This is a genomic window from Ochrobactrum quorumnocens (assembly GCF_002278035.1).
In the GTDB taxonomy this organism is placed as follows: domain Bacteria; phylum Pseudomonadota; class Alphaproteobacteria; order Rhizobiales; family Rhizobiaceae; genus Brucella; species Brucella quorumnocens.
The window spans coordinates 1,110,461-1,792,500 of the sequence record NZ_CP022603.1 but is presented as its reverse complement, the minus strand read 5'-3'; the positions used below and the strand labels follow the sequence as shown (position 1 = coordinate 1,792,500).

Sequence of the window (682,040 nt, the reverse complement as noted above, 5' to 3'; positions counted from 1 at the left end):
CAGGGATGCCATGCTAACCAAAAAAGGCAAATACGGCCTGAAAGCCATGGTGCACCTGGCCGGCATATCGGACGGTCAACTGGCTTCAGCAAGCGAGATCGCGGAAAGGCATCATATCCCGCGTAAGTTTCTCGATAATATTTTCATCGAATTGCGAAACGCAGGCTTTGTATTGAGCCGCAAAGGCAAAGGCGGCGGATTTTGTCTGGCCCGCCCTGCGAGTGAAATCCATATCGGCAATATTATTCGAGCACTGGACGGAGCGCTTGCGCCTATCGCCTGCGCCAGCAAAACTGACTATCAGCCTTGCGACGATTGCGATGAAACCGAATGCGAAGTGCGACACATGATGCTGGACGTGCGCGAAGCGATCGCCAACGTGCTCGATCACCGCACCCTCGCCGACAGCAGGATATCTGAAATTACCGCGCTGTCGGCTGAATAGTACCAATATCCGATGAGGGGACTCATCGGATATTGGTTAAGCGCATGTGTCGACTGAATATTCTCAAGATGTGATGCGTCAGCATCTTAGCCCTTGGTATAAGGCATTCGTTAAGCTGCCACTGACCAGTTTGGAAACGGATCATCCAGTTTTCGCCAGTTTTGCGGCATGAAGCATTGCTCAGGCACCAGACAGGCATCAAGTTCGGCAATCATATTAGCCTTATCCATCGGACTAACACCGATAAATACAATTTCCTGCCGCCGGTCTCCCCATTCAGCATCAAGATAAGGCTGCATCGCCTGATGCCATTCCGGATCTGCAGGCCAATAACTGCGGGGGACAGCCGTCCACCAGCGACCGCGCTTGTTGGTGCGGACCAAAGCACCCGCCTGGCTCAGCTCCCCCACATAATCAGGACGCGTTGCCAACCAGAAAAATCCCTTTGCGCGAACCACACCCGGCCAGCTTCGATCAATAAAACTTTGGAACCGGGCTGGATCGAACGGGCGGCGGGCACGATACACAAATGAATGCACACCATATTCTTCTGTTTCCGGCACGTGCTCGTGGAAACCATGGAGTTCTTTATACCAAAGCGGATGTTCGTGGGCGCGGTTGAAATCGAACAGGCGCGTGTTGAGAATCGAATCTAGCGAGACCTGCCCGAAATCGGCTTCTTCTATTCTTGCGTCTGGATTGAGTGATTTGATCACTTTGCGCGCTAGATCGCGTTCTTCCGCGCTTGAAGTGGAAACCTTGTTGAGCACCACAACATCCGCAAACTCAATTTGCTCGACCAACAGATCAACCAGTGTCCGCTCATCCTCGTCTCCGAGAGACTCACCACGGTCGCGCAGAAAGTCGCTGGATGAATAGTCTTTCAAAAGATTGGCGGCATCCACGACCGTAACCATGGTGTCGAGACGAGCAAGATCGGAGAGGCTTTCCCCGTTCTCGTCGCGAAACTCGAATGTAGCTGCAACAGGCAGAGGCTCTGAAATGCCGGTTGATTCTATAAGGAGGTAATCGAAGCGATCCTGCGACGCCAATTGCGCCACTTCCTTCAGAAGATCATCGCGCAGCGTGCAGCAGATGCAGCCATTGGTCATTTCAACGAGCTGCTCTTCGGTACGCGACAGATCGGCACCGCCCTCTCGCACTAAGGCAGCATCAATATTGATTTCGCTCATATCGTTGACGATAACCGCGACACGCCGATTTTCGCGATTGTTGAGCACGTGATTGAGGAGCGTGGTTTTTCCTGCTCCGAGAAAGCCCGAAAGAACGGTGACTGGAAGCCTTTTCATGGCATCTCCTTTGCTGGCAGTTGAACAAAAGCTGCTAGCGCAGCATCGCTGGCTATTAATGTTATATCATTACATTCATTTGGCTAAAAAGAGGCGGCAAAGCCACCTTTGACGATTCTTCACTGAACTAACGAGCCGGAACCTGAACTGGTGTCGTGCAATAACCACACTGCAAAAACCTGGCCCAGCGCTTCATTTGGATACGCATATAAACATAGGAGTAATATGCCCGGTGTTTGTCGAATGTACCGGAGCGTTTATGAAAGCCCGACACCACAACTGATCGCTTCTAGAGCATGTCTCCCAAAAGTGGGAACCGGTTTTGAGGTAAAGACATGCTTACAAATAAACAGATAGAGCATTCTCTACGGTTCATCTTAAACAGGAAATACTCTAGTGGTCTAATTCGGACATTTGCCTGGCTCAGTTACAGCCGACACGCAAATATCGGAATTTCAAAGACCACCGATACCCTATGAATCGAGTGGACTTTCGAATTTGGTGTTTGAAACAGCCTGTGCATCAATCAAGATACAAACACCAAATTCAATCCACTCGGTGGGGTCCCAGAACAGGGGAGCGACCAGTGCTACTTCGACAGACAGTTCTTTAGCGAATCGGCGAGGTTCTGGATGAGCTGAGGATAAAGGTCTGGACCGTCCTTCAATTCCGAACCGAGTGGATCAAGCACACCCGTTTTGGCCTCAGTTCCGTCGATAACCGTATTGACCAGCTTGGGTTCAAATTGCGGTTCGGAGAACACGCATACCGCACCGAGCGATTTGATCTTCTCGTGGATGTCCTTGATACGGCCCGCCCCCGGCGCTTTCTCAGGGCTGACGGTGATGGAACCTGCGGCCTTCACGTCGAAGCGGTTTTCAAAATACTGATAAGCATCGTGGAAAACGATGAAAGGCTTGCCTTTTACCGGCTGAAGTTCACCCTCGATATCCTTGGTGAGCGCATCCAGCTTTTCGGCATAATCAGCAGCGTTTTTTTCGTACTGCGCTGCATTTTCGGGGTCGTTTTCGCTCAAGACCTTGGCGATGTCTCCAACGAGAACCTTGCCATTCTGCGGGTCGAGCCAGAAATGCAGGTCGAATTCTGCATGATGGGGGTGTTCTTCGGCCTTTTCAGCGGCTTCGTTTGCGTGGCCATGGGCATCGTGGGAGCCAGCTTTGGTACTATGGTCGTGACCCGCCTCACCATGCTTTTCGTGCTCATGACCTTCATCGCCATGATCATGCGCCTCGAAGGGACCACCTTCGCGGAACTTGAGCTTCGTCAATCCGTCGGCTTCGCCCAACGCGACAACTTTCGCACCCTCACCAAGGGTATCGAACGGTTTGTCGAGAAAGGTTTCCATCGAAGGCCCGGCCCAGAAAATGACCTTGGCGTTCTCAATAGCTTGGGCATCAGATGGCTTTAGGCTGTAAGAATGTTCCGACCCTGCACCTTGCACAATCAGCTTTGGCTCGCCGACACCCTGCATCACAGCAGCCACCAGGGAATGCAGGGGTTTGATCGAAACGACAACGCCGCTGCGCTCGGCGGAGGAAGCCGCCCCACCCAAAACAGCCATAAATGCGGATGCCAACAGCAGGGATCGTAAGTGTTTCATGGGTCTCTCTTGAACGTAAGCAAAAGCGAACAACATATACAAGTGATATGTTATTCTATTACATCATTTGCGTTATGCTATAACGTCTGCGATAAGGAGACACAACCTCTTTTTGGAGAATTGTTCACAGTGCTTATCCGGGCAACGCAAATGAACACGAATCGGCATATCGTTCACACATCTTGAGACAAGAATTTCGAGAGCGCCGTTTATCCTTTGAGATAAAGCGCTGACGCTCTCACAAAGGCAGCGAAAGCTCATTTTATATGGCCCGTAAGACCGCCCTCCCCGCACACTCAAAGCGGGAACCACTGATCGACTTAAAAGGTGCCGGCGTTTATCGCGACGGGCGGTGGCTTGTGCGCAATGTTGACCTGACGATCCACCGCGGCGAGATCGTCACACTGATCGGCCCCAACGGCGCGGGAAAAAGCACGACGGCCAAAATGGCACTGCATATTCTCAAGCCCGATGAGGGTGAAATCCGTCATCTGAAGGGCTTGCGGATCGGATATGTGCCGCAAAAAATCAATATTGACCGTACCATGCCGCTCTCTGTTGAGCGCTTGATGACACTGACCGGCCCCCTACCCAAAGCTGATATTGTGCGTGCGCTGGATGCCGTCGGAATCACGCATCTTCTCAAGGCAGAGATTACCAATCTGTCGGGTGGCGAGTTTCAGCGAGCGTTGATGGCGCGTGCACTCGCACGCAAGCCCGATATTATGGTGCTAGATGAGCCAGTCCAGGGTGTCGATTTTTCCGGTGAAGCAGCCCTTTACGAGCTGATTGCCAAATTACGTGATGACACGGGCTGTGGTGTGCTGCTGATCTCCCACGATCTGCATCTTGTTATGGCGGCAACCGACCGGGTCATCTGCCTCAATGGTCATGTCTGCTGCAGCGGAACGCCGCGCGATGTGACTGCCAGTCCGGAATATTTGCGCCTGTTCGGGAGCCGCGCAGTTGGGCCTCTCGCCGTTTATGAACATCATCACGATCACACCCATCTGCCTGACGGTCGTGTCATGCACGCTGATGGCACAGTAACAGATCACTGCCACGCCGAAGATGGTCATCATCATGACGGTGAACATCATCACCATCATGAGGAAGGCAAACCCCATGTTTGACGATTTTTTCACCCGCGCGTTGATTGCCGGGGTAGGTCTGGCACTGACCACGGGCCCGCTTGGTTGCTTCATCGTGTGGAGGCGGATGGCCTATTTCGGTGACACTATGGCCCATTCGGCATTGCTGGGTGTAGCCTTAGCGCTGATACTCGATATCAATCTGATGATCGGTGTTTTTGCCGTATCCGTCGCTATTTCAGCCATCCTTTTGCTGCTGCAAAAAAGGCATTCGCTTTCGGCCGATTCGCTGTTGGGTATCCTTTCGCACGCAACATTGTCACTCGGACTGGTCATCGTCGCGTTTATGACATGGGTGCGTGTCGACCTACTGTCATTCCTGTTTGGCGATCTGCTCGCAGTTTCGCGTCTCGACATCGCTTTTATCTATGGCGGCGGAATTCTGGTGCTCGCCGTGCTTGCATGGTTGTGGCGTCCACTGCTTGCAGCTACCGTCAGCGAAGATATCGCTCGTGCTGAAGGCTTGAATCCTGCCTTGTCGCGCATCATCTTCATGTTGTTGCTGGCAATTGTTATTGCCATTTCGATGAAAATCGTCGGTATTCTGCTGATAACGTCGCTTCTCATTATTCCTGCCGCGACAGCCCGCCGGTTTGCTTCAACGCCTGAGCAAATGGCTGTCATGGCATCTGCCATCGGCGCAATTGGCGTTATTGGCGGACTATATGGTTCCGTTGAATTCGACACGCCATCGGGCCCATCAATCGTCGTTGCCGCACTGGCTATTTTCATTTTAAGCCTCCTGCCATTAAATAGGAGAGAGGCTTCACCGAAACGGACCGCTGGACAATGAGCAATCATCACGACCATCATCACGCACACACTCAACCATCGCATGATCTGACCCGCAATCAGACACTGGTTTTTGATGTGTTGTCCAAGGCGGATGGGCCACTGAGTGCCTATACGATTCTCGACCAGCTCCGCGACGATGGCTTTCGCGCTCCGTTGCAGGTTTATCGCGCATTGGAAAAGCTTCTTGATTACGGGATGGTGCACCGCCTCGAAAGCCTGAATGCCTTCGTAGCCTGCGCGCACCCGCAATGCCACCAGCACGGCCTTATTGCTTTTGCCATTTGCGAACAATGCGGACAGGTGACGGAGTTTTCTGATCCGGCCATCGAAAGTCTTGTCAGCGCCTGGAGCGTCCAAAGTGGCTTCAAATCACGCAAAACAACGCTGGAATTGCGTGGCCGTTGTGAAAAATGCGGTGAGCATTGAAGTTAGGTAACGCTTACTAAAGCCAAGCCTGCTATATTTGCCTTCAAGGGGAAATATAGCAGGCAAAATTTTATGGTGCGCAACAAGCCATCTCACGAGCGACGTAGGGAAGAGCGACAGCGCACGCGGCTGCGATCAGGAAAGATTATCGATCTTGACGGGCGCTTCATCATCGAATGCCAGTTCAGCGACATAGCTCCGCATGGCGCGAGACTAAGGATAACTGACGTTCCAAGCCTCCCCGAACGCTTCTGGTTGTTTGACGACTTCTATGCGCGCGCACTTCTGGCCCAAATGGTCTGGCGCGAAAAGCGCGAACTCGGCGTCCAGTTTATCACCGACGCGTCCATCCCAACACTTGATGAAGAACGTTTGAGCCAGCTGGCCGGAAAATACTATTCGCTATGAGATGACGCAGCGGCAGCCTGCTTGCCTGCGATTTCCGCCAAAGCGCCACCGCGCATATTCATGGCTCGAATCTCTTCCGCCGAAATGTAATTGAACTGCTCGACCAGCAAATCCTTGATCACCGGTTCTGGAAAGCGCGCGTTCAAATCGGTGATGACCGATGCCCGCACGGCTTCGAAGTTTACTTTCTCAACTTCTTTGGTATCCGAATAACTGCCGTAGAACTTACGGAAAATCTCGTCGCTGATGAAATATTCAAGCGGCACGGTGAGCTTTTTGCGAATGTTCGAATCGACCGTATAGACCAGCTGGGCCACGACATAGCCTGCAACGCTGCCATTGGAGATGATCGGCACACTCATCACGTCGGTCTTGACGTAATCGAGACCGCCAAACGCACCTCCATTCGCTTGCACCTCACCCGAAGGTGCATCGTTCTGGCGCACGGCAAAGAACAGCGAACCGAGTGCTACCGCACATATCCAGAGGCCGATTGCGATTATGCGGATCATCTGGCGTGACCGAGCCTCGCGCTTTGCATGCTGTAGGTGCCGTCTGCGTCCTGCGTTTCCAGCGCGCCACGGATAAGATCTGCGAGTTCACCAACCGCCCGCAGGTGCAATTGCAGCGCTTCGCAATTTTTCTCCAGCTTCTGCTTGAGACTATCAAGCAATGGCTGCAATCCCTTCATCGTGGCAGGTTCGGCAAGGCTTGCAGCCTTTTTGATTGCCTTGTTGAAGTCATAAAGACCGCGGCTCTTGCGCGAGTTGATGTCTGCAAGGTCTGGATGTCCGCCTTCAAGCAAAAGACGCGTTTCCGTATCGATGACGTCCTCAAGACGCTGAATAGCCCGCACAACTGGCTTAAGTACCGGCTGCTGCTCCAGTTCCTGTGCTGGATTTACATCCAGTGTTGCTTCCGGAGCTTGCGGGAGCAGGCTGATTTCGGAGCTTGTGTCAGTCATGTTCGGGTTTCCTCAATTGTATGTATCAGCGGGTCGCGTTCTCATTCGCTGGCTAGATCGACTTCAGCAAAAGCCTAGTCACCTAACCGCTCCATCTGTGGTCCGTCGCATTATGCTCCGCAAAACCGCGAGGGCAGTTTTGCAGTAGATGCTCTGGATCAGCCTTGAGCGCTTTCTCCACTTTCATTGTTTTCCAGTTGCTTCTGAATGAGCTGACGTTCAAATCCGTGAACGATATCCTTCGACACCGTATCCGTGCTCATTCCCTGTCCCAGATCGTTAACGACGTCTCCCAAAGCCAAAGTTGCCGAATTCTCCGCTCGCTGCTTCATCGCCGCTTGCACTTCAAGCATACGGGCGATGCCTACGCCGCCCGTATCTGCCATTTTATTGGCCATGGCCTCAGCCATCATCGATTTCCAATATTCACCTGCAATACCCTTGCCAAAAGTGGCCGTTGTATCGCTGGTAAACATCGACTGGACGAAAGACTGCAGCATGAATGCTTCAAACTTTCGATAGGCCGAATTGGTCGTATTCTGGCTGTCGGGATGGATCCTGACCCCTGAGCCGAGACTTTCAGAAAAGCTCACAAAATTCCGCGGCAACCCCGTATCAGCATCAGCGCCCATTGGGCCTGCGCTTGTCGATATCGATTTCAGACGCTCCGCCGCCAGGCGATAGGCTTGCGGATCAGCCGCCCGCGCCACGTCCATCACCAGATCTGACGGCGGATTAATCGCCATACAACTCGTCCTTCTTCATCTCTTGATTGCACCATAGTTGGCCAAACTTGACTGAAGCTTGCGGTACGAATCAGCTTCAGTTTTATGACAGGCATAAGGTCAATGTCGTGCAGATAAGCTCACCAGATCACTTGTAAGCATTTGTTATAATTATATATTAATCACCACTAACGAAGATTCTATTGATCATCGTGTGGATGTTTTTCGGCTGATAAACTCTTCAATGAGGCTTGCTAGCTCGCGTCTTTCGGTATCATTTCGTACCGTTTCCAGCCGATCTTCCAAAAGTTCTACCCGACGTTGTTCTTTTAAGAGGCCACTGCGTTGTGATTCGAGCTGCTGTTCAATGCTCTCGCTTTCTGAGGCATTCCCGCCCAGGCGCTTGATAAGAAGTGCTGGATCGACCGTGAATGAACTACCATCGTATCGCCGATCCTGTATGGCGATAAGCGCTTCCCGCTCTTCATCAAGTGCTGTCTTGCGATTGTTCGTTACGGCAAGAGATGCTTCGAGCCGGGCAGCACCCAACTTTTGCAATGCAATCAGTTTTTTTAGATTATGGGCATTGGTTCGAGCCATGAAATCCTCAGAACAGATTGCGCATCTGCGTTGATGTTTCGCCGATAAAAAAGCGCAGCAGTTCCGGCAAAATGAAATAGACGACCAGCAATCCACCACCGAGCACAAATGGCATCGACACAAAATAGATAGGAATCGTCGGCGTCAGCTTGTTGATCAGTCCAATGGCGAAATTGACCAGAATCGCGAAGACAATAAACGGCGCTGCGATGCGCAAGGTTGCCAAAAATGCACCCGAAAGTGCATCGCTGATATCGATCATCGCGGCATCGGGTCTGAAATGACCTTCAACGGGTATCGCTGTGTAGGAACTCAGCAGCGCCCGCAAAATCTCAAGATGCATGTCTGTGACGAAAAACAGAAACAGTGCACTGAAAGTAACAATGGTTGCGAGCGTTGCCTGCGGCTCCGGTTCAGTAATCGCATCCGCTGGTGAACCGGAGTAGCCCACTGCCATCGCCATCATATTGGCCATGAATTGCAGGGCCCAGAAATAAATATGCGCCAGAATCCCAATCACCGCCCCAATAAACATCTCGCTCAGCATGAGGCGAAACATCGCCAGCGGATGCGTGCCATCAAGGCTGGGTGTGATGGTCTCAATCACCAATGGCAGCACCGCGAATGAACAGGCGAGCGCAATGAACAACCGCACCTGCAACGGTATCCGCCCGCTCGAAATGCCCGGCATCAGCATCAAACACGCGCCGACACGGCAGAATGCAAGCATGGCTGCGAAGACGAGCTCGTTAATCGGCAGTTGTGTGATGGGCAACGGGTCCCCTCCCCGTCAGGAAATCGCGCCGAGCGATTTCACTTCGACACCACGTGCGATCTCGACATGCGACAGAACAGGCAAGGTCGCGAAAAGGCGCTCGATAATCATGCGGATATATGGGCGCGCTTCGGGAGATGAAACCACCACAAAACGTTCGCCGCTATCGAAATGCTTGCGTATGGCTGCCGTGGCTTCGGTACCAAACTGTTCTAGCTGACGCGGGTCGATATCGAACTCGACGATTTCGCCCTTGTTGTCTCGCTTGAGGCTCTGATGGAAGACCAGATCCCAGCGGTTGCCAAGGCGCAGGACATTGAGCACGCCATTATCTGATAGATCACCGCATATCTGCTGCGCCATTCGCATGCGAACATGTTCGACAATCATTTCAGGGCGGCGGACCAGAGGTGCGATCTCGGCAATTGATTCAAGAATCAAATGCAGGTTGCGGATTGAAACACGTTCCGCGAGCAGCAGCTTCAAAACAGCCTGAAGCCCTGAATAGGAGATATTTGCCGGGCAGATATCCTCAAGAAGCTTGCGATATTCCGGCCCGAGACGATCAAGCAGAATCCGCATGTCTTTGTAGGACAGGAGCTGTGCCAGATTGTTGCGCACAATCTCGCTCAAATGTGTCAGCAACACCGACAGATTATCGACGGTCATATATCCATCGCGACGCAGGTCAGACGTAAATGTTTCCGGCACCGAATAGGCGCGCATACCAAAGGCTGGCTCGCGAACTTCTTCACCGGGAATAGACGGAATGGGACGTTCACCCAATACGACGAGAATTTCACCGACCCGCAGTTCATGGCTTGCAACCGCAGTACCGTGAATTTTGATACGATAGCTCTTTGGCGGCAGGGAAATATCGTCTGTTACCTTGATCTCGGGGATGACGAAACCGTACTCCTGGGCGAACTTCTTGCGCATCTTGGCCACGCGATGTGCCAGCTCCTGCTGCGATGCGATGAGACGCGCCGAGAGCTGCTTGCCAAGGCAAAGCTCGATCTGTGTGGTTTCAAGCGAGGCCTTGACGGAATTGCGTTCCTGCTCATCGGCATCCCGCTGCTTTGACTCCGCTTCCGCAGCTTGCGCATTACGTTCCTTGGCTTGCTTGCGTGGAACCGCAATCCCCACAAATGCCATTGCGCTGCCCAACAGGAAGAATGGAAATGCCGGAAGCCCAGGCATGATGCCCAAAACAAACATCAGGAAAGATGCAATCAGCAATGCTTTTGGATAAGCGCCGAGCTGTCCGAAAATTGCCTGATCGGCGGAGCCGCGCGTGCCGCCCTTGGAAACCAGAAGACCGGCTGCAAGCGATACGATCAGCGCTGGGATCTGTGTGACCAGACCATCACCAACCGAGAGCTTGGTGAAAACGTCAGCGGCTTCGGAAATATCCATTCCGTGGCGGGTTACACCAATGATAATACCGCCGAAGATATTGACCGCCGTGATGATCAGACCGGCAATCGCATCACCGCGTACGAATTTTGACGCACCGTCCATCGAACCGAAGAATGAGCTTTCTTCTTCCAGTTCACGACGACGATGCTGTGCCTGTTTTTCATCAATCAGACCAGACGAGAGGTCGGCATCGATTGCCATCTGCTTGCCGGGAATGGCGTCGAGCGTGAAGCGTGCGCCCACTTCCGCGATACGCGTCGCACCCTTTGTAATGACAAGGAAGTTGACGATGATGAGGATCGAGAAAACGACAAGGCCGATGACGAAGTCGCCACCCATCACGAACTGCGAGAAGCCGTGAATCACATGACCTGCTGCCAGATAGCCTTCATTGCCGTGCGTGAGAATCACGCGCGTCGTCGCAATATTGAGAGACAGACGCATCATGGTTGCGATCAGCAACACGGTCGGGAAAGCCGAGAAATCAAGCGGACGCTGAATCCACAGCGAAACCATGAGGATAAGGACGGAAAAGGCAATCGAGAAAGCGAGACCAATATCCAGAACGACTGCTGGCACAGGCAGGAAAAGCACGGTGAGAATAATGATAATGCCGGCAGCAAGACCCAAGTCGCTACCTGTCAGAATTCCACTCTTTTTTAATGGCTTAGCCGCTACCTGCTGCACGTCCGTCTCCTATTGTCCGACGGAACATAAACGGCGAAGCTTGCGCGAGGGCTACGTCAGGGAAACAGCAGCCTCCTCTGGAACATGGTTCTAAAACCCTTTTTCGATGCGCGAATAGGCAAGCAGCGTAAAAGAGTTGATCTGCGCTCCGACAAACGGCGCGGTAAAAGCAAGTACCACAAAAATGACGATGATTTTCGGCACGAAAGTCAGCGTCATTTCCTGAATCTGTGTCAAAGCCTGAAACAGCGCAATACCGATGCCCGCAAGCATAGCTGCAAGCACAGCCGGACCGCTGGCCATAAGCACGGTCCAAACCGCCGAATTGACGATATCGAGCGCATCAGCTTCGTTCAAAACCGTTTTCCTTATACCAAGGCGCTAAGATGCTGGCGCATCACGCCTTGAAAATGTTCAGTCGTCACAAAGGCTTAACCAATATCCAATGAGTTGTACTCATCGGATATTGGTGTTAGCTGATCTTGACGCCTTGGCCGATCAGCATCGTCTTGCCGTCTTCCAGTTCGGCAAGCATGCCCGATGACTGAATAGTCACGGATTTGACAACGCCGGAGACTGTGCCGTCAGCGCTTGTCAATGTGCGGCCGATCCAGCCTTCAGCTTGCGACAAAGATGAATTGGCAATCAGCGTTTCAAGCTTGCTGTTCATCTGCACTGCCTGCTCCACATTGGAGAAGGTGGCCAGCTGCGAGACATATTGCGTTGCATCCATAGGCTGCGTCGGGTCTTGATTCTGCATCTGTGTCACCAAAAGCTTCAGGAAGGAATTGTAATCGACGCTGGCCTTGGCAGCTGCGGCATTGCCACTCGATGAATTGGCTGTGTTGGCCGTATTGTTCGCACCGACTGTCGATGTGGTGGTCATAGACTTGCCTCCGTAGGCTGTTCGGATTGTTTTGCAGGCACGGGCGGGACAGCTTCGCCCATCAGCTCGGCCTCGCGCTGATATTGCGCACGAATCGTCTTCAGTGCTTCAAAAACACGTCCGTTATGCACCAACTCATCAACAAGCTTGAGCGCGTTGAGGATTTCCGCGTCCTTGAATGCCGCAAACATGCCTTTCAGCATCTGCGCAAATGTATCGCGAGCCTGTTCTCTCAGAGCTGGCTCGATCAGGATCATCTGTGCCGCAAAATAGAGCTGGCGCAGTGGCGTTGTCGTCTCATCAGGCTGCAAAACATGGTTTTCCAGTAGAAAAGTCGCATCGTTCAACAGCTCAAGCGATACTTTCCTATCCGTTTTCAGCACCGCGCCGTTGATATAGATCTTCTCACCCGCACGTAGCGAAAGACGGATTGCCGACTTGTCATTGGTCGACTTGTTATTATTCGTCATGTCACAGACCATCCCGGATGGACTGGGTGATTTCGATCAAGGTATCGTAATCACTGCTTTCGCCCTGCCGAATGCGTTCCATCTCTTTGAGAATGAATATCCCCACCGAAATAATGGCCGCCTTGAGTTCCTTTGGAAGCACATTCTCTTCCGATCCAAGATCATCAATGATCGTGGTCCAGAGCTTGGTCGTGAAATAGGCAGCGTCTATGCCATCGCGCGATCCGGCCCCATTGGCCTTGGCAGCGGCAAGCATTTCTATCGAACGGTCGAAAAGCATCCGCTCGCGTTCCTTGGCGCTCGCCATATCATCATTCATGACGTCTTCGTAGCGCAGCTGGTACATGTAGTCTCCGTTCTCCGGCACCACGCATACAGGCCGCCTCATGCTGCCCGGTGCGTGATGTTCAACTTCGGGGCGGGTAAGCGCCCCACAGCATCGGCCCAAAATCGAAATCGTTTTTTGGGAAGCGCGATGCGTCGATTCAATTGTTTAGAGTGTCCTTATGTAGCGCCAAAAGAGGCAAGACGCTCTAATAGTCTAACTATTTCAAATAGTTAAGCAGGCTCATATTCTGCAGCTGAACTGTCAGCGCATAGGATGTTTCAATCTGTGTCATCAATGCAGTGACGCGGGTCGCCGCTTCGTAAGGATCGACTTCCTCAAGATCGAGAACCGATTCATTGAGGATTTTCTGCTGAGCTGCGATGCGTGTTGTCGCTGCATTTGTCCGTTGCTGCGCAAGACCAAGCGTCGTCTGCTCTGAAGTGGTTTGAGTGACCGCCTGCGTCGTGGTTTGCATGGCCTGTGTCGTGAGCGCCTGGAACGCAGAATTGTTAAGACCAATCGCCGCAAATTCAGAAACCATCACCGCCGACATGATGGTCTTGCGGAAACCGTCTGCATTGGCTGAAATCGATGTTGAGGCCGTTTCACTTGGTGAAATACGGCTCTTGATGACTGTGTCAGACGCATTCGACCAGTTGGCGTCCCAGTTGGCATCATTGAACTGCTCGGCAAAATCGCCTTCCAGAAAGGCTTTCATTTCATCGCCGGTAATATTGGCAACCTGCGGATCGTTCATGCTGAAACCGAAATGGTCTTCGAACGCCTGGCGCACCGCTGTCTGAGCGGCACTGCCTTCGGTGTAGTCGGCAATCGGCTTCACATCGGTGTTCACACCGGAGAAAATATACTCGCCATTGTAACTCGTATTGAGCAGGCCAGTGACGGAATCCAACAGAGACTTTGCAGATTTTGCGGCCGTCTCAGCGCTTTCAACGGTGCTGTTTGCACCTGTCAGGTCGCCAAGAAAATCCTGCGTGTTCTCGATAATGGTGCTGGTGGCGGTTTGCGTCGTCGTCATCCGCTGCTGCAGCAGCTTATTCATATCTGTCAGAACAGTCAGACGATCATATTCCTTGCGCAAGGATATAGTCTGGCCAGACTTGGAGCCGAGCGACAGGCCGACATCGAACACCATCCCGGTGGTCGCTTCCTGCTGTGCTTTGCCAAGCTCAGCCTTGGTTTTTGCCACGAGGACCTTGAGAGCTGAAGCTGCACCATAAGTCGAAATCGATTGCGCTTTCATAAGCCTCACACCGCTCTGATAAGTTCGTCAAGCATGGCGTTGACCGTCGTCAACACCCGGCTCGATGCCTGATAGGAATGTTCAAGATCAAGCAGCAGCGCCATTTCAGTGTTGATATCGACACCATTGGCATTGGAAAGAGCCTGATCGGCCTGCACGGCAACTGTCTGATTATAGGAGAAATTGGCGTTTGCCGTCTTTCGCTTGCCTTCCAGCCAGCTGATCGAGGAAGCGCTATAATCAATAAGGCTTGCACTGGAGTTGACCCCAGCAGACGAGGCGAAAGTCAGCGGCTCCGAGAAGGCCTGATTCAAATCGCGCAGACGATCACTAAAACCAGCCGCACCAGTCGTATTATATTTGTAATTGGCACCGTTCGCACCGCCATCACGCAAGAGAAGCGAACTGCCGCCTTCTGATGCTACAAATGCTGACGACACTTTGAGCGTGCCAGCAATGCCCGCTGAAACACCTGCACCCGGCACCGCTGGAGAGCCTTCCCAGCTGAACAGGCCGGTCTGATCTGGTCCTGCACCTGTCTGATCGCTTTCGGCAAACATTGTCACCAGACCGCGTGCGATCTCATCAAGCTGCATCTGGTATTGCGGCGCAATCTGGTCGCGCAACTGCAGGAGGCCGCTCAGGCGGCCTGTACCGTAAGGCTGATCGAATGTGTCGTGCGTAAGCGGCACACCATCGACCAGAACAGCGTTGCCAGCCACGCCGGCAGCCAGACCGCTCGACGACTGGAAGCTGATCTTACGTGCCGAGGTTTCAAACAGTGTCACGCCGTTTTCTGCGAAAATGACCATGTCATTGTCGCCACGCACCATCGTTGTGATGCCGATTTCGCCGGAAAGCTGCTTGAGAAGTGAATCTCGCTGATCGAGGAAATCGGAGACATCACTGCCTGCGCGCGTACCGCTGACGATCTGCTGATTGACCTTTTCGAACTTCGTCAGCACATCGTTGATATTGGCGACTGAATCCGTGATTTCATTATCTGCATCGGTACGCAGCGACTGAACCTGTTTTGTGCCGCTGTTCAATGCATTGGCCAACGCTTGCGCAGTCGATACGACGCTATCGCCAAGTGCCGAATTGGAAGGCGATGCAGCAAAGGTCTGAAGCGCATCGCGCAGATCGCCTATCAAGGCAGAAGCAGAACCGGAATAATTGTCCGCAGAATAAAGCGATGAAAGGCGGTCAAGCCCGCCTGCAAGGATAGAAGAAGAGGATGCCGTGCTGTTGGATTGAATAAAGCGGTTGAACAGCGCCTCATCGGCGGACCGGCTGATATTCACATAAAGCGAGCCATAGGGGCCCGACGCCAGCGAAGCGGTACGCCGCGAATAATCGGGATCATTGACCCCCGCGATATTGCGAGAGACGACTGACGTCTGCTTGGACGTTGCCGCAAGCGAACTTTTGGCCGTCAGAAGAGCAGAACTAAGCGACATCTTATCCCCATCCTACTTGAAACCGTTTTTGTTGCGAAAACGGTCCAGTTACTTAGAGCGCAATTCGAACTGATTGGATCAAATCGGCGCATCTCAACATTTTGTTTTAACGCGCCCCCCCGAATACCGTTTCACACTATTTGGGATGCGCTCTAAAATCGAAATTCCGGGGAAGGAGGTCCCCACCATCCCCGGAATTGTTTCAGTTTATCTTTTCAGGTTCACCAGCACGTCCATCAATTCGGAGCCGGTTTGGAAGACCTTCGAATTGGCGGTGTAGCTGCGCTGAGCTTCGATCATGTCGGTCAGCTCCTGCGCAATATCAGCGTTGGATTCTTCCAGCGCACCGGACGAAATCTTGCCCATGCCGCCGCCCTCAGGGAAGCCAAGCTGGATGTTGCCGGATTCAGCACTTGGTGAAAACACGTTGCCACTGATAACCGACATGCGATCGGGGCTGGCAACTGTTCCAAGCGGAACACGATAAAGCAGCTTCTGCGCGCCGTTCTCATAAAGCGCTACGACCGAGCCGTCTTTGCCAATATCAACGCCCTTGATCGACGAAGGTGCCTGACCGTTGATAACGGCTTCGCTGATCGTATAGTCCTTGGCGAGCTGCTTGGACGAACCGAGGTTAAGATCCAATGACTGGCCGTTATAGGCCGTGAGGTCGACAGCAACGTCGCCGCCGGAAAGCAGCTTACCGTTCGTGCCTTCAAAATTCAAAGTGGTCGTTCCCACTTCAACGCCGTCCGCAGCATTTTTAATCGAAACATCCCAGGTGTTGTCGCCAGTCTTTGTGAAGTAGACATCCAGCGTAATCTTGCCGCCGAGATTGTCATAAGCAATCAGCGATGTTTTGTGATTGAACTCGCCGGTAGCCGGCACTTGATCAGTCGATGGCAGGTTGACGGTAAAATTGCCCGATGTACTAGGCGTCGCAACCAGATCGGACTGCTTGACGTTCACACGTTCCAAACCGTCGAAGCTATTGGCGACCGTATTAACCTGGCCGTTCGCGTCCGCTGGATAACCCATCAGATAGTAGCCAGATGTATTGACGAGATTACCATACTGATCCGGCACAAATGAGCCTGCGCGCGTAAGGTAAGGTGTGCCGTCAGCATCGCTGACTACAAAATAGCCGTTGCCGTCGATAGCAAGGTCGGTAGCTGAGGAAGTCGGACGAATGCCGCCCTGATCGGAAATGCCGTAGCGGATATTGGTTTCTACGCTGCCAGAATTATATTGGCCTGCGGTGTTTGGCAGAACGAGGGAAGAGAACTGCGCATCAGCGCGCTTGTAACCGACCGTGCTCGCATTTGCGATGTTATCCGCGACCGCAGACAAGCGGTTAGCCTGCGCGTTCATACCCGAAACGCCGGTCCGCATCATACCGTAGAGGCTCATTGGCAACTCCTGAGAATTTGAGAATCCGCAGACAAGCTATCGAGCCACGCTTGCGTGAAACTGTAGCCGTTAGGATTTTTACGCTTTTACTGAGGACTCAATCAGTTTCAGGGGCGCCCGGAACGAACCACCTTTAAAAACCGCGAATTACTGGATTTGAGCTTTTGAAGGCTTCGTAGACAGGACACGAATCTCAATCGATATTGATTGAGTATCCAAGAAAACGTTTTGAATCAACAGGATCAAAACCAAGCTTTTCACGCAATTTCTTGCGGAGCTTGCTAATATGGCTTTCGACCACATTCTCTTCGACTTCGCTGTCGAAAATGCCGTAAATCGCGCTGAAAATCTGCGCCTTGTTAAGGCGACGACCACGGTTTGCAATTAGATATTCAAGAATACGGCGCTCACGACGAGGCAGTGGGAAATCCACACCATTTATCTGTGGATCACGACCATCGGAGAAAACGCGGATCGGACCGAGCGCTGTTCCATCATCGCCGGACAAACCAGCTGCGCCGGTACGGCGACGAATAGCATTAATTCGGGCAAGTATCTCGCGGACATGGACCGGTTTGCGGACCACGTCATCAACCCCGGATTGAAAAAGCTCCAGAGTGTGTTCAAGTGAGGGGCGGTCATTCACAGCAATAACCGGTGCCTTGCAGCGTTCACGAATTCGGGCTGGAAGACCGTTTTGAGCTTCACATTCGCCGATCAGGAAAGCTTCGACCGCCATAATATCCTGACGGGGTACGCTCTCGACCCACTCATTGAAATCATCTGGTGTGAAGCCGGTTGTCGTGATGCCTTCCCGGCTGAACCAAGAGGAGTACCCCTCAGTCACAATATTCCGCTCATCTATGACTACGATCATCGGCCCGCCTTCCGAATCAATATGTTAACCCAAGCAAGACAGAAGTAACGGGCAGGAGGAGTCAGCGGCAATGACAAAAAGTTGCCCGCAATAAATTGGGAGGCGTTTTAGCATTATCTAATTTGTATGGAATCGCGATGATTGCATCGAATGGACACTCTGCGTCTGAAAACCTTAACGATTGGTTAACAAGCTCACGAAGTTTTACGATTCTTTACAAGCACTTAAAAATTTATCCTCTTAAATAGCTAATATATAGCTGAACAACCACAGATTGTACGGCAGGAAGATGCGTGTATAGCAGCCACCGCTACAACCAGCATTTTTCGTGGATTCACAATCAGCCAGCGCAAAAGCTTTTTGCCTGTGGCGTCCAATTTCCGAAGCCCGAAGCGATCATGTTTGTCATTACGCGACACACATATCGCTTCTGTGCAGGGTCATTATTTGGGCCTGCATGATAGCGTGCAACTGCCATCGTCCAGTTGCCTTCGCGCTCCCGGAGACGCTTCAAAAAACGTGCAGCGTAATCGACATTGAGGCTGGGCTGCAGCATCGCGCCGACGGACGGAAATTCGCGCGAATGATAGTAGTGATTAATCTGCATGCAGCCCAGATCAATCAGCTTTGCACCTTCGGCGTGTACTTGGGTGAAACGCTTTAATGCGGCGGCTTGAGATGGAAAAAACTCAGCTCGTCCTTCAATGTTCATCGCATAGGGCTGAAGCGAGTTTTTCCGCCCGGTCTCTGTCAAACCGACGGCATAGAGAATACCGAGCGGCACGTCATAACGGGCAGATGCACGGTGCATTTCCCGTTCACAAGTATTCTCCGCTTTAGCTGTTGCTAAACTAAACGACCAGGCCCCGATTACGGCCGCCAGGACTGCCAGAAACTTCACGCTCACTGGCTTCACCAGAAACACCAGTGCCCATTTGGCTGCGCTCTGCCTGACCGGATTCGCCATTCTGTCTGCCCTCTCCGCCCATGAACTGCGCCTGCGACTGTCCCTGCGCATTGCCTCGGCCATCCGAGCCGTTCTGCATGTCGGGAGATTGCTGCCCTTGCTGCTGAGTGCCTTGCTGCTGAGTGCCTGCCTGCTGATGCCCCGCGCTCTGGCTTGCAGCACTATGCTGATCTGCACTGACTGCTCCGCGTTCTGTAACCGTCACCGCGATTTTCGCATCGTCTGCAATCCCTGCAGCTTTCAGCGCTTTTTCAATCATCGAACGATCCGCTGCCAGTGCTTCCGCCCCATGGGCTTTGTCAGCGACGAGATGCACTTCGACACTATTATCGGCGACCAGACGAATTCGCGCAGTCACAGCACCAAGCTCCACGGGATCAAGCCTGATCTGCAAAGTCTTAACCGCACCGAAGCTGCGCTCGGACACAATCTGAATATCCGCAATGCGTGCGGCTGCCGTTGAAGCAGTCGGCATAGGAGACTTAACGTCAACAGCGGAAGACGACCTCCCAGCGTGTTGCTGCGGCTGCACATTGGGACGGTCTGGTTCTGCAGCTTGGTTCGACTGTGCTGATAGATCGGGCTTAGGCAATGCAGAAGAACCTTCCGCTCCACTCTCAGCCTGCTTCCCTGTTGTTGCAGTAGCCGGATTGTGACTGACAACATTTTCAGCTTTTGCAGCGTTCTTGGGATCAACAGAAGCCGGGTTGTTCTTGCTTGCCTGAATGCTGTCCTTCTGATCCCTCTTTGGCTGATCCTTCTTTGGCTCCATTTCAGGCATTTGCACATCGCCGACGTTAGCGACAGCCGTTGCCGGGTCAGCCTCCGCCACATCTGCCAGTGCCGACATATTTGCATCAAGCCTGGCAGGATCGTTGCCTGCCGCAGCTTGTTTGTCTCCTGTCGTGGTAGTCAACCCTGCCGCCAGAGCAAGCAAGGTCTGCGATGCGCCATAGACTGAAGACTGGGCCGGGGATTGAGCCGAAGTTTCACGGTCCGTCTTATCGCTATCATCAGACTGCGTATCGTCTTCCTGCTGTTCATCGTCTGGCAACAGCTTGCTCTGAGGCTTTTCGAGAAGCGCGCCGAACAATTTTGCGGTCTCGGATTGTTCCTGATTTTCGCCATTCAGTTTCGCCACAGCGCCCTGTTGCGCACCGGTTCCCTTGGCGAGCGACCCTAATCTTCCAGCCGTATTGAGCAAAACATCTACGCTCATTGAATGGTCTTTCCTAGCAAGGCATCAATTTCTGCAAGCTTGCGCCGCGCATCATCCATGGTCTTCTGCAAATCATCGTCGGGCTTTGCGGGCTGGGATGGCTTCCATCCAACCGCCGGCGCAACTTCCTGATCTGCTACAATTGGCGCTGGATCTCCGTCGGCATCCGCAATTGGCATTGCCGGGATGTCAGTCTCAGTTTTGACCAGCTTTGCCTTATCCGCTGTGCTGGCAGGGGTGCGCGTCACGACTGAACCGACAGCCTCGGCGGCTTGCAAAAGCTGCCTGTCGCGCTCCTGCAGTCGATCCGGTGAAATCTGTGACAGTTCCCGCAAGGCGTCTCCGGCGGAATCCGATGCAACATCGCTTGCAGCCGCGTAAAGATTGGCGCGGCTTGGATCAGTCTTCAGATGATCAGCAAGTTTACGTGCCTCACCCGACATGAAACGGGCGCGTTCAGTCTGGCCATTCACCAATGCACCGCGCGCAATCTGCAAATATAGCGAATATTGCATAACGGGATCGGCGGTGCCGATCAACTTCACCAGTTCGGCATTGCCAATCCGGTCATTGAGCTTCAATGCGGCATCCACAAACTGCTTCATGAAATCGCGCATATAGGGCGAACGGGGAAAGCGTTGCAGATAATTGCGTGACAGCATGCGTATTTTGTCAGCATCGCCCAGTTTGGCTGCAATTGGCATTGAACGGCGGATTGCAGCCTCTTCAAAAAGCGTCCCTGGGCTCTCAAGCCGAACCTGATCAAGCCGCAGCAGTGCGGTGGCAGGATCAAAGGCTGTCATCTGGCTTGCGGTAACCAGAATGATGGAAGATCGCAGCTCGGCCGGAAGCTGTTGCGACAGGGGAACTGAAAACAACTTTACGACTTCGATGTTTTGTCCCGAAGCGTAAGCCAATGCGCCTTTGACCAGCTCTTGCGGCACCGTCCCGCCATCCAGGCCAGCCAGCACCTTGCGCACAGCTTCCGGATTGCCGCCGTTGAACAGATAGATAATCGCCGCGTAAATATTCTCAGGCTTTTCCCACAGTTCCTTAGGAGCACGCTCCATATCGGAACTAACGAAAATGAGAAGCCTGTTGAGCATGACCACTGCTTCGGGTTTTCCCGAGACCAGCTGGTCCTGCAACATGCGCAGCGAACGAACGAGCTTGTACGGCTCGAGAACCGGCAGACTGCGTGGCGCGTCCGCTACTGGTGTCTGAGCATAGGAAACCGCTCCCCCGCTTGCCAGCGGCAGGCTCGCAACAAGTGCCAGCAAAGAGCGCGTTACCAGTTTCTTCATGGGTTGGACTTGAGGAAGATGTCGATGCGACGGTTTTCAGCCGCATTCGGATCGGTGGCGTTCTTCGGCTGACGCTCGGCATAGCCTTCAACGCGCAACACGCGCTTCTCATCCAGCCCGCCACGGACCAGCATGTAATAGGCCATTTGCGCGCGCGCCGAAGATAGACGCCAGTTGTCATAGGTCGCGCTCTTGAATGGACGCGCGTCGGTATGGCCGCTGATGATGACTTCGCCCGGCTGGCGCGAGATAACCTGCGCGATGCGCTCGAGCATCTGCACAACACGTGCGTCAGGCTTGGCAGAGCCGATTGTGAACATGCCGAAATCAACCTTGTCGGTCAGCTGGATCATCACGCCGCCATCAACGGGGACAACCGTCACATCTGGCATCGGCTCTGCTTTCGCAGCCTTTCCGCCATCGCTCGCAGTGCCACCGTCTGCAGCTTTCTTCAGATCCGAAATAAGCTGTTCCTGGCTCTCAGCAGGTTTTTCAGCCTCTTTTGGCTTTGCCTCGGTCTTCGCGTCTGCGGTCTGCTGTGGCGGTGTGGCAGGCGCGGCTTCCGGTGGCGTCAGCTCTTCTGCAGCCTTGCTCGACCAGTAGTCCGGGCTGAAAGGATCACGATAAGCATCACCACCATCAGCACCGGTCTGCGTACCAGCCTGAGAACTGCCGCCATCGCCTTTCGTGGACTGGTTTTGCAGGACGCCTGTCTCATGCGCGAGTTCTGACAGAACCGCATAAGGCTCACGGAACATGCGGCTTTCTTCCTGCTCAATAGGCGGAGAGGCCGCGTTGTCATTGATGACCTTGGTGCTGTTCTCTATCTGCTGGTCGCTCTCGAAGCGAACCTTACCGTTCCGTTCGTCGATATCCTGCACACCCTTGGGGCTCGAATGCCGGTCCATCAGCTTGACAGGATTGAAGTAACTGACAACAGCAGCCTTACTTTCCTCATTTGCGGCATTGATGAGCCACATGACGAGAAAAAACGCCATCATTGCAGTCATGAAGTCGGCATAAGCGATCTTCCAGACGCCACCATGATGGCCGTCATCATCATCGCGCCTACCGCGACGAACAATAATGATTTCGCGTTTGGTTTCCGGATCGATGCTCATCTGGCGGCAGCCCTTAATTCTTCCAGAACCGGTACAACGCGTGTTTCAAGCACGCGTTCACCAAAAGAAAATGAAAGTTCGCCGGATGCAGTTTCGGTAAACCGGCATCCAGCTGGCAGGAGATCGGCATGCTCCCGTAATGGCTCAAGAAGATGCAGCGGCCCTGCGATCTCCGGTGCTTCCCCTTCAAGGGCAAGCGTGCTGATACGCTGCGCGAAACTGGAAACTGCGTCCCGTTCCAGCTTGGCGGCAAGAAGGGGTGCCAGAACATCGGCAATCTGCGCGGAAAGGTTCCGCTCCAGTCCACTCAAAGCCTCCGTCAGTGCGCCCGCCAGCAAAATTGCCTGTTCGCGGGAGAAACTGGCGCGCAACGCTTCAATTTCGGCTTCGTGTTCACGCAAAAGCCTAGCTTTCTCGGCCTCATATAGAGCCTCGGCTTCCTTGTGACCGTCTTCGCGACCGGCCTCGAATGCTATCCGCTTCTCTTCCTCAACAGCGATAATGCGGGCAACTTCTGCCTGCTCAGCAAATGCCGCCTTTTCTGCAGCTGACGCGTCTTGCGCATCTACCCGTTTAGGATGTTCAGCGAGCGGCAGGGGATGTGCGGGCGCCGCAATGATCTCAACTGCATCATCAGGAATTGGATGCGTTGAAAAATCGGGAAGATAACGGCTGAGGGCGAGCGTGCTCATAATCAGGCTGCCTCAAGCTCCGGCATGACAGACCGCTGCGTCGATGCCGCTTCTTGCTTGACGGCGGTTTCATGGATCCATTGCTTAAGAACGGCGGCCACACGCTCCTCATCCATCTCGATCATCTGTTCGAGACGCAGCTTGGCTGGCATGCGCATGCGCTGGCGCAAATCGCTGAGGCTCGTCTTCATCTGGTCAGCATAGGCTTCCGGCCCACCAATCACGGCCTTAGCACCCTCACCTGCGATTGCCTGCTGCCTATCGCCAACAAAGTTTGGCACACCAACTTCACCAGCCTCACGCAGTGCAACTTCAGTTCCTGCTGATTTTACATTCTGGTCGCGCAGCAGCGGACGCACGCCGAACCAGATCAGGAGTGCAACGGCACCAAGAATTGCCAGCGCATTCACATAGGAACCGCTCTGACGCATCAGCTGCTCAGACCATGGCGTCGAAACCGGGTCCATATCTGCACCCGCTGGATTGAGGAAATTGACAGCAGTCACATTGATAACATCGCCACGATCCGCGTTGAGACCAGCGGCAGTTGCAACGAGATCTCGAATCTTCAGAATTTGCTGGTCGACAAAATCGGCGGGCGGCGGGGTCGTACCGGCGGTTTCGAGCAAACGTGCCTGATCAATGACCACAGCAATCGACAAGCGCTTGACAGCATAGCCGTCGCTGACCGTCGATACCGTCTTGGTGTTCATTTCGTAGTTGGTCAGCTCTTCGCGACGGTCGGTCTTTTCCGTGGAGCTATCGCCATTACGGCTCTGAATTTCTTCCTGCGGAATATTCTGCTCAACACCCGTCGCGTTGTCATTGCGGGAATTGCGGGAATCGCCGCTTTCCCGAACCACGCGCACGGAACGCTCGACGCGCGATTCAGGATCAAAGCTTGTCTCGTTGGTCTGGCGGCGGGCTGTATCGAGTGACGCCTGAACGCTGCTCTGGAAATGACCGATCCCAAGATAAGGCGCAAGCGCCTTACGGATACTTTCATCCACATTCGCAGCCACCTGCTGCTCAAGCGAAGCGGTCATGAGTGCCGCGCCATTGGCGGCTTCTCCAGCGGATGCCAACAGACGGCCATTGGTATCGAGAACGGTCACAGAAGACGCATCGAGCGAAGGAACAGCGGCTGCAACCAACTGGCGGATCGACTGCGCAGATTCAGCTGCAAAGCCACCTTCCGCACGGATGACAACGGAAGCCGACGGCTTCTGATCGCCACGACGGAAAGAGCCTTTTTCTGCCAGAACGATATGAACACGCGCTGCCTTCACGCCGCGAATTGCCTGAATGGTACGGGCAATTTCGCCTTCAAGTGCGCGAACGTGGGTGATTTCCTGCATGAATGACGTCAGGCCGAGCGAACCCATATTGTCGAACAGCTCGTAACCGGCATTGTTCGAGGTCGGCAAACCTTTTTCAGCCAAGTACATGCGTGCTTGCTCGGCCTTGCCGATAGGGACCAGGATCGACGAGCCATCGGATTTAACGTCGAAAGCAATACCAGCTTCGCCAAGCGCCAGCCCCATTCGATTTACGTCATCGCGTGAAAGGCCGACATAGAGCGTTTCATAGGAGGGGCGGCTCAGATAAACGCTTGTGTAAAGGATCGCGCCCATCAATGCTGCTCCAACAAGTCCGAGCGCTATAAGTTTTCGCGCGCCAAGCTTGCCGAGCGTTGCCTTAAGCTGTTCGAGTAATTGCTGGAAATTCTGCTGCATCGATACCACCGCCATCCTGATGCGAGCAAAATAGATCGCGAAGCTTGCGCGAAAGTGTCGGCATGAATGACGGGGCGTTTTTAAAAAGAAGAAGGGCGCGGAATGAATCCCGCACCCTTCGTATGTAAGCCGTATCAGCTAAGCTATTAGCCGCGGAACAGCGACAGGATCGACTGGCTCGACGAGTTAGCGATCGAGAGAGCCTGCACACCGAGCTGCTGCTGAACCTGCAGAGCCGACAGACGGGCCGATTCCTTGTTCATGTCGGCGTCAACGAGCGTACCAACGCCCTTTTCAACCGAGTCAGTCAGCTTGGAGATGAAGCTCTTCTGGGTATCGATGCGCGACTTAGCAGCACCGAGCGAAGCTGCACCAGTGGTGAGCTTGTCGAGAGCAGTTTCAACAGTTTCCAGAGCAGTCTTGATTGCAGCGTCGTCAAGCTTTGCAGCCGACGGGTCGAAGAAAGCAGCAGCAACGAGATCGCCAGCGATACCACCGGTACCGGCTGCATCTGCGAAGACCTGTACGTCAGCAGCAGCAACGTCAACAGTGTCGATCGTTACAGTGGTGCCAGTACGGTTGTAAGATGCAACAACCTTAAGGTCCGAAGTTGCAGTAGCATCGTTTACGAGCAGGTTCGAACCAGCGTAGTTCGCGTTGCTTGCCGACGACTTGATCTGCGACTGGATTGCCTTAAGTTCAGTAGCGACCTTCTGCTGGTCTTCCTGGCTGGCACCCTGAGCGCTAACCAGAAGCGACTTCATCTTGTCAACCTGGTCTTTGATGTCGTTGATTGCAGTGTATGCAGTGTCAACCTTGCCGGCGCCGAGGCCGAGAGCGTCCTGAACAGCCGAGTTGGCCTTGTTGTCGGACTTCATCGAGGTCGCAATCGACCAATACGATGCATTGTCAGCAGCTTCACCGATGCGCAGGCCGGTTGAAATACGGTTCTGCGTGGTTTCCAGCGACTTGTTGGTCGAGGAAAGGGTCTGAAGAGCGGTGAGAGCTGAAGAGTTGGTAAGAATGCTAGCCATTGTATTGCCCCTTGGGAAAACAAACTGAGGGACAGGCCGGGTTGAATATTACCGGCATAGGAGAACGGCATCATGCCTATCACCACGAAACGTCGTGGGACCCCGCTATGAGTGCTAGCACTATAACCCAATTGTTAAGAATATATTAATATAATGCGATCGTTTTTAATGAACGGCGCTTTTTGGAGGTCGCACCTCATCAGGATGCTTAACAACCTCTTGATTTGAAGACCCCGAAACGTTCCATTGCCTCGGGGGCATCATTCACGAGAATGATCGTATCAGGCTGCCCACGAGGATATTCCAGCCATCAATCAGCACGAAGAACAATATCTTGAACGGCAAGGATATGACCGTCGGTGGCAGCATCATCATGCCCATCGACATGGTGAGTGTGGCAACCACAAGATCGATCACCAGAAATGGCAGAACAATCAGAAAGCCAATTTCAAAACCGCGACGCAATTCCGAGATCATAAAGGCTGGGACCAGTACGCGGAAATCGACAATGCCGTCTTCGCCTGTGCGGAAAGCCGGGTCCGCGAGGTCTTCAAACAGGCGCAAATCTTTGTCGCGCACTTCGCGCATCATAAATTGGCGGAAAGGCGTGGAGATTTCGCGGAAAGCCACCTCTTGCGTAATCTCGTTGCGCATCAAAGGCTGAACGCCATTGTTCCACGCGCGATCAAACACCGGTGCCATGACGTAAAACGTCATGAATAGTGCCAGCGAAATCATGACCATGCTGGCAGGAGCAGTCTGCAAACCCAATCCCGAACGCAAAAGCGAGAACGCGATTGCAAAGCGCGTGAAGCTTGTAACCATGATCAACAAGCCCGGCGCTACCGACAGTACGGTCAAAAGACCAAACAGCTGAACGATCTGTCCGCTGGCAGCCCCACTACCGGCAGGCAGAAGATTATCCAGCGACAACGCCTGTGAATGGGCGGCAGAAATAAATGCCAGCGTCAGCAGGCCCGTAAGTGCAAAAATCTTTTTCATTCTACTACCAGCGTCGAAATGAAAACGCGGTCCACCGCGCCTTCCGAACGCATCCGCGCCCTCTCTTCAAGATCGGCACGCAAATAAGCGAGCCCTGCCGCGCCCTGCAATTGCATGAGATTGACGCTGCGCAGGAAGCTCATGAAATCATCGCCCACACTTGCGGCCATATCTGCTGGAATCTCGCGGCCCGGCTTCGCAACAAGCGAAGCTTCAAGCCGGACCCATGTGGTCTGTGGGATGCCGAGATTGGTAACGATCGGCTGCAACGGAACAATTGTACCGATAGAGCGGGATTCAAAGTCGCCCTGCTTTGGCTTGTCATCTTTCGTGGTCGGTTTGGCCGCGACTTGCTGCTCGGCGGAAATTACCCCGCCAAGATACCAGCCGCCACCGCCAGCAATTGCGGTCAGCACAGCGACGGCAGCCAGCAGTCCCACTATGGAGGTCTTTGCTTTGCCGTCTTTATCGATTGCTGTATCGCTCATGCCTGCTCAACTTTAGAACGGAGAAATCTGATCGAGAATCTGCTGGCCATATGGCGGCTGCTGAACCTCGCTCAGGCGCCCGCGTCCACCGTATGAAATGCGCGCTTCCGCAATTTTGTCATAGGAAATTGTATTGTTTCCAGAAATGTCGCGCGGACGCACAACACCCACGACATTCAATACGCGCAACTCATAGTTTACGCGGACTTCCTGTGAGCCTCGAATGATCATATTGCCGTTGGGCAATGTGTCAGTGACGATGGCAGCAACCTGCAAACGAATGTCTTCGCTGCGTTCGATTTTGCCCTTGCCTTTGGATGTACTGTTGGAACGGGTATTGACCGATGCATCAATATCACCGCCGCCAGCTGCGCCAGAAAGACTGCTGGTATCGAACGACGCGCCGCCACCATAAAGGCCTTTTGACACACGCTCACGGTCGGTCTTGTTATCCATATTTGCCCGATCATTGATCGAGATGATAACAGTCAGCACATCACCAGGTTCAGCCGCACGCGGATCCTTGAAGAAGTTGGTCGAGCGCTGATCCCACAGCGAGTATGACGCCTTGCTCGGACGGATCGGATAACCGCTATATTGCGGATTGTTGTTCATGCCGAGATTTGCAGCCACTGGCGACAAGTCTGGCGCACGGCCGATTTCTTCGGGCTTCGTGGCACAACCTGCCAGCAGAGCCAGCATCGCTGTTGCTAGGATCGCTTTGTTCATGCTTCTCGTCATTGCACCGTATTCCCGGTTTCAGCCTGAGCGCTCTGAGCCCTGTTGGATTGGGGTGTTGCAGCTGTGCGCTGCGAACCAACAATGACCCGTGCAAGCTTGGCCGCCTTTTCAGGCGGCATTTCATTGAGAATGATACTCGAGACCCGTGGGTTGAGTTTGAGGATCAAGGCGGCGGCGGCCTCGTCACCGATAAGCGACATCTGAGCTGCCGCAGCATCTGGTTTCATCTTGGAGATGATATCAACAAGTGAATCCTGCGCCTTGCTGACAAACTCGTCGCGACGCTTCAACCACATCTCATATTCCTTGCGCTTGTCCTCCAGCGCACGCATACGAGCTTCAACATCGGCCTTGAGGTCGTTGAGCTGCTTGGTCTGAAGTGCAAACCGCGCATCTGCCGCCTGATCGTCGATATTCCCGCAAAACTTGCGGATCTCGTCGAGATTTCCAATCGGCGCAGAAGCCGCAAGCTGCTGCGCGGCGGTTGCAGGCGCTGCTGCCTGTGCAGACGTCGGGACAGGCGGAAGTGGCTGCTGTGCGAAAGCCGAGAGGCTTGCACCAACGAGCATCGCAACAGCTGAACCATAACGGATGATGTTTCTAGCCATGGTCATTGGACCACCAGTTCTGCATGAAGTGCACCGGACGTCTTGATCGCCTGCAAGATAGCAATGATGCCGTTTGGCTTAACGCCAATCTGGTTCAAGCCTTTCACGAGGTTTTCGAGATTAGCCCCAGTCAGAATACCAATCTTGGAATCGGCCTGATTAACGGTGATATCGGTATTCGGTTCGACTTCCGTCTCGCCATAACTGAAAGGATCAGGCTGAACGACCATCGGCGTTTCCGTCACTCTTACAGTCAGGCTGCCATGGCTAATCGCCACTTTGGAAATACGCACCTTCTCACCAATAACGACCGTTCCGGTACGCTCATCCACCACCACGCGCGCCACTTCGTCGGTTGTGATTGGCAAGCCTTCAAGTTCTGCAAGGAAGCGTGCAGCGGGAATATTCTTAGGGCGTTGCAGGCGAATGGTCTTGGCGTCACGTGCAATCGCCACCCCACGTCCGTAACGACGCTTAGCGAACACATTGATCGTATCGGCAGCACGTACAGCCGTCGTGAAATCGGGATCGCGCAGTTCGACAACCATTTCGCTGTCTTTACCGAAATTGCCTGCAACCTCGCGCTCGACCAGCGCGCCATTCGGGATACGGCCAGATGTCGGAACGCCTTGGGTTATGCTTGCTGCGTCGCCCTCGGCCGAAAAGCCCGAAACGATCATATTGCCCTGCGCCACTGCATAAATCTGATTATCGGCCCCCATCAGGGGCGTCATAACCAGCGTACCGCCTTGCAGCGACGTCGCATCGCCAAGCGAGGAGACAGTTACATCGATACGCGAACCAGTGCCCGAAAATGCGGGCAGATTGGCAGTTACGATAACGGCTGCGGTATTTTTGGAGCGGGTCGAATTGCGCGGCGCACTGATGCCAAGATTATCAAGCATGGCACGCATGGACTGCTCGGTAAAAGGCGAATTGCGCAGACTATCGCCGCTGCCTTTCAAACCAATCACAAGACCATATCCGACGAGCTGGTTTTCACGCACGCCCTGAATGGTCGCAATGTCTTTGAGACGTGCAACCGCACTGCCCCTGCCAAGTTCGGCATAAGCCATTTTCGACGGATCACCGCCAGAGCCGAGCCAGTCTGCATCCGCTTCCACGGCGTTGCCAAACTCACGCGCGTTTTTCGAAGACTCGTCGGCAAATCCGGCGATGGGCTGGAGTGCTAAGGCCAAAAGGGCGATGAGGGCTGCGCGCGTTCTTCTCACTGCATCCCCACCTGAATGCGACCATCGGCAAGCACTGTGCCAGACACGATGATGCCGCTGTCTATATTGCGAATTTTGATGAAGTCGCCTGCCGCACCCGATTCAAGTGGCGTGCCCATTGCGGTTATCACCAAGGTACCTGAAGTGAACACCAGCGGCGCAGGAACGCCACGCTTCACCAGCGATGGTTCGCCAAGTGCGGAAACGAGAATGGGCTTCCCCGGAAGCAGCGTCTTACGTGCGACTTTGCCCGTAGTCTGATCTTGTGAAAGGACATATTGGCTCGCAGCCGATGCACTGATGAAAAACTGCTTTTCAAGAAGCGCGGTTTCGCTCACGATCTGGCCTGGATAGACGGTTGCCGAAGGCACGACGAAGGCGATGCGGTCGGCAGCACTTGCGCCCGTTACTGCGAACAGCAGAAGGCCGGCTGTGATTGCCAGCCTTTTTTTCCGGGAAATTGCCTTCGTATAACTCATCGCCATCACCGTTGGAGCACATCCCGAAAAGTGGGAATTGGTTTTCGGACCAGGATGTGCGTAAAAACAAAAAAATAGAGAATTTCTAATGCTTTAGCGCAGGTTTTTCGATACGGTCGCAGCCATTTCATCGGCAGCCTGAATGACCTTGGAGTTCATCTCATAGGCACGCTGTGCCGTGATCAGATCGGTGATTTCTTTCACCGGATCGACATTGGAAGCTTCGAGATAGCCCTGCTTGATCGCGCCATAACCGGGATCACCGGGAACACCGACAAGTGGTCCGCCAGACGCTTCTGTTTCGCGGTAAAGATTGCCACCCAATGGCTCAAGGCCAGCTTCATTGGTGAAGTTTGCAAGCGTCAACTGGCCAAGATCGACCTGATTGACCTGATCCTGCAACTTGGCAAAGACCTGTCCGGTTTCTGTTACCGTCACCTCAATAGCGTCAGGCGGAATAGTGATAGCTGGCTCTACAGCATTACCATCAAGCGTTACCAGCTGGCCGTCGGCATTCTTGTTGAATGCGCCAGCGCGTGTGTAAAGCGTTTCACCCGTCGGGCTCTGAATCTGGAACCAACCGCGTCCGGTCAATGCTACGTCATATGGATTGCCAGTCTGGTTGAAGCTTCCCTGCATATGAAGATTGCGCACAGCCGCAGTCTGCACGCCGAGGCCGACCAACGCGCCTTCGGGTACAATGGCCTGATTGGCCTGATTGGGTACGCCTGCGGTGCGTTCCGATTGATACAGAAGATCAGAAAATTCAGCGCGTGCACGCTTAAAGCCCGTCGTGTTGATGTTGGCGATATTGTTCGCAATCACTTCCAGATTGAGCTGCTGGGCGTTCATGCCTGTGGCGGCTATCGTCAGGGCTTTCATGGCAGGTCCTTATTCAGTGAGAGCACTCAGACCGGCATCCGGCTGATTTCGAGATAGGCCTGCACGATCTTGTCGCGGATCGCGATTGCCGTCTGAAGTGACTGCTCGGCTTCCATGACAGAGCTGACCACATCACGCAGCGGAGCATCACCCTTGATGCCCTGGATAGAATTGGCTTCAGCGGCCTGCAGCTTTTGACCAACCGAATCCGTCATTTGCGACAGGACTTCACCAAAGGACGCGCCCGGAGTGGTCGGGATGGCTTGCGGGGCCGACGTGGAGCCAACGCTCTTGTCGGCAACTGTTTCAGAAAGGCGCGACAGGGCATTGCGCGCCGAAACGCTCATAATTGAGTCGTACATTAAGTGCTCCTCAGGAGGTCGATGGTCATCGAGATCAGCTCACGCGCTTGTTTGACGACCTGCAAATTGGCTTCATAAGAACGGTTGGCTTCACGCATGTCCGCCATTTCGACGACCATGTTGACGTTGGGATATTTCACATATCCACGCGCATCCGCTGCGGGATGGCTTGGATCATATTCTTCGATAAAGGCAGAGGTATCCTTGCCGACTTCTGCAACCCGAACCTCGGCCGCGCCTGTGCTCTGCTCGACTTCCGTGCGGAAGGAGACAGTCTTGCGACGATAAGGATCGGCATCTGCCGTCTTAGCTGTCGCCTGTGCATTGGCAAGATTTTCCGATACGACGCGCAAACGGGTCGACTGTGCCGACAGGCCCGATGCTGCAATCTTCAAGCTGTTCTGCAAAGCGTCTGACATAGCTTACCCCTTCGCCACAGACAGCATCATGCGGTGAAACGCTTTGACGATGCTCGTGTTGAGCGAATATTCGCGGGCAATCTCGCCCGCCTTCATCATTTCGCGTTCAACATCGACCGTATTGCCCGAATGGGTTTGCTCAGTGATGTCTTGAGGACGCAGCCGCGCGCCTGCAATGCCATTCGCTTCTACTTCCAGATGCTGCGGACTGGTTGCAGCCATGGTGAGCTGGGTCTTGTCCAGCACATCAGCGAAAGGCTGAACGTCGCGCGCCCGAAAATCCGGCGTATTCGCATTGGCGACATTGCCTGCAACGGTGGCCTGTCGTACCGACAACCACTGCGCCTGCCTCGAAGCCAGATCGAAAAGATGAATGGAGCTCATGGAGTTTCCCGCCTTTATAGTTTGTTAACTTAAAGGTCGGAACTTGCGTCAAGCTTGCGTGGATTAAGCCATAAGGCGTAGCCTGAAAAAGAAAATACCGCTTTTCATAGGGCGAGCGCAGCAAACAGCCTATCGGGCGGTTTACTTACGCAACTCAATCACATCGCCCGCCGATGTCGTGAGTTTCCACGTGCCAGCCTGATTACCGCGTCCGATTGAAACGAGGTGACTGCCATCAGGCAGCAGCGAGCCTTTCTCGACGAACCAATAGCCTGACGTATCTTCGATCATCGCCATACCGCCAACCACTTCGCGAAGAGCAAATACCGGCTTTGGAAGCGATTGACCTTCGCCATTCCCATCACCACCGTTGCCAGCTCCTGTTCCGGGCAATCCCTTGCCATTGGACATAACCGAACCGGTTGTGGTGGTATCGATGCTCTCATTCGGCGCGACCTGATCGTTGGGACGGAACGAAGGAAAGCTCTTCACCGTCTTTTGTTCCGAACGGTCGAGCGGGTCGACAATCTTGCTATCAGCCTTCTTGTCAGGGCTGAGATCAACACGTTGCAGATAGGTGATGAAAGGAAGCATCGCACAGCCAACAGCCAGCGTGATCGCCGCGATCTTGAGATAGCGGTCAACCTGACTTTGCGGCTTTTTAGTTTCGCTTGCAGTAGCGGCTTCGACCTCCGCTGCGAGATCGGCGAGAATGACCTCTTCCCGTCTGTTGCGAGAACGCTTTGTCATGTTCTTCATGGCTGTTTTTCTCCGCGTAACGCTGCGGCAAGGTCGTGATAAGGGTCTTCCGACAGACCTGTTTCGGGCGATTGTTGCAGCGCATCATAAATACGCGGAACAAGATCGACCGACTGATCCAACAATCCGTCATTGCCCTTTTGATAAGCACCAATCGCGCGCAGATCGCGCGTTTCTTCAAAACGTGCAACCATGCTGCGCAATTGACCTGCAAGTTTGCGCTGTTCCGGCGTCCAGTTGTGCTTGGCCAGGCGCGATACTGACGCAGGAATATCCACTGCCGGAAAACGCCCCTGAGCAGCAATGGCCCGGTCGAGAACAATATGGCCATCCAATGTACCGCGAATTGTATCCGAAACTGGATCATTGTGATCGTCACCATCGACCAGCACCGAATAGATGCCAGTGATGCTACCACCTGCCTCGGTGATGCCCGGCCCCGCCCGCTCCAGAAGACGTGGCAGTTGGCTGAAAACACTTGGCGGATAACCGCGCGAAACAGGCGGTTCTTCTGCGGCAATCGCCACTTCGCGCGCCGCATGTGCAAAACGTGTAACGGAATCCACAATCAACAGCACGTTCTGGCCAAGATCGCGAAAATATTCGGCTATCGCTGTCGCCGTATTGGGTGCGAGGCGGCGCATCATCGGGCTTTCATCGCCAGTGGCGACCACCGTCACAGTCTTGTTGAGATGCCCGGCCATGGTCTCTTCAAGCATCTCGCGCACCTCACGACCACGCTCGCCGGTCAGGGCCAGAACCACAGTGTCAAAATCGCCCGCACGGGTCATCATGGCCAGCAATGTGGATTTACCCACACCAGAGCCCGCAAAAATACCGATACGTTGTCCAAAACAAAGCGGCGTGAAAATATCAATCACATTGACGCCGGTGCGAAGCCCCCGATCAACGCGGGCGCGGCGCAATGCAGCTGGAGCCAGGTTCTCGGAAGCCATTGGCCGTGTGCCGGGCTGAAGAGCGCCTTTTCCGTCAACTGCTTCGCCAAGCGCATTGATCACCCGGCCACGCCATTCCGGCGCCGGGCGAATGCGCAGCGGACCTTCCTCGAAAACAGCCGCGCCAAGAGACGGAATAATGCGGTCGTCGAAAGGCTTCACCAGCACCTGACGGTCTGCCACGCGGATGATTTCCGCCAGACTTTGCCCACCATCAGCACGAATAGCCACTGCATCACCCAAACGCGCATTACGCGACAACCCGCGCACAGCAATTGCCGAACGCGACACATCACTCACCGTGCCACCAATGCCGGTTAGTGGCTTTAGCGCTATCGATTGCTGACGTGCAAAGGCGGCAAGCCGCGCGAGCGGGAGGTCAGAGATCATCCGTTTTTGGAGCCTAGCGTCCTGATGGCTTCAGCGACTGTGTTTTCCTGCTGGCCAAGCAGATTATTGACCTGCTCGAAAGCACGGCTAACGCTGATCAGACGTGTCATTTCCGTCATGCCATCAACATTGGAGCCTTCAATCATGCCCTGCACAACGCCTGCGCTCATATCGTCAACGACGGGCTGTGCCGGCTTGTTCGGTACGACGCCAGAATTACCAGCATAGCTGAGATCAGCATCAGCAGGAATTGAGAACAGGCCGATGGCACCAATCTGCGCACCGTTCTGATAGACTGCACCATCGCTTGATATTTTAGGTGCGCCGCCATCAGGGTTCAGCACAATCGGCGCGCCGCCCACATCAAGAATGGAGTTTCCCGTTACAGACACCAGCTCACCTGTCGGCATCATTTTCATGCGCCCGTCGCGTGTGTAAACCAGACCTTGCGGCGTGTTCACCGACATCCAGACGTTGCCTTTGACGGCGACATCAAATGGATTGCCGGTTTCAAGCATCGAGCCTGCTTCAGTTCGGATATAACTCTTGCCAGCGGTTGCGAAATTTATGTCTTCGCTGGCCTTGTTCGAAACAATTGTATCGAATTTGGTGCCTTCGCCACGAAAGCCGGGCGTCGAAATATTAGCCACATTATGGGCGATGGCGTTCATCCGCCGCTCGAGCGTTACGAGCGAAGAAAGACCGACATAGATGGAATTATTCTGCATCGATCAACGTCCGCCCGGCTTGAAGTTTTGCAATGTGGTCAGGATGTTGGCCGATATGCCAACTGACGATGTTCCGCCCAACAACAGCGACGCAATTGAAGCTGGGCTGCTCGCGGTTGGATTGTTCATTTCATGCATGGCCGTGAAGCGCGAAATCAGCTTCGACACATAGTCGGGATCAGACATCTTCGAGAAATCGACCTTGGCTTCGATCATCTTGGCTTGCTTGTCGATGTCGGCGTTCGACATGGCAGAAGGCCAGCCGAAAGTCGTCTGCATCATCGTAAGCAACGCTTTGTCGCCGAGGATTTCATACGCATTGGTGATGGTAGATGCCTTGCGCTCAAAATAGAGTGCCAGACGGACGCCTTCATTCTGACTGCCTGCTTCCGTTTCAAGTGTCTGACGGACATACTTGTCCATCACCCCTTGCTGTGCAGCAGTGCCTTCTGTCGCCTTGTCGCCCTTGCCTTGAAAATCAAAGGTTGTTGCGAATTCTTTGTAGCGCTTGTCAGTCAGCTTGTTCGCCATGGCGTCATCGCTTTTGACACCTTCGGTGAGGATCTTGCGCACGAAAGCTTTCGCATAGGCCATGTCTTCAAGGCCAAATGCCTTCATCGCGTAATTGAAAAGCCGGGTGTCGGACATGAAATCGTCAATGGATTTAACCTTGCCGATATTCTCTTTGTAGTAAGCGGTTTCCCGCTCAACCACAGGCTCCTTCGAGACGCGCTGCAACGACCGCGTCATATCGGACGCAATCAGCCGATAACTCATCATCGTGTTGACCATGCGAGAACCCCCTGCAATTTTTCATGACCGTTATGCTCGATCAAGCTTGTCCGAAGCTGATGCATTTCCGCGTCAATTGGTCGGTCTCAAATGGCAAGCTTCGCACAAGGCGCAATCCTTAAGGTGCAAAAATATAGCATTTCCAGCAAAAAGTGCGAAGCGGTTTTGCGTAGGATAATGCGTAAAAACAAATAGTTACAGCGGCTTCAACGATTCGGTCTTAACTGGAACCGCTGTAACTTCGAACCAACGGGAGTCATGCGCTTTGGGTATTCTCATCGGCCTCGCCATCACACTGGGCTGCATGCTCGGCGGTTTCATCGCCATGGGCGGGCACGTCAGCGTGCTCATCCAGCCGTGGGAATTCGTCATTATTCTGGGCGCAGCACTCGGTACATTCTTTGTCGCCAACCCCCTCTCGCTTGTGAAGGATACGGGCAAGGCCTGCATGGAAGCCTTCGCAAATGCTGTACCAAAGCAACGTGATTATCTCGACGTTCTGGGCCTGCTTTACAGCCTGATGCGGGAATTGCGCGCAAAGTCGCGCAATGAAGTGGAAGTCCATATCGACAATCCAAAAGAGTCCGCGATCTTCCAGGCCTATCCGAGCGTTCTGAAAAACGACGACCTCGTGCATTTCATCTGCGACTATTGTCGACTTATCATTGTCGGGAATGTACGTCCGCATGAAATTGAAGCACTTATGGATGAAGAAATTCACACGCTCTCGCGTGACAAGCTCAAGCCGTATCAGGCGATGGTTTCGATTTCGGAAGCGTTGCCCGCGCTGGGCATCGTTGCGGCAGTTCTGGGTGTTATCAAGGCCATGGGCGCGCTCAATCAGTCGCCGGAAGTGCTTGGTCACCTGATCGGTGCAGCACTTGTCGGAACATTTGCCGGTATCTTCTTCTCTTACGGTGTCGTCGGTCCGATCGCCACCAAGATCAAGTCAACCCGAGACAAGCAAAACCGTCTCTATACCGTCGTGAAGCAGACGCTGCTTGCGTACATGAATGGTTCGCTGCCGCAGATCGCGCTCGAATATGGCCGCAAGACCATTTCGGCCTATGAGCGTCCAAGCATCGACGTGGTTGAGCAGGAAACCATGGCGACCACGCCGATCCAGCAGGCGGCCTGATATGACTTCTCCTGACCAAAACCGCAAAAACGACGTACTCGCTGAAAACCTTTTACGTGCGGCCGGACTTTCCGGTGACGATCTCAAATCGCTTGCGCATGTCTTCAAGGATGCATCGTCTCATTTTTGTGGCCGTCTCAAGCAGGGAAGCGCTGCTGCGTTTGATGCCGAAACTGGTCAGTTAGAAACGGCTGATGACGCCGCGATCAATGCCATTCTCGATCAGGCTGCAATCATCGCGCCACTCAAATCCGATCGCTGGGGCTGCAAGCTTTATCTGACTGCCGACGCAACCCTGGTGTTTTCAGTCATCGAAACCATGTTCGGTGCGCAGGGCAACCTCGGTAGTTTTGACCTTGAACGCCCCTTTGGCATGCTCGAACGCAAGGTATCCAACCAACTGACATCGCATATGTCGGCGGCACTGGATCAGGTGTTTATGGGCGGCGGACAATCGCTTTTTGCGCCCGGCGAATGCATGGACACAGCCGAATTCAATAGTGACGACCTAGAGCGCTCACGCCTCTTTATCTGCCGTATCGATGTTGTTGCTGCGGGCAAGACCGGCACGCTGCATCTTCTTCTGCCCAGAGCCACGCATAAGCCAATGCAGGATGCCGTTGCTGCTTTCCTGCGCCGTCCCATGAACCAGGCAGACCCTGCCTGGTCCAAGAGGATGCGCAATGAAGTCAGCCGCGCCCGCATTGAGCTTGAGACATTCATTCAACAGGGCAGCATGACGCTGGATGCCCTCTCAAAGCTTGAAATCGGGCAGGTGCTGAAACTCCCTGTCGATGCGATGGAGCAGGTACGGCTCCGCGCTGGTGATCAGCAGCTTTTCAAATGCACGCTCGGCAAGTCCGGCATTCACTTTACAGTCAAGGTTGGCGATCCGGTCAATCAGGAAGAGGATCTCATCGATGAGCTTGTTGCTGGCTAATCTTCTATCGACGCTTCTGGCGCTCGGCTCACTTGGTGCACTCATCATCGTGGGTCGCAAGGCCAACGAAACCATCAAGCTTGGTAAACTGCTGACGCTGCGCGTGGCTGCTGCCTCCAATGGTTTGGAGCGCGTGGCCAAGTCGTTGCAGAACCAGCGCACCGACTTGTCAGACGAGACACTAAAGCTCGAAGCCCGTCTAACAGAGACAAGCCGTGCGCGCCGCGAGATGGACGAAGCAATCGAAGAGCTGAACCGGCTGCGTAAAGCACTCACGCGCGATATGCGTCAGGCACGCACCGTCACGGAAACTGCAGCACGTATCGATGAGAAGGTGTTTTCGCCCGCAAGCGAACCTGCACCAAAAGAAAAAAGCGCCTTGCCGGTCTTCGTGCGCCGTGCGGTCAAGAAGGCAACCGTTGAAATTGCGGGGCAGGCATGAGCACCGAGAACAGGGACGAAAACATGCAGCATGAGCTGGAAGAGGCGATTGAAGAATTGCGCGAAGAAAAGCCGCGCAGCGCCAAAGCTGGTGCCTCAAAGCCCAATCTCGAGCTTATCATGGGTATCCCGGTCGATGTTCAGGTGGTACTCGGCGGCACGACCATGCCAGTCGCAAACCTCATGAAGCTCGGTCGTGGTGCTGTCATCACGCTCGACAAGCAAATCGGTGATCCAGTCGATATCGTCGTCAATGGACGTGTGATTGCGCGCGGTGAAGTCATCGTGCTCGAAGACGATTCCTCGCGGTTCGGCGTCAGCCTGACCGAAATCATCGGTAAGTAACGGATCGACCATGGCCGACAATGAAACGCAAAAGCCTTCCGACGACAGCGTAAGCGGATTGATCGATACACTCTCCGGTCCGCAAAAAGCGGCTGCTATCCTTGTCGCCATTGGCCGTCCATCCGCATCACGTCTCCTCAAGCATTTCAATGCGGACGATTTGCGCAAGCTCGCCGGTCATGCCCGAACGCTTGAACCCATTTCGCCGCTTGATTTCGAACATCTTGTAAAGCAGTTCGAAGACTCCTTTGCCGAAGGTGCGCCTGTCTCTGAAGCAGCCCAGCGTTTTGAAGGTCTGTTGCGCGAAGCACTGCCACAGGACGAAGCAGACGCGGTGTTTGAAGAGCGCGTTCAACCGCAGCTTGTTCAGGAATCCGTCTGGGCAGGACTTGCAAGATTGCCGATAGAGGGGCTGCAAGCCTATCTCACTGATCAGCACCCGCAGATCATCGCCTATATCGTTTCCAAGCTTCCGTCGGATCTCGCAGCACGTATTTTTGTAGGCCTGCCTCCACAGTTGCGCAGCGCTGTGGTGCAGCGTTCCTTGCACATCGGCAATGTCGCCCCTGCTGCAGCTGATCTTTTGGAAGATGTGCTTCGTCGTGATCTTCTCGGACGCAATGACGCTGGTCCGGTTAAGGCCCATCACGGCCAGATCGCCAACATCTTCAACCAGCTCGACCGGCAGGAAATGGAAGAGCTTATGGCGAGCCTCAAAGATCTCAGCCAGGACGACATTTCCCGCATCAAGGCCAAGCTCTTCAACTTTGAGGATATCGAACGCCTGTCGCAGCGTGCCCGTCTTCTGCTTTTCGATGAAGTACAGACCGAGCAGATCGCAACGGCTTTGCGTGGCGCCGACGCAGCCCTCCAGGAAACAGTGCTTTCGTCGCTTTCCACGCGCGGACGTCGCATGGTCGAGAGCGAGCTGGCCGCCGAACAGGGCAACATCACCAGCCAGAACATCGCAGACGCACGGCGAGCTGTCGCTCGTATTGCGATTGATCTGTCGGAGCGCGGCATCATCACGCTCGAGCCAGGCGAAGACACGGATTAATGCACATCTCCCAAAAGTGGGAACTGGTTTTGGATAAAGACATGCGTAAAAACAAATATATAGAGCATTTCCAACCCGTCCCTTCTGCTGGAAATGCTCTAGAGAGTGTCGCACTTGATCGCACCCACGGCGCTCGCTCTAGATTCTTTTGACTGTCGCATGTTCGCGAACGCTAAATGAATCCATTTGAGCGCGACATGCTCTAAGAACGCTGGTGACACATGTCCGATGATACCGACAAAGAGAGCAAAACAGAGGACGCCAGCGAGAAGAAAATCCGCGACGCGCTGGATAAGGGCAATATGCCCTTTTCCCGCGAAGCACCTATTCTTGCCGGCATCGCATCCTTTCTTGTCATCGCTGTCTTTGTTGCAGCTCCGGCGACGACAAAACTCGCTGTTTTTTTGCGTGAGTTGATGGACCGCCCGGAGGATTGGACCCTCAACAGTGCAGAGGATGCAAGCCACCTGTTTGGTATTCTGGGACTGTCAGTGGGTATGGCACTCGTTCCGATCTTCATCATTATTCCACTGGCGGGCATCGCGGCTTCGGCTTTTCAGAACGCGCCACGCATGGTCGGAGAGCGTATCCGTCCCCAGGCTTCCCGCATATCGCTGATCAAAGGCTGGCAGCGTATTTTCGGGCGTTCCGGTCAGGTGGAATTCCTGAAATCTCTTGCGAAATTTCTTGCCGCCAGCATCATCGTTTTCTTCGTCTTCTTCAAGAGCAACCATCTTTTCACCGACGCCCTTGCGACCGATCCGAGCGCGTTACCAGAATTCCTGCGTGAAAATCTGGTCAGGCTTCTTGTTGCCAATGTGCTGGCAATCACTGCAATTGCCGGTTTCGACCTTGCATGGTCACGCATTCACTGGAAACAGGAATTGCGCATGACCAAGCAGGAAGTAAAAGATGAGCATAAGCAATCGGAAGGCGATCCGCTTGTAAAAGCGCGCCAGCGCTCTCTGGGGCGTGATCGCGCGCGCCGCCGCATGATCAACGCTGTACCAACCGCAACGCTTATTGTCGCAAATCCGACCCATTTCTCTGTAGCACTACGCTATCGACCCAATGAGGATGCGGCCCCAATTGTTGTTGCGAAGGGACAAGATTTGATCGCTCTCAAAATAAGAGAAGTTGCTGCAGCCAATTCCATCCCTATTTTCGAGGATGTACAATTGGCACGTGCGCTCTATAAACAGGTGAATGTCGACCAGATGATTGCACCTGAATTCTATAAGGCCGTCGCTGAACTCGTCCGTGTCATCAATGCTCGACATGCATTACATTGATAGGCTTGAGATGACTTATGGATATTCTAATATATTATATCCCTGTTCTTCCAGATCGGCGGTGGCAAGATGAAGAGCCTACAATTCTCAAACGAACGCGAGGCAATCATTGCCGAAAACATTCGCGAAGTCGTCGCTGAACTTCGGCTGGTTGATCCGGCCGACTATATTGCTTTCATCCGCTGCGAGTTGTTCGCCAACATTGCAGATATCGTCCACTCGGCAACTGAGCTGCATTTTTTCCCCGGCACGCTCGAGCTTGGGCATGGCGGTGAGTTTCATTGTGACTGGTTCACAAATCCCTTCATTGTTCTCGACATGGAGTTTCGCAATAAGGGCGTCTATGCTTATTTCCGCCTGACACTGTCGGGGAAAACGGCAAGCGTTGAACTGAGCCACATTGTATTTGAGAACCCTGATGACGATCCGGCACAGAATACGACCCGCCTGATTGATGCGATCGACAATGCACGTCTGCCTATGCGGAAGACGGCTTAGAGCTTCTTTCAAAAAATACACCGGAAGCTTCAAGCATCCGGTGTAATATTAGTTCCGTGTAAACGTGACATCACATCAAATGCTGCACTTCCGGCATTTCAATGATGCCCAGAGAGAGCGCTGTCGCCACTGCAGATGTACGATTCGAACAATTGAGTTTGATCTTCGCGTTCTGAAGATAGGTTACGACCGTCCAGCGAGCGATGCTGAGAATTTCAGCGATTTCCCCGTCCGTCTTGCCATTGGCCGCCCACCGCAAGCAATCAACTTCACGTGGTGTCAGAAGGGATGCTGCTGATTTCGTATTATCACAACCGCACAACGTATTATGAATAATACCAGAAACGCTCAACAGACGCGGACGCATCTTAAGAAGAAATTCTTCCTGCGTAGCTTGGTCGCCAAGCTCAAAGCAGAAAAGTGTACAGCCAACAGCCCCCTTCGGATTGCGTGCCGAGACCGCTATAAATGTATTTCCCAGCCCATGCTTCTCAGCATCCTGCAGCATGTCGGCGATATCGGGGCATGCTGCCGCATCTTCCTTGAGATCACGCACGATCCCGCGGGAATCATTTCGATAATAGGGAGCGTCATCCTGAAAGACAGGATCAATTATGAAGTAATTCTTCGCTGAATATCGGGTCGCCCAGCTCGAAGGATAAGTCATCACCACAGTAAGATCGGAAGAATTTGCCTTTGTACAATCTCCCATACGCCCGCGATATGTGTGCATAATATACTTGCATCCAATCTCGTCACGGATACGCGTCAGAAGCGCAAGTGTGTCGCCCTGGAACGAGGTGCCAAAGAAGGTCTTCTTAAAATTCGGAAAATGAATCAAGTCGAGAATCATTGCATAATATCCTTGGTAATAAAGGAAAAAAGGGCTTCATCTGATGCCACTAAAAAATGGGTGGCGAATCGACTCCTTCGGGCCTTCAATCACTTATAAGTCACATAAAAAATGGGTCGCGTTGCAACCCGCAATAAATTGATTGCTATGTATTACACACAAGAACGGTGCCTAAATATGGCTCCCGCAAATGAAAACTACGTTACCGACAGGTGAATGTGTGTTTAGCCCTTCGCTCAAAAGGCGGATGAACTATTTTGAAACATCCAGGCTTCGTTTGCCATAAGCTCTAAAGAAAAAGTCGAGAGCAGACTCGACATTTTTAACAATTGTCTGCCTCGAAGGAGGCTCGCTCAACACGCCAAAAAGGCGGGGCCGATAGAGGCCGGAAAGAAAAAGATCCGAAAGCTGATAGGCTTTTTCCAATGGATCAAACGGTTCCAGTTCGCCTGACTGGATCATTTTGGAAAGATAATCTGCCATGATTAAGTGGCTGCGTTTAGGACCACGTTCATAAAAGCGTGCCGACAATTCAGGCTTACGTTCACTGACACCCAGAATAATGCGTTGCGCACGAATTGCAGTCGTCGACGTTATGAGCGTAACCAGGGTAACACCAAAATCAGCGAGTTCTTCGCGGGTCGAAAACCCCTGGTCGATCTTGTCGACAAGCTTACTGAAAGTCGTCATGCGATAGTGTTCACACAGGGAGACGAACAGATCTTCTTTGCTGTTGAAGTAAACATAAATCGTTCCCTTGGAAACCCCCGCTTCCCGCGTAATGTCGTTCATGCTTGCAGCATCAAATCCCATACGCAGAAATACATTTTGCGCACCTTCAAGAATCTGCTGGCGTTTTATTGGATCTTGACCTGCGGCCAGACGCGTACGTCCGCCCTCCACATCGGGCTCAACCGCAAATGCGCTGGCCTCATTGCCATCCCCAGCCTCAATGCTATCGAAGGCAGCTGCAGCGCTCTGTTCTATGCGGTGTTCACGATTCATTGTACAAAACTCATAATTTTCTCGAACCAAACGGTTCGATGTCACTTGATATGGTCAACTTATTGCTCTAAGTCAACATCGAACCAAGCGGTTCGTTGAAGCGGTTATAAAGAAAGTTTCCAAATGTCCGCCCATAAGTCTGTTGATACGGCTGAAATCCGTCCATTCCCGACCCCTACGGCTCAGGAAGAACAGTCCAGAGTGAATGCAGAACCCATGGGCGAACGGCCAGCACCGCAAACAGCCCCGGACACTGCTGCTCCTGGCGCAGCACCTGATACCGCAAAAGGCGGCAAGAAAAAGGGCATTGGTAAGCGCGTTGTGCTGCCGGTCGTTATTATTGCTGCCGTCGCAGGTGGGCTCTGGTATGGTTATAACTGGTGGACAGTTGGCCGCTTCATGGTTTCAACGGATGACGCTTACGTGCAGGGTGACATTGCGTCTATCGCACCAAAAGTCACCGGCTATATTGAAAGCATCCCAGTCGTGGCCAACCAGCATATCAAAGCTGGTGATGTGATCTTCCAGCTTGATGCCGGAGATTACCAGATTGCGCTCGACGATGCGGAAGCCAAGCTTAATACACAAAAGCAGACGCTCGCACGGATCAACGCACAAATTGATGCGTCCAAGGCAAGCCTGCAACAGGCTCAGGCAGATCAACAGGCATCTCAGGCCGTTCTGAAGAACGCTGAGAGCACAATGGTCCGCGTCCAGAAACTCCACGATACACGGTTCTCGGCACAGTCAGAACTCGACAATGCGCAGTCTTCACTCGATCAGGCCAAGGCAAAACTTGCCGGTTCCAAAGCACAGATTGCTTCGGCAAATGCCAATATCGAAGTGTTGAATGCGCAGTACAAGGAATCAGAAAGCACCATGCGCTCTCTGGAACTTGCACGTGACAAGGCTGCTCGCGATCTCAATTTCACCACCCTGCGCGCACCTTTTGATGGTGTTGTCGGTAATCTTTCCGGCAAGAAGGGCGATCTCGTTTCTGCCGGTCAGAAGATTGCAGCGCTTGTTCCGGTGAACGCGCTCTATATTGATGCCAACTTCAAGGAAACGCAGCTCGGCCACATCAAAACTGGCGAAACAGCACGTATCTATGTCGATGCCATCGACGGCCCTTACTTTGAAGGCAAGGTCGCATCGGTAGCCCCAGCATCGGGTGCCGTGTTCTCGCTGTTGCCACCTGAAAATGCCACCGGCAACTTCACCAAGATCGTTCAACGTGTTCCGGTTCGTATCACGATCCCTCAGGACGCGCTCGATTCTGGCAAGATCCGCGCTGGTCTCAGCGTAACGGTTGACGTGGACACACGCACCGCACCTGAAGACAAGGCCAACTGACACGCGCGACAACGCTTTTGGGAGCGTATTCCAAAAGAGCGTGAAAACTGATCATTAGAACATGCGGCGGCGCGGCTGACAGCTTTCGCGCCGCCTTCCCCTTCCCTTTCGGAGTGCGCCGTCATGGCTGCAAACACCACAATGGGGCCCATGGCTCCTGCAGATGATCGCATCGATCCCAAGAAGGCGATTGCCTTTCTTGCGATGGTGTTCGGCATGTTCATGGCAATTCTGGATATTCAGATTGTGTCTGCGTCGCTGTCTGAGATTCAGGCGGGCCTCAGTGCCAGCTCCGATGAAATTTCCTGGGTTCAGACATCTTATCTGATCGCGGAAGTTATCATGATCCCGCTGTCCGGTTTTCTTGGGCGTCTTGTATCTACACGCGTTTTGTTCACCGTTTCAGCCGCAGGCTTTACACTGGCTTCGATGCTTTGTGCGACAGCGACCAACATCGACCAGATGATCGTTTACCGCGCCATTCAGGGCTTTATCGGCGGCGGCATGATCCCAAGCGTGTTTGCAGCCGCCTTCACGATCTTCCCGCCGTCCAAGCGTTCAATCGTTTCGCCAATGATCGGCCTTGTCGCAACGCTTGCGCCAACCATTGGACCAACCGTTGGTGGATATCTAAGTCATGCTTTCTCTTGGCACTGGCTGTTTCTTGTCAATGTTGGGCCCGGCATCCTTGTCACGATCGCTGCATGGAACCTCATCGATTTCGATGAAGGCGATAGCTCGCTCCTGAGCAAATTCGACTGGTGGGGCCTCGCAGGCATGGCGGCATTCCTTGGTTCGATGGAGTATGTTCTCGAAGAAGGCCCACGCAACGACTGGCTTCAGGATGATGCGATCTTCATCCTGTCAGGCGTCATGACGATTGGTGGCATTATCTTCTTCTATCGAGCTTTTACGGCCGAAGAACCCATCGTTGACTTACGAGCCTTCAAGAACGTCAACTTCGCGTTTGGTTCTCTGTTTTCCTTTGTGATGGGTGTCGGCCTCTATGGTCTTACTTATCTTTATCCGCTCTATCTCAGCAGCATACGTGGCTATGATGCGCTGATGATCGGTGAGGCGCTATTTGTAAGCGGTCTTGCCATGTTCTTCACGGCCCCCCTTGCCGGTTTCCTGTCCACGCGCATGGACCCGCGCCTGATGATGATGATCGGCTTCCTTGGCTTTGCGGCTGGGACGTGGATGGTGACAGGCCTGACGGCAGATTGGGATTTCTACGAACTACTGCTGCCGCAGATCCTTCGTGGTTGTTCGCTAATGCTCTGTATGGTGCCGATCAACAATCTTGCGCTGGGCACATTGCCGCCTTCTCTCATGAAGAACGCCTCCGGCCTGTTCAATCTTACGCGAAATCTTGGCGGCGCTGTCGGTCTGGCTGTCATCAACACGATCCTGATGCGTCGCAACGATATGCATTATGAACGGCTGGCTGAACACGTGCGCTGGGGCAATGCGGAAGCCGAACAGATGCTCGCCAACTTGACTGCCAAGTACAATGCGGCTGGCATGGATGGTGCAACTGTCGCCATTGCCAAAATGTCAGGCATGGTGCGCCAACAATCGACACTGATGTCCTTCATCGATGTATTTTACATCCTGACGATGATGTTCTGCACGCTCGCAATCTGCGCAATCTTGCTGCGCAAACCAAAGCAGGCAGCAGGAGGTGGCGGCGGCGGCCACTAGGTCGTGGTGATGATTTAACTTTTGAGCGGTATGCGGGGAAATCAGTCCACCGGACTGATTTCTGATCCAGCTACGATGGAATAAAATGCGACACGCTTCAGCATCCGGGCGCCCTGTTGGGTGTACAAAGGTCGCTCCGGCAGTTTAAATCTGCTGCATACTCCTTAAACTGACAAAAGATTGCGGGACTATGCAGTAAAAACCGCAACCATCTCCCCCATAATTGGGTTTCATACGAAACTAATTATGCTTCGTCCGTATTTCACAAATTTTCGTTTGCCGTACACTTACACGCATCATGCCGCGCGCAGGCAAACCGCTGTCGTTTTGAGAAACGCGTCTTTTTAAAATGTGACAACAGCGAAACCTTTGTCATATTTATTGTCATAAAAGTGCAGTTAACCCTTATGGATCAATTGCTAAGTCCCTGAAAACGTGTTTCACTTTCTGTCGTTGACATTTTGTGACAATCCACGAACTGTCATCCAACCGTCATCTAGGACGGCTATCGGGAGTGCGCGAACACTGGAATCGACCGGAAGCGTTCGCCCGACTTTAACAGGGGAGTCAAACAATGCTTGCATTTACTGCGCGTCTGCTGTCGCTTTCGACGGCGATCGCCGTTGGCGGGGTTTCTATTGCAGCTGCAGAACCATCGGCCGAACTGATCGCTGCGGCGAAGGCCGAAGGTGAACTGACCACCATCGCTCTTCCGCATGATTGGTGCGGTTACGGCGAAATCATCAAGAGCTTCAAAGACAAGTATGGCCTCAAGGTCAACGAACTGAATCCAGATGCGGGTTCGGGCGACGAAATCGAAGCCATCAAGGCCAACAAGGACAATAAGGGCCCACAGGCTCCTGACGTTATCGACGTCGGTTTTGCCTTCGGCACCACCGCCAAGAAAGACGGCCTGATCCAGCCATACAAGGTTGCAACCTGGGACGAAATTCCAGATAGCGCCAAGGATGCTGAAGGCTATTGGTATGGTGATTATTACGGCGTTCTCGCTTTCGAAGTGAACAAGGACATCGTCAAAGACGTCCCACAGGATTGGGAAGATCTGCTCAAGAGCGATTATGCCAATTCGGTTGCTCTCGCCGGTGATCCACGCGTTTCCGCACAGGCCATTCTCGGCGTTCACGCTGCCGGTATCGCACGCGGCGCGGAGCCGGGTGTAGAAGCTGGCAAGAAGGGCCTTGAATTCTACAAGGAACTCAATGCCAACGGTAACTTCGTTCCTGTTATCGGCAAGGCTGCGTCGCTCGCACAGGGCTCGACCCCAATCGTTATCCGTTGGGATTATAACGCTCTCGCAGACCGCGATACGCTCAAGGGCAACCCGGAAATCCAAACCGTGATTCCTAAGACGGGCGTCATTGCCGGCGTTTACGTACAGGCGATCAGCGCTTACGCACCGCATCCAAATGCTGCAAAGCTCTGGATGGAGCACATCTATTCGGATGAAGGTCAGCTCGGCTATCTGAAGGGCTACTGCCACCCGATCCGCTTCAACGCGATGGCTAAGGCTGGCAAGATCCCGCAGGATCTGCTCGACAAGCTGCCACCGGCAGATTCCTATGAAAAGGCTATCTTCCCAACCTTGGAACAGATTGAAGCCGCTCAGGAAGAAATCACCAAGAACTGGGATAGCGTTGTCGGCGCCAACGTCCAGTAAGCGATTTCATCTCGCCCTGTTGATGCCTGCGACGACCAGAAATGGTCGTCGCAGTGTTTCCTGAACAGTCAGGCATTATGCAGCGATTTTAAGCTGTTAGAGCAACCTTCCTATGCCCGTTAGGGTTCGCCGTGCTCTGACAGAATCTTAGCCGACAGAGATACTTCGTCTTTTAATTTCACGCGTAGTCTCATCCGAAAACCTGTATGTTTTCGGGATTATGCTCTAAAGAAAGAACGCATGAGTTCATCAGCCGAAACAACCGCTCCAATCAGCGGGGTGCGTAAGCGTCAATTGCCACTATCGTGGATTGGCGTCGCGCCTTTCTTTCTGTTTGCCATTCTCTTCCTGTTATGGCCGACGATGTATCTGATCATCGGCGCCTTTCAGGACCCAAATGGCCATTTCACACTGCAGAATGTCCGTGATCTCTTCCAGCCTCAGATTCTGAGTGCTTATTGGATTTCGATCAAAGTAAGCCTCGCCTCCGCCCTTGGCGGTGCGCTGATTGGCTTCTTTCTGGCTTGGGCCGTAGTGCTGGGCAATCTGCCGCGCTGGCTACGTCCCACCGTACTGACCTTCTCAGGCGTTGCATCCAATTTCGCTGGCGTTCCGCTGGCCTTTGCCTTTCTGGCAACGCTCGGACGCACCGGCTTTGTGACTATCCTGCTGCGCGAATGGTTTGGCTTCAATCTTTATTCGACAGGCTTTAATCTCCTAAGCTTCTTCGGCCTGACAATCACCTATCTGTTCTTCCAGATCCCGTTGATGGTGCTGATTCTGACACCAGCACTCGATGGTCTTAAAAAGGAATGGCGCGAGGCATCTTCGATCCTGGGTGCCACCAATCTACAATATTGGCGCATGGTTGCATTCCCGATTCTCTGGCCGAGCCTGCTCGGCACAACTCTGCTTTTGTTCGCCAATGCCTTCGGTGCGATTGCGACCGCCTATGCACTGACCGGTTCTTCGCTCAACATCGTGCCGATCCTGCTCTATGCACAGATCCGAGGCGATGTTCTGCATAATCAGAATCTTGGTTACGCGCTAGCGCTCGGCATGATCGTTATAACCGGACTTTCCAACCTCCTTTACATCTGGCTGCGTATGCGCGCCGAAAGGTGGCAGCGATGAAAAAGGCATTTAACGCTCAGAAGATCGGGGCATGGATCGCTTTCCTCATCGGCGCGATCTACTTCCTGGTCCCACTGATTGGCACCTTCGAGTTTTCTCTGCGCATGCGTCGCGGCGAGTATTCATTTGATGCCTACCGGGTTGTTTTCAGCGATCCGAATTTCCAGGCAACCTTCGGGTATTCGATCCTGCTCGGTGTTCTGACGATCATATTCGGTGTGCTGCTGGTGGTGCCGACAGCCTATTGGGTACGTTTGCGTCTGCCGCACTTACGGCCAGTGATTGAATTCATCACCCTGATGCCGCTTGTCATTCCGGCCATCGTCATCGTGTTCGGTTACTTGCGCATCTATAATTCATCGTCATGGTTGCCGTTCACCTCGTCGACGCGTGCAACTGATCTGTTGCTTATGTTCGGCTATATGACCTTGTCGCTACCTTACATGTATCGCGCTGTTGATACTGCCATGCGCACGATTGATGTCCGCACACTCACCGAAGCAGCACAGAGCCTTGGCGCTGGCTGGGCGCGGATCATGTTCAAGGTGATTTTCCCGAATGTGATGTCGGGGGTTATGAGCGGTGCGTTCATTACCTTTGCCATTGTCATTGGCGAATTCACGCTTGCATCGCTGCTCAATCGTCCAGCTTTCGGCCCATATCTACAGCTTGTGGGCGCCAATCGCGCTTATGAGCCGTCCGCGCTGGCGATCATTTCGTTTGGCATTACGTGGGTCAGCATCATCATGCTGCAGCTCGTATCGCGCCTCAACAAATTCAAGACAACCGCCGGGTAACATTCATGGCTTTTCTTAATCTCAAGCACCTGAAAAAGAGCTTCGGCGCCAATACCGTCGTCCACGATTTCAATCTTGCCGTCGAAAAAGGTGAATTCGTTTCCTTTCTCGGGCCTTCGGGCTGTGGCAAGACAACCGTTCTGCGTATGATCGCAGGCTTTGAAACAACGGATAGCGGTGCTATTGAAATCGACGGCAAGGATGTTGTCGACCTCAAGCCCAATCAGCGCAATATCGGCATGGTTTTTCAGGCCTATGCCCTATTCCCGAATATGACGGTTGCACAGAACGTTGCCTTCGGTCTTCGTGTATCTGGCAAATCAAAAGCCGAAATCGATACCACAGTTCAGGAAATGCTGAGCCTCATCCGGCTTGAGCATCTTGCAGACCGTTATCCCTATCAGATGTCTGGTGGTCAGCAACAGCGTGTGGCACTGGCGCGTGCGCTCGCAACCAAGCCGCAAGTGCTTCTGCTCGATGAGCCGCTTTCAGCGCTCGACGCGAAAATCCGTATTTCACTGCGTCAGGAAATCCGTGCGATCCAGCAGAAGCTGGGCATCACGACTGTCTTCGTGACACATGATCAGGAAGAAGCACTGTCGATCTCCGACCGTATCGTCGTCATGCATGAAGGTCGGGCAGATCAGATCGGCACTCCGTTTGATATCTATAACCGTCCTGCCTCGCGCTTTGTTGCGTCCTTCGTCGGCACACTCAACATGCTCGAAGCATCTGTCAACGAACCGGGACAAAACAGCATCGATCTTGATGGCCGCACGATCAAGGTGGCCGAAGAACTCGGTCATCATGCAAAGGGCAAGGCAATCACACTGGCTCTCCGTCCGGAAGCTGTCAGTCTGGAAGCGCGCAAGAGCCACGACACGTCGCTCGATGCAACCATCGAAGATGTGCATTTTCTTGGCTCGGTTATTCGTACGCGCGTAGCACTTGGCAAGAACCAGCTATCATTCGACACATTCAACGATCCAACACAGCCACCGCCGCAGCGCGGCGACAAAGTTACCGTGCATTTTGCATCGCACGATCTGCTCGTGCTGGCTGATTAATCGACAAACCTAGCAAAAAAGCCGCCCAACCGGGCGGCTTTTTTGTAAAAATCGTGCTCATAGCGTGTCAAGATTATGGCACTGATGTGACTTCCCATCAATCAGAGCCAAAACTTGTCAGGACTTAATCACCCCAAGGGCCGTGAAAATCACCCTCTTTATCCACACGCTTGAAGCCGTGCGAACCGAAGAAATCGCGCTGCCCCTGAATAACATTGGCCGTGCCTCGCGACTGCGTGAAGCTGTCGAAGTAGCTCAATGCCGAACCAAGTGCTGGAAGTGGTAGACCCGCAAGGGCTGCCTGCGCCACGATCTTGCGAAGACCCTTTGACGCCTTGCCCATACGTTCAACGAAAGCAGGAACCAGCAGCAGATTTTCGATTTCCTGACCTTCAAAGGCCTGTGCAATGTCGTCAAGGAACAGCGAACGAATGATGCAGCCTTCGCGCCAGATACGGGCAGTGGTAGCCAGTGGAATTTCCCAGCCATATTCTTTCGACGCTGCCGACATGACGGCAAAGCCCTGAGCATAGGCTGCAATTTTGCCAGCCAAGAGACCCTGTTCAAGATCGGCAAGGAACTGTGCCTGATCGGCAATATCGAGCGCGCGCGAAGCCGGATTATAAACCTTTTCCGCAGCCTGACGCTCGGTCTTGAGCGACGACAAAGAGCGCGCGTCAACTGCAGCCTCGATACCAGTTGCCGGAACACCGAGCATCTGCGCTTCGATAGCCGACCAACGACCCGTACCCTTCTGTCCAGCTTCGTCGAGGATCACATCGACCATCGCTTTACCGGTTTCTGGATCGGTTGCCTTCAAGACTTTCGCAGTGATTTCAATGAGGTAGGAATTGAGCGGGCCTGCATTCCACTTCTCGAACACATCACCGATAGCCGGAGCCGAAAGGCCAAGGCCATCACGCAGAATGCCGTAAATTTCGGCAATCATCTGCATGTCGGCATACTCGATACCGTTGTGAATGGTCTTCACGAAATGGCCTGCGCCATCCGGACCAACGAGCGCACAGCAAGGCTCGCCCTTATATTTTGCAGCCGCAGCCAGGAGGATTGGCGCGATGCGCTCATAGGCTTCCTCTGTGCCGCCAACCATCATCGAAGGACCATGACGTGCACCTTCCGCGCCGCCCGATACACCCATCCCGACAAAGGTCGGATCGTTTGGACCCAGCGCCTTCAAACGACGTACTGTGTCGCGGTAGTCAGAGTTGCCAGCATCGATCATGATGTCACCCTTCTCAAGAAAAGCCTTGAGGCGGGTGGTTTCGGCGTCAACTGGTGCGCCTGCCTTGATGAGGAAGATGATTGGACGTGGCTTGCGGATATTGTCAGCCAGCTCTTCAAAGGTGGCGCAAGGGATGATCTTGTCGCGCAACGCGCCAGCTTTTTCGATGAATGCTTTCAGGACGGGCTCGTCGCGGTCATAGACGGCTACCGTGTAGCCCTTCTCGGCGATGTTCAGCGCAAGGTTCGAACCCATGACGCCGAGACCGACCATTCCGATATCTGCTTTTTCCATTTTTTGCCCTTTTGAAACACAGCCAACTGGCTTGTCATACAGAATTAGAGAGCCGACAGACTGGACTGTCGTAGCTGTCGCTGTCGCATTATGTAGCGCCAGCAGAGCCAGTCTGTATCCTATTGTTGGATGATCTAGGGCATATGACGCAAATTTGATAGGCCTTTTTCTAGAAAACTAACCGATTTAAATGCTCAGACGCGTTCCAATTTCTCGTGCGGCAGTGGCGGCAGCTCGACCTCGATATTGTCACCAGCTTGCACATAGCCGCCCGCAATAACGATCGACATGATACCCGCTTTACGTACCAGTTCGCCGTCGTCGGTTTTATCGAGAACAGCGCCGAGAAGGCCTTTTTCGAAGTTTTCAATCTGCGAACATGGATTGCGCAGGCCTGTGATTTGGAGAACTACTTCATTGCCAATTTTGAGAATGGCCGACTTTGGAAGTGCGAGCAGATCGACCCCGCGTGTGGTGATGTTTTCACCCAGTTGCGCCGGCGCAATGTCGAACCCTTTCGCAGTCAGCTCGTCGAAGAGTTCTGCTGGAATAAGATGAACCTGACGCAGGTTTGGCTGAGTCGGATCAGCCTTCACGCGCGAACGATGCTTGACCGTCACACCTTTATGCGCATCGCCTTCAACGCCCTGCCCTGCAATGATGCTGATCTCAGAAACCAGCTGTTTCGAGAAACGATGCTCGGCATCTCGCGCAACGGCTACAACAATTCCACTCATATTTTTACCTTGATCACATGAAGAGGGAACCAGCAGGCAAAGCCGGTCGTAATCCCGCATATCATGCGATATACAACAGACAAATGACAAGGGTATCGCGAAGGGGTTGGCGGTAAAACCATGACGAACACGCAGCGCGACGGCAAAAATTTTCGCTGGGGCATTTGGGGAACGGGCACGATTGCCAGCGCCTTTGCAGCCGATATTCAGGCAAGCCAAGCTATGCGCGTGACCGCCATTTGCTCTCGCTCGCTCGATAGTGCTGAAAGCTTTAAGAACCGGGTCGGTGCAGACAAGGCGTTTGACGACCCATCAGCATTTCTAAATAGCGCTGATATCGATGCCGTTTACATTGCCACGCCCAATGCCATGCATGTCCCGCAGACATTACAGGCAATCGCCGCTGGCAAAGCCTGCCTGACTGAAAAGCCGCTGACGCTTGATGCTGATGGTGCAAACCAGATTGCAGCCGCAAGCCAAGCGCATAACGTGTTTGCCATGGAGGCTATGTGGAGCCGCTTTCTCCCAGCATTTCATGCCGCGCGCGAGCACATCAAGGCCGGAACAATTGGAACAGTAAAGCGTATTGAAGCCGATCTTTCCTATTTTCGCGAGGAGAACCCGGAAAGCCGCTTTTTCAATCCGGAATTAGGCGGCGGTGCCGCATTCGATCTTGGTGTTTATCCGGTTTCGCTCACGCTGAGCATCGTGGGCTTGCCCAATGCAGTGAGCGGACGCTGGACGCGTGCCAAGAGTGGCGTCGATATGCGTACGGAAATCGAACTGACATATGCAAACGCCAAAGCACATCTTTCGTGCGGTTTTGACCATGACGGTAAAAATCAGATGCTGATTGAGGGCACAGGCGGAGCAATTCTGCTGCACGCACCGTTCCTCAAAGCACAGCGCCTCACAATCTTTTCTGCAAAAGCAATGAGCTCAGCCATCGGCCCCAAAGGTCCAGGCGGATTGATCGGCAAGGTTCTCAATCGCTTGCCACTGCCGGGAAGAACGGTCGAACATCACCGCTTTGCAGGCAACGGGCTTCAGTTTCAGGCGCAAGCCGTGCGCGATGCCGTATCACGTGGCGAGATTTCCAGTCCAATCATGCCGCTTGAACACAGTGCTGCCGTCGCAAACATCGTCAGCACTGTGCTTGCAAAGAAACCCGATTAGAAGCTGCTCTGCACCTTATAAGGCGCAGCATTCTCGCCAGCATTGTTAAGTGCAAGAGCCACTTCGGTAATGTGCAATGCCACAGCGCCTGAGAAAAAGGCCGTCTTACCGGTTTCGATGGCGCGCGCCTGATCGGCAACGCCACGCATGAAATCAATCTGCGATGGGAATGACGGCAGGCTCACCGTATCGCCTTTTGGATAAGTAAGCTTGCTGCCAACAGCCGGTTTCCATGCGAGTGTCTTACCAAGTTTGGCTTCAAGACGTCCAAACACCCGCGACAGAAAGGAACGTTTTCTGGTCGTCGATTCAAGCCGAACCGCAGAACGGTTATCCCAGAGATCATCGACCGTAATCGAGCCTTTATCGGCCACAATCGTCAGGCTGCGATCTTTTGGCATTGCGAGGCCCGAAGTCAGACGCGCAACGAGGCCAGATTTAAAGCGCAGGCACCCCACGGAAAAATCCGGTGCCATGTGCAGATGTTCGGTGCCCGGCCCCTTATTCTGGAAGGTGATCGAAGAGAAAGCAGTCACACTTTCTACCGGACCAAACAGAGACACCAGCCACGAAAGCGCATAGCCTGCATGTTCCAGCGTGCAGCCAATCTCAAACTCATGCAGACCCGGCCATGGCGCGCCCGATTGTGAGCGCCATGTCGCCCACTTGTCGCGAAAAACCGGACCATCTTCCATTTCAGCATAAACCAGACGCGGCGTGCCAATCTCGCTCATCGAACTTGAAACAAGTTTCTGCGCGTCACTGAGACCATTGGCGGGTGCCGCAGCAAGCGTCAGACCATTGGCGGCAGCAAAATCGACCAGCGCTTTGGCATCGTTGAAATCCATTGCCAAAGGCTTCTCGGAATAGACATGCTTGCCAGCTGCGAGCGCTGCGCGCGAAACGGCAGAATGGCTTTCCGGTGTGGTGAGGTTCAAGACAATCTGCACGTCTTTATCAGCCAGCACGGCCTCAAAGCTCTCATAAGCACGCACATTATAATGTGCGGCAAACACCTTGATCCGTTCCGGCGATCGATCGAAGGCACCGAGCAGCTTGAGTTGCGGGTAATTGCGCAGCGTGGTCATGTAGTAATCGGCGACAAAGCCCGTGCCAATGATAGCGATATTCATGGTAACTCCGGCTAAAGCATGTCGCGGAAAAGTGGAAACCGGTTTTCCGACAACGACATGCGTGAAAACAAGAAGATAGAGTCAGCGCAGCGGGTACGATCAAGCGCGACACGCTCTAGATAGCCCGCTTGGGAATGGTGACTTTGGCCGTCATGCGCAAGCCAAAGATCGCAAAGATAAGCATGAGCCACACTGGATCCATGCGACGAAAAAAGAAGCTTTCCAGCATCGCATTGAGCGTGCCGAAAAACACAAACATCAGGAAGAAATCAGCAAGAAGCAGGTTCTCGCGGGTTGGTCTGCATCGCATATAGTTGACCAGCGGCATGATGATGATCACGACTATTGCGCAGATAAGACCGATAAGCCCCATCGAAAGCGTGATATCGAGATAGCCGTTATGGCCATGCACGATGCCGCGCACATCCCAATCGAGATAATAAGGATTGGCGGCTTCCTTGACCCGCTCAGCCCCCCAGAAGCTCTCATAACCAAATCCGATCCATGGACGGTTGTGCAACGCATCAATCGCAAAGGCCCAGATCGAGGTGCGTCCTGTAAAAGTCGGATCGACCGAGAATTGCAAAACAATCTGATGCAACGGCTCAAATAGCACTGCGCCAATGGTGAAAAGCGCAAACACAACCTGAATGGCAAAGATCATCAGAGGTGCCAGTCCGCGCATACCAAACATGCCGGGACCGATGACCAGAAGCATGGCGAATGGAACCAATGCGGCAGTGGTTTTCGAACCTGTATGCGCCACAAAGAACAATGCAAATAACGCAATCAGCGCACCGCTGAACCGCCAGCCGCGCCGCCAAAGATAAATACCCGCAAAAGCGAAAATCGCCATGACAGGCCCGGCAATGTTCTTGTGGGTGAAGACACCCCGCCAAAGAAATGAATTCTGCGGCTCGCCAGCATCTACACCGTGGGTGCCAAGATTAGGCAAAAGCACCACACCGGCATAGGAGATAAAAATAACGATAGACGCCACAACAAGCAGCATCCACGAATAACCATCGGCATCTTGCGGCAGGGCAAGGACGGCAACAATTGCGAGCACACCGATCAGCGTCAGCATGATGCCACGAATGGCGGTCGAAGGATCGGGACTAACGAAAGCTGAAGCCAACAAAAGGCCGAACATCAGCAGCCAACCAAGGCTGACAAGCCGCAAAACCTTGCCAGGTTCGGCGAACATTGCAAGCGACGCCAATGCTATGGCCCCGACGAGGCCAAAGCCAAGCTGATTGACGGCATCACCCGCCTGCTGACCATCGGCAGGAACAGCCGGCGAAAACGGGCGAAAAGAAATCAACAGAATGCAGAATATAACCGTCGCGGTGACGAGCGCTATCTGGCGCACCGTCACCCGCATCGGATCGGACGAACTTGGATTAGTTCTTGTCCGGGTTACGGTACTGCTCATTCAAATATCCAAAATGCGCCATCACCCGGCCCAAACCGATATGGATGAAGTAGGTACCAACAGGTGCAAAACCAGCGGCAACACCTCTTCTCACAGCCTTGATCGGCGAATAAGCCAGAAGCGCGAGGCTCTTGAGGAACACGCGCACCTGACCGAGTGGCTCGTCCTTGCGCTTGCGCTGTTCAATCAAGGTCGAAAGAACGCCGTTGCGCAAGCCGCGTGATCTGATCCAGTCGTTTTCGAGACGACGTGCCGGAATGGTTTCGCGCACGATACCTTCCGCACACCAGGCAACTTTGAAGCCCTTAGCGATTGAGCGGGACAAGAAGTCAGAATCGCCGCCGCCGGTGAAGTTGAACTTCAGATCCATAAACGGATAACCATGCGCTTCAAGCACAGGGCGCGCAATCAGCAGATTGCCCGACGAATAGATAATCGGAACCGGGCCTGTCTTAGTATAATGCGGTAGGAAGACCGGATGCTTTGCCCACTGTTCCGAATTCGGCTTTTCAAAAATCGGATACTGCGGACCGCCAACCAGGCTAACGTTATAACGCTCAGCGGTCGAAACCATGTTTTCGATCCAGTCAGGATCAGCCAGCTCGTCATCGTCGATCACGATGACGTATTTAAAGTTCGGGAAAAACTTAGTCGCGGTCAGCCAGCCAGCATTATAGGCGTTGCAGTTGCCGCGATGGGATTCACCGATCAGCATACCCCGATATTTGCCGGCTTCGAAAAGCGGGGCAGCAACGGTTGCGCCTTCCTTCTTTTCGGTTTCGTTCTCGATCACAACGACAGCCCATTTACGCTTGGTGGTCTGCGCATTCAGCGTGTCGAGCGTGCGTATCAGATGCTCGGGCCGCATAAATGTCGGGAGCGAAACGACGATGTCGATCTCGTCATAGCCGAGACCAGGTGTTTTAGCGATTACTTCAATATGATCCGGTAAATCTGGCATCTCAGCTTCCGATTATTTCAGAGAATTATGATTTTATGTTTATCTTGCCACTATTGATAAACGCTTAAAGAAAAGTTCACCGCATGGCTGTAGACACTAACTTCAATAAACATTCATTAAGAGCCGTCAGGAGTTGAATTGCAACCGTTTCGTCTTGTCTTCGTGACGTCACTTGTTCCGCATGCCGTCGCCTCAACCGGATATGAAGTTGCCAACGCAGCCGTCATTGATGGCCTTCGTCGCGCAGGCGCGCATGTGACCGTGTTGGGTTTTACGTGGCCGGGGCATAAAGCTGCTGAAAGTGCAGACACAATCGTCCTTGGCGAAGTGGAAGTACGCACGGAAGGTGCAGGCATCAAGCGCAAGATCGGATGGGTGCTAAAATCCTTCCTCACCGGGCTGACTGTTTCCTCAGCAAAACTGCGCGTGATCCCTGCTATCGAGCTGCATAATGCAATCACCGAGCTTGGCGACTTCGACGCCTACGTGCTCAACGGTGTCACGCTGCCGGGTGCCTTCGAAGAAATTTTCAAGAACAAGCCCTCGCTGTTCGTTGCGCATAACGTCGAATATCGCTCTGCGGAAGAAAATGCCGCAGACGCCAAAGGTAAAGTACAGAAATTCCTGTTCGGCCGCGAAGCACGCATTCTGAAAAAGTTGGAAAACAGACTTTGCAAACAGGCAAGTTTCGTTTTCACATTTGCGGAAGACGACGGTCCAGCACTGGGCCTCTGCAGCGAAAAGTTTGCAACATTACCGCTTGTCATGCCGGGGAATGCTGCAGCTACAAAGGCGCCTTCAGCGAAATACGATCTGGCGCTGATCGGGACATGGACATGGCACCCGAACCGCATCGGGCTTGAATGGTTTCTGCGCGAAGTAAAACCACTGCTGCCGAAAGACATTTCAATAGCTATCGCTGGTAATACACCGGCTGATTTGATTGCGGCATGGCCGGGCGTCAATTTCGTCGGCAAAGTGCCGGATGCAACCGAGTTTGTAGAAAGTGGAAAGCTTGTGCCGCTGATCAGCCGGGCCGGCACTGGCGTTCAGCTCAAATCCATCGAGACGTTTGAACTTGGCATGCCAAGTGTCGCGACTGCACATTCGGTTCGTGGAATCGGTAATATTCCCGCAAATTGCACGATTGCTGATAAGCCTGCGGAATTCGCGGCAGCTGTTGCTGAGCGTCTAAAAGCAATAAACGACGGGCACCGTCAAAAACTGGATGGCAAAGCCTTCAAACAGGCACAAATCAAAGGCATGGACAGCGCGATCGCCCGAGGCTTAAAGAAACTTCAGGACGTGACAGGAAAAGCAAACTGACATGACGAATAGTGCACCCGCAAAACTCGAATATCGAAATATTCTCGGCATCAAGGTTGTATGTTTCGACTGGAACAGTTCGTTCGCCTATTTTGAAAAACGGATCGAGAGCCGTGAATTCATGAAGCAAGGCTGGCTCAATGCCAACAATGCCAATATTGCACATGAAGACCCAGCCTACATGGCCGCGTTGAAAGATTTCCTGATTCTGCCTGATGGTATTGGCGTCGATATTGCCAGCAAAGCAGCCTATGGCGCGAAATTCCCGGCCAATCTCAACGGCACAGATTTTATTCCGGGCCTGATGCAGCACATCAAGCGTCCAATGAAGGTCGCTCTGTTGGGCGGTGGTCCGGGTGTTGCTGCTGAAGCCGCAGAACTTTTCAAACAGCAAATACCGCAGCATGAGTTTCGCGTTATTTCAGACGGTTATTTCAAACCAGCCGATCTTGATGGCATTCTCGGTCAACTGGCCGATTATCATCCGGATATTCTGCTCGTCGCTATGGGCGTCCCGCGGCAGGAACTGTTCATCGATAAATACATCAAAGCCGAACATTGCACGATTGCAAGCGCTGTCGGTGCTCTGTTCGATCTGCACACCGGCCGCGTACAACGCGCACCACATTGGGTCCGCACACTCAAGATGGAGTGGATACACCGCCTGTTGCAAGAACCGCGCCGTCTGGCAAAGCGCTATCTCGTCGGCAATCCGGTCTTTCTCTGGCGTGTGGCCAAGGAAAAGCTGTCAGGGGGTAAACCTTGAAGACAGCTATCGTTACCGCAAGCTGGGATCAGGACTTTGAGCGTTGCAAGCTCCTGTGTGAAACCATGGACAAACATGTCACCGGTTTCACCAAGCATTACATACTTGTCGACAGCAAAGATGTGGCACTGTTCCGGCAGATAGAAAGCGCCAATCGCATCGTTATTGATGAACGCGATCTGCTGCCCTCATGGCTGCGCGCATTTCCCGATCCGACCTATCTCGGACGTCGTCGCGTCTGGTTGTCGTTCAAAACCAAGCCATTGCGCGGATGGCATGTGCAGCAATTGCGCCGTATTGCACTGGCGAGCAAGGTGGAAGAAGACGGTCTTCTCTACACCGATTCCGACACTGCTTTCGTGCGCGCATTTGATTGCAGCACGCTCTGGCAAGGTGACAAACTGCGCCTGTTCTACCGGCCCAATGCACTTGCCAATCCCGAATGGCCGGAACACCCTGTTTGGGCTGAAAATGCAGGAAAGCTTCTTGGTGTCCCGAACGGTAAAAGCGCACTGAATGATTATATCGGCCAGCTCGTTTCATGGCGCAGAGATTCGGTCGTCGGCATGTGTGAGCGTATCGAGAAACATACCGGCCAGCATTGGGTAGCGGCTATCGGCAACGTCCGCCGCTTCTCCGAATGTTTCATCTACGGCCATTATGTCGATGATGTTCTGGAAGGTGCGGGCCACTTTCACGATACACACGATCTCTGCCGCATGCAGTGGTTTGCACCACCGCCAACGGAAGAAGAATTCAGAACTTTCATTGCCGAAATGGAACCGCATCAGGTCGCCATCGGCATGCAGTCCTTCCTCAGCCTGTCGGTCAATGATATTCGCCGCATCATAGGTGGTTGAGATCGTCAAAACCCAGAGCGCCGAATTGCGGCGCTCTGGGTTTTAGACCCGCTTCGCGGGCCGCTTGATGCTCGTATAGGTGAAAACCAGCGACAGGATATAAATTCCCGCAAATACGAAATTGAGGCCGGCAATCCAGTCATTGCTGTTTCCATAATAAATCAGCAGAAGCCACACGAACAAAGCCTTGGCTGCAGTCATCAGCACCATGTTCAATGTACGCAGACCAGACTGACCACGCGCGTAGAGAATCTCGGTCTGATACTCGATCAGGTTGCGGAAACCCGGCACCAGCAACACCAACGGCAACAGCCCGACAATTGGTGCGACGCTTGGGCCAAGTGCCTTGGGGAAGAATTGCAGGAAGATCACCATTGCGCCCAAACCTGCTACCGATATGGCAAAGACCGCAAACTCCAGCCCAGCCCTGATACGCAGCGACGCCAGCATATCGGGCGTACGCATAAGCTTCTGTACGAGCATCATATTAAAGGAACGGATCGGCAGTGCCGTCAAATCGACCAGGCGCATGATGATCGCATAGATGCCTGCCGTTGTTGGTCCGCCGATGCTCAGCACCAAGAGCTTATCAAGCTCGCTCTGAATATAGAACAGAAGTTCAGCACCCATCACAGCGATGGAATCAGATATGCGCCGGGCATAAAGGCGCGGCTCAAAGCGCAATTTCACCCGTGGATAGAATCGAAGCGCCACAATCAGTGCCGCGGCATTTGCAGCCAAATACCACCATGCCCAATGCGTGACATCGTGCGTAGCTGCCAGAAACATGAACAAGACTGCAGCAACCGCACGCGTTACGGTTCCCAAAATCACCAGCAAAGCTGAAATGCCGAACCGCCGCAGCCCATTATTGACGATGATGATCATCTCCGTCGAGCGCCACAGAAGCGCTTCGGCAATGACCACAATGGCAAACGGCAAAAATGAAATGTCGCGGCTGAAGAAGACGAAGTAAACCAACCACGAACAGATCGCAAAAAGCGGTAGGGAGACAAGAACCGCCGCCAAATAGCCGGCTGTATATGTGCCAAGCAAAAGCGGTTTCACGGTAGAAATACGATAAAGTGGCGAGCTGAACCCCAGCGAAACGAGCCGCGACAGCACCACACCGGTACCCGACGCTGTGGCAAAAATACCGAAGTCTCCCGTCGGCAATGTGTTCGCAAGCGCGATAAAATAAAGAAGCGAAACAACCAGTCTTCCGGCAGAACCAGAGAAGAGCGATAAATAGTCCCGCACCACGGCACCACGGCTACCCGATAATTTCTTGAATGCTTTCGCGATCACCCAAGGGCCTCGTCTTTATATTACCTGTTGCTTGTTAAGCCGTGTATGTCGACCCTAGACCGATACTTAGCGAAAAAGGCTTAATTAAAAAGCACTAACGCAATTATCGATACGCATTTTAACCATTTGTTCTCCATAAAAAACCTATAGTCGGAAGCATGAAGACTATTCTGGGGTACGGACATCTTTGACGATGAGCGGTGACGACAAGCGCAATAAGGGAAGGGAAGAAAAGCCTCTTCTTGCATTTTCAGACGCGCCTGAGACGAGCCGCGAAGAATCTGACGCGTCCAAACGTGAGCCTCAATCTATTCCCCCGCCCATAACTCCACCGTGGACCCCACCTGCCACTCCTGAGGAACGCGCAGAACTTTTCCGCTCGCAACAGGAAAATAAGGCCGCCAAGGAAGAAGAGGTCTCCGAGCTTCGCAGCCGCATGGCTTCGATCAAGGCAGAGCTTGAACGGAAGATTGCAGAGCGCGAACACAGCGCAAATTCGTCCAAGGATGAGGTGGCCAAAGTCAGCACATCGGAACCGAAAGCAATTGTCACGGACGATACATGGCCCGCTAGGCGCGAAGCGTCGAACACCGAATGGAAGCCACTTATTGATCCGCGCATAGCGATTGAAGTCGTCAAAGGTTCGCGCAAATTGCTGATCGCAACAACGCTAATCGGCGGCATTGCAGCAGCTCTCTACGCCATGACGATTCCACAAATGTATGTGGCATCGACAGACATTCTGGTTGATCCGCGCAGCATCAAGACCGTGGGCACCGAACTGACCCCGGGACAATTACCAACCGATGCATCGCTGGCGATTGCTGAAAGTCAGGCGCGATTGCTCGATTCCAGCAGTGTTTTGCTCAAGGTCATTCATCAGGCCGATTTGACCAAAGATCCGGAATTCAACGGCAGTTTTGTACCCACAGGCATTGCTGGCTTTTTCGCGCAGCTTAAAAGCATGATGAAGCCAAATACCGCGAGCGAGGGTCAGGCACTTGAAACCCGCGTTCTATATAATCTCTACGACAGCCTTACGATCGGGCGCGACGCCAAGACCTTCATCTATTCGATTTCGGTCAAAACACGCAGCCCTGAGAAATCAGCCGAGATTGCCAATCTCGTCGGTTCCGTGTTTCAGACAGAGCTGGACTCTCTTCAGTCGGACGCCGCCCGCCGCAATGCAGAAGAACTTTCGAAACGCCTCGCCGATATGCGTGCAAGCGTTGAGAAAGCCGAACAGGCTACAGCAGATTTCCGCGCGTCGCGTGATCTTGTCGATGTTGATGGCAAGTTGATCAGCGATAATGATCTCACACGCCTGAATGACCAGCTTACCAATCAGCGCGCTGAAACCATGCGTCTTCAGGCGCGTGTGCAGGTTCTCAGCGATGCGACAACGGGCAGCGTTATTTCCGGTACCTTACCGGAAGATTTGCGTTCCAACACGTTGACGGCACTGCGTGCACAATTTGCGCTGGCCAGCCAGAATGCGAACGGGGCTTCCACTCAGCTTGGGCCACGCCATCCGCAACTCATTCAGTTACAGTCGCAAAAGCAGACTGTCCTGAACGATATCGAAGCCGAACTGCGCCGCATCCGCGCTTCCTTGCAAGTTGAAGTGCAGCGCTCTGCCCAGCAGGAGCGTGATCTCAGCACACGCCTGGCACAACTCAAGTCGCAACAGGCCAACAGCAATGATGATCGGGTGAAATTGCGGGAACTGGACCGCGAAGCTTCAACGCTGCGCTCCGTATATGAAGCGTTCCTGCTACGCTCGCGCGAAACCACCGAGCAGCAAGGCATTACGACCACCAATGTCCGTGTAATTTCTGAGGCACGCCCGCCGCTCGATCCTGCCGGATCGTCGCGCAAGCTGATTGTGATTGCAGGACTGATCGCAGGTTTTCTGGCAGGCCTTGCTATTACAGCCGTCCGCAACTTCGGACGACTGGTGCGTTTGTCCTAAAGCATGTCGCCACTCAAATGGACTCATTTAGCGTTCGCGAACATGCGGCAATTTAAAGAAACTAGAGCGAGCGTTATGGGTGCCATCAAGCGCGACACGCTTTAGAGTAGATCTAACGATTATGCGTCAGGCTGTCTGACGCGTAGTCGTTTCAACACGCGGCAGTTTGCGGCCGCTGGCGCGCAAAATTCCCTGTGCTCCATCGAGATGGCCAGACTTCAACTCAATTGCCAGAAAGCGACGCTTTTCGAACGGCCCGGGCATAGCAAGTTCGCCGGTCTTTTCCGCTGAAAAGCCGAAGCGTTCATAATATTCCGGATCACCGACAAGCAGAATAGCACCGTGACCGAGCCGTTTGGCTTCGGCAATCGCGTGTTGCATCAATGCCGAACCGATACCGCAACCTGCAGTCGACGGATCAACCGCGAGCGGGCCAAGCAGCAAAGCTGAAACCGGAAAACCGAAACCATCAAGCCCGGCATGGACATTCCATAGCCGCACCGTGCCCGCGAGCGATCCGTCCGCACCTGTGGCAGCAAACGCAAGACCTTCGGCGGGCTGACGACCGCGACGCAGCTTTTCTGACGATTTTCTGCGACGTCCTTCGCCCATTGCGCGGTCGAGCAGTGCTTCACGCGCAACAACGTGCTCGCCAGTTTCGCCGACGACAGCGAAAGCAGTCTGAAAGCGCTGCGAGAGGCCGGTTACGATATTTTCCTGAGTTTCCAGATTTGCATTCATGACATCTCACCCTAGGCATGGGCACCAGCACATCCCGTCCGATGTCTTGCGACACCAGACGGATTGAGAGGATCAACCGGGAAGAACCCGATTAATCAGATGACGTAAGATCGGAGCGGTTCGAAGCCGTTGAACGCCACCGCCGAATAGGTGGTGGTGTAAGCCCCTGTGCCTTCGATGAGAACTTCATCACCGATGGTCAGCGAAACCGGCAGCGGATACGGCGTCTTTTCATAAAGAACGTCCGCACTGTCGCAGGTTGGGCCAGCCAACACGCAAGGTTCGGTTTCGCCACCATCGTGTGGAGTCACGATCTGGTAGCGGATCGCCTCGTCCATGGTTTCGGCCAGACCACCGAATTTACCAATGTCGAGATAAACCCAACGCACATTGTCGTTGTCCGACTTACGCGAAACCAGAACCACTTCGGTCTTGATCACGCCTGCATTGCCAACCATGCCGCGACCCGGTTCAATAATGGTTTCCGGAATGCGGTTGCCGAAATGCTTTGAAAGCGCATCGAAAATCGCCATGCCGTAAGCCTGAGCGGTCGGTACGTCCTTGAGGTAACGTGTCGGGAACCCGCCGCCCATGTTGACCATGCGCAGAACGATACCTTCGTCAGCCAGTGTGCGGAATACCGATGCTGCATCTCCAAGTGCACGATCCCATGCGGTGAGGTCCGTCTGCTGCGAGCCGACGTGGAACGATACACCGTAGGAATCGAGACCGAGCGACTTTGCATGACGCAGCACGTCGATAGCCATGGCAGGCACGCAACCGAACTTGCGCGACAGCGGCCATTCAGCGCCTTCACCGTCGGTCAGAACGCGGCAGAACACGCGGCTACCTGGAGCAGCACGCGCAACCTTTTCGACTTCTTCAACGCAATCAACAGCATAGAGGCGAATGCCCAGCTCGAAAGCGCGCGCAACATCGCGCTCCTTCTTGATGGTGTTGCCATAAGAGATGCGGTTTGGCGTTGCACCGGCTTCCAATGCCATTTCGATTTCGGCAACCGATGCCGTATCGAAGCACGAGCCAAGCGATGCAAGAAGACGCAGCACTTCAGGGGCAGGATTTGCCTTCACAGCATAGAAAATGCGCGAATAAGGCAATGCCTTTTCAAAATTCTGATAGTTTTCGCGCACGACATCGGTGTCGACGACGAGGCAAGGGCCATCGGGACGGCGGGTGTTGAGGAAGTCAATGATACGTTGCGTTGCCATGGTCGTTCTCCCGCGCGGCTTGATCTGCCGCATCTAGAGCGCAATCCCGAAAAAGACTGCGCAGAAAAAACACTTAGGGAATCTGACCGAGCCCACCATGGGCCACGAAATTCTCTAAGAGACAAAGTATGCATAAGCGCATCCGCGGTGAGGCCAGCCTTTGGAGATGCTGAGGTCACGCGAAAACTCATGCGGCGGTGGAACAACGCTAAACCCGCGTTACTCCGCTTTGTCTGCCTTGGATTGGAATTGGAGAACCGCATCCGCACTTTTGGCAATGAAGGTGTGCCTCTTCAGTAATTCCGGCTTTTGGACAGCCGAAAGACACTAGAAAGGCCCGCACCGTCGTTGCTTCAAGATGTCCTTGATCTGGCGGTTGGCCTACAGATCAACTGGAGCGGTTAGGTCCAGGTACCGTACCGAATTCCTCACCATTCGAGGATCGGCGGACACCCACAGGCACGTGCGACTTTGGGCAAGGGCGATATAAGCTCAAACATGTGTCCATTCAATGACAAATATCGGCTGGGCCAAAATTATTTTTTACCCCTGACTTGCCGCTCTGTGCGCTTGCCATTGTTCAACATTAGTGAAACAATCTACCGCGTTAATTTCTCTTTCTTTAACCATAAATGCTGATTTCGGCAGCAAGTCGTGAACAATGACCCGCCTCGATTCCTTCAACGCCATCATTGCAAAAGCTGAAAATGCGCTTGCTCACGCAGCTGATGGCGCGCTTCAAGGCGCAACTCTTGCGGTCAAAGACATCTATGATGTGGCCGGAATGAAAACAGGCTGCGGAAACCCGCAGATTTTAGCCGAATCACCTGTCGCCGACAAATCTGCCCCCACGGTTGAAAAACTGCTTGAAGCAGGTGCGGCCTTCATCGGCAAAACCCAGACCGACGAGCTGGCTTTTTCACTGATGGGACAGAACTCCCACTACCCCTACCCCATCAATCCGTCTGCCCCTGATAGGGTTACAGGTGGTTCATCATCTGGCTCGGCGGCAGCTGTTGCAAGTGGATTGGCAGATATAGCACTTGGCTCCGATACGGGTGGCTCAATCCGCGCACCAGCCAGCTTCTGCGGTCTTATTGGTCTGCGCACCACTCATGGCCGTATTCCTCTTAAAGGCATCATGCCGCTTGCGCCGTCTCTCGATACGATCGGTTGGTTTGCACGCGATATCGCTCTTTATGAAAGCGTCGGCAAAGTCCTCCTCGGCGAGGACGAGCAGGCATTTGCCTTCTCGCAACTTCTTTATATGCCGCTGCTGGAGCATCTGCTGCTCGACCATCCAGAAACCGACGCATACAGAGCTATGTTCGCTGAAGTGCGTCCGCATTTTGCAAGCCTCAAAGCGGCGAGCCAACCGACACTTTCAATAGATGAGCTGTATCTCACTTTCCGCCAGATACAGGGCGCAGAAGCCTGGGCAACTCATGGCGCATGGATTTCGTCAGGCGATCGCCAGCTTGGACCCGGCGTCGCCGACCGTTTTGCTTATGGGTCAGAAATCACAAAAGACGCGTTAGAACACCATCGCATCCGCCGCACGCGTTTCACCCAGGAATTGGAAACAATCATCGGTGACAATGCGGTCTTGGCGCTACCAACCGTACCAGGTGCCGCGCCTTTTGCCAAAGAGCCATTTGAGACACTGCAAGCCTATCGCGAACAGGCGCTACGCCTGCTCTGCATCTCGGTTCTTTCAGGCTTACCGCAGATCACGGTGCCACTGTGCACAGTTCACGGCGCGCCGATGGGCATTTCTTTCATCGGGCCCCGCGGCAGTGATCGCGGGCTGATTACACTCGCGAAAAACATTCTTATTCAGACACAAGGCTGAGCCATGGACACCCTCACACGTATGCGTGCATTTATCGACGTGGTCGAAGCGGAAGGCTTTTCTGCTGCTGCGCGAAAAATTGGACGTTCAAAGGCGCTGCTTTCCAAATATGTGCGCGAACTGGAAGACGAACTTGGTGCACGCCTTCTCAACCGCACGACGCGCCAGTTTTCGCTCACCGAAGCCGGTCACACCTATTATCACCGCGCCATCGAGATCATTCGCGAGATTGACGCGCTTCAGGATGCCGTCAGCGAAACCAGCTCCGATGCACGCGGACGCATAAAGCTTTCTGCCCCCCGCACCTTTGCTGACGCGGTTATCGGGCAATCGCTGATTGATTTCTGTCTCGCACACCCGGACATTGTTCTCGATGTGCGGCTCGATGATCGCTTTGTCGATCTGGTGGAAGAAGGTTTTGACCTCGCAATTCGCATCACGCGCCTGCAGGACTCCTCTCTGATTGCGAAAAGACTGTCGCCATTCCATTCAGTGTTATGTGGCGCTCCTGAGTTGATCGCGCGCGTGGGCAAGCCGGAGCGTCCCGAAGATCTTGCGGATAAGCCGTGCATCATCGACACCAATGCACGCTCACGCAACAATTGGCATTTCCGCAATACGGACGGCTCAATGATGACCGTAAACGTGCATGGCCCGATTGAAGTGAATAGCCCCGTCGCCACCAAAACAGCCGCTATTGCCGGGCTCGGTTTCTGCTCTTTGCCAGCCTTCATCGCCGAGGAAGAGATCGAACGCGGCCGGCTCATCCCATGTTTGGACGAATTTACCGTCAAGGACGGTGGCATTTATGCGGTTTACCCGCATCGTCGCTATCTGCCAGCCAAAATCCGTGCTCTTGTCGACTTCCTGACCCAATGGTTCAAGGAACGCGAAATGCGCGAAAATACAAAACTATAAGCAAGTCGAAATAAATGATGGGTTTGGTCCCACTTTCGCCGCCTTCACCCTTATGCCTTGCCCTTGAGCTTTTGTTTTCGCGCGCATCTATCCGAAAACCGCTTCACACTTTTGGGATGCACTATCATTCACGGAAACTCGTTCATGCCTGATTTGCGCACATGGCTGAAAAGCCCTCTAGGCCTTGCCGTAACACTGACGGCAGTGTTCGCGCCCGTGGCTGCTCAGGCTCATCCACATGTCTTTGCCGACGCAAGGCTGGAGCTGACGATTACGCCGGATGGCACGGTAGAAAAGCTCGCCCATATCTGGCGTTTCGATGATGTATTTTCCTCGACCGTTCTGATGGAGTTTGACAAGAACGGTGACTTACAGCTCGACAAGAATGAACTGATTGATCTGGGCCATGTCATCAACAGCTCCATAGCCGAGTTCAAATATTTCCAGACTGTGCTTGCCGATGGCAAAGACGTCAGAATGGCTCGCCCGCAGGATTTGGCGGCAGATTTTACAGACAACCACCTCCTGATTGTGTTCACGAGTAAGCCTGAAAAACCATTGAAGCTTGAACCCGGTCATACGGTGAGCTTCGGGGTTTACGATCCGACATTTTACACGGCTATCGATTATGTGAATGATAGTGAACTGGTCATCAAAGGGTTGCCGGAGGGATGCACTTCCAAAGTCATCCGCCCCAATCCGGACGAAGCCCTCGCCCAGAACCAGGCAACATTGACAGATGCCTTCTTCAACGATCCGGCTGGCACAGATATGTCAAAGATTTTTGCCACCCGTCTTGAAGTGACCTGCGCGCCAAAAGGATAGACAGCCTTATGAAGAGAACGGTCCGTTTCATTCTTACCGCTACCCTTGTGATGATCGCCGCCAATGCGCTGGCACAATCGTCTCTGGGCATCGGTGCCAATGAAGTTGCCATGAAACCGACCGGCCCATTCGCACATATCATCCTTTGGATGAACGAACAGCAGCGCACATTTTATCTCGCCATGACAACCGCGCTTAAAGCAATGCGCGATGATCCATGGCAGGCATCAGTGCTTATCGGATTGTCATTCGTTTACGGCATTTTCCATGCGGCAGGCCCCGGCCACGGCAAGGCGGTGATTTCGTCTTATATGATCGCCAATGAAACAGCGCTTCGACGCGGCATTTTCCTGTCGTTCATTTCATCGCTTCTGCAGGCACTCATGGCAGTCTTCGTTGTCGGGCTGGCATGGCTGTTTTTGCGCGGCACCGGAATTTCCATGAACCAGACCGCACGCTATATGGAGATTGTGAGCTTCGCGCTCGTACTGTTCTTCGGTCTGTGGCTGTTGGCGCGCAAACTGCCGCTTTTGTTCAAGAAGCGAGACAGTGCCGAACCGTCACCGACAGGCGCTCTTTTTGCAGCAGCGCCTCAAACGGCAATGGCCAGCGGTCGTGCATCCAGTGGACTGGCCTGGCAAGGCAGCGTTTCGCAAAGCACCCGCGCGCTCGCATCAAGCAGCACGGTCAAGCTCAACTACAAGCCCACGAACGCCACAGCGGATCACGTCTTTATCGGCCAAGGCGATATCTGCGCTGACTGCGGCAACGCCCATATTGCCGATCCATCGACACTTGCCGACGATTTCAACTGGAAAACTGCTTGGTCAGCGATCTTCTCGGTCGGCCTGCGTCCTTGCTCGGGCGCACTGATCGTGCTTACCTTCGCACTTCTCAATGGTTTGTTGGTTGGCGGCTTGCTCTCGGTCTTTGCGATGGCTTTCGGTACATTCCTTACCGTCGCATTTCTCGCCACACTTGCCGTGACCGCCAAGAACACGGCATTACGTTTCGCAGGCAGCAGCGCCATGTCAGGCCGCTTGAAGGCGGTGATTGAAGTGGGTGCCGCCTTGTTTATTGCGCTGACTGGCGCGTTGCTGCTCAGCGCCGCCTTAGTTGGTTAATCCCTATTCTGGCGGCGAGAACGCAGCCAGAATATTCCAAAGAAACCAAGCACGAAGAGTATCGCGAAAATGGCCGCCGCGACGTGTGAGCGTTTGCCAAGCGCGATCATGATGCTTGGCACGAAATAGGCGAGCAGGCCAAAGCTTATCAGGATGATCGCTGCGGCAATTGCCGGATTGCTCTTCTTCGGTTCAGCCACCAATACGAAAATCCTCTAATTTTCTAATCTGCTGCCCCTCACTATCAAAGTTTTCCGGCGCAAGCCATGCCTGATAGGCTTGTCTGAGCGCAGGCCATTCGCTGTCGATGATGGAAAACCAGGATGTGTCACGATTGTTACCCTTCGTCACCATATGCTGACGGAAAGTGCCTTCAAATTTAAAGCCGAAACGCTCCGCTGCACGCTTGGAAGGCGCGTTGTTATCGTTGCACTTCCACTCATAGCGCCGATAGCCAAGCTCATCGAAAATATACTGCATGAACAGGAACTGCGCTTCGGTTGCAGCCGGTTTACGCGAAATGAGCGGCCCCCAATAGATGTTCCCGATCTCGATTGCGCCATGAACAGGGTCGATACGCATCAGCGCTTGACGGCCCGCGACCTTGCCGCTTGCCTTATCGATGACTGCAAAGAACAGCGGATCTTCACTTGTTGAAACTTTTTCAAGCCAGGGTTCAAACGCCTCGCGTGTTGCAGGCGGGACTTCGAACAACCACGTAAATCGCTGATCTGCATCCGTTACGGAAGAGGCTGCAAAAAGCTCATCGCCGTGTTTGCTCGCATCCAGCGGTTCAAGCCGGACATAGCGGCCTTCGAGCGTTTTACGTTCAGGCCTCGGTCGAGGGGTCCAGTTCTGCAAATCAGTCATTTCAATGCTCCCATTTATCAACACAAGGAGCATAAAAGGCGCGTGACTAAAACCGGATTATTGTCTCTGCGTCATTTTTCTCTTATTGCGGCGCGGTCCACTGAAACAGCCTTGACCAACGCGAAGACCTGATCGCCTACCGCCAAGCCCAGATCGTCGACCGAACGCCGCGTCAGTCGCGCACCAAGACGCCTTCCCTGAAAATCGAGTGCTAAATGGGCATTCGGGCCCTCTCCCGCTTCAATCGCCACAATGGAAACCGGCAGCACATTACGGATGCTGATCGCATCCGGCGCATTACGTGCAATGGAAACGTCTCGCGCGCGGACCCGAAGACGCACATGCATGTTCTGTTTAAGCCCCGCGTCGCTTAGCTGGAATGTCGTTCCGCCAAGATCAATCTCAGCGAGTTTGTAACGGTCATCATATGCTGCAACCGTACCCTCAAGCAGCACGCCAGCGCCCTCGCCGTCACCATCAATCAGCGGGAAAATTTCAGCGGCTTCGCCACTTGCTTGCACTTTGCCGCCAGCCAACAGGACGATTTCGTCTGCAAGCCGCGCAACTTCATCAATCTCGTGGCTGACATAAACAATCGGCACGTGGCTTTCATCGCGAAGACGTTCAATGAAAGGCAATATTTCCTGCCTGCGCGCGTGGTCAAGCGACGAAAGCGGCTCATCAAGCAACAGCAATGCGGGATCGGACAGAAGCGCACGACCAATGGCCACGCGCTGCCGTTCGCCGCCTGAAAGGGTGGCCGGGCGACGATCCAGAAGATGATCAATGCCAAGCAACGCCACCACTTCATCGAAGCTGCGGACCCTTTGCCGTTTTCCAGCCCAACGCGCATAGGTCAGATTGCGCTTCACGCTCATATGCAGGAAAAGACGCGCTTCCTGAAAAACATAGCCGATCCGGCGTTTTTCAGGTGGCAGATTGATACGTTTCTCTGCATCAAACAGCGTGAAATCACCGACAGCGATGCGGCCACTTTCGGGGCGCAACGTTCCGGCAATCATCTTAAGAAGCGTTGTTTTCCCGGCACCTGAATGACCAAACAGGGCTGTTACACCCCATCGGGCGGAGAAATCGGCTTCGACGTCGAACTTGCCATTGCGGCCAGCGACGGAAACTTCAAGACCGCTCATTTCGCTTCTCCCGCAAGCCTGCGCTGCAACCACTCGGACAAGATCACGGCTGTAATGGAAATGGCTGCCGAAATTGCTATCAGACGGAAAGCCTCCGCATCCCCTGTTGGCGTTTGCATCAAGGCATAAATCGCCAGCGACAGTGTTTGTGTTTCGCCGGGAATATTGGAAACAAAGGTAATAGTCGCGCCAAACTCGCCCAGCGCTTTGGCGAAGCCCAATACAGCACCCGCCAGAATACCCGGCAATAACGGCGGCAGAATAACCGTACAGAAAGCAACGAGCCGGTTGGCGCCAAGCGTGCGTGCCGCTTCTTCAAGCCCGCGATCAAGCCCCTCAATCGAAAGGCGTATCGGACGGACGAGCAGCGGAAACGCCATGACACCGGCAGCAAGTGCTGCGCCTGTCCATCGAAAAGAAAAGGAAAGGCCGAACCATTCCTGCAAGGGTGCACCAAGTGCGCCGCGTGATCCAAACAGAACCAGCAAAAGATAGCCCGTCACCACCGGCGGCAGAACCAGCGGCATGGTGACGATGGCCTGCACAAACGACTTGCCGGGAAAATTGAACCGGGCAAGTATCCACGCAACGAAAAAGGCGACTGGCAGAGCGACAATAATGGCTATTCCGGCAACCCGGAGCGACAGAGCAACAATCTGCCAGACATTACTTTCCATTGTTATTAGCCATCATTCCTGGGCAGCCTCCGCAGCCCCAACAAAGCCCTTATCCTTGATGATAGCCTGTCCGGCATCGCTTTCAAGGAAAGCCAGGAATGCCTTCGCAGCATCGCTTTCGTTCTTTGCAATCAATGCAGCAGGGTAAAGGATTGGCGCATGGCTCGAAGCCGGGAAACGATAGGCTTCAACGAGTTCAGGTGCAGCAACACGATCAGACGCATAGACAATCGCTGCCTTCACTTCAGCGCGGCTCACATATTGCAGTGCGACGCGGACATTTTCTGTGAAAACACCATTCTTTTCGACGTCTTTCCAGATGTCGAGCTTTTCAAGAGCTGCTTTACCGTACTTTCCTGCTGGCACATTTGATGGATCGCCCATTGCAAAACGACCAGCGCTCAACAGTTCCTTGGCCTCGCCCTTTGGCGTTTCCTTCTGCGTCGCAATCACCAGCGCGTTGCCGGCAATCACTTTGCGCGAAGCCTTGTCGATCTGATCGGCTTTCTCGACATAATCCATCCAATCAAGATCAGCAGAAATGAAAATCTGTGCCGGAGCGCCTTGCTCAATCTGCTTCGCCAGAACCGAAGACGAAGCAAAGGAAGCAACGACTTCCGTGCCATCCTTGGCCTTGATCTGTTTGGCGGCTTCCTCGATCACATCCTTCATGCTGGCCGCGGCAAACACCGTAACCTTCTCGGCGGCATGAGCAACCGAGGCAGCACCGGCTGCAACCGTAATAAGAAACGCGGCGATAAGTTTTTTCATTGTTGGCCTCCATAGTGCCCGCAATTTCGGGCAAACATCATCACACGCCGAAGAAATCCGACGCTGTTTTACTCGAGCATCAGTTTTCGTTTGATGCTCTAACTTGCGATGATGGGTATGATGGAGGCAAACGCGACCCGGATGCCGTCAGACCCTTTTCACACGGGCGTCCATGCAAAAGCCGCCCAAATTTCCATAACGAATTCATATCGTTCTGGAAACGAGGCCATCTTAAAGAGGTGTTTGATCTTTGGCTAGTCCTGATAGGAACGATGCGGCAAAAAGGGCCGCATCATCTGATATTATTAGCGGCCGATATGCTTGTGGCTTGAGCCACGCAGTTTGGCGAGCTTGACCTGCTTTTCACGTTCGGCAAATCGCGCGCGATCTTCCGGTGTGCGTTCGTCATAACAACCAGCGCAAGAAATTCCTTCCTCGAAGAACTTGGAAAGCTTGTCTTCAGCCGTGATCGGGCGGCGGCAGGCGCGGCAAAGTTCTATGTCGCTTTCGGTCAGACCATGACCAATTGCTACGCGCTCATCGAACACGAAGCACTCACCGTTCCACATGCTTTCTTCGCTCGGTACTTCCTCGAGATATTTCAGAATGCCGCCCTTAAGGTGGAACACATCGTCGAAGCCCAGACCTTTGACGAAAGCGGTCGCCTTTTCACAACGAATGCCGCCGGTGCAGAACATGGCGATTTTCTTACCTTCAAGCTTGTCGCGGTTCTGCTCAACCCATTCCGGAAATTCGCGGAATGTCTTGGTGTTCGGGTCAAGTGCACCTTCAAACGTGCCGATAGCATATTCGTAATCGTTGCGCGTATCAACGACGACAGTGTCTTCATCGGCAATCAACGCATTCCAGTCCTTGGGCGCGATATAGGTGCCAACGCTCTTCAGCGGATCAATCCCGTCGACACCCATGGTAACGATCTCGCGCTTCAGCCGCACTTTCATGCGATAGAACGGCATCTCGCTGGCATGTGAATATTTGAGTTCCGGATTGGCAAGCTCAGGGATCGCAGTGATGTAAGCGACAAGCTTCTCAATCGCAGGCTTTGTTCCTGCGACCGTACCGTTGATGCCTTCACCTGCGAGCAGTAGTGTCCCCTTGATCCCGTTCGCGCAGCAAAGTTCGGCCAGCGGCTCGCGCAGGCTCTCGTATTGCGGCAAACGCGCAAAGCAATAAAGGGCAGCAACAGTAAAAGGCAGATTGCTCATCGTTCGATCTCTTCCAAATTCCTTTCGAACTAGTCCTCGAACGCGGCAAATTCAAGTTATTTATCCCCCTCCTCTCAAGACGAGCGAAAATCCGGCCTCGATAAACACGAATTGCAAGAGGAGAAACCCGATGTCCGACGCCGAGACTTTCGCAGCAATCATTTCATTGCCCGGTGAAATGGAGATTGAACCGGCTGCCCTTCTGGCTGTCGCAGAAGTGGAAAGCGGTGGCCGTGCACTTTTTGATATCAATGGCAAAAAATACCGGCTATCCGCTTCGAAGGGCATTATTTTGACCGCAGGCTTTCAGGCCGTATTCGCGATCAGGCTCATCAAGCAGGGCTATCAGCTTATGAGGCGGTGCGCGTTCGCAATCCCAAGACAGAGCGGGAGCGCGCAGCGGCGTTAGGGGGCCAAATTCAGTTGATGCTGCGTTTTATTGAAAAGGCCGGGTTGAAAGAGGCACTTCAAAAACGTGACTGGCGCAATTTTGCCCGTCGCTACAATGGACCAGCATTTGCGCGCAACCAGTATGACTGTCGTATGGCCGCAGCGTTTGGACGATGGAACCGAAGTTTAAGCCACATGCTGAAAGCCGCCTGAGCATCCCCCATGCATCGGTTTTGATGCGCATCATTCTAGAGCGTATCGCGCTTAATCGCACTCAGGGCGCTCGCTCTAGATTCTTTTAATTGTCGCATGTTCGCGGGAGCTCAAATGATTCCCATTTAACGTCGACATGCTTTAGCAGCTACGGTAGACAAACAACCCGGTGCACTTTAAATCGATTTTAGCCATTTAATTTCAAGCAGAAGGGCAAGCCCATGCCGCAGAAAACCGATCTTCTCGTCCCCGTCCTGCAAGGCCAGCCAGTTATTCCGGTGTTGCTGATCGAGCACGTCGAGCACGCCGTTCCTTTGGCGCGCGCACTTGCTAAAGGTGGATTGCCTGCAATCGAGATCACGCTGCGCACTGCGGCTGCATTGGATGCGATCCGCGCCGTTGCATCAGAAGTGCCAGAGGCCATCGTCGGCGCTGGCACCATTCTCAATGCAAAGCATTATGAAGATGCGGCCAAGGCAGGTTCACGCTTTATCGTCAGCCCAGGCGCCACGAAATATATTCTTGCCGCAGCAAACGACAGCGACGTACCACTGTTGCCAGCGGCAATCACGCCAAGCGAAATGCTAGCGTTGCGCGAAGAAGGATACACGCATCTGAAATTCTTCCCCGCTGAACAGGCAGGTGGCGCATCTTTCCTGAAAGCAATGTCATCTCCGTTGGCTGGCACCTTCTTTTGCCCCACAGGCGGCATTAGCCTTGCCAACGCCAAATCCTATCTCTCGCTGCCAAATGTGATCTGTGTTGGCGGCTCATGGGTCGCGCCAAAGGAATTGGTTGAAGCTGGCGATTGGGACGGCATCACGAAACTTGCAAGCGAAGCTTCTGGCCTTAAAGGCTAACAACGCATCCCGAAAACTGTGAAAGGGTTGTCGGATAAGATATGCGTGAAAACAAACCCAGAAACGAAAAGGGGCCTCAAAGGCCCCTTTTTTTTAACTCTTAACCGATCAATTCGTTTCGGTGAACTTTGCGACTGTCAGGAAGGTGACGGCATTGCCGCTGAACTGATTGGCGCGCTCGCTTGGTAGATCTCCACGCTGGAAGCCAGCGGTATAAACCACTGCAGGTGCTTCGCGCATCGCATCATTACGCAGGACCGGATTGGTCGTTGGCGCTGTCTGCGAAACGGAATCAGATGACATGGCGACAGCAGAAGTTGGCATCGCAGCAGGCTGAACGACCGGGTTTGGACGCGCACTTGCCTTGGCTACATGGCGATCACCTTTACCTGAAGAGCGAGCGCTGTTTTTGCTTCCATGACCACTAGCCGCCACGCGCTGACGCGCTGGAGCAGGTACAGCTCTCGCAACCGAAGCCGTCTTAACAGGCTCAATCTTTGCAGGTTCACGTTTTGCAGAGGCGACAGGCTGCCTGTCGAAATCGTCTTCCGGCGGCGCAATCAGTTCACCGATTTCATCCTTTTTGGAGACCATGGCCAGTTGCGTATTGGCGCGCGGGGCCTCCTTTGGCACAGGATAAGCTGCGGCTGCACCCTGCTGAATTGCATTTCCAGCATCGGCAACAGTCGTTGCGCTATCAGGAGCGTTATTCACAATCTGCGCAATTGCATCCTGCGGGTTCAGCTGGTCACGTTCAGGACGGGCACCCGGGACTGCGGCCGCAGCCATCTGCGTCGCTGCTTCCTGCTGCGGACGCATGGACGGGATTGGAACGAAACCGGTCATGAGTGGGTTAGGAGCAGCATCGGCGACTTCTTGCACAGCCGCATTGGCAGGCTGGGCGGCGGCTAATGCAATCGCGTCTTGAGCAGCATTTGCCGGTTTACGAGCAGGGATCGGAACATTGAGGGCAGCAACAGGCACTTGCTCACCTTGCTGTGGCACTTCAACGGTTGCTTCAGGACGCGGAGCCTGCATTGGCACCGGTGCCTCACGGGTCGGCAAGGACGCAACCATGGCTTCCGGCTGCTGAACAGGAGCAGGCGGTATGACTGCTGGAGCCTGTTGAGCAGGAGCGGCGCGGGCAGGACGAACCGTCGCCGGAGCTGGCGCGGAATCATTGCCGTTATCTTCTTCTTCGTCAGCACCACCGCCACCGAACAGCGCGCCAAAAAGCGTCTTGCTCTTACGAGGGGCTGAATTGCTGGCCATCATGACGGAACCGCCGCCTGCTTTGCGCTTTTCGATCATGGCAAGTGCCTGCTCATAGCCGGGCAATGGCTTGCCGTCAGCTGGAAGGTGGGCAGTCTTACCGTCTGGGAAAAGCGCAAGCAATTCGCGGCGGCTCATGCGTGGCCACGAGCGCACATTACCAACGTCCATATGCACGAATGGCGAACCGGAACGCGGATAATAGCCAACGCCGCCGGTCTGATAGCGCATGCCGATGCCGCGCAGTTTTGCAAGCGGTACACCGGGAATGAAAAAGTCCATAGCGCGACCCAGCGTATGCTGGCTCTTCTTGGCAACACCACTAGTCTTCGAGCGCAACATGTTGTTGGTCGCAGGCGAACGATAGGCGGAAACGACAGTGATATACTGACTGGAACCCGACGAACGATAAACCTGCCAGACCAAATCGAATAAGCGCGGGTCCATCTTGGTTGGCTCATTACGACGCCAGTCGCGCAGGAACACGTTCAGCTTCTTCAATCCATCGGGAAGAAAACGGCCGTTCCTCTTGAAGGTGATTTCTGCTTTTTCGCCAGTGTGGACATAATAAAGTTTGAGCGAACGCGTTTCGGCTGAGGCCTGCGAGGGCGCGAGCGCCGTCACGACAGCGGCTGCAACCAAAGATACGGAAACAGAAGAACGAACTCGACATACACAAGCGGACAATCCAGTCCAGACTTTCGTCAAGCGCGCTTTAATGGTCGATATCCTGCTCATTGAATTATATCGCCTTACCGTGTTGTCCGCCCTAGGGGCCGTATCAGAGATCGTAGAAACGAATATGCGTGAGCCCTGATTGTCGGATTTAATGGTTAATGGACGCTTAGTGAACAACAAATGAGGAAACACCATGGCAAAAAAGACACACAGGCGCATCTATTTTCGTCATGGTAAAAAAACTATTAACAATCTTCGTGATGCTTACATTCTGGCAACACCGACAGGCAATGTTCGGTAAATTACTAAATTTCAATAAGTTAAGGGTATTCTACCCGTTCACAACACGGTCCTGACGGGCATCATTATCGTCATCTGCTTCGTAGCGACCCTTGGCCGCTGTAGATGCCACATCGATGCCATATTCCTTCAATTTTCGATAAAGCGTGGTTCTTCCGATGCCCAAACGACGCGCGACCTCACTGATTTGGCCGTCGTAATGCGCGATTGCAAAGCGGATCATTTCCTCTTCGGTAGCCGCAAGCGTGCGAACTTCCCCTTCAAGCGTGATGCCGCTGATCGTTCCGACACCAGAATTTTCTTTGATCTGAACCGGGAGGCCGTCACCTGACATCGGATTTAAGGCCGTATTCCTGCCAGAAACGGCAGCTCTTCCTTCACCCATATGACGGAAGTCGCGGACGGTCAGCGCATGTTCATCGCACAAAAGGACTGCATGATAGATCGCGTTCTTCAGTTCCCGCACATTGCCAGGCCATTCGTAGCTCTTGAGGCTCTCCAAAGCATAGGGCGTAATGCCCGTGATATGTCCAAGCCGCTCTTCGCCCGCAAAATGCATCAGAAACTGGTGCGCCAGAATTGGAATGTCTTCGAGACGATTTCTCAGCGGCGGCATTTCAATCGAAAACGACGAAAACAGATGATACAGCCCGGGATGAAACCGGCCCATATGCACAAGCTCGGCCAAGGCATTGCTATTCGATGCAAAGATACGAGTATCGGAAAGCGGTACATCGGCCTCTGGAGTGATCGCATATTGCGATGCCTGCATAAGCTCGAAAAGGCGAAGCTGGGTCCGATAAGGCAAAGCACTCACCTCATCAAAAAACAATGTTCCGCCTTGCGCTTCCACAACCTTTCCTGCGATCTGGATCGGTGCGTTGTCTGATTTCAGAGAACTTTGACTGGCAAGCTGTCCAAACAAGACGTGATCGGCATTGCCCTTCGCAAGAGAGCGGCAATCGATAGCCACAAACTGGCCCTGCCAGCGCGTACCGCCGCTGCTGATGGCACGAGCCAGCGTTTCCTTACCCGTTCCGACCTCTCCTTCGATAAGTAACGGCGTATCGAGCGGCGTCACGCGGCGCGCAAGGGCCGCCACCTTCTCCATTTCCGGGCTTTTTGTCACCATCTCCGAAAGCAGGATATGGGATTTGTGAGAAGAGCGGGTCCGCTTGAGTTCCTGCGTTAGCGAATCAAGCTTGAAAGCATTGGCAACGGAAACCTGCATACGTTCCAAGACGACAGGCTTGGTCATGAAATCAACCGCGCCGAGCCTGATGGCCTGCATGGCCTTTTCCATGTCATCGTTCTGCACAAGAGCAATGGCAGGAATATTGATACCTGCTTCCCGCATTTTCGCGAGCACAGCACAGCCATCCATATCCGGCATTGTCAGATCGAGAAGAACGAGAGCGATATCCTTGCGATTACCCATAAAGCTAAGCGCGCTTATGCCACCATCTGCAAGGATGGTTCGATGCCCCATACGTAAAACTGCCGCTTCGAGGCTCCGGCGCTGGATCGGATCATCATCCGCTATAAGAATACGCGTACTCATGGGTGCTTCACTACCAGTGGTGTATGTGCGGGAACATCCCAATATTGAGGCTCAGGACCTGTTAATTTGGCGAAAATGTCGTGAGACCATTCGTTTGGATACAAGGAGAAAAGGCAACGGAAATGTGGTTCATTTTCCAGCCTTTTCGACGAAGTAGCCGGACGGATGGGCAACATCGTCCGGACACCGATATGACTGGCTATCTGCTGTGTCGAACCGCTCAGCCGGGGCAACCACCGCGTTTTTCGCGTTTCTCCTTGCAGCTTTTGTCATTTTTGGTGCCATTTCCATCAAATTATCAGGTCCTGAGCCTAGTATGTGTCATATTTCAGGCGCGTCATTTGGAGCATCGTTCCAGATTAATGCAAGCCCGATGCACGGACATTCAAGCATCATCCTCAGAATAGTCGGACCTTTGAGCTCATGCGCGCCCTCTTGGCGTCACGAAAAAGACATGCGAGAAGGGGGCAACAGGAGAATGCCAATGACCAATGCGATGAACCGTTTTTCAAAGCCAGCCATGTTTGACGCTGCTCTTCATCTGCCAGCCGGTGACACCGGTGCCGCCAAAAAGCCGGATCTCGGCAAATTGCCGGAATGGAATCTGGCCGACCTTTATCCTTCTGCCGATAGCGCCGAGCTTAAAGCCGATCTCGAAAAAGCAGCAAAAGATGCTGCAAGTTTTGAAACCCGCTGGAAAGGCAAACTCGGAATTGAGGCTGCGAAATCCGATGGCGGCACCTTCGCCGTTGCAATCAAGGAATACGAAGCGCTAAGCGAACTGATGGGCCGCATCGCATCTTTCGCGGGCCTTTATTATTACGGCGACACGACCGATCCAAAGCGCATGAAGCTTTTCGGTGATGTGCAACAGAAACTGACAGACGCCAACACACCGCTCATTTTCTTCAGTCTCGAAATCAATCGTATTGACGATGCGGTGTTAGAAAAGGCGATGGCCGCCAATCCGGCAATCGGTCATTACCGTCCATGGCTGGAAGATCTGCGTCTTGATAAGCCGTATGAGCTGGAAGACAAGCTCGAGCAGCTGTTCCATGAAAAGTCGATCACCGGTTACAGCGCCTGGAACCGTCTGTTCGATGAAACCATGTCGAGCCTGCGTTTTGATATTGATGGCGAAGAACTGGCGATTGAGCAAACGCTTAATCTGCTTCAGGACGCCGATGGTGCTGTCCGCAAAAAGGCGTCGGAGGCCCTTGCCAAGACCTTTGGCGAAAACCTGCGCATCTTCACGCTGATCACCAATACACTTGCCAAGGACAAGGAAATTTCCGACCGCTGGCGTGGTTTTGCAGATATTGCCGACAGCCGCCATCTTGCCAACCGCGTTGAGCGCGAGGTGGTGGATGCCTTGGCCAAGGCGGTCGAAGACGCCTATCCGCGCCTTTCACATCGCTATTATGCCTTGAAAGCCAAGTGGCTCGGCCTCGAAAAGCTCGAAAACTGGGATCGCAATGCACCCCTGCCAGAGACGCCGCAGGCATTAATCTCATGGGACGAGGCTCGCCAAACAGTGCTTTCAGCTTATGGAAACTTTGCACCTGAAATGGCCGATATTGCTCGAGATTTCTTCGACAAAAACTGGATCGATGCGCCGGTTCGTCCCGGTAAAGCGCCAGGTGCGTTTGCACATCCAACCGTTCCTTCTGCTCATCCTTATGTGCTTCTCAACTATATGGGCAAGCCGCGTGACGTCATGACCCTCGCTCATGAGCTTGGCCATGGCGTGCATCAAGTGCTGGCTGGTGGACAGGGCGCGCTTATGGCGTCAACGCCGCTGACGCTCGCGGAAACCGCATCGGTGTTCGGCGAAATGCTGACCTTCCGCTCATTGCTTGAGCGCACCAATGACAAGCGCGAGCGCAAGGCTATGCTGGCACAGAAGGCCGAGGACATGATCAATACGGTCGTGCGCCAGATAGCCTTTTATCAGTTCGAGCGCCGCGTTCACACTGAGCGTCGCGAAGGCGAACTGACGTCAGAGCGTATCGGTGAAATCTGGATGGATGTGCAGCGCGAAAGCCTCGGCGAGGCCGTCCACATCAATCCGGGCTATGAAACCTTCTGGACCTATATCCCGCACTTCATCCATTCGCCGTTCTACGTCTATGCTTATGCATTCGGCGATTGTCTGGTAAACTCGCTCTATGCCGTCTATCAGAATTCGGAAAAGGGCTTCCAGCAGAAATATTTCGATCTGCTCAAAGCCGGTGGCACCAAGCATCACAAGGAATTGCTGGCACCATTCGGCCTGGATGCAACTGATCCGGATTTCTGGAGCAAGGGCCTCTCGGTGATCGAAGGTATCATCGATGAACTCGAAGCCATGGAAGACTGAGCACTGACGTGACACTGTCGGTTTCAGACAAGCCGTTTATTCTCTTTCGAGATGACAAAGCGGGTCGTGAAGTTTTCTTCACGACCCCTTCTGCAATCATCCGCGCCGATGGCCGGGAAGAATTCGACGCGGCCTGGGAAGCCATGCAACGCGCCCATGAAGACGGAAAATGGCTTGCAGGCTATCTCTCATATGAGGCCGGATATCTGCTTGAAGCAAAACTGAAACCGCTGCTGCCCGAAGGCAGGAAAGCACCGCTCCTCTGTTTTGGTGTCTTTGATGGTCCGGCAGATACGGGCTTGCATCATCGTGGCGACGACAACATCACTTATCTCCGTGGGCCGGTCGCCCAATGGTCATTTGAGGACTATGCGCCAAAGTTTGATCGGCTCCACCAGCATTTACGAGAAGGCGATTGTTATCAGGGCAATCTGACTTTCCCGGTTCATGCTGAATGGGACGGCGACCCGCTCGTGCTGTTCAACGCGCTCGCAAAACGGCAGCCTGTCCGCTATGCGACCTATTGCGATCTGGGCGGTCCGATTGTTTTATCGCGCTCGCCGGAACTGTTCTTTGAAATCGATGATGACGGCTGGATAGAAACCCACCCCATGAAGGGCACGATGCCACGCGGTGCAACCTCTGAAGAAGATGAGGCCAACCGCCAGTTTCTGATGCATGATCCGAAAAATCAGGCGGAAAACCGCATGATTGTCGATCTATTGCGCAATGACATTTCGCTGGTGAGCGAAGTCGGGTCGCTTGACGTGCCTGAGCTTTTCAGGGTGGAAACCTATCCAACCGTTCATCAGATGATCAGCCGTGTGCGGGCAAAGTTGAAGTCCAATGTTTCACTACGCTCGCTCTTTACAGCGCTGTTTCCATGTGGCTCCATCACTGGAGCGCCCAAAATCAGCGCCATGGAAATTCTGCGCAAACTGGAAACCAGTCCGCGCGACATTTACTGCGGTTCACTGGGCTGGATTGAACCGAGCGGACGGATGCGATTCAATGTCGCCATCCGAACGCTCTCGCTTCACAGCCAAAATCGTGCAATTTTCAATGTCGGGGGCGGCGTGGTCTTCGATTCCACAGCGCAAGCGGAGTATGAGGAATGTCTTCTGAAAGCGCGGTTCGCGACGGGGCAAGTACCAGCAAAGCGCAACCCGATTATCAACTGATCGAAACAATGCGCTGGGAGCCGTTATCTGGCATCCTGCGATGCGATCTGCATATGGCGCGACTTGAGAACTCAGCGCGTGAACTCGGTTTCCATTACAAAATGGAGACCGTGCAACAGAAAATCGCAGAAATCGGTGCAGGCGAAAACCCACTCAAACTGCGGCTTACGCTGGCGCCTGATGGGATGGTTACGATTGCATCTCTCCCGTACGTGCCGCTGCCGCCTCAGAGTGTCTGGCGCATTGCGGTTGCACGTACACGCCTCAACCACGATGATCCGTTACTTCGCCACAAGACGACACGACGTCAGGCCTATATCGCGGCCCGGGAAGAATATTCGACAGCGGAAGTCGATGAAGTGATCCTCCTCAATGATCGTGATGAAGTTTGCGAAGGCACAATCACCTCCATTTTTCTCGATATCGGGGGCACCACATGCGTCACCCCTGCACTTTCGGGCGGACTTCTTGATGGTGTCCTGCGACGCGAACTTCTGAACAATGGAGTTGTTCAGGAAGGTACAATCAAGCCCGATGAACTCGCCAATGCCCGCAACATTCTTATTGGCAACTCCTTGCGTGGAATGATACGCGCGCAACTGGTCACGATGTAAATTCGTTAAACACGTATTCATGTCATAGGCTTGTGACGTTTCTTTCTTTCTATGAACCTGTGCTATCGTGGCAAATTAGCATTGTCCAACTCGTGACAATGCCAAGCGCTGCACCCTTGCAGCAGGAGAGAGAAAGAAAATGGCGAAAGCGAAATGGCCAGTCTATGGCGAAATTACCGGCCCTCTTATCATGATCGGCTTTGGCTCGATCGGGCGCGGTACCCTGCCGCTGATTGAACGCCACTTCAAATTCGACAAATCCCGTATGGTCGTTATCGACCCATCCGAGAAAAACCGTAAAATTCTCGACGAGAAGAAGATCCGCTTCATCAACGAAGCGATCACACCTGAAAATTACAAGGACGTCCTCGACCCGCTTTTGAAGGACGGAGGTGGTCAGCCATTCATCGTCAATCTGTCGATTGATACTGGCTCGCTTGATTTGCTGCGCTTTAGCCGCGAACAGGGTGCGCTTTACATTGATACGGTCGTCGAACCTTGGCTGGGCTTTTATTTCGACGCAGAGGCCGACAATGCCTCGCGCACGAACTATGCATTGCGCGAAACCGTCCGTGCCGAAAAGCGTAAACATCCGGGCGGCCCGACAGCCGTTTCCTGCTGTGGCGCAAATCCCGGCATGGTGTCCTGGTTTGTAAAGAAAGCGCTGATCGATCTCGCAACCGAACTCAAGCTCGACTTTGAAGAACCGGCAACTGATGACCGTCAGGGCTGGGCGAAGCTAATGAAAAAGGCTGGTGTGAAGGGCATTCACATTGCCGAACGCGATACTCAGCGCGCTAAAGAACCAAAGCCGTTCGATACATTTTGGAACACCTGGTCCGTCGAAGGCTTCATAGCGGAAGGGTTGCAGCCTGCCGAACTTGGCTGGGGCAGCCATGAAAACTGGAAGCCGAAGAATGCCCGCAAGCAGAAGAAGGGCAACAAGGCAGCTATCTTCCTTGAGCAACCGGGCGGCAGCACTCGCATTCGCACATGGTGCCCAACCCATGGTGCGCAATTTGGTTTGCTCGTAACGCACAATGAAGCAATTTCAATTGCGGATTTTTTCACTGTTCGCAACAAAAAGGGCAAGCTCGAATACCGCCCAACCTGCAATTATGCTTATCATCCTTGCAACGACGCCATCCTGTCGCTGGATGAAATGTTCGGCGCTAACGGCAAAGCACAACCAGCACAGCATGTGTTGGATGAATCTGAAATTCTCGACGGCTCGGATGAGCTTGGCGTGCTGCTCTATGGTCACGACAAGAACGCCTATTGGTTTGGCTCGCAGCTTAGCGTCGAAGAAGCGCGCAAACTTGCCCCCTACCAGAATGCAACAGGGCTGCAGGTATCATCCTCGGTTCTAGCCGGCATGGTCTGGGCACTGGAAAATCCTGAGAGCGGTATCGTTGAAACCGACGAAATCGATTACCGTCGCTGCCTCGAAGTTCAGTTGCCATATCTTGGTCCGGTCAAGGGCTATTATACGGATTGGACGCCGCTTGAAGGTCGCGGCAAACTGTTTGAAGAAGATATCGACACAAAGGACCCCTGGCAGTTCCGAAACATTCTGGTACGCTGATTAAGATAGATTGCCCGACGTAAAACATGTCTCTCAAAAGTAGAAACCGATTTTGGGAGACATGCTTAAAAACCAAGAATAAAGCGTGTCAGATAAAAACACGACACGCTTTATGTCGGGCAGTATCGAATGCGGCAGTTTCGCAACATTCCTGGTATCCTCTTCAAAGGGGCTTGTATTCGTATAAATTTCCATACATCACACGATAAACACTCTAACGGAGAAGATGGACATGAAACGCTTCCGCATCATTGGCTCTACGGCAATCGTATCGCTCGCGCTTGCAGGATGTGTTGCGACCGGCCCTGGCGGTGGTGGCAATGTCCCTGTCGTTAATCGTGCGCCAGCTGGCATCGATGGCAAATGGGCTGATCCGAACGGTATCGTTTCCTCCTTCAACGGCGGCATTTTCGAAACCCGTTCAACCGACACCAACGAAAAGTTGGCAGAGGGTAACTATCGCTACCAGTCGCCTCAGCTGGTTGAGATCGATATGCGTTCGATCGTGCGCGGCACCTCTTCGCGGGTGAACTGTGCACTCGTTTCGCAGAACCAGCTCAACTGCACTTCATCGGCAGGCTCGCGTTTCTCGCTGAGCCGCCGCGCTTAAGACGCACCGGAGTAACAACAATAACGGCATGCGCCTTTAGCGTGTGCCGTTTTTTTATGGGTTGTTTTATCGATTACCCGACAATTCAGCTGCCGTGGCTATTGTTAGGATTGTAATTTGCCTGTTTTTGTCTAGTTTTCCGGCAAAGCAGGAGTCGGAATATGAGTGAGACAGATAAAGTGACCGCCAATCTGAGCACCAGCGGTACGAAACAACCTAAAGTGGGCGTTCTGCTTGTCAATCTTGGCACGCCCGATGGCACGAGCTACGCCCCGATGCGGCGTTATTTGGCCGAATTCCTTTCCGACCGTCGCGTCATCGAATGGCCGCGCCTTTTCTGGTATCCGATTCTTTACGGCATCGTTCTCAATACCCGCCCGAAGCGCTCCGGCGCGCTCTATGATCGTATCTGGAACCGCGAGAAGAATGAATCGCCCTTGCGTACCTATACGCGTGCGCAAGGCGAAAAACTCGCTGTTGCGCTCAAAGACCATCCAAATGTCATTGTTGAATGGGCCATGCGCTATGGTCAGCCTTCGATTGAAGAAGTAACGGATCGTCTGTTGAAGCAGGGCTGCGAACGCATCGTGATGTTCCCGCTCTATCCGCAATATTCGGCGACAACAACCGCCACTGTGAATGACAAGTTCTTTGAAGTGCTGATGAAAAAGCGCTTCATGCCAGCCGTTCGCACCATCCCTTCGTATGAAGTGGAGCCCGTCTATATCGAGGCGCTCGCACAATCGATTGAGAAGCATCTGGCAACGCTCGATTTCAAACCGGAAGTGATCCTCGCATCTTATCACGGCATTCCGAAAAGCTATTCTGACAAGGGCGATCCATATCGCGCACAATGCCTTGAAACATCACGGCTTTTGCGCGCGCGCCTTGGCATGGATGACAAGCAGTTCCGATCGACCTTCCAGTCCCGTTTCGGGCCCGAAGAATGGCTCCAGCCCTATACCGATGAGACGCTGGAAGAATTGGCCAAGCAGGGCGTCAAATCAGTTGCCGTACTCAATCCTGGCTTTGTGGTAGATTGTCTGGAAACCGTCGATGAAATCGGCCACGAAGCTGCCGAAGCGTTCCATGAGGCAGGCGGCGAAAATTTCAGCCACATTCCATGCCTTAACGATAGCGTTGAGGGTATGAAAGTTATCGAAACGCTCGTACGACGCGAATTGCAGGGCTGGGTTTGATTTAAGGCAATAGGGCAATAGGTGAATAAGGCAGCATGTTCGCTTATGCCTTTACTGAGGGGACTACATAATGACTGGTTTTGATATCACGCTATTGATTTTGGCCGCACTTGTTCTCGCAACGCTTTTTGCCGGGATCAAGACTGTGCCGCAGGGTTACAATTACACGGTGGAACGCTTTGGCCGTTATACGCGCACGCTTATGCCGGGCCTTAACCTGATCGTTCCGTTTTTCGACCGGATCGGTGCCCGTCTTAACATGATGGAGCAGGTGCTTGATGTGCAGACACAGGAAGTCATCACGCGCGACAACGCCATTGTCGGTGTTGATGGCGTGGCCTTTTATCAGGTGCTCAATGCGGCTCAAGCCGCCTATCAGGTATCAGATCTGCAGTATGCAATTCTCAACCTCACCATGACCAATATTCGTAGTGTTATGGGTTCTATGGATTTGGACGAACTGCTTTCTAACCGTGATGCAATCAATGATCGCTTGCTGCGTGTTGTCGATGACGCAGCGCACCCATGGGGTCTGAAAATGACCCGCGTCGAAATCAAAGACATCAATCCACCTGCCGATATTATCAGTTCGATGGGCCGCCAGATGAAGGCCGAACGTGACAAGCGTGCACAGGTTCTTGAAGCAGAAGGCGACCGCAATGCGCAGATTTTGCGCGCTGAAGGTCAGAAACAGTCGCAGATTTTGGAAGCAGAAGGCAAGCTTGAGGCCGCAAAGCGCGAAGCTGAAGCTCGTGAACGTCTGGCCGAGGCGGAAGCCAAGGCGACCACAATGGTTTCCGAAGCGGTTGCAAATGGCAATGTTCAGGCGCTCAATTACTTTGTGGCACAGAAATACACAGAGGCACTTAGCAATATCGCGAGCGCCAAGAACCAGAAAGTCATTCTGATGCCGCTTGAGGCGAGTGCACTTATTGGCTCTCTGGGCGGTATCGGAGCAATCGCCAAGGAGGTCTTTGGCCCCAGCAACAATCCGGTTGATCCAACGCCTGCTGCATCTGCTCCGCGCTCGCGCAGCGTTCCAACCACCAATCGCAGTTAGTCAGGCAGGGCGTCATGATTATTCATTTCCTGTCACAGCTTGGGCTTTGGGGCTGGTTCGTTTTAGGACTTGTCCTGCTCATTCTGGAAATTATGGCGCCCGGCTTTTTCTTCATCTGGTTCGGCCTTGCCGCCCTTGTCACAGGTGGGCTCGCCTTCCTGCTCGGCTCAATAATCGGCTTTGGCTGGCAAGTGCAGACTGTGCTGTTTCTCATTCTCGCCATTTCGTTCGTGCTGGCAGGCCGACGCTTTTTCGGCTTCAATGATCAGCAGGAAGAGCCGCTGCTCAACCGTCGTGGCGACCAGCTTGTCGGTCAGCGTGCGACTTTGAATGAACCTATCGTCAATGGACGCGGGCGTATCCATATCAACGACACGACATGGCGCGTCAGAGGCCCTGACCTCCCCGCAGGCACAGAAGTGCGGGTCGTGTCATTTGATCCAATTACTCTCGAAGTTGAAGTGGCGATTTAAGGCAGTAAGGATAAGAATCCAGCCTGTGGTTTAATGCACGGGATGTGATCGCATCCACAGTAAAACATACTGGCCTCTTCCCTTACTGCCCTATTCCCCCAACCTTCAAGCCACCCCAATGCGCAGCAGATCATGGAAGTGCACGAGGCCAATCGGTCGATTGTCTTCAACCACAATCAGTGCACCAATATGGTGCTCGTTGAGTATGCTTAAGGCAGCGCTAGCAAGCAGATTCTGATCTACCGTTCGGGGCTTGCGTGTCATGATATCATTGACAGAAAGTTCCGAGAGATTGCGGCTCAGATTGCGCGAAATATCACCATCGGTGACAATTCCAGCCAACGTACCGTCGTCGTTGACGACAATCACGCAGCCAAAGCTCTTTTGAGCCTGAACCTTCATGGCATCTGGCATCAATGTGCCCACTGTGACCAGCGGCAGACGTTCGCCCTTATGCATGATCTCGCGAACATGGGTAAGACTCGCACCAAGCGAACCGCCCGGATGGAAAGTCTTGAAATCTGTCGGGCTGAAACCGCGTGCTTCAAGAAGTGCTATGGCCAATGCATCACCAATGGCAAGCTGCATCATTGTCGATGTCGTCGGAGCCAAACCATGCGGACAGGCTTCCTGTGCCTTTGGTAAAATCAAAGCAACATTTGCAGCTCTTCCAAGCGCCGATTCTTCGCCCGCCGTAATGGCGATCAGCGGAATGCGGAAGCGTTGCGAATAATTGACAATGCCTTTGAGTTCAGCCGTTTCGCCCGACCATGAAAGGGCGAGGATCACATCATCACGGCCAACCATCCCAAGATCACCGTGGTTGGCTTCTGCCGAATGCACAAAGAAGGCCGATGTCCCGGTGGAGGCAAACGTGGCAGCAAGCTTGGTGCCGATATGGCCGCTTTTGCCAACGCCAGTAACAACCAGACGGCCCTTTGAGGCAACAATCGTCCTGACTGCTTCCGCGAACGGGGCAGAGAGGCCATTGTTCAGCGCTTCTTCGAGCGCCACAAGGCCTGCATTTTCGGTCCGGATCGTACGCAGAGCCGAGGCAATCAAATCCTCCGCAGGCGCGGCTTCTTGTGTCGTGTCGAGCTTTGTCATGACGCAAACGGTTAGCGCCTTCATTGCTGCTTGTCCAAGCTTTTGTTGCCGCACATTACCAACACTCAAGAGGCAATTATCAATAAAGAATTAACCATGTCCGTTTACCGTTCACTTACCACGTTGCAACGGTTTGAAGACAATATGCTTTTTGCCAATTCCCCATCCGGCGGATCATCGCCTTTTGCCCGCAGGTTGCGATGCCTGCTGCTGGCTGGGTGTGCTTTGGCAATCAGCAATTCGACGGCCTTTTCTCAGGATACCCAACTGCGTGGCAGCATGGACGAAGACAACCTCTCCGTTTCTTCACCCGACCAGACCGCAAATCACGATATTGACCCAGTCGACCCGAACGCGCCCGCATCAGCTGATTTCGCGGATAGTTCCTATACGCCACCTGCCGACAGCACTGCCCAGCCACAGTCCACCGAACCAGCACAGGCAGCACCAGTTGAAGACGAGGAAACTCAGCCCTTCCTTTCGACGGACAATATGCGCGTCGGTGCTGTTACAACGGAAGAACAGAATGACACCGGTCGCGCACGCCGCGAAAACCTGCCCGCCATTCCAGAGCAAGGTCGCCGTGCAACACCTGAAGCTGATCCCTTTGCACCCTTAGGTGTTCGAGTAGGCACATTCGTGCTGCGCCCGACAATTGAACAGGGCATTCGCGCCACAACAAATGGCGATAACAGCTCAACTGGTTCGAGCGCCATCCTCTCAGAAACAACGTTGCGCCTCAATGCAGAATCCGATTGGGGGCGTCATCAGGCAACGCTGAATGCTTCGGGTACTTTGAGCAAGTCGATCTCTGGTCAGGACGTGTCCGAGCCCCGCGTCGATGTTCAGGGCAATCTTCGCTTTGATCTTAGTGACCAGACAACAGTCAATGCGGGCGCAGGCTACAAACTGCGCCGCGAAAGTGCATCAAGCCCGAACGGTGTAACCGATGCTCTCAAACGTCCGCTTGTTCACACCATCAATGGTAGCATTGGTATCGAACGCGACACCGGCTTGCTTTTTGGTCGCGCAACGGGACGCGTCGAGCATGAAATGTATGGCGATGCAGAACTATCTTCGGGTGGCACCGTCAATCAGAAAGATCGCGACAACACCTATGCCAGCATAACGCTGCGCGGTGGCTTTGCCATTTCCCCCGCACTCAAGCCCTTTGCCGAAGTTGAGCTGGGCAAGCGCATGTTCGATGAACGCCAGGACAGCAACGGCTATGAACGCAGTGGCTCACAATATGCGGTGCGCGGCGGATTGATGTTCGACCGGGGTGAAAAGTTCAACGGTGAATTTTCCGCTGGCTTCATGCGCGCCAATAGCGATGATTCCCGACTGAGCGATGTCAGTGGCCCATCGCTTGCAGCTTCGATCAACTGGTCGCCTTTACGCGGAACTGATGTGCAGCTTTATGCGCAAACCACGGTCGATACCTCTACGACACCTGGCGTTTCCGGTGCGCTTCTGCACTTTGCGAGCCTCGAAGTCACGCGGAAGGTGCGTTCAGACCTGAGCTTCAACGGTAAGCTCGATCTTAATGTCCGCGACAACAAGGATGGCACCGGTACCGACTATACAATCGGCGCTCAAGTCGGCGCGACTTACTGGATCAATCGTTTTGTCGGCTTTGATGCGCGACTGCGTCATGAGTTCCAGACCAGCCAGGTCTCGTATCGTGAATATCATGCCAACAGCATTTATCTCGGCATGAAAGTGCAGCGCTAAACCCGAACAAGAAAAAGGACGGCTTTCGCCGTCCTTACTGTATTTAGTCCCACTGAGGGGCGAGCCCGTCCGGGCTGACAATGCGTCCATCGGGCTTGGCAAGCGCGTGGATCGCCTGCATTTCCGGCTCAGTTAATGCAAAGTCGAAAATGGCTAGATTTTCCCGAATTCGTGCCTCGCTAACCGTCTTGGACAGCGATATCACATTATCCTGCTGGACCAGCCAGCGAAGAACCACCTGCGCGACCGATTTTCCGTGCGCTGCAGCGATGTCCTTGAGGACTGCATCGCTAAACACTTTGCCGTCGGCCATCGCATAATAGCCGGTGATCGACATTCCGGCAGCATGAGCCGCTTCAATCACGGCACGCTGGCTCAAATACGGGTGATATTCGATCTGGTTCGTCACCAGCGGCAGATCGGACAGCGCCTTTGCTTCTGCCATCAGTACAGTGTTGAAGTTCGACACCCCGATGTGACGGACCTTGCCAGCCTTTGCGACTTCGTTGAGCGCACCGATCTGCTCGGCGAGCGACACAGCCTTATTAGGCCAATGCAGAAGCAGCAGATCAACATAATCGGTCTTGAGCTTGGCAAGGCTTTCATCAACAGACGCGATGAAAGCATCGTGCTTGTAATTATCGACCCAGACTTTTGTGGTCAGGAAAATTTCACCGCGCTGGATGCCGGACGTCGCAATTGCTTCACCGACTTCGGCTTCATTGCCATAAATCTGCGCGGTATCGACATGCCGGAAGCCAGCCTTGAGCGCGTCTGGGACGATGCGAAGTACATCCTCGCCAGGCATACGGAAAGTGCCTAGGCCGAGGGCGGGGATGGTGGCACCATTTGTTGTTACGTTATGCATTTATTTGTTTTTCCTTTGATTTTTATGCGGTCGCAATACGGGGTTCGCAACGGCGATCAAGCACGCCGCTTAGGATGGTAAGAACCAAAGCACCGCCAACCAGAATTGCACCAACCCATGGGGTGGCTATGAGGCCAAGCTGGCTTTCCACCACGAGACCTCCGAGCCAGGCGCCAAGCGCGATGCCCAGATTGAAGGCAGCAATATTAAGTGCAGAAGCGACGTCGACAGCACCGGGACGGTGTTCCTTGGCGAGCTGCACGACATAGAGCTGCAGGCCAGGAACATTCGCGAATTGCAGGAAGCCGAGAGCGGCAAGTGTAATCAGCGTGAAGTGTGGCGAAACCGCGCTGAAACTGAACAGCACCAGCACAATCGCCTGCAACACAAACAGTACGGTCAGTGCACGAACCGGATTGTCATTTGAAATGCGGCCGCCGACGATGTTGCCGATAGCAATCGCAATGCCATAGAACATTAGAATGTAACTGACCGAGCCTTCCGAGAAGCCGGTAATGTCTTGCAGGATCGGCGTCAGGTAGGTGAATGTCACAAAAGTGCCGCCATAACCGAGCGCGGTCATGCCGTAGACGATCAGCAGGCGTCCTGAGCCAAGCACACGCAGCTGATCCAAGAGCGATGCGGGTTCAGCCTTTTGAAGGGTGCGCGGCAAAAGTGCCGCAATCCCGACAAGTGCGACGAGACCGATTGCCGAAACAGCCCAGAAGGTTGCACGCCAGCCGAAATTCTGGCCGATCCAGGTGCCAAGCGGCACACCGGTTACAATTGCAACCGTCAGACCCATGAACATCATGGCGATGGCAGAACCGCGTTTGTTTTCAGGCACGAGATCGGCGGCAATGGTTGCTCCGACGGAGAAGAAGACGCCATGAGCAAACGCCGAAAGCACGCGTCCAATCATGAGGATTTCATAGCTTGGTGCCGAGGCTGCAACCATGTTGCCCGCAATGAACAGCGCCATGAGGCCAAGCAACAGTGGCTTGCGTTCAAGACGACCAGTCAGAGCGGTCAGGATCGGAGCGCCGAAGGTAACGCCAAGCGCATAAACGCTGACGATCAATCCGGCGAGTGGAAGAGTGATATGTAAATCCGAAGCGACCGTCGGCAGAAGACCGACAATCACAAATTCGGTTGTCCCGATCGCATAGGCCGCGATCGTAAGCGCGATAAGAGCAACAGGCATGGGAGGAGTTCCTGAAATTGTTGTTGTCCTCATATCGCTCTCTGGATATCAAATGATAAGGCTGATAATATTGAATACAGCTGTTCATTAGATTCACAGGTGATCGTTTGGATAATCGCTTCGGTGAAATGGAGGTCTTCGCGCGTGCTGTAGCGACGGGTAGTTTTTCCGCTGCAGCCCGCCAGCTCAACATGACGCCATCCGCAGTAAGCCGTCTGGTCTCGCGGCTGGAAGATCGCTTGCAGGTGCGATTGCTGGTGCGCTCCACAAGAAGCCTGACCCCCACACCGGAAGGAGAGGTCTATCTGGCAGAAGCGCGCGGCCTGCTGGACAAACTCACGGAGATGGAAGCTCGGATTACCGATGGTGCGCAGGCGGCAGTGCGCGGTCCATTGCGGATAAGTTCAACAGTTGGTTTCGGGGCAACAGTGATCATGCCGCTGGTACCGGAGTTTCTGAAGCTTTATCCAGAGGTCGAACTCGACATAACGCTCAACGACAGCATTATCGATCTCTGGCAGGAGCGCACCGATCTGGCGATCCGCTCAGGTACATTGAAGGATTCGGCTTTGAAAGCCCGTCCCATCACACTGATGCGACGGCTAGTGGTGGCCTCCCCGGGCTATCTGGAAAAACACGGCACGCCTCAAAGGCCAGAAGACCTCAAAGCGCATAATTGCCTACGCTATAATTTCCAGCCAAGTGAATGGGAGTTTGCTGCTCCCCAAACCGGCCAGATCGTTCGACAGGTGGTTTCTGGAAATTTTCTCGGCAGCGACGGCACTATTCTTAGACGCATTTGCATCGAAGACGGTGGACTGATGAAAACCGGTGAACATACCGTCTCGGATGATCTTGCATCGGGGCAGCTGGTGGAGGTGCTTGCGGCATGGGCGCCCGCCGAGCCTGAGAAAATCCATGCGGTTTTTCCCGGACACCCTCACCTTGCCGCCCGCATCCGCGCCTTTATCGATTTCCTAGCGGCAAAACTTTGATTTCGGATCGCATCGGGCGAGCCATTCGCGAAAGAATACCATTGGCAGGATATTGATGCCCCACTGCTCGCGTCCCTTGCCGCTGCCATAAGCGCGAAACAGCGCAAGCGCTAGAATGGCAAACAACAGAAGATAGAATACACTGTGTGCGACACGCGCCAATTTACCCATGGGGCCTGCTGCATGCGCAGGACGTTGATTGCGATTGATAAAAGCCCAGACGGCCCGCACGACAATCAACACAATCGTCAGAAACCCGACAGTCCCACGCCCCGGACCCCATCAAGCACAGGCGATGGACCAATCAGTTTTCCACGACAGGATCATCACGAACTGCCAGAGCAGAATATAGGCCCTGATCCAATGCAGAGCACAGCTCACAAGTCCGTAGCGCTCTGATAAATCCATCCAGAGCGGCGTTTTCGTGCTCATCAGTCTATCCCTTTCGGCCTAATGCCCAGGCCAAATAGGGCGCACCGACCAAAGCTGCGAAAAGGCCAAGAGGCAATTCATAGGGGAAGGTCGCATTGCGCGAACCAAGATCGGCAATCACCATCAATAGCGCACCAAGTACCGCCGAGGCGATCACATGCGACCGGGCCTGATCAAAGCCCATACGACGTGTCATATGCGGCGCCATCAGACCTACAAAGCTCAAAGGGCCGACCAGTAATGATGCAGCCGCACTTGCAATACAGGCCAGCAAAATTGTGAGCATTCGCGCCCCGCGCACGGGTAAACCGAGCGAGATCGGAATGGTCTGTCCCAACGGCAGGATCGTCAGCCAACGGGAAGCAAGCAATGCCAGCCCAATCACACCAAACGTCAACACAACGAGAAAGATCGCATTTTGAGGCGTTGCCGTGGCCGATGAGCCGCTAAGCCATGAAAGGATTTGCCAAGAGCGCTGATCGCCGACGGAAAGGAAGATGCTCAGAATGGCTGAAGCGAGCGAACCAACCGAAATACCAGCGAGCAACAAGCGTGCGGAAGACAACCTTCTGCGGCTCGCAAAGCTCAAGACCACAAGCATGGCAATCAATGCGCCGATACCCGCGCAAAGCAGCAATTGCGCATTGTTCGGTGCTGCAAAAATTGTGAGCGCTATGGCAAAGCCAATGCCTGCACCACCACTGACGCCGATCACTTCAGGGCTTGCAAGCGAATTACCGGTCAGGCGCTGCAGAACTGCGCCTGCCATGGCGAGCAGGCTTCCGGCAGCGGCGGCGGCCAGAAGACGGGGCCAGCGTAAAGGTAAAATCTCACGGAAGTCTTCGCCCGTCAGAAGCAACCAGCCCTGCGGTGTCCGCGCCAGCGCGAGAGCAAGAAAGGCAGCAACCAGCAGTGCCGCGAGCAGCACAACAAGTTTCACATTGGATGCACGCTTGACGATTTGCGAAGGCGAAGACTGTTGCGGCGAGGCCGTCCGCACACGCGGAATAAGCCACAATAGCAAAGGCCCCCCGATGAGCGCGGTAACCGCCCCTGTCGGGAAAGTTTCGCCAAGATTAGCTCCGAAAAGCTGCACCGCTCCATCGCAAATCCAGAGGAGACACGCGCCTGCAAAGGGCGAGGCCAGTAGAATGGAACCTGGCTTCCTGACGCCGAAGCCACGCACAATTGCTGGCGCCGCAAGACCGATGAAACTGACAAGTCCAACATTGGCAGCAACACTCGCGCTAAGGATCACAGCAACCGCAACAACTGCCACGCGAAGCCATGCCAGCGGAACGCCCAGCGAGCGAGCGCTGCTATCGCCAAGGCCTGCGAGTGTCAGCGGACGGCTCAGCATGATTGCAGCAATGAGGCAGACAAAGAATTGCAGCGCAAGCGCAATGGTCGATGACCAATCCTGTTGGCTCAGCGAACCGCCATTCCATGTCACCAGCGACATGAGATACTGGCCCTGTGATAGCGTCATTGCAGCGGAGATTGCGCTGCACGTGACGCCGATCAGAAGGCCGGAAACGACCATCGTGACCGGCTCAAGCCGATTGCGCCAGCCTAGCAGAAAGACGATTGCAGTAGCCACGCCTGCACCGCAAAGCGCCACCACCCACCGAAACTGATCAAGAACGGTTGGGAAGAAAAGCGTTGCAGTAACGATCGCCAGTTGCGCACCCGACGACACACCCAGGGTCGAGGGGTCTGCAATTGGATTGTTCAAAAGCCGCTGTAACAAGGCACCAGCCAACCCCAGAGCTGCACCGGCAAAAATCGCCACCGATGCGCGTGGTAACAATGCGTAGGCCAGAATGACCTGCTCGGTGCTCATACTTTGCGGATCAAATGGAAGCGCAGGCCACTCGCCAAATGGAAGAAAGGCGTTGGCATTCCAGAGAAACAATCCAAGAGCAATAGCAACGCCGATTACGGCGCTCAAAATGAGTTTGCCCATGGTCACAGGGATGTCTCCCCACCTGCCCGCAAGGCTTCTTTCAGAAGCCGGGCAAACCGTAATCCCGCAGTTATGCCGCCATAGGGATTGACGTTATCAAGCATATAAACACGGCCTTCTCGGACCGGCTTAAGCGACTGCCATATCACGCTGTTGCGCAGGCTATTACGCGATTCAATCGGAATTTCGGAGATAATGACGATGCGAGCATCGGGTTTTGCAGCCAGATTTTCCAAAGGAACTGGTGCCGCAAACGTATAGCGCGAGCGATCGGTCCAGGCATTCGGCAGCCCGAGCCTTTCGAGGATATCACCGAACATACTGTCATTTCCAAAAGCGCGGAAATGACGCGCATCGCCTATATTGATGAGATAGGTCGGGCGTGAAGAGAACTGTTTTAGCACTTCATTTGTATCGAACAGGAAGTTGGCTTGATCATTCAGGACTTCGTCCGCTTTGGCATTCAGGTCCAGCTTGCGCCCTAGCTCCGATATAGCCTCGAGCGACTTTGCATAAGGCCTTTCACCGCGCACATAAAACGGCATGGACATGACCGGCGCTATCGATTTCAACGCATCCTCATGCCGCGTGTAAAAAGGGGAGCTCAGGATCAAATCTGGCTTGAGCAGATAGAGAAGCTCGAAATTGGGTGAGCCGCGCAGTCCGAGATCGACAACAGAACCGGGCACGGGCGGCTCAACTGCATCTTCGCGAAACCTAATAAGCTCGGTGGCTGCAGTTGGTGTAACGCCAAGCGCCATCAGGCATTCCAGCATGGCCCAATCAATAGCCGCAATGCGTGCATATGGGTTGGCCCGCGCCACATTTGGCAAAGCCAAAGCCGCCAGAAGGCCAAGAGCTTTCCGGCGGCTTAGTTTCAAATCAGAGAATATCGATCCGCGCTGCGGGTCTGTTACCATGTAAATGTCAGCTTGCTCATATAGGTTCTGCCGTCACCATAGTTACATCCGAATGAACTGCAACTTGCGACATACTTCTTGTCCGCAATATTCTTGATATTCAGCGACGCTTTGATGCCATCCTTCTGATAGTGGATCGCAGCATCAGTCAAAGTGAGCGCATCCAGATCATAGGTGTTTGCGGTATCTCCATAACGCTGGCCGATATAACGCACACCGCCACCAACACCAAAACCTTCAAGCGCTGAACCTTCCTGGAAGGCATAATCCAGCCAGACGCTTGCCGCATGTTCCGGCACGTTTGCGGGGCGATTTCCGTCATCCTTGACGCCAACAATTTCCGCTTTCATGTACGTATAAGCTGTGCGCAGGTCGAGGCCCTGGGCTAGACTGGCCACACCTTCAAGTTCCAGCCCCTTAACCTGTACTTCACCGATCTGTTCGGTCGTGGTTGTACCGTTGGGCAGAGCGACGGTATTTGGAACATTTTGCTGACGCAGGTCATAAACGGCCGCTGAAAAATAACCATCCCAGTCATTTGGCTGGTACTTTACGCCCGCTTCCCATTGCTTCCCGGTGGTCGGCTGCAGCACGCCAGCAGTCGCCGACACAGCAACAGGTTCGAACGAGGTTGCGTAGCTGACATAGGGCGCAATGCCATTGTCAAACACATAACCGAGGCCTGCGCGACCGCTCAGCTTCTGATCATCCTGATCGAGTGGTCGCGATATATTGGTGTTGCGGTTGGCCGAGGTCCCGCGTGTCGATGCCCAATCCTGACGCAACCCAACAGTCGCGCGCCAGTTTTCATAGACAAGTTCGTCCTGTGCATAGATGCCGACTTGCGTCATACGAGAATCGACAAGCGTATTCACGGTTGGCTTTGCCGTCAGATACTTGATCGGGCCGCCATAAACAGGGTTGAAGGCGTCGAGTGGCGTCGCGCTCCAGAACTGGGTGCCGGCATTGTTGTCAAAGTAGCGGTAGTCGACGCCAACAAGGAATTTGTGTTCCACCGGACCTGTATCGAACTCGGCGACAAGATTGTTATCGATGTTGAACGTGTTCAAACGCTCGTTCTGAACTGTTGCAGTCCTGTTGATGGTACGACCGTCCTTGGCAAGCCCAGTCGACGCCATACCAAGCGCAGTATAATCCCAGCGCTGATTGGTGTAGCGCGTGTTCTGTCGGAAGGTCCACGTTTCATTGAGACGATGCTCGAGCTCATAACCGAGATTGACGACGTTACGGCTTGAATCATCATAGCTCGGATCGCCAACAGAGAAGTCTCGCGGCAGACTGTAGCTGGTTGCGTTCAGCGTAAGCTGTGGCGGCAGCCCCGATGGTGAGCTTGGGTTGTCATGCTGAAAGCTGGTGAGGATCGTGAGCTTGGTGTCTTCATCGGGCTTCCACGTGAATGCAGGCGCGATAAAATAACGATCATTGTCGAGGTCGTCCGTCTGCGTGCCAGCTTTGCGCACCATGCCTGTGAAGCGATAGGCGAACTGGTCACTTTCCATAACCGGGCCACCCACATCGAAGAAAGTGCCGTAGGTGTTATAGCTGCCAGCCTGCACACCGATCTCGCCGAATTTCTCAAAGGTCGGGCGCTTGCTGATCATATTGATGAGACCGCCGGGATTGCCCTGACCGAACATTACCGAAGCCGGGCCACGCACAACTTCGATGCGCTCAAGCATATAAGGATCAATCGCTGAAGCACCCGCCGTGCGCATCAGGCGGAGACCATTGAGAAACTGCACCTGACGACCATCGAAACCACGGATCAGCGGCGAGTCAAACCGCGGATCAGAACCATAGGGCTCTGAAACCACGCCCGGGGTGTAGCCAAGTGCCTGTCCGAGGGTCTGTGCGTCCTGCGCCTTCAGCTGATCCGCCGTAATAACCGAAATCGACTGCGGGGTCTCGACCAACGAAGTGCCGGTCTTGGTCGCGCTGATGCTGGTTTTGGCGACATAACCTTTGACGGCAGCTGTGGGATCTTCCGAACCGCTGTTCACGACAATCGGCGCCAGCACGGTGGAGCTCGTGGTATCCTGCGCGTGTGCTGCAACAATGGTGGCAACCGTCGCGCCGCAAAGCATGACAACCGATAATGCGTGGCGGTTTCGGGCCAGAATTTTCACTTTGATCCCCTCAAAATTTAAACTGGACCCTAATAATCATCTTTTCTCAGTCTATCCAATAATTCAAGAGCGCATTTTTCATAAGTATGAATTATAATAATCAAAGCCGCCATTGTTTTGAATTATTCAAAGAACCAGCCATGCCCGATCCACGCAGCAAGCTTCTACCGCCAAAATCCTTTGAACTGCGTCATTTGCGCTATTTCTGTGCGCTTGTTGAGGAGAAAAACTTCGAACGCGCGGCTACAAAACTCGGCATCGCACAGCCGGGCTTGAGCCAGCAAATCATGGCCCTGGAGACAATTTTGGGGGCTCAGCTTCTGGATCGTTCTCGCCGCGCCGTTCAACTCACACAATCGGGCGAAGTGCTTTACCGTGAGGCCCTCAAAATCCTCATGCAAGTGGATGCGACGATGACCGCGGTCAATCGAGCCGGACGGGGTGAAATCGGCCAGATTTCCATCGGCTATGTGGCTTCTGCTGCGTATTCCGGCGTGGTGTTCGAGACCATTCGCAAATTCAAGGAGGATTATCCCGGCGTTTCTGTCAATCTGGTCGAGATGGAGCTGCGGATGCAACTAACGCGCATTTCCGAGGGCCTTCTAGACATGGGCTTTGTTCGCTGGCCCGCGCTTCTTCTGCCGGGTCTGACCAGCCTTGTGGTGCGTCAGGAGCCGCTGGTTGCGGTACTCAGCGAAACGCATCAGCTTGCGCACCAATCCACCATCGAACTGCCATCTTTAAAAGACGAGATTTTCATCACCCCGCGCCAGCCTGCTGATATAGGCTTTCATGGCACGACAATCGAAGCCTGCCATAGTGCCGGTTTTGAGCCCAATATCAGTGCGCAGGCACTCGATTTTACCGAAATTGCAAGCCGCGCTTCCATTGGGATGGGAGTTGCCTTGGCACCAAAATCGCTCAGTGCAGTAGGATTGCCCGGCATCCGATATATTGATGTGACAGGCATTCCAACCACATCTGATGTGGCGCTTGCTTTCCGCAAAAGTGAAGCATCGCAAGCCGTTAAAAGTTTCATCGCCATGTGTCGACGCATGGCATTCTAAAGATTACCGTTTTCTATGATGAAATCCACGACCTCCTGCACGCCTTTGCCGCGATGAAGGTCCGTAAATCCGTAAGGACGTTTGCCGCGCATCCGCGCTGCGTCCCCCTCCATGACATCAAGGTCCACATGGACATAAGGTGCGAGATCGCTCTTGTTGATGACGAGAAAGTCAGACCGCGTAATGCCGGGTCCGCCTTTGCGAGGTATTTCCTCACCCTGACAGACTGAAATCACATAAAGCGTCAGATCAGCCAGATCGGGCGAGAATGTTGCTGCAAGGTTGTCGCCACCGGATTCGATGAAAACGATATCAAGGTCGGGAAACCGCTTGTTCATCTCAGCAATCGCCTGAAGATTGATCGAGGCATCTTCGCGGATTGCCGTATGCGGACAACCACCGGTTTCCACACCCATGATGCGGTCTTCCGACAAGGCCTGATGCTTGGCAAGAATGAGCGCATCCTCACGCGTATAAATATCGTTCGTGATGACGGCGATCGAATATTTATCGCGCAGCGCCTTGCAGAGTTTTTCCGTCAACGTCGTCTTGCCTGAGCCGACAGGGCCGCCAATACCAACGCGCAAAGGTCCGTTTTTCTGTGTCATGAGCGGAAAAGCCTCGAATACTGTGTTTCATGTTTCATGGCCGTGACATCGGCAAGGAAAGTCGCCGAACCGAGGTCATCAAGTGTGGACTGGGCCGCGCGCGCAGCCGTTGTTATGAGAATTGGTTCCAATGCGGCCATCAAGGTGGTTACGCCCTTCTGCCCGGTGACAGACAGTCGAATGGATGCCTGCAAAAGATTGATGCAGTAAGCCTGAAGATAGGCGCTCAAGGCTGACGCCAAGGGAATGCCATGCGCACCGGAAACAGCGCCCACTGCCACCGGGTAAGCACAATCAGACGGTAAACGCTCGAAAATCGCATGATCCCACCTTTTTGCCGCCACCAGAAATGCTGCACCTTGCAGCATGGTTTCCATATGCCGTTCGTGTGAACCAGCCAGCGCCTCGGTAAGTTCTGCCACTTCTTGAAGATCACCATCTGAAGCGGCCTCTCGCCAGCTTTCGGCAAATAACACCGCGTCATTCCAGCCGGGGCCATAGGTGACGAGCGATTGCAACCATGCCTGCAGGCTTTGAACATCCGTGACCAGATCATCATGAACCGCACGTTCCAGCCCATTGCTATAGCTGAACGAGCCGACCGGAAAAACCGGCGATAGCCAGGCCATCAGACGCAGCAATGCTATGTTATGATCAGTCGTGATCGTGGTGGTGATGGTCATGATGATGATCGTGGTGTTCATGATCATGCGACGAATGCCCGCTGGAATAGGCACCCCGCAATGGGCTGAAGATATCGTTCGTATCTTTGACTTTGGCACCAAGGCCTTCGAGCATCGCCTTGATTACATGGTCGCGCAGAATGAAGATGCGATCAGGTTCAATCTGTGCCGCCAAGTGCCGATTTCCAATGTGCCATGCAAGTTTAGCTATATGCAGCGCATCCCGTCCGCGAATTTCATAAAGCGCCTCGCGGGCCGCGCGAATTTCGATTTCGCGCCCATCTTCCAGCACCAATCGGTCGCCATGATCAAGAACCACGGATTGGGCGAAATCGACGAATATCTTCTCGCCATCCTCAAGCGCAATGGCTTTGCGGCGCAGATGACGCTCATCGCGTTCGAGAATTGCATGACCTGCCGGCACGACATCGATCACTTCATGCGCGCGGATTATCGATTTTACTTTTATCATTTCGAACCCTCGAAGCATTTGAGCCAAAACTGCGCAGCGGTTTTGCGTTGGATAATGCGTAAAAAATAATTAGAGCGGTTTCGACGATTCAGCCTTAACGGGAACCGCTCTAAAACAAGAAGTAGCGTTGCGCCATCGGAACGACATCTACCGGTTCGCAGGTTAAAAGCTCGCCATTTGCACGCACTTCATAGGTTTCTGGGTCGACTTCCATTTGTGGCATCGCATCGTTCAAAATCATTGAGTGTTTGCCAATGCCGTCACGCGTATTCTTCACCGCAACCATGTGCTTGTCGACACCGATCGTCTCACGCAGTCCCGCACTCATTGCAGCTTCTGAAACGAATGTAATCGAGCTATTGGTACGCGCCTTACCGAACGAGCCGAACATCGGCCGGTAATGCATGGGTTGTGGCGTGGGGATAGATGCATTCGGGTCGCCCATCGGTGCGGTCGCAATCCACCCACCAAGCAACACAAAATCCGGCTTTACGCCAAAGAATGCCGGGTTCCACAAGACGAGATCGGCGCGTTTGCCAACTTCCACCGATCCGATCTCACGCGACATGCCATGGGCGATTGCCGGATTGATCGTATATTTTGCCACATAACGGCGAGCACGATAATTATCATTACCCGGTGCGTCCTCGGAAAGGGAGCCACGCTGCCGTTTCATCTTGTCGGCAGTTTGCCAGCAACGGATAACCATTTCACCGACACGCCCCATCGCCTGACTGTCGGACGAGATGATCGAGAAAGCGCCCATGTCATGCAGAATATCTTCCGCGGCGATTGTTTCTTTACGGATACGACTTTCAGCAAAGGCGATGTCTTCAGGAATGGACGGCGACAAGTGGTGGCAGACCATAAGCATGTCGAGATGTTCAGCCACGGTGTTTACCGTATAAGGCCGCGTCGGATTGGTCGAAGCGGGCAACACGTTCGGATATTGGCAGACACGGATGATATCTGGTGCGTGCCCGCCACCTGCGCCTTCTGTGTGGAATGAGTGGATTGTACGCCCTTTGAACGCCGCAAGCGTGTCTTCGACAAAGCCCGATTCATTGAGCGTATCGGTGTGGATTGCCACCTGCACATCAAAACGATCTGCAACCGCAAGGCAATTGTCGATAGATGCCGGTGTGGTCCCCCAGTCCTCATGCAATTTCAATCCGCAAGCACCGGCAAGCACCATTTCTTCGAGAGCGCCCGGCAGCGAAGCATTGCCTTTGCCAAACACGCCGAAATTCATCGCCATACCATCAAAGGACTGGATGAGACGGGCAATGTTCCAGGGTCCGGGCGTGCAGGTGGTTGCAAGCGTGCCATGCGCAGGACCAGTGCCGCCGCCAACCATACAGGTGACGCCGGAAGTGAGTGCTTCTTCCACTTGCTGCGGTGAAATGAAGTGAATGTGCGAATCGATTGCGCCTGCTGTGAGAATACGGCCTTCGCCTGCGATAATCTCCGTACCCGGCCCGATGATAATCGTCACGCCCGGCTGGGTATCGGGATTGCCGGCTTTACCGATGCCCGCTATGCGCCCATTCAGCAACCCGACGTCGGCCTTGTAGATGCCAGTATAATCGAGGATCAGCGCATTGGTGATGACGGTATCCATCGCGCCTTGAGCGCGTGACAACTGGCTTTGCCCCATGCCGTCACGGATAACCTTACCGCCGCCGAATTTAACTTCCTCACCATAAACGGTCAGGTCCTTCTCAACTTCAATGAACAACTCCGTATCGGCAAGCCGAACCTTGTCGCCGGTCGTTGGCCCGAACATCTGCGCATAGGTTGCGCGACTAATTCTGGCTGGCATGAAATTCCCCTTTTCCGAGGTTAGAGCGGCTCCGGTTGCGACTGAATAGTTATAACCGCTCTAACCGTTTGTTTTTACGCTTTATCTTACGCAAAACTGCTTCGCACTTTTGGCTCAAATGCTTTAAAGCTTGCCCATGACAAGCTGACGGAAACCATAAATTTCGCGCTTCCCGCTGATGGTCACCAGCGTGACGTCACGCTCCTGCCCCGGCTCAAAACGAACAGCGGTTCCCGCTGCAATATCGAGCCTAAAACCCCGCGCTTGTTCGCGATCGAAAGACAGCGCCGCATTAACCTCATAGAAATGATAATGGCTACCAACCTGAATGGGGCGATCACCCGTATTGGCAACCTTGAGAGTGATCGTCGGCTGGCCCTGATTGAGCTCTATCTCGCCATCAACTGTAATGATTTCTCCGGGTATCATCGCTCGCCTCACCCAGCCATCAGCACGAGACCGCCAAGCGCTGTCGCACCACCTGCAACGCGCAATGCAAGGCGTCCGTTTTGTCCGTTCATCAAACGTCCCGCTGCAAGGCCTACGCCAATGCCTGCGGCATGAAGCAGGATCGTCGCGAGAGCAAATCCAGCCCCATAGGAGAGGAAAGCCGCTCCACCGATTTCACCACCATGCGCATGGCCGTGGAAGAATGCGAAGAAGCCAACAATCATGGCACCAGCAACAGCCGAAACCGGAAGTGCTAAAGCAACCAAAAGACCAATCACAACCACCGAAGCGAGAATAACCGGCTCAACGAACGGGACCGGAAGACCAGCGAGTGCCGCAACGAAACCGAGCAGCATCACGCCGACAAAAGCAGCAGGTACAGCGAACAGCGCGCGCGCGCCAAGCATCGCCGCCCAAAGGCCGACGGCCACCATTGCCAGAATATGATCAGCACCCGAAAAGGGATGCGTGAAGCCTGCAGCAATTGAGCCATGCTCAGCAGGGTTCAGATGCGCAAAAGCCGGATTTGCCGTGAGCGCCATTGCTGCTGCAAGAAGTATCGATTTCTTCATGTTCATTCCCTCTTTTATGCTCTTCTCGCTCTAGTATGGCGAACCCGAAATTCGGTTTCCAAGCCATACAAGTAGAATATTGAATCTCATGTGGTTTACGGATTTGAAGTTCCTAAACGTGGATGCAACACGAATGACAGGAGCTTCAAATCCACCACACTAGCGAATTGGTTCGTGCACGGTGACTAGCTTGGTGCCATCAGGAAAAGTCGCTTCGACCTGAACGTCGTGGATCATCTCGGGCACACCTTCCATCACCTGCTCACGCGCAATCACATGCGCTCCAGCTTCCATGAGATCGGAGACCGAGCGCCCATCTCTCGCACCCTCAACGACAAAATCACAGATGAGTGCAATTGCTTCGGGATGGTTGAGTTTTACACCTCGCTCCAGACGACGACGTGCGACCATGGCGGCCATCGCGATCAAAAGCTTGTCTTTTTCTCTCGGCGTCAAATTCATAACTTTGTTCCAAATCGTCTTTCATGAAAGGCGGCACAGCCACACCCAGCTTAAATTGACCAAACTTTAGGCAGCCCTGCCTTTCCATTAAGCAGCACCAACAACGGCACCAACCGTTTGCGCAGTTCATAGCTATCGCGCGCAATGATCCGAACAATCAGCTTGGATGCCTGATTTGCGTCCACGATGCTGCAACCGCCATTCTCACCTGCAATCATCCGCGCCTCATCAAGATGCCGACCCGCGCTGTCCGAAACCATCAAAACCGTGGCAATTGCCAACGCCTGATTTGCTACCGCGCGCGCCTGCAATTGCTCTGCAACGTCAGGCCCAAGGCGCAATTCTTCTGCATGAACCAATCGCCCTTCCTGCCGCACACGCCAGCGATCATGAAACAAGGCGCGCTCAACCGTTTCGCCCATGGCGAGACGTCCGAACACATTTGCTTCCACGACCAGAAGCTCAGCACTTTTCTCCATCTCGATATCAAGCCTGCGCGTGATTGCAGACTGGTTGAACAGAATGGTTTCCTGGGGGAGCCATGCAAGACGCGTGCCTTTTGCGAGTTTGAGACTTGTTGCAATGCGAGCCTCACCGCCGCCTGAACGATAGATCCGTTCGCAAGCTTGTGTGGTGACGACAGCAGATGCGTTTTCGCTCAGTTCCACATCCCATCTCAGGCGGTCTCCCCCGGTCAGCCCACCGGACGTATTGATGAGGATTGCCTCGAGCGGATCAGCCGCCGTTCGCGGCATGCGAATCTTGGCTGCCCCCTCCTGATAAAGCTTTGCAATCCGCGTACGGCCATCCTTGAACTGAAGCGACAATTGCCCCAGCCCATTAACGCGCTGCGTCGAAAGCGCTTTCAGATGATCATTAGCTATTGTCATTCACGTCCCGATGTTGCTCTCGCCTTGTCGTTTTAAGGAAGCGAATTTCATGCCAAAGGAGCTGCCGTCTATATTGAACAAAAAACCCCGCCTTCATTTCTGAAAGCGGGGTTCATTGAGTTATGAATAACGGCTCAGCCTATTCTGGCTTGATCGTCTTCAAAAGATCGGCAATCGACACCTCGACCGTTGGGCGAATATCTTTGCGCCACAGGGCAAAAGCCACATTGGCTTCAATGAAGCCGGACTTTGAACCGCAGTCGAATGTGCGGCCATGATAATCGAAGCCAAAGAACTTCTGCGCATCGGCAAGCTTCAGCATTGCATCGGTCAGCTGGATTTCATTGCCTGCACCCTTTTCCTGCTTGCTCAGCAGTTCAAAGATTTCCGGTTGAAGAATATAGCGGCCATTGATGTAAAGATTGGAAGGTGCAGTGCCTTTGGCAGGCTTTTCAACCATCTGGTTGATTTCAAAGCCGTTGCCGATCGCACTGCCCTTGCCGACGATGCCGTATTTATGAGCTTCCTCGGGATCGCATTCCTGCACGGCAATGACATTGCCTCCGGTCTGCTCATAAAGCTCGACCATTTCCTTAAGGCAACCCTTCTTCGACTGCATCACCATATCTGGCAAAAGCAGAGCGAAGGGTTCATCACCAACCAGTTCACGCGCACACCAGACAGCATGACCAAGACCGAGTGGAACCTGCTGACGGGTAAAGCTGGTGGTGCCTGGCTGCGGCTGCAATTCCTGCAGATGTGCAAGCTCCGCCGTCTTGCCGCGTTCAGCCAGGGTCGAATAGAGCTCGACCTGTGCATCGAAATAATCCTCGATGACAGCCTTGTTGCGTCCGGTGACGAAAATCAGATGTTCGATACCCGCTTCGCGCGCCTCGTCCACCACATATTGGATGACAGGCTTGTCGACAACGGTGAGCATTTCCTTGGGGATGGACTTGGTCGCTGGAAGAAAGCGGGTCCCAAGACCGGCGACGGGGAAAACTGCCTTACGGATTTTGCGGATCGAACTCATTCGTCTCCTCGATTTTTTCACTAACGCGGTTGTGCTATCAAAGCATTGAAACCATTGCATTTCAAATAGGGCGTTTTCATTAAGGAATGACGAAGTTCCGCCTTTTCCCTCATCACATTCGATGACCTTACCTTAATCTTACTTGATTCAAAAATTCCGCAAAACTTTCTGCATTTTTTTCGACGATTTCGGCATGGTAAACCAAATGCTAACCTGAAGCCTCTAATGTGAAGCTGAAAAGGGTCGGCCCCAAATTCAACACTAGATAGTATTAACAACTTGATGCAATCTGATTGAAGCAGGCCCGGCATGACAGGCAACTCGCCGTTCGACACGGCAGAAACATGATTGCAGAAGGGAAACACAGAATGCTGCGATTTCCATTCACTCTGGGACGAGGAATGCGCGCCAAGATTACAGCGACCGTTGCGGTGGCAATGCTCGTGTCCGGCCTGACGACAGGCAGCGCTTTTGCTGATGCTAATTTCCGAAAATGGGTCTCCAGTTTCCGCACCACAGCTATCCAGAATGGCGTATCACCATCGACGTTCGATCGCGCATTCAGGGGCGTCGATTCGCCAGATCCTGAAGTGCTGCGCAAGGCGCGCTTTCAGCCAGAGTTCAACGAGCCCGTCTGGAACTATATCGACAATCGCGTGAATGAGCATTCCGTGGCCGTCGGCCAAAGCATGGCTAAAAAATGGGGTCCATGGCTCCAGCGCATCGAACAGCGCTTCTCTGTAGACCGCAATATCCTGCTGGCCATCTGGTCGATGGAAAGCAATTACGGCGAGATCCTCAAGCGTGACGATGTCATGATGGACACGATCCGTTCGCTCGCCACACTGGCCTATGCCGATCAGCGTCGTGCCAAGTTTGGCCGATCACAGCTCATTGCCGCGATGAAAATTCTCCAGACCGGCGATATTGACCGTGGACACCTGACCGGTTCGTGGGCGGGTGCGATGGGACATACCCAGTTCATCCCGACGAGCTATCAGGCCTATGCAGTCGACATGGACGGTAACGGCAAGCGCGATATCTGGAATTCGGTCCCCGATGCGCTTGGTACTGCCGCAAATCTTCTGCATCGCAATGGTTGGCAGCCGGGCCGCACCTGGGGCTATGAAGTTGTGCTTCCTGCCGGTCGCAAGTTCCCATCCGGCTCGCTTTCAGCCGCCGAATGGCAGAGACTGGGTGTCGTTCGTGCCAATGGCCGTCCTTTCCCGGATGCCAATGAGAAAGTTACACTGAAAGTCCTCGACGGACGTCAGGGACCAGCTTTCCTGATGGCCAAGAACTTCTCGGTCATCAAGCGCTATAACAATGCCGATAAATATGCTCTTGCTGTTGGACTGCTTGCAGATCGTATCGGTGGTTATCAGGGTCTGCGTCAGGACTGGAACCGTCCTTTCACGCCTATCACGATGAATGAGCGCGAAGAACTGCAGACGCATCTCAAAGCGCTCGGCTATTACGATGGCAAGATCGACGGCAAGATTGGCTCGACATCACGCAAAGCCATTGAAGCTTTCCAGCAGCGAAATGGCCTGCAGCCAGACGGACATCCGAGCGCGGAAGTGCTTTCGGTTCTCCGCCGCCGTTAAAAGCCGCTTTAAAGCAAAGGAGCGTACATTGGATGTACGCTCCTTTTTGTTTTTGGCGAAGGGCGTTACAATCCTCAACGCAGGAAGGTGAAACCAATGCAGGCAAGGCAGTTCAAAATCTCAGCAGGCAGCGTTGTAATGACGGCGCTCGTTGCCTTCGCAATGATACTGACCGCCTTGTCTTCCGCATGGGCACAAGAACGGCCCCGCACCATTTTTGATCTTCTGTTCGGACCAAAGCAAGTCCAGCCTCAACGCCAATATAAACAGCCACGTCCACAACGCGTGCGCCCCGCAAAGCCCAAACGTGCGCCCAAGCCTGCCACTCCGGCTGCGCGATCTGCGAATGCTCCCGCTCCGACGCCAGAAGTGAATTTCGTTGAGAAGAATCCCGATGCCAAAAAGGTTCTGATTGTCGGCGACTTCATTGGCAATGGCCTCGCGGAAGGGCTGGACATCGCCTTTGCGTCCAGCGCCGACATACGGATCGTGAGCCGCATCAATGGTTCATCTGGCTTTGTGCGCGATGACCATTTTGACTGGCCTGCAAGTATCGGTAAAATTCTCGAAGAGGAAAAGCCTGCAGCCGTGGTCGTGATGATTGGGTCAAACGACCGCCAAGCGATTACCGTCAAAGGGCGGAGTTTGGCCGCTCGTTCGCCAGAATGGGCTGCAGAATATCAAAGTCGCGTCTCCAAATTCATGATGGAAATCACGGATAAGAACTATCCGTTGATCTGGGTTGGACAGCCACCATTCCGTCCTCGCGGCATGTCGCAGGATATGCTGGCGCTTAATGAAATCTACCGCACCACATCCGAAAAGGCTGGCGCCAAATTTATCGATGTTTGGGATGGCTTTGTCGATGAGGAAGGTAATTTCAGCCAAACCGGGTTTGATATCAACGGCCAGACCGCGCGTTTGCGCGGCAATGACGGTATCAACACCACATCTGCTGGCAAACGCAAGCTTGCCTTCTACGCAGAGAAGCCTTTGAAAGCTTTGTTCGGCGGCAGTAAGGATAGCGAACAATTGCTTCCGGCAGCAGGAACACAGGATCCTTCAAAGCCTGTAGACCGCATTGCGCCGGTGAGTCTGCGTGACATTGATCGAGACAATAGCGGTGTTTTGTTGGGTGGGGCGCTGGGTTCTCGCAAGAAGAACGATAAAAAGCCGTTCAGCGAGCACAAAACTGCCCCTGGTCGCGCTGATGATTTTTCCTGGCCACAAAAAAGCGTAAACCCCTGAATAATTAGATTATTCGCGACCAAGTTCTCAGGCCTTGACAGAAAATTCCGTGAAATATGCGGTATTTCTCAGCCTAAATGCTATATTTCTCGAGGTTCACATTTCAAATCTCCTCGTCTATCAGAAGGTCGCGCAGTCCAATCTGGCCGTAAAGCGTTTCCAGCAAAAGTGCGAAGCGGTTGTGCGTTGGATAATGCGTAAAAATAAATAATGAGACGCGGTTCCAAAGATTCAGTCTTAACTGGAATTGCTCCAAGCGCGTCGCTGCATTGCATAAGAGGCATCTGAATGAATATTGCATCGAAGCCTCCCGTTGAGAACAACCGGGAGGAGGAACCCCATCTTGCACGCAATCTGTCCAATCGACACCTCCAGCTGATCGCCATTGGCGGCGCTATCGGTACCGGCCTTTTCATGGGCTCAGGCAAGACCATCTCGCTCGCCGGACCATCCATTCTGCTGGTCTATGCGATCATCGGCTTCATGCTGTTTTTCGTGATGCGCGCGTTGGGTGAAATCCTTCTGTCCAATCTCGAATATCGCTCCTTTGCCGATTTCGCAGGCGATTATCTCGGCCCTTGGGCGCAATTCTTCACCGGCTGGACATACTGGCTCTGCTGGATTGTGACCGGCATCGCCGATGTGGTGGCCGTTTCAGGCTATGTTTCCTTCTGGTATCCGGAATTGGCACTTTGGGTTCCCGCACTCGGCCTGATTGGAGTGCTACTGCTGCTGAACCTGCCAAATGTGCGCAATTTCGGTGAAATTGAATTCTGGTTCGCGCTCATCAAGATCATCGCCATCGTCGCCCTGATCATCGCAGGCGTTTACATGCTTTCGACCAGCTTCATGCTGCCAAATGGTACCAAGTCATCAGTTGAACATCTATGGGCACATGGCGGGTTCTTCCCCAACGGCTTCTTCGGTTTTGTGGCAGGTTTCCAGATAGCTGTTTTCGCATTCGTCGGTATTGAGCTGGTCGGCACAGCTGCCGCTGAAACCGAAAATCCGATGCGCAATCTGCCAAAGGCGATCAACTCGATCCCGATCCGTGTTGTGCTTTTCTATGTTGGCGCATTGTTCGTCATCATCACGGTCATTCCATGGAATCAGGTTGATCCGAACTCCAGCCCGTTCGTAGCAATGTTCTCACTTGCGGGTCTCGGCATCGCGGCGCATGTCGTGAATTTCGTGGTGCTGACCTCGGCAACCTCGAGCGCCAATTCCGGCATTTATTCGACTTCGCGTATGATCTACGGTTTGGCGACGTCGCGTCTGGCTCCGAGCCTGCTCGGCAAGCTTAACAGCCGCAAAGTACCAGTGAATGCGCTGTTCTTCTCGTGCATCTTTCTGCTTGCGGGCGTTGATCTGCTTTATGCAGGCAAGAGCATCATTGAAGCTTTCACGATCGTTACGACGATTTCAGCGCTTCTCTTCATCTTCATCTGGTCGATCATTCTGGCATCTTACATACAATATCGCCGCAAGCGTCCTGACCTGCATGAAAAGTCGACCTTCAAGCTACCTGGCGGTCGAGCTTCCGTTGTGATGGTCTTTGCCTTCTTCGCCTTCATCCTTTGGGCACTGGCACAAGAACCTGATACCGCTGTTGCTCTGAAAGTAACGCCTGTTTGGTTCGTATTCCTTGGCGTCGTCTATCTGATAATTCGCAAGAAACGCCAACAAAACTAAGACGCAAAAAAGCCCGGCTTCGAGCCGGGCTTTTTTATCACGTAATCATTGCAATCAGCGTGGCAATACAGACGATCCCATCAGATCTGCGTCGATCGCATGCGCGGCCTGACGGCCTTCACGGATCGCCCAGACAACCAGCGACTGGCCGCGACGGACGTCGCCTGCTGCATAGAGCTTGTCGACATTGGTGCGGTAATCACGCTCATTGGCCTTCACTGAAGTTCCGCCACGACGATCCGTTGCGATTTCCAGTTTCTCGCCCAATTCCTTGAGCACGCTGTTTTCTGTCGGACCGAAGAAGCCGATAGCGATGAATGCGAGATCAGCTTTGATGAAGAATTCAGAGCCTGCAATCGGCTTGCGCTTGTCATCGACCTGACAGCACTTCACATGGGTAAGCTTGCCGTCTTCACCGATGAATTCAAGTGTCGCGACCTGAAATTCGCGGTTTGCACCTTCTGCCTGACTGGAAGAAGTCCGCATTTTGGTGGCCCAATAAGGCCAGACGCTGAGCTTGTCTTCTCTTTCAGGCGGCTGCGGACGAATGTCCAGCTGCGTAACGTTTACAGCGCCCTGACGGAAAGCCGTGCCAACGCAGTCAGATGCCGTATCACCACCGCCAACAACCACGATATGCTTACCACCGGCGAGAATTGGCGCTTCGTGCCAAGCGACCGATTCAATATTCTCGCGGCCAACGCGACGGTTCTGCTGAACCAAATATGGCATAGCATCATGCACGCCTTCAAGGTCTGCACCCGGAATGCCTGCAGGACGCGGCTTTTCCGAACCACCCGAATAAAGCACGGCATCATACGTATCGAGCAGGCCGCGCAACGGCTTGTCCAGGCCGATATTCACGCCGCAAAGGAAGCGAACGCCTTCACCTTCCATTTGCGTGACGCGGCGGTCGATCAGATGTTTTTCCATCTTGAAGTCAGGAATACCATAACGCAGCAGACCGCCGGGGCGGCTTTCACGTTCATAGACATCGACCATGTGACCAGCGCGTGCAAGTTGCTGTGCGGCAGCAAGACCTGCAGGGCCTGAACCAATGATCGCGACCGACTTGCCTGTCTTCTGTGCTGCTGGCTGCGGCACGATATGGCCAAGCTCATAGGCCTTATCGCCCAGTGCCTGTTCAACAGTCTTGATCGCAACCGGCGTATCTTCGAGGTTCAGCGTGCAGGCTTCCTCGCAAGGAGCCGGGCAAACGCGGCCGGTGAATTCCGGGAAGTTGTTGGTCAGATGCAGGTTGCGGATCGCCTGATCCCAATTGTTGTTGTAGACGAGATCGTTCCAGTCCGGGATCTGATTGTGCACAGGGCAGCCCGTTGGACCATGACAAAACGGAATGCCGCAATCCATGCAACGCGCCGCCTGCTTCTGCACTTCACCATCCGTCATCGGCAGAGTGAATTCGCGGAAGTGACGAATACGATCCGATGCTGGCTGGTACTTTGCTACCTGCCGATCGATCTCAAGAAAACCAGTTACCTTACCCATTTTATGCTCCTCTCACAGCGTGAGATTCAGGGGGCTATTCGCCATTTCAGGCGCACGAGCACCGCTTTTAATAATAATTACTCAGCTGCAACGCCGATCTGCATGCGCTCCATCTCTTCCAGAGCGCGGCGATATTCGACCGGCATGACTTTCACGAATTTCGGGCGATAGCTCTCCCAATTATCGAGAATGTCCTTGGCACGCGTGGAGCCCGTGTAATGCAGATGATTGGCAATCAACTGCACCAGACGTTCTTCGTCATGGCGCGTCATGTTTGCCGAGACATCCACACGGCCCTTGTGCATCAGGTCGCCGCCGTGATGGTGCAGCTTTTCGAGGATATCATCCTCTTCCGGCACCGGCTCCAGCTCGACCATCGCCATATTGCAGCGCTGCGCAAAGTCACCAACTTCATCAAGCACATAGGCAACGCCGCCCGACATGCCTGCTGCGAAGTTGCGACCTGTCTGGCCGATAACCACGACGACACCACCGGTCATATATTCGCATCCGTGGTCGCCCACGCCTTCGACAACCGTAACGGCACCGGAGTTACGCACTGCGAAACGCTCGCCTGCCACACCGCGGAAATAGCACTCGCCTTCCAGCGCGCCGTAAAGCACGGTATTGCCTGCAATGATCGAGTCTTCGGCTACAATACGCGTATCTTCTGGCGGACGTATGACAATGCGGCCACCCGAAAGGCCCTTACCGACATAGTCGTTACCATCACCGATCAGCTCGAACGAAATACCGCGGGCAAGGAATGCACCGAAGGACTGACCAGCCGTGCCGCGCAGGGTAACGGCAATCGTATCTTCCGGCAAACCCTTGTGACGGAAACGCTTGGCCACCTCGCCCGAAAGCATTGCACCTGCCGAACGATCGACGTTCTTAATGTCGACGTCGATCTTGACCGGTGTCTTGTCTTCCAGCGCAGGCATGGCCTGAGCAATCAGCGTGCGATCGAGAACGTCGTCAATCGGATGATGCTGACGTTCGGTCCAGTAGATTTCGTGCTTCTCGGCTTCCGGCTTGTAGAAGATTCGGCTGAAGTCGAGACCCTTGGCCTTCCAATGATCGATCATGTCCTGCTTTTCCAGAAGATCGGTTTCACCGATAATCTGTTCAAGCTTGGTAAAGCCCATTTCAGCCAGCAATGCGCGCACTTCTTCCGCCAGATAGAAGAAGAAGTTGATCACATGCTCTGGTGTACCCTTGAAGCGCTTGCGCAGAACAGGGTCTTGTGTGGCAACGCCGACAGGGCAAGTGTTGAGATGGCACTTGCGCATCATGATGCAGCCGGCTGCAATCAGCGGAGCAGTCGAGAAACCGAACTCGTCGGCACCAAGCAGCGCACCGATGATCACGTCGCGACCCGTACGAAGACCGCCATCGACCTGAAGCGCGATGCGCGAACGAAGGCCGTTGAGCACCAGTGTCTGGTGGGTTTCGGCAAGGCCGATTTCCCATGGCGAACCGGCATGCTTGAGCGAGGTCAGCGGAGACGCACCCGTACCGCCATCATAACCCGAAACGGTGATGTGGTCGGCGCGCGCCTTAGCAACACCGGCGGCAACGGTACCAACGCCCACTTCCGACACCAACTTGACCGAAATATCGGCAACCGGATTGACGTTCTTCAGATCGTAGATGAGCTGCGCCAGATCTTCGATCGAATAGATGTCGTGGTGTGGAGGAGGTGAAATAAGACCAACGCCAGGTGTCGAGTGACGCGTCTTTGCAATCGTCGCATCGACCTTATGGCCCGGCAGCTGACCACCTTCACCGGGCTTTGCACCCTGCGCAACCTTGATCTGGATCATGTCGGAATTAACGAGATATTCTGCCGTCACACCGAAACGGCCCGATGCTACCTGCTTGATCGCAGAGCGTTCAGGGTTTGGCGTACCATCCGGCAACGGATAGAACCGATCCGGCTCCTCGCCGCCTTCACCCGTGTTCGACTTGCCGCCAATGCTGTTCATGGCACGCGCAAGCGTAGTGTGTGCTTCGCGCGAGATGGAACCGAAAGACATGGCACCGGTCGAGAACCGCTTGACGATATCGACCGCCGATTCAACCTCGTCAATGGACACTGGCTCTTTGCCACGACCCTTTGCAAAGCGAATATCGAACAGGCCACGAATGGTCTTTGCCTGTGCCGACTTGGAGTCGAGCATGGAAGTATATTCGGTGAACGTTTCCGGGTTTGACGTGCGAACGGCATGCTGTAGCTTTGCAACCGCATCGGGCGACCACAGATGCGCTTCACCGCGCATACGGTAGGCATATTCGCCACCCACTTCGAGTGCTGTCAGCAGAACGGGATCATTGCCAAACGCGTCGGTATGACGACGAACGGTTTCTTCCGCGATTTCTTCCAGACCAACGCCTTCGATACTCGTTGCCGTGCCGAAGAAGAACTGATCGACAAAGCGTGTCTGCAAGCCGACAGCATCAAAAATCTGCGCGCCGCAATAGGACTGGTAGGTCGAAATGCCCATCTTGGACATGACCTTGAGAATGCCCTTGCCGATCGACTTGATGTAGCGTTTGACCACTTCATATTCATCGACTTCCGGCGGGAACTCGCGGCGGCGATGCATGTCGAGCAGGGTGTCGAAAGCGAGATAAGGGTTGATCGCTTCCGCACCATAGCCTGCGAGACAAGCAAAGTGATGCACTTCGCGTGGTTCACCTGATTCAACAACCAGACCAACCGATGTACGCAGCCCCTTGCGGATGAGGTGATGGTGGACGGCAGCCGTTGCCAGCAGAGCCGGGATCGGAATGCGATCTGGACCAACCTGACGATCCGACAGGATAACAATGTTATAGCCGCCATGCACGGCAGCTTCTGCGCGGTCGCAAAGGCGCTCAATCGCACCATGCATACCGGCAGCACCTTCACCTGTGTTATAGGTGATGTCGAGCGTCTTGGTATCGAAGCGATCTTCCGTATGACCGATGGAGCGGATTTTCTCGAGATCGCCATTGGTCAGGATTGGCTGACGCACTTCCAGACGCTTGCGGCGCGAGGTGCCAACCAGATCGAAGATGTTCGGGCGCGGACCGATGAACGAGACAAGGCTCATCACAAGCTCTTCGCGGATCGGATCAATCGGTGGGTTCGTGACCTGTGCAAAGTTCTGCTTGAAATAGGTGTAAAGCAGCTTTGACTTATCGGACATCGCCGAAATCGGCGTATCCGTGCCCATCGAACCGATGGCTTCCTGACCGGTAGTAGCCATGGGGGACATCAGAAGCTTGGTGTCTTCCTGGCTGTAACCGAATGACTGCTGACGATCAAGCAGGCTCACATCCTTGCGCAGAGCGCGCGGCTCGACCGGGTTCAGATCTTCCAGAATGAGCTGTGTGTTAGCCAGCCACTGCTTGTAAGGATGCTTCTGCGCGATCTGGGACTTGATTTCCTCGTCCGAGACAATGCGGCCTTCTTCCATATCGATAAGCAGCATGCGGCCCGGCTGCAGACGCCACTTCTTGACGACCTTCTTTTCGTCGACTGGCAGAACACCTGCTTCGGAAGCCAGAATGACAAAATCATCATCCGTCACAAGATAACGGGCGGGACGCAGACCATTGCGATCAAGCGTAGCGCCAATCTGGCGGCCATCGGTAAAGGCGACAGCGGCAGGACCATCCCACGGCTCCATGAGCGCTGCATGATATTCGTAGAACGCACGGCGTTCATCTGACATGAGCTTGTTGCCCGACCATGCTTCCGGGATCAGCATCATCATAGCATGCGCAAGGCTATAGCCACCCTGATGCAGGAATTCGAGCGCATTGTCGAAGCAAGCCGTATCCGACTGGCCTTCGTAAGAAATAGGCCAGAGCTTGGAAATGTCGTTGCCGAACAATTCCGAGTCTACCGATGCCTGCCGTGCAGCCATCCAGTTGACGTTACCGCGCAGCGTGTTGATTTCACCGTTATGCGCAACCATGCGATATGGATGCGCCAGACGCCACGAGGGGAAGGTGTTGGTCGAGAAGCGCTGGTGAACCAGCGCCACAGCGCTTTCAAAGCGCGGATCCTTCAGATCGTTATAATAGCTGCCGACCTGATAGGCCAAGAACATGCCCTTATAGACAACCGTGCGCGCCGACATGGAAACGATATAGAAACCTTTATCGTCGCCATCGTTTTCCTGATAGATGCGGTTGGAAATGACCTTGCGCAGCACGAACAGGCGACGCTCAAAATCATCATCGGATTCAATCGTTGGGCTGCGTCCGATGAAAACCTGAACGTGGAATGGCTCGGTCGCGGCAATATCGGGTGCCTTTGACAGCGAAGAGTTATCGACCGGCACCTGACGGAAACCGATAAAGGTCTGGCCTTCAGCGGTGATGACTTCCTTGACGATCTCTTCGATATGCGAGCGAAGTTCAGCATCGCGCGGCATGAAGATATAACCGACGGCATAATGGCCCGGCTGCGGCAGGTCGATGCCCTGACGCGCCATTTCTTCGCGGAAGAAACGATCCGGAATCTGGACAAGCATACCCGCACCGTCGCCCATCAAAGGGTCGGCGCCAACCGCACCACGATGGGTGAGGTTTTCAAGCATCTTGAGACCGTTTTCAACAATCTGATGAGACTTCTGGCCTTTCATATGCGCGATGAAGCCGACGCCACAGGCGTCATGTTCATTACGCGGGTTATAAAGGCCTTGGGCGGGCGGCGTGCCCGCCGAAGTTCGCGCCGTTTTTCGGGTTGCGTTGGTGGAATTGGTCGCAGCTTTGACCGTTCCGTTCTGACCGTTGTGTAAATCCACATGCGATACAGATGGCGTCAAATGCGGCATCGTCATTCCCTCCTGTGAGCGCGCAACCATGCGCGATACGATAATGAACCGGAACGGCTATTCGTTCCGAACTGTTTTAGTCGCGCATCTCATCCGAAAACCGCTTCGCACTTTTCGGGATGCGCTTTGAGTTCTGTGTATGGAAAGCCTTCTCGAAAAGGCGTTGGACGACGTTCCGGGGCCGATGGCTGAACCATCGAGAGGAATATTGCTTTGGCGCCTTAGTCTTTCAGGCTCGGACAAGCGACCTCAGCCCGCCATATGGCGCACCAAACTCCCCTGCCTCAATTGAATGCCGCCTATTGCCGGGTTGTCCCGATCCGCACGACACTCTCTTTCTGCAACTGGTGGAAGTTCTGACCAGAAACCCAATCAATCGCAGTGATGAATTGGACAGCAATGATGAATTAGTCAGCAATGCTGTCCTAATAACGTATGACAGAATTCAAATTCGCTCACAAGATGGAAACATGATTTTTTCGAGCCTATTGCGAAACAAAGTGTCGCAGATATTCATATTACCGTTATTTAATTGCGTTAGCAGCTTGTTGCGTCAGTTTGGCGCGGCCAAACACGGGCGTCGAATGCTCCAAAAAGTGACATTGGCTTCGCTCTTTTTACCATCCGCAGGCCTTACACCTGTAACCGAGTCCGGTTATAGACCTCTCCTATAAGGTCCCACTGCCAGCGGAGAACAACGTGCATTTTGCTTCAGACAACTGGGCAGGCGCCCACCCGAAAATCGCTGAAAGTCTTGCACTTCACGCCAACGGCTTTGCAGCCGCCTATGGTGCCAGCGAAATCGACAAGCGTGTAGAGCAGCGTTTCAACGAGCTGTTCGAGCGAGAAGTCGCGGTCTTCTTCGTTGGCACAGGCACAGCAGCCAACTCGCTGGCGCTTGCCAGCGTCAATCGTCCGGGCGGCGTTTCACTCGTGCATCGCGAAGCGCATGTGATCGAAGACGAATGCGGCGCGCCAGAATATTTCACCGGCGGCGCCCGTTTGCACCCGATTGACGGCGCAATGGGTCGTATCGATCCTGAATTGCTCAAGCGCGAACTCAAGCGCTTCAATCCTGCTTTCGTTCATGCCGGTCAGCCGATGGCTGTCAGCATCACACAGGCAACGGAAGTTGGCACGCTTTATCAGCCGGAGCATATTTCCACGATTTCCGAAATCTGTCGTGGTGCGGGTCTGCCGCTGCATATGGACGGTGCGCGCTTTGCAAACGCACTTGTATCACTGGACATGACACCTGCAGAAATGACCTGGAAGCAGGGCGTCGATATCGTTTCCTTTGGCGGCACCAAGAACGGCTGTTGGTGTGCAGAAGCGCTCGTATTTATGGACCCTGCCCGCGCTAAGGATTTGCCTTTCATTCGCAAGCGTGCCGCACAGCTTTTCTCGAAAACACGTTTTATTGCGGCCCAGTTCGATGCCTATCTCACAGATGGTCTGTGGATTGAACTGGCGAAGCATTCCAATGCGCTTTCTGCGCGCCTTGCCCGACATATTGATGCATCGAGCCAGATGCGACTGGCATGGAAGCCGGAAGCCAACGAGGTTTTCGCGATCATGAAGCAATCCGTTTATGATCGCCTGCGTGATGCAGGCGCAATCTTTTACGACTGGAACCCACCACATTCCGAAGTCAATCGCATCAGCGAAGGCGAGATTTTCGCACGTTTCGTGACAAGCTTTGCCAACACGGAAGAAGAAGTCGACCAATTCGGCAAGCTGATCGCGTAGCATCCGTTCCAAAAACCGCATCACACTTTTTTGGAATGCACTTAACAAAAAAGCGGCGCAAAATGCGCCGCTTTCTTTTTATAGGCCTCTAAGCAGTTAGTGGGCGGTCTTCGCTTCAATCTGCTGGGCATCAGCCGTCGATGCCTGACTTACTTCGATCTTGCGCGGCTTCATCTGTTCAGGGATTTCGCGCTTGAGATCGATATGGAGCAAGCCATTTTTAAGGCTGGCACCGGCAACTTCAACAAAGTCTGCAAGCTGGAAGCGACGCTCAAAAGCACGCGAAGCAATGCCGCGATAGAGCACTTCACCGGCTTCCGAAGCATCGTCTTCGGCCTTCTGGCCCTTGACGGTCAACTGATTGCGGTGTGCTTCTATCTCGAGTTCACTTTCCGAGAAGCCTGCAACGGCCATGGTGATGCGATAGGTGTTCTCACCGGTCCGCTCGATATTATATGGCGGATAGGAAGACTGCGAACCTTCAGGAGATGCGAGCGTATCAAGCATCGAGGAGAAGAGACGGTCGAAACCAACGGTGGAACGATAGAGCGGCGAAAAATCAACGTGACGCATATGTAAGCCCTCCTTAAGAGCGACAAGAATGCATTATATTGGCGGCAGAATTCCCGTTTTGGCGAATTCTCAGGTGCCGGCGGCCCCGTTATCGGCAACCGCAAAACTCATTTGGGAATGCTGCTTTTTCATTTCAAGACTGATTTGGATGTCCTTTGCAGAAAACGCCGTCGGCCTTGCTCATATGACCGGAGAATATACTTACACGGCTTATCACCTACCGTAACAACTCCTGATCGTTTGGGGGCCGCAAACTGGGGGATTCGCCACGCAATGAACCCAAAATGAACATCATCTTCGGCGAGCGTTCAGGTGCTTGGGGCTACACATCGGACCAGAAATCGAAAGCGTATTCTGGAAAGTTCGATGTGTAGTTTCAAACGTCAGAGGGTCCTTTGTGCGCCTGGAAGGACGCACGCCGCTCTGATGTACCACTATGCCTGCTGAGAGGCGGGTTCATCAAAGGATTACGGTTATGAAAAAAGCTTTTCTTGCTTTTGCCGCACTTGCCACCGTCGCGACAGGGATCGCGACGACATCCCACGCAGCCGATAACGGGTTGCGCGTTCAGGTTCAATATTACGACGATGATGGCTATCGTCCGCCTATGCCCCCACGTGGTGGACCACGTCCGGATTGGGACGGTCCAGATCGTGGATATGATCGTGGACCAGGTCGCGGACCCGGCTGGGGTGGCGATTATGGACGCCGCGACACGCTCGGTCCCCGCCAGGTTGCCCGTTCGCTGCAGCGACGTGGCTATGATGTTGGCGATATTCGCCGTGACCGCGGCGCCTATTTCGTCAAGGCTACGCGTCCGAATGGTCGTCGTGTGGTCGTGGTGGTTGATGCTTTCAGCGGTCGTATCATTGATGAACGCCGTGCTGGTCGCGGCTGGTAATTCCAGCCAGAACGGACAGATCAACCTGTGCAACGTCCCTTGCACAGGTTGTTTCCTGAACCGGAAGTTTGCTCGCAAACTTCCGGTTACTTTTTATCATCCTTTGCCCCATTATATTGCTGTGCGAAATTTAACCTGGGACAACCGCCTGAATGCCAGATTTTCTTTTTGAGACCAATGCGAATCCCATACCGCCCGGAACGCAATCTGGCATGCTTGAAACCCGGGACGGCAAGAGCTTGCGCTATGCGCTCGTCAAGTCACAAACCAAGCCATCACGCGGCACGATCATACTGCTGCAAGGTCGCAACGAGTTCATCGAGAAATATTTCGAGACCATGTCAGACCTTTCAAATCGTGGCTTCACCGTCGCCACACTTGATTGGCGCGGACAAGGTGGGTCGCACAGACTGCTTAAGGATCGTTTGCGCGGCTATGTGGGTCGTTTTAGCGATTATACCAATGATCTCGACCAGTTTCTGACAGATGTCGTCTTGCCCGATTGCCCCCCGCCATTTTATGTATTTGCGCATTCTGCGGGGGCATTGATTGCCTATTCGTCAATACAGAAGCTTGCTTCGCGAATTACTCGTATGGTGCTTTGTGCACCATTGATGGGGCTTGGGGGATCAAAGTCCAGCGATGACAAGATGCGCCGCATCACGACTGGCCTGCGCTGGTTCGGCTTCGGCAGGCTCTATGCTGCGGCTGGGCGCAAGATGATTGACCGGCCATTTGCAAACAATCCATTGACCAGCGATCCCGCGCGCTTCACGCGCAACATGGAAGTTGTTCGTAACAATCCTGATCTGGCGCTTGGTGGTCCCACGGTGCGTTGGCTTGCCGGTGCACTCGAAACCGCGTCGTTCATCAGCCGACCGGATTTTTATCAAGGACCGGCCATCCCAGTATTGATAATCGCAGCGGGTGCCGATCAGGTCGTTTCCACACCGGCAATCGAGCGCTTTGCTGCAAGCACACGCAATATCTCGCTCGTCGTCGTTGATGGCGCACGCCATGAATTGTTGCAGGAAGCCGATTTCTATCGGGAGCAAGTTCTGGCGGCCTTTGATGCTTTCATTCCCGGAACCTCGGAAATTGAAAGACCACCAGAAACCACAGAACCTGCAAGTCCCGATCAGATGTAATTACCCGTTAATGAGTTCAAGCGCTGCCTGATGCAAGGCGGGAGATGCGGCAGCGACAATATCGCCACCCTTTTCCGCCGGACCACCATCGCGCTGCGTAACAATACCACCTGCCTGCTCGATGATCGGGATCAGTGCCACGATGTCATAGGGCTGGAGGCCTGCTTCTACCACAATATCGGCAAAGCCACCTGCAAGCATCGCGAAAGCGTAGCAATCGACACCATAACGCGACAGACGCACCGAGCTTTCCAGCCGATCAAAACCTTTGCGCAGATCACCCTTGAAGAGTGCCGGTGTTGTCGTGAACATCGTTGCGTCTTCAAGCTTGGCCTGAGAACGCGCTGTCAGTCGACGTTGCTCTCCACCATCGCGCACCAGATAGGAACCGTCACCGTCGCTGTAGAACAGCTCCCCCGTGAAAGGTTGCGACATCATCCCTGCCTTGGCATCACCATCGACTGTGAGGCCAACAAGTGTTCCCCACACCGGCAGGCCGGATATGAAGGCACGCGTGCCGTCAACCGGGTCGATGACCCATACATGACTGCGATCGATGTTTTCCGGGCCATATTCTTCGCCAAGAATGCCGTGGTCGGGAAACTCGCGTCCAATCACAGCACGAATCGCCCGCTCCGCTGCGCGATCAGCTTCCGTCACCGGATCAAAGCCAGAGGTGTATTTATTGTCGATCGCCGTGAACTGGCGGAATCGCGGCAAGGTTTCAGCTGCAGCCACCGAAGCGACTTCGGAAAAAAATGCCCTATCGATCAGCAATCCCAATCTCCCGTTTCCATAAGATGATGCATTCATATGCAACCTGTACTAATATTGCCCATAATTTGAGCTGCCTTTTTTTAGCTCAAAAATTATGCGTAATTCCTTGACGCATAAGGCTTTGCAGCGTAGCTTAAAGGTCAGACAGGCTATCCTGTCGATGCCTTTCGGGGCATTTCCTCCCTAGTCTTTGGCCGCGCTTTCTTCATTGGAGCGCGGCTCTTTTTATCTTTAGTTGATTATAGATTTTCGCATTTAGCTGAAGATGAAAAGTGCGAGGCGGCTATTCAGCCGCAAGCGGCGGCACGACCAGAAGCTCGTCTGGCAGCGACGTCAGATCGCTCAGGAACTGATAAAGGTCCGCACAAAGCGCATTGAAGCCAGCCAGCTTCTGCAAGCTCTGTTCATTCATATAGAGACTGCGATTGATCTCGATCTGCAAGGCATAGCAAGCTGTTGCAGGCCTGCCATAGTGCTCGGTGATGAAGCCGCCTGCATATGGCTTATTGTGCGCAACCGTATAGCCGAGCCCCTGAAGCAGCTCGATAGCCGCTTGCGTCAACTGTTCACTGCAAGAGCGGCCAAAACGATCGCCAATGATGAAATCAGGCCGACCACCAATATCGCCCGATCGTGTGCCACCCGGCATGGAATGGCAATCGATAAGAACGGAATAGCCAAAACGATCATGGGTCGTCTGCAACAGAGCGTCGAGCGTATTGTGATATGGCTTATAAAGGTCTTCGATCCGATAGAATGCTTCCTGCAGCGATATGCGCCCCGAATAAATAAGCTGACCTTCGCCAACCAGCCTCGGAATGGTCCCCAGACCGCCCGCCACGCGTGCAGACTGGCTATTTACGAAAGGTGGCAGCGGCTCCACGAACATACGTGGATCAAGTTCAAAAGGCTCGCGATTCACATCGAGAAAAGCGCGTGGAAAATGCGCTTTGAGCAAAGGTGCGCCTAGACGCGGCGCGTCTGCAAAAAGCTCGTCAACATAGCAATCTTCCGAGTATCGGATAGCCAGTGAGTCGAGCCGTGATTCTTCAAGAAACGATTTTGGATAGGCGCGTCCGCTATGAGGTGAATTAAAAACGAAGGGAATTCGCTGCTGCGCAGGCGCGCAGACCTCGTAAGGGGGCATCAGATGAAAATCACGTTCCAGACTCATACTTCAACCCGTCTCGACTGTCTTTTTTTAACCGGCCATATGGTAGTTCTGCTTTAAAAGCAGGGTCTTATGTCAGTCCGGCCAGACACAATATCCGAAATTGCAGAGCCCGCCACTCCCTCTATGGACCAGCCCGCAAAACTGTGAAAAGCTGTAACACATAACAGCTTGTTGCCAAACAGTGGCCATAACAATTAACATTTGCGAGAGCATTCATTTCATATTTACCAAAAACGCGTTTTCTAGTGCGAGAGCTGAGTCGTTACCTGTGCCGAAATGCGCGAACGAACGACATGAAATTCGGACGGACCAATGAAAAGAATTCTGCTAGCTGAAGACGACAACGATATGCGTCGCTTCCTCGTGAAAGCACTGGAAAAAGCGGGCTATCACGTCACCCATTTCGACAATGGCGCCAGCGCCTATGAAAGGCTGCGCGAAGAACCTTTTTCGCTGCTGCTGACCGATATTGTCATGCCGGAGATGGATGGCATCGAGCTGGCGCGTCGTGCGACCGAGATCGATCCAGACCTCAAGATCATGTTCATTACCGGCTTTGCAGCTGTCGCGCTGAACCCCGATTCGGACGCGCCGCGCGATGCAAAAGTGCTTTCGAAGCCATTCCACCTGCGTGATTTGGTGAATGAAATCGAAAAAATGCTGATCGCCGCGTAAGGCGACCAGCAGCTTTCCCGGTACTCGATAAGCTATTCAACAGCAAAGACGAATAAACTTTAAAAAAGGGCATTGACGGGCGCAACGCGATATGGTGTATGCGCCACATCGAATGGGCGTATAGCTCAGCGGGAGAGCACTACATTGACATTGTAGGGGTCACAGGTTCAATCCCTGTTACGCCCACCATTCGAACCCACGGTAATCATTGTATAATTCGGCCTGACCTACAGATGGCCTACTGCCCAACATACACCCTATGGGGCGTCATATGGGGCGCACATCGCGCGCACCCATTTTAGCCGAACATACTCCCGATACTGCCGAACAGGGCCTGACGCCGGATCTGTTCGGCGGCCTGTTCTTCCTTGCGTTGCTCCTGACGTTGCTGCTGGTTTTGCACAAACATCGAAGCGATATCCCCTAGTAACATCGATGAAGGATCGGCAGCCGGAGCGCCTGGAGTAAGCGATCCTGCCGCGCCACCTGGCATGACGGCAGACGCTGCGGGCATTTGCTGCGCGACCATCATATCGGCCAAACCGCCCGGTGCGCCTGCCGGCGTGGCCGGTGCGGTCGGGGCCGATCCGCTAGGATTGTACTTTGCAAACGCTGGATCGTTCTGCAGCTTGCGCCAGTTAGCCCCTTGCATCTGGAAGTGCGGCTTATCGACAAACTTCCAGTTACCGCCCCACTCCAAACCGTGCTTCGCCCCAAGCTGGCCGAGCTGCGACCACCGCGCGTCTTCCGGTGACCAGTTCTTAGTGCCGAGCAATGCGCCAGGCACAACGTCAAAGGCCACACCGTAGTTATGGTTGGACTGGCCGCCACGGGCTTTCGTGACGATAGCGCCCGGTGCTGTTCGGCCTTGTGCATAAAGCTGGTTCTGGCGATCAATTGAGCGGTAGCCTTCCTGGACGCGCGGGTCTAGTCCGGCAGCGTATGCTTCCGCAAGGAAGGCCGACGCAACGTCACGAATGTTCGGGTGGAGCGAACTAGTGTAGCGGCTGAAATCGGCCATTATTTATCCTCCCGCATAACCGCGTCGTTATCCTCGTCGCTGTCATCAGCGCTCAAGGCGTTCAGGATCGAGCTGGCCTCTGCGCCGTACCAACCCTTAGCCTTTTTCGCCAGCGCCTGACGATTTGCCGGGTTATTGGCTTTCATCATCAAGGCCGCAGTGTCAGCGTTCGTCAGAATGTCGTCCATCATACGTTGATAGCCTTGCTCCTGCGCCTTACGGACGCCCCGACGAACAAGCACCGACGCGATAGAAGTCACAAGGAACGTACCGCTGATACGACCGCTCATGTACGCGTAGGCGCGGCTCTGGAGCGCTTCTGGCGTGAGCAACTGACTGGACATGCCCTGCGCCGTACCGGACGAATTTGGCGCTTTGGCTGCGTTGCGGGTATCAACGCCTTTCAACGCGTCGGAAATTTCCCGAATGCGTGTCAGATGCTCTGGATTTTCGCGGTACAGGCGTTCTGCCACAGCAGCATTGGTCGGATTATCGAGGAAGTCAGACAGCGCTTGAGGCGACCAGGGCTGCGCGCCATTGATGTCCGCGGTCGTTCGGCCTCCTGCACGGCTCTTACCCTGCATGATATCCCAAAAGACCTTTCGCGCGCCTTCTACCGCTTTGGGCGCATCGCCGACAAACGTAATCAGCTCATCGATCGATGCTGCCGGATCGCGGGAGGCCAGAACACCCTTCATGGCCTGCTCGGCTTTTTCGTCGCCGTATGTCAGATAGTTCGCAACGCTTGACTGGTTCTGCTGCGTCAGCATCTTCCGAAGCTGCTGTTCGTCGCGTACCGCTTCATCCAAGATATTAGACCGGCAACAGCCGAGAACCTTCGTGCTGAAATGCTCAGCGGATGGAAAGCATGGGCTGAAGATCGTGAAGAATTAGACAGGCTGCGCAATAAACCATCCCTCGCTGAAGAACCTATCGGCTATTTGTTTCAGCATGAAGAAACCGGGCTGACACAGGTTGTTGAGGTGCAGCAAGTCGAGTGGGGATTTGAAAAGAACAACCCTCGCTGGCAAAAAATCAGCCCTGTCTATGCCGCTCCGGTTTCGGAACCATCCCCGCGTGCGCAGGCTTTGGAGGAAGCGGCGAAGATTGCCTTCGATGTTTCCGAGAATGGTCACTACTACGGCGAAGCATCTGTAGACAGCACAAGCTCAATCTATCAGCAGGGCGCATTTGAGGTTTACGAGGCTCTCCGCGCCCTGTCGTCTCAGCCTATAGCGGACCATATTGCCGACGCCGGTAAAATGGTTGCGGATGGGTGCAAGGCTTATGTTGGTGAAATGAAAACTTCTTCCGGCACTGACTATTTTGTCATGATCAAGTCTGGCGGCCGGGAATTGTCTATCCGTAAACACCAGTGGAAGCACCACGCCGATTACGAAGCGGCGGAATACAACTGGCTTTTTAACGGCGGTGAGAAGCCGGACATTCTGGAATATCGGGAAGCTCCAGGAGCCTCAAAATGAGAAACCCAAATCACCCAAGTTTTGAGACGGTTTGTGAAGTTCAATATTCCGTCAACCCCAGACCCACAGATTGGTCAATGGCTGGCCTCGGATGCGGGGTCACAGGTGGCCATTGCGTACCCGGCGAACAGTGCACGACAATCAGATCGCTACACGCACAAATGAAAGCCCCCCGCCCGAATGGAGGCAGCGATGCAGACGATTGATTACGTCATGCGTTATGGCGGTCACTGCCGTGACTGCGCTGACGAGGATGGCATTTGTCCTCGTGATGGTACGCCATGCGAGCCAGCACCGAAAAGGGCAGTCATTGAACACACCTTGAAGGCACTAGAATACGGTATGTCGCGAGGCTTCATTCAAAGCCCCTTCACCCGCCCCGTCGCGCCGGTCGAAGGGTTGGAGACGGTTGGCCGCGCCGGGATTTTGCGCGGTGTGAAAGGCAGAACTGCGGCTGAGTTCTCAGAGAAGGACGTGCCTGATTTTACCGAAGTCGTCACCCGACCGCAGGCCGAGGACATCATTGCGGCGAAGGTCGAGCAAGAGCGTCTTCGGTTTGAAGGCGAACTTGATAAGTGGATGAAGATAATCGGAGCGGGTATCACTGGGTATCAGCCGGAAGCATATGCCCTGATGGATTTGGCGTGTCAGGAGCTTGTTAAGCTGCGAGCCGACAACGCGGCGCTGACTGCGCGGGTTAAGGAGCTGGAGGTTAGTCGTAACGAGATGGACAACATCGCCTACGCCGCTGGCTTTTACCAAGCTGAGTGTAACCTGCCAGAGCATACGAATGCGCAAGAGGCGTTAAAAGAATATCGACATCTCAAAACCCTCGAAACCCAACTCGCGGCGGCAAGAAAGGCGTTGGCTCGTGCCGCTTACGGCTTCGATCAAATTCACAAGTCACTGATGAGTAACAGGCCAAAACAAGCTTCCGGCGAAGTGACTGCATTCTTTCTCGCAGATCCAAGCTCGCAATCTAATTGATCGTTTCCAAACAATGATCCGAATGAAGGCCAAGACAGAACTCGACCCGTGGATCGCTGATGCACGCGACAGTCTGTTTGCCCCCTTCGCCAACGGGATACTGAAAGACAAGGCAGCGGTGTCCGCCGCCATCACCGAACCTTGGTCGAACGGCCAGGTCGAAGGGCAGATCAACAAGCTGAAGCTCGTTAAAAGGCAAATGTATGGGCGTGCCAAGCTGGATCTTCTTCAGGCACGGTTGATCGGCGCAATGTGAAAGAAATCGTCATCAAAAATGCGTCAGACCCAATATTCCGTTCCGATTGACACCCAGAACTAAAAAGGGACCTTTTGCTGTTAAGTAAAAAGCGTGGTGCAGCCCACGATAAACCCGGTGACGAGTAGCCCTCGACTCCCGGCTACGCTCACCACCGACAAATAACCTCCTGCCCTAATTGTCCGGGCATTTTAGCTTTTGCAAGAGTGGTGCAGTACGACTTCATCCGACCTTGATCACCGCAAGATCGGACGGGATTATTTCACCATTTCAGCAAGATAGAATTCTGCGCCGCTGATTTAAAATCATGGGTAAAGGCAGCAAAATCAGTTGGTTACTGATTTGGCCACGTCGATTTTTGCACAGCGTTTCCAGTGTGATTTCCACAGGTTATCCACGGTTGCCCGCTTCAAAAAGTGGCTTCGCCCCCTCGATCTTCAATCGGCATCCGTAATATAAGTATCACGTCGTGATACAATCCCCTTGACTTCCATTTGTATCACCGTATGATACGGGCAATAGGAGTTGCGATGATACGGTCTTACAAAGATGCCATGACAGAGACCGTTGCCAGCGGTAAGGCACCTAAAGGGTTTCCGGCTGATTTGTTAAAGTCGACAATTCGCAAGCTCACAATGATTGAAAGCGCTGTTATTTTAGATGATCTTCGGTCTCCTCCCGGCAATCGGCTTGAGGCACTCAAAGGGGATCGTCAGGGACAGCATTCAATCAGAATTAACGACCAGTGGCGCGTTTGCTTCGTTTGGACAGACGCAGGCGCTGAACAGGTCGAGATTGTTGATTATCACTGATCCTCGGTTGGACACCTATAGGAGGTTCCTATGACACTCAGTATTTTACCCCCGGTTCATCCTGGTGAAATCCTTCGTGAAGAATATCTCGTGCCGCTTAATATGAGTGCCGGAGCACTCGCCAAAGAACTGAATGTTCCGCGCACTCGTATCGAGCGTTTGGCTAAAGAATACACCTCTTTGACGCCTGATACTGCATTGCGCCTTGCCAAATTCTTTCGTACTACGCCGGAGTTTTGGATGAACATGCAAGCAAGCTATGACCTTAAGACGGAAGCTGCCGCGATTAAGGATGAACTTGCAGAAATACATGAGCTTGAAGCTGCTTGATGACTGCCCCGCTCCGGCGGGGCCTTTCATGCCGCCCACCCTCTAATCTTAGCGTTTGAATACCCCCACCGGACAGCCAGCACCTCTAAACATCCTCGAAGGCTGTCAGTGGCATGATCTCGGCGTCGGCGCTCTTTGCCCGCTATGTCTTCAATAGTCATTCCCATACCTGCGGTGCGAACTACCAACTCGTAACCGAGAATGCCCAGAAGATCGGAGCATTTTTTCAATTCCACGCCTGCCTGCAACTGCTTGTCTGAAATATCTTGCGCGTTCTTACCTCCGTCGTAACCGGTGTTTTAGCACCACGTTGTACTCCGCGGTTTGAACTGCGAAGGGCTTTCCATGGATGGATGAAGGAGTTTCCCCATGGGGCCTACGGTGGAGTTTCTCACCCCCGAGAAGAGTAACAGCGGGGGCAGCAATAAATGGACGCCGGAATTCAAGGCCCGGCTTGTTTCGGAAACTCTGCGACCCGGTGCTCGAGTTGTTGATGTTGCGCAGCGTTATGGTGTTCGGGCAAACCGTTTATCTATGTGGCGAACCTTGGCCAAGCGCGGCCGACTGGTTTTGCCCGCGCCTGAAGATGGAATAGAATTCGCAGGATTGGTGATCAGCGAGCCAGTGACGGAACAACCTTGCTCTGATCAGGGGCGCACCGAGATATGCGTCGGGCCAGTGACGGTTCGTCTTGAAGCGGGTGCATCGGTTGCCCGTATTGTTGCAGTGGCGCGTGGGTTGGCGGCTCCATCATGATCTTTCCTTCCAATCGGGTGCGAATCATGGTGGCAACAAAGCCTGTCGATTTCCGTAAAGGCCATGACGGCCTTGCCGCCATCGTTAAGAATGAACTACGAAAGGACCCGTTCACTGGAACTGTATTCGTGTTCCGCTCGCGAAAAGCGGATCGGTTAAAACTGATCTATTGGGATGGGACAGGTATGGTGCTGGCTTATAAGCGTTTGGAAGCCCATACATTCAGTTGGCCGGAGATCCGGGATGGGCTGATGTCATTGAACCATGCGCAGTTTGAGGCGTTGTTTGCAGGGCTCGACTGGCGACGTGTCCGTGCAGTGGAAGCACGAGCGCCTATGACTGTTTAAATGCTGCGACACGGTGACTCTGCCGCCATATTCATCAGACAAGTCAAGGCGGGGTTTGGTAAGTTTTGCCCATGTTGGATGCTGCCGATCTGCCTGACGATATTGCTGAACTTAAAGCGATGCTGATCGCAGCAACAGCGCTCGGTCTTCGTAAAGATGATCGGATTGCGCGGCTAGAGAAACTGGTTGCAGCCTTCAAACAGGCCGCTTTTGGGCGCAAGTCAGAGAAGATTAATCCTGAGCAGTTTGATCTGGCACTGGAAGATCTGGAAACAGCTATAGCGGCGATCCATGCAGAAGATGAAGCTGATACATCTTCAGATAAACGAGCATCCAAGCCACGTGTCGTTAATCGAGGTTCTCTTCCAAAACACCTGCCGCGTATTGACGAAGTGATTGAGCCGGAAAGCCTGATCTGCGCCTGCGGTGGTTGCCTGCATTGTATTGGCGAAGATGTTTCTGAACGACTGGATATGATCCCTGCGCAGTTCCGTGTCATTGTTACCCATCGTCCTAAATATGCATGTCGCGCCTGCACTGATGGTGTTGTGCAAGCGCCAGCTCCAGCCCGATTGATACCAGCAGGTTTGCCGACAGAAGCCACAGTCGCGCATGTGCTGGTTTCCAAATATGCCGACCATCTGCCGCTTTATCGCCAGGCCCAGATTATGGGCCGTCAGGGCATCGACATAGATCGCTCCACGCTCGCAGACTGGGTGGGACGGACGGCCTTCGAATTGCGCCCTGTCTTTGATGCGCTGATTGCTAACCTCAAACGTTCTCACAAACTCTTCATGGATGAGACACGTGCCCCTGTGCTTGATCCGGGATCAGGAAAGACCAAAACAGGTTACTTCTGGGCTTTGGCGCGTGATGACCGACCATGGGGCGGCAATGCCCCGCCTGGCGTTGCTTTCACTTATACGCCGGGGCGGTCTGGCCAATATGCGGAACAAATATTGCAAGGCTTCACCGGCATCCTGCAAGTGGATGGCTATGCAGGCTACAATCGGCTTATCGCGCCAGATCGCATCGGTCCAGATATACGACTGGCTTACTGCTGGGCTCATGCGCGTCGCAAGCTTATTGAGATTACCCGCACGGTCTCGTCCCCAGTTGCCGAAGAAGGGGTAAAACGGATTGGTGAACTCTATAAGATCGAAACTGAGCTTCGCGGTCTCACCCCAGAAGATCGGCTCGCAGTACGCGAGGCCCAGTCAAGACCACTGATCCTCGATATGGAAACATGGCTTGCTCATCACCGCGCACACGTGTCGGCAAAGGCGCCATTAGGCGAAGCGTTGAAATACATCGCCAAATACTGGAATGGCCTCTGCCTGTTCCTGTCTGACGGCCGTGTCGAGTTAGATAACAACAGTGTCGAAAGAACGATCCGGCCAATTGCATTGAGCAGAAAAAATGCATTATTTGCAGGTCATGAAGCAGGCGCTCATAACTGGGCTACGATCGCCTCACTGATCGAAACGTGCAAAATCAATTCAGTCGATCCGCAAAAGTGGTTGACCAGCACACTCACAGCAATCGTCAATGGACATAAACAGAGCGAAATTGAACAACTGTTGCCATGGAATTATCTCGACAAGGTGTGATTGCAATACCGCACAATATACCGGGATGGCTGGTAAAACGAAACGAAGGACATACCAGAGGCAAAAGTAATGACCAGAGAAGAAATCCTTAGCTACTCTCAAGCAGTTTGCGATGGGCTTCGCGAGGATGAAGACGGGGTGAGACGTGAGGTTCTGACCCACGCAGGAAATAGGTGGTCGCTTGGCGTCATTCACACCCTGGGCGTTTACGGCAGGCTTCGGCACGCAGATATTGGAAGACGAATGCATGGCGTCACCCAACGGATGCTAACTCGCACTCTGCGCCAACTCGAAAGAGACGGCCTCGTCACGCGCTACGATCTCGTAGAGATGCCGCCGCGGGTAGAATACGAACTAACAGAATTGGGAATGGGTCTTCTCGTTCGTATGATTCCGCTGTGGACATGGGTCGTCGAAAACTCGGAGGAGTTTCGAAAGTCCCGCGAGGGCTTTGATTCCCGTCTGCCAGAAAAGCCGTCCTGGCAGACGCCTTGGAAATCCTGACACAGACGCCGCCGCTCCGTGATTGCCATAGAAATTGGTACGCCCTGCTGAAGATGGAGTCTCTGACAACGCTTGACGGGGGAAAGCGAGATTATAGCGCTCCCCCATCGCACCTTTAAGTCCCGTTACTTGGCCGTCAGGTTCGCGTTGATCCAATCGGAAACATCAGTAACTTTGATGCCTTCACGCACGTTGAAAGTGTCGGCCTTGTCCCATGCCATGCCACGCCCGATGCCAAAGGCTGCACGATACTTGCGCATCATGTTTTGGGGATCGTTTGCCAGTTCTTCCATAAGGACCGGAACAGTCCATTCGGACCGGTTGAAGGGCCGGTTTAATCCCGCCTCCAGCTTGTCAGCAAGCTCGCCATAGGTGACGGTATCGCCCGCCAGGAAGACGATCTCGTTGCTGATAGTTGGCTCGTAGAACACGACTTCAGCAGTGAGCACGCCGATGTCGTCAGGTGTCGTCAATGTAACGGCGGTGTCAAAGCTGCCGAGGGCTTTGACCGCGCTCTTTTCCAGATCAACGACACCGAACTCCGGCTCGAACAGATAGCTCATGAACATGCCGGTGGAGATAATGACCCATTCGGTATTGTCCTGCGAGCGTAAGAGTTCACGGACATCAAGTTGCGCGTCGAAAATGTCTTGTGGGCCACCTCGACCGATTGCTTCGAAATCAACACCGAACTGCCACGGAAAATAACGCGGAATTCCTGACTGCAAAGCGGCCCTTGCCAGCTTCATCGGGGTGTTGATCCCAGCCGCATAACCCGTGCAGCCAATTACGGTGTCATACTGCGAGAACAGAGATGCCAACTCGTCAACCGAGCTCTTCACCAAATCGCCCACGACTATCTCAATCCCCAAATCGCGAATTTCAGCGATGTCGCGCTGCTTGGCTGGTGAGTCAGACTCTACGGCGCTGGCGCGCAACAAGACGCTTATCGTTGCGCCGTCAATGTCCTTTGCGCGACGGGCCAGATTGCGCAGGACCGGCATGCCGAGTTCTCCAGCGCCCAGCACGAGGATATTCCGGGACTTCACGTTGGAAGCTGTTTGATTCATAGTTTTCAATCCTTCAAAAATTCAATGTCGCCACTACTTGGCAAGGTGCGAGCACGAAGAAAAGAAGGCACACGGATGATACTGCAGCAAAACTGAGGGCGGGTAAGGACGAAACGGCTCGGCGGATGTGATGTCCGCTGTTGGCGCTTTTAAGCGATCAAACTCACGGTGGCAGTTATCGGAACAGCCTGTCGCGCTTAGTTAATGTGATAGGGAAACACCGCTTTCCCTCCGTCTACCTTGGCTCGCGAATAATCGATAGCCTTGGCTCCTGCGTCACCAATGGCCTCCCATAGTGAACAGAATGTCTTCGCTGCTCGGATCTGGGCAACGCTCAGATGACCACGCGCCGCCATGCTGGAAATTGCACTTTCCTTCGCATTCATAGCTGCAGTGATCTTTTTCGGGTTATCCGTACTTACCTTGTGCGCACGACTTTAGAACGGATTGTCGGCATTGATGAATACGATTTCCTCTTTCGGTTGCCACTGTTTGGCTTTTGCCTGAGCTTGTTCCAGCAACTTCAACTTCCGACGCTCTGTTTTGGTCTTCGCCGCCATGCCTGTTTCCTCATCGCCTGGGGTTATGCTTAGATGCGCTTTACGTTCACAACGAAGTTGCCAACCTCGTCGCCACAGGTAGTCACGCCGTGAAGTTCGATTTCGGCGCGATCTCCCACTTGCAGGTTTGAATGCAGAGCGCAGCACAGGGAGATTGATGCAATGGTCATCGGGGTTGACTTCTCATCCTTCTGAGACGCTATCTCGACAAGCTTATCGTTTACGTCACTGATAAAGCAGGACATGCAATCATCGTCACGATGAAACATACTTGGAAGGCTTTGAAGGACCGCTTCGGGGATCGTGATGGCGAAAGCATCACAAAGGAAGATTGCAGAGCGCACACTGCCGAGCGTCACAAAAAAGGAATCGCAGACGGCACAATTCACACTGAGCCGGGCCATCTGCGAATGGTGCTTGTCTGGGGAGAAAAGAATGGGCTGATCGCCAAAGCCCCGCCTGTTGAGCGCCCGAAGAAGCCAGAGCCAAAAAACAGGTATATGACGCGGGAAGAAGCACGGAAGATGCTGGCGGAGGCAAGAACCCCTCACCTGCGCTTAGCGTTTCACCTCATGCTTGCGACTGCTGCGCGCGTCACAGCGATTCTCGAATTGACGTGGGATCGTGTGGATTTGGAACGGAAGCTGATCTATCTGCGCGATCCAAGCGACGCGGCCCGTCGCAAAGGTCGAGCAATTGTGCCAATAAACACAACGTTGCTGGCCGTTCTAAAAGAAGCCAGAACGGGCGCGATGACTGACTATGTGGTCGACTGGGCCGGACAGCCGGTAAAGAGCCTAAAGAAAGGAATTGCCACAGCCGCAGACAAGGCCGGGTTAGATGGAATATCAGCGCATGTTTTCCGACACACCGCCGCTGTCTGGATGATTGAAGCAGGCGTCCCGATGGAAGAAGTGTCTCAGTACCTGGGCCACAAAAACTCTGCTATAACCAGTCGAGTGTACGCCCGATATTCGCCTACCCATTTGCGTAAAGCTGCCGAGGCTTTGGATATGGGAATATACGTAGTTCCCTCCGGTTCAAGTGAACCTGCCAAGGAGAACACAAAATGAACATGGGTGCGGAGAGGGCTAATATTTAGCTCTCCCTTACCCGTATTCCCTGCTTTTCCGGTAGGGGATATATATTGACATTGTAGGGGTCACAGGTTCAATCCCTGTTACGCCCACCATTCGATCACCTGATACATAAGACTTTTTTACATGGTCGGCATCGGGACAATTCTGCTAAATTTCCTCGCTTGGGTGCGCCTTGGGTGCAAATAGCGGTTTCAGTGTGTGTTTTTGAAGTTTTTCAATGACTGAATCAGTCGCCCGCATTGCGTCAGCGAGATACTCAGGATCAAACGCTTCATAGGCATCTGCGGTTCTGGCTTCGTCATGACCAAGCCAAACATCGCGTTGTTCCTTATCCACGCGTGGCTTTTCGCGGCGAACCATTGTAGCCATGAAATGACGAATTGTGGCTTGAGTAAACTGTTGTAGCTCGCAATATTCAGCGTGACGTTTGAACGTCCGTTTCATCGTCGTGACAGGCCGACCATTCCACATCATTGGTGCGCCGATAGCGTCAGGTGATCTTTTCTCCGGCTCCGTATCCTCTTCGGCTTTCCATTTATCAAGCCACCCATGCAGGTTCTCTGTTAGCCGTATCTTCGGCCGATATTTATTGGTTTGTCGGCGCACAAGCGGATTAAGTTCAACAACCCCAAACCGCCTATTGACCCCCTCTGGCGTATCCCGGAAATCAATATTGGTTTCAGGGCGAGCCCATGTGTTGAGCGATAAGATCACGAATCGGAAGAGGTTCTCTTGCGGCTTTCCAATCTTATTGATGAAGCGGCCAAACTCTTCAAAGGTTGGAATCCAGTCAAGAGGGCGAGGTTCGGGTAGATTGAGAAACTCGGCCACCATCTTCGCTTGTGTCACAACGTCAGGCGCGTTATCAAGCAGCTGCACTTCATGCTCGTTGCCGAACTTATCTTTTACCACCAGAAGTTTTTTGCCAATCTGAAATGCAGCCGATGCCACCGACAAATTCCGAGCAATATATGCTGGGCTGTGTCCGAACTTTTCACGGCTCCACTGCATAAACTCTCGCTGCCTTATTGGACCAAAAGACGCAACATTGGCAGTCGGAAGCATTTTTTCAGACAAAAACTCTCTCAAGAGCGAGATGGCATGAAAAACCTGTTCCCCTGATGGCTTGGCCTTAGCGCTGTTCTCGTAATAATGATCAAGAGCAGCGAGTATCATCACGCGTTCGGGCGAACGTCCAGTTTCTGCCTGGAGTGTTCCGACGAGTTCGATAAGCTCGGTTCAATCAAAGGTAGATTCATCGTATCGTTGAATGATCGTCCGGAAGTTCGCGAAGTATTCTCAAGTTTCCGGATTTGTGAAGTGCCGCTGACCTACACGATTGCTGGTGGAGAAGGAAAATCCGTATCGGAAGTGATTATTATGGATCACAAAGAGCCATCGGTTATAAACTTACCGTAACGGAAATGTACCCAGACAAGCCAGTCGGGATACGGCGCAATCGATGTTTTTGCTTTGCTGATAGCTAATTTTGTTCTTGTAATTTATTTAGCTTATTGCTAATATCTATTCATGAAACAGATCAGCTATTCCCGCGAAGCAACTACGACCTTGATAAAGATGCCACCCAACACGGCGAAGCTGATCCGGTCGAAAATCGAACAGTACTCCAACGATCCTACTAGCCTGACTAATAACCTTAAAACGCTTAAGGGCGGGGAAGGCTTGATGCGCCTGCGGGTCGGTGACTGGCGCATCATCTTCACGGAAGATGGCTACATTCTAGAGATTATAAAGATAGCGCCGCGTGGCGGCGCTTACGAATAAGGGAGAACGGAAATGAACGTTCAAATCATCAATACACCACAGGGGGAGGAAATGGCAGTCCTTCCCAAGGCCGACTATGACAAGCTGCTCGAAGCTTTTGAAGATCGCGAAGACATTGAAGCTGGTCGCAAGTTCCGCGCAAAACTGTCCGCTGGCGACGAAGAATTGATCCCGTCCGAGTACGTCAACCGCATGATCGACGGCGAGAACAAAATTAAGGTTTGGCGTGACTTTCGCGGAATGAGCGCTAAAGCACTCGCCGACGCTGCCGGTATGAGCGCGCCCTACCTCTCGCAAATTGAAAGCGGCGCTCGCGAAGGCTCGCTCGATGCTTTGAAAAAGCTTGCAGAAGCGCTCAGGGTCACAATAGACGAGCTAGTCTGACTGGGGTAATCACCAGATTGAGAGCTCTTGTCGGTTCAGAATAGCAACTTCAAATTATAGAAGGGCAGAGCTTTACGCTCTGCCCTCGCCAAACGACGACGGACTGGAGGTCAGATCATCCAGAGTGAACATCGCATCAATGCCGGAAAGCTTCCTGATCTCACCAAATCCGATCATGAAACAGATTTTTACTTCATTCCTGCCGACACGCCGGATGCAGCCATAGCGCGATTGGTGGAAATCGTAAAAGAACGTATCCCCCGCCGGTTCGGCGTCGATCCAATGCGCGATATTCAGGTGCTCTGCCCAATGAACCGGGGTGGCGTCGGTGCTCGTTCGCTCAACATCGAACTTCAAAAGACCTTAAACCCGCATGGCGAGCCACGTGTGGAAAAATTCGGTATGACCTTCGCCGTAGGTGACAAGGTGATGCAAATTGAAAACGATTATGACAAGGAGGTCTATAACGGCGACATCGGCTATGTCGAAGGCATCGACATTGACGCAGGCGAAATGATCATAGGGTTCGACGAGCGCTCTATCTCCTACCTGTTCGGTGAGCTTGATCAGATTGTTTTGGCCTACGCGACGACGATCCACAAATCACAGGGATCGGAATATCCAGTCGTCGTGATCCCGGTTCTCACCCAACACTACGCCATGCTCCAACGAAACCTGATTTATACTGGTGTCACGCGTGGAAAACGTCTCGTTATCCTGCTCGGACAGAAAAAGGCCATTGCCATGGCTGTGAGGAATACAGCCGGAAGGCGGCGTTGGTCAAAGCTGAGAGAATGGCTCACGTGAGCGGTCTGGTTAGACGACTGCCTTACGTTGACTTTCGTCATTAGTCCGTCACCAACAGGGTACTGCTTTTTCAACCCTGTTTCACAATCGTCCAAAAGCCGGACTTACGGCCATGAAGCTTTTGCAAGTCAGCACGGTAATCAGAATGTGAAATAACGCCGTTGATAGCCGTGGCTTCTGTATCCGACTTTGGTGCCAAACCATCAAGCTTCTTGAGGTAACGTGCCGCATGTGGATAAGCTTTCGAACGGGCCCGTGCGAGAATATCGTCAAGAAGTGCGCGGTAAAGGATCGCAGCCGCTAATGGATAATCGTGCTGTAAAGAATCCGCTACCGGCGGCAGCATATAATATTGGTGGCCGTCCCATTCATCCTGATGCTCGATGATCAACTGTGCAGCAAGGTCAAGCCTTGGCCATTCCATTAAAAACGACAGCGCATTGTAGATGTGCTTTGATGACACCGCATGTGAAAAGGCGCGGTCGAGGACGGAAAATTCCTCGAAATCAGGCAACACAGCCACATATTCCTTCAATATTGCTGTATCGAGCGACGTCTTGAACGCAGACCACCGCAAAGACTGCGCGGCTTCCTTGTCGTCGAGAGCTTCCAATATTTTCGCCTCAAGGCTCGTTCTCTGAGAGGCTGTTGGATCTCGTGGCAGCCAGCCGTCGGCCAAATCGGCAGCATCCATATACCTTACGCCCGGATTATTCGGACGCCTGATCCAGTTGAGCGCCTCCTTTGCCCTGCCAGCTTCGAGAAGGCGTCCAGCGATGCCGACCGTATCCTGCGAATTCGGATGCTTCTTTTCCTCAAGAGCAATCAATCCGTCGAGATCGCCAAGTCCGTCGGCCACAAGTTGCCTGACATCGCGATATTGAGAAGCATTGGAAAAGATGTACCGGTCTGTTGATTTGGCATCTTTCGCTTCCTGCTCCCGCTGCATCACCGCCAAATCGGCATCCCATTTTCGTAACGTTACTTCCGGCAGGTGTTCAACCACCTGTTGCGCCACGTTGACCAGATAGCCATGGCTGCTTTTGCCCAGCGCCAACATGATTCTGCCCGGCAAAAGAGATGCTTCGTCCTCATTTAGCTTTTTCGTAAGTTCACCAAGCGCCGCAATGGACAGATAATAGACATTCTGAATATGTCCGGAAGAGTCGTCCACCCGCTCGAATACCTGTTCATGTGTGGCGATGAAACGTAACAGGCGGTCAATAGCCATGTGAGGAGCGGCTTCGCCCAGTTCGCCTGAAATTGTTGCTACTGTCGCTGTCAGGTCATCACGAAATGGCCGTACCTTTTCCCATTCAATGAAACTGCGCGCCTTTTCTAGCGCACCAAGCCGCCTGTCAACGATTTTGGCGACGGCCTCCGGGCCTTTCTGCCCTGCAAGCGCGGCAGACACCAATTTGCGAAATGCGCTGTTACCCAGGGCTTCGTCCAACACCAGTCGCGCAAGCTTCTCAGTCCCAAGTTCGGCTAATGTCTCCACCGAAAGTGCGGGTTTGCGTGCCATGACAATACTTCCAGCTGAAAATGAATGTGATCCGATCCACTTTTGCCAGAAGCTAACTGGTCAAGACAAGTCATTTTGACCGGACGATTGAAAGCCAGCGGCTACAGCGCCAAACGTTCCCTGATTTTGCGAGCCAATAGAGGTCTCAGAAGTGTGCTCGTGCTACTGGAAGTGCTTCTTTTCAATAGTTTAGGTTAGGTAGTTCCCCTTTACTGGGAGGAACCCCTTTAAACAAATAACTTCGCCGATTATCTGGGGTGCTGCGCCCCGCAGGCTACGCAAGACATATACGGTCCCTTAACGTTTCTCGATGCATCGCATTTGCCCTAGCTGTGGAGCGTCAACAGGTTGTCTGGATTAAGCCCGAGGCGACTGATTGGTGTTTTTGACTTTAGCCCACCATGAGGTCGATGCCAATTGTACATATGGGTCCAGTTTGGCAGAGATGCTTTGCGGATATCTGAGGATGAATATGCGCGAGCATATGCCCACTCCCGTAATGCGGTCTGAATGAAACGCTCGGCCTTACCGTTGGTTTTTGGGGTATAGAGTTTTGTGCGGATGTGCTTGAGGTTGAGTGCCTTGCACGCTTTTGCAAAATCCTTGGCTTTGTAGCAGGAGCCGTAGCACCTACGGAAGGAAGAACTGGAGCCACCGAGGAAACGATGCGAGCAGCACGTAAGGATGAAAGGAGCTTGCTCAATGGCTAAACGTTGGCCGAGTTTCATAACCAAAGATCTAGGTGACACGCTTGAAGACGAAGCAGAACTGCATCGCCGCTGGGAGACGTACGATCAGGAAATGAAAGCCCTTATCACAGCCGGTGGCGTGCATCAGGATGTTGATGGCTGGTGGGTAGATGATGCCACTGGAAAACTGATTGGGCCTGATCCTGAAATGGAGCGTCCGCTTACAACGGAGGAGCTTTCTCAGGCAAAGCCATTCAAAGAAGTTTTTCCAGAAATGGCTGAAAAAATCGAGCGTGAGATTGCCGCTCGCGGTAGGCCTCGCTTGGAACGAACCAAGACGCCAGTTACGATCCGTCTTGATCCAGATGTTGTCGAGCGTTTCAAGGCCACTGGTAAAGGCTGGCAGGGGCGTATGAATGATGCTCTGCGGAAGGCAGTCGGGCTCTAGGCAGGACACTTATCGGGTAGGGGGAAGCATGAACATTGATATAGGACATACCACATCTGGCAACATGATTTCCTTGCCGCTTAAACTTGCCAACCGTCATGGCCTAATTGCTGGGGCCACCGGCACCGGTCAGACCGTGACGATGCAGGCGATGAATGAACAATTCTCGCGTGCTGGCGTGCCAGTGTTTGCAGCCGATATCAAAGGCGATCTTTCTGGAATCGCGGCTGAAGGCCAGCCAGGCGCTATTGCTGATCGCTATGCCGAAATGGCTGGGACATTTAACCCCGACGCCTGCCCGGTTCAATTCTGGGATATCTACGGCAATCAGGGCGCACCGATCCGCACATCTGTGCAGGAAATGGGCACTCAGCTGCTGGCGACAATGCTGCAATTGAACCAGACATAGGCTGGAGCTCTTGAAATAGCCTTCCGGATGTTGATTGCCGCTGAGAACTGATGGAGGGGGTGCGGACGAAAACTTGGACTATCAAGGAGGTCGTTCATGTATGCCTACGAAGATCGGATGCGAGCAGTTGCGCCTTCCACAACCTTGCCCCACGTACTGCCGCCACGAGCGTCATCCATAAGCTTTTGGGCAAGCCAGTCTCGCAACGACGAGTTATATGCCCGCAGTTCGTCCATGATGTACGTTTCAAAAAGAAAAAACCGCCCGTAGGCGGCTGTACTGAATATTGATCGGATTTTCGGTTATCGTAAAATCGGGGGAGGACGCTAGTTCCAGCGCCACAAGAACGCATCGTCTTAGACAGCCTAGGCGGGTCGATGAAGGCTGCTTTAATCGGCCCTGTAGCTGATAACTGTCCGCTCAATGTTCCGAGACACCCTGATGCCCCATAAGGTAGTGAGCCTACGCCGGGTTTTCCGTACAAAGCGCAATGATTCTCGTTTAATGCGCGCCATAGCTCCCACTTTCTTGCTTTTCGCAATCGAAGCTACTTTCCGTCCATTTTCCATGCCACTCGCTAAATACCCAGCTTGTGGAGTAGCTCCATTAATCAGAATTATGTCTTGTATAGCGATTGCTGGCTGTATCTGCCAAAGCGAGAAATCATTGACTGTAGGGTCAAACAGATAATCATCAATAGGTGTCAAACCGGCCACGTAGTTTTGTAGCGCTTTACGTGCGGCAGCTTTGCTGATCACATAAGCACCTGAGCCCCAATGCTTGAAGGCGAGTCGGGCCAGCTTCCGATCGTTGTCTAGATTAAACGCCTTTGTCGCAACGATAGTAGGCTCATTCACTGTTTCCAACTTGATAATATCAGCCCCTGTGGGAATCCACGCTGTTGAATTTATGAAAATGCCAGCATCGCTGGATAAATGTAAGTCATCCTCCATCACGACTGCGTATTCGTCCGCGCTTTCAACAATTCTCCTAAAAATTGCTATGTGCGACTCCGCGCAAGCAATCTCACCCACGGTCATGGGCTTGCCCTGCTCGCGTTGAGCTCGATACTTTTCAATCTGATCATCAGTAAATAAGCGGCCGTCAATAGCGCCAAGACGTTCAAAATCAATGGATTGCAGTTTTAAAATTCTCGCCATGCGCTCCATACGTTCTGGCGCGCGATCAAGATTGACAATATAGCATTTCATAATGCTTTGACCTTTTATACCTTCTCCGTTCATTGTCACGTATCAAGTTTTAGTGCAATTGAGGTTTCATGTCCGTCCCTGTTCTTCTTTATCATCAGATAGCAGCATTGCCTCAGAGAAAGGCCCCTTATCAGGGTCTATTCGTCCACCCAGATAGCTTTCGGCGGCAAATGTTATGCCTCAAATATCTTGGTTATAAGGGGCTATCCGTTCGTGATGCTTGGCCGTACTTGCGCGGCGAGGAGCAAGGCAAAGTTGTGGTTATCACATTTGATGACGGCTTCGTGAACACACTCGATAACGCCGCTCCGGTTCTCGCGGATTGCGGATTCACTGCGACAAACTATTTTGTGGCCAATCAGATAGGTGGTAGCAATATTTGGGATCGCAAGGAAAGGATACCGGACACGCCTTGCATGAACGTATCGCAACTGCGGGACTGGAACGCGTTAGGCCATGAAGTCGGGGCTCATACGCTCGACCATGTTCTTTTGCCTGAAACGGATAATCACGAAGCGCGGCGACAGATCACGGAATCCAAGCTCAAATTAGAGGACATACTTGGAGAGCCCGTAACGAATTTTTGTTATCCATATGGTGGCAACAACTCCATCCATCGTGAAATGGTGCGGGATGCTGGTTATAAAAGTGCGGTGACAACAGTAAGCAGGAGCTCCAAGCCCGATGATGACCTATACGGAATCCCAAGGCTGTATATCAGATATAGGCATTCAATTGCTGAGGCGTTGTTGCGAATAATTCTGAAATAAGAAAGGCCCCCATGGGGGCCTCTTTATAGCTTGGATGCAGCGCGCCAGAAGTCGTCTTTTTGTTCGTCCGACAATGACCCGTTCCATAAAGAAACCAGTCAAGTCGACGATCCGGATTGCATCTTCATTTATGATATGGCTCGCAACGTACTCGAAGAACAGATGAAGCCTCACCGGGAGGGGCAAGCCGTGGTCTATTTCGGCCAAAGACGGCAGGCCTTTAACCTTTGCCGGGTGGTTCAACACCTGGAAAGACAGAGCGACAGGCGACGAAATTCAAAGTTGCACAATCATCACCTGCGGCGCTAATGGCTTTATGGAGCGCATTCACAAGCGCATGCCTGTCATTTTCGACGAAAAGGATTGGAAGCCTTGGCTTATTGAGCCGCGCGTCGACCTATTGAAGCCCGCGAACGATGACGTTTTGCAGGCGTGGCGTGTGTCGTCCGACGTGAATTCGAGCCGATTTTATGGTGAAGACACCATGAAGGCGATTGACGACTGAATGACCTAACTGTCGCGCTTTGTCGACGGCGGCTTAAAACCGAAAGCCTTCACTGCTTTGCGCTAATTCGGCTGGCGCGCAGTTTAGGTCTTTCACTGCGCTTTTCCCTGCCTCCGCAAGCTCCACAAAACTAAACATTCCCGTTGTTGCAAGCTTAAAAGGTACTAACGCGGCGGCTGGCGTTGGAATGCGTTTTGGCTTCGGATTTCAGTTCATGCACCATCGTTCGGGCTTGCCCCACCAAAGGCGGGCAAGCTGTTCGTCCATCAAAATCAAGCCGACATCAACCACTTCGACTAAAATGCCTCAAGCGTTCGCCCGTACCTATCCGTGACCATACTGCCCTAGGATTACCCCCGCTCCATCTCAAAGCCGGACGATGAAAGCAATTCAGGCAATCGCCTCTTTGCTACCTCGCCAAACTGACGCTTTTCATCTCCGGTGCATGCCCATCTCATTGATCGGCTTCATCGTGCGCGCAATCTCGTGGTACGCCGTGGCCAACACATACGCCATCTGGTTTCGTAATAGTCCATGCTCTCGACCTGCCTCAATCAAGAGGCGGGTATCGCCAAGGTGCATATTCAGTGTGTTTTCCTGAAATTAGATACGACTAAGCGCCACCGAATGATGGGCAGTGACAGTGTGTTTTCCTGAGATTGTGAGATGATTTACCTGCGCATCATCCCGAGCCCCTCAGCTTGCAAACCCTGGTGCGCATACCCCGGTCGGCCCTCGCTTGCCGGGGTTTTTAAATTGTCTTGCATTATGATTGTGAGATGATCACTTTGCGCATCGTCCGTCTTCTGATCTCCACCGGTGCGCCACCCGGTTCGGTCTAACAACCTGTCGGGGCTTTTGTTTGCCTGGTTAAAGGTGTAGGGCAAATGGGCGTAAAGCCAACAATCTAACGCGACTGGAGGCCAGCGTAGCCCAGACTTTCTGAGAGGTCAGTCGAGGTTTCTTAGAGAGCCAGCAACTCAGCGGCCCGCAACGCTAGGAATTGCTTACAAGTTCTGACGGCATTCAAACACCGGCAACCTTCGGTCTCCTCCCGGCAATCGGCTTGAGGCACTCAAAGGGGATCGTCAGGGACAGCATTCAATCAGAATTAACGACCAGTGGCGCGTTTGCTTCGTTTGGACAGACGCAGGCGCTGAACAGGTCGAGATTGTTGATTATCACTGATCCTCGGTTGGACACCTATAGGAGGTTCCTATGACACTCAGTATTTTACCCCCGGTTCATCCTGGTGAAATCCTTCGTGAAGAATATCTCGTGCCGCTTAATATGAGTGCCGGAGCACTCGCCAAAGAACTGAATGTTCCGCGCACTCGTATCGAGCGTTTGGCTAAAGAATACACCTCTTTGACGCCTGATACTGCATTGCGCCTTGCCAAATTCTTTCGTACTACGCCGGAGTTTTGGATGAACATGCAAGCAAGCTATGACCTTAAGACGGAAGCTGCCGCGATTAAGGATGAACTTGCAGAAATACATGAGCTTGAAGCTGCTTGAGGACTGCCCCGCTCCGGTAGGGACTTTCATGCCGCCCAACCTCTTATCTTGGCTTCCTTCATTGAGCAGTCGCTTTTGCAATTTGCGTACTGCGTAAAGCGGCTTTATTTTCAGCTATCTCTTAAATTAATTGGAACAAAGAGCCGCCCACTGCGTTATTGCGCGCGGAGACATGCGCCTGAATATTGCTCAAGCATATGATCCTTTCTGAGGCGGAGTGAATTTCCTTAATGTTCCAAAAAACGATGTCAGGACGGTATTGGCGATTGAAGTCGGCAACCGCTCCTCACCATAATCGGATTGATTTATTGTGCAGCGATCTGGCCATGCTCGGATCGGAAGCTTCATACAAAAGCTATTTGCAAGCCACTCTCGCAAGCTGTTTGCTTCTGGAATCGATGCTGGAAACAAGCCATATCGAAGCGCTGGTACCAGATTGGAATGAACGCAAGCTCGAACCAACCTTAGCCTGTGACATTGACGATCTCGGCGGCGACCTCATTTCAGATGTACTGCGCTTCAAGCGGACAACCGAGCCCGTCGATTTGCCGTCTATTATCGGAACGTTTTATGCGCTGGAGGCTTCCGCCATCCGCGCTCAGGAACGTGCGGATCAAGTGATAAAACTCGGCTTTAACGGAGAGTTCGGTGCACGGCATCTTGCCAGACAAATCAACAATTTACGATCATGGCATCAGACACTTAAGCTAATCGACATCACGCCTTTCGATGACGACGATGAAGAGCGTTGCACTTTTGCAGCCATCGCCGCATTCGGTGCCTTTGAGTACAATTATCAGAAGGTTTTCAACCATGTCGCTAGACAGCCCGCTTGATCAGACTGCCTGCGACCGCGAACCAATACACATACCCGGATCTATTCAACCTCATGGCATGCTACTGGTTGCGAAACTGACCAGTGGCCAGATCGTCGGCGGTGCCGGACATCTCGAAAACTATTTCGGCGAGGCTTGGCCCGGTCAGCACATCGATTATCTGTTGCAGTTTGACGTGCTGGCTATGGCTGCAGAAGCTCCAAGAGCTGATGAAATCATTCTTGGCAAACTCATCATTGGTGATGAAGCCTTTGATCTGCTCGGCCATATTCTGAATGAATATCTGCTCGTTGAAATCGAACCGGCATTGCGGTCGTTCGTGACACCCGAGCAATCGCTTTCAGGCCTTGAAACGGTCGCCCATCAGTTTGAGGCGGCACCGGATGTCCGGACCCTCCTTCAGAAATCTGTCGTGGCTTTCAGCAAACTGACAGGCTTTGACCGTGTTATGATCTATCAATTTCTTGAAGATGGCTCGGGCGTGGTCTTGGCTGAAGACGGCAATGACAACTATCCGACATTTCTCAATCATCATTTTCCAGCAAGCGATATACCCAAACAGGCACGCGCGCTTTATTTGCGCAATCGTGTGCGTGTCATACCGGATTCCTCATACATATCTGCCCCGCTAAGATGGTATGAGGACGAGCCACAACAGCCGCTTGATCTGAGCGATGTCGCATTGCGCAGCGTCTCTCCCATTCACCTGCAATATCTTCAGAATATGGGAGTGGCTGCGAGTGCATCGGTTTCGATCATCAAGGATGGGGTTCTTTGGGGGCTGATTGCCTGCCACAACGCAACGCCACTCGCCATGCCCTTTGCGACCCGCGCTGCTGCACGTGCACTGGCTGCAAGCCTTGCCCGACAGATCAAGTCGAAAGACGAGGCTGAGAACGCTCGTGAGCGTCTCAGACTTCGCTCGCATGAAGACCGGCTGGTCGAAGCGCTGCTAATAAAAGCACCATTGGAGGAACGCTTCACCGAAACCGCTGAGATCCTGCGCCAGACGATGCTCGCAGATGGCTTTGCTGTTGTTTCAAACGACAAGCTGATCGCAAAATCTGGAACGTCGCCGAACATTTCCGATCTTCGTACCATCCTCGGCATAATGCAGAACAAGTTCAAGGATGGGCTTTTCCATTCTCATGAATTTGGTCGTCAGAAAGAACTTCCCGCGCATATCATACCGCTTGCCAGCGGCATTGCAGTGCTCAAGCTGCATCTGGATGAGGATGTGTTTCTCGTCTGGTCGCGCGCTGAAAAAGTGCAGATCGTTGAATGGGCCGGAAACCCGCATAAGGATATATCCAGTTCCGCCTCTGCACCATTGACGCCACGCGCATCATTTGAAGCATGGTCAGAAGAGGTGCGCGGTCGGTCGCGCTACTGGAACTTCAACAAGGTTGACGCGATGCAGCGGATCGGCCGCGTCATTCATGAAGCCTATCAACGCCGCCGGATCGACAGACTGAACCGCGAATTGCAGAGAACTCTGGAGCGACAGGACAAACTTCTGGAACAGAAAGATTTTCTGATGAAGGAAATCAATCATCGGGTGCAGAACAGCCTTCAGCTTGTCTCGACATTTCTCGGCATGCAGATGCGCGAAACCGACGACCCGTTGATCGTGCAGTATCTCACCGATGCACGCAGCCGTATCGCTGCCGTGGCGCTCGTGCACCGCCGTCTTTATTCCGACAGCTATGTCGGATCGGTCGATCTTGCCCGTTATCTCGATGAACTATCCCACGAACTCTTTCTGTCGATGGGCGAGGAATGGCGCAGCCACCATACCAGCAAGCTTTCACATGTCCTGATCAATGCCGACCGAGCGATCAATATCGGACTGGTCTATTCGGAGCTCGTCACCAATGCCAATAAATATGCTTATGATGGCGCTCCCGGACCAACAAGTGTAACGCTCGATCAGCATTTCAATCAAGTCCGTCTGGTGGTGGCAGATAATGGTTCGGGCAAAACACGCAACAGGACTGGCTTTGGCAGCAAAATGCTCAATGCCATTGTGCTGGGGCTTGGTGGAGAGATGGAAGAACGCGACAACAATCCGGGCCTGAAGATCGTGGTGACAGTACCTATCGAGCTTTAGATTCAAATTGCTGGAATGATCCAGCCATTTTATGTGTTGATTGCCGCGGGGACCCAATGGGCCTCTCATCCCAGAAATTCATGAGAGTGCGCCTCATGCGAAACGTCGCTCGCAAAGGTGAGATCAACGCATGGGATAATCCCGATTTTGTTGCCGCAGTAAAAGCAAAGGGCGTCAAACACTTATTATTGTCGGGACGATCACCAGTGTTAGCATGGCATTTCCCGCCATCAGTGCAGTCCATGAAAGTACAAGGTTTTCGCAGTCGTGGATGCCTCGGATACCTATTCATAGATGGCCCAGGAAATCACGTTTGCGCGAGTTGTTAAGGCGGGTGTCATCCCGATGTACACGGGGGCGGTTGCGTCTGAAATCCAAAAACTTGGCATCGGGAGGATGCTCTGGAATGGGCTAATATCTACACGTTGATATTCCCGCCCTATCAACTCCTCGTCGAAAGCTATCAGAAGGCAAAGGATGTGGCAGAGACACAGGAACCGTTGAATCCCGCGCGTGTCTAACGGGAAGGCACTTTTACAGCCACATCTCAAACGTTACTCGCGAAGGGGTCTGCATCTTTTGGGGGCGATGTTCGAGATTCCTATAACATAGCTTTCACGACTGGTGGGATGGTGCAGAAAACTGGAAATGCTGATCTATCAATAATGACTGCGTTTGGGGAAATGGCGGCGCTTATCGATGGCGCCCGGATACTGGTGTTTGGTGCTGAAGATTTTGTAGATCCTACTATTCGCATTAAACTGAAAGCTCTCGGAGCCATCAATCTAGGTCCCGTTACCAGCCCTACCAGCCACGCTTATGATGCTACGCCTATTGCATGGCGCTATTCGACCCGTCACGACTAGATTGATGGCCACGTCATTCGTCGTATGATCGCGAGTCTCACGGTCGTTTCCAACTCCCGATTATTTGCATTGTTAGATGCTTTGCTGAGCTCGAGCCATTTCCCTGTCGCCAAAAGTAATACGTTTTTTCAAACACGCCCACACCTGAGAAACAGATAAGCAATACGAACAATCCCAGCGCTGGAAATGACAATTTGCCAATAAGCTTGAAGAGTGTGCGAAATCTCGGGGTTGGAAGCTACAGCCGACTTTCTGATGATGTACGATGGCCCGTGTAAGATGGACACCGCTTACTGAAAAGCCTACTTCAAGTGTGGACGAAATCCTCTTCGGGAGGTAGATTGCATCCTGGACTTTTTCAATAAAAGCAATAACCGTCGGCCTATTCTGTGACGGGTGGGGGAAATGCAAAATGCAGACCTCAGTGTCGCCGCCGGTTGAGCGGGCGGAGCGCCCCTGTCCGACCCAAGATGAGGTCAGGGCACAGCTTGAGCGAATTCTTTCCAGCCGGGAGTTTCCCAGCGGAGGACGCGGCGCAGCCTTCCTAAAATATATCACCGAGGAAGCACTCGCTGGCCGGGCGCACCGTCTCAAAGCCTATTCTGTCGCCATCGAAGTGTTCGGCAGAAACGCGGGGTTTTCTCAGGACGATCCAGTCGTGCGGATCGAAGCCGGACGGTTGCGCCGGCACATCGAACGTTACTATCTCGTTGCCGGGCAGAACGATCCGATCCGCATTGATATCCCCAAAGGCGGCTACGTGCCGAGCTTCACCTGGAATGATGCGCCGACGGAAGTGGCCGAAAACGAGCCGAACGAAGCCCGGAATGCAGGCCGAACTTTCGCATGGCGGCGGCTCGGCTGGTCCGTGCTGGCCTTTTTCGTGGCGTTCCTCTGCGCGGGGCTTGGATATTACGCGGGCGTTCTGAGGGGGCCCGACACCGGTCGGTCCGTGGGGCAGTTTCCGCACGAGCCGATGCTGGTGATCGCCCCATTCGCGAATATGGGAGATAGCCTGCCGGCTGCACGCTATGCGGCCGGGCTGACTGAGGAGCTTCTCACCGCCCTTCCCCGCTTCAAAGAGATCACGGTCTTCGGTCGCGAGACGTCGAAGGCATTGTCTCCCGGCGTCGCAGCATCGCAGGTGCGCGACGGACTGGGCGCGCATTACCTTCTCGCAGGAGGGGTCCGCATTGCAGGGAACAAGGTCCGCGTGACGGTGCGCCTCGTCGATACCTCCAACGGATCCATCCTGTGGTCGCAGAACTACGACGACGATCTGGACACACATGAATCCTTCGCCATCCAGTCCGACGTTGCCAGCAAAGTAGCGACCGCGATCGCCCAACCATACGGCATCATCGCGAAATCATTGGCGGCCAACCCGCCACCAGACGATGTTGGCGTCCATGACTGCACGCTGCGCTTCTACGCATACCGCGAGGAGCTGAACCCGGAAGCGCATCTGGCGGCCCGCGACTGCTTGGAACGCGCGGTCACCCGTTTCCCTGCCTACGCGACGGCGTGGTCAATGCTCTCGATCATCCAACTCGATGAAGGCCGGTTCGAGTTCAATCCCCAGGGTGACAAGGGGTCCGCGATGGAGCGCGCGCTCGGTTCGGCACGCCGGGCAGTCTCGCTTGAGCCGGGTAACACGCGCGCCCTTCAGGCGCTCATGGCGGCCCTGTTCTTCAACAACGAGACGAAGGAGGCATTCGAGGTTGGCGAGGAGGCGCTCGCCACCAATCCAAACGACACGGAGTTTCTCGGCGAGCTCGGAACGCGCGTCGCGTTCTCGGGGCAATGGGAGCGTGGCGCGGAACTGCTGGATCGTGCGATCAAACTCAACCCCGGCGGAGCGGGATATTACTTCGGCACGCGTGCCCTGATCGCCTGCATGCTTGAGGATCATGACAAAGCGGTGCGGCTGATCCGCAAAGCCGACCTAAAGAAGTTTCCACTCTTCCACGGCGTGGCGGCGGTCATCTACTCTGAGGCGGGGCTGTTGGCAGAGGCGAAGCGCGAGGGCGAGGTATTCATGAAAATGCGCCCTGACTATCTGCCCAACATCGTGGCCGAAAACCGGAAGAGAAACCTGCCACCGAAGGACAGTATCCGTATAATTGAAGCGCTTCGACGCGCCGGACTGCCAGTACCAAGCGTGACGGACGTCGAAGCTGAGTTCAGGACTTCCAACGCCTCAGACGGCCTTTGAAGGCCGTATGCTACAGTAACATACGTTTATTTCCCGGCGGTTTCCGTCATTCTCCGGCGCATGAGGTGATGCCCAGACTGGTTCACCGTCAACCTCGACATCAGACGGAGCATAGTGGAATTGGCCACAACCGCATCTTCCCGCATCCGGCACCGAAAGGCAGCTCTGACGCTCGCCGTCGCAGCGACGCTTGGCATGGGATCGACAGCCTACGGTCAGGATTCCAGCGCTGATCTCGCCAAGAAGCTTTCGAACCCGATCGCGTCGCTGATCAGCGTTCCGTTCCAGTTGAACCATGATCACGGCTATGGCCCGCTTGATGGTAACAAGACAACGCTGAACATCCAACCCGTGATTCCGATCTCACTGAACGCCGACTGGAACCTGATCTCCCGCACCGTCCTGCCCTTGACCTACCAGAACGATATCGCCGGGCCATCCGGATCGCAGTTCGGTCTCGGCGACGTTGTGCAAAGTTTGTTTCTGTCGCCGTCCAAACCAACCGAGGGCGGTCTCATCTGGGGCGCAGGTCCCGTCTTCCTGATCCCGACCGCAACCGACGATCTGCTTGGTGGCGAGAAATGGGGCGCTGGGCCGACAGTTGTCGCGCTAAAGCAGGACGGCCCTTGGACCTATGGCGCACTGGCAAACCATATCTGGTCGTTCGCGGGCAACGAGGATCGCAACGATATAAGTAACACGTTCGTGCAGCCCTTTCTTTCTTACACAACGCCAACCGCATGGACGTTCGCGCTGAACACCGAATCCACATTCGACTGGAAGGCGAAGGAATGGTCGGTACCCATCAATCTGACAGTTTCCAAGCTGGTGAGGGTGAACAAGCAGCCAATCAGTGTAACCGCGGGGCTTCGATACTGGGCAGCCGCTCCAGACAACGGTCCCGAAGGGCTCGGCTTCCGTCTCGGGTTGACGTTCCTGTTTCCAAAATAGGCGCTAACGACCGCGCATCTACATCGAGAGCGATCATATCCGGCACTTGGGTCCAGTACAATCATTGTGGACCGCCGCCTGACTTATCCTGCTAACTGCGCATGCTAGCGCACTGTGAACCGAAAGGACATTCAATTGCTTACAAAACGCGATCTGCTTCGCTCAGCCGCGATGGCCGCACTCTTCGCGACGATGGCGAAGTCCACCACGGCTGTCGCACAGGACAATGCCGAATGGCCCAGACTACTGGAGGCCAGGAATATCGCCGAAGAAGGCTTCATCTACGGCCTGCCGCTCGTGATGAACTATGCGGTCATGCATGAGTTCGCCGTGGACAGGAATTCCGGGCAGTTCAAGGCGCCCTTTAACGAGATTTATAACATGCATACGGTCGCCAGTCCCGATGATACGGCGATCATCACGCCGAACAGCGACACGCCATACTCGTTCCTCTGGCTGGATTTGCGCACTGAACCAATGGTCATCTCGGTCCCCGCAGTCGAAAAGGACCGCTACTACTCGGTTCAATTGGTTGACGGCAACACCTATAACTTTGGCTATATCGGCTCGCGTGCCACGGGTAACGAACCGGGGTCCTATCTCGTGGTCGCCCCTGACTGGAAGGGAGAGAAGCCGGAGCGCATCAAACAGGTCTTCCGATCGTCCACCCCGTTCGTATTCGCCAACTTTCGGACACAGCTTATCAACGCTGAAGATATGCCGAATGTGAAGAAGGTGCAGTCCGGCTACAAGGCGCAACCGCTTTCGGCCTTCCTTGAACAAAAGGCTCCGTCTGCCGCTCCGACAATCGACTTCGCACCCGCCACAACTGCCGGTATCAAGGAGAACTTCTTCAAATATCTCGACGTGGCACTGCAGTTCGTCCCGGAGACACCAAGGGACGAAGCAATCCGTACCAAGCTTGCAAAGATCGGCATCGGTCCTGGCAAGACACTCGCGTTCAAGGATCTGTCGCTCGAACACAAAGCCGAATTGCTGATAGGCATGAAGCAGGGTGACGATAAAATTAATAAATGGCTGGCCAGTGGCAACAAGCCGATCAACGGCTGGAACGTCAGCGCGCTTCTTGGTGACGAGGCCTTCTACAATGGCGATTGGCTGATGCGGGCGGGGGCTGCCAAGGCCGGCCTCTATGGCAACGATGCCGCGGAAGCAATGTATCCCTTCACCAGAACGGATGTAAGCGGGGAACCGCTGGATGGTAGCAAGCACAAGTATACCATCACCTTCGCACCCGGCCAGTTGCCGCCGGTGCATTCGTTTTGGTCCGTGACCATGTACGACGGTAAAAGCCAGCTCCTCGTCAAGAATCCGATCAACCGCTACCTCATCAACTCTCCGATGGTTTCGGCGATGAAGAAGGACGTGGACGGCTCGCTGACGCTGTACGTCCAGAAAGACAGCCCCGGTGCAGACAAGGAGGCAAATTGGCTTCCTGCCCCGGATGGTAAAATCTATCTCGTGATGCGGCTGTATTGGCCGAAGACTACGCCACCGTCCATCTTGCCGGCGGGTGGAGGGACATGGCAGCCGCCCGGTGTAAAGCGGGTTTCATAGAAGACGCGGATTAGGCCCCTCCCTCCGTCTCAAGGACATGGATATCACGGTACGACGGTCGACGTGATCTCTACAACTTAGTGAAGGAAAGCGAAGTTCGCTCGTCGTGCTGCGTGCTCGGTCTTAAACCGGCTGCCGCGGAAAGCCTGATAAGTCGACCCTCTGCCACCAGCCGCCAGCCAGTCCGCGAAAGGAGCTGCATGCAGTGCAGGGTAGCCCCCAAGCGGGCAGCGGAGGTCCGCAACTAGGCTTCGACGTTGTTGTGAACACTGTTTGCCGATCAATCCGCTGCTCGAGGGCAAGGGCAAACAACGTGCAGACGACTGTCGTCGACAGGCGCATCACGTCCTTTGATTCGGCGTCCAGGTGATGGTCTGGGAGGCGGTTACGGACAAGACTGCCGATGATCAGCGATCATTCGGAACATGCAGATGCAGACGAGCGGGCCAAGGATGATAGAACTCATGCTGGCGCCTCCTGCTATCGCTGCTTCCTGCATGCCGGGTCGGTCGGCGTTGCTGCGCAGTTCTTGACCGCAATCTTTTGTCTTCCGCTGCCTTGTCCGGTCAGGCCGCCAACATGATCGGCGTAATTCCCCCGCGTATCTGCGTCAAGCACGGCGACTGGAGCCGTAAGAACCAGCCCCGCTGCACTGCCGGCGGCGGCCGCCACACCAGTTGTTCCGGCCAGGATGGTGTCGCCAAGACCAACCCGGCTGTCGGTGAGCGTCTGCCCTTGGGATAGCCGTGCGCCGATGAGCTGGACGACTTCCGGGGATTCGGCGAACTTGCTGTGATTGAGATTGTCGCTGACCTTGATCCTCGTCAGATCGATGACAGAAATCTTGTAGTCGGCAAGTTCAGCCTTGTAGGGCGCGCTTTCGGGATCGATAGACCCCAATCGCGGGATATCGCCCCAAACCCGCCGTGAGAATGCGAGCGCCTTATCGTCACTCGAGACGAACAGGGTGAACTTCGGATGCGGGTCGCCCATATCGTCGATCTGCGAGCGGAAGACATCGATGTCGACATCGGGAGCGGCGAGCATGACGTTCTTGAACTTCGCCGGAAGACCGTCATTGCGAATTGCCATCTGGCGGAGCGCCTCTAGTGCCAGCCAGTTGCCCATTGAGTGGGCCAGCACGTTGACTTCCTTTACCTCTTTGTCTTTAGCGAGATACTGGAAGAGCGTTTCAAGGGCGTTGCGGGTGTAGTTGGTGCTCTCGCGGTCATAACCGTAGGCGAGCAGGCTGCCGCGCGATGGCCATGTCACAAGGATCGGCGTGCTGCGGACATTGGAATCGTAGACGATCTGGGCGAACCGGTAGACGCTGTCTTCGAAGCGGTTGTTGAAGCCGTGGATGAAGACCAGGACGCTTTGGTCGGGGTTTCTTCTAACCGAGGCGTTCAGCCAGCCTTTCGCGCCATCAAGGCTGAGTTCGTCGGCCTTCAGGGTGGCGAAGTCGGTTTCCGGATTTGAAGGCAGCTTCTTTGGCCAGGCGACGTCGCCTTCCTTGCGGACTTTGGGCAGTGAGACTCTCATCTGTGCGAAGGAGGGCGTTCGGGCGCGTTCACCCGTGAACATCTCGCCGGGGACGGTCGATCGGGCGCGCGTCGTCGCGATCAGCATGTCGACGCGGCTGGACTCTGGCACGGTGTCCGCAACGGGGCTCAGTACGTCTTTCGGGTGTCCGCCGCAAGCAGCGAGTACGACAAGCACAAGGCATGGAAGAAGTCGCCGGATATGTCCGGCAGTCGACGCGTTACACAAGCAAGTCATCCCCATTAGCATTCTCACATCGATGCGCAATCAAGCGTTCCGAATGAAGACCGTAGCTATCAATGCGACAGACAGTTATGCTGTTCGCGTGTTATCGCGGACAGACGTCCCAGAAACCCGTCTTTTTGGTGCTGTCGGTATAATACCAACACATGCCAGACTGAGGCGGTGTCCCAGCAACCGATGCCGCCGCCGCGCCTGCTATGAAGCCGATGGCAGCTCCCGCCGCAATCGCACCACCCGCAGGCCAATAACGGCGAGGGTTGACGATGACGACGCCGCTCATGACGGGCGGGCGACGGACTACGGCAGCGCCGCGACTGCCAACGGCCGCACATCCTCTGGCTCCGCAGCCAGCCACCCCACGACGGGTTTCGGCCTGGGCCGGAGCGAGCATTGGTGCGGCCACCATCGTCAGTAGGACCGTGGCCGTCGCGAGTTTCTGAAAATGCTGAATGAGCTTGTAGAGGTTCATGAGTTCCGTCCCTGGCTGAGGGCGTGGTGAAACTGCTCCTCGCGGATTTCTGACAAGGCGCACTTTACCTCGACCAACGCCATTTCCTCCGTATGTTACTGTAGGTTACGGCATAGCGGCATCGACGTGTCGATGGCTTCCCACGATCAGTCGAACGTGGAGATGAGAATGGTCGCCATCAGTCGAGCCATGTAATTTCTTTCTAGAGGCCGCCGCAGTGCCGCGATGATGCGGAGATCGCGCGTTCATCTCGCGGGAGGGAATGGCACGACCCTGGCGAGGTCAAGCATGATGTGGATCTCCTTGCCGAGGCCATCCATGAGTTCGAGCGCCTCGGCATGGCGTTCGTCTCGCTCCGGAGCCGTCGACGACTCCCATTCCCGTACGAGCTGGTCGGCGATGGAAAAGTCGTTGCACAGTTCTCGGAAGCTTTCATTTCTCGAGGCAAGCGCTTCGATTTCAAGGGCCTGCTCGGGAAACTTGCGCTTGGCGAACTCCGTGTAGTTTTCCATTCCATCGGCTCCCGGCCCGGCGACGTGAGGGCTCTCGCACATCCGCGTAGTCATCATGAAGATGACACAAAATCCGGCCGACACCATGTAGGATACAGTAACATACGACGGGTTTCTTGCGGTCGGCAGCGTACGTGTGATCCATTCGGCTATCGGTCCTTTGGCGGGCCAGCCATGCGAGGACGTAGCTATGAAATCCATACTGATCTCTATCACCGCGCTTTTGATGTCGACCGGACTTGCGAGCGCAGCCGAGCCGATTGTCGGAAACTGGAAGACGACGCTTGGTGACACCGCCGCGATCCAGCCGTGCGGCAGCGGATTTTGTATAACGCTCAAGAGCGGCAAGCATGCGGGCGAGAAGATCGGCGCGTTCGAAGGAGGCGGTGGCAGCTATTCCGGCAAGATTACTGATCCCCATGCGAAGAAGACCTACAACGGAACCATCAGTGTCTCCGGCGACACGGTCACCCTCAAGGGCTGCGTGATGAAGGTGGTCTGCGAGTCGCAGAAGTGGTCGCGCCAATAGTCCGAGGGGACCGATGATACGGTAACATACGGAAGTTTTCGGTTTTATCGGATAGGGTGATGGCGGGAATAACTCTGGCAATTGTCGGAGCCTGTGAGACGGGGAGACGGCTCGGATGATTGAAATGAAAATTGCCTATTGCGGGCTGGCATTGGCTCTCGCTGTGGCACGTGCGGGCGCAGCCGACGTTTCGGAGCCGGTATCGGCTGTCGTCAATACCGGCTGGAAATACCAGATCACGCTCGACGGCTGGCTGGCGGGGTTGAATGGCAACATCGGTTTGCGTGACCTTCCCGCCGCAGCTGTCGACGTCTCGCCTCTGGACGTGTTTGAGGACCTCGACGGCGTGTTCGCCGGATCGTTTCAAGCGGTCGGTGACAGCTGGCTTCTCTACACGGATGCCATGTGGGCCAAGATTTCAACCGAAGCCGATGTCGGTCCATTGGGTGGAACCGCTCACTTCGAGCAGAAACAGATCGTCGCGACGGCCCTTGTTGGTTACGAGCTGCCTCTTACCGTCGAGAATATGCAGCTCTACGCGACCGGCGGCCTTCGGTACCAGCACAATGAGGTGAAACTCAGCATCGATCCCGCGTTCTTCCCGGCGGTCGACCGCAGTGGTTCGCAAAGCTGGGTCGATCCGATTGTCGGTTTTACTATGCACTATGACATCAACAACAAATGGTTCATGGACGTCATGGCAGATGTCGGCGGCTTCGGCGTCTCCTCGGATATCACGCTTCAGGGTACCACGACGGTCGGCTACAACTGGACGGACACGATCGCTTCGTCTTTCGGCTACAAGGCGCTCTACACCGACTACACGGACGGCGGCTTCCGCTATGAAGCCACCCAACACGGCACCTTCACGCGACTGGCGGTGAAGTTCTAGCCGAAACTCGGCAGCGCTGCTTTAACGCCGCATCCTACAGCTCGTGCAACTGTAACATACTTCTCTTCGCGCACCGGAAGCGCCACGAATATTCACAACGTACGTTACCGCCCTCGCAAAATCGGACCTTAGTGAAGGAACCACATGATGATTTTATCTACGAAAACCCTGCTTGGAGTGGCCCCGGCGTTAGCGCTTCTTGCCGGAGCCGCGTACGGGCAAACTGCACCCAGGACGAAGATGACGACGCCTATACCAGCGTCGATCGTCACACCGGAGCGTGTAGACACCAGGATTGGCAAACTAAACTTCTTCGACGGCTTCCCGGACGACGCCACCTCGGAGAAGATTTACGACAATCTCGATTTCATGCGCGGCGTCGATGTCTTTCTTAATGCCATGCCCGGCGCTTCCGTCGAAGCCATGCGGGTGGGATTGGCAAGCCAGGGAGCCGACAACAATCAGACCATCCTGATCTTTGAAAGCCTCATGGACTCACATTCGCTGTTCCTTACCGGAAACACCGAGAGCATCTACAATCTGATGTGGCTGGACACGAAGGCTGGTCCGCTGGTCATCGAGACGCCGCCCAACATCCTGGGCATGATCGACAACCACTGGTTCGAATACGTCGGCGATGTCGGCAATGCCGGTCCGGACAAGGGCAAGGGTGGAAAGTACCTGCTTTTGCCACCAGGCTATGAAGGCGAGATTCCCGAAGGCTATTTTGTGTTGCGGACGTCGACCTACGGAAATCTCTTCTTCTGGCGCGGCTTCCTCGACAATGGCAGCACCGCGACCGCGGTCGGAAACACCAGGAAGTTCGCCAAGGTCTATCCCCTGTCGGAGGCCAGCAATCCGCCGCCGATGAAAATCGTCAATGTCTCGGGCAAGGAGTTCAACACCATCCATGCCAATGATTTTCACTTCTATGAGGAAGTGAACAACATCGTCCAATACGAGCCAAACGGGGCCTACCACCCGGAAGTGCTGGGGCAGCTCGCCGCCATCGGCATTGCAAAAGGCAAACCTTTCGCACCGGACGAACGGATGAAGAATATCCTGACTGAAGCCGTGGCAGTCGGCAATGCTACGGCGCGCACAATCACCTTCAAGTCCCGCATGAAGGACGCCTATTATTATCCCGACAGTGCCTGGTTCACCGGCTTTGTCGGCGGCAACTACGAGTTTCTTCTCCAGCCCGGCGTCCGTTATCTGGATGCCCGCGTCCTGTTCCACTACTACGCGACGGGTGTCACACCCGCGATGGCGATAAAGCGCGTCGGTATCGGTTCGCAATACGCCGGCGCCACGACTGACAAGCACGGCAAGCCGTTCGATGGCGGCAAGACCTACAAGATACACCTGCCGCCGAACATTCCGGCAAAGGAATTCTGGTCGTTCGTTGTGTACGACAACCAGACACGGTCGATGCTGCAGACGGACCAACAATTTCCGAGCATCGGCAGCGACAAGAAAGACATTGTCATCAACGCCGACTCTTCAGTCGATGTCTGGTTCGGACCGACAGCACCAAAAGATCATGAGGCCAACTGGGTTCAGACAGTTCCAGGCAAGGGCTGGAACGTCCTTCTTCGCCTCTACGGCCCGCTGGAGCCATGGTTCGACAAGACCTGGAAGCCGGGGGAGTTTGAACCCGTCGAGTGACTAGCGAAAATGGGATGAACCAATCACGACACAGCGTTCGCCGCAGCCTCTTTTTCAACTGCAGGCTGATCCGACAAACGGGACTTCCCCTTCAAAGGTGGGGCTTCTGTTAGATAAAACTGACAGGAGACTTAGAGTTGAAGCAGCGAGAATTTACAGAAGATTTCAAAAGGGAAGCTGTTCGTATTTTAACAACGAGTGGTCGAAGCATTTCATCGGTTGCGGAAGACCTTGGTATTGGCAAATCAACGCTTGACCGTTGGCGGCGTAATTTTGCTGAGAAATATCTGCTTTCTGGTCCGCATGAGGACATGAGCCAGGAGCTTGCCCGTCTTCGTAAAGAAAACGAACTTTTGCGTCAGGAACGTGATCTACTAAAAAACGATCACGGGCCTTGGTTCGCCTGTGCGCGGTAGAAACAGACTGTGCTATTTTGATATCCGGAGGGGAGATGCCGATAGCTTATCCGCAACGACTATTGCAGTCGCAGACTGACAATTTTCAAAGGTAAAGATTTGCAACGATAACAATCGTTGCGAATAATCCAGCATAGGCTACCCAGAACCCGTCTCCTTCGACAAAACGATGGAGCGCCGACTTCTGACTATCTTTGTTATACATGACCTTACTCGCCGTCCGGGATTTTCCCCGCCGCAACTTCTATTTAACATGATAATTTTAGTCAAGTTAAATTATCATGTTAAATATTCTTCGCTATTTGAGATAGCAAAGCATTGAAATATTCGGCCTCAACGGGCCACAAATAATAGCCTACTTTGTCAAAATTCATTGCGGCCCACACCCCACTTATGAAATGAGTGAGAAGCGCATCCCGAAAAGGGTGAACCAGGCTTCGGACAAGAGGTGTGTTAAAAAAGACGTGGGAATTGATGCTTTGCAGCATCCTCTCACAAGGATATCCTGCCGCATGTCGCGACTGTTAAGGGCCAGTGAATGAACGAGAATTTCGTGTCTGTCGATGAAGAACAGGAACGCGCACGCGTGGCCTGGCTTTATTTCATCGGTGGACAGACTCAGCAGGAAATCGCACAGCGCCTCAACATTACCCGGCTCAAGGTCAATAAGATTATCGGACAGGTACGCGAATCTGGTCAGATCCAGATCAGCGTCAGCCTGCCGCTGTCGGATTGTGTCGAGCTGGCAGAAAAAGTTGCGACACGCTATGGCCTTGCAGATGCAGTGGTCGTTCCTGATCTTGACGATTTTCTGGAGCAGAAACGCGTTATCGGTGAAGCTGCCGGAACCATGGCTGGCGAACTGATTGACGGGCGCGACATGGGTGTGGGCATAGCATCAGGGCGAACGCTGAGTTTTGCGGTGCGCAGTTTGCGCGCGAAGCCAAAGCCCGAAAGCTGGGTGGTCGGACTGACTGGCGGTGTCACCAGCGGTTCATCGACCAATACATTTGAAGTCGCGACGGATTTTGCACGAGCACTAGGTGTCGAGTGTCACTATCTAACCGCACCGATTTATTGCGCCAATCGCGAAAGCCGCAATGCGATCCTGTTGAGCGATGAGCTGACAGACGTACTGGCAAGAACAGAAATCGCCGATATCGGCCTCGTATCCTGCGGGCCGCTGACGTCAGAAACCTCGCTCACGCATATTCGCGTCGTCAAAGACAATCTCGACGCGGTGCTGAAACTTGGGGCTGTTGGAGAGTTTCTGGGATATTTTCTCGATGCTCAGGGACGTCCGATTGATCATTTTCTCAATGATTCAATCATTGCTCTGCCACCGGACAAGCTGAAGCTCAAACCAGCATCGGTTCTGGTTTCAGGTGGGTTGAACAAAATCCCGATTATCCGGGCCATTCTGCGCGGTGGCTATGTCAATCGCCTTGTCACCAATGAAGGTGTGGCGCGCGCATTGCTACAGGGGCCGCGTTAGACACGGCCCCTGCGATTAGATTATTTCTGTGCTTGAAGGGCTTCTGCCATGGCGCGCAGCGTCAAGAATGTCGAGGCCGCACCTGGATCGATATGGCCGATGGAGCGCTCACCAAGCTTCGCTGAACGTCCGCGACGAGATTCCATTGCGGCTGTCGCCTTCATGCCAGCTTCTGCACCATCACGCGCTGCAATCAGCACTTCCAGTGTCGACTTGCCGTTTTCGGCAGCTGCAGTTGCAGCTTCAACCGCAGGCACCCATGCGTCGATCATGGTCTTGTCACCCGGATCCGCTCGGCCACGATCGCGAATCCCCTGCGAAGCAGCCGCCAGCCAATCGGCCATGCCAGTGCTGTCGAGATTAAGGCGATTGCCGACTGCAGTTCCTGCACGCAAGAAGGCTGTCGCATAAAGCGGACCAGAAGACGCACCAACTGCATCGAGAAACGCCTTGGCCATACGCTTGCAGATGGCCTCGATTGTCTCGTCGCCCTGTTCATCTTCAAGTGCATGCTGAACGGCTTTCCAGCCGATTTCCATGGTCACGCCATGGTCGCCGTCCCCAATCACGCCATCAAGTTCAGACAGCCAGTCTTTTTCGGCGATAATCTGATTGCCGACATTCATCATCATTGCCTTGAAAAGTGCAGGCGTGACATCCCCATCGGTGATGAGCTTGCGCGGCGCTTCCTGCGCGGCTTCCCTGTGCTCTGTTGCCTTGACTGCTTTGCGCTGCGTCGCTGGCTCCCTGTCGCCAGCCTTTACTGCGCCAACTGTCAGCGCCGGTGTGCGGCAAGGATGGTCGAGCAAGGTCTGCAACGTATCATCAAGCTTCATAAGCGTGATGGAAGCGCCGGCCATTTCGAGCGAGGTGGCATATTCGCCAACCCATGAAGCGTGAATGAGAACGCCCTTCGCATCCAGCAATTGCTTCGCACGGCGGAACACCAGATAAAGCTCAATCTGCGAGGTCGCGCCAAGCCCGTTGACGAGAACTGCTACGCGATCTCCGGCCTTGAGCGACAATTCGCCAATAAGCGCGTCCATCAGCTCATCGGTAACTTCGTCGGCGGGCGCAAGCTTCTGGCGACGGATGCCCGGCTCGCCATGCAGACCCATGCCGATTTCCATTTCATCGTCACCGATAGTGAAATTCGGCTTGCCGGTCTGTGGCAGCGAGCATGGGCTCAATGCCACGCCCATCGAACGGGTCGCTTCATTGGCCGCCTGTGCCAGCGCTTCAACGCGCGCAAGGGACTCGCCCAGATCAGCCGCCGCGCCCGCTACCTTGAAAACGAAGAAGTCACCTGCAATACCGCGACGTTCCGACTTGCGATCAAGCGGAGCAGAGGCCACATCGTCGGCTACGGCGACATGACGCACATCCATGCCGTCCTGGGCGAGTTCTTCTGCAGCCATGGTGAAGTTGAGGACGTCGCCAGTATAATTGCCATAAAGCATCAGCACGCCAGCGCCACCGTCCGCAGCCCGTGCTGCTTCCGCAATATGCGCCGGTGATGGCGAGGCGAACACATTGCCCACAGCTGCAGCATCCGCAAGACCGCGTCCAACATAGCCTGCAAAAGCAGGTTCGTGACCTGAACCACCGCCCACCACGATACCGACCTTACCCTCACGTGGACCATCAACTGCCACAACTGCACGACCAGTTTCGCCTTCAACGCGCAGCATATCGGGATGCGCGCCGACCATGCCCTCAATCATTTCTGCGATGATGTTTTCAGGCGAATTAATCAGCTTCTTGGTTTTGACTTGTTCATTCATATTTCTGGCTTTCCAAAATGTGTCAGGTCGTCAGATCAGTGGGCATCCCGGCGCAGATAACGACGCGATATGGCATCGAACGAGATAGCCAGCACGACGATTGCACCTGAAACAATGCCCTGCCAATAGGGGGAGACACCAAACAGAACGATAATGTTTTCAATAATAGCGATGATACCTGCACCGAGGATCGCACCAATCGGGCTACCGATACCGCCTGTTGTGGCAACGCCGCCGATGACGGAAGCAGCAATCGGAGCCAGCACCCAGCTGTCGCCAATGGAAGGCTGTGCCGTTCCAAGACGGGCAACCATCAGCACACCTGCAAGACCTGCAATTGCACCGGCTACACCGAACACCATAAGACGCACACGATCAACGCGAATGCCCAGCATACGTGCGCCATCACGATTGTTGCCGATGGCATACATGTAACGGCCGAACGGTGTTTTCAGCATCACGAAAGTGGCAACCAGCAGTGCAACAAACATGATGATGAAAGGCACCGGCACACCGAAGAGATCGCCGCGACCAAGATACTGCACATCACGTGGAATACCGGTGATCGCAACACCTCGCGTGAGTACGAGATTGGCACCGCCGAAGATCCCCGCCGTACCGATGGTCAGCACCAGCGAATGCAGGCGCAGGAAAGTAACAAGGAAACCATTGAAAAGACCGAGGCAAAGCCCCAGCAGAATGGCAAGCAACATCGCAGAATAAGGCTCGAAACCCATCCGCACCATCAGAATGCCGGAAACGACACCGCTGAGACCGCCAATCACACCAAGCGACAGATCAAGCTCGCCCAGTACCATCAGCATGGACTGTGCAATTGTGATGAGGCCAACAAAGGCCAGACCGCGCGCAACAACCGACAGGTTGTACGGCGTGAGAAAATAGGGCGACAGGATCGCTGAAAGGGAAAATATCACCAGCAGCGCTACGAAAACGCCTGCTAGCGGTGTGCGAATGAGATTGGAAAGGGGGTTAGTTTGCATCGGCTTTTACCTCTGTTCCAAAGATCGCGCCCACGAGTGTTTCATTGTTGGTATCGGTGGTGGAGAACTCACCGGTGATATGGCCATTGTGCATGGTGATGATCCGGCTCGCGCATTTCTGCAATTCGTTGAGTTCTGAAGAGACGAGGATGACGCCCACGCCTTCTTCAGCGAGATTTTTCATGATGCGATAGATCTCGGATTTGGTTCGGATATCGATGCCCTTGGTCGGCTCATCAAAAATGAGCACCCGCGGGCGGGTAGCCATGGCACGCCCTATAATCGCCTTCTGCTGATTGCCACCCGAGAGCTGCGAGATTCGCTTGCCCATGCCGGATGTGCGAATGCCGTAATCGTCGATGATCTTCTGAACGATACTGCGCTCACGATTATCGCTGATACCGAGCTTGCCGCTGGTCAAAGACAAGACGGAAATGCCGATATTTTCGCGCAAAGACAGAAGCGGGAAAATTCCGTGATGCTTTCTTTCTTCCGAAAGATAAAGCATACCGCCCGCAACTGAGCGCGACGTATCGTTGAGTGTCCAGCTTTCGCCTTCAACCTTCACTTCGCCCGCTTTGGCTTTAAGAAAACCGAAGATCGTCTGCATAACCTCAGAGCGCCCTGCCCCAACCAGACCGGCAAAGCCAAGAATCTCACCCTTGCGCAGATCGAAACTGATATCTTCAAAGCGAGAGCCGGAAAGCCCGCGCACTTCCATGATGGTTTCAGTTGTTGGTGCGGCTGGACGGAAATGCTCATCAAAAGAAAGATCGCGGCCAGACATGGCACGGATGAGATCGGCTTCCGTCACGTCCTTGATGTGACCGCTTTCGATCTTGGTCCCATTACGAAGAACGGTATAATCATCACCAATCTGGAAGACTTCTTCCATCTTGTGGCTGATGAAAACAATGGCATGATCGCGATCAAGCAGACCACGGATAACCTTGAAGACACGCTCCACCTCCACACGCGTCAAGGATGAAGTCGGCTCATCAAGAATAAGCACCTTCATCTGCTCATTGGTACAGGCGCGCGCGATCTGCAAAAGCTGCTGATCGGACACAGAAATATTGGCGACCAGATCATCTGCCCGCGCTTCTATGCCAAAGCGGGTCAGATAGGATTTAGCCTCTTCCATCAACGCCTTGCGGTTGACGAGAAAGCCGCCATGGCCGGTTCGGCTGAAAGGCATGAACAGGTTTTCAGCCACACTCATCTGCGGGAAAAGAGTCAGCTCCTGCGGAACATAGGCAACGTTTTTATAAAGAGCAGGATCGGTCGTCGGGTCGTGACCATCGATCAACACCTGACCGCGCGAAGCGCTATCGGTTCCGGTCAGAATTTTAACGAGTGTCGATTTACCGGCACCGTTTTCGCCAGCAAGAATATGCGTGCGACCCAACTCAATTTTCAGGTCAACGCCGTCCAGCGCGGTTACGCCCGGAAAGTCCCGGCCTAATCCGCTTGTTTCAAGATAAGCCATGATGGACACCTTGTGCAGCCGTCGAAGCAGTTCCGGTTAAAGCGATACCCGAACGCGTTTCGACAGAACAAGAAAGAATGGAGCACGGGAAAACCCGTGCTCCTGCAACATAATCGGAACGGATCAGTTGCCTACGTTTTCTTTGGTGAGGAATGCATTGCCGGTATCGATATAGCCTGGAACCGGTGCGCCGGTTGCCTGTGCCCATAGTGTCATCACCGACCAGTAGCCCTGAAGTTCGGGCTGCGAGGCAGACGAGCTGTCAGCCACGCCATTGCGGATCATGTCGAGCATTTCCGGCAGGTTATCGAGACCGACCAGAGTGACCTTGCCCTGCTTGCCAGCTTCTACGATTGCCTGACCGATGCCGATTGGGCCAGCCGCATCTGATGCAACCCAGCCCTTGAGGTTTGGATTGGCCTGCATGATTGCTGCAGCCTGCTGCTGAGCAATTTCGATGCTGTCATTGTCGATGCCTTCTGCAACGACCTTGATGCCCGGATGTTCTTTGAACACTTCACGATGACAATCAGCACGGATCGAATGGTTTGGTGCGGTTGGCACACCCATCATGATTGCGACTTCGCCTTCACCGCCCAAAACTTCCACCAGACGACGAGCTGCAATCTTCGCCTGCTCGCAGAAATCGGAACCGATATGGGTGATGGTCATGCCTTCAGGCGGCACGGAATCGAACAGAACCAGCGGAATTTTCTGTCCCTGCGCTTCTTCAAGCGATGCGCGGTTGCCCGACGGGTCGAGCAAATCGAGCGCAAGACCATCCGGGCGCGTAGAAAGTGCGCTGTCGATGATCTGGTTTTGCTGAACAACGTCTGCGCTCTGTGGTGCGGAGTAGACGATTTCAACGTTCGCGCCGGTCTGAGCCTTCAGTGCGGCAGCTGCCTGCTGGGCACCGTCATTCACCTTGTCAAACCAGGGATGGACGACCTTTGGAACGATCACGAAGCGATAGCTGTCCTTCTTCACCGTACCTGGCGCATCCTGCGCCATAGCGGAAATAGGCAGCGAAAAGGCAGCAAGAGCCGCCAGCGTAGCAAGCTTTTTCATAAATTCCTCCCTTGGAAATCAGACGAAACATCCTCCCGCCTGACTGCTTGAAAGATCACCCGGGAAGGCTCCTCTGCCTCCAGCCCATAGCGAACTCGACTCTTAAATACATATGTATAATTAAAATTACAAGAGTAATTATCCACGTAATAGGGAGGTGTGGACAGCGGACTGCGCAGCACTTTGGACAAAGCACCGGAGTATCCGTTCACTCACGAAAGGAGGCATAAAGCACAAGGACGTGCAAAATCAGCGGCTGGCTTGCGCCTGCCGCCGATTGAACTTTATCGATTTCTTATGGGATTAGCTTGTAAAAGCGCCGGTCTTTGGGGCCACAATCTTTGCAGCAACACCGGAATCGCTTGATCTAATGACAAGGTTCGCACCGACCAGGATTTTGACTGGCGGTTGCGCTTCAGCCGTGTTGATCAGATCATCCAGAACGGTCACCGCAAGATTGCCGATCTTGCGTTTAGAGACTTCAACCGTTGTAAGCCCCGGCTCCATAGTCGCACTTTGCGGCAAATTATCGAAGCCAATGACAGAAACGTCGTCTGGAATGCGAATGCCCTTACCCTTCAGCGCCCGGATGAGGCCATAGGCTATGATATCGTTGGTGCAGAAATAGCATTCAGCCAGATCTAGCCCCGAATGCAACATCGCACAAGTATCGCGATGCGCACCCTCATAAGTTGATTCAACCGAGAGAATGTCACGCTCCTGAACGTTTAGGTCCAGTCGCTGCATATTCTTGAAAAACGCATCGCGGCGAAGACGGAAATTCGTGGTTTCGGTATGACTGGCGACGAATCCAATGCGCGAAAAACCGAGCTGTTTAAAGCGCGACAGAACTTTGAACACCGCATCTTCATTGTTCATGTCGACAAAGTTGGCTTCAATGACCTCATAAAATGTATCAATGAAAACAGTGGGCAGGCCGAGCCCCTGAATCATGTGGATATCTGCCGCTGACAACTCGGTTCCAAGCGCAATCACGCCCCGGATCGGCGCACCGGCCAGCGATTCAGCAACCGCACTGATCGGCTGCCCTTCAAAGCTCACCACTTCAAGCGTGTAATTGCGGCGCGTCGCTTCCGACGACATGCCATCGATATAATCGGAAACGAAAACACTGTGATCGCGGTTGACCGTTTCGCCATGCTTGGCAATTTTAAGAAAACGGATCGTCTCCCCGCCGCCCGACCCGGTTTTGGCTGCGCGCGGCACGTAATTGAGACGGGACACCGACTCAAGAACCCGCGCACGCGTCTCCCCTGAAATCTCGCCTTTGCCATTCAGAACAAGCGACACGGTCGCGGGTGAAACACCCGCGTTCTCGGCAATATCTCTGATCGTAAAGGACTTTTTCTTTTTCATATTTTCCGAGCGGCACTTCGATATTAAGGGCGAATTGAACAGTCGTTTAGTAAACAGAAACGCTGTGATTTAAAACGATTAGGGTAATTCCCTGTGTTAGGCAACCATAATTCCCCGATAATACGCTTGACAACCCCCAAGCTTGTGTTCATTTATTTAGTGAATAACAGTTTTGTTTACTAAACATGGTAGGAGGAGACCATGCAGAAGACAAGCAATCAGCTTGCTATGCTTGTTGTCATCAATCTGGGATTGCTCGCGCTTGGCGCGTATATTTCGGGGGGATCTTTCCTTTCGCTGTTCAACCTGCAATCGATGGCGGGTCAGGTGCCTGAAATTGGGCTTCTGGCAATCGGCGTCATGCTTGCTATGTGCGCTGGCAATGGCGGGATTGATCTTTCAGGCATTGCACTGGCCAACCTTTCCGGCGTGCTTTCCGCAGTCATTGTTTCGATGTTCATCTCAAGTGCCGAGAACCAGCTTGGCTTCAGCCTCGCCTTCATGGGGCTGGCGTTGGCGATCGGCCTTGCTGGCGGGATTATCAATGGCATCCTGATTGCCCGCTTCAACATCACCCCAATCCTCTGCACACTTGGCACGCAGATGGCTTTCACGGGCCTGGCTGTTGTCGTTTCAAGCGGTCGCGCTGTCATGGTTGGCAGCCCCGATCTGTTGTCGCGTATCGGCAATGACATGTTCCTCGCCGTGCCGATCAGCTTCCTGATCTTCATAGCGGTTGCTTTACTGATCGCAGCGGTGGTGCGCTTGACCCCTTATGGCTACTGGCTGATGCTGATGGGCACCAATCCAAAAGCCGCGATTTTTGCGGGCTTTCCCCGCAATGGCGTGTTGATTGCGACCTATGCGACCAGTGGGCTACTGGCAGGCATTGCAGGCATCATCATTGCTGCGCGCAACGTTAACGTGAAGTTCGACTATGGCAGCTCATATCTGCTGGTCGCCATTCTCATTGCGGTGATGGCCGGCGTTAAGCCTGAAGGTGGCTATGGCCGTGTGATCTGCGTGGTGCTGAGCGCCATTGCGTTGCAGCTCATGTCGAGCCTGCTCAACTTCGGTGGCCTTTCCAATTTCGTCCGCGACTTTGCATGGGGCTTGCTGCTGCTCGCTTTCCTCGCAGTCGGCAAGTACGACATCGCGGGCTTCTTTACCCTCGGCAATCGCCAAAAGGGAAATATCGGTGCTCAACCCTCAGGCACCCGAACATAGACATTGGGGGAAAGTTAGCGTGGAGGAAATCATGAAATCAGTAACGAAAAAACTGCTCGCTGGAACTGTCATTGGCGCAGCGATTGTAGCAGGCAGTGCAAGTGCGCTCGTCGCGCAGGAAAAGCCGGTCATCGCAACGGTCGTCAAGATCAGCGGTATTCCTTGGTTCGACCGCATGAACACCGGCGTTGAAGCCTATCAGAAGGCCAATCCTGATGTGGTCGCGACACAGAGCGGACCGGCAACCGCAGACGCAGCGCAGCAGCTTCAGATCGTACAGGATCTCGTTGCCAAGGGCGTTAATGCACTTGCAGTCGTCCCAATGGACCCTGCTGTTCTCGAAGGCACTTTTAAGCGCGCCATCGAACGCGGCATCGTTGTTGTGACCCATGAGGCCGACAACCAGGTCAACACCATGGCCGACGTTGAAGCCTTCGACAATGCGGATTACGGCACAGCACTCAATGAGCGCCTCGCAGAATGCATGGGCAAGAGCGGCAAGTGGACGACTTTCGTCGGCTCGCTCGGCAGCCGCACCCACATGCAGTGGGTTGGTTCGGCTGAAGAAAATGCGAAGAAATACGCTGACATGCAGCTCGTTGATCCAAACAATGAATCCTTCGACGACGCCAATGGCACGTATGAAAAGGCCAAGGAAATCCTGCGCAAGCATCCTGATCTGAAGGGCTTTCAGACTTCCGCTGGCAACGACGTTCTCGGTGTTGGCCGTGCGATCGATGAAGCTGGTCTGAGCGGCAAGGTTTGCCTCGTCGGCACAGGTCTGCCGAACCCGTCTGCTGATCTTCTTGAATCAGGCGCTATCACCGCAATCGGCTTCTGGGACCCACAGAAGGCCGGCATGGCGATGAATGCGGTTGCCAAGCTTCTGCTCGAAAAGAAGGAAGTCAAGGAAGGCACCGATCTCGGCGTTGAGGGCTATAACAAGGTCAGCGTTAAAAAGGGTGCCGGTGAAGGCCTTCTCGTCATCGGTAACGGCATGGTTATCGCTGACAAGAGCACTTACAAGGAACACCTGTTCTAGGCGTTTCTGCACAGGCTGACTGACTATCGTGCGGGGAATTCGTTCAGCCTCGCACAATAGTGTCAAAAGCCCGGATGCGCTCTGACTGGAGCCGCATCCGGGTGGCTGAACCCGGCTGATTGTCGATTAATTTATCACGGCACATCATTTGCTTAGAGCGCACCTCAAAGAGTTAGCGCTGCAAGCCAAAGCCGACCGATCCTACAGCTGTAGCGCCAATCGTAACCTCGCGCGACGGTGCAGCGATAAAGGAATTTAACGTGTCAACTACGATGAACAATGCGATGGGCCCTACAACGGGCAATGACCGGTCTCAGGATCGGTTTCTCGAATTGCGCAACATCCATAAGCGGTTTGGGGGTGTCCACGCGCTGCGCGGTATTGACCTGACCATTGATCTTGGCCAAGCCTATCACCTTCTGGGCGAGAATGGCTGTGGTAAGAGCACGGTCATCAAGATCATGTCTGGCGCCCACGCACCCAGCGAGGGCGAGATCATTCTTGATGGAAAAACCTATGCGTCGCTGAACCCTATCCAGTCGCTCGCTGCTGGTATTGAGACTGTCTATCAGGATCTGTCGCTCATCCCCAATCTGACCGTCGCCGAAAACGTAGCGCTAAATGAGCAGCTTGTTGAAGGCAATGGCCGGCTGTTTCGTAGCGTCAAGCTTTCGCAGCTTCGTGAGACCGCAGAACGTGCACTGAGTACCGTTGGCCTCCCGACAAACAAGGCTTTTCTCAACACAATTGTATCCGAGTTGCCGCTTGCAATGCGCCAACTGGTTGCCATCTCGCGCGCCATCGCAACCCGCGCCAAGCTCGTCATCATGGACGAGCCAACCACATCGCTGACCCGTCGTGAAGTGGACAACCTGATTGAAGTGGTTGAGCGTCTGCGTGGTGAGCGCGTTGCCGTGCTTTTCGTCACACATAAGCTTGATGAATGCTATCGCATCGGCGGCAACGCTGTCGTCTTCCGCGATGGACAGTGTGTGGCGCAGGGACCAATCGAAAACTACACCAAAAAGCAGCTTTCTGAACTAATGATCGGCAGAGAAATCGATGCCGAACGCTACCGCACTGGCCAACCGGGTGAAGCAGAACTGCTGAAGCTCGATAAGCTGACGGCCTCTGGCTTCAAGGATATCGGGCTTAGCCTTCGCAATGGCGAAATCCTCGGCATCACCGGCCTTGCCGATTCAGGGCGCAATGAGCTTGCAATGGCAATCACCGGTGTCGCACCGGCAAACTCCGGCACGATCCGCCTCGAAGGCCAGGCGGCTCAGGTTAAAAGCCCGGCAGAAGCGATTGAGCGTGGCATTGGCTACGTGCCGGAGGACCGGCTTGCGGAAGGCTTGTTCCTCGACAAATCGATCTTTGAAAATGAGATCGCGCTGATCTTTAGAAAGCTCTGCAACACTCTCGGCATTGTTGATCAGAAAAAGGGCCGGAATATCGCCGCTTCGCTCATGCAGGAAATGCGGCTCAACACCACCAATCTTGACCTGCCGGTTGGCGCACTTTCAGGCGGTAATCAGCAGCGTGTGTTGATCGGTCGCTGGCTCAGCATCGGGCCCAAGCTTCTGGTCCTTCATGGCCCGACTGTTGGCGTCGATGTGGGGTCGAAAGATACAATTTACCGCGCAATTCAGGCACTGGCCGAAGCTGGCATGGGTCTCATCATCGTCAGCGATGATCTGCCGGAGCTGCTGCAAAATGCTGACCGTATTCTCGTCATGAATGCCGGAAGTCTCGTTGCGGAGTTCGATGCAGCACAGGCAACCGAAGATCAGCTCTATCAAGCCATGATGTCGTCGCAGAAGGAATATGCCCAATGAGCGCGTCGCAATATGATCCAGATTTGGGCCGTGCCCAATCCTTCAAGCTGGGTGAATTCATTCGCAGACGCCCGGAATCGATTACCTTCTTTCTTCTGGTCGCGATCTGCACAATCGTATCCATCGTCAACCCAGCCTTTCTGCAGCCATCGACGCTGATCGATATTGGCCGTGCCAGTGTCGTGATGGGACTGTTTGCGCTTGGTGTTTTCATCATCCTTGCGGCAGGTGGCATCGACGTTTCCTTCACCGCGATTGCTGCCTGCACAGTCTATTCTCTGACGCTATTGGTGCAGGCCTACATGCCGGAAATGCCGATCATCTTCATCATTCTGATGGCGATTGCTGGCGGTATTTTTCTGGGCATTCTCAACGGTCTTCTGGTGCATTACCTCAATGTGCCGTCACTTATTGTCACTATCGGCACGCAATATCTGTTCCGTGGCTTCCTGCTGGCTTTCGTCGGCACGGTCTGGATCATGTCACTGCCTCCGACAATGGGCGCTTTTGGTCGCCTGCCGTTGTTCCAGCTTGAATCGGCAACGGGTGCAACCATCACCATGCCATTCTATTTTCTGGTGCTGCCTGCGGCTGCAATCCTGACGTGGTGGATATTGAACCGCACATTGATGGGGCGCGCGATTTTCGCCATGGGAGGCAACAGCCAGATCGCCAGTCGTCTCGGCTATAATCTGCGCACCATTCATATCTTCCTGTTTGGTTACGCAGGTGGTCTGGCGGGACTTGCAGGCATCATCCATGTTTGCGCCAATCGTCAGTCCAGCCCCTTCGATTTTGTCGGAACTGAAATCAGTGTCATCGCAGCTGTGGTTCTCGGTGGTGCACGCATCACAGGTGGCACCGGCACAGTATTTGGCACCATTCTCGGCGTGCTTCTCATCGTCGTCATCAACAGTGTTCTGGTGCTCGTAGGCATCCCCAGCACTTGGCAGCGTCTGGTCGTCGGCTGCTTCATTCTGCTGGCTGCTGCCTTCTTCGTCACCCGCCAACGCAAGAAATAACCCGATACTCTCAAGAGGAAATCATGAAGAAATTCCTGAACGATCCCGTCAATTTCGTGGATGAGATGCTCGAAGGCATCTATCGGGCGCATCCCGAGCTTGCTTATGTCGATAACGACAAGCGCTGCATGGTCACAGCCAACATCAAGTCCGGCAAGGTAGGCATCGCAACGGGTGGCGGCTCCGGCCATCTGCCATTGTTCCTGGGCTATATCGGCGAAGGCATGATCGATGGCGCAGCCGTCGGCGGTGTCTTCCAGTCGCCTAGCTCCGAGCAGATGTATCAGGTGACGAAGGCTATCGATCAAGGCGCTGGCGTTCTTTACATCTACGGCAATTACAGCGGCGACATCATCAACTTCGATATGGCTGCAGAGCTTGCCGATCTCGATGGCATCGCCGTCAAGCAGGTTGTCGGCAATGATGACGTGGCTTCCTCAGTCGTCGGCGAAGAACATAAGCGTCGCGGCGTTGCAGGCATCTTCTTTGTTTACAAGGCAGCCGGTGCAGCCGCCGCCAATGGCCTATCGCTTGATGAAGTGACGCGACTCGCTGACAAAGCACGCCTGCGCACCCGCACCATGGGTGTTGCGCTTTCGAGCTGCGTTGTGCCTGAAATTGGTCATGCCACCTTCTCCATTGGCGAAGACGAAATGGAAATCGGCATGGGCATCCATGGCGAACCAGGCATCAGCCGCAAGAAGCTTGCAAGTGCTGATGCCGTTATCGACGAGCTGATGGAGCGTATTTTCGCTGAGCAGACCTATGCAAAGGGCGATGAAGTTGCCGTTCTGGTCAATGGTCTTGGCGGCACGCCGCTAGAAGAACTTTACATCATGTTCCGTCGCGTTTCGCAGCTCTTTGACGAGCGTGGCGTCAAGGTCAAGCATGTCTGGATCGGGGAATTCGCCACTTCGATGGAAATGGCTGGCGCTTCGGTTTCCGTTCTGCATCTCGATGAAGAACTTGAGCCTCTCGTGGCAGCCTCCGCAAATACGCCATTCTTCAAGCACTTTGCCGGTTGAGGTCAGACTATGAACGTCATTACAGCATCTGATCTGATCGATCTTTTCGACAGCTGGAAGCAGCTTTTTGCGGAACAGCGCGAATTCCTCATCGCGCTTGACGGCAAGGTTGGCGACAGCGATCTCGGCATCACCATGAGCAAGGCATTTGCGAGCGCCTCAGAAGCGGCACATGCTGAGGGCGAAGCTGCTGGCATCGCCAAGCTCCTGCGTGTCGCTGGCACCACCATGGCGCGCGTTGCGCCATCGACCATGGGGACGCTCACCGCAACCGGCTTTTTGCGGGCAAGCAAGGCCTGCGACGGCATCGATGCGCTGGGAACCGCAGAAATCGCCGCTTTCTGGCGCGCTTATCGCGATGGAATTGCCGAACGCGGCAAAGCCAAGGTTGGCGACAAGACGCTTCTCGATGTGCTTGATCCGATTGCTCTGACGCTGGAAGCACAGCCCGCAGTGGGTACGTCCCTTGCAGAAGCGCTTGCCGCAGCAGCAAAGGCCGCCGAAGATGCGCTTGAAGCGACAAAGACCATGGTCGCCCAGCACGGCAAGGCAGCCGCTTTCCAGGAAAAAACCATCGGTCTTCAGGACGCAGGTGCAACCGTTGGAATGTTGCTGATTACCAGCATGTCGGCTTTCGTTTCGGCGCACTAAAAGCCGAGAGTATTTGAAACAGAATATGGCCCCGAGCTTACGAGATCGGGGCTTCTTTCATTGCGTTACGGATACGCTTGACGACGGTGAGGATCAGAAGCGCACAAAGCACCGGCTGCACCCAGAACATCCATTGAGGCAGTATACCGTCAATGGCGATCCAAGCACCAAGCACACCGAAGACCACAGCGCGGTCGCTCTTGCCCATGGGGCCATCATAGCGACGGCTTGATCCGAGCGAAGCCGCAGTCACACCGACGAATTCGGTCAAAGTGGCGATAAAGATAATCGCGAAAATCCAAGCCGCAGAAAACGGCGCGATGATAGCAAAAGGCGCATAAAGCGCTGCATCTGAAATCACGTCACCGATCTCATTGAGGTAAGCGCCCAGCACCGACTTTTGACCATGCTCGCGCGCCAGCATTCCATCAACCGCATTCAGTGCCATGCGCAGGAAAAGCCAGATCGGCACCAGCACAAACCAGATCGCATTTCCGCTCCAGCCAAGAAAAGCACCCAGAACGATGGAAACCAGTGCAGCTGCAATCGTGACCTGATTGGCCGTCACACCTTTTGCTGCAAGCTGCACGACAAGAGGTCTCAGCAAGTTCTGGAAGTGGGACTTAAGTTGATAAACTGACATAAGAAACTTTCGCGAAACTCTTGGAAATGACGATTATGTAGAAATCAGCTATTTGCGACCGGCCTTAGCTCGTTTATTCAAACATTCTATTCTACTCAATAGTAATTGGGTCGAATAACTTGGAGTGCATCCCGAAAAGCGGGAGAAGGCCTTTTGAGAGGAGAACTGATGAACCAGCGTGCAGAAATGCCGGGGCATGAAACGGCTTCACATCGTGAGCCGGTAGAATCCCAATTCATCACCCATGACGGTACATCGCTGTTCTATCGCTTCTGGCCTGCTCGGTCGCAAACGCCAAAAGGCGTGATTGTTCTCCTGCATCGAGGACATGAACATAGCGGTCGCGTGGCTCATCTCGTCGATGAACTCGACCTTGACGATTATGCTTTCTATGCCTGGGACGCACGTGGCCATGGTCGATCGCCCGGCGAGCGTGGCTTTTCGCCAAGTTTTGGCGCATCAATCCGTGATCTCGATAGTTTCGTCGCGCATATCCGTGCTGAAACAGGTGTCCGTATTGAAGACATCGCCGTGATTGCACAAAGCGTTGGCGCGGTTCTCGCGAGCGCTTGGGTCCATGATTATGCGCCCAATATCCGCGCACTGGTGATGGCGTCACCTGCTTTCGACATCAAGCTCTATGTTCCCTTTGCCAAGGAGGGTATTGCGCTGTGGCAAAAGCTAAAGGGCACGTTCTACGTCAATTCCTATGTCAAACCGCAGTTTCTGACCCACGATCCAGAGCGCATTGAATCTTATCGCACCGATCCGCTGATCACACGGCCCATCGCCTCGCATATTTTGCTGCAGCTTTACGAGGCTGCAAAACGCGTGGTGGACGATGCAAGGGCTATTACCGTTCCGACACAGCTACTCATTTCCGGTAGCGATTTTGTCGTGCGGCCAACGCCACAGCATCGCTTCTTTGAAAATCTTGGCAGCCATATCAAAGAACGCCACGTCCTCAAGGGATTTTATCACGATACGCTCGGCGAGCGAGATCGCAAACCGGCTATCGCGTTGATTCATGATTTCATCGAAGCTCGTTTTGCTGAAGAGCCCCAGCGCGCCGATCTGACGGATGCGCATATTGCGGGATACACGCGTGACGAGGCTGACAAATTGTCGAGCCCCCTGCCGTTTCTCACAGCACGCGGTCTCTATTGGGCTTCAACGCGCGCATCAATCGGCTTTGGGTCACTTTTGTCCGAAGGCTTGAAGGTCGGTCGTCGCACCGGTTTCGATTCTGGTTCCACACTTGATTATGTCTACGAGAACGAAGCGCGTGGTTTAGGCCCCGGCGGCAAGCTCATCGACAAGCAGTTTCTTGAGGCTATTGGCTGGCGCGGTATTCGCCAGCGTAAGGTGCATCTGGAAGAACTGATCGGGCAGGTCATCAGACGGCTTAAGAGTGAAGGGCGTTCGACCAATATCCTCGATATTGCCTGCGGTCATGGTCGCTATGTGATTGATGCCGTGGCCCGCGCTGGCGATATGCCGGACAGCATTCATTTGCGTGATTATTCGCCGATCAATGTGTTGGCCGGACGCAAACTGATCAAGGATCGCGGTCTTGAGGTAATCGCCCATATGGAAGAGGGTGATGCGTTTGACGAGGAAAATCTCGCGGCAGTCACACCGCAACCCGATCTCGCAATCGTCTCCGGACTTTACGAACTGTTTCCTGACAACGCGCTGATCGCTCGTTCCTTGTCCGGTCTTGCCCGCGTTCAAAAGCCGGGATCGCTGCTGATCTATACCAACCAGCCGTGGCATCCTCAGCTTGAAATGATTGCGCGTGCGCTGACGTCACATCGCGGCGGACAGGCGTGGGTGATGCGTCGCCGTACGCAAGGCGAAATGGATCAGCTTGTTCAAAAGGCAGGTTATCGCAAGATCGAGCAGCGCATCGATCAATGGGGCATCTTCACTGTCTCCATCGCCGAACGGGTCGGAGACGATCAAGCGTGACAGCGACCGTTGACAGGATCGATGGAGCATCGCGGCGGCTAGTAGTCCGCCGCGCGTTCTTGTGGTTGCTGTTTCTCGGCCCATTTTTCTATCTCACATATGGTACAGCAAACTGGTTGGCCTCGCTGCGCGATGATGTTCCCAATCTTGTCTTTGACTGGGAAAATCACGTTCCCTTTATCGCGTGGAGCATCGTACCTTATTGGTCTGTCAATCTGTTTTATGCGATTGCGCTTTTCATAAATGACAGTCCTGAGCAGGTCGACCGTCTGGCAAAGCGCTATCTCACGGCGCAGATTATCGCTGTTCTTTGCTTTGTCGCTTTTCCTCTGACTGCAACATTTTTGAAGCCGGAAACCTCAGGTCTGCCGGGCTTCATGTTTGAAGTGCTGGGGGGCTTCGATAAGCCGTTCAATCAAGCACCGTCACTGCATATCGCGCTGCTCATTATCATCTGGGATCAGATGCGTCGTATGATGGGCGATGGATTGCGAATTGTCTGGCATATCTGGTGCCTGTTGATCGGATTGTCGGTGCTGACCACCTACCAGCATCACGCAGTCGATATTCCTGCAGGCGCTTTGCTCGGTTTGTTTGCCTTGTGGCTTTTCCCACGTAACGGATCGTCACCATTTGCCGGTTTTCAATTGACGTCAAACCCAAAGGCGCGCCGACTGGGTCTATATTATCTGGCAGGCGCTGTGCTTTTTCTCGCACTCGGCATCCATGGTCTTGGCATGACTGGCTATGCGATTTTTTGGTTCTGGCCTGCAACCGCATTGACGATTGTTGCGCTCGGTTATCTTGGTGCCGGCGTTGCGATATTCCAGAAATACACAGATGGAACCGTCAGCCTCGCAAGTCGCTGGCTTCTGGCTCCCTATCGCCTCTTTGCGCGATTGAACATCAGATTCTGGACGCGAAAACTGTCGCCACATGTCGAGCTGGCCGACGGTGTGTTTCTCGGGCGTTTGCCGAAAGCTTCAGAGCTTAATCATTTTACGACTATCATCGACCTCGCGGCTGAAATGGTGGCAGCGCACAATGCTGTCGAATGGAAAAGCTTCAGCACAATGGATCTTATTGCCCCTGGACGTGAAACCGTGCATCTGGCGTCCAATGCAGTTGAAGCTGCACGACATCACGGTCCGGTTCTTATTTGCTGTGCGCTCGGTTTTCAGCGCAGCGCAACGGTTGCCGTGGACTGGTTAATCGAGACCGGACGCGTTGCAAACACGCGGGAAGCCGAAGCGCTTATTCGCTCGAAAGGCTGGCCGGTACATCTACACCACATCGAGGTGCTGGCATGAATTCACAAGCACTCGATCAGGCACTCGATCAGGCGTTCGATCTTGCAAGCCGTTTGCGGCGCAATGCGGTTTTCGGCATTGGCGTTGCTGTTGTGATACTCAGTTCCGCACCATTCTTACGCTCGATCCACGATCTCGCATTCTGGCTCATCTGGCCGCTGTTGTTGGTAAGCGTTCTGATTGTTCTGGGCATTGCTGCGCATCTGCTTTTTGATGCCGCACTTTTCCGACTGCTCGCGACCAGTAAGGATGAAAAACAGGGGCTCACCGAACTAGACACCATTCTTGAGCGAATGGGTCTGCGCGCTAAGACTGAGACCTTGCGCCCACTCAACGACCGCATCGCAGGGTCGAAGCGCATTCTTGGTCGTCTGCGCGTCTTTCTGGCAGCCGCAATCGTCTTAACAATCCTGCTGGCAGCACTGCCGCAGGGAGCGGAGCTTTAGCATGCGTGAATTGATCCGCCATCATGTGCAATCGATTTTCGGCTCGCTTCTGGCAATCCTCTCGCGTGGAATAACCGGTGTGCGGCCAATTTGGACCGGCACCGGGCCCTCGCTCAACCAGCGTATCTATTTCGCCAATCACACCAGCCATGGCGACTTCATTTTGCTCTCTTCCTGTCTCAATCAGGAGGAACGTGCGCGCACACGCGCAGTTGCCGGGGCTGATTACTGGCGCGGAAACCGCGTGCGCCAATTCATGGCGGAAGTGTTGCTGCGTACCGTGCTTGTTGAGCGCAACTGGGTGGAACGGACGGAAGATCCAATGGAAGTGATGCTGAATGCATTGGCCGATGGCCATTCCCTCATCATCTTCCCGGAAGGCACCCGCAACATGACCGACGAAGCGCTGCTGCGCTTCCGTTCCGGCATCTATAATCTGGCGCTGGCACGGCCCGATGTTGAACTTGTCCCATGCTGGATAGAAAACATGTCACGCGTGCTGCCCAAAGGCGCAATGCTGCCTGTGCCGCTTCTCTGCCGCGTCATTTTTGGTGCACCAGTTCAGCTCCGCGAGGGCGAGGACCGCAAGGAATTTCTTACGCGCGCGCGACAAAGCCTTCTCGATATTCAGCCTCAAAACGGTAACCATCCATGAGCGAAACGACCCAACTATTCCTTGGCCTCATGGGTGTTCTGGCAACTGCCAGCGCCGTTGCCGGTGTGCTCTCATGGCGCGCGCCGAAACCTTTATCTTCAACGCTTATCAATCTCAACGCCCGCATCAAGGCTTGGTGGATCATGGTGGGTGCCATGTGCATCGCCTTCTTGTTTGGCAAAGGCGGCGTGATCGTGCTGTTTGCGCTCATATCATTCGCATCGTTGCGCGAATACGCCACGCTCACCCAAACCCGTCGCGCCGACCACCGCGTGCTGCTTGGCATGTTCCTGCTGGTCATTCCGGTGCAATATTATTTGATCTGGATCGACTGGTATGGGCTCTATTCGATCTTCATTCCAGTTTACTGCTTCCTCGCCATGCCCGTTCTGACCGCCCTTTCCGGCGATACATCGCGCTTTCTGGAACGCATCAGTGAACAGCAGTGGGGCATCATGCTTTCGGTTTACTGCATCAGCCATGTGCCTGCGCTGATGACACTGGATATTCCCGGCTTCGAAGGCAAAAAGCTGCTGCTGATCGCATTTCTGGTCGCAACAGTGCAGGGCAGCGATGTGCTGCAATATGTTTTTGGCAAACTGTTCGGCAAACATCGCATTGCGCCCAATATATCACCTTCCAAGACCTGGGAAGGTTTTGTCGGCGGCGTTGCGGCTGCATCATTGCTGGGTGCGGGTCTTGCTTGGCTGACACCGTTTTCGCCATTGCAGGCGGGTGCGCTCGCTGCCACTGCCTGTGTCATGGGCTTTTTCGGCGGGCTTGTCGCCTCTGCTATCAAGCGGGATCGCGGCGTCAAGGACTGGGGGCATATGATCGAAGGTCACGGCGGAATGCTCGACCGCGCCGATAGTCTGGTCTTCTCGGCTCCCGTTTTCTTTCATATCGTGCGCTACTTCTGGGCGTAACTCTTCCAACCCCGAATGTGACGAAACAAAGCCTCGGAAACCCCAGGGCCAGTAAAAACTTGTTACCCCGATTAGCAGGTCTTTATTTCGCGATGCCTTTTATGAGCTTTAAGCCTTTCAAAGCGGGTTCCGTTTTTCCAAGCCCGCTCTATCTGTTCGTTCGGGTGGGAAATGCGATATAATAGAAAGGTTGAAACGATGAAAAATGCAGGTATCTGCGCTTTTATTCTTGCATCGGTCACCGCAGGCAGCGCCATGGCGCAAGGCCAGGCCACACAGCAGATGACACCGGAAGCGCTCTATAAAGCAGCACAGAACCAGCTAGGTATCGTCGAATATTGCAAGGACAAAGGCTTCGCTACACAGCAAGACATCGACAGCCAGCAGTCCATTATGAAGATTATGCAGGCTCCTGCCGACAAGTCCGGTCTTGAAGAGGCGCAGGCCGCTGGCAAAAAGGGCGTTGTTCAGTCGATGGGTCAGGAGACCGACGTCGAGGATTACGCCAAGACCTCTGGCAAGAGTGTTGAGCCTTTCTGCCAACAGATCACATCGGCCATCAAGCAGGCCGCAGCTCAGTTGCCAAAGTAAAACTTCGCTCTCGTTCGCAGCGGTGGAGTTCTCTCCATCGTTGCGGCGAAACGGGAGTTGTAAGCAAAATGCAACAGCGCCCACTTAAGATGAGTGTATTGCTCATATATTATTGCGTTTGAATAAGCGCGTGCCTATGGTGCCGCCACAAAATTGTGGTGCGAGCCGTGAACCAATCTGACAAATCCAAGCTGACATCGGCTTTTCCTTTGCAGGAAATTGCGGATATTGATGCTGCCATTACAGATTATTATGATGAGCTGTGTCGCGCAGTTCGTCGACGCGGACACGTGTCTTCAAATGCCAATGAAATTGTCCATGATCTTTATGTGCGGCTCAAGGAACGCAGCACCGACCTTGAAGGAAAGTCATCGCTACGCGCTTTTCTCACACGCGCTGCGATCAATCTTGGCCTCGACCGGTTTCGGCGCGAACACTTTGAAGCGAAGCTTTTTTCCGGCACACAACAAGAAGCCCCAAGCATTGTCAGCAGGGACGCAAACCCCGACTTAGCATTGGATATGCCGCGACGCCTGGCCTGTCTGCGCGATGCTATTATGGAGTTGCCGTTGCGCCAACGCCGCGTGTTCATTGCCAACCGGATTGGCAATCTGTCGCCGGACGAAATAGCCATACGCTTCGGAATCACCCGCAATATGGTGGACAGACATCTCCGGAAAGCGCTTATGCACTGCCTCATTCGGCTCGACGAACTGGATCAGGCATGATGCGCGCTTCGGCAAAGAAACAAGACAAGACCCAGCGCCTCATTCAAGAGCAGGCTGTTGATTGGTTGATGCAGCTTCAGGCTTCACCCAAAAACATGGCAATCGTTGAAGCTTGTGCACTCTGGCGTGCCGGCGATGCGCGGCATGAGCTGGCGTTTGCCAAAGCTTCCCGCGTTTTCAACGATTCGCGCTTTCTACTCTTGCAGGATACAGATTTCGCTCGTACCGCTGCCAGAAAGCCGCGTTATCCGGTGCGCGCGGCTTTAAGTTCCATGCTTTTATTTGGCGTAGTCGCAGGCGGATTTATTGCTTTCGATGGCCCGATGCGGCTGCGCGCAGACGCCATTTCCGCCAGAAGCGAAATGCCGGTCATCGAACTTGAGGACGGCTCGACCGTCCAGCTCAACGCAGGCTCGGCAATCGCTTTCGACATAACGGAAGGCAAACGTCAGGTTCAGCTGCTTCGCGGCGAAGCCTATTTCATCGTTGCGCCAGATCCACAGAGGCCATTCACTGTTCGAGCTGCCAATGGTGAGGTAACCGCACTCGGCACCGAGTTCGACGTGAAGCTGAAAGATGGTGGTGCCGATGTCGTTGTGACTGAACATGCTGTTCAGGTGCAGACAAGCGCCACCTCATCAACACGAAACCCACTGGGCACGCTTCGCCTTGAACAGGGTCACAGGGTTTTCTACGATAATAAGAACGGCATCGGACAGGTGGTCGTGATCGACCCGGAACTCGCCGCATCGTGGCGCAGTGGCCGCTTGATTTTTGAAGATCAACCGCTTGGTCATGTGGTCGAGGACATTGCTAGACATCTCCCGGGTCGGGTGTTGATTGCAAGCAGTAATCTCGCAGAACGTCGGATTACCGGCACCTTCGATTTGTCTGCCCCATCGACAGCGCTTGATGATTTTATCAAGGCTTTCGATTTGAAGGCGGTGCGCGTGGGTTCATTGCTCACAGTGCTGCATAATTAATTTTTCGCCGAATGTCCCAAACACCCAATTTCATTCGTCCAGTTGGTGAAAGGCAATTTGCGCAGCCCGCGCGAAAGCCTCAGCACATAAACGCCCAACGCCCGACACCAACGCCTTGAACGTTGAGACTGGAAACGACATGAAAAGCCCCTCCTCGCGCATTCTCAGTGCCTGCGCGCACCCCTTGTTTGCAGCTTTGCTTTTGAGCGGCACGGTTTTAAGCCCCATCCTGACCACGCCTGCATTTGCACAGGGTGCAGCGCAATCTGTCGCTGTCAACATTCCCGCAGGTGCGCTTTCAACTGCTCTTAATCGCCTTGCTGTGCAAACGGGTCTGCAAATCGCATTTGATGCATCCGTCACCAGTGGGCTCAACACCTCGGGCGTAAGCGGCACAATGGCGCCAGCCGATGCTCTTTCCGCTTTGCTGCGCAATACCGATATCCAGTACCGCTTCACCGGCAACCGCACAGTGCGGCTAGAGCGTGAAACTGGAAACAACGCGGCTTTGCCTGCTATCGAAGGTGCTGTGCAGCTCGATACAATCAGCTTTTCGCAGATTACCGGCGTCAACTTTGATGATCTGGACCCACGTGTGTCGCAGATCACATCGGAACAGTTGCAGCAGGCTCAAGCCTCGACAATACCGGAACTCGTCAAAAGGACGCCAGGCGTCACAATGCTGGGTGGCGTTCGCACCGAAGGGCAGTCGATTTCGATCCGTGGTTTCTCACGTCAGACTGATGTACGCATTTTGCTCGACGGCGCGCCTAAGAATTTTGAAAAATACGACCAAGGCACAATCTTCGTCGAACCTGAACTGCTCAAGCGCATCGAGATCGAAAAGGGAGCCACCTCCGTTCGCTACGGGAATGGCGGCTTTGGCGGTACGATCAAGCTCGAAAGCAAGGACGCAGCCGATATGCTCCGCGACGGCGAAAGCTGGGGCGCTTGGGGTAAAACAGCTTATCAGACCGCAAACAAACAGTTTCTTGAAACCGGTGCTGTCTATGGCCGCTCCAATCTCGGCACCAGCATGACTTTCGACGGCCTCGCAAGCCTGACATGGCGCAAGGGCGATAACATGCGCGTCGGCGGCGGCGAGGTCTATAACTACTCAAGTTCCGAGCTGACATCCTTCTCCGGCAAGCTTTCCGGCGAGTATGGCGGTCACAAGGTGAAGGCTTCGGTTCTTTATGGTGAAAGTGCCAATTGGGGACCGTTGGCAGCCATTCGCGGCCAGCTTCAGCCGACCAGCAACAGTCTCGTTCCGGGAACCCCTGCCTACAAAGAGGCGATGCGACGACTTCTCGCGTGGCGGGAACTGAAAGACTTCACGTCCGTTGTCGAGCATACCTATGATGGCGACAGTGATCTGGTGAACACGCGCATCATGGCGAGCTATTCCTCGACGGATATGCATGCTGAACGCGCAGCCGGTGTGAATGGTACAGCCTCTCTTGGCGGCACCGAAAATGATGCGAAATATTCAGATTTCCATATTGAGGCCGAAAACACCTCCAACTTTGAACTTGGCGGCATCGACCACAGCCTAAACTACGGTGTGCAGTATAACCACCACGTTCGCGATGTGACGATGTTCGACATCACCAAGAAGAAAGACAAGAACTATAATTACGGTTATTACGCGCCGTGGATCATGCCGGGCGGCAAACAAGACGTTACATCTTTCTTCATTCGCGATCGCATGGCTCTTACCGACAAGCTGACTGTCACGCCTGGTGTTCGTTATGATTATGTTCGCTCCGAGGGCGTGCCAAATGCGGCGGCGATCTATAACGATCCGAAAGCTGGCCACGACTATTCGGCGACGTCGCATCATGGTTTCACGCCTGCTCTCAGCGCATCGTATCAGATAACGCCGACCACCCGGCTTTTTGCCGATTGGGCTTATGCCATGCGTGCGCCAAACATCGATGAAATCTATTCGGTGCAGAGCGGACGCACCCAAACGTCGGGAACCAGCCCCGATCTGAAAGTTGAGCGCAACAATACGATTAACATCGGTGCCGACACTTCATTCAGTGGCATATTCACTGGCAGCGACGTCCTGATGGTGCGTGGCTCGTTCTTCAACAATCACGTCACCAATCCGGTGGCGCGGCGTGTGGGCAGCGCAAACAAGGTCGGCCTGAAAGACGGCGAAGTACCGTTTTACTGGAACATGCCTTCCTATTATTCACGCGGCGTGGAACTGGAAGCCCATTATGAGAACGATTTCATGTTCGCAGATGCCAGCCTCACTTACATGATCGGCAGGCGTCAGGGCACGCTCAACAATATCTATGGACCAGACAGCTACATCAATGACATCATGCCGACAACGGTTGTAACGACGCTCGGTTATAAACTTCCCGATCAGGATATCAATTTTGGCTGGACGGGAACCTTTGTCGACAAGCAGGACAGAACCTCATACGTCAAAGGTGACCTGAGCTATAATCGGCCAAAGACCCCCGGCTATGCCGTGCACGACCTGTTCTTCAACTGGACACCAACACAGGGCTTTATGAAGGATTCCGAGCTGCGTCTTGCGCTCGAAAACGTGTTCGACAAGGAATACGAGCCTTATCTTAGCGATGGTATCTCAGCCATGCCGGGCCGCAATCTGAAAGTCTCGTTCAGCCGCAAGTTCTAACAATGAAAATGCGCTGGAAACTTTTCCAGCGCATCTCCTTATCGCCTGCTGAATTTTACTGGTGCCGTAATTGTTTTGTTGACGCCCGGCGGCGGAGCCGGAACCGGAGAGGCACGCTGGACCAGCGAAAGCACCTCATTGTCAAGCTCTGGCCAGCCTGACGAGCGTGCAAGCGAAGCGGACAGCACTTTGCCCGTGTCGTCGATGCGGAAGCGGACATAGACAACGCCTTCTTCCCGGCGAGACTTCGCGCCAGAAGGATATTTCTTGCGACGTTCCAGATGCGCCATCAGACGCGACTGCCAACGCGCCGGCGTCATTGATGAGGCAAACAGACCGGATGCCGATTGCCGTGCTGCATTGCGGTTCGTTTGCACGGCTTGCGCCTGTGCTTTGACTGCTTGTTTGGAAGATGCCTGTTCCTGCTGACGCTGCTTGACCGGCGGCTTCTTCGGTTCTTTCTTCTTGACGATTTCCTTTTTGGGCTCTGGCGGCTTTGGCTTTACCACTGGCAGCGGAACCGCGACCTTGTCGAGTTGGGTCAGTTCTTCCTGCGGTTCCTCTTCAACAGGCTCTGGCTCATCCTGAGCCACTTCCTGCTCGACCTCCGGCTCATCGACCGGTTCTTCAACCTTCTTAGCCTCAGCACTCGCATCCGACATCGCCTCGTCGGGTGTTATCTCGTTTTCTTCAGTCTCAGTTGCTTCCGGTGTTTCAGCCAGTTCAATCATGATAGCGGCTGGTGGTGCATTGTCGGCCGCTATCATTTCCGGCTCACGCAAAAGCCACATCGCGCCCCCCACATGCAAGGAAAGCACGAGAAGGCTTGCGCCCGCCCAAAGTGCGAGTTCACTCACACCCCCGTGCAGAGTGCTGCTATCGATATCGCCATTCATGATATGCTGGCCCAAGCAGGCACATCAGCGTGATCGCTTCTGCGACGCAACTCAGACAGCATCTGCCCGTGATGGATCAGACTGCGCAGATCGCAATCAAGACACGCCAACCGCCCGTCGCGGCTTTCAATCGCAAGATCGGCAATGGTGAAATCATCGAACGCCGCCACAAAGGAGCGCATCGCCGCCTGCAACAACATGCCGAATGCTGAATCTGATCCCGATTGCTTTGTCGACTGCTCGTTGAAGCCCGGCTGCATCAGCCGCAAAACCGTTCCTACATTGATTGTCTTTGCGGGCCGCGCAAGGCGAATGCCGCCCCCGCGCCCGCGTGAGCCAACCAGAAAACCATGATGGATAAGTTCGGATACGATCTGCGCAGCATGATCTTTCGTCGTACCCGTTGCTTCTGCCGCGGTGCGTGTCGTCACAGCACTGCCTGCTGATGCCCGAGCGCAAAGAACGAGAAACTCAATCGATAGCTCAGCCTGTCGGGTAAATCGCATCGCAACAATCTTTATTCTGAAACGTGTTTAAGCTGACGGCTTTGAGGCCCCACAAAGAGCAACAGGCCTGTGCAAAGTATTCCGTTGATCGCAAATTCCAGACACAGCGCTTGGGGGACAAACATGAGCATCGTCAGACAAATCACAGCAAAGATGGCGAGCAGATTGATCCGATATAATCGCGGCCATGCATTGAGCCTGCGCCACGCGCCGATAACGCGGCGCGTGATCCAGTTTGTCTCCAGCCAGCACAATGCTGTGGGCGAAAGCTGTACGAAGCAAAGCAACGCACCAAACACAAACAAGGCAGAGGGCATCAGCCGTACCTGACAACCGACCAAGGCTGCAGCGATCAGCAACAGCCCCAACGCGAGATAACCAGCCCGCTGACGTTCATCGGGATAGGCGCGTGATCGAGAATTCGGGGCAGCCCTGCCTTCCACTGAGTTTATGTCAGAGGCGGTCATGAAAGATTGTCCGCACCAGTGCATGAACGCGGCGAAAGGCTGCTTCCGCAGCTGCAAAAACGCGCTCCTCTTCTGCATCCGACAACTCGATCTCATCGAGAGCTGCGGTGAAAGTGCGCCAGTGGAGACCACGGCCTTCCGGCGCACCAGCAAGATGACGTGCGCCGAGTTCTTCCGACAGACCGAGCTTCAACGCTTCCTTGAGCAGGAAAGCCGCGCCAAGATTGGAACCTTCCGCCACGTAGAGCCAGCCAAGTGCGGTCGCCAGATCAATATCATGACCAGCCGGGAAAGAAGGCTCCCCGTCCGCCGCAGGCAGGTCGAAATCCAGATCAATCAGATCCTGCCCCACTAACCCGAAACGCCGCCGGCCTTGCAAATCGGGCAGCAATGCATCGAGTGCTGCCGCATCGTAAAGAGCGTCGATATCGCGATGGAACTGATACTGAACTTCGACAAACAGAGCATAGCGCTCACGGCTGGCAAAGGGGTCGCTTGCCATAATGCTTTGATCAAGGCGTTCATGCGTTCCAGTCGTGCGTGCCTTCAGGCGCTTAGAGCGAGGAAGAGCAACCGATTGCTTAAGAACAGTGGCGTCAGTCATTTAGTGTATCCCTGTTGGCAGGCGAGGTCTGATCAGTATGAACAAGACGCGAGCCTTTCTCATTCCTAAGACGATTGAGGGAGCTGTTTTTTGCAGTGCAAAGGCAAAAAAATCTGCCTTTGCACAAAATGACGCATCCCGAACGCATTAGAAGTGGAAATTAAGGCCCAACTTGACCGTATGGGTATCGAGTGAATTAGACGCCTTACGACCGTTTACGATATTCGAACTGCCCGTATGATCCGTATATTTGTAGACAGGTGTTTCGGTTGGATCGCAGAAAGTATCTCCCAGAAATTCACACAGGAATGGATCGGGCGGTGTAATTTCCACACCTGTTTGCTCTCTGGTCGTGTAGTTACCACCCGTTCCCGCGCGTGCATTTTCGAAATTGAAGGTGCGATTGCCAAAGCGGCTATAGGTATAGTCGGCATTTACCGACCAGCGGTCGTTGATTGCATATTCCACACCACCGCCAACAGTGATACCCGCACGTGTTCCCGATTGTTTGTCTATTGAAAAAAGACTCGATTGCGGCTTGCCCATGATATCTTCCGCATAACGATACTGGTCGCGGGTCATTTTTTCATGGGCGAAGGCGATACCTGCAGTACCATAGACGAGCCAGCGATTATCCAACGCATAACCGAGGCGACCACGAATAGATCCGGTCCAGTCGATATCGTAGTGCGTATTGGCCTGAATGCCGGCGATGTCCTTCTGTGCTGCAATCCAGTCTTCCTGCATAAAGGCTGCCTGTGCACCCTTCATTCGGGTCTTGCTCACATCGGCTTCAATACCCACCACTACGCGATTGCTGAACTGATAGTTATAGCCAGCCTGCACACCGAAGAGCGCAGAGTTACCAAAGCCACGGTCGGCAGATTCACTGTTTGAAATCGGATCAGCTGTGCCGTCTAACGCGGTCGTGGTGCCCCATGTACGACCCGACGTCATGCCCGCATGAACACCACCATAGAAACCGCTCCAATCGATACCAGGCGCACCGGTTTGCGAGCGCGAGAATGGCGAAAGCTGCGGCAGACGCTGATCACCACCGAAATTGCTTGTGAGCCCGGCATAGAAAGTGCGACCTGGTCCCGGCTGGTTCACCAGACCGAGCGGATCGACATAATATTGGTCCGTCAGATTTTCGATCCGCGCTGTCGCAGTCAAACTGTCAGTGATTTTGTATTCGGCAAAAATATCGACCAGCGTATAAGGCTTCCAACGGGTCAGCGAGATAAACTCACCTGCACCAACCGCTGTAACATCACCATGTCCGATAGCGCGCGGGCCAACATAGGAAACACGCCCGCCGAGCGTCAGTCTGTCTTCCAACATCTTCTGCGAAAGTGTCAGATCAACACTGTATTTTGGCGGTACCTGATTGGTTGCATAGTCGCCGTAAAGCGATTTAGCTCCGCAAGTATCAGACGTACGGCAGAACTCGACATCAAGATAATAGTTGGCTGCGAAATCGGCAGTGAACCCACCAGCCTCGTAGCGGCTTGAGAATTCAAGACCTGAGAAGCGTGCGCGATCAATGTTGTAGACCTGCATACCGCTGTAGACAAATTTCCCGCTGTCATCGTAGAAATCGCGGAATGCCCGTGCAACGTAATCTTTAACGTCCCAGTTGAAATAACCAAACTTGACCATGCCGCGATCATCGTCATTGAGCAAACCGTCCTTGGTAAAATTGGCCCCCACTTCCCAATTGCTGGAACGCTCCGGTTGCAGTCCGGCATTGGGAATGATGGTGAACGCAGAAACAGATTCAAACAGGCTCGGATAACGCAGCGCGTTGGAATAATTAACATAGAGCTGGCTACCGTCGAATGGCTCAACCGTTACGCCGACTGATGGACTGAAGCCGCCCGAATCCCGATTTGGTTCGGGGTTTAGCTGTGCCGAGTCATTGGCTTGTGTGCGTCGGTCATGCGACCAGTAATGGGAATAGCGTAAGCCCGCATTCAGTGTCAGCCAGTCAACCGGCTTGTAGGCAGCTTTGGTGAAGATGCCCATTTCATCACGATAGGCGTCACGCAGATTAAGCCAGCCTTCAAGTTCGTTCGTATAGGCGCTCGGACGGGTATCCTCCCTGAGATAGGAGATGCCATAGTTCAGATCGAGATCACCGTAATCGCCAAACGAAAACTTGGATTTATTGGCAACATCACCACCCCACATGATCGTATTAGACCCCGTGCGGAAGTTGGGCGAAAGGCCAAGTGACTCCGATGTCGGTATCATGTTGCCGCGCCTCGGATTGCGAAGTTCCAGTTTTGTTACCCAGAGATTGGCTTTCAGATCAATCAGCTCGTTGTCGTCGGGATTCCAGTAATAGCGCATAGTGCCGGTATCGAGCTTGGAACCGGATGTCAGCTCCTGTTGCATCGGCTGACTGCGATCCCCTGTGAAGCGGGATGCCAGCAGATCGCCGGCCTCACCCCGGAAGCCGGTATAGCCGAGCTTAAGCGTGTGACCGCCATCAAAGCGGAGCGTCGCTTTTGTCAGGAAGGATTTTGTCTCAAGCTGCGTATTGAGAATCTCTTCGCCAGCACGGTAATTCGTAAGCCCACCGTTTTCGATATATTCTGGCCAGTTCTGGCACCAGGAGCCAGAAGTATTGCAGGTCCTGGCAGGTCCGATATTCACCGGATCAGCCGATGGACCATGCTTACCTGCATGATAATTACCGCGCTTGCGATAGGCATAGCCTGCGAAAATATCATAATTTTCTTCCTTAATCGCAGCAACAACACTTGCTGAACCGTTGGTCGGCGTCAGGAAAGACGGTCGGTCCATGCCGTCCGGCGATCCAACAACTTCCGGGACATCGCTTGGCGAATAAGGCCACGCATATCCACCTTTCGCGCCTGCATGAGGCGAAGAAGAATTCGATCCATACTCGCCTTTCACGCGCATACCCCAATTATCGCCTTCCTTGACGATATCGTCTGCATCAAGGGTTCGAATAGCGACGTTGCCTGCGATACCGCGTGAGGAAGCGTCCGACCCCTTGTTGATATCGATGCCTGCAATCAGATCAGGATCAATATAGGAGCGGTTTGAGAGGCCCTGATAACCCTGATAGACTGTCACACTGTTTTCAGCACCATCGATGGTGGTCGCAACTCGGCCCATGCCTTGCATGCCGCGAATGTTGACGTCCACTGAACCTGCGCCATTGCGCGCCTCGCCGGACATTACACCCGGTGTGCCACGGAAGATATCGGCAGGGCTTGAACCGCGAAAACGCTCGATGGTTTCCGAGGAAATATAAGATGTCGGAGCAGCAGTATAATATGGAGCATCGGCTGCCACCGCACCACTTCCGCCCGTAATGGTGATCGTATCAAGCAAGGTTGTGCCATCAGCTGCCAGAGGGGCTTGCACGGCTGCAGTTGGTTCGGAAAGTGCGACCGTATTGCTTCCGGTGAAACGATAGGAAACACCAGATCCCGAAAGAATGCGCGACAAAGCATCTTGTGGCGACATCGTTCCCGATACAGCTGGGGCCTGCTTGGAAGCGGCAATTTGCGGCTGATAAGTGACCTGCATTCCGGCCTGGCGACCAAAGCTTGCCAGTGCCGAGGCCAGAGAACCTGCGGGAATATTGAATGAAACCTGTCGTTGGGTCTGTGCCTGAGAATTTGTTGCCGCCGAAAGTGACAAGGCATAAATGCATGTCGACCCTAAAAGCGCGGCCGTCAGAACTCGCATTCCCAGCCGCCGCACAACACTATTACCGACACGAAGCCCCATCGCTCAACCACTCCATCAATTTGTGAAAAGGCGGTTGCATGGCAGCAGCTAACTTCCGACCCTGATGCTTAAAACGAATGGAGCGGGGCGATTTTCTCCCCCTCACCAAAAAAATCAGGAAAAAATGTAATTCTCAAATTGAAGAGATGACAGTCAACCAACGCGATATATGGCGGACCTTTCCACCATAGGGTTCGACAACCGCTTGAAGTGCAGAAACGGGATTATTGAGATCAAAAACACCACTGATCCTCTGCGCCCCAAATCCTGGTTGAGCGAGAAGCACACGACCCGACTGCCAGCGCGCAATGCGTGCAACGACAGAGGAAATGGTATCGCGTTCAGCAACGATGATACCCTGACGCCAAGCTGCGATTTGCGATATATCGCGATTGCCACGCTCAAAATCATGGTTTCGCTCATTGAAAGTGAGCCAGTCTCCCTCACCAAGTGGGGTCAGCGTGTCGCGCGCACCGGTGGGCCTGATCGCAACCAGCCCATGATCGACGGAAACTGTGAGATAGCCGGCATCACTGCTGATATCAAAGGCAGTCCCCAAAGCCGTCGCAACCAGATTTCCGGTTTCGACACTGAACGGGCGTGCGGGATCGGGCTTTACGTCGAAAAAAGCCATACCTGCCAACAGCTCGACATGACGGGCATTTGCATTGAATTTCAAGCGAATGGCACTATCAGGACCCAGAGTTACCTTGCTGCCATCTGAGAGTGAAACATCCTGCAATTGAGCGGACGCAGTCATATAATCGGCTTGTGCCTGCAAAATGAGCTGTGGTCCGAAAAGCGCTGTGCCAGCAACAACGGCCAGTCCTGCCGCCCCGCCAGTCAAAATCGAGCGACGCGACATCTTCTGGCCACGGCTCGCACGGCGTTGATCCTTCATGACCTTGCCAGTCATGCCATAGATATCCATAGCCTCACGCCACGCTATTTCATGCTCGGGACTACGCGCACGCCATCGACTGACAAGATCATGCGCGACCGGATTGTCCGGGTCATCCTGAATACGGATGACAATATCCAGAGCTTCCTCGAACAGCTTTTCGCTTTCCGATAGTTTGTCATCCATTCAGTGTCGATCCTCGTTATTCAGCCGTTTCACACAGCCAAACAGCTTCTCATAAAACAAGTCTTATTGATTATAACGAATGAAGAGCGAGAATTTTCTCCCTCATATGCTGGAAGAAACCTCCAGCAAACGCGCTCTCAAATGCACGTAGCCGCGTTTGATCAGCGTCCATGTTCGCGACACGGAAAGCCCCAATTCGTTCGCCACCTCTGCAATCGTCTTTTCTTCGAGACGATGAAGCTCAAAAGCCCGGCGTGTCTGATCAGGCAGCTCAAGCAGCGCTTTTTCTATAATTATAAGGCGCTGCCTGTCATAGACGATTGTCTCTGGCGTCGGGGTCGCATCGGCAACGCGGTGCCATTCCTCGTCGGGCATATTGACATATTCGACAATACGCTCACGCCTATAAAGGTCGATGGAGAGATTGCGCGCGATCTGGTGGAGATAGGCACGAGGATTGTTATCCTTGCCCGATGACCCGGATGAGGTCGCCGACATAACCCGAACGAAGGTGTCCTGCGTCAGATCTGCAGCCGTTTCTGCATTATGACCTCTACGCCGGAAAAAGCGGTTCAATTCCCGCGCATGGTTTTGGAAAAGGCGTTGCACATTCCACATCAATCGAAACTCATTCGAAACGCACAAATTTCATCGCATCGGTCCGGCAGGGGGCCGACTACAAAATCCAATAGCAAGCTTGTTACAGCAGCCTTAATTCTTACTGTTATATATGATTAAAATAGTCAACTTAAAATTGCTGTATCTCGTCGTCAAACGCTCGGGACGACCTGTGGCAAGCCCCAAGCAGGTACTGGGCGACCAAAGAGCCACCCCTGCCCCACCGCCTGTGGATGGAGGGCCAGAACGTAATCTGCCTGCTCCTGTGTTTCCACCCCTTCAACGATCAGCTTAAGCTCTAGTCGCCGTGCTATATTGCAGATGTTCTCAACAATTTCGGAACTAACCGCCTCGGTTCCGATGGCTTGTGTGAACATGCGGTCGATTTTGATACCGCTGATCGGCAGCTTTGCCAAATAGGCAAGATTGGAATATCCGGTTCCAAAATCATCGATGAAGAACTCATAGCCTCTTGCCCGAAATGATTTCATGCTCTCAATGAGGCGTTCATGATGGGCAGTCGAGCGTTCAGTGATTTCCAACACGATTTGACGTGATGAAAGACCGTGTCGCTTGACCTCTTTATCCAAAAACTCGAGCGTGGCCGGATCGATCACATCATCGACCGAAAAATTCAAACTGAGATAAAAGTCCGCCTCTGTCCGCAGGCGTGCCTGCATTTCATCGAGCGCCTTGCGCACAACGATGCGCGTAATATCCTTGATGACGCCGTGTTCCTCTGCAATCATAATGAATACATCAGGCGCTATCGGAGTTCCTTGATCGTCCGACAGACGTGCCAGTACCTCCGCACCATTCACATGCCCGTCATGTAACCGCACCAATGGCTGATAAACGACACTCACCCGTCCTTCCGCAATAGACCGTTTAACCTGTTGCGGAAGCGAAGAATGGCCGCGTCGCCATTGGACTGCTGCTACACCCAACCCGCTGCCCGCGAGGCCACCAAACGCAACAAGCGCCAACAAAACACCCGGTGCCTGCTGCAATATGCTGACGCCTGTAAGCGCTGCGATCACACATATATCGAGATCATTGGAGCATCGTGACGCAAGCCGGTGAGAGCGCAAATCGTACCAGGCGAGCTTTTCCGGCCGCTGTGTCGTTAACTGGCTCGCATCACCAAATGTCCGATAGATATACTGACTGTCCTGACTGATAACATGCGCACTCAGATTGGGCTGCGCATGTTCGTATGAGGCAAAAGCAACCGGCGATGTGAAAACCACTGCTGACCCATGTATAACCATATCGACCGCAGTCAGATGGCTACCGATACCTGTGGCCTGTGCCCACAAACGATGGCCACCGTCCACTTCCCTGTCTGCGGTTGGTAGTTGAGCAGGTGGAGACAATCGTCCCCAAAGCGCAGTGCAGACAATATGATTGTTCCGCACCCGACCGATATCGCGCAGGTAATGTGCCTTGAATGTGAGAAGGCGTAACTCTTTCAGATTGTCATCGGAGCACAAAGTTTGGCTCGTATCGTTCACAACGCTCAGAGTATCGCGGCCAGATTTTGCAACATTCACCGAATGGGACAGAAGATTGTCCCGATAGTCGTTAAGCCGGATATATGATAGCCGGACAAGTTCCATCTGTCCTAAGAGAATGGTTACTGCGACGCCGATACACGCCACGAATGCAACAAACCACCGATCCCCGTTGGTACGCAGCTTTATCATCAGGATGAATGTCCCCAAGCAGCAAATCAACGCCCCCGTTGTTTTAGCAAAGCTACACAAGTCATAGCGCGAAGCCAATGCTTAAGGTGCCGAATTTACCAAGAAAATCAAACCAGTTGGCAAGCCTACCGCACGAATGATATCGTCTTAGTTTCAGGATTTCAGTTTAAATCCACGCCTGAGGTTGACGTTGAATGTCCGGGCCGTAGATTAACTCCCCATGACAAATATTTCGATTGATCAAAATTACCTGCTCGAAAAACTGGGCGCTCTGCTGGCAATCCCAAGCCCAACGGGCTTTACAGATGAAGCGGTGCACTATGTTGCCCGCGAACTCGAAAGGCTCGGCCTTGAAGTAATTCTGACGCGGCGTGGTGCTATTCGTGCCCGCCGCAACGGCAATTCCCGCAAACCAGCACGCGGCATCGTTTCCCACCTAGATACACTGGGCGCGCAGGTCAAGTATCTCAAATCAAACGGGCGGCTCGAGCTTGTTTCCATCGGAAACTGGTCGGCACGCTTTGCCGAGGGTGCCCGCGTTTCGATCTTCTCATCCAAAGGCACTTATCGCGGTTCGATCCTGCCGCTGAAAGCCTCTGGCCATACCTTTAACGACGAAGTGGACACGCTTCCTGTTGGCTGGACCTATATCGAATTACGCGTCGATGCTCTGGCTCGCAACAAGGAAGATCTGATCGAGCTGGGGATTGATGTCGGCGATATCGTTGCCGTCGATCCAATGCCGGAATTCATCGATAACGGTTTCATCGTTTCCCGGCATCTCGATGACAAGGCAGGGGTTGCCATCATGCTGGCTTCACTTGAAGCCATGCAACGCCTCAAGGTCGAAACACCGGTCGATACCTACTGGCTTTTCACCATCGGAGAGGAAGTCGGTGTCGGTGCGTCAGCGGTTGTGGTGCCAGACATAGCCTCACTCGTTGCTATCGACAATGGCACCACCGCGCCCGGGCAGAACTCATCGGAGTTTGGCGTAACTCTTGCCATGGCCGACCAGACCGGCCCCTTCGATTATCACCTGACGAAAAAGCTTTACGAGCTCTGCGGTGAGCATGAAATACCGGTACAAAAGGACGTTTTCCGCTATTACCGCTCCGATGCAGCTTCAGCAGTGGAAGCCGGTCACGATGTTCGCACGGCGCTTTTGACATTCGGCGTTGATGCCTCACATGGCTATGAACGCATTCATTTGAGCGCGCTCACATCCATTGCAAAACTTACTGTTCACTATGCGATGAGCGACGTTGAGATCAAGCGCGACGCTGAGGAAACAGCCAAGGGACTCAAGGGTTTCACGCACCAGAAGTCGACAACCGCCGAGCAGGATTTGAAGCCGCACGATACACCAACTGAATAGTCTTTAAGCAGGTCGCAAACGAAGGCGGGGTTAACTCCGCCTTTTCTGTGCGCTCAAATTAATTATGATAATTTATTGATATACGTCGTTTTCTCCCTATAAATTAAAGTCTGACAGATTTGGCCTCAACGAAAGGAACCGCTGATGAAGAGGTTATTTCGCGCCGTTTTAACAGCGGCCACTCTGGTTCTGGGCACAGCGACTTTTCAAGCTGCCGCGCAGACACCGCCCGATGTACTGATTGTCGGGCAGATTGCCGAACCGCAATCGCTTGATCCGCATACGGTCACGGCGACGAACGATTTCCGCATCCTCGTCAACATTTATGATGGCCTGGTTCGCTACAAGGACGGCACGCTCGAAATTGAGCCCTCGCTTGCTGAAAGTTGGACGATTTCTGACGACGGCAAGACTTATACGTTCAAGCTGAGAGAGGGCGTAAAGTTCCATGACGGTTCCGATTTCAACGCCGAAGCAGTCAAGTTCAACTTCGAGCGCATGTTGAACAAGGATCATCCTTTCTACAATACTGGTCCGTTCCCGCTTTCCTTCAATTTTGAATCCATCGAAAGCGTCAATGCCATTGATGCGAGCACGGTTGAATTCAAGCTGAAAGAGCCATTTGCGCCCTTTCTTTCAAACCTTGCCTATCCGACTGGCCTTATCGTTTCGCCAGCAGCTGTCGAACAATATGGCGCTGAATTTGGCCGCCATCCATCAGGCACCGGCCCATTCAAATTCGCCGAATGGCAGTCAGGACAGCGTGTCGTAGTCGAGCGCAATCCAGACTATTGGGATACACCGCCTATATTAAACGCTGTCGTTTTCCGTCCAATCACCGATGCCAACACGCGGGTTGCTGAAATGATGGCAGGCGGCATCGACATTATGGTCGAAGTGCCGCCCGACAACCTCGCAACTTTTAAACAGGATGCGAACTTCGCCGTTGCGGAACAGGCCGGACCACACGTCTGGTTCAGCATTCTCAATACCAAGAGCGGACCATTCGCGGACAAGAAAGTCCGTCAGGCCGCAAATTATGCAGTCAACAAGCAGGGCTTGGTCGATAATGTCTTGCAAGGTTCAGCCACTGTCGCAGCCGGCCCTGTGCCCCCCGCATTCAATTGGGTTGAGGACAAAACAGAGCCTTACGCTTACGATCCTGAAAAAGCCAAAGCACTTCTGCAGGAGGCCGGCGCCACCAACCCAGAACTCACATTCTATGTGACAGAAGGCGGCTCGGGGATGCTGGACCCGATCAATATGGGTGCTGCCATTCAGGCTGATCTTCAGGCGGTTGGTTTCAAGGTGAAAATTGAAACCTATGAGTGGAACACCTTCCTTGGTCGTGTGAACTCGGGCCTCGATGGCAAAGCCGATATGGCCGAAATGGCCTGGATGACCAATGATCCCGACACTGTTCCGTTTCTGACGCTGCGCACCGAAGCGCTGCCGGATAAAGGCGGTTTCAATTCCGGCTATTACTCCAATCCGAAGGTTGATGATTTGCTGAACAAGGCCCGCACATCAACCGATCAGGCGGAACGAGGCAAGCTGTATGGTGAAATCCAATCGATCGTCCACGAGGATGCGCCTTGGCTCTTCGTTGCCAACTGGAAGCAGAATGCGGTCACAACAGCAGCCGTGCAAGGCTTCAAACTCCAGCCGTCATTCCTGCTGAACCTCAAAGAAGTGTCCAAACAATAAAGCATTGCGCCAGCAGTAAAAGCCGCTGGCGCATATTCCGAAAACTGGGAACCGGTTTTTGGAACAAGATGTGCGCAAAAACAAAAAAGGTTAGAGCGCTGATTTGATTCCGTCAGATCGAAACGCGCTCTAAACGAAGCGGAGGAGGCCAATGCCAGCCTATATCTTCAAGAGGCTCGTCGCAGTTATTCCGGTGCTTTTCGGGCTATCCATTATCGTCTTTCTGGTGATGGCCTCTATCCCTGGGGACACCGCTACGGCCCTGCTCGGTTCTTATGCGACGCCGGAAAATGTCGAACGCATCAACCGCGATCTCGGCCTCGACAAGCCACTGGTGCAACAATATTTCATCTGGATCGGCAATCTATTGCACGGAGATTTCGGCCGTTCCTTCGTGCTCAACCGCCCTGTTCTCGATGAGGTGCTGGAACGCTTTCAGGCCACACTCATTCTGGCAGGCGTTGCCCTCGTGCTTTGCTCGATCTTTGGCCTTTTCGCAGGTATCATTTCGGCCGTTCGTCAGTTCGGCTGGGCAGATCGTACAATTACATTCATCGTATTGGCTGGCATTTCGATCCCATCATTCTGGCTTGGTCTTCTACTGATTTATCTTTTCGCCGTTCATTGGCGTATTCTTCCAGCATCAGGCATGTATGCGGTCTATGGCGGCGGTGATCTTAAAGACCTGATCTGGCATCTGATCCTGCCTGCTTCGACGTTGGCGGTGGTTGCGGCCGGTGTAATTGCCAGACTGACGCGCGGCGCAATGCTTGAAGTGCTGCGTCAGGATTATATCCGCACTGCGCGTGCCAAAGGGCTGAACGAGCGTCGCGTGATTTACGGCCACGCCTTCCGCGCAGCCCTTGTCAGCGTCATTCCGGTGATTGGCATACAGGCAGGCTTCGTTCTGGGTGGGGCGGTCTATATTGAAACCGTGTTTCAGTGGCCCGGCATCGGCGCGATGCTGGTGAAGGCCATTTCTACCCGCGATATCCTGCTTGTGCAGGGCGGCGTGCTTATCGTGGCAGCCAGCTATGTATTGTTCAATCTACTCGCCGATGTTCTTCAAACCATGCTTGATCCGAGGATACGCACATGAGCGCCCTTTCGGAAACCTACACGCCCGCAACGCCTACACGCCTTTCTTCATGGCGCCTACTGATGAGCAATCGTCTTGCAGCTTTCGGCTTTTTTCTGCTCGCTTTGATTTGCGTGCTGATTCTCATCGTGCCTATCCTGCCATTGCCAAACCCTGATGCAACGGCACCTGCAAGCAGGCTGCAACCGGTCTTCTCTGCTGGCCATTTGCTTGGAACCGACCAGCTTGGGCGCGATATTCTGAGCCGCCTTCTCTGGGGCGCACGTGTATCGGTCGCTGTCGGCTTCGCAGCCACTCTGATTGCCGCCGTCATCGGCTCGGCCATTGGTCTCGTCGCGGGCTATGTGGGCGGGCGCACGGATAATCTCATGATGCGCGGCATCGATATGCTGATGGCCTTCCCCTATATTCTGCTGGCACTGGCAATCGTCGCGGCGCTAGGACCGGGGCTGATGAATGCACTTTATGCAATTGCCGTGGTCAATATTCCGTTTTTTGCGCGTAATGTGCGCGGTACAGCGCTCGGCCTTGCCAATCGCGAATTTGTCGATGCCGCACGACTTTCTGGCAAAGGACATATTTCAATCCTACTCAGCGAAGTGTTGCCGAATGTTCTACCGGTGATCGTCATCACCATGTCAACGACTGCTGGCTGGATGATCCTTGAAACAGCGGGTCTGAGTTTTCTGGGCCTTGGCGCGCAGCCGCCGCAGGCCGATCTCGGCTCGATGCTGGGCGAAGGCCGTGCTCAGATGTTCACAGCACCCCATGTTTCCATCGTGCCCGGCCTGATGATCTTTCTCATCGTCATCAGCCTCAATGTACTGGGCGATGGTATCCGCGATGTGCTTGACCCCCGTTTGCGCTCCGGCGCTCTGGCCCGCCCCGGTTCTGTAACAGCAATCGCCAGAAACAGAACCACCCCTAAAACCAAGATGCTGGATGCAGCTTTGGCCGTTGAGAAACTTGAGACCGGGTTCGTCAATAATGGCAGCTATACCCCAGCAGTAAGTAATGTCTCTCTTCATCTTAATCGTGGCGAATGCCTTGGGCTGATTGGCGAGAGCGGCTCTGGCAAAAGCGTGACTGCACTGTCCATCATGGGTCTGGTCGCATCTCCGCCCGGGTTGATCCGCAGCGGCGCCATCTATCTTGACGGTAACGACGTGCTCAATATGACTGAAACCGAATTGACCGCAACGCGCGGCAGCAAAGTAGCTTATGTATTTCAGGACCCGTTGACGACGTTGCACCCGATGTACTCGATCGGCAAACAGGTCGAGGAAGCCATTGCCGCGCATAAAACTGTCAGTGCATCGGAACGCCGGGCCGAAGCCGTCGCATTGTTGGAAAAGGTTGGCATTCCGGACGCAAAAGAACGTGCAGATCACTATCCGCATCAGCTTTCCGGCGGCCAGCGCCAGCGCGTCGGCATTGCTATGGCGCTTGCAAATGATCCCGACATCATCATCGCCGACGAACCAACTACAGCGCTTGATGTGACGGTGCAGGCGCGCATTCTGGAGTTGCTGCGCGATCTGCAGCGCGAGCGTGGCATGGCGCTGCTGTTCATCACCCATGACTTTGGCGTGGTCTCTGAAATCTGTGATCGCGTTGCCGTCATGAAAGACGGAGTGATCGTCGAGACCGGAACAGCTAAAGCCGTGCTCGCTAACCCACAACACAGCTATACCAAGAGGCTGATTGCCTGTGTGCCGGAGCTTGGACAGGGCAAGAGCTTCTATGAGCGCGTGTCAAAACTGTTCAGTCGCAATGAGACGGAGGCCGCAACATGAGCGAAGCTGCAATCAGCGTCCGTAACTTGAGCAAAACCTTCGGCGGCGGGCGCACACTTTTCGGCAAACAGCGCCATACTGTTGAAGCGGTCAAATCCGTATCACTCAACCTCGCACGCGGTGAAACACTGGCCATCGTCGGCGAAAGCGGCTCAGGCAAGAGCACTTTAGCGCGGATGCTGGTCGGTCTGACAGAGCCAAGTGATGGCACGATGGAAATTGCCGGTCAGGATGCAAGCGCCCTTCGCCGCTCTGGCCCGCGCGCTTTTGGCAAAATGATCCAATATGTTTTTCAGGACCCTGTGGCCTCGCTCAACCCGCGCAAGACCATCCGGCAAATACTGGAAACACCACTGAAATTGCTCGGCGAACTTGATCGCAACCAGCGTCAGAAACGAATGGAAGAACTGCTCGATGCGGTGCAGATGCCAAAGGATACCTTATTGCGTTATCCGCACGAGTTTTCAGGCGGTCAGGCCCAACGCATCGCCATTGCGCGCACACTTGCAGCAAATGCCGAAATTATCGTGCTGGATGAGCCCGTGAGCGCGCTTGATGTTTCTGTTCAGGCACAAGTGCTTTTGCTGTTAGATGGGCTCAAACGCCAATTCGGCCTCTCTTATCTGTTCATCAGCCATGATCTTGCAGTGGTGGAAGCGATCAGTGACCGTGTCGCCGTCATGTATTATGGGGAAATTGTCGAAGAAGCCACGGCGGAGGCTCTTTTTGCCAACCCGCAACATGCCTATACACGTCAGCTGATAGACAGCGCACCGCGTATGAAAAGAGAGTAACCAGGCATGGCCCGGAACAGCCGCAGCAAACCAGAACGGGCATCGCTGACCAAAGCGAAGCGACGGCCGGAGATCATTGCTGACCGCATCAGGCAAGTCATTCAGACGGACCATTTGCAACCTGGCGACCGGCTGCCACAAGAAAAAGATCTTATTGACCAGTTCAAGGCAGCCAAAGGCACTGTGCGCGAAGCGATGAAGGCACTCGAAACCCAAGGCTTGCTGTTCACGCGTACCGGACCCGGTGGCGGTGTCTTCGTAGCCGAACCATCTGCGCAACATGCGATGGAGATGCTGGGCAATTACTTCTTTTTCGACCAGCCGGGTCTTCAGGAAATTTATGCCATTCGCAAGCTGCTTGAGCCGGAAGTCGCAGCCTCCCTTGCGGGTAAACTGAGCCAAGACGATCTGGAGAAGTTAGACAACACGATGCGGTTTTATGATCGCCCACCGACCAATCTGGATGATCAGTTTCACCAACGCGTGGCAGAGCTGGACTTTCACACACAGCTCGCACGACTCTGCCCGAACCGGCTTCTCGGTTTCATGAGTGGTCTCACGCACAATCTGCTGCGCAACATGCCGGTTGCTCGCTCGATCTATGCCGATCCGACGCCTGCATCCCGTGAAGAAGGTGTGCTCTTTCAGCATCGGCTTTTGACCGCTTTGATGGAGGACCGAGCCGAAGATGCGCGCAAAATCGCGTTGGAACACATGATTTCCGCCGAAAAATATATGCTTTGCAAAGAAAATGAGCTGAAAAAAGCTACAACCGCATAAAAATCAGAAATTTCGGAACCATCCCGGTGCGCATGCATTAGCAAATATGCAGGCCGCCGCCAAAACTCACGCGACGGCCTTGCTTGTTGTGAATGACAATGGAGGTTTCGACCCTTTTTATGTGTGGTATTTGCGGAGAAGTCAGGTTCGATGGCGGTACGCCGTCGGTTACGGCAATCTCGAAAATGGCGGATATTCTTGCCCCCAGAGGTCCAGATGCGTCTGGCATCGTGGTGCGGGGTAATGTCGGCTTCGGACACCGGCGACTGAGAATCCTGGATCTATCTGAAAAATCCCAGCAGCCCATGATTGATGCCGATCTTGGCATCAGCGTTGTCTTTAACGGCTGCATTTATAATTTCCGCGAATTGCGCGCGGAACTCGAAGCCCAAGGTTATCGGTTCTTTTCTGATGGCGACACGGAAGTCATCATCAAGGCCTGGCACGCCTGGGGTGAGGAATGCGTGTCCCGCTTTTACGGCATGTTCGCCTTTGCCATCCATGAGCGCGATACCGGCAGAGTGATCTTTGCCCGCGACCGTTTTGGTATCAAACCGCTCTATCTGACCGAAGTAAGCGGCGCTCTACGCTTTGCCTCGTCATTGCCTGCACTGGTAAAAGCTGGCGGTGTCGATACCTCAATCGACCGCGCCGCACTGCATAATTATATGAGCTTTCATGCCGTGGTACCACCACCGCGCACCATTTATAATGGCGTACGCAAGCTGCCTGCAGCGACTATTCGCGTCTATCAGGCCAATGGCGAATTCAGTGACCGCATCTACTGGCAACCGCCGCATAGTCGACTGGCTGGCGACAGCACCATGAGCCGCGAAGACTGGCAGGAACAGCTTCTCGACATGCTGCGCGTTGCCGTCAAGCGCCGCATGATCTCTGACGTACCGGTTGGCGTTCTGCTATCGGGCGGTGTGGATTCAAGTCTCATCGTTGGTCTTTTGGCAGAAGCCGGGCAGACCGGCCTTATGAGCTTTTCAGTCGGCTTTGAAGAGGCCAACGGCGAAAAAGGCGATGAATTCGTCTATTCTGACCTGATCGCCAAGCATTTCGGCACCGACCATCACAAGATTTTCGTACCATCTTCCGATCTGATGGATGCGCTGCCCGGCACCATTGCTGCCATGTCTGAGCCAATGGTTTCCTATGATAATGTCGGCTTTTATCTGCTGTCGAAGGAAGTTTCCAAGCATATCAAGGTTGTGCAATCCGGTCAGGGTGCCGACGAGGTCTTTGCCGGTTATCACTGGTATCCACCTCTGGTCGATTCCAACGATGTAGTCAGCGACTATGCAAAAGCATTCTGCGATCGCACGCACGAAGTGCTGGGAACTCAGCTTGCACCCGAATGGATGCCAGAGCGCGACTATAGCCGTGAGTTGCTCGAAGAACATTTGCTGCGTGACGGCGCCGATACGCCAGTCGACCGCGCGCTGCGTCTCGACAGCAACATCATGCTGGTCGATGACCCTGTCAAGCGCGTCGATAACATGACCATGGCATGGGGGCTGGAAGCTCGCGTACCGTTCCTTGATCATGAACTGGTGGAATTGGCAGCTCGCATGCCACCTGAAGAAAAGCTGCGCGATGGCGGTAAAGGTATCTTGAAGGATGTGGCGCGCAAGGTCGTGCCAAGCGCCGTGATCGACCGCAAGAAGGGCTACTTCCCGGTTCCGCAGCTCAAATATATCGCCGGGCCCTATCTCGACATGCTGCGCGATGCGCTGTCATCGCAAAAGGCGCGCGAACGAGGACTATTTCAGCGCAATTATCTCGACCGGTTGTTTGCAAATCCTTCCGATCACATCACGCCTCTGCGCGGTTCAGAACTCTGGCAGGCCGGACTTCTGGAAATGTGGCTTCAGACACAGGAAGCCTGAAGTGGAGACGCCTAAAATGAAAAAGACAGGTGAGGTTGAAATGACCCGGCAGAAAGCAAGGGGAAGAAACGCTTTCTCTCACAGGCTGACGAGGCTGCGTACACCCGAAAGCGCTGGCTTTTACCAAGACCATTTGCATGGGGGTAATCAGGAAGACGGTAGCTCCGCCAACCGCAACGTGGTTCTCGATTGTGGTTGGGGGCGGCTGCTTTTCGCGCAAACCTTTGAAAGCAACGAAGCAATCATCGAAGCTTTGCGCGCGGAAGCCCCGGCCAGCCGTGATATCCTGTTCTATGTCAGCGATCCGCATGTGCTGCTCTCACAAGCACCGCAGGAAATCTTCCTTGATCCGTCGCACACATTTCGTCTTGAACTTTCCAACTATCGCGCCGGTGGCCGCCGCACACGCGGCATCAGCATTCGCCGTGCGGTATCCGAAATAGACGCGGACGGCATCAATGCTGTCTACGCCGCCTGCGGTATGGTGCAACTGCGCGCCGACTTCTTTTCTTGCGAGCGCGACAATCGCGCCGTCACCTATTTTGTGGCGCAGGATGATGCGACGGGCGAAATTGTCGGCACAGTTACAGGCATCAACCACCAGCGACTGTTCAACGATCCCGATCAGGGCGGCTCGCTCTGGTGCCTTGCAGTACACCCGCAGGCACGACAACCCGGTATTGGTGAAAAACTCGTGCGCAAGCTCGCCGAACATTTTCAGGCGCGCGGGCTCAATCACGTCGATCTGTCGGTTCTCTATGACAATGACAATGCGATCAGACTTTATGAGAAGCTGAAGTTTCGTCGCGTTCCTCTTTTTGCGATCAAGCGCAAGAATGCGATCAACGAGAAGTTCTTCGCACTCCCAACAAGCTCCGTCGAGGCGCTCAACCCTTATGCGCGCATTATCGTCGATGAAGCACTACGGCGCGGCGTGCATGTGGACATCACCGATGCTAAGGGTGGTTTCTTTCGTCTGTCTCATGGCGGACGGTCGATCCATTGCCGCGAGAGCCTGTCTGAAATGACTTCTGGTGTTGCCATGTCGATCTGCGATGACAAGGCAGTCACACGCCGCACGGTGGCCAAGGCAGGGCTTGTCGTGCCTGAACAAATCCCTGCTGATGGCTCGGACGAAACGCTCGAGACATTCCTTAAAAAGCACGGAAAGCTGGTTGTGAAGCCTGCACGCGGGGAACAGGGGCGCGGAATCTCGGTTGGTATTTCGACTATGAAAGACCTGCGGGCAGCGATCAGGCAAGCGCGAGAGGTCTGCGAAAATGTTCTGCTCGAAGCCTGTTTCGAAGGCGAAGATTTGCGGCTGGTCATCATTGATTACAAGCTGGTTGCAGCCGCCGTGCGCCGCCCACCGCGCGTGATTGGCGATGGAAAGTCGACCATACGCAAGCTCATCGAAACGCAATCGCGTCGCCGCCTTGCCGCAACGGGCGGTGAAAGCCGTATTCCGATAGATGCTGAAACCAAGCGTTGTCTTGAGCAACAAGGTCTGCTACTAGACGACGTGCTAGCAGACCGACGCGAAATTACCGTTCGTAAAGCGGCAAACCTACACACCGGCGGCACGATCCACGATGTCACGACAACCGTGGACAAGACATTGGTTGATGCTGCGTGCAAGGCAGCGCGCGCAATTGAAATTCCAGTCGTCGGCATCGATTTCATGGTGAAATCACCCGAGACGCCGGAATATGTGTTCATCGAAGCCAATGAGCGGCCGGGCCTTGCCAATCATGAACCGCAGCCGACTGCTGCGCGTTTTGTTGAATGTCTGTTCCCACAATTGGGAACAAATATGCCAGCATAAAAGTTTGTTTGGAGCGCATCCGAAAAGCGAGCAACAGTTTTCGGATAGGATGCGTGCCATAACAGAAAATTAGAGCATGTCTCCCAAAAGCGGGAATCGGTTTTGGAATAAAGACGTACGTTAAAACAAATAGATAAAGCATTTCCGACCATTCATCTTAAACTGGAAATGCTCCAAAATGCCGAAAATACCAATCACAATCCGGTAGCACAATCGTGACATCGGATTGTCGCGGATTCGGTCTATATTGCGACCTTCGCCCAAGATTCATCATTCGTGGAGCAAAATATATGCTGGCAGAAGCCAAAGTAGAACAGCTGGGTATTACGATCGATGTATATCAGCGAGAAGCACGTCACTGGATCGCATCCGGTGTATTTGGTGGAAAACACATTGTTGTAGAAAATGTAACTCAGGGAACTGCAGTCAGCGACTGGAGAGACTGCGCTCTGGCTCTTTCAAACCAGGCGGCATAAATACTAGACTCTTTAATTACTAAGCTAGAGCATTTCCTTTTGAAGATGAAACGTTAGAAATTCTATATCTATTTGTTTTTACGCGCATCTTATCCCGAAAACCGTTTCACATTTTTCGGGATGCGCTCTAGGTTATTGGGCGGCTTCTGCGATGATTGGTATCGCAGGGGCCTTTCTCTCGAGCGTCATGGTTTTGAGATTGCCTGAAAAGAGAATGCCGGTGATAGGCAGAACCGGTTCCTCAGGCAGCGCTTCATGATGGATGCTGTCTTTGGAAACATGGAGTTTGTACTCAGTTCCGTCTTCAGCACCAGACATGACAAGTGACACATTCCCGCGCGCTTCCAGAAGTTTCGCTCCATAAAGAAACTCGAAACTCAGCATCGAAACGAGGAATTTATAGGTTCCATCGCGTACGCCCCCCTTCATCATGGCGGCGCGATGGACATCCTCGCCGATCGCGACATCCAGCGGGGGAATGCGCGGATCGCAGACATAGCCAAGCGCAAGCAATTGCCCGTTATCAACCTCAAAACGCATCCTGTCTGAACCAAGGTCAAGCGCCGAAATTGAAAAGCGGCGATTGCTGTATTGGATCGGTACGCGCCCCAGCCGTTTGCAAAGCTGTTCGCCACTTAGCGCACGCGCATTAGCAAAGTGATCTGGATCGATGGCGAATGGCAGCGCCTTTGGTCGATGAGGAACAGACAAAGCCGGTTCGAGAACATCGGCAATCAAATTCGCAACAATCGTCGTCGAAACAGGGCGCGCATAATGCCCCTGATCAAGATAGAAAGCCGGATTGCTGACAACATCGCGGCCGTATTGCTGCATCAGCATTCGCGAGACATCCGCTGAGATCGTGCCGTACCATTGCGAGATATAATTGATGCCAGCGTCAATCGAGGGAACAGAATTCAGGAACGAACCGTTGCGTGCACCAAACACGAGCGTCGCAATCCGCAAGTTCGGATTACGCTCGAGAGCGTAGCGGATAATTCCTTCATAGAACCGTGCCCAATGGCGGAACGGGCGCCGCTCATCGCCATAAACGAAGGCGTCATTGATGGCATATTCGATCAGCAGCAGCTCACAGTCTTCGAGCTGTTCGAACTGTTTGAGCTGATAAAGGCCGAGAGCACTCGTCGTACCACCCACCGCGAGATCAGCGACAACATCCAGCTCCACGCCACGCCGCGCCATCGTCGATAACAGTGTCGGCAGATAACCGGGCAGCATGACGGTATTGGAACCGCCGATAATTACAGTCTTGAGTTTCATTTTGTCCCCGTTGCAGCTTGGGTTGCGGCTTTCCCGGCAGGCGTTAGCGATCCGCAACGCCACACACCGTAAGTGCTTGCATCCCAATCAAAATAATAAGCCGCAGCAATCTGGCCGCTATCCATCATCTGTCGGAAACGGTCGCGTGCCTTCTCGACCAACTGTTCTCGATTATTGTCGTTAGCCGGACAAGCCTTGGACGTATTGGCAAAGCCCCATTCGGTAATCCAGCATGGCTTGCCATCCGCTCCCCCACAGAAAGAAAGCGCGTTGCCTATATGTTTTGCGCGCGCCGCGCGCGTGCCGCTGCTGCCAGGATAGATATGAATGCCATAGCCGTCGGCAGCACTGTCCAGACCATATTTCTTGAGAAGGTCGGTAAAGATGGCCGGATCAACGCTGTCTATTCCGCGTCGGTCGGCATCGATAAAGGGGATATCCGACAGGCCTGCCGACACGACCTTTGCCTTGGCACTGTGTTTGGTTTTTGCCAGTTCCCCACGCACAGTACGCAAAAGTTCGACGTATTTCTCAGCACCTTTTTCAACGAGCGGAAGGTCTTCCATCTCGCTTAAAGAGCGTGCGGTCTTCATCTTTTCCTTGGGCAGAATGGCAAGATCGCCATTATAAGCGCCCCAGTTAATCTCATTGCCGGGTTCAACAGCAACCAGCGGCACGCCCAGCGCATCGACCTTCTGCAAGGCATCCCCTATCGCGTGCTCAAAACGCTCCGGCGATATGTCGGAAAGCCGATACATGTCCCATATACGCCCGCGACCAGAACGGGGTTTAGTCCCTTCGGGATAAAAGTCCGCATTGTTAAGCGAAATTTCGAGCAGGATGGCGAGACCTTTTTCGTGCGCAAGACGCACGGCATCGATGCTCTGATCAATTGGGCGCGTGAGTGACAGCCGAACTGCTACCACGCCATTCTTGACCATTTGATCGAAGATCTGTTCGCGTTCTGCCGGTTTGAGCCAGGCCATGTTGACCCGGTTGACGCCAAAACGGGTATCGGCAAGAGCACTCTGAGGTTGGACCACTAACAACATGCCGCCTAAAAGCGCCATCGCTGCCACCATTCCACCCCCGATGCTCTTGCCGGTTTTCATCATCGGATACCGATATCCTTGAGTGCGCCGTTGAAATTGGCTTCACATTCCGAATAACGATTGATCGCGGCAGGTACATCAATCTTGGAAAGGAAATCGCGCAGAAAAGCCTTCTTCTGCGGCTCTCTGTTCCAGACACTCGCATCAATATGCGGAAAGCCGACAAAGCCCAGCATTTCGCGCATACGGTCATCGACCGCGATCATCAGGCCCGGAATACCCGACTGCATGCCGATGATCGTGCCGTGGAACCGACGGCTCAGGCCGAAATCCTGACTGGAAATCCAGCTGCGCCATTTATGCGTGTCGAAAAACACCAGCAGCTCATTCTTGCGCTGCCATTTTTCCATATGCTTGTAATCAACGGGTGCCGTGATGCGGCTGGCAGCCTGATCATAGGCTTCGGAGTGATCTTCGCCCGCCATGTTCATATTATAAACGATCACTTCGTCCTGAATGACATAGCTTGCAACACTGTCTTTTTCGAGCAGCGCGTGCGCGTCGACAATCGTATCTGCAACGCTACCGAGATAGCCGCCAAACGAGATTTTCTGCGCATCTGCAAGGCTAGGGTCGGCAAGGCGGCTCAGCGAGAGCTTCATCTGATCGGGTGCATAGTAAAGCGATGGGCAGCCCGTCGGGCGAACATATTTCATGCCCGCGTCCTTGAGGAACTCAGCCGTGAAATGACCCCGCGTAAGGAAGAAGCTTTCCTTGCGGCGCAAAATTTCGAGGAAGCGTCGCGTGCCTTCGGGCAGCTCAGCTTTCAGATTTTCCTTCTTCTGGATGCCAATGCCCATGACCACAATCGGCATGTTCAGCTTTTCGAAGACAAAGGATTCAGTCGTTGCTGCATAGCCGGGACGCAGCAGGTTTGCCGAGGCAAACAGGCAGAGATCGAAGCTTTCATTAAGCTTCGCATACGTATCAGGCGAATTGAGACTATTGGCCAGATGCCAGAACGGCACATAGGTCACATCATGGCCGCGCACGGCATTTGCGGCACCTTCGCCAATGAGATAATTGCCGGTATTGGCGATTTTCTTAACCTGATCGATCACATCTTTCTTGGTGCGAATGGGCTCAAAATATGGGCGGTGTTTGACACTCGCCCCTGAAACGCTTTCGACTGTCCGCATCAAATAGGACGGAATGCCGGTGATCATTATGCGCATGGTGATCCATCTTCGCTGGAGTTAAAGCATGTCTCCCAAAAGTGGGAGCCGTTTTGGGAGACATGCGAACAAATAAAAATCTGCGGCCTGCTTCAGAGCGGCTGTCAGACATGGGAGTTATCCGACGCCAATCTCTGAGAGCACGCTTCGGAAATTGCGTTCGCGTGCGGAATATTTTTCGATCACATCGGGAATGTTCATTGCAGCGATATGATCACTGACGAAGGCGCGACGATCATTGGCTGCATTGAGATCGCGCGCATCGATTTTCGGAAGGCCTGAGAAATTCAGCATCTCACGCATACGATCATCAACCGCGACCATCAGGCTTGGCACACCTGCCTGCATGGAGATGATATTCCCATGGAAACGACGGCCAAACGAGAAGTCCATCGTTGAACACCACGCACGCCATTGATTGGTATCAAGGAAAGCATGAATGCTGAGCTTCTTCTTGAGATCACCCGATCCCTTGTAAGTGAGCGGACCAACGAGCTCGCCGGTTGTGGAATCATAAGCGCGACCGTTTGCGTCCTCTTCGATCTGCATGTCGAAGTGCAGAAGCTCGTCTTGAATGACATAGGCTGAACGCCCATCATCAGAACTCAGCGCATTCATATCGCCAATTGTTTCAAGCTCTGCACCCATATAACCGGTGAAAACAGTGCGTCCCTCGCCAACCTTGACGTCCGGCAGACGATGAATGGCCTTGCGCATATTGTCGGGACGGAAATAGAGCGAAGGGCAACCCACGGGCCGAACATAGGAGAACCCCTGATCGCGCAAATATCCGGCTGCATCTTCACCGCGTGTCAGGAAATAATGTTCGCGGGTTTTCAGCACTTCCAGAAGCTTTTTTGTGCCTTCTGGCAAGCCGTCATCCGCTTCGATATCAGGGCGGTTCTGGATACCGATACCGAGCATCACAACCGGCATATTCAACTTCGACAAGACGAGCGCTTCCGCATCTGCTGACAAGCCCTTGCGCAAGAGATTGGCGCAGGTAAAGACGCAGATATCGAACTCCTTGTTAATCTCCTCCATGCCTGTGCCGTTATTGACGCAATTATACAGGTGCCAGAAGGGGACATGCTTCGCCGATGGCAGAAGCGCAGTCATTGCGCCCTCGCCGATCAGATAATTGCCGGTATTGCTGATATTTTTCAGCTCCTGGATAAACTTATCCTTTGGCTCCGAATTCGGCTGCTTTTCGGAATAGTAAATCTGTGCCTTGTCGGCGCGCTGGATAAAACGCGTCAGATAGCTTGGAATACCGGTGACAAGAATACGCGGGCTCTTGCTCATGTGACGGCCTTTCTGAATTTCGATCAAGTGCAATTAGGCGACTGCGCGACCTGGGAGGATGGCGACAGAGCTTGCACCATTCAATGTTTCCGGCTGGGAGGGCCGGGATTGCGGATAAACCGGGTTGATTTCATTGGCCCAGTCCGTGAATTCGGAAAATGCGGAAGACCATGTGCGATGTGCCGCCGAAGCGAGCGCACCCTCCGCAGTTCGCTTCAGTGCCTCACGATCCTGCGCAAGGATGGTCAGGATGCGGGTCATATCAGCAACGATCTGCGCATCATTGCCATTGCGTATGAGAATACCGTCGCGACCATGATTGATGAGTTCATCGACCGCGCCAACTGCAGTCGCTACCGGCACACAGCCGAGTTGCTGCGCTTCAGCGATCATCAAAGGTGCGCCTTCCCAGCGCGACGGCATCAAAAGAACGTCAGCCCATGCGAGATGATTTGCGATGTCTCTGCCGTCGAAAACCGGAGGTGAAACCTTCACGCCTGCATCTTTGAGACGTGTCATCCATGAGGCACTTGGGTCGTCAGAGAGAATTTCACCACCGATGGCCTGCGCCTCAAACGGGATGCCCTGTTCTTTCAGCTTCACAATCGCATCATGCAGGCGATCAATGCCCTTCTGGCGATCAAGGCGACCCATATAAAGCATGCGTATGGGTTTGCCCTTACGCTCTTCCTTGCGTGCTGAAGTGACTTGCGCGCGCAGCTTCGCATCAATGGAGAAGCTCGCACCATTGGGCACCGAAAACACCTTCTCGAACGGAACACCAAAGCTGTGCAGGTAGATTTTGAGCTGGTCCGAACAGGTCAGAAAAGCGTCATAGGCATGTTCAAAGGCTATTGCCGCATAGGGCTGCCCTGCCTGACGGCGGAAAACCGTCTCGTCAACCACATGGAGATAACACGCAGTGCGCGTGCCTTCCGAACGCAACTTACCCATAAGCGGGTGCGCTGCCATGACGTGGTTGTTCACCACAAGATCAAAGCCTGAAAGCTGGCCGCGCAGAATACCCCAATCAAGCGGATGTTCGTCGGTGATAAAATCCTGCCCTAAGAAGCGATTGGTATCGCCCCATGCCGGAATGCCATCTTTCCAAAAATGAAGGTAGTCGAATGCCTGATCAAATTCGTCCAGCACATCCATGCGTTCATTGCCGAGAACGAAGAGATGAGTCTCAAAACCCTGGTTCTTCAACTCGCGTCCAGCAGCGTAAGCGACTTTCTCAGCGCCCCCGAAAGAGGCATTGGGAACCAGAACGGCCGCTGTCTTTTTCTTTGCACTGTTATGGGCAAGCGGCAGCACTGGCCCGCCTCCAAGCTCATCGCGCAGTACCTGATACATTTCGGAAAGGGCTGGCAGACGACGTGGGCGCCATGTCCAGCGCATCGCCGCACTTTGTTTGAGCGGACTTGTGGCAATCGACGTCACCAGATTGAGCATCGACTGCTCAGGCCGTGATAAAGCGCGGCGCTGACGCACGCGTGGAAACGGGAACCGTACTTTCATGCGCGCGGATGTCGGCCACAATTGCTGCGTACCAAGCGAGGCAAACCAGCTCAAAGCATCGTTTTCGATAATCTCGCGCATGAGCCGCGTTGAAACAAAAATCAGATCGGCAGGTGCCTGCCGCGCACCCGACGGCATGATTTCAGTATCAATCCGCCGCTCGTCCTCGACATTGGTCAGTTCCACAAAAACGATATTGGCCTGCTCGGCCAGCTTCTCTAACCGTGATAAAATATTTGGCAACAGCCTTGACCGCGCCAGAAGCTTCAATGTCTCTGTGTTGGATGAGGCCAAAAACGGCGGAAAGTGAAAATTGTCTGGCTCAGACACGCTGCCCCAGAAGGCTCGAATGACGTCGTCAAATTTGAGATCTTTTGTGCCAAGGCTGAGATCGCTGAAAAGACTGACAGTCCCCTCGCCCGCGCGGATCACGCCATAGCGCGGGCACTCCTCGTGCTCAAAACCCACAAGTGTCGGGCGGCGAAACAAAGCTTTGTGCCGTTTGCGCAGGAAGTTGATTGAGCCTGAACGGTCGCGATTGGCTTCCTTGAAACGGCTCTCAGCGCGCAGTCGATATTCAAATCCGGTATCGTGGCATGGCGCGCCGACAAAACCCGCTTCAATCGCTGAAAGCCAGAATTCCCAATCCTCAAATCCGTTTTGCCGATCATCATCAAAGCGTACGCCGCTTCTAAAAACCTCCGCCGAAATCATCGATCCGGTATCGCAGATATTGTCGGTAATGCAGTGGATCAGCCGTGAGTAACTGTCACCATAATGAGCGCGCCAGTTGACCGAGAACGTGTCGATATTTGTGTAGACCCAACCAGCGCCGCTCGATAAAAGCTTGCGGTAGAGCGCGTCGATTGTGTGCGGATGAACCCGATTGTCGGCATCCACGAAATAGACCGCTTTGACATCGGGCATTTCTTCCAGAATGTATTCAACAGCGCGATTGCGTGCGCCACCGGGCCCGGCATTCTCTCCGAAAATGACGTGGATATTCGGATGCGCTGCTGCATAAAGCGCGAGGCTATCAAAAACCTCGCGGCGCGGATCACCGTCCACCGAAACTACGATCTGCGTACGGAATACCGTTTCCGACGCCAGCAGAGTTTCCAGCGCCTCAAGTGCCAGCGCCGCATGGCCGTAGAGCGGCATTGCGACGACAATCAAATCCTTGGATCTATCGTACATTCGCAACCTCTTTGACTATTGTCTGCGCGGGGCGCGCTTCAACATGTTTCACGAGGCGGAAATTGAAGATTTTCAGCCAGGAGAAATCGACAGAATCTCCTGCAGCCTTACTGAGCACGATCAAATCCATCGTTCGATCAATCGGCTCTTCAAGCATGAAGTTGATATCAATCGGACGATTGGGTGCCACTTCCGACCAACCGCTGAACAAAACCTGCTGGCGACGGCGATCAAGGTTGGAAATCGCGTCGATTTCTTCTTTCACATCGGAAGCAAGGTTGACCAGCAACAGCCCGGCCACACAGGGCTGGCCTTCCGGATGATCAATGACCGCACGTGCGGAAATTCGTACTGTTCCGGGAGCTACAACCCTGCGGATCGCTGCTGCGGTAATACCTTCCTCGAGCGGATGGCAACCAATGGCATCTTCGTGCTCCAGAAACCGTACAGTCGGAAAATCTGGTGTGAGCGGGGTAACGGACACATTGGCCACATTGCGCAACAGCTCAATGGGCATGCGATAATCATCGACCTTGCGACCATTGATAAGGGATGTCGGCACGATGGCGTTGGGCAATGATGCAGGCCGAACGCCCGGAAGGCCCGTAAAAATACGAATTGCCAGCGGACGCATATCAAGATCGCCATGCGGGATGCGGGCACGTGCCGCATAGCGTTCATTGGCAATTACATTGCCCAACGAGAGTTCTGGTGGCACACCGCCTGTCGCCGAAATGCGCAGGCGCAAGGTACGGTGGCTACCGTCGCAAGCCTTAGGCAGCGAGAAGAAATTCCATTCCGCATGCAGCGTGGCGTAAGGTACGAGCCATTCAGCGATGCCTTCGCCATTTTCGAGATAGTCGAGTGTTACGATCAGCTGACCGTTGCGATTGGTGGGCAGGTCGCGGAAATGTAGTGCAAAGCCGGAAACCGCATAGCTCGAAACTGGGAACAACTGCTCAATTTCCGATTCGCGCAGCAACTTGGCAAAGCCTTCATCCTTCGGATCAACCAAAGGCGCATGAGAGAAAAGCTCAGTCGAAGAGTCCCAGTTGCGTGCGTGGAATGCATCTTCGATGGCCCGGTAATTCTCGAACATGGTTTCGCGCTCACGCCGCAACATGGCAAGTTCGGTATGAACTTTGCTGACATGGCTGACCAGGCGATCAAGGCTGCTCTCAAGCAATTGCGAAACCAGCAAAGGAATGTTTTCAGGGGATGCCTCATCAACGCGTACGACAGGCACCTCGGGAATGGTGCGCATACGATAGAGCTGCTGCAGGACGGAATTCAGTTCTTTCGCGCCTTCATCGGAGGCCGCGACAGCAACAAGGGGAAACGTGTTCGCCATCCGCAGAGGCTTGCCGTCGTTTTCGACAAAAATAGTCAAAGCGCCAAGAGCAGTGGTTTCCAGCGCTTCACGATCACGCATCGAAGCAATGGCATAACGGCGGGCTTTCCGCGCCGAGATCGCAGGAAGTGGTGTGCTCAACATAGTCATCCATTGTGTAAGAGCCAACTTGGGAGGTTCGGCCTCTAGGCGCAATCAGAAAATACAGACCATGTATTGTCAACAGTAATATAACGAAGGCTATATGATAATATTACGAATATTTGACGCTGTTTTAATTCAAAATTTGAAACAATCTGAATGTATATTGGATATATGCGATAAACACGCAGAAATACGGGCTTTTATATTATATTATTAGGCCTTGAATGCCCGATTGTCGCCACATACTAATTATCTGCCGTTCAATACTGCATCGATCAAGGTTTTTTGCTGCTGTAAACATTCCGACAACCGAAAGCGATTTTCGACGGTTCGGCGCGCCGCTGCGCGCATCTGAAGGCAAGCATCAGGATCTGTGAGGACATTGAGAATGGTTTGTGCCAGCACATCAGTATCGTAGAAAGGAACAAGCAGACCGTTCTGGCCCGACCTAATGACCTCGCGCACTGGCGGCGTGTCCGAGCCGATGATGAGTGCTCCACAGGCCATGGCTTCCACCACCGACCATGACAGAACAAACGGATATGTCAGATAAATATGTGCGGTGGATATCTGGTAAAGCTTGCGCAATTGCGCATGGGAAATTGTGCCGGGAAACACGATACGATCAGCGCGATCAGGTGGCAAATCCATCTTGCTCAGCAGATGTTTTCGCCATGAACCGCCTCCGGGCGGTGGCGTTCCATAGCTTACGCCATCACCACCAACGAAAACAAAGATCGCATCATCATTTTGCCGGATGACCTTTGCCGCAGCTTCAAGCGCTTGCGGGAATCCTCTGTAGGGTTCGAGATCACGAGCGACAAAGGTGATGACGCGTGAAGAACCTGCCTTCAATGTCCGCCCGTCCGGCAACAGGATTGAGGCATGCTTGTCAGGATAAAACAGCTTTGTATCGACGCCTTCATGCACAACGGCAATCCGGTTTTGAACGGCTTTTGGATAAAGGCTCTTTTGCCAGTGTGTCGGGCTGAAGCCACCGTCCATGCCATCAAGCGTCACCAGCTGAGCCATGTTGCGAAGACGAAGCCGCTTGCGCATTTCCGCATCCGGCTTGTCGTCTGGTGCAAAACCTACATCGGCACCGTGAGCGCGATAGAAGAACTCGCAATAGCCCAGCGCGGGCGTTGTGGGCAGTACATCTTTGACGAACATCATACTGCCCCAACCTATGTGACCGATTACGATGTCAGGTGCCTGACCATGGCGTGCCATGGTTTCAAATGTTTCAGCCACCCGATGCCCGATCCTGGTGTGATGATCGGGCACCTCCAGATATCTGGCCATCACACCCTTGGTGCGAGGAGCAGATTCTACTCGGTGGCGGATGACACGGACCGCTGGGAGGCGACGGTCCACTGTCTCGCAAATCAGGCTGACATCATGCCCGCTGGTAGCCAGATGCTCGGCTAACGCAGCAAACTGACCAAAACCGCGTCTGTGCACAAAAGCTATACGCATGTCACAAAAAGTGTCCGGTTATCGGCCAAAAACCTGCCGTTATGCATCAGATGCCATAACGAGCAGCATTGCCCCACACGAGCTCAAGCCTGTGCAAGGTCTGGTAAGCGATCTCAAGATTTCGAAGATCGTCGTCATCACGGGCCAGTACATGGCTGTAAGTTCTGCTCGCATTTCGCAAGCTTGTGCACAGCCGTTCTCCCTTGTCTGTCAGGCGAATTCGGGCCGATCGTTTGTCCCTCTGAGAGGCGACACGATCGACATATCCGCCGTCCGTAAGTTGTTTAAGATAATAGGAAATGTTGGATCCGACATAATGCCCACGATCCAGTAGTTCACCCACAGTGAGTTCGACATCACCAATAGCCATCAGAACCAATGTCTGAGCAGGCCCGATATCTTCCACGCCCAACTTGGTAAGCTCCGTTTTCAGAAGGCTTACAAAGCGGCGGTTCACTCGCTCTATCATCCGCGCCAGTTCGAAATGCGTAATTACGACAGTATGGACTGGATGTCTGCGTTCCTGTTTTTCGGCGGTAACTTCAGGAAAGTTAACGGAAGTAAATCCATCAACTGATGTTTCGACTTCCACTCCCTCGTGCAGAAGTTTTTGCATCTCTTGCTCTCCATTTTTCAATTTTACTTCAAATTTTGAAGAAATTTGCAGTTATATTTATTTGGCTCCTTTCGCATTTCCCCGCCGCAAGAACTTTTTTCTGTCACATTCTCTGCAGTATTACTTTACTGATCTTGAGAACTAGACCACACTTTTTAGGGATATCCGCCACCTGTGACCATTACAAGGCAGATCGCGTATGAATGATACTCGCGAAAACAATCCAATTGGCAAGAGCCCGGCGGATAAAAAAAGGCCAGACGATTCTGTAGTTACGTCCAAAAGCCTTATTTTCAAGGCCCGGCGCGTTTTCCTGTCAGGTCTTCTTTATGCCGTGCTTTTGAGTGCCTGTATCAATTTGCTACAACTCACTGTACCCCTCTATATGTTGCAGGTTCATGATAGGGTGCTGAACAGCCGAAGCATGGACACACTGACCATGCTGACGATTCTTGCGGTCGGCGCCATGCTGGTGTTTGGTGTGCTGGAGTACATCCGGGCCCTGTCATTTCAGGCTATGGGCAGTGCACTTGTTCGCCGGCTAAACCTCGCAGTTCTCACGGCAGCCGTTCAGGCTTCGGTTAATCAGGGACTGCCAAAGGCGACCCAGACACTGCGCGATCTGACGGAACTGCGCAGCTTTCTGACCTCACCTGCGATCAACGCGCCACTCGATGCTGCCTGGTCGCCAATCTTCCTTGGCGTGCTGTTCATGCTGCATCCACTGCTCGGTCTGATCGGCCTTGTTGCAGTGATCATTCTGGTCGCTTGCGGTGTACTGACCGATCTTCTGACCCGCAATCTCATTCAGGAAGCCAATCAGGCGAATGTCGAATCCATTGCCAAAATTGGCAGCAGCCTTCGTCATGCAGAAGCAATCGAAGCCATGGGCATGCTCCCCGCACTGGCCAGACGCTGGCGCACGATGCAGGTACAGGCGCTTGAAGTGCTTGATCTGGGCGGAACACGTGCACGCGCCATGTCGTCTATCGCACGCACCGCACGTTTCATCGTGCAGATCGGTTCGCTGGGCGCTGGCACACTTCTCGCAATGCAGCAGGAAATCACACCGGGCGCGATGATCGCGACCAGCATTATCATCGGGCGTTTGCTGATGCCTTTCGACCGCATCGTCGAAAACTGGCGTCAGTGGGTGAGCGCGATCGCGAGCTGGAAACGGGTTCAATCGCTGCTTTCTGAAAATCTCGCTGTTCGCCAGACCATGCCGACCCCTCGCCCCAATGGTGATTTGGTTATAGACAAGCTGATTTATGCGGCCCCCGGCGTCGATGTACCGATCATCAAGGGGATTTCCTTCGCCATTTCACCTGGCGAGGTTCTGGGGATCGTTGGGCCTTCTGCCGCAGGCAAATCCACCTTGGCACGACTGCTGATAGGCATCGTCAAACCAACGTCAGGCGGCGTCTTTCTGGATGGCAACAACGTCTATCTCTGGGAACGCGGCTCGTTTGGTGAGATTGCGGGTTATCTTCCGCAATCGGTTTCTCTGCTGGACGGAACGATCAAAGACAATATCGCACGCATGGGCGACAGCGATCCGCAACGGGTTCTCGAAGCAGCGCGCCTTGCCGATGTGCATGAAATGATCGGGCGAATGCCGCTCGGTTATGACACCCCGGTTGGCGATGGCCGGTTGACACTCTCCGGCGGACAACGTCAGCGCATCGGACTGGCACGCTGCCTTTACAATCGCCCCCGACTGATCGTTCTCGATGAGCCGAATTCCAATCTCGATGCGGTCGGTGAACGCGCGTTGATGCGCGCCATTGAACATGCGCGCGACGATGGCGCTATCGTCATCATGATTGCACATCGCCCGTCTATCATGCAGGTGGCAGACAAGCTTCTGGTGCTCGACAATGGGCGTATCACGCAGTTCGGTCCAAGAACGGATGTGGTTTCCTCACTCACACCGGCCAGCAACGGCCCTCAAATGGGAGCGGCAAGCGCATGATAGGCAAGTCCATTATTCCGCGTCGTGTTTCCAGTCTGCTCGCGCCACGTGCAGAATCATCCGATCACAAGTCGCTCACCCGATTTGGCTCCGTAAAGCCTGAATGGGCGCACGACATTGAACAGGAAGACTCAAAATCGCCTCTGCGGGGTCTCATCATTGCAGGCCTTGCCACGATAGGCGTTGCATTTGGTGGCTTCTTCGCCTGGGCATATTCAGCAAATCTGGGCAGTGCTGCAGTAGCGCTTGGCACCGTCATTGTTGATTCCAAACGAAAGACCATCAGTCACCTCGAGGGCGGAATTCTTGATCGACTGCTGGTGCAGGAAGGCGATATCGTCACCGTTAACCAGCCACTTCTCAGACTTGATGCAACCAAAGCACGCTCAGAACTACAATCGCTGGAAAGCCGTCGCATCGGATTAATTGCCAAGCTTGCACGTCTTCGTGCTGAACAGTCAGGTGCCAGAGAAATCACCTTTCCGGAGAAGTTTGCCGAGGGTGGGGAAAATGCGGAAAATGCAATTCGTGCCGAGAACATCTTCTTTCAAAAGCGCCTTGCTCAGAAGCTGAGCAGAATCGACATTCAGCAGAAAACCATTGAACAATATACTGAACAGGAGAAAGCCTCGACCTCGCAGATTACAGCCACCGATCGCCAGATTGAGCTTATCAGCGAACAGCGTCGGGCGATTGCTAGCCTCGTTGAAAAAGGTTTCGCTCAGAAGTCGAAGCTCACCGAAATCGACACGCGCTTGAGCCAGCTTGCAGGGGATCGCGGCGAATATGCTGGTGACAAGGCAAAAGCCGGACAGGCAAAAGCCGGTGCGGAATTTGCACTGACTGGCATCGAGAGCGACCTTCAGTCAGAAATAGCAGGCGAAATCACCTCAAGTCAGGTCGAGCTTTCAGACGTGCAAGAGAGGATCGTTGCGGCCAAGGACGTCATGCGCCGCGTCGAAGTTCGCTCTCCACAGCAGGGCTTTGTCGCCAATATCCGGCTTCGTACACCAGGCGGCGTTGTGGCACCGGGTGAACCCATCATGGATATCGTGCCTGAAAACGAACCGATGGTCGTTGAGATGAAGATAAGCCCACGGGATATCGACAGTATCTCGGTAGGCGCAAGCGCGCAGATCCGTCTGACCGCCTATAACCAGCGTTCAATGCCTCCACTTGATGGCAGACTGACCTATATCGCTGCCGATCAATCGCTCGATGAAAAGACAGATACCGCTTATTTCGTGGCGCGAGCCGAGATTACACCTGAAGCGATGACTGCCAATCCGACGGCGAGGCTTTATCCCGGGATGCCTGCCGAAATCATCATCGTTCACAAAGAGCGCCGGGCAATTGACTACCTCGTTTCGCCGATTACCGACAGCCTCAACAGGGCGTTCCGCGAGGATTAACCCCGACCGGACTACTGGTCTGCGCTTCAGATCAGTAGTCCGATAGGAAGAGTATGTCTCAATATAGATCGTCTTTAGGTTGAAATTCTCCAGTGCATTCATTTTGCGCGAGTTACGATGCATCTGCTGCCATGTTATTGAAATATATTAATTATTATTTCCAATAACTGATATTTCAAATTTGGAAATAATTTACAGAGAAATACAATGTAAATAGAAATTATAATGATGGTAAATATACATTATAATTGTGTTTATAAAACTGTAATATAAATTATTCGTAATAATTTGTTACTTACAGCTGTCAAATTTATACCAACTAATAATGTTGCAATTGTAAATGATGCGGCGCAGACTACTACAAGCATAATGGTCGGACCATTTTCCGGCCTTTTTGTAAACCCATACAGGAACACAAGGAGAAGCAGATGGCCACTTTAGAAGGCGGCGCCTACGACGACGTGTTGTTCGGTTCCCGCTTTGACGATTTCATCCGCGCTCATGGCGGTGATGATCTCGTTTTCGGAGGTGATGGCAATGACACCATCTTCGGCGATAACGGGAATGACATCCTCTTCGGCGGAAACGGTGATGACCTCCTTTTCGGCGGAAACGGTAATGACGTTCTGTTCGGTGATGCAGGAAATGACGTCCTAAGCGGCGGCAATGGGAATGATGTGCTGTTTGGCGGTGCTGGAGACGATGTTCTCCAGGGCGGCAACGGCTCGGACCTCCTCTTTGGCGGCGACGGAAACGATGTCCTGCAAGGTGGAAACGGCGACGACATCCTTGATGGCGGTGCCGGAGATGACATCCTTATCGGCGGCGCCGGTAGTGACGTCTTCTTGTTCAATGGCGGCGGCGGAAACGACGTCATCCTTGATTTCAACCCAGGTGAAGACATCCTCCAGATCCAGCAGGGCATTAACGGCCTTGATGTCAATTCGGCGGATGACCTCGCAGATCGCGTCACACAGGTTGGTGGAAATGTTGTTGTCGACCTCGGCAACGGCGACACCGTTACCCTCGTGAATACCAGTGCAGACGACGTACAGGCTCATCCCGACCAGTACTTCACTGTTCACTGATTAAACGATTGAGTTCGTGCCCGACATCCTCCCGTCGGGCACGTTCCTTCCTCAACTGCCTACTGACCTCAATCTTTGGCCTGCCGCATTCTGCCTTAAAAATGCGTCCGGGTTTGCATTTCCAACAAGAATGAAAGGGCGCTCGCATTGAACCTCGACCATTCGGCGGACACTGAAAGCAAAACTGAGAACCTCTCCATTTGCCGTCTTTGCGCCGATGTGGCTGTGGTCATCTGGGATATTCCCGGCCCGGCTCGCTCAACGACCAAATGCACGCTGGACATGCCTGTCCAGCCCGTTCCCCTACTCAGCATTGGCATTCCGCTCGAAAGTGGTGGTGTGCGCATGTTCTGGGCCATGCGGACTGGCACCGAACCAATCGAATTATCGCTGTCGGCAGGCTCACTCGGGCCCACCGCGCAAGCGATCCTTTATCCGGCGAATGAACTTGCAGCTTTCGACGTGCATCACGTCGTCAGCGATCTCACATTGCCCGGCCATATCAAGCTTCTGACCAATGTTCTTACGACATGGCGCAGCACATTCAGGCTCTCACGTAATCAGACATTTGCATCCCTCGTGCGTGATCTGACCTTCGCGCTAACACCAGAACCGCGTGAAGCGCAATATTGCGGCGAACCTGTTCAAGGGCATCATCTGCTGGAGACCGCTGTTGATCCGATGCTCGGCGAAGTTTCAGCTATTTACGGCGTTACAGCGGGCAGTGTGATGGTGATCCCACCGCGCTTTGTCGCGGGTAAGCAAGCGCGCAACGCGTGGCAACCGTGCCATTTGCTGGTGGAAGCTCCCCAGGATCTGCCGTCTTCACTGTTGCTGATTCTGGCGGGACAAAAAGGTGTCGCCGTGCGCAAATTGGCGGCACGCTCAGCTGAACAGACAAACTTCGTCAAATGGTGGAGCAAATGGCAAGGAAATGGCGATTTACGCGAGTTCCTTGTTCGTCAATTGGGAAAACTCAGTGCTGCGGGCACTGCTGTGGCGATTGATTTGCAGACACGTTCTGCGCTCCCTGTTCGTCAAATCGCACAATCAGCAACACATCCGGCAGCCGAAATCGACCTTGCTCTGGCATTGGATGGCGGGCTGATCGTTGGCGGTTGGATGCACGATCCTGCCAATTTGCTTGCTGATATCGAATATCTGCCTGAAAGTGGCAGCGCAGTTTCCTTGAAGCCGCATTTCCATAAATTCGCGGTCAAGATTGCAAAGCGTGAAGATACGCCACAGCAAGATGTAACGGGCTTTGTTGCTTGGTTGCCATCGGCGAAAAATCTCGGGCCGCTTTTGCAGCCGCGCTTTCAGATGCGTCTCTCATCCGGCGCAACCGCACCTCTGGTCCCTGCGCCGCAACCCTTCGAAGCTTCTGCGCAACGCAACAGAATTCTGCGTTCAGTTCCACCACAGCAAGCGCGACCACATGTGTTTGAGCAGATATTGGCTCCTGCCCTGACCGAAGTTGAGAAAAAGCTTGGCGCGACAGTAAGAATTGCTGAAGTCAAAGAGTTTGGAGAGACGCCCGCTTCTCCGCTCGCTTCCATCGTCATCCCACTTTATCGAAATCTCGATTTTCTGCGGTTTCAGTTCTCATCAATGGCAACCGATCCCTGGCTGATGGAAAATGCCGAATTCATTTTCGTACTCGATTCTCCTGAAATTCAGGACGACACAGAACATATGTTGGGTGGCCTGCATATCCTCCATGATATGCCATTCAAGCTTGCTATCATGAACCGCAATAGTGGCTATGCTCGCGCCTGTAATGCGGGCGCAAGCCTTGCAACTGGCACCACCATCGTCATGCTGAACTCCGATGTGGTGCCGTCCGAACATGGCTGGTTGCAGCAGCTGATCCAGCCCTTGTTCGATGAACCCAAGCTCGGCGCAATCGGCCCGCGCTTGCTGTTCGAAGATGGTTCTTTGCAACATGCCGGGCTCTATTTCGCCCGTGATCGTCAGGGCATTTGGCTCAATCATCACTATCACAAGGGTATGCCTGGTAATTACGCACCTGCGCGCCGTGCGCGCGACGTTCCGGGTATCACCGGCGCATGCCTAATTACCCGGAAGGATATCTTCGATCTCGTGGGCGGCTATAGCGAGGATTATGTCATTGGTGACTACGAAGACAGCGATCTGTGTCTGAAAATCCGCCAGCTTGGCTTCCAGATATTCTACGAACCAGGTGTTGCCCTTTACCATTTCGAGCGCCGCTCCATCCGCCGCAGTGTGGACTACATGCGCGGCCTCGCCAGCCAATATAATTCCTGGCTGCACACGCAGCGCTGGGACGAAGAAATCACAGAACTGATGACGCCACCTCAACATGAGAACCCAATGGCGGTTCCTTCGAATGTGATCGTGGCCAAATCTGAAAGGAGCGCCGCTTGACCGAAGTGGTAATGCTGAAACAGCCAGAACCTGAAGCCAAACCAGCAATACCCGGAGAACAGATTGAGTGGCTGATGCAATCTGTTTTGAAGAACCGTTTTCTGCCTTCGCCCGACCCGAACAGCGTTTTTGTTGGCGATGGAGATTATCGTGCGGTTGGCGCCGAGTTTCTCGGCCATTTCATCCGCAAAGGTGGCTTGAAGCCCAATGCACGGGTGCTTGATATTGGATCGGGCATTGGCCGCATGGCGGTGCCACTGACGCAATATCTCGATATGGCGAAAGCGCGCTATGCCGGTATCGATCCGGTATCAGGCGGCGTCAATTGGTGCCGTCAGAATATCACTTCGCGTTACCCAAACTTCGAGTTCCGTCATATCGATATCGCACATGACCTCTACAACCCGAAAGGCACTGTGAACGGTCTGAGCCTGACACTTCCGTTTGCGGACAGAAGCTTTGACTTTGTTATCATGACGTCTGTGGTCACGCATCTGCCGTCTGATGAAGTGAAGACTTATCTCGAGCAGGTATCACGCGTACTTGCGCCGGGCGGCAAGCTCTTCATGACCGCATTCATCGTTGATGATATCGCCGCACGCGACCGTTTCGGCAAACGCGACAAGCGCCTCGCCTTTGAACGTCATGGAGCGGGCCCATGCTGGTTTGTGCCAGAGCTTCCTCCTCTTGCAGCTGTTGGTTTTGAGAACGGCTTTCTCGACCGCGCTCTTGCAGGTGCCAAGCTGGAACTTGAAACGAAATCCTTCGGGCATTGGCGTGGCATCGATGCCGATCATTATCAGGATGTTTTCATCGCTTCGCGCGGAGGTGCCGCCTGATGGCTCCTCGCGTTCTCATCGCAGCTCACAATCATCCATCGCTTCATCCGGGCGGAACGGAAATTTTCGCCCATGACCTGTTCCGCGCTTATCAGCGTGCAGGATGCGAAGCGATGTTTATGGGTGCCACCAACAAGGTGCATCGTGAAGCACGTCCCGGCACAAGCTTTCAGAGCATCGGCAACGGCGGCGATGAAATTCTGCTGTGGTCGGGGCACTTTGATCGCTTCTACATGAGCCAGATCGATCTTTACGGCATTGTGCCGGATATCGTCGAACTGCTGCGCGATTTCAGGCCGGACGTCGTGCATCTGCATCATTTGTTGCTGCTGGGTGCGGAGTTCCCGCATATCGTGCGCCGCACACTGCCTGATTGCCGCATCGTTCTGACTTTGCATGACTATTATCCCATCTGCCACCATGATGGGTTGATGGTGCGCACCACCGGCAAAGAGCTGTGCCATGGTGCAAGCCCCGACCGTTGCCATGCCTGTTTTAAAGACATTGCGCTCGATAAGTTCGTATTGCGGGAAAGGCACATCAAATCGCTGCTCAGCGCCGTCGATGCCTTCGTCTCACCAAGTGAATTTCTCAAACAGCGCTATGTCGAATGGGGTCTGGCAGAAGATCGCATTGAGGTCATTCCCAATGGCCAGCCCCAACGGCCAGCAGTCGAATTTCGACAGCAGGAACGGACAAAGCCAACCTTCGGCTATTTCGGCAATCTCAATCCATGGAAGGGCACAACAGTCCTGCTGGAGGCAGCTCAACAACTGATTTCCGAAGGCTTTGATTTCGAGCTGCGTGTTCACGGAGCAGCACCCTTCCAGAGCGAAAGCTTTGTCAGCGAAATCGACCAGCTTTTTGCGAAAACATGGCCGGTCGTACAGCGTCGTGGCGCTTATCGCCGCGAAGACATCGCTCAACTCATCCAGTCTGTCGATTGCGCAATCATGCCCTCGATCTGGTGGGAGAATGCGCCGCTCGTCATTCAGGAAGCACAGGGACAGAACCGCCCTGTCATTTGCAGCAATATTGGCGGAATGGCCGAGATGATCACTGATGGCATCAATGGTCTGACAGTCCCGCCCAATGATCCGCTGGCGCTTGCCCAAGCAATGCGACGCATGGCGGAAACCCCGGATCTGCGCCAATCGCTTGGCCAAAATGCGCGGCACCCGGACACCATTGACACCACCGCAACCCGCTATCTCGACATGATCGGGGCATTGCGGGCGGCTCGTGTCGAGGCAGCATGAGAGGTAGATCATGAACATCGCGACCAAAATTCCATCCGAGGGGGCACAAAAGCCGGCTGAAGCACAGAGTGCTTCGCCGACACCTCAAAGGACCGAAGCCATGAAAGGACGCGTTGACGCCATCGAAGAAGGCCGCCTTTACGGCTGGGCGTTCGATCCTTCCTACCCGACCGAGCGGCTCATTATTCGGGTTCTGCTTGATGACAAGCCAATTGCCGAAGCGCCTGCGGACAAGGATAGGCCTGATCTGAAGCGCAATGGCATCGGCGACGGAATGCACGCATTTGAGGTGATGTTGCCTCAGTTTGCAGCAGCCCGTGCAGGTGAACTGGTCGTGATTGCTGCCAATGCAGCAGGCGTAGAACAGAAACTGCGCGTACCAAAGCCCGATGAGCAGGCAGCAGAAGCGCTGATCGCAGCGCCAATGACTCGCATTCTCGACAAGCTCGACATGCTGATGGCAGCCCAGCGCCAGTTGCAAGTGAACCAGCGCTCGCTGCAACGCACAGCCCCCACCATAGACAGCACCGGCAATACTTCGCCCACTGACCTGCTCGACATTGCCGGTTCAGTCGATACCCTGCGTACCGATCTGCACCAGCGCATGACCGAGCTTGATGTGCATATCATGCGCATGGATGGTGTCGTTGCCGGTCTTGAACAGCGTATGGAAGACGTGCGTAAAAGAAGCAGCGGAGACATCAAAGTTCTTTTCGTGCTCGCGGCCGTCTTAACTGGTTTTGTCGCTGGCGCTCTCCTCACACTCGCAGTCATGCCGTGAGGATTGTTGCATGACACAGGATGAAAGGCCGAACATACAATCCGCTGCCAGAAATGGCCGCACGGCCGACCGCCCTCCCATGATGATGGAAGGCGAAATGGTGGTGGGGTGCGTGATTGAGGACACGCTGGTCCTGGTGCTCGGCATTGGAAGTGCGACCACCGATCAGGTTACAGCATTTCTCAATGGCGACCCGGCGATGAGCGTGAAAACGAGCCTCATAACCTGGCCGTTAAAAGAGCCATCGCCCGCCGGAACACATGGCTTTGTCGCAATTGTGCCGACGAATGTGTTGCGTCGCGGTATCCTCAAGACCATCATGTTCCAGCATCGGGCAAAGGTTGCGCGCTATAATTTTGCATCGCGCTCGGCATCTGTTCCAGATTTCGTGGCGATGATCGGAGATTTATCCGGGCAGAACCTTTCAGGCGTCATCGATGAACTCGTTGAGGGATTGATTTCCGGCCCTATCAGCCGAAAAAAATTGTCCGCGATTACCGTTCTACTGCAGGCGGGTGCACGCTCGGACGGATGCATCGAACTGATCGGTGGAAGCGACGAAGGCGATATTTTCGTCCAGGGTTGGGCGCAGGATTTGACACCTGCGGTAACACGCCTTCTGATCAGCGGTAAAAATTCCTCACTCGCCGAATGCTCGATCAGTGTTTTTGCACGCCCTGATCTTGAAGAACAAGCCTCTGGCTTTGCCGGGCTTCTTCTCGCCAATGAGCCAGTGGAAGCCAATGATATCGAGCGTATTTTGTTTCGCGGTCGACGCGGCTGGCGATTTACCGAAGTCTATGATCGCAGACTTCTCTCCGGCTCGCGCGAAACACCGGCACATATCAGAGCCATCCTGCCGCGCGTGCGCAGTTCCACCGACATTCTGTTGCGCCTGCGTTCTGCCGCCAATCGTTTCGATGGTGCAGATACCGTCTCCGGCCTGCCGTTTCCCGTTCGCATGGGCATCGACAATGTCTTTCGGGTTGAAGGAAGTGGCATCCTGATTTCCGGCTGGCTGCTTGATCCCGACAGTCACGTTGAAAGCGTGCGGCTTCGACGTCATCGCGGCGACATCCAGATCGACACGACTTGGACGCGCATCGACCGCTCCGATGTGACACGCGAGTTTGATAATCATCCGCCGTTTAATGCTGGGCTTGACCCAAACCGCCATGCCCATGGTTTTGTGGCCTTTGCACCAGAGCTTGCTGGCGACAGCACGTCCCCCTTCTATCTTGAACTGGCAATCAGCGACGGACGCCGCGCATTCTTTCCGCTGACTCCAACCCGTGTAACGTCGCGCGATGCCATCGTCCGGCAACTGCGTGCCACCGATCCGAATGCATGGGCGTTGCGCCACATCGTCGATCAGCAGCTTGTGCCATTGTTGCGCGGCGTCAACCGTCCTGCCCCGGAAGTCTTTGGCGTGGTTGATCTTGGTCCCTTTGAGGACGCGATCGGGCCAGCAATCATCATTGGTATTGACGAACGCGTCGAAGAAATCGAACCGCTGCTTGCTCTGCTCGCACTTGACCCTGAAACGCGGATCGCACCGATTGTAATTGCAGCTGCGACCGAGATCATCGACCGTATCGGCGTACAGATCAGACGGCTTGCCGATTTTTATCGACTGCGCATCCGATTGGTTTCGGCCAATGGATCAGAAGATCTTTATGATGCGCTTGAAGTCGGCGCGCGAACGGTTTCCACCGATCAGGTCATCTTTCTCGCTGGTTCTTTGTTGCCGCGCCGTTCGGGCTGGCTCAACAAATTGGTCAGTGCCTATGAGACGCATAAGGATTGTGTCCTCTCTCCGACGCTTGCCTATGAGGATGACTCGATCCGCTGGGCGGGAACATGGGTGGCAGGGCCACAGTCAGACCGCGCCCTCATCAGCCGGTATGCCGGCTACCCGATTGACGCCATATCGGGCATGCAATTGACTGAGGTGGCAACAGCAACCTTCGAATGCTGCATCATGCCCCGCGAAGCTTTATTCACCGCTGGTGGTTTTACCCGCGGTTATCTCGGCACCCATGAAAAGGGTCTCGACCTTGGCTTGAAGCTCAAGCAATCCGGTCTGCGTTCCTATTGGCTGCCTTCCGCACAGATGCTCGGCGCGGATGATGTTTCGGTAACGGACAAAGCATCCACCATCGCGCTTATAGAACGTATCGATCGTCAGGTTTTTGATGCTCGCTGGTCTTCAATTCTCGCAGGCAAGCGCAAGGTCGCGATGGAGGAACCCGCATGAGCGAAAAACTCCGTGTTCTCGTCATTTCCCATGCACATCCGTCAATCTCGCTCGGCGGCGGTGAAATCGCGTCCTACAATCTGCACAAGGGATTGAATGCGACACCGGGCGTGCAGTCGGTTTATCTGGCGCGCGCCAGTCACCCAATCCCCCGCCACGGCACCACAGCGCTGATGAGCATGCGACGCGCCAGTGACGAGATTCTGTTTCATGCCGACGAATATGATCACTTTTATCTGTCCAACAAGAATACCGACGAAATCCGCCGCGATCTTTTGCGGTTCGTGCGCGATTTCGATCCCGATATCGTTCACTTTCACCATGTGCTTGGTCTCGGCCTTGAAACGCTTTATGCCATCCGCGAAGCGCTGCCGGATCGCATCATTCTGGTGACGTTCCATGAGTTCCTTTCCATCTGCAACAATGATGGCCAGATGGTGAAGGCTGGCACGTCAAAGCTCTGCAATGAGGCGTCCCCAATTGATTGCCATGCTTGTTTCCCTCAGATCCCGCCTGCCCGTTTTCTGAAACGTGAACGCTTTGTACGCGGCATGCTGGAGCTAGCTGATGCTTTTGTGTCGCCGAGTGAGTTTCTGGCAAATCGCTATCGCGAATGGGGGATCAACCCCGACAAGATGGCGGTTATAGAAAATGGCATCGCGATCACACAAACAACGCCGCCCCGCGAGCTGACGGGACCTGATCCACGCCGCAGCCGCTTTGCCTTCTTCGGACAGATCAATCCATTCAAGGGCATCGATGTGCTTATCGATGCGGTGTCGCGCGTCCCCGAACAGGTCTGGGGCGAGGACTCCCGCCTGATGATCTTTGGCGGCAACCTCGAAAAGCAACCGCCGGCCTTTCAGGAACGCATGCAGAAGCTGATTGAGGAGGCAGGTCCGCGGGTTCGCTTTTATGGCGCTTATCAGAATGCGGAAATGCCACGTCTCATGCAGTCGGTAGATTGGGTAGTCATGCCCTCGATCTGGTGGGAAAACTCCCCCATCGTCATTCAGGAAGCCCTGCACCATCGCCGTCCGGTCATCTGTTCCAACATTGGCGGCATGGCTGAAAAAATCCGTGATGGTGAAGATGGTCTTCATTTTCGTGTTCGAAGCGCAGAAGATCTGGCCGACCGCTTTACAGAAGTGCTGAGCGATCAGAACATCTGGAACCGCTTGCATCAATCCATCCGCAAACCGGTTCACTACATCGACTGTGCGAGCGCACATCTCGATCTTTACAACCAATTGCGCGAGACCAAATCTCGCAGATTGAAACCAGCGGTCACAGAACCCGCACTTTCTCAGGCAAGCTGAGCCTGGCTCGCCTGCATCTGTTTATAAAAGAAGGAATAGCCTATGGCACGCGCCCTCGTCATGATCCCGGCAGGAGAAGTGTACGATCACGACAATGTCCGCTGGTATCGTCATACTGACGTGCAGGGCAGCATCAACCACTATCACAATATTGGCGACGCATTCGTTTTTGAATCTTCTCTGAAACTCATGAATTACGAGAAGGCGTCCGAGCTGCCGATTACCAATTTTTCACCCGAAAAGATCGATCAGCTGCGGGAAGAATATGATTATGTGATCCTGCGCGGCTCTAACTACATCAATAAAGATATGAACTGGCGCGACACGATCCCGGTGCTCCAGCGGTTGAAACTCCCGGTTATTGCATTTGGCGTTGGCGCGCAGGCTCCGATCAGAGGCGAAATCCAGCTTTCTGAAGAAACGAAAGCCGTGTTGCGCATGATCGCCGATTCAACTGTTTCTGTCGGTGTGCGCGGGGCTTATACAGCGCAAGTGCTCAACGATATTGGCATTCAGAATGTGCGTATCATTGGCTGCCCGACAGCGTTTCGCCGCAACAATCAGCATCTGCGCATCAAACTGCCCCCGCTCGAAGAGGTCAAACAAGTGGGCGTTACGGTACGCCGCGAAGTTTCGCCAGCTTATGCGCAGGACATTGAACAATATCTGACCCGCCATCGGGATCTTATCCGCACAATGGCTGGACGTTTCGATGTGACATTGATGGCGCAGGGTGAAATAGAAGAAAAGAAGATGGTGTTCGGCACGCCCGAACAAAAAGAGGAAGCGATAGAAGCTCTCAAAGCACATCGCTGGACGGCTGACTGGTATTTCGATGACGAGATAGAGAACCTTTATCGCCATCGCATGTTCTATTCGGATGTCGTGGCGGATTACGAAAATCTCGTGCGTGAGCAGCAACTAGTCCTTGGCTACCGCCTGCATGGCAACCTGATGGCGCTCGCCAACGGCATTCCATCAATCTATTTTACTTATGACAGCAGAACTGCCGAGTTTGCCGAAACCTACAAAATCCCGAGCTATGATGTCTTCAGTGACAAAGAGTTCCGTTTGGAAGACTATTGGGACCAGTCATTATTCGACAAATATAACCGCGCCTGGTTTGAAACCTATGCCGAAATGAAGCAGTTTCTCGATGAAAACGGTGTCGACAACAAAATGACCGACACCGGCCTGCCAATTGGAGAATTAAAGGTAGCCTGAAGCTTATTGCGGTTTGGCTGGACCACCGGCTTTATGCTCTTCGGGTTCTGGCTTGCTCAGATGCACTTCAAAAGGAGCAATGAGCTTCTTGGGCTTGTCGCTTGTCATATCTGGCGTGAAAGGCGGAAAGGCTGCACCAGCGGTCGGAACTTTCAATGCTGCAGCATCGACGAGATCGTCGCCTGAACTTTCAACGAGCTCGACATCAGAGACGGTTCCATCCGGTGCCAGATAAAAGCTGATCTTCGGTTTGAAAACACCGTCGAGTTCAAGAGGGCGGAGTTCGCGCGACAGAAGAGCCCCATAACGCCGGAGGATGCGGACGACGGCGCTTTGCCATTCAGCCTGATTGGTGATCTGAGGCGCTTCAGCCTCAGATGCTGCGGCTGGCGCCGTAACACGAGGCCCTGTCTGTGCAATAGATGGTAAACTGTAAGATGTCGCGGTCAGCAAAGAACCAAGCATCATGATCAGGCGCAAACTCGTTTGATTTTTCATTCTCATGATCCTCAATGTTTGATCTTTTACCCTAGAGCGCGTTTTTTGATCTGATTGGATCAGATCGGCGCTCTAAGCAGCAATCATTCTTATCCGCTGCGTGATCGGGAAAAACCTTATAACTATCCCTGCAGTCCGAAAACCGCATCAGCAATATCGGATTGGCTCACCTTTTCAAACTTCTCGCCAGCATATTCAGTCAAGAGCACGCCGACTTCTTCGATACCCAGATCATCAAGCTGATCCGGTGTGCCGAAACCATATTCCATATGCCCACGCCCGATGATGCCGACGACGAGCGCTGCTGGCTTTTCTTTGAGATGTGCCGCTATGTTGCAGGCAAAAGCCCGATCCCAGGTTTGCTGCGCACGAACAAAGCGGTCAAACTCGGGTGCGTCGGCAGATTTTCCCTGCATAAACGGCGGCCCGCCATTGGTCAGGCGCAAAAGATGTTCGCGATGCGCAAGGCTCGCAGGACGTGCCGGGGTCAAGCCGTCGCGATCTTCTTCCGCAATTGCTTCCCAGCCTTCTTTGCCGACACGAGTTACAAGGTCACGACGACAATTGAGCGCCAACATTTTGACGTTAAACTCACGGCAGAAATGAAACAGCGGCCAATAGAGATCTGCATCAAAACCCCAGACCTTGCCCCATTCGGCCTTCTCCAAAAACAGCTCGGCCTCAAGTTTGCCTGCCACCCATTCATCAAGCACCGGCTGAATTCTTCGTGGAAACATCTCAAAGCCAACGGCAAGCTCATCGCGAAGAGCAAGAAGCGAGGCAGAAACATTCACCTGCCAACGGTGAATATCGTGTCGATCATGCTGTTCGCCCAAGAGCACCACGCGCTTCTTGGCCATTTCATGCATGACCGATTGATGCGTGCGAGCTTGCGCCGACTTTGGACCAACCCAATGTCCGGCTTGCACCGATAAAGGCTCTATGCTCATCGAAACGCGTCCTTTTTCCCCGACACAACGAGACCCGTTAGCTGACCTGTCCCATTAAGAGCGTGAAAGCGGTATTCGTCTCCTTCTTCAACCTCATGCCACGAAGCGACGTGACCCGCTTTGAGATGCAGATGAAAGTCGGGTTTCATCACATTGATAAAGCCACGGGACAGACGCACCTCCGGCATTTCGCCCGACCATTCCTGCTTGAAGGCTGGCAAATCGAGCGCAATGCGCACCTGTGCCTTATTGCGCTGAGCTGCCGCAAAAGGCTTCAAACCGGGTTCGTCATCACCGACTTCCAGCGCTTCGCCAGTACCGCGATCTTTGTCTTTGGGTGGAAGAGCGGAGAACGCAAAGCCATTCAGAGCCTGATCGAACGGCTCCACACCATCAAAGCCGATCACGCTGCCGATCATACTCTCATCTTCGGCAAGAAGATCAATACGGGGATAGACCTTCTCCTGCATCACACTACTACGATCCGCGATAAGCGACGCAATTGTCGAAAGATCGATGCGCGAATGATGCTCGCTGCTGGAGAAATAAATCCAGCCGTCACGAACCTCAACCTGCTCCACCACACCGATACGCTCGTGTGTCGCGCCGCCACTTTTGGAGTTGATCATAAGCTTGCCCATTGAAGGCAGTGTCTTCAGAATATCAGCCGCATCGGCCAGAAGTTTTACGCGGATTGGTTGTTCGCCCATAATTTCCTCATGCTGTTTGGAGATCAGACATCTCGGACCGCTTTTGCGTAGTGCTAAAAGTTTCAAGGTCGATGACGCTGTCGATGACAAGATTTGCAGGCTCGTGATGAGCCAGAATGACGATGGTTGAAGTGGGCAGTTCTTTCCGCAAAAGCTCCAGCAGCTCGGCCTCGGCAATCTTGTCCAGTGCACTGGTGGCTTCATCGAGAAACAGCCAGTCAGGCTTAATCAGGATTGCACGCGCAAGAGACAGCCTTTGCATCTCACCGCCAGAGAGTGTTCCCGGCGCTATATGTTCGTCTGAACGCGCATGCGGCAACAGTTTCGAAAGCCCGACCTTTGCAAGTGCTGCAGCGATTTGAGTCTGATCAAAATTTTCCGCAAAAAGCGGATAGGCTACAGCATCGTGAAGAGGGGCGTTCGGCATATAGGGCTTTTGTGAAAGCACCAGTATTGTCGCATCAGGCCGGTGGAGCGTTCCGCTCGCAAAATTCCACGCGCCGGCAATGAGCCGAAGCAATGTCGTCTTTCCTAATCCCGAACGACCTCGTAACCAAACAGTTTTGCCGGGTTGGATATCGATATCCGAAATTTTCAGCAGATTCTGCCCATCTGGCGTCTTTAGTTCGACATCACGCAAATGGAGCGATGAATGTGTAGGGTGTGCAACTGATAACTGCCCCTCCCCACCAACAGTTTGAATAGCATTTAAGAATCCAGATAGTCGGGAGACCGCCGACACGAGTTCAGCCAATGTTTTATATTTGAATATGAACCACGAGAGGTTGGTAGAAACATGCGAGAAGGCTTGCCCGAGCTGCATCAGCCCACCAAATGTCACCGTTCCTGCAAAATATGCCGGTAAACCAAGAAAGGTTGGAATTTTGAAAATGCTGTGGCGATAGGGAAATGTGAACACGCCGAGCTGCACCTGACGGAAGACCAATCGGAACCAGTTCTCACGGACAGCAGAAAATTTATCTGCCAGGATCTGCTTCTCGCGCGATTCACCATTCATCACGGCGATATCGCCAGCATGCTGACGCACATGCGCCATAGCAAAGCGAAAGTCTGCTTCTTTTTTCTGTTGCTCAACGAATGTTGCTTTCAGACGCCGCCCAAAGAAATGCGTCATGAATGACGAGATGAACACATACAGGAAGGCTGCCCAGAGCATGTAACGTGGAATGGTGAGATCAATGCCAAAAACACTGAAGCTCAGCGCATAAGTGGAAAGTCCCCAGAGCACGATGATATAGGAAAACAGGGCTATTATTGTCGTGATAAGCCCCACACCTTCCGTCAATGTATGTTTAACAAACAGCTCGCAATCCTCGGCGATACGCTGATCCGGATTATCGGGCTTCTGTCCATCTTTGCGGATCGCCAGATGCCAATAAGCTTTGTTCGCCATCCAAGCAGAAATAACTGTCGCCGTAAGCTTCTCACGCCAGCGGATTTTCAATGTGCCCTGAAGATATTCCCCACTAAGGCCAAGACACGTGTTGATCAGGACGATGAGCCAGAAAACCCCGATTTGATTGATGGCATCTGAAACATTGCGTTGCTCAAGAGCATTATAAAAATCTGCGGTCCATTTGATGAGCCAGAGACCTGTATAGATACCAACCAGTTCCAGGGCGAATATCAAAGCCAGAAGCAGCCAGCCGAGAGCCTTCCCCTCGCCGGAATTGCAATATTTGAGCAACTGCCAAAATTGTTTAAGCACAGTGAGCATAATCAACCGATACTGACATGAGAAAGCCGGAGCAGCTTTAAACCTGCCCCGACATGTTGATCATCAATGGCGATCAGAAACGCATCGTGGCGCCAACCTTGAAGGTGCGGCCCGGCGCAACCTGCATTTCCAGAGGATTGACATTGGCCACCGACGAAGTCTCAGGCGTGTTGGCATAACCTGTCAGCGTATTTGGGAAATAGCGCTTGTCGAAGATGTTCTCGACACCGAAATTCACATCAATATGCTTGGTTGGCGACCATTTCGCATAAGCATCAAACACTGCGTAGCTTGACGGTTTGAAGGCATCTTCGTCAGCACGACGCTTCACACCCGATGCGAAAGTTCCAACAAACTCTGTTTCCAGATTCCAATCGGGGATGATGTAACGCAGGCCCAGAACCGTGGTCAGCGGAACAGCACCATCAAACGGCGTCTTCTCGGAACCGGCGTCGACACGCTGATCACCGCGCATGTAAGAAAGCGCCGCATTGGCGAAAATGTTATTGTAAACTTCGTATTCGCCGCCGAACTCAATACCCCAGACCTTTACGCTCTCGACATTGTCAGAGGTGTATTTATCGGCTTCTCCCGGAACGCGCTGCAGGCCACGGATAAAATCCTTATAATCCGAATAGAATGCGGAAGCGCTGAAATAGCCGCGATTAAATTCGCCACGCAGACCAGCTTCATAGCTACGAACAAATTCCGGCTTCAGGTTCGGGTTTGGAATGACCTCAACCATGCTCGTTGCGCCAATAGAGGTGGACGAAACAAAGAGCTGCTGAGCGGTGGGCATTTTGAAGCCCTCGCCATAGGAGGCGAACACCGAATAGGTATCGTCTAGCTTATAGATTGCACCGAGACGCTTGATCAGACGGGTCTCATCCAACTTTTCAGGCTCAAACCCATCGAGCGAAACATAGCCATCATCCTTGGTCGGATCGATGGAATAGGTTGCCAGACGCAATCCGGGTGTCAGCGTGAGGCGTTCATCCAGCAGCTTGATTTCGTCCTGAACATAAAAGTCCGCTCGGATTGTATCGACTTTGGGGAAATTGAAACCCTGTCGCGGCGTAACCGTCGTTATACCAGTGTTGAGATTGGTGGTGATATTCTCACCATCATAATTGCTTTTGGTGATATCGCCCGCGAAACCATAGATGAATTTATGGCTTGTCTGACCCAGATCAAATGACGATGTCAGCTGAACGTCGGCCTGTAGAAAATCCTCGCTATAATTTCGAATTTGAATGCGCTTTTCGCGTCGCGGCGTTGCCAGAAGCGAGTAATTGCGAATCTGAGTGCTGGTCGTATCGCGCTTTTGCGGTGAATAGGAAATGTTCCATTTCACCTCATCCAGCCATGATGCGCCCACCGTCCAGCGATGATCCAAAGCAAAGCGCGCGCGCTGCATTTTCAGCGAACGATCCCAGCTCTCGTTTTCATAATAGAAACTGTAATAAGCAGGCATGCTTGCATAAAGCGGATTGGCAGCACCGGAATCGTATTTCTGATCGACGTCGGTATTCCGCTCAAACCACTCGCCAGTCAGCTTGAATTCATGATCAGCAGACGGATTCCACTGCAGTTTCATCAAGCCATTATAAGCGTCGGTATCCATTGGAAATGCTTTGTTGCAAGGCCAGATGGCCTCACGCGGACAACCCCAGATGCCACCATCAGCCCGTGCCTTACGCATGTCCGGCTCAGATGAACTCATATGTCCGAAACTGCCAAGGATCTTGAAGTCTCCGGCTTCGGCCGCGCCGGTGATCTGTTTGCGGAACGATTTGTCGAAGCTGTCATAGCTGAACTTGGTTTCGACGGCCCATGGCTTGGTGCCATCCAGAAGATCATCCGCATCAAGCGTCCGGAAAAAAACGACACCGCCCAATGCGTCTGCGCCCCATAGAACGGAGTTCGGCCCGCGCGTGATCTCAACCGATTTCATATTAAACGGATCAACGAAATCACGACTACCATCGGTGGTACGCTCCTGAACGCGCGCACCATCGACCAGAATTTGCACACGGTTGCCGCCAACACCGCGAATATTAAAACTGTTGAGCTGTCCAAAAGGATTGGTGAGCGATGTCTGACGATCAACGCTCACGCCCGGCTCATACCGCACCATATCCTGAATATCGCGCACCTGATGCCGGTCGAGCGTGTCGCGGTCGATCACACTGATCGACATTGGAACATCAAGCACATTCTTGGCAGCGCGCTCGGCAGAAAGTGTAATCGTCTTGAGCTTGATAGGCTCAGAACTTTCGTCTTCTGTGTTCTGGCTTTGCTGAACGGCATTTGTTTTTGGAGCCGTTTGAGCATGGGTCTGCGAAGCGACACAGAGCACCATAGAAGCGGAAAGCATATTCAACCAATGACGATTGACGGATATTTGGAAAGAGGAAGTCCTCAGCATGATGTCCCCGAGATAAGCATTGCATGATCGCTGGCTTGCCTATCGGGACTTGCTGGCTAAAAGTTGAGTAAACCGCTCAATATATTATTTTCAGATTGTTTCAACGATTTCGGCCCGTTGCTAACAAGAGTTGAAATTTTGGAGATGACAGAGAAGCAATTTTGCAACACTTAAAGTAGGCAAACGCCGTGCCGTAAAGGCAAAGCACAAGGGTATTTCTTCCTTTAAAAACGAAAAACACGACCTCGTCTTGTGAGCGCTGTCGTGTTTGAGGCCATGCAATAAGAGGCTAAACTCATCTCTCTACGACACCGGAGTGCACCCCACTGCACTTCACAAGTCGGCTAGTTGGATTTAGCCATTTTAAACTGCGGGGGGAAGCAAATTTAAACGTGGAACGGTGCCGGCCTCATAAAGAATAGCGAAAAATGCTGCCTTAAGTGCTTGTAAAAGCCAACATTGATACGGGCAATCACCATCTCTGCCGCACGACCTGTCTGGGTTACGTTCTTCAGATATCTGGCATCAATGTCGGGAGAAAGGTCTACAGATAGCGTTTTCACAGCAATTTCCCTTTCAGACATTGAAATTATGATGCGATTTTCTCCAAATGTTGGGAACATATTTCTTCGATTTCGGCGATAAGCAGGTTCGTTTGCTGGAGGAGCCAGCGCAAGGCTTCTTCGGTTATATCGAAATGCGGAGAATAGCGGGCCTTCACATAAGCCTCGTTGACGATGTTGAACCAAGCCTTGTAGCGCTGCTGATCCTGCGGCCAGGCCTTGGCGAGCTCATTCCTTTGTCCTTCCGACAATCGCCGCAAGAATTTCAGATTATGCGAGGCTGGCGAGTAATTTGTGGTTACCAGCAGAAAGCTTGAATATGCCTGCTCGATTGCTTGGTGGAGCAGGAACGCAGCTTCTTTTAGGTCTCCCTGATTAATGCCAAACTCTGAGAATCTAGTAAACGCGCGCGCATGCGGCAACCTGTCGTGGAAATACTCTTTCGCAACGCGATAGGCATCCTCCGGATTGAGAGCCCCAGGCTGGGCGAGAGGTTCGGCGTCGAGCTCATAAAGCACAATACCCTCGCGACGAATATCGGTGAAGAAGTACCGTCCTTCCTTAATGCGTGAATTTACCTCCCGCAGCGAATGCACAATGAAGTTCACCGGCGTTTGCACATCGCGCATGCGCATCAGACGATCTTCTGATTTGTGCCAGTAGGTTTCGAAATCCGCGAGTTTACGATTATTGACAATGATCAGCAGATCGAAATCGGAGCGATAACCTTTACCGGTATGCGGCTCATCAACCTGTGTACCGCGAGCGTATGATCCGAACAAAACAATCTTCAAGATACGGCCGCGCTTCTTGAAATCAGCAGAACCTTCCTTCAGCGCATCTTCAAACTCTTCCAGAAGCACCTCTACCACGCGCCGCAGCTCGTGCTGCTTTACATGGGGAAGGTGATCTATACGGTCTTTCATCAGCACGGGCGCACCTGTCAATTTAAAGGAAGGCCGAACAACAGTTCTGTGTTTCGGTCAAGGATGCAAAATTCGAAGCCGGGGATCAACAAAGGCTTTGCAAAGTTTCGGCTAAATTTGCTCCCAAATGAAACCTTCAAAGAAGATACGTGATGAAAGACACCCATTTCCCCGAACATCTTTCAGTGCATTCTTGAAGGAAACTGCAAAGCTCCAAACCTCTCCGAGCCGGTCAAAAAAGCATAGCCGAAGGTTTCGATTCTTGCCACAACTAATTGATTCTGTTAGTTTAGGAGGATCGAATTTGTGACACATGCCAGGGACGAGTTCACAGCCTATGCTGTTTCAAAAGCCACTTGCGGCTTCTCCTAACGTCCGGCTCAAATCAGTTCATCCCCTGCGCCGGACGCAGGAGGAAATGATCGTGTTGCAAATATCGAACGTCAAAGCCGCTCGGGAATTTTTACAAGAAGATGTCATTCTAAAGGGAGCAGATGAAAGTCTGATCGCCGATTCAACGAGACGAATTTATGCCGACACAGCGCCAACCGCTGCGGCACTTTTTGCACTCGACGCGTGGTTTGAGGACGACCAATGGAATTTTCAGTTCTGGACGCGGATTTTTCAACGGCTCATGAACTAGCAATCACGGCCACGGCTCGGCTGATTGATCCAGAGCATACCCCCGTGCGTGAACGGTCCTGATCAGATTAGGGCCATAGTCGGCCAAGGCCCGTCGGAGGTGGCCGATATGAATGTCGACCGTGCGGGGCTCGACGTTGGCCCCGTTTACCCAGACCACGTCGATAAGGTCTTGCCTATTCCAGACAACCTCTGGTTTTTCCATGAGCGTTTCAAGCAGTCGAAATTGCAATGGGGTCAGATCTATATTGTGTCCATTTCGAAAAACCCTGAACTGTGGGCGATGCAGCAAAAGGTCATAATAAGTCAGGATGGTTTGGGTTGATCCAGGTTCATTTTGGGGATTCAAACCTGTGCGCTGCTGCTGGAGAAATCGCAGCAAAACGAGCGGCTCGAATGGCCATTTCAGTATCAGATCAAATCGATCATATATTTCAGTTTCGTTCCTCACGTCTGCTCTCGCCAGAAGGACGCTCGGAATGTCGGGACCGAATTCCTTGAAACGTAGAAATTCTGAAAACCGATCGCCGGCTTTGTCTAACAACAATACGGGCGGTGTTCGCTCACTCTCGGTTTCAGTCGCGATATCCGCATCGATACCTGCCGAAAGCTCTGCTTCAAACCCTTCCACTGCAAGCAAGTGGCGAAGCAGCAGAAACAATTGCGGATCTTCGGTGAATATAAGAACCTTGGGCATCACATTGACCGTCTTTCAGAGCCGTCACAGCGGGACGAATTCCCCCCCATTCACATCGATTGTGGCACCATTGATGAAGCCAGCATCGTCCGACACTAAGAACGCAATCAAATTCGCCACGTCTTCTGGGTTTCCCAATCTTCCGACGGGAATGCGTGAACGCGCATGCTGGTTCACATCAGAATCAATTGGACCAGTCATTCCGGTAACAATATGCCCAGGCGCGACGAGATTAGCCGTCACACCGGTTCCGTTAAGTGTCATGACCAAAGAACGAAGACAGCCCGCCAGCGCCGCCTTCGAGGTTGTGTAAGAAGCTCCTGCCAGTTTCGGTATCGTCCTACCAGCTATAGAGCCGATCAATATAATTCGACCGAACCGCCTTCTCATAAGATCGGGCAACACATACTGACAACAAAGGACCGGTCCCATTAAATTCGTAGAAAGGACCTGATTCCATTCCTTAAGTGGTGTTCCCATAAATGGTGAAGCTTGGCCATCTGCATTTTTTGGCGATATGCCAGCGTTACAGATCAGCGTATCTGGCGACCCCCAGTGGTTCCGCACTGCATCAAAAAAGTCAGCAATTGCTGTCGGCTCGCTTATATCAACACAGCGATGAAAGATCACATCTTTACCAAATTCCGCAGTGAACGTCTCAGCCGCCGCGTCCACGCGGCTAGGAGTTTTTCCAAAGAAAGCTACTCGGTAGCCTTCCATCGCCAGTCGGCGGACCGTCGACAACCCAATTCCTGAACTTCCTCCGGTTACCACTGCTATACGTTGATCGGTTTGAGCAATCATGCCGCCTGGTCCATTGCGGCAAAGAGCGAAAGCGGCGGATGAGCCTCGGGGTCTGTAACGACTTCAATCAAAGATGGAGTGGCGCTTTCAATGCTCAGTCGCAATTGCTCGGCAAAGTCAGCGGCGTTATCTACCGTTGCGGATCGACATCCACATGCCGATGCGATTGCTGAATGCTTTACGGGTGCGAAATGACATGCCGTGGTGTACTGACCGAATTTGACGGTTTCGGCATCTTTTTGGAAGCCAAGGATGCCATTGTTCAGAAGAATGATGGTTACGGGCAGTTGCATGCGCGTCATGGTTTCAAGTTCGGCCCAGCTATGCGCAAACCCGCCATCGCCAACGACCGCTATAACCGGCTTGTCCGGCCGGGCGACTTTTACGCCCATAGCCAGTGGCAGCCCCCAGCCAAGACCGGCCAGCCCGCGTGGTGTGATGAACCTGCTTCCCACTTGTGGGCAGCGCAGCTGGCCAACGACCCACATGGAAGAATAGCTTGCATCCGCCACGACCGTCACGTCGTGATCGAGCCAGGGTTGCAATTCCTTCATGATGCGCTCAGGTCGCATAGCGCCCACACGATCAGCCAGAACCGGCTGGCGTGCCGCATCATATTTCGACCAGAAGCCCGCAATTCTCTCTTCATAGGCCGTGCGCGACGTATTTCGATGCAGGAATTTCTTCTTCGACAAGGCATCGCATAGGGCAGTCAGCGTTTCTCGCGCGTCGCCTTGTAGACGTAACGCCTCGAAATTGCGCCCGATTTCTACAGGATCGATGTCGATATGTATGACCTTCGCTGAGACTGGGATCTGCTGCCAATTGTCGGTCCCGTTTTGATTGGTGCGCGTCCCCACTAGGATAACAAGATCGGCTTCATCCAAGAGCGCGCGGCTGTGGAATCCGAGCGATCGTGGGCCGGTCAATGATCCGAGAACCCCGGCAGATAACGGGTGGAACTCATCAACTGAGCCTTTCCCCATATTGGTCGTGAATACCGGAAGAGAAGCGATTTCCTGTAGTCTAGCCAGTAGTTGAGCGGCACCGCCAGCATGGACACCACCACCGGCCAGCACAACAGGGTTATTTGCCAGCGCGATAGTCTCTGCTGCCGCTTCGATCAATTCATCGGATGGACGAAAGCGGTCAAGTGGCCAGTTGCCAAGACATGATGTTCGTGGGTTGGCGCTCTTTAGAGCCGGACTGCGCAAAAGGTCTGCGGGTAGCAACAGTGCAACCGGACCTGCTCTCCCGCTCGTAGCCGCGGTGAATGCTGCATCAATATAGTCGTCGACCCGCTCCGCAACATTAAGTCTACGGACCCATTTTGTGCAGGATTCAAAAAGCGCTATCTGATCGATATCCTGAAAGGCATTCTTGTCCGTCTGGTTTCGCTCCACATCCTGAACGAGTGCAACCACTGGGATGCTTGCCTTCATGGCCTCGGCTAATGGTGGAACAAGTAATGTTGCAGCAGGGCCGTTCTGCGCCGCCACAACACCGACCTTTCCTGAAACACGTGCATAGCCATCTGCCATCGCCCCGCCCATATTTTCCTGTCGATAGGCGATCTGACGGATGCCTCGCGCTTCGGCGGCGAGAATTACGGCGGACGGCAGACTTTGTGCAAAGATTGCTTCGACGCCGTGTCGGATGAGGGCTTGCGCGATACGATCAGCCACACTTTGTGTAATTAGCGTATGTTTCATGGAAGGTCCTCCCGAACCGGGTTATTTATGAGGAAATCATCGAATAGGGACGCAATAAGATCGACTTCTTTCTCAGTCATTGGGGTCGACAGGCTGGCCGCAGCGCCAAATGGCAACAGCACCCCATTTCTTTCAAAATGCCGCGTTAGTTCCCGCATTCGCAAAGCCTCATCCTTTGACACGATGGCATCGCGGTAAGTGGTTGGCGTCACACGTTTGGGATGAATACGAAAGAGTGAGGCAGCACCTGTCACGCTGTAGGGCGCCTCCCTGGACTGGGCGATCAGTGACAGACGCGCACGCAAGGAAGAACCAAGATTTTCGAGATGCGCGAAGATACTGGGGGTTAATGCACCCATCGCAGCGATACCTGCAGCCATTGAGATTGGATTTGCTGAGAATGTTCCGCCTTGCGGAAGTGCTACATTTCCATCCCGCTTCTGAAAAACAGACATCACTTCGGCGCGCCCGCCGATCGCTCCGATAGGAAAGCCACCACCTATGATCTTGCCCGTGGCTATCAGATCCGGTTTGAACCCGTAACGGTCGGAAGCACCCGCATAACTCTGCCGTATGTTCAAGACTTCATCGGCTATGATCAGAATGCCTTGCTCTTTTGCAAACCCGGTCAGCGTCTCAATAAATCTTTGATCAGGTTCAAAGAAACCAGCTCGGCTGGGCATCGGATCTATCAATATGCCAGCAATCCGCTCTTTGTTTTCTTCAAGACGCGCAACCATGCCCTCAATCTCATTGAATTCAAGCACAATGACGTCGTCGCCGACACTTGCAGGAGCACCATTATAAACAGGGATGGGGACGAACTGACCGGAAGTATTGCTCTTGTAACTACCAGCTTGGCCGACTTCTGCCCAATCGTATGCGCCGTGATAGGCTCCCTCAAAACGCACGATCGCAGGCCGACCAGTAAAGGCTCGCGCCGCCTTGATCGCAAACATTACGGCCTCGGTCCCGCTATTTACGAAGCGTACCATCTCCATCGCCGGAATACGGGAAACAAGTAGTTCAGCAAGAGCAAGCTCGTGCTCGGTCGGATTGGAGAAACATGTTCCGTCCCGCAATAGCTTCGCGACCACTTCAACCACAGGTCGGAAGCCATGTCCGTGAATAAGCGTGGTGAAATTGTTGTTAAGGTCAAGGAGCCTGTTATTGTCCACATCGACCAGATAGGCGCCTTCACCACGCTCGATGTAAATCGGCACTGGATCTATATCAATCGTGGCACGTGACACACCTTGTGGCATGAGATCCAGACCGCGTGCGTAGAGACGCGACGATTGAGCTTTGCGTACTGGATCATCACAACGTTTTACGTGATTGGGTATCATTGTGTGGGCCCTTCAAAAAAGCTTTGGCCAACGCGTTTGCGTCAGCTTTGCATTTTTGTTGCAACAAAATTGCAAAACGTCAAGCCCATACAACAAAATTCTATTTTGAAGCGCTTCGTGCCCGAGCAGCCTGGCGCAATCGGCGATAGCCATCGCGAATGTCGCTTTCAAATGCGGCACGCAACGAAACACCATCCTTTTCCTCTAGGGAATCAATGGCCAACTGATGGTTTCGTACTCCGTATTTTTCCTCCGCAAACTCCGGATAAAGATCATAAAGCGATGGACCGACCCGTAACCAGGCCCCTTCAATCATGGACAAAAGGCGAGGCATTCCGGCCATGTTGTAAATATGAAAATGGAAATCCTTATTATGCCGCAAGACCGTTTCGTAGGCGCGTTCATCAAGTGCATTATTGATTTTATTCTGAATGTTCTTAAGTTTTTCAATATCTTCGTGGGAAACCTTGTTGACTGCCAGCTGCGCAGCCAATCCTTCCAGGGCAAGGCGGATTAAAGTGATCTCCTGCAGATTTTCCTCGCTGAGAACCGGGACAATAACTGTTTTAGGACCTGAATAAACCAATGCCCCCTCGCCAGTAAGCCGGTTTATCGCATCGCGCGCCGGAGTCGAGCTGAATCCAAGATCCTCTGCAACTGCGCGTACGGTGAGCTTTTTACCTGGCTTATAGTCTCCGCGTATTAATCGCTCTTTCATTTCGCGATAGGCGACATCCCCAAGTCCCGAAGCCTGCCCCTCACTGACGGTATCCTGCATTTTTTCTGCACCCATTTAGACCTCTTACACTGTTGACATGCCATTTTTTTGATGCAACAAAATAGCAATGTAAAGTTTTTGCAAAGATTTTGTCGCATCATAACAGATTTTAACAGCGCGCGCTCGTGGAGTCACGCGATGGCTGAGCAAGCATGCATTCGTTTGGGCGAGGCACAGGATATCTGCAATTTAAGCAGACAGCGTGAACGCAGAATTTCGAAGATATCAACTTTGCTTTGGAGGAGGACAGATTGATCGGTCAAAAATTGGTATTAACCGGAATTGAGAAAAGATTTGGGGAAACGTGGGCTGTTCACGATACTTCGATCGACATTCAGGCAGGCGAATTTGTCTCAGTAATTGGGCCGTCAGGATCGGGTAAAACAACTTTGCTCACGATGATCGCAGGGTTTGAACAACCTACGAAAGGTCGCATTATAGTAGGCGGCGAGGACATCACCGCATTACCGCCCAATCGCCGAAATATAGGCATGGTGTTCCAGAAATATGCACTCTTCCCCCATCTGAACGTTCGCCAGAATATTGCCTTTCCTTTGAAAATGCGGCGGCTGGGCTCAAAGATGGAGATCCGCTCTCGCGTTGATGAGATGCTTGAACTGGTTCGCCTCAAAGATTTTGCTGATCGCTATCCAAACCAATTGTCTGGCGGTCAGCAACAACGGGTAGCCGTTGCAAGGGCTCTGGTTTTTTCTCCACCCGTGATCTTGATGGATGAACCCCTTGGCGCCCTCGATAAGAAACTGCGAGAGACGATGCAATTTGAAATCAAACGGATACAGGAGGAACTTGGAGCGACCGTGATCTATGTCACTCACGATCAGGAAGAAGCTCTAACCATGTCTGATCGCATTGTGGTTATGCATGACGGACGCGTGCAGCAGATCGGTACTCCATCTAAACTCTATAAAGAACCAAATGGCACCTTCGTTGCAGATTTTATCGGTTCAATCAATTTCATACCCGCAATCTACCGCGGAAACAAAAGCGGTAAATGCGAACTTGAGATCGCAGAAGGTTTCACCTTGGAAGTAGCTACGCGGTTACATCCGCACTTAACTGAGACAGCCCCCGGCTCCGAAATCCAGCTGGCCACGAGGCCCGAACACGTTCTGATATCACCCAATGTTGAGCAGGGTCAGCTCGCAGGCACGGTGAAAGCGTTTGTTTTCATTGGTTCCAATATGATCGTCTTGATCCGCCTCGACGCTTTCCCAGATATCGAACTGCGTGTTCAATTGCCAGCGCGCGCATCTTCTCCTGACTTCAGCAGAAATAGCCGCGTGGGCGTATCCTTCGACGAAATGTCGCTCCTTACGTTCGGTCGGGAAAAGAGGTGGGCGGCATGAGTTTGGCGATTGCTGATTTCGGCAGGATCCTGCAGGGAAAATCCGCGCACCAATATCCGCCGATAACATCCTGGCTATTGGTGCTTCCATTGCTGCTTTTATTGGCTTTTGGCTTTCTATATCCGATCGGCAGGCTGATCGCTCTAAGCTTTGACGAAGATGCGATTAGTTACTCTCGCATAGTAGAAGGGAGCCTATATCTTGATGTATTGGCTTCTACTGTTGGGGTCGCATTGTCCGTAACCGCTATTGGGTGCGTCCTTGGGTTTCCTGTCGCCCTCGTCATGGCGAGAGCAGGCAAGGTTACAGCTGTCATTGCAGCCATTTGTGTCTTTATTCCCCTCTGGACCTCGGTCCTGGTTCGCTCATATGCTTGGATTGTCCTTCTTCAGCGAAATGGGATCGTGAATGGTCTCCTCAGTTTTGCAGGCATAACCAACGAACCTCTCAAGCTTCTCTACACACAGGGTGCAGTCATTCTGGCGATGGCGCATGTTTTGATGCCATTCGTCGTACTTCCTATATATGCCGCGCTTAAAGCCATACCACGGGACCTTGATCGCGCCGCGCTCAATCTTGGCGCAAGCCCATTGAAAGCCTTTTTTGTCATTACATTTCCCTTGTGCCTGCCGGGAATATTTGCCGGAGCCACATTGTGCTTTGTTCTGGCACTGGGGTTTTATATAACCCCCGCTCTGGTAGGCGGCCCGGATTCCATGTTGATGGCAACGCTTATCGGACAGGAAACCACTGTGACGCTTGACTGGCCATTCGCCGCGGCCCTTTCAACTGTGCTGCTCGCCATGACAATTATCTTTGTCGCCTCGTTTCGACGGGTGCTCGCGCTCAATAGGGGATTTGGCAGTGTTCATTAATCAGCCCTCCACTATCACCCCACATCCGGAGAACTGCACCTCACCAGTTTCCATGAAAGGAGCACGCATGGGTAATCTGACGTTGAAACTTTTCGCGGGATTCCTGGTGAGTGCCATATTGCTGTTTCTCATCCTACCCACTCTGATCATTATGCCAATGTCGTTCAGCCAGACTGAATACCTGCAATTCCCACCTCAAGGATTGTCATTGAAATGGTACGTATCGTATTTCTGTGATCCTGACTGGATGGCTTCAACCTGGTTCAGCCTGAAAATTGCAGTAGCAACGGCGGTAACATCAACCATTATAGGAACGATGGCAGCTCTCGCTATTGTTCGCGGCGACCTGCCCTTCAAGGGGGTATTTCAGGTGCTAACGATCGGACCCATGATCGTCCCGCATATCGTTCTTGGTGTCGCTCTGTATTTGGTTTTTGCGCCGCACCAGCTGACCGGCACTTTTCTGGGATTCCTTGTCGGTCACACGGTCCTGTCTGTTCCATTTGTGATGATTACCGTCGTCGCCGCGTTGCAGCGTTTTGATCCGACATTGGAACTTGCGGCTCTTAATTGTGGCGCCGGACGAGGCAGGGCATTTTTCCACATCACCTTGCCTATCATCACACCCGGCATTGCCTCAGGATTCGTCTTTGCTTTTCTGGCCTCATTTGATGAGGCAACGGTAGCATTCTTCATTTCTGACATAAACGGAAAGACGATCGGTAGAAAAATGTTTGAAGATATAGATTTCAACCTGACCCCAACCATTGCCGCCGCCTCTACCATCATCGTACTGGCGTCGATGTGCCTTATCGCTCTGTCATTCATGCTCTCGCGATCCAGACAACACTAAAAGAAGGCGAAAAACTATGAAAACGAACAATGCCTACAAATCCTTTCGCCGCTCCATGGTTTTTGCAACAGCACTCGGCGCTAGCTTATATGCCGGAACGGCTTGCGCCGAAGAGGTTATCATTGCGTCAACCGGGGGCGCCTACGACCGCGCACTGAAAGAAGCATGGTTCGATCCGTTCACGGAACAGACAGGGATCCGCGTAAAAATTGTCTCCGCAACCAATGCGGAAATGCGCGCTAAGGCTTCCGCCATGGTCAAGGCCGGAAATGTGTCATGGGATTTGTATCTCGATGGAGAAATCCAGTCAGAATCCGATGCGCATCGACAGGTTACCGAGGACTTAAGTGAATTCTGCAAGACATTTGCAAACAGACCCGACCTGACGACGAATGCCTGCTCACGCGGCGGTGCTTTGCTCCAGTCGACAGCAACATTGCTGGTCTATAGAAAGGGCGTTTCGGGCGTGCCGGAACCGCGAACCTGGGCTGACATGTGGGATATCTCCAAATTTCCTGGCGGTCGGGCGTTCCCGAACTTTGACGATCCCTGGCGGGTACTCGCTGCGGCATTACTTGCTGATGGTGTAAAACGCGATGACCTTTTTCCACTTGATGTTGAACGCGCTTTCAAAAAGCTCGACGAAATCCGACCATCTATATCTCTATGGTGGAAAAGCGGAGATCAAAGTGTGCAGGGCTTCCGCAACAACGAATATTCATTGGGGCAGATCTGGCTCACACGCGCGCGCGCCCTGCAGACTGAGGGACTTCCAATCGGCTGGTCTTATGAAGCATCATTTCTTGTCGGTGATCGCATAGCTCTCGTTAAGGGTGCTCCCAATCGCAAAAATGCACTCAAACTGATGGCTTACTGGCTCGACAACCCCAAGGCTCAAGCCAAAGCATGCGATATTCTCGCTTGCACACCACCCAGCACAGATGCGATCGCTATCATGTCCGAAGAAACAAAGCGTTTTATGCCATCAGCTGAGCAAGTACGCGAAAGCGTCGTCGTCCCAGACGCTAAATGGATAAATGAAAATACCCGCATGCTGCTACAAAAATGGAACGTTTGGGTGCGGAGTTGAACTTCATAACAAACCGAAAGATGCCAGAGAATTGCAAGCTTTGGCATCAATACATGTAGCCATCTCGCTCAAGGTGATTGAAAACAGATCTCGTGTTCACGGTATTATCCAGCGCGCGCCCGAATCGGGGTTCTAATCGAGCTCCAACCTTAAAGTATTAATTGTACTTAAATTTAAACTAAAAGATTACGATAATCGCAGCAACAGCGTTTCCAAAGGTATGTATACCCCGTTGTTAGCTGTAGATCGATCAACGCCGTCAGCACCACATTGCGTATAACAACTGAACGTGGAGTTTGAGAAATTTTACGGATACTATTTCAAAATCTCCTTCGTTGGGAACTTGCAGCTCCCTATCCATCCCAAAGCTAATCTCAATAATTTTCTTTGTTGCAACATTATTATGGATTTTTTCTATAATGAAAACATAATATATGAAAAATATTGACGTAATTGAAGTTTTTATTAATATGGCACACGAAAACCTATTATTATGTCGCAACATTATTCCGTGTAGCCGCCACCGGAGAGCTCCGATTGTGAACTGCAGTGTGCCAATATTTACCCAGAATCCTCAAACGTATCTACTTTTAGGTCATATTCTCAGCGTTGCAGGTTATACGCCAAGTCTTATGAAACTGGACAGCCTGACGTGTTCAAAGAATGCGGCCATTCCCTTTGCCGTACTGTTTGACACAGCAGAAGACACGGAGCCGATATTGGAGCTATGCGCTAAGATTAAACACAACCCCGCCACTAAGAATATAATTCTTATAGCATTGCTTCCACCATGTAACACGAGGGATTTTCTACGTTTCCTGCAAGCTGGTATTGATGAATGCTTTGCTAATCCATTCGCGCCGGAGCGAATCTTGTCGTTTCTTCAAAACCGATATCCTCTCAGTATCGATCGTACCTATCCACATCCTCTTCAACGGAATGAAATCCATGTTGGCAACCTCGACATACTCGCCGATAAAAGGATTTTAAGATACGGAGAAGCGGAAATTCAGCTAACGCCTATCGAGTTCAGAATCTTACAGGGACTGATTGATGCTCCAGGTCATGTGTTGAATCGAGAGCAGATCATCAAGGTCGGCTGGCCGCCCCACCATTACGTCCAAAGGCGAACAGTAGATGTCCATGTGGGCAATTTACGAAGGCACTTACGCAAATTAACCGGAAAGAACCTGATAAGAACGGTACACACGACCGGTTATGCATTTGAATATTCTCACTAAAATTGCTCTTTGTTAGATCTTCATATTTATGAAAACATTCTTCTAAAAGAATTCATCGCAGTTTTGTTGATAAGGCGATCGCAAACCGGTGCAATAGCGGCAGCATAATGGAGGACGTGATGCCGCATAATTCATTTGGAAAAACCGAACGCAGATCAACCTTGCGAACACGCAATACCGCAAAGATGATAGCCGCCGCCGACTCGCATTTCGATGCCGCCAACCTTCAGGGGATTATGGCACTGTATGCTACTCCAATGTCAGGTCGCCAAGTCAGGCTATTGACCCAGAATAAGCCAATTGTTGACTTTGTCCGGTGTTCCTATCTCGGATTAGACAACCATCCTAAAATTGTTTCCGGCGCAATCGAAGCTATTCGACAAAACGGTAGCCTACATTGGTCCTGTGCCCGAACCCGGTTGAACTTCGCGCAGCTCGCTGAACTTGAAAAATCCCTTTCCGAACTCTTTGACTCACGCACCATAACCTACACGACAGTTCTTGCGGCGAATATGAGCGCGCTTCCACTGATCGCATCAGGGCATCTGACAAGCGGACTGAAGCCGATTATGGTATTTGACCGTTTCGCTCATGCTACCCTTGCTTATCATAAAGGCAGCGTGGCCAATGAAACGTCCGTCCAGACGATTCCGCACAATGATTTTGAAATGCTTGAGGCCATATGCAAGCAAAACCCATGCGTTGCTTATATCTGCGACGGCGTCTACTCTATGGGCGGCAGCACGCAAATCGATGAACTAAAGAGATTGCAAGAGAAATACGGTCTGTTTCTCTACATCGATGATGCACACGGAGTTTCGATCTTTGGAGACAAAGGACAGGGCTATGCTCGGACACAGTTTCAAGATCTAGGAGACCGTACAATTATCGCTACGTCATTAGGAAAGGGGTTTGGGGCGTCCGGTGGGTTGTTAATGCTGGGAACCGCTACACAGGAAACTCTCTTTCGACGTTTTGCGATTGCACATGCATTCTCGGCATCCATCAATACTGCCGCAATTGGTGCCGTCAAGGCCTCCCTGGAGATTCACAGATCACCAGAACTTTACAACCGGCAGACTTCATTGCGAAGAAACATTGCGCTGTTCGACAGCTTGATGCCGACCGAGCAGCATGGCTCAAAGATGCCAATTCGCACGATCAGGATAGGTAACGAATTGGCGTCCATTTCTTGTGCGCAGCAACTCCTCAAGGACGGGTATTATGCCTCGGCCATATTTTTTCCAACTGTCGCCAAAGGCGAAGCGGGGTTACGGATCTCGCTTACGGCGAGCCATGAAGCTGATCAAATTCGGCGTTTTTGCGAGGCCGTTCAGAACATCGTAAGCCACAATCTCCGGGATGAGATAAGCTAGCAATCACATCGGCAGTTGGTACGGCATAAGTTCCATACGTCGTCATGTGATCGAAAGCACGTTCGCATTCGTGCGCAAAATGAAGCAGTTGTCTGAGCCAACTGCGCGGTTGTCAGTTAGATTTTTGGAAAACACGGTCACTGTCGCAAGCAGTTGAGCTGGCGCAGCGCGTCAAAGCTTTCCGTTCGTTGGAAAACAGGAGGATTTCATTATGACGGATCCAAGATATAAACACGACACCGAAGCGTTCATTCCAATTCCGAATGCTGAGAAAGTCGGCAAGACATTCTGCCTTGAATACCGCGCGTATATTGTATCAGTCGATTTTTCAGGCCATGATAAGCTGATTACATTTGGCGACGGGCGCGCGATCCTCAGTCCTGCTGCAAACGGCCTTCGCCTGCGTGTGGAAGCCTTTGATCTCGCCACGTTCCATGGAATTTGGTCTCTCCTACAAGTAGGGCTCGACCTATGCAAAACAGGGCCTGGAGGCCAACTTGAATGGACCCCGTCGAGAGACGCGTTATTCCCCCCATTCGAAAGAAATACTGGAAGCAAATCGTAGCGTTTTCGCACTATCCTGATCACTGCATGGAGCGTTAAGGCCCTCGATCACAACGCCAGGCGCTTGGCTAAATATCTCGGTAGTGGGCTTCTTAGGCTGGCCGCAATGAGATACTTTCCGTTAATGGCGTTCGCCGTTTTTTCTCCTTAAAACTCAGTGCTGAATACTCTGACCACGTTCCACGACCCGGCGCTGACGCTCTGCTACAATTTGCTCCGTACTTCCCATGCGAACGACCTGTTGCAAAGTTTTAAGTCGCTTTTGCATGGCCTCGAATGCTTGGCGCTGCTGTGGTGGTACGACGTTGACGACCGATTTCTCACCGCGCAAGATCGCATCGCGTCCAAACCTGAGATCGAGCGCCCGGCTTACCCGGGTAAATTCCTGCCAGGTTCTGGCATCGAGTGAGCGTGCGGCAATATCGAGCTTGGTCTCCTTCGTTTTGATCCCCGCTGTAAGCTCACGCAACGCATCTTCAGCCGCTGGCGACATTCCGGGAATTGCAATTCCCATACGCCGACGCTCTTCGACGATGACCTTGAGCTCGCTATCGAGAGCGGTGACATAGGACGCTGCCAGCGATCTGATACGGCTTTCCGCCTCCATAACGGCCTTAACGGCGTTCTTTCGCTCGCGACCGCCTGCCAGTAGTCTGTCGATGATGCGCTCAGAACCGCGCAACGCGCCGTAGGCTTCGGGATGGTTTGCCACAGCCGCAGCGATCCGCTCGCCAGAAATGCCTTTCAGGATCAGACCCTCAATCGTGCTCGCGGCGCCAGCAGGATCACGCCAGATGCTGGACGCTGTTTGGGCCAGGGCTGCGCGATTGTGTCTATAATGGTTTGCTGCGAGCGCCCTCGTTTGAGCCTGGTCTTCAGCGCGCGTTTTGAACTCTGTCACGGCTGCAAGCATCGGAAGACGCAGAGTGCTCTCTTTGCCAGGCTCAACGCTGGCGGCTGCAACCAACTTCCTGTGGTCTTTCCTTTCAGCAATATGCTGTTCGTCTGCAAAGCGGCGCACAGCGCCAAACAGATGTGTCAGTTTCTCTCGACGTTCAGGGGTAAGACCGTCCGGCATGCGCTCAAGCCTATTGCGCTGAACAACCCCATCCACTTTATCCGTAAAAGTGGAGTAGCCGAAGCGCGCCGTCAGCGCCTCATTGACGGCTTTCACTTGCTGAACCAGCAGACGATCCTCGACGGCATAGGCAAAGGCGGTCTTGTAGGCATCAGGCCCGCCGCTCTTGCGGACCGCTTCGATTTCTAAGAGGCGCGCCATTGCCGGTTTCGAAAGCGCCGGGATCGACAATGCCATATGCGCTCGCCGTTGCTTCTCGCGAAGGCCAAAGCCTTCGGCCTGGCGCCGGAATTCTGTCGCATGAGCACGCGCGAGAGGGCTGAGTTCTGACAGTGCAGCGCGTGCTTGTTTATGCTCACCACGGGCAGCACGGCCATCAGCGAGGCGATCCGATCCTAACAGGCGACCAAGACGCTGCGGCGTGGTCGCAAGATCCTCCGCAAGGCGGCGGGGTTCTGTGTGCCTGTTCGACGCAAGCGCATTGAGCCTGGCCAGCGCACGGTCGGGATCGCGATAGATCTTCTCCAATACAGGCCGAAGAATGGCTTCTCGTTCCCTCCAGCGATCCGAGTGAAGCTGAGCACGTCTGGCGTCCTCCTCGAGGCTGCGTGCAAACCGGGTTGTGGGTGCAATAAGATATGGCCCGCCGCCGCCCCGCTCTGATGTTTCAGGTGATCGTGCTGCAAGGTTTTCAAAACGGTCGTCATTATAGGAAACGCTTCTTTCGCGCTCGATCACGATATCAAACGCCACACTGGCCCGCTCCCAGAGTTTCGCCACCTGCCCGCGCTTGTCATCAAGCCACGCCAGCTTTTGTTCGACACGCTGTTTTATTCCCGCCACAGCCCCGGCAAGCGTGTCGATCCCGCGCCTTCTGGCAAAGTCGCGAACATGCGCCTGATAGCCAGCTTCACTCTCAAAATCGAGCGTTGTGGTTTTTGCACCTGAACGGCCAAGACGTTCAACCAGTTGCCCAAACAGTTCCGGACGGTGGCTTTCACGCTCAATCCGCTCACTTCGTATAATGGCAGTTTCGAGCTGTTTTGCCGTCCAAACGTTTCGCTCGACCTCGCGTTCCTCGAAACTCTTCCGTCCGGTTTCCTTATCTATGACAGGGATTTTGACCTTGACGATTTCCACACCATCTTTTTTCAAAAGAACCGTGTCGCCTTTCAACACCCCACCCTCGGACAAGGCCCTGGGCAGACTGACGCCCCACAAACGATGTATAGTCCCCTCATCGGTCTTCACATCGGCATAGGGGCTTTGCTCCGTTTCCTCATCCTGCGGCCGGAACTTTGCCACGCCCGTCTCAACCAGTTCCCCAGTGACACCCATCCTATGGTCGACACGCGATTTCCCGCCCCATTCCGGTTTTGGTTCAAAGTCCTCACGCGCTGCATAAAGATCAGCCCGATCACGATGGCGGGTCATCGACACATAGGTCAGATGCTGATCCATCATGCCGCTGGCAAGTACGAAGGTCCGATCAACGGTCGACCCTTGCGATTTATGGATCGTCGCCGCATAGCCATGGTCAATGTTGCGATAACTGTCCTCACTAAGGACCACATCACTTCCATTGTCGAGACGGATTGAAAGCAGTGGGCCACCGCGCTTGCTACCGGTGGAAACGACCGTGCCGAGCATGCCGTTCTTGACATAGTGTGGACCAGGGCGGGTTGCGCGCTTTTCAACAAACCGAGCATTTTCAAGGAAGATGATCCGATCACCAGAGCCAAATTCGCGGACACCCCGCTCGGTCCGGAATTCTCGAACCTCTGTTAACGCGCCTTCCCTGTTCATCACAGTACGAAGGGAGGAATTGAGCCGCTTTACATCTTCATTGGTATGGGCAAGCACGAGCATCTCATCGCCGCGCAGTCGTCCGCCGTTGCGCGCGGCAACACAGGTCGCAATTGCCTGTTGGCGCGCCTTGCTCCAGTCAGTGACAATACGCTCTATGGCCTCGCTACGCCGCTCAGCTTCGAATATATGCCCGTGTTGCGCATAGGCATCCAACCCCTCCCCGACCTTGCCCTGGGCCAACATTCGTGAGGCATCACGTGCCCATGTTTCTCGCTGACGGCGCACACCGGCAAGCTCAGCGAAGCCAATGCGCTCCGCTATGGCCCGGAAAGCAGCACCCGCCTGGATGGGCTGAAGCTGCATCGCGTCACCGACCAAAACCACCTTCGCACCAGCATTCTCTGCCGCCTTCAACACCCGCGCCATTTGTTGCGAGGACACCATACCGGCTTCATCAACGATCAACACGTCGCCCTGTTTGAGCAGATCACGACCATTTTCCCAGGCAAGTTCGCACGCCGCAAGGGTTCGCGATTTGATACCAGAACTCTCCTCCAGTCCTTCCGCAGCCTTTCCTGCAAGAGCTGCTCCGAAGACACGACGATGCTCATGTTCCCAGGCAACACGGGCAGCGGCAAGAAGCGTCGACTTGCCGGCACCTGCCAGTCCAACAACAGCAGCAATGGCACTGTCACCAGCAATATGACGGACGGCTTCAACCTGTTCACGATCAAGCACCAAAGACTTGTTCGGATCAGCCGTTTCAAAACTCCGGACAGCCCTCGCAATCTTCGCGTCCGCAATCCCAAACCCCTTGCGCTGTGACAAAACTTCCGCCGAGCGCGCCATGTCATATTCGATGCGCAAAATTTCGCGCGTGGTGAATATTGCGGGTTCAGTCACCTTGCCAGTTTGCCAATCCACTTGCTGCGCCTTCAACAAGACAAGATTGTCCGATGCCATTAACCGCGCACGGATATTGGCAAAATCGGATGGATCGTCGACATAGCGGTGCAGCGCTCTCGCCATATCCTTTTCATCAAAGGTCGAGCGCTCGTTGCCAAGTTGTTTCAGCAGCAAGCCGGGATCGGCCAGGAGCCGATCAGCCATCTCCTGTCGATGGGCAAGGGCCGCCGGTGCAAAATACATCTCAATACCCTTGCGTGCCAACGCCGCCTTTTTCGGCCCAAGATGTTTCTGGGCAATTCCATCAAGGCCCTGCTCAGCATAGGAGCGTCCATCAAGACGAATGTCATGGCCAGCAAGCGTCAGATGCCGATTGGCTGTTTGCGCCCAGGCGATCTTCCAGGCTTTCATCGTCTCCTTGTCGCCAGCCCACAGCTTGTAAACGATCTTTCCATTCGGTCGATCCGGCGTGATCACACGGAGCGGCTCACCATCACCCCCAAGCACCGGCACGTTCTTTCCCCCAAACCCCTCTCCAGTCAGCGGCCGCAAGGCCGTCATCAGATGGATGTGAGGATTGCCGTCCTTGTCGTGATAAACCCAGTCAGCAATCATCCCCTTTGAAGTCAGATTGTCCCGAACAAATTCCTGGACAAGGGCTATGTTCTCCCCCCGCGTCAGTTCCTCCGGCAGTGCGATGATGAGTTCACGCGCAAGCTGTGCATCCGCCCGCGTCTCGAACGCGTCGACCGCGTTCCACAAAGCCTCACTTGCTGCAGCGACACTTCTGCCGTCTATTGCGGACCTCAGCCACGCTGGGACCTGGTCCGGAAGCGCCAATTCTTCATGCTTGAGTTCACTGGCGCCACCACGATAGCTGAAAGAGGTCCCAGCCTGTTCGTCCAACATCCGGGCGCGATGACGATAAGCGGCCGCCGAAACGACGCTACGCCCCGCGCTTCTGCTGATTACCTGCGCTCTGATGAACATGATCGCCACGACCGATCTCCTCGCCTTCCAGGAAACGTCGCGCGAGCGACGTATATTGCGCCCTCAAATCATTCGGACCCAAGGGCCGATGCCGCCTTTCCCAAAGATGATCCATGACGAAATAGCCGCAGTGACGTTCAGGAGGCCTATGCAGGCTAGCTTATTTGACTGTCGTTTTCTAGTCAGTTAAGCTTCCAACTACTTTGCCCTACAGAAGGAAGCCGACTGATGGCCGCCAAAGTTTCGATAGCCGATATCGACACACAAATCGAAAAGCTGCGTGAACGTCGAAAACTCTTGATAGTCAAATCGGCTGACCGCTTTGCGCGTGCTGCAACAAAGGCAGGATTAGCAGAAATGGAACTGAGCGATGAGGACATCGATCGCATCGTCGAAGAGATCGCCGCGCGATTTCCTAAAGCGCCAACAAAGAAGACCAATGGGGAAACAGCTTGGCCGCATAAACAGACAAATGGCGAGATTGGAGCGGCGGCGGAGGCTCCTCATGGCAACTGATCGCAAAAAAGTGGCCCGAGAGAAAATCCTGCTCGGTAGTATCGTCATTCGTGCGGGTTTATCAAATGTCGATCGGGCATTCCTGCTGGGCGGACTTCTGGAACTGGCGAGATTGTCACCCGCAACAACAGAATATCAACGCTTGCAGGATTTGGGCGAGATCGCTTTCCGATCCCCTGTGTCTGAGCACGGAGATGCTACAGATGCAGTTTCAGATGCAGCCCAATGACGGCACGAGGAAAACGCTGTTTGAGTGTATTACTCATTCTCGTTCCAATCGTCCTCTCCTGCTTTTTCTTTTATGTTGCAAACTGGCGTTGGTCTGAACTGGCCAATGGCATGTCAGGCAGAGTGCAATACTGGTTCCTGCGCGCGTCCCCCATGCCAGCGCTTGTGTTTGGATCACTCACCGGCCTCTTGATCGTCTGGGTGCTCCCGCTGCACCGACGCAGACCCATTGCCCTGGCAAACGTCCTTTGCTTTTTGCTCGTGGCTGGCTTTTACGCACTGCGCGAGTTCACTCGTCTCTCCCCCTTTGTGAAGAGTGGAGCGGTGAGATGGGAAGAAGCACTATCCTTCCTCGATATGATTGCAGTCATAAGTGCGGCAATGGGCTTTCTCGCAGTCGCGGTATCAGCCCGCATCGCAAACGTGGTACCTGAACCGGTCAGACGCGCAAGGCGTGCAGTCTTTGGGAATGCAGGCTGGCTCACCCTGTCGGCGGCAGCACGGCTTTTTCCCCAAGATGGCGAAATCGTCATCGGTGAACGCTATCGCGTCGACAAGCAACTCGTCCATGGACTGCCGTTTGATCCCAATGACCGCTCCACATGGGGACATGGCGGAAAAGCCCCTCTCCTCACCTACAAGCAGGACTTCGATTCAACGCATATGCTTTTTTTCGCAGGGTCAGGTGGGTACAAAACGACCAGTAACGTCGTGCCGACAGCGCTGCGCTACACCGGACCGGTCATCTGCCTTGACCCCTCAACCGAAGTGGCACCTATCGTCATCAAACATCGCGAGAAAATGCTCCGGCGCCAAGTCATCGTGCTCGATCCGATCAATCCGATCATGGGCTTCAATGTCCTTGACGCAATTGAGACATCAAAGAACAAAGAGGAAGACATTGTTGGCATTGCCCATATGCTGTTGTCGGAAAGCGCGCGCTTTGAAAGTTCAACCGCCTCCTACTTCCAGAACCAGGCACATAATCTTCTAACTGGGCTTCTGGCCCATGTGATGTTGTCACCAGAATTTTCTGGCCAGCGTAATCTGCGCAGCCTGCGTCAGATCGTTTCTCAACCTGAGCCATCGGTGCTTGCCATGCTCCGAGAGGTTCAAGAGCATTCAGGCTCGGCCTTCATTCGCGAAACGCTTGGCGTGTTCGTTAATATGACAGAGCAGACATTCTCAGGCGTCTATTCCACCGCATCCAAGGACACCCAGTGGCTCTCGCTCGACAATTACGCAGCCCTCGTCTGTGGCGACAGCTTCAAATCCAGGGAAATCGCTGAAGGCAAAAAAGATGTCTTCCTCAATATTTCCGCATCCATCCTTCGGTCTTATCCGGGAATTGGACGCGTGATCATCGGTTCACTGATGAATGCAATGATCGAAGCGGATGGGACATTCCAGCGTCGCGCTTTGTTCATGCTCGATGAAGTGGACTTGCTTGGCTATATGCGCGTTCTGGAAGAAGCACGCGATCGCGGTCGCAAATACGGGATCAGCATGATGCTGATGTACCAGTCAGTCGGCCAGCTGGAACGCCACTTCGGCAAGGACGGAGCCGTGTCATGGATCGACGGCTGTGCATTCGTGTCTTATGCCGCGATCAAGGCGCTCGACACCGCGCGCAACGTCTCCGCACAATGCGGGGACATGACGGTCGAAGTAAAGGCAAGCTCGCGTCGTCTTGGCTGGGATACAAACAATGGCGCGTCGCGAAAATCTGAAAACATCAGTTTCCAGCGTCGCCCCTTAATCATGCCACACGAAATCACCCAATCAATGCGCAAAGACGAGCAGATCATCATTGTACAAGGACACAGTCCGATCCGGTGTGGTCGTGCGATCTATTTCCGGCGAAAGGAAATGGACGAGGCCGCAGAAGTCAACCGGTTCGTCAAAGCGGGGAAACATAAGTCATGAAACACCCGGCGCCGATGGGAACGACAACAGCGTGTAGCGAAACCTTCAGCGGTGAGTTGCGCAAATAAACCCAATACCATGAGTAGTTTCCAAATCTGTCCGGCAGATGAGGACAATTTCTTATCGGAATGAACTGCTGGATTGTTATTGTTTCACAATGTCGTCGGATGCTGTTTCCCGATACTGCAATTCAAGACGTCATGCTGAAACAACCCTATCCGCTTTATGTCGAACTCCCCCAACCAGCCAGAGCCCCCACCCAAAGCAAATCATTCAGAAGATGGATAATTCGCATCGCTGCTTCCACCTGTTACGAGAAAAACAGTGCAAGGTCACAAGACTTAACAGAACGAGCCGGCAGGCTCCATCCTCATGGTAGCGTCCATAGTCAATAAAGAGAAAGTAGGTTCGACACCTGCTCTCGCTCCACTGTCAGCGCAGATGCAGCCGGACCTTACATAGAAAAGCCGGCCCCGAAATTCGGGACCGGCTCCATTCGTGGTTCAGTTCTGGTTATTCCAGAGGATGACTTTCCTATCCGGATCACCGCCCGGGGCTTGCGCGAGGTTGCCGAAGAGCACGCCAATTTCCGGGGCTTCCAGCTTTATGGAGACGTACTCTTCACCGGTCTGACGGGCGATACGGTTCCATCCGGCGCCAATCTCGAAACCGCTTAGGCGATGAATAACCAGGAAATCGGGGGCTTCTTCACTGACCTTGGTAGTGTTCGGGACGATGGCGATCGGGGCATTGACCCGGATGGTGGCGAAAACGCCCTCGAAAGTACCGTCAGTCTTCTGCGTCAGGGTTGCGATTGTGGTGGCCATGGTTCTGTTTCCTTCGGTTGCTCGGGACCATTCCCGATGGCGCACGAAGAGACGATGGATCTGCTGCGGTCAGCTCACCCGCATTTTTTGCAAAATTCTATTTGCCATATTTAAGTGATGGCGCACTTTTGCCGCTTGCGGGTGAAAGTGCCTGCCCTCGCATGGAAAAACTAAATCGAATTTTGCAAAAAATGCGGGCGAGTCTTACCCCGTCAGGGGTTGGCCGCAAAAGCTGACCCTCGTCTATACGAGCGACATAAAACGGGAATGGTGTGGAGTAACCGATGAAGCGGCTAATCATTTCTGGCCACCCAATCCGCAACCTCGCGCTTGCCGGGCCACGACTGGGCGCTTTGCCCACATCCGGCCAGCATTTCACCTCCATTCGTTGCAGACAGCGTCAGGCGTATAGCCCTCCTCGATACCCATTGTGCATCGTCGACTCGCAAATGAAGTGCAGTCGTGACGTCATCACTTGCCAACGTGAATGTAGCGCTTAGTAAAGCCGTTCATGTCGCAGGCAGATCGCGATCTTTGCACAATCCGTTCTCCCGGAACTGCGTCCCGATAATAGATTTCAGTCGCTCTGAATGTTCCATCGATGCGTTTGCATTGCACGACGATATCGATGGCAATCCGCAACGACGAAAGCACGTCTGAACGTTCAAGGTCACGTCCTGCTTCCGATTCCTTCACCAGTGTTGCCAGCTGCTCGAATGCCAATTCTGCCGATCCGGCGTGAACGGTGGTTATCGAACCGGGATGCCCGGAATTGACGTTTCGAATGTAGTAAAAGGCGGTTCCGTCACGAAGCTCCTGCAAAAGGATGCGATCTGGTCGCATGCGCAGGCACGATTCCAGAAGTTCGCGCGGCCCGGCGCCCGAAAGACCCTGACCACCCTTGGAATAGTAAAGCCGCACATGATTGGGCTGTGGGATAACCAGTTCCGGCGTATCCTCGATTGAGATTACCCGTTCATTTTGGGGAATATGCTTGATGAGGGCTTTGGAAAGCGTGGTTTTGGCAGAGCCCGTCGCCCCTGAGATAACGATGTTCCTTCGTGCAATGACTGCCTCTCGCAGGAACTGCATGTAGGCGCCGTCATGATATAGCTCAACCAGTTTCATATCCTGTGTGGATAATCTGACGCCTGTGCGCCTCGCGTCACAAAAGAATCCCTTTTCCTCAAGGTCTGTTAGCGCCAGATCCACCGATGATGGTTTACGGATCGTGATACTGACGGTGTTATCGGTGGTGGCTGGAGGTATGACGATCTGAATGCGCTCGTTGTCTGGAAGTGTTGCCGAAAGAATGGGGCGTTTTTCATCAATGGACTGGTTGGAAAAGGTTGCAACGGCCCGCGCAAGGCGCATCAGCTTTTCGAATGTCAGGTCCGGGGCATCATGGACCTGCCACCCATTTGGTCCTTCGGTAAGTATTTCACCGGGCCGATTGATAATCACCTCATAAAGCGATTTGTCTGCAAGGAAGATCGCAAGTGGCGATAACAGTTCGCGAACGACGGCTGCATCGGTTTCCTCCGTCATCAAGCACTCCTACTTCGTCACGATCGTCGAATCCGGGATAAAGTCACCCTGCACCGCCCTGTCGAAGATGCGGTTCCTCGGTTCGGTTACACGCAGACGGTAGACGCTAGAGAAGTCGAGATCACGAGCCACGAAGATCGAGACGAGTTCTCCCTGGTGTTTGTTCAAGGTCGGGGGAATGTTAATCGACTGCTCAACGGCAATTGCCGCCGCCTGCTGGCCAGCACTCGCGGTCTTTTGCGCATCAAATTCACTGTCCTGCAAACGGCTGTTGGTATAGCTCGTTGCATCGCCGACGATGGACAAAAGCAACGCACTTCCAAACCTCTCCCACCAATGCGTGTCGACATGGCCGTCAACGCCGGCACGGCCGAGCAGATCCGTTGCGGGAGAAGCGAGCGTGACAATCACGCCTTTGGGTGTTTTTGCACTGTTCCATAGCACAAACAGCCTCTTTTGGCCGCGCTGAAGGCCGCCACGATATTCCCCAACAACCTGCGTCCCCTTTTCCATCAGAACAACCCGGCCATTGTCGGAAAGAACATCGCGATTGATCACACAGCTCGTAAAACCTGGCTGATCAGAGGCCAGCGCCGTTTCCAGCACGCAAGGAATGGAAGTACCCATCGCGACGATGAAATCACGATTGCCAAGCGTACCGGCACGCGAGCCTTCAAGCTTCGTCGGCCGCAGGAAACTATCGAAGCGTTGCCGATCACTATTTGCCTGGTTCTGACCTGACATGTCGCTGGTAAGAGGCACAAAGTTACTATCCATCGATGCAAGTTGATCACTGGCTGCCTGACGTGACGGCGCACTATTTTGTCCCCGGCTATAGGCAATGACTGGTGCGCGCCGCGCGGAATCAAGCAATTCGTCCTTTTCTGGCGCAACAGGCTGAAGCGCAGGTGTGGGCAATGCCACCTTTGTCTCTGGAACGGGCAGAACCGGCTCCGCTTTTTCCTTTACCGGCTCAAAATCATTGGTCTGGCGAATGACAACACGCTCAGGTCGTGTCTGGTCGTCCTTGTCCTTTTTTTCCGAGGTGGACCAGATGGAAAAGCCCACGAACGCCACAACGGCCAGCGCGACCGCGCCGCGTTTGAGAACCGGATTATTGTCTATGCGCCGACCGACAGTCGTCTCGGCGCGCTCACCGGGAATATGGGTTTCTTCTTCCTGTGCCATGACTATATCCCTCCCCTATTGCGCCGCAGGATCAGTTTTCACGACGCGTTCGACCGACGGCGACGTCGTACTGGTATCGGGATTGATGCCGACGCTGTTATAAGCTTCGTTGAAAACGCAAATGACATCCTTGCCCCGACGCAGAATAAACTTGCGGCTGATCGCGTGGACCATGACCAGATTGCCATCGACAGATTTCGGCACCAGGCTTTCCGAACCATCGGAATTTTCCATATAGATTGCGGGCATTTCCTGATTGCCGACAAAGACAAATGTCGTGATCTTGCCATTGTCATAGACGCTCTGCGGTTCAAGCCACCGAGCGCCTTGCGCTGAATAGTGCCAGTTCCGCGGACCATAAGCCTCATGAAGCGCGAGAACATCGCCGGCGGCCTTCGCCTGCGCTTCGCGGGCGCGAGATTGAGCCTGTAGGCGTCGGGCCTCTGCTTCATCACCGGGATATCGGAACTTCACATAGAAGTAAGTGTTTTGACCAGCTTCGACAGGTCCGTCGCGCACGGTCAGTTCCATCTGATAGCTGCGCGTCGAACCATCACGCCTTGTCGTCACAACGGAAATATTCGTAACCGGCTGCTTTTCACGCGGCTTTAAAAACAGGATATTGCCAGCAGGAGCAACTTCCCACGCCACGCTGTTGCCGAGTGCTACATGCGCGATCTCCTCGTCGGTCGCAAATTCCACCTGCACGGAAGAACGCAGCGAGCCGACAATCTTCGTGATGTTATAGGGCTGGTAATTGACGAAGCGGACGCGGCTATCTTGTGGACCCCCGCGTGGAATATCGAGCGCATGCGCGCTGGAAATGGTTCCGGCAGTGAGAGCTGTGAAAATGAGGATTTTTCGTATCAATTGATTGCCTCCGGATCGGAGCGATATTCGCTGACCACGAAACCAAGCGGATTGACCAGCCGGTCTGTCGAAGACATCGGCGCGTTGGCGTAGGAAAAAGTGAGCGTCGCAACCCAATGGGTCGCACGCACGTCTTCGCCGCGGGTCACGGTGCGCATATAGCGAACGGAAATGACGTTCTGGTTGATTAGCGATATGGAGGCAATGCTGATCCTCGCTGTCGCCGCGCGACCATAGGTGACCTGCGGCGATTCAGGATTGCTGCCGCGATAATGGCCCGCAAAACGATCCTGCTCAGCCTGCACTGACAAAAGTGCAATCGTCCTGAAATTCTCTTGCGCCTCGCTCCAGACATATCCCTCGCGGGCACGAACATATTTTGCAGCAAAATATTTGGTCACCGCTTCATCATAGGTGCCAGCCGTCGATGTCAGTGCGGAAACCACATCAACAATACCGGTTGAATTATCGACCCGGACAACAAAGGGTTCTACGGTCTTGAGCGGTGTCAGTCCGGCAATCGCACAGACCGAAACGACAGCAACAAGGCTTGCAGCTATCGCGATCGACCAGGCAATACGGTTCGATCGCTCAATCTGGATCAACCGGTCCTGGTCGAAACGGCGCGCTTTTTCAAAATAGCTCTTGAGATTATCTGCAGGGACCATGACTTCACTCCGCGCAAGGACCATAGGAGCCGTCAATGTCGAGATGGTCGAAGGCAGATGCTCCCTTCGATTGCTCCATATAAGGCATGACCGGAACCGACGACCCCGCGTTCGATTGCTGCGATTTCAGGTTCCGGTTGCCTTCCCATTGCCACATCGAACTATTGAGCGGACGGCGGGAATAGCCATTACACTTCGGCAAGGGATAGCTCAGCGAAGCGCAGCCACTCAGAATGAGCGCTATCGCAAGCAGCAGGGAAAGCCTGATCATTGGGGAGGACCCTTTCTGATTTTATGAGAGCGTTATCGAGCCAAAAATGTGGAACGGCCTTGCGTCATGCTCCCGTTTCTCTGGAGCCGACCGTTCGTCCGACCAGACGAGCGGTGCGCATAACAAGACGCCCTGTGCTCCTGGTGCCACGCGCAAGCATGCCTTCATGCGCATCACGCGCGGTGCTGTGGCCGTAGGCAAGCGACGCTCCTCCGGAAGCAAGTGCCGATGCAATGCCAGGGAGCTGATAAAAGACGTAAAGTGCAGCAATTCCGATGGCGCAAAGTGCAATCGGGCGCATGAGGACATCGGAATAGCCATCAATTGTCGTGAAGGTTGAATCAATACACGAGATCAGTAGCGAACCCACCGCGACAACAAGGACCTGCAGGATAACGAAATTGGCAAGTTGTCCGATCCAGGCCTCGGTAAAACGTCTGGTCGATTGGAACATGGCAAGTGCGATGAAGATCGGACCAATCGCCAGCACGATGGCAAGCGCAAGGCGCGCATATAGTGAAACCACATAGCCGATGCCGGCGACAAGGAAACTCACCGCAATCACCATCATCCCGGCAACGCCGGTGACGATATCGATCGGCCAGGCGGCGCGTGACCAGATATCTGTTGCTGATGCCTGGCCCTTGTCGAGAAGGCTGTCAAAGGTGCTGGCGCTTGGTGATGCGCCAGAATTCAGCGCCTGCGCGATTTCATGCGGCAGCACATTAAAGAAGATGTTCGTGACATAGGTCTGGTATTCGCCTGCATTTCTGACCAGCATGACGATGATCGCGAGCTTGATGGCCCGGAAGACAAATTCGACGATCGGATCACTAACCGAACCACGCAGCACCAGATAGCCATAAAGCACGATATAGAGGGTTACTGCAGCAGTGAGTGGGCCTGTCACCCATTCGGCTATGTTTGATGTACCATCGGAAACGAACGTCTCCAATGGTCGCTGGAACTGACTGTCGATGAAGTCGAATACCTGATACATGGCATCAGTTCCTGAGCGCTTCGCGCATGTTCTGGAGCCGCAGCTTGCCATCCGCAGCTTCGGCATTCACACAATTACTGGCACCACCAAGATCGCCTGGATTGTTACGGCATTCGGTGAGAATACGGCTCAGCAAACTTTCATCTCGGATGAGCTCTTCGACGGTATAGGTCGGGCCAATATCATCGGAACAACCGGCAAGAAGGCCAAGCACTGTCATGGTAACAAGCGCCCTCATTTAAGCGCCGCCTTCATGCTGTCCATGCGCTGGCGCCAGTCTTCCGCCTTGCGCTGTTCATCGACCTCGGTTTGCGCGCGCTGCACCATTTGCAGTCCCTCCATTCGCAGGACATCCGTCTGGAGAAAAGCCTGTTCCGCCTGAAGCCGGGCTTGCAAGTCAGCGATACCTTTGGCGTCACCTGTCGATGAGATTTTCTCACGCAATTCGTCAATCCCGTCGATACGTTTCGTTGCAGCATCATAGATCTGCTGACCGAGGCTCATCTGACCGGCATTCTTGTTCTGAATACGCGATAGCTCCTTCGCATAAAAATCATCAGCGCCCGTTTGATAGCTCGAATTGCTTTCGAGAAATTTTGATGCGGATTGCCCGATGCTGCCTGATCCGCTGCCTTTGAACAGACCTTCAATGGAAACGAAATCTGAAGGCAGTGCCTTTCGTATCTCCGGATCGTTCAAGACGTTGGCGACATTCGCCATATCAGTCAGCTTGTTGAGCGAGCCATAAAGTTGCTGTGCCTGATCAATCTGCTGATGAAGCGCATCGAGTTGGGATTTCAGCTGGGTGATGCTCTCTATCTGTTTTAGAATAGAGGTCTGGTCAACGACCGGAATGCCCTGCGCACCAGCTGCCTTGAGTGATAAGATCATCGCAGTAGCAACTACTGCTCCACACGGTCTGTTTATCGCCATCAGCTTGCACTCCTTCGTTGCTGGAAAATCGGAAGCCAATCTTCGGGCCTGTCCCCAACCTCCGTGCGGATGCTATCTGCAAGTTCGACACTGGCGGTGCGTCCGGAAAGAATGGCGAGCTCGTCGTCAAAGCCATGGAGGTTTAGCTCCGCCACGACGCTTTTGTGTCCCTGTTTAAGGACAAAACGTCGGCTTTCGACGGAAAGTTCGCGCGCGATCAGTTCATATTCACGCTCTGTCAGTTTAAAGCCGTCGACATAATCCGCATGGCTGCCCCGTGAATTTGGCAAAAAGATTTGCGTGGGGCACTGTTCGATGATGGTGTGGGCGATCGGCGAATTGATTGCGTCACGCGGGCTTTGCGTTGCAAACAGCATGAGGCCATTTTGCTTGCGGATTGTCTTCAGCTTGTTTTGCGCCAGATCCCGAAAATCCTCATCCTGCAACGCTTTCCAGAATTCATCGATGACGATGATGATACGCCGTCCATCGATCAGCTGCTCGACGCGGTGGAACAGATAGGCCATCAAGGGTGTGCGGATTTCCTCATTATCCAGAAAATCGGTCATGTCGTAACCGACCATGATTCCGCCAACACCGAATGTCCCCAATCCGATATTCTCGCTTGGATTGTCGAAGACCCAGCCAAGCGGGCCTCCCCGCTCCCATCGACGCAACCGGGCTGCGATCCCTTCGGGGTTCGTATTGTCAAGAAAAGTTCGAAGCGCACCGATCGTGCGTTGTTCCACGGACAAATCGGCAAGTGCGTCAATTGCAGCGGCGATATCTCGCAATTCGGTGACAGATAATTCCCGCGTCCGCGATCCGACGAGCTTTCCAACCCAGTTCGCCAGGAAGACCTTGTTTTCCGGTGTCAGATCGAGCGCCTTCAGCGGCGCACAGCCGGTCGGCTTGCCATTTCTAAGCGAATGATAGACGCCGCCCGCCGCGCGCACATAAAGTTCCGCGCCACGGTCCTTGTCAAAAAATACGACATGCGGATCATGTTTTTCGAGTTGCGACAGCATGAAATTCAAAAGCACCGTCTTGCCGGCACCAGATGGGCCGCAAATGAACGTGTTGCCAAGATCACTGTCATGGAAATTGAAATAGTAGGGAGAGCCGGATGCAGTTTTCAAAAGGGCTACTGCAGCGCCCCATTCATTGCCGTCTTTCTGACCGACCGGATAAGAATGGAACGGCGAGAGCGCTGCAAAATTGCGTGAGGTAATTGCACCGGACCGAGCTCGATATCTGAAATTGCCTGGAAGCTGCGCCCACCAGGCAGCTTCCAGGCCGAGATCCTCCCGCGCTACGACAGCACCGCCATTGGTCAAACTGGCGCGTGCCTTGGCAAGATGATCAGTCAGGTCTTTCACTGTTGGAGCGAAGACCGCAAGAGACAGATGATGTTCACCAAGAACGAACCGGTTTGATTCCAGATCGTCCATCGCGTCATCGAGTTCTTCGATCTGCGAAGCTGCCTTATCTCCACTGCTCAGCATTTGGTTTTGCTTGCGGCCCATGATGGTACGGGCATCAGCCTTGGAGACAAAGGCAAAGGACTGTGACAGGATCAGTTCAAAAGGACTGGTTAGAACGCCAGCCAGCATTCCGGGCCTTGTGGCGGCGGGATAATCCTTGAAACTCAGCATTCCCGCAAAACGGCTCTCAGCCTCATGCCGAATTTCTATTGTCTCGCGACCGACGATGACGCGGTCGGAATAGATCGCAGATGCAATACGCCCCTCGGTGAGCGGAACCGGTTCCGATCGTCCGCCGACGAGCTGGTGCAAGACTTCGCTCGGCTCAGAAAATAGCAGATCATCCTGTTCGTAGAGCGAGAGGACCCGCGGCTCGAACCGCTTCAGGCCCGCCGTAAGGTCGATAACCTTGTCACGGAGCTGCTTTATTGCCTCCTCGTCGAGTTCGATACCCGCACGACGTGTACGCCGAAGACGTGACAGCAGCTTTGCCGCCTTTTCTGCAGAATCGCGCGGTGGCGACCATACGATGGCGATATACAGATCATTGCGAAACAGATCCTCGCGTATCATGCGCTCGCGATATTTTTCGTTCAGCTGAGCTGAAAACGGCGCTTTAAAGGTTCCGGCGGGATAGCTATTGTCGCGTCGGCGGATCAGATGGGTCCAGAGCGCAAGCCGCTCATCAGCAATGTTCCTGTGAAGCGTATTGAGATCACGGTGCAGAGCGTTGATATCCAGAACATCTGCGGTCTCGAACGAAACGCCGTCGAGTGCAATGATCACCATCAGCGCTCGTGACTCCAGCGCAATCGTATTCTCGTCAACGTGGCGCAGATAGGGGATGAAGGTCTCCGGGCCGAGCTCCCGGGATTTCAACGTTGCAACGCTAGGCAAAACCAAGGTCCCTTTCATCAAACCGACGCGACAGCTTCATCGGAGAGATCGAGCTGCCGCCCCAATAGGACGTGTTTCGGGATCGCCCGCGTGTCTCTACCCATGCAAGCAGGATGCGAAACATATTGTGGTCATGCTTTACTAGCGCGCGGAAGATGAAGTGAAACACGATGCCGACAAGCGCGTAGGCGACTGAACCTGCAGCGAGGTAGAAGATCGTCGTCGCAATGACATTGATCCCCATCGCTTCCATCGTGACGCCTGCAAACATCGCAGGCCGGGTACAGGCAATGAACAACGTGTCCTCTGCAAGCGGAGACCCTACCGTCATCATCCGGTCAGCTCCCGATGATTGTGTTGACGAGTTCGGAGGAGCCGGCAATCACGCCGATCCCGACGATCCAGTAACCGGCGCGCCGCAGGTCCATATAACCAAACATCCAGGCGATCGCGATTATGATCACCGCTATCGTCGCTATCAGCCTGAAAATATTGCCTGTTAGCATATCGACGACATTTTGAAGGATCGATTCAATGCCGGCAGCCTGGGCGAAGGCCGGTTCGGCAAGCGTTGCAACGATGGTGGTTGCCATCACGATGGAAGCTGCAACCGACCGAGTTCGGGAACCGATAGTCATTTCATTTTGCTCCATGATTGTTTGAAAAAACAAGGATCGACGACCTTCGCCGGGAATTGAACACATCCCACAAAGGTGGCGCCTCGTCGGAGGCGTCCTCCTCCTTGGAATTCTCAGCCACAACATTCGCGACGATGTTCGGCGTGACCGCGGTTTGCTTGTGGTCACGACCATCCTGGCGACCGCCAATGGTCAGTTTCGCTATTGTCGACTTCAATCGTTGAATTTCGCGCCGGACCTGGCTGTCATATTTGACCAGCGCACCGATGGAAGGATCGCCACGACCGTAAAACGACTGCAGCATGACCTTCCCAGCCACCGACTTGTCGTCCCCGATCCTGATGGCAAATCGATAATAGCCCTCAAGCAGGGTCGCTGTGGCCTGGAGATTGGCGCATGGATCGAACGCGTCAGAAACTGAGAGCTTGAGTTTCTTCAGATCATCGATACTGATCCCGCCAAGACCAAGCTGGATATCCTGATGTTCGGCGGCCAGTGTTGTGGCTATTTCTATCGCCTCGGCTTTCGATGCCGGCTGCTCCTTTAAGGGAGGGCCATTGTTGATGCGAATATTGAACGGTGCAAAGCCGCTTTCCAGGCTGACAATGCCAGCCAGCGTTTCAGAAGCCATCATCGGTGCGCAGCTCTGGGCGAGATCGACAAAAGGTACCGGCATCATCAAAACCAAACCCGCTGCTTGCCAACGCCGTCAATCGTCACATCGATATAGTTCGGTTGTTCGCGCACAAGCGGGCGCGCCGTTACGTAGCCCGTACATTGCAGCTGTCCGTTTTCTGATTGCCACTGCGTAGACGTGATTTGTTCATAGCTGTTCTTTGGCCAATCGCGATCATGCCTGCACAGACTTTTGTTCACGATCTGCCTGGAAGTGGAAACACAGGATGCTTCACGCGCCCTATCTGAATAGGTAACAGTCAGGCTGTACCCGTCATCGCAATAAAGAGGGTCATAATGCGGGCGCGAACTTTGAAACCCGACGCCGCTACAGGTGGGAAACGACTTGCCTCTGGCCAGCCAACGCCATAGTTTTTGCACCGGCGGGCGACATGCTCCATACTGCATCGGCCCTCCGGGATTGGATAAGCACAGGATAACCTGGCAGCCCCAGTCGCCAGCATGAGCGCTTTGACCAAAACTGAGATATGATGAAACGAACCCGAAAATTGCCACTGCACTGCGAAAGAGAAAGCTGTTCATGTCTCCCATCCTCCGATTAGTTGTTGGGCACGTTATCGGAAGTTGGTGTGCCTCAACTTCATACTATACAAATAATAGATAGTTAAAAGAATGGCAAGCAATTTAAGTGAACGATGGCAAAATCAGGCGCTAGCCCATTTTGGCCTGCGGGAAATTCTGGAAAAGCCACTCGAAGACGAGACCCCGCAATCACGCATTAAGCAGATTGGGTTGCTGAACGTGCTCTACATGATGCATCAGGCTCATGAGCCATTAACCCTCGCATCCGTGATAAGAATTACCGGGATGACACGCGGCGGAGTGATTGAAACCATGGATCTGCTTGTTCAGCGCGGCATTCTCACGGAAACGCTGGGGAAAAATTCAATGGGGCGCGGGACAGCACGGCAATTTGAATTCGCGCGGCACGTTTTTGATCAGATCCGCTCCACAGCCGAATAGCGTTTAACTTATAAGATTTTTACTATCGAAACCTATTCGGCATCCAACCCATCGCTCACATCGCTGCCGATCTGGCTGAAGCCGTTAAAAAGGTCGCAAGCGTTCCATGTGCCGTTGCGCATGGTGCTGCCGACGAGGTTTGTCTGCTGAAGTAGTCAGGACTACAGCCAAACGGTCAGTGGCTATGAGTTAAAAGGGTTTGACACAGCTGAGATGGATTTGTACCGCCCTGCCCGCAATCGGTGCGGGATCTAACCCACAATGAAGGTCTGGGACGCCTGATTCCCAGCCAGATCAAATTCTTCAATGATTTCAATAAATCATTATTCACATTCGCCAAATGTGTCAAAGGTCTGTGCTACAGTTGGCGCACGGCGTCAAGGGGCATGCACAGGCGGAAATTATTTCCGCTCGAACGATAAACCCGGCACCGCCCCTCGAGCGATGCCGCGTATTCCATAACTGTTCGATCACTGATGCGATCAGATTGGTTGCTATTCAACAGTCACCGACTTCGCGAGATTACGCGGCTGATCGACGTCAGTACCCATAAGAATCGCAGTGTGATAAGCCAGCATCTGGATCGGCAGAGCATAAACCAGCGGCGTGATAAATTCTGGCACGTCAGGCAGAACGATCGTTGCCATCGTATCAAGACTTGCTGCCGCAGCGCCCTTCTTATCGGTGATCAGAATAATGCGACCGCCGCGTGCTGCGACTTCCTGCATGTTGGAAACGGTCTTCTCATAAAGACGATCCGACGGCGCAATGACGATTACCGGCATGGTTTCATCGATCAGCGCAATCGGTCCGTGCTTCAGCTCACCAGCTGCATAGCCTTCCGCATGAATATAGGAAATTTCCTTTAGCTTCAGCGCACCTTCCATCGCCAGCGGGAAAGACGTGCCGCGACCGAGGTAAAGCACATGATTGACCTTCGCCAGTTCATGGCAAACCGCAGCAATCTGGTCTTCAAGCTTCAACACCTGATTGATGAAACGCGGTGCTTCGGAAAGCTGACGCACCAGTTCCTGCTCGCGTTTGTCGTCAATCACCCCGCGCGCCTTTGCGGCAGCAATTGCAAGTGACGCCATGGTCGACAGCTGACAGGTGAATGCCTTGGTCGAAGCGACACCGATTTCAGGACCGGCAAGCGTCGGGAATATTGCATCCGATTCACGCGCAATGGTCGAGCCGGTGACATTGACCACGGAAGCAATCTTCAAGCCTTGCTGCTTGCAATACCGCAGCGAAGCCAGAGTATCAGCCGTTTCGCCAGACTGCGAAACAAACATCGCCAGTGAATCCTTCGAAAGCGGCATTTCGCGGTAGCGGAATTCCGAGGCGATATCACTGTCGACCGGCAAACGCGCAATCTGCTCGAACCAGTATTTGCCAACTGAGGCTGCATAAAAGGCAGTGCCGCAGGCAGAAATGGTCAGACGATCAACCTTGCTGAAATCAATGCCGACTGCCTCTTCACGCACTTTTCCGGTGGTGAAATCGAGATAGTTTGCAAGCGTATGGGAAATAACTTCCGGCTGCTCGAACATCTCCTTGTGCATGAAGTGGCGATGATTACCCTTCGACACCAGCATATTTGCAGTCTGTGATTTTTGGATCTCGCGCTCGACCTCGGCATTGGTTTCGTCATAGACGGTTACACCCTTGCGCGTCAGCACAGCCCAATCGCCATCTTCCAGATAAGCAATTGTGTCCGTGAATGGTGACAACGCGATGGCATCGGAACCAAGGAACATTTCACCCTCGCCGTAACCGACAGCCAGTGGCGGTCCCTGACGCGCACCGATCAGAGTTTCTTCATCGCCTTCAAACAGGAAAGCAAGTGCAAAAGCACCCTGCAACAATGGCAGGCTGTCGCGTACAGCTTCAACCGGCGACTTGCCCTTTTCCAGCTCGCGCGTCACGAGATGCGCCACAGCTTCGGTATCAGTCTCGGTCTCGAATTTGCGCCCTTCGGCTTCAAGCATGGTACGCAGTTCAGCAAAGTTTTCGATAATGCCGTTATGTACCACAGCCAAACGGGTGGTGATGTGCGGATGCGCGTTGCGCTCAACCGGCTTGCCGTGCGTTGCCCAGCGCGTATGACCGATGCCGATCACGCCGGGAAGTGGTTCACCAGCAAGGCGATTTTCGAGATTGACGAGCTTGCCTTCAGCACGACGGCGATCAAGTTTGCCATTTTGGAGCGTGGCAATGCCGGCAGAATCATAACCGCGATATTCAAGCCGCTTCAGCGCATCCACCAGACGCGGCGCGACCTCGTTATTTCCGATGATGCCGATAATTCCACACATAGGGTGCTCCGATTAGCTAGTCTTATTTAACAATTGGGATAGTGGAAAACAAAAACCGTTGCAATCAGGGCGTCTTAGGCATCATCGAGTTTTGAGACCCAGGCAGTCCTTTACTAGTGAAGCGACGATGTAGAGCCGATAACCTCGATCTGTCAAAGTTATAGCAGCTTATCGAAATGAGACCGGGACCGAAAACGGACAAATTGGCGTTATGATATTATACTAGTCTAGCCACAACATTCCGCAGTGAGGAGTGCCAATGAGGCGCAGACCAGTTGAACACCTTCTGGAACTTGGCAGTAGACAGGCGTGAGTTGGCAGGGCGGGCAGCCTTGGTCGGATAATCTGCTGTCGCGATATCCGTGACAGTCGCTGTTGGCCCACCAAGCTTGGCGCTTTCACTGAGTATGGCGCGTGCAAAGTCACTCCAGTTCGTATCGCCCGTACCTACCAAATGATAAACACCATAAGCGGAAAAGTCCGGCATTACCCTCAAACGATCCGCCACCTGAATAATCGCGTCAGCAATATCAAGCGCATTCGTTGGATTACCCTGCTGGTCAGAAACGACCGAGAGTGCATCGCGCGTTTCTGCGAGCTTCAGCATCGTCTTGACGAAATTCTTGCCAAAGGGGCTATAGACCCAAGCCGTCCGCAAAATGATGTGCTTTGGATTGGCTTGCGCAACCAGACGTTCGCCTTCTAGCTTAGATTCCCCATAGACGCTGCGAGGTCCGGTGATATCCGTTTCGACATACGGTTCGTTGGTGTCACCCGCGAAAACATAATCCGTCGACATGTGGATAACGGGAACACCGCATGCTTCCGCCGCTTTGGCAACCGCTTGTACGCCAGTTGCATTTACAGCAAGCGCTAACTCAGGCTCATCCTCAGCCAAATCGACCGCAGTATACGCGGCAGCAGAAACGACTAAGTCTGGCTTGATCGCTGTGATCGCGCTACGCACTGTCTCAGGCTTCGCCAAATCCAGTTCCGGACGACCCAGTGCAATTACTTGCAAATCGGGCCGTTGGGATGCTTTTTCGAGAAGACTCTGTACAACCTGTCCTTCCCGCCCCGTGACAACGATTTTCATGCCTTGGCCTCTTTTGCCACCGCACTGCCAAGCCGTTCACCTGCGTAATTGCCACTGCGGATCGGTTCCCACCACCAACCGTTATCGAGATACCATTGAATGGTCTTTTCAAGCCCTGTCTCGAAGGTTTCCTGTGGCTTCCAGCCCAATTCACGCTCGATCTTCGAGGCGTCAATTGCATATCGGCGGTCGTGACCGGGACGATCCGTTACGAAAGTGATCAGATCAGCATAGCTCTTGCCATTAGCGCGAGGCCGTTTCGTGTCGAGAATCGCGCAGATCGTTTCTACCACATTCAGGTTAGTGCGTTCTGCACGTCCGCCAATATTGTAGCTCTCCCCCAGCTTGCCTGTCGTCGCAACTAGAGCCAGCGCTCGCGCATGATCCTCGACATAGAGCCAGTCACGGACATTTGCACCTGCGCCATAAACGGGCAAAGGCTTCTCATCGAGTGCGTTGAGAACGACCAACGGGATCAGTTTTTCCGGGAAATGGAACGGCCCATAATTGTTCGAGCAATTGGACAGCACGACCGGCAGTCCATAGGTCTCATGCCATGCGCGCACCAGATGATCGGATGCGGCTTTCGAGGCAGAATAAGGCGACGACGGCTGATATGGCGTTTCTTCCGTGAAAATGCCGCTATCGAAAGGCAAATCGCCAAACACCTCATCCGTCGAAATATGGTGGAAACGGAAGCTCGATTTGCGCGACTCCGGCAGTTCTCGCCAGTAAGCGAGTGTCGCATTGAGCAGGCGGAACGTTCCGACGATATTCGTCTCGATGAACGCACCAGGACCATCGATTGAACGATCTACGTGGCTTTCCGCCGCCAGATGCATAACCACGTCGATTTCGTGGGTGCGCAAAGCTTCGAGCACGCTCGGGTCGTCGCAAATATCAGCCTGAAGGAAGCTGTAATTCGGGTGATTTTCGATCTGGCGGAGAGACGCCAGATTGCCTGCATAGGTCAGTTTATCGAAGTTGACGACGTTTATCTTGGGGTCAACGGCCAGATGACGGCACACTGCAGAACCTATGAAACCTGCACCACCCGTAACGAGAATGTTCATATTGTTCCTCAATCAAAAACTTCTGCATTGGCAAGCAGCGGGGCTTTCTCATCCTTATCAGACAATTGCACACCAGTTGCCGACATAGGCCAATTGATGCCTATCGCGGGATCATCAAAGCGGATCGAACGATCATGCTCCGGCGCATAATAATCAGACACTTTATAAATGACCTCGGTATCTTGAGTGAGTGTGATGAAGCCGTGAGCAAAGCCTTTGGGGACCAGAATTTGGTTCCATCTCTCAGCTGAAACTTCCAAAGAAATCCACTTACCAAAAGTCAGCGAGCTTTTGCGAATATCAACGGCAACGTCTAAAATTGCACCACGTGTAACACGAACTAGTTTGTCCTGCGCAAAAGGCGGCAGCTGATAATGAAGCCCACGAACAACGCCTTTTGCGGCAGAATAAGAATGGTTGTCCTGAACAAAAATCAGATCAATGCCGGCATCGGCGAACGATTTTTCATTAAAGGTCTCGGAGAAAAAGCCGCGGTCATCGCCGAATTTACGGGGGCTGATTTCGAAAACACCGTCTAAAGCCAGGGAACGAACTAACATCAATCTTTTCCTAACTCAGCAACACGGCGACGAAGATACGCGGCGTATTCAGTTTTACCAAGCTTGCCTGCGCGCTCCAAGACGGCTTCACTACTTAGCCAGCCCTTATCCAGGCCGATTTCCTCTGGACAGGCGATCTTAATACCTTGACGCTTTTCAATGGTTTGAACAAAAGACGAAGCTTCGTGAAGACTATCGTGTGTGCCAGTATCCAGCCAAGCATATCCACGTCCGAAGCGTTGAACGTTTAACTTACCCTGTTCGAGATAGACATTATTGACAGTCGTAATTTCAAGTTCCCCACGAGCAGACGGCTTGATCGAACTTGCAATATCAACGACTTGATTGTCATAAAAATAAAGACCTGTGACAGCCCAATGCGACTTTGGCCTCTCTGGCTTCTCTTCAATCGATATTGCCTGACCTGTCTTATCGTCAAACTCCACGACGCCGTAGCGCTGCGGGTCATCTACGCGATAAGCAAAAACGGTTCCCCCCTTCATGGGCTGAGAAGAGAGCTGGGACAAATTCGAAAGGCCGTCACCAAAGTAAATATTATCGCCGAGTATCATGGCTACGCTATCGTTACCAATAAATTCTCGGCCAATGATGAATGCTTCTGCGAGACCGTTAGGATGCGCCTGTTCAGCATAAGAAAAATTGATGCCGAACTCACTGCCGTCACCGAGCAGCTTTTGGAAAACTGGCAGATCGTGCGGCGTGGAAATGACAAGAATATCGCGAATTCCGGCGAGCATAAGGACGCTCAGCGGATAATAAATCATCGGCTTGTCATAAATTGGCAATATCTGCTTAGAGACCGCTATTGTTAAAGGGTACAGCCTCGTACCACTGCCACCCGCGAGGATAATTCCCTTCATACGAATTCACTTCCTAACATCTTACTTCTCTCGCTTTGTTCATATAAACACACAATATGATCCAGATGATGGCTTCGTTTAGACGACAGTCGAACCTCTAGCGAACCGAGAAATCAAAGAATGGCCTATAGTTTTTCAGCCGCGGACCCTAAAAACAATAAGCAGCCATTGCTAACTATTTCAATCGTTACATTTAAGCCCGACCTTGATGAACTTAAAAAAACGCTGGACAGTCTAAAATTTGCATTGAAGGAGTTCGTGCCCGGAACCTTCTCGATCACCATCGTGGACAATTCCGTGAATAATGATGTGGTGTCATTTCTGAGCCGCGAGTATCAAGATTTACCTCTCATTTTGGTCTACGGACACGGCAATATCGGCTTTGGCCGAGCCCACAATATTGCAATGCAACAGATGGGCGAATTTCATCTCATTCTCAATCCAGACATTCAACTAGATCCGGATGCACTAATCAACGCAGTGGCTTTCATGAGAGCCAATGAAAACTGTGGACTGTTAAGCCCACGTACAGCTTGGCCCAATGGGCAAAGGCAATATCTTTGCAAGCGCTATCCGGCAGTCTTTGATTTAATGCTAAGAGGCTTTGCACCTAAAATAATCCGCTCGCTCTTTTCTGTACGCTTAGCGCAGTATGAGATGCAAGCTGAAACACAAAATGCCGTCTATTGGAATCCTCCAATTGTGAGTGGGTGCTTCATGCTTTTCAGAAGCGCTACTTTAAAAACCACAGGAGGATTCAGTCATAATTTTTTCTTATACTTCGAGGATTTTGATCTTTCCTTAAGGTCGCGTAAAATTGCCGACACCGCTTATGTGCCAACAGTCCGAGTAGTCCACGCAGGCGGGCATGCCTCGAAGAAGGGATTTTGGCATATAAAGGTTTTTATCCAATCCGCGACCACCTTTTATCGATGCTATGGTCTCAAACTCTTCTAATTATTGCAGTGCTCTGCTCCCGAAAACTGGAGGGGAATCGGGTCTCAGGTCACCGCAAGCGCTGGCTTATCGAAGAACATTTCCGCACCCTGAAGTCGGCGGGGTTCAAGATAGAGAATGCCAGGATGAGCGACCCGAAAGCCTTCATGAACTTCTCTGCCTTTACAACCATTGCTGCAGTGACGGTCACCCAGATGCTGCGCGCCCGCGACAATCCTTCCGGTCAGGTACTCGCCGATGCCTTTGATCCTGATGACAGGCCTTTGCTTCTCGCCATCTGCAAGGACCACGAAGGCGAGGCTCCAACCGCGCGCTAGAAGAATCCTCATCCGCCGGACACGTTGGCTTTTGCCACTTGGATCATCGCAAGGCTTGGAGCTTGGACCGGCTACTACGGCAAGCCTGGCCCTGCAACGCTCTCACACGGCATCAGGCGTTACTATGAAATCAAATACGGTGCGCGAATATCGGCAGGAATTGTGTGATTCGCATAGTTAATTCCCGGGAGGATTACCGTTCGGCGTACCGGATATCCGGCGGCTACGTTGTCCCCGCAGCTTCACACCGAGCTGTTACCGACTCCGCATGTCCGGGTAGGGAACGGCTGATGGAACAGCCGGTTTCTTCAGGCTATATCTCCTCCTATGAAACAGAAACTCATGCGATTTGCAGGTCGCACAAATACATTCTTCGCCATATCCAAACCAGTTGTAGTAATCTCTTCCATGACCGCATCCTCCTCAATGGAGCTCGACCCACCCATTCTGACACATGAAGGCCGTCGATGGGGCGTCCATACCATCCAGAGCGTCGTCCTTTAGCCAGAGCAACCATCCCAAGGTAAATAGGTTATCCGCAAAAGTTGGCGAAGACGCATATCAAACGGTTCGTAGTAAGCCTTTACTTCCAATGCGTCAGCGCGCGAAATACGTCCAGGATCAGGGCTCGGCCAAACAACTTCGCTTAGGTAGGGAGACTGCCAAAGGTGATCAACGCCAATAAAACTCAGAACATCAACTATGAGTCTGTCCGGCTTCAATCGGATATCGTCATACCAGAAAACGCGGGATTGATTGTTGAGAGGAAAATAACGCGCGTACTCCTCAATTATGCAAAAATACTCGCCTCGTTGGCGCATATACTGCAAGTTTTGCCGAAAACAATCGATAAAGCTAAGTTCGCGCGGGATATTTCCGAGGTAACGTGCCATTCGCCATTGTGAAAAAGCTCGATCAACCGGGTTTCTAAGAAAGTGCAAAATCTGGACGTTGGGACATTCATCGTGAATCTTTTTCGAGACGTGCCGAAATGCCCCATAATTCGGAGAGATATCACCACAGATCTGATCGGATCGTGCATCTCTAAAATGAGCTGCGTACCAAGCAGTGTCGTATAGCTTATGAAAGTAATTTATCTCTTTCAAACGCATATATATTTGCGGATGTTTTTCCAGTTGTCTGTATAACCACGTCGTGCCCGCCTTTTGTGCACCGACACAGATAAAATTCGGAAGCCGAGCCATTGTTTGGTTCATTCCTGATAAGTTAATAACTTTCACTTATACTCATACATCGCGATCAGCGAAAATTGTTGCATAACCAACGTTAGTTTTATTTAGGCAATATCCCCAATCTCCCTTGCGACTATGTTACGAACACAACATCGTTATGCATTCATGTCATCGGGTAAAAAGGCATCGCTGCTACCACAGGAAATGAAAGGAGGATTAACAAATTTATCCGACTCTAGACCGCCACTCAATCCATACTTCAATGGCAGTCCATCCAAAGTACGCGTATGTCCGCCCGCAGAACGTAAGATGGCATCGCCAGCCGCTGTGTCCCATTGCATTGTTCGACCAAGCCTCGGGTAAACATCAGCGCGTCCTTCAGCGATTAGACAGAATTTTAGAGATGAGCCAATTTGCGTTAATTTGGTAATATTCTCTTTCTTGAGGTAGGCCACTGTTTCATCACACATGTGAGAGCGACTTGCTACTGCTACTGCAATTTCGTCCGGCTTGCGGGCCGCTATAGGTAGCCATTGCGATAGACTAGAAGATTCAATCATCCGCTTCCAAGCTCCCGATTGGTCTCCTCCGTATAGAACACCGAGAGCTGGCGCATACACGACACCGCATACCGGAATTCCGTGCTCGATGAATGCTATATTCACTGTAAAGTCTCCACGGCGGTCGATGAATTCCTTGGTTCCATCTAGTGGATCGACTAGAATGAAACTTCGGTTGATTAGATCAGGTATACGCCCGTCCGCAACGGCTTCTTCGGCGACGATCGGAATCCCGGGCAACTGGTAAGAGAGAGCATCGAATATAACGCGCTCGGCAAACAAATCTGCATCGGTTACTGGACTTCGATCTCTTTTCTGTTGCACGACAGGTCCGGTTTCGTAATATTGCATTATTACTTCACCGGCTGTCATAGCCGCATTTATGAATAATTCGATCATCGTATTTTCACTTAAATCGCTGCAAATAGTCATAAACAATTTGCGCAAGTTGCTGGGGCGAACTGCTTGTTGTATAGAGCCTAATCTCAGGGTTTTCCGGAGCTTCGTATGGTGCATCAATGCCGGTAAAATTCCGGATATCGCCTTTCTGCGCGAGCTTGTAGAGTCCTTTGGGGTCTCGGCTGATACATTCATGAAGGGGAGTATCAACATACACTTCGATGAATTCGCCTTCGCCGATCAATTCGCGGGCCCATTGTCGTTCAGACCTGTACGGTGAGATCATACAAACAACGACGATTAATCCGGCATCAGTCATAAGGCGCGAGACTTCGACGACCCGGCGAATATTTTCCACACGATCTTCTTCCGTGAAACCCAGATCACGATTGAGCCCGTGACGAATGTTGTCACCATCAAGCAGAATCGTATGCCGACCGTCGGTGTGCAAAAGCTTCTCAACCAGATTTGCAATCGTCGATTTTCCTGAGGCCGGTAGCCCGGTAAACCACAATATCCGCGGCTGTTGTTTCATCAGATCAGAACGCGCATCTTTATTTACTTCAAGTGCCTGCCAGTGAAGGTTCAGTGCTCGACTCAGCGCGAAGTCGATCATCCCGGCACCGACCGTGGCGTTAGTCATCCGGTCGATCAGGATAAAGTTACCGGTAATTTTATTTTCACGATAAGGGTCGAAAGAAATGGCACGCTGTAAAGAAACATTGCAGACAGCAAATTCATTGATCTTAACAGTTCGGGCCGCGGTTCTTGCTTGAGTTTCGATATCTATGCAATGCTTAATCTCGGTAATCGTAGCCCCAACACTGTCGCACTCTGTTCTGAGTATGTAGCTTCGGCCAGGCATGAGCGGCTGTCTGTCAAACCAGATTATATGCGCCTGAAACTGGTCTGCGACGACAGGACGCTGGCCAGGAGCCGCAAGTATGTCACCGCGTGAAAGATCAACCTCTTCTTCGAGTTGCAGTGTTATCGCCTGCCCTGCACGCGCTTCTTTGTAGTTTCCGTCCATTGTAACGATGCTTTTGACGCGAGTTTGAATCCCAGAGCTTGAAACTACTACAGCATCCCCAACTGAAACTTTACCCGAGGCGATTTGGCCAGCAAAACCACGAAAATCTTGATTGGGGCGGGACACGTATTGAACTGGAAACCGAAATGGGAGATTCCGAGCATCTTGCTCAACATTCAAGTTCTCTAGATGTTGCAGTAGTGATGCACCTGTGTACCATTTCATTTTCGGTGAATTAGCTATTACGTTATCGCCAAATCGCGCGGACATCGGTATAGCCACCATCGTTTCGAAACCAAGCTGCTCGGCAAAAGCAGAGTATTCCGCGACGATCTCTTTGTAGACTTCCTCGGAATAACCGACCAGGTCGATCTTGTTTACCGCGACCACGACATGTTTTAACCCAAGGAGCGATACTATCAGCGAGTGTCGACGTGTCTGATTCTGAATGCCGTAACGGGCATCAACTAGAAGGACCGCAACATCAGATCCAGAGGCGCCTGTCGCCATGTTACGGGTGAATTGCTCGTGGCCGGGGGTATCGGCAACGACGAATTTCCGACGAGTTGTCGAGAAAAAACGGTAAGCTACATCGATTGTAATGCCCTGTTCGCGCTCCGCTTGGAGGCCGTCGACCAAAAGCGAGAGATCGACCTCCTGCCCAGTTGTTCCAAAGCGTGCGCTCTCTTCCTGAAGATTCACAATCTGATCATCCAGAACCGCATCGGTATCTAGGAGTAGGCGGCCAATGAGAGTGGATTTTCCATCATCAACCGAACCGCAGGTCAGGAACCGTAGAAGAGATCGGCTCTCTCTCATCTGTTCGTCATTGCGAGAATTGGCATTCATCAGAAATATCCTTCTCGCTTTTTTTTCTCCATGGATCCAATTTCATCCTTATCTATCAGTCTACCAGATCGTTCAGAGCAGCGCGCCGTTGAGGTCTCTTCAATGATCTGTTCGACAGTGGTAGCATGCGATTCAATCGCTGCTGTGAGGGGATAGCAGCCTAAAGTCCGGAAGCGTATCATACGCTCTTCGATCTGCTCGCCCGTTCGCAATTTCATGCGATCATCATCCGCCATAATCAACATATCACCGCGCTGAACAACCGGGCGACGCTTGGCGAAGTATAGCGGTACAACAGGGATGTTTTCTCTTAGAATATACTGCCAGATGTCCAGTTCAGTCCAGTTTGACAGCGGGAAAACGCGGATCGATTCACCACTCGCTATTCGGGTATTGTACGTCTTCCACATCTCGGGGCGCTGATTCTTCGGGTCCCATGAATGCTGAGCGTTGCGAAATGAGAATATGCGCTCCTTGGCGCGTGTTTTCTCCTCGTCGCGGCGCGCGCCACCGAAAGCAGCGTCAAACTTCCCATGATCTAATGCCTGCCTTAATGCTATTGTCTTCATCAGATGAGTATGCGCGCTCGACCCTTGCTCAAACGGATCGATGCCTTGGTTCTCACCCTCAAGATTTATATGAACGATGAGATCAAGACCAAGTTCACGCACAATCTGGTCCCGAAACTGGATCATTTCGCGAAATTTCCAGTTTGTATCTACATGCAATAAAGGGAACGGAATTTTCGCTGGATAGAACGCCTTTCGAGCGAGATGCAGCATGACCGAAGAGTCTTTACCTATTGAATACAGTAGAACCGGCTTCTGAAAAGTGGCCGCCACCTCACGAAATATGTGGATCGACTCAGATTCCAACCTTTGGTAGTGGGAAAGATTCATTGTTTTAGTACCATAATTAACGAAGCTTTTTGCAGAGCCAGATGTCGTCAGACAACAAACTCCAGGCCGATCTGATCATCACTGCAACTGTTAACTTGGAAAACCTTTACACTTGGCTGCCAAACTGGGGGCGAATTTGCTGCATGGTTCGAGCTGAGAGTTCTTGCATGCAGCCCCAGAAACAGTCGCCTTCTTTTGGATCTTCATCATATTTATAGTTATCATGGTAAACCGATTATTCTGAATCGGGCTCTTAACGCGTTCAATCATTGTGTGAGCTCAACGCTTCTAACTAACGGCGCCAAATACCCAGTGCTAAGGTTGCACGGGCGGGCGCCGTGATCAAAATAGTCCCCAAGAGATTGATGATATCCGCCACTGGTTTCAAATAGACCGGAAGGAAGTTCAACGATCAACGTACACTGCCAACCGGGATTGTACCCCAGTGCGCTGTGGAGAGGAATGTTCGATACCGTATGAATAAGTTGAGGTTTGCTCAATAGTCTGCCCCGACGTTCATCGTACCTGTAACGTAACGAACGTCACCGAACATTCCGTTTGACTTGAGCCATTTGTACACCAACGATTCCACAAAAATTGATGCGCCCGCCAATAAAAATGGTAACATTGAATTTCTCTCCGCATACAACCGTCAAGAACCCGTTCGAATTTTATTCATAATCGAGAACAACAATGGCAACCAACACTATAGAGGTTCGACGAATGCAAATTTAGCTGTATTTTATAAGATGATCATATTCTGATAAGGCGTAGATGGTTTGGGGGTAATACCGTATGTCCTTCTTAGGCCGTGTGGACGGATTTGATTAAGATGAAAGCAGAAGCGATTGCGACGATGGATCGGAAGTTTCTTGCTGTTTTCTCGCAGCGTAATGCGACACGTTTGAACCGTTTGAGCTTCCCCATCATTTGTTCGATACGTGCGCGACCTCGATAAAGCGCCGTGGCAAAATGCTTCGGAATATTACGCCTGTTTGATCTGTAAGGGATCACAGGGATAGCGCCAGCCTTTCGCGCAATCTCTCGATTAACGTCGCTATCATAGCCTTTGTCAGCAATGATAGCGCGGTGCCTGACTTGAGGGCCCGTGTCCATGAGGCTTTCAAACTGTTTGCTATCGGAGGCTTCGCCTCCGGTCAGTTCAAAGCCAAGGGGCTGACCATTTCGGTCGGTTTTCAGATGGATTTTGGTTCCGAACCCTCCACGAGACCGGCCGAGCGCTTGACCTTCCTGCCCCCTTTAGCGCCTGCTGCAGATACATGGGCGCGAATGACGGTGCTGTCGAACATAGCGATAAGATGAGCGCTTTCATCAAGCCCAGCCAAAATGGAAAAATAGTCCTCGAAAACACCTGCTTTACCTAAACGGTCAAAACGCTTCCATACGCTGTTCCAGTTACCAAACCGCTCAGGCAAAGCCCGCCATGAGATGTTGTGAAGGGTGAAATAATGCAACGCCTCAAGGAATAGGCGGTCATTTTTAGAGCAATTTCCCATCAGAAAGCATCATACCCGGCAGCCTTGAAGTAATTCCGGCATTCGTCAGGTTTGAACTGTTTGATGGCGTCGGCGATGGCCTGCCACAAGTCAGGGACGGTTCTGGCGGCTGCGGCCCGAAGCAAGGCCTTCAGTTTGGAGAATGCCATTTCAATCGGATTGAAGTCGGGTGAATACGGCGGCAGGTAGAACAGGCCTGCCCCTGCCGCTTCGATGGCGTCGCGAACGCCTGCAACCTTGTGGGCGGGAAGATTGTCCATGATGACGATATCGCCAGGCGTCAGTTCGGGAACGAGAACCTGGCTGACATAGGCAAGGAACGCGTCGCCGTTCATCGGGCCGTCCAGCACCATGGGAGCTGCCATGCCGCCCAGTCGAAGGCCGGCGGTGAACGTCGTGGTCTTCCAATGACCATGCGGGACGGATGCCCGGCACCGCTGACCTTTCGGTGCTCGACCATACAGGCGCGCCATCTTCGTTGAAGCAGAGGTTTCGTCGATGAATACCAGACGCTCGGGATCGAGGTCTGGTTGGCTTTCGAACCACTCCTGGCGCTTTTGCATCAAAGCTGGTCGCTCCTGTTCGGCCGCGTGCGCCGTCTTTTTTTACGCGTGATCCCGTGCCGGTCGAAGAACCGCCAGAGCGTGCCGATCCCGGCCCTTATGCCACTCTCAGCCAACCGCACTTTGATTTCGGCAAGGGTGATATCCGGCGTCGTCTCGTAAAGCGCAAGGATCGTGGCGGCATGGGCGTCGATGTGTTTCGAACGACGGTCGCCGCCCTGCTTGTCGGATTGAATGGTTCCGGTGTCGCTGAACTGCTTCTGCCAGCGAATAGCACTGGCGGCGCTCACACCAAACCGCTCAGCCGCTTGTCTGCGGGACATACCGGTGGCAATCGCATTCACAACGCGCTGGCGAAGATCGAGTGAAAGAGCTTTAGCCATCCATGCTGGCCTCCTTCACCAGCAGGGATGTTGAATCAGTTCGACACTGATTTGAAAACCCTGATTGATTCAATCAGACGGGAAATCGCTCTAGCTTTCGCGCCAACGGCTGGCAGACAAGTCCGAAAAACCTCAAGTGCCAGTTCATAGTCATTTTCTGTCATCTTGGTGCACATTACTGACCTCCAAATCACGTCAGCAATATGTGAATCACGTCGAGAGAAAGTCTGGAACCGGAAAACTTATACCTGAGTCAATTCGTCCACACGGCGTAGCAGGGGTGGCTCGCTCTGCACTGGTCTTCCGAGGGGTGCTCGGATAGCCCGATCCGATCCTCATCACAGGAGGACGAGCCCCCTCTGCCTGCTTCAAAACGAATGCGATCTGCGTTTCCGAAAACTTCGATGCTTTCACAGAAATCTCCTTCTCCCGGATAAGGGATCATAAACGGAAAATTCCAGTTCTGAATGGCCTAATTTATCGGGGGCACGCCAGGCGTTCAAACACTCGGCTTTGAACTTGCCATTGAAACTCTCGATGCAGCTGTAAACTGTCTTGCCGGGCCGGGATAATATGCATTCCGATCTGAAGTAACTACTTCCATATCAAGAACCGGTAAATACGTTTAAATACTGTAGAGAGACGGTATGTTTTGCTTTTCAAAATCGCATCTAACGATAGGTTCGCCGCCTCAAGGCGTTCACCAACTTGAATATTACTTGACACTCTCTGAGCCAATTCTCCTCTTAAGTCCATAATCTGTTGGCGAAGAGCGCCAATCGTATGTGTTAAATCATGAACTTCTTCCTCGTGAAGCTCCCGGAGAATTTGTGTCCGTGTATTGCTTTCTGAAACAAAGATCGTGCCGAACGTCCCTGAAAGAGTATCAAACTCAGCGTTGACTCGATCAAGCACCGAGGTCGCGCGTCGGTCGTTCGCATCGACTTCCAGCCTTTTGAATGCGAAATAGGCCTCCTTCACCCAATTAAGAACCGGCACCTCTGACTCCAGATCCTCAATAGCCATCTGATGATGCCTGTAGCGTGGCGATAAAAACTCATCTATTTCGTTGTCGGAACCCTCCGTGAGAACAAACGCAGTATCTTCAACCAGCTTTACAATTTTCTCGATGATTGGCCACTTATCATCCAACATGCCTTCATAAGAGACAAACGTCCTCGAATGCCCACGTGTTGCCCGTTCTGCGTCTAGTTCATGACGTAACCAGATCAACAATGCATATCCGCGAGTTATTTTGTCACGCACGTGAAGTGATGCTGCTACCTCGAGCGGATTTCGGTTGGTCAAAACAAACTTAGGTTCGACACCCCACATCTTAAACGCCGCGATATACAGAGGAACAAACCTAGAGATTCGCGGTTCTTTAAGTACAAATATCGGAGCTGTCTCATATTCCTCCCTCAACAGACGGCTAATTTCGTAAGTAAAGTGAGCTTGTCGATCCGGGGGCATGCGAGTGAATTCAAAACTGCGCCAGTCATCCCACTGGCTGCCACTCTCCTGAAGCATCTGCTCATGTAACCAGATAAGACTGCGCGGTTCCCAATGGCCGGTGGCATTGCTTTCATTGGCACCCAGACAGTTCACAGGAAGTGCAGCGCCTAGAATGTTGATGATTCGCGTGAGCACGCTCGTACCGGAACGATGCATCCCAAGAACGATAATGCCAGTGCGCTTTTTCTCTGGTGATTTAGAAACGTTCACTTCACTTCCATCCCACTGCGTAAGATATATACCAAGGCCATCTATTGCCTGCCTCTACCTATATTAAAACCGCAATAAAAGTTTGACTCTGGACGAGCAACATTTCTCCCCTCTAGAGATCAAACTAATAAGCCTTCCAGCTTCTTCATTTGCGTATGGCAATGAGGTACGTTAGAAATTCCTCACCGGACCATCCAAAATATTGTGACCAATATACAATCTATCGAAGTCCGGCAATTTGACCGCAGGAGTTCCGATGATGATGCATTGCGACGAAGTTGCTTCGATAATCGAAAAACGTGTGCGAGCAAAAGTTCCATTCAGTTTCGTTCGGTTGGGTGATGGAGAAGGCGGCTTACTGGACTTCGGCTCCTCCTCCACATTGGAGGATATTGATTATTTCAAAAGCCATTTCGGCAACGCGACTGATATGTCAGCAATCATAAATATCAGAGACAATCTGCTTTCCAGCATTGAAAGCGCTGATTTGATAGGTGTTCGAGACGATATCTGGTACGCGTCACAAAATGCTGCCACATTAGATGAACATGCACCGGACTTCCTGGAACGATTTCGTTCGGAATTTCCACTTCGGGCCGTAGAACGAGAAATCAATCTTTATTCTGCGAAACGAGTGTTTCGACTGTATAAATGGTCCCTACAACGTCGTCATCGACTTGCCAATGTATGTTCTCAATGGGTTTGTTATGATCTCGCCCTCGAAGGTTTTTGGGAACGATTAATTACTAGTTGCGGCTCTATTGGACTGATACATTGCTCACCGACTTTGCCGCAAAAGATTGAACGCGAACTGGGGGTAAAGGTGGAGTCTATTCTTGTGCCCGAAAAGGCAAACAAGCGAGCGCAGTGGTCACAAAGCTATTCTCCTTCTGATACTGCAGCACACTTTCCAACGCGCTTTGAAGAGGTCTCGGAGCAATTACGTCGTCCCCTAAATGGAAAGATATATTTAGTTGGCGCGGGGCTGGTTGGCAAGAAATATCTCGATATCATCAAGCACCATGGCGGGATCGCGATCGATGTGGGTGCGCTTCTTGATAGCTGGGATGGTAGGGCAACACGGCCTTTAGTTTATGAGGACAAACTTTCTGGCGACCACAGGCGGGAGCAAGCTCTGAAACTGTTTCGACTCGATTACAGCCGGTTGCACCTGAGATAGAATACTGCCTGCGTCATGCTCTGACTTACTCTGTTTTCGAAAGTTTGTGCTCCGCAAGGCTGGAGTCAAAGATAAAGTCGTTTGAAAATCAGTTTACGAACGCCGATCAAGGGTTTTTCAAACGCATGGAAAGACAGAAAGCCAATCATCAGGGAAAATCCTACAGCTGAAATCAGCCCAATCGGAAAGAACCAGTCTTTCGTCCACATGATAAAAGCCCAATGAAATAAGTATACTGAAAAACTGATTTCACCAATTTTTCGCAGAGGAAATGAAGCAAACAAACTATTCCAACGACCGGCGTCGTTGTAGATTCCGTATATCAGGATTGCCCACAACATACCAAAAGTTGTGTGGTGTCGGGCAAGTTCACTCTTGAAATCCCCAAAGTAACCTGTCTTGTTGAACAGGACTAACGCAGCAATTGAAAAGATTGCGACGTAGGCACATATTCTTCCTGTTGCACCATGCGGGCGTGGAGAAAAATGCGTCACCCATGCCGCTGTCACGCCCGCTCCAAAACAGACCAGATAAGGGGCGACGGACAAGTAATTCTCTACAGTTACCGTGGGCCCATAGTACCGAATTGCGATGAGCGACGCCGCCAAAGCAAGGAAAGTAAGATATATGCCTATTGCTTTCGTAAGCTTTTTTAGTGCAATTACTATGAAAGGAAGGAGGAGATAGAACTTCATTTCCACCGGAATGGTCCACAGATGCTTGTAGGGAGCTTGCAACATCAACACACAAAGCATCTGCGAGTTTGTTTCGAAACCGTCAGGATCGATCAATCGGTAAAACCCCACGGCGATGACGAAAGGCGGCACAATCCGCGTTAACCGAGCAATGGTGTAGCGCACGAGGGAAACGAGCGAAACACTCTCTTCTAACAGTCGATGTGTGAGAAGGAAGGCACTAAGTACAAAAAATAGCCAAACACCAATTCTAGGTATTCCCCCCATCAAACCGGGCCAGGACACCCAAGCCCAACTAGATCCAAACGCATGCCCGACAACCACGATCAAACATGCAAGCCCTCTAAGCCCATCGAGTTCGTGATTTCTCATTATACGTTTTCATTGTTGTGATGGTGCAATTTAGAACAGTCCTGAGCTTCTTCGGTATGATAAAGCATTGCTGTTTATGAAAGCAGAGCGCTCATTAGTAAACCGTGGTAAGCCTTAATACCATTAATACGCGATTGGTTTGAATGATTTCAGTGATCATTTCGTATAATAAAAGTCATATTATGATATTCCGCGCCAAATCCCCGCTGTATTGTTGAATTCCTGGTTGCTAAAAGACGGAATACACGTGGTACCGATCTGCTGTTGGCCCGCAATGTATGCACCGAATATGTCCAATCAAACCGAGCAATTGTCCAATTTGAGATAGAAATGCAAAAATCGAACAGCGCCAATGGTGGGGAGATTATAACGGTTCTAGGAATGCATCGAAGTGGAACAAGTTGTCTCACAGGAATCCTTCAAGAGGCTGGTCTTCATTTGGGAGAGGTTGTTACGTGGGCACCTCACAACCTCAAAGGTAACCGCGAGAACATCAGCATAAGAGAGCTAAACGACCAAGTGCTTAAGTTCAATAACGCTGACTGGGACCATCCCCGAATTGTAACAACATGGCCGGACTATTTAGCCCTCCAACGTGATAGGATCATTAATTCTTTTGTTTCGGACGATGTCCAGAAATGGGGATTCAAGGACCCGCGAACAACGTTTACCTACCCATTTTGGCAGCAGGCAGTGCCGTTAAGATTCGTCGGCACGTACCGTCATCCTCAGCTCGTAGCCGCGTCACTGAATGCACGGAACGGCTGGGATATGGGGCGTGGGTTGGAGCTGTGGTTCGATTACAATCGAACCATGCTGGACCTTTGGCATCAGAAAAACTTTCCAATTGTTCGTTTTGATCAACACCCAAGCGAGTATATGTCTGACACGCAAATGGTACTCGAATTGCTTGGGCTTCCGCCGGGGGGCGTTCGCTTCTTCGATAGCGAACTGGTTCATCAGTCAATCGACGAGCAAAATCTCTATGCGCCTCTCCCAGACCACATCGATCAACTTTGGCGGGATATGCTCCTCCACTACTCGGAGACCACCTGAAATGGATATCTCGGTCATTGTAAACTTCCATAATATGCGGAGAGAGGCTCCCCGCACCCTTTTTTCTTTATCTCGCGCCTATCAGCAGGGAGTAGAGAAAATTCAGTACGAAGTTGTTGCGATTGATAACAACTCACTTGAAAAAATACCTGAAGCAGACGTGAGATCTTTCGGCGCCGAGTTCCGATATGCGCCACATTACAGTGATAGTGTTTCGCCAGTTGATGCTATCAATTACTACGCTTCTGGGAGCGAAGCACACATCGTCGTGATCATCATTGATGGCGCGCGGATACTTTCACCGGGCATCCTTGCTCTGATCTATCGTTGTTTTCAGGCGCTAAAGGATCCTTTCGTATATACGCTTGGAATGCATATTGGGCCGGAACTTCAAAACAATTCTATCTTAAAAGGATACAATCAGACCGTTGAGGACGAACTGCTGAACAGCGTAGCGTGGATAGATGACGGCTATCGCTTGTTTGATATATCTTCGTTGGCACACTCGGCGCACAACGGCTTCTTTTCGCAGTTAAATGAGAGTAACTGCTTCGCTCTGACGCGATCTGCGTGGTCCTCCCTTGGTGGTCTGGACCGGCGCTTCCAGACGCCAGGCGGCGGATATGTAAACCTCGATTTTTTTAATCGGGCAGTGGGGACAACAGGACTGATTCCTGTAATGTTGCTTGGCGAAGCGACCTTTCACCAAGTTCACGGCGGCACTGCCACAAACGTGCCTTGGGAGCAACATCCCTACCCCCAGTTTGAAGCCGAGTACCAGCTGCTTGTAGGGAAACCGTATCAGCGGGCAAAACATCATCCATTCTACTTTGGTGCATCCGCTATCAGTTTACAAAGCCAGCGACTGTTTTTTCCCTCTCAGCCCCCCCCAATTTCGGCCGACGAAACCGCGGACCAAATGTTAGTGCCACTGCCTCAAAGGAAGGCCAGTCGCTGGGCAATAAAGAGCGTCCGAAAACTGTACCAATTCCTGAAGTTTAAGCCAACCAACCATTTCGATTGAGTACCCTACTAACTGTGGTTCGTGAGCGTCCGTCGAAGGGATTTTCGCTTGGTCGAGAAGGTAATCCCCCCGTTTTTAACCTATGCGATTCACACAATTCCCGCTGATATTCGTGCACCGTATTTGATCTCATAATAACGCCTGAGGCCGCGTGAGAGCGTTGCGGGGCCAGGCTTGCCGTAGTAGCCGGTCCAAGCTCCAAGCCTTGCGATGATCCAAGTGGCAAAAGCCAACGTGTTCGGCGGATGAGGATTTTTCTGGCGTGCGGTTGGAGCCTCGCCTTCGTAGTCCTTACAGATTGCGAGAAGCAAAGGCCTGTCATCAGGATCAAAGGCATCGACGAGTGCCTGACCGGAAGGATTGTCGCGGGCGCGCAGCATCTGGGTGACCGTCACTGCAGCAATGGCTGCAAGGGCAGCGAAATTCATGAAGACCTTCGGGTCACTCATCCTGGCATTCTCTATCTTGAACCCCGCCGACTTCAGGGTGCGGAAATATTCTTCGATAAGCCAGCGCTTGCGGTAAAAATCCAGCATCAGATGGGCCATGCAAAAGTCTTCAACCTCATGGCTGGTGAGCAAGCGCCAGTGGATGGGCTCTGCACCATTCGGGGGATCAATTTCACAGATATCAACCAGATTAAGTTTGACCATCTCAGGCAAGCATTTGAGGTCAAGGCTTGGCATGCCGCGTTCCGGTCTCTTGATCGTCACGGGGCCGAAGCGCAGCGCCAGACGCACCTCTCGGATTGGCCTGCCAGGACTGGCGGGGATCGTGACATTTATGCGTTCAGCTTCCGGCAAACGGGAAGCATATCCAAACAACTTCTCGCCGTTAACAAGGTTGCGGTTGGCACTGGCTCGGATCAGCACCTGCACATTCTCAGGCTTCAGTGCAAAATCCTCATAAAGATCGCTTTCCCTGTCTGAAACGACCGTGATGCGCAAAGCCTTGGCCAAAACCTCGCTGGCCCGCCTTGCGCCATTGAGCCATTTCTGGGATTCCTTTTGCTCCAGGGGCCTGCGTGCGTGATGCAAGTCATTTCGTTTACCGCGGTTCCACACCGCAATGTCGGCGAGACCCACCAACTCACCACTCATTGCATCGACCGCCAGCACAGGATGCAGCAGAACTCCGCCCAGAAAGCCACCACGACCGACTGGCCCAAAACCCGCCTTCCGCAACTTCGGCCCGCCCAGCACAATCTCGCTAGTGTCCTGGATGGCCAGAATATCGCGGCCCGCGACACGCTCCCTAGTTCTATTGCCTGCGGCTTCGCTCAAAGCTGCAACTGTCACCGAGGGGTTGCGTAAAAATCGCCCAAAGCCAACCTCGCCGCGCCGCTGGCCTTTAGCAAGCTCATGAATACATGAGCCTGGCCGAGCCACCAACGCCTCATGGCACCACGTCCCCTTTTTTCTAGCCGCAGATCGCCAAATCTGCCGACTGAAAACCGCTTCAATTCAATACCGTTGATGCCCATCTCAACCTCCTGAGCAAATCAGCACTCAGTGAATCAGTCTTTTACAAGAAATGCTAGTTGCTCAGAGATGTGTGCATTAGATAGTTAATTGCCGGGGGGATTACCATTCGGCAATCGGATATAACGTACCGATTGCCTTGCATAATCCCGGTGGCGTTATCAGCCAGCCATTGGGGTGAGAGCCGGATAATTCTAATTCTCGGCGGTCCAATGTTGGGGCTCAGTGCAAGGCATGTAGGAACTTTACCGAACCACTTCTTTACCACCCTCCACCGACATTGGCGTTCGCGGCCCAGTCTCCGTCCGCACCGTCGACCTCAATCTCAAGACACGTCTTTAACGACGTCGCTAAAGACGTGTCTTACGTCACGAGGCCTTGCTTCAACAGGTGGTGGCAATCGGGCCATTACGTTCTGAACGCCCTATGCCACTGTAATATGAAAGCTACTCGCCACCGTTTAATAGAGTTGCAATTGTTGTTTTAGCTTATGCAAAATACTCCAGATGCTGTACTAAAAATCATTATTGCTGGGGAAAACTAAGCGCCCCTGCATTCGTTGAAGAACGACGTCCGTGACAATTTCAAGAACGTTGTTCACCAAGAAGTCAGCACCGTGCTCAATATGAAATTCCTTCAGACTGAGGAACCGATAACCGTCTGAGACGATATCATAATGGGTGTGCCACCCGAGATCGTTCACTTCTTGTTGGCTAAATCGCGGCTTTCGATCTTTCAGGACTTTCTTCAACCCGTGCTGCGTCGACCGAATAGGAAAATGGTCAAGAATAAATCTATATGGAAAAACTCGCTTTCCTGGGAACTGCGCGTGATGCCCGCCTGTTGATGAAAGGTCAATCAAATGGCTTCCTTGCAGCCACGCTTTGGTCTGCAGAAAATGGGATGGCTGCTTGGAAAAATAGCAGTGCGTGAAATGCTCAACAGGATCAATTTTACCACAGAAATCGTCATCTAGCGGTGGATACTCGACAACGCCAAATTCAACAGCACTGCTTCCGTATTCTTGGGCGATTGCGAGCCCACGGCTTAATGAGATGTCTGACCATGGTGATGTACGTAACTCGTCACTATCGATATGAATTATCCAGCGCCCCATAAAACCAAAGCCGATTTCAGCTTTACGCGTTAGTATCGCTCTCCAAACGTATTCCGTTGTAGGCTCAGAAGGGAATCTTTCGAGTGTAACTCTGCTGGGATATTCTACTTGTAAGTTTTGAAGTATTTCAAATGTGCCATCATTTGACCAGTTATCGAGAAAATGAAGATCTATTCCGCTGTCCAGGTGCTTTCTAGACAACTGCTCAATGATGTCCGAGTCATTAAAGCATGATACGATTCCTAAAGGACTTATAGAAAGATCTTCGCAATTCCTATTGATCGCACGATCCAATATAATGACGCTGTTGTACTTTTTCCGTTTCATATTATCGCTTATGGAGTAGCCAGCGAATGCGGGCTTCATGCTATGTGCTGCAAATAAAGCGGAGAGCTCAGACAGCGTCCATTCCCGAACATGCGCCGGATTTACAGGTGGACCATCATGCAAATATCCGTGCAGCTTTTCGCGGTCAGGGGTCGATAAAACAATAATGCCACCAGAATCGTATATATGCTTTAAACAATCAATTAGCCCCAACGGAGACCTAAGATGTTCAATCACGTCAGCACAGATAACAACTGACGCTTTCCAATCAATTTTTGGCAATTGATTCCGGTTGGAATTCTCTAGATCTAGGTCAAAAGTTACGCATTCGGGATAATGCTCTTTAAAAAAAGCAACGTTTACGCCGAAGTCAATCGCATATTTTTTCTTTGCTGTGGAACCTATTGAAGCAAGTTTCTTACCGTTACCTGATCCAATATCAACAATTATACTACGTTCAGTTTGACGAAATATGAAATCAGCCGCGTAGTAAATCTCCGGCTGATGAACAACTATCTTACTTAAAAAAGAACGGTCATCAAAATAATCATTTTCAAGCCGTTCTTTATATGAAATCGGCATATGAAATTCGTTGATCTCGACGTTACTCATAGTGGCCTCGTTCAAATAATCTTATCTATAGTATTCATCAAAAAACGTTCTACAGAGATGTCATCTAGACATCTATCTAGATACTCTCGATCAGATAACACGCCCGAATCCTTCACATCCTCTACATTATATTTCACTACATTGAGTGATAGCTCGTTCATATCTACCGTACGAACTAATCTGGAAAAAGGGAAGTCCGTGTCACCGGTCGGATCCGTCAATACGGGTACACCACAAGCAGCAGCTAGATAAACACGAGGTGCTAGTGCTTGGATATCATCCGCATGTATGTTGAGGATGCACCGGGAGCGCTTGAATAATTTTCCTAGTTCACTCCCGCTAACCCCATGTTCAATCCAAAGAAATGACACGTTATGGTTTTTCAAACGGGATAGAATCCTTGACCGTCTCTCCGTCGCCTTACCAAGAAAAAGAATGTCCCACTTTTGCTTGGGCATGCGGCTAGGATTAAAGTAATTAGTGTTTACGGGTATGACAGCATAATCATCAATAGGAAGGCCGTTTTGTTCTATGAAAGATTTCGAGCCCTTATCGTAGTGATAAATTCGATTAAAGCCATCCTTCTGCAGATGAGAAATCATCGAAAGCCTGCGGTCCGTTTCCGAGGATGTTTTTACGGTACCGTCGACTGCAATTTTGGGAAGAGGTTCTGTAGAAAAGCCTATCTTATACCCAGGAATGGCGGTTAGATTCGCAGCTTTATGTAATTCTGGTCGATAAATTAGGGTTATGTCCGGCCTAAACAATCTTATATCGTCATAGACAACATTGGAAAAATGATCGTAGTCAAACCAGGCAACGTCAAAGAAACGTGACTTTAACTCACAGAAGTGGTTTTCGAAGTAAACTCTGTGCCCTAGACAAGCAACGCGCGTCTTCATCGCGTAGCCTCTTCCAGTCTGCGAAAACCGCTAATTCGGCGTAGAAATGGCGCTAATAGCTTCCATGCTCGACTATGTTTGAATAGCAGATCGGCACGTTCAGCAATATAGTGAGACCTTGTAGGCTGCAAAGAGCTAGTCGCTGAATTTGAACCGCGAGTTAATCGATCAAGCATGATTCCACCGTTATACTCGCACATCGATTTGAACAGCGTGGAAAAATAGGCATTGTTCGACAAGTTATCCATCAACTCCCTGATTAACGGCTTTTGTTCTGGTCCCGCGAAAAGAATACCTAAGCCAAACTGGTGAGACATCTCGAACGACGGATAATTATTTTTGACATTATGCCAGTATAATCGCACAGGATCGATCGGATTCGGATGATTGACAGTTGTAATAATAACTATCCCATCAGTCGACATTTTGGGCATCCATCTGTCCATAACTGTGGAGATTTGTTCTCTGTCATGAAGATGGGAAATCGTCAGTAGGTCAACGGAACCATCATCAAATAATTCATGGCTTTTTTCCATTTCGCCAACCGTTACGGTGGATTGCGGATAATTATTGGCAACACTCCTCAAAATATGCTCGATTTGGGAGTTAGCTTCAGTGTTTTTACCATCGAATATTCCATAGCAGGACGTATCTAGTTTGAAATGACGGACTGCCGAACTGACTGCTTCCAGAACAGAGCTATTCGCTACACCAAGATCAACGATGACATTGGGAGTGGAGAGCCGCGTTAAAAGGCTAATCGGCGGTATATGACCGAGCAATGTGTTGGGTGTGTGAGTTGCAGGGAGTGCAAAAAGGCACTCCGTTAATGCCCACCCAAAAATCTCAGAATGATTAACCAAAGGTCTCTCCCTATATCGGTAGGTTTGCATTGTATGGACGATTAATTCGATGGAAACTAACGTGACTTCGATCTCGGGTTAATATTTTATATTGATATCAACAACATTGATTCAGTGTCCGAATCTTCAATCTCACCAAATTTTGGTATGAAAAAGACACCTACCCACACAAGGAAGTGGCTCTGTTTTTCTTTTTTGCACCACATCATTGCAACTCACTTTTAACTCCGTCCGTTTGAATTGCGTTTAACTTTTACAATAGATGTGTTTTTGCAAGCTTCTTCTCTCACTACATTTGGCCTGCGAACGAGACAACGACCTTCCTCTCAAATTGGCTTTGAACAATCGGTGACTACCTAGCAAAAGCAGCGTTAAGATGCGTTAATGGACGTTGTATACTTTTTCTTGAAATGAAAAAAAGGCCTCTCAATAAGAAAAAATGTACACACTGCCAGAGATAGTGAGGCGGGGAAGGCAATAAGGAAAGATGTAACGAGCGCGTCTAATCTTTCCGTATCAGTAATATGTAGACGAGGGATTAATCTGTACGTAAATGATATGGCAACCATATGCATTATATAAATAGAATAGCTAGTCTCACCCAAAAATCTTACCACTTTATCCAACGTATGAGGCATATCTATTGAGCAGCGCATATATGAACAAGCAAAGTATCCCCACATGATTGCTTCAATTGTGGGCCAAACCACCCAGATGCTGAGATGGGGCGTGCCAAAATAACCTCCAGCCAAGTTAAATGTAAACATTATGGCCAATACAATAGCTGCCGACAAAATAAGGTGGAACGGGTTTCGCAGGGCTTCTTTATACCTGCTCATAAAGTGGGCGAAGATCATCCCAATTAAAAATTGATCCAAGCGTCCTACAAGAGTCATGTAAGAGATTTCGCGCACTGTCCCCTTCATAAGAAAGATCCAGAGTTTCAGAAAAACCATTAATGCGAGTAAAAGAAACGCGTAACGTATGCCTCGACGATTGACAGCCATCATAATAAACGGGAAAATTAAATAGAATTGAAACTCAACCGCAATAGTCCAGAGCTGGCCAAACATTGGTATCTTTGACAGTTCAACGAGACTAAAAACTGGAAATGTCAAAAGCAATGTTTGCACAGATGAATACTCTGTATAGTTCATCGATAATGCTATTACTATAGCAAATATATATAGAGGATATATTCTGGTTATACGATTAAAGAGATATTTTCCATATTGTATTTCCCTACCATCTCCGATGCTTCCAAATAAGAACCCACTTAGTACAAGAAAAAGGCCAACACCTGTATGACCCTGCATGAAAAGGCCTTTTATTGGATTCAAACTGACCTCTCCGAAATGACCAATACTTTCTACGAACCCGTGGTATACGACTACAAGTGCTGCTGCATAGAAACGTAAATGGTCCATTCGCCCGATGTAAGCGATATTCTTACTCGAATTGATTATCACAGTCAGATTGCTCCATTTTTGCGCCACGCTTGATTTATCGTTTGTCGGAAGCCCAAATTCCGATTGCTATTGCAGTAAACGCTACAACCGACAAGGCTTTATTGAGAAATAACATTGCCAGTTTCAATTCTAATCGATCTAATCATCTCCCAAATCGATGAATTGGTGAAGCGCAATGAAAGAGCCCAACTTAGGTTATTAAAGGCAGATCCAACAACAACACCCCGCGCATTGCACAGGTAAAAAATGAAAAGACTGGTTCCGAGAATCTTATTTACGCTTTTCTAACCAGTTACTAAATCTTAGATAAACTGATATACTTCAGACAAGAGCCTCATCAATTATTGCAAACCGTGTTTAACCGCATACAACGGGCTCTAGAGAAGCTGCCAATCCCGAACCATCGCTTCAATTTTCCTCTGTGCTTCCGCGATCATTGGAGTGTAGCGCTCGTTTTCGAAGCCCCAAAGAGTCGAGGTCGCGTCCTCCTTATGACCAGCAATAAATGGGAGCGTCACTACAACGCGAAGGCCCGCGCGACGCTCCAAATATCTATCAATAGTATTATTCACAGCATCGGTATTGAGAGGATTCCATTGAGAAATAATTTCCAACGCACTTTTACTATATATATTAAACACTGTGCTGGTCATCTTATCGATGGTGACATAGGTGCGCCCACCTACCTCTTCGACAGCAAGAATTTTTGCTGAAGGATGCACATCCGCCATCAAGCCCGAAAAAATATCCCAACTTGATTTTCTTGCATCGAGATACTCATTAATCTCTTTAAGGACATGATTAAAGTCGTTTGGAAGTTCTACGTCATCTTCAATAACGGTTAGCATACTCAAATTATTTGCAAGAGCAAAGCGTGATAAAGCGCTAAAGCTACCACCACAACCGATCCACCCCAAGCTGTGTCGAATGCCGTCAAACAATTCACAGCCCTCTGGCAGCGACTGCGCTATTGCTCTTCGTCGTTCTATTGTCTCGGGCAGCGAAAGTGCATAAAAGTCACTTTTTTTGACCATGTATATCGGTTGGCCGAGAATGATATTGGCTGGAACTACTCCAATGGCTACTAAAAAGCGATCCATCATAAAATTGAAACGTGCGGCGCTAGCAGTAACCGCGCTTCCAACCGTTAGATCTATCATTGCCAAATTATCCAGCATGTCCGACGCTTGCGTCATCATACTGTCGACACAACCTTGACTGAAAAACTTTACTGCACCTTCAAGTTCAGGATACTCAACTTGATCAGTGGTACCTTCAGAAAGAACCGGTACGCCCAACGAGATACACTCGCATAGGCGGGGCATTTCCAACAAAGCACCTTCATAGTAGTGAATGTTGATAACGATTTTCGCTTTACGAATGAGGGCGTAGAGTTCATCACCAAACAAATCATTACATACTTTTACGCTGTATTTTTCTTGTAGCTTTTTAAGAAAAATTCGCCTTCTTTCACTACTCAAACTATCGCCATAAAAAATAAAGTCATATTGTTTAGGCTCTTTAACATTTAAAGTATCAACGTCCGGCGATGCACCAATCGGTAAATAGTGCACTTTGGGATAGCTTATTCCATTGTTGGCAAGAAATTCGATATTCGTTAGCGAATATTCGAGAATTCCGAATGAATCGTTGAGCACCTTCAAGTACTCTGGCGTAAACCATCGAGAACTTACAGATTGTTCCAGCTGAAAGATCAATCTTTTGTTTGCTGGAGGCAGACGTTTGAACATCTGAGCACATAACACGATATAGAAATCATGATCATAGCTCTTTACCGAACCCGTTACAATTTCGCTTTCAATTCCATGGTGTGCTAAGCGCTCAGCTATTGTTTGCGCGATGAAAAGTGTATGCGGCGTGCAAAGAATTCCCCACACGATGCCATTTCCGTTAGCTAACTTTCGACTTAATTGGATGTGGGAGTATTCCCGTCCGTACCACTTTAAGCGGCTAAAAAACCCGGAAAAGTCTCCTCGCGCCAAATAACGGATCGCGTTTGACAGTTGCCTAAATCTTCTTGAAAGCTCTGACATGATGGAGAAATTCCAATCGCTAGGATTTAAATGGAAAAGGGCTGACCTAGAAACCATTAGTGGCTGACCCCACAAAGGAGCGCAGTTTCTAACTGAATTCCTCGAACTTGGGGGATTTTGAACTAATTGAACGCATTCAAAATATTAGATATTCACCTAACTCGATTTCAACGCTCAACATTTAGACAGAGTTAGCTAATTTCCAAAGTAAGCAGGTAAAACGTCACCAGGAATACCGTCCATTTTGACTCGGCCATGCTCGAGCCAGATAACTCGGTTACAATTCTTTTCCATTAATTCTTTCGAATGGCTGGCGAGGATCAAGATTCGTGTTGAATCCACCAGCTCGCGCATACGTCCATTAGCGCGCTCCTTAAAGTCCTGATCGCCAGTTGAAAGCCACTCATCCATTATTAGGATTTCAGGGCGAACGGCAGTAGATGTAGCAAAAGCCAATCTTAGTTGCATTCCAGACGAATAGGTACGGAACGGAACATCGAGAAACTCTCCTAGGCCCGAAAAATCCGCAATCTGATCAAACTTCTCTGCTATTTCGTTTGGCGACATTCCCATCATAGCTGAGCGAAGACGGATATTCTCCCGTCCCGTTGCATCAGGATCAATACCCAGATTGATATTAATCAATGATACGCAATTACCGTTTATCACTGAGCTACCGTGAGTGGGTGTATAAATACCCGACAAAACGCGAAGAAGAGTAGTTTTTCCAGATCCGTTATGACCGATCAAACCTACGCGATCCCCGTCCCTAAATGTCATGGAAACATCATCAAGACCACGAACAATCACTAAGCGGTCCGTGCGCCTTTCTATTTTACCACCCGTTGCTATGCTAAGGACTCTATTTTTGAGCGAGCGGCTGGTTGAGTTGTAAATCGGGAACTCAATGCTAACATTCTGAAGCTGAATTAAACTCATTTTCTACAACCAATATGCTACGCGCCAACGATACCGCCCGAAAAATACAATTGCGATGGTCCAACCAATTATCGCACATGCAAAGCCGAAGGTCCAATCAAGCAGAGTCGGCGGAAAACCGAACAACGGAGCTCTTACTAGCTCGATAAAGTGATAAAATGGGTTCCATTCGATGAACGCACGCGAAACATGATCGGGCAGTATCTTAACCATCCACATGATAGGAGTAGCATAGAAAAGTACTTGCAGAATATTTGTTACCACTTGGGTCATATCTCGAAATCTGGCACAAAGCGTTGCTAGAATAAGCATCATCCAAGCTAAGTTAACAATCAACAATAAAATACCTGGAATTGCCCAAAGCGCGCTTAAACTAATTACTTTGCCGAAAATGAGAAGTAGAACAGGAAATATGACAATATTATGAGCAAAAATTATTATATTGCGCCAAACCGCACGCATTATATGGGTGAACAATGGCATTCGAACTTGTAAAATTATGCCGTCAGAAGAAGTAAATGTCGTACATCCTTCGTTTAGACAAGTAGAGATAAAGCCCCAAGTAATAACGCCCGCACACAAATATGGCAGGAACTCATGCATCTCGCTTTGAAAAAGCGTTCCAAAAATTAACCCAAGCGCGCCGATAAACACAGCCATGTTCAAGGTAAGCCAGAAAGCACCTACCCTAGAGCGGCGATAGCGCTGAGCAACATCCTGCCAGCCGAAAATCAAAGCCAGTCGATACTTTAACAGGGCCTCACTAATATCGCGAATAGCGACTGCGGCACCTTTTGTCGGCTCGGCGATTACAGCTTCGTGAGGCACAGCTACACTAGAAATGTCTGTGCTCATCATATTGTCCGTCTACTCTTCTATTTTTCACGATTGTCACTTTCTGGAATGAATTTGGATTCAACGCCTTAATAGGTTAATTGAAGAAAAAATCTGCGATGTCAACACTCTGGTCGCCCGTGAATGAGGCGCTTTTGGGGCCTTATTCTGCATTAATGTCAGTCACATTCGCCGCGGGTTGGTAAAATCCAAATCATCCTGATGTAATTTAAATTTTGGTGCTCTTTATTATAGCGCATCATTCTGATGTGTTTAGCGAGCTATTTTATCTCAGTATCGCCGCCAGCAGCGATCAGGTTGTTTGAGACTGAAAGCAAGGTGACGCGCGCCGATATTGCGTCCCAAAAGTGTGGAGGAGACGCGGACGCCATTAGAAAATATTTCCGCGCCGCTGAAGATTCTGAACCTGATGTCTGACTGCCATGTCATATCCGTCATCTGGAGCTGACACGAAACCGCGGTTCATCAGAATCGGCATGTGTCATAGCTCGTTGCCACAGTTAAGTGCACGCCCGGCGAATATGAAAATAATGAGGATTCCCAGCCAGAGGGAAATTTGAACAAAATCAATAGGCCGCTGATGTTGCTCTTAATTCATGGCTGGGGCGCCTGGATTCGAACCAGGGGATGCCGGTACCAAAAACCGGTGCCTTACCGCTTGGCTACGCCCCAACAAATCAGATCAATGCGACTGATTGGGCGGGCTTATAGCCGCTCCCCGCGCCAAGTGCAATCGCCTATCGACGAAATCTGACAAGCTTTACGAGGCCTGGGGATAAAGAATTTCCTCAGAGTATGATGAGTGGCGCAAATCCGACAAGCACAGGATTTGCCTTCGCATCCAAAGCTGGTAATCCGATGACAGAGTCATTTTTTATTGGTTGTTGCAATGATCTTGCTGCTAGTCTCCTTTCTTGCAAGCGCCATTTTTTGCGGCGTCGGTCTTTATGTTTTGTCCGCGCTTCTGCCAGCAAGCTTTCTTGCGGCAAAATTCAATGCGCGCTCCAATCATAGCGTCGCCGCCCGGCAAATCGGCGGCCTTGCGCTCATACCGGCGATTATTGTCTCGCTTTTAATGTTCGGCACAGATCTTGGCCTAACTATTGATCTGGTCCTCAGTCTAAGCGGTGCCTGTTTATTACTCTGGGTTATCGGAGGTATTGATGATCGTTTCGAGCTTTCCGTCACAACACGCTTTGGCTCGCAGTTTGTGGCCGCATGCCTCGTGGTTTATGGGCTCGGCCCCGATTTCCGGCTATTGCCTGAGCTATTGCCCCATTGGGCAGAGATCACGCTGATTGTCATCACGCTTGTTGCCGCAATCAATGTCACAAATTTCATGGATGGCCTGGATTGTATGACCGTTGCAGGCGTTGGCGTGCCGATGGCTGGAATTGCGTTGCTGGCGACATTTCATCTCGCGGGCATCGAAAGCGGCACGATCGCTGCAATCACAGCGGGCGGGCTTCTCGGGTTTGCTTTTTACAACCGCCCACCCGCAAGCGTTTTTTTGGGCGATTCCGGCAGCTTTCCGCTGGGGCTGCTTGCCGGAACCGCGCTTTTGCTTCTGGCACGGGAAACGCATATAGCGGTCGCGCTTATTCTGCCGCTCTATTACGTGCTTGATGCCGGCACGACGATCATCTTACGCGGTCTGGCAGGCGAGAACATTCTGAAAGCACATTCAAAACACGCCTATCAGGTCGCCAAACGGGCCGGATGGAGCGTTTGGAAGGTGGTGAGCCATGTCGCCCTGCTCAATATCATTCTGACAGCATGTGCGGCAGCAATTATGATTTTCGACCATATGCTTTCGCAGATCATCTTCGTGCTTATCGCTGTGGTAGCCGTGCTTTTGCTGCTGCTCGATTTTCGCGGTCGTTTCAGGAAGTTATGACATCAAACAGAACTGTGCGGACAGCGTTGACATCTTCTGTCTCCATCGCAGCACGAAGGCTATCAAGGCTTCTAGGGACATCCACAGCAACCTTCTGACCCTTGGGAGCGCGCATGATTTTGGGGTGGCGCGTCGTCTGAACCTGAGATGGATCGTAGAAAAGCTCTTCATACATCTTCTCGCCTTCGCGAATGCCCGTCACCTCGATCGCAATATCACCATCGGGATTGTCTGCGCTACGCACCGTCAGCCCTGCAAGCAGGATCATATTCTCGGCCAGATCACGAACCTTGACTGGATCACCCATTTCGAGAAGTACGGTATCGCCGGATTTGGCAATTGCACCGGATTGCACGATGAGCTCGGCTGCTTCCTTGATCGACATGAAATAACGCGTCATGTCTTCGTGTGTGAGCGTAATCGGTCCACCATTGGCAATCTGTTCGCGGAAAAGCGGAACCACTGAACCGTTAGAGCCCAGAACATTGCCGAAGCGAACGGAATAGAACGACTTATGTTGGCCCGCCTTTTCAGCGAGTGTTCCGTAGTAATAAACGACAAGTTCCGCCCAGCGCTTTGTCGCGCCCATGACATTCGTTGGCCGTACGGCCTTGTCAGATGAAATCAGCACCATCCGTTCGACATCGGTCGCAAGCGCTGCCGCTGCAACGTTCAGCGTTCCAAACACATTGTTGCTGATACCGACCAGCGGGTTTTGTTCGACAAGCGGCACATGCTTATAGGCCGCGCAATGATAGACCGTATCAACAGCGTGTGTTTGAATTGCTTTTTCAACGCAATGCTGGTTTGCGACTGTGCCAAGCACCGGAATGACAACACAAGGTGCCATCTGACGTAGCTGCCGCTCGATCTGATAAAGTGCAAATTCACTGGATTCAAACAGCACGATACAGCTGGGATTCCACTGTGCAATTGTGCGGCAAAGCTGACTACCTATCGACCCGCCAGCGCCCGTCACCATGATGCGTCGGCCTTCGACAACTTCACGGAGGAGATCGACATCTGGCGGTACAGGCGAGCGCCCAAGCAAATCGTCAATCTCGACATTGCGCAGAGCGCTGACAAGATATTTGCCCGCAGTCAGATCAGCGATTGGGGGCAGAATACGCGTACTGACGGGGAGACGGCCAAGCAGACGCGCAAACTCCTGCCGCTGCTTCTGATCCAGTTCCGGCTCAGAAATGACGACCTGACTAATTCCAAAGTTTTCGATCAGGTTGGGGATCTGAGATACATCATAGACGCGAAGCCCGATAATATCCATTCCACTGAGCTGGCCCGTCGGGTCCACAAAACCGATCACATGTGTATCGCTATGGCTTCTCAGTGCTGTCGCCAGTTGGCGTCCGGGTTCGCCCACGCCAATAATCAGCGCGGTACTTGAATAGACCTTGCTGGTTTCAGCACTGCGTAGAAGCCATTTTGCACCAAAGCGGCTCGCCGAAACAAGGACAGTGCTCAAAAGCCAGTAGAGCAGCGGAACCGAACGCGGCAAACCAGAGCCGCCATAGGATTCCATAAGAAAGACCAGCGCCACCCAGAAGAGCGCCGCGATCGCCGTTGCCTGAAAAATCGGCCAGATGGCCCGTTCGGCGAGATAGCGAATAATCGCTCGATAAAGACCAAAACGAACAAAGACTGGAATAGCCAGAGCCGGAGCGATGGCGATCAGGAAAATCTGCGTCTGCGTTGGGATAAAAACAAAGCCAAGACGCATAACAAAGGCGAGATAGGCACTGAGCAACAACAAAAGGCAGTCGCTCAGCAGAAGTATGATCTGCTTACCGACACGCGGTAACAAAGCCAGTCTTTGCCAGGGATATCTGAAACTCATAGAATATATCCTGCCCCCCTCAAGGCGGAAAACGATCAATCGCCGATGAGGATTCGGCCCAATTCAACTCTTTTTAATCAGTGATATCAGACATCTAAGTTAGATAACTGACAACGAAACCAGCCCAATATTTGCACCGTTAGCACGAGTCACTCATCGGAGCCATATCAATTGAGATTGCACACGCTTACAAAAACTATGCCTACTCCCCTAATTATATGTTGTTATTAGAGTTTTCTTTAATTCTCTATCTAATCTTCCAGTCATCCACCTCCATCTTTAGGCCAATAAAAATCGGCAGCAGGAACTTCAACGTCATAAACATATAAACATTTCTTTATATGATATTGACACAACTCAGAGCTTCCGACAAACTAATGAACGTTATGGTTCTTCCGTCAACCTGTGCGACGGAAGCTAAGAGGGAAACCGGTGCGCGAGCGTTGATCCTCGAAAAGTCTATCGACTTTTCGGATAAGGTCATGCGTGAGGATAAAGATAATCCTGCAAAACCGGTGCTGCCCCCGCAACTGTAAGCGGCGAGCTGAAATCCATCATGCCACTGGAACGAAAGTTTCGGGAAGGCGGATCGAAGCGCTGACCCGCGAGCCAGGAGACCTGCCATGACAAAACAACGTCCACGGGCGGGGTGTCCCGGAGTGTCGCAGGTCTGGTTGCCAAAAGCAGCCTTTTCGCGCACGTCTGTAAACCCGCGCCCCCATCTATATCGGGGTATATATAGCCATGTCACAAACCACCGTCGCTACCGCCACCCTTGGTGTGCCGCGCATCGGCCGTCATCGCGAACTGAAATTTGCACTCGAAGCTTTCTGGGCGGGTAAATCGTCTGAAGCAGAACTGCTCACGATTGCCAGCGCTTTGCGCGCGGCCAATTGGGCCGAACTGCGCGATCACGGCATCACGAAAATTCCATCCAACGACTTCTCCCTTTACGATCATGTGCTCGATACAGCTGTAATGGTCGGCGCCATCCCTGCCCGTTACGGCTGGTCCGGCGGCGACGTATCGCTCCAGACCTATTTCGCCATGGCGCGTGGCAGCGAAGGCAAAACAAGCAACGATTGCGGTTGTGGCAATCAAGAACATGGGCGTGAGAATGGGCACGCACATAGTCATGGTGTGACTGCGCTTGAAATGACCAAGTGGTTCGACACCAATTATCACTACATGGTGCCAGAACTCACCGACGATCAGGAGTTCAGGCTTGTCGCCCGCAAGCCGGTGGAACACTTCCTCGAAGCCAAGGCACTGGGTATCCACACACGTCCAGTTATTCTTGGCCCGGTTACATTCCTGAAGCTGGCTAAATCCACCGCTGAAGGCTTTAATCCTGTAGCCTTGCTGCCAAAGCTGCTGCCGGTTTATGAAGAGTTGCTGCGTGAACTTGCAAATGCCGGTGCCGACTGGGTGCAGATTGACGAACCAGCGCTGGTTCTCGATCTCACCCCAAATGAACAGGCCGCATTTGAACTTGCTTACCAGCGTCTTGCCACAGCTTCCGACGCAAAAATCCTGCTTGCGACCTATTTCGGTGAGCTGGGCCACAATCTCGACACTGCATTGGCTTTGCCGGTCGCAGGTCTTCACGTCGATCTGGTACGCGGCGCAAATCAGCTTAACGACATTGTAGCGAAAGCACGCCCCGATCAGCATCTGTCTCTCGGTGTGATTGACGGCCGCAATATCTGGCGCGCCGATCTCAATGCCATCATCGACCACATTCTGCCCATCGTTGAAAAGCACGGGCTGGAACGCATCGAAATTGCCCCATCCTGCTCGCTCCTGCATGTACCGATTGATCTTGAACTGGAAACCGGACTCGATGCAGAACTTAAAAACTGGCTCGCTTTTGCAGCACAAAAGATCGATGAGATTGCTATCCTCGGACGTGCGCTTTCGTCAGGCAAAAGCACGGTTCTTGCAGAACTGAAAGCCGCAAGTGAGGCCATTGCAGCCCGCCGCACATCGCCAAAGGTCCACAGTCTGGCTGTTGAACAGCGCGTTGCCGCTGTCACGGAAGCTCAAAAGAAGCGCAACAGCGTGTTCACCGAGCGACGCAAAATTCAAAGCGACAAGCTCGGCTTACCCACTTTCCCCACCACGACGATCGGCTCTTTTCCGCAGACCCCTGAAGTGCGCAAAGCACGCGCAGCGGTCAACAAAGGTGAGATCAGCAATGCGCAGTATGAGAGCTTCATCCAGCGCGAAACTGAAGCCGCCATTCGCTGGCAGGAAGAAATCGGCCTCGATGTACTGGTGCATGGCGAGTTCGAGCGTAACGACATGGTTCAGTATTTTGGCGAGCAGCTCTCGGGCTTCGCTTTCACAAAATACGCCTGGGTGCAGAGCTATGGCTCGCGCTATGTCCGCCCTCCGATCATTTTCGGTGACGTTTCCCGTCCTGAGCCGATGACGGTTGACTGGTGGAAATACGCGCAGTCACTGACGGATAAGCCTATGAAGGGCATGTTGACCGGGCCTGTGACGATCCTCAACTGGTCGTTTGTTCGTGATGACATTTCACGCGCCGCAACCTGCCGACAGATCGCGCTCGCCATCCGTGACGAAGTGAGCGATCTGGAAGATGCGGGTGCCACCATGATCCAGATCGACGAGGCCGCCTTGCGCGAAGGCTTGCCGCTGCGTCGCACTGACTGGTCGACCTACCTCGATTGGGCTGTCGAAAGCTTCCGTCTGTGTTCAAGCGGTGTGGCCGACCAAACACAGATCCATACCCACATGTGCTATTCGGAGTTCAATGACATCATCGATGCCATTGCTCATATGGATGCCGACGTGATTTCGATTGAAACTTCACGCTCACGCATGGAGCTGCTCGATGCGTTCAAGTCGTTTAAATACCCGAACGATATCGGGCCGGGCGTTTATGACATCCATTCGCCACGTGTGCCGGAAGTCAGCGAAATGACGGAACTGCTGGCGCTTGCCCGAAAGCAGCTTTCCGATGAACAGCTCTGGGTCAATCCCGATTGCGGTTTGAAAACCCGCAAATGGGACGAGGTGCGCCCTGCCCTCGTCAACATGGTGGCGGCAGCCAAAGCGCTACGCGCCGAACTCACTTAAACACAAAAGCCCATGCCGGATTGCAGGCATGGGCCAGAGCGGTTCCCATTGGGACCCGCTCTATCTTTTTCATAACGCATTACGACGCAAAAGGCTCACGCACTATTGCTGGAAATTCTAGCCTCCATTCACCAACGCCAGAATGAGCTGCTCGACATTGCCGCCGGACCCCATTTCAACACGGTCGAAATCACGGCCTTGCTGGCGCTGAACCTCGACCAGCGCAGTAATGCGATTGATCAGTTCCCGGCGCATTTTCTGGCACTTTGGATCGTTCGGGATCGAAAGCCCAACAGTTGTGCGGACGATTTCGCGTGTCATATCTTTGGCGGTGTCGCCATGAACAAGCTCGTGCTTATAGATGCCATCATAGAAGCGTTCCCAGTTCTCTCTCACCGGTGAGGACAGCTTCTGTGAGGGCTTGGGCAGTGTATAGGTGATTTTCAGCTTGGGCTTGGCCGAAACAATTGTGCAGCCATTGTTGGAATTGTCGAACTTGCGATCCCAGGTCAACACAAAGGTCGTGTGCGCGATCACGCGGGATTTGCCGGCTTTAGGGCCGCGCTCGCCGATGGATTCATAAAGCTCAGGGCCGGAGCGGCCAGTAATTGCATAAGGTTTTATAACTTCGACGGCTTTCCAGTCATCTTCTGCATAAGCCTGACCAGACAATAAAACTCCAAACACAACCCACAAGACCGATATACGCACGACGACTCCAACCCAAAAACAGCAATCCGCCAACGCTACAATATCATTGCTGCAGACAGAAGCGCTTTCACCACCCCTTACAGTTCGAACCGGAAATCGGAATGAAATTTCCTGATATCCGTTTTTTGAGTAAGATTGACTATATCTTCATAGTTTCGTAGGTACGAATGCATGAATAAAGCTCACCCAATCGACCCCGGCGTAAAAACCCATCTTGCGGCCGACGAGGCAAGTGAATTCCTCAAGGCAATCGCCAACAATCACCGGCTCATGATCCTCTGCCGGTTGCATGGTGGTGAGAAGTCAGTGGGGCAGCTTGCCGAACTGATTGGCTTGCGTGCCTCCACTGTCTCGCAGCATTTGGCTTTGCTGCGACGTGATGGCATCATCGCCGGGCGTCGCGATGGGCAAACGATCTGGTATCGCGTTGAAAGCGATATAGCGCGGCAGGTGATGGCGGTGATTTGCACACATTTCCAGGTGCCAGCTGAATAGGCCCGGCACGATTATCAAGGCAACTTTGAAGAAGTGCAGACATGACCGACCAGACAATCGCCAGACGCAATATATTCGTGCTGACTGCGGCACAGGCTCTGGGTGCAGCAAGCCCACCGATCGTCATTTCGCTGGGTGGATTGGTCGGGCAGCAGCTTTCTTCTGATCCGGCGCTGGTCACACTTCCTGTCAGCCTGTTCAATCTTGGTCTGGCGCTGGGAACTTTGCCCGCGGCTTTCGTCATGCGGTCCTTCGGACGCCGCAATGGCTATCTGCTCGGCGCTGGCTTTGGCATGACGGCCGGTCTTGTCGCTGCTTTTGGCATCTTCTCGGCCTCCTTCGTCATTTTCTGCTTCGGCACCTTCATCGCGGGCTTTTATGCCGCTTACGTGCAGAGCTATCGCTTTGCTGCAACTGATGCCGCAACAGGACCGCTCAGGGCCCGCGCCATTTCCTGGGTTATGGTCGGCGGTCTGATCGCAGCCATCATCGGCCCGCAACTTGTCATCTGGACGCGGGATGCTCTGCCCAACACGCCCTATGCTGGCAGCTTTCTGAGTCAGGCGGCTCTCGCGCTGATGGCAATTCCTGTCTTGTTGCTTTTGCGCTCACCCAAAGCCGCAAAATCTGCCAATGCCGGAAGCAATGGACGCCCACTCAAGGAGATCTTGCTAAGCCCGCGTTACATGCTGGCAGTGGCTTCTGGTGTTGTCTCCTATGGGCTGATGACCTTCGTGATGACCGCAGCACCGATTGCCATGGTTGGCCACGGTCATTCCGTCAATCACGCAGCGCTGGGTATTCAGTGGCATGTGCTGGCTATGTTTGGGCCGAGCTTCTTCACCGGCATGCTCATCACCCGTTTCGGAAAAGAGCGTATTACTGCAATCGGCCTTCTGATTATCGCGTTGTCTGCAATCGTCGCTCTGTCCGGCCTTGATCTAACCCACTTCTGGATTTCGCTGATCCTTCTTGGCGTCGGCTGGAATTTTGGCTTCATTGGCGCAACAGCCATGATCGCCGAATGTCATACGCCGGAAGAACGTGGTAAGGCGCAGGGTGCCAATGATTTTCTCGTCTTCGGCACGGTTGCCTGTGCTTCCTTCTTTGCCGGTTCCCTGTTGCATTCATCCGGCTGGGAGACAATCAACTGGCTGATCTTCCCGACTGTTGCGCTCATTCTCGTTCCGCTGGTCTGGCAGTCGGCCCGAAAGCAGAAAGCTCAAAGCATAGCTTAACAAGAAAGCCCGCCCCGATTGCTCGGAGCGGGCTTTTTCTTGTTCGACAGATGATCTTGTACCAAAGTTCATTGAGTGAAGCTCATTGGACTTTGATTAAGCCCGAGTGACGCTTGAACTTTCTCAAGGCGTGATGCGTGAGCATCCTAGAGCAGATCTCCCAAAAATGGGAACCGCCTTCGCGGGGCAATCAGTCCACCGGACTGATTGCTGATCCCGCTACGATGGGATAAAGACATGCTCAAAAACAAGTACTTAGAGCGTTTCCTCTGGTTCAGAAAAAATTGAAAACGCTCTAGCGCCTTGGTATTATTGTTCGATCGTACGGTTCCAGCGGTTGTTTAGCTGCTGACGACCTTCGTTGACGGCATCCCAATCAAGCGTGTTGGCTGTCTTCATGTAACCGTTGAACGCATCGAGCTTGGCCTGCGCGTCTGGCGAACCGGCCTTGGCCTTCTGGTTTGACGGGATCACATTGCCATGATCAAGCGCCTTGCTCTGAGCATCGGCTGAAAGCAGATAATGGGCGAGCTTCTGGCTCAGTTCTGGTTCGTTGTTGCCAGCCAGAACGCATTCGGTGACAGCGAGAACGACTGAGCCTTCCTTCGGCTGGGCGTATTCAACCGGAATGCCCTTGTCCTTGAGGTTATTCACACCGGTTGGTGTCAGCGGGAAGATTGCAGCTTCACCAGTCTGAACCATTTCCGAAATCTTTGCCGATGACGGGATGAATTCCAGAACGTTCTTGCCGATCAGATCCGGGAACTTCTCAAAGCCCGGCTCAAGGTTCTTGTCGTCGCCACCCTGAATACGGTTAAACATCAGGAATGCATGAAGGCCGAAGGTCGAAGCGGACGCAGACTGAAAAACAACAGCCTTGTTGTATTTCTCGTCGGCGAAATCCATCCATGAGGTTGGCGCGGCCCAGCCTTTTTCGTCGAATAGCTTCTTGTTATAAGCGATGCCGGTCATGCCCATATCGACGCCGATTGCCATGTCATCCTTGAGACGTGCCGCTGGCTGAATGTCGGCGAGAACCGGATCATCGGAGATTTTCTGGCAAAGGCCTGCATTGATTGCGCGCACCATTACACCGTCATCGAGCAGCATAACGTGCATCTGCGGATTGTCTTTCTGCGCGGTCGCCTTGGCGAGAATATCGGCAGATGTACCCGGCACGACAACGACCTTTACATCGTTGGCGTTCTCGAATTCCGGCAGCACGTTTTCGGTATAAGCGCGCTCCATATTGCCACCGTTCATGCCAATATAAAGCGTCTTCGTCTGAGCGGACGCGCCCGAAACGAAAGCTGCTGACAGGCCAAGCGCGAGCGCGGACATTGCAGTCATGTGTTGCCTTTTCATGCTAGTTCCCTTTGTGATTTGAGGTTGGATGGTTAAATCGATTGATCGAGAAAGCCTCGATCGGTGTTTCTGTCTCGCCTCTGACGGCCAGATCGCACAGCACAGCGCCGACGGCAGGCCCGGTCTGAAAACCCGCACCGTTAAAGCCGAAGCCATGAAAGAGGTTTTTGACGCGGCCGCTTGGCCCGATAACCGGATTATCATCCGGCATCTCGGCTTCGGTCCCCGACCAGAAGCGGATGACTTGCGCATGCTGAAGATGCGGAAACAGTTCGATGGCTCGCAGCATCACAGATGATGCAGCATTGACAGAAGGACGCGAGAAATCCGGGTTTTCAAGCGGCGTTGCACGCCCGCCACCCATCACATAATTGCCACGCGTGACCTGACGACCATAGAAACCACCGCCCTCTTCGCCGAGACTCATCGGCAAGCGCAAAGGCATCGGCTCGGTCACCACCATCGAGGGATAAATCCGCTTCAATGGAACCGGCTCGCCAAAGGATGCTGCAAAGCGGTCCGACCAGGCACCTGCGCAATTGAAGACCATGCTTGCACGAATTTCGATGCCGTCACCCGCCAGCGCCGCGAAACCATCACCTGTTGTCTGCACTTCGTGGACAGGCGTATTTTCCAGTACCGTTGCACCCAGAGCCTTTGCAGCGCGCGCAAAGGCAGGCGAAACAAGACGCGGATTTGCGTGACCATCTTCCGCACAAAGCGAGGCGCCAGCCACATCACCCGTCAGCCATGGAAAGCGCTCTTTCACGGCGTTGCCACCAATCAGTTCCAGCTCAAGTCCAAGCGGCCTGACCCGTTCCGCATAGGCTTCAAGAGACGCAAAGCTCTCTGGCGTACGTGCAAGTTTCAAATGACCGCTGCGAACATATTCGCCGTCGATGCCAATGAGTTCCGACAGACGCGCCCAGAGATCAAACGAACGCTGCGACAAAGGGATTTGCTCAGGTTCGCGACCCTGCCTGCGCACGCCGCCATAATTGACGCCGCTTGCCTGCGCACCACAGAAGCCTTTGTCGAGAAGGATAACCGACAACCCGGCTTGGCGCATGAAAAGCGCCGCTGAACCGCCAACAATTCCACCGCCGATAATCAAAGCATCAGCCTGAAGGTGCTTTGTCATGACCGCATCTCGTGCGCAGATTTTGCGCCGAAGCCAAGCGGGATCGGCTTGACCGGAGCCTGTGCGCGAATGCGGCCTGCTTCCGATGGAGATTTATCCTGCATTGCTGCCAGAAGTTCGGCCGCAGCAGCCGAGCACATACGGCCCTGACAACGGCCCATACCCACACGGCTCAGCGCTTTCAGTCGATTGATCTCGCTTGTATTGCCGTCACTGATCACCGCGCGGGCTTCGCTGAGCTTAATCTCTTCGCAACGGCAGAGCGTTACGTCCTGACCAACCGTTTCAAACCAATCGCGCGGAAATGGAAAAACCTTCTCCACGATCAGACGTTGACGATAGATCGCATCAAGCTCGCCAAGAAGACGGCGTTCGAGCGTCGTGTCCGCCGTACCCCCAAGATCACGGATCATGGCAATCGCCGCCAATGTCCCACGAATTTCAGCCGCATCTGCGCCTGCAATACCTGCACCATCGCCCGCAACATAAACCCCGGCCTGACTGGTCCGGCCAAGCGGGTCCGCGACAGGAAGCCAGGCACGGTCACGATCTTCAAAGCCAAATTCACAACCGGCAAGATCAGCAAGCTGGGTCTCGGGACGCAATGCAAAACCGTAGGCCAGCGCATCGCATTCGATTTCCCGGCTGCGGCCAGCCTTTTGATACCGAATACCCTCGACGTGGCCCTCGCCCAACACTTGTTCAGGCCGCACATTGTAATGGACCGGCACGCCACCAAGCATCAGGCGGAAGCCATAGTAAGCACCGAGCGCCACAATGCGCGGCGTGTGCAGGGCAAGATGCGCGAGATAAAGTTTCGAACGGAAGGGAGCAGTATCCAGAACTGCCGCAACCTTCGCACCGGCATGGTGGTATTGCCACGCAACGAGATAAAGCAGCGGCCCGGACCCCATGAAGACAACGCGCTCGCCGATTGTGCAGCCTTGTGCTTTCAGCGCCGTTTGCGAGGCACCGAGCGTATAGACACCCGGCTTGGTCCAGCCTGAAAACGGCAAGACACGATCTGTAGCCCCCGTCGCAAGCAACAAATGGCTGAAGGGAAGTTGCGTATGAACCCCGTCCGTCAGGAGATCAAGGCTGTTGCCATTGTCGCGTGAAATGTTCCAGACCAGCGTTTCGGGACGATAATCAACTGCGTCGCGCAAATGATCGAAGGTCGTGTGCAGCGCTTTCGCCTTATGGGCTTCCGAACCATAACGCGCTTTATAGCTGCGACCGTCATCGAAAGGTGGACGACGGTAAATCTGTCCCCCAGCACGCATGCCCTCATCAAGCACAATCGGACGATGACCGGCTTTCACCAGCATTTCTGCGGCGCGAATGCCCGCAGGGCCAGCCCCAACAATGACAGGCGCGAGAGCTACAGTCATAGCGCTGCTCCTGTCACAAATTCCATGCCGTCTTCAAGCAGCGTTGTACAGGCGCGCAGGCGTTTGCCTTCCACCGTCATGACATGACAATCCTGACACGCACCAATGAGGCAGAAGCCTGCACGCGGCTCACCGGTAAATTCTGTATGACGCACTTTACCCTGCACCGAGAGAATAGCTGTTAGCACTGTGTCTCCACGGCGTCCCTCAAAGGGGGCGCCATCGAGCAGGAAGCCAATCGGCTGTTCATTGAGACGATACCGCCTGCGGAACTGAGCCGTTAAAGGCGAAACTGTAACCGCCATGATATGTGCGCCCCTATCAGCCCTTGCCCACGAGGACGCGGTCGAGACCAAACAGGCGGTCGATAATCACCATGGTCACAGTCGCAACCAGGATCATCAGCGCCGACACCGCAGCCATCATCGGATCGATGGATTCGCTTGCATACATATACATGCGCACCGGCAACGTGACGGTTGATGGCGAGGTGACGAAGATCGACATGGTCAGTTCATCGAATGAATTGATGAAGGCAAGCAACCAGCCGCCCGACAACCCCGGCAGCAAAAGTGGCAGCGTAACGCGGCGGAACACTGTCCATTCACCGGCACCCAAAGTGCGGGCTGCATTTTCCGCATTGCGATCCATACCGCTCAGCGATGCCAGAATCAGACGCAGCGCATAAGGTGTGACGACGATCACGTGGGTTGCCACCAGCCATGCGAACGAGCCGGTCAGGCCCATCAGCGAGAACAGGCGCAAAAACGCGACGCCCAGCACCAGATGCGGGATGATCAGCGGCGAGAGAAACAACGCATTGAGCGCATCACGCCCCCGAAACTTGTACTGAGCGATTGCAAGGCCGGAAGGAACAGCAAGCAGTGTTGAAATCGTCGCCGAGAAGAAGGCGAGCTTCAGCGAGTTCGAGAACGAAGTCATGAAATCATTATGCGCAAACACCGCCTTGAACCAGCGCAGCGACAAGCCGTTCCATGGCATGGACAGTGTGTTTTCCGGCGTGAACGCCACAAGGCAGACCACAACCATCGGCGCCAGCATGAAGATGACGACCAGCGTGTGAAAGAAGAGTGCGAAAGGACCGTTCTTTGTCATTGCGGTTACCCCAGCTTCTTTCTCGCTTGCCCTTCGAGCATGCGATTATAGGCAATCATGATGATGAGATTGGCGAGGAGAACGATGATCGCGATGGCGGCACCAAGCGGCCAGTTGAGCTCAATCAGGAACTCGTCATAGACAACCGTTGCCGCCATCTTGAGACGGCGACCACCCAACAGACCGGGGATTGCGAACGAGCTTGCCGAGAGCGCGAAGACGATCAGGCTACCAGACAAAATGCCAAGAACGGCCTGTGGGAACACCACGCGACGAAGTGCTGTAAAACGCGAGGCACCCAGTGTCAGCGCTGCAGCTTCAACCGTCGGATCAAGCTTTTGCAGCACGGTCCAGACCGGGATCACCATGAATGGCAGCATGATATGCACAAGACCAATCACGATTGCGGTTTCGGTATAAAGGATCTGCGCTGCGGGCAGGCCCAGCAGTTCAAGCGTGCTGTTGACGAGACCATTGCGGCCTAAAAGCATACTCCAGCCGAATGTACGCACCACAACCGAAACCAGAAGCGGCCCGATGATGACCAACAGGAAGATCGAGCGCCAAGGCGCGCGCATGTTCGAAAGAATATAGGCTTCCGGCACGCCGATAATGACTGCAATCACCGTGGTAATCAGCGCAAGCCGCAATGTGCGCCAGAAGATGTTGAGGTAATAAGGGTCCTGAAGCACCTGCGTGTAATTGGCGACGGTGAAGACGTCCTGAATGCCCTTGTCATAGCTGTACGAGTTGAACGACAGCATGACGGTCAGCGCCAGGGGCAAAAGCACCAGCGCGAAGAACAACAGGGTGGAAGGTCCGGTCAGGAATAACGGCAAATAATTCCGCCGCTCTTTTGTTTCCCCGGACGTTGTCTGTGAAACGGCGCTCATGATCAGTTCGCTCCTGCATTCAGGATGCGGCAATCTTCATGGTTCCAGGCAAGACCAACCGTTGTACCTTCCGCAGGAGGTGGATTGCCCAGATTTGGCAAAGCCACGGAAAGCTGACCAGCCTTGGTCGATACACCGAGCAGCCACTGGCTGCCCATGAAGTAGCGTGTTGTCACCTCGCCGCTGATCTGGCCTTCGCCTGCATCAACGAGATGGACTTTTTCCGGGCGAATGAATACCGAAACTTCACCCGAAACGCTCTGGTCAGCTGACGGAAAGCGAATATCGGTTTCGGCAACCGAAACAGTCGCACCATCGGCCTGCGCCTTCAGGAAGTTCGACTTGCCAACAAAGTTGGAAATAAAGTGGTTATGCGGGTGCTCATAGAGCTTGTAAGGCGCATCAACCTGCGTAATCACACCCTTTTCCATCACCACGATGCGGTCGCTGATCGACAGCGCTTCGGCCTGATCGTGGGTCACCATGATGGTGGTAATGCCAACGGTGCGCTGGATGCGGCGCAGTTCAAACTGCATTTCTTCGCGCAGCTGCGCATCAAGATTGGACAGAGGTTCATCAAGCAAAAGCACCGGCGGGTTGATGACCAGCGCGCGCGCGATGGCGACGCGCTGACGCTGACCGCCCGACATTTCGCGCGGATAGCGCTCGGCCAATGCGCTCAGGCGAACCAGTTCCAGCACATCGCGTACACGCTTTTCGCGTTCCGCCTTTGGCACTTTGCGCATTTCCAGACCGAAGCTGACATTCTGCGCAACCGTCATATGCGGAAACAGCGCATAGCTCTGGAACACCACACCCAACTCTCGCTTGGCAGGAGCCAGCCGGGTGATATCGCGTCCATCGAGCGTAATCGCACCTGATGATGGTGGCACAAGACCGGCGATCATCTGCAATGTCGTGGTTTTGCCGCAACCCGAGGGACCGAGAAGTGAAATGAACTCTCCCTTTTCAATCTCCAGATTGAAGTTATCAACGGCTGCGAACTTGCCGTAGTAACGGGAAATATTGGAAAGGGTCAAAAAGCTCATTGCGTCTCCCTCTCGGCAAGACTTCCGCCAGTCAAAGTGGGGGAACGGAAGCGCCGCGATATTGGTTCACGTCGCCTCTTCATAGGACTGGCTGAGGGGAGCGGCTTGATCGCGCATTTGAGCGCTTATCGGACCTGATTGTTTGAACGCATGACCGTTCGACCGCTTGTGCAGCCGCAGCGTTCCCCAAGTCTGAAGCAAACACCGCCGATCCGCTCGGCATCCATTCAATGCCTTGCCTGACCTTCCCATTGGCGACGATTTCAAATGGCAGAAAATTTTGAACGATTACAAATTATAATTTTCAATTTCGGAATAAATTATATATTTCTTTCAAAATACAGAATTTGGATGCAACTTTATGGATGATATATCAGAGAATACGAAATCTGGTGCCTCGCTTAACTCAAGTCTGGTGAAGGCAATTCATATTTTAAAAGGTCTGGCGGCCAGCACGGAAGACGGCGTTCGGCTCATCGATCTGGCGCGCGATCTCGAATTGAGCCAGCCATCGGCACATCGATTGTTGAAGACGCTGATTGCCGAGGACCTTGTCGAGCAGCTTCCCGACAAGAAAGCCTATCGCCTGTCGTTGGACTTTTTCGCCATGGCAGCCCAGGCCCGTCAGCGCGATGGCATTCTAAGCCTTGCGCGCCCGTCGCTCCTGCGGCTTTCAACGACGTTCAATGATACCGTCTTTTTGCTGGTGCGCAGCAATTTCGATGCCGTCTGTCTTGATCGCGTGGAAGGCCCGTTTCCGATCCGCTCCTATACCGGCGATATCGGCGGCAAAGTGCCGCTCGGCATCGGTCAGGGCAGTCTCGCCATTCTGTCCTTTCTGCCGGAAGAAGAGCGCGAAGCCATCATTCGCTTCAACATGCCCCGCATTCTGGACAAGGCCACCATTGACGAAGTTGATCTTCGCATCATGATTGCGGAAGTGCGCGAAACCGGTGCATCCACCTTCAACTTCAACATGATCGACGGCATGGCAGGCCTTGGCGTTCCTGTGCTCAATCGCAATGGCGAAGCAGTAGCGGCACTCAGTATCGGCACTTTGGCTTCACGATTAACAGAAAAACGTCAGCACACGATCACCGAGCTTTTACGTAAGGAAGCAGCCATTATTACCGAGAAACTCAATCCTTTTGATCCCACTCTGCGCCACCCAAGCCAGGCGCTCGTGAAATAATCGAAAGCTTTAACAGGTTTCGACGCAATAGCCTTACCTTGTCCACAGCAGCCCCCTAAATTGGAGATTGACTTGCACCATGCGCCGTCGTTTGATCGAGCAAGTGTGGGGGATCTGTAGAAAGAGGCGATAAGCCCAAAGCAGAAATTCCATCTCTATATTGTTATAAAAATGGAGTTCTGTTGTGTTCAAGTCCACCAGACGGGGAATGTTTCATCTTGCTTTTGCGCTCGCCGCTTCCACAGCGATGGGCACTGTTGCCACCACGGCAGCGCAAGCGCAGGACAAGATCCTGCTCATCATCAACGGCGCGCTCGGCGATAAATCCTTCTTCGATTCCGCTGCCAATGGCATGAAGATGATCAAGGACAAATACGGCGACGACGTCGAAACCAAGATTTTGGAAATCGGTGACGATCCGACCAAATGGGAGCCGGTTTTCCTTGATGCGTCCGAACAGGACTGGGACCTGATCATCGGCGGCACCTATCAGATGTCGGAAACCGTAGGCTCAGTCGCGCAGCAGTATCCGGACAAGAAATATGTCCTTTATGATGCAAGCGTGCCTTATGAAGAAGGCGGCTACGACAACGTCTATTCGATCCAGTACAAGCAGAACGAAGGTTCTTACCTGGGCGGTATGCTTGCGGCAGAGCTTCTCAAGCAAGGCAAGCTTGGTGATGTCGGCAAGAATCTCGGCTTCCTCGGCGGCATGGACATTCCGGTCATCAACGACTTCCTCGTCGGCTATGTTGCCGGTGCTCAGGCAATGTCGCCAGACGTGAAAATCGCCATTTCCTATGCAGGCTCCTTCATGGATGCGGCAAAGGGCAAGGAACTCGGCCTCGCACAATATCGCTCCGATGTGGCGCTCGGCTTCGTCGTTGCCTCCCAGACCGGCCTTGGCCAGCTTTCAGCAGCGAAAGAAACCGGCAAATATGTTCTGGGCGTTGATTCCGATCAGGAAGGCATCTTCAAGGACAGCGATCCGGCGATGGCCAAGCAGGTTGTCAGCTCCGTTCTGAAGAACGTCGATGTCAGTCTTTTGCAGGCCTATGACCGCTTCAAGGAGGGCAATCTGCCATTCGGCAAAGCGGAAGCGCTCGGCCTGAAGGAAGGCGCTGTGGGCATCGTACAGGACGGCAATATGGCGTCCATGGCCTCACAGGACATGAAGGATGCCATCAAGAAGGCTTCCGACGAGATTTCCGAAGGCAAGATCACGGTTCCAACCGCGTTTGGCATGAGCACCGAGGATCTCAACGCGATCCGCAACAAGGTTCGTCCCTGATCGTGGAAAAACAAGCTGAAAACAATGAAGGCGGCGATGCAATCGTCGCCTTCCGCCCAATCGTTGCCTTCCGCGATGTGAGCAAGGTCTATCCGAACGGCACGCAGGCTTTACGTGATGTGTCGTTCTCGATCCGCGCCGGGTCTATCCACGCCATTTGCGGCGAAAACGGCGCTGGCAAATCCACACTCATGAAAATCCTCTTCGGCATCGAGAATGCCACTGCAGGCGAAATCGTCATCGACGGCCAGCAGATTGCCTCCTGGTCGCCGGAAGACGCCGCGGCCAAGGGTATCGGCATGGTGCACCAGCATTTCTCGCTTGTGCCGACGCTGACGGTCACGGAGAATATTATCCTCGGCCATGAGCCGGTGAAGAGCGGCTTTATTGACCGTGTAAGCGCACGTAAAATGGTCGAAGAGCTGATGCAGCATTATGATTTGCATGCCGACCCGGACGCGATCACCGGTACATTGTCCGTTGCTGCACAACAGAAGATTGAGATTCTCAAGGCGCTGTCGCGGCGCACGCGCCTGCTGATCCTTGACGAGCCGACCGCTGTTCTCTCGCCACCGGAAATCGAAGAGCTGATGCGCAGGCTGAAAGCGCTGCGCGACGAAGGCATCACCATTGTTTTCATTTCGCACAAGCTCAACGAAGTGCGCGAACTTGCTGAAAGCGTCACCGTGTTGCGCGGGGGCATGGTCACTGGCACCGAAAAGCTCGCCGACGTGCCTGATGATGCCATCATGGAAATGGTGATGGGGCACGCCGTCGATATTCCTAAGCGTGCCCATAAGCAGGGTCCGACGGAAACGGTTCTCGAAATGCAGGGCGTTACCACACTGGCGCTCGACCCCGCCGACCGTATCCGCGATGTAAGCCTGACAATTGGTGCGGGCGAAATCGTTGGCGTTGCCGGTGTCGATGGCAGCGGACAACGCGGACTTGTTTCGGTCCTCTCCGGTCTTATGGAAGCGAGCAGCGGGTCCATTCGTCTGAACGGCGCAGACATGCTTGCTGCCAAAACCGCAAGCTGGCGCAAAAAAGGCTTGGCTTATCTGCCAGCCGATCGCTTTTCGCAGGGCGGCGCACCCGGTCTTTCGCTTGCGGAAAATGCTATTGCCGGAACCGGTCGTAACAACAAGACCGCCGGTGCTCCAATCTATTGGGGTCCTTTCCTGCGCTGGAATGCGATCAAGGCGCGCGTCAGCGGCATGATCAAACAATATTCGGTGCGCGCAGGTGCAATCACCGAACGGCTCGATTCTTTATCGGGCGGCAATGCTCAGAAGCTCATCGCCGCACGTGAACTCGCCACCAATCCAAAATTCCTGATCGCCGACCAGCCCACACGCGGCATCGACGTTTCAGCAGCAGCCTTCCTGCATCGTCGTATTGATGAGGTTGCGCAGGGTGGCTGTGCTGTGCTTCTGGTCAGTGCTGATCTTGATGAATTGCTGCGGCTCAGCGACCGTATCGTCGTGCTTTTCAATGGTCGCATTGTTGCCGTTCTCAAGAATGGACCAGACATCACTCCAGCGGTTCTCGGCCCGTATATGCTTGGCACGAGGAATGTTGCCTGATGCGTAGATTTATATCCTATCTTATTCCCTTCTTTCTGACCGTGCTGGTAATCGGCGTCATCATGGCGGTCCTGCTGGTGCCTCTGGCATTGATGCAGGATAATCCGGCAGGCGTTCTCAGAACCTTCTTCCTCGGCCCCTTTGGCAGCATTCGCCATATGGGCAATGTGGTTGAAGCCGCAACGCCGATCATGCTCACAGGTCTTGCCATCACCATTTTGTTCCGGTCCGGCCTGTTTAACCTCGGCGCTGAAAGCGGCTTTTATCTTGGTGGTCTGGGTGCGGTTGCGGGTGCGGTTCTGCTGCCGTCGCTTGGCTGGTTCTCGCTGCCTGTCGCCATTTTATGCGGTGCGGTTGCGGGTAGCTTTGCCTGCACCATTCCAGCGGCATTGCGCCTGCGCTTTGGCGCATCCGAAATGGTGACATCACTGGTTCTGAACTATGCCTTCCTGTTTTTGGGGCTGTTCGTGCTCAATTACGTGATCCGCGATCCGGCAGCGGGCGGTATGATGTCCATGCGCATTCCGCCTGACGCCAAGCTCGAACGACTTCTGGCAGGCACGCGCCTTAACAGCGGCTCGATTATCGCGATCATCGCCTGTATTGCGGGCGGCATCTGGCTCTACTGGACGCGCTCGGGCCTCAATATCCGTATTGCAGGGTCCAGCCCCGGCCTCGCCAACCATCTTGGCTTGCCGCTCAAAGGCATTGTCATGCGTGCGCAGATCATTGGCGGTCTGGTGGCGGGCATGGCTGGTGCGTTGGAAGTTCTGGGCCTGCACAATCGTTTCGCATGGCTCGATCTGCCCGGTTATGGCTGGACTGGTCTGGTCGTTGCAATTCTCGCACGAGAAAACCCGTTTCTGGTTATTCCGGCAGCATTGTTCTTAGGCTTTGTTCAAGTGGGTGGCGATCTTTTGGCACGGAACATGAATATTCCGACCGAAGTCGTGGGACTTGTGACCGCCGCCATCATGGTGGGTGCAACGGCCAGCGTCATTCACAATCATCCAACTGTGCTACGTCTGATCCGAAACTTGCGCAACCGGGAAGGAGAACAGTCATGAGCGCCGTTCTTGCACAAATTCTCGATCCTTCCTTCATCGCAACAATCCTGCGGGTCGCCACGCCTCTTTTGTTGGCGGCATTGGGCGTGATGATCTCTGACCGCGCAGGCGTGCTCAATATCGGCATGGAAGGCATGATGCTGATTGCAGCATTGATTGCCGTTCTCGCAAGTGCCGCAACGGGAAGTCCTGCCATCGGCCTGCTCGCAGCTCTTATTGTGGGGGCCTTCCTTGGCTGGCTGATGTCATTGTCCGTCAATCGGCTCGGTACTGATCTCATCATGACCGGTATCGCGCTCAACATTGCAGCGGCTGCAGGCACGACGCTGGGGCTTTTTCTTGCTACCGGCGACAAAGGCATGTCAGGCGCGTTGAAAAGCGGCGCACTCCCAAGCTTTGCCATACCTTATATCGGCAATATCCACATACTAAGCTTTGCAGCATTGCTCGCTGTGCCTGCTGTTAGCCTCATGATGATGCGTACACGCTTTGGCCTTCATGTGCGTGCAACGGGTGTTGATCCAAAATCCGCTCGCGCGGCAGGCATTCACGTCAAGCGCGTACAAATGCAGGCGCTGGTGCTTTCGGGCATTTTTGGTGGTGCAGCGGGTGCTTATCTTTCGCTCGGCTATGTCACATGGTTCGGCCAGAACATGACTGCCGGACGCGGCTTCATTGCCATTGCAGCGGAGGTTATGGGACAGGGAACTGCGTGGGGAACACTGGCCGCAAGCCTTGTACTGGCCGCAGCAGAATCTCTTGCCATTACGCTGCAAAGCCTCGGACTTCCGTTCGAGCTGATGCAGATGATCCCCTATCTCGTGCCAGTCGTGGTGCTGACAGTGCATGCCGCCAGAAGACAGCGGCGTGCAAGACAATTGAAAAAATCCTGACATGCATAAGAATGAGAAAAACATGAAAGCCTGGGAGCTTACACGCGATCTGTTGCGCGACACCAAACCTGTTGTGCGCACAGCAGAAGAACAGACATGGGATGCAAGTGCAGTCATGAAGGCGCAGGACGACCTCATGGCAATGTTCTGGAAAAGCAATGTGCCGGGATCGGCAGCGCCTGAATGTCTGATGGCTGGCGCGCTGCAATCGCTGGAGAACAAGGGCTATGTGCTGGCACCATATGCGGAGCTTCTGCGCGATGGGCTTGCAGCGCTGGAGCGCGGCGACTTTGAAACGCTTTATCGCATCGATATGCGTTTGCGCGTGCTGATGCGGGCGGCAAAGCCGGACCCGAACCACCCATCGCAAAAGACTACGCGTTTTGCATCATGGGAAGCCTTTGACGCAACGGTCAAATGGCCGGAAGACGTGGCTTATGATCTTAGCTCCGATGATTTCCGCGCGCGCACCTCGGGCGCGTGGATGGCACAGCTGGTGGGGGCAGCCGCTGGCACGGCCCTTGAAGGCTATACAGCCGAAAACATCGCAGAAGTCTTCGGCCCGATCCGCGATTATGTACGCGAACCCAACACCTATAATGACGATATCACCTTCGAGATCGCCTTTCTTGAAGCCTTTGGCGACAAGGGCTCTGCCGTTACCAGCGCCGACATTGCCGAACGCTGGACGTCGCTCATCCCGCTTGGCTGGTCTGCGGAGGCAATCGCACTTTCCAACATGCGTCGGGGGCTTACAGCGCCTGAAACCGGCACATCTGACAATCCGTTCGACGAATGGATTGGCGCACAGATGCGCGGCACAATCTGCGGGATGGTTGTGCCGGGACGCGCGCGCGAAGCTGCCCGTCTCGCATGGATGGATGCGGAAATCTCCCATGCCGGAAACGGAATTTTGGGCGAAGTTTTCAATGCCGTCATGGCCGCACGCGCCTTTGCAATGAGCGACACACGCGAATTACTCGTCTCCACGGCAGCGCTTTTTTCGACCGAGACCGAATATGGTGCGGTGCTGGCGTTTGCGCTGAATGCCTGCCGCTCTGCCGATAAATGGCAGGATGCATGGGCAAAATGCGATGCGGAATATGCCGAGTATAACTGGATTCACGTCACACCAAACGCCGCAGCACAAGTGGTGGCACTTTGGTTTGGCGAAGGTGATTTCGACCGCATGCTCGAAATCGTCTGCGGCATCGGCCACGATGTCGACTGCAATGCAGCACAGATTCTAAGCATGATCGCCATCCAGCACGGCCCCGGCATCATCGCGGAACGCTGGTCAAAACCGCTTCTAGCCGACGACATTGTCACCTATATGCGCCGTCCGGCGAAAATCTCCTTCAAAGCGCTCGTCGACCAGACCGTTGATGCAGCGCGCAACGCAGTTTAAATCTTTTTCACGCTTTTCCGAACGCAAAACCGCTTCCCACTTTTGCAGGAAAAGCTTTAACGCAGGAACCCTTCATGGCCCGTAAAATCATTATCGACACCGATCCAGGTCAGGACGATGCAGTCGCCATTCTTCTGGCACTCGCAAGCCCGGAACTCGATATTCTTGGCATCACGGCAGTTGCTGGCAATGGCCCGCTGGCGCGTACAGAGATCAACACCCGCACCATTTGCGAAGTGGCAAAAAAGCCAGATACAAAAGTCTTCGCCGGTTCGATCCGTCCACTGGTGCGTCCGCTGGTAACGGCTGAAAACGTCCATGGCAAAACCGGTCTAGATGGCTATGATCTGCCACAGCCAACTATGCCACTTCAGGCGCAACATGGCGTTGATTTCATTATTGAAACGCTGATGAAGGAAGAAGCTGGCACCGTTACGCTCTGCCCGCTTGGCCCTCTTACAAATATCGCATCTGCGCTGATCCGCGAGCCGAAGATCGCTCAACGCGTCAAGGAAATCGTTCTGATGGGCGGCGGCTATTTTGAAGGTGGCAACATCACGCCATCGGCAGAATTCAACATCTATGTTGATCCACATGCTGCTGCGGTTGTCTTCAAATCTGGCATCCAGATCACCATGATGCCGCTCGATGTCACCCATAAGGTACTGACCACCGAAAAGCGCATCGCAGCCATTCGCGGCATCGGCACGCATGTTGGTGAGGTGGTCGCGGCATGGCTCGAATTCTTCGAGCGTTACGATGAAGCGAAATACGGCACCGACGGCGGCCCTCTGCATGATCCGAACGTCATCGCCTATCTGCTGAAGCCAGAACTTTACTCAGGCCGTCATTGTAACGTGGAAATTGAGATCAACTCGGAACTGACGATTGGTGAAACAGTCGTCGACTGGTGGGAAGTGACTGATCGTCCGAAGAACGCGCTCTTCATCAAGGACGTCGATGCGGATGGCTTCTTTGCACTGCTGACCGAGCGTCTCGCAACGCTCTAAACACATAGTCGCCACAAAGTAGCCGCAATTACCATAAAATTGCGGCTACTTAGCCTTTATTTAAAGGGCTTTTTGTGCGATTTTACTGCTGTTTTTGCAGAAGTTCCGCGACTTCTTTTGCTGTCGGTGCAGCCGAACCGGCACCAGCGCGGGTCACAGCAATCGCACCTGCGGCAGACGCAAAACGCACGCAATCATGCAGCGACTGCCCTTGCGAATATGCAACGGCAAAGCCGCCATTGAAACTGTCACCAGCCGCAACCGTATCGACAACCTTCACCTTGAACGGTTCGAAATGCTTGACCTCATCAGCGGTCACAAGCAATGAGCCGCGCCCGCCCAGCTTGACGATGACAATCTTCGGGCCACGTTCGAGAAGCTTGCGCGCAGCAGCTTCCGCAGAGGCAATATCGGTGGGTTCAATGCCGGTAATTTCAGCGGCTTCGGTTTCATTAGGCGAAATGATCTCGCTCAAGGAAATCAAGTCAGCCATGCGGCTTGCATCACCCACAGGTGCGGGGTCGAGCAGCACGGTGCCACCAGCAGTTTTCACAGCCTTTGCAACAGCCAGATTGGCTTCATGCGGGACTTCGCGCTGCAACAGCGTGATCTTTGCCTTGGCGATATCAGACGCATAGGGATTAATATCGGAAGCCGCCCAATTGGCATTGGCACCAGCGCAAACAACAATCGTGTTCTGCCCTGCTTCTTCGACCTGAATGATCGCAATGCCGGTATCGACACCATCAATCATTCGAACCCCGTCGGTATTCAGACCGAACTGCTGCATCTCTTTGACAGCCAGTTCGCCAAAAGCATCTTTGCCGACTGCACCGACAAAGCGAATGTCCCCGCCAAGCTTTGCCACAGCTACCGCCTGATTGGCCCCCTTACCGCCAAGGCCAATGCCATAGCCCGACGCATTGAGTGTCTGGCCGGGACGCGGCAGTGCTGCCATTCTGGCGCTTACATCCACGTTCACACTGCCGAAAATGAATATCTTCAATGGAATTCTCCACGATTGCAATTACCGCCGAACATAGCGTCGGTTGTGGCAAACTTCCATGCCATGGCGCAAGGGTTCCGCTGCAAAAATTAGTTTGGCACAGAACACGGCTTAACTTTGGACGTAGTTATGCTGCGAGCGCTGTAAACTGTTGCTTGAGAGAAAGTGGTGGCGCTGAGGCGAGGACCCATTGTTGCTGGCTGTGTTGCAAACTTTTCGTCAATGAACACGATATAAGTTTCTAGGTTTCAAAACGCTGTGTTGTTTGATGTTCAAAGGCCGCCATTTTGATAAGTCCGTCATCCTTTTGTGTGTTCGATGGTATTTGGCTTACAATCTGAGCCTGCGCAATCTGAATGAAATGATGGCCGAGCGCGAGGCGGCATCCATGCGCGCCAGAAAACGCGGCACCGCGCCGGGCGCTGATAGCAATGTGCCGTCCGACCTGCACATCGCGCTCGCGTAGCGCGCCGAGAATGACCTCGACATCCTCTCCGGTGGTCGGGTCATTCACAAACAACAACTCTTTGGGCAAAAGCGCCGGTGTATCTCCCGAATAACATCTGGATTAGTCGGGGACGCGATAATGCCGCCATCAGCGCGCGCTCGATATCGACCGGATGGGTATTATGCCCCTCGATCAGATTGCTGTAATAGCAGTTCATCGACCGCACGAGATCGGCCAGCTTCCCGCGGTGTTTCGAGCTTTCTGAAACCAGCAGCGGCTCGAATAGTCCTGTTGTTTCGCCATCGTCTCGGATTGGCACAGTAAGGCTGGCTTTCTGGCCGCTTTAATGGCCGCATTCTTATCGTTCAATTCGCTAATGATATCATAGGCGTAATTAAAGTGACAGCGGAAGATATCCCGCAGAAATGGCCGGTTCGATGGCCGGCGGGTCAGCCGCCTCGGACTTAGGGGCGTAGCGTACGCCGCGTCAACTCGCGAGTTAAGAGTTGCTGGCCGCTTGGCGCGGCGCGGCCGCTGGCGTCATCTTTGGGTATGCACGCTGGCGGGCACCGGATGACGCGGCGCAATCTGTCGAGCGTAATCTCACCAAAGCGCGTCGCGAACAAGGTGGTTGTGTCGCAAATTTTTTTACATCTGATGAGTTATCACATGAAACTATGTAGGACTTGAGTGAAGCGGAAGCGGATGGCGGTCGATTTCAAAGGCGCACATTTCCCCAAAAGCGTCATTATGCACGCGGTGTTCTTTTACGTATGATATCCGGTTTCCTATCGTGACCTTCAGGAAATTCTGACCGAACGCGGAGTAGCCGTTGATCATGCAACCTTGAACCGTTGGGTCACTCGTTATGCACCGCAGATCGCGGAGCAAGCTCAATTACGCAAACGCCTCACGGCCAGTTCCTGGCGTGTCGATGAAACTTATCTCAAGGTTCGGGGTAAATGGACCTATCTGTATCGAGCTGTCGACCGCGATGGCCAAACGCTTGATTTCATGCTGTCTGAACGTCGGAATCTGGCCGCGGCGCGGCGTTTCTTCAAGAAAGCCATTGCAACTAACGGCGTTCCCGAGAAGGTTGTCATTGACAAAAGCAGCGCCAATCTGGCTGGCCTTCAAGCTGTTAACACCATCCTGAAATTCGCAGGTACAGGCGATATCATTGAAATCCGCCAGATCAAATACCTCAATAATATCCTTGAGCAAGACCACCGCTTTATCAAACGGACTACCAAACCAATGATGGGCTTCAAGGCATTCCATTCCGCCTCGGCCACCATCGCAGGCATCGAAGTAGCCCACATGAACCGCAAGAACCAATTCGACAACGACAACCGTTCGCCATTTCAGATCTTTGCGGACCTCGCAGCATAAGTGTACCCAAGGATAAGCACGCCTTTAACTGACTGAAAAGTTTGCAACAGATCCGACCGTAACTGAATGGATGAGACAGGTTTACTCTGTCTAAATGACCTGATATATATAAAATAAGATATGGCATATATATAAAAAAGGATATGCGCATGGCTCTTTATATCAAGGATTCTAACGTAGAGAATCTACTTGATCAAATCATGAAACAGGGAGGCGTTAAAACGAAAGTTGATGCCGTTCGCATCGCCCTGCAGCATGAGGTTGAACGCATAAGCCGCAACACTCCATTGCGCGACAAGTTCGCTGCTATCAGAGATAAACGTAGCGACCTCCTTGGTCGTCCTATAGCCGGTGTGGATCAAAAGAAGCTTATGGACAACCTTTGGGAGAACGGTGAATGAGCTTCGTTGATGCATCGGCTATCGTGGCCATTATTAATGAGGAACCCGGCTTTGAAGAGATCGAGAAGCGCCTGAACGATACCAAGGCGCGCTTTTACATAACCTCGCTTGTACGGTTTGAAGCTGTGATGGCCATCTCACGGATGCACATCACAGCGGCTAATGGTAAAATTGATCGCACCAAAGTCATTACTGCGGCGCGAGAAGTCGTTGACGATTTCATACAGGCGCTCGAAGCTAAAGAAATCGCGATCGATGCAGCCATTGGAAACCGCGCACTGGATGCCTTGGCCGAGTATGGCAAGGTTGGCGGTCATCCGGCGGCGTTGAATTTTGGGGACTGTTTTTCTTATGCTGCGGCCAAAGTTCACCGCTTACCGCTTATCTATAAAGGCAATGACTTTGCTGAAACTGATCTCGCTTAGAACACGGGATCGGCAGAACAATCGTAATTGCCGTTTGCCCAATTATATCTGCAATCTCGGAAACGCATGCCGAAAGATTTGAAAACACATTGGGAGATGCTGGCATGGTATCAGACAAGCTGCAAAACATGATTTCGCGTGTTCATCAGGCACTTGAACGAGATATCCAGCCACTCAATGGGCAAACGCCTCCCTTTATTCTTTTCTTTTCTTTCACCGACACGAAATCCCGCGCCCAAACACTGACCGCCACCGCCGGAAGCTTCAAAGACTGCTGGAATGCAGGCCTGGAGAAATTGCAACAGGCCATCGCCAAGTCGAAAATCGATATAAAATGGCTGCGGGTCGATTGGGTGGAAAGCGTTGAAGAGATCGATGGCCAGGAACTGATCAAGCGGCTTCGTCAAGTCAAACGGAATTATTTCCGCTATGGCATCGCACTCGATGCGCGATTTCAGACAGCTTTTCTCGAAACTGAACTGAATGGCAACGCTATGCTTTACGGCGGTCCATCGATCCCGACCGCAATTCTCAATGAAGCAAACTTCAACCGCTATGCAAAGCGCTCGCGGGGATTTGAGAAAATTCCGGTGTCAGAAGTAGAGCAGTTTTATGTTTTCTCCACAAAAGCGCTGTTCACGACTGATGACGACGATACCGTCCAACTGATCCCCGGTTCGGGGCCAAACGCCGGACGCAGAACAGTCGAAATGATGGATATCGCCGATGTCGACGGGCTGATTGAACGCGGCAGTCGGTTTCTCACAAGCCAGGTGGGTGAGGACGGACGCTTTATCTATGGCTGGCATCCGTGCTTCGACAATCAGATCAAGACCTACAACACGCTCCGCCACACGAGCACGCTTTATGCAATGCTTGAATCCTGGGAAGTCACCCGAGACGACGCGCTGAAAGATGCGATTGAGCGCGGGCTTATGCATCTCACCACCAAGCTTATCAAGACAGTCGATAACGATGATAAGGAGCTGGCTTTTCTCACGGAAGACAATGGCGAAATCAAACTTGGCGGCAATGCCGTTTGCCTGCTGGCTCTGGTCAAATACAGCGAGTTGGTGGGAACCGACCGCTATCTGGCATTGCTGGAAAAACTCGCGCTCGGCATTCTGCATATGCAGGATCGGGAGACGGGAAAATTCAACCACGTCCTCAATTATCCATCGCTGAGCGTCAAAGAACCTTTCCGCATCATCTATTACGATGGCGAAGCAGCATTCGGGCTGATGCGACTTTATTCGCTAACCCACGACGCCCGATGGCTGGACGCGGTGGAAAAAGCTTTTCAGCATTTCATCGAAGCCGATCACTGGAAGGCACATGATCACTGGCTTTCCTATGCCGTCAATGAACTGACCCGTTATCGACCGCAACAGAAATATTACGAATTCGGCATCCGTAATTTTGCGGATTATCTGAACTTTGTCAGCAACCGCATCACCACATTCCCGACGCTTCTCGAACTGATGATGGCAGCGCAGCAGATGGTCAAACGGATTGAGGCCGATCCGAAGCTCGCGCCGCTTCTGGCCGAGGTCGATCTCAAGAAGTTTTATTTCGCGCTGGAAAGACGTGCGCACCACTTACTCAATGGCCATTTCTGGCCCGAACTTGCGATGTTTTATGCCAATCCGGCACGGATCAATGGCAGCTTCTTCATTCGTCACCACGCTTTTCGCGTGCGTATTGACGATGTCGAGCACTATCTGTCGGGCTTTGTCGCCTATCGCAAATATCGTCTTGGAATGCAGTCTGCGGAAAGCCAAAAAGCTTCCCGCCAGACCGAATTGCAAGCTGCTCTTTCCTGAACAGATTATTCCGCAACGCCGGAACTGGTCGGATCAGCAACAGGAAAGCTCTTGTCCGTCAGGCAGGTCTTGAGCCAGTCATAGTCGTCGCTATCGTTGACTTCGCCGTCAAGCTTCATATCTGGTTTTGAACTGTAGAGTGCCGACTGCGCTTTTGGCTTCACATTCCAGCTCCGCCCTTCCCCGCTCGACGTGGGGCAGGTGTTATCGTCACCATTGAATGAACAGCTGGCAATCAGCTTTGGCTTTCCATCGACGATATCGGCAATAAAGCGTTTGGTGTAACCGGTATTGGTCGCCCAATATTCCTCGACGCTGCACACACGATCATCATTCTGATAATGACGCGTTGGAAAGCAATTGTAGGTCTGATCAGGCGGCAGCATTTCGCAAGATGTCTCATAGCCCGCGTAGTCACCACCACTGAACTGCTTGAGAAAAGCCTGCTGTTTGCGTGCCACTTCAATGAGGCTCGTTCTGCCCTTTTCCTCAAGCTGCGCTGTGCGTTCGGCAATCATATCGTTGGCGACCTGAGTTGCACTTTTATTATCCGGTGCGCTGTCGGGTTCTTCAATAATGCCTTCGAGTGCCTTGTCGCGGGCTGCAATCCAGCGTTTCTGGCTGGCCACCAGCATAGTGCGGATTTCCTCGTCGGGTGCAGCCTTCAGCGTTGCAGCATAGGTTTTATTCAGCCTGCTATCGGCTTTCTGGAGCGATTTGCTTGAGCAGATCAGCTTTTCGCTTGGCGTTTGTGCCTTGCTGCAATCAATTGCCCATGCCGGTGCGGACAAAGCACACAGAGCAGCCAGAACGGAAAGACGCAGAGCGGTTAGTTTCAAATTCATGTCAAATACCTGAAAGTTATTGATCAACTGACTTCATATCGCAGGTTGTTTCTGCGTTCGAACATATACCCCGAAACCAGGCGCGCCCGGTCAACTGTTCATCGTTGGCAAGATCGGCAAGTTCTTCCCCCGCCATGCGCTTGCGCAGCACCGTGTAATCCAACAGCACCCAATTCTCGTGGCAGGCGAGGATGTTGTTAACCCTGCCCATTTCTGTCAGCCAGTCGCTGCCAATATCAAGCAGCCGCTCGCTTTCAGAATCTGGTTTGAGAAAGCCGCGCGCCGACTGAATGCCAACTCTGGCTTCGTCTGATTTTATCCAGCCTTCGCCCTTGTAGACCTCGCGCGGAACATAATCGTCACTTTCTTCATTATAGGCGTCGCTGGCGTTGGTTATTTTCAGCCAACCGTCTTTCGCTTCAAGCACATCAAAGCTGATGCTGTAGGCATATTCAGCTTGTCCGGCAGCGGAATCTGTCGGTATCTGCCCCACAATTTGAGCGTCGGCAGACGGCGCTGCGCGCACCTCAATCGAGGCCTTGTCATTGTTGGTCCATGCATTGAACGCGCATGATGTTGCGCCTGCAGGAACCTCGGCCAGAGTGCCTGCACCGTTGTGAGTGCCTGCTCCATTGGCCAATGTCGTGGAAAAAAGCGCGATTGAAAGCGCGGGCACCAATGCGAACGGGATCAAAAGAGAACGAGCGCGCATTAAAATCTCCAACTATCAATTCTCCCGCTTGAGCGGCCTGTATCGTCTATCCTCATTCAATGAAAACCTTCACACTTGTAGCCCGTCCGCCTGCATCAACAACGGTCAATGTCGAATAGCCGGTGCCATCCGGCAACCATGTCGCCGTGCGGCGGCGATTTGGTTCGGAAATAGGTTTGCCATTGGCAAGCCAGCGGAACGGTGCGCGTCCGCCCTGTAATTTCAGCACCAGCGGCGATGCATTATCAGTGAGCGCTTTCAGCTCCACATGCGCGCCATCAGGTGGAAACACGATGCGCGGCGCAGGTTCAATCGAGGCTTTGAGAACAGGCAGGGGGTCGCTCACAGACGAAAAGCGTATCTGTGTTACCGGAAGATCGGCGCGTGCTGTGCGAAACGCGCCGGCTGGCGCACGCGGCAATGGCACTTGAGCAACACCGGAACGCACAAAGGCTTCAAAAAGGATGGGAGCCGCTGAAACATAGCCAGCAAGGCCCGGCACAGAACCACCATCTGCGCGACCGACCCAGACACCCAGCACATAGCGACCGTCATAACCGACCGACCATGCGTCGCGATAACCATAGGACGTGCCGGTCTTGTAAGCGAGGCCGAGGCGCTTCGCCCCTTGCGGCGGCACGACACCGGCCAGAATATCGCCGATCTGCCACGAAGCCTGCTCACTTAGAATGGGAGCGGAAGGCTGCACCGGCTCGGAACCTTCGGTGCCGTCTCGCAGTGCCGTACCGCGACCACCATTGGCAAGCCCGGTATAAAGCTGCACCAGATCGCGCAGACTGATGCCTGCACCGCCAAGACCAATGGCAAGGCCCGGCGCTTCGCCTTTTGGAAGTTGCAGATTGACCGCCGCCTGACGAATGCGCGTCGTCAGCCGCGCTGGACCCACAGCATCAAGTAGGCTGATAGTTGGGACATTCAACGACATTTGCAGCGCCTGACGGATGCTGACATCGCCCTGATAGCTCATATCGAAATTGCGTGGACGATAACCCGCAAAATCCTGCGGGCGGTCCTCGATAATGGTTTCCTGTGCAATCAGGCCCTGCTCGAAAGCTAGGCCATAAATAAAGGGTTTGAGCGTCGAGCCGGGCGAACGCACGGCGCGGGTCATATCGATCCAGCCCTGTCGCTTGCCATCGAAATAATCAGCCGAGCCGACTTCACCTAAGACATTGCCGTTGCGACTGTCAGCCAGCACCATGGCGACCGATACTTTTGGCCCAAGCTTCGCAGCAGCTTCGCGTGCCACAACTTCAAGCCCTGCCTGCACCGACTTCTTAAGCGTCAGGTGATGTCGGGCCTCGGTCGGTGCCTGCTTTAAGGCGAGATCAGCAAAGTGGGCAGCCAATGAAGGCAAGGGATGACGCGTAGCGGATATGCGCTCACGCGATGCACGCTCGGCTTCCTCGCTTGTGAAAACATCGGACGAAACCATGCGTTTTAAAACACGATCCCGCGCGGCAACCGCGTTCTCTATCTCGCGATCCGGACGGCGGCGTTCAGGCAGTTGCGGCAGAGCCACAAGCAATGCGGCTTCCGATGTGGTAAGGCGCAGCGGCTCCTTGCCAAAATAGGCTAATGATGCCGAACGCACGCCTTCCAGATTGCCGCCATAGGGTGCAAGTGTCAGATAGCGTTCGAGAATTTCAGGCTTGCTTAGCCGTCGTTCGATCTGGATCGCACGCGCCAGCTGTCGGAATTTGGAACCGAAGCTGCGGCTTTCACGCGGCTCGATCAGTCGGGCAAGCTGCATGGAAAGGGTGGAGCCGCCAGATACAATGCGCCCACTGCCTGCAAGCTGTGTTGCCGCCCGCGCCAATGCCCAGAAATCAATGCCGCCGTGATCGTAAAAACGCTTGTCTTCATAGGCGATCAGCATTTTGACGAATTTCGGATCGACATCTTCAATGCGCGTATTAAGCCGCCAATAACCATCCGGCGTTGCATAGGCGCGCAGCAAAGCGCCATCGCGATCCATGACTTCGGTGGAAATGGTCAGCCGTTCAGGCAAAGGGGGAGGAAAAGCGCGGTCGAGCCAGTCTAGCCCCACCACGCCCAAAGCTGAGATGCCGAGAAACGCGGCACCGCCAATGGCTATTTTCCAACGCCTTTTCATCTTTTTGACCATGATCTTGTCCGAAAATCGGTCCCCACTTTTCGGGATCACGGTTTAGGGAGCTGCCACCTCCATCATGCCCGTTGCCGTGCGCGCTGCAAATTGCGGACGATACATGTCCTCAACGGTTGCTGCCGGATGGGTAAAGAGCCCCGGCGTCACCGCACGCACGACATAGGCCAGCGTGATCGGCTTCTTCTCGCCTGCGGAGCGGTCGAAAGCAGCCACAAAACGGTCGTTGCGGAATTCGAGATGCGCTGCCTGTGTGCTTTCAAGCCATGGGAAATTGCCAAGATCGGCACTCGAAACAAGGCCCGGATTGTCGATCTCGAAACCAGCTGGCAGCAGATCGGTCACAAGCAGACGCGACTGCCATTGCTGCAAATCGTCGATTTTCAGAACAACCACGTAGCGTTCATTCTGATTGACGCCTGTAACATTGGCCGGTTCGCCATCAAGCGTATAGTAAGTGCGCTCGATGTTGAAACCCTCACCACCTGCTGGCAGAGATTGTGCAGGCGGTGCGACCGCCGTCACAACAGCATCGACCGAGCCTTTGCCGGTGTTGGTAACGACCAGAGGCTGTGCTTCAAGCGCTGAACCGTTCAGACGCTCGGAGAACGCGCCTTGATGCGCTGTGCCGTTGATGTCGAGGCTGATTGCGCCATTGTCATCCTGAAGCCCGCGTGCTGCAAGCAGCATCCATGCCTGATCCTGCGTGCTAAGGTAACGTGCCTTTTCACGCTGGAACTCGACCAGCGTGATGAGGGCAGGAAGCACTTTCGGTGCAGGCTTGGTTTCAGAAGCCAAGGCCAGCATGGCCGCACCATCACGCAGAGGCGAACCATAATCGGAGCGATTATAATCGTAGCTGGACTGGCTGGTTGCCAGCTGGAGCGACGAATTGAACACGCGTTCTGAACGTGGCTGGTCACCATAAAGAGCGAGAGCCGCCGCGAGCTGCGCGGTTGCCATCGGGCTTGCGAAGTTTTCAAGCTGGGTGTCGGCGAAATAGCGCAGATCGCCAACTGAAGCCTTCTTGTTGCGTGCCAGAACATAGAGCGCATAGGCGATATCGTTGCCACGTTCCTTGACATCGGTGGTGTAGCCGAGCGCATTCTGCAGATTGGCAAGAGCCGAAAGCATCGCCTGCTGCGGAACGTCATAGCCCTTTTCACGAGCACGCGTGAGGAAGTCGGTCACATAGGCGTCCATCCAGAGATCACCCGATCCCGGCGACCACAGACCAAACGAACCGCTCGAAGACTGGTTGTTGAGCACGCGGAAGATGGAATCCTGAACGCGCTTCTTAAGCTCTTCCTGACTTTCCAGACCCGCAGCAGCTTCGGTGCCTGCCGCCATTTCGCTCAAATAAAGCAGCGGCAATGCGCGGCTGGTGGTCTGCTCGGTGCAACCATAAGGATAACGGTCGAGTGCCATCAACAGAGCTGGCACATCGAATGCCGCGCTGCGCGTGACGCCAACGCTGATAAAGGCACCATCAAGCAGGCTTTCAGACAGAAGACCGCCATCAACCTTGAGGCTTCCGCCATTGGCCGCGAGATTGACGACTTGACGGTTCGTGACCGGCAGATCGACCGGACGTACTGGCAATGCCAAAGCCTGTTCGATCGAGAGGCCCGCATCGTTGGAAAGCCGGATCGTCACACCACCGGCACCCGTGGCCACCGCGTTGAGCGGCACGCTGATCGACTGTCGTTTGCCACCGGCAAGTGCGATTGTTTCAGGATAGGAGCCTACTTCGACACCAAGATTATCGGTGGTCTCGAGGCTCACACGATAATTGCCGTCCGGCGCATCTGTATTGGCGATATCGAAACGGATATTTGCCTGATCGCCGGGAGCCATGAAGCGTGGCAGACCAGCAGTAATGACCACCGGATCGCGAATGATCACATCGGTAACGGCGTGACCGACGGCCTTTTTCGTCCATGCCACCGCCATGACACGCGCGGTGCCGTTGAACTGCGGTATGTCGAAATCTATGATCGCCTTGCCGTCGCTGTCGAGTTCAACCGGACCGGAGAACAGCGCGACCAGCTTCTCGGTGGGCGGGCTGCCTTCGGCTGCCATATTGCCACCGTCGCCACCTGTGCGCAGCTTGCCGGTAACACCGAGCGAACCATCGATCAGGCGACCATACATATCGCGCATTTCAAGGCCGAGCTGACGTTGACCGAAGAACCAGTTTTCGGGGTTCGGCGGCTGGTAACGCGTCAAATTGAGGATGCCAACATCGACCGCTGCTACCATCACATAGGCCTGCTCGCCACCCGCATTTTCGACTGAAACGGGGATGGACAGGGTTCCGCGTGGTGCGATCTTTTCAGGCGGGGTGAGTTTGACCGCAAGCTGCTTGTCGGCCGGGTCAACCTTCAGCCATTTCAGACCGATGGCGCGCGCGGGCATACGGCTTTCGATCGCCTCGCCCGGACGGAACAGGGTGGCCGTGACATAGGCACCAGCACCCCAATCCTCGCCGACCGGAATTTCGATGGTTGTTCCACCTTCCGGCACGCTTGCGGTGATTGTCTTGAGCAGCTTTTCCGCGCCAATGGTGATGAGCAGCTCACCGGCAAAACGCGGAGACACTTTCAGTTCAGCCGTATCGCCGACTGCGTAATGTTCCTTGTCGAGCGCGATTTCGAGCCCGTCAGGTGTTTCGGTCGAGGTCGAGCTAACATACCAGCCAGCATCGAATTCATAGCTGGTGGTCGGCCCCGAAGCATCTGCAGTTTCGATTTCCAGACGATAACGACCCCAATCGACCGGCAGGCTGATTTCAGCCTCGCTATCGGTTTTCAGATCGATCTTGCCGTTGGAGATGGCCTTGGTGAAGGTCACCGGCTCGTAATTCCAGCTGTTGCCGCTGCGATACCACTGATAATTACGCTCGATCTTGACCAGCGACCATTGTGCGCCATCAAGCGCCTTGCGATCACCCTTGCTGTCAGATGCGATCAGGCTGAACTTCGCCGTTCCGCCCTGCGGGACTTCATCGCCGGAAAAATCGGGACGAATGCCGATGAGATCAGTTTCCGGCTGGATAGCGACATCGATTTTGCGCTCGACCGCACGACCGCCGGTTTCACGCATACGAACGGTCACGGCTGCGTTGACGAGACGTGTCGTCGATGGCATCTCATCAACAGCAACCGGGAAAGTCGCTTTGCCGTTTTCGTCGACCTTCGACAGGCCATCGAGCGGAAGGCGCGTGGCTTCGCCCTGTTCCTCGTCGGCCAGACCGAAATAATAGCCCTTGAAGCGGTCCCATTGGCGCTTGGTTGAAAGTGTTACTTCGCCTTCAAGCGCAAGACCGGCAGCAGGCGCACCATAGAGGAAACGACCGTCTACGGTGATATTGGCCGTTTCACCCACGGCGATTTCTGGTTTGTCAGACGTCAGATCGAACTCGATCCGGTCCGGTACAAAATCTTCAACCAGAAACATCTGCGTGGCAATCGCTGGCTGTTTTGGATCGGTATAGATCGAAACATTCCAAGTGCCGCGCATGGCGTTTGTCGGCAATGTCAGATCAATAGCATGACCACCGGCGAGCTTGCTGTCGGAAACAAGACGGCGATCTTCCACACCATCAGGACGCGTGAAGATGAAAGTAAGCGGCAGGTCGTCAATTGCCTCAGCACGATCATCGCGCGCCAGCGCACCCACATGCACAACTTCGCCAGCGCGATAGATGCCACGCTCGGTCCATGCATAAAGATCAAGCGCCTTGGGCACTGCACGGCCCGTCACACCACGATCGGAAAGATCAAAACCAGCGCGCGCCATATCGAGGAATGTGAAATCATCATCATTCTGACTGGCCATCAGCACCGCTGGCATCATGCCGTCCGTGCCGCGGGTCAGACCGGGCGTGAACGTTGCGCGGCCATCGCTGTCGGTGGTCGCTTCGCCCAGCACTTCATTGTTGCGTGCAAGCAGCGTCAGCTTAACGCCTTTAAGCGGTTCTGCACTTTCCAGTGAACGGGCAAACACATTGATGCCGTCCTGTCCGGTATAGGTCGAAAGGCCGATGTCGGAGACGACAAACCACTGCGTTGCCTTGGTGCCGTATTCGTCATCGGACTTCTGGACCAGCGGCTCGGCGGTCAGCACATAAACGCCGGGCTTGCGTTCCGGCAATGCTTCATCGACCGGGAAGCTGGTTGTCGCTTCCTTGTTCAGCTCGTTGCCTGCAACCTCGATCTCGCCTTCCCAGACAGGCGCGCCCATCTGTTCAGAAACCGTGCTGAGGTCGTAGCTGTCGAGCTGGCGCAGGAACTGATAACCGGAAAGAAGCTGTGCGAGCGAACGGTCGCCAACACGGTACAGCTTGACCTTGGCCGCATCGAGATTGACGCTGACCAGCGGAATGCCGCGACGTGCCTTGGCAGGCAGCACGAAGCTGTCGCCGGTAAAGCGCACGGATGGCGCACGATCCTGCACATAGATCGAAAGATTAACCGGGGCTGGCAGCACTTCGCCAACAGCCGATGGCAGGCCCTGACGGAACGTCACTGTGTAATTGCGGCCATGTTCCAGACCCTCAACGCAAATCTGGCGATCCTTGGCCTCAACCGCCTGCGGGGAACCATTGTCGAGCTTGACGAAGCTAGAATAATCGACACCGCTTTTCACCAGCTCTTCCGAGAATTGCGCGCAGATGCGTGGTGCTGCATTGTCATTATCAACCGTGTTGTTGACGATGCGGAAGCCTTTGCGGGCTTTCAGATCTTCATAGGCTGCACGAACGGATGCGGAATTGACGAGATCAAGGCTGGCTTCATAGGCCTGCAATGCCGGGCGCGATGCATCGCGTTTTTCCAGTGCCTGCGCCATGACGGCAAGCGCTTGCGCGCGCTCATCCTTGGTGCGTGAAGTCTGGTAGGCAAACCACGAGGCAGACGTCGCATCGCGCTGGAACTTGGAACGTTCCTGGCCATTGGACGGCTCGGTCGCAAGCGCCGACAGCGCATATCCGGCCCAGATTTCGCTTTCGTCGGGGGACATGCTGGCAGCCAGGCGGAACTTTTCCATTGCCGTGCGCGGATCGCCATTCATGCCAGCAGCGCCTGCCTCATTGCGCAGATCGCGCAGGCTGTCAGAGCTTTCAAGTCCGCTGATTTCGCGCTTCAGACGACGGGCTTCATCAACCAGATTGGCGGCAAAGAACGAGATGGCGGGTGCGGCACCAAGATCTTCGCCCTTGGCAGCCTTTGCTTCGGTCACAACCTTTCCAGCGATAGAGCCGACGGACTGATTGAGCTTGTTGAAATCGGCTTTCAGAAAGCACCATTTGACCTTCGGATTATAGGTGAAGGCCAGACAGGAATTATCGCCAAGACAGATGCTTTTGCACTGATCGAGCGAGACATTCTTTTCGGTTCTCAAATCGAAGCCGAAATAATCGCTATCGGGCGTGGTCTCGATGCGTCGTGTTTCGGCAGCACTAGCCCCAAAGGATAATCCGAATGATGTCGCAAGGCAGAACGCAGTCGTAAAGGCCAGTATCAGCCGATTAAACCGAACAGACATGAATGTCACTCTTCTGTAGTTGTCCCTCATTCCGCACGGATGTCATCGAACCAGACCCGCACGCTCTCCAGAACAGACCTTATCAATTTATCCAGAGCTGGATAGTTGGATTCGTGTCTGAACTTCTGAATAGACTCTGATACAGGACTAACCTGACCAGACAAGGCTTCTTTTAGCTGTAGCTTAATCGGCAGGCCAGAAATTCATGCCAATTTTCAAAATTATTAGAACGATATTCTAATTCTGTTTCCAGCAATGGAATTCCGTTCGTCGTAAAGAGGGTTCTCCTTCCTGTAAATTCGCGCCAGCTTAATCGAAGGAAGTCCCCCATGATCCTCAGCGTCAAAAACCTCACCAAGACCCTCATTGCGGGCTCTCTCATGGCCCTTGCCGCGTCGGGTGCGGCCCATGCAGACGCAACACTGGATCGCATCAAAGCCAAGGGCAAACTGACCGTTGGCATCATCCTTTCAGGCGCACCGTTCGGCTATATTGATTCCAAGACGCAGGAACAGAAGGGCCTTAACATCGATATCGCCAAGGAACTGGCGAAAGGCCTCGGCGTGGAACTTGCAACGCAGACCGTTACGCCGCCAAACCGCGTGCAGTTCCTCCAGCAGGGCAAGGTCGATATTCTGATCGCCAACATGCAATATACGGAAGAACGCGCCAAGTCGCTCGGCTATGTGAAGACGCCTTATGACCGTATGGGTGGGGCAGCGATTGGCCGCAAGGATAGCGGCATCAAGGACTGGAAAGACCTCAAAGGTAAGATCGCCTGCGTTTCGCAGGGCTCCAACTACACCCAGCCGCTGATTGAAGAATATGGCGCAAACGTCAAGGCGCTGCCAAGCCAGCCGGAATCAATGCTGGCGCTCAAGGGCGGCAATTGCGACGTTTCCGTGCATGTCAGCGCTACACTTGGCCTGATGCTTCAGGACCGTGCTGAGGAGTGGAAGGATTATGGCATCCTGATCCCGACCGACCTCATCCCTTCGGATTCAGTCATCTGGCTGAAAAAGGACGAGAACGACACGGAAGCCGCTCTCGACAAGATCGTCCGCGATCTGCACGCATCGGGCAAGATGATCGAGATTGCCAAGGCAAACCGTCTGCCGAACCTGAGCTATCTCGAAGAAGAGCATAACAAGCTCAAGAGCCAGTAAGCCTCAAAACGCTACCTTGTCAGAATATTTGCGGGCGGTTCATCCGTCCGCAATTTCAGAGCGCTGATCTTATGCAAACAGATCAACGCTCTAAAACGCAATCGGATCATTTCAATGAAAGAAGCTCTGATTTCGCGCTTCATCGAGCTCACCAGCGCAATCGGCCTCAATTATGAATTTCTCAATAGTGGCTATGAGCTTGATATGTGGCTCAATGGCATGGTCACGACGCTTGAGCTGGTCGCGATCACCATTCCACTAAGCCTGTTTTTCGGTGTCTTGTTCGCAGGCGCTCTGACGTCCGGCAAGCGCTGGCTGTCGGTGCCGGTACGCGGCTATGTCGAACTCACCCGCAATACGCCTACACTCGTTCAGCTGATGTGCGGCTTTCTCGTGCTCAATATGCTGATTTCCAACGCCATTGGAGGCGCGCAGAACAATCCACTCACACCATTCTTCTGGCTGGTTGCGATCACGGGTCTGCATATTGCAGCCCTGCATGCGGAAGCGCTGCGCGGCGGTATTGAAGCTGTTCCCGGCACAACGATCGAAGCGGCACGCGCCATCGGCTTCAATTCGTTTCAGGTGCTGATCTATGTCGAGCTGCCGCTGGCAATCCGCACGGCACTTCCGGCTGTTGTCAATAACCTCGTCAATCTGGTGAAACTCACGACAGTTGGCTCGGCCATTGCGGTCAGTGAAATCACTTATGCTTCGATCTTGATCTGGACACAGCGCGATAATGTGGTCGAGTTGATGCTGGTCATTCTTCTGTTCTTCAGCACCATCAATCTGATCGTCGCGCGCGTTGGCTACTGGTTTGAAAAGCGCCTTGCAATTCCGGGATATGGCCAATGAACATCGCTATCGAACAAAAGCCCAGCATCTGGCTGTCGCCTGCGACCCTTACATTCACGACCATCATTCTGGCCACTGCACTCTGGTTCTATCTTGATCCGTCGCTTGGTCAGGTCTGGCTCGACTGGCTGCCCTATCTTGGCAAAGGCTTTGCCATGAACGTGCTGATCAGCGTTTTTGCGATCACGCTTGGCACCTTTGCGGGCGTGTTGCTCGGCATCATGGAGCTGGCACCTTACAAGATCATCCGCGCACCGGCTGTGACCTATGTGCAGATTTTCCGCAACGCGCCGCATCTCGTGCTTATCTTTGCTGCGACCTATATTTTCCCGTTCGAGCTGGTGATCTTCGGCAATTACATCGCTTTCCCCGATTGGATCAAAGCGGTTGTCGGCCTTGCCATTCCGGCAAGTGCACATATTGCGGAAATCACCCGCGGCTCCATCCAGTCGATCCCGACCGCGCAGTGGGAAGCGGCGCAGGGCCTTGGCTTTTCTCGCCTTCAATCGCTGCGCTGGATCATCCTGCCGCAATGCGTCAAGCGTTCGCTGCCGCCCTGGATGAACCTTTATACCTCCATCACCATGGGCACGGCGTTGGCCTCGCTCGTGGGTGTGCATGAGCTGTTGCATTCGGCAACCGATGCAAGCACCGCGGTCCAGCGCAATGACTTCACCGTCATCATCTATCTGACCGTGCTGATGGCGTTCTTCCTCTTCTGCTATCCCGTGTCGCGCTTCACGCAGCGGCTCGAAAAGCGGCTCTCCTCCCGCTGACAAGGATCTGAAATTCACATGAGCGACACCACCAAAACTACACTGGTCGAACTGGAGAACGTTCATCTGTCTTTCGGGCAGAATGAAGTGCTCAAGGGCATCGACCTCAAGATCAACAAGGGCGATGCAGTCTCGATCATCGGGCCGTCGGGTTCAGGAAAATCAACGATCCTACGCTGCATCAACGGTTTGCTGATCCCACAATCGGGCAAGATCACCGTGGGCTCAACCCGCGTGGACGAGCTTAAAACCGAACCTGAACGCATTACGCTGCGCAAGCGCATCGGCATTGTGTTCCAGCAGTTCAACTTGTTTCCGCACCTGACGGTTCTGGAAAACATCGCCATTGCACCGGTCAAAATCCTGCGTACGCCTAAAGCCGAAGCCGAGCGCCACGCAAAAGAACTGCTGAAAAAAGTGCGGCTTGAACACAAGACGGATGCCTATCCGGGTGAGCTTTCGGGCGGTCAGCAACAGCGCGTCGCCATTGCCCGCGCGCTCGCCATGCGGCCGGAACTGGTTCTGTTCGATGAAGTCACCTCCGCACTTGATCCAGAAACGGTCGGCGAGGTGCTCTCGGTTATTCGCGATCTCGTCAAAGAAGGCATGACCAGCATTCTCGTAACCCACGAAATGCGCTTTGCCGAAGAAATCAGCGATACGATTGTCTTCACGGAAAACGGTCGCATCATCGAACAAGGCTCGCCAGAGCAGCTTTTCTATAAGTCAACGAACCCACGCATAAGCGCCTTCGTCAACGGGCTTGGTGGCAATGCAAGCCGCGTCAATGAAGGTGGCGAAGGGATCTGACATGACCGATCATGTAACCAAGACCCTAAGTCAGGCTATTATCGGCTCTGAACCATCGCCAGAGGCAATCGCTGTTGCTCGCACGGCAATTGTTGATTTTCTTGCCTGTGCGCTTGGCGGAGCGAATGATCGCAGCACGCTTCTTGTCAGAAAGGTTCTGGGTGCCAGCGGCAATGTCGCGTTGATTGGAACTAGTGGCACAGCCGATCCTTTCACGGCAGCGCTGATCAACGGCCATGCGGCCCATGTGCTTGATTATGACGATGTGCATGGCAGCGTGCGCGGACACCCGACAATTGCCATTGTCCCAGCCCTTCTGGCCGTTGCAGCTGAAAACAACGTCCGTGCAGACGCGTTTGTTGCCGCCTATATTGTCGGGCTTGAAACCATGGCGCGTCTTGGCCTTGCCATGGGCACCAAACATTATGAAACCGGCTTTCACGCAACCGCAACGCTCGGCACCATCGGAGCTGCAGCAGCCATTGCGCATCTTCTCAAATTCGATGCGGCGACCACTGCCGTTGCGCTCGGTCTGGCCGCCACACAATCGGCGGGGCTTCGACTGCAATTTGGTTATGATGCAAAACCGCTTCATGCAGGATTTGCCGCGCGTGCGGGTCTCACTGCCGCCCGACTGGCCGAAGCCGGTTTCCTTGGTGCGCCTGATTTCATTGACAATACAAACGGCTTTTTCAAAGCCTTCGCCTTTGGTGCAGACGAAGTATCGCGCGTGACGCAAGGCTGGGGTGAGCCATGGCAGATCATCGTGCCGGGACTGACACTCAAAGCCTTCCCGTGTTGCACCGCCGCCCATCCGGTTGGCGTTGGCGCTCTGGCACTACGCAATGAGAAAGCTTTGCAGCCCGATCAGATCGCAGCGGTTTCGATTACCTTTCCGCCCGGCGGCGATGCTGCACTTGTGACGACCAGGCCTGTGACGGGCATCGATGCGCGGTTCAGCCCGGAATATATCTTTGCGGCAGCATTGCGCGACGGAAAGCTGGCGATTGCTCATTTCGATGATCGTCCGGTGGATGCCGATCTGGCACAACTTGCGGCGAAGGTAACACGACGCCATGACGAGAATGCGCCGCGGCTCTCGCCCGATCCTAAAACCCGCTTTGTCATCATCGATGTAACGCTCAAGGAGGGCTCGACGCTTTCGCAGCGTGTCGATGGTCTGCCGAGCATCAGCGATCCAATCGAAAAATTCAAGGACGCAACGAAGGATAATCCGCGCTTTGCAGGTATCCCGGACCTCGTCCAATCCATGACCAGCGCAGACGACTTGCAAAAGCTCATCTCGTGGCTCAACCAATCCCCGGAGTAAAAGACATGACCAAGAAACAAATGCATCTCGGCCTCTTCCTGCAAGGCGCAGGCCACCATGTTTCGGGCTGGCGGCACCCGGATGCAGAAGCGGGCAGCGAGAATTTCGATCTGCTGCGCCGCGTGGCGAAAGAAGCGGAAGACGCGAAATTCGACATGATATTTCTGGCTGACGGCCTGACTAGCGGCGTTGACGCTCACCCATCGATGGTTGCGCGTTTTGAACCGCTGACGCTGCTTTCTGCACTTGCGATGGTCACAGACAAGATCGGTCTGGCAGCTACAGCTTCGACCACCTATGGCGAACCCTATCATACGGCGCGCGCCTTTGCGTCTATCGACCATTTGAGCCACGGACGGGCTGCGTGGAACATCGTCACCACGTCGTATGCCCGCACGGCAAACAACTTCTCGAAAAGCCATCCTGAGCATGACGAGCGCTATGCGGTGGCTGAAGAATTCGTCGATGTCGTGCGCGGTCTTTGGGATAGCTGGGATGACGACGCTTTCCCGAAAGACAAGGAAAACGGCGTCTATGCCGATCCAAACAAGGTGCATGTGCTCAACCATGCAGGCAAATACTATTCGGTGCAGGGTCCGCTCAACATTCCGCGTTCCCCACAAGGCCATCCGGTTCTCATTCAGGCAGGTTCATCCGGTCCCGGTCAGGATCTGGCAGCGCGCATTGCTGATATCGTGTTTACTGCACAGCAGAGCCTTGCCGAAGCGCAGGGCTTCTATGCAAGCCTGAAGGAACGCGTGGCGAAGGCCGGTCGCGAACCGGACAGCGTTGCGGTAATGCCCGGTTTCATGCCGGTGATCGGCGATAGTTTCGAAGGTGCTGCGGAGAAGCTCAAGGAGTTGAACCGCTGGACAGATATCAAGAGCGCCATGCCGCTTCTCGAAGAGCGCATCGGCCATAGCCTTGCCGAATATGATCTCGACGGTCCGCTGCCTGATCTGCCAATTTCCGATCAGCTTCGCAGCCGTGCAGAACTTCTGCGCGATCTGGCACGACGTGAGAATCTCACAATCCGTGACCTTGCGCTTCGCGTCGCCGCAGGTCGCGGCCATCACATCGTGCTTGGCACGCCTTTGCAGATCGCCGACCGGATGCAGGAATGGTTTGAGGGGAAAGCTGCAGATGGTTTCAATGTGATGCCACCTTATTTCCCGGGCGGTCTTGAAGACTTCCACAGACAGGTTGTACCGATCCTGCAGGAACGTGGTCTGTTCCGCACTGAATATACGGGCTCGACATTACGTGATCATCTCAATATTGCTCGGCCTGAAATAAAGCATACATAAAGACAGTTGCCGCATCGCCCCCTCCCAAGAATGCGTTGCGGCTACAATACTGAATTCCCCCAAACAAAAGGCCGGAAGCGCTCCCAACGTTTCCGGTTGGCATGATTGATGGCACACCCGAACAGACTGAACTCAGCAGCGCTTGATTTACCGCCCGATACGGCCACGGCGGATGAATTGAAAGCTGCGATGCGACAGCTTGCTGCCGGCATCAGCGTATTGACCGCAGGAGCCGGTGATAGCAAGACCGGCGCAACCGTCACGTCTGCGACCGCTCTTTCGGTCGAACCACCGACAATCATCGTCAATATCAATCTGACTGCATCGGTGTGGCCGACAATTAATGCAGAACGTCATTTCTGCCTCAACATTCTTTCGGGCGAACAGCAGGCCATAGCCGACCGTTTTGCAGGCCGGAATGGCGAAAGAGGTGCGGCGCGTTATGCCGAAGCTGAGTGGTATGAACTCGAAAGCGGCGCCTTGGCACTGAAAGGCGCGCTTGCCTCTATCGATTGCGAGGTTGAAGAGGTCATCGAGCGTCACACCCACGCCATCGTTATTGGCCGTGCGCTCAAGATCGTCACTGGCGAGGGAGAGCCGCTCGTCTATCATCACGGACGCTATCACGCCCTCAAACGCTAAAGCATGTCGCAGTTAAATGGATTCATTTAACGTTCGCGAACATGCGAGAATTAAAAGAATCTAGAGCGAGCGCCATGGGTGCGATTATGCGCAACACGCTCTGGCGTGTCTTTACCCCAAAACCGGTTCCCACTTTTGGGAGACGTGGTCCAAGTTCCGCTTAAACCCACAACTTGCTTGAAACATTTGTTGCCCTGTTGTCATAAATTGCCTAGCTGTTAGACAAGTTGCATAGAAGTGGGAGAGTTCGGCGTCGTGATTGAATGGTTGGCCAATAGCAGTCCGGTAAATCGGAAAAGTGCGGCTGAAATCGTGTTCGAGGATATCCGCTCTGCGATCACGACCGGACGGCTGATCGTTGGAACACGTCTGCCCTCCGAAGCCCAATTGGCCGAAAAATACAGTGTCAGCCGCCCCATCGTGCGCGAGGCGCTACGTTCTTTGCAAACACTTGGCCTCACCCAGACACGCACCGGTAGCGGCACTTATGTACTCAAAACCTCCCCTGGACCGGAACTGAGCTATGGCGGTTATTCCGCGCGCGATCTTATCGAAGCTCGCCCTTTCATCGAAGTGCCGGCAGCTGGCTGGGCAGCCCTACGCCATACGGAAGAGCAACTGGCCAAGCTGATCGATCTTTGCGACCGCATGGACAAGCAGACCGATCCGCATAAATGGGTGCTGCTCGATACCGAGTTTCACAGCATGATTGCTTTGGCGTCAGGCAATGCGATGTTTGGGAAGATCGTTGCAGATGCCCGCGTCGCACTTTCACGCCAATCGGAACTCGTCAATCTGATGGCCGGTCGGCGTGAGGCTTCCAATATCGAGCATCGCCAGATTGCCGAGGCTATCAAGGCTGGTTCTGAGGAACAGGCACGTCTTGCGATGCAGAACCATCTCGGACAAGTGAAGCTGGCCGTCACGACGATCATCGCCAAAGAAAAAGGCTCGCCGGAGTAAAGATCAGGCGAACCTTTCACACGGTTATCAGGTTTCAACCACCAGATTGGCGAGATGTTCAGGCTTGAGTGCCTGCTGCAATTCGTCGGCGGTCATATGCCCCTGCGCAAGCACGACCTCAGGCACGGTCTGCCCGGTAGCAAGCGCTTCCTGCGCAACCTTGGTGGCAGCATAGTAGCCGATCAGCGGATTAAGCGCTGTGGCAAGACCGATGGATTCTTCCACACGGCGCGCCATGATTTCGGGGTTGGCGGTAATGCCATCCACGCAGCGTTCTGCAAGAAGGCGGCAGGCCGCACCAAGATGACTGATGCTTTCAGACAAAGAGCGCACGATGATCGGCTCGAAAGCATTCAACTGCAACTGACCACCTTCGGCTGCCATGGTGATCGTTATATCGCTGCCGATAACCGCAAAAGCTACCTGATTGACCACTTCCGGGATTACCGGATTGACTTTGCCCGGCATAATGCTGGAGCCTGCCTGAACGGCTGGCAAGTTGATTTCGCCAATGCCAGCACGCGGACCAGAGGACAATAGCCGCAAATCATTACAGGTCTTGGAAAGCTTGACTGCAACGCGCTTCAAAACACCCGAAAGATGCACGAAAGCGCCGGGGTCCTGGGTTGCTTCAATAAGATCGCTGGCCGTGACCAGCGGACGGCCGGTCAGATCCGAAAGATGCTCACAGGCAAGCGCAGCATAGCCTTTCGGCGCGTTAAGCCCGGTGCCGATTGCCGTGGCACCAAGATTGATCTCGTGCAGAAGCTTGGCCGATTCCAGAAGCCGCAAGCGATCCTCGCCGAGCATCACCGCGAAGGTACGGAACTCTTGACCGAGCGTCATCGGAACAGCATCCTGAAGCTGCGTGCGCCCGACCTTCAGCATCTTGTCAAACGCGCGCGCCTTGCGCTCAAACGAAGCCTGAAGAATTTCCATGGCATCAGCCAATTCGTCAATCGCTTCGATCAACCCGACATTGATGGCGGTCGGATAGGCATCATTTGTCGACTGGCTGAGATTGACGTGATCGTTTGGATGCAGATGCGCGTAATCGCCCTTCTCATACCCCAGCAATTCCAGCGCACGATTGGCAATCACCTCGTTGGCATTCATGTTGGTGGATGTGCCCGCACCGCCCTGAATGACATCAACGACAAACTGATCATGCAACGCGCCGTCACGAATTTCGCGGCAGGCACTGACAATTGCATCGAAATGCTGGCGGCTCAAAAGGCCCAGCTCGTGATTGGCGAGCGCTGCCGCTTCTTTCACGAAAGTCAGGCCACGGACCAGATAAGGATAACGCCCGATGCTTACACCTGTGATCTGAAAATTATCCACTGCTCGCGCCGTATGGACGCCCCAGTAAGCATCTGCGGGCACCTCCTTTGCACCGAGCAGATCATGTTCAACGCGCGTCCCGACCACGTTTTCCTCCTGAACTCGAAACGGTATTATCTGTCATGCTGTCTGACAGATTTAACTCGGTTACTCCTCCTTACGGTAGCCGTCAACACACTTGTTAACTTGACTAGCCTTTTCCGATATGCGTTAAGACCCCCATTAAATCTGTCATGCAGCCTTACAGAAACTCAACAGGGAACCATTGAGGCATGTTCAGGACCGGCTCGTTTTGCGAGAATTTGGTCGTGTCAGAAAAATATGCGTCAAAGCACAACTGAAGATGCATTGCCGGGTCGCATTTGAGCCCCATGTATTTTGACAGCTTCGGGATTGCTGTTTTCCCTTGTGAGCACTGCATAAAGCGATGACCTCATCAAAACCGAGCTCTCAGGGAGGAGCGATGACAACGGAATTTATCAAGGCCACACCGGCCGAACGCGAAGTCTTCACCGAAGAAGATCGCGGCTATCACAAGGCACTGAAGCCGCGTCAGATCCAGATGATTGCCATCGGGGGAGCAATCGGTACGGGTCTGTTTCTTGGTGCAGGCGGACGTCTGGCACAGGCTGGCCCGTCACTTGTGTTCGTTTATGCCGTGTGTGGCTTTTTCGCGTTTCTGGTGCTGCGTGCGCTTGGCGAGCTGATCATGCATCGCCCAAGCTCCGGCTCCTTCGTCTCTTATGCCCGTGAATTCTACGGCGAGAAGATGGCCTTTGCGGCAGGCTGGATGTACTGGCTCAACTGGGCCATGACATCAATTGCGGATGTGACCGCTGTCGCGCTCTACATGAATTTCTTCAAGCATTATGTTCCATGGCTCGAAGGTATCGACCAGTGGATGTTTGCAATGACCGCACTGGTTCTCGTGCTTTCGATGAACCTGCTTTCGGTCAAGGTTTTCGGTGAGCTGGAATTCTGGTTCAGCCTCGTCAAAGTGCTGTCGCTGGTAATCTTTTTAGCTGTCGGCATTTACTTCGTCGTATCCGGCACACCGATTGACGGCCATCAGCCCGGCTTCCATCTCATTCGTGAGAGTGGCGGCTTCTTCCCCAACGGCATCTTGCCCGCGCTCGTGATCATACAGGGCGTCGTCTTCGCCTATGCCTCGATCGAGCTAATCGGCACGACAGCGGGTGAAACCGAAGACCCGCGCAAGATCATGCCCGGCGCAATCCGCACCGTCGTTTTCCGCCTGATCGTCTTTTATGTCGGCTCGGTTCTGCTTCTCACCATGTTGCTGCCGCATACGCTTTATTCGGGTAGTGAAAGCCCGTTTGTAACCTTCTTCAGCAAGATCGGTGTTCAGGGTGCGGATATCATCATGAACCTCGTCGTGCTGACTGCGGTTCTGTCATCGCTTAATGCCGGACTTTATTCGACCGGACGCATTCTGCACTCGATGGCTGTTTCGGGTTCGGCACCGGCAGCACTTGCCAAGATGAACAAGAATGGCGTGCCTTATGGTGGCATTGCTGTCACCGCTGTCGTCACAGCGATCGGTGTTGCACTCAATGCCGTCGTGCCTGCCGCAGCCTTTGAAATTGCGCTCAATCTTGCTTCGCTCGGCATCATCACTGCCTGGGGTGTGATCATCCTTTGCCAGCTCAAGCTCTGGCATCTGTCACGCAAGGGTGAAATTGCCCGTCCCGATTTCCGGATGTTCGGCGCACCTTACACCGGCATTCTGACGCTTCTGTTCCTCTTCGGCGTTCTGGTTCTGATGGCTGCGGACTATCCTGTCGGCTCCTACACCATCGGTTCGCTGATTATCATTATACCCGCACTGGTTATTGGCTGGTATTGTCTGCGAGACCGAATCTATCGTCTGGCGGAACAACGCGCGGCTGATACAAAGAAAAGCAGCTGAGTGAGGGGAAAGAGTGAATAACAGGCAATTCAAACCATTGGTGGCGGTCATCGCCACCGGTGGAACTATTGCAAGCAAACGCGGGGAAGATGGCGCAAGCACGCCGACGCTGAATGGCGACGATCTGCTTGCAACACTGGGCCATGTCGATGCACGATTGCGCCCCATCGATCTGATGGCGAAGGATTCATCCAGCCTGACGCTGATCGACATGCAGACCATCAGCGATGCTGTTGAAGCGCAGATCGCAGACCCGGAAATCAATGGCGTTGTCGTGTTGCATGGCACTGACGCCATGGAAGAAACGGCGCTGCTCGTGCATCTTCAGCGCCATCTTTCCAAGCCGGTGATCTTCACCGGCGCGCAGTTCACTGCCGATCACCCCAATGCGGATGGTCCATCCAATCTGACGACCGCAATCCATCTGGCTGCAGACACGGCCAATGGGGAAAAAGGCGTGCTTATCGCCTTTGGCGGCCGGATCGTGCCTGCATGGGGTGCATTCAAATATAGCAGCGATCATGCCGATGCTTTCAGGTCGGTTCGCGATCTTGAAGCCCCTGATGCAATCAACCTCCCTGCATCTGTCAGTGCTATACGCATCGATATCGTGGCCATCCATCCGGGCTGTGATGATGTGCATCTTCAGGCGAGCATTCAGGCAGGGTGCGATGGCATAGTGTTGGCAGCTCTCGGCTCCGGCAATGCCAATGCGACAATCGTTGAAGCTGTGAAGCAATGCGCAAAACGCAATATCCCGGTCGTGGTTTCAAGCCGCGTTCCAACCGGCGTGCTGGTGCCAGGTTATGGTGGCGGTGGTGGCGGTCATGATCTGGTTGCAGCCGGTGCTGTGCATTCGCAGACCCTGCGCCCCGGTCAGGCGCGCATTCTTCTGGCAAGCCTTGTTGCCAGCAAAAGCCCAAAAGATGCGCTCACAAAGGCTTTTGACGATCTGAACCCATAAAGCGCATCCGCAACTGGGAGAAAATCTAAAGCGCGCCTTTTTCTGTGGCGCGCTTTTTGTTTTAACGCATCCCGAAAACCGAGTCCGACTTTTCGGGATGCGTTCTGGCCCTCACCCGACGCCAACACATATATGACTTTTTTATTTTTCAGCCTTTTCTCCTCTCTCGAAACCCTATGCGCGTGCGCCACATAATGCCCGCTGTGAAACAGGGAGCCCCATAGGCAATCAAGCCAGGGGCATTCAAAAATGACAATGGATATTGCCGTTCTTGGTATCGGCATCGCATTTTTCGCAATGTTGCTTGGCTATTTGCGCCTTTGCGAGAGGCTTTGAGGAACCCGCCATGCTGATTGAATATATCGCAGGCGCCTTGGTCGCGGCTTTTGTTGCCGCCTACCTTCTTTACGCGCTCATTCGTCCAGAACGGTTCTGAATAAGCAGTCGATTTGAGGCCAGAGCATAATTCCTTAAACTGGGATCAGTTTCAGGAAAAATTATGTTCCAATTTAGTGTTAGAGCGCCCCTTGTGCGCCCGATTGGGCGCACGGTGCTCTAATCAGGGCTTGGGAAAAACCATGACAATCAATGGATGGATACAGATCCTCATCTTTTGCGGGATCATCATCGCGCTCGTAAAGCCGCTTGGCGGCTATATAACGCGCGTTTTCACAGGGGAGCGCACCTTCCTGTCGCCTGTCCTTGTTCCCATCGAACGGGGGCTTTTTCGCTTAGCAGGTACAAGCGAACGCGAAGAGCAGCACTGGACGAGCTATACCGCCGCCATGCTGCTGTTCAATCTTGCAGGCTTTCTGCTTCTTTACTTTCTGCAGCGCTCGCAAGGTTCTCTGCCTTTTAACCCGATGGGTATGAGCAATGTACCGGCGGACCTTGCCTTCAACACAGCAACAAGTTTTGTGACCAACACCAACTGGCAGAACTATGGCGGCGAAAGCACCATGTCCTACCTCACCCAGATGGCAGGCCTTACGGTCCAGAACTTCGTTTCGGCTGCAACGGGTGTGTCCATTGCCATTGCGCTCATTCGCGCTTTCTCGCGCAAATCAATGAAGACGCTCGGCAATTTTTGGGTCGATCTCACACGCTGCATCCTCTACATCCTGCTGCCGTTATGCATCGTCATGACACTGGCTTTTGTAGCGCTTGGTGTGCCGCAGACGCTCGGCTCCTATGTCGAAGCCACCACGCTTGAAGGTGCACGACAGGTCATAGCACTTGGGCCCGTCGCCTCACAGCTTGCCATCAAGATGCTCGGCACCAACGGCGGCGGCTTCTTCAATGTCAACTCCGCGCACCCGTTTGAAAATCCCGATGCCATCTCGAATATGATCCAGATGGTCGCGATCTTTGCCATTGGGGCAAGCCTTACCAATGTGTTTGGTCGCATGGTCGGCAATGAGAAGCAGGGCTGGGCAATCTTCGCCGCCATGGGCGTACTCTTCGTGGCAGGTGTTGCCATTTGCTATTGGGCAGAGGCTGCGGGTAATCCACTTATCCATGCACTTGGCATTGATGGCAGCAACATGGAAGGCAAGGAAACCCGTTTCGGCATAACCATGTCGGCGTTGTTTGCTGTGGTCACCACGGCTGCATCCTGCGGTGCGGTTATCGCCATGCATGACAGTATGATGGCGCTTGGCGGCATGATCCCGATGATCAATATGATGCTGGGCGAAATCATCATCGGCGGCGTGGGCGCAGGTTTCTACGGCATCATTCTGTTTGTGATTGTCGCAATCTTCGTCGCCGGTCTGATGGTCGGACGTACACCGGAATATCTGGGTAAGAAGATCGAGGCCAAAGAAGTGAAGATGGCCATGCTAGCCGTCCTCTGCCTGCCGCTGTCGATCCTTGGCTTTACCGCTATTGCCTCGGTCATTCCGACCGGCCTTGCATCAATTGCCAACCCAGGTCCGCACGGCTTTTCAGAAATCCTATATGCCTATACATCAGGTACGGCCAACAATGGTTCGGCCTTTGGCGGCCTCTCGGGCAACACGCCCTGGTACAACATCACCATCGGTCTTGCGATGCTGATGGGCCGCTTTCTGGTCATTGTTCCTGCTATGGCAATTGCAGGCTCTCTGGTTGCCAAGAAGGCAGCGCCAGAATCTGCCGGCACATTCCCGACGCATGGACCGCTTTTCGTCGGCCTTCTGATTGGCGTCATTCTCGTTGTGGGTGGTCTGATCTTCTTCCCTGCGCTGGCGCTCGGACCTGTGGCCGAACATCTTTCGATGACCAACGGGGCGCTGATCAACGGGCAGACGTTCCAATGATTAGCCCCTCAAACCTCATTCTCCTCATCCTCGCAGCAGTGCTGATGATCGTCTTTGCTGCAGAATTTCTGGGCCCGCTTTTCTGGAGTTCCCTATGAGCAAGTCCCAATCCGCCAAAGTAGTTAAAACCGGCATGCTTGATGCCCGCATCCTTATTCCCGCCATCGGCGATGCGTTTCGCAAACTCAATCCCAGAAGCCTTGCGCGCAATCCGGTCATGTTCGTCGTGGCCGTTGTCTCGCTGCTCACCACCGTTCTTCTGCTGAAGGATGTTGCGACCGGCGGAGCCAATATCGGCTTTTCGTTCCAGATCGTGCTGTGGCTCTGGTTCACGGTGCTGTTTGCCAATTTTGCCGAAGCCGTTGCCGAAGGCCGCGGAAAGGCACAGGCTGAATCCCTGCGCCGCACTCGCACGGAAACGCAGGCCAAGCTGCTCGGCAATGCAGGCAATAGGGATTTTACGACCGTGCCGGGCACAAGCCTTAAGGTCGGCGATCTGGTACTCGTTGAAGCAGGCGACATCATTCCGTCTGACGGCGAAGTCGTCGAAGGTGTCGCTTCCGTCAATGAGGCAGCAATCACCGGCGAATCCGCTCCGGTCATTCGTGAATCCGGTGGCGACCGCTCAGCGGTTACAGGCGGCACGCAGGTTTTGTCTGACTGGATTAAGGTTCGTATCACTGCAGCACAGGGTTCGACATTCATCGACAAGATGATCAGCCTTGTCGAAGGCGCTGAACGTCAGAAGACACCGAACGAAATCGCCCTCAACATCCTGCTTGCAGGGATGACGCTGATCTTCGTTCTGGCGGTCGTAACAATCCCAAGCTTCGCTTCTTATGCTGGCGGCTATATCCCCGTCATCGTGCTGGTGGCTCTTTTCGTGACGCTGATCCCAACCACAATCGGCGCGCTTCTGTCGGCAATCGGCATTGCCGGTATGGACCGTCTGGTGCGCTTCAATGTGCTTGCGATGTCCGGTCGTGCGGTGGAAGCAGCCGGTGACGTTGACACCCTGCTGCTCGACAAAACCGGCACGATCACACTCGGCAATCGTCAAGCAACCGCTTTCATGCCGGTCAGCGGTGTGAATGAACTCGCACTTGCGGACGCAGCACAATTGGCCTCGCTCGCCGATGAAACGCCTGAAGGCCGTTCCATTGTCGTGCTGGCCAAGGAAAAATACGACATGCGCGGCCGCGATATGCAGAGCCTCAATGCCAGTTTCGTGCCTTTCACGGCACAAAGCCGGATGAGCGGTGTCGATATTGATGGATCGTCAATCCGCAAGGGCGCGGTTGATGCAGTGCTGAAAAACGCAACCTCTGATGAAAAAACCGTTCACGAACTCCAAGTCATTGCCGACGCGATCGCCAAATCCGGCGGCACGCCGCTGGCCGTCAGCAAAGACGGTCGTCTGCTCGGTGTTATTCACCTCAAAGATATCGTCAAGGGCGGCATCCGCGAGCGCTTCACTGAACTGCGTCGCATGGGTATCCGCACGGTAATGATCACCGGCGATAATCCGATGACCGCAGCTGCAATTGCCGCAGAAGCTGGTGTCGATGATTTTTTGGCGCAGGCAACGCCTGAAAACAAGCTCGAACTCATCCGTGAGGAACAGGCCAAGGGCAAGCTCGTGGCCATGTGCGGTGACGGCACCAATGACGCGCCTGCCCTCGCACAGGCTGATGTCGGTGTTGCTATGAATACCGGTACGGTTGCCGCGCGAGAGGCCGGTAACATGGTCGATCTCGACAGCGATCCGACCAAGCTCATCGAGATTGTCGAGATTGGCAAGCAATTGCTGATGACACGCGGCGCGCTCACGACCTTCTCGATTGCCAATGATATTGCCAAGTATTTTGCGATCATCCCGGCGATGTTCCTCGCCTTCTATCCGCAGCTTGGCGCACTCAACATCATGGGGCTTGCAACGCCACAAAGCGCGATCCTCTCGGCGATCATCTTCAACGCTCTCATCATCGTAGCGCTGATCCCACTCTCGCTGAAGGGCGTCACATATAAACCCGTTGGGGCAGGCGCACTGCTGTCGCGCAATCTGCTGATCTATGGCCTTGGCGGTGTCATCGTTCCGTTCATCTGCATCAAGGCCATTGATCTCGCAATCGTCGCAATGGGCCTGGTTTAGAGCGGCTCCCGTAAAACAGGATCGTCGGAACCGCTCTATCCCTTTATTTTTACGCATTATCCCACGCAAAACCGCTTCGCACTTTTGCTGGAAATGCTTCTAGGATTAAAAAAATGCTGAAACAACTTCGTCCAGCACTCGTCATGATCGTTGCCCTCACCGTCATAACCGGGTTGATCTATCCGCTTGGCATGACTGGTCTTGCGCAGGCTATCTTTCCGCAACAGGCCAATGGCAGCCTGATCGAGAAAGATGGTAAGGTAATCGGCTCCGAACTGATCGGGCAAAAATTTTCAGGCGACCGCTATTTCCATGGCCGTCCTTCTGCGGCAGGCAAGGAAGGTTATGATGCAGCCAGTTCCAGTGGCTCCAACCTTGGGCCAACCAATCCGGCACTGATCGAACGCATCAAAGCCGATGCGGATGCTCTCAGGCAAGGAAATCCCAACGCTGAGGTACCGGTTGACCTCGTCACAACATCGGCAAGCGGTCTTGATCCGCATATCTCGCCGGAAGCAGCCCTATTTCAGGTAGCGCGTGTTGCCAAAGCGCGCGGCCTTGATGAAGCAGGTCTTCGCGGTATCGTCGAACGGCAGATCGAACAGCGAGAGCTTGGTTTTCTGGGCGAGCCGGTGGTCAATGTGCTCAAGCTCAATCTTGTTCTGGACAGAACGGGCAGTAACTAGAATGGATAAAAGCATTTCCAGCAAAAGTGCGAAGTGGTTTTGCTTAGGATAACGCTAAAAACGAGAAGATAGAGCGGTTCCTACAATTCTGTTAAAACCAGTCTGTTAAAACCGGAACCGCTCTAACGCCGGGCTTTCCCGCCGCCATCTTATTTCGAGGAAACAACGCTTGGTATCGGACGATCTTCGCCTTAGCGATATGAGGCCTTCCCCCGATGCGCTGCTTGAACAGGCGGAGCGCGAAACGCGTGGCCGTCTGAAGATATTTCTGGGAGCAGCTCCCGGCGTCGGTAAAACCTACGAAATGCTGATGTCCGGGCGCGCGCGCAAGGCTGACGACGTTGATGTCGTGATCGGCGTTGTCGAGACCCATGGGCGCAAGGAAACCGAAGCGCTTCTCGATGGGCTTGAAATCATCAACCGCACCGAAATTTCCTATCATGGCCATCGGCTCGATGAGATGGACATCGACGCGATCCTTAAAAGACAGCCGCAACTGGTTCTGGTGGATGAGCTGGCCCACACCAATGCGCCGGGCAGCCGTCACCCCAAGCGCTATCAGGATGTCGAGGAAATTCTGGCACGGGGGATCGATGTTTATACCACGCTCAATATCCAGCATGTCGAAAGCCTCAACGATGTGGTTGCGCAGATCACCCGCATCCGCGTGCGCGAAACCGTGCCAGACAGCATCATTGACCGGGCCGACGATATTGAACTGATTGATCTTACGCCCGATGATCTCATCAAGCGGCTCGATCAGGGCAAAATCTATCTGCCCAAAACCGCTAAACGCGCGATCCGCAACTATTTCTCTGCCGGCAATCTGACTGCCTTGCGAGAGCTGGCACTCCGCCGCACAGCACAGCGGGTTGACGAGCAATTGCTGACCCACATGCGCGCCAATGCCATACAGGGGCCATGGGCTGCCGGTGATAGGGTGCTTGTTGCGGTCGACCAGCGCGCAAACAGCGCTTCACTGGTCCGCTATGCCCGGCGGCTTGCCGACCGGATGCGTGCGCCCTGGGCTGCCATTCATATCGAGACGCCGCGTTCCGCCAGTCTTTCCGATGAAGCCAAGGATCGGCTTGCGGCAACCATGCGACTTGCCGAGCAGCTTGGCGGCGAGACCATCATTATTCCCGGCCAAAGCATTGCTGAGGAACTTGTGCGCTATGCTTCAACGCATAATTTTACGCACATCGTTGCCGGAAAATCGGCCAAGCCGCGCTGGCGTGAGGCAATCGAAGGCTCGGTCGGCCACGCACTAATCCGCCAATCCGGCGCAATCGACGTTCATATCACCGCTGCCGCTGACCGTGACAATGCCGGTTCCGCACGAAGCATTAAAACCGTCAGCCATTCAACCGGATATGACCTCAAGCCGTATCTCGCAGCATCTCTTGTTACAGCTTGCGCGCTTGGTGTTGGGCTTCTGCTCGATCAGTTTCTCGACGTGCGAAGCATCGCACTGGTTTTCGTTGTCGGTGTTCTCGGTGTTGCGGTCACGCTTGGTCTATGGCCAGCGCTGTTTGTCTCGGTTTTAAGCGCATTTGCCTATAATTTCTTCTTCCTATCCCCGCTCTACACGCTATCCATCGCCGATCCCGAAAGCGTGGTGGCGCTGTCATTCTTCCTGCTTGTAAGCTTCGTTGCCAGCAATCTGGCAAGCCGTGTCCAGAGACAGGCCACCGCCGCACGCCAGCGTGCACACATGACGGAGGACCTTTATCTGTTCAGCAAAAAGCTCGCGGGAACCGGATCGCTCGACGATGTGCTTTGGGCCACAGCCTTTCAGATAGCCTCCATGCTCAAGGTACGGGTCGTCATCCTGCTGCCGGAAGGCGAAAGCATCGCCGTTCGCGCGGGCTATCCGCCCGATGACAGTCTTGTCGATGCTGATATTGCTGCGGCACATTGGGCCTGGGAGCATGAACTGCCAGCCGGGCGCGGGGCTGATACCCTACCCGGCGCCAAACGGCTTTATCTTCCGCTCAAAACCGCGCGGACGTCGGTCGGTGTGATCGGCCTCGACAATGATCGGCAGGGGCCGATTCTTACGCCAGAACAGCAACGACTTTTTGAGGCCTTAAGCGATCAGGCAGCCATTGCCATCGAGCGTGTGCAGCTTGTTGGCGATGTCGAACGGGCGAAGCTTGCAGCAGAAGCCGACAAACTCCGCTCTGCCCTTCTCACCTCGATATCGCACGATCTTAAAACCCCGCTTGCGGGCATCATGGGTGCGGCGACCACATTGCGCGACTATTCTGGTTCACTGCCGGATAATGATCGAACTGAATTGCTCTCGACCATTGTCGAACAATCCGAGCGGCTCAATCGCTTCATTGCCAATCTGCTTGACATGACGCGGATTGAATCGGGTGCTATGGAACCCAATCTGTCGCTGTATTATCTCGGTGATATTGTCGGTACAGCGCTTCATCGTGCCACCAAGATTTTGGCGCATCATAAAGTTCAGGTGGCGGTGCCAACCGACCTTCCCATGGTGAGGCTTGATGCGGTTTTGTTCGAGCAGGTGCTGTTCAATCTCCTGGATAATGCCGCAAAATATGCGCCGCAAGGTTCAGAAATCGCTCTTGAAGCGCATGTCGAACAGGGCCATGTGACGCTTGAAATCAGCGATCATGGTCCCGGCATTCCCGAGATCGATCTTGAACGGATTTTCGATACATTCTATCGCGTTCGTAAAGGCGATCACGTGCAGGCAGGAACGGGCCTTGGTCTTTCCATTGCGCGTGGTTTCACCGAAGCAATGGGCGGAACCATTCGGGCTGGAAACAGGGCTGACGGTTCGGGTGCTCGCTTTACAATCGCCGTACCCTTGCCGGTTCAAGAGATAGACAGGATCATATGAACGACCCTAAGCCCAAAATTCTGGTGGTCGATGACGAGCCACCCATTCGCAAATTGCTGCGGGTTGGGCTTACGAGCGAAGGTTACGCTGTCGTTGAAGCGACCAACGCGCGTGAAGCATCGGCACTTCTGGACAGCGAAAAGCCTGATCTTGTGCTGCTTGATCTTGGCCTGCCGGATACGGATGGCCATGAGCTTCTGCGTTTGTGGCGCGAACAGGGGCTGACGCTGCCAATCCTCATTCTTTCAAGTCGCACCGATGAGGTAGGCATCGTGCGGGCGCTCGAAACTGGGGCCGACGATTATGTCACCAAGCCTTTCGGCATGAAGGAACTGACAGCGAGAACGCGTGTTGCTCTGCGCCACAAGTTGCATCAGCAGGGCGAGAAACCGGTGTTTCAAAGCAATGGTCTGTCGGTCGATCTGGTCAGGCGCATCGTCAAACTGGATGAGACAGAGATAAAGCTCTCACCAAAGGAATATGAAATCCTGCGCCTGCTCGTGCAGCACGCAGGCAAGGTGCTGACGCATCAATATATTCTAAGTCATGTCTGGGGACCGGCAGCCGATGTGCAATATCTGCGCATCTATGTCCGCCAGCTGCGTCAGAAGATCGAGAAATCTCCCGATCAACCACATTACATTCTGACGGAAACAGGCGTCGGCTATCGTCTGCGCGAAGCCGACGCAATAGCAGTCTGATTACTGCATAATTCCAATCAGTTTAAAGCATTTCCAGCAAAAAGTGCGTAGCGGTCTTGCGTAGGATAATGCGTAAAAACAATTAATTACAGCGGTTCCAACGATTCAGTCTTAACTGGAACCGCTGTAAGGTAAAATTATTCAGTAAATTTAATCTGTTAGAGCGACCTTTGTGCGCCCAAGAGAGCGCACGGCGCTCTAAGACTGAACTTTGGATTTCTTGAGCGTCTTGCCGTGATTGGCGATCCAGTCCATGGCCGCCAGAAGCACGCCCGAAATCACGAAAACCAGATGAATGATGACCATCCACTTGATGTGATCGGCGGAGTATTTGGCGACGTCCATGAAGACCTTGAGAAGGTGGATACCGGAAATCGCAACGATTGAAGCAACAAGCTTCAGCTTGAGCGCCGAGAAATCCACTTCGCCTTGCCACTCTGGTCGGTCCTTGTGATCGGCCAGATCCATGCGGCTGACGAAATTTTCATAGCCTGCGAAAATCACGATCAAGAGGAGATTGGCCGCAAGGCTGAGATCTATCAGAGCCAGCACACCAAGAACCGCATCATTGACCGTCATTGACGGGATAATCAAAGCTAAATGCCATAGCTCGACCATGAAAACCCACACCAGAATGACCAGCGCCAAAGCGAGGCCAACATACATGGGTGCCATCAGCCAGCGACTGGCGAAAAGGCTGCGTTCGATCAGTCGTTCCATGGCGTGCTCCTAAAGCGTGTCGCATCTCATCATACCCGCATGACACGCTTTAAGTCTTTGTTTTAAAGCATATCTTTATCCCAAAACCGGTTCCCATTTTGGGGTGACATGCTTTAGAATTTGCAGGAGACGCAACTATCACGCGGATGTGACGGCAGCAAGTCGGTTAACGAAGCTGCGGTCACATCAAACCACGGGGTGGCGACTGAACTTCTCACCACTTCACATTCAACTAATGTTGAGTGGCTGTGCGTTGGCTAAGCGCATGAACGGAGGTGCTCCGTCTCTCGTACCCAATGGGGCTTTCAAAACGATAAGAACGTTTGTCAGGAAATGTTTTCTCCCATGTGCTGCGCTGCTATCTGGGAAAATATCCAATCTGAAAAAGCCTGCATGGACGACCTCATTTCACGAGATTGCAGTTTGGTAAGCCAATAGGCACCTAATCTGATGGAAATATCTAAGGGTTGTTCGATCAAGCCCGATGTAAACAAGAGTGAAAACAGCAGCGGAGGTGCTAAAGCAATTCCAGCGCCTTGCAAAGTCGCCTCCATTCCGACAATCGAATAATCAAAGACTACAGCATTATCAACAGATCGGGATTGAGGTGCTTTCGCGCCTCGAACCACCGTCCCCATTCGTCAGGACGATAACTGCGCAACAGTGTGTGAGACGCAACGTCAGTCGGTTCATGAAGGGTAAGTGCGATATCAGCCAAACATAATGCTGAAAACGGGGCCTCAAACAATTTGAAGGCCTGTGTTCCATGCCAGCGCCCGTCACCAAAAGGGATCGCAAAGTCCAGTCCTTCCGCCGCTATGTCGACCCTCCCAGTTCCATCGCATCAGCTGTTCCCCTCTGGAGGTTTTTGACCTTCACACTTCAAGGGCCTCGGTTTTCCGATGGCCTTTTTTTTCGGCCAATCGCCAGCCAAGATGAGGGCACGCTGCCCGCTTGACTTTGAAATCAACGCTGACAGTCAGACATGAGTTGACAAAATGGCGATTCTGTAAAGCATCGGTCGCGCTCGCTTTCAACCTGTGCCCATAATGTCAAACATGAGCAGACAGTCAGAGACAAAGCAAAACAGCTCCTTCAGCAAGTCCCCCCGGTTTCCTGGTGGACATGGGGTGGATGAGACGTCACACGATCTCCCGGCAATCCGTCTCAGGCTACATCAAACAAGGCTGGCTCGAACCTGTCACATCGGGCGTGTACCGCCGCCCTTTCTCATCGGACGCCAATCCAGAAGCCGTCATCGGCTGGAAGATTACCCTGCTCTCGGCCGTATGGCTCATGCAGCACAAACTCCATGTCGGCGGGGCGGGCTCTCTCTCTTTGCGAAGGCATACCCATCGGCACGCCAATGCCAGCGTTTCGTCTCGACCCATGGCCCAATCGCCAATCTCTTCCTTCTTCACAGAAAGCATCTCACCGCAGAGGACCATCGAAAGCTTCGTGCTGACGCCATCACAACCTTGAGAGACATCTCCTTGTTGATCGACGCCTGAAAATTCACGCCGATGGCACTATCGTACCCCTTTTCCCGGGAAGGCGACGCCACCGGCAGCACATTTTCCCTTGCATGTAAGCCGTAGCGGTCTGCAACGGAGGGATGCACCCATGTGCATTAACCCATGAGGCCCGGCAAGAACGTCACCAATTGGGGAAAGGCGATAAGAAGGCAGGCGATCAGCAACGCCGCAATGATGTAGGGCAAGGATGCTCGCACAATGGTTGAAAGCGTAACACCGCGCGGAGCAACGCCTGCCAGCACGAACAGACCGATGCCGAATGGTGGTGTGGCCAAGCTGATCTCCAACATCAGGAGTATCAGGATTGCCAGCCAAATGGCGTCATACCCGAGCCCGGCAGCCAGCGGAAAGAAGATTGGGGCAACCAGCATTATAATCGAAACCGATTCCATGAGCATGCCGAGCACAAATACGATCATCAGCATGCCGGCCAAAACCCACAGTGGATGAAAAGAAAGCGTCGTCACCCAACTGATCAGTCCGCTCGAAGCGCCCGAAAGAGCGAGCATCTGGCTGAAGGTGGACGCACCCACGATGATCAGAAAGACCATGCCGGTGACTCTGACCGTTCCCAGCAGGGATTTGCGTACGCTTTCCCATGTCAATGAACGAAAGAGGAGTGCCAGGATCAAAACGCCGAGGACGCCGAAGGCAGCCGCTTCGGAGGGGGTCGCAATACCATAGATGATTAATCCGACAACCATGAAGATTACGCTCGCCATCGGCAGCACATTTGTCGCTGCAAGGCGCAGCTTGGAAGCAAGTGGCAAGGGCTCAACGGGGTAGCGCGGTGCCGCCTCCGGATCCCGCCATGTGCAATATGCAATGATGGCGACGTAAGCGGAAGCCAACAGCAACCCAGGCACGATCCCGGCGATCAGGAGCTTGCCGATGTCGATTTGGGCGATGCTGCCGAGCAGGACACCAAGCGCTGATGGAGGGATCATGATCGCGAGGCCGCCAGTTGCGATAATTGGCCCCACCGACAAAACTGGTTTGTATCGGCGAGCCTCCATCTGTGGCAACAGTGTCGATCCGAGCATCGCAATGTTGGCTATGCTCGAACCGGACAGTGCCGCAAACAACGTCCCGCCTCCTACCGTCAGATAGGAAAGCCGTCCGGGAATCCGCCCCAATAGGCGGTCGATTGCGTCAAACACACGCAAAGCCACACCGGTATGAAAGAACAACTCCCCCATCAGGAGGAAAAGCGGTACTGGCACAAGCGTGAAGGTGGTTACCGATGTTGTCGCATTTGCGACAAGTTGCATAATTGCGACCTCGCCGCCAATAAAGATGAGGGCTCCGACCAGATTTGCAGTGAGGAATGCCATGGCTACGGGCATCCGCAAGGCCATGAAGATGAGGATAGTCCCGATGAGCAAGCCACCAGCTTCGTACCAGGGCATCACGAACCTCCCTGCGGCAGCGACGATCGGGCGTACATATCTTCGCCGCGGACGATGAATCTGGCAAATTCTGTCGCGCACAAGGTGAAGCCCACCGCGAGCACCGAATAGAGAAACCAGCGCGGCATAATGATCGAGCGGATATCGACCTCTCCACGAATACCGGCGTCGAACGCCATTACTGTAGCGTACCAGGCCATCACCAGCGAGATAGAGATGCATAGCACCAACACCATCAGACCCAGCACCCGTTGGAAGCGCGGCCCTGTGACGGTTGTGATGACCTCAACCCAAACGTGCCCGCGCTCACGGATGACAAGTGGTGCGGCGGCCATAGCGGCCACGAGCATGGCATATTCAGAGAACGCGCTCGTCCAGGCGGGTGTCTTCAGGCCTGCATTACGCAACAAGACGTCAACTATGATCGCCAGAAACGTCCCGCCAATGACTGCACCGGCAAGCCACGCCATCGAATACACCAGCCCGTCATAGACCCTCGTGAAGCTTCGCAAAATTTTGGACATGACAACTTTTCCTCCGCCCTGATGTCGGTCTAGTCTTGATATAGCTTCTCTTTCAGAGCGGCGGCATTGGTCGCGTCTCGTTCCTCCAACCGCTTCCAGACAAGATCATGCGCGATCCTCCGGTGCATAGCCGGGTCAGGCATTTCGACGGTCTGCACACCGGCGTCCTGAAGAATCTTCAGCTCTCTCTTGGCGATGGCCGCGAAGTCCTTCTGTGACTGCTTTTCGTGCTCGATCGCCGCGGTGGAAATAATGTTCCTGGCTTCCTCGGACAGCCCATCCCATTTTGCGGAATTCATCATGATAACGAGGTCAAGCTGCCAGACCGGAGGAGCAACGCGATACTTTAAAAACTTGTGGACGCCGATATCAGTGAAGCTGATCGCAGGCCAGCCAAGGCCTTTTACGACTCCGCGCTCAAGAGCCGTGAACATGTCCGAAGTCTGCAACATGACATTGTTACCTCCCAACACTTCGAACCATTCGCGATATGCCGGCGTCGAACGCATCTGGATGCCGGAAAGGTCGAGAGTGCCATTTTCGGCCAACTTCGGCTTATCCACGAGATAGATGTAGAATGGGACATTGCCACTTTGCCAACCAATGAATTCGGTATTCAATTTTTTGCGCCATATCTGGTTCAACAGATCCGTCGCGCCGTTTCTGCGCGCTTCCACAGGATCGACGGTCGCGCCGAAAAGTGCGTCGGCCTCTGGCACTGTGCCGTTATAGTAGGACGCAGGCCCCATCTGGATATCAAAGACCCCGTTACGCAGCGCCGTATCCTGCTGTTGCGGCGGTATCACTTCGGGGCCGCCCACGAGTTGGATCGAGACCACACCCTTACCGTTCTCGTTCACTCGGTCGATAAATTTTTGAAACTGTTTGGTGAACTCAAGGTTCACTGGAAATGCAGATATAGCGCGCAAGACCACCACTTCCGCCCTCGCAATGACGGAGAGAGACGACAGTATTGCAAGCGCTATTGCAGCGCACAGCAGATGACGCATTGGTTTTCCTCCCTTGTTCGGCCCTATCCTCCGACCGTATGGCGATGAATAGGCCGCCCGCCTCATAAAGAAAAATATATTATTCCTCTTAGACGCATACCCTATGGACTATGGGTCAACATAGAAGCCACAAAATTGGTGAGTAGGTTGGCTGGTCGCATCACAAATGACCCGCACTGGCTGGAGATATTCGACCAGATTCTCCAGCTCCTGAGTGTCTGGATTGAGACAGTAAAATCGGGCACCCCCAGTTGGGCAGAGCAACTACTTCATGAGCTCTGACGAGACCGCTCCTTCGAGACCTGTGGTCCCGTAAAGCCACGCCACTGAATCATACCAGTCATCTGCGGTTTTCGCGCTCATCATCGCATTGCGAAGCCGCGCATGGGCGCCAGATGGATGATAGATGTGTTGACCAATCTCGCGTGATTGAAGCTGAACGCGAGCCGTGCGAAGTGCTCGCTTCGAGTTATAGGCGAGCAGAGCGCTTTCGATGCTCACTTCATTTCCCTCTAGCTCCGCCGAAAGGCAGACGGCGTCCTCCATCGCCATGCACGCTCCCTGGGCAAAATATTGCAGCATCGGATGTGCCGCATCCCCCAGCAGTGCAACTCGCTCATCAACCCAATTCGACACGGGGTCTCGGTCACAAAGAACCCAGAGCTTCCAGTCTTTGCCGCGCTCGATGACCTGACGAGCGACCGGAGCCACATGCGCGAAACCTTTGGCAACCTCTTCCTTCGTGACCGGCAGGCCCGCGACCGGTTCCGCTGCGTCGTTGTGATATGTCACCACCAGATTGAAGGTTTTCCAACCGGAAAGAGGATAGTGCACGATATGGCATTTGGGGCCGGCCCAAAGTGTTGCCGCGTTCCAACGCAGGTCCTCTGGCATCTCCTCGATCGGAATGACGGAGCGATAAGTGGTATGCCCTGAAACACGAGGGGCGCCGTCTCCGACAAGCTTGCGGCGTATGTTCGACCAGAGCCCATCGGCCCCGATCAGAGCCCTGCCGACAACCGTTTCGCCATTGGCCAAGAATGCTGTGACGCTGGAGCCATCCTGATCATAGGTCTTCACCTCGGAGCCGACGCACAACTCAATCAGCGGGTTTTCCTTGCAAGCCCTCAGAAAGACACCGAAGAGTTCGCCACGATGGACGACTGCGTAGGGGTTTCCAAAGCGTGTGCGAAACGTATCGTCGAGCGGGATGCGCGTGACTTCTTCGCCGGTCATGGCATCCATGAAGCGCAGGCTGTCTATGTACACAGCCATGCGCCGCGCCATGTCGCCGACGCCGAGATAATCGAAAGCGTGGAAGGCATTTGGCCCAAGCTGGATACCTGCGCCGATTTCGCCGAGTTGTGGCGCCTTCTCCAGAACGATGGAGCGATACCCTTTGCGGGCGAGGCCTAAGGCCGCTGCAAGGCCGCCAATGCCGCCTCCGGCGATGATTATGGGAAGCTGTTTGGACATGATGTTTCCTCCACAAGCAGTCCGTGCGTTCGCAACGGGTGTAGTTCTCTTCATTCGCTGTCGGGTTGACGGGACGGATGCGCGGACACAAAGGCCGGCAACGCATCGCAGGCATGCCCAATTTCGACGAGCCGCGGCATGGCCGAGAGGTCGACGCCGAAGCGGTTTGCGGAATAAAGTTGCGGGACAAGGCAGATGTCCGCGAGGCTCGGGCGGGCGCCAAAAGCAAAAGACCCGGCTCTATCTGTCTTTGTCAGCAGAGCTTCGCAAGCGGCAAGCCCGTCGCCGATCCACCGGCGACACCAGGCGTCGAGTCCTTCCTGCGGCTGACCGAGTTCTGTCCTCAGGTAATCCAGCACCCGCAGATTCTGCAGCGGATGGATATCGCAGGCGATCGCCAGCGCGAAGGCTCGGACCTGGGCGCGACCAATCGCATCCGCCGGCAGGAGCGGTGGCTCGGGAACAGTTTCATCCAGCCATTCGACAATCGCGAGCGATTGCGTAAGAACTGTGCTGTCGACCTCAAGAGCCGGCACGAGGGCTTGAGGATTGAGTGTGCGGTAAGACGGCGCATTCTGTTCGCCGCCGCCTCGCCGCAGATGGACGGAAACGGCGTCGTATGAAACGCCTTTGAGGTTGCAGGCGATGCGGCAGCGATAGGCTGCTGAGCTGCGGAAGTAGCCGTGCAGAATCATGCTTCGGCCTCCCCGATTGTCAGGGATACAGGGGGAAGACCCTCGATTTCCCCGACGACGACATTGCCCGGCATGACCGCGCCGACGCCTGCAGGCGTACCTGTGAAGATCAGGTCGCCGGCATCAAGATGGTAGAAGCCCGACAGATGCGCGATGATTTCGGGCACGGACCAGACAAGATCGGATAGACGCGCATTCTGGCGAATGGCGCCATCCACCTCAAGACGGATGCGCTGTTTTCCGACAGCACTGAAATCCGCCGCCTTGACGATGTCCGACACCACCGCCGACTGTTCAAAATCCTTGCCGAGATCCCACGGCCGGCCCTTGGCGCGCGCATCAAGCTGCAGATCGCGGCGCGTCATGTCGAGCCCAGCAGCATAGCCGTAGATGACAGGCGCGGTCTCGTCCGTACGGAGACGGAAGGCTGGCCCACCGATGGCGACCACCAGTTCCATCTCATAATGGAAATTTGCGGTACCCGGCGGATAGGGTAGAGTCAGCCCACTTCTCACGACCGAAAGTGGCGACTTCAGGAAGTAGAAGGGCGCCTCGCGGTCGACCTCCACGCCCATTTCTGTGGCATGCTCTGCATAGTTGCGGCCAACACAGAAAATGCGATGAACGGGATAGGTCGCTTCTTCGCCAAGGACCGCGATGGAGGGAAATGCCGGAGACGGAAACAGTTTGCGGGACGTCATTGATGTTCTCCTGTCTGGTCGCCCACGCGACGCCATGGAATTGCTCGCCGAGGCGCGATTAGCTCTGTTGATCGTTCGTACTGATGCTCGCTGGCCGGATCTCGCCCGGGATGTCGCTTAATCGGCCGCCATTCCCAAGGGCCACGGCACTGAGCCAAAGCGTGACGGCTCGTTCGCGAACCGTCTGCCTCGGCGTCACCCGGCGGCCCTTCAGCGAAACGACTGTATGGTCCCATGCCGCATCCGTCAGGTCGCGCCATTCGACATTGAGATGGGCCTGCGCATGCTCGAAGAGATAGCGCAACGCGTGCGCCGGAAGGCAGGTACCGAGGATCTCGTCATCGGGCTCCTGTTCGGGATCGCCAAGACTTTCTTCCCCGTGTCCTTCGCGCGCAGCTTCCGCGATACGCGCCATGGCGCGGGCCTCGTACCCGACACGGGCGACAATCAACCGACGACCAACCCCGTTCAGGGACGAACCGCCGTCGAGCGCTATATCGTCAAGTTCGTTGAGTTTGCGAGCGAAGTAGGCTGCTCCTCGGCGCGCCAACAGAAGCTCGGCAGCCGGTGAAGCGGGTGAATCGTATCGAGCGCCTTTTCCCTGCCGGGCTTGAAGCGCAGCGAGTGCTTCCCGCTCGTCCTGTGGACGTTCCTTCGCGCTCATCTCGGTTCTTCCTCGACGAAGGCGCGGTCGAAATGCAGGCGCTCCATGATAGGCGCGTCCGAAAAGCGGAACAGATCGAACTGCGTTTCGGCCTGCAGCGACCAGGATATCCAGGACGGCACGACAAACAGATCACCGATGTCCAGCCGATGCTCCACGCCACCGAGCAGGACCGACCCGCTACCGTCGAATACCTGGAAGACGGAAGAACCCACCTCACGACGCAGTGCGGTCTGCGCATCCGCCCTCAGCCGGTGAAACTCGGCGCGAATGGTCGGCATGACGTCGCCACCGGTTGTCGGATTGACAAAGCGTATGGCGGCATGGCCTTGGCCGACCGTTGCGGGCTGGCCTTCGTCCTCCAGAAGGAGCTGTTCGGTCAGGGCTCTGTCCGTGTGCTCCCAACGGTAGGCACCGATCGGCGAACTGACGGTATTCTGCAAACCGGACAGCGGACGCAGCCCAGGATGGCACCACAAGCGCTCGCCGCGCGAGAAACGCGGCGTCGCATAGTCCGTCACCCGCTCGGAACCGAATTCGAAGAAGCCGACATCGTTCTGGTAGGAAAAGGGAATATCCAACCCGTCGATCCAGGCCATAGGCTGGTCGGTGTCGTTATGATGCCCATGGAAATGCCATCCCGGCGTCAGCAGGAAATCACCTCGGCTCATGCGGACGGGGTCGCCATTGACCACCGTCCAGACGCCTTCGCCTTCCACCACGAAGCGGAACGCATTCTGGGCATGGCGATGTTCGGGCGCGGTTTCCCTCGGGCCTAGATACTGGATGGCCGCCCAGAGCGTCGGGCTCACATAGGCATTGCCTTTGAGACCAGGATTGGCCAGTCCGAGCGCTCGCCTTTCGCCGCCGCGCCCAACCGGCACGAGATCGCCGGAGCGTTTGGCAAGCGGGTAGAGGTTGGCCCATTTCCACACATGCGGCACTGCCCTGGGCTTGGGATGCATCGGCATGAGATTGCCAAGCTGAGTCCAAAGGGGCTTCAGATGCTCGCGCTCGAAACCGGCATAAAGTTCGCGTAGCTCCGGCGTATCGTCCGGCTGCATAGCGTTCTTGACCGCTGCGTGATCCTTCGTTGTCATGATTTTTCCTCCTCCTGCTCCAGACCCGAGCGCCGGGTACGGGCTTGTTCGACCCAGAGATCCCAAGGCCGATGAACCTGCGCTTCGATGTTCTCGGCTGCCGCGCGGCATTCCCCCTCGGTGAGATAGACGACCTCGCCGAGCCGCGTGGCGTCCATCAGATAGCGGGCATTGAGTTCGGCATAGATCGCTCGGTAGACCGCGCGCTGGACACTGTCGGCAACGACGGTGGAACCATGGCCGCGCATCAGAACGATATCGCTGGCATCAAATTTCTCGGCGAGCGCACGCCCGAGATCATTGTTGCTGACGAGCAGGTCGGTTGCATCGCCACCAGCCTCGCGAATCTCGTAGACGGGCACATCCTGCCCGACAAAACCGGCCATATGAAACACGGCCTTCATGCGGTAATTCTTGACGATGCTTAGCGGCACGATGGCATGGGAATGGCTGTGCACCACCGCCTTGACGTCCGGCCGGCGACGATAGATTTCGCCATGGATGAACCGCTCGAGATAGACCTTGCGGCCGTTTGCATCCACCGCATCGCCATCGAGAGTGAACTCAACGATATCTTCTCGGCTCACACGGCCCGGTGCCATGTTGCGGGCAAGCAGGAACCGGTCCGGCCGCTTGTCATGCCGTACGCTGACATGGCCGAAGCCATCAACCACGCCCTGATCGAAAAGGATATGGTTGGCCGCCACCAGGTCCTCGATCAGTTGTGGGGATGGCGCTGGCCCCGCCTCGGCAGTGTCGGTAATCGCGACGGCGATGGGCTGATGCGGATTGTTAGGCGAACACATGAGCGTAATCCTTGGCAAGGCTGTAAAACAGGTCGGATTCTTTCATGCCCGGCCTATCAGCCGAGCATGATGTTGATGGTCTTCGCCTCGGTGTAGGACAGCATCTCCTCAATGCCCTCCTCACGACCGACGCCGGAATTCTTCATCCCGCCGAAGGGAACACCGAGGAAATGGCTGGAACAGCCGTTGATCCACATGTGGCCAGAGCGCACGCGGCGGGCGACGTTGAGCGCGTTTCTGATGTCGTTGGTCCAGACGGCGCCCGTCAGGCCGTATTCCGTACTGTTGGCGAGGGAGATGGCCTCTTCCGTGGTCTTCCAGCGACCAACCGATAGAACCGGACCGAAGACCTCTTCCTGCCAGAGCCGCATGCCGGGCTTGATGTCGGCATAAACCGTCGGCTCGACCCAGAAGCCCTTTTCGAAGCCTCTGCCGGCAGGCCGCCTGCCTCCGGTCATCAACCGCGAGCCGTCCCCACGGGCCGTTTCGAAGAAGGACAGCACCTTGTCATACTGCACACGAGAGTTCAGCGGCCCCATATCGGAGACCGGATCGGCGGGGTCGCCGACCTTCAGTGCCGCAACGCGATCGACCACGCGCGCCAGCACGGCATCGTGAATATCCTCATGCAACAGAAGGCGGCTGGTCGAACCGCAGGATTGCCCCTGCCAGGTGAAGTTCATACCCCTGACGGCGGCAGCGGCGATCACGTCGGGGTCCATGTCCGGAAATGCGATCAGCGGGTTCTTGCCGCCCAGTTCCAACGTGACGTGCTTGACTGCAACCTCGGCCGCTGCCCGCTGGATCGCGCGCGCCGTCACAGGAGAACCGATAAAGGCGATGCGCTTGATATCGGGATGGCGGACAATCGCGTCTCCAACGGTGGCGCCCGTTCCCGTCAGGATGTTGAACACCCCGGGCGGCAATGCCTCACACGCAACTTCCGCCAGGACGAGGGCAGAGAGAGGGCTGGTTTCCGGCGGTTTGACGATGACAGCATTGCCGGCGGCAAGCGCGGCGGCGGTGCGGGCGACAGCGAACATCAGCGGATGATTGAACGGTGCGATCCGGGCGACGACACCATAGGGCTCGCGCAGCGTGATATGCAGATTCTCGGCGGTCGCCGGAATGGTCTGGCCCTTCAATTCGTGGATGAGCCCCGCATAATAATCCAGGCTCTCCACAGCCATGCCGACATCGCCGCGCATCGGCGTGATCGTGTTGCCGGTATCGGCGACTTCGACATGCAGGATCTCTTCCGCCCGCGCTTTCAGCGCGGTGCCGAAGGCCCGCAGGCGCGCCCCGCGCTCCGCCGGTGTCAACGCCGCCCAGGCGGGCCAGGCGGCTTCCGCCGCCGCAACAGCACGGGCAACGTCCTCGCGTGTGCCGCGTGGAGAGCGACCGATAATTTCTTCGGTCGCGGGATTGATGGAGTCGTCGAACTCCCCGGTCGAGCCGTGCACCAGCTCGCCACCGATCAGCATGCGATCGGATACGGTCACGTAAGCCATGACAATGTTTCCTGTTAATGTGTGGCGCTAGGCGCCATCGGATCGTCAGTGTGTGATCATGCCGCCATCGACATTCAGCAGCTGGCCGGTCACCCAGCGCGCCTGTCGCGAGAGCAGAAATGCAATGGCGTCCGCAATGTCATCCGGCCCGCCGGCCCGTTTGAGGCACTGTTGCTCGATCATCGCTTCCTTCTGTGCCGGAGTGACGGTTGCCCGCTCCACCTCCGTAAACGTCGGGCCCGGCGTCAGTGTGTTGACACGCACGCCGAACGCGCCGAGTTCACGCGCCATTGCCCGGGACAGGCCCATGACGCCGGCTTTTGAAGAGACGTAATGGGCGTAGTTCGGCCGGCCGAAATGAATGGTCGAGGACGCAATATTGACGACCGATCCTTCCCCGGAAGCCACCAGCGCCTCGCGAGCCACACGCGTCATATTGAATACGCCCTTCAGGTTGACGGCCTGCACGCGGTCCCATTCGTCACTCGGAATATCCCAGAAGGGACGCATTTCGAGCGTCGAGAAGATGGAAGCATTATTTACCAGGCCGAAAACCCCGCCAAAGGCCTCAAGGGCCGCCTGAATAGCGCCACGGCAGCTTTCCTCGCTGGCGACATCCGTTCGAACGAAGAGCCGGCGGCCGGTGCCAGGTGTCGCCTCAAGTGCCACGGCCTCGCCCTTATCGACATTCCAATCGGCGATCAGGACGTCGACGCCCTCGGCGACCAAGCTAAGTGCCAGCCGCCGGCCGATACCCTGCGCCGCACCGGTGACGATAACAGCGCCATTGTCAGGATAATGATTCATAACTTTCTCCAAGTCAGGCCGCAGCGTCCGCTTCATCGGCAATGTCGATCAGGCACGTGACGAGTGATGCGTCGCCCTTGCGCACGGTTTCGGTTTCGAGCAGAGAGCCGCAGTCGGGGCAGACGTGTTCGCGCAGTTCCAAATCTGCGTGGGTGCGGATGTGCGGGCCGTACGACGAGGGCTCCACGCAATAACTACGCGCCTTCACCTTCCAGGCTTCGTTGGTTGGGCCGAGATCACAGCCACAGTCACACCGGAATCTTCCGTTCGCGGCCTGCATCTCGCCCGCACTCGCAACCCTTTGCGGTGCGTCGCCGCCAAGCCGTCGGGTCCGGATCGCATGGCGCTTAGCCTCCGTTTCGGCAGCGGCAACCTGATCGTTCACGATGATCACGCCATATTGCTCACGCGCAGCCTCGACGCTGACATGCCCGTTCAGGACATCTGCCAGCACCGCGGCTGGATCACGCTTCAGGGGGTCGCCGTAGCCGCCACCGCCCTGGAAGGCGTATCCGAGCACATCGCGCGGGCTAAGCCCCATGCGACCCGGCTTAGGCCCCAGTTGTTCGACGCCTGCATCCAGAAGCTCCGCGATGTTTCCGGCAAGGCCGGCAATTGTCGCCGGATCACCGGCGTCACGAAGCAGGACATTGCGACCGCACGCGCCCGGCAGGCCACCGAACTGACCGGCCGAATTGGGAACTTCAACGCCGTGGCCAAGCATCATCGCCTGCAATCCGTCCGTGCCATAAGGGACGATGGCAAGGGCCGTGCCCGCACCGCCACGCTGTCGGCCCGGCCCGCCGGTATCGCGAACAAAGGAACGGAACAGGTAGAGAAGCGGTCCGTTGCCTTCGTTCGCCTCGACATTGGCGATAGCGGGACGCGGGACGCAATAGTCGCCAGAACCATCGAGGCCATCGTGGTCCGGAAATGCGCCACCGCCGCCGGCCGTTGAGTCGAGAAGGAATGTCCCGAACAGCGCGCCATCACGGTCTTTGCCTGCGAGCGTCATCACCATCATGTGGCCCTTGGTCACCGCCTGGCCCTCATTCCGGTGCTCCGGCGAGCAGGCGACCATGCGTGACAGGGCCGCCACCACGACGTTTTGCACGATCCACGCCGTCGAGATCGTCCCCGAGGAAATCGGCGCCGGCCATGTCGCGTTGCAAAGAATGCCTTCGGGTGCAACGAAATCTACGGCCCGCATGATACCCTCGTTCCAGCGGATACGCGGCGCGAGAATGGGCAGGAGCCCGGTCAACGCTGCCCCGCGCATGCCTGAGGCGGTGCAGTTGATGAAGCCCGGCGCCTGCGGCGAGGTGCCGGTCATGTCGAGGGTGAGCCGGTCGCCTTTCTTGGTTGCGGTCACGCAAACCTGGTAGAGCACGTTGTCGTGGCCGTCGTGCTCAATGTAATCGCGGGCGCGGAACACGCCGTCGGGCAAGGACGACAGCACCTGCCGCACCTGCCGCTCTGAGCTGGCAATCTCCTCGCGCATGATGGTGTCGACGACATCACCGCCATAGCGGTCCATGAGTTCGACAAGCCGGCGCACTGCGACATTGTTGGCCGCGATCATGGCCTTGAGGTCGAGGCCAAGCACATGAGGCAGGCGCGTCATGCCCATGATCATCTGCCAGAGGTCCTGGCGCAGGATACCGCCTTCGACGATCCTGATACCGGGCAGCAGCATCGCTTCCTGCTGGATCTCGGTAGCGCCGATCGCCCAGGAACCGAAGCTCATGCCACCAACGTCGAGCTGGTGAGCGCAAGAGCCCGCCCAAGCGACATGCTGGCCATTGTGGAAAACCGGCGCGACGATAGAAACGTCGGGCTGGTGGATCGCACCGCGATAGGGGTCGTTGAGGATGAACATATCCCCTTCACGTATCCCGGGATTGTCCGAGAAGTTCTCGTTGATCGAGCGGATCACCGAGGACATCGTTCCGGTATGGAAGAGAACCTGTGGTCCCATCGTCACGATCGAACCGTCGGCAAGGTAGAGCCCGTTGTTGAAGTCCGTCGCCTCCGTGACAACGGGTGAGCCGGAAACAGACTTCAGGGTGATCGCCTGCTCTTCGGTGATCGCCTGAAGCTTGTTGCGCACGACCTCGAAGGTGATCGGATCGATGGTGTTCTCGTCGCTTGCGGCCATGTCAGATCTCCTCCCGCTGCTCGATGGTTATGTTGGAATGGCTGTCGAGCCGGGCGACCTGGCTTGCCGCCACGAAGACCGAGGTTTCTGGATGCTCAATGACGGCTGGTCCCTCCACGGTGAACCCCGTAGGCAGGTCTCGCCAGTTGTAGACGGCGCAATCCATGCGGCGCCCGACCACCGGCTCGAAGATCGAGCGATGACCCGCCTTCGGAGTCTCGGTCGGCGTGCGCAAGGTTATTTCCGGACGGCGTGTCTTGCCGAACGCCTCGATGCGGATATTGGTCAACTCAATCCCAGCTTCACGGAACGCAGAACCCTTGCCGTAGGTCTGTTCGTAGGTCTGTTCGAAGCGGTCAACGAGGCTGGCAATGGCAGCATCGGTGACGGCGCCGTCGTCCAGCGGAATGATAAGGTCATTGGTCTGTCGCCGATAGCGCAGGTCCGCCGTGCGTGCCAAACTTACATCTGATGCTGTGACACCGGCCCGGCCCATGGCTTCGAGGCACTCGATTTCAAGCTCCGCGAGAGTTTCGGCAATACGGTCGGCTTCCAGTCCTTCGCCAAGCGGTCGGGAACCACCGCCGCCGCGCATGAGAAGCGCCCGTTCGGCGGAAAACTGCAGATCGGCAGCCAGCGCCCCATAGGCGGAATGAGCCATCGATGTGACGGGCACCACCATCTTCGGCACGCCAAGCTCCGCGCCATAGCCCGCGCAGTGCACGGGGCCTGCGCCACCATATGCGAAAATCACGAAGTCCCGCGGATCGAACCCGCGGCCTATCGTCACCTCACGCAATGTGTCGGCCATCTGCGAGTCGACGATGCGACGAATGCCGGCGGCCGCTTCTTCGACAGAAAGCCCGAGCGGCTTGGCAACATGTGTCTTGATCGCAGTGACGGCAGCGGCGCGATCGAGCTTCATCTTGCCGCCGAGGAAGGTCTCGGGATCAATGACGCCAAGAACGACATCCGCATCGGTGACGGTCGGCAACGTGCCACCACGCCCATAGCAAGCAGGGCCCGGCCAGGCGTTGGCGCTGTCGGGGCCAACGCGGAGTTGGCTGTCGATGACGCGCGCGATGGAACCACCACCGGCGCCGATGGCCCGTACCTCGATCATCGGCGTCGCGATATGGAACCCGCCAGCCTCATGGTTGGTCGACATTAGCGGCTTGCCGTCAACGACAATGGCGACGTCGAACGAAGTGCCACCCATATCCGTGGTGATGAGATTGCGGTAGCCAAGCTTCTTGGCGAGATGAACCGAGCCCATGACACCGCCGGTCGGTCCTGACGTGACGAGGGTGACCGGTCGCCGGGACGCCTCGGAAACAGGCATGACGCCGCCGGCCGAGTTCAGGATGGAAAAGGCCCCCTTGAAGCCCTTGCCGCGCAGCATCTGCTCGATACCGTCAAGATAGGAGACGACTTTCGGTGCGAGATAGGAATTGAGCGCAGCGGTCGCGGTACGCTCATATTCGCCGAGAACCGGCGCAATCTCGCTCGACAGGCTGACATAGGCCCCTGGCGCCTCCTCGCAAATGATCCTCGCGACCACCCGCTCGTGCTCGGGGTTACGAAACGCCCATAGGAAGGCAACCGCGAATGTCTGTACGCCCTCGGCGACCAGCGAACGCACCGCCGTGCGGACTTCGTCCTCATTCAGCGGCACCAAGACCGTGCCGGCATGATCAACGCGCTCGCGCACCTCTCGCACCAACTGTCGCGGCACAATCGGTTCCGGATAACGCCGCCGCGAGTACCAGCCAAGCCGATCAACCGGAACGCCAGCGGTAAATCCCATCAACCGCTGGATTGCCAGCGTGTCGCCGAAACCGCGCGTGGCAATCAGACCGGTCCGCGCACCATCGCGCTCAATAACGGCATTGGTCGCCTGGGTCGTGCCGTGGCCAAACGCCGTGACCTTGGCCAAGAGCTCCTCACCCGACATGCCCCGCTGCCGGGCGGCATTCTCGACTGCATTGAAGACGCCGACTTCCAACTCGCCCGGCGTCGACAGCGCTTTGGTCGTCACCAGGTCCCCGTTCTCGTCCAGCATGACGAGATCCGTGAACGTCCCTCCGATATCCACTCCCAGAAACATTCCGCTCCTCCCGATTTGACTGCACACCTTGCCAAATCCTCCGCGCCATATGGCGCAGCCTCATCAGTCTTCGGCGAAGGTGTCCGCGGAATCCGTGGAACCGCGGTTGAGAGGAGGGTATCTCTCGCGTTGGAGCCTATCCAATATATAATTATACGAGAACCATAGTTGTTTAAATATGGATTACTGCAGCATAACCGGCTTGGCAGCGATCTACCTGATGGGCGGCTTGACGTCGGAAACCTCAAAACCGACCGGTGGCTGCCCACCCACCGCCGAGTCGCGGACAAAATCCATCAAGCTGGACTGAAAATCGGAGAAGCTTTTGTCCCGTCTGCTCACCAGAAAGACAGGGACAGAAAGATCGACACCCGGCGTCGCGATACGACGAAGGAGACCGCGCTCGCATTCGTCCCGCACCGATGTCTCCATGACGAAGGCAACGCCCGCATGAGCACGGACTGCCTGTTTCATGGCCTCCGGATGCCCAAGTTCGAGAACGACTTGCCGACCAATGATGCCATGGGCGCGCAGTGCATCCTCCTCCAGTTCCCGGCGAACCTGATTGCGCGGAGAAGATACGAAGGGAAGCGCAGCTATTTCCTCCGGCGACACTGTTTCACCGGCCAGGGTACTGCCAGCAGCCGTTACCAGCACGAGACGCTCGATCCATAGTCGTTCGACATTCAGTCCATCCACGTCATGGCGAGGATCGAGAATGCACACACCAAAGTCGCAGCTTCCGTCACGGACAGAGGCGGTGACGAGTTGGGGATTGGAAACAAGCAGTGTAACGCCACCTGTCGGGTGATTTTGGCGAAACACGGAAAAAAGAGGCGGCAACACATAGGATGCGACGGTCATTGATGCAGAAACAATTGCCGTACCCAGTTCGGCCTCACCTGAAATGTTGAGTTCACGCTCCAATTCGCGGGTGCGTGTTATGACCTCATTGGCCCATGTGTGGACACGCCGGCCGGCGGCAGTGAGTACCAGACGCCTGCCACTGCGCTCGAACAACTTGACGCCGAGTTTGTCCTCGAGGAAGCGTAGATGCGCAGTTACGACAGGCTGGGCCACTGACATGCGTTCTGCGGTACGAGTGACGCTCTGCAATTCGCACACTGTGCAAAATATCTCAAGTTTGTGCAGCGTCGTCTGTGACGCAAATATCCGCTTCAATGATCTCTCCCTGACATAGTCTAGTGGCTATTTTTGCAACGAATCATAGCCCGCTTCTGGAAATGCACAAACTTTTCATTGCTTTGTCCTTTCCGGACAGCTTGTCCGATGATTCAGCTCGACTTTCTGATCAATAAGGCCAGGGGTGGTGTCGCCTTAACCGATTTTTGCTAAGCGCGCTGTTATTCAAGGAGCATGACCGAAGCCCATCCTGTTCACTTTAAACGCCATCGTTTTCCTGCTGAGATCATTGCCCATGCGGTGTGGCTTTATTATCGGTTTCCGCTCAGCTTTCGCGACGTTGAAGACCTGCTTGCCGAGCGCGGCATTGAGGTTTTGTTCCAGACTGTGTCGAAATGGGCGGCGAAGTTCGATCTCAAATTCGCCCGTCAACTTCGTCAGCGGTCCCGCAGTTAGTTCTCCGACAAATGGTATCTTGATGAGACGGTGGTTTCCATCAGGGGAAAGAAATACTGGCTCTGGCGGGCTGTCAATGCCAATGGTCACGTCTCGATGCCCTCCTGCAAAACCGGAGAAACAAGCGTGCAGCTCTGCAGCTGATGCGAAGGCTGCTCAAGGGCCAGGGGACCACTCCACGAGTGATGGTCACCGACAAGCTGCGGTCCTACTCGGCGGCGAAGGTCGAATTGATGCCGGGCGTCGAACATCGTTCGCATAAGGGCCTCAGCAACCGCGCTGAGAATTCACACCTTTCCGTCCGACGACGCGAACGACGCAAGATGCGGTTCCAGTCGGCATGCCAATGCCAGCGTTTCGTCTCGACCCATGGCCCAATTGCCAATCTCTTCCTTCTTCACAGAAAGCATCTCACCGCAGAGTACAATCGAAAGCTTCGTGCTGACGCCATCACAACCTGGAGAGACATCTTCTCGTCGATCGATGCCTGAAAACTCACGTCGATGGCACTATCGCCCCCCTTTTCCCGTTAAGGCGACGCCACCATTTCGAGGTGTCCAATAGTTAAACCAAATCCGAGGTGCGTCTATTCAGACGTTACGAAACTTGCATATCCATCGCCGAGCGTTTTGTTGATAAAACTGGAATATTGGCCGTAAGACAGGTCTGCCGGAGTTATTCGACCAAAAACCGGCGTTTCGAACACCTTCATTGGAATAAGCGCCAAAGGAACCGATACAGGCGTCAGTTGTGCTCCCTGCCCCGCCCGCAAGGTTGTCAAAATGCCGTACATTTCGCCCGCAATGCTTGGGCGCGAAAGAACCGCCATCCGATATTGCCCGGATGTATTGGTCACTAGATAAACATGACCCGAAAGATGCGGCACTGAAACACGCCCTTGCTGGGAAAACGACGTATCGGTGCGTTCGCGCTCCTCAAACTTGAGATGCGTATTCTCAGCGTCCCAGTTGATATGAGTGCAATAGGCGAAGATGTCGCTTCTATCGCCGAATGACGGACGCAAGGTGAGAAACGTTCCCTCAAGCCAGGAAACGGCGGCGCGCGAATAAGCGCCAAGTTCTTCCGCCGCATGTCCATGAGGAGCGGCTGGCTTTGGCTTTTCTGTTTCCGCCTGATCGCGCAGTTCAAATCCCATTGCCTGCTCAAGCCGGATGATAGTGGCAAGCGTAAAAGGCCGGTGCCCGGAAAGCGCCTTTTCAAGCGTCGATAGGCTGATACGTGCCTCATCCGCCAGATGCTGGCGCGAAATTCTGCGCCGCGCGATTTCCTCGCGCACACGTTCAGCAACGCGGAGATTCAATTGATCGGGCAAAACCGCATCGTGCTGGGACATGAAAACTTCCTGAATCCGTACTTTCCTTCACAATTCCACACAAAGCCAGAACCGGCAAGGTGGCTTGCGGCAAACTACGGACAAAACTTGGCAAAGCTTACGCTGGAGAGGAAACAGCACTCCGGCGCAAATTGTGTCCAGTTATCCGATAGATACAGGAGCGCACAATGTCGCCTGCCATCAGACACTCCCACAACAACGCAAGGGCAGTCAGCCTCTCGCAGTTCTGCAAACTCATCTGGTTTGTGAATATGACGATACTGCCAGTTCTGGCCGTTGTTCTTTCGCTTCTCAACGTGGCTGCGGCCCGTGCGGAAAAGCCGGCCTATGTAACGCCGAACGCCATGCAAAGCGGCAGCCTTCTGCTTCAGAGCAGTGAAGCAGGCCAATATGTCGAAGCGCCACGACTTGCCACCGATTTCGATATTGATGTCAGTGGCCCCACCGCCCGCGCCCGTCTCAGTCAGGTTTTTGAAAACCCGACCAGCGGCTGGGTCGAAGGGCTTTATGTCTTCCCACTGCCCGAAGACAGTGCGGTCTATTCCCTGAAGATGATTGTCGGCGACAAGGTTATTGTTGCCGATATCAAGGAAAAGCAGGCAGCGCGTGAAATCTATGAGAAGGCAAAAAGTGAAGGCAAGAAGGCAGCTCTCATCGAGCAGCAGCGCCCCAACATTTTCACCAATGCGGTTGCAAATCTCGGCCCGAATGAAAAAGTCGTCATTCAGATTGAATATCAGCAGGCAGTCCGCCTGAGTGACAATCGCTTTTCTCTCCGTGTGCCGCTCGTTGTCGCGCCGCGCTATAATCCCGATAACAGCGACCCGATCATTGAGACCGCAGATATTCAGAGCGGCTGGGGACGGCAGAAAACGGAACCAACCCATGGTCCCGACAATGGAGCGATTGAAACACCTCTCGTGATGCCGGGTGAAGACCGCACCAATCCAGTGACGATTACTGTCAATCTCAAGCCTGGTTTCCCGGCCGCCGATATCAAGAGCCTTTATCACCCTGTCAAAATCGATCGGCAGGACGAAAAGACATCGAAGATTGTTCTGGATGGCAAGGCCACAGCCGATCGCGATTTCGTTCTCGAATGGCAAGCTGCTGAAACCGCTATGCCCAATGTCGGCCTGTTCCGCGAACGTGTTGGAAATGACGATTATGTGCTGGCCTATGTCACGCCGCCGGTTGTCAAAAGCGCTGCAAATCAATCGCGAGAAATCGTGTTTGTCATCGACAATTCAGGTTCGATGGGCGGAACTTCGATCAAGCAGGCCAAAGCCAGTCTCGATTATGCCCTCTCCCGCTTAAAGCCCACCGACCGTTTCAACGTCATTCGTTTCGATGACACTATGACCAAGGTATTTGATGACTCAGTCCCTGCTACGCCACTTAATATCACCGATGCCCGCGAATATGTGGCCACGCTTGACGCGGTCGGCGGAACAGAAATGCTGCCCGCATTGCACGCGGCTCTTGATGACAGCCACCAAAAGGACGGTTTGCGTCAGATCGTGTTTTTGACCGATGGCGAGATTAGCAACGAACAGCAAATGCTTGATGTCATCGCATCGCGCCGGGACCGCTCCCGCCTCTTCATGGTTGGTATTGGCTCAGCGCCCAACACCTATCTGATGAACAAGGCCTCTGAACTTGGTCGTGGGACCTTTACACATATCGGCTCGGTTGAAGAAGTCGACGAGCGTATGCGTGAACTGTTTGCTAAGCTCGAAAACCCAGTTGTAACCAATGTGAAGGCCAGCTTCTCGCAAGAGGGTGTCAATCTGACGCCAGGCCTTCTTCCAGACCTTTATCAGGGCGAACCGTTGGTGATTGCGGCACGTACAAAACAGGCAATTGGCACCATTACAGTTGAGGGTACAGTTGGACGACGCCCATGGACAGTGACCTTACCGCTTGATGCGGCAAGCCCCGCCGAAGGCATTTCCAAGATCTGGGCCCGTCGCAGAATCGATGATGCAGAGGTGGACATGAAGCTTGGCAAGATTACAGGACTGGCAGCCGATACGCGTATCCTCAACCTTGCACTGGAGCATCATCTGGTAACGCGTCTTACAAGCCTTGTGGCAGTGGATCAGACGCCAACCCGCCCGGCGAATACCCCCCTCACCCGCGCAGACATTCCTTTGCAGCTTCCTGCCGGATGGGATTTTGATGCGCTGTTTGGTATCCGTGCAGACCGTAATGTGCTTAATCATGCCGATGCAGGTCAGGAGCAGATACTGGCTCGAAGCAATGATCGTCCTGCATCGCCCGATGTTTCAGCCCCTTCAATGCCTCTGCCGCAAACCGCAACTCCGGCGACGCTTAATATGCTTCAGGGATTGGGCGCTCTGTTGATCGGGTTTCTCATCTTCTGGTTTTCACGCCGCAAGGAGAATGCATGATGAGTGTCATTGTTGCCCATAACTCAAAGGCAAAGGAGCGCGCTTGGTTGCGCTCCCCCCTTGCCCTTCTGTCGATCGCCGTAATGGCCTGCGGCCTCTTTCTTCTCGGTCAAGGCATGTGGATCCATGCCAAGGCATTTGCGGCTCAAATCCTTCTGGAGCGCGCTTTCACCCAGAGCATTTCGACAGGCGGGAAAATCAAACCGTGGAGCTGGGCGGACACATGGCCGGTGGCGCGTATTGAAGCGCCACGACTGGCTGCATCAGCAATCGCTCTTAATGGTGCAAGCGGACAAGCACTGGCTTTTGGTCCCGGCCATCTGCAAAACACACCGCAAGCCGGTGAAACAGGAACTGCGGTCTATGCAGCCCATCGCGACACGCATTTTGCTTTTCTAAAAGATGTTGAGAAAGGCGACCTTATCCGCATTACCCGCAATGACGGCAAAACATATACATATCGCGCTACCCAGATGACTGTCACGCGCTGGGATGAAGCCCGGATCGATGTTCACGCGGCAGGTTCTCATCTGGTTCTTGCAACCTGCTATCCCTTTGATACTGTTACACAAGGACCGCTTCGTTATCTCGTCTATGCAGATCTTGTAGAATAGTTTTTCATTATCAAAATAAATTAAACCTCCAGAGCATATGGGAGCAGTCCCTGCATTATCAGCGATAATGTTATGCGCCGGAGGTTTATGGTTAGCGTTAGCCACCTGGTCGGCAATTCATCTCGGTAAAGGCAGCGAGCTCACTTTTATTCTCGCTAAAGCCGAAAGCTTTGATGGTGAGCTTGCCGATCATCGTATCGTTACACAGCATTATGGAAGTGGGCTTTTTGCCTGAAATATTCATATCGCAAATCGCACCGAAGCTTTCGTGGCCAGATTCGCCCTGACTTCCAATGAGCAGATTGCAGTTCAGCTTTGCTGCAATACCAAGCTGATTGAGATCGCTCTCAAAATCAGCGGCACGTTCTGATATCGCTTGCTTATCGGTGATATCACGGACCTCCAAAGTTTCGGCAGCCACTGGCGCTGTAAAAAAAATCAAGCCTGCGGTCATCAAGCTACCCAATTGGAAATACATATTTTCTTCTCCTAAGCCTTAACCGGATCTGCAATCTCAGAACAGATTATCAATACAATCACATTGCCTATGTCTAGACGTTATTTGGTTCAAAACAATTCCATGGCCGGTGTGCGTATCGGCGTGTTCGTATCGGTCCCTATTCTCGTGGCCACCCCAGTTTGCGAAAGTTAACTCTTTGTTAAGTTTCAACACAGTGATGGAGATAACATTCCCCTCAAATCCTGTTTCCAACCACTATCAGAGCATAGGAGCAAGTATCAATTCATTGCAGTTGTCTTTGTTGAATATGCAGAGCGCTGACCATGAGCGCCTTTACCGAAAACGCGTCTTCAGCAGCCTTTTCCGTGAGAATGCGAAGATAACCACTCACGGAGCGAATATCGTTATAGCGCTGGAGCAGATAGGCAATTGTGATAGCCGTATTCTGCCTTCCAAGCATTTTCAGAGCCATTTCATAGAGTTTGGTATCGATGCCGATAAAGCTTCGTACCTTCTCTGCTGTGGCCGTCAGATGTTCCCACTGACTTATCGGACCTGATGCGTAAGCGCTGATCTCTGGACAGGCTCGCAGAACCATATCGAGAGAAATGCCGGCCTCAATTGCGCAATCGGTTTTGATTTTGATCGCAACTGTGTCTGAATTCGCGACGTTCCTATCAAAATGGGAATCTGGTTTTGATTCATTAAGCTGCCGCTCATTTTGGGATTCATTGTCGCTCAAATTTTGAACTTTTTCATTATTATTCAAAGCTTTATCAACAGAACCACGAATTTCATGCAGTTTTGCGACGAGTGTTGTCAGCTCGAGCATCTCTGCACGACGTGGAATGCTGTCGACAACCGCACGGAACTCGACGTTGAGCTCATCCCACGGACCAACAAGCGATGCTTCTATTGCATAATCGAGGAGCTTTGATATGTCGCGACGCAGCAAAGTCAGCTGTTCCCGGATTTCGCGCAGAGCGATCTTCTCGGATTTGACCTGTTCGGCAGCAGCCTCAAACTCGACTGCACGCGCCAAAAGTGGTGCAAGCGAGAAACCAAAGGCAACCTTTAACTCACCGGATTTGCTTCGACGAGCATAGCGTTTGCCGTTCGGGCTATCCTGACGCGTGATGATACCAGCCTCGACCAGCGCTGCCAGATGACGACGCAATGTTGCATCGGCCATGCCATGCGCGCGCAAGGCCAGCTGCTTGTTGGAGGGAAACACCACCAGAGCGCCGGTTTCGACCAGCGTATTCTCAGGATAAAACGATAGCAAAGCAGACAGAACCGCTAAAGAACGATCACTAATGCCAATGATATTCTTGCCTTCGCACAGCCAACGATGAAGCTGCCACTTATCAGCAGCAGCTCCCTGAGGGATTTCGCGAGCTTTTTGATGCACTGCCAACAAGGCGTGCGTCATCCGCTGACTGCCAAAAGGCGTCAGTCCGAATTGAGACTCCATTTTCTTTCACCTTCCACAAGGCAAAAGAAATCCACCCGCCGAAATGACGCTAATTACACTTGACAGTGATTCGTAGATTTGCGATTCTCTAGCTGCTAAACCAATGAGAAGGGCTTCCACGCGGCGACGTTTGGGGGCCTTTTTCTTTTGCTGCTGTTTCCTCTTCGTTAAATTATGCAGATGACCACCACCTGCACTCTTCCACTTTTATTCGATACGCTGATTAGATGGGGGATAACTGCCCTCACCCGATACGCTTACTCACTTCTCGTCGTCGCTGAATGACGCATAAAGCGTATCCAGATTACGCGAAATCCATTCAGCAAAACGCGGACCATTGGCTGCACTGAGCGCCAGAGTTGCTGTTTTGCCATTCTGTTTGATGGTGGCACTGACGCTTTTGTCTGCTGCAGTCCAGCTCGAACCGGGACGTATTGCCGCCTTCGTAACTGGTTTCTTCTGGTTAGAGCCTTTGAGATGACCATAGAGCTGCTCAAAGCGTGTGCCAGACTGTGCTGCCTTGAAGGCAGCCGTTGCCATCAACTCACGCGCCGCATCAGCTTTACCAGGCATTTCAATCAGCTTGCGCAGTTCAAGCCAGCGGTCACGACCAATACCTTTCGCTGGTCCGATAGCAACGAGCATATCTTCGGAGATTGCGCGCGGAATGGTCAGCATCTTCGACAGGGTCTGGTAATCGATGGAAAGAGCGGCCTGAATAGCTTCACGGCTATACTGCAGTTCCTCAAGGCGTGCTGCAAACAGCACACGCTCGATGAAACTGAGATTGGCACGAGCAGAGTTTTCCTGACCCTGGCTTAGAATATGTTCAAGATCAGCGAGAGGCTTGATGACGGCCTTGACCTTGATCCCAAGCTCACGCGCAACCTTGGCCCGACGATGACCGAATACGATCATGAAACGACCGCTGGTCTCGGGGTGAGGACGCACAAGAATAGGACTATCCTGTCCACGTTCGCGAACAGCTTCCAAAAGCTCAGCATATTCCTGATCATCAGCTTCAGGCAGACGATCGGCTATGAAAGACGCATCGAGAACTTGAGGATCGAGTTCGACGATGGTTTCACCATCAAGCTTCTGGGAAGCCTGCTTGGCAAGTTCATCGATCGACGCAGAGAGAGACTTTGCAGCACCAAAACGACGCGAAACATTTTCGGCCGGAGAAACGGGCTTTTCTTCCGCTTCTTCGGTCTGCATTACGCTCTGAAAAATGTTCTTCCGTGCCATTCTCTTATCCTCAAACCAGTCATAAGCCTGATTTTATTTCATATTTTCCGAATTAGACTGCCGTCTAACGACCCCAGGCTTCATGAATAAGCCCGCGAATTTCCGAATTAACGCCCTCAAGAGCCTCCATAGCGCGATCATAAGTCCCGCGGTTCATGGAAGAACGCTCAACTTCATAGAGTGTCTGCTTTGTAAGACCTGCATCGGATACCGCAGTCGATTTGAGCATCTGGTGCTTGAGCATGTGGGATGCCAGCATGCTCTGCATAAAACCAACCATCTGTGCCTGTGGCACGTCAGTCGGCTCATAGCGGGTGATCAGATAGCGGAACCAATCGAGTTGCACTGCACCGCCAGCCTGACGCACGGTCTTGAGGATATCGCCAAGCATAAGCAGGAACTGCGACATCGACATAAGATCGAGCATCTGCGGATGAACCGTGATGAGAACCGACGTTGCCGCTGAAAGGGCGGTCAGTGTCAGATAACCAAGCTGCGGTGGGCAATCGATGACGACCACATCATATTCCGCGTCCACTTCAGCAAGTGCAGACGCAATACGATTCCAGAAGGTTTTACCTTCGCCGCCATTCTGCATTGCAAGCGGCGTGTCATATTCATATTCCTGTAGCTCAAGCATTGCAGGGATGATATCGAGACCCGGGAAATTGGTCTTGCGAATGACTTCGCGGATGGATTTGCGCTGCTCGTCATAGCGAACGGCTTCGTAGAGCGATGGGAACTCATCAAGCTCCGGCTGAATGCCGTGGAGCGCTGAAAGGGACGCCTGCGGATCAAGGTCGATTGCAAGCACGCGGTGGCCGGTCAACGCCAGATGTTGCGCCAGATGCGCCGCAGTGGTCGTCTTGCCGGAGCCACCCTTGAAGTTCACAACACCGATAACCTGCAATTTATCATTGCCACGGCGATGCGGAACATAGCGCTTCATTTCGGCACGACCGTTTTGGTCGAGCCAATGACGGAGTTCCTGAACCTGCTGGATTGTATAGGCACGGCGTCCGCCGGAAAGGATGATGGGATCAACCCCCTTACCTTCAAGATGCAGTTTCTTCAGATTGCTCGGAGATACACCAAGGAAGTAAGCCGCTTCAGCCATGGAAAACTGGCGCAAGTTTTTACGCGCATCAGGCGGGAAGTTTTCATGACGCAGCAGATTGAGCTTGCGCGAGATCTCTCGCCCTTGCGTCAATATCATGTCGTCAAACGACACTTGCTCTGCTTTATTTGCGATATTCATAGACTTGGGATCCCTAGTGACGGCACTGGAACTAATACCGTCTAAATACCGTCATTATGTCCGATTCTTATTTTGCCGCAAGGGGCGTATATTAACAAACAGTTAGTATCGCTGGTGAGCCGGTCTGGAATCTATCTCCATTGGAATCGAAATAACTCTATCTAACTGAATATAAAGAGAATTAAGGATAATAGACGGCAGTCTATTCAGGAGACTGGTTTAAAATTATGAGATTCTCTCCCGCATTCAAGCGAGATCGGTAGGCTGGGCAACAATACTTGTGGGAGAATCGGTCTGCTATCCCGTTAGCAGTAAAGCAGCCCGTTATGCATAGGACGCGCTGGTCGCGGCAGAGTTGGAAAGGTTCTGCTGTTGACCCAGTCAGGGAGCCCAGAGCGTGTCGCGCACTCGCACCCATCAAGCTTGCACTAGCTTCTTTGAGTTGTTGCATGTTCGCAAACGCTTAATGAACCCTTTTAAGCGCGACATGCTTTAGCGGACAATTATCGTGTAAGCCTCGTTCTCCGATGAGTGGCTTATTGTAAAGGAGTAATTGGAAGCCTCTTGTTTGGATGTCCTTCAATAAGTGCTCTTCAATTTCCCGCAATCAACATTCGTATCGAACAGAGGCCTGCACTGAATAGGCTGGCGGTGGCGCAAAATAGGATTGATGCGAAGCCGGTTGGAGCGCAACACTATTGGATTGAAGTAGATCGATCCTCCAATGTTATATTCGAATTGCGCAGCTTAGTTTCAAAACTGTCTCACATTGCACAGGGCGCACAGATTGACCGCGTCACGAGGCGATATCCCCGGCAAATAACATTATTATTGCGGCAGGATGTTTTGAGCAATTTCCTGAAAAGCGTTCAAAGGGCGGGGCCGTTATTAAGCGACGGTGGAGATACAGCATTAGAACGAGCGAAGGCGGTGCGTGAAGTTATGCATGTTAGACGTAGACATTCTTAACCAAATAGTCCTATAGTACCTATCAATGAAGACGGGCCCCTTCCAAGACCTCGTCACGCTTATTTCGAGAAAAATAAGCCTCCCAGCCACGTGTCGGAGTGGCTAAACAAAAATCTCATTTAGATTGATTAAAGCGCGATAGATTGTTCTTTTTCAAAAAGATAGCTCTATGCACATTGATCCAATGCGCACGCGTAACGGGGTAAGCGGGGCAGATTTGGGCTCTGACTCATATGTGGAACGTATATGGACCTCGCCCGATTGCAACAGGTTGTTGATCTGGATTTGATCACAATTGCTAATTCATTCCGTCGTTATCAGGGCAGTAGGTCATCCGCCGCTCATAACGCTCTTTTTTCGGCTTTTTGGCCTTTTTTGCGATTGGAATCCTGTTTGGTAATCTCAACGCCATGGCGATGCGCCCACTGGGTCAGGTTGCAGGGCTAGGTGCATCCCTAATCGCTTCAGGAACGAGCCTCGTCGCCACGCTTTTCGCCATAGGCTTGGGTGTTGCCGCAATCGTGCTCGGAGAATTGTCGTTTCGCGTCGGCGACGCTCCAGTCGTACCCATTGTAATTAGCGGTGAGAATAGGCACAGCAGATGGCCCGATTACTATTGCATCTCACCGGTCTAGGGACATCGGCTGGTGTCCAGAAATTCATGCGGCTTTATCATGCCACATCACCTGAAATTATCTGACTGATTAGTCTTCTTGTTTTCATTGCAGGAGCGCTCGAAACGACCGAAAATGGGTATTTGTGACGTAACTAGTCAGTAGTTTCGTAAGCGATTTTACCGTTTTCGGCATGTGCATGCCTCATAGCCTCCGGCAAATAATCGGCCAGGTTTCATACCGATGTGAGCAGCAACGTCGAGCAAAGTTGTAACACGCAGCGCTTTGGCCATGGCAATTGAAGCCTCTGCACAAATGGCGGCATCTTCGGCAGCATTATGATGCTTGAAGCTCAATCGCAGATAACTGGCCAGTACATTTAATTTATGTGACGACAGATCGGGCCAGACCTTTTGCGCCATTTTGACCGAGCAAAGATATTGAAGTGCGGGATAGCTCTGTCGGTATTGATCAAGACACGCACGCCAGACACTGAAATCAAAAGAAGCGTTATGCGCAATCATTGTTGCGCCGCAGAAATCATCGGCAAACTCATCCATAACTTCAGGAAATTCAGCCGCATCTTCGACATGTTCCGGTCTAATGCCATGAATGGCGATGTTAAAAGACGAAAAGCGCATCTCTTTGGGGCGGATCAATCGTTCGACGACACGCATAACGCGGCCGTTTTCAATCCATGCCAAGCCCACTGAGCAGGCGCTTCCCCGCTGTTCATTTGCGGTTTCAAAATCAACGGCAATAATTTTCAAGTTGCGCTCCAGCTATTGTTTAAGCTGTTTAAGTCTAAGCTCGACAATTGGCAAACGTGGACGGCCAGCAGAAACTGAGGCGCATCCCCAAATTCCGGCGAAAGGAAAACGGGATTGCTGAACTGCGTCGACTACAGATCAACTCATACGATTAGCCTTGCCGCTTTTCCTGATTTGCGTTCAGCATAATTATAGTAGCGCGCTGCGTGATTGACGGATTTATACTGCGACTGCTGCATAAACTTGGAAAGGGAATGCCGTTGCGGGCGGCTTGTGTGAGATTGCCAAAGCGCCGGCCTCCAAACTTTGAGATTATGCTACTTCTTGCAGAATAGTGCGGATAGGCAGTGGTGCTGTACCAAGATATCCTGCAACCATCCTGGTGATATGCCCCACAGTATCTGCTTTATCGGAAAGTGAGTGGTCGCAGTCATTGAGAACGGTGGCATGGGTCAATGTCTCTATTGGAACGCGTAGCCAGCATCTTGTCGACCATTGTTCCGAACTCTCCCGAGACGCACGTGAATCAAGTATCGTGAGCACCGTTTCGACAAAACTTGTGGCTGCGCTAAAGCCCGGCTAGCATCGGCTCAACTCCTTCCCCGTTCTGCCCCCCGAATCCATGATGGAAGCCACCGTGAACGAACCGACCGCCATTGAAATTTCAGTCGAAGCCGCATCTCATAAGGGCGAATTTTTCCTAGTCGATGCCGGCTTCTTGAGCAACGGCAGGGTCCCCGGCATAGAAATTGCCAACGAAGAGAAGCTGGTCCATCCGGGGATGAATGTTGTCTCGCGTCCCAACGGAATGCCAGATCTGTATCCGGAGCGTCCCCACCTGGTTCATGTACCGGAGAAGGGCGGAATGCCGCGCGATCTGGAAGAACTCTCTGGCATATGGATTGTGTCGGAACCTTTGAAGCGACTGTTTGAGCAGATGGACGCCGAGGCGTTTGCATTTATGGCATGCGACTTCAGCCTTGCTGATGGGAGCCTCGGTCCTCAGTACTACCTAGGCAATGTGCTGCGCAGACTCGATGCCCTGGATGAAGCCTCCTCTCGCGTGAGGATCAAGCTCGACCACAATTATCAGACCGGCGAGGACGAGAAACTTTATAGCCTCGTCGGCGGAGCCAGCTTGGTGTTCAAACCGGATGTTGTGGGAGAAGCCCATATCTTCCGCCAGGATCGCATGGGAGCACCTCCCATCTGCGACCGCGCCATGTTTGATGCATTGAGTGCAGGCAACTTCTCCGGCGTACGGCTGCGCGATGTAGCCAATATATAAGAAGGGCCCCTTTAAACGGATTCTTGAATGAGGTTTGTGCATGGTCGATGCACCGGTTTTTCAGGGGCACCATCTGAGAACGCGGCATCCATGCACTCAGACGGCAAATCCAAGGACTGAGCGTCTGCCTGGATCGGTCTCACCTGGCTGAGCAAGGCCCGAACTATTCGTTCAAAAACCAATGACGACGGCTCTAAATTGTTCATTGACAGCTATCACGTGGTCGGGCCCACGTGCGGATGGTCGCCTCTCAACCCCGATTTCTGACATCTGGGCTGGATTTCAAAGCAACCTTGACGCTCGTCCACTGCGCCGTTTGGCATTGTTGTAATCATCAGAAGCCTGCTGGACGGAGCGATGACGCGATTGTTCCATCGCTTCGGGCAGCCGTATGCCAACGATTGGCCGCTTCGGTGAGATAGCCGGAACGCAGGCCGTGTGCTGAGAATTCGCTTGCATCGAGACCGGCCATTTGTGCGTGTTGCTTGACGATCCCGTTGATGGCGCTCGGTTCCAACGCGCGCGCTGAGACATTGCCCCATCGATCAATCTTGCGGAACACACTGCCCTTGTCGATTTTTGCCGCTTCCAACCAGCGGGTGAGGGCTTCGACGGGGCGGCCGGTCAGATAGACGATCTCGTCCTGATCGGCACCACTGGTTTTGGTCCGTGCGAGATGAATGCCGAGTGAGGGGAGGGGGTGCCATCCTCATCGGTGAGAGGCGCCTGCTTGACGAATTGTTCCGTTCACAGCCTGGCAATTTCGCTGCGCCGACGGTCGCCCGAGGCAAAGGCTACCATCAGAATTGCCGTGTCGCGCAAAGCGGCGAGATCATCACCCGAACATGTTGCCAGCAGTTTGCCCAAAATGTCACCGGTGATGGCACTGGCACTCTTGCGGGCTAGGCCGGTTAACGGCGCGCACCGCAAGCCGGATTGCCGATGTGACAGAAGGCGAGGAAAACGATTCTTCCAGACCCCGCCCGCGGCTGAAGGTCGACCAGTTGGCCAGACGACGCCTGACGGTGGCCGGTGCATGCGGCCTGGATACACGCAGAAAGCCTTGTCGGCGCAATTCTTCTTCTACGCCTACCGGAATGCCGTGATCAGGTTTGATCTCGCCTTGTTGCGGCCGCCACAAATGATGCGCGACGAATTTCAAAAGCAGGGTTTCCGGCACCGGGTAGGGGACGGGATCGCCGGTTGCGGCCATTGACCAGGCTTCGAGATAGGCCAGATCTGAAGTAAGCGCGCGCAGCGTGTTTTCGCCCATGCCTTCATTGACCAGATGGCGCAGGGTCTCGACATCCTGATCCGTTAAAATCTCGGCCAGCATGTCCCGTCGGTTCAACGTCAACACAGAAGCAATCGTATCGAGTTGCTCTGCTCGGCTCAGGATATTTGAAGGCACTTGGGTTGGTTTGGTCATAGAATGATGCTTCCTGACTCAAAAGTCGCGGAAAATTTTGTTATTCCTATATTACGGAAAATAGCGATTACCACAGCATCTGCAGAAACAGCGCTTTCGAAGAATTTTGGTGCTTAACAGAACGCCGCTTTGCGCGAACCGGCCATCCTTACCAAAAAGCGGCATGATGCTTGTTTTCACGGTTCTTCTGCATTACATTGTCATACATGAACAGGAGGTAGTCCAATGGCTGCAAATCAACTGGTACAAACCCGGATCGATGGTGAGGTGAAGGCTCAGGCGGCAGCAGTGCTGGCAACAATGGGCCTCACGGTTTCTGACGCGGTACGTCTGATGCTGACGAAAGTTGCAAAGGAAAAGACTTTGCCTTTCGAAATCTGGCAGCCAAATGCAGAAACCATTGCTGCGATGGAAGAGGCGCGTTCCGGAAGTCTCAAAGCAATGTCTTTGAATGAAGCAAAGGCAGAGATGAGAGCAATTATTAATGCGGACGATTAAACTCACTTCTCGTTTCAAAAAGGATTTGAAGCGAGAGAGAAAAGGGCGGATCGCTCCACGCTCGAAGCTGACCTTTTTGATGTCATGGATATGCTGAGCAGCGATGCGGTGCTGCCTGAAAAATATCGGGATCATGCCCTCACTGGCGTCTGGAAAGATCATCGGGATTGTCACATTAAACCTGACCTCGTTTTGAACTACCAAAAGACAGATGATGACGAACTTCTGATTTTACAGCTTGTTCGGCTTGGTTCCCACTCGGAACTGGGACTATGACCAGAACAGTCTCTGACGGCCCCCCCCGAATGAAGGACAATCTTGCTCGAAAATGCCGGTCTACTGGCAAGTTCGCTCAATAGGGAACGACTGCCATTGCTGCTCTGTGCGCCGAAATCAATAACCATCGATAAGAGATACTTACCGGAGATCATAAACTAACATGGTTAATGTCGCGGTAACCATACTTATGAGCATATTAAGTTTAATAGTGGCGAATTAATAATAAATTTCAATCGTTAAACGGCGCCCAGTTCAGCGTGTAGCGTGTGAACCGCAACTGGCCCTGACGCGTCAGAGCCCCTTTGTCGACCAGATCCTGCAGATCGCGGGTGGCAGTTGCGCGTGAGGTTTTCGTGATGGCGAGATAATTGTCCGCACTCAAACCGCCAACAAAGCCGTCCGGACCGGCTTCAAACAACCGCGCCACGACCTTTTCCTGCCGTGGATTGAAGGCTCCCCGGTAACGGTCATAAAAATGCGCTTTGTCGATATAGAAACGCACCCGTTGCAGGGTGAGTTGCTGCGCTGCCAGCACGGTTTGCCCAAACCATAGCAGCCATTCTGTCACGTCAAGCGTGCGCTGATGCTGTTCCAGTTGCGCATAATAGGCTTTGCGGTTCTGTTCGATGGCAAAACTGAGCAGGATCAGACTGGGTTGGCCCAAGGATTGCGCGAGGGTTTTTTCGGCCAGTGCACGGCCAAGACGTCCATTGCCGTCTTCAAACGGATGAATGCTTTCAAACCATAGATGGCTGAGCGCCCCGCGTGTCAGCGCGGGGAGGGGAGACGTGCCATTGGGTGCCGTCTCATTGAACCAGGCAATGAAATGGTCCATTTCGCCTGGCACCTGTTCTGAAGGCGGCGCTTCAAAATGAATCGTGGGACGGTCCAGATGTCCGGAGACGATCTGCATGGCGTCAGTATGCGTCCGATAAGCACCGATGGTTTCGAGATGTCGGTTGCCAGCCATCAGCATCTGATGCCAGCGTAAAAGGGTCGCGTCGTCAAGCAGCGACGCGTAACTGCCATACACATCGATCATCATTTCTGCGATGCCGTGTTCACGCGGTTGCACCGAACGCCGGTCGGTCGCCAGGCCCAGTTGACGTCGCAGCGATGACTGCACACTGAGCCGGTCCAAAGTCTCGCCCTCAATGGCGCTTGTCTTGACCGCTTCATCGCTGAGCAGTTCGATGCGTAAAAGATTGCGCTGTTCCTGATCGATATGGCGAACGGCACCGATCACCTCGCCGGAGGACAGCAAGAATTGGTGCTCCAGACTGTGCAGCGCCGCAGAATCATAACGGAAATTAGGCCAGTCTGGTTGTACCCAGTTCCAGGTCATGAGCGATAAATCCCTTTTCTATAGCTCATAATAGCATAAATTATGATTAATAGAAGCGTCATCTATTGCTCAAACCATCCCATTAGCAGATAGTGATAATGACCGCTTTCGCCTCCGTTGCGGTCGATTATCGTTATGAATGACTTCCCTGAAAGCGGACACTAAGATAGTGAAAGGCGTCGCGGGTTTTGGAGTCTCGCTTCTGACGAAGGAGCGCTGCCACGAGCCAGGCTCTTGCCCAAGCACTGCTGAATCATCCCAGACGGTGTTTTCAATGACTTGCCGGCGCTGGAAGCTTATGCCGTAACATGGCCATACGCGTCGTGTTCTTCGAGCATTTAATGGAGACGCTTCATGGTTCAAACTGCAAAACTGCTGTGCCTGCTCTTGGCGAGCGCGCCGCTGGCGCCAGGAACCGCAATCGGCATGGACCGCTTAGCGGACTGGCAGGTCGGCGACCTCATTTTTCAGGAATCATCGAGCCCACAGGCAAGCGCTATCCGCGTGGCGACCAACAGCCATTATACGCATATGGGCATAGTCAGAGAGGGCGCTGACGGTCTCTATGTGATCGAGGCGGCGCGAACCGTGATGGAAACTCCGCTTGGCGAATTCATCGCGCGAGGCGTCGGACAGGACTATTCGGTTTATCGCGTGAAGGGCCTGACGGATGACATGGCGCAGGCCGCGATCGCAGAAATGCAGATTTACTACGGTCGGCCATACGACATTTTCTTCCGTATTGATCCAGACGAGATCTATTGCAGCGAGTTGCCCTTCCACGCCTTTTCCGCGATCGGCATAGAGATCGGCCGGGTCGAGCGGCTGGGCGACCTCGCCATCGACACTCCGGAAGGCCGCGCGATCTTCCTGGCCCGTTGGCAAGACCATCCCGACTGTCGGGCGGAAGGGCTCGACCGCGACGGATGCTGGAACCTGCTCCAGGACCAGAAGATCGTCACGCCAATCGGGATCGCGGAGGCCTCCAACGTCGAGCGCGTCTTCACGAGTTTCGACGGCGCGCCGTGAGTGCGGGGCTGGAACTTGGCCAATGGCATGACACCTATCGGGCGCGAAGCCCAAGCCACTATCACCACGTCTGCTTCAATCCGTTTGAACTCTAAAACTGACCGGCAGGAGCCCACCCCATCGTAGCCATTAGCTCTTGCCTCAACTTTGGAGGGCTATAGCGTAGGTGTAGTTCTCGGTTTCGTCGGCTTCGGCCCGCCATCCCGCCGATTGCCCTCTATAGTGCGATATTATCGCCGATCACCGCATTCCACCGGGTGAGATAGCAAGCCGCCGATTTTACGCTATGGCCCGATATTTTGGGAGCAGCGCGCGACAGATTTCGACCCATTGCCGCTATTCAGGATGCTCCTAACACCGGCTGAAATCTGCCGATCATTCAGGTCTGTTGGGCAGCCAAGTCGCGGTCGCTGCTGATCCGGATGCGGGAAGATCGAAAGCTCTCCCGGTATCTTAATGGGCTTAATCCCAGTCGGCGCTGAAACGCGGCACGCATCTGCTCAGGATTGGCAAAGCCGCAATCAAATGCGATTGCCTTGATCGGGCGATCCGAAAGCTCAAGCAAGTTGCGGGTCTGATCGAGCCGCACACTCTCAACTAAGTCGTGCGGTGTCTGGCCTAATTCTTTCACGAACATCCGCGCCACCGTGCGTTCGCTGGTACCCGCGATCTCTGCTAGCCGTTTGACGGAAAACGGTTCCGAGAGATGATTGACGACATAGGCTTGGGCCTTGCCGATTGGCGATTCGTGATCGCGCTGCGGTAGCAACAACGGACTAAACTGTGACTGGCCACCCTGGCGCTGGGCGACGACCACCAGACGTTTGGCGCAGGCCAGCGCCAAGGCCTCGCCATGATCTTCGCCAACCAGAGCGAGCGCAAGGTCGATACCTGCAGTCACTCCGGCAGATGTGACGAGTGCGCCATCACGGGCGTGGATACGATCATGTTCTACCTGGCAGGCGGGAAAGCTTGCCGCCAGCTGGGCGGCGTTCTGCCAGTGCGTCGTCGCGACACGCCCATCAAGCAGGCCAGCGTGGCCGAGCACGAACGCTCCTGTGCAGATAGATCCATGACGTCCAGCCAGTACGCCCCAGTGTCGCAACCAGTCCAGCATAGCTACGTCAGGCTGCTCATTGGGTAAATTTGGTCCCCCTGCAACAAGGGCGATGTCAAAGCGACGGCCCGCCTCAGCGAAGGACAAATGTGGAACCATCATCATTCCGTTCGATGCCCGCATAGCCTCGGTGTCGGTTGCCAGTAGCAGGCATTCATAGGCTTCGTCGGTCGGCAGCAACGCACTCGCTTCGGCGAAGACATCGAGCGGACCTGCAACGTCCAGAGCCTGTACGCCCTCATGGATGACGAGGGCCATGGTCCTTCTGGTCATATGTATGCCTCCACGTTAATCAGGGCCTCTTATCACATATGCTTGGCAGTTTTTCGATGGTCTATGCATTTGCCGCCAACGAGCAGGTCACCGATACTGTCAGCATCCTTCCCCACACAGGAGACACGACATGACCGATTTCTCCACGACAACCGTCAACGGTGTTTCAGTACCCGACTGCAAGCTTGGCCGCGCGATCACGGAATTCATTCGCGACACTGAATCTGAGCTGTTGTTCAATCACTCCAGCCGCGTCTATTTTTTCGGCGCGCTTGCTGGGCAACAGCGCGGCCTCACCTTCAATGCCGAGTTACTTTACGCAGCCACAATGTTCCACGACGTCGGTCTGATGCCGTCGCACAGCAGTCCCGATCTGCGTTTCGAGGTGGATGGGGCCAATGCGGCGCGCGATTTCCTGCAAGGCCATGGGGTTGATGCTTCCGACATTGAAAAAGTCTGGACCGGCATCGCGCTGCACACTACGCCCGGCGTCCCGGAGCATATGCATCCGGTGATCGCGCTCACCACCGCAGGGGTTGAGATGGATGTGCTCGGCTTGACCTATGGCGAGTACGACGATGCAACGCGCGAAGCGATCGTTGCCGCCTTCCCCCGCACGCCTCAATTCAAGGAAGAGATTATCCAAGCCTTTTACGACGGTATCAAACATAAGCCGGACACGACTTTCGGCAACGTCAAGGCAGACGTGATCGCTGACAAGGAACCGCATTTTCACCGCGGTAATTTCTGCTCCGTCATCCGAAATTCGCGCTGGCATGGCTGATCGAAGCTTTCTGCCGCGGACACTTAGGCAGGGCGAGGCATTACGATAGCTTCGCTCACTTGCATTCCCCCTTCCGCCCTCCACCCCATTGTAGCCGTTCGCTCGCATCCTAATTTTGGAGGGCTATAGCGTAAACGTAGTTCTCATCGCTATCCCGCATGTTCCGCCAAACACCGCCGATTGCCCTCTATAGTGCGATATTGCCGCCGATCACCGCAACGTCACCAAGTAGCATACGCACCGTCGATCACCGCCGTTTCTACGATAAAGCCTGATCTCAGCGTCTACAGCCATGAATGATCTTATGGATCACTCGCTATCGTCAGTGTTTTCGGGGACGGACTATCTAGCGAACAATATCGGTGGCGCTTTCTCCACTAAAAGCGGAAAAATACGGCCAAAAACCTTTTGCGGGTGCCTTCCGATGTTGGTGTCGATCGTTATTTAAGGTTGCTTACCTTAGTCTAGTCGCTATTTAAGCCAAAGGCCAATTGCTTAAATAGTGTAGCGCCCGCATAGTGAGGTATGTCCGAATCATCTTCCAATCTCCGGCTAGGCCGTTTTGTCGAGACCCCTGTTGCGGGAGAAATCGTGCGTGCCTTCGTACCGCCCCCGCTGCCACCGCAGCCGCCGATCGATGTGCTGACCCTCCTGGAGCGGTTAAGTCTGGCCGAACGCGCATTGGGGCGTCTGGACGGCATCACCATGCTGCTGCCGCGTCAAGAGCTGTTCCTTTACATGTATGTGAGGAAGGAGGCTGTCCTTTCATCCCAGATTGAGGGCACACAATCGACTCTTTCGGACCTGCTCCGCTTCGAAACCGAAGCGCAGGCCGGCCAGCCGATCGACGACATCCGTGAAGTGTCGAACTATGTCGATGCGATGATGTATGGGCTGGAGCGTCTGGAAGACCTGCCGCTGTCACTACGTCTGATCCGCGAGATGCATGAGCGACTGCTGCAAAGCGGGCGTGGCGGCACGAAAAATCCCGGCGAGTTTCGGCGGTCTCAGAACTGGATCGGTGGTTCACGTCCAGGCAACGCACTGTTCGTGCCGCCACCGCCGACCGAGATGGATGCTTGTCTCGATGCGCTTGAGCGCTTCATGCACGAGGACGGCTCACGCCTGCCCGCCCTCATCAAGGCCGGGCTGCTGCATGTCCAATTCGAGACCATCCACCCGTTCCTGGATGGAAACGGCAGGATCGGTCGCTTGTTGGTGACGCTGTACCTGTGCGTCAACGGTGTGCTGCGCAAGCCGCTGCTCTATCTGAGCCTCTACCTTAAAACGCATCGCGCCGACTATTACCGCCTGCTTCAGGAGGTGCGAGAGCACGGGGCATGGGAAGCCTGGCTCGATTTCTTCCTTGCCGGTGTTGCGGATACGGCCAATCAGGCATTCGAAGCAGCCACCCGGATTGTCGATCTGTTCAAGGAAGACCGCGAGCGGATTACGACAGAGAGCGACCGGGCAGGCTCCGCGCTGCGTATCCACGATCTGTTTCAGCAGAACCCGTTCCTGACGGCCAACCAACTCGTTCTGCAAACAGGTCTCTCAGCCCCCACGGTCAATGCGGCGCTCGCCGATCTGGAACGGTTCGGCATCGTCGAAGAAATCACCGGGCGCAAACGGGGGCGCGTGTTCAGTTACCGGCGATATCTCGCCATCTTGAGCGAGGGAACCGACCCGCTCCCCACGACGGCTTAAAAGGGGGAGTCCGTGCCGATAAAAACTATATCCGCCGCCCAATTCGCGACCGCCTTCGATCTCAGGCCAAATCTCGTGGCATGGTTCCTTGGCGCAGGCGCATCAGCCGCCTCCGGCATTCCGACCGGTTATGCCATGATCCGCGATTTCAAGGCGCAAATCTTTTGCCGCGAAACAAACCTGTCAAAGCGCGAGATTGATACGGCTGATCCGATCTGGATCGACAGGATCGATGCCTTTTTCCGCCAAAACTCGCAGTTGCCGCCTGACGGTGTTCCTACGGAATATGCCAAGGCGTTCGAAGCGGTATCCTGAGGCCCGGCATCGCCGACAGTATATAGACGATGCGATCTCCAAGGGCACTCCCTGTTTTGGACATAAGGTGCTTGGCAGTCTTATGGCTTCCGGCAAGGTCGATTGCGTTTTCACGACCAACTTCGATCCGCTCATCGAGGAGTCGGCGCTTTCGGCAAATGGGATTCTGCCAGTAGACAACCAGAACCGCCCGACTGTGGCGGCGATCGATTCTGCCGACCGTGCCATGCGGTGCCTCAATGAATCGGACTGGCCGTTGGTCGCCAAGCTCCACGGTGATTATCAGTCGATCGCGATTAAGAACACGGGATCGGAACTAGAGGAACAGGACGCCCGGATGCGGCATGTGCTGGTGGAATCCGGCAAGCGCTTCGGAATGATCTTCGTCGGCTATAGCGGACGCGACGCTTCGATCATGGAGGCGCTGAACACGGTTCTCGATGCGCCGTCGCCATTTCCGAACGGAGTGTACTGACTCACTTCTTCAGCTTCGCGTTTACTGCCCGCAGTGATCGGTCTCGCGCACATTGCTTTTAAAATCAACGCAAACCAGTCGGTCCGCGCATCTCGCACGTCCTTGCCCTATCATGTCATCGTCGCTGGCGCGCTGGCATGAGTTTTGACCGGAGTTTTCTCGCCATCGGGAGGCAGCGCAAAACGCCCTGCTCCGTTCAAGAAATCACGGCATGGGCTCGGCACAAGCTTCGTAAACCGCCAATAATGTTGCGTGAATCGTAAAGTGACTTTGCCAGTTTTCCCTATCATATTGTTCCCAACAAAAAACAAAGGGGAGAGATGATGAAAAAGCTCTATCACCTGCTGGTGGCGGGTATTGCAACCCTGTCCGCTGCTCCGGCTTTTGCAGCCGAGGCAGAATCTTGCAAAGCGCCGAGATTTTCTGATGTCGGCTGGACCGACATCACCGCGACCACGGCGCTCGCATCGCTTTTGCTTGAAAAGGCTGGCTACCAGCCCCAGACGACAATTCTCTCAGTGCCGGTGACTTTTCAGTCACTGGAGAATGGCCAGATTGATATTTTCCTTGGAAACTGGATGCCGCTTCAGGAAGAAGTGCGAAAACCATATCTCGAAGGAAAGACAATCGAGCAGGCCGGAATCAATCTCGAAAATGCAAAAATCGGCCTTGCCGCGACGGGCAAGGATCTCGGCATCAAGACCTATGCCGACATAGCAAAGTTCAAGGACCAGCTCGGCGGAAAAATCTACGGTATTGAAGCGGGCAGCAGCGCCAATGCAACGATCCAGTCGATGATCCAGAAGAACAATTTCGAGCTTAAGGATTTTCAGCTGGCGGAATCGAGCGAACAGGCGATGTTGTCACAGGTGCAGAACGCCGTGCGCAAGGATGAGCCGGTAGTGTTCTTCGCTTGGACCCCACATCCGATGAATATTCGCTACAGGCTCACCTATCTGGAAAACGGCGATAATCTCTTTGGCCCCGACGACGGTGCCGCAACCGTCGAGACTCTGACCCGCAAAGGCTATGCAATCGAGTGCCCGAATGTCTCGCATTTTCTGTCTAAGTTGAAGTTCACGACCGAGATGGAAAGCACCATGATGAACATGATCCTCAATGACGGCATGGAAGCCAAGGATGCTGTCACCAAATGGATCAAGGATAACCCGGCACAGCTCGATACGTGGCTCGAGGGTTTCAACACTTTCGACGGCAAGCCAGCGCTCGCCGAAGTCAAGTCCGGCCTCGGCTTGTAATATCTATTAAGCCGCGAAACTATTTTTGCCGTAATTTACTCGGCGCCTGTCCGAAATGCCGCTTGAAAGCGCGGGAGAGCGAACTGATCGACGAAAAGCCGGTCTGTTCCGCCGTATCCGCCATTGAAAGATGCGTATCGAGGATGAGGCGTCGAGCGGCCTTGAGCCGAAGCGACAGATAATAATTGCCCGGCGATTGCCCGATCACATTGGCAAACAGCATTTCGAGACTGCGCGTCGAAAGCCCAAGCCTTCTGGCAATCCGCGTCACTGGTAGAGGCCGGTCGATATGGTTCTCCATAATCTTGATGGCATCGGCCAGTCGCGGCTCCCGGTTCAAAAGCCGCCCCAGCGATACCAGTGGCTGCGCATCTGAAGCCTGTCGCACCTCGTCATAGACATAGAGGCTCGCGACATCGAGCGCGATCGAATAGCCATGCCGCGCGCGAATGAGCGCCAGCATCATATCGAGTGCGGGGGCGGCTCCGCCCGTGGTGAGAAACGTGCCGTCGCGCACCCAGCGATCCGATTGCGTTTCCACATCGGGAAACCGCTGTGAAAACGCTTCCAGATCCTCCCAATGGGTGGTGGCTCTCCTGCCATTGAGTAGCCCGGCCTTTGCCAGCACCCAAGAACCCGCTTCAATACCGATCACCAATTGGGACTGTTTGGCGGCCTGACGCAGCTGCGCAAGAAGTTTTGGGGTCGCGTGTTCCAGCGCATGAAATGCGCTGACGATAATCAGGATATCCTGCGGTACTGCCTCGAATTTTCCATTCACACCGACCTTTAGGCCGCTGGATGTATTGGGGTCAATTCCATCCGGAGACACCACCCGCCAGGAATAGAGCGAACGCCCCGTCACGCGGTTGGCGCCGCGCATCGGGTCGAGCGTCGCCGCGAGCGACATGAGCGAACAATCCGGCAAAACCAGCAGGGTGACAGACAGTTGTTCATCGGATGGTTCAAAGATCACGTGCTTCGCTCTTCGCCAAACTCATTTCGTAAAATGATAATCTCAGCAATCTGCGACCTGTCAAGCTCGACAAAATTGAGGGAGATCATCATGCCTTTGCAGCCCGCTCGCGAAACCTTCATTACAGCCGCTGTTACCGGCGCTGGCGCCACCACACATCGCTCCAACAAAGTGCCGATCACGCCAAGGCAGATTGCCGATGCCGCAATTGAAAGCGCGGAAGCAGGTGCCGCAATCGCCCACATTCATGTGCGCGATCCCGAAACGGGCGAACCATCACGCAAGGTCGAACTGTTCCGCGAAGTGGTCGATCGTATACGGGCATCCGGCGTGGACATTGTGCTTAATCTGACCGCGGGCGTCGGCGGCGATCTTGTCTTCGGTTCTGTTGAAGCGCCTCTGCCACCGGATGCGTCGAAGACCGATATGGCGGGCGCGACCGAGCGCCTTGCACATGTTGCAGCGCTTCTGCCGGAAATCTGCACGCTTGATTGCGGCACCATGAATTTTGGTGAAGGCGACTATGTGATGACCAACACCCCTGCCATGCTGAAAGAAATGGCAGCGCAAATTCAACGTTTGGGCGTGCGCCCGGAAATCGAAATTTTCGACACAGGTCACCTGCCATTGGCCCAATGGCTCCGACAACAAGGCCTGCTTGACGACCCGGTGATGGTGCAATTGTGCATGGGCATTCCATGGGGCGCACCGGATGATCTTGCGACGCTTGTGTCCATCCTCCACAATCTGCCGAATAACTGGATATTCTCAGCATTTTCTATTGGTCGCAACCAGTTGCCTTATGCAGCACTTGCGGTGCTCGCTGGCGGCAATATCCGCGTCGGCCTCGAAGACAATATCTGGCTCGATAAGGGCGTCCTCGCTTCCAATGGCGATCTGGTGGAACGCGCCAGAAACATCGCCGTCAACATGGGGTCAAAGATACTGAAGCCTGGTGAAGTTCGCGAAAAGCTCAAGCTCAAGAAGCTTTGGTGATGCCGATGAACAATCATCCTCCCAAGATCGCCTGCATCGGTAGCGGCGTCATCGGCAGCGGCTGGGTCGCACGCTTTCTGTTCAACGGCTATGATGTTGCCGTCTATGACCCGTCGCCGGATGCGCAGGCGACAACCGAGCATATCCTCGACAATGCCCTGCGTGCTTTATCCGCGCTGACACCGAAGCGCCTGCCAAACAAGGGCAGGCTCTCCTTCGCGCCATCACTGGCCGATGCCGTACGCGATGCCATACTGATTCAGGAAAGCGTGCCTGAAAGGCTCGACCTGAAACTGGCCGTTCTCAAAGAGATCGACGCATCCTGCTCCAGAGACGCGCTGATTGCATCATCCACCTCCGGCTTTCTGCCGAGCAAACTGCAAGCCCCCTTGCAGCACCCGGAACGGCTGATCATCGCGCATCCCTATAATCCGGTCTATCTGCTGCCTCTGGTGGAACTCGTACCGGGTGAAAAGACCGGCAGGCAGGCTATCGAAATGGCCGCCGCGCTTTACCGCCACACGGGCATGGAAGCCGTCATTCTCGAAAAGGAAATCGACGCCTTTGTCGGCGACCGTTTGCTGGAAGCCCTGTGGCGCGAAGCGCTCTGGCTCGTCAACGATGGCATCGCCACAGTTGAGCAGATCGACAACATTATCCGCTATTCGTTCGGTTTGCGTTGGGCGCAGATGGGCTTGTTTCAGACCTATCGCATCGCGGGCGGTCCGGCGGGTATGAAGCACTTTCTGGCGCAGTTTGGTCCCGCCTTGCAATGGCCGTGGACGAAACTGACGGATGTTCCGGAGCTGGACGAGACCCTGATAGGCCGCATCGCCAGCCAGTCCGACGCGCAGAACGAAAACCTGTCGATCCGCGATCTTGAGTCCATTCGCGACGCCAATCTGGTGGCCATCATCCGCGCTCTATCCCAGCAGCAGCAAGGCAAAGGCTGGGGCGCGGGCGCACTTTTGAATGAGTATACGGCCCGGCTCGACACATCGGATGGTGCGGCCACGCCCGGGTCTGGTCCGCTGCGATTGCTCGACGCCCGTGTAATCCCGGAATGGATCGACTATAACGGCCATATGACCGAGCACCGATATCTCGATCTTTTTGGGCAGACCACCGACCAGTTTCTTGCGCATATCGGCGTTGATAAAGCCTATCTGAACGGTGGCCACAGTTATTACACCGTCGAAACCCACATCATGCATCGCGATGAAGCCAAAGTTGGCGACGAACTGCATGTCGACACACAGCTTCTGTCCTTCGATGCAAAGCGCATTCACCTGATTCATTCGTTGAAACGCGGTGAGACGGAACTGGCGAGCGCGGAGCAGATGCTGCTCCATGTCGATACGAAAGCAGGCAAGGCGGTCGCCGCCGATCCTGTTATTCTGCAAACGCTAGAAGACTTCACGCTTTCCCAGAACGGCTTGACCGTTCCGGCTGCTGTCGGACGATATGTGGGGCAGCGCCCATGAGCGTTGCCCGAATTAACGGAGAGCAGCCTATGACGCATCCGTTTCACGTGTTGGCACAAAATGCTTGAACATACCTCCCCATGGTATGAGACGAAATAAAACACCCATCCGGCGCTCACATTAACATCCCAAAAGGCGAAGGTAATGCGCCGGTCAATGCCTATATCGCGGCCCTGCCCGGCAGCAATGTGGAACGTTTGTTTGCGCGAAAAGGCGCTGATCGAGACCGAACGATTCTGACTGGAAATCTGCAATCTCGGCCCGGTATACTGCTGGAAACAAGACACGCATGTCCTCGACTTTGAATCAAAAGCAACCCTACAAGTTTGCCCCGTTAACTATCGAGGCTTGAAATTCGCGCGAACCCAAGGGTCTGATCAGATTTTGCGTCCCTGGTAGGCTGTCTGCCATGGGGTGAGAAGCGGAATGGCGGCTTTTGCCGAGAAAAACTTCCGAACCGAACGTTTGAGTGTCTATGTCGGTCCAAAAAGCGCTCCTGCCATCACCACGCGTTGGGCCCGGGATCCCACCACCTCGAGAATACGTGGCCCGTTGTGCAATAGCCCCAGATCATCTTCGCGCAGCATGGTCTTGAGGCGCCTGTCCACGCGACTCCGCAATCGAGGAAGTTCGATTTCGACCGGGATCTCATCAGGAGATGAGAGCGGGACAAAAACTACAGCATCGAGCATGGCGAGCGCTTTGCTGACATTGGCCAGTTCACGGCCACTCGGAAGCCACTCAAAGCCCTCACCAGCGCTAACCACCTCCAGATAGGCGAGAAAGTCGAGTGGACAGCGGTCGAAGATCACGTCCCGGCCACCAGCATGACCCAAGATCAGCTTACAGCTTTCGGCAAGCTGTTTTTCAAGATCAGCTGTCGTAGTTCCATTGGCAAATGGGACGCCTTGCTGCTCAAGAAGCCAATAGGGCTCGGGCACGCTTTCATAACCGCGATGAACGGCTGTGAAGTCGTCGATAAATGTCGTCTTGCCACTACCATGCGTCCCCGTCACTGCAATATGCATGATGCCTCTCTCCAGGGGCATTTACGACGTCGATCTCACACGAGCAAGAACAGACATATCAGGTCTAGTGAAGGCCCTTATTGCTCGGGCCGGCGACTGCTAGTCCCGTCTTTCATCTCAAAACACTCAGTCAGCTTCTAGCTCCCTTGAACCGCAGCTTCTGGAAACCGGTCCGAATTCCTCGAACGACCACAATGGGGTCGGAAGCGGTCGTTAAAGTCGCCTAGGATTTACGATTGCCCGCGCTCATCAGCCGTTCAAAGTATACTGATCGGAGATTAGTCCCGCGGTTGCTGCACACTATGTCACGCATTTCTGACTCCTGATCAAAAAATCAGGCCCCTTTACCGGATCAATCAGCACGACCAGATGTGCCCCGGTCACGGCGTGACGATCACCAAAAGCCTCATTGGCGAGCTGGCTGCGAGATTCCCGAACACTTACTTCCCGAGCTTCTGATAACGCTTGATGAGACGGTCGCGCTTGAGCTTTGACAGACGCTGTATCCAAAAAATTCCGTCGAGCTGATCAATCTCGTGTTGATGACAGACCGCAAGCAAACCGTCGGATTCTTCCGTGTGCTCATTGCCGTCCAAGTCCTGATAGCGAATACGGATGCGGTCATGTCTTTCCACATCGTCAACGACACCCTGCATGGAAACGCTGCCTTCCTGATGGCGGGTTTTCTCATTGGAAGCCCAAATAATTTCAGGATTAATGTAGGTCTTGGCGCTGCCGGGGCCTGAAAGCTCGAGCACCACCACGCGTGTCAGAACACCAATATGGGAGGCAGTGATACCGATCCCAGGTGCTGCGCGCACCGTATCGAGCAGGTCCTGCGCAAGAATGCGCAGGTCTTCATCAAAAACCGTAACCGGTGCTGCAATCGCTTTCAAACCTGCAGCCGGATATTTGACGATCTCTCTAACGCTCATTCTGCTTCTCTGCTCATTGCTATCTGTCGGCTATGCTATTGAGCAATGTCTTGATTTCGCAGAATGCGCAAGCGGGCACTGCATCTTGCAGTGCCCGTCAGCGATTTCAAAGTTGGGTCAGTTAGACGCGACTACTTGGCATTCAAAAAGTCTGCGACTTCGAGCAGAATGAACTCGTTGTTCGCAGCTTCGCCGATCTGACGACCACCTGAAAATGGCAGGTTGTTATCGTTGGCGACCAGGATATGCGTGTCGTCAACGCGCATTACGTCTTCGATGGTGAAGAACGGGAAGGTGAACTTGCCCTTGAGATCGCGGGCTGCTGCGGTCTTCAGGATTGCCTTATTATCCGGGTCCTGAACGTCCATCAGATTGATATGGCCGATGCGGTGAATATAGCCGTCCGCATCGATCTTGGATGTATCGACGAGAACGATGTTCTTGACCTTGGCAGGCAACGGATAGCAGGCCGAAAGATCGTCGGTCTTGCAATCAAGGCTTGGATCGCCTTCACCATTGTCACGCTCGATGATCAGCGCACGGGTGTCGTCGATGAAGTTGAAGTCACCAATAGCGGTCGCGCCTTCAGCGAGGCGGAAACGGTAGCTGTTGCCGGTCCATTCACCCTTGTCGGTGTCGAAAGTAATCACACGCAGGAAATCGCCTTCCGGCTTGCCGCTTTCGTCAAAGAGTGGCTTTTCGAGCATGGCCCAGAGCTGGTTGGTCTTTGGCTGCAGTGCCATGCCTTCATAGCCGCCCGAACGCTGGACACGGAAATCCTTTCCGGCGACTGCAGGCACAACCACGCCCGGAGTATCCGGGCCCATCAGCTGCTTGCCGTCAAGCATGGTGGGATAGACGGCTTTCACACGGCCATCGAGAGCAGCGCGAATGATGTAAGGACCGAATTCGTCACCAATCCAGATCTCGTCATTGAGATACTGAATGCTTTCCGGGTCAAAATCAGCACCGGTCAGGTAGCGACCATCGGTGCCTTCATAGGCGATGCGGAATGGAACTTTCTTATCGGGGTCGTGCAGGAATACTGATTCTACGCGCTCAACCTTGCCGGTTTCGAAATCTGGCTTCATGCGGTGGAAGAACAAAAGCGCGTCGGGGCTGTTTGCCTTGGTGCCAAAACCATTGTCGGTGAGTGTGAAAATGCTGCCGTCGGCCGCGCGGTTCATTGCAAAGCCTGACATGCCCTGCACAGGCTGGCCGATGAAGGGGAGGGAGATACCGGTGGTGTGGCTGCCATAGGCTTTGCCAACATCACCCATGACACTCATTGGCTTGTCGTTGCGGGTCTTGCCGGTGAACTTGCCCGAAACCCACGCATCACGGGGGGCGTCGGCAGGCGGTGTGATCAGCGTCAGAGCTGGCAGATAAGCGTGCCCTGCCAATTTTGCGTTAAATGTTTCTTCAGCCATCACCGAAGACGTCATAGCGATCGTAGCAATGGAAGCGAGAAGATAACCAAGGCGCATAGGAACCCCCTAAATTGCGAAAACAAACGCAATGGTCCTTAAAGGCACCCTGTGACGTGTGGTTATCATCACGATAAAGGTTTGATGACAGAGCTTAAAATATATCCTGTTGAATTTTATCCTTAATTATCTAACTAAGTTTTTGTTTTAAAGCGCTTTATTGTGAATCCGTTTCGTGTCAGCGCGCCCGACCCTATGGCAGTCTGATTGCCACGAACTGCGTGAACTGGCCAGCATTGAAATTATTGTCGGAGGCAATGATCAATATTTTGGCTCCATCGATATCCGGCCCCCATGTGATGGATTCGATATTGTCGATGTCGAGGCCCAATGTTCCTTCATCCAGACGCAAAAGCAGTTCTTTCTTGAGCGGTGTCGCATTGAGACCTTGTAAGGATGCCTTACCGGCGACATCGCTCGCACCATCGAACGATGCGTGATAGATGCTGATGCGGTTGCCGACACCGTGGGCGTAAGATCTTTCAACCGTGAGAAGATCCGCACCGTCGGTTACAAATTCGCTCAATCCATTGTCGTTCCAAAAGGGTGGCAGTGGAGATTTTGCAAAGATGGGATCGGTTTCATAGACGTATTCCGCAGTCACATCCCCTGATGCTATGTCAAAGGCAATGATGCGCGGCTTGCTGCCACGTTCGAGTGTCGCAATGTCACCGTCCTGAACCAGCGCGTTTTCGGTGCCAGCCAGAAGCCTCTTGCCGTCCGCGGTGATGGTGAGACTTTCAAAAGCCAGATTGTTACGCGTGCCGCGTGTTTTATTGTCATCTGGCAGATAGACTTCCGGAAGTTTGAACTCGCGAACAAAAGTGCCATCGAGTTTCATTTCACGGACAGAAGGCTTACCTTTGCGGTCGCCTTCGCTGGACCAGTAGAGCGTTTGGCTCGCCGGATTAAAGCGGATGCTTTCCGCATCCACATCCTTGATGGTGAAAGGCTTATTCTCGGCATCAAGTAGCGTGGTCGATTCAAGAATATCCAATCCGTGAATGCCAGCTGCGTCGATATCGAGTTTGAGCTTATAGAACCGGGCAGGGGCCTTCTCCGACCGATCATCGGAAATCGCATAATAGACATTCTTTGCCGGATCGTAATCGAGGCCGGAAATGCCGCCAAATTCCACGCCATTGAGTTTCAGACCGGTCGGCAGAACAAACTCCCCAATCAGAGCTGGGGCCTTATCTTGTGCAAAGCCTGGCATAGCTGTGCAGAGCAGAAATGCAGCCAAAGGAATGATCGAGAGTGTAATGCGCATCATGTGTCACCTGTCTGATTGATCCGCAGACAATTAGTCCATGTTTTTTACAAACGGATGAAGCAGGGGCATAAACGCCCATACAAAACAGTCTGCCATTGATAGTAGCCGGCAAACTAAGTTTTATTAATAAATAGGCTGACTGTTATACCAGTGTCATCTAGCTTTCTTATTTGAGCCCCACACGCAATACACAGTGGGGATTTCTGATATGCGCAAACTGCTTCTTGCACTCGCCTCAGCAACCATGCTGACGACTGCGGCTGATGCTGCAACCGTCTATCCGATTGACCGGGCGACAATCCTTGTCAACTCGCCATTCGATTTCAAGGTTGAGTTTGATAAGGTCATCAAGCCGGAAGACGTGAAGGTCACAGTCAATGGTCAGGACTACGAAGCCGTATTTGGCAGCAAGGCCGAGTTTACCGCCGAAGAAAAAGGCGCTGAAGACAAGGTTCTGGGCTCCGCCCTCGTTTTGCGCGGTTTGAAAATCGGCAAGGCTGGCGATTATAAGATTGAAGTCTCTGCAGGCGATGAAACCAAGTCGGTCAACTGGGATGTTTATTCGACCGGCAATGAAGCCAAGGCCAAGAATATCATCTTCCTGATTGCCGATGGTCTTTCGGTCGCTCACCGCACGGGTGCACGCATCATGTCGAAGGGCATGACGGAGGGTAAGGCCAATGGCCGTCTGAACATGGACGATATTCCGCCGGTCGCTTTCATCGGTACTTCGTCGACCCATTCGATAGCAACCGACAGTGCCAACACCATGTCGGCTTACATGACGGGGCATAAGTCGCGTGTGAATGCACTCGGTGTCTATGCCGACCGCACGCCGGATAGCCAGGATGATCCGAAGGTCGAAACCATTGCAGAAGCAATGCGTCGCGAAACAGGCAAATCGATCGGTATCGTTTCGACCTCGGAGCTTCAGGACGCAACTCCTGCAGCGCTAGTCGCACACACGCGCAAGCGCTCCGACAAGGCTGATATCGTAAGCATGATGTATGACGTGAAACCGGACGTGCTTTTGGGTGGTGGTTCGGCTTATTTCCTTGCCAAGGATATTCCGGGTTCCAAGCGCAAGGATGACAAGGATTATATTCAGCTGTTCAAGGATGCAGATTACGCGCTGGTCACAAGCAAGGACGAACTTGCTTCATCAGGTACGTCCAATCAGGACAAGCTGCTTGGTCTTTTCCACACCGGCAATATGGACGTAACGCTTGATCGCGAGTTCCTCAAAAAAGGCACTGTTGACAAGTTCCCGAACCAGCCGGGTCTGGTTGAAATGACCAAGGCGGCACTCGAAAAGCTCTCCAAGAACCCGGAAGGTTTCTTCCTGATGGTTGAAGGTGCATCGGTCGACAAGATGAGCCACCCGCTTGATTGGGATCGTGCGCTGATTGAAACAATCGAGTTCGACAAGGCCGTAGGCGTTGCCCGTGAATTCGCTGAAAAGAACCCGGATACGCTGATCATTGTCACCGGCGATCATACCCATGGTGTTGCGATCATTGGTACAGTTGATGATGAAAAGCCGGGTGATGAAATGCGCGAAAAAGTCGGCACCTATGATGCCGCCGGTTTCCCGAACTATGAAGACACCAATGGTGACGGCTATCCGGATCGCGTTGATGTTTCCCGTCGTCTGTTCCTTTCGGCCAATAACGGCCCGGATCATTACGAAACCTTTCGTCCAAAGATGGATGGTGCTTTTGTTCCTGCCGTTAAGAACGAGAAGGGCGAATATGTAGCCAACGAGGCCTACAAGGACGTTCCGGGTGCGGTCTTCGTTCAGGGCAATATCCCGAAAGAGGATGACACCGGCGTTCACGCTGTCGATGACGTTGTTCTTCAGGCAACCGGTCCGGGTTCCGAAGGCCTGCGCGGTTACATGGAACAGAGCGACGTTTACCGTGTGCTGGCTGATGCCTTCGCACTTGGCAAGGCAAAGTCCGAGTAATCGTCATTTGGACGAGGGCAGGCGGACAATCCGCCTGTCCATTTATTACAGGAGTGTACGATGCGCACAGCACAGGATTTCAATCGCAGGCAACTCATGCTTGGTGCATTGGCAACCGCGCCCTTGATGTGCATCGCAAACAAAGCATATGCCGCAGAGCAGCTTGGTTTCGATAATTTCTATAAGAGCTTTGGCGTTCTGGGGCTGGAGTTTTCCGATCAGGTCAAAAGCGCTTCCGGCAAGGAAGTGGCGATCAGCGGGTTCATGGCGCCGCCATTGAAGGCGGAAGCGAATTTCTTTGTTCTGACCGAAATTCCGATGTCGATCTGCCCGTTCTGCTCGTCAGATTCCGATTGGCCGGATAATATCATGGTCGTTTATCTGGCATCCAAACAGACATTTGTGCAGTTTAACGCGCCGATCCTGACGCGCGGCACGCTGGAATATGGCTCGTGGACTGATCCTGAAACCGGCTTTGTCAGTCAGCTTCGCCTGCGTAACGCTTCTTTCAAAACGGTCTGATGATGATGCTCGCCAAGCCCTCCGGGCTTTCGCTCGATATTGCCAATCTGGAAGTGCGATTTCCGGGGCTTGCGTTGCCTGTCCTTTCCATTGAAAAATTCAACCTGATTGCTGGCGGTCATCTGGCGATCACTGGAGCATCCGGCTCGGGCAAAAGCACGCTGGTCAATGTCATAACCGGCCTTGAGCCTGTGAAGAGCGGGAAAGTCGTCTGGGGCGAAACGGAAATCAGCAGCTTGTCTACCTTCAAGCGCGATGCGTTTCGTGCGCGGAATATCGGGCTGGTGCTGCAGGATTTTTATCTATTTCCCGGCCTGTCAGCACTCGCCAATGTGCTTTTGCCGCTCAAACTAAGCCGTGGCGTGAAAACTGCTGATCGCGAGCGTGCTCTTCAACTGCTTGAGACAGTCGGAATTGCGCGTCCCGCCCAACATAGCGAAACACTGTCGCGTGGCGAGATGCAGCGCGTGGCCATTGCGCGTGCGCTTCTTTCAAAGCCTGGTGTCATCGTGGCCGATGAGCCGACCGCAAGCCTTGATCAGAAAACCGGTGCCGATGTTGCCGAGCTTCTGGTGCGGCTTGCGATCGAGGAAAAGGCGACACTGGTTGTTGTCACGCATGATCCGCAGCTGATGCAATATTTGCAGCGCCGCATTCGTCTCGAAGGTGGAAAGATTGTCAGCGACAGTGCGGAGATGGAATTGTCATGATCGCATTCATTCTTGCCGATCTGCGCCGTTTCTGGAGCGGTGCCGTTGCGATCATCGTGCTGTTGGCGCTGTCGGTTGCTCTAAGCTCGGTCGTTACCTTGCAGGAACGGGCTGTGCGGCTTGGCACGGCGCGCGCGTCAGATAAATTCGATCTGGTGATCGGTGCGGCAGGAAGCGACACGCAGCTCACATTGTCGTCTGTCTTTCTGCAGCCGTCGCCCTTGCCGCTTATGTCTGGCGACATGCTGGGCAAGCTCGCCAATGACAGCCGCGTGGCTTTCGCGGCACCTATCGGCTTTGGCGACAGCGCCATGGGCTTTCCGATTGTCGGCACAACAACCGCGCTCATTTCTGCCTTGTCTCCGCAGCTCGCCGAAGGTGCGCAGTTCGCGCGTTTGGGCGAGGCGGTGATCGGTTCCGCAGTTGATTTGCCTGTTGGTGCCAGGGTCAACCCAATGCACGGCACTGTCGAAACCGGCGGACACGCGCATAGTGAAGTCAGCTATCAAGTAGCTGGAAAAATGGCGCCGACTGGAACGGCGTGGGATCGTGCCATTCTTGTGCCAATTCGCACGGTATGGCAGCTGCATGGCATGGAAGCGCATGAAGAGCACGACCATACTGATCATGTTGAAAAGTCGGGCAACGGATTTGGCGTTCTGGTCAATGAAAAGTTGCATGATCATGATCACGAGATTGACGTCGATGCGCCGCTTGACGAGGCGTTCGATGCCGATAGCCCCGGCGTTCCGGCCATTCTCGTAAAACCCAGAACCATTGCAGATGCTTATCGGCTGCGGCAGGAATATCGCTCTGACCGCACATTGGCGATCTTTCCGGCAGAGGTTCTCACAAGGCTTTATTCGACGCTGGGCGATGCCCGCAGTCTGCTGCTCGGCATAGCTGTCGGCACGCAAGGCATTGTGGTTTTCGCCTTGCTGCTGGTTGCTGTCATGCATATCGGCGTGCGCAAACGCCAGATCGGCGCATTGCGCGCGCTGGGTGCGCCGGTTCGCTCTATCATGGCAATCGTCTGGGGCGAGCTGTTCTTCCTGCTGCTGCTGGGAATCTGCCTGGGACTGGCAATCGGCTATGCTGTTGCTCGCGCTATCACATCATGGCTCACGGCAACCACGGCGGTTAGAATGCCAGTGGAATTCGCGATGAGCGATGTCTGGCTTGCCGTGGGCTTTATCATAGTTGCGGCGGTGGTTTCGCTGGTCCCCGCACTGATGGCGCTCCGCATGAGTGCGGCATCAGCTTTGCGTTCGTGAATTAGAAAAGCGGCTGGGCGATTAGGTACGGTTCGCTGCGGTGCAATCAGTTATTGTGCACCCGGTAGCCCATTTGAATAGGCTTCCATTTCATTTGCAAAAATCCATCCCTGCGGACAGCCGCGATAGTTATTCTGGCTGTCCATCTCGCAGTTACCCATCGTCTTTTGATAGTTTTCAGGAAGTGACCGGGGCTTCTTGCACAGCTCTTCGCCTTTACACTCTGGACCATGGTCCATCGGGAGCGCCATGACGTAATACTCTTTATCTGTGGCGTTCACTTGCGCGGCCGCCTTGATGCAAACCAATTGTTCGGGTGCCAACGCCCCTTCTGTTTTACCTTCCGTACCTGTTGTCGCGACATCTTTCCGCAAAGACACAGGCTTCTCGTTTATCCGACCAAAGTAAGCTGCAATTGCGCAATCGCTATAGATCCGCACGTTGTAATAATCGCCGCTTTCAATATTGCCGGCAGTGCAATCATTATTATTTTTTGCATCGCAACTGATACCGGCGGACTGCTGCAGTTCAGTACGCTCCTTGGCAGATAGATCACCCGAGTTCGATGACGCGGCCAGAGTTTGAGAAAAAAGCAGGGATACCAAGCTTAGACCAAACGCAATTCTGCAAGACAATTTCTTACTGTTGATCACTCTTGAGCTCCAGGGATGCTAGTTGGCGTTAGCGATACATAAATGAATTGCTCCCATAGCGCCATATCGCGGCACTTGAAAAAAATCCAGCTAGAGCACATCCCGAAAAGTGGGGCCGGTTTTCGAAAAAAGTTGTGCGTAAAAACAAAAACATAGCGCATTTCACCTCAGACAAGCGACAGGTTCGATGTGGTTTGCGCAATTGCCTTTCGGACGCCTGCAACCAGCCGTTTGCCTGTATTGGCGCAAAAGAAATGCAATTTATCGGCAGCCGCGGTTAATTGCATATGATCGCTAATCGCGAAGTGAGGCGGGAAGGCTGCAGTTATGCGCTGCTCGCCAACCATGCCATGCACAAGCCGCTGGGCGCCAAGTTCTTCGACATGATCAAGATTGAAGCTGATCGCATTCGCGCCGTCCTGCGCTGGAACAAGATCTTCCGCCCGGATACCGACCGTCACTGGACCAGATGCTGGCAGAGTTCCTGAAAGCTGCAAGACTGCCTCACCGATCATCAGTCGGTCTCCTTCACGATGGGCGTTGAGCAAGTTCATGGCTGGCGAGCCGATAAAGCTTGCGACAAACGTGGATGCCGGATTGTGATAGACCTCAAGCGGGGTTCCAATCTGCTCGATGCTTCCTTTGTTCAACACGACCAGCCGATGCGCGAGTGTCATGGCTTCAAGCTGATCATGCGTCACATAAAGCGAGGTTGTGCCCAGCCGTCTTTGCAGACGTTTGATTTCACCGCGCATTGTTACGCGCAGTTTGGCATCGAGATTGGAAAGCGGCTCGTCAAAGAGAAACACGGAAGGCTTGCGCACAATGGCGCGGCCCATGGCAACACGCTGGCGCTGACCACCGGAAAGAGCTTTCGGCTTACGATCAAGATAGGGTTCGATCTCAAGCATACGCGCTGCTTCTGCAACCCGCCTCTTGATTTCGGCTTTTGGTGTTTTTCGGTTACGCAAGCCATAGGCCATGTTGTTATAGACGCTCATATGCGGGTAAAGCGCATAATTCTGAAACACCATGGCGATGTCGCGATCTGCGGGTTCAACTTCGTTGACCACGCGCCCGCCGATGCTGACTTCTCCGCCTGAAATGGTCTCAAGACCAGCCACCATGCGCAGAAGCGTGGATTTTCCGCAGCCTGACGGCCCGACCAGAACGATGAATTCGCCTGCACGGATATCGATGGAAACGCCTTTTACGGCTTCCACTCCGCCAGCATAGACCTTCTTGAGGTCTTTCATGATGATACCGGCCATTTTTCTCCATTTCCGCAAAGCATTTGAAAGATCACGCGCTTCGCATCTTTAAAATTCGGGGAGCCACTTGGGCTAAAGCGTTGGCTCTCGGTCCCGCAGTTCAAGCCAATCAGCGGTTGCTTTGCTGGCAAAGCTCGCAGCACTCTCAATCGCCATTCCGTCCAGCAATGCGGATACGAGATTTGCGCTGAAATGATCGCCCGCTCCGATTGTGCTTTTGACGACGGCGCGTTTTGTGGGCGATACAATGCGTTCCTGTTTGCCATCATAAATGGTGATGGAACGCGTGCCGTCGGTCATGACGAGATGTTTCAAGCGCGCACCACAGAAATGAAGGGCTTTGCGCCAGAGCGCATCGTCATCAAGCTCTGGAAAATCGCCTTTCGAACCGATCATAAGATCCGCTGGTCGCGGCACGGAAGTGTCGGACAAAGGAAACTGAGACGCGACAAAGCCTGTTGAATCGAGCGCTTTTTGGATCGTCGCATCAGGATTGAAGCAATTGATATAGGCTGCATCGGCGTCGACTTCGCCATCAAGCCGGAACAACCGCATCGGCCCATCGCTCGGCGTTAAAATTGTGCGTTCGCCGGATGGCTCCAGCAGAATTTCGGTGATGTGGGTGCCGCGATCGCGTGTCAGCACATGCTGCATGTCGAAGCCGAGCGCTGAAAGTTCAAGGCGCGCGGTTTCGCCCAGCGCATCATTGCCGAGTGAGCTTACCAGCGCTACCTTGTGCCCGAGCGCAAGAAATGGTGAGCCGGTGAAATACCCGCCGCCGCCGAGCCGTGTCTCACGCTTTCCCCAGGAAACACGGGAGCCGGATTTGAGCGGTCCTGTAAGCTCCCAGATCCGGTCATGGTTGAGATGTGCGATAACCAGAATACGCGCCATTATTTCTCTCCTGTTCCGGCAGAGAATGCTTCAACGATGTAGCGTTGCGCCAGAAGAAACATGCCAAGCACCGGCAATACAGATAGAAGACTGGTCGCCATCAACGGTCCCCATGGTGTTTCTGCGCCATCAACATCGGCAAACATCGCAATACCGGTGGTGAGGGTCTTTCGACCGGTATCTTCCAGAACGAGCTGGCCCCAAAGATAGATGTTCCAGGCGCCCATGAAGGAGATCACTGAAAGGGCTGCAATGGCCGGCAGCACATTGGGGATGGCCACGTCCTTGAATTGCTTCCAGATCCCGCACCCGTCGATGCGCGCCGCTTCAAACATTTCATCGGGTAGCGAACGGAACGACTGCCGGAAATAGAAGACATAAAAGCCGATATAGGGGATCGAAGGGATGATCATGGCCGAATAGGTATCGAAGGCCTGTATCTTAACGATCGCGATATAGGTGGGAATGATTGCGAGAACGGTCGGAAAGGACATGGTGGCAATCACCAGCCAAAACAGGAAATGTTTGCCGCGAAACTCCATTCGGGCAAAGGCATAGCCTGCTGGCAGACTGATGATGAGCTTGCCCAGTGTGATAGTACCCGAGGTGATGACGGAATTAAACAACCACCACCAGATCGGATAGCGATCTGCAGCAAGCTGGAAATTCGAAAAAGTCATCTGTTCAGGCCAGAACCGCAAAGCTTTCTGGGCAATCAGTGCGTTGGGTGTGAACGCAGACGTCACCATCCATAGCAATGGAAATAGCGTGATGAGTGACAGCACAATGAGAAGAATGTGAAGGGTGCCACGCTGCAGTGTGGCGCTGAGAGAATGGGCGGTCATTGGTAATGCACCCGCTTTTCGCCGAAGCGGAACTGCGCCCATGTGATGAAAAGAACCGCAACAATGATGACCATGGCGACGGCACTTGCTCTACCAAACTGGAAGAACTGCAAACCCTGTTGCCAGAGGAAATAGAGAAGATTTGAGCTTCGGCCCGCTGGTCCGCCGCTGGTCAGCACATCAACGACACCGACAATATCGTCGAGCACTGAAAATACGGTCGTAACGGAAATGAAGAACGCGGTTGGCGTGATCAGCGGCAGCTCGATGGTGAAAAAGCGTCGCCATGCGCCAGCACCGTCCAGCCGCGATGCCTCGCGCAACGATTGGGGAACGTTGGCGAGTGCGGCGATCCACAACAGCATGTTGAGGCCAAAGCTTTTCCAGAAGGTGACGACCGATACAGACAGAAGCGCAAGGTTGGGGTCCATGTGCCACATTGAAGTGGGCAGCCCGAACCAGACCAGCACTTCATTGAAGAGACCATTGACCGGATTGAGCAGCCACGACCAAGTCACGCCTGCGACCGAATAGGCCAATATGGTCGGCAGGAAGAAAGCCCCGCGATAGACGCGCTCCAGCTTCGAGTCCTGCACAGCATGGATCATCACCGCGATGATGAGCGGCAAAATGATCTGCGCCGGAACAAGAATGACGCAATAGAGCACGGTGTTCCAGGCCGCAAGCCGGAAATCGGCATCGGCAAATATGCTTTTATAATTGTCGAACCCAACGAAGCTGACATCGGTTGAAAGCAGGTTCCAGTCGACAGCCGACAGAACAGCCGAGGCTACAATCGGGCCATACAGGAAAACAATCACGGAAAGGACGGCTGGCCCCGCGAATATCCAAGGGGCCAGTTTTGTAAACAGCGGTTTCGACATTTGGCGTCAGGCATCCACCAGCACGGTTGCAAGTTCGTCGTGAGCCGATTTGAGGCCGGTTTTGATATCGATCTCTTTCGTCAACATGCGGGAAACCCACTTGCGCCAGATGTTCTGGCCTTCAAGACCGCGCTTGCCCGGCCAGATGGTTTCGGCAGTCAAACCATCCGTCAGCTGACCGGCTGCTGGTTTCATGAAGTCGTTAATCAGCGGAATATCGTGAACGGATGTGTTGAGATAGCCGACTTCTGACCAGATTTTCTGACCTTCCGGCGAGGCGCAGAATTCGAGGAACGCAAGTGAAGCTTTGGCCTGTTCGTCGTTCTTTGCATAAACGGCGAGGAAATTTCCGCCGCTGTTCATATTGCGGGCATGGCCCGGGACGCCAGGGAAGCGCGCGGTGATCGCCTTGGCGTTACCAAACGGGAAGCTGGCAGCGCGTGTCGAGCTTGTGGTGCAGATCGCAAGCGCGCCAGCTTCAAAAGCGGCATCCTGTTCCTTGCTGCTAACGGGTGTCCAGAGACCTTGGTGGGCTGGCTGGCAGAATAGCTCCATGCCTTTTGCGGCCTCATTGCTGTTCAGAGCGAGCTTGCCTGAAGGGTCGATGATGTAACCGCCAGCATTCTGGATGAAGGACTGGCTTGTCCATTCATTGTTGGAAAGGGCGAGTGCTGAACGATAGGTCGCGTGTTTGCCCTTGAGCTTTTCATCGAGCGTGCGCGCGGCGTTATAAAGCCAGTCGGTATCTGGATAATCCGGGAGGTTCGGATCCAGCCCGGCTTCGGCCCACAAGGCGCTGTTGATGAAAGTGATCGGCGTGGACATTGCCCATGGCAGGCCGATCACGGCATCATCGATTGTGACCAGCGGCATCAGCGAAGGAACGAAGTTCGCGATGATTGCGTTTGCTTTTGTCGCATCGATTTCGTTGAGATCGCGTGCGCCCAGAGTGCGGCGTGCGAAATATCCGAACTTCCAGCCCGTCACCATGATTGCTGGTGGCTTGCCCGCAGCAATACCGGCGAGTGCCTTGGCGGTCGCTGTTTCATAATCGCCATCGAAGCGGTTGGTGACTGTAACGCCGGTCTGCAGCGCATTGAAAGCATCAACGACTTTCTGGAACGGCTTGTCTGGTCCCCAGATGCTGGAGATTTCAATCCTGGCGTTGGCAGACAAAGCCGAAGAGATGCCGAAGGTGCTTGTGGCCGCCAGTGCCGCTGAGGCTGTCAGAAAACTACGTCTTGAAAGTTCGACCATGTCCGTCACTCCTGTGTCCGATTTGGACACAAACTATCGGGCATGAATGACACGGGAATTGTCGGTTTCGACCGGTCTTTGCGATAATTGCCCGGTTAATGACCGTTTGCGTGAAACTTTGTCGTATTCCTGTGAGATAAACCCTGTAGGTCACTCGCAGCTTAATAATTACAGGGCCGCTTAATGGCACAAAGACCTATCCGCCCCTCCGACCGGCAGGATCGCATTCGCGATCGTCTCATCAGACTTGGTGATGCAACATGTGCAGAACTGGCCGATATGTTTTCAGTTTCAGAAGAAACGATAAGGCGCGATCTCGCTTCACTGGAGGAGAAGGGTCAGGCGATGCGCGTCCATGGCGGCGCACGGGCGGTCACGGCGAAGGGGCTGCCGCATATCGACCTGCGTATCGGGGCGGATCGGGAAGCCAAAGAGCGGATTGCGCGTCTTGCTCATGTCTTGCTCAAGCCGGGAATGTCAGTGTTCTTCAGCGGCGGTTCCACCGCATTGGCAACCGCTTGGGAAGCGCGCCATGAACCGCCAATCATCGCGACCTCTTTGATGGTCGATATCATGATCGTTCTTGCTATGGGTGGACAGACGGACCTCACACTTTGTGGCGGACAGTTCGACAAGCATTCCCGCGCTTCGTTCGGCTTTGAAGCGATGGAGATTATTTCACGGCGCGTTTTTGATATCGCCTTCATGGGCGCAAGCGGCTTCGATGTGGAGCGCGGTTTGTTGGGGCCGTCAGATCGCCATTTGCAACTGGCGCAGGTTGTGCGGCGTCAAACGAGAAAATTCGTCGTGCTTGCCAGCCATACAGCTCTGCAACGCTCGGACAAGTTTTCCATCCTGCCGACCTCAAGCATTGATCTTGTTATTACAGACCAGCCGCCGCCAAGTGCGGTCTACGCAGCATTAGAGCGGGCAGGCGTAGAGATAATCTACTGATTTTATGAAGACTACCCGGACCATGAAGGTCCGGGTAGATCTGACACTTAAATTTTAGGCAAAACGGAAAACCGGTTCCCACTTTTCCTGCGGTTGCTCTAATGATGGCTCACCGGTTTTACCGCATCTTTGGTTTTTACAAGCGAGACGATGACGCCTGTGCCGAGAATTGCGAAGGTGATGCCCAGTGACCAGGCAGGCGGGAACTTTTCCCATCCCATGATATCGGCGATGAACATCTTCGAGCCGATGAAGATCAGCAGGATCGACAGCGCATATTTAAGATAGGCGAAGCGATGCAGGATGGCTGACAAGGCAAAGAACAGCGCTCTGAGACCAAGAATTGCGAAGATATTCGACGTGTAAACGATGAAGGGATCGGTGGTGATGGTGAACACTGCCGGGACAGAATCGACAGCAAAGATCAGATCCGCAACTTCGATCATGATAAGTGCCAGGAACAACGGCGTTGCAAAGCGCACCATCTTGCCGGTTGAGCTGTCTTTCAATCGAACGAAGAAGGCATTGCCGTGCAGCTCATCTATGACGCGCATGTGTTTGCGGGCAAAGCGCAGCAGCGGATTGCGGCTCATATCGGGCTCATCATCTTCACTTGAAAACAACATCTTGATGCCGGTGATGATGAGGAATACCGCGAAGAGATAGAGAACCCAGTGATAGTTCGCGACGATTGTGGCGCCAAGACCGATCATGATGCCACGCAGCACGATAACGCCAAGAATGCCCCAGAAAAGGACGCGATGCTGGTATTTTCGAGGAATAGCGAAGAAGCTGAAAATCAGCGCGATGACAAAGATATTGTCGAGCGCCAGCGTCTTTTCGACCACGAAGGCGGTAAGGTACTGCGCCGTTGCCTCGCTGCTTAACTGCCACCAGACGAAGCCGGAAAAAGCCAGTCCGAGTGTGATGTAGAAAGCCGACATTTTCAGGCTTTCACCGATCTCGATCTCATGGTCTTCCTTGTTGAAGACGCCAAGATCGAGCACCAGCAAAGCCAGAACAATGCCGATAAACACCAGCCACATCCAGACCGGTGTTCCCATAAAAAGTGATGTAAAGAGTTCCATATCCGACCTCTGTTCAAAATATCACAAGGTCGGCTGGGAATTTCCGGGCTGACCTCGAGCGCGCTCGAAGTGGTCCGACATCACGGTTTGAAAAAACCGCCAGAGGGGCCCGGTCCACTCTCCAACAGTTAGTAAGCGAGATTTGAGTTTCAAGCCGGGCTTGGAATTTTTCTTTTAGCGGGTCAAAACCGAGGTCTGTGTTGGCTGCTGAATAGCTTGGAGCAATTCACTCGGATCAATCGGTTTGTGAAGCAGCATATAACCGCTTGCGGACGCTTCGCGCAGCCGTTCGGGCGAGGTGTCGCCGGTGAGGATAATTACCGGTAGTTTGCGCCCAAGATGTTTGAACAATCTGCTGGCTGCTTCCGTTCCGATCATCCCGCCTTCAAGGCGGTAGTCTACGATGATAATATCCGAAGCAGAGTGTGATGCGGTTTCATCAGTCTGCCATGCGACGAATGTTTCGTCCACATTGCGTCCCGCATAGGCGCGATATCCCCAAACATCCACGAGACCGGACAGAGCATCCAATACGGTGCTTTCGTCATCGACGATGAATATGTTTCCACCAGTTTGAGGGATGTTCTGTATTGTCTTTTCAGATTGGCGCTGGTCGGTGACGAGCGGAACCATGATCGAGAACATCGACCCCTTGCCCGGCTGCGACACCAGGCGAACCGGATGACCAAGCAGCTCTGCGGTTCGCTTCACAATGGACAAGCCAAGACCTAAACCCTTGTCGCGATCCCGTTCAGGATTATGAAGCTGCACGAATTCCTCAAAAACCGTGATGTGTTGGCTTACCGGAATTCCCAGACCGGTATCGAATACCTGTATCTCGACCTTATCGCCTCTGCGGCGGCAGCCAAAAACGATCCGCCCGCTTTCGGTATAGCGAATGGCGTTCGTGATCAAATTGGCCAATATCTGCCGAAGCATCATCGGATCGCTGTCGGTATGATGGGAGCATTTCAGCATCCGCCATTCCAAGCCTTTGCTTTCAGCAAGGCCTGCGAACTCGTTCTTGAGGTTGTCGAACAGATCGTTGATTGAAATGATTTCTCGGTTGGGCGTTACAATCTGAGCGTCGAGACGTGAAACATCGAGTAACGCATTCAGCAGGTAGCTGAGATTGGCAACGACCTTTCTGATCTTTCCGGCAATGTTGCCAGCGTCTGTCGCATTTACATTTCCTCTGCTCGCCAGTGCGGCCAGTGTCGAATTGAAAAGGCCAAGCGCATGGACAGGCTGGCGTAAATCATGACTGGCGGCTGCCAGAAAGCGTGTTTTGGCACGGTCCGCTGCCGCCACCCTGTCTCGTTCACTCTTTAGCTGATCGACAAGCGTTTCGTTTTCAAACCGCAGCCGTATTGTTTCAGCCAGATCCCGGTGGGTTACTCGACCGTGATGGCAGTTGATGATGACGAGGCAGGCAACGAGGAAGAGATAGGCATTGTAGACTTCGCCCTGCGCCAGAATGCAATAGATCGTACTCGGCAGCACTGTGGTAAACAGCGAACCGACAAGGACTGGCAGAAATGCAGATGAGGTGGGCACGGAACCGCATGTTAACCCTGTCATGACGATCATCGCAAAGGTCAACAAATGCGGCTCGTTAGATACGAAACCGATCAACCCGAGTAAGCCCCAGTTCAAGCCCGATAACCACGAAAATCCGGCAGCAGTCCACGCCCATTTTGAATAGGAGTCCGGCGTCTTGGATCGGCGAAAAAAGCTGCGTGTGACGATGACACGGGTGATTGTGAGCAGGTAAACCGAAAGGCACCAGGCAATGAGCCATGCATTGGGAACTTTACCCCAGAAGAGCAAAAGCGAGGGTATTGGTACGAAGATATTGGTCAGCAACACCCCGGCCGAATGATTGTAAAGGATATTGACCAGCGCTTGCCTGATGCGCGCTTCATCGACAGGATTAACGCTCGTAGATTTTTCGTCTTTTTCAGAGAGCGCTAATGCGACCATAATGCTATCCTGTATTCGCTTGTGGTTTTGAGGGGCATCTTTTCGATGAGGGTAAATTACCGGATTATCTTGGCCGACGATCACAGTATCGTCCGCGAAGGACTTAAACTGCTTCTTTCGACTATAAGCGAAACAGTTGTGGTTGGAGAAGTCGGAGATTGTTCTTCTTTACTGGCCGTTCTGGCGCAAACACCTTGCGATATGGTCTTGCTTGATCTTGGAATGCCGGGATTTCATAGTTTCCAGTTTATCGAGCAATTGCGGACAACCTATCCAAAACTGAAGATCGTCATTCTGTCGGCTAACAGCGAGTCTCGGTCCATCAGAGCAGCGCTTGCCTCGGGTGCGGATGCTTATCTCACCAAAGACGGCGATCCGGGCGAATTGCTGACGACTGTTACCAATCTTCAAAACGGAAACGATAATGGTGCCGCACACCAGGCTATCGCGCTCAGTCGACCGAACGGTCACGAGCCGGAACCCAATATCGGCATCCAGTCTCCGGTTCCTCTCACCAGACGAGAACTGCAATTTCTGGCTCTGATTCCGCAAGGCGCTAAAACAAGAGAAATCGCAGAGCGGCTCGGAATAAGTGTTTTTACTGCGCGCAAGCACCGCGAAAACCTTATGCGCAAACTCAATCTTCATAGCAGCGCCGAGTTGACGGCCTATGCAGTGCGCCTCGGATTGCCCTCCGCATAATCATTGATAATTGCGGCTCTGGCAGTAGCCACCCTAACTGCCAGAGCCGCTATTCAAGCGCCTTGTTTGGACGCGCATCTTATCCGAAAACCGTTTCACACTTTTCGGGATGCACGATAGCTCGCTCGAATGGAAGTGTTTTCGCTCCTGATCGAAAGCTATCAAGTGGCCTGATAGGATGAAATACGGCACATGTCGTATTTTAGCAGTTGCATCAGGGGATTATGGTCCCGCTCAATCCGCTGACGGGTCGTCGGCGATGGTGATTGGGGCGGCAACCATGTTTCGCAAACACGCAAATTTTGGTGATTTTAGTCGGTCAGTTCTGATCTTAGTTGCTGCAATGCTGCTTGGATCGTTGTCATTTGGGAGCGGACGGGCTGCGGCAGAGAAGATGGAGCGTTCGGATCGTGTCGATGTTGCAATTGTCTTTGCCGTCGATCGGTCATCCCTCCTGGATTCTGACACTGTGCAGATGGTGCGTGCTGGACACGTCGCAGCATTACGGTCTTTGCACGATGTCATGACCAGCGGTCCGAACCAGTGTGTTGCAGTCACCTATCGCGAATGGTCCAGGACGCAAAAGGAAGATGTCGTTCTGCCATGGTCGCGAATTTGCAGCGAAACGGATGCCGATGCAGCCGCCAGAGCAATTGCACTGAATGATTATGGGCGTTCTGATAGTGATCTCTCTCATGAGAGAAGATCGTTTCCGCTTTCGATAGATGCGGCTTTAGCCGAGTTGAAAGCTGCTCCCTGGGGTTCTAACAGAAGAATAGTGAACATATCTGCTGGCGATATCGTTGATATTATCCGACCGTCCGCAGCGACCACCAATATCATTGCCGTACAAAATGACTTTGTCGGGAGAGGTGGGAACGTTATCGCGACGGCCTCATCTTCGCCGGATTATATCGCGGCGATTGAACGGACCTTGATGTTTGATGTTGGGGGCGACAGGGCGTTTTTCATGAAGCCTGAAGAACAAAGCATACGGACGGCCAAGACGGATATCGTGCCTTAAAGCATTTCCGCAAAAGTGCGAAGCGGGCTAAGAATCGCCGTCGGCAAGCCGTTTGATGCCGGACATATTGATGACTGTGAGCTTTTGACGTCCGCCGCGAACGAAGCCTTTTGTCTCCCAGCTGCTCAGAATGCGGGAGACCGTGTGAAGGGTTGTTCCGGTCATTTCGGCAATATCCTGACGGGTGATCGGAAAATCGATGCGGATGCCGTCTTCTTCCTTCTTACCCGCTTGACGGGCAAGGCGGAGAACAGCATGTGCAACGCGGCGCTCCACTTCCTCGGTCGACATTTCGCGAATGCGGGTGTGCGCTTCTTCAAGCCGCTTACCAATCGTCTGGATCGCATTCATGGCGAGACCGGGGTTCTGCTCGACAAAATAGTCCCAAAGCTCGGTCGGCCAGGCCAGAACAATGCTTTCAGCAACAGCCATTGCGGTGCCGGGATAGTCGCTGCGTTGCAAAGCTTTGGCGAAGCCAAACAGATCACCGGGATGCACCATGCGAACAATGATCTGCTGTCCGTCTGGTGTCACCTGATTGACCTTGAGGCGACCGTGAAGCAGCAAAAAGAACAGGACGGCTTCGTCGCCCTGTTCAAAAATGGTTTCACCTGGAACGACACGCCGCGTTGAGGCGTAAGACACAAGCTTGTCCAGCTCGTCATCGCTCATCTTTGCGAACAACGATAGTTTTCTGACAAGCCCGCGATCTATCGTGGCCATCGCGCATCCCCTACTAAAAATCCCCATCGTCGCTTTAGCACAGCAAGAGGAATAAGGGATAGTCTTGGGGGTATAAAATAGACCATTCAGGCACAAACCGTCATATGGAAAATTCCTTTAGCCGTTTCAGTACGACCGCATACCAGCGACCGTCGCGAACCAGACGAAAGCCAAGATTGTCGGGTGGTACACCGACGCTGCAGCCACCCGTCTTTGGATTGCGAATGAATGAGCTCATGGCGGCGCGATGCTTGCCATTGACCACATAGACACCGCAGACGGGCGTCTCCGCAACGACCTTGCCATAGGCATCGATATTCACCCGACGATGGCAGGTCTGTGTCCATTCCCACACATTGCCCGCAACGTCTGCGATGCCCAGTTCGTTCTCGCCAAATGCACCCGCAGAACGGACTTCGGGACTGCGCTCAAGCTTGCGTGCGCTTTGCTGTTCATAGTCCTTGAGCCAGCGTAAAGCCGGATTGGCTGCATTTTCCTCAATGCCGAGTGCGGTATCGGTGAAGCGGGAGCCGGCAGCAAAAGCCCATTGCTCGTCCGTAGGCAGATGCCAGACTTCGCCGGTCTTTTGCGACAGCCATTTCGCATAGTGTTCGGCATCATCGTAGCTCACACCGACAATCGGCGCGTCTGTGCTTAATCCGTTACGATTATGCGGCAACGTTTCTGCCGGTTGGCAATCGCCATCGGCAACGCAACGCTCATAATCGGATGCGCTGACCTGATATTTCATGATCTCAAAAGACCGCGCGAGTTTGCGTGTCGTCAGCGGCGCATCCACCGGATAATTGTTTTTTTGAAAGTCGCCATCAGCGCGATAGGTCATGCTGCGCGGAGCGACGACAATGGTCTGCGGGTGCTCAAATTGTGTGCCTTGAAACGGGCGATCCAACCGCCCTGCAGCATCGACCACGAACAGGCCAGTAACCACTGCCAGCAAAACGGCAGGTACCGCCACAGCCAATTCGCGCAGGCGCTTTTTCTTGCAACCTTTGGTCATTTGGTATCGAGAGGCCGTGTCCTTTTACAGATACGGCCCCAAGCCTTTCTTCATTCAACAATCACCAAAGAAGTCTTCAGTCTTTTCGTTACATGCCAGATGGTGCCAGGATCGACGTCATCAGATCGTCATTCCATTCGCCGGTGACTTTGAAGTGCGCAGCCGCACCCAGTTCAAAGGCTTCGATCAGATTGTGGTTCACATAGGCGTAGATGCCCGGCTGCTGGAATGTGTAGAAGGCTGCTGCCGCGGCCCCGCCCGGAATGAACCAGGTTTCCTGATCAAGATCTGGCGGCGTGTTGAACTTGCCTGTTGACCAGACATAGTCGCCATGTCCGCCAATAAGATGCGGTCTGGTATCGCGATTGGCCTGCGAGTGAACGATCAGCACCTTCTCACCAACTTTGGCGGTCATTGCCTTATCGCCCGTCAATGCGCCCACAGCACCGTTAAAGACAACGTGTGTCGGGGTCAGGGTACGCATCACCTTCACGGTGTCTTCATAGGCATCGCCCGGTGCATCGTATTTCTTGTACTGACCAACCTCATCGCGCGGCACATAGAAGTCCTGCTCACCGACATAATAGACTTTGTCGTAAGAGAGCTTGTTGCCCTTGCCGTCGTGCAGTCCATCGCGTGGCAATACCATGATCGCCCCATTCATGCCCGAGACAACGTGCCAGGGAACCATTCCGGGAGGTGCGCAGTGATAGACGAAGACGCCGGGCTTGGTAGCCTTGAAGCGCAGTATCGTCTTTTCACCGGGGTTGATCTCGGTGAGCCCACCGCCACCCAATGCACCTGTTGCCGCATGGAAATCGATATTGTGCATGAGCGTGTTGGTATCAGGATTGATGAGCGTTAGCTCAACGTAGTCGTCCTGATGTACCACCATTAGCGGACCGGGAACGCTGCCATTGAAAGCCATTGCGTGAACTTCGGTCCCCGCATCGTCGATAACGATCTTCTTTTCCTCGATCACCATCGTAAATTCGATGACCTTCGGCCCACCTTCTGCGACCTGGCTGTGAGCGTGGACGAATGGCGGGTCCACCAGCTCCACTTTCTGCCGGGGAAGCGCTGCGATTTCCGCTGCACTGGTCTTCTGGATCGCGCCATTGCCCCAGGCGGATGTTGTCGCAAACACTGGCGCAAGCGCACCAGCGAGTGCTGCTCCTGCAAGTATCGTGCGGCGGTTGATCTGCATCTGGTCTACCATCGATTCTCTCCTATACGATAGGACCGAGCGCTCTTTGCTCTGTCGTTTTATGTATAGGAGATCGGCTGTGTTGCTTCATTGACCGCAATCAACATAGATCATAAATTGTGGAATTAATTATCGTTTAATTACAATGAGTTATAGTGTGGTCGCTAAGTTTGCAAACGCTTGTTTGCGATAGCACAAAGGACGATTGCAGCTGACGCGTGTTGTCAAAAGTAAAACCAGCGATTGATTAGTTTCAATCGCTGGTTTTCGTGAGACGATTAGGGGCCATGTCTATTAGGGGCTCTGTTGCAAAAAAATCCAGCTGTCGAGGAAAGCCCCTCGTTCTCTACTGTCAAGCGGTCTGATCTTGTAGATTCTGGGCGAGCAGTTCCACGGCCCCTGTCAACGTGCTCGGCCGATACCAAAAGCGCGTCCAACGATACGCGCTTCCCCACGGATGTCTCGTGTCAGGTTGAAAATAGCAGCCTGGCCCTTGGGCAACGCCAGCATGACTTCGAAGCACTTGATCGTCGCATATGCCGTCTTCAACGTCTTGAACCCTCTGACCGGTTTGATCAGCAAGCTTCAGCTTGCCGTGGTCAGAATTGGGGGGGCGCCCCCTACCGGGACCGACCCTAAGGTGGCGCAGCGGGGCGAACTCAATCTCATAGACGAGCTTAGCGTGCGTGAGGTCACAGGGAGAGGGCGGTATTGTGCGTGGGGGATTTTGTAACGGCGAATTCCCTTTCGCGGGAGGAGCATACCGGCCGGGGGAATGTCCCAAGATTGCGACACATTTCGGACTGGCGAGAGTAGAATGATACATAATCCTGGATTGAACTAAGTACGCGATCATTATCCTATATGACGAAGAGCCGCTTATTTTCGATAGGCCAATCGTCGGCAGCTTCGTTGGGAGATGCTGGATGTTGACCGGCTGGTGGAAGAAGATCATCCTGCTCAGCCGATCTGGGAATTGGTTGGCCAACTTGATCGGTCTGCCTTTACGGCAAGGATTTACTCTTATAGCCGCGGTATAGGATCTGCCCGTGAGGTGGAGCGTCGCTGTGAGCACGATCCGGGCTTTCGCTGGTTGATGGGGCTCCTTGTCATCAATCACCATACCCTGTCCGACTTTCGCCTTGCGGCAGACGACCGTTGAGGATGAGGTAGGCGACGAGACCGATCAGCAGTCCCCAGAACGCCCCGCCGATGCCGAGCAGTTTGATGTTGGCGGCGGACGCGAGAAAGGTGATCAGTGCCGCCTCGCGGGAGGTCGGGTCGGCCATCGCCCCTGCGAGGCTTCCGCCGATGGTGCCGAGGAGCGCCAGACCGGCGAGCGTGGTGATGAACGTCGCGGGAAACGCCATGAAGACGGCGGCCAGTGTCACGCCGAACACGCCGACCACCACATAGAAGCAGCCAGCCGCGATGCCGGCGATCCAGCGCTTTGATGGGTCTTCATGTGCTTCTTTGCCCGTGGCGATCGCTGCTGTGATGGCGGCGACGTTGAAGGCATGGGAGCCGAATGGGGCCATGATGAGCGAGCCGAGGCCCGTCACAGTCACGATGGGATTTGCGCTCGTCTTGAACCCATCGTTCCGCAGAACCAGCATTCCCGGCATATATTGGCCGGTCAGCGTGATCAGGAATAGCGGCAATGCGACCGAGAGCAGCGCGTTCAGCGAGAACGCCGGCATGGTGAAGACCGGAGCCGCGAATTCCAGTTTCAGGTCGGATAGATCGACGCGACCTTGCGCCAAGAGGAATACAAGCCCGAGAACCAGAATGCCGACCACGGCATAGCGGGCGGAGAAACGCTTCAACGCGACGTAGGCGACGATCAGCAAGCCGACCAGAAGCGGATCGACGCTCGCGCCGCCGAAAGCCCCGATGCCGAATTGCAGCAAAATGCCAGCCAACAGGCCCGAGGCGATGCCCGACGGGATCAGGCGGATGACCTTCTCGAAATAGCCGGAGAGCCCAAGCGCGACGAAAGTCGCCGCCGAGATCATGTAGGCGCCGACCGCCTCCGCATAGGGCGTCGTCGCAAGCGCGGTGACCAGAAACGCCGCTGCCGGCGTTGACCATGCCGTGATGATCGGTTCGCGATAGCGCAGGCTCAGGAATAGTCCCGTCAATCCGACGCCGATAGAAACCGACCAGACCCAGGACGCCGTGAGTTCCGGGCTTAGCCCTGCGATCTTCGCCGCCTGAAAGACCAGAATGAACGTGCCGCCATAGTTGACGATGACGGAGATCAGGCCCGCGACGATTGGATGGGTCAGATCGTTGAAGCGGATGGGTGAAGGCGAGGAATGGGACGACATAATCCTGAGGAGGCTCCTGTGGTTAGGGCGCGCGGCGAACAAGGCGCATTGACATTTAGCCTGATAATGGCCTGATAAGCCCATCCACTTTCTCAACTGGGTTCAGACCATTTGTTCAAGCACTCCCAACTCGAATCCGTGAAGGCATGGGTTGCCCATCCGGCCCATGCGGCGATGCCGCTTCACGCACGGATTCAGCGGGCCATCCGCCAACTGATCGTCGATGGCGCCCTTGGGCCGGGCAAGCCGCTGCCCGCCTCACGCCCGCTCGCCAAATCGCTGGGGTTGTCGCGCGATACGATCGAAGCGGCCTACGCCCAGCTTCACGCCGAAGGCTTTATCGACCGGCGCGTAGGTAGCGGCAGCTTCGTCGCGAAGATGACGGAGTTCACACCCGGCCGCCGTCTGTCCCAGCGCGACACGCTGCTGCGCAACCAGGCTCCCAATCTCAGCAGGCGCGGCGCGGCCATGTTCCGCAGCGGCGGTGTTCGCGATGTGCAGTTACCGCGGCCTTTTGCCCATGGCGTACCGGAGACGCGGACCTTTCCGCTTCAACTCTGGGAGCGTCTGGAGCGGCAGGTTCGCAAAGAGATTGGCGCGCAGGCGCTGCATCATGGCGATCCGCAGGGAACGGAGCCACTTCGCCGCGCTATTGCCAACTATGTGAACCTCGAACGCGGCGCACGCGCCACGGCTGACCGGGTATTGGTGCTGACCAGTTCGCAGCAGGCCATGTCGCTCTGCGCGAACATGCTGCTCGATCCCGGCGACAGGATATTCATCGAAGATCCTGCCTATTACGGCGCGCGCAAGGCGTTCGATGCGGCGGGGCTGGAATGCGTTCCGATCCCCGTGGATCGGCAGGGCATCGTCATCGAGCAGATCATGGCTGAGCCGGGCCGGGCCAAGGCGGTCTTTCTGACGCCGTCCCATCAGTTTCCTACCGGCGCGACGCTGGCGCTGGACCGCCGGATGGCGCTGATCGAATGGGCCGCGCGACATCAGGCGTGGATCATCGAAGACGACTATGACAGCGAATTCCACTACGCAGGCAAGCCGACGGCCTGTGTGCAAGGTCTCGATCCGCATGACCGCACCATCTACATCGGCACCTTCACCAAATCACTCTTTCCCGGTTTACGAATTGGCTACGTAGTGCTGCCGTCCCAGCTCGTAAAGCCGATGACCGTCGCGCGTACGCTGCTGGACGGCCATACGGCACCCATGGCGCAACTCACACTGGCCCGGTTTATGGAGGGCGGGCATTTTGGTGCGCACGTTCGGACCATGCGCGGCGTCTATGCCGAACGCCTTGATGTGCTGGCTGGCCTCGTGAGTAAGCACCTGTCGGATTTTGTCGAACCACATATTCCTGTTGGCGGGCTGCAAATGCCCTGCGTGCTGACCTGGGATATTTCCGAACGCACGGTAATCGATGCGGCCCGGAGGGCCGGGATTGAGCTTCTTGGGCTATCTGCGCTGCACACTGCCAATGAAGCGAAGGCCGGCTTCCTGATGGGCTTTGCCGCCTACACACCACTGGAAATCGAGGCGGCCGTCAAGAAGTTGGCGAATGCGTTCCGGGCGGTGACGAAGGCGTAAATTGCTGATTGCCAGGCATTGGAATGATTGGTCGGACTCAACGCGATAGCTAATCCCATAGCGGCAATACCACCGTACCGCCCATAAAATCACGTCACCCTGAAAATGGCGCCAGTAGAAATAGCTCATCGAAAGTCTCGCTGAAAATTGTCAGCATTCTTTCGGACATCGGCAAAGCTTTTGCAACAGAGCCCTATTATGCGCTATTATAAAGGACGGCCCGTGAAACGAGATTGAACTTCCGGCTGTGCCATCTCAGGCACCCATGCTGGTTCATATGTCAGTTCGACATTGGCGCGTGAAACGCCGTCGACAGCTTCCACGCATGTTTGCACGGCTTGCGTAAGAAATCCTGCGGCGGGGCAACCGGGTGTCGTCGTTGTCATCTCTACATTGATCGTTCCGTCGTCTGCGACCTCGATGTGGTAGATCATGCCCAGATCCACCAGATTAACGCCCAGCTCCGGATCTAGTATCAGCCGTAGCGCCTTGAGGATGGCATATTCGAGTTGGACATCATTTTCGCTTTGCATGGCTTTGTCCTCACGCTTGTCGCTCTTGGCCCACGCGGATCATGATACGATAGGCACTGCCGGTTTCATCGAAGTTGCCGACCCATTCATGGCCGCGCCTTTCAAGCTCTGGAAACAGGAAGAGTGGCTCGCGGTGAAGCAGAGCGAACAAGACCTCGCCGCCTAGCATGCGTTCGAGTTCTGCCAGAATATGAACCATCGGTTCGGGTGGTTGCATGTCTGAACAATCGAGATATTGCGAAGGCTCAGGCCAGATATCAGGCGATCCCACATTGTTTGAAAGCTGTATTTGCGGGACCACTTCTTGCGATGGAGAAAAGAGCGTTTGCCAGTCACCCTCGCCAATTGGCTGTGGTTCAGCAAGGAAGCCTTTTCGTTCCATGACCGCAAAGAGCGGTACTGGTTTGAAGGGGGTTACAAGCAAAAGGCTCTGGCCGGGCAGCAGATTTTCCGTGGCATCCATGATTGCCTGAAAGGGTTCCACACCACTTTTGAGCAAGGGGCGCACATCCAGCTCACGATGAGCGATTTCCTGGATGGATAATGTCATTTCGACCTCCTGAGTACGTGCGTACCGGCATGGATAAGGTTGGGTAGCGCCACGCCATTGGGCAGGCGCAAACTGGTCGGTACGTCCAGAAGCCGCCGGGCGCGGATAAAGTGAATGCTCAAAGCCAGAATGGTAATGAGGGTAAGTGAAGATGACAGCCTAAAAATGGTTGGATAGTCGGCGATCAGGGCCAAGGTGCTGAACCCAACGCTCCCATAATAAAGGATGAACCAGTAGCGGGCATGTTGCTCACGCACCATGTCCTGCACACGTGGCGTCTGCACGCGGCCCATGACGGGTCCGTAGCATTCGAGCCAGGTGAGAAACGGAACGATCTTGTAAAGCTGTGCGAGGCTCAGGCCTGAAAGCCAACCGAAGACAAACAGATAAACGAGGGCGGCAACCATCTTCTCGGTCATGCCGGTAAAGAGCATTGTCAGCGCAAGCACCATCGAAATCAGCAATGCTGCAAATGCAGAAATGCTGGCGGCACTGTTCAATTCAATCGTCTTGCGTTTGCGCCGCTGATAAATCGCGCGCACATCGAGAGTATAAAGAAAAATGCAGACGATACCCGGAACGAGCGCGGTCGATAGTGTGATTTCAGGTTGACTGACACTGAAAGCAACAAGTGCGACGCCGAGGCCAAGCATTGTCAATGCAACAAGACCCAACCACCATAAAAGCCTGGTGCGCTTCGTGTTGCTGTCCGGCGAAAGCATGAACATGGTGAGCAACCGATAGCTCACACCCATGGCTGTAAAAGTCATCCAGCCGCCAAGTGCCAGCACCGCATGAATTGATATGGTCGATCCGGCGATATCAAGAGCGATAACCTGCTCGATCACCCCTGAAAGAACTAAGGTATAAAGCCCTCCAAGACAGGCAACGATCAGCAGGCAGCTGATGCCAATGGCGACGAAGCGTGTGGGCAACGTAATGGGTCGCGCTTTCCAGATTGTCACCCCAAGCATCAGAACGATCAGCGAAAAGCCTGCGATTAAAAGCAGACCCGACATGGGAAGCAGCCAAACCGAATTTTCGAGCAGTCCAGACATGCCTGCAAAGCCGAAAAGCAGTCCGGTCAGTCCTGTGAGCAACAGCAAAAGTGCTGGCAGCTGTGCGGAACTTCCCCAAAGGGGCTTTGCAACCAGGACCGGCACGAACTGCAACAATGCGCCACTCATCAGCAATGCCAGCCAGCCGATAGCGATGATATGGACGAGGATGAGAGTTTCCGGTGCCCGAATTCCATGAAACGGATAGCCGAAACCGCCTGCCATCAATCCGACCCCAGCTGTGAGGAAGACGAGAGAGGCTGCAAAATAGGACAGAGTCCAGCGGGAAAGCGCGGCACCGATCATCTCAACCCTTCATGAATAGGTTAGTGATTACCGCAAGTGCACTCATGGTCTGAACCATGAAGCTTGCGCCGTGCAATTTCGACACGCCAGACAGGACCGGTCTCCTTATAGACCCAGGAAAAATCGCCGGGATTGCGGGCCTCGAGCTGGCGGCGCAATGGCACTGGGTCATGATCGTTGACGATCTCCAGCGCATCGCCCGGTTCAAGCGCATCAATCATGGAAAAAATGGTCGCATGTCGTGTGATGGGCGGAATGGTGCGCTCGTCGATGACAGGATTTACCGCAACACGTTCGATTGACATTATAGTTTTCCAAGGCCGTCACTGCCGAAAGATGATGACGACAGCCAGCGTCACCATGACAGCTTTTGTAAACTGATCGATGCGATGCTGCTTTGATGCATCTCAAACAAGACAAAGAATTACAGCGGTTCCAACGATTCAATATTAACTAGAACCGCTGTAACTGGAGCCACTGTAATGGCTTTCTGACAGAGCTGCCTTGTTCTGGATCAATTTCGGCCCCGCTACTAGAGCGCATCCCGAAAAGTGTGAAACGGTTTTCGGATAAAGCTGCGCGTTAAAGCAGATAATTAGAGCGCCGATCTGATCCAATCAGATCGAAACGCGCTCTAAAGCATGCCTTCAAAAAGTGCGAAGCATTTTTGGGATAAAGACATACGTAGAAACAAACAGTGAGATGCATTTCCTATGATTCATCATAAACTAGAAGTGCTTTATTGACCAAAGAACAGGACGACAGCAATCACGATAGATGCTGCAACCGCTGAAAGCGTGCCCGCGCCCTGCAAGGCCCCCATTCGATAGAGAACCAGCGAAAAGGCGATGATTGCAGGCGTGGCAACCATGAGTCCGATCTGTGCATCCGTCATTGAAAGATTCCTTGGTTTGAAAAGGAACGATGCCTCCACGCACATGATTTTTCTTTGTCAAAACGCAAAGAAGATGGGGGATGAGCGGGCTAGGCATGCCCCATGCTTGAAACAGAAGACACAGCCTTCGCGGCAACGATTTCAGACGATGAACCGGAGGATAATCTTCTTCTCTGGATTCTCGTCTGGAGCGAACTTGTCACTTTTGCAATTTTGCTGATCGCCTTCATGGTGATGTCGATCATCAATTCAGACGGTGTGGCGCAATTGCGGGCGCATCTCAGCCCCGGTCTTGCTGCAATCAACACGATCGTGCTGCTGATAAGCGGCTGGCAGGCTGCAATCGCTGTGCGGCAACGACATAATGCAAAGAAAGCAAGACGCCCGCTGTTGGGGGCAGCGGTTTTTGGTCTTGTATTTGTGGCCCTCAAATTCGTCGAATACTCGCACGAAATCCAGTTTGTGGGCGACGAAGCTGTGGGGGCGTTTTTCGAGCTCTACTTTCTCCTCACCGGCTTTCATCTCATGCATGTGCTGTTTGGCTCAATCATTTTGGCGCTGGTCGCGTGGCGTCCATCCGCTTCCAATGTTCTGCTTATCAGCACGCTCTGGCACGCGATTGACCTTGTCTGGCTGGTTATGTTCCCGGTTCTTTATCTTGCGTGAGGTGACGAAATGAGAAACCGAGAGTACAGGGCCCTCAACCGCACACTTCTCATTTTGCTGGCGCTTGCAATGAGTGGTGCGCTGATTGCCAGTTTGAGCGCCAGCATGCTTGCCGCAATCATCGCTGTTCTGATTCTTGCCTTTGCAAAAGGCTGGTTCGTCGTTCTCGATTTCATGGAAATGCGCGCCACCAGAGGCGCGTTGAAGCTTGCCTTGCTGGCTTGGCCGGCTGTGCTGCTTATACTCGCCCTCATGCGCTCTGTAGCAGTCCGCTTCCTTCTTTGAACAACCATACAATCTCATTGTTTTGCGCAGTTTTTGCTTAGAGTGCGTTTCGATCTGATCGGATCAGATTGGCACTCTAATTATCTGTTTTAAAGCGCATCCCGAAAACCGTTTCACACTTTTCGGGATGCGCTCTAAAGCATTTCCAGAAAAAGTGGGAACCGGTTTTGCGTTCGGAAATGCGTGAAAACAAATAGTTACAGCGGTCCCAACGATTCAATATTAGCTGGAACCGCTGTAAATGCTCCAGTCTTTGCCAAAACGCAAAGATGTCTTTTCACCGCTCGATAGAAGGGTGCAGTCCCGTGATGCTGGCGAGGGGATTGACCAGCCGCACCATCGACGGGGGATGAGATGCCGGGGCTCCGCCTTCGGCCAGTGAAAGGACGAAGGGGATGGCAGAACGCCTAACCAAGACCGGCGCCCGAAACGTCTTCTACGGCGGTTCTATTTTCTTTTTCGCGATCTTCGTGGGACTGACGGCGCACAGCCATTACTACATGAAAACCACGTCCACAGATGAATCGACGCTGACCGAAGCGGTCGCACGTGGAAAGCACATCTGGGAGAAAAACTCCTGCATCAATTGCCACACGCTTTTGGGCGAGGGGGCCTATTTCGCACCTGAGCTCGGCAATGTCTGGAAGCGTTACGGCGGCGAGGATGACCCCGAAGGTGCACGCGAGACGATGAAGGCCTGGATGCAAGCGCAGCCCACGGGAATTGAGGGGCGTCGTCAGATGCCACAGTTCAACCTGAGCGAACAGGAACTCAACGATCTGGCGGATTTCCTTGAATGGACAAGCCGCATCAAGACGCAGAACTGGCCGCCCAATGAGGCTGGCTGAGGCGCGGGATGAACGGAGTTTTATGATATGAAATATGAAAGCCAAAAGGTCGCGATGCTCTATTTTTATGGAGCGCTCGTCCTGTTCGTAGCCCAGGTTGCGTTCGGTGTTCTTGCCGGGACGATCTATGTCCTGCCCAATACGCTCTCCGAGCTTCTGCCCTTCAATATTGTTCGCATGATCCATACCAATGCGCTGGTCGTCTGGCTGTTGATGGGTTTCATGGGGTCGACCTATTATCTGCTGCCTGAAGAGACGGAGACCGAACTCTACAGTACCAAGCTTGCCGTCATCCAGTTCTGGCTGTTCTTTGTTGCGGCTGGCATTGCGGTGGTGGGCTATCTCTTCAAGATCCATGAAGGCCGCGAGTTTCTCGAGCAGCCATTCATCATCAAGGTCGGCATACTCGTCGTCTGCCTGATATTCCTATTCAACATCACGCTGACAGCATTGAAGGGCCGAAAGACGACAGTCACCAACATTCTGCTGTTTGGTCTGTGGGGGCTGGCGCTGTTCTTCCTCTTTGCCTTCTATAACCCGGTCAACCTCGCCATCGACAAGCTCTACTGGTGGTATGTGATTCATCTCTGGGTTGAAGGCGTGTGGGAACTTATCATGGCGTCGATCCTCGCCTTCCTGATGATCAAGCTCAACGGTATCGACCGCGAAGTCGTCGAAAAGTGGCTTTATGTCATCGTCGGGCTGGCCCTGTTCTCGGGTATTTTGGGAACAGGTCACCATTATTACTGGATCGGCGCGCCGGGCTACTGGCAGTGGATCGGTTCGCTGTTCTCGACGCTGGAAGTCGCTCCGTTCTTCACTATGGTCATCTTCACTTTCATGATGACATGGAAGGCTGGTCGCAAACATCCAAACCGTGCAGCTCTTCTCTGGTCGATTGGTTGCTCGGTGATGGCTTTCTTTGGCGCAGGCGTATGGGGCTTTCTGCACACGCTGTCGTCGGTCAACTATTACACCCACGGCACACAGCTTACCGCCGCCCACGGGCACCTCGCCTTCTTCGGCGCTTATGTCATGCTAAATCTCGCAGTCATGGCCTATGCGATCCCCGAGCTGCGCGGACGTGCGCCTTACAATCAAATGCTCTCCATGGTGAGCTTTTGGGCCATGTGCACGGCGATGTCTGTCATGACCTTTGCGCTCACTTTTGCAGGCGTGGTGCAGACCCATCTGCAGCGTGTTCTGGGCGAGAGCTTCATGGTCGTGCAGGACCAGCTGGCGCTGTTTTACTGGATGCGTCTTGGCTCTGGCATCGTGGTTGTAATTTCGGCCTTTATGTTCATCTGGGCCGTTCTGGTTCCGGGCAAGGGGCGCCGCGAAAACACCTCTGGTTTCGTGCAGCCTGCTGAATAATCGACGCAAAAGCCCTGCCGGAAGGTGGGGCTTTTTTCGTAGAAAATAGGAAAACTGCCATGAATAGCGTTCTCAAGAATATTGAAACAATCAATGCATCCATCCCCGCTTACAGCCCATCCGGCAATGAATGCGCCTTGTTTGAACTGGCATGGAAGCGCAAGCTGCCATTGCTTCTTAAAGGTCCGACGGGGTGCGGAAAGACACGTTTCGTCAGTCACATGGCAGCAAGGCTCGGCCTGCCACTCTCGACTGTTTCTTGTCATGACGATCTTGCGGCTGCAGATCTGACCGGACGCTATCTGCTTAAAGGCGGAGACACTCATTGGGTGGATGGACCATTAACCCGTGCGGTGCGTGAGGGCGGCATTTGCTATCTCGACGAGATTGTGGAGGCACGCAAGGACGTGGCCGTGGTGCTGCATCCACTAACTGACGATCGCCGCATTCTGCCGCTGGAGCGCACCGGCGAATTGCTTGAAGCGCCGGATCGCTTCATGCTCGTTGTGTCATATAATCCCGGCTATCAGAACCTGCTCAAATCATTGAAACCGAGTACGCGTCAGCGTTTCGTGGCGATCGAATTCGATTTCCTGCCCAAAGAACAGGAAATTGCAGTGGTGAGTGCCGAAAGCGGCCTTGATGCGCATAAGGTCGTGCCGCTTGTGGCGCTTGCCCATCGGTTGCGTGGACTAAAAGGACACGATCTGGAAGAAGGCGTTTCAACGCGTTTGCTGGTTTACTGCGCATCGTTGATTGATGCTGGCATGTCGCAACGCGAGGCCGCGCGTGCGGCGATGATTGAGCCGCTGACCGATGAGCCGGATGTGAAGGCAGCGCTGCTTGAAGTCGCTGATGCGATGTTGAAATAGGCGGGTTATCATGCTGGATTTTCTGGAGCTCGAAGAAACAGTTGGCCGCGCGTGGCACCGACTTATCGGCAAGACCGGTTCATGGCCGCAATATCCCAATCAGGCCGTGAAGCTTGCCGATATTCGCCAGAGGCTTGCGATCTGTTTTCGTGGTTTTGGTGGTGACGTCACTGTGCAGATTGCACCCGCCCGTGCCCGAACCTCCGGGCATCGGCTGGGCTTGCGGCAGCGTATGGCTCTGGGCGAAGAAAAAATAGCCCAGCCCCTGCGCGATGAAGCAACGCTGATGTTGCCGCCGGAGATTGCGCTCTTTCCGGATCGCGTGCTGAATTACGATCTCTATGTCTGGCTTGCAGGCTATATGGCGATCATGCCAACCGAACTGGAAGCCATGCCCGATGATCCGTTACGCCGCGATCTTGCGGCTCTCGATATGGCGGCAGAAATAGTGGCCAAAGCCTGTGAATTGTTTCCCGGGCTGGAAGATCGCTATGCCCGGCTTTGCGACGCCGTATTGGAGGCGCGACCAAATCGGCGGCTCAACCAACTCGAGCAGCTTGTTGAAGAACGTGTTCTTTCGCTATTGAGAGACGGCGCTGGTCTTCCGGATTTCAGTCTTCCTGCCATTTTCCCGCATCGTGCTCCGGCGGGCTATCTGCCGAACCTTCCCGTTCCGCTCTGGCCGGGGCTTATCTGGCGCGATGAAACTGCAGTCCGCCCGGCGGAAGACGAGCCCGTGCGCAACTCTCAGGCTGAAGCTGCCGAAACCTGCCGCCAGATAGCGCAGCGCGAGAAGCAGGACCCGCGGGTTACTGACAGGAGCCCGTTCATTCTCAACCGTTTCGAGAAAATCCTCGCCATGGCCGAGATGGTCAGCGTTGACCGACCTTCGGATGACAGTGACGAACAGAATGCAAAATCCGCTGATGAACTCGATGATCTGACATTGGGCGAGCGTAAGGGCAGGCCCGCTGCTCGCTTCCGCTTCGATCTTGATCTGCCGCCGGAAGCGGTTGATCGCAACCTGCTAATGGCCAAGCTTACCTATCCAGAATGGGATTATCGCAAGGCAACCTATCTTCAGGATCATTGCAGCGTTCTGGTGGCCCCTTTGCAGGAGTGTGAAGAAGCGCTGGCGCTGGATGACGAAGTGCGAAGTCTTGTACGGCGAGTGCGACGCCAGTTTGAAATCCTGCGACCCGGCCGCGAAATGATGCGCGCACAGCTTGATGGTAATGATCTTGATCTCGACGCTGTGGTACGGTCACGTTGCGATTTTGCGGCTGGCGGGCAAGGTAGTGAGCGGGTCCATCTGATGAGCCGTCCGCAGGCCAATGATCTGGCGGTAACGATTCTGGTCGATGTTTCGCTTTCAACCGATGCATGGGTGGATAACCGTCGGGTGCTTGATGTGGAGAAAGAGGCGTTGCTGGTTATCGCCAATGGCATTGCTGCCTGTGGCGATCGCTGTTCTATTCTGACCTTCACGTCGCGACGACGCTCCTGGGTGCGGGTTGAAACTGTGAAGGGCTTTGATGAGGCTTTCAGCCCAACGGTTGAGCATCGCATTGCAGCGCTGAAGCCGGGCTTTTATACCCGCATGGGTGCTGCCACGCGCCATGCAACGGCAAAACTCAGTGAACAGCACAACCGAAAAAAGCTTCTGCTGCTTTTAACCGATGGCAAACCGAATGATGTCGATCATTATGAGGGGCGCTTTGCACTGGAAGATACACGCCGGGCTGTGAGTGAAGCGCGCGCCAAGGGCGTTAACGTCTTTGCAGTGACGGTTGACCGCGAGGCCAATGCTTATCTGCCTGCACTTTTCGGACATGGTGGTTTTGCAATGGTTGCAAAACTTGCGAAATTGCCAGTTGCTTTGCCCGCGATCTATCGAATGCTCGCGGGCTAGTTTTCAGCAAAATCACTATGCCGGAAGCTTCCGGCATCAACTTCTGTTTAATGAGGAAAAAAGCAAATGACCACACAGCCGATCCTCGCGGCAGTTCTTGCCGACAAAGACGTATCCGTTGATTTGCTTTTGGCAGAAGTTGTTGCGCAGGGCGAGGCGTGTGGATTGAAGGTCGCGGGTTTCTTACAGCACCGCGGCTTTGATACAGACGATTGCTGCCGTGAAATTGTCATCGAACGGATCGGCACCGGTATCAGGCAACTTATCTCTCAGCCGCTCGGTTCAGGATCGCGCGGCTGCCGCCTTGATCCGGCAGCACTTGCAGACGTCGCTGGTCCCTTGTTGGCCGAGATCGATGCAGGCGTCGATTTACTTATCCTCAATCGCTTCGGCAAAAGTGAAGCCGAAGGTCATGGCTTTCGCGCGATCATTGAATCAGCTTATTCAAAGCAGATTCCTGTGCTGACCGTTGTGCGTGATGCTTATGTGGGCGACTGGCGCGACTTTGCGAGCGATTGCGGTATGTTGCTGTCGCCCGACGAGGCGGCTCTTGCCGCATGGCTTGAAAGCGTTGTCTCGCTCAAAGTGCTATCAGCTGCCAGCTAACTTTCCTTAGCTATGCATGACAGATGCGGTTTTATGTCGGCTCACCCAGGCTGCGCCAATGCCGCCGTGCAAAAAGCCGTTTGAAAGCGGGACGGCTGGATAGATTGCCTGCAATCGGGCAAGGCCTTCTTCGGTATCGATACGTTCCTGCAGCACATCGTCATGCACTTTTGCGACAGCAACCATATCGCAATCCTGCGGCGACAGCCTGAACCGGGCAACGCCTGCGGCTTTCAGGTCGGGTATGTCTTCAATCAATGCCTGACACGTGTGCGACAGTGTCTGCACCCCATTCAGGGCAAGGAATGACTGGCTATCGAGTGTTTTGACTGGCAGACCGTCCGGCTCCTCGGCACAAACAAACTGACAATTGTCTTTGATGTGTCCTTTAGAGCGTGCATGGGCGCAACGCGCTGAAATGGCGAGTGGTACGCGACCGAAAGTGAAGATTTCGAAGGCAACATCTGGCGCTCCCCTGATGATTTCACGGATTGAAGCCAACGGTAATTCCGGTGGCAGGCAGATGGATTGTGCGCCGCGCTGAGCCAAAACCTTGGCGGTAGCGGCGTTGTAAACATTGATTAGCGGGCCGACCATATGCGGTTTGCCAGCCAGCAGGCCCAAGGCCGACAGATCGTTGGCTTCTACGGGAAAGAGCGATTGTTCAACGGTCTGCCGCACATGCTTTGCCTCGCGTTCAAGCATGACGAGGGCAAGCGAACCAAGGCTGATGGCCTTGCCTGCCTGTTCCAGACGCTCGATTACATCTGCCATGTAGGGATCGATAAAATGGAACCGTTTGGAGCAGACGATTTCACCGAGTGTGACGTGACCGACCGGAGCTTCATCGGCAATGCGGAAATAGAAATCGCGCCATTTCGGGCCATCCCAGAGAAAGAGAACAGGCCCTAGGCTAAGGCTGGGATTAAAGCGTGAATCCGACATGGCTATCTCCAGCGTTTTTCATAGGCGCCCGATGTGGTCTGCTGACCTTCACTTAGTGCGCGCAGTCGTGAAAGCAGAGCGGCCCGCTTTTCGGGTGCGGCGGCAAGCGTTTGACGAAGTGTCGAAACCACTTCCGCGACATAGGCTTTGCCGCGCTGTCGCCCTTCGATTTTCAGAGCCGAAACACCGGCTGCACGGAGTTCGTCTATGTGGTTCATCACATCAAGAGACACCGGGTCTTCAAAGGCATAGCCTTCTTCATCACCGATATTGAAACGCCCTTTGCAAAGGGTCGGATAGCCTGCGGGTTCGCCAGCCGGAAAACGATTGATGGTGTAATCCCCGAGTTCCGAAACGAGCTCGGAACCGTCGTTTCGATAACGCACATGGCTTGCGGGCGAGCAGACACCGTTCATATTCGGTGAGCGGCCGGTGGCGTAGGATGAAAGCGAGCAGCGTCCTTCGGCCATGACGCACAAGCCGCCAAAGACGAAGACTTCCATTTCGCAAGCAATCTTGCGTCCGAGCTTTGCGATATCGGGGATGGTCAGCACGCGCGGCAACACCACGCGTTTGGCTTTGAAGGCATCGATCAGAAAGCTGATCGCATCGGCATTGGAGGCAGACGCCTGCACCGAAACATGAAGCCGCTGTTGCGGATGGCGCTCTGCTGTGTAGGCCATCAAGCCGAAATCGGCGAGGATCACTGCATCGGCACCAAGCGCCGAGGCGTCATCAACGGCCTTGTACCAGAGTTGCTCATCGCCCGCGCGCATGAAGGTGTTGATGGCGACGAAGACCTGCGTGCGCCGCGCATGGGCGAAATTGATCGCTTCCCGCAACTCCTCACGACTGAAATTGAGACCCGGAAAATTGCGTGCGTTGGTTTCATCGCGGAAGCCGCAATAGACCGCATCAGCTCCGGCTTGCACGGCTTCGCGAAATGCGGAGGGTGTTCCAGCAGGACAGATCAGTTCCATGAACGGGCGTCCTCCTTTGTGTCGGCGGCGAGCGCTTTGTCGCGCACAAAACCTGCGATGGCTTCCACCACCGGGGCGAAAGGCCCTGCGCCTTTTCCAAGGTCTGCTGGCAGATCAACGTTGCAATCATCCAGTGCATTGCGCAGGGCAAGCATGGCTTCCATATCGCCAGTCACTGTGATGTCGCGTGAAAAGAACAAGGCATCGCCATCGAGCTTTCCTTCGAGAAGGGCAAGCAGCATGACGAGGGGGCCTTCGATAGCGGCATCGGTCACAAATTCTGCGCTGCTGCGCAACACTGAAATGCGTGGGACGCCGGGTTCAACCAGAAAAGCGAAAGGCAAATCGGATGGCCTGAACCCAAACCGCTTGTTGACGTGCTCGCCGAGCCTTTCAAACAGCCCCGGATGTGCGCGGATAACTTGAAAGAACACACGAGAAATGAGCGGGTTGAGCAAAAATGGCGGAATAAACCGAACCGGGGCAACCACGGCGGGCGGAATTTTCATCATGATTTTGCTCCAGGCATTTCTATGCACACCAGCTTTGCGGGGTCTGCACAAGGACTAGGCGATTCAAGCCCGTAAGAGTTTGATCTGGATCAAAGACGGCAGAAGAATTGCGTATTCAAAGTGAGACATGAAAAATGCCTCCTCACTGCCTTCCTCTTTTAACGATCTACAGAGTTTCGTGTCGGAGCTTGAAAGACGCGGTGATCTTGTCCGCATACAGCGTCCGGTTTCGCTTGTGCATGAGATCACCGAAATTCATAAGCGTGTACTGGCGGCCGACGGCCCGGCCTTGCTATTTGAAAAACCGGTTGATGCCGAGGGCAAAGTGCAGTCCATTCCGCTTCTTGCCAATCTTTTTGGCGCTGAGCGTCGGATTGCCTGGGGGCTTGGCCGCACGCCGGAAGAGCTCCCTGCTTTGGCCAATTTTTTGGCCGAGCTGCGAGCACCAACGCCACCGCGTTCAGCAGGTGAAGTATGGAGCAAGCTGCCTTTGGCAAAAGCAGCCCTGGCAATGCGACCACGTCGTGTCAGCCGTGCGCCGGTGCATGAAATCGTGCGTGAGGGTGGGGCGATTGATCTGGGCGCGTTGCCGATACAATGGTGCTGGCCGGGAGAGCCGGCGCCGCTCGTGACTTGGCCTTTGGTGATCACCTGTGCGCCAGATGATCCTTATGACATCAATGTCGGCATTTACCGAATGCAAAAGCTTGGACCAGACAGGCTGATCATGCGTTGGCTGGCGCATCGCGGGGGTGCGCGACATCATCGTATGTGGCAGAAGGCAGGGATGGATATGCCGGTTGCAGTTGCAATCGGAGCAGACCCCGCAACAATTCTGGCAGCCGTCATGCCTTTACCGGAAGGCATGAGTGAACTAGCTTTTTCGGGCCTTTTTTCGGGGCGAAGGCCTGCAATCGTAGAGGCGCACACCGTCCCTCTCATTGTCCCGGCCAACGCGGAAATTGTGCTTGAAGGTTTTGTATCCGTGAGCGAAACCGCGCCGGAAGGGCCTTATGGCGATCACACCGGCTATTATAACAGCGTCGAAGAATTTCCGGTTATCCGTCTTAGCGCAATCACCATGCGCAAGAATCCGCTCTATCTCTCCACGTATACTGGGCGACCGCCTGACGAGCCTTCAAAACTCGGCGAGGTGATGAACCAGCTGTTTGTGCCGGTAGTGCGCAAGCAGTTTGCCGAGATTACAGATCTCTGGCTGCCACCGGCCGCATGTTCTTATCGTGCAATGGTGGTGGCAATCGACAAGCGATATCCGGGACAGGCGCGGAGGGTCATGATGGGGCTTTGGTCGATATTGCCGCAATTTAGCTACACCAAGCTTATCATCGCCGTCGATCCAGACATCGATGTGCGCAATTGGGATGATGTGCTCTGGGCACTTTCCACACGCTTTGATGCGAGCCGTGATCTGGTGACGCTCGATCATACGCCGGTTGATTATCTCGATTTCGCTTCGCTGCGTTCGGGGCTTGGCGGCAAGCTCGGGCTTGATGCGACCAATAAGATCGGCGCGGAAACTGATCGCGAATGGGGCAATGTTCTTTCCATGAATGAAGAGACGATTGCGCGGGTGGATGCGATGTGGGGCGCGTTGGGAATTGATCTGGAGGCGACGAGGCGATGAAGCGGGTAGTCGTGGGTGTGTCCGGCGCGTCTGGGGTGTTGATTTCGCTGAAGCTACTGGAATGTCTCAACAAGATGCAGGGCATTGAAACGCATCTTGTTATATCGCAGGCGGCAGAGCGAACGCTGCATTACGAGCTTGGTCCAAATGGCAATTCAATGCTGCACCGGCTGGCAGAAAAGACCTATTCGATTGAGGATGTTGGAGCCGCGATTGCGAGTGGATCGGTGCCGACAGCCGGTATGATTGTCGCGCCCTGTTCCATGCGTACACTTGCGTCGATCGCTCACGGTTTCGGCGATAGTCTGCTAACGCGGGCTGCTGATGTGCAACTCAAAGAGCGGCGCAAGCTGTTGCTGATCACACGCGAGACACCTCTGCATCTGGTCCACTTGCGCAATATGTGCACTGTCACCGAAATGGGCGCAATCGTCATGCCGCCGGTACCGGCCTTTTATCTGCATCCGCGAACGGTGGAAGATATTGCCCATCAGATCGCAGCGCGAGCCATTGATCTGATGGGGATTGGTGAGCAACAGGCCGAAAGCTGGAGCGGATCAGCTTAATTTTGGATGCCGGTCAACAAGGGCCTGCCTGCGCAATTGCAGCTCTTCGATCTGCTGTTCCAGCGAGAGGATTTCGTCATCAAGCTTATCGACGCGTTCCTCGATGTGGGAATAAGCTTCTTTGAGCAGCAGTTTGGCTTCCGTCTTGTTGGAGGCGCTTGGTGTGTCACCACGCAACGGTTTGTTGGCCGTTTCGGGCAGGAAGAATGCCGTGATGAGACCCACGACGGCTGCACACATGAGATAATAGGCAGGTAAATAGATATTATCCGTTGCCTCGACGAGCCAAGCGGCAACGGTTGGGGTCAGACCCGCCACGATGATCGAAATATTGAAGGCTGCCGCAAGCGCGCTGTAGCGAATGCGCGCCGGAAACAGAGCAGGCAGTGTTGATGCCATGATGCCGGTCAGGCAGTTGAGCAATATCGCCAGTATCAGCAAGCCTGCAAAAATCGTCGCGATGTGACCGCTGGCCACAAGATGGAAAGCTGGCAAGGCAAAAAACAGCAAGCCGAGGCTGCCGATGATCAGAAATGGCCTGCGACCGAACCGGTCACTGAGAAAACCGACAACGGGCTGCACGAACAGCATCCCGATCATCACCACGATGATGATGAGAACCCCATGATCCTCGGAATAGCCGAGGCTCTGGGAGAGATAGGTCGGCATATAGGTGAGCAGCATGTAATAGGTGACGTTGGTCACCAGAACCATGCCAATGCAGACGCTCAATGCACGCCAATATTTGTTGATGATCTCTTTGAAGGACACCATCGGACGATCTTCGATGGCATCGCGGTCTTCTTTTTCCAGTGCTTCAAGCTGCTGTGTGAAGGCAGGCGTTTCCTCCGCGGCATGGCGAAGATAAAGCCCGATCAAGCCGAGCGGGGCGGCAAGATAGAACGGAATACGCCAGCCCCAATCGAGAAAGTCTTGTTCTCCAACCATTGTGCTGAGGAACACGACGAGACCAGCACCAAGCACAAAGCCCGCAATCGAGCCGAAATCCAGCCAGCTACCGAGAAAGCCGCGACGACGGTCGGGAGCATATTCTGCAACGAAAATCGCAGCGCCCGTATATTCGCCGCCTACGGAAAAACCCTGTGCCAGCTTGCAAAGCAGCAGTAGGATGGGTGCCCAGATACCGATAGTGGCATAGGACGGGATAAGGCCGATACAGAAAGTGCTGGCAGCCATGATGATGATTGTGAGCGACAAAACCTTTTGTCGCCCGAAGCGGTCGCCCATGACGCCAAAGAACAGGCCGCCGAGAGGGCGCACCAGAAATGGCACGGAGAATGTCGCAAGAGCTGCAATGGTTTGAATGCCGGGTGCAGCATTGGGAAAGAATACCTGCCCCAAAGCATAGGCTACGAAGCCATAGACGCCGAAATCGAACCATTCCATTGCATTGCCGAGGGCAGCGGCGGTAATAGCTTTTTTGAGTTTGGTGTTGTCGATGACCTTAATGTCGTGAATTTGTAATGGTGTAGCCTGAGATGAGCTGCTTGCAGCATCGCTTTGCGCCATTCGCCACCGCCTTTATGCGTTTTGTTATCGTATCTCACGCAACAGAACAGCGGCCCTGCATTATAGAACATGCATTGGCCGCTTCTTCGTTCAGTCGATTTGAGCGGGTAACGAGTTGGCGTCTGTTTTGGTTCCGATAAGGCTTATAAATAGTCGGCAAAGAAGGCGGCAGATTGTGTTATGCCGGGCCGAGCATGATGAATGTTTCGCTTTTGCTGACGCCCTGAAGCGAGCGGATTGTCGAAATCACCTCATTAAGTTCGGAAATGGTCGAAACCTCCAGCTCTGCAATCACATCCCAGATGCCATTGGTGTTGAAGACACCGGTCAGGCCCGGGACACGCTTGATTGCGCTGATTGTTGCTTTTAGCGACGAGCCTGACATTTCGATAAGCATGAAGGCACGTATCTGATCCTTGCCGATGTCATCGCGAACGCGGATCGTGAAGCCTTTGATGTCGCCATTGGCAATCAGCCGGTCGAGACGTTTTTGCGCTGTGGCTCGTGCAACGCCTAACAGTTCCGCGAGCTGTGGAACAGAAGCGCGACCGTTGATCCGAAGCTCCGTGACCAGTCTCTTGTCCAGCTCATCCATGGCAGTGACTTTCTTTAAAGTAAGTTCGACTGACGATATCGTCACTATTTTATAAAAATAATCACTTTATATTCTTTTTTGTCAATCTGATTGCAGATAATGATTTTGCCAAGGGGAATGCAACAGCAGCTTCTAATACGAACGAAGTGATAGGAGCGTTGCGCAAATCCCTGTTCAGGCCGGATACAAGGTCGCGAAGATAGCGTTAAAATGTAGCTCCAAAACGGGGCTTTCGTAGGGGAACCTTCAACATGAAATTTGCCAAACTTTTTTCTACCGCCCTTGTGGCGCTAGGCATTTGTGTTTCCTTGAACACAGCAAAAGCCGACGATCTGGAAAAGATTCAGAACAAAGGCAAGATGACGATTGCCCTTTCGGGTGTGTTCCCTCCGTTCAGCTTTGTCGATGAGAGCAATAAGGTTGTCGGCTTTGACGTCGATATAGGCTCGGAAATCGCACGTCGCCTGAAGGCAGAACCTGAAATCGTAACCACGGCCTGGGACGGCATCATTGCAGGTCTCGTGACCGGTCGTTACGACACGATCGTTGGTTCGATGGGCATCACTGAAGAACGCAAGAAGGCAATCAACTTCGTCGGACCTTACTATCGTTCGGGCCTGGCGCTGTTCATTCGCAAGGGTGATACGGTCAAGTCGCTTAGCGAACTGGAAGGCAAGACAATCGGTGTGACGCTGGGCGAAACCTCCGAAAAATGGGTTCGTGAGCAGGGCAAATATGAAGTCCGCACCTATAAGGGCCTGCCTGAAATGCTTCTCGATCTTGGCTCGGGTCGTATCGATGCCGTTGTCGCCGATGACGTTCCTGTGCTTGTCGCCATAGGTAAGAGCAATGCGCCGATTGAACAGGTGAAGGACGATCAGCTGCCGCGTTACGATATCGGTATTGCGGTTCGCAAGAACAATCCGGAGCTTCAGGCTGCCATGCAAAAGGCGCTCGACGATATGATGGCTGATGGCACATATAAGGCCATTTCCGAAAAATGGATTGGTGTGGATATCCGCTAATTCGAACTGTTTCGGGTGAGGGCAGCAAGTGAGCTGCCCCACTTCCGATTAATAGTCCCTAAACTCTGCTTTACAGCTTCTCGCCAGCCCTTTGGCTGAGAGACATATGCGCCATAGGAGATTTCTTCCTGATGGAGCAGAAAGGTTGAAGGATGGATATCGCACTTATCGGGCGGATTTTTCCCTTCATTGTTGAATCGGCCTGGGTCACAGTCCAACTGACTATCGTATCGCTGCTGATTGGCCTCGTTGTTGCCAGCCTTCTCGTCATGGCGCGCTTCTCGCGCTATGCGCCTATTCGCTGGATCGCCATCGGCTATATCAGCATCATGCGCGGTACACCGCTTCTGGTGCAGCTGTTCCTTGTTTTCTTTGGCGGCCCGCAGTTTGGTTTTGAATTTACCCCGTTTGTGGCGGGTGTCATCACGATGGGTTTCAACATCGGCGCCTATATGTCTGAAGGAATGCGCGGAGCAATTCTGGCGGTCGATAAAGGCCAGAACGAAGCGGCGCGTTCGCTGGGCTTTGGCAGGGCCGGAACCATGCGGCTTTTCATTCTGCCGCAGGCGGCTCCGCTCATGATCCGTTCGCTTGGCGTCAATACGGTCATCCTGACCAAGAGCACCGCGCTCGTTTCAACAATTGGCGTGGTGGAACTGACCTACACTGCTCAGCGCTTTGTCACTTCGACATACAAGCCATTTGAGGTTTTTGCGATTGCCGGTGCTGCGTACATCGTCATCATCGCTATCATTTCACTGATCATCCGCGGCTTTGAAATCTTTTTCAATGCTGACAGGAGGGCGGAAGCATGAGTCTGGATTTCACCGTTGTTCCGTCTTATCTGGAATTGATGTTGATTGGTCTGCTCTGGACCGTTTTGATTACCGTACTGGCTGGTGTGATCAGCATTGTGCTCGGTATTCTGATCGCAATCATCACGCTTCATGCGCCTAAAATAATCAGCCTGCCTGTGCGCGGTGTTGTTTTCCTTTTCATGGGAACGCCATTGCTCTTGCAGCTCTATCTGCTCTATTATGGCCTTTCGCAGATCGGGATCATGGTGCCAGCGTTCTGGACCGGCGTGTTTGGCCTTGGCATGCATTATGCAGCCTATAATGCCGATATTTTCCGCGCATCGCTTGAGAGCGTCGACGAAGGACAGATGGAAGCCGCCCGGTCGCTTGGTTTCAGCCACGGATCGTCGCTTCGCTATTTCATCATCCCACAGGCGATCCTCACGGCTCTGCCGCAGGTTGGCAATAACAGCATCATTCTGCTCAAGGACACAGCCGTTCTCTCCGTGCTCGGCATCACAGAACTGGTGCTGAATGCGCAACGCGCCATAAGCGAAACCTATCGCCCCTTTGAGTTCTACTTCGTTGCAGCCGTGCTCTATTACCTCGTCAATCTCTTGATGGAATGGGGTTTGAGCAAAGCGGCCAAGAAAGCGGAAGCTATCCGATGAACACACAGACCCCCATGATCGAATTGCGTCAGATCAGGAAATCCTATGGCGAACATGAGGTGCTGAAAGGCATCGACCTGACTGTCGCACGAGGCAAGATCGTTTCCATTATTGGCCCCAGCGGATCGGGAAAAAGCACACTGCTGCGCTCGATCAATATGCTGGAAGAAACGTCAAGCGGAGAAATCTGGCTTGATGGCAATCAGGTCAATCGCCCGCTCAAAGGGCGCGCTTTTGAAAAGCACATCAACCATATCCGTCAGGAAATGGGGATGGTTTTCCAACAGTTTAACCTGTTTCCGCATTTGACCGTGCTGCAAAACATCATGATTGGCCCAATGCGCCTCAAAGGGCTTTCGCGCAGCGAAGCACTGGAACGCGCCAACAATCTGCTCGCCAAGGTCGGCCTTGTCGATAAGGGTAATGCCTATCCGGCACGTCTTTCGGGTGGTCAGAAACAGCGTGTCGCGATTGCCCGCGCTTTGGCGATGCAGCCCAAGGTCATGCTTTTTGATGAAGCAACCTCTGCGCTCGATCCGGAGCTGGTTGAGGAAGTCAATCAAGTCATGAAGCAGCTCGCAAATGAGCACATGACCATGTTGATCGTGACACACGAAATGCGCTTTGCGGCGGAAGTTTCCGACCATGTGATGTTCATGGACGGTGGTGTGGTGGTTGAACAAGGTCTGCCGCAGCAAGTCCTCTCTACCCCCAAGGAAGAGCGGACGCGGGCATTCCTGCGTAAGCATCTTTCACACTAGTGGATTGAATGTGACGTTTGAATCCCGACTGACATCCACGCCCGTTCAAACGTCAAATTCAGAAAATCGACTAGATTCATATAGTTACCGCCGGTTCGATGAGATCGGCATCTTAAAACTTATATTCTGCAGCGTATTTCTATCGTCTCGGAATATGCTCTAATCGACGGAGACTAGAGTTCATGACTGCGAATGTTTCAAACGGCGCGCAAAACGCCGTAACGACGGCGCACAACCATATTAATGCGCAACACGTCGAAGAGCTGGCCCTGCGCATGGTTGGCTGGGGCAGCGAAACCGGTACGCCCGGCGAGGCCGAGTTTTCCGATCAACTTGTTAGGCTGTTGAAGGAAATTCCATATTTCCAGCAAAACCCGGACAATATTCGTACTGTTGCAAGCCATGGCGATCCGCTGACGCATAATGTGGTTGCGCTGGTCCGCGGTAACGGCAAACGCACGCTCGCACTTGCAGGCCATTTCGATACGGTTGCGACTGATAATTATCACGAGCTCAAGTCGCTTGCTTGCGACAGCCGCAACCTCAAAGACGCGCTCATCAAAGATCTGTCGAAGCGCGCCCGTTCCGCTCAGGAAGAACGCGCGCTTGAAGATTTGCTCAGCGGCGATTTCCTTCCCGGTCGTGGCTTGCTTGATATGAAAAGTGGCCTTGCGGTCGGTATTGCGTGTGCCGAGAAATTCGCAGCCGATCCTGATCGCAGTGGCAATCTGCTGCTGGTTTTTACACCGGACGAAGAGCGTGAAAGCCGCGGCATGCGCTCAATGCGCAATGCGATGCCGACTATTGCCCGGGATTTCGACATTGAGATCTCAGCAGCAATTAATCTCGACGTGACGTCCGACCAGGGCGATGGCAGCGAAGGCCGCGCAGTCTATGCGGGCACCATCGGAAAGCTGTTACCCTTTGCGCTGATCATCGGATTGAGCTCGCATGCAAGCTACCCTTATGAAGGTGTTAGCGCACAGGCGATGGCCGCCAGCATTCTGGCGCGCTTTGAAGGCAATGCAGCGCTCGCTGATCGCGATGAAAATGACATTTCGCCGCCGCCTATCTGCCTTGAGGCAAAAGACCTCCGCGACGGCTATGAAGTAACGACGCCTGAACGCTTCTGGATCGCGCTCAACTGGCTTTATCATGCCATGACTGCTGACGAGCTGTTCAGTCGTTTTAAGAGTGAAGTGCAGGCGGGCGCGACAGAGGCTGTGGAACACTTTGCAGCACAATCAGAAGCTTTCGGCCAGTTGATTGGCAAACGTGCAGGCGCAATTCCAGCAGCACCAAAGCTCATCACATTCGAGCAGCTGCGCGCGATGGCTGCCGATGTTGCCGGTGAGAAATTCGAAGCGCTTTACAGCGCGCAGGAAAAGCGCCTTGCCGATATCGACAATCCGCTATCGGTCAGTCGTCAGTTGACCGAGTGGCTTGTCGGCGTTGCACATCTATCGGGCCCGGCCGTTGTGGTTGGTTTTGCAGGGCTGCATTATCCAGCAAGCCATCTCGACGATGCTCAGGCCAATGATCGCGCTTTCAAACAGGCAATCGACACAACGATGCAGACATTTGCGGCCTTCCCGGATCAGTCGCTTGTGTGGAAGCCGCATTTCCAGGGCATCTCTGACATGAGCTTCTTGGGGCAGGCAACACTTGGTCAGGACATCGTTTCAAACAATACGCCGGTTGCGCGCCTTGTTGATCATCCAGCCGGTGACGCGTTGCGTTTTCCGGTGGTCAATATCGGCCCTTGGGGTCGTGAGTTCCATCAGAAGCTGGAGCGCGTACACGCGCCTTACGCCTTTGAAGTGCTGCCGCAGATCGTTTCGATGATTGCGGAAGAGTTTTTGTCGAAGCGTGTCTGAAGTTCAGCGCGAATTCATCCGATAAAGGATTAGAATCATGACCAATGAAAAGCTGAACATTGTTCCCTTCGTCAGTGTCGATCACATGATGAAGCTTGTGCTTACGGTGGGGGTCGAAACCTTCCTCAAGGAACTTGCTGCGGTGATCGAGGAAGATTTCCGCCGTTGGGAGCAGTTCGACAAGACGCCACGCGTTGCCTCGCATTCTGACGAAGGGGTCATTGAGTTGATGCCAACGAGTGACGGTACGCTTTATGGCTTCAAATACGTGAACGGCCATCCGAAAAACACCAAGGAAGGTCGTCAGACTGTCACTGCTTTTGGTGTGCTGGCTGATGTTGGCAATGGCTATCCGATGCTGCTGACCGAAATGACGATCCTGACGGCATTGCGCACGGCAGCCATGTCGGCAGTTGCCGCAAAACATCTTGCCCGACCAGATTCAAAGACCATGACGATCATCGGCAATGGCGCACAGAGCGAGTTTCAGGCTCTGGCGTTCAAAGCTATTCTCGGGATCGAAAACTTACGTCTTTTCGACATTGATCGCTCTGCCAGCGAGCGTTGCGCACGCAATCTGAGCGATAACGGCCTTTCGATTACGATTCACGCCACCTCGCAGGAAGCCGTTGAAGGTGCCGATATCATCACGACGGTCACAGCTGATAAGCAATATGCGACCATTCTGAGCGACAACATGGTTGGGCCCGGCGTACATATCAACGCAGTTGGCGGCGATTGCCCCGGCAAGACCGAGTTGAACAAGGATATCTTGCTGCGCTCCGACATTTTTGTCGAATACCCGCCGCAGACCCGTATTGAAGGCGAAATCCAGCAGCTTGACGCCGATTATCCGGTCAAAGAACTATGGGAAGTTATCACCGGAGCAATTGCTGGCCGATCGTCAGATCGTGCCATCACGCTGTTTGACAGCGTCGGTTTCGCAATCGAAGACTTTTCTGCGCTGCGTTATGTTCGCAGCAAGTTGCAGGAAACAGGTCTCTATGTCGAGCTCGACATGCTCGCGGATCCCGATGAGCCGCGCGACCTTTACGGAATGCTGCTGCGCTGTGAAAAGGCGATCAAAAAAGCGGCCTAATGGAAATAGTAAAACCGGTGGTGAGAGCCACCGGCTTTTTTTATTATACGCTACTGAGCAGGATGCTGGTTTCGCTGTTCAGCACGCCTTCGATCGTTCGCACTTCGCGCAAGACGCGGTCAAATTCGTGCAGGCTTTCCGCATGGATTTCTGCCACCAGATCCCATGAACCATTGGTCGTATGTAGAGTGCGTATCTGCGGCAATCCCCGCAACAGCTTGATGACTTTTGTCGTTGATCGACCCTGCACTTCGATCAGCATGATCGCGTGTACAACCCCATCATCGTAATCCTGCCGAACCCGGATCGTGAAGCCAAGTGCTGCACCTGTTTCGAGCAGGCGGTCGAGACGCGCCTGAACGGTGCCGCGTGAAACGCCAAGGATTGTCGCCAGTTTCGAAAGCGGCGCGCGTCCGTCCTCTCGCAAAATGGCAATCAGCTTATGATCCAGTTCGTCAAAAATATGCATAGTATTTTTTACAGTTTGACTGTGCAAATTGCTAGAATTTTTACAGTTCACCGAGCGGTTTTACAATTTTAACTGACTTTATGCCCTCCTACTCTGTTTCTCGGAGTGCTGCTGGAGGAGCGTGTGAGAATGTTTGAGAGCTGTCAAAGCGACCTGATCGCGCAACCCATGCTCATTGCGCAGTTCGCGCTGAATTCGGTTCCCTTGGTAATGCGATAAGCGCTTTAAATTTTTGTTTTTACGCATGTCTTTCGCGACGTGCTTCAGCCGTGAGAATAGTCTGAGAATGAGCAGGCCGTCTGTACAGAGCCCAAAATCGGTCGTTATGATCCGACCACACCACTTCACCCCCAATGCGCAGACCGCAAAGGACAATGCGTTTCAATCGGTCGACGAACGCCGTTCCGCTGAGATGGTTGCAAAAGCAGCTTTCGACGAAGTGACGGGCATGGCCGAGGGATTGGCCGATGCAGGCATAACGGTTCATCTCTTTGAAGATGAAACCCATGCCCTGCCCGATTCGGTTTTTCCCAATAACTGGTTTTCCACCCATTCGGGCGGACATGTCGCCATTTATCCGATGTTCTCGGAAAGTCGACAGAAGGAACGCCGTCCCGACGTCATCGAAATGCTGAAGTGCGACTATCGCGTTCAGGATGTCATCGATTATTCGGGTCTCGAACGCGATCACTTCTATCTCGAAGGCACAGGCGCCATGGTGCTCGACCATATTGGACGTGTTGCTTATGCAGCTCGGTCCAACCGCACCAATGAGGTAGCGCTTGAACGCTTTTGCACGCATTTCAATTTCGAACCGATGGTGTTCGATGCGCTCGATTCGTCAGGCAAGCCGATTTATCACACCAATGTTCTGATGTGTATTGGCACTGATTACGCGCTGGTCGGCACCGATATGATTACGGATCCGGCCCGTCGACAGGAGATCGTTGATCGCCTGCAGGAAACAGGCCGCACAGTCATTCATCTCACTGCGGAACAGATCGGTGAATTTGCCGGGAATGCCATCGAACTCGAAGGCCAAGACGGCCGCGTTCTGGCCCTTTCGGCCCGCGCTTTCGCCGCTTTAAGCAAAGCTCAGATCGAGACAATCGAGCAGACTGCAAAGCTTTTGCCTTTCGCTGTGCCAACGATTGAGCTGGCAGGTGGATCGGTACGCTGCATGCTCGCAGGCATTCATCTCTCACGCCGCACAACAAACGGCACACATTTGCTTTACGCAACAACAAGAGCCGGGTAGATAGGCTCCAGCTAAATTGAGGGTAACCTTCCATGTCTTCTAACAGACCCGTTTATGAGTTTAATTCGATCATCGTCCGTGAGCCTTCGCGCTCGGTGGTAAATGGTCTTCGCGCGCTGGATACCGGCAACCCGACCTATGAAGGCGTGAAAGCTGAGCACGATGCTTATATCGCTGCCATGCGCGCCGCAGATGTTGAGGTTACGATCCTTCCTGCACTTGAAGATTTCCCAGATTCCATTTTCGTCGAAGACCCAGCACTTGTCTTCACCGAAGGTGCAATTCTGCTCCGTCCAGGTGCGCTTACGCGCGTTGGTGAAACAGCTGTCATCGAACCGACGCTGCGCCAGATGTTTGATACGGTTGTTGAATTGCCGGAACCAGGTTTTGCTGATGGCGGCGACGTTCTGACGACCCAGAAGACCGTCATGATCGGCCTTTCCGCTCGTACCGACAAAGCAGGCGCAGCAGCCCTGATCGCCAGCCTCGATAAGATTGGTCGCAAGGGTGAGGTTGTCTCGACCCCTGAAGGCGTCCTTCATTTCAAAACCGACTGCTCGCTGGTCGATGAAGAAACTGTTCTTTCGACGAACCGTCTCGCAAAGTCGGGCGTATTCTCTGGTCTTCGCCAGCTGATCGTTCCAGAAGGCGAAGAAGCTGCTGCCAATGCGCTGCGCGTCAATGACGTCGTGATGGTCGGCTCGGATTTCCCACGCACCATCGAGTTGCTGGAGAAGAGCGGCTATAACGTGGTTCCGCTCAAGACCACGGAGATCGGCAAGATCGATGCGGGCCTTTCCTGCATGTCGCTTCGCTGGTATCGCAAGTAATTCTGGCGGCTCAGGGGCGTCCGCTCCTGAGCTGTTTTTGTATGCGCATTCCCCGTGCTTGCTATCGTCACAGGCAAGCCAACAAAAATATAAGGAGAACGGGAACATGGTGGGTTTTAAAGGGAAAATTGCTGGCGCGATCGCGCTTGCTGCCTTGGCCAGCGGTGCTGCTCAGGCTGACGGAAAACTTCGTCTTGGCATGACGCCAGAGCCTTATATGCCTTTCACCCAGGTTAATGCGGCGGGTGAATGGGAAGGGCTGGAAGCAGACCTTTCACGTGCCCTTTGCGAAAAGCTTGCCGACAAGTGCGAGTTCAAGTCGATGGCGTGGGATGGCCTCATTCCATCGCTCACTGAAAACAAGGTCGATTTCATCATCGGTGCGTTCTCCGTGACTGATGAACGCCGCAAGGTCGTCGATTTCAGCACGCCGTACTACACTGAAGGTACGGTCGTCGCTGGCGCCAAGTCTGATGAAGACAAAATCAGCACAGTCGCAGCAAGCGACGGTTCCGGTGAAGTCGTTGATCAGGCAGCCCTCTCAGGCAAGATCGTCGGTGTCCAGACATCAAGCGTCCAGTCGGCCTATATGACGAAATATCTTCCCGACGTTTCGATCAAAAGCTACGACACTGCTGACAATTCGGTTGCCGATCTGGTTGCAGGTCGTGTCGATTATGTTCTGGCACCAGATCTTTTCGTTCAGAACTTCCTGAAGACGTCGCAGGGCGAAGACTACGAGGTCAAGCTTGTGACGCCTAAGAGCGTCGTACTGGGCGAAGGCGTCGCCTATGCCGTTCGTAAGGGCGACACAGCAACGCTTGGAAAAGTCGATGCAGCACTTGCTGAACTTGACAAGGACGGCACTCTCAAGTCGCTGGTCGACAAGTGGATTTTTGAGAAGAAGTAACTCGATCCAATGCGAACGCCGCCAGCGGCGTTCGCTCATCGAGGTGCTGTGACCTCCACATTTCACAAAATGCTTTGCGCTTTTCATAAAGTGGAACGGTAGCAGACCGCAACTCATAAGAGTTGTACCGAGCAGTCGTTCTATAAAGCGCTGAGCTTTTTTGATCGGATTAATCTGCATGGATTCTTATTGGCAACTGTTGGCCTGGGGAAGTGAGGGCTGGGGAGACGAGTTCGCGCATGGGCTTATGATGACCTTGCAGGTCTCGGCCGTAGCATTCGCAGTCTCGTTTCTTTTCGGGCTCACCGGCGCCTCCGGTAAACTTTCGCGTAATCGCTACATAAAAGCGATTGCAGATTTTTATACGACGGTGGTTCGCGCCCTGCCTGAGTTGCTCGTTATTCTGCTGTTGTACTTCTCCGTTGCGACGGGTGCCGAACGCCTTCTGAAAGCAACAGGCCTTGTCGGAAACGATTTCCAGTTCAGCGCCTTCTGGGCTGCGATCATCGCACTGGCTTTCGTCAATGGTGCGTTCATGACGGAAGTGCTACGGGCTTCCTATCTTGCCATTCCACGCGGTCAGATCGAAGCTGCTCTTTCCATCGGAATGCGCAGACGCCAGATATTTACCCGCGTCACCTTTCCGCAAATGATGCGTCATGCAGTGCCCGGCATCGGCAATCTGTGGCTATCGATCACTAAGGAAAGCGCGATCATATCGGTGTTGGGTTCCTTCCATGAACTGCTTTACACCGGCTATCGTGCAGCTGCTTCCACCAAGCAGTACATCTTCTTTTATGGCCTCACGGCATTCCTGTTTTTGGCCATCACACTTGTCTCTGTCATTGTGATTGCGCAGCTTGAAAAGCGCTTGAGCCGGGGGCACGGATAATGGAATCGATTACAAAAATCGTTGAGTTCTTACCGCCTCTCATCAAGGCAATGCCGCTCACTCTGCTTTTGACGGCTACGGCAGGTGTTATTGGTCTCATTTTCGGTACGCTTAGCGCGCTGGCACGGCTTTCAAGCAGCCGCATTCTGAAATGGCCGGCTTTTGTCTACACGTTCATTTTCCGTGGCACGCCGCTTCTGGTTCAGCTTTATCTGATCTATTACGGGCTTGGGCAGATCCTGCCAGGCACATGGGTCAGACACAGCTTCCTCTGGCCATATATGCGTGATGGATTGTGGTATGCCGTGTTTGCGTTGAGCCTCAATCAGGGCGCTTATAATGCCGAGGTTATTCGCGGCGCTATCAAGTCAATTCCGCGTGGTCAGATTGAAGCGGCGCTTTCCATCGGTATGAGCCGGTTCAAGATTTTGCGTCGCATCACCCTGCCGCTGGCCTTCCGTCATTGTATGCCGGTTCTGACCAGCGATCTGATCATCCTGCTTAAATCCACCTCGCTCGCTTCCACAATCACGATCATGGAAGTGATGGGAACCGCACGCGCGTTGCAGCGCAGTTCCTTATCGATCTTTGAGCCGTTGATTGCGGCAGGCATTCTCTATTTCACAGTTGTGTTCATCCTCACCCGGATCATGAATGTGATCGAACGGCGCATGAGTGGCTCACGCGCCTCGATGGTCTGATCTGTTTCAGGAGCAATTCAAAATGACTTCCATGGCACTGGCCGTCAAAAATATTCACAAGAGCTTCGCAGGCGTCGAAGTTCTCAAAGGCATCTCCTTTGAAGCGAAGAAAGGCGATGTCATATCGCTGATAGGCAGCAGCGGCTCCGGTAAGAGCACATTGCTTCGCTGCATCAACTATCTGGAGACGCCCGACCAGGGAGAGATCGCCGTTGCGGGCGAGGTGATCCGCACGAAAGTCGGACGCGATGGAAAATCGCATGCCGCCGATCCGCGTCAGCTTGAACATATCCGCACACGTCTTGGCATGGTCTTCCAGAGCTTCAATCTCTGGTCCCATCGCACCATCGTTGAGAATATCATCGAAGGACCGATCCACGTTCTAGGCATGTCGAAGGCGGAAGCACTGGCCGAGGCTGAGGTGCTGATGGAGAAGGTGGGTATCACGCCCAAGCGCGATCAGTATCCGAGCCAGCTCTCCGGGGGGCAGCAGCAACGTGCCGCGATCGCGCGCGCGCTCGCAATGAAGCCTGAAGTCATGCTGTTCGATGAGCCGACCTCAGCACTCGACCCGGAACTCGTGACGGAAGTGCTGCAGGTTATCAAAAAGCTCGCTAGAGAAGGCCGGACAATGGTGATGGTGACGCATGAAATGGCGCTGGCACGCGAAATTTCGAGCGAAGTCATCTTTCTGCATCAGGGACTGGTTGAAGAGCGCGGTTCGCCTGATATCGTGATGCGCAATCCGCAGTCACCGCGTTTGCGCCAGTTCCTGCATATGAGTTGAGGGGGAGATCATGACGGACAATAAACTGGGTGCATTCGGCGATGAACTGAAAGCTATCCGCAGGCATCTGCACAGCATTCCGGAGCTGGGCCTGGAGGAAGTTGAGACTTCCGACTATATCGCCTCAACGCTCGAAAAATGGGGTTATGAGTTAAGCCGTGGCCTTGCGAAGACTGGCATCGTTGCTTCTCTGCGTCGCGGCAGCTCAAACCGCTCCATCGGTTTCCGCGCTGATTTCGATGCACTGCCAATTCTCGAAGAAACTGAATTGCCTTATGCGAGCAAGAACGCTGGCAAGATGCATGCTTGTGGCCATGATGGCCATACGGCAATGCTGCTGGGCGCGGCTTGGTCGCTTGCGCAGGATACGGACTTTTCTGGAACCGTTCATTTCATCTTCCAGCCCGCCGAAGAAAACTTCGGTGGTGCTCAGATCATGATCGAAGAAGGCCTTTTTGAGCGCTTCCCCTGCGATCAGGTTTTTGCCCTGCATAACTGGCCGGGTCTTCAAGCCGGCAAGTTTGCCTCGAAGGCTGGACCAATTGCGGCGTCCATCGATGCGTTGACGCTCACGGTAAGGGGCAGCGGCGGGCACGGTGCAGAACCGGAAAAAACAGTCGATCCGATCGTTGTGGCCTCAAGCATCGTGATGGCTTTGCAAACAATCGTCGCCCGTAATGTTTCGCCGCATCAGGCAAGTGTCATCACGGTTGGCGCATTTAATTCCGGTGCGGTTTGCAACGTTATTCCCGATGCGGCCACGCTCGAAATTTCGATGCGCGCGACCGATCCGGCCATCCGCAAAACGTTGCGCGATAAGGTCGAGCAGGTGGCAAAGATGCAGGCGGCAAGTTATGGCGCCGATGTCAGCTTTGACTGGATGACCGGTTATCCTGCAACCATCAATGATGCGGGGGCATTCGAGCAGGCAAAAGCCACGGTTTCCCAGCATTATGGCGAAGACGCATTTGAAGAGCTGGATAAGCCGTTCATGGGCAGCGAAGACTTTTCCTTCATGCTGGAAAAGACTGCTGGTGCCTATCTCCTGATCGGAAATGGTGAAAGCTCCGGCCTGCATACGTCGAAGTATAATTTCAACGATGAAATTCTGGAGCGCGGCGTGTCCTTCTTCCATAATCTGGCCAAGGACAGCCTCAAAGTCTAGCATTCAAGAGGCGCGGTATTCCCCGCGCCTCTTTTCCAGAGCGCGGTTCGATCTAATTGGATCAGATCGGCGTTCTAAATATTTGTTTAACGCGCATCCTGAAAACCGTTTCACACTTTTCGGGATGCGCTTTAAAACCGCGCGGGAATGTTGCTCAAGGTCTTCGTGCTGCTGACCACGAGACCTGCAAGAGTGAATTTCAGAGGGAAATGCGCTTCAAAGCCTTGTCGAGAGCAAGAAGCTCAGGCACGGGCGTTCCGGAAGAAAGATTTGGCGCAGCGCGTCCCATCACATCCGCAGGCACAACACAGGCGGCACGGATCGCCTCTTCAAGTGGCACGCCGACTTGTTGAACGAGATTGGCGAGACAGCCGACCATATCGATATGGGCACCAGCAAGTGAACCGGCGGCATTGACGAGGGCGCCGTCGCGCACTTCGATCCGTTCACCGTAAAGTTCGAAATGATCCGGCCCACCAATGGTGGACATGGCGTCAGACACAAGGAACATGCGGTCACGTTTTGGGCGCGCACGCCATGCAATGCCGACCATCTCCCATGTCACATGATGTCCGTCGACAATGATGCCGACGAAAGCATCGCTGCCAATTGCGGTGCCAACCACGCCCGGCTCACGCGAGGTCATTGGCGGCATGGCATTGTAAAGATGGGTGTAGCAGCTGATGCCAGCTTCAAGGCCTGCCTTTGCCTCATCGGTCGTGCCATTGGTATGACCTGCCGAAACCACAACGCCCATATCGACGATCTGTTGAATGGTATCGCTTGGCACCATTTCCGGCGCAAGCGTCAGCATCACCGGCACATCAGCCTTGCGCAGGATTTTCAGCGCTTCAAGCGTGGATGCATCCATAGGGCGGATAAATTCGACACGATGCGTACCCTTGCGGGCAGGGTTCAGATGTGGGCCTTCGATATGCAGGCCGAAGAAGCCGTCCATACCCTTGCATTCGACGGCGGCGTGAGCCGCCTGAATGATGCGCTCCGGCTCGCAGGTGATCAGCGTTGGCAGTACCCATCCGGTGCCGAGTTTGCGAAGTGTGGAAATAATATGCGCGATACCCTTGGCACTGGTATCTGAATTCAGCATGACGCCGCCCGCGCCGTTGACCTGCAAATCAATACAGGCGGGCATCAGGATATGCGGTGTCAGGTCCGGGGTTTCATCTGATTTGCACGGACGCAGGCGGTTGATGCCCGAAGCGCTGATCTCGGCCACAAGACCGGTCTGAAGACGCCCATTGAGGAATACAAAGTCTGGGGCGACAAGACGGCTCATCGGGATTCTCCTGCTTTATTAGAGCGCACCCCCAAACGGGTGAAACGGTTTTCGGATAAGATGCGCTTTAAAACAAATAGTTAGAGTGTATTTGAATGTGACTCAAGCTGATTCAAATGCGCTCGAAGTGCGTAGAGTGCAACGCCGCGCGCGCCGGAACTGTCGCCGAAACGGGCTGTTTTGATCCCTGGTATGCGGGTTGGGCCAAGCTTTTGCTTTTCGAATGCTTTCGATACGCGTTCGGCAACACCTTCCATGTTGGAAAGACCGCCGCCCATCACAATGCAATCGGGGTCGACGACGAGCTGCATCGTCAGTAGCGATTCCGCCATCAGTTCTGCCCAGTCATTGAGCACCTGTTCTGCCGCTACATCACCACTGGATGCGCGTAGTGTGAGTTCCTGATTGGAAATTGTTTCACCAAGCTTGATCTTTGAAATATCGGCAAGACCTGTGCCGGAAACATAGCGCTCCATGCATCCAGTCTTACCACAGCCGCAAGGGATCAAGGGCAGGTTCTGCTGACTTAAAATACGTGCTGGCATGCCCGTATGGCCGATTTCCAGCGCCAGACCATTATAGCGCGGTGGAATATCTCCATTGATCACAAGGCCTGCACCCATGCCGGTGCCTACAATGAGGCCAATCACGACGTCGCCGCCTTCGCCCGCACCGCCGTGAACTTCCGAATAAGCGAAAGCCATACAGTCGTTCATCAGCGGAAAGCTGCGTCCAAAGCGCGCCACGAGTGCTGCACCCACATCACGCCCGGTGATGGGGATGTTGGAGGCAAAGCCGTGGCCGGTGGCGGGGTCAATCCAGCCTGGTAAGCTGATGCCAACGGGCAATTTCGGATTGCCGGATGTTTCGTTCAGCCATTCAATCTGTGCCGCCAGCCCTTCGATGAAATCCTCGAAACTGCTCACAGGAGTTGGAATCCGCCGCGTCAGAACGGTTTCCATATTCGCGTCGAACAGACGACCCTCAATTTTAGTGCCGCCCAGATCAATGGCGCCGCAGATCATGCTGACCTCATGCTTCATGCTTTAAAGGGGTAAATCTTAACCCCGGAAACGACGCGTGTCAGGTTGCCTTGATCGATAAATGGATTGTCGATATTGAGATCGAGTTCCGCAGACCAGCGGGCAGACCAGATTTGCGCCAAAAGCACATAAAGCACAGCATCCCAGCGGCTGTCACCTTGATGATTGGCAGCAGTCAACTGAAGTGCGAGATCACAGCCTTCACCGCCAACGGTTGTGACGGTTGCGAGCGGAAATTGTTGCGCGATTTCGCGGGCGATATCGAGATCATAGCGCTCTGAGTGTTGATCTGAATGGATGAAGACCACGACGCGGGTATCTCCAACGACTGAGGCCTTCGGGCCGTGACGAAAGCCGAGTGTGCTGTCCCAATTGGTCATGACCTGACCTGCGGTTAGCTCGAGCACCTTGAGCGCGCTTTCGCGCGCGACGCCGGTCAATGCGCCGGAACCAAGAAAAATCGCACGTTCAGAATGCGGTGCAGGGGTGGAGTCAAGTTGGGCGATTGCCTTGGCAGCCGCAGCAGAAAGATCGCCAAGTTTTGCCGCCACGTCAGCCGTAGCGTCGATGCAGGCGAGCGCCGACAGAAGCATTGTCGTATAGCTCGAAGTCATGGCAAAGGCGCGATCGTGGGTTGCTTCAGGCAACACAATCACGCGCTGTTCACCCGGACCTTTTGCTGGGCGGACTGCCAATGCGCTTTCACCGTTGCAGGTAATGTTGAGACGATGGACTTTAGGGAAATGCTCATCCAGCAGATCGAGCGTTGCAATGGTTTCCGAGCTGTTGCCGCTGCGGCCAAACTGCACGACAAGGAGTTCTGCGTCATTGATCAGCGTTTCAGACGGATTGGAAACGATATCGGTGGTCGCAATAGCTGCCAGCGAAATTGCGCCAGTCTTTGTCGAGGCAAGGACCTGCCCGATGAAGGCTGACGTACCAGCACCACTGAACACGATACGTTTGATGCCCTTTGCGGCGATCCATTCGCGGATTTCAGCCGATTGCGCGGCAAGCGGCTCGGCCCATGCCTGCCAGATGCCGGGCTGTGCGTGAATTTCCTGCCAGGTGTGGCTCGTTTCCAGCTTAGTCATTAACGCCGTCCTCTTGAGTACTGATGAAACGCACGCCACGTTCGCGGATGCGGTTGGCCATTTCATGGTTTGGCTCAAGATCGGTCACGATTGCTGAAATCCGATCCATTGCGCAAATACGATGCAGCCGTGGTTTGCTGAATTTCGTTTTGTCGGCCAGCACGATGACGCGGCCAGAAGCTTCAATCATCGCGCGGTTCTGATGGGCTTCGTCTTCCAGAAATGTGCTGACGCCGGTTTCCGGGTCAATGCTGTCAGCGCCCATGACGAAGGTGTCGAAGCGCATTTCGGAAAGAGCCGTATCAACCAGTCGTCCGGTCACGGACATGGTTTCACGGCGAATGTTGCCGCCGGTCAGCATCACCTGATGCTGCTTGTGGCTGAGTACGGTCTGCGCCACATCAAGGCTGCGGGTCATGATGACAAGCGGCGCAAGATTGCCAAGATGCGCTGCAAGACGCTCAGTGCTGGAACCATTGTCGAAGAGTACAGCCGTATCACCTTCTAGGAGGTGGACTGCCTTGCGCCCGATTGTATCCTTTGCGTCGAAGTTAACGGCGCGTCGATCAACCGGATTGGATTCAACACCAAGAGGGGTGAGGGCTGGCTTTTGGGCCAGTGATAAAGCAAGATCGATACGAAAATCGGCAAGACCAGTATAACCAAAGCGCTGACAGAAACGGATGAGTGTCGGCTCTGACGTGCCGAGCTGGTTGCACAACTCGCGCGCAGTGGAGCGTATAAAGCCGACCGGATCGCTTTCGATCAACTGACATATGCCGCGTAGCTTCGGAGTAAGCTCCGCCGCCGCTGCCTGCACAGTCTGATAGAGGTCTTCGGTCAGTTGCAACTTAGCCCTTATGTAAAACGGGTTCCCAATTATAGGCGGCATGCTTCAGCGTTTAGTTTTCCTATTCGAAAGTAAATTTTACTTCAACACAAAATTTATGCGCTTAATGTTTATATTAACACAAGTCATATTAGCTTTGCTCAAGTGCGGCGCGCAATTCGGCGACTTTGTTCGCTGCCGTTCGAGTAGCTCCAGGAGCGGCGAAACCGAAATGCAACAGTGTCTGATCGGCGGGTAGCGGCGCGCTACAAGACGCGTGGATTTCGATGATATCTGGTAGGGCCGCAAGGATTGTAGGTAGCGTATCGATATTGACGCCTGAGCCTGGCATGATGACGATCTCGTCCCCGGCTGCTTTGTGCATTGTCGCCAATCTTTCCAGGCCGGACACGGCCTTCTGAGCGCCGCCAGAGGACAGAATTCGGTTGACGCCGAGTTGTTTGGCAATCTCAACAGCTTCCACGACATCAGGTGTCAGATCGATTGAGCGATGCAGTGCTATTTCAAGGCCATCTGCCGCTTTCACCAGTCGTTGGAGCGCGGGTTGGTCGAGCCGGCCATCGGGCAGATTTGCGCCGATCACCACACCGGGGAGGCCAAGGGCCCGTGTTGCTGCAATCTCGGCTTCCATGATCTGCAATTCATCTTCGCTCCAGATGAAGTTCCCCGCGCGCGGGCGTATCATCGCCATGACCGGGATGGGGGCTTTTGCGGAGAGCTGCATGAGACCAATGGACGGTGTCAGTCCGCCAATGGCAAGTGCCGAGCAGAGCTCGATACGATCAGCGCCGCCTTCGATGGCAGCGGCCAAGCCTTCTGCATCATCGACACAGACTTCCAGCAATATTTTGTTCAAGCGCATTCTCACGTTGTCAGTTTCTTTTGTGCTCGACCTTAGGCAGAACCGCTACACCAGCCAAGCCTGCAATCGCACCCCTTTTTCCGCTAAGGCGACGCCACCCTTGCAGCAATTCGGGTGCGATACGCACCAGCCTCGGCCAGTAACAGCAGCGCCGACCGGCGGCGCTCTCTGGCGGTGAAAGAATAGCGACCATTCTTATCGACATTTCGCACAACCAGATTTTGCAGCGGATGATAGCCATCGCTGCGCCGATTGGCCGGCAGTTCTTCAATACCTCACTTGCGATAGGTTTTGCGCACGTTCTTCGGATCGCAATCCAAGTGAGCCATTTTCTTGTCAAAGATCAACAATACTGAAGCGGCATGATATCCCGAGCCTATTATGTTGCTTGAATTACTATGCGGGTTTCAGGAATTGCTGTCCGGGTCGCGATCAGGAAGCCTGCCAGTCCACCCCCTATCTTGCCGAGGAGCAAAGGAAGTATAAGTGTCGGCTGAAAGTTTGCCGAGAATGCCAAATGATCGCCAAACATAAACGCTCCACACACTGCAAAGGATATGACCAGTACCTTGTCGCGCGGTGGCATATCCTTGACTAAGCGAAACATGGCAAGCACGTTCGCGGATGCTGCGAGAAGCCCAGTCGTACCCGCCGAAGACAATCCAAGCCGCGCGCCCATCCACCGCATAGGCCGTTGCAGGAAGTGATTCATGAGATATACCATCGGGAAAGCGCCACACAGCATGATGCCGATATAGCCTGCAACCTCCAAAGCCCTGAACTGGTCCGCTGTGTCAGCGATGATTGGCGCGAAACCCCATCCTCCGAACGCCCAGGTAAAGAATCCGGTAAAGTATTCAACTACCGAGGTGGCCAGTACAAGAGTGATCAACCCGTACATAACGCGACCGAAGACAAGGAAAATCCGTATCATCGCTACCGGAAAGAGCTTCAAGCATCCCGCAAGTGCACCGCAGAATACAACGAGCGGCGCAAGGTTTGTCAGGATGGCTGTGACTGTCAGTGCAAGCTGGTAAGTTGCGTCTCCAGCCGTATTAACATCGGGTCTGACACTGATCTCCATTACGCCTAAAGCAATGCTGGAGATAGCGACCCCTACCGGAACAGAAAGAATACCGCACATGATACCAAGCGCCATGTAAGGGTGGTCTTCCTTTTCTAGCATCGAAAGACCGACGGGAATGGTGAAAATAATCGTTGCACCCGCCATGAAGCCGGTTATCGATGCAATTATCCAGCCCTCATGCGTTTGCGCCAGAGCTTTTGCGAGCTGATAGCCGCCCATATCAACTGCAATGATCGATGTAGCTGCCATCGCAGGATCCGCATTGACCATCTGGAACAGCGGCCCCAAGTAAGCGCTAATGAAGGCAGAAATATACGGAATAGCCGCCATAATGCCTGCGACCGGAATAAAGATGTAACCGATAGAGTGAAGGCCGGCATTAAACTCGCGGCCAAGCGGACTTTCACTATCAATGATCGATGCGACTGCTCCGATCACTGCACACAGCATGATAATATAAATAACATAGGTGCCGATGAGCGCCATTTTTAAGTTCCCTCTGTTTTGGAAGGGTTTCTTTGTCCCTTTCCTGACTAATCAACGAAATAGTTGGCTGAGATGATCGTTGAGGTAATAGCCCTCCGGGTCGAGCTTGCGGCGAAGTTGGCGGAAATCATTGGCGCGGGGATAGATTGAGGTTACATCTTCGCCAGTGAGGAAGTGTAGCTTGCCCCAATGCGGACGCGATCCATAAGAACGCAGGATAGCGTCTACAGCACGCAGATAGTCCCAGTAGTCTTTACCCGGCTCGCCCGAAACTGACACCGTGACGCTGTCCTGTTCGAAGAAGGGGCTCATCCAGGCACCATCCCCTGCGGTGAAACGATATTCGATAGGATAAATCGCATCAGGAAACTCTTCGAGCATCAGCTTGCGAACAGCACGGACGGCATCTTTTCCGTGCGCGATCGGCACCGCATATTCCAACTCATGGAAATTCGGGATGTACTCGATCGGATAAACGTCAGAGCTATAAGCAACCTTTTCAAACTCGCCCGTGAAGGGCGCGCGATCCGTAATGTCCATGATTTTCATTTCGCAGACATCCGTGGTGCGGCCCGACGCAGACGTAGCAGCAGTATCGGGCAGGCAATAGCAGTGGCGACTTTCCTCGTAAGGACACCAAAAGAAACTGAAATGGCGATGCTTTTTCGCTAATTCGTCGTGCATATCCATGGCGCTTTCAAAATCTTCGCGCCAGATACGTTCATAAAGATTGTATTTATCGGTCACCTGAAGCGTCATTTCGGAGATTACACCCAGAACCCCGAGCGAAACCCGACCAGCATGGAGAAGATCTGGCGTTGTTTCGTCCACGACGATGATGTCACCATTCGGCTGGATAAGCTTCATGCCAACGATGGACGAGGCAAGGTTTCCTAAAGTCAGCCCGGTTCCGTGCGTTCCTGTGGTCAGCGCACCGGCAAGCGCCTGACTGTCGATATCGCCTTGGTTGACCATCGACAAGCCTTCGGCTTTGAGAACACCAACCAACTCGTTGATTGTGGTACCAGCCGCCGCAGTGACGCGCCGCATGTCATGATCGATATGGCGCACGCCCTTCATGTTTGAAAGTGTCAGGTGCAGACCGCTTGTCAGCGCAACAGGCGTAAAAGAGTGACCCGATCCTGCCACACGCAAGTTGAGGCCTTTTGCTGTTGCATCACGAACCATGGCGCAAAGCTCGTCCTCGCTCGTCGGTGCTCCCCTCGCTGCGCGGACGCAAGACTGGTTGCCGACCCAGTTGCGCCAATGCGCATGTTCCATACCGAAATCATTGACGTGCATATTGTGTGAAGATGTATTCATTCCACGTTTCCCCTTTTTATTTATTGAAGCGTCCTGTGTTCTTTCTGACGCTGAAAGAACATGCCGACTGATTCACTCCACATAATTTTTTGAGACCGACGCACTAGATTGCTGTGTAACCGTTATCTGCAAAAAGATGCGTTCCATTCACGAAACTTGCATCATCACTGGCGAGAAAAAGTGCTGCCGAGGCTACTTCTGACGGTTTGCACAAACGTCCCTGTGCTGCAGCGATAGCGCTTTCACTAACATCGACACCATATTTTCCGAGTGTCTCAATCTCACGCAATCCGTGGGCGGTGGCGATGAAACCGGGGCATATCGCATTGGAACGAATGCCTCTGTCACGGAATTCAACAGCAATCGCGCGGGCAAACATATGGCAAGCACCTTTGCTAGTGCAGTAGAGCACCTCCATTGGCGTTCCGATAACGGCAGAGATGGACGAAGTGCAGATGATGCTGCCACCACCCGCTGACAACATGCCGGGCAGAACAGCTTTCGTGACGATGAACATGCTCTTCACATTCACCGCCATCACGCGATCCCATTCTTCCTCAGAAGTCTCCAGAAAGGGGACCGCAGCCAGAATGCCCGCATGGTTCATCAGCACCGTGATGGGACCGAATGCGGCTTCGACGGCTTTCACCGCAGAATTGACCTCTTTACTGTCAGAAACATCAGCAGGAGCAAAAATAACCTCATGCCCTGCTTCACGCAGGCGTTCCGCAACAGCACGGCCATCGGTGCCCGGAAGATCGACGATACCGACCTTTGCTCCTTCTGCTGCAAAGAGTTCTGATGCGGCAAGGCCACAGCCTCCCGCGCCGCCCGTGATGAGGGCGACCTTGCCTTTAAGGCGTCCGATCATGTCAATTCTCCAGTAACGAGGCTTGCCCTCGCGGCATATTTTATGTCAGCTTTACGTCTGATCCGGTGTTCCCTTGTCCGGTTATGTTGAACGTGAAAGACTTCAAAAAAAATGGCCATATGCCAAAAGTCATAGGAACTGGACGACGGCCTTGATACAATCAACAGAGGCGAGCTCACTGGCTGAGGCTATTCTCACCTGCGCCACTTCAAATTTTGGGGCCTCACTTGCCCGCTTCGCTGCAACTGCTGCAGACTTCGATATGTCATGCATCTTTGCATTCAGCAGAGATCGTCCGCCTGCTCTCATTCATGATGGATATAGTGAAACGATAGATCGCAAAGCGCTCCAGTCTTATCTTCGGGGTGCGTGTCTTCTGGACCCGTTTTACTCTGCCTGTGTCAACGGACACGCTGAAGGCCTGTGGCGAATGCGCGATCTTGCTCCGGACGCCTTTTACGAATCCGAATTTGCTTGGTCGAGTGAGGTACATCCTTGTATTTCTGACCAGGCCGGAACGCTGATAGAAGAAATTGGCTATATTATTCCACTTGGATTGGAAGAAGCCGCAACATTCTCTCTGATGCGAAACAGAAACAGTTCGCCTTTCACCACAGAGGAATTTCAGAAACTTGAAGCATTGGCGCCGATTGTATCGGCATTTATTCAGCAACATTATAAAGCGATCAATGCGGATCGCGGTGGCGGAAAACATCTCCGGTCTAATGCTGATGCTGTGTTTCTTAAGGCTTTTGGTGATCTGACCCAAGCGCAATACGCTGTAACCAAACTTATTTTGAGTGGTCATAGCAATATTTCCATTGCTAGCATTCTCGGGATTACCGAAGGAACTGTAAAAATGCACAGATATAACATATACAAAAGACTGAATATCTCGAGCCAAGCCGAGTTATTCCAATTATTCATTGAGAAATTAACCGACTGATTAAGTCGGGTGTGTCCAAGAAGTCGCTTAAGGCGAAACCTGGCTTACTGCTAGACGCTACTATGCGGTGAGTTCCGTTATGCAGTGAGTTGCTGCTTGAGCGAGAGCGCTATCGTTTCTGCAAAGATGCCCTGCTTGCTGCTTACGCATCATGTGAAATAGCTTGAGGATGACGGCAAGTTTAATGCCGGCAGCGGCCTCTGACTTGAAGCCGAGCATGGATCGGATGCGCCTTTTGACACGGGCGTTGCGGGTGCCCTATTCCGATAATAGAGCATTAGACTGTATCCCGAAAAGTGCGAAACGATTTTAGTGCTGATGCGCTAGCCGAAGTTGCGCCTGTCTAATGGGTAGCTGTAATGAAGCGGAAATATCAGCCCATAGGGGATGATGGAGATTTCCGTCGCAGGTTCTTGTTCGGGGCCTTTATAGGCCCCGGACCGGCTTTGTTGTCTCGCTTGGCTTTCATTGGACAGGGCAACAATGATCGATCCCCAGACAATGAAGGGAAGCAAGGCTATCGCGATATAAACATAGCTTGTGTAATCCATCCCACCATAATGACCCGGCTGATTTAGCTGAACAAGAAATTCGCTTCTCAAAGGCAGGTCGCTTTTAGCTTTGTTTTCTCAAATCTTCCGATGGCCGCTATTCTGCGGCCACCATGGCAACGCCCTTGTCGATCGTGAAATGGGTTGGACGTAGCGAGACATAGCCATTGCGGATTTCAAGAACATGCGAATAGACGCTTTCGCCATTTTCCAGTGTCGGCAGCTTTTCTTCATGCATGATGCTGATAACAATCGCGTCAGGGCAACGTGTCTTGAGTGCTGTGTGGAAACGCAGCTTGGATGCAGGGTCGAGCGCGCCTGTGGCTTCATCAAGGAAGATGATCGCAGGCTTGTGGAGCAAGATACGCGCCAGCACTAGCTTCTGCTTCTGTCCGCCAGAGAGCACCATGTCCCATGGAGAGCCGTCGGCATCTGGATTGTTCATACGCTCGATAAATTCACCAAGCCCTGCTTCATGAAGAACCGCAGCGATAGACAGATCGTTGAAGTCGCTCGCGTCATCCGGGAGGCAGACAAGCTGCTTGAGCGACACGGACGGGAACTTGGCTTCCTGCGGCGCATAAACCGACTTGGCCTTCTGCGGATAGATGATATCGCCTGTGCCATAAGCCCAAAGCCCGTTGAGCGCTTTGATGAAAGAGGTTTTACCAGAACCCGATTCACCACGCATATAGACCCAGTCGCCACTACGGATATTGATCACACCGGAACGCAGGAAAGGCGCTTCACTTTCAGGCCCCTGCATCAGCGTGAGGTTACGAACAGAAAGACCAAAACGAGGATGCTGCTTGGAGAAGGTGAAGCGGTTGACGCCAGAGCTTGCATAAAACTCGCTCGGTTCCTGAACATTGTCGATAGCTTGCGCCAGGCCCGTAACACGACCGGCGTTGGCCCGCAGATTGGCAATCGCTGGCATGACCTGAATAAACCACGAGCAGTCATTGATCATGGCTGCCACAAGTTCGGCGCCTGTAACATAATTGCGGAAACTGACTGCACCGCTCATATAGGGGACGAGACCCGGAATATAGGCGATGATGCGGTTCGACATGAAGCCATAGGCCTGCGAGAAGGCCAGATACGCAGCATCGAAACGGTTGAGCTTGTTCCAGGTGCCATCAACATCCTTGTAAAGACGCTTGTTGACGGAACGCTGCACGGCTTCGCCTTCTGACGCTGAAATCTGGAAGCTGCGACGCAGAAGTGTCGTCCACTCGCCACGATAGGAGCCTTCAGCTTTCTGCATGCCGAGGTTGAGGCGTTCGAGCTGGCGGCCGATCTTGATCGCGATCAGTGTACCAATCGGCACATAAATAATGATTGCCGCGAAGGCGAGAATGGCACCGCCATAGGAGCCAAGGAATTCCAGTCCGGTGACTTCGGTCGAGATTTCGAGCAGCTTCTGGCCCACGAAAAATGCGGAAAGCACTACGCCGACAACACCCATGACAAGGCCAATGGCCCCGCCCGTCATGCCCTTGATGGATTCTTGCAGGCGCTGGTCGACATTGTCGGGAAGGTTTGCGCCTTTCCCTTGCTGCAGATGAAAATGGGTGTGATTGCTATCAAGCAGGGCGTTGGAAAAGCTGTCATTGAGCCATTTGCGCCACTTGCGATGCAATGTCGTGGACAGGAGGTGGCGAAATCCAACCAGCGTCACATCCTTGGCCAGCATCAGCAGGATCAAGAGGCCGGCATTCATGGCGATTGCCATGAGCGGATTTTGAACTGGTGCGCTTTTAACATTGACGATCGAATTCATCAGCAGGCCGGAAGCTTCAGCCACCCAAACTGTGGTCTTGCTGATAAAGGCCGTGAAGATAAAGATTGCAATCGTTAGGCCCCAGGCTTCCTTCCAGCGCTCGGATACCCAATAGGCGCGCATAAGCCCCCAGAAAGACGTCATCTGAGACACGGCAGAGCTGTTCCTTGGCTGTAAGGACTGCTGATTTATCTGCCGTGTTGTTTCCAATATGCACCTCGTATCGATAGGACCTGCCGTAGCGATTGTAACGCTTTGTAACAGATTGCAACAAACTGTGGTTAACGAAGTGTTAATAGTCAACACAAATGGCGATCACATTTGCGGGCGTGTTTTGAAATACATTGCAAGAAGCTGAAATTATTGCGCTAATGAGAACGACGAATTTGTGTGAAATCCGGGTTTTGCGCTTGGTGTGGCGGACGGGCCACGCTCATTTTGGCGTGCAATCTGACGAATTTGCCGAAGCAGCATTTCACGAAGGAGTACAACTTAGCTGGATTTCGTGAATGGAGGTTGCGCGCTTGTCCGGCCTCTCGCGATATCTGACTGTCATAATCAACTATATTGAATATGTTTGATCCCAATCAAAGAGTTGGAAAGCAAGTCGGGCTAAATCTCCGTTAGCGCGGTTTTTCGGGCACCATCGTGATGCTGCAGAAGCCGGCCTATGGAGATGAGATTAAATGCGTAAGTTTGCAATCCCGTTCGCAGCATTCGGACTATGCTTTGCGATGGCTGCTCCCGCTTTGGCCGAGAATATTGAAGTTCACATGCTCAATAAGGGCGCTGAAGGTGCAATGGTTTTTGAGCCAGCCTATATCAAGGCCAATCCCGGCGACACGATTACCTTCATTCCGGTCGATAAGGGACACAATGTCGAGTCGATCAAGGATATGATCCCTGCAGCTGCAGAAAAGTTCAAAAGCAAAATCAACGAAAACTACGTCCTGTCCGTCACTGAGCCAGGTGCATATTTCGTCAAATGCACGCCGCATTACGCCATGGGCATGGTTGCCCTGATCGTTGTTGGCGACAATCCGGCCAATCTCGAAGAGATCGTTGCTGCCAAGAAGCCAAAGCCCGTTCAGGCGCGCTTGGAAAAGGCAATCGCCAGCGCGAAATGATGGGTTTCAAATATGTAGCCATGCTGCATAACGCTTTACCCCCAGAGCGCAGATAAATTGCGCTTTGGCTGCGGTTTCATGATGAGGATGCCATGACAACACAGGCAGGCCTACGGGCCACTCCCGCAGCAATGCCCTCCGAGCGCCGTGGCGCGATAGCTCGCGGTTTTAAAAAGACTGGCCCGGCAATCTTTAGTTATGGATTTCGCCCATTCTTTCTGGGCGGTGCCATATGGGCCGTTCTGGCCATGCTGCTCTGGATACTCTCCCTCACATTCGGCCTGTCGGTTGGTGGCGCTTATGGCGCGCTCAACTGGCACGCCCATGAGATGGTGTTTGGATTTTCATCAGCAATTCTCGCTGGATTTCTTCTAACCGCCGTCCCGAACTGGACTGGTGGTCTGCCCATTTCAGGAACGCCGCTTGTCATGCTGTTCGGTGTATGGTTGGCCGGGCGACTGGCCTTTCTGGTTCCTGATCTGATTAATCTCTATGTCGCAATCGGCATCGAAAGTCTCTTTCTGCCTTTGCTTCTGTTTATCGCCTCACGCGAAATAATTGCTGGTCATCAGTGGAAGAACCTCAAGGTCCTGATTGGCGTCTCCATCGTCATGCTCGCCAACTTTTGTTTCCATTATCTGGCGATCACCAACGGCGATATTGCCGCTGCCAATCGCGCCGGGGTCAGTGCCTATGTTTTATTGGTGATGCTGATCGGTGGACGGATTATACCGAGTTTCACACGCAATTGGCTTAATCGTATGGGTGCAACGCGCTTTCCTGTTCCGTTCAATCGCTATGATGGCCTTACCATTCTTGTCGGTGCTATCGCATGCGTGAGTTGGATCGCTGCACCTGCACATTCATTGACGGCCATCATCGCAATCATTGCGGCGGTCCTACATCTCGTGCGGCTTTATCGTTGGCGCGGATGGAGCGTGGCAAAAGACAGGCTCGTGTTCATCCTGCACATTGCCTATCTTTTCGTGCCTGCGGGTTTTGTCGCCATAGCGCTGGCAGCACTCGAACAACTCAATCCATTTTCAGCACTGCATGTCATGACAGTTGGGGTCATTGGCTGCATGATGCTGGCAGTCATGACCCGCGCAACCCGTGGCCATACGGGTCGTGAACTGGTGGCTTCACTCACAACCCAGATCGCCTATCTCTGTCTGATCTTGTCAGCTCTGATCCGCCCCTTTGCGGAAATGTTGCCGAATTTCTTCCACACGTTCCTCGCGGCATCAGCACTCTCATGGATGCTGGCTTTCGGGCTGTATGTTCTCGAATATACACCCATGTTGATGACGAAACGTCGCCCGCGCGCCGAATAGAGTATTTGAGCTACAGCATTGCAACGTTCGTTCTTCGCTGGAACTGCTGTAAGGTTCACCGAATGGGCCTCTAAACGGCCCATTCCACATCGGTTGTGAAGGCAATAGTCAGCCAGCGGTTGGGACCTTCGCCACCAAGCGCATCGCCGATCTCATCGCGCAAGGCGTCCCATTCTTCGAGTTTTTTGGCAGGCTGATCTGTTGGCACGATAAAATAAAGCTCAATCTGTTTGCCGCGTCCGACCTTGGCGACATAAGCGCGATAGGATTTGAAACCATAACGCTCCACGACTTGTTTTGCGACTTGATCCACATGTTGTTTGAGATCGATGGGCGTCACCAGCAACATATCGGAAAGTGCCTGTTTGATGGTCCCGAGCGGCATGGGAATGATGACGATACAGACCAGCGCAAGCACTGCAGGATCGATATAGGGCGTTAACCAATCAAGCTCGGTTCCCTGAATCACATAGCCCACCGAAAAAGCGATGAGGAGTGCTGCTGTAATACCGCCAGACATGATCCACGCCTTGGCATCAAGCGCGATAAAATCGGATCTGAGCTTGCGGTTGGCACGCGTTTCGAGCCAGGCCATGCCGAGACACGCGATAAGAGCGACGACCGCATAAAAGATCGCATAGCTGAATTCGAGATCACGCCCGCCATCCATCAGACTGCCGATGGCATTGATGAGCGCATAGATTGCAACACCGGTCAGCATAATACCGTTGAGGCCTAACACCATCGGTTCAAGATGCCAGAAGCCCATGGTGAAACGATCACGGAGCTTTCCGCGCGGCGGTTCCGCCAAAGCTGATAATGCAATAAGCCGAGCAACAACAAGTGCAAGCCCGCTCATTGCAGCGTCAGCCAGCATGTAAACACCGTCAAAGACAATAGAAAATGAACCAGACAAAAGGCCAAATACAACGCCAAAGCCTGCAACAAAAATAGTAACCGCTATGGATATTTGAAGAATAGATTGTTCACTACGCAATTTTTACTCCGAATTGACGCGCAGCACGCGACAATTGACGTGGGGAGGAGAAATGCGATTGTCGGACTGCGGCTGAAATCTATAGTAATATTCAGGTAGAGGCAAATCTGCCTCGGTTTAAATTATTGCGAGCAAAGGCCTCCCGGTAAATTTGGGGGAGGCCTTCGACAGAATTACTGCGATTGCTGGTCCTTGACGAAGGTGCGATCGGTTTCGCCCTTGAAGAAGTCTCGGCCATAAATGAGCAGGCAGAGAACAACGCCGGTGGCAAAGGCCCAGCCTGCACCGCGCGTTGCAAGAACGGCACCTGTAACGCCTGCGATACCGAGATCGCGTTGCGAGCGAGCTTCCATCACGCCGATGCGCACCGAGACGTAGCCTTGGATGAGCAAAGTCAGGGTCAGCGCAACACCGAGAATTGGCTGCACCAATGTAACAATTGGCATCAGGAACAGACCGGTATTGGTGCCCCAGCGGAAAGACCCTGCACCACCGAAGATGGAATGCATGGATTTTTTGCCCTTGGAGAAGCGCTCGCAGATAACGACCTGCATGGCTGCCCAGACCGGGCCACACATGGTGACATCGGGACCAAGCACCGACATGCCGGTGTTGCGCATACCGAAAACAAGATGTGCGCGGTCGGCATTGTAATCGATCTTTTCATCAGGACGCTGAAGCTGCGCTTCACCTAAAATCGACTTGGTTTTCAGCACGTCGCCGAAGAGAACGATGTAAGTCGCGAGAACTGTTGGCAGGGCCGTTAGGAACATCGAAAGCGGCGGCAGGCCAAGTCCGAAGATCGTGTATTCACGCCAGAGCGTGCTGAAATCAGGAGACGAAATCGTCCACTGGAATTCGGGCCATTTGGCTTCACCAAACAGGGGGGCGACGACGACAGCGAGCAGAATGCATGGCAAAACGCCCAGTTTCCCGATCAGGCCGAAAATGCCGCCATTGCGCGAAAGGCGAGCGAACTGCGGAGAGAACATCAGATAGAAGCAAAGGCCGATGGAAATCGCGATCGTGAACGGGAAGATGTCGAAATTGCCGCCGACCTTGAACACGGAAATGACAGCAGCAAAGCCGGCACCGATGATAATGCCGGATTTGATGGCCTGTGGAATTGCCGTGATGACGCGATTGGCTATGCCCGTCGCGCCGATCAATATCGATAGCAGCCCCAAGGTCATCTGGAAGGAGACAAGGGCATGCACACGCTCCGGTCCTTCAGGGAAGGTGGCGCAATAAGCCATGATCAGCGGAACGGCAGGCGTAATCCAGCCCGGAACAACCGGATCACCAAGCAGGTGATGTGTGAGGTAGAAAATGCCGTTAAGAACCACCACGGCAAGGGCAACTTCAAAAGGCATGCCCAGCAGTTCAGCCATCAGCGGGATGGCTGAAAGATCGACAGCACACATCAGAAGGCCCTGACAATAATCAGGCCACTCGAATTTATAATGAACGAAGGGCAGACGGATTTTGAACGGTCCGGCAGGCCAATATGGCTGCTCCTGACCGTCGATGCGTTCAGTGCTCACGATTTTACTCCGAAAGGACGAAACAGAGCTTTGGAAGAGCGGCTAATCAAGCCTGCTCTTCCTGGATGTGCTCTTGAAAATGATTGTTGGCTCAGAATGCTTCGCGATAAAGTGCCAGGGCATCCGCTTCGGTAACATCGACTGGATTGTTACCCAGCAGACGTGTCTGAAGCATCGCATCGCGCGCTAACATTTCGAGGCTTTCTTCTGTCACATCAACATCGCGCAGACGACGCGGTGCACCAGAGCGGTTCATCAGGTCTTCCATGTAATCCACGAAAGCAGCCGAACGCTCTTCTGTCGTGCCTTCCGACTTGCCGAGCAACAGGTCTGCCAGTTCTGCATAGAGATTTGCAGCGCCTGCCATGTTGAAGCGAAGGACGGGGCCGAGCATCAGCGCATTGGAGAGGCCGTGCGGCACGTGGTAATGGCCACCCAGCGGGTAAGCCAGTGCATGAACCGCACCAACCGGCGAGTTGGAGAAAGCCTGACCGGCATAGTTTGCACCAAGCAGCATGGCTTCGCGGGCAGGACGATCTTTGCCATTTTCGCAAGCTGCAACCAGATTGGCGGACAGCAACTTCAGCGCTTCACGCGCAAAGGCATCAGACAGCGGGTTTTTCTTGATACGGCTGGTATAGGCTTCAATGGCGTGAACCATGGCATCGATGCCGGTTGCCGCCGTGTGAAGGGCGGGCAGGCCGCAAGTCAGTTCTGCATCCAGAATGACAAAATCTGCATAAAGCTGACGCGAGACGACACCCATCTTGGTGGTTTCGCCGGTAGTCAGGATCGTGATGTTGGTCACTTCCGAGCCGGTGCCTGCCGTGGTTGGGATCTGAATCAGCGGCAAGCGGCTGCCCTGAACTTTGCCAATACCATAAAGCTCGGACAATTCCTGCTCGGATACAACAAGCACTGCAGCGAGCTTGGCAATGTCCATCGAAGAACCACCACCCAAACCCAAAACAATATCGCACCCAGCGGCTTTGGCCTGGTCGACACAGGCAAACAGAACCGATTCCGGCGGATCTGCCACAACGTCATCAAAGATGCTGATGCCAAAGCCCGCATTTTCCAGCGATGCGAGTGCTTCGTTCAGCACGCCAGCCTTGTGCAGTCCCTTGTCGGTAACAATCAGGATTTTGCGTTCAGAAAACCGTTCGCTCAGAATTTCGCCGAGACGCTTTGCAGCCCCCCACTCAACGAGCATCGAGCCGACCGTGTCGAACGAAAATGGCTTGATCCCTTCAGTCATATTTCCACCCTTATCCAAATTCCCCAGAGCTGAGGTCTCTCATTCCTCGCCGGCACACTGGCGCTGGGTTGATGAGCGGACTGGCTTTCGCACAAGGGAAAGCCAGTCCGACAGTTTCCCGGCGCAGCCGATGCACCGGTCGTTTGAAGAGATGCTTGGGAGGACCTCTTCTTAATTGTTCGATATATTGAACAATGTTCAGGATTATTTAGATCGATACAGGAAAGGACGCCTGACTGTCAATTTATCCCTTCGACCAATGAGGGTAATAACGCTCACGTGAACACATAACTGCTTGCAACAGGCTCTTCTCGGAACGCTGGACGTTACAAGACGGCAACTGTAACTTGGCGTCGTATTTTCATTCAATCGAGCTGGGGCTTGTCATGGAAGTAACAATCATAACAGGAGCATCTGACGGGATTGGAGCTGAGGCTGCGCGTCAGACCGCTATACGCGATGGCAGCAAGGCGGCACTGGTTCTGGCGGCGCGTAATGTCGATAAGTTGCAAGCGCTTGCTGGGGAACTTGATCAGTCGGGCTGCAGGGTTCTGGTGGTGCCGACTGACGTGACTGATCGCAAGGACTGCATTGCTCTGATAGAAAAGACCGCTGCCGTTTTCGGGCAAATTGATACGCTGATCGTCAATGCGGGCATGTCAGCTCACGCCAATTTTGCCGAGATCAAACCGGAAGACTTGCAGTGGATGCATGATCTGATGGAGCTCAATTACTGGGGCAGCATCTGGCCTATCCATGCAGCACTGCCATATCTAGCTAAAACCAAAGGACGCATCGTTGCTGTCTCCTCAGTTGCGGGGCTGATTGGGGTCCCTGGACGCTCAGCCTATAGCGGCACCAAGTTTGCACTTTCCGGGTTTTGTGAGGCGCTGCGATCGGAATTGGAACCGAGCGGCATATCGGTGACAATAATTTATCCCGGTGTGGTGAAAACCGACATCCGCAAGGTTGGTTATGGGGCAAGTGGCTCTGCTCTGGGTGTGAGCGGTGTTCGCGAAGACAATATGATGTCCGTCCAGCAGGCGGTCGAGTTGATGCTCGAGGGAATCAGTCGCCGCAAACGCGAGGTGTTGATGACGCGGCAGATGCGATTTGGTCGGTGGCTGAAGCTGATTGCACCACATCTTGTGGATCGGATGGCGTTGAAGGCTATAAAACCCGAGTTCCGGCCCAAGCCTATCAAACCGAGTGAGTGAAGCCTGATAGATATCCCTGCTATTCACAGGTGCCCCTCATTAAAGCCCATATTTAATTTTTTTGAACCGTCTATCCATTGACGACTTTTTAACTTCGGATACTATATCTTGTGTTCAAGGTTCTTGCGATTCGTGAGAATCAAAAAGCGAAGATGGGAATACGGTGCGTTGCATTCATGATGGATGTGGTTATGCCGTAGCTGCCCCCGCAACTGTAAGCGATGAGCTTTACGTCCATATGCCACTGGTTAAAACCGGGAAGGCGGACCAAAGCGGTGAGTCGTGAGCCAGGAGACCTGCCTTGAACGTGAACGTCCACGGGCGGGGTGTCCGGTTGGTGCGTAATAGAATGTGGCAGCGTTTTGCCATGTCTGTTGCTGCCCCCGAATATCCCCTCCAAAGCTTCGGGGTGACAAGCATGTCGAGTAATTTGAGACCAAACAGTTCCGGTCCGCCCTTTACGGGCTAGTACTTTTGGTTTGCCACTCGGGCGAGCCGCATTTCTCCAGTTTCCGAGTCTTTCTGCACGCATTCGATAATGCGTGAGCGTTATTTTGCGTCTTCATCCCAGTAAGTCGCAACCGATACAACCGATCCCCAGTGAGGAAAAAATGAACGTCACCGTCTATAGCAAGCCCGCCTGCGTCCAGTGCACCGCCACCACTCGCGCACTCGACCGTCAGGGCATTGAATATGATGTCATCGACATTTCCGCCAATGCCGATGCGTACGATCTCGTTCAGGGTCTCGGCTACCGTCAGGTGCCGGTTGTTGTTGTGGGTGAAACCCATTGGGCTGGTTTCCGTCCGGATATGATCAGCTCGCTCGCATAAAGCCCAATCGCTGTCGGGATTTCGCAATGGGCCAGATCGTATATTTTTCCAGTCGTTCAGAGAACACGCATCGTTTTGTGATGCGTCTGGGAATGCGCTCAAAACGCATTCCGCTGGAAAGCTATGAAGACGATGCTGGCTTGTTACGGGTGAATGAGCCGTTTGTGCTCGTAACCCCCACCTATGGCGGCGGCGGTGCGAAAGGCGCTGTTCCCAAGCCGGTCATTCGGTTTCTCAATGATGCCGATAACCGATCCCTCATTCGCGGTGTCATCGCCGCAGGAAACAGCAATTTCGGTGAAGCCTTCGGCCTCGCCGGTAAGATCATTTCTACCAAGTGTCAGGTTCCCTACCTCTATCGTTTCGAGCTTTTGGGAACTGACGAAGACCTTGGCAATGTTAGAGACGGGATGGAACGATTTTGGACACGGCAGACACAACCTTGACCCGTGAGCGCGAGACGGTCGCCTCATCGGAAAAGCAGGAGCCATCGGCGTCGGCAGCAAGCAAGGCAGCAAAGCTGCCTGAAACCGGGCTCGATTATCACGCGCTCAATGCGATGCTGAACCTTTATGACGATGAAGGCAAAATCCAGCTTGAACGCGACCGTCAGGCCGCGCAGCAGTATTTCCTTCAGCACGTCAACCAGAACACGGTGTTCTTTCACAATCTGCGTGAAAAACTCGATTATCTGGTCACCGAAGGCTATTACGAGCGCGAAGTGCTGGACCAGTATTCCTTCAATTTCGTGCGCGATCTCTTCGATCATGCCTATGACAAGAAGTTCCGCTTTCCGACTTTCCTTGGCGCGTTCAAATATTACACCAGCTACACGCTGAAGACCTTTGATGGTCAGCGCTATCTTGAGCGCTATGAAGACCGTGTCTGCATGGTTGCGCTTGCGCTTGCGCGCGGCAATGAACAACATGCGCGTGAAATGGTCGATGAAATCATTGCGGGCCGTTATCAGCCAGCGACGCCGACCTTTCTCAATGCAGGTAAAAAGCAGCGTGGCGAACTCGTCTCGTGCTTCCTTCTGCGTGTTGAAGATAACATGGAATCGATTGGCCGCTCGATCAACTCCGCCTTGCAGCTTTCAAAGCGCGGCGGCGGCGTGGCGCTGAGCCTTACCAATATCCGTGAAGCCGGTGCACCAATCAAGCAGATCCAGAACCAGTCGTCGGGCATCATCCCTGTAATGAAGCTGCTGGAAGACAGTTTCTCTTATGCAAACCAGCTTGGTGCACGTCAGGGTGCAGGCGCCGTTTATCTGAACGCGCATCACCCCGACATCATGCGCTTCCTCGACACCAAGCGCGAAAATGCGGATGAGAAAATCCGCATCAAGACGCTGTCGCTTGGCGTGGTAATCCCGGATATCACCTTTGAACTCGCCAAGAACGATGAGGATATGTATCTCTTCTCGCCGTATGACGTTGAACGCGTCTATGGCGTGCCGATGACGGAAATCTCCGTCACCGAAAAATATCGCGAAATGGTCAATGATGGCCGTATTCGCAAGAAGAAGATCAATGCACGTGACTTCTTCCAAGTTCTGGCGGAAATTCAGTTCGAGTCCGGCTATCCTTACATCATGTTCGAAGACACGGTGAACCGCGCCAACCCGATCGATGGCCGTATCACCATGAGCAATCTTTGCTCGGAAATTCTTCAGGTCAGTGAAGCCAGCGTCTTTAATGATGATCTGTCTTATGAATATCTGGGTAAGGATATTTCCTGCAATCTCGGCTCGCTCAATATCGCAGCAGCCATGGATAGCCCCGATTTTGGCAAGACGATTGAAACATCGATCCGCGCGCTGACGGCTGTTGCCGACATGAGCCACATCGGATCAGTTCCATCTATTGCACGCGGCAATGACGAGAGCCATGCCATTGGCCTTGGTCAGATGAACCTGCACGGCTATCTCGCTCGGGAGCGTATTTATTACGGTTCGGATGAAGGCGTCGATTTCACCAATATCTACTTTTATACGGTGGCTTATCACGCTATCCGAGCTTCTAACCGCCTTGCCATCGAACAGGGCAGCTCGTTCAAGGGCTTTGAGAAGTCAAAATACGCCTCTGGCGAATATTTCGACAAATATACCGATCAGGTCTGGGAGCCTGCGACCGACAAGGTGCGCCAACTCTTTGAAGATGCAGGTATTGCCATCCCGACGCAGGAAGATTGGCAGGAACTGAAGAAGGCCGTCATGGAAGGCGGACTTTATAACCAGAACCTGCAAGCCGTACCGCCGACAGGCTCGATCTCCTACATCAATCATTCGACCTCTTCGATCCATCCGATCGTTTCCAAGATCGAAATTCGTAAGGAAGGCAAGATTGGCCGCGTTTACTACCCGGCTGCTTTCATGACGAATGATAATCTGGAATATTATCAGGACGCATACGAGATCGGACCGGAAAAGATCATCGATACCTATGCTGCGGCTACCCAGCACGTCGATCAGGGCTTGTCGCTGACGCTGTTCTTCCGTGATACCGCCACCACGCGCGATATCAACAAGGCACAGATCTATGCCTGGAAGAAGGGCATCAAGACCATTTATTACATCCGCTTGCGCCAGATGGCGCTAGAAGGGACGCAGGTTGAAGGCTGCGTATCCTGCGCCCTATGACCAAGGTGAAACCAATGAATATGCAATTCAAATCCAACCCTTCCAAAAAGCCTGGTCTCGTGCGCGCTATCAACTGGAACCGCATCGATGACGATAAGGACCTTGAGGTCTGGAACCGTCTGACCGGCAATTTCTGGTTGCCGGAAAAAGTGCCGCTGTCGAACGACATTCAGTCGTGGGAAACGTTGAAGCCGGAAGAGCAGCAGCTCACTATCCGCGTTTTCACCGGCCTGACCCTTCTTGACACGATCCAGAATGCCGTCGGCTCGGTGAAGCTTATGGATGATGCCGCAACGCCACATGAAGAGGCCGTTCTGTCGAACATCTCTTTCATGGAAGCGGTTCATGCGCGTTCCTATTCGTCGATCTTCTCGACACTGTGTCTGACGCCAGACGTTGATGACGCTTATCGCTGGTCGGAAGAAAACGAGTTCCTGCAGAAGAAGTCGCAACTCATTCTCGATAATTATCGCTCTGACGATCCGCTGAAGAAGAAGATCGCCAGCGTGTTTCTGGAAAGCTTCCTGTTTTATTCGGGCTTTTATCTGCCGATGTATTGGTCGAGCCGTGCCAAGCTTACCAATACGGCCGATCTCATCCGTCTCATCATCCGTGATGAGGCCGTGCATGGTTATTATATCGGCTATAAGTTCCAGCGCGCCATTGAGACACTCAGCGAAGAAAAGAAGCAGGAAATCAAGGATTTTTCCTTCGATCTTTTGCTGGAGCTCTACGACAATGAAGTGCGTTACACCGAGGCACTTTATGATGGCGTTGGCCTGACCGAGGACGTGAAAAAGTTCCTGCATTATAATGCGAACAAGGCATTGATGAATCTGGGCTACGAAGCGCTGTTTCCGGCAGAGGCCTGCAAAGTCAATCCGGCGATCCTCTCAGCACTGTCACCAAACGCTGACGAAAACCATGACTTCTTCTCAGGCTCTGGTTCGTCTTACGTCATCGGCAAAGCTGTCGCGACCGAAGACGAAGATTGGAATTTCTAATTTATAAAAAAGCGCGCTGTGAAAACAGCGCGCTCTAATATTTGCGATTTTATTAAGAGATCAGCCCTTTGGGCTTAGATCCATAGAGAACCATTTTTCAGACATTTTCGAGAGCGTGCCGTCGGCTTGCATCTCGCCAAGTGCCTTATTGAGCTTGGCTTTAAGTTCAGGTTCATCCTTACGCAGGCCAATGCAAACATTTGTCGCCTGAATGCCACCGACAAGAAGCGGACCGGTGATCTTGAGCGCGCCATTGCTTTTCTCCGCACGATCCCGCGCAAAGACGACGTTGTCATATTGACCGTCGAGGCGACCGGATTGTAGATCAAGCTTGACCTGTTCGGAGCCTTTGTATGAGCGGACCTGAGCGACATCGCCGAAATTCTGCTCGACAAATTGCAGCTGGCTGGTTGAAAGCGACGCGCCGAGTGTCGTGCCTTTTACCGCTTCCTTGAGGTCCGCGAGGGCTTTTTTGCCTTCTTCGGTATCGGTGTTAAGGCTCTCGCCGGAATGCGGGAGATTGGCAAGTGGACCTTCAGCGGGCACGAGGAATGTATTGGGCGTGATCACATAAGGGTCGGAGAAGTCGATAACCTTACGGCGCTCTGGATTAGGGCCCATTGTCAGGACCACATCGAATTTGCCAGCAAGAAGCGACGGGATTTGGCCGTCCCAGTCTTGTGCCACGATTGTGCAATCGAGTTCGGCGCGCTTGCAGACTTCCTTGATGACATCAAGATCAAGTCCCTGAAGTTCGCCACTGGGTGTGGTGAGGTTGAAGGGCGGAAAAGCACCTTCGACGCCAACGGTCACGGATTTCCATTCCTTAGCAAGTACGCTGCCGCTGTAAAGAACGGACAGTGTGCACAGGCTGATAGCTGCGATTTTTTTGAACATAGTTCCCTCGTTTTTGGCGCGGTTCTTGTTGAGATTGAAACCTTGGAAACCGCGTCCCAATATTTGTTTTTACGCACCATCCGACGCAAAAACGCTCCGCACTTTTGCTGGAAATGCCTTACCCATGTTGGGATGCGCTCTTCTTCTGAGAACTAATTTTCGCACCCGTCTCACCAATCAGTGTGGACCTGCAATCTAGCGATGAAAAGCGGAATTTGGTTCACATATATGAATAACATTCTGATTTTATGAGCGAATTCATGCTGTCAGGCAACACAGAAACACCCGGTCCGAATCCCGGACCAGGTGCAAAACTGTGACAAGAAAATACTATTCTTATCAGCTATTTAGCGTCGCATAACGCGCAATGCCGGCATGGGTTGCGAACCAGATATCCTTGTGCTGGCGAATGTGGCCAATCAACTCTTTGAGTATCCATATGCGGGAACGATGACCGATGATGTCGGGATGCATGGTCAGCTGGAAAATCCCGCCTTCTTCATAGGCTGCATCGAACTCGCGAATGAATATCTGCAGAATATCATGCGGCGCAATTTGCGGACGCAAGCCACCCCAACGATCCATAACCAGATAGGCGGCATCGTCGCGAATCCATTCGACAGGTAGTTCGGTCACGCCACACGGCTCGCCGTTTAGCAATAGCTCGTAGCAATCGACATCGGCCATCAGGGACGAGTCATAAATCAAGCCCATGTCGGCTGTGATTTGCAGCGTGTTATCGCTGAAGTCCCAGGATGGTGTCCGGATGCCTACAGGACGAACGCCGGTAATCTTTTCCAGCGCATCTGCGGAACGGTGCTGAAGATCGCGTTCTGTATCGCCATCAAGCAGAGCATTGCGCTCATGAATCCAGCCGTGAAGCGCAATTTCATGTCCTTCATCGATCAGCGCGCGCTGTTCTTCGGGATAATGTATCGCCGAAACCGCCGGTACAAAGAATGTCGCAGGAATGCTGTTGTTGCGCAGAAGCTCGCGAATGCGTGGAATGCCTTGTCTTGGTCCAAACTGGCCTTGCGAAAGTGCTGAAATGGATTTGCCGCCATCGCGTAATTCAAACGTATCGTGATCAGAATCAAACGACAGGCCCACCGCGCATTTGCCACCTTCTGGCCACGCGGATGGCTTCAGGCTGCGACCAGCGCGGGCGCGATTCATGATGGTTTGCAGCCGTTCTTCTGGCCATGTCCATGTTGGAACGAGTGCTTCGGTTGTCATGATGTTGGTCCTCCACTGACCGACAAAGTCTGGCCGGTGATCCAGCTCGCATAGGGGGAAGCGAGGAACAGCACGGCATTTGAGATATCTTCCGGCAACCCGATCCGGCGCAGCGGAATTTCATTGAGCATGGCGGCCTGACCATCTTCTCCATAAGACGCCCATTGGCGCTCATAATCGGGGCTTGTGCGCAGGAAGCCGGGTGCGACGGCATTCACATTGATGCCAAAAGGTCCGAGTTCATGGCCGAGCTGGCGCGCGAGGCTGATGAGAGCCGCCTTGGCGCTGGCATAGGCCTGAATTCCGGTCAGGCTTACGCCCAGGCCGGCACCACTTGAAATGAAGACCATTTTGCCTGCGCCACGGCTTTTCATCGCTGGAACAATGGCGCGCGCAACGAGAAACGCTCCGCGCACATTGATGTCATAAATACGATCCCAGTCTGCTGCCGGAACGTCTTCCAGCGGGCGTTTTTTCTGACCCAGAACGCCGCCTGCAACATGCACGAAAACGTCGAAACTGCCTTCGGCTTCGGCGTCAGTTGCCAGTTTGGCAATTGCGGCCTCATCGGTGACATCAAGATGAACTGCCCGGATCGATCCGCCGCGTGCAGGACGCGCTTCGCTCACAAGGCTTGCAAGTTCGTCGTCAAGAACATCGGTTGCCGTTACAAATGCGCCATCGGCGGCAAACGCCTCGCATATTGCACGGCCAATTCCCCTTGCGGCCCCAGTGACCAGGACTCTTTTTTCTTTGAAATGAATATCCATTTTACTGCTTGTCTGTTGTGGATGGTTTGTGTCCGAGGCGCGCGCTCAATTCGGCGGCATGTTTGACCACTGCGTCGATCATGCGCTGTCGGCAGGCGGTAAAGCGCGATGAGATCGTTGCCATATTGAGTGTGGCGATAACTTCGCCGCTGGCATCAAAGACGGGCGCAGCAACGCCCGAGCCGCCAATGACTGCCTCTTCATCGCAGATTGCGTAACCAGCTTCACGCGCAGCGTCGATGATGCGGCGGATCTGCACGCGGTCGATAACCGTCTTGTCGGTCAACGGGATAATGCGCTCTTTTGCGAGATAGCTTGCAGTCTTTTCCGGCTGCCAATGTGCGAGAAGAACGCGTCCCATTGCCGTGCAGTAGGCAGGATCAGAGCCAGTAAGGTCGGAATCGAAGCGTACCACCTGATGGCTGGCACTCTTTGCCAGAAGCTTGACCCGGCCATCCTTGCGGCGCGTACCGAGAAACACCGTTTCTCCTTCGCTGTCGCGCATGGCGTCCATGATCGGCTGTGCGGTGGCTATCAGATAGGCGTCGCTGCCGCTGCACCAGCCGGGGCCGTTTCGGAAAGTATCGTGAATTTTATAGGATTCAGTGTCGTCGCGAACGACATAGGCGCGTGCCACTAGAGTTGCGAGCAGATTGAAGGTGCTGCTCTTGGGATAACCCAGCTCCGCAACGATTGCCTTCAGCGTCACCGGTTTATGGGCGCGAGCAAGGAACTCGAGGATTTCGAGAACCCGGACCGCGGATTTCACTTCGCCACTATTTTCAATGTTCATATATGTGAACCAAATTCCTGTTGTGGAATAATGTGACAGACATACCATCACATGGCAACACAAAAGGAGCACGTTTTGAAATGAACACTGAAAACAAGGTTGCCATCGTCACCGGAGGCGCACGAGGCATCGGAAAGGCTTGTGCTCTTGATCTGGCACGTGCCGGATATCACGTCACACTGGTCGATTTGCTGGAGGCGGAACTGGCGGATACGGCCGCCGAAATCGAAAGCCTTGGCGTGCGTGCGCTGCAATGTGTTGCGGATGTCTCAAGCCATAAGCGGGCTGGCGAAGTTGTCGCCGAAACGGTGGCTGCGTTTGGTCGCGTCGATTTCCTTCTCAACAATGCCGGGCGTTCCGCGCCTGTTGGCATTCTTGATATTTCGGAAGACGAGTTCGACCGCGCCATCGCGATCAATCTGAAAAGCTGTTTCAATTACATTCAGCATAGCGCACCACATATGCTGAAGCAGGGCGGTGGCCGGATTGTTTCGATGTCGTCACTGAATGCCTATTCGGGCGGCGTGACGGCTGCAGTCAGCAAATTCGCTTATGCGGCGGCAAAGGCCGGTATCCTTGGCATGACTCGTTCCCTTGCCAAGGAGCTGGGACCAAACATTGCTGTAAATGCTATTTGCCCCGGCGTCATTCGTACCGAGATTGATACGAATGTCACTGAACGTGCAGATGAGGTTATCAGGGGTATTGCGTTGGGACGGCTCGGCTGTGCTGACGATGTTGCCCGTCTTGTAACTTTTCTGGCGACCTCCGAGCCTTGTTTCATCACGGGACAAGCATTCACGGTTGATGGCTTTCAGTTCAATGTTTGAATTTTTGCGCACGAGACATGGATGAAGCTGAGCTCGAAAGCGCTCGCCTACCCATCGGAGGCTGTGCTGGTTCTCACCGGCGCGGCCTCCAGTCGGGGACTTATCGATCTTCCCTTACAAGAGGTTTCGAACTCGTGTTTGCGCAAATGCTTATCAATCCGGCAACTCTTGCTGGCCATAATGTCGATTATAATGAGGCTTTTGAGCAATTTCACTTATATCTGTTGCCACAAGTTTAGAGTACCTCTAGGTACAGCTCGGGAGGAGCGCTCTCTTCTGTGGCAGCAGTCAGATTGGATTGTTTCAGTCATAAAAGCCGATAAAGCAGAAGCCAGAATGCAGGTCTTCTCTATTGTCCTTGATCTGCTTCTTCCGTCCAAAATGTTAAAACCTGAGCCGAGAGCGTGAACCCCAAGTTGAAAAACCACCACGACATCTGGGATATCGTCGACGCGAAAAGCGCCGCCTATTTCGAACTGAGCGATACGGTTTGGGACAACCCGGAAACGAACTACGAAGAATATAAATCCAGCGACGCACATGCAGCCATGTTGCAGGCGGAAGGTTTTCGCGTAGAGCGCGGCATTGCTGGCCTACCAACCGCTGTAATGGGCGAGGCGGGCGACGAGGGGCCGGTCATCGCTATTCTGGGTGAGTTCGATGCGCTTCCAGGGCTGAGCCAGATTGCCGGTGTTGCTGAAGAACGGGCGATTGAAGCCGGCGGTAATGGTCACGGATGTGGTCATAACCTGCTCGGTTCGGGGTCTTTGCTGGCAGCTGCAGCGGTCAAGGATTACCTTGCTGCCAACGGCATCAAGGGCCGCGTGCGCTATTATGGTTGTCCTGCCGAAGAAGGCGGATCGGCCAAGGGTTTCATGGTGCGCGAAGGCCTGTTCGACGATGTCGATATTGCTTTCTGCTGGCACCCGGCACCTTTTGCTGGTGTAAACGATCCGGTTTCACTGGCCTGTAACGAAATCAATTTCCACTTCACGGGTCGCGCCGCCCATGCAGCTGCAGCACCCCATCTTGGACGCAGTGCGCTTGATGCGGTCGAGCTGATGAATGTCGGCGTCAATTATATGCGCGAGCATATGCCGTCTTCGGCACGCATTCATTATGCTGTCACCGTTACGGGTGGTTTTGCGCCCAATGTCGTGCAAGCCAAAGCTAGTGTGCGCTATCTGATCCGCGCGCGAAACCTGCCGGAGATGCAGGTTCTGCTTGAGCGGGTTAAAAAGATCGCCGAAGGCGCTGCCTTGATGACGGAAACTTCGGTCAAGAGCGAGATCGTCAGCGGTGATGCCAATCTCGTTGGCAATGCACCGCTGGAACAACTGATGCAGCGCGAGCTTGATCGCCTTGGACCGCCAATTTTTGATGAGCAGGACCGCGAAACCGCGCAGCGGTTTCAGGCGACACTGTCAAAAGAAGATATTTCCGATGCTTTCCGCCGGTTCGGTGTTGAACCCAAGGCAGAACTTGCGCTTTGCGAAGGCGTCTATGAGCTTTATAAGGGCGATAATTCGCTCGTCGGCTCGACTGATGTGGGAAGTGTAAGCTGGGTTGTTCCGACTGTGCAGATGCGAGGCGCAACTTGTGCAATCGGTACGCCGCTTCATTCATGGCAGATGGTGGCGCAGGGTAAACTGCCTGCGGCGCATAAAGGCATGGCACATGCGGCAAAGATTATGGGAAGTACGGCTATCGAGCTTTTCCTCAATCCGGAGGAGATCGCGAGAGCCAAAAAAGATCATGAGAAAAAGCTCGACGGCGCAGTTTTTGTGAATCCTATCCCTGATAATGTTCAGCCCGCCTTGCCTGTTTCTGCAAAAGTGCGTCCCGAAAAGTGAGAAACGGTTTTAGGACTAAGATGCGTGTTCGATCAAAATATAAAGACGCGCTCTAAATGAAGCACCAGCCTAAAAGAGATTTCCGGAAAACAATATGACGTTCATTTCCTTATGCCCCACAAGGCCTGATGCATCATGAAGGCCTTTCTCGATATCTTAAGCTTCGGGCCGGATGGCTGGGGCCATGTGCTGATGATGGCCGCACTGGTGAGCGTGTCGCTTGCTGTTTTGGGCTTTCTTCTTGGCGCAATCATCGGCGTGTTTGCAGCCTGGGCGAAGATTTCGGGTGGTCTTGCGCTGCGCGGTATTGCCGATGGTTACACCACAATCATCCGCGGCATTCCTGATCTGCTGGTGATCTATCTGTTTTATTTCGGTGGCAGTGCTGCTGTTACTGCGATAGGCCGGATGTTTGGCGCGCAAGGCTTTGTCGGCTTTCCGGCATTTCTCGCGGGTGTGCTGGCAATCGGCATTTCCTGCGGCGCGCATCATACGGAAGTGTTTCGCGGTGCATTCCGGGCGGTTTCCAAAGGTGAGCTTGAAGCAGCCTCCGCGTGTGGCATGGGACAGGCGCTCAAGTTCCGCCGTATCATTGCTCCCTTGGCGTTGCGTCACGCTTTGCCGGGCCTCGGCAATGTCTGGCAGGTGGCACTCAAGGAGTCTGCACTGATCTCTGTTGTCGGTGTGGTTGATATTCTGCGTCAGTCACAGATCGGTGCCGGATCGACCGGTCTGCCGTTCAACTTCTATCTCATTGCCGGTGCGTTGTACCTGCTGATTTCATCGGTTTCAGGCACCATCCTGCAAAGAGCTGAACGCCACTTCTCGCGTGGCGTCAGGAGGGCAAAATGAACCTCGAATTTTATTCTGAAGCCTTCATGCAGATGTTGAGTGGCGTGCCACTCACGTTGCAGCTCGCTGCAAGTTCGATCGTGTTTGGCGCAATTCTGGCACTGCTTTTTGCCATGATGCGTCTGTCGGGTATCGCTGTTCTTGACTGGATTGCCCGTCTCTACGTGTTCGTGTTTCGCGGTACGCCGCTTCTGGTACAAATCTTCATCATCTATTACGGCCTGAGCCAGTTCCCGGTCATCCGCTACTCGTTCCTGTGGCCGATCCTGCGTGAACCTTACTGGTGTGCGATCATTGCGCTGACTTTGAATAACGCGGCTTACGCCAGCGAAATCATTCGTGGCGGCCTTCTGTCAGTACCAAGCGGTCAGATCGAAGCTGCTAAAGCCTGCGGCATGTCGCGTTTCACCTGCTTCCGCCGTATCGTTATGCCACTGGCGATCCGTCAGGCACTGCCCGGTTATGGCAATGAAATGATCTCCATGGTCAAGGCAACCTCGTTGGCCTCCATCATTACACTGATGGAAGTGACCGGCATCGCCGCCAAGCTGATCGCGGAAACCTATCGTGCGATTGAGGTATTCGTCATTGCGGGTGCCATCTATCTCGCCATCAACTTCGTTCTGACGCGCGCACTGATGTTTGCGGAATACAAGCTGACGCCATATCTGCGCCAGCCCGTCGTCAAGATCACCACCGAAGGAAAAACATCGTGAGTAAAGTCGTATCTCCAAATGCCGCGATTAAGACGAATGTGGCTCTGAAAGTCGAAAACCTCCGCAAGAGCTTCGGCGCCAATGAAGTGCTCAAGGGTATTTCACTTGAAGCACGCGAAGGCGAAGTGATCTCGATCCTCGGCTCTTCCGGTTCCGGCAAGTCAACCTTCCTGCGTTGCATCAATCTGTTGGAAATCCCGACATCGGGTACGGTTACCGTGTCGGGCGAGACTATTCGCATGGCGAAGAATTCAAAGGGCGAACCCTATCCGACAGACAAGAAGCAAGTCTCGCGCATTCGATCCGAGCTTGGCATGGTGTTCCAGAGCTTCAATCTCTGGTCCCACAAGACCATTCTCGAAAACATCATCGAAGCGCCGATCTATGTTCAGGGCCGTTCGCGCGCTGAATGCGTGGAAGAAGCGGAAGCACTTTTGGCCAAGGTCGGCATCGCAGACAAGCGTGACTTCTACCCTGCACATCTTTCCGGCGGTCAGCAGCAGCGCGCGGCAATTGCGCGTGCGCTTGCCATGAAGCCGAAAGTCATGCTTTTTGATGAACCAACATCGGCGCTCGATCCGGAACTGGTCGGCGAAGTGTTGCGCGTTATGCGCGGTCTGGCCGAAGAAGGCCGCACCATGCTGGTCGTAACCCATGAAATGGGTTTTGCCCGGGATGTGTCCAATCGTGTGGTGTTTGTGCATCAGGGATTGGTCGAAGAAGACGGCGCGCCTGAAGAAGTGTTCGGAAATTCGAAATCCGAGCGTTTCCGCAAGTTTATCAGCCACGAAAATGCAGCCTGATTATTTCAAACAACGCTGATCTGTGCCACAAGGCGCGTCAGAAAATAACTGCGTAAGGTAATTCAAATGAAGCCCCTGGGATTGTTCAAAGCCCTGTTCGTTTCTGCACTGGTTCTCACCACCGCTTCTGCTCATGCAGAAGAAAAGAAGTGGACCAAAATCACTATCGCAACGGAAGGTGCTTTTCGTCCGTATAACTTCACCAAGCCAGATGGCACGCTGGATGGTTATGAAGTTGATCTCTACAAGGATCTCTGCGCCCGCATGAAGGTCGAGTGCACCATGGTTGCACAGCCATTCGACGGCATTATCCCGGCGCTCAACGCTGGCAAGTTCGATGCGATCATGGCTGGCCTGACCGCGACGCCAAAGCGTGAAGAAACCATCGATTTCACGGTTTCCTACGGCCTGACGCCACAGACCTTCGCAACGCTAAAGGATAGCCCGTTCGCCAAGCTGCCACACACCGGCGACACGCTTTATCTTGCCAAAGATGAAGAGGCGAGCCAGAAGGCAATCGACGAGATCGCTGCCGAAATTAAGGGCCGCACTGTTGGTGTTCAGACCGCTTCGCTCGGCCTTACCCTTCTCGATAAGTATTTCAAGGATTCAACTGACATCCGCGAATACAAGACCACCGACCAGCATGACCTTGACCTCAAGTCGGGTCGCGTCGATCTGATCGTTGCTTCGTTGGCCTATCTTAGCGATGCTGCCAAGAAGCCAGGCAATGAAGACATCGTCATGACCGGTCCTTACTTCAAGGGCGGCATTCTCGGACGTGGTGTTGCTGTTGGTATCCGTAAGAACGAACCTGAACTTCAGAAAATGTTCAACGAAGCCATCGAAGCAGCCAAGGCTGACGGTACGATCAAGAAGCTTTCCGAAAAGTGGTTCGGCTTCGACGTAACGCCGTAATTGCGACAGTTTTAGTCTGATTGAAACGCCGCCCACTAGGCGGCGTTTTTTTATGGCGGATAGCTGATGCCGACGCTAAGCTTTTGAATTGATTTTATGTGTTATCCAACGCACAACCATTCATGGGGTTTTCTACGCCTCTGGGTGTTGAGCAAAGAAAGAAACTGCCGCATTGACCGACGATATTGCCCATACCGAGCTGATCGCTGTTTTGACCGCTGTCACAGGTGAGCAGCCGCGTGTCATGACTGTGCGTCAAGGGCAGGCTTTGCCGTCCGGTCCATTTGAGACGGAACACCGTTCATTGCAGGCTGGGTTGCGGGCCTGGGTGCAGACGGAAACCGCACATCCCGTCGGTTATCTCGAACAGCTTTATACATTTGCCGATCGCGACCGTCACAGGCAGGGAGAACGCACGATTTCGATCAGCTATCTTGGCCTCGTGCGCGAGGACGATGTGGCTGGTCAGCAGGCCAGCTGGCGCGGCTGGTATGACTATCTGCCATGGGAAGACCATCGACAGGGCGTGCCGGAGGTCGTTGGTCATCTGAGCAATGGTCTGCGGGTCTGGTCGCATCAGGCGCTATCTGCTGATCTGACTGCGCAGCGCTTGCGGCGCATTGCATTTTCGTTTGGACTGAATGGCGAGCGTTGGAATGAAGATCTTGTGCTTCAGCGCTATGAACTGCTCTATGAAGCCGGTCTGGTGAGCGAAGCCGGAAAGGGCGACGAAGAAAACGGTCGTCACATGTTTGCCGATCATCGCCGCATTCTTGCGACAGCCATCGCGCGGTTGCGGGCCAAGATCAAATATCGGCCGGTTGTTTTCGAATTGATGCCCGACAGTTTTACCCTTTTGCAGTTGCAGCGCACCGTTGAGGCATTGGCAGGATTGCGGCTGCATAAACAGAATTTCCGCCGTCTGATCGAACAGCAGGATCTCGTTGAAGAAACCGGCGAAAGCGACAGTGAAACCGGTGGTCGCCCGGCGAAACTGTTCCGTTTCCGCTATTCGATTGTTGAGGAACGCGCGCTTTCTGAGCGGCATCTCGCAGGAACAAAGCTCCCCATCTCTCGTGATTGACAATATACTCGAATCGAGTATAACTGCGCATCTATGAAATACTCATACTGAGTATAATTGGATATTCCGCAACAGCGGAATTTTATGCGCTGCTCGGGAGGCCGCCATGAATGAATTCGTTTCCGTATCAAAGCTTTATGATCGTGTGGCGTCGGTGCTGCCCAAAGCCGAATGGATGGGTTTCGAAGACGATGTCGCGGCAATCCTGGAGCTGAAGCGCAAGCGCAACGCGGTTATTCTCGCGCACAATTACCAGACCCCGGAAATCTTTCACTGCGTCGCGGATATTGTTGGAGACAGTCTCGCACTCGCTCGCAAGGCGATTGATGTTGAAGCTGATGTGATTGTGCTAGCCGGCGTCCATTTTATGGCCGAGACGGCCAAGCTGCTAAACCCCAAAAAGACTGTGCTGATCCCCGATATGGCCGCGGGTTGCTCGCTTGCGGATTCGATCACACCGCAAGATGTAGCACTTCTGCGCGAGGCGCATCCGGGCGTGCCAATCATCACCTATGTCAATACCTCGGCTGCGGTTAAGGCAGCGTCTGATATTTGCTGCACATCGGGCAATGCGAAAAAAGTGGTCGAGTCGCTTGGCGTGCCGCGTGTGCTGATGATCCCCGACGAATATCTCGCGCAGAACATTGCGCGTGAAACCCATGTGGAAATTCTCGCTTGGCACGGCCATTGCGAGGTGCATGAGCGCTTCACCCCTGATGATATCCGACAGTTGCGTGAAAACCATCCCGGCGTGATGGTTTTGGCGCATCCTGAATGCCCGCCGGAAGTGGTAGAAGCTGCGGATTTTGCCGGGTCAACGGCTGTCATGTCTGACTTTGTCGGTGAGAAGAAGCCGCAACGTGTGGTTCTGCTTACTGAATGTTCGATGAGCGACAATGTTGCCGTCGATCATCCCGAGGTCGAATTCATCCGGCCTTGCAATCTCTGCCCACACATGAAGCGGATCACGCTTGCCAATATTCGCCAGGCGCTTGAAGAAAATCGCCATGAAGTGACAGTTGATCCTGCTATTGCCGAGCCCGCACGCCGCGCGGTCGAACGGATGCTTGCAGTATGAGCGCCACTCCTGTGATTGTTATCGGCAGTGGTCTCGCAGGATTGATGACGGCGCTGACCCTTGCGCCGCAACCTGTGATGCTGGTGACCGCGGGAACCTTTGCGTTCGATGGCTCAAGCCCTTTGGCGCAAGGCGGTATCGCAGCAAGCCTTGGTGACGATGATAGCGCAGCTCTGCATCTGGCGGATACGCTGGCAGCGGGTGCTGGTCTTTGCGACGCCGCAGTTGCAAAAGACATAATTGACGCTGCTCCCGAAGCGATTGCAGCGCTTGAACATTATGGCGTTCGCTTTGATCGAAAATCGGATGGATCTTATGCGCTTGGCCTTGAGGCAGCGCACAGCCGTCAACGCATCGTCCATGTTGATGGCGATGCGACGGGCGCAGGCATTATGCGCGTGCTTGCCGCTAAAGGGCGCGCCACCCCATCGATAACAATTAAAGAAAACACCCGCGCGCTGCGGCTTATCAAGCAAGATGGGCGCATCGCGGGTGTTGATCTCGAAGGCTTTGGGCCCGTTGCGGGCTGTGCTGTAGTGCTAGCAACAGGCGGTGCCGGTGGGCTTTATGAAGCGACCACCACGCCGCTTGGCAATCTCGGTCAAGGGGCAGCACTAGCCGGGCGTGCTGGTGCCGTGCTTGCCGATATGGAGTTTGTGCAGTTTCATCCGACCGCTTTGGCGGTGTCTGCATCGCGCTTGCCTTTGATCAGTGAGGCTGTGCGTGGTGAAGGGGCGATCCTCGTCAATGATCGCGGCGAGCGCTTCATGCGGGATATTCCGGGACAGGAACTGGCCGCGCGTGATGTGGTTGCGCGGGCAATTGGGCAGCAACTAACGCAAGGTTGCAAAGTGTTTCTCGATGCACGCGCATCATTGGACAAAGGCTTTGCAAAGCGGTTTCCCGGCATTGATGCGCTGTGCAAACAATACGGCATCGATCCGTCTTGCGACGTGATGCCGGTTCGGCCTGCCACCCATTACCATATGGGCGGCGTGGCAACTGATAGCGATGGCCGCACCAGCCTTGCGGGGCTTTGGGCTGTGGGGGAAGCCGCCTGCACCGGACTGCATGGAGCAAATCGTCTGGCGAGCAACTCGCTTTTAGAAGCTGCCGTCATGGGTCTTCGAGCAGGCCGCGCTATTGCAACTATGCCGCATGCTGCCACGCTGCCGCTTGTTTCGAAAGCCAAGTGCCCATCTTCCAGTCTGCCTTATGTGCGATCAATTGCCTCCCGGCATTTGGGTCTGTTGCGCGATGACGACGGCTTGCGTTCGGCGATTACAGCACTTCTGCCACTCGCGCAGACGGATGACGCTGCTGCGGTAGCACTCATTATGAGTGTCGCAGCATTTGAGCGGCGTGAGTCGCGCGGCAGCCATGCCCGAACAGATTATCCTGAGAAAAGCGCGCAACCCGAGCGCAGCTATTACACATTCGAGCAGACTTTTTTGCTTGCACGCGAAATCGCTCTGGCTGAGCCTTTATCGAGGATCGCATGATGGATCTACCACGCCTTTCGCCTTTGCTCATCGAACCGCTGGTGCGGGCCACACTTCTTGAAGACCTCGGACTTGCGGGCGACATCACCAGCAATGCGGTTGTGCCATCAGGTCATCACTCGACCATGGTGTTCAGCCTGCGTCAGCCCGGTGCCATTGCCGGCCTGGACGTTGCCGAAATGGCGTTTCGGCTTGTTGACCCTTCGGTTGCCTTTGAGCGAATGGTCAATGACGGCGATTTTCTGGGAGAGGGCACGACGCTCGCTCGCGTGTCCGGCTCGTCGCGCAGCATTCTTGCAGCCGAACGAACCGCGCTGAATTTCCTCGGCCATATGTCGGGTGTTGCCACTGCAACGGCCAATCTGGTCAAAGCCGCTCAGGGCACGAAGGCTGCAATCGTGTGTACGCGCAAGACCATGCCGGGCCTGCGAGCTTTACAAAAATATGCCGTGCGGGCAGGCGGTGGCATGAACCATCGGTTTGCGCTTTATGATGCGGTGCTTATCAAAGACAATCATATCGCAGTTGCAGGCGGCGTTGGTGAAGCCATCCAGCGCGCCAAAGCGAATGCTGGGCATATGGTCAAAATTGAAGTTGAGGTCGATACACTCGAACAACTGCATGAAGCAGTGGCAATTGGCGTCGATGCGGTCCTGCTCGATAATATGTCACCCGCGCAATTGCGCGAAGCGGTGAAAATCATCGGTGGTCGTGCGATTGCTGAAGCCTCAGGTGGTATCACCCCGGATACGGTTGCAACTGTCGCCGCAAGTGGCGTCGATCTTATCTCGGTTGGCTGGACGACACATAGTGCGCCCAACCTCGATATCGGCCTCGACTTCAGCTTTGCCCGATAGCTATTCGCTCAGGTGGTGAGCGAACGTGTTGCCGGTATAGTCAGATCGCAAAAGCCCCGCTTCGCTCAACCTCGGCATCAACTCGTCAAGTGCCATGTGCATTGACGATGTCGAGCCGCCGGGTGCGGTGATGAAGCCGTCAATCGCTCCAGCTTCAGACCATTGGCGGATTTGCGCAACCGCATCATCTACCGTTCCGATGATCTGCCAATGAGCCGCGCTGATAACTTCCGATCGGCGGAGCAAATCATCAAGGCGGAGCGTCTCTTTTTGCAGAAGGCGCTGCAGCAATCCGGCATGGGTTTTGCTGCGCACTTTTTCTGGTGGCGGTGGTAAATCGGACGGGCGGATCAATCGATCTTCCGGCCAGTCTGTGAGATCAAGACCAGTCATATCCCGAATATAGGCAATCTTGCGGGCGCGGTTGCCACGCGCGTGGGTATAAGAAAACAGCTCTTCAGCTTCCTTGCGTGTAGGAGCGAGATAGAGGCTGAGGCCGGGTAGCAGGCGCACATCGTCCTCATTGCGGCCATGAGATTGCGCAAGGGAACGCAAGTCTTTGCGTAGATTGATGGCCACATCGATGTCCGGCGTTGCGGAAAAGATTGCATCGGCCACCGAGGCCGCGAAGCTGCGACCGGCAGGTGAGGCGCCAGCCTGAACAAGCGGGATTGGCACATTCTCAATCGAAGGAATGTTGAGCGGTCCTTTGACTTTGAAGAAATCGCCCTCGTGATTGATCGGCTGAATACGCGCCGTGTCTGCATAGTTTCCGCTAGCCCGGTCGCGCTTGAGGGCCGAACCGGGAAAGCTTTCCCACAAGGCGCGTACGACTTCGGTAAATTCTGCCGCTTTCGCATAGCGCTCGTCGGATGTCGGCATCTCATCAAGGCCGAAATTTACATTGCCATCAAGTGCGGTGACGATGTTCCAGCCTGCGCGCCCATTGCTTAGATGATGCAACGACGAAACCTGCCGTGCCACCGCATATGGCGCCATGAAGGTGGTCGAAATGGTCGTAAGCAACCCGATCTTTGACGTTTCGCGGGCAAGTGTTCCCATCAGCAAAGTCGCGTCCAGACTGGCAAAGCCGGGCGTTGTCTCCATGATCGGACTGTTGAGAAACAGACTGTCAGGTCGAAACACGAAGTCGAGTTTGGCAGCTTCCGCACGTTTGGCAATATCGATATAAAAGTCTGATCCGAAGACACCTTCAATATCGCTGTTTGTATGTCGCCAGCCGTCACCACTTAGCCAGGTGGGAGCGAGTGACATGCCGATATGGAGCGTTTTGCGAGAAGCCATGATCAATTTCCGTCAGTTTTTAAGCCAAAAACCGCGAGCAAAAAGCCCACGGTTTGATTGATTGAAGTATTTGCGCCAAACGTGCGAAGCGGTTCCAACGATTCAATCTTCACTGGAGCCGCTCTAAAGTAAGAGATCAGAAGCTGCCCTTGATGCCTATGCCGAAAGTGCGTGGCATGGTCATGCTGGCTTGCGTCGTTGCTCCGCTGATGCCGCGCGTTGCTTGCAGAGACGTTGGCGCACGTTCGTTGAAGATGTTCTTCACAAAGCCATAGAGCTGGAACTTCTCAGTGAAATCATAGCTCATGCGGGCATCGGCAATCGTATAGGCCCCGACCCAGTAAGCCTTCGTGTTCGCAACGTCTGAATAATAGCCGTCTGTATGGCGGACATTGCCAGAAACATTGAATTTTTCGGTCACATCCCAGCTCGCGCCGAAGCTCAGCATATAGCCGGGAGACTTTGCGAATTCATTGTCTTCATACGAAGCATTGCTGGAAATCTCATCGATCTTGGTGCGCAAAATGCCCGCACTCGATTTGAGCGTCAGATTGTCGAGCACTCGATAGTCTGCACCAATTTCAAGACCATAGGCGTGCGCTTTTTCGGCATTGATGGTGTAGGACTGGACGATGTTATTCGGCAGGACAACTGGAATGTTATACTGCGCATTTTTCATGTCCATGTAGAACACGTTGGCGTTCAGAACGAGCTTGTTATCCAGCACTTCAGCACGCGTGAATAGCTCATAGTTCCACAAAGTTTCTTCGTCGAATTTGTTCCACTTGCTCGATGCAGGGTTGGTCGTGTTCATATAGAGCGACACGCCACCGGGATTATATCCGCGGCTCACCAGTCCGCCGACTGTCAGATCGGGCGTGATAGCGTAGGCCAGCGAGACTTTTGGCAGGAACGCCGAGAAGGTTTCGTCGAAGTTGACTGGCACATACGAATAGACGGAAACACCATCACGCTGAATGTTATCCTGCTGGTAGCGCATACCCCCGGTCAGGGTCCATTGATCATTCATGCGCCAGCTTAACTCACCGAACAGGCCGAGATTTGTCTTCTTGTCGTCGAATGACGAGAGATAATTATTGGCGGTTTTATTGCTCGCATTCAGCAGATAAAGCGCTTCGTCCGTTTTGGTGTGCGCGTAATAAATACCTGCTACGCCGCTGATGACATCTTCCTGGTCGCCATAGGTAATGCGAGCTTCATTGGAAATATTGGTCTGATCGATATTGGCATCGCCACCGTTTACAATACCTGTCGAGCGTTCGACGCTGGAGTCGGAAAATTGCGTCTGGTTAAAGAACTTAAATCCATTATCGAAATCATAGCTGACGTCCAGAATGCCGGTATTGGTACGCTGATCCCATGTCGGCATACTCTGGCCGTTATAATCCAGCTCATAATAAAGAGGTGTGGCTGCCTCGTAGGTCGGGCGATTGCTCTTGTTGAAAGAGTAGGTGAGCTTTGCTTCAAGGCCGGGGATTTCGGCAGGTTGCCATAGAAGCTTTGAACGGATGTTCAGCGACTGGAAATCGTGATCGGTGCCCGACGAGTAGAAGCCTGGATTGATATAATCGATGAAAGTATCGCGACCGGAATAATCAATCGCGAGACGGCCAGCAATCTCGTCTTTATAAAGCGGGGTATTGAGCATGATAGATGTGCGCTTGGCATTGTAATTGCCAATCTCGACCTGATAAGCGCCTTCCTGCTCGAATGTCGGGTCCTTGGTGTTGATGACAATCGCACCGGCGATTGCATTCGCACCCTGCGATGTGGTTTGCGGGCCACGGAAGACTTCGATGCTGTCGACGTCCCAGATGGGGGCAGAGCCAAAAATGAACTCATTATAGTTCAGATAATGGCCGTCGAGATTGATCGTCGCGCGGGGGACGGTGCCCGAAAAGAAGGCCGTTGCACCATTGTTTGGGCCTTGGCTGTCCTGACCTCGAATAACGGGTGCGCCGACTGTATCGGAGTAAACGACGTTGGGGGTTCCGCGTACCACTTCCGCTACCGAAGAATCGCCGGTTTTTTCCCGAGCAATTTCCTTGGCGGTAATCACGGTGACAGATGATGCGGTGTTTTTGATATCACGCGCGACTTTTTCGCCGGTAATGACCAACGTATCGAGCACCAATGTTTTGGATTCGCCTGACGGCTGAGCATCCTGCGCAAGGGCAGGCGATCCAGTAAGTGCCGCAAGCGTCAACGCGCTGACACTATAGAAAAAGCCACGGGTAGAACGGATATTCATAGGTCGCCCCAAACATGAGTGTGTAAGTCATGTTCTGTTATCGCTATGATTTAGATTCCGCAATAAGGAATGCATACCGCAATACAGTATGAGTGCAAGCTGATTATCGATGTTGCACATTAGCAACGCACGGCCCGCATGGCGCGCGCGAAGCACAGAGTTTTGACGCCCGTTCATGGAAATAGGTTTCATGCCAGACATGACTTTGTGTGAGCTTGACGCTAAACATCGCTCAAAGCGGAACAGAATGATCGAATGGTTTTTATAATCTGGAACCATTCTGACGGGAGGCGGAGCATTTGAAAGAACAGGATGGGTTTCCCGCTGATGAGGCTGAGACTGCGGGAGATAAACGCTCCGGCACGATCCAGTCGGTATCAATTGCAGCACGGTTTCTGAAAATTCTGGCCAATGCCGAAAACGAGCTTCCATTGGGTGAAGTTGCGAAGCGGGCAGGAACAGGGGGATCGACAGCGCATCGCTATATGCAAAGTCTCGTGAAGGAAGGGCTTGCAAAGCAGGACCCTGTCAGCGGATTTTACGATCTTGGGCCGACAGCGCTCAGCATCGGCATAGGTGCGCTGAAGCGTGTCGATGCGGTGGAAATCGCAGCGCAGCATATGAAAGCTCTGGCGCAGCGTCATGCCATGAGCGGCGGCGTGGCGATCTGGACGGATAGAGGTCCAACTTTGGTGCGATGGTATCGCAGCGCCTATTTTTCGGTAAATCCACTGGCGCTTGGCGATACGCTGCCGGTCGATAATACGGCCTGTGGTCTGGTTTTTCAGTCTTTCCTGCCGAAAAGCAGCATTGATGCAGTTCGCAAGGTTCAGCCTGCCAATTTTCGTGGCACGCCGCCGACCAAAGCGCTTCTCGATAAGGTGCGTGGCGACCGCTGGTCGGAGATGACGAGCCATCTTTTGTCGAATGTTACCGGGCAGGCATCGCCTGTACTGGATGCTCAGGGCGAAATCGTCTGCGTCATGACGACGGTCGCTGATCTTGGCCAGCTTCGCACTGATGAAGAACGCAGAGCGCTTTTTCACGAAGCCTGCATGGTCAATCAATCCACAGGCGGCCTGATTGTCGATACGCAGCTTGAAATGCCGGAAAGCTAGTGGTCTGGTTCCGACATTTGCATCCCTCGGATACAGGCATCGGACAAATGTCGGAATCAAGAAGACCACTAGCAAGTTTATGAATCTAGTGGATTTTTCGAATTTGACGTTTGAAGCAGCGTATGTCTCAATTGGGATTCAAACGTCAAATTCAATCCACTAGGCCGCGCTGCTCTTCGGAACGATGAGTGGCGTACCGGAAACCGGGTCTGGGATGATGATGGAGGTAAGGCCAAATACGTCTTCGACCAGTTTTTCCGTGACGATATCGGCAGGTCTGCCCTGGGCAATCAAGGCGCCATCGCGCATTGCGATCAGATGCGAGGCATAGCGGCAGGCATGATTGAGTTCATGCAAAACAGCGACGACTGTTCGTCCCTGCTTGTTAAGCTGTGCTAGAAGATCAAGCAATTCGATTTGATGCGCGATATCGAGATAGGTCGTTGGTTCATCGAGAAGCAGGATCGGCGTGTCTTGCGCCAGCACCAAAGCGATCCAGACGCGCTGGCGCTGTCCGCCTGAAAGTTCATCTACAGGCCGGTCTGCAAGTTCGGTGATCTTGGTCGCTTCCATGGCCTGCGCCACGGCCACTTCATCCGCTTCGGACCATTGCCGCAAGAAGGATTGATGTGGGTAACGGCCACGCGCAACGAGATCGGCAACCGTAATCCCTTCCGGTGCAATCGAGCTTTGTGGCAGCAGACCGAGCCGGCGCGCTGTTTCCTTCGCGGGTAGGCTTGAAATGTCACCACCATCCAGAATGATCTTCCCGGACGTTGGTTTTAACAGCCGCGATAAAGCCCGGAGTAGTGTTGATTTTCCACACGCATTCGGCCCGACAATAACCGTGAAGGATGCATCAGGAATAGCCACGGACAAGTCGGTCGCGACTGTTCTCTCATCATATTTCAACGTCACGGTATCAGCGTGAAGGCGATGCATCATTTGCTTTGGGTCCAGTGGCAAGTCAGTGGAAATCGTCGGTGTGCGGCAAGTGATCTGTATTGCATTGCAGAATGCGTTCTGCAATATGGAGTGGAATAATCATATTTTAGCAGAGTGCTTTCACTTTGCCAGAACCGCAGAAAAACGATCTCAGGTAAGGGTCGACCGTGAAATCCTGGAAAATCCTCTTTTCATTCCTGATTATGCTTGCAGCCTTCGCGTTGTCTTTTAAGGTCGCGCTGGCACAAGATGATCAATGGCCCCGCACGATCAAGCACTATTCTGGCGAGCTGATGCTAAAGTCAAAGCCTGTGCGGATTGTCTCGACCGCTCCAAGCCTCACCGGAATTCTGCTTGCGATCAATGCGCCGGTTATCGCGAGCACAGCGACCACACCCAGCATGTTGACCGACGACAAGGGCTTTTTCTCGCAATGGGCAAAGGTCGCGGATGAACGCGGTGTTGAGGTGCTCTATTCCAACCTCGATTTCGATATTGAAGCAATTATTGCACTGGAGCCAGATCTTGTTGTGGCATCAGCGACGGGTGCCGACAGTGTTCTTCAGCATTATCCTGAGCTGAAAGCGCAGGGCATTCCAACGATGGTCGTGAATTATTCCAATCAAAGCTGGCAGGATATTGCAGCCGAGTTTGGCAAGGCTACCGGCCTGGAAGACGAGGTTGTGGCAGCGGTTGCGCGCTTTAATGATTATGCAGCCAAAGCGGCCGCCACCATAACGCGCTCCGATGCACCCGTCAGCATTGTCGGTTATAATATCGGCAACAGCTATTCGATTGGTAAGGCAACAAGTGCGCAGGGGCAATTGCTTGAAGCGCTTGGTTTCAAGGTCGATGGGGTGCCTGAAGCGCTGGCCAAGCAGGTGACGCGCAGTTCCGATTTTGATTTCATTTCTCATGAGAACCTGTCCGCAGCTATAACCGGCAAAACCGTGTTTTTGCTGCGCGGCGTCGATGCTGATGTAACAGCCTTTTTGAATGATCCGGTTCTGGCCAATCTGCCTGCTGTCAAGGAGAAACAGGTTTACCCATTGGGTGCCACGTCTTTTCGGATTGACTATTATTCAGGGATTCAGCTGATTGATATTGTCGCCGCGCATTTTCGTAAATGACGTCTGATCTGACTTCACTTTCTGATCGAAGCCGGGCTTTGCGCGTCTCGTTGCGCCAGCGGCGAATGTGGGGTCTTTGTGCCGGTTTGTTTGTGCTTGGCATAGCGGTTCTCGCCAGCCTTGCGCTTGGCTCCAGGTCAATACCGCTTGGCGATACATTGGAGGCTTTGTGGTCGCCGGATATCCAAAACGACCAGCACCTGATTATTCGCGAGTTGCGTATCCCGCGCACAATTGTTGCTATCCTAGCGGGCCTTGCCTTGGGTGTCGCTGGCGCGGTGATGCAGGCGGTCACGCGCAATCCTTTGGCAGAACCGGGACTGCTTGGCATTAATGCGGGTGCGGCGGTCGCCGTCATCCTTGGTATTGTTGCCTTCAATCTGACATCGATGGTGCAATATGTCTGGTTTGCGTTTCTTGGCGCAGGTCTTGCAGGCGTTGCCGTGTTTATTCTGGGGCGAAGCAATGGAACCGGCACCAATCCGGTGAGGCTGGTTCTTGCGGGTGCTGGCGTATCCGTAGTGCTCGCATCCATTACCGGGATCATCATTATCAATGCGCCATTGGCCGTTTTTGATCAGTTTCGCCACTGGTCTGCCGGTTCGGTCGAGGGCAGAGGCTATGATGTGATTGCAGTCCTGGCCATTTCCGTTGTGCTTGGATTGATCATTGCCTTTTCCATCGCAGGCAAACTGAACGCCATCGCTTTGGGCAAGGAGCTGGGGGCCGCACTTGGAGTCAATGTCTATTCAACGTTGCTGCTATCCTGCCTGACTGTGATGCTTCTGGCAGGTGCTGCCACTGCTGGAGCCGGGCCGATAGGTTTTGTCGGTCTTGTCGCGCCGCATCTCGCACGTGCAATCGTTGGACCGAACTATCGTTGGATTTTGCCTTACGCGGCGTTGTTTGCAGCCATTCTTCTGCTTGGTGCGGATATCATCGGACGAGTAATAGCAGCCCCTTCAGAAGTGGCGGCGGGCATCGTTTCAATGCTGATCGGGGGACCGTTCTTTATTTTCGTCGTTCGTAGATTCCGGTTGTCCAAGCTATGAGGGACGTGAAGAAATCTGTTTTGCGCATTGGCAGCTTCTCTATTCAGTGGCGGAAGAGGGCACTTATTGTCTGTGGCCTGCTGCTGCTTGCCGCTCTAGTACTTGGCATCCTGCATATTGGCACAGGCACAATGTCTTTCACGCCAGCCGAGATCGTCAAAAGTCTTGTGGGTGAAGGTGCCAGTCCGACAGCCGACCGTATCATCATGCGTGTGCGTCTTCCGCGTCTTGTGACCGCACTTTTTGTAGGTGCATCGTTGGGAATGGCCGGATCGATTTTTCAGTCGATATCGCGCAATGCACTCGGATCACCGGATATCATTGGCTTCACGACTGGGGCTGCGACAGGCGCAATCGTTCAGATCATCCTGTTCAATGCAGGCCCTTTTGAGACGGCCTTGGCCGCAGTTTTGTCGGGCATAGGCACAGCGCTTATTGTGTTTCTGCTGTCAATGAAGGGGCGCACCACGGGCGGCTACAGGCTTATTCTGGTTGGTATCGGGATGGGAGCGGTCCTCTCAGGCATCAATACGGTTTTGTTGGTGGTGGGTGATTTGGATCAGGCGGCTTCCGCACAGCTCTGGCTGGCCGGATCGCTCAATACGAGAACGTGGTCGCATGCGATCCCGGCTATTCTGGGCTTTGTCGTCGTTGTACCGATTGCGATCTACCATGCGCAGCGCATTAACCTGCTTGAAATGGGTGACGACGCTGCGAGCCAGCTCGGCGTTCGGGTCGAAACCACCCGTCTGATTATGGTTCTGGCGGCGGTTGGACTGACATCGGTTGCGACGGCCGCCGCGGGACCAATTGCCTTTATCGCACTTGCTGCTCCGCAACTGGTGCGACGCTTGACCCGCTCATCGGCAGTGCCTTTGCTTGCCAGCGCTTTGATGGGCGCGGTTCTGCTTGTGGGAGCCGATCTCGTCAGCCAGCACTTTCCGTTCAATGTAAAAATGCCGATCGGACTAACAACAGGTTTGTTGGGCGGCGTGTATCTTCTCTGGGTGCTCGCGCGTAATCGCCGGATTTCCTGAGAACATATCTTGCAGCTGAATTGCCACTGATCAGGAATCAATAGAAATGCACTTCACGTGCAGGTTGAACTGCTCGATCATGCTTATCTTTATGATTTTTGGAAAGATCTGATCGGAAAACTGGAGCGGGCGAAGGGATTCGAACCCTCGACCCCAACCTTGGCAAGGTTGTGCTCTACCCCTGAGCTACACCCGCTCGCGCCAGTCATTTCCGTCAGGCAGGCGCTATATGGACTAACGACTTTGAGATTGCAACAGGGAAATTAGCGGAAAATGCTGTTTGTTGCGAATAAACTACCGAATCCTATCTAATTAATTGAAATTATTATATTTATTTTCCTTTGAGGAGTTGTTGATCAAGTGCCGACGGGTAGACGGAGTGCAGCTTATGCGCTTTCTATTGGGCGACATCCACACTGGAGCGCAAGAGATTCTAGATTCTGAGTGATTCACTCATGCGAAGCGAAACCCGCCCTTTCGGCCTTTGAAGATGTCTACGATATTGCGTGTTCAGCTGGGTGCATTATGAGTGTATAAAATCACGAAACAGCGTGAGACAGTCTGACTACTTGGGGAGTAGGGTTAAGCATGCCTCTGACATCGCATGAACTTCACGACTATCTGAAAAGCCTCGATATCGAGGTTACAACAGTCGAGCATCCGCCATTGTTCACGGTTGCTGATTCACAGCATCTGCGTGGGGAAATCGCCGGTGGGCACACCAAGAACCTGTTTCTGAAAGACAAGAAAGACAATTTCTTTCTGGTGACGGTAGACGAGAAAGCGGTTGTCGATCTCAAGTCGATCCACCAAATCATTGGTGCCAGCAGCCGTGTTTCGTTCGGCAAGCCTGAAAAGCTGATGGAATATCTCGGTGTCGTGCCCGGCGGTGTGACGGTGTTTGGTGCGGTGAATGATACCGACCATAATGTTCAGATCATTCTGGACGCTGGGTTGATGGAAAACGGCATCATCAATGGTCATCCTTTGACCAATGAAGCGACGACATCAATCAAACGCGATGATCTGATCCGATTTCTTGCCGCCACGGGGCATGAGGTGCGCATATTGGCTGTATCAGAGGATGCGAAAGCGGCATCATCGGTATAGACTGCGCTTTGACGTCTCGATTGTGAAAGCGACTTGAAATTGGCCGCTGTAAATACGAACTGAAATATCGAAACCAGCTTGGTGCTGTCCTATATGCATGCTGGAAGACATAAGGAATATCAGATGACGAGCCAGAACAATCCTTATTCGAGTGCAAGCGGACAAATGACCGGCAATGTGTCGTTTGGCACCACAACGGCAGCCGTTGGTGGTGGCGATCTTATCAAGGACACCACGACTGCGGGCTTTCAGGCGGATGTTCTGGCGGAATCGCGCAATCAGCCTGTGCTTGTTGATTTTTGGGCGCCATGGTGCGGCCCTTGCAAACAGTTGACGCCAATTATCGAGAATGCCGTGCGCGAAGCTGGCGGTGCGGTCAAGCTGGTGAAGATGAATATTGACGATCATCCGTCAATCGCGGGCCAGCTCGGCATTCAGTCAATTCCAGCGGTCATTGCCTTCGTCAATGGCCAGCCAGCAGATGGCTTTATGGGTGCTTTGCCGGAATCCAAGGTCAAGGAATTCATCGCTAAGATTGGCGGTCCAAGCGATCAGGAAGCGGCGATTACCGAAGCGGTGAATGCGGCCAAGGAATTGGTTGAGGCAGGCGATTTTGTTCAGGCTTCGCAGATATTCTCGTCGATCCTGCAAGTTGCACCTGACAATGTGGATGCAGTAGTCGGCCTGGCGACGTGCTTGCTTGAATCAGGTGATGCAGACAAGGCGCGGGAAATTCTGGCAAGCTTGCCCGAAGACAAGCAGGATGCAGCGCCTGTACGTGCGCTTGAGGCCCGCCTTGCGCTTGCAGATCAGGTGAAGCTCATCGGCGATCCGATTGAACTGGAACGCCGCGTGCAGGCCGATCCAAAAGACTATCAAGCACGGTTTGATCTTGCTCAGGTGCGCAATGCACAAGGGCGTCGTGAAGATGCGGCTGATGAATTGTTGGCAATCATGAAAGCGGATCGCAGCTGGGAGGACGATGGCGCGCGCAAGCAACTTTTGCAGTTCTTCGAGGCGTGGGGCAATACGGATCCGGCAACCTTGGGCGCACGTCGCAAACTTTCGTCGCTCCTGTTCTCATGAACAGGCGCGGTGCAATCATTTATTGAGGCGCTCCCGAAAACCGTTCTACCTTTTCGGAATGCGCTCTAAGGGAGAGTGTAATGCAAGTGGGCAATGCCCGTTACCGGACGGGCGCTGATATACCGGAGCTGGTGTCGATCTTCCCATTGAGAGGCGCGCTGCTTTTGCCTGGTGGACAGCTGCCGCTGAATATTTTCGAGCCTCGCTATCTGGAAATGGTGGAAGATGCGCTGGCCGGAAAGCGGATTATCGCCATGATCCAACCGCGCATTGAAGAGGGCCAAGAGGACGAGGACGACAATGACAGATTTGACGAGACTGCGCGACCGCAGTTGAGCCAGGTCGGCTGCCTCGGGCGTATCACTACATACGCAGAAACCGGAGACGGGCGTGTCCTCATTACGCTACAGGGCATATGCCGGTTCAGGGTGCTGGATGAAATCAACTGCCGCAAGCCTTATCGTCAATGCCGGATTGCACCGTTTTTGACGGATTTGGAAACTGCGCCTGATCTGGGTGAGATCGACCGTGATGCGCTGCTCCGAGCTTTCCGAGATTATCTTGAAGTGCATAGTCTGGAAGCAGATTGGGACAGCATTTCGCGTGCGGGCAACGACACATTAGTCAATGCTTTGTCGATGATGTCGCCTTTCGGACCCGCCGAAAAGCAGGCATTGCTGGAAGCGCCTGATTTGAAAACACGTGCAGCGACGCTAATCGCCATTACAGAAATGGTCCTTGCCAAGGTCAAGGATGATTACGGTTCGCGCCTGCAATGAATGCATGAGTGCTTAGAGCATGTCTCCCAAAAGTGGGAACCGCCTTGGCGCGGAAATCAGCCCACCGGACTGATTTCTTGATTCCGCTACGATGGGATAAGACATGCGTTAAAACAAACAGTGCGACGCATTTCTAACGATTCATCTTAAACAGGAAATGCACTAGGAAAAGCCAATGACTGAAAACGAAAACATCGGCAATATCGACGTCAAGCTGCTTGAATTGCTTGTGTGCCCTCTGACCAAGGGCTCGCTGAAATATGATGCAGAAAACAGTGAGCTGATCTCTGAGAAAGCCAAGCTTGCCTACCAGGTTCGCGGGGGCATTCCGATCATGTTGCCGTCGGAAGCGCGTGCGCTGGAATAGGGTCTAGTCGGTCTCTGATCTCGACTCACAATTGCTGTTATATAATTTCTACATATCCTCTGTTCTTTTTCATAAATTTCACGCTGCTGGTTGTTGCTTGCCACGCGAGGGGGCTCTATAACCCTCGCGGAACTTGAAAGCACGATTTCGGAATCTGATTTCCCTGCCGTTATTGTGCGAGAAAAAACAGAGGCTTGGCATTATGGCATCCAGAAAACTCCTTCTCCTGCCCGGTGATGGCATCGGTCCTGAAGCAATGGCTGAGGTCCGCAAAATTATCGCTTTCCTCAACTCCGGACTTAATCTCGGTTTTGAAACCGATGAAGGCCTGGTTGGCGGATCGGCGTATGATGCGCATGGACAGGCTATTTCTGATGCCGATATGGAAAAGGCGCTTGCTGCAGACGCTGTACTTTTCGGTGCCGTTGGTGGTCCGAAGTGGGACAGCGTGCCTTATGAAGTGCGCCCGGAAGCAGGCCTCCTGCGTCTGCGCAAGGATTTGGCCCTCTATGCCAATCTGCGCCCGGCAATTTGCTATCCAGCGCTCGCACATTCATCTTCGCTGAAGCCGGAAGTGATCGAAGGTCTCGACATTCTGATCCTGCGCGAACTGACTGGCGGCGTTTATTTCGGCGAGCCGAAGGAAATCATCGATCTGGGCAATGGCCAGAAGCGCGGTATCGATACGCAGGTTTACGACACTTACGAAATCGAACGTATTGCCGATGTGGCTTTTGAACTTGCGCGCACCCGTCGCAACAAAGTCACGTCGATGGAAAAGCGCAATGTGATGAAGTCGGGCGTCTTGTGGAATCAGGTCGTCACGGCTCGCCACAAGGAAAAGCATTCCGATGTGGAACTTGAGCATATGCTAGCTGATGCTGGCGGTATGCAGCTCGTTCGCTGGCCCAAGCAGTTCGACGTGATTGTCACCGACAATCTGTTCGGCGATATGCTTTCCGACGTTGCTGCAATGCTGACCGGTTCGCTCGGCATGCTGCCATCTGCTTCGCTCGGTGCTGCCGACGCCAAGACCGGTAAGCGCAAGGCGCTTTATGAGCCGGTACATGGCTCCGCACCCGACATCGCAGGTCAGGGTACCGCCAATCCGATTGCAATGATTGCCTCGCTCGCCATGTGCCTGCGCTATTCGTTCAATCTGATTGATGAAGCTGATCGTCTGGAAGCAGCAATCGCTGGTGTTCTCGATGATGGTCTGCGCACGGCCGACATCTGGTCGGAAGGCAAGACCAAGATCGGCACAGTCGAAATGGGCGATGCGATCCTTGCGAAGTTCAAGGCGCTTTCGGCTTAATTACTAGTCGAATAATTATTGACGAGCCGTCGTGTGAACACCACACGGCGGCTTTTTTGTTTTGCGCTCTAATCCAACTGCAGCGTAAAATCTGCAAAGACGCCAGCAATCAGCAGCGCAATAAAGAAATACTGAAATCCTTTGCGCTTTAAGCGCATGGCAAACAGTATGGCTGCGGTTTCAACCGCAAACAGGGTGAATTCGCCCAGATAGGACTCTTTGTGGTCAATTGAGAATTGCGGACCTGTGCCGTTCAGGAATTGTATCAGGTTGAGAAAGATGAAAAGCGAAAAGAGCCATATCTTTCTCGATAGAAAATAGCTCTCGTAGTCGCCATATTCTTTAATGTCGTCGGGCGTTAGCGTAACGCAGACGAAGAAGAGGCTGAAGACATAGAGCAGGTCGAGCACATAGGTGTAGACGTTGTAGCTCTTTGTTCCGCTTTGAAATAAATACTCCCACCAGAACTGGATGATCCAAAGAAATACAACGACGACCCACCCAATATGCATATAGGATATCTTATGCTTATTGGGATGCTGGACGAATTTGGACGCGAAGATGAGCAGTCGTGACAGGCACAGACTGATGCCCATGCCATTGATAATTCTCATATGAGAAAAAGCATCAGCGGCGCTGATGGTGGTTTCAACTCCAGAAGGCAATTTCCACCTGTATCTATAGTTTCACGACGATGATCAATAACTACCGTTTCTTGATGAATAGCGCGTTGTTTATTGAAAATGAAACGAATTGTTCTGTTGTGGTAAAGCGGTTGTCAGTACATGACAGTTGATTGTGTAATGGAAAATAAACGCCCGATTTCCGGCTGCAATTTCCAGCGCAGACACTAAGAATGGTAAGTATGTTGAACACGCTTCCAAATCCGAGCGTCTTGTATGACGCATTGCTTGCCCGTGACGCCGCTTATGAGGGCAAAGCGTATGTTGGTGTCCTTTCAACTGGCATTTTCTGCCGGTTGACCTGCCCGGCAAGAAAGCCGCTCAAAGAAAATTGCAGGTTCTATGCTTCTATCCCTGAATGCATAGCTGACGGGTTCAGACCGTGCAAAAGATGTCATCCGTTGCAGCCTGCAGCGGAAGCAGACGCATCTGTGGAGCGATTACTGAAGGCACTGGAGGCGCAGCCTCAACGCCGTTGGAGTGAAGATGATGTGGCTGGCATGGGGCTTGACCCATCCACGGTGCGCCGCAGTTTCAGAAGACATTTCGGCATTACGTTTCTGGAGATGGCGCGACAGGAGCGATTGCGGCAAGGGTTTCAGGCTTTGGCACAAGGTGACCGCGTCATTGATGCCCAGGTGGACGCCGGTTTTGAATCGCCCGATGCTTTCCGCAACGCCTTCGCCCGGATTTTGGGGCTGCCGCCTGCGCAGTTGCAAAAAGATGGGTTGCTGCGTGCCGACTGGATCAGAACGCCACTCGGTACGATGATCGCGGTATGTGATCAATCGGCCGTCCATCTTCTCGAATTTGCCGACCGCAAAGCTCTGCCGCAAGAGCTTAAAAAGCTGCACAAGGCCTGTCATGGCGCAATCGGTATCGGGCGCTATCCCGCTCATGATAAGCTTGAGCAGCAGCTTGAGGCGTTTTTCGCAGGTCGATCCGCTACATTTGATATTCCGCTGGTCTATCACGGTAGCGAGTTTACGCGCGATGTCTGGCGCGAATTGCAAAACATCGGGGCAGGCGAGACCCGAAGCTATAGCGAGATCGCAAGGGCGGTAGACAAACCGCTTGCAGTGCGCGCCGTGGCCCGTGCGAACGGTGCCAATCAGATTGCGATCATCATTCCTTGTCATCGCGTAATTGGCGCAGACGGATCATTGACGGGCTATGGCGGCGGGCTTTGGCGCAAGCAAAAGCTGATCGAGATCGAAGCGCAATATCGCTGATAGAGCGCTGCGCACTCTATTCGGCGTTATACAAGGCTGCTCTAACAGATTAAATTATGCAGTCGTCTTCGCAAAAGAAAACGCCGCCCATGAGGCGGCGTTTCCGTGTTTTGAATGCCTTACTGATTAAGCGATCTTGTTGAGATCGACATCTTTAGTTTCCTTAACGAACAGGATGCCAATAACCAGTGTGATCGTTGCAATGATGATCGGATACCAAAGACCATAATAGATATCGCCCTTGGCTGCACTCATCGCAAAGACGGTTGCTGGCAGAAGACCACCGAACCAGCCGTTGCCGATATGATATGGCAAAGACATGCCGGTATAGCGGATACGGGTCGGGAACATCTCAACAAGGATAGCTGCGATCGGACCATAGACCATCGTGACATAGATCACGAGGACCGTAAGAATGGCGATCGTCATGACCCAATTGATCTGCGATGGGTCCGCAACCATCTTGAAAGCACCGGCATTCGGGATGGTGTAGACAGCCTGCTCAGGCTGAGCTGCAGCATCGGCTTCTGCCTGCGTGATGATCTTGTTCTTGACGAGATCAGCACTCGACATGCTTGCCTTTTCGCCCGAACGAATGGCTTCTGCATTCAGCCCCAGCTCCGGATTGGCCGCGATGAATGCATCGAGCTTGGAATCTGCAACTTTTGCCGGGCTACGAACCAACGGCCAACCTGCCTTTTGCAAAGCCAGATTGATGTCATGGGTCAAGCCAGCTTGCTTGGCAGTTGCTTCTGCACCGGCCTGGATCGCATCGAAGGACGTCACTGTTGAGTCGCCGATTTTGATGGTTGCGGGCTGTCCGGCAGGACCGGTTACGACATCATAGGGAACAGCGCTGCGCGACAGGAAGCTCGTTGCGATATCGCAGGAACTGGTAAACTTCGACGTACCGGTTGCATTGAACTGGAAGTTACAGTCGCCTGGTGCCGCAGTAACCGTGGCACGGATCGTCTGTTCAGCCTGTGCAAGTGCAGGATTGGCAGCCTGCGTCAGTGCCTTAAACAGCGGGAAGTAGGTGACTGCTGCAAGCAGCAAGCCCGCCATGATGATCGGCTTGCGGCCAATCTTATCGGAGAGCCAGCCGAAGACAACGAAGAAGCCGGTGCCGAGAATAAGCGCCGCCGCGACCATGATGTTTGCCGACTGGTTTTCGACCTTCAACACGTTCTGGAGGAAAAACAGTGCGTAAAACTGACCGCAATACCAGACAACGGCCTGACCCATTGTAAGACCGAACAGAGCGATAAGGGCAATTTTAGCATTTTTCCACTGACCGAATGCTTCCGTAAGGGGTGCCTTGGATGTTTTTCCTTCTTCCTTCATTTTTTTGAATGCCGGGGATTCGCTCATCTGCAAGCGGATCCAGACCGAAATACCCAAAAGAACAATCGAAACCAGGAAAGGAATACGCCAACCCCAAGCCGCAAAGGACTCTGTGGTCATGACATTCTGAATGCTAAGGATGACCATCAGCGAAAGGAACAGGCCCAGTGTCGCTGTTGTCTGAATCCAGGACGTATAGAAGCCGCGACGGCCATTTGGTGCGTGTTCGGCAACATAAGTTGCAGCGCCGCCATATTCGCCGCCGAGTGCCAGACCCTGCAGCATGCGCAGAATGATCAGGATTGCAGGTGCGACGATACCAAGTGTTGCCGATCCGGGCAGAACACCGACGAGAAACGTCGATGCGCCCATGATAACGATGGTCACGAGGAAGGTATATTTACGACCGACGAGATCGCCGATGCGTCCGAAGACGAGCGCGCCGAACGGGCGCACGAGAAAGCCTGCTGCGAAAGCGAGCAAGACGAAGATATTACGGGTGGTTTCAGGATATTCATTAAAGAACGCCGCGCCAATAAAGGCAGCCAGTGTTCCATAGAGATAAAAGTCGTACCATTCAAATACTGTGCCGAGTGAAGAAGCGAAAATGACCTTCTTTTCTTCACGCGTCATTTTTTGCGCGCCGGCCTTGGCGCTTGATTGAACTGACATAAGGTTCCTCCCAACAGCATTTTTGCTGACGTGCGTGGACGTTCTCCTCCAACTTCCGCGCACTTTTCCACGAGAGCATGATGAACTGAATCGTTTAATCCGTTTATTATCTTTTAGTATGAGAAAGGCGCGACCTTAACTGAAAGCCGAAAGGTCATATGCAGCGGGTCCAAGACAAATTGGACGAGCACGGCTGTTCGCAGTAGCATTTCACTTGGGCATTATTCCAGGAGAGAAAGAAATGAACCGTTTTACAGGTGGTTGTCTGTGTGGCGATGTTCGGTTCGTCGCTTTTGGGAAGCCCTATCGCGTGGGCATTTGTCACTGCCTCGATTGCCGCAAGCAACATGGAGCACTGTTTCATGCCTCGGCGATTTTTCCCGGAGCTGGGGTTACAGTGGATGGAGAGACGCGCGATTATGAAGGGCGGTTTTTCTGCCCGCGCTGTGGCTCGTCTGTTTTTTCCCGTTCAGGAGATGAGGTTGAAATTAACCTCGGCTCGCTGGATGACATTGATCAATTTACCCCGACCTATGAGCTCTGGACTATTCGCCGTGAGTCCTGGTTGCCACCGTTTCCCCTCAAGAGCCGATATGATCGCGACCGCACAACAATGAGTCGCTCTGAAGACTAGGCTGTTGAGCCGGGTTAAGGTGCATTTTGGGCACTTCGCACTGCTCGGTAGCGGACGAATTGGAATGATTATCCAAATACGACGCAAATCGGCCTGTTTTCGTCGAATTGGCTTTTTTCCTTGGGCTTTGGGTGCTAAGTCGCTCTCGCGATAAATGCCGACAAACTTATATGGCGAAATCATCAACATGCCCCAAAATCTCGCGGCGACGACATTTGTGGATTGATCTGGAGCACATCCCGAAAAGTGGGAACCGGTTTTCGGACCAAGATGTGCGTAAAACAAAAGACAGAGCATTTTAATCCAGAAATGATCTATGTCGCTGAGCGAGCACTGTGCCCCTGCCGCATAATCCTTAGATCCGGATCGGTTTAAGGTAGAATTACGCGGCAAATTTAAATTATTAGAGCGTCCTTTGTGCGCCCGGTAGCACACACTGCGTTCTAGGCCTGGAAGCCCCAACTATGACTGCACGTCTTTCATTCGCGCGTGAGCGTATCAATGTTCTTCTTCTTGAAGGCATCAACCAGTCTGCTGTCGATTATTTCAAATCGTCTGGCTATACCAATGTCGTGCATATGCCGAAGGCACTCGACAAGGCCGATCTGATCGATGCGATCTCATCGGCGCATATCGTCGGCATTCGCTCGCGCACACAGCTCACCGATGAAGTGTTTGAAGCAGCGCAGCGCCTGATCGCGGTCGGTTGCTACTCGGTTGGCACCAATCAGGTTGATCTTAAGGCCGCACGCAAGCGCGGCATTCCGGTTTTCAATGCGCCATTCTCCAATACACGCTCTGTGGCTGAGCTGGTGATTGGTGAAATCATCATGCTGATGCGCCGGATTTTCCCGCGTTCCAATGCGGCTCACACAGGTGGCTGGGACAAGAGCGCAACCGGCAGCCGCGAAGTGCGTGGCAAGACGCTGGGCATCGTTGGCTACGGCAATATCGGTTCGCAGGTCGGTAACCTCGCCGAAAGCCTTGGCATGACGGTTCGTTATTTCGACATGACCGACAAGCTGCAATACGGCAACGTAATTCCGACAGAAACACTCGACGAATTGCTCGAAATTTCGGACGTGATCAGCCTGCATGTGCCATCGACCAAGTCGACTGCCAAGATGATTACCGAAGCGAAGCTGCGCAAGATGAAGAAGGGCGCCTTCCTCATCAACAACGCACGCGGTTCGGTGGTTGATCTGGAAGCCTTAGCGAAGGTTCTGAAAGAAGGCCATCTCGCTGGTGCTGCGATTGACGTGTTTCCGGTCGAGCCTGCTTCCAATAAGGACCCATTCGTTTCACCATTGCAGGGGCTGGAGAATGTCATTCTCACCCCCCATATTGGCGGCTCAACCGAGGAAGCGCAGGAACGTATCGGTCTTGAAGTCACCCGCAAGCTGGTGGAATACTCCGATGTGGGCTCGACACTTGGTGCGGTTAATTTCCCACAGGTACAGCTGCCTGCGCGCCCAAGCGGCACGCGTTTCATGCATGTGCACGAAAACCGTCCGGGCATTCTCAACAGCCTCGTGAATATTTTCTCTTCGCATAACATCAACATCGTCAGCCAGTTTTTGCAGACCGATGGCGAAGTTGGTTACGTTGTGATCGAAGGCGACGCGATGGAAGATCATGCAGAAGATGTTCTTCAGGCGATGCGCGAAATTCCGGGCACCGTGCGGACGCGTCTCCTTTATTGATTTTAATCAGCTTTAACCAAAGGCCCGCGCTGCATTCACCGCGCGGGCCTTTGCATTTCAATATCGCAACGTAATAAACGGGATTGATCCTGTATTCTTGAGCAGTTTTGTTGCGCTTCACTTCGAGAAATCATTGACTCTTTTTTCAAAGGGCTTAAAAGCGCAATCGGAAAAGGAGACAAACCCGTGAACGCTTCTCGCGCATCACATAGCCTGTGTGGACTGAATGGCCTCATCGCCATCGGTGCCCTCATGGCGTCCGTTTCCAAAACTACCACGGCCACTTGCATTAAAACGACCACCAAAACGGTCTGACCCCTTGGCCTGCTCGCCCTCTCTCCCCGGGTCCGGCCCAGGGAAAAGGCCCGCTGGTCGCGGGTTTTTATGGAAGCGGAGAGGACAGGAGAAGGTAAATGGGTTTTAAGATTGCAGTCGTCGGCGCTACCGGAAATGTCGGTCGCGAAATGCTCAATATCCTCGAAGAACGTGGCTTTCCGGCTGATGAAGTCGTGGCTCTCGCTTCGCGTCGCAGCCAGGGTTCAGAAGTATCTTATGGTGATAAGACGCTTAAGGCCAAGCCTCTCGACCAATATGACTTCTCCGATACCGACATCTGCCTCATGTCCGCTGGTGGCAATGTTTCCAAGGAATGGTCGCCAAAGATCGCGGCGCAGGGTTGTGTCGTTATCGATAATTCTTCTGCATGGCGCTATGATGCCAATGTGCCACTGATTGTTCCTGAAGTGAACCCGGACGCGATTGAGGGATTCCGCAAGCGCAACATCATAGCAAACCCGAATTGCTCGACGGCGCAGCTTGTGGTGGCATTGAAGCCGCTTCACGATGCAGCCACGATCAAGCGCGTTGTCGTTTCGACTTACCAGTCCGTCTCGGGCGCTGGCAAGGAAGGCATGGATGAGCTGTTCCAGCAATCGCGCGCTGTGTTTGTTGCTGATCCTGTGACGGCACAGAAGTTCACCAAGCGCATCGCGTTTAACGTGATTCCGCATATCGATGTCTTCATGGAAGACGGCTACACCAAAGAAGAATGGAAGATGGTGGCCGAAACCAAGAAGATGCTTGATCCGAAGATCAAGCTCACTGCAACTGCTGTACGTGTTCCTGTCTTTATCGGACACTCCGAGTCGGTCAATATTGAGTTTGAAAACCCGATCAGTGCGGAAGAAGCTCGTGAAATCCTTCGTGATGCGCCGGGTTGTCAGGTTATTGATAAGCACGAGGACGGTGGTTACATCACGCCTTATGAATCGGCAGGCGAAGACGCCACCTATATCAGCCGTATTCGCGAAGATATCACCGTCGAAAACGGTCTCGCCATGTGGATTGTTTCTGACAATCTGCGCAAGGGTGCGGCTCTCAATACAATCCAGATTGCAGAACTTCTGGTTGCTCGCGGCTTGATCACACCAAAGGCGCTGGCTGCTTAATCATTCAATTGTGATTTGAAATCAAAAGCGCCGGGAAACCGGCGCTTTTTTGTTAGCGCGGTACACTATTCGCAAGATTGCCGCGAATTTCGAGCAATCGCGCACGCAAATCTTTCAGTTCGTCCAATGGCTGGCCCAGCGCGCAAAAAATCTGTTCAGGGATATTTTCCGCAGCTTCACGCAAAGCCTGGCCCTCATCTGTCAATGTGATGCGCACCTGACGCTCGTCCTGCGGATCGCGGCGGCGCTTGATGCGGCCCGCCGTTTCAAGGCGCTTGAGGAGGGGCGTCAATGTGCCGGAATCAAGATTAAGCTTACCACCAATTTCCGAGACCGTCTGATCGTCCTTTTCCCAGAGGATCAGCATGACCAGAAATTGTGGATAGGTGAGGTCGAGCTTGCTCAGGATTGGCTGATAGGCACGCGTCAGTGCGTTCGCGGTTGAATAGATAGCGAAGCAGACCATATCTGATAGGTGTAAGCGGGAATCTTTGTGGTCGCTGTCCATGATCCACCTTCCTTATCTCGACTATACGCTATGCACAATTGAATTGCGCGTCACATAATCGTGAAAATATATTTTGCAAAATTAGATTGTGAACAATTTAATTATTTGCAACTCTGCCGGCGGAGATAAGTTCACAAACAGGAGAAGTCATATGTCCATTCTCTATACCACACAGTCTACCGCAACCGGCGGACGGACCGGCAGTGCAAAGACCGCTGACGGACGGCTCAGCGTCGTTCTTGATACGCCAAAGGAACTGGGCGGTTCAGGCGGTGAGGGTACCAATCCGGAACAGCTTTTTGCTTCCGGTTATGCGGCCTGCTTTCTTGGCGCACTGAAATTTGTGGCTTCCAAGGAGAAGGTTTCGATTTCAGCTGACAGCACCGTGACCGCAACTGTTGGCATCGGCCCGCGTGAGGATGGCACGGGCTTTGGCCTTGATGTTGCTCTTGAGGTTGCCCTGCCGGGCGTTGACAAGGCCAAGGCCGAAGAGCTGGTTAATGCCGCGCACATCGTCTGCCCTTATTCGCACGCAACCCGCGGCAACATCGATGTTCGGTTGAGCGTAGCCTGATCTAAAGAAATAAAGGCGCCCGTCGGGGCGCCTTTTACTTTATGGTATCCTGCATATTTTAGTAGGAAGTTATTTCGATGGGTATTCTGCCGGACATTGACGAGCTGCGTTCTACCTGTCGAGAATGGCGCGACGATATCTTTGAACCAAGCAGTCGAAGCCTCCTATCACCGAGTTAGCGAACGTTTTTCTGCCGACCTTGCAGACGACCGAGACATATTACTCAGTCGTTATGCAGCCTCATGGCTATCAAGCTTCTAATCGAAGAAAGAGCGCTCTAACATCAGTATTTCAGCGCTTTGATTTTAGCGAGTGCCGCTTCCACTTGCCCATGTACGTCTACTGCCAATGGCAGAATGGGGCGCGGCGGTTCTATCTTCGCAAGGCCAAGAAGGTCAGCAATCACATACATGACACGGAAGCTGCCGAAAGTTTTAAACAATTCCCAGAGCGGCTCAAACGCCGCATTGATGAGTTCTGCTTCAACCGTGTTACCTGCCTGTGCTGCACGCGTTAGAGCCAAAGCTTCGGCAGGTAGAAGACCGGCGATGACGCTATAAAAGGCATCGCAACCTGCGAGAAGCGCGTCTTTTGTACCCCAGTCACCGCTATAGCCAATTGAAAAGTCGCCTGGCGTTTCAGAGCGCAGTTTTGAAAGCGCCGCACCGTAATCGCCATTCGTAGGCAATGGCATTTTAATCGCCTTGATATTTTTGACATGCGCCAGTTGCACGATCAGTTCATCACTGAACACGAACTTGGTGGTGCCGGGATTGTTATAGATGCAAAGCGGCAGTGCGGTTGTTTCAGCCACTGCATGGAAGTGTTGGAAGACTTCGTCTTGGGTCAGTGGCGTATAGGATACCGGAGCAAGCAAAAGCCCATCAGCGTCAGCATTTTCCGCATCACGTGCCAAGGCCTGTGCTTCATCGGTGCGCAATGCGCCCACGCCAACGATGATCGGTGTCTTCCCGCCAACGCATTTAACGGCCGTCTGAACCGTGCGTTGCCGCTGTTCGCGTGTGAGAAAGGCATATCCGCCGGTGCTTCCGAGAAGTCCGATTGAATCTGCGCCTGCTGCGTGAATGCGCTCAAGGAAACGGCACAGCGTCTCCTCCATGAGATTGCCTTTTGCATCAAATGGCGTGATCGGGAAAGCGGAAAGGCCCTTGAAGAGTTTCATGTAGCGTCTCGTTTCTCAAACAGGTTCAGCGTGACAGAAGCAGACGAATACCGGCAAGTGCAAAGACGGCTGCCAGTACACCTTCGATCCAGCGGCGGGCGTTCCGATATAGGCGCACCATGGGTGCAGTTGAAAACACAATAGCGTAGCCGCAGAAAATGGTGATGCTAAGCACAATGCAACCGCCAAGAAAAGCAGCCAAATGAGACCATGACGAGTTGGTGCCAAGACCGAGTGTCACCAAGGCAATCCAGGACAAAATGGATTTGGGATTGGAGAGATGCATCAGCAATCCACGTCGGTAAAGTTCGCCGCCTGAGAGAAATGCGCCACCATTCGGCGCTCGGGCCGCGATTTTTTCATCGGATGTCATGGCGGCACGTCCGGCCTTGAAGGCCAGATAGAGCAGATAAAGACCGCCGAAGATTTTAAGAACAATCAGTGCTTCCGCGAAGCGTGTGAGGATGGCCGAAACGCCAGTCGCAGCCATCAAGTCCCAGAAGATCGAGCCGGTCACAACACCGGCGGCGAACATAAGTCCCGCCTTTCGACCTTGATTCATGGCGACGCCCATAATGCGCATATTGCTTGGGCCGGGGCTGCCAGCGGCAATGACATACGTCGTGTAAACGAGGAGAAGCTGGTAGATGGCCGGGGACATGCTCATGATCGCTACTCTTATTGCTTTGTGAGAAGCTATATCATTCCGGCCAAGCAATATCTGTATGCGATTGTATCGAAATCTACGGAAAAAACGTCGAAATTGTCACCATTTTGGTCCGATGTGACAAAATGCAGCCATTCATCACGTCCGTGTTGCTCTAATCAGCATGCGCTTCGAGAGCTTCCATATCGTCATCTGAAAGGCCGAAATGGTGGCCAATTTCGTGAATGAGCACGTGGGTGATGATATCGCCGAGCGTTTCTTCGTGCTCAGACCAGTAGTCGAGAATGGCGCGACGGAAAAGTGTGATGCGGTTCGGGCTATCCCCCGTTTGCAGGCTGAAACGCTCACCAATGCCCACACCTTCAAACAGGCCAAGAAGATCGAAAGGCGTTTCCAGACCAAGGTCTTCGATGATCTGTTCTTCAGGGAAATCAGCGATCTGAATGATGATGTCACCGCAAAGCGCGCGGAATTCCTGCGGAAGATGCGCTAACGCTTCGATCGCAATGGATTCGACTTCATCAAGCGAGGGCGAGAGGCGTCCCGCCCAGTCGCCGCTTTGATCTTCTCGGGCCATTTCAGCCAACCGGGTCCTATTCAATGATTCAGGCCGCCGGACTCTCTGGCAATAAGCTTGTAATACTAAAAGCCATTATGCCCAGGGACGCTGTTGGGCGTTCTGTGCCTCGAACGTGTCGATGCTGGTTGCCTTTTCCATGGTCAGACCGATGTCATCGAGACCATTGAGCAGGCAGTGACGCTTGAAGTCGTCGAGGTCGAAGGAAATCGTGCCACCATCGGGGCCGTGAATTTCCTTGGCGTCAAGGTCGATCGTCAGCGTTGCATTGGCACCGCGCGAAGCATCGTCCATCAGCTTGTCGAGATCTTCCTGGCTCACCTTGATCGGCAGAATGCCGTTCTTGAAGCAGTTGTTGTAGAAGATGTCGGCGAAAGAAGTCGAAATTACGCACCGAATGCCGAAATCAAGCAGTGCCCATGGCGCATGTTCACGCGAAGAGCCACAACCAAAATTATCGCCAGCAACCAGAATCTGGGCATTGCGATAGCCAGGCTTGTTCAGCACGAAATCCGGGTTTTCGGTTCCGTCTTCGTTGAAGCGCATTTCAGCAAACAGCCCCTTGCTCAGACCCGTGCGCTTGATCGTCTTCAGATAATCCTTAGGGATAATCATGTCCGTATCGATATTGACGATCGGCAGAGGGGCGGCAACGCCCGTGAGCTTGGTGAACTTATCCATATCTGGAGCCTGTCAGTTTGGTATTTGCAAATTTGAAGACTGGTTTACATCAGCATGACACAGAGTCAATGTTTCTGGCCACAAGTGCCCAATAGGTCGCAACCTAGAGCGTTTCGCGTTTAATTGCACCCATCGCTCGAGATTCTTTAAATTGTCGCATGTTCGCGAACGCTAAATGAGCCATTTAACTGCAACATGCTTTGGCGGCCTCTTCATGGAACAGGCCGCCATTGTGTTTAAAGCTTCAGCGCAATACCACCAGCCTCGACACCTGTGAGGCGGCGCGACTTACCATCAGCACCCATTACAACGGTAAAGCGTCTGCGCAAAATCGACAGGTTCGGTGAAACTGCGACATTGATCGCAGGTTCGAACTGCAGCGTGATGCGCCACAAGTCACGCTTGATTGTTTCTTCCACACCCACGATGCGCGCATGGAAAGGCGTAGTGTGGAACATGCCAGAGACATGTTGTCCAACGCGATATGGTGCTGTGTCGTCCTGAACGGGCATCCCATCTTTGTTTTCGTGGCTTGTGGCAGCCAGCGTATTCCAGTCACGCGTACCCGATTGGCGGGCGACGAGGTCGAGCGCCTTTCCGTGGCTGATGGTGATACCTTCTTCGCCTAAAGCCTGACGTAATCTACGGGCCTGATGCTTGAAGTCAGTCGTCATTTGCCCAGCACTTGCTGTGGTCATTGTTTTCGCTCCTGATTGTGAGCGGCGTTTTCATGAACGGGTGCCCGCATTGCCGTTTCTGCCGTCACCGGAACAAAAACGAAAACCAGAATGCTTTACCATGGCCAAAGGCTGCGGGCGGCAGGTGCATTCCAACCGATGGCTGGAAAATAGGCAGCCATGATGCGGAATTCAAGTCCCATGAATGTGTGGGGATGGCGCTTGCACCTTGGCGTCGTTCAGTGCACAAATTGTGTATGAAAACAATTGCTCGTCCGCGTCGTTCTGTATTGTTCGTGCCTGCTTCCAATAGTCGTGCGCTTGAAAAGTCACTGACGCTTGCAGCTGATTGCGTGATTTACGATCTTGAAGATTCCGTCGCGCCAGAGGCTAAAACAACTGCGCGCGGCGCGCTTGCTGCACATTTTGCAGAGCATCCGAAGGTCGGTTTTGAGCGGGTGGTGCGGGTCAATGCCGCTGATACGGAATGGGGCAAGGCTGACGTAACTGCCGCGGCTAAAATCGGGGCTGGCGCCGTGCTTCTGCCGAAGGTGGAGCGGCCGCAGGATATTATCGATACGGCGAACCGGCTTGATCGCAACGATGCTGATCTCGATGTGCGTGTCTGGGCAATGATCGAAACGCCGCGTGGAATTCTCAATGCAGATGAAATTGCAGTTCTCGGACATCGTTCTGCGGCAAGGCTCGGCTGTTTTGTGGTTGGGCCGAACGATATTGCGCGGGCGACTGGTGTACGCCAGCAAACCGGGCGGCCGTATCTTATTCCATGGCTTATGCAGATCATTCTCGCGGCACGCGCTGGCGGTATTGATGTGCTTGATGGCGTTTATAACGACTTTTGTGACGACGTTGGCTATGAAGCCGAGTGCATGCAGGCAGCTCTGATGGGCTTCGACGGCAAGACGCTCATTCATCCTTCGCAAATTGAAGCGGCCAACCGGGCCTTTTCACCATCAGACGAAGATGTTGCGCATGCCCGCGCAGTGATTACCGCCTTCGCACAACCAGAAAATGCGGATAAGGGCGTTGTGTCGCTGGACGGCCAGATGGTCGAGCGCCTGCATCTCGAAATGGCTGAGCGTTTGCTCGCGAAATCCAATTCATAATCATGACAAAGGAAGAAAGACTATGAAGCTCTATCGTTTCATCACTGGTCCAGACGATTCTGCATTCTGCCACCGCGTTACCGCAGCGCTGAACAAGGGTTGGCAGCTTTACGGCTCCCCGACCTATGCATTCAACGCGGCAACGGGTGTTCTGCATTGCGGTCAGCCAGTGGTGAAAGAAGTCGACGGCGTCGACTACACGCCAGACATCAAGCTCGGCGAATATTGATGGCCGTGCGCCGCATCGTTTCCAATGTAGCCGCTGATAATCTGTCGGCCGCGAAGCGTTTCTATGGAGACGTGCTGGAACTCGATGTGGTGATGGATCACGGCTGGATCGTGACCTATGCCGCTGATGCGGACGCGCGGGTGCAGATCAGTTTTGCCACCGAAGGCGGATCGGGCACGCCAGTGCCTGACCTTTCCATCGAGGTCGATGAGGTTGATGCGGTGCTTGAGCGGATGATCGCTGCTGGCTTTGCCGTCGAATATGGACCGAGCGATGAAGAATGGGGCGTGCGCCGTTTCTTTGTGCGTGATCCTTACGGGCGACTTGTAAATATTCTCAACCACAAGAACTGAAAAAGGCCGGTTTGCCGGCCTTTCCATTGAAAATGCATGCCTTTATCCAAAAATCGGTGCCCACTTTTTGGAAACATGTTCCTAATTCAATCCACGTTTTTCAATCATCGCATCGGGTGTCGGCATCTTGCCGCGGAACGCTTTGTACAGCTCTTCCGGATCGCGACTGCCGCCAGCTGAATAGATATATTGCTTGAGCTTTGCCGCCAGTTCTGGATTGAAAGCGTCTCCGGTTTCCTCAAAAGCCGAGAAAGCATCTGCATCCAGCACTTCCGACCACATGTAGGAATAATAACCGGCTGAGTAGCCGTCGCCAGAGAAAACGTGAGTGAAGTGCGGCGTGCGGTGGCGCATGATGATGGCATCAGGCATCGACAGCTTTTTCAGCGTTGCGGCCTCAAAAGCCAGCGGATCTGCGATCTTTTCCTTCCCTGTGTGGAACGCCATATCGACAAGAGCGGATGAGGTGAACTCGACTGTGTTGAAACCAGCATTGAATGAACGCGCTGCAAGTACCTTGTCGAGCAATGCCTTTGGCATGGCCTCACCCGTGCGATAATGCACGGCATATTTTTCCAATACGGCTGGCACAGTCAGCCAATGCTCATAAAGCTGCGATGGCAGTTCGACGAAGTCGCGCGAAACGGCGGTGCCGGATACTGCAGGCCAGGTCACATCAGACAGGAGCCCATGCAGCGCATGGCCGAACTCATGAAACAGTGTTCGCGCATCATCCAGTGAAAGCAGGGCGGGTTCACCAGCCTTTGGCTTTGCAAAATTCATCACATTGTAGATGAACGGCTTCTGTCCGGCATCAAGTTTATGGCTCGATTGCAATGCGCTCATCCAAGCACCAGAACGCTTGGAGGTACGGGCAAAATAATCGCCAAGGAAAAGACCGCGTTCGCTGCCATCCGCATTCAGGACCTGAAACACCCGTACATCAGGGTGCCAGGTGGCGATGCCTTTCTTCTCTTCAAAGCGAATGCCGAAAAGACGGGTCGCAACATCGAAACTTGCTTCAATGATTTTTTCGAGCTGCAAATATGGCTTGAGTTCCGCTTCATCGAAAGCAAAACGCTCGGCACGAAGCTTTTCGGCATAAAAGCGCCAGTCCCATGGCGCAACCTTGTGGTTGCCACCATCGGCCACAATCAGCCGCTCTAGTTCGATTTCTTCTTCGTGCGCTTTGGCGCGAGCCTTGTCCCAGACAGGTTCCAGCAGCTCCATAACAGCTTTCGGTGTCTTGGCCATGGTGTCATCGAGCTTGTAAGCTGCGAAATTCGAGTAGCCGAGCAGATGCGCCTTGCGCTCGCGTAGTTCCACCATCTCGCGCACGATCTCCCGATTGTCGCTGTCGCCGCCATTTTCGCCGCGTTTTCCCCACGCATTGAAGGCCCGTTCGCGCAGCTCGCGGTTTTCCGAGAATGAAAGGAATGGCTCGACAATCGAGCGTGACAGTGTAACCGCCCATGCGTCGGGCTGACCACGTTCAGCGGCGACACTTTGCATCGCGTTCTTCAGAAAATCCGGAAGCCCTGCGAGGTCGGCTTCATCGGTGATGAAGAGCGCCCAACTTGATTCATCCTTTAACACATTCTGGCCAAAGCGCGCACCAAGCCCGGCAAGCTTTTCATTGATGCCTGCCAGTTCCTTTTTGCCAGCTTCATCAAGCCTGGCACCAGAACGGACAAAACCTTTCCACGTCTTTTCCAGCACGCGCTTGGTTTCAACATCAAGATCAAGGTGGTCGCGATTGTCATAAAGCGCATCGATGCGCGCAAACAGCGCCGGGTCCATCATGATGCGAGAGTAATGACGCGACATTTTCGGAGCGATCTCGCGCTCAAGCGCCTGGATATCGTCGTTGCTATGCGCGCCAGCACGCATCCAGAAAATCGAAGATACGCGGTCGAGAGATTTGCCGGTCAGCTGCAGAGCCTTCAACGCATTTTTAATAGTCGGCTCAGTGGTTTCGTTGGCAATGGCTTCCACCTCGGCAAGATCTTCCGCAAGTGCTGCGTCAAAAGCCGGTGCGAAATCATCATCCTTGAATGCGGCAAAATCCGGCAGCTCCAGAGGTCCATTCCATTCGGTCAGTGCGTGATTGTAGGTGGGCTTGGCGGACATGAGAAAACTCCGGATCAAATGAATTCGATATGCACCAGACTTAGGAGTTCAGTGTCGTTGGGGCAAGGGTATTTCCCAAGCTTTCGGTTCGCGAATGAGCCTTTGCTTGACCGTGCCCCATACAGACAATAGGGATGAAAGATGGCTTGCTCGCATGAAAGTGCGGGCACTTATTTATTCAAATACTAGGCCTCTGGTTGCGGGTTTTCCGCCGATGTCGGGCAGAGAGCGATTGTTGCAATCCATGAATGTGGCGCCTGATCATCGCACAGCCCCAGATGCGAAGCCAGTGATGAGCGAGTTGCGGGTCGGTGTTATTGGTGGTCTTCTGGCCGCGTTAGGCCTGATGTCGATGGCGCTTTATACGCCCGCCATGACTGAAATCGTCCATGCATTCGGTACGACAGAGGCGCTGGTCAAGCTTACCATATCGGTCTATCTCGCGGGCTTCTGCTTTTCGCAGCTTATCTGCGGGCCGTTGTCGGATGGTTTCGGACGCAGGCCGATCACAATTGCCTTTATGGTCATTTATCTGGCTGCGAGCGTTTTGGCGCTGTTCTCGACCACTATCGATATGTTGCTGATCGCACGATTTCTGCAAGGCGTGGGAGCGGCTGTTGGGGTCACGATTTCACGCGCAATCGTACGTGATCTTTTCACCCACGAAGCATCGGCCCGTGTGATGAACCTCATCGGTATTGTCATCGCAGTGGGACCTGCTGTGGCACCGACATTGGGTGGTTTCACCATGGAGCTTTTCGGCTGGCAGGCGATTTTCATCGTGATGGTCTGCTTGGGCATTCTGGTTGTCCTGATGGCGATCTTTATCATCAAGGAAACGGTCACCCGTGATCTTAGCCGGATTCGACCGAACGAATTGCTCCGCTCTTACCGCACGCTGTTGACCAGTCGTCAGTTCATTTATGCAAGCGTTGGGGTCGGTGGCACGACTGGCGGGCTTTACACCGCGGCGACCATTCTGCCCTTCATCCTGATGGGGCGCGTGGGCATGACAGCCACGCAATTTGGCATGGCACTGCTTCTGCAAACGAGCTGCTATTTTGCGGGCAGCCTGCTGTTTCGGCGGTTGATGCGGGTCTATCAGCCGCGCCAGCTTACCGCGGCAGGATATGTAGCTATGGTCATTGCCAGTATTCTTATCGCAACGCTGCTGCGCATTTTCGAGCCGTCCTATTTGCTCGTCATGCTGCCGATGGCGCTCTTTGCTTTTGGCGTTGCACTGGTGATGCCTGTGATGACATCAGCGGGCATGGCACCGTTTCCCAAAATGGCGGGTGCTGCGTCCGCAATGATGGGTTTCTTTCAAATGGGAGGCGGACTCGCGGGCGGCACAATCGCAGCTCTTATGGGTGATCCGGTGATTGCTTTTGCAACGCTGATCCCGGCTCTTGGTTTCATTGCTGCGATTGCTTTCCTGTTGTGGTTGCGTTTGCAGCAGGCAACTTGAAACGAGCATGAAAAAGCTTTCATCATCGCTTGCCGGGGCTTGACTTTGATGGCTGTCGGGGGCACATCACGCTCGCAGCCGCATTTATCTGGCCGCATTTCAACCGGAGCTTTATTCTCTTATGCCCAGCGACAGTCACAGTCGATTGTTTCAGCCGTCAAGGCAGTTCGTGATCTGATCGCTTGAGGTCGGCTTGCACGGTCTGTCTTTGACGGCGGATCGACAGAAAGGCAAGCCCCCATGACCGGCCTTAAGCCCGACAACAACTTCGTCTCTGAAGTGCTCAATGTTGCCGACCTCCCTGCTGCAGCAATTGCCAGCCGCCTCGCTGATATTCGCACGGGCGATGCGGTCGAGATCGTCAATGAACTGGATGCTGATGATGCAATCGCAGTCATCGCTCAGCTCTCCCACGAAGACGCTATCCGCCTTCTCGACCAGCCAGAGCTGGAACGGGCGACTGAAATTTTGGCAACGCTTCCGCCAAATACTGCCAGCCTGTTGCTTGATGGCATGTCCGCTGACCGTGCAACCGACGTCTTTCAGGAACTGGAAGATGCTGACCGCGCACGTCTGTTTCCCATTCTCGCGCCTGAAACCAAGGCCGCGCTGAAAAAGCTCATGGGCTATCCGCCAAACACGGCTGGTAGCTTGATGACCATCGAATTCATCACTGTGCCTTCGAATTGGAATGTCGGGCAGACGCTCGACCATATCCGTAAGGTTGAGCGCACGCGTGAGACTGTTTACGCAATCTACGTTGTCGATCCTGAAACCCGCGTTTTGCTAGGTGTCGTCAGCTTGCGCCGTCTGATTATTCGTGAACTGGACGAGCCGATCTTGTCGCTTGCTCGCGATGATGATCCGATCACGATCTCGCCGCATGCGGATCGCGAGGACGTCGCGCGCCTGTTCCGTAAGCACGACTTGTTGGCTGTTCCTGTCGTTGATGACAGCCGTCACATCATCGGCATCGTAACTGTCGATGATGTGCTGGATGCCATGACAGAAGAAGCGAGCGAAGACGCTTATCGTTTCGGTGGTATGGAAGCGCTCGACAAGCCTTATATGCGTATCGGTTTTGGCGAGATGCTGAAGAAGCGTGCTGGCTGGCTGGGCATCCTGTTCCTGGGCGAAATGCTAACCGCAAGTGCCATGCAGCATTTTGAACTGGAGCTGGAAAAAGCACTCGTATTGACGCTGTTCATTCCGCTGATCATGTCTTCGGGCGGCAATTCCGGCTCGCAGGCAACTTCGCTGATCATCCGCGCGCTTGCGCTTCAGGAAGTCAGGCTGAAAGACTGGTGGCGGGTCGCGATCCGCGAAGTGCCGACTGGTTTGGCGCTGGGCAGTTTTCTGGGCTTGATTGGTATGATGCGTATCGCGCTATGGCAAAAGCTCGGCATTTACGATTACGGCGAGCACTGGATTCTGGTGGGCGCAACTGTCGGCATGGCGCTGGTCTGCATCGTGACATTCGGCTCGGTAACGGGTTCAATGCTGCCATTCATTCTCAAACGACTTGGCTTTGATCCAGCCAGCGCATCGGCCCCCTTTGTTGCCACTTTGGTCGATGTGACTGGCCTCGTGATCTATTTCAGCGTCGCGCTGGTCATTCTTTCCGGAACGCTTTTATGAGTTTGAGGCATGTGGCGAAAAAGTGGCAACCGGTTTTTCGATAACAACATGCCAAAGAAATTCAAAAAACTGTCAGAATGGCAGTGTAAAAAAGCAAATAAATCCGGCCTTTTCGGGTTAATTGAGGGGCAGTTTCGCGCTGCCCCTTTCTAAAACGCAAAAAAACCTGTAAGAGCGCCCCATTGATTTTCCGTGCATCTATCTTGGCGCGGCTCCCAACTCATATAGAAGTGATCTCCATATGGAATTGCGTAATATCGCTATTATCGCACACGTCGATCATGGCAAAACCACACTGGTCGACGAACTGCTGAAGCAGTCCGGCTCTTTCCGTGACAATCAGCGCGTTGCCGAACGCATGATGGACTCCAACGATATCGAGCGCGAGCGCGGGATCACGATTCTTGCAAAAGCGACCTCGGTTGTCTGGAAGAACACCCGTATCAACATCGTCGACACGCCAGGCCACGCCGACTTCGGCGGTGAAGTTGAGCGTATCCTTTCGATGGTGGACGGCGCTATCGTTCTCGTTGACGCTGCTGAAGGCCCAATGCCACAGACGAAGTTCGTTGTTGGCAAGGCGCTCAAGGTTGGCTTGCGTCCGATCGTTGCGATCAACAAGATCGACCGTCCGGATGGTCGTCATGAAGAAGTCATCAACGAAGTGTTCGACCTCTTCGCAAATCTTGATGCGACCGACGAGCAGCTTGACTTCCCGATCCTTTACGGTTCAGGCCGTAACGGCTGGATGGCGCTGAACCCGGAAGGTCCACAGGATCAGGGTCTGGCACCACTGTTCGATTTGGTTCTCAAGCACGTGCCTGCGCCAAAGGTTGCTGAAGGTCAGTTCAGCATGATTGGTACGATCCTCGAAGCTGATCCGTTCCTCGGACGCATCATCACGGGTCGTATTCATTCGGGCTCAGTCAAGTCCAACCAGGCTGTCAAGGTTCTCGGTCAGGACGGTTCGCTTCTGGAAACCGGTCGTATCTCCAAGATCCTCGCGTTCCGTGGTATTGAGCGTCAGGCGATTGATGAAGCCCATGCCGGCGACATCGTTGCTATTGCCGGCCTTTCCAAGGGTACGGTTGCTGACACGTTCTGCGACCCATCGGTAAGCGTACCGCTTGAAGCACAGCCAATCGATCCACCAACAGTGACCATGTCCTTCATCGTCAATGACAGCCCTTATGCTGGCACCGAAGGCGACAAGGTAACGAGCCGCGTTATCCGTGATCGTTTGCTGAAAGAAGCCGAAGGCAATGTTGCGCTCAAGATTGAAGAATCAAGCGAGAAGGATTCCTTCTTCGTTTCCGGTCGTGGCGAATTGCAGCTTGCTGTTCTGATCGAAAACATGCGCCGTGAAGGCTTCGAACTTGGCGTTTCGCGTCCGCGCGTCGTCATGAAAGAAGGCGAAAATGGCGAAATGCTTGAGCCGGTTGAAGAAGTCGTCATCGACGTTGATGAAGAATATTCTGGCACCGTTGTTCAGAAAATGTCCGAGCGCAAGGCCGAAATGGTCGAGCTGCGTCCTTCGGGCGGCAACCGCGTTCGTATGGTCTTCTATGCACCGACCCGTGGTCTTATCGGCTATCAGTCGGAACTTCTGACCGATACACGCGGCACGGCGATCATGAACCGCCTGTTCCACGATTATCAGCCATACAAGGGCGAAATCTCGGGCCGTAACAATGGCGTTCTGATCTCCAACGATCAGGGTGAAGCGGTTGCTTACGCGCTCTTCAACCTTGAAGATCGTGGCCCGATGATCATTGACGCTGGTGTCAAGGTTTATCAGGGCATGCTGATCGGCATCCACAGCCGTGATAACGATCTTGAAGTCAACGTATTGAAGGGCAAGAAGCTCACCAACGTTCGCGCCTCGGGCAAGGACGAAGCCGTGAAGCTGACACCTCCGATCCGTATGACGCTGGAACGCGCTCTGTCGTGGATTCAGGACGACGAACTCGTCGAAGTGACACCAAAGTCGATCCGTCTTCGTAAGCTCTATCTCGATCCAAATGAGCGCAAGCGCTTTGAAAAGAGCGGTAAATCAAGTGTTGCTTGACCTGCTTTAATGTATACTAAATAACGGCGCCTTAGGGTGCCGTTTTTTTTGTTTTAAAATTTAAGTAATTTTTCGGTATAATAAGTGATTAATATTTTAGATACTTCTATTATAAAGACGGTTTTCTAATTTTATTTGCATATTTTTGTTTTTTGTTGCTTTTGATGGGTAAGGCAAAGTATTCCCAATTTACAGGAATGACGATCCATGGGTTTAGCCTGCAATCCTGAACTGATAGCTGTATTTAAGCACATCGCTGCATGACTGCGGCGTAGGAATGATGGCACCGGCGGAGCATCTGGCACTGCTGGATCAGGTCATGTCGCAGAACCTGGCGATCCGATATCGCGGCATGCTGGTCTCAACCGCGATGGACCAGTGGGAGAAATTGAATATCAAGCCGGGATTTGGCAGCGATCTCTATCGTTATGAGGATATCAAGGCCTGGGCGGACGGTTCCAATCAGGCACGCACCGGCTATCAGTGCGAAAACTAACTCGGAACCGATGATCGTGGCGCAATGAATTACACGCCTGAACAGCTAACAGCTGCGATCCGCCGGCGCATCAGGGCGGCTGGCAGGTCGGTATTCACGCCAATGGCGATGCCGCGATCGATGCGATGATTGGGGCCTACGAAACTGTGTTGAAGGAAACGCCACGCGACGATCATCGTCATCGTCATCGTCATCGTCATCGTATTGAGCATTGCAGCAGCTTCCATCAGGAGCAGATGCAAAAGGCAAAAGAGCTGGGACTGCGGCCGTCATTCCTCATCGGACATGTGCGTTGGTGGGGCAAGGCGTTCCGCGATGGAATTCTAGGACCTGATCGCGCAAAATTCTACGATCCTTGCGCAACCGCATTGGCCGAAGGCTTGCGTATCTCTTTCCACTCCGACTGCAACGTGACGCCGATTGAGCCGCTGCGCTATGTCGAGGACGCTGTTGCGGTATCATGAATGATGGTGGTGAAGTGTTCTTTCCGGATGAACGTATCCCGGTCGAGCAGGCGCTGCGCGGCGTAACCATTGATGCAGCCTAACATTGCAGAATGGATGATATCGTCGGAAGTTTCGAAGAAGGCAAATGCGTCGATTTTGCAATTCTTGAGGAAGATCCGACAAAGGTTGACCCGACAAAGAACAGCAAGATTAAAGTCAGTTAAACCTGGATGGATGGTCAGAAGCGCTTTAGCGCATAATATCGACGTCGCAAATCAAAAGGGCGGCTGCAATTTGCAGCCGCCCTTTTGATTATCTTTCACCGCGGCGATAAGGCTGCATCAGCGCCTGTGGTACGCGCGCACGGCGTGCCATCACGATAAGCGCCACGATTGACATGATGTAGGGGATCATCAGGAAGAGCTGATATGGCACGACCTTGCCATAAACGGTCTGTAGGCGCAGCTGGAACGCGTCGAAGAGCGCGAAGAGCAATGCACCCAGAAGGGCGCGCGCTGGCTTCCACGAGGCAAATACGACGAGTGCAATGCATACCCATCCGCGCCCCTGCATCATGGTTGGGAAGAACGAGTTGAATGCAGAGAGTGTGAGGAACGCGCCACCCACGGCCATCAGGGCGCTGCCAAACATGATCGTGAAAATACGAACGCGGATCGGATTGATGCCTTGCGCTTCGGCAGCGTGCGGATTTTCGCCGGTCATGCGGATAGCAAGGCCGAGCGGCGTGCGGAACAGAACATAGCCAAGCAGGAGCGCCAGAGGAATGGCAAGCCAGGTGAGCGCCGTCTGTGTGCCAAACACCTGTCCGATAAACGGAATATCTGCAAGCCAGGACGGATTAACCGGCTGGAATGGCGTAATCGTTGGTGGGGTCGAAGACAGTGGCACCAGAAGACGAAACAAAAAATAGCTGAGGCTCGATGCAAAAAGCGTGATGCCCAAGCCCACCACATGTTGCGACAGACCAAGCGGGACGGTGAGCGCTGCATGAAGCAGGCCGAACAGCGCGCCGGAAGCCGCAGCGGCAAGCACACCTACCCAAAGGTCCGCTCCATTATAGACCGTCAGCCAGCCGATCATAGCGCCAAAGGTCATGATACCTTCGATGCCGAGATTGAGAACGCCAGCGCGTTCGCAATAAAGCGCACCAAGTGTGCCAAAAATCAGGGGCGTGGCAATGCGCAGCACCGAGACCCATAGGCCAGCGGAAAGCAGGATATCCATCAACTCGTTCATCGGGCGATCCTGTATTGGGTGAAGAACAATGCGACCAGCATGGCGAGCAGCGAAAGGGCGACGGTGACATCAGCAATGAAGCTGGGAATGCCGATAGCACGGCTCATCCCATCAGCACCGACGAACATGGCGGCGGCAAAGAGGGCCGAAAAGATGGCGCCGATAGGGTTGAGATTAGCCAGCATGGCGACGATGATGCCGGAATAGCCAAAGCCCGGCGACAGATCGGTCGTCACATAGCCCTTCACACCCATAACCTGTATTGCACCGGCAAGGCCAGCAAGACCGCCGGAGATGCAGGCGACCTTCACCAGTGTTTTTCCAAGTGGCACACCAGCAAACCGCGCCGCACGTGGATTAAGACCAGCTGCCTTGGTTTCCAGGCCAAATACCGTGCGCTTCTGCACATAGGCAATGATGAGTGCGAGCGCGATGGCGATCACGATGCCGATATGTAGGCGCATGCCCGCCATGATTTTCGGCAGCACGGCTGCATCGGGAACCGGTTCTGACTGCGGCCAGCCAAAGGCAAGTGGGTCTTTCATCGGTCCTTCGATCATCATCGAGACGAACAATACGGCGATGAAGTTCAGCAGCAGCGTAGTCACGACTTCATCGACACCGAAACGCAGGCGAAACCCAAGCGGGATCAGCAGAAAGATCATGCCCGCAATCGCGCCAACGATCAGCAAAAGCGGAATGAGCAAGGGGGCTGGAAGCTGCAATTGCGTACCGAACGCGACCACTGCAAGAGCGCCCATATAAAACTGGCCTTCCGCACCGATATTCCAGAGCCTGGATCGGAAAGCGACAGCTGCAGCGAGGCCGGTCAGCATCAAAGGCGTGGCGCGCGTCAATGTTTCAGTGATCGAGAGCTTGTTGCCGAATGCTCCAATGGCGATCTGGCGAAAAGATTCGAACACTGGTGCGCCAGCACAGGCAATCAACAGGCCAGCAAGCACGAAAGCAACCAGAACCGCGATAACCGGAGCGGTTGCCACCAAAGCCACGGGCCGTGTCTCGCGTCGTTCAATACGCATCAGTTGAGCCCCTTTGCTTGATTGAGCATAATCTTATTCGAAAACCGCTTCACACTTTTCGGGATCATGCTTTGCTCCACTCACCGGCCATCATCAGGCCCAGTCTTTGCGCATTGGCTTCTTGCGCATCAATCGGTGGTGAGAGTCGGCCTTTGACGATAGCCTGTACGCGATCGGCAAGTCCGATAATTTCGTCGAGATCTTCCGAGATCAGCAGCACGGCAGCACCCTTGGCGCGGGCTTCCAGAATGCGGGCATGGATGGCTGCGACGGCGCCCTCATCGAGCCCGCGTGTCGGCTGTGCGGCAATGAGGATGCGCGGCGCAGTTTCAAGATTGCGGCCCAGAATGAGCTTCTGCATATTGCCGCCGGAAAGCAGGCGAATGCGACTGTCAGGTGTTCCGCCGCGCACATCGAAATCCTTGATAATGCGGTCGGTAAATTCACGCGCAGCCGTTCGGTTGACCAGAAGCCCACTGGAGAACTGTGGATCACGCACGCGTTCAAGCACGGCATTTTCCCAAAGTGTGAGATCGCCGATTGCGCCTTCCGCATTGCGATCTTCCGGGATGCGGCCCACACCGTCCGCCACAAACTGCCGTGGATCGAACTGTGTGACCGGTTGCCCAAACATCACGAGGGTGCCCTTGGAAGGTTGACTGAGCCCCGAAACCAGACGCCCAAGCGCTGCCTGTCCATTACCCGAAACACCGATGATCCCAAGTGTTTCGCCAGCGCGCAGGTGAAAATCGAGGTCGGTCAGGCGCGTTGCGCCGTCTTCCAAGACGGTAACAGTTTTAGCTTCAAGCAATGTTTCGCCTGGTGTTGCAGCGGCGCGCAAAGGGCGGGAAACACGGCGACCGACCATCAGTTCGGCCAGTTCTTCCTTGGATGTTTCCGTGGCCTTGCGTTCAGCCACGAGCTTGCCGCCGCGCAGCACCACGACGCGGTCAGCGGCTGACATTACTTCATGCAGCTTGTGCGAAATGAAAATCAGTGACAGGCCCTGACGCGCCATCTCTTTAAGCGTCGCAAACAGTCCCTCCGCTTCCTGCGTGGTCAGAACGGCGGTCGGCTCATCGAGGATGAGAATGTCGGCGTCGTTATAAAGCGCTTTGAGAATTTCCACGCGCTGCTGTTCGCCAACCGATAGGTCGCCAAGCCGTGCATCAGGATCGACCTGCAAGCCAAAGCGTTTGGCAATCTGGGCGATCTTGGCATGAGCGGCGCCGTGCGATGATTTCAGTTTCCAGAGGCTTTCGGTGCCGGTGGTGATGTTCTCAAGCACTGTGAGGTTCGGTGCAAGTGTGAAATGCTGGTGTACCATGCCAACGCCCGCATCGATTGCAGCGCGTGGCTTGCCCTGTGGGATTTCGATACCTTTGACGAAAACGCGGCCTTCATCGGGCACATAATGACCGAAGAGGATGTTCATCAGCGTGGTCTTGCCAGCGCCATTTTCGCCGAGGAAAGCGAGGATTTCGCCGCGTTCAAGCTTTAGCGAAATATCGTCATTGGCGGTTAATGCGCCAAAGCGCTTGGTTATGTTTTGCAGTTCAAGAACTGTTGTGTTCATGTGTTTAACCCCGCAACGGGAAATTTGTGCTGCCAGCGTTGGTCCTCTTCCATGACCTCACCAAGGTTCAATAGAAGATTGTCCGCTCCCATTCGTCCAATCAACTGAATTGCAAGTGGCATACCATCCGCATCTGTTCCAAAAGGCATCGAAAGTGCCGGGAAGCCGGAAATATTGGCCAGTGCCGCATAAGGCGCAAAGGCGTTCATCTTGTGCCAATGCGCTTCCACATCATCGTGATCCATTGGATATGAGCTGATTGGCTGCGGCGCACGCGCCAGCATGGGTGTCACGAGCACATCGATATCGTGGAAAATCTGCGAGAACTGATAGGCGGTGATCACGCCACCATTCATGGCGTCGTAGAGTGCGACAGCGCTCATCTTGCGACCGCGTGAAGCCACCGCACGCGTCAGTCTTTCGAGTTTTTCTTCATCAATCGAAAACGCATTGATTGCCGATGCGAGATTGGCCGAGATAATCCGATCAAAGGCTGTTGCGCTGACATTAATGAGCGGCGCAATTGTTTTCGCATGAATGTCGCGGATCACATGGCCTTGTGCTTCGAGTAAACGGGCCGCGTCAGCAACCACTTGCTGGCGCTGAGCCGTCACCGGATATTTTGCAAGATCGCCTGAAATGATGCCGATACGCAATTTTTGAGGCACGGTTCCTGATGTGAGTGCTACATCAGGAAGGAAACTGTCGCAGTTTCCGGCCACGAGCGGGAACAGCGCTTTTGCATCGCGGATTGAGCGGCAAAGGGCGAATTCGCTTGCGATACCTGCAAGATAATTTCCGAAATGCGGACCCGCGGGCATGGCACCACGACTTGGCTTGAGCCCGATAAGTCCGCATGTGGCTGCCGGAACGCGAATCGAGCCACCTGCATCTGTTGCATGGGCTATCGAAACGATGCCTGCAGCAACGGCTGCTGCTGCGCCACCGGAGGAACCAGCGGGGGACAGAGCCTCATCGAAAGGATGACGTGCGACAGGCCCATCTATTGGCTCACTTGAAAGCGCCATGCCAAACTCGGGCACTGTGGTCGTTCCGAAGAAATTGAGCCCGGCTTTGCGCAGTCGTGCTGCCAGTTCTGAATCAAGCTCCGGCGATACATTCATACAGGCGCGTGAGCCGAGACGGATCGGCAAACCGGCGCAAGGTCCGCCCAGATCTTTGAACAGTGATGGCACACCAGCGAAGGAGGCTTTCTCCGGATTGATATCGACGGCGGTCGCATTGCGGCGTCCAAGTTCTGCATCGAGATATGTAATGGCGCCCAGAGGGCGCCATTTTTCTGCGGCTTCAATGGCAGCATTCATGGCCTCTTGCGCAGTCAAAACGCCTTTCGCGATCGCATTGGCGAGCGCCGTTGCATCTTGTTGCTTCATGTCGAGTGCCACTTCTGCTGCCCTGAATGTTTATTACTTAGGCTCAGCCGGATTTGGCTCGATCTTGAAAGTGCCAGCTTTGATCTCGGCGCGGCGCGCTTCCATCTTGGCTTCGACTTCTGCAGGAGCTGCGCCCTTGACGTAAACGATATCGTTGCCGCCTTCCTTCATGAGGCTAAACGGGGTGTAATCCTTGCCGGTTGGCGTTCCTGCCTTCACATCAGCAATGGCCGCGTTGAGGATCGGGCGGAAATACCACATCGCATTGGCGAAAACGGTGTCTGGATAACGGGGCGTGTAGTCGATCAGAGAGCCAATTGCCTTGATGCCACGTTCCTTGGCTGCGTCTGCTGTACCGATTCGTTCGCCAAACAGAATGTCTGCACCCGCGTCGATCTGGGCGAGACCAGCTTCGCGTGCCTTCGGCGGGTCGAAGAATGTGCCGATGAACGAGGCATTGAACTTCGCATCCGGGCGTGTTTCTTTCACGCCATCCTGGAATGCGTTGATGAGCATGTTGACTTCCGGGATAGGCACAGCGCCAACTGAACCGAATGTGCCCGACTTGCTCATGCCGCCTGCCAGCATGCCAGCGAGGTAGGCTGCTTCAAAATTCCACGTGCCAAACACGCCGAAATTATCGCCCTGTGCCTTTCCGGACGAACCCATGATAAAGGTGGTCTGCGGATAATCGCCTGCAACCTGACGCGCCTCGCGTTCAACGGCATAGGATTCACCGACGATCAGCTTGATGCCTTGTTCGGCATATTCGCGCATCGCGCGGGGATAATCGCTGGCCGAAACGCCTTCCGAGAAAACATACTCGATGGCGCCTTCGTCATGAGCCTGCTTGAGCGCTTCGTGAAGACGCGAGTTCCACGCATTTTCGACCGGCGAAGCGTGAATGCCAGCTACTTTGAGCTTCTCGTCTGCAGCAAAAACGCGCGTCGAAATTGCGGTCGCACCGAGAGCCGCAGACATCGCAAGAATGTCGCGGCGAGTGAATTTTGATGTTCTGTTCATGAGAACCCCTCTTGAGTGTTTTCAGCGCGCCGGGAAGTGCAGCCGGTTGCTTCGTTTTGCGTGAGTAGATTGACTGAGCAACGGTTCATATCTTTGCTCAATCTGCCTCGAATTCAAGCGAATTAGCTTGCGGCCTCAAAATTAGGCATAGGTTTTCCGCCGCGACTGTTCCGGTTCTTTTATCCAGCGACATGTCGGATAGGTCGAAACTCTTGATATTGTTAGCCGATGGGCGCGTATTCCGCACCGTCAACCGAAGACGGACGGCCTTCGAGGTTGAGAGTGCTGATCCGTTGTGGGGTCTCGGCGATGATCTTGCCGCGCTTGACGACAGTCAGGCGGTTGGCCTTAAGGCGCAGCGCTTCCAGCGGGTCGCGTGCCTGAAGCACCACGAAATCTGCATTGCAGCCTTTTTCAAGGCCGTAGCCTTCGAGGCCAAGCGCCTTCGCTGAATTGACAGTGAGAGAATTGAAGACCTGCTTCTTGCCTTCAATTGATGTCATCTGCGCCACATGAACGGCCATGTGTCCGACTTCGAGCATGTCACCAGAACCCATTGAATACCAAGGGTCCATAACGCAGTCGTGGCCGAAGGCGACATTCACGCCTGCCGCCATCAGTTCCGGTACACGGGTCATGCCACGACGCTTCGGATAAGTGTCGGCGCGGCCCTGCAACGTGATGTTGATCAGCGGGTTCGGAATAGCGTTCATCTGAGCTTCCGCAATCAGCGGAATGAGCTTGGAGACGTAATAATTGTCCATGGAATGCATGGAAGTGAGGTGCGAGCCGGATACGCGGCCCTGAAGACCGAAACGCATTGTCTGCGCCGCCAGCGTCTCGACATGGCGTGACATTGGATCGTCGGTCTCATCGCAGTGGATATCAACGGGCAGGCCACGTTCGGCAGCAATGCGGCAGAGTTCTTCAAGGGATGCTGCGCCATCGGCCATGGTACGTTCAAAATGCGGAATACCGCCCACAACATCAAGGCCCATATCGAGCGAACGATTGACCAGCTCAACCGCGCCTGGCGAGCGGTAATAACCGTCCTGCGGGAAGGCCACGAGCTGGAGGTCAATATAAGGCTTCACCTTTTCGCGAACTTCGATCATCGCGGCTGCAGTGAGCAGACGCGGATCGCTAACATCGACATGGCTGCGGATGGCAAGCAAACCTTGGCTGACCGCCAGATCGCAATAGCGCAAAGCGCGCTCGACCATGGCTTCAACGGTTAGCATGGGCTTCAATTCGCCCCAAAGCGCGATGCCTTCCAGTAGCGTGCCAGAACGATTGAGGCGTGGCAGGCCGAGCGACAAGGTCGCGTCCATATGGAAATGCGGATCGACGAAAGGCGGTGTCACCAGACGGTTGGAAGCATCAATTTCTCTGGCTGCCTGATGCTCGCCCTTGGAAGGGACGATATCGGCAATCTTGCCGTCCTTGATCAGAATGTCCTGCTTTTCACGTCCGTCGGGAAGATTGGCGTTTCTCACAATCAAATCGAACATCGGCGGACCTTTCATATTTTCGGCAGGGGTGAGCGGCAGGCAGGAAGTGCGGCTCATTTTTCATTGCCTTATACCCAAGTTTGAATGTGTGCAATGCTAACGCGGGCATAAGGGGTCGTCATCCGCAACGTAAAATGCTAGGCCCCCGAAATACCTTTTGCAGGAAAGCCATGTTCACCATCAGCCGCATTGAAACTGTCACGCAGGAGATCAAGAAGAGCCGGTTTCTGGCCATTGCTGCACCCGTGGCGAATGAACAGGCTGCGAAGGATTTTCTGACTGAGCATTCCGATCTTGCCGCGAACCATAATTGCTGGGCGTGGCGCACGGGGCAGAATTATCGCTTCAGCGATGATGGAGAGCCGAGTGGTACGGCGGGTAAACCCATTCTACAAGCGATTGATGGGCAACAGCTTGATAATATTGCTGTGGTCGTAACGCGTTGGTTCGGGGGCATACTGCTAGGCAGTGGCGGTTTGATGCGGGCTTATGGCGGTACGGCTGCGATGTGCCTGCGGCAAGCCGAGAAAACTGAAGTGATCCCGGTGATCGGCTTCGCGCTGGCTTGCGATTTTTCAGATCACTCACTCCTCAAGGCTCGCCTGACCGCAGTCGAGCATGTCACGATTGCGAACGAGAATTTCACAGGCACCGGTGTGGAAATGACGGGCACCATGCCGCTCATTGTTCACGGTGAACTGGCCCAGCTCGTCACCGATCTCACGCGTGGCAAGACGGTCATCAAGTTTGATGATGAGAGCATTTGAGCCAAAAGAGTGAACCGCTCTACAGCGGCAGCTGCGACTTTCGCAGAGCTTCCGCCGAGTAATGCTTGCGCTTGTCCTCATACATCAGAAGATCGGCGCGCTTGGCGACTGTTTCCAGTTTTTCGCCGGGCATGCTGGTGGCAGATCCCATCGAGAGTTCGATTTTCAGCTGTGAATAATACTGATTATTGATATCGACCAGTCGACGAATATCTTCCATGACGGCCTCTGCACCGCGTTCATCGACATACGGCAGCACCACTGCGAACTCGTCGCCGCCAATACGGGCAGCGTGTCCCGGTAGCTTCACGGCCTCATTCAGCACTTCACCGATGCGGCGCAACAAGCCGTCGCCACTCGCATGTCCAAGTTGGTCATTGGCCGCCTTCAAGCCATTGAGATCGATGATGATGATTGAGACAAGTGCGTGTCCCTTGCGCTCAAGACGGTTCAATTCATCAACATAGAAGGCACGATTATGCAGTTTGGTCAGCACATCATGCTTGCCAAGATATTCAAGATAGGCTTCGGCTTTCTTGCGTGCAGTAATGTCAGCAAGTGCGACCTGAACCAGCGACCAGTCTTCTTCATGGCCTGGTAGAACCGAGAACTGCAGGAGCAAATGTCGTTCGGTTCCGTCGAGTGCATAATTGACAACTTCACGGCGCTGAAACAGCACGCCATTCCAGAGATCAATCAGTTGCTCGCGGAAATTGGTTTCCATATCGGCTTTAAAAACATTCGGCAGGTTTTGCAGAAGTGTCTGTTTGTCCGGTGCAAGAAACAGTTCGAGCGTCTCCCGATTGATATCCAAAACACGGATTTCGCTCATGCATTGGCGGACGAATTCCGGATGTACATCGGTGAAAACGCGGAAATCAACAATGCCGCGCTCGCGGATATCGTTCATCAGCTGTTTGATACGGCTGAAGTCTTCCACCCAAAGCGAGACAGGCGAATGCTCAAACAGGCCTTCTGCGTGCTGCTTGTGCTTGTTTTGCTGGCGTCGCGCCTCTTCACGCGCTGTCACGTCTTCGATGGACAAGAGAACGCGATCCCAGCTTTCCTCATGGCCGGGCAAAACCACGCCTTTGAGCTGGATGTCGAGACGCTTGCCGCCTAGGGAATAATTCACTGTATCGCTCATGAAAGCGTTGCCGCCGTTCCAGAGCTGCATCATCTCATCAATGTGCGGATCGAGCATGTCGTCGCGGAATACATGATCGAGATTCTCTATCAGATGATTGACGTCTCGCGCCTCATACAGAGACAAGGTTTTGCGATTGACTTTGATGACACGGATCAGGCTTGTGCAGATGCGCAAGCGGCTCGTGTCTTCTTTCAGGAAGGCTCCAAGGTCAGTAACACCGAGCGCACGCCATTGTTCGAATTGCACACGCAATCCGCTATAGTCTTCAAGCCACAGGGAAATTGGTGCCAGTTCAAAGACATTGGCACCGTCATTCACGGCAGATTCAATATTCATGGTCGGTTCTAAACCTGAGGCGTTCCTGCTGTAAGCGCAGATCAAGCTGGAAAATAATCAACGCCTTATATTACGCGATGAAAAGATAGACCAGCAATTATGTAGGATGGCGCGTTTATTAACCAAAACTCGTAGCGATTGCTTAAAGGGCAGTTTGGTAGAGACAAGCCCATCAATAACAATTATCGATTGTAGCGAAGATTAATCATTGTTCATTTGTACTTTCGTCTTGTGTGTTGCCAAGGGGGCCTGGCCGACGAGAGTTTCCGGGGGCGGGTTTGAGGGTAATGACGAAAAATGGATGAGCGGCTAAAGAGCCAGAAATTGCCTTTGGCCGTGGATCTCGACGGGACGCTCGTCGCTACGGATTTGCTTTGGGAAAGCGCTTTCGTTCTTCTGAAGAAGAACCCGCTTTATCTTTTCCTGATGCCGATCTGGCTCTTGTCCGGCAAGGCCCATCTCAAGCAGCAAATTGCGCGCCGCATCGTCATTGATGCTTCATTGTTGCCCTATCGTCAGGAGTTTCTTGATTATCTTCTTCAGGAACATGCCAATGGGCGCAGACTGGTTCTGGCGACCGCAGCAGCAGAGCCACTGGCGCAAGCGGTTGCTTCGGAGCTCGGTATTTTTGAGGCTGTTTTGGCCACGACTGGCAAAAACAATCTTTCTTCGCATCGTAAAGCGCGGGCTCTTACAGAACATTACGGCCCGAAAGGTTTTGACTATGCGGGTAACGACCGCGCCGATATAGCCGTCTTCGAAGCTGCACGGGACGTTATTGTCGTTGCCCCGGATCGGGCAGCTGCGCATTTTCAGAAAGCCAATGGTAGTCGGCTTTTTGTGAAAAGGGCTGCGGGCATCAAGCCATACTTGAAAATGCTGCGAGTCCATCAATGGCTTAAAAACCTTCTGGTTTTTGTTCCCGCAATCCTCGCTCACACCATCTTCTTTCCCGAGGTGTTTCTGGCTTCTATCCTCGCGTTTATCGCGTTTTCTGCGGCCGCCTCGGCGATCTATATTCTCAATGATATCATTGATCTGCCGCTTGATCGCCAGCATGCCAGAAAGCGTTCGCGCCCCTTCGCAAGTGGTGCATTGAGCATTCCATTCGGGCTCAAGGTGTCAGCGCTGCTTTTGTTGATTGCAGCCGCGACCTGCTTTTTCCTGCCGCCGATTTTTGCGCTTGTTATAGGTCTCTATCTGGTTGCCACGACGGCCTATTCGCTCGTGCTGAAGCGGGCATTGCTGGTTGATGTCATCTGCCTTGCGGCGCTTTATACTTTGCGGCTGCTCGGTGGCACGGCGGCAACCGAAATTCCGCAATCATTCTGGCTGATGGCGTTTGCGATGTTCTTCTTCCTCTCGCTGGCGCTGGTGAAACGCTATGTCGAATTGCAACATTCGACGGTTACAGAAAAGGACCGTATCGCGGGCCGAGGTTATCGTCCCGAAGACAGGGACATTGTCGGCCAGAGCGGTGTGGCTTCCGGCTTTACTGCCGTGGTGGTTCTGGCGCTTTACATCAACAGCGCCGCTGTCCAGCAGCTTTATACCTATCCATGGCTGATCTGGCCGCTGGTACCCATCGTTCTCTACATCATCATCCGCGTATGGATCTTGGCGCATCGCAAGGAAATGGACGACGATCCCGTCGTGTTTCTCGCGAATGACTGGCGCAGTCAGGTAGTGATCGCTATTGGTGCAGTCCTGCTATTCGTATCCGGAATGCGATGATGGACCAGTCGTTTGACAGTTTTGGACGCATTGACCGCCACAGGCGAAGCGCCGTTGCGTTCGATGATGTGTTTTCCAAATTGGAAGGCCCGGAAAGCCTGCTCGCTTTTGGCAATGGTCGTTCTTATGGCGACAGCTGCCATAACGATGCGGGATTGCTCGTATCAATGCGGCCACACAATCGCATCGTAAGCTTTGATGTTCACACTGGTATTCTTGAAGCTGAAAGCGGTGTGTTGTTAAGTGAAATTATCGAGGCAGTTGCTAAACAGGGTTATTTTCTGCCTGTAACCCCAGGCACGCGTTTTGTGACACTGGGCGGCGCGATTGCCAATGATGTGCATGGCAAGAACCATCATTTACGCGGCACTTTCGGCAGCCACGTGGAGAGCCTGGAGCTCCTGCGCTCTGATGGTGTGCACTACATCTGTTCGAGCGCCGAAAATGCCGAACTCTTTGCAGCAACAATTGGTGGCATGGGCCTGACCGGGCTGATCCTCAACGCCCGTATTCGGCTGATGCCGGTTGGCTCTCTCGATGTTGAGGAACGCATCACGCCGTTCCAAAACCTGTCCGAGTATTTCGCGATTGCGGAAGACTGCGACCGCCACAATGAATATGCGGTTGCCTGGGTGGATCAATTGGCGAGTGGTCGATCTGCGGGGCGTGGCGTGCTGTTGACTGGCAATCATGCGATCAATGGCAATCGTGCGGGGCAGAGCGGTGAAGCCAAACTTGGCGTGCCATTTGACTTACCGTTTTCAATGTTGAACGGGCCGAGCCTGACTGCGTTCAATAATCTTTATTACCATGCCAAACGCCGCAAACAGGCGCCACATCTGGTCAGCTTTGCGAGTTTCTTTTATCCGCTCGACGGGGTTCGTAACTGGAACAGACTTTATGGCCCTGCAGGGCTTTATCAGCATCAGAGCGTGATACCGTTTGACCATGCTGAACGTGTTATTCCAGCCCTGCTGGCTGCAAGCCGCGCGGCAGGTCAGGCGTCTTTCCTGACGGTGTTGAAGCGGTTTGGCGATCTGCGTTCGCCGGGGCTCCTGTCATTCCCGAAACCGGGCTATACTCTGACGATGGATTTCCCCAATCGAGGGCAGAAGACGCTTGAACTGCTTGGGCAGCTTGACAGCATGACGATTGAAGCAGGTGGGCGCGTCAATCCCTACAAGGACCAGCGCATGAGTTCTGAAACACTTAAGGCGGGCTTTCCAGAGTGGCAGCAGCTTGAAGACATGCGCGATGAGCGGTTCTGCTCCGATTTCTGGCGGCGTACCGCATTAAAAAATTAAACCACGGGACAGACGATGAAATATATCCCATTCATTCTCTTCACAGTCATGACCAACGCGGCAGCACAGTTGCTGCTCAAATATGGCATGATGTCATTTAGTAATGCCAGCTATACAGCGGATACGCTGATTTATCGGATTTTTCAGATTGTTTTTAATCCGTGGGTTTTCGCTGGTCTGACCATGTTTGTGATTTCCATGGCATCACATATGTATGTGCTCTCAAAAGTCGATCTGTCTTTTGCCTATCCTTTTTTGAGCCTTGCCTATGTTGCCGTGGCAGTTTTCGCTTGGCTGTTGTTCAAGGAAGAACTGGGCGCCTACAAAATTGCGGGCATCGCCTTCATTTGCATTGGAACAGTGCTGATCGCACAGAGCGGCAAGACGCCGAATGCCGAACAAAATGCGGCCGTTCACGACCGCTCGCCAGTTTAGAGCGCGTTTCGATCTGATACGATCAGATCGGCGTTCTAGCTATTTACTTTAACGCGCATCCTATCCGAAAGCTGGCTCACACTTTTCGGGATGCGCTCTAATTTTAAAGTCGGGGCAGGATTATGAGACATATTATTTTTGGTGGCGATGGCTTTGTGGGGCGCTATCTAGCTCCAATGCTTTTCGCCGATGGACATGAAGTCATTGTCGCGGATATCGTGAAAAGCGATCTCGCGCATTATAACGATGTGACATTTGTCCATACCGATGTGACTGACCCGGAGGCGATCCGCAAACTTGGCATTCGCGCCGATGACATGGTCTATAATCTGTCTGCCAAGATGCTGTCGCCGCTTCAGGTGCGTGCCAAGCGTCACGATTTCTTCTTCCCGGTCAACTATTACGGTACGGAAAACATTATCAAGGCGATGGACGAGGCGGGCGCAAAGCGTCTCGTGCATTTCACGACCGATATGGTCTATGGCCACACCTATGTCTGGCCGCAGAAAGAAGATCATCCCTGCAATCCGCTTGGTGAATATGGTTTGTCGAAATTCAAAACCGAGGAGCTGGCCGCTGAATGGCGCACGCGCGGCATGAATATTTCGCTGTTCCGTCCGCGTCTCATTATTGGACCGGGACGCCTTGGCATTCTCGAAAAGCTGTTCAAGCTCATCGATAATAATCTGCCGGTTCCGATGATCGGCTCGGGCAAGAACCCTTATCAGTTTATATCGGTGTTTGATTGCGCGTCGGCGGCTTATGCAGCCTATAAAGCGGGCGTTCCAAATGAGGTTTATAATCTCGGCTCGCTCAACCCGCCGCCGGTGCGTAAACTGCTCGGTGATCTCGTCAAGCACGCAGGATCAAAATCCATTCTGGTGCCGACCCCCGCATGGGCCGTGAAGCGCACGCTGGACTTCCTTGATTGGCTCAACAAGCCATTGATGGACCCGGAGCAATATCTGATTGCCGATGAAATGTGCGTTCTCGATGTTTCAAAAGGCGAACGGGAATTGGGCTGGATACCGCAATATCGTGATGAGGACATGCTGATCGCGGCCTACAGCGAATATCGCAAGAAACTTGCCGATGCATCGAAGGCGGCGTGAGGAGCAAACCATGACAAAGACATTTACGACACATGACACGGTTGCTGTTGCCAATCACACGCCCAAGCCCAAGCTTCTGACCGTAGAAGATGCCAAGGCGCTCGATCTGCCGCGCATGACCGAGCTTTTCACCGGACATCTTAACCCCGGACAGCTGCATTTCATGAAGCTGCTCGGATTTCACAAGGTGAAAATCGAACGTGCCGAAGGCATGTATTACTTCGATCAGAACGGTCGCAAGATACTTGATTTCTTCGGTGGCTTTGGCTCACTCGCTCTTGGGCATAATCACCCGCGCATTCTCGAAGCTCGCCGCAAGTTTCAGGAAGAAATGCGGCACGAAATCGCCATCGCCTTCATGTCGCAATATGCGGCTGCATTGGCTTATGACATTGCGGCCTGTTCGCCAGGCGATCTTGATATGGTCTTCTTAGGCTCGTCCGGTTCGGAAGCCATGGAAGCTGCGATCAAGGTCGCAGAACGTGCCACAGGCCCGAAGAAGCCGAAGATTGTCTATGCTGAAAACTCTTTCCACGGAAAGACCAAGGGCGTGCTATCGATCACCGATGGTGGGCTTTACCGCGGTGATTTCAAGCTGGTCGATAATACGGTTCGCGTGCCGTTCGGCGATATTGATGCCATTGAAAACTCGTTCCGTTCTGATCCGGAAATTGGCGTTATTGTGTTGGAAACCGTTCAGGGCGGCGGCGGAATCATTCAGGCCGATGCTGCCTTCTGGCAGAAGCTGCGCGAGCTTTGCGATCAGTATGGCGTGATCTGGGTGGCGGACGAAGTGCAGTGCGGTTTTGGCCGCACCGGCAAGTTCTATGCATTCGAGCATTATGGTGTCATTCCTGATGTCACTGCCCTTGCCAAGTCGCTTGGTGGTGGCAAGACAGCGATGGCCGCGATGATCGCCAAGCGCGACGTCTATATGAAAGCTTACGGCACGCCTAAAACGGCGATGATCCATGCCATGGCAACCTTTGGTGGTATTGGTGAAGCCTGCATCACCTCGATTGAAACGATCAATGTACTTTACGATGAGCATCTGATCGATAACTCGGCAGAAACCGGCGACTATCTGCTTGATCGTTTGAAAGACCTGCACGGACGGTACCCGACGCTTATCAAGGATGTCCGGGGCAAGGGCATGATGGTGGGACTTGAGTTTCATGATTTCTCTAAGGCCATGCCAATGGTGCTGCGCCCTGTGCTGGCCATGCTGGATGAGAAGCTGAAAGGTTCGCTGCCGGGCTTTATTGGCAGTCATCTCCTGCGCGATCATGGCGTGCTGGTGGCATTCACGGAGTATAATCGCAATGTGATCCGGCTTGAGCCACCATTGATCTGTACGCGGGCGCATGTTGATGAGTTCATCGCAGCGCTTGATGAGATTCTGGGGCGCGGTATCGTCGGTATCGTCAAGGATTTCGTGAAGGCGCAAATCAAGTAAAAAGAAAGGCCGGGTGGTTTCATCCGGCCTTTCCTTTTCTTGCTTTATTTTCGCAAAATTCCGGGACGCAGCAATAAGTCCCAGCATGCATCAAGTGGCAAGACTTCGCGATCTTTGAGCGCGTCTGCGTAAATTTCCTGCAGAGCCAGACGGGTTGTTGTCATCGGACATTTAGGGCGTATAACGCCGTCGGTTGCTTCAATCGCTGCTCTGGTTTCAGGCGTCATCGCGGGAACCGTGCGGAATGGATCAGCGCCGATCTGGATTTTCCGCGTCGCGTCGCGGTTTAACAACCACGGAAATGGATCGGTGAAGTCGAGCGTCATCAGCGTTTTGATATAAACGCCGGTCTTACTCTCGAACTCTTTGAAGGCTTTGACGGCCTCATCGGCCGAGATGATCCAGTACATCTGATAATCAAGCTCTGAATAAAGCCGCCAGCTTGGCAGTTGTCCCTGCGTTGCCAATGCTTCGTAAGGTGCAGAATAATCCGCATAATGCACGGGCAGCAATTTCGCACGATCCATGATGTCCGGTCTGGCGGACACCTGACGCATGTTTTTAAGCTCCGTCACAGGTGGCTGGACATAAGTGGGTGCTACCGCAATTGCGCGCAAAGTCTTGTGTGTGACCTTGCTGAAGGTTGGGATAACGCAGAAGGCTGCCAGCACCAGAAAAGCAATCTTAGACTTGCCTTCAACGTTTTTGACACGGTGGTAGATCATCAACAAAATCGGCCAGATGAAGATGAATTCCTGACTGCCAGTGTTTTGGGTTTCGAGAATAATGCCACCGAGTAAAATGACTGCGAGCCATACGGAGTTGCGGTCAAAAAAATGAAGGGAGGCCGTGTCGCGTGTCATTTCAATCCAGAAAAGCACCAGAACAAGAATTGTGGTTGGCAGAATGACGTCAAGCTTACCCGATACGACCGTCAAAAACCGCGGCAGCAGCGCGCCTTCATTCAAGGCCAGAAGTTGCGCGATATCGGCAAGATAGGCCGATATCATATGGCCGTTTAGTTCGAGCACAGCCAATCCGATCAGTGTTATGGCGGCAGCAATCAGAACTGTTTTAATGGACAAGCGTCCTGCAAGAAGTGCCGTCAGTCCGAACAGACCGCCAACCAGAAAGCCGGTGATCTTTGTGAGAAACAATGCAAGCATTGCAACGGCACAAAAGACTGCGATCTTGCGTCCGTCAGCAATGAACATCAGACCGCATGTCAGTACATACAGAAGCAGCGACACTTGCCGGTTATAGATGCCGAAGCCGTCGAGACCCGGATAGGACGTATAGGTTTGCACATTGGCAGGGAATATGGCGAAGGCCAGAAAAGGAATGAGAAGCGCAAAGGCAATCGTTCGACTTTTGCTTCCTACCTCAGCGAGAACTACTGCCATGAGGGGGGCCGCCACAACAAGCGTGGACCACTGCACAAGCAATAAGGATTGCGCTTGTGGAAATAGCTTCATGCCCCAGGAGAACAGATAATATCCCATCGGGCCTACGGGGGTGAAAAAATCGACCGAGGGAATTTGCCCGGTGTTTATGCGCTGTGCCGCATCAAGATAGAGATACGTATCCCAATACATGGGGCCAATTGGCACGGTCAGCGGGATGCTCAAAAGACCAATTAAAGCGACGATTACAAGCAGCAGCCAGAAGATCGGGCGACCGACAAAGCGGGTTCTTCCGTTTTCTAAATCAGGCGCTGATGAGACTGAAACTTTCAAATTCTGCCCCCGCTCCTTTGAAATGGCCCTGTGTTATACCCTTTCTATCGCGGATATGTTTAAAATCTCCAAAACACGGCTTGCGCTCACAATTTACGGCAATATGGTGCCGCAATCTTTTTAAATCGGAGTTGAATGTTGCAGAGCGTCGATGTTTTGGTGATAGGCGCTGGCGCTGCTGGCATGATGTGCGCGATCGAAGCTGCAAAGCGCGGCCGTTCGGTGTTGGTGCTGGATCACGCGAGAAAGCCCGGTGACAAGATCCGCATTTCTGGGGGCGGCCGCTGTAACTTCACCAATATCCATGCAAGCCCGAAGAACTTTCTGTCGCAAAACCCGCATTTCTGTATTTCGGCGCTAAGTCGTTATACGCAGCGTGATTTCATCAAACTCGTGGAAAAGTACCGCATCGCTTATCACGAGAAGACGCTTGGCCAATTGTTCTGCGATAGTTCTGCAACGCTGATCATCGATATGCTGCTTGATGAAATGGAGCGGCATGGTGCGCGTTTGCTGCTCGAAACATCAGTCGAGAACGTCGAGAAAACCGAGAGAGGTTTTGTTGTCCAGCATTCCGGCGGTACAGTTTCAGCGAAGTCGCTGGTCATTGCCACTGGCGGAAAATCCATTCCGAAGATGGGGGCGACGGGTTTTGGCTATGACGTTGCCACGCGTTTCGGCCTGCGTATCGTCGAAACACGCCCCGGTCTAGTGCCACTGACTTTCGAGCCGAATTTGCTCGAACGTTTGAAGCCGCTTGCGGGTGTTGCCGTCGATGCTGCGGTTTCATGCAAGAAGACGAAATTTGCCGAGGCGATGCTGTTCACGCATCGAGGCATCAGTGGTCCGTCCATTCTGCAGATCTCATCTTACTGGCGTGAAGGCGACGAAATTGTCATTTCCATGCTGCCAAAGAACGATCTGTTTGAATCTCTTAGAGAGCAGCGCTCTAAGAACGGCAAGCAGGCGCTGCAAACGGCTCTGTCGTTCTTCATTCCCAAGAAACTCGCCCAGCTTATCGCTGCAGATTTTCCCGCGACTAATCTTGCCGATCTGTCGGACGCCGTATTGCGGTGCGCTGCAGCTGCGGTCAACGACTGGCACGTGAAGCCAGCCGGTTCGGAAGGTTATCGGACGGCTGAAGTCACATTGGGCGGAGTTGATACGCGCGATCTCGATTCCAAAACCATGGAAGCAAAGAACGTACCGGACCTTTATTTCATCGGCGAAGTGGTTGATGTCACCGGCTGGCTTGGCGGCTATAATTTCCAGTGGGCGTGGTCGTCAGGTTGGTGTGCGGGGCAGGTAGCTTAAGGTTTAACCAAACTGTCGGCGAGCTTCGGCGGATATTCGAGTTCGATTTCATTCTCGCCGTAGATGAAACTGCCGAGGCCGGGTCCTGTGATTATCGGTCGAACACGATACTTGCCCGGCAAAAGGTTCGTCGGGAAGAATAAAGGATAGGCGTCCTGCCCGTCATTATCGTGATAAATCACAAATTGTCCGTCGCGCTTCTCAATCGGATTGTCGTCGAGCATATGGCTTTCGCCGGGCGCGAGCGTCGTATCGGAGACATCGTAGAGCTTGTGGGCTAATCGTGTGCCGTTATCTCCATTGAAGAGAAGAAAAAGCTCAGCATTCGACAATTGGATTTCCGTATCGCTGGTGTTTTGCATCGTCAGCGTGAAGAGGTTGCGATAATAATCGGGGTTTTCCGTTGTATCTTTGTAGTCGGAAAGGCCGAGGGAGGCCGTTTGTGGCTTGGTTGCGTCAGTATCATAACGGGCGACGAGGTCATAGGCTTCTTTAAGCGATACCCAGCCGTCGGGTTGGGTATCGTTGCCTTCGCGGGCGACCTTCATGAAGTCGCCACTGAAAGCAAGGATGCGAACGCTTTCGCCTTTGACAAGATGGCCAGGCGTTCTGCTCTGCAGATTATCTGCACTATATATTTCGAGCTTAGTTACGGGGACTTCCCAGCTATTCTCTGCTTCATCTAGGGCAATGACTGTCTCCAGAGTGATGTTGCCCTGTTGGTCATACGAAACCATGCGGGCGGGACGGTCGAGATAGGGCCAATGCCAGTTTTCTTCCTTCGGGCGCGATTGTTCCAGCAAATTTGCACCGCCGTCGGGGTCTATCTGCACAACATCGATGCGCGCATCTTCGCCCTCCAAACTACAGTTGCTTTTGATCGCTTTCCTGCTTTCGATTAACTTAATATTCCACAGAGCGCCGCAGTTAAGCCGCTCGCTGAAATTGTCCGGGAAATCGAGTGCGGCATAAGATTTTATTGTTGGCTTATAGAGAAAAAGACCAAACCCAATATCGGGACTCTCGCTTGTACTTGCGCCACGCGCCACATCGGGAAATCCATCGAAATTGAAATCTGCAACTATGAAGCTTGGCTCACCGTCGAAATTTGCGGCCGATTCGGCATCAATCATCATGAGTTCCCGCCCACCGGGCTGAACTATGACGTAACCATTCTCGGTTTTAGCAATTTGGGCTGTGACACCCGCCTCCGGCGTCAGTCGCGGCAATGCCTCCGCAGCAAAAGGCGCTGTTGTTAATCCTGCAGTGAAACAAACAAGGGCAAGTCCAAACAGAGAAGATCGGGAAAGCTGTGTCATCTTGAACGCATTGTTATGAAGGGATTAAGCCTGTTTACATGATCCCGCCATAAAGTGGGAGTGACGCTTTGATCATCTGCATGCTGATTTAAATGTTTAAGTGTGTCGTCCGGTCGCGCTTGATGGAAGCTGCTTGTTCCCTGGATGCGATTCGCGTATCGCCTAGAAGAACGGATGAGGATGGAGGTCGTCCGAATGCCGCAAAGAAATTCCCCCCTGGCGCCGTTTCAGTATGGAACTTTTCGCGCCTTATGGTCTGCGACGCTATTTTCAAACCTGGGCGGTCTTGTGCAGACTGTCGGTGCGGGCTGGATGATGGCCACCATCGCGCGTTCGGATGATATGGTCGCACTAGTTCAGGCCTCCACTACTTTGCCGGTGATGATCTTTTCGGTTGCGGCAGGCGCACTTGCGGATAACTTCGACCGCCGTCGCATCATGCTCACCGCTCAGATTCTCCTGCTCGTCATCTCGGTTGCGCTTGCAGCTTTCGCCTATATGGGCATGCTGACACCGTGGATGTTGCTCGGCTTCACCTTTCTCATCGGTTGCGGTGGTGCTTTGCATAATCCATCGTGGCAGGCATCGATGGGCGACATTGTTCCCAGAACAGATTTGCCTGCAGCAGTTGCTCTTAATTCCATGAGTTTCAATCTGATGCGCAGCATCGGTCCGGCAATTGGTGGCGCGATTGTTGCGGCAGCGGGTGCTGCGTTTGCTTTCATCTTCAATGCCTTCAGTTACTGCGCGCTTATTTTAGCGCTTTGGCGCTGGCAACCTCAGACGACGAAATCCACGTTGCCGCGCGAAGCGTTAGGGCCTGCAATGGTCGCCGGGCTGCGCTATGTGGCTATGTCGCCAAATCTTCTAAAAGTCATGTTTCGCGGCTTTCTGTTCGGTCTGTCTGCGATTGTCATTCTTGCACTGTTGCCGCTTGTGGCACGTGACCTCGTTAAAGGCACAGCACTGACATATGGCATCATGCTCGGTTTTTTCGGGATTGGTGCTATAGGTGGCGCTCTTTCAAGCGCCCGACTGCGTGAACTGCTGGGCAATGAATGGCTGGTACGCGGTGCTTTTGTCGCTTTTGCGCTCAGCTGTCTTTTGCTCTCGGTGAGCCGCAGCATCTGGATGAGCTGTATTTTTCTGCTTCCTGCGGGATTGTCGTGGGTTCTCGCGCTTTCCCTGTTTAATGTGACTGTGCAGCTTTCAACCCCGCGATGGGTAGTTGGTCGTGCGTTAGCACTCTACCAGACAGCCACGTTCGGTGGCATGGCGGCGGGCAGTTGGCTATGGGGTTCGGTTGCCGATGAATTCGGCGTTCCGGGAGCCTTGTTGGCGGCGGCCGGCGTTCTGCTCTTCGGTGCGCTCGTCGGGTTTTTGCTGCCGCAGCCGGAATTTGAATCGCTTAATCTCGACCCACTCAACCGCTTCAGCGAACCGCAGTTGCGCTTAGACCTACGGTCGCGCAGTGGCCCGATCATGATCATGGTCGATTATAAAATCGCTCAGGATGATGTGCAGGCATTTCTTGGGGCAATGGCGCTGCGGCGACGCATTCGCATTCGCGACGGCGCACGACAATGGGCCTTGCTGCGCGATCTGGAAAATCCGGAAACATGGACGGAAAGTTATCACGTTCCGACATGGGTGGAATATGTGCGCCACAATCAGCGGCGTACGCAATCTGACGCGGAAGTGTCAGAAAGGCTGCTTGCTCTGCACAAGGGATCAACACCCCCTCTGGTCCATCGCATGATTGAACGGCAGACTGTGTCTATCCATGATGACATGCCGCTAAAGGCGCATCTCGATTTGACGTGATGTGTTCATACCAATGCGCTAAGATAGAGACGCATCATGCCTTGCAAATATTCATTCTCTACAAAGGCTTAACCGACATCCAATAAGTTGCACGCATCGGATGTTGGTATCAGTTTCAGGCCGTTGAAAACTCGGTCTTTGCAATCTGGTTGCGACCGCTCTTTTTGCTCGTGTAAAGCTGATGGTCGGCGTGCTGCAGCCAAAGTGATCCGCCCATATCGGGATGGGTGCGCGCAGATGCAATCCCCATGCTGACGGTTACGTTCGTGCTGACTTCCGAGCCGGTATGGGGAATGTTCAGCGACTGGATTTGAAACTGGATTTCATGTGCTGTGGCCAAAGCGGTTTCGGGGTCCGCACCGGGCAGAACACAGGCAAATTCTTCGCCGCCATAGCGCGCCGTCATACCCGAAACCTTATGCACAGCACGGTTCAGAGCGGCTGCAACCATGGCAATGCATCGATCGCCTTCAGGGTGACCATAGGTGTCGTTGAAGAGCTTGAAGAAATCGATGTCGAGCATGATGACGGAAAGCCATGCGCCCGCAGGCGCAAGACGCGAGATTTCTCCCGCGAGAATGACTTCCAGCTGACGGCGGTTGCTAAGACCCGTCAAAGCATCGGTAACCGCCATCTGGGCCAGCTGATCGCGCAGACGCTTGAGCTCGATATGATTGGACACGCGTGCGCGCAACACGACCGGATTGATCGGCTTTGTTACATAATCGATGGCACCCAGCGAAAGGCCGCGAACCTCTGCTTCCTGATCATCAAGACCTGTCGTGAAGATAACCGGCACGTCAGCCAGCAGACGATCATTCTTCAGTCGCATGCAGACTTCATAACCATCGACACCCGGCATCATGACATCCAGCAAAATCAGATCGGGTAAAACTGAGCGCGCAACTTCCAGCGCCTGTTCACCAGACGTGGCAAAGCAGATTTCATAATGGTCTTCCAGCACCGCGTTCATGATCTCGATATTTGAAACTTCGTCATCGACGATCAGGACGGTTGCACGATCAGGCATTTAATTTACTCCGGTAGTGTTTAGATCGCCGCTTGGTTTTTATGATCTGGGGCGAATTCTAGAACGTCGATCCGATTCAATCAGATCGACGCTCTAACTTTTTATTTTAACGCGCATCTTGTCCGAAAACCGTTTCGAACTTTTGCTGGAAATGCTTTAGTTCGCAGGAGGAAGTTCTTCGGAAAAGGCTTCGTCCAAACTACGCAGGGCCTGCTCATAATCGAGCTTGTCAAGCGCAGCTTTCGCCGTGCGTAAAGCTTCCTCTTTGTTGCCTTGCTCGGCGTCTGAGCCGAGCATTTGGAGCAACGCATCGAAACTGCTGCGCGCGCGCATGCTCCGGCGCGCAAGGTGCTCGCGCAGCATCGTCACTGCGGATACAATATCTGCGGTCTGAGCACTCGTATTTGTCTGCTGTTGCGGCGCGGTCACCTTTTCCTTCAGGCTGGCAGCAGCCTTCAAGGCGGGTTTCATGGCGGAGTTGAGCGCCGAAAGCGTTGGCTCCATTCCGACCAGCTGTTCATTGGCTATTGCCAGTTCCACCTCAGCAGAAATACGCGCAATTTCTGGTAATTCCAGAGATGCTGCAACACCTTTGAGTGTATGGGCAAGGCGTCGTGCCCCGGTCAGGTCCCCCTTGGCTATTTGATCCATCAGAGATTCGATGACATTCGCAAAATCGTCGTGGAAACTTATGATCAGACGACGCAGAAGAGCCTGCTTTCCGTTCACCCGCACGAGCGCTCGTGTGAGGTCGAATGGCGGAAGGCGTTCAGGAAGATCGGTCTGAGTGACCTCGATCAGGCTTTCCTGCGGTTGGGCGACGGTAAGATCCACCCTGCGTGGCTTCATCCAGCGCTCAAGTGTTCCGATAAGTACGCTTGGATCGATTGGCTTGGCCACATGATCGTTCATACCAGCTTCGGCACATCTGCGGCGCTCTTCTTCATAAGCATGTGCGGTCAGAGCGATGATTGGCAGGGCGTCCGGGCTCCAGTCGCGACGAATATGACGCGTGGCTTCCAGACCATCCATTTCGGGCATTTGAACGTCCATCAGCACGGCTGAATAGAGCGATCCAGCTCGCGCAACGCTTTCGCAGGCAATGCGCCCGTTTTCGGCGGTATCAACATCAAGGCCTGCATCACAAAGGAGCTGATAAGCGATTTCACGATTAATCGCATTATCTTCAACGAGCAGAACATGCGCGCCACGCAGTGGCTCTGCGATTAATTCTGAATCCCGTACAGCTTCCTTGGCATCTTTTGATAGCGGGAAAAGCATATTCAGCGTTTGCAATATCTGCTGAGCTTCGATTGGCTTTGGCAGATAGGCCGCGATACCGGCGCGCGAAGCTTTTTCCTTGAATTCGTCGCTGCCATAGGCAGTTATCAGAACGATTTCGGGCAGTTTGGCGAGCTTTGCATTGGCATACAGGCTCCCCACTGTTTCCATGCCATCCATACCGGGCATTTTCCAGTCGAGTAGCAACAGATCATAGGACTGGCCGTGCTGGAATGCGGTTTCCAGTGCGCCAATAACCTCGGTGCCTGATGCGACCAGATCGACCTGAATCGACCAGTCCGCGAATATGCCCTGTAGAATTTCGCGGGAAGCCGGATTGTCGTCTGCTACAAGTATCCGAAGCTTCTGGATATGTGCCTGTGGCTTTTCGACAATCGAATGCGCGCGATCCACATTACTCAGAGTGGTCGTGACGGTGAAGACGCTGCCCTTGCCGGGGGTGCTGAGTACGGTGATGTCACCGCCCATTTGCTCGGCAATCTGCTTGCTGATGACCAGTCCTAGTCCGGTGCCGCCAAAGCGGCGCGTGGTGGAGCTATCGGCTTGCGAGAAGGAGCTGAACAGCTTGGATTGCTGATCAGGCGTCATGCCAATGCCGGTATCCGCAACGGCAATCTGCAGGCTGTAGTCGCCACTATCTGCTGGTTTTCCGCTTACGCGAAGAGTAACGGAGCCATTCTCGCTGAACTTGATAGCATTGCTCATCAGGTTGAGGAGCACTTGCCCAAGACGCATTTCATCGCCGACAAGGCGTTCCGGTACGCCCTGATCGATATGCAAGCTCATTGCCACATTCCTGGCGCGAGCGTCGGCACTTGTAATCTGCAATTTGCGATCAAAGAGGGCGCGCAACTCGAACGGACGGTTTTCCAGCGTGAGTTTGCCAGCATCGTTCTTGGAGAAATCCAAAATGTCATTGATCAGGCGCAGCAGCGAACCACTGGCACCGTTGATCTTGGAAAGGTAATCGCGCTGACGCTCTGTCATGTCGGTGCGGAGCATTAGATGGCAGAAGCCCAAAATGGCATTGAGCGGCGTGCGGATTTCATGGCTCATATTTGCCAGGAACATGCCCTTGGCCTTGTAAGCCTGTTCAACCTGGGCAGAACGCTTCTCGATTTCAGCATTCTTGACCATGATCTCGTCGCGCATTTTGCTGATGCTGTTGACGCAAGCGACAAGCATATCGCTGAACCAGACAAGAACGGCTGCCTGAAAGGCTACAATCACAGCATGAATCATTACTCGGCGAATATCGCTGCCCGTTGGAAAGACGAGGGATGGCAGCAGATAGTCGAGTGTCAGATGGTGCAACGCAACTGCGACGGCTGCAATGATGGTTGCTCTGCGGTCGCACCAGCCAATGGTAAGTGCGAGCATGGCAAAGAAATACATATGCATGTCCATCTGCCAGATGTGCCCGCGAAGCAGATAGAGCAGGATTGCAGGCTCAGCCACGAGGGCTACGGCAGACAAAAAGCGGGTTGCGGGCGCGATATCGGCGCGCCACCACATCAGATTATAGCTTGCGGCAAGGAAAGCTCCTGCAAGCGCCCCGCCGAGGATGGAAGCGCCGGTTCCATAAGCGATGACCGCGAACAGCGGAACATGCAGCCAAAAAAGAATCACCAGAAAGCGCGCAAAGCGTCTGCGAATATCATCAAGCTCAATGATCATGGATTAGGCCCCGGTAACAGCAAGGTCAAAACAGCTGGACAGCTGGGCGGGTTCAAAGACGAGCCACGCGCCTGCACCGTAAAGTGCGTCGATTGCGTCAGGACGTGCGGAATATACAACCACAACGTTCATTCGCTCATTGAAGGAAAGGATCTGTGCATCGGCATTGCTAAGCAGCGTTGCCACTTGTGAGACATTCGCCCATGGCTGCATGAGGACGGCAAACTGACCGTTCTCGCCACGTGGGGAAAGCATCGCATAGATGAGTGCTGTGAGGCCGATCACGAAAAGGACTACGGCTGGCAGCATGTCTAGCATGCGCCATTTTGACTGCGCTAAATGGGAGTTCATGTGTCTGTATCCGCAATTCAACACGCCTTGGACGTACTGCTTCATAGTATATAAAAAAGCGCGTGTCTTGCTGTATGTGCTAATTTAAGATTGTATTATTTGGTGATCGCCGAGGCGTAATCAGCCACTCGTTTCAGAGCGCACCCTGAAAAGTGTGCGTCCGTTTCTGGATAAGATTCGCGTCAGATCAAATGCGCTCTATTGGTCTTGTAACGCGGCAAGGGGCGTTATACATCGAATTTACGGCCTTTCAACATTACGCTTTGCGCTTTGTCTTTTCATTTTTGAGTGACGAGCGGTACGCTGAATATCAGTCCAAATTATGATTTGAGTATACCCCTTTGGTTGAGTGCCTCCAACTGTCGCCTTGCATTCTACGTGAATCGAATAGCTATTAATTGCCAATGATTTTTATGTTGTGCAGAATTTTGCTTTACGTACCTCAAAGCCGACGTTAAGGTTACACAGTGAAGCTTTGGGAGGAGTTCACATGCAATTGGCAATTCAGACAATCAGAAGTCTCGACAGGCGCTCAAGCTTTAGTGCTTGCGCTGGTGCGCGCGTATGAAAGCGAGCCGAAACGAGCTTGGTGCGCCGCTTCTGGAGGCGGTTTCGCTGTCGAAATCGTTCGGACCTGTTCAGGTTCTGAAAAGTATAAATCTCAGCATTTATGGCGGCGAAGTTCACGCAATTATCGGCGAAAACGGTGCTGGTAAATCGACGCTGATGAAGCTGCTTGCCGGTAATGAGCGCCCAACCAGCGGTGAAATTCGCATCGATGGCAAACCGATCTCGTTTTCTGGCCCGGTGGAAGCGGAAGCGCAGGGCATTGTTTTGGTGCATCAGGAAATCCTGCTGGCACCCGACCTGACTGTTGCCCAGAATATTTATCTGGGACGCGAACTTTCCAACGGCCTTGTGGTTGATGACAAATCCATGCGCGAAGGCGCACGCAAAGCTATTCGTGATCTTGGTGCGGATATTAATCCCGATGCCATCGTTGGTAGCCTCTCCATCGCACAGCGCCAGCTTGTGCAGATCGCTCGTGTTTTGCTCGTACCGCATCGTGTGGTGATCTTTGATGAGCCAACGGCATCGCTTACTCCAGTCGAAACGGAGGCGCTTCTGAAAGTCATTTGTGACATTCGCGCCAAAGGCGTCGCGGTTCTCTATATTTCGCATCGGTTGCCTGAAGTGAAAGAAATCTCGGACCGCGTGACGGTCTTGCGCGATGGGACGCTCGTGGCAGCTCATATGGCATCGGAGCTTCAGCCAAACGACATGGCCCGGCTGATGGTTGGGCGCGATGTTGCTAAGCTTTACCCTGATCGCGCAGCACGTCACGGACAGGAGCCAGTGCTCGAGATCGATGATTTCAGTGTTGCGGGCTATGTCAAAACTGCAAGTTTTACCTTGGGCAAGGGTGAAATTCTGGGCTTTGCTGGGTTGGTCGGTGCTGGTCGAACGGAATTGATGGAAGGCATTGTTGGATTGCGTCCCGGCAAAGGCCAGGTCCGTCATAATGGAAAGCCTGTCAATTTCCACAATGCCCACGAAAGTCTTTCCGCTGGTATCGCGTATCTGAGTGAAGATCGGAAGGGCAAGGGTCTGCTGCTTACCAAGGATCTTGGCATCAATTTGACACTCGCGTCGATCAGCAAATTCGTCCGGGGCCTACAGATCGATCGGCGCAAAGAGCGCGCGGCCCTCGACGATGCAATCAAAGAGTTCGATATCCGCACTGGCCGCAAGGATATTCTTGCCGGACAACTTTCTGGTGGCAATCAGCAGAAGCTTCTGTTGGCAAAGATGATGATGCTCAACCCGTCTATCGTCATCATTGACGAGCCGACCCGAGGCATCGACGTGGGCACCAAAGAACAAATCTATCAGTTCATTGCCAATTTAGCCGACGAGGGCAAATCGATCATCGTCGTATCGTCTGAAATGCCGGAACTCATTGGCGTATGCGACCGTATCGTCGTCATGCGCGAGGGCCGGGTTGCAGGCGAGGTGACAGGCGAACGCATGACCGAAAATGACATCGTTGTCTTAGCGACCGGCGTCAGCACCGAAGAAGCGGCTTAAACAAAAAAGGGGAGTAAATGACAGACGTAGTGACCGATAAAAGCAGAGTGCCGAAAACGTCCAAAGATTGGGATCTGAGGGCTGTTGCGCCTTTTATTGCGCTGCTTTTGCTGCTTGTTCTGGGTACAATTGCCAATCCGAATTTCATCAGCATCGACAATCTGTTGAATGTTGCGACGCGTAGCGCGTTCATTGCCATTATCGCGCTTGGTGCCACCTATGTAATCTCATCGGGCGGGTTGGATTTGTCGGTTGGCGCCATGGCGGCTTTTGTCGGCAGCATCATGATCATGTTCATGAACAGCGGTGTTATTGCCGATCCGGTCATGATGCTGATCGCAGCCGTGCTTCTGGCCGTGGTCGTGGGAGCGCTTTGTGGCCTGACAAATGGATTGATCACAACACTCGGCGGCATAGAACCGTTCATCGCCACGCTTGGCACGATGGGCATCTACCGTGGCCTGACGACATGGTTGTCGCAGGGTGGTGCTATCACTTTGCGCAATCCTGATATTCAGGCGCTCTACAGACCCGTCTACTTCGGTTCCGTTTTTGGTGTTCCGATCCCGGTTATTGCGATCTTTGTGACGGCAGCAATAGCGGCTTTCGTACTCTATCGCACACGCTATGGTCGCCATGTGATTGCAGTCGGATCGAGCGAAGATGTGGCACGTTACTCGGGCATCTCCGTAAAGCGGGTCCGCACGATTGCATATATCGTGCAGGGGCTTTGTGTGGCTGTTGCAGTGCTTCTCTATGTACCGCGACTAGGGTCGACATCTGCAACAACCGGCATGTTGTGGGAACTGCAGGCGATTACTGCCGTCGTTGTTGGTGGGACCGCATTGCGGGGTGGCGTGGGGCGTGTCTGGGGCACTATCTGCGGAGCATTCATTCTGGAAATTGTCGGCAATATCATGCTGCTTTCCAACTTCATCAGCGAATATCTGATCGGGGCCATTCAAGGGGCGATCATCATTATCGCCATGCTGGTGCAACGGTCGCTGTCGCGACGATAAAAACCCAAGGCGTGATAGGTAACTTTATCGCGCCTTGGACAACGAGTTTGACGGGATTGAAGGGGCGGTCCGGTCACAGAGGGATAAAGCCCCCTGAACATTTGGGAGGAAATAATGCGAGGAAAACTTTTAGGTGTTGCGTTTGCAACATTGGCCGCCGGTGCGCTAGCCTTTACGGGCATTGCAAGCGCGCAGGACAAGAAGGTCACGATCGGCGTATCTATTCCAGCAGCCGACCATGGCTGGACTGCTGGTGTGGTCTATCATGCCGAACGTGTGGCCAAGCTTCTGATGCAGGAGCATCCGGGCCTCAACGTGATCGTCAAGACGTCGCCGGATGCGGCCAGTCAGGCAAACGCATTGCAGGATCTTGCCGTTCAGGGTCTGGACGGTCTGGTCGTTCTGCCATCCGATCCTGATCCACTGGTAAATGCTATCAAGGAGATCAAAGACAAGGGTACGTTTGTGGCATTGGTCGATCGCGCACCGAGCAATAACGACAACTCCATCCGTGATCTTTATGTGGCGGGTAACAACCCGGCGCTTGGTCAGGTTGCTGGTGAATACATCAAGAAGACCACGCCAGACGCACAGGTCGTCGTCATTCGCGGTCTGCCGATCCCTATCGATCAGCAGCGTCAGGACGGCTTTGACAAGGGTATCGAAGGCTCGAATGTCAAGATTCTTGATCGCCAGTATGGCAACTGGAACCGCGACGATGCCTTCCGTGTGATGCAGGACTTCCTGACGAAATATCCGAAGATCGATGTTGTCTGGTGTCAGGATGATGACATGGCCGTTGGAGTGCTTGAAGCAATCAAGCAGGCTAACCGTGAAGATATCCAGTATGTTATCGGCGGTGCTGGTTCCAAGGATATGATCAAGAAGGTCATGGATGGCGACAAGCTGATGCCTGTCGATGTTCTTTATCCACCTGCGATGGTTTCAACTGCTATGCAGCTTGCTGCCGGTCACTTCTACGACCAGATTCCAGTGAGCGGCAACTATATCCTCGACGCCACGTTGGTGACCAAGGATAACGCCGAGCAGTTCTACTTCCCGGATTCTCCGTTCTAATATTCATATGCGCGTCCGCTTTGGCGGACGCGCAGTCTGTCGCTTGATTTATAGCGCATCCCGAAAAGTGTGAAGCGGTTTTCGGACAAGATGGTTCAAAAACAAATACTTAGCGCGTTTCCTCGGATTCAAAGAAAATTGAAAACGCTCTAAGCCCTTATTCCCGATATCGGGTCGAATTTTCAGTTGGAGGACTTTTGATGAAGACGATCAAAGGGCCGGGGATATTTCTCGGGCAGTTTGCGGGCGATGAAGCGCCGTTTAATACATGGGACGGCATCACCAAATGGGCCGCAGAAAAAGGTTATGCCGGTGTTCAGGTGCCGACATGGGCGAGCCAGCTGATCGATCTGAAGAAGGCCTCGGAATCCAAAGATTATTGCGATGAGTTTGCCGGTGTCGCGCGCGAAAATGGCGTTGAAGTGACAGAGCTTTCGACGCATCTGCAAGGCCAGCTTGTTGCCGTGCATCCGGCCTATAACGAAGCTTTTGACGGATTTGCAGTGCCGGAAGTGCGCGGCAATCCCAAAGCGCGTCAGGCATGGGCGGTTGAGCAGGTGAAGATGGCCATCAAGGCATCTCGCAATTTGGGAATTGGCGCGCATGCGACCTTCTCAGGCGCTTTGGCATGGCCGTTCATCTATCCATGGCCCCAGCGCCCTGCCGGTCTGGTTGAAGCGGCATTCGATGAACTCGCTCGCCGCTGGACGCCGATCCTTGACCATGCCGACGAGCATGGCGTCGATATTTGCTATGAAATCCATCCGGGCGAAGACCTGCATGATGGCGTGACGTTCGAAATGTTTCTGGAGCGGGTCAAAAACCATCCGCGCGCCAATATGCTCTATGATCCGTCGCATTATGTGCTGCAATGTCTGGATTACCTCGACAATATCGACATCTATAAAGACCGGATCAAGATGTTCCACGTCAAAGATGCCGAGTTCAATCCAACCGGACGTCAGGGCGTCTATGGTGGCTATCAGGGCTGGGTCAATCGTGCCGGACGTTTCCGCTCGCTGGGCGATGGACAGGTCGATTTTGGCGCTGTGTTCTCGAAAATGGCTGCCAATGATTTTGATGGTTGGGCTGTGGTTGAGTGGGAATGTGCACTCAAACATCCTGAAGACGGTGCGCGTGAGGGTGCTGAGTTTGTTAAGCACCATATCATTCGCGTGACTGACAAAGCATTCGATGATTTTGCAGCTGGCGGAACCGATGATGCAGCCAATCGGCGCATGCTGGGGCTCTGAGGGAAAACGGACACAATGACCATTGAAGCAAAAACCAAAGAAACCGCAAACCCGCGCATTCGGCTAGGCATGGTTGGCGGTGGTGCGGGGGCATTCATCGGTGGTGTTCATCGTATGGCCTCGCGGCTCGACAATCGCTTTGAGTTGGTGGCGGGGGCGTTGTCTTCGTCGCCTGAAAAAGCGCAAGCCTCGGGTCGCGAGCTTGGCCTTGCGGAGGATCGCACCTATTCGAGCTATAAGGAAATGGCAATTCGCGAAGCGCGCCTCAAGAATGGTATTGAGGCTGTGGCCATCGTGACGCCAAATCATGTGCATTACGATGCGGCCAAGGAATTTTTGCGCCGTGGCATTCATGTGATCTGCGACAAGCCATTGACTTCGACACTCGCTGACGCAAAGAAGCTCAAGAAAGTGGCCGACGAGAGCGGCGCGCTATTTGTGCTAACCCATAACTATACCGGCTATCCGATGGTTCGTCAGGCGCGCGAAATGATCGCCAACGGTGAGTTGGGTGATCTGCGTGTGGTTCAGGTGGAATATGCACAGGACTGGCTCACGGAAGCTGTTGAAGAAACCGGTGCCAAAGGTGCCGTCTGGCGCACCGATCCGGCTCAGTCCGGCCTTGGCGGAGCAACGGGTGACATCGGCACCCATGCCTTCAATCTTGCGTCGTTCGTGACTGGTTTGACGCTCGACAGTCTCGCGGCTGATCTCGATAGCTTTGTTTCTGGGCGTAGACTTGATGACAATGCGCATGTGATGCTGCGTTTTGCTGGCGGTGCCAAGGGTATGCTGTGGTGCAGTCAGGTCGCACCGGGCAATGAGAATGCGCTGCGTCTTCGCGTTTATGGCACCAAGGGCGGCATCGAATGGGCCCAGGAAGACCCGAACCGGCTTTGGTTTACGCCGTTTGGAGAACAGAAGCGGTTGATCACCCGTGGTGGTTCAGGCGTCGGAGATGCCGCAACCCGCGTCACGCGGGTGCCGGGCGGCCATCCGGAAGGCTATCTGGAAGCGTTCGCGACTATCTATGTGGAAGCAGCCAACGCCATTCAGGCCAAGCGCGATAACACAAAGCCTGATGGTGCGGTTCTCTATCCAACTGTCGACGATGGTGTCAAAGGCGTCGCGTTCATCGATGCTTGCGTAAGATCTTCGAACAAAAATGGCGGATGGGTTAGTCTCTGATATAAATTCGAACTCGAGAACGCCGCCAATGATGGCGGCGTTTTTGTTTGTGTGATAAGGCTGAATTCTGTACGGAAACTCGCCCAGTTAAATGACTGCGCTGTTTTGAAGTGGCAGATTTGGTTCACTCGATGGCAGCAGATACGGCGAAATGTCGATCGTCGCGCCAGTGAACTATAACGCCAAAGAACCAAACTTTATATCGAGAGCCAGCGCCACTGCGGGTTACGACCCAACCACCTTCAATGCTGGCTCACCGGAAAAAGCGCCTATTCTGAGGCGAATTTTACGCAAAGATTGATGCTGGGCACACTATCCTTCGGGTTTGGTTGAATTTGTTATGGTATCGCGGTTGTTATAGGCCTTCTCGATGCGCTTCGTCCAAGTTTTGAGCGACCTCTCGAATAGCCTGGAAGCAGCATTTATGGTTGAGCCGTTCGTTGAACAGAACATTTCGGAAAAATTGGCGATAGCGTCCACACAAGCATTTTATTCATGGCTGTGTGCAGAAGAGTGTCAGTAGAGGCGTTTTGATCTATTCTTTGGAAATTTATCAACTCATAACCTCTGCATAAGGCTCTGACAGGTTTAGATGTCGCGAGTATTAGAGCGCCTTCCGAAAACTGTGAAACAGTTTTCGGAAAGAGATGCGCGTTAACACAGATACTTAGAGCGCTTATCTGCTTCAATCAGATTGGAATGTGCTCTTATGGGACAAGGCAACTCTATGAATGACAACGATGCTATTCTGGCTTCAGTCTACACGCGATGGCACCAGCTTGCTGCGCCTTTTGCTCTCATAACAAGTGTCGGATGCTTCCTTTTGGTTACTTTAAATCATGGCCCCTTCATCCTTGCGGGCGTTTTTGCACTGCTTGCATTGGCGTTGTTGCATGGAGGCCAATGAAGGCGGATAGCGTTCTTTGATGTTTGGTTACAGATCTAGAGCTTTCACGCGGACAGAATTAGGGCGTGCAGAATCGCGCATTCGATTAAGAATGCGGCATCCGAGTTTGATTTCGGTTTGCTGATTGGCAAACTTGCGTGAGCGAAGAGAGTTTCCATTGACGGATTTATACCGGCCCATTGTCGTTTCCACATTGGAACGTCTGCCACTTCATCCGTCCATGCTCAGCAATAGTTTGACTGTGCCAGTCACGCTGATCCAGTGGATCATAAATGTTCGCTGGTAATTGTCGTGCTCGCGGCGGTACGATGACGCTGACAACCGGACTGCGGACAGATCTATAGGTTTCATCACTGTCATAGGCCCCATCAGTAATGAAGCTCGCAATGGGCTGCTCAATCTGCCCAAGCAGATCTGTAAGCTGGCTGATGTCACTGCTGTTCTGATCGGTCAGGACTTCAGCGATGATCTCGCCTGTAACAGCATCCACCGCAACGTGCAGTTTGCGCCATTGTCTTTGGGGTTTGCAGCCATGCTTTTCCTCAAGCCACTGGCCTGCACCATAAATCTTCAATCCTGTGCTGTCGACAAGAACATGAATGGTTCATCGGGTGCGGTTGTTTTATGACGGTCCGAAGCCTTCAAAAGCGACAAGCTGGAACAGCGCCTGCTCAATGTCGTATGATCAGGCGCTGGCAGATCAACGCCCATCAACTGCAATAAAGACGTCATCAAGCCTTCGGTTTGGCGCAAGGGTTGATTGAAAACGATCCCGCACATCAGAGATGTTTCAATCGCCAAATCGGAATAGCGCTACTGACCACCCGGTGCCGTACGTCGCGGAGCCGACTACCCCGCAATCGCCGCTTCACTGATCCAGAAGGTAATACTACCGCGGTATCCGATGGCGATGAGCAGCATGATGTTTGAAAGGCATAAACAAGATACTGAGAACGAAAAGCTTAACTGCCAAAGCCTAATTCTGTAAAATCTTTAAACCGCAAATGCCATCCGTGGACCAACGCCCCTGCAGACCATGGCCGGTTGGGCTGGCAAGCCATCACTGGTTATGGCAGACGCGCCAGGGCAGAGACATCAATGGGGCGTTACAAATCCATCATTGGCAACCGGCTGCGCTCCCGTAAGTTTGCCAATCAGCAAAAAGAAGTCGCCCTTGGTTGCAGCGCACTCAATCGTATGCTCGACTGGCACGGCCAAAATCCATCCGCGCCCCAGACAAAGCCTCATAGAGCAACCATTCAAAGACCCAAATCCGCCGACAAACGCATCCGTGCACAAACGCCGGTGCAGGGCATCGTACCGCGTGTCATCGTCACAGATAAGCTTCGCTCTTATGGCGTAGCTGAAAGAGAAATCATTCCATCGGTGGAACGCAGTTCTCACAAAAGTCTGAATACCCGAGCGGAGAATTCGCATCCGCCTTTGCCACGAACAGAGCGGATCTTGCACCGGTTCAAATCCACCCGCCATCAAATGACATCATCTGACTTCCGCGATCTGCGCCACTCAGCCATCTGAATGATGGGTGAGGTCTCGCCTTGGGAAAAGACTGGAATTACTGTTGCATTGAAAATGCGTTGACAGCGGTTTTCGGCGGTAGTCAATTGCAGTAACTTTCAGCGAACTGTGGGAACACCCGCTGGAGAAGCCTTCGGCGTTTCATAAATAACTGGGCGGACCCTTGCCTATGGCACAGTCGATCACACTGACGACGGAGACAATGGAGCGCTGGCAGCGCTCTCTGGGCACGCTTGTCGAGCGTATAGGGGCGGATGCCGTACGCGTTGTTCGCGCATCACCTTTCGGGTTCGAGATTATATTATCCCTTGGCGAACAGGCCGGGAGTTTTTCGGTGGGCAGCGGCTGGGATAGGCTTGCGGCGCCTTTGCTCGAAGCTGTTGCAGGAAATGCGAGGCCCCTTGCAGTCTTGCGGATTTCGCCTCGGGTGGACTATTCCGGGAGTCCGGAATCCGAAGCTGGGTTCGATGCGTATCTGGGCCGGTCTCTATACTGGCCCGACGGATCACTGTTTGCGATCCTTGACGGCCTCAAACGCGATCGCACGCCGTTTCTGGATCAGGACATCAGCTTGCTAGAGCATTTTGCGCGCGGTATGGAAGACCAACTCGCCCTGCTCGTGACAAGCCATGACCATTCCCGCGCAGTGGAGGAACTGCATGCCCAGCAGGAGCGCATATCGCTGGCGGCCGAAGTCGTCGGAATGGGGATATGGGATTATAATATCGACGACGATGTCCTTCGATGCGACGCTACCTGTTACAAAATATACGGCCTTGACCCGGCCGGCGGCCAGATGCGCGGGATCGCCGATTTTAAGGCTCTGGTTCATCCCGGTGACGTCGACCGCATTACGGATGAGCGCATAGCGGAGCTTGCGACGCGAACACAGGATCGCCATGTCGACTTTCGGCTGATCAGACCCTCGGGCGAAACGCGATGGATCACGTCTGCAACCTGTATGCTGCATGCTACTGAGACGACGCCCAACCGGCTTGTAGGGGTCGTTATCGATATTACTGAAGCACGCGATGCTGAAAGGAAGCTTAAAAACAGTTACGATACGCTGAAGCGTGCCGAGAGGGTTGCAAAGGTCGGTAGCTGGTTGCTCACTTTGGAGACCGGCGCGTTTACCTCGTCCGAGATGCTCAACGAGATGAACGGCATGGACCCCGCGGGCCCGCCTCTGACGCCCGGCGATCTCCAGAGGATGCTCTCGCCCGAGAGCTTCGACAGGGTCTCGGCGGCAATTGCACGGTGTGTCGAAACCGGCGAGCCGTATAGCATTGACGCCGTTCATTTTCGCCCGGACGGGTCATCTTTCGCTTGCAATATTCGAGGCGAGGCAATCCGCGACGCGACCGGGCAGATCGTCGCGCTTACCGGCACGGTGCAGGACATATCCGAACGTGAGGATGCGCGCGCCCAGTTGGAAGCCCTCGCGGACAATCTGCCAAGCGGTGGCATCTACCGGATGGAGCGCGATGCTGAACATCCAGGGCGGTTTGTCTATGCGAGCGCCGGCATCGAGATGCTGCTGGGAAGTCCGATCCACGAGATTGTGTCCGAAGACTATATGCTCGGTGCCTCTTTCGATCCATCGGATCGTGGCCTGGCTATCGATGCGGTGGCGGATTCAGAAACAAATCTCAGCGAGTACGATTTCCGGGCTCGACACCGTAAACCGGATGGCAACGAGATATGGCTCCGGTTTCGCGCAGTGCCGCGCCGCGTAGGCGATAAGACGGTCTGGGATGGGCTCATGCTCGACGTCACACGCGACATGCAGATCTCCCGGCAATTGCAGAATGCAAAGGAAGCGGCAGAAGCTGGCGAGCGGGCCAAGGCAGACTTCCTGGCGATGATGAGCCATGAGATACGCACGCCGATGAATACGGTTATCGGCATGACTCGGTTGGTTCAGCAGACCGATCTTTCGCCGAAGCAGCGCAACTATCTCGATAAGATCGACCTGTCAGCGAAAGCGCTGCTCTCGATCATCAACGACGTACTCGACTATTCCAAGATCGAGGCTGGAATGCTTGCGCTCGAGGATACCGAGTTCGAACTGGAAGAAGTGCTGGAGACCATCTCCGCGGTCACCGCAATGCGCGCCGACGAGAAGGGGATCGAAATCGCATTTTCAGTGGCGCCGGATGTTCCGCGTCGCCTTCGAGGCGATCCGTTTCGGCTCGGGCAGGTGCTTACGAATCTTGTTGGCAACGCGATCAAGTTCACCGAAGAGGGAGAAATCGTCGTCAGCGTGAGGTTGAAGAATGCTGGGCCGGCTGTTTCAGGGGCGAGCATTCTGGCATTCTCGGTACGGGATACGGGCATAGGGATCGACCCCGAGCAGATAGCTCAATTGTTCCGGCCGTTCTCTCAGGCGGAATCCAGGACGTCGCGCCGATATGGAGGTACCGGGCTAGGGTTGGCGATCTGCCGGCAACTGGTCGACTTGATGGGCGGTCGCATCGATGTCCGTAGCGAGCCCGGACGAGGAAGCGACTTCCATTTCACAATCTCGATCCGTCCTGCCAGTGGCAAGGAAGAAGACCTTCAGACGGTTCCCAATTCCGTTCTTGCTGGCGGCCGCGTGCTCATTGTCGATGACAACGCCAGCGCTCGTGAGATTCTATCCAACATGGTTGGCGCTTTCGGCATGGACCCCGAAGTGGCGTCCTCCGGTGCGGAGGGTATCGACAAGCTTCGCCACGCCTCACAAACCGGTCAACCATTCGAAATCGTTCTTATGGACTGGCGCATGCCCGAGATGGATGGCCTGGAGGCGGCCCGCAGGATTCGCGAGGAGGAAAACCTTCCTCATTTACCGGCAGTCCTAATGGTAACCGCATACGGCCGTGATGAAGTACTTCAAAAAGTGGAGCAGCTTCATCTGCAGGGACTGCTTATCAAGCCGATCACCGAGTCGGTGAGTTTCAATACACTCACGGAAATACTGGCGCCGTCGAGTATGGTTGTCGAGGCAGGCACGAAGCCTGTCGGCAACAGGCGCCAGAATGACGATCCGCGTATTCTCCTGGCGGGGCGCAAGGTCCTTGTTGTTGATGATAATGCCTTGAATCGCGAGGTCGCCTCCGATTTCCTTGAACTGGTGGGCATTGTCGTTGCGACCGCTACCAATGGACGGGAGGCGATTGAAGCGCTTGAGAACGAAGCATTCGACGCCGTCCTGATGGATGTTCACATGCCGGTGATGGACGGCATCGAGGCGACCAAAGCAATCCGTCGCCGCGCCAAGTGGTCAAGTCTTCCCATTATTGCCCTCACCGCCCAGGCTCGCCCCGAAGACCGCGCTATCGTCGAAGCCGCCGGAATGAGCGAACATCTGAGCAAGCCTATCGACGAAGGCCATCTCTATTCTGTCCTGATCTCGTTGTTGCCGGGTGCTATGGCAAGCCTTGACCGAGCCAATACTCTGGATTTTGGAGTGGGGCCATATCCGGCGCAAACTCAACTTGATATGGGAGCAGTGAGGAAGCGTTTCGGGGGCAATCTCCAGCGAATAGACCGAATGTTGCGCGGGTTCCTGCGCGACTTCAAAAATGCCCCGGAAGATTTCGAGCGTCTTGCTGCTCACCCTTCGGGAACGCAACTTGCGGAACTGGCACACCTTCTGAAAGGTGCCGTCGGTTACCTGGGCGCGGTCAGCATCCAGCAAAATGCAGGTCAGCTTGAACGGGCGGCACGACAAAGGGATGCCGCTGGTGGACGGATCCTGTTGGAAAAGGTTGTGAAGGACCTGCGCCTTCTGCTCGCCGAGGTAGCGAGCGAGGTCGAAAAGCATGCTGCCTCTGAAATCGATCACGCCGCTAACGACTACGACGGGACTGGTCCATTGATTGGACAAGCGAGGGCGCTACTTCTACAGGGTGACTACGACGCGGTGAAAATACTGGAAGAGCTTGCCGTCTGGACGACACAACCGGAGCACAAGGCCATTCTCGAACAAGTGCTGGTGTCCTTCGATGACCTTCGACTTGAGGATGCAGTTACCCGGCTTGACAGGCTTTCAGCATTGCTGATGGCGAATAAGGGCAGTGATGGGCAATGACGGATGAACGACCGACGATACTTGTCGCGGACGATGAACGCATAAATCGTACGGTTCTGGCGGAACTTCTCGGTGCGGATTACCGTGTTCTTCTCGCCGGGAACGGCGAAGACTTGCTGTTTTTCGCAAGGCAGCAAGCGAAAGTTATCGCCCTAATCCTGCTTGATGTTTCCATGCCAGGCATGAACGGCTACGAGGTGCTCTCGGCGCTACGTGCGGACGAACGTACCGCTGAAATAGCGGTCGTTTTCATCACCGGGCAAAATGAGGAGGCCGATGAGGAACTGGGGCTCCGGTTGGGTGCGGCCGATTATATCCACAAGCCCATTCGACCGGCGATAGTGGCAGCAAGGATCAGGAACCTCGTCAAGCTTGCTTTGCAGAAAAGGGAACTGAAACAGCTTGCGCAACAGGATGGGCTGACAGGGATCGCCAATCGGCGACATTTCGATGATGCGCTGGATCGGGCCTGCTGCAATGCGGCGCGTAGCGGTGAACCGATCGGGCTTGCTTTAATAGATATCGACCATTTCAAGAGATTCAACGACTTCTATGGACATGTTGCCGGCGATGACGTTCTGCGGACCGTCGCGCAGTTGCTCGGTCACCACGCGCGGCGTCCTTATGATCTGGCAGCAAGGTATGGAGGCGAGGAGTTTGCATTGCTGGCGCCTCAAGGAGACGGCATCATTGAACTGGTTCAGTGTTTTCGTCAGGCTTTGCGCGACCTCGATATTGTCCACGACGGGTCTCCTGCATTGCAGCAACGCGTGACGGTAAGCTGTGGTGCGGTCGTGATGTCCAAACTCGTATATCCTGAAGGACGACTGCTCCTTGTCGGCAAGGCAGACGAACTGCTTTACCAGGCTAAGCAGCGGGGACGGGATTTGGTAGTTTCAAGCACTGCCTGAAACACCGTCGAGTTCCTTGGGCACAATCTCCTCAACGTCCCACCATTACTGAAGCGAGCTCATGATCTATTGTCATGTCGCCAGTCTGTGGGAAAGGTAGCTGGACATGCAACGCACTGCCGAAAGGAGCCTGAATCTGAGTGAACGCTGAGCAGGCATTGCTATTCACTCCGAAATCTTTTCGGATATGGTCGCATCCCACCGGAAGCGATCCTCACGGAAGATGAAATAAAGTGCGGCTGGCACCTGTCCGACGCGTTGCATGGTGAAAAGGATGGCCATCCGACCGGCCGCAGAGGTCATGCCCCGGACCCAGCGGAATGAAGCAAGGTGCCGCGGAACTTTACGTAAGCTTGGTGTCCATACCTGAAGCTTTCCAATGCACAATCAAGCTCCTGATCAGGAGAGGTCACTGGGCCCCGGCATCCATATTAGCTGCGTCGCGTACCAATGCCTCATCGATCTCCGCCGATGATACCTGAAGGAACTGGCGGCGGGTCATTGCGACCGAGATCGCGGGAAGCTCAAGATGGGTCGCAACTCTCCGATACGCTGTGAAACTCAGACCTTCTATCAACTCCTCGTCAACTACCAGGCGATACGTGCCTGCTTCCAATGGCTCCGAAAGGGATTTTAGATGAAACGGATGCATGAATGTGATTTCGGTTTCCGTGGTTCTTTCGGTCATTTCGCGCGCCGCCTTTCTCGCCGTCCTTGCCTTGGCCTATCGAAACAATCCCTCGCCCAGAATGTAGACAATCATGGCAAGGCTCGCTGCGGATAAGAAGTAACCAGCGATGGTCGCGTATTCAGGTTTCTTCGGATAACGAAATAGGGAAGACATTGTGTCCCCCTCGCTTGGGGCCAGGGTAATCAACCCTCAAACAGCAACGCCCGTAAAATAGCTGCTGGAATAGTTACCGTGAACCTATTTCGCTTCTTTAGCAACTAATTGTTTTGGCGATTTAGAGATGCCGCTCACTGGCACTACGTGAATCCGAGGGCTCGAACCAGGAGTAAAGAGGCATGTGTTGATTGCCGCTAAGAATTGCCCCGGTGGGGGTGCGGATAAAAACTTGGACTGGTTTTACGTCACAATGCCAAGACTGTTTCGATATTCGATTGGGCTTTGAGCGCCAAGTGATATCTTGATCCGCTTCTCGTTGTACCATCGAATGTAGCCATCAACTTCTTTGATAAACTGCTCGAGCGCGGTGTTCTTCCAGTCACGAGGGTAAAAGAGTTCCGTTTTTAGCCTGCCAAAGAAACCTTCGCACGCGGCATTATCTGGGGAACACGCCTTGCGAGACATTGAGCGCACCAGCTTCGCATCACTGATCCTCGATAGCCAACCCGGCCAGCGATAGTGTGCTCCCCGATCAGAATGTACTATTGGCCACTCATCTCTACCTGTGACAGTTTCTATGGCGGCATCAAGCATCGTATTGACCAATTCCGCATCTGGTCTCACTCCGATAGACCAGCTGATGACCAAACCATCGAAGCAGTCGATGATGGGCGAGAGATACACCTTGCCAGCCGGAATATGGAATTCAGTGATATCGGTCAGCCATTTCTCGTTTGGGGCTGTGGCCTGAAAGTCGCGATTAATAAGATTCTCGGGTGCCGGACTGATTTCTCCGAGATAAGAGCGGTATCGCCGCCGCTTTGGCGTGGCAACGATCAGGTTCTCCTGCTTCATCAAGCGCTGCACAACCTTCTCTGAGATTGTAACGCATTGTTTGGCTAATGACGCCTGTAGCCTGCGGTAGCCATAGCATCGACGGTTGGCTTCGAAGATTTCGGTGATGTTTTGACGAATAGTGAGGTACTTGTCGCTCATCCTCATGCGGGTTCGATGGTAAAAATATGAGCTGCGCGCCAGTCCCAACTGAGCAAGCAGATCCGGGAGTTGATAAAGATCTTTTAGGGCGTCAACCAACAGCGTTTTCTCCCGATTATTCAGGAGTTGCAGATCGACGCCCAGGTCTTTTTTTAGAATTTCATTCGCTTTCTTCAAAAGGTCGTGCTCAAGCTGCAGTTTCTGAATATCGTGCTGCAGTGTTTCGAGCTGGCGCTCTAATTCTTTTCGCTCTGGCACTGGCGGTGAGTTGTTCTTGCGTTTCATGATTGCGGGAGCCTCCGGACCAAGTAACTGGTTTTTCCAGTTATACAGTGTCGGTCTGCATACGCCGAGCTTTTCGGCCAGGGCCTGCGCACTTTCTTGCCGATTATAAAGTCCGACGACGCCAGCCTTCTTCAACGTCTCCGGATATCGCGGACGTCCAGTTCTTCCAGTGACAGCTTTGCTAGTTTCGGGAAACGCCTCACGAACCCATGCTGTCAACGTTGCACGACCTGGATAGCCTAAGGCGCGCATCGTTGCAGAAACACAACGACTATGTGTGCGGTAGTGCTCAACAGCCGCTTCCTTCTGCGCCTGTGTGAACTTTGGGGCTCGGGGCGCAAATCCTAAACGCAGATCAAGAAGGTGCTCATATTCCAGGTACCAGCCCTTCAAAGCATTCTTGCTTGGATAGCCCAACTGGCGAATAGTCGCTTTCGGGCGTTTGCCAAGCTTGATGTAGAGCGCAACTGCTCGCATCCGGTCTTCGTAGGAATACATGAACTACCTCCCTGATAGTCCAAGTTTTCGTCCGCACCCCCACCGGGTCAATTCTTAGCGGCAATCAACACATTGACGAGCCAGAAGCGTCGCGCTTTGTTAACAGCCCGCAGATTACTTCAGGAGAAGGCTATTGCCATTGAGAACGATATCCGCGGATTGTTACGCAATTTCGGTCTTAAGGTAGGTGTTATAGGAACCATTGGTTTTGATGATCGCATCCGCGAACTCGTTGACGATAGCGCGGAGTTATTTGAGATCATGGAACCCTTGTTGTCAGCACGGCAAAAGCTGCGCGAAACATTCACGGTACTCCACAGCAAGCTCCTGGCAATCGTGCGTGAGGACAGGGCATGCCAACAGTTAATGACGATCTCTGGCGTCGGCCCTGTTACCGCGCTTGCTTTCATCAGCACCATCGATGTCCCGGCGCGATTCAGTAAATCACGCGCTGTCGGTTCAGCGTTGGGGCTGACACCTGTCCTCAACCAGTCAGGTGAAAGTCATCGTATCGGCCGTGTTTCCTTATGTGGGGATGGCATGATGAGAGCTTTGCTTTATGAAGCAGCTCAGGTCATGTTGAGCCGGGTGAAGAAATGGTCTTGGTTGAAAGCCTGGGCGATGAATATCGCCAAACGACGTGGGAGGCAAAAAGCAATCGTTGCACTCGCTCGCCGGATGGCCGTGATCATGCATCGTATGTGGAAAGATGGCACGGAATTCCATTGGACAAAAGACAGCATGTCGGTAGCCATTTAAAATGAGAGCCAAACAATAAAGTTCCACTTGCCGGTGGAAGAACGTCCTTCGCAGGACGATGGATGAGGTGAGTTCGCTTAGGGTCTTGTGCCGGGCGCACTCTCACGATCAGGACGCGCGTCAGATTGGGCCGCTTCATTCTACTGATCCCATGCTGGGAGGGCCATAGAGCCGATCTCGAAGAGAAGCGAGGACCTGCGAAATACGTCAGATGCGGGCAAAACGGAAGCTTTTAGGCATTGACTTCAACGGGCCGAATAGAGAAGACCCAATATTCCGTTCCGATTGACATGTAGGTCTCTTCGTGCCCTGGCGTGACGGTCCAAGCAACGCGTTTGCCTGATGGGAGCCGTATGAGGCGAGAGTCTCACGTACGGTTCTGAGAGAGCGGAGCCTCAATGAGGTTCCGCGCTGCTCGCCTGCGTGATAATTGGCTGTCATACCGGATTTTTGAAACCTATGACGACATCATCGATCATTGCTGCAAGGCCTGGTGCAAGCTTATCGCCGATCCATGGACAATCATTTCAATTGCATTGCGAGATTGGGCACATCGGTTCTAATCAATGGGCTTCGGTATAACCTTATCAAAGTTCTGCAGCACTGGTGGTTACAGACACGCTATCTATGTCAGCCCCTAGTTTTATATAAACTGATCTTTATTGTTTGATCTGATCAAATAAATACATTTTTTGAGAAATAGTGTTGCAGCTAGTTGCCGCATAGAGAATATCCTCCCGAATAAGTAATTTGTTGTGTGCAATCCGTGTGTCAGTAATAGCTGAGCGCTGCAAGTGTATATTGTGATCATCGACACTGACGGAAGCTTCGTCGGAGGCGTGTCGTGCAGACTTGGTCTACCACTGATATGGCTTATCGCATCGTTAGCGGATATTCGCGTAACTGCAAGCCAGAATCGCCATGCTAAAGCCGGAGAAACTGGTTTTATCGACCCTTTATGGTCACAAAGTGGGCGTGGAAGAGCGGAGCCCACCAGATGGACGGTCCTGGTAACATAGTTCCTCATATAGAGAGCCGATTAAGGGCAAATGCCAAAAAATGGGGCAATATGGTCGCGTTATTCTTTCGCTAGCGTTCTCTGTTCCGGCTGCGGCAGTTTTCGTAAAGTTAGTGGGCAGTGGGCACTGTAATGGCGCGTTCCGGTTGTCTCACTGTCATGAACACATCCCTTAGCGGACTCGTTCGCCACACAATGCAGGAATCCTTGTGGCCGTTTAAGCGCTCGTAGCGCCACGGAGAAGAAAGGTACGTCTGCGAAACAATATGATTCACTTAAAAAGGAAGTGACATGAGAGGTAAGTATCAAAGAAATATAGAAGTAGAGATTAAGCTTAGATGTTCGGCTTATATTGTTTCGTCTTATGCGAAATATAATAGAATCAACCGATTTGAACTTCCCGCAGTGATATGCATAATCAGCGAAGCTTTATTTTTCACATCAGAAAATACGGAGTCCAAATTTTAAAAGATGTCAAAGACAACTCAGGGCCCACCAAATCGCTGAGGTCCTGCTGTCGAGAGCCGTTGCGTCCCAATTGGAAGAGCGTTCAATAAAAGGCACGCCGAAGATAGAGCGGATAGTTTGAAGATTGCCACTCGTTGTTGGGTGGGCGAGAGCTGAACTTCTTTGGTTGGACAGGACTGAAGTCCAACGGTTCACTCGGTTTGGAGAGAGAATAAGATTGGTGTCTTCACGAGGAAGCGGGGAGCCGGAGCGCATTAGTCGCCTCATTAGGCACACTCACAGTGTGGTTCGCCGTGCACAGATCGTTTGACCGCAAAACAAGGGCTTGTTGAGCTTTACGGGAAAGCCCGGCTGGGACGACTGAGAACCTATGACGAAGAAAGAGTGGCGCAACTTCTGCGCACGGTTCTCGACAGTTAGCCGCCGATAGCCCCCACTGGAGTCCGGGCCGTGTGTGTAGTCCGATCGTGTCAAGGGATCGGAAGGTGACTAGGCTCAGGACCCATTGATTTTAGAGTTATGAACTGATTCAGTTTCGCTTGAGCAGACTGATCGATGAGTAATCTTTACTGGCTGAGTGAAGGACAAATGGCACGCCTTCGTCCCTTTTTTCCCTAGAGCCATGGACGCCCACGCGTTGATGATAGGCGTGTCTTGAGTGGAATTATCTTCATTCTTCGCAATGGGTTACGGTGGTGTGATGCTCCTCGGGAATACGGGTCCTGTAAAACGCTCTATAATCGTTGGAACCGTTGGTGTCACAAGAGGATATTTGCTCAGATATTAGAAGGTCTGTCTTCCAAATCGTCGGTTGGAAAGACTGTCATGATGGATGCGACCTATTTGAAAGCTCACCGCACGGCTTCAAGCCTACGGTTAAAAAAGGGGGCGATGGACGACTGATCGGTCGGGCGAAGGGTGGCATGAATACCAAATTGCACGCCGTCACCGATGCACAGGGTCGCCCCATCAGGTTACACATCACGACAGGACAAATCAGCGACTATACCGGAGCTGCAGCCTTAATCGCGACGCTACCAGAGGTCGACTGGCTTCTTGCTGACAGAGGCTATGATGCTGACTGGTTCAGAAAACAGTTAAAAGACAAAGAGATAAAGCCGCATCCCGGGGCGCAAAAACCGCAAGAAGGCTATCAAATATGACAAACGCCGATACAAGCGGCGCAATCGTATCGAAATCATGTTTGGTAGACTGAAAGACTGGCGAAGAATTGCTACCCGTTATGATCGCTGCCCCGTCGTGTTCCGCGCAGCAATAGACCTCGCAGCAGCCGTTATATTCTGGCTCGGAAAGCAATGAGTCCTGAGCCTAAGCACACCTGATTGAACGCGCAAACAATCTGCCGCCGGTTTTTTGTCGGAATCTGACCAATCTGTTGGATTTCGAGCAAAATCATCCGCGTACTTTGTACTCAATATTAGTAATGCTTTTGAGTTTCTGCGCGATAGCATAAGCGATTCATGATCTGCCTATGTACCCTCTATCGTTGATCGTCTTCGACACAGCATGCGATATTCGGTGGTATTTTTCGTAAGGCAGCTTCGAACCGACTTTGGAAAGCTGATTTGTACCATTCCCGTTCCTGTTGGTGGCGTAGACCCGAGTTAAGTCTGGACAATGGACAACAGGTACGAAGATAGGGCACAGGTCGATGCGGTCCAGGTTTTAAGGCCATTGTGCTGTTTTTCTGACAGGTGATGTCAGAATGATTGTCTTTATTGTGCAATGGCAGAGGATATTGTTAGCAAATGAGAGCGGTCTTTCAAGCGGCCGCCTAACGGCAAAGGAGGCCACCTCATGACTGACCACAGCATCAAGGGAAAAACCGTCATCATCGCCGGCGGAGCAAAGAACCTCGGGGGATTGATCGCACGCGATCTCGCGGCTCAGGGTGCCAAGGCGATTGCCATCCATTACAACAGCGCTGCGACCAGGGCGGATGCGGACGCGACCGTGGCTGCGGTCAGGGCGGCAGGCGTGGAAGCGGTTGCCTTCCAGGCGGATATGACCACTGCAGGTGCTGTCGAGAAGTTGTTTGCGGATGCGGTCGCTGCAATTGGCCGTCCTGACATTGCCATCAATACCGTGGGCAAAGTCCTGAAGAAGCCGATGGTTGAGATATCGGAAGCCGAATATGACGAAATGACCGCAGTCAATTCAAAGACGGCCTTCTTCTTCATCAAAGAAGCCGGCAGGCATCTCAACGACAATGGCAAGCTGGTGACGCTTGTCACCTCGCTGCTGGGTGCATACACACCTTTCTACGCGGCCTATGCTGGCACCAAGGCACCGGTCGAGCATTTCACGCGAGCAGCCTCGAAGGAGTTTGGTGCGCGTGGCATCTCGGTGACGGCGATCGGGCCGGGACCAATGGACACGCCGTTTTTCTATCCGGCTGAGGGCGCGGACGCGGTTGCCTATCATAAAACTGCGGCGGCATTGTCCGGCTTCTCCAAAACGGGCCTGACCGACATTGAGGACATCGTCCCCTATATCCGCTTCATGGTCTCTGATGGCTGGTGGATGACCGGCCAGACTATTCTCGTTAATGGTGGCTATACCACAAAGTAAGTGTACCAAGGCGGTCGGGGATATCCCCGACTGCCTTGGTACATTCCTCCAGGAGGTTTCCGTGACCAACCGGTTCCAGCCATTATTCGACACACAGCGCGAGCATTTCCTAAGCGACACGACCAAGAGCTACGACTGGCGCATCGACCAGCTCAACCGCATGGAGCGGATGCTGCGCGACAACAAAGACGCGTTTTGCGCCGCACTCTATCAGGATTTCCACAAGCCACCCTTCGAACAGGTCTTTGAAATCACTGTACCAATCGGGATGATCAAATATTATCGTGAGAACCTTCTTGATTTGATGGCGCCGCAGCCCACTCCGATCCCGGCCGGGCTGGAAGCAACTGGCAATAGCGGCGTAATTTACAAGGAGCCTTATGGCGTCACGCTGGTGATCGGCCCGTTCAATGCACCAATTCTTCTTCTGCTCGACCCTGCGATAGCGGCACTGGCCGCTGGCAACCCAGTCATCCTTAAGCCCGCCAATACCACGCCGGTTACGGCGTCGCTGTTGGCGAGGTTAACGCCGCAGTATTTTGCGCCGGAGAATGTTTCGGTCGTGACTGGTGGGCGCGAGGAAATTGGCGAGCTTCTGCAACTGCCATTCGATTTCATCTTCTTCACAGGTTCGTCGACGGTAGGAAAAGTAGTGATGCGAGCAGCGGCCGAGAACCTGACCCCGATCATCCTTGAACTCGGTGGGCAGAACCCTACTATCGTTGATGCAACTGCCAATCTCGACGTTGCCGCCGATCGTATTGTCTGGGGTCACAACGCAATCTCCGGCCAATGGTGTATTGCGCCCGGCTATGTCTATGTCCATGAAAGCGTTGCTAATGTTTTCACCGTAAAGCTCAAGGCGTCGATCGTTAGGATGTACGGTGAAGACCCAAGCCAGAGTACCGACTTTGCGCGGATGATCAGCGAGCATGACGCGGAACGGGTTGCGAGTTACATCTTGCCCGAAAAGGTCGTGCATGGTGGGCGCTACGATGTAAGTTCACGATATGTCGAGCCAACCGTCCTCTTTCCTTCGACATGGGATGATCCGGCGCTGCAGCAGGAGCTGTTTGGCCCGGTTCTGCCAGTCATGCCCTATACCGATCTCAATGAAATTGTCGGGATCATAAAGCGTAAGCCCACACCACTTGCCGCCTACATTTTTAGCAAAGATCGGACCATGGTAGATTTTGTCCTCTCATCGCTCTCGTTCGGGGGAAGTTGTGTCAATCAAACCAATTTGCATTGCTGGATCGATAGTTTGCCGTTCGGCGGTGTCGGCAATAGTGGCATGGGCAAATATTATGGCAAAGCCGGCTTCGACGCCCTCAGCAATACCAAAGCAATGTTGATGGGCAACCCCGATCTTGAGTTTGATGTTTTTCCGCCTTATGCAGGCAAAGACATTGCTAGGAACTTGAGTGTGTTTTCGTAAAATTCACTGACGTGCCGAGACGGTGTTTGAGAAGGTGAACAAAAAACACATCTTTTTATTCAGGTCACGTCACGAGAAAGCAATACGGATTGTCGCGTAATCAGCGGGAGCTGCGAATGCAGTTTCAAATTCTTGATAGAGTTCGGAATCAATTGGATGGCAATCTTGACCGGCACATCGGCCAATCTTGCGGCTATTCTGGCGAGCAACTGATCACAGGCTGAGCGAACATGTAATACACACCAACCGTGTAATCAAGCAGAGAAAGGCTCAGGCAACTGCTGTCGCAACAGAGGTGAAGGGGTGTGGTTATTGCGCTGCTGTCGGGATGTCCAGCTTGGCCGTTGAAAAAGAGCTTCTTGAGCTGTGGAAACGGACGCAATACTTCAACCGGCTGGAGGGCCGTCGTTTAACGGAGATTTTGCTGCGATAGCAAAATTCACGAGTGCTTCTTTGAAGGTCCACACACGTGGTCGCGCTGAACAAAGCATCGCCATGGGAAGATGAACAATCCAGATTAGACAGCCGAAGAGGCATTCTGCCAATGATGATCACATAGAAACCGAATTACACAGAGGGAATAATAGTTTGCATATGCTGATAGTAATCATAGCCGGAATTATTCAGCTCGGCGTGTTTGCGCTGTTCGGAAAGCTCTGGGGGGGTGATGTCGCTGGGATAACAGTTGCAGCGAAAGCTTTTGTCCCTGTCTGGCTGGCAGTAGCTCTCATGAACATGTGGGTGGGCGTGAGCCGGGCAGGTTACACGGTCGCGCAGGAATTGCCGATTTTGCTCGTTGTCTTCGCGATCCCTGCAACATTCGCCGCCGCCGTGGCGTGGCAATTGGCAAGAGGCTGATGCGATGGCCGCAGAGTCCGTTGCTCATGCTGTGGAGGCCGCTTCTCACAGCAGCTTCAATCTGTTTCCAATTGTTGTACTGCTCGGCGCAGCCGTTGTGGCCGTTCCGCTGTTCAAGCGGCTTGGCCTTGGCTCGGTGCTCGGCTATCTTGCCGCCGGCCTGGCCATTGGCCCGTTCGGCATAGGTTTGTTTTCTGATCCGCAGGCGATACTGCATGTTGCGGAACTCGGCGTCGTCATGTTCCTGTTTATAATAGGTCTCGAAATGCAGCCCTCCCGGCTGTGGTCGATGCGTGGAGAAATATTTGGGCTCGGTTTAATCCAGGTCAGCGTTTGTATCGGTTTACTCACTTGTGTCGGACTGACGTTCGGCTATCCATTGGTGCAGAGTTTTGTCGCGGGCACTGGTTTTGTGCTGACCTCGACGGCCATCGTTATGCAAATGCTCGAAGAGCGACGTTCCATGGGATCGCCGAAGGGCAGACGCATCGTTGCGATCCTGTTATTCGAGGATCTTGCGATCGTCCCGTTGCTGGCGATTGTCGCCTTTCTCGCGTCCGGCAGTGAAAACGCTACCCTTGCGGACCGTATCACCGACGTCGCCATCGGACTTGCTTCCATCATTGCGTTGGTGTTTGCAGGTCGCTATCTGCTTGATCCGCTGTTCCGCCTTCTGGGCAAGGCCAGAGCGCGCGAGGTGATGACGGCAGCCGCACTCTTCGTCGTGCTTGGTGCAGCGCTTGCCATGCAGCTTGGTGGTCTTTCGATGGCGATGGGCGCATTCCTTGCTGGCGTTCTCCTATCGGAATCCTCCTTCCGTCATCAGCTTGAAGCTGATATTGAGCCTTTTCGCGGTATTCTTCTTGGTCTATTCTTCCTCGGCGTGGGTATGACGCTCGATATCACAGTAATCACCACTAATTGGTGGCCCATTGTCGTAGCTGTCATCGCTTACATGGTGCTTAAGACTGTTGGTATCTATGCCATTGCGTGCCTGTTTCGCGCGAGCAATCGTGAAGCAGTCGAACGTGCCGTGCTGATGGCACAGGGGGGGGAGTTCGCTTTCGTGCTCTATGCTGCGTCCGCCTCGGTTGGCATTATCGACAGCGAGGCCCACGCCATCCTGACCGCGACCATTATCGTCTCAATGGCGCTAACGCCGATTATAGCCATCCTGCACGACCGGCTGATGCCAAAGCCCGCGCCATCAATGGTGGGCATCGAGGCGGCAGAGGATCTCGCAGCCAGTGTGCTGCTGATTGGCTTTGGCCGCTTCGGCCAGATTGTCAGCCAGCCTCTATTGGCCAATGGCTGCTCGATCTCCATTATTGAAACCGATACAGACGCCATCCGTGATGCAAAACATTTTGGGTTCAAAGTCTATTTTGGCGACGGCGCACGCCTCGATATTCTTCATGCTGCCGGCGCCCACAATACACGCCTTATCGTTCTTGCTGTCAATGATCGCGAAGCGAGCCTAAAGATCGCCGAGCTTGTGACAACGGAATTTCCACTAGTTCCACTACTGGCACGCTCGTTCGACCGTGAGCATGCCATTGAATTACTCCAGGTGGGCGTCGAGTACCAGATCCGCGAGACCTTTGAATCAGCGCTGACTCTCGGCCAGAAGGCGTTGGAACTGATGAACGTGGAGGAAGAGGAACGTGGTCGTGTGATAGAGGATGTGCGTCGGCGCGACGCCGAGCGCTTCGCCCTAGAGACTGTCGATGGCATATATGCCGGACGCGATCTGATCCATGGTAATGCGCCTCGAGGCGGCTTGCCCGCAGCGCCGGAGGCATCGCCGTGATTGGACGACCATTTTTAAGGGATGTGCACACAAGCCTGCCGGACAGGTCCATTCTCGCGTTCTGGCAGGAGGCGGGCAAGCAAGGACGGTGGTTTGAGAAGAACCCACGATTTGATCGGGTTTTCCGCGAACGGTTTCTCGATCTGCATATGCAGATCGCCGCGCGCGCGCATGATGATTGGATCGCTGGACCCGAGGGTGGATTGGCTCTTCTGATCCTGACTGATCAGTTTCCACGTAATGCGTTTCGAAACACAGCGCACATGTATGCAACCGATCTGCTGGCTCGCCACTACGCGCGACAAGCTCTAGACGCCAGACATATGGAACGAATTGATCCCGAATTGCGATTATTCTTTTGCCTCCCCTTTGCGCATTCGGAAGATATTTCTGACCAGGACATCTCGGTCGTCTTGAACAGAAAGCTCGGCGAGCCGTGGCTCGGTCATGCTGTGGGACACAGAGAGATTATCCGGCGCTTCGGTCGGTTTCCACATCGTAATCACTTGTTTGGCCGCACCACGACGCCAGAAGAAGAACACTATCTCAAGGAAGGTGGCTTCGGAGGATAGTTGCGAAGAACATTGATTGTGCCCACGGAGATGAACGCGGGCCAACTGCAGAGCCAAACCGTCCCGTGAGCATTGTAGATAATCGCCGTATTATAAAAACATGATCATATTCTTAATGGTTGACGCTCTTAGGCCGTGTGGACGAATTGACTCAGGTATAAGTTTTCGGGTTCCAGATTATCACTTGAGGTGATTCATATGTTGTCGACGTGTTTGGAGGTCGGCAATGTGCACCAAGATGACAGAGAGTGACTATGAACTGGCACTGGAGGTTTTCCGCGCTTGTCTGCCAGCCGTTGGCGCGAAAGCCAAAAATGACCGTCTATTCCTTGAAGCGCTACATTATTTCACCCTCCACAACATCTCGTGGCGAGCACTGCCGGAACGGTATGGTAATTGGAACAGCATATGGAAGCGTTTTGACCGCTTGGGGAAAGCAGGTATTTTCGAAGACTATTTCTCCATTTTAGCTGGGCTTGATGAAAGCGCTCATCTGATTGCTATGTTCGACAGCACCGTAATTCGCGCCCATGTTTCTGCAGCCGGTGCAAAAGGGGGCAGGAAGGCCAAGCGCTCGGGTATTCGCGTGGAGGGTTTGGAACCAAAATCCATCTGAAAACCGACCGAAATGGTCAGCCCCTTGGGTTTGAACTGACCGGTGGTGAAGCTTCCGATAGCAAACAGTTTAAAAGCCTCATGGAAACAGGTCCTCAAATCACGCACCGCGCTATCATTGCTGATAAGGGCTATGATAGCGATGACAATCGAAAGACTGCGCGAATGGCTGGCGCTATTCCAGTGATCCCTTACAGATCAAACAGGCGGAATATTCCAAAACATTTTGCCGTAGCACTTTATCGAGGCCGCGCACGTATCGAACAAATGATGGGGAAGCTCAAACGGTTCAAACGTGTCGCTTTACGTTGCGAGAAAACAGCAAGAAACTTCCGATCAATCGTCGCAATCGCAGCGGTTTTCATCTTAATCAAATCCGTCCACACGGCCTAGTCATTGGTTTGAAGACGGCAACTATATTGATAGTCAAGGAAACTCAGAAAGCAGTCTCTGTTCTCGACGCGGGAACGTTCAAATTCAAGAGGAACAAAAAGTCGATGATCAAGTTCACTCCCAGCTCAGTAACCAGTTTAATCTGCGCAACTTCCATGGGGCTGCTTCTAGCGTTTGGCGCTGCCGCTAAGTCAAAGATTGATCCAATGCCGACTGAAAATACCCGCTCTTATTCTGCCCTGTCCGATGGAACCTCCTCGACCTTGGGGAATACGATGAAGCTCAGTCGCACGTCAGCAAGCTTCACAAAACTAAAGGGGGAGTTGAAGCTACAGTACTCCGATGTTTGGAAGGGCGGAACCGATACGGAGTTTGATGGAGACGTATACAAGGTACTCAACGCGGACGCATTCTTCTCACAGAACAAGGGGAAAAACGGATTCTGCGACGAACCGGTTTTATGGCTCACCGTCAAGGATATTAGCAGTCAGATCGGTAGCGGAGCTGTTCGCATCGGGATGCTCAGCATCGACGACTGGCGCAAATATAAGGCGGATTCTTCGGGGGCGTGCAGTGCTGACACGTTCACGCTGAAATAATGTTGGCACCGAAGTCTTGGAGTGGGGTTACAGCCGCAGAGGACGCAAAGCTACCAACGTTGGAAAGCGTGAAGGTTGGAACCCAACATGAGCTAGGCATTTTAATAAATCAAAATCCTCAGAGGAACTCAAGATGCTTGTATCCGATCTTAAAGTTGAAACCCGCATCGGCATAAAGCGCAAGCCGCGCCGCGTTTTGTTGATCGTCTCCAACACGACCGAACTGAAAGGATTTCCCGTTGGCTTTTTTGCTGAGGAGATGACACGCGCTTTCCTGATGTTCATCGAAGCAGGACATCATGTGAAGCTCGCCTCGTCAAAAGGCGGCGAGGTAATGATTGACACTCATAGCGATCCGCGCACACCTGACGGTGCTTATGCAGACGATCTCATCAGTCTCGGCTTTGTCCAGCATGCGAAGTTCGGATCGATGTTGAAGAATACGATTCCCATCAGTGCGATCTCGGTGGACGACTATGACGCGGTCTGGGTTGCCGGCGGCGGTGGGCCGTTGCTCACCTTCAGGGACGACACCGCACTGCATGCGCTGATCGCGGATTTCTACGATAAGGGCAAGATAGTCACGCTGATTTGCCACGGGTCCTGCCTTTTGTTGTGGACCCGCCTGTCCAACGGGAAGCTGCTGGCTGAGGGCAAGAAATGGACCGGCTTCACCGATGAAGAAGAAGAAAAGGTGAATGTCGCCTTCGGTATGAAGCTGAATGAATACACCATTCAGAGTGCTGCGATGGATATCGCTGGCACCACTTTCCTGTGCCAAGCCGCCAATGAGCCCTTCGCAATTCGCGATGGACGACTCATCACGGGGCAGCAGCAGTATAGCAGTGGAATTACAGCCGAACTCATGTTAGAAGCTCTCGACGAATAATCATAGACACGGGCCGGGATTCAATCAACCAAGGTTAGCAAAGGGCGCTATCCATGGAGTGTTTCCCCTTAACTTTTTCGCAAGCAAACTCTGCTCGAGATATGGGGCCTTTTAAGCCAAGTGTTTTGCAGCTAGAGGAGCACAACTTTTTATTGTTATATTCGTATCGGTTATCAAAATATTGCTCTTTTGATAGAGGAGATGAATTTGCAATACCGGAATTTTTTTTGAATGAGGTCGTCGAATGTTAGAAAGAGGAAAACGTTGGTTGTGTGTAAGCTGCAGTAAAGAAGGTATCGGAGAACACCCCTCATATTGTCAGGAATGTGGAATAGTCGCGTCCTGGTTTGTGGTTATAGATAATGGGAATGACAACCGTTCAATGACGGAAATTATGCTAGATCGTCTGATGGGCTATGACGGTCTAGATGAGCTGCAAAATCAAGAATAATCGATTATACCGGAGTCAATGTCTCGCAATATTCCGGGGCGTTGCTCGCAACAAATACCGGAATTTGATTTCTTGTTTGTACCGAAAAGTCTGGCAGCCTTGTGAGCGCCCCAGCTTATGAATTTTTTAAAGCTGTGTGATCAATAGCGGTTGCTGTGGGAGTGTTGGCTAGCATTCTGCGTTTACACGATGATTTCCGGGTGAAGCATCATACGTGCCTGATCAAATTTAATATACAAGGCATTTTCCTCTTCCTATCCACAGCAGGTTATCGATTATTATTTGCCGTATTTCAGGTGATCAGTATTAATACTCCGTCGCCCACAGCTTACATGGCCGATATTTGCCACCACGAGCTGGGCGTTTTCTTTCACCTTATAGGATTTTTTTCAATCCCACATCCTTGCTGTGCCACTGCACACTGACGTCTTTCTCCTGCTTGACGAGCCCGACGCCAATTTGTCAACGGTTCTGATGACGGTCACTGACAAATGTGCCATCAGTGACCTTCAAGGTAACAGCGACGATACTCCTATATAGAGAGCATAGCGTTTTGGTGGTAACGCAACACGAAGCATTCAAAGTCAAAGTAACGGTGATCAATTTCGTACGGTTTTCCCCTTAGCTCGACTTTGCACATTATGCAGCGAAGCAAAGCGCCTCGGCCATACGTTTGATGCGCCCTGGCGGTATTTTAGGTATGTCCGGGTGAAACGCGGACTGTCGATAAATATCCTGCTCCCATAAAACCATACGAACTGCACCGATGGCGTCGGAGAAAGTGCAGCTTGTTTTTTGTACCAGGCAGCGGTGTACGGAAGACTGTTTTGGCCGAGCAGATCACAAGCCCACAGTGTTAAGAGGCTGTAGAGTGCCATCAAAGACGGCGTCGTGTCCTTGTTGGAAAAGATCGTGGCTCAGTTTCATTGTCACAATCAACAGCATCATGCGAATTTACATGCCAGCAATTTTGTCATGCGTCCCATGCCAGGCACTGCATTGAATATGGCGGTGTCTTGACCTCCATCTTGTCTTTACAATCTCTATGTGAATTGCGTATTAAGTCTGGCTCACTGCACGCAACCAACATCAAGCCCGGCGGTTCAAGTCTTAATTTTATGATCAGGCTACTCTTTCTCCTTCTAGGCGCACGGGCATTAAAACCCCTGTGGCGCGTGCTTATGTTGGCTGGTATCGTATGGACGTTACTGGGGTTTCTGCTGCTGTTCGATCTGAGTGATGGGCGGCTATCAGTCGTCCTGGATACATTGGCACTGTTCCTCATTATTGAAGGAAGCGTGGAGATCGCCGCCGCCGTATCGCTCGGTTTACGTCGCCATTGGATCGACGTAATACGGGGTGGTTCATTTCTATTTGCGGCTTTTTTAGTATTTAATGTGCCGTGGGACAACAATATTGGTGCTGCGATTGTCTTCGGCACTGCGTTCCTTATCGACGGACTGTTCCGGATCGCCTCGGCCCATATTTTACGTAGTGTGCGCTGGCGTATGGGCGTGGCGGCGGGGTTGATTGAAGTATGTCTTGCGTTGATGATACTTTTCGCTTGGCCGGTTCCGCATCTGTTGACAGTCCCATTTTGCTTCGCGTTGCTTTTGTTGACCTCCGGATATGGGCTCATTCGTTTAGCGTTGCCGTTACGAGAGTTGCCTCAGGGGGCATCAATCACGTCTCTTCCATTGTATGCAGCCCGCAATTGGCAGGGAGGCCAAGTTCACCCGGTCGCTAGTTATGGCGCTATTGCGGAAAGCGGTTCTAACCTGAACGTTTATGTTTGGACCGCGCTAGGTTCGATAAAAGATCCAGAGCGCCGACTGTTGATTGACCGTTACGTGGCAGCAGTGGACAAGAAGGGGGTTATTTCTACCGGCCACGCGGCCCTAGAGATGCCGCCGGATTTATATGTCAGCCATTATCCCGCAAACGATATTGATCACAGCCCAGACGATTTTCGTGCCCTGCTCTCCGCTGGTCATGAGAATGATGTGTCAGGTCGTTTTAACAAATCACTGGCCGATGAAGCTGCTGCTTGGTGTATGCCTGATCAGAAGGTTGTATTTCGCAGATTCAACGCCCATGCGCTGCGGGCGTTCTGGGAAGTCTATAGCAAGAATAATACTTACAACCTCACAGCACGCAATTGTTCCACGACGGTAATCCAGGCATTAGACGCGGCAATCGAAGGGGCAAGCGATACAGGAAAACCGTTGCGAGATTTGTTCCGCATCATCAGTGATCCCCATTTTTGGCTGATGCGTATTGTGCGTGGCAGAGCCGAAGCCATGACATGGACTCCTGGGCTGGTGCTCGATTACTTCATCAGGTTGTTGAACATAGCGACAGACGTTGGAGAAATCGGATTTTTCGCGCCATCCAATCCCGTAGGCAGTTTGCTCGCACCAACGAACGCTCTGTGACGGAAAGGGCGGTCTCTTGCACCAATCGATGAGAACAATGGTTGTCGTAATCCTTACGGCGGCTACATTTGGCCTGACTTACGGACTCAGCGCGCCTTTGATCGCGCTGGAACTGTCCGTTCGGGATATTCGGAGTTCCTGATTGGCGCGAACGGTGCGATGTATGCGATAGGTGTGCTGATAGTCGCTCCGTTTTTACCCCGGCTTTTGTCTCGATTTGGCTTTGGTCGACTAACGAAAGGCGCACTAGTACCACGCCACAGAGATTATGACTCTTTGACGAGGTAAGCTTTTCGGAGCTTTTGGCGGGCTTTTTCGGTTGTGAACATCCATTGGATCTGGGCGCCATTAGCGTTGCGTTGCTGCTCCCATGCTGCGACTTCGGCGATGATAGTGTCTTTGTTGTCGATACGACGGTGGAGGCATTGGCTGCGCAGGACACCGATCTCGATCTCGACCATGTTGAGCCAACTGGCGTGCTTGGGCGTGTGGTGGAACTCCAGTCGCTTCAGGACCCTTTGAGCCTCCGGCGCGGGGAAGGCGTCGTAAAGCGCCCCGGCGGAATGGGTGGAGAGGTTGTCCATCACCACGCGGATGATCGGGGCGTCGGGATAATCGACATCGACCAGTTCGCGCATGCACTCGGCGAAGTCTTGGTTGGTTCGCCGATCGGTGACCTTCACCCTGCGTCAGGGCCGGTGGGCGTCCATGAAGACAAACAGATTGACCGTGCCGTTTCGGCGATACTCGCAGTCGTAGCGTTCAAACTGGCCAGGCTTGGCCGCAATGGGCTCGCGCACTTCGCCGATGAGTTGGGTCGGGCTCTCGTCGAAGCAGACCCACGGGCCTTTGTGGATCAGGCGTCTCTGCGTAGAGGTCGAGAACATCCTCCATGCGCGCGACGTATTCCCCATCGAGCTTTGGGATGCACCACATGTCTTTGCGCCAAGGCTTGAGATGGTTCTCAGCCAGCCGGCGACGTACGGTCTCCGAGGACAATTCGTCGTGATCGGTGAGCCGGACCATCTCATCGGCCAGAAGCTCAAGCGTCCAGCGGGCTCGCCCGGGCGGCGGCTTTGAGCAGGCGGTCGCCACCAACAGCGCCTCCTCCTTGGCTGATAGCTTGCGCCCAACGCCCGGGCGCGGTTCTTCACTGAGCGCGCCCTCCAGATTGGCTTCCACAAACCGGCGCTTGGTCCGGTAAATCGTCGATCCGCTGACGTTCAAGGTTGCCGCGATCAACTCGTCGCTGAAGCCTTCGTCCGCCGCGACCAGGATCTGGGCGCGCTTGATCTTGCGCGACGCATGACGGCCCCCGCTCAACAAAGCAGCCAGTTGATCACGTTCCGATTGGCTAAGCTCTACGTAAAACTTTATATTCATCGACACCTCCTTCAGCGCGGAGACGCAGATGAAACCGAAAATGAGTCCCTCACTTGACCCGCAAGCCGCAACGGCAAGACATGGCCTTACGCAAGTCCAAGGCCAGTACCTGGCCTTTATCTACGCCTATAGCCGCATCTTCAAACAGCCTCCGGCCGAAGCCGACATGCGTCGCCACTTCGCCGTTACCGCTCCGTCTGTTCACCAGATGGTGCTGACCCTCGAGAAGGCAGGATTTATATCCCGCGTGCCGGGCGCAGCACGCAGCATCCAACTCCTGATCCCACCAGAAGACCTCCCTATTCTACGATAAGCCAACCCGTCATAATCTCTGTGGCGCGGTACTAGTTGTCGCAGGAGCACTGTTCGCGCTCTTTCCTGCTGCACCTATGTTCTGGATTTGGTTTCCACTACGTGCAGCTCTGGGGCCCGCATCTGAAACAATGTTTGTAGTTTCTGAAGCATGGCTAAATTAGATTGCCAGCGAAGCTAGCCGGGGAAAAATAATTGCTATTTATGTGACCGCTCTCTCAGCGGGAACAGCCCTGGGGCCGGCAATACTTGCGCTTGTTGGACGCGAGCAGGCTCTCGCCTTTATCATTGGTGCAGCACTCACATTCTTTGCTTGTCTTGTTCTGCAGGTCGGCCGACCTGGCGAATTGCAATCAATAGAGGAGAGCAATGGCAATTTGTTTCGCCTTGTAAAAGCGGTGCCGTTGGCAATCGCAGCTGCGGGGCTGAATGCGGCATTGGAGGCGGCCAGCCTGACTTTACTGCCAATTTACGCAATCCAGCTTGGCTGGTCCGAGCGATCGGCCACACTTTTGCTGACAGTGCTACTCATTGGTTCTATACTGTTACAACTTCCTGTAGGATGGTTTGGAGACAGGGTGAAGCGCCAAAAACTCGTAGTTGTTCTGGCGGTAGTTTCGGCTATCGGAGCGCTCGTCTGGCCCATTGCACTATCGAATGTTTGGATCGCTTATCCGTTGCTAATTATCTGGGGGGAGCATTCGTTGGTATCTACACGACTATTATTGCCATGTTGGGGGACCGTTTTAGGGGGAGTGAGTTGGTAAGTGTTTACGCGCTCATGTCCATATCGTGGGGAGTGGGAGCGCTCAGTGGCCCATTGATAGGCGGCTTATCGATGGAGTTTTCACCGCACGGCCTTCCGATTTTTGCGGCAGCGTCATGCGCATTTTTTACTGCTTTCGCTATTTTTAGTACTAGCCAATCCAGCAGTGTCTGACAAAAAGGATCGTATGCTACTTGCTCTGCGCTTTCAGCTTAGAATGCCGGCCGAGGAGTTTTGCGGTGCTTCAAAACGTACGCACCAACACAGAGCCAGATGCCCGACATTAAAGGGCGATGTCTTGCGAGACGAAGCCGCGTCTCCCGCCAACCGGGATACTGACATGATAAGAACAGGTGTGTCTGATGATAAACTTTCTCGAGCGCGATTAGCCTACGAAGGTATAGCTCTTTTTCCATTCACTCAGTCACCCAATTTAACGCGATAAGGACCAAAACACTGAGTAAATAGATTCTATTGCATCCGGAATATCTCTTCTTTGTGTTGGATTACGAGCAAGGAAGGCGGCAAGAACGTCGGCAGTATATTTCATGCATATCGCATTATCGATAAAGCGACGCTCATCTATCTTATATTGGGGCGACACAACGTAGTCCTATACAATGCTATTTATCAGCCTATCGCTTCAGAACGAGAGTTTCTCCTACATTAGAATGCTTCTAATGCCAGCCTTCCTGGCCATCAAAACTGGCCACCAGTTTACGTTTGTACAATACAGCGCGAACCTGTTTTTCGAACTTAAGAATATTTCGCTTGAGCCCTATTTTCGTGCAGCCAAACCCGCTCCGCATGTATGCGTCGTGCCTGTCATGAACTATTCTCGAGTTTGCGAGTCGCCTGCTTTCTTCGAAAAGAAGATATGCAGCAGACGACCATACCTTGAGACCAAATTCCCATGGATGAGCAAAATCCTCGTCTACTGGTCTGAATATTTTTTTTCGCTTTAATAGAAGCTTTGCAGCGTGTGGGTTGATCAGGTACCCAACTGCCCCTTTGGGTTGGTGTTTGTGGCTCACGAGTTCTGAAGCGCCAACAAATCTGGATGCCAGAGTCTTTGTACTGTTAAAGGTAGATAATTTTATGATGCTCCAGCTTTTGTAGTCCAATTTAAAAAGAACGTCATGGAGAAACGTCTCCAGCTCTATACAATTTACGATCTGCGCGTCGTCTTCCAAAACCAGCCCGGCGTAAACTCCATCGTCTATAATCTTTTCCCAGATTTTACGATGGCCCATATACACTGCAATTTCGCGTGATGTTAACGCACGTTTATACCGCATGAAATTCTTCAGATTAGAGCAATTTCCCATCAGAAAGCATCATACCCGGCAGCCTTGAAGTAATTCCGGCATTCGTCAGGTTTGAACTGTTTGATGGCGTCGGCGATGGCCTGCCACAAGTCAGGGACGGTTCTGGCGGCTGCGGCCCGAAGCAAGGCCTTCAGTTTGGAGAATGCCATTTCAATCGGATTGAAGTCGGGTGAATACGGCGGCAGGTAGAACAGGCCTGCCCCTGCCGCTTCGATGGCGTCGCGAACGCCTGCAACCTTGTGGGCGGGAAGATTGTCCATGATGACGATATCGCCAGGCGTCAGTTCGGGAACGAGAACCTGGCTGACATAGGCAAGGAACGCGTCGCCGTTCATCGGGCCGTCCAGCACCATGGGAGCTGCCATGCCGCCCAGTCGAAGGCCGGCGGTGAACGTCGTGGTCTTCCAATGACCATGCGGGACGGATGCCCGGCACCGCTGACCTTTCGGTGCTCGACCATACAGGCGCGCCATCTTCGTTGAAGCAGAGGTTTCGTCGATGAATACCAGACGCTCGGGATCGAGGTCTGGTTGGCTTTCGAACCACTCCTGGCGCTTTTGCATCAAAGCTGGTCGCTCCTGTTCGGCCGCGTGCGCCGTCTTTTTTTACGCGTGATCCCGTGCCGGTCGAAGAACCGCCAGAGCGTGCCGATCCCGGCCCTTATGCCACTCTCAGCCAACCGCACTTTGATTTCGGCAAGGGTGATATCCGGCGTCGTCTCGTAAAGCGCAAGGATCGTGGCGGCATGGGCGTCGATGTGTTTCGAACGACGGTCGCCGCCCTGCTTGTCGGATTGAATGGTTCCGGTGTCGCTGAACTGCTTCTGCCAGCGAATAGCACTGGCGGCGCTCACACCAAACCGCTCAGCCGCTTGTCTGCGGGACATACCGGTGGCAATCGCATTCACAACGCGCTGGCGAAGATCGAGTGAAAGAGCTTTAGCCATCCATGCTGGCCTCCTTCACCAGCAGGGATGTTGAATCAGTTCGACACTGATTTGAAAACCCTGATTGATTCAATCAGACGGGAAATCGTTCTAGAGTAGCCCGTCGATAAATCATCATCAACAGTAAAGCCTGAAACAAACTGATATGTGAGATCGGTAGAAGCCCAAATATTGTCCGCATTTTCACGGCGAAGCCCCCCTGGAACGTCGATTGTCAAAATGTAAGCTTGTATCGCCCGATCATTACTGAGTGATGATTGCAAGTTACCCCCAGCAACTTTAATGTGAATCAATGTACGGTATAAGACGGCAGAGCGACTATCACTATAGTGTAGTCAAAAATCGACGCAGAAATCTGATAGAATGATCATATTATAACATCGCGAACGATCAGCCTTTATTGCCTGAGAGAATGAGTCACTCTGTTTTTTGCGCGGCAAAATTGGAAAGTTTAGCGAATGAGAAATGACGACGCCCTCAGCTCGACTTTGCACATTATGCAGCGAAGCAAAGCGCCTCTGCCATTCGTTTGATCCGCCCTGGCGGTATTTTAGGTATGTCCGGGTGAAACGCGGACTGTCGATAAATATCCTGGTGCCATAAAACCATACGAACTGCACCGATGGCGTCGGAGAAAGTGCAGCTTGTTTTTTTGTACCAGGCAGCGGTGTACGGAAGACTGTTTTGGCCGAGCAGATCACAAGCCCACAGTGTTACGAGGCTGTAGAGTGCCATCAAAGACGGCGTCGTGCGCAGAATGGCCTTATCGTTCCACTGTCTTTGCGTTTCCACACCAAGATGCGCACGGGTCTCGGCAAAAGTGACCTCGATCTGCCAACGCCGAACGTAGTAGGAGATGATTTCCACAGGATCAAGATCCGTATTCGTACTCATGAAGGCCTGCGGTTCGCGGCGAGATGTTGGATCGCGAACGATGACCCAGCGAATGTGTTTGGGTGGTGTTCCACGTCGATACCAAAGAGCTGTTCCCGACGTGATGTCGAGAACTTTGTTGGTCTGTCTGGCATACCACGACGATACTGCAATCTGCTGCCACGAGGTATTTGTGTCCTTGAGCACAGCTTTTAGTTTTGGCAAGGGTTGCCCCTTTTGCGCGGGTCGTCCGAGCGTGTGTTCATGCCTTTGAGACGGTGCTGCAAAAAGATTAGCATCGAGGCGCAACCGAGTGATGAGCGTAGCCCTGTCTGGAAGTGCTGCGGCCAGTGTATGAACCGCAAAGCTGCTATCGCCGACAAAGATGATCTGGCGACCTGGTAGCCAACGACATATCTGCAGCAGGCCCTGCCTTGCCCAATCGGTCAGCATCTTGTGTCTTCGGAGCATCTTCTGGCTATATCGTTCTGAGGGAGACAGGATTGTCAGCACAGGCATTGCTTTGAGGCATTTGGCCCAGGGGACCGGTGAAAGAACCATAAAACTCAGCCACCGCAATCCACTGGCCTTGACGAAATGACCATGGCTGGAACGTATCGGGTCTCGGTATATACCTCGAGCAGCAATACGCTGACCCCATCGCCGTTCTATTGTATCGTCCATTCCAATGACAACGGGGCCTTCGGGTACAAGCCGTGTCACAACAATGGATAATAAGTGTCTTGCCAACAAGCGTGGGTTCCAGCGAGCCCGATTGAGAAACTGGTGATAAGTGGCAAAGCTGGTCACATCGGCGCGACCCGTAATTCGCAGACACGATGTCACTGTTCGCTTCCCCGGTGCAAGGAGAGCTCCCATGACAAGGACGAGCAGATGACTCCATGTGGGCGCTGTGAACCCGCAACGAAAAGGCTCTAGCCATTGGTGAAGACGATGAGGAACCGCATCCCCGGTCTCATTATTGCATTCATCTGCTTTGGTCATTCAACAGTTCGAATCCGATCAGACGAATGACGCAAGGTCACAAGCTGCGGCGAATTGATTCACCAAAGACGCTCAGTGCGGCACTCAAAATCGATGCCAATTTTGTGCAAAGTCGAGCTCAACAAGGGTACTCTAAAAACGCATTGATGAGGCAAGTCCTAAACGCTGTTGCAATAATTTGCGCTTTACCCTTACACTCATGATCGGTCTCCGATTGGATAGGCTAGCTGTTTGGTCCCGGCATGTGATGGTGCGGTTTAACGATAAAGGCCTCTGGCTTTGACTTCCAGAGTTCCTTAATCGCTTCATAGGGCGTTTTGAACTTCAAGGCTTTGAGTTGTTTGGCAAAGTTGTATGCAGTCAGCCAATCACACACATGCCGGCGCATTTCATTGATCGAGCTGTAGTGAAAGGATTTGACGGTCGCTTCCTTGATCGTCCGCACCATCCGCTCCGCCTGACCATTGGTCCACGGATGATATGGTTTTGTCAGCCGGTGCTCGATGTCGTTTTCAAGTGCGACCCGCCCGAAGATGTGCGGTAAAGTGAGGCTTGTACCTTGCTCGCGCTGAACAAATTGTACGCCATTATCAGTCAGAATTGTATGGATCCTGTAGAGCACGGTTCTAATCAATGACTTGAGGAAACCGGCTGCCGCCAATTTTGTGGCCTTACGATATATCCGGGCAAACACCAGCTTGCTGGTCCGATCAACCGCGACAAAGAGAAAGCCTTTGCCGTCTTCATAGCGGAGCTCGGCAATGCAATGTGGAAGTAGCCAATCTCGTAGTCTTTGAACTTCTTGGGCTTTTCCCGGTCGCCTTTCGGCAGACGAGATATGCCGTGGCGTTGCAGGCACCGGTGCAGCGAAGAACGGGTCAAATGCGGAATGACATCCTTGAGCGCAATATAGACATCGTCCAACGGTAACCGTGCCTGGACCCGCAGCGCTACGATCGCGGCCTCTTCAACAGGCGTCAAAACCGTACTGCGGCGCTCCTTCGGACCCATTGGCATATCTTCGACGGAACGCCTCTTGCGCCACTTCAAGACCGTTTTCTCGTTCATCCCGAACCGCGCGGCGAGCTGCGCGGCCGAAGCTTTCGATCGCTGTAGTTCTGCTCGATTGGCGTGCGTGGTCTTGGCGCTGCCGTGGAGAATTTGGCCCATAGCTCCCTCCGCTGTGTCGGTGACAATTCTGCACCATCACATGCTGGGACCAAACAGCTACACCAAATTAACTTCAAACAGGTTTCCTATGGCACACAAGTTCGAAATTTACCAAGACAAAGCAGGCGAATATCGTGTTCGCTTCAAGTACAATAATGAAATTATGGTTTCTACCGAAGGGTATAATAAGGCCGGTGCTCCCGGTCGAAGCGGGGAGATCGGCTGAAAATCCTGGTATGGGATGGCACCGGACTGGTTCTGACATATAGAATTCTTGATAACGGCAGTTTTGCCTGGCCCAAAGTGCAGGAGGGGATCATGCGTCTTTAAAGGCTCAATATGAGGCTTTATTTGAAGGTCTCGATTGGCGTCGCGTGACGCCGCCCTTTGCTGCGGGGTGATCTCGCTGGCATTTTGTCATTGTTTTATTGGGCTTTTATGCTGTGACATGCTATGATAACGCATATCGAAACCCATTGATCTCGGCCAGCTCCCAGAGCTTCCGCCAGAGGTGGTGAAGGCGTTTGCGGACATGCAATTTAAGCTGTCGGTCGAGCGGGCGGCGCGTCAGCATGAGCAGGCGGTGGTGGCCGAAAAGGATGTGTTCATCACCGACCTGCAAGAACTGATCGAGAAGCTGGAAGGCCAGGTTCAGGAGTACCGGCGCACGAAGTTCGGGCCGAAATCGGAAAAGCTCGTTCCTGCGCAGATGGAACTGACGCTGGAAGATTTGGAGGGGGCGATTGCCGAAACGCAGGCGCGGATTACGGCTGTTGAAGAGAAGATGGCGGCCAGCACTCTCAGTCCCGACGAGGCGGCATCTCCACGCAAGGAACGAAAAGCCGGTGCGCTGCCGGCAGGCCTGCGGCGTGTCGAGCGTGTGATTGAGCCTTTAAGCATTGCCTGTGGCTGTGGCGATATGGTTCGCATCGGTTGACCTGAGGCCCGATTTACCTCCAGTTTTCGGGAGCAGAGCCGGAACAATAAAAACTTCTCACGTTATTTTATTGGCTGCTTTGCACCTTATTCAAGTCCGTTACAATTTCTCGGATGAAGTCACTGCGAAAGTGACGATTGCGTAAGTCTGCTTCGAACATATGTGAAAAGTCTGGGCTCAGATCGTCCAATGACTTTAGTGCCGCTATTGCTGTGGTCAGGTCGCCGAGGCGACAAGCGACTGAGGCCAACAGGACCCAGTATAATTTACTGTCGGGAACCCGTTGGCCCTGTAAAAGCAGCCTAGCTTTATTCATCTCCCCGCGCCGGTAAAGATCAGCTGCCAGAAACAAGTGATCTGAGGGTTGAGGATATGTGATCCATGGGATGGTTTCCTGGATTACATCCTGCGCCTGTTGGTAATCTCCGAGTGCAAAAAGCCGACTGCCTATAACGAGCCGCTCTCGTGCATTTTTTGGCAGAATGAGCAGTGCTTGAGATGCCAAAGCTTCAAAGCTTTCGAAATTCTCCATTTGAAATTCGACCACTATTCTCGCATGCAGGGTAAACCAAGATGCAGGTGCGAGCTTTTGAGCATTCAGATAGCTTCTTCTGGCATCGTCCAACATCGCTTTGCTGATATCAATCTCACCCCTGTCTGCGGCCGCGATGCTATCCTCTACCCGAACGCGCGCAAGCAATGCCCAAGCCTGAGCGTAGTCCGGCTGCTCAGCAACAGTGTCAGCCAGACACCTCGACATCCACGCGCGATCGGCATCGGTGATTGTCGTGAGTTTATTGAGTGTATGTGTCACACACACATAGCCGGTAATCGGCTTGGTTGGAAGCTTCCGCCGTTCAAAGAAGCGTATCAGCGCGTCTTCCCCCACAAGCTCATGGATTAGAATGTCTAAGGAACGACTGTCACCCTTCTCGGGTATCGTTGACGACCAAAGCACCGCCCCCGTACGGGCATCAACAAGCTGCCAGTATATGACGAGACCGAATTCATCTGCGGCCACTTCGCTAGTGATTACATAGATACTCTGGTATGGTGGAAATTTGACGGCGCCTGTGTGAGCCTCGTCCGAATTTAATGCTCTCGTGACACTGTTTATATCATAGTGAGACAGCGCACCCGACAACCGCACGGGCAGGCTCCGGGCAAATAGTTTCGATGGTTCGTCGTCTGTAAGCGCCGTTGTTGCTTGTATGATAAGGATGGGAGGCAGCCATCGTGTTTGATCACGCAGATATGGTAGCACAGTACCAGCTATGATCATAATCACTGTTAAAAAACAGACTGCGGCCATCCATAACCGGATCTTCCGATGCAGAACAACGGAGCGGCTACTGACAGCGTTAACATCAGCTACTGATACTGCAGTCTCGCTGACATCGAAAAAGTCTTCATTGCCAGGTGCTATAGTTTCTAAATGGACCGGTTTTTCGACGAAGCTCGGAACATAGCGTCCTTTAGGTAGAGAAATGACCACCGGGTCATTAATCCCTTCCAGTCGGTAGTATTTTTCTAATGCGGATCTCAACCTGTTAGCGGTTGTTCGTACAATTCCGTCCTGGGAGGTGTCAAAATCGGTGTGACGGTGAAATACCTCAATCGCTATCGAGTATGATTTAATTCGGTCCCCACGACCTTCGATAGTTTCTATGACCACATAGCTCAAAAATTTTCTCAATTTATCTGAGCTGCTAAAAGCGCTTGATCGTAAGATTCGATCAAGCTGAGCGCTCACCTTCTGTTTGTCGCCCATTCAGTCCCCCTAAGTGACATGCCTCTTTGTGCATTCCCACCATCATGATTCAGTGTTGCGGTATAACTTGTTCTCAGAAGCGCACTTGACGCTACTGCACAACAGTTGCGCAACAGCTCGCCCGACGGTTGTAACCGTTTGTTGCGTCACACGCTGATCTGCAGGACCGTTTGTAACCTTCTCGAGACTGCGAAAATTCGTCAAACTGTATTTCTAGCCAATCTAAGATCAGCTTAATCTAAGATCAGCTTGTAGACATACCGGTACCACAGTTTGGGTGAGGCAACTGAGATTGATTGTCGAGGGCACAGGGCAAGAAACTTAGTACCTGATGCACTCTGTTGTGGCGGACGGCAAATGTAGTCAAGCAACTTCACTCGATGGCGAGGCTACAGCCCCACGGACGGTGGTTCGTCCAGATGGAGTGTGGAGGGGGAGTGATTGTCGAGAGTTTCGATGAGGAATGTAGAGTTCGTTCTTTAGGCTCGGGACAGACATCCAAAATGATAGTGGGATTGAAGGACGTGCAGTTTTGTAAGGCACATTTGTCTGTGGGTGTTCGATACGATCAAACTTCCCTGTTCATGGAGGATTAAATGTTTGATCATCTTGATATCGTCGATACCAGATATGTTGACGTTGTTCAGGCGGCAATTACTGAAGGGCGAGTGCTCTGTAAGGTTCAGGGCATTCACTCAGCAATCGATGTGGACTCTATATTGTATGGAGAATGCTTTGCCGCGCTGCGGGGGCGAGATGGTCGTGTTTACGGTGCGTGTGATTTTATTCCTGCACTTGAGACGATGCATGAAGCCCCGCTGATCGACCAGTACATGCTTGATCAGGTTCTTGATCGACTCGAGCACGACGGTAATGCTGTCCTCGGCTGCAATTTATCAGCAGACAACTTTAGCAATCAGGATATGTGGGCTGGAGTTCTCTCGCAAATTCAGACCCGACCTCAACTGGCAGAGCGCTTGGTCCTTGAAATTACCGAAACGCAGGCTTTTGAATGTCTGACATTCTCTGCGCATGCGATAACGAACATTCGCAGTTTTGGCTGCCGTGTGGCTCTGGATGACTTTGGAGCGGGTTTTGCCTCTCCGAGGCTTCTGCAGTTGATCAACTTCGATATCGTGAAGATCGACAAGGCATTTATTCGTGACATCCGTTCGTCGGCGAGCGGCTCCGACAGTTTGAGCCACCTGGTGGGACTTGCTTCTAGCTTTGCTCCTATCATTGTTGTCGAAGGCGTTGAGACGAAACAGCAGGCCGAAACTGCATTGGTTGCCGGTGCAACCCATATCCAGGGCCATTACCTTTCGATGCCTATCGCCTATGACGCGGTTGTTCGCAACGATGTGAGGATAGCATGACTCTTCACGAAGATCGCCACACAGCTGAATTTCTTTTGGATGGTGAAAGCGCTGCTCAAAGCGGGGAGTCGACAGCACCTGCCTTGGTGCTTTCTGGCGCGTCGGCGATTTCAGGCGCAGTCATGGGGTTTCTGCTTGCAGGTGATTTCTATGCCTGTGCGGGCTCTTTGGTATCTGCCCTCCTGTCTGGGTCCTATGGCCTACGCAATAAAAACACCCAAGCAGTCGCCTGTGGAATCGCGGTGCAGATCTCTGGAATAGACATGCAACAGTGTGAGGATGTTTCGCACCAGCAAGCGCGGCTCTCTTTTCTGCGTTCGGAGCTGGTTGTTTTGTATGATGACCAGGCCTGCCCCTATGACCTTCTGCCATTCGTGCTTGATATTGACGGAGAGACGCCCAAGCTGCTTATCGGAGAGAGTGCAGTTGTGACTATCAATAATAAGGCGGGGCACTTTGTGTTCACGGAACTTGCCCCGCATACCGGTGTTATCGTCATAACTGCCAGCGAAGGGCGGCTTATAGATCATGTCGTGTACCATCTTACGGCAAGCGAGAGCATGTCTGGGGAGGAAACGACCAACAAAGCAGCCCGGTTGCCGGTCGGCGAAACGCTTGCTGAGGTAGAGCGGCGCGTCATCCTGCAGACATTGCGATATTATAACAGCAACAGGAAGAGAGCCGCCCAGCTACTTAGTATTTCGTTAGGCACTGTTGGAAACAGGCTCCGCAGTTACTGGCGGAGTGTCGAGCAGGAAGGAGGGTTGACGTGAACGCGGCCATCCTTTCATCTGAAAACATGAGTTCGATCAGTCTGCTCATTCCCAAGACACTTGGTGCCTGGAATGCGCTTGAAGCAAGGTACGCATCTCAGTTATCACCTGATGAACTGGACCATTTGTTTGCGCTATACGTGTTAGGATTGACTTTTCCTTTCTACAAGGAGGAGAAACCGGCGGTACATCTTGATGCTTGCCGAAATCTACTGGCGCTTAAGCTTGCCAAAGATCGTGTTGAGCGCGCGCTGTGTACGGTGCCGCCGATAACGCAAAGCTGGGTCGAAAGGGCCTTAATGTCCATCGAACAGCTGGGTGCCAAAGATGGGCAACGGTTGTTCGAACAGCGGCAAAAATCAAATCAAATTTTGAATTCAATAGAATTGACGCCTGCGGGGGATTCCAACGGCGCAGGGAGAGAACATGACTGAAATAATTTCTGCTGCAAGCTCTATAACCTCAAAGGGTCGCCGGGAATTCATCCGCAATTGGGTGGCCGGGGAGCCGGACACCCGTTCTATTCGACGGCGTTTGATGGCGACGCTGCGTCTATCGTCCATGTCGCTGGGCGTGGGTCGAAAGCGCCTTGGTCTCGGAACGCTGGGTATCGGAGGAACTCTGGCGCTCACCTTGGCGTCCGTTAACCCTGCGCTGGCAGATATCGCTGTGACCCCAAGCGGACTTTGTTCAAGACCGGGGTTGGGGGGATCTGGTTCGTGGACCTGTGACATTCCGAAGGTTGGCGGCGGGATTGCAATTATCAGCGGCGTCCCTTCCGATGGCGGACCGGGCGTTAATTTGACGGCGTTAAACGCCTGGACCGCGGCAAATCTGGGGGCTGGGGCTGTTGCAATTGGAAACATGGCCACTTCGGCAGGCGGTGAGAGCGCTGTCGCAATCGGGGCGGGCGCAGAAGCGGATGCCGGTAGCACAACGGCCATCGGGGCCAATGCGGGAGCCGGTGTGATCGGCGGTACGAGCAGCACGTATGTCGGCATTTCTGCTGGTATCGGATCCAACGGGAGTTCGAACGCCTATATCGGGGCCTCGGCTGGTGGCGGAGCACAGGGCGACCAGAATGTGGCGCTGGGTGCTTTAGCCGGATTGTCGAATGGTAATGACAACGCAGCCATCGGCAATTTAGCCGGTCTTGGTATCGAGGGAAACAGTAACTATTCCCTCGGTGCTTATTCCGGGGGGCAAATGGCAGGTGATCGCAATACTGCCATTGGTCGGTATTCCGCCATCGGCGTTCAGGGCAGCGACAACTTCATTTCTGGCAGCTCTGCGGGGGTTGCGATAGAAGGCAGCAACAACGTCGTTATCGGTAAGTCGGCGGGCACGGGGTATTATGTCACCGAGAATGGCTTCACCGATCGGGACGGAAACGAAGTCACCCCTGTAATGACCACTTTGAATGAAGTGGTTGCAATCGGTGACAGTAGTTACGTTACGACCAACGGTTCGGTCGCTCTCGGCGCGAAAAGTGAAGTTACGGCTGAAAACAGTGTGGCGCTTGGCGCTGGCAGCGTCGCGGATGGCAGTACGCTGGCCAATACCGCGTTCTCGCCCACCGGTGACATTGCAGACATTGCCGGTACTGCCCCAGCGGGAGAAGTATCGATCGGCTCGGTTGGTTCGGAACGTCGCATCACGAATGTCGCGGCTGGCTCGTCTGGCACCGACGCCGTGAATGTCTCACAGCTCGGCGCGCTGGCTGGCGTGGTGGAAGAGAGCAAGACACATTATTTCAGCGTTAATTCCACGGCAACCGGCGCGGGTAGTAACTACAACAACGACGGCGCAACGGGTGTGAATGCGCTGGCCGCAGGAAACTTTGCTGCCGCCTCAGGTGCTGGGAGCGTCGCAGTTGGTGTTAATGCGAAGGCTAACGGAAATAGTCAGGTATCAGTTGGGGCGCTGGCGGGATTTCAAACTGCTGGCAGTACAAATGTAACGAACTACGCGACGAACCTCGGATATTATGCTGGGTCATATTCGAACGGTTCGCACAATGTTGCCGTTGGCTATGATGCCGGTGCATCGGTTAACGGAACGGGGAATGTTGCCTCTGGATATCGTGCCGGCCGTAACACAGTTGGCGACTATAACGTTGCTACAGGCTATAATAGCGGAATTGAGGTTACCGGACAGCAGAACGTAGCTTCGGGCTTTGAATCGGGCGCTAGAGTTAATGGCTCAAGCAACACGGCATCCGGCGCTTGGTCTGGAGGCGATGTTACTGGCTCCTATAATATAGCCTCTGGATTTGATGCAGGATCCGACATTACGGGCTCTTACAACGTAGCATCTGGATATGGCGCTGGAGCCGACGTCAATGGTTCCAATAACCTCGCTATTGGCCACGATGCGGGCCATTACGTAACGGGAAACCGCAATATTGCCTTAGGGCAGAATGCGGGCCTCGGTATTAACGCCAGCGATACTATTTCCTTAGGTGCGAGTTCCAAGGCAGACGCTGAAAACGCTGTTGCCATAGGCACGGCCTCTAGCGTGGCTATCGATAGTGGTGTGGCGCTCGGTTCTTACTCTGTCGCAGATACTGCGGCGGGCATTGCGGGCTATGTATTGATCGGCGCAGATCCAACGGCGGTCAACGCTACGACCAGCACGCTAGCAGCCGTATCGGTCGGCGACGTCGCCAACGGTCAATATCGTCAGATCACAGGCGTTGCGGCTGGCACTATTGATACTGATGCGGTAAATGTAGCTCAGCTCAAGGCGCTTGGTAACGTGGTCGATGCGTCAGCAACGCATTACTATAGCGTCAACGACGGCGGTACGTCCGGTGGCAATTACAACAATGACGGCGCGACGGGGAGCCAGTCGCTGGCGGCTGGTCTCGATGCCCAGGCAAACGGTGATGTCTCGACAGCGGTTGGTACGCGCTCCGTTGCTAACAATTGGGGCAGTACGGCCTTAGGGGCGGATGCGGCTGCATGGGAAGTTGCAGCAACCGCTATCGGGCGGGGTGCGCAGGCAGCAGGATTTGCGTCGACAGCGATCGGCGAAGCCTCAGCCGTCTATGGCGAACTGGGTACGGCTATTGGTTCGGCTAGCTCGGCTGGCTGGCACGACACGGCCGTAGGGCAATTTAGCCGTGCGCAAGGTGGAGAGTCGACTGCTCTAGGACAAGGTTCACTGGCCCAAAGCTACCGGGACACTGCGCTGGGGCAACAAGCTAGTGCCACCGGTGGGGCTTCTACAGCAGTGGGCCAGTTCAGCGAAGCCACGGGATCGTATACTACTGCCTTGGGCCAGGATAGCCATGCGACCGGCGAGTATGCTACTGCGCTTGGCCAATTTAGCCAAGCCACGCAACAGTTTTCCACTGCGGTGGGCGAGGGATCGCTCGCCAGTAACTACAATACCACGGCGGTGGGTCAGGCAGCCCAGGCCACAGGGGTTTATTCGACGGCGGTTGGTCAATTCAGTCAATCAATTGGTGACCGTTCGACTGCGGTGGGCATGGCTGCGCGATCTGATGGCTTTGCGGCGACTGCGCTCGGACAGGAGGCCCAGTCCACAGGAGACCTCTCGGTTGCGGTAGGCATGGGCACCGTCGCAAGTGGCCTTGCTTCGACTGCCCTTGGGCAGGTCGCGTTGGCGTCTGGGGATCATTCCACAGCACTGGGGCAACACAGCTTGGCATCGGGCATTTGGTCAACAGCGGTCGGCGAAGGTGCAATAGCGGCCGACGAAAATACAACGGCGGTTGGTCAGCTTGCTCGTGCAGAAGGCACCTACAGCACTGCAATTGGTCAGTATAGCTTGGCAACAGGTTCGTATTCCTCGGCATTCGGCCAGGCTGCCCAAGCGACGGGTGGTAATTCAACCGCCATCGGTCAGGTTGCTGAGGCGGCAGGAGTCAACTCGACTGCTGTTGGTCACTTTACAAGTGCGATCGGTGCGTATTCCTCGGCGTTTGGCCAGTTTTCATTGGCCAGCGCGGATTTTGCAACGGCTGTGGGACAGGGCTCGCAGGCCCTGATCGGAGATAGCGTGGCATTAGGCCATGGTTCCATCGCGAACATGCTAGTTGCAACTTCCGGAGTGACAATCAACGGAACGGCGTACACTTTTGCCGGTTCTAACCCCGTCTCAACCGTGAGCGTCGGATCAGAAGGTGCCGAGCGTACGATTACCAACCTGGGCGCCGGCAGAATTGCAGCAGACAGTACCGATGGCATCAATGGTTCACAGCTGTTTGCCACTAACCAAGCGATCGAGGATATAGATGACACTGTCGGAGAGCTGGATGATCGCGCCGTCAAATATGACGGAATTAAAGACGATCCAAAGAATTTGATCACCCTCGAAGGAACCGTGGGCACCAAAATCGCTAATCTTGCAGCAGGGGACGTGAACGCGACCTCAACTGATGCTATAAACGGGTCCCAGCTTTTTGGCGCTTCGCAAAGCATTGCTAACCATCTAGGCCAAGGCGCTGTGGTTAACTTAGACGGGACGATAACTGGCCCTACCTACACAATGCAGGGCGGTTCATACACGACCGTTTATGATACCTTCGAAGCGGTTGACGGCAGTCTGACCACGATCAACAACACAATCAACGACATCAACAATGGTGCGGGTATCAAATACTTCCATGCCAACTCCTCTGCTGCGGATAGCCAGGCTTTGGGCCAGGAAAGTGTCGCGGTTGGTCCTCAGGCAATGGCCAATGCCGACGGCGGGATTGCTATGGGTAATGGAGCGATCGTGGGTATTGGCGCGGATGGGGGTGTTGCAATCGGTCAGGGAGCTCAAGCCAACCATACTAACGACGTGGCGCTTGGAGCGGGATCGGTGACTCAGGAAGCAGTCGGAACAGCCGGGACCACGATCAACGGCAAAGACTATGCATTTGCGGGTACCGATCCAACAGGTACGGTCAGCGTAGGTGACGTTGCCGCTGAACGCACTATTACCAATGTTGCGGCAGGTCGGCTTTCCGAAGACTCCACCGATGCAGTTAACGGCTCGCAGCTTCATGCGACCAACCAGGCGATTGAGGACCTCGATTCTGGTATAGGTGAACTGGATGAATTCACAGTAAAATACGACAAGAACACCGACGGCACAAAGTCCAACACCGTTACGCTTGAGGGCGGTGATCCAAATGCACCAGTGTTGATTTCTAACGTTGCAACCGGCGTCAAGACGACAGACGCCGTCAATGTCGGACAGCTAAAGGATGGCATGCAGACGACTCTGAACCAATCCAAGTCATACACTGACAATCGCGTAAACTACGCGGTAGAGACTTCGAATGCTTATACAGACAAGGTGGCTGTTACGACTCTCAATCAAGCCAACAACTATACTGACTACAAGTACGGACAGCTGAACCAGGAGATCGGTGAAGTTCGTACTGAAGCTCGCCAGGCGGCCGCGATTGGACTTGCAGCAGCGTCACTTCGCTATGATGATCGTCCGGGAAAAGCCAGCGTTGCTGTGGGCGGCGGCTTCTGGAGAAGCGAGGGAGCACTTGCATTTGGTACCGGTTACACCAGTGAGGACGGTCGCCTCCGTAGCAACCTCTCTGCCACCACTGCTGGCGGTCACTGGGGTGTTGGCGCTGGTCTGAGCTTCACGCTGAACTGAGGTCGGCATGTTCAAGCAGGCCGCGTCTGCCACCCTCATGGTGGTTTTCTTTCACCTGTCCGGGAGCTTTCCTGTTGCCGGACAGGAAGCTTCGCAATCTGTTTCAATCAGCTACCGGATCAAACCCTCTGAGGTAATCGTACCGCCAGAAGTTCCGTTGGGCCAATATCGGCGGAGCATCCGGCCATTCGGAAATTGGACCTTAATTTGCGATGAAAACCTGCACGCCAAAAAAATGGTATGCAACGTAAGTCAGGTTATCGTCGATCAAACCGATGCTTTGGTTTTCAGTTGGTCTCTTGCTGCCACGCGGGATGGGAAGCCCTTCATGGTCTTGCGTACGGCCCCGAACGCGCGACCAGACGGAAAGATATCTCTGAGATTTCCCGGCCGGGTTAAGCCGGTCGATATAGCACTCGAGGGCTGCAATACTGTTGTTTGTGTTGGTAAGGTCGCTGTCGGTCCGATCTTTCGTGAGCAAATATCTAAAGAATCCACACCTCAGATTTCCTATTCGATGACGTCGGGACAGAGCATCTCAGTTACTGCATCACTGAAGGGACTGGGAAAAGCCTTGTCCGTAATCAACTGAATCGAGCACCAACGTGACCCAGCTATCTATTCAGGACAGGATAATGTCGAGGGACGCCGCACCCGTAAGCAACTCGGGAACTGCCGAACTGCCCGTCACTCCCAAGAGAACCTGGGGACGGTTAGCACTTGCCAGCGCATTTGGGATCATGGCGGTCGGAGCTATTGGGCTCGCTACCTTCCAATTTCCGGCGGTGGTGAACGTTTTCGCACAAGGTATGTCTGCAGACAGAAAGGCCAATCCCGGATTGCCTGCCACTCCTTTTCTTGAGCACGTCAAGCAAGCTGGCATTAAAAGCTGCGGCACCGTGTACCCGATACTCGGTCAGCTACTTGCAAATGGAACGGAATATAATGTTCAGTCGCAATGGCATAACACTGAGCCTGACAAGCACACGGTGCAAGCGTTTGTTGGTATGAAATATGCTACTTCGATATATTCTGGCCCTGCTGCAGGCTTGGTCTTTGCATCGCCGAACGGAGCAGCTTGCGAGGGTTCGATGGTCCGGGTCGCGCCTTTTCCACGGAAGTGTGCAGAGATACCTGCAACCCTGCCACCTGGAAGCACGCTTGCTAACACCTTGGGGCCGATCCCCGTCTATAATATCGCGAACAATGGCGGACAGGTCCTTCTGCTGCCGTCAGACCAGTCATGCATCGTGATTTCAGTCGCGCAGGCAGCCGGTTAAAACAATGAATATTCTTCCTGAAGCAAGTTAGGTAGCAACGTCAAGTTGGTTACCGACGGCTGCGTTGAACCTCTCGATGCTTCGGAGGTTACCGTGGCAGCGCTCGTTCGGTGCACGCAAACGAACGGGCCATCAAACATCCAGTAAAGGGAGCCTAGACTATGAATGCAGTAACGATGATAGTCTTTGTCGGCACGATGATGCTGAGCGGGTCAAACGGATTTTCTGCGGATTCTCTTACCGTCCCTTCAGATATTCCTATGCCGCCGATAACTGGAAAAAGTGCGGACCAAAAGGGAATATGGGCGGCTATCGCTTATTCAGAGAGTGATACCAAGCATGGTTTTTTTGGGGGCGCCGACAAGCGTCCAGAGGCCGAACAAGCAGCGCTTCGACATTGCGGGAAGGCGGGCGGAAAATCCTGTATAGTGGTCACGGTATTTCGCAACTACAGACACTGGAACGATGATGGCGATACCAGTTTTCCATACAATCATTGTGCGGCGTTAGCAGTTTCCAATCGATCCACCGGTAGGTCCATCTGGGCGGCGAAATCGGCCACGAACAGGAAAGAGGCAGAGGACCTTTCATTAAAAGCGTGCGCGGCGAAAGGTGCTAAATGCAACATCCGGGAATGGGTTTGCACATAACCTCATCGTGTTTCCCATGACAGTGGATAGTTCATGGGTCGAACAGGTCGATTAGACATGGTACAGTGTAAATGCGACACGTTCAAGCTCGTGGGAACTATTTGAGCGGTAGATCTTCCCGATCTTGCATCCGACGAAATCTTATCGCAGCGCGGCGGTTAAGGTTGAGCGAGCACGCAAAAGATTGTTCCGGGTAAGGCACCTCGGACGTGTGCTCCGCAGGTATTGACCAAGACCAACAGAAACACTGGCCCCAGTGGAACGTCCAGTAAGGCGTCAAATACCAGGAGGGGTGCCCAATTCGCGTTGGAGCCGTCTGTCACCGGGTTGCCCCAACTCGCCAACGAAACGGGCTGGAACTGTGACCAAGTGGTTTATGCAGGCTCTCAATAGCCCCACCACATATCCCTGACCATTCATTTCTGAAAGACGGTTCACATTCCAAAGAGACGCCAGTACTTTGCGTGCTTGACCGACAAGAAACAACTCTGTCCTCAGAAGCAAACTCGAATTGCTGGACCCGAGACAGGGGTGTGCGCCGTTGGCATTTTGGACGTTGTCATTACACATGTCATCACTGTTACAGTGATGACATGTGTGTATTTGGGAACAGCCCTGCATGGGCAGTTGGTCGGTAAAATCGCAGTGGCCAGTGCGTTCACATCTTCGCAAAATGGGAAAGGCAACACAAGAATTGACTAGAAGCGCGTCCGAGCTGGATCTGAATGCTGCTAGCATTCTTCTCGAACACCCGGCAGCGATTGTAACAGTCTATGTCTGTTTCAACGATGTTGCGCAATCAGAGTTGCCCATCCTCATCAGTAGGATACCCCAGTGTCTTATCATCATAGCAAAGACAGAGAACCAAGCAGCACCTGCTTTAGTTCCGGCCGTTTCTCCGGCCAAATCTGTAACGGCCGAGTACATCATATGCCTCGAATGGCAAGCGGTTCAGATCGTTAAAGCGTCATTTGAGGACGAGCTACAATCTTACGCCGGAAGAATACAGGGAGAAATGGAGTCTGGCCCCCTCTTATCCGATGGTTGCACCTGTCTATTCAATAATACGCTCAAATATGGCTAAGGCATGGGGACTGGGCCACAACAGAACTAAGTAATTCTGTAGCGGTAGATCAGGCACCACGAAGGGGAACGGCATTTTCCAATTCTTCGATCTTTGCTGGTATTATTGCACCTGTATCAACTCAAGCCGCGTTTATTCCATCAATCTGCCGGCGAGGGGCGGGTCTAACGACATTAAAATAATGCGATGTTAGCGATGCGATTCTAAATTTGTAGGTACGTTACTCGGTTTTATGTACGGGCGTGGAATGATGGTTTCTGCCCGGCCCAATGCTTCGTTGAGAAGTGGATTCAATTCGTTATAACGCCAAACATTCTCAAGTTCTCGTAGAGTACAGGATTTCAATTTGAATGGAGGTGTGACGACCTTGCCTCACTATGCGTGTCTTCTATCAGACAGGTCTACAAATAAGGCAAAGCTGATATGGCCATGCGGGACATCTGCTGACTACCGCAGATGGTCTTGATACGGCAAACGCGATCTTCTGATGGCTCTGCTTACAAAGCCGACGCCAAACTGAGCAGAGAACTTACAACTGGGGCCTTGCATAGCGAACGACATTTTCGATTATGTTGATCGTCGTTTTGCAAACCATCAATTGTAATTTTCTGAAGGTTGTTACACCTTGAGCATCAATTCGGACGATTTTGATCCAAGGAATATGCCATGAATCTCTCAGCAGAACTGCCATTCATGATGCATTCGCTTTACCTGATTGCGATTGTCGCCGAAGCAATGACAGCCGCACTCGCTGCGGGCAGGCGCAGCATGGATTGGGTCGGAGTCTGCCTGCTGGGCTGCGTGACGGCCCTTGGCGGTGGTTCCGCACGTGACGTCCTTCTCGGGCACCATCCATTGTCTTGGGTCGAACACCCGTCGTATCTGCTGATTACAGGAGGTGCGGCACTTGCAACGATCGCTATTGCGCATTTCGTCCATCATCTGCGGCGGTTGTTCCTGTTGCTCGACGCTATTGGTCTTGTCGTTTTTACCGTGATTGGTTGCAATATTGCCCTGGCGCTCGATCTTTCTGTACTGATCGTTATTGCCTCCGGTATGATCACCGGTTGTGTGGGAGGCGTGCTTCGCGACATACTTTGCGCCGATATTCCACTGCTTTTCCGCAGTGAACTTTATGCCACCGTTTCGGTAGCCACTGGCGGTATCTACGTCGCAGGGCTGTTGGTCGGATGCAATCATGATCTTGTTGTGCTTGTCGCAATGGCTGTTGGACTGACGCTGCGCCTGCTTGCGTTGCGGTTTAACTGGAGCATGCCTAAATTCGTCTACACTCGTGATCTGCATTGAGCCAAGTGAGGAATGAAGAGGAATTAACAGATCCCGCCTGTTTCCATCTCGCAGGCAATGCTAATGTTTGATCTCTCATTACAGCAGGGTCCATCGACATCTGCTCGTAAATGTTAAAATTCAGCCGCAATCGTGCACGCCCACCGCTGGTGAGTGGGTATAGCGTTACCGTTGGCCGCTGCGGTGTCGTCGATTGCTGGGACAAAGTTGTTGTTGTGACCGTTTTGGACGATCGGGTTGACTGGCAGTACGAAAGCCGGACCTTCAATTTTCCCTCGAAGAATACATATGCAAAGTCAGGGACGCCGCCAACGACTATTTGAGCTGGGCTGTTTTGAGCGAAGGCAAAGGATTTCGATGGGCGATCACCAGAATATCACGAGGATAGGTGAAGTTGTCTTTTGAGAGGCCCTCCGGCCAAAACCTTGATAAGCATTGGCTGGGATGGAAGCGACCCGCAAACTGCTTTGATTTCCGCGAAAGCCATTAAACTGCATAGGGATTTATGATTATCTAAGGTCTTTAAGATTTTGCGAGCAAGCTGCAGGCCGCGCGACGAGATCTCGATCTTGAAGGTGCAATAGCAAAGCTCGACAGATATCATCTGCTCGTACTCGATGACATGGCCTATGTGAGCAAGGATCAGGCCGAAACCACTGTGCTCTTTGAACCCATCAGTGCACGATGCGAGGGACGATCAATACTGATCACGGCAAATCAACCTTTTGGGGAATGGGACAAGGTCTTTCCCGACAAAGGCATGATGCTGGCTGCAATTGACAGCCTAGTTCATCACGCAACCATCTTCTAGATGAATGTGGAGAGCTACAGGCGCAAAACCGCTATCGCACGTGTAACACAGGATGAAAATGAAGCACCCGGCGTGCCGACGGCATATCTCCGGCTTTCGTTCCAGCTTAGATGTTTGATCCCGGATTTTGATGGTGCAATCTTATTCACGGAATGGAGGGAGGCATTATGGGCCAGATTTTGCATGGGAGCGCCACGACGACAGAGGCAGTCCGTCGCGCCACACGCGGGATCGCCTTGCGCCTGCGCGACGAAACCTGCAAAGGTCTGAAAGAAAAAAACAAGCGCCGGATTCCATGCTCGTCGTTCGGGTGAAGGATAAAAAGTAAAGTGCGATCTAAAAAGCCCCTTGTGCTTTGACGAAGTGTTCCATTATGAAACGTTTCGTGGACGCGCATGGTTGGGGGGAGCTATGAGCCATCGCCTTGACGTGAATGAAGAATACTTAAAATTGGACAAACCCTACGAATTCGCGAAACTATGTTCGCTATTGGCCGATGGAAACAGAGCCCGACTAGTTCTTGAAATTGTTGACCGAGAGAGAACCGTGGGAGCTCTCGCCAAATTGGTAGGTCTGTCGCAATCCGCAACATCGCAACACTTAAAGATACTGCGATCGGCTTCGGTTGTTAAGGTTCGCGGGGATGCTTAGAATATCTACTGCTCGATCTCATGAGAGTCATTAAAAAGACTAATGATGTATGCTCAGAGTGAACCTGAATAATTCACAAACGGCACAGCGCTGCGGATAAAATGCCGTGCAGAATATACTACAGCTCAGCAAACGCGATGAACCTAGCGGTTTGTAAGAATGTTGATCGTTTTGAGTTTGCCCTGGGAAGGAGCGCGATGGCGGCACATCGGTACGAATGAGGAGCAATGAGGTTCGCGCCATGTGTAACACATTCTTCGAATATATTTGAAGCTATTGAGAAGACCCGGCCTAGCAGGGTGTGTAACGCAGGCCGGGGCTCGCGCACCGTTGGATCCGTATCCCTGACGTTGCGCAAACGGGATTATATCAGATCAAACAGTGAAGCAAAAAGCCCCGTCTCCCAATGTCTCGAGGCTACTTTCCGGAAGGAAACAGGGTCTTTTTCTTAGGTAAATATTTTTTCGAGAAATCTGAAAGCAAGTCGACTTGATGGCCGAGTAGTTTGATTTCTCCTGGTAATCCCCGCGTTTGATAAAGCCCTCAGGCCCCAAAATCTTTGAAACGCGTCCAATTTTATGCGAGGTCTTGCCAGTTGCAGAGCTTGCCAGAAGAGCCCTTCTCCGAAGGCTTGCGCGTTGGCCGGTGGTAAGAAGGCGACTATGCGCGAGAAGAACTATGCACCAAGCAGCAGCACAACCCAAAAGACCATACGATTTAGTTTTTTGTGGCACTATTACCAGAGGGCCACCAAGAATGTCGCGGGACATTTTCACTTCAGCCAGCGCGAATCGTTGCAGTAGGAGTGCTGCGGGCGCTGTGCTGGGTTGTTTCGTGCGACAGCACTCGGCGTTGGGCGAACCATGTATATCGTGCCGGGCGTTTGCAAAGGATGCAACGCGCGTTTTGTGTTCCGGTGGATCCTAATCGCGTAGTTGTTTGGGTGTGACACCCCAATGTTTCTTCACTAGGACAGTCATATGACTGTGGCTCGAGAATCCACATGCTTTTGCGACTTCATTAAGTTGAAGCTGGTTCTCCCGGATTAGTTGAACTGCGCGCTCTAAGCGACATTGTATTACGAATTGATGAGGAGACTGTCCGGTTGCCAATTGAAATGATCTCAGAAAATGGCTTCCCGATAACCCGGCTGCTTCTGCCATCTTAATTATCGTGACATCAGATAGATTATCGCGCACATAGCTCAACACCGTTTTCAATGTTCGCGGTGAGAGGCCCCCTTTATGTTTCGCAAATGGCGGGGATTTTAACGTGGAATACTGCCGTAACAGATGCACCCAGAACAGAATCTGTAGTGCCTCGAGTGCCATCGTGCTCGGGTAAGGTTGACTATTCTCTTCAATCAGCAGCTTGGAGAGAAGCAAAATTTTCTTATCAATAATACCGATTTTTGGCACGCAGAAATTGAAGTTTTCGTCGTCGAACGTCTCCCCGGCTATTGTTCTTAAGCGCTCGGGAGGCATCGCCGAACCAATTGCGTTACAGTTTCCGTTCCATCGGGACCTATAATGGATGCCACTGGATGCGAGGCGAAATGAGCCGGCTAGATCCCGTACAGATATGAACCTATCCGATTCTATAGCTAATTCTTTATCGACCGGAATGATCGTTACGAGTGCCATGTAATCAGATGAACTGAAGTCTGTTCCATCTGGACCGGATACAACCCTCATTACTGTGCCATTCTCGGTTGGTCGAACGCTCCCCCATCTATCTTTAATGACGTATTTCCAAGATGAATTCATCGAGTCTGCCTCGCAAAACATGGTTGAGTTGTATTACTCGGTACGCCTCGCTCTCTCCGAGAGTGGGCTGATTTTAAATAGATAGTGTTATGATAGATGGGTTCAATTCCTTACATTTTCACGTCTCAAAGAAAAAGGCAGCTATAATTTGAAATAATGAGTATATTTTGACATAGAGAGCGCGGTGAGTTAGTGCCGTGGAGGATAATAACCATTAGGCTGGCGGTAATGTCCCGTTATTAACCGTGGCTTGTGCTCTGCCCCCTTAAAACTGGACCGTTTATGATTAGAGTTTTCCGCGGTATTTTCCTGGCTGGGAGAAGGAGTGGAAAGCATGAAAGCATCGAAGTTTTCGGATGCCCAGAAGGTGTTTATTCTCAAGCAGGGGGATGATGGGGTGCCGGTAAGAGAGATCTGTCGCAAGAGCGGGATCAGCCAAGCGACGTATTTCAATTGGAAGAAGAAATACGCAGGTCTTCTGCCTGATGAGATGCGGCGGCTGCGTGTTTTGGAAGACGAGAACAGCCGTCTGAAGAAGATTGTTGCAGATCTAACGCTTGACCGCGAGATGTTGCAGGACGTCATACGCCGAAAACTTTAAGGCCTGCTCGGAAACGTGATCTGGTGGCGGGAATGCTTGTTGACTGGGGAATATCGATCCGGCGTACTTGCTTGGCGCTCAGCCTCGACAGATCAACCATCAATTACAAGTCCCGCCGCCTGATGCAATAAACTGTGCAGGCCGCTGTTGAAAAGCGGATCAAAGAGATTTGTGAGACCCGTGTGCGTTACGGTTACCGGCGCGTACACGTCCTGCTTCGTCGCGAAGGCTGGGTTATCAATATGAAGAAAACGCGCAGAATATATAGTGAGTTAGGTCTTCAACTCAGGAACAAGAATCCGACGCGTCGCGTCAAAGCGAAACTGCGTGAAGACCGACAAAAAGCCACTGGTCCGAACGATGTCTGGGCGATGGATTTTGTGCATGATCAACTGGCAACAGGAAGGAAACTCCGGATTCTGACTATTGTCGACACGCATTCGCGCTATTCACCGGCAACCGTTCCGCGCTTCAGCTATCGCGGCGAAGATGTCGTTCAGGCACTCGAGAAAGTATGCCGTCGCGCTGGATATCCGAAGACAATCAGGGTGGATAACGGAAGTGAGTTTGTTTCGCGTGACCTAGATCTGTGGGCTTATGCCAACAAAGTCACACTAGACTTCTCCAGACCCGGGAAGCCGACGAATAACGGATTTATCGAGGCCTTCAACAGCAAGCTTCGTGCGGAATGTTTGAACGCACACTGGTTCTTAACGCTTGAAGATGCGCGCGAAAAGTTAGAGAATTGGCTTAGACACTACAACGAGGATCGTCCTCATTCGGCAATCGGATATAACGTACCGATTGCCTTGCATAATCCCGGTGGCGTTATCAGCCAGCCATTGGGGTGAGAGCCGGATAATTCTAATTCCCGGCGGTCCAATGTTGGGGCTCAGTGCAAGAAAACCCCAGACTCTCCTGAAAACTGGAGGGAAGATGGGTCTCAGGTCATGACCGTTCATAACAACCTCTCCGTTAAAGACACTACTATCTTGGCATATTGCGATGCCGGTAGGAGTTGTCCACACCATCGGACATTTTCAGGATTGAGCATTTCGGCTCAGGAACTCTCGTGGAGATTGATATCCTAAAGCCTTGTGCGGGTGAAGATTGTTATAATGCTCGAACCATAATGGCAGTTGAGCCATGACAGTTTCGGCGTCCGGCTTCGGGTTGATCCGGACATAATCGCGCTTGAATGTTTTGACGAAAGCCTCAGCCATTCCATTTGACTGCGGGCTGCGCACTGGTGTTCTGCACTGCTCCATACCGATATCCCGGAGCAGGGACGCGGTGTTTTTCGCAATGAAGCATGAACCATTGTCGGTAAGCCACTGGATGGGCTCTGCCAGCATATTGATGCGCCCGAAGCGGTTTTCTACCGCCGTGATGACAAGATCCTGCACATCTTCGCTCTTGATGCCTTCTGTCGTGGACACATGAGCGATTGCTTCCCGGTTACAGCAGTCGAGCGCAAAAGCAACGCGGACCTTTTCTTTGTTGTCGCACGTGATTTCGAAGCCATCGGAGCGCCATCTGGTATTGGAGCGCTCGACGGCGATTTGCCCGTCGTGTCTGCGTTCACCGGCAGCTCCGGTATGGCGCTGAAGGAGCAGATCATGCTGCTTCATCACGCGATAAACCCGCTTGGCATTTGGCCATGAACAGCCCTGTTCACGGGCCTTGCGCCGCAGAGTGGCATGAACGCGCCGATAGCCATAGGTCGACATTTCTTCAATGATCGCCTTGATCTGAGCAACCAGATCAGCGTCGGGAAGCGGAGCTCTCCCTAGGGCTTTGGAAAGGGTGCCTGTGGCTCGCGCCGCGATATTCGACCGGGCAACACCTAGCGTCTCGCATACCGCTTTCATCGCAAAACGTCCTTCGGCAGCGAGATTGAGTGCAGCATGGGTTTTTTGGGCCGTTGGCGATTTCGAGGGCTTCCTTGAGAATTTCCCCCTCCATCGTTTTCTTGCCCAGAAGGCGTTGCAATTCCTTCACCTGAGCCTGAAGCGCCCGATATTCCGAGGCAGGGACAATCTCCTCTTCGGCTGCCGTTGCGACCAATGCACCCTGTGACGCAAGCTTGTGCCAGGTGAACAGCTGGTTAGGCGCAATGCCATGACGAACAGTGGTCCTATCACTTATTTAAATGTGAGAAACTGTCCGGGCAATTAGGGGGGGCTATTGTAAATCTTCTGGGCGGACTTAATGACAATGTCTTCCAATAACGGATAACGCGCTAGCCGACGATGGTATACTCGACGAAAGTAGCTAGATAACTGGATACGCCGCAACCTAACACGCTCAATTTGATCGTTTTCCGATAGTTGATGGGTTTCTGATAGAATGTTCTAAAAAAAGCACTTTCTAAACTACCGGAATTTCCCTTAGATGGAATCTTAAGTTCATATTGGTATTTGATTAGTGCAGTTCCAACGAGAAAACTGAAGAGCAATATGATTTGATAGGTCGGCCGTGTGGTGAGAAAACAATGAAATAAGCAGACAGACGTCCTCTTGTAACTGCTGAAAATCGCTTGTGGTAGAAGTGTGAGACCTGAGGTCAAGACAATGCGCAACTTTCTTAATGGCATTCCCGATGAATGGGGCCCCAAGTTCGCTGGGGAATCTGGTGTGGTTACACATACCCAGACCGGTCCAAACGAGATTAGCTTCCGTGCGCCTTGCCATATGGCACTTGTAATGTTATCGCCACAACCGGTTCGGGAGGTCTCCCTTAATACTGATCGCAAATCTGTTTTTCGGGCTCCGGTTGGCGCTATCGAAATAGTACCCGAAAATGCAGAACTATTTGCGCGATGGACAACATCCAAAAAGAATATTCTTGTAGGATTGGGGCCGGATAAACTTAATACTTTAGCTGGGATTGAGTTCGGAGAGGTTTCTTTCGAATTTTGTTCACCTGCATCTGGACAGGTGGATGATAAGGCTCTGCTCTTGGCTAGCCTCATTCAGGACGAACTGACAAAGGGGGAAGAAAGTAACGAAATTTATCTCGATTCCCTGATTACGGTCTTTTCAACCTATCTTTTGCGCAGCTACTCGACGTTGCGAAACCGAGAATTGGTTCTACATAAAGGTGGTCTTTCAGACAGATCGTTACGCGATGTACGCGACTACATTCGCGCTAATATTTCCGATAGGCTGTCTATCGAACGGCTCGCACAAGTTGCTAGACTGTCTCCAAGCCATTTTTTGAGAGCTTTTCGACATACGGTTGGACAGTCGCCCCACCAATACGTCTTGGCTACACGCCTCGAGATGGCAGAAGATTTGATTGTTACGACTGATATGTCGCTCAGCATTATCGCCAAGCTTACGGGGTTTTCCACTCACAGTCATATGTCCGCGTCAATGCGGCGCTATAAATTCACGACTCCGCGTGCTTTACGCCGTTTGGGGTGAATGGCTGAGCGTGTTTGTCTGACCTTTTCGTGGGCAGATCACACCAGGCATCATTTTCGATAGGGTGGGGGGCGTTCGTTTTGCTTGCACGCGGATGAGGTGATGCGCGCAGCAATCAGTGCATCCATTGAACGCATCAGCATGCTGAGCGCTGCGGTCCCATGGGAGGCCCTACGATCTGAACAAACTCGTTTTGAGAGGACGGTGCGCACCCTAAATAAAAAGCGGATTCCAGTTTCTGAATTTTCGTGTTTCTGGGATGTAATGGACAAAGCAGGAGCCATATCGTTCTCGCTTTGGTACCAAATCCGGTAATATATACAGAACATTAGCGTTGCTGCGACCCGCAAGGATCACTTCGCTTCCAAAATGGAAGCGATAACGCTTGGCTATCACTAGCCGCGTGTTAATTACTTGTATCCCGGCACTAGAGATCGGAGATGATATATGGCTGGGCTGCTTATTGGTCAATTCTCGGTCCGTAATTTACGGCCGACGTGCAACTCTAAGATGCTATGTGCAATGGTTTTATTCATTGCTGCCTATCTAGGAGTGGTACTCGTTTCGACTGGTGGGGCGCTTGCGGCAGAAGAACATCCATATAGCGTTGATGCCACCTTGGGTCGCTATGTAAGCCAGTCCGTGCATTTGCCTGCTCCTTCGACAACGAACTGGTATCTCCAAGTTGCGCAAAGCAGCGAGTATCTCCCTGGGGTGGGTTTGCGGTGCGGCGGCAGCGATCCCTATGGTCTTTGCGGGGGCGGCTCCAACATAATGTACATCACCGGTACGCCGACAAAGGCGGGAGTGTATAGATATGTATACGATACAGATAATTTCTTTGGGACAACAATAAAGAAAGCATATATTACGATCCGAGTTCCGCCAGTTTCCGTAACCTCACAGTCGTTGCCGGATGGAAGGGTTGGCTCAGCTTATGTGATGTCAGCGCTAAGTGCGTCCGGCGGTACAGGTCCATATAATTTTTCAGCGACAGGCCTGCCTGCCGGTCTATCAATTTCCGGAGATAAGATTTCTGGTGTACCAACTGTACCAGGAAGCTTCGCTGTATCCGTAACGGCGACAGATGCCAATCATTATTTTAGCTCTGCTAAGACTTATTTGATCACCATTATACCTGCGCCGTCCATCGTGATCAATCCGGTCTCGCTGCCTTCGGGCAAGGTGGGCCTGAGCTATGTCTCGCAGCAATTGAGCGCGACGGGAGGCACTGCCCCGTACTCCTTTAAAACCAGTGGAACACTGCCGCCAGGCCTGACGCTAAATGCATCCACCGGTGTTTTTTCCGGCACGCCGAGCGCTGCCGGAACGTACTCATTCTGGTTAGGTGCGACCGATGCGGAAGGTTTTGGCGGCGAAGCAACCGGTACAAATGGTTGGCGGCAATACACTGTAACTATTGCTGCGAAGCCGGTGATAACCATTTCTCCTGCAAACTTTCCGTCGGGGATGGTCGGGGAAGTCTATGCGGAACAGACACTCACTGCTTCGGGAGGAACAGGGCCATACACATTTACGGTCGCTGGCCTGCCTGCTGGCTTGTCGTTGTCAGGCAACAAGATCTCCGGAACGCCGACGAATGTATTTGATTTTGATTTCACAGTCACAACAACGGACAGTGAAGGCTATAGGGAGTTAAAGACCTATCATATAAAGATACATCAAAAGATAACAATCAGCCCTGACAGCCTGCCTTCTGGCAAGGTTGGCCTTGCTTATGCCGAGCAGACGCTCACGGCATCGGGCGGCACCGGTCCCTACAGTTTCGAGGTGACGGGTCTTCCTGCCGGTCTTGCATTCTCCAATGGCAAGATCAGCGGCACGCCGACTGTGTCCGGCAGCTTCACGGTCAGCGCATCGGTCACCGATGCGGAAGGCTTTGAGGCAAGCAAAGACTATACGGTCAATATTGAGGTAAATCTACCTGAGGCTCAGGCGCATGCAATGAGTGTAGTTGCCGGTACAACCAACTCAGTCGACTTGACAAAGGGTGCCATCGGTGGCCCGATCAGATCTGCAAGGATCATTACTGCACCAGATGCTGCAGCAGGCAATGCCTGGATCGTGCGGGAGGGCAATGGATATATGCTGCACTTTGGGGCATCCGCAACATTTGCCGGTGCAACGCAGCTTGTCTATTCGCTTTCCAACGCTCACGGCACATCAACGCCGGCTATTGTGACAATCAATGTTATTGCGAGGCCAGATCCTTCCAAGGACGAAGAAGTAATCGGTCTGGTGCATGCGCAAACCGAAGCCACTAACCAGCTGGCAAAGACGCAGATAAGAAACTTCAATCAACGTTTGGAACAGTTGCACAACGAAGGCGAATGCCGTGCGAACTCGATCAACGTTCATCTCGGTCTCGAAGGTGCACAGCTTCGTCCAAGTCTCGATGCTCTGGGCAAACTCAGTCCGGATACGGATGCTCGGGAATGCAACGATTTGCAACGAAAGCTCTCAATGTGGACGACAGGAGAAATCAGCGTCGGAGATACTCAGGACAGTTTTGATAACAAACAGAAGCACACAGGTGTGGGGATAAGCGGCGGTATCGACTACCGTTTCTCGCCATCATTTGTTGGCGGTCTTGGCTTCGGATACGGCCGGGATGTTACCGATATTGGCAATCATGGCACACGGAACCGAGCCAGCATGCTTAGCGTAGCAGCCTATGGCAGCTACCATCCGGCTCAGAACATTTTCCTTGATGGTGTAATCGGACACGGCTGGCTGCAATTTGACAGCAGCCGCTATGTCACGGCAACGGGTGAAATGGCGGACGGCGAGCGCGACGGACGTCAGATCTTCGGGTCACTAACAATGGGGTATGAGCACCTCGAGGACCAATGGCTGTTGTCGCCTTATGCGCGTCTCGATGCAGCTCGCACTACTTTAAACAGCTTTAGCGAGACAGGGGGTGGAATTCACAGTCTTACCTTTGGAGAGCAGTCCATCGACTACCTTGCAACCACGCTTGGCGTCCGGGGACAGTATACTATTCCTATGGACTGGGGCGCGCTGAAACCACGCGCTCGTGTTGAGTATACCCACGACTTCTCCGGCACGAGCCAGGCGAGAATTGGCTATGCGGATATGGGCGCGCTATTGCCCTATGTTGTCGAGGCAAAATCCACCTCTCAAGACCTGTTCAGAATTGAAGCCGGGTTTGACGCCGAGATTCATGAGAGCTGGTCAATGGGCTTCGATTACAGCACGGAAATCGCATCGTCCGGCGGCAGTCTCCGCCATGGATTTCGCTGGAAACTCTCAACGCAATTCAGGTGACCGGATAAAGGGTTCATGTTCCATGAGGGGTGGCCGGCTTGCCGGCCACCCCGTTTTCATTAAAGCGCATTTTGTCTTTGCACGTTCTGCCTCGGGCAAATACCGATACTGATGATCCTCCCGTTCTAGTATTCTCGCTGTACTGCAATCTTGAAGTCGAGCTCAGTTGCTCGAATTTGGCGGCTTCTAGCAGTTTGGTTGCGGAACATCATTGGGATGAGGTAGGATGGGCTATTGCTGAAAAATGCGTGGCGTTTCAAAACCATCAACCCTTCCGACCAAAGGACAGGGCCGCTTTCGCGAATATGATCTGGGCTACATCCATATCGACGTCAAACATTTACCGAAGCTGCGGACCGCAGATGGAGAGATACGCAAGCGTTATCTCTACGTAGCAATTGATCGCTGTTCCCGCTTCGTGCATCTGGCTGTTTACGATGCTGAAAATGCAGCCAACGCGGTTGCCTTCCTGAGCCAGACACGAAAAGCATTTCCCTTCCGGATAACGCATGTGCTGACTGATCGCGGATCATGCTTTACAGCTGACAGCTTTGAAGAAGCCTGCGCAAAACTCAAAGTCATCCGCCGCACGACAAAGCCATATACGCCGCAGACTAACGGCATGGTGGAACGCTTTAACGGTCGGGTCGCGAGCGAGGTTCTCGGTATCAATGTCGCCGGCCATGCAGACCTCGAAACACTACTCATCGGCTTCAACCATGCCTATAATCAACGAAGACAGCGGGTTCTTTCAGGAAAGTCGCCCGTCAACAAAGTAAAGCAACATCTTGAGCTGAATGCTCGCCTCGCCAACCCTCTTTACAAACCCGCAATTGACGGCGAACTCATGGCCAAAGTAGATGACGTGCTTTATTATGCCAATGAGGTCTCACAACCAGACAGCTAGTTTCGTTGTATTCACGTATCGTGGATGGCTGACTGACGTAAGCGGACTTGTATTGTTCATTGGTTTCCTGCAGTAGTTCAAGGACCGTGAGACCCGTTACCGCTGGATCATCTGTCAGGTAAAGTATGGATCGTCTTCGTAAAACTGATCGACGGACTATGCGCTTTTATTGGCTAGCATCAGTCATCGTCGTTTTAATTGCATCGGTTGGTGCGGGAACTATGATTCAACGCGATTATAATCGACGAATGAACGTTGCTGCCCAACAAGCGATGTCTCTTGCCCAAGCGCTTGCTGAGCACACTACGCAAGTGTTTACGAAGCTTGAAGTGTTGAGCTGGGCACTCATCGAAGATCAATCGGATCGAATAGTAGATGATAGTTTGCTTTCCGAAGTCATGCGACGGCGTGCCGCCGCTGAGCCAGCGGTTCTGGGTATTGCTATTGTCAGTAAACGGGGTCGCATAGTCGCGAGTGGCTTGGAAAAATATGCGATTAATAGCGACGTTGGCGGCCAAGCTGACTATCTCGTTCTTAGTCGAAACGATGCACCTCCCGTTTACATAAGCAAGCCTTACCGATGGAACACCGGTCTGCCCGCAGCGCCCAGTAAATGGGTAATGAGCTATGCCCGCCGGATAAATGACCAAAGCGGTAACTTTGATGGATACGTCCTGATTATTATAAACGAGGCGTACCTTTATGGCTTTTATAGCCGTTTAGGCGAGCTACCCGATCTGGTCCTAGGGCTAGTTGGAACTGACGGCATCGTACGGGCATCCAATGATGAATCTGCGATTGGACGAGAGATCCCGCGATTCATAGAAGACTATGTGGAGAAGGGAAACGGCATTCAAACAAACGTTGCCGACCAAGCTGGCATTAGGCGGGTCTTCGCGAACTATCAGTCGGCTGTGACGCCGTTAGTTGCTTATGTTGGCTTACCGTCAACACCTCTTTACAGGGCATGGATCGCATCTTCGTCGATAATCGTTAGCGCACTCATTGCTCTTTTTACAGCTCTTGTTGCGCTAGGTTTTGTCCTCAGCAAGTACGTCAAGAATCGGGGCTCTCTTATGTCGGCCGTTCTCGACGCCTTGGATCAGCGACGAGAACGAGAGTTTCTTGAAACAATTGTTAACACTGGCGCTGTGCTTATGATCGTGACGGATTCCATCGGGCAGGTGATCGTCACCAATCACGCAATACGCGCACTTTTCCCCGAACTCAATGACGCTCAAAGCAAAACGGATTTTTTCCCGGATGTGTTGGGGAAGCCGCTTGTTACAGTGCTGGATAATTTACCTTGGCAGGGCGTAAATAACATCGTTCTCAACGACGGGCGCAAACGAGCCCTCTCTTGGTCTGTCTCCCCGATCCTTACACATGATGGAACAATAAAGAATCTCATAGCAGTGGGACTTGATATTACAGAGCGGCGCGAAGCAGAATTGGCGATTTATCAATCAGGTAAATTGATTACTCTCGGAGAGGTTGCAACCGGAATTGCTCATGAGATCAACCAGCCTCTTGCTACACTTTCGATGGCTATTTTTAATCTTCAGACGAGAGACACACAAGGGACACTAGATGAAACGACCATCCGTGAAGGTCTTGCGCTGGCTGCAAGTCAGATTGATCGTGCCGCAAAAATAGTAAGGCATATGCGTGTTTATGGACACCGGAGCGACGGCAAACTTCAGCCGTTGGATCCTGTCGATGCAATAGAAGGTGTGCTAACGATAATCGGCGCACAGATTGAAAAGCAAGGTATCGCCGTCAGACGGCGGTACAATCAAAACGAGTACCTCGTAGCAGCGGAACTTGTTTTGCTTGAACAAATACTTCTCAACTTGATACTAAACGCCCGAGATGCCGTACTGGACAAAACGGGCGACCAGAAAACAACCGATGAATTCATCGAAATAAGCGTCAGTGAGTGGTCGGAAGAGACAATATGTATCAACGTGAAAGATTCAGGTCCCGGAATTTCGGCGGCTATTATTGACCGAGTATTCGAGCCTTTCTTTACAACAAAACAAGTTGGGCAAGGAACTGGTCTGGGGCTTTCTCTCAGTTATGGCATGGCACGAGAGATGGGCGGCCAACTACGAGTACGAAATAGCGAAGCTGGTGCGGAGTTTCGCCTGATACTGAACAGAGCTTCGTGACTTTAGGAGACAGGTTGTGAATATTGAAGCAGGTATTAGTTCCACCATCCTTTTAATCGACGATGAAGAGCCACTACTGGACGTTCTCTCCACAGCTCTGCGCAATGCAGGTTACGATTCTTTACGCGCTTCCAACGCTCACGGTGCATTAAAGCTACTCGAGCGAACCCCGGAAATTGACGTTGTGGTCAGCGATATCCGTATGCCTGGCATGGACGGCATAGAATTAATCCGCACTGTCCGCGAGCGATACCCGGACAGAGTTTGGCTGCAGATTATTTTCATCACCGGTCATGCAACACTGGATGTCTCTATTGAAGCGTTGCGCCTCTCTGCAGCAGATTTTCTTCATAAGCCTGTTCAGGGATTTGAATTTATTACAGCGATAAATACTGCAGCTAAGAAAGCTCAGGAACTGCGTACAGAGTTGAACTGGAGACAAGAAGGGAATGATCGGCTGTCACGACTAATAGAAGAAGTTCAAAAACTTGGAGCCGTGTTAAATCAAGCGTCGCCTGACCTAAATGCTGCGAAACTCTCAGCATCGGTGGCAGATAGCCGTGCCTTTTCCAAACCAAGCGAATTGCCAGACACCGAACGTCTAAAAGAACTGCTACGCATACGAGACGTCCGAGCACAATTTTTCCCAGGTAAGCTGTTTATCGACCCGGCTTGGCATATAATGCTGGAGCTCATGGAGAGTTATTTGGCAGGAACAAATATAACGGCATTTTCACTGTTTGTGGTGTCCGGCGTTCCAACCGCTACTGCTTCCCGCCGACTTGAAGAAATGGAAAGCACGGGTCTTGTCCGACGTTGGGTTGACCCTTCAGATGGTCGACGGCAACTCGTTGCTCTGACCGACGCGGCTGTAGAGTTGATGTATTCTTATCTCACCGCGCTCGATCACCAGATGAGGAAAGTCTGATCAACTTATATGCTTCGTAGTCAATGAGCGCACATACCAAAAAAAGCCGACCTTCGTCTATTTCCGCCGGAATTTATGCTCCCTGTCGAGACAGGTTTTATTGATCCATTGCATTGAGCAGCGAACCAGTTTGGCACACTTTGTGACACTCATTGATTCCGCCACATTGATCGTTGCTTCTTCCGTGCCAGGCTATGCAGTGATGGCAAGGACGGGTCGCGGAATTTTAAAAAGCTATCAATTTTTTCGTCTGGAACATCGGTGAAGGCGGGGTCATTGCCGGGTTTCTTTCACGCTCCCCAATCGACATAGCTGCACGAACTCTCCGAAGCATTAAATTTAAAGCAATTACTATCATTTTGGAAACGATAGTACAGGCAGGAGACCAAATTTCAATTTTCATTCAGGCTGCGGAAGTAACTATGTGATAGCGTCGCTGCATCTGGTTTCAGCTATAGTTTGATTATGGCTTTATTGAGCGCGTACAACAGAGAGGTTCGCATATGGCAAGGCTATTGGGGCCTTCAAGACGTTGGCGCGTAATCGCAGTGGGCATCTTGACAGCGCTTATTGGCGCGGCCCTCCCTATTACTGCAATGACCTGGGTGTCTGCTGAAGCAGCACTTTCTAAGGAACGAACACGGCTTAATGTAACAGCAGATCGAGTTATTGCCCGCGCGATAGCAACCTTCGATGAAGTTCGTATTTCGTTGAGCTATCTACAGGGCACCGCGGTTGTTCCTTGCTCACAGTCTCATATAGCGCTAATGCGCGATCAAACACTGAATACGTTACCGGTCACAGAGATTGGATACTTTGATAAGGACCTTTTGAAATGCTCTTCGTGGGGCAAGGTTGATCCCGAGATCAGAAAAACAAAACCAGATTTCAAAACAATGAGCGGTTTAAGCGTCAGCCTCGGCATCAGACCTAACGCGAGTTTAGGGAGACGTATGATAGCCGTCAGCTTCGGAGATTATAACGCACTCGTCTTGCCGTCCAGTCTTGTCGACGTAGCCGTTGATGACCAAATGGCTGTGTTTTTATCCAGCGGCGACAGGCAAATCATCGCTACGAAAGACGGCTCTCAATTATTCGATACCATCGAGTCTATGGCTGACACTTCTAGACTATTGAACGATTTCTTTCTCCTCGCCATTTCTGAAAAAGAAGGGCTGCGCGCGACAGTAGTGATTCCTCGCTCAACTCTCACCTTGGTCATGTGGAACGAACTAGCGTTCTTTCTTCCTGTTGGTGGCCTCATCGCGCTTGCCTTTGTTGCTGCTATTTATTGGCTTTCAAAGCAACGGTTATCTCCGCACGCCGAGCTCGAGATCGCCGTCAAAAAGCGAGAATTCGTTGTGGAGTATCAACCTATCATTGAACTTAGTACAGGTGTGTGTGTGGGCGCCGAGGCATTGGTAAGATGGAAAATGAGGGATGGGACATTTGTGCGCCCAGATTACTTTATACCGTTAGCGGAAGAAACAGGTCTAATTGCACCGATTACAGACCAGATTATCGATAACATAATTGCTGATCTTGGAACTGCTCTTATCAAAGATCGGACATTGCATATTGCAATCAACGTATCGTCCCGTGATATCGTATCAGGGCGAATTGCTGATCTCCTGGATTGCAAGTTGCGTGGCACAAATATACGCAACGAGCAGATTTGGCTCGAAGCAACAGAAAGGGGATTCCTAGACGTCGCCACGGCGGGAAGAACACTCGAGCGCGTCAGAGAGGCGGGCCATTCAGTCGCGATTGATGACTTCGGTACGGGTTATTCCAATTTGCAATATCTGCAAGGCTTGCCGCTCGACGCCATTAAGATTGATAAGTCTTTCGTTAGCATGATCGGTAAGCAGACGGCGACAAGTTCTGTAGTTGAGCTCATTATAGACCTGACTAAGAAACTCGATCTATTCTCGGTCGCAGAAGGTGTGGAGACCCAGCAGCAGGCAGTATTCCTCAAAGAACGTGGTGTTACATTTGCGCAAGGCTGGCTTTTTGCGAAATCGCTGCCGGCAAAGGATTTCATTTCCTACCAATTACAAAGCAAAGATACCTGCGGGTCGGCCGACGAAATTATTCAGAATCCGAAGAACAGATGGGCATCGTAGTCAAGCTGCCAGCCAAGCGCGTTATTCGGATCGATCTCTGCATTAGACCGGCACTCATAAATAGACGAAATATTTGAATGGATTAGCGATTCAAAGGCCTTGGATTTGGAGGTCTTTGATGTCACGTCGCCGCTATGAACTCACAGATTGGGGTAGTCGATTATTGCACCGCTGTTTCCGAGAAAACCTCGCGGCGTTCCACGGGTTGATGATCGCATGGTTCTCAACGGGATCCTGTGCGCTTCCGCACCGGGTCATCATGGTCCGACATCCCTGAACGCTATTGTATTGCAACGACCTGCTACAACCGTTTCGCTCGCTGGCATCGTACCGGTGTCTGGGCTCGACAGCACCTGTGTTCGCGTTCACCGTAGCGGCCCGATTGCTGCCGCCTGTTGAAGCAAGGCCTCATGATGTAAGGAACGTCTTTAGCGACGTCGCTAATGACGTGTCTTGAGATTGAGGTAGACGATGCTGATGGAGATGCTGGGCCACGAACGCCGACGTCGGTGGCGGGCCGAAGAGAAGCTTGCGATAGTCAATTCGGTTGGGGTTGATGGCGCGACAGTAACAGAAGTTGCGCTACGTCACGATGTATCGCGGCAGCAGATTTATATGTGGCGTAGCGAGTTGAAGAGTAAGGGGCTTCTGCCTCCCTCGCCGGAGCCCTTGTTTCTTCCCGTTGACATGACTGCCGCTCCGCTCGGTTCTGAGGCGAACAGTTCCGTCGATGCTTCATCCTCAATGGTTGAATTGCAATTGCGCTGCGGCCGTCGACTTTGTTTTGGCAGCCAAGTGGAAGGCGCAGTGCTGACGCGGCTCATCCGGGCGGTGGAACAGGCATGATTGGACTGGGCACGGCGTACGGGTTTACCTGGCCAGCGGCGTCACAGATATGAGGAAGGGTATTGAGGGTCTTTCAATGTTGGCGCAGCATGTCTTGCGTCAGAAGCCGACAGGTGGAGCTGTCTTCGCCTTTCGCGGGCGGCGTGGCGATCGGGTGAAGCTCTTTTATTTTGATGGCCAGGGATTTTGCCTTTACTATAAAATCCTGCAGAAAGGCCGTTTCTCCTGGCCGTGGGCGGCCAATTGGACAGCTCGCGGTACCTGATTGAAAGACGGGACATACGCATGCCCCGACTTAAAATTACTGCATTTCTGACTGACCCGGCTCTGGAATATCGTCAGACGTCTGGGGGGCTTCCATGTTGATTTGACCCGGCTCTGGTGGGGCATCAGTAGTTCTTTGCCGTTGGAAAGTTGTTTCGCCTGGCTCAAGGGGAGCATCCCCATTTGGTCGATGCCGGTCATCTGAGCTTTGACATCCTGCAATAATGACAAATAGGATGGATGTCATAGCGAGAAGCAGCTTTTTCATATGCGCGCCTGTTAGTTCGATTTTCTGGTTTCGTTACATCTAGCAACAGAGTTGACTTTCTGCCTCTGCGCTATGTGCCATCATGTTACGGACCGGCCAGAGGAAAGGGCCTTCAGCAGCCGTCCAACGACGACGGACCGAGTTGATTTCAGTTCCCAAACGACAATGACGGTTCCCGGATGCTTAAGCTTGTATTCGGCAACGACCTCGACGTACCGGTTCAAATTGCGGGGCTCAATTATTATATATCGAGAGTGAATTCTATCTAGTTGTCGTCTCCCGGATCATCAACAAGGCAACCAGTTCCGTGACAGCCGATGTAGCCCCCATGGGTATCAAAGTTCGGCTCACCTTCTTTATCGAACTGGGGAGTAGGGTCGATGTCATCTTGCCGATCTGGATTATCGACAGTGCAACCGATACCATGACACCCATTATAGCCGTCATCGTCCCTATAATTAGATGTGGTATGACGATGCTTGTTCTTGCCACTTTCCGCCATCCCTTCAATAAGGGCTCCTATCACCGCTCCGGTAACAACTCCGCCAACATCGTTTCCGCGTTTGTTGTACATCCGCGCACCCGGATCAAATCCGTCACCTCGACCATAATGATAACCGCCAACGTCCGCGAATACGCCAGCACAACCTTCGGCGACCCAAAGATACTTGCTCTTGGGATTGTATCCCCATGTGCGATTCAAGATACATGGACTACCGGATGTCTGATGGACCAGTTGTGGCTTCGAAAGGGGCCCCGCATAACACTCATCATACTGGTAGTTTCGTGAGCGGCATTCCACTGTCGTTTGTGCATGAGCTTGTTGAACAAAGTTGGGAGAAAACTGCAGTCCGATAACTATGATGCTTGATCCAACGATGTACCTGAACACTTTACCTCTCCGCAATCGGTTTATCGCTCCGTCGAGCCCTGCGGATCTCTGTTGTCTATTCCCTCCTAGATAGCTTGAGCAATTTTCAGGAATGTCAGCTGGAGTTCGGATTGTTCTGCTCAATCCAATTCGCTTTGCCCATACTGATTCATATTTTTGGTTCATCATCAAAATCCCGTGGTTTGTGTATAGTGTGACGAACGCATCCCCAGCGCGCCCTGTACCAACCCCACAGCACCTCCCAAAGCCGATACAAAAGATACAAGCCCCTCAGCTCCCCGCAGAGGAACGAGGCTCGTTACAGCCACACACTTTAAAAACCGCCCGGCAATCTTCCACGGTAGATTCTTCAAAGTTCCACGCGGATCGCTACTATAACGGGCCATGTATTCGGTTATATTATGATCCCGACTTCGCCTGAAATGGTAGGAAAACGTAAGACGCGCATGGGGGACCGTCTCGTAAACAATAGCATCAACAGCCCAACCGCTCTTTGCGCCAACCGCCTTTGCCTTAGACCAAAGATGCCAATCTTCGCCGCCCGTCAGCCCAAGATTGGAATCAAATCGCAAACCGGTATTGCGAAAAAACTCAACCCGCCCAATCCAGCTACCGGTGGCGACTTTGATCGTATGACCCCGGCCAGCAGCACATCTGCGCCTCGATCTCTTCTCAGACTTGAATCCTCCATGCCGGATTCCAGACCAAACCAGTTGTTGTTCCAGTGTCAGGCGACCTTCAACGGGTGTAGGGCGCACGGGAGATCCAACAATATCGAGATCACGTCGGTCCCTGGCAGCTAACAGGTTCACAAGCCAATCGCGCTCAACAAACTCATCATCATCGACGAAAACCAAAAAATCAAAATGACGTTCCAATGCATATTCAAGTGCATGGTTTCGGGCCGATGATATGCCTAGAACGGTTTCATTTCGATAGATGATCTGATCGGATGGCATTGCCGTTCGGAAATCTTCTATTTCTTCCATCAGATTTTGGGCAAGATCATTTTCGACAATAAGAAAAGAAATCCGTTCGCCAAGAGGCCGGTGCATGTTCTGGAGTGATTGAAACAGCTTTCTAAGCATTATAGGCCTGTTACGTGTCACAACAGAGATACAAATATGTCGAACCATAAATTTATAAGACCTTTGGAATTTGAAGTTAGGTTGCAACTGATATAAATTAATACAAACTTACTACGTACTTTTGAATAGTATCAATAATAATTTCTTATCTCGAACGGAAAGGTTATCTTACGAACTTTTCCCATATATAAGGATATAACTCTTTCATGATGTGATCGCATCAGTCAAACTTGTTTACAAACCATCCAATCTATAAAAATGATTTAAAGTATCAGCTATAGTTCTATATTTTATAAACATATTTTGACGCTCTTATACACGTCAACAACACAGAATACGATGAATTTTCATAAATTTAGCATTATTCTGATATTTTTTGTGCGAGTATAGCACGTCCGCAGAGTATCCGAGATTGGACACCTCGAAATACCTGGAATCTGCGGAGATCAGTGTAGCGATGGGTTTCTGATGGTTTTGCGAGAGGTCCAGGTCAGATTTTTTGTCGTTACGACCCCTTTGGGGCTTGGCGCTTCATGCAGTTGCGCGTCGACGCTCTTGATAGATATATCGGAGCATGTCGTAAGCGATAGTTGCGATGCCAATTTTCCCCTTGGCTCTGTTAATGCCGATCGTCTTGATGAAGAGCTTCATCTTGTCCTTCTGCCTGGCAAAGACATGCTCGACGGCGGACCTGATTTTTGACCGCCGCCCGTTTGCCCGCGACATAGCTTCCGGCATGGGCTTACCCTTCGGCTTTCGCTGATGAATATCCGACTTCAGGCCGTTCTTTTCCGGCTGTTCCTCGTTGCTCTTTGAGCGGTAGGCACTCTCGACCCAGACTGTAGATGCGGTGTAAGCGTTCGCTGCGTTGCACCTGTTTCTTAGCTCGACTTTGCACATTAAGCAGCGAAGCAAAGTGCCTCTGCCATTCGTTTGATGCGGCCTGGCGGTATTTTAGGTATGTCCGGGTGAAACGCGGACTGTCGATAAATATCCTGGTGCCATAAAACCATACGAACTGCACCGATGGCGTCGGAGAAAGTGCAGCTTGTTTTTTTGTACCAGGCAGCGGTGTACGGAAGACTGTTTTGGCCGAGCAGATCACAAGCCCACAGTGTTACGAGGCTGTAGAGTGCCATCAAAGACGGCGTCGTGCGCAGAATGGCCTTATCGTTCCACTGTCTTTGCGTTTCCACACCAAGATGCGCACGGGTCTCGGCAAAAGTGACCTCGATCTGCCAACGCCGAACGTAGTAGGAGATGATTTCCACAGGATCAAGATCCGTATTCGTACTCATGAAGGCCTGCGGTTCGCGGCGAGATGTTGGATCGCGAACGATGACCCAGCGAATGTGTTTGGGTGGTGTTCCACGTCGATACCAAAGAGCTGTTCCCGACGTGATGTCGAGAACTTTGTTGGTCTGTCTGGCATACCACGACGATACTGCAATCTGCTGCCACGAGGTATTTGTGTCCTTGAGCACAGCTTTTAGTTTTGGCAAGGGTTGCCCCTTTTGCGCGGGTCGTCCGAGCGTGTGTTCATGCCTTTGAGACGGTGCTGCAAAAAGATTAGCATCGAGGCGCAACCGAGTGATGAGCGTAGCCCTGTCTGGAAGTGCTGCGGCCAGTGTATGAACCGCAAAGCTGCTATCGCCGACAAAGATGATCTGGCGACCTGGTAGCCAACGACATATCTGCAGCAGGCCCTGCCTTGCCCAATCGGTCAGCATCTTGTGTCTTCGGAGCATCTTCTGGCTATATCGTTCTGAGGGAGACAGGATTGTCAGCACAGGCATTGCTTTGAGGCATTTGGCCCAGGGGACCGGTGAAAGAACCATAAAACTCAGCCACCGCAATCCACTGGCCTTGACGAAATGACCATGGCTGGAACGTATCGGGTCTCGGTATATACCTCGAGCAGCAATACGCTGACCCCATCGCCGTTCTATTGTATCGTCCATTCCAATGACAACGGGGCCTTCGGGTACAAGCCGTGTCACAACAATGGATAATAAGTGTCTTGCCAACAAGCGTGGGTTCCAGCGAGCCCGATTGAGAAACTGGTGATAAGTGGCAAAGCTGGTCACATCGGCGCGACCCGTAATTCGCAGACACGATGTCACTGTTCGCTTCCCCGGTGCAAGGAGAGCTCCCATGACAAGGACGAGCAGATGACTCCATGTGGGCGCTGTGAACCCGCAACGAAAAGGCTCTAGCCATTGGTGAAGACGATGAGGAACCGCATCCCCGGTCTCATTATTGCATTCATCTGCTTTGGTCATTCAACAGTTCGAATCCGATCAGACGAATGACGCAAGGTCACAAGCTGCGGCGAATTGATTCACCAAAGACGCTCAGTGCGGCACTCAAAATCGATGCCAATTTTGTGCAAAGTCGAGCTTAGCTTGACGTATTAAAGTTCCATATGTGGACGGCTCCAACTTGCAAGTGGTTTTTACAGATATTTTTGATCGGATCGCTTGTTTCCATATGTGCGGCCTTTGTGTGTGGTCGCACATGACCACTGGCCAAGATGGTTTCCGCAACGCGTGTTCCTAACATGGAAACGACCTTAAATGGCCAATGGAACTGACGGATTGTCACGCGTCTTGGATCGATCGATCGCACCATCTGCTTTTCTCTTGCAAGTTCACAGCATCAGCTCAACACGTTAGCATTATCGTGCTCATCGTGATGGCCAATCTCTTACGTTGCAGCATTTTGTCCTTCTGTCCGCCGATACGTTTCGCCGCTCACCATGAGCTTCCAGGCGATACGGGCGATCTTGTTGGCAAACGCCACGGCAACCAGCTTAGGCTTTTTTCGTTGCAGGAGTTCGGTAACCCATCGGGAAGCATACCTGCTTCGGCCTGCTCTGACGTGTTGAAGAAGAGCAGTCGCGCCAATCACCAATACACTCCTCAGCATTTCATCGCCGGCACGGGTGATCACCCCAAGCCTGACCTTGCCTGCGGTCGAATGGTCTTTCGGTGTGAGCCCTATCCAGGCGGCAAAATCTCGTCCACACTTAAACATTCGAGGATCTGGGGCCTTCATCATCAAGAGCGATGCGCCGACGGGTCCGACACCCGGGATTTCTGCAAGGCGCCTGCTGCATTCATCTGAGCAATGCAAAGCAATCAATTTTTCCTCTACGGTCTTCGTTTCGCTAAGCAAGTCACGATACTCAACGCCATGCGCCGTGGAAGGCATGGAAAACCGCGCCTAACAGCCCAATTGCGACCCCTTACGCACAAGCCATATGCGGCCTAACAAAATGCACGTCATGGGCGCAGGCTTTAAACTCGACAGGCTCCGACATTTTTGCTTTGATCACTTGCGGATTTGGGGAAGTTGTAATTGTCGAAAGCCAAAAACTGGATCATGGCGCTGCAGCCATCTTTATCATAATAAAGGTATTTTGGCGAAGGCTCGCCAAAGCCTGCGTTGCCGCCTGCTTCGGTTCCCTCCTCCAATGAAATGCAAAAGCTGTTTGCTGCGGAAGAACAAGGTGTGGCACTTGGCTTTTTGCAAGCGACATCGCCGCGAAACTCAGACGAGCCAGCAAGAGTGGCCGATCAACATCCTTTCGTAGGGAAGTGGCTTTATGCGAGCAGTCGGGTCAACATGAGAGCGGGGCCGTCAACTTCGACAAAAGTCATTACGGCAATAAGCCGGGGAGCCACTGTGAAAATTCTAAACTACAGAAGTGGCTGGTTTAGCGTCTCCTACGCCAATCACGTGGGCTGGGTGTCAGAAAAATATATATCCCAACAGCGCCCCCTCACCGAAACAAGACCGGTGAGGGCACTAAAGATGATAGTGCCAACAGCACCAGCACACAGTGCACCCGTAAGCCGTTCGGGACAACCTGTACGATCTCCCTATGTTGGGACGTGTGACTGCCCATACGATCTGATGCGAAATGGACATCAGTGCGGTGGTCGAAGGGCTTATCGTAAGCCTGGTGGCGGAAATCCAATCTGTTATGATTGATAAGCGTTTATAAATCGGTCATAGAATCTAGCTGTTTGGTTGCAGAACATCATTGGGATGAGGTAGGATGGGCTATTGCTGAAAATGCATGCCAGGCGAGGAGGTCTGGCTCGTCGGCGAACGCCGGTCGACTGGCGAACAAAAATACTATGTGTCCAACTTACCATCCGATACGAGCCTCAAGATACTTGCCGCCACGATTAAGGCCAGATGGATCTGTGAACAGGCACATCAGCAATTGAAGGAAGAGCTCGGTCTCGACCGCTTCGAAGGTCGATCATGGACTGGATTACATAGACACGCCTTGATGACCATGATCGCCTACGCCTTCCTACAATCCCGCCGCCTCAAAGCTGCGGGACGGAAATAGAGTCGGAGGACCACCTCCTCAACCGAGCATGCCAGCTGTTAGGCAAGCGCTGCTGCGAGATCTATTGCTGCGCGGAACACGATCGGGCAGCGATCATAACGGGTGGCAATTCTTCGCCAGTCTTTCAGTCTGCCAAACATGATTTCGATACGATTGCGCCGCTTGTATCGACGTTTGTCATACTTGATATCCTTCTTGCGGTTTTTGCGCCCCGGGATGCGGCTTTATCTCTTTGTCTTTTAACTGTTTTCTGAACCAGTCAGCATCATAGCCTCTGTCAGCAAGAAGCCAGTCGACCTCTGGTAGCGTCGCGATTAAGGCTGCAGCTCCGGTATAGTCGCTGATTTGTCCTGTCGTGATGTGTAACCTGATGGGGCGACCCTGTGCATCGGTGACGGCGTGCAATTTGGTATTCATGCCACCCTTCGCCCGACCGATCAGGCGTCCATCGCCCCCTTTTTTAAGCGTAGGCTTGAAGCCGTACGGTGGGCTTTCAAATAGATCGCATCCATCATCACGGTCCTGCCGACCGACGACTTGGAAGACAGGCCTTCCAATATATGAGCAAATATCCCCTTGTGACACCAACGGTTCCAACGATTATAGAGCGTTTTACAGGACCCGTATTCCCGAGGAGCATCACACCACCGTAACCCATTGCGAAGAATGAAGATAATTCCACTCAAGACACGCCTATCATCAACGCGTGGACGTCCATGGCTCTTGGGAAAAAAGGGACGAAGGCGTGCCATTTGTCCTTCCCTCAGCCAGTAAAGATTACTCATCGATCAGTCTCCTCAAGCGAAACTGAATCAGTTCATAACTCTAAAATCAATGGGTCCTGAGCCTAGCCAATTAATGTAACCTTCTGCATGGATGCATCTCTTGATGTGAGTTCGACAACCCACATCTTAGCACAGTGCGATGCCGGAGTGGAGGATAACATCAGGACATCTGTACCGTTCGCATTCTGTCTTCGTAGGAAGGTCGGAACCACCTAATTGATAGTCCAGGTTCTCGTCCGCCCCAATTCATAGCCCATCCATTGACATTTATAGGTTATCGGGACTAATTATAATATTCCAAGCTATTTCTTGTTAAATGTTTCGAGTATTATTGCAAGCACCTGAACGGCGGCCGACATGACAAACACAGTATTTCAAACACCTCGAAATCCTGCGAACTGGCCCGCCACCTTTCTGATAGCCACCACATTTCGGCTCGCGTCCTACGAATGTCGAACAGTCATTATTTTCGGACTGACGGCTTATGCAAGGAGTTACCTTATCGATGGCGCCAAGAAACTGGGTTATCCGGTCAGATTGCTGCCACGTCCCCTACAGACGTTTATCTCGGCTGGTCCGGATTCGGCGTGGGTACATTAAGCGGCAGTTGGCGTACCGCCTTTGGCCCTGACGACATCTCGAATGATTTGCGGATAGCAAGGTGCTGATATGCCAGTAGTAGTACAATCAATCTGGCTTTCGGGACCGTTGAAGGCAGCGGAAACGCGCGGGACGTATAATGCCATAGTTTCCGTTCTCGGTGATAATTCGCGGCCAATGCCGCGCCGTTGGTTTGGTAAACAACAACCCTGGCTCAACCGGAATTTGCCAGCTCCGGCGCAGAACCACCCCGATATCGCGTTTGGTGAACTCGGCTATGCTGCAGGGGCCTATCACGCCTTTCGTCTTTTCAAAGCGGTTCGTGATACGGGAGAAGTCGCGGACTTCGTCCAGTTCCAAGGTTCACTTCCCAGCCGTGTCTCTGTGGCAAGGAAATCCATGCCAACGGCAATGAATACCGATGAATTGCCCGAGGTAGAAGCCGCATTGCTGCCGGATTTGGGCCGATTCTTTGTTGAAGTTTCATCGAGGGACCTCGCGATCCAGTTGACTGTTACTGTCGAACTCTTAACCTTAGATAAGAGGCTGGTCAGCATACAAAGAGCAATTAGGTTGTGTCGTGCTAGACCTGACGCGGCTTGGTGATGCCGTCCTGATCGAACTGGGTTATCGGTTCGGGTTCGGCAATATTCTTCAAACGCATCTCGTCCATAAGTCGAATGGCGACCGGATATACGCTCTTGCTAACTGCATTCGCGGCAAAGATGGCCGGAGAAGCGACCGGCGACAAACTAGTATCCCGTCCGACTGGCATGATGCTGACAATTTTGTTCCGCTTGCGGCGCTCAGGCGCTTAGCAGGCATGCTGATATTCAACGGTGATGCCCCCTTGATGAAGCCTTCCGGCCCGCATGCAATCGTCTCACGGCCGCATTGCACATCTGCCAGACGTCGGCATTGCCACAGCCGAGGCTCTCGGTCTCCGATCGTCACAGCGAATGCAAGAAATCTTAGCATCATATCGATTACTCCAAGAGGTTTTACCATGAAAAAACTGCGCTTGATTCTAGAAAGTCGTATCGCTTCCGGCAGTGAGACAGCGCTTGCGCACTTTACGCTCGGCAAATTGTGTCTTGATGAAGGTTGCCACGAGACGGCCGCGCATCATCTGAGCCGTGCTGTAGAGTTGGACGCACTCTACTCAGCAGCCTGGAGCTTATTGGGCAAATCGCAGGCAGCGTTAGAACGGCGTGCCGCCGCCAAGGAGGCCTATCAAAGCGGTATATTCGCTGCAGAACAGAAAGGAGAATTGCAGGCGGCGCGTCAGATGCGTGGCTTCATTGCGCGCCTCGAAAAACAATCAGGGGGCAAATCATAGACCGCCCGGTTCTCACAGGATCCGCCGTCACAACCACTGCCCATGATCGGCGCTCTTCTCGTTCTCTTACGCCCACATATGGCAAATGCATGCAGATTATCTCCGACTTTGACCTGACCTCTCACAACACGTTCGGGCTTATCTCAAAAGCGCGTTACGTCGCCAACGTAAGAAAGGTCGATGATCTCGACGAAGTTTCAGCCTTCGCCGCAGCGAAATGTCTGCGGCTGCGTGTCGTCGGTGGTGGAAGCAACGTACTACTGCGTGAACGAATTGAAGGTGTGATTGCCATCATGGCAACTAAAGGTCGGTCGATCATCGCGCAGGAGGACGGGCGGGTCCTTGTCCGTGCCATGGCGGGTGAAGACTGGCAGGATTTTGTCGCATGGACCATTGAGCAGGGACTTGGTGGTCTTGAAAATCTTGCCGGTATCCCTGGGACGGTCGGAGCCGCCCCGGTTCAGAACATAGGTGCTTACGGCCTGGAACTGAGCGACCGTTTCGTCTCACTCACGGCTTACGACGTTTTATACCGAAAATTGGTTACATTCGATCGAGAGGAATGCCGCTTCAGCTACAGGCAATCGGTCTTCAAGACAACGAATAGATACGTCATTGTGGACATTACACTTGCTTTGCCAAGACCGTGGCGTCCTGTTCTCGGTTATAAGGGACTAGAAAGCTCTTTCGCCGACGCCCAAGCAATCATGGCAGAGGTTATCAATATGCGTAGACAAAAATTGCCTGATTTGAAGATACTCGGAAATGCAGGTTCGTTCTTTCACAATCCGGTTGTTTCTCCATCCGTGCTCGACCAAATTGCCAAGGCTCCTCGTTACCACCAAGCTGATGGTACATGCAAACTGTCAGCCGCCTGGCTAATTGAGACCTGTGGGCTAAAAGGCGCGCGAGAGGGTCAAGCCGGTGTTTACGATAATCATGCGCTGATCATCGTAAACCATGGCGGAGCTACGTTTGGGGACGTATCGCGAATTGCCTCACGCGTGATAGAGAGTGTTCGTGCTCGCTTTAACATCAATCTTGCTATGGAGCCCATTATAGTCTGAACATTTAACGTCCAATAGCTATGATTTCTGATAGGGCTATTCGGGCAAGTGATCTTCTCTTTCTAAAGGCTTCAGATGCATTAACTCATCGCCACGGTGCATGCGGATATTGAGGCGAAATGAATTGCCTACCCGCTCCGAACGTTCGATGAATAAAGCCGCGATATCAGGCGGGCACAGATCGCAAGCCGTGAAGCGGAAAAGGGCTAGCCAGCGCCGGAAGTGCGCATCGGTTATTTCGGAAAGCGCCAGATGCTTCGGCATCGGTCGGCCCTTGTAGCGTCCGCTGCCTAGCAACATGGAACTCCAGAAGTCGACAATCGTGTCAAGGTGAGCCTGCCAAAGGTCATCGGCTACGGCACGCCTGAAGACAGGACCGAGGACATCATCTTCCCTGACTAGCGCGTAGAAGTGATTGACAACAGTGTGGATCATAGCCTCGTCAAGAGCATAACGTGCCGGCGATCCTGCAGCGCTAAGCAAGGCCGGTGTTTTAGGCTGAACAGATGTGCTCATACATTAACCTCGCGAATGACATAAGTGCAGCGGCGTGCACCGCTGAGAATGTGCTCTTTGCGCTCGACGTGCACTTTTAGCCCGAGCACGGCCTTAAATACCTGTAGCTCTGCCCGACAGAAACCCTGACAGGCGGTTGCCGCCGCGCAGATTGGACAGTGATTTTCGTTGAGTATGATCGAGCCGTCTTCCACTTCCTCCCAGTCAGCCATGTAGCCTTCGGCCGTCCGGAGTTCGGCAAGCACGGCAACTCGTTCAGAAAGACTGGTGCGCCCTGCCATCGCCGCCACATATGCAGAACGAGTGTCGTCCTCTCTCTTTGTGATGATACTGTTTAACGCGCTTTCGCCAAGACTGTTGCGGATGATGTCGAGCAACTGAACCGTGAGTGCCGCGTGGGTGTCAGGAAAACGCGCCTGCGCAACCGCAGTCAAATCCCAATTCTGCACTGGACGTCCAACTCCCGAAGGTGTGCTGCTGACCGATACAAGCCCCTCGTCGGCTAGTCGAATAAGCTGCTGACGCGCTGCCTCCCCAGACGTGCGAAGGTGCTGGCCGAGCGAAGAGGATGTCTGTGCTCCATGCATCTTGAGCAACATTAGAATCCTGTCAGCAGGGTTGCGTGGTGCCGAAATTGTATTTTCCAAGAATGTGCTTGACATATTCCCCACAATGTTTTTCAAAGAACATACTTGGAAAATAGACGCCACGTGCCAAAAATGCAAGGGCGTTCCGATCAAGGAGTAAACTTATGGCTTTCGAACTGCCCGCTTTGCCCTATGTCCATTCCGCTCTTGCCGAGAGAGGTATGAGTCCGGAAACGCTGGAATTTCATCACGACAAGCACCATCTGGCCTATGTAACGGCTCTTAATGGTTTCGTCGAAAAAAACACCGATCTTCAGCATAAATCGCTCGAAGAGATCATCGCCTTCAGCAAAGGTAAAGACGACCTTGCAGGGGTCTTCAACAACGCAGGCCAACACTGGAATCATACGCACTTCTGGAACGCGCTTTCTCCTGTCGGCGGCAAGTTCCCCGGCAAGCTGGAAGCGAAGATCATAGAGGATTTTGGCTCGATTGGTGCCTACAAAGACGACTTCAAGGCTGCCGCGACCACACAGTTCGGGTCGGGTTGGGCCTGGCTCATCCTGAGCCCCGACGGCAGATTGAAGACCACAAAGACGCCTAACGGTTCCAATCCTCTCGCAACTGGCGAGGGTAAACCGCTGCTAGGCCTCGATGTTTGGGAGCACAGCTATTATGTGGACTTTCGCAACCGGCGCCCGGATTACGTAACGAACTTCCTCGATAAACTGGCTAATTATGAATTCGCCGAAGCCAATCTCGGTTGATCTTTAACCGCCACCGGTTGTACCGCCTAGCATGGTCCAGCCGGTGCTGCGTTTTGCCTTAAGTCGACCCCGGATCCCTAAATGACGTACGTTGTCACTGAAGACTGCATTGCCTGTAAACATATGGACTGCGTTGAAGTCTGTCCCGTCGATTGTTTTTATGAGGGCGAGAACTTCCTCGTCATCCATCCTGACGAGTGCATTGATTGCGGTGTATGCGAACCGGAATGTCCAATCGATGCTATTAAACCTGATATCGAGCCAGGCCTTGATAGCTGGCTCGAACTGAATACCCGCTTTGCCAATCTGTGGCCCAACATTGTCGAAAAGGGAGTATCCCTTGCCAATGCCAAGGAGATGGAAGGCGTGCCTAACAAATTCCGCGATCTGTTCTCTGAATTGCCGGGAACAGGATCTTGACAAGAGAACCGAGCGACTTCCAGATGACCGACGCACTTCGACTTGAACCCGCGCTTCGCCCTTATGTGGATACAAGAACCTTCCGTGACACCATGGCGTCTATGGGCACCACCGCATCGCTGGTAACGACCCAGTTCGGTGTGGAGTGTCTTGGACGCACTGTGACTTCGGTGTTTTCCCTGTCGGTGGAACCACCAGCAATTCTGCTATCAATCGATATAACAAGCAGGCTCGCTGATCATATTGTCAAAACGGGCGGCTTCTCCTTTGCATTGCTTGCCCAGGGCCAGCAAACAATTGCTGATGCCTTCGCCGGGCGCGGCGATCCCGAGCGCAGGTTTGACACCGGCAGGTGGCTCAAATGGAAATCCGGGCACCCAAGGTTGATTGGAGCAGTCGCCGCAATGGATTGCACGGTGCTCGGCGCGGTGGAAACGGGAACGCATGTTTTGTTTGTCGGGGGCGTCGTCGATATTGATTTAGTGACCGACCGATCACCACTGATATGGCAAAAGCGGCAATACAAGGCACTAGCAGAAGAGCCAAATTCATTGTCCAAGGTCTTCCCTCTTTCTGGCTTTCCAAAAATGGAGAACGGCCTATGACCGCAACCTCAGCGATTGCTACTTCAGATCTATTCCCCATCCCGTCAGGTGTGCATGCCGAACGCATCGTCTCTGTCCGCCATTACACAGACCGACTGTTTTCTTTCCGCACTACACGGCCTCAATCCTTTCGTTTCCGATCGGGTGAATTCGTAATGATCGGTCTGCCAAATGCCCAAAAGCCCGTATTTCGGGCATACTCCATCGCAAGTCCCGCATGGGATGATGAACTTGAGTTTTTCTCGATCAAGGTCGAAGACGGCCCTCTAACGCAGCATCTTCAGAATATTCGGGAAGGCGACAAAATCCTGCTGCGTCCTAAGACGACCGGAACGTTAGTCGTGGATGCTCTTCTTCCTGGACGAAGGCTTTGGATGCTATCCACGGGCACTGGTATCGCGCCATTCGCCAGCATTATACGCGATCCGGCGACCTACGAGAAGTTCGAGCATATCATTCTGACCCATACGTGCCGCAAGGTCGCGGAACTCACTTATGGATTCGATCTGGCGCGCGGACTGCTCTCCAATCCACTCACTGCAGAATTCGCTGGTGACCAATTCAGCCATTATACCACGACAACTCGAGAACCATACGAGCGCATGGGGCGCATCACAGAGCGTATTTGGAATGAGAGTCTATTCACTGATCTTGCTATAAAACCATTCGATCCGACAAATGACAGGATCATGATCTGCGGCTCAATCGAGATGACACGTGAGCTTGGGGCTTTTGCAGAGCTCCTTGGTTTCAGAGAAGGCTCGAACAATAAACCTGGTGAGTTCGTAGTGGAGCGTGCCTTTGTCGGATAGCGAGACGGCGTAGCCAAAACCCAAACCCGTATGCCCCGCATGCATGACGGGTTTGGGTGACATGCGCATCTGCCGGTGGAACGGAATATCACACTCATCGTCCTTGCATGAAGTGCTTAAACCGATGAGTGTGACAAGTTCCGCAAAGCGAGCAAATTATTAGGTCTTATTATATTTATATTAGATAATCCGAACGGAGGCGTCGCCTTAATCTAGGACCGGGCGCACTTCTTCCCGTAGGCCGTCTTTCATGTGTTGATCGACAGGGCGATGTCTTGCCATGTTGCGATGGCGTGGGAGCGAAGTTTTCGATGATCTGCGGCAGAGAGTTGTTTGCGATGAAGTAGAAAAAGATTGGCGATCTGGCCATGGACTGAGACGAAACGCTGGCATTGCCGGGCCGAGTTGAAACGCATCATACGCCGCTCCCGTCGGCGCACGGGAAGATGTGAATTCTCTGCTCGATTGTTGATGCCCTTGTGAGATCGATGCTCGACGCCCGGCATCAGTTCCGTCTTCGCTGCAGCGTAGGATCGCAGCGTGTCGGTGACCATGACCCGTGGGGAGATGCCCTGTCCTTTGAGTAGCTTGCGCATCAACCGCAGGGCTGCACGTTTGTTTCTCCTGGTCTGCAACAACGCATCGAGGACGTGGCCATTGGCGTCAACGGCGCGCCACAGCCAGTATTTCATTCCCTTGATCGTCACCACCATTTCATCAAACTGCCATTTGTCAGCAAAGTGGCCTCGCGAGCGGTGACGGAGTTGGTGGGCGAGTTTAAGGCCAAACTTTGCAGCCCATTCCGAGACGGTCTAGAACGAAACCTCATACCGCGCTCGGCCAGCAGATCTTCGATGTCCCGAAAGCTGAGCGGAAACCGGTAATAGAGCCAGACCGCATAGGCGATAATCTCGGCGGGGAAGCGGTGACGTCGAAAATGAGCAGGCTGGAGTTCGGTCATAACCATCGAATATCAAATCGATCCAGACTATTCCGTTAACCCGACGCTACCGTGCCGACTGTAGCCATAAACCGTCGCATCAGGTTTCTGCTTGATGCGCGCACCAACAAGTCCAAGTGACTTGGCTCGCCATTCCTTTAAAGGCCGTGCAAATAAAATGTCGGCACCCCGTATCGCCAGTCGATGGCTCATTTTGTTCAACGGGCCCAACGAGAGGAACGGTAGCAATGGGCTTGAGAATGCGCTGCGTCTTCGCGTTTATGGCACCAAGGGCGGCATCGAATGGGCCCAGGAAGACCCGAACCGGCTTTGGTTTACGCCGTTTGGAGAACAGAAGCGGTTGATCACCCGTGGTGGTTCAGGCGTCGGAGATGCCGCAACCCGCGTCACGCGGGTGCCGGGCGGCCATCCGGAAGGCTATCTGGAAGCGTTCGCGACTATCTATGTGGAAGCAGCCAACGCCATTCAGGCCAAGCGCGATAACACAAAGCCTGATGGTGCGGTTCTCTATCCAACTGTCGACGATGGTGTCAAAGGCGTCGCGTTCATCGATGCTTGCGTAAGATCTTCGAACAAAAATGGCGGATGGGTTAGTCTCTGATATAAATTCGAACTCGAGAACGCCGCCAATGACGGCGGCGTTCTTGTTTGTGCGATACGGCATGGCCAGCGGTACAATTCGTTCGCCGTAGAAAAGCCATCAAGATTTCATGTTTGACTGAGACGTGCCTGATATAGCTGACTCATTACATCAGCCGGCCCTGTAAGGCGCGCGAATTCAAAGCGTTCGAAAGCGTGTGTCATGCAGAAATTTCGTCCCACAATTGCCAGCGGGCCGCTGTGCCTTTTCACCGTTCTCTACATTCTCATTTTCACAAACAGGTCCTTCTGGCACGCGATCAGCACCTATTATGCTGATGCACCGATGAGACTCGCGGGCATAGTAGCCACGCTTTTGCTGCTGCATGTGGCGCTGTTTGTCCTGTTCTCGGCAAAATACATCATCAAGCCGATGCTTATCTTGTTCGTGATAATTGCTGCGGGCGGCTCTTATTTCACGGACACATTTGGCACGATTATCGACAAGAATGTCGTTGAAGCTGCGCTCACAACCACACAGGCCGAGTCTGGTGCATTGCTGACGTCGAGCTTCCTTTGGCATATGCTGTTTTACGGTATGCCCCCCTCGCTCTTGATTGTTTGGGTACGTGTAAAACACCGCCCGCTGCTTAGAAAGCTGATGGTGAACACAGGCGTCATTCTCACCTGTCTGATTGCAGCTATCACCATACTCGGCACCAACTACGCCGCCTATTCATCCATGTTCCGCGAGCATGGAGCCGATATCATGCAAAAGCTGATGCCTAGCACCCCGATCACCAGCACGATCCAATATGTTTCGCACATCGTCAAAAATCGAGACATTCCGATGGAGCCGCTTGGGCTGGATGCCAAGCAAGCGCTGACGCAATTGCCAGCAGGCAAGAAGCTGGTGACGGTTGTCGTTGTGGGTGAAACGGCGCGCGCGCAAAATTTCAGCCTTAATGGATATGCGCGGGAAACCAATCCTGACTTGAAGAAGCGCGACGTTGTTGCCTTTACCGATACAACGAGCTGTGGCACGGAGACATCCGTTTCTGTGCCGTGCATGTTTTCCCCTTTCACGCGCGAAGATTACTCCAATACGAAATTCCGCGGCTCTGAAAACCTGATGGACGTGCTCAAACATGCAGGCGTTGAGGTTAGCTGGTACGAGAATAATACGGGCAGCAAAGGCGTTGCCGAGCGGATCAAGCTGATTGATCTGCAGGGTGCTCAGGACAAACGCTATTGCGAAGGTGGTGAGTGTCTCGATCAGATATTGGTGGATAGTCTCTCAAAAGAGCTGAACGAAGTCGCCGGCAATGCGACCATTGTTTTGCACATGACGGGCAGTCACGGACCGGCCTATTATCGTCGCTATCCGGCAAAATATGCCGGTTTCAAACCGGATTGCCGCTCTAACGATTTCGCCAAGTGTTCGCAGGAAGAAATCGTCAATGCCTATGACAATTCGATCCTTTACACGGATTATATTTTGTCCGAAGTGATTGACCTCCTCAAAGCACGTGAGGACAAGTTTGCATCGGCTATGATTTATATGTCCGACCATGGCGAGTCGCTTGGTGAAGATGGTCTGTATCTTCACGCGGCACCCTATTTCATCGCGCCATCGCAGCAGACCCATATACCGTTTATCACCTGGTTTGCACCGGAATATGCAGCGGATACGGGTCTTAATCTCGATTGCTTGCGCAAGGCGACGGCAGAACCGTCATCGCATGACAATCTGTTCCACACAGTGCTTGGTATGATGGCGGTTAAAACTTCCGCTTATGATCAGACGCTTGATCGTTTTGCCGCCTGTCGGATGTCGCATAACGTGGCGTCTAACTAAAACCCAAACTTCGCTCAATGAGCGGGGTTTTGTATTTTGAAAACAGTTGCAGCGGTTCCGGTTCAGACTGAATCGTTGGAACCGCTGTAACTGTTTGTCTTATCGCATTCGCCTCACGCAAAACCACTTCGCGCGTTTAGCTCAAATGCTTTAAACGTAGCGATTGACCAGGTTTTCCAGATATTCCTGACGACCGGATCGTGGCTGCGGATTGATGTCTTTTGTTTCAACTTCTGACGCAATCTGTTCCAGCGATAGGCCGGTCGCAACTCTCTTACCGAAATCACCAGACCAGCCTGCATAGCGTTCATCAAGCGGTTTCGTTAGAGCACCGTCATTCAACATGTGGGCGGCGGCCTTAAGACCACGCGCACAGCAATCCATGCCGCCTATATGGCCAATCAGCAGGTCTTGCGGGTCGAGCGACTGGCGACGCAGCTTGGCATCGAAGTTGGTGCCGCCATTCCTGAAGCCGCCGTCGAGCAGCACCTGATAATAGGCGAGCGCCATTTCAGGCACATTGTTCGGAAACTGATCTGTATCCCAACCCGACTGATAGTCGTTACGGTTCATGTCAATGGAACCGAGAATGCCGAGGCTGCGCGCGAGAGCCAGCTCGTGTTCGAACGAATGACCGGCAAGAATTGCATGGCCCTGTTCGATGTTGAGCTTTACTTCGTTTTCCAGACCATAGCGCTTGAGGAAGCCATAAACCGTTGCGACATCGTAATCATACTGATGCTTGGTTGGTTCCTGTGGCTTTGGCTCGATCAGGATCGTACCCTTAAAGCCAATCTTGTGCTTGTACTCCACCACGAGATTGAGGAAGCGACCCATATTGTCGAGCTCACGGCTCAGATCGGTGTTGAGCAAGGTTTCATAACCTTCGCGACCACCCCAAAGCACATAATTGTCACCCCCGAGGCGCTTGGTTGCGTCGAGGCAGGTTTTGACCGTGGCAGCTGCAAAAGCAAACACTTCCGGATCAGGATTGGTCGCAGCACCCGACATGTAGCGGCGATGCGAGAAGAGATTGGCTGTGCCCCACAGAAGCTTGATGCCGGTTTCGGCCTGCTTCTGCGCAAAAACGTCGACGATAGCTTCGAGATTCCTGGTGTTCTCCACGAAATTATTGCCTTCCGGGCGCACGTCGGCGTCATGGAAGCAATAGAAAGGCGCGCCGAGCAGTGAGAAGAATTCAAACGCCACATCGGCCTTCAGCTTTGCAGCTTCGAGGCTGTCCTTATACCAAGGACGGTCGAAGGTGCGGCCGCCAAAAGGATCGCCGCCTTCCCATGCAAATGTATGCCAATAGGCGACCGCAAAGCGCAGGTGATCTTCCATACGCTTGCCAAGAACGATTTCGTCCGGGTTGTAGTGACGAAAAGCCAGCGGATTGTCGCTGTCAGGTCCTTCGTAACGTATTTTCTGGATGTCGCCGAAAAATCCGGTGCTCATCATGCTCCTCCAATGTTGATGCTGGTGACGCTGTCGCTTCACTTTTTAGGCGAGTGGGCGCAGCGCCGGATAAAGTGCGTGATAGCGCTCATAGGCCTCGTCGTAAGACGAGATCAGCGCTTGTTCAGGTTCGATGGTGCGGGCTGTGCCAGGTGGTGTGCAGATCGCAAATGGATCAGCGCCGCTGGCGGCGATCAGCCCGAGGCGCGCGGCACCGAATGCAGCACCGAAATCGCCTTCTTCAGGCAGCGAGATTGGCACATTCAATGCGGTCGCGATCGATTTCAGCCAATAGGCTGAGCGCGAGCCACCCCCCACAGCAATGAGCGATTTGATCTCTGTGCCGGTCGATTGCAGCGCCACGAGATTGTCACGGATGGCAAAAGCCACGCCTTCAAGCACGGCTTGAGTCATCGCGTTGCGGTCGGTTTCATGCTCAAGGCCGCTGAAGACACCGCGGATTTTCGCGTCATTGTAAGGCGTGCGTTCGCCAGAAAGATAAGGCAGGAATGTCACGCTGCGGGGTGCTTTGAGTGTGCCGCCAAGTTCCGTGTCGAGCGCATGTGGAGTTGCGCCAACGATGTGGGAAAACCAGTCAAGTGCGCTTGCTGCAGACAGGATAACGCCCATCTGATGCCACGTACCGGGAAGTGCGTGACAGAAGGCGTGAACCGCACTCTCAGGCTTTGGCTGGTAGGCACCATTGGCTGCAAATAATACACCTGACGTGCCGAGCGAAACGAAAGCATGACCGGGCTGGACTGTCCCCATGCCACAGGCGGAAGCCGCGTTATCGCCCGCACCACCCGCAACGACGGGAGCATTCGTAAGCCCCCAACGCGCGATAAGTTCAGCACGCAAAGTCCCGGTTGCATCGCTGCCTTCAGCGAGCTTAGGCATATGGTTTTCGGTCAGGCTGGTCTTTGAGAGAAGCTCAGGTGACCATTTGCGCGCGCCAGTATCGAGCCAGCTCGTGCCAGCCGAGTCCGACATATCGGACACATATTCACCGGTCAGCCAGAGGCGCAGATAATCTTTCGGCAAAAGCACCTTGCGGGTACGTGCAAAGACATCTGGTTCATTACGCGCAATCCAAACGAGTTTAGGCGCTGTGAAACCTGGAAAAACGATATTGCCGGTGATCGCGCGGAAGGCCGGATCAGCATCAAGTTCTGCCGCTTCCTTGTAACTGCGCGTGTCATTCCACAGGATGCAGGGGCGAAGCACCTGATCGTGTTCATCAAGCAACGTGGCGCCATGCATCTGGCCGGAGAGGCCAATGCCCGCAGTGGCTGCAAATTCTTTTGGATGGGCCGCGCGCAGACCATCAATAGCTGTTTCGCATGCAATGATCCACTGTGCGGGGTTCTGTTCGCTCCAGCCAGGGTGAAGGCGCGAAACATCGAGCTCACCATGGGCAGAGCCAACCAACTTCTGTTCGCTGTCGATCAGAAGCGCCTTTACGCCGGATGTTCCAAGATCAAGGCCGAGATACATAATCGCTCCTGTGGAATTGTCGTTTCGCCTGCGCCTCAGTCAAGCTGTGGCAGGTTGTCTTTGAGAAAGATTTCGATGCGGATATGTTCCTGTCCCGGCACAATGGCCAGGCGATCCGCCGTTGCTTTGAGAACACGGATTGCACTGCGGATTTCATGGCCCGCATCTTGTGCAAGGACTGCATGAACGAGACCGTCTTTCAGAGCGTGCGACGTGATATCGTCACGTTCATGGACGATGACGAGTGGCTGGTTGTCATGTCGGGAGGCTGCAAGTGCTCGTACAAGCCCGCTGTTGCCTGCACCTAAACTATAAATTCCTGCGAGGTCTTTGCGCTTTTCAAGCAATTCTATAACGAGCTTTTCAACGCGCGCACCTTCATCGAAACCTTCCAGAACCGGCAGAATCTCGCGCCCGGAAAAATCGGTTTCCATGGCGTTTTTGAAACCTTCGAAACGTTCCTGATGGTCGTGCACTTTCAGCGAGCCAGCGATAACCGCAATGGCTCCATTGGTGCCGCTTGCAAAAAGGCCCAGCAAGCGCGCAGCGGTCCGACCGGCAGCACCGTTATCGATGCCGACATAATGCGCGCGGGATGAATTGCCGAGGTCTGAAACGAGGGTAATTGCATGAATACCTTGTTCTGCAAGCCGCAAGCAGGCGTTGCGCACTGGATCGGTATCGACCGCAACAAACGCGACACCATCAGGTTTGCGTTCCGCACTTGCGTCTAGTGCCCTAACAAGAGCTGCTTCATCAAATGCCGGAACCAGCACGAGATTGATCAGAACGCGCTCGGAAAGTCCGCGCTCTGTTGCTGCTTCCAGCTCTGCCCGAAGGCTCTGCATGAAGGTATTTTCATTATCCGGTAAAATGAAATCGAACTGATAAAGCCTGCCCCGTGCAAGATTGGCCGCACCGACGTCGCGCACATAGCCGAGCGTGTTCATCGCGTCCGTCACACGGTCGCGCGTCTTAGCTCTCACACCGGGGCGATCGTTCAGCACACGGTCTACCGTGGCGAGGCTGACGCCCGCAGTTCTGGCTATATCATGCACGGTGGGTTTCATTCTCACTCCTCGGAGCGGAACATAGGATCAAAAATGAGGTACGTAAATCAAAAAATGCTTGCTATTCATTTTTGTTCACGTATCAATTGCATCCGAGGATGAGATCTTGCACCTTTATGCGCAAGACTCACTGGAGTGATCTTGGTGCATTGCACCACAGGGAGGATCAGCCAGATATGAAATCAAGCAGCTTCGTTAGGGGCTGCTTTGTCGTGCCAGACTCCGGGGGCGGGTTCGTTCGGGGCGAGGATTTATATCAACCGGCATAACGCCGGCGGTGATTGGAGGAACAGTGCATGAAACGTCGTAATTTTCTAACTGGCGCGCTGGTTGCAGCAGCTCTCGGCATTGGGGCAATGGGCGCAACACCAGCTTTTGCATCGCCGGAAAATCCGGTTATCGGCTTTTCCATCGACGATCTGCGCGTTGAGCGCTGGGCGCGCGACCGCGATTATTTCATCGCGGCAGCACAAAAGCTGGGTGCCAAGGTCAACGTTCAGTCGGCTGACGGCAACGAAGAAAAGCAGGTCAAGCAGGTCGAAAACCTGATCTCGCAGGGCGTCGATGCCATCGTGATCGTGCCAATGAATTCAAAGGTTTTTGACGCGGTGGTTGCCGACGCAAAGGCTTCCGGCATCAAGGTTCTTTCCTATGACCGCCTGATCCTCAATGCCGATATCGACGCTTACATTTCGTTCGATAATGAGCGTGTTGGTTTCATGCAGGCTGAGGCTGTGCTGAAGGCAAAGCCAGAAGGCAATTATTACCTGCTCGGCGGTTCGCCAACTGACAACAATGCGAAGCTGCTTCGCGCAGGTCAGGAACGGGCGCTGAAAGAAGCTGTTGATTCAGGTAAGGTCAAAATCGTTGGCTCGCAGTGGGTCAAGGAATGGAGCCCGACTGAAGCGCTTTCGATCATGGAAAACGCACTGACTGCTGCGCAGAACAAGATCGATGCAGTGGTTGCTTCCAATGACGGCACCGCTGGTGGTGCAATTCAGGCACTTGCAGCACAGGGCCTTGCAGGCAAGACTGCTGTTTCGGGGCAGGATAGCGATCTGGCCGCCGTTAAGCGTTTGGTTGATGGCACACAGACCGTTACGGTTTACAAGCCACTCAAGCTGATCGCTGAAGAAGCTGCCAAGCTTACCGTACAAATGGTCAAGGGCGAAAAGCCTGAGTTCAACGGCAAGATCGACAATGGTTCCAAGGAAGTTGATACGCTTCTGCTCACGCCTACGGCCGTGACCAAGGACAATATCGATATCTATGTAACTGATGGCTTCTACACCAAGGAGCAGATAGAGGGAAAATAAAACCCTTCGGTGATGCAGACTTGAGTATAAATTGCGAGGCGGATGCTGGAAACTTATGCTTCCAGCATCCGGCCTCACATAAGGCAAGGCAGGTCTGCTTCTGACAGCGTTGTCGGATAAAATTCTCCAGATGAGTGGCTTTCAGGAGTCGCTTCAGGGTTTAGCCCAAAGCTAGTTTCCTATGTAAATACTGCAAGGTCATTGTTGATGTCCGAATATCTTTTGGAAATGCGAAACATCGGTAAAGAGTTCAACGGCGTGAAGGCGCTGGATGGCATTTACCTGAAAGTGCGCGCGGGAGAATGTGTCGGGCTCTGCGGTGAAAATGGTGCGGGCAAGTCAACGCTGATGAAGGTGCTTTCTGGGGTGTATCCCCATGGCACCTGGACCGGCGAGATATTCTGGGAAGGCGAGGCGCTGAAGGCTGCTGGAATTCGCGACACGGAAGCTGCCGGCATCGTAATTATACATCAGGAACTGATGATGGTTCCGCATCTGTCAGTGGCTGAGAACATCTTTCTGGGTTCCGAGCCAACCAATGGTGGCTTCATCGATTACGATCAGATGAATGCGCGGGCGACGGAGTTGCTCGCACGTCTTAAGATCCACGATATCAATGTTGCGCTCCCCGTTTATCATTATTCCGGCGGTAAGCAGCAATTGATTGAGATCGCAAAAGCGATCAACAAGAACGCCAAGCTTCTGATCCTTGACGAGCCAACCTCGGCACTGACTGCATCCGAAACGCGGGTTCTGCTTGATCTGATTAAAGACTTTAAAGCGCAAGGCATGGCTTGCGTATATATCTCGCACAAGCTTGATGAAGTGGCGGAGATTTCCGACACTGTGACAGTCATTCGTGACGGCGCGCATATCGCGACGAGGCCAATGGCTGAATTGACCACGCCTGATATCATCACCATGATGGTGGGACGTGAGATGAAGAACCTTTTCCCGCGTGAGCCGCATGATATTGGCGAGGTGATGTTTGAAGCTCGAAACGTGAGCTGTTGGGATGTCACCAATCCCGACCGCAAGGTAGTCGACAATGTTTCGTTTGCGTTGAGACGCGGCGAGATTTTGGGCATCGCGGGTCTTGTAGGTGCGGGGCGCACCGAACTCGTATCAAGCTTGTTTGGTGTGTGGCCTGGTGCTTATGCAGGTCAGATCTTTCTTGACGGCAAAGAAATCAAAATCCGCACGCCGCGTGATGCCGTGCGACAGGGCATTTGCATGGTGCCGGAAGATCGCAAACGTGACGGCATCCTTCCAATCATGCCGGTTGGTCATAATATGACGATCTCTGTACTGGATCGCTTTTCACTGCGCGGCCTGATCGATAAGGAATCGGAACTTGCCACCATTCAGCGCGAGATTCTGCGGCTCAAAGTGAAAACCGCAGATCCAATGCTGGCAATTGCATCGCTGTCTGGCGGTAATCAGCAGAAGGCGGTGCTTTCAAAAATGATGTTGCCAGACCCCAAGGTTCTCATACTTGATGAGCCGACGCGTGGCGTCGATGTTGGTGCGAAATACGAAATTTATAAGCTGATTTTCGCGCTCGCCAAACAAGGCGTGGCAATTTTGATGGTTTCGTCGGAAATGCCGGAAGTGCTTGGCATCAGCGACCGTGTTCTCGTGATTGGCGAGGGCAAATTACGTGGCGATTTCGCGAATGAAAATCTCACCCAGGAGAAGGTTCTTGCCGCCGCTATCGGCAAGCCTGCAACCAATGCGGCCTAATATTCTAAATCCTGGGGTGGCTCCAATTATTTGTTTTTACGCATTGTCCAAAGCAAAACCGCTTCGCACTATTGCTGGAAATGCTCAATCCGCAGCTAATCTGAACTGGTGCATGACATGACGTTGACAGGCAAAAGCCTCAGAAAATTCCTTGCAGAATATAAGATCGTGGCGCTGCTGATTGTGGTGGCCCTCATCTGGGCATTCTTTGCCGTGATGACTTATGATCCGGAAATGGGGCGCTCGCAGTTTCTGACGGCGCGCAATTTCTCTAATCTTCTGCGTCAGATGGCGATTACGGGCATGTTGGCCTCGGCGATGGTGTTTGTCATTGTCGCAGGTGAAATCGACCTGTCTGTGGGGGCGCTGCTCGGGCTTCTTGGTGGGGTCGCCGCAGTTTTGGACGTGGTTTATGGTTGGCCGCTATGGGCCACAGTGAGCACGGTTCTGGTTCTCGGCGTGATCTTGGGCGGCTTTAACGGTTGGCTGACAGCCTATCTCGGTATTCCCTCGTTTATTGTCACGCTTGGTGGACAATTGGTATTTCGCGGCATTGTGCTGGGCATCATGGGCGGCGTCACCATTGCGCCGATTTCGCCGGAGTTCAAATATATCGGACAGGGTTATCTGCCTGGCTGGTTGGGCAATGTCTGCGCCATGGTCCTCTTCACTGTGCTCATTCTGATCACACTGCGAACGCGCTCCAGCAAGCGCAAGCACAGTCTGCAAACGCTGTCACCGGCGATGGAAACAGCACGTCTTCTTGGTACGGGCATCCTGATCCTCGGCTTTATTTTGATCCTTAACAGCTATCAAGGCGTTCCGGTTCCGGTTCTGGTGTTGCTGGTCATTCTCGGTGTTTTCACTGTCATTTCGCGCCAGACGGTCTTTGGGCGACACATTTATGCGGTCGGTTCCAATCTGGAAGCCACGCGCTTTTCAGGCGTTAATGTGAACTTCGTAAAAATGGCGGTGTTTGCGCTAATGGGCTTGATGGCTGCGGTTGCCGGTCTGACAACGACGGCGCGTCTTGCAGCAGGAACGCCGTCAGCGGGCTTTGGCGGTGAGCTTGATGCGATCGCGTCCTGCTTTATCGGCGGCACATCGATGCGTGGTGGTGTGGGATCGGTCATTGGCGCGCTTGTTGGAGCGCTGATCATGTCGAGCCTCGACAATGGTATGTCGATGTTGGGCGTCGATACTTTCTGGCAGCAGATCATTAAGGGCAGCATTCTGGTGCTGGCCGTTTATCTCGATATCGTTTCTTCAGGTACGCGTCGCGCTTGATAAGAACGGGGCGCTTGATGCTGGGCGGGGGAGTGTCGCGCAGAGCCTTAAAGGTTCTGCGCGACACTATTATTTAGCTTTTCTCATCGCTGCTTGGGCGACCAATGCTAAGCAGCTGATAAATGATCAGCGCTGCAAAGGTGGACGTACCAATTCCGCCCAGTGCAAAATCTCCGACATTGACGGTGAAATCACCGGCACCAAAAATCAGTGCTACGCCCACTGTGAAGAGATTGCGCGGATCGGCGAAATTGACCTTGTTCACCACCCAGATGCGCGCCATCGCGGAGGCAATCAGTCCGAAGACCGATACTGCAAGACCTGCGAGAACAGGTGCTGGAATGGTCTGCAAGATCGCACCGAACTTTGGCGACATGCCGAGCGCAATTGCGACCACGGCAGCGATTACGAAGATTAGGGTCGAGTAAACCTTGGTCATGGCCATGACACCGATATTTTCAGCATAGGTGGTAACACCGGTACCACCGCCAGAACCGGAAATCATCGTCGCAAGGCCATCGCCCAGAAAGCCGCGACCGATATAGCGGTCCATATTCTGACCTGTGATCGAGCCAAGCGCTTTAATGTGCCCGAGGTTTTCAGCGACAAGAACAATCGCAACAGGCGCGATCAGTGTGACAGCGGGCCAGGTGAAAACAGGTTTTGCAAAAGCGGGCAGACCGAACCATGGGGCTGCACTCACAGCCGTAAAATTTATGCCAGGGACCATGCCCAAGCCATTGCCGAAAATCAACACAAGGCAATAGCCAAACAAAAGTGCCAGCAACACAGCGACACGCTTGGTGGCGAGTGGACCATAGGCCGAAATCATCGCCATGCAGAGGACCGTAAGCATTGCGATGCTCATATGCGCGCCTGTGCCCTTGAGCTGACCAACTGCCACAGGGGCGAGGTTCAGGCCAATTGCAACACCGATTGCACCCGTGACGGCTGGTGGCATGAGTTTTTCAACCCAGCCTGTGCCGATCGTCATAACCACCAGTCCGATGACGGCATAAAGCGCGCCACAGGCAATAATACCGCCAAGTGCCAGGCCAATATTGGGATTTGGGCCGCTTCCGGAATAGCCGGTGACGGCAATGACGACCGCAATGAAGGCAAAGGAAGAGCCGAGATAGCTCGGAACGCGGCCGCCGGTCATCAGGAAGAACAATAATGTTCCGATACCTGAGAAGAATACCGCAACATTCGGATCAAACCCCATAAGCAGGGGGGCGACGATCGTCGAGCCGGACATTGCTAAGAGATGCTGGATGCCCATCGGCACAGCCGCAGCGCTCGGAAGCCTCTCATCAGGCAATACTACGCTGTTGTTAGTAAGACGCCATTTCGGGAAGTAAGACATAGACCCCTCATACTCATATTTATCAAAGTGCATTTATCCGCATTCCTTGCAGATCGCCAGTGTCTATGAGCATGCGAGAATATGACCGTTGTGTTCACACGATATTTTCTTTGGAAAACGGATTTGGGAGGAGATCTTAAGATCGTCTCCCAAATTGGTCTGTTTAAACACCTATCATCTGTCTGAGCTCCCGGTTCTCTCCAATTTTGAAACCGAAATTATCAGACATCTGACTCCGAATGACGAAGTAGATGTAATGGAAAGCATCAGCTCTTCCGCCAATCAGGCAGATGTCCTGACGGCTCCACTCCCATTCCAAGATGTCGAGTGTTTTTTCAAATTCTGATGATGCCGTTGCAGACCAGAAACTCGCTATACCATTGGATGTGAGAGCACTTTCGACTACAGTCAGACCGTGGTCCGCGTAAATTGCGTCATTGGTGCTTCGGACCAGAAAATCCGGGCCATTATCCGTATCCATCAAGATCAGATCATATGTGGCCGGGTTCTGATTTAACGTATCCATTACATCGCCGATGCGAATTTTCACGCGGTGGTCTTGAAGTGGGAAATCCGCCAAGTGACCAATACGAGAGTGATTCCACTCAACAATTTCAGGCACGAGTTCACAGACGGTGACTTCGGTATCAATTGGAAGGTAATCCAGAGCGGCCCGGAGCGTGAAGCCCATGCCCAGTCCGCCAATCAATACTCTCTTCGGCGAACGGCCGAGCAGTCTCAATGAGCGCTCCGCTAGAACGGTCTCAGATTGGAAATTGATGTTGGACATCAGTTCCAGTCCATTATATCGAATCTCGAAAATATCGTCTCTTTGACGCAAGAGAATTTCGTCGCCAGCATCATTGCTGGCACGCGCCAATTCAGTCCAGATAGCCATAATAAATCCCAAACGTTGGAACTACCGGTTGCCCGGCAGGACTTTTCGCATTCAGTGTGACTGGAATTTGAGGGTCGCTGCGGGTTTAAGCGCGCAGCAACCCAATGGCATCGTCCGATTTGGCATCCATCATCAGGGGGAAGGCCGACTGGTTATTCGAGATAACGAGTGAAAGCAGCGTATTTCGAAAGTTATTCGTCATATCCCCAGACTGAATTGCGCACCACGATGGTATGGTTCTGGCCCAAGTCTAGGAAATAGCCCGATCTTTTGCAAGTTTGTTGGCCGCAACCTCTCACGGCCAGATATTGATACCGTTTAAGGTCTGCAGCGGCGGACCAAAGATCTAGTTTTTCTGCTACGCTTCTTAATTATTCCGAGCTCTCCAAGCCGACCGCTGCCATACCCGCGATTGCTCGCTACCTCCGGCAGGTGCGTGCGGCCAGAAGCATTATTAACCGCTTTGGATTATGGGAATGTTGGCTGTTGCGGGCGTCGAGACACGCATAGTTTTGGGGCAAAGAAATCGATTAGGCCAAGGGCCAGGGGGACGTTCGAAATGGCGTCTGCATCAAATTGTGCCGACACTAAGATACTTTTTTGCCAAAGCCGGCGCCATAGTATCGGTGTCTAAAGGCGTTGCTAAAGATGTGTTTGAAACTCTTCGAATTCCCGACGATCGTCTTCATGCCCTTTACGACGCGGTTTTTAATCAGACTTTCGTGGAACAGTCGTTTGAAGCAGTCGAACATTCTTGGTTTTCAAATAGTGATATTCCTGTAATTCTGGCGGACGGTAATTTAAAGCCTCAGAAAGATTACGGAACATTATTGAAAGCCTCAACGAAAGTGCGAGTGCATAAAGAAGTGTGCTTTAGTTATATTGAGCCACGGGCCAATGCTTGCGGATCTCAAATCACGCGCACAAGAACTCAATATTGCTGATGGTATATCGTTTTGGGGGGTGTTCAAAACCCTTTCAAGTTCATGCGGCAAGCAGATTTGTTTGTGTTGTCATCGCGCTACGAAGGCTTGCCTGGAGTACTTATACAAGCACTCGTGTGGTGTCCCGTGGTGAGTACGAATTGCCCCAGCGGCCCCAGCGAAATTCTAATACCGAACAATACGGAATTCTTGTGCCGGTGGCAGATGTGGCCGCTTTAGCCAACGCTATACTGGCGCAACTTGATACACAACATGATCGCTTTTTGTTGGAACAAAGGGGAAGGTCTTTATCCGAAGAAGAAGCGGTAAAAAATTACAGAAATGTCCTCTTGTCCACTTAAGTACATGAGAATTTTGTTTTGCGGACGTTATATTCAGGTGAAGCAGCAGCTGGAGCGATGCCGACAAACATACTGAGCGGATCAATGATATGTTTGAGCACAGGATGGTGCACACGATGAGCGCAATCTTTAATTCGATCTGGGGATAGTCTCTGCACATCTATGCGCTATCTAACTCCTTGCATAGGTTTGGTTTCAAGGAGGAAGCGACAATGCAGCACAGAATCCACGAGAACATGGAAGTAATCGGAGCGGATGGCGTTCACGTTGGAACGGTTGATCGCCTTGAAGGTAATCGCATCAAGCTGAAGAAAACCGACAACTCGGAAGCCCACCGAAATCATCATCATTATATCGAACTTGGGTTCGTCGCTGATATAGAGAGCGACGATAAGGTCCGGCTATCAGCCAATGCAGATGTAGCGGTGACTCTCGAAGAAGAAGACTCCGGAAAACCGGTCGATCTTTGACAGTATGGGCCTCTCGAAAAAGGGAAGCGTTGTTTCCTTCGTAGGAACCGCGCTGCGTTTATCATGCGGGGCTCCGGTAAGGAGATGAAATTTCGACACTTTCGTTGTGATCTCGGACAATAACATACACATTGAATTTCGTGACTTGCTCTCGTTATTTAGAAAGCAGATTGTAATTGTCGAACATTCGATAAAGAAGGTAGGAAATTCATGATCAAGTTCAAAGCATTTACGTCTATGGGCGTGATAGCCTTGCTGTCATTTGCTCTGTCTGGGTGCGTGAGTGAATCGTATTCCTACGATGGCTATCGTGACTATGGTCCGACATATGGCGGTCTCTATTCTGGGCCTGAAATTATTTACCGCAGCGGACCAAGATACAATTCAAGGTATTATCGAGATAATCGTTATTATCGCGACCGATCATACCGAGATAGATCGTACCGAGACCGAAATCGCTCAAGACCGGAGCGGCGCACAGATTATTCGAGGCCGACCAATCGCTCCGACAAACGATTGATCGTTGTGCCGAGCGGCAACCAACCAAGCGGAACTGCCGAAAGCCAAGGAAGAATGCGTCTCTTCAAAAGAGAGTCTCACAATTAAAACCGGATTGAGTGCGCTCTTTTCCGATCAAATCTACATCGGAAACTAGCCCGGTGGACGAATTTTCCGCTACCGGGCTCCACACTTTTCGGAATGCTCCTTAGAGTTTGATCGTCGTTTCGCGCAACTTGATTGTCGGTGTGAGTAAAATCGAACGTTGTGGCACATCGGTTCCTAAAAGTGCGATGACTGCGTTCTCGGCTATTGCCTTAACAGGCTGCACAATCGTCGATAGGCGTGGTGTGGTAAGGCGAGCCAACGGAATGTCGTCAAAGCCAATGATGGAAATATCGCGGGGAATGGAGATGCCGTAATCGGAAGCCCCTCGCATAATACCAATCGCCTGCTGATCACTCGAGGCCGCAATTGCAGTCGGCAGCTCCTCCCGCTTTCGCATAAAGAGTTGCGCGGCCAGCGCCTCGCCGGAATTATAGTCGAAACCAGCTTCCAGTAATTCAGGCATAGGCATCTCTACCTCGCCAGATTGAATGGCGCGCTGGCAGTAATCCAGAAACCCCTTCCGTCGCTCAGCGGAAATTGTGAGGTTGGACGGACCAGAAATATAGGCAATCTTTCGGTGTCCTAGTCCAAGCAGGTGACGCGCTGCCAACTCTCCGCCTGCGTAATGATCGACCGCAACGAGCGGGTGATTGCCATAGGGGCGGTCAAGGGCAATTGTTCGAATTGAACCAGTCAAAGAGCTCGGAGAATGTGCATTGACAGGAATTATAAGAAAGCCTGCAGGCAGGTGAGCTCGTAGCCCGAGTATCTGTTGTTCTTCACGCGCCCGGTCGCCATGCGTATCCGCCAGCACCACAAGATGTCCATAGCTATAGGCGGCAGCTTCAATACGCTGGGCAAGCTCCGAGAAATATGGATTGGTTATATCTGGCAAGACAAGAGCGATCATGTTGGTGCGGTGCCGCCGCAAACCGCGTGCTAGGTTGTTGGGTCGGTATCCAAGCGCTGCGACGGCTTCGCCGACAGCTTCGCGCATCTTGGGTGTGACGGAAGGATTGTTGCTCAATACGCGCGAAACTGTGCCGACCGATACGCCAGCCCGTTTCGCAACATCCTTTATCGTTGCCATTAATGCCTGCCCCACAAATTGCATTTGCCTCCCGGCAAATCCCGAGAGGCAAGAGAATAAAGCACTTCCAGCAAAAATACGAAGCGGTTTTGCGTTGGATAATGCGTAAAAAACAAATAGATAGGACGAGCCCAGCGATGCAATCTTAACCGGAGCCGCCTTTAGTTTTATTTGTCGAACTTGATTGGCACCGGACGCTGCATTAAATCCACGTAGAGATCAAAGAAGCGCTTGTTGTCGAACTCTTTAACTACTTTCATCTTTTGCAATAGTGCTGTTGGCTGCTTCTGCCAATAACCAAGAGTGCGCCCGTAGCCCGGGCCAAAAGCGATATCGACGTCCATATAGAGATCGTCCACTTTCGTTGCGTAACTTGGGTCGATTGCATAGGCCAGGGCGAGGGTATCAAAGACGCTTGCGCCGGCTTTTGGATCTTTTGCAAAGATCTCGGCCATCCAGCTATCTGCAAAGAGTTTTTGAACTGGGCCGTCACCGGCGATCACTCGGTCAAACGTCTCTTTATCAAGTTGTGTAATATCGGTCACATCCAACGGAATCATAGCTTGTTCAATTGGCGCGCGCATGACGATACGTGCGGCTTCAGGATCGACCCAGACATTCATTTCTGCTGCAGGTGTCGTGTTGCCTTTGACATCGACAGCACCCGCCATGTAGACGATACGCTTGATAAGCGGCACGATTTCTGGGTTCTTGCGGATGGCGAGAGCGACATTCGTGACAGGTCCAATAACCAGAAGCGTTACTTCATTCGGGTTGGCCTTAACCGTATTGACTATAAAATCGACAGCGTCTTCTTTCTCGAGCTTTGCCTTCTTTGCAAAGCCATCGGGTGGGGCGATCAAGTCTTTTTCGGTTGGTTCAGGGCGATGAAAAGCTGTCTTGTAGCTTTCACCAAAACCGAACAGCGCTCGCTCGCTTTCAAAGCTGCGGGGATCATGAACCAACGGTAAGTTGGCTCCCGCATAGACGCCAACTTTGTCCTCAATGCCCAAGCGCTCCACGGCACGAAGCGCATCGGTAACTTCCTGCTTCAGCCAGTTATTGCCAGTGACAACAGTGACACCAAGGAGATCAATGGTGCCTTGTTTGTAAAGCTGTGCGGCCATGATCAAGACCTGACCATCGTCACCAATTGTGCTGAAATCGGTATCAATGATCATTTTTTCAGTGTCAGCCTGCGCCGGTAACGCGAGTAAAGTGCTCGCTGCGATACAAACAGCGGCTAAAATTCGTTTCATCGAAAACTCCTCCTTTTCTCCCAAAGGTCGAACTGCTCGTTCAGAAAAATGTTACATTATCCAAATGAAACGGTTCATTTGACAAACGTAACAATTGAAAATTCTCTTGTCCAGTCGTTCCGATAGCCTGTCATGAAAGGAAAATTGGTTCAGTATTTCAGTTAAATCGCCGAAATTGGGAGGTAGTTTGATGAAATCACGATTGCAAACAATGAACCGTTTCATATTGACTCGAAAATTCTATTCTGTTTTTGATTGAGCCTATGGTGGTCATGTTACAAGCACGGCTACTATTGGGTAGGAGACATGTTTCCCGGGCAAGCCGCTCGCGGGACAATTTTTGGGCCAATCGTCAAAATCGTCGCTGGTCTTGCCTAAGACGAAGAGCGACGGACGGGGAGGAAAGAATGCGCTTTAAAGCTTTTGTTGCCGCAGCAGCTGTGGCGAGTGGATTGATCGTAACTCCGGTAGCGAGTTTCGCTGCCGACAAACCGGTCGTCGGTCTTGTGATGAAGTCACTCGCCAACGAATTCTTCAAGAATATGCTCGAAGGTGCCCAGGCCCACAACAAGGAAAAGGGCACTTATAAGCTGAAGGCGGTGGGTATGCAGTCTGAAACGGACATCGAAACCCAGATCAACGCAGTCGAGAATTTCATCACTCAGGGTGTGAATGCGATCGTTATCGCCCCTGCAGATTCACGTGCATTGGTTCCCCCGCTGAAACGCGCAGTTGATGCGGGCATTGTGGTTGTAAACATCGACGTGGAACTTGATGCACAGGCCAAGAAAGACGCGGGCCTTGAGTTGGCATTTGTCGGCCCAGACAACCGTGCTGGTGCAAAAATGTCTGGTGACGAACTGGCCAGGGCGATCGGTAAAGGTGGCAAGGTCGTGATGCTTGAGGGAAATCCTGGTGCGGATAATGCCGTGCAGCGCAAACTTGGTTTTGACGATGCCGCAAAAGAGGGCGGTCTGGACGTGCTCGACTCTCGTACGGCTCACTGGGAAACCGAGGAAGCCAATTCGGTATTTACGAATATGCTAACCGCCCATCCCGATATCCAGGGCGTAATGGCAGCAAATGACTCGATGGCACTTGGTGTTGTTAAGGCACTTGATGCAGCCAAACGCAACGATATCAAGGTCGTAGGCTTTGACAATTTGCCAGCGATCCAGCCTGAAATCAAAGCTGGAAAGGTTCTGGCAACCGTTGACCAGTTTGGATCACAGATGGCTGCCATGGGTATCGACAAGGCGCTCGAAGTGGTTGCCGGTGGCGCACCACTTACAGGTTGGGTGAAAACCGATCTGGAGCTGATCACGGCTGATAAGCTGAAGTAATCTCAGTCGAGTGGTGGTTCCATATAAGTGGGACCACCATCATTCAACCGGAGAAAAGCCATGGGCGAGACCAGCGCTGACGCGCAATCTGCCCCGATCCTTTCACTCAAAGGAATTCGGAAACGCTTCGGTGGCGTTATTGCCCTCGACGGTGTTGATATTGAACTAAAGCCCGGTGAAATTCACGGACTTGTGGGTGAAAACGGTGCCGGTAAATCAACGCTGATCAAGATAATGAGCGGGATTATCAAGCGCGATGACGGCACCATGATGTTGGATGGCCAAGCCTATGCGCCAGCTTCGCCACGCGAGGCAAAACACGCAGGCGTTCAGGTGGTTCATCAGGAATTCAGTCAGCTTCCATATATGTCTGTCGCAGAGAACATCTGCTTCGAAAATCTGCCAAGAAATGCCTTTGGAATCCTTGATCGCTCGACCTTAAAGCAAAAGGCACGTGCTGCCCTCGATACTATCGGCCTTAGTGAAGTGGATGTAGCTATACCGGTTGAGCGTCTGGGTATTGCACATCGTCAGCTCGTTGAAATTGCTCGGGCATTGATGAGCGACAGCCGTATCCTGATCCTTGATGAACCAACAGCGGCTCTGACTGCACATGAAGCACGCCGACTTTTTGAACTCCTCGACCTTCTAAAAGCCCGCGGTGTGGCTATCGTCTTCGTTTCGCATCATCTGGATGAAATATTTGATCATTGTCAGCAAGTAACCGTCATGCGCAATGGCAAGACCGTGTTTACGAAGCCGATTAGTGAAACCAACAGCGACGATCTCATCCAAGGTATGGTTGGGCGCAATCTGGTCGACCCAATGCACGCGAAAGTTCCCTCCGCCGCGACTAAAGACATACTGCTGCGCGTGGAGAAGCTAAGACATTCAAGGTCTCCCAATCCAACGGGCGTGAGCTTCACCCTGCATAAGGGAGAAATTCTCGGTATCGGCGGACTGATCGGTGCCGGCCGTACTGAATTGCTGCGCGCGATCTTTGGCATTGATAAAGCTCTTTCAGGCGATGTGTTCATCGAAAGTGCAAAGACCCAGCTCCGCTCTCCAGCCGACGCAATTGAAGCGGGAATAGCCCTCGTAACTGAGGATCGCAAAGACGAGGGGCTGATTCTCGAGATGCCGATTGCTGCGAATATCAGTCTTGCGAACATGAAAGCTGTTTCGCGGTTCGGCCTTCTGGATCGCCAGTCGGAGTTGCAACTAGCAAAAGAAAAAGCTTCTGATCTGAAATTGAAGTTCGGTGCTCTTGGCGACCGGGTCGCCACATTGTCGGGCGGTAATCAGCAGAAAGTCGTTTTGGCCAAATGGCTCGCGCGCTCACCTTCGATCCTCTTGCTTGATGAACCCACGCGGGGCGTCGATGTAGGCGCCAAAGCAGAAATATATGCGTTGCTTCGTTCGTTCGCCGCTGAGGGAAGGGGACTGCTTGTTGTGTCTTCTGAGTTGCCGGAGCTTATGGCTCTGTCAGATCGTATCCTCGTGATGGCCAACCAAACGATTACTGGTGAACTGACACGCGAAGAATTCTCGGAAGAGCGAATTCTCAATCTCGCTTACAAAACTCTAAAATCTCAGCAGCATGCCTCAGAACAAGGAATGGCAGCCCATGGCTAATGTCGCTCCGAACCGCTCTTCTTCAATTCGGTTCGCAAATCTTTTGCGCGATTCTGGCATAGCCCTCGCGCTTGTGTTGCTTATCGTGGTGTTCTCACTCACCACGCAGCATTTTCTGTCCTTCAATAACATCACCAACATTCTCACCCAAGTGACTATCAATCTTATTCTGGCGATAGGTATGACCTTCGTTATACTGATAGGCGGTATTGATCTGTCGGTGGGGTCGCTTCTGGCTCTTTGTGCCGTGGTCGGTGGCACTGTAATGAATTTACCCGGACTTGGCGTTGTCGAAGCCGTTGCTCTTGCCACGCTCGCGTCGATTGCTGTGGGTATTGCTTGCGGATTTGTGAATGGCTTTATAAGCGCCTACTGGGGGCTGCCATCCTTCATCGTGACATTGGGTATGCTCAACATAGCGCGCGGTGCAGCACTACAGGTGACTGATGCGCGTGCGATCTATTCCTTTCCGCCCGCGTTCAATGCGTTTGGTTCGCAGACGCTACTCGGCATACCGCTGGCGTTTCTCGTCGCTTTGGCCATGGTGGCAATCGGTTGGTTCGTGCTTAATCGAACCGTTTTCGGACGTCTTCTGTATGGCATTGGCAACAATGAGGAAGCTGTGCGGCTGGCCGGGCATCCAGTATTCTGGTATAAAATTGCCGCTTTCACGATTGCAGGTGCAGCCGTGGGGATTGGTGCAATTATCTATATGGCGCGCCTGAACGTCGCGAGCCCAATCATTGGCATCGGTTTTGAATTGAACGCCATCGCTGCAGTCATCATCGGCGGTGTCAGCCTGACCGGCGGCAGAGGCTCCATTCTGGGTACACTTCTTGGAGCAGTGATTATCGGTGTGCTCGCCAATGGTCTCGTTTTGCTCGGCCTTAGCGACTTCATGCGTCAGATGATTACGGGATTTGTCATTATTCTCGCAGTCATTGTCGATAAATATCGCGAGCGTCTGTCGACTATTGGTTAGTTTTAAAACACCAGATTGCAATGTCTTCTAATAGGATTCTCTGGCCCCATATGTGGCCAGAGCGTTGATTGATACGGCATATCACGCCCTCAATATCGGGCGTCTTTCGGCTTTTTGCCGTTAGGCCAGTCTTTTATCTTTCCGGCGAAATCTGGCCTTGGCATGTGGGTGAAATACTCCGATACATCGATGGCTTCTTGATCGGTTAGAACACCACCCTGCCCTATGGGCAGGTTGTAGTTTTGCGCAGGTGGCATTGCATATTTTACGAACTGCGCTGCTTTATAGGTACGAGCGAGCCCTGCACCGATATTGAAACTTTCGTCACCCCAAAGTGGCGGAAAAATGTAATCGCCAGCCGCGTCCTTCATACCCTCTCCGTCAGCGCCGTGGCAGGTCGAACATTGCGCGGCGTAGATTTTTGCTCCGTCGGACGGATTTGGGACAAGACTTTCATCGATAAGACCCGCATTTCGGATCGCAACTCTTGTTCCCTTGGTCACACCTTGCCGGAGCCAATCCATATAGGCGACCATCGCAGACATATCGGGTCCCTCAGATGCCAGAGGTTTGCCGTTCATTGAACGTTGGAAGCAGCCATTGATG

The 682,040-nt window shown here is 53.3% G+C and carries 594 protein-coding genes, 3 tRNA genes, 35 pseudogenes and 2 riboswitches (1 of these 634 cut by a window edge); of the genes and pseudogenes, 325 read left to right on the top strand and 307 right to left on the bottom strand.

Annotation, left to right across the window (positions count from 1 at the left end; all coding sequences use genetic code 11):
- Nucleotides 1-10 precede the first annotated feature (10 nt).
- Nucleotides 11-445: an RrF2 family transcriptional regulator gene (locus CES85_RS08450; protein WP_095445464.1), complete on the top strand. Its 435-nt coding sequence runs from the start codon at nt 11-13 to the stop codon at nt 443-445.
- A gap of 110 nt (nt 446-555) precedes the next feature.
- Here CES85_RS08450 and zigA read toward each other — a convergent pair whose 3' ends face one another.
- Together zigA and znuA are read right to left on the bottom strand one after the other, a co-directional pair.
- Entirely contained in the window at nt 556-1,755 is a 1,200-nt protein-coding gene (gene zigA, locus CES85_RS08445; protein ID WP_095445463.1) for a zinc metallochaperone GTPase ZigA, read from the bottom strand.
- A gap of 589 nt (nt 1,756-2,344) precedes the next feature.
- Nucleotides 2,345-3,376 (bottom strand): zinc ABC transporter substrate-binding protein ZnuA, encoded by a 1,032-nt coding sequence (gene znuA, locus CES85_RS08440; protein WP_095445462.1) that lies wholly within the window; start codon nt 3,374-3,376, stop codon nt 2,345-2,347.
- Nucleotides 3,377-3,642: 266 nt separating this feature from the next.
- Between znuA and CES85_RS08435 the strand changes: the two genes are divergently transcribed.
- The 4 genes from CES85_RS08435 to CES85_RS08420 all read left to right on the top strand — a co-directional run bounded on the left by CES85_RS08435 (nt 3,643) and on the right by CES85_RS08420 (nt 6,156).
- Nucleotides 3,643-4,509: an ATP-binding cassette domain-containing protein gene (locus CES85_RS08435; protein ID WP_095445461.1), complete on the top strand. Its 867-nt coding sequence runs from the start codon at nt 3,643-3,645 to the stop codon at nt 4,507-4,509.
- The gene (znuB, locus tag CES85_RS08430) at nt 4,460-5,320 is read left to right on the top strand and encodes a zinc ABC transporter permease subunit ZnuB (RefSeq protein ID WP_434063349.1); all 861 of its coding nucleotides are present in this window, start codon (nt 4,460-4,462) and stop codon (nt 5,318-5,320) included. Before CES85_RS08435 ends, znuB begins: the two co-directional genes overlap by 50 nt.
- The gene (locus tag CES85_RS08425) at nt 5,317-5,748 is read left to right on the top strand and encodes a Fur family transcriptional regulator (protein WP_095445459.1); all 432 of its coding nucleotides are present in this window, start codon (nt 5,317-5,319) and stop codon (nt 5,746-5,748) included. The genes znuB and CES85_RS08425 overlap by 4 nt, the downstream gene beginning before the upstream one ends.
- Before the next feature lie 72 nt (nt 5,749-5,820).
- On the top strand, nt 5,821-6,156 hold the full coding sequence (locus tag CES85_RS08420; protein ID WP_095445458.1) for a PilZ domain-containing protein: 336 nt from the start codon (nt 5,821-5,823) through the stop codon (nt 6,154-6,156).
- Here the strand turns inward: CES85_RS08420 and CES85_RS08415 are convergent.
- From CES85_RS08415 to CES85_RS08245, 35 genes are all read right to left on the bottom strand, one after another.
- Complete coding sequence (locus CES85_RS08415; RefSeq protein WP_095445457.1) at nt 6,144-6,668, bottom strand: hypothetical protein; 525 nt, start codon at nt 6,666-6,668, stop codon at nt 6,144-6,146. The two genes, CES85_RS08420 and CES85_RS08415, sit on opposite strands and share 13 nt — an antisense overlap.
- On the bottom strand, nt 6,665-7,120 hold the full coding sequence (locus tag CES85_RS08410; protein ID WP_095445456.1) for a flagellar protein FlgN: 456 nt from the start codon (nt 7,118-7,120) through the stop codon (nt 6,665-6,667). The genes CES85_RS08415 and CES85_RS08410 overlap by 4 nt, the downstream gene beginning before the upstream one ends.
- 158 nt (nt 7,121-7,278) lie before the next feature.
- Nucleotides 7,279-7,866, bottom strand: a complete 588-nt coding sequence (locus CES85_RS08405; RefSeq protein ID WP_095445455.1) for a rod-binding protein — start codon at nt 7,864-7,866, stop codon at nt 7,279-7,281.
- Between the two features lie 186 nt (nt 7,867-8,052).
- Entirely contained in the window at nt 8,053-8,445 is a 393-nt protein-coding gene (locus tag CES85_RS08400; RefSeq protein WP_095445454.1) for a hypothetical protein, read from the bottom strand.
- A 7-nt stretch (nt 8,446-8,452) separates the two neighbouring features.
- Nucleotides 8,453-9,220 carry a flagellar biosynthetic protein FliR gene (fliR, locus tag CES85_RS08395; protein WP_095445453.1) on the bottom strand — a complete coding sequence of 256 codons (768 nt, stop codon included), beginning with the start codon at nt 9,218-9,220 and terminating at the stop codon, nt 8,453-8,455.
- Between the two features lie 15 nt (nt 9,221-9,235).
- Nucleotides 9,236-11,326 carry a flagellar biosynthesis protein FlhA gene (gene flhA / locus CES85_RS08390; protein ID WP_095445452.1) on the bottom strand — a complete coding sequence of 697 codons (2,091 nt, stop codon included), beginning with the start codon at nt 11,324-11,326 and terminating at the stop codon, nt 9,236-9,238.
- 90 nt (nt 11,327-11,416) lie between these two features.
- Complete coding sequence (gene fliQ / locus CES85_RS08385) at nt 11,417-11,683, bottom strand: flagellar biosynthesis protein FliQ (protein WP_024895881.1); 267 nt, start codon at nt 11,681-11,683, stop codon at nt 11,417-11,419.
- A 115-nt stretch (nt 11,684-11,798) separates the two neighbouring features.
- Nucleotides 11,799-12,212, bottom strand: a complete 414-nt coding sequence (flgD, locus tag CES85_RS08380; protein ID WP_095445451.1) for a flagellar hook assembly protein FlgD — start codon at nt 12,210-12,212, stop codon at nt 11,799-11,801.
- Nucleotides 12,209-12,682 (bottom strand): flagellar biosynthesis repressor FlbT, encoded by a 474-nt coding sequence (flbT, locus tag CES85_RS08375; protein ID WP_095445450.1) that lies wholly within the window; start codon nt 12,680-12,682, stop codon nt 12,209-12,211. The genes flgD and flbT overlap by 4 nt, the downstream gene beginning before the upstream one ends.
- Before the next feature lies 1 nt (nt 12,683).
- Nucleotides 12,684-13,028, bottom strand: a complete 345-nt coding sequence (gene flaF, locus CES85_RS08370; RefSeq protein WP_095445449.1) for a flagellar biosynthesis regulator FlaF — start codon at nt 13,026-13,028, stop codon at nt 12,684-12,686.
- 199 nt (nt 13,029-13,227) lie between these two features.
- Nucleotides 13,228-14,274, bottom strand: a complete 1,047-nt coding sequence (locus CES85_RS08365) for a flagellar hook-associated family protein (RefSeq protein WP_095445448.1) — start codon at nt 14,272-14,274, stop codon at nt 13,228-13,230.
- A 5-nt stretch (nt 14,275-14,279) separates the two neighbouring features.
- Nucleotides 14,280-15,734: a flagellar hook-associated protein FlgK gene (flgK, locus tag CES85_RS08360; RefSeq protein ID WP_095445447.1), complete on the bottom strand. Its 1,455-nt coding sequence runs from the start codon at nt 15,732-15,734 to the stop codon at nt 14,280-14,282.
- Nucleotides 15,735-15,941: 207 nt separating this feature from the next.
- Nucleotides 15,942-17,144 carry a flagellar hook protein FlgE gene (locus tag CES85_RS08355; protein WP_095445446.1) on the bottom strand — a complete coding sequence of 401 codons (1,203 nt, stop codon included), beginning with the start codon at nt 17,142-17,144 and terminating at the stop codon, nt 15,942-15,944.
- Between the two features lie 193 nt (nt 17,145-17,337).
- Nucleotides 17,338-18,021, bottom strand: coding sequence for a flagellar transcriptional regulator FtcR (ftcR, locus tag CES85_RS08350; RefSeq protein WP_095445445.1), 684 nt, complete (start codon nt 18,019-18,021; stop codon nt 17,338-17,340).
- A 340-nt stretch (nt 18,022-18,361) separates the two neighbouring features.
- The gene (locus tag CES85_RS08345; RefSeq protein ID WP_244923253.1) at nt 18,362-18,832 is read right to left on the bottom strand and encodes a transglycosylase SLT domain-containing protein; all 471 of its coding nucleotides are present in this window, start codon (nt 18,830-18,832) and stop codon (nt 18,362-18,364) included.
- A 40-nt stretch (nt 18,833-18,872) separates the two neighbouring features.
- A complete protein-coding gene (gene fliK, locus CES85_RS27765) occupies nt 18,873-20,207 on the bottom strand; it encodes a flagellar hook-length control protein FliK (protein ID WP_244923180.1) in 1,335 nt (444 codons plus the stop codon).
- Nucleotides 20,204-21,511 carry a chemotaxis protein gene (locus tag CES85_RS08335; RefSeq protein WP_095445444.1) on the bottom strand — a complete coding sequence of 436 codons (1,308 nt, stop codon included), beginning with the start codon at nt 21,509-21,511 and terminating at the stop codon, nt 20,204-20,206. Before CES85_RS08335 ends, fliK begins: the two co-directional genes overlap by 4 nt.
- The gene (locus tag CES85_RS08330) at nt 21,508-22,632 is read right to left on the bottom strand and encodes a flagellar motor protein MotB (RefSeq protein ID WP_095445443.1); all 1,125 of its coding nucleotides are present in this window, start codon (nt 22,630-22,632) and stop codon (nt 21,508-21,510) included. The genes CES85_RS08335 and CES85_RS08330 overlap by 4 nt, the downstream gene beginning before the upstream one ends.
- Entirely contained in the window at nt 22,629-23,324 is a 696-nt protein-coding gene (locus tag CES85_RS08325; protein WP_095445442.1) for a hypothetical protein, read from the bottom strand. Before CES85_RS08325 ends, CES85_RS08330 begins: the two co-directional genes overlap by 4 nt.
- A 2-nt stretch (nt 23,325-23,326) precedes the next feature.
- Complete coding sequence (fliF, locus tag CES85_RS08320) at nt 23,327-25,075, bottom strand: flagellar basal-body MS-ring/collar protein FliF (RefSeq protein ID WP_095445441.1); 1,749 nt, start codon at nt 25,073-25,075, stop codon at nt 23,327-23,329.
- A gap of 131 nt (nt 25,076-25,206) precedes the next feature.
- Nucleotides 25,207-26,094 carry a flagellin N-terminal helical domain-containing protein gene (locus CES85_RS08315; RefSeq protein ID WP_095445440.1) on the bottom strand — a complete coding sequence of 296 codons (888 nt, stop codon included), beginning with the start codon at nt 26,092-26,094 and terminating at the stop codon, nt 25,207-25,209.
- Nucleotides 26,095-26,358: 264 nt separating this feature from the next.
- Nucleotides 26,359-27,096, bottom strand: a complete 738-nt coding sequence (gene fliP / locus CES85_RS08310; RefSeq protein ID WP_095445439.1) for a flagellar type III secretion system pore protein FliP — start codon at nt 27,094-27,096, stop codon at nt 26,359-26,361.
- Entirely contained in the window at nt 27,093-27,584 is a 492-nt protein-coding gene (locus tag CES85_RS08305) for a flagellar basal body-associated FliL family protein (protein WP_095445438.1), read from the bottom strand. Before CES85_RS08305 ends, fliP begins: the two co-directional genes overlap by 4 nt.
- A 12-nt stretch (nt 27,585-27,596) precedes the next feature.
- A complete protein-coding gene (gene flgH, locus CES85_RS08300) occupies nt 27,597-28,325 on the bottom strand; it encodes a flagellar basal body L-ring protein FlgH (RefSeq protein WP_095445437.1) in 729 nt (242 codons plus the stop codon).
- A complete protein-coding gene (locus CES85_RS08295; RefSeq protein ID WP_095445436.1) occupies nt 28,322-28,939 on the bottom strand; it encodes a MotE family protein in 618 nt (205 codons plus the stop codon). The genes flgH and CES85_RS08295 overlap by 4 nt, the downstream gene beginning before the upstream one ends.
- Complete coding sequence (locus CES85_RS08290; RefSeq protein ID WP_434063354.1) at nt 28,936-30,267, bottom strand: flagellar basal body P-ring protein FlgI; 1,332 nt, start codon at nt 30,265-30,267, stop codon at nt 28,936-28,938. The genes CES85_RS08295 and CES85_RS08290 overlap by 4 nt, the downstream gene beginning before the upstream one ends.
- Complete coding sequence (gene flgA, locus CES85_RS08285; protein ID WP_095445764.1) at nt 30,162-30,644, bottom strand: flagellar basal body P-ring formation chaperone FlgA; 483 nt, start codon at nt 30,642-30,644, stop codon at nt 30,162-30,164. The genes CES85_RS08290 and flgA overlap by 106 nt, the downstream gene beginning before the upstream one ends.
- Before the next feature lie 93 nt (nt 30,645-30,737).
- Nucleotides 30,738-31,526 carry a flagellar basal-body rod protein FlgG gene (flgG, locus tag CES85_RS08280; RefSeq protein ID WP_095445434.1) on the bottom strand — a complete coding sequence of 263 codons (789 nt, stop codon included), beginning with the start codon at nt 31,524-31,526 and terminating at the stop codon, nt 30,738-30,740.
- Nucleotides 31,527-31,552: 26 nt separating this feature from the next.
- Entirely contained in the window at nt 31,553-31,888 is a 336-nt protein-coding gene (gene fliE, locus CES85_RS08275) for a flagellar hook-basal body complex protein FliE (RefSeq protein ID WP_095445433.1), read from the bottom strand.
- The gene (gene flgC / locus CES85_RS08270; RefSeq protein ID WP_094579463.1) at nt 31,888-32,307 is read right to left on the bottom strand and encodes a flagellar basal body rod protein FlgC; all 420 of its coding nucleotides are present in this window, start codon (nt 32,305-32,307) and stop codon (nt 31,888-31,890) included. Before flgC ends, fliE begins: the two co-directional genes overlap by 1 nt.
- A 3-nt stretch (nt 32,308-32,310) precedes the next feature.
- Nucleotides 32,311-32,691: a flagellar basal body rod protein FlgB gene (gene flgB, locus CES85_RS08265; protein WP_095445432.1), complete on the bottom strand. Its 381-nt coding sequence runs from the start codon at nt 32,689-32,691 to the stop codon at nt 32,311-32,313.
- A gap of 141 nt (nt 32,692-32,832) precedes the next feature.
- Entirely contained in the window at nt 32,833-33,441 is a 609-nt protein-coding gene (locus CES85_RS08260; protein ID WP_404904268.1) for a hypothetical protein, read from the bottom strand.
- Nucleotides 33,442-33,446: 5 nt separating this feature from the next.
- Complete coding sequence (gene fliI / locus CES85_RS08255) at nt 33,447-34,796, bottom strand: flagellar protein export ATPase FliI (protein WP_095445430.1); 1,350 nt, start codon at nt 34,794-34,796, stop codon at nt 33,447-33,449.
- Nucleotides 34,793-35,524, bottom strand: a complete 732-nt coding sequence (flgF, locus tag CES85_RS08250; RefSeq protein WP_095445429.1) for a flagellar basal-body rod protein FlgF — start codon at nt 35,522-35,524, stop codon at nt 34,793-34,795. Before flgF ends, fliI begins: the two co-directional genes overlap by 4 nt.
- A 3-nt stretch (nt 35,525-35,527) precedes the next feature.
- A complete protein-coding gene (locus tag CES85_RS08245) occupies nt 35,528-36,316 on the bottom strand; it encodes a DUF1217 domain-containing protein (RefSeq protein WP_095445428.1) in 789 nt (262 codons plus the stop codon).
- A gap of 265 nt (nt 36,317-36,581) precedes the next feature.
- Between CES85_RS08245 and motA the strand changes: the two genes are divergently transcribed.
- From motA to CES85_RS08210, 7 genes are all read left to right on the top strand, one after another.
- Entirely contained in the window at nt 36,582-37,454 is an 873-nt protein-coding gene (motA, locus tag CES85_RS08240; RefSeq protein ID WP_095445427.1) for a flagellar motor stator protein MotA, read from the top strand.
- 1 nt (nt 37,455) lies between these two features.
- Nucleotides 37,456-38,394 (top strand): FliM/FliN family flagellar motor switch protein, encoded by a 939-nt coding sequence (locus CES85_RS08235; RefSeq protein ID WP_095445426.1) that lies wholly within the window; start codon nt 37,456-37,458, stop codon nt 38,392-38,394.
- Complete coding sequence (locus tag CES85_RS08230) at nt 38,375-38,836, top strand: BAB2_0123 family type IV secretion system effector (RefSeq protein WP_095445425.1); 462 nt, start codon at nt 38,375-38,377, stop codon at nt 38,834-38,836. The genes CES85_RS08235 and CES85_RS08230 overlap by 20 nt, the downstream gene beginning before the upstream one ends.
- Nucleotides 38,833-39,180: a flagellar motor switch protein FliN gene (gene fliN, locus CES85_RS08225; RefSeq protein WP_095445424.1), complete on the top strand. Its 348-nt coding sequence runs from the start codon at nt 38,833-38,835 to the stop codon at nt 39,178-39,180. The genes CES85_RS08230 and fliN overlap by 4 nt, the downstream gene beginning before the upstream one ends.
- 10 nt (nt 39,181-39,190) lie before the next feature.
- A complete protein-coding gene (locus tag CES85_RS08220) occupies nt 39,191-40,237 on the top strand; it encodes a flagellar motor switch protein FliG (RefSeq protein ID WP_095445423.1) in 1,047 nt (348 codons plus the stop codon).
- A 221-nt stretch (nt 40,238-40,458) separates the two neighbouring features.
- A complete protein-coding gene (flhB, locus tag CES85_RS08215) occupies nt 40,459-41,529 on the top strand; it encodes a flagellar type III secretion system protein FlhB (protein ID WP_095445422.1) in 1,071 nt (356 codons plus the stop codon).
- Between the two features lie 69 nt (nt 41,530-41,598).
- On the top strand, nt 41,599-42,027 hold the full coding sequence (locus CES85_RS08210) for a BspJ family T4SS effector nucleomodulin (RefSeq protein WP_095445421.1): 429 nt from the start codon (nt 41,599-41,601) through the stop codon (nt 42,025-42,027).
- Between the two features lie 70 nt (nt 42,028-42,097).
- On the opposite strand, the gene CES85_RS08205 is transcribed toward CES85_RS08210, so the two are convergent.
- Nucleotides 42,098-42,880 carry a helix-turn-helix transcriptional regulator gene (locus CES85_RS08205; RefSeq protein WP_095445420.1) on the bottom strand — a complete coding sequence of 261 codons (783 nt, stop codon included), beginning with the start codon at nt 42,878-42,880 and terminating at the stop codon, nt 42,098-42,100.
- Nucleotides 42,881-43,132: 252 nt separating this feature from the next.
- The gene (locus tag CES85_RS08200) at nt 43,133-43,885 is read right to left on the bottom strand and encodes a TetR/AcrR family transcriptional regulator (protein WP_095445419.1); all 753 of its coding nucleotides are present in this window, start codon (nt 43,883-43,885) and stop codon (nt 43,133-43,135) included.
- A gap of 123 nt (nt 43,886-44,008) precedes the next feature.
- Between CES85_RS08200 and CES85_RS08195 the strand changes: the two genes are divergently transcribed.
- From CES85_RS08195 to CES85_RS08170, 6 genes are all read left to right on the top strand, one after another.
- Nucleotides 44,009-45,238 (top strand): HlyD family secretion protein, encoded by a 1,230-nt coding sequence (locus CES85_RS08195; protein ID WP_095445418.1) that lies wholly within the window; start codon nt 44,009-44,011, stop codon nt 45,236-45,238.
- Nucleotides 45,239-45,361: 123 nt separating this feature from the next.
- The gene (locus CES85_RS08190) at nt 45,362-46,942 is read left to right on the top strand and encodes a DHA2 family efflux MFS transporter permease subunit (protein WP_095445417.1); all 1,581 of its coding nucleotides are present in this window, start codon (nt 45,362-45,364) and stop codon (nt 46,940-46,942) included.
- A 574-nt stretch (nt 46,943-47,516) separates the two neighbouring features.
- The gene (locus CES85_RS08185; protein ID WP_095445416.1) at nt 47,517-48,620 is read left to right on the top strand and encodes an ABC transporter substrate-binding protein; all 1,104 of its coding nucleotides are present in this window, start codon (nt 47,517-47,519) and stop codon (nt 48,618-48,620) included.
- A gap of 240 nt (nt 48,621-48,860) precedes the next feature.
- Complete coding sequence (locus CES85_RS08180; protein ID WP_095445415.1) at nt 48,861-49,754, top strand: ABC transporter permease; 894 nt, start codon at nt 48,861-48,863, stop codon at nt 49,752-49,754.
- The gene (locus tag CES85_RS08175) at nt 49,751-50,551 is read left to right on the top strand and encodes an ABC transporter permease (RefSeq protein ID WP_095445414.1); all 801 of its coding nucleotides are present in this window, start codon (nt 49,751-49,753) and stop codon (nt 50,549-50,551) included. The genes CES85_RS08180 and CES85_RS08175 overlap by 4 nt, the downstream gene beginning before the upstream one ends.
- Nucleotides 50,552-50,556: 5 nt before the next feature.
- Entirely contained in the window at nt 50,557-51,618 is a 1,062-nt protein-coding gene (locus tag CES85_RS08170; protein ID WP_095445413.1) for an ABC transporter ATP-binding protein, read from the top strand.
- Nucleotides 51,619-51,742: 124 nt separating this feature from the next.
- Here the strand turns inward: CES85_RS08170 and gnd are convergent, their stop codons facing one another.
- Both gnd and CES85_RS08160 read right to left on the bottom strand, forming a co-directional pair.
- The gene (gene gnd / locus CES85_RS08165; protein ID WP_095445412.1) at nt 51,743-53,155 is read right to left on the bottom strand and encodes an NADP-dependent phosphogluconate dehydrogenase; all 1,413 of its coding nucleotides are present in this window, start codon (nt 53,153-53,155) and stop codon (nt 51,743-51,745) included.
- A 194-nt stretch (nt 53,156-53,349) separates the two neighbouring features.
- Nucleotides 53,350-53,892: an MOSC domain-containing protein gene (locus CES85_RS08160; protein WP_095445411.1), complete on the bottom strand. Its 543-nt coding sequence runs from the start codon at nt 53,890-53,892 to the stop codon at nt 53,350-53,352.
- Between the two features lie 120 nt (nt 53,893-54,012).
- Between CES85_RS08160 and CES85_RS08155 the strand changes: the two genes are divergently transcribed.
- The gene (locus CES85_RS08155) at nt 54,013-55,068 is read left to right on the top strand and encodes a Gfo/Idh/MocA family protein (RefSeq protein ID WP_095445410.1); all 1,056 of its coding nucleotides are present in this window, start codon (nt 54,013-54,015) and stop codon (nt 55,066-55,068) included.
- On the opposite strand, the gene CES85_RS08150 is transcribed toward CES85_RS08155, so the two are convergent.
- The 3 genes from CES85_RS08150 to CES85_RS08140 form a co-directional block, all read right to left on the bottom strand.
- The gene (locus tag CES85_RS08150) at nt 55,065-56,201 is read right to left on the bottom strand and encodes a Gfo/Idh/MocA family protein (protein WP_095445409.1); all 1,137 of its coding nucleotides are present in this window, start codon (nt 56,199-56,201) and stop codon (nt 55,065-55,067) included. The genes CES85_RS08155 and CES85_RS08150 overlap by 4 nt on opposite strands.
- Before the next feature lie 115 nt (nt 56,202-56,316).
- The gene (locus tag CES85_RS08145; RefSeq protein WP_095445408.1) at nt 56,317-57,636 is read right to left on the bottom strand and encodes an O-antigen ligase family protein; all 1,320 of its coding nucleotides are present in this window, start codon (nt 57,634-57,636) and stop codon (nt 56,317-56,319) included.
- Entirely contained in the window at nt 57,605-58,597 is a 993-nt protein-coding gene (locus tag CES85_RS08140) for a glycosyltransferase family 2 protein (protein WP_095445407.1), read from the bottom strand. Before CES85_RS08140 ends, CES85_RS08145 begins: the two co-directional genes overlap by 32 nt.
- A 138-nt stretch (nt 58,598-58,735) precedes the next feature.
- Between CES85_RS08140 and CES85_RS08135 the strand changes: the two genes are divergently transcribed.
- From CES85_RS08135 to CES85_RS08125, 3 genes are read left to right on the top strand one after another with little or no spacing between them, the layout of a single operon-like run.
- The gene (locus tag CES85_RS08135) at nt 58,736-59,923 is read left to right on the top strand and encodes a glycosyltransferase (RefSeq protein WP_095445406.1); all 1,188 of its coding nucleotides are present in this window, start codon (nt 58,736-58,738) and stop codon (nt 59,921-59,923) included.
- Nucleotide 59,924: 1 nt separating this feature from the next.
- Nucleotides 59,925-60,689 (top strand): WecB/TagA/CpsF family glycosyltransferase, encoded by a 765-nt coding sequence (locus CES85_RS08130; RefSeq protein ID WP_095445405.1) that lies wholly within the window; start codon nt 59,925-59,927, stop codon nt 60,687-60,689.
- Nucleotides 60,686-61,549 carry a DUF6492 family protein gene (locus CES85_RS08125; RefSeq protein ID WP_095445404.1) on the top strand — a complete coding sequence of 288 codons (864 nt, stop codon included), beginning with the start codon at nt 60,686-60,688 and terminating at the stop codon, nt 61,547-61,549. Before CES85_RS08130 ends, CES85_RS08125 begins: the two co-directional genes overlap by 4 nt.
- Before the next feature lie 42 nt (nt 61,550-61,591).
- Here the strand turns inward: CES85_RS08125 and CES85_RS08120 are convergent, their stop codons facing one another.
- Complete coding sequence (locus CES85_RS08120) at nt 61,592-62,857, bottom strand: lipopolysaccharide biosynthesis protein (protein ID WP_095445403.1); 1,266 nt, start codon at nt 62,855-62,857, stop codon at nt 61,592-61,594.
- A gap of 193 nt (nt 62,858-63,050) precedes the next feature.
- On the opposite strand from CES85_RS08120, the gene CES85_RS08115 reads away from it, so the two are divergent.
- The gene (locus tag CES85_RS08115) at nt 63,051-64,829 is read left to right on the top strand and encodes a GumC family protein (RefSeq protein WP_095445402.1); all 1,779 of its coding nucleotides are present in this window, start codon (nt 63,051-63,053) and stop codon (nt 64,827-64,829) included.
- Nucleotides 64,830-64,955: 126 nt separating this feature from the next.
- Here the strand turns inward: CES85_RS08115 and CES85_RS08110 are convergent, their stop codons facing one another.
- Complete coding sequence (locus CES85_RS08110) at nt 64,956-65,570, bottom strand: GNAT family N-acetyltransferase (protein WP_095445401.1); 615 nt, start codon at nt 65,568-65,570, stop codon at nt 64,956-64,958.
- Between the two features lie 95 nt (nt 65,571-65,665).
- Nucleotides 65,666-66,799, bottom strand: coding sequence for an ornithine/lysine decarboxylase (odc2, locus tag CES85_RS08105; protein WP_095445400.1), 1,134 nt, complete (start codon nt 66,797-66,799; stop codon nt 65,666-65,668).
- 661 nt (nt 66,800-67,460) lie between these two features.
- Here odc2 and CES85_RS08100 point away from each other — a divergent pair.
- From CES85_RS08100 to CES85_RS08085, 4 genes are all read left to right on the top strand, one after another.
- Nucleotides 67,461-68,651 (top strand): amidase, encoded by a 1,191-nt coding sequence (locus tag CES85_RS08100; protein ID WP_095445399.1) that lies wholly within the window; start codon nt 67,461-67,463, stop codon nt 68,649-68,651.
- A 3-nt stretch (nt 68,652-68,654) separates the two neighbouring features.
- Nucleotides 68,655-69,569: a LysR family transcriptional regulator gene (locus CES85_RS08095; protein ID WP_095445398.1), complete on the top strand. Its 915-nt coding sequence runs from the start codon at nt 68,655-68,657 to the stop codon at nt 69,567-69,569.
- Nucleotides 69,570-69,713: 144 nt separating this feature from the next.
- On the top strand, nt 69,714-70,394 hold the full coding sequence (locus tag CES85_RS08090) for a DUF1007 family protein (RefSeq protein ID WP_095445397.1): 681 nt from the start codon (nt 69,714-69,716) through the stop codon (nt 70,392-70,394).
- Nucleotides 70,395-70,402: 8 nt separating this feature from the next.
- Nucleotides 70,403-71,518, top strand: a complete 1,116-nt coding sequence (locus tag CES85_RS08085; RefSeq protein ID WP_095445396.1) for a nickel/cobalt transporter — start codon at nt 70,403-70,405, stop codon at nt 71,516-71,518.
- Here the strand turns inward: CES85_RS08085 and CES85_RS08080 are convergent.
- From CES85_RS08080 to trhO, 6 genes are all read right to left on the bottom strand, one after another.
- Nucleotides 71,515-71,718 (bottom strand): hypothetical protein, encoded by a 204-nt coding sequence (locus CES85_RS08080; protein ID WP_095445395.1) that lies wholly within the window; start codon nt 71,716-71,718, stop codon nt 71,515-71,517. The genes CES85_RS08085 and CES85_RS08080 overlap by 4 nt on opposite strands.
- Nucleotides 71,711-72,388, bottom strand: a complete 678-nt coding sequence (locus CES85_RS08075; protein ID WP_095445394.1) for a GNAT family N-acetyltransferase — start codon at nt 72,386-72,388, stop codon at nt 71,711-71,713. Before CES85_RS08075 ends, CES85_RS08080 begins: the two co-directional genes overlap by 8 nt.
- Nucleotides 72,389-72,459: 71 nt before the next feature.
- Nucleotides 72,460-73,539 carry a molybdenum ABC transporter ATP-binding protein gene (modC, locus tag CES85_RS08070; protein ID WP_095445393.1) on the bottom strand — a complete coding sequence of 360 codons (1,080 nt, stop codon included), beginning with the start codon at nt 73,537-73,539 and terminating at the stop codon, nt 72,460-72,462.
- The gene (gene modB / locus CES85_RS08065) at nt 73,536-74,222 is read right to left on the bottom strand and encodes a molybdate ABC transporter permease subunit (RefSeq protein WP_095445392.1); all 687 of its coding nucleotides are present in this window, start codon (nt 74,220-74,222) and stop codon (nt 73,536-73,538) included. Before modB ends, modC begins: the two co-directional genes overlap by 4 nt.
- Before the next feature lie 6 nt (nt 74,223-74,228).
- The gene (gene modA / locus CES85_RS08060) at nt 74,229-74,987 is read right to left on the bottom strand and encodes a molybdate ABC transporter substrate-binding protein (protein ID WP_095445391.1); all 759 of its coding nucleotides are present in this window, start codon (nt 74,985-74,987) and stop codon (nt 74,229-74,231) included.
- 305 nt (nt 74,988-75,292) lie between these two features.
- Nucleotides 75,293-76,213 carry an oxygen-dependent tRNA uridine(34) hydroxylase TrhO gene (gene trhO, locus CES85_RS08055; protein ID WP_095445390.1) on the bottom strand — a complete coding sequence of 307 codons (921 nt, stop codon included), beginning with the start codon at nt 76,211-76,213 and terminating at the stop codon, nt 75,293-75,295.
- A 130-nt stretch (nt 76,214-76,343) separates the two neighbouring features.
- Between trhO and CES85_RS08050 the strand changes: the two are divergent.
- Together CES85_RS08050 and CES85_RS08045 are read left to right on the top strand one after the other, a co-directional pair.
- Nucleotides 76,344-76,816 (top strand): annotated as a pseudogene (locus tag CES85_RS08050) (N-acetylmuramidase domain-containing protein).
- A gap of 221 nt (nt 76,817-77,037) precedes the next feature.
- Complete coding sequence (locus CES85_RS08045) at nt 77,038-77,676, top strand: 2-dehydro-3-deoxy-phosphogluconate aldolase (RefSeq protein ID WP_095445389.1); 639 nt, start codon at nt 77,038-77,040, stop codon at nt 77,674-77,676.
- Nucleotides 77,677-77,784: 108 nt separating this feature from the next.
- On the opposite strand, the gene CES85_RS08040 is transcribed toward CES85_RS08045, so the two are convergent.
- Nucleotides 77,785-79,686 (bottom strand): peptidoglycan L,D-endopeptidase MepK, encoded by a 1,902-nt coding sequence (locus CES85_RS08040; protein ID WP_095445388.1) that lies wholly within the window; start codon nt 79,684-79,686, stop codon nt 77,785-77,787.
- 271 nt (nt 79,687-79,957) lie between these two features.
- Complete coding sequence (locus CES85_RS08035; RefSeq protein ID WP_095445387.1) at nt 79,958-81,487, bottom strand: sigma-54-dependent transcriptional regulator; 1,530 nt, start codon at nt 81,485-81,487, stop codon at nt 79,958-79,960.
- A gap of 496 nt (nt 81,488-81,983) precedes the next feature.
- Between CES85_RS08035 and CES85_RS08030 the strand changes: the two genes are divergently transcribed.
- From CES85_RS08030 to CES85_RS07995, 8 genes are all read left to right on the top strand, one after another.
- The gene (locus tag CES85_RS08030; protein WP_167388284.1) at nt 81,984-83,846 is read left to right on the top strand and encodes a M3 family oligoendopeptidase; all 1,863 of its coding nucleotides are present in this window, start codon (nt 81,984-81,986) and stop codon (nt 83,844-83,846) included.
- Between the two features lie 14 nt (nt 83,847-83,860).
- Complete coding sequence (locus CES85_RS08025; RefSeq protein ID WP_095445762.1) at nt 83,861-85,027, top strand: aminodeoxychorismate synthase component I; 1,167 nt, start codon at nt 83,861-83,863, stop codon at nt 85,025-85,027.
- Nucleotides 84,961-85,641, top strand: coding sequence for an aminotransferase class IV family protein (locus CES85_RS08020; protein ID WP_095445386.1), 681 nt, complete (start codon nt 84,961-84,963; stop codon nt 85,639-85,641). Before CES85_RS08025 ends, CES85_RS08020 begins: the two co-directional genes overlap by 67 nt.
- 139 nt (nt 85,642-85,780) lie before the next feature.
- Entirely contained in the window at nt 85,781-87,226 is a 1,446-nt protein-coding gene (locus tag CES85_RS08015) for a homospermidine synthase (protein ID WP_095445385.1), read from the top strand.
- Between the two features lie 232 nt (nt 87,227-87,458).
- Nucleotides 87,459-87,836 carry an outer membrane lipoprotein Omp10 gene (gene omp10, locus CES85_RS08010; protein WP_095445384.1) on the top strand — a complete coding sequence of 126 codons (378 nt, stop codon included), beginning with the start codon at nt 87,459-87,461 and terminating at the stop codon, nt 87,834-87,836.
- Nucleotides 87,837-87,997: 161 nt separating this feature from the next.
- Complete coding sequence (gene hemH, locus CES85_RS08005) at nt 87,998-89,035, top strand: ferrochelatase (RefSeq protein WP_095445383.1); 1,038 nt, start codon at nt 87,998-88,000, stop codon at nt 89,033-89,035.
- Nucleotides 89,036-89,105: 70 nt separating this feature from the next.
- Nucleotides 89,106-90,095, top strand: coding sequence for an SPFH domain-containing protein (locus CES85_RS08000; RefSeq protein ID WP_095445382.1), 990 nt, complete (start codon nt 89,106-89,108; stop codon nt 90,093-90,095).
- Between the two features lie 14 nt (nt 90,096-90,109).
- Nucleotides 90,110-90,568 carry an NfeD family protein gene (locus CES85_RS07995; protein ID WP_095445381.1) on the top strand — a complete coding sequence of 153 codons (459 nt, stop codon included), beginning with the start codon at nt 90,110-90,112 and terminating at the stop codon, nt 90,566-90,568.
- A 105-nt stretch (nt 90,569-90,673) separates the two neighbouring features.
- On the opposite strand, the gene CES85_RS07990 is transcribed toward CES85_RS07995, so the two are convergent.
- Complete coding sequence (locus tag CES85_RS07990) at nt 90,674-91,675, bottom strand: KpsF/GutQ family sugar-phosphate isomerase (protein ID WP_095445761.1); 1,002 nt, start codon at nt 91,673-91,675, stop codon at nt 90,674-90,676.
- Between the two features lie 144 nt (nt 91,676-91,819).
- Between CES85_RS07990 and CES85_RS07985 the strand changes: the two genes are divergently transcribed.
- On the top strand, nt 91,820-93,409 hold the full coding sequence (locus tag CES85_RS07985; RefSeq protein ID WP_095445380.1) for an outer membrane beta-barrel protein: 1,590 nt from the start codon (nt 91,820-91,822) through the stop codon (nt 93,407-93,409).
- A gap of 43 nt (nt 93,410-93,452) precedes the next feature.
- On the opposite strand, the gene CES85_RS07980 is transcribed toward CES85_RS07985, so the two are convergent.
- Nucleotides 93,453-94,277, bottom strand: a complete 825-nt coding sequence (locus CES85_RS07980) for an aldo/keto reductase (protein WP_095445379.1) — start codon at nt 94,275-94,277, stop codon at nt 93,453-93,455.
- 22 nt (nt 94,278-94,299) lie between these two features.
- Nucleotides 94,300-95,481, bottom strand: coding sequence for an MFS transporter (locus CES85_RS07975; RefSeq protein ID WP_095445378.1), 1,182 nt, complete (start codon nt 95,479-95,481; stop codon nt 94,300-94,302).
- A gap of 107 nt (nt 95,482-95,588) precedes the next feature.
- On the opposite strand from CES85_RS07975, the gene CES85_RS07970 reads away from it, so the two are divergent.
- The gene (locus CES85_RS07970) at nt 95,589-96,476 is read left to right on the top strand and encodes a LysR family transcriptional regulator (RefSeq protein ID WP_167388259.1); all 888 of its coding nucleotides are present in this window, start codon (nt 95,589-95,591) and stop codon (nt 96,474-96,476) included.
- Here the strand turns inward: CES85_RS07970 and CES85_RS07965 are convergent.
- The 5 genes from CES85_RS07965 to CES85_RS07950 form a co-directional block, all read right to left on the bottom strand.
- Nucleotides 96,459-96,647: a hypothetical protein gene (locus CES85_RS07965; RefSeq protein ID WP_157743435.1), complete on the bottom strand. Its 189-nt coding sequence runs from the start codon at nt 96,645-96,647 to the stop codon at nt 96,459-96,461. The genes CES85_RS07970 and CES85_RS07965 overlap by 18 nt on opposite strands.
- 111 nt (nt 96,648-96,758) lie before the next feature.
- The gene (locus CES85_RS27115; RefSeq protein WP_157743434.1) at nt 96,759-96,908 is read right to left on the bottom strand and encodes a hypothetical protein; all 150 of its coding nucleotides are present in this window, start codon (nt 96,906-96,908) and stop codon (nt 96,759-96,761) included.
- Between the two features lie 4 nt (nt 96,909-96,912).
- Nucleotides 96,913-98,880, bottom strand: a complete 1,968-nt coding sequence (fhuB, locus tag CES85_RS07960) for a Fe(3+)-hydroxamate ABC transporter permease FhuB (RefSeq protein WP_095445375.1) — start codon at nt 98,878-98,880, stop codon at nt 96,913-96,915.
- Nucleotides 98,877-99,794: an iron-siderophore ABC transporter substrate-binding protein gene (locus tag CES85_RS07955; protein WP_095445374.1), complete on the bottom strand. Its 918-nt coding sequence runs from the start codon at nt 99,792-99,794 to the stop codon at nt 98,877-98,879. The genes fhuB and CES85_RS07955 overlap by 4 nt, the downstream gene beginning before the upstream one ends.
- Nucleotides 99,788-101,899 carry a TonB-dependent siderophore receptor gene (locus tag CES85_RS07950; protein WP_244923252.1) on the bottom strand — a complete coding sequence of 704 codons (2,112 nt, stop codon included), beginning with the start codon at nt 101,897-101,899 and terminating at the stop codon, nt 99,788-99,790. Before CES85_RS07950 ends, CES85_RS07955 begins: the two co-directional genes overlap by 7 nt.
- A gap of 182 nt (nt 101,900-102,081) precedes the next feature.
- On the opposite strand from CES85_RS07950, the gene CES85_RS07945 reads away from it, so the two are divergent.
- Nucleotides 102,082-103,008: a LysR family transcriptional regulator gene (locus CES85_RS07945; RefSeq protein ID WP_095445760.1), complete on the top strand. Its 927-nt coding sequence runs from the start codon at nt 102,082-102,084 to the stop codon at nt 103,006-103,008.
- Here CES85_RS07945 and ureG read toward each other — a convergent pair.
- From ureG to galU, 9 genes are all read right to left on the bottom strand, one after another.
- The gene (gene ureG / locus CES85_RS07940; protein WP_095445372.1) at nt 103,005-103,616 is read right to left on the bottom strand and encodes an urease accessory protein UreG; all 612 of its coding nucleotides are present in this window, start codon (nt 103,614-103,616) and stop codon (nt 103,005-103,007) included. The two genes, CES85_RS07945 and ureG, sit on opposite strands and share 4 nt — an antisense overlap.
- The gene (locus CES85_RS07935; RefSeq protein ID WP_095445371.1) at nt 103,613-104,299 is read right to left on the bottom strand and encodes an urease accessory protein UreF; all 687 of its coding nucleotides are present in this window, start codon (nt 104,297-104,299) and stop codon (nt 103,613-103,615) included. The genes ureG and CES85_RS07935 overlap by 4 nt, the downstream gene beginning before the upstream one ends.
- Nucleotides 104,271-104,771 (bottom strand): urease accessory protein UreE, encoded by a 501-nt coding sequence (ureE, locus tag CES85_RS07930; protein ID WP_095445759.1) that lies wholly within the window; start codon nt 104,769-104,771, stop codon nt 104,271-104,273. The genes CES85_RS07935 and ureE overlap by 29 nt, the downstream gene beginning before the upstream one ends.
- A gap of 109 nt (nt 104,772-104,880) precedes the next feature.
- Nucleotides 104,881-106,593, bottom strand: coding sequence for an urease subunit alpha (gene ureC, locus CES85_RS07925; RefSeq protein ID WP_095445370.1), 1,713 nt, complete (start codon nt 106,591-106,593; stop codon nt 104,881-104,883).
- 123 nt (nt 106,594-106,716) lie between these two features.
- Nucleotides 106,717-107,022, bottom strand: a complete 306-nt coding sequence (locus tag CES85_RS07920) for an urease subunit beta (RefSeq protein ID WP_095445369.1) — start codon at nt 107,020-107,022, stop codon at nt 106,717-106,719.
- Between the two features lie 8 nt (nt 107,023-107,030).
- The gene (locus CES85_RS07915; RefSeq protein ID WP_095445368.1) at nt 107,031-107,615 is read right to left on the bottom strand and encodes a HupE/UreJ family protein; all 585 of its coding nucleotides are present in this window, start codon (nt 107,613-107,615) and stop codon (nt 107,031-107,033) included.
- A 159-nt stretch (nt 107,616-107,774) separates the two neighbouring features.
- A complete protein-coding gene (locus tag CES85_RS07910; RefSeq protein ID WP_095445367.1) occupies nt 107,775-108,077 on the bottom strand; it encodes an urease subunit gamma in 303 nt (100 codons plus the stop codon).
- Nucleotides 108,078-108,127: 50 nt separating this feature from the next.
- Complete coding sequence (locus tag CES85_RS07905) at nt 108,128-108,967, bottom strand: urease accessory protein UreD (protein ID WP_095445366.1); 840 nt, start codon at nt 108,965-108,967, stop codon at nt 108,128-108,130.
- A 139-nt stretch (nt 108,968-109,106) separates the two neighbouring features.
- Nucleotides 109,107-110,000: a UTP--glucose-1-phosphate uridylyltransferase GalU gene (galU, locus tag CES85_RS07900; RefSeq protein WP_095445365.1), complete on the bottom strand. Its 894-nt coding sequence runs from the start codon at nt 109,998-110,000 to the stop codon at nt 109,107-109,109.
- 368 nt (nt 110,001-110,368) lie between these two features.
- Here galU and CES85_RS07895 point away from each other — a divergent pair, with 368 nt between their 5' ends.
- The 3 genes from CES85_RS07895 (at nt 110,369) to CES85_RS07885 (ending at nt 114,547) form a co-directional block, all read left to right on the top strand.
- Complete coding sequence (locus CES85_RS07895) at nt 110,369-111,607, top strand: lytic murein transglycosylase (RefSeq protein WP_095445364.1); 1,239 nt, start codon at nt 110,369-110,371, stop codon at nt 111,605-111,607.
- Nucleotides 111,608-111,703: 96 nt separating this feature from the next.
- The gene (locus CES85_RS07890) at nt 111,704-112,855 is read left to right on the top strand and encodes an SGNH/GDSL hydrolase family protein (RefSeq protein WP_095445363.1); all 1,152 of its coding nucleotides are present in this window, start codon (nt 111,704-111,706) and stop codon (nt 112,853-112,855) included.
- 288 nt (nt 112,856-113,143) lie between these two features.
- Nucleotides 113,144-114,547 (top strand): amino acid permease, encoded by a 1,404-nt coding sequence (locus CES85_RS07885; RefSeq protein WP_095445362.1) that lies wholly within the window; start codon nt 113,144-113,146, stop codon nt 114,545-114,547.
- Between the two features lie 54 nt (nt 114,548-114,601).
- Here CES85_RS07885 and CES85_RS07880 read toward each other — a convergent pair whose 3' ends face one another.
- Together CES85_RS07880 and gltB are read right to left on the bottom strand one after the other, a co-directional pair.
- Nucleotides 114,602-116,056, bottom strand: coding sequence for a glutamate synthase subunit beta (locus CES85_RS07880; protein ID WP_095445361.1), 1,455 nt, complete (start codon nt 116,054-116,056; stop codon nt 114,602-114,604).
- A gap of 77 nt (nt 116,057-116,133) precedes the next feature.
- Complete coding sequence (gltB, locus tag CES85_RS07875; RefSeq protein WP_095445758.1) at nt 116,134-120,888, bottom strand: glutamate synthase large subunit; 4,755 nt, start codon at nt 120,886-120,888, stop codon at nt 116,134-116,136.
- Nucleotides 120,889-121,587: 699 nt separating this feature from the next.
- On the opposite strand from gltB, the gene CES85_RS07870 reads away from it, so the two are divergent.
- Nucleotides 121,588-122,637 (top strand): threonine aldolase family protein, encoded by a 1,050-nt coding sequence (locus tag CES85_RS07870; RefSeq protein ID WP_095445360.1) that lies wholly within the window; start codon nt 121,588-121,590, stop codon nt 122,635-122,637.
- A gap of 96 nt (nt 122,638-122,733) precedes the next feature.
- Here the strand turns inward: CES85_RS07870 and CES85_RS07865 are convergent, their stop codons facing one another.
- The gene (locus tag CES85_RS07865; protein WP_095445359.1) at nt 122,734-123,210 is read right to left on the bottom strand and encodes an Hsp20 family protein; all 477 of its coding nucleotides are present in this window, start codon (nt 123,208-123,210) and stop codon (nt 122,734-122,736) included.
- A 475-nt stretch (nt 123,211-123,685) separates the two neighbouring features.
- On the opposite strand from CES85_RS07865, the gene CES85_RS07860 reads away from it, so the two are divergent.
- Together CES85_RS07860 and CES85_RS07850 are read left to right on the top strand one after the other, a co-directional pair.
- Entirely contained in the window at nt 123,686-124,111 is a 426-nt protein-coding gene (locus CES85_RS07860) for a PepSY domain-containing protein (protein WP_095445358.1), read from the top strand.
- 152 nt (nt 124,112-124,263) lie between these two features.
- On the top strand, nt 124,264-125,259 hold the full coding sequence (locus tag CES85_RS07850) for an alpha/beta fold hydrolase (RefSeq protein ID WP_095445356.1): 996 nt from the start codon (nt 124,264-124,266) through the stop codon (nt 125,257-125,259).
- On the opposite strand, the gene hisN is transcribed toward CES85_RS07850, so the two are convergent.
- Both hisN and CES85_RS07840 read right to left on the bottom strand, forming a co-directional pair.
- The gene (gene hisN, locus CES85_RS07845) at nt 125,260-126,036 is read right to left on the bottom strand and encodes a histidinol-phosphatase (protein WP_095445355.1); all 777 of its coding nucleotides are present in this window, start codon (nt 126,034-126,036) and stop codon (nt 125,260-125,262) included. It lies immediately after the preceding gene.
- Between the two features lie 283 nt (nt 126,037-126,319).
- Nucleotides 126,320-127,210, bottom strand: a complete 891-nt coding sequence (locus tag CES85_RS07840) for an N-formylglutamate amidohydrolase (protein ID WP_095445354.1) — start codon at nt 127,208-127,210, stop codon at nt 126,320-126,322.
- A gap of 312 nt (nt 127,211-127,522) precedes the next feature.
- On the opposite strand from CES85_RS07840, the gene cpdR reads away from it, so the two are divergent.
- Together cpdR and CES85_RS07830 are read left to right on the top strand one after the other, a co-directional pair.
- Nucleotides 127,523-127,885: a cell cycle two-component system response regulator CpdR gene (cpdR, locus tag CES85_RS07835; protein ID WP_007877205.1), complete on the top strand. Its 363-nt coding sequence runs from the start codon at nt 127,523-127,525 to the stop codon at nt 127,883-127,885.
- Nucleotides 127,886-127,999: 114 nt separating this feature from the next.
- Nucleotides 128,000-128,074: transfer RNA gene (locus CES85_RS07830), tRNA-Val, on the top strand.
- 109 nt (nt 128,075-128,183) lie between these two features.
- On the opposite strand, the gene CES85_RS07825 is transcribed toward CES85_RS07830, so the two are convergent.
- The gene (locus CES85_RS07825; RefSeq protein ID WP_095445353.1) at nt 128,184-128,906 is read right to left on the bottom strand and encodes a M15 family metallopeptidase; all 723 of its coding nucleotides are present in this window, start codon (nt 128,904-128,906) and stop codon (nt 128,184-128,186) included.
- Nucleotides 128,906-129,715, bottom strand: a complete 810-nt coding sequence (locus CES85_RS07820; RefSeq protein WP_095445352.1) for a hypothetical protein — start codon at nt 129,713-129,715, stop codon at nt 128,906-128,908. Before CES85_RS07820 ends, CES85_RS07825 begins: the two co-directional genes overlap by 1 nt.
- A 132-nt stretch (nt 129,716-129,847) precedes the next feature.
- On the opposite strand from CES85_RS07820, the gene CES85_RS07815 reads away from it, so the two are divergent.
- From CES85_RS07815 to CES85_RS07780, 9 genes and pseudogenes are all read left to right on the top strand, one after another.
- A complete protein-coding gene (locus CES85_RS07815; RefSeq protein WP_157743433.1) occupies nt 129,848-130,390 on the top strand; it encodes a hypothetical protein in 543 nt (180 codons plus the stop codon).
- A 192-nt stretch (nt 130,391-130,582) separates the two neighbouring features.
- The gene (locus CES85_RS07810) at nt 130,583-131,377 is read left to right on the top strand and encodes a hypothetical protein (RefSeq protein ID WP_157743432.1); all 795 of its coding nucleotides are present in this window, start codon (nt 130,583-130,585) and stop codon (nt 131,375-131,377) included.
- A pseudogene (locus CES85_RS07805) lies at nt 131,355-131,633 on the top strand (transposase); the annotation flags it as partial. The gene CES85_RS07810 and the pseudogene CES85_RS07805, both read left to right, overlap by 23 nt.
- 530 nt (nt 131,634-132,163) lie before the next feature.
- Complete coding sequence (locus tag CES85_RS07800; protein ID WP_095445348.1) at nt 132,164-132,445, top strand: type II toxin-antitoxin system RelE/ParE family toxin; 282 nt, start codon at nt 132,164-132,166, stop codon at nt 132,443-132,445.
- A 30-nt stretch (nt 132,446-132,475) separates the two neighbouring features.
- Nucleotides 132,476-132,775, top strand: a complete 300-nt coding sequence (locus tag CES85_RS07795) for a HigA family addiction module antitoxin (RefSeq protein WP_095445333.1) — start codon at nt 132,476-132,478, stop codon at nt 132,773-132,775.
- Between the two features lie 369 nt (nt 132,776-133,144).
- The gene (locus tag CES85_RS27110; protein WP_157743431.1) at nt 133,145-133,531 is read left to right on the top strand and encodes a transposase; all 387 of its coding nucleotides are present in this window, start codon (nt 133,145-133,147) and stop codon (nt 133,529-133,531) included.
- A complete protein-coding gene (gene tnpB, locus CES85_RS27105; protein ID WP_157743430.1) occupies nt 133,528-133,878 on the top strand; it encodes an IS66 family insertion sequence element accessory protein TnpB in 351 nt (116 codons plus the stop codon). Before CES85_RS27110 ends, tnpB (CES85_RS27105) begins: the two co-directional genes overlap by 4 nt.
- 71 nt (nt 133,879-133,949) lie before the next feature.
- A complete protein-coding gene (gene tnpC / locus CES85_RS07785; RefSeq protein WP_095445347.1) occupies nt 133,950-135,488 on the top strand; it encodes an IS66 family transposase in 1,539 nt (512 codons plus the stop codon).
- Between the two features lie 138 nt (nt 135,489-135,626).
- Nucleotides 135,627-135,992: a winged helix-turn-helix transcriptional regulator gene (locus tag CES85_RS07780; protein WP_244923179.1), complete on the top strand. Its 366-nt coding sequence runs from the start codon at nt 135,627-135,629 to the stop codon at nt 135,990-135,992.
- A 125-nt stretch (nt 135,993-136,117) separates the two neighbouring features.
- Here the strand turns inward: CES85_RS07780 and CES85_RS07775 are convergent, their stop codons facing one another.
- From CES85_RS07775 to CES85_RS27100, 4 genes are all read right to left on the bottom strand, one after another.
- A complete protein-coding gene (locus CES85_RS07775; RefSeq protein ID WP_095445345.1) occupies nt 136,118-137,062 on the bottom strand; it encodes an aromatic alcohol reductase in 945 nt (314 codons plus the stop codon).
- A gap of 197 nt (nt 137,063-137,259) precedes the next feature.
- Complete coding sequence (locus CES85_RS07770; RefSeq protein ID WP_095445344.1) at nt 137,260-137,448, bottom strand: hypothetical protein; 189 nt, start codon at nt 137,446-137,448, stop codon at nt 137,260-137,262.
- A gap of 51 nt (nt 137,449-137,499) precedes the next feature.
- Complete coding sequence (locus CES85_RS28095) at nt 137,500-137,622, bottom strand: hypothetical protein (protein ID WP_280523373.1); 123 nt, start codon at nt 137,620-137,622, stop codon at nt 137,500-137,502.
- 29 nt (nt 137,623-137,651) lie between these two features.
- On the bottom strand, nt 137,652-138,026 hold the full coding sequence (locus tag CES85_RS27100; RefSeq protein ID WP_167388258.1) for a hypothetical protein: 375 nt from the start codon (nt 138,024-138,026) through the stop codon (nt 137,652-137,654).
- A gap of 6 nt (nt 138,027-138,032) precedes the next feature.
- Between CES85_RS27100 and CES85_RS07765 the strand changes: the two genes are divergently transcribed.
- Nucleotides 138,033-138,695, top strand: coding sequence for a tyrosine-type recombinase/integrase (locus CES85_RS07765; protein ID WP_157743428.1), 663 nt, complete (start codon nt 138,033-138,035; stop codon nt 138,693-138,695).
- Between the two features lie 174 nt (nt 138,696-138,869).
- Here the strand turns inward: CES85_RS07765 and CES85_RS07760 are convergent, their stop codons facing one another.
- Nucleotides 138,870-139,673 (bottom strand): site-specific integrase, encoded by an 804-nt coding sequence (locus tag CES85_RS07760; protein ID WP_157743427.1) that lies wholly within the window; start codon nt 139,671-139,673, stop codon nt 138,870-138,872.
- Nucleotides 139,674-140,252: 579 nt separating this feature from the next.
- Here CES85_RS07760 and CES85_RS07755 point away from each other — a divergent pair.
- Nucleotides 140,253-140,507: a type II toxin-antitoxin system RelE family toxin gene (locus CES85_RS07755; RefSeq protein ID WP_167388257.1), complete on the top strand. Its 255-nt coding sequence runs from the start codon at nt 140,253-140,255 to the stop codon at nt 140,505-140,507.
- A gap of 12 nt (nt 140,508-140,519) precedes the next feature.
- Complete coding sequence (locus tag CES85_RS07750) at nt 140,520-140,891, top strand: helix-turn-helix domain-containing protein (protein WP_095445341.1); 372 nt, start codon at nt 140,520-140,522, stop codon at nt 140,889-140,891.
- A 72-nt stretch (nt 140,892-140,963) separates the two neighbouring features.
- On the opposite strand, the gene CES85_RS27760 is transcribed toward CES85_RS07750, so the two are convergent.
- Nucleotides 140,964-141,248, bottom strand: coding sequence for a hypothetical protein (locus tag CES85_RS27760; RefSeq protein WP_244923259.1), 285 nt, complete (start codon nt 141,246-141,248; stop codon nt 140,964-140,966).
- Between CES85_RS27760 and CES85_RS07745 the strand changes: the two genes are divergently transcribed.
- Nucleotides 141,174-141,698: an ATP-dependent DNA helicase gene (locus tag CES85_RS07745; RefSeq protein WP_342352142.1), complete on the top strand. Its 525-nt coding sequence runs from the start codon at nt 141,174-141,176 to the stop codon at nt 141,696-141,698. The two genes, CES85_RS27760 and CES85_RS07745, sit on opposite strands and share 75 nt — an antisense overlap.
- A gap of 70 nt (nt 141,699-141,768) precedes the next feature.
- On the opposite strand, the gene CES85_RS07740 is transcribed toward CES85_RS07745, so the two are convergent.
- Together CES85_RS07740 and CES85_RS07735 are read right to left on the bottom strand one after the other, a co-directional pair.
- Nucleotides 141,769-143,223, bottom strand: a complete 1,455-nt coding sequence (locus CES85_RS07740; protein WP_095445339.1) for a DUF6880 family protein — start codon at nt 143,221-143,223, stop codon at nt 141,769-141,771.
- 326 nt (nt 143,224-143,549) lie between these two features.
- Nucleotides 143,550-143,846, bottom strand: a pseudogene (locus tag CES85_RS07735) (integrase core domain-containing protein); the annotation flags it as partial.
- Between the two features lie 274 nt (nt 143,847-144,120).
- Here CES85_RS07735 and CES85_RS27755 point away from each other — a divergent pair.
- Complete coding sequence (locus CES85_RS27755; RefSeq protein ID WP_244923249.1) at nt 144,121-144,360, top strand: BrnA antitoxin family protein; 240 nt, start codon at nt 144,121-144,123, stop codon at nt 144,358-144,360.
- Between the two features lie 28 nt (nt 144,361-144,388).
- Nucleotides 144,389-144,769, top strand: a complete 381-nt coding sequence (locus CES85_RS07725; protein ID WP_095445337.1) for a helicase HerA-like domain-containing protein — start codon at nt 144,389-144,391, stop codon at nt 144,767-144,769.
- A gap of 104 nt (nt 144,770-144,873) precedes the next feature.
- On the opposite strand, the gene CES85_RS28090 is transcribed toward CES85_RS07725, so the two are convergent.
- Both CES85_RS28090 and CES85_RS07720 read right to left on the bottom strand, forming a co-directional pair.
- Nucleotides 144,874-145,005, bottom strand: a complete 132-nt coding sequence (locus tag CES85_RS28090) for a hypothetical protein (protein WP_280523372.1) — start codon at nt 145,003-145,005, stop codon at nt 144,874-144,876.
- Between the two features lie 153 nt (nt 145,006-145,158).
- Nucleotides 145,159-146,013 carry a glycosyltransferase family 25 protein gene (locus CES85_RS07720; RefSeq protein ID WP_095445336.1) on the bottom strand — a complete coding sequence of 285 codons (855 nt, stop codon included), beginning with the start codon at nt 146,011-146,013 and terminating at the stop codon, nt 145,159-145,161.
- A gap of 35 nt (nt 146,014-146,048) precedes the next feature.
- Between CES85_RS07720 and CES85_RS07715 the strand changes: the two genes are divergently transcribed.
- From CES85_RS07715 to CES85_RS07665, 10 genes and pseudogenes are all read left to right on the top strand, one after another.
- Nucleotides 146,049-146,750 carry a polysaccharide deacetylase family protein gene (locus CES85_RS07715; RefSeq protein WP_095445335.1) on the top strand — a complete coding sequence of 234 codons (702 nt, stop codon included), beginning with the start codon at nt 146,049-146,051 and terminating at the stop codon, nt 146,748-146,750.
- Nucleotides 146,751-146,943: 193 nt separating this feature from the next.
- Nucleotides 146,944-147,255 (top strand): annotated as a pseudogene (locus CES85_RS07710) (SOS response-associated peptidase family protein); the annotation flags it as partial.
- 1,038 nt (nt 147,256-148,293) lie between these two features.
- A pseudogene (locus tag CES85_RS07705) lies at nt 148,294-148,443 on the top strand (type II toxin-antitoxin system RelE/ParE family toxin); the annotation flags it as partial.
- Nucleotides 148,444-148,473: 30 nt separating this feature from the next.
- Nucleotides 148,474-148,773 (top strand): HigA family addiction module antitoxin, encoded by a 300-nt coding sequence (locus CES85_RS07700; RefSeq protein ID WP_095445333.1) that lies wholly within the window; start codon nt 148,474-148,476, stop codon nt 148,771-148,773.
- Between the two features lie 308 nt (nt 148,774-149,081).
- Nucleotides 149,082-149,609 (top strand): heme oxygenase-like domain-containing protein, encoded by a 528-nt coding sequence (locus CES85_RS07695; protein ID WP_157743426.1) that lies wholly within the window; start codon nt 149,082-149,084, stop codon nt 149,607-149,609.
- Nucleotides 149,587-151,719, top strand: coding sequence for a histidine kinase dimerization/phosphoacceptor domain -containing protein (locus tag CES85_RS07690; protein ID WP_208636266.1), 2,133 nt, complete (start codon nt 149,587-149,589; stop codon nt 151,717-151,719). Before CES85_RS07695 ends, CES85_RS07690 begins: the two co-directional genes overlap by 23 nt.
- 665 nt (nt 151,720-152,384) lie before the next feature.
- Entirely contained in the window at nt 152,385-152,585 is a 201-nt protein-coding gene (locus tag CES85_RS07680; RefSeq protein WP_095445330.1) for a hypothetical protein, read from the top strand.
- A gap of 412 nt (nt 152,586-152,997) precedes the next feature.
- Nucleotides 152,998-154,800 carry an adenylate cyclase gene (locus CES85_RS07675; RefSeq protein ID WP_095445329.1) on the top strand — a complete coding sequence of 601 codons (1,803 nt, stop codon included), beginning with the start codon at nt 152,998-153,000 and terminating at the stop codon, nt 154,798-154,800.
- A gap of 195 nt (nt 154,801-154,995) precedes the next feature.
- Nucleotides 154,996-155,751 (top strand): transporter, encoded by a 756-nt coding sequence (locus CES85_RS07670; RefSeq protein ID WP_167388281.1) that lies wholly within the window; start codon nt 154,996-154,998, stop codon nt 155,749-155,751.
- Between the two features lie 135 nt (nt 155,752-155,886).
- On the top strand, nt 155,887-157,329 hold the full coding sequence (locus CES85_RS07665) for a DUF1254 domain-containing protein (protein ID WP_095445328.1): 1,443 nt from the start codon (nt 155,887-155,889) through the stop codon (nt 157,327-157,329).
- Nucleotides 157,330-157,809: 480 nt separating this feature from the next.
- Here the strand turns inward: CES85_RS07665 and CES85_RS07655 are convergent, their stop codons facing one another.
- The 3 genes from CES85_RS07655 to CES85_RS07645 form a co-directional block, all read right to left on the bottom strand.
- Entirely contained in the window at nt 157,810-159,114 is a 1,305-nt protein-coding gene (locus CES85_RS07655; RefSeq protein WP_244923248.1) for an alpha/beta hydrolase, read from the bottom strand.
- Between the two features lie 85 nt (nt 159,115-159,199).
- Nucleotides 159,200-159,583, bottom strand: coding sequence for a hypothetical protein (locus CES85_RS07650; protein ID WP_095445326.1), 384 nt, complete (start codon nt 159,581-159,583; stop codon nt 159,200-159,202).
- A 245-nt stretch (nt 159,584-159,828) separates the two neighbouring features.
- Complete coding sequence (locus CES85_RS07645) at nt 159,829-160,095, bottom strand: hypothetical protein (protein ID WP_095445754.1); 267 nt, start codon at nt 160,093-160,095, stop codon at nt 159,829-159,831.
- Nucleotides 160,096-160,285: 190 nt separating this feature from the next.
- On the opposite strand from CES85_RS07645, the gene CES85_RS07640 reads away from it, so the two are divergent.
- The 5 genes and pseudogenes from CES85_RS07640 to CES85_RS07615 all read left to right on the top strand — a co-directional run bounded on the left by CES85_RS07640 (nt 160,286) and on the right by CES85_RS07615 (nt 165,095).
- Entirely contained in the window at nt 160,286-160,624 is a 339-nt protein-coding gene (locus tag CES85_RS07640; RefSeq protein WP_095445325.1) for a DUF2147 domain-containing protein, read from the top strand.
- 115 nt (nt 160,625-160,739) lie between these two features.
- Entirely contained in the window at nt 160,740-161,516 is a 777-nt protein-coding gene (locus CES85_RS07635) for a hypothetical protein (RefSeq protein WP_095445324.1), read from the top strand.
- A 147-nt stretch (nt 161,517-161,663) separates the two neighbouring features.
- Nucleotides 161,664-163,184 carry a DUF1254 domain-containing protein gene (locus tag CES85_RS07630; protein WP_095445753.1) on the top strand — a complete coding sequence of 507 codons (1,521 nt, stop codon included), beginning with the start codon at nt 161,664-161,666 and terminating at the stop codon, nt 163,182-163,184.
- Between the two features lie 119 nt (nt 163,185-163,303).
- Nucleotides 163,304-163,564: pseudogene (locus CES85_RS07625) on the top strand (transposase); the annotation flags it as partial.
- 574 nt (nt 163,565-164,138) lie between these two features.
- A complete protein-coding gene (locus CES85_RS07615; RefSeq protein WP_094541102.1) occupies nt 164,139-165,095 on the top strand; it encodes a sugar-binding transcriptional regulator in 957 nt (318 codons plus the stop codon).
- 20 nt (nt 165,096-165,115) lie between these two features.
- Here the strand turns inward: CES85_RS07615 and dhaL are convergent, their stop codons facing one another.
- The 5 genes from dhaL to CES85_RS07590 form a co-directional block, all read right to left on the bottom strand.
- On the bottom strand, nt 165,116-166,879 hold the full coding sequence (gene dhaL / locus CES85_RS07610; RefSeq protein WP_095445322.1) for a dihydroxyacetone kinase subunit DhaL: 1,764 nt from the start codon (nt 166,877-166,879) through the stop codon (nt 165,116-165,118).
- Nucleotides 166,880-166,914: 35 nt separating this feature from the next.
- A complete protein-coding gene (locus CES85_RS07605; RefSeq protein WP_095445321.1) occupies nt 166,915-167,880 on the bottom strand; it encodes an ABC transporter permease in 966 nt (321 codons plus the stop codon).
- Nucleotides 167,870-169,369 (bottom strand): sugar ABC transporter ATP-binding protein, encoded by a 1,500-nt coding sequence (locus CES85_RS07600; RefSeq protein WP_095445320.1) that lies wholly within the window; start codon nt 169,367-169,369, stop codon nt 167,870-167,872. The genes CES85_RS07605 and CES85_RS07600 overlap by 11 nt, the downstream gene beginning before the upstream one ends.
- 123 nt (nt 169,370-169,492) lie before the next feature.
- On the bottom strand, nt 169,493-170,437 hold the full coding sequence (locus CES85_RS07595; protein ID WP_095445319.1) for a substrate-binding domain-containing protein: 945 nt from the start codon (nt 170,435-170,437) through the stop codon (nt 169,493-169,495).
- A gap of 303 nt (nt 170,438-170,740) precedes the next feature.
- Nucleotides 170,741-171,814: a LacI family DNA-binding transcriptional regulator gene (locus CES85_RS07590; RefSeq protein ID WP_095445318.1), complete on the bottom strand. Its 1,074-nt coding sequence runs from the start codon at nt 171,812-171,814 to the stop codon at nt 170,741-170,743.
- 201 nt (nt 171,815-172,015) lie between these two features.
- Between CES85_RS07590 and CES85_RS07585 the strand changes: the two genes are divergently transcribed.
- From CES85_RS07585 to CES85_RS07560, 6 genes are all read left to right on the top strand, one after another.
- Nucleotides 172,016-173,041 (top strand): ABC transporter permease, encoded by a 1,026-nt coding sequence (locus CES85_RS07585; protein ID WP_095445317.1) that lies wholly within the window; start codon nt 172,016-172,018, stop codon nt 173,039-173,041.
- Between the two features lie 31 nt (nt 173,042-173,072).
- Nucleotides 173,073-174,083: a substrate-binding domain-containing protein gene (locus CES85_RS07580; protein WP_095445316.1), complete on the top strand. Its 1,011-nt coding sequence runs from the start codon at nt 173,073-173,075 to the stop codon at nt 174,081-174,083.
- A 284-nt stretch (nt 174,084-174,367) separates the two neighbouring features.
- A complete protein-coding gene (locus tag CES85_RS07575; protein WP_167388279.1) occupies nt 174,368-175,921 on the top strand; it encodes a sugar ABC transporter ATP-binding protein in 1,554 nt (517 codons plus the stop codon).
- Nucleotides 175,918-176,943 carry an ABC transporter permease gene (locus CES85_RS07570; protein ID WP_095445314.1) on the top strand — a complete coding sequence of 342 codons (1,026 nt, stop codon included), beginning with the start codon at nt 175,918-175,920 and terminating at the stop codon, nt 176,941-176,943. The genes CES85_RS07575 and CES85_RS07570 overlap by 4 nt, the downstream gene beginning before the upstream one ends.
- 23 nt (nt 176,944-176,966) lie before the next feature.
- Nucleotides 176,967-177,968: a dihydroxyacetone kinase subunit DhaK gene (locus tag CES85_RS07565; RefSeq protein ID WP_095445313.1), complete on the top strand. Its 1,002-nt coding sequence runs from the start codon at nt 176,967-176,969 to the stop codon at nt 177,966-177,968.
- Nucleotides 177,969-177,977: 9 nt separating this feature from the next.
- On the top strand, nt 177,978-178,619 hold the full coding sequence (locus tag CES85_RS07560; RefSeq protein WP_095445312.1) for a dihydroxyacetone kinase family protein: 642 nt from the start codon (nt 177,978-177,980) through the stop codon (nt 178,617-178,619).
- Nucleotides 178,620-178,656: 37 nt separating this feature from the next.
- Here CES85_RS07560 and CES85_RS07555 read toward each other — a convergent pair whose 3' ends face one another.
- Entirely contained in the window at nt 178,657-179,262 is a 606-nt protein-coding gene (locus tag CES85_RS07555; protein ID WP_095445311.1) for a CDP-alcohol phosphatidyltransferase family protein, read from the bottom strand.
- Between the two features lie 168 nt (nt 179,263-179,430).
- Here CES85_RS07555 and CES85_RS07550 point away from each other — a divergent pair, with 168 nt between their 5' ends.
- The 9 genes from CES85_RS07550 (at nt 179,431) to CES85_RS07510 (ending at nt 189,531) form a co-directional block, all read left to right on the top strand.
- The gene (locus tag CES85_RS07550) at nt 179,431-181,233 is read left to right on the top strand and encodes a bifunctional alpha/beta hydrolase/class I SAM-dependent methyltransferase (protein WP_095445310.1); all 1,803 of its coding nucleotides are present in this window, start codon (nt 179,431-179,433) and stop codon (nt 181,231-181,233) included.
- Nucleotides 181,230-182,543: a phosphatase PAP2/dual specificity phosphatase family protein gene (locus tag CES85_RS07545; RefSeq protein ID WP_244923178.1), complete on the top strand. Its 1,314-nt coding sequence runs from the start codon at nt 181,230-181,232 to the stop codon at nt 182,541-182,543. The genes CES85_RS07550 and CES85_RS07545 overlap by 4 nt, the downstream gene beginning before the upstream one ends.
- Entirely contained in the window at nt 182,540-182,989 is a 450-nt protein-coding gene (locus CES85_RS07540; protein ID WP_095445308.1) for a hypothetical protein, read from the top strand. The genes CES85_RS07545 and CES85_RS07540 overlap by 4 nt, the downstream gene beginning before the upstream one ends.
- 1 nt (nt 182,990) lies before the next feature.
- Nucleotides 182,991-183,644, top strand: a complete 654-nt coding sequence (locus CES85_RS07535; RefSeq protein WP_095445307.1) for a lysophospholipid acyltransferase family protein — start codon at nt 182,991-182,993, stop codon at nt 183,642-183,644.
- Nucleotides 183,641-184,570 carry a phosphatidate cytidylyltransferase gene (locus CES85_RS07530; protein ID WP_095445306.1) on the top strand — a complete coding sequence of 310 codons (930 nt, stop codon included), beginning with the start codon at nt 183,641-183,643 and terminating at the stop codon, nt 184,568-184,570. Before CES85_RS07535 ends, CES85_RS07530 begins: the two co-directional genes overlap by 4 nt.
- Before the next feature lie 198 nt (nt 184,571-184,768).
- Entirely contained in the window at nt 184,769-185,161 is a 393-nt protein-coding gene (locus CES85_RS07525) for a hypothetical protein (RefSeq protein WP_095445305.1), read from the top strand.
- 167 nt (nt 185,162-185,328) lie between these two features.
- Nucleotides 185,329-185,889, top strand: coding sequence for an RNA polymerase sigma factor (locus tag CES85_RS07520; RefSeq protein ID WP_342352137.1), 561 nt, complete (start codon nt 185,329-185,331; stop codon nt 185,887-185,889).
- Nucleotides 185,886-186,872 (top strand): FecR family protein, encoded by a 987-nt coding sequence (locus CES85_RS07515; RefSeq protein ID WP_095445304.1) that lies wholly within the window; start codon nt 185,886-185,888, stop codon nt 186,870-186,872. Before CES85_RS07520 ends, CES85_RS07515 begins: the two co-directional genes overlap by 4 nt.
- Before the next feature lie 139 nt (nt 186,873-187,011).
- Nucleotides 187,012-189,531: a TonB-dependent receptor gene (locus CES85_RS07510; RefSeq protein WP_095445303.1), complete on the top strand. Its 2,520-nt coding sequence runs from the start codon at nt 187,012-187,014 to the stop codon at nt 189,529-189,531.
- A gap of 38 nt (nt 189,532-189,569) precedes the next feature.
- On the opposite strand, the gene CES85_RS07505 is transcribed toward CES85_RS07510, so the two are convergent.
- The 8 genes from CES85_RS07505 to CES85_RS07470 all read right to left on the bottom strand — a co-directional run bounded on the left by CES85_RS07505 (nt 189,570) and on the right by CES85_RS07470 (nt 199,186).
- Nucleotides 189,570-190,427, bottom strand: a complete 858-nt coding sequence (locus CES85_RS07505) for an energy transducer TonB family protein (RefSeq protein WP_095445751.1) — start codon at nt 190,425-190,427, stop codon at nt 189,570-189,572.
- Nucleotides 190,424-190,933 (bottom strand): Rrf2 family transcriptional regulator, encoded by a 510-nt coding sequence (locus CES85_RS07500; protein ID WP_095445302.1) that lies wholly within the window; start codon nt 190,931-190,933, stop codon nt 190,424-190,426. The genes CES85_RS07505 and CES85_RS07500 overlap by 4 nt, the downstream gene beginning before the upstream one ends.
- 11 nt (nt 190,934-190,944) lie before the next feature.
- Nucleotides 190,945-191,400: a DUF454 family protein gene (locus CES85_RS07495; protein ID WP_095445301.1), complete on the bottom strand. Its 456-nt coding sequence runs from the start codon at nt 191,398-191,400 to the stop codon at nt 190,945-190,947.
- The gene (locus tag CES85_RS07490) at nt 191,387-192,004 is read right to left on the bottom strand and encodes a biliverdin-producing heme oxygenase (RefSeq protein WP_095445300.1); all 618 of its coding nucleotides are present in this window, start codon (nt 192,002-192,004) and stop codon (nt 191,387-191,389) included. The genes CES85_RS07495 and CES85_RS07490 overlap by 14 nt, the downstream gene beginning before the upstream one ends.
- A 147-nt stretch (nt 192,005-192,151) precedes the next feature.
- Nucleotides 192,152-195,775 (bottom strand): TonB-dependent receptor domain-containing protein, encoded by a 3,624-nt coding sequence (locus tag CES85_RS07485; protein WP_095445299.1) that lies wholly within the window; start codon nt 195,773-195,775, stop codon nt 192,152-192,154.
- A gap of 133 nt (nt 195,776-195,908) precedes the next feature.
- The gene (locus CES85_RS07480) at nt 195,909-196,862 is read right to left on the bottom strand and encodes a FecR family protein (RefSeq protein WP_095445298.1); all 954 of its coding nucleotides are present in this window, start codon (nt 196,860-196,862) and stop codon (nt 195,909-195,911) included.
- 102 nt (nt 196,863-196,964) lie between these two features.
- Nucleotides 196,965-197,480, bottom strand: a complete 516-nt coding sequence (locus CES85_RS07475) for an RNA polymerase sigma factor (protein ID WP_095445297.1) — start codon at nt 197,478-197,480, stop codon at nt 196,965-196,967.
- A gap of 152 nt (nt 197,481-197,632) precedes the next feature.
- On the bottom strand, nt 197,633-199,186 hold the full coding sequence (locus tag CES85_RS07470) for an EAL domain-containing protein (protein WP_095445296.1): 1,554 nt from the start codon (nt 199,184-199,186) through the stop codon (nt 197,633-197,635).
- 220 nt (nt 199,187-199,406) lie between these two features.
- Here CES85_RS07470 and CES85_RS07465 point away from each other — a divergent pair, with 220 nt between their 5' ends.
- The 9 genes from CES85_RS07465 (at nt 199,407) to CES85_RS07425 (ending at nt 210,936) form a co-directional block, all read left to right on the top strand.
- A complete protein-coding gene (locus tag CES85_RS07465; RefSeq protein ID WP_095445295.1) occupies nt 199,407-200,564 on the top strand; it encodes an osmoprotectant NAGGN system M42 family peptidase in 1,158 nt (385 codons plus the stop codon).
- A 144-nt stretch (nt 200,565-200,708) separates the two neighbouring features.
- Nucleotides 200,709-202,271: an ABC transporter substrate-binding protein gene (locus CES85_RS07460; RefSeq protein ID WP_095445294.1), complete on the top strand. Its 1,563-nt coding sequence runs from the start codon at nt 200,709-200,711 to the stop codon at nt 202,269-202,271.
- Nucleotides 202,272-202,422: 151 nt separating this feature from the next.
- Nucleotides 202,423-203,370 carry an ABC transporter permease gene (locus tag CES85_RS07455; RefSeq protein WP_095445293.1) on the top strand — a complete coding sequence of 316 codons (948 nt, stop codon included), beginning with the start codon at nt 202,423-202,425 and terminating at the stop codon, nt 203,368-203,370.
- Nucleotides 203,367-205,166, top strand: a complete 1,800-nt coding sequence (locus CES85_RS07450) for a dipeptide/oligopeptide/nickel ABC transporter permease/ATP-binding protein (RefSeq protein WP_095445292.1) — start codon at nt 203,367-203,369, stop codon at nt 205,164-205,166. Before CES85_RS07455 ends, CES85_RS07450 begins: the two co-directional genes overlap by 4 nt.
- Nucleotides 205,163-205,960, top strand: a complete 798-nt coding sequence (locus CES85_RS07445; protein WP_095445291.1) for an ATP-binding cassette domain-containing protein — start codon at nt 205,163-205,165, stop codon at nt 205,958-205,960. The genes CES85_RS07450 and CES85_RS07445 overlap by 4 nt, the downstream gene beginning before the upstream one ends.
- Before the next feature lie 6 nt (nt 205,961-205,966).
- Nucleotides 205,967-206,740 carry a FadR/GntR family transcriptional regulator gene (locus tag CES85_RS07440; protein ID WP_095445290.1) on the top strand — a complete coding sequence of 258 codons (774 nt, stop codon included), beginning with the start codon at nt 205,967-205,969 and terminating at the stop codon, nt 206,738-206,740.
- Between the two features lie 119 nt (nt 206,741-206,859).
- Nucleotides 206,860-208,635, top strand: coding sequence for an N-acetylglutaminylglutamine amidotransferase (locus CES85_RS07435; RefSeq protein ID WP_095445289.1), 1,776 nt, complete (start codon nt 206,860-206,862; stop codon nt 208,633-208,635).
- Nucleotides 208,636-208,651: 16 nt separating this feature from the next.
- Complete coding sequence (ngg, locus tag CES85_RS07430) at nt 208,652-210,460, top strand: N-acetylglutaminylglutamine synthetase (RefSeq protein WP_095445288.1); 1,809 nt, start codon at nt 208,652-208,654, stop codon at nt 210,458-210,460.
- Nucleotides 210,461-210,750: 290 nt separating this feature from the next.
- A complete protein-coding gene (locus CES85_RS07425) occupies nt 210,751-210,936 on the top strand; it encodes a hypothetical protein (protein ID WP_095445287.1) in 186 nt (61 codons plus the stop codon).
- 132 nt (nt 210,937-211,068) lie between these two features.
- On the opposite strand, the gene CES85_RS07420 is transcribed toward CES85_RS07425, so the two are convergent.
- The 8 genes from CES85_RS07420 to CES85_RS07385 all read right to left on the bottom strand — a co-directional run bounded on the left by CES85_RS07420 (nt 211,069) and on the right by CES85_RS07385 (nt 222,117).
- Nucleotides 211,069-212,217, bottom strand: a complete 1,149-nt coding sequence (locus tag CES85_RS07420; protein ID WP_095445286.1) for an SGNH/GDSL hydrolase family protein — start codon at nt 212,215-212,217, stop codon at nt 211,069-211,071.
- On the bottom strand, nt 212,214-213,332 hold the full coding sequence (locus tag CES85_RS07415) for a glycoside hydrolase (protein WP_095445285.1): 1,119 nt from the start codon (nt 213,330-213,332) through the stop codon (nt 212,214-212,216). Before CES85_RS07415 ends, CES85_RS07420 begins: the two co-directional genes overlap by 4 nt.
- Nucleotides 213,329-214,504 carry a polysaccharide pyruvyl transferase family protein gene (locus CES85_RS07410; protein ID WP_095445284.1) on the bottom strand — a complete coding sequence of 392 codons (1,176 nt, stop codon included), beginning with the start codon at nt 214,502-214,504 and terminating at the stop codon, nt 213,329-213,331. Before CES85_RS07410 ends, CES85_RS07415 begins: the two co-directional genes overlap by 4 nt.
- A gap of 117 nt (nt 214,505-214,621) precedes the next feature.
- Nucleotides 214,622-215,809 carry a polysaccharide pyruvyl transferase family protein gene (locus tag CES85_RS07405; protein WP_095445750.1) on the bottom strand — a complete coding sequence of 396 codons (1,188 nt, stop codon included), beginning with the start codon at nt 215,807-215,809 and terminating at the stop codon, nt 214,622-214,624.
- A gap of 33 nt (nt 215,810-215,842) precedes the next feature.
- On the bottom strand, nt 215,843-218,527 hold the full coding sequence (locus CES85_RS07400; protein ID WP_095445283.1) for a glycosyltransferase: 2,685 nt from the start codon (nt 218,525-218,527) through the stop codon (nt 215,843-215,845).
- The gene (locus CES85_RS07395) at nt 218,517-220,022 is read right to left on the bottom strand and encodes a DUF6212 domain-containing protein (protein ID WP_095445282.1); all 1,506 of its coding nucleotides are present in this window, start codon (nt 220,020-220,022) and stop codon (nt 218,517-218,519) included. Before CES85_RS07395 ends, CES85_RS07400 begins: the two co-directional genes overlap by 11 nt.
- Before the next feature lie 249 nt (nt 220,023-220,271).
- Nucleotides 220,272-221,501 carry a glycosyltransferase family 4 protein gene (locus CES85_RS07390; protein WP_095445281.1) on the bottom strand — a complete coding sequence of 410 codons (1,230 nt, stop codon included), beginning with the start codon at nt 221,499-221,501 and terminating at the stop codon, nt 220,272-220,274.
- A gap of 46 nt (nt 221,502-221,547) precedes the next feature.
- On the bottom strand, nt 221,548-222,117 hold the full coding sequence (locus CES85_RS07385; RefSeq protein ID WP_024896034.1) for a MarR family transcriptional regulator: 570 nt from the start codon (nt 222,115-222,117) through the stop codon (nt 221,548-221,550).
- 199 nt (nt 222,118-222,316) lie between these two features.
- On the opposite strand from CES85_RS07385, the gene CES85_RS07380 reads away from it, so the two are divergent.
- The 10 genes from CES85_RS07380 (at nt 222,317) to CES85_RS07335 (ending at nt 236,680) form a co-directional block, all read left to right on the top strand.
- Nucleotides 222,317-224,092 (top strand): type I secretion system permease/ATPase, encoded by a 1,776-nt coding sequence (locus CES85_RS07380; RefSeq protein WP_095445280.1) that lies wholly within the window; start codon nt 222,317-222,319, stop codon nt 224,090-224,092.
- Complete coding sequence (locus CES85_RS07375; protein ID WP_095445279.1) at nt 224,089-225,504, top strand: HlyD family type I secretion periplasmic adaptor subunit; 1,416 nt, start codon at nt 224,089-224,091, stop codon at nt 225,502-225,504. The genes CES85_RS07380 and CES85_RS07375 overlap by 4 nt, the downstream gene beginning before the upstream one ends.
- A 428-nt stretch (nt 225,505-225,932) precedes the next feature.
- Complete coding sequence (locus CES85_RS07370; RefSeq protein WP_095445278.1) at nt 225,933-226,592, top strand: calcium-binding protein; 660 nt, start codon at nt 225,933-225,935, stop codon at nt 226,590-226,592.
- Between the two features lie 147 nt (nt 226,593-226,739).
- Nucleotides 226,740-229,001, top strand: coding sequence for a glycosyltransferase family 2 protein (locus tag CES85_RS07365; protein ID WP_095445277.1), 2,262 nt, complete (start codon nt 226,740-226,742; stop codon nt 228,999-229,001).
- Nucleotides 228,998-229,840 carry a class I SAM-dependent methyltransferase gene (locus CES85_RS07360; protein ID WP_095445276.1) on the top strand — a complete coding sequence of 281 codons (843 nt, stop codon included), beginning with the start codon at nt 228,998-229,000 and terminating at the stop codon, nt 229,838-229,840. Before CES85_RS07365 ends, CES85_RS07360 begins: the two co-directional genes overlap by 4 nt.
- Nucleotides 229,840-231,099, top strand: a complete 1,260-nt coding sequence (locus CES85_RS07355) for a glycosyltransferase family 4 protein (protein WP_095445275.1) — start codon at nt 229,840-229,842, stop codon at nt 231,097-231,099. Before CES85_RS07360 ends, CES85_RS07355 begins: the two co-directional genes overlap by 1 nt.
- Nucleotides 231,100-231,109: 10 nt before the next feature.
- Entirely contained in the window at nt 231,110-231,880 is a 771-nt protein-coding gene (locus tag CES85_RS07350) for a hypothetical protein (protein WP_095445274.1), read from the top strand.
- A 10-nt stretch (nt 231,881-231,890) separates the two neighbouring features.
- On the top strand, nt 231,891-234,137 hold the full coding sequence (locus tag CES85_RS07345; protein ID WP_095445273.1) for a hypothetical protein: 2,247 nt from the start codon (nt 231,891-231,893) through the stop codon (nt 234,135-234,137).
- Entirely contained in the window at nt 234,134-235,456 is a 1,323-nt protein-coding gene (locus CES85_RS07340) for a glycosyltransferase family 4 protein (protein ID WP_095445272.1), read from the top strand. Before CES85_RS07345 ends, CES85_RS07340 begins: the two co-directional genes overlap by 4 nt.
- A gap of 42 nt (nt 235,457-235,498) precedes the next feature.
- Nucleotides 235,499-236,680 (top strand): polysaccharide pyruvyl transferase family protein, encoded by a 1,182-nt coding sequence (locus CES85_RS07335; RefSeq protein WP_095445271.1) that lies wholly within the window; start codon nt 235,499-235,501, stop codon nt 236,678-236,680.
- A 3-nt stretch (nt 236,681-236,683) separates the two neighbouring features.
- Here CES85_RS07335 and CES85_RS07330 read toward each other — a convergent pair whose 3' ends face one another.
- The 6 genes from CES85_RS07330 to CES85_RS07300 form a co-directional block, all read right to left on the bottom strand.
- On the bottom strand, nt 236,684-237,178 hold the full coding sequence (locus tag CES85_RS07330; RefSeq protein ID WP_157743425.1) for an energy transducer TonB family protein: 495 nt from the start codon (nt 237,176-237,178) through the stop codon (nt 236,684-236,686).
- A gap of 122 nt (nt 237,179-237,300) precedes the next feature.
- The gene (locus tag CES85_RS07325; RefSeq protein ID WP_095445269.1) at nt 237,301-238,128 is read right to left on the bottom strand and encodes a ChaN family lipoprotein; all 828 of its coding nucleotides are present in this window, start codon (nt 238,126-238,128) and stop codon (nt 237,301-237,303) included.
- The gene (locus CES85_RS07320) at nt 238,125-238,838 is read right to left on the bottom strand and encodes a hypothetical protein (protein ID WP_095445268.1); all 714 of its coding nucleotides are present in this window, start codon (nt 238,836-238,838) and stop codon (nt 238,125-238,127) included. Before CES85_RS07320 ends, CES85_RS07325 begins: the two co-directional genes overlap by 4 nt.
- Before the next feature lie 7 nt (nt 238,839-238,845).
- Nucleotides 238,846-240,567, bottom strand: a complete 1,722-nt coding sequence (locus CES85_RS07315; protein ID WP_167388256.1) for an ABC transporter ATP-binding protein/permease — start codon at nt 240,565-240,567, stop codon at nt 238,846-238,848.
- An 82-nt stretch (nt 240,568-240,649) separates the two neighbouring features.
- On the bottom strand, nt 240,650-243,004 hold the full coding sequence (locus tag CES85_RS07310; RefSeq protein ID WP_095445266.1) for a TonB-dependent hemoglobin/transferrin/lactoferrin family receptor: 2,355 nt from the start codon (nt 243,002-243,004) through the stop codon (nt 240,650-240,652).
- 589 nt (nt 243,005-243,593) lie between these two features.
- Nucleotides 243,594-244,493, bottom strand: a complete 900-nt coding sequence (locus CES85_RS07300) for a nucleotidyltransferase and HEPN domain-containing protein (RefSeq protein WP_095445264.1) — start codon at nt 244,491-244,493, stop codon at nt 243,594-243,596.
- 337 nt (nt 244,494-244,830) lie between these two features.
- Here CES85_RS07300 and CES85_RS07295 point away from each other — a divergent pair, with 337 nt between their 5' ends.
- Nucleotides 244,831-245,136: a Y4oE-related protein gene (locus CES85_RS07295; RefSeq protein ID WP_244923177.1), complete on the top strand. Its 306-nt coding sequence runs from the start codon at nt 244,831-244,833 to the stop codon at nt 245,134-245,136.
- 3 nt (nt 245,137-245,139) lie between these two features.
- On the opposite strand, the gene CES85_RS07290 is transcribed toward CES85_RS07295, so the two are convergent.
- The 5 genes from CES85_RS07290 to CES85_RS07270 all read right to left on the bottom strand — a co-directional run bounded on the left by CES85_RS07290 (nt 245,140) and on the right by CES85_RS07270 (nt 250,490).
- Nucleotides 245,140-245,832 carry a winged helix-turn-helix transcriptional regulator gene (locus tag CES85_RS07290; protein WP_095445263.1) on the bottom strand — a complete coding sequence of 231 codons (693 nt, stop codon included), beginning with the start codon at nt 245,830-245,832 and terminating at the stop codon, nt 245,140-245,142.
- Between the two features lie 24 nt (nt 245,833-245,856).
- A complete protein-coding gene (locus tag CES85_RS07285) occupies nt 245,857-246,636 on the bottom strand; it encodes an SDR family oxidoreductase (RefSeq protein WP_095445262.1) in 780 nt (259 codons plus the stop codon).
- The gene (locus CES85_RS07280) at nt 246,633-248,348 is read right to left on the bottom strand and encodes an acetolactate synthase catalytic subunit (RefSeq protein ID WP_095445261.1); all 1,716 of its coding nucleotides are present in this window, start codon (nt 248,346-248,348) and stop codon (nt 246,633-246,635) included. Before CES85_RS07280 ends, CES85_RS07285 begins: the two co-directional genes overlap by 4 nt.
- Nucleotides 248,345-249,697, bottom strand: coding sequence for an aspartate aminotransferase family protein (locus tag CES85_RS07275; RefSeq protein ID WP_244923176.1), 1,353 nt, complete (start codon nt 249,695-249,697; stop codon nt 248,345-248,347). Before CES85_RS07275 ends, CES85_RS07280 begins: the two co-directional genes overlap by 4 nt.
- A 100-nt stretch (nt 249,698-249,797) precedes the next feature.
- Nucleotides 249,798-250,490 (bottom strand): GntR family transcriptional regulator, encoded by a 693-nt coding sequence (locus CES85_RS07270; protein WP_095445260.1) that lies wholly within the window; start codon nt 250,488-250,490, stop codon nt 249,798-249,800.
- A gap of 236 nt (nt 250,491-250,726) precedes the next feature.
- On the opposite strand from CES85_RS07270, the gene CES85_RS07265 reads away from it, so the two are divergent.
- The 7 genes from CES85_RS07265 to rctB all read left to right on the top strand — a co-directional run bounded on the left by CES85_RS07265 (nt 250,727) and on the right by rctB (nt 257,842).
- Entirely contained in the window at nt 250,727-251,842 is a 1,116-nt protein-coding gene (locus CES85_RS07265) for an ABC transporter ATP-binding protein (protein ID WP_095445259.1), read from the top strand.
- Nucleotides 251,839-252,717, top strand: a complete 879-nt coding sequence (locus tag CES85_RS07260) for an ABC transporter permease (RefSeq protein ID WP_095445258.1) — start codon at nt 251,839-251,841, stop codon at nt 252,715-252,717. The genes CES85_RS07265 and CES85_RS07260 overlap by 4 nt, the downstream gene beginning before the upstream one ends.
- 67 nt (nt 252,718-252,784) lie before the next feature.
- Nucleotides 252,785-253,570, top strand: coding sequence for an ABC transporter permease (locus CES85_RS07255; protein WP_095445747.1), 786 nt, complete (start codon nt 252,785-252,787; stop codon nt 253,568-253,570).
- 55 nt (nt 253,571-253,625) lie between these two features.
- The gene (locus CES85_RS07250) at nt 253,626-254,660 is read left to right on the top strand and encodes an ABC transporter substrate-binding protein (RefSeq protein ID WP_244923247.1); all 1,035 of its coding nucleotides are present in this window, start codon (nt 253,626-253,628) and stop codon (nt 254,658-254,660) included.
- Between the two features lie 434 nt (nt 254,661-255,094).
- Nucleotides 255,095-255,901 carry a winged helix-turn-helix transcriptional regulator gene (locus CES85_RS07245; RefSeq protein WP_244923175.1) on the top strand — a complete coding sequence of 269 codons (807 nt, stop codon included), beginning with the start codon at nt 255,095-255,097 and terminating at the stop codon, nt 255,899-255,901.
- 119 nt (nt 255,902-256,020) lie between these two features.
- Nucleotides 256,021-257,277 (top strand): 8-amino-7-oxononanoate synthase family protein, encoded by a 1,257-nt coding sequence (locus CES85_RS07240; RefSeq protein ID WP_244923174.1) that lies wholly within the window; start codon nt 256,021-256,023, stop codon nt 257,275-257,277.
- Nucleotides 257,278-257,488: 211 nt separating this feature from the next.
- Nucleotides 257,489-257,842: an SMa0974 family conjugal transfer regulator gene (rctB, locus tag CES85_RS07235; RefSeq protein WP_095445255.1), complete on the top strand. Its 354-nt coding sequence runs from the start codon at nt 257,489-257,491 to the stop codon at nt 257,840-257,842.
- Nucleotides 257,843-257,995: 153 nt separating this feature from the next.
- Here the strand turns inward: rctB and traA are convergent, their stop codons facing one another.
- Nucleotides 257,996-262,633 carry a Ti-type conjugative transfer relaxase TraA gene (gene traA, locus CES85_RS07230; protein ID WP_095445254.1) on the bottom strand — a complete coding sequence of 1,546 codons (4,638 nt, stop codon included), beginning with the start codon at nt 262,631-262,633 and terminating at the stop codon, nt 257,996-257,998.
- Between the two features lie 219 nt (nt 262,634-262,852).
- On the opposite strand from traA, the gene CES85_RS07225 reads away from it, so the two are divergent.
- From CES85_RS07225 to traG, 3 genes are read left to right on the top strand one after another with little or no spacing between them, the layout of a single operon-like run.
- Nucleotides 262,853-263,140 carry a TraC family protein gene (locus CES85_RS07225; RefSeq protein ID WP_095445253.1) on the top strand — a complete coding sequence of 96 codons (288 nt, stop codon included), beginning with the start codon at nt 262,853-262,855 and terminating at the stop codon, nt 263,138-263,140.
- Nucleotides 263,130-263,369 (top strand): conjugal transfer protein TraD, encoded by a 240-nt coding sequence (locus CES85_RS07220; RefSeq protein WP_095445252.1) that lies wholly within the window; start codon nt 263,130-263,132, stop codon nt 263,367-263,369. The genes CES85_RS07225 and CES85_RS07220 overlap by 11 nt, the downstream gene beginning before the upstream one ends.
- Nucleotides 263,366-265,294, top strand: a complete 1,929-nt coding sequence (gene traG, locus CES85_RS07215) for a Ti-type conjugative transfer system protein TraG (protein ID WP_095445251.1) — start codon at nt 263,366-263,368, stop codon at nt 265,292-265,294. Before CES85_RS07220 ends, traG begins: the two co-directional genes overlap by 4 nt.
- A 503-nt stretch (nt 265,295-265,797) precedes the next feature.
- Here traG and CES85_RS07210 read toward each other — a convergent pair.
- The 14 genes from CES85_RS07210 to CES85_RS07145 all read right to left on the bottom strand — a co-directional run bounded on the left by CES85_RS07210 (nt 265,798) and on the right by CES85_RS07145 (nt 276,836).
- Nucleotides 265,798-266,121, bottom strand: coding sequence for a DUF736 domain-containing protein (locus CES85_RS07210; protein WP_095445250.1), 324 nt, complete (start codon nt 266,119-266,121; stop codon nt 265,798-265,800).
- Nucleotides 266,122-266,592: 471 nt separating this feature from the next.
- Complete coding sequence (gene virB11 / locus CES85_RS07205) at nt 266,593-267,669, bottom strand: P-type DNA transfer ATPase VirB11 (RefSeq protein ID WP_095445249.1); 1,077 nt, start codon at nt 267,667-267,669, stop codon at nt 266,593-266,595.
- 9 nt (nt 267,670-267,678) lie between these two features.
- Nucleotides 267,679-268,857: a type IV secretion system protein VirB10 gene (gene virB10, locus CES85_RS07200; protein ID WP_095445248.1), complete on the bottom strand. Its 1,179-nt coding sequence runs from the start codon at nt 268,855-268,857 to the stop codon at nt 267,679-267,681.
- 15 nt (nt 268,858-268,872) lie between these two features.
- Nucleotides 268,873-269,727 (bottom strand): P-type conjugative transfer protein VirB9, encoded by an 855-nt coding sequence (gene virB9 / locus CES85_RS07195; RefSeq protein ID WP_167388255.1) that lies wholly within the window; start codon nt 269,725-269,727, stop codon nt 268,873-268,875.
- On the bottom strand, nt 269,724-270,395 hold the full coding sequence (locus CES85_RS07190) for a VirB8 family type IV secretion system protein (RefSeq protein WP_095445247.1): 672 nt from the start codon (nt 270,393-270,395) through the stop codon (nt 269,724-269,726). Before CES85_RS07190 ends, virB9 begins: the two co-directional genes overlap by 4 nt.
- 4 nt (nt 270,396-270,399) lie before the next feature.
- Nucleotides 270,400-270,666, bottom strand: coding sequence for a hypothetical protein (locus tag CES85_RS07185; protein ID WP_095445246.1), 267 nt, complete (start codon nt 270,664-270,666; stop codon nt 270,400-270,402).
- 64 nt (nt 270,667-270,730) lie between these two features.
- Complete coding sequence (locus CES85_RS07180; RefSeq protein WP_095445245.1) at nt 270,731-271,666, bottom strand: TrbL/VirB6 family protein; 936 nt, start codon at nt 271,664-271,666, stop codon at nt 270,731-270,733.
- A gap of 4 nt (nt 271,667-271,670) precedes the next feature.
- Nucleotides 271,671-271,904: an EexN family lipoprotein gene (locus tag CES85_RS07175; RefSeq protein ID WP_095445244.1), complete on the bottom strand. Its 234-nt coding sequence runs from the start codon at nt 271,902-271,904 to the stop codon at nt 271,671-271,673.
- A complete protein-coding gene (virB5, locus tag CES85_RS07170; protein WP_095445243.1) occupies nt 271,901-272,599 on the bottom strand; it encodes a P-type DNA transfer protein VirB5 in 699 nt (232 codons plus the stop codon). Before virB5 ends, CES85_RS07175 begins: the two co-directional genes overlap by 4 nt.
- On the bottom strand, nt 272,599-274,980 hold the full coding sequence (locus tag CES85_RS07165; protein ID WP_095445743.1) for a VirB4 family type IV secretion system protein: 2,382 nt from the start codon (nt 274,978-274,980) through the stop codon (nt 272,599-272,601). Before CES85_RS07165 ends, virB5 begins: the two co-directional genes overlap by 1 nt.
- Entirely contained in the window at nt 274,973-275,311 is a 339-nt protein-coding gene (locus CES85_RS07160; RefSeq protein ID WP_095445744.1) for a VirB3 family type IV secretion system protein, read from the bottom strand. Before CES85_RS07160 ends, CES85_RS07165 begins: the two co-directional genes overlap by 8 nt.
- Nucleotides 275,312-275,318: 7 nt before the next feature.
- Complete coding sequence (locus tag CES85_RS07155; protein ID WP_095445242.1) at nt 275,319-275,618, bottom strand: TrbC/VirB2 family protein; 300 nt, start codon at nt 275,616-275,618, stop codon at nt 275,319-275,321.
- A gap of 1 nt (nt 275,619) precedes the next feature.
- On the bottom strand, nt 275,620-276,294 hold the full coding sequence (locus CES85_RS07150) for a lytic transglycosylase domain-containing protein (protein WP_095445742.1): 675 nt from the start codon (nt 276,292-276,294) through the stop codon (nt 275,620-275,622).
- Between the two features lie 2 nt (nt 276,295-276,296).
- A complete protein-coding gene (locus CES85_RS07145; RefSeq protein ID WP_095445241.1) occupies nt 276,297-276,836 on the bottom strand; it encodes a hypothetical protein in 540 nt (179 codons plus the stop codon).
- Between the two features lie 90 nt (nt 276,837-276,926).
- Here CES85_RS07145 and CES85_RS07140 point away from each other — a divergent pair, with 90 nt between their 5' ends.
- On the top strand, nt 276,927-277,277 hold the full coding sequence (locus tag CES85_RS07140) for a transcriptional regulator (protein WP_095445240.1): 351 nt from the start codon (nt 276,927-276,929) through the stop codon (nt 277,275-277,277).
- 494 nt (nt 277,278-277,771) lie between these two features.
- Here CES85_RS07140 and glmS read toward each other — a convergent pair whose 3' ends face one another.
- The 5 genes from glmS to rfbA form a co-directional block, all read right to left on the bottom strand.
- Nucleotides 277,772-279,595 (bottom strand): glutamine--fructose-6-phosphate transaminase (isomerizing), encoded by a 1,824-nt coding sequence (gene glmS, locus CES85_RS07135; RefSeq protein WP_095444188.1) that lies wholly within the window; start codon nt 279,593-279,595, stop codon nt 277,772-277,774.
- 217 nt (nt 279,596-279,812) lie between these two features.
- Nucleotides 279,813-280,691, bottom strand: coding sequence for a dTDP-4-dehydrorhamnose reductase (gene rfbD / locus CES85_RS07130; RefSeq protein ID WP_095445239.1), 879 nt, complete (start codon nt 280,689-280,691; stop codon nt 279,813-279,815).
- Nucleotides 280,688-281,764, bottom strand: a complete 1,077-nt coding sequence (gene rfbB, locus CES85_RS07125) for a dTDP-glucose 4,6-dehydratase (protein WP_095445238.1) — start codon at nt 281,762-281,764, stop codon at nt 280,688-280,690. The genes rfbD and rfbB overlap by 4 nt, the downstream gene beginning before the upstream one ends.
- Nucleotides 281,765-281,772: 8 nt before the next feature.
- The gene (gene rfbC / locus CES85_RS07120; protein ID WP_095445237.1) at nt 281,773-282,324 is read right to left on the bottom strand and encodes a dTDP-4-dehydrorhamnose 3,5-epimerase; all 552 of its coding nucleotides are present in this window, start codon (nt 282,322-282,324) and stop codon (nt 281,773-281,775) included.
- Nucleotides 282,324-283,205 carry a glucose-1-phosphate thymidylyltransferase RfbA gene (rfbA, locus tag CES85_RS07115; RefSeq protein ID WP_095445236.1) on the bottom strand — a complete coding sequence of 294 codons (882 nt, stop codon included), beginning with the start codon at nt 283,203-283,205 and terminating at the stop codon, nt 282,324-282,326. The genes rfbC and rfbA overlap by 1 nt, the downstream gene beginning before the upstream one ends.
- 120 nt (nt 283,206-283,325) lie before the next feature.
- Here rfbA and CES85_RS07110 point away from each other — a divergent pair, with 120 nt between their 5' ends.
- Both CES85_RS07110 and CES85_RS07105 read left to right on the top strand, forming a co-directional pair.
- Nucleotides 283,326-284,162, top strand: coding sequence for a glycosyltransferase (locus CES85_RS07110; RefSeq protein ID WP_095445235.1), 837 nt, complete (start codon nt 283,326-283,328; stop codon nt 284,160-284,162).
- A 125-nt stretch (nt 284,163-284,287) separates the two neighbouring features.
- Nucleotides 284,288-284,479, top strand: coding sequence for a hypothetical protein (locus CES85_RS07105; protein ID WP_095445234.1), 192 nt, complete (start codon nt 284,288-284,290; stop codon nt 284,477-284,479).
- A gap of 500 nt (nt 284,480-284,979) precedes the next feature.
- Here CES85_RS07105 and CES85_RS07100 read toward each other — a convergent pair whose 3' ends face one another.
- From CES85_RS07100 to CES85_RS07060, 8 genes are all read right to left on the bottom strand, one after another.
- Nucleotides 284,980-285,720 carry a sulfotransferase domain-containing protein gene (locus tag CES85_RS07100; RefSeq protein ID WP_157743424.1) on the bottom strand — a complete coding sequence of 247 codons (741 nt, stop codon included), beginning with the start codon at nt 285,718-285,720 and terminating at the stop codon, nt 284,980-284,982.
- A 107-nt stretch (nt 285,721-285,827) separates the two neighbouring features.
- Entirely contained in the window at nt 285,828-286,664 is an 837-nt protein-coding gene (gene cysQ / locus CES85_RS07095) for a 3'(2'),5'-bisphosphate nucleotidase CysQ (protein ID WP_157743423.1), read from the bottom strand.
- A complete protein-coding gene (cysN, locus tag CES85_RS07090; RefSeq protein WP_095445231.1) occupies nt 286,639-288,510 on the bottom strand; it encodes a sulfate adenylyltransferase subunit CysN in 1,872 nt (623 codons plus the stop codon). Before cysN ends, cysQ begins: the two co-directional genes overlap by 26 nt.
- Nucleotides 288,510-289,460, bottom strand: a complete 951-nt coding sequence (cysD, locus tag CES85_RS07085) for a sulfate adenylyltransferase subunit CysD (protein ID WP_280523384.1) — start codon at nt 289,458-289,460, stop codon at nt 288,510-288,512. Before cysD ends, cysN begins: the two co-directional genes overlap by 1 nt.
- A gap of 753 nt (nt 289,461-290,213) precedes the next feature.
- Nucleotides 290,214-290,609, bottom strand: coding sequence for an IS5 family transposase (locus tag CES85_RS07075; protein WP_235889509.1), 396 nt, complete (start codon nt 290,607-290,609; stop codon nt 290,214-290,216).
- Nucleotides 290,606-290,926, bottom strand: coding sequence for a transposase (locus CES85_RS07070; protein WP_095445228.1), 321 nt, complete (start codon nt 290,924-290,926; stop codon nt 290,606-290,608). The genes CES85_RS07075 and CES85_RS07070 overlap by 4 nt, the downstream gene beginning before the upstream one ends.
- Nucleotides 290,926-291,872, bottom strand: a protein-coding gene (locus CES85_RS07065) for an IS630 family transposase (RefSeq protein ID WP_095444992.1) whose coding sequence is annotated in 2 segments (ribosomal slippage) — nt 290,926-291,527 and nt 291,527-291,872 — 948 coding nt in all. Because the reading frame shifts where the segments join, the coding sequence is not laid out codon by codon here. The genes CES85_RS07070 and CES85_RS07065 overlap by 1 nt, the downstream gene beginning before the upstream one ends.
- A gap of 594 nt (nt 291,873-292,466) precedes the next feature.
- On the bottom strand, nt 292,467-293,597 hold the full coding sequence (locus CES85_RS07060; RefSeq protein ID WP_095445227.1) for a sulfotransferase family protein: 1,131 nt from the start codon (nt 293,595-293,597) through the stop codon (nt 292,467-292,469).
- A gap of 256 nt (nt 293,598-293,853) precedes the next feature.
- On the opposite strand from CES85_RS07060, the gene CES85_RS07055 reads away from it, so the two are divergent.
- Entirely contained in the window at nt 293,854-294,777 is a 924-nt protein-coding gene (locus CES85_RS07055) for a GT-D fold domain-containing protein (RefSeq protein ID WP_095445226.1), read from the top strand.
- A gap of 65 nt (nt 294,778-294,842) precedes the next feature.
- Here the strand turns inward: CES85_RS07055 and CES85_RS07050 are convergent, their stop codons facing one another.
- Nucleotides 294,843-295,844, bottom strand: coding sequence for an acyltransferase family protein (locus tag CES85_RS07050; protein WP_095445225.1), 1,002 nt, complete (start codon nt 295,842-295,844; stop codon nt 294,843-294,845).
- A gap of 330 nt (nt 295,845-296,174) precedes the next feature.
- On the opposite strand from CES85_RS07050, the gene CES85_RS07045 reads away from it, so the two are divergent.
- Nucleotides 296,175-296,900, top strand: coding sequence for a sulfotransferase family protein (locus CES85_RS07045; RefSeq protein ID WP_095445224.1), 726 nt, complete (start codon nt 296,175-296,177; stop codon nt 296,898-296,900).
- 1 nt (nt 296,901) lies between these two features.
- Nucleotides 296,902-297,924, top strand: coding sequence for a hypothetical protein (locus CES85_RS07040; RefSeq protein ID WP_095445223.1), 1,023 nt, complete (start codon nt 296,902-296,904; stop codon nt 297,922-297,924).
- 89 nt (nt 297,925-298,013) lie between these two features.
- On the opposite strand, the gene CES85_RS07035 is transcribed toward CES85_RS07040, so the two are convergent.
- The 9 genes from CES85_RS07035 to CES85_RS06990 all read right to left on the bottom strand — a co-directional run bounded on the left by CES85_RS07035 (nt 298,014) and on the right by CES85_RS06990 (nt 309,215).
- Nucleotides 298,014-299,312 carry an IS4 family transposase gene (locus CES85_RS07035; protein WP_244923173.1) on the bottom strand — a complete coding sequence of 433 codons (1,299 nt, stop codon included), beginning with the start codon at nt 299,310-299,312 and terminating at the stop codon, nt 298,014-298,016.
- Nucleotides 299,313-299,919: 607 nt separating this feature from the next.
- Nucleotides 299,920-301,461: a methyltransferase domain-containing protein gene (locus CES85_RS07025; protein WP_095445221.1), complete on the bottom strand. Its 1,542-nt coding sequence runs from the start codon at nt 301,459-301,461 to the stop codon at nt 299,920-299,922.
- Nucleotides 301,462-301,472: 11 nt separating this feature from the next.
- Nucleotides 301,473-302,363 (bottom strand): glycosyltransferase family protein, encoded by an 891-nt coding sequence (locus CES85_RS07020; RefSeq protein WP_095445220.1) that lies wholly within the window; start codon nt 302,361-302,363, stop codon nt 301,473-301,475.
- The gene (locus CES85_RS07015; RefSeq protein WP_095445219.1) at nt 302,360-303,226 is read right to left on the bottom strand and encodes a hypothetical protein; all 867 of its coding nucleotides are present in this window, start codon (nt 303,224-303,226) and stop codon (nt 302,360-302,362) included. Before CES85_RS07015 ends, CES85_RS07020 begins: the two co-directional genes overlap by 4 nt.
- A gap of 371 nt (nt 303,227-303,597) precedes the next feature.
- Nucleotides 303,598-304,653 (bottom strand): acyltransferase family protein, encoded by a 1,056-nt coding sequence (locus CES85_RS07010; RefSeq protein ID WP_167388253.1) that lies wholly within the window; start codon nt 304,651-304,653, stop codon nt 303,598-303,600.
- 419 nt (nt 304,654-305,072) lie between these two features.
- Nucleotides 305,073-306,749, bottom strand: coding sequence for a CgeB family protein (locus CES85_RS07005; RefSeq protein WP_095445217.1), 1,677 nt, complete (start codon nt 306,747-306,749; stop codon nt 305,073-305,075).
- Nucleotides 306,750-306,944: 195 nt separating this feature from the next.
- Nucleotides 306,945-307,688, bottom strand: coding sequence for an ABC transporter ATP-binding protein (locus CES85_RS07000; protein ID WP_095445216.1), 744 nt, complete (start codon nt 307,686-307,688; stop codon nt 306,945-306,947).
- A gap of 3 nt (nt 307,689-307,691) precedes the next feature.
- Nucleotides 307,692-308,543, bottom strand: a complete 852-nt coding sequence (locus tag CES85_RS06995) for an ABC transporter permease (RefSeq protein WP_095445740.1) — start codon at nt 308,541-308,543, stop codon at nt 307,692-307,694.
- A gap of 597 nt (nt 308,544-309,140) precedes the next feature.
- Nucleotides 309,141-309,215 (bottom strand) — tRNA-Gln (locus tag CES85_RS06990).
- Between the two features lie 217 nt (nt 309,216-309,432).
- Between CES85_RS06990 and CES85_RS06985 the strand changes: the two genes are divergently transcribed.
- Nucleotides 309,433-310,440, top strand: a complete 1,008-nt coding sequence (locus CES85_RS06985) for an MraY family glycosyltransferase (RefSeq protein WP_095445739.1) — start codon at nt 309,433-309,435, stop codon at nt 310,438-310,440.
- Here CES85_RS06985 and CES85_RS06980 read toward each other — a convergent pair.
- Nucleotides 310,427-312,295 carry a polysaccharide biosynthesis protein gene (locus CES85_RS06980; RefSeq protein ID WP_095445215.1) on the bottom strand — a complete coding sequence of 623 codons (1,869 nt, stop codon included), beginning with the start codon at nt 312,293-312,295 and terminating at the stop codon, nt 310,427-310,429. The genes CES85_RS06985 and CES85_RS06980 overlap by 14 nt on opposite strands.
- Nucleotides 312,296-312,665: 370 nt before the next feature.
- Nucleotides 312,666-312,935: riboswitch (cobalamin riboswitch) on the top strand.
- Between the two features lie 104 nt (nt 312,936-313,039).
- Between CES85_RS06980 and metE the strand changes: the two genes are divergently transcribed.
- Complete coding sequence (metE, locus tag CES85_RS06975; protein WP_095445214.1) at nt 313,040-315,400, top strand: 5-methyltetrahydropteroyltriglutamate--homocysteine S-methyltransferase; 2,361 nt, start codon at nt 313,040-313,042, stop codon at nt 315,398-315,400.
- Nucleotides 315,401-315,517: 117 nt separating this feature from the next.
- On the opposite strand, the gene CES85_RS06970 is transcribed toward metE, so the two are convergent.
- On the bottom strand, nt 315,518-316,105 hold the full coding sequence (locus tag CES85_RS06970) for a DUF922 domain-containing Zn-dependent protease (protein ID WP_244923245.1): 588 nt from the start codon (nt 316,103-316,105) through the stop codon (nt 315,518-315,520).
- Between the two features lie 177 nt (nt 316,106-316,282).
- Here CES85_RS06970 and CES85_RS06965 point away from each other — a divergent pair, with 177 nt between their 5' ends.
- Both CES85_RS06965 and CES85_RS06960 read left to right on the top strand, forming a co-directional pair.
- Nucleotides 316,283-316,606 (top strand): ArsR/SmtB family transcription factor, encoded by a 324-nt coding sequence (locus tag CES85_RS06965; protein ID WP_095445213.1) that lies wholly within the window; start codon nt 316,283-316,285, stop codon nt 316,604-316,606.
- Nucleotides 316,607-316,647: 41 nt separating this feature from the next.
- Nucleotides 316,648-317,844: an MFS transporter gene (locus CES85_RS06960; protein WP_095445212.1), complete on the top strand. Its 1,197-nt coding sequence runs from the start codon at nt 316,648-316,650 to the stop codon at nt 317,842-317,844.
- Between the two features lie 309 nt (nt 317,845-318,153).
- Here the strand turns inward: CES85_RS06960 and CES85_RS06955 are convergent, their stop codons facing one another.
- Genes CES85_RS06955 through CES85_RS06925 form a run of 7 tightly spaced genes read right to left on the bottom strand, consistent with a single transcriptional unit; the run spans nt 318,154 to nt 324,799 of the window.
- Entirely contained in the window at nt 318,154-319,209 is a 1,056-nt protein-coding gene (locus CES85_RS06955; RefSeq protein WP_095445211.1) for an ABC transporter substrate-binding protein, read from the bottom strand.
- A 1-nt stretch (nt 319,210) separates the two neighbouring features.
- The gene (locus CES85_RS06950) at nt 319,211-320,350 is read right to left on the bottom strand and encodes an NAD(P)/FAD-dependent oxidoreductase (protein WP_095445210.1); all 1,140 of its coding nucleotides are present in this window, start codon (nt 320,348-320,350) and stop codon (nt 319,211-319,213) included.
- Entirely contained in the window at nt 320,347-321,741 is a 1,395-nt protein-coding gene (locus tag CES85_RS06945) for an FAD/NAD(P)-dependent oxidoreductase (RefSeq protein ID WP_095445209.1), read from the bottom strand. Before CES85_RS06945 ends, CES85_RS06950 begins: the two co-directional genes overlap by 4 nt.
- A complete protein-coding gene (locus CES85_RS06940) occupies nt 321,738-322,046 on the bottom strand; it encodes a (2Fe-2S)-binding protein (RefSeq protein ID WP_095445208.1) in 309 nt (102 codons plus the stop codon). The genes CES85_RS06945 and CES85_RS06940 overlap by 4 nt, the downstream gene beginning before the upstream one ends.
- 16 nt (nt 322,047-322,062) lie before the next feature.
- Nucleotides 322,063-322,857, bottom strand: coding sequence for an ABC transporter permease (locus tag CES85_RS06935; protein ID WP_095445207.1), 795 nt, complete (start codon nt 322,855-322,857; stop codon nt 322,063-322,065).
- A 5-nt stretch (nt 322,858-322,862) separates the two neighbouring features.
- On the bottom strand, nt 322,863-323,750 hold the full coding sequence (locus tag CES85_RS06930) for an ABC transporter permease (protein WP_095445206.1): 888 nt from the start codon (nt 323,748-323,750) through the stop codon (nt 322,863-322,865).
- A gap of 2 nt (nt 323,751-323,752) precedes the next feature.
- A complete protein-coding gene (locus tag CES85_RS06925; RefSeq protein WP_024896960.1) occupies nt 323,753-324,799 on the bottom strand; it encodes an ABC transporter ATP-binding protein in 1,047 nt (348 codons plus the stop codon).
- A 361-nt stretch (nt 324,800-325,160) separates the two neighbouring features.
- Here CES85_RS06925 and CES85_RS06920 point away from each other — a divergent pair, with 361 nt between their 5' ends.
- The 7 genes from CES85_RS06920 (at nt 325,161) to CES85_RS06890 (ending at nt 333,246) form a co-directional block, all read left to right on the top strand.
- The gene (locus tag CES85_RS06920) at nt 325,161-325,991 is read left to right on the top strand and encodes an IclR family transcriptional regulator (RefSeq protein WP_095445205.1); all 831 of its coding nucleotides are present in this window, start codon (nt 325,161-325,163) and stop codon (nt 325,989-325,991) included.
- Between the two features lie 184 nt (nt 325,992-326,175).
- Nucleotides 326,176-327,282: a BMP family ABC transporter substrate-binding protein gene (locus tag CES85_RS06915; RefSeq protein WP_095445204.1), complete on the top strand. Its 1,107-nt coding sequence runs from the start codon at nt 326,176-326,178 to the stop codon at nt 327,280-327,282.
- A gap of 2 nt (nt 327,283-327,284) precedes the next feature.
- Nucleotides 327,285-328,868 (top strand): ABC transporter ATP-binding protein, encoded by a 1,584-nt coding sequence (locus CES85_RS06910; RefSeq protein ID WP_095445203.1) that lies wholly within the window; start codon nt 327,285-327,287, stop codon nt 328,866-328,868.
- The gene (locus CES85_RS06905; protein WP_095445202.1) at nt 328,868-329,935 is read left to right on the top strand and encodes an ABC transporter permease; all 1,068 of its coding nucleotides are present in this window, start codon (nt 328,868-328,870) and stop codon (nt 329,933-329,935) included. Before CES85_RS06910 ends, CES85_RS06905 begins: the two co-directional genes overlap by 1 nt.
- The gene (locus tag CES85_RS06900) at nt 329,932-330,828 is read left to right on the top strand and encodes an ABC transporter permease (protein WP_024896965.1); all 897 of its coding nucleotides are present in this window, start codon (nt 329,932-329,934) and stop codon (nt 330,826-330,828) included. Before CES85_RS06905 ends, CES85_RS06900 begins: the two co-directional genes overlap by 4 nt.
- 22 nt (nt 330,829-330,850) lie before the next feature.
- Nucleotides 330,851-332,236, top strand: a complete 1,386-nt coding sequence (locus tag CES85_RS06895) for an ADP-ribosylglycohydrolase family protein (protein ID WP_244923171.1) — start codon at nt 330,851-330,853, stop codon at nt 332,234-332,236.
- Nucleotides 332,237-332,310: 74 nt separating this feature from the next.
- Complete coding sequence (locus CES85_RS06890) at nt 332,311-333,246, top strand: nucleoside hydrolase (protein ID WP_095445200.1); 936 nt, start codon at nt 332,311-332,313, stop codon at nt 333,244-333,246.
- Nucleotides 333,247-333,328: 82 nt separating this feature from the next.
- Here CES85_RS06890 and rbsK read toward each other — a convergent pair whose 3' ends face one another.
- Nucleotides 333,329-334,204 carry a ribokinase gene (gene rbsK, locus CES85_RS06885; RefSeq protein ID WP_244923244.1) on the bottom strand — a complete coding sequence of 292 codons (876 nt, stop codon included), beginning with the start codon at nt 334,202-334,204 and terminating at the stop codon, nt 333,329-333,331.
- Nucleotides 334,205-334,520: 316 nt separating this feature from the next.
- Here rbsK and CES85_RS06880 point away from each other — a divergent pair.
- The 5 genes and pseudogenes from CES85_RS06880 to CES85_RS06860 all read left to right on the top strand — a co-directional run.
- Nucleotides 334,521-334,628, top strand: a pseudogene (locus CES85_RS06880) (IS6 family transposase); the annotation flags it as partial.
- A gap of 777 nt (nt 334,629-335,405) precedes the next feature.
- A pseudogene (locus CES85_RS06875) lies at nt 335,406-336,092 on the top strand (IS6 family transposase).
- A gap of 149 nt (nt 336,093-336,241) precedes the next feature.
- On the top strand, nt 336,242-336,493 hold the full coding sequence (locus CES85_RS06870; RefSeq protein WP_095445198.1) for a type II toxin-antitoxin system VapB family antitoxin: 252 nt from the start codon (nt 336,242-336,244) through the stop codon (nt 336,491-336,493).
- Nucleotides 336,490-336,918 (top strand): type II toxin-antitoxin system VapC family toxin, encoded by a 429-nt coding sequence (locus CES85_RS06865; RefSeq protein WP_095445197.1) that lies wholly within the window; start codon nt 336,490-336,492, stop codon nt 336,916-336,918. Before CES85_RS06870 ends, CES85_RS06865 begins: the two co-directional genes overlap by 4 nt.
- A gap of 104 nt (nt 336,919-337,022) precedes the next feature.
- Nucleotides 337,023-338,741 carry a glycoside hydrolase family protein gene (locus CES85_RS06860; protein ID WP_095445196.1) on the top strand — a complete coding sequence of 573 codons (1,719 nt, stop codon included), beginning with the start codon at nt 337,023-337,025 and terminating at the stop codon, nt 338,739-338,741.
- A gap of 5 nt (nt 338,742-338,746) precedes the next feature.
- On the opposite strand, the gene CES85_RS06855 is transcribed toward CES85_RS06860, so the two are convergent.
- Genes CES85_RS06855 through CES85_RS06840 form a run of 4 tightly spaced genes read right to left on the bottom strand, consistent with a single transcriptional unit; the run spans nt 338,747 to nt 347,994 of the window.
- The gene (locus CES85_RS06855; protein WP_095445737.1) at nt 338,747-339,586 is read right to left on the bottom strand and encodes a lysozyme inhibitor LprI family protein; all 840 of its coding nucleotides are present in this window, start codon (nt 339,584-339,586) and stop codon (nt 338,747-338,749) included.
- Between the two features lie 16 nt (nt 339,587-339,602).
- Nucleotides 339,603-340,298: a hypothetical protein gene (locus tag CES85_RS06850; RefSeq protein WP_095445195.1), complete on the bottom strand. Its 696-nt coding sequence runs from the start codon at nt 340,296-340,298 to the stop codon at nt 339,603-339,605.
- A gap of 52 nt (nt 340,299-340,350) precedes the next feature.
- The gene (pbpC, locus tag CES85_RS06845; RefSeq protein ID WP_095445194.1) at nt 340,351-342,447 is read right to left on the bottom strand and encodes a penicillin-binding protein 1C; all 2,097 of its coding nucleotides are present in this window, start codon (nt 342,445-342,447) and stop codon (nt 340,351-340,353) included.
- A 42-nt stretch (nt 342,448-342,489) separates the two neighbouring features.
- Complete coding sequence (locus tag CES85_RS06840; RefSeq protein ID WP_095445193.1) at nt 342,490-347,994, bottom strand: alpha-2-macroglobulin family protein; 5,505 nt, start codon at nt 347,992-347,994, stop codon at nt 342,490-342,492.
- Between the two features lie 329 nt (nt 347,995-348,323).
- Here CES85_RS06840 and CES85_RS06835 point away from each other — a divergent pair, with 329 nt between their 5' ends.
- From CES85_RS06835 to CES85_RS06800, 8 genes are all read left to right on the top strand, one after another.
- Nucleotides 348,324-349,160, top strand: coding sequence for a transporter substrate-binding domain-containing protein (locus tag CES85_RS06835; RefSeq protein WP_095445192.1), 837 nt, complete (start codon nt 348,324-348,326; stop codon nt 349,158-349,160).
- 114 nt (nt 349,161-349,274) lie between these two features.
- On the top strand, nt 349,275-350,018 hold the full coding sequence (locus CES85_RS06830) for an amino acid ABC transporter permease (protein WP_095445191.1): 744 nt from the start codon (nt 349,275-349,277) through the stop codon (nt 350,016-350,018).
- Nucleotides 350,015-350,794 (top strand): amino acid ABC transporter permease, encoded by a 780-nt coding sequence (locus CES85_RS06825; RefSeq protein ID WP_095445190.1) that lies wholly within the window; start codon nt 350,015-350,017, stop codon nt 350,792-350,794. Before CES85_RS06830 ends, CES85_RS06825 begins: the two co-directional genes overlap by 4 nt.
- Before the next feature lie 18 nt (nt 350,795-350,812).
- Complete coding sequence (locus CES85_RS06820; RefSeq protein WP_095445189.1) at nt 350,813-351,604, top strand: amino acid ABC transporter ATP-binding protein; 792 nt, start codon at nt 350,813-350,815, stop codon at nt 351,602-351,604.
- Between the two features lies 1 nt (nt 351,605).
- The gene (locus CES85_RS06815; RefSeq protein WP_167388252.1) at nt 351,606-352,934 is read left to right on the top strand and encodes an MmgE/PrpD family protein; all 1,329 of its coding nucleotides are present in this window, start codon (nt 351,606-351,608) and stop codon (nt 352,932-352,934) included.
- A 5-nt stretch (nt 352,935-352,939) separates the two neighbouring features.
- On the top strand, nt 352,940-354,241 hold the full coding sequence (locus CES85_RS06810; protein ID WP_095445187.1) for an LLM class flavin-dependent oxidoreductase: 1,302 nt from the start codon (nt 352,940-352,942) through the stop codon (nt 354,239-354,241).
- Nucleotides 354,242-354,349: 108 nt separating this feature from the next.
- Complete coding sequence (locus tag CES85_RS06805; RefSeq protein ID WP_095445186.1) at nt 354,350-354,883, top strand: flavin reductase family protein; 534 nt, start codon at nt 354,350-354,352, stop codon at nt 354,881-354,883.
- 255 nt (nt 354,884-355,138) lie between these two features.
- On the top strand, nt 355,139-355,846 hold the full coding sequence (locus CES85_RS06800) for a FadR/GntR family transcriptional regulator (protein ID WP_244923170.1): 708 nt from the start codon (nt 355,139-355,141) through the stop codon (nt 355,844-355,846).
- A gap of 27 nt (nt 355,847-355,873) precedes the next feature.
- Here the strand turns inward: CES85_RS06800 and CES85_RS06795 are convergent, their stop codons facing one another.
- A complete protein-coding gene (locus tag CES85_RS06795; RefSeq protein WP_167388251.1) occupies nt 355,874-357,277 on the bottom strand; it encodes an aspartate ammonia-lyase in 1,404 nt (467 codons plus the stop codon).
- Between the two features lie 376 nt (nt 357,278-357,653).
- On the opposite strand from CES85_RS06795, the gene CES85_RS06785 reads away from it, so the two are divergent.
- From CES85_RS06785 to CES85_RS06750, 8 genes are all read left to right on the top strand, one after another.
- Nucleotides 357,654-359,120 carry an amino acid permease gene (locus CES85_RS06785; RefSeq protein ID WP_095445182.1) on the top strand — a complete coding sequence of 489 codons (1,467 nt, stop codon included), beginning with the start codon at nt 357,654-357,656 and terminating at the stop codon, nt 359,118-359,120.
- A gap of 13 nt (nt 359,121-359,133) precedes the next feature.
- Entirely contained in the window at nt 359,134-360,084 is a 951-nt protein-coding gene (locus CES85_RS06780; protein ID WP_095445181.1) for an asparaginase, read from the top strand.
- Nucleotides 360,085-360,430: 346 nt separating this feature from the next.
- Nucleotides 360,431-360,520, top strand: coding sequence for a K(+)-transporting ATPase subunit F (gene kdpF, locus CES85_RS06775; RefSeq protein WP_036567035.1), 90 nt, complete (start codon nt 360,431-360,433; stop codon nt 360,518-360,520).
- A gap of 142 nt (nt 360,521-360,662) precedes the next feature.
- Nucleotides 360,663-362,384 (top strand): potassium-transporting ATPase subunit KdpA, encoded by a 1,722-nt coding sequence (gene kdpA, locus CES85_RS06770; protein ID WP_095445180.1) that lies wholly within the window; start codon nt 360,663-360,665, stop codon nt 362,382-362,384.
- A 94-nt stretch (nt 362,385-362,478) separates the two neighbouring features.
- Nucleotides 362,479-364,536: a potassium-transporting ATPase subunit KdpB gene (gene kdpB, locus CES85_RS06765; RefSeq protein WP_095445179.1), complete on the top strand. Its 2,058-nt coding sequence runs from the start codon at nt 362,479-362,481 to the stop codon at nt 364,534-364,536.
- Between the two features lie 113 nt (nt 364,537-364,649).
- Nucleotides 364,650-365,222 carry a potassium-transporting ATPase subunit KdpC gene (gene kdpC / locus CES85_RS06760; RefSeq protein ID WP_095445178.1) on the top strand — a complete coding sequence of 191 codons (573 nt, stop codon included), beginning with the start codon at nt 364,650-364,652 and terminating at the stop codon, nt 365,220-365,222.
- 199 nt (nt 365,223-365,421) lie between these two features.
- Nucleotides 365,422-368,097, top strand: a complete 2,676-nt coding sequence (locus CES85_RS06755; protein WP_208636294.1) for a sensor histidine kinase — start codon at nt 365,422-365,424, stop codon at nt 368,095-368,097.
- Nucleotides 368,094-368,798, top strand: a complete 705-nt coding sequence (locus tag CES85_RS06750) for a response regulator transcription factor (RefSeq protein ID WP_095445176.1) — start codon at nt 368,094-368,096, stop codon at nt 368,796-368,798. Before CES85_RS06755 ends, CES85_RS06750 begins: the two co-directional genes overlap by 4 nt.
- A gap of 198 nt (nt 368,799-368,996) precedes the next feature.
- Here CES85_RS06750 and CES85_RS06745 read toward each other — a convergent pair whose 3' ends face one another.
- A complete protein-coding gene (locus CES85_RS06745) occupies nt 368,997-369,518 on the bottom strand; it encodes a TIGR00645 family protein (RefSeq protein WP_095445175.1) in 522 nt (173 codons plus the stop codon).
- A gap of 326 nt (nt 369,519-369,844) precedes the next feature.
- Nucleotides 369,845-370,072 (bottom strand): type 2 periplasmic-binding domain-containing protein, encoded by a 228-nt coding sequence (locus CES85_RS06740; RefSeq protein WP_157743422.1) that lies wholly within the window; start codon nt 370,070-370,072, stop codon nt 369,845-369,847.
- 571 nt (nt 370,073-370,643) lie between these two features.
- Between CES85_RS06740 and CES85_RS06735 the strand changes: the two are divergent.
- Together CES85_RS06735 and CES85_RS27750 are read left to right on the top strand one after the other, a co-directional pair.
- Nucleotides 370,644-370,814 (top strand): annotated as a pseudogene (locus tag CES85_RS06735) (type IV toxin-antitoxin system AbiEi family antitoxin domain-containing protein); the annotation flags it as partial.
- 59 nt (nt 370,815-370,873) lie between these two features.
- Nucleotides 370,874-371,029 (top strand): annotated as a pseudogene (locus tag CES85_RS27750) (IS6 family transposase); the annotation flags it as partial.
- 119 nt (nt 371,030-371,148) lie between these two features.
- Here the strand turns inward: CES85_RS27750 and CES85_RS06725 are convergent.
- The 14 genes from CES85_RS06725 to CES85_RS06660 form a co-directional block, all read right to left on the bottom strand.
- Entirely contained in the window at nt 371,149-372,462 is a 1,314-nt protein-coding gene (locus tag CES85_RS06725) for a TRAP transporter large permease (protein WP_095445173.1), read from the bottom strand.
- Nucleotides 372,462-372,986 (bottom strand): TRAP transporter small permease, encoded by a 525-nt coding sequence (locus CES85_RS06720; RefSeq protein WP_095445172.1) that lies wholly within the window; start codon nt 372,984-372,986, stop codon nt 372,462-372,464. The genes CES85_RS06725 and CES85_RS06720 overlap by 1 nt, the downstream gene beginning before the upstream one ends.
- Before the next feature lie 29 nt (nt 372,987-373,015).
- Nucleotides 373,016-373,996, bottom strand: a complete 981-nt coding sequence (gene dctP, locus CES85_RS06715; RefSeq protein WP_157743421.1) for a TRAP transporter substrate-binding protein DctP — start codon at nt 373,994-373,996, stop codon at nt 373,016-373,018.
- Nucleotides 373,997-374,260: 264 nt separating this feature from the next.
- Nucleotides 374,261-375,472: a 3-hydroxybenzoate 6-monooxygenase gene (locus CES85_RS06710; protein WP_095445170.1), complete on the bottom strand. Its 1,212-nt coding sequence runs from the start codon at nt 375,470-375,472 to the stop codon at nt 374,261-374,263.
- Nucleotides 375,473-375,522: 50 nt separating this feature from the next.
- The gene (gene maiA / locus CES85_RS06705) at nt 375,523-376,167 is read right to left on the bottom strand and encodes a maleylacetoacetate isomerase (protein WP_095445169.1); all 645 of its coding nucleotides are present in this window, start codon (nt 376,165-376,167) and stop codon (nt 375,523-375,525) included.
- On the bottom strand, nt 376,164-376,868 hold the full coding sequence (locus CES85_RS06700) for a fumarylacetoacetate hydrolase family protein (protein WP_095445168.1): 705 nt from the start codon (nt 376,866-376,868) through the stop codon (nt 376,164-376,166). The genes maiA and CES85_RS06700 overlap by 4 nt, the downstream gene beginning before the upstream one ends.
- Before the next feature lie 58 nt (nt 376,869-376,926).
- Nucleotides 376,927-377,532, bottom strand: a complete 606-nt coding sequence (locus CES85_RS06695) for a maleylpyruvate isomerase N-terminal domain-containing protein (protein WP_095445167.1) — start codon at nt 377,530-377,532, stop codon at nt 376,927-376,929.
- Nucleotides 377,529-378,632 (bottom strand): cupin domain-containing protein, encoded by a 1,104-nt coding sequence (locus tag CES85_RS06690; RefSeq protein WP_095445166.1) that lies wholly within the window; start codon nt 378,630-378,632, stop codon nt 377,529-377,531. Before CES85_RS06690 ends, CES85_RS06695 begins: the two co-directional genes overlap by 4 nt.
- Entirely contained in the window at nt 378,629-379,438 is an 810-nt protein-coding gene (locus CES85_RS06685; protein ID WP_095445165.1) for a class II aldolase/adducin family protein, read from the bottom strand. The genes CES85_RS06690 and CES85_RS06685 overlap by 4 nt, the downstream gene beginning before the upstream one ends.
- A gap of 56 nt (nt 379,439-379,494) precedes the next feature.
- Nucleotides 379,495-380,949 carry an aldehyde dehydrogenase family protein gene (locus tag CES85_RS06680; protein ID WP_095445164.1) on the bottom strand — a complete coding sequence of 485 codons (1,455 nt, stop codon included), beginning with the start codon at nt 380,947-380,949 and terminating at the stop codon, nt 379,495-379,497.
- Nucleotides 380,950-380,994: 45 nt separating this feature from the next.
- Nucleotides 380,995-381,756, bottom strand: coding sequence for an SDR family NAD(P)-dependent oxidoreductase (locus CES85_RS06675; RefSeq protein ID WP_095445163.1), 762 nt, complete (start codon nt 381,754-381,756; stop codon nt 380,995-380,997).
- 13 nt (nt 381,757-381,769) lie between these two features.
- Nucleotides 381,770-383,914 carry a hydantoinase B/oxoprolinase family protein gene (locus tag CES85_RS06670; protein ID WP_095445162.1) on the bottom strand — a complete coding sequence of 715 codons (2,145 nt, stop codon included), beginning with the start codon at nt 383,912-383,914 and terminating at the stop codon, nt 381,770-381,772.
- A gap of 1 nt (nt 383,915) precedes the next feature.
- Nucleotides 383,916-386,021 (bottom strand): hydantoinase/oxoprolinase family protein, encoded by a 2,106-nt coding sequence (locus CES85_RS06665; RefSeq protein WP_095445161.1) that lies wholly within the window; start codon nt 386,019-386,021, stop codon nt 383,916-383,918.
- A gap of 213 nt (nt 386,022-386,234) precedes the next feature.
- Nucleotides 386,235-387,203, bottom strand: a complete 969-nt coding sequence (locus CES85_RS06660) for a LysR family transcriptional regulator (protein WP_208636263.1) — start codon at nt 387,201-387,203, stop codon at nt 386,235-386,237.
- Nucleotides 387,204-387,398: 195 nt separating this feature from the next.
- Here CES85_RS06660 and CES85_RS06655 point away from each other — a divergent pair.
- Nucleotides 387,399-388,111: pseudogene (locus CES85_RS06655) on the top strand (IS6 family transposase).
- A gap of 95 nt (nt 388,112-388,206) precedes the next feature.
- On the opposite strand, the gene CES85_RS06650 reads toward CES85_RS06655, so the two are convergent.
- Complete coding sequence (locus tag CES85_RS06650; protein WP_095445160.1) at nt 388,207-388,974, bottom strand: helix-turn-helix domain-containing protein; 768 nt, start codon at nt 388,972-388,974, stop codon at nt 388,207-388,209.
- A gap of 167 nt (nt 388,975-389,141) precedes the next feature.
- Between CES85_RS06650 and CES85_RS06645 the strand changes: the two genes are divergently transcribed.
- Complete coding sequence (locus tag CES85_RS06645; RefSeq protein ID WP_095445159.1) at nt 389,142-391,388, top strand: marine proteobacterial sortase target protein; 2,247 nt, start codon at nt 389,142-389,144, stop codon at nt 391,386-391,388.
- Nucleotides 391,388-392,002 (top strand): class GN sortase, encoded by a 615-nt coding sequence (locus CES85_RS06640; protein WP_095445158.1) that lies wholly within the window; start codon nt 391,388-391,390, stop codon nt 392,000-392,002. The genes CES85_RS06645 and CES85_RS06640 overlap by 1 nt, the downstream gene beginning before the upstream one ends.
- Nucleotides 392,003-392,099: 97 nt before the next feature.
- Here CES85_RS06640 and CES85_RS06635 read toward each other — a convergent pair whose 3' ends face one another.
- The 6 genes and pseudogenes from CES85_RS06635 to CES85_RS27745 form a co-directional block, all read right to left on the bottom strand.
- Nucleotides 392,100-392,456, bottom strand: a complete 357-nt coding sequence (locus CES85_RS06635; protein WP_244923243.1) for a hypothetical protein — start codon at nt 392,454-392,456, stop codon at nt 392,100-392,102.
- Nucleotides 392,457-392,745: 289 nt separating this feature from the next.
- Entirely contained in the window at nt 392,746-393,936 is a 1,191-nt protein-coding gene (gene repC / locus CES85_RS06630) for a plasmid replication protein RepC (protein WP_095445156.1), read from the bottom strand.
- A 261-nt stretch (nt 393,937-394,197) separates the two neighbouring features.
- Nucleotides 394,198-395,184, bottom strand: coding sequence for a plasmid partitioning protein RepB (gene repB, locus CES85_RS06625; RefSeq protein WP_095445155.1), 987 nt, complete (start codon nt 395,182-395,184; stop codon nt 394,198-394,200).
- 64 nt (nt 395,185-395,248) lie between these two features.
- Nucleotides 395,249-396,442 (bottom strand): plasmid partitioning protein RepA, encoded by a 1,194-nt coding sequence (gene repA / locus CES85_RS06620; protein WP_095445154.1) that lies wholly within the window; start codon nt 396,440-396,442, stop codon nt 395,249-395,251.
- A gap of 1,762 nt (nt 396,443-398,204) precedes the next feature.
- Entirely contained in the window at nt 398,205-398,795 is a 591-nt protein-coding gene (locus CES85_RS06610; protein WP_095445153.1) for a 3'-5' exonuclease, read from the bottom strand.
- Nucleotides 398,796-398,938: 143 nt separating this feature from the next.
- Nucleotides 398,939-399,093 (bottom strand): annotated as a pseudogene (locus tag CES85_RS27745) (integrase); the annotation flags it as partial.
- A gap of 339 nt (nt 399,094-399,432) precedes the next feature.
- On the opposite strand from CES85_RS27745, the gene CES85_RS06600 reads away from it, so the two are divergent.
- Nucleotides 399,433-400,083 carry an imm11 family protein gene (locus tag CES85_RS06600; RefSeq protein WP_244923169.1) on the top strand — a complete coding sequence of 217 codons (651 nt, stop codon included), beginning with the start codon at nt 399,433-399,435 and terminating at the stop codon, nt 400,081-400,083.
- A gap of 282 nt (nt 400,084-400,365) precedes the next feature.
- On the opposite strand, the pseudogene CES85_RS06595 reads toward CES85_RS06600, so the two are convergent.
- Nucleotides 400,366-401,512 (bottom strand): annotated as a pseudogene (locus CES85_RS06595) (tyrosine-type recombinase/integrase).
- Between the two features lie 225 nt (nt 401,513-401,737).
- Between CES85_RS06595 and CES85_RS06590 the strand changes: the two are divergent.
- Both CES85_RS06590 and CES85_RS06585 read left to right on the top strand, forming a co-directional pair.
- Nucleotides 401,738-402,010, top strand: coding sequence for a type II toxin-antitoxin system RelB/DinJ family antitoxin (locus CES85_RS06590; RefSeq protein WP_095445151.1), 273 nt, complete (start codon nt 401,738-401,740; stop codon nt 402,008-402,010).
- Between the two features lie 72 nt (nt 402,011-402,082).
- Nucleotides 402,083-402,286, top strand: a pseudogene (locus CES85_RS06585) (type II toxin-antitoxin system YafQ family toxin); the annotation flags it as partial.
- Nucleotides 402,287-402,518: 232 nt separating this feature from the next.
- On the opposite strand, the gene CES85_RS06580 reads toward CES85_RS06585, so the two are convergent.
- Nucleotides 402,519-403,634, bottom strand: coding sequence for a Fic family protein (locus CES85_RS06580; protein ID WP_095445150.1), 1,116 nt, complete (start codon nt 403,632-403,634; stop codon nt 402,519-402,521).
- 354 nt (nt 403,635-403,988) lie between these two features.
- Between CES85_RS06580 and CES85_RS06575 the strand changes: the two genes are divergently transcribed.
- Nucleotides 403,989-404,663, top strand: a complete 675-nt coding sequence (locus CES85_RS06575; protein ID WP_095445149.1) for a YiiX/YebB-like N1pC/P60 family cysteine hydrolase — start codon at nt 403,989-403,991, stop codon at nt 404,661-404,663.
- 379 nt (nt 404,664-405,042) lie between these two features.
- Here CES85_RS06575 and CES85_RS06570 read toward each other — a convergent pair whose 3' ends face one another.
- Complete coding sequence (locus CES85_RS06570; protein WP_095445148.1) at nt 405,043-406,053, bottom strand: GlxA family transcriptional regulator; 1,011 nt, start codon at nt 406,051-406,053, stop codon at nt 405,043-405,045.
- A 130-nt stretch (nt 406,054-406,183) separates the two neighbouring features.
- On the opposite strand from CES85_RS06570, the gene CES85_RS06565 reads away from it, so the two are divergent.
- The 5 genes from CES85_RS06565 to choX all read left to right on the top strand — a co-directional run bounded on the left by CES85_RS06565 (nt 406,184) and on the right by choX (nt 410,593).
- Nucleotides 406,184-406,837, top strand: coding sequence for an HD domain-containing protein (locus tag CES85_RS06565; protein WP_095445147.1), 654 nt, complete (start codon nt 406,184-406,186; stop codon nt 406,835-406,837).
- 525 nt (nt 406,838-407,362) lie between these two features.
- Nucleotides 407,363-408,544 (top strand): Fic family protein, encoded by a 1,182-nt coding sequence (locus tag CES85_RS06560; RefSeq protein ID WP_095445146.1) that lies wholly within the window; start codon nt 407,363-407,365, stop codon nt 408,542-408,544.
- A gap of 12 nt (nt 408,545-408,556) precedes the next feature.
- The gene (locus CES85_RS27740; protein ID WP_244923168.1) at nt 408,557-408,859 is read left to right on the top strand and encodes a hypothetical protein; all 303 of its coding nucleotides are present in this window, start codon (nt 408,557-408,559) and stop codon (nt 408,857-408,859) included.
- 67 nt (nt 408,860-408,926) lie between these two features.
- Nucleotides 408,927-409,334 carry an SIR2 family protein gene (locus tag CES85_RS27735; protein ID WP_244923167.1) on the top strand — a complete coding sequence of 136 codons (408 nt, stop codon included), beginning with the start codon at nt 408,927-408,929 and terminating at the stop codon, nt 409,332-409,334.
- A gap of 323 nt (nt 409,335-409,657) precedes the next feature.
- The gene (gene choX / locus CES85_RS06550; RefSeq protein WP_095445145.1) at nt 409,658-410,593 is read left to right on the top strand and encodes a choline ABC transporter substrate-binding protein; all 936 of its coding nucleotides are present in this window, start codon (nt 409,658-409,660) and stop codon (nt 410,591-410,593) included.
- 19 nt (nt 410,594-410,612) lie between these two features.
- Here the strand turns inward: choX and CES85_RS06545 are convergent, their stop codons facing one another.
- Nucleotides 410,613-411,569, bottom strand: coding sequence for a GlxA family transcriptional regulator (locus tag CES85_RS06545; protein ID WP_095445144.1), 957 nt, complete (start codon nt 411,567-411,569; stop codon nt 410,613-410,615).
- 90 nt (nt 411,570-411,659) lie between these two features.
- Here CES85_RS06545 and CES85_RS06540 point away from each other — a divergent pair, with 90 nt between their 5' ends.
- Both CES85_RS06540 and CES85_RS06535 read left to right on the top strand, forming a co-directional pair.
- Nucleotides 411,660-412,565: a beta-keto acid cleavage family enzyme gene (locus CES85_RS06540; RefSeq protein WP_095445143.1), complete on the top strand. Its 906-nt coding sequence runs from the start codon at nt 411,660-411,662 to the stop codon at nt 412,563-412,565.
- Nucleotides 412,566-412,570: 5 nt separating this feature from the next.
- Nucleotides 412,571-414,049, top strand: coding sequence for a carnitine 3-dehydrogenase (locus CES85_RS06535; RefSeq protein WP_095445736.1), 1,479 nt, complete (start codon nt 412,571-412,573; stop codon nt 414,047-414,049).
- A 473-nt stretch (nt 414,050-414,522) separates the two neighbouring features.
- On the opposite strand, the gene CES85_RS06530 is transcribed toward CES85_RS06535, so the two are convergent.
- The 4 genes from CES85_RS06530 to CES85_RS06515 form a co-directional block, all read right to left on the bottom strand.
- The gene (locus CES85_RS06530; RefSeq protein ID WP_095445142.1) at nt 414,523-415,077 is read right to left on the bottom strand and encodes an AAA family ATPase; all 555 of its coding nucleotides are present in this window, start codon (nt 415,075-415,077) and stop codon (nt 414,523-414,525) included.
- Nucleotides 415,078-415,517: 440 nt separating this feature from the next.
- Nucleotides 415,518-416,012, bottom strand: a complete 495-nt coding sequence (locus tag CES85_RS06525; protein ID WP_095445141.1) for a peptide deformylase — start codon at nt 416,010-416,012, stop codon at nt 415,518-415,520.
- Nucleotides 416,013-416,143: 131 nt separating this feature from the next.
- The gene (locus CES85_RS06520; RefSeq protein ID WP_095445140.1) at nt 416,144-417,499 is read right to left on the bottom strand and encodes an esterase-like activity of phytase family protein; all 1,356 of its coding nucleotides are present in this window, start codon (nt 417,497-417,499) and stop codon (nt 416,144-416,146) included.
- Nucleotides 417,500-417,692: 193 nt separating this feature from the next.
- On the bottom strand, nt 417,693-418,772 hold the full coding sequence (locus CES85_RS06515; protein ID WP_095445139.1) for an esterase-like activity of phytase family protein: 1,080 nt from the start codon (nt 418,770-418,772) through the stop codon (nt 417,693-417,695).
- A gap of 208 nt (nt 418,773-418,980) precedes the next feature.
- Between CES85_RS06515 and CES85_RS06510 the strand changes: the two genes are divergently transcribed.
- Genes CES85_RS06510 through CES85_RS06495 form a run of 4 tightly spaced genes read left to right on the top strand, consistent with a single transcriptional unit; the run spans nt 418,981 to nt 423,244 of the window.
- Nucleotides 418,981-420,738, top strand: a complete 1,758-nt coding sequence (locus CES85_RS06510) for an alkaline phosphatase (protein ID WP_095445138.1) — start codon at nt 418,981-418,983, stop codon at nt 420,736-420,738.
- Nucleotides 420,739-420,798: 60 nt separating this feature from the next.
- Nucleotides 420,799-421,260 carry a hypothetical protein gene (locus tag CES85_RS06505; RefSeq protein WP_095445137.1) on the top strand — a complete coding sequence of 154 codons (462 nt, stop codon included), beginning with the start codon at nt 420,799-420,801 and terminating at the stop codon, nt 421,258-421,260.
- Nucleotides 421,260-421,970, top strand: coding sequence for an ABC transporter ATP-binding protein (locus CES85_RS06500; RefSeq protein WP_095445136.1), 711 nt, complete (start codon nt 421,260-421,262; stop codon nt 421,968-421,970). The genes CES85_RS06505 and CES85_RS06500 overlap by 1 nt, the downstream gene beginning before the upstream one ends.
- A complete protein-coding gene (locus CES85_RS06495) occupies nt 421,967-423,244 on the top strand; it encodes an ABC transporter permease (RefSeq protein ID WP_095445135.1) in 1,278 nt (425 codons plus the stop codon). Before CES85_RS06500 ends, CES85_RS06495 begins: the two co-directional genes overlap by 4 nt.
- A 50-nt stretch (nt 423,245-423,294) precedes the next feature.
- On the opposite strand, the gene CES85_RS06490 is transcribed toward CES85_RS06495, so the two are convergent.
- The 6 genes from CES85_RS06490 to CES85_RS06465 form a co-directional block, all read right to left on the bottom strand.
- Nucleotides 423,295-423,897: a hypothetical protein gene (locus CES85_RS06490; protein WP_095445134.1), complete on the bottom strand. Its 603-nt coding sequence runs from the start codon at nt 423,895-423,897 to the stop codon at nt 423,295-423,297.
- A 167-nt stretch (nt 423,898-424,064) separates the two neighbouring features.
- Nucleotides 424,065-425,168 (bottom strand): sn-glycerol-3-phosphate import ATP-binding protein UgpC, encoded by a 1,104-nt coding sequence (locus CES85_RS06485; protein ID WP_095445133.1) that lies wholly within the window; start codon nt 425,166-425,168, stop codon nt 424,065-424,067.
- 72 nt (nt 425,169-425,240) lie between these two features.
- Nucleotides 425,241-426,062: a PfkB family carbohydrate kinase gene (locus tag CES85_RS06480; RefSeq protein WP_095445132.1), complete on the bottom strand. Its 822-nt coding sequence runs from the start codon at nt 426,060-426,062 to the stop codon at nt 425,241-425,243.
- Nucleotides 426,062-426,907 (bottom strand): carbohydrate ABC transporter permease, encoded by an 846-nt coding sequence (locus CES85_RS06475; RefSeq protein WP_095445131.1) that lies wholly within the window; start codon nt 426,905-426,907, stop codon nt 426,062-426,064. Before CES85_RS06475 ends, CES85_RS06480 begins: the two co-directional genes overlap by 1 nt.
- Complete coding sequence (locus CES85_RS06470) at nt 426,904-427,791, bottom strand: carbohydrate ABC transporter permease (RefSeq protein WP_095445130.1); 888 nt, start codon at nt 427,789-427,791, stop codon at nt 426,904-426,906. Before CES85_RS06470 ends, CES85_RS06475 begins: the two co-directional genes overlap by 4 nt.
- A 6-nt stretch (nt 427,792-427,797) precedes the next feature.
- Nucleotides 427,798-429,048, bottom strand: a complete 1,251-nt coding sequence (locus CES85_RS06465) for an extracellular solute-binding protein (protein ID WP_095445129.1) — start codon at nt 429,046-429,048, stop codon at nt 427,798-427,800.
- A 183-nt stretch (nt 429,049-429,231) separates the two neighbouring features.
- Between CES85_RS06465 and CES85_RS06460 the strand changes: the two genes are divergently transcribed.
- Complete coding sequence (locus CES85_RS06460; protein ID WP_095445128.1) at nt 429,232-430,002, top strand: DeoR/GlpR family DNA-binding transcription regulator; 771 nt, start codon at nt 429,232-429,234, stop codon at nt 430,000-430,002.
- 98 nt (nt 430,003-430,100) lie between these two features.
- Here the strand turns inward: CES85_RS06460 and CES85_RS06455 are convergent, their stop codons facing one another.
- Both CES85_RS06455 and CES85_RS06450 read right to left on the bottom strand, forming a co-directional pair.
- Complete coding sequence (locus tag CES85_RS06455; protein WP_095445127.1) at nt 430,101-431,090, bottom strand: TerC family protein; 990 nt, start codon at nt 431,088-431,090, stop codon at nt 430,101-430,103.
- 174 nt (nt 431,091-431,264) lie between these two features.
- Complete coding sequence (locus CES85_RS06450) at nt 431,265-433,073, bottom strand: ATP-binding response regulator (protein WP_095445126.1); 1,809 nt, start codon at nt 433,071-433,073, stop codon at nt 431,265-431,267.
- A gap of 45 nt (nt 433,074-433,118) precedes the next feature.
- On the opposite strand from CES85_RS06450, the gene CES85_RS06445 reads away from it, so the two are divergent.
- Together CES85_RS06445 and CES85_RS06440 are read left to right on the top strand one after the other, a co-directional pair.
- Nucleotides 433,119-433,775 (top strand): response regulator, encoded by a 657-nt coding sequence (locus tag CES85_RS06445; protein ID WP_095445125.1) that lies wholly within the window; start codon nt 433,119-433,121, stop codon nt 433,773-433,775.
- A gap of 280 nt (nt 433,776-434,055) precedes the next feature.
- Complete coding sequence (locus CES85_RS06440) at nt 434,056-434,799, top strand: DUF1194 domain-containing protein (protein WP_157743419.1); 744 nt, start codon at nt 434,056-434,058, stop codon at nt 434,797-434,799.
- 27 nt (nt 434,800-434,826) lie between these two features.
- On the opposite strand, the gene CES85_RS06435 is transcribed toward CES85_RS06440, so the two are convergent.
- The 4 genes and pseudogenes from CES85_RS06435 to CES85_RS06420 all read right to left on the bottom strand — a co-directional run.
- Nucleotides 434,827-435,522, bottom strand: a complete 696-nt coding sequence (locus tag CES85_RS06435) for a Crp/Fnr family transcriptional regulator (protein WP_095445123.1) — start codon at nt 435,520-435,522, stop codon at nt 434,827-434,829.
- 100 nt (nt 435,523-435,622) lie between these two features.
- Nucleotides 435,623-436,540 (bottom strand): SUMF1/EgtB/PvdO family nonheme iron enzyme, encoded by a 918-nt coding sequence (locus tag CES85_RS06430; RefSeq protein WP_095445122.1) that lies wholly within the window; start codon nt 436,538-436,540, stop codon nt 435,623-435,625.
- Between the two features lie 88 nt (nt 436,541-436,628).
- Nucleotides 436,629-437,759, bottom strand: coding sequence for a copper-containing nitrite reductase (gene nirK / locus CES85_RS06425; RefSeq protein WP_095445121.1), 1,131 nt, complete (start codon nt 437,757-437,759; stop codon nt 436,629-436,631).
- Between the two features lie 340 nt (nt 437,760-438,099).
- A pseudogene (locus tag CES85_RS06420) lies at nt 438,100-438,351 on the bottom strand (IS6 family transposase); the annotation flags it as partial.
- On the opposite strand from CES85_RS06420, the gene CES85_RS28085 reads away from it, so the two are divergent.
- On the top strand, nt 438,343-438,480 hold the full coding sequence (locus CES85_RS28085; RefSeq protein ID WP_095445735.1) for a helix-turn-helix domain-containing protein: 138 nt from the start codon (nt 438,343-438,345) through the stop codon (nt 438,478-438,480). The pseudogene CES85_RS06420 and the gene CES85_RS28085 overlap by 9 nt on opposite strands.
- A 186-nt stretch (nt 438,481-438,666) precedes the next feature.
- On the top strand, nt 438,667-438,909 hold the full coding sequence (locus tag CES85_RS06410) for a transposase (RefSeq protein ID WP_095445120.1): 243 nt from the start codon (nt 438,667-438,669) through the stop codon (nt 438,907-438,909).
- Here CES85_RS06410 and CES85_RS06405 read toward each other — a convergent pair.
- Nucleotides 438,860-440,077, bottom strand: coding sequence for a benzoate/H(+) symporter BenE family transporter (locus CES85_RS06405; protein WP_095445119.1), 1,218 nt, complete (start codon nt 440,075-440,077; stop codon nt 438,860-438,862). The two genes, CES85_RS06410 and CES85_RS06405, sit on opposite strands and share 50 nt — an antisense overlap.
- A gap of 111 nt (nt 440,078-440,188) precedes the next feature.
- Between CES85_RS06405 and pdxR the strand changes: the two genes are divergently transcribed.
- Nucleotides 440,189-441,679 (top strand): MocR-like pyridoxine biosynthesis transcription factor PdxR, encoded by a 1,491-nt coding sequence (gene pdxR / locus CES85_RS06400; protein WP_095445118.1) that lies wholly within the window; start codon nt 440,189-440,191, stop codon nt 441,677-441,679.
- A gap of 42 nt (nt 441,680-441,721) precedes the next feature.
- Here pdxR and CES85_RS06395 read toward each other — a convergent pair.
- The 6 genes and pseudogenes from CES85_RS06395 to CES85_RS27390 all read right to left on the bottom strand — a co-directional run.
- Nucleotides 441,722-441,808 (bottom strand): annotated as a pseudogene (locus tag CES85_RS06395) (IS6 family transposase); the annotation flags it as partial.
- Between the two features lie 77 nt (nt 441,809-441,885).
- The gene (locus CES85_RS06390; RefSeq protein WP_095445117.1) at nt 441,886-442,212 is read right to left on the bottom strand and encodes a metal-sulfur cluster assembly factor; all 327 of its coding nucleotides are present in this window, start codon (nt 442,210-442,212) and stop codon (nt 441,886-441,888) included.
- Nucleotides 442,213-442,222: 10 nt separating this feature from the next.
- A complete protein-coding gene (locus tag CES85_RS06385; RefSeq protein WP_095445116.1) occupies nt 442,223-442,762 on the bottom strand; it encodes a DUF2249 domain-containing protein in 540 nt (179 codons plus the stop codon).
- Nucleotides 442,759-444,126 carry a hypothetical protein gene (locus CES85_RS06380; protein WP_095445115.1) on the bottom strand — a complete coding sequence of 456 codons (1,368 nt, stop codon included), beginning with the start codon at nt 444,124-444,126 and terminating at the stop codon, nt 442,759-442,761. The genes CES85_RS06385 and CES85_RS06380 overlap by 4 nt, the downstream gene beginning before the upstream one ends.
- Nucleotides 444,127-444,146: 20 nt before the next feature.
- Nucleotides 444,147-444,431, bottom strand: coding sequence for a DUF2249 domain-containing protein (locus CES85_RS06375; RefSeq protein ID WP_095445114.1), 285 nt, complete (start codon nt 444,429-444,431; stop codon nt 444,147-444,149).
- Between the two features lie 434 nt (nt 444,432-444,865).
- Nucleotides 444,866-445,021, bottom strand: a complete 156-nt coding sequence (locus CES85_RS27390; protein WP_095445113.1) for a hypothetical protein — start codon at nt 445,019-445,021, stop codon at nt 444,866-444,868.
- A 102-nt stretch (nt 445,022-445,123) separates the two neighbouring features.
- Between CES85_RS27390 and CES85_RS06365 the strand changes: the two genes are divergently transcribed.
- The 7 genes from CES85_RS06365 to CES85_RS06335 all read left to right on the top strand — a co-directional run bounded on the left by CES85_RS06365 (nt 445,124) and on the right by CES85_RS06335 (nt 451,584).
- Nucleotides 445,124-445,687, top strand: a complete 564-nt coding sequence (locus tag CES85_RS06365; protein WP_095445112.1) for a cytochrome c oxidase subunit 3 — start codon at nt 445,124-445,126, stop codon at nt 445,685-445,687.
- Between the two features lie 9 nt (nt 445,688-445,696).
- A complete protein-coding gene (locus CES85_RS06360) occupies nt 445,697-445,972 on the top strand; it encodes a cytochrome C oxidase subunit IV family protein (RefSeq protein WP_095445111.1) in 276 nt (91 codons plus the stop codon).
- Nucleotides 445,973-446,367: 395 nt separating this feature from the next.
- Nucleotides 446,368-446,820 carry a c-type cytochrome gene (locus CES85_RS06355; protein ID WP_095445110.1) on the top strand — a complete coding sequence of 151 codons (453 nt, stop codon included), beginning with the start codon at nt 446,368-446,370 and terminating at the stop codon, nt 446,818-446,820.
- A 27-nt stretch (nt 446,821-446,847) separates the two neighbouring features.
- A complete protein-coding gene (locus CES85_RS06350) occupies nt 446,848-448,194 on the top strand; it encodes a nitric-oxide reductase large subunit (RefSeq protein WP_095445109.1) in 1,347 nt (448 codons plus the stop codon).
- Nucleotides 448,195-448,253: 59 nt separating this feature from the next.
- Nucleotides 448,254-449,066 (top strand): CbbQ/NirQ/NorQ/GpvN family protein, encoded by an 813-nt coding sequence (locus CES85_RS06345; protein ID WP_095445108.1) that lies wholly within the window; start codon nt 448,254-448,256, stop codon nt 449,064-449,066.
- Between the two features lie 10 nt (nt 449,067-449,076).
- Entirely contained in the window at nt 449,077-450,978 is a 1,902-nt protein-coding gene (locus tag CES85_RS06340; RefSeq protein ID WP_095445107.1) for a nitric oxide reductase activation protein NorD, read from the top strand.
- Between the two features lie 66 nt (nt 450,979-451,044).
- Nucleotides 451,045-451,584 (top strand): DUF2478 domain-containing protein, encoded by a 540-nt coding sequence (locus CES85_RS06335; RefSeq protein WP_095445106.1) that lies wholly within the window; start codon nt 451,045-451,047, stop codon nt 451,582-451,584.
- A gap of 6 nt (nt 451,585-451,590) precedes the next feature.
- Here CES85_RS06335 and CES85_RS06330 read toward each other — a convergent pair whose 3' ends face one another.
- The 3 genes from CES85_RS06330 to ubiT are packed head-to-tail and all read right to left on the bottom strand — an operon-like array spanning nt 451,591 to nt 454,021.
- A complete protein-coding gene (locus CES85_RS06330; protein ID WP_095445105.1) occupies nt 451,591-452,529 on the bottom strand; it encodes a U32 family peptidase in 939 nt (312 codons plus the stop codon).
- A gap of 2 nt (nt 452,530-452,531) precedes the next feature.
- Nucleotides 452,532-453,509: a ubiquinone anaerobic biosynthesis protein UbiU gene (gene ubiU / locus CES85_RS06325; protein WP_095445104.1), complete on the bottom strand. Its 978-nt coding sequence runs from the start codon at nt 453,507-453,509 to the stop codon at nt 452,532-452,534.
- On the bottom strand, nt 453,500-454,021 hold the full coding sequence (ubiT, locus tag CES85_RS06320; protein WP_095445103.1) for a ubiquinone anaerobic biosynthesis accessory factor UbiT: 522 nt from the start codon (nt 454,019-454,021) through the stop codon (nt 453,500-453,502). Before ubiT ends, ubiU begins: the two co-directional genes overlap by 10 nt.
- A 127-nt stretch (nt 454,022-454,148) precedes the next feature.
- Between ubiT and CES85_RS06315 the strand changes: the two genes are divergently transcribed.
- Together CES85_RS06315 and CES85_RS06310 are read left to right on the top strand one after the other, a co-directional pair.
- Nucleotides 454,149-455,666, top strand: a complete 1,518-nt coding sequence (locus CES85_RS06315) for a UbiD family decarboxylase (protein ID WP_095445102.1) — start codon at nt 454,149-454,151, stop codon at nt 455,664-455,666.
- Nucleotides 455,663-456,232 carry a UbiX family flavin prenyltransferase gene (locus tag CES85_RS06310; protein WP_095445101.1) on the top strand — a complete coding sequence of 190 codons (570 nt, stop codon included), beginning with the start codon at nt 455,663-455,665 and terminating at the stop codon, nt 456,230-456,232. Before CES85_RS06315 ends, CES85_RS06310 begins: the two co-directional genes overlap by 4 nt.
- Here the strand turns inward: CES85_RS06310 and proP are convergent.
- Both proP and CES85_RS06300 read right to left on the bottom strand, forming a co-directional pair.
- Nucleotides 456,224-457,762 (bottom strand): glycine betaine/L-proline transporter ProP, encoded by a 1,539-nt coding sequence (proP, locus tag CES85_RS06305; RefSeq protein WP_095445100.1) that lies wholly within the window; start codon nt 457,760-457,762, stop codon nt 456,224-456,226. The genes CES85_RS06310 and proP overlap by 9 nt on opposite strands.
- A 178-nt stretch (nt 457,763-457,940) precedes the next feature.
- Complete coding sequence (locus CES85_RS06300) at nt 457,941-458,357, bottom strand: Lrp/AsnC family transcriptional regulator (RefSeq protein ID WP_095445099.1); 417 nt, start codon at nt 458,355-458,357, stop codon at nt 457,941-457,943.
- Between the two features lie 251 nt (nt 458,358-458,608).
- Between CES85_RS06300 and CES85_RS06295 the strand changes: the two genes are divergently transcribed.
- The 6 genes from CES85_RS06295 to ocd all read left to right on the top strand — a co-directional run bounded on the left by CES85_RS06295 (nt 458,609) and on the right by ocd (nt 464,587).
- Nucleotides 458,609-459,382, top strand: coding sequence for an ABC transporter substrate-binding protein (locus tag CES85_RS06295; protein ID WP_095445098.1), 774 nt, complete (start codon nt 458,609-458,611; stop codon nt 459,380-459,382).
- A 152-nt stretch (nt 459,383-459,534) separates the two neighbouring features.
- Nucleotides 459,535-460,197 carry an amino acid ABC transporter permease gene (locus tag CES85_RS06290; RefSeq protein WP_095445097.1) on the top strand — a complete coding sequence of 221 codons (663 nt, stop codon included), beginning with the start codon at nt 459,535-459,537 and terminating at the stop codon, nt 460,195-460,197.
- Nucleotides 460,194-460,850 carry an amino acid ABC transporter permease gene (locus CES85_RS06285; protein WP_095445096.1) on the top strand — a complete coding sequence of 219 codons (657 nt, stop codon included), beginning with the start codon at nt 460,194-460,196 and terminating at the stop codon, nt 460,848-460,850. The genes CES85_RS06290 and CES85_RS06285 overlap by 4 nt, the downstream gene beginning before the upstream one ends.
- Nucleotides 460,847-461,611 carry an amino acid ABC transporter ATP-binding protein gene (locus CES85_RS06280; RefSeq protein WP_095445095.1) on the top strand — a complete coding sequence of 255 codons (765 nt, stop codon included), beginning with the start codon at nt 460,847-460,849 and terminating at the stop codon, nt 461,609-461,611. The genes CES85_RS06285 and CES85_RS06280 overlap by 4 nt, the downstream gene beginning before the upstream one ends.
- A gap of 275 nt (nt 461,612-461,886) precedes the next feature.
- Complete coding sequence (locus tag CES85_RS06275; protein WP_404903746.1) at nt 461,887-463,488, top strand: M20/M25/M40 family metallo-hydrolase; 1,602 nt, start codon at nt 461,887-461,889, stop codon at nt 463,486-463,488.
- A gap of 37 nt (nt 463,489-463,525) precedes the next feature.
- Nucleotides 463,526-464,587 (top strand): ornithine cyclodeaminase, encoded by a 1,062-nt coding sequence (gene ocd, locus CES85_RS06270; protein WP_095445093.1) that lies wholly within the window; start codon nt 463,526-463,528, stop codon nt 464,585-464,587.
- Nucleotides 464,588-464,630: 43 nt separating this feature from the next.
- Here ocd and CES85_RS06265 read toward each other — a convergent pair whose 3' ends face one another.
- Nucleotides 464,631-465,056: an Lrp/AsnC family transcriptional regulator gene (locus tag CES85_RS06265; RefSeq protein ID WP_095445092.1), complete on the bottom strand. Its 426-nt coding sequence runs from the start codon at nt 465,054-465,056 to the stop codon at nt 464,631-464,633.
- 286 nt (nt 465,057-465,342) lie between these two features.
- On the opposite strand from CES85_RS06265, the gene ctlX reads away from it, so the two are divergent.
- The 7 genes from ctlX (at nt 465,343) to CES85_RS06230 (ending at nt 471,599) form a co-directional block, all read left to right on the top strand.
- Nucleotides 465,343-466,314: a citrulline utilization hydrolase CtlX gene (gene ctlX, locus CES85_RS06260; protein ID WP_095445091.1), complete on the top strand. Its 972-nt coding sequence runs from the start codon at nt 465,343-465,345 to the stop codon at nt 466,312-466,314.
- A 32-nt stretch (nt 466,315-466,346) separates the two neighbouring features.
- The gene (locus CES85_RS06255) at nt 466,347-467,144 is read left to right on the top strand and encodes a dimethylarginine dimethylaminohydrolase family protein (protein ID WP_095445090.1); all 798 of its coding nucleotides are present in this window, start codon (nt 466,347-466,349) and stop codon (nt 467,142-467,144) included.
- A gap of 106 nt (nt 467,145-467,250) precedes the next feature.
- Nucleotides 467,251-468,054 (top strand): transporter substrate-binding domain-containing protein, encoded by an 804-nt coding sequence (locus tag CES85_RS06250; protein WP_095445089.1) that lies wholly within the window; start codon nt 467,251-467,253, stop codon nt 468,052-468,054.
- A gap of 178 nt (nt 468,055-468,232) precedes the next feature.
- Nucleotides 468,233-468,946: an ABC transporter permease gene (locus CES85_RS06245; RefSeq protein WP_095445088.1), complete on the top strand. Its 714-nt coding sequence runs from the start codon at nt 468,233-468,235 to the stop codon at nt 468,944-468,946.
- Entirely contained in the window at nt 468,946-469,647 is a 702-nt protein-coding gene (locus CES85_RS06240; protein ID WP_095445087.1) for an ABC transporter permease, read from the top strand. Before CES85_RS06245 ends, CES85_RS06240 begins: the two co-directional genes overlap by 1 nt.
- 22 nt (nt 469,648-469,669) lie before the next feature.
- The gene (locus tag CES85_RS06235; RefSeq protein WP_095445086.1) at nt 469,670-470,434 is read left to right on the top strand and encodes an ABC transporter ATP-binding protein; all 765 of its coding nucleotides are present in this window, start codon (nt 469,670-469,672) and stop codon (nt 470,432-470,434) included.
- Nucleotides 470,435-470,444: 10 nt separating this feature from the next.
- Nucleotides 470,445-471,599: a M20 aminoacylase family protein gene (locus tag CES85_RS06230; protein WP_095445085.1), complete on the top strand. Its 1,155-nt coding sequence runs from the start codon at nt 470,445-470,447 to the stop codon at nt 471,597-471,599.
- Between the two features lie 199 nt (nt 471,600-471,798).
- Here CES85_RS06230 and nagA read toward each other — a convergent pair whose 3' ends face one another.
- The 8 genes from nagA to CES85_RS06185 form a co-directional block, all read right to left on the bottom strand.
- The gene (nagA, locus tag CES85_RS06225; protein ID WP_095445084.1) at nt 471,799-472,896 is read right to left on the bottom strand and encodes an N-acetylglucosamine-6-phosphate deacetylase; all 1,098 of its coding nucleotides are present in this window, start codon (nt 472,894-472,896) and stop codon (nt 471,799-471,801) included.
- An 80-nt stretch (nt 472,897-472,976) separates the two neighbouring features.
- The gene (locus CES85_RS06220) at nt 472,977-473,921 is read right to left on the bottom strand and encodes an ROK family protein (RefSeq protein WP_244923166.1); all 945 of its coding nucleotides are present in this window, start codon (nt 473,919-473,921) and stop codon (nt 472,977-472,979) included.
- A gap of 14 nt (nt 473,922-473,935) precedes the next feature.
- On the bottom strand, nt 473,936-475,033 hold the full coding sequence (locus CES85_RS06215; RefSeq protein WP_095445082.1) for an SIS domain-containing protein: 1,098 nt from the start codon (nt 475,031-475,033) through the stop codon (nt 473,936-473,938).
- Nucleotides 475,026-475,883 (bottom strand): DeoR/GlpR family DNA-binding transcription regulator, encoded by an 858-nt coding sequence (locus CES85_RS06210; RefSeq protein WP_095445081.1) that lies wholly within the window; start codon nt 475,881-475,883, stop codon nt 475,026-475,028. The genes CES85_RS06215 and CES85_RS06210 overlap by 8 nt, the downstream gene beginning before the upstream one ends.
- Before the next feature lie 130 nt (nt 475,884-476,013).
- Nucleotides 476,014-476,739 carry a copper homeostasis protein CutC gene (locus CES85_RS06205; RefSeq protein ID WP_208636262.1) on the bottom strand — a complete coding sequence of 242 codons (726 nt, stop codon included), beginning with the start codon at nt 476,737-476,739 and terminating at the stop codon, nt 476,014-476,016.
- A gap of 385 nt (nt 476,740-477,124) precedes the next feature.
- Nucleotides 477,125-478,318 carry an ethanolamine utilization protein EutH gene (eutH, locus tag CES85_RS06195; protein ID WP_095445080.1) on the bottom strand — a complete coding sequence of 398 codons (1,194 nt, stop codon included), beginning with the start codon at nt 478,316-478,318 and terminating at the stop codon, nt 477,125-477,127.
- A 51-nt stretch (nt 478,319-478,369) separates the two neighbouring features.
- On the bottom strand, nt 478,370-479,641 hold the full coding sequence (locus CES85_RS06190; protein WP_095445079.1) for a D-arabinono-1,4-lactone oxidase: 1,272 nt from the start codon (nt 479,639-479,641) through the stop codon (nt 478,370-478,372).
- A gap of 103 nt (nt 479,642-479,744) precedes the next feature.
- Complete coding sequence (locus CES85_RS06185) at nt 479,745-480,512, bottom strand: SDR family NAD(P)-dependent oxidoreductase (RefSeq protein ID WP_095445078.1); 768 nt, start codon at nt 480,510-480,512, stop codon at nt 479,745-479,747.
- A gap of 73 nt (nt 480,513-480,585) precedes the next feature.
- On the opposite strand from CES85_RS06185, the gene CES85_RS06180 reads away from it, so the two are divergent.
- Nucleotides 480,586-481,458: a helix-turn-helix domain-containing protein gene (locus tag CES85_RS06180; RefSeq protein ID WP_244923165.1), complete on the top strand. Its 873-nt coding sequence runs from the start codon at nt 480,586-480,588 to the stop codon at nt 481,456-481,458.
- Between the two features lie 77 nt (nt 481,459-481,535).
- On the opposite strand, the pseudogene CES85_RS27730 reads toward CES85_RS06180, so the two are convergent.
- Together CES85_RS27730 and CES85_RS06170 are read right to left on the bottom strand one after the other, a co-directional pair.
- Nucleotides 481,536-481,701: pseudogene (locus tag CES85_RS27730) on the bottom strand (IS6 family transposase); the annotation flags it as partial.
- A gap of 405 nt (nt 481,702-482,106) precedes the next feature.
- Nucleotides 482,107-483,945: an ABC transporter ATP-binding protein/permease gene (locus tag CES85_RS06170; protein ID WP_095445077.1), complete on the bottom strand. Its 1,839-nt coding sequence runs from the start codon at nt 483,943-483,945 to the stop codon at nt 482,107-482,109.
- A 533-nt stretch (nt 483,946-484,478) separates the two neighbouring features.
- Between CES85_RS06170 and CES85_RS06165 the strand changes: the two genes are divergently transcribed.
- Both CES85_RS06165 and CES85_RS06160 read left to right on the top strand, forming a co-directional pair.
- Nucleotides 484,479-484,919 carry a pseudoazurin gene (locus tag CES85_RS06165; RefSeq protein WP_095445076.1) on the top strand — a complete coding sequence of 147 codons (441 nt, stop codon included), beginning with the start codon at nt 484,479-484,481 and terminating at the stop codon, nt 484,917-484,919.
- Nucleotides 484,920-485,011: 92 nt separating this feature from the next.
- Nucleotides 485,012-486,253, top strand: coding sequence for an NnrS family protein (locus CES85_RS06160; protein WP_095445075.1), 1,242 nt, complete (start codon nt 485,012-485,014; stop codon nt 486,251-486,253).
- A 70-nt stretch (nt 486,254-486,323) separates the two neighbouring features.
- Here CES85_RS06160 and CES85_RS06155 read toward each other — a convergent pair whose 3' ends face one another.
- The 3 genes from CES85_RS06155 to CES85_RS06145 all read right to left on the bottom strand — a co-directional run bounded on the left by CES85_RS06155 (nt 486,324) and on the right by CES85_RS06145 (nt 490,052).
- Complete coding sequence (locus tag CES85_RS06155) at nt 486,324-487,250, bottom strand: cation diffusion facilitator family transporter (protein ID WP_095445074.1); 927 nt, start codon at nt 487,248-487,250, stop codon at nt 486,324-486,326.
- 173 nt (nt 487,251-487,423) lie between these two features.
- The gene (locus tag CES85_RS06150) at nt 487,424-488,794 is read right to left on the bottom strand and encodes a hypothetical protein (protein WP_095445073.1); all 1,371 of its coding nucleotides are present in this window, start codon (nt 488,792-488,794) and stop codon (nt 487,424-487,426) included.
- A gap of 91 nt (nt 488,795-488,885) precedes the next feature.
- Complete coding sequence (locus CES85_RS06145; protein WP_095445072.1) at nt 488,886-490,052, bottom strand: iron-containing alcohol dehydrogenase; 1,167 nt, start codon at nt 490,050-490,052, stop codon at nt 488,886-488,888.
- Nucleotides 490,053-490,438: 386 nt separating this feature from the next.
- On the opposite strand from CES85_RS06145, the gene CES85_RS06140 reads away from it, so the two are divergent.
- The 5 genes from CES85_RS06140 to nrdF all read left to right on the top strand — a co-directional run bounded on the left by CES85_RS06140 (nt 490,439) and on the right by nrdF (nt 495,747).
- Nucleotides 490,439-491,269, top strand: a complete 831-nt coding sequence (locus CES85_RS06140) for an SDR family oxidoreductase (RefSeq protein ID WP_095445731.1) — start codon at nt 490,439-490,441, stop codon at nt 491,267-491,269.
- A 100-nt stretch (nt 491,270-491,369) separates the two neighbouring features.
- Nucleotides 491,370-491,587, top strand: a riboswitch (cobalamin riboswitch).
- A gap of 293 nt (nt 491,588-491,880) precedes the next feature.
- Complete coding sequence (gene nrdH, locus CES85_RS06135) at nt 491,881-492,102, top strand: glutaredoxin-like protein NrdH (RefSeq protein ID WP_095445071.1); 222 nt, start codon at nt 491,881-491,883, stop codon at nt 492,100-492,102.
- A gap of 26 nt (nt 492,103-492,128) precedes the next feature.
- Nucleotides 492,129-492,548: a class Ib ribonucleoside-diphosphate reductase assembly flavoprotein NrdI gene (nrdI, locus tag CES85_RS06130; protein ID WP_095445070.1), complete on the top strand. Its 420-nt coding sequence runs from the start codon at nt 492,129-492,131 to the stop codon at nt 492,546-492,548.
- Nucleotides 492,524-494,743 carry a class 1b ribonucleoside-diphosphate reductase subunit alpha gene (gene nrdE, locus CES85_RS06125; protein ID WP_208636261.1) on the top strand — a complete coding sequence of 740 codons (2,220 nt, stop codon included), beginning with the start codon at nt 492,524-492,526 and terminating at the stop codon, nt 494,741-494,743. The genes nrdI and nrdE overlap by 25 nt, the downstream gene beginning before the upstream one ends.
- 14 nt (nt 494,744-494,757) lie before the next feature.
- Nucleotides 494,758-495,747, top strand: a complete 990-nt coding sequence (gene nrdF, locus CES85_RS06120; protein ID WP_095445729.1) for a class 1b ribonucleoside-diphosphate reductase subunit beta — start codon at nt 494,758-494,760, stop codon at nt 495,745-495,747.
- Between the two features lie 60 nt (nt 495,748-495,807).
- Here nrdF and CES85_RS06115 read toward each other — a convergent pair whose 3' ends face one another.
- The 4 genes from CES85_RS06115 to CES85_RS06100 form a co-directional block, all read right to left on the bottom strand.
- Nucleotides 495,808-496,644, bottom strand: a complete 837-nt coding sequence (locus CES85_RS06115; protein ID WP_095445728.1) for a transporter substrate-binding domain-containing protein — start codon at nt 496,642-496,644, stop codon at nt 495,808-495,810.
- A gap of 339 nt (nt 496,645-496,983) precedes the next feature.
- Nucleotides 496,984-497,880, bottom strand: a complete 897-nt coding sequence (locus CES85_RS06110) for a polysaccharide deacetylase family protein (RefSeq protein ID WP_095445069.1) — start codon at nt 497,878-497,880, stop codon at nt 496,984-496,986.
- On the bottom strand, nt 497,877-498,650 hold the full coding sequence (locus tag CES85_RS06105) for an SDR family NAD(P)-dependent oxidoreductase (RefSeq protein WP_095445068.1): 774 nt from the start codon (nt 498,648-498,650) through the stop codon (nt 497,877-497,879). The genes CES85_RS06110 and CES85_RS06105 overlap by 4 nt, the downstream gene beginning before the upstream one ends.
- Before the next feature lies 1 nt (nt 498,651).
- Nucleotides 498,652-499,443, bottom strand: a complete 792-nt coding sequence (locus CES85_RS06100) for an IclR family transcriptional regulator (protein WP_095445067.1) — start codon at nt 499,441-499,443, stop codon at nt 498,652-498,654.
- A gap of 80 nt (nt 499,444-499,523) precedes the next feature.
- Here CES85_RS06100 and CES85_RS06095 point away from each other — a divergent pair, with 80 nt between their 5' ends.
- The 10 genes from CES85_RS06095 to nadC all read left to right on the top strand — a co-directional run bounded on the left by CES85_RS06095 (nt 499,524) and on the right by nadC (nt 509,936).
- Nucleotides 499,524-500,273, top strand: coding sequence for an SDR family NAD(P)-dependent oxidoreductase (locus CES85_RS06095; protein WP_095445066.1), 750 nt, complete (start codon nt 499,524-499,526; stop codon nt 500,271-500,273).
- A gap of 404 nt (nt 500,274-500,677) precedes the next feature.
- Complete coding sequence (locus CES85_RS06085; protein WP_095445064.1) at nt 500,678-502,126, top strand: M20 family metallopeptidase; 1,449 nt, start codon at nt 500,678-500,680, stop codon at nt 502,124-502,126.
- A 135-nt stretch (nt 502,127-502,261) separates the two neighbouring features.
- Entirely contained in the window at nt 502,262-502,978 is a 717-nt protein-coding gene (locus tag CES85_RS06080; protein WP_095445063.1) for an ABC transporter permease, read from the top strand.
- Nucleotides 502,975-503,694 carry an ABC transporter permease gene (locus CES85_RS06075; protein ID WP_095445062.1) on the top strand — a complete coding sequence of 240 codons (720 nt, stop codon included), beginning with the start codon at nt 502,975-502,977 and terminating at the stop codon, nt 503,692-503,694. The genes CES85_RS06080 and CES85_RS06075 overlap by 4 nt, the downstream gene beginning before the upstream one ends.
- Nucleotides 503,691-504,497 carry an ABC transporter ATP-binding protein gene (locus CES85_RS06070; RefSeq protein ID WP_095445061.1) on the top strand — a complete coding sequence of 269 codons (807 nt, stop codon included), beginning with the start codon at nt 503,691-503,693 and terminating at the stop codon, nt 504,495-504,497. Before CES85_RS06075 ends, CES85_RS06070 begins: the two co-directional genes overlap by 4 nt.
- Nucleotides 504,498-504,563: 66 nt before the next feature.
- A complete protein-coding gene (locus CES85_RS06065) occupies nt 504,564-505,415 on the top strand; it encodes a transporter substrate-binding domain-containing protein (RefSeq protein ID WP_095445060.1) in 852 nt (283 codons plus the stop codon).
- Nucleotides 505,416-505,587: 172 nt separating this feature from the next.
- Nucleotides 505,588-506,499, top strand: coding sequence for an NUDIX hydrolase (locus tag CES85_RS06060; protein WP_095445059.1), 912 nt, complete (start codon nt 505,588-505,590; stop codon nt 506,497-506,499).
- Nucleotides 506,500-506,605: 106 nt separating this feature from the next.
- Nucleotides 506,606-507,577, top strand: a complete 972-nt coding sequence (nadA, locus tag CES85_RS06055) for a quinolinate synthase NadA (protein WP_095445058.1) — start codon at nt 506,606-506,608, stop codon at nt 507,575-507,577.
- On the top strand, nt 507,574-509,079 hold the full coding sequence (locus tag CES85_RS06050) for an L-aspartate oxidase (protein WP_095445057.1): 1,506 nt from the start codon (nt 507,574-507,576) through the stop codon (nt 509,077-509,079). Before nadA ends, CES85_RS06050 begins: the two co-directional genes overlap by 4 nt.
- A complete protein-coding gene (nadC, locus tag CES85_RS06045) occupies nt 509,079-509,936 on the top strand; it encodes a carboxylating nicotinate-nucleotide diphosphorylase (protein WP_095445056.1) in 858 nt (285 codons plus the stop codon). The genes CES85_RS06050 and nadC overlap by 1 nt, the downstream gene beginning before the upstream one ends.
- On the opposite strand, the gene CES85_RS06040 is transcribed toward nadC, so the two are convergent.
- Nucleotides 509,937-511,241 carry an NtaA/DmoA family FMN-dependent monooxygenase gene (locus tag CES85_RS06040; protein WP_095445055.1) on the bottom strand — a complete coding sequence of 435 codons (1,305 nt, stop codon included), beginning with the start codon at nt 511,239-511,241 and terminating at the stop codon, nt 509,937-509,939.
- Between the two features lie 136 nt (nt 511,242-511,377).
- Nucleotides 511,378-513,513, bottom strand: a complete 2,136-nt coding sequence (locus CES85_RS06035) for a TonB-dependent receptor (RefSeq protein ID WP_095445054.1) — start codon at nt 513,511-513,513, stop codon at nt 511,378-511,380.
- Between the two features lie 299 nt (nt 513,514-513,812).
- Between CES85_RS06035 and CES85_RS06030 the strand changes: the two genes are divergently transcribed.
- Nucleotides 513,813-514,631 (top strand): IclR family transcriptional regulator, encoded by an 819-nt coding sequence (locus CES85_RS06030; RefSeq protein WP_095445053.1) that lies wholly within the window; start codon nt 513,813-513,815, stop codon nt 514,629-514,631.
- A gap of 159 nt (nt 514,632-514,790) precedes the next feature.
- Here the strand turns inward: CES85_RS06030 and CES85_RS06025 are convergent, their stop codons facing one another.
- Nucleotides 514,791-515,576: an ABC transporter ATP-binding protein gene (locus CES85_RS06025; protein ID WP_095445727.1), complete on the bottom strand. Its 786-nt coding sequence runs from the start codon at nt 515,574-515,576 to the stop codon at nt 514,791-514,793.
- A gap of 167 nt (nt 515,577-515,743) precedes the next feature.
- Here CES85_RS06025 and fepB point away from each other — a divergent pair, with 167 nt between their 5' ends.
- From fepB to CES85_RS06010, 3 genes are all read left to right on the top strand, one after another.
- Complete coding sequence (fepB, locus tag CES85_RS06020; RefSeq protein ID WP_244923164.1) at nt 515,744-516,706, top strand: Fe2+-enterobactin ABC transporter substrate-binding protein; 963 nt, start codon at nt 515,744-515,746, stop codon at nt 516,704-516,706.
- A 65-nt stretch (nt 516,707-516,771) separates the two neighbouring features.
- A complete protein-coding gene (locus tag CES85_RS06015; protein WP_208636290.1) occupies nt 516,772-517,758 on the top strand; it encodes a FecCD family ABC transporter permease in 987 nt (328 codons plus the stop codon).
- Nucleotides 517,755-518,795, top strand: a complete 1,041-nt coding sequence (locus CES85_RS06010; protein WP_095445050.1) for a FecCD family ABC transporter permease — start codon at nt 517,755-517,757, stop codon at nt 518,793-518,795. The genes CES85_RS06015 and CES85_RS06010 overlap by 4 nt, the downstream gene beginning before the upstream one ends.
- Nucleotides 518,796-518,916: 121 nt before the next feature.
- Here the strand turns inward: CES85_RS06010 and CES85_RS06005 are convergent.
- Nucleotides 518,917-518,991 (bottom strand) — tRNA-Gly (locus CES85_RS06005).
- A 392-nt stretch (nt 518,992-519,383) separates the two neighbouring features.
- Between CES85_RS06005 and CES85_RS06000 the strand changes: the two genes are divergently transcribed.
- The 5 genes from CES85_RS06000 to leuB all read left to right on the top strand — a co-directional run bounded on the left by CES85_RS06000 (nt 519,384) and on the right by leuB (nt 523,452).
- Entirely contained in the window at nt 519,384-519,905 is a 522-nt protein-coding gene (locus CES85_RS06000) for a prolyl-tRNA synthetase associated domain-containing protein (RefSeq protein ID WP_095445049.1), read from the top strand.
- Nucleotides 519,906-520,028: 123 nt separating this feature from the next.
- A complete protein-coding gene (trxA, locus tag CES85_RS05995; RefSeq protein ID WP_095445048.1) occupies nt 520,029-520,991 on the top strand; it encodes a thioredoxin in 963 nt (320 codons plus the stop codon).
- Between the two features lie 80 nt (nt 520,992-521,071).
- Nucleotides 521,072-521,770 carry an LON peptidase substrate-binding domain-containing protein gene (locus tag CES85_RS05990; protein ID WP_095445047.1) on the top strand — a complete coding sequence of 233 codons (699 nt, stop codon included), beginning with the start codon at nt 521,072-521,074 and terminating at the stop codon, nt 521,768-521,770.
- Nucleotides 521,771-521,945: 175 nt separating this feature from the next.
- On the top strand, nt 521,946-522,137 hold the full coding sequence (locus CES85_RS05985; protein ID WP_095445046.1) for a Trm112 family protein: 192 nt from the start codon (nt 521,946-521,948) through the stop codon (nt 522,135-522,137).
- Nucleotides 522,138-522,339: 202 nt separating this feature from the next.
- Nucleotides 522,340-523,452, top strand: coding sequence for a 3-isopropylmalate dehydrogenase (gene leuB, locus CES85_RS05980; protein WP_095445045.1), 1,113 nt, complete (start codon nt 522,340-522,342; stop codon nt 523,450-523,452).
- A 68-nt stretch (nt 523,453-523,520) separates the two neighbouring features.
- Here leuB and CES85_RS05975 read toward each other — a convergent pair whose 3' ends face one another.
- Nucleotides 523,521-524,066 (bottom strand): hypothetical protein, encoded by a 546-nt coding sequence (locus CES85_RS05975; RefSeq protein ID WP_157743418.1) that lies wholly within the window; start codon nt 524,064-524,066, stop codon nt 523,521-523,523.
- A 251-nt stretch (nt 524,067-524,317) separates the two neighbouring features.
- Between CES85_RS05975 and CES85_RS05970 the strand changes: the two genes are divergently transcribed.
- Nucleotides 524,318-525,367, top strand: a complete 1,050-nt coding sequence (locus tag CES85_RS05970; RefSeq protein WP_095445726.1) for a bifunctional transcriptional activator/DNA repair enzyme AdaA — start codon at nt 524,318-524,320, stop codon at nt 525,365-525,367.
- A 126-nt stretch (nt 525,368-525,493) separates the two neighbouring features.
- On the opposite strand, the gene CES85_RS05965 is transcribed toward CES85_RS05970, so the two are convergent.
- Nucleotides 525,494-527,383: an MFS transporter gene (locus CES85_RS05965; RefSeq protein WP_095445043.1), complete on the bottom strand. Its 1,890-nt coding sequence runs from the start codon at nt 527,381-527,383 to the stop codon at nt 525,494-525,496.
- A 241-nt stretch (nt 527,384-527,624) separates the two neighbouring features.
- Between CES85_RS05965 and CES85_RS05960 the strand changes: the two genes are divergently transcribed.
- From CES85_RS05960 to CES85_RS05950, 3 genes are all read left to right on the top strand, one after another.
- Nucleotides 527,625-528,017, top strand: coding sequence for a GFA family protein (locus CES85_RS05960; protein WP_095445042.1), 393 nt, complete (start codon nt 527,625-527,627; stop codon nt 528,015-528,017).
- A 464-nt stretch (nt 528,018-528,481) separates the two neighbouring features.
- Nucleotides 528,482-529,720: a phosphoglycerate dehydrogenase gene (gene serA / locus CES85_RS05955; protein WP_095445041.1), complete on the top strand. Its 1,239-nt coding sequence runs from the start codon at nt 528,482-528,484 to the stop codon at nt 529,718-529,720.
- A gap of 413 nt (nt 529,721-530,133) precedes the next feature.
- Nucleotides 530,134-531,168, top strand: coding sequence for an aspartate-semialdehyde dehydrogenase (locus tag CES85_RS05950; protein WP_095445040.1), 1,035 nt, complete (start codon nt 530,134-530,136; stop codon nt 531,166-531,168).
- A gap of 52 nt (nt 531,169-531,220) precedes the next feature.
- On the opposite strand, the gene ohrR is transcribed toward CES85_RS05950, so the two are convergent.
- The gene (ohrR, locus tag CES85_RS05945) at nt 531,221-531,676 is read right to left on the bottom strand and encodes a transcriptional regulator OhrR (RefSeq protein WP_095445039.1); all 456 of its coding nucleotides are present in this window, start codon (nt 531,674-531,676) and stop codon (nt 531,221-531,223) included.
- A gap of 151 nt (nt 531,677-531,827) precedes the next feature.
- Between ohrR and CES85_RS05940 the strand changes: the two genes are divergently transcribed.
- On the top strand, nt 531,828-532,250 hold the full coding sequence (locus CES85_RS05940; RefSeq protein WP_095445038.1) for an organic hydroperoxide resistance protein: 423 nt from the start codon (nt 531,828-531,830) through the stop codon (nt 532,248-532,250).
- 283 nt (nt 532,251-532,533) lie between these two features.
- On the opposite strand, the gene CES85_RS05935 is transcribed toward CES85_RS05940, so the two are convergent.
- The 5 genes from CES85_RS05935 to CES85_RS05915 form a co-directional block, all read right to left on the bottom strand.
- Complete coding sequence (locus CES85_RS05935) at nt 532,534-533,433, bottom strand: dihydrodipicolinate synthase family protein (RefSeq protein ID WP_095445037.1); 900 nt, start codon at nt 533,431-533,433, stop codon at nt 532,534-532,536.
- A 25-nt stretch (nt 533,434-533,458) separates the two neighbouring features.
- On the bottom strand, nt 533,459-534,100 hold the full coding sequence (locus tag CES85_RS05930; RefSeq protein WP_434063347.1) for a LysE family translocator: 642 nt from the start codon (nt 534,098-534,100) through the stop codon (nt 533,459-533,461).
- 154 nt (nt 534,101-534,254) lie between these two features.
- A complete protein-coding gene (locus CES85_RS05925; RefSeq protein ID WP_095445036.1) occupies nt 534,255-534,677 on the bottom strand; it encodes a metallopeptidase family protein in 423 nt (140 codons plus the stop codon).
- 75 nt (nt 534,678-534,752) lie between these two features.
- Nucleotides 534,753-535,358, bottom strand: coding sequence for a 3-isopropylmalate dehydratase small subunit (gene leuD, locus CES85_RS05920; protein ID WP_095445035.1), 606 nt, complete (start codon nt 535,356-535,358; stop codon nt 534,753-534,755).
- Between the two features lie 236 nt (nt 535,359-535,594).
- Nucleotides 535,595-536,056, bottom strand: coding sequence for a glyoxalase superfamily protein (locus CES85_RS05915; RefSeq protein ID WP_095445034.1), 462 nt, complete (start codon nt 536,054-536,056; stop codon nt 535,595-535,597).
- A 236-nt stretch (nt 536,057-536,292) separates the two neighbouring features.
- On the opposite strand from CES85_RS05915, the gene CES85_RS05910 reads away from it, so the two are divergent.
- The 3 genes from CES85_RS05910 to CES85_RS05900 are packed head-to-tail and all read left to right on the top strand — an operon-like array spanning nt 536,293 to nt 537,744.
- On the top strand, nt 536,293-537,162 hold the full coding sequence (locus CES85_RS05910) for an HpcH/HpaI aldolase/citrate lyase family protein (protein WP_095445724.1): 870 nt from the start codon (nt 536,293-536,295) through the stop codon (nt 537,160-537,162).
- Nucleotides 537,163-537,184: 22 nt separating this feature from the next.
- Nucleotides 537,185-537,391: a DUF1737 domain-containing protein gene (locus CES85_RS05905; protein ID WP_007877777.1), complete on the top strand. Its 207-nt coding sequence runs from the start codon at nt 537,185-537,187 to the stop codon at nt 537,389-537,391.
- Complete coding sequence (locus CES85_RS05900) at nt 537,391-537,744, top strand: VOC family protein (RefSeq protein WP_095445033.1); 354 nt, start codon at nt 537,391-537,393, stop codon at nt 537,742-537,744. The genes CES85_RS05905 and CES85_RS05900 overlap by 1 nt, the downstream gene beginning before the upstream one ends.
- Nucleotides 537,745-537,825: 81 nt before the next feature.
- Here CES85_RS05900 and CES85_RS05895 read toward each other — a convergent pair whose 3' ends face one another.
- The gene (locus tag CES85_RS05895) at nt 537,826-539,874 is read right to left on the bottom strand and encodes a M3 family metallopeptidase (protein ID WP_095445032.1); all 2,049 of its coding nucleotides are present in this window, start codon (nt 539,872-539,874) and stop codon (nt 537,826-537,828) included.
- 214 nt (nt 539,875-540,088) lie between these two features.
- On the opposite strand from CES85_RS05895, the gene CES85_RS05890 reads away from it, so the two are divergent.
- The 4 genes from CES85_RS05890 (at nt 540,089) to CES85_RS27725 (ending at nt 545,544) form a co-directional block, all read left to right on the top strand.
- Nucleotides 540,089-541,342 carry a multidrug effflux MFS transporter gene (locus tag CES85_RS05890; RefSeq protein ID WP_342352136.1) on the top strand — a complete coding sequence of 418 codons (1,254 nt, stop codon included), beginning with the start codon at nt 540,089-540,091 and terminating at the stop codon, nt 541,340-541,342.
- A gap of 240 nt (nt 541,343-541,582) precedes the next feature.
- The gene (gene mgtE / locus CES85_RS05885; RefSeq protein ID WP_095445030.1) at nt 541,583-542,980 is read left to right on the top strand and encodes a magnesium transporter; all 1,398 of its coding nucleotides are present in this window, start codon (nt 541,583-541,585) and stop codon (nt 542,978-542,980) included.
- Nucleotides 542,981-543,221: 241 nt separating this feature from the next.
- Nucleotides 543,222-545,048, top strand: coding sequence for a translational GTPase TypA (gene typA, locus CES85_RS05880; RefSeq protein WP_095445029.1), 1,827 nt, complete (start codon nt 543,222-543,224; stop codon nt 545,046-545,048).
- A gap of 277 nt (nt 545,049-545,325) precedes the next feature.
- Nucleotides 545,326-545,544, top strand: coding sequence for a hypothetical protein (locus CES85_RS27725; protein ID WP_244923161.1), 219 nt, complete (start codon nt 545,326-545,328; stop codon nt 545,542-545,544).
- A 29-nt stretch (nt 545,545-545,573) separates the two neighbouring features.
- On the opposite strand, the gene CES85_RS27720 is transcribed toward CES85_RS27725, so the two are convergent.
- Entirely contained in the window at nt 545,574-545,756 is a 183-nt protein-coding gene (locus CES85_RS27720; RefSeq protein WP_244923258.1) for a hypothetical protein, read from the bottom strand.
- On the opposite strand from CES85_RS27720, the gene CES85_RS27715 reads away from it, so the two are divergent.
- Entirely contained in the window at nt 545,670-546,008 is a 339-nt protein-coding gene (locus tag CES85_RS27715) for an amidohydrolase family protein (protein WP_244923160.1), read from the top strand. The two genes, CES85_RS27720 and CES85_RS27715, sit on opposite strands and share 87 nt — an antisense overlap.
- Before the next feature lie 294 nt (nt 546,009-546,302).
- Here CES85_RS27715 and CES85_RS05870 read toward each other — a convergent pair whose 3' ends face one another.
- The 6 genes from CES85_RS05870 to CES85_RS05845 form a co-directional block, all read right to left on the bottom strand.
- A complete protein-coding gene (locus tag CES85_RS05870; protein ID WP_095445028.1) occupies nt 546,303-547,247 on the bottom strand; it encodes an ABC transporter permease in 945 nt (314 codons plus the stop codon).
- Nucleotides 547,244-548,287: an ABC transporter permease gene (locus tag CES85_RS05865; RefSeq protein ID WP_095445027.1), complete on the bottom strand. Its 1,044-nt coding sequence runs from the start codon at nt 548,285-548,287 to the stop codon at nt 547,244-547,246. Before CES85_RS05865 ends, CES85_RS05870 begins: the two co-directional genes overlap by 4 nt.
- A gap of 64 nt (nt 548,288-548,351) precedes the next feature.
- Nucleotides 548,352-549,863, bottom strand: a complete 1,512-nt coding sequence (locus CES85_RS05860) for an ABC transporter ATP-binding protein (protein WP_095445026.1) — start codon at nt 549,861-549,863, stop codon at nt 548,352-548,354.
- Nucleotides 549,860-551,257, bottom strand: a complete 1,398-nt coding sequence (locus tag CES85_RS05855) for an amidase (RefSeq protein WP_095445025.1) — start codon at nt 551,255-551,257, stop codon at nt 549,860-549,862. The genes CES85_RS05860 and CES85_RS05855 overlap by 4 nt, the downstream gene beginning before the upstream one ends.
- Before the next feature lie 33 nt (nt 551,258-551,290).
- Nucleotides 551,291-552,280 (bottom strand): BMP family protein, encoded by a 990-nt coding sequence (locus CES85_RS05850; protein WP_095445024.1) that lies wholly within the window; start codon nt 552,278-552,280, stop codon nt 551,291-551,293.
- Between the two features lie 221 nt (nt 552,281-552,501).
- A complete protein-coding gene (locus CES85_RS05845) occupies nt 552,502-553,791 on the bottom strand; it encodes an amidohydrolase family protein (protein WP_095445723.1) in 1,290 nt (429 codons plus the stop codon).
- Between the two features lie 170 nt (nt 553,792-553,961).
- On the opposite strand from CES85_RS05845, the gene CES85_RS05840 reads away from it, so the two are divergent.
- The gene (locus CES85_RS05840; RefSeq protein WP_095445023.1) at nt 553,962-554,558 is read left to right on the top strand and encodes an IMPACT family protein; all 597 of its coding nucleotides are present in this window, start codon (nt 553,962-553,964) and stop codon (nt 554,556-554,558) included.
- 19 nt (nt 554,559-554,577) lie between these two features.
- Here CES85_RS05840 and CES85_RS05835 read toward each other — a convergent pair whose 3' ends face one another.
- Nucleotides 554,578-556,044, bottom strand: a complete 1,467-nt coding sequence (locus CES85_RS05835; RefSeq protein WP_095445022.1) for a sensor domain-containing diguanylate cyclase — start codon at nt 556,042-556,044, stop codon at nt 554,578-554,580.
- 297 nt (nt 556,045-556,341) lie between these two features.
- Here CES85_RS05835 and CES85_RS05830 point away from each other — a divergent pair, with 297 nt between their 5' ends.
- The 5 genes from CES85_RS05830 (at nt 556,342) to CES85_RS05810 (ending at nt 562,085) form a co-directional block, all read left to right on the top strand.
- Nucleotides 556,342-557,778: a UbiA family prenyltransferase gene (locus tag CES85_RS05830; protein WP_095445021.1), complete on the top strand. Its 1,437-nt coding sequence runs from the start codon at nt 556,342-556,344 to the stop codon at nt 557,776-557,778.
- Nucleotides 557,778-559,082, top strand: coding sequence for an FAD-binding oxidoreductase (locus CES85_RS05825; protein ID WP_095445020.1), 1,305 nt, complete (start codon nt 557,778-557,780; stop codon nt 559,080-559,082). Before CES85_RS05830 ends, CES85_RS05825 begins: the two co-directional genes overlap by 1 nt.
- 15 nt (nt 559,083-559,097) lie before the next feature.
- Nucleotides 559,098-559,517, top strand: a complete 420-nt coding sequence (locus CES85_RS05820; protein WP_095445019.1) for an EamA family transporter — start codon at nt 559,098-559,100, stop codon at nt 559,515-559,517.
- Nucleotides 559,518-559,639: 122 nt separating this feature from the next.
- Nucleotides 559,640-560,629, top strand: a complete 990-nt coding sequence (locus CES85_RS05815) for an NAD-dependent epimerase/dehydratase family protein (protein WP_095445018.1) — start codon at nt 559,640-559,642, stop codon at nt 560,627-560,629.
- Nucleotides 560,630-560,639: 10 nt separating this feature from the next.
- On the top strand, nt 560,640-562,085 hold the full coding sequence (locus CES85_RS05810) for an aspartate aminotransferase family protein (protein ID WP_095445017.1): 1,446 nt from the start codon (nt 560,640-560,642) through the stop codon (nt 562,083-562,085).
- A 44-nt stretch (nt 562,086-562,129) separates the two neighbouring features.
- Here the strand turns inward: CES85_RS05810 and CES85_RS05805 are convergent, their stop codons facing one another.
- The gene (locus tag CES85_RS05805; RefSeq protein WP_350340781.1) at nt 562,130-563,755 is read right to left on the bottom strand and encodes a hypothetical protein; all 1,626 of its coding nucleotides are present in this window, start codon (nt 563,753-563,755) and stop codon (nt 562,130-562,132) included.
- A gap of 204 nt (nt 563,756-563,959) precedes the next feature.
- Here CES85_RS05805 and CES85_RS05800 point away from each other — a divergent pair, with 204 nt between their 5' ends.
- The gene (locus CES85_RS05800; protein WP_095445721.1) at nt 563,960-565,135 is read left to right on the top strand and encodes a BaiN/RdsA family NAD(P)/FAD-dependent oxidoreductase; all 1,176 of its coding nucleotides are present in this window, start codon (nt 563,960-563,962) and stop codon (nt 565,133-565,135) included.
- Here CES85_RS05800 and CES85_RS05795 read toward each other — a convergent pair.
- Nucleotides 565,132-566,454 (bottom strand): SH3 domain-containing protein, encoded by a 1,323-nt coding sequence (locus tag CES85_RS05795; RefSeq protein ID WP_095445016.1) that lies wholly within the window; start codon nt 566,452-566,454, stop codon nt 565,132-565,134. The two genes, CES85_RS05800 and CES85_RS05795, sit on opposite strands and share 4 nt — an antisense overlap.
- A gap of 195 nt (nt 566,455-566,649) precedes the next feature.
- Between CES85_RS05795 and CES85_RS05790 the strand changes: the two genes are divergently transcribed.
- A complete protein-coding gene (locus CES85_RS05790; protein ID WP_095445015.1) occupies nt 566,650-568,278 on the top strand; it encodes an MFS transporter in 1,629 nt (542 codons plus the stop codon).
- 115 nt (nt 568,279-568,393) lie between these two features.
- On the opposite strand, the gene CES85_RS05785 is transcribed toward CES85_RS05790, so the two are convergent.
- The 3 genes from CES85_RS05785 to CES85_RS05775 all read right to left on the bottom strand — a co-directional run bounded on the left by CES85_RS05785 (nt 568,394) and on the right by CES85_RS05775 (nt 572,638).
- Nucleotides 568,394-569,308, bottom strand: coding sequence for a diguanylate cyclase (locus CES85_RS05785; RefSeq protein WP_095445014.1), 915 nt, complete (start codon nt 569,306-569,308; stop codon nt 568,394-568,396).
- A gap of 156 nt (nt 569,309-569,464) precedes the next feature.
- Nucleotides 569,465-572,287: a response regulator gene (locus CES85_RS05780; RefSeq protein WP_095445013.1), complete on the bottom strand. Its 2,823-nt coding sequence runs from the start codon at nt 572,285-572,287 to the stop codon at nt 569,465-569,467.
- A 3-nt stretch (nt 572,288-572,290) separates the two neighbouring features.
- Nucleotides 572,291-572,638 carry a hypothetical protein gene (locus CES85_RS05775; protein WP_157743417.1) on the bottom strand — a complete coding sequence of 116 codons (348 nt, stop codon included), beginning with the start codon at nt 572,636-572,638 and terminating at the stop codon, nt 572,291-572,293.
- A gap of 564 nt (nt 572,639-573,202) precedes the next feature.
- On the opposite strand from CES85_RS05775, the gene CES85_RS05770 reads away from it, so the two are divergent.
- The 5 genes from CES85_RS05770 (at nt 573,203) to CES85_RS05750 (ending at nt 579,263) form a co-directional block, all read left to right on the top strand.
- Complete coding sequence (locus CES85_RS05770) at nt 573,203-574,726, top strand: sugar ABC transporter ATP-binding protein (protein ID WP_095445011.1); 1,524 nt, start codon at nt 573,203-573,205, stop codon at nt 574,724-574,726.
- 17 nt (nt 574,727-574,743) lie between these two features.
- On the top strand, nt 574,744-575,745 hold the full coding sequence (locus tag CES85_RS05765; protein ID WP_095445010.1) for an ABC transporter permease: 1,002 nt from the start codon (nt 574,744-574,746) through the stop codon (nt 575,743-575,745).
- 114 nt (nt 575,746-575,859) lie between these two features.
- The gene (locus CES85_RS05760) at nt 575,860-576,822 is read left to right on the top strand and encodes a substrate-binding domain-containing protein (RefSeq protein WP_095445009.1); all 963 of its coding nucleotides are present in this window, start codon (nt 575,860-575,862) and stop codon (nt 576,820-576,822) included.
- Nucleotides 576,823-577,022: 200 nt separating this feature from the next.
- Nucleotides 577,023-578,075, top strand: a complete 1,053-nt coding sequence (locus CES85_RS05755; protein ID WP_095445008.1) for a sugar phosphate isomerase/epimerase family protein — start codon at nt 577,023-577,025, stop codon at nt 578,073-578,075.
- A gap of 15 nt (nt 578,076-578,090) precedes the next feature.
- Nucleotides 578,091-579,263, top strand: coding sequence for a Gfo/Idh/MocA family protein (locus CES85_RS05750; RefSeq protein ID WP_095445007.1), 1,173 nt, complete (start codon nt 578,091-578,093; stop codon nt 579,261-579,263).
- Nucleotides 579,264-580,197: 934 nt separating this feature from the next.
- On the opposite strand, the pseudogene CES85_RS05740 reads toward CES85_RS05750, so the two are convergent.
- Nucleotides 580,198-581,107 (bottom strand): annotated as a pseudogene (locus CES85_RS05740) (IS5 family transposase).
- A gap of 371 nt (nt 581,108-581,478) precedes the next feature.
- Here CES85_RS05740 and CES85_RS27705 point away from each other — a divergent pair.
- The 3 genes and pseudogenes from CES85_RS27705 to CES85_RS05725 form a co-directional block, all read left to right on the top strand.
- Nucleotides 581,479-581,652, top strand: a pseudogene (locus CES85_RS27705) (IS6 family transposase); the annotation flags it as partial.
- Between the two features lie 226 nt (nt 581,653-581,878).
- On the top strand, nt 581,879-585,784 hold the full coding sequence (locus tag CES85_RS05730; RefSeq protein ID WP_095445004.1) for a hybrid sensor histidine kinase/response regulator: 3,906 nt from the start codon (nt 581,879-581,881) through the stop codon (nt 585,782-585,784).
- Nucleotides 585,781-586,695 (top strand): GGDEF domain-containing protein, encoded by a 915-nt coding sequence (locus tag CES85_RS05725; RefSeq protein ID WP_095445003.1) that lies wholly within the window; start codon nt 585,781-585,783, stop codon nt 586,693-586,695. The genes CES85_RS05730 and CES85_RS05725 overlap by 4 nt, the downstream gene beginning before the upstream one ends.
- A gap of 165 nt (nt 586,696-586,860) precedes the next feature.
- Here CES85_RS05725 and CES85_RS05720 read toward each other — a convergent pair whose 3' ends face one another.
- From CES85_RS05720 to CES85_RS05710, 3 genes are all read right to left on the bottom strand, one after another.
- A complete protein-coding gene (locus CES85_RS05720) occupies nt 586,861-586,998 on the bottom strand; it encodes a hypothetical protein (protein WP_434063346.1) in 138 nt (45 codons plus the stop codon).
- A gap of 106 nt (nt 586,999-587,104) precedes the next feature.
- The gene (locus CES85_RS05715; RefSeq protein ID WP_095445002.1) at nt 587,105-587,383 is read right to left on the bottom strand and encodes a hypothetical protein; all 279 of its coding nucleotides are present in this window, start codon (nt 587,381-587,383) and stop codon (nt 587,105-587,107) included.
- A gap of 399 nt (nt 587,384-587,782) precedes the next feature.
- A complete protein-coding gene (locus CES85_RS05710) occupies nt 587,783-589,321 on the bottom strand; it encodes an IS3 family transposase (protein ID WP_095445001.1) in 1,539 nt (512 codons plus the stop codon).
- Nucleotides 589,322-589,384: 63 nt separating this feature from the next.
- On the opposite strand from CES85_RS05710, the pseudogene CES85_RS05705 reads away from it, so the two are divergent.
- From CES85_RS05705 to CES85_RS05650, 13 genes and pseudogenes are all read left to right on the top strand, one after another.
- Nucleotides 589,385-590,080: pseudogene (locus tag CES85_RS05705) on the top strand (IS110 family RNA-guided transposase); the annotation flags it as partial.
- Between the two features lie 398 nt (nt 590,081-590,478).
- The gene (locus tag CES85_RS27085) at nt 590,479-590,643 is read left to right on the top strand and encodes a hypothetical protein (RefSeq protein ID WP_157743415.1); all 165 of its coding nucleotides are present in this window, start codon (nt 590,479-590,481) and stop codon (nt 590,641-590,643) included.
- Nucleotides 590,644-592,121: 1,478 nt separating this feature from the next.
- Nucleotides 592,122-592,886: pseudogene (locus CES85_RS05700) on the top strand (IS5 family transposase).
- A gap of 498 nt (nt 592,887-593,384) precedes the next feature.
- Entirely contained in the window at nt 593,385-594,158 is a 774-nt protein-coding gene (locus CES85_RS05695) for an SDR family oxidoreductase (protein WP_095445000.1), read from the top strand.
- A gap of 61 nt (nt 594,159-594,219) precedes the next feature.
- Nucleotides 594,220-595,596, top strand: coding sequence for an aldehyde dehydrogenase family protein (locus CES85_RS05690; RefSeq protein ID WP_208636260.1), 1,377 nt, complete (start codon nt 594,220-594,222; stop codon nt 595,594-595,596).
- 594 nt (nt 595,597-596,190) lie between these two features.
- Entirely contained in the window at nt 596,191-596,454 is a 264-nt protein-coding gene (locus CES85_RS05685) for a hypothetical protein (RefSeq protein WP_244923159.1), read from the top strand.
- A gap of 4 nt (nt 596,455-596,458) precedes the next feature.
- Nucleotides 596,459-598,264 (top strand): monovalent cation:proton antiporter-2 (CPA2) family protein, encoded by a 1,806-nt coding sequence (locus CES85_RS05680; RefSeq protein ID WP_095444997.1) that lies wholly within the window; start codon nt 596,459-596,461, stop codon nt 598,262-598,264.
- On the top strand, nt 598,261-598,836 hold the full coding sequence (locus CES85_RS05675; RefSeq protein WP_434063345.1) for a DUF924 family protein: 576 nt from the start codon (nt 598,261-598,263) through the stop codon (nt 598,834-598,836). Before CES85_RS05680 ends, CES85_RS05675 begins: the two co-directional genes overlap by 4 nt.
- Before the next feature lie 226 nt (nt 598,837-599,062).
- The gene (locus CES85_RS05670; protein ID WP_095444061.1) at nt 599,063-599,452 is read left to right on the top strand and encodes a transposase; all 390 of its coding nucleotides are present in this window, start codon (nt 599,063-599,065) and stop codon (nt 599,450-599,452) included.
- On the top strand, nt 599,443-599,844 hold the full coding sequence (locus CES85_RS05665) for an IS5 family transposase (protein WP_095444062.1): 402 nt from the start codon (nt 599,443-599,445) through the stop codon (nt 599,842-599,844). Before CES85_RS05670 ends, CES85_RS05665 begins: the two co-directional genes overlap by 10 nt.
- A gap of 104 nt (nt 599,845-599,948) precedes the next feature.
- Nucleotides 599,949-600,443, top strand: coding sequence for a hypothetical protein (locus CES85_RS05660; RefSeq protein ID WP_095445720.1), 495 nt, complete (start codon nt 599,949-599,951; stop codon nt 600,441-600,443).
- 133 nt (nt 600,444-600,576) lie between these two features.
- A complete protein-coding gene (locus tag CES85_RS05655; RefSeq protein WP_095444995.1) occupies nt 600,577-601,332 on the top strand; it encodes a type 1 glutamine amidotransferase domain-containing protein in 756 nt (251 codons plus the stop codon).
- A gap of 1,467 nt (nt 601,333-602,799) precedes the next feature.
- Nucleotides 602,800-604,218: an HdeD family acid-resistance protein gene (locus CES85_RS05650; RefSeq protein ID WP_208636259.1), complete on the top strand. Its 1,419-nt coding sequence runs from the start codon at nt 602,800-602,802 to the stop codon at nt 604,216-604,218.
- 266 nt (nt 604,219-604,484) lie between these two features.
- Here CES85_RS05650 and CES85_RS05645 read toward each other — a convergent pair.
- A pseudogene (locus tag CES85_RS05645) lies at nt 604,485-605,601 on the bottom strand (IS630 family transposase).
- 40 nt (nt 605,602-605,641) lie between these two features.
- On the opposite strand from CES85_RS05645, the gene CES85_RS05640 reads away from it, so the two are divergent.
- Complete coding sequence (locus CES85_RS05640; RefSeq protein WP_095445719.1) at nt 605,642-605,914, top strand: LexA family protein; 273 nt, start codon at nt 605,642-605,644, stop codon at nt 605,912-605,914.
- A 163-nt stretch (nt 605,915-606,077) separates the two neighbouring features.
- A complete protein-coding gene (locus CES85_RS05635) occupies nt 606,078-606,680 on the top strand; it encodes an MFS transporter (RefSeq protein WP_095444994.1) in 603 nt (200 codons plus the stop codon).
- 676 nt (nt 606,681-607,356) lie between these two features.
- On the opposite strand, the gene CES85_RS05630 is transcribed toward CES85_RS05635, so the two are convergent.
- From CES85_RS05630 to CES85_RS05615, 4 genes and pseudogenes are all read right to left on the bottom strand, one after another.
- Nucleotides 607,357-607,977 carry a glycosyltransferase family 25 protein gene (locus tag CES85_RS05630; protein WP_157743413.1) on the bottom strand — a complete coding sequence of 207 codons (621 nt, stop codon included), beginning with the start codon at nt 607,975-607,977 and terminating at the stop codon, nt 607,357-607,359.
- Nucleotides 607,978-608,006: 29 nt separating this feature from the next.
- Nucleotides 608,007-608,953, bottom strand: a protein-coding gene (locus CES85_RS05625) for an IS630 family transposase (RefSeq protein ID WP_095444992.1) whose coding sequence is annotated in 2 segments (ribosomal slippage) — nt 608,007-608,608 and nt 608,608-608,953 — 948 coding nt in all. Because the reading frame shifts where the segments join, the coding sequence is not laid out codon by codon here.
- Nucleotides 608,954-609,448: 495 nt separating this feature from the next.
- Nucleotides 609,449-610,831 (bottom strand): IS701 family transposase, encoded by a 1,383-nt coding sequence (locus CES85_RS05620; protein WP_095444972.1) that lies wholly within the window; start codon nt 610,829-610,831, stop codon nt 609,449-609,451.
- A gap of 223 nt (nt 610,832-611,054) precedes the next feature.
- A pseudogene (locus CES85_RS05615) lies at nt 611,055-612,001 on the bottom strand (IS481 family transposase).
- A gap of 88 nt (nt 612,002-612,089) precedes the next feature.
- Here CES85_RS05615 and CES85_RS05610 point away from each other — a divergent pair.
- From CES85_RS05610 to CES85_RS05600, 3 genes and pseudogenes are all read left to right on the top strand, one after another.
- Nucleotides 612,090-612,227 (top strand): YegP family protein, encoded by a 138-nt coding sequence (locus tag CES85_RS05610; protein WP_157743412.1) that lies wholly within the window; start codon nt 612,090-612,092, stop codon nt 612,225-612,227.
- Nucleotides 612,224-612,331 (top strand): IS66 family insertion sequence element accessory protein TnpB, encoded by a 108-nt coding sequence (tnpB, locus tag CES85_RS28245; protein WP_095445718.1) that lies wholly within the window; start codon nt 612,224-612,226, stop codon nt 612,329-612,331. Before CES85_RS05610 ends, tnpB (CES85_RS28245) begins: the two co-directional genes overlap by 4 nt.
- A 133-nt stretch (nt 612,332-612,464) precedes the next feature.
- Nucleotides 612,465-612,935, top strand: a pseudogene (locus CES85_RS05600) (transposase domain-containing protein); the annotation flags it as partial.
- A 70-nt stretch (nt 612,936-613,005) separates the two neighbouring features.
- On the opposite strand, the gene CES85_RS05595 reads toward CES85_RS05600, so the two are convergent.
- A complete protein-coding gene (locus CES85_RS05595; RefSeq protein WP_095444990.1) occupies nt 613,006-614,709 on the bottom strand; it encodes a tetratricopeptide repeat protein in 1,704 nt (567 codons plus the stop codon).
- A gap of 596 nt (nt 614,710-615,305) precedes the next feature.
- Between CES85_RS05595 and CES85_RS05585 the strand changes: the two genes are divergently transcribed.
- From CES85_RS05585 to CES85_RS28240, 12 genes and pseudogenes are all read left to right on the top strand, one after another.
- Nucleotides 615,306-616,085 carry an EAL domain-containing protein gene (locus tag CES85_RS05585; protein WP_095444988.1) on the top strand — a complete coding sequence of 260 codons (780 nt, stop codon included), beginning with the start codon at nt 615,306-615,308 and terminating at the stop codon, nt 616,083-616,085.
- A complete protein-coding gene (locus tag CES85_RS27700; RefSeq protein ID WP_095444987.1) occupies nt 616,082-616,858 on the top strand; it encodes a helix-turn-helix domain-containing protein in 777 nt (258 codons plus the stop codon). Before CES85_RS05585 ends, CES85_RS27700 begins: the two co-directional genes overlap by 4 nt.
- Nucleotides 616,855-617,292: a hypothetical protein gene (locus CES85_RS05575; protein ID WP_095444986.1), complete on the top strand. Its 438-nt coding sequence runs from the start codon at nt 616,855-616,857 to the stop codon at nt 617,290-617,292. Before CES85_RS27700 ends, CES85_RS05575 begins: the two co-directional genes overlap by 4 nt.
- On the top strand, nt 617,285-622,489 hold the full coding sequence (locus tag CES85_RS28080; RefSeq protein WP_095444985.1) for a YadA-like family protein: 5,205 nt from the start codon (nt 617,285-617,287) through the stop codon (nt 622,487-622,489). The genes CES85_RS05575 and CES85_RS28080 overlap by 8 nt, the downstream gene beginning before the upstream one ends.
- Before the next feature lie 7 nt (nt 622,490-622,496).
- Nucleotides 622,497-623,081, top strand: a complete 585-nt coding sequence (locus CES85_RS05565; RefSeq protein ID WP_095444984.1) for an invasion associated locus B family protein — start codon at nt 622,497-622,499, stop codon at nt 623,079-623,081.
- Between the two features lie 43 nt (nt 623,082-623,124).
- Nucleotides 623,125-623,769: a hypothetical protein gene (locus tag CES85_RS05560; RefSeq protein WP_095445717.1), complete on the top strand. Its 645-nt coding sequence runs from the start codon at nt 623,125-623,127 to the stop codon at nt 623,767-623,769.
- Nucleotides 623,770-623,930: 161 nt separating this feature from the next.
- Nucleotides 623,931-624,419, top strand: a complete 489-nt coding sequence (locus CES85_RS05555; protein WP_244923158.1) for a DUF4189 domain-containing protein — start codon at nt 623,931-623,933, stop codon at nt 624,417-624,419.
- Nucleotides 624,420-625,038: 619 nt separating this feature from the next.
- Nucleotides 625,039-625,537: pseudogene (locus CES85_RS05550) on the top strand (Ros/MucR family transcriptional regulator).
- A 632-nt stretch (nt 625,538-626,169) separates the two neighbouring features.
- Nucleotides 626,170-626,811, top strand: coding sequence for a trimeric intracellular cation channel family protein (locus CES85_RS05545; RefSeq protein ID WP_244923157.1), 642 nt, complete (start codon nt 626,170-626,172; stop codon nt 626,809-626,811).
- Nucleotides 626,812-627,337: 526 nt separating this feature from the next.
- Nucleotides 627,338-627,688, top strand: a pseudogene (locus CES85_RS05540) (ATP-binding protein); the annotation flags it as partial.
- 101 nt (nt 627,689-627,789) lie between these two features.
- A complete protein-coding gene (locus CES85_RS27075; protein ID WP_157743411.1) occupies nt 627,790-627,936 on the top strand; it encodes a hypothetical protein in 147 nt (48 codons plus the stop codon).
- Nucleotides 627,937-628,033: 97 nt separating this feature from the next.
- Nucleotides 628,034-628,273, top strand: coding sequence for an ArsR/SmtB family transcription factor (locus tag CES85_RS28240; RefSeq protein WP_095444983.1), 240 nt, complete (start codon nt 628,034-628,036; stop codon nt 628,271-628,273).
- 923 nt (nt 628,274-629,196) lie between these two features.
- Here the strand turns inward: CES85_RS28240 and CES85_RS05530 are convergent.
- Complete coding sequence (locus CES85_RS05530) at nt 629,197-630,039, bottom strand: helix-turn-helix domain-containing protein (RefSeq protein ID WP_157743410.1); 843 nt, start codon at nt 630,037-630,039, stop codon at nt 629,197-629,199.
- Nucleotides 630,040-630,373: 334 nt separating this feature from the next.
- Here CES85_RS05530 and CES85_RS05520 point away from each other — a divergent pair.
- Nucleotides 630,374-631,491, top strand: a pseudogene (locus CES85_RS05520) (IS3 family transposase).
- Between the two features lie 189 nt (nt 631,492-631,680).
- Here the strand turns inward: CES85_RS05520 and CES85_RS05515 are convergent.
- Nucleotides 631,681-632,767, bottom strand: a pseudogene (locus tag CES85_RS05515) (IS3 family transposase); the annotation flags it as partial.
- A gap of 446 nt (nt 632,768-633,213) precedes the next feature.
- Between CES85_RS05515 and CES85_RS05510 the strand changes: the two are divergent.
- The 9 genes and pseudogenes from CES85_RS05510 to tnpB (CES85_RS28235) all read left to right on the top strand — a co-directional run bounded on the left by CES85_RS05510 (nt 633,214) and on the right by tnpB (CES85_RS28235) (nt 644,620).
- The gene (locus CES85_RS05510; protein WP_095444981.1) at nt 633,214-634,068 is read left to right on the top strand and encodes a helix-turn-helix domain-containing protein; all 855 of its coding nucleotides are present in this window, start codon (nt 633,214-633,216) and stop codon (nt 634,066-634,068) included.
- Nucleotides 634,069-634,590: 522 nt separating this feature from the next.
- Nucleotides 634,591-637,377 (top strand): autotransporter family protein, encoded by a 2,787-nt coding sequence (locus CES85_RS05505; protein ID WP_167388250.1) that lies wholly within the window; start codon nt 634,591-634,593, stop codon nt 637,375-637,377.
- A 259-nt stretch (nt 637,378-637,636) separates the two neighbouring features.
- Nucleotides 637,637-638,284 (top strand): annotated as a pseudogene (locus CES85_RS05500) (DDE-type integrase/transposase/recombinase); the annotation flags it as partial.
- A 125-nt stretch (nt 638,285-638,409) separates the two neighbouring features.
- Entirely contained in the window at nt 638,410-640,455 is a 2,046-nt protein-coding gene (locus tag CES85_RS05495; protein WP_095444979.1) for an ATP-binding protein, read from the top strand.
- A gap of 16 nt (nt 640,456-640,471) precedes the next feature.
- A complete protein-coding gene (locus CES85_RS05490) occupies nt 640,472-641,383 on the top strand; it encodes a response regulator (RefSeq protein ID WP_095444978.1) in 912 nt (303 codons plus the stop codon).
- Nucleotides 641,384-641,931: 548 nt separating this feature from the next.
- Entirely contained in the window at nt 641,932-643,509 is a 1,578-nt protein-coding gene (locus CES85_RS05485; RefSeq protein ID WP_244923240.1) for an EAL domain-containing protein, read from the top strand.
- 118 nt (nt 643,510-643,627) lie between these two features.
- A pseudogene (locus tag CES85_RS05480) lies at nt 643,628-643,856 on the top strand (transposase); the annotation flags it as partial.
- 124 nt (nt 643,857-643,980) lie between these two features.
- Nucleotides 643,981-644,355 carry an IS66-like element accessory protein TnpA gene (gene tnpA, locus CES85_RS05475; protein WP_095444977.1) on the top strand — a complete coding sequence of 125 codons (375 nt, stop codon included), beginning with the start codon at nt 643,981-643,983 and terminating at the stop codon, nt 644,353-644,355.
- Nucleotides 644,356-644,383: 28 nt separating this feature from the next.
- Entirely contained in the window at nt 644,384-644,620 is a 237-nt protein-coding gene (tnpB, locus tag CES85_RS28235) for an IS66 family insertion sequence element accessory protein TnpB (protein WP_350340780.1), read from the top strand.
- A gap of 36 nt (nt 644,621-644,656) precedes the next feature.
- Here tnpB (CES85_RS28235) and CES85_RS05465 read toward each other — a convergent pair whose 3' ends face one another.
- The 5 genes and pseudogenes from CES85_RS05465 to CES85_RS05440 form a co-directional block, all read right to left on the bottom strand.
- A complete protein-coding gene (locus CES85_RS05465; RefSeq protein WP_095444975.1) occupies nt 644,657-644,887 on the bottom strand; it encodes a hypothetical protein in 231 nt (76 codons plus the stop codon).
- Between the two features lie 265 nt (nt 644,888-645,152).
- Nucleotides 645,153-645,944: a DUF3011 domain-containing protein gene (locus tag CES85_RS05460; protein ID WP_095444974.1), complete on the bottom strand. Its 792-nt coding sequence runs from the start codon at nt 645,942-645,944 to the stop codon at nt 645,153-645,155.
- Nucleotides 645,945-645,946: 2 nt separating this feature from the next.
- A complete protein-coding gene (locus CES85_RS05455) occupies nt 645,947-646,915 on the bottom strand; it encodes a glycosyltransferase family 2 protein (protein ID WP_095444973.1) in 969 nt (322 codons plus the stop codon).
- Between the two features lie 851 nt (nt 646,916-647,766).
- A complete protein-coding gene (locus CES85_RS05445) occupies nt 647,767-649,149 on the bottom strand; it encodes an IS701 family transposase (RefSeq protein ID WP_095444972.1) in 1,383 nt (460 codons plus the stop codon).
- A 424-nt stretch (nt 649,150-649,573) separates the two neighbouring features.
- Nucleotides 649,574-650,065 (bottom strand): annotated as a pseudogene (locus CES85_RS05440) (transposase); the annotation flags it as partial.
- A 282-nt stretch (nt 650,066-650,347) separates the two neighbouring features.
- On the opposite strand from CES85_RS05440, the gene CES85_RS05435 reads away from it, so the two are divergent.
- Both CES85_RS05435 and CES85_RS05430 read left to right on the top strand, forming a co-directional pair.
- Nucleotides 650,348-650,863, top strand: coding sequence for an SH3 domain-containing protein (locus tag CES85_RS05435; protein ID WP_167388275.1), 516 nt, complete (start codon nt 650,348-650,350; stop codon nt 650,861-650,863).
- An 88-nt stretch (nt 650,864-650,951) separates the two neighbouring features.
- Nucleotides 650,952-651,233: pseudogene (locus tag CES85_RS05430) on the top strand (transposase); the annotation flags it as partial.
- Between the two features lie 38 nt (nt 651,234-651,271).
- Here the strand turns inward: CES85_RS05430 and CES85_RS05425 are convergent.
- Nucleotides 651,272-652,018, bottom strand: a pseudogene (locus CES85_RS05425) (IS5 family transposase).
- A 669-nt stretch (nt 652,019-652,687) separates the two neighbouring features.
- On the opposite strand from CES85_RS05425, the gene CES85_RS05420 reads away from it, so the two are divergent.
- Nucleotides 652,688-653,224 (top strand): hypothetical protein, encoded by a 537-nt coding sequence (locus CES85_RS05420; protein WP_095444971.1) that lies wholly within the window; start codon nt 652,688-652,690, stop codon nt 653,222-653,224.
- Here the strand turns inward: CES85_RS05420 and CES85_RS27070 are convergent.
- Entirely contained in the window at nt 653,202-653,369 is a 168-nt protein-coding gene (locus CES85_RS27070; protein ID WP_157743408.1) for a hypothetical protein, read from the bottom strand. The genes CES85_RS05420 and CES85_RS27070 overlap by 23 nt on opposite strands.
- Before the next feature lie 255 nt (nt 653,370-653,624).
- On the opposite strand from CES85_RS27070, the gene CES85_RS05415 reads away from it, so the two are divergent.
- Both CES85_RS05415 and murB read left to right on the top strand, forming a co-directional pair.
- On the top strand, nt 653,625-653,957 hold the full coding sequence (locus CES85_RS05415; protein ID WP_095444970.1) for a hypothetical protein: 333 nt from the start codon (nt 653,625-653,627) through the stop codon (nt 653,955-653,957).
- Nucleotides 653,958-654,046: 89 nt separating this feature from the next.
- A complete protein-coding gene (gene murB / locus CES85_RS05410) occupies nt 654,047-655,024 on the top strand; it encodes a UDP-N-acetylmuramate dehydrogenase (RefSeq protein WP_095444969.1) in 978 nt (325 codons plus the stop codon).
- A gap of 36 nt (nt 655,025-655,060) precedes the next feature.
- Here the strand turns inward: murB and CES85_RS05405 are convergent, their stop codons facing one another.
- The gene (locus CES85_RS05405) at nt 655,061-655,540 is read right to left on the bottom strand and encodes a group III truncated hemoglobin (protein ID WP_095444968.1); all 480 of its coding nucleotides are present in this window, start codon (nt 655,538-655,540) and stop codon (nt 655,061-655,063) included.
- Nucleotides 655,537-656,139, bottom strand: a complete 603-nt coding sequence (locus CES85_RS05400) for a helix-turn-helix transcriptional regulator (RefSeq protein ID WP_244923155.1) — start codon at nt 656,137-656,139, stop codon at nt 655,537-655,539. Before CES85_RS05400 ends, CES85_RS05405 begins: the two co-directional genes overlap by 4 nt.
- Before the next feature lie 152 nt (nt 656,140-656,291).
- Here CES85_RS05400 and CES85_RS05395 point away from each other — a divergent pair, with 152 nt between their 5' ends.
- From CES85_RS05395 to CES85_RS05380, 4 genes are all read left to right on the top strand, one after another.
- Entirely contained in the window at nt 656,292-656,894 is a 603-nt protein-coding gene (locus CES85_RS05395; RefSeq protein ID WP_095444966.1) for a superoxide dismutase, read from the top strand.
- A gap of 81 nt (nt 656,895-656,975) precedes the next feature.
- Entirely contained in the window at nt 656,976-657,314 is a 339-nt protein-coding gene (gene fdxA, locus CES85_RS05390) for a ferredoxin FdxA (RefSeq protein WP_095444965.1), read from the top strand.
- A gap of 23 nt (nt 657,315-657,337) precedes the next feature.
- Nucleotides 657,338-657,919, top strand: a complete 582-nt coding sequence (locus CES85_RS05385) for a flavin reductase family protein (protein ID WP_095444964.1) — start codon at nt 657,338-657,340, stop codon at nt 657,917-657,919.
- Entirely contained in the window at nt 657,916-658,731 is an 816-nt protein-coding gene (locus tag CES85_RS05380) for a ferredoxin--NADP reductase (RefSeq protein WP_095444963.1), read from the top strand. The genes CES85_RS05385 and CES85_RS05380 overlap by 4 nt, the downstream gene beginning before the upstream one ends.
- Before the next feature lie 248 nt (nt 658,732-658,979).
- Here CES85_RS05380 and CES85_RS05375 read toward each other — a convergent pair.
- Nucleotides 658,980-659,692, bottom strand: a pseudogene (locus tag CES85_RS05375) (IS6 family transposase).
- Nucleotides 659,693-659,921: 229 nt separating this feature from the next.
- Here CES85_RS05375 and CES85_RS05370 point away from each other — a divergent pair.
- Nucleotides 659,922-660,293 (top strand): annotated as a pseudogene (locus CES85_RS05370) (Gfo/Idh/MocA family oxidoreductase); the annotation flags it as partial.
- A 201-nt stretch (nt 660,294-660,494) separates the two neighbouring features.
- The gene (locus tag CES85_RS05365; protein ID WP_095444962.1) at nt 660,495-662,129 is read left to right on the top strand and encodes a phosphoethanolamine transferase; all 1,635 of its coding nucleotides are present in this window, start codon (nt 660,495-660,497) and stop codon (nt 662,127-662,129) included.
- Between the two features lie 150 nt (nt 662,130-662,279).
- Here the strand turns inward: CES85_RS05365 and xylA are convergent, their stop codons facing one another.
- Genes xylA through CES85_RS05350 form a run of 3 tightly spaced genes read right to left on the bottom strand, consistent with a single transcriptional unit; the run spans nt 662,280 to nt 666,154 of the window.
- On the bottom strand, nt 662,280-663,587 hold the full coding sequence (xylA, locus tag CES85_RS05360; protein ID WP_095444961.1) for a xylose isomerase: 1,308 nt from the start codon (nt 663,585-663,587) through the stop codon (nt 662,280-662,282).
- Between the two features lie 45 nt (nt 663,588-663,632).
- The gene (gene xylB, locus CES85_RS05355; protein ID WP_095444960.1) at nt 663,633-665,084 is read right to left on the bottom strand and encodes a xylulokinase; all 1,452 of its coding nucleotides are present in this window, start codon (nt 665,082-665,084) and stop codon (nt 663,633-663,635) included.
- Nucleotides 665,085-665,119: 35 nt separating this feature from the next.
- Nucleotides 665,120-666,154: a LacI family DNA-binding transcriptional regulator gene (locus CES85_RS05350; protein WP_095444959.1), complete on the bottom strand. Its 1,035-nt coding sequence runs from the start codon at nt 666,152-666,154 to the stop codon at nt 665,120-665,122.
- A 296-nt stretch (nt 666,155-666,450) separates the two neighbouring features.
- On the opposite strand from CES85_RS05350, the gene xylF reads away from it, so the two are divergent.
- The 3 genes from xylF (at nt 666,451) to CES85_RS05335 (ending at nt 670,500) form a co-directional block, all read left to right on the top strand.
- Nucleotides 666,451-667,470 carry a D-xylose ABC transporter substrate-binding protein gene (xylF, locus tag CES85_RS05345; RefSeq protein ID WP_095444958.1) on the top strand — a complete coding sequence of 340 codons (1,020 nt, stop codon included), beginning with the start codon at nt 666,451-666,453 and terminating at the stop codon, nt 667,468-667,470.
- A gap of 207 nt (nt 667,471-667,677) precedes the next feature.
- Nucleotides 667,678-669,213 carry a xylose ABC transporter ATP-binding protein gene (locus CES85_RS05340; RefSeq protein ID WP_095444957.1) on the top strand — a complete coding sequence of 512 codons (1,536 nt, stop codon included), beginning with the start codon at nt 667,678-667,680 and terminating at the stop codon, nt 669,211-669,213.
- Nucleotides 669,214-669,330: 117 nt separating this feature from the next.
- Nucleotides 669,331-670,500: a sugar ABC transporter permease gene (locus tag CES85_RS05335; RefSeq protein ID WP_095444956.1), complete on the top strand. Its 1,170-nt coding sequence runs from the start codon at nt 669,331-669,333 to the stop codon at nt 670,498-670,500.
- A gap of 73 nt (nt 670,501-670,573) precedes the next feature.
- Here CES85_RS05335 and CES85_RS05330 read toward each other — a convergent pair whose 3' ends face one another.
- Nucleotides 670,574-671,866 (bottom strand): solute carrier family 23 protein, encoded by a 1,293-nt coding sequence (locus CES85_RS05330; protein WP_095444955.1) that lies wholly within the window; start codon nt 671,864-671,866, stop codon nt 670,574-670,576.
- 163 nt (nt 671,867-672,029) lie between these two features.
- On the bottom strand, nt 672,030-672,764 hold the full coding sequence (locus CES85_RS05325) for a spermidine synthase (protein ID WP_157743407.1): 735 nt from the start codon (nt 672,762-672,764) through the stop codon (nt 672,030-672,032).
- 476 nt (nt 672,765-673,240) lie between these two features.
- On the opposite strand from CES85_RS05325, the gene CES85_RS27065 reads away from it, so the two are divergent.
- The 3 genes from CES85_RS27065 (at nt 673,241) to CES85_RS05315 (ending at nt 674,519) form a co-directional block, all read left to right on the top strand.
- On the top strand, nt 673,241-673,708 hold the full coding sequence (locus CES85_RS27065) for a glycosyltransferase family protein (protein ID WP_157743406.1): 468 nt from the start codon (nt 673,241-673,243) through the stop codon (nt 673,706-673,708).
- A gap of 12 nt (nt 673,709-673,720) precedes the next feature.
- Complete coding sequence (locus CES85_RS28230; protein WP_157743405.1) at nt 673,721-673,927, top strand: glycosyltransferase; 207 nt, start codon at nt 673,721-673,723, stop codon at nt 673,925-673,927.
- Nucleotides 673,928-674,261: 334 nt separating this feature from the next.
- Nucleotides 674,262-674,519: a DUF2171 domain-containing protein gene (locus tag CES85_RS05315; RefSeq protein ID WP_024897672.1), complete on the top strand. Its 258-nt coding sequence runs from the start codon at nt 674,262-674,264 to the stop codon at nt 674,517-674,519.
- Between the two features lie 706 nt (nt 674,520-675,225).
- Here the strand turns inward: CES85_RS05315 and CES85_RS05305 are convergent.
- Entirely contained in the window at nt 675,226-676,215 is a 990-nt protein-coding gene (locus tag CES85_RS05305; RefSeq protein ID WP_167388249.1) for a LacI family DNA-binding transcriptional regulator, read from the bottom strand.
- Nucleotides 676,216-676,382: 167 nt separating this feature from the next.
- Nucleotides 676,383-677,474: a nucleoside hydrolase gene (locus tag CES85_RS05300; protein ID WP_095444951.1), complete on the bottom strand. Its 1,092-nt coding sequence runs from the start codon at nt 677,472-677,474 to the stop codon at nt 676,383-676,385.
- A gap of 407 nt (nt 677,475-677,881) precedes the next feature.
- Here CES85_RS05300 and CES85_RS05295 point away from each other — a divergent pair, with 407 nt between their 5' ends.
- From CES85_RS05295 to CES85_RS05285, 3 genes are read left to right on the top strand one after another with little or no spacing between them, the layout of a single operon-like run.
- Nucleotides 677,882-678,817 (top strand): sugar ABC transporter substrate-binding protein, encoded by a 936-nt coding sequence (locus CES85_RS05295; RefSeq protein ID WP_095444950.1) that lies wholly within the window; start codon nt 677,882-677,884, stop codon nt 678,815-678,817.
- Between the two features lie 60 nt (nt 678,818-678,877).
- Entirely contained in the window at nt 678,878-680,452 is a 1,575-nt protein-coding gene (locus tag CES85_RS05290) for a sugar ABC transporter ATP-binding protein (RefSeq protein WP_095444949.1), read from the top strand.
- Entirely contained in the window at nt 680,445-681,434 is a 990-nt protein-coding gene (locus tag CES85_RS05285) for an ABC transporter permease (protein ID WP_095444948.1), read from the top strand. The genes CES85_RS05290 and CES85_RS05285 overlap by 8 nt, the downstream gene beginning before the upstream one ends.
- Before the next feature lie 89 nt (nt 681,435-681,523).
- Here CES85_RS05285 and CES85_RS05280 read toward each other — a convergent pair whose 3' ends face one another.
- Nucleotides 681,524-682,040, bottom strand: partial view of a c-type cytochrome gene (locus CES85_RS05280; RefSeq protein WP_095444947.1) — the 3' portion only. The gene runs 395 nt beyond the window's last position; the window shows 517 of its 912 coding nt (coding positions 396-912); its start codon lies beyond the right edge, outside the window; its stop codon occupies nt 681,524-681,526.

Coding starts and splice junctions, on each gene's coding strand:
- CES85_RS08450 (WP_095445464.1), top strand. CDS start 11: ATGCTAACCAAAAAAGGCAAATACGGCCTGAAAGCCATGGTGCACCTG.
- zigA (WP_095445463.1), bottom strand. CDS start 1,755: ATGAAAAGGCTTCCAGTCACCGTTCTTTCGGGCTTTCTCGGAGCAGGA.
- znuA (WP_095445462.1), bottom strand. CDS start 3,376: ATGAAACACTTACGATCCCTGCTGTTGGCATCCGCATTTATGGCTGTT.
- CES85_RS08435 (WP_095445461.1), top strand. CDS start 3,643: ATGGCCCGTAAGACCGCCCTCCCCGCACACTCAAAGCGGGAACCACTG.
- znuB (WP_434063349.1), top strand. CDS start 4,460: ATGACGGTGAACATCATCACCATCATGAGGAAGGCAAACCCCATGTTT.
- CES85_RS08425 (WP_095445459.1), top strand. CDS start 5,317: ATGAGCAATCATCACGACCATCATCACGCACACACTCAACCATCGCAT.
- CES85_RS08420 (WP_095445458.1), top strand. CDS start 5,821: ATGGTGCGCAACAAGCCATCTCACGAGCGACGTAGGGAAGAGCGACAG.
- CES85_RS08415 (WP_095445457.1), bottom strand. CDS start 6,668: ATGATCCGCATAATCGCAATCGGCCTCTGGATATGTGCGGTAGCACTC.
- CES85_RS08410 (WP_095445456.1), bottom strand. CDS start 7,120: ATGACTGACACAAGCTCCGAAATCAGCCTGCTCCCGCAAGCTCCGGAA.
- CES85_RS08405 (WP_095445455.1), bottom strand. CDS start 7,866: ATGGCGATTAATCCGCCGTCAGATCTGGTGATGGACGTGGCGCGGGCG.
- CES85_RS08400 (WP_095445454.1), bottom strand. CDS start 8,445: ATGGCTCGAACCAATGCCCATAATCTAAAAAAACTGATTGCATTGCAA.
- flgD (WP_095445451.1), bottom strand. CDS start 12,212: ATGACCACCACATCGACAGTCGGTGCGAACAATACGGCCAACACAGCC.
- flbT (WP_095445450.1), bottom strand. CDS start 12,682: ATGACGAATAATAACAAGTCGACCAATGACAAGTCGGCAATCCGTCTT.
- flaF (WP_095445449.1), bottom strand. CDS start 13,028: ATGTACCAGCTGCGCTACGAAGACGTCATGAATGATGATATGGCGAGC.
- CES85_RS08365 (WP_095445448.1), bottom strand. CDS start 14,274: ATGAAAGCGCAATCGATTTCGACTTATGGTGCAGCTTCAGCTCTCAAG.
- flgK (WP_095445447.1), bottom strand. CDS start 15,734: ATGTCGCTTAGTTCTGCTCTTCTGACGGCCAAAAGTTCGCTTGCGGCA.
- CES85_RS08355 (WP_095445446.1), bottom strand. CDS start 17,144: ATGAGCCTCTACGGTATGATGCGGACCGGCGTTTCGGGTATGAACGCG.
- ftcR (WP_095445445.1), bottom strand. CDS start 18,021: ATGATCGTAGTCATAGATGAGCGGAATATTGTGACTGAGGGGTACTCC.
- CES85_RS08345 (WP_244923253.1), bottom strand. CDS start 18,832: ATGCACCGTGCATCTGCCCGTTATGACGTGCCGCTCGGTATTCTCTAT.
- fliK (WP_244923180.1), bottom strand. CDS start 20,207: ATGAGCGTAGATGTTTTGCTCAATACGGCTGGAAGATTAGGGTCGCTC.
- CES85_RS08335 (WP_095445444.1), bottom strand. CDS start 21,511: ATGAAGAAACTGGTAACGCGCTCTTTGCTGGCACTTGTTGCGAGCCTG.
- CES85_RS08330 (WP_095445443.1), bottom strand. CDS start 22,632: ATGAGCATCGATCCGGAAACCAAACGCGAAATCATTATTGTTCGTCGC.
- CES85_RS08325 (WP_095445442.1), bottom strand. CDS start 23,324: ATGAGCACGCTCGCCCTCAGCCGTTATCTTCCCGATTTTTCAACGCAT.
- fliF (WP_095445441.1), bottom strand. CDS start 25,075: ATGGCGGTGGTATCGATGCAGCAGAATTTCCAGCAATTACTCGAACAG.
- CES85_RS08315 (WP_095445440.1), bottom strand. CDS start 26,094: ATGGCTAGCATTCTTACCAACTCTTCAGCTCTCACCGCTCTTCAGACC.
- fliP (WP_095445439.1), bottom strand. CDS start 27,096: ATGAAAAAGATTTTTGCACTTACGGGCCTGCTGACGCTGGCATTTATT.
- CES85_RS08305 (WP_095445438.1), bottom strand. CDS start 27,584: ATGAGCGATACAGCAATCGATAAAGACGGCAAAGCAAAGACCTCCATA.
- flgH (WP_095445437.1), bottom strand. CDS start 28,325: ATGACGAGAAGCATGAACAAAGCGATCCTAGCAACAGCGATGCTGGCT.
- CES85_RS08295 (WP_095445436.1), bottom strand. CDS start 28,939: ATGACCATGGCTAGAAACATCATCCGTTATGGTTCAGCTGTTGCGATG.
- flgA (WP_095445764.1), bottom strand. CDS start 30,644: ATGAGTTATACGAAGGCAATTTCCCGGAAAAAAAGGCTGGCAATCACA.
- flgG (WP_095445434.1), bottom strand. CDS start 31,526: ATGAAAGCCCTGACGATAGCCGCCACAGGCATGAACGCCCAGCAGCTC.
- fliE (WP_095445433.1), bottom strand. CDS start 31,888: ATGTACGACTCAATTATGAGCGTTTCGGCGCGCAATGCCCTGTCGCGC.
- flgC (WP_094579463.1), bottom strand. CDS start 32,307: ATGTCAGACGCTTTGCAGAACAGCTTGAAGATTGCAGCATCGGGCCTG.
- flgB (WP_095445432.1), bottom strand. CDS start 32,691: ATGAGCTCCATTCATCTTTTCGATCTGGCTTCGAGGCAGGCGCAGTGG.
- CES85_RS08260 (WP_404904268.1), bottom strand. CDS start 33,441: ATGACAAAGCGTTCTCGCAACAGACGGGAAGAGGTCATTCTCGCCGAT.
- fliI (WP_095445430.1), bottom strand. CDS start 34,796: ATGATCTCTGACCTCCCGCTCGCGCGGCTTGCCGCCTTTGCACGTCAG.
- flgF (WP_095445429.1), bottom strand. CDS start 35,524: ATGCAGAATAATTCCATCTATGTCGGTCTTTCTTCGCTCGTAACGCTC.
- CES85_RS08245 (WP_095445428.1), bottom strand. CDS start 36,316: ATGGTCAACACGATGATGAGTTATCGGCTGATTGCGTCCGATATGACG.
- CES85_RS08235 (WP_095445426.1), top strand. CDS start 37,456: ATGACTTCTCCTGACCAAAACCGCAAAAACGACGTACTCGCTGAAAAC.
- CES85_RS08230 (WP_095445425.1), top strand. CDS start 38,375: ATGAGCTTGTTGCTGGCTAATCTTCTATCGACGCTTCTGGCGCTCGGC.
- fliN (WP_095445424.1), top strand. CDS start 38,833: ATGAGCACCGAGAACAGGGACGAAAACATGCAGCATGAGCTGGAAGAG.
- CES85_RS08220 (WP_095445423.1), top strand. CDS start 39,191: ATGGCCGACAATGAAACGCAAAAGCCTTCCGACGACAGCGTAAGCGGA.
- flhB (WP_095445422.1), top strand. CDS start 40,459: ATGTCCGATGATACCGACAAAGAGAGCAAAACAGAGGACGCCAGCGAG.
- CES85_RS08210 (WP_095445421.1), top strand. CDS start 41,599: ATGAAGAGCCTACAATTCTCAAACGAACGCGAGGCAATCATTGCCGAA.
- CES85_RS08205 (WP_095445420.1), bottom strand. CDS start 42,880: ATGATTCTCGACTTGATTCATTTTCCGAATTTTAAGAAGACCTTCTTT.
- CES85_RS08200 (WP_095445419.1), bottom strand. CDS start 43,885: ATGAATCGTGAACACCGCATAGAACAGAGCGCTGCAGCTGCCTTCGAT.
- CES85_RS08195 (WP_095445418.1), top strand. CDS start 44,009: ATGTCCGCCCATAAGTCTGTTGATACGGCTGAAATCCGTCCATTCCCG.
- CES85_RS08190 (WP_095445417.1), top strand. CDS start 45,362: ATGGCTGCAAACACCACAATGGGGCCCATGGCTCCTGCAGATGATCGC.
- CES85_RS08185 (WP_095445416.1), top strand. CDS start 47,517: ATGCTTGCATTTACTGCGCGTCTGCTGTCGCTTTCGACGGCGATCGCC.
- CES85_RS08180 (WP_095445415.1), top strand. CDS start 48,861: ATGAGTTCATCAGCCGAAACAACCGCTCCAATCAGCGGGGTGCGTAAG.
- CES85_RS08175 (WP_095445414.1), top strand. CDS start 49,751: ATGAAAAAGGCATTTAACGCTCAGAAGATCGGGGCATGGATCGCTTTC.
- CES85_RS08170 (WP_095445413.1), top strand. CDS start 50,557: ATGGCTTTTCTTAATCTCAAGCACCTGAAAAAGAGCTTCGGCGCCAAT.
- gnd (WP_095445412.1), bottom strand. CDS start 53,155: ATGGAAAAAGCAGATATCGGAATGGTCGGTCTCGGCGTCATGGGTTCG.
- CES85_RS08160 (WP_095445411.1), bottom strand. CDS start 53,892: ATGAGTGGAATTGTTGTAGCCGTTGCGCGAGATGCCGAGCATCGTTTC.
- CES85_RS08155 (WP_095445410.1), top strand. CDS start 54,013: ATGACGAACACGCAGCGCGACGGCAAAAATTTTCGCTGGGGCATTTGG.
- CES85_RS08150 (WP_095445409.1), bottom strand. CDS start 56,201: ATGAATATCGCTATCATTGGCACGGGCTTTGTCGCCGATTACTACATG.
- CES85_RS08145 (WP_095445408.1), bottom strand. CDS start 57,636: ATGAGCAGTACCGTAACCCGGACAAGAACTAATCCAAGTTCGTCCGAT.
- CES85_RS08140 (WP_095445407.1), bottom strand. CDS start 58,597: ATGCCAGATTTACCGGATCATATTGAAGTAATCGCTAAAACACCTGGT.
- CES85_RS08130 (WP_095445405.1), top strand. CDS start 59,925: ATGACGAATAGTGCACCCGCAAAACTCGAATATCGAAATATTCTCGGC.
- CES85_RS08115 (WP_095445402.1), top strand. CDS start 63,051: ATGAGCGGTGACGACAAGCGCAATAAGGGAAGGGAAGAAAAGCCTCTT.
- CES85_RS08110 (WP_095445401.1), bottom strand. CDS start 65,570: ATGAATGCAAATCTGGAAACTCAGGAAAATATCGTAACCGGCCTCTCG.
- odc2 (WP_095445400.1), bottom strand. CDS start 66,799: ATGGCAACGCAACGTATCATTGACTTCCTCAACACCCGCCGTCCCGAT.
- CES85_RS08100 (WP_095445399.1), top strand. CDS start 67,461: ATGACCCGCCTCGATTCCTTCAACGCCATCATTGCAAAAGCTGAAAAT.
- CES85_RS08095 (WP_095445398.1), top strand. CDS start 68,655: ATGGACACCCTCACACGTATGCGTGCATTTATCGACGTGGTCGAAGCG.
- CES85_RS08090 (WP_095445397.1), top strand. CDS start 69,714: ATGCCTGATTTGCGCACATGGCTGAAAAGCCCTCTAGGCCTTGCCGTA.
- CES85_RS08085 (WP_095445396.1), top strand. CDS start 70,403: ATGAAGAGAACGGTCCGTTTCATTCTTACCGCTACCCTTGTGATGATC.
- CES85_RS08075 (WP_095445394.1), bottom strand. CDS start 72,388: ATGACTGATTTGCAGAACTGGACCCCTCGACCGAGGCCTGAACGTAAA.
- modC (WP_095445393.1), bottom strand. CDS start 73,539: ATGAGCGGTCTTGAAGTTTCCGTCGCTGGCCGCAATGGCAAGTTCGAC.
- modA (WP_095445391.1), bottom strand. CDS start 74,987: ATGAAAAAACTTATCGCCGCGTTTCTTATTACGGTTGCAGCCGGTGCT.
- trhO (WP_095445390.1), bottom strand. CDS start 76,213: ATGAGCAATCTGCCTTTTACTGTTGCTGCCCTTTATTGCTTTGCGCGT.
- CES85_RS08045 (WP_095445389.1), top strand. CDS start 77,038: ATGCCGCAGAAAACCGATCTTCTCGTCCCCGTCCTGCAAGGCCAGCCA.
- CES85_RS08040 (WP_095445388.1), bottom strand. CDS start 79,686: ATGAGCAGGATATCGACCATTAAAGCGCGCTTGACGAAAGTCTGGACT.
- CES85_RS08035 (WP_095445387.1), bottom strand. CDS start 81,487: ATGAGTACGCGTATTCTTATAGCGGATGATGATCCGATCCAGCGCCGG.
- CES85_RS08030 (WP_167388284.1), top strand. CDS start 81,984: ATGAACCGTTTTTCAAAGCCAGCCATGTTTGACGCTGCTCTTCATCTG.
- CES85_RS08020 (WP_095445386.1), top strand. CDS start 84,961: ATGTCTTCTGAAAGCGCGGTTCGCGACGGGGCAAGTACCAGCAAAGCG.
- CES85_RS08015 (WP_095445385.1), top strand. CDS start 85,781: ATGGCGAAAGCGAAATGGCCAGTCTATGGCGAAATTACCGGCCCTCTT.
- omp10 (WP_095445384.1), top strand. CDS start 87,459: ATGAAACGCTTCCGCATCATTGGCTCTACGGCAATCGTATCGCTCGCG.
- hemH (WP_095445383.1), top strand. CDS start 87,998: ATGAGTGAGACAGATAAAGTGACCGCCAATCTGAGCACCAGCGGTACG.
- CES85_RS08000 (WP_095445382.1), top strand. CDS start 89,106: ATGACTGGTTTTGATATCACGCTATTGATTTTGGCCGCACTTGTTCTC.
- CES85_RS07995 (WP_095445381.1), top strand. CDS start 90,110: ATGATTATTCATTTCCTGTCACAGCTTGGGCTTTGGGGCTGGTTCGTT.
- CES85_RS07990 (WP_095445761.1), bottom strand. CDS start 91,675: ATGACAAAGCTCGACACGACACAAGAAGCCGCGCCTGCGGAGGATTTG.
- CES85_RS07985 (WP_095445380.1), top strand. CDS start 91,820: ATGCTTTTTGCCAATTCCCCATCCGGCGGATCATCGCCTTTTGCCCGC.
- CES85_RS07980 (WP_095445379.1), bottom strand. CDS start 94,277: ATGCATAACGTAACAACAAATGGTGCCACCATCCCCGCCCTCGGCCTA.
- CES85_RS07975 (WP_095445378.1), bottom strand. CDS start 95,481: ATGCCTGTTGCTCTTATCGCGCTTACGATCGCGGCCTATGCGATCGGG.
- CES85_RS07965 (WP_157743435.1), bottom strand. CDS start 96,647: ATGGGTAAATTGGCGCGTGTCGCACACAGTGTATTCTATCTTCTGTTG.
- CES85_RS27115 (WP_157743434.1), bottom strand. CDS start 96,908: ATGAGCACGAAAACGCCGCTCTGGATGGATTTATCAGAGCGCTACGGA.
- CES85_RS07955 (WP_095445374.1), bottom strand. CDS start 99,794: ATGGTAACAGACCCGCAGCGCGGATCGATATTCTCTGATTTGAAACTA.
- CES85_RS07950 (WP_244923252.1), bottom strand. CDS start 101,899: ATGCTTTGCGGCGCGACGGTTGCCACCATTGTTGCAGCACACGCGCAG.
- CES85_RS07945 (WP_095445760.1), top strand. CDS start 102,082: ATGCCCGATCCACGCAGCAAGCTTCTACCGCCAAAATCCTTTGAACTG.
- ureG (WP_095445372.1), bottom strand. CDS start 103,616: ATGACACAGAAAAACGGACCTTTGCGCGTTGGTATTGGCGGCCCTGTC.
- CES85_RS07935 (WP_095445371.1), bottom strand. CDS start 104,299: ATGACCATCACCACCACGATCACGACTGATCATAACATAGCATTGCTG.
- ureE (WP_095445759.1), bottom strand. CDS start 104,771: ATGATAAAAGTAAAATCGATAATCCGCGCGCATGAAGTGATCGATGTC.
- ureC (WP_095445370.1), bottom strand. CDS start 106,593: ATGCCAGCCAGAATTAGTCGCGCAACCTATGCGCAGATGTTCGGGCCA.
- CES85_RS07920 (WP_095445369.1), bottom strand. CDS start 107,022: ATGATACCCGGAGAAATCATTACAGTTGATGGCGAGATAGAGCTCAAT.
- CES85_RS07915 (WP_095445368.1), bottom strand. CDS start 107,615: ATGAAGAAATCGATACTTCTTGCAGCAGCAATGGCGCTCACGGCAAAT.
- CES85_RS07910 (WP_095445367.1), bottom strand. CDS start 108,077: ATGAATTTGACGCCGAGAGAAAAAGACAAGCTTTTGATCGCGATGGCC.
- CES85_RS07905 (WP_095445366.1), bottom strand. CDS start 108,967: ATGACAATAGCTAATGATCATCTGAAAGCGCTTTCGACGCAGCGCGTT.
- galU (WP_095445365.1), bottom strand. CDS start 110,000: ATGAGTTCGATCCGCAAAATCCGTAAGGCAGTTTTCCCCGTCGCCGGT.
- CES85_RS07895 (WP_095445364.1), top strand. CDS start 110,369: ATGCTGCGATTTCCATTCACTCTGGGACGAGGAATGCGCGCCAAGATT.
- CES85_RS07890 (WP_095445363.1), top strand. CDS start 111,704: ATGCAGGCAAGGCAGTTCAAAATCTCAGCAGGCAGCGTTGTAATGACG.
- CES85_RS07885 (WP_095445362.1), top strand. CDS start 113,144: ATGAATATTGCATCGAAGCCTCCCGTTGAGAACAACCGGGAGGAGGAA.
- CES85_RS07880 (WP_095445361.1), bottom strand. CDS start 116,056: ATGGGTAAGGTAACTGGTTTTCTTGAGATCGATCGGCAGGTAGCAAAG.
- gltB (WP_095445758.1), bottom strand. CDS start 120,888: ATGCCGCATTTGACGCCATCTGTATCGCATGTGGATTTACACAACGGT.
- CES85_RS07865 (WP_095445359.1), bottom strand. CDS start 123,210: ATGCGTCACGTTGATTTTTCGCCGCTCTATCGTTCCACCGTTGGTTTC.
- CES85_RS07860 (WP_095445358.1), top strand. CDS start 123,686: ATGAAAAAAGCTTTTCTTGCTTTTGCCGCACTTGCCACCGTCGCGACA.
- CES85_RS07850 (WP_095445356.1), top strand. CDS start 124,264: ATGCCAGATTTTCTTTTTGAGACCAATGCGAATCCCATACCGCCCGGA.
- CES85_RS07840 (WP_095445354.1), bottom strand. CDS start 127,210: ATGAGTCTGGAACGTGATTTTCATCTGATGCCCCCTTACGAGGTCTGC.
- cpdR (WP_007877205.1), top strand. CDS start 127,523: ATGAAAAGAATTCTGCTAGCTGAAGACGACAACGATATGCGTCGCTTC.
- CES85_RS07825 (WP_095445353.1), bottom strand. CDS start 128,906: ATGGCCGATTTCAGCCGCTACACTAGTTCGCTCCACCCGAACATTCGT.
- CES85_RS07810 (WP_157743432.1), top strand. CDS start 130,583: ATGCAGACGATTGATTACGTCATGCGTTATGGCGGTCACTGCCGTGAC.
- CES85_RS07800 (WP_095445348.1), top strand. CDS start 132,164: ATGATACGGTCTTACAAAGATGCCATGACAGAGACCGTTGCCAGCGGT.
- CES85_RS07795 (WP_095445333.1), top strand. CDS start 132,476: ATGACACTCAGTATTTTACCCCCGGTTCATCCTGGTGAAATCCTTCGT.
- CES85_RS27110 (WP_157743431.1), top strand. CDS start 133,145: ATGGGGCCTACGGTGGAGTTTCTCACCCCCGAGAAGAGTAACAGCGGG.
- tnpB (WP_157743430.1), top strand. CDS start 133,528: ATGATCTTTCCTTCCAATCGGGTGCGAATCATGGTGGCAACAAAGCCT.
- tnpC (WP_095445347.1), top strand. CDS start 133,950: ATGTTGGATGCTGCCGATCTGCCTGACGATATTGCTGAACTTAAAGCG.
- CES85_RS07775 (WP_095445345.1), bottom strand. CDS start 137,062: ATGAATCAAACAGCTTCCAACGTGAAGTCCCGGAATATCCTCGTGCTG.
- CES85_RS07770 (WP_095445344.1), bottom strand. CDS start 137,448: ATGAATGCGAAGGAAAGTGCAATTTCCAGCATGGCGGCGCGTGGTCAT.
- CES85_RS28095 (WP_280523373.1), bottom strand. CDS start 137,622: ATGGCGGCGAAGACCAAAACAGAGCGTCGGAAGTTGAAGTTGCTGGAA.
- CES85_RS27100 (WP_167388258.1), bottom strand. CDS start 138,026: ATGGCCCGGCTCAGTGTGAATTGTGCCGTCTGCGATTCCTTTTTTGTG.
- CES85_RS07765 (WP_157743428.1), top strand. CDS start 138,033: ATGGTGCTTGTCTGGGGAGAAAAGAATGGGCTGATCGCCAAAGCCCCG.
- CES85_RS07755 (WP_167388257.1), top strand. CDS start 140,253: ATGAAACAGATCAGCTATTCCCGCGAAGCAACTACGACCTTGATAAAG.
- CES85_RS07750 (WP_095445341.1), top strand. CDS start 140,520: ATGAACGTTCAAATCATCAATACACCACAGGGGGAGGAAATGGCAGTC.
- CES85_RS07745 (WP_342352142.1), top strand. CDS start 141,174: ATGCGCGATATTCAGGTGCTCTGCCCAATGAACCGGGGTGGCGTCGGT.
- CES85_RS07740 (WP_095445339.1), bottom strand. CDS start 143,223: ATGGCACGCAAACCCGCACTTTCGGTGGAGACATTAGCCGAACTTGGG.
- CES85_RS27755 (WP_244923249.1), top strand. CDS start 144,121: ATGGAGCGTCCGCTTACAACGGAGGAGCTTTCTCAGGCAAAGCCATTC.
- CES85_RS07725 (WP_095445337.1), top strand. CDS start 144,389: ATGAACATTGATATAGGACATACCACATCTGGCAACATGATTTCCTTG.
- CES85_RS28090 (WP_280523372.1), bottom strand. CDS start 145,005: ATGGACGAACTGCGGGCATATAACTCGTCGTTGCGAGACTGGCTTGCC.
- CES85_RS07720 (WP_095445336.1), bottom strand. CDS start 146,013: ATGAACGGAGAAGGTATAAAAGGTCAAAGCATTATGAAATGCTATATT.
- CES85_RS07715 (WP_095445335.1), top strand. CDS start 146,049: ATGTCCGTCCCTGTTCTTCTTTATCATCAGATAGCAGCATTGCCTCAG.
- CES85_RS07700 (WP_095445333.1), top strand. CDS start 148,474: ATGACACTCAGTATTTTACCCCCGGTTCATCCTGGTGAAATCCTTCGT.
- CES85_RS07690 (WP_208636266.1), top strand. CDS start 149,587: ATGTCGCTAGACAGCCCGCTTGATCAGACTGCCTGCGACCGCGAACCA.
- CES85_RS07680 (WP_095445330.1), top strand. CDS start 152,385: ATGACTGCGTTTGGGGAAATGGCGGCGCTTATCGATGGCGCCCGGATA.
- CES85_RS07675 (WP_095445329.1), top strand. CDS start 152,998: ATGCAGACCTCAGTGTCGCCGCCGGTTGAGCGGGCGGAGCGCCCCTGT.
- CES85_RS07670 (WP_167388281.1), top strand. CDS start 154,996: ATGGGATCGACAGCCTACGGTCAGGATTCCAGCGCTGATCTCGCCAAG.
- CES85_RS07655 (WP_244923248.1), bottom strand. CDS start 159,114: ATGGGGATGACTTGCTTGTGTAACGCGTCGACTGCCGGACATATCCGG.
- CES85_RS07650 (WP_095445326.1), bottom strand. CDS start 159,583: ATGAACCTCTACAAGCTCATTCAGCATTTTCAGAAACTCGCGACGGCC.
- CES85_RS07645 (WP_095445754.1), bottom strand. CDS start 160,095: ATGGAAAACTACACGGAGTTCGCCAAGCGCAAGTTTCCCGAGCAGGCC.
- CES85_RS07640 (WP_095445325.1), top strand. CDS start 160,286: ATGAAATCCATACTGATCTCTATCACCGCGCTTTTGATGTCGACCGGA.
- CES85_RS07635 (WP_095445324.1), top strand. CDS start 160,740: ATGATTGAAATGAAAATTGCCTATTGCGGGCTGGCATTGGCTCTCGCT.
- CES85_RS07630 (WP_095445753.1), top strand. CDS start 161,664: ATGATTTTATCTACGAAAACCCTGCTTGGAGTGGCCCCGGCGTTAGCG.
- CES85_RS07615 (WP_094541102.1), top strand. CDS start 164,139: ATGAACGAGAATTTCGTGTCTGTCGATGAAGAACAGGAACGCGCACGC.
- dhaL (WP_095445322.1), bottom strand. CDS start 166,879: ATGAATGAACAAGTCAAAACCAAGAAGCTGATTAATTCGCCTGAAAAC.
- CES85_RS07605 (WP_095445321.1), bottom strand. CDS start 167,880: ATGCAAACTAACCCCCTTTCCAATCTCATTCGCACACCGCTAGCAGGC.
- CES85_RS07600 (WP_095445320.1), bottom strand. CDS start 169,369: ATGGCTTATCTTGAAACAAGCGGATTAGGCCGGGACTTTCCGGGCGTA.
- CES85_RS07595 (WP_095445319.1), bottom strand. CDS start 170,437: ATGAAAAAGCTTGCTACGCTGGCGGCTCTTGCTGCCTTTTCGCTGCCT.
- CES85_RS07590 (WP_095445318.1), bottom strand. CDS start 171,814: ATGAAAAAGAAAAAGTCCTTTACGATCAGAGATATTGCCGAGAACGCG.
- CES85_RS07585 (WP_095445317.1), top strand. CDS start 172,016: ATGCAGAAGACAAGCAATCAGCTTGCTATGCTTGTTGTCATCAATCTG.
- CES85_RS07580 (WP_095445316.1), top strand. CDS start 173,073: ATGAAATCAGTAACGAAAAAACTGCTCGCTGGAACTGTCATTGGCGCA.
- CES85_RS07575 (WP_167388279.1), top strand. CDS start 174,368: ATGGGCCCTACAACGGGCAATGACCGGTCTCAGGATCGGTTTCTCGAA.
- CES85_RS07570 (WP_095445314.1), top strand. CDS start 175,918: ATGAGCGCGTCGCAATATGATCCAGATTTGGGCCGTGCCCAATCCTTC.
- CES85_RS07565 (WP_095445313.1), top strand. CDS start 176,967: ATGAAGAAATTCCTGAACGATCCCGTCAATTTCGTGGATGAGATGCTC.
- CES85_RS07560 (WP_095445312.1), top strand. CDS start 177,978: ATGAACGTCATTACAGCATCTGATCTGATCGATCTTTTCGACAGCTGG.
- CES85_RS07555 (WP_095445311.1), bottom strand. CDS start 179,262: ATGTCAGTTTATCAACTTAAGTCCCACTTCCAGAACTTGCTGAGACCT.
- CES85_RS07550 (WP_095445310.1), top strand. CDS start 179,431: ATGAACCAGCGTGCAGAAATGCCGGGGCATGAAACGGCTTCACATCGT.
- CES85_RS07540 (WP_095445308.1), top strand. CDS start 182,540: ATGAATTCACAAGCACTCGATCAGGCACTCGATCAGGCGTTCGATCTT.
- CES85_RS07535 (WP_095445307.1), top strand. CDS start 182,991: ATGCGTGAATTGATCCGCCATCATGTGCAATCGATTTTCGGCTCGCTT.
- CES85_RS07530 (WP_095445306.1), top strand. CDS start 183,641: ATGAGCGAAACGACCCAACTATTCCTTGGCCTCATGGGTGTTCTGGCA.
- CES85_RS07525 (WP_095445305.1), top strand. CDS start 184,769: ATGAAAAATGCAGGTATCTGCGCTTTTATTCTTGCATCGGTCACCGCA.
- CES85_RS07515 (WP_095445304.1), top strand. CDS start 185,886: ATGATGCGCGCTTCGGCAAAGAAACAAGACAAGACCCAGCGCCTCATT.
- CES85_RS07510 (WP_095445303.1), top strand. CDS start 187,012: ATGAAAAGCCCCTCCTCGCGCATTCTCAGTGCCTGCGCGCACCCCTTG.
- CES85_RS07505 (WP_095445751.1), bottom strand. CDS start 190,427: ATGAATGGCGATATCGATAGCAGCACTCTGCACGGGGGTGTGAGTGAA.
- CES85_RS07500 (WP_095445302.1), bottom strand. CDS start 190,933: ATGCGATTTACCCGACAGGCTGAGCTATCGATTGAGTTTCTCGTTCTT.
- CES85_RS07495 (WP_095445301.1), bottom strand. CDS start 191,400: ATGACCGCCTCTGACATAAACTCAGTGGAAGGCAGGGCTGCCCCGAAT.
- CES85_RS07490 (WP_095445300.1), bottom strand. CDS start 192,004: ATGACTGACGCCACTGTTCTTAAGCAATCGGTTGCTCTTCCTCGCTCT.
- CES85_RS07485 (WP_095445299.1), bottom strand. CDS start 195,775: ATGGGGCTTCGTGTCGGTAATAGTGTTGTGCGGCGGCTGGGAATGCGA.
- CES85_RS07480 (WP_095445298.1), bottom strand. CDS start 196,862: ATGGATGACAAACTATCGGAAAGCGAAAAGCTGTTCGAGGAAGCTCTG.
- CES85_RS07475 (WP_095445297.1), bottom strand. CDS start 197,480: ATGTGGAATGTGCAACGCCTTTTCCAAAACCATGCGCGGGAATTGAAC.
- CES85_RS07470 (WP_095445296.1), bottom strand. CDS start 199,186: ATGATAAAGCTGCGTACCAACGGGGATCGGTGGTTTGTTGCATTCGTG.
- CES85_RS07465 (WP_095445295.1), top strand. CDS start 199,407: ATGACAAATATTTCGATTGATCAAAATTACCTGCTCGAAAAACTGGGC.
- CES85_RS07460 (WP_095445294.1), top strand. CDS start 200,709: ATGAAGAGGTTATTTCGCGCCGTTTTAACAGCGGCCACTCTGGTTCTG.
- CES85_RS07455 (WP_095445293.1), top strand. CDS start 202,423: ATGCCAGCCTATATCTTCAAGAGGCTCGTCGCAGTTATTCCGGTGCTT.
- CES85_RS07450 (WP_095445292.1), top strand. CDS start 203,367: ATGAGCGCCCTTTCGGAAACCTACACGCCCGCAACGCCTACACGCCTT.
- CES85_RS07445 (WP_095445291.1), top strand. CDS start 205,163: ATGAGCGAAGCTGCAATCAGCGTCCGTAACTTGAGCAAAACCTTCGGC.
- CES85_RS07440 (WP_095445290.1), top strand. CDS start 205,967: ATGGCCCGGAACAGCCGCAGCAAACCAGAACGGGCATCGCTGACCAAA.
- CES85_RS07435 (WP_095445289.1), top strand. CDS start 206,860: ATGTGTGGTATTTGCGGAGAAGTCAGGTTCGATGGCGGTACGCCGTCG.
- ngg (WP_095445288.1), top strand. CDS start 208,652: ATGAAAAAGACAGGTGAGGTTGAAATGACCCGGCAGAAAGCAAGGGGA.
- CES85_RS07425 (WP_095445287.1), top strand. CDS start 210,751: ATGCTGGCAGAAGCCAAAGTAGAACAGCTGGGTATTACGATCGATGTA.
- CES85_RS07420 (WP_095445286.1), bottom strand. CDS start 212,217: ATGAAACTCAAGACTGTAATTATCGGCGGTTCCAATACCGTCATGCTG.
- CES85_RS07415 (WP_095445285.1), bottom strand. CDS start 213,332: ATGATGAAAACCGGCAAGAGCATCGGGGGTGGAATGGTGGCAGCGATG.
- CES85_RS07410 (WP_095445284.1), bottom strand. CDS start 214,504: ATGCGCATAATGATCACCGGCATTCCGTCCTATTTGATGCGGACAGTC.
- CES85_RS07405 (WP_095445750.1), bottom strand. CDS start 215,809: ATGAGCAAGAGCCCGCGTATTCTTGTCACCGGTATTCCAAGCTATCTG.
- CES85_RS07400 (WP_095445283.1), bottom strand. CDS start 218,527: ATGTACGATAGATCCAAGGATTTGATTGTCGTCGCAATGCCGCTCTAC.
- CES85_RS07395 (WP_095445282.1), bottom strand. CDS start 220,022: ATGTTGAGCACACCACTTCCTGCGATCTCGGCGCGGAAAGCCCGCCGT.
- CES85_RS07390 (WP_095445281.1), bottom strand. CDS start 221,501: ATGCGTATAGCTTTTGTGCACAGACGCGGTTTTGGTCAGTTTGCTGCG.
- CES85_RS07385 (WP_024896034.1), bottom strand. CDS start 222,117: ATGCAAAAACTTCTGCACGAGGGAGTGGAAGTCGAAACATCAGTTGAT.
- CES85_RS07380 (WP_095445280.1), top strand. CDS start 222,317: ATGAATGATACTCGCGAAAACAATCCAATTGGCAAGAGCCCGGCGGAT.
- CES85_RS07375 (WP_095445279.1), top strand. CDS start 224,089: ATGATAGGCAAGTCCATTATTCCGCGTCGTGTTTCCAGTCTGCTCGCG.
- CES85_RS07370 (WP_095445278.1), top strand. CDS start 225,933: ATGGCCACTTTAGAAGGCGGCGCCTACGACGACGTGTTGTTCGGTTCC.
- CES85_RS07355 (WP_095445275.1), top strand. CDS start 229,840: ATGGCTCCTCGCGTTCTCATCGCAGCTCACAATCATCCATCGCTTCAT.
- CES85_RS07350 (WP_095445274.1), top strand. CDS start 231,110: ATGAACATCGCGACCAAAATTCCATCCGAGGGGGCACAAAAGCCGGCT.
- CES85_RS07345 (WP_095445273.1), top strand. CDS start 231,891: ATGACACAGGATGAAAGGCCGAACATACAATCCGCTGCCAGAAATGGC.
- CES85_RS07340 (WP_095445272.1), top strand. CDS start 234,134: ATGAGCGAAAAACTCCGTGTTCTCGTCATTTCCCATGCACATCCGTCA.
- CES85_RS07335 (WP_095445271.1), top strand. CDS start 235,499: ATGGCACGCGCCCTCGTCATGATCCCGGCAGGAGAAGTGTACGATCAC.
- CES85_RS07330 (WP_157743425.1), bottom strand. CDS start 237,178: ATGAAAAATCAAACGAGTTTGCGCCTGATCATGATGCTTGGTTCTTTG.
- CES85_RS07325 (WP_095445269.1), bottom strand. CDS start 238,128: ATGAGCATAGAGCCTTTATCGGTGCAAGCCGGACATTGGGTTGGTCCA.
- CES85_RS07320 (WP_095445268.1), bottom strand. CDS start 238,838: ATGGGCGAACAACCAATCCGCGTAAAACTTCTGGCCGATGCGGCTGAT.
- CES85_RS07310 (WP_095445266.1), bottom strand. CDS start 243,004: ATGCTGAGGACTTCCTCTTTCCAAATATCCGTCAATCGTCATTGGTTG.
- CES85_RS07300 (WP_095445264.1), bottom strand. CDS start 244,493: ATGAAAGACCGTATAGATCACCTTCCCCATGTAAAGCAGCACGAGCTG.
- CES85_RS07295 (WP_244923177.1), top strand. CDS start 244,831: ATGCTGTTTCAAAAGCCACTTGCGGCTTCTCCTAACGTCCGGCTCAAA.
- CES85_RS07290 (WP_095445263.1), bottom strand. CDS start 245,832: ATGCCCAAGGTTCTTATATTCACCGAAGATCCGCAATTGTTTCTGCTG.
- CES85_RS07285 (WP_095445262.1), bottom strand. CDS start 246,636: ATGATTGCTCAAACCGATCAACGTATAGCAGTGGTAACCGGAGGAAGT.
- CES85_RS07280 (WP_095445261.1), bottom strand. CDS start 248,348: ATGAAACATACGCTAATTACACAAAGTGTGGCTGATCGTATCGCGCAA.
- CES85_RS07275 (WP_244923176.1), bottom strand. CDS start 249,697: ATGATACCCAATCACGTAAAACGTTGTGATGATCCAGTACGCAAAGCT.
- CES85_RS07270 (WP_095445260.1), bottom strand. CDS start 250,490: ATGGGTGCAGAAAAAATGCAGGATACCGTCAGTGAGGGGCAGGCTTCG.
- CES85_RS07260 (WP_095445258.1), top strand. CDS start 251,839: ATGAGTTTGGCGATTGCTGATTTCGGCAGGATCCTGCAGGGAAAATCC.
- CES85_RS07255 (WP_095445747.1), top strand. CDS start 252,785: ATGGGTAATCTGACGTTGAAACTTTTCGCGGGATTCCTGGTGAGTGCC.
- CES85_RS07250 (WP_244923247.1), top strand. CDS start 253,626: ATGGTTTTTGCAACAGCACTCGGCGCTAGCTTATATGCCGGAACGGCT.
- CES85_RS07245 (WP_244923175.1), top strand. CDS start 255,095: ATGAAAAATATTGACGTAATTGAAGTTTTTATTAATATGGCACACGAA.
- CES85_RS07240 (WP_244923174.1), top strand. CDS start 256,021: ATGCCGCATAATTCATTTGGAAAAACCGAACGCAGATCAACCTTGCGA.
- rctB (WP_095445255.1), top strand. CDS start 257,489: ATGACGGATCCAAGATATAAACACGACACCGAAGCGTTCATTCCAATT.
- CES85_RS07225 (WP_095445253.1), top strand. CDS start 262,853: ATGGCCGCCAAAGTTTCGATAGCCGATATCGACACACAAATCGAAAAG.
- CES85_RS07220 (WP_095445252.1), top strand. CDS start 263,130: ATGGCAACTGATCGCAAAAAAGTGGCCCGAGAGAAAATCCTGCTCGGT.
- traG (WP_095445251.1), top strand. CDS start 263,366: ATGACGGCACGAGGAAAACGCTGTTTGAGTGTATTACTCATTCTCGTT.
- CES85_RS07210 (WP_095445250.1), bottom strand. CDS start 266,121: ATGGCCACCACAATCGCAACCCTGACGCAGAAGACTGACGGTACTTTC.
- virB11 (WP_095445249.1), bottom strand. CDS start 267,669: ATGACGGAGGAAACCGATGCAGCCGTCGTTCGCGAACTGTTATCGCCA.
- virB10 (WP_095445248.1), bottom strand. CDS start 268,857: ATGGCACAGGAAGAAGAAACCCATATTCCCGGTGAGCGCGCCGAGACG.
- CES85_RS07190 (WP_095445247.1), bottom strand. CDS start 270,395: ATGGTCCCTGCAGATAATCTCAAGAGCTATTTTGAAAAAGCGCGCCGT.
- CES85_RS07185 (WP_095445246.1), bottom strand. CDS start 270,666: ATGATCAGGCTTTCCCTGCTGCTTGCGATAGCGCTCATTCTGAGTGGC.
- CES85_RS07180 (WP_095445245.1), bottom strand. CDS start 271,666: ATGTATCAGGTATTCGACTTCATCGACAGTCAGTTCCAGCGACCATTG.
- CES85_RS07175 (WP_095445244.1), bottom strand. CDS start 271,904: ATGAGGGCGCTTGTTACCATGACAGTGCTTGGCCTTCTTGCCGGTTGT.
- virB5 (WP_095445243.1), bottom strand. CDS start 272,599: ATGGCGATAAACAGACCGTGTGGAGCAGTAGTTGCTACTGCGATGATC.
- CES85_RS07160 (WP_095445744.1), bottom strand. CDS start 275,311: ATGACGGTAGGGTCTCCGCTTGCAGAGGACACGTTGTTCATTGCCTGT.
- CES85_RS07155 (WP_095445242.1), bottom strand. CDS start 275,618: ATGACTATCGGTTCCCGAACTCGGTCGGTTGCAGCTTCCATCGTGATG.
- CES85_RS07150 (WP_095445742.1), bottom strand. CDS start 276,294: ATGCCGGTACCTTTTGTCGATCTCGCCCAGAGCTGCGCACCGATGATG.
- CES85_RS07145 (WP_095445241.1), bottom strand. CDS start 276,836: ATGAACAGCTTTCTCTTTCGCAGTGCAGTGGCAATTTTCGGGTTCGTT.
- CES85_RS07140 (WP_095445240.1), top strand. CDS start 276,927: ATGGCAAGCAATTTAAGTGAACGATGGCAAAATCAGGCGCTAGCCCAT.
- glmS (WP_095444188.1), bottom strand. CDS start 279,595: ATGTGTGGAATTATCGGCATCATCGGAAATAACGAGGTCGCGCCGCGT.
- rfbD (WP_095445239.1), bottom strand. CDS start 280,691: ATGAAAATCGTTGTCACGGGGCGGGAAGGACAGGTTGTACAGAGTCTT.
- rfbB (WP_095445238.1), bottom strand. CDS start 281,764: ATGAACATTCTCGTTACGGGTGGTGCAGGTTTCATAGGTTCTGCAGTG.
- rfbC (WP_095445237.1), bottom strand. CDS start 282,324: ATGTTAGTTCGTTCCCTGGCTTTAGACGGTGTTTTCGAAATCAGCCCC.
- rfbA (WP_095445236.1), bottom strand. CDS start 283,205: ATGAAGGGAATTATCCTCGCGGGTGGCAGTGGTACGAGGCTGTACCCT.
- CES85_RS07110 (WP_095445235.1), top strand. CDS start 283,326: ATGGCCTATAGTTTTTCAGCCGCGGACCCTAAAAACAATAAGCAGCCA.
- CES85_RS07105 (WP_095445234.1), top strand. CDS start 284,288: ATGAGCGACCCGAAAGCCTTCATGAACTTCTCTGCCTTTACAACCATT.
- cysQ (WP_157743423.1), bottom strand. CDS start 286,664: ATGACTATTTGCAGCGATTTAAGTGAAAATACGATGATCGAATTATTC.
- cysN (WP_095445231.1), bottom strand. CDS start 288,510: ATGAATGCCAATTCTCGCAATGACGAACAGATGAGAGAGAGCCGATCT.
- CES85_RS07070 (WP_095445228.1), bottom strand. CDS start 290,926: ATGGGAAATTGCTCTAAAAATGACCGCCTATTCCTTGAGGCGTTGCAT.
- CES85_RS07055 (WP_095445226.1), top strand. CDS start 293,854: ATGATGATGCATTGCGACGAAGTTGCTTCGATAATCGAAAAACGTGTG.
- CES85_RS07050 (WP_095445225.1), bottom strand. CDS start 295,844: ATGAGAAATCACGAACTCGATGGGCTTAGAGGGCTTGCATGTTTGATC.
- CES85_RS07045 (WP_095445224.1), top strand. CDS start 296,175: ATGCAAAAATCGAACAGCGCCAATGGTGGGGAGATTATAACGGTTCTA.
- CES85_RS07040 (WP_095445223.1), top strand. CDS start 296,902: ATGGATATCTCGGTCATTGTAAACTTCCATAATATGCGGAGAGAGGCT.
- CES85_RS07025 (WP_095445221.1), bottom strand. CDS start 301,461: ATGAGTAACGTCGAGATCAACGAATTTCATATGCCGATTTCATATAAA.
- CES85_RS07020 (WP_095445220.1), bottom strand. CDS start 302,363: ATGAAGACGCGCGTTGCTTGTCTAGGGCACAGAGTTTACTTCGAAAAC.
- CES85_RS07010 (WP_167388253.1), bottom strand. CDS start 304,653: ATGGACCATTTACGTTTCTATGCAGCAGCACTTGTAGTCGTATACCAC.
- CES85_RS07005 (WP_095445217.1), bottom strand. CDS start 306,749: ATGTCAGAGCTTTCAAGAAGATTTAGGCAACTGTCAAACGCGATCCGT.
- CES85_RS07000 (WP_095445216.1), bottom strand. CDS start 307,688: ATGAGTTTAATTCAGCTTCAGAATGTTAGCATTGAGTTCCCGATTTAC.
- CES85_RS06995 (WP_095445740.1), bottom strand. CDS start 308,543: ATGAGCACAGACATTTCTAGTGTAGCTGTGCCTCACGAAGCTGTAATC.
- CES85_RS06985 (WP_095445739.1), top strand. CDS start 309,433: ATGATCTTGCTGCTAGTCTCCTTTCTTGCAAGCGCCATTTTTTGCGGC.
- CES85_RS06980 (WP_095445215.1), bottom strand. CDS start 312,295: ATGAGTTTCAGATATCCCTGGCAAAGACTGGCTTTGTTACCGCGTGTC.
- metE (WP_095445214.1), top strand. CDS start 313,040: ATGTCACAAACCACCGTCGCTACCGCCACCCTTGGTGTGCCGCGCATC.
- CES85_RS06965 (WP_095445213.1), top strand. CDS start 316,283: ATGAATAAAGCTCACCCAATCGACCCCGGCGTAAAAACCCATCTTGCG.
- CES85_RS06960 (WP_095445212.1), top strand. CDS start 316,648: ATGACCGACCAGACAATCGCCAGACGCAATATATTCGTGCTGACTGCG.
- CES85_RS06955 (WP_095445211.1), bottom strand. CDS start 319,209: ATGAAAAGGCAACACATGACTGCAATGTCCGCGCTCGCGCTTGGCCTG.
- CES85_RS06950 (WP_095445210.1), bottom strand. CDS start 320,350: ATGACAAAGCACCTTCAGGCTGATGCTTTGATTATCGGCGGTGGAATT.
- CES85_RS06945 (WP_095445209.1), bottom strand. CDS start 321,741: ATGACTGTAGCTCTCGCGCCTGTCATTGTTGGGGCTGGCCCTGCGGGC.
- CES85_RS06940 (WP_095445208.1), bottom strand. CDS start 322,046: ATGGCGGTTACAGTTTCGCCTTTAACGGCTCAGTTCCGCAGGCGGTAT.
- CES85_RS06935 (WP_095445207.1), bottom strand. CDS start 322,857: ATGACAAAGAACGGTCCTTTCGCACTCTTCTTTCACACGCTGGTCGTC.
- CES85_RS06930 (WP_095445206.1), bottom strand. CDS start 323,750: ATGAGCGCCGTTTCACAGACAACGTCCGGGGAAACAAAAGAGCGGCGG.
- CES85_RS06925 (WP_024896960.1), bottom strand. CDS start 324,799: ATGAGCTTTTTGACCCTTTCCAATATTTCCCGTTACTACGGCAAGTTC.
- CES85_RS06920 (WP_095445205.1), top strand. CDS start 325,161: ATGGATGATATATCAGAGAATACGAAATCTGGTGCCTCGCTTAACTCA.
- CES85_RS06905 (WP_095445202.1), top strand. CDS start 328,868: ATGCGTAGATTTATATCCTATCTTATTCCCTTCTTTCTGACCGTGCTG.
- CES85_RS06900 (WP_024896965.1), top strand. CDS start 329,932: ATGAGCGCCGTTCTTGCACAAATTCTCGATCCTTCCTTCATCGCAACA.
- CES85_RS06895 (WP_244923171.1), top strand. CDS start 330,851: ATGAAAGCCTGGGAGCTTACACGCGATCTGTTGCGCGACACCAAACCT.
- CES85_RS06890 (WP_095445200.1), top strand. CDS start 332,311: ATGGCCCGTAAAATCATTATCGACACCGATCCAGGTCAGGACGATGCA.
- rbsK (WP_244923244.1), bottom strand. CDS start 334,204: ATGGCAGCACTGCCGCGTCCCGGCCAGACACTCAATGCGTCGGGCTAT.
- CES85_RS06870 (WP_095445198.1), top strand. CDS start 336,242: ATGGCTCTTTATATCAAGGATTCTAACGTAGAGAATCTACTTGATCAA.
- CES85_RS06865 (WP_095445197.1), top strand. CDS start 336,490: ATGAGCTTCGTTGATGCATCGGCTATCGTGGCCATTATTAATGAGGAA.
- CES85_RS06860 (WP_095445196.1), top strand. CDS start 337,023: ATGGTATCAGACAAGCTGCAAAACATGATTTCGCGTGTTCATCAGGCA.
- CES85_RS06855 (WP_095445737.1), bottom strand. CDS start 339,586: ATGAATTTGAAACTAACCGCTCTGCGTCTTTCCGTTCTGGCTGCTCTG.
- CES85_RS06850 (WP_095445195.1), bottom strand. CDS start 340,298: ATGCGCGCTCGTTCTCTTTTGATCCCGTTCGCATTGGTGCCCGCGCTT.
- pbpC (WP_095445194.1), bottom strand. CDS start 342,447: ATGGTCAAAAAGATGAAAAGGCGTTGGAAAATAGCCATTGGCGGTGCC.
- CES85_RS06840 (WP_095445193.1), bottom strand. CDS start 347,994: ATGTCTGTTCGGTTTAATCGGCTGATACTGGCCTTTACGACTGCGTTC.
- CES85_RS06835 (WP_095445192.1), top strand. CDS start 348,324: ATGATCCTCAGCGTCAAAAACCTCACCAAGACCCTCATTGCGGGCTCT.
- CES85_RS06830 (WP_095445191.1), top strand. CDS start 349,275: ATGAAAGAAGCTCTGATTTCGCGCTTCATCGAGCTCACCAGCGCAATC.
- CES85_RS06825 (WP_095445190.1), top strand. CDS start 350,015: ATGAACATCGCTATCGAACAAAAGCCCAGCATCTGGCTGTCGCCTGCG.
- CES85_RS06820 (WP_095445189.1), top strand. CDS start 350,813: ATGAGCGACACCACCAAAACTACACTGGTCGAACTGGAGAACGTTCAT.
- CES85_RS06815 (WP_167388252.1), top strand. CDS start 351,606: ATGACCGATCATGTAACCAAGACCCTAAGTCAGGCTATTATCGGCTCT.
- CES85_RS06810 (WP_095445187.1), top strand. CDS start 352,940: ATGACCAAGAAACAAATGCATCTCGGCCTCTTCCTGCAAGGCGCAGGC.
- CES85_RS06805 (WP_095445186.1), top strand. CDS start 354,350: ATGGCACACCCGAACAGACTGAACTCAGCAGCGCTTGATTTACCGCCC.
- CES85_RS06785 (WP_095445182.1), top strand. CDS start 357,654: ATGACAACGGAATTTATCAAGGCCACACCGGCCGAACGCGAAGTCTTC.
- kdpF (WP_036567035.1), top strand. CDS start 360,431: ATGCTGATTGAATATATCGCAGGCGCCTTGGTCGCGGCTTTTGTTGCC.
- kdpA (WP_095445180.1), top strand. CDS start 360,663: ATGACAATCAATGGATGGATACAGATCCTCATCTTTTGCGGGATCATC.
- kdpB (WP_095445179.1), top strand. CDS start 362,479: ATGAGCAAGTCCCAATCCGCCAAAGTAGTTAAAACCGGCATGCTTGAT.
- kdpC (WP_095445178.1), top strand. CDS start 364,650: ATGCTGAAACAACTTCGTCCAGCACTCGTCATGATCGTTGCCCTCACC.
- CES85_RS06755 (WP_208636294.1), top strand. CDS start 365,422: ATGAGGCCTTCCCCCGATGCGCTGCTTGAACAGGCGGAGCGCGAAACG.
- CES85_RS06750 (WP_095445176.1), top strand. CDS start 368,094: ATGAACGACCCTAAGCCCAAAATTCTGGTGGTCGATGACGAGCCACCC.
- CES85_RS06745 (WP_095445175.1), bottom strand. CDS start 369,518: ATGGAACGACTGATCGAACGCAGCCTTTTCGCCAGTCGCTGGCTGATG.
- CES85_RS06740 (WP_157743422.1), bottom strand. CDS start 370,072: ATGGAGGCGACTTTGCAAGGCGCTGGAATTGCTTTAGCACCTCCGCTG.
- CES85_RS06725 (WP_095445173.1), bottom strand. CDS start 372,462: ATGCCCTGGTACGAAGCTGGTGGCTTGCTCATCGGGACTATCCTCATC.
- CES85_RS06720 (WP_095445172.1), bottom strand. CDS start 372,986: ATGTCCAAAATTTTGCGAAGCTTCACGAGGGTCTATGACGGGCTGGTG.
- dctP (WP_157743421.1), bottom strand. CDS start 373,996: ATGCGTCATCTGCTGTGCGCTGCAATAGCGCTTGCAATACTGTCGTCT.
- CES85_RS06710 (WP_095445170.1), bottom strand. CDS start 375,472: ATGTCCAAACAGCTTCCCATAATCATCGCCGGAGGCGGCATTGGCGGC.
- maiA (WP_095445169.1), bottom strand. CDS start 376,167: ATGATTCTGCACGGCTACTTCCGCAGCTCAGCAGCCTATCGCTGCCGC.
- CES85_RS06700 (WP_095445168.1), bottom strand. CDS start 376,868: ATGACGTCCCGCAAACTGTTTCCGTCTCCGGCATTTCCCTCCATCGCG.
- CES85_RS06695 (WP_095445167.1), bottom strand. CDS start 377,532: ATGAGCGCGAAGGAACGTCCACAGGACGAGCGGGAAGCACTCGCTGCG.
- CES85_RS06690 (WP_095445166.1), bottom strand. CDS start 378,632: ATGACAACGAAGGATCACGCAGCGGTCAAGAACGCTATGCAGCCGGAC.
- CES85_RS06685 (WP_095445165.1), bottom strand. CDS start 379,438: ATGTGTTCGCCTAACAATCCGCATCAGCCCATCGCCGTCGCGATTACC.
- CES85_RS06680 (WP_095445164.1), bottom strand. CDS start 380,949: ATGGCTTACGTGACCGTATCCGATCGCATGCTGATCGGTGGCGAGCTG.
- CES85_RS06675 (WP_095445163.1), bottom strand. CDS start 381,756: ATGAATCATTATCCTGACAATGGCGCTGTTATCGTCACCGGTGCGGCG.
- CES85_RS06670 (WP_095445162.1), bottom strand. CDS start 383,914: ATGGCCGCAAGCGACGAGAACACCATCGATCCGATCACCTTCGAGGTC.
- CES85_RS06665 (WP_095445161.1), bottom strand. CDS start 386,021: ATGTTTCTGGGAGTGGATATCGGAGGGACGTTCACGGATCTCGTCATG.
- CES85_RS06650 (WP_095445160.1), bottom strand. CDS start 388,974: ATGTCCCAGCACGATGCGGTTTTGCCCGATCAATTGAATCTCCGCGTT.
- CES85_RS06645 (WP_095445159.1), top strand. CDS start 389,142: ATGTCGCCTGCCATCAGACACTCCCACAACAACGCAAGGGCAGTCAGC.
- CES85_RS06640 (WP_095445158.1), top strand. CDS start 391,388: ATGAGTGTCATTGTTGCCCATAACTCAAAGGCAAAGGAGCGCGCTTGG.
- CES85_RS06635 (WP_244923243.1), bottom strand. CDS start 392,456: ATGACCGCAGGCTTGATTTTTTTTACAGCGCCAGTGGCTGCCGAAACT.
- repC (WP_095445156.1), bottom strand. CDS start 393,936: ATGGAGTCTCAATTCGGACTGACGCCTTTTGGCAGTCAGCGGATGACG.
- repB (WP_095445155.1), bottom strand. CDS start 395,184: ATGGCACGGAAGAACATTTTTCAGAGCGTAATGCAGACCGAAGAAGCG.
- repA (WP_095445154.1), bottom strand. CDS start 396,442: ATGAATATCGCAAATAAAGCAGAGCAAGTGTCGTTTGACGACATGATA.
- CES85_RS06590 (WP_095445151.1), top strand. CDS start 401,738: ATGGCTGCAAATCAACTGGTACAAACCCGGATCGATGGTGAGGTGAAG.
- CES85_RS06580 (WP_095445150.1), bottom strand. CDS start 403,634: ATGACCTGGAACTGGGTACAACCAGACTGGCCTAATTTCCGTTATGAT.
- CES85_RS06575 (WP_095445149.1), top strand. CDS start 403,989: ATGGTTCAAACTGCAAAACTGCTGTGCCTGCTCTTGGCGAGCGCGCCG.
- CES85_RS06570 (WP_095445148.1), bottom strand. CDS start 406,053: ATGACCAGAAGGACCATGGCCCTCGTCATCCATGAGGGCGTACAGGCT.
- CES85_RS06565 (WP_095445147.1), top strand. CDS start 406,184: ATGACCGATTTCTCCACGACAACCGTCAACGGTGTTTCAGTACCCGAC.
- CES85_RS06560 (WP_095445146.1), top strand. CDS start 407,363: ATGTCCGAATCATCTTCCAATCTCCGGCTAGGCCGTTTTGTCGAGACC.
- choX (WP_095445145.1), top strand. CDS start 409,658: ATGAAAAAGCTCTATCACCTGCTGGTGGCGGGTATTGCAACCCTGTCC.
- CES85_RS06540 (WP_095445143.1), top strand. CDS start 411,660: ATGCCTTTGCAGCCCGCTCGCGAAACCTTCATTACAGCCGCTGTTACC.
- CES85_RS06535 (WP_095445736.1), top strand. CDS start 412,571: ATGAACAATCATCCTCCCAAGATCGCCTGCATCGGTAGCGGCGTCATC.
- CES85_RS06530 (WP_095445142.1), bottom strand. CDS start 415,077: ATGCATATTGCAGTGACGGGGACGCATGGTAGTGGCAAGACGACATTT.
- CES85_RS06525 (WP_095445141.1), bottom strand. CDS start 416,012: ATGAGCGTTAGAGAGATCGTCAAATATCCGGCTGCAGGTTTGAAAGCG.
- CES85_RS06520 (WP_095445140.1), bottom strand. CDS start 417,499: ATGCGCCTTGGTTATCTTCTCGCTTCCATTGCTACGATCGCTATGACG.
- CES85_RS06515 (WP_095445139.1), bottom strand. CDS start 418,772: ATGATGCGCATTACACTCTCGATCATTCCTTTGGCTGCATTTCTGCTC.
- CES85_RS06510 (WP_095445138.1), top strand. CDS start 418,981: ATGCGCAAACTGCTTCTTGCACTCGCCTCAGCAACCATGCTGACGACT.
- CES85_RS06505 (WP_095445137.1), top strand. CDS start 420,799: ATGCGCACAGCACAGGATTTCAATCGCAGGCAACTCATGCTTGGTGCA.
- CES85_RS06500 (WP_095445136.1), top strand. CDS start 421,260: ATGATGATGCTCGCCAAGCCCTCCGGGCTTTCGCTCGATATTGCCAAT.
- CES85_RS06495 (WP_095445135.1), top strand. CDS start 421,967: ATGATCGCATTCATTCTTGCCGATCTGCGCCGTTTCTGGAGCGGTGCC.
- CES85_RS06485 (WP_095445133.1), bottom strand. CDS start 425,168: ATGGCCGGTATCATCATGAAAGACCTCAAGAAGGTCTATGCTGGCGGA.
- CES85_RS06480 (WP_095445132.1), bottom strand. CDS start 426,062: ATGGCGCGTATTCTGGTTATCGCACATCTCAACCATGACCGGATCTGG.
- CES85_RS06475 (WP_095445131.1), bottom strand. CDS start 426,907: ATGACCGCCCATTCTCTCAGCGCCACACTGCAGCGTGGCACCCTTCAC.
- CES85_RS06470 (WP_095445130.1), bottom strand. CDS start 427,791: ATGTCGAAACCGCTGTTTACAAAACTGGCCCCTTGGATATTCGCGGGG.
- CES85_RS06465 (WP_095445129.1), bottom strand. CDS start 429,048: ATGGTCGAACTTTCAAGACGTAGTTTTCTGACAGCCTCAGCGGCACTG.
- CES85_RS06460 (WP_095445128.1), top strand. CDS start 429,232: ATGGCACAAAGACCTATCCGCCCCTCCGACCGGCAGGATCGCATTCGC.
- CES85_RS06455 (WP_095445127.1), bottom strand. CDS start 431,090: ATGGAACTCTTTACATCACTTTTTATGGGAACACCGGTCTGGATGTGG.
- CES85_RS06450 (WP_095445126.1), bottom strand. CDS start 433,073: ATGGTCGCATTAGCGCTCTCTGAAAAAGACGAAAAATCTACGAGCGTT.
- CES85_RS06445 (WP_095445125.1), top strand. CDS start 433,119: ATGAGGGTAAATTACCGGATTATCTTGGCCGACGATCACAGTATCGTC.
- CES85_RS06440 (WP_157743419.1), top strand. CDS start 434,056: ATGTTTCGCAAACACGCAAATTTTGGTGATTTTAGTCGGTCAGTTCTG.
- CES85_RS06435 (WP_095445123.1), bottom strand. CDS start 435,522: ATGGCCACGATAGATCGCGGGCTTGTCAGAAAACTATCGTTGTTCGCA.
- CES85_RS06430 (WP_095445122.1), bottom strand. CDS start 436,540: ATGACCAAAGGTTGCAAGAAAAAGCGCCTGCGCGAATTGGCTGTGGCG.
- nirK (WP_095445121.1), bottom strand. CDS start 437,759: ATGGTAGACCAGATGCAGATCAACCGCCGCACGATACTTGCAGGAGCA.
- CES85_RS06410 (WP_095445120.1), top strand. CDS start 438,667: ATGCTGGATGTTGACCGGCTGGTGGAAGAAGATCATCCTGCTCAGCCG.
- CES85_RS06405 (WP_095445119.1), bottom strand. CDS start 440,077: ATGTCGTCCCATTCCTCGCCTTCACCCATCCGCTTCAACGATCTGACC.
- CES85_RS06390 (WP_095445117.1), bottom strand. CDS start 442,212: ATGCAAAGCGAAAATGATGTCCAACTCGAATATGCCATCCTCAAGGCG.
- CES85_RS06385 (WP_095445116.1), bottom strand. CDS start 442,762: ATGACATTATCCATCCAGGAAATCGCTCATCGTGAGCTGGATGTGCGC.
- CES85_RS06380 (WP_095445115.1), bottom strand. CDS start 444,126: ATGATCGGTGCCGCGCTTTCCCGCTGGACTCTGTCCTATTTTGCAGCC.
- CES85_RS06375 (WP_095445114.1), bottom strand. CDS start 444,431: ATGTCAATCGAACGTGTTGCGGTAAATCCTGTCATCGACGAGCGCACC.
- CES85_RS27390 (WP_095445113.1), bottom strand. CDS start 445,021: ATGACGGATGCACAGATCGGACTCATGGTTGCCACGCCTGCAATCATC.
- CES85_RS06365 (WP_095445112.1), top strand. CDS start 445,124: ATGCTTGAAACAGAAGACACAGCCTTCGCGGCAACGATTTCAGACGAT.
- CES85_RS06360 (WP_095445111.1), top strand. CDS start 445,697: ATGAGAAACCGAGAGTACAGGGCCCTCAACCGCACACTTCTCATTTTG.
- CES85_RS06355 (WP_095445110.1), top strand. CDS start 446,368: ATGGCAGAACGCCTAACCAAGACCGGCGCCCGAAACGTCTTCTACGGC.
- CES85_RS06350 (WP_095445109.1), top strand. CDS start 446,848: ATGAAATATGAAAGCCAAAAGGTCGCGATGCTCTATTTTTATGGAGCG.
- CES85_RS06345 (WP_095445108.1), top strand. CDS start 448,254: ATGAATAGCGTTCTCAAGAATATTGAAACAATCAATGCATCCATCCCC.
- CES85_RS06340 (WP_095445107.1), top strand. CDS start 449,077: ATGCTGGATTTTCTGGAGCTCGAAGAAACAGTTGGCCGCGCGTGGCAC.
- CES85_RS06335 (WP_095445106.1), top strand. CDS start 451,045: ATGACCACACAGCCGATCCTCGCGGCAGTTCTTGCCGACAAAGACGTA.
- CES85_RS06330 (WP_095445105.1), bottom strand. CDS start 452,529: ATGTCGGATTCACGCTTTAATCCCAGCCTTAGCCTAGGGCCTGTTCTC.
- ubiU (WP_095445104.1), bottom strand. CDS start 453,509: ATGGAACTGATCTGTCCTGCTGGAACACCCTCCGCATTTCGCGAAGCC.
- ubiT (WP_095445103.1), bottom strand. CDS start 454,021: ATGATGAAAATTCCGCCCGCCGTGGTTGCCCCGGTTCGGTTTATTCCG.
- CES85_RS06315 (WP_095445102.1), top strand. CDS start 454,149: ATGAAAAATGCCTCCTCACTGCCTTCCTCTTTTAACGATCTACAGAGT.
- CES85_RS06310 (WP_095445101.1), top strand. CDS start 455,663: ATGAAGCGGGTAGTCGTGGGTGTGTCCGGCGCGTCTGGGGTGTTGATT.
- proP (WP_095445100.1), bottom strand. CDS start 457,762: ATGGCGCAAAGCGATGCTGCAAGCAGCTCATCTCAGGCTACACCATTA.
- CES85_RS06300 (WP_095445099.1), bottom strand. CDS start 458,357: ATGGATGAGCTGGACAAGAGACTGGTCACGGAGCTTCGGATCAACGGT.
- CES85_RS06295 (WP_095445098.1), top strand. CDS start 458,609: ATGAAATTTGCCAAACTTTTTTCTACCGCCCTTGTGGCGCTAGGCATT.
- CES85_RS06290 (WP_095445097.1), top strand. CDS start 459,535: ATGGATATCGCACTTATCGGGCGGATTTTTCCCTTCATTGTTGAATCG.
- CES85_RS06285 (WP_095445096.1), top strand. CDS start 460,194: ATGAGTCTGGATTTCACCGTTGTTCCGTCTTATCTGGAATTGATGTTG.
- CES85_RS06280 (WP_095445095.1), top strand. CDS start 460,847: ATGAACACACAGACCCCCATGATCGAATTGCGTCAGATCAGGAAATCC.
- CES85_RS06275 (WP_404903746.1), top strand. CDS start 461,887: ATGGTTGGCTGGGGCAGCGAAACCGGTACGCCCGGCGAGGCCGAGTTT.
- ocd (WP_095445093.1), top strand. CDS start 463,526: ATGACCAATGAAAAGCTGAACATTGTTCCCTTCGTCAGTGTCGATCAC.
- CES85_RS06265 (WP_095445092.1), bottom strand. CDS start 465,056: ATGCATATTTTTGACGAACTGGATCATAAGCTGATTGCCATTTTGCGA.
- ctlX (WP_095445091.1), top strand. CDS start 465,343: ATGAGCAGGCCGTCTGTACAGAGCCCAAAATCGGTCGTTATGATCCGA.
- CES85_RS06255 (WP_095445090.1), top strand. CDS start 466,347: ATGTCTTCTAACAGACCCGTTTATGAGTTTAATTCGATCATCGTCCGT.
- CES85_RS06250 (WP_095445089.1), top strand. CDS start 467,251: ATGGTGGGTTTTAAAGGGAAAATTGCTGGCGCGATCGCGCTTGCTGCC.
- CES85_RS06245 (WP_095445088.1), top strand. CDS start 468,233: ATGGATTCTTATTGGCAACTGTTGGCCTGGGGAAGTGAGGGCTGGGGA.
- CES85_RS06240 (WP_095445087.1), top strand. CDS start 468,946: ATGGAATCGATTACAAAAATCGTTGAGTTCTTACCGCCTCTCATCAAG.
- CES85_RS06235 (WP_095445086.1), top strand. CDS start 469,670: ATGACTTCCATGGCACTGGCCGTCAAAAATATTCACAAGAGCTTCGCA.
- CES85_RS06230 (WP_095445085.1), top strand. CDS start 470,445: ATGACGGACAATAAACTGGGTGCATTCGGCGATGAACTGAAAGCTATC.
- nagA (WP_095445084.1), bottom strand. CDS start 472,896: ATGAGCCGTCTTGTCGCCCCAGACTTTGTATTCCTCAATGGGCGTCTT.
- CES85_RS06220 (WP_244923166.1), bottom strand. CDS start 473,921: ATGATCTGCGGCGCCATTGATCTGGGCGGCACTAAAATTGAGGGTCGT.
- CES85_RS06215 (WP_095445082.1), bottom strand. CDS start 475,033: ATGACTAAGCTGGAAACGAGCCACACCTGGCAGGAAATTCACGCACAG.
- eutH (WP_095445080.1), bottom strand. CDS start 478,318: ATGGCGCTCATCGGCACCTATGTTATTTATATTATCATGCTGTGTGCA.
- CES85_RS06190 (WP_095445079.1), bottom strand. CDS start 479,641: ATGAATACATCTTCACACAATATGCACGTCAATGATTTCGGTATGGAA.
- CES85_RS06185 (WP_095445078.1), bottom strand. CDS start 480,512: ATGATCGGACGCCTTAAAGGCAAGGTCGCCCTCATCACGGGCGGCGCG.
- CES85_RS06165 (WP_095445076.1), top strand. CDS start 484,479: ATGCGTAAGTTTGCAATCCCGTTCGCAGCATTCGGACTATGCTTTGCG.
- CES85_RS06160 (WP_095445075.1), top strand. CDS start 485,012: ATGACAACACAGGCAGGCCTACGGGCCACTCCCGCAGCAATGCCCTCC.
- CES85_RS06145 (WP_095445072.1), bottom strand. CDS start 490,052: ATGACTGAAGGGATCAAGCCATTTTCGTTCGACACGGTCGGCTCGATG.
- CES85_RS06140 (WP_095445731.1), top strand. CDS start 490,439: ATGGAAGTAACAATCATAACAGGAGCATCTGACGGGATTGGAGCTGAG.
- nrdH (WP_095445071.1), top strand. CDS start 491,881: ATGAACGTCACCGTCTATAGCAAGCCCGCCTGCGTCCAGTGCACCGCC.
- nrdI (WP_095445070.1), top strand. CDS start 492,129: ATGGGCCAGATCGTATATTTTTCCAGTCGTTCAGAGAACACGCATCGT.
- nrdF (WP_095445729.1), top strand. CDS start 494,758: ATGAATATGCAATTCAAATCCAACCCTTCCAAAAAGCCTGGTCTCGTG.
- CES85_RS06115 (WP_095445728.1), bottom strand. CDS start 496,644: ATGTTCAAAAAAATCGCAGCTATCAGCCTGTGCACACTGTCCGTTCTT.
- CES85_RS06110 (WP_095445069.1), bottom strand. CDS start 497,880: ATGACAACCGAAGCACTCGTTCCAACATGGACATGGCCAGAAGAACGG.
- CES85_RS06105 (WP_095445068.1), bottom strand. CDS start 498,650: ATGGATATTCATTTCAAAGAAAAAAGAGTCCTGGTCACTGGGGCCGCA.
- CES85_RS06100 (WP_095445067.1), bottom strand. CDS start 499,443: ATGAACATTGAAAATAGTGGCGAAGTGAAATCCGCGGTCCGGGTTCTC.
- CES85_RS06095 (WP_095445066.1), top strand. CDS start 499,524: ATGAACACTGAAAACAAGGTTGCCATCGTCACCGGAGGCGCACGAGGC.
- CES85_RS06080 (WP_095445063.1), top strand. CDS start 502,262: ATGAAGGCCTTTCTCGATATCTTAAGCTTCGGGCCGGATGGCTGGGGC.
- CES85_RS06075 (WP_095445062.1), top strand. CDS start 502,975: ATGAACCTCGAATTTTATTCTGAAGCCTTCATGCAGATGTTGAGTGGC.
- CES85_RS06065 (WP_095445060.1), top strand. CDS start 504,564: ATGAAGCCCCTGGGATTGTTCAAAGCCCTGTTCGTTTCTGCACTGGTT.
- nadA (WP_095445058.1), top strand. CDS start 506,606: ATGAATGAATTCGTTTCCGTATCAAAGCTTTATGATCGTGTGGCGTCG.
- CES85_RS06050 (WP_095445057.1), top strand. CDS start 507,574: ATGAGCGCCACTCCTGTGATTGTTATCGGCAGTGGTCTCGCAGGATTG.
- nadC (WP_095445056.1), top strand. CDS start 509,079: ATGGATCTACCACGCCTTTCGCCTTTGCTCATCGAACCGCTGGTGCGG.
- CES85_RS06040 (WP_095445055.1), bottom strand. CDS start 511,241: ATGGCTTCTCGCAAAACGCTCCATATCGGCATGTCACTCGCTCCCACC.
- CES85_RS06035 (WP_095445054.1), bottom strand. CDS start 513,513: ATGAATATCCGTTCTACCCGTGGCTTTTTCTATAGTGTCAGCGCGTTG.
- CES85_RS06025 (WP_095445727.1), bottom strand. CDS start 515,576: ATGATGCATCGCCTTCACGCTGATACCGTGACGTTGAAATATGATGAG.
- CES85_RS06015 (WP_208636290.1), top strand. CDS start 516,772: ATGTGGGGTCTTTGTGCCGGTTTGTTTGTGCTTGGCATAGCGGTTCTC.
- CES85_RS06010 (WP_095445050.1), top strand. CDS start 517,755: ATGAGGGACGTGAAGAAATCTGTTTTGCGCATTGGCAGCTTCTCTATT.
- CES85_RS06000 (WP_095445049.1), top strand. CDS start 519,384: ATGCCTCTGACATCGCATGAACTTCACGACTATCTGAAAAGCCTCGAT.
- trxA (WP_095445048.1), top strand. CDS start 520,029: ATGACGAGCCAGAACAATCCTTATTCGAGTGCAAGCGGACAAATGACC.
- CES85_RS05990 (WP_095445047.1), top strand. CDS start 521,072: ATGCAAGTGGGCAATGCCCGTTACCGGACGGGCGCTGATATACCGGAG.
- CES85_RS05985 (WP_095445046.1), top strand. CDS start 521,946: ATGACTGAAAACGAAAACATCGGCAATATCGACGTCAAGCTGCTTGAA.
- leuB (WP_095445045.1), top strand. CDS start 522,340: ATGGCATCCAGAAAACTCCTTCTCCTGCCCGGTGATGGCATCGGTCCT.
- CES85_RS05975 (WP_157743418.1), bottom strand. CDS start 524,066: ATGAGAATTATCAATGGCATGGGCATCAGTCTGTGCCTGTCACGACTG.
- CES85_RS05970 (WP_095445726.1), top strand. CDS start 524,318: ATGTTGAACACGCTTCCAAATCCGAGCGTCTTGTATGACGCATTGCTT.
- CES85_RS05965 (WP_095445043.1), bottom strand. CDS start 527,383: ATGTCAGTTCAATCAAGCGCCAAGGCCGGCGCGCAAAAAATGACGCGT.
- CES85_RS05960 (WP_095445042.1), top strand. CDS start 527,625: ATGAACCGTTTTACAGGTGGTTGTCTGTGTGGCGATGTTCGGTTCGTC.
- serA (WP_095445041.1), top strand. CDS start 528,482: ATGACTGCACGTCTTTCATTCGCGCGTGAGCGTATCAATGTTCTTCTT.
- CES85_RS05950 (WP_095445040.1), top strand. CDS start 530,134: ATGGGTTTTAAGATTGCAGTCGTCGGCGCTACCGGAAATGTCGGTCGC.
- ohrR (WP_095445039.1), bottom strand. CDS start 531,676: ATGGACAGCGACCACAAAGATTCCCGCTTACACCTATCAGATATGGTC.
- CES85_RS05940 (WP_095445038.1), top strand. CDS start 531,828: ATGTCCATTCTCTATACCACACAGTCTACCGCAACCGGCGGACGGACC.
- CES85_RS05935 (WP_095445037.1), bottom strand. CDS start 533,433: ATGAAACTCTTCAAGGGCCTTTCCGCTTTCCCGATCACGCCATTTGAT.
- CES85_RS05930 (WP_434063347.1), bottom strand. CDS start 534,100: ATGAGCATGTCCCCGGCCATCTACCAGCTTCTCCTCGTTTACACGACG.
- CES85_RS05925 (WP_095445036.1), bottom strand. CDS start 534,677: ATGGCCCGAGAAGATCAAAGCGGCGACTGGGCGGGACGCCTCTCGCCC.
- leuD (WP_095445035.1), bottom strand. CDS start 535,358: ATGGATAAGTTCACCAAGCTCACGGGCGTTGCCGCCCCTCTGCCGATC.
- CES85_RS05915 (WP_095445034.1), bottom strand. CDS start 536,056: ATGACCACAGCAAGTGCTGGGCAAATGACGACTGACTTCAAGCATCAG.
- CES85_RS05910 (WP_095445724.1), top strand. CDS start 536,293: ATGAAAACAATTGCTCGTCCGCGTCGTTCTGTATTGTTCGTGCCTGCT.
- CES85_RS05905 (WP_007877777.1), top strand. CDS start 537,185: ATGAAGCTCTATCGTTTCATCACTGGTCCAGACGATTCTGCATTCTGC.
- CES85_RS05900 (WP_095445033.1), top strand. CDS start 537,391: ATGGCCGTGCGCCGCATCGTTTCCAATGTAGCCGCTGATAATCTGTCG.
- CES85_RS05895 (WP_095445032.1), bottom strand. CDS start 539,874: ATGTCCGCCAAGCCCACCTACAATCACGCACTGACCGAATGGAATGGA.
- CES85_RS05890 (WP_342352136.1), top strand. CDS start 540,089: ATGTCGGGCAGAGAGCGATTGTTGCAATCCATGAATGTGGCGCCTGAT.
- mgtE (WP_095445030.1), top strand. CDS start 541,583: ATGACCGGCCTTAAGCCCGACAACAACTTCGTCTCTGAAGTGCTCAAT.
- typA (WP_095445029.1), top strand. CDS start 543,222: ATGGAATTGCGTAATATCGCTATTATCGCACACGTCGATCATGGCAAA.
- CES85_RS27725 (WP_244923161.1), top strand. CDS start 545,326: ATGATGGCACCGGCGGAGCATCTGGCACTGCTGGATCAGGTCATGTCG.
- CES85_RS27715 (WP_244923160.1), top strand. CDS start 545,670: ATGATTGGGGCCTACGAAACTGTGTTGAAGGAAACGCCACGCGACGAT.
- CES85_RS27720 (WP_244923258.1), bottom strand. CDS start 545,756: ATGCTCAATACGATGACGATGACGATGACGATGACGATGATCGTCGCG.
- CES85_RS05870 (WP_095445028.1), bottom strand. CDS start 547,247: ATGAACGAGTTGATGGATATCCTGCTTTCCGCTGGCCTATGGGTCTCG.
- CES85_RS05865 (WP_095445027.1), bottom strand. CDS start 548,287: ATGCGTATTGAACGACGCGAGACACGGCCCGTGGCTTTGGTGGCAACC.
- CES85_RS05860 (WP_095445026.1), bottom strand. CDS start 549,863: ATGAACACAACAGTTCTTGAACTGCAAAACATAACCAAGCGCTTTGGC.
- CES85_RS05855 (WP_095445025.1), bottom strand. CDS start 551,257: ATGAAGCAACAAGATGCAACGGCGCTCGCCAATGCGATCGCGAAAGGC.
- CES85_RS05850 (WP_095445024.1), bottom strand. CDS start 552,280: ATGAACAGAACATCAAAATTCACTCGCCGCGACATTCTTGCGATGTCT.
- CES85_RS05845 (WP_095445723.1), bottom strand. CDS start 553,791: ATGTTCGATTTGATTGTGAGAAACGCCAATCTTCCCGACGGACGTGAA.
- CES85_RS05840 (WP_095445023.1), top strand. CDS start 553,962: ATGTTCACCATCAGCCGCATTGAAACTGTCACGCAGGAGATCAAGAAG.
- CES85_RS05835 (WP_095445022.1), bottom strand. CDS start 556,044: ATGAATATTGAATCTGCCGTGAATGACGGTGCCAATGTCTTTGAACTG.
- CES85_RS05830 (WP_095445021.1), top strand. CDS start 556,342: ATGGATGAGCGGCTAAAGAGCCAGAAATTGCCTTTGGCCGTGGATCTC.
- CES85_RS05825 (WP_095445020.1), top strand. CDS start 557,778: ATGGACCAGTCGTTTGACAGTTTTGGACGCATTGACCGCCACAGGCGA.
- CES85_RS05820 (WP_095445019.1), top strand. CDS start 559,098: ATGAAATATATCCCATTCATTCTCTTCACAGTCATGACCAACGCGGCA.
- CES85_RS05815 (WP_095445018.1), top strand. CDS start 559,640: ATGAGACATATTATTTTTGGTGGCGATGGCTTTGTGGGGCGCTATCTA.
- CES85_RS05810 (WP_095445017.1), top strand. CDS start 560,640: ATGACAAAGACATTTACGACACATGACACGGTTGCTGTTGCCAATCAC.
- CES85_RS05795 (WP_095445016.1), bottom strand. CDS start 566,454: ATGACACAGCTTTCCCGATCTTCTCTGTTTGGACTTGCCCTTGTTTGT.
- CES85_RS05790 (WP_095445015.1), top strand. CDS start 566,650: ATGCCGCAAAGAAATTCCCCCCTGGCGCCGTTTCAGTATGGAACTTTT.
- CES85_RS05785 (WP_095445014.1), bottom strand. CDS start 569,308: ATGCCTGATCGTGCAACCGTCCTGATCGTCGATGACGAAGTTTCAAAT.
- CES85_RS05780 (WP_095445013.1), bottom strand. CDS start 572,287: ATGATCATTGAGCTTGATGATATTCGCAGACGCTTTGCGCGCTTTCTG.
- CES85_RS05775 (WP_157743417.1), bottom strand. CDS start 572,638: ATGAACTCCCATTTAGCGCAGTCAAAATGGCGCATGCTAGACATGCTG.
- CES85_RS05770 (WP_095445011.1), top strand. CDS start 573,203: ATGAAAGCGAGCCGAAACGAGCTTGGTGCGCCGCTTCTGGAGGCGGTT.
- CES85_RS05765 (WP_095445010.1), top strand. CDS start 574,744: ATGACAGACGTAGTGACCGATAAAAGCAGAGTGCCGAAAACGTCCAAA.
- CES85_RS05760 (WP_095445009.1), top strand. CDS start 575,860: ATGCGAGGAAAACTTTTAGGTGTTGCGTTTGCAACATTGGCCGCCGGT.
- CES85_RS05755 (WP_095445008.1), top strand. CDS start 577,023: ATGAAGACGATCAAAGGGCCGGGGATATTTCTCGGGCAGTTTGCGGGC.
- CES85_RS05750 (WP_095445007.1), top strand. CDS start 578,091: ATGACCATTGAAGCAAAAACCAAAGAAACCGCAAACCCGCGCATTCGG.
- CES85_RS05730 (WP_095445004.1), top strand. CDS start 581,879: ATGGCACAGTCGATCACACTGACGACGGAGACAATGGAGCGCTGGCAG.
- CES85_RS05725 (WP_095445003.1), top strand. CDS start 585,781: ATGACGGATGAACGACCGACGATACTTGTCGCGGACGATGAACGCATA.
- CES85_RS05720 (WP_434063346.1), bottom strand. CDS start 586,998: ATGACCTCTGCGGCCGGTCGGATGGCCATCCTTTTCACCATGCAACGC.
- CES85_RS05715 (WP_095445002.1), bottom strand. CDS start 587,383: ATGACCGAAAGAACCACGGAAACCGAAATCACATTCATGCATCCGTTT.
- CES85_RS05710 (WP_095445001.1), bottom strand. CDS start 589,321: ATGTATTCCTACGAAGACCGGATGCGAGCAGTTGCGCTCTACATCAAG.
- CES85_RS27085 (WP_157743415.1), top strand. CDS start 590,479: ATGAGGTTCCGCGCTGCTCGCCTGCGTGATAATTGGCTGTCATACCGG.
- CES85_RS05695 (WP_095445000.1), top strand. CDS start 593,385: ATGACTGACCACAGCATCAAGGGAAAAACCGTCATCATCGCCGGCGGA.
- CES85_RS05685 (WP_244923159.1), top strand. CDS start 596,191: ATGCTGATAGTAATCATAGCCGGAATTATTCAGCTCGGCGTGTTTGCG.
- CES85_RS05680 (WP_095444997.1), top strand. CDS start 596,459: ATGGCCGCAGAGTCCGTTGCTCATGCTGTGGAGGCCGCTTCTCACAGC.
- CES85_RS05670 (WP_095444061.1), top strand. CDS start 599,063: ATGTGCACCAAGATGACAGAGAGTGACTATGAACTGGCACTGGAGGTT.
- CES85_RS05660 (WP_095445720.1), top strand. CDS start 599,949: ATGATCAAGTTCACTCCCAGCTCAGTAACCAGTTTAATCTGCGCAACT.
- CES85_RS05655 (WP_095444995.1), top strand. CDS start 600,577: ATGCTTGTATCCGATCTTAAAGTTGAAACCCGCATCGGCATAAAGCGC.
- CES85_RS05640 (WP_095445719.1), top strand. CDS start 605,642: ATGAGTCCCTCACTTGACCCGCAAGCCGCAACGGCAAGACATGGCCTT.
- CES85_RS05630 (WP_157743413.1), bottom strand. CDS start 607,977: ATGCGGTATAAACGTGCGTTAACATCACGCGAAATTGCAGTGTATATG.
- CES85_RS05620 (WP_095444972.1), bottom strand. CDS start 610,831: ATGACCAAAGCAGATGAATGCAATAATGAGACCGGGGATGCGGTTCCT.
- CES85_RS05610 (WP_157743412.1), top strand. CDS start 612,090: ATGGCACACAAGTTCGAAATTTACCAAGACAAAGCAGGCGAATATCGT.
- CES85_RS05595 (WP_095444990.1), bottom strand. CDS start 614,709: ATGGGCGACAAACAGAAGGTGAGCGCTCAGCTTGATCGAATCTTACGA.
- CES85_RS05585 (WP_095444988.1), top strand. CDS start 615,306: ATGTTTGATCATCTTGATATCGTCGATACCAGATATGTTGACGTTGTT.
- CES85_RS27700 (WP_095444987.1), top strand. CDS start 616,082: ATGACTCTTCACGAAGATCGCCACACAGCTGAATTTCTTTTGGATGGT.
- CES85_RS28080 (WP_095444985.1), top strand. CDS start 617,285: ATGACTGAAATAATTTCTGCTGCAAGCTCTATAACCTCAAAGGGTCGC.
- CES85_RS05565 (WP_095444984.1), top strand. CDS start 622,497: ATGTTCAAGCAGGCCGCGTCTGCCACCCTCATGGTGGTTTTCTTTCAC.
- CES85_RS05560 (WP_095445717.1), top strand. CDS start 623,125: ATGTCGAGGGACGCCGCACCCGTAAGCAACTCGGGAACTGCCGAACTG.
- CES85_RS05555 (WP_244923158.1), top strand. CDS start 623,931: ATGAATGCAGTAACGATGATAGTCTTTGTCGGCACGATGATGCTGAGC.
- CES85_RS05545 (WP_244923157.1), top strand. CDS start 626,170: ATGAATCTCTCAGCAGAACTGCCATTCATGATGCATTCGCTTTACCTG.
- CES85_RS27075 (WP_157743411.1), top strand. CDS start 627,790: ATGGGCCAGATTTTGCATGGGAGCGCCACGACGACAGAGGCAGTCCGT.
- CES85_RS28240 (WP_095444983.1), top strand. CDS start 628,034: ATGAGCCATCGCCTTGACGTGAATGAAGAATACTTAAAATTGGACAAA.
- CES85_RS05530 (WP_157743410.1), bottom strand. CDS start 630,039: ATGAATTCATCTTGGAAATACGTCATTAAAGATAGATGGGGGAGCGTT.
- CES85_RS05510 (WP_095444981.1), top strand. CDS start 633,214: ATGCGCAACTTTCTTAATGGCATTCCCGATGAATGGGGCCCCAAGTTC.
- CES85_RS05505 (WP_167388250.1), top strand. CDS start 634,591: ATGGTTTTATTCATTGCTGCCTATCTAGGAGTGGTACTCGTTTCGACT.
- CES85_RS05495 (WP_095444979.1), top strand. CDS start 638,410: ATGGATCGTCTTCGTAAAACTGATCGACGGACTATGCGCTTTTATTGG.
- tnpA (WP_095444977.1), top strand. CDS start 643,981: ATGCTGATGGAGATGCTGGGCCACGAACGCCGACGTCGGTGGCGGGCC.
- CES85_RS05465 (WP_095444975.1), bottom strand. CDS start 644,887: ATGAAAAAGCTGCTTCTCGCTATGACATCCATCCTATTTGTCATTATT.
- CES85_RS05460 (WP_095444974.1), bottom strand. CDS start 645,944: ATGAACCAAAAATATGAATCAGTATGGGCAAAGCGAATTGGATTGAGC.
- CES85_RS05455 (WP_095444973.1), bottom strand. CDS start 646,915: ATGGTTCGACATATTTGTATCTCTGTTGTGACACGTAACAGGCCTATA.
- CES85_RS05445 (WP_095444972.1), bottom strand. CDS start 649,149: ATGACCAAAGCAGATGAATGCAATAATGAGACCGGGGATGCGGTTCCT.
- CES85_RS05435 (WP_167388275.1), top strand. CDS start 650,348: ATGCAAAAGCTGTTTGCTGCGGAAGAACAAGGTGTGGCACTTGGCTTT.
- CES85_RS05420 (WP_095444971.1), top strand. CDS start 652,688: ATGCCAGTAGTAGTACAATCAATCTGGCTTTCGGGACCGTTGAAGGCA.
- CES85_RS05415 (WP_095444970.1), top strand. CDS start 653,625: ATGAAAAAACTGCGCTTGATTCTAGAAAGTCGTATCGCTTCCGGCAGT.
- murB (WP_095444969.1), top strand. CDS start 654,047: ATGCAGATTATCTCCGACTTTGACCTGACCTCTCACAACACGTTCGGG.
- CES85_RS05405 (WP_095444968.1), bottom strand. CDS start 655,540: ATGAGCACATCTGTTCAGCCTAAAACACCGGCCTTGCTTAGCGCTGCA.
- CES85_RS05400 (WP_244923155.1), bottom strand. CDS start 656,139: ATGTTGCTCAAGATGCATGGAGCACAGACATCCTCTTCGCTCGGCCAG.
- CES85_RS05395 (WP_095444966.1), top strand. CDS start 656,292: ATGGCTTTCGAACTGCCCGCTTTGCCCTATGTCCATTCCGCTCTTGCC.
- fdxA (WP_095444965.1), top strand. CDS start 656,976: ATGACGTACGTTGTCACTGAAGACTGCATTGCCTGTAAACATATGGAC.
- CES85_RS05385 (WP_095444964.1), top strand. CDS start 657,338: ATGACCGACGCACTTCGACTTGAACCCGCGCTTCGCCCTTATGTGGAT.
- CES85_RS05380 (WP_095444963.1), top strand. CDS start 657,916: ATGACCGCAACCTCAGCGATTGCTACTTCAGATCTATTCCCCATCCCG.
- CES85_RS05365 (WP_095444962.1), top strand. CDS start 660,495: ATGCAGAAATTTCGTCCCACAATTGCCAGCGGGCCGCTGTGCCTTTTC.
- xylA (WP_095444961.1), bottom strand. CDS start 663,587: ATGAGCACCGGATTTTTCGGCGACATCCAGAAAATACGTTACGAAGGA.
- xylB (WP_095444960.1), bottom strand. CDS start 665,084: ATGTATCTCGGCCTTGATCTTGGAACATCCGGCGTAAAGGCGCTTCTG.
- CES85_RS05350 (WP_095444959.1), bottom strand. CDS start 666,154: ATGAAACCCACCGTGCATGATATAGCCAGAACTGCGGGCGTCAGCCTC.
- xylF (WP_095444958.1), top strand. CDS start 666,451: ATGAAACGTCGTAATTTTCTAACTGGCGCGCTGGTTGCAGCAGCTCTC.
- CES85_RS05340 (WP_095444957.1), top strand. CDS start 667,678: ATGTCCGAATATCTTTTGGAAATGCGAAACATCGGTAAAGAGTTCAAC.
- CES85_RS05335 (WP_095444956.1), top strand. CDS start 669,331: ATGACGTTGACAGGCAAAAGCCTCAGAAAATTCCTTGCAGAATATAAG.
- CES85_RS05330 (WP_095444955.1), bottom strand. CDS start 671,866: ATGTCTTACTTCCCGAAATGGCGTCTTACTAACAACAGCGTAGTATTG.
- CES85_RS05325 (WP_157743407.1), bottom strand. CDS start 672,764: ATGGCTATCTGGACTGAATTGGCGCGTGCCAGCAATGATGCTGGCGAC.
- CES85_RS27065 (WP_157743406.1), top strand. CDS start 673,241: ATGTTGGCTGTTGCGGGCGTCGAGACACGCATAGTTTTGGGGCAAAGA.
- CES85_RS05315 (WP_024897672.1), top strand. CDS start 674,262: ATGCAGCACAGAATCCACGAGAACATGGAAGTAATCGGAGCGGATGGC.
- CES85_RS05305 (WP_167388249.1), bottom strand. CDS start 676,215: ATGGCAACGATAAAGGATGTTGCGAAACGGGCTGGCGTATCGGTCGGC.
- CES85_RS05300 (WP_095444951.1), bottom strand. CDS start 677,474: ATGAAACGAATTTTAGCCGCTGTTTGTATCGCAGCGAGCACTTTACTC.
- CES85_RS05295 (WP_095444950.1), top strand. CDS start 677,882: ATGCGCTTTAAAGCTTTTGTTGCCGCAGCAGCTGTGGCGAGTGGATTG.
- CES85_RS05290 (WP_095444949.1), top strand. CDS start 678,878: ATGGGCGAGACCAGCGCTGACGCGCAATCTGCCCCGATCCTTTCACTC.
- CES85_RS05285 (WP_095444948.1), top strand. CDS start 680,445: ATGGCTAATGTCGCTCCGAACCGCTCTTCTTCAATTCGGTTCGCAAAT.